Raw genomic sequence first — 824,012 nt, forward strand, 5'->3', positions numbered from 1 at the left:
CCGGCCAGCCGCACCCGGGCGGCGATCGAACCGCCCAGCCCACCGGCGTGACGCAGCTCACGCGCGATGGCGCCGACGCCTGCCCGGTCGCGCAGCCGGTTGTGCGAGCGCTTCTGTACCGGGATGCCGGCGCGGGAGAGCGCCTCGATGACCGGCGCGGCCTGCGCGTCAGTGCGGTACAGGACGGCGATGTCGGAGAACCCGATCGTGGAGGCGCGACCGTCGATCCGCCCCGAGTCGAGCGAGCGGTGCGAGACGCCGCCGACCAGCTCGTCGACGGTGCGGCGGACGAAGTCGGCCTCGTCGCCGGCAGATCCCGCCGGGAAGAGGCCGATCAGCGGTGCCTCGGGGTCGAGCCGGGCGGGGTCCAGCCGCCGCCCGCTGACCAGGGTGGTCGGCGCGATCGCCTGCACCGCCGCCGCGACGATGGGCGCCGCCGAGCGGTAGTTGCGGGTCAGCCGCACCAGCCGGGCGTCGATGAAGTCCTGGGAGAAGCGCAGGAAGTAGGTGACGTCGGCGCCACGGAACGAGTAGATCGCCTGGTCGGGGTCGCCGATCGCGCAGAGGTTGCCGTCGGCGGGGCTGAGCAGCCGGAGCAGCTCGTACTGGGTCGCGTCGACGTCCTGGTACTCGTCCACGAAGATCCAGCGCCACCGCGTGCGGTACGTCTCGACAAGCTCGGGGTCGTCGCGCAGCAGGGCCACCGGCAGCTCGACAAGCTCGTCGAGGTCGACGAGGTTTTGCTGGCGGAGCACCTTGACGTACGCGTCGTGGTCGTCGCCGGCCTCGGCCCGCGCCTCCGCCCGCTGGGCGTCGTCGGCCACCCCGAACCCGTCGGCGAGCCCGGCCGCCTCGGCGTGGTCGCGCAGGATCGCGAGGCCCAGCGAGTGGAAGGTGGCGACCGTGACGTCCTCGGCGACCGGACCGAGCAGCCCGTCGAGCCGCTCCCGCAGCTCCTCGGCCGCCCGCCGGGTGAACGTGATCGCCAGGCACTGCTCGGGATAGACGTTCAGCTCGGCGCAGAGGTACGCGATGCGGTGCGTCAGCGTGCGGGTCTTGCCGGTGCCCGGCCCGGCCACGATGAGCAGCGGCCCGCCGGGTGCGGAGGCGGCCACCCGCTGCAGCGCGTCGAGCCGGTCGAGCAGGCCGGTGCCGACCTCCTCCATGCCGGAGAGCATCGGCTCGAAGGGCTCGTGCGGCGACGCGGGCTGGGCGATGGGAGGCAGCTCCGCCTTCGGCGCGCGGCGCCGCTCCGGTGCCCTCGCCTGCTCGGCTTTGCGGCGGGGTGCCGGCTCGGCGGGGCGGCGCTGTGCGGGCACGGGCACGTCGAAGAGCGCGTCCGGCTGGTGGCCGTGACCCGCGCGGGGCAGCTCGTCCGGCTGGAAGATGGTGATCACGCCGTACTCGCCGTCGTATCCCGGCACGCGCCGCACCTGGCCCCGGCGCAGCCGCCCGATGGCCTCGGCCAGCAGCTCGCCGCCGGCCTGCCCGACGTCGGCCAGCGGCGTTTCGGTGAGGATGCGCAGCTCCGGGCCGAGCGCCGCGACGAGCGTGTTGACCTGCCCGTCGACGGTCTTGGAGCGCGGGCCAACCCCGTGGATCTCGCCGACGATCTGCGGCAGCGAGAGCAGATGGGTGACCTCCTTGGCACCGGGACGCGCCTCGGTGCGGTCGGCGAGGTCTTCCACCCGGCTGAGCACGCCCACGGTCAGCGGCTTTCCGCACTCCGGGCAGAGGCCGCCGGCCGCCCGGGTGCGATCAGGTTGCCAGTTGACGCCACAGGCGCGGTGGCCGTCAGCGTGGTACTTGCCCTCTTCCGGGAAGAACTCGATCGTGCCGTGCAGCCCGTCTCCGGTGCGCAGCGCCTCGCGGATGCCGAAGTAGTCACGCTCCGCGGTCAGTACCGTCGCCTCGCGGGCGAGCGCCGGCGGCGAGTGGGCGTCGGAGTTGGAGACAAGCTGGTAGCGGTCGAGGCTGGAGACCCGCCAGTTCATCTCCGGGTCGGAGGAGAGCCCGGTCTCCACCGCGAAGATGTGGTCGGCCAGGTCGGCGTAGCAGTCGGCGATCGCGTCGAAGCCCGACTTCGAGCCGAGCGCGGAAAACCACGGCGTCCAGATGTGCGCCGGGACCAGGTACCCGTCGGGGCTCGCCTCCAGCGTGATCTCCAGCAGGTCACGCGAGTCGAGGCCGAGGATCGGGCGGCCGTCGGCGCCCAGGTTGCCGATCCGCCCGAGTGCGGTGTTGAAGCGGGTCACCGAGTCGAGGTCGGGCAGGTAGATGAGGTGGTGCACCTTTCGCGTGCGGTCGTCGCGCTTGTAGATCGTCGAGATCTCCACGCTCAGCATGAAGCGCACGGGGTCGGCCTCGGCCGCGCTGGCCAGCCGGGGCGGCAGCCGGCGGGCGATGTCACGCTCCGTCTCAGGGCTGAGCCGGTAGAGGCCCGGCTCGGCGGGGTGCAGCGTCTCGCGCAGGTGGTCGTGCCAGGCGGGGTGGGTGAAGTCGCCGGTGCCGAGCACGCTGACGCCCTTGCGCCGCGCCCACCAGGCCAGATTCGGAAGGTTCAGGTCGCGGCTGCAGGCGCGGGAGTACTTCGAGTGGATGTGCAGGTCAACGACGTACGGATTGCTGCCGGTCGAGCTGCCCTGAGGTGCAACGCTGAACGGAGGCACGCCGCATAGTGCCATGCCCGCATCACTTGGCGCGCGTTGCCACGCGCGCGTGACGCCCACTACTGGCTGTTCAGCTCGACAAGGGTGACCTGTGGTGGTGCCCCGACGCGGACCGGCGGACCCCAGAAGCCGGCGCCGTTCGTCACGTACACCTTCGTGCCGTCGACCGTGCCGAGGCCCGAGACGATCGGCTGCTCCAGGCGGACGAGGAGGCTCCACGGGACCATCTGGCCGCCGTGGGTGTGCCCGGAGAGCTGGAGGTCGACGCCGTGCTTGGCGGCGTCGTGCGCCTGCACCGGCTGGTGCGCGAGCAGCACCACCGGCCGGCTGGTGTCCCGGCCGTCGAACGTCTTGGCGAAGTCGGGCCCGTCGTCGTACTCCTCGCCGGCGATGTCGTTGACGCCCGCGAGGTCGAGGCCGTCGATCTCCAGCCGCTCGTTGCGCAGCGGGCGGAGGCCGAGCCGGGCCACCTCGTCCACCCACTGCTGGTAGCCCGAGAAGTACTCGTGGTTGCCGGTCACGAAGTACGCGCCGCGGCGGGAGCGGAGGCGTTCGAGCGGGGCGGCGGCCGCGCCGAGCTCCTCGACGCTGCCGTCGACCATGTCGCCGACGACCGCCACGAGGTCAGCGTCCATCTCGTTGATCATGTTGACGATCCGCTCGGTGTGGCTGCGGCCGCGCAGCGGGCCGAGGTGGATGTCGGAGACCAGCGCGATGCGCATCCCCTCCATCGAGCGCGGCAGCTTGGCGAGCGGGATCGTGACCCGGTCGAGCTGGGGCGGGCCGAGGGCGCTGCGGATCCCGTACCCGGAGATGCTCGCGGCGGTGAGCCCGGCGAAGATGGCCGCTCCGCGGGCGAGGAGCAGGCGGCGGTCCGGGTTGTGGCCGGGCGGCGTTTCGGCCGGCGGCGCCTCCGGTGGCGGACCGCCGGCGCCGACCAGCGCGGGCTCGGGTGCCTGGGCGACGACCGCGGCGGCGGCCTTGCGCTGCCGGCGCAGCCAGAGCTTGGCGACCAGCATCGGGATCTCGAGCACGACCAGCACGACGATCAGGTAGAACATGACCGCCAGCCAGAGGTAGCCCGGCCAGGCCAGCCACCACTGGCCCGCACGGGTGCCGATCAGCGTCGCGGGCACGAGCACGCCCAGCGCGATCGCGGCCACGCCGCCGGCCCGCCGCCAAGGGCCGGGGCGGGTGGTGTCGCGGACCAGGCGCTTCCACAGGTACAGGTGGATCAGCCCGATCACGGCGAACGCGAACACCACGAACACGATCACACCCACGCTCTGCTCAGCCTCCGGCGAAAGGGGGAAGGACGTCGACGGTCACCCCGCTGGGCAGGGCGGCCCGGCGATCGTGGCACGCGACGCCGTCGACAAGGAAGCTGGCCGCCTTGAGCACGGTGCCGAGCCGCTCGCCCCGGCGGGTCGACAGCTCGGTCGCCAGGTCGTCGAGGCAGAGCCCGGCCGGTGCCAGCTCCTCGTGCACGCCGGCGGCCGCGCGGGCGCCGGCGAAGTACCGCACGGTGATCGAGTCTGCGCTCAAGTCCTCACCCGCCGATCGCGGACATCGGGCGGGTGGGCTGGAGAAACTTCGGGTCGTCGATGCCGTGGCCGGCGCGCTTGGTCAAGGTCGCCGCGCGCCAGCGCCGGGCGATCTCCTCGTCGTCGGCGCCCTCGCGCAGCGCGCCGCGCAGGTCGGACTCCTCGGTCGCGAAGAGGCAGTTGCGCACCTGGCCGTCGGCGGTCAGCCGGGTGCGGTCGCAGTCGCCGCAGAACGGCCGGGTCACGCTGCCGATCACGCCGACCTTCGCGGGCGAGCCGTCCGGGGTGGTGTAGCCGTCGACCAGCCAGGTCTCGGCGGGCGCGCCGCCGCGCTCGGCCGGGTCGGGCAGCAGCGTGAACCTCTCCCGCAGTGCGGCCAGGATCTCCGCGGCGGTGATCATGCGGGCGCGGTCCCAGGCGTGCTGGGCGTCCAGCGGCATCTGCTCGATGAACCGCAGCTCGTAGCCCTCCGCGAGCGCGAACCGCAGCAGCGCCGGCGCCTCGTCCTCGTTGATGTCCCGCATCAGCACTGAATTGATCTTGACAGGCGTGAGGCCGGCGGCCTGCGCGGCGGCGAGGCCGGCGAGCACGTCGGGATGGCGCTTGCGGTGGGTCAGCCGCTCGAACCGCTCGCCGTCGAGCGTGTCCAGCGAGACGTTGACCCGGTCGAGGCCGGCGTCGCGCAGCGGCCGGGCCAGCTTGTCGAGGCCGATGCCGTTGGTGGTCAGCGAGATGCGGGGCCGCGGTGCCAACTCGGCGACCGCACCCACGATCTTGGCGAGGCCCGGCCGGATGAGCGGCTCGCCGCCGGTGAACCGCACCTCGTCGACCCCGAGCCGCTCCACCGCGACCCGCACCAGGCGGATCACCTCGTCGTCGGTGAGCACGGCCGAGTTGGGCAGCCAGGGCAGGCCCTCGACCGGCATGCAGTACGTGCAGCGCAGGTTGCACCGGTCGGTGAGCGAGACCCGCAGGTCGGTCGCCACCCTTCCGTACCGGTCGACGAGCCCCGCGGTGGTCATCTCTTGACGTTACCGCGTCAAGTGCGCAGCGCGGACTCAGCAGTTGCCCGGACGGCGGATCGGTACGCGCCGCCGAACAGGGCGGTGTGCACGAGCATGAGGTGCAGCTGGTGCACCGGCACCCTGGCCTGCCAGCCCTCCGCGAGCGGCCAGGCCTCCCGGTACGCGGCGAGCACACGGTCCAGGTGCGGCACACCTCCGAAGAGGGCGAGCTGGGCGAGGTCCGTCTCGCGGTGGCCGCCGTGTGCCGCGGGGTCGACCAGCCAGGCCCGCCCGTCAGCCGCCCACAGCACGTTGCCGGGCCAGAGGTCGCCGTGGATGCGGGCGGGCGGCTCGCTGCCGCCGTACCCCTCGATCCGCGCGACCACGTGCTCCACCAGGGCCACGTCGGGCGTGGAGAGCGCGCCGTTGTCGGTCGACATCCGCAGGTAAGGCAAGAGGCGGCGCTCGGCGAACCAGGCCGACCAAGGGCCGCCCGACGGGGCGTTGTCCGCGGTCAGCGCGCCGATGAAGCCCGGCCACCGCGCTCCGAAGGCGTCCGCGCCGGCCCGGTGGGTGGCGGCGAGGTCGCGCCCGAGGCGCTCCGCCGCTTCCGGCGTCGCTTCGCCGGGCTCCACCCACTCCAGCGCGAGCAGATCGGGCAGCGCGGCGATGACCTCCGGCACGGGCGCTCCGCCGGCATCGCGCAGCCACCGCAGCCCTGCGGCCTCCGCTTCAAAAAACCCATTTGGTACCGGCTGCGCCGCCCCGCCCCACGACTTGGCGAACAGGGACGCGCCGTCGTCGAGCGTGAGCCGCGAGGCGGTGCAGATGCTTCCCCCGGGCACCGGCGTCTCCCTGATCCGCTGATGGGTCAGGAATGCGGGGAGATGCTCTGGATGCGCCCGAAGGTACGCGAGGTCCATGTCGACCACTCTTACCAAGTGGGTGTCGCCGCGGGCGCAACAGGGGTAAGCATGACTTCATGGCGGTGACGATCCGGTCGTATCGGCCCGGAGACCACAGCGCCGGCCGGCGCCTGTGGGTCGAGCTGGCCGAGCGGCACCGGGCGCTTTACGACGACCCCGGCTTCGGTGGCGCCGATCCCGGCGCGGCGTTCGAGGAATACCTCACCCGGCTGGACCTGTCCGGCATGTGGGTGGCCGACCACGGCGAAGACGGCGTGGTGGGGCTTGTCGGCCTCATCATGAAGGGCCGTGCCGGCGAGGTGGAGCCGGTGGTGGTGACCGAGGCCCGCCGGGGCGAGGGCATCGGGCGGGCGCTGCTTGGGCACGTCGCCGACGAGGCGCGGCGGCGCGGTCTCACCTACCTGACGATCTCCCCCGAGTCGCGCAACGTGGACGCGATCCGCAGCCTGCACGCGGCTGGGTACGACGTGCTTTCCGCGCTCCAGCTGACCCTCGATCTCGGGCGGCGCGACCAGGGGCGGCGCCAGGACATTGACATTCACGACCTTAGATTTAAGTCCTGAGGTGCGCGACTACTGAGCGTGCCTGTGGATAACCCGGGTGTCATCCACAGGGTCTTCTGATCTCGTCCGGTCGGGGGCCAGGCTGCCCCGCATGACTCCGCTCGCCCTCCGGACACCTGCCGATCTGATCACCGCCATCCCGTTCCTGCTCGGCTTCCACCCGAGCGACAGCGTCGTCGTCGTGGGGCTCCGCGCCCGCCAAGTGGTCTTCGCCGCCCGGGGTGACCTGGGCGAGCCGCCCGGCTTCGTGGAGTACGTGACGTCCGTCGTCATGCGCCAGGACATCGACACCGCCGCCGTGATCGGGTTCGGGCCCGACGAGCGCGCCCGCGAGCCGGTCACCGCCATCCGCGAGGCGCTCGAGCGCCACGGTGTCGGCGTGCTCGACGCGCTGCGCGTGGCCGGCGGGCGCTACTGGTCCTACGCGTGCGTCGGCCAGGATTGCTGCCCATCGGAGGGCACGGCGTTCGACCCGGTGGCCAGCCGGATCGCCGCTGCCGCCACACACGCCGGGCAGGTGGCACTCCCCGACCGCGCCGCGCTCGTGGGCCGGATCGCGCCGGTCGGCGGGCTGACCCGCGAGTCGATGCGCCTGGCGACCGATCGTGCCACGGCGCGGCTCGCCACCGTGCTTGCCGCTCCGCCGCCGGGCGACCTGCTCGGTGGCCGGTCGGTGCGCAGGCTGGGCGTCGCCGCGGTGCGGGATGCCATGCGCCGGCACCGCGACGGCGGCCGCCTGACCGACGACGAGGTGGCCTGGCTGACCGTGCTGCTCGTGCACCTGCCGGTCCGTGACTTCGCGTGGGAGCGGGTGGGCGCCGAGGAGTGGCAGATGGAGCTGTGGGTCGACGTGCTGCGCCGCGCCGAGCCACACCTGGTGCCCGCGCCGGCGTGCCTGCTCGCGTTCGCGGCCTGGCGGTGCGGGCAGGGCGCGCTCGCGCTGGCCGCCGTGGAGCGGGCCAAGCGGTCCGACCCGTCCTACTCGATGGCCCGGCTCCTCGACGACGTGCTGCATCGCGGCATCCCACCGTCCACCTTGGACTCCTACCCGCTGCCGCGGCACGCCCGGGCCGGCGGCCGCCGCCCGCGCCGCCGGGTCAGGACCTGATCCGGTGGTGCCCCGTGTAGACGTTCATGGTCTCGCCGCGCAAAAAGCCGACCAGCGTCATGCCCGCCTCGTCGGCAAGGTCGCCGGCGAGTGTGCTGGGTGCGGACACCGCCGCCAGCATCGGCAGCCCGGCCATCCATGCCTTCTGGGTCAGCTCAAAGCTGGCCCGGCCGGAGACCAGCAGCACGTGACCTCGCAGGGGCAGCCGCTGCTCCCGCGTCGCCCAGCCGATCAGCTTGTCGACCGCGTTGTGCCGCCCCACGTCCTCGCGGAGCGCGACGAGCTCGCCCGACGGGGTGAAGAGCCCGGCCGCGTGCAGCCCGCCGGTGCGCTCAAAGACCCGCTGGGCGGCGCGCAGCCGGTCCGGCAGGGCGGCCAGCACCCGGGCGTCCACCGCCATCGGGTCGTCCGCGACGGCAAAGCGCGACCGTGTGCGGATCGCGTCGATGCTGGCCTTGCCGCACACCCCGCACGAGCTGGTGGTGTAAAAGTTGCGGGCCGGGTCGGTCTCCGGCGGCGGCACGTGGCCGGCGAGCACCACGTCCACGACGTTGTAGGTGTTGGGCGTCGGCTCCTCATCGGGCGCGGCCGTGCCGGCGCAGAGCTGAGCCGTCACGACGTCGCCGGCCTCGCGGATCACACCCTCGGTCAGCAGAAAGCCGATGGCCAGGTCGATGTCGTCACCCGGCGTGCGCATCGTGACCGCGAGCGGCCGCCGCCGGGCCGGGCCGGCCGGACCGACCCTGATTTCCAGCGGCTCCTCGGCGGCCAGCGTGTCCCGCCGCTCCACCGTGCCCTGCCCAGCCGTGTCGATCCTGAGGACCGTGCGCCGGTCCGTTGCCCTGCCCATGCCTACCCCGCTCCGCCGCTCGGCGCTCGTTCGCCGTCGTGGTCAAGGTTCGTAGCCTCCCGGCTCCCGCTCATCCCCCAATCTCCCCCGACTCCCCAGTTCGTGCCACCCGTTCGCCGGTGGCCAATCGGTGGCCGACCAGCCTCCGAAGCCCTCCACAGAAGCCGGCCTCACGCCGGGTCACGAGGGAGGAAACCCGATGGGTTCGAGGAAAGGAACTGCACGGCGGATCTCGGTCACCGCGACCGCGCTCACCGCTGGCCTTGCCGGAGCGGCGCTGGCGGCGGTCGCCACCGGCATGGTCTCGATAGGCACGTGGGTGCCCGGCAGCGACGACGACACGCGGGCCGAGCTGGCCGGTTCGCGGAGCCGGGCGGGCGACGGCTACGGCGATCGGGGTGACCTCTTCGTCGTCACCCAGGACAACCGCCTCCACCGCTTCGACAAGCTGGGCAGCGGCCGCCAGGAGCTGAGCGTGGCGATCACCGGGCTGGCAGCCGGCGAAAGGCTCGTGGGCATCGACACGCGCCCGGCCAACGGCCAGCTGTACGCGGTGGGAAGCACCAGCCGCCTCTACGTGATCGACCCGGCCACCGGGGCGGCTGCCCAGGTCGGCGCCCCGTTCACGACCGCGCTCGCGGGCAAGCGGTTCGGCGTCGACTTCAATCCGACCGTCGACCGGCTGCGCATCGTCAGCGACACCGGGCAAAACCTGCGCATCGACCCGACCACCGGCGCGGTCGCGGGCGTCGACACAGCGCTCAACCGCAGCGGCGTGACATCGGCGGCGTATACGAACAGTGTGGCGGGTGCGACGTCCACCGCGCTGTACGACATCGACAGCAGCAAGGACGTGCTCGTGCTGCAGGGCACCAAGCCGGGCGTGATGCCGGCCGTCTCGCCCAACACCGGCCAGCTCTTCCCGGTCGGCCGGCTGAGCGTCGACGTGCTCGGGCTCGACGGGTTCGACATCGTGGGCGCGGCAAAGGGTGACATGTTCGACGAGGGTGACTACACCGCGCTGGCCGCCGTGCGGGTCAAGGGCGACGGCGACAACACCCGCCTGGTCCGCGTCGACCTGCGCACCGGCAAGGCGAGCCCGCGGGGCAAGCTGCCCAAGGGCGTGGTGGGCATCACCGCTTCGGCGGGCGAGGCCACGACCGTGTACGCGACGACGGCCCGCAACGACCTGGTCCGCTTCGACCGCGACTCGCTGAAGATCCGCTCGCAGCAGGCGATCACCGGGCTCGGTGCCGGTGAAAAGCTGCTCGGCCTCGACGTGCGCCCGGCCAACGGCCAGCTGTACGCGCTGGGCAGCACCAACCAGATCTACACGGTCAACCCGCGCACGGCCGCCGCGACCGCGGTGGGCACGCCCTTCAGCGCGGATGTCTACGGCAGCGCGGTCGGCTTCGACGTCAACCCGGTCGTCGACCGCCTGCGCGTGGTCACCTCGTCCGGGCTCAACCTTCGCCTCGTGCCCGACACCGGCGCGGTGGCGGCGGTGGACAAGTCCCTGGCGTATGCGGCTGACGACCGCAACGCCGGCACCGGGCCGAAGGTGTCGCTCGCGGCGTACACCAACGGCTTCGCGGGCGCTACGGCCACCACGCTGTTCGACATCGACACCGGCATCGACGTGCTGACCGTGCAGGCTCCGCCGAATGACGGGGTGCTGCGCACGTCCGGCAAGCTGACGCTCGACGTCGACTCGGTCGGGGGCTTCGACATCGCCCCCGACGGCCAGGCGATTGCGGCGCTGTCGCGCTCCGGCGGCAGCCGCATCTACGCGATCGACCTTCAGTCCGGCAAAGCACGCCTGATCGGCAAGCTCGGCCGCGGCAGCACGTTGACCGGCCTCGCGGTGGCTCCGCGCGGCGTCCTGGCATAACCCGCACAGACCGCCCCGGTCCTATCGTGGGAGGGCCGGGGCGGGTGCGTGCGCGCACCCCCTGCCGTTGATCAGGGACTTCGCGGGCGGGTCGTCCAGCGCGCCGCTTCCTCCGTCTGCGGTGATCAGGGACTTCGTGGGCGCGTCGTCCGGCGCGCCGCCTCCCAAGGTCCCTGATCAACGAGGCGTCGCCGCCACCTGCCGGCTACGGTCTGGGGTGTGCGGGATTTCGCGGCGATCGTGCTGGCCGGCGGGGCCGGGCGCCGCCTGGGCGGTCCGGCCAAGCCCGCCCTGCCGGTGGGCGGCCACAGCATGCTCGGCCGGGTGCTGGGCGCTGTGGCGGATGCGGCGCCGGTGGTCGTGGTCGGCAAGGCGCCGGTGGACCTCCCAGCCACCGTCCGCGCCACACTCGAAGATCCGCCCGGTTCGGGGCCGGTTTCCGCGGTTGCCGCCGGGATGGCCCTGCTCCCCCACGCCGCGGACCATGTCGCCGTCCTCGCCGCCGACCTGCCGTTCCTGACGCCGCAGGCGATGGGCGACCTCCGCCGGCGGCTCATCGACTCCACAGTGGACGGCGTCCTGTACGTCGACGCGGACGGGCGCCGCCAGTTCCTCTGCGGCGTTTGGCACGCCGCTCCCCTGCGTGCCGCCCTCGACCGCCTCTCCACGGGGCGCGGGCTGGCGGGCGCTTCGATGCGCGCGCTTCTCGCCGACCTCGACGTGCGCGAGGTGGCGTGGACGGAGCCCGGCCCGCCGCCGTGGTTTGACTGCGATACCGACGAAGACCTGCGGCAAGCTGAGGAGTGGGCCCGATGAACCTCACCGAATGGACCGCCGCGGCCTGCGCCGAGCTGGGCCTCGACCCGGACGACGCCAACACCAAGCTGGTGCTCGACCTCGCCCGGGACGTCGCGCACAACGTGGTGCGCCCGGGCGCACCGGTGTCCGCCTACCTGCTGGGCCTCGCCGTCGGGCGTGGTGCCGACCCGGCCGCCGCCGCGGCGCGCCTCACCGCGCTCGCCGAGCGGGTGGGCGCGGCGGAGCAGCCGGAGTAGCTCAGGTGGCCGGCTCGAGCCGGATGACGATCTGCTTCGAGGTGGGCGTGTTCGAGCCCTTCGCCGTCGAGTCCAGCGGTACGAGCACGTTCGCCTCGGGGAAGTACGCGGCGGCGCAGCCGCGTGCCGACGGGTACGCGACCGCGCGGAAGGATTTTGCCCGGCGCTCCACGCCGTCGGTCCACTCGGAGACCATGTCGACCATGTCACCGTCGGCGACGCCCAGGGCGGCGAGGTCATCCGGGTTGACGAAGACCACGCGGCGGCCGGCGTGCACACCGCGGTAGCGGTCATCCATCCCGTAGATCGTGGTGTTGTACTGGTCGTGGCTTCGCACGGTCTGCAGCAGCAGCCGGCCCTCCGGCACGCGGATCACCGACACCGGCCCGGCGGTGAAGTGCGCCTTGCCGCTGGCGGTCGGAAACTCCAGCCGGTCGCGGGGAGGGTGCGGCAGCGTGAAGCCGGCCGGGTCGGACACCTTCGCCTCGAAGTCGTCGAAGCCCGGCACCACCGTGGCGATCACCTCGCGGATCGCGCGGTAGTCGGTCTCGTACTCGGCCCACGGCACCGGTGACTCCGGCATCAGCGCGCGAGCCAGCCGGCTGACGATCGACACCTCGGAGAGCAGGTCGGGTGAGGCCGGTGCGAGGCGGCCGCGGGAGGCGTGCACCGACGACATCGAGTCTTCGACGGTCACGAACTGCTCGCCGGACTCCTGCCGGTCGCGCTCGGTGCGGCCCAGGCAGGGCAGGATCAGGCTCGTCGTGCCGGGCACCACGTGCGAGCGGTTGAGCTTGGTCGAGACGTGGACGGTCAGCGCGCACGAGCGCAGCGCCGCCTCGGTCACGGCGGTGTCGGGTGTGGCGGACGCGAAGTTACCGCCCAGCGCCATGAAGACGCGCACCTTGCCGTCACGCATGGCGCGGAGCGCGTCGACCGTGTCGTACCCCCGGCGGGTCGGCATGGGAACGCCGAGCAGGTCGCCGGCGGCGGCCGACCAGGACGGCGGCTCGTGCCAGATGCCCATCGTGCGGTCGCCCTGCACGTTGGAGTGGCCGCGCACCGGGCAGAGACCGGCGCCCGGCCGGCCGAGCATGCCGCGCAGCAGCTGCACGTTGACGAGTTCGCGGATCGTGGCGACCGCCTCGCGCTGCTGGGTCAGCCCCATCGCCCAACACACGATCGTCGCGCCGGACGACGCGAACGAGCGGGCCGCCGTCTCGATCTCTTCACGCGAAAGGCCCGTCGCCGCCGTGATCTCGTCCCAGTCGAGAGCACCGAGCGCGGTGGCGTACGCGTCGAAGCCGACCGTGTATCGATCCACAAAGGACTTGTCGACAGTGCCCCACTCGACCAGCAGCGAGCCGATCGCGCGGAAGAGCGCCTGGTCGCCGCCGACCTTGATCTGCAGGAACTGGTCGGCCAGCGGCGTGCCCTTGCCCACGAGGCCGCGCGGCTTCTGCGGGTTGCGGAAGTTGATGAGCCCGGCCTCGGGCAACGGGTTGATGGCCAGGATCTTCGCGCCGCGCCGCTTGGACTCTTCGAGCGCGGAGAGCATGCGGGGGTGGTTGGTGCCAGGGTTTTGCCCCACGACCACGATCAGCTCGGCGCGGTGGATGTCGTCGAGCGTCACCGACCCCTTGCCGATACCGATCGTGCCGGACAGCGCGACGCCGGACGACTCGTGGCACATGTTGGAGCAGTCGGGCATGTTGTTCGTCCCGTACGCCCGGGCGAGCAGCTGGTAGAGGAACGCCGCCTCGTTGGAGGTGCGACCTGAGGTGTAGAAGACAGCCTCGTCCGGCTCGGCCCCGCGGAGATGTGCGGCGGTCAGTGCGAACGCCTCGTCCCACGATATGGGCGTGTAGTGGTCGGCGTCGGGGCGCCGCACCATCGGCGTGGTGAGCCGGCCCTGCTGTCCGAGCCAGTGGTCGGACCGCTCGGCGAGCTCGGAGATCGGATGTGCGGCGAAGAACTCGGGCGTGATCCGCCTCAGCGTGGCCTCTTCCGCCACCGCCTTGGCACCGTTTTCACAGAACTCCGTGTGCGAGCGGGCTCCCGGAACCGGCTCGGGCCAGGCACAGCCGGGGCAGTCGAAGCCACCGGGCTGGTTGATGCGCAGCAGCGTGAGCGCCGTGCGGCGTACCCCCATCTGGGCCAGCCCCGCCCCCAGCGCGTGGGTGACACCCGGCAGCCCGGCCGCCGTGCGCTTCGGTGTCTCTATCCGCAGGTCGCGGTCGCCCGCGTCATCGCGGGGCGCCCCTTTCGCCATAGCTGCACAATAACCCCGTACACCATGGATGACCGGTGGCCAGTTGCGCCAGAACCGCTCGGTAGGGTGTGGCTGACGGACGGAGGCGATCATGACCGAGGACCAGGGCAAAGCCGGCGTAGGCGGCGAGCAGGCCCTCCCCGGGGCCCAGCGAGCGCGGCGAGCGCAGCCCCGGACACCATCCTGCTCGATGAGCCGACGACGGCAGACCTGCGCTCCAAGGTGACCGAAGCGTGGCGAGAGTTCGCCACCGCGCTGGCGGCGATGCTCGCCAAGCTGCCCACCGGTGCCAACGTGGAGTTGACCCTCGACCCGACCGCTTCCGGTACGGGCGACGCCGTGTACTCGGTGAACGTCAACGTCGCGGACGACGGCCGGATCAACGCCTTGGCGGTGGGCAACGCGAGCCTTCCCCCGGGTTCCGGATGGACCGCGCGGCCGTGGCCGACCTCGTGGCGCTCGGATGGTCGCCGCCCGGCGTGGTCGAGGGCTCCGGTGAGCACTTCGGCCTCCGCTCGACCACGGCAGAGGCTCCCCGCCTGGCCACCACGATCTCCCGGACCCTCCGCGACGTGTACGGGGCACCGCACCCCGCGTTCCTCGTCTACCTCGTGCACGACGCCGAGGACGAGCCGCTGCCGGTCGACCCGCTCGGCACCGCGCGGCCCGAGGCACTCCTCGACGAGGCGGAGGCGGAGCTCGCCGAGCGGGTGGTCCGTGGCGCCGACTCCGACGAGGTGATCGCGCTCGACGAGCAGGTGCGCATGGTCGTGGCCGCGATGATGAAGAGCGCGCCGGACCAGCTCCAGGTCGACTCCGACGGCGACATCGGCATCCGGGCCGGCTCGGCGATGGTGTTCGTCCGGGTCCGCGACAACCCGCCGCTGGTCGACGTCTTCTCACCGGTGCTCACCGAGGTCGAGCCGACCGAGCAGCTCTACGTAAAGCTCTCCGAGCTCACCAACCGCATGCCGATCGGCCGGCTCTACTGCACCAACGACACGGTGTGGGCGTCGATCCCGGTGTTCGGCCGCAACTTCCAGGCCACCCACCTGATGCTCGCCGTCCAGGTGATGACCGGTCTGGCCGACGAGCTTGACGACCGGCTGCACGGCGAGTTCGGCGGCAAGCGCTTCTTCGGCGAGGGCGACAAGCCGACCCGCGAGCAGGACGACCACCGCACCGGCATGTACCTGTGACGCGTCACGGCACGCGCCGGCCGCACGGCCGGCGCGTGCCGTGGGTTCAGCGTTTCTCCTGCCGGCACCGATCGTCCTCGGGCTCAGGAGCGCGGTCGCGTGCGGTGCGGGTCGGTAGGTGGGTGACCGCCCACCCCAGGCGCTCGTTGGTGGGATCCGTCCCCAGCGGTGCTGCCATCACTTACTCCAACTGAGCCAGGCTTGGGTGTCCAAGGTGGACATGTTCGTGGCCATGAGGCCGCTCTCCGAGACCGTCCACAGGTCGTCGCCGATGACCAGGGAACGGCGGATCATCTCGAGGCCGGGCTGCGTCGCCTTGTGCGAGACGGTGCCCACCTCGGAGATCGCGTTGTCGCCGATGCGCAGCACCAGCGCGCCGTTGCTGCCCTTGTCCCGCTCCCACACCGACAGCGGCATCACCAGCAGCCGGTCCTCCGGCCAGTAGAGGAACGCGTGCGGGTCGTACTCCGCCTCGGAGTAGGCCGACTTCACGTGGTGCTGCGCGAGGCGAGCCGGACTGTCCAGGTTGGACACGTCGAAGAGCGAGATCTGTGTGCCCTGCGTACGGCCCTGGTCCGACGCCTCCTGGCCGACGCCGATCACCCGCCCCACCTCGGCCGGGTGCAGGTAGGCGGAGTAGCCGGTGATCTTCAGCTCGCCCGCGACGCGCGGCTTGGCCGGGTCGGTCAGGTCCACTGTGTACAGCGGGTCGGTCTGCCGGAACGTCACGACGTACCCCGTCGTGCCGGCGAAGCGCACCGCGTAGATCCGCTCCCCCTTGCCCAGTCCGGTCACCTTGCCGACCTCGGGCAGGGAGTTTCCGGCGAGGCGCAACACGTACACGGTGGAGCTGGACTTCGGCGACTCGCCCCACGTGCGGCCGCTGGTGGTGGCCACCCGCAGGTGACCGTCCCATTCGGACATCGCGTACTGGTTGATCAGCCAGCCGTGCACCGAGCCGGAGCCGGCGTAGACGGGGCGGCCGGACTGCGAGATGTCGAAGCGGTAGATCTCGGTGATCTCGTCCTCGGGCTTGGGCTCACCGTTGCTCTGCTGCAGCCAGCCCATCACCCGCCACCGCTGGTCGTTGGCGATGTAGAGGCTGGACCCGTTGCTGTACACCGTGTCGCCGTCGGCCACCACGCCGACCGGGTTGCCGTCGCCGAGGCCGTCGGCGCCGAGGTCGAAGCTGAGCACGGTGACCATCGAGGTGCCCGAGTACGTGGCCGGGCGGGAGTAGCGCTCGCAGCCGACCAAGCCCTTTGACGTGTTGCCGCCGGTCGTGACCGTGTACTTCGGGAACCAGTCGTCCGCCGTGGCCTTGTCGATGATCCGCTTGTTGGCGGCCACCCGCTGCTTGTCGGTGCCGTGCTCGCGGTACGGAAACTCCAGGCGGGGGGAGGAGCGCACCACGACGCGGGCGGTGCCGCCGACCTGCCGCGCGTCCACGAGGTTGCCGTCCACCTCGTACTCGCTGATCTTCTTGGGCGCGCCGGAGATGTCCAGGAGGATGAGCCGCGCGCTCATGGAGCCCGCCGGTCGGGCGATGTCACGGGCGGCGGCGTGCCAGCCGCCGCGGATCAGGGCCAGCGCGCGGTCGCCCTGCAGGAGCAGCGTGCCGTCGCCCCACCGGACCGGATCGTCGGGGTTGGCGGCCAGGTCGAGCTTGCCGGTCAGCTTGCGGGACGAGGCGTCCACGACGCGGACGACGCCCTGCTGGAGCGTGACTATCCGCCGGCCGTCGGTCTTGACCAGGTCCGGCTCGTCGACGCCGGCCTCGTGCGTGTTGGTGCCCGAGTAGCTGGTCGCCTTCTGCGCCGTGGGCGCGCCGCCGGCGGCGGTGTCCGCCGCGCCCGCCGCGGACCGCGCGCCCTCGGCGAACGTGACGACGTCGCCGCCGAAGCCATAAGGCCCGACGTACTCCTTGGCCGCCTTCTTCATCAACTGCAGCCCGTTGGCGCAGGAGTCGAAGGCGACGAGCTTGAACTGCCCGGCGGGCACGCCGGGATCGCGCTGGGCGGGCGGGCTCGGCGGCTCCGGCGACGAGGTGCACCCGGCGAGGGCGACCAGCAGCGCGAGCGGCACGCTCGCGGCGACCGCGAGTCTCGGTGTCATGGGGCTTTGACGCCGCGCTGGCGAAAGGCGTTCCCAGCGTTTCGACGCCGGTCTCGGTCAGATCGGTGCGGCGACGACCGTGGGGGAGTCGACCAGCCGGGACAGGACGATCGTGCTGCGGGTAGATGTCACGAAGGCTTGGGCCCGCAGCCGCTCGAGGGCGTCCTCCAGATGCGCGATGTCCGCCGCGCGCAGGTGGACGAGCGCGTCGGCCTCGCCGGATACCGTGTACGCGCCGACAACCTCGGGGAGCCGCCGCACCGCCACCGCGATCTGCGTCGGCGTGGTGCGGCCGGCACAGAAGAGCTCGACGAACGCTTCCGTGGTCCAGCCCACCGCGGCGGGGTCGATGACGGCCGTGAATCCCCGGATCACGCCGCTGGCCCGCAGGCGGTCGACGCGGCGCTTGACCGCCGGTGCGGACAGGGAGACGCGGGCGCCGATGTCCGAATACGAAGCGCGGGCGTCGGCCACAAGTGACGCAATGATTCGCTGGTCTACGTCGTCGATCTGCAACGTTCCGCCTCTCCGACGCAAGATTTTCGGCTGTCACCGAACATGCAGCGTACCTACTCTTTGTGCGTGACCCAGCAGCGCATGCCGCGAAACCGGACATATCTCATGTGCCCGCCTGAGCACTATGAGGTGGCTTACGCGATCAACCCGTGGATGGACACCACCACACCGGTCGACACCGAGCTGGCGCTCAAGCAGTGGGAGCGGCTGCGTGAGACCCTCAGCGGCCTGGGGCACACGGTCCACGTGCTGGCGCCCGAGCCGTACCTGCCCGACATGGTGTACGCGGCCAACGGCGCCTTCACCGTCGACGGCGTGGCCTACGGGGCCCGCTTCAAGTACGCACAGCGCACCGCCGAGGCGAGCGCGCACCGGTCGTTCTACGAGGCGGGCGGCTGGCAGTTCCGCGCGCCTACGCAGACAAACGAGGGCGAGGGCGACTTCGCGTACCTGCCCGCGGCGTACGGCGGATTGATCCTCGCCGGCTACGGCTTCCGCACCGAGCCGGACGCGCACGCCGAGGCCCAGGACATGCTGCGCCGGCCGGCGGTCTCGCTGCACCTCGTCGACCCGCGCTTCTACCACCTCGACACCGCGCTGGCGGCGCTCGACGACCGCACGATCACGTACTACCCGGGTGCCTTCTCGGCCGGGTCGCAGCAGGTGCTGCGCCAGCTCTTCCCGGACGCGGTGCTTGCCGACGAGGCGGACGCGTACGCCTTCGGTCTCAACCTGGTCAGCGACGGCCGCAACGTGGTGCTCAACAGCGAGGCCATCGGCATGGCGCGCAAGGTCGAGGCGGCCGGCTACACACCGGTGCTGGTCGAGCTCTCCGAGCTGAAGAAGGGTGGCGGCAGCGTCAAGTGCTGCGTCGCTGAGCTGCGTCCCTGAGCCTGTGCGGGGGGCCGTCGCGCCGGCCTCCCGCACAGAACAACGCTTCTAGCCGAGCGTCGCGAGCTCGCTCAGCAGCACGTTCGACATGACCTGGCCGTCGGGCCGCACCTGCCGCAGGTACCAGCGCTGCTGCGGTGTGCGCGGCTGGTTGAACTGCCACGTCCCGCGCGGGCTGTCGATCTGGCCCACCCGGCCGAGCATCAGGTTGACCTGCTGCGCGGTGGGGCGCCCTCGGCACAGCCGGATGGCGCGGTCGAGCACCTGCGCCGCGTCGTAGGACGCCATGGCGGACGCCGAGGGCAGCAGGTCGTGCTCGCGCTGGTACGCCGTGGCGAAGAGGCGGTTGGCGGCGTTGTTGAGGTCGGCCGAGTAGTTCATGGCGGTGTAGATGCCCTGTGCCGCCTCGTCGCCCATGTCTTCGATGGCGGTGCCCTCGGTGAAGCCGCCGGGCGCGTAGACGGTCGCGTCGAGCCCCTCCGACCGGTACTGCTTCACGAACTCGACGGCGGCCGGCCCGGTGTAAAACGCATACACCACGTCTGCGCCGCTCGTCTTGAGCTGGCCGAGCGTCGGGCGGAAGAAGTCCTTGCCGGGTGCGGTGGTCGCCTGGGTCCAGAAGGTCTCGATGAGCCGCGCGTCGGTCGCGCCGAACGTCTGCCGGAACTTGTCCACCGCGTCCCGGCCTGTGTCGTCGGTGGGTGCGATCACGGCCACCCGCTGGCTGGCCGGCACGATGCCCGTCAGGTAGCCACCGAGCGCCTGGCTCGGGTCGCTGTCGACGAACGAGGCGGACCAGATGTACAGCACGCCCTGCAGGGTGCCGGGAACGCCGTTGGTGGCGAGGAGGGGCACCGTGGCGCCCTCGATCGTGTCTCGCATGCCGGCGAGCGAGGCGGAGTTGGCCACACCGGTGAGCGCGAGCGCGCCCTGCTGGAGCAGTGACTCGACGGCGGCCTTCGCGGACTTGGCGTCGGCACCCTCGTCGGCCGTCACCAGCTGGACGGGGTGGCCGCCGAGCCGGTTTTGGTTGAGCTGGAGGTAGAGCTGGAAGCCGTTGACGAGCTCGTCACCGATCACCTTCAGCGGGCCGGTCTGCGGCGCCACGAGTCCGATCCGGACCGGGTCGTCGCTGAGCTGTGGCTCGTTGTCGGCGCTCTCGTCGGAGGCGCACGCGGCCGCGAATCCGGCTGCGCCGAGCGCCGCGAAGAGTTTCAGCGCCTGCCGGCGGTCTATCTGGGGCACGGTCACCCTTTCCCGAGGTCGAGGGCCGGATCGCGGCCCACACGGCTGTCTACCCGGTTCGCGACGCTGCGTCAATGAAGCTTTTTCAACCTGGGACCCAGAGCGAGCGCTCCGGCACGCAGAGCGCCGCCCTACCGGACCAGGTTGATCAAGGGTGCATCGATTGCAGCGACCGCTTCACCACCGGCCAGGCCGTCGACTGGGGGTCGATAAGGGCGAAATGTTCTACGTCAGGTAGTTCGATAAGTGAAACATCCCCACCTTCGGCGCGTGCGGTCGCGGTGTACTTCCGGCTTATCTCCACCGGAACGTGGCGGTCGCGAGCGCCGTGAATGATCACACTCCGTGCACCCGGAGGCGTGCGGGCGGAAGGATCGGCCTCCGCGTACCGATCCGGCACATCGTTCGGCCCGCCGCCGAGCAGTGCGGCCACCGCGCCGCGGTCGAGATCGAGCCGGTGCGCCTCGGCCAGGTCGGCGACCGGGGCGAGGGCCACGACACCGAGCACGGGCGTGGGGCCGGCAAGCGCGTACCAGAGCGCCAGGTGGCCACCCGCCGAATGCCCGAGCAGCAGCGGCGGGGACCAGCCCAGCCCCATCAGCTGCGGCACAGCGGTGATGCCGGCCACGACATCGGCGAACGTGCCCGGCCAACCGCCGCCCGGCTGCCCGGTCCGCCGGTACTCCAGCTGGGCGACGGGGTAACCCGCCGCGGCCAGCTCGATGGCGAGTGGCGAGGTGTGTGATCGATCCCACTCCGACCGCCAGAAGCCGCCGTGCACCAGGATCACCAGGGGGCGTGCTTTGGCACCGGGTGGGGGCATCCGCACGTCAGCGATCTGGTCGGGATGGTCGCCATACCGCACTGTGGCGTCCGGCGGCGGGGTCTGTCGGTGGAGGACACCGCGGGGGTCGCTGGACATGCCGAGACGCTATCCCGACGCCGGACCCCGGAGTTGCCCCACCGGTGCCCGCCGGCCGAGGCACCTGAGCGAAGATGGACGGCATGACCGAAGCACCCCGCAATCCGGAAGAGCCCGGCCCTTCCCCGGGCACCGTCGTGGTGGTCGGTCCGGACGGACGTCCGGTCGGCACCGTCGATACCGACGCGGAGTCCGATGGCGAGGATCCGTCGCGACTGATCGAGCAGCCGGCAAAGGTCATGCGCATCGGCAGCATGATCAAGCAGCTCCTCGAAGAGGTGAAGGCCGCGCCGCTCGACGAGGCCAGCCGCAGCCGACTTCGCGAGATCCACAAGCGTTCGATCACCGAGCTCGAAGACGGCCTCGCGCCCGAGCTGCGCGACGAGCTGGAGCGCCTGTCGCTGCCCTTCGAAGAGGGCGTGACGCCGAGCGAGGGCGAGCTGCGGGTCGCGCAGGCGCAACTGGTCGGCTGGCTGGAGGGCCTCTTCCACGGCATCCAGGCCGCGCTGGTGGCCCAGCAGATGGCCGCCCGCCTGCAGCTGGAGCAGATGCGCGGCGGCCGTCCCGCACTGCCCGCGGTGCCCGGCGGCCTCATGCCCGGCATGCCCGGCGGCCAGCAGCCCCCGCAGCCGGGCGAAAGCGGCCGCACCGGCCAGTACCTCTAGGACCCACAAGAGCTTCGAGAGATCCGGGCTACCGCGACGTCCGCGGTGGTCCGGACCGTTGCTCCCGCGGCCTCACCCTCCGCGGTCGCACAACCAAACCCCGGTCACCACTAGGGCTGGCTCTCCAGTTCGAAGAGGTCCTCGAGGTACGCGGCGACCCCGTCCTCGTCGTTCGACAGCGTCACGTCGTCGGCGATCTCGCGGACGGCGGGGTGGGCGTTTCCGACGGCGACGGCGCGGCCGGCCCAGGTCAGCATCGGCACGTCGTTCGGCATGTCACCGAATGCCACCACTTCGGCCGGCTCGATGCCGTGCTGCTCGCAAAACCAGGCCAGCCCGGCCGCCTTCGTCACGCCCGCGGCCGAGATCTCGATCAGGCCGGAGTACGACGAGTGCGTCGCCTCCGCCAGCCCGCCGAGCGCCGCCGCCACGATCTGGACGAACGCGTCCGGGTCGCGGCGGCCGGCCCGGATGAGCAGCTTGACCGCCGGCACCGAGGCCACCTCCTCGGGCGTGGCGAGGACCCGGATCGACGGGTCTTCGGCGTCCCACAGCACCGGCCACTCGGCGTCGTGGCGCAGCTCACGCCCGTCCGCGACCTCGACCGCGAAGACCGCGCCGGGCACCTCGGCACGCAGCCGCTGGGTCACCTCGGCGAGCAGGTCAGGGGCGAGCGGATTGGCGCGCAGCACGCGGTCGGTGCCCGGGTCGTAGACGACGGCGCCGTTGGCGCAGATGGCCGGGAGCGGCTCGTGCAGCTGGTTGTACACCTGGCTGAGCCACCGCACCGGGCGGCCGGTGACCATCACGACAAGCGTGCCCCGCTTGGCGATCCGGGCCAGCACGTCGGCTGTGCGCGGGCTGATCGAGCGATCCTGCCGCACCAGCGTCCCGTCGAGATCCGTGGCGACCAGGCGCGGCAACTCTCCCATCAACGGGACAGTAGCCGATCGAGGTAGACCGCCACGCCGTCGTCGTCGTTGCGCAAGGTCACTTCGTCGGCGAGCAGGCGCACCGTCGGGTGGGCGTTGGAGACCGCGACGCGCCCCCAGCCGGCCCACTCGAACATCGGGATGTCGTTTGGCATGTCGCCGAAGACCAGCACCTCCGCCGGGTCGACGCCGAGCAGGTCGGCCACGACGGTGAGACCGGTGGCCTTGTCGACACCGGGCGGGCAGATCTCCACGAAGCCGAGGCCCGCCTGCGTCACCGACGCCTGGTCCGGCCGCACGATCTCGCGGGCGGTGGCCAGCAGCGTGTCGACGTCGTGGTCGACCGTGCGGGCGAACGCCTTGATCACGGTGCCGCTGAGGCAGTCGGCCCGGGAACGCTGCTCAAAGCGCTCCGGGTACCGCCAGAAGGGGTCGAAATCGCCCCACAGCGGCGAGTCCGGCCCGTCGAGCGCCTCGACCATCACGGTCAGCGGCCCGACCCTCGCCTCGATGTCGGTGATCAGCTTTGCCAGCACCTCGCCGGGGAGACGCTCGTCACGCAGGATCACCGGACCCGCCGGGTCGGTCTGGTCGATGACCCGCCCGCCGCCGGCCATCACCAGGTAGTCGGCCGCCCGGATGTCGTTGCGAGTCAGCTCGGCGAGCCGCGGCCCGCGCCCCGTCGCGCCCACGATCGGGATGCCGGCCCCCCGCACACGGTCGAGCACCTGGTGGGTGAACTCCGACACCGTGTCATCGCTGCGCACCAGCGTGCCGTCGAGGTCGGTGGCGATGAGTTTCGGCAGTCCCGGGCGCGGCATGGTCCCTCCTCACCCGGCCGGGACCGGGGGCGGTGACTCCGCTCCAGCACCGGCGGGGGAGCAACCGTACCTCACCGACCGCTACTCATCCATGACTTTCGTGCGACGCGGAGGTCACACGGGCTCTAACACGTCACGCCCACCCAGATAGGGCTGGAGCGCCTTGGGCACCCGCACCGAGCCGTCCGGCTGCTGGTGGTTTTCCAGGATCGGGATGAGCCAGCGGGTGGTGGCGAGCGTGCCGTTGAGCGTGGCGGCCGTCTGGGTCTTGCCGTCCTCGTCGCGGTAGCGGATGCCCAGGCGGCGGGCCTGGAACGTCGTGCAGTTCGACGTCGACGTCACCTCGCGGTACCGGCCCTGCGACGGCACCCACGCCTCGCAGTCGTACTTGCGGGCCGCGCTCGTGCCCAGGTCGCCGGCGGCCACGTCGATCACGCGGTACGGCACCTCGACCTTGGCCAGCATCTCCTCCTGCCACGCGAGCAGCCGCAGGTGCTCGTCGTGCGCCACCTCGGGCCGGCAGAAGCTGAACATCTCCACCTTGTCGAACTGGTGCACCCGCAGGATTCCGCGCACATCCTTGCCGTGCGACCCGGCCTCGCGGCGGAAGCAGGTCGACCAGCCGGCGTACCGCGTGGGCTGCTCCAGGTCGAGGATCTCGCCCGAGTGGTACGCCGCGAGCGGCGCCTCACTCGTGCCGACCAGGAAGAGGTCGTCCGCCTCCAGCCGGTAGACCTCACTGGCGTGCGCGCCGAGGAAGCCGGTGCCCTCCATCGACTCCGGCTTGAGCAGCACGGGCGGGATGGCGGGGGTGAAGCCGTACTCCACGGCCTGGGAGATCGCGAGCTGCAGCAGGCCGAGCTCCAGGAGCGCGCCCACGCCGGTGAGGAAGTAGAAACGGCTGCCGGAGACCTTCGCGCCGCGCTCCATGTCGATCGCGCGCAATGCCTCACCCAGCTCAAGGTGGTCACGCGGGCTGTCGAGGCTCGGCTTCTGCCCGACCTCGCGCAGCACCACGAAGTCGTCTTCGCCGCCCGCGGGCGCGCCATCCTCCACCACGTTGGGCACGGCCAACTGCGCCTGACGCAGTGCCTGCTCGGCTTGGGTGGCGGCAGCCTCGGCCGCCTTCACCTCGGCCGACAACTCCTTGGTACGTGTCAGGAGCGCGGCCTTTTCCTCGCCCTTGGCCTGCGAGACCTGCTTGCCCAGCGACTTCTGCTCGGCGCGCAGCACCTCGAAGGCCTGCACCGCCGCACGGCGCTCCTCGTCGGCGCGCAGCAGGTCATCGACAAGGGACTCGGACTCACCACGCGCTCGCTGGCTGGCACGGACAGCGTCGGGGTCGTCGCGGAGCAGGCGGAGGTCCATCACAGAACAAAAGCCTACGTGCTCGGAGCATCCCGTTTTCCGTCGGGCAGGCCCGCCTTGCCGTCCTGCATGGGCACGAACGGTGCCGTCGGCCCAACCGTGAGATCGGCCGGCGGCGGGAGGTCGCTGTCGAGATCGTCCGGCTCCGGTGCCGCCCTCGGCCGCCGCCACGGCCAATCCACCTCGGCCGCCTCTGCCTGCGCCGCCGGCTCGTCATCGCCAGCCGACGCGGACCGGACCGGCTGCGCGGGTGGCGGCGCCATGAGGCGGCCAGCCAGGAACAGCGCGAGCGCGAACCCGGCCACACCAAGGAACGCCATGGTCAGGCCCCGCCCGTACTCCAACTCCAGGGTGGGCCCCTGCGGCCCGACGAGGTAGGCCGACGGGATCGCGGCGCTCGTGCCGTCCAACCAGAAGGCCGCGCCGACCAGGAGCGCGCCGGTGACGCCGGCGGCGGACAGTCCGAGGATCCGCACCTGGTCGCGCATCGCCGGTCGCCCGAAAAGGACGAGGCCCGCGCAGGCCACAAGGGCGAATACCCCGATGAGGTACCCCGTCGCGTACGCACCCAGCTCCGGGAGGCCGGCCGAGATCGGCGGTGTCTGTCCGGGGCCGAAGAGGTCCGGCTGGGTGAAGGTGGTGACCTGCCACTCGCCGAGCAGCGACGCGAACACGGCGATCGCGCTCAGCCCGGCGAGGATGGGCACCATCCGCCAGTCCCGGCGTACGGCCGTGAAAACCTGCGACACCCGAGGGCGCTTGCGGACCGGCTCGTCGGCCCCGAACTCCACAACCGCCGGCTCGTCCAGCCGCGCGCCGATCTCCGCCTGTGGCTCCTGCGACATGGCTACAGGCTCTCTTTTTCCAGCGTGCTCAGCATGACCACCCGCGTCTCCGCATAGCGTGCCGCGTCGTCCGCATCACGCACCTCCTGCCTCAGCCCACACCCAGGATAGGCATCAGTTTTGCTGGGTGCGGACCGACAACAGGGCGCCACCGAGCGCCAACACCAGCGGCGCCGCGACGCCGTACCCCACTCCGGGGCCTCGTGCCGCGCGGACGTCGACCATCGCGAGGCCGCTGACCACCGTGTCCACCGACGCGCCGGCGGCCCGCGCCCGACCAGGCTGGCCAGGAGCATGCCGATCACGCTGACCGCGAGTGCCGCCACGCCCGCGCCCCGGGCCGCACCGCCGGTGGCCGCCGCGGCACCCGCGACCAGGCCGAGCACCGCGAAAAGGGCGAGCACGTACCACCAGCCGAGCTCGAGCTGAAAGACGGCTATACCACCGGAGTGGTCGAGGTCGCGCCCCTGCACCGGTACGTCCACCGCGAGGCGGAAGTGCGCCCACGGCATCGCGAGGGCCAGCAACGCCAGCACGAACCCGGCCACCACGAGTGCGCCGCCACCCACCAACGCCACCTTCCGGGTCATAGCCGGATCGTCGCATCGCGGTGCCGATTGGGCTAGCGTCGGGCTCATGCCTATCCGCACCGCATCTGCCCGCTGGCAGGGCAATCTCGCCGAGGGTTCCGGCACTATCCGCACCGGTAAGGGCGGATACGAGGGGAACTACTCGTTCAAGTCCCGCTTTGAAGAGGGCGAAGGGACCAACCCCGAGGAGCTCATCGGCGCCGCCCACGCCGGCTGCTTCTCGATGGCCTTCTCGAAGGGCCTCGCCGACGCCGGCTTCACCCCGGACTCGGTCGAGACGACCGCCAAGGTGCACCTCGACAAGACCGACGCCGGCATGACCGTCACCCGTATCGACCTGGAGACGGTCGGCCAGGTGCCGGGCATCGACGAGGCCGACTTCCTGAAGATCGCCGAGGGCGCCAAGGCAAACTGCCCGATCTCCCGGCTGCTCTCGCCCGGCGCCGAGATCACCCTCAACGCTCAGCTGGCCTGACCCTCCGTATTTTCCCCGGCGGCGCCGGCACTCCGGCGCCGTCGGTCACCCCTGTCGTTCGGGCAGAATGAGTGCTGTGCCCGTCGAGATGAGCCGGCAGCGGTTCGAAGAGCTGGTCAGCGAGGCCCTCGACGAGGTGCCCGAAGAGTTGCTCGGCCTGATGAGCAATGTGGTGATCCTGGTCGAAGACGAATCGCCGCCAGGCGAGCCCGACCTGCTCGGCGTCTACGAGGGGTACGCGCTCACCAGCCGAGGGTGGGACTACGGCGGCGTGCTGCCCGACCGCATCACGATTTACCGAAACCCGACGCTGCGCATCTGCGACACCGAGGACGACGTGGTCGAAGAGGTGGCCATCACGGTGGTACACGAGATCGCCCACCACTTCGGCATCGACGACGAGCGCTTGCACGAGCTCGGTTGGGGCTGAACGACCGAGATCCACTATTGCCTGCGCCGCCTACCCTCCCAGGCATGCGTAGCGCGCTGTTCTCCGCGGAGAACCTTGAGAAGGAGTCGGCGCAGCCCGGCATGCGGCTGCAGAACTCCAAGATGTTGAAGATTGAGCTCAACGGCGAGTGCATGGCCCGCACCGGCGCCATGGTCGCCTACCAGGGCCAGGTCCAGTTTCAGGCACTCGGCTCCGGCGGCATCAGCAAGTTTCTGAAGCAGAAGCTGACCGGCGAGGGCGTCCCGCTGATGAAGATGAGCGGCCACGGCGACGTCTTCCTCGCCGACCTCGCGTCGGACGTGCACCTCATCGACCTGGAGCCCGGTGACGCGCTGTCCATCAACGGATCGAGCGTGCTGGCCTTCGACTCCACCCTGCAGTACGACATCCGGATGGTGCAGGGCATGGGGATGCTCTCCGCCGCCGGCCTGTTCAACTGCGTCTTCAGCGGCCACGGCCGGATCGCGGTGACCACCAAGGGCACCCCTGTCGTGCTCAACGTGGACCAGCCCACCTTCGTCGACCCGCAGGCCGCGGTGTGCTGGTCGGCCAACCTGCAGACCGGCTACCACCGCGCCGAGCAGCTCGGCCTCGGCACGCTGCTGGGCCGGCGCACCGGTGAGGCGTTCACGATGAGCTTCGCGGGCCAGGGCTTCGTGGTGGTGCAGCCCTCCGAGGAGCCGCCGGTGCAAGGCAGCGGTCAGCAGCAGAGCGGCGGCCTGGGCGGCCTGCTCGGCGGCTAGCCTTTCAAACAGGGCCTAGCTGATCTCGCCCGCGCGGATGCGTGCCAACCACGCCGCCGCGTCGGCATAGTCCACATCGGAGAGTCCGGCCGGCGCGGGGACCGGCCGCTCGTCGTCAACCGCGCGATGCCTCGGGTACGAGCCGAGGAAGCGCACATCGGCGCAGACCCGGCGCAGCCCTTGCAGCGCCTCGCCGAGGCGGTCGTCGGAGACGTGTCCGGTGCAGTCGAGAAAGAACGCGTACCGCCCGAGGCGCTCGCCCGTGGGCCGGGACTCGATGCGGGTGAGGTTGATCCCCCGCACGGCCAGCTCCATGAGGACGGCGAGCAGCGCGCCCACCCGGTCGTGCGAGATGAAGACCGCGAGCGAGGTCACATCGTCGCCGGTCGCCTCGGGCGCCGAGGACGGCCGGGACACAAGCACGAAGCGGGTGACCGCGTCCGGGTGGTCGGAGATCTTCTCGGCGAGCAGGGTGAGCCGGTAACGGCTGGCACCGATCGGCGCGCAGATGGCCGCGTCGTACTCACCCTCGGCCGCGGCGATTGCGGCGGCCGAGTTGGAGAGCACGTCCACGACGGTGGCCTGCGGCAGGTGGGTGCGCAGCCAGCCCCGGCACTGCGCGGAGGCCTGCGGGTGCGCGGCGACCGTGCGGATCTGGTCGAACCCCACCGGCTCGCGCGCGCCGAGCACGAACTCGACCGGGATCACCACCTCCCGCGTGATAACCAGCGGCGGGCCGTCGATGAGCTCGTCGAGCGTGACGCCCACCGCGCCGCCGATCGAGTTTTCCAGCGGGACGAGCGCCGCATCGGCCTCTCCCGCACGGATCGCGTCGAGCGCCTCGGGGACGCTGCGCGCCGGCGTGCGGGTGCCGCGCGTGGCGGCGGGAAGGGTGAGCAGCGCCTGCTCGGTGAAGGTGGCCTCAGGACCGAGGAACACGAAGTGGGTGGGCGGCACGCCGGGCATGCCACCAGCCTAGTCGGGATGGTTTCGCTCGCAGGCCATGGTCACCAAGCTGGGCGAGGGCGTAACGATCTCTAGACCGTGCCGGGGGCCGGACCTGCCTCGCAGGCCACCTTGCGGATGCCGGCGGGCGCGCTGGTGCGGACCGGGATGTTGCAGACGTTGGTGCCGGCTGCCACGAGCGTCAGCGAGCCGGGTGCGCCGCGGGTCACGACCAGGAGCGGGTCGCGCTGTGCGACTTCGATCACGCTGTACTGCCAGGTGCCGGCGCAGAGCGGGGTGTCCGAACGCACCGTGGCCCGCGTGTTGCGGGGGAGTATGCCGGAGGAGCTTCGCAGCAGGGCCATCACCTGCGTGGCGCTCGGCTGGCCGTGGCACAGCACCGCGGCGGCCTCGCCGAAGGTCGGTGTCGCGCTGGGCCCGCCGATCGGTGGCAGGTCGGAGGCGACCGGCGGTGGGGAAGCGGTGGGTGGCGCGGTCGCCGGCGAGGGGACGACGCTGCCGGGCGGGTCACGCAGCTCGGGCGGGACGCCACAGCCGGCGGCCAGGGTGGCGATGGCGACAGCGGCGGCACCGGCGCGCGCGGCGACGGTGATCACGGCTGCACCGCTCCTGGCGGTGCGGGCGTGGGCAGGCACGCGGCTCCTCGAACATCAACCGGCGTCATTGGACGGCCGAGACGGCCGAGTCCATGGTAGGCGGATACGGCCGATTGGTGGAGATCGAGGGGCCCTCACACCTCGCAGAAGAAGGTGAGCGAGCCCGACACCTGGCCACCGTCGTGCAGTGGCGTGGCAATCGCGTCGACCGTCGCCGCTTCGCCCTCGACGCCCGACTGGACGCGGAGGAGGCCACGCGCCAGGCGGCCGGACGAGATGGCGAGCACCGGCGGGATCTTTTCGATCTCGACGTCGGGCAGCTCGGTGCGCGCCTGGGTGAAGTCGACGAGGCGGAGCGCACCCTCCACAAGGCTCTCACCGGTGGCGTCGCCCGGATTGCCCAGCCCGAGCAGCTGGCACGCCGACTCCGAGATAGCCACGATCGCCATCTCGACGTCGATGAGCATGCACGGCTCACCCGCCGCGGCGACGGTGTGCGCCCACAGCTCAAGGCTGCCAAGCTGCTCCGGCTGTATGGTCGCGCGAGCTTCCGGCACGAACGCTTCCGAAATGGAGAGTTCGACGTGCGCCACCCCGCGCCTCCAATACACTCCGCCGGCCAACCGCTACGCTAACCGGTTTCGACGCGAAGCGCCGACCCCGATCCTTCCGGCGGGTTTGTCCGGTACGGCTGGCTGGCACGCTACCGGCGAGCACCCCTCTTGTCAGCGGCCGTTCGGCCGTCCTCGTACCACCGGTAGTTGGCAGCCGACCGGTACGGAGCGTTGAGCCATGTGGACGGGTGGCGTGCAACCTGCGAGAGCTTTTCCGCCGTCGCGGGCGTGATTTTCTGCCCGCCGGCCACCAGAAGGCGGTCGAGCTCGCGGTGGGTGGCCACGAGACAGTCCTTGGGCAGCCCGTAGACGCTGATCTGGCCCGAGCCGACGAAGGTCAGCACGGGCGTGACCGGCACGGTGATGCCCACGGCGGCGGAGAGCGCCTTGGCCGCACGCTTGGCGTCACGGCGTGCCTCGGCGAAATACGCCGGGCGCTTGCCATTTATCTGCACCACGTCACCGGCGATCATCACGCGGGCGCGGCCGTGGTCGGCCACGGTGACGGCGAAGATGCCGCTCGGCCCGATCGCCAGGAAACCGGCCCGCTCGTCGCGCGCGCGGCCCTCAAGCTCAAGGAGAGCGGCGGGAGCGTCGGTGCGGGGCCAGTCGACCACATGCCACGCGGGGCCGAGGTGGTCCAGACGGGTGAGAGCGCGGGCACCGGCGGCTTCCACGCGTCGGGCGTCACGCTCGGCGCGGCGCCTGCGAGCCCACTCCAGTGGTGTTGGTCGAACCGCTTCGAGCAGCGCTGGCTGGCCATCACCTGACGGGGACTGGCCAGCGGGTGGTAGCGCCCGCTGCGGGGGGACAGCACGACGCGCAGGGAAGACGGTCATCGCGACCTCCGGCAAAAGGTCTCTCTAGTTGTGGTTTCACTACGGTACGTGGTTGAGCGGGTACTCAAGAAGGAGTGACCGGGGAGTGAGTGGGGATGAAAGCCGCATTCACGACCCGCCTCTTTTGTCAGATGGTGCTACCTGACTGACTACGCTGACCATTGTGGCCCATTACGTGGACAGCGAGGTTGGAAGACTCGTCACAGTGCTCCTCCACCGCCCCGGGCCTGAACTGGCGCGGTTGACCCCCCGAAACAGCGACTCGCTCCTCTTCGACGCGATCCCCTGGGTGGGCCGCGCGCAGGAGGAGCACGACGCCTTCGCGGGCGCCCTCCGCAACCGCGGCGTGGAGGTGCTCTACCTCAGCGCGCTGCTCTCCGAGACCCTCGCGGTCGGCGAGGCGCGGGCCGAGCTGACCGGCCTGGTGCTCGCCGACCCCCGGCTCGGCGACACCCTGCGCCGCCGCGTCTCCGACCACCTGACCTACCTGGACCCGGCGGGACTGTCCGATGTACTCATCGCCGGGCTCGCACACGAGGAGCTGCGCGGCCGCACCGACGGCCTGGTCTACGCCCTGATGGACCAGCACGAGTTCATCATCGACCCGCTGCCCAACCTCCTGTTCACCCGCGACTCGTCGGCCTGGGTGCGGGACCGGGCCGCGGTCAGCAGCCTCGCGATGCCGGCCCGCCGGCGGGAGACCACGCTCCTGCACACGATCTACCGGTACCACCCGCGCTTCGCCGGTACCGACTTCGTTTACGAGCCCACCCTCGAACCGGTGGAAGGCGGCGACGTCCTGCTGCTGGCGCCGGGGGTGATCGCGGTCGGCGTGGGGGAGCGGACCACACCGGCCGGCGCCGAGCGCCTGGCCCGCCGGATCTTCGCGGACGGGCTCGCCCACACGATCCTCGTGGTGCCGATCGCCCAGGAGCGGGCCACCATGCACCTCGACACCATCGTGACCATGGTGGACGTCGACGCGGTGCTGATGTACCCGAACGTGGCCGACGCGCTCGTGGCGTACACAGTGGTGGCCGGCGAGGACGGCGAGCCGCAGGTGGACGGCCCGGCGCCGTTTCTGCGGGCCGCGGCCGACGCGATGGACCTCGACGCGCTCCGGGTCATCGACACCGGGCTCGACCCGGTCACCGCCGAGCGGGAGCAGTGGGACGACGGCAACAACACCCTCGCCATCGAGCCGCGCCTGTGCGTCGCCTACGAGCGCAACGTCGAGACGAACGCCCAGCTCGAACGGGCGGGCATCGAGGTGATCCCGATCCCCGGCTCCGAGCTGGGCTCCGGCCGCGGTGGCCCGCGGTGCATGTCCTGCCCGATGGTCCGCGACCCGCTCAAAACCGGGGCGTGAGAGCCGGCGGGCCGGCAGCGCTCAGCGCAGGGTGAGCTGGCGGCCCAGCAGGCCCTGCTTGGCGCGGCGGGCGGCCGCGTCCAGCTGGCTGTCGTCGGCGAGCGCGTCGGCGTACCGCTTGGCGAAGTCAGCCACCGGCGCCTCCCACTCGGCCGCCTCCGGGTCGCGGGGGATGTCCCACACCGGCACGAGGCGGCCGTGGGCGCGGAACATGCCGGCGAACTTGGTGCCTTCACCCAGCAGCAGCTCACCCGTGCCGGCGAGCCGGGCGAGGGCGTTGAGAGCGGCGTCCTCGTCGTCCGGCAGCACCCAGCGCACGTGGCCCTTTTCCGGCACCCGGCACCAATACGCCGCCTTGGCCGCCGCCAGCCGCACGGTCGGGTAGATCGACGCGTTGGCCCGCTCCAGCGACGCCTTGACGTTCGGGTCCTCGGCCGCGTCGGCGTCCAGCCAGAACTCGAACGTGTCGTGCATGCTCACGTCGAGCGCGCCGTCGACCAGGATGTCCTGCAGGCGCGGGCCCTCGCCGGGCAGGGCCGGCACGGCGACCGTGCCACCCGGCTCGGTCTCCAGCGCGGAGAGCAGGGCCACCGCGAGGTCGCGGGAGATGTCGCCGGACTGCACGTGACGCTGGAGCCCGACGAAGACCCGACCGTCCGGCTTGGTCATCGCCGGCCACGCCATCGGCAGCACCGTGGCAAGGGTGACGGTCCGGTCGCCGTACTTTTCCACCAGCTCGGGAGTGAGCCGCAGGGGCGCCGACGCGGCGGGCACAAGCTCGCGCAGTGCGATCCACTCGGCCTCGTCGGCCAGGCCCTCGAAGGGGCGGGGCACGAAGACGTCACGCAGCTTCTGGCGCTTGGGAGCCGCCTCGGCGGACCGGGAGTTCTTCCGACGCTTACTCACTCTGCCTCCGGGTTCGCTCGCTCACAGCGCCCCAGCCTAGGCTCTACGCGCGCGACGTGGGGGCAAAGGCGCGTCCGATCACGGACTTTCCCGCCGTTCGTGGTCGAAAGTGCCCGACAGCTCCGCCCAGACGCTCTGCCCCAGGCCGTCGCGGTCGACGCCCCACCGGTCGGAGAGGGCGGCCACGATGCTCAGACCGCGCCCGTCGATGGCGTCGGTCGGGATCGCCCGGATGCGCGGCTGCTCGGCGGTCGCCCCGCCGTCGGTGACCCGCACCTCCACCGTGTCGTGCTCGATCCCCGCGTCGGCGGGGCGCAGGCGCCAGGCCACCCGGATCACGCCACCGGGCAGCGGGCTCGCGTGGCGCACCGCATTGCCCACCAGCTCGGCCAGCACGGCGACGGCATCGGCGAGGAGGGAGGGATGGACCGCGCCGCGAAGCTCGTTGGTGAGGCGTTGGCGAGCGATCCTCGCTCCACGTGGGTGGTGCGGGATGACTACACACCAGGCCCGCTCGGCCAGTGCCATCGAGACCATCGTGCCTCCTGCCCTCACCTATCCGCGCGGGAGTCGCACCTCTGCGACGGTACCGCCCCCTTGCGAGGACGGAGGGAGACCCACCCGTTTTGCCGCTCAACAATCCTTCTAACGAGATAGAGGCCCAAACCGGTCCCTGGATACCTCCTCCGGTCTCCTTGCTCACCCTGCCAGAACCGGTCGAACGCCCGCTCGACGTGCTCCGGTCGTACCCCGATGCCGCGGTCGCTAACCCGGAAGACCACCGTGCGCTCCTCCGCCTCGGCGGTGACCTCCACGACGGTGCCGGGATTCGAGTACTTTTCCGCGTTGGTCGCCAGCTCGGTGAGCACGGTGGTCATGCTCGCCCGGTCGCCGAACGCCTTCGGCAGGTCGTCGGGAAGATCCAAGGTGAGGCGCCGGCGCAGGTCCGCGGGGAGCGTGACCGCCGCCGTGCGGAGCGCATCCACGAGGTCGAACGGGGTGGGCGGCGCGCCGCCGACCTGACCGCCGTCGTTGGCCGCCGAGAGGAGGCGGTCGACGAGGCGGGCCAGCTCGCCCGCCCGCAGCCCGATCACGCGGGCCGCCTCAAGCCGGTCGAGCTCCGAGAGCGAGCTCCAGTGGTTACTCAGCGTGTCGGCGTATCCCTTGATGACGGTGACCGGCGTGCGCAGCTCGTGGCTGGTCACCGCGACGAATAGGTCGCGATCGTGGTCGCGCCGGTATTGGTCCGTGGTGTCACGGAAGGTGACGACGCGTGACTCATACGCCCCCGGGAGCTCGCCAGCGGTGACCTTCAGCCAGCGGCCGTCGTCGAACCGGTGGTCGAGCACCTGGCCGGGTGCGGGCACGGGGAACGGAAGCCGCTCGCCGAGCATCTTGTCCGCCGGGAGGCCGGTGACCTGCTCGGCCGCCGGGTTCCACAAGCGGATGCGCAGGTCGCGGTCGACCACCGCGAGGCCGTCGGCGAGCGCGGCCACCACCGGCCCGTCGCCGTGGACGGGGAGGCCGGCCTGGTCGCTGTACAGATGGGCGATGCAGCTGGACAGGTAGGACATGAGCGAGTGGTGCTCGGCGGTGGCGGTGCCGGTGGCATCCGCGAAGTACGCAAACAGGCTGCCGATCGTCGCGCCGCCGATGTCGGTGCGCGCGTGCATCGCCCGGTGCAGGCCGCGGCCGCGCAGCTGGTGGGCGAAGCCGGCCTCGAACCCGTCGGCCGACAGCTCGCTGCTCTGCGGCCCGGCCAGCAGCCGCACGTTTGCCGGGGCGCCGGGGTCGACCGGGCGCCCGAGCGTCCAGTCGGTGGCGCCGCTCGCGGCGATGACGCGGCCGCCAGTTGGCCCGTACTCCACGAAGGTCATGCCGTCGGCGTGCAGCGCGCGCTGACCCAGGCCCAGCAGGTGGCCGACCACCGGCAGGCCGGAGACCCCGGAGTTGGCCATCTCGATGACGACGGCCTGTCCGGCGATCAGAGCGGCGTAGTCAGGACGCTCCGGCATGCCCCGAGTCTGCCCTGTGGGACTCCCATTTCGCTATCACCGCGCTTTCCCTATCCCACACGGTGTCCGTCCCGCTTTGTTGCGTGATGGGCTGTTCACAGAACGCGGCCGGGCTTGCCGTCCTCGCTGACCAGCTCACGGCCCGTGGCAGCCCAGTCCTGCATTCCGCCCTCGAGGTTGCTCACGTTTTCCCAGCCGTTGCCGAGCAGATATGCCACCACCTGCCCGGAACGCCCTCCCGAGCGGCACACCACGACGATGTCGCTCTCGGTGGGCAGCTCGGCGAGGCGGGCGGGAATGTCCATCATGGGCACGTGGTGGGCGCCGGGCGCGTGGCCGGCCTCCCACTCGTCGGGCTCACGCACGTCGAGCAGGTATGCGTTGGCGGGGATCTCCGCCGTGGTCACCGTAGGAATGTGAGGTCCGAACACACGGCCCACTGTAGCTAGAGTTTGTTGATCCACTTGGGGTTGGCGGTTGCCCATGAGGCGACATCCGCCTGTGAGAGGGCCGCGAAGAGGCCGGGCGCAGGGTCGTCGACCAGGGCGTATGAGGTGCCGCCGAGCATTTCGGCGTGCGCCGGGACCTGGAGTCCCACGAGGTCGCCGGCGCGCAGGCCACGCAGGGCGAAGACCAGATCCTGCAGCGGTACGCCGTTGGTGTCCACGGTCAGCGACGAGCCGACGGCCCGCACCAGCTGATCCAGCTTGAACGGGTTGGTGACCAGACCGTCGTCGGACGCCTTCACCATGATGGCCTTCAAGAGCTGCTGGTGGTGCCGCTGGCGGTCGAAGTCGCCGGCCGGCAGGTCGTACCGCTGGCGGGCGTAGTCGAGCGCCACAGCGCCGCTCATCTGCTGGCAACCAAGGTTGAACTGGTGGCCGGTGTGGATCGAGCGGGTACGGGTGTCCACGCACATCGTCACCCCGCCGAGCAGGTCCACCACCCGCCGGAAGCCGGAGAAGTCGATGATTGCCGCCCCGTCGAAGCTGACGCCGGTGAGCTGCGTGATCGTGGCGGAGAGCAGCGGCGCCCGCCCGTACGAGAAAGCCGCATTGATCTTGTCGGTGCCGTGGCCGGGGATCTCCACCCGCAGGTCGCGCGGGATGGAGACGAGGTACGCCTGCCCGAACCCGGCCGGGATGTGCGCTATGACGATCGTGTCCGCGCGCTGGCCGCCCTCCGGGTCGTTGGCGCGGAGGTCAGAGCCGATGAGCAGGTAGTTGAGTGGCCCGCTCACGGCCGTGCGGCGCTGGCGGGCCGCCTCGTCGAGCAGATGTTCCTGGCTGACCGAGCGCTCGTAGCGCGACACGAGCACCCGCAGCCCCACGATCCCGACCGCGGAGACGAGCATGAGCGCGAGCCCGATGCCGAGGACGACCTTGGCCCAGCGTGGGGCGCGCGGCCGGTCCGGTGGGTCGGGCGCCGCGGCTTCCTGCTCGATCGTGGACGTCGCTCCTCCAGACCCGGCGGCGGTCTTCGTACGACCAGGCTAGGTCCGATTTGCGGAGAGAGTGACGATTCTTCGAATACCGCGGGCGCTAGGTCTTCGCGATGAACTGGGGGTTGCTGATCACGAACTCGGCCAGGCGGCCGTCGCGGACGGCGCCGAGCATCTGCATCGACTCCTCGCTGAGCTGCTCAAACTCCTGACCGTTTACCTTCTGCGTGTTGAACTTGCCGGCATTCGTCTTGATCAGCACCAGGTCGTTAGCCGCCACGCCGCGGAGCGTGAAGATGAAGTCTTCGACCGGGATGCCCTGGGTGTCCAGCACGAAGGCCTTGCCCGCCGCCTTGATGACGTTGTTGAGCTTGATCGGGTTGGTGATCACGCCCTTGCTCGTCGCCTCCTTGGCGATGGCCTTGATGAGCTGCTGCTGGTGGCGCTGGCGGCCGTAGTCGCCGTCGGACAGGCTCTTGCGGATGCGGGCGTAGTCGAGGGCCAGCTGGGCGGACATACGGCGGCAGCCCTTTTCGTGGACCACCGGCTTGGCGCCCGGGGGCAGGTCCTGGATGCCGACACCCTCCTTGTACCAAAGCTTGTAGATCTTGCCCTTTTTGTCGATGCCCAGGTGGATCGACTCGGCGCGCTCGTCGACGCACATGTTGACGCCGCCCAGCGTCTTGACCACGGCCTCGAAGCCGGCGAAGTCGATGATCGCGGCACCGTTGAACTTGATGCCGGTGAGCGTGTGGATGGTCTGCGCGAGCGAGTCGACGCCGCGGGCACGCTTTTCCAGCTCGGTGCCGCCGCCCTGGTACCCCTTGCTGAACGCGCCGTTGATCTTTTCCGTTGTCGCGCCCGCGCCGGTCTTGGGGTAGGCCGGGATCTGCACCCGCCAGTCACGCGGGATGGAGACGAGGTACGCCTGGTCGTGGCTCGGCGGGATGTGCAGCACGACGATCGTGTCGGCGAGCACTGCCGTCTCCGAGCTGCCCTTTGGCCGCGCGTCGATGCCGACGAGCAGGAGGTTGACCGCGCCCTTGATGTTGTTGCCACTCGGCCCGGCGGCCGCCGCGGCGCCACCGAGCAGGTTGGTGGTCTCGATGTTGGAGGTGGCGTTGCCGATGACCACGCGGGCGCCGACGATCGCGGTGCCGCTGAGCATCATGAGGACCGCGCCGAAGATGACCGTCAGCCGTGCCCACAATGGGTCCCGCCGGCGTTTACGCGGGGTGCTGACGTCCATCCCGGGGCGCCTTTGGCCGCGCTCCACCTGCATTCTTGGGTCCGATCGCCGGGGGTCAGGTCCAGCGGGCAAGATACAGCCACTGGAGGGATAGAAGGTTAACAGCAGATGGCGTAGCCGGAAACATCCGGCTACGCCACCGAAGGTTGTCGATCAACTACCCTGCTTGGGGGCCGGCGAGGCATTGGCCGCCGCCCACTCCTCCATCTTGTCAGCGGCCATCGCCTGGTACATGGCCAGGGCTTTCTCCTTGTCGGAGATCACCACCGACTCGCCGTTGATGGTGTCGCTGCCCTTGTGCGGGCTGGTGAAGAACTGGAGGCTCTCACCCCGCAGGCTGCGGAACTGCAGCGCCATGTCGACCAGCGAGAAGCCCTCGTCGACGGTCACCGCGTCGGTCGTCGCCTTGAGGAACGAGTTGAGCTTCTTCGGGTTGGTCAGCGTGCCCGTGCTCGCCGCCTTGTCCATCAGCGCCTTCAGGAACTCCTGCTGGTGCCGCACCCGGGCGAAGTCGCCGTCCGGGAACTGCTTGCGCTGGCGGACCCAGTCGAGGGCCTGGTCGCCGTTCATGTGCTGCACGCCCTTGTGGAAGGTCCGGTAGGGCTTGTGGATCGAGGTGATGGTGCGCTCCACGTTGAGGTCGACGCCGCCGAGCGCGTCGGTGACCTCCTTGAAGCCGCCGAAGTCGATCGCCATCACGTGGTCGATGTGCACGTCGCTGAAGCACTCCACCGTGCGTACCGCCAGCGGGAGGCCGCCGAACGCGAAGGCCGCGTTGATCTTTCCGCGCTGGCCGCTCCCGCACTCGGCGCCCGCGTCCTGCGGGATGGGCACGTAGAGGTCGCGGGGGATGGAGACCAGGTACGCCTTGTCGTGGCTGGCCGGGATGTGCATCAGGATGATCGTGTCGGCACGCCACTCGCTGCCGGTGTCGACCTTGGCGTCCGGGTCGCGGGAGTCGCTGCCCACCATCAGGATGTTGAGCGTGCCGTCGACCGTCTTGGCCGGCCGGCCGCCGGTGATCTCCGAGAACGGGTCGGTGCGAGCCAGGTCGTCATCGAGGCCGTTGACGTACGCCCACAGGCCCAGGCCGCCGAGCAGGCCGAGCACGAGGACCGCGATGCCCGCCACGAGTGCGATGCGCCCCCAGCGGGGACGCAGGCGCGGCCGCCGGCCGCCCGGGTAAACCGGACCACCCGGACCGCCGGGCCCACCCGGGCCGCCAGGCCCCCGGCCGCCGGAACCCGCCGAGCGCACCGGTGGCCGCCCGGGGGCAGCCGTGCCGGGCACGTGGGCACGGCCGGAGATTCGTCCCGAATCGGGCTGTTTCATGCCCGGTACGGACGCCCGGCCGGAGCTGCCGCCGTAGGAAGACCTGGTCGCTGTCATGTAACTCAGGGTAGGTCGGGAATGCCCGTCCGCCTTTCAGCCAACGCCGAGGCGGCACAAACCCGGGAGTCTCATCCGACCCGCTGGGCGCTGACCTTGCCTACTCGCTGGGTGAAATGCTCGATCGTGCGGCGCAGACCCTCCTCGACCCCCACCTTGGGGGTGAAGCCGAGGCGCGTGCGGGCGAGGGTGAGGTCGGGGCGGCGCATCTCCGGGTCGTCGGCGGTGCGCGGCAGGTACGCGATCACGGACTCGCTCTGGGTCAGCCGGATGATCAGCTCGGCCAGCTCGCGCATCGAGAACTCGTCCTCGGTGCCGCAGTTGATCGGCCCCGTCTCGGTCGAGTCGAGCAGCAGCAGGATGCCGTTGACAAGATCGTCGACGTAGCAGATGGAACGGGTCTGCGTGCCGCTGCCGTGCAGCGTGATCGGCTCCCCGCGCAGCGCCTGGGTGATGAACGTCGGCACCGCCCGCCCGTCGTCCGGGCGCATCCGCGGTCCGTAGGTGTTGAAGATGCGCACGATGCCCACGTCGAGCCCGTGGTGCCGCTGGTACGCCATCGTGGCGGCCTCGGCGAAGCGCTTGGACTCGTCGTACACACTCCGGACGCCGACCGGGTTGACGTTGCCCCAGTACGACTCGGGCTGCGGGTGCACCTTCGGGTCGCCATACGCCTCGGAGGTGGAGGCGAGGATGAACCGGGCACCGTCCTTGAGCGCGCGGTCGAGCAGAAACAGCGTGGCCTGTGAGCCGACCCGCAGGATCTCGATCGGGAGCGTGGTGAAGTCGGTCGGGCTGGCCGGCGAGGCCATGTGCAGGATCGCGTCGAAGCGCTGGGCGATGGCCGGATGGTGATCCGGAAGCCCGTCGGCCACGTCGGCCTCGACAAGCGTGAAGCCGGGGTGCTCGGCCAGGTGGGCCACGTTGTCCTTGGTCCCGGTCACGAAGTTGTCGACGGCCACCACCGCGCACCCGCGCGCCAGCAGCGCGTCAACGAGGTGCGACGGGACAAATCCCGCACCCCCGGTGACGAGGACGCGGTGACCTGCTCCGAATCGCGGGACTACGACCATGAGCGCAAGCCTACCGATTGATACCCACCGCCTTGTCCCTACGTACCCCGCCATGGCCAGCGAGAACCTGGAGGCCCGCTCGAACCGGGTACGGACCGGGCAAGACGGGACGGACCCGCGCGGCTGTGGGCAGGCCGCGCGGGTCCGTGGGGTGTGCCGGGTCGGTCAGTGCGCGCCCGCACCGGTGAGGGAGCGCACCTCCAACTCGGCGTACTTCTGCTCGTCGGTCTCCTTGGAGATGATCGTGCCGATCCAGCCGCAGAGGAAGCCGAACGGGATCGAGATGATGCCCGGGTTGTTCAACGGGAACCACTGCCAGTCGGCGTTCTTGAACATCGAGGTGGGTGCCCCCGACACGACCGGCGAGAAGAACACGAGGACGACCGCGGCGAGCAGGCCACCGTAGATGGCCCAGGTCGCGCCCGAGGTGTTGAACCGCTTCCAGAAGAGGCTGTACAGGATCGCCGGCAGGTTGCCCGACGCGGCGACGGCGAACGCGAGCGCGACCAGGAAGGCCACGTTCAGGCTCTGGGCGAAGAGAGCCAGCACGATCGAGATCGCGCCGATGCCGAACGCGGAGATGCGGGCGACGTTCACCTCTTGCTTCTCCGACGTCTGGCCCCTCTTGATCACGTTGGCGTAGAAGTCGTGCGCGAGGCTCGACGACGACGCCAGTGTCAGGCCGGCCACCACCGCCAGGATCGTCGCGAAGGCCACCGCCGCGATGACCGCGAGCAGTACCGCACCACCCGTGTCGCCGCCGAGGAAGTCGACGCCGAGCGCCTCGGCGAGCTGTGGCGCCGCGGTGTTGCCCGCCGCGTCCTGCTCCCGGATCGCCGCGCCACCGACCAGCGCGGCTGCGCCGAAGCCGAGGGCGAGGGTGAAGAGGTAGAAGGTACCGATGATGCCGATCGCCCACAGCACGCTCTTGCGAGCCGCCCGCGCCGTCGGCACGGTGTAGAAGCGGATCAGGATGTGCGGCAGGCCGGCGGTGCCCAGCACCAGCGCGATGCCCAGCGAGAAGAGGTCGACCTTGTTGTAGAAGGTCTGCTTGGCGTTGTCGGCCACCTCCACGCCGTACCGCAGGCCCGGCTCGAGGAACGCCTCACCCTTGCCGGAGGAGTCCGCGGCGGCGCCGAGCAGCGACGAGAGGTTGAAGTTGAACTTCGCCAGCACCAGCACGGTCATCAGCGCGGCGCCACCCATGAGCAGGAACGCCTTGACGATCTGTACGTACGTGGTGCCCTTCATGCCGCCCACCGTGACGTAGACGATCATCAGGGCGCCGACCATGATGATTGTGGCGATCTTGGCGGCGTCGGCGTCCATGCCGAGGAACGTCGTGCCGGGACGGATGCCCAGCAGCAGCGCGACCAGCGCACCCGCGCCCACCATCTGGGCGATCAGGTAGAAGATCGACACGGTGATCGTGGAGACGGCGGCCGCCGTACGCACCGGGCGCTGGCGCATCCGGAACGCGAGCACGTCGGCCATCGTGTACTTGCCCGAGTTGCGTAGCAGTTCGGCGACCAGCAGCAGCGCGACGAGCCACGCCACCAGGAAGCCGATCGAGTACAGGAAGCCGTCGTAGCCGTACAGCGCGATGAGGCCGGCGATGCCGAGGAACGACGCGGCGGACATGTAGTCGCCGCCGATCGCCATGCCGTTCTGGAAGCCGGAGAACGACCGTCCGCCGGCGTAGAAGTCGGTCGCCGTCTTGGTCTGGCGGCTCGCCCAGACGGTGATCGCCAGGGTGATGGCAACGAAGATCAGGAACAGCGTGATGGTCAGGGTACGGGCGGTGTTGTCGCCCGCCTCGGCCGCGAGGAAGGAGGGGTTCACGCGGCGTCTCCCTTCTCGGAGATCTCGTGCGCGATCTTGTCCGCCAGCGGGTCGACCTGGCGGGCCGCGAACCGCGAGTACAGCCACGCGATCACGAACGTGGACACGAACTGGAGCAGGCCGAAGACGAGCGCCACGTTGATGTGGCCGACGACCTTCGTGTCCATGAAGCCGCGGGCGTAGGCGGACAGGATCACGTAGAGCGCGTACCAGAGAAAGAACGCCACGGTCATCGGAAAGATGAAGCCGCGCAGTGTCTTGCGCAGCCTCGTGAAGTCCTCCGAACGCTGTACGGCGAGGTACTGCTCGCCGGCCGCCGAGGCGGCAGGGGCGGGAGTATCCGTCGTCATGCGAAGTTCACCACCTTCAAAGGCGTAGGCGGGTGTCGGCAGGACCGTAAGAAGGGCGGTACGGACGACGGAACCCGTGATCGCGATCACGGCCTTCGATTGCGCCGAACGGTTGTCTGCCTGCGCCGAGTGACGTGGATCACGCCGCTTACCGGTTGGGCGTCAGCGCAGCTCCCGGTACCGCCCCCGGAAGTGGATCAAGGGGGACGCGTCGGGCCCGACCTCGACCGCCTCGATGGTCGCCTCCACCAGCAGCCCCCAGCCGAACTGCCGCGCCCCGTCAAGCCGGCACCCCACCCAGGTGCCCACATCGGCGGGGACCGGTCCGTACTCCGTGTCGGTCCAGTCGTCTCCCCGGAACAGCCCACCGGGCGCGGGCAGGATGCCGGCGAAGCGGTCCGCGAGCTGCTTGTGCGCGGCGGACAGCGGCGTGACCGCGAACCGCCCCGCGCTGTTGGCCGCTGCCCACAGGTCGGACTCGTCGTCCACGATGCCGAGCAGCCGGCCGGGCTCGCCGCCGGCGACTACGGTGGACGAGACGGTGAGGCCGGCGGGGCCGGGCGCCGTCCACAGCGTCACGGTCGAGGCGAGGCGGCCACGCACCTGGCGTACGGGTGAGCGGGCCGCACCGGGCGTCGCGAAGGGGTCGGTGCCGTGGATCTGCGCCCCGGGCTCGGGAAAGCTCACTCGCCAATCTTCGTTCATGCGCCGTTACGGCTCCCGTCAACCCCGTCCTCCTACCTTGCCGGCCATGAAGGCGAGGATCGGGGGACTACTGCTGGTGGCGGCGCTTCTCGCGGGCTGCGGCTCGGAGCAGGCGGCGCTGCCGGTCGGCGAAAAGCTGCCCCCGCCCCGGCCGGTGGGTGTCGAAGATCCCGCGCCGGCACCGAAGAGCTCGCCCGAGGAGGGTGGGTGCGAGCCGCGGGCCAGCTACCGGCCGCGCGGCGGGCTTCCGGCACCGGGCGCGATGCCGGCCGGCTCGACGATGGCGCGGATCGCGGCCCGCGGCCACCTGGTCATCGGCGTCAGCCAGACCACCTACCTCTTCGGGTACCGCGATCCGGAGTCGGGCGAGATCGTCGGCGTCGACATCGACATCGCGCGGCAGGTCTCCCGGGCGCTCTTCGGCGACCCCAACAAGATCCGGTTCCGGTCGATGGCCGCCGCCGAGCGCATTCCGGCGATCAAGGCGCGTGAGGTCGACATGATCATCAGGACCACCTCGATGAACTGCGAGCGCTGGCGCGACGTCGCGTTCTCCACCTCTTATTACGAGGCGCAGCAGCGCGTGCTCGTGCGGAGCGACTCGAAGGTGCGGGGCATCCAGGACCTCGGCGGCAAGAAGGTGTGCGCCGCGGCGGGCAGCTCCGACCTCGCCAACATCGCCGCCGCACCGTCCGGGCCGGTACCCGTCTCCGCCGTCGAGGTGCTCGACTGCCTTGTGCTGCTCCAGCAGGGCCAGGTCGATGCCGTCTCCAACGACGACGCGCAGCTTGCCGGCTTCGTCGCGCAGGATCCCACCACGCGCGTCGTCGGTCCGGCGATCCGTACCGAGCCGTACGGCATCATGATGTCGCAGTCCACTGTGGACCTAGTCCGCTTCGTGAACGGTGTGCTCGCCCGCATGCGCTCCGACGGCTCGCTCGCGGCGATCTACCGCAAGTGGCTCACGCCGCTCGGCGAGGTGCCCACTCCGCCAGCCGCCGAGTACCGCGACTGATCACCGCTCCGGCGTCACCGCCTGGAGAAGCTCGGGCATCTGGCGGTCGAGCATGTCGCCGACCATGTAGGTGCCCAGCCAGGCCGCACCCGCGCCGTACGCCACACCGGCCGGCGCGGCCAGCCACAGCCAAACCGGCGCGTCGCCGGCGAGCGCGGTGGCCACCACGACCGGGATCGCCACCGCGCTGGCGCCGATCAGGCCGACGATGCCGAGCAGGCTCTTCGCCACACCCGAGCCGGTGTTGATGGCAAACGGGTTGGACGTTTCGGGCAGCGCGTACGCGCCGTGCAGCGACAGCAGCAGGTTGACCGCCAGGCCCGAGCCGTACGCGGCGCCGAGCGAGCCGATCATCACGCCGATCCAGGACGGCTCGCGCAGGAACGCGGCCACCACCGCGGCGATCACGATCAGCAGCGGCCCGATGTACGTGCTGAACGCCATCAGCCGCGCCCGCAGCTCCACCGCCCCCGGCACGCCGGCCACGACGTTCGCCGCGTAGGCGCTGCCGTCGTAGCCGAACTGGTTGGCGAGCGTCGCCGCGGCCAGCACGCCGACGAAGAGCATGGTCAGGCTGATCACGACCGGCGAGGCGGCACCGGAGAGGCCGCCGGATCCGACGTTGATCATCACGGGCATGACCACACCGATCACCGCGAACGTGATCAGGCCGGCCCGCCGCCGCGCGTCCCGCCACCAGTAGCGGGCCTCGCGGGCGACGAGCGCGCCGTACCTGTTGCGGGGCAGCCACGGCATGCTCCGCGGGAAGAGCTGCGCGACGGCCGATGTGCCGGCGGGCACGGCGACCTTTGCCGGCCCGGCGCTCTCCGCGCCGAGCATGGCGGACTCCAGCGTCCGCGACCACCACCGCAACAGCAGCGCGACCGCCGCGGCGGTGATGAGGAGCTTCAGGGGTACCGCCCACGCCCGCCCCTCCACGACGTCGATGCCCATCGTGTACGGCGCGGCGAGCGGGGTCCAGCCGAGCACGCGAGCAGGACCGACCAGCCGTTCCCAGTCCGCGTTTTCGGCCAGCGCCATTACGCCGATCTGCACCGGGCCGATCAGCGCGGCCAGGCAGGCGAGCAGGATCGCGGCCAGGTCGCGCACCCGTCGCGACCGCAGCATGGTGGCGAACGCGCTCGTCACCGCCCGGCTCGCCGCGACGCAGAGGACGAGTCCGGCGACGGTGCCGACGAGCTGCGTAGCCGCCGCACCCCATCCGCCCAGCATGCCGGCCGTGATCACCAGGCCGCTCGTCGCCACCACCGTGGCAAATGCCGGTATGCCGATCATCGCGGCGGCCAGCAGGCCGGTGACGAGCGTGCGGCGGCGCACCGGCAGCAGCGCGAACCTTGCGGGGTCGAGTGTCTCGTCGACGCCGAAGAGGACCAGCGGCAGCAGCACCCAGCCGACCACGAACACCGAGCCGCCGAGCGCCGCGGCCAGGGGCGCCGCCTCGAGGCTGCCGGTGAAGCCCGGCCCGGCGAGCAGGAGGAGGCCGGTGACCGACCACCACAGCCCGAACACGACGCCGAGCAGGAAAAGCACGATGCGCCACGCCTTGCCGCGCATGTTGTTGGCCATCACGCGCAGCTTGAGGCGCATGAAGAGCGCGACCGACGGCTGCCGCGGGGTCACAGCCACGCCAGCTCCTCGCCGGTCGCCGTACGTCCGCCGACCACCTCGACGAACACGTCCTCCAGCGAACGGTCGCCGCGTACCTCTTCGAGGGTCCCGACCCGCTTGATGGCACCCTCCGCCATGATCGCGACGTGGGTGCAGAGGCGCTCCACGACCTCCATCACGTGGCTGGAGAAGATGACCGTGCCGCCGCCCGACACGTACCGGTGGAGAATGTCGCGGATCAGCGCGGCGGAGACCGGGTCGACCGCCTCGAACGGCTCGTCGAGCACGAGCAAGCGCGGCGCGTGCAGCAGCGCGCAGGCCAGACCGATCTTCTTCTTCATGCCGGCCGAGTAGTCGACGACCAGCGTGCGGCCGGCGTCGGCCAGCGCGAGCACGTCGAGCAGCTCCCGCGCCCGCTGGTCGACGACCGTGGGGTCCATGCCGCGCAGCAGCCCGTGGTACGCGAGGAGCTCCGCACCGCTCAGCCGGTCGAAGAGCCGCACGCCGTCAGGGAGCACGCCGAGCAGCGCCTTGGCCCGCACCGGATCGGTCCACACGTCATGACCGAGCACCCACGCCGTGCCGGCGTCCGGCCGCAGCAGCCCCACGGACATCGAAAGTGTCGTGGTCTTTCCGGCGCCGTTAGGCCCGAGCAGACCGTAGAACGAGCCGGCCGGCACGTCGAGGTCGACGCCGGCGACTGCCACCTTCGCATCGAACCGCTTGACCATCCCCCGGACCGCCAGCGCGGCATGTTCAACAGTCGTCACCCGTCTGACGGTAGCCGTTACCAGGTAATGCGCCTCGGTCCGCAAGTCTCCGACCACGTGAGCGATGCCGTGGCCTGCCCGCCGAGAGCGTGCCTGGCCCGGTCGGCTCCGATGTTCCAACTGCGCCAGTCGTGCTCCTCGGCCAGGTCGCGGGCGACGTCGCCGAGCGCGCAGGCGCGCAGTGGCGCCGGGAGGCGGTCGAGCGCGGGCACGGCGTCGGCGGAGAGCCCGGACAGGTAGGCCACGTCGATGCGGCCGGTGTCCTGGTAGCGGGCCACGTTGCGGTCGGCGATGAAGTGGTCCGGGTTGAGCATGGCGAGCCCGATCAGCGCCGCCACACCGCTGCCGATCGCGGCCTGCGGCAGCCAGCTCGCGCGCATCCTGACGCCGGCGGCCAGCACCATCACGAGGACCGAGCCGAGCCACAGCTCGCAGGCGCTGACCAGCACGCGGAGCCGGGTAAAGCCATACGCCTCCTCGTACGTGTGCATCCGGAAGAGCGCGGACGCCACGATCACCAGGCACAGCGCGGCGAGGCTGCCGAGCAGGACCCGGATGAGCAGCCGGTCGCGAGGCGTGGCGCGCGGCGCCCAACGGGCGGCGAGCGCCAGCACGCCGAGCGTGAGCGCGGTGACGACGAGGAGCTGCCAGAAACCGCGCCGCGCATACTCGGCGTAGGTCAGGCCCGCGGTGCGCAGCACGTGTCCCGCGCCGCCGAAGAGCACGGTGAGCTGCACCGCCACGAAGGCGATGAAGATGGCGTTGAGCGCGACAAGCGGCAGGGCCCACTCCAGGCGGCGCAGGCGCACCTTCGCCGGCCGCTCCAGGCCGGCGAGGCGGGGCGGGGCGGCGAGCAGGTATGCACCGCCGAGCAGGCCGAGGGTGGCGAACACGAAGACGTAGAGCCAGCGGGCCAGCGAGGACGTGTTGATCTCGGGGATCACGCGGCCGGCAAGCTCGGCGAAGGCCGCGTCGGCCGAGGCGAAGAGCCCGCCGAACACGAGGACGAGCAGCAGCGAAACCCCGACGGTGGCGCCCACCCGGGCGGACGGGCCGCCACGCCATCTGCGGGCGGCGAGCGCGGCGCCCCGGGCGACCCAGGGCAGGCCGCGCAGTGCCGCCACGGGCACGGCCACCGACGTGACGACAAGCGCGGGCAGGCTGCGGCCGGCGGTCACCGAGAGCGAGGCGGTCACGGCGGCGGTGAGCACGCAGAGCACGAAGAGCCAGCCCGCGGCGCGCACGGTGCCGACGCTGAGCAGCAGCACTGTCGCGACCGTCCACAGTGGTCTGATAGCGCCGGAATGGGTCATCGGTGGCACAGCCGGACCCCGGCCGATCGCGGTGGGCTGTGCCCAGCCGCGCAGCGACAGCGCGGTCAGCGCGGCGGCGCCGGCCAGCCCGGCCACCGCCCACCCGACGCCCGGCCGGTCCAGTGGCACGCTGGCGGCGGCCACCAGACCGGCCATCCCCGTGGCGCCGAGGGCGACCGCGTCGGCCGGTCTGGATGGACCTGGCCAGCGGTGTTCGAGCGCGGTGGGCGGACGCGGCCCATAGACCGGGACGAAGGGGCGCATTGGGGGTGCGCTCTGTATCGCCATCGCTCCTCCTTGTTATTGGGCAGGGTCCACCCGCCCTTGCGCGGCACGCAAGGGCTGAATCGGCGGAATGTCACGCGGGTGTGGGAATGGTGACTCTGATGCGGCAGCCGCTCTTCGCCTCGGACGGCGGGTCGATCGCGGCGATCGTGCCGCCGTGCAGCTCGACGACCCACCGCGCGATGGCCAGTCCGAGTCCGGTGCCGCCGTCGGTGCCGGCCCGCTCGCCGCGGGTGAACCGCTCGAACACCCGGGCCCGCTGGTCCCGCGGTATGCCGTCGCCCTGGTCGAGCACCTCGAAACGGCAGTGGTCGGCCGCCGGCCGGGCGGTCACGAGCACGGTGCCTCCGGGCGGACTGTGGCGGGCGGCGTTGTCGAGCAGGTTGGCGAAGACCTGCCTCAGCCGGTCGGGATCGGCCTGCACGATGCCGGCCGCGTCTGGCACCTGTACCTGAAAATCGACCTGGCGTCCCGCGCCGGCCGCGGTCACCGCGGCCTCCCGGACCACCTCGTCCAGAAACTCGCCGATCTCGAGGTCGACCCGGTCGAGCGGCACCACGCCGGCGTCCAGCCGGGAGAGGTCGAGCAGCTCGGTGACGAGCCGGCCGAGCCGCTCGGACTGGGCCAGCGCCGTGCGCAGGGCGGCGGGGTTGGGCTGCGCGACGCCGTCGACGAGGTTTTCCAGCAGGCCCTGCAGCGCGGTGATGGGGGTACGCAGCTCGTGCGAGACGTTCGCGATCAGCTCCCGGCGCTGCCGGTCGGCGGCCGCGAGGTCGGCGGCCATCTGGTTGAACGCCCGCGCCAGCTCGCCCACCTCGTCGCGGGAGGTGGCCCGCACCCGCCGCGTGTAGTCACCGCGCGCCATCGACCGTGCCGCGGCGGTCATCTCGCGCAGCGGCGAGGTCATGCCGTGGGCCAGGATCTGCGAGGTCACCAGCGCGACGGCGATCGCGGTGAACGACGTGCGGTAAGCGATCCACCCGATCCCCAGGCGAAAGACCACAAGCCCGGCAAAACCGGAGGCGACCAGCAGGATGCCCAGCTTGAGCTTGATCGAACGCACCGGGTCCAGCGGCCGGGGGAGCAGGTCGAGAAGGGCGCTCACGGTGCAACCTCCAGTGCGTATCCGACCCCGTGGACCGTGCGGATGAGGTCGCCGCCGAGCTTGCGGCGCAACGCTTTGACGTGGCTGTCGACGGTACGGGTCCCGCCGGCCGCCGCCCACCCCCACACGTCGGCGAGGAGCTGCGCGCGGGGCAGCACCGTGCGCGGCCGGCCGGCGAGGTGCACCAGCAGGTCGAACTCGGTCGGCGTGAGATGGGCCTCGACGTCGCCCCGCCGGACCCGCCGCTCGGCCTGGTTGATCTCTAGGTCGCCCAGCCGGATCGTGGGCGCGTCTTCCCGTGCCGCGGTGGCCGCCCGCTCGAAGCGGCGCAGCAGCGCGTGCACCCGCGCCGACAGCTCGCGCATGGAGAAGGGCTTGGTCAGGTAGTCGTCCGCACCCACCGCGAGCCCGACGAGAAGGTCGGTCTCGTCGTCGCGCGCGGTCAGCATCAGCACCGGTACGGGCCGCTCGGCCTGGATTCGCCGGCACACCTCCAGGCCGTCGAAGCCGGGCAGCATCACGTCGAGCACGACAAGGTCGGGCCGCATCTGCCGGGCCGCCTCCACGGCACCCGGCCCGTCGGCCGCGATCCGCACGGTGAAACCTTCGGCCCGCAGCCGCGCCGCGACGGAGTCGGCGATCGTACGCTCGTCCTCCACCACCAGAACCCGACGCTCACTCATGTCCGGCACTCTATGCACCGTGCATGGAGAGCTCCGGCGCGAGTTGTGAACAACCTGTGCAGAACCTCGTCAGGCATCGATCACAGACGTAGCGAATCGGGCGCGTGCAGGCGCAGCATCGTCGTGCCGACGTCCGGTGGTGTGCGGCGGCGGGTCGCCAACGATACGGCCACCATCACCGCGAACGCGAGCGGTACCGTCCAGGCCGCCGGCTGCGCGATCAGCGCCGCGGCCCAGCCGTGCAGGGGCGGGCCGAGGATCGTGATCAGGACCGCACCCACGGCCGCGCCGCCGCCCACCAGGATGCCGGCCGCGGCGCCAAGGTCGGTCAGGCGGCGCCACCAGATGCCGAGCACCAGCAGCGGGCAGAAGCTGGACGCCGCCACGGCGAAGGCCAGCCCGACCACCTGGGACACGTCGAGGCTGGCCACGTTGAGCGCGAGCACGACCGGGACGACGCCGGCGACGAGCGCGGCCACCCGGAAGTCGCGCACCGAGCCGCGCTGGCCGGGTCCGCGGTCGCTGGCGTGGGCGAGCACGTCGGTGGAGATGACGCCGGCGACGCTGGTCAGCAGGCCGGAGCTGGACGACAGGAACGCGGCGAACGCGCCCGCCGCCACCAGCGCGGCCAGCAATTGCCCCAGCGGGCCGGAGCCGAGGACCGCCACCGGGAGCAGCAGTACCACCGCGTCCGTGTCGCCGGTCATCAGCAGCTGCGGTGTGTAGACGCGGCCGAGCACGCCGTACAGCGTGGGTAGGAAGTAGAAAAGGCCCACCAGCGCGAGGACGACCAGCGTCGTGCGGCGGGCCGCGGCGCCGTTGGGGTTGGTGTAGAAGCGCACGAGAACGTGCGGCAGCCCCATAGTGCCGAGAAACGTCGCCAGGATGAGGCTGTACGTGCCGAAGAGCCCGCCGGCGTCGTTGCCCGGCAGCAGCCAATCCAGGTTGCGCGCAGTGTCCACACCGGACACATGGGGCACCGGGTCTCCCGCTTGGAACGTGAGCTCCTCCCCGGCCCGTACCTCCTCTGTGGACCCGTCGTGAAGCGTGAGTGTCGCGTCATGCTCGATCACGACGGTGGTCGCGGCGGGAAACGTGAGGCCGTCGGGCGGCGTCACCGGCGGCCGCCCGTCCGCCTGCCAGTGCAAAACCACAAACATCACGGGTACCGCGAGCGCGGTGAGCTTCAGCCAGTACTGGAACGCCTGCACGAACGTGATCGCGCGCATGCCGCCCAGCGCCACGTTGGCGGTGACGACGACGCCGACGAGGAGCGCGCCCAGCTCGTACGGGCCGCCGGTGACGGTGGTGAGTGTCAGCCCCGCGCCCTGCAGCTGCGGCACGAGGTAGAGCCACCCGATGAACACCACGAACGCGGTGGCCAGCTTGCGGAGGCCGCGCGAGTGCAGCCGTACCTCGCAGAAGTCGGGCAGCGTGAAGGCTCCCGAGCGGCGCAGCGGGGCGGCGACGAAGAGCAGGAGCGCGAGGTAGCCGGCGGCGAAGCCCACGGGGTACCAGAGGACGTCGACGCCGTACTTGAGGATCAGGCCGGCGACGCCGAGGAAAGAGGCGGCCGACAGGTACTCGCCGCCGATGGCCGCCGCGTTCCAGGTGGGGCTGACCACGCGCGAGGCGACAAGGAAGTCGGAGGTGGTGCGGGCGAGCTTGAGTCCGTAGAAGCCGATCGCGAGGGTGGCCAGCGTGACCGCGACGATGGCGGGGACGGTGTACGGGTTTCCCATCAGCGTTCCGGCCGGCGGACCACGGCGGTGAAGTCCTGCTCGTTGCGCTCGGCCAGGTGCACGTAGGCCCAGCCGACCGCGACCAGGAACGGGAAGGCGCCGACGCCGAGCAGCAGCCACGGCAGGCTTATCCCCATGACCTTGACGGTGCTGGTGGTCGGCGCGACGGCGAAGAGCAGCGGCAGCGCACCGAGCCCGATGGCCACCACAACCGAGATCCGCAGGGCGAGCGCGAGCTGGGCGCGCACCAGGCCGCGCACGAGCGCGTCGCCGACCTGCGTCTGCTCGGTGAGCTCCGCGCGGACCCGGTCGTGGTCGCGGCGGCGCACCACCTCGGCCAGCACGATCCTGGTCCGCTGCGGCGCGCCGGCGCCGGTGGTGGGCTGCTCCATGACGGGCAGTCTCACCCACCACGCTCCGATGTCAAGCGCCAGGCGGCGGGCACCCTGTGGACAAACGACCACCTGTGGATAACCAGGGAGGCTGTGGATAACCCAGCCCGCCTGTGGATAAACAGATCTTCTAGCGGTTCCAGTCCTGTTTCGCGGCGCGCACCAGCTTGTCCTTCAGCTCGCGCGTGTGGCGGCGGGAGACCGGCAGCTCGGTGTCGTCGACGACCACGACATAGCCCGAGCCGGTCAGGCGCAGCTCGGCGATGAGGCGCAGCTGCACCAGGTACGAGCGGTGGATGCGGACAAACCCGGCATCCGCCCAGCGCTCGGCGAGCGTGGCCAGCGGCACGCGGACAAGGTGCGAGCCGTCGGCGGTGTGCAGGCGGGCGTAGTCGCCCTGTGCTTCGACCCATCGAACCGCCGAGCGGGGCAGCATCCGCGTGGTCCCGGCCAGCTCGACCGGGATCGTCGGGTCCTCCTCGGCGCGGGGGGTGCCGCTCGAGCCGGCCGGCACCACGCGCGAGCTGACCACCCGGCGCAGCGACTCGCCGATCCGCTCGGGCTGCACCGGCTTGCGCACGTAGTCGGTGACGCCGAGGTCGAAGGCGTCGACTGCGGCGTCGTCGTAGGCGGTCACGAAGACGATCGCGGGCGGGCGGGCGAAGCGGCGCAGCACGCGGGCCAGCTCCATGCCGTCGAGGCCGGGCATGCGGATGTCCAGAAAAACCACGTCGACGTCGGTGTCGCGGAGCACCCGCAGCGCCTCGGTGGCGTCGGACGCGGTGTGCAGGCGGCCCACGCGCGGGTCGGTGCGCAGCAGGTAGGCGAGCTCGTCGAGGGCGGGCGGCTCGTCGTCGACGGCGAGTACGCGCAGGAAGGCGCTCACGGGCTCGTCCTGACCGCTGGGTGAAACTTCGGGACTCGCATGCTCACCTTCGTACCCGCTCCGATCCCGGTCTCCACCACCAAGCCGAACTGGTCTCCGAAGACGGAGCGGAGTCGCTCATCCACGTTGGACAGTCCAACATGGCCGGAGTCGTGACTGTCGGCGGCCTCGGCGACCCCGGCGACCAGCACCGCCGGGTCCATGCCCACGCCGTCGTCCTCGACGGTGATGTGGCATTCGGCTCCGGCGTCGCGGGCCTCGATGCTCACCATACCTACGCCCGGCTTTCGCGACAGGCCATGCCGCACGGCGTTCTCCACCAGCGGCTGGAGGCAGAGGAAGGGTAGGCCGACCGGCAGTACCTCGGGCGCGATCTGCAGCCGCACCTGGAGCCGGTCACCGAAGCGGGCCCGCTCGATGGTCAGGTACCGGTCGATCGAGCGCAGTTCCTCGGCGAGCGTCGTGAAGTCGCCGTGCGAGCGGAACGAGTACCGGGTGAACTCGGCGAACTCCAGGATCAGCTCGCGCGCCCGCTCCGGGTCGGTCCGGACGAACGAGGCGATCGCGGACAGCGCGTTGTAGACGAAGTGCGGGCTGATCTGGGCGCGCAGTGCCCGCACCTCGGCCCGCGCCAGCATCTCGCGTGAGGAGTCCAGCTCGGCGAGCGCGAGCTGCGCGCCGGCCCAGCGGGCGGTCTCCAGCGTCGCCTGTACGAGCCCGGGTGCCGGCTGGTCGTCGGCGATGGCCACGAGCGCTCCCGGCGCCGAGCCGTCCGGACCGGACATCGGGGCCACCACGGCGCCGCGCACCGGGCAGTCCACCCGGTCGCAGGGGACCTCGTCCGGGCCGAGCACGGTGGAGCGGCCGGCGTCGAGCGCCTTGCGGGACGCCGCGATGAGCTGTGCGGAGTGGTGCGTGCCGCGCCCGTCGAGCGCCAGCACCGCCTCGTCGTCGACGATCGCCAGCCCGGGCGCGCCGACCAGCGCGCGCAGGTGCCGGATCGCCTTACCGGCGCTGGCCTGGCTGAGGCCGGTGCGCAGCGGGTCGGCGGCGAGGCCGGCGGTGTGCAGCACGTCGTAGGTCGCCCGCTGGGTCGCGGTGGCGATGCTGCGTCGAGCGCGTAGCCGGGCCACCGCCCAGACGGCTGCCGCCAACGCGCTGACCAGCGCGACGACGGCCAAAGCCGAGGAGACGTTCGAACCCACAGCTGTATTCTGCGCGGCCGGATCTAGTAAGCGCCCTTTCGGGCGAGCACGACGCCGACCGTGCGCCAGAGGATGCTCAGGTCGTAGGCCAGGGACCAGTTGTCGACGTAGTACAGGTCGAGGCGCACCGCCTCGTCCCACGACAGGTCGGAGCGGCCGGAGACCTGCCACAGGCCGGTGATGCCGGGCCGGACCAGCAGGCGCCGCCGCACGTCGCCGAGGAAGTCGCCGTCGTCGGCGGGGAGCGGGCGCGGGCCTACGAGGGACATCTCGCCCCACAGCACGTTGATCAGCTGGGGGAGCTCGTCCAGGGAACTGCCGCGCAGGAAGCGGCCGACGGGGAAGACGCGCGGGTCTTCCTTGATCTTGAAGAGCATGCCGTCGGACTCGTTCTGGTCGACCAGCGAGGCGAGGCGGTCTTCCGCGTCGACGTACATCGTCCGGAACTTCCACACCCGGAACGTCCGGCCCTCATGGCCCACCCGCGGCTGCCGGAAGAAGACCGGGCCGCGGTCGGAGAGCTTGATCGCGATCGCGATCGCGACGAACACGGGGATCAGGATCAGCAGGCCGAGCCCGGCGGCGACGCGGTCGAGCAGGTTTTTCGCCAGCCAGCCGATGCCGGAGAGCGTGGGCTCCTCGACGTGCAGCAGCGGCAGGCCCTCGATCGGCCGGATGTGCACGCGCGGGCCGGCGATGTCGGTGAGCTGCGGCGCCACGACAAGGTCGATGCCGGTGCCCTCGAGCTGCCACGCCAGGCGGCGCAGCTCGCCCGGCTCGGCACTGGCCGAACCGCAGACGGCGATCGTGTCGGCGCCCACCTCGCGGACCAGCGTCAGCACGTCACGACCGGAGTGCACGGGCACCGGAGTCTCGATGCCGCGGGCCGCCGCGTACCCATCGGTGATGTGGATGGCGACCGGCACCAGGCCGGCGGACGGGCTGCGGGTGACCGCGGTGTAGACCTCCAGCGTCTCTGGCAGCGTGCCGATGAGCAGCATGCGGTGGCCGGCGTGGCCGGCTCGCTTGCGCACCTGGTGGAGGACGAAACGGGCGAAATAGCGGGCGATCAGGATGAGCAGGGTGGCACCGACGAGCGCGGTGGCCACGGTGAGTCGGGAGAGGTCGGTCTTGGTGGCGAAGGCGAGGAAGGACACGCTCGCCATGACCGTCACCGACGCACGCATCACTCGTTTGAACTCATCGGTGCCGAGGCCGAGGTAGCGGCGGTCGTAGGTGCCGTTGGCCCAGAGCAGGATCAGCCAACCGAGCGGCAGCAGCACGTACGCCACGGTCTTGAACCACGCCTCGTCGGCGTCCTGGAAGCCGGAGACCGCCTGGTCGTACGCACTGATGGAGATGAGGCTGGCCAAGGCGGCCGCCCCGTAGTCGAGCAGGAGCAGCACCGCCGTGTACGGGCGGTGCCAGCGGGACGCGCGTCGTCGGGCGCGGGCCCACGCCGAGCGCGGCACACCGTTGTGTGATGGCGGCGTCGGCGCCTGGATCTCGAAGCTGTCGACGTGGCGCACGGTCTTGCTCCGGCCTGTGTTGGCTACCGGGCGTTGGAGGCTTGTCGTCACCTCACCTACGTCCTCCCGCTTTGCACGTGCCGCCCATGTGCCGTCAGGCTCGGGACTGACCACCGCATCAGTCTCCCATGGTCATCGCGGCGGATCGGTGACCGCAGAGACAATACGCCCCACCGTGATCGAATGGGACCATGGACCGGGCCACTATACCCAGCGTTGTCCACCCGGCATGTGCCCATTGGGTCCGGTTTGCAAAACGGTAGGTCACGCCCATATCGCCTAGCGCACGAGCCGTGACAGTCTGCGATCGGCGAGAGGCTTTCCGCCGGTCTGGCAGGTGGGGCAGTACTGGAGGCTGGAGTCGGCGAACGACACCTCCCGGACCGTGTCGCCACACACCGGGCAGGGCAGCCCGGTGCGGGCGTGTACCCGTAGACCCGAGCGCTTTTCGCCCTTGAGCTCGGCGGCGCGCTGCCCCACCGAGCGGGTCACCGCGTCCGTCAGTACCTCCCGCACCGCCGCGTGCAGCCCCGCCATCTGCTCGTCGGTGAGGCGGGTGGTGATCGCAAACGGGGAGAGCCTTGCGACGTGCAGGATCTCGTCCGAGTACGCGTTGCCCACGCCGGCCAGCACCTCCTGCGAGGTGAGCACGCCCTTGATCTGCCCCTTGCGACTGCGGATCCGCTCGGCGAACGTGTCGAGGTCGGCCGCGAGCGCGTCCGGCCCGAGCCGCGCCACACCGGGCACGAGAGCGGGATCCCTCACCAGGTACGCCGCCAGGCTCTTCTTGGTGCCCGCCTCGGTGAGGTCGAAGCCGGACCCGTCGTCGAGCCGCATGCGCAGCGCGATCGGCCCCTTGCCCGGCTTGAGCGGCGCGGGGCTGTTGAACGAGTCGCGGTAGTGCAGCCAGCCGGCGCGCGCCAGGTGCACCACGAGGTGCAGGTCGTCACCGATCCGCACGTCGAGAAACTTGCCGTACCGGCCGGCGCCGGTGATCTCCTGTCCCGCGGCCGCGGTCGGCGGCGGGTCGTACGTCTTGAGGGCGCTGAGCGCGGCGACCTCGATCCGCTCCACGCGCCGTCCAGCGGCCCGCTCGCGCAGGTACGCGGCGAGGGCCTCCACCTCGGGCAGCTCAGGCATGTGACAAACGGTAGCGGCAATCGGCCGTGTCGATCAGAGGCCGAGCAGGTGCAGTGCGGCGAAACCGTCGTCCGCGATGCGGCGGATCAGCCCGTCGTTGAGGTCACGGTGCTCGTCAAGCACGCCAACTTCACTCTCGGTGATCCAGCGCCACTCCGTGTGCTTGCCCGGCTCCAGTTGAGGGCGGCTCAGGTCGCCGTCGACGCGCACCAGGAAGTCGGTCTCGATGCGCTCGATCCCGTCGTCGCCGGTGTACTGGTACTCACCGACGGAGCCGAGGACCACGGAGACCGTCCAGCCGGTCTCCTCCCGGACTTCACGCCGGAGCGCGTCCTCGATGCTCTCGCCGGCTTCCACATGGCCGCCGACGATGTCCCAAGTATCGGGAAACAGGCGCCGATCGGGTGACCGGCGCTGGATGAAGATGCGCCCTTCGTCGTCGACGATCAAGGCGCCGGCGCAGCGTAGGGGCTCCGTGGGCACGGATCGAATCTATCCACCTGAGTCCTTCGCCGACAGAACACAAGTCTTGTAGTTCTGTCACCACTCGGGTGACCATGTCCGTACGGTGCCTTGAGGGGTGATGTGCGATGCGCGTTCGCGATGCCATGTCCAGTCAGGTTCTCGTAGTTGGCCCCGAGCACACGCTGCGACAGGCCGCCCAGATGATGTCCACCCGCCGGATCGGTTCGGCGATCGTGATTGATCCCGACTCTGAAGGGGTCGGCATCATGACGGAGCGTGACGTTCTTAACGCCATCGGCCGGGGGCTCGACCCGGACGTTGAGCACACTTCTGCCCATTTGACGTGGGACGTGGTCTATGCCAGTCCCGACTGGACGCTCGAAGAGGCGGCGGTGGCGATGGCCCGTGGTGGGTTCCGTCACCTCGTGGTGTTGCAGGAGAGCGAGGTGCTGGGGATCATTTCAGTCCGCGACATCATGCGGGTCTGGGCGCAGCAGCACACCGCCAGCAAGGTCTGACCGCGTCCCACGAAAGAGCACTACACCCTATATCTGTGTCGTGGTGATCAACTGCGGTACGTACGCTGTGCAACCATGACCGCCGAGCAGCTGATCTCCTTCGCCCGTGGCGCGCCGTCGCTGGACATCGTCGATGTCGAGGGACTCAAGGCCGCCGCCGTCCGCGCGTTCGACGCCGATCCCGGCGGGATCACCGCGTACGGGACGTCCGTCGGTTACCCGCCCCTGCGCAAGTGGATCGCCGACAAGCACGGCGTCTCCGTCAACCAGGTGCTGGTGACGAACGGCTCGCTCCAGGCCGACGCGTTCCTCTTCGACTACCTTGTCGGGCCGGGGGACGCCGTGGTCGTGGAGCGGCCGACGTACGACCGGACGCTGCTCAACCTCCGCAACCGGGGCGGCGAGATCCACGCGGTCACGCTCCAGCCCGACGGCATCGATACGGACGAGCTGCGCAAGCTGCTGGAGTCCGGCGTACGACCCAAGCTGGCGCACATCATCCCGAACTACCAGAACCCGGCCGGTGTCACGCTCTCGATGGCCAAGCGCGAGGCGCTGCTCCAGCTCGCCACCGAGTACGAGTTCACGATCTTCGAGGACGACCCGTACGTCGACATCCGCTTCCGCGGCGAGGCGCAGCCCTCGATGCTGTCGCTCGACGAGACCGGCGTCGTCGTGCACGCGTCCAGCTTCACCAAGACGGTCTGCCCCGGCGTCCGGGTCGGCTACCTCGTGGGGCCGGCGCCGCTGATCGGCGACATCGCGAAGCGGGCCACCAACCTGTACATCTCGCCCGGCATGGTGGCGCAGGCGATCGTCCACCAGTTCTGCGTCTCCGGCGACATCGACCGTTCGATCGAGACGGTCAAGGCCGCTCTCGGCGAGCGGGCCGGCGTGCTGGCCGCCGCGCTGCGCGAGCACATCCCGGGTGTGCGGTTCACCGAGCCGGACGGTGGCTACTTCCTGTGGATCGAGCTTCCGGACGACGTGCGGGCCGACGACGTCTTCACCGCGGCCGCCGAGCGGGGCGTCGCCGTGGTCAAGGGCAGCGACTTCCTGCTTGAGGGCGGGGAGCACGCGCTGCGTCTCGCGTTCTCCGCGGTGACCGTCGACCAGATCGAAGAGGGCGTACGCCGGCTCGCCGCCGCTGTCCAAGCCGTCCGGGGATGAATCTTCTGTCGGATTTCTGACAATGCGCCATCGTCGCCGGCCCGGGGTTCCCCTCGGGCCGGCTAAAGGATCACAATGCTGCGAGCAAGCCGGTCTTTCCAGCGCTGCTAAGCGCGTCGCGGGCCCGCGACGCGCTTGACGGCGCCCCGCGGAACCTGTCGCGAGGTTGACCCCATAAGCAAAACCCCCCGCCCCCATCGGCGCCGGGTGGGCCGCTCGCACCCCCACCCCCCGACGCGGCCGGTCCACCCGGCGCCTCAGCCATAAGCCGCTCCACATCCCTCCCCGCGATCAGGGCGTCTCTCGCGCTGTCACACCGGCGCCAGGGGCGCCCTGATCACGGTGATCAGGAACGCGTTGCGCTGAGACCGGCGGGGCCCGTGATGCATAGGAAGATGGATGTATGGCGGATGAGGGTGCCCCGCGCACGGACGGGGCAGGGCGGCCGCTGGCCCGCACCTGGACCGCACCGGTCCGGCGGGCGATGACCAGGATGCTGAGCCCGGTCGATGGGCCGGCCCGGCACGAGCACGCGCCCCCATCCGGTCGGAGCGCGATCGTCGACTGCGCCCTGTACATCGACGGCGAGCGGCAGCCGGGCGAATGGCAGTACGCGGAAGCGCTGGCCGCGGCGCGTCGTGAGCGCCAGCGGCACGCGTTCGTGTGGCTGGGACTGCATGAGCCGGATGCGGCCGAGATGGCCGACATCGCCGAGACGTACGGGCTGCACGAACTGGCCGTCGAAGACGCCGTCAAGGCCGGGCAGCGGCCCAAGCTGGAGCAGTTCGGCGAGGTGAGCTCGCTGGTGCTCCGCACCGCCCGCTACGTGGGCAAGGGCGAGCTGACCGAGACGTCCGAAGTGGTGGAGACCGGTCAGGTCATGCTCTTCATCGGGCCCGCCTTCGTGATCACGGTGCGGCACGGTGACGCCTGCCGGCTCACTCCGGTACGGGCCAACCTGGAGAGCAAGCAGGATCTGCTGATCCAGGGACCGTGGTCGGTGGCGTACGCGGTGACAGACCGCGTCGTCGACCTCTACGTCGAGGTGGCCGACCAGGTGGAGGTGGACCTCGACCTGCTGGAGGCGGAGGTCTTCGCCCGCAACTCACACGGCAGCATCCAGCAGATCTACCAGATGAAGCGGGAGCTGGTGGAGTTCAAGCGGGCGGTGGTGCCGCTGCAGCGTCCCCTGATCACGCTGACCGCGCAGGTCAACCGCGACGTGCCGAAGGAGATCCGGCGCTACTTCCGGGACGTTCAGGACCACCTGACCCGCACCGTCGAGCAGATCAACTCCTACGACGACCTGCTCAACTCGGTGTTGCAGGCGCGGCTGGCGCAGGTGACCGTGGACCAGAACAACGACATGCGCAAGATCGCGGCATGGGCCGCCATCGCCGCGGTGTGGACCGCGATCGCCGGCATCTACGGCATGAACTTCAAGCACATGCCGGAACTCGGCTGGACGTACGGCTATCCGGTGGTGTTTGCGCTGATGGTCAGCATCTCGCTGGGGCTCTACCGCTTCTTCCGCCGCAACGGCTGGCTCTGAGCGCCGAGGAGGGCCCGGAAGCCGGGCCCTCACTGCGGCGGCTCAGTGACGGCCCTTTGTCGAGTCGACCACGCCGTCAAGCGTGGCGGTGTCGACGGTCCCGTTCATCGACGGGTCGGCGGCCCCTCCGGTCTTCTCGTCCGCGTTGGCCGCGACCGGGTCCATCGCGTGGCTGGGGTCGTACTCCTGCCACTGCTGCTGCTTGCGGCGGCGCATGACCAGCGCACCCGCTGCACCAACGGCGGCGCCGGCGGCCAGCAGTCCGGCAAGCATCGGCCAACGCCTGCGGGACATCCGCGACTCCTTCTTGGGCGACACCGCCCGCATCTTCGTGGCGCCGGCCTTGCGCGCCTTGCGCCCGGCGCGCTTGGTGGTGCGGCCGGCCTCACGGGCGCCCTCGGCGGCGGCCGCGGCCAGCGGTGCCAGCGTCGCCATCGTGGACTCCCATCCGCTTGACGCGCTCTCCTTGACCCGGTGCGCGCCATCGGCTGCCTTGGGCCCCATCGTCGCGCCGACGCCGCCCGCAGCATGCGTGGCAGCCTGCATGAAGTGATCGAAACTCTCGCCCAGCTCAGCCTTTACCAGCTGGCTGCGCGTTTTACGCCGCGCCAATCCGAGCACCGATACCCTCCTCCTCGCATCTTTTCTCCGTGCTATGCCCGTATCGCGTGCAAACGACACAGGCAAGCGCCCGACGGGGAGACCGTTCTCTCACCGTCATCCTGCCTCTTCGGATGCCTTCGCAGTGCCGGAACGGGCACATGGGAGGATCCGCATGGAACTGACCAACAACTGAGGAGTACCCGTGGCTGACGCTCTCTACGCCACCCTGCACACCAACCACGGCCCTATCCGGTTGGAGCTGTTTCCCAACCACGCGCCGAAGACGGTCGAAAACTTCGTAGGGCTCGCAAAGGGCACGAAGGCCTACACCGACCCGAAGACGGGTCAGCCGGGCTCGGGGCCGTACTACGACGGCACGCTTTCGCACCGCGTGATCAGCGGCTTCATGATCCAGCTGGGTGACCCGACCGCCACCGGTCGCGGTGGGCCGGGCTACACGTTCGCGGACGAGATCCACCCCGAGCTCAGCTTCGACAGGCCGTACCTGCTGGCCATGGCGAACGCCGGCCCGGGGTACAACAACCAGGGCACGAACGGCTCGCAGTTCTTCATCACGGTGAGCGCGACCCCGCACCTGAACCGGAAGCACACGATCTTCGGCCAGGTCGCGGACGAGGCGTCGGCGAAGGTCGTCGACTCGATCGCGAACACCCCGACCGCCCCCGGCGACCGCCCGGTCAACGACGTCGTGATCGAGCGCGTCGAGATCGAGGGCTGACAGGTACCTTTGCGTGCATGATTGAGCGGATCGAGCGAGGACGGCCGTGAGCGAGTCGCCCGTGACCGTGCCGGTCTGTTACCGCCACCCGTCGCGAGAGACCTACGTCCGGTGCGTCCGGTGTGATCGTCCGATCTGCCCGGACTGCATGCGAGCGGCCTCCGTCGGGCACCAGTGCCCGGAGTGTGTGGCCGAGGGACGACGCACCCAGCGGCCGGCGCGCACCGCCTTCGGTGGCAGTGCCGCCGGCCGCCAGGGGTACGTGACAAAGGCCCTGATCGGCCTCAACGTCCTGGTGGCCGTCCTCGGCCTGGCCGTGGCCGGCGGCGGCTCGCTCTTCAGCGGCGGCCTCTTCACCAGCGGCACCCGCCTGCAGTTTCTCGGCGCCGTGCTCGGCCGCACGCAGACCATCAACGGCGACCGGTACTGGATCGGCAACTTCCCGCAGCTGGGAGACGTCTACACCGGCATCGCGGACGGCGCCTACTACCGCCTGTTCACCGCGATGTTCATCCACTACGGGATCCTGCACCTCGCGCTGAACATGTGGGCGCTCTGGGTGCTGGGTCGCAACCTGGAGGCCGTGCTCGGGCCGCTGCGGTTTCTCACGCTCTACCTGCTGGCCGGCCTGGGCGGCAACGTCGCCTGCTACCTGATCAGCCCCGACGCGTTCTCGGCGGGTGCGTCGACGGCGGTGTTCGGCCTGTTCGCCGCGTTCTTCGTCATCCTTCGCAAGCTCGGCCGAGATACCTCCGCCGTCATCGGCATCCTGGTGGTCAACCTCGTGCTGACCTTCGCGGTGCCCAGCATCTCGATCGCCGGCCACCTCGGCGGCCTCGTCGTCGGCGGTCTCGTCGGCGCGGTCCTGGCGTACGCGCCGCGCGCCCGGCGCAACCTGATCCAGGCCGGGGGCAGCGTGGCGGTGCTCGTGGTGCTCACGCTGCTGACGCTGCTACAGACGGCCGCCCTCACGTAGCGGCTCCAGCGCGGCGGCCACCTCGGCCGGCGGGACACCGAGGTCGTACTCGTTGAAGAGGTGCAGCGACTCGCCCGCGTCGATCTCCAGTGTCTCGGTGCGGAGGCCGAGCCTCGGCCGCGTGTCCACCCGTACCCGCTCGATCTCCGACCAGGCCAGGTGCCGGCGGCCGGTGAGGCCCGCGACCACCGTGACCCCCTCGGGGTCGGCGGCCAGCCGCACCGGTACGAACAGGTCGCGCGCCGCCCACAGGGCGAGCGCCGCGGCCACGGCGGCGGCGAGCACGAGCCGGACCACGTCGCCGTCGGCGAACAGGAGGCCGGCTGCGAGGATCGCGGTGGCCGCGGCCAGCTTCACGGCGGGCACTTTCCCGGGCACGCGCCAGGTGAGGGCATCCATGCGCCAATTCTGGTACCGCGCGCCTCCGCCGCACTCCAGCCGGGCGCTACTGGGGAGTAATGTCGATGACTATGAGGGACGCGGTCATCGTCGGCGCTGTTCGCACCCCGGTCGGGCGGCGCAAGGGCGGCCTTTCCGAGATCCATCCGGTTGACCTGTCGGCGCACGTGCTGCGCGCGCTCGCCGAGCGCACCGGGCTCGACCCGGTGCACGTCGACGACGTCATCTGGGGCTGCGTCTCGCAGATCGGTGAGCAGTCGTGGAACATCGGGCGCAACGCCGTCCTCGGCGCCGGCTGGCCGGAGTCGGTCCCGGGCACCAGCCTCGACCGCCAGTGCGGCTCCAGCCAGCAAGCGGTCCACTTCGCGGCCGCCACCGTCCTTTCCGGGCAGGCCGAGCTGGTGGTGGCCGGTGGCGTCGAGTCGATGACGCGGGTGCCGATGGGCTCGAGCGCGGCCGGCCAGTGGGCCTTCGGTGAGGGCGTGCGCGAGCGCTACGGCGACGACGGGTTCAGCCAGGGCGTCGGCGCGGAGATGATCGCCGCGCGGTGGGGTTTTTCCCGTCTGCAGCTCGACGAGTACTCGCTGGCCAGCCACCAGAAGGCGGCCGCCGCGCAGGACGCCGGCGCGTTCAAGGAGGAGATCGCGCCGGTCGGGCCGATCGACTCGGACGAGGGCATCCGGCGGGACACCTCGCTGGCGAAGCTCGCCGAGCTGGCCACCCCGTTCAAGGCCGATGGCGTGGTCACCGCGGGCTCCGCCTCGCAGATCTCCGACGGCGCTGCGGCGCTTGCCGTCACCACCACGGACTTCGCCCGCGAGCACGGCCTGCGGCCGCTCGCGCGCATCCACACCGCCGTCGTCGCCGCCGACGACCCGGTGGTCATGCTCACCGCGCCGATCCCGGCCACCGCGAAAGCTCTGCGCCGCGCGGGCCTCGGCATCGAGGAGATCGGTGTGTACGAGGTGAACGAGGCGTTCGCCCCGGTGCCGCTGGCCTGGCTCGCCGAGACCGAGGCGGATCCCGAGCGGCTCAACCCTCGTGGCGGCGCGATCGCGCTGGGCCACCCGCTCGGCGGTTCGGGCGCCCGCATCATGACGACCATGCTCAGCCACATGCGGGACAACCAGATCCGGTACGGGCTGCAGACCATGTGCGAGGGCGGCGGCATGGCCAACGCGACGATCCTGGAACTTCTATAGCGTTCGACCCGCGTCACATTCCGTTCGCACCTCGTTAAACGCGGCATGGACGTGTTCTCCCGAACGTTCTTGCCCGCCGCCGCCGAAGCCGGCGTGGCCATCTCCACCGTGAGCCGCCACATGCCCGTCTTCCGGCGGTGCGTGGAGGCCGATGACGCGACGGTCCTGGTCACCCGCTGCCTCCGCCCGGATCGGCCTATGCAGGGCGAGTTTCTGCTGCTGCTGACGTACCGCCGCCTGGTGGTGACCCAGGAGACCCGCGTGCTGCACCGGCTCCGCCTGCACCTCAACACCGAGCTGCGACACCTCAGCAACGTCACCTGGAACCCTGACCCGCGCGTCGCCGCGGTCGAGCTCGCCGCCACCGCCGTCGACGGCATCCGCGAGCGGTTCTGGATCAAGACCGGTCACCCGAAGCAGGTCTGGCACCTGGATGCGCTGCTCAGCCACGCTTTCCGTCCCCGTGTTGTGGCTGAGCGCGCCCAGAAGGCATCTCGCGTAACAGCGCCCGAAGCGCTGCGCGTGCCGGCTGCCGCCTGACGAACCTTTTTCAACCTGGACCGCGCGGTGCTTGCGGCCCGGCCCTCACCTCGCGGTCAGGCTGACCGCGACCAGAGGTTGAAAAAGGTTCGCTACGGAGGGGCGCCCCTACTCCCCGTGTGGGGCGCCCCTCCGTACATTCCTCGAACATTGCGTTGATGCCCGGGCACTCGCCCGTCCGACATGATGGGTGCCGTGGAGCCGAAAGGCCTGGTGCTGGTCGTCGAGGACGAGCGGGCGATCGCCGACCTGGTCAGGATGTACCTGGCCAGGGACGGGTTCGGCGTGCACGTCGAGCACGAGGGCACAGCCGGGCTGGCGGCCGCGCGTCGCATGCGCCCGGTGGCCTGCGTGCTGGACATCGCGCTGCCCGGGCTCTCCGGCACCGATGTGTGCCGCCAGCTGCGCGAGGACGGCGACTGGACGCCGGTCATCTTCCTCACCGCACGGGACGACGAGGTCGACCGGATCGTGGGGCTGGAGCTCGGCGCCGACGACTACGTGACCAAGCCGTTCAGCCCGCGCGAGCTTGTCGCCCGGGTGCGCGCGGTGCTGCGCCGCACGTCCGGCGCGCCGGAGGGCCGGCCGTTCACGGTCGGGCCGATCACGCTCGACCCCGGGCGCCGCGCGGTGACCGTCGACGGAAAGCCGGTGCAGCTGACCTCCACCGAGTTTGACCTGCTCGCCCGCCTGATGGGCCGGCCCGGGCGGGTGTTCACCCGCGAGGAGCTGCTCGCCAGCGTCTGGGGTACGCGGCGCACACCGGCACCCGTACCGTCGACGTGCACGTGGCTCAGGTCCGGGCGAAGCTGGGCGCCGGCGCGGCCGTGCTGCGCACGCACCGAGGTGTGGGGTACGCGGTCGATGCCTGACCGCCCCGAGCTGACCCAGCTCCTGCCGATCGTGCGGCGCCGACCCCTCGGGCGCACGCTCACGGCCCGCGCGGTCCTCGCCGCCTGCGCGGTGGCGGTGGTGTCGGTGCTGGTGACCGCCCTCATCGCCGTGCCCATAGCGGTGCGCGCGGTGGAGCGGCAGGCGCGCGACTCCCTCGAACAGCAGGTGCAGGTCGCCGCGAAGCTGCTGCGCCCCCGGCTCGGCAGCGGCCGTACCGGCGACGAGGAGCGGCTCATCCGCCAGCTGCGCACGGAGGAGATCGACGCGTACCTGATCCGGGCCGGCGAGCCCGACCGGCCGGGCCTGCCGCCGCAGGTCGTCGCGCGGGTCGCCGCCGGTAAGAACGTCAACACCGTCCGCCCGGTCGGCGGCCGTCCCTCCATCGTGGTCGGGCAGGCGCTGGCCCAGGGCAACGGCATCGTGCTCGTCTCGCCCCGCCCGACCGGGCTGCGCCGCCAGGTACTGGGAATCGTCTGGCTGCCGCTGCTGGCCGGCCTGGCGGCGGGCCTCGGCGCCGGCGTCCTGATCGCCCGCCGCATGGTCCGCCCGATCCGCAACGCGGCCACCGCCGCCGCCCGCCTGCGCGCCGGCGACCGCCGGGTGCGCGTGCCGGTCGAGCCGCCGCAGGAGGCCGCCGACCTGGCGTACGCCCTCAACGACCTCGCCGCCGCCCTGGCCACGAGCGAGGGGCGGCAGCGCGAGTTCCTGCTGTCCGTCTCGCACGAGCTGCGCACGCCGCTGACGGCCATCCGCGGGTACGCCGAGGCGCTCGCGGACGGCGTCGTCGCCGCCGAGGGGGCGCAGCGGGCGGGACAGACGATGCTCGCCGAGGCCGAGCACCTCGACCGGCTGGTGAGCGACCTGCTCGCGCTGGCCCGGCTGGAGGCGGCCGACTTTCCGCTGGCGCCGGTGCGGATCGACCTCGCCGCGCTGGTACGGGACGCCGCCGAGGCGTGGGGTGGGCGGTGCGCCGCGGCAGGTGTGGTGCTCCGGGTGGACGTCCCCGCGACCGGGGTGAGCGCGTTCACCGACCCGGGCCGCATCCGCCAGGTCGTCGACGGCCTGCTGGAAAACGCGCTGCGCGTCCTGCCGGCCGGTGCGCCGGTGGTGCTCGCCGCCTGGTCAGCACCCGCCGGCGCCGTCCTGGAGGTGCGGGACGGCGGCCCGGGGCTCAGCGACGACGACCTGGCCGTGGCATTCGAGCGCGGCGCGCTGCGGCAGCGCTACGAGGGGGTACGCAAGGTGGGCAGCGGCCTGGGACTGGCGCTCGCCGCGGGGCTCGTACGGCGGCTGGGCGGGACGATCGAGGCTGGGCACGCGCCCGAGGGCGGGGCCCGATTCACCGTGACGCTGCCTCCTTACGAACCCCGTACACAGGCCTGACCCTCCCTCGCCGGCCTGGAAGACGATGTTCCACATGAAACGTCTCGGACTGGTGGTGGCCAGCGGAGTGCTGGCGATGGGGCTGGTGGGGTGCGGCAACGCACCGGCGCAACAGGCCGGCGAGACCGCTGTGGAGGTCGCGGCGGCGATGGGTGTGGAGGGGCAGGCGCTCGCGGCGCTCGGGCTCGACCCGACGCCCGCGGTCTCGCCCTCCGCGCCGGCGGACGCCGCGCCGGATCGTACGGACCGCCGCGAGCGGCGCAAGGCACGCGTCATGCTCCGGAAGAACGTCCTGCACGGCGAGGTGGTCGTGCAGACCAAGGAAGGCACCAAGACGGTCGCCGTGCAGCGCGGCGAGGTGACCGAGATCAGTGACTCCTCGATCACCGTGAAGTCCACCGACGGTTACAGCGCGACGTGGAGCTTCGCCACCGACCTGCACGTGGTCCGGCACGCCAAGACCGTCCAGCCCGAGGAGATCAAGGCGGGCAGCCGGGTCGGTGTCGCCGGCGCCAAGAACGGCGCCACGTTCGTGGCCCGGCTGATCGTGGTGCCAGCCTCCTGACCTGCGAGAGGACTCCCCGGCAGCCAGGACCGGGGAGTCCGTTTCATGCCCATCCACACGCGGGGAATCCGGTCAAGCTAGGCTGGGCCCGTTATAGCCAGCGGCCCGTGGAGATCCCGTGAAGCTCTCGATCCTCATGCCGGTCTACAACGAGGAAGATCGCGTCGCGGATGCCCTCAAGCAGGCACTCGCGGTCGACTACCCGTGCGAGATCGAGCTGGTCGTGGTCGACGACGGCAGCCGTGACGGCACCGCCGAGGTCCTCGGCCGGGCGGATGACGCCCGGCTGCGAGTGATCACCCACCAGCGCAACGCCGGAAAAGGCGCCGCGATCAAGACGGCGGTGCAGGCTGCCGAGGGTGAGTACATGGTCATCCTCGACGCCGACCTCGAGTACGACCCGCAGGACATCCCCAAGCTCCTCGCCCCCGTGCTCGACGGCCGCGCCACCGTGGTCTACGGCAACCGGACGTTCGGGAGCCACAGCGCCTACAGCTTCTGGTACGTGATGGGCAACAAGGCCGTCACCACCGCTGCCAACGTGCTGTTCAACTCGTACATCGGCGACCTGGAGACCTGCTTCAAGCTGATGCCGGTCGCGCTGTACCGGTCACTCGACGTCCACTCCCGCGGCTTCGGGATGGAGGCCGAGGTGACCGGCAAGCTGCTGCGCCGCCGCATCCGGCCGTACGAGGTGCCGATCAGCTACCGCGCGCGGGGCCGTGAGGAAGGCAAGAAGATCACGTGGAAGGACGGCGTCGAGGCGCTGTTCATCCTCGGTCGCGAGCGGGCCCGCCGCCGCAAGTCGTGAGCGACCCATCAGGCTGAGCCCACGAAAGCGCTGATCGACTGCCGCACGCCGGCCGGGTCCAGCCCGTGCCACCGCGCGTGGTCCTTCGGGCTGCCGTAACGGTGCAGGTCCGTGCGCACCACGCCCAGGCTCAGCAGGCGGTGCGGCAGGTCGCGGAGCGCGTCCGAGACCACGCCGCTGGACGTGCCGGCCAGGTACGGCTCGACCAGCACCACATCACTGTGGCCCAGCGCGCGCAGCCCCTGACGTCGAAGGGGCGCGGCGTGTTCGTGTACGCCACCGTCACGTCCAGCCCTTCCACGGCGGCGAGCACCGTGTCGAGCATCGGCCCGACCGCCACCACCGCCGCGCGCCCACCCCGCCGGATCGTCTGGAGCCCGGTCGCCGGCCGCGCCCGCCCGTTGCGCTGGGTCGAGAGCCTGATGTAGACCGGCTCGTCGTGGGCGGCCGCCGCGGTCAGCAGCGGTCCGACCTCGTCCGCATGACCAGGCACGTGTACCGTCCAGCCGCCCAGCGTGTCGAAGAGCGCCACGTCCCCCGGTGACTGGTGGGTGCGCCCCTCGGAGGAGGCGTCGTAGGACGCGCCGATGCTGACCAGCACCGCGCCCACGCCCTGGTGGTTGAGGTCCAGCTTGATCTGCTCGTAGGCGCGGTCCACCACGAACGGCGCGTACGAGTGCACGATCGGCCGCATCCCGGTCAACGCCAGGCCGCCGGCCACGCCGAGCATGAGCTGCTCGCGGATGCCCACGTTGATGACCCGGTCGGGGTGCTCCCGCGCGGCCGGCGCGAAGGCGTCGCCGGAGATGTCGGCGAGTACCACGGCGGTGCGCGGGTCGCCGTCCAGCAGCGCGGTGGCGGTGTCCACAAAGGCCTGTCGCATCGTTCTCAACCCTTCTTCTCGACCACGGCCACGACGACGTGCGGCGCGGCACCGGTGTGTGCCCGCAGCCCCGCCTCGATGGCGTCGTGGTTTCGACCATCGACAGTGGACGACGTCCACCCGTGGAACCGGCTGGCCAGCCCGCCCGGCCACCCGTGCGTGGACGACTGGTTGTCGATGACGATCGCGGTGAGGCTGTCGAGGCCGGTGGTGCCCGCGTACGCGATCGCCTCGTGGTTGGAACCCTCGTCGAGCTCGGCGTCACCGACCAGCACGTACACCCTCGGGTCGGTGAGGCCCTGGGCCCGCAGGCCCAGCGCGGTGCCCACGCCGAGTCCGAGGCCGTGGCCGAGCGAGCCGGAGCCGATCTCGACGCCCGGCACGAGCAGGCGGTCGGGGTGGTGGCCGAGCCGGCTGTCCGGTCCGGCGAGGTCGTCGAGCCACTCCTCGGGGATGAAACCCTTGGCCGCGAGAACCGCGTAGTACGCGGCCGGCCCGTGCCCCTTGGAGAGCAGGAAGCGGTCGCGGTCGGGATCGTCGACGCTGCCGGGCGAGGCGCGCAGCACCCGGTCGTAGAGCACCCAGAGCACGTCGAGGGTCGAGTATGCGCTGGGCGCGTGCTTCTCGTCGCCGGTGAGCCGGGTCAGCAGCTCACCGAGTCTGGCGCGAGCCGACAGCGAGTGAGCATCGTAGGGAGCGCTAGCGACCGAGGAGCGGAGCGAGCGCAGAGGCGAGCCATTTGGCGTAGAGGTCGATGTGGTCATATGGCTAGGGTGCAAGTTGAAGTGGACTTCAGCTCAAGGGACCTATGACCGACACCTCATTGACGATCGGCGAACTCTCCCGCCGCTCCGGCGTGGCGCCCTCCGCGCTGCGGTACTACGAGCGGCTGGGCTTGATCCGGGCGGTGCGCACGGGCGGCAACCAGCGCCGGTACGAACGCGCCGAGCTGCGCCGCGTGGCCTTTATCCGGATCTCCCAGCAGGTCGGCGTGTCACTGGAGGAGATCCGCGAGGCGTTGGCGTCGCTGCCCGAGTCGCGCACACCCACCAAGGCCGACTGGGCGGCACTGTCCGCGCGGTGGCGCGGCCGTCTCGACGAGCGGATCGCATTTATGGAACGCCTCCGCGACGACCTGACCGGCTGCATCGGCTGTGGCTGCCTGTCACTGCAGCGATGCCGCCTCTCCAACCCCGACGACCAGCTGGCGGCCGAAGGCGCGGGATCGAGGCTGCTCCTGCCGCCGGGCCTCAGCTGACGGTCAGCAGCACCTTGCCGATGTGGTCGCTCGCCTCCACGATCCGGTGGGCCTCGGCGGCCTCTGACAGCGGCAGGCGCCGGTCGATCACCGGCTTGATCGCACCCGACTCCACGAGCGGCCAGACGTGGTCACGCACTCCCCGTACTATGGCGGCCTTTTCGTCGTGGCTGCGGGCCCGCAGCGTCGTCGCGGAGATCGACGCCCGCTTGGCCATCAGCACCCGCAGGTCCAGCTCCGCCTTGACCCCACCCTGCAACCCGATGATCGCCAACCGCCCTCCCGAGGCCAGCACGTCGAGGTTTCGGGCCAGGTAGCGCGCCCCGATGATGTCGAGGATGACGTCCGCCTCGCCCACCTCGGCCACCCAGTCCTCACTGGTGTAGTCGATCGTCCGGTGCGCACCCAGCTCCTTGAGCCGCGCGTGCTTGGCCTTCCGCGCGGTGGTGACCACGGTCGCCCCCAGCGCCACCCCGAACTGGATCGCGAACGTACCGATGCCGCTCGCGCCCCCGTGCACCAGCAGCGTCTTGCCGTTCAGGTCGTGGCCCACGTTCGACCAGACGGTGCAGGCCACCTCGGGCAGCGCGGCCGCGTCCGCGACGGACAGGCCCGCGGGCACCGGCAGCGTGTGCGCCCTCGGCACAGCAACCAACTCCGCGTAGCCACCACCACCGAGCAGCGCGCAGACCGCCTCGCCGGTCGCCACGTCGGTGCCGCTGACCTCCAGGCCCGGGTAAGGCGACGCGCCGGGAGGCGGGTTGTAGTGCCCTTGCCGCTGAAGCAGATCGGCCCGGTTGACGGCGGTCGCCGCGGCGCGAACCAGGATCTCGCCCTCGGCAGGCGCGGCGTCCGGCACTTCGGCCCAGGTGAGCACCTCCGGCCCGCCCGGCCTGGGGATGGTGATCGCGTGCACGCCACAGTCTCCCATCCGCAAACCTGGGACCCCATGGCACACTAGGCACGGCCACGCCCGGACGCCCGCGTCGGGGCAGCGGCCGAGGAGGGTTCGCCTAGTGGCCGATGGCGGCGGTCTTGAAAACCGCTATGGGTGGTGACACTCATCGTGGGTTCGAATCCCACACCCTCCGCTCCCAACCAGCGAAAAGCCCCTCTGACCAGCGCGAATGCGTGGCAGAGGGGCTTTGCTCTTGTGGCGTGGTGGTCCCGCTGGGTCTTACCGAAGCCCGCTCCGGCCCACCCTTCAGGGCAAAGTTTGGGGCGCATCCGGGGAAGATCACTCAGCCGAGGCCTCCTCATCCTCACTCGCGTTCAGCGCTGTCTCGATCCGGCGCCGGGCCGCTTCGTCCTGGCCGTCGGTGCACTTGGCGTAGACCGCTGAGCCACAGCGACACGGCGGCGTGCCGAAGGTGGTAGGGCACCTCGGCGAGCGGGGACCGCTGTTGCGTCTCGGCGAGCACCGCCGGGCGAGCTTGGCGCCATCGCAGCGAAGTTGCGGGCGGTGATCCTCACGCGGCGCTTCGCGCCGGGCGACAAGCTCCCGTCACAACCAGAGATCGCGGCGCGCTACGGCGTCGCCAGGGAGACCGTGAAGCGGGCACTTGAGGTGCTGCGCGCTGAGCGGCTGATCATATCGCGGCAGGGGAGCGGCGTGTTCGTCCGCGCGCAGACGCAACGACCCGTCGAACTACGGCCGCACATCGAAGCGGCGTTCGACCGTCCACATGTGACAGTGGACTTCGCGGGCTTCTCCGGTGAGACGCTGCGAGACGCACTCGCCGAGGTCCTCGACAAGGTACGGGTAGGCAGGCTAGCGCCGGAAAGCATCGCGATTCGCGTGCTCGTCTCCGACATGTCAGCGCCTACGGCCGTTCCCGCGCGGGCTGAGGCTCAAGGCGATGATGCCGCAGTCCGTGAGCGAGCCGAGCGCATCACGCGGCGAGCGGTAGACGGCATCATCCTTGACCAGGTGGCCGAACTGGGAGACCCGGGCCTAGTGCGGTCGGCCACTGTCGAGGCGCGACCCAGCGCCGGCCGTGGCGGCAGATTCGTTCGCGCTGGTTGGCGACCACGGCGGGTCTTTGCCCTCAGAGGTCGCCTAGGACCTGACCCGCTGGAAATGCTCCGATGGGTCGTGCGCGCCGGCGACCGGCGCCTACTCATGGTCGCGGAAGACGCACTCTGTGCAGCTGAGATTCCCGCGGCCGCCACAGCGGAGCCACCTCCGTTCGGACGTAAGGTCATCGTCGGTGCGCGCCAGGTCGGCCTACCGGGTTGCGGTGGTCAGCAACAAACTCGGCTGGCGCGGTGACCTCCTACCTCGCAGCGCGGCGACTGGCCGGCCATGTGCATCCCATCGTAGGACGCGCCTACGCCGAGCCGGCGCGGATGAAACCCAACCCCGATCCGATCTTGTGCGCTGCGAGCACGCTCGGCGTCGATCGGGCGCAGTGCGTTCTGATCGGCGACTCGCTCGCCGACATCGACGGCGCGCGTGCGGCCGGCGTCCCGGTGATCGGGTACGCGAACCGCCCGTGGAAGATCGACCGGTTCGCGGAGGCCGGTGCCGATGTGTGGTCACGTCCATGGGTGAAGTTGCGGATGCGCTCATGAGCCTCGGCGAGCGCTCCGGCAGATAGCGCGGGGGCACGCGTGAGTGACACGGGCGACAGGGGGTCTGACCTGCGGAAAGGCTTCCGTTCTTGAGTGACAGTCGGGTGACACAAGAGCGGTGGTTGACCTGAGCTATGTAGCCTCCGACCGCGGTTTCGGCGCGCCGCGCATCGGCCGTCCGTCAGCCATGGTGTGACATCGACAGCAGGCGAACGGCTGGTGACCTACCTAGAAAAGTGTGAGTTCCTCTTGGTGCGCCTTAGGTTCGTAGTTCGTGAAAACCAGATCCCAACTCGATCGCTTGGCAGATTGGAGGTTGATATCGCGACGGGTGGCCATTCTGTGCACGTTGAAGCCCTTGAAAATCGCCCGAGTCGCATCTGTGTCGCTGTTTGTCAACATGAGGAACACGCCGCGCTTGTCCGCCTCCCACATCGCCTCAGCTAGCCGCTCATGGTCATGATCGTGGAACTGGCCCGACGTGTACCGCTTGAAGTCTGAGTATCCACCCTCGGGGATGTAGGGCGGGTCAAGAAAGATCCAGTCTCCCTTAATAGAATTCTTGAAGGCCGCGTCAAAGTCGGCCTCCCTGATCTCGGCGTCCGAAAGCGCCTTGGACGCCGTAAGCAGCGTGCGGCGGTTGTAATAGGGTCGATCATATGCACCGTAAGGCACGTTGAATTGGCCTTTGCGGTTGACGCGCCACAAGCCTCTAAAGGCGGTCTTGTTCAGATAGATAACCCGGGCTCCCCTATCGTGCAACTCCAGTTCCTCAGGGTCCTGCCGTCGTACTTGCTCGAAAAACTCCGGAGTGTTTGGCATCTGGTCGAGCTTGGCCATGACGAGTTCAGGTTCCTGGGCGACCGCGCGGAAGCAAGCCACCAACTCAGGGTTGGCGTCGGAGAGGACGGCCTTTGATGGCCTTAGCTCAAAAAAGACCGCCGCACTGCCCATGAAGGGTTCCCAGTAGCACCCTTCATACGGCGGAGCTGCGGCGACGAGCTGGTCTGCGTACCGGGTTTTTCCGCCGGCCCACTTGATGAACGACCGACCGTCACCGCGGGTGGCGGAAGTGCTACTTATAGTCTGTAGACCCATCGTCGTCATCCCGGCATCTTAACGGATGTCATGGGTGATTACGACGACGCCTTCGTGGCATTTGGCGCCAACCTTCGCCGTGCACGTGAAGCGCGCGGGCTGTCGCAAGAGTCGCTGGCAGAAGCCACTGGTCTCCACCGAACATACGTTGGAAGCGTCGAGCGCGGCGAGCGAAACGTCAGCCTTGTAAATATTTTGAAACTCGCTCAAGCCTTGCGCGTCACCCCGGGGCAGTTACTCGACTCAATTCGGCTTCCCAGGGATAGGTAGATGCGACGTTTTGAAGGCTTTGCAGCGCCGGCTTGGGATGATCCCTTCTGGCATGCAGTTCGACTGTTGGTTGACACGTTCAAAACTCGTGTGCCAACCGAGGCGCAGGTTTTGCCCGTAGTGGAAAGTGGCCAAACCGCCGAGACAATCGGGATCTATTCCTATCTGCATCGGCGTCCCTTTTTGGTAAAGCCGCTTGTGGACTACCTGGCGCTGCGAATGGAGCTAGGCGATAAACTCCTAAGCGAAATGCGGACGGAAGATGAGGCGAGGGAGGATTTCATGCGCCTCTCGGCAGCAGAGGTGCAAACATATGGCACCCGAATGGCTGGGCATCATCAGTCGTCCAAGGTGTTGGTTGCAACGGTAGAGGCCCTTATGAGGGAGGTGTGCTTAAGTCATGGTATGACCGCGAACGTCAATCCTCAAAAGCGTGCGACCTACATTGCGGACGATTATCTATGGGTAAGCCCGCGGCGCCTCGACGGTGCCTTTCCGTCTTTGGTCAACCCTTACGCCATTTGGGAGATCAAGGAGTATTGGGGAAAGACCAGCGGAGGTAGCAAGATGTCAGACGCGATATATGAATGTCAGCTTGTGGGGACTGAGCTACGGGCATTCGAGGACAAGCACGGTATTCGCATAGAACACTTCGTTTTGTTGGATGGCTACGAACAGTGGAGTGTTCGACGGTCAGATCTTCGGAGGGCAGTTGATCTGCTTTATTCCGGTTTAATCGACGAATTGATTGTTGGCCATCAGGTTATTGGCTCATGGCGAGCAATCATGGAGCGGCTGTGTGCGATATGAGGGCGGGCCGGTCTCGAACGCTGTGACCCGGGAAAGCGCGAGCATAGGGGACGCAAACCCACACTGCCAATGGCGATCTCGCGAACTCGACGCGATGTGCTTGGCGGCCAACCCTGCGTCTGCGGGACACCCGCGACCGCCGATCAGGCGCCCCGGTGTGAACACCACCCGAGGGGCTGCGACAGGCCCGCCTGCTGTCTCGCGCCCGTTGGGTCTCATCCGCGTCACCCGTGTCACTCAACAGTGAGCCATTTTCATCGTGGGTAGCGGTCGTCTTCGGTGTGTTGGAGGACGAGGATCGCTCGGACGATGGCGGTGGCGCGGTGCGGGCTGCAGTGCAGTTTGGCCAGCACTTTCCAGGTCTTGAGGGTGGCTACCGCACGTTCGCCGAGGGCGCGGATCTTGGCGTGTTGCCGGTTGACCGACCTTTGCCGCTTGGACAGCCGCGGCCGCTTCGGCTGTCGTGTGAACGGCGTCCAGATGGTGCTGCCAGCGCCTTGGTACGCCTTGTCCGCGAACGTCATCACCTCGCCGCTGGTCAGGGCGTCGATCAGGCCGTGGGTACGGGCGGCGGTCAGGTCGTGGACCGCGCCGGGCAGCGCGGGTGATGCCCATACGAGCCGGCCGGCTGGGTCGGCCAGGATCTGCACGTTCACGCCGTGCCGTTTGTGCTTTCCCGAGTAGTAAGGCCGCTGGTCGGCAACCCGGTCGATCGGGATCAGCGTGCCGTCGATGATCGCGTAAGCCAGCCGCCTGGCGCGGACGGCCGCCTGGGTAAGGTCCGGGGCAATGGCGGCGAGCAGGTCGATCGCCTCGCGTAGGTACCGCCACACGGTGCTGACCGATACCGCGAACCCAACCGCTAACCGGGCGAGCGTGTCGCCGTTGCGTAGGTGGGCGAGCGTCATCAGCGCCTGCTCGTGTGCTGGCAGCCGCCGCCAACGGCCGCCCAGCTCGACGCGTCGGGCTCGGATCAGCTCGGCAAGGCGCGTCAGGCTGCGTGTGGACAACGGGATGGTGGCAACATACGTGAGCAACGAGACTCCTGGACAGGGCTGTCGTTCTTGGTCGACTGCTGTCCTACCGGGAGTCTCGTCCTATGTGGAGCACCGACACACCCTCGCTGACCAGGACCCGAGGTGGCCCACCCCCGCGATGAAAATGGCTCAGTATGTGACCTGCGAAAAGCGCTATCGATCCTGAGTGACAGTCTAGTGACACGGCAACACAAGCGGCTGAAACACTGGAGAGGCGGCCGCGCGCTTTCTGTGTTTCAACCATTCGACCGTGCACACGACCGGTGCCGCCGGCCCACTCGGCAAATGCGGGGCAACGGATGTCCGCACCTAAGCGTTTCCGCAGGTCAGCGTCCTCACCCGAACCGGTCTTGAAGACCGCTATGGGTGGTGACACTCCTCGTGGGTTCGAATCCCACACCCGCTTTGGGTCCCTCTGACCAAGCCCAAACCCGATGCTCGGTCGTCCGGGTGGGTCTCACGGTGTCTCGCTGGATCTCGCCGTCGTTCACCGTTCGGGGGCACATAGCGGGGAAGTCGCGTGTGCCACTTGGCGGAGCCGGAAGCTGCGGTGGTTGCCGACCCCAGTTCACGAGAAAGGATCTGGCATACGTGGAGATCGCGTTTGGGTGGCCTGAGATAGATGCGCTCGGATTCCTGGTCGGCGGCGTATTCACCGCGCTGGTGTTCGGAGGAGCGCTTTGGGTGATACGAGGATCGACAGGTGTTCGGCGGTCAGAGCAGCGGATGCGGGACGAGGAGCGCCGTGATGACGAACGGCGACAAGCCCGGCTGGTCGTTGCCACTCTCGGCAAGATCGGCGATTCGGAGGTCCATGTCGAGGTGCTGAACCACAGTGATGCACCCATTTGGGACATAAAGGTGTTCGTCCCTGGTCGAGAGCACACGCCTCTATTGATCGAGCGAGTTGATTCTCACGGGTCTGGAACCGACGCCTGGTTCGATGCGCCGGACGACTGGTATCGGAAGTACATCGGCGCGGGTGGCCCTGGAACGCCGGACTGGCTTCCCTTGGACGTTGTGTTCGTGGACAACGCGGATCGGCGCTGGCACCGATCGGGGTGGGCGGAACCTGTTCGCCCCCTCGACGGTGAGGACGTCTTCCCTATCTGAGTGCCAGTTTGGAATCCTTTGCCGCATCATCGCCGTATGTCTATTTCGTCTGGTCCTCCTCTCGTCCTGATGCCCGCTGATTGTGGATTCGCCACACGCCCGGGTATGCGCAGGCATACGCTGAAGCGTTAGAGGCGTTCGCCGCCGTTGCAGCACTTGCCTCGCCGCCGGCTGCGGCCGTTGCCGCGGAGCCCGAAGCTCGGGTCGGAGACACGATCGAGCTGGCCGGGATGAGTGACGGCGAGAAGATGGCGGTCACCGTCGTCCAGGTCGTTGACCCCGCGCCGGCCGGGGAGTTCTTCGAGCCGAGCCAAGGCAACCGCTATGTGGCCGTGCAGTTCCAGCTCGAAAACACCGGCACCGCCGCCTACGACGACTCGCCGTCAAACGGTGCGGTTGTCATCGATACGGCCGGACAGAGCTTCAACTCCACGATCGGCGACACCACAGCCGGGCCGAGCTTTCCTGGCTCTGTGACGATCGGACCCGGTGACACAGGGCTCGGGTTCATCACCTTTGAGGTGCCGCACGGGTCGCAGGTCTCGAAGGTCCAGTTCGCGCTCAACAGCGGCTTTGCCGACGAAACGGGCGAGTGGCAAGTGACCTGACGGCCGGCAGACTGTCCGCGTGCGTGTACTCGTCACCGGCGGTCAGGGGTACCTCGGCAGTGCGGTCTGCCATGCCCTCCGGGCCGCCGGCCACCAGGTCGCCGTGCTCAGCCGGCGGACGGGGGTCGACGTTCGTGACCGGAATGGCGTTGCCGACCTCGTCAAGGCCACGCGGCCCGATGCCGTCTGTCACCTCGCCGGCCTCACCCGCGCCCGCGACTCCTTCGCCGACCCGCTCACCTACTTCGACGTCAACGTCGGCGGCACCCTCAACGTCCTCCTCGCGCTCGACCGCGCCGTCCCGTTCGTGCTGGCTTCCAGCAGCATCGTGTACGGCGGGCAGCACACCGGCCCACTCCGCGAGGATCTGCCGGTGAGCCCGCAAAGCCCTTACGCCGCCGCGAAGGTGGCCGCCGAACAGGTGGTGGCCGCGCACACCGCGACCGGCGCGGTCGGGGGCGTCGTGTTGCGGTGTTTCAACGTCTCGGGCGCGGTGGGCGGGGTCGGCGACGCGGACACCGCGCGGATCATTCCCAACGTGCTGCGCGCGATCACGGGCGAACTGCCCCACGTGACGCTCAACGGCGACGGCTCGGCGATGCGGGACTTCGTGCACGTGGCGGACGCGGCGCACGCGGTGGTCAATGCCATCGGGCGAGCGCGGCCTGGTCGCAGCCAGACCTACAACATCGCCTCGGGTACCGGCACCAGCATGGCGGCGATCATCAAGGCCGCGGAGGGCGTCACCGGCAAGCGGGTACCGGTGAAGCACAACCCGCCCGCGCCCGAGCCGCCGCTTCTCGTCGCGGACATCTCGAAGGCGCGGGCCAGCCTGGGGTGGGAGCCGCGCAGTTCGGGCATCGACCGCATCCTCACCGATGCCTGGGCCGCCTGGCCGCCCGCCTAAGGTGCTGGGTATGCGGACACCCGACGAGGCGCCGGCGTCCTCCTCACGCGTGTGGGAGATGCCGAGTTGGCTGCTCACCCAGACGGCCACGCACGCCGGGCGGCTGGTGTCGGAGGGCCTGGCGGCCGTCGACGCGCGGGGATACCACTTCCGGGTGCTGACCACGCTCGACGAGCTGGGGCCGGCCAGCCAGGCCACGCTCGGGCGGCGCAGCGGGATCCACCTCAGCGACCTCGTCGCGACCATCAACGAGCTGGCCGACCAGGGGTTCGTCGAGCGTTCACCCGATCCCGAGGACCGGCGGCGCAACGTCGTCACGCTCACCGCCGCCGGGCGGCGGCAGCTGCGGAGGCTGGACAAGCAGTTGGTACAGGTTCAGGATCAGCTCCTCGCCCCGCTCTCGCCCGAGGAGCGGGTCGAGTTCGCGCGGCTGCTCACTCGGCTTCTCCAGCACCACGCGCAGCGAGTGCAAGGATGACCCCATGAGTCTTGACCGTCCTATTGCACCGGATCCGTACGAGCTGCTTCCGGCCGTACCCACGTTCACGCTCACCAGCAGCGACCTCGACGAAGGCCAGCCGTTCGACGCGACCTTCGCCCACGACAGCGTCGGTGGTCAGAATGTGTCGCCGCAGCTGGCCTGGTCGGGCTTCCCCACCGAGACCCGCAGCTTCGTGGTCAGCTGCTTCGACCCGGACGCCCCGGTCGTGAGCGGCTTCTGGCACTGGAATCTGGTCAACCTGCCGGCCTCGGTGACCGAGCTGGAGCGCGGTGCGGGCGCGGGCGACGTGCACGGTGGCTTCCACGTGCGCAACGACTACGGCACGCGGGCGTACGGCGGCGCCGCCCCGCCCGGAGGTGACCGCCCGCACCGCTACTACTTCGCCGTCCACGCGGTGGACGTGGAGGCGCTCGACGTGACCCCCGACGTCTCGAACGCGGTGGTCGGCTTCAACCTGGCCTTCCACACGCTGGCGCGGGCGATCCTGGTGGCGACCTACCAGGTCAAGGCTTGATGCAGCAGCCCGAGCAGATCTTGGGCTGAGGGAGCGTAAAGGCGAGGCAGCACGTCTTGCGCTGTACCGTCAGCTCGCCGTTTGGCCCGGGCACCAGCTCGATGAGGTCTTCCACGCCCAGCGTCGTGAGCAGCGTGCCGATGTGCTCCACGGTCGACCCGGGGAGTACATCGGCCGCGCGCAGGATGCCGTGCGCGATGCCGGAGCTGACCGAACCGAGCAGTGTGCGGGCACCGACCCGCACCTCGGCGTGGATCGCGTCGAGCAGCGGCGTGAGGTGGGCGTCGAGCAGTGAGGACCGGAGCGCGCCGAGCAGGGCCGCGTCGTCGCGGACCACCCGCACCTGAGGCAGGCCGGAGAGGGCCAGCGGGTCCGAGGGGAGCACCGCGACGGCGATCGAACGGCGGTATCCGAGCGTCAGCAGCGGCCGCTGGTCTTCGAAGTGCATCAGCACGTCGTCGGGCGTGAGCAGCGGCACCCGCCGCGCCGAGGCCCAGCCGAGCACCGCGGGCAGCGAGAGCCAGTACGTGTACGCCTTCCACGCCAGCGCGGCGGCGGCGTGCGGCGACGCGTTCCACCGGCGCTTGGCCGAGGCGAGCAGGTCGGGCAGGCGGCTGCCGTCGATGAGACGGGACGTGGAGATCCACTGCGCGTCGGTGATCTCGGGGACGACGAGGCCAGGCGTCAGGCCCGGCAGGTCATCGGTGCCGAACATCGCGCGGAGTGTGGACGTGATCGGCGCCAGGATGTCGGCGCCGGCGATGCGGTGAGGCACAACGGTGGTCACTTCGCGTCGCCTCCCTCACGGAGCGCGACGTACGCGGTCAGACCGGGGAGATGCCCGATCCAGTGCCGCGTAAACGTGCTCACCTCGCCACTTCCCTTTGATCTCAAGCCGACGGATCACCCTAGCGTACTAAGGCTAGGCTAACCAGAGGATCCGACTCGCGCCTCTCTTTCTGCTCACAACATGTCTTCAGTCACACTGCGTAGGAAGTTACGCTAAGTGATGGAGAAGTGTGTCTGAGTAGCGAAAGCGTACTTTTGTCAAGCCTTTTGTCGGTAACGCGCCAGTTCATGTGGGGCCAAGCGGCTCGGAAAGCAGACTGAAAGTCCCGGCCCGAGGTACCCAGAAGATGACGACATCGCCCATCGAGCGGGCTGCGGACACGTTCGCTGCTGAGCTGGCCCGATGGCGGGTCGAGCGCAGCATGAGCAAAAAGCAGCTCGCGGCCCGCATGGGCTTCGACCCGTCCTATGTCAGCCATGTCGAGGGACGCCGCCACCGGCCCACCGAAGACTTCGCGCGGCGTGCCGAGGCTGTGCTCGGCGCGGGTGGCGCGATCTGGCAGCGCTACCAGGAGTACGACGAGCTGCGCCACGCCCGCTCCTCGGCGAGCCACCGCGACCCGCCCGTGCCCGAGCAGTGGATGCCGCCCGGCACCGGCCTGATCGTGGAGCAGGAGGTGGCGACGCTCGCGTACCGCGAGGGCTCGTACCGGTGCGTCATCCGCCGGTCCCTCTACAACGCGGGCACCGAGCCGGTCACCCGCTACCTGATCCGGGTGGCCGTCGACAGGTACCCCCATGATCCGGAGAAGTCCAACCGCCACCACCGCGAGCACCCGCTCAGCTTTGCCGAGCTCGACCTCCAGGCGTGGTGCGGCGAGGAGCCGGCCCGAGAGGCGATGGAGTACCGCAAGAAGCACGATCGCGACGCCTTCAAAGAGGTGTGGCTCCTCTTCGAAAACACGGAGGGTCGCTACCCTCTGTATCCGGGACAGCGCACGGTGATCGAGTACGCCTATACGGTCAGTCACGACAAGTGGGGCCAATGGTTTCAGCGCGCGGTGCGGCTGCCCACCCGCCGCCTCACTGTGCGGCTCGACTTCCCCAACTGGCTGGACGCGCAGGTGTGGGGCGTGGAGACATCACTGTCCGCGGAGGAAGCCCCGCTGCGCACGCCGGTCATCCGCCGCGCCGAGGGCGAGCGGATGATCTTCGAGTGGACGACGGAGTCGCCCCCACTGAACGCCCGGTACCGGCTGGAGTGGCGCTTCCGCGGCCACAACGGCCCGCCCCCGTCCGGCCTCGCCATCGCGGTGCGCGCCAGCGACCGCATGCGCGCGGTCGGCATCGTCCAGCGTGGCGCCGACTCGCTCGTCCAGTTGCCCCACCAGTTCGACCTGCCACTCGACGAGGCGGAGGCCCGCGACGTGGTCGACCGCCTGATGGGCGCGCTGGACCGGGTGGAGGAGCTGCACACGTTCACCAAGGGGGTGGGCCTTGCCGCGCCGCAGATCGGACTCTCCTGGGCCGCCGCGGTGGTACGCCCGGCCGACCGCACCGCCGAGCCGGTCGTGCTGCTCAACCCGCGCGTGGTCGAGTCGTCCCCGGAGACCGACGAGCAGTACGAAGGCTGCCTGTCCTTCTTCGACGTGCGCGGCCTCGTGTCCCGCCCACTCGCGCTGCAGGTGGAGCACGCAAAGTGGGATGGCGGCCGCGTGATCACCGCGTTCGAGCAGGGCATGGCCCGGCTCGTCGCGCACGAGATAGACCACCTCGAGGGCCGGCTGTACGTCGATCGCATGGCGCCCGGCGTCCCGCTCGTGCCGGTCGAGGAGTACCGCGAGGCCGGGAACCCCTGGCGGTACTAAGTGTCTGGGGTCTGTCTCCTGGGTCGCCCCGCTCAGAAGATCCAGGAGACAGACCCTGGAGCTGACGTGCGCAAGGCGGCGCTCCAGCCAAGACGGAACCGCGACCGGCCAACCGGCGCCCCCGCGCCGGTCCTCGCCTAGCTCGCGCAACCGCGGAGGGTGAGGCCGCGGGAGCAACGGTCCGGACCACCGCGGACATCGCGGTAGCCCAAATCATTCCCTCGAACTAGATCCAGCTGACGTGGTCCTTCAGCAGCGTGTACCCGATGAACGCGACCACATCCAGCAGCGTGTGCGCGATCACCAGCGGCAGGACGCGCCTCGTGCGGAGGTAGAAGTACGCGAAGATCACGCCCATCACCGCATTACCCACGAATCCGCCGAAGCCCTGATAAAGGTGGTAAGAGCCGCGTATCAGGGCACTCGTGGCGATGATGGCCCGTACCCGCCAACCCATCTCCTCCAGGCGGGTCATCAGATATCCGACAACGATCACTTCCTCGAGGATGGCGTTCTGCGCGGCGGCCAGGATCAGCACCGGCACCGCCCACCACAGGTCGGGCAGCGCGGCCGGCACCACCGTGGCGTTGATGCCGAGTTCGTGCGCGCCGAGGTAGAGGAAGATGCCGGGCAAGCCAATCAAGGCCGCCAATCCCATGCCCGACAGCACGTCGAAGGCGGGCCGGCGGCGGTCGAGGCCGAGCGTCGTGCGGGCGTCGCGGTCGCGATTGAGCAGGTGTATCGCCAACAGCACCGGTACCAGCGCAAAGAAGATGCCGAGCAGCTGGTACGTGAGGTCGAAATAGGGCCGCGGCGACTGTGATGCATTGAGCGTGGCGGTCTGCTGCGAGAGCGGGCGGTCGGCGGTCAGGCGCGCGGTGATCGAGACCATCGCATAGATGGCCGACTGTCCGAGCGAGACGCCGAGGACGAGGAGCACCTCGTTTCGGCGGGTGGCGTAGGCGCGGTCGGTCGCCGGCGGTGCTAGCTCAACCTTCACGCGACCACTGTGCCCGACACGCCGCCGAGCCGGCGCCTACCACTCCAAGATCAACCGAATCGCACAAGATGTGCGACCTTCGGCAACGCTCAGTGCGCACGCTGAACACTCTCGCGCAACTTCCATGTCATCCCTCAGACGCGTGACCACTATCCGCGTCGCACAACGGAGAGAGCGTCTATGGGAAATCTTTCGCGGTTGCTCAAGGAGAGCTGGACCCTCGTCGAGGAGCATCAGGACAAGGTCGCCGGCTATTTCTACGCGCGTATGTTCCTCTCGAACCCCGAGTTGCGGTCCCTCTTTCCGGTTCATATGGACGTGCAAAGAGCCAGACTACTCGGCGCGATCGTGACGGCAGTGCAGACACTCGACGATCCGGAACGATTCGACGAATACCTCCGCGCCCTCGGGCGCGACCACCGCAAGTTTCACGTGGGGCCAGAGCACTACCAGGGGGTGGGCGAGGCGTTGCTGGAGGCGTTGCGCACGTTTGCCGGGGAGTATTGGGGCGTCGAGTACGAGCAGGCGTGGAGCGACGCCTACGCGGTGATTTCCAAGAAGATGATGGCCGGCGCCGAGGCTGACACGAACCCACCCTTCTGGCACGCGGAGGTGGTGTCGCATGAGCGGCGTTCGCGGGACATCGCGGTGTTGAGCCTGCGCCCGTTGCAGCACCCGTTGGCTTACCGCGCGGGACAGTACGTGAGCGTGGAAGCACCCCGCTACCGCCCGCGCCTGTGGCGCACCTATTCGATCGCCAACGCGCCGCGCAAGGACGGAACGCTCGACTTCCACGTGCGGGCCCTCGGCGCGGGGTGGGTTTCGAGCGCGCTGGTGCGGCGGGTACAGCCCGGTGACCTCCTCCGCCTCGCCGCGCCGATGGGCACGATGACGCTCGACCGCAAGTCCAACCGTGACGTCGTGTGCGTGGCCGGCGGCACGGGGCTGGCGCCGATCAAGGCGCTGGTCGAGGAGCTGGCCCGCTACAACCGCAGCCGCTGGGTGCACGTCTTCTACGGCGCCAAGGACCGCGAGGACCTTTACGACCTCGCCGACCTGGAAAAGCTGGCCGCCCGCCACCCGTGGCTGTCAGTGGTGCCGGCGTGCAGCGAGGACGCGAGCTTCCCCGGCGAACGGGGCAACATCAACGAGATCGTCGCCCGCTACGGCCCGTGGATAGACCACGACTTCTTCGTCTCGGGCTCGCCGACAATGGTCAAGGCCACGCTGCGCACGCTTGCCGAGCTGCAGGTGCCGCCGCTGCGCATCCGGTATGACGCGCTGGGCGAGCCGTGAGATCGCATCAAGCGGCGCGGTAATGAGCCCGCGCCCGGTAGCCCAGCCGCTGCACGGCCGCCGCCGCACCCACCGCGGCCGCGACCGGCACCACGCCAGGCAGCCGCCGCGCGAACATCCGCACCGCCGCCCAGCCGCGCGACTGGTTCGACAGCGGCATCGCCAGGCGCCACGCAGCCTCAGCCGCCCGCAGCCCTGGCGCCCGCTCGGAATCCAGGTCCACGGCGGTCGCCTCGGCCAGCGCCGCGCGTGCCACCTCCGCCGACGGGTGCACCCCGACCAGCACCAGCAGGTCGACCGCCCGCTCCTCGTCGAGCGGATCGTGCCCGTACGCCGCGGCCACATGCAACACCAGCGCCGCCTGTGCCCACGCCGTCGCGGTCAGCTCGGCCACCGGCGTCAACAGCCCGAACGCCGCCGACAGCGCCCCACCCGCGCCCGCCCACCGCACAAACCGCTGCGCCGCGAGCCGTGCGAGCCCGTCGGCGGTCGCCGCCGGGTAGGTCGCCCGCGTCTGCGCGGCCCAGTCGCGAGCCTGCGGCCCGATGGCCCGCACCGCCGCAAGAGCCAGGAGCTCCGGGGCGTGTCCAGGCCGATCGAGGAGCTTCGGCCTGACCGCAGGTCCATCTTCCAATTTGGTACCCGCTACGACCGACCCTTCCACCACCGCGACCGCCTCCTGGGCCATTTTCGGCTCTTCGATGGCCGCCTGTGCCTGGGCCAGAGCCTTGGTGGCCGGTCGCCCGCGCGCGGGCTTCTCAGCTGCTGGCTCCTCGGCCGCAGCGCTGATGGGGCTCGCCGCTGCCTCCGCGGCCGGCTGCCCGTGTGCGGGTTTCGCGGCTTCTGGTGTTTCGGCCGCGGCGCTCGTGGCGGCCGCCGCTGCCTTCTTGGCCGCTCGCCCGCGCGCGGGTTTTTCGGCTGCTGGTTCTTCGGCTACAGCGTTGGTGGCGGCGGCCGCTGTCTTCTTGGCCGGTCGGCTGGGCGCTGGGTTTTCGGCCGCTGCGCTGGTGGCGGCCGCTGCTGCCTTCTTGGCCGGTCGCCCGCGCGCAGGTTTCTCAGCCGCCGCCGCCTCCTCAGCCGCTGCGCTCGTGACGCCCGGCGCTGCCTTCTTGGCTGGTCGACCTCGCGTGGCGGCAGGAGCCGCTTCGGCGGCCTTCTTCGCCGGCCGGCTGCGTGACGTCCTGGCCGCCGCGGCTGCCTCGTCAGCAGCGGGAGCCTCCTTGGCCGGTCGCCTCCTGGTCGATTCTTCCGGACCAGACTTCGCCTGCGGCGCCTCTTCCTCGGCGGCTTCCCTGGGTGGCCGCTGTCGAGGGCGCGCGTCCGCGGCAGGGCCGGTCCGCTTGGCTGGCGGCGCCTCCTCCTGGGCGGCTTCTCTGGCCGGCCGCTGTCGAGGGCGCGCCCCTGCGGCGGAGCTGGTCCGCGGCGCCTCCTCCTGGGCGGCTTCCCTGGCTGGCCGCTGCCGAGGAGGCGCATCCGCGGGCGAGCTGGTCCGCCTGGGCGGCGGAGCCTCCCGGACCGGCTCATCAGATGGCTCGTCCGAAACGGCGGGCGCCTGGAATAGCACCGAAGGCGCGGGGCGGCTAGCCGGTGGCCGCCGTGGCGGAGGCGGCGGCGCGGGCTCCTCCGCCGGCGCCGTGAACGCGGCCTTGGACGGCCGTGACCGCTCCCGCCGGCCGCTCGGACGCTGCTCCTCCTCCATGTCGAGGGAGCCTAGTCGCGTTGGGCCCGCAGCACCTCCCGGAAACCCGGCGCCGACAGCCCGCGCCGCTTTGCCGGCACGGACGGAGGCACGGTATCCTCGGCGGGCGGTGGTCTGCGACGGCCACCTGGGAGACTTCGCCTAGTCTGGTCTATGGCGCCGCACTGCTAATGCGGTTGGGGTCTTAACGCCCCTCCCGGGTTCGAATCCCGGAGTCTCCGCGCGAAGGCCGGTGTGTATGCTGGTCGAGCACGAGCGCCCGTAGCTCAATGGATAGAGCATCTGACTACGGATCAGAAGGTTAGGGGTTCGAGTCCCTTCGGGCGCGCGGCTAAAGGAAGGGCCCGGCTTGCGGAAACGCGGTCGGGCCCTTCTTCGTGAAAGTGGAAGCTCGCAGCCAGGCGTCCGGCCGCTCACCGAGCCGCCGCAGCGGCAGCGGCAAACACGGCCTACGGCGGTGGGGTCTCGCGCCAGCCGCTGACCATCAGATGCTCGCCCGTCCGGTAGGCCTGGATGCTGGCGGCGGTGTACGGGTAGGTGTTGGTCGGCAGCGTGTCGGCCGGAAACCATTCGAGCTTGGCGCACTTGTGCGGCTCGGCGTTGGTCGGGTGGCCATGGCGGGCGGGGGCGTGGTCGACGGCGAAGACCAGGCCGATGCGGCCGAGGCCGGTCCAGTTCTGGTGGTGGACGGTCGTGACGAGGCGCGGTTCGTCCTGGTCCAGGTGGATGCCGATCTCCTCGGCGGCCTCGCGGATGACGGCGCTGATCGCGTCCTCGCCGACCTCCAGCTTGCCGCTGGGGAGGTTCCATTCGCCGTCGGCGTAGCCGGTGCCCTGGCGGAGGGCGAGCAGCACCTGATCGCCCCTGACGAGGATGAGCAGCACGTCGACCGGATGCGTGGGCGGTGCAGTCACGCCCGCCGACGCTAGCAGCGACGGCACCTTGGGAGCAGGCCACCACGACCGTGACATGCGCGAGAACCGCGGGCCTGGCTTAGCGCACCCCCACCGCGAAGGTTGTCGACCGGCTCGAGCCCGCGTACGTGACCGTGGCCGTCACCGTCGCCACCCCGGCGCCGACGGCGCGCAGCGTTCCGCGGGGTTCGGCGCGGATCACCGACGGGCGGTTGCTCTTCCAGGTGACGGTTGTGCCCGGCGGCAGCGCGCCGCTGAAAAGGCGGTCGTCCGTCAGCGCGACGGTCAGCGCCGGCGTGACCACAGCCCCGCGGGCGACCCGCACCGGGGCTTTGGCCGTGACCACGGACAGCCTTGGCCGGAGTTCGCCGGTGACGGTGACGTGGGTGCGCTGCTCAGCCCTTGCGCTGGAGGAGCCGACCTCGATCGCGTACCGGCCCCGGTCCACCGTGTACCTGTCGAGCCGCTCGTCGAAGAACGCCAGGTCGGGCACGCGCACCTCGAAGGCGACCCGCTTGGTCTGCCCGGGGCGGAGCGAGACCTTCTCGAAAGCGCGCAGGCGCTTGCCGGGACGTTCGGGGAATCCTGCGGGAGAGGCGACGTAAAGCTGCACCACCTCGGCACCCTCAACACGGCCGGTGTTTGTGACGTCGACCGTGGCGCGGACGGTGCCGTTGGCGTCCACCTGGTGGCGATCCACCGCGAGCCGCGAGTAGCGGAACGTCGTGTAGCTGCCGCCGAAGCCGAACGGGTACGAGGCGTCCCCGCCGAAGTACATGTAGGTGCGGCCGGTGCGGATGTTGTAGTCGTCGATGGGCGGTAGCTGGCTCGCGTCGCGGTACCAGGTGAAGGGCAGGTGGCCGCTGGGGTTGCGGGCGCCGAGCAGGACGTCGGCGAGGGCTTCGCCCTTGCGCTGGCCGTTGTACGAGCTCCACAGGATCGCCGCCACCTGCCGCTCGAACGCGCCGACGTCGACCTGGCCGGCCGTCTCCAGGTACACGATGGTGTTGGGGTTTTGGGCGGCGACCTGAGTGATCAGCTCCTCCTGCGCGCCTGGGAGCTTGAGCGTCGTGCGGTCGACGTCCTCGCGCGAGTGGCGTTCGTCGGTACCCGCGTAGACGATGACCGCGTCGTAGCCGGCCGCCGCCGCGACCGACGCCGGGTCCACGGTGGCCAGGCTTTCGGGGGTGACGCCCGGGAGGTGGTCGACCACCGCGGCCGGGTTGCGCTCCTGGATGGCGGCCTTGATCCCTTGGTACCCGTTGACCTCGTTCGCCTGCCCGGCGGACTGCTGGATGCTGGAGTAGCCGCCGAGATACATGCTCGCCGGGTTGGCGTAGTGGCCGATCACCGCAACGCGGTATGGGCCGGCGGCGGGCACGCGGAGTGGGAGCGCGCCGCGCCGGTTCTTGAGCAGCACGATGCTCTCGCCGGCCACCTCGCGGGCCATCCCGAGCCGCTGTGGCGTCTGGGTAACGGCGCGGTTGGTGTCGGAGTTTGTCCAGGTGCCGCGAGGGACGCGGGCGCGGGCGGCGGTCACCCACGGCACGTCGCCGTCCAGCTCACCGAGGCGGATGCGCGTCGCCAGCAGCCGGACGAGGGAGGCGTCGATGGACTCCTCCGTGTACCGCCCCTGCGGCGTCACCGTCCCGAGCGCGACCGCGCTGGGGAGCGTGTTCGCGTAGTTGTACTCGTCGTGGTAGCCCTGCTGGCAGTTGAGATCTTCGCCGGCGGCGCTGGCCCACGCGTGGCGCTCGATGTGGTCGAGCGGTGCGGGGTGGCCGGGCGGCTGCCAGTGGTGGCCGTCCTCGATCTCGCGGATCGAGTCGCAGTCCGAGGTGAAGAAGCCGGCGAACCCGAAGGTCTGCCGTGCCAGCTCGTCCATGAGGTACGTGCTGGCCGAGGTGGGCTCGCCGTTCACCCGGTTGTAAGACGTCATGATCGAGGCGGGCGAGCTGCGGCGGATGACCTCGCGGAACTGCGCCGTGTAGTACTCCCGCAGCGTGCGGTCGTCCATGTTGGACGTTCCGCGGCGCCGGTCGAACTCGCTGTTGTTGGCCGCATAGTGCTTGAGCGTCGTGCTGGTCTTCAGGTAGCCACCACCGGCCGGCAGCAGCCGCCCGCCACGGTCCTTGCCCTCCATGCCGTTGACGAACTGCGCCGCGATCGCGGCCGTGAGCAGCGGATCCTCGCTGAATGCCTCGTCGTTGCGCCCCCACCGCGGATCGCGCGCGAGGTTGATCGTCGGCGAGTAGAAGTTGAGGTCGAGCCGGTTGTCCCGCACCACCTCGCGCGCCTCGTCGGAGATGAGCGCCGCCTCGCGGTAGGCGAGGTCCGGGTTCCAGGTCGAGCCGAGGGACAGATCCACGGGGTACGAGGTTGTGTTGATCAGGATCGGCGGGTTGGCGTTGTGGAGGGTGCCCTCCCGGGCCACGCCGTGCGCCGCTTCGTTCCACCAGCCGTAGGCCTCGAGCCCCAGGTCGGGCAGCGGCGCCGACTGGCTGCTGATGAGCTCGGCCGCCTTTTCGGCCAGCGTCATGCGCGAGACAAGGTCGACCGCGCGCTCTTCCGGCGTGTAGGAGCGATCGAGGTAGATCGGTCTGCCCGCCCCTTCGGTGTAAGCCGGTCCGGAGGCGGGAGCGGCAGAACCGCTGGTCACGAGGACGCCGGCGGCAGCAGCCGCCAACCAGACCCGGGAGCGCATACGCGGATGTTACGGAAAACTTCCGGAAGATCACCAACGCGGGCTCGGTTTCGGAAAAGATCGTCCGCGTGTCGCGTCGCTGTCCACATCGGATTGGCCTACAAAGGGCCTTGTGCTGATGGACGGGAGTGACTCGGTGACGCAGGCGTGGGTTCGGAGCACGCGCTGTTACTCCGAGGCGCACTGCGTAGAAGTACAGGTAGGCACGGATCGGGTGCTGTCACGCAGTTCGCTGCGACCGTCCGTCGAGCTTTCGCTCAGCCACGCTCAGTGGGCCTGCTTCGTGGCCGGCGTCAAGGCCGGCGGCTACGACCGGCCCGCCTTGGACATATAGCCCGAAAGGTTGCGGCGGGCTGTTGGATCCGTCCGTCGCCGGCTCGTACGGGCGGGTCGGGGGTCCGCTCTCGACCGCTTGGCGGTATTCGTCGGCAATGATTCGGTAGAAAGCGCGTTCGCGGCGACGGCGCGACTGTGCACGCCACGCGCCCATTCGCTGCCAGTACTGCCGAGGAATCTCGTTTTCGAACGAGGCACGTGCGTAGGCCTTTACCTGCGAGTCGTCGATCTGGCCCTGCTCCCACGCGTACGACCAGCCCATCAACATCAGATTGACATAGGCGAAGCCGCGCTCCTCGATATGGGGCGGGCTTACCCGCGGCCCCCAGCATTGGGCATAAAACGGGTCTTCCATCGCCATTTTGATGAGGTTGACCGTGTACTCCCGCTGCCAGCACAGCCGCTCGTGCCTCACCTGCCTGCGGTGCAGGAGCATGGATGCGACCACTACAAGGACGGTGGCGAAAAGGGCAGCGACCCAGTCTCGATCTCCGCTGTCCAGGTCTGCGATCAGCGCGGGTGTGAAAAGAGCGCCGGCGAAGATCGCGATCGACGTGGCCGCGGCGGCGAGGGCGGCGACGATCTTCTTGAGGACATCAGCAAATCCGACGGGTGGACCTAACTTCGGCTTCTTCATTATTATGCCCCGGCAGGTTCGCATCCTCGCTGAATCTATTTTGCGATCCCCGTGCAAACCTGAGCCGGGCCTCACCACCTCATGCGCGCTCATTCACGCGAACGGTGTAAGCAGTACGCCAGGTGGCTTTTGGAAACCCGTCGACCTGCACTCCGCTCCGCATTTTGTCTTTCATCACGAAAGCGGAGTCTGGGCAGTAGGCATCGGGCGTGGTGTGATGGCAGCGTGAGTCGTGCTGTCGAGGAGAGCAACCGCCGCCTGCTGCGGGCTCGTGACGCCATGGACCGGGCGTATGCGCAGCCGCTCGACGTGCCGGCCCTCGCGCGTATCGCGCACCTCTCCGAGGGGCACTTCATCCGGACGTTCCGGGCCACGTTCGGCGAGACGCCGCACCACTACCTGCAGCGGCGCCGGGTCGAGCGCTCGATGTACCTGCTGCGCGAGACCCGCCAGCCGGTCACCGACATCTGCTTCGCCGTGGGCTTCACGAGCCTGGGCACGTTCAGCCGCACGTTTCGGGACATCGTGGGGCAGTCGCCCTCGCAGTACCGGCGCACCGCGGTCAGCGTGCCGGTGCCCACGTGCTTCACGCGGACCTGGATGCGACCCGTCAATTTTGGAGAAGTGCGGCCGGCCAAGGTCGACTAGCGTCGCCGGCATGTTGAACGCGACCGCGATGTCCTCAATCTTCGTACTCGACCAGGACCAGGCACTCGACTTCTACGTGGGCACGCTGGGGCTGGAGGTCAACACCGACCAGGATCTCGGCTTCATGCGCTGGCTCACCGTCAACGTGCCCGGCCAGCCCGACCGCACCATCCTGCTGGAGAAGCCGGGGCCACCGTCCATGGACGAGGCGACCGCCGAGCGGGTGCGTGAGCTGCTCACCAAGGGCGCCTCGGGCGGGTGGCTGGGCTTCGACACCGACGACGCGTACCGGACGTTCGAGGAGCTGAAGGCGAAGGGCGTGGAGTTTACGGACGAGCCGACCGAGCGGCCCTACGGCATCGACTTCGGCCTGCGCGACCCCTTCGGGAACGCGATCCGCATCCGGCAGCTGCCGAAGTAGCCGTCAGGAGACGCCGGCCGGTCGAAACTGGACGCTCACGCGAGGGCCGACCGGCTTGGCGGTCTTGGGCACGGCGTGCTCCCAGGTGCGCTGGCACGAGCCGCCCATGACGATCAGGTCGCCGTGGCCGAGCGGAAAGCGGAGGCTCGCTCCGCCGCCACGGGGGCGAAGGAGCAGCGGCCTGGGTGTGCCGAACGAGACGATGGCGACCATGGTGTCGAAGCGGGACGAGCGCCCGTTGGTGTCGCCGTGCCAGGCGACGCTGTCTCGACCGCTGCGGTACAGGCACATCCCGGCCGTGACGAACGGCTCGCCGAGCTCCGGCGCGTAGTGGGCGGTGAGGCTCTCCCGCGCCTGCTCCAGCAGCGGGTGGGGGAGCGGGTCTCCTCCGCCGAACCAGCACAGCAGGCGGGGCACGTCCACCTCCCGCTCATACATCTCGCGGCGCTCGGCCCGCCACGGCACCTCGTGCAGCAGCGTGTCGAGCAGCAGGTCGGAGCCCTGCACCCAGCCGGGCAGGTGGTCGACCCAGGCGCCGCGGGTCAACATGTGGCGGCGCACGCGGCCGGCGAGCGGGCCGAGGGTGGCGCGCTCGGCAATGTCGAGCATCGAGGGCTGGTGTGCGACTTCCATACCGGCACCCTACGCTCGTTAGTACTACTGTGCTAATCCGAACGCCGCGAGCGTGTCGTCCAGCATCCGCTCCTGGGCGGCGGGCGGGTAGCCGGCGGGATCGCCCGAGCCCAGCGCGGCGGCCCCTCGACCAGCGCGATCAGCGCGGAGGCGGTGGCCGCCGCGTGCTCGGCCGGCCAGTCGGGTGCGGCGGCGCCGACCAGGCGGGTGATGCGCTGCCGCCACGCCTGGTTGTTGGCGCGGTGCTGGACGATCAGCTCGTCGTCGGCGACCGCCGCGGCGAGAAAGCCCAGCCACACGGTGCTCTCGGTGCGCAGCTCGTCGTCGAGCGAGAGGCCCTGCCGGAGCACCGAGCGCAGCGCCTCGCGCGGCGTCGCCGAGGCCGCCTCCAGCGCCTCCACCCGGGCCCGCGTGCGCTCGTGCAGCAGGCGCCGGGCGTGCAGGAGCAGCGCGCGGCGGTTGGGAAAGCGGTGCATGACAAGGCCGGTCGTGCACCCGGCGGCGGCGGCGACCGCGCGGATCGTCAGCCGCTCCAGGCCCTGGTGGGCGAGCACATCCCAGACCGCGCGGGAGAGCAGCGCCTCCTGTGCGGGGCGATCGGCCGTTCGTGCCATGGCGCTAACCGTAACGCATGTTACCGTAACGCTTGTGACGGATAACGACGCGCGATGGGTGATCGAGGCGCGGCCGTGGGACGACCCCGCCGGCGCCGCGCTGCGCAAGGAGCAGCGTTCCGAGCTCGACGCCCGCTACGGCGGTGACGACCACGAGCCGGGGCCGCTGCCTTCAGCCGCCGACATTGACCACTTCCTCGTCGCGGCCGACCCGGCCAGCGGCGTGGCCCTGGCGTGCGGCGCCCTCCGCCGCCTCGACGCGACAAGCGCGGAGATCAAGCGGATGTACGTGGTGCCCCACGCACGCGGCACCGGCGTCGCGACCGCCCTCCTCCGCGCGCTCGAAGCGGCCGCGGTCGCGCGCGGCTGGACGACCATCCGCTTGGAGACCGGCACGTTCCAGCCCGACGCCCAGCGCTTCTACGTGCGCGAGGGCTACACCCCGATCCCGCTCTTCGGGGTCTACGTCGGCTCCCCGGTTTCGCTCTGCTACGAACGAAAACTGGTCTAGAGACTTCCGAAGCCTCAAGGGCGGGACGCGAACCGCTCGGCGAAGGCGCGCAGGTCACGGCGCTCGATCGCGGCGGCCATCAGCTCGGGAAACGCGTCCGGCGTGCACGCGAAAGCCGGCACGCCCAGCGACGCCAGCGCGGCCGCGTTGTCGTGGTCATACGCCGGCGCGCCCTCGTCCGAGAGCGCGAGCAGCACCACCACCTGCACGCCTGCCTCCACGAGCGCGGCCACCCGGCGCAGCATCTCGTCCCGGACACCGCCCTCGTACAGGTCGCTGATCAGGACGAAGATGCTGTCCCGCGGGCGGGTGACAAGCTCCTGGCAGTACGCGATCGCGCGGTTGATGTCGGTGCCGCCGCCCAGCTGCGTGCCGAAGAGCACCTCGACGGGGTCGTGCAGCTGGTCGGTCAGGTCGACGACTGCGGTGTCGAACACCACCAATGACGTGCGGAGCGAGCGCATCGAGGCCAGCACGGCCGCGAACACGCCGGAGTAGACGACCGACGCCGCCATCGAGCCGGACTGGTCGACGCAGAGGATCACGTCGCGCTGTACCGCGGTGGTGCGGCGGCCGTATCCGATGAGCCGCTCCGGCACGATCGTGCGGTACTCCGGCTGGTAGTGCTTGAGGTTGGCCCGGATCGTGCGGTCCCAGTCGATGTCGGCGTGGCGCGGGCGGTTGATGCGGGTGGCGCGGTTGAGCGCGCCGGTCACGGCGGCCTTCGTCTTGTTGGCGATGCGGCGCTCCAGATCGTCGACGACCTTGCGCACCACCTGGCGGGCCACGCCCTTGGTCTGGTCGGGCATGACCCGGTTGAGCGAGAGCAGCGTGCCGACGAGGTGCACGTCGGGCTCGACCGCGTCGAGCATCTCCGGCTCGAGCAGGAGGCTCGTCAGGTTGAGCCGCTCGATCGCGTCCGACTGCATGATCTGCACGACGGTGCTCGGAAAGTACTCGCGGATGTCGCCCAGCCACCGTGCCACCTGGGGCGCGGACGCGCCGAGGCCGGCCGAACGCTGGCGGCGCGGCCCCTCGCCGTCCCCCGCGCTCCCCGAGTCGTAGAGCGCCGCGAGCGCGGCGTCCATCGCCGCCTCGTTGCCGCTCAGCTCACCCAGCGACTCGTCGGCCGCGCCGCCGAGCACGAGTCGCCACCTGCGCGAACGCTCATCCATGCCGGATCTCCCGTCCGAGCAGTGTGGACAGTGTGGGAAGCACCAGGGCCGCCCGCTCCTGGTCGAGCCGGACCGCCGCCGGCTCGTCCGCGGACACCCCGCCGCGCACCCGCTCGCCGATGGAGCGGCGCTCGGGCGGTGCGAAAGTGCCGAAGGTACGCCGGAGCAGCGGCAGCACGTCAGTGAAGGAGTCGGCCGCCACCGCGGAGAGCCACTCGTCCACAAGGGACAGCAGGGCGGCGTCGTGCACGAGCAGGAGGCCGCCGCCGGCGAGGAAGCCCTCGACCCAGTGGGCCGCGTGCGCCGGCGGTGTGCCCGCGGTCAGCACAAGCCCCATGCGGCGCCGGGTCTCGGTGACGTCGAGGCGACCCGCGTCGTACAGCAGGCGGGTGAGCCGTCCCGTGACAAGGCCGTGGATCTGGTCGGAGGCGGCGAGCCCGCCGAGCGTGTCGAGCCACCGCTCGCGCATCTCCGCCTGGTCGAGCAGCCCGAGCGAGCTGTGCACCGCGTCGATGTGGGTGCGCAGCGCGGCGGCTGCCTCGTCGGACAGGGACGCGACCGCGCCGGGCAGGCCGACACAGATGCGCACCAGCAGCCCTTCGGTGACGGTGCGCAGGGCGCTCACGTCGGTGCCGCGCACGTCGCCGTACCGCAGGGTGCGGGCGAGCGGCGGCACCGCGCCCATCAGGTGTGCCACGTCGGTGTCGAGCGCGGCCCGCGTGTCGAGCGCGTGCAGCACCGCCGGTGTCGCCTCGGGCAGGTCGGCGAGAAGGCACACCTCGACAAGCGGCGTGACCTGCGCCAGCGTCTCCGCGGCGCGGGCGGCCTCGGTGACCTTGGCGGTGGCCGCGCTCGGCACGGTCGTGCCGTAGCCACCTGCCTCGACGACCGCGATCGCAAACTCGGGCAGCCACCGCAGCCGCCACTCCTCGCGGAACGTCCCCTTGCCCCGGCTCCCGCCCAGCGGCTCACCCCACGGGATGGCGAGCAGCCGCAGCCGGTGCAGCAGCCGGCTGCGGGCCAGGTCGATCTCGCGGCGCAGGTCGAGGTCGAGGGCGCGTTCCAAGGCTTCCGGCTTGAGGCGGAGGCTGCGCTGCTGCGCGGCCAGGTCGCGGGCCAGCGGCACCGCGGGCATGTCGTCGGGCACCTCGCCGAGGCGTTCGCTGACGACAAGTCGCCGGCCGATCAGCTCCACGCGCAGCTCGTCGCCGTCGCAGAGCACCGAGCGGGTCGCGTCGGTCAGCTCGGCGAGCCCGGCGAGCGGGCGGCCGCGGAGTGTGGCGAGGGCCTCGGAGAGCCGGACCGCCTCGATGACGTGCGCGGACGACGTCGGTACGCCCTCGTCGCGCAGGACGCCGGCCGCCGCCACCAGCCACCGGGTCACCACTTCGTCCTCGGTGGTGAACAGGTGGTGGTACCAGCCCGGCGAGCGCACGCCCGCGCCGTACCCCTGCCAGGACGCCAGCCGCCCGTACGTCCACGGGACCCAGGTGAACGTGACCTTGGTCTTCTTCCGCCCCTTGAGCAGCGCGGCGTCGTGGACGGCGGTGATCTTGGCGGCCAGCGCCGGCACGTGCCATGCGCCGCACACCACTGCCACGTTGTCGTGGACCTTGCGTACCTCGCGGAGGACACCGCGCATGTACGCCTCGCGTACCAGATCCTCGGGGTCCTCATCGGACTCGGCGCGGATGGCCGCCATGGCCTCGCCGATGGCCTCGAACGCCGGCGCCCCGCGGTGCTCGACCACGTCTTCCCACCAGCGCTCGGGGTCGTCGTAGCCCGCCGCCCGGGCCAGGTCGCCGATCGGGTCGGCCGGGCGCTCGGGCCGCTGAGCCTCCTCGGCGCGGGACAGGCGGTAGGAGTACGGAAGGTCAAAGAAACGCACCGGCACGCCGTGCGCGCCCGCCCACCGCATCGCCTGCCACTCCGGCGAGAAGACGGCGAACGGCCAGTACGCGGCCTGCCGCGGATCGTCGGCCGCATAGCCAAGCAGCGCCACCGGCGGCTCCAGACGCTCGTCGGCGACCCACCGCACCAGCTCGTCCGCCTCCGGCGGCCCTTCGATGAGCAGCACGTCGGGGCGCTGCTCGTCGAGTGCCCGCAGCACGGCCCGGGCCGAGCCGGGACCGTGGTGGCGTACCCCGTAGAAGTGCTCAGGCATCGCGCGCGGCGCGGTAGAAGGCGGACCAGCCGTCGCGCTCGCGCACGACCGTCTCGAGGTACTCCCGCCAGACGACCGGGTCGGTCGTCGGGTCCTTCACGACCGCGCCGACGATGCCGGCGGCTATGTCGCGCGGGCGGAGGGTGCCGTCACCGAAGTGCGCGGCCAGCGCCCAGCCGTTGGTGACGACCGAGATCGCCTCGGCGGTGGAGAGCGTGCCGGTCGGCGACTTGAGCTTGGTGCGCCCGTCTTCGGTGAGCCCCGAGCGCAGCTCGCGGAAGACCGTCACCACCCGGCGGATCTCCTCCAGGGCCGGCGGCACCTCGGGCAGCTCCAGCGAGCGGCCGAGCTGGGCCACGCGGCGCGCCACGATGTCGACCTCTTCGTCGGCGGAAGCCGGCACCGGCAGCACGACGGTGTTGAACCGCCGCCGCAGCGCGCTGGAGAACTCGTTGACGCCCCGGTCGCGGTCGTTGGCGGTGGCGATGATGTTGAAGCCCTTGGCGGCTTGCACCTCCCCGCCCAGCTCGGGGATCGGCAGCGTCTTCTCGGAGAGGATCGTGATCAGCGTGTCCTGCACGTCGGAGGGGACGCGGGTCAGCTCCTCCACGCGGGCGATGGCGCCGGTCTCCATCGCGCGCATCACCGGGCTCGCCACGAGCGCGGCCGGCGACGGTCCATCGGCGAGCAGTCGGGCGTAGTTCCACCCGTACCGGATGGCCTCCTCGGCCGTGCCGGCCGTGCCCTGCACCAGCAGCGTCGAGTCGCCGGAGATCGCGGCGGCGAGGTGCTCGGAGACCCAGGTCTTCGCCGTGCCGGGCACGCCGAGCAGCAGCAGCGCCCGGTCGGTGGCGAGCGTGGCCACCGCGACCTCCATGAGCCGCCGCGCACCCACGTACTTAGGTGTGATCTTGCCGCCGTCGCCGAGGAGGTAGGTCACCACAGCCTGCGGCGACAGCCGCCAGCCGGGCGGGCGGGGCCGGTCGTCCTCGGCGGCGAGCGCGGCCAACTCGTCGGCGAACAGCTGCTCGGCGTGCGGTCGCATTACCGTCATCGAAGCTCCTCGTACATCTCGCGGCGGAAGGTCAGTGCCGAGGCCAGCTGCGCGACGGCGATGGCCTGGCGGGTCGGCGGGTCGGTGGCTTGCAGGGCGGCGGCGAGCGCGGCGGCGCGGTCGGCGAAGGTGACCGGCATCGACGGCGCGGCGGTACGGCACAGCTCGCCGATGTGCCACGAGTGTCGCTCGCCGGTGGCCAACACCTTGATCGCGTCGAGCACCGCGACCGCCAGGTCGTCGGTCCACGGACCGGTCTGCATCGCGAGCAGGCGGTGCGCGCGGATCGGGTCGCGGCCGAGCGCCTGTGCCGCGTACCGCGCCAGCTCCCGCGGCGGCAGCGCCTCGTAGAGCTGGGCGGTGAGCGCCTCGTCGTACGGATCGAGGTCCTTGTTGACCGGGCGGGACATCTCGTCGGCAAGTCCCGTGACCCAGGCGGGGTCGCGCTGCACAACGGCGGCACGCGCGAGTCCCTTGTGGAGGGTGGGCCCCCAGTCGTCGGCGACCGGCAGGTCGAGCACCCGATCGGCGGTGCGCTCGAACGCGGTGGTCCACGTGTCAAGCGGCGTGCGTGCCAGGATCTCCTCCAGGAGCCATGCCTGCGGCCCGACGCCCCGCGGCGGCTTGGGCTGCACGCCGTCGCGCCGCATGCCCGCGTCGCACTCGCCGGGCGGCGTGACCACCAGCCGGTCGCGGCCGAGCGTGCGGCGCTCGATCCGCACGCAGGCCAGCGCCCGCTCGGCCATCCGCCGCCGCAGCGCCGAGCCCGGCAGCGCGGAGAGCAGGTCGGCCGCGACCGAACGCACCTCCTTGCGGCGGTCGTCGAGGGCCTTTTCCAGCAGCGGCTCGTCCGCTGTGGACAGTCCGGTGGCGAGGGCGCCGAGCAGCCGGGCCCGGTCGTCCGGGTCTTCGGCGTCGAAGGTCTCGCTGAGCAGCGCGAGACCCGCGGCGGGGTCGCTGGCGCGCAGCGCGGCCAGGTAGGCAAGGCGCTGGCCGGGCGTGCCGGTGGTCCAGTCCTGCGGATCGGGATCCGCCGTGGCCTCGCTCAGCAGGTAGCGCCAGTCGGCCCTGCGTGCGGCGAGCCAGCCGCCGCGGCGGCCGGCAACGGAGGCGAGAGCGGGTCGCAGGGCGGTGCGCCGCCGGCCGGCGTCGAGCAGGGCCGGCAGCAGCTCGGGCGGCACCCGGTAGCCGAGGTCGGCCGCGTGGGTGAGCCAGTCGCCGAGCAGGCCGAGCGCCACCTCGGTGCCGCCGGGCACGCCGCCGTCGCTGAGCAGCAGGGCGAGCCGGTGTGCCGCGGCGACCGGCACCTGCGGGCTGGTCTCCTCGGGCGCCGCCTCGATCGGCTTGCGCCCGGCCACGGGTGGCACGCCGGCCCGGTTGTACGCGAGGGCGACCGCGGCGTCTTCGAGGAGCCCGACCGCACCCGCTTTGTGTGGTCTGCGCTCGGTGCCGACGAGCGCGGCGGAGAGCAGGTCGGGCGGCAGCTGCGGGCCACGCCGGTCGCCGGTCGGGCCGAGGGGCGCCGGCACGAACCGCCCGTCGGCCCAGGCCGCGAGCAGGCGGAAGCCGCCCGGCCCGTACTCACCGGCGAGCGTCACCGGCCGGCCGCCACTCGCCGCGAGCAGCCACCAGGGCTCGTCGTGGCCGGCGCTGAGCGGGATCGCGTCACCGGCCGCGTCGACGACGTGGCCGTCGTCGGTGAGAGTGACGCCGCCGAGAAGCATCGGCACGTTTTCACACCACGGCTCGGCCGCCACCGCGGCGGACCAGCCGGCGAGCGCCGCGGCCACGCCGACCGCCCCGGCCGGCGCCCCCTCGGGCTGCTCGGTGCCGTGCCGCTCGGCGACCAGGGCGCGCATCGGGAGGTTGCCGGGGTGCCAGCACAGGTCGGCGTCGAGGATCGTGCCCGGCACCACCTCGGCCGGGAAGGCCTGGCCGATCGGCGCGAACGAGAGCAGCAGCGCAAACCGCCCGGACTGCTCGCCGTGCAGCCAGGTGCGCCGGGTCGCCAGCCGCTCGTCGGCGAGGTCGACCTGCCCCAGCGCGTACCACCGGTCGCGCAGCCTCGGCCCGGCCAGCACCTCCTCGGTGGGGACCGGCACGCCGACCCGGGACCGCACGGTGGCCGCCAGCGGCGCCGGCAGCTCCTCGATCCGGGCGTGCGAGGCGACGAGCAGGCGCAGCAGCGCGAGCTCGCCGAGCAGCCGGTCGGCCCAGTGCTGGCCGACCCCGGCGATGCGTCCCAGCCGGCGCACGGCGTTGGCCGCGCCGGGTGCCTGCGCGTCGACGAGGCGCGCGGCCATCGCCTCGTACGGCCCGTAGCCAGAGCGCTCGGCACCGGCGAGGCCATGGGCGACCTGGTCGGTGAGCCACCGGTCGAGCTCGTCGAGGCCGGCGGCGATCCGGTCGGCCCGCTGCTCGGCCCGCTTGCGCGCCGCCTCCGGATCGGCCGAGCCGCGGGGCGCGGCGGCCGCCGCCGGGGTGCGCGCCGCGCGTGCCGCCCGGGACGCCCGCCACTCGGCGACCCAGTCCGGCGCCGGGGCGTCGGGCACGCCGCCAGCCGCCCACATCAGCATCAGGCCGAGCGCGTGCTTGCAGGGAAACTTGCGGCTCGGGCAGGAGCACCGGTACGCCGGCTCGGTCAGGTCGACGCAGGCCTGGTACGGATTCTTGCCGCTGCCCCGGCACAGCCCCCAGAGCACGTCCTCGTCACGCCCCGTGACCTCCCATTTCGTGGCCGCGCTGACGCCCTGAGCGGTCCGCGCGGAGCTGGAATCCGGGGCGAGTGCGAGCACCTGCGCGGTGCTCCACCGTTCGATCGGCACCGCAGAAATGTAGTGCGCCCGTGCGACAAGTCGGGGGGCACCCCGAGATCGACTCAGGGGTGGATCGGGGAGGGTTCCGGGCAGCGGCCCTGATGTCCAGATATAGATACGCCCATAGCGTCTATTGGCATGACGGAGTGGCTGGGGTGGGTCGCGGAGCTGCCGACGGCGGTGTTCACCGCCGCGTTGAGCGTGATCATGGTGCTCGACTCGATTCCCCTGGTGGGCATCCTTGTGCCGAGCGACGTGGTGGTGCTGACCGCGCTTGGTGCGCGCGGGCCGCTCGGCGGTGGCAGCGTCTTCCTCGCGATCATCGTCGGCTGCCTGGCCGGCTGGTCACTCGTCTTCCTCGTCGGGCGGCACCTCGGCGACCGGGTCCGCTCGGGCCGCCTCGGCCGCTGGATCGGCGAGGCGCGCTGGGCCTCGGCCGAGCGGGCGCTGCGCCTCGAAGGTGCTCGGATGGTCATGGTCGCGCCGTTCCTGCCTGTCCTGAACACTCTGGTGCCATTGGCGGCCGGTGGGCTCCGGATGTCGTACCGCCGGTTTCTCCGCTCGGCGGCCGTCGGCGCCGCCCTGTGGGGTGGCCTTTACGTGGGGCTCGGCCTTCTCGGCCAGGCGGTCGGCGGCGTGCTCGGCGGCACCACCACCACGATGGCCGCGACGATCGCCATCGGCCTGGGCTTCGGCTGGGTGGCCCTCTTCGGCGCCCGGCGGCGGCTCGCGGTGGCGGACGCGGCAGCGGATGTGTCGGCCGTCACAAATGAGGTACTCGATGGAACAGAGCGCACTGTTCGTAACTTGAGCCGTACAAGCTCAACTCAAGAACGGGGCGCACCTCATGACGACACTTCCGGTTTTGCCATTGACCGACGCGGTGCTGCTGCCCGGCATGGTCATCCCGGTCACCCTCGAAACGACGACGCAGGCCGCGATCGACGCCGCCCGTACGTCGGCCGGCAAGAAGCTGCTGGCCGTGCCGCGGCTCGACGGCGAGTACGGCTCGGTTGGCACGATCGCGACGATAGAGAAGGTGGGACGGCTTCCCACCGGCGAGCCCGCAGCGGTGATCCGTGGTCTCGCGCGGGCGCGTATCGGCTCCGGCGTTCCCGGACCTGGCGCGGCCCTCTGGGTCGAGGCCGCGGAGCTGACCGAGGAGCCGCCCTCCGGTAAGGCGAAGGAGCTGGCCCGCGAGTACAAGGCGCTGGTCACCTCGCTCCTGCAGCGCCGCGGCGCGTGGCAGGTCATCGACGCCGTCGAGCGGATGACAGACCTGTCCGAGCTGGCCGACTCGGCCGGCTACGCACCCTGGCTCAACAACGAGCAGAAGGTCGAGCTGCTGACGGCCACCGACGTGACCGCCCGGCTCGAACTGCTGGTCGGCTGGGTCCGCGAGACGATCGCCGAGCAGGAGGTCACCGAGCAGATCAACGAGGACGTCCGCGAAGGGCTGGAGAAGTCGCAGCGGGAGTTCCTGCTGCGCCAGCAGCTCGCCGCCATCCGCAAGGAGCTGGGCGAGGAAGAGCCGGACGGCTCGGCCGACTACCGCTCCCGGGTCGAGGCCGCAAACCTCCCCGAGAAGGTGCACAAGGCCGCGCTCGCCGAGGTCGACAAGCTCGAGCGGGCCAGCGACCAGTCGCCGGAGGCGGGCTGGATCCGTACCTGGCTGGACACGGTGCTCGACATGCCGTGGAACACGCGCACCGAGGACAACACCGACCTCGGCGCGGCCCGGTCGGTGCTGGACGCCGACCACGCCGGCCTCGCCGACGTGAAGGACCGCATCCTGGAGTACCTGGCGGTCCGCAACCGCCGTGCCACCCGCGGCCTGCACGTGGTCGGCGGCCGTGGCTCCGGTGCCGTGCTGGCCCTCGCCGGCCCGCCCGGTGTCGGTAAGACGAGCCTCGGCGAGTCGGTCGCGCGGGCGCTGGGCCGCAAGTTCGTCCGGGTCTCGCTCGGCGGTGTGCGGGACGAGGCGGAGGTCCGTGGCCACCGGCGTACCTACGTCGGCGCGCTGCCCGGCCGCATCGTCCGCGCGCTGCGCGAGGCGGGCTCGATGAACCCGGTCGTGCTGCTCGACGAGGTCGACAAGCTGAGCGTCGGCTTCGCCGGCGACCCGGCCGCGGCCCTGCTCGAGGTGCTCGACCCGGCGCAGAACCACACGTTCCGCGACCACTACCTCGAGGTCGACCTCGACCTGTCCGACGTGCTCTTCCTCGCCACGGCCAACGTGATCGAGACCATCCCCGGCCCGCTGCTGGACCGCATGGAGCTTGTCGCGCTCGACGGCTACACCGAGGAGGAGAAGGTCGCCATCGCGCGGGACCACCTGCTGCCGCGGCAGCTGGAGCGGGCCGGCCTGACGGCCGACGAGGTCACCGTCGACGACGAGGCGCTGCGGCAGATCGCCGCCGAGCACACCCGCGAGGCGGGGGTACGGCAGCTGGAGCGCGCACTCGCGAAGGTGCTGCGCAAGGTGGCTGTCGCACTGGCCGGCGGCGGCGAGCCGATCCGTGTCGACAAGGGCAACCTGAGCAAGTACCTGGGCCGGCCGCGGTTCACGCCGGAGACGGCGGAGCGTACGGCGGTGCCGGGCGTGGCCACCGGGCTCGCGGTGACGGGCGCCGGTGGCGAGGTCCTCTTCATCGAGGCCACCGCCATGGAGGGCGAGCCGGGGCTGACCCTGACCGGCCAGCTCGGCGACGTGATGAAGGAGTCGGCGCAGATCGCGCTGTCGTACCTGCGCTCACACGGCGCGGAGCTCGGCATCGACGCGGCCTCGCTGGCCAAGCGCCGGATCCACGTCCACTTCCCGGCCGGTGCGGTGCCCAAGGACGGCCCGAGCGCGGGCATCACGATGGTGACGGCGCTGGCGTCGCTCGCCTCGGGACGCCCGGTCCGCCCGGAGGTCGGCATGACCGGTGAGGTCACGCTGGCCGGGCGGGTGCTCCCGATCGGTGGCGTGAAGCAGAAGCTGCTCGCCGCCCACCGGGCCGGGCTGACCGAGGTCATCATCCCGGCGCGCAACGAGCCCGACCTGGACGACGTGCCGGAGGCGGTGCGCGAGGCGCTCACCATCCACACGCTCGGCGACGTGGCCGACGTGCTTGAGCTGGCCCTGCGGCCGGCGCAGGAGCGGGCACCCGCACTCGCCGCCGCCTGACGACTCCTCTGTAGACCCCGCCCTGTGGTGACCCCACAGGGCGGGGTTTCGTCGTTATTAAATCGTTGCGATTTTCCAGATCGACTACTCAAGGTAAGCCGAGGGGCATTTTGCCCTGAATTTGGCCCACCTGGGCGCTGGCTGACTGTAGCGACACAGGGAAAAGCTCGCCTTTCTGAATTACCCGTGGGTAGTAAGAGGTCTTGTGACGGAGGTCGCTTCGCGGGAGCATCGGCGTCGCGCTTGTTACTAGCCGGTAAACCCCGGAGACGGCGCCTCGCGCCGCGCCGGCAGCCACCGAGGAGGACCTCGTGAAGGATCCGCAAGGCAACCTGGTGCAGGGTCGCACCAGGTGGCGGCGCTTCGCCGCGTTGATGCTGCCCGCGACGGCGGTCGCCGGGGCCATCGTCTTCGGCATGGCCAATGGCGCGATCGCCGCGTCGTTCGCCGTGTCGGGCCAGACCTTCAAGGTCTCCGCCAGCAAGCTGGAGGGTGAGGGCTTCCGCCAGTACGGCGGGGTGGTGACCGAGAAGCAGTCCGGCGACACCCACCCCGTCGCGGTGTCCGGCATCGACAGCGCGAAGCTCTACGACCTGTGCCAGTCGGTCAAGGTGCCCAACCTCCCGGTCGTGCTCACGATCAACGCGGGTGGCGGCGGCGACCCCGCGACCGCCACCGACCTGCTGCTGGACGTGACGCAGTTGGAGGGCGACGCGACGTTCACCAACATCGACATCGGCGTGGACGCGTCCGATGTGGGCGGTGAGCCCGGCGCGTTCGGCCAGCGCTCGGAAAAGGTGGTCATCACCGACCTCAAGCAGGTCGCGTGGTCGACAAGCGCGGGCACGTTCAACCTCAAGGGTTTGAAGTTGAAGGTCAACGTAGGCGCGGATGCCAAGGAATGCTTCGTCACGAAGTGAGGGCTTGGAGGAGTTGGTGACGACCAACAGCCTGGTCCGGGCCTGGCGGACCTTCCGCGTATGGCGGCGGACCAGGCCTTTCTGGGGTGGACTCTTCACAGTCCTCGCCGGCTTGGAGATCTTCGCGACCACACAGGGGAGCCTCGGCGGACTCTCGTTCCAGATGGGTCCGACCGGCTTCCTTTCCTGGCTGATCCCGGCGATCCTGGTCACCTGCGGGCTGCTGATGTGGTTCACGCCCGCGCAGCGCCTGTTTTACGCGATCGTCGCTGCGGTCACGGCCGTCTTCTCGCTCATCGGGGTCAACCTGGGCGGCTTCCTCCTCGGCCTGCTGCTCGGCACGGTCGGCAGCGCGCTCGGGTTCGCGTGGACGCCCGTCGCGCCAGCGCCCGACGCCTCCGCCGTCGATGAGGAGGAGCCCGAGCCGGCGAGCGAGTCCGATGTGGACAAAACTCGCGAGATCCCGACACAGCTCCATGCGGTCACGGTCGCGCTGCTGAGCCTGGCGATGGTTGCGGTGGCGACGCTGCACGGGGGGACGCCGGCACACGCGGCGCCGTGCAAGCCCGGTGCGACGCCGGCGCCGACCCCGTCGGGTACGCCGACACCCGCGCCCGGGGGCGATGACGACGAGGGCGGCGGCAACATCATCACCGACATCCTCGAGGGCATCGGCGACCTGTTCGGCATCGGCGGTGACAAGCGGGAGGCGGCACCGACGCCGACCCCGAGCGGTGGCAAGCCGCCGGCGCCGCCGCCGACCTGCCCGCCCAGCGGCGGCGGCGAAGCACCCGGCGGCGGCGAGAGCGACGAGCAGCCGATCCTCACGAGGGTGGTCGCGCCCCCGCCGACATCACGGCGGTCAACCGCGTCCCGTCGATCCTGACCGGTTCGAAGCTGACCAACTACAACCTGGAGTACCACGGCGTGACCGACCTCCCGCTGCGCGGCGGCGGCACGATGAAGGTGCTGTGGTTCAACATGAGCAAGGCGGTGACGGACAACTTCGAGCTGAAGCCGGCGGTGCCGAACAACCGCCGCATGTCCGTCAAGGCCAACCCGCTGACCGTCGACGGCCGCGTGCGTTTCTTCACGCCGCGCTTCACCGGCAAGCTCCTGGGCCTCAACCAGGTCTACACGCCGACCTCGCCGCCGCCGCTCCCGCCGGGCATTCCGGTACCGGTACTGCCGATCGTCTTCACGGACGTGGAGATCCAGCTCGCCTACGTCGACTGCGTGACCCTCACCGCCAAAGACCTGCTGAACCGGCCCTGACCGGGCTCACCGGGCGCCGCGTCAGGCTCGGCCCCTCGCGGGAGCCGAGCCTGGCGGAAGCATCAGCTACAGGCGGGACATCGCGGCCTTGAACGGGTCGAGGCCGAGCGAGCCGAGGTTGAGCGCCTCGCGGTGAAACTCCTTGAGGTCGAAGTCGGCACCCTTGCGCGCCTTGGCCTCGTCGCGGGCCTGGAGCCAGATGCGCTCGCCCACCTTGTACGCCGGGGCCTGGCCCGGCCAGCCGAGGTAGCGGTTGAGCTCGAAGCGCAGGTTTTCGTCCGGCACGCGGCAGTGTGCGCGCAGGAACTCCCAGCCCAGCTCCGGATTCCACCGCTCGCCCGGGTGGAAGCCGAACGGGTTGTCGCGCGGGATCGGAAGCTCCAGGTGCATGCCGATGTCGACGATCACGCGCGCGGCCCGGAACGCCTGGCCGTCGAGCATGCCGAGCTTGTCGCCCGGGTCTTCCAGGTAACCGAGGTCGTCCATGAGCCGCTCGGAGTAGAGCGCCCAGCCCTCGCCGTGCCCGGACGACCAGCTGAGCAGCCGCTGCCAGCGGTTGAGCAGCTCGGCCCGGACCAGCGTCTGTGCGATCTGCAGGTGGTGGCCCGGCACACCCTCGTGGTACACGGTCGTGACCTCGCGCCAGGTCGAGAACGCGGTGATGCCCTGCGGCACCGCCCACCACATCCGCCCGGGCGGGAGAAGTCTTCGCTCGGCGCCGTGTAGTAGATGCCGCCGTCGCTGGTCGGCGCCAGGCAGCACTCGATGCGGCGTACCGGCTCCGGAATGTCGAAGTGGGTGCCGTGCAGGTCGACGAGGGCCTTGTCGGCCAAGGCCTGCATCCAGTCGCGGAACGCCTCCTTGCCCTCGATCCGGCGGCCCGGGTCGGCGTCCAGCGCGGCGACGGCGTCGTCGATCGAGGCGCCCGAGCCGGCGATGCGGGCGGAGACCGCGCGCATGTCGGACTCCAGGCGGGCCAGCTCCTCGAAGCCCCAGGCGTACGTCTCGTCGAGGTCGACGCGCGCGCCCAGGAAGTACCGGGAGGCAAGCTGGTAGCGCTCGCGCCCGGCGGCCTGCTTGTCCCGGCCGATCGGCGCCATCGTCTTGCGGAGGAACTCGCCGAAGGCGGCGGTCGCGGCGGTGGCCGCGGAGGCGCCCCGCTTGAGCTCGGCGGTGAGGGTGTCGTCGGCCTGCAGCCCGTCGACCAGCCCGTGGAAGAAGTTGTCGCCGCCCGGGTCGGTCCACGTGTCGCACTGCTTGGCGACTTCGATCATCTGGGCGCGAGGGCTCACGTGCCCGGCCGCGGCGGCCTCCTGCAGCGTCACCTTGTACTGCTCGAGCGCGGCGGAGAACTTGCCGAGGCGGGCGGCGATGTTGGCGACGGCCTCCTCGCCCTCGGTGGGCATCAGGTCGAAGACCATGCGCATGCCGTGTAGCGCGCTGGAGATCACGTTGAGCTCGCTGGTCACCTCGCCCGCGTCGTACCGCTCGAGCTCCAGGCCGAGCCGCTCGACCATCGCCTCCTTGGCGACGCGTTCGGACTCGGACGTCGGCTCCACCTCGGTGATCGAGGCCAGCGTGCGGCGCGTCAGATCTGCCTGGGCCGCGAACCCGTCTGGCGAGAGGTCGTCCAGCTGGTCGTCGTAGCCCTTGATGCCGGCATAGGTGGCGCCGGTCGGATTGAGTGCGGCCCACTCGTCTACGTGGCGGTCCGCGAGGTCATCGATTCGTCCCACGGTGGAACCTTACGTGAGACGCCTGTGACACGCGCTCTCATTGGGTGTGGTGCGGAAACGCGCATCGGCCGGGAGCGTGACGGCCATCACCACGTCCGAAAAGCGCGGGACTTTCGTCGTACGCCTGCGGCAGAGTGTCAGGAGTGTCCACCGCTTCCGCTCCTGACAAGCTCGACCTGCGCGCATTCCTGCCGGGCTATCTCGCCCTAGCGGTGATCTGGGGTGCCAGCTTCCTTTTCATCAAGGTGGGCGTGCGCGAGCTGCACCCGCTCTACCTCAGCCTCTTCCGGGTCGGCACGGGCGCGCTGACGCTGCTCATCGTGCTCGCGGTGATGCGCGTGCGGCTGCCCCGCGACCCGAAGCTGTGGGCGCATCTCAGCGTGGTCGGCGCGGTCGGTGTGGCACTGCCGTTCACGCTCTTCGGCTTCGGCGAGGAGCGGGTTTCGTCGGTGCTCGCCGGGATCTGGAATGCGACGACGCCGCTTATCGCGCTGCCGCTGGCCGTGCTCGCGTTCCGCACCGAGCGGCTGAGCACGCGCGGCGCCGTGGGCATCGGCATCGGCTTCGCCGGCGTGCTGACGGTGCTCGGCGTGTGGCAGGGCGTCGGCGGCTCGCACCTCACCGGCCAGCTCATGTGCTTCGGCGCGGCGGCGTGCTACGGCGTCGCCATCCCGTACATGAAGCGGTTTGTCGCGGGCCGGTCGGAGTCGGGCGTGGCGCTGTCGGCGGCGCAGCTGGTGACCGCGACCGTGCAGCTGGCGATCGTGACGCCGCTGCTGGTCGGCGCGCCGCCGGCACCGACGAGCCTCTCGCTGGACGTCATCGGCAGCGTGCTCGCGCTGGGCGCGCTCGGCACCGGCCTCGCGTTCGTGATCAACATGCGCAACATCCGGCTGGCCGGCGCCAGCACCGCGTCGACGGTGACCTACCTGATCCCGATCGCCGCCACGGTCATCGGGGTGCTCGCGCTCGACGAGCGGCTTTCCTGGTACCAGCCTGTGGGCGCGCTCGTCGTGCTCGCCGGCGTCGCGGTGTCGCAGGGCATGCTGCGCCGGCGCAAGCAGCCGGTCAGTCGTGCGAGCGAGCCCATTCGACAAGCCGCTCGGCAGGCCAGCTATTGAGCACGTGCTCGGGGAGCACACCGCAGAGCGCGGCCCGCTCGCAGCCGAAGCGCTGCCAGTCGAGCTGACCCGGCGCGTGCGCGTCGGTGTCGATGACGAAGGAGCAGCCCGCCTCCAGCGCCTTGCGGATGAGGCGCTTGGGCGGGTCCTGCCGCTCCGGCCGTGAGTTGATCTCGACGGCCTTGCCGTACTCCGCGCACGCGGCGAAGACGGCGTCGGCGTCGAACTGGCTCTCCGGGCGGCCGTTTCTGCTCGCCCGCCGGTGGCCGCGGTCGCCCTCGCCCTCGGCGCCCTGCGGCCGCTTTTTGACCATGCGGCCGGTGCAGTGGCCGAGGATGTCCAGGTGCGGGTTGGCGATCGCGGTCAGCATCCGCTTCGTCATCTTGGCGCTCTCGTCGCGCAGGTTGCTGTGCACCGAACCGACCACGACGTCGAGCTGGGCGAGCAGCTCGTCCTCCTGGTCGAGCGAGCCGTCGGCGAGGATGTCCACCTCGATGCCGGTGAGGATGCGGAAGCCCTCCGGCAGCGCCTCGTTTACCGACGCCACGTAGTCGAGCTGCTTGCGCAGGCGGTCGGCGGTCAGGCCGCGCGCGACGGTCAGGGTGGGTGAGTGGTCGGTCAGCACCATGTACTCGTGGCCGAGCTCGACCGCCGCGAGCGCCATCTCCTCGATCGGTGAACCGCCGTCGGACCACTCGGAGTGGGTGTGGCAGTCGCCGCGCAGCGACTGGCGCAGCTGGCTGGCCGCGTCGTCGAGGTCGACGCCTTCGGTGGCCAGCAGGCGCCGCAGGTACACCGGCTCCTCGCCGGCCAGCGACTCGCTCACGCAGCGCGCGGTCACGTCGCCGACGCCGGAGAGCTTCGTGAGGCTACCGGCCGCGGCACGGCTCGCCACCTCCTCGGCAGGCAGCGCGGCGAGCGCCTTGGCGGCCGAGCGGAAGGCGCGCACCCGGTAGGTCGCCTCGTTTGCCCGCTCCAGCAAAAACGCGATGCGCCGCAGGTCGGCGACGGGGTCTCGGGTGGTCACACCCCCGAACCTACCGTCCGCTGCCGCGCGTCAAGGTAGTAGTCGACCGCGTCGCCGCCGCCGCGGTAGTGCCACGGGTGCGCGGTGATGTACGCGTCGCCGATCAGCCGGAACTGGTCGGCCGCCGCGCGGGTGTCGCCACACTGCCAGAACGCGAAGGCGAACGAGTTGTGCAGCCCGGGCCAGCCCAGGCGCGGCTGGTACGCCGGGTGCCAGATCGACCGCTCGGCGGCCATCCGGATCTCGGCGCCCACCTCGGGGCGCTGCATGTACGCCACGTCGTCGCCGCTGGGCAGGTCGAGCCACATCTCGATGTGCGCCTCGACAAGCCCGCCGTGCAGTGGCGAGCCGGGCGGCGCGTACCCCGAAGTGCGGCGGGCGAAGGCGAACATCTGCTCGTGGCTGCCGAACCACTTCTTGCACAGGTACTTCTGCATCGCACTGTGCGCGTACCGGTGGAGGGCGTGGCGCTTGACCACGTCGTCGAAGCGGCGCTGCTCCTCTTCCATGTCGACCTGGCGCCCGACACCCGAGGTGAGCAGGAAGGCGCGGGCCGTGGTGTCGTGCGGGTCGCGGTCGGCCACCTCGTCGAGGCAGTTTTCGGCGAACCGCAGCCGCTTGAAGAACAGGTCGAACTGGTCCCTGCTCGTCTGCTCGGCCCGTGCCGCGCCGCGCGCCTCCCAGGCCCAGAAGACACCGTGGGCGCCCTGCACCAGCAGCGGAAGCGTGGACTCCGGCTCGGCCGCCACCCACTCGCCGATCCAGTCCTGCACGCCGTCGACGTCGGCGCAGACCGAGACGTAGTACGCATGGTCATCGGGGTCGCGCACGGACTGCAGGAAGCCGCGCACGGACGGCCAGTCGTGCCGCTCCAGCGCGGTGATCAGCTGCCGCGCGGCCGGATCACGCTGCGCCTTGTCGATGGCCGGCTTGGGCGCGCCGCCCGGCTGCTGCCCTTTGCCCGGTTGCTTTCTGGAGAACAGTCCCACGGTTTCCTCCCCCGCTCATCGATGACCCTCGGCACTCTAGACCGCGGGCCGAAGGGCGGGAAGGGGTTGCCGACTAAAGATCAACTCGGTACTGTCCGCACGTTTCCACGGGGAGGAAATGCGCATGGTCGCCGCAGTCCGTGCCGGTGCTTCAGTGCTCATGCTCGCCGGCTTCTACATCGTCGCGCTCATCCAGGTCGCCGCCGCGATCGCTTTCGGCGTGTGGCTCAGCTCGCTCGTGCCGGGCGGCATCGCCCTGAAGGTCATCTTTCCGGTGCTGGTGGCCGCGATCGGTTCGGTCGCCGTGGGCATGTGGAAGGCCGTCCGCGCCAAGCCACAGCCGCCGGAAGGGCTGGGCCTCGGCCCCGACCAGGCACCCGAGCTGTGGCGCACGGTGCACGAACTGGCCCACGTCGTCGGCACCCGCGTGCCCAACGAGATCCGCCTGGTGCCCGAGGTCAACGCCGCCGTCTACGAGGAGTCCCGCCTGCTCGGCCTCATCGGCGGGCGGCGCACTCTCTACATCGGACTGCCGCTGATCCAGGCCTTCACCGTCGACCAGCTGCGCGCGGTGCTCGCGCACGAGCTGGGCCACTACTCGCACGCGCACACCCGGCTGGGCGCGATCGCGTACCGGGGGCGGCTCGCGATCGGCGGCACGATCGGCCGCATCGGGCCGTACAACGTGGCGGGTTGGATTTTCAAGGGCTACGCCCGGCTGTACCTGCTGGTGGACAACGCCTCCTCCCGCCGCCAGGAGCTGGAGGCGGACCAGGCCGCGGTCCGGGCCGCCGGCCGCGCCGCCGCGGCGAGTGCCCTGCGCGAGATTCCGGTCGTGGACGCGGCGTGGGGCTTCTTCTTCGGGCGGTACGTCGAGCCGGGCTGGGAGTCGGGCTTCGCGCCGGAAGACCTCTTCGGCGGGTTTGCGGAGCTGCTCGCGGCCCGCAAGGACGAGCTGGAGGAGATGCGCGGGCAGGAGCCGCCGAGCGACGGTTCGGTGTGGGACACGCACCCCCCGATCGCCGAGCGGATCGGTGCGATCGCCGCGACGCCCGAGGTGGCGCGCCCGCCGGACGGGCGGCGGGCCGGCGTGCTGCTGCCCGACATGGGCGGCGCGGGGCGGGCGATGCAGGCCCGGATGCTCGACGTCGGCGATCGGCGGGTGCTGCCGTGGGCGTACTTCACCGCGGCCACCGCCACGACGACCATGCAGCGCAACGCCGACGGCATCTTCCGTGCGGTCGGCCGCGCGATCGGTGACGACCGGCTCAACCTGGCCACGCTGCTCGACATCGTCGCCGCCAACCGGCTCGGCGCGGCCGCGGAGAGCCTCTTCCCGAACGCGACACGGCGCGAGGTGCCGAAGTGCTTCACCGAGCCGATGGCCATGCTGATCGCGCTCGCCGCCATCAAGTCCAATGTGGCCTATTGGCAGCACTCGTGGACCGGGCCGGCCCGCCTCGTCGGGCACGACGGCCAGCCACTGCCGACCGCCGAGATCGCCGCGCGGGCGGTGTCGCCGCAGACCGTCGACGAGGCCCGCGCCTGGCTGGCCCACCTGCGCATCGACCCGGGCAGCGCGATGGTGGTCGAGCAGCGGGCCAGCGCGACCGGTGCGGGTGTGGTGGCCGGCATCGCCAACGTGAAGGTCGACGGCGTCGAGCACGACCTGCTGGTGCTGGACAAGGGGCTGGTGTTCGTCGGCAACCCGGGCAAGTCCGACAAGGGCAAGGTCCGCCTCCAGGAGCTGGTCGGTTCGGCTCCGGCCGACGAGATCGCGAGGACGCATCGGTTCCTGCCGTACGAGGAGATCACGTCGGTCGCGTTCGTCAAGAACGTGCCGCTGCGCGTCGACATCACCCTGCACAGTGGACAGACCGTCTCGGTGCACGAGGCGTGGAGCAGCGAGCTGATCGCCAAAAACAGCCGCGACGTGTTGACGGACGTGCTCAAGCAGGTGTCGGACTAGGCCCTGTTTGGAAATCCTTGCCGGGCTGCGCCGGACGCCGTCTGGACTCCGGCTCGCCTCGACAATCCTTTTCAAACAGGGCCTAGGCCGGGCGCACGGCCGTCACGGAGCGGCGGTCCGGCGCCACGGCGGTGACCCAGCCACCGGCCCGGCCGAGGCGGAGCAGCGCGTCGGAGCGTGCCGGCAGGTCCAGCGTCGCGCCGGGCTTGGGAGGCCAGGCGCCGCGGGTGGCCGCGCCGGGCCGGAGCCAGGTCGTCAGCTCGCGGATCGGGTCGGCGGTGTCGAGGGCGGCGCGGGCCTTGGCGAGCGCGTCGAGCACCACGTCGAGGGCCGGCCCCACGGCCGCCGCGTTGCCGCCGCACATCGCGGCCACCAGCTCCGGCCGCGCGGCGGCGACCCGGGTGCCGTCGCGGAACGAGCCGGCCGCCAGCGCCGCCGCGAGCGGATCGGTCGCGCTCGCGGCGAGGGCGGCGGCCAGCAGATGGGGTACATGGCTGACGGCCGCCACCGCGCGGTCGTGCTCCTCGGCGGTCGCCGGCACGACCCGCGCGCCGAGCCCGGTGACGAGCGTGGCGAGGTCCAGCCAGTCGGGCAACGAGGTCTCGTTCGGCTCCAGGCAGAGCACCCACGCGCAGCCGGTGAAGAGGTCGGGGTCGGCGGAGGTGAAGCCGGAGGTCTCCCGCCCCGCCATCGGGTGCCCGCCGACAAAGCCGGCTAGCCGGTGCAGCCGCCGCGTGACCAGGTCCCGCACCGGGCCCTTGACCGAGGTGACATCGGTGACCAGCCCGGAGTAGCCCGCCTTGCCCAGCTCGTCGAGCACGGCCTCGAACGCGGGCAGCGGCACCGCGACCACCACGAGCTCGGCCTTGGCGACCGCGTCCCGTACCGTCGGCGCGACCTGCCACCGCCCCCCGCTCGGCGCCTTCGCCGCCGCGGTGCGCGCCGTCGCTCTGGTGGCCGGGTCGGCGTCATAGCCCAGCACGCGGTGCCCGGCTCGGGCGAGCGCCCGCAGTGTCGATCCCCCGATGAGCCCCAGCCCGATCACCGCGATGTCCACGCCGGAGACTTAAGCACACCCCGCGGCGGGACGGTTACCGAGATCTCCGCCCGACGCACCAAACGGCGGTTACCGTAATTGCGTGACTTTCCGGGCTTTTCGCTTTGGAGTGCTCGGGCTGGTCGTCGCGCTGCTCCCGGCGGCGCCCGCCCACGCGGCTGCCGTGTCCGCGGCGCCCGAGCGCACGCCCACGTTCAACGGCGCGGTGTGGGCGACCGCGTACGACGGTGACACGGTCTACGTCGGTGGCGACTTCACCGCCGCGGTCGTGTCCGGACGGTCGGTCACCCGGACGCGGCTGGCGGCTTTCGACGCGCGTACAGGGGCGCTGCGCGGTTGGGCGCCGAGCGCCGACGGCCGGGTGCGGGCGATCGCGGTGTCCGGCGGTTCGGTGTACGTGGCCGGCGAGTTCGGAGCCATCACCGGCGTGCGGCGGGACAGCCTGGCGCGGCTCGACCCGGTCAACGGCGGTGTCCGCGGCGGCTTTGCGCACAGCGTCTCCGGCCAGCCGTACGCGCTCGCGACGCTCGGCAGCCGCCTGTACGTGGGTGGCACGTTCAGCGCGGTCGACGGGCAGGGACGGTCGCGTCTGGCGGCGTTCGACCTCGGCAGCGGCGCCCTCGACGGATCCTGGCGGCCGTCCGCCGACGGCACGGTGCAGGCGGTCGTGGCGGGCGGCAGCCGGGTGTACGTGGGCGGCAAGTTCGGCGCGGTCAACGGCGTGAGCGGCTCGGCCCGGCTCGCCGCCGTGGATCCCGCCTCGGGCGCGGTGGACGCCGGCTTCCGCGCGTCAGCCGCCGACGAGGTGCGCGCGCTCGCGTTGGGCGGCACCTCGGTGTACGCGGCGCACGGCGGCCCGGGTGGGCGAGTGGTGGCGTACGCGGCGAACGGGAACGGCCGCTGGAACCTGACCATGGACGGCGACCCGCAGGCGATCACGGTGCTCTCCGACGTCGTCTACTTCGGCGGCCACTTCGACAACGTGTGCCGGTCACCCCGTACCGGCACGAAGGGCTCCTGCGTCGACGGCGCGATCAAGCGGGTCAAGCTCGGCGCCGCCGGTGTCGCCGACGGCAAGCTGCTCTCCTGGACCGCGAACGCCAACGGCGTGGAGGGCGTACACGCCCTCGCGGCCGACGGCGTGCTGAACAAGATCAGCGCCGGCGGCGCCTTCACAAAGATCAACGGCGCCGCGCAGCCCTACTTCGCCCAGTTCTCCTGAGCGGCCGCGCTTTCCGGGCTGGGGTCCGCCGGTCGCGCCAGGTGGTCAGGCTGGTCCCGACCGACCACGGCGGGCATCGCGGTAGCTCGCGTCTGGTTCGGGTTGGATCTGCTGAAGGGCGGCGGACATCGCGGCTCGACCCGGGCGCACCGATGCGGCCGGCTGCGGAAGCAGCGTCTAGGGTGCGCTCGGGCAGCCGTTGCTCGCCTTGTACGACGCGACCTTGCTCACCGGGGACGTGCTCTTCTTCTTGCGCCAGTCGTTGAGGAACGGCGCCGGCCACACCACGCCGCGGCGGATCCACCAGTCGCCGGTGCGCTTGCAGGCCGGCGAGATGCCGAAGTGCAGGTGACACACGTTGTTGGCGTTTCCGGTCTTGCCGACCGTGCCGAGCCGCTGGCCGGCGCGCACCCGCACGCCCGCCTCGATGCCGGACTGCACCACGGTCAGGTGGGAGCCGTAGTAGCGCACGCCGTCGTCGCCGAGCAGGGACACGGACAGGCCGCCGTTGTTGGGGCCCTGGACGCCCGTCTTGCTGTACTTGTCGACGCGGCTCACCTCGAGCACCTTGCCGTCGGTGACCGCCACGACCGGCTCGCCGCAGTCGGCGAAGATGTCGGTCGCCGGGTAGCCGGAGTGGGTCGGGTGGTAGGAGACGTTGCTGGCCTGCACCGGAAACACGTACTTCCACTTGCCGGTGGGAGCCTTGGGCGCGGTGGTCTTCGACGGCGTGGGCTTCGGCGTCGGTGACGCGGTCGGGCTGGGGTGGCCGAGGGCTCCGGCGCAGCGCTCGTCGGGTCGGCCGCCGCAGAGGTCGCTGGCGGCTCCTCCCAGGCGACCGGATCACCCGCGGCCGAACCGTCCTGCGCGCAGCCAGCAGCCAAGGCGCTGACCAGCACCACGATCATCGACGCTTGTACCTGTCGTCCCCGAAGCACCCGGCCATACTGGCAGACAAGCCCGGCCCTCGCCGACCCGGCGGGTAGGCTGCCGTCATGGCGGACCATTTTCCGCGTACCCCGTCGGGGTTGTTCCCGTCGCGGCCGCCGCGCCCCACCTACCGTGAGCCCAACCGCGTGCGGGGTGGTGCGCTGAGCGCCGGGTTGGGCGCGGGCGCCGCCTGGATGCTCTTCCTCGGCCTGCTCGGCAGCGACCTGCGCAGCTACGCCTGGTGGTCGGTGCTGGCCGGCGGGATTGCCTGGGCGGCGGCCTGGATCCTGAGCCGCCAGGGCGACCGCGGCGTCGCGGCCGGCGTCGCGATCAGCGTCGGAGCGGCCTGGTCGGCGGCGGCCATCGCGGTCGCGATCCGCTGGGGCCTGACTGGCGACTGGCCGCTTTGGTAGGCGTTCTGTTAACACCTGGTTGCTCGTCGCACCCGGGCTTGACGAAGGGCGCCGCGGTTCGGCACCCTCGCGGCATGGCCTGGACTGTGGAGCGGCTCGACCCCGACCGGAGCCGCCGTCGGATCCAGCTCCTCGCGGAGCTGGCCAGTGCGAAGTCGGTGCGGGATCGCGAGCGGCCGCGGCGACTGCGCGGAGATCGGCTGCGCGAGCTGATCGCCATGCGCCGGCGCCTCGCGAGCTGAGCGGAGTCCCCTCCAGCCTGACGAGCGGTATTTCATCGGGGCGTTTGCGGCCAGCCGCCGATCGGAGCGGCTACCGTCACGCGTAGCGCAAAACTTGGGGGGACCGTGTCGTACTTCGCTGCTGCCGTCGTGCGCGGCTCCACCGGTTGGGCCGCCTCCGAGCTGGATCTGACCGGTGCTGCCGACATCGACGAGGTCGTCGACCGGCTACGTGACGCCGACCCGGATGGCGGGGTGGCGTTGCTGTTCGTCGAGTCGGACGACTCCTACCTGGCCATCCTCCGCCTCGACCAGGGCGAGGACCTGCGTGTCTTCGGCTCCGACTCGGTCTTTGCCGAGGAGTCCCGACTTGGCGCGCTCCTGCTCGGCGATGTGAAGGCGCCGGCGCTGGAGATCGACGAGGTGACCGACCCGCCGGCGTCCGGCGACGACGAGGCCACGCCGCCGGCGGCCGAGCCCGACGTGGACCCGGTCGGCGACCCCGAGATCCTCGCAGACCTCGGCATCTCCGCACACGAGCTGCTCGGCCTCTGCGCGCACGAGGGCCTGCTGCCCGCGGACGTGACCGCCGAGATCTGCCAGGTCCTGGGCTGCGCCGACGAGGTCGAAGACCTGCGTGCGTGAGGCACCGCGCGAGCGAGCAAGCCGGGAAGCGCAGTGAATGAGCGTGCCGCCCGCCACGAAGTGTGGATGCGGCGGGCGTTGGCTGTGGCTGGCTCGTCCGGTGCGGACATTCCGGTCGGCGCGGTCGTCTACGGGCCGGACGGCGCCGAACTCGGCGCCGGCCGCAACGAGCGGGAGCTGACCGGCGACCCCACCGCGCACGCCGAGGTGGTGGCGCTGCGCCGGGCCGCCGAGACCGCCGGCTCGTGGCGGCTCGACGGCTGCACGCTGGTCGTCACGCTGGAGCCGTGCACGATGTGCGCGGGCGCGCTGGTGCTGGCCCGGGTGTCCACGCTGGTCTTCGGAGCCTGGGAGCCCAAGACCGGCGCGGTCGGCTCGTTGTGGGACGTCGTGCGGGACCGGCGCCTCAACCACCGCCCCGAGGTCTACTCGGGCGTCCTCGAGGCGGAGTGCGCCGCGCTGCTACGCGGCTTCTTCCGGCTTCAGTAGCGACGTGGCCACCTCGCGGGCCGACGCCGTCCACGGGGCGGGTCGCAGCGTCGCCTGGTCGAGCTTCACGATCGCCCGCTTGCCCTCCGCGTAGCAGGTGCGGCCGTCGCGGGAGAGGAAGCGGAAGCGGTACTGCGCGCTTGTCTCGCCGAGCTTGTCGAGCCAGAAGTGCACGAGGACCTCGCCGGCGCCCCGGATCGGCAGGTGGTACGTGATCGCGAACTCGCGCACCGCGTGGAAGACGTCTGGCGTGGAGAGTCCGTTGTGGTCCAGGTAGTGGCCCCGCGCGGTCCAGTACGGCGTGACGGCCCGCTCCAGGAGCACCGCGTACCGCGCATTGTGCACGATGCCCATCGCGTCGAGGTCGTCGAAGTAGATCGCGATCGGCTCGGCGTGCCCGTAGTCGACCTTGGGCTCGACGGGTGCCAGTGCGGTGTGCGTCATCATTCCTCCGGCAGCAGGGTCGGGTCGGTGCACAGCCCGCGCAGCCGCTCCAGCACGGCCCTGCGGGCCAGCGGGTAGACGACCTGCGGGGACAGCAGGCGAAACTGCATGACGGCGGCGACGCCCGCCGCCTCGATCTCGTAGGCCAGCATTGCCACGTCGGTGTCGGGCTTGAGGTCGCCCACCTCGACCGCCTGGCGGGCCAGCTTCTCCACGTACTCCATCCACTCGGCGTGGCTCTGCGCGATGCGCTCGTAGAGCGGGCCGGAGCGGGCGTTGTACTCAAACTTGACGGTGGCGAAGAAGCAGCCGCCGGGCAGTGTGCTCGACGCGTAGAAGTCGAGGCGCGCCACGTGCAGCGCCCACAGCCGGCGCACGCCGCGCGGCACCGCCCGGGCCGGCCCGATCACCCGCTCGGACCACTGCTCGCGGGCCCGCTCGACCGTGGCGAGCTGGAGGTCCTGCTTGGAGCGCCAGTGGGCGAAGAGGCCGGACTTGCTGACGCCGAGCGCCTCGGCGAGCTGGGCGAGGGAGAGGCCGTCGAGGCCGTCCTGCGTCACGAGCGCGACCGCGGTGTCCAGCACCGCCGTGCGCGTCCTCTCGCCCCGGGCCACCCGGCCGTCGACCATCATGGGCCCAGCATATGAATAAGACCGACCGGTCGTAAATCTAATTCGCCGGAAGAGTGACCTGAACCACGAGCCCGCCGCCGTCGCGCGGCGTCGCGTACACCTCGCCGCCGTGCGCCCGCGCCACCGAGCGCACGATCGACAGGCCGAGCCCGGTGCCGCGCGCCGAACCCACCCGGTCGGCCAGCCGCCGGAACGGCTCGAAGAGCCCCGGCACCTCGTACGCGCGCACGACCGGCCCGGTGTTGATCACGCTGAGTCGGGTGCTCGTGCCCTCGCGGGTACAGGCCACGTGCACCCAGCCACCTGTCGCGTTGTAGCGCACCGCGTTGTCGACGAGGTTTTGCGCCAGCCGCTCCAGCAGCACGGGGTCGCCCGAGGTGGGCGCGGGCAGCAGCTCGTGCCGCACGTCGACGCCCGGCGCCCGCGTCTGGTCCAGCACGTTGCCCGCCACCTCGGCGAGGTCGACCGGCACCCGGTCGACCACGGCCTGCTCCGATCGGGCCATGGTCAGCAGGCCGTCGATGAGGCGCTCGTGGCGTGCGTTCACCTCCAGCAGCGTGGTGCCGAGCTGGCGCAGCTGCGGCGATGCGTCCGGCTGGCCCATCGCCACTTCGAGCAGTGTGCGGTTGATCGCGAGTGGGGTGCGCAGCTCGTGCGAGGCGTTCGCGACGAAGCGGCGCTGCCCGTCGAACGCGCGGTCCAGCCGCTCCAGCATGTCGTCGAACGTGTCGGCCAGCTCGCGCAGCTCGTCGCGGGGACCGCCGAGAGCGATCCGCTCGTGCAGGCTCCGGTCGGCGACCCGCCGCGCGGTCTCGGTGATCCGCGCGATCGGCCGCAGGGTACGGCCGGCCGCGAGCCAGCCCATCCACACGCCGGCCACCGCCAGGCCGCCGAGCGCCAGCGAGCCCCACTGCACCAGTGACTGGAGCGTCTGCCTGTTGAGATCGCGCTGTACCTGCTTGGCGAACTCCATCTTCCGCTCGATGTTGGCCTTCTCCACGGCGGCCTTGTCCTTCTTGGCCGCGTCGGGCGGATCGTCGGGGAGCGCGACGCCTTCCGCGTACACAATGCCGGGTTTGACCTGCTGCTTTTCCAGCGACGCGGCCAGCAGCAGGTACGTGACGCCGAGCAGCACCGCGCCGGCGAGCAGGAAGAGGCCACCGTAGAGGGCGGTCAGGCGTACCCGGACCGTCCAACCGCCGCGGATCGTCATGGAATCTGGTACCCCACTCCCGAAACGGTCGCGACCACCGGCGGCGAGCCGAGCTTGCGACGCAGCGTCATCACCGTGACCCGCACGACGTTTGTGAACGGGTCGATGTTTTCGTCCCATGCCCGCTCCAGTAGCTGCTCGGTGCTCACCACCGCGCCGTCGGCGCGCAGCAGCTCCTCCAGCACCGCGAACTCCTTGCGGGACAGCGAGACGAAACGCCCGTCGCGGAAAACTTCCCGGCGGGCCGGGTCGAGCGAGATGCCGGCGCGCTCAAGCCGGGGCGGTATCGCCGGCCGCGCACGCCGCCCCAGCGCCCGCACGCGGGCCACCAGCTCGACGAACGCGAACGGCTTGGGCAGGTAGTCGTCCGCGCCGAGCGCGAGACCGGCCACCCGGTCGGGCACCTCGGCGGCCGCGGTGAGCATCAGCACCCGCGTCTCGCCACCGGCCGCCACGACCGCGCGGCACACCTCGTCGCCGTGCACCAGCGGCAGGTCGCGGTCGAGCACCAGCACGTCGTAGTCGTTGATGCCGAGCTTTTCCAGGGCGGCGTCGCCGTCGTAGACCACGTCTACGGCCAGCGTCTCGCGCCGGAGCCCTTCGGCGATCGCGTCAGCCAGGAGCTCCTCGTCTTCCGCGACGAGTACCCGCACGCGCCAATGGTGCCCGGCCCCCGGATAAGGCGGCCATAAGCATTCGCGCTGATGACCGTCTTACGGCCCGCACGGTGGGATCCGCAGTGACAGAGAGGAGTGTGCCGAGATGAGAAGGACGCTCATCGCCGTACCCCTGCTGCTGCTCGCCGCGCTCGCCGCGTGCTCCGGAAACGCGGAGGAGGGACCAGGCGTCGCGACCGTCGGCAACAACGCGAGCGCCTCGGCCAGCCCCGATCCGAGCGCGCCCGCGGCCGACGAGGAGGAGCGCAAACGGCAGTTCACGCAGTGCATGCGCGACGAAGGAGTCGACATCGACGACGCCAAGGGCCCTGGTGAGGGCGTGGCGGTCCGGGGCGACAAGCAGCAGACGCGGCAGGCGATGGAGAAGTGCCGCAAGTACCTCCCGAACGGGGGAGAACCGCCGAAGCCGTCGGCCGCGGACCTGGAGAAGCTGCGCGAGTACGCCGTCTGCATGCGCGAAAACGGCCTGCCCACGTTCCCCGATCCCGATCCCGAGACCGGCCAGTTCTCCGGCGACAGCCTGCGGGAGGCCGGGGTCAGCAAGGACAAGGTCGGCGAGGTCGACGAAAAGTGCCGGGACAAGCTGCCGGAGATCCAGAAGGGTGGCGGTAAGTGAAGCGCGGAGTGATCTTCTCCGGCGTGGCGTTTGTCGCAGTCGCGGCGGCGGGCTTGGCTGCCGCCGGACTCGGGGCGGCCGGGCGGACGGCACGGACGAGCCGGCCGCGCTGCCGGCAACGACCACCCAGGTGACCAGGCAGACGCTCGTACAGGCCACCACCGTCCAGGGAGAGCTGAGCCACGGCGATCCGGTACCGCTGGCGTCGCACGCCCAAGGGACCGTGACCTGGTTACCCGCCGTCGGCGCCGCGATTGCGCGCGGCGGGACGCTGCTACGCGCTGACGAGCTGCCGGTCGTACTGCTGTACGGCGCGTTGCCGATCTACCGGCCCCTCGCCGCGGGCGTGGAGGGCGCGGACGTCAAGCAGCTCGAGAGCAACCTGCGGGCGCTGGGGTACACCGGGTTCACGGTCGACGACGAGTACACGAGCTCGACGGCGAACGCGGTCAAGCGGTGGCAGGACGACCTCGGCGTCACCGAGACCGGCACTGTCGACGCGTCCCTGGTCGTTGTCGCGCCCGGCGCTGTGCGCGTGGCCGAGCTGACCGCGCGGGTGGGTTCACCTGCCGGCGGCGAGGTGTACACGTACACCGGCACCACCCGCGTCGTCACCGTCCCGGTGGACGCGGGCGAGGCGGCGTGGGCGGTCAAGGGCGCCACCGTCACCGTCACGTTGCCGGACAGCAAGGAGGTCACCGGCAAGGTGGCGTCGGTGGGCACCGTCGCAACCGGGGACGACAGCGATGACCAGCCGCCCGGGTCGACCGGCACGGACAGTGCCCAGATCGAGGTGATCGTGACGGTCGCGGACCAGTGGGCACTCGGGTCGCTCCAGCAGACGCCGGTCGACGTCGCGTACGTGGCCGACAAGCGCGAGGACGTGCTGACCGTGCCGGTGGCCGCGCTGCTCGCGCTCGCCGAGGGCGGGTACGGCCTGGAGGTCGTCGACGGCGGCGCCACCAGGTACATCGCCGTCGAGGCGGGGCTTTTCGCCGATGGGCGGGTCGAGGTCAGCGGCGGCGGGGTCGCCGAAGGCATGACGGTCGGCCTACCAAAATGAACCACCCAACGAAAACGCTCCGCTTCGCTCCACGTTTCCGCCGGGGCCCGGAATGATCGAGCTGGACGGGGTATCCAAGGTGTATCCGGGCGGGGTGACCGCGCTCGACGGCGTCTCGCTCGGCATCGCGCCGGGCGAGATGGTGGCTATCGTCGGGCCCTCGGGGTCGGGCAAGTCGACGATGCTGCACGTGATCGGCACGCTCGACCGGCCCAGCTCCGGGCAGGTGCGCATCGATGGCCACGACATCGCGGGGCTGTCCGACCGGCAGGTGTCGGCGCTGCGTACGTACCGCATCGGTTTTGTCTTTCAGCAGTTTCACCTCGCGGCCGGCGTGCCCGCGGTGGACAACGTGGCCGACGGCCTGCTCTACGCCGGCGTGCCGCTGCGCAAGCGGCGGCGGCACGCCCGGTCGGCGCTGGAGCGGGTCGGCCTCGCGCACCGGCTCGACCACCGGCCGCATGAGCTGTCGGGCGGCGAGAAGCAGCGGGTGGCGATCGCGCGGGCGGTCGTGGGCGAGCCGGCGCTGCTGCTCGCCGACGAGCCGACCGGCAACCTCGACTCGGCCTCGGGCGCCGCGGTGATGACGGTCCTCCGCGACCTGCACGAGACCGGTACCACGGTCGTGGTGATCACGCATGACCGCGACATCGCGGCCGCGCTGCCACGGCAGGTGCACATGCGCGACGGAAGGATCGTGCCGTGAAGGCGGCGCGTCTCAGCCCCGCCGACGTGGTGCGCGTCGGTGCCGCCGGGCTGCGTACCCGGCCGCTGCGGGTGTTTCTGTCCGCGCTGGGCATCGCGATCGGTATCGCCGCGATGATCTCCGTGGTCGGCATCTCGTCGTCGTCCCGCGCTGAGCTTGACCGCACGCTCGACCGGCTGGGCACCAACCTGCTGACCGTCGGCCCCGGCCAGACGCTCTTCGGTGAGGACTCCCGCCTGCCCAAGGAGTCGTTGGCGATGGTGGCCCGGATCGGGCCGGTGGAGTCCGTGAGCGCGGTGGGTCGGGTGCCGGACGTGGCCGTGTACCGCAACGACCACATCCCGCGCGGACAGACCGGCAGTATCGCGGTCGTGGCCGCCCAGCCGGACCTGCTCGACACCGTCGCGGTCGAGGTGGCGACCGGCTCGTGGCTCACCGCCGCCACGTCCGAGTACCCGGGCGTGGTGCTCGGCGCGGCCGCCGCGCGCCGGCTGGACATCCGCGCGCCGGGCGTACGGGTGTGGCTGGGCGGCAAGTGGTTCAGCGTGGTCGGCATCCTGCGGCCCGGGCAGCTCGCACCCGAGCTGGACCAGTCGGCGATGGTGGGTTGGCCGGCGGCGGAGGAGTACCTGGCCTTCGACGGTCACCCGACGATGATCTACACGCGGTCGCGGGAGTCGGCGGTCGAGGACGTGCGCGCGGTGCTCGCCGCGACGGCAAACCCTGAGCAGCCGAACGAGGTACAGGTCTCCCGCCCGTCCGACGCGCTGGAGGCGCAACGGGCCACCGACGCCACGCTCAACGCGCTGCTGCTCGGCCTCGGCGCGGTGGCGCTGCTGGTTGGCGGCGTGGGCGTGGCCAACACGATGGTCATCTCCGTGCTCGAACGGCGCGCCGAGATCGGGCTGCGGCGGTCGCTGGGCGCCACGAGGGGCCAGATCCGCACCCAGTTTCTGGCCGAGTCGCTGCTGCTGTCCGCGCTGGGCGGGCTGGGCGGCGTGACGCTGGGCGTCGGGGTGACCGCGATCTACGCGGCGACTCAGGCGTGGCCTGCCGTGGTGCCGCCGGTGGCCACCGCCGGCGGGGTGCTGGCCACGCTGGTCATCGGCGCGATCGCCGGTCTGTACCCGGCGGTGCGGGCGGCCCGCCTCTCGCCCACCGAGGCGCTGGCGGCCCCGTAGGTCAGGCGCGCTGCGGGAGGGCGACGGTGACGACAAGGCCGCCGCCCTCCCGCGGTACCGCCTGCGCCGTGCCGCCGTGCGCGGTCGCCACCGCACGGACGATCGACAGGCCCAGGCCGAAGCCGCGTCCGCCGTCCACCCGCTCGCGGTTGAGCCGCCGGAACGGCTGGAAGAGAGACTCGATCTCGTACGCCGGTACGACAGCGCCCGTGTTGCTGACGGTGAGCACGGCCCACCCGTTCACCGCGTGGGTGGTGACGGCCAGCCAGCCGCCGGGCGAGTTGTGGCGGGCGGCGTTCTCGACGAGGTTCTGCACAAGCCGCTCCAGCAGGATCGGGTCGCCGCGGGTGGGTGCCGGCGCGAGCTGCCGCACCACCTTCAGCTCGGGTGCCTTGCTCTGGTCGAGCACGAAGCCGGCCACCTCGGACAGGTCCACGGGGGAGCGCTCGGCCACCTCCTGCTCCGCGTCGGCGAGCGTGAGCAGGCCGTCGATGAGCCGCTCGTGGCGCTCGTTGACGGTCAGCAGCGACTCGCCGAGCTGCTTGGTCTCGGCGACGGCACCGGGCCGCGTGACGGCGAGCTCCACGAGGGCACGGTTGAGGGCGAGCGGGGTACGCAGCTCGTGCGAGGCGTTGGCGACGAAGCGGCGCTGCCCGTCGAAGGAGCGGTCCAGCCGTTCCAGCATCACGTTGAACGTGTCCGCCAGCTCCTTGACCTCGTCGCGCGGCCCGTCCAGCACGATCCGCTCGTGCAGCCCGGTGCGCGCGCCGTCCGCGCCGGCGATGCGGCGGGCGGTGTCGGTGATCCGCTGCAACGGCTGGAGCGCCCGCCCGGCCACCAGCCACCCGAACGCACCCGCCACGACGCCGACCCCCACCAGCGCGATCCCGCCCTGGGTGAGCAGCGAGTCGAGCGCGTCCTGGCGGAGGCGCTCCCGCTCGGCCCGCGCGTCCTCCAGCGCCTCGACGGCGATCTGCCGGTTTTGCAGGATCTCCATGAGCCTGTCGTTGCGGAGGGCGAGGTCGGTCGGGTCGTTGAGGCTGCGGTCCAGGCGCTGCGCCATCAGCAGGTACGTCACGCCCAGCAGCACCGCCCCGGCCAGGAAGAACAGGCCGCCGTAGAGCACGGTCAGCCGCACCCGGATCGTCCAGCGGTTCATGGCACTCGGTACCCCACTCCCGGCACGGTCTCCACGACCTGCGGATCACCCAGCTTGCGGCGCAGCTTCATCACGGTGACCCGCACGACGTTTGTGAACGGGTCGATGTTTTCGTCCCACGCCTTTTCCAGCAGCTGCTCCGCCGACACCACCGCCCCGCCGGCCCGCATCAGCTCGCTGAGCACCGCGAACTCCTTGTTGGCCAGCGGCACGAACCGCCCATCCCGGAACACCTCGCGGCGGGCCGGGTCGAGGCGGATGCCGGCGCGCTCCAGCACGGGCGGCGCGGCCGGGCGGGCCCGCCGGCCCAGCGCGTGCACCCGGGCGGAGAGCTCGGCGAACGCGAACGGCTTCGTCAGGTAGTCGTCGGCCCCGATGCCCAGGCCCGCGACCCGGTCGCGCACGCCGGTGGCGGCGGTGAGCATGAGCACGCGGGCCGCCGCGCCACTCGCGGTGATCGCGCGGCAGACGTCGTCGCCGTGCACGAGCGGAAGATCCCGATCGAGTACCACCACGTCGTACTCGTTCACCGGCAGGCGCTCCAGGGCGGCCGCGCCGTCATACACCACGTCGACCGCGAACGCCTCGCGCCGCAGCCACTCGGCGACCGCCTCGGCCAGCATCTTCTCGTCCTCGACCACCAGGATCCGCACCACCCCATGGTCACCCAGGGCCGGATAACGCCGGCGTTAACTCGTCGGGTTATGCCCGGGTTACCGCCTTCTCGGTTCACTCCCCGTGTTGCCTTCGATGAGGGAGATATCCATGAGATTGCGTACCGGCCTGGCGTTCGCCATCGCGGCGCTGGCCTTCGCGTCCGGGTGTGGCGGTGGATCGGAAGAGGGCGGGGTGCCCACCGCTGGCGGCAGCGCCTCCGCGAGCCCGTCGACGAGCGCCGACCCGGAGCAGGGGCGCAAGTTCGCCCAGTGCATGCGGGACAACGGAATACCCGACTTTCCCGACCCGGGCCCGGACGGGCAGATCCTGAACCAGGACTTCGACCGCGAGAAGCTCATCTCCGGCGCCGGGAAGAAGGCGTACGAAGCCTGCCGCGACCTCTCGCCCAACGGCGGCGAGCGGGCCGAGCTCGACCCTGCCCAGCAGGAGCAACTGCGCGAGTGGGCCGCCTGCATGCGTGAAAACGGCATCGACATGCCCGACCCCGACCCCAACACCGGCGGCTTCCTCGGGCTCGGTGGCGAGCTGCCGTTCGACCCCGACGACCCGACGTTCAAGGCGGCGATGGAGGCGTGCCAGGACAAGTTCACGTTCCGCGGCCAGGGCGGTGGCCAGTGAGGGGTCGCACCGTGCTGCTCGCCGGGGGCGCCGCGCTGGTCGTCGCCTCGGGCGCCGCGGCGGCGGTGGGCTTCGGGGGCGCGGACGCCTCCACGCCGCCGCGCAGCGCGCTCCCGCCGGCGACCGTGAAGGTCGACCGCGGCACGCTCATCCAGACCGAGACGGTGGACGGCACCCTCGGGTACGGCGATCCGGTCGCGGTCAAGGGCGCCGGCGGCACACTCACCTGGGTGCCGGCCGAGGGCGCGACCATCACGCGCGGCAAGCCCGTGTACAAAGTGGACGACGATCCCGTCGTACTCCTCTATGGCGCGATGCCGCTCTACCGCCCGCTCACGGCGGACGTGTCCGGCCCGGATGTCGCCGAGGTGGAAAAGAACCTGGCCGCGCTCGGCTACCAAGGGTTCACTGTGGACGACGAGTACACGCCGGCCACGGCGGACGCGGTCGAGCGGTGGCAGGAGGACCTCGGCCTTCCGGAGACCGGGACCGTCACGCCCGGGCAGGTCGTCGTGGCGCCGGGCCAGATCCGCGTGGCCACGCTGAAGCTGGCGGCGGGTGACCCGGCAAATGGACCGGTGCTGACCTGGACCGGCACGACGCGCATCGTCACCGTCGCCCTTGAGGTCGACAAGCAGCAGCTGGTCAAGAAGGGTCTGGCGGCCACGGTCGAGCTGCCGGGCGGTGACCAGGTCGCCGGCACCGTTGCCGAGGTCGGCACCGTCGCCGTCGTTTCCGCGGAGACCACCACGATCGAGGTCGTTGTCACGGTCGGCGACCAGCAGAAGCTCGGCACGCTCGACCAGGCTCCGGTGGACGTGATCATCGAGTCCGACAAGCGGGAAAACGTGCTCACGGTGCCGCTCAACGCGCTTGTCGCGCTGGCCGAGGGAGGGTACGGCCTGCAGGTCGTCGAGGGGAGCACCACGCGGTACGTCGCGGTGGAGACCGGCATGTTCGCCGGCGGGAAGGTCGAGATCTCCGGCGACGGCGTGGCCGAGGGGATGCTCGTGGGGGTACCCAAATGATCGCGCTCGCGGCGGTGTCCAAGGTCTATCCCGGCGGCGTCGCGGCGGTCCGCGATGTGTCGCTCTCGATCGGCGCCGGCGAGCTCGTCGCGATCGTCGGACCATCCGGGTCCGGAAAATCCACAATGCTCAACCTGATCGGTACCCTCGACCGCCCGTCGTCGGGGACGGTGCGGATCGACGGGTACGAGGTGTCGGCGCTGTCCGACCGTTCGCTGTCGGCTCTGCGCGCGACCCGGATCGGCTTCGTCTTCCAGCAGTTTCACCTGGCGGCGGGGGTACCGGCGCTCGACAACGTCGCCGACGGCCTCCTCTACAGCGGCGCCCGCATCGGCGAACGGCGCCGCCGGGCCGCGGCCGCACTGGAGCGCGTCGGGCTGGGGCACCGGATGAGCCACGAGCCGCACGAGCTCTCCGGCGGCGAACGGCAGCGGGTGGCCATCGCGCGGGCCGTCGTGGGTGAGCCGGCGGTGCTGCTGGCCGACGAGCCGACCGGCAATCTCGACTCCGCCTCCGGCGCGAGCGTGATGGAGCTGCTGCACGAGCTGCACACCGCCGGTACCACAGTGGTGGTCATCACCCACGACCGCGACATCGCCGCGTCGCTGCCGCGGCAGGTGGCCATGCGCGACGGGCAGGTGCGGTCATGAAGCCGGCGCGGCTGGCCTTCGCGGACGTACTGCGCGTGGGCGCGGCGGGGTTGAGGGCGCGGCCGCTGCGCGTGTTCCTGTCCGCGCTGGGCATCGCCATCGGCATCGCGGCCATGCTCTCGGTGGTGGGCATCTCCACGTCGTCGCGGGCCGAACTCGACCGCACGCTTGACCGGCTCGGCACCAACCTGCTCACGGTCGGTCCGGGGCAGACGTTCTTCGGCGAGGACTCGCACCTGCCCGACGAGGCGATCGAGATGATCGACCGCATCGCGCCCGTGGAGTCGGTGAGCGCCACCGGCAACGTGGACGCGCAGGTGTACCGCACCGACAAGATCCCAACCACCCAGTCGGGCGGGATCGCGGTGCGCGCGGCGCGCACGGACCTGCCGGCGACGGTCGGCGCCACGGTCGCCAGCGGCGCGTGGCTCAACGAGCTGACGGCTCGCTACCCGGCCGTCGTGCTCGGCGCCACCGCGGCCGACCGCCTGGGCGTGGCCCTGGCCGGCCCGTCGGTGCAGGTGTGGCTGGGCGGGCAGTGGTTCACCGTGGTCGGCGTGCTCCAGCCGGTGCCGCTCGCCGCGGAGCTGGACACGGCCGCGCTGGTCGGCTGGCCGGTGGCCGCGGCGGAGCTGGGCTTCGACGGCTACGCGACGACGGTGTACACGCGGGCGGCCGAGTCGTCGGTGGAGGCGGTGCAGGGCGTGCTGGCCGCCACCGCCAACCCGGAAAACCCGAACGAGGTCAAGGTCTCCCGACCTTCGGACGCGCTGGCCGCGAAGCAGGCCACCGACGAGGCGCTGAACGGCCTCCTGCTCGGCCTTGGGGCGGTCGCCCTCCTGGTCGGCGGCGTCGGCGTCGCCAACACGATGGTCATATCCGTGCTGGAACGCCGCGCCGAGATCGGGCTGCGGCGGTCGCTGGGCGCCACGAGGGGCCAGATCCGCACCCAGTTTCTGGCCGAGTCGCTGTTGCTGTCCGCACTGGGCGGCCTGGCCGGGGTACTGCTGGGCATAGCCGTCACAACCCTCTACACCGCCACCCAGTCCTGGCCCACCGAAGTCCCGGCGTGGGCCATGGCGGGTGCCCTGGCAGCCACGTTGCTGATCGGCGCCCTGGCCGGCGTGTACCCCGCGGTCCGCGCCAGCCACCTGTCCCCCACGGAGGCCCTCTCCACCCCGTAGCCCTTGTTGCCCCCTCGGGCTCGCGCTGGTTGCCCCTCGGGCTCGGGCGGTTGATCAGGGAGTTGGTGGGCGTGTCGGTCGGCGATTCGCTGCACGAACTCCCTGATCAACGTGCAAAGGCTCAGCGGTTTAGGCGATGGCGGTGTCGAGGGCGATCTCGACCATCTCGGCGAACGTGCGCTCGCGCTCCTCGGCGGTCGTGCGTTCGCCGGTCTTCATGTGGTCGCTCACCGTCAGGATTGTCAGGGCGCGCGCCTTGAACCTCGCGGCGATCGTGTAGAGCGCGGCCGACTCCATCTCCACGGCCAGCACGCCGTAGTCGGCCAGGCGGTCGTAGAGGTCGGGGCGGTCGGTGTAGAAGGCGTCGGCGGCGAGGATCGGGCCGACGCGCATCTGGATGCCACGGCGCTCGGCGACCTCGACGGACGTGCGCAGCAGCCCGAAGTCCGCCACCGGCGCGTAGTCGATGAGGCCGTCGAAGCGGGCGCGGTTCATGTTCGAGTCGGTGGCCGAGCCGATGGCGGCGACCACGTCACGCAGCTTGAGCGACTCGGTGAGCGCCCCGCACGAGCCGACGCGGATCAGGGTGTTCACGCCGTAGTCGTTGATCAGCTCGTGGGCGTAGATCGACGCGGACGGCATGCCCATGCCCGAGCCCTGCACCGACAGGCGGACACCCTGGTACGTCCCGGTGAAGCCGAACATGCTGCGGACCGTCGAGTAGCACTTGGCGTCCTCGAGGTAGTGCTCCGCGATCCACTTGGCCCGCAGCGGGTCGCCCGGCATCAGGACCCGCTCCGCGATCTCGCCCGGCTTGGCGCCGATGTGCGTACTCATGCCTGCGATCCTGCCAGGCGGCATGCCGCCCCGAGGCGAGCCCCGCGGGTCAGGTACCCTTCTCGGCGGTGGTGTGTCCGAGTGGCCTAAGGAGCACGCCTCGAAAGCGTGTGAGGGTGCAAGCCCTCCGCGGGTTCAAATCCCGCCGCCACCGCCATCTAGCAGGGCAAACGCCCGGCGACTCTCCGTGAGGCGCCGGGCGTTTCTCCGTCCGGTCTCAGTTTCGGTCTCAGTTGGCCGGTACGAGCACTCCAGCGGCTCCGTCATCCGGCTCGGTCCGGTCGGCGGCGGGTGGTTGCCAGAGCAGCCCACCGACCCGTTCCGCGACGTCGCGGCGTACTTGCCCGGTCAGGTGCTGGTAGCGCTTGGTCATTCCAGAGTCGGACCATCCCATGATGCCCATCACGGCCCGTTCCGCGACCTTCAACACGAGCAGTACGGTCGCGGCGGTGTGGCGTGCGTCGTGCAGTCGGGCGTCCCGCAATCCCGCCGCTTTGAGTAGCCGCTTCCATTCGGTGTAGTCGGTGCGCGGGTTCAGCGGTCCGCCGGTCGGTGTGGTGAATACCCAACCGTCTTCGGTCCACAATTGAGCGGCCTTAGTCCGTTCCGCATCCTGCACGCGTTTGTGTTGCTGTAGCAGCGAGACGACTTGATCCGGAAGTCCGATCCGCCGCCGGCCTGCCCGTGACTTCGTGTCGGCAGCCTCGTCGCGTAGCGGTCGCCGGTCGGGACAGTGCCCGCCCATCTTGCGGCCGCAGGGCTTGCTGCACCCGTGCTGCCACCGTGGGCGCAGTCGCGACCGGCGGACGATAAGCGTTCCGTTTTCGAGGTCTACGTCGGACCATTTCAGTCCTAGGGCCTCACCTTGCCGTAACCCGAGTGCGAGTGCGAGTGCCCATCGTGCGCCGTTGCGCCGCTCGCCTACCGCGATGAGAATTCGTTGCACTTCTTCCACGGTGTACGGTTCGACCTCTGTGTCATCGAGCCGCGGCGGCTTGGCGAGGCTTGCGGGATTCTTAGTGATGTGGCCTCGCCGCATTGCCTCATTGAGCGCGGTCCGCAGCGTGCGGTGCGCCTGATGTGCGGTCGCTGCGGCGCTACCGTTCGCCTGCATTTTGCGGGTTAGCTTCTCGATGTGCTCAGCCGTGAGCTTTTCCAGCCGGTGTGCTCCAATGCCCGGGATGAGGTGCACGTTGACTGCTACCCGGTAGCCCGCGGCCGTGTTTTCCCGGACGTTCGGTGTGGCGATGTTTTCTAGCCAGTGCGTGAGCCATTTCGCCACGGTCCAATTCTCGCCGGGCTTGCGAACGTTTCCGTTGTCGCGGTCACGTTCGAGCGCCCGGACCTTGCGGGTAACGGTCGCCTCAGTCTTGCCGCGCACATGGCGGCGGTCTGGTTTTCCGTCGTCGCGTATGCCGATGGTTACGCGGCCATGCCATGATCCGTCGCTGCCCTGGTAGATGCTTGATGCGCCGTTGGGCTTGCGTGGCATTCGGCACTGTCCTTTCAGGCGGCGGCGGGAAGTGTGGCGTTCTGTTGGCGGAGTCGGTTGACGTATTCGGTTATGCAGTCGGCTGGGATGCGGCGGAGTCGGCCGATGGTGACGGATTCGACTTCGCCGCTGGTAACGAGCGCGTACATGAGCGTCCGGCCGATGCCGAGTCGCTGTGCCGCTTGCTCGATGGTCAGGACGAGTGGCGTGGCGTCCGTAGGCATGTCTCTCCCCGGTAGCGGTTGCTGAGGGATAGGGCGTGCGGAGCGGTGTAGGCGGCTCTGAAGCCCGATCGGGCGTGACGGGTCTCAGAAGCCGGGTGCGGGAAGGGGTTGCACAGAGAACCGCAGAACGGCCCGCTGAGAGCGCCGTAGAGCCAAGATCTGAGGCAGGCGAGGGTAGAGCCATGCGCGGATGTCTCTGCGTGGCTCTCAGTGGGCCGTTTGGGTGGGTGATGATCGGCTTGCCGGGATCGCGTCTCGGTTGGGTGGGGGTAAGCCGTCCCAGCCGTCCCAGCCGTCCCAGAAGGGTGTTTTCGCAGGTCAGCCCTGGGACGGCTTTTGTGGGCGGGACGGCTTAAGCCGTCCCAGCGGCGGTTTCGCCGGGGGCGGGGGCATCTCATCGAGGCCGGGCAGGTGCGGGCCGGGCACCGACCGGAGGTGCCGGACCGCCGCGGTGTACTCGGGTACCGGCCCGGGTGCCGGGCAGTAACGGTGCCACGCGTCGGTGAAGTCGTCGCGGCGGTAGCCCTTGGCCTGCCCGTGCGGCGGTCCGAATCGGATGTTCTGGGAGGCGATGCCGTACTCACGAAGCAGCGTGCCAAGCCGCATCGCGGTCAGCCCGGTCCCGCTGTAGTCCACCCACGGTGCCTCGGGGTCGGCTTTGAGCCGTTCGAGCAGCACTGATGTAGGGATGGCGTCGAGGTCACCGAACACGGCGCGGCAGTCGGTGAGTAGTTGGATGCGGTCGGATGATGCGCTGTCGCCGTCCCGTTCGGCGGTCAGGGTTTCCGCGGCGTGCCGGCCCCGATCGGGCCACCCGTCTCCGGCGAGGTCAGCGACCGCGATGAGCGGTTCCCACGTGTCCGCGGCCCGATCTTCTAGCGGCATGTCCGGCTCGGCGCGTTCGAGCCGGGCCAGGTTGGGCCGTAGCCATTGGTCGAGACTGTCGGCGAGGTGTCGCAGGGCGGGGCCGTCGCGGCGCTGCCGGTACGGGGCGACGGTTTCACCGGGTGCCCGGCGGCGCATCCGCACGACCACGGCCCGGTCTTCGATGGTGTCCGGCATGGCGCCGATCCCGGCGAGCGCGGCCATCGCGAACGTGGGGATGGACTCGATGCGGTGCCGGGCGTGGTCCCACCGGATGGTCGGCCGGTTGCGCTGGTGTCCGGCGTTGAGCAGGCCGCGGAGGTCTTCGTTGGCCTCCCCTGCTTTCGGCCCGAAAACGGTGTCAGCCTCATCGAGCAGCACCGTGGGCGGGTCGTCGCTGCCGATCGACCGGTACACCGCGGCCGTACTCGCGTTGACAGTGATGAGCGGGTTGCGGCAGGTCGCCTCAACCACGTCCAGGAGTCGGGACTTGCCGCACCGCTTCTCCGGTGCGCGGATGACCAGCCGCGGCGCGTGCGCCCATGCGGGTTGCGCGTGGGTGGCGGCGATCCACAGCACTACAGCGTCGGTCGCCTCGGGTGAGGGCAGCACGACGTAGCGGGTCAGGGTGTCGTGTAGCTGGTCAAGGATGGCGGTTCCGTTCGGTGTGGGTGGCCCGGTCATGCGGCGATCCCTTTCTCCGATTGACGGTGGTAGTGGTGGTGGGAAGGCGGGGGCCGCTACGGTCACGGGCATGACCGACGAGACGCGCATCGCCCTGCGTAACTACGACTGGTTGATTCGCAACCGCCACGAGATCGAGTTGGCGTGGGACTCGCACACGTTGGTTGACCACTCCGGCGGGTACGACCTCGACATGCTGTGCCAGGAAGGGTTCACCCCGGCCACCGATGGAGACTGGCGCAACCGCGCCGACTAGCCACCGGGTGAGGAGCACTGGAACACTCGCGCGGATCTAGGCGGCCAGTTGGCGTGGTCGTGCGGCGCCAGCACGCAGCCCTGAAGCGATGGTGCGGCGGGCCGCGGCCGGCCGTAGTCCCGCGACCACCCCCGCGTGTTCCAGTGCTTGTGTCGCGTCTTCGGGGGTGAGCGCGCCACCGGCGACGAGCCGGCCGAGGTTCACCGCAGCGATGTAGAGGTTGTCGTTGTGGTGGTCGGGTGCCGCGGTGACGTGCGCACATTCCCGATCGATGACCGCGGTCAGGTAGGCGTGGTGTTGCCCGCCGGGTAACGCCCGGGTGCTCGGTGCGGACGGCGCTGGTGGGGTTGGTCGCAGGCGTTGCGCCAGCCAGTCAGGCAACGGCGCCGGGGCCATTTCACGAGCGACCTGGTACGGCCGGCCGGCGACGACGCTGCCCGCGGCGACCACATAGCCGCCGTGGCCGCGGGTGTCGATGAGCCACCCGAGCGCGTTCCCGGTCCCGCCGCGAGTGTTACGCAACGCCGTCCCATCCGGCGGGTGTTGGTAGTACAGGTGGGTGCCACCCCGCCAGTGGTAACGGCGTGCGTGTCGTCCGGGTAGGGGTGCCCGGCCTGCAAGCACAGGTCGGCCAGCACACGGGCACCATGGCCGTAGCCTTCAAAGCCTTGTGGCGCCGTCTGGCCGGGCTTGCGTACATCGAGGTCGATGACCACCAGCCCGGACGGGCCGCAGGCGATCCCGACGTTGTAAGGCGCCGCGGTCCAAGCGCGGCGAATGCGGTCAGGATCGGTGGTCGCCCGAGGTTCCCACCCGACGTGTGCCCCGGCTCGATGGCAGCGTGGGTCACGGCCGGTACACGTCTCGACGGTGTGGTCAGGAAAGGCTGGCCGCTTGTCGTTAGGCCGTAGCGGAAAAACGTGCCAGCCACGCCGCGCCAACTCCACCGCGGAAGCCAACAAATCCGCAGCACTACTCACGTCGCTATCCCCTCCGAACGTGGTCATGGGCTGGTCGGGTCCAGGTGTCACTGGGACGGCTTGAGCCGTCCCACCCACAAAAGCCGTCCCAGGGCTGACCTGCGAAAACACCCCTCTGGGACGGCTGGGACGGCTGGGACGGCTTACCCCACTGGTACCGGCGACGCAGGCCGGGCAGTCCCGGCGGTCAGTGCGGAAACGCACGCCGGTCATGCGTCCTGTCACGCTGTTGCCGCAGGTGTGTGGGGCCGGCCCATTGATCGGCACGGGCCGCCCCGTGATGTAGGTCGCGCCGATCCACAGGCCGCGTTCGGTCATGGCCTAGAACGGCGGCTCGTCGTCACCAAACCCGCTGTGCTGCGCGGTCGGTGCGACCGAAAACGGGTCATCGCCGGTCGAACCTGCGGTACGGGTCGGCGTCGCGGTGCGACTGTTACTGCGGTCCATCTTGCGGACCTGCGCGGTGGCGTACCGCAGCGACGGACCGACCTCTTCCACGTCCAGCTCGATGACGGTGCGCTTTTCACCCTCGCGGGTCTCGTAGGAGCGCTGCCGCAGGCGTCCGGTCACGATGACCCGCGACCCGCGGGAAAGCGACTCGGCCACGTTCTCCGCGGGCTGCCGCCAAACGGAGCACGACAGGAACAGCGGCTCTCCGTCCCGCCATTCGCTGCTTTGCCGGTCGAAGATGCGCGGGGTAGACGCGATCCGGAACCGGGTGACGGCCGCACCGGACGGGGTGAAACGCAACTCAGGCTCGTCGGTCAGATTGCCGATAACGGTGATCGTGGTGTCGCCAGCCATGGCGGGGTGTCCCTTCTGGACAAAGCGGGTGTGGTTATGCGGCTGGTTGGTGCCGTGCGGTTCGCGCAGCTGCGAGAAGTTCGGCCCGCCAACGCAGGGCGTAGTTCAGGCAGTTAGCGCAGTTGCGGTGCCGCCCGGCCCGGACGCATTCGGGCAGGGCGGGACGGCGAAGTTTGCGGGCGGTGTCTGACCAGGCCAGGGAATCCGCCGAGGTCAGCAAATGGCCGTGGGCGATCAGACCGAGGGTCTTGAACCCGAACCCGTGCAGCCGCCGCACACCGCAGGTGTGCAGGGCGGCCAGTATGCGCCCGGCTTCGGCGGTGCCCTGCCGGCGGCAGACCGACCCCACGCCCACCAGCGGCGCCGTGGTGAGGTCGAGGCCGGCCAGTGACCAGTAGAGATCTACGCACCGTAGGTAGTCGTCTACGGTGTCGCCTTGCACGACCGGAATGAATGGCAGGTCGGGGCGAGGTCGCGCAGTTGCGCGTAGTTGAGCACCGTGCGCCGCTGATGCTCGCCCACGGACAGGCCAGTGCCGGCGAACACGACCGGTCCGACCCGCCCGCCGTTGATAACGTCGGCCTCGCACATCCAGTCCTGCGGCGCGGCCCACAGCAGCCGGCCGACTTCATCGCGGTAGCGGCGCACCCGCGCGATGTACTGGCGTGGGGTGACGGTCCATCGGCCGTACTTCTGTAGCTCGCTGAAACCACCGGAGTCCAGCGCCCACGGCGCAGCTGCGCGAGGCAGCGTCTTATAGACGCGTAGCCGCGGGTCGGCGACGAATAGCGGCAGGCCGACCCTGGCCAGCCAGCCCGGCTGATGGGTGCCGAGCAGGAACAACGGCGGCGTACTCGTGGTGTCGCCAGCCATGGCGGGTGTCCCTCCTGGACAGACGAAAGTGGGATTACCGGGAGTTGGGGAAGTGGGTGCCTGCACACCAGGGCAGGGGCGTGTTTACGGCATTGGGTAGGGCGTTTCCGGTGTAGACGCGGGCGGTGATGCGTCCGCATTCGATGCAGCAGCGTCCGGAGGGTGGCTGTCCGGGCGGGGTGGTCTGCTCTAGCCACGCCCGTTCTGGGCAGGGTCCGATGACGCTTGGGTATGGCGGGCGGCATTGGCGGTCGCGGGGCGGATGGGTCATGGGGCAGTCGTTGATCTGCCGTCCGGGTTTGCCGTCCTCGCCGGGGATGAAGTGTCCGTGACCGAGCGGTCCGGGACAGCAGCCACACTGCCTGCCCGCCGGGCATTGGCCTTGCGGGACCCGACGCGGGGTGCGTCTGTCCGGTGGATGGTCGCGCGGGTTAACGGCCATCACGCCGCCCGGCGTGTGCTGTACGGAGGGGCGGGGTAGCCGGCACGGGCGGTGCGGATCAGCAGGGTGCGTAGCCCGGTCAGTAGGGTGCCGAGTTGCCGGTGGGCGTACGGCTCGACGGGTGAGAGCGCGACACGGACGCGGATTTCGGCGTACTCGCGTCCGTCCGCATCGCGGACACGGGTGAGGCTGCCCCGCCCGTGGCCGTGCACGTCTACACCGATCGGTGTGGCCCGATGCTCTCCCGCGGTACCGCATTGATGGTCGCGGGCGCACCAGGCGGTGTGGTTGGGGTTGAAGTCGAACAGGCTCATCGGGCGTTCCGGTGTAGCTCGCGCAGGTGGTTGCCGATCCGGCGTCCGATGCGCAGGCGTAGCCCGTCGCCGTGGCAGCGTCGGCACAGCCGGTACATGCGCAGGATGGGACCTCGCCTGCGACCGGTGCCGTGGCAGCGGCGGCAGCGTTTGAACGGCCACAGCCAACACGTCACCGCGTAACCGAGCGTGACAACGGCCGTGGCCAGCAAAAGAATCATGATCATGGATGGGGTGGGGGTTGCGGTTGCGGCGAGGATGGGCACAGCGGTCCTCCGTGAGCCGGTTTCGGGATGTGAGCGGGTGGCGACGCGACCCGCGACCGGTGGCCGTATGCGCTGACCAGGGCGGTCGCGGGTCGAGTCGCGTCAACGCGACCGGTCGCGGGCAGCGCGCGACCGGTCAGCCGGTCTGCCGGCGGGCGATGGCGGTGTCGATGTCCTCGACCTTGGCGCCTTTGAGCGCCTTGCCGGACCGCTTGACATCTACGCTGCGTACACCGAACGCGCGGACCTGCGCGGAGATGGACTCGGCGGTGATGTCGGCGTAGTGCTCGGGCAGCCTGCCGGCTAGCCGGTCGGCGAGGTCTTCCCACTGCATGCCGCGCTCGCCGGTCTCGAACATGGCGCGTACGTCGGCCAGCACGTCACGGGACGCGCGGGCGATGTCCTCGCCTGCGGCCATGCCGGTCAGCGTGCCGGCGACTTCGCGGAGCTTGCGCGCCGCGATGAGGATCTTTTCCGCGTCGTCGGCGTCCGCGAGGTACGTACGGACGGTCGGGGTGGCGTCGGACGCGCCGCGCAGGATGCCCACGCCCTTGTAGGAGGGCAGCAGGGTTGAGGAGTCGAAACCCTCGCTGTAGGCGCCGGATCCCAGCACCAGGTCGGAGACCTGCCAGGAGCCGGTACGCAGGCTGAACCTGACCTGGTGGTTGTCGCGGAAGCTGATGAACTGCTGCGCGACCTGCCCGGCGCCGATGCCGCTGGGCCGTTGGGTGGCGTCCACGAACATCACGCCCGCGGCGGGTGCCACCTTGACCAGGTACACGAACAGCGCGGCGATCTCTTTGGAGATCTCGCCGAGGTCGAAGTACTCCTGGAACTCGTCCAGCACGACCATCCGCACCGGCATCCGGTACTTCGGGTCCCGGGCGATTGCCCTGGTCAGCTTCCCTTCCGGGCACACGTCCACCGGCAGTTTCGACAGCCGCTCATACCGGTCTTGCACGTCGGCTTTGATCTCCCGCAACGCTTCCAACACGATCTCGGCTGGATCGCCGTCGCGGGTCATCGCCAGACCGAACGCGCACCGGTCAGCCACCAGCGCGAACTTGCGCCAGTCCGGCTTGCCGCCACCGTCGAGCACGGTGAGCTTGACATACGGATCGAGCGCGGCGTACAGCGCCAACAGGCGCGCGGCGAACGTCTTGCCCTGCCGCGGCTGCGCACCGATCAGGATCGAACTCCACATCAGCTCTATCGAGACCTTGTTGCCGCGCTCATCCAGCCCGAACGGGGCCGGCTGCCAGATGTCGGTCGGCTTGCACTTCAGCAGCGGCGTGCGCCCGGCACCCTGCGCAAGGGGGTCCTTGTCGGCGACCCACAGCGTGTGCCGGCGGTGGCTGGTGGGGTCGCGGGTGATGAACACCTGCGAGATAGCCACATCCAGACCGGACGCGATGGCGCCGCGGGCCTTCACCGCGTCATCGAACGTCTTGCCATACGGCAGGTCGATCGACACCTGCGAACCGGTACCCGACGCGTCCCGCGCCATGGTCGAGCCGAACTCCACTCGCTGATGCGGCTTGTCCGGATGCCCTAGACCGGCAGCGTAGTAGGCGCGCAGCACGATGTCCGGGTTGATCCGCCGGAACCTGCCCGCCACCGTCGCCGGGGTGATGATCGGCCGATCCGCCGGGCGTCCAATGTGGGCAAGCCCAGCAACCGCGGCTACTACAACGATTACGACGGTCCACCATGGAGCGAGCGCGTAAGCAAGCGGGCCACCGCACAGCACCGTGACCGCGGCGGCGATGAGCACGAACGCCCGCCACGCCCGGGTGGACTTGGCCTCCCGGTGCAGCTTGAGCCACATCTGCGGGTCATTGGCGTCCGCGGCGTGCTGGCGCAGGCTGTGCTGTTCCAGGACCCACCACCAGCGCAGCAGCCGCCCGGACAGCCGAAACACGCCCACCGTGGCCCAAAAGCCAGCCTGAACCGCGTACCACGGTGAACGCAGCGCGTGGAAACCGGCCCGGTAGCCAGTCACCTTCGCCGCGTGCTTGGCGGCGTGGCGCAGGTTGTGCCAGCCGCTCAACCAGGTCGGCACGATCGGTGCCTGCCGGCTGCTCTTACTGACCGGCGGGTCAACCAGCACCCCACCCGGCGACGGCTGCTCATCCAACGGCAGGTCAAAGTGGCTGCCCTGCCCACCATCGGCAGCACCGGGACTGCGGCGCAAGCGTGCGGCGTCGAGGTCTACCACGTCGGCGTCGGCAGCGAGGTCAGCCTCAGCCGCCCGCCAGTCAAACCGGTCACGGTCATCGTTTGGGCTGGTCACGGGGCATCACTTCCTCGGCTTGGCGTGGCAGGGCGTGCTGAACGGGTTTCGAGCGCCGCATACCGGGCAGCGCGGAGTGTCGTCCTTGCCCATGGCTAGGCAGCGTCCTTTCTGGACAGAGAGGCGAGTGCGGCGATCCCGGTGCGTTGCGCCGGCGGTCGTCCCTCCCGGGCGACAGCGGCGTTAATGACGGACACGCAGTAGCCGCACCGGCCGGTGTTCTTGCAGGTACAGGCGGGTGGCGGGGTAGGTTTGGCCATCGGATCGAACCTCCTGGTTCGTGACGGTGACCGGTGGCGCGGCGCAGGGTTTCCAGGCCGTTTTGGGCCGCGCCACCGGGCGGATCTACCTGCTGTTGGGGTCGTGGCCGAGTCGGTTGAGGTCGCGCAGCCATGCCAACTTGCCGCGGGTGCCGGGGTCGGTCGTGCGCAGGAATTCGCGTCCGTGCTTGGTGCGTTTGAGCGCGTCGAACAGGGCGGCGCCTACCGCCGCGGCGGCGGACTCGTCGTCGCTGAGCTTGCGGGCCATCAGGCTGTCCCTCCTGGTTAGGCGTTGCTGTCGGTGGTGTGCAGCAGGTGGGCGAGGGCGCAGCCCATGCCGAGCACGGCGACGGGCAGGCAGGCGACCAGGGCGGTTACGGGCCAGGGGGCGGAGGTCCAGCCGGCGGCGGCCATCAGGTGGTAGGTGACCTGCCCAGCCGAACCGATCGCCAGGGAGGCGATCGCAGACCATTTGGCGAAGCGGCGCGCCGGGGCGGGGCACGGCCGGACAGCCACACCCACAGCGCGTAGGCGGCGTAGGTCTCCATGCCGATCGGCAGCGTGATCGCGATGTCGACGCTCACGTTGGCGATACCGGGCAGAAGGTTGACCTTGCCGAACCCGGTGAGCTTGCCCAGCTCGACCCAGCCGGCCCAGATGGCCACGAACGCGGGCAAGGCCAGGAGCAGTACCGGCCACGCCACCGGACGCCGGACCGTGACCGGGGTCGGTCCGGCGACCTCGACGGTGGGTCTCGGGGTGATGTTCGCGCCCGGGTCTACGGGGTTGCCTTCCAGCACCGACACAGGGGCGGCGGGCGGAATCTCGACCGCGGGCGGGTCAGCCGGCGGGGCGGCTGGGGCGAGGGTGGCCTCGACGGTGGGCGGGGTGGCCAGTTCGGCGGTCAGGATCTCCCGCAGGGTGTCGGCTTTCGGAGAGCCGATCCGCAGCTCCCGCTTGAGCCGGTTGCGGGACGGGACCTCACCGAGTGCGGTAGCGAGGTCGCGTGCCCGGGGCAACAGGTCATCGACGGTGGGCGGGTAGGCGGACGGGGCGAGGGTAGCGGCGGTCATCAGGCAACTCCTGCGCAGTCGAGGCATTCACCAAGCGAGCGGGGGATGTAGTACGGGCGCACCTGCGCACATGCGGGGCAGGTGCGGCGGGCCAGCAGCGCGCGATTGAGCGCGGCGCGTTGGGCCGGTGTGGCGGTGCGTTTCGGGGCGGCGAGGTCGAGCCGGTACAGGTACGCGGTCCGGGTACCGCCGATGCCGCGCCACAGGATCTGCGCGGCGACCGGCTGACCACCAGGACGTAAGCCCTTGTCGCGTAGTTGCCGGCGGGTGGCGTAGCCGGCGGGGGCGCCGCGCCACCAGTAGGTAGGGATGCCGTACCGGTCGCCGGTCGGGTCATGGAACGCGGCGCGGATGCGGCCCACAGCGTTACCGCCGCAGGCTGCGCAGCCACCGCCGCACGTCGAGCGCACCGGCCACCGCCACTACGCCGCCGGTCACGATCGCCACCAGGGCGGCGGCCAGACCGAGCGGGCCGGGAACAGTCAAAGCGATGAGGCCAGCGAGGGCGGCGACCGGAGCGAGGCGGCGGGCAAGCGGGCCGGACCGCGCCAGCAGGTACGGACGGCGGCGGGCGGTCATCGCGACACCCGCCGAGTCTTGCGGCGCGGGCGGCAGTGCTCCGCGTCCGGCGCCAGCGCGGCCAAACGGCCGCACGTCTCGCAGCTGCGCCACACAGCGTTACCCGGCAGGCTTACCCGCAACATCGCGGCGACAGTGGCCATCACGCCACCGCCCGACGCGCGGCGGGGCGGGCATAGAACGCGGTCATGGCCCGCTGCACGCGCGCCTCAGCGCTACGCAGAGCCTGCCAATCCAGCTCACACGGCGGGTTCGCCGCGGCCATCCGCGCCTCGGCGTCCACCAGGTCAATCCCAGCCTCGATCAATGACCATTCAGCCTGGATCGCGGCGAGGTCATCGGCAGTCGGCTCCACATCCGCGGCGCCAACGTCGAACCCATCCATAGGAGGTCTCCTCAACAGGGCTTGCGAAGGAAGTGGAAGCGGGACACGGCGCAGGGAGACGCCGTGTCCCACAGAGCAAGTCGAACGGCCCCCTGAACAGGGGACGAATGAGCGAACCTAGGTCGCTCGCAACCCTTGGTTGGGCGGGCGGGCGGACAAGTCTTGCGGCCGGACACTTCAACGGCCGACACCCGCGCGCCACCCCTAGGCTGCACGCATCGGGAGCAATTAGGGAGACGGATCTCCCTGCACCCGGTCCACTGTGGAGTTTTCAATGATCACGTGCGCAGCGAGCGTCCCGGGGATCGAACGTCGCAGCCGAAGCCGCTCCGCCGGTCCGGTTGCCAGCCAGCAAGGTAACCGCTACCGAGCAGCGATACTCTGTTGCGCAACAGACTAGCGATACGCAGCCGAGTTGCGCAAGAGGGTTGCGGTACGATCTGTCTATGAGTGATGCGCGAGAGGTACTTGCAGCGGCGACGAGGCGCTACCGCCGGACGGAGACCGCCCATGAGGAGGCGAGACAGGAAACGATCAATGCCGTGCTCGCCGCGCTGCGCGCAGGCATCGGGCCGACCGAGGTCGAGCGGCTGTCCCCGTTCACGGGGCGTACATCCGGAAGGTGGCACGGGAAGCCGGCGTTCCTCCGGCGTCACCCGGCCCCAAACGGACCGCCCGTGCCGGGTGATCGAGGTTCGGCGAATCGGTCATGCATTGAGGATCGCCAAACTATGGCCAGCGGGGCAGACGACAGCTAAGGACGCAGGGGGACAGCGGACATGTCCACGGACAGGGGACAAGGGCGACTCCGTCCCAACGTCGTGCTTACTAGCAAGCGTGAGCAGCGGGGGTGGACATCGAGACGGAAAGCGGCCCGGGAGCTTCACCGAATCTGGAAGGCGAACCTTCCGGCCCCGCCGGATCTCGAATCGCTCGAAAAGGCCTTGTACCGTCACGAGACGGGCCGGGCGCAGGTTCGCGATGAGGCGTACCGCCGCCTGTACTGCCTGGCCTACGATGCATCGCCACAAGAGTTGTTCGGCTACATGGAGCATGAGGCGAATTCTGATGGCGAAACGACAATTCGCTCCCACAAGTTCATTACTGCGTTCGTCGGAGCAGATTCGGTAGAGGCGGTCAGGTGTCGATTGACACCGCGGCAGGCCGAAGGTCAGTGGCTCGACTGTCAAGTCAGCGATTACCCGTCACCGTACGGTGAGTGCAAGGTTTACCTCTGGTCATTTGGTGCTGTGATCTTTCATCTCGTTGAAGAGTTGTCACCTGCTAGCCTCGCAACGCTTTCGGTCTGGCGCTACCGCTCGTACCGCGAAAACCTTGGTTGGGCAACAGCGGAGATCAGGCGCATCCTGCCCGCCTTTCAGTCGGAAGCGTCCTACGTATTGAGCGCTTACTGGGTTCAGCAAGCGGCGTGGTCGGGTGACAAGCTGGACACCGCGCTTCGCATCCTGTGCATGCCGAAGGTGCTGCTGGACAGAAATGCTGACAGTGCTGACGCTCTCGGTCATGCCGAGCTAGTAGAGCGATCGCTCTTGGATCAGGGCTTCAGTCATCCCGAGATGGCGCCTTTTGGAGTGAAGGGTATATCGATTGGCTACGCATCCTGGTCTGGAGTCGTCTATTGCCCTCTTGCGGAACAGCGATGCCTGACAGAGGAGGAGGTAGTAGCCGCCGAGCTTGCCACGCAAGCGCTGTGGACCTACTGTGCCCACATCAACGGGGAGGTAGAGCATGGTCGCGATCCAGCAATGCCAGCCGAATATGGTTGGAGGTTCTTGCGTGCAATGCGGTCACGTCTAGTCAATCCGCGTCCGCAAGAGACCGGGCAGCACCGCTCCATGCGGGCCGCTATTCTTGACACGAGTGGAATCACTAACCATCTCAGCCAAGCGATTGAGACAGTTCGGGAAGTTGAAGAGGGATAGGGGCAAATTCCTGATGGTTCCGAAGTCGGCCGTGCTCGTAGTTGTCGATGTGCAGAACGGGTTCATTCGCGAGCCCTCAGCACCAATCGTCCCAGTAATCGTGGATCTCGTGGCACGATGGGAGGAAGCGGGCGGGCCGATCGTATTCACGAAGTATATGAACTACCCGGTAGTCCGTTCGAGCGGATGATTCACTGGACCCAAATGCGAGACGTGCCTCAGACGGATATTGTTGGACCGCTTCAGCCATACGCCAACCGGGCAGACGCGATCGTTGACAAGACGATATATAGCCTCTTTAACGCCGAAGGGGAGGAGTTGGTACGTGCGCGGGGGTGGACCGATCTGTATGTCTGCGGCATTGCGACCGAGAGTTGCGTGCTTAAGACAGCGGTGGACGCTTTCGAGCGTAATCTAACGCCCTGGTTGATCCGAGACGCGTCGGCCAGTCACGCCGGTCAGGCAGCACACGATGCCGGGTTACTCGTCGCTACCCGCTTCATTGGCGCAGGCCAGCTCATCCGAGTTGCGGACGTTCCGGCGCTCGATGCCGCGAGGACGTGAGTCCACCACGTCGCGCGATGTAGGCGCCGTTACTCGCACGGGTTCACCGCTAGGTTGCGGTTGGAGTCGGGCAGTCGTGGTACTGCGGGAATGGGTCGCGGGGGCCGCAGGGGAGCATTTCGCGTAGGTGTTGGCGGGGGTCGGTGGTTGTGGGTGATGGGGCCGGCGTGGGGAGGCCGGTCCGGTTGCAGGCGATGACTTGTTGGCAGAGGTCGGGGCGGTGACCTCGCAGATGCGCCAGCCGTCGTCGTTGACGAGGTTGAAGGTCCATGGGGTCGTCATGACGGTTATTCGGGTGGCGCCTGCGTCGGCAGTGTCGGCGAACGTGAACGCGGCTTTGGCGGTCACTGTGGCGCGTTGGCCGTTAACTTCGGTTGTTGCCGGCTGCGCCTCGACCTTGAACAGTCCGGTGGTGAGGGCGGCAAGGGTGGCGGCCATGTCGTGGGCTTGGGTGGCCAGCCGAGCACGGTTGTCGGGGCAGAGTAGGTGACGGAACGCGAGGTCATCACGGGCGTATCCGCCGAGCGGCCCGGCTGTGAAGTAGGTCGTTAGCGCGCACTCGGGACACTCGGCACCGGTCGTCCCGTGGTCAACCGCGAACGTCCACGCAGTGGCAAGTGGAGCGCCACAGAGCACGACCGCGGCGATGCCGGCAAGGGCAGCCAGGGTGGTGTGGCGTGAGGGCCGGTAGTCGACTAAGGCAAGGACAGCGATACCGGCGGTGGCGAGGCTGACGGTCGTCAGGGCGCCGTAGGTGAAGGTGGCACTCGTGTCCGCCGCAGGCGAGAGCCATCCCAGGATCGCGGCTGCGGGGGCAACCAGGCACATCGTGGTGACGGCTATCAGGAACACCCATACCAGGCGGCGGACGATCCACGGTCGTGATCCATCGGCCATGATCCCTATCTTTACCGATCGATGTGCGTCGGCACAGCGGCTGCCGCCGGGAGAGGGCGTAGCCTGCGGTAATGGCACAAGCGTACGACCGGGACAAGGCTGAAGCCTCCATGGGCCGACTCGCCGCCACGACGGATGCGGAACTCCGGGCGGGGATAGCTGACGCGATGCGTGAGGTTGCGGCAGCGGCGCGAGCGTGGACATCGTCCGCCGGTCGGTCGCTTGTTGCCCGGGAACGCGGTCTGGCTGCGCTCGTGGAGGAGGTCGAGGCGCGAATGGCTGCCCAGCCCGCTGGGGAAGGTGGGGCCGCGGTCCTCGCAGCCATCGAGACAGTCCAACCACTGCTTGGTGAGTGGTGGCCAGACCGCCCCCAGGAGGCGGCAAGGCTCCATGCCGCAGTCGAGCAGCTACGGCGAGCTGCAATGCACACGCCAACCCTTGTGGCGCACTGCCGACGCTTCAGCCGGTCCTGATTCGCGCACGACCGGTATTCGTATATGGCGTCTTCCAATGCGCACGAGTACTACCTTTCGCCGGGGGTACTGACGATGGCATTCGTTCGCGTTAGGTACGAAATGCTAGGCGTTTAGAAGACGCAATCGAACAGAACGTAACTAACCACCCACTGTCTGTAATAGTCAGACCGGTTACACGTGATGCGGAGTTGGCGGCCAAGTACGGGCTGAAGCCAATCGCTGCGGTTGATTGGGACCCTAAGTGAGGGTCGACTGCGTTTAGCCCGGATACGCGGGATGGCCAGCGAATATGGGTACATGCCAATACATCCATAAAGGGCACGCGGGTACAAACAGTCGATTAGGTGGAAAGGCCGAAGTTGGCGCGCTAAGTTCGGCTGTTTTCCCTGGTAGAAGCGGGTGTGGACGACTTTTGCCCCCTCGTGGATTGCCTCGGCGCAGACTCGTCACATGCGCGTGCCAGATATTTCATGTCCGGTCACGCCGCGTATGGTGATTCTGCGGTCGGCGCGCTCGATCCCAAAGGAGATCTTTCTCTTTGTCCCCACGTGCACGGGGGGCAAATGATCTCCAGTAGAGAGGAGCGCAGATGACCGCGCAAGACGTGAGCAGCAAGCCGGTCGACCCTCCGCCTAGCGGTGACCCGTGGTGGCGCAAGGTCGGGGAGGCGGTGGCGTTGGTGCTCAAGGTGCTTGCGTATGGGGTGGCGCTCGTCGTCACCCTCGTAAAAGGGTGTGGCCCCACCTGAGATAACAGGTGAGGCCACCATCTGGAGTCTCCCGCCCTCTGCTTGACGGGCCTTGGGCGGGGGCTCCACCCCACTGCGTCAAACCGCACGCGTGTTGTCAGTACGACTACAGTGTCGCACGCCTGCAACGCTAGCGTTGCAGGCGTGGTCTCAATTGTGGTCTCGTTCGCCGGTGTCTGGCGACGTTCACAAGCATTCAGATACGCCTATAGGTGCAGGTCGCAACCGGTGACGACCGGACTCGAACGGTAGGTCACAGACCTCGAAAGCGTGTGAGGGTGCAAGCCCTCCGCGGGTTCAAATCCCGCCGCCACCGCTCTTGGTCGTAGACGCCCGGCTGATCACCCGATCGCCGGGCGTTTCGCTGTCCGGGTGCCGAGCTGTCCCCAGGGGTCGTCCACAGGCTGTGGATAGCACATGTGTACGAGTGTCGTGGTGAGCAAAAGGCCCGGCAGCCAACCAGGGGCGACCGGGCCTTCGCGAGGGCGGAGGATACGAGATTCGAACTCGTGAGGGGTTTCCCCCAACACGCTTTCCAAGCGTGCGCCCTAGGCCTCTAGGCGAATCCTCCGCCGGACAGAGTACAGGCATACCGGCGGGCGGGACGAAGCAGGCACACGGCGCACCGCGTGCCCCGGGTCCCGGGCTTGGTGGGCGCGCCCGGTAGAGTGGGTGGCGCCCCTCGTGCGGCGTACACCCCGTGAACCTCCCCAGGGCCGGAAGGCAGCAAGGATAAGCGGGCTCTGACGGGTGCACGGGGGCCTTTTCGTGCGGCGGGTCGGCGCTCCGGGTGCCTAAACCCGCCGGAGAAGCACCCGTGCGAGTGTCGTACCCCGCTGGCAAGCTACCCCTCGGCGGGGAGAATGGCGCGGTCGAGAGGAGGCGGCGAGAGTGGCACTGGCGCTCTACCGCAAGTACCGGCCCCGCACGTTTGCCGAGGTCATCGGGCAGGAGCACGTCACCGAGCCGCTGTCGCAGGCGCTGCGCAGCGGGCGCCTGCACCACGCCTACCTCTTCTCCGGCCCGCGCGGGTGTGGCAAGACCTCCAGCGCCCGGATCCTCGCCCGCTCGCTCAACTGCGCGCAGGGGCCGACACCGGAGCCGTGCGGCCAGTGCGACTCCTGCAAGTCGCTGGCCGCCGACGGGGCCGGCTCGATCGACGTTATCGAGATCGACGCGGCCAGCCACGGTGGTGTCGACGACGCGCGCGAGCTGCGGGAGCGGGCATTCTTCGCACCGGCGACGAGTCGATACAAGATCTACGTGATCGACGAGGCGCACATGGTCTCGTCGGCGGGGTTCAACGCGCTGCTCAAGCTTGTCGAGGAGCCGCCGGACTACGTCAAGTTCATCTTCGCCACGACCGAGCCGGAAAAGGTGCTCGGCACGATCAAGTCGCGTACGCACCACTATCCCTTCCGGCTGATGCCGCCGGGGGTGCTGCGGCCATACCTTGAGCAGCTCTGCGCGGCCGAGGGCGTCAAGGTCGAGTCGGCGGTGTTCCCGCTGGTGGTTCGGGCGGGTGGGGGCAGCGCCCGCGACACGCTCTCGGTGCTGGACCAGCTGATCGCCGGCGCCGGGGCGGAGGGCGTGACGTATGCGCGGGCGGTCGCGCTCCTCGGCGTGACCGACGTGGCCCTGATCGACGAGATGTGCGACGCGCTGGCGGCGGGGGATGGCGCCGCGGCGTATTCGACGATCAACCGGGTCGCGGAGGCGGGGCACGACCCGCGGCGGTTCGCGTCCGACCTGCTGGAGCGGCTGCGTGACCTGATCGTGTTGCAGCAGGTGCCCGACGCCGCGACCAAGGGCTTGATCGACGGGCCGAGCGACCAGGTCGAGCGGATGGTGGCGCAGTCGGCGCGGCTCGGGCCGGCGACGCTGTCGCGGTGCGCCGACATCGTCCACAACGGACTCGTGGAGATGCGCGGCACCACCGCGCCGCGGCTGTTGCTGGAGCTGATCACGGCCCGCATGCTGCTGCCGGGCGCCGAGGCGACCGAAGACCTGCTGCAGCGGCTGGAGCGGGTGGAGCGGCGGTTTGCCATCGCGGGCAGCGCCGTCCAGGAGGAAGACGCGCGGCCGGCGGCAAGGCCGCAGCCCACGGCACCCACGCCGACGCCCCGGCACAAGCCGGACACAGCGGCCCAGCACAAGCCCGACGCGACAGCGGCCCAGCACAAGCCCGAAACGCAAGCAGCGCAGCACAGCCCCGAGACCGCGGCGGCGACCCAGCACAGGTCCGAAACGCAAGCAGGCCAGCACGGGTCTGAAACGCAGGCAGGCCAGCAAACGCAAGTGGTCCAGCACAGGGCCGAAACGGCGGCGGCCCAGCCACCCGCACCTAGAGAGCCAGAGGTCAAGCCGCCACCGCAGGCGGTCATGGACGACCCGGCCACACCCGAGCCGGAGCGGCCGGGCAGCAGCCTGCCGCCGCAGCTCGACGTCACCGGCGTGCGGCGCGCGTGGGACGAGATCCTCAACATGGTCAACAGCCGCAAGAAGCGGATCGCCGCTCTCGCGCGCAACGCGACGGTGCGCGACCTTGAGGGTGACGCGCTGGTGTTGACGTTCCAGTCCGCGGCGCTCGCGGGGATGATGTCCAAGGAGACCAGCGTCCTCAGCGACGCCATCTACGAGGTGCTCGGCGCCCGCTTCGAGCTGCGCTGCGAGGTCGCCGGCGACCAGCGACCCGCGCCCGCCGCCCAGGCCGCACGACCGGCTGCCGGCCCGCCCCCGCCCCGGAGAAGAAGGCGGCACCGGAAGCAAAGCCGGTGCAGACCGAAGACTGGCCCGAGCCCGCCCGGCCGGGTGGCGCCGCCCCGAGCCAGCCGGCACCGGAGGCGAAAAACGGCAACGCGCCGGAGGCGCCACCGGCGGCACGTCCCGAGTCCAACGGACTCGCGGCGGCTCGCGCCGCCGCGGCTGGACGTGGCGCCCGTACCCAATCTGCTGCTCCCGCGGCCGACGCCACCTGGGCGGGTGAGCCTCCCTTCGACCCGGACTACGACGGCCCGCGGTCGAATGCCGCCCCGGCGAGCGCGCCCCCGCGGCGGCCGCGTACGAGGGTTTCGACCCCGGCGACGAGCCGACCGACGACGTGGTCGACGAGCGCACGGCGCGGCAGAGCAGCGAGCAGCAGGCAATGCAGTTGTTGCAGCAGACCTTCGGCGCCGAAAAGATCGGCGAGGTCTAGGCTGACACGGAATCGACACACAAGGAGACGGCGATGCGTCCCGGCGGACAGCCCAACCTGCAGCAGCTCATGAAGCAGGCGCAGAAGATGCAGCAGCAGCTCGCCGAAGCACAGGCGGAGCTGGCTGAGACCGAGGTGACCGGCACGGCCGGCGGTGGTCTGGTGACCGTCACGATCGCCGGCTCCGGCGAGGTCAAGTCGGTGAAGATCGATCCCAAGGCGGTCGATCCCGACGACGTGGAGACGCTCGAAGACCTGGTGCTCGCGGCCCTCCACAGTGCCAACGACGCGGTGCGCAAGCTGACCGAGCAGAAGATGGGCCCGGTCACGGGTGGGATGGGCGGCCTCGGCCTGCCTGGTTTCTAAGAACAGGACAGCATGTACGAAGGCGCTATCCAGGACCTGATCGACGAGCTGGGCCGGCTCCCCGGCGTGGGTCCGAAGAGTGCACAGCGGATCGCGTTCCATGTCCTCTCCGCCGACCCGGCGGACGTCACCCGGCTCGCCACCGCGTTGCGGAAGGTCAAGGAGCTCGTGCGCTTCTGCACGACCTGCTACAACGTGGCCGAGTCGGAGCAGTGCCGGATCTGCCGCGACCCCCGCCGCACCGACGAGGTCCTCTGCGTTGTCGAGGAGCCCAAGGACGTGGTGGCGATCGAGCGGACGGGTGAGTTCCGCGGGCGGTACCACGTGCTCGGCGGGGCGATCAATCCACTCGAAGGGATCGGGCCGGACAACCTGCGCATTCGCGAGCTGATGGCGCGGCTGAGCAGCGGCGAGATCAAGGAGCTCATCCTCGCCACCGATCCGAATACGGAGGGTGAGGCGACCGCTACTTACCTCGCGCTGATGGTCAAGCCGATGGGCATCGCGGTGACCCGCCTCGCGAGTGGCCTTCCGGTCGGCGGTGACCTCGAATACGCGGACGAGATCACCCTGGGAAGGGCGTTCGAGGGGCGCCGCGCGGTCTGACACCCTCGCATTTGGAGCATCCCGACGATGTAACAAGTTGGCATCGACAAACTCGGGACAAATGGTCCGTTTGCCTACAGCGTGTGGATCTTCCACGTGTCGACTGTGGCCGCAAGGACACGATCCGGTACCAACCCCTTATCGCCCAGTTTCCGACTGCTGAGACTGCCCGCTAGTGTCGCGCCCATCGGTGACCCCCGTCACCGCGTATGTCCGTACCCCAAGGACGAGGTGAAGCACCATGCGTGCAGCAAGGCCCAAGGCCGCTATCGCGGTCGTTGCGGCTGCGGCCCTCGCGGTAGCCGGCTGTGCCGAGAGCGATCGCGACAATGAGGGCTCTGGCCAGAGCACCAAAGACACCCTGGTCTTCGGCACCGCCGGAGATCCCAAGGTGCTCGACCCCAGCCTCGCCAGCGACGGTGAGTCGCTGCGTGTCGCCCGGCAGGTTTTCGAGACGCTGGTCCGGCCCGAAGAGGGTGGCACCAAGGTCACGCCCGGTCTGGCCGAGAGCTGGACGCCGGACGCCACCGGCACGGTCTGGACCTTCAAGCTCCGGTCCGGCGTGAAGTTCCACGACGGTACGGAGTTCAACGGCGAGGCCGTCTGCGTCAACTTCAACCGGTGGTACAACGCGACCGGCCTGATGCAGAGCGCGGACGTGACGGCGTACTGGCAGGACGTGATGGGGGCTTCGCCAAGAACGAAAACCCCGACCTCCCGCCGAGCCTCTTCAAGTCGTGCACCGTCAAGGACGCCACGACGGTCGACCTCGCGTTCACGGCGGTGTCCAGCAAGATCCCGGCCGCCCTGATGCTGCCCTCGTTCTCCATCCACAGCCCGAAGGCGCTGCAGGAGTTCGACGCGAGCAACATCAGCGGCACCGCCGACGACATCAAGTACCCGTCGTACGCGATGGAGCACCCGACCGGCACCGGCCCGTTCAAGTTCAAGTCGTGGAACGTCGCGGACAAGACGCTGACGATCGAGCGCAACGACGACTACTGGGGCGACAAGGCCAAGCTGAAGACCCTCGTCTTCCGCACGATCTCCGACGAAAACGCGCGCAAGCAGGCGCTGCGTTCCGGCGACATCCAGGGGTACGACCTGGTGGGTCCGGCCGACGTCGAGCCGCTCAAGGGTGAGGGCTTCAACGTGCTGACCCGGCCGGCGTTCAACATCCTCTACCTGGCCATCAACCAGAAGGGCAACCCGAAGCTCGCGGACATCAAGGTGCGCCAGGCGATTGCGTACGCGCTGAACCGCAAGGCCCTTGTCGACTCCAAGCTGCCGCCGGGCGCCGAGGTGGCCACGCAGTTCCTGCCTTCCACGGTGGAAGGCTGGAACGACGGTGTGACCAAGTACGACTACAACGTGGAGAAGGCCAAGCAGTTGCTGGCCGAGGCGGGCGCGTCCAACCTGACGCTGCGCTTCCACTACCCGACCGAGGTCACCCGGCCGTACATGCCGAACCCGAAGGACATCTACGAGCTGCTCTCGGCCGACCTGCAGGCCGCGGGCATCAAAGTGGAGGGCATCCCGCTGAAGTGGACGCCGGACTACCTCAACGCCACCACCTCCGGCAACAAGCACGACCTGCACCTGCTGGGCTGGACCGGTGACTACGGTGACGGCTACAACTTCATCGGCACGTTCTTCAGCCGGCCGAAGGACGAGTGGGGCTTCAACAACAAGGCCCTATTCGACAAGTTCGCGCAGGCTGACAGCACCGCCGACGCGACCGCGCGCTACGCGCTCTACAAGGAGCTCAACGCCGACATCATGAACTTCCTGCCCGGCGTTCCGATCTCCCACTCGCCTCCCGCCCTTGTCCTCGGTAAGGACGTGACCGGCGTCAAGGCCAGCCCGCTTACTGATGAGCGGTACGCCACCGCCGAGTTCAAGTCCTGAAACATATAGATAGGAACGCGTGGGCGGGCACTCACCAGGTGCCCGCCCGCGCGGCCCTCTACAACCGCCGAGGCGCCTGTGTTCCGATTCATCGTCAGACGGCTGCTGCAGCTGGTACCCACGCTGTTCGGCCTCTCGATCCTGCTGTTCATCTGGCTTCACCGCCTGCCGGGCGGCCCGGAGACCGCGCTCCTCGGTGAGCGCGGCACGCCCGAGTCGCGCGCCGCGATCCGCGAAAGTCTGGGGCTCAACGAGTCCATCTGGATCCAGTACGGCCGCTTCGTGAAGCGGCTCGTCCAGCTCGACCTGGGCACGTCGATCTCCACCAAGCGCGAGGTGACGACCGAGTTCCTCCAGCGCTTTCCCGGCACGGTCGAGCTGACCATCACCGCCATGATCATCGCGATCGGCCTGGGCATCCCGCTCGGCTACCTCGCCGCCCGGCGCCGCGGTTCGTTTCTCGACCAGGCCTCGGTGGGCGGCTCGTTGCTCGGCACCTGCATCCCGATCTTCTTCCTGGCGTACGTGCTGAAGGCGATCTTCGCGGAAAACCTCGGCTGGTTTCCGACGATCGGGCGGCAGGACCCCACGATCGAGGCCACCCACATCACAAACTTCTTCGTGCTCGACGGCCTGCTGACCCGCGAGTGGGACGCGGCCGGCGACGCGATCTGGCACCTGATCCTGCCCGGCGTCGCGCTGGCCAGCATCCCGCTCGCGATCATCGTGCGCATCACCCGGGCGAGCGTGCTCGAGGTGCTCGGCGAAGACTTCGTGCGCACCGCCGAGGCGAAGGGCCTGACCGAGCGCACCGTGCGCCGCCGCCACGTGCTGCGCAACGCGATGCTGCCGGTGGCCACGTCGATCGGCCTGCTGACCGGCCTGCTGCTGTCCGGCGCGGTGCTCACCGAGACGGTGTTCGCCTTCAGCGGGATCGGCGCGTTCATCAAAGACTCGATCAGCAACCTGGACTACCCGGTGCTGATGGGCTTCATCATGATCATTGCGGTGATCTTCGCGCTGGTTAACCTGCTGGTCGACATCTCGTACAGCCTGATCGACCCGAGGGTGAGGGTCCGATGACACTTGCTCCCGGCAAAAAGAAGGAAAAGCTGGACCGGCTCGCCGAGCTGTCCGCCGTACGCGACGACGAGCAGGGCGTCAGCCTCTGGCGGGAGGCGATGCGCCGGCTGCGGCGCAACCCCTCGGCCATCATCGGCGCCGCGATCCTGGTCATCTTCGTGCTGGTCGCCGTCGTCGGCCCGTTCCTCGTGCCGTACGACCCGGTCGACCAGTCGGGCATCCGCGAGGGCGTGATCAAGCCGGGTTCGATCCCGGGCAGCTCGGGCGAGCACTGGCTCGGATACGACCACCAGGGGCGCGACGAGTTCAGCCGGCTGATCGTGGGCGCGCGGCAGACCCTGATCGTGGGCATCGTCTCCACACTCATCGGCCTGACGATCGGCGTGTTGATCGGCGGCGTCGCCGGTGCCGCCGCCGGGCTCGGTGGACGGTGGGGTCGGCTCGTCGACAGCTCCCTGATGCGCATCGTCGACATGCTGCTGTCGCTGCCGAGCCTGCTGCTCGCGGTGAGCGTGGCGGCGCTGCTCGGGCCCAGCCTGGTCACCGTCATGATCGCGGTCGGCATGGTGTCGGTACCGATCTTCGCCCGCCTGCTGCGCGGCTCGATGATCGCGCAGGCCAACCGCGACTACGTGCTGGCGGCCAGCTCGCTCGGCGTGGGCAACACGAAGATCGCGATGAACCACATCATCCCGAACTCGCTCGCGCCGGTGATCGTCCAGGCGACCCTCACGCTCGCCACGGCCATCATCGAGGTGGCCGCGCTGTCGTTCCTCGGCCTCGGCAACCCCGACTCCACCCAGCCCGAGTGGGGCCTGATGCTGGCCGACGCGCAGGTCTACCTCGACGTCCGGCCCGGGTTGGCGATCTATCCAGCCGTGGGCATCATCGTCACGGCGCTGGGCTTCACGCTCCTCGGCGAGGCGATGCGCGAGGCTCTCGATCCGAAGCTGCGGAGGTGACGGGCATGGCTCTCTTGGACGTGCAGGACCTGTCGGTCACGTTCGCCCGGCGCGGGCAGCGCACCGTGCGTGCGGTCGACGGCGTCTCGTTCAGCGTGGAGGCCGGCGAGGTGGTCGGCCTTGTCGGCGAGTCCGGCTGCGGCAAGAGTGTGACCTCGCTCGCGCTGATGGGGCTGCTGCCCCGCCAGCGCGGTGTCCAGGTCGGCGGGGTCGCCAGCTTCGACGGCACCGACCTGCTCAAGCTCGACCTGCGGGCACTGCGTGACGTGCGCGGCCGCGACGTGGCGATGATCTTCCAGGACCCGCTCTCCTCGCTCAACCCCGTGGTGCCGATCGGCGTCCAGGTGACCGAGGTGCTGGTCCGCCACCGCAACATGAGCCGTGACGCGGCCCGCAAGGAGGCGGCGGAGCTGCTCGACCGGGTCGGGATCCCCGACCCGAAGCGGCGGCTGAAGGAGTACCCGCACCAGCTCTCCGGCGGCATGCGGCAGCGCGCGCTGATCGCGATGGCCGTGGCCTGCCGGCCACGCCTGCTCATCGCGGACGAGCCCACCACGGCGCTCGACGTGACCATCCAGGCCCAGATCCTGGAGCTGCTTAAGGAGTTGGTACGCGACTCGGGCACCGCGCTCATCATGATCACGCATGACCTCGGCGTGGTCGCGGGCATGTGCGACACGATCAACGTGCTCTACGCCGGCAAGGTGGTCGAGACCGCCCGCCGCAAGGAGCTGTTCGCCGGGCGGCGCCACCCGTACACGGTGGGTCTGCTCGGCTCGATCCCGCGGCTCGACGTGGGGCGCGGCGAAAAGCTCACGCCGATCCCCGGGTCGGTGCGGGACGTGCTGCCGTGGACGGAAGGGTGCGCGTTCGCCCCGCGCTGCTCACGCAGGGTCGACGCCTGCGTGGGCGAGGCGCCGGCGATGACGCCCACCCACACCGGGCACGAGTTCAGGTGCGTAAACCCGTACCCCCTCCCGCAGCCAGAGGAGAGCCGGGCATGACAGAGCAGGTTCAGGTGGCGCCGGTGCGGCCCGCGCAGGCGTCCGACGCGCTCGTCGAGGTGCGCGACATCAAGGTGCACTTCCCGATCACGACCGGCGTGCTCTTCGACCGGGTGATCGGCCACGTCAAGGCGGTCGACGGGGTGGACCTGACCGTCCCGCGCGGCCAGACGTACGGCCTGGTGGGCGAGTCGGGCTGCGGCAAGTCCACGCTCGGCCGGGCGATCCTGCAGCTCACCAAGCCGACCTCGGGCGAGGTGCGCTTCGACGGCGTCGAGCTGACCAGGCTCGCACCGAACAAGATGCGCGGCATGCGCCGGCGGATGCAGATGATCTTCCAGGACCCGATGTCGAGCCTGGACCCCCGGCAGAACGTCGAGTCCATCCTCACCGAAGGCCTGGCCGCGCACCGCATCGGCGCCGGCCGCACCGAGCGCCGCCAGATCATCAACAAGACGCTGGACGCGGTCGGGCTGCCGCACTGGGCGCTCTCCCGCTACCCGCACGAGTTTTCCGGCGGGCAGCGGCAGCGCATCGGCATCGCTCGCGCGCTGGTGCTCGGGCCGGAGCTGATCGTGGCCGACGAGCCGGTCTCCGCGCTCGACGTGTCGATCCAGGCCCAGGTCATCAACCTGCTCGACGAGCTGCAGGACGAGCTCGGCCTCACGTACCTGGTGATCGCGCACGACCTCGCGGTGGTGCGCCACATCTCGGACGTCGTCGGCGTGATGTACCTGGGCGCGCTTGTCGAAGAGGCACCGAGCGACAGGCTGTACCGCGAGCCGCTGCACCCGTACACGCGGGCGCTCATGTCGGCCGTGCCGGTGCCCGACCCCGAGATCGAAGACCGGCGCGAGCGGATCCTGCTCGCCGGCGACCTGCCGTCGCCGGCCAACCCGCCCGCCGGGTGCCGCTTCCACACCCGCTGCCCGTGGGCGCAGCCGACCCGGTGCGCCGACGAGCGGCCGGTGCTGCGCGACGTGGGTGGCACCAAGGTGGCCTGCCACTGGGCCGAGCAGATCGCTTCGGGCGCGCTGCGCGCGCACGAGGTCAAGGTCCAGCTCGTCCGGCCGGGCGGCGAGGGCGAAGACCCGAGCGTGGTGTCCGCGCCGAGCGAGCCCGGTTCGTACGTCTAGCTCAGCCCTCGGGGCGGTTGAGGAGCGCGACCGCGATCGCGTGCACGGCGGCCGCGTCGGCCGGGTCCTTCAGGGTGGCCCGGCCGCCGGTGACCGTGTACCACTCGTCGGCGTCCTTGTACTGGACGCGGAGGGTGACGTCGCTACCGGAGAGCTCGCTGCGCAGCGTCAGGTCGCCGGTCACCACACCGACCTCGTCGGTCATGACGCCGCCGGGTCCTGCGGTGATATCCGTGGTCTGCTCGGCCATCACCGCAGTTTAGGGACGTTACTCGCGCACGGCCGGGCAGGTGTCCAGCATGTCCGACAACGCCGCTTTCTCCGCTGTCGTGACCCGGAGCCGCCAGAAGTGCTTGACCGCGATCCAGTCCACCGCGTACTCGCACCAGAAGTCGCGGTTGGCCGGCTTCCACTGCGACGGGTCCTGGTCGCCCTTGGCCCGGTTGGACGAGGCCGACACCGCGCGCAGCTGTGGGCGGGTGAGGTCGTTGGCGAAGTCACCGCGCCGCTCGTCGTTCCACTTGTCGGCGCCGGACCGCCACGCGTTCGCCAGCGGCACCATGTGGTCGATGTCCACACCGGACGGCTCGGTGAAGGTGCGCTCGTCGTACGCGCTGACCCACCGCCCAGCGACCACGTTGCAGCCGCTCAGCTTGATGTTCTTGCCGTCCCGCTTGAGCACGGAGTCGCGCACGTCGCAGTTGCGGCCGGTGTCGCGCCAGTGCGGGAAACGCTCGCGGCTGTACCCGCGCATCGACCCGGACTTGGCGACGGTGAGCTGGCCGAGCTGGGTGACCGAGTCGCCGGCGTCGGGCGGTGTGCCGGTGGGGTTGGCGGCGTCCTCGACCGGCACGCAGCCGGCGAGGACAAGGGCGGCGGCGCAGAGAGCGGAGATCAGGCGCACTTCTCTAGCTTGCGGGTTCCGCGCAACACCGCACGGCAACCGGGGGTGGTTTCGGCGTTTCGCGGCTAAGGCCGTATCTCGCCGGGCAAGGTAAAGATCGTGAGTGGAACCCTCCGGCTCGGCACCGGTCCCGGACGTGGCGCGCTGCTGGCGGCCACGCTGGCCTCCGGGATGGCGTTCCTGGACGGGACGATCGTCAACGTCGCGCTGCCGCACCTCGGTGCCGAGCTCGACGCCTCGCTGGCCGGTCTCCAGTGGACGGTCAACGGGTACATGCTCACGCTCGCCGCGTTCGTTCTGCTCGGCGGCTCGCTCGGCGACAGGTACGGCCGGCGGCGGGTCTTCACGATCGGCGTGCTGTGGTTTACCACCGCCTCGGTCCTGTGTGGCCTCGCCGCCAACGTCGAGTGGCTGGTGGCGGCTCGCCTCCTGCAGGGTCTCGGTGCGGCGCTGCTGGTACCCGGCTCGCTCGCGCTGCTCCAAGCCAGCTTCCACCCGGACGAGCGGGGCAAGGCCATCGGCGCGTGGACCGGCCTGTCCGGTGTGGCCACCGCGGCCGGCCCGTTCGTCGGCGGGTGGCTCATCGACGCGCTCTCCTGGCGCGCCATCTTCTTCCTCAACGTGCCGCTCGCGCTGGTCGCGGTCTTCGCCGCCGTCCGCTGGGTGCCGGAGAGCCGCGCCCCGCGCGCGGAGCGGTTCGACGTGGCGGGCGCGCTGCTCGCGGCGGCAGGGCTGGCCGGGATCACGTACGCCCTGATCGAGGGTGCCGAGCGCGGCTTCAGCTCCTGGTCGGTGCTGCTCTCGGTGGCGGTCGGCGCCGTGGCAACGCTGGCCTTCGTCCTTGTGGAGCGGCACCGCGGGGCGACGGCCATGCTGCCGCCGTCGCTCTTCGCGTCGCGCCTGTTCAGCGCGCTGAACGTCTACACCGTGGCGGTCTACGCGGCGCTCAGCGGACTGTCGTTCTTCCTCGTCGTCTACCTGCAGAACGTCGCCGGCTTCTCGGCCCTCGGCGCGGGCGCCTCGATCCTGCCGGCCACGCTGCTGATGCTCGCCGGATCGTCGTGGTCGGGCGCGCTGGCGACCCGGCTGGGCCCGCGCCCGCAGCTGACGGCCGGCCCGCTGATCGCCGCGGCAGGACTCCTGCTGCTGCGCCAGATCGGGCCGGACGCCAACTTCTGGACCGACGTGCTGCCGGGCACCGTCGTCTTCGGGGTCGGGCTGACGCTGCTTGTCGCGCCGCTGACCACCGCGGTACTGGGTGCTGTCGACGATGAGCACGCCGGAGTGGCGAGCGGGGTCAACAATGCCGCCGCTCGCGCGGGCGGGTTGCTCGCCGTCGCGGCCCTTCCGCTCCTCGTGGGGCTTTCGGGCACGGCGTACGAGAATCCCGACGAACTGACCGCCGGCTTCCGGGGCGCAATGTTGTGGTGCGCCGGGCTGCTGGCGGCCGGGGCGGTGCTCGGCCTGGTGTTGGTGCACCGCCCTTCGCAGGCCCAGGCTCCCGGATCGCGGGAGCCCGAGCCGTCGTAGTCAGGGTCAGCGGGCGCGGTTGACCGCGCTGGTCACGGCCTTGATCGAGGCGGTGACGATGTTGGCGTCGAGGCCAACGCCCCAAACCGTGCGACCGTCCACTTCGCACTCCACGTACGCCGCGGCCTGCGCGTCGCCGCCGGCGGACATCGCGTGCTCGGCGTAGTCAAGGACCCGTACCTGGATGTCGACGGTCTGCAGTGCGTTGACGAACGCGTTGATCGGGCCGTTGCCGATCGCGACCAGCGAGCGCCGCTCGTCGCGGAAGGTGACATCGGCCTCGATCTCGACCTTGCCCTCCACAGTGGACGTCGCGTACGTGTGCAGGCCCAGCGCCGGCTGCTCCTGGTGGTCGACCAGGTACTCCGTCGCGAAGATGCCCCACATGCGGCCGGGCTCGACCTCGCCGCCCTCGGCGTCGGTGAACTGCTGCACCACACCGGAGAACTCGATCTGCAGACGCCGCGGCAGGTCGAGGTGGTGCTCCTCCTTCATGATGTACGCCACGCCGCCCTTGCCGGACTGCGAGTTGACCCGGATGACCGCCTCGTAGCTGCGGCCCAGGTCCTTGGGGTCGATCGGCAGGTAGGGCACCGCCCACTCGTGCTTGTCGATCGTGACGCCCGCGGCCGCGGCGTCGACGGCCAGCGCGTCGAAGCCCTTCTTGATCGCGTCCTGGTGCGAGCCGGAGAAAGCGGTGTAGACCAGGTCGCCGGCGTACGGGTGGCGCTCGTGGACGGGCAGCTGGTTGCAGTACTCGACGGTCCGCTTGATCTCGTCGATCTCGCTGAAGTCGATCTGCGGGTCGATGCCCTGCGAAAACAGGTTGAGGCCCAGCGTCACCAGGTCGACGTTGCCGGTGCGCTCGCCGTTGCCGAACAGGCATCCCTCGATGCGGTCGGCGCCGGCCAGCAGGCCCAGCTCGGCGGCGGCCACACCGGTGCCCCGGTCGTTGTGCGGGTGCAGGCTCAGCACCACGCTGTTGCGCCGGGGCAGGTTGCGGTGCATCCACTCGATCGAGTCGGCGTACACGTTCGGCGTGGCCATCTCGACGGTGGCCGGCAGGTTGATGATCAGCGGGCGGTCCGGCGTCGGGTCGACGGCGTCGATCACCGCGCTGCAGATCTCCAGCGCGTAGTCCAGCTCGGTGCCGGTGTACGACTCCGGCGAGTACTCGTAGAAGATCTCGGTGTCCGGGGTGTGGATCTCCGCGTACTTCTGGCACATCCGCGCGCCGTCTACCGCGATCGCGGTGATGCCCGCGCGGTCCAGGCCGAAGACGACACGGCGCTGGAGCGTGGAGGTCGAGTTGTAGAAGTGCACGATGGCGCGCTTGGCGCCGCGCAGCGACTCGAACGTGCGGTCGATCAGGTGCTCGCGGCACTGGGTCAGCACCTGGATCGTCACGTCTTCGGGGATCAGGTCCTGCTCGATCAGCTGCCGCACGAACTCGAAGTCCGTCTGGCTCGCCGAGGGGAACCCGACTTCGATCTCCTTGTACCCCATCTGCACCAGCAGCTGGAACATCCGCCGCTTGCGCTCAGGGGACATCGGGTCGATCAGGGCCTGGTTGCCGTCGCGGAGGTCGACAGCACACCAGCGGGGCGATACCTCGACGCGGCGGGTGGGCCACTGGCGGTCCGGCAGCTCGATGGCGAACTGCTGGTGATACGGCTGGTATCGCTGGTAGGGCATGCGGCTGGGCCGCTGCCGCGCGATCGGGTCCTGGTCTTGAATGCCGGCAGTCATGGAAATGCGCTCCTGTGGGAGTCATGGGCGGATGGGTCCGGGCAACAAGCCGGCGCACACGCCAAACTCCGCGACGAGGTGCCGGCCTAGAGGGCCTCGTCGCGGCGGCGAAGAAGGAGCGCCTGCCACATGACAAACGACACTCTAGGTGATCGGCGCCTGGTTTACCAACAGCTCGGCCACCGGGAGGCGCGTACGCAGCGCCGTCTCCCAGACCCGCAGGTCCGGCGGGAGCATGGCCGGGTCGCCCAGCCGGCCGACCGCGATCACGACCGATGGGCGCAGGTCGTCGGGCATTTCGAGGTCGGAGCGGAGGCCGTCGACATCGAAGTCCGCGATCTGGTGGACGTGCAGCCGGAGCGCTGTCGCCTGGACCGTGAGATGCGCCACGGCCTGACCCAGGTCGTACGCCGCGTAGGGCAGCGTCGCCTGATCCAGGTGAGCGGCGACGAACAGCGCCGAAGCGTTGCCCGCCCAGTGCTGGCGGCCGGCCGCGAGGTTTTCCAAGATCCGCTTGTAGATCTCTTCGTCACGCCGGCCGACGGCGAACCGCCACGGCTGGCTGTTCGCGAAGGATGGCGCCCACCGGGCGGCCTCAATCAGCGAGCTGACATCGTCGTCGGACAGCACGGCGACCGGGTCGAAGGCAAGCGGGCTCCACCGGGTCGCGAGCAAGGGGTGTAGCTCGGACATGGCGCCGAGTGTGCCGTATCGGACGGTCCGTCACCACTCGGGGGTCACCCGGCGTGTCCGGTGATCCACTCAGAGTTCACGCGGACGGGGTCGCCGAGGGGGTCGCAGTGGGCGTCGGCGGGGCGGCCATACCCAGCGGTTCCTGGGCCACCACCGGGCCGGGCAGCGTGATAGCGGGCGGAGCGCCGGAAGGTGCGCCGGCGAGCAGGAGCGTGCCGAAGCTCACCGTCGCGCCGGTGAGCGTGCCATCCGGCGCATAGCAGTAGATACCGGCATCCAGTGGGGCATCGACCGATGCGGTGGTGGTGTCGACGGAGAAGCACGCGCCGCTCGCGCCGGGCAGTGGCTGGGCGGTCGAGACGGACAGCGGCGCGGTGCGGTCCGTGAGGACCTCCCGCCAGTCGGTGAACGGGTGCTGCACCCGCGGGTCGATGCCCCGGTCGAGCGCGCCGTCCGGGTCGGCCACCCGGACGCAGGCCGGCTGTACCGGCCGCTCGGCCGAGGGGAGGGCGCATTGGAACAGGCCGTCGGCGTTCTGCGCCATCGAGACGTCGGCGGTACCGCCGAGCGCGCCGAGCGGCACGTCGACCCGCCAGCTGCCGTCGGTCGCCGTGGTCAGCACCACCGTGCGGTCGGTGCGACCCGGCGCGGACCAGGTGTAGAGCGCGGTGACCTTGCGGTCCTGCGCGGCCGCCGCGAGACCGGCCAGCTGCACGCGAGCGTCCGGCGCACCGGTGGGCGCGGCGCTGGTCGGCGTCTCCGCCTCTGGCGCCGGCTCGTCCGAGCCGCACGCGGTCAGGGCGACGAGCCCGAGGAGCGCCGCGAGACCGGCGATTCCGCGCGTATACACATTCACATTCTCTTGTCCTGGACCGGGTGAAGCGGATGACACGCCGGGCGCCGGCGCGCCCTCCCACGCCTGTGCTCGGCCGGATGCTGGGATCGCGTGTTCGGGTCGTCACAGGGCGCCGGTAACCTGGTGTCGTCTTACGTGGCGCCGCCGGCCTCGGACCGGCGGCGTTGGCACGTTGAGCTGGCGATGTGGAAAGGAGCGAGACTGCCGTGGCACTCGTCGTGCAGAAGTACGGCGGTTCGTCGGTCTCGGACGCGGAGCGGATCAAGCGAGTCGCGGAGCGGATCGTGGCCAGCCGCAAGGCGGGTGACGATGTCGTCGTGGTCGTCTCGGCGATGGGTGACACGACCGACGAGCTGCTCGACCTCGCCCATCAGGTGAGTCCCGTCCCGGCCGGTCGCGAGCTCGACATGCTGTTGACCTCCGGCGAGCGCATCTCCATGGCGCTGCTCGCCATGGCGATCCACAACCTCGGCTTCGAGGCCCGGTCCTACACGGGCTCGCAGGCTGGCGTGATCACCACCTCGGTGCACGGCAAGGCGCGGATCATCGACGTGACGCCGGGCCGGCTGCGCGGTGCGCTCGACGAGGGCGCGATCGCCATCGTGGCCGGGTTCCAGGGCGTCTCGCAGGACACCAAGGACATCACCACGCTCGGGCGCGGCGGCTCCGACACCACCGCGGTGGCGCTGGCCGCGGCCCTGCGGGCGGACGTCTGCGAGATCTACACAGACGTCGACGGCGTGTTCACGGCAGACCCCCGAATAGTTGCCAACGCTCGTCACATCAAGCAGATCACGTACGAAGAGATGCTGGAACTGGCCGCGTGCGGTGCGAAGGTGTTGCACTTGCGCAGCGTGGAGTACGCGCGTCGGGCGGGACTGCCGATCCACGTGCGCTCCTCGTATTCGCAGAACACCGGCACCATGGTCACCGGATCGATGGAGGACCTTCCCGTGGAGCAAGCACTGATCACCGGGGTCGCTCACGACCGCAGCGAGGCGAAGATCACTATCGTCGCCGTTCCGGACGAGCCGGGCGCGGCGGCCCACATCTTCGAGACGGTCGCCGACGCCGAGACCAATATCGACATGATCGTGCAGAACGTCTCCACCGAGGGCACCGGCCGCACGGACATCTCCTTCACCCTGCCGAAGGCGGACGGGCCGACCGCGATGGCCGCGCTCAGCAAGGTGCAGGAAAAGGTCAAGTTCAAGGGTCTGCTGTACGACGACCACGTCGGCAAGGTCTCGCTGGTCGGCGCCGGTATGCGCTCGCATCCTGGTGTGGCCGCCAAGTTCTTCGCGTCGCTCGGCGAGGCGGGCGTCAACATCGAAATGATCTCCACATCGGAGATCCGGGTTTCCGTCGTCTGCCGCGACACCGACCTGGACGCCGCCGTGCGCGCTGTGCACGCCGCGTTCGACCTGGGTGGTGCGGAGGAAGCGGTCGTGTACGCGGGGACGGGGAGGTAGGCATGCCGATGCCCACGCTCGCCGTCGTCGGCGCCACCGGTGCTGTCGGTACCGTCATGTGTGATCTGCTCTCCTCCCGCCGCAACGTGTGGGGCGAGATCCGCGTCGTCGCCTCGGCCCGTTCGGCCGGCCGCAAGGTGCAGTGCCGCGGCGAGGAGCTGACCGTCCAGGCCCTCGCGCCCGAGGTGTTCGACGGTGTCGACGTGGCGATGTTCGACGTGCCCGACGAGATCTCCGCGGAGTGGGCGCCTATCGCGGTGTCGCGGGGCGCTGTCGCGGTGGACAACTCCGGCGCCTTCCGGATGGACAGGGACGTGCCGCTGGTCGTCCCCGAGATCAACCCGGAGCAGCTGCGCAACAGGCCGAAGGGCATCATCGCCAACGCCAACTGCACCACGCTCGCGATGATCGTGGCCGTCGCGCCCCTCCACCGTGAGTACGGGCTGCGCGAGCTCGTCCTCGCCTCGTACCAGGCGGTTTCCGGAGCCGGCCAGGTCGGCGTGGACACGCTGCACGACCAGCTCACGAAGATCGCCGGCGACCGGGTGCTCGGCTCCCGCCCCGGCAACGTGCGGCAGGCCGTCGGCGACGACCTCGGCCCGTTTCCCGCCCCCCTCGCGTTGAACGTCGTGCCGTGGGCCGGCTCGCTCAAGGAGGCCGGCTGGTCCTCCGAGGAGCTGAAGATCCGCAACGAGTCCCGCAAGATCCTCGGCCTGCCCGACCTCAAGGTCTCCGCCACCTGCGTCCGCGTGCCGGTGGTGACCGGGCACTCGGTGGCGGTGCACGCGGTCTTCGGCACCGAGGTCGACGCCGAAAGCGCCCGCGAGGCACTGCGCAACGCGCCCGGCGTGATCCTGGTCGACGACCCGGCGGCGGGCGAGTTTCCGATGCCGATCGACGCGGTGGGCACCGACCCTTCGTGGGTGGGGCGGCTGCGCCGCTCGATGGACGACCCGCGCGCGCTCGACCTCTTCGTCACCGGCGACAACCTGCGCAAGGGCGCCGCGCTCAACACCGCACAGATCGCTGAGCTGCTCGCCGCCGAGCTGGCCGGTCGCTGATCAGCTCGCCCGGCGGGCACGCCGGACGCTCACGCCTGAAACGTGAACATCCGTTTGCCCAGGGGCAGCTCCGTGGTGGGCCCGCTGTAGACGTGCACGCCCGCGCCGTATCCGGCGCTGCCGTCCGCGACCCAGGCCGGCTTGAATCCGGCGGCCTCGAACCACTCGCAGATCGCCGGGACGAGGTCGGGCTCTTCGCGGTGCCGGGTCCAGATGACGGTACCGCCGGTTACGCAGAAGCCGGGCAGCATCGCGATCGTGCGGCGGATGTCGTCGTCGCTGACGTTTCCGAAGATGCCGCACGCCAGTACCAGATCGGCCGGGACGACCCCCGCGTAGTTGCCGGTGTCCGCGGCGTCGCCGGTGACGACCTCGATGCCGGCAAGCCCACCTTGCTGGGCGGACGTGCGGGCCACCTCCGCGTTGTGCGGGTCGAGCTCGACGAGGCGGCCGACGACATCATGGCGGCGCGGGTGGTCGACGAGCGCGCCGAGCAGGTCACGACCCTGGCCGGCGCAGAGGCTCACGACGCGGATCGGGCCCGGCGGGCGGGCGTCGAGGACGGTCGCGATCTGCTGCCGGACCATCGCGAGCCGCCGGGACAGCGAGGACGCCGGGTCCTCGTACGCCTCATGCCACTGGACCCAGTCCTGCCCTGCCATACCACGACCCTAGGGCCTTTCCCGCGTCGGCGTCGGAGGGCGCCCCGCGTGGCGGGCCATTCGTCGAGATTTCACCCAATATTTGGACTTGATCAGCGTCAATAGCGGTATTCGCCGCGCCGCGGCCGGTTGCGATATTGGGCTATCGTTTGCGGCGATGTTTCCGCTGTTGCCGGGTGGTGACATCGGTCGATCATGATCGCGGCCCAGTGGAGAGGAGCAGTGGGTGCCTTCCGACCCGCCGCCTCCGCTGAAGCGAGCCCTCTATTTGCTCGCCGGGGTCCTGGCGACCGTCGCGGTCACGATTTCCACGGGAACGCCGTCCAACCCGTTCCGATGGGTTGCCCTGATCATCGGCGCGCTGATTCTGGTCCTTTCCACGACCGGCTTTGTCAGTGCCGGTAAGCCGCGTTCCAAAGACCGGCAGCGGCCCCGCCTGCGGATCCGGCGGACGGTCGTGCTGGCCGGGCTCGCCGTGCTGATCACCGGGACGCTCGTGTGGGCGGTAGGCCCACGCGCGGCCGGCTGGGCCGAGGCGGCCGGCGTCTGGTGGTCCGGCTGCGACCACCCCACGATGGTGCGCGTGCTCGCGACGCCGGAAGGTGTGGAGTCGACCCGCTACCTCGTGGAGGAGTACCAGCGGCACACGGCCGGCGATCACCACGGCTGCCCGACCGCGCGGATGTACGTCTACTCCGAGCCGCCCGACGAGGCGCGCGAGCGGCTCCTCAGCGGCTGGCCCAATGTGGACGGTGGGGCGTACCCGCGTCCCGACCTGTGGCTGCCGGACTCCACCCTGCACGTGAGCGAGGCTCTCGCCGGTTCCACCGACAGCCTCGTCGGGGTGACCACGACGGTGGTGGCCTCCTCCCCGATCGTCCTTGCCGTGCCCGCCGGCGAGGCGGCGCGCGAGGTCGACGGCGCGCGCCACGGCCGGACCTGGTCTGAGCTGCTCGCGATGGCGGGCGAGCACGGGTGGGGCATCGCCCGCCCCGACCCGGTCGCCTCGACCGTGGGCCGGCTCGCCACCGTCGCCCTCTTCACCGGCGAGAGCCGCCCCGACAAGCTCGCGCCACTCTCCCGCGCGCGGGCCGTCGAGCAGCAGCTCACCCGAGGGCTCGACGAAGGTCACTACACGCTCGGCACCGAGTCGAGCCTGCTGTGCCAGCACCGCCGGGAGGGCGCGTCACCGACCGCGGTGATCGTCGCCGAGCAGGCGATGGTGCGGTTCAACCAGGGCGCCGCGCTCGGCGGGCGGTGCACCTCCGCCGGCGGCGCTCTGCCCGAGGAGCAGATCCTGACCGCGTTCTACCCGGCCGACACGTTCACGCTGGACCATCCGGTGGTGGCGATCCGGTGGGCAGACACGTCGACCGCGCAGCGGGAGGCGACGGACGCGTTCACGGCCTGGCTGCGGTCGCCCCAGGGACGCGCGGTGCTCCTGACCGCCGGTCTCCGTCCACAGCGGACGACGATCAGCGATCCGGTGAGCACACGCTTCGGCGCGGTATCCGGTCTTGGCTCGACCCTCAAGGCGCGCGCCCTGCCGGCCCGGCAGACCGTCGAAGCCGTGCTGGCGGCCCAGCGCCAGGCGGCCCGCCACAGCCGCGTCTTGCTGGTGCTCGACGCCTCCGGTTCGATGGGACTCGCGGTGCCCGGCGCGGGCGCGACCCGCTTCGCCGTGGCGGCCGCGGGCGCGCAGACCGCACTGTCCTATTTGGGGGAACGTGACGAGTTCGGCCTCTGGGTCTACCCCGGCTCGCCGGGTGCTGTGCGTCCCCTCGTGCCGATCGGCCCGGCCGGCCCAGCCGCCCGCCGCGCCGCCGCCCGAGCGCTCGGCACCGTACGCCCTGCCGGCCCCACGCCGCTCGACCAGGCGGTCAAGCAGGCCGTGCGGGCGGTCGGCACGAGCGACGACACCCGCGGCGCCGCGGTGGTGATCCTCACCGACGGCCAGGACCAGGATCCATCCCTCACCGAGGGCGCGCTGCGGGATGAGGCACGCGATCGGCGGGTACGTGTCTTCGTCGTCGCGGTCGGCGCTGCGAGCTGCTCCCGCCAGGGGCTGGCCGACCTCGCCGACGGCACGGGCGGGGCCTGCTTCGACGCCGAGCCAAAGGGGACGGACACGGTGCTGGAAGACCTCTTCAGATCGCTGTGGGGAGGGCCCTGAGATGTCGCGCATCCGGCAGGTGTTGGGGCGGATAAAGGACGCCTGGGGCTGGTCGGGCTTTGCCGCGGGGCTGGCCGGCGGGGCTGTCCTCGCGCTGGTCGGTGCCAACTACCTGCTCGACCGTCCGGGCCGTGACGCGCTCGAGGATGGCACGATCGTCATCCTCAGCAGCTTTGACGAGAGCATCGGTGAGCAGCAGCTGGCACTGGTGGAGCAGTGGAACGCGATAAACCCCGAGCACAAGGCGGAGTTTCGCGCACTGCGGGGAGTCGCCGACGACCATTACAGCGAGATGGTCGGCCAGGCCGAGGCCAGCAAGAGTGACGTGGACATATTCAGCCTCGACGTTCCATGGGTGGCCGAATTCGCCGATCGCGGATTCCTGCGCGAGATGCCGGTAACGGATGAGGATCTCGACGGCTTTCTCGCCCAGCCACTGGAAACGTGTCGCTGGGGCGGAAAACTGTGGGCGCTGCCCTTCTACACGAATGCCGGCCTGCTCTACTACCGCTCCGACCTCATCACGGATCTCCAACCGCCCACGGGTTGGCAGCAGCTCACGAACGACATCACCGAGGCGTTCAACAGCATTCCGGAAGGCAAGCGGCCGGCCGCCGGGTACGCGGGCCAGTTCGCCGACTACGAGGGCCTCACCGTCAACGCGCTCGAAGCCATCTGGGCGGCCGGCGGCGACGTCGTTGACCGCGAGGGAAACGTGGTCGTCGACTCACCCGAGGCCCGCGAGGGCCTGCGCCGCCTCGCCGTCGGCCTCGCGCACACAAACCCGCAGGTCATCGACCGTGACGCGCGGACGTACCACGAGACCGAGACGACACAGACCTTCCGCGAGGGCCGCCTGCTCTTCATGCGGAACTGGCCGCTCGCCCTCCGCGACCTGGACACCTCCACCGAGACCAAGACCATCTCGTACAACGTGGTGCCGCTGCCCGGCCCCAGCGTTCTTGGCGGGCAAAACCTCGCCATTGCCAGCAGCACCGACCAGCCGGCGGCCGCCAAGGCACTGATCCAGTTTCTGACCAGCCCGCGCAGTCAGCAGATCCTCTTCGAACGCGGCGGCTTCGCCGCGACCCGCGAGCTCGTCTACCACGACGGCAGCGTCAAGGAGCGGTACCCGTACGCGCAGACGCTGCTGTCCGCGCTGAGGATCGCGCGTCCGCGGCCGGTGACGCCGCACTACGCGCAGTTTACGAAGACCTTCCGGGAGGGCGTAAACCAGGCGTTGAGCAACGACGGCGAGCTCCCCGACGACTTCACGTCCCGCCTGGACGCCGCCCTCGACGGCCGCACGCCCTAGGCGATCCATCAAGTGAGAGCGGCATGGCGATCCCCGAGGCCTGATTCCCCGCGACCCCGCGGTCAGCGGGCGTCCACTTTCGACAAACGGCAGGGAGGACAAGCATGCGTACCGCCACGCTGGGCGAACTGGAGGTTGCCCGCATCGGCCTGGGCGCGATGGGGATGTCGCACGGTTACAGCGGCGCCGGCAGCGACGACGCGGAGTCGATCCGCACCATCCACCGAGCGCTCGAGCTGGGTGTCACGCTGATCGACACCGCGGAGGTCTACGGCCCGTACGTCAACGAGGAGCTGGTCGGAAAGGCGCTCAGGGGCCGCCGCGATCAGGTCGTGCTGGCGACCAAGTTCGGCCTGATCTCGCACACGGGACGGGGCGCGGGAAAGCCCGACAGCAGCCCCGACAGCATCCGCACCGCGGTCGAAGGCTCGCTCAAGCGCCTCGGCACCGATCGCATCGACCTGTACTACCAGCACCGCGTCGACCCGAACACCCCGATCGAGGACACCATGGGCGCCCTCGCCCAGCTCGTGCGGGAAGGCAAGATCCGGTACATCGGCCTGTCCGAGGCCTGGACCGACACCATCCGGCGCGCCCACGCCGTGCATCCCGTGACCGCGCTGCAGTCGGAGTACTCGCTGTGGACCCGTGACCAGGAGCAGATCCTTCCCGTGCTGCGCGAGTTGGGCATCGGCCTGGTCGCGTACTCCCCGCTCGGCCGCGGCTTCCTCACCGGCAGCCTGCGCACCGCCGCCGACGTCGAGCGCCTCGACGACAGCGACTTCCGCAAGAACCACCCGCGCTTCACGGGCGAGAACTTCCAGCGCAACCTGGCCATCGCCAGCCACGTGCAAGCCGTCGCCGACGAGGTCGGGGCCACGTCGGCCCAGGTCGCGCTGGCGTGGCTGCTGGCCCAGGGCGGCGACATCGTGCCCATCCCCGGCACCAAGCGCGTGAGCCGCGTGGAGGAAAACAGCGCCGCGGACGCGGTCACGCTCACACCCGAGCAGGTCGCCACCCTCACCGCGCTGCCCGTGGCGGAGGGCGGTCACCACACCGAGGAGCAGATGCGGATGATCGAGCGCCACTAAACCCCGGGGCGGAGGGGAGGACGCCGTCGCAGATGATCGGGACCTGGTACTCGACGCCGGAGTTGTCGGTCACGGCGGTGCACGACGCTCGTCGGACCTGCGCCACCCTCCTGGTCGACCTGGAGGTACACCCTCGGGTGATCATGCAGATTCTGGGGCAGGCGGAGGTCTCTGTGACCATGGAGATCTATTCGCAAGCATCGTCCAAAGCCACCCGCGACGCGCTCAAAAGGCTGGGTGAAAGCCTGCGATGAGGCGATCAGGGTTACGAGGGGCGGCCGCCGTACTTCCTGACTGACCTGCGTCGGCTCATCCGTGCCTAACATGTCAGACCCATGTGCCTTACTGTTGAGAGACCGGTAAAGACGGAGGGTAGCCGTGACTCGACTAACTGAAGTCTCTCGGGAGGATCTGCAGGCAAGGCGGCAGGCCATCCTTGAGCGTGTTGGGACCTCATACGAGGATCTGAAGGCCAGAGCCGAGGGCCGGTCGCTCGTTGGAGATGAGTGGTCTGCCTGGGATGAGCTTCGTGAGATCGAGTTCCTCCTCGGTGATGACGAAGCCACTGGGTGATCTCAAGAGCCAGGTAGAGGAGTTCGGCCGGGAGGTGGCCGAACTCCTCTCTGCTACCTTGCCCAACTTGCCGGCGACAGTCCTTGACGTGTTGGCACGCGAGTTGCGGTATGTGTTGCACGTTGGCCCAGACGGCAGGGGTCTGCCTCTCTTCGTGGCGGGCACAGAAGTCGCCACACTGAAGGTGAGCATGCGATGCCGGCTGGACTCAGTCGACCGGTACCTCGCCATCGAACATTCCACCTTCGTCCTGCTGGCGAACATCGACAGAACGCCGGTCATCCGATTCGACTACCTCCGCGACATGCACAGCGCGCCCAGCGCTCATATCCAGGTCCATGCACATCGCGGCGCCTTGTCACACCTACTTTCGCAGGCCGGTCACCCGACGCCTCACGATATGGCGGCCCTACACGTGCCGGTTGGCGGTGCCCGATTTCGGCCGTGTTTAGAAGACTTCGTCCAGTTCCTCATCCAAGAGTGCAGATTCGACTCCCGCGACGGCTGGCGCGAGGTCGTGGAAGCCGGCCGCGAACGTTGGCGGCGACGACAGTTGGCGTCAGTCGTACGTGACGTTCCGGATGAAGCAGCGCGGGTGTTGGAGGAGTTGGGCTACGAACTGGTGCCTCCAGCCGAGGCTAAGCCGCCATCCGTGAAAGCGCTCCGCAACTGGTAGCCGTTCGGTGGGGATGCATGGAACGGCACCACGCCGGCGGGAAGCCGGTGCGGGGTGCCGCCGGGCCGCGTGGCGGCGGGGGCGTGACGCAAGCTGCTGACAGGGCAGCTTGTGCCGCGTACAGAGATCGCTCCGCCGAGGCCGTCGAAGCGACCGTGATGCGCCCGGACGAACGCGGAAAAGCCAGCGACGACCGCTGCTGTACTCAGCGGCTGTACAGACGCAGAAGCGGCCATGCCCATCGATGCGACATGGCCGCTGACCTGGTCGGGGTGGCCGGATTTGAACCGACGACCTCTTCGTCCCGAACGAAGCGCGCTACCAAGCTGCGCCACACCCCGAGGCAGTGCCCGCGTAATAGTAGCCCACGGCCACAGCCGGACAAACTCGGTATCGGGTCAGCGCGGGATCAGCGTCAGCAGCGACGCCTCCGGCGGGCAGGCGAAGCGGATCGGGGCGGTCGGGTGGGTGCCCAGGCCTGCGGAGACGTGGAGCCAGGCGTCGGAGCCCGGCCACCGGAAGAGGCCGCGCGCCATCGAGCGGGGCAGGTCGCAGTTGGTGACCAGAGCGCCCACGAACGGGACGCGCACCTGGCCGCCGTGGGTGTGGCCGGCCAGCAGGAGGTCGAAGCCGTCGGCGGCCATGGCATCCAGGATGTGCGGCTCGGGCGAGTGGGTCAGGCCCAGCCGCACGTCCACGTCGGCCGACGCGCCGCCGGCGACCGAGGCGTAGTCGTCGCGCTCGATGTGCGGGTCGTCCACGCCCACGAACTCGATCAGGCGGCCGCCGGCCTTGAGGGTGGTACGCGCGTTGTTGAGGTCGGCCCACCCGTGGCCGACAAGCAGCTCGCGCAGGTCTTCGGCGGGGAGCTCGGCGCCGTGGCGGCGGTCGTTCGTGCGCTCGTGCTTGTTGAAGTAGCCGAACGGGTTTTTCAGCACCGGGCCGGTGTAGTCGTTCGAGCCGAACACGAAGGCGCCCGGGTAGTCGAGCAGTGGCTGGAGCGCGCGGTGCACGCCCGATACCGCATCGGGGTGAGCCATGTTGTCGCCAGTGACCACGACCAGGTCGGGGTCGGTGCCGGCGAGCGCGGCCACCCACTCCTGCTTGCGCCGCTGCTCGGGCATCATGTGCAGGTCCGACAGGTGCAGGACGCGCAGCGGCTCGGCGTCGAGCGCGAGCACCGGCACGTCGTACCGCCGGAGGGTGAACATGTTGCGCTCGATGAGCGAGGCATAGGCCAGCGTGGCGGCGCCGGCGGCGGCCGTGCCCGCGGCGAGTCCGAACAATGTGCGCTTCCGCATGCCGCCCAGGGTAGTTTGACCCACCATGGGCACGCTCAAGGACACCCTTACGGCTGACATGCGCACCGCGCTGAAGGCGCGTGACGAGGTCACCACATCCACCCTGCGGATGGCGCTTGCCGCGGTGGGCAACGCCGAGGTCGCCGGCGACACCAAGCGCGAGCTGTCCGACGAGGAGGTGCTCGCGGTGCTCGCCAAGGAGGCGAAGAAGCGCCGCGAGGCCGCCACAGCCTTCGCCGACGCGGGGCGGGCCGAGCAGGCCGCGAAGGAGGCGGCCGAGGGTGACGTGCTGGCGCGATACCTGCCGAAGCAGCTCAGCGAGGAGGACCTGGCCGAGCTGGTAGCCGGGGCGCTGTCCGCGGGCGGGTTCAGCGGGATGGGGCAGATGGGCCCAGCCATGAAGGCGGCACAGGCCGCGGTGGCGGGCCGGGCAGAGGGCGGTCGGGTGGCAGCGGAGGTACGCCGCCAGCTCGCCGGCTGAGGCTCTGAAAAGTGAACGGGCGCCGCGAGGCCTGAGCCCTACGGCGCCCGCTCCACGAGCTGGCTAGTCCCGTGGTGGTGGCACGGTCGGGCGGCCACCGCCTGGACCTCGGCCCGGGTTGCTTGGTCCGCCGGGCTGCTGAGCGCCCTTGCCGTTGCTGACCTGGATGCTCACGATGCCGCCCTTGATGGTGCGACCGTCAGGGCTGGTACCGGCGGCGGTGCCGGCCGGGCAGGTCGAGTTGACCGGTACGGGGTCGACGAAGACCTCGAAGCCGGCATTCCGGAGCGTCGAGCGGGCGTCGTCGACCGACTTGCACTTGACGTCCGGGATCCTGCGTTGATCGCCCTCCACGATCTTGCCCGTGGGTGGCGTGAACTGCTGTGACGGCTTGCCCTTCATCGCGTCCCGCACGGTGGTCCAGACAGCGTCGTTGACCTCGTCGTGCGTGAAGTGGGTCGAGGTCTGTGCCCAGTCCGGGTCGGCGATGATGCCGGCGACCATGAGCTGCTTGGTACCGACGATCAGCGAAGCGGTCTTGGCGCTGTCGGTGGTGCCGCTCTTACCCATGATCGGCTTGCCGACGATGTCGCGGGCCCGCCCGGCGGTGGCGCCCTTGCACTTTGACGTCGACGACCGGTCGCCGACCGGGCACCGGGCCGCGTCGACGGCGGCGCGTGCAGCCTCGGTCTTGATCCGCTGCTCGCAGCGCGGGTTGGCGATGTCGAGCTTGTTGTTGTCCTGGTCGACGATCTCCTGGACCGGGATCGGCTCGCAGTACTTGCCGTCGGCCGCCAGCGTCGCGTACGCGTTGGCCATCTCCAGCGGCGTGGCCGAGGAGACACCCAGCGTGAAGGCGCCCCACTGGTCGGCGGAGCCGCGGTCGTTGGCGAACTTGGCGTCGTTGCTGGCGCGGAACTGGATGCCGAGCTTCCTCGCCGCGTCAACCACGTTGGCCCCGCCGGCACGCTCCTGCAGCGGCACGAAGTACGTGTTGATGGACTGGCCGAAGGCGGCCCACATGTTCATCGGGCCGTAGCCCTTGCGGCCGGCGTTTTCCGGGCAGTACTTGTTCGTCCCCGGACAGGCGGCGGGCGAGCCCGACTCGACGATGTACTTCGACGGGTATGGCGAGACCGTGTTGATCGTGGTCTCCAGCGGGTAGCCCCGCTCGAGCGCCGCCACCATCGTGAACATCTTGAACGTCGACCCGAACTGGTAGCCGTTGATGTCGCCACCGCCGGTGAGCAGCGGGTTTGTGGTGTTGGGGTAGGTGCCCCGGATCTTTTTCTTGGCCTTTGCCGGGTTGGACGAGATCCGGTTTTGCGGCTTGGCGGGGTCGTCGAGCTTGTAGACCCGGTTTACCGCGAGCGCCCGCACGCGGCCGCTGCCCGGCTCGACGGCCGCGAGCATCAGCGCGTTTTTGTTCGTCGCCTTGAGGTGGCGGTCGATGTTGGCCTTGGCCACCTGCTGGGTCCGCACGTCCAGCGTCGTTACGATGCGGTAGCCGCCACTCTTGAGCCGCCGCTCCCGGTCGTAGGTGGTCGCGCCGAACGTCTCCTGCTCAAGCCACCAGCGGTAGAAGAAGTCGCAGAAGAAGCCCCAGTGGTTTTTGCTGGTGGCGACGCAGCCGTTGGGCGTGCGCTTGTCCTTGACCTTGAGCGGGACAGCCTTCGCGGCGGCGGCCTGCTCGGGCGTGATCGCCTTCGTCTCGACCATGTTGTCGATGACGTAGTTGCGGCGGTCGAGCGCCTGCGGCTTGCCGGCCGGGTGGTGGGGTCGAAGGCCGAAGGGGCCTTCACCATGCCGGCGAGGAGCGCGGCCTCTTCGACCTTGAGGTCGCGCGGGTGCTTGCCGAAGTAGACCTGGCTGGCGGCGAACACCCCGTACGCCCCGCGGCCGAAGGGGGCGATGTTGAGGTAGCGCTCCAGGATCTCGTCCTTGGTCATCTCCTTGTCGAGCTGGAGCGCGTACTTCATCTCGCGCAGCTTGCGCGCGTTTGTGTCTTCGGTGGCGGCGACGACGTCCTGCGGGTGGGTCGCCGAGTACGCGATCAGCATGCGGACGAGCTGCATGGTCAGCGTGGACGCGCCCTGTGTGGTGCTGCCTGCCGAGTTGTTGGCGACGAAGGCGCGGGCGATGCCCTTGGCGTCGACGCCGTTGTGCGTACGGAACGTGTGGTCCTCGGCCGCGATGATCGCTTGCTGCATGATCGGCGAGACGTCCTTGAGCGGGACATCCCGCCGGTTTTCGTCATACAACGTGGCGAGCGTCGTCTTGCCGTCGGAGGCGTAGACGTAGGTCATCTGCGGCGACCGCTTCACGGTCAGCTCGCTGGGCAGCCGGTCGAAGGTCTCCGCCCCAGCCTTGGCCGCCAGGCCCGACATCGCAACCGCGGGGAAGGCTGCGGCGGCCACAACCACGCCCGCCAGGAGCCCGCAGATCAGCAGCGATGCGGCGTTCGCAAAAATGTTGTGATCACGCTTCCGCATCCAGGTCACCCCGACAGGGTACGGGACCTGGCAACCATCGGCTTTCCCCGTGTGGCGCCGCCCGCGGTCAGCTGAAACTAGTCGGACTTTCGGGCATGTCCTGCGGGCAGTGGCCTCGTTGTGCTAGACGCATGACCCCCTGCGTGCGGATGCGTTCTGCCGATGTTGAGTCTGACCCACGTGCGGGACACTTGGCTCGCGTTTCCGCAGATCGCCGCCGGGTAAGCCTGGTCCGGTTCGCCCGGAAACAGGCGGGACGTCTTTGTTTTGATCGGATTTGCCAGACAACGTTGCGTAATCGGATGACTACAGAGCATGATGGTCCCGCGAGTACTGCACGTCACTCGCTGGGACTCGGGGGAGTGCCTTAGCGAGTGGCCGGGGGAATCCGGCCGGGCACGGGTCGGGGAAGCGGACTGCAAGGGGGGACGTGGACAGATGGGGATGATCACAGACTGGCCGAGTATGGCTGCGTGCCAAAGCGGCGACCCTGACGCACTCTTCGTACAGGGCGCAGAGCAAAACGTAGCCAAGAGGATCTGCCGGAGCTGCCCGGTGCGTTACGAGTGCCTCGCCGATGCGCTCGACAACCGTATCGAGTTCGGTGTGTGGGGTGGCATGACCGAGCGCGAGCGGCGGGCGCTGCTGCGCCGCCACCCTCAGGTGGACAGCTGGCGGAAGATGTTCGAGGCCGCCCTGCGGGACAAGGAAAAGGTGCTGGTCACGGCCGGCTGAGCGCATTACCAACCGTACGCAGCCCGTCGACGTCATGGACGTCGGCGGGCTGCGCCGCAACCTCCACCGTCGGCACGGCGGGGTAGGCGTCGGTGAAGACGGCGGCCACACGCTGCTCCCGGGCCGCCAGCTCGGCCAGCGCGGCGTGGACCCGCAGCGCGTCAGTGGTGGCCTCGTTGCCGCCGGCCCGCTCCAACTCGTCCGCCGCGGTCCGGCTGCGCTCCGCGGTCAGCCCGTCGACAGTCGTGCGGTGCACCCGGTTGAGCACCAGGCCGGCCAGCGGCATGCGCTCCTCGCCGAGCCGGCCGGCGAAGTAGGCGGCCTCCCGGACCGCGTCCGGCTCCGGCGCCGCGACCAGCAGGAACGCCGTCTCGCGGGCCTGGAGGATGCGGTACGTCTGCTCGGCGCGCTGGCGGAAGCCGCCGAACATGGAGTCGAGCGCGGCGACGAAGCCGGACAAATCAGTCAGAAGCTGCGCGCCGAGCACCTTCTGCACCACCCGGGAGAACATCCCGAACGACGCCGTGACCAGGCTGAACATGCTCCGGCCCCCAGCTCGCGCGGGCGCCAGCAGCAGCCGCAGCATGCGGCCGTCGAGAAAGCGGGACAGGCGCGCGGGCGCGTCGAGAAAGTCCAGCGCGGAGCGGGACGGCGGAGTGTCGACCACGATCAGGTCCCACTCGCCGCGCGCGTGCAGCTGGCCCAGCTTTTCCATCGCCATGTACTCCTGCGTGCCGGAGAACGTCGAGCTCATGGCCTGGTAGAAGGGGTTGGCGAAGATCTCCGTGGCGCGGGCCGGGTCGGTGTGCGCGAGCACGACCTCGTCGAAGGTCCGCTTCATGTCGAGCATCATCGCGTGCAGCTCGCCGCCGCTCTCGTCCGCTTCGATGCCCTTGACCTGCCGCGGCGTGTTGTCCAGCTCGGTCAGCCCCAGCGACTGGGCGAGGCGGCGGGCCGGGTCGATCGTGAGCACGACCGTGCGCCGCCCGTGGCGCTCGGCAGCGCGCAGCGCGAGCGCGGCCGCAGTGGTGGTCTTGCCGACGCCGCCCGAACCGCAGCAGACGACGATCCGCACGCCGGGGTCGGCCAGGATGCGGTCCACGTCCAGCCGCCGGCCCGCGTGATCGGAAGACACCGCCCGAGCGTATCCGGGCTGGCTCAACGCGTGGCCATCAACTCGGCCGCCAGGCTGTCCAGCGCGGCGCGGTCTACACCTCCGGGCAGGAGCGGCAGCTCCACGATCGGCTGACCCATCTCGGCCAGCTCCACGCGGAGCGACTCTTCCAGCTCACGGCGGGTCAGGTGCGCCTTCGCCTCGGCGTACAGGCCGGAGACCGTGGCCCGGTCGGTGGGCAGCCCTGCCGCCGCCAGCCCTCGGCGCAGCTCGGCCTGGTTGACCTTGGTACCGCTGAGCAGGGGCGGGCGGGTGGCGTTCATGATGATCTTGCCAGTGGGGATGCCGAGGCTGTTGAGCTCGCCAATCGCGTCGACCGTCTCCTGTACCGGCATCTCCTCCAACAGCGTCACCACGTGCACCGACGTCATCGGGGAGCGCAGGAGGGCGGCCACGTTTTCGCTCTGCGTCTTGATCGGGCCGACCTTGGCGAGGCGGGCCGTCTCGGCGGTCACGTTGAGGAAGCGCCCGATCCGCCCGGTGGGCGGTGCGTCGAGCACGACCGCGTGGTACACCCGGCGGCGGTCCGCCGTGCGGGTCGTGGCCTCCTTGACCTTGCCGGTGAGCAGCACGTCCCGCAGGCCGGGCGCGATCGTCGTGGCGAAGTCGATCGCGCCGAGCTTGCGCAGCGCCCGACCGGCCGCGCCGAGCTTGTAGAACATGTCCAGGTATTCGAGCAGGGCCAGCTCGGGGTCGACGGCGAGCGCCCGCACCTCACCGCCGTCCGCGGTGCCGGCCACCCGGCGCTCCTCGTAGGGCAGGGGGCCGAGCCCGAACAGCTCGGCGATGCCCTGCCGCCCCTCGACCTCGACCAGCAGCGTGCGGTGCCCGCCGGCGGCCAGTCCCAGGGCCAGGGCGGCGGCGACCGTCGTCTTACCGGTGCCGCCCTTGCCCGTCACCACATGAAGACGCGCCGGCCAGGCCGGATTGACCTGGCCGTATCCCTGCTCGCTCGCCCGCACGTTTCGAGCGTAGTCCGGATCTCGAACGGGTGATCAGCCGCCGATCTCGCAGACGAACCAGCCCGTCTTCTGCACGACGGTGAACTTGAGCTGCTGCTCGGCGACCTTTTCGTCGCTCGTGGTCATGGTGACCTTGACCGAGACGCTCGCTGACTCCGGGTCCTGGCTGTCGACCTTGGGCTCGTCCCACTTGTACCGCGGGTTCTTGTACTTGGTGGAGTTGGCCTTGACCTCGTCGACCTTCTCGGTCATCGACTTCTCGTCGCGGGCCTCGGCACAGACCAGCTCGTTGGCCTTGGTCGCGTCCTGGTCGGTGTAGACGGCCTTGAGGAAGTCCTGTACGGCGGCGACCGGCTCGGCGGCGCCGTCGTTGGGCTCCTGGTTGCGCAGCAGCAGCAGCCCGGCCGTCACACCGCCGCCGCAGAGGAGCACGACGGCCACCGCGACGAACGCGATGATCATGGGAGTGCGGGACTTCTTCCGCGGCGGCGCCGGGGCGCCGGGGTATCCCGGGTAGCCGGGCTGCGCGTAGGCCGGGTCGGTCGCCGGGTAGCCCGGAGCCGCCTGCGGGTACCCGCTGGTCGGCGCGAACGCCGGCTGGCCGGACGTGGGCTGGCCGGGGTAGGGCTGACCCGAGGTCGGCGGCGCGGCCGGGCCACCGGAGACCGGCGCCGGGTACGGCTGGCCGGGGATCTGCGGCGGGTAGCCGTGCTGGTCCGGCGCCGGCGGTGCGTAGGCCGGCTGACCGGGCGGCGGGTAGCCGGACTCCGGGGGCGGCGCGTACGCCGGCTGACCCGGCGGGTATGCGGACTCGGGCGGCGGCGCGTACGCCGGCTGGCCGGGCGCGGGATAGCCGGGCTGGCCGGCCGGGGGGTAACCGGGATGACCCGAGACCGGCTGGCCCGAAACCGGCTGGGCGGGCGGCGGGTATCCGGGCTGCGGAGCCGGTGCGCCGAACTGCTGTGCCGGATAGCCGGGCTGGGGTGCCGGGTAGCCAGGCTGGGCCGGCGGCTGGTAGCCGGGTGCCGGCGGGTATCCAGGTGCGGCGCCGGGCGTCGTGTACGACGGAGGCGGGTAGCCCGGCTGCTGCGGTGGCACCACGGGCTGTCCCGGTGGTGGCGGCACGATCGGGTGCGGCGGCGGTGGTGGCACGGCCGGCTGCTCAGGCGTCTGCTGATCGGCGGGTGCGGCGAACGGGTCGACCGGTGCCGGATAGCCGGGCGCCGAACCTTCCTGCTGCTCGCCGGCGCCACCGTTCGGCGGTTGCGTCATTGGTATCCCCCAGGCCCACGGTCGCAGTGTGCCCGTCAGGGTAGCGCCCGGTGGCGAACTGCCGAAGACCCGCTGGCCGCGCACCCGCCCAACGGCGGACGCCGCCGGCCCGCCGGTTAGGGTGCCGGCATGCAGAAGTGGGAGTACGCCACCGTGCCGCTGCTGGTCCACGCCACCAAGCAGATCCTCGACAACTGGGGAGAGGACGGCTGGGAGCTGGTCGCCGTCGTTCCGGGGCCCAACCCTGAGCAGTTGGTGGCGTACCTCAAGCGTCCGAAGGTGGCCTGAGGTGAACGACCCGTACGCGAAGCTGGCCGAGCTGGGCCTCACGTTGCCGGAGGTCGTGCCGCCGGTGGCCGCCTACGTGCCGGCCGTCCAGTCGGGCAAGCACGTGTACGTCTCGGGACAGGTGCCGATCGCCGACGGCAAGTTGCTCGCCACCGGCAAGGTGGGCGATGGCGTGTCGCCGGAGCAGGCCAAGGACCTGGCCGAGCGGTGCGCGCTGAACGCGATAGCGGCGATCGACTCGCTCGTGGGGCTGGAAAACGTGGTGAAGGTCGTCAAGGTGACGGGCTTCGTCGCCTCGGCCGAGGGCTTCACCGGCCAGCCGGGCGTGATCAACGGCGCCTCGGAGCTCTTCGGCGCCGTCTTCGGCGAGGCCGGGCAGCACGCCCGCAGTGCGGTCGGCGTTGCCGAGCTCCCGCTGGGCGCGCCGGTCGAGGTCGAGGTCATCGTCGAGGTCGCCTGAGCACCACCCCCGGCGGTTTAGTACCGGCACAGGTGTAAGCGTCCGAGGCTGAGTGCTACCTGAGTGAAAGCCCGCTCTGTCACTCCCGGGTCGTACGATCGCTGGCATGGTGGGGCATGTCACCGCGCCCGCGGCAGCGCTTGCCGACAGGTTGCCGGACTGGGTCACGCTCGTGCGCGCCCCCAATCCGGGGCCGATGACCCTCGACGGCACCAATACCTGGGTGCTGCGCGCCCCCGGCGCCGAGCGTTCCGTGGTGATCGACCCGGGGCCGCTCGACGAGGGGCACCTGCGCGCGGTCGCCGAGACCGGCCCGGTCGGTGCGGTGCTGGTCACCCACGGCCACCCCGACCACGTCGAGGGGCTGGCGCGGTTCGTCGAGCTCACGGGCGCGGGCGAGGACACCGGCGGGCTGGCGATCACGCGGGTGCCGACCCCGGGCACACCGGCGACTCGATCTGCTTCCTCGTCGAGGTGAGTGGCGAGCGGGTGATCTTCACCGGAGACACGATCCTCGGCCGCGGCACCACGATCGTGGCCTGGCCCGACGGCGACCTGGGTGAATATCTGGCGAGCCTCGAGGTGCTCGCCGGATACGACGCGGTGCCGGCCCTGCCCGGCCACGGACCGGCCCTGGCCGACTGCGGCGCCGCCGCGCGCTTCTATCTGGCGCACCGCCGCGCCCGCCTTGACCAGGTCAGACAGGCAATATCAGAGGGCGCGCGGAGCGCGCAAGAGGTCGTGGCGAAGGTCTATGCGGATGTGGACCCGTCGCTGTGGCCCGCCGCCGAATGGTCTGTGCGCGCCCAACTCGCGTACCTCCGGCGCGACGGCGGGGAATCGACTTCCGGGTCGGTGTGGTTGGACTCACCGTGACATGCCCGGTGTGCGGCACCGTTGCGGTGCCTGGCGCGCGTTTCTGCCACAACTGTGGCGCGGCGCTGCCGGCTGCTGCCTCCCTGCCGGCCGCTGAGCGGCGAGTGGTCACGGTCCTTTTCGGCGACTTGTCCGACTTCACCTCCTGGTCGGAAGACCTCGACCCCGAGCGGGTCGGCGCTGTCACCGACCGCGTGCTGGCTTCACTCGCGGGTGCGGTCAAGACCTTCGGCGGGCACGTCGACAAGCTCACCGGCGACGGGATCATGGCGGTCTTCGGCGCCCCCGTCGCACACGAAGACGACGCCGAGCGGGCGGTCCGGGCAGCGTTGAGCATGCAGCGCGCGGTGCGCCGGGTGCTCGACGACGAGCGCGGCGGCGGCGCACCGCTCGGCCTGCGGGTCGGGCTCAACACCGGCGAGGTGGTCGCCGGCATCCAGGCAGCGATCGAGTACACGGTCATCGGCGACACGGTCAACACCGCCGCCCGCCTGGCCGACGCGGCCGCGGTGGGCGCGGTCTACGCCGGCGCGCGCACCGCGGCGGCGACCCGGCACGTGGCGTCGTGGCGGGAGCTGCGGCCGCTGCGGCTCAAGGGCAAGCGCGAGCCGGTCGAGGCGTACGAGCTGCTGGGCCTCCACGACGCACCGGGCACCCGCTCGGGTGTGGGCGACGAGGCGCCGTTCGTGGGGCGCGAGGCGGAGCTGGGACGCGTGGCCGGCCGCCTGGCCGAGGTGATCGAGAGCGCCGAGCCCCGCGTGCTCGTCCTGACCGCCGAGGCCGGCATCGGCAAGAGCCGGTTCGCGTCCGAAGTGGAGCGGCTCGCCGCCGGATATGACGTGAGCGGCGGGCGGTACACGTCGACGACCGGCGCGCGCGTGCTCGCCGTGCGCTGCGCGGCATTCGGTGAGCGCCGCCGGCTGGCCCCGCTGGCCGACATGGTGCGCACCGCGATCGGCCTGCCCCGCGACTCGGCCACCGCGGTCACCCGCACGGTCGCCGAGGAGCGGCTCAAGAGGCTCGGCCAGCGCCTCGGGCGGTTTCGGTCCGACCCGCCGCCAGTCGCCGTCGAGCTGCTGCTCGCCCTGATGGGGTACGGCGAGACGCCCACCGCGCACGGCGTGCCGGCCGGAGTGGCGGAGTGGACGCCAGACACCGCCGCGCCCGATGTCGAGGCCACACCCATAGCGGTGGGCCAGCTGCTCAGCGGCCTGGCCGGCGAGGTGCCGCTGCTGGTCATCGTCGACGACCTGCACGACGCCACCCCGGAGACCGTCGAGGCGCTGGGCGTGACGCTCTCGCACCTCACCGGTCCCGTGCTGGTGCTGCTGCTCGGCCGCCCCGAGCTGGTCCGCACGGCCGGCGCGCTGACCCGCGTCGCCGACGCCGAGGTGCACCCGCTGCCGCCGTTGCGCGGCGCCGACGCCGCCCGGCTGCTCACCTCGTACCTGCGCGGCGGCCGGCTGCCACAGGCCGACACCGACCGGCTGCTCTCCACCGCGCAGGGCAACCCGTTCTACCTGGCCGAGCTCGTCACGCTGCTCATGGAGCGGGGTGCCCTCACGCCGGTGGCCGGCGCGAGCGGCACCTGGCGGCTGGCGCCGGGTTCGCTCGGCAGCCGGCTGCTCTCCCGCGACCTCGCCGCGGTGCTCGCCGCACGTATCGACGCGCTGCCCGCCGACGCGCGCGCCGTGCTTCGGGACGCCGCGGTGATCGGCGACAACGTGCCGGAGGGCACGCTCGAGGCGTTGCGCGAGCGGCGGTCCGGGCGCGACGGTCGCCCGACCGCGGTCGCCGCCGTCGAGCTGGAGCGGGCCGTGGAGGAGCTGCTGCAGCGGCGCATGCTGCGGCGCACCCGGGACGGGTTCGCGTTCCCGACACCGCTGATGCGCGAGGCGGCGTATGCGGGCGTCGGCAAGGCCGACCTCGCCGAGCGGCACGCCGCGCTGGCACAGTGGGCCGCGCCGGCGCCCGCCGCGGTGCAGGCCGGCCGGGTCGCCAGGGTCGGCGGCTTCGGCGGGATGACGCCGGCCGACCGTGACGCGTTCATCGCCGGCCACGTCGAGCGCGCCGCGCTCCTCGCCGACGCGGTCAGCCTCCGGCCGGACGCCGTGGCCCGCACGGTGGTGCCGCTGGGCGTCGCCGCGCTCGGCCGGGCCGCCCGCCGGGCGCTCGCGATGGGCGAGCCGACGCTGGCCGCCGAGTACGCGGAGCGGGCCGTCAAGCTCGCCGGCGACGGGCTGCCCAGCGCCGACCGCCTGGTGCTGGCCCGCGCGCTGCTGCAGACCGGCCGGGCCGGCGACGCCCTGGCGTACGCGGAGAAGCTCTCCGCCAACGCCGACGACGACGCGGCCCTGCGGTCCGGCGCCCTCCTGGTCATCGGCCGGGCCCACCGGGTGCTCGGCGAGCCGGACCGCGCGCTCCAGGCGTGGCAGGAGGCCATGCAGGTGGCCACCGACGCGGGCCTGCCCGGGCCGCGCGCCGAGGCGATGCGGCGGCTGGGCATGGCCGACTACCTGCGGGGCCGGCTGGGGCAGGCGAGCAGCCGCTTCGCCGGGGCGTACCAAGTGGATCTCGCCGCCGGTGACCGGCTCGGGCAGGCCTGGTCGCTGCAGGATCTGGCCTGGGTGACCACGACGCGGGGCGACTTCGCCGGCACCGACGCGGTGCTGGGGCGGGCCGCGCGCCTCTTCGCCGAGCTGGGTGACCCCACCGGGCGGGCGTGGCTGCGCGGCACGACGGCGTTCGCCCGGCTGCTGGCCGGCCGGCTCAACGAGGCGCGGCGCCTGGCCCGGGTCTTCCTGCCGTTCGGCGAGCGGGTCGGCGAGGCGTGGGCGGTGGGCACGCTGCGCGCGGTCGAAGCTTTCGCCGCGGCGGAGCTCGGCGACCTGACCGAGGCGGATCGCGGCGCGCGCCGGGCCTACCGCGACTTCGACATGGTCGCCGACGACTGGGGGCGCGGCTTCGCGCTGGTGGTGCGCGGGGCGATCGCGCGGGGGCTCGGCGAGTTCGCGCACGCGACCGACCTGCTGACCGACGCCCTGGGGTATGCGGAGCGCACCGGGCACCCGCTGCTGACCGGCATGGCCGGCACCACGCGCGGGTTCGTGGCGCTGGACAGCGGCGACATCGAGGGTGCCGCGCGGGATGCGCAGTCGGTGATGACCAAGGTGGAGCCCAACAACCCGCTCGCGCCGGCACAGGTCGGCCCGCGGGTGCTGCTGGCCCGCGCCCGGCTGGCCGAGGGCGACGCGACCACGGCCATCGGGCTGCTCGCGCCGATCGCCACCGCGGCCAAGGGTCCGGGGCTGCTCTTCCCGCGGCGGCAGGCCCTCGCGGTGTACGCGGCGGCGCTGCTCGCGGAGGGCCAGCAGATCCAGGCGCTCGACTGGGCCCGGCGCGCCGTGGCTGTGCCGGCCGAGGACGTGCGCAGCTGCGTGGTCGCCGGCGAGGTGCTCGCGGAGTCGCTCGCGGCCGGTGGCCTGCGAGAAGAGGCGCTCGCCACCGCCGACGAGGCCGTGCGTCACGCGTACGGGACACAGCGGGTGGCCGAGCGAGCGGGCGCAGACGCGGTGCGGGAACGGCTAGGCCGAGTGTCTTCGGTACCTTCTAACCCGTGACCGAAACGGCCCCGAGCTCGCTGCCGTTGCCGGTGGTGCCAGGGCTGTCCGGATTGTCAGTACTTGCCCGCGGCGGGTACGCCACCGTCTATCGCGCGATCCAGGAGTCGGTCGCACGCGAGGTCGCCGTCAAGGTGGAAAACCGCACGCTCGACAACGAGCGCGACCAGCGGCGCTTCCTGCGCGAGGCACGGGCGGCCGGTCGCATGTCGTCGCACCCGCACGTCGTCGACCTCTTCGACGCGGGCGTGACGGCCGACCAGCATCCGTACCTGATCATGGAGCTGTGCGACGGGTCGTACGCCGACCGCATGCGCGACGCGCCGCTGGCGCCGGCCGAGGCCCGCGAGGTCGGCATCAAGATCGCCGATGCGCTGGCCGACGCGCACCAGCTCGGCGTGCTGCACCGCGACGTCAAGCCGGCCAACATCCTCTTCTCCCGCTTCGGCGAGCCCGCGCTGGCCGACTTCGGCCTCGCCATCCTCGCCGAGGCGCGCGACTCCTCGGTCACGCTCGAGGTCCTCACCCCGGCGTACGCGCCGCCGGAGATGTTCCGGCACAGCGCGCCCTCGCCCTCCGTCGACGTGTACGCGCTCTGCGCCACCCTCTACGCGGTGATGCGCGGCAAGCCACCCCGCTGGCGGGAAGATCGCAACCCGAGCCTGATCACGCTGATGGAGCTGTTCAACCAGCCCATTCCCGACCTGCCAGGCGTGCCCGCCGCGCTGATGGAGGTGCTGCGGCGCGGCATGGCAAACGAGCCGGAGTCCCGCCCGTCGGCCGAGCAGCTGCGCGACATGCTGACCGGGGTGTCGCTGAGCGAGCCGCCGCCCCCGTCGACACCCCGCGGCGTGTACGTGTCCCGCTCGTACGCCCCGCCGGTGCCCACCTCGCCCGCCCCGCCGGCTCCGGCATCGCCCGGCCCCTCGTCGGCCAGCCCCGCGTACCCCGTCTCGCCCGGCATCGGCTTCCCGCCCAGCAGCGGCGCCCCGTCCGGGCCGGGTGCCGGCGGTCGGCCGCCCAACCCCCTGCGCGCGCCCGGTTTCGTGCCGGCACACGACAACACCCCGACGGTCGGCACCGGCCGCCGCCGCAACATGGGCTGGATCCTCGGCGGTGTCGCCGCATTCGCCCTGCTCCTGGTCGTGGGCACCAGCGCTTGGTACATGGCCAACCGCCCGGACCCCACGCCGAGCCCCACCGCGATCATCTCGACGACCGCCGCTCCGCTCCCGTCGTTCGTCCTCGGGGCGCTGCCCGGCTGCATGCTGCCCCTCGAAGGCGGCCGCTGCCCCGCTGAGCTCGAGTGCTACGGCGCGGCGGACGCCGGCGGCCCGGGGATCCGGGCGGAGCGCGTCGACTGCAACGGCCGGCACACCTGGGAGGCGTACGCGGTCGGCGACCTGCCCGCCGGAGCCGACCCGGCCGGCGTTGCGGACGAGCCGGCGGTCGAGGCGCTCTGCACCGAGGGCACGTTCATGCGCACGACGCTGCTGCTGTCCACGCAGGGCTGGCAGTTCGAGGTGCTGCGACCCGACGGTGACCGCACCTTCCGCTGCCTGGCCGGCAAGGGCCGCGACGCCCTGCAGGGCCCGACGCTGGCGCGGTGAGCGGGGACCGTTGATGGTTCGACTGCCGCGCCGGCGCGCGTTCGAGATGCTGCCTTGGCTGCCCACGGTCGCCGGTGTGGTGATCCTCGTCGGCCTGCTGGTCTTCGCGCTCGTCAGCCTGCGTCCGGACCGGGAGGAGCGGGCGCTGCCGCCGGCCCCGGCCGCGACGCCCCCGTTTCTGGCCGGACCGAGCGTGCCGGACGCGAGCCCTTCGCCGACGATCGGGGCCACAAACGCCTCACCGACGATCGAGGCGACGCTCGCCTCACCGCGGCGCCCGACGCCTTCCCCGTCCCGCTCCCGGGCGGCCGAGTCTCCGGCCCGGCGACCTCCGGCCCCCGAGCTGACCGGGCGCTACCGCACCTTGCAGACCTTCGACGGCGGCTTCATCGGCGAGGTGCTGGTGACCAACTCGACCACCACCGCTCGTACGTGGACGGTACGGCTGCGCTTCCCGTCGACGATCGGCCCGATGCGCACCTTCTGGGTGGAGAGCGCGCCGCAGGCGACCCTCAAGCAGGAGGGTGAGGTGTTCGCCTTCACCGGCAGCGCCCCGGTGGGTGGCAGGTCGTCGGTCGCGCTCCGCTTCCAGTTCGACCGCTCGAGCGCGGTGACGACGCCCCTGTCTTGCGAGGTCAACGGCACCGCCTGCGCGTAGTCAGTACGACTTGGGCTGGGCGAGGACGTGCTGGGCGACGAAGTTCAGGATCATCTCGCGGCTGACCGGAGCTATCCGGCCGGCGCGTACGGCGCCCAGCAGCGTGGCCACGCCGTACTCCGTCGTCATGCCGTTGCCGCCGTGGACCTGGATGGCCGTGTCCACCGCGAGTGCCGCGGCGTCGGCGGCCGCGTACTTGGCCATGTTGGCCGCCACCCCGGCCTCCACGTCGCGGCCGGCGTCGTAGAGCGCGGCCGCCTTGGCGATCATGAGGCGGGCGAGCTCCACCTGGACCGCCGCGTGCGCGAGCGGGTGGGCCACGCCCTGGTGGGCGCCGATCGGGCGGCCCCACACCTGGCGCGTGGCGGTGTAGGAAGACGCGCGGCTGAGGGCGTACCGCGCGGTGCCGGCGGCCATCGCCGCCACGGTGATGCGCTCCGGGTTGAGGCCGGAGAAGAGGGCGGGCAGGCCGGCCTCGACGCCGCCGATCAGGGCGCCGGCCGGCACGCGGACGTCGTCCAGGTAGAGCAGCCACTGGTTTTCCGGCGACACGATCTCCATGTCCAGTTTGGACGAGGTGAGCCCCGGCGCGTCGACCGGCACAAGGAAGAGCGCGGGCTGCAGCCGGTCGCCGGCCGAGACGCGGGCCACCACCAGCACGTACGCGGCCTCGTCGACCCCCGAGATGAAGCACTTGCGGCCGGAGATCAGCCAGTCGTCGCCGTCGCGGCGGGCGGTCGTGGCGAGGCGGTGGGCGTTGGAGCCGGCCTCCGGCTCGGTGATCGCGAAGGCCACCTTGAGTGACCCGTCCGCGAAGCCGGGCAGGTAGGCGGACCGCTGGTCGGGCGTGCCGTGCTTGGCGACCACCGTGGCCGCGATGGCCGGCGAGACCACGAGCAGCAGCAGCGGGCAGCCGGCCGCGGCCAGCTCCTCGCAGACGATGGCCAGCTCGGTGATGCCGCCGCCCCCGCCGCCGTACTCCTCGGGGACGTTGACGCCCAGATAGCCGAGCTTGCCCGCCTCCGACCACAGCTCGGTGGTATGACCGCCGGACTTGGCCTTGGCCACGAAGTACTCGTGGCCGTAGCGGCGGCCGAGGGCCGCGACCGCGTCGCGGAGATCGGATTGTTGAGGGGTGAGTTCGAACATGACACCTACTCCGGGGTGAGGACCGCCAGCACCGCTCCGGTGTCGACCTGTGCGCCCGCACTCACCGGCACCGACGCGACAACGCCGGCCGCCGGAGCGTGTACGGGGTGTTCCAGTTTCATCGCTTCGAGCGTCATCAGCAGCTCGCCCGCCCCCACGCGCTGGCCGGGCGTGACCAGTACGCGGCTTACCGCGCCGGGCAGCGGGGCGACCAGCGAGCCCTCGGCCAGCTCGGGCTCCGGCAAAGGGAAGCGGGGCAACTCGGTGAGGGCGACCGAGCCCTCGGCGCTGTCTACATAGGAGACGTTGCCCACCCGGTCCACGTCGAGTGAGAGGCGGATGCCGTTGACGTCGAGGATCACGCGGTCCGGCGTGGCCGACACCAGCGCGACCGGCGGGTGGTCGTCGGTGACCGGCGGGTGGCCGAGGCCGGCGAGGTCGAGTTCTTCGGGGTCGACCGCGCGCACCCACCAGTTCGCCAGCTCACCGGTCCGGTCCAGGCGGTAGCCGACCTCGACCGGCCCGGCCGGTCCGTCGTACACCGCGGTCTGCGAGCCGGACGGCACGTTGCGCCACCCGGACGGGAGCGAGCGCAGCACGGCGGCCGAGGCGCGGCGCGCGGCGGACTCGGCGAGCGCGGCGGCGAGGCAGGAGACCCGTACCGCGTCCACAGAGGACAGCAGCGGCGCGAAGACCTCCTGGTGCCGGTCGAGGAAGCCGGTGTCGATGTCACCCGACTGGAACGTGGGGTGGCGCAGCACGCGTACCAGCAGGTCGCGGTTTGTCACCACGCCGTGGATGCGGGAGCGGGTGAGGGCCGACGCGAGCAGCCGGGCCGCCTCGTGGCGCGTGGGCGCCCAGGCGATCAGCTTGGCCAGCATCGAGTCGTAGTGGACGCCGACCACCGAGCCGTCCCGTACCCCGGAGTCGAGCCGCAGCCCCGGCTGCACCAGCGGGCGGAACTCGGCCGCCACCTCCGGCACGCGCAGGCGGTGCAGGGTGCCCGTGGAGGGAAGCCAGGCGTAGGCGGGGTCTTCGGCGCAGAGCCGTACCTCGATCGCGTGGCCCCGGATCGGCGCCGCGCCGCCCATCGGCAGCGGCAGGCCCTCGGCGACGAGCAGCTGGAGCTGCACCAGGTCGAAGCCGGAGACGCACTCGGTGACCGCGTGCTCCACCTGGAGGCGGGTGTTCATCTCCAGGAAGTAGAACTCGCCGGTCGGCGCGAGCAGGAACTCGACGGTGCCGGCCCCCACGTACCCCACCGCGCGGGCGGCCGACACGGCGGCGGCGCACAGCTCCTCGCGCATCGCGGGCGTGACGGCCGGCGACGGCGTCTCCTCGATGATCTTCTGGTGCCGCCGCTGGATCGAGCACTCCCGCTCGCCGAACGGGATGATGTTGCCGTGCGTGTCCGCGAAGATCTGCACCTCGACGTGGCGTGAGCGGTCCACGTACCGCTCCAGGAAGACGGTCCCGTCGCCGAACGCGCTGGCCGCCTCCCGCCGCGCCGACGCGACCGCGTCGCCCAGCGACTCGGCGTCGCGCACGATCCGCATGCCCCGGCCGCCGCCGCCCGCGGACGCCTTGACCAGCACCGGAAACTCGGTGACCTGGTCGGGGTCGAGGTAGGTGGGGAGCATCGGGACGCCGGCGTCGGCGAGCAACGTCTTGGCCTCGATCTTCGAGCCCATCACCTTGATGACCTTGGCTGGCGGGCCGACCCAGGTTAGGCCCGCGTCGGCCACGGCCGCCGCGAACTCCGCGTTCTCCGCGAGAAACCCATAGCCCGGGTGTACCGCGTCCGCGCCGGTCTTGCGCGCCGCCGCCACGAGCAGATCGCCGCGCAGGTACGTGGCCGTGGGCGCGTTGCCCGGCAGGTGCACGGCGTAGTCCGCCTCGGCCACGTGCGGCGAGTCGGCGTCACCGTCGGAGTAGACGGCGACCGTCTCGATGCCGATCAGCCGGCAGGTCGCGAAGATGCGCCGCGCGATCTCGCCGCGGTTGGCGACCAACAGTCGTCGAATCACGGGCACCTCACATCCGGAAGACGCCGAAGCCTTCGGCGCCCTTGATCGGTCCACTGTGGATCGCGGAGAGGCTGAGCCCCAGCACGGTCCGGGTGTCGCGCGGGTCGATCACGCCGTCGTCGTACAGCCGGCCGGAGAGGAACAGCGCGGCCGACTCCGACTCGATCTGCCGCTCGGCCATCATGCGCATGGCCTTGTCGGAGTCCTCGTCGTACGGCTGTCCCTTCGCCTCGGCCGCCTGCCGCGCCACGATCGACAGCACGCCGGCGAGCTGCGCCGGGCCCATCACGGCGGACTTGGCGTTCGGCCAGCTGAAGAGGAAGCGCGGCTCGTACGCCCGGCCGCACATGCCGTAGTTGCCGGCGCCGTACGAGGCGCCGAGGTTGACGGTCACGTGCGGGACGGTCGAGTTGGCGACCGCGTTGATCATCAGGGCGCCGTGCTTGATGATGCCGCGCTGCTCGTACTCCGTACCGACCATGTAGCCGGTCGTGTTCTGCAGGAACAGCAGCGGAGTGTCGGAGGCGTTGGCGAGCTGGATGAACTGCGCCGCCTTCTGCGCCTCGTCGGAGAAGAGCACGCCGCGCGCGTTGGCGAGTACGCCGACGGGGTAGCCGTGCAGGTCACCCCAACCGGTGACGAGCGCCGTGCCGTACGCCGGCTTGAACTCGTCGAACTCGCTGCCGTCGAGCACCCGGGCGAGCACCTCGCGCGGGTCGAAGGGCACCTTGAGGTCGGCGCTGGCCACCGCGAGGAGGTCGTCGACGTCGTGTTTCGGCGGCGTAGCGATCCGCGGGGCGGGTCCGGCCTTGCGCCAGTTCAGCCGCCGGACACACTGGCGGGCCAGGCGGATGCCGTCGCGCTCGTCCTCGGCCACGAAGTCGGCGAGGCCGGAACGGGTCGCGTGCATCGCCGCGCCGCCCAGCGACTCGTCATCGGTGATCTCGCCGGTGGCCATGCGGACCAGCGGCGGGCCGGCGAGGAAGACCTTGGCCTGGTTGCGCACCATGATCGTGTAGTCGGACATGCCCGGCACGTACGCACCGCCGGCGGTCGCGTTGCCGAAGACCACGCTCAGCGTGGGTATGCGCGCGGCGGAGAGCCGGGTCAGATCGCGGAAGACCTGGCCGCCCGGTATGAAGATCTCCGCCTGGCTGGGCAGGTCGGCACCGCCCGACTCGACCAGATTGATCATCGGGAGGCGGTTGGCCAGCGCGATCTCACCGGCCCGGCGGGTCTTCTTCAGCGTGTACGGGTTGACCGCGCCGCCGCGTACCGTCGGGTCGTTCGCGATGATCACGCACTCGACGCCCTCGACCACGCCGATGCCGGTCACCACGCTCGCGCCGGTCGGAAAGTCGGTGCCCCACGCGGCCACCGGCGACAGCTCCAGGAATGGCGCGTCCTGGTCGAGCAGCAGCTCGATCCGCTCGCGGGGGAGCAGCTTGCCACGCGCATGGTGGCGGGTCACGTACTTCTCGCCACCGCCGCCCCGCGCCGCCTCCAACGCCGCATCCAGCTCCGCGAGCCGCTCCAGCATGGCGCTGCGGTTTTCCAGGTACGACGGGTTGCGCGGGTCGATGGCGGTGTCCAGGACGGCCATGGCTCAGACCCCCATCTGCTTCGCGATCTCACAACTGATCCCGGTCGTGCCTGCCCGGCCGCACGCCGCGACGGCAATGTCCACGGGGCGCCAGCCGTCGCGTCGCGGGTCTGCGGCGCGGCGGCCGGCTTCGGAACCGCAGTCCGTCGCCATCGCCACTCCCGTAACGAGCGGCTCACCCGACGCGACACGGATAGCTTTCACGGCGCCTCTCGTATCCGCGCGCGCAACCGCTCTCCCAGCGCTTTCCCTTGTGGATCAAGCCAATCCCGCCGGCCGAGCACCCCGCGGATCACGAAATTGAGCGCCCACAGGTTGGGCATTTCGTACCGCTCGACCAGGTAATCCGCGACCTCAGGCAGCAGCAACGCCAACCGTTCAGCGGAAAGCCACGAGACAAGCGCGGCGTAATCCTCATCCGACCGCACCCACACCCCGACATTCGCGTCCAGCCCCTTGTCCCCCGAACGAGCCCCAACCCGCGCAACCCGCCCTCGCAGTTGATCAGGGAGTTGGTGGGCGTGTCCCACGGCGTGTCCATCCACGAAGTCCCTGATCAACGGGGAGGTGTGTGTGGGTGGGGGAATCTCGGCGCGGGTGCCGTCGGGGTGGATGGCCCAGTGCGCCGGCTGGGGGATCGAGGCCGTGGTGAAGAGCGGGCTGGGGGTGGCGTCCGCCGGTGGCGTGGTCAGCGTGCAGCCGGGGTAGGACGCCAGGGCGAGCTCCACCGCGGCGGCGGAGAAGGCGCGGCCGGCGCGCTTCGGGTCCGGGTCGTGGATCGCCACCTGCAGGAGGGCGCCGTCATCCGTCCCCAGCTGGGTGAACGTGAGACCCTCCTTGCCGACCGCACCCTCCAGCTGGGCACGGACCAGGGCGGCCTTGGCGTCGAGGTCGAGGCCGGTCAGGACGAACGTCATCGCGTTGCGGTGGCCGTCGATGCCGGCGACGCCGACCTTGAGGGTAGGTGGTGGGGGCGTGCCGCGAGTGCCGGTGACCCGCACCCGGTCCTGTCCCTCCTGAGCCAGCCGCACGGTGTCGAGGTGGGTCACCACGTCCGGGCCGGGATAGGCGGGCGCGGCGATCTCGTAAAGCAGCTGTGCCGTCACCGTCTCCACAGTGACCGCGCCACCCGTGCCGGGGTGCTTTGTGATCACCGACGAGCCGTCGGCGTTCACCTCGGCGATCGGAAAGCCGGGGCGCCGCCCGCCGTCGGGCAGCTCGGTGAAGAAGCTGAAGTTGCCGCCGGTCGCCTGCGCCCCGCACTCCAGCACGTGGCCGGCCACCGTCGCGCCGGCCAGCGCGTCGAGGTCGTCGCGGCTCCAGCCGAAGTGGGCGATTGCCGGCCCCACCACCAGCGAGGCGTCGGTGACCCGGCCGGTGACCACGACGTCGGCGCCCGCGGTGAGGCAGGAGGCGATGCCGAAGGCGCCGAGGTAGGCGTTGGCGGCGAGCGCGCCCGGGCTCTGCTGGTCGAGCGCGTCGCCCTCGACGTACCCGATGGTGGTGGAGAGGCCGAGCCGGGCGGCGAGCGACTGGAGCGCGGCGGCCAGTCCGGCCGGGTTGAGTCCGCCGGCGTTGGTCACGATGCGGACGCCGCGGTCGGCGGCCAGGCCGAGGCACTCCTCCATCTGCCGCAGGAACGTGCGGGCGTAGCCCAGCGACGGGTCCTTGAGGCGGTCACGGGCGAGGATCAGCATGGTCAGCTCGGCCAGGTAGTCGCCGGTGAGCACGTCGAGCGGGCCGTCTTCGAGCATCTCCCGCCAGGCGGCCGCGCGGTCGCCGTAGAAGCCGGAGGCGTTGCCGATGCGGATCATGACCGGGCGCCGGTGGGCTCGCGGCCGGCACCGGGCGGCCCGGCGAAGGCCTGCGCGATGTCCAGCCACTCGTCGGCCACCGACCCTGTCGCCACCAGCGCCAGGTCGGCACGGTGCCGCCGCTGCGTGACCAGCAGGCAGAAGTCGAGCGCCGGCCCGACGACGCGGTCGGTCGCCTCGTCCGGCCCGTACTCCCAGAGGCCGGAAGGCCCCACCAGCTCCACCCGGACCGGCGCCGTGGGCAGGTCGCGGCCGTTGACGAGGAAGCTGTGCCCGAGGGTACGGAAGCCGAGGTGGGCGATGTGCCGAAGCCGGTCGGTAGGGGCGCGGCGGTGGCCGAGGGTGTCCGCCACGTCCTGGCCGTGGGCCCAGGTCTCCATGATCCGCGCGGTGGCCATCGAGGCGCGCGACATCGACGTCCCGTACCACGGGAGCTTGGCGCTCGGCGGTGCGGCGGCGAGCGCCGAGGCGAGGGCGGCACGCCCGGTCCGCCACCGCTCGAGCAGCTCGGGCGGCGGGGCCAGGAAGCTTTCGGTCCCCCGGTCCACGAAGTGCTCCGGATCCTCGAACGCGGTGTTGAGCCCGGCGTAAAAGGCGTCGCGATCCGTGGCGGCCAGCGTCGCCATGTGGTCGGTCCAGGCGAGGTGCGCGATCTGATGCGCGATCGTCCAGCCTTCCGCCGGGGTCAGCCGCGCCCAGTGCGCCGCCGGCAGCGAGCCGACCCTGGCGTCGAGGTCGGCCGACTCGGCTTCGAGGTCGCTCAGGAGTCCGGCGAGGATGGACATGCGTGCCTCCGCGTCACAGAAGGGTGGCCAACTGCCGCTTCCAGGCGGCGAGCAGCGCCGCGCGCCGCGCGGTGTCGTCGGAGAGCAGGTTTGCCACGCCGAGCCCGCGGAGCAGGTCGAGGGTGGCCTGCACGGCCTCGCGCACGCCCGGGGTGCGCTCGTCGGCACCGAGCAGCTCGACGGTCAGCCGGTGCATCTCCCGGCCGACCCGCGCCTCCAGCGGGACAAGTGCCGCGCGCAGCTCAGCGTCGGTGCGGGCGGCGATCCACACCTCCAGCGCGGCCACATAGAGCGGCCCGGTGAACGCCGCCGCCAGCATGTCGACCACCCCGTCGAGCCGCTGCGGGCCCGGTGGCAGGGAGGCAGCCTCGTTGCGGATCTCCTCGGCGCGGCGCTCGGCGAGGTGCTCGACGGCGGCCATGACGAGCGATGCCTTGGTCGGGTAGTGGTGCAGCTGCGCGCCGCGCGACACGCCCGCCATCGAGGCGACGACAGTGGTGGTCGTGCCCGACCAGCCGCGCTCGACGAGGCAGTCGACGGTCGCTTCGAGAAGGCGGGCCTGGGTGGCGCGACTGCGCTCCTGCTGCGGCATGCGTACCGGCACCCCCACAGCGTGCCCTCCGGCAAACAAACAGTCAAGCCTGCTTGTTTTGGAGCTGTTCAACCTTGAGCGTGGGATCGCTCAAGGTTTCGCTACACGCGGGCGCGACGGGCCAGGCGCTCCGGGTCGAGGATGATCACGCTCTTGCCGTCGAGCCGCAGCCAGCCGCGGGAGGCGAAGTCGGCGAGTGCCTTGTTGACCGTCTCGCGGGAGGCGCCGACAAGCTGGGCCAGCTCTTCCTGGGTCAGGTCGTGGGTCACCCGCAGCACGCCGCCGTCGCGGGTGCCGAAGCGGCCGGCCATCTGGAGCAGGTTTTTCGCCACCCGGCCGGGCACGTCGGTGAAGATCAGGTCGGCCAGCGCGTCGTTGGTCCGGCGCAGGCGCCGCGCCAGCACGCGCAGCAGCTGCTCGGCGATCTCCGGCCGGTTGTTGAGCCAGGGACGCAGGGCCTGCTTGCGCAGCCGGGCCAGGCGCGTGTCGGTGACCGCGGTCGCCGTGGCCGTGCGCGGACCCGGGTCGAAGAGCGACAGCTCGCCGAGCATGTCGGACGGGCCCATGACCGAGATGAGGTTTTGCCGGCCGTCGGCCGCGCGCCGGCCGAGCTTGATCTTGCCGGACAGCACGATGTAGAGGCTGTCGCCGGGCTCGCCCTCGTTGAACACGACCTCACCCTTGCGGGTCTCGATCGTCTCCATCTCCTTGGCGAGTGCTTCCGCCGCCTCCGGGTCGACGCCCTGGAAGATCCCGCTGCGGGCCAACACCTCATCCATCGCCGCACCTCCGCCTGCGCATATCTCCACTCGCCGGCGCACTCGCCGGCGTGTTACGCGCGCAGTAAGTCTAGGCGCACCAGGGCGGGGACCGGGCGTGCACCCCCGGAATGTTGATCGGCGAGCCGTAGAGTGCGATGGATGTCCCCGGAGCCGACGCTGACCGCCCGCCACGAGGACGGGCTGGAGATACCCCTGCTGGTGTGGCGGCTGGCCGAGCCGCTGCTGGCCATCTCGTCCGCCGCGCTGGGCGGCGGGATCGGCGTCCGCCACTGGGTCGTCAACGCGACCGTGCCGATGTCGTACCGCCGCGACGACCCGGACGTCCACCTGACCGAGCTCGCCGCGCGCGAAGGGCTCGACGGGCCGGGCATCGGCCTGCTCACGGGCGTCGACGTCGCCGAGGTCGTGTCCGCCGAGGATGGCGGGGTCCGTGCGTGGGCCACGGTCGGGCTCGGCGACCCGATCTGGGCGGCCGCCCCGCCCGCCGACGCGCCGGCCGCGCCCGGCACGGTCAACATCGTCGTGCGCGTGCCCGTCCGCCTCTCTGTCGCCGCACTGGTCAACGCCGCCGCCACGGCCACCGAGGCGAAGGCGCAGGCGCTGTGGGACCTCGGCCTCCCCGCCACGGGTACCTCGACCGACACCATCTCGATCCTGTGCGTGGCCGATGGACCCGAGGCGGCGTACGGCGGCCCGCGCTCGGAGTGGGGCGCGCCGCTCGCGCGGGCGGTGCACGCGGCCGTGCGAAAGGGAGGCGGCACCGGTCAGGGGTCCGGAATGCCCTGGTCAGACCGGCTTCTGTAGGTCGTCCGGGGTGGCGCGGGGAAGGTAAGGTCGCGGGGCGATGCCCCCTCGACAGCAGTCCACCGGTCCCGGCCAGCAGCGGCGAAGCAGTGCCCTGCGGCCGGCCGCCGTCGTGCTCGCGGTCGCGGTCATGCTGCTCGGCGGCGGTGTGCTCGCCCTCGCCGCCACCCGCGAGTCGCCGGCCGCCCCGCAGTGGCGCGACAGCGCGCTCGCCGAGCCCTCGGGCCGGGCGGCCGCGCCGCCCTCCGGCGAGCCCGCCCCGCGCACCATCTCCATGTCGGCGACCGGCGACATCATCATGGGCAACGCGCCCGGCCGGCTCCCGCCGAACGGCGGGGAGGGCTTCTTCACGGCGGTGCGCGAGGCGCTCAAGGCCGACCTCGTGATGGGCAACCTCGAGGAGCCGATCACCGACGACACCGGCACCGGCAAGTGCGGCCCGACGTCGAAAAACTGCTTCCAGTACCGGGTGCCGCCGTCATACGCCGGGCACCTGAAGGACGCCGGGTTCGAGCTGCTCAACCAGGCCAACAACCACGGGCACGACTACGGGCCGGCGGGCTACCGCAACACGCAGCGGGCGCTGGAGGACGTGGGGCTGAAGCACACCGGCGCGCCCGACCAGATCACCGTGATGGACGTCGAGGGTGTGCGGGTGGCCGTGGCCGGCTTCTCCTCGTACCCGTGGTCCAACCCGCTTGTCGACGTCGAAGCGGCCGCCGAGGTGGTGGAAAAGGCGGCCGGCCTGGCCGACATCGTGGTCGTGCAGGTGCACATGGGCGCCGAGGGCGCGGCCATGACGCACGTAAAGCCGGGCACCGAGATCTACCTCGGCGAAAACCGGGGCGATCCGATCAAGTTCGGGCGTGCGATGGTCGACGCGGGCGCCGACCTGATCGTGGGACACGGGCCGCACGTGCTGCGGGCGATGGAGTTCTACAAGGGCCGTCTCATCGCGTACAGCCTGGGCAACTTCGCCGGTGGCGCCGGCACGCTCAACAAGAGCGGCGTGCTGGGGTTGGGCGGCGTGCTCAAGGTCTCGCTGGAGGCCGACGGCGGCTGGGGCGGCGGTCAGCTCATCTCGACGTACCTCGACTCCGGTGGCAAGCCGGCCATCGACGACGAGCACCGGGGCGCGGCCGCGGTGAAGCGACTCAGCAAATCGGACTTCCCGTCCACCGGTGCGACCCTTGACACGACCGGAAAGATCACTGCGCCCGGGGCCGCCTGAGCTGTCGGTGGTCCGGCGTAGGCTTCGCGCGTGGCCCGTTCTGAGAGTGACCTTTCGCGCAAGCGCCGCGCGCGCAAGATGGGGCGGATCCTGGAGGAGACCCACCCCGACGCACACTGCGAGCTCAACCACGAGGGTCCCCTCCAGCTAGCCGTGGCGACGATCCTCTCCGCGCAGACCACCGACCAGCGGGTCAACGAGGTCACGCCAAAGCTGTTCGCCCGCTACACCACCGCCGCGGAGTATGCGGCGGCCGACCGCGCCGAGCTTGAGGAGCTGCTCAAGCCGACCGGCTTCTTCCGCAACAAGACCGACTCGCTGATGAAGCTGGGACAGGCGCTTGTCGAGCGGCACGGTGGCGAGGTCCCCGGCTCACTCGACGAGCTGGTCAAGCTCCCCGGCATCGGGCGCAAGACGGCAAACGTCATCCTCGGCAACGCGTTCGACGTCCCAGGCATCACCGTCGACACGCACTTCCAGCGGCTCGTGCGGCGGTGGGAGTGGACCGAGGAGAGCGACCCCGTCAAGATCGAGCACGCGATCGGCGCGCTCTTCGACAAGCGCGACTGGACGATGCTCTCCCACCGCGTGATCTTCCACGGCCGCCGGGTCTGCCACGCCCGCAAGCCGGCCTGTGGAGCGTGCACGCTTGCCAAGCTCTGCCCGTCCTTCGGCACCGGTCCCACCGAGGCGGCGGCCGCGGCCAAGCTGCTCAAGGGCCCCCGCGCCCGCGAGCTCGCCGTCGCCGCCGGCGTCGACCCTGACCTGGTCCCGGCCAATGCGATGGTGGCCACGGACGCACCGTGATTCGATCTTTGCGGGTGGCGGCCGCGGTGCTCGTGCTGGCCGTTGCCGGATGTGATGGGTCCGACGGCTCGGCGCCGGCGGCTGAGCCCTCGCCACCTTTCGCCGACTGCGCCGGGCTGACCGCACCCCCGCCCTCAGCCGCGCCGGTCGCCCTGACGGGCGAGGGCGGGCCGCTGCCCGAGGTGGCGCTGCCGTGCTTCACCGGCGGGCAGGACATGGTGGTGAGCGCGATCCGCGGCCCGGCCATCGTCAACCTGTGGGGCTCGTGGTGCGGGCCCTGCCGCGAGGAGCTGCCCGCGTTCCAGCGCTTCGCCGAGCGGGCCGCCGGCAAGGTCACGGTCGTGGGGGTGGACACCCGCGACTCCCGGTCGGCGGCGAGCAGCCTGGCCGCGGACCTCGGCGTGACGTACCCCAACCTTTTCGACCCGTCCGAGCAGCTGCGCGCCAAGCTCGGCGTGACCGCGCTCCCGGCCACCCTGTTCGTCGACCGCGACGGGCGGGTGCGCCATCTCTACAACTCGACCGCGCTCGACGACGCCACCCTCGCGACGCTGGCCGCGAGGCACCTCGGGGTGACGCTGCCGTGAGTGGGGCAAACGGGGCGCCCTCCTGGCTGGCGCCGCTGCTCGACCGGCTCGGCACGGCCCGGGTCGAAGACTTCACGCGGCTGCCCACCCCCGAGGAGGGCGGCCGTGCCAGCGCCGTGCTCGTGCTCCTGGGAGAGCAGGGTGGCGAGCCCGACGTGCTGATGCTCCAGCGGGCCGAGACGATGCGCAACCACGCCGGCCAGCCGGCCTTTCCCGGCGGGGCGAGCGACCCCGAGGACGCCGACGCCGCCGCAACCGCGCTGCGCGAGGCGGACGAGGAGGTGGGCCTCCACCCGGAGAGCGTCACGGTGCTCGCCCAGCTGCCTCCCCTGTGGATCCCGGTCAGCGACTTCGTGGTGACCCCGGTGCTGGCCTGGTGGCACGCTCCGCACGAGGTGCACCCGCGCGAGCCGGCCGAGGTGGCGCGGGTGGCCCGGCTGCCGGTGGCCGAGCTCGTCGACCCGGACAACCGGCTCATGATCCGGCACCCCAGCGGCTGGGTGGGGCCCGCGTTCCGCGTCCGGGGCATGCTCGTGTGGGGCTTCACCGGCGGCGTCCTGTCGGTGTTGCTGGACATGGGGGGCTGGGCCCGCCCGTGGCCACGGGACCGTGTCGCCGACCTTCCGAGGCCCGCGCCGCAGCCGACCCCGTCCGCGGGCGACGAGGTGGGCTGACGCCGCGAGTCGCGCTCGGCGGTGGCCGGCCCCCGTACCCTTGACGGGTGTCCGCCATCGATGTCGCTCTTGTCCTACTTATGGTGTTGTTCGCGATCAGTGGATACCGACAGGGCTTCGTCATTGGGGCACTGTCCTTCGCCGGCTTCTTCGGCGGGGCGCTGATCGGTCTGCAGCTCGGCCCGCTGGTGGCCCGGCAGTTCGCGGACGACGCCGTGCGCGTCGTCGTGTCACTGATCGCCATCTTCGGGCTCGCGGTGCTGGGGCAGGCGCTGGCCGGGTGGGTGGGCACACACCTGCGGCACGCCATCACCAGCCAGACGGGGCGCAGGCTGGACGACGCGGGCGGAGCGCTCGTCTCGGTGCTCGCGGTGCTGGTGGTCGCCTGGCTCGTGGCGGTGCCGCTCGGCTCGTCGTCGCTGCCGTGGCTGGCAAGTTCGGTGCGAAACAGCGCGCTCCTCGACGGCGTCAACCGCGTGATGCCACAGCAGGCCCAGGCGCTGTCCGACGCCCTGCGCAACACGGTGGACACCCGTGGCTTCCCCGAGGTCTTCGGCAACCTGGCACCCACCCGCGCCCGCGAGGTGGCCGCACCCGACCCGCGGCTGGCCAACTCCCGCGTCGTGGTCAACTCCCGGCAGTCGGTGGTCAAGGTGCTCGGCTCCGCGCCGAGCTGCTCGCGGCGCATCGAGGGCTCCGGCTTCGTGTATGCGGCGGAGCGCGTCATGACCAACGCCCACGTGGTCGCCGGCACCAGGTCGGTCACGGTGGAGGTCGGCGACGAGCGGCTGGACGGCCGGGTGACCGTGTACGACCCCGACCGCGACCTGGCCGTCATTTACGTGCCCGGCCTCGACGCGCCGGTCATGCCGTTCGCCCCCCGCAAGGCCCCGACCAATGCGGACGCCATCGTGCTGGGCTTCCCGCTCGACGGGCCGTACAACGCCCAGTCCGCCAGGGTGCGCGACGTCGACGACATCACCGGACCGGACATCTACAACTCCGGCGACGTGACCCGGGAGATCTACACGATCCGGGCACTCGTGCGCAGCGGCAACTCGGGCGGCCCGCTGGTCGCGACCAACGGCCAGGTGCTGGGCGTCATCTTCGCGGCGGCGGCCGACGACCGAAACACCGGCTTCGCGGTCACGGCCCAGGAGGCCGCCCCGGTCGCCAACGCCGGGCAGAGCCGCACCCGCGCCACCACAACCGGCGACTGCACGTAGGGCCAGGCACCCTTCGCGGATCCGGAGCCAGCAGTTTCGAGCTGCCGCGATGTCCGTCGTGGTCCGGACCGTTGCTCCCGCGGCCCTCACCCTCCGCGGTCGGCCAGCTCTGGCCGGCCCGCGGCGGGCCGTCAGCTGCGGGTGCGGGGGCGGGCCGGGACTGCGGCGGTGGGTTTCAGCGGCGGTGCGGGGGCGGGCCGGGACTGCGGCGGCTGCGGCGGTGGGCCGTCAGCGGCGGGTGCGGCGGCGGACCGTTACCGCGGCGGCCGCGGCTACCAGCGTGACCAGCAGGGCAAAGACGATCGCCCAGCCGCGCTTGGAGTGGTCGGGCTCGCTCGCCGGCGGCGTGCCCCAGTCGGTGTGGATGCCCTGCGCGCGCCCGCCGACTGGCTGGTGGCCGCTCGGCGCGCCGGAGGCGGTCACCGCCACGCCCGGGGCCGCGCCGAAGCCGGCCACGCCGTGCGGTGCGTTGGTGTCGAGGGGGTTGCGCTCCACGGTGGACACGCCCACGGTCAGGGCGGCGACCGGGTCGACCAGCCCGTACCCATAGCGGTCGTCGCGGCCCACCGCGCCGAGGTCGCTGGCGGTAGTGATCAGCCGGTTGACGACCGTGGCCGCGGACATCTCGGGCCACTTCGCCCGGACGAGCGCCGCCGTGGCGCTGACGAGCGGGGCGGCGAAGCTCGTGCCCTGCACCTTCCACGTGCCGCCGGGCCGGGCGCCGACCAGGCCGGTCGCCGGCGCGGAGAGCACCGTGGCCGACCCGGTGATCGAGCCGGACCAGAGGCCCTCCGTCTCGCGCTCCAGGCCCGTCACCGCCAGCACGCCGGGCTCGCGCGCCGGGTACCAAACCTCGGTGGCTGGCCGGGACTGGCCCGCCACGGGCGCGGGGTCGGTGGCGTGGTTGCCCGTGCAGGCGACCACCACCACGTCGCGGGCGAACGCGTAGTCGAGCGCGGCCGCCAGCGCCGGGCTCGTGCCGCTGCCGCCGAGCGACAGGTTGATCACGCGGGCGCCGTTGTCGACCGCCCACCGGACGCCCTTGGCCACGATCAGCGCGTCGTCGTACCTGTTTTCCGCGTCAAGCACCCGCACCGGCAGGATCTTGGCGTGCGGGGCGAGCCCCATGATGCCGGTGTCGTCGTCGTTGCGCCCGGCGATGAGGCCGGCCACCGTGGTGCCGTGCCCGACCGGATCGGTGCGGCCGTCGCGACCCTGCGTGACGAGGTCGATGCCGGGGAGCACCTGGCCGGCAAGGTCGGGGTGTCCAGCGTCCACACCGGAGTCGACCACCGCGACGGTCACGCCGTCGCCGGTCGAGTGCCGCCACGCATGGGTGGCCCGCAGCTCGCTGAGCTGCCACTGCTCGTCGCGGACCTGGTCGCGCTTGACCACGGCCGCGGGGGCGCCACCACCGGCACCGGCGAGCGTGGCCGGGGGAGCCGGAGCACCGGCCAGCGCCATGACAGTCACCAGCGCCGCCCCGGCAAACTTCGGAGCGGCGGCTCGCTGATGGCGCGACAGGCTCATGGCAGTGTGGCCTCCAGTTGTGGACAACGAGCCAGCCGCCGGCGGGTCGCTGTCCCTCTTCCGGGCGCAGCTGTACGACGCAGGTTACCGCGTCGATGTGTCCACTGGGTCCACCCCGAAAAGATCATGGCACGCCTTCGGGTGATTCACCGGATCCCCGGTATGTATGCGAGCTGCACGAGCCGCACGCCTTCCCTGCGGGTCACGAGGCGGGCCCGGCCGGGCGGCAGCGGAGCCGGGCGCACGTTGCCGACCAGCGCACCTTCGTCCGGGTCGCCCGACATCACCAGTCCGGGTGACGCGAGCTCGCGCAGCCGCTGGATCACCGGCTCGTAGAGCGCACGGGACGCGCCCCCTGAGCGGCGGGTCAGGATCAGGTGCAGGCCGACGTCGCGCGCCTGCGCCAGATGCTCGACGAGTGGCAGCAGCGGGTTGACCGGTGCGGCGGCGACGAGGTCGTAGTCGTCGACGAGCACGAACAGCTCCGGCCCCGTCCACCACGAACGGTCGCGCAGCTGCTGCGGGGTGACATCTGGCCCGGGCAGGCGCCGCCGCATGTACCCGTCGACCGAGTCGACCAGCTGCGCGGTGGTGGCGGCCGTCGTCCCGTACCCGATCAGGTGGTCGGAGTCGATAGCGCCGAGCAGGCTGCGCCGGTAGTCGACGAGGATGACGCGGGCTTCCTCCGGCCGGAAGCGGCGGGTGATCGAGACGGCCAGCGCGCGCAGGAACGACGACTTGCCGCACTCCGCGTCACCGAAGAGCAGCAGGTGCGGGTCGCTGCCGAAGTCCACATCGACCGGCCGCAGGTCCGCCTCGGCGATGCCGATCGGCAGCCGCAGCCCGCCCTCGCTCCCGACGTCGAGGTCGGTGTACGGCAGGACCGGCGGCAGCAGCCGCACCCGCGGCGCGGGCGGCCCGCTCCACCCGGCCACGACGGCGCGGACCAGCGCGGCCGGGTCGCTGTCGAGCGCGGACAGCACCGGGAGCGCGGTGAGCAGGTGGCGCCCATCGGCCGTGATGCCGCGCCCCGGCACCTTTTCCGGCACCGTCAGGGCGGCCCGGCGGGACACGAGCGAGTCGGTGGGGTCGCCGAGCCGCAGCTCCACCCTTGAGCCGAAGAGGTCGCGGATCGGCGCGCGGAAGTCGAGCCAGCGGGAGGCGGCGGCCACCACGTGTACCCCATAGGAGAGGCCGCGGGTGGCGATGGCGGTGACCACCGGCTCGAGGTCTTCGTAGTCGGCGCGGAGCGTGGCCCACCCATCGACGACGAGGAAGGCATGCCCGTCGGCCGGCGCGCCCGCCTCCCGGTCGGCGAGGAGGGCGGCGACGTCACCGACGGTACGGCGGACCGCCTCGGCATCCAGCCGCCCGGCCACCCCGCCCACGTGTGGCAGGTCGCGGAGCGTGGCGAGGGAGCCGCCGCCGAAGTCGAGGCAGTAGACGCGCGCCTCGGCGGGCGAGTGGGTGAGGGCCAGCCCGCAGACCAGCGTCCGGAGCAGTGTGGACTTGCCGCTCTGCGGTCCGCCGGCGACCGCGACGTGGCCGGCGGCGCCGTCGAGGGTCAGCCACAACACGTCGCGGCGCTGCTCGAACGGGTTGTCGATCACGGCGACCGGCACCTGGAGCGCGCCGCGCAGGTCGGGGTTGACGACGGTGAGGCCGCGGGCGGGATCGCTGGCGACCGAGCCGAGCAGCTCGTCGAGCGCCGGCGGGCGGGACAACGGCGGCAGCCACACCCGGTGCGCCGGCGGCCCCTGCCCGCCGAGCCGCTCGACCAGCAGGTCCAGCAGGCTCGGCCCGTCCTCGGCGGGCGGCGTGGCCGGGTTGGGCGCCGGCACGTAGTGGGTGCCGAACGGCAGCACCCGCGGCCGACCTGCCCGCGGGACCGGCAGCCGGTCGCCGGGACGGCGGAAGGGACCCGACACGTACGCCGCCTTGAACCGCACCAGCTGCTCGGTGCCCGCCTTCAGGAAGCCGTGCCCGGGCGAGCGGGGCAGCTCGTACGCGTCCGGCACGCCCAGGACCGAGCGCGACTCCAGCGCGGAGAAAGTGCGCAAACCGATCCGGTACGACAGGTGCGTGTCGAGGCCCCGCAGCCGGCCCTCCTCCAGCCGCTGCGAGGCGAGCAGCAGGTGCACGCCCAGCGAGCGGCCCAGGCGTCCGATCTGCAGGAACAGCTCGATGAAGTCGGGCTTAGCGGCGAGCAGCTCGGCGAACTCGTCGCACACGATCAGCAGGTAAGGCAGCGGGGTGCGCGCCTTCGCGTACTCGCGGATGCTGGAGGCTCCGGCCCGGCGCAGCAGCTCCTGGCGGCGGACGATCTCGCCGTTGAGCGCGTCGGTCATGCGGTCGACGAGCGGCAGCTCGTCGGCGAGGTTTGTGATCACGGCGGCGGTGTGCGGCAGCCGGTCGAGCGCCGCGAAGGTCGCGCCGCCCTTGTAGTCGACCAGCACGAAGTTGAGCTCTTCTGAGGAGTGCGTCGCGGCCAGCCCCAGCACGAGCGTGCGCAGTAGCTCCGACTTGCCCGATCCGGTGGCGCCGACGAGCAGGCCGTGCGGGCCCATGCCGTCCTGCGCCGACTCCTTCAGGTCCAGCTCGACCGGCCGGCCCGCCGGCGTCACGCCGATCGGCACCCGCAGGCGGTCGCGGGCGGCGCGGGGCGGCGGCGCGGTGTCGAGGTCGCCGAGACCCAGCAGCTCGGCCAGGGCGGGCTCGGCCGTGACCGGCGGCTCCTCGGCGTCGGCGGGCGCCGCCAAGCGCCAGGGCGCGAGCCGCCGCGCAACTGCCTCCGCCTCGATCGCGGTGAGCCCGTCGGCCCGCCCGACCTCGGCCGGCCCGTCGCCCGAATCGACCAGCAGGACTCCCCGCTCGCCCACCGAGAGCACCAGCGTCGACGGGTCGAGCAGCCGCGGCGGCGTGCCGTCGAGGTCCAGAAAGGACACTCCGTCGATGCCGCCATCCTGGCTCCAGGCGGCGCCGTCGAGCACGACCACCACGTGCGGCCCGTCGCGGGCGGGACCGCCGGCAAACCGTGACCGGCTGCCGACCACGTCGCCCAGCAGCCGGTCGAGCTCGGCGCCGGAGGCGGCCACCAGCCGGACCGGCCCGAGCGCGTCGGTGCGCGACGGGTGCTGGGCGTGCGGCAGCCACTTGACCCACTCCCACGAGCCGCGCCGCTCCGGCCCGGCGCAGACCGCGATCCGCAGGTCGTCGGGGGCGTGGAAGACGGACAGCTGCACCACCATCGCGCGCGCCAGCGCGGACGCCTCGCCGCGCAGATGGATGCGGGCGAAGCCGCGCAGCGAGAGCGCGACCGGCAGGTCGGGCACCACCGAGTACGCGTCGAGGAAGCGCCGCAGCGCGCCCGCCGTCATCGGCTCCAGCTCGCCGGGCGTACCCGTGACCGGCGGCACGAGGGGAGTCGCGAGCGCCTGCGGGCCGGCGCCGACGCGTACCACCGCGAAGTCCGGGTCGGTGGCCCGCCGCTCCCACAGCCGGTGACTGGCCACTGTGGACCAGACTTGGCCCGGCTCGGGATGGCGGTACGCCAGCCCGGCGCGCTGGCGGGCGACCGTCTCGCGGGCGCGGCGGCGCAGGCCGGCCAGGTGCCGCAGGTAGTCACGGCGGGCGGCGAGCATCTCCGCCTTCTTCGGCGCGCCCGCGCCGCCCCACGAGGCGAGCATCGCGAGTGAGGAGACGCCGAAGAGCGCGCCCACCACGTACGCAAACGGGCCGCCGCCCCGGCCCATCAGCATCGCCATGGCGACACCGCCGCCGAGCATCGGCAGCACCACCATGAGCTGCTGCCAGCGGGCGCCCACCACCTGCGGGATCTCCGGCGGCGGCGCCACGCGCAGCTCGCCGGTGGGCATCTCGGGCGCCGGCCGGCGAGCGGACCGTCGCAAGAGGACCGTGGCCACGATGGGTCACCTCCCAAGCGCACATCGTAGGTAAAGTGCGTCAATCCCTGCTGCCCCGTCGCGGGAGGAAAAGCGATGACCGCAGGACTCGCCCGGGTCACGATCAGCACGCCGCTCCGGCGGCTCGACGTGGCGCTGCCGGAGCAGGTGCCGGTGGCGGAGCTGCTGCCGGAGGTGCTGCGGCACGCCGGCGACGGCCTCGCCGACGACGGCGAGAAGCACGGCGGGTGGGTCCTGCGCCGCGCGGACGGTGCGGCCTTGTCGCCAGGCCAGGCCCTCTCCCCGCAAGGGGTACGGGACGGTGAGCTGCTCTTCCTGCTACCCGCGCGGGTGCGGTGGGCCGAGCCCGAATACGACGATGTCGTGGAGGCGATCGCCGACGGTGCCCGCCGCCGTGGCGCCCCCTGGTCGCCGGCAGCCACCCGGGCCACGGGGCTGGCGGCAGCCGCCCTGCCACTCGCGGTCGGCCTCGCGGCCGCGGTGCGCGCCGCTCCACAGTGGAACGCGGTGCCACCTCTCGCGGCAGCGGTGCTGCTGCTGGCCGGCGTGGTGACCGCCCGCTCGCGGCGGGACGGTGTCGCGGGCGCCGCCCTCGCCGGGTACGCGCTGCCTTACGCCTTCACGGCCGGCGCGCTGGCGGCCGGGGCCGGGCGGCCGGCCCAGGTGCTGGCCGGCTCGGCGGCGCTGCTCGTCACGTCCCTGCTCGGCGCCGCCGGCGTGGCCACGCACCTGCGGATCTTCGTCGCCGGCGCCACGGCCGGCCTGCTCGGCGGCCTCGCGGCGCTGGCCACGCTCGGCGGCCTCACGCCGCACGGCGCTGCGGCCGTCCTGCTGTCCCTGCTCGCCTGCGGCGTCGGTGCCCTGCCGCTGGCCGCGATCCGCCTCGGCCGCCTGCCGCTGCCGCCGGTCGCCACCCCGCCCGGAGAGGGCACGCCGGCACCACGCCCGGACCCGGCCGGTGTCGACGCCGCCGTGGGACGCACCGAAGAGGTGCTCACCGGGCTGCTGATCGGCCACGCGGCGCTCGCCGTCGCGGCGTCCGCGGTCCTGGTCGCCACCGGCGGTGCTGCCGGGCGGGTGCTCGTCGCTGTCGCTGCGGCCGGCCTGCTCCTGCGCGCCCGGCTCTTCGTCGCGGTGCACCAGCGGGTGCCGCTGCTCGCCGCCGGGCTGGGCGGTGCTGCCGCCCTCGGCGTGGCGCTGCCGGTGACGGCCACCCCGCCGGTGCTGCTCGCCCTCGCCGCCGGCGGCACGCTCGCCGCGCTCACCGTCGTGGCCGCCGGAGTGGCGTACGCGCATCGGCCGCCCTCGCCCTATCTGGGCCGGGCGGCCGACGTGTTGGATACGGCGCTCGTGGTCTGCGTGGTGCCGGTCGCCTGCGCGGTGCTCGACCTCTATGCCGCAGTACGCGACATCTGAGGCGAGGGCGCTGCGGGCAGTCGGATATCCGTCAGTGAGGCTGCTCTCCCCGCTCCGCGGCTTCCTCCGCCCGGCGGTACGAGGCGCGGATCTCGGCCTCCGCCTCCGTGCGCCCCACCCACGTGGCGCCTTCGACCGACTTGCCCGGTTCGAGGTCCTTGTAGACCTCGAAGAAGTGCTGGATCTCCAGCCGGTCGAACTCGCCCAGGTGGTGGATGTCGCGCAGGTGCTCCTGGCGCGGGTCCTCGAACGGGACGCACAGCACCTTGTCGTCGCCGCCCTTTTCATCCTTCATCCGGAACATGCCGATCGTGCGGCACCGGATGAGGCAGCCGGGAAACGTCGGCTCCTGCACCAGGACCAGCGCGTCCAGCGGATCGCCGTCGGCGCCGAGGGTGCCCTCGATGAAGCCGTAGTCGGCTGGGTACTGCGTCGCGGTGAAGAGCGTGCGGTCCAGCCTAATGCGGCCCGTGACGTGGTCCACCTCGTACTTGTTTCGGTGACCTTTCGGGATCTCAACCGTTACGTCGAAATCCATCTTCACGCTCCCCAATCCTGCCGCCCAAGTGTCGTGATGTTTGCCCAATCAGATTGGGCCGGCGAACCCCGCATAGTGTTCGGACGCAAGTATCGTCGCCTAGACCGCATGACACGAGCGAGGAGGGGCCGGTGGGGAGGCAAGATTCACAGCACGGCCCCGGCGACGAGACGGTCCGGCTGCCGCTGCATCCGCCCGAGCAGACCCAGACTATCCGGCTGCCCTCGTTCTTCCCGCCCCCCGCACCGCCGCACAAGCCGCAGCCGGCCCTGTCCGGGCCACCGCCGGCGCCGGGTCCGCAGCCGCCGGAGCGCAAGCGCCGGCGCGGGCTCGCCACGTTCATCGTGGTGGTGCTGCTCCTCGCGGGGCTCGTGGCCGGCGCGGCGATCGTCCGTCCCGGCCCGGTCGAAGACTGGCTGGGCGGCGACGGCAGCGAGCCGACGCCGACCCAGGCGGCCGCCGAGACGCCCGAGCCACCACCGTCCCCGGTGCTGGTCGCCTCGGCGGGCGACGCGCCGGAGCCGAGCGCCGCGGGCGTCAAGGCGGCACTCGACCCCGTCGTGGCCGCCGCCGGGCTGGGCAGCAGCGTCAACATCTCCGTGACCGACGTGGCGACCGGCGACCAGCTCTACGCGCGCGGTCCCGACGTGCTCACCACGCCGGCCTCGACCACCAAGCTGGTCACCGCCGCCGCCGTGCTCGCCGCGCGGGGTCCCGCCTACCGGATCCCGACGCGCGTGGTCGCCGGCGAAAAGCCCGGCGAAGTGGTGATCATCGGTGGCGGCGACGCCACACTGTCGGCGGGCGCCACCGGCACCTACCCCGGCGCGGCCCGCCTCGACCAGCTCGCGAAGCAGGTCAAGGCCGCACTCGGCGGCGCCGCACCGACGCGCGTGATCGTCGACTCGACGCTCTTCCCCGCTCCCGCGTTCGAGCCGAGCTGGGACCCGGACGTGCCCACCGGCGGCTTCGGCGCCGCCACGACGGCACTCATGATCAATGGGGCGAGGATCAACCCCAAGATCACTCATGGGTACGCCGAGCGCTACGCAAAGCCCGACATCGCCGCCGGCCAGGCGTTCGCCCGAGCACTGGGGCTCAAGGCGTCGGCGGTGACCAGTGGCAAGGCCCCGGCGGGCGCGCCCGGCGCGAGCGCCGAGGCCACACAGGCCGGTACCGGGCCGGCGCCCGGCACCGAGCTGGGCAAGGTCGAGTCGCCCCCGATCCTCCGCCTCGTCGAGATCATGCTGATCGACAGCGACAACGTCGTGGCCGAGACGCTGGCCAGGCAGGTCGCCATCGCCAAGGACCTCCCCGCGTCGTACGCGGGAGGCGCGGCCGCCACGAAGGCGGTACTCGCGGATCTCGGCCTGCCCGCCGCGGAGGTCGCGCTCTCGGACGGCAGCGGCCTGTCCCGGAAAAACCGCCTGAGCCCGACGTTGCTCACCGATGTGCTGCGCCTCGCGGCCGGCGGCTCGCACCCGGAGCTTTCCGGGCTGATGGCCGGCCTGCCGGTGGCGGCCTGGTCCGGCACGCTGCGCGAGCGGTACCGCAGTCCCGCCGCCGACAACCGGGCGGGCGCCGGTGCCGTGCGGGCCAAGACCGGCACGCTCGGCGGGGTCAACGCCATCTCCGGCGTGGTGACCACCGCCGATGGCCGCCTGCTGGCCTTCGCGGTCCTGGCGGACAAGGTGCCGGTCGGCAAAGACCGCGCCGAAGCCGGCCTTGACAAGATCACCACAACGCTCGCGGGATGCGGTTGCGCATAGCCCGGGTACCTTGGGGTGATGGCGCAGTTCGTGGACTGGGACCTGGCCGCCGCCACCGCGGGCGCGCTGGGCAAGGCGGGCCCGAGAGTCTCGTACGACGAGGCCACCGATGTTGTCGCAGATCTCCGGCGGCTCACTGACGAGGCGGCGGAGATCGTCTCCTCATACACGGGGCTGCGGTCCCAGGTCTCCCACCCTCCGGTGCAGGTCGTCGACCGGAAGGACTGGGCGGCGATCAACATCGCCGGGCTCCGCGAGGTGGTCACCCCGCTGGTCAGCCGGCTCGCCGGCGACAAGCAGCCGGGTGCCATCACCGACGCGATCGGCTCGCGCCTCACCGGCGTGCAGGCCGGCACCGTGCTGGCCTACCTTTCCGGCCGGGTCCTCGGGCAGTACGAGGTCTTTTCCGCCGACCCCGGCCAGCTGCTCCTTGTCGCGCCGAACATCGTCGAGGTGGAGCGCAAGCTCCAAGCCGACACCCGCGACTTCCGGCTCTGGGTGTGCCTGCACGAGGTCACCCACCGCGTCCAGTTCACCGCCGTGCCGTGGATGCGCGGCCACTTCTTCGGCGAGGTGCAGGCGTTCGTCGATGCCTCGCAGGCCGGCAGCGAGCACTTCCTGGAGCGGATCCGGCGCAGCGTCGCCACCCTCTCCGACGCCGTGCGCAACCCGGACAGCCGGGTCAGCGTGCTCGACCTCGTGCAGACCCCCGGCCAGCGCGCGGTGCTGGACCGCCTGACCGCGCTGATGACGCTGCTGGAGGGGCACGCCGAGTTCGTGATGGACGGCGTCGGCCCCGAGGTGATCCCGAGCGTCGAGCAGATCCGGGCCAAGTTCAACCGGCGCCGCGAGGCGGGCACTCCGCTGGAGAAGGCGATCCGCAAGCTCCTCGGCGTCGACGTAAAGATGCGGCAGTACGCGGAGGGTCGCAAGTTCGTGCACGGCGTGGTCGAGCGGGTCGGCATGCCCGGCTTCAACAAGGTCTTCAGCTCGCCGCTCACCCTCCCCCGCGTCGAGGAGCTGGGCGACCCGGACGCCTGGGTGGCGCGGGTCCACCCCCAGGCCGCCTGACCCACGTCGATGGCCGCGCTCGCGCCGCCGGTGGCCGCCGTCCGCACGGCGGTCCGCCAGGCGTTGCGAGGTGTCGAAGGCACGGTGCTTGTCGCCTGCTCCGGTGGCGCCGACTCGCTGGCGCTCGCCGCGGCGACCGCGTTCGTGGCGCCCCGCCAAGGGCTGCCCGCCGGGCTGGTGACCGTCGACCACGGGCTCCAGTCCGGCTCGGCCGAGCGGGCGGCCGCCGTTGCCGCGTGGGCGGCGTCGGCTGGCCTGGCGCCGGTGGAGGTCGCGACCGTCACCGTGTCCGGCGCGGGCGGTCCCGAGGCGGCCGCCCGGGACGCGCGCTACGCGGCACTCACCGAAGCGGCCATCCGGCTCGGCGCGAGCGCGGTGCTGCTCGGACACACCCGAGACGACCAGGCCGAGACGGTGCTGCTCGCGCTTGCGCGGGGCTCGGGTCCGCGGGGGATGGCGGGCATGCCGGTACGGCGTGAGGTCGGCGGTGTGGCGCTGCTGCGCCCGCTGCTCGACGTGTCCCGAGAGGACACCCGCAAGGCGTGTGCCGCCCTCGGCCTGAGCCCCTGGGAAGACCCGCACAACACCGACCCGGCGTACGCGCGTGCCCGCGTCCGCTCCGCCGCGCTGCCCGCCCTCGTCGAGGCGCTCGGTGCCGGGGTGGTCGACAACCTCGCCCGCACCGCTCGCCTGCTCGCCGCCGACGCCGCCGCGCTCGACGAGCTGGCCCGCGCCGCGCTGGAGCGTGCCCGCCGCCAGGACAGCGCGCTGGACGTCGCCGAGCTGCGGCGGCTGCCCGACGCCGTGCGTACCCGAGTGCTGCACGCCTGGGCCCGCGAGCGCGGCGCGCCTCCCGCGGCGCTCTCGCACCGCCACGTCGCGGCGCTTGACGCGCTCGTCACCGCCTGGCGCGGCCAAGGACCGGTGCATCTGCCCGGTGGTATCGCGGTGGCCCGGCGCGGCACGCTGCTCACGTGATCTTTCACCGCCACAAGCCGCTGTACGCCCCGCGCGGCGCCGTCGCCACAAGCCAGCCACTGGCCGCCTCGGCCGGCCTCGACGTGCTCCGCCGCGGTGGCAACGCGGTCGACGCTGCGGTCGCCACCGCCATCGCGCTGACAGTCGTACAGCCCGGCTCCAACGACATCGGCGGCGACCTCTTCGCGATCGTGTGGGACGGCACCCGCCTGCACGGCCTCAACGCCTCGGGCCGCTCGCCCGCCGCCCTCACGCCCGACCTGGTGCCCGGCGGCATGCCGGAGCGGGGGTGGCCGCCGGTCACCGTGCCGGGCGCTCCCGCCGGCTGGCGCGACCTGCACGCCCGATTCGGCGCGCTGCCCTTCGCCGACCTCTTCACCGACGCGATCACGTACGCCGAACGCGGCTACCCGGTCTCATCCGAGATCGCCGGCGCCTGGGCCCGCTCGGTTGCCGAGTACCAGGAGTTGGCCGGCGAGGAGTACACCGAGTGGGGCCGGATCTTCACCACTGGCGCGGGGCGCGCCCCCGGTGTGGGTGAGCGGTGGGCCAACCCGGACGCCGCGCGCACCCTGCGGCTGATCGCGGAGACCGGCGCCGACGCCTTCTACACCGGAGAGGTGGCGTCCGCGCTGGCCGAGCACGCCGCGCGGACCGGTGGGCTGATCACCGCCGACGACCTCGCCGCGCACTCGTCGAGCTGGGTCGAGCCGATCTCTGTCGGCTACCGGGGGCACGAGGTGTGGGAGCTGCCGCCCAACGGGCAGGGCGTCGCCGCGCTCATCGGGCTCGGCATCCTTGACGGTGTCGACCTCGGCGCGCTGCCGCCGGCCGAGCGCCTGCACTGGCAGATCGAGGCGATGAAGCTCGGCTTCGCCGACGCGTTCGCCTATGTGGCTGACCCCGATCGGGTGGTCGTACCGCCCTCGGCGCTGCTCGCGCCGGACTACCTTGCCGCCCGCCGCGCCGAGATCGGTGAGCGCGCCGCGGTACCGGCGGCCGGCGACCCGGCCCGCGGCGGCACCGTCTACCTCTGCGCCGCCGACGCGGAAGGCCTGATGGTGAGCCTCATCCAGTCCAACTACATGGGCTTCGGGTCATTTGTCGCGGTACCCGGCTACGGCTTCGGCCTGCAGAACCGCGGCCTCGGCTTCCGCGCCGACCCGGACCACCCGAACGGGGTCGGGCCCGGCCGCCGCCCCTTCCACACGATCATCCCCGGCTTTCTGACCAGGGGAGGTGCCCCGGTCGGGCCGTTCGGCGTGATGGGCGGGCACATGCAGCCGCAGGGCCACCTCCAGCTCATCACGTCCACCGTGGACGGCCTCGACCCGCAGGCGGCGCTCGGTGCACCCCGCTGGTACTGGCGGTCCGGCCGCGCCGTGCTCGTCGAGGAAGGACTGTCCGACCCGGCGACACTGTCCGACCTGGAGGCCCGCGGCCACGAGCTCACCGTCGTGCGCGAGCCCTCCACCTTCGGGTACGGCCAGGCGATCTGGCGCCTCCCCGGCGGCGGATACGTGGCAGGCTCCGAACCACGTGCGGACGGCTGCGCCGCCGGCTACTAGGCCGCCGGCTCGCGCTCCCGGAACGTCGTGCGGTACGCCTGCGGCGTCGCGCCCACCCGCCGGGTGAAGTGGTGGCGCATCGTGGCCGTGTCGCCGAACCCGGCGCGGGTCGCGATCGCCTCGACGCCCAGGTCGGTGTCCTCCAGCAGCCGGCGGGCGAGCAGCACCCGCTGGTTGGTCAGCCAGTCGTGCGGCGTCGTGCCGGTCTCGGCCCGGAAGCGGCGGGCGAACGTCCGCGGTGCCATGTGCGCCCGCGCGGCCAGCTCGTCCACCGTGACCGTCTGGTCGAGGTGGGTCATCAGCCAGGTGAGCACGGGCTCCAGCGTCGCCGCCTCGGGTGTCTTGGGCATCGGGGCCTCGACGTACTGCCGCTGGCCACCGTCGCGGTGTGGCGGCACGACCATGCGGCGGGCGAGCTTGGTGGCCAGCGCCGAGCCGTGCTCCTGGCGCACCAGGTGCAGGGCCGCGTCGATGCCCGCGGCGGTGCCGGCGCTGGTGAGCAGGTTGCCGTCCTGCACGTACAGCGAGTCGCAGTGCACCTTCGCCTTCGGGAAGCGCTCCTGCAGCTCGTCCACGTACTTCCAGTGGGTGGTGCAGTCCCGCCCGTCGAGCAGCCCCGCCTCGCCGAGCACGAAGGAGCCGGAGCAGACGCTCATCACGTACGCCCCGCGGGCGTTCGCGCGGCGCAGCGCGTCGAGCACGTCCGGCGGGATGAGGAAGCCGTCGCCGTGGGCGGGCACCGCCACGAGGTCGGCCGTCTCGACCGCGGTCAGGTCGGACTCGGGCGAGATCTCGAAGCCCGACTTCGTGCGCACCGGCTTGCCGTCTGAGCTGCACACATCGAAGCGGTACAGCGGGAAGCCGTCGTCCGACCGGTCGGTGCCGAAGACCTCACAGAGCACGCCGAGCTCGAAGGCGGCGACCCCGTCGGACACGATTACTGCCACGTTGCGAAGCATGCTGCCACCCTACTCCAGACTTGGCAGGATTTTAAGGGTCAATGGCATTGCTGCCACTGGGCTCGCTCGGGGGTGCGGCGGAAACTAGATACAGACGTCCGGTGCGCACCGGCGGCAGACCTCAAAGAGAGACCCAAACCTTCGGGAAGGTTGAGCCGCCATGGAACTCTTCGTACTCCTGTTGTTCTTCGTCGTCCTCGCGATCGCCTCGATCTTCGGGTGGACCTCCGACAGCCGCGACTCCGCGGACTGGAAGCCCTCCGAAAGCGGTCGCCGGCGCAGCCGCCCGCGGCTGATCTAGGCCCTGTTGGGAAAATCCTTGCCGGGCTGTGCCGGGCCCAGACGAGGGCCTAACCCGCAGCCCACGTGGCCCGCGACGGCCATGACCCGGGCGAAGGGCCAGGAGCCGCATACGGCAGGCTTAGGCAATGACCGACGGCTCCTGGTACGACGCCGACATCGATCGTGTGATCATCACCGAAGCGCAGATCCGAGAAAAAATCGCAGAGCTCGCCAAGCAGGTGTCCGCCGACTACACAACGGTCGAAGACGGACTCCTGCTTGTCTGCGTGCTCAAGGGCGCCGTGATGTTCATGGCTGACTTCGCCCGCGCGCTCGGCCGGCATGGTCCGGCCGCCGACCTCGAGTTCATGGCCGTCTCGTCGTACGGGCAGGGCACCACCTCGTCGGGCACCGTGCGCATCCTCAAGGACCTCGACCGGGACGTCGCCGGGCGGCACGTGGTCGTGGTCGAGGACATCGTCGACTCCGGGCTCACGCTCTCCTGGCTGCTGCGGTACCTGGCCTCCCGCAAGGCGGCGAGTGTCGAGGTCGTGACGCTGCTGCGCAAGCCGGAGGCGGTGAAGGTGTCGATCCCGGTCAAGTACGTCGGTTTTGACATCCCCAACGAGTTCGTCGTCGGCTACGGGCTCGACTTCGCCGAGCGCTACCGCGAGCTGCCCTTCGTGGGCGTGCTCAAGCCTGACGTGTACGCCCGCGCTTAAGGCCAGATGTCCATTTGGGCGGGAACGCACAGCCTACTCTCAGGAAGCTCCGCCACCTGCGAAAATGTCCAGCGGGGCGGCGACGTTGCGCCTCGTTTGCGCAGTTTGCTAGTGCGGCGCCTGATCCGGGAGCCGCAGCGTGCCCTGCGGGGTGTACCTTCGAATGACCGATGGCGTGGCTCGTCGGCGCTGAGGCGAACACCCCGAAGTGAGTGTCGCGATCGCTGACGAGGCGGCCGCGGCGGCCGTAGATCTTGCGGCACACGTAATCAGACGGTCAGGACGTCGATCAGGAGGGTCCGGGCGCCAAGCGCGCTCGACAACAGTATGGAACGTACGCGTTTCTTCCGCCGCCCGGTGGTCTGGATCATCCTGGTGATCATCGGTGCGATTGCGCTCAGCTCGTTTTTCACCAGCGGCCCGAGCTACCACAAGGTGGACACCTCTGTGGCGCTCCAGCAGCTCAACTCGACGGGCGGCATAAAGAAGGCAGTCTTCAAGGACAAGGAGCAGACGCTCCAGCTTGACCTGCAAAACAGGGCCAAGTTCGGTGACACCGAGACCGACAAGATCCAGGCGCAGTTCCCGTACGAGGTCGGCGACGACATCTGGAACGACGTCCTCGAGGCGCAGAGCGCCGGCCGGATCCAGGGCCCGGTCAACACCGAGGTCTCCGAAGACAGCGTCTTCCTCACCTTGCTGGTCAACCTGCTGCCGATCGCGGTGCTGGTGATCCTGCTCCTGCTCTTCATGTCGCAGATGCAGGGCGGCGGCTCCCGGGTGCTCAACTTCGGCAAGTCCAAGGCCAAGATGATCACCAAGGACACGCCGAAGACCACGTTCGCCGACGTGGCCGGCGCCGAAGAGGCCGTCGAGGAGCTCCACGAGATCAAGGACTTCCTGCAAAACCCGGCCAAGTACCAGGCGCTCGGCGCCAAGATCCCGAAGGGCGTGCTGCTCTTCGGCCCGCCCGGTACCGGCAAGACCCTGCTGGCGCGCGCGGTGGCCGGCGAGGCGGGCGTGCCGTTCTACTCGATCTCCGGTTCCGACTTCGTCGAAATGTTCGTCGGTGTCGGTGCCTCCCGGGTCCGCGACCTGTTCGAGCAGGCCAAGTCCAACGCACCGGCGATCGTCTTCGTCGACGAGATCGACGCCGTCGGCCGCCACCGCGGCGCCGGCATGGGTGGCGGTCACGACGAGCGCGAGCAGACGCTCAACCAGCTCCTCGTCGAGATGGACGGCTTCGACACCAAGGGCGGCGTCATCCTGATCGCCGCCACCAACCGGCCCGACATCCTCGACCCGGCGCTGCTGCGTCCCGGCCGCTTCGACCGGCAGATCGCCGTCGACAGTCCGGACATGGAGGGCCGCAAGGCGATCCTGCGGGTGCACGCCAAGGGCAAGCCGTTCACGCCCGATGTCGACCTCGACTCGGTCGCCCGCCGCACGCCGGGCTTCACCGGCGCCGACCTGGCCAACGTGATCAACGAGGCCGCGCTGCTGACCGCACGCCACGACAAGCGCGCGATCACCAACGACAACCTCGAAGAGTCGATCGACCGCGTGGTGGCCGGCCCGCAGCGCCGCACCCGGGTCATGAGCGACCACGAAAAGAAGATCACCGCGTACCACGAGGGCGGTCACGCCCTGGTCGCGTATGCGCTGCCGCACTCCGCTCCGGTGCACAAGGTGACGATCCTGTCCCGCGGCCGGTCGCTGGGTCACACGCTGGTCCTCCCGACCGAGGACAAGTACACCCAGACCCGGGCCGAGATGATCGACACGTTGGCGTACGCGCTGGGTGGCCGGGCGGCCGAGGAGCTTGTCTTCCACGAGCCGACCACGGGCGCGGGCAACGACATCGAAAAGGCCACCGCGCTGGCCCGGGCGATGATCACGCAGTACGGCATGAGCTCCAAGCTCGGCGCGGTCAAGTACGGCACGAGCGGCGACGAGCCGTTCCTCGGCCGGACCATGGGCCACGAAAAGGACTACTCCGACGCGGTGGCCGCCGAGATCGACGCCGAGGTGCGGGCGCTGATCGAGCTGGCTCACGACGAGGCGTGGGAGATCCTGGTCGAGTACCGCGACGTGCTCGACAGCCTCGTGCTGGAGCTGATGGAGAAGGAGACCATCTCCCAGACCGACATGGCCCGCATCTGCGCTCGCGTGGTCAAGCGGCCGCCGATGGCTCCGTACAACGGCTTCGGCAAGCGCCAGCCCTCCAACGAGCCGCCGGTGTTGACGCCGGGCGAGAAGGACGCGCTGAAGGCGCAGGCCCAGGCCGACGGCGCGCAGGCCACCGTGGGCGGGGGTCTCCCAACTCCTCGGACGGTTCCCACTGAAGACCACCGACGCTGGGGCGTCGTCGACCGAGCCTGATGGCGACGGCGACGACGCCCTGGACTATCTGGCGGCCCGGCTCGTCGACGGCAAGCTGAGCGGTGGCCCGGTCGAGGAGGCCGTCGACCTCGCGCGGATCGAAAAGGCCGTACGCGAGATCCTGATCGCCGTCGGTGAAGACCCGGACCGCGACGGCCTGCAGCGTACGCCGGCACGGGTCGCGCGAGCCTACGCCGAGCTCTTCGCCGGCCTGCGCGTCGATCCGCGGAAGGTGCTGACCACCGCGTTCGAGGCCAACCACGAGGAGCTGGTGCTGGTCCGCGACATCGAGGTGATGTCGCTGTGCGAGCACCATCTGCTGCCGTTCCGGGGAGTCGCGCACATCGGGTACATCCCGGGCGACGACGGCCGCATCACCGGCCTGTCCAAGCTCGCCCGGCTCGTCGAGGTGTACGCCCGGCGCCCTCAGGTCCAGGAGCGGCTGACCGCCCAGATCGCCAATCTGCTGATGGACCGGCTCCAGCCCCGTGGCGTGATCGTGGTACTGGAGTGCGAGCACATGTGCATGGCCATGCGCGGCATCCAGAAGGCCGGCGCCAAGACCATCACCTCCGCCGTGCGCGGCCTCCTCCAGCGCGACGCAAAGTCCCGCGCCGAGGCGATGAGCCTCATCATGGCGGGCTGACCGCGCGATCGGGCTTGTCCCGCGGACCCGGCAGCGGAGGGCGGGGATTTCGGCGAGCGCCAGCTCGCCGCCGGCCTCCGCGGTGCCCACGGGAGTGAACGGTCCGCAGCTGGCGCGGACGCGGGCAAATCCTTCTATTTCAAATGATCCGGGCTACCGCGGCGTCCGTCGTGGTCCAGACCGTCGCTCCCGCGGCCTCGCCCTCCGCGGTGGTCGATCTGAGCCCAACCGCCAGCTGCGCCGGCTAGATGATCGCGCGGAAGCGGTCGGCGGCGTCCATGGCGCCGCGGGCGAGGGTCTGCGCCTCGTCCAGCCGCTGTTTCGCCTGCTCCAGCCGCGAGATCGCGTCCAGCACGCTCGGGTGCACGGCGCCGACAGTGGTCAGCCGCAGCCGGGCCAGGGCCTCGTCGAGCTGGTCGGTCACGCCACGCAGGCTGGCCACCGCCCGGCTGGTCTGGTCGACCGACGCGGCCACCTGCGCCTTGACCTCTTCGACACTCGGCATGGTGCCTATCTCACCAGGTTGAGCAGGCCGACGCCCATGCAGGTCGCGATGATCGGCGCAAAACAGACCGCCACACCGAACAGTGGCGTGCGGTCGACCTTTTCGCCCGCCGGCGGGACGAACGCCAGGCCGATCGTGAGCCACCCCAGCCCGAACGCGGCCGCGGGCATCGTCAGTCCACAGAGGACGGCGTAAAGCACGAGGTCGGTGTCGGCCGTGAGGTAGAGGGCCACCTGCACGATCAGCACCACGACCGCAAAGGGCCCGTACACGATCAGGTTGCGCAGCCAGGCCGGCGTCTCCCCGCGCGACCCGATCGGCATGGCGCCGTGCTCGGTCGCGTCCGCGGCGTTCGCGGTGGCGCGGGCCTGCCGCAGCGCCGCCAGCACCGCCGGTGGTCCACCCGCCATGGCATGCGCGGCACCGGCCACGTCCGCGGGTGATGGCTGCAGAGCGGCATCGGGTACACCCTGGGCCAGCAGCTTGGCCCGCTGCGGTGCCAGCCGCGCGCGGACCCCGGCCAGCTCCTCGTGCGCGGCGCGCACCGTCTGGGCCTGCTCGCCAGCGGCGGCGGCCACGCCCCGGCGGACCGCGTCGAGGCGCTGGGCAGCGGTCAGGTACTCGTTCCAGGCCTCGTCGTTGGTCCTCATCCGGCAGTCGGTTTCATTCGTCGCGCTCCGGTCGCACGAAGGGGACGATCACGGTGGTGCGGTCGGCGTGGCGGTCGTGGAGCAGGGCGCGGTTGGGCCGCGGCTGCCAGTCGACGTGCTGGCCGAGCAGGAGTGACACCTCGGGACCGGGCACGTTGAGGAAGACCATCCCAGCCACCTCCTCGCGGGCCGCGCTGCCGCCCGCCTCCTCGGTGAAGCGGCGCAATCCTCGCCACCAGGACAGCAGGTGTACACCCCGCCCCGGCCCATCGCGCAGGAGATCTCGCGGCAGAGTGCCGCTCCTGATCGCGTCCATGCCGAAGACGATCAGGTACGCCGACTCTTTTGTCTCGAACGCCTCGGTCAGTGCGGCGCCCTCGACGTACTCGGCGTCCTGGGTCTCGGCGAGGTGCGCGGTGAGCGCGCGGGCGACGGCGTCGCCGTCGGCGACAAGCGACGAGACGACGAACCGTGCCGTGCCGGCGGCATGGTGCGCGGCCAGGCTGCGGGCCGCGGCGTCTAGCAGGTCCGCGCCGTAGGTGCTCGGCCCGAGGATGGCCAGGTGCCGCCCAGGCGAGGCGTCCAGGGGGAAGGCAGCGGTCGAGAGTGGTACGTCGATCACGCGGCCCACCAGCGCGGACGGCCGGGCCGGCGTGGTGGCCAGCGCGGCGCGGTAGGTGGGGTCCTCGTCGAGGTACTGGTGTGCGTAGCCCTCGAACACCGACGGCGCCTTGGAGGTGTCCGGTCGCGCGTCCCAAAGTCGCCGGCGTACCGCGTCGAGCGCCGCGCGGTCCGCGTGCGGGTCGGGGAAGCGGATGGTCCGCTCGTGCCCCCGCGTGGCGCCGCGCGGCCCGCCGAGGCCGCCGGCGGTGTTGACCACGGCGGTGCCGAGGGGCAGGCCGGCCGCGGCGTCATTGGTCGGCTCGAGCACGTCGCCACCGCCGGGCAGCGCCACGCGTACCGGAAACTGGCCGAAGATCGAGTCGCGCTTGTCGTAGAGCGCCTCGACGCCGAGCGCGGTCTGGCTGGCGAGCACGAGATGGATGCCGTAAGACCGGCCCTTGCGAGCCAGCGACTCCAGCAGGCTCACCGCCTCGGTGGTCAGCGGGCCGCTGCCGGTCAGCAGCACCTGGAACTCGTCGATCACGCAGATGATCCGCGGCATCGCCCGCTGCTGGCGGAGGTCGCTGAAGCGGGTGACACCGGCCCGCTTGTACGCCACGGAGCGCCGCGTCATCTCGGCGTCGAGCTCGCGCAGGACGGCGACGCCGTACTCCCGGTCGGACTCGACGCCGACGGCCCGCGCGTGCGGCAGCCAGGTCTTGTCACGCGCGCTCGGCACGAACTCGGCGAACGACACGCCCTCCTTGAAGTCGAGGAGGTAGAGGGTCAGCTCGCCGGGCGAGTAGCGGCAGCCGAGGCCGTAGAGCACGTTGATGAGGAACGCCGTCTTGCCGGCGCCGGACCGTCCACCGATCATCCAATGTGGAGTGAGATCGTTGAACTGGAGCGTGACGGCGGTGTCGCCGTCGTGCCCGACCGTGGTGGCGACACCCTCGGAGGAGTCTTCGGTCCACAACTCGCCATCCGGCAGCACGTCGCCGAGCGTGAGGCGCGACTGGGTCGCCGACTTTTCGGCAAGCTCCTGGCAGACCCGCTCGAAGAGGTGCGCCGGCGGGTCCTCGTCGAGGAAGACCGGCGCGTTGAGCCCCTTGTTTTCGGCGCTGCTGCCAAACCGCGCGGCGGGCGGATCACCGATGATCGCGTACGGGTTGCGCAGCGTGATCATCGTGGTGCGCGGCAGCGGTGGCTGGGTGGTGTCTTCGGTCAGCGGGGGCGGCGGCCAACCCGCGACGATCAGGTGCAGCCCCGCCTCGGGACCGTGCTGCGCCAGCGCGGCGATCCGCGCCAGGTCCGCACCCTCGGTGAGCTCCGGCAGCGACGCGATCGCCAGCAGCAGCGTGCGATCCCGGCGCGAGTGGCGGGCGGTGATCGGCCGCGCGGGGCGTACCCACTGCTCGGCCTCGGCGAGAACGGCCCGCAACCCACCTCGGTCGGTGACCGGCGGCGGCATCAGGCCCGCGTCAGACAGCGCCGCGAACGGCCCGAAGATCAGCCCCGCTCCGGCCGCGTCGACCGCGCGCACCAGCAGCGAGCCGGCCGGTGAGGAGGCCAGCAGCCGGAGCAGGAGCGCCCGCAGCAGCCCGGCGACCCGCGGGTCACGGGCGTCCGCGTCGACGGTGAGGTGGCCGGTGCCGAGCAGCGGCACGACCGCCGGAAAGCGTGCGTCGTCAAGCGGTTGCGCCATCCCGATCCGCACGAACTGCGGCAGGCGCGGCCCGCCGAGCGGCGTGTCCTCCGACTGCGCGTCGAGCGGCGCGCCCAACCACCCCGGCACGAGCGCAGCGGCCGCCGCACGCAGCCGCTCGGCCAGCTCGTGCTGCTCGCGCAGGTCCGGCGGGGCCGGCTGAAACCGCTCAAGGGCACCAGCCGCAGCCGCCGCGGTGGTGGCGGCCTGCCGATGCAAGGCGGCGGCGTGAGTCAACCGCGCTTTAGCGTTCGGCACAGCCGCTCACCTCCCTCGGACAGAGACGGTATCCCAGCACGCCCCCTTCAGGGCGGACGCCATTGGGCCTGTTGCCAGCCACGCTCCACTCGGACAGGTTTCAATGCCCGAATGGTCCGGCTTGCCACGGATGACGTACAGCGCCCGGCGCGGCCAAGCCTTCCAGCACCGGCCGGTGGAGCCAGCTAACCTCGGTGCGTGGACGCTTCTCGCCCTTCGCCGCCAACCACCACCTTGGGCGGAAGCAAAACAACCCTCCGCGCGGGCCGCTTGGTGGTGCTGCTGGTTGCGGGCGCGCTGGCGCTGCTGTGTGCGGGGGCGCGGGGGTAGCGTTCGTCGCCTACCGCGACGCGACAGAACCGGACCGCAGCTCTCCGGATGTCGCTGTATCTAACTATCTGCGCGCGCTACTTCTAGAACGCAACGATGTCCGGGTAGACCTATACTCCTGCCGCGACGACGGAAGCCTTGCTCCTATGCGCGCCTTTAGGGCCCAGATAGAAGAGCAAGAGAAACAATACTCGATTACGATCGTAATCTCCTGGGGGCATTGATCGTACAAGAGATGTCAGGGCGCGCCACTGTGACCACGGAGATAAGCCGAACTATTTCCGATGGTACAGAGAAGGACCTGCAGGACTGGCGTTTCGATCTAGTTGATGAGGGAGGTTGGCGGGTCTGCGGGGCTACGCGGCTCTAGCGGGTCACTCCAGCCATAGCAGGCGTGCTGGCACCTCGAGCGTCTTCGGATGCTGCCCACTCCACACCCAGCGATACCATTCGAGTTCTGTTGCGATCCTTATGCAGATTTCACCATCGGCACTGGAGTAGGTTTCCGTAACCGCTCGCAGATCGCGTCGTTCGACACCGTCGATTACCTGGACCAAGCGGCGTCCGGTGATCCGCCGTGCGTCCACGGCAGTTATCGGGTGTTGTTCCGGTGGGGCGTCGAGCGAGACGAGATGTTTGGGTGCGGGGTTGGATACGCCATCGCCGTCCTGCAAGAAAGCCAGCTTCTCAACCCATACACGCTCCACCGGCACGAGGGGCGCGAAGACCTCGACTTGCTCCAGTTCGGCCCGATACCAGTCCTGTTCGGGTATCACCGGAACGTATGTGCGGCTGCCCTGCACGACTTTCTCGTCGGCTCGAAGATCTGCACGCCAGCCAAGGCCGGGCGCGCCCACGATGACCCGCCGGCCGCGGAGATCGTCCTGAGTGAGGGCCGGAGTCGGAACGATCGACTTTGGTGCGGACACTGACTGCTCGTGCCTCTCCGCGAACGGGTCCGGCCGGCGGTCCCGGCTCACGGGGTGCCGCCCAACGGCGCGCCGACGTTTCGCATGAAGTCGACTGGGTCGATCTTGTCGCCCCTGCCTGAGTCGTAGACCTCGAAGTGTAGGTGCGGGCCCGACGAATGGCCGCTTGTTCCGACGTAGCCGAGCTCCTGGCCGGCGCCGACCATCTGGCCGACCTTCACCTTCGGACGGTAGATCATGTGGCAGTACATGGTCACGAAGTTGCCCGCGTGCCGCACCTTGACGTACCAGCCGCAGCCTGGAGTGGACGGCGAGCCGTCGTGGTTGCAGAGGCTGCCGGATGGGTCGGTGTCGCAGCGAGACGTGATCACTTGGCCGGCCGCCGCCGCGCGGATTGGGGTGTGGCGGCCGGCGCCCAGGTCTACGCCGTCGTGGTCGGGGCGCTCGGCCGTGCGGAAGCCGGAGACGATCAGGGCCCGCACTGGCACCGTCCAGCCCGAGGCGGCTATCTCGCCACCGGTCGCGCACCTGGCCTTGGTGCTGTTGCCCGCCGCGCGCGCGGCCCCGCCGGTCAGCAGGTTGACGATCTGGATGGCGATCGGTTCGTGCTTCGCGTACGCGTCCGGGTAGGCGCTCACCTGCACCCGCTGCGCCGCGTCAGTCAGCGCCATCTGCTGCCAGCCTTCGATGGTGACCAGTTTCTCGTAGAACTTCCGCGACGCGTACTCCGGATCCTGCAGTTGTTTCGCAGTGCCCCATCCTTGGCTTGGACGCTGCTGAAACAGCCCGACCGAGTCGTGGTCGTTTTTGGCGCCGAGGTGGGGGAGGTTCGAGAGTGCCGACTCCTGCATGGCCGTCGCCACCGCGATGACCCAGCCGCGGAAAGGCACCCGCATGTCGGAGCCGACGTTGACGATGATCGCCGCGTTGCGGATCTGGGCCTCGCCGTAGGCGCCCACGCTGGGCATCCGCTTCGACGCGTCGACGATTCCACCCTCACCGCAGCCAAAGCTGTTGAAAAGGCTGCTGTCGGCGCCGCCATCGTCCGTGAGCAGGTAGGAACCGATCCCACCACCACAACAGAGCAGCGCGAACGCGGCGAGGATTGCCACGGCGAGGCCGACACGACGCGTGGGCCGGCGGGCTACACCCACCATGTCGGTCATACGCGTTCCCAGTCGATGCCGTCGACGAGCCAGCGACCCTCCACCGCGGTCAAGCGCAGGCGCAGCAGGCCGGAGTCGACCCGGATGGTCGCGTCGACGATCTGGTCGGCGTAGGGGATGAGGACCGGCTTGCCGGTGAGGCGATCAGCTGGCACGCCCGCCGGGTCCACCCCCGCCAGCTTCTCGGCCAGAGTTTCCGTGCAGTGCGGGAGGAGGCCGGCGTACCATTCCTCGGCCGTCACGTCCTGATGGTTCACCCAGGCCCGGCCGAAGGCCTCGGCCACGGTCGCCGGGACGGCGGTACCCTCGCTGATTTTGGGTGATGGGGTCGGCTCCGGCGACGCGAGCCCGTCGTTCGCGATGGTGGCGGAAACGGTCAGGATTGGCTGCTTTGGCGCGCCGCTCAACCCGGGCGGGGCACCGGACGAGTCAGAGAGGAGCTTTGCCGCTCCGACCACGCCGAGTACGACGATCGCGAGCACCAAGGCCACACCCACGCGGGAGCGCAGGAGCCCACGCAGGACAAGCTGGGCGACCCGCCGCACGGTCCGTCACCTCGCCTCGGCGCGTATCCGGGGTGCCGGCGCCGGAGTGGGTTCGGTGCTCGGCTCGCCGCCCGGACGGTAGATCGTGTAAGACGGCGGCTGCTCGGGCAGGTCCGGTTCCACCCACTCTGTGGTCCGGCGCGTCCGCGAGGGTGCCGGGCCCGCGGTGCGGGATGGGGACGGCTCGGGGAGGTTGCCTCGTTCGCACGTTCCTGGCCATCTGGGCGCGTGGTGCTGGAGTGCGAGGGATCCTCGTCGCGTGCCTCGGGCCGCAGCGTCGTCTGTTCGGCGACTACCTGCCGTCGCTTGCCAACTTGCGGGTCTGCGGTGCCGCCGGGCTCGGAGACGTTGAGCTTGGCCGCCTCCCGCATGTCCCTGAAGAAGCGGCGGTGCCACGAGCCGGCCGACGTGATCGCCGCGGTGTTGTCTTTGCCGCCGAGCTGCGTGATCCGGCGGTAGGGGCGGAGCAGGAGCCAGCCCACCACCCCGCAGAGCCAGACCAACACCACCTGAAGCCATCCGGGCAGCGTCGGGGTGCTCATGATCAGGTCAACGGCGAACAGGTAGATCGCCGCGCCGGTACCGAAGATGGCGATGTTGAAGACGGCGGCCACGACGGCGTTGGCGAGGCGGCGCAGGCCGGCGCTCGCCGGCCGCATCAGTCCGACGGTGCCCAGGATCGGCGCGGCGATGACCGCCCATCTGAAGATCAGGAAGCCGAGCAGGACCAGCAGCGACGCGGTCAGGTCGAACATGGCGAACAGGACGGCGGCGAGGACCGCGATGAAGCCGGCGCCGATCCGCTCCATGTCCTTTGTGCCTTGCAGATACTCGTACGCCTCGGGGTCTTCGGTCTTGATCTGCTCGGCGACCTTCATCCACTGGTCGTTCTTCGCGGCGAAGGTGGCGTCGCGATCCTTCGAGTTCGCCCGTAGGCGCTCAGCCTCCCGCCAACTAAGCGACTTCGCGTCGTAGAGGGCTGGCCCGTACTTCTTTGCCGTTTCGCTGTCCGCGGATCCGAGAACGCCACGCAGCCAGTTGCGGTAGAGCATGGTCTCGGTTGCCGTGTCGCTGGCACGCACCGCTGGCGGCCGCTGATCGGTACACGCCTCCGGGTTGCCCAGGCGGCACTGCCCCGGCGGGCGATCCTTGGCGCGCGGCCCAACCGCATCGTGTACCACGCCCAACGTGCTCACAAGCGTCGCGTCTGCCACGTTCGCCGATTTCACCGGCCATGCCGCAAGCGCCGTAACCGCGACCATCACGAGCAGCGCCCACCCAGCGGTGGTCATCGCGTTGCTCATGTCCGCCTGCCGGGAGCGCCACAGCAAGTACAGCCCCACCACGCCGAGCGTGACAATGCCGAAGACGCTGAAGACCTTCTCGTAGACGGCCTTGGTGGCCTGATCCACCAGCGGATCGGCCCAACCCCACATCGACTCCGGGTTCCACGCCCTCTCGCGCAGCGCGTTGGATGCGCCGATGACCGCTGTCGCGATCATGAACTCACCGTTCGCGATTGTGGTGGTGAACTTGTACTCGGGATGGGTCAGCGTCGCCAAGCAGCCGTTGTCGACGTCATAAGTCGTGTAGCTGTACCCGGCGTATCCGTAGTCGGTGTAGAGGCCGGTCGGACCGTTCTTCTTGGACGCCTCGGGCTGGCTGGCGAACCAGCCCGCGAGGCCCGAGTCCGGGGTACCCGGCGTCGGCGCCTTCAGACACTGCTTACGTTCCGCCGCCACGTCGCCGAGCTTCGTCACGCAGGCGCGGAAGTCGACTTGCCATTCCTGGGTTGTGCAGAGGTCACCCGGGGCCTGCGCCACCGGAGCTGGCGCGGCTGAAGCTGGCGTCGGCCAGACCAAAGACGTCGCGGCCGCCACCAGCATGGCGAGAAGTAGCGCGGTCGCCCGCCGTACCACTTCACACCTCCGTGTCGGGCGTGCCGATGGGCAGGTTCGACTGGGGCGCGGCGGCGCCTGTTGGTGTGGTGTCCAAGTGGTCGAGCAACCCCTCCACGTACGACACGTCGACTCGTACCTTCTGTACGCGCCCATCCACGTCTCGCATGACGAACTCCCGGAAGCCCAGCCGCGACGATGACGATGTGTCCACGTTGGACAGTGACGCCAGGGTCGCCTCGTACCCGTCGTTGACCGGCACCCGCAGCAGCCGCAGGGCCTCGGAGGCGATCTCCACGTCCTCGGCGATCCGGCCGACGAACACTGTGGAGACGAGGTTCTGAACGTCGAGCCCGAGGATGTCGCGGGGGTTCTGCGAGGCCACGAGCGCGGACAGGTTCCACTTTCGGGAGTCGCGGGCGAGGCGGACAAGGAACGACCGGCCGGAGCGCCAGCCCTCCATGAAATGCGCCTCGTCCAGGCCGACCATCTTTCGCGACGACATCGAGCCGCCGTAGCAGCGGCGTACCGCGAGGCGGTGCGCCGTGTGCAGCATCGGGAGTGCGAGCGCCTCCTCGGCCGACCAGTACTCGCGCTCGATCTTCAGGTCCGGAAGGCGGAGGCCGGCCATCGTGATCACGGTTAGCGCGGCGTCGGCGCCGAGCAGGCCCTCGGGCGGGCGTCCGAAGAAGAGCAGCGCGAGTGGCATCTCGGCGGTGTCGAGCAGGAGGTTGGCGAGCTCCCTGCCGTTGTGGTCGTCGAGCCCGGACAGGCAGGCGACCACGTCATCCAGTGTGGACGTCTCCTCCGCCGGCACCTGCCGCACGGCGTGGCGCAGCAGCGTGGCCGTGGAGGCCTCGCGGGCGACCTGTGGCGGCACGAGCATCGAGCAGATGTCCTGTACGAGCATGCGCCGCTCGGCCCGTGCGTTCGACACGGCGATCTCGAACTCGCGGTCGCCCGTGGGGCCGGCCGGAAACTCCGACCGCAGCGGCGTCGGGATCAGCGAGTACGGCGCCAGCGTGCCGTGCTCCGAACCGGTCAGGTTGAGCACGCGGGAGTAGGGGCGCAGCTCCGGCATCGAGCAGAGCCGGGCGAGCGGGCCGGACGGGTCGAGGAGCGTGACCTGCACGCCGCGGCGGGCGGCCAGGTAGCCCAGCGCACCGAGCAGTGTGGACTTTCCACCGCCCGGCTCGGCGACGAAGACGGCGAGGCCGGAGCGCTCGCGTACCTCCATCGGGAAGTGCAGGTCCAGGAAGACCGGGCGGCGGCAGGTGCCGGCGGTGCGGCCGATGAGGTCGCCGCGGCGGTCGCCCACCGTGGACGCGGCCTGCGGCAGCGCGGCGGCGAGCAGCTTGACCGGCATGCGGCGGATGTAGCCGGTGTTGGCGACCGGCTCGCCCGGGATGAACTCGCGAGCCAGCCAGTCCTGGTTTTTCGGGTGCTGCAGGGAGATGCGAAGCTCGCGCGAGTACAGCTGGATGAGCCGGCGGGCCCGCTCCAGGCACTCCTCGCGGGTGCGGCCGCCGACGGCGATGCGGTGCCAGCCGTGCGCGCGGGCCGACTCCACCGGCAGGCCGGTGGTCATCTCGTCGCCGATGACGAGGGCGCGCTTGGCCAGGCGCTCCAGCTCGGGCGGGGCGTCGATGCCGTGCTCGGCGTAGTCGAGCTGCTGCGAGCGGATCATCCGCAGGCGGTGCTCGAGGTTTTTGAACGAGTCGCCGGAACCCAGCACGTCCACTCTGGACGACAGCTCCATCGGCCACGGGAGGCGCTCGTGGAAGTGGAGCCACGGCTCGTGCCGCTCGGGGATCTCCAGCGGCTCCATCCGGCCGACCGCGAGGACGGCGACGTGCCGCTCCTCGCCGGTCATGCGGTTGACCAGCTTGACCGTCGACCCGTACGGCGTGCGATAGCGCTCGATCTGCTCGGTCAGCGCGAGCAGGTCGCCGCGCTCCCACTGGCCGTCGGTCACCGGTGAGAGCGCGGTGGGCGGCGCCATGCAGAGGGCGACCGAGCGGTACAGCAGCCACTCCAGCTCGTGCGTGGAGACCTGGCGCCCGCGCATGCCGAACGCGCCGAGCACCTCGTCGAACTGCTCGACCGTGCGCCCCAGCTTGCGCCGCTCACCCTCGGCGACACCCTTGCCGAAGGCGCGCAGCAGCCGCTCCACCAGCGAGTCGCCGAGCTTGCGCCGGGCGAACGTCACGCCGAGGTACGTCTGGCCCTCCGCGTGGTTGACGGAGAGCAGGTGGCGCTGCGCGGCGACGAGGTGGTCGGACCAGGAGGTGGCGCCGGACACGCCGCCGAGCGGGTGCGGCGTGTGCGCGTCGAGCGTGCGGGCCCACTCGTCCGCCGGGAAGGGGCGGGTGGTGCGGCGCAGGTGCAGGCGGAAGCCGGCGAGGCCCGCGTACTGCTCGGAGATCGCGGACAGCAGCGCCTCGCGCTCGGCGTCCGGCCGGAACGCCCACCGCACCTCGGGCAGCCAGTACCACGCGGTGACCGTGTTGGGCGTGAATGTGAGGTGACCGGCGATCTCGGTGATCGCCAGGTTGACGGCGGGGTCGCGGTCGGCGAACTTGATCTTCGGCGGGCGGACCGGCTTGGTGCGTGGCGCGACCTCCTGCTGCCGCTTCCGCACCTCCTTGCGGGGGCGCGGCGGCTCCTCGCGCGGCCGGCGCTCCTCCGGCCGGCGGCGGGTGGTCGCGGGCTCGGCCGGCAGGCGCCGGGCCGGGGGCTCGGCCGCGGGCTCGCGCACCGCGGGCAGGTTGACCGGCTCAAGCTCCGATTCAGCTGCCGCATGGCGTGGCGGGCGCTCCGTGCGCGCGGGCGGCCGCGTCGCGGTCGGTGGTCCAGCTTCCTCATCTGGTACGGGCCGTGCCTCCCCGGCATCGGACGGTGAGCCGATCGACTCCGTCCCGATCCCGTGCCCGCCCACGCCGTTTGTGAACGCCTCGGTGGGCGGCGGTGGCTCGACCGGCCGCGGGGAGGACTCGACGGCCGGTGCCTCGATCGGCCGGCGCCGGGGCTCGGCGGGCGGCTCGACGGGGCGGCGCAGCGGCTCGGCCACGCGCCGTGCGGCCGGCGGGCGCGTCGCCGCGGCGCGGGGCGGTGCGGGACGCCCTGGAGATCCCGAGAAGAGGTCGAGGAAGGGCGAGTCGATGTCGGCGTGCTCACCCTCGCCGCGGCCCTGCGGGCCGGCCCCGCCGGCGGGCCGGCGGGGGGCGTGGGGCGCCTGGAAGACTGCCACCGCACCGTGGTCGGGGCTGGTGACGAGGTCGTCGGCGTCCTCATCCACCTCGGACACTGGGTAGTCGGACGGTCGCGCACCGTTACCACGAGTGTCAGCCGGCATGCCGACCGGACGAGGGGTGCCCGGTGTGGAGGGTGGGGTCATGCCATCACTCCGCACATGAGGCCATAAGTGCCGCTCATACAAGCTCCTCCCGGACCCGGATCCGGGTCGCGACCAGGCGAGGGTCGCGCTGCTCGGTGGCGGGCTCGCGGGTACGCCGCCAGTCGGTGAGTGCGGTACGGACCACCATGCGCGCCGGCCGGTCGGGATCGACGTACCTGAAGATGAAGGACGTCGTCACGACGGCGAGCGCGATCTCCCATGCCGGGAACAGTTCCACGTCGAACGTGAACAGGTAATGAATGAACATGAAGAGCGGGACAAGCAGCATGAAGACGCCGTACTGCGCGTACGGAAGGTGGACGGGCAACGTGTACCCGGGCGGGCCCAGGTACACCAGGCGAGCCCGGTAGATGTCGTCGTCGGTACGCAGCCGCATAAGTGAACCCGCGAACCTACTCGAAGATCAGGTCGATGAGGTAGTCACCGACGAAGAACAGGGTTGCCGCACCCGCGATGAACGCGAGGCCGACGATGGCGATCGCCGAACTCGTCAAAACCTTCGATATCTCACCCTTGCTCGCCCGGCCGATAAAGATCACGCCGAGGACGGCCAGCAGGATCGGTGCGATCTTGCTGGCGAAGAAGGTGACGATGTTTTCGGTGGCGATGCCCTTGGGCTCTGGCTCCGCCGCCGGTATCAGCGCGAGCACGTCTGCCGCGTGCGTGGCAGTGCTCCACGCCGCTGCGACGAGCTCTGTGGTGTTCATTGGAAGAGACCTCCCCGATGCGCGTCCGTCGACGGTGGGAGTTGGCGGATCGCCCCATCACTCTGTGTCTGCGGTGTCACCACGTACGGGTGAACTTTCCTGGGCGTTTTGTCCTGGTTTAGCCCATCTCCTCAAGCTATGACGTCTGAATGATGCGCAATTGCAAAGCGTACGGGGCACCCCCTTTCTGCCAAGCTACGAAGCTCGTGGCCCGTGGTACCGGCGTGGCTGATGGTATCCGTTCTCGAACATGTGTGCTAATCCGGGGCGCCGAGCAGGCGTTCTGTCGCCGGTCGGTACCGTCTATTCGTGACAGAATCACGCCCAGCCACGGGAGCGGTTGATCTCCTGCGGTCGGCGCGTCCCGTCGTGATCGGGGTTCTGAACGTAACGCCCGACTCTTTCTCCGATGGCGGACGCTATGTGCGCCGTTCCGACGCCGTCCGGCACGGGATCGAGATGCGCGACCAGGGTGCCGATCTCATCGACATCGGCGGCGAGTCGACCCGGCCGGGAGCCGAGCGTGTCGACGCGGAGACCGAGGTCAGCCGCGTTATCCCGGTCATTCGTGAGCTGGCCGCGGCGGGCGTGCCCCTGAGTATCGACACGAGCCGCGCGAGCGTCGCCGCGGCCGCCCTGGACGCCGGCGCGGCGGTTGTCAACGACGTGTCGGGCGGACTCGCCGACCCGGCCATGGCCGGTGTGGTCGCCGAGGCCGGCTGCCCCTGGATCCTGATGCACTGGCGGGGACACTCGAGGCGCATGCAGGACCTCGCGACGTACGGCGACGTGGTCACCGAGGTCCGTGCCGAGCTGGCCGAGCGGGTCGACGAGGCCCTGGCCGCCGGCGTCCGCCCCGACCGGCTCGTGATCGACCCCGGGCTGGGCTTCGCCAAGAAGGCCGAGCACAACTGGCAGCTCACCCGCCGCCTCGGCGAGTTGCTCACGCTCGGTTACCCGTTGCTCTTCGCGGCGAGTCGCAAGTCGTACCTCGGCTCCCTGCTGGCCGACCCGGACGGCACGCCCCGCCCGGCCGGCGAGCGGGAGGCCGCCACGGTCGCCACGAGCGTGCTGGCGGCGGCGGCCGGCGCCTGGGGCGTGCGGGTGCACGACGTCCGCGGCACCGTCGACGCGCTCAGGGTCTGGGCGGCTTCCGGCGCACCACGGCTGGCCCGCGATGACTGACCGCATCGAGCTCTCGGGCCTGCGGGCGCGCGGCCACCACGGCGTGTACGACTTCGAGCGCGAGCGCGGCCAGGACTTCCTGGTCGACGTGGCGCTGGAGGTCGACCTCGCCCCGGCCGCGCGCTCCGACGACGTGGCCGACACCATCCACTACGGCGAGCTTGCCGAGCGGCTCGTGGCCGTGGTCGGTGGCGAGCCGGTCAACCTGATCGAGACGCTGGCCGAGCGCCTGGCCGAGGTCTGCCTGGCCGATCCGCGGGTCGAGGCGGCCACCGTCACCGTGCACAAGCCGCAGGCCCCGATCCCGCACGAGTTCGCCGACGTCGCGGTCACGATCACCCGGCGGCGTCCGTGACCAGGGCCGTCCTGTCGCTGGGCAGCAACCTCGGCGACCGCGTCGCACACCTGCGCGCCGCTGTCCGGGAGCTTGAGGACGTGCTGCTCGTCGCCTCCGGCGTGTACGAGACGCCGCCGTGGGGCGACGACGACCAGCCGCCTTACCTCAATGCCGCCTTGCTCGTCCAGGACCCGGCTGCCACCCCCGCGACTGGCTGTACCGCGCCCGGGGCCTCGAGGAGAAGGCGGGCCGGGTGCGCGACCCGGACCGGCGGTTCGGACCCCGCACGCTCGACGTCGACGTGATCGCGGTCTGGTCCGAGGAGGGTGAGCCGGTGGTGCGGGACGACCCGGAGTTGACGCTGCCGCATCCCCGCGCGCACCTGCGGGCGTTCGTCCTCCGGCCGTGGATCGACATCGAGCCCTACGGCCAGCTGCCCGGCCACGGCTGGCTCACCGACCTGCTCAACGCCGAACCGCTCGCGTCGGACGCCCTCGCGATCAGCCCCCGGCCGGACCTCCGGTTAGAGTCGAGCTGATGGAACCGGAGTCTCCACCGCGCGGCTCCACGCCGCCGGGGCCGCGAATGGGACCGACCCGACCTGCCACGCTGGTGGTGGCCGGCTTGGCAGCGGCGGCCGTGGCGTGGTGGATGATCAGCAGCTTCTACGGCGAGATTCCGCGGCTGCCGTGGTTGCCGACCGTGACGCTGGCGGCACTTGCCGTGCTGGAGGCGTACGTCGCGGTCAACACGCGGCAGCGGATCGAGCGGCGCCCCGGCCGTGAGCCCGTCGACCCCTCGCGGTGGCCCGATTCGTCGTGCTCGCCAAGGCGTCCTCGCTCGCCGGCGCGATCTTCGCGGGGTTCTACGCGGGGCTCGTGGGCTGGCTGTTCCTTGAGCGGACGCGTGCGGCCGACAACGACATACCCGCCGCGACCGCGGGCCTCGTTGCCTCGCTCGCGCTCGTCGGCGCGGCGCTGTGGCTGGAGCGCTCCTGCCGCGTGCCGAAGCGCCCGGACGATGACAACGAGTCTGATACGTCAGACAACTAGGGCAACCCCGGGTCCTTGGCAGACACTGGGGGTGACGTGCCCCTGTATTCCCGAGTACGGTGCGGCTGACTGGCTTCAATCCGCCGCGCGTCCTGATCCGTACAGCTAGGCGGCGCGAAGCCAGGCTGAACGACCACAGGAGGCGCGCGAGATGGCGTACGACGATCCGGCCTACCGTCGGCGTGACAACGGCGGTACGGGCACCGGCGGCCTGCGGGAAGACTCGCGCTTCGGTTCGGACACCGGCTTCGGCGGCACCCCCTCGTACCAGACCGGCAGCTTTCCGGTGGCCGGCGAGTTCCGCGAGCCCGACGCGATGGAGCTGACCCAGCGCCGCGCCGTCTCGCAGGCCGAGCTCGACGACGTCTTCGAGGACCCCTCACACGGCGACCCCGGACGCGACCGCATGGCGGTTCACGTGGTCTGGGAGATCCTGCTCCTCCTGGCCGCCGGCGGCGTGGCCTTCCTGCTGTACCGCGACGACTCGGACGCGCTCCGCGGCGCCGCGCTCGACCAGTTGCTGGTGCTCGCCGCCGGCCTCGGCCTCCTCGCCATCGGTGCCAGCCTCACGCTCCGCGCCGGCGCGCCCAACCTGGCCCTCGGCCCGATCGCGGTCGGGGCCGCCCTCCACTTCGCGGAGCAAGGCGACCGGGGCGTGCTCGTCGCGGCCGCCGAGGCCGTGGTCGCCGCGGGCCTGCTCGGCCTGCTGATGGCGATCGTCGTCGGCGCGCTCCACGTGCCCGGCTGGGTGGTCACCCTCGCCGGCGCGCTGGCCGCGATGGTCTTCATCCAGCAGCGCGGCGCCCCGGTCAACCTGCAGGGCGACTACGACCCGAGCGGCCAGGCGCTGTACCTCTTCGGCGGGGTGGCCGCGGTCTCCGTTCTCGGCGGTCTCATCGGCATGATCAAGCCGGTGCGGCGGGCGATCGGCCGGTTCCGGCCGATCAGCGACCCGGCGCACCGCCGCGGCGGCCTGGCCGCGGTGCTGACCGGCGGGGCGCTGGTCGTCTCCAGCTCGCTCGCCGCGGTCGGCGGCGTCCTCCTCGTGGCCGGCCAGGACGCGCCGGTGGTGCCCTCGCCGGGCCTGGACTGGACCGCCTTCGCGATCGGCGCCGCCCTGCTCGGCGGTGCCAGCGCCTTCGGCCGGCGCGGCGGCGTGTTCGGCACGATCCTGGCAGCCGTGCTCATCACCCTCTTCCTCCGGTACGAGGACGCGATGGACTGGGACATCTCCAGCCTCGCCATCGCCGGTGGCGTCCTGATCGTGGGCGTGGTCGTGACGAGGATCGTGGAGACGTACGGCCGGCCCCGCACCCGCGACGACAGCCTGGACGAGGACGAGTGGACCGAGCCCGACCCGCCGACCACGAGCTGGACCACCGGCCGCACCGACTCCTGGGCCACACCCCTGCCGACCCAGTCGACCGCCCCCGCACGGACCCCTGGGACAGCGACAGGTGGGGGACCAGCGGCCGCTAAGCTCGCGGTATGCCCGAGGCCACGTTCGCTGAGCTGGATGCCCTGTCCACAGAGGAGCTGCGGGAGCGGGCTTTCGCCCACGCCCGCCGCCGCATGGACGTGGGTTTCTTCTGGTCCGTGCTCAAGCACCTGCCGGACGCAGACGAGGCGACCGTGCTCGACGGCTCGCCCAACTCGGTGGGTCCGACGATCGACGAGGCCGTGGCGCTGTGGCGGGAGTTCACCGGTCACGGGGACTACGACGCCGAGTCCGAGCCGCTGCTCCGCGCGGCGTTCATCGACTATTTGCTGAAGCACCAGGACGAAGCGCCGAAATAACGAAATAGCGACAGGTTTGAGTGTCGCTGCGCGCTGGGCATTTATGGCGCCATGGCTCTTACGACCACCCGTTACAAGACCACGACGGGCGCGGGCACACTCGCGGCGCTCATCCTGGTCCTTGTCTTCGGCAGCCCCTGGTACGGGGACTGGGTCGAGGACAACACCAACGCGAGCACGGCGGGCGGCTGGTTCCTGCGACTGCTGGCCTGGCCGGCATGGCGGTTCGACTCCGATGAGCGGGTTCAGGACCTCCTCTCCACCAACCTCCGGGCGATCCTTGTGGTCATCCTCACCGCACTGTTCCTCTACGCTCTGCCCGGCTCGCAGCTGGCCCGGGCTCGCGGGACACTCAGCCAGTTCTTCGCCGGGTGGTCCGCATACATCTTCGCCGGCGCCTTCGCGTCGCTGATCGCCGCGTTGGTCCACTCCAACCCGACGCTGCTCGGCGCGTTCCAGGCTGCCGGCTCCGGCGCGACGTACGGCCTGTTCGTCGGCTGGATCATCGGTGTCGCCTGCCTCGGAGGCTGGCGCGGCCGAGCCGCTTGACGTTTCCTTTATCCCTCCCCGGTCAAGGGGCCCCCGCATTTGCAGATGCGGGGGTCCCTTGACGTTTTTTGATTCCGAGGACGTTGGATCCGCTCCAGGCCGCGAGGGTTACTACTGCTCGGCGGGGTAGTCGATGCTCAGCAGGCGGTGGCGGGTCAGGAGGCCGACCGGCTCGTCGCCGTCGGTGACGCGCAGGTAGTCGGAGTTGGTCACCAGCATCGTGGCGAGCGCGTCGTAGAGCGACGTGCCGAGCGCGGTGGCCGGATACTCGCCGTTGTCACCGTCCAGCGGCTCCAGCATGTCGCGGGTGACCGGCGTCACGGCGAGGCGGCGGATGCCGCGGTCGGCTCCCACGAACTCCCGGACGAACGGCGAGGCCGGGCGGCCCAGCAGGTCGGCGGGGGAGTCGTACTGCTCGAGCTTGCCGCCCTGCGACAGCACCGCGATCCGGTCGCCGAGCCGCACCGCCTCGTCGAGGTCGTGGGTGACCAGCACGATCGTCTTGCGGACGTCGGCCTGCAGCCGCAGAAACTCCTCCTGCAGCCGCCCCCGCACGATCGGGTCCACGGCGGAGAAGGGCTCGTCCATCAGCAGCACGACCGGGTCCGCCGCCAGCGCGCGGGCCACGCCGACGCGCTGCCGCTGCCCGCCGGAGAGCTCCTGCGGGTACCGCTTGCCGAACTTCGCCGGGTCGAGCCCGACCAGCTCCAGCAGCTCGTCCGACCGCTGCCGGACGCGGGCGCGCGACCAGCCGAGCAGCCGGGGAACGGTGCCGACGTTGGCCTGGATCGTCTGGTGGGGAAAGAGTCCGACGTTCTGGATCACGTACCCGATGCGGCGGCGCAGCTCCACCGGGTCGGCGCTGGTGACGTCTTCGCCGTCAAGCATGATCTTGCCGGCGGTAGGCTCGATCAGCCGGTTGACCATGCGCAGCACGGTGGACTTGCCGCAGCCGGACGGTCCGATGAGGACGACAAGCTCGCCGGCGCGCACCTCCAGGCTGAGGTCACCCACGGCGACCGTCCCGTCGGGGTACTGCTTCCGAATCCCGACAAGTTCTATCGGGGCGGCCTTCTTTTCTGCCGAGGCGTCGCCCGTCGCGGTAGCGTCCACGTATGTCCTTCCGGCTCGCTCTTCAGGAGAGCCCGGGAAACCCATGGTTTTCCTGGCAGTACGTGCGGGACAACTCCGACACCATCCTCGCGGCGCTGCGAGAGCACGCGACGCTGACGGCGGAAGCCATGCTGATCGCGACGGTGGTGGCGGTGCCACTGGCCGTCGTGGCGTATTGGTACCGCCCCCTCACCGGCCCGATTCTTGCACTGTCCGGCGTCCTGTACACCATCCCCTCGCTGGCTCTGCTCGCGTTCGTCGCGCCCTACGTCGGCACGACCAACCCCGCGTCCGTGCTGATCGCACTCGTTCTCTACGCGCTGTTGCTGATCGTGCGCAACTCGCTGGCCGGGCTCAACCAGGTGCCGCCGGAGGCGCGTGACGCCGCGCAGGGCATGGGCTACGGGCGGTGGGGCCGGCTCTTCCGCATCGACCTGCCGCTGGCGCTGCCCGGCATCTTCACAGGCCTGCGCCTGGCAACTGTGTCGACGGTCGCGCTGGTGACGGTCGGTGCACTGATCGGGTACGGCGGGCTCGGCGACCTGATCCTGACCGGCTTCCGCAACAACTTCTACAAGGCCGAGATCCTCACCGGCGCGGTTCTCTGCGTCGGCCTGGCGCTCGTGCTGGACCTGCTGCTCGCCACCGCGGGACGGCTGCTGACACCGTGGAGCCGGAGGGGGGCAAGGTGAGGGCGGAAAACCCGTTCCAGCAGGCGGTGACCTGGCTGAACGACCCGCTCAACTGGACGAATCCCGGCGGCATCCTGGACCGCCTCGGCGAGCACCTGTGGATCTCGGCGGCCGCCGTCGCGCTGGGGTGCATGGTCGCCTGGCCGATCGGCATGTGGCTGGGGCACTCGGGCCGGGGTGGCAGCGCGGTTGTGATGATCTCGAACCTGACGCTCGCCATCCCCACGATCGCGTTGCTGACGATCCTCCCGCTGACGTTCCTCGGCTTCGGCAAGCCGCCGGTGGTCGTGGCGCTGGCCGTCTTCGCCGTGCCGCCACTGCTGGCCAATGCGTACACCGGCGTCCGCTCCATCGACCCGGAGGCACGGGACGCGGCCCGCGGCATGGGGCTGTCCGGCTGGCAGGTGCTGGGACGGGTGGAGCTGCCGCTCGCCGTGCCGTACCTGGCCGCCGGCTTCCGTACCGCGTCGGTGCAGGTGGTGGCGACGGCCGCGCTCGCCTCCTTCGTGAACGGCGGCGGGCTCGGCCAGATCATCAGCGCCGGCTTCGGCTTGGGCATCGCGGTCGGCGGCGGCCAGATCCTCGCCGGCGGCATCCTCGTCGCGGTGCTCGCGATCCTTGTCGAGGCGCTCCTGGCCGTCGTCGAGCGGGCGGTCACGCCCAAGCCGCTGCGCCGCGCCCGGGGCCGTGCCGCGCGTCGCGCCGCCGCGGCCACGGGAAACGCCTAAAGCTTTCAACTCGGTGACAACAATCGCGGTTTCTTGTCGGTCCCACCTGACAACATGTTGGCTGAAACCGCGGGCGGCACCAGACCGTCGTCCGCCAGACACGCGGCCGGCCCGCAGAGGGTCGCGCCGGGACACGGAAGGCGGGCAGAATTTTGCGCGCACGTTCACGTCTGGTGCTGGGTGCGGTGAGCGCCCTCGCCGGAGGCATGATCCTCGCAGGATGCGGCGACGAGGGATCGTCGGGCACCGAGGCGCCGGCCACCGGCGCAGCGGGCGCCGGTTGCGCACCAGCGGCGGGCACCCAGCTCGTCGTCCTCGAAGACGACAAAAAGCTACAAAATACGGACAATATCGTGCCGGCCATCAACGCCAAGGCGTCGAAGCCGGAGTTGATAGCGGCACTCGACAAGGTGTCGGCGGCGCTCGACACCACCAAGCTGATCGAGCTCAACAAGGCGGTCGACGTCGACCGCAAGACGCCCAAGGTGGCGGCCGAGGAGTTCGCCACGGCCAATTCGCTCACCACCGGCATCACCAAGGGCCAGGGCGGTCCGATCACCATCGGCGCGGCCAACTTCAGCGAAAACCAGACGCTCGGCGAGCTCTACCGGATCGTGCTGACCGCGGCTGGCTACCAGGCCAAGGTGCAGCAGATCGGTAACCGTGAGCTTTACGAGCCGGCCCTGGAAAAGGGTGAGATCCAGGTCGTCCCGGAGTACGCGGCGACGCTGGCCGACTTCCTCAACGGCAAGGTCAACGGCGCCAGCGCGGCGGCGATCTCCTCGCCCGACCTGGACAAGACGATGGAGGGCCTGAAGACGGTCGGCGACAAGGTCGGCCTCACGTTCGGCGCGCCGTCGGCGGCGCAGGATCAGAACGCGTTCGCCGTCACCAAGGAGTTCGCCGACAAGAACGGCCTGAAGACGCTCTCCGACCTCGCCGCCAAGTGCTCCGGTACCGCCACGATCCTCGGTGGTCCGCCGGAGTGCCCGCAGCGGCCGAAGTGCCAGAAGGGCCTGGAAGAGGTCTACAGCTTCAAGGCCGGCTCCTTCAGTTCGCTGGACGCGGGCGGTCCGCAGACCAAGTCGGCGCTCACCACCGGCACGATCAGCATCGGCCTGGTGTTCTCGTCGGACGGTGCCCTGGCCGCCGGCTGACCTACCACTCACCGGCTGACCTACCACTCAGCAGTGCGTTCCACACGGAACGGTGCGGGGAGACACTTCCCGCACCGTTCCGCCGTCTGGGCCCTCGGTGGTGGTACGAATCGCGGATTTCGGCATGACTCGGGGTAAATAGCCCCGCTTCCTCGTTGTGTTCATGTGACCGTTCCGCCCGCGGAAAGCCCGTCGCCAGATTCCGGGTCCGGCCGTTCCGATTACTCGGAAGTATCGGTAGGCTCCACAGCCATGCCGGCCTCCGCACCGCCATCTGTGCGGCCGAGGCGGCAGTTGCTCGTGGTGGTGTTCTGGGTCGGGGTGGGCCTGGCACCGCTGGCGGCGTTGTTGCTGCTGGTGGGTCAGAGTGCTGGGGCACTCCGGGTGGCCGCCGTCCTCGCCGTGTTCGCAGTCGTGCTCATCGGGCTTTCGATCACGCTGCGGCGTGACGCCGAGACCGTGCGCCTCGACCTCGAAGAGACCCTCCTGGAGGAGATCGACGCCCTGCGCGGCGACGTCCGCAACGACATCGCCACCGCCGCGCGGGCGACGCACAAAGCGTTCGGCGAAAAGCTGCAGGCACTCCACGAGACCGTGCAGGCGCTGCGCGTGCAGATGCAGCTCGACGCGGGCCGGGTGCAAGCCATGCCGCCGCCCGCGCGGGCCGTCGTGGAGCCGCCGCCCCAGGCCGGTTACGGCCGGGCCGCGTACCCGCAGCAGGACGCGCCCGTCGCCACCGGACATGCCGCGATCCCCATGCCGCCCCAGCCCGCGCCCGCCCCTGCCGGCGGCCGCGCCCGGGTGCCCGGCGTCGTGCGGCACACCGAGACGGTCCAGGTCACGACCCGGCAGACGATCGTCGACCAGGGTGACGACCCCGACGCCAGCGGCAAGGTCTACGGCGCCAGTGCGTACGGGGCGAGCGGCTACGGCTCCTCCAGGTCGTTCGGGTCCAACGGGTCATATGGCGACTGGCCGGCGCCCGCGTCGGCACCGCCGGCGCGCACCCGGCGCGCGGCCGAGCCGGACGAGGAGTCCTGGAGCGACCAGCGGCTGCGCGGCGGTGACAGCCGCCGCCCCCGGCCGTACGAGCGGGGCGACGCCGACCCCGGCGAAGACCCACGCTGGGCCGGCATGCGGGCCGGCGACCGGTGGGCGTCCGTGCGCAGCGACGACGGCGTCCGCGAGGTGCGGATGGGCGAGCGGCGGACCGCGATGCACCAGGACGGCAGCGGCAGCGAGATGCGGATCGAGGACCGCTGGGCCTCGGTGCGCCAGGGCGAGCCCCGCCGTGACGACCACCGCGCGGAGTCCGGTTGGGATGGCGGCTACCAGGGCGGCGGCAGCGGGCCGGACCCGTCGTGGTCGCAGGGGAGCTGGGAGCGGCGCGGTGGCGCGAGCGCGCTGCCGGCCGGCGGCATCGAGCCGACCACGTCCTGGGGTCAGCAGCAGTGGGGCACGCCGGAGCGCGAGCCGGTCGGGCGCCGGCGGCGGTACCGCGACGAGGACGACTCGTACCGCTGAGGCGTTACTTGTCGATGTCGCCGACGACGAAGAACATCGAGCCGAGGATCGCGATCAGGTCAGGCACGAGGCAGCCCGGGATGAGCGTGCTGAGCGCCTGCACGTTCGCGTACGAGGCGGTGCGCAGCTTCATCCGCCACGGCGTCTTCTCCCCGCGCGACACAAGGTAGTACCCGTTGATGCCGAGCGGGTTCTCGGTCCACGCGTACGTGTGTCCCTCCGGCGCCTTGACCACCTTGGGCAGCCGCACGTTGACCGGCCCGGTGATCCGGTCGACCCGATCCAGGCACTGCTCGGCGAGGTCGAGCGAGACGTACACCTGGTCCAGCAACACCTCGAACCGCGCGTGGCAGTCGCCCGTCGTACGGGTCACCACGGGCACGTCCAGCTCGCCGTACGCCAGATAGGGCTCGTCGCGGCGCAGGTCGAAGTCGAGCCCGGACGCGCGCGCTACCGGCCCGGACGCGCCGTACGCCGCGGCGTCGGCGGCCGGCAGCACACCCACGCCCACCGTGCGGGCCAGGAAGATCTCGTTGCGCCGGATCAGGTTGTCGAGGTCCGGCAGCCGCCGGCGCACCTGCCCGATCGCCTCGCGGGCCCGCCGGGTCCAGCCGGCCGGCACCTCCTCCTTGAGGCCGCCGACCCGGTTGAACATGAAGTGCATACGGCCGCCGGAGACCTCCTCCATCACGGCCTGCAGCGTCTCCCGCTCCCGGAACGCGTAGAACACCGGCGTGATCGCGCCGATCTCCAGCGGGTACGAACCGAGGAACATGAGGTGGTTGAGCGCCCGGTTGAGCTCGGCCAGCGCGGTGCGCAGCCAGACCGCCCGCTCGGGCACCTCAAGGCCCATCAGCCGCTCGACGGCGAGCACCACGCCGAGCTCGTTGGCAAAGGCGGAGAGCCAGTCGTGCCGGTTGGCCAGCACGATGATCTGGCGGTAGTCGCGCACCTCGAAGAGCTTTTCCGCGCCCCGGTGCATGTAACCGACGATCGGCTCGCAGGAGACCACCCGCTCGCCGTCCAGCACCAGCTTCAGGCGGAGCACGCCATGCGTGGACGGATGCTGCGGCCCGATGTTGAGCACCATGTCCGCGGTGTCCAGCCCGGCCCCGGTCCCAACAGTGACCTCACGTAGGTCCGTCATGCCGGTCATCGTCCCACGTCCCCAGCGCCGGGAGGTCGATGGCGATCGGGTGCAGCAGCCACAAGTGTCCGCCCAGGCCGGCGCGGTCGGTCAGCTCGGCGGCCGCCGACGCCGACGCCAGCGCCCGCACGTAGCCCACCGGGTCCGTCGAGGCCAGCGCGATGGGTGGTCGCGCACCGTCCACACCGAGTGCCCGCAGCGCCTTCCGTTGCGAGACGAGGGTGTACGGCCGCCCGCCGGCCTCGGCCACCGAATCCATCGCCACGTGCGCGGTGATGTCGCAGCTGCCGTCCGGCACCGGCGGCACCTGCCGGCCCGACCGGTACCCGGTCAGCGTCCCGCCCACCGGCCGCTCGCCGAGTACGTGGCCGTAGTCGACCGCCAGCGCGAGCCCGCGTTCCACTGTGGCCACCGCGCCGGCCCACGCGCGGTCCCGGGCGGCACCGACCTCTGCGCGGGGCGAGTCGGGCCACCAGCGGGAGAGCCATTCGAGGTCGGCGGGGGCCGCCGGCGCGCCGGCCGACTCCACACCGGAGCCGTCGACGGTCACGTACCGGCCGTCCTCCACCACATCCAGCGGGACGTTGTCCAGCCACTCGGTGGCCAGCAGAACGCCGGTGATGCCGGCCGGCGGTACCGGCTCCCACGCCACGGACGCGGGGAGGGAAGGGGGCCGGGGCGCCCGGTCGACACCGGTCAGCGACATCCGGGCGGCCAGCTCGGCCGGCGCGGCGTGGCGCAGCGTGGCCAGCAGCTCGCCCCGTCCGGCGCCCACGTCGACCACGTCCAGCCGCTCGGGACGGCCGAGCGCCTCGTCCACCCGGGACACGAGGCGCAGGATCGCCGACGCGAACAGTGGCGAGGCGTGCACGCTGGTCCGGAAGTGTGCCGCCGGCGCGCCGGTGACGAAGAAGCCGCCACCGCCGTAAAGGGCGTCTTCCATCGCGTCGCGCCAGTTCAGGCGCGGTCCAGCCGCTGGCACGAGCCACACCCTACGGGAGGCTCGTGAAAACCTTCACACACTCTGTGAGGGCGAGTTGACCGGGACGCATACTGACGTTGACCGGTACCTAACCTCACGAGGACTGGATCACGTCATGATCGTCGGTGTCATCGGGGCCGGGCGCGTTGGCGCTGTGCTGGGCGCGGCCCTGGCCCGAGCCGGACACACGGTCGTCGCGGCCTCCGGCAGTTCGCCGGCGTCGGTCGCGCGCATCGCCCGACTCCTGCCTGATACGGCCCGTTTGGCACCCGCCGAGGTCACCCGTGCCGCCACCGACCTGCTGCTCATCGCCGTCCCCGATGACGCGATCGGCCCGCTGGTGGCCAGCCTGCCGTTCCACCCGGGGCAGGTCGTGGCGCACACCTCGGGCGCGCAGGGCCTCGCCGTGCTGGCACCGGCCGCCGCACAGGGTGCCCGCCCGCTCGCGCTGCACCCCGCGATGACCTTCGCCGGTACCGGCGACGACCTGTCCCGGCTGCCCGGCACCGCGTACGGCGTGACCGCCCCGCCCGAGCTCCGCGCCCTCGCCACCCGGCTCGTCGCCGACCTGGGCGGGACGCCGGAGTGGGTCGCCGAGACCGACCGCCCGCTGTACCACGCGGCGCTCGCACAAGGCGCAAACCACCTGGTCACGCTCGTCAACGAGGCGGCTGACCGGCTGCGCGACGCCGGGGTGGTGCACCCCGAGTCCGTCCTCGGCCCCCTGCTCCGGGCCGCCCTCGACAACGCCCTGCGGCACGGCGATGCGGCCCTGACCGGCCCTGTCTCTCGGGGTGACGCCGGTACGGTCGCGCGGCACCTGGAGCGGCTCGCCACCGTCGCGCCCGACTCGGTGCCCGCGTACGTGGCGATGGCCCGGCGCACCGCCGACCGCGCGATCGCCGCCGGCCGGCTGCGCCCGATCGACGCCGAGCGCCTCCTCGACGTGCTCGCCAACCCCCGCCAGGAGGTACAAGCGTGACGGCGCTCGTGCACACCCGGGACGAACTGGCCGCCGCCCGTGCCGGGATGACCGGGACCGTGGCCGTGGTGATGACGATGGGCGCGCTGCACGAGGGGCACCGCGCGCTCCTGCGGGCCGCCCGCGAGCAGTCCGACCACGTGATCGCGACGATCTTCGTGAACCCGCTGCAGTTCGGGCCGAACGAGGACTTCGACAGGTACCCCCGCACCCTCGACGCGGACCTCGCCATCTGCGCGGAGGCCGGGGTCGACCTGGTTTTCGCCCCCGACCGCGCCGAGATGTACCCCTCCGGCGAGCCGATGGTCCGGGTCAACCCAGGCCCGCTCGGCGAGCGGCTGGAAGGGGCGAGCCGCCCCGGCTTCTTCCACGGCGTGCTGACCGTCGTGCTCAAGCTGCTGCAGCTCACCCGCGCCGACCTGACGTTCTTCGGCGAAAAGGACTATCAGCAGCTCACGCTCGTACGGCGGATGGTCAGGGACTTTGACGTGCCGGTCCGGGTCGTCGGCGTGCCGACCGTGCGCGAGCCCGACGGCCTCGCACTGTCCAGCCGCAACCGGTACCTGGCACCCGCCGAGCGCCAGGCCGCGCTCACCCTCTCAGCCGCCCTCCGGGCCGGGGTGGAGGCCGCCGCGGAGGGGCGCGACCCCGAGGCCGCCGGCCGGGCGCTCTTCGAGTCGGGTACCGCCAAACTGGACTATTTCGTACTCACCGCACCTGACCTGGGGCAAGCCCCGGCGGAGGGCACCGGCCGGCTGCTCGTGGCCGCCTGGGTGGGCAGCACCCGGCTCATCGACAACGCCACTGTCGAGATTGCGTCACCGACGTAACGTTGAGGAACGTCACTCGCCGGTTGTATCGCAGGAAGTCGGATTTGGCCGGGGTGACGTATGCTCGGCCGTCCGGACAGTGCCCTTGGGGAGGGACGCACGATGCGACGGTGGATCGCCGCGATCGCTTTAGGCGGCGCGACCGCTCTCACGCTCTCCGGCTGCAGCAATCCCGCGGGCGTCGACGGCGACCTGACCGACGACTGGGTGGCGGTGTCCGAGCCCAAGCCCTTCGTGCCGCCGGCCGAGGTCTGCCACAGCGGTGACTACGCCGATGTCGCCTACCTGTCCTCCTTCAACCCCGTCGACTGCGCCACCTCGCACCGGCTCGAGACCGTGCACGTCGGCGAGTTCACCGGCGGCGCCGCCAGCGGTTCCGCGCCGCCGGCGAAGGGCTCCGCCGAGATCCGCGCGGCCTACGCCGAGTGCGACACAAAGGCCAAGGAGTTCGTGGGCAGCGACTGGCGCAACGGCCGGCTGTGGCTGGGCGTCGTGCTTCCCTCGCCGCAGGCGTGGTCCGGCGGCTCGCGGTGGTTCCGCTGCGACATCACCGAGGTGGCCAACGTCGAGGACAACGGCGACACCACGAGCCGCACCGGCAGCGTCAAGGGCGCGCTCAAGTCGGCCTCGCCGCTGTCGCTCGGCTGCTACCAGGTCAAGCTCGCCCGCGACAGCAGCATCGACACGATGCCCGCCGTCCAGTGCACCAAGGATCACAACAGCGAGTTCGTCGGCGTGCACAACGCCCCCGAGGGGGCGTACCCGAGCAAGAGCGCCGACTGGGACAAGCTGCACAACGAGTGCCGCAAGGTCATCGCCAAGTTCGCGGGCGTGCCCAACGACGGCAATCTCAAGTACCGCACCGGCGTCGTCTCGCTGCCCGGCAACGAAGACGAGTGGAAGGGCGGCAACCGGGGCGTCCGCTGCTACCTCTGGCTGAGTGAGCGGAAGGTCAACCGGTCCATGAAGGGCGCGGGACCCAACGGGCTGCCGATCCAGTACGAGAACTGAGCCTGGCGGCTCACTCACTTGGCCCTGATCACAGTCTCCGCCGTGCGCGGGTGCTCGGTGGTTGACTGGTCGGATGGATGTTGCACTGCCAGTGCTACCCAGGCGGCTCGGTGCGCCGCAGCCGGGCTGGTACGAGACCACTGACGTGGTGGTGGTCGGCTCCGGGATCGCCGGGCTGACCGCGGCTCTGCATTTGCGCGAGGCCGGCCTCCACGTCACCGTCGTCACCAAGGTCAACATCGATGACGGCTCCACCCGCTGGGCGCAGGGTGGCATCGCCGCCGTGCTCGACCCGCTCGACACTCCCGCCGCACACGCCGCGGACACGCTCGTCGCCGGCGTCGGCCTCTGCGACCCGGCCGCGGTCGACGTCCTCGTGGAGGAGGGGCCGCTGCGGGTACGCGAGCTGATGCGCCTCGGCGCCGAGTTCGACCGCAACCCGGACGGCTCGCTCATGCTCACCCGCGAGGGCGGCCACCGGGCCAACCGCATCGTGCACGCCGGCGGCGACGCGACCGGTGCCGAGGTACAGCGGGCGCTGCACGCCGCGGTCGGCCGTGACCCCTGGATCCGCTTGGTCGAGCACGCGCTGGTGCTCGACCTGCTCCGCGCGCCGGACGGCCGGGCCTGCGGCATCACGCTGCACGTGCTGGGTGAGGGCAGCGAGGACGGCGTCGGGGCCATCCTCAGCCGGGCGGTCGTGCTGGCCACCGGCGGTATGGGACAGATCTTCTCGGCCACCACCAACCCGTCCGTCTCGACCGGCGACGGGGTGGCTCTCGCGCTGCGGGCCGGTGCGGTGGTCACCGATGTGGAGTTCGTACAGTTCCACCCGACCTCGTTCGTGGGCGGGGAGATCCACGAGACCCAGCGCCCACTGATCTCCGAGGCACTGCGTGGTGAGGGCGCGCACCTTGTCGACGGCGACGGCAGGCGGTTCATGCTCGGGCAGCACGAGCTGGCCGAGCTCGCCCCCGCGACGTGGTCGCCAAGGCCATCCACCGCGTGATGCTCGCCAGCGGCGCCGACCACGTGTACCTCGACGCCCGCCACCTGCCCGACGTACCGCACCGCTTCCCGACGATCACCGCCGCCTGCCTGGCCGCCGGCATCGACCCGACCGTCGACCTGATCCCGGTCGCGCCGGCCGCCCACTACGCGTCCGGCGGTGTGCGTACCGACCTGCGCGGCCGCAGCTCGATCCCGGGCCTGTACGCGTGCGGTGAGGTGGCCTGCACCGGCGTGCACGGCGCCAACCGCCTGGCCAGCAACTCGCTGCTCGAAGGGCTCGTGTTCGCCCGGCGGATCGCCGAGGACGTGGCGCGTGACCTCCCGCCGCAGGCCGAGCCGGCGCCGCTCTCGGGCGAGCCCGGCTGGGTGGTGGGCGAGGACGTCCGCGTGCCGCTGCAGGAGGCGATGACCCGCGGCGCGGGCGTGCTGCGCTCGGCCGACTCGCTCGCCACGGCGGCGAAGGAGCTGACCCGGCTCGGCGGCACCCGCGGCACACCGCGCACGGCGTCGTGGGAGGCGACCAACCTGCTGACGGTGGCGTCGACGCTGGTCGCCGCCGCGTACACCCGGCAGGAGACACGCGGCTGCCACTGGCGCGAGGATTACCCGGCGACCAGTGACGAGTGGCTTGGTCACCTGCTCGGGGGATCGGTCCGGACGGCGAGGTCACTGAGAGCTGGGGGAAGCTGTGAACCAGTCCACTGTGCAGGCCCTGCGTGCGGTCGGCATCGACCCCGCGGACGTGGCGCGCGTGGTGCGCACCGCGCTCGACGAGGATCTCGGCCCTTCCCGCCTGGACGTGACCAGCGTCGCGACGATCCCGGACAGCCAGCTGAACAGCGCTGATCTCGTGGCTCGCGCGGATGGCGTGGTCGCGGGCTTGGCGGTCGCAGCCGCGGTGTTCGAGGAAGTCGATGCCCGTACCAAATGGGAAAGCAAGGCCCACGACGGAGACCGCGTGGCGCGCGGCGCGGTGCTGGCCACGGTCGCCGGCCCGACCCGAGCCCTGCTCACCGCGGAGCGCACGGCGCTCAACCTGCTCTGCCGCATGTCCGGGGTCGCGACACACACCCGGGCCTGGGCGGACGAGCTCGCTGGCAGCAAAGCGACCGTGCTCGACACGCGCAAGACCACGCCGGGGCTGCGCGCGCTGGAAAAGTACGCGGTGCGGGCCGGCGGCGGCACGAACAAACGCATGGGCCTGTACGACGTCGCCATGATCAAGGACAACCACAAGCTGGCGGCGGGCGGGCTGACCGCCGCGTACCGGCGGGTCCGCGAGCTGTTTCCCGACGTGCCCGTGCAGGTCGAGGTGACCACCGTGGCCGAGGCGGTGGAGTCCGTGGAGGCCGGTGCCGACTTCCTGCTCTGCGACAACATGACGCCCGACCTGCTGCGCGAGGTGGTCGAGGCGGTCGGCGACCGGGCCGAGCTGGAGGCCACAGGCGGGCTCACGCTGCAGGTCGCGGCCGAGTACGCGGCGACCGGCGTCGACTACCTCTCGGTGGGGGCCCTCACCCACTCCTCGCCTATCTTGGATATCGCCCTGGACCTGCGCCCGTAAGAGGTTGCGCGTGCTGCTCTGCATAGACATCGGTAACACCAATACGGTGCTCGCCACCTTCGACGGGGACAAGCTGGTCCACTCCTGGCGGATCAAGACCGACGCCCGGTCCACCGCCGACGAGCTCGGCCTCAAGCTGCGCGGCCTGCTCGCCGGCGACGCCGTGGAGATCACCGGGGTGGCGGCCTGCTCGACCGTGCCGGCCGCACTCCGCTCGCTGCGCACGATGCTCAGCCGGTACTACGGCGACACGCCCAGCGTGATCGTCGAGCCGGGCGTGAAGACGGGCGTGCAGCTGGCGATCGACAACCCCAAGGAGGTCGGCTCCGACCGGGTGGTCAACACCCTCGCGGCGTACACGATCTACGGCGGCCCCTCGATCGTCGTCGACTTCGGGACGACCACCAACTTCGACGTGATCAGCGCGCGGGGCGAGTTCCTCGGCGGCGCCTTCGCGCCCGGCATCGAGATCTCCTTCGACGCGCTCGCCGCCCGTGCCGCCCAGCTGCGCAAGGTCGAGCCGACCAGGCCTCGCTCGGTGATCGGCAAAAACACCGTCGAGTGCCTGCAGTCCGGCATGTACTTCGGTTTCGCCGGGCAGGTCGACCGGATCGTGGAGCGGATGGCCGAGGAGCTGGGCCCGCTGCGAGCGGTGATCGCCACCGGCGGCTTGGCGCCCGTCGTGATCGAGGAGTGCCGCACGATCACCCACCACGAGCCGATGATCACCCTCATCGGCCTGCGGATGGTCTACGAGCGCAATACCTGAGCCCTAAAAACGATCACGCGATACAGCACGTCGAAGCTCTCCCGCCCGGCCAGGTCGGGATGGGTGGCGGTGAGCTCGCGCACACCTGCCACGATCTCGGCTTGGCGCTCCGGCGTGGCGGTGAGGAAGTACGAGCGGGTCGAGATCATCGCGACCAGGCTGTCCGGCGTGCGCGACTCCCGGTGCACAAACTCTCTCCGCTCGACCGGCCCGAACATGTCGGTGAGCTCCAGCGCCACGGTCGGCTCGGGGTCGAAGTTGCCCCGATTGTCCGGTGTGTCGTGCGTGATCCGCGAAAGCTCGGCGATCCACGGCTCGCGGTCGTCGCGGTGGTTCCAGATGGCGCCGAAATGGCCACCGGTCCGGAGCAGCCGGGCGATCTCCGGATGGGCACGCTCCCGGTCAAACCAGTGGTACGCCTGTCCCGCGACCACCGCGTCGGCGCTTTCGTCCGGCAGCGGCACGCCCTCCGCGAAGCCCTCGATCGCGGTCACACCTTCGGTCGACTCGGCGAGCTGCGCGCGCATGCCCGCGTCCGGCTCCACGGGCGTGACCCTGTAGCCGGCGCCGAGGAGCACGCGGGTCAGCTTGCCGGTGCCCGCGCCCAGCTCGACGACATCGGCCGGCGGCGGCGCGCCCACCGCCCACCGCACCGCCTCGACGGGATAGCTGGGCCGAAACTGGTCGTACTCCGCTGCGGCGGCCCCGAACGACAGGGCCTGAGTCTGATCAGCCATCGGTTATCGAAGGTACCCGCACCCTGGTTACGAGTACCCTCGTGGCGAATCCGTCCTCTTAATTGAGAAAGCTGTGCCGTGACTGAGTCGACTCCTGCCGCCGCTGACCCCGCCGAGGACCTTCCCGAGCAGATGCGGGTGCGCCGGTCGAAGCGCGACCGCATGCTCGCCGACGGCGTGGAGCCGTACCCGCTGAGCTACGCCCGCACCCACACGCTGGCCCAGATCCGCGAGCGGTACGCCGAGCTGCCCACCGACACCGCCAGCGGCGACACGGTGGGCGTGACCGGGCGCGTCATATTCATCCGAAACAGCGGAAAGCTCTGCTTCGCCACCCTCCGGGAGGGGGACGGCACCGAGCTCCAGGCGATGCTTTCGCTCGACCGCGTCGGCCCCGAGCGCCTCGAGGATTGGAAGCGCCTCGTCGATCTCGGTGACCATGTGGGCATCACCGGCGAGGTGATTACGAGCCGTCGAGGTGAACTCTCCGTACTCGCCGACACGTGGTCGATGACCGCAAAGGCACTCCGGCCGCTTCCGGTGGCGCATCGGCCGCTGAGTGAGGAGGCGCGGGTACGGCAGCGGTACGTCGATTTGATCGTGCGTCCGCAGGCGCGCGAGACGGTCCGTACACGGGCCAAGGTGGTCCGAAGTCTGCGTGACTCGCTCCACTCTCGCGAGTACCTGGAGGTCGAGACGCCGATGCTGCAGTTGCTGCACGGCGGCGCCGCGGCCCGGCCATTCGTAACTCACAGCAATGCGTTGGATACCGATCTGTATCTGCGAATCGCACCAGAGCTATTCCTGAAGCGCAGTGTGGTTGGTGGGATCGAACGAGTCTTCGAGATCAACCGCAACTTCCGTAATGAGGGAGTTGACTCTTCCCACTCTCCCGAGTTCGCGATGCTCGAGGCGTACCAGGCCTACGCGGACTACAACACGATGGCCACGCTGACCCGCGAGTTGGTACAGGAAGCCGCGCGTGCGACCTTTGGGTCCTATGTTGTTAGGCATGTGGACGGTGCTGAGTACGACCTCGGCGGTCAGTGGCGCTCCGTAACCCTCTACGGCGTTCTTTCCGAGGCGCTCGGCGAGGAGGTAACGGTCCGTACGGACATGGCGAGGCTCGTTCAGTACGCAGAGAAGCACAATCTTCCCGTGTCGCCCAAGTGGGGACCCGGCAAACTCGCTGAGGAACTCTTCGAGGAGCTCGTCGTTCCAAACCTCGTGCTGCCCACCTTCGTACGGGACTACCCGGAGGAGACGTCTCCGCTGACCCGGGCGCATCGTGACCAGCCCGGTCTCGCCGAGAAGTGGGACCTGTACGCGTTCGGTCTCGAGCTCGCCACTGCCTACTCGGAGCTGGTCGATCCTGTTGAGCAGCGCGAACGGCTGGTCCGCCAGGCGCAGTTGGCGGCGAAGGGAGACGACGAGGCGATGCGCTTGGACGAAGACTTCCTCCGCGCCATGGAATATGGGATGCCCCCGTCCGGCGGGATGGGAATGGGAATCGACAGGCTCCTCATGGCGCTCACCGGGCTAGGTATTCGCGAAACCATCCTCTACCCGCTGGTCCGCCCCGAGTAGATTTCTTCGATCCTATTGACGGCTGGAGCGTGTTCCGGGCTATTGTTCTCTTGTTTGCGGGAGGAACCCTGCTCGGAAGGATAGCGGCCCGTGGCCAAGCAGATCATTCACAAGTTGGTCGACGACCTGGACGGCGGCGACGCCGACGAGACCGTCAAGTTCTCGCTCGACGGCGTTCAGTACGAGATCGACCTGTCCAAGAAGAACGCCGACAAATTGCGGGAGGCAATCGCCCCTTACGCGGCGGCCGGTTCAAAGATCGGCCGTGGCGGTGTCGTCGTTGGTGGCCGTGCCGCGCGGGGACGCGGTGGAGCGGCAGCCGACCGCGAGCAAAACAAGGCGATCCGGGCTTGGGCCAAGAAGGAAGGCAAGGAGATCTCCGACCGCGGCCGGATCCCCCAGGAGATCGTCGACGAGTACCACGCGAAGGCGGGCCGCTGAGCCTCGCCGTCGCGACCGGACCCGGCAACGGGCCCGTGGCGCAATGCGCCGCGGGCCCGCCCGCATCTGAGGGGTGGCTCCCCTCATGGGCGGATCCAGGACCGGTCGGGCGGGGCCGCGGATCCGTGGAAACGTCTCAGGGCCTCCAGCGAGTCCGGCCGGAATTCGCTGGAGGCCCTCGGCGTTGCGTACCCGGTGTGGGTCGAGGCGGCTGTCCGCCCGTGACCCGCGATCCCCGCCCGCGTTGTCCACAGGGTGGACGACGTTGTCCACAGCCTGTGGATGACCCGTGTGGCGAGCTGTGGATTTCGCTCTCCGCGTAGCGGTCAGGGCGGGGGAACAGCGCTCTAGCGCGCACAGTTGGGGAAAAGGACGCGGACGTGGGCCAGTCCGGCACGCACGGCACAAGCACAGTCGGTCCGCGGCGATAGAGTATTGAGACGGACGTCCCGACGGGACGTCCCCGGCGCTGGCCCCGCCAAGATCATGGCGCACGGCACGTGAGGAGCACGAGGGCATGTTCGAGCGGTTCACCGACCGAGCGCGACGGGTTGTCGTCCTGGCTCAGGAAGAAGCCCGGATGCTCAACCACAACTACATCGGTACGGAGCACATCCTGCTGGGTTTGATCCATGAGGGTGAAGGCGTCGCGGCGAAGGCTTTGGAGAGTCTGGGTATTTCGTTGGAGGGCGTCCGCCAGCAGGTGGAGGAGATCATCGGGCAGGGTCAGCAGGCGCCGAGCGGGCATATTCCGTTCACGCCGCGGGCCAAGAAGGTGTTGGAGCTGTCGCTGCGTGAGGCGTTGCAGCTTGGTCACAACTACATCGGTACTGAGCACATCCTGCTGGGGTTGATCCGGGAGGGTGAGGGTGTCGCGGCTCAGGTGCTGGTGAAGTTGGGTGCTGATTTGAACCGGGTGCGGCAGCAGGTGATCCAGTTGCTGTCCGGCTACCAGGGCAAGGAGCCCGCCGCCGCCGGCGCCGCCGCCGGTGAGGCCGCCCCGTCGACGAGTTTGGTGTTGGACCAGTTTGGTCGGAACCTGACCCAGGCTGCCCGGGAGGGCAAGCTGGACCCGGTGATCGGGCGGGAGAAGGAGATCGAGCGGGTCATGCAGGTGCTGTCCCGCCGGACGAAGAACAACCCGGTCCTGATCGGTGAGCCCGGTGTGGGTAAGACCGCCGTGGTGGAGGGGCTGTCTCAGCGGATCGTCAAGGGTGAGGTCCCGGAGACGTTGAAGGACAAGCAGCTGTACACCCTGGATTTGGGTGCCCTCGTCGCGGGGTCCCGGTACCGCGGTGACTTCGAGGAGCGGTTGAAGAAGGTCCTCAAGGAGATCCGCACCCGCGGCGACATCATCTTGTTCATCGACGAGATCCACACCCTGGTGGGTGCGGGTGCGGCGGAGGGTGCGATCGACGCCGCCTCGATTTTGAAGCCGATGCTGGCCCGGGGTGAGTTGCAGACGATCGGCGCGACCACGCTGGATGAGTACCGTAAGCATTTGGAGAAGGACGCGGCGTTGGAGCGGCGGTTCCAGCCGATCCAGGTCGGTGAGCCCTCCCTCGCACACACGATCGAGATTTTGAAGGGGTTGCGGGACCGGTACGAGGCCCATCACCGGGTGTCGATCACCGACGCCGCGCTGGTCGCCGCGGCCACCCTCGCCGACCGCTACATTTCGGATCGGTATCTGCCGGACAAGGCGATCGACTTGATCGATGAGGCGGGTGCGCGGATGCGGATCCGTCGGATGACCGCGCCGCCGGACCTGCGGGACTTCGATGAGCGGATCGCTCAGGTGCGCAGGGACAAGGAGTCCGCGATCGACGCGCAGGACTTCGAGCGGGCGGCGCAGCTGCGGGACAAGGAGAAGCAGCTGCTGGGTCAGAAGGCGCAGCGGGAGAAGGAGTGGAAGGCCGGCGACCTCGACGTCGTCTCCGAGGTTGATGACGAGCAGATCGCTGAGGTGTTGGCGAACTGGACCGGTATTCCGGTGTACAAGCTGACCGAGGAGGAGACCTCGCGGCTGCTGCGGATGGAAGACGAGCTGCACAAGCGGGTCGTCGGGCAGGAAGACGCGGTCAAGGCGGTGTCCAAGGCGATCCGCCGCACGAGGGCCGGGTTGAAGGACCCGAAGCGGCCTTCTGGTTCGTTCATCTTCGCCGGGCCGTCGGGTGTGGGTAAGACCGAGTTGTCCAAAGCCCTGGCCGAGTTCCTGTTCGGGTCCGAGGACGCGTTGATTCAGCTGGACATGTCGGAGTTCCACGACCGGTACACGGTGTCCCGGCTGGTCGGTGCCCCACCCGGGTACGTCGGCTACGACGAGGGTGGTCAGCTGACCGAGAAGGTCCGCCGGCGGCCGTTCTCGGTGGTGCTGTTCGACGAGATCGAAAAGGCCCACCCGGACGTGTTCAACACCCTGCTGCAGATCCTGGAGGACGGGCGGCTGACCGATGGTCAGGGCCGGATCGTCGACTTCAAGAACACGGTGATCATCCTGACCACCAACCTCGGCACCCGCGACGTCGCCAAAGCCGTCAGCTTGGGGTTCCAGGCTTCGGAGGACTCCGAGTCGAACTACGAGCGGATGAAGCAGAAGGTCAACGACGAGCTCAAGCAGCACTTCCGGCCCGAGTTCCTGAACCGGATCGACGACACGATCGTGTTCCACCAGCTGCAAGAAGACGAAATCCTGGAGATCGTGGACATCATGATCGCCCGGATCGAAACCCAGCTGCGGAACAAGGACATGTCCATGGAGCTGACCGACAACGCCAAAAAGTATTTGGCGAAGAAGGGCTTCGACCCCGTCCTGGGCGCCCGCCCACTACGCCGCACCATCCAACGCGACATCGAAGACAACCTCTCCGAGCGGATCCTGTTCAACGAACTCAAACCCGGCCAGATCGTCGTCGTCGACTGCGAAGGCGACCCTGCCGACGTCGACAAGTCCAAGCTGGTGTTCCGCGGTGCGGAGAAGCCGGTCGAGGTGCCCGACGCGGTGCCCGCCGACCTTGGCAGCGCCGCTGAGGCCGCCGAGTAACGGCAGCACCACAAACGCAAAAGGGCGGCTCCGCGAGGAGCCGCCCTTTTCGTGTCTACGCTTCGCCGGCCAGCGTGTAGAGACCCTCGCCGGCCGGTGACACAAGCCCGTCGTCCAGCAGGCTGCGCAGCGCCCGATCGCGTTGCACCGCGTCCGCCCACACCACGTCCAGGGCGCCCGCCGGCACCGGGTCGTGCGACTCGCGCAGGACGGCCAGCAACAATCCGCGAACCTGACGGTCCGTGCCCGCGTATTGCTGTGGGCGGCGGGTCGGCCCGGTGGGCATCGGCCGGCCCTCCGCCCTCCAGCCGCACGCGTCCACCACGGGGCAGTCCGCGCAGCGCGGCGAGCGTGCGGTGCACACCACCGCGCCCAGTTCCATGAACGCCGCGCTCGCCCGCGCCGCCCGGGCCGGCTCGACCGGCAGCAGCGCCTCGGTGTCGGCAAGGTCGGCGGGCGTGGTCGTGGGACCGGCGTCCGCCTTGCCGCGGCTGGCCCGGGCCACGAAGCGCCGCACGTTGGTGTCGACCACCGGCTGCCGCTGCCCGTACGCGAACGCCGCCACCGCCCGCGCCGTGTACGCACCCACGCCAGGCAGCGCCAGCAGCGCGTCGAGATCGGCGGGCACCTCGCCACCGTGCCGTGCCACGATCGCCACCGCGCACTCGTGGAGCCGCATCGCCCGGCGCGGGTAGCCCAGCCGCCCCACATCCGGATCGCCTCGGCGGGCGTGTCCGCCGCGAGGGCCGCCGGCTCGGGCCAGCGCGCGAGCCACGCCTCGTACGCGGGAAGCACCCGCGCCACCGGCGTCTGCTGGAGCATGATCTCGCTGACCAGTACCGCCCAGGCGCTCGTACCCGGCGCGCGCCAGGGCAGGTCACGGGCGTTCGCGTCGAACCACTCGATGGCCGCATCGGCCAGGTCGGTCTCAGGCATTCCTCTCCCCGGGAGCGGTGCTCGTCGCGAGGCGGCCCGACGGTACCGGCGGCAAACACAGCGGGTCGATCCTGCCACGCTGACACGCATCGGGCAGACTCCACCCGTGAGTGAGCTTGCGATAACCGTGATCGGCCACGACCGTCCGGGCATCGTCGCCGACGTGTCCGAGGCGCTAGCCCGGCTCGGCGCCAACCTGACCGACTCGACGATGACCCGCCTGCGCGGCCACTTCACCTGGACGCTGGTATGCACCGGCCCCGCCGCACCCGAGGCCGATGCCGCACTGGCCCCGCTCGCCGCCGACGGCCGGCTGCTCGCGACGGTCCGGGAGGTCGGGTCCGAGGTCGAAGCGGCGGCGGCCGGTGAGCCGTACATCATGAGCGTCCACGGCGCCGACCGCCTCGGCATCGTGGCCGCGGTGACCCGCGTGCTCGCCGAGGCCGGCGGCAACATCACCGACCTCACCACCCGCCTCACCGGCCCGCTCTACGTGCTGGTCGCGGAGGTGGACCTCCCGAGCGGTACCGCCGACGCCGTCGCCAAGCGGCTCGCCGAAGCGGCCGCCGGGCTGGACGTCGAGGTCACGCTCCGGCCCGCCGAGATGGATGTGCTGTGAGCCCGTTACACGGCTGGACGCCCGAGGCGCTCGGCGACGCCGGAGAGGTGCTCCCGGTGGTCACCGCGCCCGACGCCGTGCTCAGCCGGCCCGGTCCCGAGGTCGATCCCAGCGACCCCAAGGTCGTGCGACTCGCCGCCGACCTGCTCGCCACCATGCGCGTCTCGCCCGGCTGTGTGGGCCTGGCCGCGCCGCAGGTCGGCGTCGCCGCCCAGGTCTTCGTCGTGGACGTCAGCGGCCACCCGAAGGCGGCCACGGTGCACGGCGCCATCGCACTGTGCAACGCCAAGGTGGTCGAGGCCAGCCGGTGGCGGCCCGGCCGGGAGGGCTGCATGTCGGTGCCCGACCTGACCGGCGACGTGAAGCGCGCCGCCCGGGTGGTGGTCGAGGCCGCACTGCCCGGCACCGGCGAACCCGTACGGCTCACGACGGACGCCTTCGAGGCCCGTGCCCTGCAACACGAGATCGACCACTGCGCCGGCCTGCTCTTCCTCGACCGCGTCGCCGGCGCCCACGCGATCCACCAACGCAAGGTCTATCTCTAGCTTTGCGAGCGGGCGGCGCGTCGCCGGGATCCTCGCGGCCCACCCCTATACCGTGAGGACATCATGAGACTGACGGTTGGTCCCCTTCCTTCCGCCGTCTATTGGCGGCGTCGCGCCATTGTGCTCGGTGCCCTGTTCATCGTCCTCCTGGTGCTCTTCACGACCTGTCGCGGCGGTGGCGGCTCAGGGGCGGCCAGGACGAGCGCCAGCAGCACCCCCACCGCTGACGCCGGCGACGCACCGTCCACTCCGGACGCCGAGGAGTCGCCGACCGCGGCGCCCACGCAGGCCCCCACGTCCGAGGCACCCGCCGCGCCACCGCCCACCACCACGGGTGCACCGGCCGCCCCGCCCGCTGGCGGATGCACCGACGCGGAGATGAAGGTCACGCCGGTGCCGAGCCTGACCAACGCACCCGCCGGCCAGACGATCGTCATCAAGCTGCGGATCAAGAACGAGTCCGACCGCCAGTGCAGCCGCGACGTCGGTCCGGACGAGCAGGAGATCTACATCAAGCGGGGCGCGGAGACGATCTGGTCGTCCGACCGGTGCAGCACGTACCGGGGCTCGGAAGTGAAGCCATTTCCGCGCAACCTCGAGATGGAGTTTTCGGTCACCTGGAACGGGCGGCTGAGCACCGGCTGCAAGGACGGCGTGGCCACCGGCAGCGCTCCCAAGCCCGGCGAGTACGAAGTCTTCGGCCGCCTCGGCACCGACCTCAGCGCCCCCGTCAAGCTGACCCTGACCTAAACAGGGCCCAGGCCCTGTTTGGAAAATCCTTGCCGGGCTGCGCCCGGGCCCAGTCGACGCCCGGCGGCGCCGAGCGCAAGGCCGCGTACAGGGTCTAGACGTAGCGCTCCAGGATCGACGCCTCGGCCAGGCGGGACAGGCCCTCGCGGACGCCGCGGGCGCGCGCGTCACCGACGCCGTCGACGGCCTGCAGGTCTTCGACCGTGGCGCCGAGCAGCCGCTGCAGGCTCCCGAAGTGCCCCACCAGCCGGTCGACGACCGTGCCGGGCAGGCGTGGCACCTTGGCCAGCAGGCGGAAGCCGCGCGGGCTGACCGCGGCGTCGAGCGAGTCGGAGGCGCCCGGGTAGCCGATCGCCTTGGCGACCGCCACCAGGTCGATCATCTCGGTGGCGGTGAGCAGGTCGAGCTCGACCAGCGCCTCGTCGAGGGTGCGGGCCTTGCGCCCGGCCGGCAGGTAGTCGCGGATGACCAGCGTGCGGTCGGCGTCGACACCGGCCATCAGCTCGTCGAGCTGGAGGGCGAGCAGGCGGCCGTCGGTGCCGAGCTCCACCACGTATCCAGCGATCTCGTCGGCGATCCGGCGGACCATCTCCAGCCGCTGCACCACCGCCACCGCGTCGCGCACGGTCACCAGGTCTTCGATCTCCAGCGCGGAGAGGGTGCCGGAGACCTCGTCGAGGCGCAGCTTGTACCGCTCGAGCGTCTGCAGCGCCTGGTTGGCCCGGGACAGGATCGCGGCCGAGTCGTCGAGGACGTGGCGCTGCCCATTCACGTACAGCCCGATGATGCGCATCGACTGGCTGACCGAGATGACCGGAAAGCCGGTCTGCTTGGCGACCCGCTCCGCGGTGCGGTGCCGGGTGCCCGACTCCTCGGACGGAATGGACGGATCGGGCATGAGGTGCACCGCGGCGCGCACGATGCGGGTGCCGTCGCTGGAGAGCACGACCGCACCGTCCATCTTGCACAGCTCACGCAGGCGGGTGGCGGAGAACTCGACGTCGAGGGGGAAACCGCCGGTGCAGAGCGACTCGACCACCTTGTCGTAGCCGAGGACGATCAGCGCGCCGGTGCGGCCACGCAGGATCCGCTCCAGCCCGTCGCGCAGGGCGGTGCCTGGCGCCATCAACGCCAGATTGGCGCGCAGGGGATCACCTCCCGGGACGGGGCCGGCGGCCGGGCCAGGCACAGCGGCGGTCGCTCCGGCGCTGACAGTGCGCGCGGGCGAGCCGACCACGCCCGCGCGGCCGGCCAGGCTGGCGGCGGCGGTTCTGTTCGCATCGCGGTCGATCGGCACGGGCACAGTCTACGGACCGTCATCCGACCTGTGCTGTTGCGGTTCGGCGGCAGATCCGTAGCGTGACGTCGACTAACCTCTTGTCACATAGACACGCGACTCTATTCGGCTGAGGCGCGCGCCGCCCACTGTAGCGCTGCCCGCACATTGGCCACTTCGACCACCCGCACGCCCTTGGTGCGCACACCCGTCGCGTCGGGCCCGCAGCCCGCCGGCACCAGCGCGAACGTGAAGCCCAGCCGGGCCGCCTCCGCCAGCCGTCGAGGCACCGCCCCCACCCGGCGTACCTCTCCCGTGAGACCGACCTCGCCGATCGCGACGAGGTGCGGCGCGACCGCCAGGTCGAGGCCGCCGGACGCGACGGCGAGCGCGACGGCCAGGTCAGCGGCCGGCTCGACCACGCGGATGCCGCCGACCGTGGCCGCGAAGACCTCCCGATCATGCAGCTTGAGGCTGTCGGTGCGGCGCTGCAGGACGGCGAGCACCATCGCCAGCCGGGCACTGTCCAGCCCAGACACCGTGCGCCTCGGCGAGCCGGGCACCGCCGCGCCGATGAGCGCCTGCACCTCGGTGACCAGCGCCCGCCGCCCCTCCATCGCCACCGTCACGCAGGTGCCCGGCACCGCCTCGGTGGAGCGGGTCAGAAAGAGGCCGGACGGGTCGGGCAGGCTGGAGATGCCGCTCTCGTGCATCTCGAAGCAGCCCACCTCGTCAGCGGTGCCGAACCGGTTTTTCACGCCGCGCACGAGCCGCAGCGACGAGTGCTTGTCGCCCTCGAAGTGCAGGACCACGTCGACGAGGTGCTCCAGGACGCGCGGGCCGGCCACCTGACCGTCCTTTGTGACGTGCCCGACGAGGATCGTGGCGATGCCCCGCTCCTTGGCCACCGAGACAAGCGCGGCCGTGACGGCCCGCACCTGGGTGACTCCGCCTGCCACACCCTCGGCGCCCGGCATGGAGATGGTCTGCACCGAGTCGAGCACCAGCAGGCCGGGCTTGACCGCGTCGAGGTGGCCGAGCACCGCGCTCAGGTCGCTCTCGGAGGCGAGGTAGAGCCGCTCGTGGAGCGTGCCCATGCGCTCGGCGCGCAGGCGCACCTGGCTGACCGACTCCTCGCCGCTCACCACCAGCGAAGGGCTGCCCGCGCCGGCCGCCCACTGCTGTGCGACGTCGAGCAGGAGGGTCGACTTGCCCACGCCGGGCTCGCCGGCCAGCAGCACGACCGCACCGGGCACGAGGCCGCCGCCGAGCACCCGGTCGAGCTCCGTCACGCCGGTGGGGCGGGCCTGGGCCGGTGCCGCGCTGATCTCGGCGATCGGGCGAGCCGGCTCGGACGGCATGCGCGAGCTGACCACGCGGCCGGCGGCCATCGGACCGGTCACCGTGCACTCGACGACCGAACCCCACTCGCCGCACTCAGGGCAGCGGCCGACCCACTTGGGTGGCTGGTGCCCGCAGGCGTCACACTCATACGCCGGGCGTGGCTCACGGGCCGCGGTGCGGCCCTTGGCCGGGCTCCGCGGGATCGATCTCGACGTCGTCACGCCGGCACCCTAACCAAGCGGTACGACGAAACCCCGCTCAGTGCTCGCCTTCGCCCGCCTCGGCGGAGCCGCGCGGCACCGGAGTGAGCGGCACGCCCATCGGCACGGCCAAGGTCAGCTTGGCGCCACCGCCGAAGTCGAGGACAAGCTCGACCATCTCGCCCGGCTTCAGCTCCTCGCTGAGCCCGACCAGCTCGATGAACTGCTGGCCACCGGCGTTCAGCGCGGCGAAGCTCCCGGCCGGGATCTGCACGCTCGCGGGCCGCGCGGGCGGCTCGGCGGCCGGGGTCGGCTCCGCGGACGGCGTGGCCTCGCCCGTGGGCGTCGCGGTCGGGGTGCCCGACGGGGTGGCCGTCGCGGACGGCGTGGGCGATGGCGATGCGGACGGCGATGCGGACGGCGACGGCGTGCCCTTCGCCCCGGCGGCCAGCGTGACCGACTCGGCGTCCGGGCTCGTCACGGTCACCGTGACGTCCTTGCCCGTGTTGTTGAAGATGTGCAGGTCGAGCGGGGCGTCAGCGCCCGCCTCGTAGCCACCGCCGTGGTAGACCACCAGGGCGTTGCGGACCGAGAAGGAGCCGTCGGTCGAGGTGACGTCGCCGCTGACACCCGGCACCGACGGGACCTTCGCCGCGGTCTCGGCGATCTGGCCTGCGCTGCACCCCGATGCAAGCAGGGCGGTCACCGCCGCCGCGCCGGCCAACAGCGTCATCGAGCGCCTCACGTCGGTCCTCCCTGTCGTGTCTGACCGGGGCCCAGCGTAGTTGCCCGTGATCGCCCGTTCGCGCCAGGCCCGCCAGTTGTGTCCCGCCGAACCCGGACGGACCCGTCGGTGCGCGCCGTCTCAGACCACGCGACCGCTGGTGACGAGCAGGAGAACGTCGATCAGGGCCACCACGAGAACCGCGCGGAAGACGGCCACCGGCCGGGCGCCGCGGGATGAGGCGAGGCGCCCGGCGTACCACCCCGCGGGGAGGACCACGACGGCGGCGGCGATCGCGGCGATTCCGTACCAGCTGGGGCGTCCGGGTGGCCCGAAGACGAGGGTGACCGTCGCCGCGAAGAGAAGCACCGCGGCGGCCGCCCGCGACCATGCCGGTCCGATGCGGTGCGGCAGCCCGCGGACGCCGGTGCGTACGTCGTCGCTGAGGTCCGGCAGCACGTTGGCGAAGTGCGCGCCGGCGCCGAGCAGCCCGCCGGCCGCCACGATCCACACCGGCGGCCGCGGCGCGCCGGGAAGGGCGAGGATCACGAACGCGGGCAGGGTGGCGAACGAGAACGCGTACGGCAGGACGGAGGCCGGCGTGAACTTGAGCGGCCAGTTGTAGAGCAGCGCGCTGACCAGGGCGGCCGTGATCGCGGCCGCGGCTGGCACGCCGAGCGTGAGCCCGACCAGCGGCGTGGCGACGGCTGCCGCGATGCCCGCGATGCCCACGGCGCGCCGGCTGACCGCGCCGGTGGCCAGCGGCTTGTCGCTCCGCGCCACAGCGGTGTCCCGCTCGGCGTCGAGCCAGTCGTTGGTCCAGCCGACGGCGAGCTGGGTGGCGAGCACGGTGAGACCCACCAGCGTGGCGTCGGCCGCGTCGTGGCCGACCCCGACGGCGAGCAGGATCGCGACGAGCGTCACGGCCGCACCGGGCTCCGGGTGGCTGGCGCGAAGGAGGCCCCACAGGACACGCATACCGCGAAGTCTGGCCGTTACCGGTCAGTCGTGCCACGCTCAAACCCATGCGCATCCTGCCGCGCAACGATCCCCGGCAGTACGACGATCTTGCCGGGGAATGGTGGCGGCCCGATGGTGCCTTCGCCATGCTGCACTGGCTGGCACAAGCCCGCGCGCGGCTCGTGCCGCCGGCGTCCCGCCCGGGCGCGATCCTCGTCGATGTCGGCTGCGGCGGCGGGCTCCTCACCCCGCACCTGCTCGGAAAGGGCTACCGGCACATCGGGCTGGACCTCACCGCCTCCGCCCTGGAGCAGGCCGCCGCGCACGGCCTCACACCGGTCAACGCTGACGCCGGTGCCCTCCCGCTCGCCGACGGCTGTGCCGACGTCGTCGTCGCCGGCGAGATCCTCGAGCACGTGCCCGACCTGCCCCGAGCGGTGGCCGAGGCGTGCCGCGTACTGCGCCCGGGCGGCCTGCTGGTGCTCGACACCCTCAACTCCACCGCGCTGAGCCGGCTGGTCGCCGTGAAGCTCGCCGAGCGCTTCCGCGGCGTACCACGCGGACTGCACGATCCGGCACTCTTCGTCGATCCGCGGGTATTAGAGCGGGAGTGTGCCCGGCACGGGGTGGCGCTCGCCGTGCGCGGCGTACGCCCGACCGTGCCGGCGGTGGCCGGCTGGCTCGCCGGTGTGGGTCAAGGTCGCGGCCGGATCGTGCCCACCTGGTCGGCGGCCATCCTCTACCAGGGGCGGGGCATCAAAAACGGCCAGGGCAACAGAGGCTAGTGGCCACGAGAGGGGCAGGGCATGGCGGGTGACGCGATAGCGGCTGCACGGCGGTTGGCGCCGCGGCTGGCGGCGCGGGCGGCGGAGCACGATCGCGACGGGACGTTTCCGGTCGACGATTTCGCGGACCTGCGCGCCGCGGGGCTCTTCGGTCTGATGGTGCCGAGCAGGCTGGGCGGCCACGAGGCGGGGTTCGCCGAGTACGCGGCCGTGGCGTACGAGTTGGCCCGCGGCAACGGCGCGACCGCCCTCGTCTTCAACATGCACGCCTCCGTGACAGGTGCGCTCACCGCCGTCAACGAGGAGGTCGCCGAGGCGCTCGGCGTGCCCGACGAGGCCCTGGCCGCCCGCGACCGCATGCTCGCCGAGGCGGCGGCCGGATCGTGGTACGGCGTGGCGATGAGCGAGCGCGGCGCCGGCTCGCGCCTCTCCCAGCTCACCACCTCGTACGAGCAGGTGGACGGCGGCTATCACATCAAGGGCGCCAAGACGTTCTGCTCCGGCGCCGGCCACGCGGACGCATACCTGGTGGCCGCGCGAAACGCGGGGGACCAGTCGGTGGTCTCGCAATTTCTGGTACCGGCGACGGTGGACGGGCTGAAGGTCGAGCCCACCTGGGACTCGCTCGGCATGCGCGCCACCGCCTCCCACGACCTGCACATCGACGCGGTGGTACCGGACGACACCCTGCTCGGCGGCGTCGAAGGGCTTGCCCTGGTCGTCGCCCAGCTCATGCCCCACTGGCTGATCGCCAGCTACGCGGCCGTGTACGCCGGCGTCGCCCAGGCAGCCGTCGACGCCGCTGTCGAGCACGTGGTCAAGCGCGGCGTATCCGAGCTCCCGTCGGTGCGCGCCCGCATCGGCCGCGCCGACGCGGCTGTGGCGGCCACCCGCCTGGCCGTGGCGGAAGCCGCCCGCCGGGTCGACGAGGAGCCGGGTGCGGAGGAGACCAACCGCTGGGTGTGGCGGGCGAAGCTGCTGGCCGGTACCACGGCTGCCGAGGTCGCGGCGTCTGTGCTGGAGGCGGCCGGCACCTCGGCCACCCGGCGCGGCCATCCGCTCGAACGGCTGTACCGCGACGCCCGCTGCGGCTCCCTCCACCCGGCCACCTCCGACGTGTGTGCGGACTGGCTCGGTGTGGCCGCGATCGGCGGCGACCCGGACCGCGAGGGGACCGCTCCCCGATGGTGAGCGCCACGATCGCCGGGTTGGGTATCGCGACGCCCGCCCAGGCCTTCCAGGACGAGCTGTGGCGGGGCTTCTTCGCCAACCACTACGCGGGGACCACCAAGGCGCTGGCCGAGCGGATCTTCGCGAACGCCGGTGTGCGCACCCGCTGCGCCGTCGTCAACCCGCTCATCGAGGACGTCTCACACTGGCCGACCGAGCGCCGGATGAGCAGGTACCTCATCGAAGCCCTGCCCCTCGGCAAGGAGGCGGTCGACCGGGCGCTCGTCGACGCCGGCGTGAGCGCCGGTGACATCGGCCTCTTCGCGGTCTGCTCGTGCACCGGCTACGTCACGCCGGGATTGGACATCCTGCTCGCGCGGGACATGGGCATGGCAGTCGACACGCAACGGCTCTTCGTCGGACATATGGGTTGTTACGCCGCGATGCCTACCATCGGGGCGGCGGCCGACTTCGTGACCGCTCGCGGCCGGCCCGCGCTCCTGCTCTGCAACGAGCTCACCAGCCTCCACCTGCAGCCCGCCTCGACCCGGGCGGACACCCAGCAGATCGTCGCCCACGCGCTCTTCTCGGACGCCGCGGCCGCCGCCGTGCTCGTTCCTGGTGCCAGCGGGGGGTACGCGGTCCGTGAGGTCGCCTCGGTCACCGACACCTCGGCCGTCGACCACATGACCTGGGACGTCACCGACATGGGCTTCCGGATGGGGCTCTCGCCACGGGTGCCTCAGGTGCTGTCGCTGCACGTACGCCGGTTCGTCGACGGTCTCCTCTCCCGCCACGGGCTCACGCTGTCCGATGTGGACGGCTGGGCGGTGCACCCCGGCGGGCCGCGCATCCTCAACGTCGTGGAGCGCGAGCTGGCCCTCGGCACCGAGGCGCTGGGCGACTCGCGGGCGACGCTCTCCGCGTACGGCAACTGCTCCTCGCCAACCGTGCTGCTGATCCTGGAGGCGATGCGGCAGCGCCCCAACCCGCCGAGATGGGTGGTGACGCTGGCTTTCGGCCCCGGCCTCACGCTCTACGCGGCCCTGCTGCAGCGCACCTGACATCGGCGCAAGCCGCTACAGTGCCTCCGTGGAGCTGACGGACGGGCGGCTGAGCCTCGCTGTGCTGTCCGCGTGTGCGGCCCTGGTCCTCGGCGCCGGCGGGGCCTGGTGGGTCGCCGCCGACCCGGAGCGCGGGGCGGCGCCGACACCGACGCTCGCGCCGGTGGTCGTGCCCGAGGAGGAGGTCGCGCCGGAGCCCCCGCAGGAGGATCTGGAGAGTTACCTGCCGGTCTTTCCGAACACGGTCACCCGCCATGTCGGCCGCATCGAGTCACAGGACACGTTCGTGATGCACGTGCCCACGCAGAAGGACGGCGAGTACCGCCTGCAGTACGTCTGCCTGGGCCCGGGTGAGCTGTCGGTGCGGATCAAGCGTACGACCGAGGGCGAGATGCTCTACGACGCCGACTGCGGTGGCAACCTCAGCACCTTTCAGTTTCGGGCCGCGGGCGCCGACGCGGTGATCGAGGTGTACCGGCCGGACTCACTGGCGGCCGACATCGGCATCCAGGTCATCGACGTGGAGTGAGCGCTCAGGACAGCGTCGCGAGCTCGGCCCGAAACTGCTCGATCGTCTGCGCGGCCGGGATCGTCGAAATGATCTCGCCGGTGCGCGCCACGAGCAGCACCGTGGCCACCTGGCCCGTCCCCTGCGTGCCGAGCTGAAGGCTGCCGCGCAGCTCACCGGTCGGATCGGCGAGCCTGCGCACGCCCGCCGCCCCGGAGCCCGGCGCGCGTGGCGTGCTGGCGCGCGGGGGTGGGGCGGAGGACTTGGTGACCATGACCACCGTGACGCCCGGCTTTGCCGCGGCCGCGGTGTCGGCGACCAGCCGCGTGCACTCGCAGCCGTCGGTGAGCATCACGGCGGCCGGCAGGAGGCCGCGCAGCGACACGGTGGACCCGTCGACGTCGATGAGGTCGAGCGCAGGCATCGTGCGGGTCGGCGCCGGCGCGCTGCCGGAGTGGCGGGCGACCGGCGGCGCGACCGGCTGCTGCCGGCCAGGCCAGGTGACCGCGAAGAGGCTGGTCAGCGTCGCGAGCACGGCGACCGCCATGATCAATAGAGGGATGCGTAGGGAGGACTGGCTGGCACCGCCGCCGACCGGCCGGCCGAGCCGGCGCCGCCACACCTCCTGGCGAGCCTGGCGGCGCAGGTCCTTACGTACCGCCTCCGACTCCTCGGCGAGCTCGCTCAGGTCGTCCGGGATCACCACGGTCCCCCACTCCGGGGGCAGGTCGGGCACGCCTTCGGGGCGTCCGCCGCCTTCTGGCGGGGTGCCACCGTTGCCGTTGCCCATGCTTCCCATGTCCCCCATCCGCGCGCCGCGAAGTCGATCGGGGTCAACCTTTAGGGTCTCGCACGGAGGGGTGGGACCGCTAGGGGGCAGCGGTCCTTACGGCGGGTCCCGCATAGACCGCCGGCGTCGCGCAGTGCTGATTTGGGCATTACTCTGCGTACCGGATGGTCGATGGAATCCTCCTGTCAAGCTGGAGAAAGGCCTCTCACAGTGCCCCTGAGCTGCGCTAACGGCCAGGACCGGGACGGGACATCGGTGCCTGAGCGTGTTACCCTAGACACAGCGAAAGGGGTTTCGAACCTATGGTTTTCAGTGTCGGCGAGACCGTTGTTTACCCCCACCACGGGGCCGCACTCATCGAGGCAATCGAGACTCGGGTCGTCAAGGGCGAGGAAAAGCAGTACCTCGTCCTCAGGGTCGCTCAGGGTGACCTGACGGTGCGGGTGCCCGCCGAGAATGCCGAGATCGTTGGCGTGCGTGAGGTGGTTGGCGAGGAAGGCCTGGGCAAGGTCTTCGACGTCCTCCGTGCTCCGCACACTGAGGAGCCGACCAACTGGTCGCGGCGTTACAAGGCGAATCTGGAGAAGCTGGCCTCTGGCAACCCGCTCAAGGTGGCCGAGGTTGTTCGTGACCTGTGGCGTCGGGAGCGCGAGCGGGGCCTGTCGGCTGGCGAGAAGCGCATGCTGGCCAAGGCTCGCGACATCCTCGTCGGCGAGGTCGCTTTGGCGGAAAAGAGCACCAAGGACGAGGCGGAGATCCTCCTCGACAAGGTGCTCACCGAGGCCTGACCCTCCGGCTGACCCGTTTACAACTTATCCACGGGGACCGCGACGTGACCGCGCAGCTCAACCCGCGCGGTGACGTCGCGGTCCTCGTTCCTGCTGCTGGTGCCGGGGTGCGGCTCGGTGCCGGCGGTCCCAAGGCTCTCCGCGAGCTTCGCGGCGAGCCGATGCTCGTGCACGCCATCCGTCGTGTGGCGGCGGCGCCATCCGTGTGCGCGATCGTCGTCGCGGCTCCGCCGTCCGACGTCGAAGCCGTGCGCTCCCTGCTCGCTCCTGTGGCACCGGTGATAGTTGTGGCCGGTGGTACGGAGCGGCAGGAGTCGGTGGCGGCCGCCCTCGCCGCGGTGCCCGAGGGTCCGGACATCATCCTCGTGCACGACGCAGCCCGGGCGCTCGCCCCGGCCTCGCTCGTCGAGTCCGTGGCGGCCGCCGTCCGCGCCGGCAGCGCCGCCGTCATCCCGGTCCTTCCCGTGATCGACACGGTCAAGGAGGTCGGCGCCGACGGAGTGGTGCTCGGCACGGTCGACCGTTCCGCGCTGCGCGCTGTGCAGACCCCGCAGGGCTTCAAGCGGTCGGTCCTCACCGCCGCGCACGCCAGCGCCGCCGCGACCCTCACCGACGACGCCGGCCTGGTGGAGAAGCAGGGGGTACCCGTGACCTGCGTCCCCGGCCACGAACACGCCTTGAAGATCACTCGCCCGTTCGACCTCGCGGTCGCCGAGCTCTTGCTGGAATGGCCGTCGTGATCATTCCCCGTGTCGGCATCGGCACCGACGTACACGCGTTCGCGCCCGGGCGCCCGTGCTGGGTGGCGGGCCTCTCGTGGCCCGGCGTCGACGGCCTGGCCGGCCACTCCGACGGTGACGTCGCGGCGCACGCGGCCTGCGACGCGCTCCTGTCCGCCGCCGGCCTGGGCGATCTCGGCGCCAACTACGGCACCGACCGTCCGGAGTGGGCCGGCGCTTCCGGCGTCGCCCTGCTCATCGAGACCGCGCGGCGGGTACGCGGGGCCGGCTTCGAGATCGGCAACGTCTCTGTCCAGGTCGTCGGCGTGCGGCCGAGGATCGGGCCGCGCCGGGCCGAGGCCGAGGCGGCACTCTCGGCTGCCGTGGGGGCCACCGTTTCGGTCTCCGGTACCACCACCGACGGGCTCGGCCTCACCGGGCGAGGCGAGGGTCTGGCCGGTCTCGCGGTAGCCGTCGTGTACCCGCGCTGACGTAGGCTCGGCCTCGTGCCCAGCGATGCGCCGTCGGACCGGGACGCCACTCCGGACAGCTACGTTCAGCGCGCTGCCCTGCTGGCGGATCTGGGCCGCTACGACGAGGCGGCCGGGGAGCTGGCGGACGCCCTCGCCCTCGATCCACAGCACCCGAAGGTGTATTCGACCCTGGCCAGCGTTCACCTGGCCGCCGAGCGGCCCGCCGAGTCCCTTCAGGCCGCGGACGCCGCGGTGGCCGCCGCTCCCGGTGACGTGCCGGCGCTGGTGACCCGCGCGATGGCCCTGACCGACCTGCGCCGCTTCGCGGAGGCCACCGCCGTGGCGGAAGAGATCCTCCGGCTCGGCCCGGCGGATCCGTTCGCGCAGCGCAGCGCCGCCGCCGTCCTCGCCGATTCGCGCAACGGCCAGACCGCCATGGACGCGGCCTGGCGAGCGGCCCAGCTGGCACCCCGCGACCCGCTGGCCCACCTCGTGCTCGCGCTGGTCGCCGGCCGGCTGGGACGCTTCGAGCTGGCCGAGCGGGCGTACCACGAGGCGCTGGAGCTCGACCCCACGCTGACCGACGCCGCCAACGAGCCCGGCATCGTGCGGCTCGACCGCCGCCGCTACGCGCAGGCGCTGGAGCGGGTCTCCGAAAACGCGGTCTTCCAGCCGATGCCCACGTTTCAGCCGGCGGCGGAGCCGGCCGTCAAGCGGCCCGTGGAGCGCGTGCGCCCACTCGTGCTCTTCGGCGCCACGCACAGCCTGGTGACGGCGATCCTGGTGGCGTTCGTGTCGGCGGCCGGGGGTGCCAGCTCGCGCCTGCTGGCCGGCGTGCTCGGCGGCATCGGCCTGCTCGCGCTCGGCGTGCTGGTCGGCCGGCTGCCGCGGGGCGACCGGTTCGGCGGCCGGGCGGGGCGGCTGGCCACGCTCGCGGTGGCGGCCGGCCCGTTGCTCATCCTGCTGTACGCGTTCATCGGCACGCCTTGGCCGCTGGTGCTCGCGATCGTCTCCGCGGTGGCCGGCCTCACCCTCCTCACCCGCATGGGGTGAGGAGCCGCTATCCGGTCGGGCGCCGGGCCCACGTCCAGGCGTAGCCGGTGTCCTCACAGGACAGTCCTGGCTCGCAGAGGTCCAGCGGCCGGAAGGTGTCGACCATCACCGCCAGCTCGTCGAAGTAGTCGACCCCGATGGCCCGCTCCGCGGCGCCGGGCTGCGGCCCGTGGGTGAAGCCGGACGGGTGCAGCGAGATCGACCCCTGCTCGATGCCGGAGCCGCGCCGCGCCTCGTAGTTGCCTCCGGTGTAGAAGAGCATCTCGTCAGAGTCGACGTTGTGGTGGTTGTACGGCACTGGGATCGCGAGCGGGTGGTAGTCGACCTTCCGCGGCACGAACGAGCAGATCACGAAGTTTGGCCCCTGGAACGTCTGGTGCACCGGTGGCGGCTGGTGCACCCGGCCCGTGATCGGCTCGAAGTCGTGGATCGAGAAGGCCCACGGGTACAGGTGGCCGTCCCACCCCACGACGTCGAACGGGTGGTGGGCGTACACGTAGCGGGTCCAGCCGCGCCGGTGCTGGACGTACACCTCGACGTCCGTGTCCTCGACCAGCAGCGGGGCGCCGGGTCCGCGTACGTCCCGCTCGCAGTACGGCGAGTGCTCCAGGAACTGCCCGCGCACCGAGAGGTACCGCTTCGGCGGTCCAATGTGGCCGGTCGCCTCGATGGTGAGCAGGCGGACAAGGTCGCTGGTGGGCACGATGCGGTGGATCACGGAGGTCGGGATCAGCACGTAGTCGCCGCTGGCCACGTCGAGCGTCCCGAACGTGGACTCCACCCGCGCGGTGCCGGCCTCCACGTACAGGCACTCGTCGCCGATGGCGTTGCGGTAGAGCGGCGACGGTCGGTCGGCCACCACGTACGAGATGCGCACGTCGTCGTTGGCGAGCAGGTGCTGCCGCCCGAGCACCGCGTCGGCCCCGCCCGCGTCCAGCTTGTGGGTGCGCAGGTGGCGGGGCTTGAGTGGCCGGTTGGCGATGCGGGTCCAGGCGGGCGGGTCGTACTCGTCCGCCGCCACGATCGCCGTGGGCAGGTAGCGGTGGTAGAGGAGGGAGGAGTCGGAGGAGAAGCCCTCCTGGCCCATCAGCTCCTCGGCGTACAGGCTGCCGTCCGGCTGCCTGAACTGCGTGTGTCGCTTGCGCGGGACCTCCCCCACGCTTCGGTAGTAGGGCATGTCCTACCCTCCGTTATGTCCTGTTCACCGGCCGAAAGCGTCCGATTATCGGACGGTGTTGTCCGCTCCTTGTAGCGTCCATTAGGTTCTCTGTTCGTGTCAACCGGACTGATTCCGGCGCTCTTCACTCACCTCGTGGATGACGCCGCCGTGTTCCCTCCCGGGAGCGCACCCCTGCCTGAGGCGATCATGGGGCATCGGGCGCACCGCACGGCGTGGTATGCCGAACTTGTCGGCCCTCTCCTCCTGCCGTCGTCGTCCCTGCCCGAGGCCGCCCGCCTCCTGGAGCCGGACGAGCGGCTGGAGGTCGGCCTGATCGGCGACGGCGGTGTCGACGCCCTGCCGGCCGCTCTCGACGCCGCCGACCCGCGGCTGGCCATCGGCCAGGTCGAGGTCGCGGTCGCCAAGCGCGGCGAGGATCCCGAGCCCGGCCTCCGCCGGCTGCTCGCGGTCCTGGCCGACCGGCCCTCCATCAGCGGGTACGCCGAGATCCCGCTCACCTGGGGCCTGCTGGCGGCCCTCGACACCGTCGCCGAGGCGCGGGCCGCCGGCGTGACCGTGGCGGCCAAGTTTCGCACCGGCGGGTTGGCGGCCGAGCTCTTTCCGACACCCGTCGAGCTGGCCGCGGTGATCTGCGCCTGCCGCGACCGCGAGCTGCCCTTCAAGCTCACGGCGGGGCTGCACAACGCGATCCGGCACACCGACCCGGAGACGGGGTTCGTGCACCACGGCTTTCTCAACGTGCTGGTCGGCACCGCCGCGGCGATGGACGGCGCCGAGGTGGCCGACGTGGCCGAGCTGCTCGCCGCGACCGACCCGGTGCCGTTGATCGAACCGGCCCGTGCGCTGCGCGAACGGCCCCGTCCACTCTGGATCGGCTTCGGCTCGTGCAGCGTCGTCGAGCCGCTGACGGATCTCATCCGGCTCGGGCTTGTCAACGGCGGCTTCTCCTGACTTGTGTTTGTCGGGTAATTGGCTGGGATACACCGGGTGACGGGCGTACCGTAATTCGCGGGGGAGGCGCGATGTCCACGGTGGCGGTTACCAGGTTGATTGACGCTCCGGTGATGCGCGTGTGGCGGGTGTTCACCGACCTGCCGGCACGGGCCACCTGGTTGTCCACTGTGGACGCGATCGAGGTGATGACGCCCGGCCTCTTCGGCGCCGGCACCGTGTGGCGGGAGACCCGCACGATGCCCGGCGACATCCAGGTGACCGAGGAGTTCACCGTCCTCCGGTGCGACGCGCCGACCCGTTTCGTGGTCGCCTCGCCCGGCATCGGTGCCGACTACCGGATGACCTACACGTTGACGCCCGTCGAGGTCGGCCGCCACCGCGGGGGCACGGCGGTCACGGTCGTGCAGGAGGGCGCCCCCTCCGCACCCGGCGGCCGCCTGCTGGTCCTGGTCTTCGGCGGTCTCGCCGCGCGCACCGTCGAGGGCGCGCTCCGGCAGGATCTCACCGATCTTGCGTCCGCCGCCGTTCGGCCCGCGGCTGCCTAGGTTAGGTAACCTGCCCGGCGTGGGCATCCGACCTTCGACGTGGTTCCGCGTGGGCGCGGTGGCTGTGGCGGTCGCCGGAGTCGTGGCAGTCGGAGGGCTGATCGCCTACCGGGTGCTGGCCCCCGCCGAGACCGTGACGGTCGCCACGACCGCCTACCCGGCGGCGCCCGCCGCGCGGCCCGGCGTGATCGGCTCGCTGCCCGCCGCACCGCTCATCGTGGACGGACGGCTGCGCATCTACGCCGCCACCCGCCAGGTGCGCGCCGACGGCCCTGTCGACGCCCGCACCCAGCGGACCCCGTACTGGTCGTACCGGCGGTGGCCGGAGGAGCTCCTGGGCGTCGTGGCGGCCGGTACGACGGTGATCGGGCGGTGGTCGGACGGTGACGTCGTCGCGCTCGACGCCCGCACCGGCAAGGTCATCTGGCGCACCGCCGGCAAGCCGCCGCAAAAGTCCGGGTACGAGGGTGGCAGCACCGGGGCGGAGACGGTGTACGAGCCGGACGGGTTGTACACATCCGGCAGCATCGTGCTCGTCCGGGACGCCGCCCAGCTGCGGGCGCTCGACGTCGCCACCGGGCGGGAGCAGTGGCACAGGGCGATGGCGCAATGCCGCCAAGGTGGCTTTACGACCGCGGGTCACCATTTCGTCACCACGGACGCCTGCGGAGGCGCGGCCGCGGTCGAGTTCTACGACGTGGCGACCGGACAGCCACGCGGCCGCTGGGCGCCGCCCGCGACCGGGTCGACGCTGAAGGTGGAGCCGCTCGGCTGCGCGCCCGCCCATTCGGGCTGTACGGCCATGCGCACCCTGGACGCGACGGGGTCGCGCGGCTGGCTCATGGGCGAGACGGACGGGGCGGGCGAGGTGACTCTGACCGCCGTCCCGGCGCTCGACCCACCCGGCGCGCTGATCGCTGGTGAGATTGGGGTGAGCCACGTCGGTGGCGATGTAGTTGGCCGCTCACTACGCGATGGCACAGAGATATGGCGTTGGCGTGGTGATGGCACTTCGGAACTGCTCGGCACACAGTCCGGATCCGTGCATTTGCTAACTGAAAATTGCGACCTCGTCACTCTCGATCCAACTTCTGGAAGAGAGAAGTCGCGCTTCTTGCTCGCGTACGGACGGGAAGGCGTCGACTGGCAACCGGGGTTGGTTCGGGCCGGCGATGGCTTCGTCGCGGTCGAGCGGCTGGTCAAGCCGGAGAACGGTGATGCCGATGAGGCGGATGAGTATTTTGGTGCGCTGCCGGTAATCCTCGCGCGCACCTAGAACCCCTTTACCGACAGCAAGCAAACGGGGGCACCCGGTGAGGTGCCCCGAAAAGCAAACTACGGCCCCCTAGGGAACGAACTTCTTTCAACCTCGAACTGACCGGGTCCTGCGTCCCGACCCTCACCCTCGTGTCGAGACGGGCCTGAAGAGGAGGTTGAAAGGTGCCTTGGAGAGCCGTTGCGGTTGCGTCGTGCGGTCGTCAGCGGTGAAGATCAAACTCCCCGTTCTTCGCACCGGCGACGAAGCTGTCCCAGTTCGCCGGTGCGAAGAGCAGCACCGCTCCGCTCCGGTCTTTCGTGTCGCGCACCGCGACCCCGCGGTCGAGGATTGCGACCTCAACGCAGTTGCCGTTCCCGCTACTGCGCGTGCTCTTGAACCACGCTGCACGGGTCAGGTCCAGGGCGGCCATTCCGCACCCCTTGTCCCTAGATTGATTACGGACGGTTGCGAGAAGCCTTGCGAATCCAGGCGGTCGATTCGTCGGGAGCGAGCGCCATTTTGCGCAGCCTCTCGTGGACGAGTGTATACCCGCGCACGTGATCCTGCTCTTCCAAGGCTTGACCGTTCGTCAAATTCTCTAGATAGACCACAGGCTCGTCCGCTGCGTCGGGAAAGCTTATGATCACGTAGGGTGTTGTCATTGCCGGATGGCCACCAACGGAAAAGGGCAGTACCTGAATAGTCACGTTAGGTAGCTCTGACAGATCCGCCAGATGGTCGAGTTGCTGGCTCATCACCTCTGGGCCGCCCACTGAGCGCAAGAGAACGGCTTCGTTGAGTACTGCTGACAACTCGACGGGATTTTCGCGATGCAGAACCTCTTGCCGGCGGATCCGGGCCGCGACCTTGCGATCGAGGTCGTCCTCGCCGGCCGTCAGGCGGTAGACGGCACGCGCGTAATCCTCGGTCTGCATGAGACCCGGCACGGTTTCGGCCTCATATGTCCAAACGGCGGACGCCTCCGCCTCCAGACCGACGTAGAACTCGAACCAGACGGGTAACACATCGCTGTAGTTTTGCCACCACCCACGCTGCTGTGCGCCGCGGGCGATATCGATGAGTGCTTCGGCGTCCGTTCCGGTCACCTGATAGAGCGCCAGTGCGGCGCGTACATCGCGCGGTTTTATCCCGATCTGCGCATTTTCGATGCGGGACAGGTTGCTCTTCGACATATCGAGTTGGCGCGCGGCCTGTTCAAGGTTCATCCCCGCCCGCTCGCGCAGGTGGCGGAGCTCACGGGCGATACGGCGGCGGCGAACTGTCGGACTTCCAGACACGGCAGCGAGTTTCGCACCTCTATCCACGGCGCGCCACCAAGGTCGTCCGCGAATCAAAACGGGAGTTGCGTTGCATGTGTGTCAGGTGCATTCTGGTGTGGCTACCGGGTGAATAGGGATATGTCAACTGGTTCACGCCCGGTGTGCGAGTCGCTGCGTTCCGTTCTCAACAATTAGACCCAAATCGGGGAGAACGCCGTTGAGGCACCTGTCGATCGTGCGAGCCGACCACGGCGATGTGGAAGCCATCATCGACCTCATCACCGACTCGTTCCAACATCTTGCCGTTTCGGTCTGGCTCGTGCCCCGTCGCCACGAGCGGTGGGCGGTGCTGCACGGCCACATCCGGATCCACGTCGAGCACGCGATGCGGTACGGCTACGTGCACGTCACCGGCGACCGGCTGGGTGTCGCGGTCTGGCTGCCGCACGACCGCCGGATCCCCGCGCCGGCAGACTACGAGGAGCGCCTGGTGAAGGCGTGCGGCCAGTGGACCGACAGGTTTCGCACCGTCGACCGGCTCTTCGCCGGGCATCACCCTCGGGAGCCGCACCACCACTTGACGTACCTGGCGGTGCACACCGACCGCCGGGGTGAGGGCATCGGCTCGATGCTCCTGCGCCACCACCACGCCCGGCTGGACGCGGCCGGCATCGGGGCCTACCTGGAGGCCAGCAGCTCGCCCAGCCGCGACCTGTACGCGCGGCACGGGTACCGCACGGGCGAGATGTTCGCGGTGCCGGACGGCGCACCCTTCTGGCCGATGTGGCGTGAGCCCTACCTCCCGGTCGAGCGCTAAAGGGCGGCCTCCGCGGCGGCGAGGAACGCGTCGTTTTCGGCCGGTGTGCCGACCGTCACACGAACACCGTCACCGGGGAAGGGGCGCACGATCACGCCGCGCGCCTCACAGGCCGCGCCGAAGGCCGCCGACCGGTCGCCGAGCGGGAGCCAGACGAAGTTGGCCTGGCTGTCCGGCACGTCGATGCCCAGCTTGCGGACGGCCTCGCCGAGCCGGTCGCGTTCGGCGATGACGAGCGCGCAGCGGCGCTGTACCTCCTCCTGCTGCCGCAGTGCGGCGAGCGCCGCCGCCTGGGCGACCGCGCTGGTGGAGAACGGGGTCACGACCTTGCGTACGGCAGCGGCCACCTCAGGCTGCGCGACGAGGAAGCCCACCCGCAGGCCGGCGAGGCCCCACGCCTTGGACAGGGTGCGCAGGACGGCGACGTTGGGGCGGTCGCCGTACACCTGGAGGCCGTCCGGCACGCCCGGGTCGGTGACGAACTCGCGGTACGCCTCGTCGAGCACGACCAGCACGTCGTCCGGCACCGCGTCGAGGAAGCGGTCGAGGTCGGCGCGGCGGATCGAGGTACCCGTCGGGTTGTTGGGGTTGCAGACAAGGATCATGCGCGTGCGGTCGGTGACCGCGGCCGCCATCGCCGGCAGGTCGTGGTTGTGCCCGGCGTCGTTCGGCACGCGCACGCTTGTCGCGCCGGTGGTGGCCGCGATGATGGGGTACGCCTCGAAGGAGCGCCACGAGTAGAGGATCTCGTCACCGGGCAGGCAGGTGGCCCGGGCGAGGTGCTCGCAGAGGGCGACTGAGCCGCAGCCGGTGGCGATCCGCTCGGGCGCCACCGCGTACCGCTCGGCGAGCGCCTCGCGCAGCGCGACAACGCCCATGTCCGGGTACCGGTGCACGCCGGCGGCCGCCTCGGCGACGGCCTCGACCACGCCCGGCAGAGGTCCGTACGGCACCTCGTTGCTGGCCAGCTTGATCGCCTCCGGCAGACCCAGCTCGCGGGCAAGGTCGGCGGGGCTGCGGCCGGGCACGTAGCTGGGCAGCGCCTCGAGGTCGGCGCGGGTCAGCCTGGTCATTGGGTACCTCCGGGTGCGTCCGCGGTCGCGGTCTGTGGCACCTCGACGACGACGGTCTGCGCGGACTTGTCGTGCAATGCCTGGTACAGCGGCCGGTCAAAGAACGGGAAGATGCAGTCGACGAGCTGCAGGATGAAGCCGATGCAGAAGCACGACCACAGGAACGTGGGCAGACCCATGAGGTTCCACCGGCGCAGCGAGCGGCCGAAGCCGATCGCCTTGGGGCTCTCCACCGGCATCACCTTGATCCGCATGATGCGCTTGCCCAGCGTCTGGCCGCTGTTGGCCGTGCTGGGCACCTCGTATGCGAACCAGAGTGCGACACCGATGATGAAAATTGCCACCTGCAGCGCATCGGCCTGACCGCCCGGCTGGGGCAGGTTTTGCAGCAGCGGCTCGCGCGCCTCGACCCGGCGGTTCCACTCCTCGATGACCGGCCTGTACTCCTGGAACAGGCGGTAGATGAACCACCCGTTGACCACGAGGTTGAGCAGCAGCACCATGCCGATGTCGATCAGCCTGGCCACGACCCGGGGCCGAGCGAGGCGATCCGCAACCCGTGCGGGCGGGGCGGCGGCGCGGGCGGGCGGTACGCGTACGGCGGGTAGGGGTAGCCGGGCGGCGGCCGCATCCCGGGAGGCGGCGTCATCGGCGGCCACGGCTGCTTGCCGGGCATCCCGTGCGGCGGGAACGCGCCGTTGTGCGGGGGCGGTGGCGGCACGGGCGGGGCCGGCGACTGGGGCGCCTGCGGTGCGGGAGGCGCCTGCGGCGGGACCGGTGTCGTGGGCGCGACCTCGGGTGGAGGTGGCGGTGCCGGCGCGCTGACCGGGGGCGGACCCTCCGGCGGGGTTGCGTCTGCGGGCAGCGAATCGCCTATCCAGCCTTCACCGTCCCAGTAGCGCTGGGTGCTCGGTTCAGCCGGATCCTTGTACCAGCCAGGTGCGACACTCACGCAGGAACCTTAACGACCACGGTGCCGGCGAACTTGTCGTGGAGGCACTGCTGGTATGGCTTGTCCCACAGCTGCCACAGTCCGTCGACGTAGATGAGGCCCGGAAGGAAGCTCGTCGCGACGTAGCTGACCAGCCAGCGTTTGGCCGCCGCGCCTCGGGTGAGCTTCGCGTCCGGGTCGAGCGGCACGACTTTGATCTTCATTGCGCGCTTGCCGAGCGTCTGCCCGCTACGAAGGAGCATCTCCACGTAGTAGACGTACGACAGGACGAGCAGCACCAGGAAAAGGCCGAGCTCGATCAGCAGCAGCGGCACGAAGAAGTCCATGAAGTCGGGCTCGACCGGCGTGCCGTCGGGCTGCACCTCCAGCAGGTCGGGCGCGATGGAGAAGAAGAGGATGACGACCGCGGGGAGCGCGAGGACGAGGGTGACGCAGAAGAGCACGGCGTAGTCGATCAGGTACGCCAGGAAGCGGTCGGCGAAGGACGCCAGCGGCTGCCCGGCGGGGCTCAACGCGGGCGGCGGCTGGGGTGGCCGCATCGGCGGTGTGGCCCACGGTGGCGGCGGCAACTGCCAGCTCGCCTGCTGTGGCGCGGGTGGAGGGGTGGAGGGGTGGGTCACGCGGACAGTGTTACAGGTTTCCGCGACGGGACAGCGCCCGAGATCACGTACAGGAAGATCGCCTCAAACCGCATCGACACGGACGGATCGCGCTCTCGGGATTAGATCCCGCGTGTCGTTACCGTGGCGACGTGGCGAAAGGGGCGGCCAGCGGAAGGACGGGGTGGGTCGTCGCCGCCCTGATTGTGCTGGTCATCCTGGTTAGCACCAATACCTGGAACCCATTTCCGGGCATATGGGAGTGGGTCAGCACCAGCCAGCCGGTCGCCTCGTCGAACGTGGTCTGGCAGCAGCGGCTCGGCAGCGGCCCGAAAAGCGTGACAATCGCCGGCAACTCGGTCGTGGTCGAGCACCGTACCTCCGTCGAGGCGCGCGGCATCAGCTCCGGCGCCCAGCTGTGGGAGAAGGACAAGGACTGGGCCGCGGTCGCCGGCGAAGGGCTCGACTCGGTCGTCGTCGTGGGCGAGCTGCTGAAAAAGGGGTACGAGGTGCTGGACCCCCTCAGCGGTTTCGTGCGCCGCAGCGACAAGCGTGCCGTGGCGGTGTGGACGTACCGCAACGCGCTGCTCGACGTGCACTGCGACGACGCCAAGGAGTGCCAGCTGACCGCGTGGGAGCCGCGCGGCACCACTCCTATGTGGACGGTCGAGCTGCCGGGTGTCGGGTTCGTGCTGTTCGCCGACAACCCGGACCTGCTCGATGCCAAGCCCCTCAGCGCGCGCCGGGTCGAGGGCGGCGCGGGCGGCCCGGTCCTGATGCCCTCGCTGCTGGGCTTTCCGGTGGACGGCAAGGTGCGGGTCGTGGACACCGCGGCGGGCCGCGTCGTGCAGGACTTCGAGCCGGACCGCCACGACCGCCACGTGGTGGTGGGCGGCCGGGTGATCCGGGTACAGGCCCGCTCGGCGGATGGCACCTGCTACTTCACGGTCTTCGCCACCGACCCCGCGTTGCAGCGCGAGGTGTGGCGGCACGAGGCGGTCAACCTGCGTACCGCCGAGGGGGCGGGCTGCGCGCAGCGGGAGGATCCGGCCGGCGGGCAGAACGTGATCGTCGGCGTGACCGCGGACGGGCGGGAAGCGGTGCTCGACGCGTACGACGGCCGGGTGCTGTGGCTGGGCGCGCAGGGTGAGAAGCTCGTCGCGGTCGACGACCAGTTCGCGCTCGTACGGGCGTCCGGCGGCAAGGCGATCACGACGTACCAGTTCGGCGTGAAGCGGGCGCGGTGGAGCTTCACGACCGCCGATACGAAGGCGAGCGTGGCGATCACCAGGTTCGCCGCGATCGTCGCGCCGGAGGAACCGGACCGCATCGTGGCCCTCGACCCCGCCACCGGTCGCACGCTCGTCGAGGTGCGGTCGTCGGCGAAGGTCCTGGCCGTGGGGCCTACCGGCATGATCATCGGAGAGCAGCGCGAGATCGGCTTCGTGGCGTTCGGCGGAACGACCCAGCCCGCCTCACCGGGCTCGGTGCCGGCGCCCGCCGACACCTCGCTCTGCGACGGGCCGAAGGATCCCCTCTGCGGTCAGGGCAAGTGACCGAGCGGGCCATGGTGCCCGGCGGGTGGGACGCGCCGGGAGCGCTGGCCTAGGCTTGCCGCTCATGAGCGAGCGGAGCGAGCGAATCGTCGAACTCAGCGTGGATGGAGCCTCGTGCCCGCCCGCAGCGAATCGAGGACGGGTATGAGCGCCGCCGCTGCTTTCTCCTTCGCCCCTTTGCTGCCCACCGGCGCCGACCTGACCGAGTACCGGCTGGTCAGCGACGAAGGCGTGGACGTGGTCAACGGCCCGGGTGGGCGGCGCTTTCTGACCGTCGAGCCCGCGGTGCTGACCCAGCTCACCGCCGAGGCCATGCACGACATCGCGCACTTCCTGCGCCCGGCCCACCTGACCCAGCTCCGGTCGATCATCGACGACCCGGCGGCCTCGCCCAACGACCGCTTCGTCGCGCTCGACCTGCTCCGCAACGCCAACATCGCGGCCGGTGGCGTGCTGCCGATGTGCCAGGACACCGGCACCGCGATCGTGATGGGCAAGCGCGGGCGGCACGTGCTTACCGACGGCACCGACGAGGAGGCCATCGCGCGCGGGGTGTACGAGGCGTACACCCGGCTCAACCTGCGCTACTCGCAGCTCGCGCCGCTGAACATGTGGGACGAGCGCAACACCGGCTCCAACCTGCCGGCGCAGATCGAGATCTACGCCGAGGACCCGGGCGGGCAGCCCGACGCGTACAAGTTCCTCTTCATGGCCAAGGGCGGCGGCTCGGCCAACAAGTCGTACCTGTACCAGGAGACCAAGGCGCTGCTCAATCCCGAGCGGATGATGCGCTTCCTGGACGAGAAGCTGCGGCTGATCGGCACCTCCGCCTGCCCGCCGTACCACCTGGCGGTCGTGATCGGCGGCACCTCGGGGGAGTACGCGCTGAAGGCCGCGAAGCTCGCCTCGGCGAAGTACCTCGACGGCATGCCCACCGAGGGCTCGATGCTGGCGCACGGATTCCGCGACCTCGACCTGGAGGCGGAGGTCCTGGAGCTGACCCGGCAGTTCGGGATCGGTGCCCAGTTCGGCGGGCGGTACTTCTGCCACGACGTGCGGGTGATCCGGCTGCCCCGGCATGGCGCCTCGTGCCCGGTGGCGATCGCGGTCTCCTGCTCGGCCGACCGGCAGGCGCTCGCCAAGGTCACCCCTTCCGGCGTGTGGCTGGAGCGCCTGGAGACCGACCCGGCCCGCTTCCTGCCCGACGTGACCGACGCGCACCTGGACACCGAAGATGTCGTGCGCATCGACCTCAACCGCCCGATGGACGAGATCCGCGCCGAGCTGTCCAAGTACCCGGTGAAGACCCGGCTGTCGTTGAGCGGCCCACTGGTGGTGGCGCGTGACATCGCTCACGCGAAGATCGCCGAGCGCCTCGACGCGGGCGAGCCCATGCCGGCGTACCTGCGCGACCACGCGGTCTACTACGCCGGTCCGGCCAAAACGCCCGAGGGGTACGCGTCCGGCTCGTTCGGTCCCACGACCGCCGGCCGGATGGACGCGTACGTGGCGAAGTTTCAGGCCGCGGGCGGGTCGCACATCATGCTCGCCAAGGGCAACCGCTCGCGCGGGGTCACCGAGTCGTGCCACCAGCACGGCGGTTTCTACCTCGGCTCGATCGGCGGGCCGGCCGCGCGCCTCGCGCAGGACTGCATCAAGCACGTCGAGGTGCTGGAGTACCCCGAGCTGGGCATGGAAGCCGTCTGGAAGATCGACGTAGAAGACTTTCCCGCCTTCATCGTCGTGGACGACAAGGGCAACGACTTCTTCGCCGAGGTGACCCGTCCGAACCCTGTCCTTCGCATCGGCGCTCGGCCGTGACCGGACACGATCGGTAAAGGGTTGTCACGCAGGGTAGTTGACGTGATCTCACGCGGCTCCCTCGCCGAGGTGGCAAAGCCCGTGCTGACCGTCGGCCGGCGCTGAGATCGTCGTCGCCCGCCCATATAGTCGCCTGTCCCTTTTTGCGGAAAGACGACCCCCCGTTATGAGCGGCAAGGGCCTCGCCACCTGGTTCCCGCGCGTCCATCCTGGTTGTCCCGGCTCTCATTCCGCTGCCATCTCGCTCTCGCGCGGGTGGCTGAAGATCGTCGCGGAGCTGGCCGCACGCGTTCCCAGCAGTGGGACATCGCTTTCACTGGTGTGAAACAGCGATAGATTTCATCAAGGCCGATCTACCGGGAGCGGACATGCGGTTCGGGATCCTGGGGCCGCTGCGGGTGGGCGGCTCGGAGGACGCCACGGTCACCGCCGGGCGGGACCGTGTGGTCCTCGCCATGCTCCTGCTCAATGCCGGCCGGGTGGTGCCGGTCGACCGCCTCGTCGACGCCATGTGGGACGGCACCCCGCCCAACACCTCCCGTGGCCAGCTGCAGACCTGCGTCTCCCGGCTGCGCCGGTCGCTCGCCGCGACCGTCGGCGACGAGGTGATCGTCACGGACCCCGCCGGGTACTCCGCGCGGATCGCGCCGGAGGAGCTGGACGCCACCGTCTTCGCCCGGCTGACCATGGCCGCGCGCGCGGCCGCGGACGCCGACCGGTTGGAGGAGGCGCGTGAGTCGTTCCGTGCCGCCTTGAAGCTGTGGCGCGGCCCGGCGCTGTCCGGCATCGCGAGCCGGGCGGTGCAGCGCGGTGCCGCCGCGCTCGACGAGCAGCAGGCCGTGGCGATCGAGGAGTGCGTCGAGGTCGAGCTGCGGCTGGGCCGCGAGCGCGAGCTGCTCGGCGAGCTCACCGACCTCGTCGAGCGGTACCCGTTGCGGGAGCGCCTCCGCGCCCAGCTGATGCTCGCCCTGTACCGGGCGGGGCGGCAGGCCGACGCGCTGGCCGTCTACCGCGAGGCGCGCGCGGTGCTCGCCGAGGAGCTCGGCGTCGAGCCCGGCCAGGCCCTGCGGGAGATGCAGCAGCGGATCCTCGTCGGCGACGTGGGCGCGCCCGCCGACGACCGCCGGCCACACCCGCCCGCACGCTGCCTGCCGCGCACGGCCGCCGACTTCACCGGCCGAAACGAGGTCGTGGCGCGGCTTGTCGAGGCGGTCGAGCGCGCCGACCCGAGCGGGCCGGTGATCCAGCTGATCGACGGCATGGCCGGGAGCGGCAAGACCACGCTGGCCGTTCACGTGGCAAACCTGCTCTCCGGGCGCTACCCGGACGCCCAGCTCTTCGTCGACCTTCACGGGCACAGCGAGCGGCAGCCGCTGGAGCCGACCGCCGCGCTGGTCACGCTGTTGCGCCAGCTTGGCGTGCCGAGCGAGCGGATACCGCCGTCGCCCGACGAGCGGGTGGCGCTGTGGCGCACGGAGCTGGCCGCCCGCCGGGTGCTGGTGGTGCTCGACAACGCCGCGAGCACCGCACAGGTCGGCCCGCTGCTGCCCGCCGCACCCGGCTGCCTGGCGCTGGTCACCAGCCGCCGCCGGCTTGTCGGGCTGGACGGTGTCCACCCGGAGCCTCTGCCCGTGCTCGCCGAGCCGGAGGCCGTCGAGCTGCTCGCCCGGGTGGCCGGCCCGGAGCGGATCGCCACCGAGCCGGCGGCCGCCGTCGAGGTCGTGCGGCGCTGCGGGTACCTGCCGCTGGCCATCCGACTCGCCGGCGCCCGCCTCGCCCACCGCCGCAGCTGGCGCGTCGCCGACCTGGCCGCGCGCCTGCGCCGGGAGCGCCCGGTGCTGCCCGAGCTGGCGGCCGAGGACCGGACGGTGTCGAGCGCGTTCGCGCTGTCGTACCGGCAGCTGCCCGAGCCGGCACAGCGCATGTTCCGGCTGCTCGGGCTCTATCCGGGCGGGTGGTTCAACGCGCTGGGTGCGGCGGCGCTCGCCGACCTCCCGCTGGCCGAGGCCCAGGACCACCTCGACGAGCTGGTCGACCGGCACCTGGTGGAGGAGCCGGGCGCGGGGCGCTTCCGGCTGCACGACCTCATGCGGGAGTACGCGCGGGAGCTCGTCACCGCGACCGAGCCGGAGGCCGCCCGCCAGGCCGCGATCGGGCATCTGCTCGACTGGGCGCTGCACGCCGTGGCGGGTGCAACCGCCGAGCTGGAGCGTGGCCTGCTGCACGGCTCGCTCAACCTCCGCCGGCCGATGCGCCCGGACCTGGTGGTGCCGTTTGCCGACGCGGGCTCGGCGTGGCTGGAGGAGCAGCGGCTCAACCTGCCGGCGCTGGTGCGGTGCGCGGCGCAGACCGGCCACCACGAGTACGCGTGGAAGCTGGCCCGCGCGATGTGGCGGTTTCTCTTCATCCGGTGCTACAGCGACGACCTCCTCGCCACCCAGCTCGACGGCCTGGCGGCCGCGCAGCGCTCCGGTGACGACGCCGCGGTGGCGACAATGCACAACTACCTGGCATCCGTCTACTTCCGGGCCGGCGAGTACCTCGACGCGATCGAACACGTGGAGGCCGCGCTGAAGCTGCGCGAGCGGCTGGGTCACGAGCGGGACGCGGCGGTCTGCCGGGGCAACCTCGGCGTCGTGATGATCCAGCTCGGCCGCCTGTCCGAGGGCGTCGAGTGCTCGCTCCAGGCGCTCGCGACCTGGCGCCGGCTCGCCAACGACCGGGGCATCTCGTCCGCCCTGGCCGACCTGGGCATGGCGCACATGCTGCTCGGCCGGTACGACGAGGCCCTGGCCATGCACCGCCGGCACCTGCTGCTCGCGGTCGAGCACGGGCTGGACTTCCAGGTCGGCGTGGCGCTCGGCCACATCGCCCAGGTGCGGCTGCGGCTCGGACAGCTCCCGGTGGCGATCCGCCTGCTCAACAGCGCCGTGCACCTCAAGCGGCGCACGGGCAACCGGTACGGCGAGGGCGAGGTGCTCAACGACCTCGGCGTCGCGTACCGCCTCTGCGGCGACCGGGCCACGGCGGAGCGCTACCACCGCGACGCCCTCAAGATCATGCGGGAAATCGGCGACCGGCGGGGTGAGGCGCTGGTCCGAAACGACCTGGGGTTCACGCTCGCGAGCGGCGGGCGGTCGAGCGAGGCGGGTGAGCAGCACACGCAGGCGCTGGCCATCGCCCGGAAGATCATGCATCGGTACGAGGAGGCCCGCGCCCTCGACGGCCTCGCCGCCGGCCTGCGGTGCTCGGACCCGTCCCAGGCGCGCCGCTACTGGGAGCGCTGCCTGACCATCCAGCGCGACATGGGCATCCCGGAGGCGGCCGCGGTCGTGGTCAGCCTGGCTGAGCTGGACGCCGAACGGGTCGCCGCCGCCCACCGTTGATGCCTGTCGACACGCGGCCGACCGGTCGTTGGGTCAGGATGGGTGTGTGACTGAGCAGGCTTGGCGCGTAGAACGAGACACGATGGGCGAGGTCCGGGTGCCCGCCGAGGCCCTTTGGCGGGCGCAGACCCAGCGGGCCGTGGAAAACTTCCCGGTCTCCGGCCGTGGGCTGGAGCCTGCGCACATCAAGGCCCTCGCCCAGATCAAGGGGGCGGCCGCGCAGGTCAACGTGCGGCTGGGCGTGCTGCCGGCCGACGTGGGTCAGGCGATCGCGACGGCGGCGGCGCACGTGGCCGACGGCGGCTACGACGACCAGTTTCCGGTGGACGTCTTCCAGACCGGCTCCGGCACCTCCTCCAACATGAACGCGAACGAGGTGCTCGCCACCCTGGCCACCCGTGAGCTGGACCGCCCGGTGCACCCCAACGACGAGGTGAACGCCTCGCAGTCGAGCAACGACGTCTTTCCCTCGTCGATCCATCTGGCCGCCACCGACGCGGTGATGCACGACCTGCTGCCCGCGCTGCGGCACCTCGGCTTCACGCTGGAGGCGAAGGTCGACGAGTTTGCCAGCGTGGTGAAGGCCGGCCGGACGCACCTGATGGACGCCACACCGGTCACGCTCGGCCAGGAGTTTTCCGGCTACGCGGCCCAGGTGCAGTACGGCATCGAGCGGCTGGAGTCGAGCCTGCCCCGCCTCGCCGAGCTGCCCTTGGGCGGCACCGCGGTCGGTACCGGCGTCAACACCCCTCCCGGCTTTGCGTCCGAGGTCATCGCGAAGCTGCGCGAGATGACCGGGCTCCCGCTGAACGAGGCACGCAACCACTTCGAGGCGCAAGGCGCGAGAGACGCGCTCGTGGAGGCATCCGGCCAGCTGCGCACGATCGCGGTCGGGCTCTACAAGATCGCAAATGACATCCGCTGGATGGGCTCAGGTCCGCGGGCCGGCCTGCGCGAGCTGCAGATCCCTGATCTCCAGCCGGGCTCCTCGATCATGCCGGGCAAGGTGAACCCGGTGGTGTGCGAGTCGGTGCGCCAGGTGTGCGCGCAGGTCATCGGCAACGACGCCACGGTCGCCTTTGCCGGCTCCCAGGGCGACTTCGAGCTCAACGTGATGCTCCCCGTCATGGCCCGCAACCTGCTGGAGTCGATCCGGCTGCTGGCCGCCGCGAGCCGCCTCCTCGCCGACCGGTGCGTCGCCGGCCTGGTGGCCAACGTGGAGGTCTGCCGCGACTACGCCGAGGCGTCGCCGTCGATCGTCACCCCGCTCAACCGCTTCCTCGGCTACGAGGAGGCGGCCTCGATCGCCAAGCAGGCGCTCAGCTCGGGGCAGTCGATCCGCGCCGTGGTGCACGACCGGGGCCACGTCGAGGCGGGCCGGATCACCGAGGAGCAGCTCGAGGAGGCGCTCGACGTGCTCCGGATGACCCGCCCGTGACGCTGCCGTCCATCACCACCGTCGTCTTCGACGCGGACGAGACGGTGGTCGACCTCTCGCCCGCGGTCACGGGCGCGCTCGACGCCGTGCTGGTGGAGATGCGGCGGTTGACCCCCGCCGCCGAGGCGCTGACCGTGGCGGAGCTGGCCGAGGACTGGCCAGCGGTCTTTGCCGCGATGAGCGCCTCGCCGACGCCCGACATCCGGCGGGCCGCGATCGCCCGCTCGCTCGCACGCGTGGGGCTGGAGGCGGAGCTCGACCGCATCGCCGAGATCTTTTTCGCCCGGCGCTTTGCCTTGAGCCGCCCCTTTGCCGACGTGCTGCCGGCCCTCGCCGCGCTCCGGGCGGCCTACACCCTCGGCTTTGCCACCAACGGCAACAGCCGCGCGGAGCGGTGCGGGCTGGCCGGCGAATTTGCCTTTGAGGTCTACGCCCATGAGGGTGGCCTGCCGAAGAAGCCGGCACCCGCGTTTTTCGCGGCGGTGGTCGACGCGGCGGGCTGCGCGCCGGCGGCGGTCGTGCACGTGGGCGACTCGTGGGAGCACGACGTGCAGGCGGCCCGCGCCGCCGGCCTGCGCGCGGTGTGGCTCAACCGCACCGGGCGGCCGCGCCCGGCCGGCCAGCCGCCCGATGGCGAGGTGCGCTCGCTCGCCGAGCTGCCCGGCCTGCTCGCCGGGCTGCTCACGGCTGCCACCCCCGATCGAGAAGGGCAAAGCGCACCGAGGTGACGAAGCCGGTGAACTCGCGCCGCATCTGGTAAAGCGTCACCGGCAGAACGCTCCAGCCCGCGGCGGCCATCTGCTGCCTGCCATGGCCGTGCACCAGCTCGGGATCGACGCCGTCGAGGCAGGGGGACCGCTCACCGGGGCACCTGCCCTCGATCACGACGGCCACCCGAAACTCCGGCCAGGCCAGCTCCGGGTGCAGCACCCGCCCGTCGGTCAGCTCGACCGGGTGGCGAGCCACCGCGCGCGGGAGCCCGGCGGTGATCAGCCGGATGCGCAGGCTGGACTCGGTGGCGGAGCGCGCCCGCGGATCGGTCAGGTCGAAGACCCGCACCGCCCGACTGCGGCTCAGGTGCGTGGCGTGGCGCTCCAGCACCTCGTCGAGGTCGGCCCGGCTGACCTGGCCGCGCCGGAGCAGGCGGTCGATGATCGACACGGCGTGGGTCAGCTCCGCCCAGCACGCGACATCCCACCCCGTGCGGGCCACGGTGGTGCGGCGCAGCCCGTCGCGCGTCTCGACCTCGTCGGCCTCGATCTCCGTGGCGTGGATCCGCAGCCCATGGCTCGACCGGGGGCGCAGGTCGGGCGGCAGGATGACGTGGACGTCGTCGTTGAATCCGGCAGCGTGCGCGACGCCGTGCAGAAAGGCGGCGGATGGGCCGGCGAAGACCGCGCTCACCGGCAGCCGCAGCGCCGTGGCTCGGCACGCCAGCGTGTGATCGAGCCGGATCCGGGAGTCGGCGTAGACGTCGTGGCGCACCCGGATCCACGCGGTGCTCCGCAACTGGTTGGTGGAGACGAGATCGCGACGGACCGCGTCACTGCCCCGGAAGACCTGCCACTGCAGCGGTGACGGCCGCTGGGATGTGCGTGCCATGCGGCTTAGCGTCGCGACCCGCGCGACTGATCAGTACTCCCTGTGGACAACGGCGGCGTATTGATCCACTGTCGCCTGTGGACAACCGCACGGCCACGGCGAATGCCGGTACCATGCGCCGCCTCAGCTGAGCGCCTGCGCCACTGCCGTCGCCGCCTCGATCACCCGCGGGCCGACCACCTCCGGGTCGAGCGGTCCCAGCGCGACCACGCCGACGCTCGCCTCCAGCCCTTCCAGGCCCAGCACGGGCGCCGCCACGCCGTAGGCCCCGGGCTGCAGCTCGCCGGTCGTGGTGACCGCGCTCTGGTCACCCTGCCGTCCGGCGAGGATGGCTCGGCCGGCCGCGCCCCGGTCGAGCGGGTGGCGGGACCCCGTGCGGTACGCCACGTGGAACGCGGTCCAACTCGGCTCCACCACCGCCAGCGCGACAGCCTCACCGCCCTCGGCGACCGTCAGGTGTGCGGTCGCGCCCACGGCCTCGGCGAGCCGCCGCAGCGGAGGTCGCGCGGCATCGGCCAGCAGCGGCTGGGCGCGGTTGGCCAGGTGCAGGAGGCCGGCGCCGAGCCGCAGCCGCCCGCGCCCGTCGCGCCGCACCATCCCGTGCTCCACCAGCGCGCCGACCAGCCGGTACACGACCGCGCGGCCCACGTCGAGCCGGGTCGCCGCCTCGGTCACACTCATCCCGCCTGGGGCGTCCGCGATGAGGAAGAGCAGGCGCAGCCCACGGTCGAGGGTCTGGGCGGTCTCCGGCGGCCGGCCACTTCCTTCGCTCACGGCAGTGCCCGCTTCGCCGCTGCCGGCCGCGCGGCTCCAAGCCCGCTGTGCCCGATGGTTTGCTCGCTGCGCTCGCTCACGGGGTGAGCCTACGAGTACAGGACTTTCCGGGTCGGTACCCTTGTACGGTGACGCTACGCCTGTATGACACCGCCACCAGATCGGTGCGGGACTTCGTCCCGCGTGAGGCCGGCCGGGTGGGGATCTACCTGTGTGGCCTCACCGTGCAGTCCGAGCCCCATATCGGCCACCTTCGTTCCGGTGTCAACTACGACGTGTTGCGCCGGTGGCTGCTGCGCGGCGGCAGTGAGGTGACGTTCATCCGCAACATCACCGACATCGACGACAAGGTGCTCGCCAAGTCGATCGAGTACGGGCGGCCGTTCTGGTCCATCGCGTATGCGAACGAGGTCGTGCTCGCCGCGGCGTACCGGACGCTCAACGTGCTCCCGCCGACCTATGAGCCGCGCGCCACCGGGCACATCCCCGACATGCACGAGCTGATCGCGAAGCTGATCGCCGACGGCCATGCGTATGTGGCGGCCGACGGCTCCGGCGACGTCTACTTCGACGTGCGTTCCTACCCGGCGTACGGAGCACTTTCCGGCCAGCAGCCCGACGCGATGCAGCACCCCGACGACGGGCCGGCGCGGGCAAAGCGCAGCCCCAACGACTTCGCGCTGTGGAAGGGGCAGAAGGCCGGCGAGCCCGCCGACGCCACCTGGCCTTCGCCGTGGGGTCGCGGCCGTCCGGGCTGGCACATCGAGTGCTCCGCGATGTGCTGGCGCTACCTCGGTGCCGAGTTCGACATCCACGGCGGTGGGCTCGACCTGACGTTCCCGCACCACGAAAACGAGATCGCCCAGTCGCGCGCGGCGGGCATGCCGTTCGCCCGCTTCTGGGTGCACCACGCGCTGCTCAACCTCGGCGAGGCCAAGATGAGCAAGTCGCTGGGCAACGTCATCGACCTCGACCACGTGGCCGCGATGGGCATCCGCCCGATCGAGCTGCGGTACTACCTGCTTGAGTCGCACTACCGCTCGCGGATCGACTACACCGACGAGAGCCTGCGGGAAAAGGCGGTCGCCCTGCGGCGCATCGAGGGCTTCGTCCAGCGGGCCGTCGAGCGGGTCGGCCCGGTGCCGGCCGGCGAGCTGCCCGCCGGATTCGTGGCCGCGATGGACGACGACCTCAACACCTCCGCGGCGCTGGCCAGCCTGCGTGAGGTGGTCCACCACGGCAACACCGCGCTCGACACGGGCGACGAGGCCGCGGTCCGCGACGCGCTGGGCGCGGTGCGCGGGATGCTCGATGTGCTCGGCATCGACCCGCTCGACCCGGCCTGGGGTCGTGGCGGTGACGGTCACCTCAAGGAGGTGGTCGACTCGCTCGTCGCCCTCGCGCTCGACCAGCGCGCGCAGGCCCGGGCGCGCAAGGATTGGACCGCCGCCGACGCGGTGCGCGATCAGCTCAAGCAGGCAGGGGTCATCGTGGAGGACACGCCCGCAGGACCGCGTTGGACGGTCGACGTTGGCCGGTAACTCGCAGCGGCGGGGCCGGCGGGTCACCCCGAAGAAGGGCGCGACCGCCGGGTCCGGCGGGAAAAACCGTGACGGTCTCGCCGGCCGCGGGCGCACGCTCCCGGCCGACGAGCGGCCGTGGCACAAGGGGTACTCGGGGACCGAGAAGCTGCCCCAGCGCACCGCGTGGAAGCAGGAGAAGGAGCGGCGTGCGGCCGCCGAGGAGGGGCGCGCTCCCAAGATCGGCATGCCGGGCACCAAGGACACCACGTGGGGCAAGGGCACCAAGGGCATGAAGCCGATCAAGCGCGGCGCCGGTGGCGGCGGGGCGACTGGTCGACGCAGCGGTCCAAAGGTGTCCCCCGGCCGCAAGTCCAACCCGGCCAAGGGCACGCCCGAGCTGCTCGTCGGGCGCAACCCGGTGGTCGAGGCGCTGCGCGCGCACGTGCCGGCCACCGCGCTGTACGTGGCGCTCGGCCTCGACATCGACGACCGGGTCAACGAGCTCGTCCGCACCGCCTCCGACCGGGGCATCCCCCTGCTGGAGGTCAGCCGCAACGAGCTGGACCGGATGACCGGTGGCGTGCTGCACCAGGGCGTGGGTTTGCAGGTCCCGCCGTACTCGTACGAGCCGTTCGAAGACATGCTGGCCGCCTCCGCGGAGTCGGCGGCACCGCTGCTCGTCGCCCTCGACGGCGTGACCGACCCGCGCAACCTCGGCGCGGTGATCCGCTCGGCGGCGGCGTTCGGCGCGCAGGGCGTGTTCATGACCGAGCGGCGGGCCGCCGGGATGACCGCGACGGCGTGGCGCACCAGCGCGGGCGCCGCGGCGCGCCTCCCGGTCTCCCAGGTGACCAACCTGACCAGGGCCATCAAGACCTGCCAGCGGGCCGGCTTCGTCGTTGTCGGGCTCGACGCGGACGGCGAGACCGACGTGTACCACCTGGAGGCCGCAGTCGGCCCCGTGGTGGTCGTCGTCGGCTCCGAGGGCCGTGGCTTGTCGCGGCTCGTCGGCGAGACCTGTGACCTGCGGGTCAGCATTCCGATGGCTTCCACGGTCGAGTCGCTCAACGCGAGCGTCGCGGCCGCCGTGGCGCTCGCGGAGATCACCCGCCGCCGCGCGGCGGGCTGAGGCCGGCCGCCGGCCAGCAGGCGCGGGGAGGCTGCGCCGCCCCCGTAACATGCTTGGCCGGGGATCCCCTCACCCCCGTGAGGAGCGGCAGAGATGGCAGGCCCGGACGGCGGTTACGCGCTCGGCGTCGACGTCGGCACGTCCAACACGGTCGCCGTCCTGCGCTGGCCGGACGGGCGCACCCGGCCGCTGCTCTTCGACGGCCAGCCGATCACGCCGTCCGCCGTCTTCCTCGACGACGGCGGCCTGCACGTGGGCCGGGACGCCCAGCGGCTCGCCCAGGGTGACCCCTCGCGCTACGAGCCAAACCCCAAGCGCCGCATCGACGAGCCCGGCGTGCTGCTCGGTGGGCGCGAGGTGCCCACCGCCGACCTGCTCGCGGCCGTGCTCGGGGCGGTCGCCCGTACCGCGGTGGAGGCGGTCGGCTTCCTGCCCCCGGCGGTGGTGACCTACCCGGCCGCCTGGGGCTCGCGCCGTCGCGAGGTGCTGAGCGCGGCGATCGTCCGGGCCGGCTGGCCACCCGCCGGCGAGCAGGGCACCAGGCTGGTGCCCGAGCCGGTGGCCGCCGCGCGCTACTTCGCCGAGGTGCTGCGCCGTCCGGTGCCCGTGGGCGCCTCGCTCGGGGTGTTCGACTTCGGCGGCGGCACGCTGGATATCGCGGTCGTCCGCAACGAGGGCAACGGGTTCGCGGTCATCGGCTCGGGCGGCGTCGCGGAGCTCGGCGGGCTCGACATCGACGCGGCGCTCGTCGACCACCTCGGCCGCGTGCTCGCTCCCGCCCACCCGCAGGCGTGGCAGGCGCTGGCCCATCCGGTGAGCGCGGCGCAGTGGCGCAGCCGGCGGCAGTTCTGGGACGACGTGCGCGGCGCGAAGGAGATGCTCTCGCGCACCGCCGCGGCGCCGGTGCCCGTCCCCGGTCTGGACCAGGCCGTCCACCTGACCCGCGAGGAGCTGGAGCGACTTGTCACGCCGCTGCTGCGCCGCGGCGTCTACGAGGCGGCCTCCGTGATCGGCGCCTGCGGCCTCACGCCGAGCCAGCTCGCCGGCCTCTTCCTCGTGGGCGGGTCGTCGCGGGTGCCGCTCGTGGCCCGCCTGCTCCACGCCGAGCTGGGCATCGCACCGACCGTGCTGGAGCAGCCCGAGCTGCCGGTCGCCGAAGGCGCGCTCGCCGAGCTAGCCCCGCCGCGCACGAGGGCGGTGGCCAGCGTGCCGGCCGCGACCGCCGCGGTCACCTCGGCGCCACCGAGCCCGGTGCCGACGAGCGGGCCGGGCCTGCCGGTCTCCTCGATCCCGGTGTCGCCCTCCGGCTCGCCGGTCTCCGCCGTGCCCGGCGCCTCCGTCTCACCCGCCCCGGCGGGTCCGCCCACCCCACCCGGTCCGTTCGTCCCGCCGCCCGGACCACAGGCAGCGCGGCGCCCGCTGTACAAGCGGCCGGTCCTGTGGATCGCCGCGGCGGCGGCGGCGCTGCTCGGTGTGGTGGTGGCCGGCGCGCTTGTGCTGCTGCCCGGCGACGAGGTCGACTTCCAGCCGGTGGCCGAGGTGGGTCGCATCCCGAGCGCCGACGACCAGCCCTATTACGTCTACACGGACATCGTGGGCGACCGGGCCTACCTGGCGTACGAGCGGGAGGACGACGGCCGGCTCGAGATCATCGCGGTGGACACCAGGACAGCGGGCGTCGCCTGGCGCGTGCAGACGCTGAGCACCGCCGAGCGGTGGGACGGGATCAGCGCCCTGCCCAACGCGGTGATCGCGTTTCAGAGCAGCAGCATCTCCAGCACCGAACTTCGCGACATGGTCGTGCACAACCCGGCCGACGGGGTGCAGCTGTGGCACCGGCTGATCGGACCCAACGACGTCGTGTACCCGTTCAAGGATGTGCTCGTGCTCGTCCAGTCGAGCGAGCAGCGGCTGCTCGGGCTCGACATGAAGACCGGCACCGTCCGGTGGGAGCGGCAAAACCCGGGCAAGTCGGAAGGGTTGACCGGCACGGCTGTGTACCCGGTGCAGAGCATCGAAGACGTCTCCGGCCCGGCGAACTCGAGCGGCCGCCCCTTCGCGCCGGTGACCGACGACGACCAGCGGTTCGTGCAGATCGGCGCCGACCGCTCGGCCACCGTGATCGACGCGGCCGACGGCAGCGAGAAGAAGAAGCGCACCAACGTGGCCGACCCGGACGACGACGTGGTGGCCTACAACGGGCGGCTGCTGGTGGCTACGGCCGAGGACGGGTACCGGCTGGCGGCGTACAACCTCGACACGATGGGCGAGCCGGCCAACCTGTACACCGCACCGGACGACCGCCGCCAGCTCGACGTCCTCGCCATGTGCGGCGAGCACAGGGCATGCCTGCTCGAATCGGTCGGCTCCGACAGCAAGTCCACCTCGCTGGTGGCGATCGATCTGGAAAAGGGCGGCGAGCTGTGGCGCAAGGAGGCGCCGGACGCCGACCTCCTCATCCACTTCGACCAGCAGGTCGTGGCGCGGTCGACGAGCGGCGACTACCTGTTCCGCATCTTCGACCCGGACGGCAACAAGATCCTTGAGCGGGAGGGTGCGGTCGGCCGCGTCGACGCCGGCAACCTGCTGCTCTTCAACGAGATCTCCAGCGTCGCCGACGACTACAGCGTGGCCGGCCTGCACGTCGGGTCGAAGGACGTGATCGAGATGGGCCAGCTGAAGGACGTGAAGACCGACAGCTGCTCGTGGAACACCACGTACATCGTCTGCGCCGGCACCAAGGACTTCCTGGTCGCCCGCTTCGCCCGCGAATAGCGACCTCAGGTGGCGAGCGTGCCGTTCGCCTGGTTGAGGAACTGCTCCGCGGCCTGCTTCGGTGACCGGCGGCCCAACTGCACGCTCTCCGCGGCCGCCGTCAGCATGGAGCGGATCTTCGCGTGCCCCTTCGGCGGCGGCGCGGGCGCGGCGCCGAAGCGGGGGGTGATGGCGTTTTCGAAGTCGATCGTGGCGCGGGCGGTGGGGTCGGTCAGCGAGTCGCCGACCACCTTGCGGACGTCGGTGTTCGGGCTGAGACCGCGCTCGGTGCCCAGGATCTTGCCCGCCTCCGGGTCGTTGACAAGGAAGTTCATCACGTCGACGACCACATCGGGGTGGCGCGTGCCGCGGAACGCGGACCAGTACATCGAAGCGCGCGCCCACTGACCCTTCGGGTCGCCGGGGTACGACACGAGGGCCAGCTCGTCCTTCGTGTTGCCCTGCAGCTCGGGCAGCTGGTTGGACCACATGAAGCTCGTCGCCGCGCGGCCGGTCGCGACCAGCTGTTTGGTCACGTCGCCGCCGTTGGCCTCCTTGATCACCGCCGGGGCGGGTGCGGCCCCGGTGTCGCGCGCGGTCTGCCACATCTCGAACCAGGTGGTCAGGTCGGCGGCGGTAAAGCCTATCTGCTTGCCCGAGTACAGCTCCTTGCCCTGCCCGCGCAGCCACAGCCACAGCGCCTTGTAGTCGGCGGACGGGTCCATCGTGCCGGCCACGCGGCCGTTGGTGGCCTCGGTGATCTGCGTGGCCCACTCGAAGAGCTGGTCGTACGTCATGCCGACCGTGGGCTCGGGGAGGTTGAGGCTGCGTACCAGCGTGCGGTTGTAGACCATCGCCGGCGTGTTCTCGGCGCTCGCGACGCCCACCTGCCGGCCGCCGACCTGCCCGTACTTGGCGAGGCTGTCGGGGAGTTTGCCGATCTCGAGCGCGCCGCTCGTCACGTACGGCGTGAGGTCGAGGGTGACCTTCCGGTCGGCGTACTCGGTCAGGTAGTTGTCGTCGATCTGGAAGAGGTCGGGCCCGTCCGGCCCGGCGGCCTGGGTGGCCAGGTTGTCGTAATACCCCTGGTTGCCCTGCCAGTGCGTCTTGAACGTGACCTTGGGATGCCGGGAGGTGTAGAGGGCGAGCGCCTTCTCCGTGATCTGGGCCCGCTTTTCGCCGCCCCACCAGAAGATGTTGATCTCGACCTTCTGATCTTGGACCTGGCTTTCGCCGGAGTCACCGCTGCACCCGCTCGCCGCGAGCAACACCGCCGCGGCCAGGCACCCGATCGCGCGCATCCCGATAGTCCGCACGGATATCGACCTTAGGGCGCGATTCCTCCCGGTGGGAGGGCCGTACGGACGACTCATGATCAGGGCCGTGCCTCTTTCGGCGTCCTTCTCAACGTGCCGGGAGGCGGCGGGCGACCGCGTGCATGGCGAGGATGGCGTAGCCGCCGAGCACCGGTACCAGTACCGGAATGATCATCATGCCCAGCGCCGCGACAAGGGCGACCACGCCGGCGCACGCCAGCACCGCTGCCGGCCTGCGCTGCCCGTCGGCCAGCGCCGCCTTCGCGGCGGCGCGCCACCCCACCCCGCCGGTCCGCCCGACCTCGACCACCGTCAGGCCGGCCAGGCCCGCGGCCGCGACAAGGATGAGCAGCGTGGGTACGGCGACTGCGACGCCGCCGGGCACGACGCCGCGGGTGATCGCGGCCAGGTTGAGCACGAGCAGGCCGCCGCCGATGGCCGCCACGAGCGCGGGAAGCATGCCCGGCACCAGCCCGCGGGCGAAGCGGCCGAGGGTCACGCGGACCCCCGGCCACCGCTCGTCCGCGGACCAGTCGTGCACGGCGGCGCTGGCGGCCGCCACCGCCGCGCCGGCCGTCACGACGCCGAGCGAGCCGACCGTGACGAGGATGCCGAGCAGCGCCAGGTCGCTGGCGTTGCGAACGGTGTCCAGCCACCCGCCGTGCACCATCCGCTGCTGGTCCTCGGCCTCCGTGGTCGCTTCGGTGGTCATCGCTTACCTCGCTTCGTCGTTCGGCGCTCGTCCGCCGTTGTGGTCGATGCCCGTAGGCTCACGACTCCGCTTAACCCTTGAGGCCGCTCGTGTTGATGCCCTCGACCAGCATGCGCTGGAAGGCGACGAAGAACAGGAACACCGGCAGTAGCGACAGCACCGACATCGCGAACATCGGCCCGATCGAGCTCTGCCCGCTGGAGTCGATGAACAGCGTCATCGCCACCGGCAGCGTGTAGTCCTTCAGGTCGGACAGGTACACCAGCTGCCGGAAGAACTCGTTCCAGGTCCAGATGAACGAGAAGATGGCGGTGGTGACGAGTGCCGGGCGGCTGAGCGGCAGGATCACGTAGCGGAAGATGCCGAAGGGGCTCGCGCCGTCGATCTTCGCCGCCTCGTCGAGCTCGCGCGGGATGCCGCGCATGAACTGGACCATCAGGAAGACGAAGAACGCCTCGGTGGCGAGGAACTGCGGCACCAGCAGCGGCACGTACGGCCAGTCGCCGCCCACCCAGCCGAACTGCTTGAACAGTATGTACTGCGGCACGGTCAGCACGTGCTGCGGCAGCAGCAGCGTGCCGATCATGATGGCGAACCAGAAGCCGCGCATCGGAAACCGCAGCCGCGCGAAGGCGTACGCGGCGACGAGGCAGGAGAAGGCGTTTCCGACCACGGTCAGCAGCGCCACCATCGTGCTGTTGAGGAAGAACCGCGCGAAGCTGACGTCGAAGTGGTTCCAGCCGTCGGTGTAGTTGCGCGGCGTGAACTCCTCCGGCAGAAGGCCGGTGTTGCTCGCGATCTCGGGCTGCGACTTGAGCGACGTGCCGACCATCCAGACAAGCGGGTAGAGCACGATGCCGAGAATCGCGATGAGCACCAGCATGCGCACCACGCCGCGCGCGACTCCGGAAGGGCGGCGGGACACCGTTATCGAGGGGGCGTCCATCAGCGGTCATCTCCATCCGAGTAGTGCACCCAGAACCGCCCGGTCGTGAAGAACACGGCGGTGATGATGCCGATCGCCAGCAGGAACACCCACGCCATCGCCGACGCGTAGCCCATCTCGTAGTCGGTGAAGCCCTTGATGTAGAGGTTGAGCGTGTACATCAGGGTGGAGTCGACCGGGCCGCCCGTGCCGTTGCTCAGCACGAAGGCCGCGGTGAATCCCTGGAAACCGTTGATGGTCTCCAGCACGAGGTTGAAGAAGATGACCGGCGAGAGCATCGGCAGCGTGACGCTGCGAAACTGGCGGAACCGGCCGGCACCGTCGACCGAGGCGGCCTCGTAGAGCTCCGTCGGCACCTGCTTGAGCCCGGCCAGGAAGATCACCATCGGCGCGCCGAACTGCCAGATGGCGAGCACCATCAGCGTCTCCAGCGCCCACGACGGGTCGTTGACCCACGGCTTGCCGTCGATGCCGAAGAGGCCGAGGAAGCCGTTGAAGGCGCCCTCGCGGTTGAACATGTTCACCCAGACGATGGCGAGCGCGACGCTGCCGCCGATGAGTGAGGGCAGGTAGAACAGGCCCCGGAAGAGGCCGACACCCCGCCACGCCCGGTTGAGCAGCAGCGCGACGCCGAGCGCGACGGCCAGCTTGAGGGGCACCGCGATCAGCGCGAACGAGACCGTGACCGTCACCGACCGCCAGTACGACGGGTCGTTTGTGAACATGCGCTTGTAGTTGTCGAACCCCACCCACTCGACCTCGCTCAGCGGGCTGAGGATGTCGTAGTTGGTGAAGCTGATGTAGAGCGACAGGAGCATCGGCACCGCGGTGACGGCCATGAGGCCGAGCAGCCACGGCGACAGGAAGACGTAACCCGCCGCTGCCTCGCTTCGCCGGCCACGCCGGGACCCCCGCCGCTTGGCGGGGATCCCGGGGGCTCGGCTCGCGCGCACCGACGGCTGTTCCGCCGTGGTCAACGCCACGAGCGAACTCCTCTCAGTACCTGTGGGGGCTAACCGAGCTTCGGCTGGACGACGGCGATCAGGTCGGCGGCGGCCTTTTCCGGCGTCGCCTTGCCGAACTGGACGTTTTCCGCGGCCTTTACCAGCTCGGACCGGAAGGTGCTGTGCCCCTTCGGCGGTACCTGCGGCGCCTTGCCGAACTTCGGTGCGAGGTCGTTTTCGACCTGGATCGAGAGCTTCATGTTGGCGTCGCTGACGGTGCTCGCGAACGCGGTCCGCAGGTCCATGTTGGACGGAAGACCGCGGTCGGTGCCCAGGATGTTGACCGCCGCCTGGTCGTTGACCAGGAAGTTGATGACGTCGATCGCGGTGTCCTTCTTGTCGCTGCTGCGAGCCACGCTCCAGTACATGGAGGAGCGCGCCCACTGGCCACTCGGGTCACCCGGGTAGGCCACGACACCCAGCTCGTCCTTGGTGTTCTTCTTCAGCTCCGGCATCTGGTTGGCCCACACCCACGAGGTGGCCGCCTTGCCGGTGACGACGAGCTGCTTGCTGATGTCGGTGACGTTGCCCTCGTGGATGACGTCCGGCGTCGGGGTGGCCTTCTTATCGCGCGCGCCCTTCCAGAGGGTGAACCACTTGGCCAGGTCGTCGGCGGTGAAGCCGAGCTGCTTGCCGCTGTACAGGTCCTTGCCCTGCTGGCGGATCCACACCCAGAACGCCTTGTAGTCGGCGCTCGGGTCCTGCGTGCCGGGGACCTTGGTCTTCGCGGCGACCTGGGCGGCCCAGTCGATGTGCTGCTCCCAGGTCTGTCCGGTGGTCGGCTCGGGCAGGCCGTTCTTGGTCAGCAGCGTCTTGTTGTAGACAAGGCCCTGCGTGTTCTCGCCGGCCGAGATGCCGACAAGCTTGCCGTCCACCGTGCCGTACTCGACCAGGCTGGGCGGGAACTTCGAAACGTCGATCTTGTTGCCCTTGTACTCCGTCAGGTCCGCGGTCACGTTGCGGGTGGCGAAGTCGGAGAGCATGTTGTCGTCGAGGGCGAACAGGTCGGGCACGTCACCGCCGGCGGCGAGCGTGGCCAGCTTGTCGGCGTAGCCCTGGTTGGCCTGCCAGGTCACCTCGAACTCCACGTTCGAGTGCTTGGCCTTGTAGGCGTTGAGCGCTTCCTCGGTCAGCTTGGCGCGGGCCTCGCTGCCCCAGTAGAAGACGGAGAGGCGGACCGGGGCGTTGGGGTCGGCGGAGCTGCCGCCGCCCTCGTCGTCGCCGCATGCTGCGGCTCCGAGAACCAGCGGTACTGCGATGGCCGCCGCGACGAGCCCGCGGAGCAGGCGGCGTCGGTGCGTACGCAACGGGGGGTGCATTCTCGAGTCACTCCTTGACAGTGTGCGGTTTGCCCGTTGGTGCTGGGCCTGTCGAGTCGCGGATCACCAGTTCGGTCTGGAGCGTTACCTGTGCGGTAGTGCGACGGTCGTCGCCGTGCTGCAGCAGCATGTCGACGGCCGCCCGGCCGGCGGCCCCGGTGGGATTGGCCACCGTCGTCAACTTGGGCCGGGTGAGGCGGCTCAGCGAGATGTCGTCGATGCCGACGATGCTGACCTCCTCGGGAACCCGAACCCCAGCGAGTCGAGCCCTTCGATGAGGCCGATCGCCATGAGGTCGTTGTAGGCGAGCACCGCGGTGGCACCCAGGCGGCGCACGTGCTCCGCCTGGCCGATGCCACCGTGCTCGGTGGGCTGGTTCGGGCCGAGCACGGTGAGCTCCGCGTCGGCTGTGCGCGCCGCTGCCGTGGCGGCGCGGCGGATCTCGCGGCTGGTCCACGAACCCCGCGGGCCGCCCAGCAGGGCGATGTGGCGGTGCCCGAGACCGGTCAGGTGCTCCACCGCGAGGCGGGCACCCTGGCCGACGTCCATCACCACGGACGGCAGGCCGGTGACCTGCCGGTTGATGACGACGAGCGGCACCTCGCGGCTGAGCTGCTCGATGAGGCTGTTGCTCATGCGTGGGCTGCAGAGCAGCACCCCGTCGACCTGCTTCGCGAGGGCGTGGACGAGCTCCTCCTCGACCGCCGGATCCTCGTTCGTATCAGTGACGAAGATGTGGTAGTCGCGGTGGCGTGCGGCGCTCTCCGCCGCCTTGATCAGGGGCGGGAAGAACGGATTGGCGATGTCGGCGACAATCAGGCCGATGTTGTGCGTGCGGCCGGTGATGAGCGCCCGGGCGGCCCGGTTTGGCCGGTAGCCCAGGTGCTCGGCACAGGCGAGCACGCGGCTGCGGGTCTCCGGATTGACCAGATGCGGTGCCGAGAACGTGCGCGACACGGTGGAGATGTGCACTCCCGACGCACGCGCGACGTCGCGGATCGTGGCTGGCACGCGCACTCCTCTCCGTGTGTCACCGGTCACTCAGGTGGGCCAATTAATGCAAACGGTTGCTCACGTGTCAACGGGCTTAGATTGCGGGTTCGTTACGACGGAGCCGTTGGAAAGCGCTTGCTTCAGGCGTCGAAGGCGACATACCTGGACATTTGGCAGTGAGCGTTGACTCCTCTGGGCTCCCCGTGGCACCTTGCGTCTGCAAACCTTTGCATACCCAGAGAGGATGCTCGATGCCGGATCAAGCGCCGCGGCGGCGTCGCTACGCCCTCGTCGGCACCGGCTCCCGCGCGGAGATGTTCGTCCGGTCGCTGCTCGCCCACGCGGACCACGCCGAGCTCGTCGCATTCGCCGACGTCAACCAGGCCCGGATGGATGCGCACAACGCCTGGCTGACCAGCGCGGGGGCGGCCGCCGTGCCAACGTATCCGGCCAGCGACTTCGCCACGATGCTGGACAAGGAGCGGGTCGACGTCGCGCTGGTGACAAGCGTCGACCGCACCCACGACGAGTACATCGTGGCCGCGCTGCAGGCCGGGTGCGACGTGGTGACCGAAAAGCCGATGACCACCGACGTGCCCCGGTGCCAGCGCATTCTCGACGCGGTGGAGGAGACCGGGCGCCAGGTGACCGTCGCCTTCAACTACCGGTACAACCCGCTGCACGAGAAGGTGCGCGAGGTGCTCGCCTCCGGCGAGATCGGTGAGGTCGGCTCGGTGCACTTCGAGTGGCTGCTCGACGTGCGGCACGGTGCTGACTACTTCCGCCGCTGGCACCGTGACAAGGCCAACTCCGGGGCCTCATGGTGCACAAGGCCAGCCACCACTTCGACCTGGTCAACTGGTGGCTCGGCGCCGCGCCCGTCGAGGTCATGGCCTACGGGCGGCTCTTCTTCTACGGCGAGGCCGGGCAGCGCCACGGGTACGCGCGCGGCTACGACCGCGCGCACGGCTCGCCCGAGGCGGCGGACGACCCGTTCGCGATCGATCTGGCGGCAAACCCCCACCTGCGCGCGCTCTACCTGGAGGCGGAGGCCGAGGACGGCTACCACCGCGACCAGAACGTCTTCGCGCCCGGCGTGACGATCGAAGACGACATGTCGGTGCTCGCCCGCTACACGAACGGCGCCACGATGACCTACCACCTGACGGCGTACTCGCCGTGGGAGGGCTACCGGGTCATGTTCAACGGCAGCCGCGGTCGGGTGGAGCTGCACGTGGTGGAAAACGACTTCGTCAGCCCGGCCGGGGCGAAGGGCGTCAAGGGCGCGCTGCATGGCGCCGAGGCGGCGGTCGAGGACGGCTCGGCCAGGATCACCGTGCACCCGTTCTGGGACAAGCCGCGCGAGGTGCAGGTACCCGGACACACGCGCGAAGGCCACGGAGGCGCGGACGCCCGGATGACCGCGGTGCTCTTCGGCGGCGAAAATGACCCGATGGGCCGGGAGGCGAGTGCCCGCGACGGCGCGTTGGCGCTGCTCACCGGGCTGGCAGCCAACCGATCGTTCGAGACCGGTCTGCCGGTCCAGGTCGCCGACCTCCTCACCGCCGACCTCCTCACCGTGGATTAGGAGCCCGACGTGACCCGAGCCGACCTGCTCTTTCCGTCCGAACCCACGCAGCGAGCCATCGCCCGGGAGCTGTACGCCCAGGCGAAGGACCAGCCGATCATCTCGCCGCACGGGCACGTCGACCCCACGATCCTCGCCGACGACGCGCCGTTTCCCGACCCGGCCCAGCTGATCATCTGCCCGGACCACTACGTCACGCGGATGCTGCTGAGCCAGGGCGTGCCGCCCTCTTCGCTGGGCGTGCGCACGCTGGACGGCGAGCCGTACGAGACGGACGGTCGGACGATCTGGCGGCGGTTCGCCGAGCACTGGCACCTCTTCCGCGGCACCCCGTCGCGGCTGTGGCTCGAGGAGACGTTCCGCGAGGTCTTCGGCGTGACCACGCCGCTCGGGCCGGGCACGGCCGACCAGGTGTATGACGCGATAGCCGCGAAACTGGCCGAGCCGGAGTTCCGCCCGCGGGCGCTCTTCGAGCGGTTCAACATCGAGGTCCTGGCCACCACCGAGTCGCCGCTGGACGACCTCGGCCGGCACGCGAAGCTCGCCGCCGACGGCTGGGGCGGTCCCGGTGGGCGGGTCATCACCACGTTCCGCCCGGACAACGTCGTGGACCCGGAGTTTGAGGACTGGGCCGGCAACGTCGCCCGGCTCGGCGAGATGACCGGCGAGGACACCGCCACCTACGGCGGGTACCTCGCCGCGCTGCGCAAGCGGCGGGAGGCGTTCATCGCGGCCGGCGCCACGTCCTCCGACCACGGCCACCTGACCGCACGCACGCTGATGCTCGACGAGGGCGAGGCGACAGCGCTCTTCGAGGCACACCTGCGCGGCGGGGGCGACCCGGCCAAGGCGGAGGCGTTCCGCGCGCACATGCTTGTCGAGCTGGCCCGGATGTCCATCGAGGACGGTCTGGTGATGCAGCTGCACCCGGGCGCGGTGCGCAACCACAACCGGTGGCTCTACGCGAAGAACGGCCGTGATGTCGGCGGCGACATCCCGCAGGCGGTCGACTTCGTGCACGGGCTCGAGCCGCTGCTGTCCGCGTACGGCAACGACCCGCGCCTGCGCCTCGTCGTCTACACGATGGACGAGGACACGTTCACCCGTGAGCTGGCCCCGCTCGCCGGTGGCTACGCGGCCATGTACCTCGGTGCTCCCTGGTGGTTCCTGGACTCCCCGGAAGTGCTCCGCCGCTTCCGCGAGGCCGTCACCGAGAGCGCCGGCTTCTACAACACCACCGGCTTCGTCGACGACACCCGGGCGTTCTGCTCCATCCCGGTGCGTCACGACGTCGCCCGCCGGGTCGACGCCGGCTTCCTCGCCCGGCTGGTGGCCGAGCACCGCCTGCCGCTGGACGAGGCGGCCGAGACCATCGTCGACCTGGCCTACCGACTGCCCAAGGGGATCTTCCGACTGTGATCACCGCTCTTGATGTACACGATGTGCGGTTTCCGACCGCGGACGCCGGCGACGGATCCGATGCGATCAACCGGGGTGACTACTCCGCCACGTATGTGTCCCTGAAGACGGACGCCGGGGTGGAGGGGGCCGGCTTCACGTTCACAAACGGCCGCGGCAACGAGATCACCTGCGCCGCCGTGCGGGCCCTGGCCCACCACGTGGTCGGGCGCTCGGTCGACGACATCTTCGCCGAGCCGGTCGCCTTCTGGCGCTCGCTCTCGGCCGACGTGCAGCTGCGCTGGCTGGGCCCGGAGAAGGGCGTCATCCACATGGCCACCGGCGCGATCGTCAACGCCGTGTGGGACCTGCGGGCCAAGCTCGAAGGCAAGCCGTTGTGGCAGCTGCTGGCCGAGATGCCGACACAGGAGCTCGTCAGCAACGTCGACTTCCACCACATCACCGACGCGCTCACGCCCGACGAGGCCGCCGCGATCCTCGACAAGGGACTGTCGGGTCTGGACGATCGTCGCGCCGAGCTCGAACGGGACGGCTTCCCCTCGTACACGACGTCGGTCGGCTGGCTCGGCTACCCGGACGACAAGGTGCGGGCGCTGACCCAGCAGGCGTACGCCGAAGGCTGGCGCGCGATGAAGATGAAGGTCGGCGGCCCGATCGACGACGACGTGCGCCGCGCCCGGATCATCCGCGAGGAGATCGGACCGGACGCGCTGCTGATGATGGACGCCAACCAGGTGTGGGACGTCGACGAGGCGATTGCCAACATGGCGCGGCTCGCCGAGTTCGACCCGTACTGGATCGAGGAGCCGACGCACGCCGACGACGTGCTCGGCCACGCCCGGATCCAGCGCGCGGTGGCACCGATACGCGTCGCCACCGGCGAGGTCGCGGCCAATCGGGTCATTTTCAAGCAGCTGCTCCAGGCCGAGGCGATCGGCGTGATGCAGATCGACGCCTGCCGCGTGGGCGGGGTCAACGAGGTGCTCTCCGAGATCCTGATGGCCGCCAAGTTCGGCGTGCCGATCTGCCCCCACGCGGGTGGGGTCGGGCTCTGCGAGCTGGTACAGCACCTCGCCGTCTTCGACTACCTGCGGGTCGGCACCTCGCTCGAAGGGCGCATGGTCGAGTACGTCGACCACCTGCACGAGCACTTCACCGACCCGGTGCGCACCCGCGGCGGCCGCTATCTGCTGCCCACCGAGCCGGGTTACAGCGCGACGATGAAGCCCGCCTCCATCGCGGAGTACAGCTTCCCGGAGGGGCCGGCATGGCGATGAGGCTGGGCCTTGGGACCCTCCGGCAGGTACCCGTGGAGAGCCGCCCCCGCGTGCGGCCCGGCACCGTGCCCGCGGGGATCGTCCACCTCGGACTCGGCGCGTTCCACCGGGCGCACCAGGCGGTGTTCACCGAGGCGGCGGTCGCGGAGGCCGGCGGCGACTGGGGCATCGTCGGCGTGGCGCCGCGCAGCACCGAGGTCTTCGACCGCCTCACCGAGCAGGACAACCTCTTCAGCGTCACCTCGCTGTCCAACGACGAGGCGCGCACTCACGTGATCGGCGCCCTCGCCGGCGTCCGCCACGCGGCCAGCGATCCGATGGCCGTGGTCGCGCTGCTCGCCGACCCGGCGATCCGGGTGGTGACGCTGACGGTCACCGAGAAGGCGTACCAGATGGATCCCGCGACCGGCCGGTTGCGACCGGATCCGGCCGTGGCGGCCGACCTCGTGGGCGACGGCCCGCCGGCGACCGTGCCCGGCCTGCTGGTGCGGGGCCTGATCGCGCGGGCCCGTGCCGGCGCCGGCCCGATCGCGCTGGCCAGCTGCGACAACCTGCCGTCCAACGGAAAGCGCCTGCGCGGCCTCGTTACGCAGGCCCTCGAGTACGGCGGCACCGAGGACGCGCTCGTCGAGTGGGTGCGCGAAAACGTCACATTCCCCGGCACGATGGTCGACCGCATCGTCCCGGCCACCACGGCCGAGACGCTGGCCACCGCCGAACGGGTCCTGCACGTCTCCGACCGCGCCGCGGTGGCCGCCGAGCCGTACCAGCAGTGGGTCATCGAGGACGACTTCCCGGCCGGCCGCCCGGCCTGGGAACGGGCCGGCGCGGTGCTCACCGGCGACGCCAGCCCGTGGGAGCGGCTCAAGCTGCGCTCGCTCAACGGCGTGCACTCCGCCATCGCGTACCTGGGTGCGCTCGCCGGGCGCGAGACGATCTCGGAAGCGCTGGAGATCCCCGGCATGTCCGCGATGCTGCGCCGCTTCGTGGCCGAGGACGTGGCCGGCAGCTTCAGCCCGCCGGACGGCGTATCGGTCGTCGAGTACGGTGACTCGGTGCTGGAGCGCTTCGCGAACGCGGCCATCCGCCACCGGACCATCCAGGTGGCGATGGACGGCTCGCAGAAGCTGCCGCAGCGCGTGCTGCACACGATCGCCGACCGCCGCGCGACCGGCGCCGCGCCCAGGTGGGGCACGCTCGTGCTGGCCGCCTGGATGCGCTTCGTGCAGGGTGAGAGCGACGCGGGCCAGCCGCTGCCGCTCGACGACCCGCTCGCCGAGCGGATCCGTACCGCGCTGGCCGAAGGCAAGCCCACCCCGGAGGGCGTGGTCGACGCGCTCTTCGGCCTCAGCGAGGTGTTTCCCGACGAGCTTGCCGCCGACGGCGTCGTGCGCGAGCTTGTCGCCGGCTGGCTGAGCGCACTGGAGCGGCACGGGGTGGAGCCGGTACTACTGGAGCTGCGATGAGCCAGCGATTCATCGGGCGCGGTCCCATTCGAGCCGCACGGCCGCCCGCGGCGATGCGAGGGCGGCCATGAGCGCTGCGGCACGGGTGGCCCTGATCGGGGCGAACGGGCACGGCGGGTGGCACCGGCGGCAGATCGCCGCGCTCCAGGCGACCGGCGTGGTCGAGCTGGCGGCCCTCGTCGACGTACGCGAGATCGAGCCCGGACCGGACGCGGCACCGCACTTCACCGACCACCGCGAGATGCTCCGCGCGGTGGCGCCCGACGCGGTCGTGATCTGCACCCCGCCGCACACCCACCTCCCGATCGCCACGGACGTACTCCGCGCGGGCGCGGACGTCCTGCTGGAAAAGCCGCCGGTCCTCTCGGTCGCCGAGCACCGCGCGCTCTCCGAGGTGCTCCGCGAGACCGGCCGGGCCTGCCAGATCGGGTTTCAGGCGCTCGGCTCGGCGGCCCTGCGGGAGCTGCAGCGCTCCATCTCGTACGGCGTGATCGGCTCGGTGATCGGCGTCTCGACCGTCGGCGCCTGGCAGCGGGACGACGGCTACTACCGGCGCTCGCCGTGGGCCGGAAAGCGCACGGTGGACGGCCGGCCGTCGCTCGATGGCGCGCTCGCCAACCCGCTCGCACACGCGTGGATGCAGTGTCTGGCCATTGTGGACGGTGATCCGCCGGTCGGTGTCGAGCTGGAGCGCTACCGCTGCCGCGACATCGAGGTGGACGACACCTCCTGCCTGCGCATCACGCTCGCCTCCGGGCGCCCCCTCGTCGTCGCGGTGACCCTGTGCGGCGAGGAGAAGATACAAGGCGAGGTCATCGTGCACGGCACTGCCGGCCGCGCCATTCTCGAGTACCCGACCGACCGGCTGCGGCTTCCGGGAGACGCCGACTTCCGTGAGATCCCCGGCCGCGTCAACCTTCTGGAAAACCTCATACAGCACCGGGCGGACGGCACTTCGCTGATCGCGCCGCTGGCGCGCACGGCGCCGTTCACGGCGGTGCTCGACGTGCTCAACTCCGCTCCCGTGCCGGCATTCCTCGGCGGTGACGTGGTCGTCGAGGAAGGCGAGTCGCCGGCACGTACAGTCACGATCAAGGGCGTCAACGCGGCGCTCCGGCAGGCGGCGGAGAAGCTGGCGCTGCTGTCGGAGCTGCCGGTGCCGTGGGCGGTGGGCCCGCATCGCGTGCGCATCACGGCAACTGCGGAAAACACACTGCAAACCACGGAGGAAACCGTCCGGTAAAAATCGGACGAGGCACCAGCTTTCTCGGCAATTCGACGCCGGGTAATTCGCCCTTGCCTCCTTTTACTGCAACATACCTGCAAACGCAGGGCATTGACACTCTTAAGCGTAAATACCTACTTTCTCGTTAAGTAGATTTCGACTTCGTTACGAGATCTATTTCGAGTACCGGCATACGCGGAGAGTGCGATGCAACTTAAGGTATTGACCGCTGTAGCGGTAGGAGTCGGTCTCGTCGCGGCGCTGGGCCCATCGGGCGCGGCATCCGCCGGCGGTGACCGCCATAGTGGACACACCCTCAAGCTGGGCCGGCAGGTGCTGCCGGCCAACGACGGTTGGGCCGCCTCCGGGCCCGGCACGACCGGCGGTTCGGCTGCCGCCAGCGGCGATGTGCACGTCGTCGAGACGCGCGCCGAGCTCATCGACGCTCTCGGCGGCGACAACGCGACCAACCGCACCAACGCCACCCCGAAGATCGTTATTGTCCGGGGCACCGTAAACGGGTTCGAAGGACTGCCCGGCCGCTGCGCCGACCTCGCCGACCCGGCCTATTCGCTGGACGCCTATCTCGCCGCGTACGACCCGGCGGTGTGGGGCCGGGTCAACCCGAGCGGCCCGCTGGAAGAGGCGCGGGTGCGGTCCGTGGCCAACCAGACGCGGTACACGCAGATCAATGTCGGCCCCAATACGACGATCATCGGGCAGCGCGGCGCCACGCTGGAAAACCTCACGCTGATGGTCGACTCGGCGCCCAACGTGATCGTTCGCAACATCAATTTCGTCGACGCGTTCGACTGCTTCCCGGCCTGGTCGCCCAACGACGGCGAGGCGGGCAACTGGAACTCCCAGTTCGACCTCATGTCGGTCCGGCGCAGTGAGAACGTCTGGGTCGACCACAACACGTTCACCGACGGCGACAACCCGGACAGCGGCCAGCCGGTCCACTTCGGACGGCCGTACCAGGTGCACGACGGCTCGCTCGACATCACGCACACGGCCAGCCTCGTCACCGCCTCGTACAACCGCTTCGTCAGCCGCGACAAGGTGATGCTGATCGGCTCGTCGAACACGGTCGGGCCGGACGTCGGGCGGCTCAACGTGACGCTGCACCACAACGTCTTCGACGGCACGATGCAGCGGCTGCCGCGCGTGCGCTTCGGCCAGGTGGACGTCTACAACAACTACTACAAGCTGGGCGGAGAGGCCTTCTCGTACGCCCTCGGCGTCGGCGTCCAGTCCGCCATCTACGCGGAGAACAACTACTTCGCGCTCTCCGACGGCATCGCCGCCGAGGACATCCTCTACGACTGGGGCGGCACGGCCATCACCGAGAAGGGCAACTGGATGCAGGCCAGTGGCTCGCGCGTGCCGCGACCGGTGAGCCTGCTCGGCGAGTACAACGCCACGCACGATCCGGATCTCGGCGCGGACTCCGGCTGGACGCCGGCCCTCCGCCACGGGCCGGTCCTTCCCGCACCGCTCGTACCCCTCGCGACGCTGGTATTGGCCGGCGCGCGCCTGTGACCGGGAGGTAAAGGTGAAACTCAAGCGCCGAGCGAGCAGAGCGAGCGCGACAGGCCTGGCGGCGGGGTTGGCCGGCGCACTCGCCGCCGCGCTGATCGGCTACGGCACCACCAGCGCGTTCGCGGACACGCTGCTCTCCGACGACTTCCAGGACGGCAACTCCAACGGCTGGTCGAAGTCGGGTGGCACGTGGTCGGTGGTGACGGACGGATCGTTGGCGTACCGGCAGTCCGGCACCAGCAGCGACGCCCGCAGCCTGGTCGGCGCCACGACCTGGACGGACTACTCCGTGCAGGCCCGGGTCAAGCCCACCGGGTTCGGGGCGGCCAACCGCTACGCCGGCCTCATCGCCCGCGCGCAGAGCAGCAGCAACTACTACGCGCTCGTGCTCACCAGCTCGGGCGGCGTACAGCTGATCAAGCGGACGGGTGGCGAACCGGTCGTGCTCGGCACCGGATCGGGCGCCGGCGGCACGGGCACCTGGAGCACGCTCATGCTCGCCGCCTCCGGCAGCCAGCTGTACGGGTACGTCAACGGCAACCTCGTCGTGCAGGCCACGGACAGCGCGTTCAGCACCGGACGGGCGGGCGTCGCGGCCAACTACGCCAGCGTCACCGTCGACGACGTGGTGGTCAGCACCGTGAGCGGTACGCCTTCACCCGGCCCCACGACGGGTGGCCCGACGCTTCCGCCGACCGAGCCGCCGCTCGACCCCAGCGCGCCGCCGGTCGGCTTCGCCTCGGTAAACGCACTCGGCCAGAACGGCACCACGGGTGGCGCCGGAGGCCCGACGGTCACCGTGGACACCGCGTCCGAGCTGCTCACCGCGATCGCGCAGTCCGGTCCGCTCAACATCCGGGTACAGGGCATGATCGCGCTACCCGGCCCGATGCACGACGTCACGTCGGACAAGACGATCATCGGCGTCGGCGCGAGCTCCGGCATCACCGGTGCCGGCTTCAACATCGGCCTGCCGGTCAGCAGCGTCACGTCACCGCCGGCGAACGCCGTGCACAACGTGATCATCCGGAACCTCAACTTCCGGGACGCGGCCGACGACTCGATCAACGTGCAGATGTACTCGCACCACGTGTGGATCGACCACAACGACCTCGCCGAGGGGTACGACGGTCTGATCGACATCAAGCGCGGCGCGTCGTACGTGACGGTGTCGTGGAACCACACCCACCACCACACCAAGAACATGCTGCTCGGCCACGACGACAGCAACGCGGCGCAGGACACCAACTACCTGAAGGTGACCTACCACAACAACTGGTTCGACCGGACGCCGCAGCGCAACCCGCGGGTCCGCTTCGGCGAGCCGGTACACGTGTTCAACAACTACTTCGTCTACAACACCGACACCGGTGTGGCCTGCCAGGCGAATGCCGGCTGCGTCGTCGAGGGCAACTACTTCGAGGATGTCGAGGAGCCGGTGACCAACAGCTACGCCGGGCCGTCCGGCCGGTGCGTGGCCCGCAACAACGTGTTCGTCGGTGAATCCGGTCAGCCGGACTGCAGTGGGAGCGTGCAGGAGCCGTCGACGTACTACCGGTACACGGTCGCGGACCCCAACACCATCAAGTCGGTCGTGATGGCCGGCGCTGGTACCGGGCGACTGTGACGCAGATGTGACCGCGGGCGGTGGGCAGACACCGCCCGCGGGCACCACAGCCGGCCGGGGTCGGGGCACGGGCGGCACAGCCCGGGTCTCCCGCGTCCCACCCCGGCCGGTCCCCGGGCCCCGGCGGAAACGTGGAGCGAAGCGGAGCGTTTTCGTTGGGTGGTTAATCCCATCCCCACTCGCAAGGAGGCCCTGTGCAGCTCAAACACGCCCGGATGCGGATCGTCGCGCCGGTCGCGGCGGCACTCGCCGCAGTGGTCATCGCGCTCGGCTACAGCGCGGTCGCCTACGCCGACACCCTGCTCTCGGACGACTTCGAAGACGGCAACTCCACCGGCTGGAGCGGCTCCGGCGGGAGCTGGTCGGTGGCGACCGACGGCTCACGCGTACTCCGCCAGAGCGGCACCAGCAGCGACGCCCGCTTCACCACCGGCACCCAGAGCTGGACCGCGTACTCGGTGCAGGCGCGGGTCAAGCCGACCGCGTTCAACGGCAGCAACCGCTTCGTCGCGGTGCTCGCAAGGGTGCAGAGCAACACCAGCTACTACTACATCGCTCTGCGCAGCAACAACACCGTCGAGCTCAAGAAGCTCGTGAACGGCTCGTCGACCACATTGGACACCGCGAGCCTCACGGTGACCACCAACACGTGGTACACGGTGCGGCTGGACGTGTCCGGCACCTCGCTACGCGGGTACGTGAACGGCAACCTGCTGACCGAGGCGACGGACAGCCAGTTTTCGTCCGGCCGGATCGGCGTCGCCACGTTCTACGGCTCGGCCAACTTCGACGACGTCGTGGTGAGCACGGTCGGCTCCACGCCGACCACCCCGCCGACCAGCAACCCACCGACGAGCAACCCGCCCACCAGCAACCCGCCCACGACCGGCCCGCCCACCAACCCCGGCCCGAACCAGGCCGACGGCTGGGCCTCGGTCGACGCCTGGGGCCAGAGCGGCACGACCGGCGGCACGGGTGGCCCGACGGTCACCGTGGACACCGCCTCGGAGTTCCTCGCCGAGGTGGCCACCGCCGGCGCGCGGGTCATCCAGGTGCAGGGCATGATCGACCTGCCCGGTCCGATGCACGACGTGACCTCGGACAAGACGATCGTCGGTGTGGGGTCGAACTCCGGCTTCACCGGCGGCGGCCTCAACGTCGGCCTGCCGATCGACGACGACATCACCTCGCCGCCGGCCAACGCCGTGCACAACGTCATCATCCGCAACCTGAACTTCCGCAGCTGGGATGACGACGCGGTCAACGTGCAGATGTTCTCGCACCACATCTGGATCGACCACAACACCTGGACGACCGGTGCGGACGGCGGCGTGGACGTCAAGCGCGGCTCGTCGTACGTGACCATCTCGTACAACCACGCCGACGGCACCGACAAGAACATGCTGCTCGGCCACGACGACGACAACTCCGCCCAGGACGTGGGCCGGCTGAAGGTGTCGTACCACCACAACTTCTTCGACAACACCAACCAGCGCAACCCGCGGGTCCGCTTCGGCGACCAGGTGCACGTCTACAACAACTACTACCTGAACACCGGCAACTACGGTGTCGCGTCCACCGAGAACGCGGGCGTCATCGTCGAGGGCAACTACTTCGAGGGTGTCGACGACCCGTACCACCTCGGCGAGGGCAGCTCCGGCGACGGCCGGCTGGTCGCGCGCAACAACTGCCTGGTCAACTCCGGCTCCGGCCAGACCGGCGGCAGCGTCTCCAACCCGTCGTACTCGTACAGCCTCGACCCGCAGTGCAACGTCAAGTCCATCGTGACCGCGCAGGCCGGCACCGGCCGCATCTAGCGACGACACCGGGGCGGCGGCCACACGACCGCCGCCCCGGCCCCCACGAAAGGCCATCCCATGCGCGTCAGACACAGACTCCTCATCGCCGCCGGGGCGGGTGCCGCAGCCATGGCACTCGTCGCCGGCTTGACCGGGGCCGCGTACGCCGCGACCCTCTTCTCCGACGACTTCAACGACGGCGACACCAGCGGCTGGTCCAAGTCCGGCGGCACCTGGTCGGTGGTCACCGACGGCTCCGGCACTCTGGAGCAGTCCGCCAACAGCAGCGAGCTGGCCCGCCAGTTCGCCGGCGACACCGGCTGGGGCAACTACCAGGTACAGGCTCGGGTCAAGCCGCTGTCCTTCAACGGCTCCAACCGGCTCGTCGGGCTCGTCGCCAGGGCCAGCGGGGCCACCAGGATGTACCGCCTGGCGCTGCTCAACAGCGGCCGCGCCGAGCTGCAGGCGGTCAACGGAAGCAGCGTCACCGTGATCGGCGGCGCGAGCCTGGGCGTCTCCACCGGGACCTGGTACACCCTGCGCATCGAGGCGAGCGGCAGCACGATCCGCGGCTTCGTCAACGGAGCCCAGGTCGCGTCGGGAACCAACACGTTGAACAGCGCCGGCCGGGTCGGCCTCGTCACCGTGTACGCCAGCGCGCGCTTCGACGACGTCGTGGTGAGCGACTCCGGCACCACCCCGCCCACGACGGGCGCGCCGCCCACCACGGGCGCCCCGCCCACGACCGGTGCGCCGCCGACCACCGGCCCGCCGCCCGGAAACGCCAACGGCCTCGTCGGCTGGGCCACCCAGAACGGCGGCACCAACGGCGGTGGCAGTGCCGGCTCCACGACGGTCACCAGCTCGTCGGCGCTGAGCAGCGCGATCTCCGGTACCGGCGCGGCCGTCGTCCGGGTCTCCGGGACGATCTCCTGCTCCGGCATGCTGCGGGTGGGCTCCAACAAGACCATCGTCGGCAACTCGGGCGCCACGATCGCGGGCTGCGGCCTCACGCTCAGCGGCAGCCGGAACGTCATCATCCGCAACATCAGCTTCCGTGGCTGGGACGACGACGCGATCAACGTCGAGACCTCCTCGACAAACGTCTGGGTCGACCACAACAGCTTCACCGACGGCTACGACGGTGCGGTCGACATCAAGCGCGGGTCGGACTTCATCACCGTCTCGTGGAACCGCATCTACGGCCACGACAAGTCGATGCTGCTCGGCCACAGTGACGACAACGCCAGCCAGGACCGTGGCCACCTGCGCGTGACGTACCACCACAACTGGTTCGACGGCTCCGGCACGCGGCACCCGCGGGTGCGCTTCGGCAACCCGGTGCACGTGTACAACAACTACTACTTCAACAACGAGTACGGCGTGGCGTCCACGATGGGCGCCGGCGTCCTGGTCGAGGGCAACTACTTCGAGCAGTGCGACGAGCCGACGCTGGTCGGCTACGCCGACTCGGACGACGGCGCGATCGTGCAGCGCAACAACGTCTTCGTCAGCTCCGGCACGCCGGAGAGCGGCGGGGGCAGCGTGGCGGGCATCCCGTACTCGTACTCGCTCGACAACGCGAACAACGTGAAGTCGATCGTGACGGGCGGTGCCGGCGCGGGCCGTATCAGCGTCTGACCACAGCAGCAGTTCCCACAGAGCGCCGCCGGGTGTCGCGGATGTGACCGCGCCCCGGCGGCGTTCACATAGGATGGTCCGGTTCCGCCCACTCCGTTCCCTCATCGGTGTGAGATGTCGTGGCTCTGAGAAGGCGCACCCCGAAGGCCGGCCTGCCGGACGGCGTGGTCCTCGCCGCGACCCTGCGCGGCCACAGCGACCACGTCGGCCGCATCGCGTGGTCACCCGATGGACGCCTGCTCGCGACGCCGTCACGGGACGGCAGCGTCCGCGTCTGGGACGGCGAGACCGGGCAGCACGTCCACACGATCACGGGCCACACCGAGGTGGTACGTGCCGCGGCGTTCGACCGCACCGGCAAGGTGCTCGCGTCCGGTGGCGACGCCGGCTCGGTCCGGCTGTGGCGGGTGGGCAGTTGGCGTCCGCTCGCGGCGCTCACCGTCCCCGACTGCCAGGTGCTGGCGTTCAGCCCCACCGAGCACCTGCTCGCGATCGGGGTCCACGGCTTCGCCGCCGTGTACGACGTCCGCAAGGAGGAGATCCGCCAGCGGTTGCACGAAGGTGCCTCGGTCACCGCGCTTGCCTTCGACCCGGTTGGCCGCACCCTCGCGACCGCCGCCTCGGACGGCGAGGTGCGGCTGTGGGACGTGGCCGAGGGGGTGCCGACCGCGATCCTCGAGGGTCACGCCGGTGCGGTCACGAGCGCCGCCTTCGCGCCGGACGGGCGCACGCTGGCCACCAGCGGCTGGGACCACACGATCAAGGTGTGGGATCGCCTCTCCGGCCGCCTTGTCACTACCCTCGAAGGGCACACCGGCGCGGTACGGTCCGTCTCCTTCCTCTCCGACGGCCGGCTGCTGGCCTCCAAGGGCACCGACGGGCGGGTCCGGTTATGGGCCTGCGACACGTGGATGGAGGTTGCCGCCCTGCCCGAGGCCGACGCGAGCAGCGTCGCGCCGACCCTCGCCTTCCACCCCACGCGCCCGGTGCTCGCCACGGTCGGCTCCGACGGCTCCCTCGACAACGACTCGCTCGTCCACATCTGGCGCCTGGACCCCGACCGCCTGCTGCGCCGCTGGTCCCAGGCGGTCAACGTCACGTACACCTCGGCCAAGATCGTGCTCGTCGGCGACTCGGGCGTCGGCAAGACCGGCCTCGGCTTCCGCCTCGTGACCGGCCGGTTCAAGGACCACCCGTCGACGCACGGCCAGCAGTTCTGGGTGCTCGACGAGCTCGGCGCCACCCGGCTCGACGGCGCGCAGTGCGAGGCGGTCCTGTGGGACCTCGCCGGCCAGCCGGACTACCGCCTGATCCACGCGCTGTTCATCGACGACGCCGACATCGCGCTCGTGCTCTTCGACCCGACGCGCGACGACGACCCGCTCCGCGGCGCCGACTACTGGCTGCGCCAGCTCGGCCCGGACCGCGAGATCGTGCTGGTCGCGGCCCGCTCCGACCGGGGCAGCGCCCGTATCGCCCGGGAGGAGATCGAGCGGTTCTGCGCGGAGCGTGGCGTCCGGGCCTACGTGGAGACGAGCGCGCTGGAGGGTGCGGGGCTCGGTGAGCTGGTCGAGGTCATGCGCGCGGCGGTCCGCTGGGACGAGCGGCCGACGACCGTCACCACGGCGACGTTCAAATGGATCAAGGACACGGTCCTCGCGCTCAAGGAGGGGGAGCACGGCGAGCGGGTGATCCTGTCGCCGCAGGAGCTGCGCGAGCGCCTGGAGCGCGACGGCCCCGCCCGGCGGTTCAGCGACGCCGAGATGCACAGCGCGGTCGGCCACCTGGCCAACCACGGGTACGTCGCGCTGCTGCGCACGTCCACGAACGAGACCCGCATCCTGCTCACGCCGGAGCTGCTCAACAACGTCGCGGCCTCGATCGTCCTGGAAGCCCGCCGCAACCCGAAGGGGCTCGGCTCGCTGGAGGAGCGCCGGGTCCTGTCCGGCGAACACCCGTTTCCCGAGCTGGCCGGCCTGTCGACGGCGGAGCGCGACGCGCTGCTCGACTCCGCGGTCGCGCTCTTCCTCACCCACAACGTCTGTTTCCGTGAGACCGACCCGCTCAGCTCCCGCGTGTACCTCGTCTTCCCCGAGCTGATCAACCTCAGGCGGCCGGCGGCGGGCGATGCCCCGGTCGAGGAGGGCGCGGCCTACACGGTGACCGGTGCGATCGAAAACGTGTACGCCTCGCTTGTCGTCCTGCTCGGCTACACCGATGTCTTCGCCCGCGCCAACCAGTGGCGCAGCCAGGCCGAGTACGCGTTCGGCGCCGGCCAGGTGTGCGGCTTCCGGCTCGAAGCCGAGCGCGAGGGCGAGCTCGACCTCGTCCTCTACTTCGGGGTGGACGTGGCCGAGCCGATCCGCCGGCTGTTCCAGAGCCTTTTCGAGAGCTTCCTCGCCCGCCGCGACGTGACCGTGCGCCGTTTCGAGGCGGTCGAGTGCAGCAAGGGCCACCGCATCCACCGTGCCGTCGTGCGCGAGCGGCTCGCCGCCGGCGCCTTCGACGTCTTCTGTACCGGCTGCGGCGAGCAGCTCTCCCTGTCCCGCGCCGACGAGCCGATGCGGCTGAGCCGTGTCCAGTCCCGTGACGTGCAGGCACAGCGCCTCACCGCGGGCCAGCGGTCGCGCTTCGAGCAGGCGGTGTTCCGCCTCAAGACGTACGTGACACAGGCCGAACCGGCCCAGCCGACCTGCTTCATCAGCTACGCGTGGGGCAACCCGGAGCAGGAGCGGTGGGTCGCCCGCGAGCTGGCCACCGACCTCGTCAAGGCGGGCGTCACGGTGATCCTCGACCGGTGGGAGACCACGCGGATCGGCGCGAGCGTGCCGCGTTTCGTGGAGCGGGTGCACACCGCCGACCGGGTGGTCGTCGTCGGGACGCCGCTCTACCGCCGCAAGTACGACAACAAGGAGGCCATCGGCGGCTTCGTGCTCGCCGCCGAGGCCGACCTGATCGGCACCCGCATGATCGGCACCGAGAGCCGCAAGGAGACGGTGCTCCCGATCCTCCTCGAAGGCACCGAGGAGGAGGCGCTGCCGCCACTGCTGCGGGGCCGCGTCTACAGCGACTTCCGCCGCCCGGAGGACTACTTCCTCGCGGCGTTCGACCTGATCTTGAGCGTGCACGGGATCATGCCGCGCGACCCGGTCGGCGCCGAGCTGCGCGAAGAGATCCGGGACCACCTCAGAATGCCGTGAAGGGCGGGCCCACCGGGCCCGCCCTTCATCGCTTGCCGTCTCGTCAGAGACGCTGCCCGGTCACCGCGTGGAACGCGTGGTTGGTGCCGACCCGGGGCTTGACGAAGACCGTGTCGCCCATGTTGGGCATGTGGCGGCGGTCGGTGCGGACCGTGAACCGCTCGGAGCCGCCGTCGAGGGCCGCGTGGCCGTACACGTTGGCGTCGGAACCGAGGTCCTCGACCAGCTCGACGACGACGGGCAGGCCGCCCTCGGTCGGGCTGACCAGGTCGCAGTCCTCGGGGCGGAAGCCGACGGTGACCTTGCCGTTGCCCCCGTTGGACTGGGCGGACGCGACCTGCTCGCGGCTCAGCGGCACGATCATCTGCGCGAAGACGGCGCCCTGCTCGGTGAGCGGGACGGTCTTGATGTTCATGGCGGGCGAGCCGATGAAGCCGGCCACGAAGACGTTGCCCGGGGTGTCGTACAGCGCACGCGGGGTGTCCACCTGCTGCAGCACGCCGTCGAGGAGGACCGCCACGCGGTGGCCCATCGTCATGGCCTCGACCTGGTCGTGGGTCACGTAGACGGTGGTGATGCCGAGCTTGGCCTGGAGGGTCGCGATCTGGGTACGCGTCTGCACGCGGAGCTTGGCGTCGAGGTTGGACAGCGGCTCGTCCATGAGGAAGACCTGCGGCTCACGCACGATCGCGCGGCCCATCGCCACACGCTGGCGCTGACCGCCGGAGAGCGCCTTGGGCTTACGGCTGAGGTACTCCTCCAGCTGGAGCAGCGCCGCCGCCTCCTTGACCCGCCGGTCGATCTCCGACTTCGAGGTCTTGCGCAGCTTGAGGGCGAACGCCATGTTCTCGTACACCGTCATGTGCGGGTACAGCGCGTAGTTCTGGAAGACCATCGCGATGTCGCGGGCCTTGGGCGGCAGGTGGGTGACGTCGCGGGTGTCGATGTGGATCGACCCCTCGTCGACGTCCTCCAGACCGGCGAGCATCCGCAGGCTGGTGGACTTTCCGCAACCGGACGGGCCGACCAGGACGAGGAACTCCCCGTCGCCGATCTCCAGGTCCAGGTGGTCGACGGCGGGACGCTCAGTGCCCGGGTAGATCCGGGTGGCGTTGCTGTACCTGACCGTAGCCATGGTGAAGCGCTTCCTTTCACCGGCAGGAACGTGCCGGACGATCCGAGTGAAGGAGCGACCGGCGCGCTGCGCACCGGTCAACGGGCGCGCACCAGGTGTCGCCCGTGTCACGCTACGGTAAACGGTTTCCGCCTGGCTGCCAAGGTGGGAGAGGGTCTCTGGCCGCGCCGGAGAGGATCATTCGGTCACACGGGCACGAACGCCCCCGACCTCGCGCCGTTACCCAGTGGTGGCCTTCCAACACGCCGCGTACGCTGCCCAAACGCGGATCACCAGCCGTGCCCGTCGGTCGTTATGCTGGCGTCGACACGCCCCTGTAGCTCAGCTGGCCAGAGCACTCGCCTTGTAAGCGAGTGGTCGTCGGTTCGAATCCGACCGGGGGCTCCATGACGAGGCCGGCTCTGTGTGGCTGTGCCGCGGGTCAGCGCCGCCTGGTGCGGGCGCGGGTGGAGCGGATGCGCCGCAGGCGTCCGATCAGGACGGGATCCTGTGCGAGCGCGGCCGGGTTGTCGAGCAGGCCGTTGAGGAGCTGGTAGTAGCGGGTCGCGGAGAGGTCGAACTCGTCGCGGATCGCTTGCTCCTTGGAGCCGGCGTGCTTCCACCACTTGCTCTCGAACGCCAGGATCTGCAGCTCGCGCTCGGACAGGGCCAGCGGCTCCTCGGCTGCGGCCGCCTCGGGGGAGGGGGCCGGTGCGTCGGAGTCCAGATCTGCGTCGGGCTCGACGTCGAGGTCATCCTCCACAGTGGGGGATGCCTCGGCGTCGAGCGCGCGAGCGTCAGAGGCGGGGTGCTTCATGAGGCGCCTCGCGTTGAGATATTGATTAGCACGGAAGTACTAAGAGACTACCTCACGTGATGTCGCGACTGCGCATCAGCCATATCGCCGCTGCCAGGACCACTGCCGTGCCCACGCCGAAGACCAGCGCCGACTGCTGCCAGGTGACGATGAACGTGTCCGGCTGGCACTCGCCGCTGAAGCTGATGTTGCAGGCGCGCCAGTCTTCGAGCTTCCACCGCTTTTCAAACCAGGCCAGCGCGTACGTCGACAGCGCCCACCGCTCGTTGAACCGCACATCCGCGATGCCCAGCGCAATCCGCAGGCCGATCTCGCTGACCACCATGACGCCGATCGCCACGCCCAGCGCCATCGCCGTGTGCCGGCCCACCGACGCCAGGCCGAACGCGACCGCCGTGACGGCCAGCACCAGGCCGACGCCGCGCAGCCCGGTCAGCGCGAACGACTCCCACGCGCCCTGCGTCATCTTGCCGGTCTGGCCGTCGTACTTGCCGATGAGCCAGAACGCGGCGGTCCACAGTGCACCGAGTGCGGCAGTGAGCGCGAGCACCCCGCCGAGCAGCACGCCCAGCTTGGTGAGCAGCACCGAGAGGCGGCGGGGCCGCCATAGCAGGAGGTTCATCATGCCGCCGGTGTGCCACTCGGCGCCGACGTAGGACGCGCCGACGATGAAGCCGAACAGCGCCAGGATGCCGGCGAACACCGAGATGAAGATGCCGAACTCGTCGCGGAAGTGGAACTCGTACGGCAGGTTCCACGAGGCGTCGAACTGCTCACGCTGCGGGGCGAAACCCGGCTCGTTGCCGCAGTTGGGTGGGAAGCGCTGCGAGATGTCCTCGCCGCGCGCCTTGGCCGCCTCGCAGTCGGCCACCATCTGCTGGTGCCAGCGCAGGGACTCCTCGTACTGCCGCTGCGCCTCCGCCTCGGCGGCCGCCACCTGGGCGGGTCCGACCTTCGTGCTGCCGACCGTGAAGGCGACGGCGATCGTGCCGAGGCCGAGGACCAGCAGGACCACCATCAGCCGCGTGATGCGTCGCTTGGTGAGGCGGCGCACTTCGGCCTTGATCAAGCCCTTCATGCCGGCACCTCCACGGACTGGTCGACCTGGCGGTGCTGTCCGGCGACCGGCGCGGTGCCGGTCAGCTCCAGGAAGACGCTTTCGAGGTCGACGGTGACCGGGGCGAGCTCGCTCACGTACAGCTCGCGGCCGGCCAGCGTGCGGGTGACCCAGGCCGGCTTGTCGACGCCGGTCACGAGCAGGTGGTCGGGCTTGAGGTCGACCCGCGCGCCGGCGGCGACCAGCACCTGGGCCGCGGCGGGGAGGTCGGTCGCGGCCTCGAGCCGGACCACGACTCCGCCGCCGGAGTGCTGGGCGAGCACCTCGGCGACCGGGCCGGAGGCCACCCGCCGGCCGAGCGAGATGATCGTGACGGAGTCACAGATCTGCTGCACCTCGCCGAGGATGTGGCTGGAGAGCACCACCGTCATGCCGGACGCGGAGAGCTGCCGCATCAGGTCGCGCATCTCCCGGATCCCGCCGGGGTCGAGGCCGTTGGCCGGCTCGTCGAGTATCAGCAGCTGCGGGCTCTTGAGCAGCGCCGACGCCACGGCGAGGCGCTGCTTCATGCCCAGCGAGTACGTCTTGACCCGCTCCTTTGCCCGGTCGCGCAGGCCCACCAGCTCCAGCACCTCGGTCACCCGCACCTGCGGCACCCCGCCGGCGTCGGCCAGCAGGGACAGCGTGTCCTGTGCGGAGAAGTGCGGGAAGAACTGTGGACTCTCCACGATGGCGCCCACCCGGCCGGCGACCTCGGGAAGGCGGGCCGGCACCTCCTCGCCGAGGATCGCCATCCGGCCGCCGTTGGGGCGGATGAGCCCGAGCAGGGTACGCAGCGTCGTGGTCTTACCGGACCCGTTGGGGCCGAGGAAGCCGTGCACCTGGCCGGCCTCCACCACCATGTCGAAGCCGTCGAGCGCCCGCCGGGCGCCCTTGCGGCGGCTTCGGTAGGTCTTTTGCAGACCTTCTATCTCCAGAACCGCTGTCACGCCGACAACATACTCGGTATGCACAAGGGGCGCTGCCCCGTCGATCTTGTGCCGAATTAGGCGGAGATGACCCGCACGCCGGCCGTCTCGAACGCGGAGACGAGCTCCGGCGCCGCACCCGAGTCGGTCACCAGCATCTCGATCCGCTCGATCGGGCAGATCCGCGCGAACGCGTGCCCGCCCAGCTTCGACGAGTCCGCGATGATGACCACTCGCTTGGCGCGGGCGACCATCAGGTTGTTCATGGACGCCTCGCCCTCGTGGTGTGCGGCGGCGCCGAGCTGCACGTCGATCGCGTCCACGCCGAGCAGCGCGACGTCGAGCGTCACCTCGCGCAGCAGCGCGCCGCCGAGCGGGCCCACCAGCTCGTACGACTGGGGGCGCACCACGCCGCCGGCGACCACGATCTTCATGCGGGAGCGGACGAGCAGCTCGTTGGCGATGTTCAGCGCGTTCGTCACGACGGTCAGCTGGGCGCCGTCGTTGCCGCTGTTGAGGTCGGGGCGCACGGCCAGCGCGCGGGCCACCTCGGTCATCGTGGTGCCGCCGTTGAGGCCCACGACCATGCCCGGCGAGACGATGGCCGCCGCGGCCGCGCCGATGCGCTGCTTCTCGGCGGAGTGCTTCGCGGTCTTGTACCGCAGGGGAAGGTCGTACGACACGCCGTTGGCCACAGCGCCACCGCGCGTGCGCGTAATCATCTGTTGCTGAGCGAGCTGGTCGAAGTCGCGGCGGATCGTGGCCTGCGAGACGTCCAGGCGGGTGGCGGCCTCTTCCACGCTGACCCGCCCGCTGTCGGTCAAGAGCTCCAGCAGGGCGTTCCAGCGTGCGTAGCGATCCACCGTAGCCTCCGCCGTACGGACGGTGTGTGATTTCGTGCACAATAGTGCGCGAAACAGTGGTACGCAAAACAGGCCGCTGCGCGAAGTTGCGCACGGTTGCCACCGAGCGGCCGGACCGCGCACAATGACGCGCGAAAGCTGGCCGGTCCGAACCGTAACGCGCAGGAGAGTCATGGCTTACGTTGACGGGGAAATAGCCAGCCAGCCGGACTGCTGGCGCCAGGCGGAGGACCTCGCCGGCCGGTCGGAGGGACTGCCCCGCCCGGGTGAGCGGGTCGCGGCCGTCGGATGCGGCACCTCCTGGTTCATGGCGATGGCGTACGCGGCGTTGCGCGAGCGCGCCGGCCACGGCGAGACCGACGCGTTCCAGGCCTCGGAGTTCCTTTCCACCCGGCGCTACGACCGCGTCGTGGCGATCACCCGTTCGGGCACCACGACCGAGGTGATCGACCTGCTCGGCGCCGTCGACGCGCCCACGACGGCGATCGTCGGCGACCCGTCCGCGCCGGCCGCGCTCCTGGCGACCGACGTGGTGCCCCTGCCGTTCGCGGACGAGCGGTCGGTCGTGCAGACCCGCTTCGCCACCACGGCGCTCGCGCTGCTGCGGGCCCACCTCGGCGAGGAGCTCGGGCCCGTCGCGGTCGATGCCGAGGTTGCCGTCCGCGCGCCGCTGCCCGTCGACCCGACGGTGATCGAGCAGGCCACGTTCCTCGGGCGGGGCTGGACCGTCGGGCTCGCCCACGAGGCGGCGCTGAAGTGCCGGGAGGCGGCCACGTTCTGGGCCGAGGCGTACCCGGCGATGGACTACCGCCACGGTCCCATCTCCGTCGCGGCGACCGGCCGCGTGGTGTGGGCGTTCGGCGACGTGCCCGACGGGCTGGCCGAGGACGTCGCGGCGACGGGCGCGGCGTTCGTGCACGGCAGCCTCGGCGGCGGCTACTCCGCGCTCGGCCGGTGGGGCGGCCGGCGCAAGGCGCTCGACCCGATGGCCGACCTCATCCTCGCCCAGCGATTCGCGGTGGCGCTCGCCGCCAGCCGTGGCCTCGACCCGGACGCGCCCCGCCACCTGAGCCGATCGGTCGTGCTGGCATGACCGACGCGACCGGGCCCGCTGCCGGTGGAGCGGCGCGCGAGGCGGTTGTCGCGCTCGACGTCGGCGGTACGGGCATCAAGTGCGCGCTTGTCTCGGTGACCGGCGAGGTGCTGCACACCGAGCGGCACGCCACCGGCGCGGACCGCGGGCCGGACGCCGTCGGGGAGACCATCCTCGACCTGGCCGCCAGCCTCGCCGGAAAGGCACGGGCCGACGGCCTGGCGCCGGTCGCCGTGGGGCTCACCGTGCCGGGGGTCGTCGACGAGGCGGGCGGCGTGGCCTTGTGGTCGGCAAACGTCGGCTTCCGCGACGTACCCCTGCGGGATCTTGTGTCGGCGCGGCTCGGGCTGCCCGCGGCGCTCGGCCACGACGTGCGCGCGGGCGGCCTCGCCGAGGCAAGGCTCGGGTCCGGACGGGACTTCCGGCACGTGCTGTTCGTCGCGATCGGCACCGGCATCGCGGCCGCGCACGTGGTCGACGGGAAGGGCTTCGCGGGCGCGCACGGCGCCGCGGGCGAGCTGGGGCATATCGTCGTGCGCCCCGGCGGCACCCCCTGCGGCTGCGGCGCCCGCGGCTGCCTCGAAGCCGAGGCGTCCGCGGCGGGAGTGGCCCGCAGGTATGCCGCCGCGGCCGGCAGTGCGGCGACCGCCGCGGAGGTCGTCGCCCGCGCGGCCGGTGGCGACGCCGTCGCGGTGCGGGTCTGGACCGAGACGATTGAGGTACTGGCGGACGGGCTGGTCACCGCACAGACGCTCTACGACACGGAGGCGATGGTGCTCGGCGGCGGGTTGGCGGAAGCCGGTGACGCACTGCTCGGCCCCCTGGCCGTGGCGATCCGCGAGCGGCTGCGCTTCCAGCGCGAGCCGATCCTCGTGCGCGCGGCCCTCGGCGACGAGGCCGGCTGCGTCGGCGCGGCCCTGCTCGCCCTGGACGCGCGCGCATGAGGGTCGAGGGGCGGGTCGTGACGCCCACCGGCGTCGTCGACGGGTACGTGGAGCTGGCCGGCGAAACGATCGTGACGGTTGGTACCGGCGCGCCGGCCGCCGACCGGTGGATCGTGCCCGGCTTCGTCGACATCCACACGCACGGCGGCGGCGGTCACACGTTCACGACCGGCGACGCGTCCGCCGCGCGTGAGGCGGCCGCCTTCCACCTCCGGCACGGCACGACGACGCTGCTGGCCAGCCTGGTCAGCTCGCCGTACGAGCTGATGCGCGACGCCACCGCCGCCTTCGCCCCGCTGGTGGCCGAGGGCGTGCTCGCCGGCATCCACTACGAAGGGCCGTACCTGTCGCAGGCGCGGTGCGGCGCGCAAAACCCGGCTTTCCTGCGCGACCCGTCGGTGGACGAGCTGTCGGCGCTTGTCGAGCTGGGTGGCGGCGCGGTGCGGATGGTCACCGTCGCCCCCGAGCGGCACGGCGCGCTCGAGGCCATCAAGCTGCTGGTCTCGCGGGGCGTGGTGGTCGCGATCGGGCACACCGACGCCACGTACGACCAGACGCTCGCCGGGATCGAGGCCGGGGCCACCGTCGGTACCCACGTCTTCAACGGCATGCGCCCGCCGCACCACCGCGAGCCCGGCCCGGTCTTCGCGCTGCTCGGCGCCGAGTCGGTGGTCTGCGAGCTGATCCCCGACGGCATCCACCTGCACGACGGCACACTCGCGTTCGCCGCGAAGGTCACCGGACCCGACCGCGCCGCCCTGGTGACCGACGCGATGGCGGCGGCCGGCATGCCCGACGGCGAATACGAGCTTGGCGGCCAGGCGGTGGTCGTGGCCGACCGGGTCGCGCGGCTGGCCCGGGACGGCTCGATCGCCGGCAGCACGCTGACGATGGACGCGGGACTGCGCCAGGCGGTACACGCGGGAGTGTCCATGGTGGACGCGGTCCGCATGGTGACGACGACGCCGGCGCGCGCGATCGGGGTCGCCGGCGAGGTGGGCGCCCTCGCGCCCGGCCTCCGCGCCGACCTCGTCGTGCTCGACGACTCCTTGCGCGTGTCGCGCGTGATGCGCGCGGGAGCCTGGCTCAGCTGACGCTCATGCGCTCGCACAGGCCGCGCAGCTCGGTGCCGCCGGCCATCCGCCGCGAGCGTTCCAGCAGCGCCCGCGTGGTCTCCTGGGCCATCGCCGAAGTGTGCACGTGCTGCGGTGCGAGGCGCTCGGCGGTCAGCAGGAAGCGCACCGCCTCCCGGTCCCGTCCCCGCAGCCGGGCCAGCGCCCGGGCCGTGTCGGCGTAGTAGAACACCTGGCGGAAGCCGGCCGGGATCGCCGCCGGGTTGGTGTTCCGCGCGATCTCCGCCGCGCGGCCCGGATCGCCGCCGTCCACCTCGATGCCGATGCCCCAGATGCCGACGTTGGTGGGACCGAAGAAGAGGTTCAGCGCGGTGGTCTCGCCGGTGCGGCTGGCGAGCTGTGCCGCCTCCGCCGACCAGGCGCGGCTGTCGTCGAGCCGCTTCTCGCCGCGGCTGGCGTACGCGCAGATCAGCTGCAGCGACCCCAGCATCGCGGCGCCACCCGGCCGCCCCACGTGCGGCTGGAGGTCGTCGACCGCCCGGCCGGCCAGTGCCAGCCCTCGCCGGTACGAGCCGCAGGCCGTCGCCGCGCTCGCCCGCGCGTAGGCCGCGTAAGCCTGCAGCACCGGGTCTTCCGTGACGTCGGCCGCGTCCCGGCACCGCTCCGCACCCAGCCATGCCTCGGCGGGATGCCCGAGGTTGCGGAGCACGGAGGAGGCGATGAACGTGGCCTCCACCATCAGCCGCAACGCGCGGCCGCGCTCCGGGCCGGCGGACGCGGCGTGCAGGTCGCGCAGGAGCGCCGGCGTGAGGCGGTTTGCCCCGGCGTAGTCGCAGGCCTGCCGCAGCGTGTCGGCGAGGGCGACGGCGCGGGCCAGGTCACCGATCGGCGGCGGCGGGCTGCTCGGCGGCTCCCCGAGGTCGATGTCGACCAGCGCCTGGCGGATGCCGTGCACCTCGGCGTGCGCGGCCACCGCCGCCCGGTCGGCCGCCGGCACCGGGGTACCGGCCAGCTCGGTCGGTGAGCACTCGAGCGCCCCGGCGATCTCCGCGAGCATGAACCGGTTGTCCGCCGCCTGGAGCCCCCGTTCGATCCTGCTCCAGGTGGCGTGCGAGACACCTGCCCGGCTGGCCGCGTACCGGATGCTCCAACCCCGCACCAGGCGGCGTGCCCGGATGCGCTCGCCGATGGTGGGGTCGCCACTCAGTCGTGGAGTCATGACGGGACCGTAACCTCGCCGGCACGGCGAGTGGTCCATACCTGTACCGCTACCGCGGTCCTCGGGGCAGCGAGGGCCAGGGGACCCGCTTCAGGAGCCGGTCGAGCAGGAGCCCCAGCAGCAGGCCGGCCACCGAGTCGGTGACCCAGTGGTAGTTGAGGTACACCGTCGTAAAGAAGACGATCGCCGGCGGCGCGATACGCAGCCAGCGGCGGGCGGTGCGGCCCAGCCACGGTGCCAGGAGCAGCGCGAGCACGCCGTACCAGACGATCGTGTTGACCAGGTGGCCGGACGGGTAGGAGAGGCTGTACTCACCCGGCGGCAGGTCGTTGAAGAGCTCGACCGCGTCCGGCAGGGTCGAGCGCGGCGCGGCACGGTCGGTCCAGAGCTTGAGCGGCATGATGGCGAAGCCCGTGGCCAGGAAGGCTGCCACCACCAGCGCGAAGGGCCACGCCGAGCGCCGCTTGACGCCCAGCCAGATCGCGATGAGCGCACAGATGATCGTGAGCGGGCTGCCGCTGCCCAGGAAGTTGAGCGTGCGGGTGACCCAGTACGCCGGGTCCCACTCGTGATCGAAGAGCCAGTCGGCGACGGCCTGGTCGAAGTCGAGGAACCAGCCGGCGGCGAGCGCGGCGGTCAGTGCGACGAACGCGGCCACCAGGACGGCGTCGAACCACCACCCGGCCGGCCACACCCGCTCGAGCCGGCGCCAGTTCGACCTGGTGGGCTGGTCGCGAGTCTCCTGCACGACCCCAAGCTACAGTTGCGACTTGATCTTGTCGTAGATCAGGTCGATGCGGACGCCCGAGTTGGGGCAGCCGCCGAAGTGGTGCAGCGCGAGCACCTTGTCCGTGCGCTTGGAGATCACCGGCGAGCCGGACGAACCGCCCTCGGTGTCGCAGAAGTACGAGATGTCGGAGCCCGTGGCGTACCCGGTGTAGTTGGGGTCGTCGACAGCGCAGTTGCCGTTGGCGTCCTCGTCGCTGGTCATCGCGATCTCGGTCGGGTCGCCGCCCGGGTGCTGCGGGATGTAGAGCTCCTCGCCCTTCGCCGGCCGCCGCAGGTCGAACTGCAGGTAGCCGAACCTCTTCACGAGGTCGAAGTCCTCGACCGTGAAGAGCGTGTAGTCGAGCTCCTCGTCGGTGCTCAGCACCTTGTCGCCCCACACCTTGGTGGACCTGAAGACCGAGTGCCCGCCGCACTGGGCGCACTGGTAGTTGAACCACACCTCGGTCTCGTACGCGTCCGCCGACGTCACGATGCAGTGGTTGTTGGTCATCAGCCGGTTGCTCGGGCCGACCCGCCACGCCGTGCACAGCTCGTTGCCCTTGATGAGCAGGCGGACGACGGCCTTCGACCGCTCGTACGCCACCGGGTCCTTCGACTTGTAACAGACCGCGTCCGACTTCTGGTCGCCGCCGCAGATGCTCTCCGGCGAGTTGCGCGGCTGGCGGGCCCGCTCCTCGGCGCTGAAGCCGTGGGCCACCTTGTCGACCCGACGCCGAGGTTGGCGATCGTGGACTCGAGGCCGAGCAGGTCGGGACGGAGTGAGTGGAGCTCGATCACGGCGGTGTCGCCGGTGACCGACATGCCCCACCGGCCCGGCCCCGGCAGCAGACCGGACTCGACGCGGTGCACCTCGGCGCCGCTCGGGTCCGAGACGGTCAGGTAGTCGCCGGGCAGCAGCAGGATGCGGCTGAAGTGCGGCTTCACATAGGTCGCGCCGGGGTAGCGGAGCGTCATCTTCCGCTCGCTGTCGAGGTACCCGATGACCCGGTCGACCTGGTCGATGGTCCCGACCTGCTCCCGCCCGGCGGGCCCGCCACGCTCGCCGGCGCGCTCCTCGGTCCGCGGATTGTCCGCGGCCGGACGCCGGGGCGCGGCCTTGTCCGGCGCCGCGGCCGCGCCGGCCGGGTCGGCCGCCGCACGCTTCGCCATGGGCGCGCTCACCGCGGCCGGCTCCTGCCTTTCTCCGGTACGGGCATACGCCGTCGCGCCGGCCACCCCCGCGAGCGCCACGACCGTGCAGGCCCCCGCTGCCAACGCCACAGTTCGCCGCATTCCACTCCCCCACAAAACACATACCGTGACAATCCGTTTCGCCTGTGTGTAACGAGCCACGGTTAGCGGCGACGCGGACCCTCACCCGGCATGCTTATGTGCGTGCGGATCACCTCGGCCCTCGTAGACCCGGCGTTGCTCGACCTCCCATGGTCGACTCCGCTGGAGGAGTGGCCTGCCGATCACCTGGTGGCGCTGCCCCAGGGCATCTCGCGGCATGTGGTGCGATTCGTGCGGCTCGCCGGCACCGTCTACGCGGTCAAGGAGACCGGCGAGCGCGTGGCCGAGCGGGAGTACGACCTTCTCCGCGCGCTGGAGCGCATCGACTTCCCGGCGGTACAGGCGGTGGCGATTGTGGCCGACCGGGCGACCCCGGACGGGGAGCCGCTCGACCCGGTGTTGATCACCCGGCACCTGCAGTTCTCCCTGCCGTACCGGGCGCTCTTCTCGCACACGCTCCGGCCGGAGACGATGACCCGGCTGCTCGACGCGCTCGCCGCGCTGATCGTGCGCATGCACCTGACCGGCTTCTTCTGGGGCGACTGCTCGCTCTCCAACACGCTCTTCCGGCGCGACGCCGGCGCGTTCGCGGCGTACCTCGTGGACGCCGAGACCGGTGCCCTGCGCCCCTCGCTCTCCAAGGGGCAGCGCGGGGAAGACCTGGAGATCGCGCGGGTCAACATCTTCGGTGAGGCGCTCGACCTGCAGGCCGCGGGCCTGCTGCACGACTCGATCGACCCCGAGACCGTCGCCGAGGAGGTGTTCGAGCGGTACGAGCGGCTGTGGCACGAGATCACGTACGAGCAGGAGGTCAAGCGGGAGGACCGCCACGACATCGAGGGCCGCATCCGCCGCCTGAACGAGCTCGGCTTCGACGTGGCCGAGGTGGCGATGGCCCTGGTGGATGGCGACGGCGGCTACCGCGTGCGCCCGAAAGTGGTGGACGCCGGCTACCACACCCGCCGGCTGCTGCGCCTGACCGGGCTGGACGCGGAGGAAAACCAGGCCCGCCGGCTGCTCAACGACCTCGACACGTACCGGGCGGAGAGCGACCTGTCCGACGAGCAGCAGGCGGCGCACCGCTGGCTGACCGAGGTGTTCGAGCCGGTGGTCCGGGCGGTGCCGGCGCACCTGCGGCGCAAGCTGGAGCCGTCGGAGCTGTTCGTCCAGATCATCGAGCATCGCTGGCGGCTCTCCGAAGAGGCCGGACGCGACGTCGGCCTGGCACCGGCCGTGCAGTCGTTTCTCGCCGACGTGCTGGTGCACCGCCCCGACGAGCAGGCGGTGCTCGGCGTGGAGCTGACGGCCTCGCTCTGACCTACGGCGCTTCCGCGGCCGGCTCGGGCTGCTCCGCCGCGCGCTTGAGCAGCCAGCCGAGGCCGGAGCGCCGCGCGACCACGGTGAGGCGGTCGCCGCCGGTCACCCGGAACCCGTCGGGCGGTGTCCAGATCGGGCGGGGCTCGCCGAACTTCGCCAGCGCGATGACCCGGATCTCGCCGGGGCGGCTGACGTCGCCGACCATGGCGCCGTCGAGCAGCGAGCCCCGGGCGACCACGACCTCGGACACCAGCAGCACGTGGCGGTCGACCGGGATGGTGGCGATCACGTCGCGGTTCATCAGGGCGGCCACGAAGGCGGGCGCGGCCAGGTAGGAGACGCTGCGCGAGGTGCCGATGTTGAACGCTTTCTGGATCCGGTACGCCAGGTCGCCGTCGAAGAGGCGCATCACCACACGGACCTCCGGGTGGATCGCACGGCCGTTGAGCGCGGCCTGCAGGTTGCTCACGTCGTCGGTCGAGACCACGACGAGCGCCTGGCAGGAGCCGACCGAGGCGGCGCGGAGCACCGCCTCCTGCGACGCGTCCCCAATGATCAACGGGATGCTGAGCTGCCGAGCGACCGGCGCGCCCCGGGCGGCCGGGTCCTTGTCGATCGCCACGACCTCGATGCCCAGCTCGTGGAGCTGCCGGATGATCCGGGTGCCCACATTGCCGACGCCGACCACGACCACGTGGTTTTCCCTCGGCATCCGCAGGCGGCCGGCGTTGAGCGCCAGGCGGGCGTTGACGATCGCGTCGACAACGACCGCGGTGATCAGCGGCACCAGCGCCAGCCCGGCCAGCGTCAGCACGATCTGGATCAGCTGCACGCCGAGCGACTTGGTGAGGTCCACATCGGACCCGGTGATGGTGGTCAGCAGCGTGGAGTAGACCGCCTGCCAGGGTGAGAGCCCTTGCGACCGGGCCAACAGCGCGCCGAACGTGGCCGAGATGAGCAGCACCGAGATCGTCGCGATGCCCAGCTTGCGGCTGACCAACCACCGCAGCCCGCGAAAGAGCACCGCGAACGGCCGGCGCCGGCGCCGCTTCTGCACGATGCGGCGAGCCGCGAGGACCGTGCCGGTCTGCTGGCCGCGAACCTCGGCCAGGACCAGGTCGGCGCGGCTCTGGTCAGCCGGCAGCACGCGTGGGTTGTTGCGCTCGCGGGTGTCGGCGAGGCCGCAGACGACGCTGTCCGGGCGCACTTCCGACCGTCGGGCCACGTAGAAGTTACGCCCAGCGTGGTGAAAGTCGGTCGGTGCGGGCTCGCCGAGCGCGGCGGCGACGAAGGCGGGCGCCGCCATCGCCGAGTCGGACATGACCTCGCAGTCGGCGAAGAGCCGCTTTACGCCCTCGGCCAGCCGCGGCGTGAACATGCGGATCACCAGGCGCACACGCGGCTCGACCTCTTGCGCGCACAGGGCGGCGTGGATGTTGCCCACGTCGTTTTGGTGCAGCAGCGCGAGACCGTCGGCACCGGCCAGCCCGACCCGGCGGAACGTGTCTTCGTCGAGCCGGTCCGAGCGGACCAGGTGGATGCCCTTGATGTCGGCGATGTCCGGGCCGTCGGAGCGGCGGCGGGTCGGCACGATCACGGTGATGCGTGCCTCGTACGACTGTGTCAGCTCCATGACCACGCGGTAGGCGAGCGGATCGCTGCCGCAGATGACGTAGTGCGGCGCGTCGCCATTGGTCCGAAGCCCGTCACGCAGGCGGGAGACCACCGCGCGCCGCGCCCGGTTACGCCACGGGTCAAGCGACATGTCCGGGATCGTAGCCAGGCGGTTCACCCGCGCGCAGCCCTCGCGATCATGAACTTTCCGCTGTGACAGGAACGGTTTGGCCGGAAGCTCGTTGGAGGTTTTGGCGTACTTAGCACCAATTGCTCGGTGCTACCGGTAAGCACTGAATGGATGGACATGAACAAGTGGTTCTATCGTGCAGTGGGGACAGTCGGCATCGCCGGCGGCTTCCTGCTGCTCGGCGGCGGCGCCGCGCAAGCCGAGGACGTCGACGCCACTCCGCCCAGCGACCCTTCGCAGCTGCAAGGCGTGCTCGACGGCTTCTTCACCCCTCTTGGTGGTAGCGACTTCTCCCAGGTCAACCTCGGCCCGAACGCCAAGGGCGCCACGTCTGACGTGGTGCTGGGCGGGCAGCTCGGCTCGCTCGGTGGCGACATGGCCCCGACCCGTGACCTCAGCTTCGTAGGCTCGGCGCCGTCGTCACCGACCGCGTCGGTCAGCGCCGACACCCTCGGGCACGGCTCCCTCGACCGCGCGCTCGGCGCGGGTGGCGAGGCACACACCGAAAAGCCCAACCTGGTCTCCGACCTGCCGATCGCCGGCACGTTCACCGACACCGTCGGCGCGACCCGCGCGGTCGACGCGGTCGGCCTGAGCGGTACCACGACCACACTGCTCAACGGCGCGAACGGGATGAGCGCGAACGCCGGCAACATGGACAACCTGGTGCCCGCGGCGTCCGATGTGGACGCTTCGCGCGCGGGTGCCGCCGTGCCCGCCTCGCTCGGCCTCATCCCGGGTGACGCGATCCCGGGCGTGAGCACCCGCAAGGCGGTCCGCGGCAACACAAACGGTGTCGCCCGTTCCACCGGTTCGCAGGCGCAGGACATGGTGCCCGCCCTGATCGGCGAGGCCATGACGGCGCGGAACCCGGAGCTGTTCACCCGCTCGTTCGAGTACGGCCAGCCGGAGGCCCTGCCGCCGGTCGCCACGCTCCCGCTGGTCGGCGACCTGAACCTCAAGGGCGTGCCGGGCGCGGCGGACAACCCGACCGGTGACCTGCCGCTCGTCAGCGCGCTCGGCGACCTCGGCCTGCCCGGCGGTGCCGCGCCGGCCACGACGCTCCCCGCGCCCGCCGCGGCGGACGACACGGACGCCAAGGCGCCGTCGCACCGCCGGCACAGCACGAACGAGCGCCCGGTGGCCGGCGAGGACGCCGACTACACCGAGGCCGCCCAGATCGGGCTGCCGCTGGTGGGCGACATCAACAACGTCACCCGCGTGCTGCCCACCAACGGCAGCCTGGCGGGCACGCCCGGTCTGGCATACATGCCGTTCTGAGCGTTCCACCGCTGAGGGGCGTGGGTCAATCCGACCCGCGCCCCTCAGTCTTTTCTGCCTTGCCCAGCAGGCGTTCGAGCAGCCGCGGGTCGCCGGGCCAGGCGGCGAGGAGGACCTCCCGGGGCACCTGGCGGCCGGCGTACCGCAGAGCGAGCGCCACCACGACGATGTCGTCGAGCGGGCCGATGACCGGCAGGAACTCGGGGATCAGGTCGATCGGGCTGGCCACCCAGATCCCGGCCACGACGATCGCCACCTTGGCCCGCCGCGGCACGCGCGGGTCTTTGCGCAGCCGCCGCACGGTCGTCACGCAGTCCGGGATGAACGCGGCGAGGTCCCGGAGCACTCCCGGCGGCAGCCGGCGGGCCAGCAGCAGGAGCAACGCCCAGCTGGCGACGACACACCCGGCCGCGATGGCCAGTCCGATCAGCCAGCTCCGCACGAGCCGAGGCTAGCGCGCTTTCGCCACGAGCGAGGGCCTCCCGGTGGCCACCCCGCCTGACGAGGGGTGAGGTCAGCGGGCGCCTTGCTTTTCGGCGTACGTGGCAAGCCACGCGACCTGGACCGGGTCCAGCGACGGCCGGATCCGCTCGCGGGCGGTGGTCACGTGGGCGGCCGTCACCGATGACGCCTCCAGCGATTCGCGCATCGCGGCCAGTGCGGCCTCGCGGATCAGCGCGGCGCAGTCGGCGGCGGAAAAGCCCTCCAGCGACCCCGCGAGGGCCTGCAGATCCACGTCTTCGGCCAAGGGGACGCTGCGGGACGACGCGCGCAGGATCTCGCCGCGGGCCTCGGCGTCCGGTGGCGGGACGTACACGAGGCGCTCCAGGCGGCCTGGGCGGAGCAGGGCCGCGTCGACAAGGTCGGGGCGGTTGGTGGCGCCCACCACTACCACGTTGCGGAGCTCTTCCACGCCGTCCAGCTCGGTGAGGAGCGCGGCCACTACGCGATCGGTGGTGCCGCCGTCGGTGGCCTGGCCGCGGATGGGTGCCAGCGCGTCCACCTCGTCCAGGAAGACAAGCGTCGGCGCGGCTTCGCGGGCCCGGCGGAAGAGCTCGCGCACCGCGCGCTCGCTGTCGCCCACCCACTTGGAGAGCAGCTCGGCGCCCTTGACCGAGAGCACGTTCGCCTTGCCGGTGCCCGCGATCGCCTTGACCAGAAAGGTCTTGCCGCAACCGGGCGGCCCGTAGAGCAGGACACCGCGCGGCGGCTGCACGCCCAGCCGGGCGAACGTGTCGGGGTACGTGAGGGGCCACAGCACCGACTCGGTCAGCATCTGCTTGACCTCGACCATGTCGCCCACGTCATCGAGCGTCACGGCGGCAAGCTCTAGTGTGGACTGTGCCATCGAGGTGGGGCGGACGACCTCCAGCGCCGCCTCGAAGTCGGCCATCGACACCGTGTGCGTGGGGGTGTCCTGCGCGTCGGAGGAGCGGATGCGCAGCGCGGCTCGTACACCGGCCTCGCGGGCGAGCGCGGCGAGGTCGGCGGCGACGAAGCCCGGCGTGCGGCCGGCCACGTCGTCGAGGCGCACGTCTTCGGCCAGGGGCATGCCCCGGGTGAGCACGGCCAGCTGCTCGCGGCGCATCGCGGCGTCCGGGAGGGCCACCGCGAGCTGCACCGCCAGCAGGTCGGGCCCGCGCAGCGCGGGATCGACGGACTCGGGGCGGCTGGTGGTGCAGACGACCGCGGCGCCGGCGCGGACCAGCTCGGCGATCAGCTGGCGGAAGACCGTCGACAGTGGACCGGGCTGCTCGCGTGGCGCGAGAGCCTCGACATCGGAGACGAGGAGCACGGCGGGACCGCCCGCCCGCGCTGCCGCCGCGGCCGAGCGCAGTCGCGCCGCCGCGTCGTTGTTGGTGAGCGCGGCGACCTCGGGAGCCCAGACGGTGGTGACGGCGGCGCCCACGGCGGCGGCGACCGCGCGCACGAGCGCCGACTTGCCCGAGCCGGCCGGGCCGGTGATGAGCACGCCGAGCGCGACGGTGGTGCCGAGCCTGGTGAGCACCTCGCGGTGGTGGAAGCCGAGGTCGAGCAGCTCGCGCAGCTCCTGGGCCTGGGTGCGCAGCCCGGGCAGGTCGTCGACGGACGGCGCCTCCTCGGCCGCGGAGGCGGTCGCGGGCGGCTGGACCGCCACCGAGCCGGGCTCGTGCGTGGCGTGCCCGCCCTCCCAGGCGACCACGGTGTCCATTGTGACCAGTGCCGCGTCGGCCGGCTCGACGGCGGTGACCGTGAGCAGGGTGCTCGTCCACGCGTACCCCACCGTGTTGGCGAGGCTGCGCCGCGCGGCCTGGATGAGCGCGCGGACGCCGGACTCGGTCACCACGTCCTGGGGCAGGAGCGAGACGTTGTCACCGGCGGTGACCACCTTGCCGAGCAGCGCGAGGCGAAGCATCTCGGGGAGACGGCGGCGACGATCTCGACGGGCCCGGCCAGCGCGACCCGGCGGGCGCCCACGACCGGCGCGGGCGCGACGGTGATCTGGCCGCCGTCGCGGACACCGAGGTTTCCGAGGATGAGGTCGTCGGCGTAGAGCAGCGCGCGGCTGGCGCCCGGCTCGGCGCGGGCCGCGATGCCCGCCGTCGCGCGCCGCCCGGTCAGCCGCACCGGGTCGCCGGGGTTGAGGTCGAGCGCGCTCAGCACCTCGGGGTGGAGCCGCACCACGCCGCGCCGGGCGTCCAGTGCCGCCGGACGCATGCTTGCGGTCAGCGTGAGATCGCGTTCGGCCACCCGCCGAGAGTAGCCCGCGAGGTCATCCTGAGAGGCTTCTCAGCCAGGCCGGTGCGGCGCGCCGTACCGTTTGCGTCATGCCAGGCATCCGGTCCGTCCGCGTGCGCCGCGCCCTGCCCGTTGCCGCGGTCACGTTCGCCCTGCTCGCGGCCGCCACGGTGTGGGTGGCCTGGCCGGAGTCGAAGGTGTATTCGACCGAGGAGCAGATCGTCACCGTCCGTTCCGGGCCGGGCGGCGACGAGCGGGTCGACCTGGACACGACGCTTTACCTGCCCAGCGACCGGGAAGGTGCGGTGCCGGCGGTGCTGCTGGCACATGGCTTCGGTGGCACCAAGGAGAGCGTGCGCACGGACGCGGAAGATCTCGCGGGGCTCGGCTACGCGGTGCTGGCGTACACGGCGCGCGGCTTCGGGCGCAGCGGCGGCGAGATCCACCTGGACAGCCCCGACTACGAGGTGCGCGACGCCCAGCGGCTGATCGACTGGCTCGCCGCCCGTCCCGAGGTGCGCAAGGACGCCGGCGGTGACCCGAGGGTGGGTGTGGTCGGCGGCTCGTACGGCGGCGGCCTCGCCCTCATGCTCGCCGCCCAGGACCAGCGGGTCGACGCGATCGTCCCGATGATCACGTGGAACGACCTGGCCCGCTCGTTCCTCCCCGAGGCCACCGGCGCAGACCCGGTCGGCGGCGTGTTCAAGAAGGGGTGGGCCGGGCTCTTCTTCGGCGGCAGCGCCGGCATCGGCACCGATCCCACCTGCGGGCGCTTCGCGCGGGACGTCTGCGAGATGTACCAGCGCACCGCCACCACCGGCCGGGCCACCCCCGAAGCAGTCGCGCTGCTGCGCCGCTCCAGCCCTTCGACGGTGCTCGATCGGATCAAGGCGCCCACCCTGCTGATCCAGGGCGAGGCGGACACGCTCTTCCCGCTCTCCGAGGCGGACGCCAACGCGCGTGGCATCGCGGCCAACGGCACGCCGGTGCGCGTCGCCTGGTTCACCGGTGGCCACGACGGCGGCGACGGTCCCCGCACCGACCGCGACAGGGTGCGATTTCTGACCGGGCAGTGGCTCGACCACTACGTCAAGGGCGAGGGCGACGCGCCCGCCAACAGCTTCACCTGGTCGCGCGTCGCCGGCTTCGACGCGATGGACCGCGGCCTCGTCACCAACGGCTACTCGGCCGACGACTACCCCGGCCTCGCCGGCACGGCCACGGAGCGGGTGGCGCTGGCCGGCCCGCCGCAGCCGATCGCCAACCCGCCGGGTGGCAACCCCGCCGCCATCTCCACCGTGCCGGGTGGGGGTGGCCTGGTCAGCGCCGCCTCCGAGGTGGGTGGGCTGATCGGCGACCTGCCCGGGCAGCACGCCATCTTCCAGTCGGAGCCGCTCGCCTCGGCGGTCGACATCGCGGGTGCACCCACCGTCTCCATCCGCGCCGCGTCGCCCACCGGCGAGGCGGTGCTCTTCGTCAAGCTCTACGACGTCGACGAGGGTGGCGCCGCCACGCTTCCCGGCGGCATCGTCGCCCCGGTACGGCTGACCGGCCTGCCCGCCGACCCCGCCCAGGCGCGCGCGGTCACCGTGACGCTGCCGGCGATCGTGCGGCGGGTCGAGGCCGGACACCGGCTGCGGGTCGTCGTGGCCACCTCCGACCAGGGGTACGCCACGCCGGCCGAGCCCGCCCTCTACACGGTCGCCCTCGGCGGGGACGGGATCACCGTGCCGACGGTCACCGGCGAGCCGATCCCCACGACAGCGGTGCTGTGGCGCTGGGTGCTCGCCGGGCTGATCGCCGCCGTGCTGCTGGGGCTCGCGGTGGTCCTCCTGGTCGTGCGGCGCCGGCACCGCCGCGCCGATTCGACAATCCGGGAGGAGTACGCGCAGACGCCGCTCGTGGTCAGCCAACTGCGCAAGGAGTACGCGGACGGCTTCGTAGCGGTATCCAATGTGGACTTCAAGGTCGAGCGGGGCCAGGTCGTCGGCCTGCTCGGTCCGAACGGCGCGGGCAAGACCACCACCCTGCGCGTGCTGATGGGCCTGACCCAGCCCAGCGGTGGCGAGATCTACGTCTTCGGCCACCGGCTCGTGTCCGGCTCGCCGGTGCTGTCCCGCCTCGGCGCGCTGGTCGAGGGGCCGGGCTTCCTGCCGCATCTGAGCGGCCTGGACAACTTGAGGGCGTACTGGCGGGCGACCGGCCGGCCGGAGCGGGACGCGCGGCTCGACGAGGCCGTGGAGATCGCCGGGCTCGGCGACTCGATCCACCGCAAGGTGCGCAAGTACAGCCACGGCATGAAGCAGCGCCTGGCCATCGCGCAGGCCATGCTGGGCCAGCCGGAGCTGCTGGTGCTCGACGAGCCGACCGACGGGCTCGACCCGCCCCAGATCGCCGAGATGCGGCGGGTGCTCAAGCGGTACGCCACCGGCGGTCGGGCGGTGCTCGTCTCCAGCCACCTGCTCGCCGAGGTGGAGCAGACCTGCACGCACGCGGTGGTGGTCAACAAGGGCGAGATCGTGGCGTCCGGCCCGGTCGAGGACATCGTCGGCGACTCGCCGACGGTACGGCTCGACGTCTCCGACGTGGATGCCGCCGAGGCGGTGCTCCAGGGACTGTCCGGCGTGCGCTCGGTCACCGGCGACGGACCCAACGGGCTCGTGGTGGACATCAACGGCACCGCGCGCAGCGAGGTGGTGGCCGAGCTCGTCCGCGCCGGTGTCGGCGTCGACCGGGTGGTGCCCCGGCGGCGGCTCGAAGACGCGTTCCTGGCCCTGGTGGGCGACAACTCGCGGGGGAGTGGCGACCGATGAGCACTGCGACGATCGGCGCGGCCGCGGGCTACCGCCCCGGCCGTACCCTCTCGGTCTGGCAGGAGTGGCGGCGGCAGGCCACCCGTCGGCGCACGCAGCTCGCGCTCGGCTTCATGGTGCTGCTGCCGCTGATCGTGCTGGTCGCCTTCCAGTTCGACAGCGGCGGCGACGACGACAACGGCGGCGGCGAGTTCGCCAGCCTGATCGACCTCGCCACGTCGGGCGGGCTCAACTTCACGCTGTTCACGCTCTTCGTCTCGGCCGGCTTCCTGCTCACCGTCGTGGTGGCGCTCTTCTGCGGCGACACCGTCGCCAGCGAGGCGAGCTGGGGCAGCCTGCGGTACCTGCTAGCCGTGCCGGTGCCGAGGGCCCGGCTGCTCGCGGTCAAGCTCGTCGTCGCGCTCGGCTACTCGGCCGTCGCCCTCGTCGTGCTCGCCGGCACCGCCCTGCTCGTGGGCACCCTGCGGTACGGCTGGTCACCGCTGCGCAGCACCGTGGCGGCCGAGATACCCGCCGGCGAAGGGCTGCTGCGGCTGCTCGGCATCCTCGGCTACCTCGCGGTGGGGCTGCTCGTGGTCGCCGGCCTCGCGTTTCTGCTGTCCGTGCTCACCGACGCCCCGCTCGGCGCGGTCGGCGGCGCGGTGCTGCTCTTCATCCTCTCCAGCATCCTGGACCAGATCACCGCACTGGGGAGCATCCGCTCGTTCCTGCCCACCCACTACAGCGACGCGTGGCTGGGGCTGCTGTCGACCCCTGTGCAGTCCGACGACATCGTCAAGGGGTGCATCTCCGCGGTGGCGTACGCCACGCTCTTCTGGTCGCTCGCGTTCTGGCGCTTCACCCGCAAGGACGTGGTCTCGTGAGGCAGATCACCGGAAAGGCGCGGTAAGGCGTTTCGCCCCGTACACTGTGCCGGAGAACGCACAACTGAATACCTCATCCAGAGGGGCTGAGGGATACGGCCCGATGACGCCCCGGCAACCACCCCGCACTGACTCGACGGTGAGTCCTGCGGGACAGGTGCCAATTCCGTCCCCGCCGCACGGTGCGGCGCAGGGGAAAGATGAGAGGACGCCCTCGATGCCGTCGACACTCGACGCTACGACCACCACCACCTCTGACGCCCCGGTGCTCTCCAGCCCTGCTCGCGCACTCGTCTGTCGCGGCTGCGGCAAGGAGTACCCACTCGCCGCCCAGCACGCCTGTTACGAGTGTTTCGGCCCGCTCGAGGTGGCCTACGACCAGGCCGCGCTCGCGCGGGTAACCCGGGCCCAGATCGAAGCGGGGCCACACAACATCTGGCGCTACGCGGCGCTGCTGCCGACCGGGCAGGACCCGGCCAGCCGGGTGACCCTCGACCCCGGCCTCACCCCACTCGTCTCCGCACCCCGGCTCGCGGCCGAGCTCGGCCTGCGTGGGTCGCTGTGGGTCAAGGACGACAGCGCCAACCCGACACACTCGTTCAAGGACCGGGTGGTCTCGGTGGCACTCACCGCGGCGCGAGGGCTGGGCTTCACCCGGTTTGCCTGCGCCTCCACCGGAAACCTTGCCAACTCGGTCGCCGCGCACGCCGCACAGGCGGGCGTGCCGTCCATCGTCTTCATCCCCGGTGACCTCGAGCCCGGCAAGGTCGTCACCACCGCTGTGTACGGCGGCGATCTCGTCGCGATCGAAGGGTCGTACGACGATGTCAACCGGCTCTGCAGCGAGCTCGTCGAGACGGACGAGTTCGAGGACACCGCGTTCGTCAACGTCAACGTGCGGCCCTTCTACGCGGAGGGCTCCAAGACCCTCGGGTACGAGGTGGCCGAGCAGCTCGGCTGGCGCCTGCCTGAGCAGGTCGTCATCCCGATGGCCAGCGGCGAGCTGCTGACCAAGGTGGACAAGGCGTTCAGCGAGCTTGTCGAGATCGGCCTTGTCGAGGCGCCGGCCAACGGGTGGCGCGTCTTCGGTGCACAGTCGGCCGGCTGCAACCCGATCGCGGTCGCCCTGCACAACGGGGTCAGCGACATCATCCCGGTCAAGCCGGTGGGCATCGCCAAGTCGCTCAACATCGGTGACCCGGCCGCCGGGCTGTACGCGCTGGAGGCCGTGCGGCGCACCGGCGGCTGGATGGACTACGCCAGCGACGACGAGATCCGCGACGCTATCCAGCTGCTCGCCCGGACGACCGGCGTGTTCGCCGAGACGGCCGGCGGGGTGACCGTCGCTGTCCTGAAGAAGCTCGTCGAGTCGGGCAAGCTCGACCCGGACGCCGAGACGGTGGTCTTCAACACCGGCGAGGGCCTCAAGACCATCGATGCGGTCGCTGAGCAGGTCGGCCCGACGTACCGGATCAAGCCCTCGCTCCGGGGTGCCCGCGAGGCCGGCCTCCTGGAGTCCTAGAACGCGATTCCCGGTTACAGCGCGCGGGAGCGCGACCACGGAGGGAAACGCAGGTAGCGCGTCTCGCGGTGGGATGGGAGTTGCATTCCGTAGTCGTGAATTTGCCGTCCGTCGAGAAAACACCGCACCGGGGACTTGACGGCGCCATCCGGACGACGCAGGATGCTCCGTGCGGGAGGGCGGTCGCCGTAGGCTTTGTTCTAACGTCCCAGCGCCGGAGGCGCTGTGCGACCGTCCCTCCCGACCAAACTGTCCAGGTAATTCGGTCGCGATGAGCGTCCCGTCGAGGGACCCTCGGTGACATGGACATCGCCGTCACGCCCATGGATCCGGCCGACGACAAGGCCGTCGAGCAGGCGTATCAGATCGTTGAAGCCGTGCTCGCCGCGGACGTGCCGGACTTCCCGCCCGTGGGTCGGCAGCGCTTCCTCGCCGAGCTGCGCCACCCGTGGCCCGCCACCGCCTTCGAGCGCGCGCTGGCCACGGTCGATGGCGAAGGTGTGGGCTTCGTGGTCATCGAGATGCCGCAGCTGGACAACCTCGACAACGCCGAGGTCGACCTCAGCGTGCACCCCGAGCACCGTCGGCGGGGCGTGGGCCGCGCGCTGTACGAGTACGCACAGGACGTGATCCAGAGCGTGGGCCGCAAGCGGGCGATGGGCATGTCCGTGGAGACGCTTCCCGGCGGCGCCGTACGCGACGAGGCGGGCGCAGGCTTCGCCATCGCCATGGGCGCGAAGGGGGCGCTGACCGACGTGCGCCGCCGTCTCGACGTCACCTCGGTCGACGAGGCGGGGCTCGAGCGGCAGTTGGCCGCCGCATGGGAGCGGGCCGCCGGTTACTCGCTGGTCCAGTGGCGGGGCGCCACGCCCGAGGAGATCATCGACGACATCGCGTACCTCGACGGGCGGCTGCTCACCGACGCGCCGATGGGCGAGCTCGACTGGGAGGCCGAAAAGATCGACGCCGACCGGATCAGGGCGATCGACGCCGTGGTCGCGGCCCGCGGCCGTCGCCGGTACAACACGGCGGTGCGGCACGACGAGAGCGGCCGGGTCGTCGCGTTCACCACGATCGACTTCCCCGGCACCGTCGACTGGCACGCTTTCCAGCAGATCACCATCGTCGATCCCACCCACCGGGGTCACCGCCTCGGCACGGTCGTCAAGCTCGAAAACCTCGGGTACACCCGGGCGCACGAGCCGGGCCTGCGGGCGATCGACACGTGGAACGCGGACGTCAACGACCACATGATCTCGATCAACGAGGCGATGGGCTTCCGGGCGGTCGACGGCTGGCAGAACTGGCAGCACGACCTATCGGGCGTACCGGCCGCCACCTCGGCATAGTCGTTAGCATCACGCCCTGGCTGGGGCATGATGGCGGCATGACGGACACCCCGCGCAACCTGTACGACAAGCACGCCGGCACCCTCGAGCGTGCCCTCGCCGCGATCACCGAGCGCGGCTACTGGTCGGCCTACCCTGAGTCGCCCAGCCCCCGGGTGTACGGAGAGACGGCCGCCGCCGAGGGCGAGGCCGCCTTCCGGGCGTACCTCAACGGTCGCTTCCCCCTCGACCAGCCCGGCACCGACGGCTGGATCGCCACGGAGGCGAGCCCGTTCGGCGTCGAGCTCGCGGTGACGTACCCGCACGCCGAGGCCGGCGCGCTCGTCGAGGCTGCCGTGGCCGCGCTGCCGGCCTGGCGCGACGCCGGCCCCCAGGTGCGTGCCGGCGTGTGCCTGGAGATCCTGGCGCGGCTGCACCAGCACGTCTTCGAGCTTGCCAACGCGGTGCAGTTCACCAGCGGGCAGGCGTTCGTGATGGCGTTCCAGGCGGGCGGCGCGCACGCGCTCGACCGCGCTCTGGAGGCGCTGGCGTACGCGTACGCGGAGATGACCCGCCACCCGGGCGAAGCCGCGTGGGAAAAGCCGGCCGGCAAGGGCGAACCGCTGCGCATGACCAAGCGCTTCCACGTGGTGCCGCGCGGCATCGGTCTGGTCATCGGCTGCAACACGTTCCCGACGTGGAACTCGTACCCGGGCCTGTTCGCCTCCCTCGTCACGGGCAACCCGGTGATCGTCAAGCCGCACCCGCGGGCCGTGCTCCCGCTCGCCGTCACCGTGCGGTACGCCCGGGAGGTGCTCGCCGAAGCCGGCTTCGACCCCAACGTGGTGCTGCTGGCTCCCGAGGCGCCCGGCGAGGCGCTGGCTTCGACGCTGGCGCTGCGCCCCGAGGTGAAGATCATCGACTACACGGGCTCGACGGCGTACGGCGAGTGGCTTGAGGAAAACGCCCGCCAGGCCGTGGTCTACACGGAAAAGGCCGGCGTCAACACGATCCTGGTCGACTCGACCGACGACTTCGCCGGCATGTGCCGCAACATCGGGTTCTCGCTGACCCTCTACAGCGGACAGATGTGCACCACCCCGCAGAACGTTCTCGTGCCGGCCGGCGGGATCGGCACCGATCAGGGCCACAAGTCCTTCGACGAGGTGGCGGCCGGCATCGCGGGTGCGGTGGGCAAGCTGACCGGCGACGCCGCCCGCGCGGTGGAGCTGACCGGCGCGATCGTCAACGACGGCGTGCTCGACCGGCTCGACGAGGTCAAGTCGGTCGGTGAGCCCGTGCTGGAGTCGCGGGTCGTCGAGCATCCGGCGTTCGAGGGCGCGATCGTCCGTACCCCCGCGATTTTGAAACTGCCCGCGGACGCCGCGGCGACCTACGGCAAGGAGTGGTTCGGACCCATCTCCTTCTTGATCGCGACCGACTCGACGGCGGAGAGCCTCGGGATCTTCCGGTCCACCGTGGGAGAGCGGGGTGCGATCACCGCGTCGGTGTACTCGACGGACGAGAAGGTGCTCGACGCCGCCGAGGCCGCCGCGCTCGACGTGGGCGTCCACCTCTCCTGCAACCTGACCGGCGGCGTCTTCGTCAACCAGTCGGCGGCCTTCTCCGACTTCCACGCGAGCGGCGCCAACCCGGCGGCGAACGCGGCCCTGACCGACGGCGCCTACGTGGCGAGCCGCTTCCGGATCGTCCAGTCGCGGCGGCACACGAGCTAGGCCGGCCGCACCATCCGGAGCTCCCGGAGCGTCGGGATGACCGGGTGCGGCACGCGTACGCCGGTGTCGACGAAGCCGAGCCGCTCGTACGCCTTCCGCGCCCGGTCGTTGCCGACCACCACCTCGAGCAGCAGCTCGGGGCGGCCGGCAGTGCGGGACCAGGCGGCCACCTCGTCGATGAGCTGCTTGAGAATGCCCGTGCCGCGGTGGGCCGGCGTGATGTACACGGCGAAGATGATCGTGACCGTCCGGTCGTCGGGTGACATGATCCCGCCGGCGTGACCGACGAAGCGCCCGTCGACCTCGGCGACGAACTGCGCGCAGAGGGGGCCGACCGCGTTGCGGGCGACCCGGTCGGCAAACTCCTTGTGCGGGAGCGCGGCCGCCTCCGCGAGCGTCTCCAGGAAGGCGAGCGGGGTGTCGGCGAGCATCTCCAGGCGCAGCGCCCGCATCCGGGCGGCGTCCTGAAACCGCACCCGGCGGACCGTCACACCCATTTCCATCCAGCAACACTAGACGGCGGTGACGGCCTGCCTCCCGACCTTTTCGCACAGCGTGGCGCCGTAGTCGAAGCCGAGCGCGCCCGGGTACCGGACCAGCACGCCGAGCACCCACTCCTCGGTGATGGCGAGGCAGCTGATGTGCCACAGCCTGTCCTCCTCGCGCAGGAGCCAGCCGTTCTTGATCGCCACGCGGCCCGGGTCGGGGAGGGCCAGCCGCACGCCGAAGTCGCCGACCCCGCGCACCTGCCGCATCTCGTCCAGCAGCCACCCGGTCCACCGCGGGCCCGCCGCCCGCCCGTCCGCGATGCACGCGCCGAGCCGCACCGTGTCGCGGGCCGAGATGGTGGTGTTGCTCCACCAGTCGCGGTACGGGCTGCTGTCCGTGAGCCCGCAGGTGGTGATCAGCCGCTCGATCGAGGCCCGGCGCCCGACCGCCTCGAAGAGCGCCTGGGCGGCCGCGTTGTCGCTGTCCCGGATCATGGTCCTGAGCTGGCGCAGGCGGGCCTCCCCGATCTCGCCGTCCGCCGCCATTCGCAGATAGTCGGCGGCGATCCAGGACTTGATCATCGACATCGTGTCGCTGTGCGCGGCGAGGTTCGCCGAGCCGCTGATCCTGCCGGTGTTGCGGTCGAGCAGCGCCCAGGAGAGGAAGCCGTCGTGATCTATGTGGACGGACGGGAGCGGCGCCGGCGTCGGGCGGGGCGCCGCGCGCTTTTCGCCGGCGACCCAGAGCGGCATCGCACCCTCGCTGCCGCCCACCGTCGCGAGCAGAGCCACGGTGGTCAGCGCGGCGGTGACGTACGCCGTCGCGAGCCAACCTCCGCGGGGCTTCGCCCGGTGCTTTCCGCGTCCGTTTGGTTTGTGTGAAACCACATTTGTTCAACGAGGCAGGAGTGCTGGTAGGGGCGGCAGGATGCCGGGTGACGACCCGGGTGTCCGTTTTGGGGTAGTGCGCGGGCGGGGGTTCTCATGTAGCGTGCGATTTCGGCCGCTGTGTTCGACGGACCACCCCGGACCACGGATCGGCGGCCCCGGCCGGCAGAAAGCGCGGCCGGGGGTTGTCGAACCCAGCACCATCGAAGTGAGGGAAGTGCACCGTGGCACAGGGCACCGTCAAGTGGTTCAACAGCGAAAAGGGCTACGGCTTCATCGCGGTGGACGGCGGTCAGGACGTCTTCGTCCACTTCTCGGCGATCGAGATGGACGGCTACAAGGCGTTGGACGACGGCCAGCGCGTGGAGTTCGAGATCGCTCAGGGCCAGAAGGGGCCGCAGGCCGAGAAGGTTCGGGTCATCGCCTGAGTCGCCCGAGTAACACCCTGAGGCGGGGCACCGGATTTCGGCCCCGCCTCCAAGCTTCTTCAGCCCACTGTCATTCATGACCCTCGCCCCGCACGGGCTACATGTGCCTTTTGGCCACCGCCCGTTCACCGGACGCGCTTGCACTCCCTAGGGGAGAGTGCTAAACAGGTGATTGGCACTCGCGGCATGTGAGTGCCAATGGTCGGGGCGGTGGGGCCACGGCCGTGTTCACCGAGACGGTGGCGCGGCACGAGGCCGGTCGTCGCGGGCTTTCCGGCCCGGCCGGACGAAGGTCGCTGCGCGCTTCGGGCGGACCCGCTCGGAGTGCCGTGGATGTCCAGCTGGAGGACAACGCCGTATGGCCAAGATTATCGCGTTCGACGAGGAGGCGCGCCGCGGCCTTGAGCGGGGCATGAACACCCTCGCCGACGCCGTAAAGGTGACGCTGGGCCCCAAGGGCCGCAACGTCGTGCTCGAGAAGAAGTGGGGCGCCCCCACCATCACCAACGATGGTGTGAGCATCGCCAAGGAGATCGAGCTCGAGGACCCCTACGAGAAGATCGGCGCGGAGCTGGTCAAGGAGGTCGCGAAGAAGACCGACGACGTGGCCGGCGACGGCACGACGACGGCGACCGTCCTGGCCCAGGCGCTGGTCCGCGAGGGCCTGCGCAACGTGGCGGCCGGCGCCAACCCGATGGCCCTCAAGCGGGGCATCGAGGCGGCTGTCGCCAACGTCGCGGAGGAGCTGGCGAAGCTCGCCAAGGACGTCGAGACCAAGGAGCAGATCGCTTCCACCGCGTCGATCTCGGCCGGTGACGCCACCGTCGGTGAGATCATCGCCGAGGCGATGGACAAGGTCGGCAAGGAAGGCGTCATCACCGTCGAGGAGAGCAACACCTTCGGCCTCGAGCTTGAGCTCACCGAGGGCATGCGCTTCGACAAGGGCTACATCTCGCCGTACTTCTGGACCGACGCTGAGCGGATGGAGGCCGTCCTCGACGACCCCTACATCCTGATCGTCAACAGCAAGATCTCGTCGGTCAAGGACCTGCTGCCGATCCTCGAAAAGGTCATGCAGTCGGGCAAGCCGCTCGCGATCATCGCCGAGGACGTCGAGGGCGAGGCGCTTGCCACCCTGGTCGTCAACAAGGTGCGCGGCACGTTCAAGTCCGTCGCGGTGAAGGCGCCCGGCTTCGGCGACCGCCGCAAGGCGATGCTGACCGACATCGGCATCCTCACCGGCGGCCAGGTCATCAGCGAGGAGGTCGGGCTCAAGCTCGACGCCGCTTCGCTCGACCTGCTGGGCCGTGCCCGCAAGGTCGTGGTGACCAAGGACGAGACCACGATCGTCGACGGTGCCGGTGACGCCGACCAGATCCAGGGCCGGGTCAACCAGATCCGCGCTGAGATCGAGAAGAGCGACTCCGACTACGACCGCGAGAAGCTGCAGGAGCGCCTGGCGAAGCTCGCCGGCGGTGTCGCGGTGATCAAGGTTGGCGCGGCCACCGAGGTCGAGCTCAAGGAGCGCAAGCACCGTATCGAGGACGCGGTCCGCAACGCCAAGGCCGCGGTCGAGGAGGGCATCGTCCCGGGTGGTGGCGTCGCGCTGGTGCAGGCCGGCAAGACCGCCTTCGACAAGCTCGACCTGGCTGGCGACGAGGCCACCGGCGCGCAGATCGTCAAGATCGCGCTGGACGCGCCGCTGCGCCAGATCGCTGTCAACGCCGGCCTCGAGGGTGGCGTCGTGGTGGAGCGGGTGCGCAACCTGGAGACCAACCACGGCCTCAACGCGGCCACCGGTGAGTACGTCGACCTGCTGTCGGCGGGCATCATCGACCCGGCCAAGGTGACCCGTTCGGCGCTGCAGAACGCGGCTTCGATCGCGGCCCTGTTCCTCACCACCGAGGCTGTGGTGGCGGACAAGCCGGAGAAGGAGAAGGCCCCGGCGGGTGCGCCCGGCGGCGGAGACATGGACTTCTGATCCACGCAGTCCTAAAGGGAGGGGCGAGCCGGGTTCTCCGGCTCGCCCCTTTCGCTATCTGTTCAGCGCGCTCGTCGCTCCGCGGCGGCCGTGCGCCGCAGCCGGCGTTGGTAGCCGGTATCAGCGACGTGGCTGGTTGCGCTGCTTGTCGGCCCGGGACATGGGCTTCGGCGGCATGTCCTCAGTGGACAACTGAGAACCGTTCGCCTGCGGCTGTCCGGGTCGCGGCTGGTTGCGCTGGTGCTCGTTGTGCTGGTGCTGGTTGGGCTGTGGTGAGCCCATGTCCCCCCTGGGCGCCAGATCCGGTCGCTCCGGGCGTCCCGACCGGTCTGGTCGGGCCGCGCCGGGTGGGAGGCTCTCGTCGAGCCTGCCCCCGGCCGTCTCGGCCGGCATCTGGGCCATGCGGGACTTCGCCACGGTCTGGAGATCGTCCTTCGGTCGTTTTTCCTTGGCCATGATCTCCTCCTTCCAGGGGAAACGTTATGGGCCGATCTTGTGGCTCGCGGCGAAAAGCGAGTACTTATCCATACGCACCTGATGCCTGGTATAGGGCTTCCGGCCACGGCGTGTTCGCAACACGGATAAGGTCAGCCGCGACCGATGAGTCGCGTGGGCTCGGCCCGTCTAAAGAGGACGAGAGCGATTCAGCCACTACCTGGGGGAACGTCATGAAGAAGATCACCGCTGGCCTGTTCATCTCGCTCGATGGGGTCGTCGAGGCGCCGGACCAGTGGCACTTCCCGTACTTCAACGACGAGATGGGTGCGGCGGTCGATGGGCAGCTCGGCACGGCGGACACGCTGCTGCTGGGCCGCGTGACGTACGACAGCTTCGCGGGCGCCTGGCCGGACCGGGAGGCGGCGGGCGAGGAGGACGCGTCGTTCGCCAAGAAGCTCGGCGACATGCGCAAGATTGTGGTTTCCCGCAAGCCGCTGGAGTTCACCTGGCGCAACACCGAGCAGCTCCAGGGCGACGTTGTCGAGGCGGTCACCGCGCTGAAAAACGAGCCGGGCGATGGCTCTATCGGCATCAGCGGTTCGGTCTCGATCGTTCGCCAGCTGCTCGCGGCGGGCCTGCTCGACGAGCTGCACCTGCTCGTGCACCCGATCGCGGTGCGCAAGGGCATGCGGCTCTTCCCGGACGGAAACACGCCGGTGCGGCTCAAGCTGCTGTCGTCCGCGACGTTCCAGACCGGTGTGCTGTACCTGGTCTACGGCCCGGACACCGAGCCGCGTGAGGGTGGGTACGAGGAGGCGCGCACGCACCTCCCGGCCGAGTAGCGCGCGCTACATGTCTTCGAGCTCGCGCCCCTTCGTCTCGCGCACCGACCGGAGTACGAAGATGAGCGCGAGCGCGGCGAAGAGCGTGTAGATGCCGTACGCGAGGAAGAGGCCGACGTCCGCCAGGGCCGGGAAGGTCGTGGAGATCAGCCAGTTGGCTATCCACTGTGCCGCCGCGGCCACGGCGAGCGCGGTCGCGCGGATCTTGTTGTTGAACATCTCGCCGAGCAGGACCCACACCGCCGGGCCCCAGCTCATGCCGAACGAGACGACGTAGAGGTTGGCGGCGACCAGGGCGATCGGGCCGGCCACCGGGCCGAGAGCCAGGTCGTCGCCGCTTCCGTCGGCGGTGCTGAAGCAGACGGCCATCGTGCCGAGCGTGACCACCATGCCGGCCGCGCCGATGATGAGCAGCGGGCGGCGGCCGATCCTGTCGATCAGGGCGATCGCCACGAGCGTGGTGAGGATGTTCGTGACCGAGGTGATGACGCTGGTCAGCATCGCGCTGTCTTCGGAGAAGCCGACGGCCTGCCACAGCGTCGTGGAGTAGTAGAAGATCACGTTGATGCCGACGAACTGCTGGAACACCGACAGCAGGATGCCCACCCACACGATCGGCAGCAGCCCGAGGCGCGGGCCGCGCAGGTCGGACAGGTGCACGGCCTGGTCGCCGCCGGCCAGCGAACGCCGGATCTCCCTGATCCGCAGCTCGGTGTCGCCACCCACGAAGCGCTGCAGCACCTCCCGCGCCTGCGTGAAGTGCTTCTTCTTGACCAGGTAACGCGGCGACTCGGGGATCTGCAGGGCGAGCACGCCGTACACCAGCGCGGGCAGCGCCGCCGACGCGAACATCCACCGCCAGGCCGTACCGCCCCACGGCACCTGCCCGCTCGCGCCGCCGGCGGAGTCGGCAAGTACATAGTCGATGAGCAGGGACACGAAGATGCCGCTCACGATCGCGAGCTGCTGCAGCGATCCGAGCCGGCCGCGGAGGTTGGCCGGCGCCATTTCCGCGATGTACGCGGGCGCGATCACGCTCGCCGCGCCGATCGCGAGGCCGCCGACCACCCGCCACGCGGTGAGGCTGACCGGTCCCACGGCCAGCGCGGAGCCGATCGCGCTGACACCGAAGATGATCGCCGCGGTGAGCATGACCCGCACGCGGCCGACGCGGTCGGCGATCGGGCCGGCGAACCACGCTCCCACCGCGCAGCCGAGCAGCGCCGACGAGACCACGAAGCCGAGCAGCCCGGAGGACATGTTGAACTCGTCCTCGATCGCGTCGACGGTGCCGTTGATGACCGCGGTGTCGTACCCGAAGAGGAAGCCACCGAGCGCCGCGGACGCCGTCACCAGGAGGACGGCGCCGGTGTGTGTCTCGCTGCCGGTCTGTGGGCGGGCGCTGGTCGCCATACCCCATATTGCGCAGATTGCACGGATTTAACCGCGCTTTCGGCGATTACAGCTCCTTGCGGTAGAGGAAGAACACGCGCTCGATCCGCGCGCCGACCGCCGACGCGTAGAACGGCACCGGGCCGACCCACCCGATCTGCGCCTGCGCGAGCCCGGCGTCCCGCAGGTCCCGCAGGCACCGGCGCAGCAGCACGCCACCGATGCCAAGACCCTGCGCCGCGGGCGCGGTGCCCATCGGGCCGAACCAGCTCGGGCGGGACGAGCCGTACGCGGCGAAGCCGAGCACCTCGCCGTCGCGGAGCGCCAGGTGGCAGCCGGCGCCGGGCCGCCCGACCGAGTCGGAGACCTCGCCGGCCCAGCCGTCGCTGAAGTTGGCGCGGGCGAAGCCGACCAGCGCGGGTACGTCGTCCGGCTCGGCCCGCCGCACCTGTACGCCGCTCGCCGCAAGCCGCTCTTCCGCCGCCTCGGTCGGGCGGAGGGCGGTGAGGTCGGCGGTCATGTTCCAGGCGGTGCGGTCCTGCTCGTATCCGAGCGCGGTGGCCGCGCAGACCGCCGGCGTGTAGCGGACGTCGATGCCTGGCCAGGCGTAGTACGGCGGGTTGCCGGCCAGCAGCACCTCGACCGCGCCGCGGCCGGCCAGCGCACCCTCGGCCCGGGTCAGCAGTGCGCGCCCGATGCCCTGCCGGCGCAGGGCCGGCCGCACCGCGACAAGGTCGACGTGCCCGATCGAGTCGTCGCGGTGGGAGAGCGACCCGAGCACCACACCGGCAAGCTCACCTCCGGCGGTGGCGACGAAACCGACGCCCGGCTGCTCGCGCAACCGCGCCACGATCTGGTCCGCCTCCGCCGCGTCGCCGGGCAGGTCCAGCGCCTCGCGGCAGAGGTCAACCACGGCGGGTACGTCGGTGTCCGCCAGCGCGGCGATCGAAAACTCCACGGTCGCCGACACTAACCGGCGGTCACGACGCGGTGCGTGCGGCCTGCACCGCCGCGTACGCGTCGACCATCCCGGCGCCCGTCACGTCGGCCGGCGCGCACTCACCGGTGCTGTCGCCGGGGCTCGCGGGCACCGCCGTGTCGCGCAGGATCTCAGTGGTGCGCGCGAGGTCGCCGATCAGGCGCGGGTTGGCGGACCACATCAGCGCCACCACGCCGGCGACGTGTGGCGTGGCCATCGAGGTGCCGCTCAGCTCGGCGTACCCGCCGCCGGGCATCGCCGACAGCACGTCCTCGCCGGGCGCGACAAGGTCGGGCTTCGTGAGATCGGTGTCGGTCGGGCCGCGGCTGGAAAACTGCGTGACCTCCTTGCGGCGGTCGACCGCGCCGATCGTCTCCACGTCGCCGTACGGCGCGGGCGGGTCGTCGACCGAACCGCAGAACGGGCCGGTGTTTCCGGCGGCGACGGCGAAGAAGATGCCGGCGGCGGCGAACGCGGCGGTGGCCGCGCGCAGGGCGCCCGCATCGCAGCCCTCGATCCGGGGACAACCCCACGAGTTCGTGAGTACGTGCGGTGCCCGCTCGGGGCGCCCATCGGTGAACGCGTCGCCCCGAACGGGAAGGGGGCCAGCATGAACTGCATGCAGTCGAGGTAGCGGGCCGGGTTGCCGAGGTTGCGGTCGAGGTTGACGCAGCCGACCCACCGCGCGCCCGGTGCCACGCCGACGGTACGGCCCACCGCCGAGCCGAGCGTGTGCGTGCCGTGGCCGCCGCGGTCGGTGGGCGTGCGGGTGTGGTTCCACGGGTCGTACCAGGAGTCGTCGCCACCCCGGAAGTTGCTGGAGAGCGCGGGATGCCTGCCGTCCACACCGGAGTCCGAGGTGCCCACGACGACGCCCGAACCGTCGACGCCGAGCTGGGCGGCGGCACGGTCGGCGCCGATCAGCGAGATGTTCCACGGCGGTGCGGTGGGTGCGGGCTCGTCGCCGTGCGTGACGCCCGGGTCGGCGGGCAGCGGGCGCAGGTGCTGGCTGAGCAGCACGCGATCGACGTCGTCGCGCCGGGACAGCCACGCTCGGACGGCCGGGCCGCCATCCACCTCCACGCCGTTGACCAGGTAGTAGGGCGTGTAGTCGAGGTGCCAGCGGTCCAGCGTCTTGCGCAGGTCGGCCTGGCTGCTCCGCGCGTTTTCGACCAGCCGGCGGTAGACCTCGGTGACCCGGGCCTCGCGGCTCGCGGTGGTCACCCCGCTCAGGTCCGCCTGCGACTTGAGGATGACGAACAGGCGCTCGCCGTACAGGCCCGGCTGACCCGGTCCCAGGTATATCGCCCCGCCGGTGATCGCCAAGAGGACCACCGCCCCGGCACCGATCCACCGTCCGGTGAGGCGGGTGCGCGCCAGCCCGTACCCGATGCCGACGATGAGCGCGACGGCGAGTGAGATGGCGGCGGCGATGGCCGCCCACGCGGGCAGGTCCCGCCCTGTGCTGAGCAGCAGCGTGATCTCCTCCGGATCCGCGAAGGCCAGCGGTCCCAGCGCTGCGACCGCGACAAGCGGTCCGGCACTGCGCAGCGCGGCGGCCGCGAAACCCAGCGGCGGCAGCACGAGCATCGCGGCGAGCTGCGCGCCGGCCTGGCCCACCGCGGCGGCGAGGAGCAGGAGTGCGACGCCGGCGACGAGGCCGCCGAGCACGACGCCGTACCGTTCCCAGAAGCCGGCGTTCAGGATGGCGGCGGCGAGCCAGCCGACCGCGGCGGCGGCGAGCACGGCGAGCACGGTCTCCGCCAGGCCGCCCAGCGCGCCGATCCACAGCCAGGGCAGCAGCGTGGCGAGCCCGCCGGCGAAGCCGAGCGCGGGAAGTGCGGGGCGCCCGCGCAGGAGGATCGCGCCGCCGGCGGCGGCCAGGGCGAGGAGGGCGAGGTAGAGCTCGTTGCGCGGCGCGGGCACGGCTCGCAGCAGGCCCAGGCCGGCGAGCGCGACCGCGCCGGTCAGCCACACCCGGCCGGCGGTGCGCACGGCCGGTGAGCGCGGCACGAACGCCAGGATGATCGCGGGCGTACCGGCGAGGACGGCGTTGACGATCGCGACGACCGGCCAGGTCCAGGTCGGTGTATCCAGCCCGGTCACGAGCAGCACCTGGTCGGCCAGCCACCCGATCGACTGGCTGAGCACGGTGACCAGGACGGCCCAGACGCCGATCGATGCGGTGGCGACAATCACCCACGGGCTGGTCTGCCGCTCGGGTGCCGGGTAGGAGGGATACGCCATGCGCGAAACACTACGACCGACCGGCGGCTACGGTGGACGGGTGCGTGACCCTGCCGTATCGCGGTACGCCGCCAGCGAGCTCTCACCCGAGCGCCGCGCCGCTGACCTGCGCCGCCTTCGCAACGAGCGCTTCGACGTCCTCGTCATCGGCGGGGGTGTCACGGGCGCGGGCGCCGCGCTCGACGCCGCCTCCCGCGGGCTCAAGGTCGCGCTGGTCGAGGCGCGTGACCTGGCCTCCGGTACGTCCAGCCGGTCCAGCAAGCTGATTCATGGCGGCCTGCGCTACCTGGAGCAGTTCGAGCTGCACCTTGTGCACGAGGCGCTCACGGAGCGTGGCCTTCTCGCCACCCGCCTGGCACCGCACCTGGTGCGGCCGGTGCCCATCATCGTGCCGCTGCCCGGCGGCCACTCGCCGCGGGAGTTTCCGGCCCGTGCCTGGCGGCGGGTGTACTACGGGGCGGGGGTCGCGGCTTATGACGCGTTCGCCGGGCTGTTCGGCGGCGGGCGGGGCATGCCGCTGCACCGCCACCTGTCCCGCGACGGCGCGCGGCATCTCTTCCCGAGCCTCCGCCCGGACGTCGTGGCCGGGGCGGTCCGCTACTACGACGGGCAGGTCGACGACGCCCGCCTGGTGGTCACCCTCGCGCGCACGGCGGCCAGCCTCGGCGCGGCCGTCGTGACCAGCGCGCGCGCCGTCGGCATGGTGCGGCAGGCGCGGGAGGTGACCGGGGTACGGGTACGGGACCTGGAGTCGTCGACCGGCGAGTTCGAGGTGCGGGCGCGCACGGTGATCGCCGCCACCGGGGTGTGGAGCGACGACATCTCCGCGATGCTCGGCGACGTCGGCGTGCGGCCGGGGCTGCGCGTGCGCGCCTCCAAGGGCGTCCACGTGGTCGTGCCGCGCTCGGCGATCACCGGTGACGCGGGACTGATCCTGCGCACGCCGACCTCGGTGCTCTTCGTGCTGCCGTGGGGCGGCCACTGGATCATCGGTACGACCGACACCGACTGGCAGCTCGACCGCGACCACCCGGCCGCGTCGGCGCGCGACATCGAGTACCTGCTCGACCAGGTCAACGCCGTCCTCGACCGCCCGGTGTCCACATCAGACATCGAGGGTGTCTACGCGGGGCTCCGCCCGCTCCTGTCCGGCGAGGACGAGCCGACCTCGAAGCTCTCCCGCGAGCACGCCGTCGTCGAGCCGATGCTGGGCCTGATGCTGGTGGCCGGCGGCAAGTACACGACGTACCGCGTGATGGCCGCCGACGTGGTCGACCGCGCGGCGCGGCGGCTGGGTGTGCGCGTGCCGTCCCGCACGGCGGAGCTGCCGCTGCTGGGCGCCGACGGGTACTCGGCGATGTGGCGGGACCGGCTCGACCTCGCCCGCCGGCACGGTGTGCAGGCCGGTGTGCTGGAGCACCTGCTGGAGCGGTACGGCACGCTCGCGCCGCAGCTCATCGCGATGATCCACGCCGAGCCGACGCTTGCCGCGCCGCTCGCCGGAGCGCCGGAGTACCTGGCGGCCGAGGTGGCGTACGCGGCCCGGGCCGAGGGCGCCCTGCACCTGGACGACGTGCTGACGCGGCGCACCCGCATCTCGTTCGAGACGCCGCACCGGGGCACCGAGTCGGCACACCACGCGGCGCAGATCATGGGCTCCGTGCTGGGCTGGGACGCCGACCTGCGGGCCCGCGAGGTGGAGCACTACCTGGCCCGCGTCGAGGCCGAGCGGCAGTCGCAGAAGATGCCCGACGACGCCACCGCCGACGCGGCCCGCCTCGGCGCGCCGGATGTCCGCGGTGCGGGCCCGCTCGCGTTCTGAGGGAACCGGGTGGGCGTAGCGTCCGTCGCATGAAGATGGCGTACGGGCGTCTATGTGTCCTCGCGGTGCTCGTGCTCGCCGGCTGCACCTCGCCGCCGGCGCCCACACCCGGCCCGTCGCCCTCGCCCTCGCACACCTCCGTGCCGGTGCGGGCGACGAGCGCACCGCCGCAGGCGGCCGGCGTCACGATCGAGCGCAGCGGCGGCTTCGTCGGCGTGGACCAGAGCGTCACGGTGGACCCGGACGGGCGGTGGACCTACTACAGAAACAGGGCCGGCGCGGGCGGCGGCACACCGGTGCGGGGCCGGCTCAACGAGATCCAGCTCGCCGACCTGCAGGCGCTGCTGGCCGACCCGAAGCTGGGCACCGAGGCGGCCGACCCGGGCGAGTGCGCGGACGGCTTCGTCTACAAGCTGGTCACCGGCGCGACGAGGGTCGAGTGGGCCGACTGCGGCAGCGGCCAGCCACCCACCGCGGTGCGCGTCGTCGAGCTGCTGTCCATGAGCACCCCCTTCTAGGAGAGCGCCGAGGCGCCCTGCCCGCCACGGTCCACGGCCGCGGCCAGCTGGAGGCGGCCCGGGGCCGCGGGAACGCACCCCGAGAAACGCTCCGCTGCGCTCCACGTTTCCCCGGGGGCCCCGGCGCAACGGTCTGGACCACGACGGATGTCGCGGCAGCTCTAAAGGGTTAGAGGACTTTGCCCGGGTTGAGCAGGCCCTCGGGGTCCAAGGCCGCCTTGATCGCCTGCTGGACGCGCACGCCGACCGGTCCCAGCTCGCGGGCCAGCCATTCGCGCTTGAGGAGGCCGACGCCGTGCTCGCCGGTGCAGGTGCCGCCGAGCGAGAGCGCCAGCTCCACGATGTCGTCGAACGCGCGCTGGCAGCTCGCCACGCTCGCCGGGTCGGTGCGGTCGACCACGATGTTGGGGTGCATGTTGCCGTCGCCGGCGTGGCCGACCACGCCGATCGCGACGCCGGTCTCGGCCGCGATCTTTTCGGTGCCGTCCAGCAGGGCGGCCAGGGCCGAGCGGGGCACCGCGACGTCGTCGATGATCAGGCCGCCGTTGCCCTGTGGGAACATCTCGGCCGCGTACTTCTCCATCGCCGGGTGGGCAAGCCGCCGTGCCTGGAGCAGCTGGGCGGCCTCGATCGCGTCGGTGGCCGCGTACACCTCGTCGGCGCCGGCCTCCTCGCACAGCGCGGCGATCCGCTCCAGGTCGGCGGCGGCGCGGGTGCCGGTGTCGGAGGCGGCCAGCAGCAGCGCCTTCGCCTCCGTGCGCAGCCCCATCGGCTGGTACGCCTCCAGCGCGATCAGGTGCGTCTGGTCGAGCAGCTCCAGCAGGCTGGGCGAAAGGCCCTGTGCGGCGATCGCGGCGACGGCGGCACCGGCCGCGGCCGTGGAGGGGAAGAGCGCCACCAGCGTGAGCGACTCCTCGGCGGCGGGGCGCAGGCCCACCGTGATCTCGGTGATCACGCCGAGCGTGCCCTCGGAGCCGACGAAAAGGCGGGTGAGGTCGTAGCCGGCCACGCCCTTCGCGGTGCGCCGCCCGGTGCGCAGGACCTCGCCGGAGGCGAGCACGACCTCGAGGCCGAACACGTACTCGGTGGTGACGCCGTACTTGACGCAGCACATGCCGCCCGCGTTGGTGGCCACGTTGCCGCCGATCGTCGACGACTCCCACGAGCCGGGGTCGGGCGGGTAGCGCAGGCCGTGCTTGGCCACCTCGGCCGCGAGGGCGGCGTTGACCACGCCGGGCTGGAGCACGGCGATGCGGTTGACCGGGTCGACCTCGAGGATGCGGTCCATGGCCACGGTGGAGAGGACGATCGCGCCGTCCACCGCGTTCGCGGCGCCGGCGAGGCCGGTGCGGGCGCCCTGTGGCACGAGCGGCGCGCGGTGCTCGGCCGCGATCTTCATGACCGCGGCCACCTGCTCGGTCGTGCGCGGGCGCACCACGACCGCCGGCAGGCCGGACTCGACCAGGTCGGCCTCGTCGCGGGAGTGACCCTTGAGTAGGTCGGGGTCGGTCAGGACGGCCTCGGAGGGGAGCGTGGCACGCAGGGCGTCAAGCAGGTCGGCCATGCCTGGCAGGCTAACCGGCGCGCTACGGTGGCTGCCATGAGCGGGAGGGGCGAGGGGTAGCGATGTTGTATGTCGACCCACCCGCCTGGCCGGCCCGCGGTCGGCTGTGGTCACACCTGGTCAGCGACGTGTCGTTCGAGGAGCTGCACGCGTTCGCGGAGATGCTCGGTGTGCCGCGGCGCGGCTTCGACCGCGACCACTACGACGTGCCGGCCGAGCGGGTGCCGGTGGCGGTGTGGCTGGGCGCCCAGCTCGTGTCGAGCCGCGAGATCGTCCGCCTCCTGCGCGGCGCCGGCCTGCGCCGCCCCAAGCACCTCGTCTCACGCCAGGGCGCGTAGCTCCCGCTCCAGGTTGGCCCGGGCCGGGGCCTCCCAGCGCGCGGCCAGCGCCGGGCGGCGATAGAGCGCGGGCAGGTCGAGCAGGCTCCGCAGCACGGCTGACCGCCCGCGCGGAAGAGCTCGTCGGGCACGTGCGCGTACTCGCGGCGGACGGCGGCGGCGTAGTCGTCGTACTCGGCCGGCGGGCGGGCCAGCACCGCCAGGTCGGCGTCGCAGAGCAGCTCACCGTCAATGTCGCCAGGTGCCGCCGCGTGCCCGGCGGTGAGCAGCACCAGGCGTTCCACCTCGACCGCGACCGACTCGGGTACCCCCAGGGCGCCAAGCTCGGCGCGGGCGAGCGCGGCGCTGTCCCGCTCGTTGGCCTCGCCCGGAGAGTGTGGGTCGTAGATCGCGTCGTGAAACCAGGTCGCCAGGCGAACCGCATCCGTGCCACCCTCCGCGTCCACGATCGACAACATCGCGGTCAGGTGGTCGACCGTGTGGTAGTGCCGCTGCGGCTCCCGCCACCGGGCCAGCAGCCCTTCACCGACCGCGACCAGGGCATCCTCGCCGGCGGTCGCGCCGGCACCGCGAGCCGCCGCCAACCAGCGCTGAACGAGCGTCATGAACCGATCATGCCGGTAGTCTCCCGGCATGGTGCTCGCGACCGATGAGCTGGCCCGGCGTACCGGCGCCCAGCTGCGGGACCGCGTGCGCCGAGTCTGGATGAACGTGCTGCTCGCCGTCCAGGCGGGCCTCGCCGCCGGCCTCGCCTGGCTGATCGCGCACGAGGTGGTCGGGCACCGGGCCCCGTTCTTCGCCCCGATCGCCGCGGTGATCACGCTGGCGGTGTCGGTGGGCCAGCGGCTGCGGCGCGCGTTCGAGCTTGTCTTCGGCGTGGCCATCGGTATCGCGGTCGGCGACGTGCTGATCTACCTGATCGGTACGGGTGGCTGGCAGATCGGCCTCGTGGTCACGCTCGCGATCGTGACCGCCATCTTCGTCGGCGGCGGGTCCGCGCTGGTCACCCAGGCGGCCTCATCGGCGGTACTTGTCGCCACGCTCACCCCACCGACGACCGGCATCGCCTTCGACCGCTTCCTGGACGCGCTGGTCGGCGGCCTTGTCGGGCTCGGCGTGATGGCACTCCTACTCCCGCTCAACCCGTTGACCGTGGTGGGGCGTGCGGCCGCTCCGATCCTCGATGTACTCGCCGACGGTTTGACGGAAACCGCCGAGGCGATGGCGGCGCGGCAGTCCGAGCGGTTGGACGCGGCGCTCGCGCGGCTGCGGGCCGCGGAGACCGACCTCCTCACGCTGCACGAGGCGATCGAGGCGGCGAGCGAGACCGCGGCGCTGGCGCCCGTCCGGTGGCGGACGAGGGGAGCGCTCAACCAGTACGTCGACGCGGCCGAGCACATCGCGCGGGCCCTGCGCAACAGCCGCGTGCTGGTGCGGCGGGCGCAGACGCTGCTACGGGACGGCGAGACGCTGCCGCCGGCGCTTGTCGAGGCGGTACAGGCGCTCGGCGAGGCGGTGACCTGGCTGCGGCGCGAGCTCGCCGACGCGGTGGAGCCGGTCGCCTCGCGGGAGCGGGCGCTGCGTGCGGCGAGCGAGGCCGGCGTGGCCTACATGGAGGGTGTCGGCTTCTCCGGCAGCGTCATCGTCGCCCAGGTCCGCTCGACCGCGGTCGACCTGGTCCGCGCGTCAGGCCTGGAGGCTAAGGAGGCCAACCGCCTGGTCCGGCGCGCGGTGGGCCGGCACGTACCGCCCGACCGCCGCTGAGGCTCGTGACCAATCGCTAGGCTGGGCCCCATGAGCGAGCGGAGCGAGCGAGTCACCGGGCTCAGTGCGTTTGGCGCCTCGTGCCCGCCCGCAGCGAAGCGAGGACGGGCATGAGCGAGCTCGCACCGGCACCCGCGCCGGCGCCGGCCCGGCGGTCCGCGGTCCGGCGCGGCCTCCAGATCGGCGGCGTCATCGCCTTCATCGCGCTGTGTGCGATCGCGATGCTCGGCTTCCTGGGCTACAACATCGGCATCACCGCCCTGATCATCGGGCTCGTGGCGGCGATCCTGCCGGTGCCCGCGCTCGTCGCCTGCTTCCTGTGGCTCGACCGGTACGAGCCGGAGCCCGCCAAGTACCTCGTCTTCTGCTTCGCCTGGGGCGCGTTTCCCTCGACGCTCGCCGCGCTGACCGTCAACTCGGGCGCGGCCTACCTCTTCGACCGGGTCGGCATCCCGGACGCGCTGGTCGCGGTGCTTGTCGCCCCGTTCATCGAAGAGCTGGCCAAGGCACTCGGCCCCTTCTTCCTGCTGTGGCGGCGGCGGCGCGAGTGGTCCGGCATCACCGACGGCATCGTCTACTGTGGGCTGTCCGCGATCGGGTTCGCGATGGTGGAAAACATCCTCTACCTCGGCGGCCACGGCTACGCGTCCGGCGCCGACCAGTACGGACCGGCCACCGGAGCGCAGATGGTCTTCGCGCTCTTCATCGGGCGGATCCTGCTCTTCGGCTTCGCTCACCCGCTCTTCACCTCGATGACCGGCGTGGGACTGGGCATCGCGGCGCGCACCGGCGACCGCCACGTCCGGTGGATCGCCCCGCTCGCCGGCCTGCTGCTCGCGATGATCCTGCACGGCTCGTGGAACCTCATCCCCACGCTCGCCCAGGCCACCGGCGAAAACCTCATCCTGCTGTACGGGTTCATCGGCGTGATGGTCCCGGTCTTCTTCGGCATGGTCGGCTTCGCGGTGTGGCTGCGCAGCTGGGAGGGGCGGCTCACCGAGCGCACACTGCCGGAGTACGTGCGGGCCGGCTGGCTCTCCCCGCCCGAGGTCGCCGCGCTCGGCACCCTCGGACGGCGGCACTCGGCGCGGCGGTGGGCCCGCCGGGTGGCGGGCGACGCGGGACTCAAGGCGATGCGGGGGTACCAGTTCGCCGCCACCCGCCTCGCCCTGCTGCGCGACGGGATGCGCCGCGGCCTCTACACCGACCCGAAGGAGGCCGGGCGGGCGCTCGCGGAGGAGCGGCAGCTGCTGGAGGCGATCAACGGGTACCGGCAGGTGTTCGCCGGGCGGGACCCGCAGGCCCCGGTCGCGCGCTGGGACGGCGTCCGCTACCAGGTGACCTTCCCGGACGGGGTGGCTCGCACGATCGAGGCGCCCGACCAGCCGGTGGTGCCGGTGCCCGTGGTGCTCGCTCCGCCACCGCCGCCACCGCCCGCGTACTACGGCTACTACCGGCCCTACAGGTAGAGGCCGGTCGCGTCCGGCTCGACGCGCTGCGCCGCGACGGCGTGCACGTCGCGCTCGCGAAGCAGCACGTACTCCCGGCCTTGCAGCTCGACCTCGGAGCGCTCGTCCGGGTCGAAGAGCACCCGGTCGCCGGCCACGATCGACCGCACGTGCGGCCCGACGCCGACCGCGGTGGCCCAGGACAGCCGCCGCCCCACCGCGGCGGTAGCGGGAATCACGATGCCGGCGCTCGAACGCCGCTCGCCTTCGTTGCCGTCGAGGCGGACGAGGACACGGTCGTGCAGCAGCCGGATCGGCAGCCCGTGGTCGAGGTCGGGGTCGGCGGTCACCTCCGGAACGCTACAGCCTGCGATTGTGGGGGAGAACTCAGGGACGAATGGATCGAGCTGAGAGGTTCATGCCCGATACGGTAGGGAACGTTTGGACGGCAGGTGGGAGGGGGTTTCGTGAGTCGGGTCGAGCGGGTGCGGGCAAACCTGCGCCGGGCGTACGAAGCGGGTCGCGAGACCGTGCGCGCACGCCGTGAGGAGGCCCGCCGTGCCGCGGAGTCGGGCAACGGCAACGGTTCGTACCGCGAGCTGGAGCCGCCGGAGCCCGCGACGCCTCCGGACGTACACCCGTCGACGGCGAGCCGCGACGACGGCGAGGTGCCGCGCGCCCTGCGCATCTCGGCGGCCTGGGCCTGGCGCCTGATCGTCCTCGGCATCCTCGCCTGGGCGCTGATCCAGATCATCGGCGTCGTCCACATCGTGATCATCCCGTTGGTGATCGCGCTGTTGCTCTCCGCGCTGCTCTCGCCGGCCGTGCGGTGGCTGCTGCGGGCCGGCTTGCCCCGCTCGCTGGCCACCGCGGTCGTGCTCATCGGCGGCCTCGCCGCGGTCGCCGGCACGCTGACGCTGGTCATCACCGAGTTCATCGACGGGCTGCCCCAGCTCAGCGACAGCGCCACCCAGGGCATCCGGCAGATCCAGGACTGGCTGCAGACCGGCCCGCTCCACCTCTCCGACAAGCAGATCGACAGCTACGTCGACACCGCCGAAAAGTGGCTGGACGACAACACCGAGTCGCTGACCAGCGCCGGCGTCTCCACGGCCACCACCCTCTTCGAGGTGCTCACCGGGATGTTCCTGGTGCTGTTCGCCACGTTCTTCTTCCTGCGCGACGGCGGGCGCATCTGGCGCTTCATGGTGCGGCTGCTGCCCCTGCGGGCCCGGTGGCAGGTCGACGACGCGGGCCGGGCGGGGTGGCTGACCCTGGTGGCCTACGTGCGGGCGACCGTGCTGGTGGCCTTCATCGACGCGGTGGGCGTGGGCATCGCGGTGTGGATCCTCGGCGTGCCATTTCCGCTGCCACTGGCCGCTCTGGTTTTCCTCGGCGCGTTCATCCCGATCGTCGGCGCCACCCTCTCCGGCGCGGTCGCGGTGCTCATTGCCCTGGTCGACCGCGGCTGGGTGAGCGCGCTGATCCTGCTCGGCGCGGTGATCGCGGTGCAGCAGTTGGAAGGCCACGTCCTCCAGCCGCTCATCATGGGCCGCGCGGTCGCCATCCACCCGCTGGCCGTGATCGTCGCAATCGCCGCCGGCGTGGTGCTGGCCGGCATCGTGGGCGCGCTGGTGGCGGTGCCGCTGGTCGCCGTGCTGAACACGGCCATCCGCCGGCTCGGCAATCCGCGCCGCCCCGAGGTCCCTCCCGACGCCGTCGTGGTCAAGGCGACGCCACCCTGAGCTGCCGCGATGTCCGTCGTGGTCCGGACCGTTGCGCGGGGCCCCCGGGGAAACGTGGAGCGCAGCGGAGCGTTTTTTTGGGGGTGCGTTCCCGCGGCCTCACCGTCCGCGGTCGGCGAGCTCAACCCGAAGAGCAGGCTCCCGCAGACCTCGGGGATCTCGCCCTCACGCCGGCGCCTGATCGACGGTCACGTCCCGGATCGGGCACCGCCGCTGCACACAGCCCTGTGACGGCCCGCCGCTCGGGGTTGCGGGCTGTCAGCTGTCGCGGAGGCGCTGGAGTGCGCCTAGGGCGACCTCGCGCTTTGTCGTGTACCAGAACGGGGGCAGCGAGTTGCGCAGGAACGGTCCGTAGCCGCGGGCCGTCTCCAGCCGCGAGTCGAGCACGGCCACGACGCCCTTGTCGCCGGTGGAGCGGATCAGCCGGCCCACGCCCTGCGCCAGCCGGATCGCCGCGATCGGGACGCTCACCGAAGCGAAGCCGGAACCGCCGGTGGCGTCCACGGCGGCCGCGCGGGCGGCGGCCAACGGCTCGTCCGGGCGGGGGAACGGCAGCCGGTCGATGACCACGAGCTGGCAGGAGTCGCCGGGGACGTCGACGCCCTGCCACAGCGACATCACACCGAAGAGGCAGCTTGCGCGCTCCTCGCGGAAGCGGCGGACGAGCAGCGGCAGCGCCTCCTCGCCCTGCAGGAGCACGGGCAGGTCGGTCCTGGCCCGCAGCAGCTCGGCGGCCTGCTGGGCGGCCCGGCGCGAGGAGAAGAGGCCGAGCGTGCGGCCGCCGAGGGCCTTGACCAGCGTGATCAGCTCCTCGCCGGCGGCGTCCGGCAGGCCGGAGGCGGCAGGGCGGGGCAGGTGGGCGGCGACGTAGAGGATGCCCTGCCGCGGGTAGTCGAACGGCGAGCCGACGTCGAGCGAATGCCAGTCGCCGTCGTCGCCCTCCTTGCCGTCGGCCGCGGCCAGCCCCAGCGCCCGGGCCACCGTGTCGAAGCGGCCGCCGAGGGTGAGCGTGGCGGAGGTGGCGACGACGGTGCGCTCGTCATACAGATGGGTGGCGAGCGTGCCCGCGACGGACAGCGGCGCGACCACGAGGGCCCGGCGGCCGCCGATGTCCGGCTTCTCCACCCAGGCCACGTCGTGGGCGGCCTCCTCCAGCAGGCGTTGGGCGGTCTTGGACATCTCGTCGAGCACCGCCTTGGCCTGCTGCTTGCGCACCGGGTCAGGGTCGTCTGCCTTGATGTCGCCGATCGCCTCCAGCCCGGTGCGGGTCGCGGCGTCGAGCAGCGTGCAGGCCCCGCTGAGCGCCGGCGGCAGCCCGGTCGTGATCCGCCCGGCCGGCGCCTCGGCAAGCCCGACCGTGAGCGCGTCGCCCGCCTCGGCGAGCGCTTCGTAAGCCTCTGGCGAGATGAACGTGCGCGCCCGGCGCGCCGCCCGGTCGACCATGTCGGGCGTCAGCTCTGCCTGGGCGGCAGACGAGACGCGGTCGGCCAGCTCGTGCGCCTCGTCGACCACGAGCAGCTTGTGCGGCGGCACGATGTGTCGCCCGGCCAGCATGTCGACGGCGAGCAGGCTGTGGTTGGTGACCACGATGTCTGCCTCGCGCGCGCGTGCGCGGGAGGCCTCGGCGAAGCAGTCGCCACCATACGGACAGCGGTTGGCCCCGACGCACTCCCGCGCCGGCATCGAGACCTGCCGCCAAGCCGTGTCGTCGACTCCCGGGTCGAGCTCGTCGCGGTCGCCGGTGGCGGTCTTGAGCGCCCACTCGTGCAGGCGCTGGATCTGCTTGCCCAGCCGCCCCGCCTCGCCGAGCCACTTGGTCGTGCCCGGCGATGGCGCGTCGAAGAGGCCGTCGTCCGGCTCCTCCTCTGTGGAGTTTTCGAGGCGGGCGAGGCAGAGGTAGTGGTGCCGCCCCTTCAACACCGCGAACGTGGGGCGCCTGCCAAGGACCGGCTCGACGGCGTCGGCCAGGCGGGGCAGGTCGTGGTCGACCAGCTGGGACTGGAGCGCGAGCGTGGCGGTGGAGACCACGACCGGCCCGTCGACGAGGAGGGAGGGCGTCAGGTAGGCCAGCGACTTGCCGGTGCCGGTGCCGGCCTGGACGAGCAGGTGCTCGCCGCTCTCGATCGACCGCTCGATGGCCAGCGCCATCGCCTCCTGGCCGGGCCGCGCCGCACCGCCGGGCACCGCGCCCACCGCCGCCGCCAGCAGATCCGTCGCGGTCGGCTCCTGCCCGCGAGTCCGAGGCTTTGGCGCCGTGGAGGGTGACGGTGGTGCGTTGGTCGCGGTGGTCACCGTGCGACGGTACCCGCCCCCGCCGACGCATCCGCGCTTATCCACAACCCCCGCGCGTTATCCACAACCCCTTGCCACCAACGGGGTGCGGCCGCGCCGGTCAGGTGTCGAGGCCCAACTGGCGGAGCATTCGCGCCGGGTCCGCGGCGAAAGACATCACGTCGCCCAACTCCGGTGGCAATAGGTCACCAATTCCGGTCAAGGCACGGTCGTGTGCATCCTGGAAAAGCTGGCACACGTGGTGCGCCACTTCGCCGGCGCCGGCTGACGCGATCCAGTGTGCGTCGAATTCGATCTCGCTAACCTGGCCGCCACGCGCGGTAATGGCGCATGCGCCGCCGGAGCTGCGGAGGTGCACCGCATCGGTGAAATGGCGCGCGAGCCGCTGCCCCGCGTCGTCAAGCTGGCGCTCGACCCGCTCCAGCAGCGGCAGGAGCTCGCGGATCAGGTCGGGACCCGACGCGTCCAGCGAGGTGGCCACCGGTGCGCGGTCGAGCAGGGCCGTCGTGGCAGGTACGCCGCCGGTCGCCATGCCCTCCAGCCGCCGGGCCTGTGCGTCGCCGGCCGCGGCGAGCAGCGCCCGGCCGAGGCCCGCGGGGTCGGTCTCTCGCCGCCACTCGCGCATAACCACCACATCGGTGGTACGCCCATGACCGTCCACAGTCACCGATGACAGCCCATTTCGATCCTCGCCGGTGTAGCGCAAACGATGGTCGTGATGTGCGGACAGGCGCAGGGTCAGCGCATTCGCCTGCTCGCGCAATTCGGCGAGCTCGGCGAGGAGTCGGGCACTGTCTTCGGGCATCGGCAATACTGTAGCGACAGATCTCGATCCTATTTCCCCGGGAAGTGAGGAAGACGGACAGAGGATGTGGCATCGCCCGATCAGGCATCGGCTAGGGTGCGGGCATGCCGAGCGACATGGTCCGGGTCGTCTACCGCAAGTACGACGGCACAGCGCACCGTGACTACCCCGCGCGCCGGCTCGCCGAAGACGACCTGGGCACCTGGCTCGGCGTGAGCGCCGGCACCCGCTCGGTCTACCACGGGCGCCCGTCGGTGGAGCAGATCCCGTTCGTGGTGCTCGTGCCGCACGACGCGTGGTGGACCGGCATGTTCAACCCGCCGCCGCGCACCAGCGAGGTCTATTGCGACATCGCCACCCCGGCCGAGTGGGACGGCGACACGGTGCGGATCGTCGACCTCGACCTCGACGTGGTGCGGCGCCGGGCGACCGGTGCGGTGGAGCTGCGCGACGAGGACGAGTTCGCCGAGCACCGCGAGCGCTTCGGCTACCCGGAAGACGTCGCCGACCACGCCCAGCGGGCGGCGCGCTGGCTCCTGGGCGCGCTGGGCGACGGCACCGAGCCGTTCGCCTCGGCGTACCGCAAGTGGTTGGCCCTGGTGGTCTGACGGGCGTCAGAGCGCCGGCGGCCACATGGCGGCTTCGCGCGGCAGTGCCGGCACCGATGCCACCTTGTCGGGGTTGAGCTGGTTGAAGACGCCGGTGATCCGGCCGTCCGCGGCGGCGAACGCGATCACGATCCGCATCGGCCGGCCGTCCTTGTAGTCGCCGTCGACCTGGATGCCGAACCCGCCGTTGACCTCCACCGGCGCGGCCTGGATGTTGCTCATGTCCTTGCTGCTGCGGTTGAAGAGCCCGAGCACGAAACGGGCGACCTCGGTGGCGCCGGACAGCGGGCGCCCGGCGGCCGGGAAGACCCCGCCGGCGTCGCCGATCATCATGGCGTCGGGCGCCAGCACGGCGAGCAGTTCGTCGACGTCGCCGGACTCCACCGCGCTGAAGAAGGCGGCCGCCAGGCGGCGCTGCTCGGGCAGGTCGGCGGTGTGCTTGGGCGGGCCCTCGGCGACCGCGCGGCGGGCCCGCGAGGCCAGCTGGCGGGCCGCCTCCACCGTCGTGCCCAGCGCGCTGGCGATCTCGTCGAACGGCACCGCGAACACGTCGTGCAGCACGAACGCCACCCGCTGCTCGGGCGTGAGGCGCTCGAGCACCACGAGGAGCGCCATGCTCACCTCGTCGGAGCGGGCCGCGGCCTCCGAGGGGTCCAAGCCGCCGTCGGGCAGGCGGTTGACCAGCGGCTCCGGCAGCCACTGGCCTGGGTACGCCTCGCGCCGCACCCGCGCCGACCGCAGCACGTCCAGGCAGATGCGGCCGACCGTGGTGGTGAGCCACCCGCGCAGGTCGCGGATCTGCGCGCGGGCGGCCGGGTCGGCGAGCGCGTCGGCGTAGCGCAGCCAGGTCTCCTGGACCGCGTCCTCGGCCTCCGCGCGGCTGCCCAGCATGCGGTAGGCGACAGCCATCAGGTGGCTCCGCTCGGCCTCGAACTCCGTCGCGAGATCTCGCACGCGTCCAGTGTTACCCACCCTTGAGCGGCACGGACTCACCGGGTAGGCGATGATCGGCGCATGACGTCGCTACGTGAGCTGCTGCGAGTGGGTGCGTCGGTGGACCTAAAGGACATCGACCCCGGCTCGACGCCCGGCCTCCCGGGCCGCAGGGTGACCGGGAAGGACCAGAAGGTTTGGGCCCGTGGGCAGCTCGCGCCGATCGGCGCCCAGCTCGCGCGCTTCCAGGAGATGCTCTTCGCCGGTGCGCAGGCCGCGGGAGACCGCCGCCGCCTGCTGCTGGTGCTACAGGCCATGGACTGCGGCGGCAAGGACGGCACGATCAAGAAGGTCGCCGGCGCGATGAACCCGCTCGGCCTGCACATCGTCGGGTTCGGCCCGCCCACCGAAGAGGAGCGCAAGCACGACTTCCTGTGGCGCATCCGCCGCGCGCTGCCGCCCGCCGGGCTGGTGGGTGTGTTCAACCGCTCGCAGTACGAGGATGTGCTCATCGCCAGGGTCGACTCGCTGGTGCCGGAGCGCGTCTGGCGGTCGCGCTACTGGCAGATCAACGGCTTCGAGCGGGAGCTGGCAAACGACGGATTCACCCTCATCAAGGTCATGCTCCACATCTCGTACGATGAGCAGCGCGAACGGCTGTTGGAACGGCTGACCGACCCGACGAAGCACTGGAAGTACAATCCGGCCGACGTAGACGCCAGGGCCCGCTGGACGGACTATCAGGCGGCCTACAACGATGCGCTGAGCCGGTGCTCGACCGACCATTCCCCGTGGTACGTCGTGCCCGCCGACCGTAAGTGGTACCGCGACTGGGCCGTCGCGAACATCGTGCTGGAGGCTTTCGAGGACATGGACCTGACGTACCCGGACCCCGATTTCGATCTCGACGCGGAGCGTCGGCGGCTGGAAGCGGACCGCGCGCCGGCGATGACGTCGTGAGGTTTTCCTTCCGGCCCACGGAGGGCGCCTTCTACGAGCTCTTCACCAGGGCGGCGCAAAACCACGTCCGCGGCACCGAGCTGCTCAACGAGCTCGCCCTGCCCGGTGTCGACGTGCAGTCGGTGAGCGAGCGGCTCACCGAGGTCGAGCACGACAGCGACCAGATCACCCACGAGCTGTACAAGAAGATCAACTCGTCGTTCATCACACCGTTCGACCGGGAGGACATCTACCGGCTCGGCTCGCAGCTCGACGACGTGATGGACCACCTGGAGGCCGTCGGTAACCTGCTGTACCTGTACGGCCTGACCAAGCTCCCCTCCCTGCCCCGCGAGATGCACGAGCTGATCGCGGTGCTCGACGAGCAGGCCAAGCTCACCGCCGACGCGATGCCCCGGCTGAAGACGATGAAGGCGCTCGAGGACTACTGGATCGAGTGCAACCGGCTGGAAAACAACGGCGACCGGGCATACCGGATGCTGCTCGTGCGGCTCTTCTCAGGTGAGTACGACGCGTTGACCGTGCTGAAGATGAAGGAGGTCGCCGACGAGCTGGAGGCGGCCTGCGACGCGTTCGAGCACGTGGCCAACACGGTCGAGACCATCGCGGTCAAGGAGTCGTAGTCCTTGAGCGGGGAGCTCGTCGCCGTCCTCGCGGTGATCCTCATCGCGCTGGCGTTCGACTACACGAACGGGTTCCACGACGCGGCCAACGCCATCGCGACAAGCGTCTCGACAAGGGCGCTCACGCCGCGCGTGGCGCTGCTGATGGCGGCCGTTGGCAACTTCGTGGGCGCGCACTTCGGCGCCGACGTCGCAAAGACCGTGGGCAGCGGGCTGGTCTCGCTGCCGACCGGGCGGGACAGCCTCAGCATCGTCTTCGCGGGCGTGCTCGGGGCGATCATGTGGAATTTGATCACCTGGTATTTCGGCCTGCCCTCCTCCTCGTCGCACGCGCTGATCGGCGGCCTCGTCGGCGCCACTCTCGCGGCGTCGGGCACGGTGCTGTGGGACGGGATCCTCGAAGACGTGGTCCTGCCGATGATCCTCTCGCCGATGGTCGGCTTTGTCCTGGGCTTCCTGGTCATGCTGGCCGTACTGTGGATCTTCCGGCGGGGTCACCCGGCCAAGCTCAACCGCGGCTTCCGCATCGCGCAGACCTTCTCCGCGGCCGCCATGTCGGTCGGGCACGGCATGCAGGACGCGGCGAAGACGATCGGCATCGTGGTGCTCGCGCTCTACGTCGGCGGGTACCAGGACAGTGCCGAGCACATCCCGGAGTGGACGTTCTGGGCGTCGGCGACGGTGCTGGCCCTCGGCACGTACGCGGGTGGGTGGCGGATCATCCGCACGCTCGGCCGGAAGATCGTCGACCTCCGCCCCCCGGAGGGCTTCGCCGCGGAGACCGTGGCCAGCTCGGTGCTGTACTTCAACGCGCTCGTGCTGGGCGCCCCGATCTCGACCACCCACACCATCACGTCCGCGATCATGGGGGTGGGCGCGACAAAACGCCTCTCCGCGGTGCGCTGGGAGGTGGCCGGCACGATCGTGGGCGGCTGGATACTGACGTTCCCCGCCGCCGGCCTGATGGCCAGCCTTGTGTACCTGGCAGTGCGGCCGCTCTTCTGAGCGGCCGCACCACCCTTCGCTACTTGTACGAGACGCCGATCTGGTCGCGGATCTGGTCGAGCAGGTCCATGACCTGGATCGTCACCGCGTGGGGCACCAGCGGGCTCTCGGTCAGTCCTTCGCGGAGGCAGCGCTGTACCTCGGCCGCCTCGTGCAGGTATCCGAGGCCGGTGCGGGGCACCTCGACGACCTCCGGCTCCGCGCCGTCGCGGTCCAGCGTGAACCGGTCGGGACGGAAGAAGGGCGGCTCCAGGACGATCCGACCCTTGGTGCCGCTCACCGTCGCGCCGAGCGCCGTCTGGCCGAGCATGCCGCTGGTGAGCGCGGCGAGGGCTCCCGAGTCGTACCCGAAAATGATCCCGGTGTTTTCGTCAGTGCCCTCGGGTCCGATCTTGGCCCAGGCGCGCACGTGCTCGGGCATGCCGAGGATCAGGTGCGCGAAGCTGACCGGGTACACGCCGAGGTCCAGCAGCGCCCCGCCGCCCAGCTCCGGCGCCCGCATGCGGTGGCTCGGCTCAAAGGGCCCGCCACGCCGAAGTCGGCGTGCACGCTGGTGACCTCGCCGATCGCGCCGTCGCGGATCAGCTCGACCATGCGCAGCACCGCCGGGTTGCACCGCATCCACATGGCCTCCATGAGGAAGGTGCCACGGTCGCGGGCCATGTCGATCAGCTCGACGGTGGTCGTGAGGTCCAGCGTGAACGGCTTTTCGCACAGCACCGCCCGCCCCGCCTCCAGCAGGATGCGCGTCGCGGCGTAGTGGGCCGAGTGCGGCGTGGCCACGTACACGACGTCGATATCGGGGTCGTCGGCCAGCTCGCGCCAGGACCCGTACGCCCGGGGATCTCGTGCCGCCCGGCGAACGTCTGCGCCGACTCGACCGACCGCGAGCCGACCGCCACCACCTCGGCGTCGGGCAGGAGCTTCAAATCCTGCACGAACGAGGTGGCGATACCACCGGTGGCAAGGATCCCCCAACGCGTGCTTTCGCTCATGATTCGTTCCTGCGCTCGCTCATGACACGCGATCGTACGGGCATACTGGGGCCGATGACCGGGGTGGACGGGTGGCGGTTGCCGGAAGCGTTCGAGGCGCACGCGCGGCGGTATCTGGCCGGCGACAGCGAGCCACCGGCGGTGCCGCGGGTGGCCGCGACCGTCGTGCTGTTGCGGCCGGCTGACGCGGGTTTCGAGGCATATGTGCTTCGCCGGGCGGCCTCCATGGCCTTCGCCTCCGGGATGTACGCGTTTCCCGGCGGCGGGGTCGATCCGGCCGACGCCGGAGCTGACCTGGGTTGGTCCGGCCCGTCACCCGAGGAGTGGGCACGCCGCCTCGGGCGCCCGGCGGGCGAGGCGCAGGCGGTCGTGTGCGCGGCCGTGCGCGAGGTCTTCGAAGAAGCCGGCGTGCTGCTCGCCGAGGGGGCCACCGACACCGGCAGCGACGGCTGGGAGGCCGACCGGCAGCGGCTCGTGCGCCGCGAGGAGCCGCTCGCCGCGCTGCTCGCCCGCCGCGGGCTGGTGCTCCGCTCGGACCTGCTGGGCGCGTGGGCACGCTGGATCACGCCGGAGTTCGAGGCGCGGCGCTTCGACACGTACTTCTTCGTGGCCGCCCTCCCCGACAAGCAGCTGACCCGCGACGTCTCCGGCGAGGCCGACCTCACGATGTGGGTGCGCCCCGCCGACGCGGTGGCCGGCTTCGAGCAGGGCCGGATCGCCATGCTGCCGCCCACGGTCGTCATGTTGCGCGAGCTCGCTGGGTACCCGGACATCGCCGCGGTGCTGGCCGCCGTCGCCGGCCGGGACGCCGCCACCGCCGTGACGCCCCGCCCGGAAATCGCCGCCGACGGCTCCGTCCGGCTCCGCATCAGGTAGCGCACACACACGGCAAAAGACGGCCCGGCGGGCTCGAAAGCCGCCGGGCCGTCCAGGGTTGAGCCTCAGCCGAAGCGGCCCGTGATGTAGTCCTCGGTGCGCTTGTCGCTGGGGTTGGTGAAGAGCTTGCCGGTCTCGCTGAACTCGACGAGCCGCCCGTGCCGCACCTGCTTGTCGTCCACCTCCGCCGTGAAGAACGCCGTGTAGTGGCTCACGCGGGCTGCCTGCTGCATGTTGTGCGTGACGATGACGATCGTGTAGGTCTTCGCCAGCTCGTGCATCAGGTCTTCGATCTTGCCGGTGGCGATCGGGTCGAGGGCGGAACAGGGCTCGTCCATCAGGATCACGTCCGGGCGGACCGCGATGGTACGCGCGATGCACAGCCGCTGCTGCTGGCCGCCGGAGAGGGCGAGGCCGCTCGTCTTGAGCTTGTCCTTGACCTCGTCCCACAGCGCGGCACCGGTCAGCGCCTCCTCGACCTGGTCGTGGAGGTTGCCCTTGATGCCGTTGATGCGCAGCCCGTACGCCACGTTGTCGAAGATGGACTTCGGAAACGGGTTGGGCTTCTGGAAGACCATGCCGATCCGGCGCCGCACCTGGATCGGGTCGACGTCCTTCGCGTACAGGTCCTGGCCGTGGTAGGTGACCTTGCCGGCCACCCGCGCGCCCGGGATGAGGTCGTTCATGCGGTTGAGGGAGCGCAGGATCGTCGACTTGCCACAGCCGGACGGGCCGATCATCGCGGTGATCTGGTGCTGCCGGATGGGCATCGAGGTGCCGCGGACGGCCTCGTAGTTGCCGTAGTACACGCTGACGTCACGCAGGTCCATGACGGGAGCGCCGGCAGCCTGCGGGGTGTCCACGCCGACGGAGCCCCACCCGCTGGTGGGGGCGTTGATGCTGACGGAGGGACGGTCGGTGGCGGTCACTGTCTCCACCTTGGGTTCGGGCCTGGTCATGTCAGCGCTCCTTAATGGCGAAGCGGTTTGCGATGATGCGAGCGATGATCGTGAAGACCAGCACGATCACGATGAGGGTCAGCGCCGCACCCCAGGCGCGGTCCTGCGCGACGTCGAACGGCTGGCTCGCGTTGCTGAAGATCTGCGCGGTGAGCGCTGTGTTTTCGCCACTGAAGAGGTTCCAGTTGGTCTCGTTGACCGCGCCCACGACGAAGAGGATCGGCGCGGTCTCGCCGGCGGCCCGGGCGATCGCCAGCAGCGAACCGCTGGTGATGCCGGAGATCGCGGCGGGCAGGACGACCGTGACGGTGGTGCGCCACTTGCGGGCGCCGAGCGCGAGGCTGGCCTGGCGCAGCTCGTCCGGCACGAGCCGGAGCATCTCCTCCGTGCTGCGGATGACCACGGGGAGCATGAGGCAGGCGAGCGCGAGCGCGCCGGCGAAACCGCTGCGCTCCTCGAACGTGAGCACCCAGATCGTGTAGATGAACAGGCCCATCACGATCGAGGGCACGCCGGTCATGATGTCGGCCAGCATGCGGATGAGGCGGGCGAGGGGCCGCTGCTTGCCGTACTCGTTGAGGTAGATGGCGCCCAGGACGCCGAGCGGGATGGCCATGAGGGCGGCCATGCCCGTGATGATCAGCGTGCCGATGATCGCCGGGCCCATGCCGCCACCGGACCGGCGCACCGAGATCGAGATGTCGTCGGTGAGGAACTCGAGGCTCATCACGCCGCCGCCCTTGGCGATGACCGAGTAGATCACCAGGCCGAGCGGGATGACCGCGATGACCAAGGCGAGAACGATGCCGCCCATGGCGACGTTGTTGGTGATCCGGCGGCGGGCGGAGAGGGCACGACGGCTCAGGTCGGGTGCGCCGGCACCCGGCCGGGCGACGCGTTCGGCCGTAGTCGTCATGACACTGCCCCCTTCATCCGGATCTCGGCCCGCCGGACGATGGCCTGTGCCACGGTGTTGATGATCACCGTCATAACGAACAGTACGACGCCGAGGCCGATCAGGGCGGCAGTAAAGGTGCCTGTCGATTCGCCGATCTGGTCGACGATCACGGCCGGCAGCGCGTTGCCGCTCGCGAAGACATTCGCGGTGATCTGCGTCGAGCTGCCGATGATCAGGGCGACCGCGATGGTCTCGCCCATCGCCCGGCCGAGGCCGAGGATGACGGCGCCGACCAGGCCGCCGAAGCTGTGCGGGAAGACCGCGCCGCGGATCATCTCCCACCGGGTGGCGCCGAGGGCCAGCGCCGCGTCCTTGTCCGCGCGCGGCACGGTGGCGAACACCTCACGCGAGATCGAGGTGATGATCGGCGTGATCATGATGGCGAGGATGAGCCCCGCGGTCATGAAGCTCCGGCCGCTGCCGACCGGCTCGCCGAAGAGCCGGCCGAGGATCGGGATGCCACCGAGGACGTCGTTGAACCAGCTGTAGATCGGGACGAGCTTCGGCGCGACGACAAGGACGCCCCACAGGCCGAACACCACCGACGGCACGGCCGCGAGCAGGTCGATCACGGTGATCGCCGGGCCGCGGAGCCGGCGCGGGGCGAGCTCGGTGAGGAAGAGCGCGATGCCGACGGAGACCGGTACCGCGAAGATCAGAGCGATGAGCGACACGACCGCCGTGCCGTAGATGAACGCCAGCGCACCGAAGACCTCGGCGGGCGGGTCCCAGGTGCGGCTCGTGATGAAGTCGAGGCCCATGTGGCTCAGCGCCGGCCACGCTTCTTGAGTCGTCGTGATGAGGATGAGCGCGAGCACGGCGAGCACCAGCAGGCCCGCTGCGATGGTCAACGCCATGAAGGAGCGGTCAGCGCGCGGGCCCCCGCCCCGGCTCGACAGGTTGCTGGGCGGGTCTGATGTCTGAGTCGTCACGGTCCTAACTCCGGTGGCTGAGACGCCGTAGAGATGGCCCGAAGGGGCGGGATCGCGAGATCCCGCCCCTGGGCGCTGTCATCGAATCACTGGATCTTGTCGAGCTGGGCGAGCGCCTTGGTCTTGAGCGTTGCGGGCAGCGGCGCGTAGTCGACCTCGGGAGCCAGGGTCTGGCCCTCGTTCAGGATGTAGGTCACGAAGCCCTTGACCCCATCCTTCTTGGCCGCGTCCGTGTACTGCGTGCGAACGAGGATGTAGGTCGGCGCGGTGATCGGGTAGGTCGCCGCACCGGCCGCGTTCAGCGGGTCGTAGGTGAGGTCGTCCTTGACCGTCGCACCCTCCAGGGCCGCCGTGGCGCCATCGAGGCTGGCCGCGACGAACTGGCCGTCCTTGTTCTTGATCGCGGCGAACTTGAGGCCGCTCTCCTTGGCGTCGCTGAAGTCGACGTAGCCGATCGCGCCGTCGCTCTGCTTGATGATCTGCGCGACACCCGTGTTCTTCTGGGCGCCCTGGGTGCTGGCCGGCCAGTTGACCGTGTCGCCGCTGTCCAGCTTCCACACGTCCGGAGCGGCAGCCTTCAGGTACTTGGTGAAGTTGTTGGTCGTACCGGAGCCGTCAGCGCGGTGCGCGACCGTGATCGCCTTGTCGGGCAGCGTGACGCCCGGGTTGTCGGCGGCGATCGCCGCGTCGTTCCACTTCTTGATGTCCGTCTGGAAGATCTTCGCGAGCGTCTCCGGGCTCAGCTGGAGCTTGTCGACGCCCGAGATGTTGTAGGAGACGGTGATCGGCGCGGCGACGGTCGGGACGTACAGGAACGAACCCGCTGCCGGGCCGTCACTGTCCTTGACCAGGCTGTCGGTGCCGGCAAAGTCGACGAGGTTGGCCCCGAAGTCCTTCTTGCCCTGGCCCGAACCGACCGAGTTGTACGTAACCGTCAGCTTCGAAGCCACGCCCTTGAACTCGGCGATCGCCTCGGTGTAGAACGCGTTCGGGAAGCTGGCGCCACCACCCTTGATGTCGCCGGAAAGGTTGGCGTAGTCGCTGGCGCCGGCGTTGGCGTCAGTCCCGGTGCCGCCGGTGTCCGAGCTGTCGTCACTGCCACCGCAGCCGGCAAGTGCGAGCGCGGCGATCGCGACGCCGACGAGGGCGCGCCGCGAGAGCACGTTGCGGTTCACCTCAGGTAAGCCTCTCTGTTGGGATGCGTCCGGCCGTGGTTGCCGCCGGACACTGGCGACGCTAAGAGCGTGAGGTAGCCGGCTCCCACGGCGTGGGTGAACGAGGAGTGAACACGTCTACCAGCAAAGATTGCGCAATGCTGAGGGAGAGTTGTCCGTTCCGTGAACCCAGGGGCTTGTGACGGAAATATCCGATATTGCCGGCTAGCTGTTACCCCTACGCGATGTCACCTTGATGTTGCCGTGACCGGATGAACAACTCGGCGGAAACTCACATCTGTGGACCAACGGGCGAACCCCAACCGGGTGTAGAGCGCCACCGCGCGTACGTTCGACTCGTCGACGTAGAGCATCGCCTGATCCAGCCCTAGCCCGCGCAGGTAGCGCAGGCCGGCCGTGGTCAGCGCGGAGCCGAGGCCGGTGCCGTGCGCGTCCGGGTCGACGCCGAGCACGTACACCTCGCCGATCGGCTCGTGCTGGTGCTCGTGGTGGTGCCCGCGGTCGCCATGGACCTTGGTCCAGTGAAAGCCGAGCAGCCGCCCGTCCCGCTCGTCCACCGCCAGCAGGAAGCCCTCCGGGTCAAACCACGGCTCCGCCATCCGCAGGCGCAGGTCGCGCAGCGTCCACCGGCCCTGGTCCGGGTGGTCGGCGAAGGCCCGGGCGTTGACCCTCACCCATGCCTCGTCGTCGGCGCCGGGGCGGAACGGGCGCAGCGCCACCCCCTCCGGCAGCCGCGGCTCCAGCAGCGGAGCGAAGAGCGAGCGGCGCATCTGGAGCAGCACGCGGGCGCGCACGAACCCCAGGCCGAGCGCGAGTGCACCGGCCGACGGGTGGTCGCCGTGCGCCCACAACCGCAGGCGTCCGCGCGGGTCGACCTCGTCGGTGACCTCCATCGCCGCCCGCACAAGGGCACGCCCGAGTCCGCGGCGGCGGCGCAGCGGGTGCACCACCAGCTCCGCGGCGGCGCCCTCGACCTCGTCGGTGGTATCCAGGTGCGCGTATCCGGCGAGCGCGCCGTCGTGGTCCCGCGCCAGCAGGTGTACCGCCGGCGCGTCGCCGCCGTGGCGAAGGTGGAGCACCACGTGCTCCGAGAGGGGGTACGCCCCGTCGGTGTCGCCGGCCGCCTGGGCGAGGGCGAGCACCTCTCGCACCTCTTCCGGCGTCAGCTGATCGGTCCGGGCGGCGACTGGATCAACGGAGGTCACCCGCCCACCGTAAGCCGCGGCTTCAGATCTGGCCGAGCTTCAGCGGCCACTCCCGGCCGTGCATGCGGGGTGGGTCGATGCCGGGCGGCAGCGCGCAGAGCTGGAAGCGGCGGGCCAGGTTGGGCAGGATCGAGCGGAGCGCCGCGATCGTGCCGCGCCGGTCGCCGCCGGCGTCGTGGAGCAGGACGATCGCCCCGCGGGTCGTGCCGGAGTTGACAGTGCTCGCGATGCTGCCCGCACCGGGCTTGCGCCAGTCCTGCGGGTCCACCGTCCAGTGCAGCGGCGTCATCCCCAGCTCGCGGGAGACGGCGACGATGGAGGCGGTCCAGGCGCCGCCGGGCTGGCGGTAGTACGAGACCCGGGCGCCGGGTGCGGCGTCGCGGATGGCCTTGTTGGTGCGTGCCAGGTCGGCCCGGATGCTGGCCCGGGAGCGCACGCCCAGCCGCACGTCGTGCTCCCACGAGTGGTTGCACAGCGTGTGCCCGTCGCCGGCGATCTGCCGCACCAGCCCGGGAAACGCCGTCACGTTGATGCCGACAAGGCAGAACGTCGCCTTCACGCCGTGCCGCCGCAGCATCGCGAGCGCCTGCGGAGTCTGCGACGGGTCCGGGCCGTCGTCGAAGGTGAGCGCCACCTCCGGGGTACCCGTCGTGCGCCGGCTGCCGAACGGCCCGCCCCGCTCGGCGGGCAGTGGTGGCCGCCCGGGCCCGGTGATCGGCTGCACGGCCATCACCGGTGGAGGTGGCGCGGCGGCCGGCGGTCGGGGCGCGGCCGCCACCTGGCGGGGCTCGCCCGCTGGCGGCTCGGCGGTCGGTGCCGCGCCCAGCCGGGCGGTATCGGTGCCGAGGTGGTGCCCGACCAGGTACGCGCTCGCCACGATCGCGGCGATCACACCCGCGACGATTGCCACCGTGCGCCCGTTGGACAGGGCAGCACCGCCGCGCTCTTCGGCCTCACCGTTCTCGGTGGCCTCCTGGGTAACAGGCACAACGTTGAGGATAAAGCTCGCGTAAGCCTCTTAAGGTCAAAATCGCCCAAGCTGCGCCCATACGACGAAGCGCCACCCAGCCGGGGCTGGATGGCGCTTCGGGTGCGTGCGGGTGAGCGGCGTCAGACGGGCAGCGGGGCCGGCTCGCTGTCGGGCAGCGGGCGGCTCGGCGGCACCACGAACTTGTACCCCACCTGGCGGACGGTGCCGATCATCGACTCGTACTCCGAGCCGAGCTTGGCCCGCAGCCGCCGGACGTGCACGTCGACGGTGCGGGTGCCGCCGAAGTAGTCGTAGCCCCAGACCTCGCGCAGGAGCTGGTCGCGGGTGAACACCCGGCCAGGGTGCTGCGCCAGGAACTTCAGCAGCTCGAACTCCTTGTACGTCAAGTCGAGCGGGCGGCCCTTGAGCTTTGCCGCGTAGGTGTCCGGGTCGATGCTCAGCTCGCCAGCCCGGATCAGGCCGCCGGCGCCGGAGGTCGCGTTGGTGAGCCGGCCGACCGCGAGACGGAGGCGGGCCTCGACCTCGGCGGGGCCGGCGCTGGCCAGGATCACGTCGTCGACGCCCCAGTCGGCGTTGAGCGCGATGAGGCCGGCCTCGGTGACCACGGCGACCAGCGGGACGCCCAGTCCGGTGGCGTGGAGCATGCGGCAGGTGGCGCGGGCCTCGGCGAGCTCGGAGCGGGCATCCACCATCACGGCGTCCGGGCTCGGGCCGGACACGAGCGTGCGCACGTCGCGCGGCGCGGTGCGCACCGAGTGAGGGAGCAGGTCGAGCGCGGGGAGCACCGCCGAGGGCTCACCGGCGCGGGCTGTCACCAGCAACAGGATTTCCACTCTGACCTCCGTCCTCGCGGCGCTGAGCCGCTCGGTGACCGGCGGTAAAACCGGACGACCGGCTTACCGGTGTGACTCTGCGTCGGTCCCGGCGTCGCTGACGGGCGGGTGCTTTTGACTTCGGATGAGCTTAACTGATGGTCAGTCGGAAACGCTCCTGTGCACCTGTGTTCATCTGTGTGATCGACCATAAAAATCGAACATCTCGATCGACTTCGGCCATCGGACGGGGTGGCGCGGCAGCCTAGTATCGGTGTCGTGTTCCCTCCACCTCCGAAACCGCCCCGCGCGCCTCGGCCACCGCCGCGGCCGATGACGAGGACGAGTTCGAAGAGGTCGAGGTCGTCCCGGTCCGCCCCGTCCTCTCGGTCGCCATCGCCGGGTTCGCCGCGCTGCTGGCCATCGGGCTTGTCTTCGGCGCGCAGACGGCCGGGCCCGGGAGCGCGCGCGTTCCGTACGCCATCGTGATCTTCGGGGTTCAGCTCCTCTTTGTCCTCGCGTGGACGATGGCGATCCGGCCGCCGGCGCTGCCCGCCGTGGCCGGGGTCTGCGCGGTCGCCGCGCTGCTCGCCGACATCGCCGCGGTCTGGCCGCAGAGCGCGACGATCCTCCCCCTGTTCTACGTGTCGGTGGGCGGCTTCGCGGCCGCCATGCTGGCGCAGCTCGTGCGCCCCGACGACCGCGCCAGGGCGAAAGACTCGCTCAGCTCCACGCTGCTGATCGTGCTCGGCGTGGTGTCGTTCGCGTCGCTGATCGTGCTCGGCCGCGAGCCGCTCGGCACGCAGACCATCTTCGTGTGCCTCGCCGCCACGGGCGTATCGCTGATCGTGGCGAGGCTGACCGACGCGGTGCTGGCCTGGCCGAGGCTCGCGCCGCAGGTGCCCCGCGGCGCGGCCGGCGTGGTCTTCGGCGCGATGGCCGGCACGCTGACCGCCGCGGTGATCGGCAGCTTCGTCGTCGGCTTCACGCCCACGAGCGGCGCGATCGCCGGCCTTGTCGCGGCGAGCCTCGGCGCCCTGGCCGACCTCGCGGTCGGCTATGCCGAGGCCGGGCGGCAGATGGCCGGCGAGCCGCCGACCATGTGGATCGCCCGGCACATGCAGGGGCCGCTCGGCGGGTTCGCGCTCGCCGCGGCGGCTGCTTACACCATGTGCGTGTTGTTTCTGACCTGAGCGACGACTCGCATCCTTTCGATCGGGGTATAACGGCCGCCGTGACGACGTACACCTATGAAGAGGCACCCCCGCGCCGCCGCCGGCGCTGGGGCCGGCGACTGCTGGTCGTGTTCATCGTCCTGCTGATCATCATCGGCGGGCTCCTCGTCGTCGCCGACCGGGTCGCCGCGAGCGTCGCCGAGCGCACGATCAGCGACGAGATCTCCAAGGAGCTCGTGGCTCAGGAGATCAAGTCCTCCTCGCCCGAGGTCGCCGTGGGTGGGTTTCCGTTCCTGACCCAGGTGCTCGCCGGCAAGTACGAGTCGATCAAGATCAGCCTTCGCGACCTGGAGGGCAACGTCGAGGGCGAGGGCGTGCGCGTGCCCCGGCTCGACGTCGACGCCCGCGACGTCTCCGCGCCGCTGGAGACCATCCGCAGCGGGCAGGGCGACGTCGTCGCGCAGACCGTCAACGGCACGGCCACGATTTCGTACGCCAGCGTGGTCGCCCTGATGGACCAGCCTGGCCTGCGGCTGTCCGAGCGCAACGGAAAGCTCTTCGTCAATGCCCCGCTCGAGATCGCCGGCCAGCGGATCGACCTGAGCGGCACCGCGCAGATGAGCGTCGCGAATGGGCGCGTGCAGATCAGGTTCGAAGACCTCGAAGCCGAGGGCGTGCCCCAGTTGCCCGGCGCCGAAGCGCTGATCAACGGGTTCGCCCGGCAGATCTCGATCAGCCTGGCGCTGCCCGAGCTGCCGTTCAAGCTGGACGTTCGCGGCGTCCAGGCCCGGCCCGACGGGATCGCCGTCGACGCACAGGCGCTGAACGTCGCACTCAACCAGTGGTAGCTGTCGAGTTTCGGTTGGGTTTCCCGGATGGTGAGTCGGTTCTGTCACCACCCGAAGTACGGCTGGTAAGCTCCCTGCTCATGGGGACGCTCCTCACCAAACGGCGCGCGGTCGACCTGTGCCGCGTGGCCACCTGCCTGTGTCGCCCCGTCATCTGACGGCGGGGCCGGTATTGCGTACCCTCTGATCCATTACGCCCGGCAGTGGCGCCGTCGCACGTACCCGTGATCCTTCCCAACCCATGGGTCGCGCGCTACGGCGAAGATTGAGCGCCCGCGCGCCGACCTCGAATCTTCCTCACAAGGAGTTCATTCGATGAGTCGCGACACTGCACTCGTATCAGCCGACTGGGCCGAAAAGAACCTGGAAGCGCCGGGTGTGGTCTTCGTCGAGGTGGATGAAGACACCTCTGCGTATGACGCCGGCCACATTCCGGGCGCCATCAAGCTCGACTGGAAAAACGACCTGCAGGACCCGGTGCGCCGGGACTTCGTCAACAAGCAGCAGTTCGAAGCCCTGCTCTCCGAGCGCGGCATCGGAAACGACGACACCGTAATCCTGTACGGGGGCAACAACAACTGGTTCGCGGCGTACGCGTACTGGTACTTCAAGCTCTACGGCCACCGCGACGTCAAGCTGCTCGACGGCGGCCGCAAGAAGTGGGAGCTCGACGCGCGCACGCTCACGAAGGACGCGGTGAGCCGCCCCGCCACGCAGTACACGGCGCAGGAGCCCGATCTCTCCATCCGCGCGTTCCGCGACGAGACCGTCGCCGCGATCGGCGTAAAGAACCTCGTCGACGTCCGCTCGCCCGACGAGTACGCCGGCCGCCTCCTCGCCCCGCCCACCTGCCGCAGGAGCAGGCGCAGCGGGCCGGCCACATCCCCACCGCGGTCAGCGTGCCGTGGAGCAAGTCCGCCAACGAAGACGGCACTTTCAAGTCGGACGACGAGCTGCGCAAGATCTACGGCGAGGCCGGCCTCGACGACAGCAAGTCGACCATTGCGTACTGCCGCATCGGCGAGCGCTCCTCGCACACCTGGTTCGTGCTCAAGGAGCTGCTCGGCCACCAGGACGTGAAGAACTACGACGGTTCGTGGACCGAGTACGGCTCGCTCGTGGGCGTGCCCGTGGCGCTCGGCGACGAGCCGGGGAAGGCGTGACGACGATGACTGCCGTGACCTCTGCCAACACCGCCGCCGGCTGCGCGGCGCCCGATCAGGCGGCTCCCATCCCGGCCAGCGTTGACCTGGAGAAGGAGACCGTGATCACGGGCACCGTTCTCGCCGACTCCGGCGAGGCCGTGGCCGGTGCGTACGTACGCCTGCTCGACTCCACGGGCGAGTTCACCGCCGAGGTCGTCACCTCGCCGGAGGGCCTGTTCCGCTTCTTCGCCGCGCCCGGCACCTGGACGCTGCGCGCGCTTTCCCGCCACGGCAACGGCGACGCCACGGTGACCGCCAGCCAGGGCATCAACCAGGTCGGCGTGACCGTCGCCTGACCCACTCACCGGAGCGGCCCGCACGCACGTGCGGGCCGCTTTCGTTTGCCCAGGGCCTGGTCAGCGGCCGCTGGGCGGTGGTGGGCAGGGCTCGGACGGGTCGAGGAGGAAGTCGACCGTCTGCGTGAAGCCGGCCTGGATGCGGACCCGCTGGCTCTCCGGCAGCCAGCCGTCCCGCGCGACCACCACGTCGTACCGGCCCTGCGGCACCCAGTACGCGTACCGGCCGGACGTGTCGGCCAGGGCCGTGTAGCCGACTGACGGGTCGGCGACCCAGTTCACCCGGACCGTGACCGGCACGCCGACCTGGCTGCCGCCGCACGACGTGCCGAGGACCGTGCCCTGGACCTTGCCCCAGCTCACCGGCGGCGTGACCGTCGTGCGGACGTCGATCTGCGGCACCCGGTACGGCGTGTCCGAGCGCAGCCCCAGCCGCGCCGTGAACGTGCCGGGTTGCGCGACGCCCGCTGCCGCAGTGGCCGTGAGCGTCACGCGGACCGTGCGGGACTCGCCCGGCGCGAGCGTGAACGCCACCACGTCGGTGGAGAGCCACGACACGTTGCCGATCTCGTCGCAGAGGTCGAGGCCGCCGAGGTGGTCGGTCTCCGAGGAGCCGACGAACGGTACGGGCGCGCCGCCGATCGCGTACACGCCGCACGCGCCCGCCCCGCGGTACCGGCTGAAGCGGGTGTTGGGCAGGATCTGCCAGGCGTTTGCCGACGGGTCGAAGGCGACCGCCCGGTTGGTGATGGTGGTCAGTCCGTTGACGATGCCGCCGGCGATGACGAGCAGGCCGCTGGCCGTGGAGTACTGCGCGCCCCACAGGTCGAACGGCATGTCGGGCAGGCGGTTCCAGGCGTTTGTGGCCGGGCTGTAGACGTACGCGTCGCGGTGTGACTGTGAGGAGGAGCCGCCCGCGCAGTAGACCTTGCCGCCGATGCCGCCGCAGGACATGTAGGACGACAGGTGCGGGTACGGCTGCCGCCTCGCGAACGTGCCGGTGGCCGGGTCGAAGACCACGAGGTCGGACGAGTCGGTGCAGCCGCCGTCGGTGCAGCCGCCGACGAGGTACACGCGGCCACCCGCCACGGCCACCGCGGCCGCTGCCCGTGGCGCCGGGTTGACGGCGCCGGCCAGGGTGCTCCACGTGCCGGTGGCGGGGTCGAACACGTCGACCGCGGCGACCGGCTCGCCCGGCCCTTCCCAGCCGCCGATGACGTACAGCTTGCCGCCGACCGCCGCGACCGCCGCCTGGCTGCGGGCCACCGGCAGGTCGGGCAGGCGGGTCCAGGTGTTCGCGACCGGGTCGTAGCGGAAGGCGAGGCGCTCGGTACCGGACTCGCCGCCGCCCACCGAATAGACCTTGCCGTCGAGCACGGCCGCGGAGTTGTCGAAGATGTCGACGGGGTAGTCGGCGGCGGGGCCCCACACGTCCTCGACAAGCGGCGCCGCCCGCATGGTGCCGTCACCCAGCGGTACCTTGCCGTCGCTCACCCGCTCCTTGCGGGCGCCGCCGGGCACCTGCCGCTCGGCGAGCTGCGCACCCTGCTTCCCGAAGATCTCAAAGCCCGCGCCACCCATCTCCAACAGGTCCACAGTGGCCGGTGCGTTGCCGGTGTTGGTGATCCGTACGTTGGTGTTGCGCGTGCTGCCGTACCCCTGGGTCGCGTCGATGGAGGTGGTGGAGAGCGCGAGGCGCCCCGCGGCGAGTGCGAAGTCCGCCCGCGTCGCGGCGTCCGCCGTGACCCCCACGCTCTTGGTCTGCGGCTGGTACCCGGACCTGACCGCGGTGAACCGCTGCGCGCCCACGAGCGAGGAGAAGAGCCAGTAGAACCCGTCCGGCGCCGAGGTGCCCGCGTCGGCAGGAGCGTCCACACTGGACACCGTGACGTCCGCGAGCGGCGCACCGGTGTTGCCGTCGGTGGTGTTGCCGACCACCAGGCCACCGGGCACCGGGGTGCAGGCCCGGTTCAGCACCTGGACGTTGTCCACCTCCCACCACCATGCGAACGTGCCGCGGAAGCGGAAGCGGACCAGCGCGTTCGCGGAGCCGCCGGCCTGGTAGAGCGGCACGTCCTCGATCCGCGGTCCGCGGCGGCTGCCGGTCTGGTGCCACACGTTGGTCCACGTGGCGCCGCTGTCGGTGGAGACGTCGATGTCGGCGGAGTCGGTGGTGCTGACCGCCCGCCAGTCGCTGTTGAACCGCAGGAACGGCGAGGCGATGGCGGTGAAGTCGAGCGGTGGCGTGATCAGGTCGGTGTCCTGGGTGTTGCCGCTGCCGAGGGCGTCGCTGTCGACGATCGCGAAGCCGCCCGAGCCGCCGGTCAGGTTGCCGCGGCCGCGTACGTCCTGGAAGACCCAGCCGCCGCTCGGCGTGCGGTTGGCGACCGACCAGCCCGGCGGCGCCGTCGTGCCGTCGAACGGCTCGTTGAGGATCGGCTCCTGGAACACGGGCGCGTACCCGGCGGCCGTGCAGCCGGGCTCCACGATCACCGCGAAGTCGACGGTCTGGTCCGCCTCGCCGACCGCCACGTCCCGCGTCACGACGCGGTACCCGGTGTAGCGGGTGGTGACCGTGAAGCGGTACGTGGCCGCGCCGGCCACCTCGAACGAGTAGCGGCCGGTCACCGGGTCGGTGCGCACCGGGCCACCGGGCTGCCCGGCCACCTCGATGGTCGCGGCGAGTGGCCAGCCGTGTCCCGAACCGTCGGTGACGCGGCCGCTCACCGTGACCATGGGCGCCGCCACCAGCGCGAAGTCCTGCGTCACGGCGCCGCTCGCGGGCACGGTCACGGTCGCCGTCGCGGCACGGAAGCCGTACTTCGACGCGGTTACCTGCTGCTCGCCGGCCGGGACGGTCAGCGCGTACCGCCCGTCCGGGCCGGTGGTGACCGTGCGGCCGGCCGCGCTCACGGTGGCGCCGGCGAGCGGTGCCCCGGCGGCGGTGACCTGCCCCGCGATCCGGCCGGCCTCGCCGCGGGGCGCCGCCGTGACCGCCTGGTAGGCGTTGAGCCGCCCCTCGCCGAAGTTGTTGTTGTTCGCCGCGGTGCCGCCACAGCCGGTCGAGTCCACGTCGATGGCGGCGCGGTCGAGCAGGTCGCGGGTGGCGGCCACGTCGCCGCGCAGGCTCGGCGCGGCCGACCACACAAGCGCCACCGTCCCGGTCACGTGCGGCGTCGCCATGGACGTGCCGCTGAAAGCGCCGTACCGGTCGCCGGGCAGGCTGGAGCGCACGTTCACGGCCGGGGCGCTGATGTCCGGCTTGATGCTGCCGTCCACAGTGGATGCGCCACGGCTGGACGACGTGTAGATCGCGTTGGCGATGTCGTGGCCGCCCACGCCGTACGCCATCGGCTCGTCGCCGGGGGAGCCGGCGGTGCCGCACGCCGGCCCGTCGTTGCCGATCGCGAACGTTCCGAACATGCCGGCCGCGTTCCAGGCGGTGAGGATCTGGTTGTAGAACGGGTCGTCCTGGCCGCCGCCCCACGAGTTGTTGACCACGTCGGCGTGCAGGTCGGGACGCGGGTTGGCGCCGTTCAGGTCGGTCGGCGCGATCACCCATTCGCCGGCGGCCAGCAGCGAGTCGACGGGGCAGCCGCGCGGGTCGCAGCCCTTGGCGGCGATCCACTTCGCGCCCGGGGCCACGCCGATCTGGTTGGCGCCGCCGTCGTCACCGACTGCCGTGCCAGCCACGTGCGTGCCGTGCCCGTCATCGTCGTCGCAGGGCACGCGCGGATCGGCGCACACCTCGCCCGGGTCGAACCAGTTGTAGTTGTGGTCGAAGGAGCCGTTGCCGAGGTTGCCTCGGTACTGGTTGACCAGCGCCGGGTGGTTGAACTGCGCGCCACCGTCGATCGTCGCCACGACGATGCCCTCGCCGCGCACGCCGTACTCGCTCCACACGCGGGGCGCGCCGACCCCGTCGACGTTCCACTCCACGGCCGCCGGCTCGACCGGCTCGGCCGCTCGGGTGGGCGCGAGGAGCGGGAGCACGCGCACCGGCTCGATCCGCTCGACATCTGCCCGTGCGGCGAGAGCGTCCAGTGTGGAGCGATCCGCGGTGACCCGCAGCGCGTTGGCGACCCAGAACGAGCGGTAGTCCGCCCCGCGCGCGCCGAGCAGGGCCCGGATGCCGCTCTGGGTGCGTGCGGCCGTCCCGGTCAGCGTCCCGTACACCTGCGCGGCCTTCGTCGAGCCGCGCTGCTTCGCGATCGCGCCGAGGTCGGCCTTCTCCCGGAGGTAGACCATGAAGCTCGCGGTGCCGCTCGCCTCCAGCGCGGCGAGCACCTCCTTGTCGATCTCCGCACCGGGCGCCGCGGCGGTCGCGACCGCTGGTCCCGACGTCACCGCCAGCACCATGGAAAGCCCCAATGTCACCACGCCGCGCCGCATCCGAGACATGGGCCCATGCTTGGCTGCACAGAGTGAGCGATCAATGGATTGTGTCGGGCAGTTGGTAGGCAGAAAGCGGTCGATCGGCCCGCAAGCTCTGCGGATTGCGACGTTTCGGCGACATCCAGTTGACTTCGTCAATTCCGGGGCGTTGGCTGTCTTTCACGCGACACTGTGCGCCTGGGGAGGGGATCCGGTGGTCAGCGGAGAGGTGCCGTTTGTCGTCTGTGTCTCGTCAGACGTGGCGGTGCGGGAGCGGGTGGTGCGCCGGCTGGACGACTGCGGGGCGGTCGTGCTCTGCGCCGATCTGTCCGAGCTGCGGGCGATGCTCTTCCCAGCGGCCGTGGCGACACCCGTGCCGGTGCCGTCCAGCGGCCCGGTGCGCTTCGGCGAGCTCGTCGTCGACACCGCCGGCCACCTGGTGACCTGGCGGGAAAAGCCGCTGTCGCTCACCCGGCTGGAGCGCGAGCTCCTGGCCCGGCTGGCCAGCCCACCGGTGGGCGTGTGGACGTACGAGCGGCTCTTCGACACGGTGTGGGGCGGCGCCTACCTGGGCGACACCTCGATCCTCCACTCCGCCGTAAAGCGGCTGCGCCGCAAGCTGCGCGCCGCACCCGACGGCCCGTCGGTGGAGACGGTCCGCGGCGTCGGCTACCGCCTGGCAGCGGCCTGACGCCGGACACCGCCTCAGCCCGGCAGGCACCGGCCAGCCGCCGCCTGGCACCATGGCCGGGTGACCGAACCCGGAGGCGCTGCGAGCGTGCCGCCTTTGGCGCCGCACGAGCGAGTTGGCGCGGCGGCGCCGCCCCCGAGCCCACCGAGCCGTCGTGGCCACTGGCTCCTGGTGGTCGCCGTGGCCTGGGCCGTGGCGATCGGTGTCCTGGCGTATGTCTCGGTCCGGAACGACCCACCCACCGTCCGCGACCAGCGCACCACCGGCGAGGCAAGGCCGCTGGTCGACCGCGCGGTGGGCGAGCTGGCCGTCGCCGCCGGCTCCGACGCGGTGCTCTCCATCTCCGGGTACGAGGTGACCGGCGGCTGCCGCATCACCCCGCTGCGCTCGGGGGAGACGCTGGAGCGGGACGTGACGATCTACACGAGCCAGACCGACGGGCCGGCCCTGCTCGATCGGATCGCGGACCGGCTCCCAAGCTCGTACGAGGCGGGTGTCCGGCACGGCCAGGAGCACGACACGCTGCGCGCCGACGCCGGCGAGTTCGTCTCGGTGCGCGGCGGGGTCACCGCACCCGGCGTCGTGATCCTCACGGTCGGCACCGGCTGCCGCCCGCCCGCCCCGCTCGGCGTCGAGGCGCCCGCGCCCACCGACGAGGACCGCCGGATCGCCGACCGCATGCTGGTGGCGCTGGGCGGCACGCTCGACGGCGTCGCAGTGGCCGAGGCGCCCTGCCCGACCGGCGGCACCGTGCGCACGGTCCGCGCCGAGGGCTCCCGCTCCGGCGCGGGCAAGCCGCTGCGCGAGGTGCTGGTGCCGCTGTTCGGTAGCGCGCAGGCCGGTCCAGCCCTGCTGGACACCACCGACCGGTACGCCTATCGCGCAGACGAGGCCCAGGTCGCCGTCGACGCCGGCGCCGAGGGTGCGCTCGACGCCACGCTGACCACTCCCTGCTAGTAAACGAGTGCCTGTGCGCCCTCGGCCAGTGACTCCTCGACGAACAGCGCCGCGCCCGCGATCCGTACGCCCGAAAGCACGTCCACCTCGGTGATCTCGCGGCGGGCGGCGCACTGGGTGCACAGCGTGACCCGGCCGCCGGCGAGCACCGCGTCCAGCAGGTCCCGCAGAGGTGCCGAGTGCGGCAGCGAAAACTCCGCGGCGCGACCGGGCAGCGCGAACCAGGCCGACTCGCCGGTCAGCCACAGCGAAACGTCGACCCCGGCGGCGACCGCGGTCGCGGCCACGGTGAAGGCTTGCGCGCACCTCTCGGGCGCATCGAGACCGGCGGTTACCTTGACGACCAGAGAACGAGCCACGTCCGCCAGCATAGGATTGCTCCGTCATGGTTACCGAGATCGGGTTTGTCAGCCTGCTGGTTGCGGGCTTCGGCCTGCTCGCCGGTGGCCTGGTCTATCTGGCCGTGCGCATCTCAAGAGGACGCTGGTGACTGACAACCCGCTCGGACCCCCGCCCTGGCTCAACGCACCGCCGGTTGATCCGTACCCGTTCGAGGACACCCACGACCTGCGTGTGGGGCCCGACCTGCACCCCGCGCTGCTGGCCCTGCTGCCGTACATCGGCGAGTGGCGGGGACGCGGCAAGGGCGGCTACCCGACGATCGAAGACTTCGACTACGGGCAGGAGATCCGGATCAGCCACGACGGCCGGCCGTTCCTGCACTACCAGTCGCGCGCGTGGATCCTCGACGAGGAGAGCAAGCCGGTGCGCCCGGCGATGCGCGAGGTCGGGTGGCTGCGCCCGGTGCTGGAAGATGGCCGCGCGACCGACGAGGTCGAGGCTCTGATCACCAACCCGACCGGGATCATGGAGCTGTACCTGGGCCGGGTCAACGGCACCCAGCTGGAGATGGCCACCGACGCGGTGCTGCGCACCTCCACCGCCAAGGAGGTCACCGCCGGCCACCGGCTCTACGGCATCGTCGAGGGCGCGCTGCTCTACGCGCAGGACATGGCCGCGGTCGGCCACGGCCTGACGCCGCACCTCTCGGCGCGCCTCATCCGGGTGGGCGGCTGACCAGCGACCGCAGCCGCTCGGTGTGCAGCGACGGCAGCAGCTCGACGCCGTCCAGCACCCGTATTTCGGCGAGCCCGCGCACGGACGACGCCAGCCATGCGCCGTCCGTGGCGAGCAGGTCCTCCGGGGTGATCATGCGATGTGCCGCCCGCCAGCCCTGGGCCGGTGCCTGACCCAGCAGCCAGGCCGCGGTCACGCCGGGCAGCACTCCGGCCGACGGCGGCACTGTGCAGAGGGTCTCGCCGTCGAGCCAGACGAGGCTGGCCGTCGGCCCCTCCAGCGCGTACCCGTCGGGTGAGACCCACAGCGCGTCGTCCACCCCGCTCGCGGCGACCTGGCGGCGCGCGATGAGGCTCGGCCCGTACGACAGCGACTTGATCGGCAGCCCGGACGAGGCGGGCAGCGTGCGCACGCGCAGCGAGAGCACCCGCGGCGGCACCGGGCTGATCGTGCAGAACGCGGTCATCGGGGTACACACCAGCCGCAGCGCGCCCTCGACCTCGGCCGGCCACTGCGCGCACGCCGCGAGGACGAAGTCGGCCAGGCTCGTGGGCACCGCCATCCCGAGTGCCGGGGCCGAGGCGGTGAGGCGGTCCAGATGTTCGTCGAGCAGCCATGGCCGCCCGTCCCGCACGAGCATGGTCTCGAAAAGTCCTTCGCCGAGGACACCGGGGTCGTCGGCGCGCATGACCGGCGTGCCGGTGGGGACCACGCCCCGGCCCAGCACGGCGACGAGGGAAGCCTGCACCGCACTATTATCGGGCGGTGTCGGAAACGTCCCTCCCGGACATCCTGCGAGCCCGTGGGCTGCGGCTGACCGCCCAGCGTCAGCTGGTGCTGGAGGCCGTGCACGAGCTCGGCCATGCCACGCCCGAGCAGCTGCACACCGCCGTGCGCGAGGTGGCCGCCGGCGTGAACATCACCACGATCTACCGCACCTTGGAATTACTTGAGGACCTCGGGCTGGTTACCCATACGCACCTGTCGCACGGGTCACCGACGTACCACCCGGTGGGCGAGGACCAGCACGCTCACCTCGTCTGCCGGGGCTGCGGTGCGGTGAGCGAGATCGAGCCGGAGGTGCTCGCGCCGCTGGCCCGTGACCTGGCCAGGGAGCGCGGGTTCCAGCTGGACATCGGTCACGTGGCACTGTTCGGCACCTGCGGGGATTGTGGGGACGCGAAATGATCGACACAGCCGGGGCGGTAGCCATCGAGGCGTTGGAGCCGGAGTCGCGGGACGCCGGCGTGGCGGCGCACTACGGCGACCCGATGCGCGAGCAGCGCACGCTCGCCACCGAGGTGGGCCTGGTCGACCGCTCGCACCGGGGCGTCGTCGCCGTGCCGGGGCCGGAGCGGGCCAGCTGGCTGCACAGCATCACCACCCAGCACCTCGCCGACCTCCGCGCCGGCCAGGGCACCGAGCTGCTCGTCCTCTCTCCGCACGGCCACGTCGAGCATCACGCCCAGGTCGCCGAGGACGGCACCACCACCTGGCTGGACACCGAGCCGGGCGCGGCGGGCGAGCTGCTCACGTTCCTGGACAAGATGCGCTTCCTCACCCGGGTCGAGCCGCGCGACGCCACCGCCGAGCTCGTGGTGCTCACGCTCGTCGGCCCCCGCGCCGGCGAAGTCGTCCCCGGCCTCAAGGAGCCCGAGGTCCGCGCGGTGCCGGGCCCGAAGTTCACCGCCGGCTCCGTGCCGGCCACACCCACGACGGTGTACGACGTACGTGTCCTGCCCGAGGGAGGGTTCGCCCGCCGCGGTCACATCGGCATCGACCTGGTGGTGCCCCGCGCGTCCGTCGGTGACGTCATCGAGCGGCTCGGTGTGCCGCTCGCCGGCCTGTGGGCGTACGAGGCGATGCGCGTCGCCGCCCGGGTGCCGAGGCTGGGCCTGGAGACCGACCACCGCACGATCCCAGCCGAGATCGACCTGCTCGCGCCCGCGGTCCACCTCGACAAGGGCTGCTACCGGGGCCAGGAGACCGTCGCCCGGGTGCACAACCTGGGGCGGCCGCCGCGACGGCTCGTACTCCTCCATCTCGATGGCGTGGTCACCGACCAGCCGCCGGCGCCGGGCACGGCCGTGACCAACGACGAGGGGCGCGCGGTGGGCTTTGTCGGCACCGCCCTGCGCCACTTCGAGCTCGGCATGGTCGCGCTCGCGGTGCTGAAGCGAAACGTGCCCGACGACGCGGTCCTGCGGATCGGGGAATCGGTCGCGGCAATCGACTTAGAGTGAGCGGATGACGGGAACCCTGATCACGGTCGCGCCGACCGGCGCGGAGTCGTCAAAGGCGGATGTTCCGGCGCTGCCAGTGACCCTGGATGAGCTGGTGAGCACCGCAAAGGAGTGCGAGGCGCTCGGCGCCGGCGTGGTGCACGTACACATCCGGGACGGCGAGGCGCGGCCCACGCTCGATCCGGGGCGCCTGCGGGAGACGGTGGCGGCGCTGCGCCAGAGCACCGACCTGATCGTGCAGCTCTCCTCCGGCGGTGCCGTGACCGACCCGGAGGCCGACCGGCTCGCCGTGCTCGACGCCGGACCGGACATGGCCTCCTGCACGATGGGCACCGTCAACTTCGGCGACGACGTCTTCATGAACCGCTGGGAGTTCATCGTCGAGCTGCACACCCGCATGCGCGAGCGGGGCATCGTGCCGGAGTACGAGATCTTCGACCTCGGCCACCTCACCACGCTGGCGCGGCTGCTCGACAAGCACGGCCTGCCCGCCGGCGACCACGTGCACGTCGACCTCGTGATGGGCGTGCCCGGCGGGATGCCCGGTACGGCCGAGGCCCTCGTCGCCTGCCGCCAGGCGATGCGCGACCTGCCGGAGGGCACCACGTTTTCCGCCACCGGCATCGGGCGTTCCACGATCCCGGTCATGCTCGCCTCGCTCTCGGCCGGCGGCCACCTGCGGGTGGGGATGGAAGACACGGTCACGTACGCCAAGGGCCGCCCCGTCGAGTCCAACATGCAGCTCGTGGCCCGCGCCGTCGGCTTCGCCCAGCTCGCCCAGCGGCCGCCGCTGACCACCACGCAGGCGCGGGCCTTCCTCGGCGTACCCGTGCGGGGCGTGCCGGCGTGACAGGTGCGGTACCACTCGCCGAGGTCATCCGGTCGGGGTTCGTGGAAGGCGTCCACCGCGGCTCGGTGGTCGTGCTCGACGGGGGCGGCGCGGTGCTCGACTCCGCCGGCGACGTGAAGTCCCCGATCTTCCCGCGCTCCTCCAGCAAGCCCTTGCAGGCCATCGGCATGCTCCGCTCCGGGCTGCGCCTCGTCGACCCGGCCGATCTCGCGCTGATCTGTGCCAGCCACTTCGGCGAGGACCACCACGTGGCACGGGTACGCGCCCTGCTGCGCAGCGCCGGCCTCGACGAGAGCGCGCTGCGATGCCCACCCGACCTGCCGTTGCACCAGCCGACGGCCGAGGCGGTGCTGCGGGCCGGCGGCGGCCGCTCGCGCGTCCAGATGAACTGCTCCGGCAAGCACACCGGCATGCTCCTGACCTGCCTGGCGTCCGGGTGGTCGACGGAGGAGTACTGGCTGGCCGAGCATCCCCTGCAGGTACGGATCCAGGCGACGGTCGAGGAGTTCACCGGCGAGCCGGCCGCCGCGGTGGGCGTCGACGGGTGCGGCGCACCGGTGCTCGCGGCTTCACTGGTCGGGCTCGCCTCGGCGTTCCTGCGGCTGGTCTCCGGCGCGCCCGGCTCGGTCGAGCGCACGGTCGCGGACGCGATGCGGTCCAACCCGGAGGTGGTTGCCGGCTCGGGCGCCGAGGACACCCGGATCATGCAGGCGGTGCCGGGGCTGCTGTCCAAGGGCGGCGCCGAGGGCGTGGCGGCTGTGGCGATCCCCGACGTGGGCGCGGTGGCCCTGAAGATCGAAGACGGCGGCATGCGCGCACGCCCACCGGTGCTCGCCTCCGCCCTCCGCCGGCTCGGTGTGGAGGTCCCCAAGGGCCTGGCCGAGGTACCGGTCCTGGGCGGCGGCGAGGCGGTCGGAGCGGTCCGCGCGAGCTGGTGAGTTAGCCCACAGTTAGCATTCTGCTTGCAAGAGCAAGCGCACCGACGTACGGTCGGGTGCATGGCCACCCCGAAGGATCTGCCCCGCGACATCGGCGGGTTCATCCGTGACCTGCGGCGCAACGCCAAGATCTCGTTGCGGCAGCTCGCCGACCAGGCCGGGGTCAGCAATCCTTACCTGAGCCAGGTCGAGCGCGGCCTGCGCAAGCCGAGCGCCGAGGTGCTCCAGCAGCTGGCCAGCGCGCTGCGCGTCTCCACCCCGGTCATGTACCTGCGCGCCGGGCTGCTCGACGCGCTGGACGCCAAGGAGGGTCAGGGCGTGCTCGGCGCGATAGCGGCCGACCCCGACCTGACGCTCTCCCAGAAGCAGTCGTTGAGCCAGATCTACGAGACGTTCCGCCGGGAAAACGCCCGTACCGCCGCCGAAGCCGCCGAGGCGGACGAGGCGGACGAGGTCGGCGTGCCCGGCGAGCCCGCTGCCGAGCCGGCGGCGGACCAGCAGACCACCACCCCAAGCCCGCGAAGAAGACCGTGCACAAAGCGGTCAAGAAAACGGTCGCACCCGCGGCCGAGGAGGAGAAGTAATGACCGAGCAGAGCAAGGCGACCCGGATCCCTGGCCCGCTCTACGCCGCCGCCGGCGCCGGTGACCTGGCGTACCAGCAGCTGCGCAAGCTGCCCGCCGTGGTCAACGAGCTGAGCGGCAAGGCCGCTGCCGGCACCGTCGACCTGCGTGCCAAGGCCGTCGCCACGCTGCGGGCCGCCAACACCACCGCCACCAGCCTGCGCGACCGGGCCTCGACGACCGACTTCGACGCCGACCGCCTGCGCGCGGCCGCCCGTCGCAACGTCGCAGTCCTCGCCGCTGGCGCGCAGGTGGCCCAGGAGCGGGCCATCGCGTTCTACGGCCAGCTCGTCGCCCACGGCGAGCGCGTTGTCGGCAGCGGCGTCGTCGCCACCGCCGACGTGGTCAACTCGGACATCGAGGCCACCGAGCCGCCGGCCGAGGTGACCGCCACCGCGGCCACCGAGTCCGCCGACGAGACCGAGGACAAGCCCGCCGCTAAGCCGGCCAAGGCCACCAAGCGCACCCGTCCCGTGGCCAAGTAGTCACCGCAGTGTCCAGAGGGCGCCGGCAGGGCATGGCCCGGCCGGCGCCCGCGGCTAAGCTTTGCCTATGGAGCTGACCGCGCCGCTGTTCTACCTCGACGTCCGATACGTCATCGACATGGCGCTGCTTATCTTCGCCCTCGTCATCGAGGGCGTGGCGCTCGTGCACTGCCTCACCCAGCGGTCTGACGCCTTCCCGGCGATCGGCACGATTCCCAAGGGTGCCTGGCTGGCGATCCTCGGCGTGGCCCTCCTGCTGACACTCTTCTTCTTCAGCGCGGTCAACATCTTCGGCCTGATCGGCATCGCGGCCGCCTCTGTCTACCTGCTCGACGTCCGGGTGGGCCTGCGCGACCTGACGGACGGCAAGGGCTTCTGGTGAGAGATTTCCGCTGGCCACCGCCGCCAGACGGCGGCCCGCGGACGTACGGACCGGGGCCTTCGGCGCCACGGACCGGCCGGCCGGCGCTGCCCGAGCCGGCGACCGAGCTCGTCACCACGCCACACGGGCTTCGCCTGGAGCGGCTCGTCTCAGGCTCCGGCGACCCGGTGACCGTCTTCGCGCACGGGTTCGCCACCGGCATCGGCCCCACCCGGCCGCTCGGCAGCGCGGTCAACGGACGCAAGATCTTCTTCCAGTTCCGCGGGCACGGGCGCTCCGACCCGCCGGCCGGTCCCGTGACGTACGGAGATCTGGCGCGCGACCTGCGGGCCATCGCCGACTTGTCCGGCGCCACCCGCGCGGTCGGTGCCAGCCTCGGCGCCGGCGCGCTGTGCCACCTGCTGGCCGAGAGCCCGGGCCGCTTCGAGCGCGTGGTCTTCTTCCTCCCGGCGGTGCTCGACGAGCCACGCACCGGCGCCGCGCGCGACCGGCTGGCGAGCCTTGTGGACGCGGTCCAGTCGGGCGAGGCGTCGATCGTCGCGGACGCCGTCTCCGCCGAGACTCCGCCGGCCGTGCGCAACACCCCCGCCGGCTGGGCGTACCTGAGGCAGCGCATCGACCAGCTGATGCGCGACGGCCTCGCCCCCGAACTGGCCGGCCTCGCAGACCGCGTCGCGCTGGCCGACCGGGCCGACCTCGGTGCGGTCACCGCCCGCGCGCTGGTCATCGGCAGCCAGGGCGACGACCTCCACCCGGTGGCGGTCGCCGAGCGGTTGGCCGAGGCGCTCCCGGGCGCGCAGCTGCACATCTACGACCGGCCGGGCGTGCTCTGGACCGAGCGGGCCGACCTGCGCGATCGGATTTCAACGTTCTTGAACGATTAGGACCGCAAACCATGGGCGTCACGCACCACGGCCGCACGCAGCGGCTCGACCTGGCCGACCCGACCCTGCGCGAGTGGGAGTGCACCGTCCTCGCCGCCGATCCCGAGCAGGGCATCGTGCTGGACCGCTCGGCCTTCTACCCGGGCGGCGGCGGGCAGCCGCCGGACCACGGGGTGCTGCTGTGGCAGGGCGTTCAGACCCGCATCGTCGGCACCCGCAAGGGCGACGACCTCTACCTCCTGCCCGCCGAGGGCGACCCGCTGCCCCCGCCCGGCACGGTGGTCACCGGCGCGCTTGAAGACGAGCGGCGCAGCCTGCTGATGCGCACCCACAGCGGCCTGCATGTGCTGTGCGGCGTGGTGTTTCGCGACTTCGGGGCGCTGGTGACCGGCGGCAACATGGAGCCTGGCGAGGCTCGCATGGACTTCAACCTGCCGCAGGTGCCGCCCGACTTCAAGGCGTCGCTTGAGGACCTCGTCAACGCGGAGGTCGCCGCCGACCGGGCGATCGAGGTGCGGGTGCTGCCGCGCGGGGAGGCGCTCGCGATCCCGGACATCGTGCGCACCCAGACCAACCTGATCCCGCCGGACGAGGAAGAGGTCCGGATCGTCGACATCACCGGCCTCGATGTCCAGGCCGACGGCGGTACCCACGTGGCGGCGACGGCTCAGATCGGCAAGGTCCAGGTCGTCAAGGTCGAGAGCAAGGGCAAGGCCAACCGCCGAGTGAGGATCCGCATCGCTCCGTAACCTTTTACCCGCTTGCGCGGTGAAAAGGCGTGGACAAGACGCCGAAGGTGGTTTTTGCGGCAATCGTGACGCTCGGGATGCCGCTTGCCGTCTGGGTAGGGTGGCACCTCGCCACCGGCACGCCGCCTCCGGCGACCAGGCCCGAAGGTGCGGGCAACCTTGGCACCGCACCGCCCGGCGCCTCGGCTCCCGCCCGTGGCTGGCCCGGTGCCGGACCGGCCTCGCTGCCTGTTGCGGCCAGCCAGTCGGTCACCCCGTCGCCGTCCGTGTCCGCGTCGCCGGTACCGTCCGCGTCCGCCACCGCCGAGCCGTCGTACGCGCCGTCCGCGACCACGGCTCCCGAGGCGACCGCCGAGCCCACCCCGCCCGCGTCCACGCCGCCGCCCAGCCCTGACCCGTCCCCGAGCTCGTAGGTGAGGGTGCCGCCAGCGGGCGGTTCTGGGCCCGGTGTTCTACGCTCCCGGCGTGGTTGGTGAGTTCTTCGCGGGTGTCGGGCTGCTCGGCCGGGGCATCGGCATGTACGCGCGCAGCCCCCGCCTTGTCCTGCTCGGCATCATCCCGGCTCTCATCTCGGGTGCGCTGTTCATCGCCGCGTACGCGACGCTGATCTACTTCGTCTCCGACCTCGCGGAGCTGTTCACCTGGTTTGCCGACGGCTGGTCCGAAGGGCCGCGCGACGTGGTGCAGGTCCTCGCCGCGATCGGCATCCTGGGGCTCGGCGGGCTGATCGGCGTGCTCACCTTCACGGCCGTCACGCTGCTCATCGGCGACCCGTTCTACGAAACGATCTCGGGAAAGATCGAGGAGCGGTTCGGCGGCGTACCGGGCGAGATCGACGTGCCGTGGTGGCGCTCGCTGCGGCGCAGCCTGTGGGACTCGATCCGGCTGATCGCCCTCTCCGTGGCGATCGGCATCCCGCTGTTCTTCCTCGGCCTGATCCCGTTCATCGGCCAGACCGTGGTCCCGGTCATCGGCGCGCTCGTCGGCGGCTGGTTCCTCGCGCTGGAGCTGGTCGGCGTGGCGTTCTACCGGCGCGGCCTGCGCCTGCCCGACCGCCGCCGCCTTCTCGCCGCCAACCGGCCGCTGGCACTGGGCTTTGGCGTGGGCGTGTTCTGCTGTTTTCTGATCCCGCTCGGCGCGGTCCTGGTCATGCCGGCCGCGGTGGCGGGAGGCACACTGCTCGCCCGCAAGGTGCTCGACCTGCCCATCGACGCACCCGCCCCGTCCACGCCCGCCCGCGGCTAGGCGCTTTCGCGGATCACGAACTCGGTCGGGAGAATCAGGGCCTCCTCGACATCCTCGCCCTGGGCGATGCGGAGCAGCTGGCGCACCATCTCGCGGCCGATGTCGATGATCGGCTGGCGCACGGTGGTGAGCGGCGGGTCGGTGTAGCGGGCGATCTCCACGTCGTCGAAGCCGACCACCGCCACGTCGTCGGGCACGCGCCGGCCGGCCTCGCGCAGGGTGCGAAGGGCACCGTGTGCCATCAGGTCGGACGCGACGAAGACCGCGTCGAGTGAGGGGTCGTCGTCCAGGAGCTGGCGCATCGCGACCGCCCCGGACTCGCGGGTGAAGTCGCCGTTGGCCACGATCGAGCGGCGGCGCGGCGAGCCCTTCAGCTCGTTGCGGTACCCGGCCAGCCGGTCGATGCCGGCCACCATGTCCTGCGGGCCGGCGATCGTGGCGATCCGCTGGCGCCCGGCGTCGAGCAGGTGGCGCACGGCCCGCTCCGCTCCGCCCACCGAGTCGACGTCCACGTACGGCACGGGTGGTGTGCCCCGGCCCATCGGGCGGCCGCTGCACACGACCGGGATGCCGATGCGGGCGAGCGTGCCGGGCAGCGGGTCGACGCCGTGCATCGAGGCGAACATGACGCCGTCGACGTGCCGGCCCGTCGTGTACCGCTCGACCCTGTCGTAGCTGGCGTCCGAGCCCGCCATGATGAGCACGAGCTGCTTGTCGGCCGCCTCCAGCTCCTGGCTGACACCGCGCACGATCCCCGGGAAGAACTGGTCGTCGGAGAAGACGCGGGTCGCCGACTCGGGCAGGATCAGGGCGATCGAGTCGGTGCGCTGGGTGACCAGGCTGCGCGCGGCGAGGTTTGGCACGTACCCGAGCTCGCGCACCGCCTGCCGCACGGCCTCCTGGATCGGCTCGGCCACCGTCGTGGAGCCGTTTACCACTCGCGACACCGTGGCGCGGGAAACCCCGGCACGGCGAGCTACCGCTTCGAGGGTGGGGCGTTCCCGCGCGATAGTCATGACGGCAGTCCGTTGCGGGCGATGACGTCGCGGTACCACAGCGCGCTGTCCTTGGGCGTGCGCCGCTGGGTCCGGTAGTCGACGTGGATGATGCCGAACCGCTTGCGGTAGCCCTCGGCCCACTCGAAGTTGTCCATCAGCGACCACACAAGGTAGCCCCGCACGTCGACACCCCGCTCGATCGCGGTGTGCACGGCGCGGAGGTGGCCGTCCAGGTACGCGATCCGGTCGGCGTCCGCCACCTGCCCGTCCGGACCGGCCTTGTCGTCGAAGGCCGCCCCGTTTTCCGTGATGTAGAGCGGGGTGCCGGGGTAGTCGCGGCCGATTCGCTCGAGCAGCGCGGTGAGGCCGGCCGGCTCGATCTGCCAGCCCATCTCGGTGAGCGGGCCGGCCGGCGGGAGGAAGAGGATGCCCTCGGTGCCGGGGTGGGCCGGACCGCCGCCGGGGCGCCAGGACGGCCCGCGACGTAGGTGGGCGAGTAGTAGTTGACGCCGAGCAGGTCGATCGGTGCGGCGATGGCCTTCTCGTCACCGTCCTGGATGAACGCCAGGTCGGTGAAGCGGCGCATGTGCTCCAGCACGTCCGGCGGGTAGCCACCGGCCAGGATCGGGTCGAAGAAGATGCGGTTGGACAGGCCGTCGACTACGCGCACGGCCTCGGCGTCCGCCGCGCTCTCCGGGTCGGCCGGCAGCACCGCGGCCGGGTTGAGCGTGATGCCCACCTTTTCGGCGCCCGCCGCGCGCAGCGCCCGCGCGGCCAGGCCATGCCCGAGGAGCAGGTGGTGGACGGCGGCGAACGCGGCCGCGGGGTCCTGCCGCCCCGGCGCGTGCACGCCCGCGGCGTAGCCGAGGTAGGCCGAGCACCACGGCTCGTTCAGCGTGGTCCAGGTGGAGATCCGGTCGCCCAGCCGGGTGTACGCGGCCACCGCGTACTCCGCGAACCAGGAAGCGGTGTCGCGGCTGGTCCAGCCGCCCCGGTCTTCCAGCGACTGGGGAAGGTCCCAGTGGTAGAGCGTGACGATCGGGTCGATTCCCTGGCCGAGCAGCTCGTCGACGAGGCGGTCGTAGAAGTCGAGGCCTCGCGGGTTGACCGGACCCGTGCCGTCGGGCTGGAGCCGTGGCCACGAGATCGAAAACCTGTACGCCCGGAGGCTGAGGTCGGCCATGAGCCGCACGTCATCCGGGTAGCGGTGGTAGTGGTCGCAGGCCACGTCGCCGGTGTGACCGGCGAAGACCTTGCCCGGTGTACGCGAGAACGTGTCCCAGATCGACGGCCCGCGGCCGTCGTCCCGGGCCGCGCCCTCGATCTGGTACGCCGCGGTGGCCGCACCCCATACGAAGCCGTCTGGAAACAGCAGGCCCACCGTCATCCCCTCACCACTCCCTGGCACGGTCCTTACGATTATGTGCCACGTGGCGCGGTGGTCGGGTCCCGCGTCAGCCCGTGCGAAGGCAGTCGAGCAGCGTGGGGTCGCCGGTGATCTCCAGCACGTCGAAGCCGACCCGGCCGTAGAGGGCCAGCAGCAGGTCGCTCGCCGTGCCCGCCGCGTACACCCGGGCGGGGTGCTCGTCGCTGTCCAGGAGCGTGCCGGTGTCGAGCAGCGCCACTCCCTCGCCGCGCAGCCGCAGGAACCACTCCTGCGCCGCGTCGGTCGCCACGAGGTGCACCATTCCCTGGCGGGAGGTCGGGTTGTGCCGGCGGCCGGCCGGCAGCCAGGTGTCGAGCACCTCGCTCACCCCGTCGACCGCGAGCTTGGCCTCGACCGGCTCGCCCGTGCCGATCGACATCTGCGCGTCCCACCGGTGCACGGCGGTCTCGTGTGCCATGCGGCGGTGCCAGAAGCCGGCCTTTTTGGCCTGCGGTGCCCAGTTCCACGCGGGGAGCTCGGGGTCGAGGGCCTCGAGCGTGTCGAGCAGCGCCGTGTACTCCTCCTGCCACCACTGCGCCGCGGCCGGGCCGGTCGGAAGGCCCTCGGGCACCGCCGCGCGGCGGGGCTCGGGAGGCGTGGTGACACCCCGGGTGGCGTGGCCACGTGCCCAGCGGTAGATCGAGCCGAGGTGGTGGACGAGGTCGGTGACGGTCCAGTCGGGACAGGAGGGTACCGGTGTGTCCGGAGGTGCCTGGGAGATCGCGTCACGGAAGGGCGGGCCCTCGGCCCGCAGCCCGGCGATCCAGAAGTCCTTCGACCCGTGCAATCTGCCGCTCATGCCCGTCCTCGCTTCGCTGCGGGCGGGCACGAGGCTTCAAGCGCACTGAGTCTGATGATTCGCTCGCTACGCCCGCTCATGCCCGTCCTCGCTTCGCTGCGGGCGGGCACGAGGCTTCAAGCGCACTGAGTCTGATGATTCGCTCGCTACGCCCGCTCATGCCCGTCCTCGCTTCGCTGCGGGCGGGCACGAGGCGTCACACGGACTGTGCCTCACGCACCGCTCGCTTTGCTCAGTCATGACACCCTCCCGACGCGGCCGGGCGGCCTTTGGGTTGCCCCCGTGCCATCCAGCCTAGGGTGAATGGCGTGCCCGACGTTAGCGCCGAACTGCCTACTGCCGCCCAACCGACCGTGCCCGATTCCCTTTCGGCCTACACCACATTGGGTCTCGGAGGCCCTGCGCAGCGCGTATTGATTGCCACAAATGCTGACGAGCTGGCGCAAAGCCCCGCGAACTCGTTCATCCTTGCGGGTGGCAGCAACGTGGTGGTCGGCGACGGCGGCTATCCCGGGACGGTGGTCCTGGTCCGCTCCGTCGGCGTGACGGTCCGCGAGGTGGAGGCCGACACCGTGACCGTGACGGTCGAGGCCGGTGAGCCGTGGGACCGCGTGGTGGCCCAAGCCGTGGAGGCCGGTTGGTCGGGCATCGAGTGCCTTTCCGGCGTGCCCGGGTCGGCCGGTGCCACGCCGATCCAGAACGTCGGGGCGTACGGCCAGGAGGTCGCGGAGACAATCACGGCGGTGCGGGCGCTCGACCGGACCACCGGTGAGCGCCTGGTGATGACGCCGGAGGAGTGCCGCTTCGCGTACCGGACCAGCGTCTTCAAGCACAGCGACCGCTGGGTGGTGCTCTCCGTCGACTTCCGTCTCGCCCGCTCGCCCGAGTCGGCGCCGGTGCGCTACGCCGAGCTGGCCCGGGCGCTGGGCGTGGAGATCGGTCACCGGGTGCCCCTGGCGGACGCGCGGGCTGCCGTGCTCGAACTGCGGGCCGGCAAAGGCATGGTGCTGGACCAGGCCGATCCGGACACCCGCTCGGTCGGCTCGTTCTTCACCAACCCGGTGCTGGAGGCCGCGGCGTACACGGCGCTCCGCGAGCGGGCCGCCGGGCTGGGTGAGCCGCCGTCGTGGCCGAGCCCCGAGGGGGTCGTCAAGGTCAGTGCCGCGTGGCTCATCGACAAGGCGGGCTTCACCAAGGGGTACGGCCCCGGCCCGGTCAGCATCTCGACGAAGCACACGCTCGCCCTCACGCACCGCGGCGGTGGCTCCACGGCCGACCTGCTGGGGCTGGCGCGCGAGATCCGGGACGGCGTGAAAAACCGGTTCGGGGTGACGCTCCACCCCGAACCGGTCCTGGTCAACTGCGAGCTGTAGCGCTCGGTCACGCCTCGAAGCGGCGCCGGCGGGTGAACGCCCAGGCGCCCAGCCCCAGGGCCGCGCCGCTGCCGATGAGCACCACGCCGGTCACCGCGACGGCGGTCGTCGCGTCGCCGGTCCGCGGCAGCGGCGGCTGGGTGGTGGCCGGCGACGAGGTGGTCGGCGAGGTGGTGGGCGGTGACGTCGTGGGCGAGGTCGTCGGCGGCGTGGTCGTCGGCGCCGTCGTGGGCGGCGTGGTTGTGGGCGAGGTGGTCGGCGGCGTGGTGGTCGGTGCCGTCGTGGGCGGCGTGGTCGTCGGCGCTGTGGTCGGCGCCGTGGTGGGTGGCTTGGTGGTCGGTGCGGTCGTGGGCGGCGACGTGGTCTGGCAGCCGTAGCCGTAGCACCTGCCGGGCGGCGTGGCGGCCTGCGCGGACGACAGCATCGCGCTGGCACCAAGCATGGTCAACGGAACGGTGACTAGCGCGGCTGCCGCCGCCATACGCAAGCTGGTACGCACCTATATCTCCAGGTTTATCGTCTTAAGGAAGGTTTCCGCCGTTTCCTCAACGATTTAACCGTTAGTGAGGTAACTCGGTGCAATCGTCTGCCATTTGACTGTTACCTCACCAAGCCGCCAACGCGAGGCGCGGTCCAGAATCGGCCAGCCGGCGGCCCGTGTGGCGAATACGGTGCGTAACCACCGCTGCCGGGGCCCGAAGGTCGCGTACGGCGCGGCATCCCGCCAAGCCGCGTCCATCGTGGAGATGAACGTGTGGATCGGCTCACCGGGCACGTTGCGGTGGATGAGCGCCTTGGGCAGCCGCTCCGCGAGCGTGGCGGGTGTGTCCAGAGTGGACAGCTTGGCGGCGAGCGTGAGTGTCCGGGGCCCCGCGGCGTCGAGCACTACCCACGACGCCAGGCGACCCAGCTCGTCGCAGGTGCCCTCGACGACCGCACCGCCCGGCGCGAGTGCCTCGGCCATGGTCTGCCACGCCGCCGGTACGGCTGCCTCCTCGTACTGGCGCAGCACGTTGAAGGCGCGTACGAGCGTGGGGCGCAGCCCGGCCAGCTCGAAGCCGCCGCGCGCGAAGGTGAGGCCGGGCGGGTCGGCGACCGGCGCGGCGGCGGCCACGCGTGCGGGGTCGATCTCCAGTCCCACCACGCGCACGTCGGGACGCACCGCGGCCACCAGGCGGTCGCGCAGCTCCACGGCGGTCACCGGGCTCTCGCCGTACCCGAGGTCGACCACCAGCGGGTCGGCCGATTCTCGCAGCGTGTCGCCGAGCGTGGCCGCGATCCAGTTGTCCACCCGCCGCAGGCGGTTGGGATTGGTCGTCCCGCGGGTGATCTCGCCCTGCGGCCGAGCGGCCATCAGAACACCCGGTGCACCTTGTGCTGGGCGGCCTGGGCGAGCGGGCGCACGACGATGCGGTCGATGTTGACGTAGTGCGGGCGGGTCACCGTCCACGCGACGCAGTCGGCGATGTCGTCCGCGACGAGCGGCTCGGCCACGCCCGCGTACACCGCGTCGGCCTTCTGCGCGTCGCCGCCGAAGCGGGTCAGCCCGAACTCCTCGGTGCGCACCATCCCCGGGTCGATCTCGATCACCCGGATCGGCCGCCCGCTGAGCTCCAGCCGCAGCGTCTCGGCCACCGCCGTCTGTGCGTGCTTGGCGGCCGCGTAGCCACCCCCGCCCTCGTACACGATGAGGCCGGCCGTGGAGCTCAGCACCACGATCGTGCCCGCGCCCGACGCGTCCAGTGCGGGCAGGAACGCCTGGGTCACGCGGATGGTGCCCAGCACGTTCACGTCGTACATCCACTGCCAGTCGGAGATCGACCCGGTCTCCACCGGATCGAGACCGCGGGCGCCGCCGGCGTTGTTGACCAGGACGGTGACCGGCCGGCCGAGCTCGCCCACCGCGGCGGCCAGCGCCGCGACCGACTCGTCCGAGGTGACGTCACAGGGCAGGGCGGTGGCTTCGCCGCCGGCCGCGCCGATCTCCTTGACCAGGGCGTCCAGCCGGTCGACCCGGCGGGCGGCGGCGACGACATGGAAGCCCTCGGCGGCCAGCCTGCGGGCGGTGGCGGCGCCGATCCCACTGGACGCACCGGTCACGATCGCGATCGAGGAGGTCATGGGGCGATTCTTCCCTACTGGGCGGTCCAGGCCACCGCACAGAGAGAGGTGGATCACGTTCACGCCTGCGTTAGATGCGCGTTCAACTGGTCATCGGGAAGATGAGTCCGGCCGCGGGGGTTGCAATGCCGGGGCGTAGAGACATTCGCCGTCGTGGAAGGAGCAACGTGTCGCATTGGCCGACGCCGCGGCGCATCGCCACCCTGTCCGTGCACACGTCACCGCTGGATCAGCCGGGCACCGGCGACGCCGGCGGGCTGAACGTGTACGTGGTGGAGGTGGCCCGCCGCCTCGCCGACGCTGGCGTCGAGGTGGAGATCTTCACCCGAGCCACGTCGAGCGATCGACCGGCGTGTGTCGAAATGTCACCAGGCGTGACGGTTCGGCACATCATGTCCGGACCGCTCGAAGGGTTGGCGAAGGAAGACCTGCCGGGGCAGATGTGCGCGTTCACCAATGGGGTGCTGCGCGCCGAGGCCGCGCACCCGCCGGGCTACTACGACATGATCCACTCCCACTACTGGCTCTCCGGGCAGGTCGGCTGGCTGGCCAAGGAGCGCTGGGGCGTCCCGCTGGTGCACACCGCGCACACGCTCGCCAAGGTCAAGAACGCCCAGCTCGCCGACGGTGACCGGCCCGAGCCGCTCGCCCGTGTCGTCGGCGAGGACCAGGTGGTCGCCGTCGCGGACCGGCTGGTCGCCAACACCCGGTTCGAGGCCCGCGACCTCATCACGAGGTACGGCGCCGACCCTTCCCACGTCTCGGTGGTCGAGCCGGGCGTCGACCTGGAGCGCTTCCGGCCCACCGCCGGTGGCCGGGTCGCCGACCGCCGCCGCCTCGGCCTGCCCGAGCGGGGGCACATCGTCGCGTTTGTCGGCCGCATCCAGCCGCTCAAGGCGCCCGACGTGCTGCTGCGGTCGCTGGCCGCCCTGCGCGACCGGGAGCCCGAGATGGCCGAGCAGGTCACCGTCGTGATCTGTGGTGGCCCGTCCGGCTCCGGCCTCGCCCAGCCGACCGCGCTCATCGACCTCGCCGACTCGCTCGGCGTCGCCGACTCGGTGCGCTTCCTGCCCCCGCTGACCGGCGAGGACCTGCCCGCCCTCTACCGCGCGGCCGACCTCGTGGCGGTGCCGTCGCACAACGAGTCGTTCGGGCTCGTCGCGCTGGAGGCGCAGGCGTGCGGCACGCCGGTCGTGGCGGCCGCGGTCGGCGGCCTGGTGACGGCGGTACGCGACGGGGTCAGCGGCGTCCTCGTCGACGGGCACTGTCCGGTCGACTGGGCGATCGTGCTCGGCAAGCTGCTCGCCTGCCCGGGGCGGCGCGAGGAGCTGGCCGTGGGAGCGGTCGGACACGCGCGCAACTTCTCCTGGACTCGTACGGCGTCGGGCCTGCTCGCGGTCTACCGTGAGGCGGTGACGGAGCATCGCGAGCGCCTCACCTCGTCGATACAGGACGAGGCGGCGGCGCTGAAGGCGCTGGCGTGACGCGGCCGGCCGACGTGGCCACGCTGATCGAGTCGGTCTGCGCGGAGCGGGAGCTGCCGTGCGAGGCGACCGGCGAGATGTCGTACGCGGTGACCCTGCCCGGCACCCACAAGCTCAAGACCGTCTGCAACCTCATCGTGGGCGAGCACGCCCTGCGCGTCGAGGCCTTCGTGATGCGGCAGCCGGACGAGCGGCGCGAGGAGCTGTGGGCGTGGCTGCTGCGGCGCAACGCCCGCATGTACGGGGTGGCCTTCTCCATCGACACCGCCGGCGACGTCTACCTGACCGGTCGGTTGGGATTGTCGGGTCTGGACGAAGACGAGCTCGACCGCTTGCTCGGGTCCGTCCTCACGTACGCGGACGAATCCTTCGACACGATGCTCGAAATCGGCTTTGGCTCGGCGATCCGGCGCGAGTGGGAGTGGCGGGTCAAGCGCGGTGAGTCCCTTGCCAACCTGCGGGCTTTTTCCCACCTGTTCCCCAGCGACAACCATCCAAACGATGTGACGGGCGAGACAACGTAATCGCCTTGTGCCTGGAAAGCGTTGCGCCGTAACGTGATCTGCACGCGCCACACCTGGCAAAACAGTTCGGGGGAACTCTGGTCCGTCGTCGGGACCGCGCCAGGATCGGTGCTGGGGGATGGGTGGCAACAACACGCCGTTGGGGGACGGCGCCACCTAAGACCGGCGGCGAGAGCGGGCGACGCTTACGGGGGTGAGTGTCGCCCGCCGCCGCCGGGCCGAAGCTCCTAGAGTCTGCCCATGGCTGGACCGCTTTCCGGGCTCACCGTCCTAGAGCTGGCGGGGCTCGGACCCGCACCCTTCGCAGGCATGGTCCTGGCCGACCTCGGCGCGAGCGTGGTGCGCGTCGACCGCGTCGGCGTGCACGCCGTGCCGCTGCCACCCCGCGAAGACCTGCAGGGCCGGGGCAAGCGCTCGATCGCCGTCGACCTCAAGCGTCCCGAGGGCGCGGCCCTTGTGCGCGCGCTCGCCGCCCGTGCCGACGTCCTGATCGAGGGCTACCGGCCGGGCGTCGCGGAGCGGCTGGGCATCGGGCCGGCCGAGTGCCACGCGGTCAACCCCCGCCTCGTGTACGGCCGGGTGACCGGGTGGGGCCAGGAAGGGCCGCTGGCCGCCACCGCCGGGCACGACATCACGTACCTGGCGCGCACCGGTCTGCTGCACGCGATCGGTCCCGCCGATGGCCCGCCCGTGCCACCACTCAACCTGCTCGGCGACTACGGGGGCGGCGGGATGCTGCTCGTCGCCGGGGTACTCGCCGCGCTGTGGCAGGCCCAGCGCACCGGCGTGGGCCAGGTGGTCGACGCCGCGATCGTCGACGGCGCCGCGCTGCTGGCGACCCAGCTCTACGGCTTGCTCCACAGTGGAGCGTGGCAGGATCGCCGCGGCGCCAACCTCCTCGACGGCGGCGCACCCTTCTACAGCGTGTACGAGACCGCCGACCGCCGGCACCTCGCCGTCGGTCCGCTGGAACCGAAGTTTTACGCCGAGTTCACCGAGCGGTTGGGCCTGGATCCGAGCGAGTGCCCGGCCCAGCTCGACGTCGCGTCGTGGCCGGACCTTCGCGCGCTCATCGCGGCCCGGATCGCGACCCGCACCCGCGAGGAGTGGACGGAGGTGTTCGCGGGCACCGACGCCTGCGTCGCTCCGGTCCTCTCGCTGGACGAGGCGCCGGCGGACGCGCACCTGGACGCCCGCGGCGTCTTCGTGGAGTCGCACGGCGTACGCCAGCCCGCCCCGGCACCGCGCTTCTCCGCCACGCCCGCTGCCGCGCCCTCGCTGCCGCCACCCCTACCCGGCGAGCACACGCGCGCGGTGCTGCGGGAGTGGTCGGTGCCCGGCGCCGAGGCGCTCCTCGCCAGCGGGATCGCCCATCAGGCCGACGTCAGCTGACCTTGCTCAGGTCGTCGGCCACGGGAGGTGCGTCGTCGGCGGCCGCCGCGCCGAGGGCGGCAGCCGGAGCCGGAACGCCCACGGGTGGGGCTGTTTCTGTCGCTGAAGGGGCCGCGGCGGTGGCGAGCGCGGCCACGCGGCGCTCGCGGGAAGGGCCGGAGACGATCTGGCCGACCGAGACGGCGGCGGCGATGCCCGCGGCGCCGAGCCACAGCGCCGCGTCGCCGGCGTGCTGCATGACGAAGCCGCCCAGCGTCGGCGCGAGGAAGGCGGCCGCCGACCAGGAGAGCCCGAAGACGCCCTGGTAGCGCCCGCGGGTGGCGGCCGGCGACAGCTCGGCGATGAGCGTGGCGTTGGAGGGCGACGTGAGCATCTCGCCCATCGTCCAGATCAGGACCGTCACCGCGTACAGCCAGGGGACGTCCGCGATGGCGGTCAGGCCGAAGCCCAGGCCGGTGATGAGCGAGGCGACGGCGAGCGTGCGGGAGCGGTCGCGGCCGCGGATGAGGCGCGGGACGAAGAGCTGGCCGGAGACGATGAGTACGCCGTTGAGCGCGATCACCCAGCCGAACGTGGACGGGGAGAGGCCGTCCTGGCCCATCGCGATCGGCAGCATCGAGATGTGCTGCAGGAAGACCACGGCGGTGAGCAGGTTCAGCAGCAGGAAGCCGACGAACACCCGGTCGGCGAAGACCGTGTGCAGGCCGACCGCCGGGGTGCCGGTATCGCGGCGGGCGAAGCCCTGCGGGCGCCGGGTCTCCCGCACCTTGACGAAGATGATGGCGGCGGTGACCAGGGTCGTCGTCGCGTCGACCAGGAAGAGCAGCAGGAAGTCGGCTTGGGCGGCGAGGCCGGCGAGCACCGCGGCGAAGGCGAAGCCGAGGTTGATGGCCCAGTAGTTGAGGGAGAACGCGCGCAGCCGGTCGCGCTCGGGCACGACGTCGACCATCATCGCCTGGAACGCGGGCCGGCTGCCGTCCATGAAGAAGCCGAGCACGAGCGCGCCCAGCGTGATCGTCCAGCGGTCGTCGGCGAAGCCCAGCACCAGCAGCATGGTCGCGGCGCCGAGGTGGGCGGTGAAGAGGGTGGGGCGGCGCCCCCACCGGTCGGCCAGCACGCCACCGACCGTCACGCCCATCGCGCTGCCCACGCCGAACAGGCCGATCACCAAACCGGCCTCGGTCTGCGTGAAGTGACGCTCGCTGGTGAGGTAGATCGCCATGAATATCATGACGAACGAGCCGAGGCGGTTTACCAGAGTGCCGGTCCAGAGGTACCAGAAGGTGGAGGGCAGGCCACCAGTGGTCTCCCGTAACCAGCTCCGCACGCCCGCATACCTCCCCGTAACGGTCACAGTGCTCTACGTTCCTTACAAGCTAGTCCGGTGTATGGGAGCCACGCATCCCGATTTCCATGTGGTGGCGGTCACGGTGGCAGGATGAAGCCATGACTCTGGGGACGCTGGTGCTGCTACGGCACGGTGAGAGCGAGTGGAATGCGAAAAACCTCTTCACCGGGTGGGTTGATGTCGACCTGACCGCCAAGGGCGAGGCCGAGGCGAGGCGCGGCGGCGAGCTGTTGCGCGAGCAGGGCCTGCTCCCCGACGTGGTGCACACGAGCGTGCTGCGCCGCGCGATCCGTACCGCTAATCTCGCGCTCGACGCGGCCGACCGGCACTGGATCGCGGTGCACCGGTCGTGGCGGCTCAACGAGCGGCACTACGGCGCTCTCCAGGGCAAAAACAAGAAACAGACGCTGGAGGAGTTCGGCGAGGAGCAGTTCATGCTCTGGCGCCGGTCGTACGACACGCCCCCTCCGGCGATCGACGACAACGACGAGTGGTCGCAGGTCGGCGACCCGCGCTACGCCACGCTCCCGCCGGAGCTGATGCCGCGCACCGAGTGCCTCAAGGACGTGCTCGGCCGCACCCTGCCGTACTGGTACGACGCGATCGTGCCGGACCTGCTCGCCGGCCGCACGGTGCTGGTGGCCGCACACGGCAACTCGCTGCGCGCGGTGGTCAAGCACCTCGACGGCATCTCCGACGAGGCGATCGCCAAGCTCAACATCCCCACCGGCATCCCGCTCCGCTACGACCTGGACGCCTCGCTGCGCCCGGTCACGCCCGGCGGGACGTACCTCGACCCGGAAGCGGCCAAGGAAGCGGCGGCCGCGGTCGCCAACCAGGGGCGCTAGCCCCGACGCCTACGCGACGACGTCGGGCGGCTCGCTCGTCTCACCTGTGACGAGGTAGAAGACCTGCTGCCCGGCGTTGACCGCGTGGTCCGCGTACCTTTCGTAGAAGCGGCCCAGCAGCGCGCCGTCGATCGCGGCCTCCGCGCCGTGCGGCCAGTCCTTGTGCAGCAGGATGCTGAAGAGCTGCCGCTGCAGCTCGTCCATCGCGTCGTCGTCGCTCTCGAGCTCGGCGCCGAGCGTGGCGTTCTGCGTGGTGAGCACGAGGCCCACCTTGCCCGCCATCCGGTCGGCGACGGCAGCCATCGAGGTGATCACCTCACGGAGCTGGGGCGGCAGCGCTGGCGCCGGGTAACGCCGCAGCGCCGTCTTTGCCACGTGCTCGGCGAGATCACCCATCCGCTCCAGGTCGGCGGCGATCCGGATGCCCGTGATCACGAGCCGCAGGTCGGTGGCGACCGGCGCCTGGCGGGCGAGCGTGTCATACACCTGCTGGTCGACGTGCCGGTGCAGCTCGTCCACCTCGGCGTCGCGCGCGATGACCATCTCGCAGATCGCGCGGTCGGCGGTCAGCAGTGCCTCGGTGGCGCGCGCCATGGCTGTGCGGACCGCCTCGGCCATGGAAACCAGGAGGCGACCCACCTCCAGAAGGTCTGCCCGCAGCTCGTCACGCATCGCGTCGATGCTAGGCGATGCTTCACGATCTCTGCCCCAAGGGGGTGAACGACGCTGGGCCGAGCGGTGAACACTCTTGGAAGTGCGTCAGGTTTGTCCTATTCTGCGAAGCGGTTGGGTTAACAATGACCCTACGATCGCCACGTGGAGTGGGCGGTCGGAGTCGGCGTGGTCGGCAGCGTCCTCGGCCTGGTGGCCGGGACAGCTGCCCTGCTCGCCGTGCGCGGCCGCGCGGGGGTCCGTGGTCTGCTCGTCCCGGTAGGCGGTCGGCCCTCCGGGACGAAGGGCGAGTCCGCCGGGGGCTTCGGAGAAGCCACCCGCGACAACGGGAGGCCGGCTATCGCCAAGGAGCCGCAGGGCCAGCCCCCCGGGCTGGGCCGCAAGAGTCTCGACGCGCTGCGGGTCGGCGTCGTCGTGCTCGATCATGATGACGTGCCTGTGCTGGTCAACCCGGCCGCGCGGGCGATGGGCCTCCTGCGCGCCGGACCCCAGCCCGGCACCATCGCCGCCCACCCGATCGTGCGCACCCTCGCCGGCCAGGTCCGGCGTACGGGGGTGCGCCGCGAGGTGGAGCTCGACCTGCCCCGGGGCCGGGAGGGCGGGCCGCAGGCACCGCTCGGCGTGCACCTGCGGGCCGTCGCGCTGGGCGGCAACTTCGTGTCCGTCGAAGCCGCCGACGTGACCGAGTCGCACCGGGTCGACCGCGTGCGGCGTGACTTCGTGGCCAACGTCAGCCACGAGCTGAAGACCCCGATCGGCGCGCTGCAGCTGCTCGCCGAGGCGCTGCTGGACGCCACCGACCCGGACAGCGTCACCACCGACCCGGCCGAGGACGTGGCGGCCGCCCGGCGGTTCGCCGAGCGGATCCAGTCCGAGTCGACCCGGCTCGGCCGCCTGGTCAACGAGCTGCTGGAGCTGACCCGGCTCCAGGGTGCCGAGCCGCTGCCCGCGCCCGAGCCGGTGGCGCTCGACTGGGTCATGGCCGAAGTGATCGACCGCACGCGCACGGCGGCGTCCGCCCGAAACATCGAGGTCGACGTGACCGGTGCGCGAGGTCTGACGGTGTACGGCAGCGACAGCCAGATCGCCACCGCCGTCGCCAACCTGGTGGAAAACGCGATCGCCTACTCGGCGGAAGATACGACGGTGGACGTGGTCACCCGTGGTGACGACGAGTACGTTGAGATCGCCGTGACCGACCAGGGCATCGGGATCGGGCCGAGCGACCTCGACCGGATCTTCGAGCGGTTCTACCGAGCCGACCAGGCCCGTTCCCGCGCGACCGGCGGCACCGGGCTCGGTCTTGCAATTGTCAAGCACATCGCGACAAATCACGGCGGCCGCGTGGAGGTGTCGAGCAGGCTGGGCGGTGGGTCGACGTTCACCATCCGGCTGCCCGCCCGTCCGCCGGACGCCGTGCTGCCGCTACCACCGTCAGTTGAGATCGAGGCCGGTCCGGCCGAGCTTCGACAGGCCTGACGAGCAACAGGAAGGAAAGTCTGTTGGCCCGCGTGCTCGTGGTCGAGGATGAGGAGTCGTTCTCCGACGCCTTGTCCTACATGCTCCGCAAGGAGGGATTCGAGGTCTCGGTCGCCGCGACCGGCACCTCCGCCCTCACCGAGTTTGACCGGACCGGTGCGGACATCGTCCTGCTCGACCTCATGCTGCCCGAGATGTCGGGCACCGAGGTGTGCCGCCAGCTGCGCCAGCGCTCCCACGTCCCGATCATCATGGTGACCGCGCGGGACAGCGAGATCGACAAGGTCGTCGGGCTGGAAATAGGAGCCGACGACTACGTGACGAAGCCGTACTCGCCGCGTGAGCTTGTGGCCCGCATCCGGGCGGTCCTGCGCCGCCAGAGCGTGGACGCGGTCGAGCTCACCGCGCCGACGCTGGCCGCCGGCCCGGTGCGGATGGACGTCGAGCGCCACGTGGTGACCGTCGCCGGTGCCGCCGTGCAGCTGCCACTCAAGGAGTTCGAGCTGCTGGAGCTGCTCCTGCGCAACGCCGGCCGGGTGCTGACCCGCGGCCAACTGATCGACCGTGTGTGGGGCGCCGACTACGTGGGTGACACGAAGACGCTCGACGTCCACGTCAAGCGCCTTCGTTCCAAGGTCGAGCCCGAGCCGAGCACGCCGCGCTACATCGTCACGGTCCGCGGCCTGGGCTACAAGTTCGAGCCCTGAGCCTTTTCGACCAGGGGCAGGCGTCGCCGCCGCACGGGCTTGGGCGGCTGGGCGGCCGTCGTCGCCGGGTGTGGCGCGACAAGGCCGCTCTTGAGCCGTGCCGCGCACAGCTCGGCCAGCTTCGCGTACGCCGACTTGCCGACCAGCGCGGTCAGCTCCGGCTCGTACGACAGGTACATCGCGTCGGTGCCGACGTGTGCCTCGGGCGACGAGGTGCACCACCAGTCGAGGTCGTGGCCACCGGAGCCCCAGCCCCGCCGGTCGAACTCGGTCAGCGTCGTCACCAGCACCTTGCTGCCGTCCGGCCGCTTGGACCACTCCTGCTCGCGCCGCACCGGCAGCTGCCAGCACACGTCCGGCTTGTACTCCAGCGGGTGCACGCCGTCGCGCAGCGCCTGGGCGTGCAGCGCGCAGCCGCCACCCCGGCGAAGTCCGCGTCGTTGAGGAACACGCACGGGCCCTCTTCGCCCTGGGTGGCGGTGCGGCGGGCGGGGCTCTTGCCGTCGATGGAGTCCATCTCCGTGTAGTTCTTGAAGCCGCGGCGGTAGTGCTGCCAGGTCTCCGGCGTCAGCCGCTTGGCCGCCGCCTTGACCCGCTCCTCGTCGTCGGAGTCGGTGAAGAAGGCGCCGTGCGAGCAGCACCCGTCGGATGCGCGGCCGGCGATGATCCCGTGACACGCCTTGCCGAAGACGCAGGTCCATCGGGACAGCAGCCAGGTGAGATCGGCACGTATCACGTGCTTGGGGTCCTCCGGGTCGACAAACTCGATCCACTCCCGGGGAAAGTCGAGCGGAACTTCTTTGCTCCGCGGGTCCTGGGGGTCGTCGACGAGGACGTGCAGGCTTGCCACCCGGTCAGCTTACGCGCGCACAAGGCGGTTCCGACGCTTGTCGCCGTGTCGCGTAAGCGTTACATGACCAGCACCTATCCGCTCCCGCCCTTAAGGTTTGCGTATGCGCCTCGGTGTCCTCGACGTCGGTTCCAACACGGTGCACCTCCTGGTCGTGGATGCCCACCACGGCGCACACCCCTGGCCGGCGCACTCGGAGAAGGCCGTGCTCCGCCTGGCCGAGCAGATCGGCAAGGACGGCGCGCTGACCAAGTCGGGAGCGGACGCGCTGGTCAAGAGCGCCGCTGACGCGATGTCCGCCGCGGCCCGGCTGGTCACCGACGACCTGCTGGCCTTCGCGACCTCCGCGGTACGGGACGCCACCAACTCCGCCGCCGTGCTTGCGCGGGTCCGGGAGGAGACGGGGGTACGGCTGCAGGTGCTCTCCGGCGCCGACGAGGCCAGGGCCACCTTCCTGGCGGTACGGCGGTGGTTCGGCTGGTCGGCGGGTCGCCTGCTGGTGATGGACATCGGCGGTGGCTCGCTGGAGCTCGCGGCCGGTATCGACGAAGACCCCGACCTGGCGATGTCACTTCCGCTCGGCGCCGGCCGGCTGACCCGCGACCGGCTCCACATCGACGGCAACACCGCCGCGCCGCCGCCCGCGCATCGGGTCGACGAGCTGCTCGAGTACGTGGAGGACATGCTCGACCCGGCCGTGCAGAAGCTCTCCGAGGTCGGCTGGGACCGGCCGGTGGCCACGTCGAAGACGTTCCGCACGCTGGCCCGCCTGGCCGGCGCCGCGCCCTCGACGGCCGGGCTGTGGGCGCCCCGGGTCCTGCACCGCGACGGGCTCCGGCAGGTGATCGGGTTCATCCGGCACATCTCGCCGCGCGAACTGTCCGGTTTGGAGGGTGTGAGCGCCCGCCGGGCGCACCAGCTTCTCGCCGGCGCGGTGGTGGCCGAGGCGACCATGCGCCGGCTCGACATCGACGCGGTGGACATCTGCCCCTGGGCTCTGCGCGAAGGGGTCATTCTTCGCCGTCTTGACCAATTGGAGCCGGCGTAGCGCCAAAGCGCATTTACCACCGTGGCGATACCCTGGCAAGCGTGAGTTCCCGCGTCCCCGTACTCCTGTCCAGCTCCTCCGTCTTCCCTGAGCCGACGGCGGCGGCGTTCGAGATGGCTGCCACCCTGGGCTACGACGGCATCGAGGTCATGGTCTGGACCGACGCGGTCAGCCAGGACGCAGGTGCCCTGCGTGGCCTGGCCGCGCACTACGACGTGCCGGTGCTGTCCGTGCACGCGCCCTGCCTGCTGGTCACCCAGCGGGTGTGGAGCTCCGACCCGTGGGAGCGGTTGCGGCGGGCTGCCGTGCTCGCCGAGACGCTGGGCGCGCCCACGGTGGTGGTGCACCCGCCGTTCACGTGGCAGCGCGACTACGCCCGCAGCTTTGACACTGGATTGGCCCGCTTGGCCGCTAAGCACCCGGATGTGACGTTCGCGGTGGAAAACATGTACCCGGTGCGTATGGCCGGTCGCGAGTTCGTGCCGTACGTGCCGGGGTGGGATCCCACCGAGACCGGCTACGACGCGTACACCCTGGATCTGTCGCACTGCGCGGCCTCGCGCACCGACCCGCTGGTCATGGCCGACACGATGGGCGCCCAGCTCGCCCACGTCCACCTCGGCGACGGCACGGGCGAGGGGCGCGACGAGCACCTGGTGCCCGGGCGGGGCAGCCAGCCCTGCGGCGAGCTGCTCGCGTCGCTGGCAGGGCGGGGTTTCACCGGGTCTGTGGCGGTCGAGGTGGCCACGCGCAAGGCGAGCAGCCGCGCGGTCCGCGAGGCTGACCTGAGCGAGTCACTGGCGTACGCACGGCAGCACCTTGCTACCGGCCCTCGCTCCGCGAGGGCGGGCTCGCCCGCCTGAGTGCCGTCCTGTGGACCGCCGGTCACACCGAGGTGAGCAGCTTTTCCTTCTTGCGGGCGCGGTGGGCGGCCACGTGGGAGCGGGTGGCGCACCGCTCCGAGCAGAACCGCCGGCAGTTGTTGGACGAGGTGTCCAGGTAGACGTTGCCGCAGCGCTCGTCGGCGCAGACGCCGAATCGGGCACTGCCGTACTCGCACAGCCACACGGCCAGGCCCCAGACGGCGCCCGCAAGGTACTCCGAGCTGACCGAGGCGCCCCGGCTGGTGACGTGCATGTGCCAGTCACTTGCGTCGTGACCGGAGATCCGCGGCTGGACCGGAAAGGCCTCCAGCAGCGCGTTGAGCTCGGCGACAGCCTCGGTGTCACGACCGGACGTGCCGAACTCGAAGACATCTCGCAGGCGCTTCTGTGCCCGGCGGAAGATGGCCAGGTCGCGCTCCACGACCTCGGTGCCCATCCAGGAGTTCTCTTCGCCGAAGAGGCCCCGGAGGCCATCGAGCTCGTCCAGCGACGCGTTGACAAGGTCAACGGCGGTCCTGGCGTACGCGTCGAAGTTCACCCGACAACCGTAGACGACCGGGGCCCATCGTGGCGCGTCGCTGTAGCTCCGGCCCTCGCTCTGCGGGCGGCGGCGCGCTCGCGCGGACGGTAACCGGGCCACTCCGGGAGGCGGGCGTTACGCTCGCCTCATGCTGCGATCGGTCATCCTCGCCGCCTCCCGGTCGTCCCGGATGGAGCGGCTCGTCGAGACTGCGCCGCTCACGCGTGGTGTGGTGCGGCGGTTCGTCGCCGGCACGTCGCCGGACGACGCGCTGCGGGCGACCGGTGAGCTGGTCGCCGAGGGACTGTCGGTGAGCCTGGACGTGCTCGGTGAGGACACCGAGACGCCTGAGCAGGCGGTGGCCACCCGGGATGCCTATGTGGCGCTGCTCGAGGCGCTCCGGGACGCCGCGCTCACCCCGGCCGCGGAGGTGAGCGTCAAGCTCTCCGCGCTGGGGCAGAAGTTCGACGAGCAGCTGGCGTACGACGGGGCGCGGGCGATCTGCGTGGCGGCGTCGGAGGCGGGCACCACTGTCACGCTCGACGCCGAGGACCACACGACCACCGACTCCACGCTGGACATCCTGACCAAGCTGCGCACCGACTTTCCGACCACGGGCGCGGTGCTCCAGGCGTACCTGCGGCGCACCGAGGCCGACTGCCGGGAGCTGGCGACGGCCGGTTCGCGGGTGCGGCTGTGCAAGGGGGCGTACAAGGAGCCCGAGTCGGTCGCCTACCAGTCCACTCTGGACGTCGACAAGTCGTACGTGCGCTGCCTCAACATCCTCATGTCCGGCGACGGCTACCCGATGCTCGCCACCCACGACCCGCGCCTGATCGCCATCGGCGAAGACCGGGCGCGTTGGTTCGACCGGTCGCCGGACGAGTTCGAGTTCCAGCTGCTGTACGGCGTGCGCCCGGAGGAGCAGGCCCGCCTGGCCGCCGAGGGATACACGGTGCGTGTCTACGTGCCATACGGGACGCAGTGGTACCCGTACCTGATGCGCCGACTGGCCGAACGGCCGGCGAATGTCGGTTTCTTCCTCAAGGCGGTCAGCCGCAAGGGGTGACCCCGCACGGGTAGTCTCCGCGTGTGATCGAGCCCTCCACGCCGCCGCGCCGCAGCCGGTGGCCCATGTGGGTGGCGCTCGGTGTCGTGGGCACGGTGCTGTCCTGCGCGGTACCGATTGTCGCGATCGTCAGCCTTCGCGACCGCGCCCCGGAAGCGGCGGCGGCCAGCGCCAGCCCGGTCGCCGTCGAGAGCCCCGAGCCCGGCGATCCCGAGCAGGTGACACAGCTCTGGCTGCGCGAGCGGATCGCGGAGGCGCTCACCCAGCAGGCGGGCGCGCTGCTCCGCGGCGACGAGCGGGGCTTCCTCGCGGTGGCAGAGCCGAAGTCGACGGCGGTGTCCGCGCTGCGCCGGCAGTTCCGGTCCCTGCGCGCGCTCAAGGTCACCACGTGGCGGGTGCGGATCACCGACATCCCCGATCGGGTCGGTTCCCGGTGGCAGGTCGCCGTGACCTACGAGCATTGCTTCGTCGAGCCCGGCTGCCTCACCGGGCCGGTGTCGATCGAGACCACGTGGGTCGACCGGGCCGGTGTGCCCCGGATGGTGGCGGTGGAGTCATCGCCCAAGGCCCAGGACGGGCCGCGGCCGTGGGAGACCAGCGATCTTGTGGTGGCCGTGGGCAAGCGGGCGGTGGTCGCCACGACCGCCGTCCAGAAGGCCCGCCTGGCCGAGGTGCTGCGCGAGGCGGAGCGGGCGGCCGAGGTCGCCGACAGGTACGCGGTGGACGGCACGCCGCCCAGGCACTACCAGATCTTCTACGCGGGCGAGGCGGAGTGGCGCCGGTGGTACGGCGGCGACCGCCCCGAGTGGACCGCCGGATACGCGGTACCGGTCGGCGGCGGCCACTTCGACGTCGTGCTCAACGGCAAGGACCTGCACAGCAGCGTGCTCGACGACCTGCTGCGGCACGAGATGACGCACGCCGCCTCGCTGCCCGGCGGCGGCTACCGCACCGGCGAAAACTGGTGGCTTGTCGAGGGCGTCGCCGACCTCGCCGCGGCGGGCGGGCGGCCGGTCAGCCGGTACGAGAGCCTGGGCGACGTGCGGCGGCTCGTGTCCGGCGGGTGGCACGGCCCGTTGAGCACCGCCGAGCCTGGCGAGCGCGCGACGGACTGGCAGGTCAGCGCCGCCTACGGGGTCGGCTACCTCGCCGTGCGCCACCTTGTCGACCGCTTCGGTGAGCAGGCGATGCTCGACTTCTTCAAGGCGGTCGTACACGAGCGGAAGTCGCCCGAAGAGGCGTCCGAAGGCGCCTTCGGCGAGCCGTGGCAGTCCCTTCAGGACGACTGCGTGTCGTACGTACGGAGCGCGGCCTCGTAGCATAGGCCCCGTGTCTGGCGTCCCCCCGCCACGAAAATTGATTCTGCTCGCCGGCGCTGCCCTCCTCGCGCTCGGCGCGACAGCCGCGTCCTGTGGCGACGAAGAGTCCGCCGTGGCCCTTGGCAACGCGTCCCGCGGCGAGGTCGCCGAGGTGGTCGACGCCCCGGCGTCGGTCACCGCGAAGGCTGCCGCCACTCTCACCTCACCGGCCGACGGCACGCTCGCCGCGATGCGCGTGCGACCGGGCGAGACGGTGCGGCGCGGGCAGGTGCTCGCGGTCATCGACTCCCCGGGCGCCCGGCAGCGGCTCGCGCAGGCGAAGGCGGCGCTCGACGCGGCCAAGCGGGCCGGTGGCGGCTTCGGTGGCGGGGTCAACCTGACGACGGTGCAGCGCAACACCGACAAGGCCGCGGCCGCCGCGTTCGACGCCGCCCGCACCGCCGCCGGCAAGATCGCCGACCCGCAGGTGCGGGGCGCGCTGCTCGCGCACGTCGACGCCGCTGAGAAGCAGTACGACGCCGCTGCCCGCGCCGCCGGGCAGGCGGTCCGCGCGGTGCAGCGAGGCGTGGCGGGGCTGAGTTCCGCCGTCAGCGCGCTCTCCGCCGCACAGCGACTCCAGGCGCAGCAGGCGTACGACCTGGCGAAGTCCACTGTGGATGCCCTCACGCTGCGGGCGCCGATACCCGGTGTGGTGCAGCTCGGCGGTGCGGCGTCACCGGCCGGCGGTGCCTCCGCCGAGGCGCTGGCCGGCCTGCTCGGCGGCGCGAACGCGCAGCTGCCGGCCGGCGTGCTCACCCCGCCCTCGGCGGCCTCGGGCCCGGCGGCCGGCGTCGACGTCGCCGTGCCGGTCGGCGGTGTGGTCACCGCCGGTGCGGCGATCCTGACCGTGGTCGACGTCTCCGCGCTGGGGCTGGTGGCCGAGGTCGACGAGACCGACGTGCTGCTGGTCAGCCCGGGGCTCTCGGCGACGGTGGAGCTGGACGCGGCGACCGGCGCCACGTACACCGGCGAGGTTCGCTCGGTCGACGTGCTGCCGACCGCCTCGGCGCGCGGCGGCGTCGCCTACCGGGTGCGGCTCTCCCTCGGGGACGGGCAGTTCGGCGACGGCCGGGACGCGCCGGCGCCCCGGCCGGGGATGAGCGCGGTCGTGCACCTCCAGGTGCGCGAGGCGGCCGACGCGGTCACCGTGCCCGCCGCCGCGGTCTTCTCCGCCGACGGGCGGGACGCGGTGTGGGTGGTGCGCGACGGGCGCGCCGAGCGGGTCGACGTGACCGTCGGGGTGCAGGGGCAGGATCTGGTGCAGATCGTCTCCGGAGTGGCGGATGGCGACAGCGTGGTCGTCCGCGGCACCGACCAGGTCACCGCCGGTCAAGAGGTGCCGTGAGCGAGCGAGTTGGCGCGGCGGCGTCTGGACGGAGCCGGCCCGCCGACGTAGTCGGGGTTTCGGGGTGGTGGAGGAAGACGTCGCCTTTGGCGCCGCACGAGCGAGCGAACCCGGAGGTACAGTGACCGCGGCCGGGCAGGCCGTGGAGGCCACCGACGTCACGCGAACGTACGAGCTGGACGGGGTGTCCGTGCCCGCGCTCCGCGGCGTCTCGCTGGTCATCGAGCCGGGCGACTACGTGGCGATCGTCGGGCCGTCCGGCTCCGGCAAGTCCACGCTGATGCACCTTCTCGGCGGCTTGGACCGGCCGACCGGCGGCCGGCTCGTCATCGGGGGCGGGACGTCTCGACGCTGTCGCCGCCGGAGATGGCGCGGCTGCGCAACGAGACGATCGGCTTCGTCTTCCAGGCTTTCCACCTGCTGCCCCGCACCTCCGCCGTGGACAATGTGGCGCTGCCGCTCGTGTACCGCGGCGTGGGCGCGCGCCAGCGGCGGGCGAAGGCGAGCGAGATGCTGGAGCGGGTGGGGCTGGGGCATCGCCTGCACCACCGCCCCAACCAGCTCTCCGGCGGCGAGCAGCAGCGGGTCGCCATCGCGCGGGCGCTGGTCACCGACCCGGCCGTGCTGCTCGCCGACGAGCCGACCGGCAACCTCGACACCGCGACGGGTGACGCCGTGCTGGCCCTGCTCGAAGAGCTGAACACGACATCCGCCGTGGCCCTGGTGCTGGTCACCCACGACCGTGACGTCGCGGCTCGGGCCAGCCGCCAGATCGTGATGCGGGACGGCGTCGTCGTGCCGCCGCCGGGACCCGTCGTACCGTCACCGCGCCGCCCGACCGAGGACGAGTCGTGAGGCTTGTCGAGGCATGGCGGGTCGCGCTCGACGCCCTGCGGGCCAACCGGCTGCGCAGCGGCCTGACCATGCTCGGCGTGGTGATCGGTGTCGCCGCGGTGGTGGTGCTCGTGGCGATCGGCACCGGAGCCAAGCGCGAGGTCGAGCAGCAGGTCGAAGGGCTCGGCTCCAACCTGCTGATCGTGGTGCCGGGACGGCTGGAGTTCAACTCGGCGCCCTCGGTTTCCCGCCTTTCGCTGTCCGATGTGGAAGCTGTGGGCCGGGTGGTCGGCGATCCCTCGCGGGTGGCGGTCACCGTCACGTCGGGGGAGACGGTCCGCGCCGGCAACCTGTCGACGTTCACCACCGTGCAGGGCGTACTGGAGACCACGCCGCAGGTCTTCGTCCGGAACGTCGCGCGCGGCAGCTACCTAACATCGTCCGATGTGGACACCGCCCGTCGCGTGGCGGTGCTCGGCGCGACCGTCGCCCGTTCCCTCTTCGGCGACCGCGACGCGGTGGGGCAGCAGGTGTCCGTGGCGGGCGTACGGTTTCGCGTCATCGGCGTCTTCGCACCACTCGGCCAAAGCCTCGGCGTCGACCGGGACGACGAGGTGCACATCCCGGTGACGACGGCGCACCGCCTGTACGGGACGAACCGTATCGACGGCATCGCGGTCAAGGCGCCGGACCGGGAGCGGATCGACGCGCTCGGCGAGCGGATCGTGGCCGAGCTCAGCGAGCGCCACCCGGACACCGAGTTCAGCGCGGTGACCCAGGAGCAGATTCTCGGTGTACTCGGAGACATCCTCGGCGTGCTGACCGGTGTGCTGGCCGCCATCGCGGGCATCTCGCTGCTCGTGGGTGGGGTGGGTGTCTCCAACATCATGCTGGTCTCGGTGCGTGAGCGGACCAAGGAGATCGGCCTGCGCAAGGCGGTCGGCGCGCGGCCGCGCGACATCGGTGTGCAGTTCCTGCTGGAGGCGGTGCTGCTGACGACCATCGGCGGGGTCACCGGCATGGCACTCGGTGTGGGCGCCGCGCTGCTGGTGGGCGAGCTTTCCCCGGTGCCCGCCGCGATCACCTGGTGGTCGCTGGCGCTGGCGTTCGGGGTGTCGGCGGCGGTGGGCATCGTCTTCGGCGTGGTGCCCGCCCAGCGCGCGGGCCGCCTCGATCCGGTGGTGGCGCTCCGCACGGAGTAGGTTGCCGGGCGGAGTTGCTGAAGGTCCGGTATGCCCCTTGGGGTGAATTATGCTGATCGCCCGGAGTGGCGACTTGACTGATCATGATCATCTGGCTGAAGGGATCGCGTGGGTCACAGCCGTCCCGGTACCGTACTAGTTACACGCGCGTAGCCCGCCGCGGCGCATCCCGTCCGGCGGCGCGCGCCGGGGATGGGATGGGTTGGTGAGCCATGGCAGGATCACCACAGTCCGAGAGCAGACTGTCGGAGGTCAAGTTCCTGACCGTCGCTGAGGTGGCGACACTGATGCGCGTCTCGAAGATGACCGTCTATCGGCTGGTGCACTCTGGCGAGTTAACGGCGGTCCGGGTCGGCCGGTCCTTCCGGGTCCCGGAGCACGCGGTGCACGAATACCTTCGGGGGCATTCCAAGAGTCGGCGTAGCAGGGGCTACCCTGGTGGGCGACCGTGAGTCCGACGGGCGTCGGCGCCCACCAGGCAGCTCCGGTCCGCTGTCCAGATTGGTCGCCGGAGGGTGACCGGCTGTAGCCGAGGAATCGCAACGGGAAGGCTTTCGTATGGGCTCGGTCGTCAAGAAGCGCCGCAAGCGCATGGCTAAGAAGAAGCACCGCAAGCTGCTGCGCAAGACCCGCGTCCAGCGTCGTCGTCTCGGCAAGTAGCCACGTCCGGGTTTCCACGCCGGACGAGCATCGAAACGTGAGGTGGCGGTGACTGCCGCCTTGGGCGTCGTCGTGGTAACCGGCATTAGCCGGTACCTCGGCGCGCACGTCGCCGCCCGCCTCGCTGCCGATGATCGCGTCGGCCGCGTGGTCGGTCTCGACCCCAATGAGCCCGCCGCTGAGATCCAGGAGATGCTCAGCGGCGTCGAGCACGTGCGCGCCGACGCGGGCTCGGCCCCCACGGTGGTGGCCGAGCTCGACGCCGAGGTCGTGGTGCACCTCTCGCTGGTCACGTCGCCCGAGCCGGGCGGCCGCGCCGCGATGAAGGAGCAAAACGTCATCGGCACGATGCAGCTCCTCGCCGCCTGCCAGCAGGCACCCCACCTGCGCAAGCTGGTGGTGCGCTCATCCACGGCGGCGTATGGCGCCTCGTTCCGCGACCCCGCCGTCTTCACCGAGGACACCGAGCCGCGCCAGGTGCCGCGAGGTGGCTTCGCGCGCGACATCCTCGACGTCGAGGGCTACCTGCGCGGCTTCCGCCGCCGGCGGCCCGACGTCAGCGCGACGGTGCTCCGGTTCGCGCCGTTCATCGGCTCCCGGGCCGACACCACCCTCACCCGGTACTTCGCGCAGCCCTTCGTGCCCACCGTGCTCGGCCGTGACCCGCGACTGCAGTTCCTGCACGTCGACGACGCGCTCGAAGTGCTGCACCGCTCGGTGGTGGAAGACCACCCCGGTACCTACAACGTGGCCGGCGCCGGCGTGCTCGCGCTCTCCCAGGCGATCCGGCGGGCGGGGCGGCTCGCTGTGCCGGTCTTCGAGCCCGGCCTGTCCGCCGCGGCCACGCTCGCCGGCGGGCTGCGGCTCGGCCGCTACGGGCTGGACCAGCTCGACCTCTTCGTGCACGGCCGGGTGGTCGACACCACCCGCCTCATCGAGGAGTACGGGTTCGAGCCGCGCACCACCGCGTCAGCCTTCGACGACTTCATCCGCGGGCACGCCGACCGCGCGCTGGTGACCGCCGAACAGATGGCGGCCGCCGAGCGGACGATCCTGGACGGCATCCGGCGGGTCCGCGCCGCCGCAAGTGAGAGCTCATGAGTGACCCGTCTGTCGAGGACTGGCCGGGCGACCCGTGGGATCAGCGGGTCGCGTCGGCACTGTCCTTCCTGCGCCGCCGCCTCTCCGGGCAGTACGAGGTGGACGAGTTCGGCTTCGATCCGGAGCTGACCGACCACGTCTTCTATCCGATCCTGCGCCGGCTCTACCGCGACTGGTTCCGCACCGAGGTCTTCGGCCTGGAGCACCTGCCCGACGACGGCGCCGGCTTGGTGGTCGGCAACCACTCCGGCACGGTCGCGATGGACGCGCTGATGCTCTCGATCGCCGTGCACGACGAGCACCCCAAGGCCCGCCACCTCCGGCTGCTCGGCGCCGACCTCGTCTTCCGCGTGCCGGTGCTCTCCGAGCTGACCCGCAAGTCGGGCGGCACGGTCGCCTGCAACCCGGACGCCGAGCGCCTCCTGCGCGGGGGCGAGCTTGTCGGCGTCTTCCCGGAGGGTTTCAAGGGCGTCGGCAAGCACTACCGCGACAGGTACAAGCTGCAGCGCTTCGGCCGCGGCGGCTTCGTCTCGGCGGCGCTGCGCACCGGCACCCCGATCGTCCCGGTGGCGATCGTCGGCGCCGAGGAGATCTACCCGATCCTGGGCGACCTCAAGCCGCTGGCCCGCCTGCTCAAGCTGCCGTACTTTCCGGTCACGCCCACGTTCCCCTGGCTCGGCCCGCTGGGGCTGGTGCCGCTGCCGAGCAAGTGGCTGATCGAGTTCTGCCCGCCGATACCCACCGCGGACCTCGTCGACCACGCCGACGACCCGATGGTCATCTTCAACCTGGCCGACCAGGTGCGCGAGACGATCCAGCAGACGCTGCACCGCCTGCTCGAAAAGCGCCCCGACCCCTTCGGCCGCTAGATGGCCCGCGAGAGTCGGACATGGCACCAAATCACCACATGGCCAGGCGCCCCGACCGTCTAGCCATAACCTGACGTGTCGTCAACCCCGGCGAACTCGAAATGGAGCAGCAACTCCCCAAAGGCATCCAGGATGACGTCTGGGCTCGCAACGTCCAGATGGACGTCTGCCGCCTGTGCGGCGTCGGTTGGATCCCAATGTGTGACCCGTACAACTTGCTCCCAAAGATCCGGATCCCGCTCGGCGCCGTAACGCGCCCAAGCCGCCAGCATTCCCGCATGCTTGGCCATCGTTATGTCCTTTTTGAGGTTGTCGCCGACATAGAGGCAACGATGCGGGGGGACACCGACCTCGCGCGCGATGCCGAGCACGACGTCCGGGTCGGGTTTCCGCTTGTGCGACGGCACCTCACGAATCTCCACCACGCTTAACGGAGTGTGCGGCGCGTCGCCGAGCGGGTGTGGCGGGCCGCTAAAGGAGGGCGCGTACACCGCCTCCAGCATCGACTGGAGGCCCAGCGTCCGTATCCGGCTTCTGATGTTTACGTCGGTGGCCTCGGTGTGACCGAAGATTCGACAACCACTCGCCTTGATTGAGGTCAGAGTCGGCACGACATCCGAGAACAGCCGGAGGCGCTCGCTTCGGATCCGGTTGAACTCGGCGAAGGCAGGCCTCAGGAACTCGTGGCGTTCGACCTGCGGCTTGGTCGGCAGCCGTTCCTGGACGATGTCCGTCTCCAGCAGCGCAAACGGCTGCTCGGTGTTGCCTCGACGTCTGTGAACGATCTTCAAATCTTCTCGGATGCGGTCTTCGTCAACTCCTAGAAGCTCGGCTGCCTTGGCCACCATCGCGCCCAAAGCTGGGGCGAAGAAGTCCACCCATCGGTAGAGGGTGTCGTCCATGTCGAGAATGAGCACCTGGATCGATCGTCGGGGGGTTGTCATCGATTGTCTGTCCGCTGCCAGGGCTCGATCGTGAGCGCGCCGTCCCGGTTCACCGTCAGCGGCGCCGTCCAGGTCATGAAGCGGCTGAAGGATCCGTTGGGGTCACTTCGATACATTTCTAGCTCCACGATCGAGCCTCTCACCCGGAGAAGGTTGAAGAAGTTCCGGTGTCCGTCCGTGGAGCTGGAGCCGGAGCTGCCTCCACCAACGATGTTGAAGCTACCCAGCTCCCACTGCTCGTTCGTGTACTCGGGAAGGTGGTATGCACCAGCGCGCCACACGAACGCACGGTGCTTGTGACCGTGTACCGCGAGATGCACCCCGTCCTGCGCTGCCATCCGCTGCACCCGTGGAGCGTCGATCGCGATCCCAAAGCCCTTGTGGAACTCATCCGGCGACTCAAGATCGTCCGTTAGTGCCAAGTGATGGTGCAGCGCGAGGATCCTGAGGCCCAGCCCGGTCCGCCTCGCCCAGGCCAGCGAGGCGGCCGCCTCGCGGTAACCCGCTTCCTGCACGCGTCCCATCCCGGCGAGGAACGAGCTGCCTTGCTCGAGCGAGCTCGAGTTGACTCCCACTACGTCGACCAAGGAGCCCCCGGGGAAGACGAATCGTCGCGCCATCGACAACTGGTCAGACGCCTGAAACCCGTAGAACGCCCTGAAGAACTCTCGGTAGTTGGCGGTGGCCTCGGCCGGTGCGACCTCAACTGGCGCGCCGTAGTCGTAGGCGTCGGCGCGGGTCCACACGATGTCGTGATTGCCGGGCACGACCACGATGTGGTCCATACTCAGTCCAAGCAGGCCGTTGGTCAGCTTGAAGAGGCCTGTTCGGGCAGCCTTGAACTCCGCGGTCGACGCCACGTAAGTCAGATCACCGGTCACAAGCACCACGCCCACGTTTCGATCGGCGCGCGTCAGGGCTTCATTGATCGCGTCGGCCATCGTAGGGGTCGTCCCTGCTTCACCTTCCAACCGCCATTGGTGCTCGGCGCGGAACCTGCCCGTCGCGTAGTGCGGGTCGGTGATGTGAAGTAGCCAATCACCAGTGCAGGACACCGGTTGGGCCGACAGCGGTCCCTCCTGCCGTTGAGTGGCGGTAAGGAAGCGTTCGGCTGCATCGTTCGAGAGACTCGGCCGTACTTCCCAGATGGTCGTGTCCATCGCCCGCAACTCGTCCGCGTCGAGGATTCGCTTGCCGGCGAGGCGATCGAGTTGGGAGCCCTGGATATGCGGCAGTGGTGGCGGCGCCGCGTAGGAAAACCGGCCGAAGAACTCGATGGGATGCTCGCTGACAGAGAGAATCCGGAGCCACCCACGGCTGTGCCGACTGTTGCGGTAGTACGAGGGGATTCCGTCACGCTCTTCCGGCGGCGGGCTCAATGAGGTGAACTGTCCGAAGTCGTCGGCAGCGGGGGAGAGGACCCGGTCGACGATCGCGGAGTGGACCTCGCCGGAGCCGGAGTGAAACAGAGCGATCGGCACCCGCCGTCCCTGACTCGTCTCGTCGTGGATGGCCTGCCAGACGGCATCGTGACCCGGCTCGTTCGGCCTCTTCCACCAACCCCACCAGCACCAACCCCTCCTCTCGATTACGCGTCGGTGCTCCGGCAGAGTGTCGGCCACGAGATCTCGGTACCGGAACAGGAAGCGAGGGCTGGCCGGGGGAACCCGATCCTTCCCATCGGCCATGCCGGTGCACCTCCGTACGCCTGCGAAATGGTGGACAGGCACCAACGAGCGGACTCGTACGGCAGTATCACTCGGACCTGTGGCGAACACCAGGTCCACAAGGGACGCTTTCAGGTCCGGTTCAGCGCAGCGTTCGAAGGTCGAGCGTGTGCCAGGCGGTCGTCTCGTTGTCGCCGGTCGACCACCACAGCAGGGCGCCGCGGCTCTGCACGATGCCGACGCCGTCGGCCACCACCACGACCTGCTTGCTCTTCAGGTCGTAGAGCAGCAGCTGCTGGGAGCTGATCGGCGCGCTCTGGTCGCCGCTGCTCTGTGACAGCACCTCAAACCTGTCGAGCAGCGCCACGTCGATCACCGAGGCGGTGGCCGCGCCGCCCGCAACCCGGCGGCGGTCGGTGCCGTCCGGCCGCATCAGGTCGATGCGCGACGGGCCGTCGCCGGCCAGCACGAGCACGCGGCACCAGGCCGGGCTGCAGGTGGCCAGCTCGGTCGCGGACGCCGGGACGTTGGTGACCTGCCCGGTGTCGAGGCTGCGGAGCTGGACCGGGCCGGTCTGCCCGCTGCCGGCGCTCACCAGCCACGGCCAGGCCGAGAGTGCCCACGCGCCGGGCTCGGTGCGTTTGGAGACTGTGCCGCCGGCTAGCGGTATCGAACGGATCTCGGTCGCGGTGTCGCCCCGCGGGGAGACCGACACCCAGTGCAGCCGGCCGCCGGCGAGCACCATGTCGTACTGCGAGTTGAAGAGGACCACGTCGCCGGTGTCCTCCGTGAGGAGCCGGGGTGGCGTGCCGCTGGCCACGTTTGCGACCCACATCGTGGTGCGGGCGGTGCCATCGGCGTCGCTCACCGACTCCGCCCAGGCCACCTCGTCGCCCGCGCGGACGAAGCCGCCGAACTGCGGGGTCGACCCCGCCGGCAGGCGGCGCAGCTCGCGCGGTGTGCCGCCGGCGGCGCTCAGCTGCAGGACCTGGTCGGTGCCGTCCGGCGCCGTGCCCAGCGAGGTCTTCGCGTCGAGGAAGTAGAGCGGGGTGTACCGCAGGCCGCCGGCGATGTCGGCGCGCTCAGCGTCCGGCCACACCTGGGCGACCGTGCGGGGCGGCTCGGGTCCGGTGGGCCGCTTGTGGTCGGGCGAGAGGGCGAGCAGGGTGCCGGCGGCCGCCAGCGCGACCCCGAGGCCGGCCAGGCCGACCGTCCGCCGGGGGAGGGGCGCCGGCCGGGGCGCGGCGCGGGCACCACCGGTCGCCCGGCGGTGAGCGTCACCGGCGAGACCTGCGGCGGCGGAACGCCATGCCCGCGGCGACCGCGCCGACGAGGATCGCGGTGGCGGCGGTCGTGGGTACCGCGATCTTGGCGGCCTTGCGCCCGGTGCGGAAGTCGCGCACCTCCCAGCCTCGCTCGCGGGCCTCGGCGAGCAGCGCGCTGTCCGGGTTGACCGCGACCGCGTTGCCGACGATCGAGAGCATCGGGATGTCGTTGGACGAGTCGCTGTAGGCGGTGCAGCGGGACAGGTCGAGCCCTTCGACGGTGGCGAGCTGGCGGATCGCGTCAGCCTTTGCCGGGCCGTGCATGAGGTCGCCGACCAGGCGTCCGGTGTACGCACCCTCCTTGACCTCGGCGACCGTGCCGACCGCGCCGGTGAGGCCGAGGCGCCCGGCGATCACCCGGCCGAGCTCGACCGGTGCCGCGCTGACCAGCCAGACCCGCTGGCCGGCGTCGAGGTGGAGCTGGGCGAGCGCCCGGGTGCCGGCCCAGATCCGCTCGGCCATCAGCTCGTCGAAGATCTCCTCGCTGAGCCGCTCCATGTCTTCGACCCGCCAGCCCTCGACGAACGCGAGCGCGGTGGCCTTGGCCCGGGACATGTCACCGGCGTGCTCCCGGGCGAGCAGCCGGAAGCGGGCCTGCTGCCAGGCAAAACGGGCCAGGTCGCCGGTCGTGAGGTACTTGCGGGCGGCCAGGCCGCGGGCGAACCAGTAGATCGAGGCGCCCTGCATCATCGTGTTGTCGACGTCGAAGAACGCCGCTGCCTCGCTGTCCGGCGGGCCGGACAGGGCCACTTCGAGATCGGTGGCGGCCCAGCCTGCGGTGTGGCCGTAGGCGTCGGTGCTGACAGTCACCTTCTTGGACTTTCCGCCGACCCTGCGGGTGCGCGCCACGCGTGGACCTCCCTCTGGCTCCCTCCTAGGGAGGGTAGCCAACGAGGCCCTGAATCTCCTTTAAAGCGAAAGCCCCTCCGGGCGGTGGGCCGAGGCCCTGTTTGGAAAATCCCTGCCAGGCTGCGCCGGGCCCAGACGCTGCCTGGACTCCGGCTCGCCACGACAATTCTGTTCAAACAGGGCCTAGCCGAGCAGGTCACCGAGGATGCGTCCCAGACCGTCGAGGATTCCGTCGTCCGTGCTGGACGGCGTGGGCTCGGGCTGGTCGGCCGGACCGGAGCCATCCGGTGCCGGGCTGCCCGAAGGCGTGGTGGCCCCGGTGCTGCCGGCCGGCTTCGGGTCGGTGCCCTCCGTGCGCTCGGGGCTGGGCTTGGTGCCCTCCCGCTGCGAGCTGTCCGTGCCGGTGGCCGGGCCCGAGCGGCCCTGGCTCGGCGCCGACCAGCAGACGCCCGGCTTCGGGCCGAGCACGTCCGCGCCGACCGTGGCGGCGTCGCCGCAGTCGAGCGTCGCGCGCAGGCCCTTGGAGCGCTGGCTCACCTCGTCGAGCACGGCGAGGGACGTCACGGCCCGGTCGCGGCTCCCGGCGGGCAGCCGGTCGAGCATCTTGGTGATCTGCTGGCGCTGGCCGCTCACGAACGTGTCGACCGCGTCCAGCGGGGTCGCGTCGTGGCGTGCCACAGCAGCACTGTGCAGCAGCTTCGCGCCCTCGCGGGTGTCGCTGTCCATGTCGTCGAGCACGCCGGAGAATCCAGCGGTGTCGCCCACCGCGCCGGCCTCGGCGAGGCGGGTGCGGGCGAAGTCGAGGAAGAGCTGTCCGCGGGTGACGTCCGAGCTGGCGAGTGCGAGCTGGGCCCGCTCGGTGGAGCGCTTGACTCCGTACAGAGCGTCGCCGGGCATCGCGTTTTCGCTGGCCGCGGACATGCCGGAGACGGCGATCGCGCCGACCGCCACACCGACGATCACGGCGCCACGGGCGCGGATCCGCCGGCCGGTGAACCGGGGACGCGACTCGGTCGCGAAATCAGGCTCGGGCGCATCCACCGCGGTCACGCCGATCCCGTCCCGCTCCGCCTTGGCCACGAGCATCGCCCGCAGGCCGGTGCGGAAGTCCGGGTCGATCTCGACGTGCGGCTTTACGGCGACCAAGTGGTCACTGACCGCGATGAGCTCGGCAAGGCCCTCGTCGGCACGGTCGCGTACGTGGTGCCGGCGACCGCCGCTGGCCTCGTCGAGAAGCTGCGCGAAGCGCTCGGCGCGCCGGCGGTAGAAGACGTTCGTTGTCACCGCGGGCACCTCCCTTCGCTGGTCACGACTGCTCGATCGACGTCGTCGCCGATCGGTGCGACGGCAGCGGAAACCGCGGGATGGGCCAGGGGGATGTCAGCGCCACCGCCGGTCGCACCCATACAAACGCCGCGTGGGCACGACGGGTTACGGGTACGCGGAAAGCGCCATTACGAAGAGTGAGGAGAGTCACGGTTGGAACCCGTCCGGCAGGAGCCGGGCGAGTGCTCGTACCGCCCGGTACTGGAGGGCCTTGATGGCCCCTTCGTTCTTACCCATCGCCTGGGCGGTTTCGGCGACGGAGAAGCCTTGCAGGAAGCGGAGGACGATGCACTCCTGCTGCTCGGGGTTGAGCTGCTTGACGGCGGTCAGGAGGGCGACGTTGGTGATGTGGTCGACGACGGCGGCCTCGGGGCTGCCCTCGGGCCCGCGGTCCTCACGGTCGGCGTCCAGGACGTCGCCGGTGGTGACCTCGAGGCGGTAGCGCCCGGACTTGAAGTGGTCGGCGACAAGGTTGCGGGCGATCGTGACAAGCCAGGCGCCGAGGTCGCGGCCCTGCCAGGTGAAGCTGCCGATCCGCTTGAGGGCGCGCAGGAAGGTGTCGGAGGTGAGGTCTTCGGCGAGCTGGCGGTTGCCGACCCGGAAGTACACGAAGCGGAACACCGTGTCGACGTACCGGTCGTAGATCAGGCCGAACGCCTCCGACTCACCGGCCTGGGCCCGCTCGACCAGCGCCCACACCTCGGCGGCCGCGTCGGTGGGGTCGGGCCGGTCCGGAAACCTGGTCGGCGGTGCACTGCCCCCGCCGGGTGGCCCGGTCTCGACGGCCGGGAGCACCGCGGTGTCGGTGTCGCCCCCGAGCGGACGCCGGGATCCGCCGGGTTGTGCCCCGGCGCCGGCTGGGCCGGCATCGAGGGGCGCCCCGGCGCGGCGACACGGCCGCCCACCGGCTTGGCGTTGGAGCCCGGCACGTGGCGTCCGGGTGACTCGTTGACATGGGGTGTGCGGTTGCGTGTGTGCCTGGTGCCCATGTCGTTCATGGCCAGGCGGAGCGTCCGCAGCCCGTCGGCGAGTGCCATCTGGGCGTACAGCTCCTGGTAGGTGTAGGCCGTCACTGCCCCTCCTCCGTGACCCCGCGCAGCGCCATCATCGGGCATGTGCCGGGTCCGGCGCGGTCCCCTGGCAGCGGGACAGGATGCGCCATCGGGCGACACACACCCGTGAGGTGCTGGTGCGGTGCGTTAACGGGCACGGCGGCCTCCTCGGGGTGAGGGGTGTCGACTCACGGCAAAAGGGGTGAGCCGACCCAGAGATAATAGGGCCAACATCACCCACGTGTGCGGAGTCCGTTACACAGAGCCGAATTATTTACCGATCGTGGTCCAATCTGTCGCACACCGTGTGCGGCGTCGGACACCCGACAGGGGTAAAGACGGCCCCCGTTCGGGTGACGGGAGGCGCGACACGCCGCGGGGAGGTCGCTTCCGCCTCCGGCGCCCGAACAGCCTCTGAGCCGCAGAGATGGGCACGAACTGAACATCAGCCGACACCCAAGTAAGGCGCGTCACATTAACCTGTGAGCGTGCCCGAACCAGTCGCCGTCGACGAAGCCGCCCGCAACCTGGCCGACTATGTGCGCCGCGCGGCGGGGGTGGGCGCCGACCGGCCGGCTCTGGTCCGTGGGGACGAGACCGTGACCTGGGGCGAGCTCGACGCCCGGGTGGACGCGGCGGCGCGCGGCCTGGGCGCGATCGCCGAGGCCGGCGCCAAGACGGCCTCGGCGACGGCGGGACACCCGGCTCGCGTGGCGATCGCGCTGGGCAATACGCCCGATTTCGCGGTCGCGTTCTTCGGTGCGCTGCGCGCGGGGCTGTCGGTGGTGCCGATCAACCCGGACTTCACGGCACGCGAGCTGCGCCACGTGCTCTCCGACTCGGCGGCCGCCGCGCTTGTCTGCACGGCGCAGGTGCGCGACGCCGTCGAGGAGGTCCGGGTGAGCTGCCCGCGCTGTCGGCGGTACACGTGAATCTGCCGGATCTCGACGGCCCGCCGCCGGCCCGCGAGACCGGCGGTGACGATACCGCTCCCCTAAGAGCGGGGGGCTCCGACTTAGCCGTGCTGCTCTACACCTCGGGCACCGAGGGCAGCCCGAAGGGCGCGATGCTCTCCCACCGCGCGTTGATCGCCAACCATGCGCAGGTCGCCCGCGTGCCCTCGGTGATCGGGCCCGACGACGTTCTCCTGCTGACGGTGCCGCTTTTCCACGCCTACGGGCTGAATTCGGGGCTCGGCGCGGTGGCCTATCACGCCGCCTGCGGCGTGCTGGTGGAGCGGTTCGACCCGGCGTCCACGCTGGAGGCCATCGCCCGGCACGCGGTCACGGCCGTGGTCGGCGTCCCGTCGATGTATGTGGGGTGGGCCGCACGACCCGAGCTGAGCGGCGCGTTCGGCACGGTGCGGCTCGCCGTGTGCGGCGCGGCGCCGTTGGAGCCGGCCACCGCGGCGCGCATCAGCGACGCGACCGGGCGGCAGGTCTTCGTCGGGTACGGGTTGACCGAGGCCGCACCGGTCCTCACCACCACGTTGCTCAGCAGCGTGCCGAAGGTTGGCTCAATCGGGCAGCCCATTCCCGGCGTCGAGCTGCGACTCGTGGCGGCCGACGGCGGCGACATCTGGCGCGACGGCGTCGTCGACCCCGACGCGGAAGACGAGCTGCTGGTCGAGCTTGAGTCGCCGGGCACCGATCCCGGCGAGATCGTGGTGCGCGGCGACAACCTCTTCTCCGGATACTGGCCGGACGGGCGGGACGGGCCGAGCGCGGAGGGGTGGTGGGCCACCGGCGACGTGGCGTACGCGGACGCCGATGGCGACCTCTTCCTGGTCGACCGGCTGGGTGAGCTGATCCTGGTCTCCGGCTTCAACGTCTACCCTCACGAGGTGGAGTTGGTGATCGAGGCCTGCCGCGGCGTGGCCGAGGCGGCGGTGCTCGGCGCGCCGCACCCGCAGACCGGGCAGACCGTGAAGGCGTTCGTGGTGCGCGAGCCGGACAGCGACCTGACCGTGGCCGAGCTGCGGCGGCACTGCGAGCGCAACCTGGCCCGGTTCAAATGCCCGACCACGATCCAGTTCGTGCCGTCGCTGCCGCACTCGCCCACCGGCAAGGTGCGCAAGACGTTGCTGCGCTCGGAGGCGGTCCATGACTGAGGCCCGGCTGACCCTGATCACCCGCCCCGGCTGCCACCTCTGCGACGTCGCCAAGGAGGCGATCGAGCGGGTCACGGCGGCCACCGGCGAGCGGTGGGTCGAGGTCGACGTGGAGTCCGACCGCGAGCTTGAGGCGGAGTACGGCGACCGGGTGCCGGTGACCCTGCTCGACGGCAAGGAGCACGGCTACTGGCGGGTCGAGGAGGAACGCCTTCTTCGTGACCTGAAGGCCGCCCATTAGAGTCGTCGGGTGGCGAGTACGCACCTGGTTTGGGACTGGAACGGTACCCTCCTCGACGACCTGCCGCTGGTCGTCTCCTCGACAAACGCGGCCTTCGCCAGCGTCTCGGCACCCGAGCTGAGCGCCGACGCGCACCGGGCCGCGTTTCGCCGGCCGGTGGCCGACTTCTACGCCGAGGTGCTGGGGCGGGCGCTGGAAGAGGGCGAGTTCGGCCGGCTCGACAAGATCTTCCACGATGCGTACCGGCTGGGCCTGACCAGCTGCGGGCTGGCGCAGGACGCCACGACCGCCATGTCCAGCTGGACCGGCACCCAGTCGCTGCTGTCCATGTGGTTTCACCACGAGCTCGTGCCCGAGGTCGAGCGGCGCGGCCTCACCGCCCTGCTGGCCCGGATCGACGGGCTGCCCGGCACGCTCGGCGGTGACCTCAAGGCCGAGCACCTCGCCCGCCACCTCTACGCGCTCGGCGTCGACGGCTCGTCCGCGGTCCTGATCGGCGACTCGGTCGACGACGCCGACGCTGCCGCCTCGGTCGGTGCCCGCTGCGTGCTCTACACGGGCGGGTTCACCGATCCGGCACGGCTGCGCGCGGTGGGCGTACCCGTCGCGGACTCCCTGGTCGAGGCCGTGCGCCTCGCCGCGGAGGCGTAGCGGGCGCCGCCCGGGTCGCTGGTCGGCAACAGTGAGGAGCGAGTTGGCGCGGCGGCGTCCGGACGGAGCCGCTCCGCCGACGAAGTCTGGGTTTCGGAGTGGCGGAGGAAGACGTCGCCTTCAGCGCCGCACGAGCGATCGAACCGGAAAGGTTGATAGTAGGGAAAGCCCTACCGCCAAGAGGCCAGCCGACGGGATGGGAGCCAGCCGGCCCGATGCCTAGCGTCGATGACATGACCACGACCACCGCACTCACGGGCGTCGGCGCCGAGCCGCGCGCCCGCCGTCCCATGCTCCGCCAGCTGGCGGTCGACTCCGGCTACGTCCTGCTGGGCTTCCCGATCGCGGTGGCCTCGTTCGTCGTGCTCATCACCGGCCTGGCCCTCGGCGTGGGCCTCGGCATCACCGTCATCGGCCTGCCGATCCTGGCCGGCGCGCTCTACGCGGCACGCGCGTTCGCCGACATGGAGCGGCTGCGCATGCCGCTTGTGCTGCGCCAGGACCGGGTCCGGCCGTACTACCGGACCGCTGAGGAGGGCGCCAGCGTCTGGCGCCGGGTGATCACGCCGATCATCGACACCCAGTCCTGGCTCGACCTGGCACACGGCATCATCAAGTTTCCGATCGCGCTCTTCTCGTTCATCGTCACGTTCACCTGGTGGGCCGGCGCGATAGGCGGCTGCCTCTACTGGTCGTACGCCTGGGCGATTCCCAACGGCCCCGACGACCAGGACCTCGCCGAGCTGCTCGGGCTCGGCGACTCGATCGGCGCCCGCATCGCGATGTACAGCGCGTTCGGCCTCTTCTTCCTGATCACGCTCCCGGTCGTCGTGCGCGGTTGCGCGCTGCTGGAGGTGAGCTTCGGAAAGGCACTGCTCACCGGCGTGGCCGAGATGCGCAACCGGATCACGGTGCTGGAGGAGCAGAAGGCCGCGGCCGTCTCCGCCGAGGCCAACGCGCTGCGCCGGCTGGAGCGGGACATCCACGACGGTCCGCAGCAGCGGCTCGTGCGGCTGGCGATGGACCTGGGCCGGGCGCAGCAGCAGATGGAGACGGATCCCGAGGCGGCACGCCGCACGCTCGACGAGGCGCTCACCCAGACCCGGGACACGCTCGCCGAGCTGCGGGCGCTCTCCCGGGGCATCGCGCCGCCGATCCTGGTCGACCGTGGGCTGCCGAGCGCGCTCGCCGCCCTGGCCGCCCGTGGTGTGATCCCGGTCGACCTCACCATCGACCCGAAGCTCGGGCGGCTCGAGCCGTCGGTGGAGACCACGGCGTACTTCGTGGTGGCCGAGGCGCTGACCAACGTGGCCAAGCACAGCCGCGCCACCGAGTGCTGGGTGGTGGTCTCCCGGGTGGGTGACCACCTGAAGATCGACATCATCGACGACGGCGACGGCGGGGCGCACGTCTCCAAGGGGCACGGCCTGGCCGGCATCGGCGACCGCCTGCGGGCCAACGGCGGCACGCTCGACGTGGTGAGCCCTGCCGGCGGCCCGACCGAGGTGCGCGCCGAGTTGCCATGCTGAGCGACGCCGAGCTACAAAGCCCCATGCGCGTCGTGATCGCCGACGACGCGGTCCTCCTCCGGGAGGGCCTCGTCCGGCTGCTGACCGAAAACGGCCACGATGTGGTCGCCGCCGTGGGTGACGGGGACAGCCTCGTCGAGGCCATCGAGGAGCACCGGCCGGACATCTCGATCGTGGACGTGCGCATGCCGCCCAGCCACACGGACGAGGGACTTCGCGCGGCGGTGACCGCGCGCGAGCGGGTGCCGCGCACGCCGATCCTGGTGCTGTCCCAGTACGTCGAGGTGTCGTACGCGGACGACCTGCTCGCCGACCGGGCCGGCGCGGTGGGCTACCTGCTCAAGGACCGGGTCGCGGCGATCGCCGAGTTTCTCGACGCGGTCGCCCGGGTGGCCTCCGGGGGACGGTGCTCGACCCGGAGGTCGTGAGCCAGCTGCTGGTGCGCCGGCGGCGTGACGACCCGCTGCGGGAGCTGACCCCGCGCGAGCGGGAGGTGCTGTCGTTGATGGCCGAGGGGCGTTCGAATACCGCGATCGCGCGCATTCTCGTGGTGAGCGACGGCGCTGTGGAAAAGCACGTGCGCAACATCTTCACCAAGCTTCAACTCCCTCCCGACGAGGAGCAGCACCGACGCGTATTGGCGGTGCTCGCGTACCTCGGCTCATGAGCGGCTTGATCAAGATCGCGATTTGTGCACGACTTCACAAGCGCCTAGTCTGTAAAGCCGTAGCGCCCCGCTAGCACAGCCCTCGGGAGCTGTCGACGGTGGGTTCCCCACGGAGCACGGAGTCTCATGAGTCAGCAGCGCCCCGGCGGTCAGTCCGGGCAGCCCGGTGCGGTCCCGGCCCTTCCGGATCTGCCGGAGGCCACAGTGGCCCGCCTTCCGGAATACCTGCGTGCGCTGCACAACCAGGCCGAGGCCGGCCACGACACCGTCTCCAGCGAAGGGCTGGCCAGCGCCGCCGGGGTCAACTCGGCGAAGCTGCGCAAGGACCTGTCGCACCTTGGGTCGTATGGGACTCGTGGGGTCGGCTACGACGTCGCGCTGCTCATCGAGCAGATCGAATATGTGTTGGGCCTCACCCAGCGCCGGGCCGTCGCTCTCGTCGGCGTGGGTAATCTCGGTCACGCCCTGGCGGGCTACGCGGGCTTCGCGACCCGCGGTTTCCGGATCGCCGCCCTTTTCGACGCTGATCCATCTCGGGTGGGCGAGCGGATAAACGGGCTGGTCGTGCGCCACATTGAAGACCTCACGGAGATCGCCGCCGCCGAGTCGATCGCGATCGGCGTGATCGCGACTCCGGCGGGCGCCGCGCAGAGTGTCGCCGATCAGTTGGTCGCCGCGGGTGTTACGAGCATTCTCAACTTCGCTCCTTGCGTACTCTCGGTACCCGAGGGGGTCGACGTCCGCAAGGTCGACCTCGCGATCGAGCTGCAGATCCTTTCGTTCCACGAGCACCGAAAGGCATCGCTCACCTCGTTGCCGGCCACCGGTCCCGCTGGTGGCCTCACGGCACTGCCGGGTGGGCTTTCCGCTACCGGCACCGAGGAGGCGGTCGGCACGTGAACCTCATCGTCGTAGGCGCGTCCTACCGCACGGCGCCGGTCTCGATCCTCGAGCACATCGCCGTCGCACCGGCCGACCTCGCCACGGCGCACGACCGGCTCCTCGCCCAGTCGTACGTGAGCGAGGCCGTCGTGCTCTCCACGTGCAACCGCGTAGAGGTGTACGCGGCGGTCAGCGGGTTCCACGGCGGCCTCGGCGAGATCTGCGGCGTGCTCGGCGAGCGGGCCGGGCGCACGTCCGCCGACCTGGCCGACCACCTGTACGTGCACTACGGCGCCGCCGCCGTCCAGCACGCCTTCCGGGTCGCCAGCGGGCTCGACTCGATGGTCGTCGGCGAGGCGCAGATCCTGGGGCAGCTCCGCGAGGCGTACCAGGCGGCCATCGACCACGAGAGCACCGGGCGGCTGCTGCACGAGCTGATGCAGCAGGCCCTGCGGGTGGGCAAGCGGGCGCACACCGAGACCGGCATCGACCGCGCCGGCCAGAGCGTGGTGACCGCCGCGCTCGGCGTGGCCGCGTCCGCGCTCGCCGGCGACCACGAGTGCCTGCTCGGCGTCGACTGTGAGCACCCGGTCGCCGACCTGGCCGGCCGCCCGGCGCTGGTGATCGGCGCGGGCGCGATGGGTTCGCTTTCATTGGCCACGCTCGCGCGTTCCGGCGCCGGCCCGCTGACCGTGACCAACCGCGGCGCGGGGCGGGCCGAGCGGCTCGCCGCGGCGTATGGCGCCACCCCGGTGCCCTTCGCCGACCTGCCCGCCGCGATGGCCGGCGTCGACGTGGTGGTCACCGCCACCGCGTCGACCGAGCACGTGCTGAGCCGCGAGGCGGTGGCCCGCGCGGTCGAAGGGCGCGATCGGCCGCTGGTCATCCTCGACCTGGCCGTCCCGCGCGACGTCGAGCCGGCCGCTGCCGACGTGCCGGGCGTCGTCGTGATCGACATCGACCGGCTCGCCGCCAGCCTGCGCACGGGTCCGGCCGCCGCCGACGAGGCCGCGGTCGAGGCGATCGTGGCCGCCGAGGTGGAGGCCTTCCTCGCCTGGATGCGGGGGCCGAGGTCGCGCCCACCGTCGCCGCGCTGCGCACCCGCGCCGACGACGTGGTGGCCGCCGAGCTGCGCCGGCTGACGCAGCGCCGTCCAGACCTGACCGACGAGCAGCGCGCCGACGTGGCACACACCGTGCACCGCGTCGTGCAGCGCCTGCTCCACTCGCCGACCGTCCGGGTGCGGCAGCTTGCCGCTGAGCCCGGTGGTGACCAGTACACCGCGCTGCTGCGCGAGCTGTTCGACCTTGAGGTGCCGCAGAGCGCCCAGGCCGGCGAGGTGCCCGATCTGGAGGACAAGCAGTGACGTTGCGGCTCGGCACCCGGGGCAGCGCGCTTGCCCTGGCACAGTCCCAGCTTGTCGCCGACAGCCTGCGCGCGGCGACCGGCCGCGACGTGGAGCTGGTGGAGATCGTCACGGCCGGCGACCGGTCGAGTGCGCCGGTGCAGCAGCTCGGCGTGGGAGTTTTCGTCTCCGCCCTGCGCGACGCACTTGTCGCCAAGGAGATCGACTTCGCCGTCCACTCGTACAAGGACCTGCCCACCGCACAGGCCGAAGGGCTGCACATCGCGGCCGTACCGCCGCGGGAAGACCCGCGCGACGCGCTCGTGGCCAGCGATGGCCGCACGCTCGCGGAGCTGCCGCCCGGAGCCCGCGTGGGCACCGGCGCGCTGCGGCGGATGGCCCAGCTGCGCGCGCTCGGCCTCCAGCTTGAGGTCGTGCCGATCCGGGGCAACGTCGACACCCGGCTGCGCAAGGTCAGCGAGGGCGAGCTGGACGCCGTCGTGCTGGCCCGCGCCGGCATCGCACGACTCGGCCGCGCCGCCGAGATCACCGAGACTCTCGATCCGATGCTCATGCTGCCCGCCCCGGCTCAGGGTGCGCTTGCGGTGGAGTGCCGGATCGACGACGAAGACCTGGTCGAGCTGCTGGGGAGGCTCGACCACGCACCGACCCGTGCCGCGGTGACCGCGGAACGGGCGATGCTGGCCGCACTGGAGGCCGGGTGCAGCGCTCCAGTGGCCGCCTTCGCCGAGGTCGCCGAGGGCGACAACGGAGAAGAGATCTACCTGCGCGGTGCGGTGATCAGTCCGGATGGCACCCAAGACATCCGGCTGTCCCGCACCGGTACGCCCGCCGCCGCGGCGGAGATCGGACGGGCTCTCGCCGCCGATCTCGTCGAGAGTGGCGCCGAGACCCTAATTGGGAGCACAGAAAATGAGCCGCACCCGTAAGCCCGCAGGCCGGATTGCCTTCGTCGGGGCCGGTCCCGGCGACCCTGGCCTGCTGACCCGCCGGGCGCACGCCGCGCTTACAGACGCCGACCAGGTCATCTACGACCGGGGCGTCTCCGAGCCGCTGCTCGACGCGATCCGGGCGGAAGCCAAGAGCGACACCCAGTTCAGCCCGGCCGAGGGGGCGCCGGGCGACGTGGCCAAGGTCCTGATCTCCGCGGCGCGCTCCGGCCTGCAGGCGGTGCACCTGGTCGCCGGCGACCCGTTCGGCCACGACTCGGTCATCAAGGAGGTGCAGGCGGTCGCGCGCACCGCCGTGCACTTCGAGGTGGTGCCCGGAGTCGGCCAGGCCGAGGGCGTCGCCACCTACGCCGGCGTGCCACTGCCCGGCGTCCGCACCGCCGCCGACGTCGACGACGTGTCCACCTTGGACTTCGAGGCGCTCGCCGCGGCCATCGCCCGCGGCTCCCTCGCGCTCGCGATCGACGCGGGTGACCTCGCCGCCGTCCGCGACGGCCTGCTCGCCGCCGGGGTGGACGGCGAGACGGCGGTCGGCGTCACCGGCGACGGCACCGGCGAGACGCAGTACACGACTTCGTCCAGTGTGGACAGCTTCGTGGCCGCCGCGCTCGGCTTCACCGGCCGCGTCGTGCTCACGCTGGGGCAGGGCGTCACCCACCGCGACAAGCTGAGCTGGTGGGAAAACCGCCCGCTGTACGGGTGGAAGGTGCTCGTGCCGCGCACCAAGGAGCAGGCCGGCGTGATGAGCGAGGCGCTCCGGGCGTACGGCGCGATCCCGTGCGAGGTGCCGACCATCGCGGTCGAGCCGCCGCGCACGCCGGCTCAGATGGAGCGGGCGGTCAAGGGCCTTGTCGACGGCCGGTACGCCTGGGTCGTCTTCACCTCCGTCAACGCGGTGCGCGCCGTGTGGGAAAAGTTTGCCGAGCACGGCCTCGACGCGCGCCACTTCGGCGGCGTGAAGATCGCCTGCATCGGCGAGGCGACGGCCGAGGCGGTGCGTGCGTTCGGCATCCAGCCGGAGCTCGTGCCGGCCGGTGAGCAGTCGAGCGAGGGCCTGCTGGCCGAGTTCTCGCCGCACGACGAGGTGCTCGACCCGGTGGGCCGGGTGCTGCTGCCGCGCGCCGACATCGCCACCGAGACGCTCGCCGCCGGTCTTGTCGAGCGCGGGTGGGAGGTCGACGACGTCACCGCGTACCGCACGGTCCGCGCGGCGCCGCCGCCCGCCGAGATCCGGGACGCGATTAAATCGGGCGGCTTCGATGCGGTTCTCTTCACGTCGTCCTCGACCGTGCGTAACCTGGTGGGTATCGCCGGCAAGCCGCACACCCGCACAGTGGTCGCCGTGATCGGTCCGAAGACGGCCGAGACGGCGACGGAGTTCGGCCTCCGGGTCGATGTCCAGCCCGCACACGCGTCCGTGCCAGACCTGGTCGAGGCCCTCGCCGGGTACGCCGTGGAGCTTCGTGAAAAGCTTGCCGCCATGCCGGCCAAGCAGCGCCGCGGCTCGAAGGTGCAGGGGCCCACTGCGCTGAGGTTCCGCTGATGCCTTTTCCCGACGTTCGGCCGCGGCGCCTGCGCCGCACGCCCGCGATTCGCCGGCTGGTCGAGGAGACCAAGCTGGCTCCGTCCGAGCTGATCCTCCCGATGTTCGTCAAGGAGGGTCTGACCGAGCCGCGCCCGATCGCCTCGATGCCCGGGGTCGTGCAGCACACGCGCGACTCGCTGCGCAAGGCCGTGGTCGAGGCGGCCCAGGCCGGCATCGGCGGCGTCATGCTCTTCGGGGTGCCGGCGACCGAGTCCAAGGACGAGACCGGCTCGGCCGGCATCGACCCCGGCGGCATCCTCAACGCCGCCCTGCGCGACGTGGCCGCCGAGGTCGGTGACGCCACCGTGGTCATGAGCGACCTCTGCCTCGACGAGTTCACCTCGCACGGTCACTGCGGCGTGCTCGCCGCGGACGGCACCGTCGACAACGACGCCACGCTGGCCATCTACGCCGAGATGGCGGTGGCACAGGCCGCCGCCGGCGCGGCCGTGGTCGGCCCGTCCGGCATGATGGACGGCCAGGTCGGCGTGGCGCGCAAGGCACTTGACGCCGCGGGCTACCAGGACGTGGCGATCCTTGCCTACGCGGCCAAGTACGCGTCCGCCTTCTACGGCCCCTTCCGCGAGGCGGTGGAGTCCTCACTCGTCGGCGACCGCCGCACGTACCAGCAGGACCCGCCCAACCTCCGCGAGGCGCTGCGCGAGGTCGCACTGGACGTCGACGAGGGCGCCGACATCGTGATGGTCAAGCCGGCGCTGCCGTACCTCGACGTGATCTCCGCCGTCCACGCGTCCTTCGACGTCCCGGTCGCCGCCTACCAGATCTCCGGCGAGTTCGCGATGGTCGAGGCCGCCGCCGCCAACGGCTGGATCGACCGCGACCGCGCGATGCTGGAGACGCTGACGTCCATCCGCCGGGCTGGCGCCCAGATCATCCTGACCTACTGGGCCATGGACGCCGCCGCCGCTCTCCGCGCCCGCTACTAGGGCGACCTCGGCGGCCCGGGAAGATCAAAGCCGAAGACGATCCGAGCTACCGCGATGCCCGTCGTGGTCCGGACCGTTGCTCCCGCGGCCTCACCGCCCGCGGTCGCCGAGCTCACCCCCAAAAGCTCGCAAGCGCTACGTCCTGGTGATCCGGGCCGCGCTGCTTCCGCGGCCTCACCGCCCGCGGCCGCGCAGTCATCTCCGGGTGCGGCTGGTGGTGGCCCGCGCTTGCTCAGCGCTGGTTGTCCCAGGGGCGCTCGCCACAAGGGCTGGCCATCCGTAGCTCAAGAAACTGGTAGCGGTTCCCTGGGCGCATTCGTGCGCCCAGGTTGAGAGCCCACCCGCGGCGCGCCCCTTCCAGCCAGACCGGTGGACCGGATGCCCAGCAGCGACGGAGCCAGGTGCCGAGCCCCGTAGCATTTCCGCTGTCTTCCCAGCTCACGGTGTCCGCGCCGTAAGTAGCCAGCTCTTTCCTACCCGTGCTTCTGCAGATGTGCGCGAGTCTGCCCGCAGTTCGGCACCGTCGTCGCGGTCTGTGATTGTCGATCAATTGGGGTCGGGTGTGAGCATCGAAATCTTGGTGAGTAAGCGCGCGATTTCGACGCTAACTTGCCATGATCTGCTGGAGCAGGGCTTCTGGGTTGAGCTGGGCGACTGCGGAGGGTGAGGCGGCAACCGCGGGCACAGTGGCAGCTCACAGCTAACTCGGAGTCAGCGTCAAGAAGGCTCGCCCTGACCGCGAAAGCTTAGAGAGCCTCGGGGTCGAGGTAGGCGGATCCGTCCACAACCGAGCGGGTGGTCGCCTCTGCCGACGCCGATCTGGGTGACCGCAGGGGTGAACAAACGGTCTGGACCACGCTGGGTCCTTGATCGGTGTCAACAAAGGCCCCGCAGAGGAGATCGTGGTCGTTTGGTGCCCCTGTAGGGGCAGCAGGCGTCCACGATCTCGACGGGACTCGGGGTTGGGCTTGCCCAGCGCGGAGGGGTGAGGCCGCGGGAGCGACGGTCTGGACCACGGCGGGCGTCGCGGTAGCCCGGATCTGTTTCGAGTCGGATCTTCTGAACCGGGCTACCACGATCGTACCGTCGCTGGTGCGGTGGCCACCAAACCTTGGCCGGCCTCGCCGGCACGGGTGACCAGCGGTCGAAGGCCGCCGGTCACCCGGTGAAGGTTAGTGGCCAGCGCGTTAGTCGTCGTTGACGATCGTGCCGTAGGCGATCGGGTCGCCGGTCCACTGGCCGGGCAGTGAGCCGACCAGCAGCGCCAGCTTTTCGTCGGGCTCGCGCTTGCGGTCGCCGTTGACCGACACCGTAAACGTGGCCGTCGTGCTGCCGGCCGCCATCACCGTGCAGCGGATCAGCGTGTCGAAGTCCGAGCCGGGCAGTGCCGTGACGCCCAGCGTGGCGGCGCACAGCACGATCGGCGTCGGCACCGGGCGGGAGGCCGTCACCGTGAAGGTCATCGGCGTCTCGCCTCGGTTGCCCTCGACCACCGATACGTCGCCGATGGAGAGCGTCGGCTTGGAGCGGAAGCGGGCCACCTGCGGGTCGTGGTCGCTGGAGCCGCGCGAGCCGTCACCGTCGTAGTTTGCCGCCCAGTCCGCGTTGACGTGGGCCGCCCGCATCTGCACCAGGTCCGCGCGGAGCGCGGGGCTGACGAAGAGGTGGTCGAGCGTCTGCGCCTGACCCTCGAAGACGTACGAGTACGCCGACTCGGGCTTGTCCGCGGCGAGGTCCTCCCACAGGTTGTGCAGCCCGGCGCCGTACAGCGGGCCGAGCTGGTCGGAGACCGGCTGCACCGGGTCGTCGGGGCGGGGGAAGACGTTCAGGTCGCCGCCGTACACCACGCGCGCGCCGGCACCGATGGCCGTCACGATCGCGGCGCCGTACGCGGCCTGCTCGCGGCGCTGGCCGATGCGAGCGTCCGGAGTGGACGAGTAGTGGTTGCTGACCGCCCACACCGTGAACGTGTCCGACGATCCCGGCGCCGCCGCGACCGTGAACTTGCCCACCTGCGGCGCCCGCGTGAAGACGTCCGAGCCGTCCACGCCCGTGGAGGTGTCCACGTCGGCGGGGAGGTCGGCGTTGAGCACCTTCGGGTTCTGCACGTCCGTGTTGTACGCAAGCCCAGGTGCCCGGTACGACACCGTGGGCGCCGAGCCCAGCACCGGGTCGTCCGCGGTGGCCGGGGCGAGCGAGACCCGGTCGGTGCGGTAGAGGAACGCCGCCGTGATGCCTCGGTCGTCGGCACCGTCCCGGTCGTACGCCGCCGCGTAGGCGGGGCCGCCGGCCGCACGGATGCGCAGCGCCAGCTCCTGGAGCGTGTCGGGCGCACCGTCGGCGTTGTCCACCGCGCCGCAGACCAGCGAGCTACCCGACACCGAGCAGATGTCCTGGTCCTCGGCCTCCTGCACCAGGATCAGGTCAGGCCCGTGGAGGTCCTTGATGATCTGGTCGGCGAGGTTGCCGAGCTGCGCCTGGTATTCCTCGTCGGAGGCCGGCACGTAGTCGAACGGCGGGCTCACCCCGGGACAGCCGGAGTTGCCCAGGAAGTCGCAGCCGTCGAACGGGTCGTCGCGGAAGTCGTACAGGTTTTCCACGTTGTACGTCGCCACAGCGAACTCGCGGTCCCGCGCGGCCGGCGACGGCGGCGCGTTGCCGGCCGGCGAGGTCCCGGAAGCAACAACGGCGGACGCCGCCTGCACGCCGTACTTCTCGAAGGAGAAGTAGAGGCCACCCACCGCGTCGTCGGTCAGCGTGTCGAACGTGTGCGCCGGCGGCAGCAGCGTCGTGTTGTCCCGCGCGGCCCACTTCACGCCCATGCTGCCGAGCATGATGCGCTCGCCGTTGCCGTCGTCGAAGAGCTGGCCGGGCACGTTGTCGCTCGGGTGCGCGTCGCGGAAGACCCGCCGGCCGAACGGGTTGCTCCGGTCGAGCAGCGCCGAGTCCTTGTCGACCAGCCACACCTCGGAGTCGGCGGTCGAGGCGAAGACGTCGCGCCCGCTGACGACGCCACTGCCGGCGCGTACCCGGATCTGCTGGCCCTCGTGCCGCTCCCAGAAGCGGTCGGCGGCGGCCAGGTCCAGCGGCGGCCGCGCGTCGGTGACCTCGACGTCCGTGACACCGGTGGCGAGCACACGCACCAGGGAGGCGCTGGAGAGCTGGGTCAGGTTGAAGAACTCCGAGACCCGCGCCCGCAGCACGACCTCGTCACCGACCACCGGCTCGTACCCGCCGATCAGCGAGGTGAACGAGCCCATGAACACGAAGATGCCGTCCGACGTGAGGGGGTCACCGTCGTCAGCGCCGGCGCGGCTCTGCAGGAAGAAGCCGTACTGGTTGGCGCCCGCCGAGGTGCGGGCGAGCGTGCGCTGGGTGATCACGCCGCGGACGTCGTACAGCGTGCTGCTCGTCCCGTTGCCGGAAGCCGGCGCGAGCGGGGAGCGGTCCAGCTTGCCGTCCTCGGCGTCGGTGGTCTGCCCCTGCACCTCGCCGATCGAGAGCACGGTCGTTACCTGCACGGTGAAGCCGCAGGTGGCGGTGGTGCCGTCGGCGTCGGTGGAGGTGACCGTCACCGGGTACGAGCCGGCGGGCAGGTCCGCACCCGCGGTCACCACCGCGGTGGCGGTGCCGCCGGGCTCGGTGGCCGGCGTGAACGAGGTACGGGTGATCGACGCGTGCGGCGCGGCCACGGCCAGGTCGACGATCGTGTCGTCCGGGTCGGTCGCGGTCACCTCCCGGGTGGCGGCGACCCCCTGCGAGGTGGTCAGGGTGGCGCCGCAGGAGAGGGTGGCGGAGGCGCCGTACGCACCCAGGCCGTCGAAGGTGTCGATCGCGAAGCCCTCCCACTGCGCGGCAGGGTCGAAGGCGCCGCTCGGGTCGGTGTCCGGTGCCGTGACGCGGCGCAGCGTGTTGTCCGCCGTGCTGGTCAGGCCGGTGCCCCACTCGGTGCCCGGGTCGGAGCCGACCTGCCCGATCGCGTCGACGACCTCGGCGGCCGCGCCCTTGACAAGGACAACCGCGTCGTCACCGTTGAAGAGCCCGGAGCCCGTCGTCTGGTCGGCCTGGGCGAGGATCGCGGCCGAGGCGGAGGAGTGGGCGAAGACGAACACGTCGCCGGCCGCCACCGTGCCGGCCAGCGCGAAGTTTGTCGAGGTGGTGGCGCCGTTGAAGTACATGCGGAGCTGGTAGCCACCGGCGGCGAGGTCGACCGCGGCCCCCGTGCCGTTGTAGATCTCGATCGCCTTGTTGTTTGACGATCCTTCGATGTATTCGGATATGAACAGGTCGCTCGGCGCGGCCGATGCCGGGGTCGGGGCGAGCCCGACCGAGGCAAGGGCTATCGCGGCCAGAGCGCACAAGCGGCGGCGCATGCATCCTCCAGGCGTGACGGGAGATCAACGCACGTTAAGGCGTTGATCCGTCGCCCGTCTATCGCCTGGGTGTCATGTAGATGTCACGTTTTCGGATCGAGTCGGTGCAGGAGCTCCGGAACGTCCGCCCCGTACTCGTACCACTCCCGATCGGCCATGAATCCGAGCTCCGCGTTTACTTTCAGCATCGGCTCATTGTCCGGCGCATTCCACGTCTGGACCTCGGTCAGGCGGGGCTCGGCCGAGCGGAGCTCGACGAGCATGCGCGCCTTGAGGGCCCGGTCGATGCCGTACCCCCGGTGGTCGGGCACGACGATCGTGTCGTATTGATCGGCGCGGGTCGGGTGCTGCGCGGGCACGACCACCTCGGTCAGTCCCGCCACCGCACCGGTGCGCTCGTGGATCGCCAGCACGATGTACGGCTTCATGCCGCGGCGGTGCAGGCAGGCGAGGCTGTCGCGGAGCCGCTGCGGGTCATACGAGCTCGGGCGCAGGTCGAGGTCGCCGTCGTCGACGTCGCGCATGGCCGCCTTGGCCACCGCATACCCCTCGATCAGCTCATCCGGCGGCCCGCCCGGGAAATACTCCAGCCGGTAGCCATTGCTGACGTTTCCGGCCGTCTCGCCCACCGCCAGCCAGTCCACCGTGGACAGCTTGAGCACGCTGCGCGTCTCCACGTACTCCCGGGCGAAGCCGAGCGACTCGTAGAACGTCACGGCGGGCGTGCCACCGACCACCTCGACACCGATCGCGGAAAAACCTTCGTCATAGACCCGGCGGACGACCTTGGTGAGCAGCGTGCGGGCCAGGCCGGTGCGGCGCTGCGACGGGTGGACGAAAAGCTCCACCACGCCGATGTCGCCGAGCAAAAGCACATTGGCATGGCCAGGAAGGTGGCCGGACTCGTCTTCGGCCACCCAGGAGATCCGCCGCTCGCCGGGCATGGTCTCCACCTGGTACTCCCGCAGGAACGAGTCCTGCCATGGGGGATCTTCGGGGAGGTCGGCCGCGAGCACGGCGTTGAGAGTGTCCAGCAGGGACTCGAACTCAGCCGGTGTCGCGGTCCGCGGATCCCACTCGCGCACCATCACCCGTACAGCTTGCCGCCAACCGAAGGTGAGGGGAAGGGCCTTGTTCTTCAAAGTGCCTGAGAGGTGACGCTACGTGCGGCTGCGACTCCCGTAGTCGTTTGCGGCGTCAAATACCGCTTGAGCGTAACGGCGCACGTCGTTATAGGAGAGGATCGCGTTCCACCAGTCAGTGGCGAGGTCCATGTTGCGACCGCCCTGGCACAGGTAGTTACCGGCGGCGAGGGCGGCGTCGTCGATGTCGTTGACGTCTTTGAGCCCGTCGTTGTCCGCGTCAATCTCGTGTTGCTTCCACGTCGACGGGATGAACTGCATCGCTCCGACCGCCCGGTCGTACGTGATGTCACCATCCAGCACACCGTCGTCGGTGTCGAGGATCCGCTGGGTGTCGCCGGTGCCGTCGAGCACCGGTCCGAGGATGCGCGGCGAGGACTCGCCGTCGTTGCCGAGCGTGGCGTTGTGCCGGCCGTGGTTTGACTCGATCTTGGCAATCGCCGCGAGGGTGGTCCACTTGAGGTTGCACTCGGGCCGGGTCGTGTCGAGGACGAGCTCCGCGTAGCCGTACGCCTGGATGGCCACGTACGGGATGTCCAGCTTGGTGCCGGTCTGGTTGGCCCAGGCGGCGAGCACGTCGGCCGGGCGCGCGCCGGCCGGCGGCGCGGTGGTCACTGTCGCGCCGGGCGAGGGCGTGGCGCCCCCGATGATCGGCGCGCCGGTCGAGGGCAGCGGCGCCAGGCCGTCGGACAGCGTCGGCCCGGGCGTCACGTCGCCGCTCAGCGCCGCGCTCGGCTCCGCCTGCCGCGAGCCGGCGGTCATCGGGATCGCGATCGCTCCGGCACCCACCACCACGACCACCAGCACGAGCAGCAGCACCGCGGGCAGCGTCAGCCGCCCGCTCGGCCGCCCGGACCAGGCCCGCACGTCGCGGGCCACGTCGCGCGCCCGCGGCGCGCGCCGAAGACCATGAGCGAAACGCACCCGCCGCCGAGGTCCAGCAGGATTTTCCGGTACGACCGCCGCGGCCGCTGCCACGGTGACCGTGGGCCGGTCGTCGGCCGGTGGTGCGGTGCCCGCCGCGGGGGCGGAAGGGGGCGCGGCGGGGGACGCCTCACCCTTTTCCTCACCCGGTCGGGAGCTTGTCTCATCCGCCGCAGGGCCGCTCGTGTCGGCCGGCTTGGGGCGGGCCCAATCGGACTCCGGCTCCCGCTGCTCGGGCGCGGGCTTGTCCACGGTGGTCGCCGGCTCGTCCACCGCCGTCGCGGGCATGGGCTCCTCGGGTGCCGCACCGGAACTGCCCAGCGGCCCGGCCCACTCAGGTGCCGCCGAACGCAGGGGCCGCGCGGATCCCGTGTCGCCGCTCCTTGCCTCCCCGTCCACCACGCGTCGAGTATGGCGCATCGCGCCGGGTACCGGCTCGGTCGTACGCTGTCTTGCATGCCCCGGTACGAGTTCCGCTGCCGCGCCTGTGGTGACACTTTCGAGGTCAACCGCCCGATGACCGAGTCCGGCCAGCCCGCGACCTGCCCGCAGGGCCACGCCGACACCGTCAAGCTGCTGTCCACCGTCGCCTTCACAGGGCGTGGTGGCGGCTTCACTCCCAGTCCCGGTCCGGCCGCCTCCGGTGGCGGCGGATGCTGCGGCGGTGGCTGCGGCTGCGGGTAGGTCCGGAAGTTGGGTCAGAACTGACCCCTCGTGCCACAACCCCTTCCGCTTGTCGTCGTTACGCCAGCCGTAACACCCCCGACACACCCCTCTCGTTGGCTGCTGCTTGGTTGTGATCACCCCCCGGCTACGGCCGTGGGGGCAGGTCTGTACCGGCCGTTCCTACGATGTGCCAGGTTGCGGGGGTACGGGAGCATAAACCGCGACTTCCAGGGGGGCGGAGGTTCCACGCGTGCAGGCACACAACTTGCCGAGTGGCCTGGTGACATTCATGTTCACCGACATCGAGGGCTCGACCAGACTGGCCCGGATGCTCGGTGCGGGCTACCGTCCGGTGTTGAGTGAGCACAGACGGTTGCTGCGCCGTACCTTGTCGGACAGCGACGGTACGGAGCTGTTCACCGAAGGCGACTCCTTCTTCGTGGCGTTTTCCGATGCGGGAGCGGCGATCGAGGCTTGTGCGACGGCGCAGCGCGCGCTGGCTTCGCATGAGTGGCCCTCGCCGGAGTCCACGCCCAAGGTCCGCATGGGTTTGCACACCGGCGAGGCCGAGGCGGTCAACGGAGAGTACGCGAGCCCGGAGGTGCACCGCGCGGCCCGGATCGCCGCCGCGGCGCACGGTGGGCAGGTGCTCTGTTCCGAGGCCACGGCTCGGTACGCGGCGTCGCTGCCGCCCGAGGCGTCGCTGCTGGACCTGGGGCTGCACAGGCTGCGCGGCTTCGATGACCGTGAGCGGCTGTACCAGCTCGTCGCGCCGGGGCTGGAGCGGCAGTTCCCGCGCCCGCGCACGGCGGACGCGCTCGCGCACAACCTGCCGACTCAGGTGACCTCGTTCGTGGGACGGCACGCCGAGCGGGCGGAGCTTTCCACCCTGATGGCCGACCACCGTCTGGTGACAGCGGTCGGTGCGGGTGGTGCGGGCAAGACGCGGCTGGCGGTGGAGATGGCCGGCGGACTCGTCGACACGTACCAGGATGGGGTCTGGTTTGTCGATCTTGCTTCGGTGACCGACCCGGGCCTGGTGGCGTTCGCGATCGCCGCGGTGTTGGGGCTGCGGCCCGAGCCGGGCCGCCCGGTGGTCGACACGCTGGTGGAGTTCGCCGCGAGCCGGCGGATGCTGCTGGTGCTGGACACCTGCGACGCGCAGCTGTCGGCGGCGGCCGAGGTGATCTCGCGGCTGCTGACAGGCGGCGGTGGGATCCGGGTGCTGGCGACCAGCCGCGAGCCGTTCAACCTGCCGGGCGAGACGGTGTGGCGGATCCCGCCGCTATCGGTGACGCCGGGCCCGAGCGGTGGGCCGAGTGAGGCCGTGTCGCTGTTGCTGGACCGCACGGCGGCGGCGCGTGGCGGTCGGCGTGCTGAGCCGTCCGAGGCTGATGACCTGCAGCGGGTGGTGTCCCGGTTGGACGGCCTGCCGCTGGCGATCGAGCTGGCCGCGGCCCGGCTGCGGGTGCTGTCCGCCAGTCAGCTGGCCGAGCGGCTCGACGACGTGCTGGGCGCGCTGGACGCCGGCCGTGAGGACCCCGAGGGGACGTACGCCGGCGAGGGCCGGTGGGTGGCCAGCCAGCTCGCCACCGTCGACCTCGCCCAGGCGGGCGCGGCCCGGCGGGCGGCGGCGGCCATCCGTTCGGCGACACAGCGGCACGCGACGATCCAGGCCACGGTGACGTGGTCGTACCGGACGTTGGGTCCGCGGGCGGCGCGGCTGCTGCGGTGGCTGTCGGTCTTCTCCGGGCCGGTCGACCTGCCCACGGTGGAGTGGCTGCTGGACGACGATCCGCTGGATCCGCTGTCGGTGCTGGTGGACAAGTCGATGATCCAGGCCGAGCCGCACGCCTCCGGCACCACGTACCGGATGCTCGACCCGATCCGGGCGTACGCGGCCCGGCGGCTGGCCGAGGCGGGCGAGGAGCGCGGTGCCCGGGACCGGCACGTCGCATGGTCGCTGCACGCGCTGGAGAAGGCGCACCTGGGTCCGGACCACCGGCCGGTGACGCTCTCGCTGTACGCGCTGGACACGCTCGCCGACGAGATGCGCGCCGCGTTGCGCTGGTCGGCGACGGGTGGCAGTGCGCGCGGTGGGCTGCGGCTGGCCAGCGGGCTGGACCAGTGGTGGCGTGAGCGTGGCCTGGCGCGGGAGGGCCGGCTGTGGCTGTTCCGGCTGTACGGGCGGATCGCCGAGACCGGTGAGCCGATCCCGGAGGCCGAGCTCGCGGCGGCGTACCACATGCACTCGCTGCACGCCGGCGCCGACGGTGAGGTCGCCGAGGAGCTGCGCTTCTCGCAGCGGGCCGAGGCCGCGGCGCGGCAGGCCGGCGACGCGGGTCTGCTGGCCCGGGTGTTGACCGGGCGGGGTGGCTCGCTTGTCGACATGGGGCAGTACGACGACGCCGAGCGGGTGTCCCGTGAGGTGATCGCGTGGGCGGAGTCCAGCGGGGTGGCCAGCGACGCGCTGCTGGCCGTCTACACGCTCGCCGAGCTGCTGTGGCGCCGCGGTGCCCTCGACGAGGCCGCCGACGTGCTGGCCGGGGCGCGTGCGTTGGAGGCGGCCCGTCCGGCCGAGCGGGGGCGGCGCAGCGTCGACTTCCTGCTGGGCATGGTCGCGCTCGGCCGTCGTGACCTGGTGGCCGCGCACGACCACCTGGTGGTGGCGTTGCGGTCCCGGATGACGTACGGCTATCACAGCCGGGCCTGCGACGCGATCTGCGCGATCGCGGTCCGTTGCGCGCTGGGCGGTGACGCGGTGACCGCGGCCCGCCTGTTCGGTGCGGCTCAGGCGACCCGTTCGGCGCTGCGCAGCACGCCCGGCCGGTTCGGCGCCTACTGGGCCGAGCGTCAGGCCGCGGTGCGCACCGCGCTCGGCGACTCCACGTTCGACGCGGCGTACGCCGAGGGTGGCGCGCTCACCGTCGACGAGGCCGCCGCACTCGCGCTCGGAGTCGACCACCCGGACATGGCCCTCGGCTCCCGCCGCTTCGCTGCCTGATCCACACGTGCGATCGGGGCTCTCCTCCAGCCGGAGGGGAGCCCCGATCGCGTGGTGGCTAGCGGACTGTCGCGCCCGCGGGCAGCAGCTTCGCCGCCTCGTTGATCTGCGCGGGGCTCACCGAGCCGCCACCGAAGATCGACACAGCCTGGTAGTACGTCCAGGCCAGCGCCAGGCAGGCGGGCCGCACCACCGAGTTGTACGTGGCGCACCGGCGCTTGAGGTCCTCGTAGAAGGCGCTGTCCAGCCGCGACTTGTTGGCCGGGAACTGGCCGATCGCCTTGTAGTTGCGGTAGCCGAAGTCGTGGCGCCAGCAGGACATGGTGAAGTTGAAGCCGAGGGGGTTGTCCGGGCTCGACGAGCAGTAGTCGGTCGACCAGTCGAACCCGTACGCCGCCCAGGCACCCTGGTTCTGGCGGGCCGAGTTCCAGGCGTTGTAGCTGGACGCGCTGGTCTGCGTCCAGCTGGACAGCACTTGCGGCTTGTCGGCTGGTGCTGCCATCGCCGGGCCCGCCAGCCCCAGCAGTGTGAGCAGGGCGGCGGGCACGGCGATGAGTAGGGTTGCGACCCGACGGGACACGTCTCCTCCAGGGGATGGCAGGGGAATCGAGCCCTGGTTACTGGTGAGTCAACCAAGGTGTCCACAGTGTCGGGGCATCGGCTTGCGTAAATCAATAACTATTTATGGACGCTGGTAAAACGCTTAGTGCAGGACCGGCCACGGCAGGCTGGGAGGGCTCTCGTTCCAGAGCCGGTCGAGCGCCGTGACGAAGTACGTGTACCGGGCGCCGGGCACCGCCGAGCCGTCCACATAGGAGGTGCCGCGGGTCGTGCCGACAAGGTGCGCCGCGTCCGCGAAGCCGCACCGTCCGGGGAGCGTGAGCCCGTCGAAGCGGTACACGGCGTATGACGTGGCCCGGCCCAGCGGCTGCTTCCAGCGCAGCGTGACCGCGCCATCGGCGGCCCGGGACGCGCCGGTCACCAGCGGAAACAGCAGTGGCTTGGCAGGCAGGTGCGGCATCTGCGGCACCAGCGCGGGCCGGGAGTAGTGCTCGGCGGCGTAGATGTCGGTGGCGCCGATCTTGTTCGCCCGTACCTGTACCGCGCTGAAGTGCACGTTGCCGTCCACTTCGGGGTAGTCGCGGTTGAAGGTCAGGTGGCGGGACATCTCGGCCGGGTCCTGCCATGGCGCCGGCTGCGCCGGGTCAGCGATCTTGTAGTCCGCCTGCCCGATGTAGAGGTGGACCCGCGTGCCCGCGACCACGTCCGACCACCACGGCACCAGCTTGGCGTAGTCGGCGACGGCCAGCCCGATGTGCCAGTAGATCTGCGGGAGGATGTAGTCGATCCACTCCTCCTTGACCCATTTGCGGGTGTCCGCGTAGATGGCGTCGTACGACTGGAGCCCATTGGTGTCGGAGCCGAGCGGATCGGTCGCCTTGTTGCGCCAGATGCCGAACGGGCTGATGCCGAACTTCACCCACGGCTTGGCCGCCTTGACCTTCGCGCCGAACTCCTGGACCAGCAGGTCGATGTTGTGCCGCCGCCAGTCCGCCTTGCTCGCGAAGTCGCCGCCGTACTGCGCGAACGTCGCGTCGTCCGCGAAGTCCTGCCCCGCCGCCGGATACGGGTAGAAGTAGTCGTCGAAGTGCACACCGTCGATGTCGTACCGCACCACCGCGTCGAGCATCGCCCGCTGTACGAAGTCGCGTACCGCGGGGATGCCCGGGTTGTAGTAGAGCCGCGAGCCGGCCGCGTTGACCGGGTAGGGCACCGCCCAGTCCGGGTGCTGCCGGGCGGGGTGGTTGGGCGCGAGCTTGGTGACGTCCGGCCCGGCACCCTGCGGCATCGAGATCCGGTACGGGTTGAACCAGGCGTGGAACTCGAGGTTGCGCGCGTGTGCCTCGCCGACCAGGAACTCCAGTGGGTCCCAGCCGGGCGAGACGCCGTCCCGGGCGCCGGTGAGCCACTCCGACCACGGCTCGTACGGCGACGGCCAGAACGCGTCGGCGGTGGGTCGCACCTGCACGATCACCGCGTTGTGGTTCAGTCGCTGGGCGAGGTCGAGCCAGGCGCGGTACTCCGCCTTGAGCTTCTCCTCGCTATGCCCGGGTGCGCTGGGCCAGTCGATGTTGGTGACGCTCGCGATCCACATCGCCCGGAACTGCCGCGTGGGCGTGGCCGGGTTGGTCGCGCAGGTGGTGGTGGTTGTCGTGGCGGCGCTCGCGGGTGCCGCCGGCGCCACGAGCCCGCCGGCGATGACCAGCGCCGCTATCAGCGCGGCCGAGGTTTTCCTCATGGTCCGGTCCCTTCGACAACATTCGCCGTCATGGCGGATGGAGTAGAAGGAAATTTTCACAATGGCCGCGCTGAGCGCAAGAGCGAAGCGGGGGTTTTCCCCGATGCGGCGGTTGCGGGCGAGGGGGACCCTGGGTCTATGGGACGTTTCTTGGCCTGGACCGCGGTGGGTGTCGTCGCCGTTGTGGCAGTGGGCTGGCTCGCGATCGCGCTGCTCAAGGCGCTGCTGGGCGTAGCCGTTTACCTGATCGTGGGCGCGGCCGTGGTCGGCGGCGGTGTCTACCTGTACCAGAAGGGCAAGCGGGCCATCTCCCGCGACCAGCGGATGCGTAACCGCATCGAGGCGGCGACGATCACGTACCGCCAGCGCAACCGCTGAAAACGAAAGGCTCCGCTCCCTGGGGGTGGGAGCGGAGCCTTCGACATGAGCCTTAGATGATCGTCCAGGTGTCGCCGCTGGTCAGGAGGCTGGCGAGCTGCTCCTCGGGCGTGCCGGTGGCCTTTGCCTTGGCCGCCTCGAGCTGGCTCTGCACCAGGTTGTCGTAGGACGGCCGGGAGACGTTGCGGAAGACCCCGATCGGGGTGTTGCGCAGATCCAGGCCGGGCAGGCGGGAGAGGGCGAAGGCGTAGGCCGGCTCGGCCACGGTGGCGTCGTGCACGACGATCTCGCCGGGCGCGACCGTCGCCGTCTCCCGCACCTCCAGGCCGAAGCCGCCGGGCGGGTGCACGACGCAGAACTGCCCGTCCTTGCCGAACGTGATCGGCTGCCCGTGCTCCAGGTGGATCAGGTAGTCGTCGCGGGTGCCGGCGTCCTTGAGCTCGTCGAACGCCCCGTCGTTGAAGATGTTGCAGTTTTGGTAGATCTCGACGAACGCGGAGCCGTTGTGCTCGGCGGCCGCGCGCAGCACCGACTGGAGGTGCTTGCGGTCGGAGTCGATCGTCCGCGCCACGAATGTCGCCTCCGCGCCCAGCGCCAGCGACAGCGGGTTGAACGGCGAGTCCGCCGAACCGGCCGGCGTCGACTTCGTGACCTTTCCGAGCTCCGACGTCGGCGAGTACTGCCCCTTGGTCAGGCCGTAGATCCGGTTGTTGAAGAGCAGGATCTTGAGGTTGACGTTGCGCCGGAGGGCGTGGATGAGGTGGTTGCCGCCGATCGAGAGCGCGTCGCCGTCGCCGGTCACCACCCACACCGAGAGGTCGGGCCGGGTGGCCGAGAGGCCGGTGGCGATGGCCGGAGCGCGGCCGTGGATCGAGTGCATCCCGTACGTGTTCATGTAGTACGGGAAGCGGGACGAGCAGCCGATCCCGGAGACGAAGACGATCCGCTCGCGCGGGATGTTGAGCTCCGGCATGAACGACTGCACGGCCGCGAGGATCGCGTAGTCACCGCAGCCGGGGCACCAGCGCACCTCCTGGTCGGACTTGAAGTCCTTCATGGTGAGCTTGAGTGCGACTGGCTCAGGCATTCTTAACCACTTCTTCCAGCATGGTCTCCAGCTCGGCGGCGGTGAAGGGCAGGCCGCGGACCTGGTTGTACGGGATGGCGTCGACGAGGTAGCGGGCCCGGATGACGTGGGCGAGCTGGCCCAGGTTCATCTCCGGGATGACCACGCGGTCGTACCGGCGGAGCACCTCGCCGACGTTGCGCGGCATCGGGGCGAGGTGGCGCAGGTGTGCCTGGGCCACCGACTGGCCGCGCTGGCGCAGCGCCCGGCAGGCGGCGCCGATCGGTCCGTACGTCGAGCCCCAGCCGAGCACCAGCACCCGCGCGTCACCGTCGGGGTCTTCGACCTCCAGGTCGGGCACCTCGATCGCCTCGATGCGGGCGGCCCTGGTGCGCACCATGAAGTCGTGGTTTGCCGGGTCGTACGAGATGTCGCCGGTCTTGTCCGCCTTTTCCAGGCCGCCGATCCGGTGCTCGAGCCCCGGAGTGCCCGGGATCGCCCACGGCCGGGCGAGCGTCTGCGGGTCGCGCAGGTACGGCAGGAAGGTGCTGCCGTCCTCGCCGTTGGGCTGGGTGGCGAACTCGACCTGGAGGTCGGGCAGCGAGTCGACGTCGGGCAGCAGCCACGGCTCCGAGCCGTTTGCCACGTAGTTGTCGGAGAGAAGGATCACCGGCGTGCGGTGGGTCAGCGCGATCCGGGCCGCCTCGATCGCCGCGTGGAAGCAGTCGGAGGGGGAGCGCGGCGCGATGACCGCCACCGGCGCCTCGCCGTGCCGCCCGAACAGGGCCATGTTGAGGTCGGCCTGCTCGGTCTTGGTCGGCATGCCCGTCGAGGGGCCGGCCCGCTGCACGTCCACCACGACGAGCGGCAGCTCCAGCGCCACCGCGAGCGAGATCGTCTCGCCCTTGAGGGCCACGCCCGGGCCGCTCGTGGTGGTGATGCCGAGCGCGCCACCGTACGCCGCGCCGAGGGTGGCACCGATCGCCGCGATCTCGTCTTCGGCCTGCATGGTCGTGATGCCGAAGCGCTTGTGCTTGCTCAGCTCGTGCAGGATGTCCGAGGCCGGCGTGATCGGGTAGGCGCCCAGGAAGACCGGCAGCTTGGAGCGCACACCCGCGGCGATGATGCCGAGTGCGAGGGCCGCGTTGCCGGTGATGTTGCGGTACGTGCCCGGCGGCATCTTTGCCGGCTTCACCTCGTACCGGACGCTGAAGTCCTCGGTCGTCTCGCCGAAGTTCCACCCCGCCTTGAAGGCGGCGATGTTGGCCGCGACAAGCTCCGGGCGGGCCGCGAACTTGCGCTCCAGGAAGCGGATCGTCGACTCGTACGGCCGGGAGTACATCCAGGAGAGCAGGCCCAGCGCGAACATGTTCTTGGCGCGCTCGGCGTCCTTCTTCGACACGTCGTGCTCGGCCAGGGCGCGCACCGTCATGCTCGTCAGCCCCACGGGGTGCACCGCGTAGCCGTCGAGCGAGCCGTCATCCAGCGGGCTGGCCGCGTAGCCGACCTTCGCCAGGTTGCGCTTGGTGAACTCGTCGGTGTTGACGATGATGTCCGCACCCCGCGGCAGGTCGCCGATGTTGGCCTTGAGGGCCGCCGGGTTCATCGCCACCAGCACGTTTGGCGCGTCACCCGGGGTGAGGATGTCGTAGTCCGCGAAGTGCACCTGGAAGCTCGAGACCCCGGGCAACGTGCCGGCAGGGGCACGGATCTCCGCCGGGAAGTTGGGCAACGTCGAGATGTCATTGCCGAGCTGAGCGGTCTCCGAGGTAAAACGATCACCGGTGAGCTGCATGCCGTCGCCTGAGTCGCCAGCGAACCGGATGACCACCCGATCCAGCTGGCGGACCTGTTTGGTCACTGACCCCTGACCTCCTTGCGAGCCGGCAGCGGCGAGGTGGCACCCGGGTGTGCGCGTCCCCGCCTTGATTTGTCCACCCATGAGCGTACGTCGAACGACTCAAGTCATCCTTAACCAGTCCGCCGGATGAGACCCCTAGACAAGGCGCGTAAGCAAGATCACGCGGTACGCTGCGGGCCGTGGACGGTTATCTGGGTTCGTACGCGACACTCGGGTTACTGCTGCTCGCGGCCGTTCTGGTGTTCGTCGGGGCGTTTTCCGCCAACCGCCTGCTCAGCCCGGCCAGCCCAGCCGAGCCCGCCGGCAAGCGCGAGGCGTACGAGTGCGGCGTCGACCCGGTCGGCGGTGACTGGGCACAAGCCCAGATCCGTTATTACGTTTATGCATATCTATATGTGCTCTTTGCGGTCGAGAGCGTGTTCCTCTTTCCGTGGGCGGTGATCTTCGACCGCCCCGGCTTCGGCATGGTCACCGTCGTGGAGATGGCGATCTTCGTCGCGGTGCTGGCGCTCGGCATCCTCTACGCCTGGCGCAAGCGAATCCTCCGCTGGACGTGACCTGGTCCGAGTAGGGCATTCCGGACAAACCTGCCATGACCGCGCGAGCTCTTCCAGATTGCGAACTTCTTGCCGCTCAGGTCGGGAGGCGCTCCTGCTCTAGGCGAGTGCGCGGCGGGAGACGGCCGGCGGGCGGTCGCCCCTGATCGACGCGACCATGTCGAGGACCTGGCGGGTGGGGCGCACCTGGTGGGCGCGGAAGACGCGTGCGCCGAGCCAGGCTGACACCGCGGTCGCCGCGAGCGTGCCGGAGAGCCGTTCGGGCACGGGCAGGTCAAGCGTCTCGCCGACGAAGTCCTTGTTCGAGAGCGCGACAAGCACCGGCCACCCGGTGTCGACGAGCTCGCCCAGCCGCCGGGTCAGCTCCAGCGAGTGACGGGTGGTCTTGCCGAAGTCGTGCGCCGGGTCGATGAGGATGCCATCGGGGCGTACGCCCAGGTCACGGGCGCGCTCCGCGAGGTGCGTGACGGTCGAGACGGCGTCCGCCACCACGTCGTCGAACGCGGGCCGGTGCGGGCGGGTGCGCGGCCGCAGTCCGCCGGCGTGCGCGCAGACGAGACCGGCCCCGGTCGCCGCGGCCACCTCGGCGAGCGCCGGGTCGGCACCGGCCCAGGTGTCGTTGATCAGGCCGGCGCCGGCCGCCACCGCCTCCCGGGCGACCTCGGCCCGCCAGGTGTCGATCGAGATCACCAGGTCGGGGTGCTCCGCGTGCACGGCGGTGATCGTGCCGACGGTACGGCGGATCTCCTCGGCCACGTCGACCTCGGCGCCCGGACCCGCCTTGACCCCGCCGATGTCCACGATCTGCGCGCCCTCCTCGACCGCCTGGTCGACCGCGCGGAGGGCCGCGTCCGGGGAAAAGGTCGAGCCCCGGTCGAAGAACGAGTCGGGAGTGCGGTTGACAATGGCCATCACGACCAGCTCACCGGGCCCGAAAACCCGTCCACCAAGGCGCAGATCGTCCACGTGATGAAACTTAGACCGGGGTGGCGGGGTCGCCCGGCTCGGCCAGGCGTGCCACGATCGGTCCATGGGTCAGGTACTCCTCCTCGTGGTCGTGGCGTTGACCGTCGCCGCTGTCGTTTTCGGGGTCACCGTGCTGGTGACCGGCGGTGATTCGGGCTTGGGCACCGCCGAGCCAGATGGCCGCGCGATGCCGCTGCCGGCCACTCGCCCATTGGTAGAGGCTGATGTGTCGGCGGTCCGGTTCGACACGACGGTGCGCGGCTACCGCATGGCCCAGGTTGACCAGGCGCTGCGCCGGGCGGCCTACGACATCGGATACAAGGACGAGCTCATCGGCGTGCTGGAGGCCGAGGTCATCGCGCTGCGCGAGGGCCGCGCGAGCGACGCCGAAACGCTGCGCCGGGCCCGTGAGGCGGCCCTGGTGCCGGCCGGCGCGGGTTACGGCAACGCCTCGCCGGGCCTGGTCGACCTCGGCGAGGTGACCCCGCCGCGGAAGGAGACCGGCGGCGAGGAGAGCGACGAGGTCGAGGGCGTGGCGACGGCGACTGCCGCGGCGGTGCCCGGCCCGGTGGTCACGGGCGCGGCGGTGACGGCCGACGAGGTGCTCAGCGACGACACCGACGACGAGGTCGACACCGACGCCACCGATCCCGCGGAAGCCGAGGCCGGCGATGCCGGGGCGGTCGAAGATGGCGAGGACGAGCCGGATGACGCCACCGACTCGGACGCCCGGCGCACGCTCCCCGACCGGGACGAGAGGGCATGAGCGAGGAAGACCTACGCTCCGCGGCCGAACCGGGTTCGGGCGAGGTCACCGCCACGGTGATCGTCAACGCGCCGGCCGACGCGGTCTTCAAGGCGTTCACGGCGTGGGAGCGGCAGTCCGACTGGATCCCGTTCACCAAGGTGCGCGTGGTGGAAGGTGACGGCGGCGAGGGCAGCCTTGTCGAGGCGGTCACGATGATCGGGCCGGCGACGCTGCGCGACGAGATGCGCGTCGTACGGGTCGACCCGCCCTACGAGGTGCGTGTCGTGCACTGCGGCCGCCTCCTGCGCGGCCCTGGCGTCCTGCGCTGCACGCCGATGGGTGAGGGCCGCACGCAAGTGGTGTGGCACGAGTGGTTTCACCTGCCCGGCGGCGTCGCGGGGCGTGTAGCGTGGCCGGTGCTGTGGCCAGGCTCCAAGGTGAGCCTGACCCAGGCGTTGAAAAAGTTCGCCCGGCTTGTGGAGGCGGGAAAAATCTGATGTCCGACCTCGTGATCGGGGCCGATGGGCTACCCCGTTGCGGGTGGGGCGGGCGCACTGCTGAGTACATCGCGTACCACGACGACGAGTGGGGCCGGCCGGTGCGCACGGACGACGGCCTGTACGAGAAGGTCACGCTGGAGGCCTTTCAGTCCGGGCTGTCCTGGCTGATCATCCTGCGCAAGCGGGAGTCGTTCCGGGCCGCGTTCGACAACTTCCACATCGAGACCGTCGCCAAGTACGGCGAGGCCGATGTGACCCGCCTGCTCGCCGACGCGGGCATCGTGCGCAACAGGGCGAAGGTGGAGGCGGCCATCCAGAACGCCCGCGCCGCCCTCGACCTGCCCGACGGCCTGGCATCGCTGCTGTGGTCGTTCGCGCCGGCGCCGCGCACCCGCCGCCCGAGGTCGTTTGCCGAGGTGCCCGCGCTGACGCCCGAGTCGACCGCGATGGCCAAGGCGCTGAAGAAGAGCGGGTTCCGCTTCGTGGGCCCCACGACGGCGTACGCGCTGATGCAGGCGACCGGCATGGTCGACGACCACCTCGACGGGTGTCACGTCACGCTCCCGTGATGGGATGGCGGGATGGGGCACTGGGCGGTGGTCATCTCGGATGAGCGGCACGAGGCGGAGCGGCTCTTCCACCACGACACGCTGGAGCTGACCGGCTTTGACGGGCCCCGCCCGGCGCCCGGTGACGACGTGCTGGTGGTGGCCGGAAAGGAGCCGCCCGCAGTGGTGGCACTCGGTCGGGTGCAGCTGGTGATGCCCGAGCGCGACCCCGACGACCCGGCGCCCGGCGATGATGATGAGCCGCTCGTCGTGACGTACACGCGAAGGGCCTTCGACGAGCCCGTGCCGGCCGAGCGGCTCGCGCTGACGCGGCCGGTGGCCCCGGTCGACCCGGAGACGTTTCGGGCGATCTCCGGCAGGCTCCAGCCGGCCGCCGACCGCACCACCTGGATGGTCAGCCTCGACCTGCCGATCGAGGCGTCCACCCCGGCGGAGGCGGTCCGGGTCTTCTGGTCGTACGTGATGGAGCTCGGCCCCCGCGAACTGCCCGCGTTTGTCTCACCGGCCGGCGACGAGCTGGCGATGCAGGCGTTCGTGCTGGGTGAGCAGGCCAACCTCGACCCCGAAGAGGACGACGAGGACTGACCTAGCGGCCCTCGAACGCCGGCTTTTCCTTGGCCACGAAGGCGGCCGTCGCGTTGCGGTGGTCGGCGGTGGCGCCGCAGATCGACTGGGCCTGCGCCTCCGCGGCGAGCGCGTCCGCGAGCGTGCCCGCGTCACCGACGGAGAGCTGGCGCTTGATCGCTCCGTACGCCACCGTGGGGCCCGACGCCAGCCGCGCGGCAAGCTCCTGGGCCGTGGCCAGCACCTGCTCGTCGTCGTCGACCAGGCGGGTGAGCAGGCCCAGCCGCTGCGCCTCGGCGGCGGGCACCGGCTCGGCGAGCATGAGCAGCTCGATCGCCTTGGCGTGACCGACGAGGCGGGGCAGTGACCAGGAGACGCCGGTGTCGCCGGCGAGCCCCACGTTGGCGAAGGCCATCAGAAACGTGGTCTTGGGCCCGCCGATCCTGAAGTCGGCGAGCAGCGCCAGTGAGGCGCCGGCGCCGGCCGCCGTGCCGCGCACGGCCGCGATGACCGGCTTGGGCAGGCCGGCAAGGCGCGCGGCGATCGGGTTGTAGTGGGCGACCACGGTGCCGAGCGGGTCGGTGGTGCCCGTCTCGAGGGTGGCCACGTGCTCGCGGAGGTCCTGCCCCACGCAGAAGGCCCGCCCCGCGCCGGCCAGCACCACCGCCCGGACCGTCCGGTCGCGCTCCAGCTCGCCCAGCGCGTCCCGGAGCGCCTCCTTGAGGGCGGTGTCGAGGGAGTTGAGCGACTCCGGCCGGTTGAGCGTGACCGTGGCGACGGCACCGTCACGCTCGACGAGAAGTGGTTCGGTCACGGTTGCGCGCCTTTCTTCTGGTCCAAGCAAAGATCCACGTACCGGTCGGCCGCCGGCCGCAGCCGCGCGGCGTGGCGGTCGAAGAAGGCCGCCGCGCTGGTGCCCGCCCAGCGCTCGGGGAGCAGGGCCGGCGGCAGCTGCGGGTCCCGGAACAGAAAGGTACGCCAGGCGTGCACGAGCCGGAATCGTGCCGCGTAGGCCTCCTCGTCGCTGCTGCGCGTGGTGACCTGGCCCAGGGCCTCGCGCTGCTCGCCGACAAACCGCTCGTACGCCGCGCCGATCTCGCCGAGGTCCCAGGCCCGGCGGACCACGCCCATCGCGCCGGGGCCGCCCATGGCGTGGCTGGCACTGAACCGCTCGTGCCGGATGCCGGACTCGTTGAGCAGCCCGTCGACGTCTTCGCCGGGGCGGGGCGCGACCCAGGTGCGTTCGTCCAGCGAGCCGTACCCGAGGAAGGACAGGTTGGCCGCCAGCCGCTGCCGGTCGCGGCGGGACGCGGGAGGCTCCAGGACGATCAGATCGAAGCGCCCGTCCCAGCTGATCTTGCCGGTGCGGTAGATCCGGGAAGCCGCCTCGTCGAGCCGGCGGGCGGCTTTGGGAGTCAGCAGGTACCCGGGGCCGGCCGAAAGCCGTAGCGGATGAAGCCACCCTTGACGGACCATACGGGACACCGCCGTGCGCACCGCGGGGGGCGCGATCCCGAGTGGAGAAAGCAGCCTGACCAGGGCGGCGACGGGTGCCCGCCCGCCCCTGGGGCGAAGGTAGTCGCCGTAGAGGTCAAATAGCGCCGACCGTGCCTGCATGACGGGACATTGTGACAGCCGCCTTCACGATAAACTAGATGTTGTCACATCAATCCGGCTTCAGTTTGGGCTCAGCGGGTTTCATCAGGGAAAATCGTTGGTCGGCACCGCGGGCCGTGAGCGCGGTGACGCTGACGGAGTGGCTGTGGGGAGACTCACCGACCCAGGTGTAGAGGTCTGAGGGGAGACAAGATGGCGGCGATGAAGCCGCGGACGGGCGATGGTCCGCTGGAGGTCACCAAGGAGGGCCGGGGCATCGTTATGCGGGTTCCGCTGGAGGGTGGTGGCCGACTCGTCGTCGAGATGACTCCCGACGAGGCGAACGCGCTCGGGGACGCGTTGAAGGCCGCCGCCGGATAACTGCCAGTTCCGAAAGGCCCGCCGGTGCGGCTGTCCGTGCCGGCGGGTCTCTCTGTCGTAAACCTGGAGGTAGCACCGTGACGGCCATCCGCCTCGCGGCTGAGTCGGGCGCCGCGCGCGCCGTCGCCCTGGCCGTTTACGCCCCGGATGGTGGGCCGGTGCTGCCGCTGATCGCGTACGACCTGCCTGAGGACGCCCGCGCGGAGGCTGCGGAGCTGCTGGGCGACCTCGACGGCGACGCGGGGGTGACGCGGGCGCTGCGCCGCCCTCTGCGTACCCCCGAGCACCTCCTCCTGGTAAACGCCGGCTCCGGCGACGAAAGCGGCTGGCGGGCCGCTGGGGCGGCCGTGAGCAGGGCGTTCGCGGATGAGATGTCGATCACGATAGCCATGCCGGCCGATGTCTCGCCGGAGGCCGTCCGCGGGTTCTCCGAAGGGCTGCTGCTGGCGGCGTACCGCTTCTCGATGCGGGACGAGCCGGCCGCCGAGCGCGACGTGACCGTGGTGGTCGGCGACCCCGAGCGGTACACCGAGGCGCTCGCCACCGCGCGGGCCACGGCCGACGCCACCCGACTGGCCCGCGACCTCACCAACACCCCTTCGTCACTGAAAAACCCGGCCTGGTTTGCCGACCAGGTGGTAGGGGCGGTCGGCGGGCGGCCCGGCCTGAGCGTCACGGTGCGCGAGCCGGAGCAGCTCGCTTCCGAGGGCTTCGGCGGCATCCTGGCGGTGGGTGCCGGTTCGGCCAGCCCACCCCGCTTCGTCGAGCTCTCCTGGCATCCGGAGGGCGCCGTGACGCACGTGGTGCTGGTCGGCAAGGGCATCACGTTCGACACCGGCGGTATCTCGATCAAGCCGGTCGACGGCATGAAGCTCATGCGCAAGGACATGGGCGGCGCCGCGTCGGTCATCGCGGCCACGCTGGGTGCCGCTGCCCTGGACCTGCCGGTACGCGTCACCGCGCTCGCCCCGCTCGCGGAAAATCTGCTGAGCGGCTCGGCGTTCCGCCCCGGCGACATCGTGCGCCACTACGGCGGGGTCACGAGCGAGACGACAAACTCCGACGCCGAGGGCCGGCTGGTGCTGGCCGACGCGCTCGCGTACGCCATCGAGCACCTCTCGCCCGACCTGCTGATCGACCTCGCGACCCTGACCGGCGCGAACGCCGTGGCCCTCGGCAAGCGCACCGCGGCGCTCTACAGCGAGAGCGACGAGCTGGCCGCCGCCCTGATCGGCGCCGCCGAAGAGGCTGGCGAGCAGGCGTGGCGGATGCCGCTGGCGGCCGACTACGTGGAGTACCTCGGCAGCGACGTCGCCGACCTTTACAGCGCGCCGGACCGCGGCGCCGGCTCGGTGACCGCCGCCCTGTTCCTGCGCGAGTTCGTGGGCGACCTGCGGGATCGCTGGGTGCACGTGGACATGTCGGCGCCGTCCTGGTCGGACAGCGCCGACGGGGTACTGGCGAAGGGCGCGACCGGCTGGGGCGTACGGACGCTGATGCGCTGGCTCGCCACCCTGCCCGCGGCGTAGACCGCGGCGTCAGGCGTGCTTGACGGCGGCGAGTAGGCCGTCGCCGGCGGGGAGCAGCGCCGGTATCCACTCCTCGCTCTCCCGCACCGCCTTCACCACCTCGCGGATCGTCACGGTGTCGAGGTCGCGCGCGGCCGGGTCGCCGATGCGGCCGCCGGCCAGCGCGCCGTTGAGCGCGAGCACGCCCGCCGGGCGGAGCAGCCGGAGGGCGGCGTCGACGCAGGCGCCGAACTCAGCGGGGTCGGCGTCCACAAAGATCATGTCGTACGCGCCGTCGGCCAGCCGGGGGAGCACGTCCAGCGCGCGGCCGGCGATGATCCGGGTGCGCGAGGGCGCGAAGCCCGCCTCCTGGAATATCCGCCGCGCGATGCGCTGGTGCTCGCTTTCCAGGTCGATCGTCGTCAACACTCCGTCTGGCCTCATGCCGCGCAGCAGCCACACGCCGCTCACGCCGGTGCCGGTGCCGATCTCGACCACCGCTCGGGCACCACCGGCCGCCGCGAGCAGCCGCAGTGCGGCCCCCGCGCCGGGCGCGACCGGCTCCAGCCCCACCTCACGGGCGAGCGTGCGCGCGGTCTGCAGGACGATGTCCTCGGCGACGTACCCCTCGGCGAACTGGAGTGCCTGAGTGGTCGACAGACCACCGAAGCGTGCGACCGTGGCGATGGTGGACCTCCTGCTGCGGGGATGTCGGTCGGGGTATGCCGGGTGTCGGTCGAGGTATCAGCCTACGGGCGCGGGTATCGCAACGGGACCCGGCGCATCGGCTGAATGCTTCCGTTCCTATCCTTCCCACCCACCCGCCCCATCTCTGATATCCGTGCCATCCTGGATGAACCGAAGTACCGACTGGGAGGCAGCGAACGTGACGGACGGCTGGCACTGGCACCAGCCCGACGGCACCGCGACGCCGGCGACTTCGTCGCCGTCGGCGAGGCCGCCGGTGACCCCTCATGCTGCCGGTTCACCCTGGTGGTCCGACGCTCTGGGCGACCCCTGGCGCGACCCGCGCGCACCGGCCGCCGTGGTCCTGCCGACGCCGCCGAGTCCGGGCGCCGCACCCGAGCCGGTCACCGACCCGGCCGCCGCGTCGCGGCGCGGCCTGACATCGGTGCTGTTGATCGCGATCTTCTCGGCGCTGCTCGCCGGCGCGCTCGGCGGCTCCCTTGGGTACGCGCTCGCCCTGCGCGGGGGAGTCGGCGGGGGCACCGTGCTGGGCAGCGGGCCAAACGGCGAGGCGCCTGCGGTCGCCCAGCGCCCACCGGACTCGCTCGCGGGCGTGGCCGAGCGGGTGGCGCCCAGCGTCGTGACCGTCCGCGCGGCCACCAAGGGAGGGACCAGCATCGGGTCCGGCTTCGTGGCCACCGCCGACGGGTACGTGATCACGAACGACCACGTCGTCGAAGGCGCGACGGGCGGCGCCACGGTCGTCTTCAACGACGGCGCGACCGCCTCCGGCTCGATCGTGGGACATGACGCGGAATCGGACATAGCGGTCATCAAGGTGTCGCGGCCCAACCTCGTACCAGTCGAGTTCGGTGACTCGGAGGCCATCGCGGTCGGCGACCCGGTGCTCGCGTTCGGGTCGCCGCTCGCGCTCGCCAACACCGTTACCGCCGGCATCGTCAGCGCGCTCGACCGGACGATCCAGTCCGGCGAGCCAGGCGGCCAGGTGCGCTACTACGCGGCCATCCAGACCGATGCCGCGGTCAACCAGGGCAACTCCGGTGGTCCGCTGGTCGACAGCGGCGGCCGGGTCGTGGGCGTCAACTCGGTGATCAAGTCGCTGGCGGCCGACGAGGAGCAGGCCGGCAACATCGGCCTCGCGTTCGCCATCCCGATCAACCAGGCCAAGCGGGTGGCCCAGGACATCATCGACACCGGCAAGGCGCGCCGGACGGTCATCGGCGCCCAGGTGGACGGCAGTGGCCGCAACCCGGGCGGAGGCGCCCGCCTCACCGCCGTCGACGCCGGTGGCCCCGCGGCCGCCTCCGGGCTCCGCGCCGGCGACGTGGTCACCAAGCTCGACGGACGGCCGGTCGAGCAGGCCACCGACCTGATCGCCCTCGTCCGCAAGTACGCTCCGGGCGCGGTGGTCACCGTCGAGTACCGCAGGGGCAGTTCAAAGCAGAATGCGTCAGTGACGCTGGCGGCGGATGCGAAGTAGGGTTTCCCTGTTGCCGGCGGGGGTCCTCGGCCGCCGGCGCGTGGAGAGGGGTCCCTGGCGTGTTCGAAAACCTCAACTGGTGGGAGATCGGCGCCCTCCTGCTGCTCGCGCTGCTCATCTTCGGTGACAAGCTGCCCAACGTGATCTCCGACGGCCTTCGCATGGTGCGCAACCTGCGCAACATGGCCCGAAACGCCACCGGCGACCTCAGTCGGGAGCTGGGCACGGACATCCAGCTCGAAGACCTGCACCCCAAGGCGTTCATCCGCAAGCACCTGCTCAGTGAGGAAGACGAGGAGGCGCTGCGCAAGCCGCTGCGGGGGATCTACGACACCGTCAAGACCGACCTCAACGGCGTCAAGGACGAGATCAAGGACGTGGCCGCCTCGGCCGACATCCGCACGCCGGCCAGCACGCCCGCGCCCGCGTCGACCCCGGCCACGCGGCAGCACCGCTTCGACGTCGACGCGACCTGAGCGCCCGCCCCTACACGATCTAGCGGGACGGGCGGAGCCCCAGCGGCCTGCCCACCAGCGACTCGCGGCGCACCGCCAAGCGGTCGGCCACCTGCCGCAACGCGACAGAAGCGGGCGCTTCCGGCGCATCCAGCACGATCGGTCGACCCGCGTCGCCGGCCTCCCGCACGCGGGTGTCGAGCGGGATCTGGCCCAGCAGCGGCACCTGGGCGCCCATCACGCGGGTCAGCGACTCGGCCACGGTGGCACCGCCGCCCGCGCCGAAGATCTCCATCCGCTCGCCGTTGGGCAGCTCCAGCCACGACATGTTTTCCACCACACCGACCAGGCGCTGGTGGGTCTGCAGCGCGATCGCGCCGGCCCGCTCGGCCACTTCGGCGGCCGCGGTCTGCGGGGTGGTCACCACCAGGATCTCGGCGTTGGGCAGCAGCTGCGCCAGCGAGATCGCCACGTCGCCGGTGCCCGGGGCAGGTCGAGCAGCAGCACGTCGAGATCGCCCCAGTACACGTCGGCGAGGAACTGCTGGAGGGCCCGGTGCAGCATCGGCCCGCGCCAGACGACCGCCGCGTTGCCGGCGGTGAACATGCCGATCGAGATGACCTTCACACCGTGCGCCTGCGGCGGCATGATCATGTCTTCCACCCGGGTGGGCTTGCCGTCCGCGCCGAGCATGCGGGGCACCGAGTGCCCGTAGATGTCCGCGTCGACCACGCCGACCGAGAGGCCGCGGGCGGCCAGCGCGGCCGCCAGGTTGACCGTCACGCTGGACTTGCCGACGCCGCCCTTGCCGCTTGCCACCGCGTACACCCGGGTGCGCGCGCCTGGCTGGGCAAACGGGATCACCGGCTCGGGCGTGGCGCCGCCACGCAGCCGGGTCTGCAACTCCTGCCGCTGCTCCGTGCTCATCACGCCGAAGTCGATCTCGACGGCTGTCACGCCCGGCACCGCGCTCACCGCGGCCGTGATGTCGGTGCGGAGCTTGTCGCGCAACGGGCACCCAGCGACCGTGAGCAGCAACTCGACCTTTACCGCGCCGGACTCGTCGACGGTGGCCGAACGGACCATGCCGAGATCGGTGATCGGCCGGCGGATCTCCGGGTCGTCGACGGTGGCGAGAGCGGCCTGCACCGCTTCCTCGATGGTGCTTACCGGTGCGGACATGTACGCCATGCTACGTCGACCGAAACCGCCGCCCGGCAGGCCTCGGCGCCCAAAGGCGTGCATTTTAAGTCACTCGTCGGCCCTGTGTGGTCTTTTTGGATATTGTCGGTTTCCGGCTGGACTCCGTACCCCTCCAGGTGCGACGATCGTTGAAGAACGCCGCGCGCCTGGCCCCTTGGGGCGCGCGGCGCCACCCTTTCCAGGACACGCGCGAAGAACGCCGCCCGCCCGGCCACAGCGCCTCAGTGCGGGCGCGCGGCGCCACCCTTTCCAGGCCAAGCGTGAGAACGCCGATCAGGGGGCGTCGCTGTCCAGCTCGTCATACGGCTCGGACGGCACCTTCTTCTTCGTGGCCTTGCGGGCACGTTTCTGCGACTCCGCGATTTCCTCGCCGAGCCGCTGCAGCTCGGAACGGACGAAGTCGCGGGTCGCGACCTCCCCAAGTGCGATCCGCAGCGCCGCGATCTCGCGCGCCAGGTACTCCGTGTCCGCCTTCTGCATCTCCGCCCGCCGCCGATCCTGCTCCAAGGCCACGCGGTCGCGGTCGGCCTGCCTGTTCTGCGCGAGCAGGATCAGCGGCGCCGCGTACGACGCCTGCAGCGACAGCACCAGCGTCAGGAACGTGAACGTGTACGGGTCGAAGCGCAGGCTCGCCGGCGCCAGCGCGTTCCAGCCGATCCACAGCAGGATCACCACGGTCATGTAGACCAGGAACTTCGCCGTGCCCATGTACCGGGCGATGCCCTCCGACCACTGCCCGAACGACTCCGGGTTGAAGCGCGGCAAGCGGACCCGGCGCGGCTCGCGGGGCTGGTCCAAACGGCCGGGGCGGTGTGTGTCAGCCACCGTCGCCTCCCGGCGGGGTGTCCCGGTCACGCCAGTCCGGCGGCAGGGAGTGGTCGAGGACGTCGTCGACGGTGACCGCGCCGACCAGCCGGTTGGCGCTGTCCACCACCGGCAGCGCGACAAGGTCGTACGTCGCCATCCGCCGGGTCACCTCCACCAGCGGCGTCTCCGGCCGTAGCGGGTCGATGCCGCTGTCCAGCACCCCACCGAGTATCTCGGCGGGCGGCTCCCGGAGCAGCCGCTGGAAGTGCACGATGCCCAGATATCGCCCGGTGGGGGTGGCCATCGGCGCGCGGGTGACGAAGATCTGCGCGGCCACGGCGGGCGGCAGCTGCGGCTCGCGGATGCGGGCCAGCGCCTCGGCCACCGTGCTGTCCGGGGTGAGGATCACCGGCTCCGACGTCATCACGCTGCCGGCCGTCCCCTTCTGGTACTTCATCAGCTGGCGGACCGGATCGGCCTCCTCCGGCTCCATCAGCTCGAAGAGCACCTCCTGCTCGGCGCGGGGTAGCTCGGCGAGCAGGTCGGCCGCGTCGTCCGGGTCCATCTCCTCCAGCACGTCGGCCGCCCGCTCACGGTCGAGCGCGGCGAGGATGCCCACCTGGTCGTGCTCGGGCAGCTCACCCAGCACGTCGGCGAGGCGTTCGTCGTCGAGGGCGGCGGCCACCTCGTTGCGCCGCCCGTCGGTCATGTCCTGCAGCGCGTTGGCCAGGTCGGCGGGGCGCATGCCTTCGAGCAGCGCGAGCAGGTTGGCCGTACCCTGCGTGTCCGGTACCCCGATCAACCCGCGCGCCCGCGCCCAGTCGACCTCGCGCAGGTGCCCGCGGCGGCGGGTGAGGCGGCCGGTCTGCTCGCGCACGGCGACGCGTACCAGCGACCACTCGCCGCCCCGGTTGGCCTCCATCGCCACGTCGACGACGACGCCCGGCACCTCGTCCGGCTCGATCGTGACGCGCCGGTCCAGCAGGTCTTCGAGCACCAGTAGCTCGTTTGGGCGCTTTTCGAAGCGGCGCAGGTTGAGCGTGCCGGTGCCGAGCTCCACGGCGTCCGTGTCGATCGAGGTGACGCGACCCATCGGCAGGAAGATGCGGCGGCGCAGCGGCATCTCCGCCACCAGGCCGACGACCTGCGGTGGCCGGTTGGTGGTGCGCAGCCGCACAACCGCGTCCCGGACCCGACCGACCTGGTCACCGTTCGGGTCGAACACGGGGAGCCCGGCGAGCCGGGCGACGTACACCCTGGTCGCCGTGGTCACCTGCTCAGCGTAGTGCCATAGGCTGCGGAGGCATGTCGACCTTGGACTACCAGATCGTGGACGTGTTCACCGACCGGGCTTTCGCGGGCAACCCGCTCGCCGTGGTCTTCGGCGCTCATGAGCTGGCCACCGAGCAGCTGCTGGCCATCGCGCGGGAGTTCAACCTCTCGGAGACCGTGTTCATCCTGCCGCCCACCGACCCGGACGCGGCCACCTACCGCGCGCGGATCTTCACGCCGAAGGTGGAGCTGCCGTTCGCCGGTCATCCCAGCGTCGGCGCGGCCGTCGTACAGGCCGGCGGGCCAGGGCGGGTGATCCAGGAGTGCGGCGCCGGCCTGCTGCCGATCGAGGTGACCGCGGACGGCCGGGCCACGCTCACCGGCGGCGTACCCTCGATCGGTCCCGAACTCGACCCCGCGCCCCTGCTCGCCGTCGCCGGCCTGACCGCGGCGGACTTCGTCGGCCCGGCGCCGCGGATGGCTGGGTGCGGCATCGAGTTCCCGTACCTGGCCGTGCGTCCGGACGCCGTCGCCCGTGCGGTGCTCGACCATGGCGCTGCGGTTCGCGAGGGTATCGACGACGTGCTGATCGTCGGGTGGGACGCGGCCACGAGCCGCGCGCACGTGCGGATGTTCGGCCCCGGCGTCGGCGTGGTGGAGGATCCGGCCACCGGCTCGGCCGCGCTCGGGCTCGGCGTGTGGCTCGTGGCGAACGGGCTGCTGCCCGGCGAGGGCGTGTCGCCGTACACGGTGCTCCAGGGCACCGAGATCCAACGTCCGTCCACACTGGAGTGCACGGTGGCGGCCGAGGGTGGCGTGGCGGTGCGGGCGACCGTGACCGGTCAGGTCGTGCCGGTAGCTGAGGGCCGGATCACGATCCCCTGAGGCTCAGCGCCGGGCGCCGCGGACGCGGTGCAGGCGGAAGGGGCGCTTCGCCGGCCGCGCGGCAGGCGACTCGCGCGGCGGCGCCGCCTCGGACGCGTCGCCCGGCTCCTCCGGGTCGCCGGCGGGCACCAGCCGGTTGACGCTGCACTCGGCGGCCCACCGCTCGACCAGGGCGGTGGCGGTGCCGGGCGCGTTCAGCCGCTTGGCGGCGAGCTGGGGCGCCACGGTGGTCCACTCCTCGCTGCGCGGGTCGACGCGGGTGACCTCGGCCGGCCACGTCACGATCCGCCCGCCGTGGTCGCCGCGCAGGCTCACCCGCGCCTCCTCCGCGTAGGCGAGGCCGGGCGCGTCCTGCTCGCCCCGGCCGCTCACGATGTAGAGCGCGTCGTCGATCGGCATGCACCACAGCGCGAGGGCCGGGCCGCCGTCGACGGACACCCACGCGACGGCCGCCTTCTTCAACGCCTCGCTCACCAGCGGATCCGCCATATGGGCATCATGCCGCAAAGTCGTGCGTCAGCCGACCGGCACCGGCGTACGGTCGACCATCCGTACCAGCTCCCACAGCGCGGTAACCGTCGGACCGGCCCACTCCGGCTCGGGGTTGAAGACGAGGTGGTGCGAGAGGTCGGGCGCGTCGAGCCGCACGGCGGTCATCCCGAGCTCGACCGCCCCGGTCAGCTCCTGGCTGCCGCCGTCGCCGACATAAAGGCACTCGCTCGGTGGCGCGCCCAACCGCGCGCACGCCTCCAGGTAGATCGCGTGGTGCGGCTTGCACGCTCCGATCTGGACGGAGTACGCGCAGGCGTCCAGCAGGCCGGCCACCGGCAACGCGGGCAGCAGCTCCGGCAGCTCGTGGGTGCAGTCGCTCACGACCGCCGTACGCAGGCCGCGATGGCGCAGCGCGCGCAGTGTCGCCACCGCGTCCGGGCGCAGCACGGTGTCGGCACTCATCGCGGCCCACCGGGCGGCCAGCGCGGTCCGCACCCGTCGCCGCGAGGGCCAGACGCCGACCTGCACCGCAAGCCAGCGCATCGTCTCCTCCGCCGAGCCGTACCCACCTCGGGCACGGTCGTAGTACGAGCGGTCGAGCACCTCGACCAGCGCGTCCGGGTCGCAGCCCAGGGCCTCCGCGACCGCCCTGTGCGCGGGGCCTCGCCGCACAGAAATGGTCAAGGTCCCAAAAAAATCAAAAAGCACCGCACGGTACGCGGACACGATGAATCAGCCTCCAATGTGTCCTCTGAGCATTCCGGGGCACGGATCGGGCGAGCGTATCTGGATCACGACGGAGGAACTGTCAGCCACTGTTAGTAATGAGATCACTGCAACAAGTTACGTGTGAGGATAAACCACCGTGCATCACCGCCTTGATCCCCTCACGCTGGCGGCGATCGGGCTCGCCGTGGTCGCCGTCTCCTCGTCGGCACCCCTCATCGCGTACGCGGCCGCACCCGCCCTCGCCATCGCCTTCTGGCGCAACTTCCTCGCCGTCGGCGTGCTGGGTCCCGCCGCACTCGTGAGCCGCCGTGCGGAGCTGCGGGACATGATCACCGGCGACCGCCGGCGGGAGCTGCGGTACAGCGCGCTGGCCGGCCTCGCGCTCGCCGCACACTTCGCCACCTGGATGCCGAGCGCCCAGCTCACCTCGGTGGCCACCGCGACCGCACTCGTCGCCACCCAGCCGGTATGGCAGGGGCTGCTCGCGCTCGCACAGGGGCGGCGCCTGCCGCCGACCACCTGGATCGGGATCGGCATCGCGGTCACCGGCGCGATCATCGCCACCGGAGCCGACGTCGGCTCCTCCGGCCGTGCGCTCGCCGGCGACCTGCTGGCGCTGGCCGGCGCGGTTTCGATCGCCGTTTACACCTCGCTCGGGGAGCGGGCCCGCACGACGCTGACCACCACCGCGTACACCCTCGTCTGCTACTCGGTCTGCGCCGCCACGATGCTGGTCGTCTGCCTGGTCGGCGGCGTCCAACTCGGCGGGTACGGCCACACGACCTGGCTCGCCATCCTCGGCATCGTGCTGGGGGCGCAGCTGCTGGGGCACTCGATGTTCAACTACGCGCTGCACAAGGTCTCCGCGACCACGGTCAGCATGCTGGTGCTGCTCGAGGTGCCCGGCTCGGCGCTGATCGCCTGGCTCTGGCTGGGGCAGGTGCCGCGCGCCGCCGCGTACCCCGGCCTCGCCCTGCTCGTCGCGGGCGTCGCAGTGGTCGTGCTCGGCAGCGCGCGGACGCTCCGCCGCCCCGCGGAGCCGGTGGTGTGACCGCGCGGGTGAGAGATCTTCCACAGGTTGGTTCTCGCCGGTCGGCGGCCGACGTTACCGTTGGGTAGTCACGCACCTTACCGATCGCTAAGGAGCCGTCCGATGGTCGCAGCTGGACGCCCGCGCCGCTCCTGCCTGGCGGTGCCGGGTTCGAGCGTGAAGATGCTTGAGAAGGCTCGGGTTTGCCGGCGGATCAGGTGTTTTTGGATTTGGAGGATGCGGTCGCGCCGTTGGCGAAGCCGGATGCGCGTAAGAACGTGGTGGCGGCGTTGAACGAGGGTGACTGGGGTGGGCGGACGCGGGTGGTGCGGGTCAATGATTTGACGACGCCGTGGACGTATCGGGATGTGGTGGAGGTGGTCGAGGGGCGGGGGCGAGCCTTGACTGTGTGATGTTGCCGAAGGTGCAGTCGGCGTCTCATGTGCAGTGGCTGGATTTGACGTTGACGCAGATCGAGAAGGCGTTGGGTTTGGAGGTGGGGCGGATCGGGATCGAGGCGCAGATCGAGAATGCGGCTGGTCTGGTGAATGTGGATGCGATCGCGGGGGCTTCGCCTCGGGTGGAGACGGTGATTTTCGGGCCGGCGGATTTCATGGCGAGTGTCAACATGCGTTCGTTGGTGGTGGGTGCGTTGATTCCGGAGTATCCGGGGGATCCGTATCACTACATCCTGATGCGGATCTTGATGGCTGCGCGGATGCATGACAAGCAGGCGATCGATGGCCCGTTCCTGCAGATCCGGGATGTGGATGGGTTTCGTGAGGTGGCGAAGCGGTCGGCGGCGTTGGGGTTTGACGGTAAGTGGGTGTTGCACCCGGGTCAGATCGACGCGGCGAACGAGGTGTACTCGCCGGCTCAGGCGGATTATGACCATGCCGAGTTGATCCTGGACGCGTACGAGTTCTACACGTCGGAGGCGGGTGGCCGGCTGGGTGCGGTGATGCTCGGTGACGAGATGATCGACGAGGCGTCGCGGAAGATGGCGTTGGTCATCGCGGCCAAGGGGCGCGCGGCCGGGATGAGCCGCACGACCTCCTTCACACCACCCGAGGGCTGAGCCTCAGTACGTCGTGCCGCTCTCGCTGTTGATCGCGAGAATGATGATGACGACGTAGAAGGCGATGACCAGCACGAGCAGTCCGGTCAGGATCCAGCCGACGATGATGCCGGCCAGCGCCAGGCCGTCGCCCCCCTCGCCGCGCTCGCGGATCTGCTTGCGCGCGATGTGGCCGAGGATGGCACCCACCGGCGCGCTGATGCACGTCGCGATGCCGGCCAGTGAGCAGACCAGCGCGGCGATCGCCATGCCGTTGGTGGGCGGCGACGGCGGGTACGGGGCGTACCCCGGGTACATCGGCGCCGCGTACCCCTGCGGAGGTGCGGCGTACCCCTGTGGGATCGGCTGGCCGCTCACGGGGTAGCCCGGGTCCTGCGGCTGTCCGGCCTGAGACGGCCAGGAAGGATCGCTCCAGTTACCGGGCTGTTGGTACGTCATCGCGATCTCCGTGGTAGGGGGTGGCCGTCAGGGTAGTCGCACCCGACCACTCCTTGGGGTACCCCCGTCGTTGCCCATGTCGGACGGACCGGGCAGGATCGCGGGCATGGACGACGACGCGACCACCCCTGTGCCCGACTACGGCTCGCTCCGCCTCGACGGTCGGGTTGCGCTGGTCACCGGCGCAGGCAGCGCGGACGGTATCGGGTACGCGACCGCCCGCAGGCTTGTCGACCTCGGCGCGCGGGTGGCGATCGTGTCGACCACGCGCCGCATCCACGAGCGCGCGTCAGAGCTGAGCGCCACCGGGTTCGTCGCCGACCTGACAGACGAGTCCGAGGTGGGAGCGCTGGCCGACGCGATCGCCGAGCAGCTGGGCGACGTCGAGGTGCTGGTCAACAACGCCGGCCTCGCCAGCCGCACCAGCCCGGAGGTGCTGCGGCCGGTCGCGCAGCTCACGTTCGACGAGTGGCGTGCCGAGATCGACCGCAACCTGACCACGGCGTTCCTGTGCAGCAGGGCGTTCATCGGCGGTATGGCCGAGCGTGGCTGGGGACGCATCGTCAACCTCGCCGCCACCGCCGGCCCGATCAACGCGCTGCCCACCGAAGCGGCGTACGCGGCGGCCAAGGCCGGCGTGGTCGGGCTCACCCGGGCGCTGGCCATGGAGATGGTCGCCGACGGCGTGACGGTAAACGCGGTCGCGCCGGGCACGATCTACACCGCGGCGTCCACGGTGGCCGAGCTCAAGCAGGGTCTGGGCACGCCGATCGGGCGGCCGGGCACGCCGGACGAGGTCGCCGCCGCCATCACGTTCCTCTGCTCGCCCGCCGCGTCGTACATCACCGGGCAGATGCTCGTCGTCGACGGGGGCAACAGCGTGCGCGAGGCGCAGTTCCGCTAGACGATCTATTCCAAGGGGGGTACGGGGCAGCAAGCGAAGACGAGGGCGTCCATGATCGACGTTGCTGAGCAACGATGACCATGGAGGCCACGTGCACGTCGATCTGGACACCCTCGCCACCGCACTGTACGTGAAGATCGACGACGAGTTGAAGGCGTCCCCGCAGCTCAACCGGTACCGACCTACGGTCGGCATCGACCCGAAGATCACCGATGCGGAACTGATCACCGTCGCGGTGCTGCAGGTGCTGCTCGGCCACCACCACGAGACCCGGTGGCTACGCCGGGCCCGCAAGGACATCGGGCACCTGTTCCCGTACCTGCCCAAACAGCCCGGCTACAACAAACGCCTACGTGCCCTGACCACCCAACTGGCACACCTGATCGCGCTGCTGGCCGCCGACACCGACCTGTGGCACCACCCGATCCGCCTGGCCGACTCCACCCCAGTGCAGTGCGGCACCTCCCGCACCACCACCCAAAACTCCGACCTGGCCGGCTGGGCCGGATACGGCTACTGCGCCTCCCACTCCCGCAGATTCTGGGGCCTGCGCCTACACCTGGTCACCACCGTGCACGGCCTACCCGTCGCATTCGCCCTGACCAACCCGAAGGCCGACGAGCGTGACGTACTGGTCGACCTGATCTGTTTGCAACCGGCCATGTTCCACCACCCCGACGGTCTGATCCTGGTCGTGGACAAGGGCTACCGCGACCGCCGTACCGAAGACTGGCTCAACGAAGCCACCATCGAGGTCATCCGGCCCGCGTACCGCACCGACCCGCCACGACCCGGAAAGACCCTGCTCCGCGCCGTCCGGCAGAACATCGAGTCGGTCAACGACACCCTCAAAGACCAACTCAACCTCGAACGCCACGGCGGCCGAACCCCCGCCGGCGTCGCCATCCGCGTCCTGCAACGCCTCCTCGCCCTGACCGCAGCCATCTGGCATAACTGGCACACCGGCCAACCGATCATGCGCTCACTGACCGCCTACGACCACTGACCCCTTGGAATAGATCGTCTAGGCCCGTGGCGGCGCCCCCGGCTGGCAAGGTCCGAGCCGAGGAGCGCAGCGACGAGCCCGGACCGCGCCGGCGGCCGGAGCCGGTCAGTACGTGGTGCCGCTGCCGTCACCGCTGGCGATGGCAGCGATCACGCCGATGCAGCAGAAGGCCAGCGTCACACCGGTGAAGATGTAGCTGAGCACGAGACCGGCGGTGGCCAGGCCACTGCCCTGCTCGCCGCGCTCCTTGATCTGCTTCTTCGCGATGTGGCCGAGCACGATGCCCACCGGAGCGAAGACGAACGCGAACACCAGCGACAGGATCGCCATCACGTTCGTGCTGCTCGACTGGGCCGGGTAGCCGGTCGTCGGGTACTGCGGCGAGCCGTATCCCTGAGCGCCGTACTGCGGAGTGCTGTACTGCCCCCCGTACGGCTGGCTCCCGTACTCCTGACCCGAGTACGGCTGCCCGGTGTAGGGCTGGCCGCTGTACGGCGCGGCGGGCGAGCCAGGCTGGCTGCCGTAGGACGGCCCGGAGATCCGGGCGGCTGGCTGCCGTACGGCGCGGCCGGGGACCCGGGCTGCTGCGCACCGTACGGATCCGAGTACGGCTGCTGCGGCTGATTAGGGTCGTAAGGCTGGTGCGGCTGGTACGGGTCGGTCATTCTGTTTGCCTCCTTGTCCCCCGGCACGCTACTAGGCCCGGTGAACCTTTTCACACACGTCCCGCGGCGCCGTCGATCGGAGCATACTGAGCAAGCGTTCAGTTACCAGCCGGTAACGAACGGGACCCGGAAATGACAGGATCCGGAGGCACCCATGGCCCGCCTCGCCCAGACGCCCGGTCTGACCGACGTCCAGCGCGCCATTCTGGAAACCGTTCGCGAGTTCGCCGATAAGGAGATCATCCCGCACGCACAGCGGTTGGAGCACGCGGATGAGTATCCAGCTGACATCGTCGACGGCATGCGGGAGATGGGACTCTTCGGTCTCACGATCGCCGAGGAGCACGGCGGGCTGGGCGAGTCGCTGCTCACGTACGCGCTCGTGGTGGAGGAGCTGTCCCGCGGCTGGATGTCGATCTCCGGGATCGTCAACACGCACTTCATCGTCGCGTACCTCATCTCGCACCACGGCACCCCGAGCAGAAGGCCGCCCTGCTGCCGCGGATGGCGACCGGCGAGGTGCGCGGCGCGTTCTCCATGTCGGAGCCCGGCTGCGGCTCGGACGTGGCGGCCATCCGCTCCAAGGCGGTCCGCGACGGCGCCGACTATGTCCTCAATGGACAGAAGATGTGGCTGACCAACGGCGCGTACTCCTCCGTCGTCGCCACGCTCGTAAAGACGGAGACCGGCGCCGAGTCCGTGTACGGCAACATGACGACCTTCCTGCTGGAGAAGGAGCCCGGCTTCGGCGAGACCGCGCCCGGCCTCACCATCCCCGCAAAGATCGACAAGATGGGCTACAAGGGCGTCGAGACCACCGAGATGATCCTCGACGGCGTGCGCGTACCACCATCCACTGTGCTCGGTGGCGAGGCCGGCGTGGGCCGCGGCTTCTACCAGATGATGGACGGCATCGAGGTGGGCCGCGTCAACGTGGCCGCGCGCGCCTGCGGCATCTCCATCCGCGCTTTCGAACTCGCCGTCGCGTACGCCCAGCAGCGCCAGACCTTCGGCGCGCCGCTGGCCAAGCACCAGGCGATCGCGTTCAAGCTCGCCGAGATGGGTACGAAGATCGAGGCGGCGCACGCCCTGATGGTCAACGCCGCCCGCCTCAAGGACTCCGGCGCCCGCAACGACGTCGAGGCCGGCATGGCCAAGCTGCTCGCGTCCGAGTACTGCGCCGAGGTGGTGCAGGAGGCGTTCCGCATCCACGGCGGCTACGGCTACTCCAAGGAGTACGAGATCGAGCGCCTCATGCGCGAAGCGCCGTTCCTGCTGATCGGCGAAGGCACCTCGGAGATCCAGAAGACGATCATTTCGCGCGGCCTGCTCAAGGAGTACCGCGCCTGACGACCCGCGACCTTCTCGGCCTTCAGAAGCCTTAACCCCGAAACAGATGCGAGCTACCGCGATGTCCGCGGTGGTCCGGACCGTTGCTCCCGCGGCCTCACCCTCCGCGGTCGGCCAACTCCTTAGCGGCCGCCGCCAAGAGGCAAGGGCCGCGGGAGGAACGGGTCTCCTAGCCGCGTTCCTTCTTCTCCTTCTCGTCGCAGGCGATGCCGTTGCCGTCCTTGTCGAGCTTGGCCGAATAGCCAGGGTCGCCCGGATAGAGCGGCGCCGCGCCAGCCTGACGGGCCTTGTTGCAGTTCTGGTAGTACACCGTCGTGGGCGTCTGTGGCGCGGCCGAAGCGGAGGTGGGGGCCGAGGCGCCCACCTGGGCGGCGGCGGTGGTCGGGTTGGCGCCGGGCGCTGTCGTGGAGATCTCTGGCGGGGAGCCGGACTTGCCCCCGGCCGGTGGCACGCGCTCGGCCGGCGCGCCGCGTCCCGTCGACGGTGGTGGCTGGATCGCCGGCTCGGGCACCTCGCGCGTGGGGCCCTGCGGCGCCTGTGCCAAGGGTGCGGGGTTGGCGAGCACCACCCCGAAGACCGTGGTGCCGAGCGCGAGCGCGACCACGAGCGCCACCACGAACAGCACGAACCTGCGCCGGCTGCCCCTCCTCCCCGCGCGCGACGACGGACCGGGCAGGGGCGTCGAGTCGGGCACCGGCCGGCCCTTGCGGAGCGGGCGGTAGTGCGCGGATGCCTGGTTGGCCCGCCCGTAGATCGCCGCGCGCCGCTGCTGCTGCTGCGACGGCTCGTCGGCTGGCGGGAACGTCACCCGAAGAGTTTTACATGTACGAACGGCACAGATGGGGCCGATCCACCACCGCGCTGTCAAAAACCTGATCGACGTCAAGGTTGGAGATCCAACGCGGCGACCAAGCGGTCGAGCTCCTGCCGCGTGCCGATCTCGGCCCGGTGCTGGGGATTGTCGACGTAGTGGCGGATCGCGCCGGCCAGAAAAGCGCCGTCGACGGCGAGCCAGCGGTGGAGGATTCGCACCACGTACGCGCCGTACTCAGGTGACTGCCTGCGCACCAGCAGTGAGATCTGCCGAGGCTTTTCCACCGGCGCCGGCGGCCCGCTCGCGAGCACGGCTTCCCAGCGCACCAGCTGGGTGCGCAGGCTTCGCACGAGCAGCCCGCCCGGCCGCAGCTCCACCCGCGGGCCGCGGAAGAGCGTCCAGCCCGCGACCGTAAAGATCACGGCGACGGTCGCCAGCGTCTGCGCCCAGCCGGCCGCCGAGATGCTCACCTCGCCGTCGGGCGCGCGGTCGGTGGCCAAGCCGTTGCCTGCCAGAAACATCAACATGATGACGAACGGCCCCACCATCCACGGCGAGGTCGGCGTCACGAACGCCGGGCGCCCGCGATCCGGGCCGAGCAGCAGCGTCCTCGGTGCCGGTCGCGGCCGTGGACACAGCCGGGTGAAGGCGAGCAATGGTACGGCCAGCGCCGTCACCGCGCCGGCCGCGTAGACCACGAACGCGGGCATGAAGCTCAGCCGCCAGGACATCGGCTCGATGCCGAACTCCACGACCACCCGCAGCGCGAACGCGCCGAGCCCGAGCAGCAACGCCGTCGCCTGGACGTTGCTCACGCTGGTGGTCAGATCCTCCCGGACATGTCGGGTCACGAGATCTCCGGACCGGGCGAGGGGGTGGCCGGGACGGTCATGCTTCGCAGGGTAGGAAAACCTCTCGTCCGGCGCGAGTCCGGTTTTGTGCGACTCCGGCACGGCTTAGGCGACCGGGCGTCGGGTGAGCTGGCCCAATGCGCGCTCGACCGCCAGGCAGCGGTCCTCCACGTAGTCGATCCCGGCCGCCGTGGCGATGCGCCGTGCCTCGGCCGAGACGATGTCGAGCTGCAGCCACACGGCCGGTGCCCCGATCGCGACCGCCTGGCGCACCACGTCGACCGCGTCGTGTGCCGGGCGGAACACGTCGACAAGATCGACCTTCTCCGGGATGTCGGCGAGCGTCCGGTACACCTTCTCGCCGAACAGCTCGTCCGCGAACGGGTTGACCGGAATGATCCGCCAGCCGTGGCGCTGCATCTGCAACGGCACGGTGTGTGACGGCTTTTCGGGGTCGCGGGACGCCCCGACCACCGCGATGACCGCGGCTTCCGCCAGGATCTGCTGAGGGCTTCGCACGTTCCGACGATAGCTCGACCTCGATCACGCTCTTGGGGTGCGGCCGCCGGCGCGGTCGAGGACGTCGGTGGCCAGCCTGTGCAGCGGGTGCTCGGGCGGTACCGCGTGCAGGATGCTCCGCGCGATCTCGGTAGCCGCGGTGGCGTCGCCCTCGTCGCCGCCGCGCTCGTACCGCTCGAGATGGGTCGCGCCGACGTCGAGGATGCGCTCGAGGTAGTCCATGTGCTCGGGCGCCGTCGCCTCCACCGCCGCGTGGGCCGTGCGCAGCGCCTCGGCCAGATCCCCGGCGTCGCGGGTGGCCTCGTAACGCGCGCGGTACGCCTGGTGCAGCCCGCTGAGCCGCGTGCCGAGGCCGGGGTCGTCGGGCGTGGTCGTGTCCACCGCGGTCCGCATCTCGGCCAGTGCCGTGTCGAGCTCGGCGGGATCCTGTGACACGTACGCGTACCGCAGCAGCCGCGCCCGCCCGAGGTTGGACAGGTACATCGGGCGGTCCTCGTGGTCCGCGGCGGCGGCGTCCAGCGCCTTCCGGTACGACTCGACGGCCGCGTCCAGGTCACTGATGTCCATAGTGGACACGAAGCGGGCCTGGAGAAAGCCGGCGAGCGTGCTGAGCCTGTTGGTGTACCTCGCGTCGTACGGCGCGGTCTCCCTGATCACCGCCTGGGCCGTCGTGATCGCCTCGCTGAGGTCGGCGACATCGCCGGTGCGGCCGAAGCGCAGGTGCTGCGCCTCCGCGAGGTTCATCCGGAGGGTCAGGCTTTCCGACCAGTCCCGGCACTCGCGGATCGCGTGCCGCGTGGCGGTGACGACCCCGTCGATCTCGTCGAGCGCCGACCCGGCGAACGCGTGCACGGCGACGCGCCGCGGGCGCAGCCGCGCCGGCTCCTGCGGCACCTGGGCAAGCTTGCGCAGCTGCTCGGCCAGGTCGGGCACCCAGTCGTGCACCTGCGCCAGCAACGACTCTGCCTGCTCACGGTCCACAGTGTCGGGCCGGGCGACGTCGCGCGCGTGGTGCAGCAGGCCGGCCGCGTGGTACGCGTGTATCCACGGCAGCGCACCCTCGCCGCGGGGATATCCGGTCTCGTCGATCACCGCCAGCAGCGCCCGGGCGTCGCGCACGCCTGCTTGATCGAGAATGTCCTCTGCGTCGCCGCTGTTGACGTACCGATTGACCCTGGCCCGAACCGCGGCGAGAAGCTCATCCGGCGGAAGCACAGTCAAGTAGAGCATCCACCGGCTACATGAGGGTTAACTGCTCCGGCTCGGGCGGGGGCGGTGGTGACTCGGTCTGGCGGGCCTCGGCCGGCTCGGCGCGCTCCAGACCGTGCCGCCGGGCGGCCATGCGGACCCGGGCGGTGACCTCGCGCTGGTATTCCTTCGGCAGGTAGGAGCCGCGCCCGTACAGCCGGCGGTAGTGCGGGGCCAGTGCCGGAAACTCGCGGGTCAACCACGCCGCGTACCACTCGCGGGCGCCCGGCCGCAGGTGCAGCGGGATCGGTGTGATGCTGGCCGCGCCGGACGCCGCAATCGCCGCGACCGTGGCCTCGATCGAGTCGTCGGTGTCGGTGAGGCCGGGCAGGATCGGCGCCATCAGCACGCTCACCCGGAAGCCGGCGTCGGTGAGCGTGCGCACCGCGTCGAGCCGCCGCCGCGGGCTGGGCGTGCCCGACTCGACCGAACGCCACAGCCGCTCGTCGACGAAACCGACCGACATCGCGACGCCCACCTGCGTCACCTCGGCCGCCTGCCGGAGCAGCGGCAGGTCGCGCAGGATGAGCGTGCCCTTGGTGAGGATCGAGAACGGGTTGGCGAAGTCGCGCAGCGCCGACAGGATCCGTGGCATCAGCTTGTATCGCCCCTCGGCCCGCTGGTACGGGTCGACGTTTGTGCCCATCGCGATGTGCTCGCCGCGCCACTTGGGTGCGGCCAGCTCACGCCGCACCAGCTCACCCGCGTTGATCTTGACGACGACCTTGGTGTCGAAGTCGTGCCCGGCGTCGAGGTCCAGGTAGGTGTGCGTGCTGCGGGCGAAGCAGTTGTGGCTGACCACGCCGTTGGCGATGAAGTCGCCGGTGCCGGTGGTGATGTCGTAGAGCGGGAGGTCGACGCCGAGCGGCTCGACCGAGAGCACGTCGAGCCGCGTGTCCGACCCGACCGGCAGGCCCGCGATCGAGCGCTTGCGGCCGATCGCCGGGTCGACGAGATGGCAGAAGCGCATGTGCTCGGTGAGCCCGCCGCGCAGCCGGACCGCCGTGCCGGACTCCTCCGGCCGCGCGTCGAACCCGAACCTGGCGAGCGCCGCGGCGACCGCGTCGAGGGTCTCCTTGTCGTCGCTGCGGATGCGCAGCTCGTCGCCGTCGCGGCTGCCGTCGGAGTCGAAGATGCCGGCCAGGAGGCCCTTGCACCACTCGTCGCCGGCACGCTCGGGCCAGCGGACCAGGTCGCGGATCGCCTCGATCGTCGCGGCGCCGAAGCCGGCCAGGTAGTCGAGCGAGCGGTCGACCGCCTCCGGCACGTACGTCGCCAGATGTGCGTCGCCGCGGATCATGCCGCTCAGGTAGCCCCGCCGGTAGTCCGCCGAGTCCTTGGGCCCCTCCACGAACTGCCCGGTGCCCATGAACCGGTCGCCCGCGACAACGCCGCCGACCACGTGCTGCCAGCCCCGCTCGGTGAGAAACCGGTGGTCGCCGCTCGCGATCAGCTGCGTGCCGTCGGCGAGCGTGACCCGGTGGGCCGGCTTGGTGGTGCTCCAGTGCGCGAGGACGGTCGTCACCGTGTACCGCCGGGAGGCGCCGACCGGGACCGTGCCGTAGATCGCGTCGCCCACCTTGAGGTCGCGCAGGGGACGGGTGGTGCCGTCGGCCATCAGGATCGGCGTGTCACCGGCCAGGCAGTAGCTGCACGCGTGGCTGCACCCGCGGTACGGATTGATCGTCCACTGGAACGCCATGCGGGACGAGCCGGGCACCCTGTTGATGATGCTCTTGGCGCGCACCTCGAAGAAGGTCATGCCGGCGAAGCCCGGCGTGTCGAAGGTGCGCGCCACCGCGTCGGGAGGCAGCGCCAGCGGCAGGGGTGGAGCCGCTGGCGCCGGCCCGTCCGGGACCTCTCCGTCGGGGGAGCCGACAGATTGTCCCAGCGCATGCGGCCTATTCGAACACGCGTACGAGCCGAGCGCAAGCAACTACGGGCGTGGCGCGCCGGTGCTGTCGCGGCGGACCAGCTCGGCGCCGACCTGCTCGATGCGGGGTGCGATGTGGCCCGACGGCTCCTCCAGCGCGAGCGTCATCGCCCGCGCGCCCATGTCGACAAGCGGCAGCCGCACGGTGGTCAGCGCGGGGGTCACGTCACGCGCGATCGGCATGTCGTCGAAGCCGATCACGCTCACCTCGCCGGGCACCGCGATGCCGCGGGAGCGCAGCAGCGACAGCGCGCCGATGGCCATCGAGTCGTTGAGCGCGGCCAGGGCGGTAAGGCCGGGCTCGGTGTCCAGAAGGGCCGCGGTCGCCTCCGCGCCGCTGGTGCGGTCGAAGTCCGCGTACGCCACGAGGTTGGCCGGCAGCTTGCGACCGTGCTCCCGGGCGGCGCGGCGGAGGCCGGCGAGCCGGTCGGTCGTGGTGGTGAGCTGTTTGGGGCCGGCGATCACGCCGATGTGCTCGTGGCCCAGCTCGTACAGGTGGCTGGCGAGCAGGTAGCCGCCCATCTCGTTGTCCGGCACGACCGCGTCGCCGGCGTGCTCGTGCCGGCCGATCACGGCGACCCGGCCGCCGGTGCTCTCGTACACCCGGAGCTTGCCGTCGAGCGCCTTCGTGAAGTCTTCGTCGTGGTACCCGGAGCCGGCCAGCACGATCGCGGCGACCTGGTGCGCGCGGAGCAGCTCGACGTACTCCAGCTCCTTGACCGGGTCGCGGTAGCTGTTGCAGATGATGACCAGCCGGCCGTGCGCCGTGGCGACCCGCTGGAGGCCGCGGGTGATCTCCGCGAAGTACGGGTCGGAGACGTCGTGCACGATCACGCCGATGGCCGTGCGGTGCGAGCGGGCGAGGAGCTGTGCGTGCGCGTTCGGCACGTACTGCAGCTCCTCGACGGCGGCCAGCACGCGCTCGCGCAGCGCGTCGGTGACCGGCTTCGAACTGCCGTTGATGATCCGTGACGCGGTGGCCGGCGATACGCCAGCGCGCCGCGCGACATCGGCCAGCGTTGCCATCCGAGTCCTCCGCCCCACGCGCCCGCGGCGCCCGCCCACGGCACCCCAGAGCTCTGCCTACAGCGCTCGCGTTCGCTCGCTGCGGCCCTGACTGCCGGCGCGGTCCACCCTCGTCGCTGCGCTCCTCGGGGTGGACCTCGCCGGCCCCAGGTCCATTTGCCGAATGAGAATACCGTGGACCTGCCCATATATAGGAAAGGCCTTGCAGCGCAACAGCGACGGCCAGTACCGTGATCGAGGAAAGCGCTTACCTCAGAACGATTGGACCTCCGCATGGCCCGCAGGACGATCGGCATCGCGCTCAACGGCGTGACCGGCCGGATGGGATATCGGCAGCATCTGGTGCGGTCGCTGCTCGCGATCCGCGAGCAGGGCGGGCTGCCGCTGCGCGACGGCACCCGGCTCTGGCCGGAGCCGGTCCTGGTGGGCCGGAGCGAGACCAAGCTCCGCGAGATCGCCGATCGGCACGGCCTCACCGAGTGGACCACCGACCTGACGGCCGCGCTGGCCCGGCCCGACGTGCAGATCTACTTCGACTCGCAGGTCACGGCCCAGCGGGAAAAGGCGCTGCGTGCCGCGATCGACGCCGGCAAGCACATCTACACCGAAAAGCCGATCGCCGAAGACCTGGCCACCGCCGTCGACCTCGCCCGCCTCGCCGACGCCGCGCACATCAAGCACGGCGTGGTGCAGGACAAGCTCTTCCTGCCCGGCCTGCGCAAGCTGGCCCGCCTCGTCGAGGGCGGCTTCTTCGGCCGCATCCTGTCGGTGCGCGGCGAGTTCGGCTACTGGGTCTTCGAGGGCGACTGGCAGGCCGCCCAGCGTCCTTCGTGGAACTACCGGGCCGCCGACGGAGGCGGGATCACCGTGGACATGTTCCCGCACTGGCACTACGTGCTGGAGCAGATCTTCGGCTCGGTCAAGGCGGTGACCGCGCACGTCACGACGCACATCGACCGCCGGTGGGACGAGGCCGGCGAGGGATACGACGCGACCGCCGACGACGCGGCCTACGGGATCTTCGAGATCGAGGGCGGCATCGTCGCGCAGATCAACTCCTCGTGGGCGGTGCGGGTCTACCGCGACGAGCTCGTGGAGTTTCAGGTGGACGGCACCGAGGGCAGCGCGGTCGCCGGCCTGCGCAACTGCCGCATCCAGCACCGCGCGACCACGCCCAAGCCGGTGTGGAACCCGGACCTGCCGGCCACCGAGGACTTCCGCGCGCAGTGGCAGGTCGTGCCGGACAACGATGAGTTCGACAACGGGTTCAAGGCGCAGTGGGAGCTCTTCCTGCGGCACGTGGTCGAAGACGCGCCCTACACCTGGGACCTGTGGGCCGGCGCGCGTGGCGTCCAGCTCGCCGAGCTGGGCCTGCAGTCCGCCCGCGAGGGGCGCCGCATCGAGATCCCCGAGCTGTGAGCGAGCGAGTTGGCGCGGCTGTGAGCCGCTTCTCGTTCAACCAGGCGACGGCCAACCGGTGGCCGATCCCCGACCTGGTCGCCGGCTGCGTCGAGGCCGGCGTGACACGCGTGGGGCTGTGGCGCGAGCAGGTCGCGGAGTTCGGCCTGGAGAAGACCGCGGCGCTCGTGAAAGACGCCGGGCTCGAGGTCACGTCGCTGTGCCGCGGTGGTTTCTTCAACAAGCCCGATTGGTACCCGGAAAACGTTCGCGCCATCGAGGAGGCGCGCGTATTGGGGGCGCCGGTGCTGGTGCTGGTCTCGGGCGGGCTGCCGCCCGGCAGCCGTGACATCGACGCGGCCCGCCGGCACATCGGCGACTCGATCGGCCGCCTGGTGCCGGCCACTGTGGAGGCCGGCGTCCAGCTCGCGATCGAGCCGCTGCACCCGATGTTCGCCTCGGACCGGTGCGCGGTCTCGACACTCGGGCAGGCGCTGGGCCTCGCCGCGCCGTACCCGGCCGACGCGGTCGGCGTCGTCGTCGACACGTACCACGTCTGGTGGGACGACACGGTGTGGGCCCAGATCGAGCGGGCCGGTCGCGAGGGGCGGATCGCCTGCTTCCAGGCCGCCGACTGGATCACCCCGCTGCCCGAAGGCGTGCTGCTGGGGCGGGGCCTGCCGGGTGAGGGCTGCGTCGAGCTGCGCCGCTTCCGCGAGGCGGTCGACGCCACCGGCTTCACCGGGCCGGTCGAGGTCGAGGTCTTCAACGCCGACCTCTGGGCCCGCCCCGGCGCGGAGATCCTCGCCGACACGATCGCGGCGTACGAAGAACACGTGGCCTGACCGCCGCCGCATGCACAGAGGGCGCTCCTCAATGGCGAGGGGCGCCCTCTGCGGTGGGCGGTGACGTCAGTGGTTGTGCGCGGCGAGCTTCTTGCGGACGTCGTCCATGTCGAGCGCCTGGACCTGCTCGATCAGGGACTCGAGCGCCGACTCGGGCAGCGCACCCGGCTGCGCGAACACGATCACGCCGTCGCGGATGGCCATGATGGTCGGGATCGAGCGGATGTCGAACTTGGCCGCGAGCTCCTGCTGCGCCTCGGTGTCGACCTTGCCGAACACGATGTCCTCGTGCTTTTCCGACGAGCGCTCATAGATTGGCGCAAACCGGACGCACGGACCACACCAGCTGGCCCAGAAGTCGACCAGCACGGTGCCGTCCTGGCTGGTCACCTCGTCGAAGTTCGCCGTGGTCAGCTCAACGGTCGCCATTTGATCTCTCCGATCGCGGGGATTTGCCTACGCGTACTGAAACCTAGCGGGGCGAGCCAGCATTCCCGACGAATCGGACACGCGGCGCGGCGTGGCGGGTCTCACCAGGGGTTCTTCGGGTCCTCACGCGGGGCACCGAGACAGTGACGAACGGCGATGATCGACGCGTTACCTATGGTGATGGGAGCGATTCCATCAGTTTACGTGCCTGTAACAGGGAAACGGTCGAAGATGCTGGATAGCGCGGGCGACGAAGATCGGTAACGCAAGGTCACAAGTCGCTCGACTCTCACGGACTGTAATGTTACAAAAGCATAACTGTGACCTGCGTCTCCCACTGAAACCTTTCTCCAGTGCGAGTTGCACGGCAAAATCGACTCATCAAGCGTGGGCGGCGGGTGCCGGGGAGGGCCCCGCCGCTCATTGCGTCCGGGGTAGTTTTCGGCTTCGCGACCCGGGCCTCCGGCTTAACCATCGATAAGGCATCCTTTCCCTACGCGTAGGTGGCGTATGGGAGGCGTGGATGCAGTTCGGCCGGTATTACGAGGAGTTCGAGGTCGGCGCTGTGTACCGGCACTGGCCGGGCAAGACAGTCACGGAGTACGACGACCACCTGTTCTGCCTGCTCACCATGAACCACCACCCGCTGCACCTGGACGCCCACTACGCCGAGACGTCCACGCACTTCAAGCGCAACGTGGTGGTCGGCAACTACATCTACTCCCTGCTCCTTGGCATGTCCGTCGCCGACGTGAGCGGGAAGGCCATCGCCAACCTCGAGGTCGAGTCGCTGCGCCACGTCGCTCCGACCTTCCACGGCGACACGATCTACGGCGAGACGACCGTGCTGGACAAGCGCGAGTCGACCTCCAAGTCCGACCGCGGCGTGGTCTCGGTCGAGACGAAGGGGTACAAGCAGGACGGGACCCTGGTCTGCGTGTTCCGGCGGCGGGTGATGGTGCCGAAGAGGGAGTACACAGCGGCCGCGGTGCTCGCCGGCGCGGACCCGGACCGGCCCAGCTTTCCTGAGCCGAAGGCCTGACGAGCGAGCCGGAAGGCTATGGCCCTGCCTGCGACGGCGGATGAGCGCCGAGCGGTCGAGCACGGCCGGCCTGGTCGACACACGTAAGCCCAAGGTCGCAAGGCGCGCATCCCGGCAAAACTGGGCATATGCTGACCTCGGGAGGTCGCTATGCCGAGCCAATCCGCTTCCGGAGACCCGACACCCATGGCCGCCGGGAGACGCGGCCAGGTCGCCGCGATGGCTTTCCCGCCAGGCGAGTGGGAGCTGCTGACGCATCTGCCCGCCCGCGTGATCGTGGCCGCCACGTCAGCCGAGCCGGACGCCCCGCGCCGTACGGTCGCCGAGGGCCTCGCGGGCCTTGACGCGATCGCCGCGGGACGCGCGTTCGACAGCGACCTGGTGCGGGCGGTGGTTTCCGCGATCTACGCCGAGGCCGACGACGACCGCCCGGCCGCCGAGGAGTTCACCGACCGCGCCGCCGGCCTCGCCGAGGTGCTGGAGGCGTGCCGGCGGGCGACCGCAGTGCTGTCCGCGCGGGCCGATCCGGCCGACTCCGCGGCGTACCGCCAGTGGGTCCAGTCGGTCGCCGCCCGGGTGTGCGGCGCGGCCCGTTCCGGCGGGGTGCTGGGCTTGGGCGGCGAGAAGGTGAGTGCCGCCGAGCGCCGGTTCCTGGACGATCTGGCGGTCGCGCTCGCGCTGCGTTGACGCACCGAGCCGCCCGTCCGGCTGGGCGGCCGGGTGTTGCCCGTACCCTCTGATGACCGTGAGCGGCGATGAGCATGAGGTCGGGGTCGGACCCTGGCCCGGTGCGTGGCCAGCCGATCCGCGTTTCGACCCGGACCTGCTTGCGCACGGTGACCGGCGGAACGTGGTGGATCGCTACCGGTACTGGCGGCGCGAGGCGGTCGTGGCCGATCTCGACGAGCGCCGGCACGGCTTCCACGTGGCGATCGAAAACTGGCAGCACGACCTGAACATCGGGACGGTGGTGCGCAACGCCAACGCGTTCCTCGCGGCGGAGGTGCACATCGTCGGGCGGCGTCGATGGAACCGCCGGGGTGCGATGGTGACGGACCGCTACCAGCACGTACGCCACCACGAGACGATCGAGGAGTTCGTCGCCTGGGCACACGCGCACGACCTGCCCGTGGTGGGTATCGACAACCTGCCCGGGGCACACCCGCTGGAGGCGGTGACGCTGCCCCGGCAGTGCGCGCTGCTGTTCGGCCAGGAGGGCCCGGGCCTCTCCGACGTCGCGCGCGCCTCCTGCGACCAGGTTTTCTCGATCGCCCAGTACGGCTCCACCCGCTCGATCAACGCGGGCGTGGCCAGCGGAATCGCCATGCACGCGTGGATCCGGGCACACGCCGGTCCGCCCCCGGAAGACACGCCGCCACCGTCTGGAGACCTTGACGGGGAGGCTGCGAGCCCCGCACCGTAGGGAGGTGGGCGTTGCGGTGAGTTGCCCCAGATGTGGCGGTCCGGTGCGACCGCCGGACCTGATGCACACCGATTGGCGGTGTGACGACGACGGCCCGGTGCCGCCACTGCACGTGGCCGAGCACGTGAGCGCCGACATCGTGTCGAGCATGCTGGCGGCGGTGCAGAAGGCGCAGGAGGCCTGCGACCGGCCGCCGGTGCCCGTCTGGTGCCCCTGGCCCCTCCCTCCGGGCTGGATGATGACCGGCGCGGCCTGGGCGGGCGACGACCGCACCGGCGTGCGCGCCACCGCCGTGGCCTGCAGCGGACCGTCCCCGCTGCGTGGCGGGCCGGCCGACCTCATGTTCGTGGCGGAGGAGCCGGGCGTGGGCCTGGGCAACCGTTACGGCGGCCTTCCAGGGCTCGACCCGGGCGCGCTGATCGCCGACGCGCTCGGCGACGAGGGTCTGCCCGCGGGCGACCACGGTGGACCGCACGCGAAGATCAAAGTGGGCGGTCATCCGACTCCACTGTGGTCCGTGAAGTCGCCGACGGATCGGTGCGCCTATGCCGGAGAAGCCCGGGGAATGTGGCTGTATGCGATAGCCTGGCCAGCGAGTGCGGGTTACCTCCTCGCGGAGCATGTCGTGCTGCACGACCTCTCCGAGTGGTTGCCGCCCGAGCTCGTGTACGGCGCACCATCGCCGTACATGCACGGGAGAGCGTGAATGCGTTTTCCAGTATTGGATCAACACGTACAGACGCTCGACTGATACTCTGGGTACTGCCGACACCGGCTCGGCGGCGCAGTGCGGAGGGACGGCCCGCAAATGGTCAAGAAGATCCTCACCTGGGGCGGCATCGCGTTCCTGCTGTTCTTCATCGCGTACCGGCCAGATTCAGCGGCTGACGTGTTCCAGTCTTTGGGCAGCACGGTCGCCGACATTGGTCAGGGCCTTGGTGACTTCGTCACGAGCCTGATCGCATAGTCGTCCATGGGCAGCGCACCGGGCGGACCCCCGACGACCCTGACGAGCCCGATCGAATTCATCGCCAGCGCGATACCGAGCCCATCCCACGTACTCCGCGTGACGATGGCCCCGGCTACAGCGATGACGCAGGGTTCTCCACTGGCCCCTCCTATTCGGACGGCCCCTCCTACTCGGAGGGCGTCGGATACGCGGACAGTGGTCGCGGTGGCTACCTGCCCCCGGAGTTTTCCGAGGACGAGTTGGCCGGCCTGCGCACCGATGCCGCGGGCATGCCGATCGGGCCACGGCGTGTGTTGCCGCTGGAAGACGAGCCAAGCTCGCTGGTCGCCCGATACCTCTTCCCGACGGAGCGCTACCGCGGGGAGTGGAAGCGGCACTGGATCCACCTGACCACGCCGCTGCTGATCGGCACCGCCGCGACGTTCGCACTCGGTTACCTGTCCGGCTTCCTGGCCCGGCAGGACGTCCGCGGCCTCACCACGGCGGCGGTGATCGTCTGGTTCGCCGTCATGGGCTGGGTGGCGTGGCAGGTCGGCGACTGGTATTTCGACCGGTTCATCCTGACCAACAAGCGGGTCATGGTGGTCAACGGCATCATCACCCGCAAGGTCGGCATGATGCCGCTACTGCGCGTCACCGACATGAAGTATGAACAGTCGCCACTCGGGCGGATGCTCAACTACGGCACATTTGTGCTCGAGTCGGCCGGTCAAGACCAGGCGCTGCGCGAGGTAAAGCACTTGCCCAACCCCAACGAGCTCTATCTCCGCGTGGTCGAGGAGATGTACGAGCCGCAGGCGGTCGAGGCGCGTCTCGGCAAGGCCGACGATGACATCAAGGCCGACGACGGGGCCTGATCTGCGCTCATTCGCAATCGCCTAACGCCGGTTTAGCCATCCGTGCCATGGTCCTTGCCCGAAGGCTGTGACAACCTTCGGGAGGGCACCTATCACGGGGAGGCGATGAGTGTCGGCCGCCAGGCAGGAAATGGAGGAGGAGTTCCGCGAGTTCGTCGCGGCTCGCTCCGCCGCCCTGCTTCGCACGGCCTACCTGCTCGCCGGTGACTGGGCCACGGCCGAGGACCTCCTGCAGACCGCGCTCACCAAGACGTACCTGGCGTGGAAGCGGCTGGGCGAGATCGAGGCCGTCGAGCCGTACGCCCGGCGTGTCCTGGTCAACACCGCGACGAGCTGGTGGCGGCGGCGGTGGCACGGCGAGCGACCCACCGAGATCCTCCCCGAGCGGGCGGCGCCCGACCAGATCGAGGAGCAGCTCGAGCGCGACGCGCTGTGGCGGCACGTCAAGGCGCTCCCGGCCCGCCAGCGCGCCGTGCTCGTGCTGCGCTTCTACGAAGACCTGACCGAGGCGCAGACCGCCGCGCTGCTCGACATCTCCACCGGCACGGTCAAGAGCCAGACCTCGCGCGCCCTCAACACGCTGCGCCAGCGGCTCGGTGCCGAGGGTGCCGCGCCGGACATCAAGCCCGTCGAGGTGCCCAAGCCCGCCGCCGCGCCAGCGCCCGCCCGGGTGCGGCCGGCGCCGGTGGTGCCCAGCCTGCCGATGCCACCGATCCCGGCGCCCGCCACGGGTCTGGAGCGCGGGTGACGATGGGCAAGCCGGACAACCCTGGGCCGGGCCCAACGCGTCCATTGGGCGTGGCATCGGACGATCTGGAGCGGGCACTGCGGGAGACGCTGTCGCGTGCGGCCGATCCGTCGCACGCGGTGGGCCGCCACGACCCCGCCGGCCGGGCGATCGGAAAGGGACGCCGCATCAACCGGCGCCGTTCCGTCGTGGGCACCGTCATGGTCGTCGCCGCCACGGCCGCCGCCACCGCCGGGGTCATCCAGCTGCGCCCCGACGACCAGCGGTACGCGGGGCCGGCGTGGGTCGAGGACCCGCCACCGGAGATCCTCCAGTCGCTGCCCGCGATCGAGCCGACCACGGCTGTGCCGGTCCCGATGGGCACCTTCGACCGCGACAAGATGTCCGCGACGAGCGTGCCCGTCGACGTGGTCGTCGCCAGCCAGCTGCGCACCACCGGCGGCACCGCGATCACGCTGTCCCAGGTCGGCACCGTGACGCAGGCGCACGAGGCGAGCAAGGGCTGGCTTGTCGTCGGCATGCCGCCCTCGGGTGGCGCCACCCTTTGGTACGTGGCCTCAGACGGCTCCTCGATGCAGGTGCTGCCCGCCGTCGACGCGATCGCGCTGGCGCCGGACGGCCGCCGCGTGGCGTGGCGCGACAGCGCGCGACTCTTCACCGCGGTCGTCGACCAGGGCACCCTCAAGGGCGCCACGCAGACCTCCGCGCCGGCCGAAGGGCTTCCGGTGAGCTTCGTGGGCGACGGGGTGCTCATGCAGCGCGCCGGCTCCGGTGCGCACCAGGGCACCTACGACGTGTGGTGGCCGCGGCGCGGCACGTACACGCCAATGTGGAAGCCGGGCACCGCCGAGATCTACGGGCCGCTGCCCGACGGCCGTACCGTGGTCGGCCAGGTCTCCGCCGAGACCGGCGACCGCCCCTGCCTCGCCCTCCTCGACGCGGTCAACGCGCTGACCGTGCTCAAGACGGCCTGCGCGCTGCAGCTCAACCCGCGCGGCTCCGGCACTGTCTCGCCCGACGGCCACTGGCTCGTGGCAGACGGCGCGGGCCGGGCGCGGCTGGTCGACCTGCGAGTCGCCTTCGACGGCAGGGGCACCTCCGCCGACGCCGGTCCCGAGCTCAGCGACCAGGCGGCCTGGGCCAGCGGCAGCACGCTCGTGCACGTGTCGCGCGCGGGTGACCTGATGCGCGTCAAGGCGGGCAAGGAGCCGGAGGTCGAGGAGATTCCCGTGCCCGGCTCCGACCGCAACGACCGCCTGCTCGTGGTGGACCCCATGCTGGTCTGATGCGCATCGACCTGCACGCCCACTCCACCGCCAGCGATGGCACCCTCACCCCGGCCGAGCTCGTCGCCGCCGGTGCCGAGGCCGGCCTCGACGTGCTCGCCATCACCGACCACGACACGACGGCCGGCTGGGCGCCCGCGGAGGAAGCCAGGCCCGCCGGCCTCGCGCTCGTGCGGGGTGCCGAGCTCTCCTGCCGGTGGTACGGCCATTCGCCGGCCATCCCGCTGCACCTGCTGGCATACCTCTTCGACCCCACGGCGCCGGACCTGGTGGCCGAGCTCGCCCGGGTGCGGCGCAGCCGCGAGGAGAGGGCGCGGCGCATCGTCGACCGGTTGCGCGCCGACGAGGTCGATGTGACCTGGGACGAGGTACACGGGTACGCCGCCGGCGGCACCGTCGGGCGGCCGCACATCGCGCGGGCGCTGATCCGGGCCGGGCTGGTGGTCGACACCGACGAGGCGTTCGAGGACCGGTGGCTGGGCGAGCGCTACCGGGTGCCCAAGGAGGACACGGACGTCTTCGCGGCGGTGCGGCTGGTGCGCGACGCGGGCGGTGTGCCGGTCTTCGCCCACCCCAAGGCCACCAAGCGCGGCAAGGTCGTGCCCGACTCACTGATCGTGGATCTGGCGACGGCCGGCCTCTTCGGGCTCGAAGCCGACCACGAAGCCCACTCGCCCGCCGAGCGGGAGCACGTGCGCGGGCTCGCCGCCGACCTGGGGCTGGTGGTCACCGGCTCGTCCGACTTTCACGGCAGCCACAAGCAGGTCAAGCTCGGCGCGTACACGACGGGGCAGGGAGCCTACGACACCATCGTCGCGGCGGCCTCCGGTGTGCCCGTCGTGGGGCCTTGATCACTGCTCGGACGCGGTGACCACGGCCGCCTCGCCGCCGGACGGGGCCAGGACGCGGTCGACGGCTGCCCACGGCTCCTTGGCCGGTGCCTCCACGCCGGCCGGGCAGCTCTTGCGGAAGTCGCACCAGGTGCAGATCGGCCCCGGCGCGGTGGGAAAGGCCGCGTCGGGGTCGCCACCCGCGGCGACCGCGCGCTCGGCGGCCACGATGTCGCGGGCGGTGTCTTCGGCGCGGCTGACCTGCCGGGCCAGCGACTCCGGCGTGTGCTCGTGCGCCGCCACGGTGCCCGACGGGAGATGGTGCAGCTCGACCCGGCGGCACGGGCGGCGGAAGACGCGCTCGGCGGCGAACGCGTACAGCGCGAGGGCCTGTGACCCGCGCGCGTCATCGGAGTCGAGGCCGGTGCGGCCCGTCTTGTAGTCGACGATCGCCAGCTCGGGTCCCTCGGGCCCGGTGCGGGAGTCGATGCGGTCGGCCCGGCCGTTGAACGCCAGCACCGACGTCTTTACCGCGACCACGCGCTCGACGCCGAGCGGCTCGAAGGCCGGGTCGAGGGTCTCCACATAGGACTCGAGCCACTCCAGAGCGCGCCGGTAGGCGGTCCGCTCCTGCGCCTCGTCGCGGTAGCCCTCGCGCACCCACGTGCCCTTGAGCAGCGTGGGCAGCGCCTCCGGGTGGCGGCGATCGGCGGGCAGGCCAAACCAGTTGCGCAAGGCGGTGTGCACGCTGGCGCCGAGTGAATTGTGCGCCCAGGGTGGCCCCTTCGGCGGCGCCGGACGGTCCACATAGGAGAACCGGTAGCGGCGCGGGCAGTCCTCGAACGCTCCCAGCTTGCTGGGCGTGCAGACGAAGAGGCGCTCCGGCATGCCCTCGAAGCCGAGCTGCTCTGGCTCCGGCCGGCCGGAGCCGCCGCGTGGACGGGGAGTCGCGGAATGGGCCCTACGCACCCCACGATCCTCCCACCGCCGTACGACATCCCGCCCACCGCCACGGCGGTTGTCATCCCCCGTTCGAGTACTCCCGCACGAAAGCGGCCACCGCGTCGGCGATCAACTGCACCGCGATGGCGGCCAGCAGCAGGCCGGCGATGCGGGTGAGCACCTCGATGCCACTGGGGCGCAGCACCTTGACGATCCCGCCGGAGAAGCGCAGGGCCAGCCACACCGCGGCCATCGCCGCCACGATCCCGACACCGATCGCCACGTAGTCGGTCGCGCCGTCGGCCCGCTGTACGAAGAGCATCGTCGCCACGATCGCGCCCGGGCCGGCCAGCAGCGGGGTACCGAGCGGCACCAGCGCGATGTTGGAGGTGACCTGCTGGTCCGGGTTGTCGGTACGGCCGGTGAGCAGCTCAAGCGCGATGAGGATCAGCAGCAGCCCGCCGGCGCCCTGCAGCGCGGGCAGGTCCACGTGCAGGTAGTCGAGCAGCGTCTGGCCGGCGACCGCGAAGACCACGATCACGCCGAACGCGAGCGCGACCGCCTGGGTACCGGCCCGGTTGCGCTCGCGGGCGGAGAGGGTGCCGGTGAGTGCCAGGTAGATCGGCACCATGCCCGGCGGATCCATGATCACCAGGAGGGTGACGAACACCTCCCCGAACAGCTTGAGATCCACACGGTCACGCTAGTCGGGCGGGGGCAGGCGGTAGACGGAGACGTGCGATCGCGAGTCCTCGGTGAAGTCGGCGCCCGACCAGTCGGCGTGCCGGGACTCCAGCGTGAAGCCGGCCAGCTGGGCCATGAGGTCGAGCTCGGCGGGCCAGATGTAGCGGTGCGGGCTGCGGCTGAGCCGGGCCTGCCTGCTGTCGTCAAACCTGAAGTGGTGCGAGACCACGTGCTGGCGGAGCACGTCGTACGTGTCCAGGCCGATATAGCCGGGCTCGTTGTGCCACACCGTCGCCTGCTGGCCGGGCGGGAGCTTGCGCAGCTCGGGCACCCACAGCTCGATCACGAAGCGGCCGCCGGGGGTGAGGTGGCGGGCGGCGTTGCGGAAGCACTCGACCTGGGCGGCCTGGTCGAGAAGGTTGGAGATCGTGTTGAAGACGAGGTAGACCAGCGTGTACTCGCCCGGCGCGACCGTCGTGGTCATGTCGCCGACAAGGACTGGGAGTGCCTGCTCGTCCACCTTGGCGCGCAGGCGGTCGACCATCGGGCGGGACAGCTCGATGCCGGTGACGGGCACGCCCCGCTCGGCGAGGGGGATGCCCACGCGGCCGGTGCCGATGGCGAACTCGAGCGCGCGTCCGCCCTCCGCGAGCGCGGCCAGCCGGTCGACCGCGGGCCCCAGCACCTCCGGCGCGAACATGCCGGCGCCCGGCGTGTCGTAGCTCTGGGCGGCTTCGACGTCCCAGATGTCCTCTTGTCGCATGGCGCCCACGATCGTCGGGCGGGCACCCGCCGTCCAACGATTTAGCACTCAGGGCTTGGCGGCGACGAGGTCGGTGGCCGCCAAGCGGGCGGCGCGTTCCATCGCGCCCTTGTGGATCGGGCCGGTGCGGTAGCGCTTGGGGAGCGCGGCCAGCAGCAGCCGCAGTCCGCGCACGGAGATGTCGGCCGAGACGTCGGCGAGGGGCAGGCCGAGCGCGCCGTACATGCGGCGGGCCCAGGGCGGGAGCAGTGAGAAGGCGGTGGCGGCGATGCCCGCGTACGCCAGCCGGACCGGGGTGAGACCCAGGTGCCACGGCAGCGGCGGGTGGCTGAGGAAGAGGAACGTCTCGGCGCCAGCCTTGCTCATCCGCAGCTCGGAGCGGACACCCGCGTAGTACTCGGCGACCTCGGCGGCGGTGCCGGGAACGGTCGCGGTGTCGAGGCCGACGAGGGCAGCGGCGCGGCGCTGCTCGGTGTAGTACGCGTCGACGTCGGCCGCGCTCAGCCGCACACCCGCGCGGCGGGCCGTGGAGACGAACGACTCGACCTCGGCGACGTGCACCCAGCGGAGCAGGTCCGGCTCGTCGACCCGAAACTCGGCGCCGGTGCGAGGGTCGGTGCCACGCAGCCGGGCGTGCAGCGCGCGCACCCGCCGTCCGGCGGCCTCGGCCTGGGCCGTCGTGCCGTAGACGGTGGTCGCCACGTACTGCGAGGTGCGCACAAGCCGGCCCCACGGGTCGGTCTTGTAGTCGGAGTTTTGCACCACGGCCGCGACGGCGAGCGGATGCAACGCCTGGAGGTAGAGCGATCGGAGCCCGGCCACGAAGAGGATCGGCTCCTCGTGCACGCGCCAGGTCACCGAGTCGGGGCCGAAGAGGCCGAGATCGTCAGAAGTCATCGACCCTGCGGGCTTGGCAGACCGGGCACAGGCCCCAGTAGGTGACCTCGGCTTCGTCGATCTGGAAACCGTGCGAGACGTTGGGATCGAGGCAGGGTGCCTCGCCGACGGCGCAGTCGATGTCGGCCACCTCGCCGCAGCCGCGGCAGACCACATGATGGTGGTTGTCACCGGCGCGAGCCTCGTAGCGGGCGGGGCTGCCGGCTGGCTCGAGGCGGCGGGCGAGGCCTGCGCGGGAGAGGGCGCCGAGAACGTCGTAGACCGCCTGGGTGGAGACGGAGTCGAGGCGGGTGCGGACCCGCCGGGCAATTTCGTCGACCTCCAGATGGCCGCCGCCGGCCAGAACATCGAGCACAGCGAGGCGCGGTCGGGTCACCCGCAGGCCACGTGACCGCAGCAGCTCTTCGCCGTGCATCTAGCAATAACAGCACGCGAATACCAGACCGACAAGGCGCATGGAACCTGGATGAACTTATTCGACTCTCTTCGCGTAGCCACCCTTTGACAAGGCCATGATCGGCGACACGGACAAATCGTACGCTGATCTCGCGGTTACATAGATCCCCAGAGGAGGACTCGTGTTCGACGAGATCATGGGCCTGCCGATGCATCCCCTCGTGGTGCACGCCGCGGTGGTGTTCATCCCGCTGCTCGCGCTCGCCGCTGTCGTATACACGTTGGTCCCTCGGGTACGCGCCCGGATCGGCTGGGCCGCCGCACTGCTTGCCGTCGCCGGGCCGGCGGGTGCGTTCGTCGCGCGTGAGTCCGGGCAGGAGCTGAGGGAGCGGCTGATCGCCGCCAACTATGGCCAGGAGATCCTCGACCAGGTCAACGAGCACCAGGGCTACGGCGACCTGACCTTCTACTTCAGCCTCGGCCTCGGCGCGGGCACGCTGCTGCTCGTGCTCGTCACGAACGGCCTCACCAGCGGCCGAGGCACCGCCGGTGGCGTGCCACTCTGGCTGACCTGGGTGCTCGGCGCCGCCGTCATCGTCCTCGCCGGCGTCACCGGCGTCTACGTCTTCCTGACCGGTGACTCAGGCGCCAACGCCGTCTGGAGCGGCGTCTAGTGCGGTGACCACTATGGTTCGCCGGGGAACCCGGCGAACCAGGCCCTGCCAGGCGCAGGGTTTCTGGGTCCGCCCGCGCAGCGGGCAGACCCAGAAACGTTAGTGGTCACCGCACCAGCCCCGGATCCTCAGCGTTCTCAGAAGAGTGCTCGGGAGCAGAGCAGGCAGATAACCACGACGAGCACGGCGGCGGCGATCATGCCGATGCCGAACGTCAGCGTGCGCGCGCTGCGCTCCTCCTCGTCGATGCCGGTGGCGTCCTGGCGGGGGAGCTCGCGTGGCGCGGCCGGCTGCATCACGACCGGCGGGCGCCAGCCGTGCGGCGGGGGAGTGCTCGGTGGCGGCCCGGGGTAGGCCGGAGCGGCCGGCTCGGCGGGAGGCGGCTCGGGCGGGGGTGGGGTGCCCTCTGCCGGTCGCCGCCAGAACTCGTCGTCGGCCGGGCCACCGCTGCGCGTCGTCACGCTCACCGACGCTATCAACGCCAACCCGTCCCCCGCGGTTAACCATGCCTCGGTACGCTGCTTTGCGTGAACGGGGCGGAAGACCTGCGCGAAGATCCGGACCGCCTGGTCGACCTCGATGAGGACGGCCTTCCGGTGCTGCCGGACCAGACCCGCGACGACACCGATCGCGGGTGGGGCGAGTGGACGTATACGAACGACGACCGCTTGCTGGAGGACCGGCCGCCGCACTGGGAGTGATCACTTCGGTCGCACGATCACGCCGAAGCGGGTGCTGTCGGGCAGGCTGACTATCGCGCGCGCTCCCTCGGGGTTGAGCGCGAGCAGCACCGCGCCGTCCGCACCCACCACACCGAGCACGAGGGCGTCGCGCGCGAGGAGTGTGGAGTCGCGGCCGGGCGTGGGTGACGCGCCGCCGCCCGCCAGCAGGTCGACCCGGTCGCCGGGGTGGACGAGCGCCAGCACGGCCGGCTCGGCCAGCCGCACCGGCACGCCGACCGCGCCCGGTGGCACCGCGAGGCGACCGCTGGCGTCGACGGATGGTGCCGGTGTGGCCCCCGATGCCGCGGGTGCGCACGGTGCAGCCGCCGGCTCGCGGGCAAACAGCGCCGCGACCGCGGTCAGCAGGAAAGTGGCGACCAGACCGATGCGCAGCAGTGTGCGGCCGCGGGGCAGCCGGGGCCGGCGCACGGGGTCGAGGGTGGGCTCCCGCATGGCCCAGGACCGTAGGCGGTCGGCGGAGTGGGCCGCGCGCGCCGGCGGTACGGGCTGTGGACAACCGGCCCGGGTGTGGAAAACGCCCGGGCCGCCGGTGGATCTGCTAAGAGGTCGCGGCCGCGGCGGGCTTTGCCGAACTCGAAGACGACGAGCTCGAAGAGGCCGAGGTGGAGGCCGACGAGGAAGACGACTTGTCCGAGGACGACGAGGTGGAGGTCGACGTCTTGTCCGTGGACGAGGAGCTCGAAGACGACGCCGCCGAGGAGTCGGACGAGGACTTGTCGGCGGAGGAGCGGGAGTCGGTGCGGTAGAAGCCCGAGCCCTTGAAGACGATGCCGACGGAGTTGAAGAGCTTGCGGAGCCGGCCCTCGCACGCCGGGCACTCGGTCAGCGGCGAGTCGGTGAAGGACTGCACCGCCTCGAGCTGGTGGCCGCACTCGGTGCAGGCGTACTGGTAGGTGGGCAACGGATCCTCCGCAGGGGCTGGCACTCCACTAATCCGAGTGCTAATAATGCGCCAAAGACCGCCGCCGCGTCCACCTCAAGCGGGCAACATCACCAGGCCAGCACCTGGAGTGATCACCGCGTTGACCCGCCGGTCGTGCGGCTCGTCGGGCACCTGGTCGACCACCTCGCCGTCGTGCAGGAGCGCCACGACCAGCGTGTCCGGGGCGACGCGGTTGAGCGCCCGGTCGTACGAGCCGCCACCGCGACCCAGCCGCGCACCGCGGGCGTCGACCGCGACCGCGGGTACCACGACAAGGCCGGCCGTGGCGATCGAGTCGGGACCCAGCCGGCGGCCGCTCGGCTCGCGGAGGCCGTGCGGCCCGGGTGTCAGGGAGTACGGCCCGTGGTAGGCCGCCCAGTCCAGGTCGAGATCGGGCAGCAACACCGGCAGCAGCACCCGCGCCTCCGGACTGAGCATGCCGACGAGCGCGTCGGGCAGGCCGGGGCCGCCCGGCTCCGGCCCGACGGGCACGTAGCCGGCGACGCAGTGCGGCTCGACGCTCCGTACCAAAGTGGCGAGCTCGGCCACCACGCGCCCGGCAGCGTCCTCCAGCGCCGCCGCCGGCAGCGACCGGCGGCGGTTGAGGAGCGCGGCCCTGAGGGTCGCCTTACGCGGAAGATCCGATAAATCCGGCACGCAACACTCCTGCCATAACCCGCCCTAGTTATTCCCCCTGTGTCAGCATCCCATTGAGGAGGGAACTGTGACGCTCCGTGGGCGGTTGACAACCGCTTTCCTCGCGGTCGTACTCGGTCCTGTGCTGCTCGGGGCCTTCTTCGTCGGTGCGACGGTGGCGGCGGTGAGCCGCGACCGCTCGGTCGACCGGCTCGATGTCGCCGCCACCACCGTCCGTTCCTCGGTCGGCGCCCTCTGCCAGCAGCTGCAGGCGGTCGCCGACGCCGTCGCGCTCCCGCCCACGCCCGAGCAGCGCCTCGCCGTCGCCGACCAGGTCATCGCCCGTGGGCTCGCCGCGGTCGTGCACGTGGACGGCGTGACCACGCCCGGCGGCCCGGCGCGGCCGTGGGCCGACTGCTCCGGCGCCACGTCGGGCGGCTTCCAGGCGCTCGCCGTCCAGGTGGAGATGCGCGACGCGACCGGCGCGGTCCTCGGCTCGGTCGAGGTCGCGCAGACCGTCGACGCGGCCTTCGTCCGCCGGCTCGCCGACGCCTCGGGCGCGGCGATCACCCTGCGGTCGGGCCCGACCTACTCCACCGAGTCGGCGCGCCACCGCGAGGCCGTGGTCCAGGCGGCCGCCGGGGTACGCGGCGACGCCATCGCCGAGTCCGCACCCGGCCGCTACGTGCGGCGCCTCGACCCCTCGCCCGGGCAGCCGCTCCCGCTCGCCCTCTCGGTGCCGCGCAGCGAGCCCGGCGGCAGCTACGCGGTGCTGGTCGGCGCGGTTGTGCTGGCCGGCCTCTTCGCCGTGCTCGCCGCCTGGTGGCTGGCTCGCTCGACCACCCGACCGCTCGCCGAGCTTGGGCGCGCCGCCGACCGGGTCGCCGGGGGTGACCTGGCCGCCCGCGTGCCGGTGCGGGCCCGCGACGAGGTGGGGCGGCTGGCCGCGGCGTTCAACCGGATGACCCGCGAGACGCAGTCCTACGTGCGCGCGCTCACCGCCAGCCGCGACCAGCTCCGCAACCACCTCGCGGTGCTGGGTGACACGCTTTCGAGCACCCACGACCTGCACCGCATCCTCCAGGTGATCCTCCAGACGGCGCTCGCCGCGACCGGCGCGCGGGCCGGCGTGGTGCTGCTACTCGACCCGGCCACCGGCGCGCTCGTCGCGCACAGCGCGGAAGGGCTCGAGGACCCGGACCTGCGGGTACCGGTGGGCAGTGGTCTGCTCGGCACGGTGGCCGCCACCGGCGAGCCGCTGCGCGGGCGGGTGGACCGGGACGGCCCGCCGTTGCTGGAGAACGAGCCGCGGTGCCGCACGTACGTGGCGGTGCCGTTCGCCGGCCCCACCCACGGCGTCGACCTCGATCCTCCGGCGCTCGGCGTGCTCGCGCTGTACGACCGGCTGGGGCTGGACGAGTTCGACGACGCGGACCTCGTGACGCTGCGGACGTTCGCGGGGCAGGCGGCGGTCGCGGTGGACAACGTGCGGGTCCACGAGGAGGCGCAGCGCCTCTCGCTCACCGACCCGCTGACCGGCCTCTGGAACTACCGCTATCTGAAGGAATCGGTGCGCCGCGAGGTCGAGCGGGCCGGTCGCTTCGGCCGCATGCTCGCGGTGCTCGCCCTCGACCTCGACCGCTTCAAGGAGGTCAACGACACGCACGGTCACGCCGCGGGTGACGCGGTACTGATCGAGTTCGCCCGGCGGGTGCGAGCCGAGGTGCGCGAAGTGGACCTCGCGTTCCGGCAGGGCGGCGAGGAGTTTGTGGTGCTGCTGCCCGAGACCGACGCGCGGGGCGGCGCGATCGTGGCCCAGCGCCTCGGCGCGGCGATCCGCGACACACCGATCGAGTGCGGCGAGGATTCGATCGAGGTGTCGGTGTCGATAGGCATCGCCGTCTACCCCGACAACGGCGTCACGGGAGCGGAAGTGCTGGATGCGGCGGATGACGCCCTGTACGCGGCGAAAGCGGCCGGACGCGACACGTACCGCCTCGCGGCGCATGGTAAGCGTCCGGAGGCATTGGAGCTACCTGTGCCGGCCGGAGCGGCACCGCCAGACGACGATCTACCTCGTGCCGGCGGCGCGTCACCTGGGACTCACCCGCCGCGACAGAGCCGTGGCCGATAGTCTCGCGGCATGTCGGAGCACGCAGGCACCACCCTCCCTCTGGTCGGCGAGCCGTTAAGGCGGTCATCCCGGCCGCAGGCCTGGCCACCCGCTTCCTGCCTGCCACCAAGGCGGTCCCCAAGGAACTCCTGCCGGTGGTCGACCGGCCGGTCCTCCAGTACATCGTGGAGGAAGCGGCGGCCGCCGGGATCACCGATGTCCTGCTCATCACCGGTCGCGGAAAAACATCGATGGTCGACCATTTCGACCGCCAGCCGTACCTTGAGGCGCGGCTGGAGGAAAAGGGTGACCGGGACCGGCTCGCGGCGGTCCGCAAGCCCAGCGAGCTCGCCGACATCTACACCTGCCGCCAGCACGAGCCGCTCGGGCTCGGCCACGCGGTGGGGTGCGGCGAGGCGCACGTGGGCGACGATGCGTTCGCGGTGCTGCTCGGCGACGAGTTCGTCGACCTGGCCGAGCCGCTGCTGCCGCCGATGCTGGAGCTGCAGGCGCGCACCGGCGGCATCGTGCTGTCCTTCATGGAGGTCGCGCCCGAGGAGACCAAGCGGTACGGCATCGCCTCCGTCGCCGAGCCCGAGGCGGAGGTCGCCGACATCGGCGAGGTGGTGCGGGTGACCGGTCTTGTGGAAAAGCCGTCGCAGGAGGAGGCGCCGAGCAACCTCGCCGTGCTCGGGCGGTACATCCTGCCCGGCACGATCTTCGACGCGATCAAGCGCACCAAGCCGGGCAGCGGCGGCGAGATCCAGCTCACCGACGCGATGGCGCTGCTGCTGGAGGAGGGGACGCCCGTGCACGGCATCGTCTACCGCGGCACCCGCTACGACACCGGTATGCCGCTGGGCTACCTGCAGGCGGTCGTGCAGATCGCGAGCCAGCGTGAGGATGTCGGCCCGGCGTTCCGGGAATGGCTGGCGACATTTGTGGAGACATCGCCGGTGGTGAAGACGACATGACAGCAACGGCCGATGCCGAGGCGGCCGCAAACGAGCTGACGCCGCTCGCCGACTACCTGGGCAGCGTGCTGCGCAGGTTGCGGCCGCTGCCACCGCTCGACCTCGACCTCACCCAGGCGTACGGCAACGTGCTCGCCCAGGACGTGGTGGCCGCGCACGCCTACCCGGCGTTCGACCAGGCCGCGGTCGACGGGTACGCGGCCCGGTGGGAGGACGTCGCCGCGGCGTCCGCGTCGCTCGACGGCGCGCCGCGGGCCAGCGGCGTGCGGCTCAACGTCGTGGGTGACCTCGGTGCGGCCAGCTGGCGGCCGGTGCGGCTCACCGCGGGGACCTGCTTCTCGGTCGCCGCGGGTGCGCCGCTGCCGGCCGCCGCCGACGTGGTGGTCCCGGTGGAGTGGACCGACCAGGGCATGGCCGCCGTGGAGATCTTTCAAGCCCCCAAGCGGGGGTACGGGTTGCGCCGCGCCGGTGAGGAACTGCCCGCCGGCACGCTGCTGGCCCGCGCCGGTACCGAGATCAACCCGGCACTTGTAGCGGTGTTCGCGGCCACCGGCATCGGCCACGTGGTGGTCCGCTCCAGCCCGCGCGTGGTCGTGGTGGCCACCGGCGACGAGCTCGTCGACGTGGGCCGCGCCAGCCAGCCCGGGCAGGTGGTCGACGCCAACTCGCACGCGCTCACCGCCGCGGCGGTCGAGGCGGGGGCGATGGCGTACCGCGTGGGCATCTGCGACGACGACCCGAAGGGCTGCGCGGGCTTCTCGAAGACCAGACGCTGCGCGCCGACCTCATCGTGACCACCGGCGGCACCGGCACCGGGCCGGGCGACATGATGCGCCGCATCCTCTCCCGGCGCGACGGCGCGGTGACCTTCGAGAAGGTCTCCCTGTATCCCGGAACCACCCTCGGGTTCGGTACGGTCGGTGGAGAGGAGGTGCCGATCGTGTGTCTACCGGGTGAACCCGCGGCCGCACTGATCGGCTTCGAGGTGCTGGCCCGCCCCGCCATCCAGCTGCTCGCCGGGGCCGAGCCGGTCTTCCGGCCGAGCGTGCGCGCCCACCTGCTGGAGACCGTGCCGTCGCCGGCCGGGCTCCGCGAGTTCCGCCCGGCACACGTCGCCGAGCGCCGCGGCGGGGGTACACGGTGCAGCCGCTGTCCGGCGGGCCGTACACGATGTCCGGTCTCGCCGAAGCCAACGGGCTGCTGGTGCTGGGGGAAAGGGTCACCACCGCGACCGCCGGCTCCACTGTGGATGTGCTGTTGCTGGACAGGCGCAGATGATCTTTGGGGTGTCACCGGGGTGGCCGGTCGTACTTGTCGACGGCAACGTCTCGCTGCGCCCGTACCGCCGCTCCGACGCCTCGACCTGGTCCGAGGTGCGCCGCCTCAACCAGAAGTGGCTGGCGCCGTGGGAGTCCTCCCCGCCCGGCCCGTGGGACGACCTGAACTCGCCGAGCGCCTTCCGCTACGTGCACCGTGACCAGCGCCGCTCGGCCCGGCGTGGCGAGAGCATGCCGTTCGCCGTGTGCCTGCGCGGCCACCTGGTCGGCCACCTCAACCTGGGCAACATCGTGCGGCGGGCGTTCTGCTCGGCGTACGTGGGCTACTGGGTCGACTCCCGCGTGGCCGGGCAGGGCGTGATCCCTACCGCGCTGGCGCTGGCTGTCGACCACGCGTTCGGCCCGGGTGGGCTGCACCGGGTGGAGGTCAACATCCGGCCGGAAAACAAGCCGTCCCGGCGGGTGGTGGAAAAGCTCGGTTTCCGTGAGGAGGCCTACCACCCGCGGTACATGCACATCGACGGCGCCTGGCGCGACCACATCGGGTACGCGCTGACCAGCGAGGAGGTCGCCGCGGACGGCGGCCTGCTGGCGCGGTGGCACCGCCTGCGCGCCACCGCTGGTTGATCTTTGCGCGGCATGGTGCCGGCGCGGCGCACGTCTATCCTGGTCAGCCCCCTTTAACCTCAGTTAACTGGGACAACGGTGACGCGGCATTGAGGGTCACCGTTTTGGGGTGACGGGAGGGGTGAGGGTGCCGACCTCGGTGCTCCTCGCCGTCCTCGCCGCCGCCGGGCTGCTCGCCCTCGCGCCGGCGCTGGTACGCCGGTACGACGCCACCGAGCGCCTCGTGGCGGAGCGGGCGCAGTCGACGGCACGGGTGCTGCAACGCCAGCGCCGCCGCCGCACCGTGCCCGGCGCCCGCCCGATCCGCGCGTCGCGCGTGGTGGTCTCGCTCCGCCCGGCCGCTCCGGTCTCCGGCATCCCGGTCTCCGCCGCCCCGGTCTCGCCGGCACCCACCGGCCGCCGCGGCCGCCTGCGTCCCGTGCCCGCGCGCGCCCGCCGGCGCCCCCCGGTGAGGCGTCACACCCCCGCGATCTACCGCCGCCGGCGCGTGCTCGCCGCGCTCTTCCTGCTCAACCTCGTCGAGCTGGTCGGGGTCATCGTGGTCGGCCCCGGCTTCTGGATCAGCGTCACGGTGACCGGCACGCTGCTCGTGGTGTACGTGGTGCACCTGCGCAACCGGGCACTGGAGGAGCGCCGCCGGCGCCGCCACGAGGCGCGCGAGGCCGCCTGGCTGGCCGCCCGGCAGGCCGAGGTGCGCCGCGAGCAGGCCCGCCGCGCCGCACTGCGCCGCGAGCAGCAGCGCCGGCTGGCAGCCCAGCGCGAGGCGGTCCGCCGGGCCGCGATGGGCCTGGACACCGGCGGTCAGGCACCCTCGGTGTCGTACCGCCGGGCAGGAGGGCTGCGGGGCCGGGCGTACGAGGCCGGGCGCCCGGGAGCGGCTCACTCGGCCTGACCACGCGCATCGAACGGGCAGCGCGCGGCGCGCCGGGATCTGATTCGCGGTCGGGGTGGACGACCTGTTAGCCTTGGCGCCGGTCCGCTGCCAGCTTTCGCTGGCGTGCGGGCTGGCTTGCTGGGCTCCGGTCCAGCGGCGGGGCTGTGGCGCAGACCGGTAGCGCACCTCGTTCGCATCGAGGGGGTCAGGGGTTCAAATCCCCTCAGCTCCACCAGGAAACTGGTTACCTTCGATCATCATTTGGTCGAGGTAGCCACCGCATAGGCTCCGGTCATAGCGGTGAAGCGCAAGTGAAAACCAACGATTTGCCCTGCCTGTCGCATGGTGCAAGGTAGGCAAACATCGTATCTGCGGTGCTTAGGGCCAGCTAACCGGCTTTCTTCGTCTCCAGTCGGTGGTAGTGGTGCGGTTAGCCAGCCGGATCACCACCGTGACAAGACCTCGAAGACTCTCTATTCTCAGTTGCAGCGAGACATCGGATGCTGACATGTGGTGATCCCCTCGTGCCGATGTCGCCGAGTCCACCGTGGCCCGACCTTGGGGAGCTGTAGTGAGTCATCCACAGCGCACTTTGCGGCCCATCGACCTGGCCGAGGTCAGGAGATCCGAAGAGACTCCGATCGATCGCTTGGCGCCCAAGTATCCGGCGCTGAACGCGGCACTCAGGGGCCGTCTCGTCACCCGGGTCGACGATTCCGCAGCGGTTACGTTCTCTCCGTTCGGCTCGTCTGTCTAGGCGGTGGGTCCGGGCGTCGCGGCTGTTTCATCCGGAAAACCGCGCCCGCTAACGACGTTTGTGCTAAAGGTGCACAGCCGTTGCGACCTCGCATGCGATCACTGTTACATCTACGAGCACGCCGATCAGACATGGCGTGGGCGGCCTCGCGTGATGTCGCCGAAGACGGTCCGTGCCTCGGCCTACGCGATTGCCGATCACGCGATGGCGCACTCGCTGCCCGCGGCAACGGTCGTGCTGCACGGTGGTGAGCCGCTGTTGGTCGGCCCTCGCCGGCTGCGCGAGATGTTGTCCGTGTTGCGAGAGGTGATCTCCCCGGTTACCGCGCTCGATCTGCGCATGCAATCCAACGGGATATCGCTGACTCCGGAGCTGTGCGATCTGCTCGCCCAATTCCAGGTCTCGGTCGGAATCTCGCTCGACGGTGACCGCGCGGCGAACGACCTGCACCGTCGCTATGCCAATGGCGCCAGTAGCCATGATCGTGTGCTTTCGGCTCTCTGGTTGCTGCGCCGTGGCGAGCACCGCCACATCTACGGCGGCCTACTTTGCACCGTTGATCTGCGGGCGGACCCGCTCCGGGTCTACGCCGCGTTGCGCGAGCAGGAGCCACCCCGGGTGGATTTCCTCCTGCCGCACGCCACCTGGGATTCGCCGCCGCCTACCGGCGCGACCGCCACTCCGTACGCCGCGTGGCTCGGTGCCATATATGAGCAGTGGCTGCGGGATGGGCGCCCGATACCGATCCGGCTCTTCGACTCGCTCCGGTCGCTGGTCGCCGGTGGCCCGAGCCTCACCGAATGGGTGGGCCTGGACTCTGTCGATCTCGCCGTGATCGAGACGGACGGAAGCTGGGAGCAGGTCGATTCGCTGAAGACCGCATACCACGGAGCCGCAGCCACCGGTCTCGACGTATTCCGTCATTCGGCCGATGCCGCCGCAAGCCACCCAATGATCGCGCAGCGGCAGGCCGGCATCGCCGCTCTCTGTGCGACCTGCCGCGCCTGCCCGGTCGTCCGGCAGTGTGGCGGTGGACTGCTCGCTCATCGCTACCGCTCGGGATCCGGGTTCGACAACCCCTCGGTCTACTGCGCGGACCTCAAGGAGCTGATCACCAACGTGAGCGGTACCTCGTCTGTGGCCAGTGGTGAGAGTGCGGACGGCTACGGGGAGGTAGCGACGGAAGTACTCGATGACCTCGGCTCCGGATACGGTGCGGCCGACGTCCTGGACGCCCTGCACACAGCGGAGCTCTCGATGAGCCGGATGCTGGTGGCCCAGGTCTACGAGGATCTGGCCAGCGGCGGGTGGGATGGCGCCGACCTCGCCGACACGGTGCAGTCCGCGTGGCATCTGGTCCAGCGGCTCGACAGCACCGCGCCGCACGGTCTCCACCGAGTCCTCGGCCATCCATACGTCCGCTCATGGGCGATCGAGTGCCTCCGCAGCCGTCCGGCCGGGGAGAGAAGCGACGCCTTGGGCCCCGGCTATCTGGCCAACGTCGCCGCCGCTGCCGCCATCGCGGCCGATGTGCCGGCCGAACTCCCGGTGCCCGTACACAATGGCGTGCTGCATCTCCCCACGATCGGTACGATGGTGCTCGACTGGGGAACGACGGACACCGCACTGGTAGCGACCCGGCCCGGCGGCTTCCAGGTACGGGGTGACGGCGAGGCATACAGCGTCGGGCTGGGCGCCGACGAACCGGCCGCCGGATGGCAGCCGACGCGCCAGTTGGATTTCGCGGGCCGCGCTCTGCTGCTCGATGACACGGACCCGTTTCGGCATGGGCTCGGTTGGCCGCCGGCGGACCGCATCTCCTCGGCCGAGGCGGGGCGGCTGCAGAGCCTCTTGATCGAGGCCCGGGAGTCGGTTGCGAGCGAGGTGCCGCAGTACGCGGTCTCGCTGGACGTGACCATGCAAACGATCACGCCGCTCGCCGCCGACCCATCGGGGCGGTTGCGCAGTGGCTCGAAACGAGACGCATATGGCGCGGTCGGGATCGGACCGGTGCCGGATGCGGACGCCCTGGCCGTCCTGCTCGTACACGAGGTGCAGCACCTCAAGTTCGGCGCGCTTGTCGACGTTTACGACCTGGTGGACCACAGCCGCCGCGCTTTCGTCCGGGTCGGCTGGCGGTCGGACCCACGACCTGTCGAGGCGGCCCTGACCGGCACGTACGCCCACCTGGCGGTCGCCGAAATCTGGCGGGCGCGAGCGGATCGGACCGCCGCGGCAGCCGGAAACTATCTGCGGTACCGGCAATGGATCACGTCCGCCCTCGCGGCGGTGGAGCGCAGTGGCGCCCTGACCGAAAGCGGTCGCCGTTTCGTGATCGCGATGCGTCAGACGATTGCGTCCTGGGGCCGAAGCAATCACCGGAATAGTTGATCGAATACTCGTGCCAAGAGAGATCAAATAGTCGACGAGACCGGTATTGCTTGGAATAATTATGATGGCGGCGGAGCGTCCACAGTCGGCAGGGGAGCGCACCGTGATCGACAAAGAGCCTGATGTCGACCGACCCGCGCCCTTATTCTTTGTCAGCTATGCGCATACGCGCTCGTCCCACTTGATCGGCACCTTCTTTGAGGATCTTTCCGGTCACGTCCAGGAATTGATCGGTCGCATCCCCGGCGATGATCCGGGCTTTTTGGACAGATCGATGGCGGGTGGTCGACGGTGGGCGCCCGAGCTCCTGCGTGCGGTGGCCACCTGCCAGGTCTTCATTCCTTTGCTCTCCGCGTCGTTGTTCGAGAGCGCCTGGTGTGGATACGAATGGTACGCCTTCTCTCGGCGACAAGTGCTCAACAGGCGTAGTGGCCGGCCCGATATGGAGACCGCGATAGTGCCGGTGATCTGGGTCCCGCATGGCACCAAGAGTGAGCCGGCGGTGGTCGGACAAATTCAACGGTTCTCGCCGAGCGGCCTGCCCGAGGAGGTCGTCAAGAAGTATCAACTTGAAGGCATCTATGGCCTGAGCTTCGTGGATACAAATGCATATCGAGCGGTGGTTTGGAAACTGGCGCAGCGCGTGGTCGGCCTCCATCTGTCACATTATGTGGAACGTGCTCCGATCCCCGACGAAACCCAGCTCCGCAATGCGTTTACGGAGGAAAGCGGATGAGCTCGTCCAATCGTGCGGCTTCGACGCGGCGGGTCGACCCGGGGCCATATTTCTTCCTCAGCTATGCACATTCTCCCCCCGGTGTTCAGGTGCCGACCGGCGCCCATACGCCGCAGGACCCCTGGGTGCACACATTCTTCCGCGACCTTGTCGAAGCCGTCGAACATCGTGCTTTACCGAGGGTCGGCATGCGACCGGGATTCATTGACCAGGAGGTGGAGCCCGGCTCCGACTGGAATGCTACGCTGACGGATGCCTTGGGCTCCGCTGAGGTGTTTGTGCCGCTGTACTCGCCGATGTACTTCAAAAATCCCTGGCCGATGAAGGAGCGCGCGGCCTTTCGGCGGCGTCTGGTCGCGGCGACCTTGCGCGCACCCGGAGATCGCATCATTCCTGTGCTGTGGATTCCGTTCCGCTCCTGGGACGTGCCGCCTGAGGTCCAGGGCGCGCTGGCGCTGGGCGAGGACGTGCCTGACTACGCGGAAAACGGACTGCGAGCCCTCTGCATGCTCAGCTACTACCGAGACCAGTACCTACAGGTGGTAAAACGGCTCGCCGACCGCATCGTGTCAGCGGTCCGGGATTCAGAGTTGACGCCGACGTCCGACCTGGTCCTCGAGCGTTTCCCCGCACCTCACGTCGCGCCGAAGTTCGTCGCGTCCGTGCTCGCCTCGACCGACCGCCACCCTTCGACGGCACACGCCCCGGGCATCTATGGTGCGACCAGCAAGGCGTGGCGGCCCTTCGGCGAGGAGCAGGTGCTGCCCGCCGCGGAGTACGTGGCCAGCACCGCTGAGCGCCTCGGGCTCCTCCCCACCAGGATCGCCGACTTCGCCGGCTCGGAGGAGCTCTTCCGGGCGTATCCGACGGTGCTTCTGATCGACCCGTTGACGCTGGACGGAGATGGCGGGGAAGACGTTCTGCGCGCGGTCGCGAAGACCCTTCCGGCTTGGGTTCGCCCTCTGGTGGTGATCGACGAGGCCGCGCCGGACTCCACGCGTGCCGACCGCCTTGCCGCCGAAGCGGTGGATATGCTCGTGCGCGCCGGTGTCGCGAAACCGGCCCGGGTAAGTCAGCTGCGGGAGTTCGTAGACATCATGCCGAGCTTGGTCACCGAGGCTCGGCGTCAGTTCTTGAAGCATGGACCCGTTTCGCCACCCCCTGGTGAGTCCGGAGCGCGTTTCCGTCTCACCGACACGGAGAATCCGCCGACTACTAGTGCTGGGACGAGTAACGATGAGTGAAGACCGCCGAGGCAGCGTAATCACCTTCTATTCGTACAAAGGTGGCACAGGGCGGAGCATGGCGCTCGCCAACGTGGCGTGGATTCTGGCCGCCAACGGCAACCGTGTGCTCATCGCGGACTGGGACCTCGAGTCGCCCGGCCTGCACCGCTTCTTCAAGCCCTTCCTGCGTGAGGAAGACCTGCGCGGCACGGGCGGAGTGATCGACCTGATTCGCGAGTACGAAGACGCGAACCTTCCCGAGGCGCCAGCGGAGCGCCCGGACAACTGGTTTGAAGACTATGCCAAGGTGCGATACCCGTTCACCATCGGCTGGAGCTTTACCGGCGGAGGCAGCCTCGATTTCCTGTCGGCCGGACGGCAAAACGACCATTACGCGGTCACGGTCGGTGCACTGGACTGGGAAAACTTTTACAACCGGCTGCATGGCGCCCGATTTTTCGACGCGCTGCGGGCGGACATGAAGCGTCGCTGGGACTACACGCTCATCGACAGCCGCACCGGACTGAGCGACGTCGCGGACATTTGCACATTGCATTTGCCTGACACGCTGGTCGACTGTTTCACGCTGAGTGATCAAGGCATCGAAGGTGCGGCCCGAGTCGCGCACAGCACGCGGAAACTGCGCGCCAAGATGAAGCGGCAGCCGCGGATTCTCCCTGTCCCCATGCGGGTGGACCAAGCGGAGAAGGAGAAGGCCGAGGCCGGCCGGGCTCTCGCGGTGCGCTTCTTCAACGACTTGCCGACGGGCATGACCGACAGCGAGCGGCGGCGGTACTGGTCGGAGGTGGAGGTGCCCTATCGCGCCTTCTACGCCTATGAGGAGACGCTGGCGGTCTTCGGTGATCAGCCCGGTTCGCGCACCTCACTTCTTGCCGCCTACGAGACCTTGACCTCGTACATCACCGACGGGAAGCACACCTCGCTGCCAGTGATGGATGAGGGCGTCCGGATCCGCGAAAAGGGTCGCTACGAGCGCCGCTACCCCGACCTGCCCGACGATGAGATCATCCTGCGCTACTCGGCGGAGGATCAGGTGTGGGCGGAGTGGATCGAGCGGCAACTGCTCGCTGTGGGCGCTCGGGTGCGGGGCAGCCAAGTGGAGGGTGCCAAGGCGGAGGAGCGGCGGGCAACCCGGTCGCGCACCTTGACGATCATTTCCCACAACTATCTGGCCGCCGAGCCGGGCTCCATGCCGCCGCTCGAGCCGCCGAATTCCGGCGCGCCGCTCGCGGTGTACGTCTCGGACGTGCGCCAGCTGCCCGAGTTTCCGCCGGAGAAGACGGTCACGGTCGTCAACCAGGCGGCGTCCGTGGCGGTGGATCGCATCCAGCGGCTCATCGGCCGGCAGCCGGACCCGTCCCAGCTGGTTAACGGGCAGGTGGGACCGCGGTACCCCGGCCTGGAGCCCAGGGTGTTCGGCGCGCCCGCGCGAAACGCACGATTCACCGGCCGCGAGGGCGAGCTGACGCGCCTGCGTGAGCAGTTGCTCTCTGGTGGCCAAGCTGTCGTGCTGCAGCAGCAGCGCAACCAGCCCACCGCGCTGCCGGTAGCGCTACAAGGGATGGGTGGTATCGGCAAGACGCAGCTCGCGATCGAATACGTGCACCGGTTCCGAAACGCGTACGACGTGGTGTGGTGGGTGCTGGCCGACCCGCCCGAGTTTGTCGATGCCGCCCTCGCCGACATGGCGCCGCAGATCGGGGTCGTCATCGAGGGGACGGACACCGCAGCGGACACGGCTCGCGCCGTCCTCCAGAAGTTGCGCAGTGGCGAGGCCGGACGCCGCTGGTTGATCATCTACGACAACGCCGAAGCCGTGGAGCGGATCTCCCCGTTCATCCCGCCGGTGCCGCAGGACGGCCGCGGCCATGTGATCGTCACGTCGCGAAATGTCGCCTGGTCGGAGAGCGCTAATCCCATCCCGATCGATGTATTCCGGCGCAATGAGTCTATCGCTCACATCCGCCAGCGCGTGGAGACGGTGACCGAACAGGAGGCGAACAGCATCGCGGAGGTGCTCGGAGACCTCCCCATCGCCGTCGCGGTCGCCGGTGCGTGGCTCGCGGAGACGGGCGCGACACCGGCGGAGTACCTGCGTGAGGTGGAGCGGCACGGCTCCCTCGCCCTCTCCGCCCAGCGGACCTGGGATCTGTCCCTCGACCGCCTCAAGCAGCAGTCGCCGGCGGCCTACCGGATGCTGCAGTTCTGCTCGGTGTTCGCACCTGAGATCGCTTCTGACCTGTTGACGAGCGATCGCATGGCGGAAGCGTTGGCGCCGATCGACCCGAGCGTCAACGAGCGCGTGATGCGCGGCGCACCTATTCAGCAGATGAGCCGGCTGGCGTTGATCAAAGTGGACCCGCACGCCGGCCAGGTCCAGATGCACCGGGTGTTGCAGGCGGTCGTCCGCGACCGGATGGCTGAGGACGAGATCGAAGCGGCACGGCGCCAGGTGCAGCTCGTCCTCGCCGGATCACGGCCGATCGGTGACGTTGACGACCGGCGCACGTGGCCGCAGTACCGCCGGTTGTGGCCGCACTTGGACGCCTCCGGTGCGGTCAGATCGACGGAGCCGTCGGTGCGGCAGTTGCTGATCGACCGCGTCCGGTTCCTGTGGCTCGGCGGCGACTTGCAGCAGGGCGAGCAGGTGGCCCGACTGACCGTCAACGCCTGGCAGGAGATGCTGTCGGATAGGCCCGATGATGCCTCGTTGGCCCGGCAGTTGCTGCATCTGCAGTTCAACCTCGGCAACATCCTCCGTGCCTTGGGGCGCTTTATCGAGTCACGAAATCTCGACGAAGAGGTGCTTCGAGACCAGCAGGCGCTGTTGGGTGAGGAGCATCCTCACACGCTGATGACAGCTGGCAGTCTGGCGGCCGACCTGCGCGCACTCGGCCGCTACAGTGAGGCACTTCCGCGAGACGCCGCGACAATGCAGGCGTGGCACAAGGTCCTGGGTGAGGACCATCCACGCACGCTGGTCGCGGCGAGCAACCTCGCGGTTTCTCACCGCGCGCTGGGTGACTTCCGGGCCGCGCGAGCGCTGGACGAGCAGGTCTACGAGCGGCGGCGCCAGGTGCTCGGTCGCGATCACCAGGACACCCTGCTGTCGGCCTCGTCCCTCGGACGAGACATGCGCGAGGCGGGCGAGTACAAGCGATCGGTCGACTTCCTGGAGCGCGTACTAAACCTCTACCGGGAGGCGAGCGGTCCGGACGACCGGGGCTCGCTTAACGCACAGGTCAACCTCGCGGTGTCACTGCGTAGCGCCGGCCGTGCCGAGGACGCCACCAAGCATCTGGAGGACGCGTACCGCCGGCTCACCGACAGGTTCGGTCCGACGAGCCCCGATACGCTCGCGTGCCGCCTCAGTCGGTCGGCCAACCTCCTCGTCAGTGGTGACGAGACCGGAGGCCGCGCCGAGCTGATCTCAGTGGAGAAGGCCTACCGGTCGACCCTCGGCGAGAGCCATCCACACTCAGTCGTCTGCCTCAACAACCTTTGTGTCGCGGCCCGCATGGTCGGCGATCACGAGGCGGCGCTCGACTGGGCCGCGCGGGCGACCGGAGAGTTTGAGCGGACGCTCGGAGATCAACACCCCTACAGCCTCGCCGCTGCAGTCAACCTGGCCGGCTGCCTGATGGAGGTGGGCAAGCAGGTGGCCGCGTACGACCGGATGCGGCAGGTCACGGAGCTGATGATGCAGACCCTGGGTCCGAACCACCCGGACACGCTCGCCTGCAAGACGAACGCCGCGCTCGCCAGGAAGCTCCTCGACGGGCAGGCACTCGACGGCACTCTGCCCGATCCGGGCCTTCAGCTGGTCGAGACCATCGGCGACGACCATCCGACCGTGCGGGAGCTGCGCACCGGCACGCTGAGCCGCCGAATTCTCGACCCGCATCCTTACTGAGCCCTGGCGTGGACCCGATCCACCGCGTCCGTCAGGGCGAGGGTCTCGGGATCGGTGAGCGACGCGAGGACCTCAGGCAGGATTTCGACGGCCGCGAAATGGCCGGCCTCTGGCTCGATCCACACGCGCGCGCGGAGAATCTGCTTCCCGAGCCACAGCGTGTGGCTGCGCGGGGCGAGTCTGTCCTTCTCTCCGTGCCAGAGGAGGACAGGGCATGCGATGTCCCCGAGGCGAAAGCCCCACGGCGTCCGGAGGGCGTAGGTGTCGTCGATCCACCCGATCGGGCCTTGCCGGACCGCGACCCTGTAGCTGCCCTTGATCAGCTTCCGCAAGGCCCTGTCATTGACGACGCGCTCGTCCAGCGTGCACAACGACGACCTGATGAAGTTGACCAGGCTTTCCGGGTCATCCTGCATGTCGTAGGCGCGCTTCTTGATGTCTTGGATGAGGTCGCAAAGCTCATTGTCCGCCCTCATGTAGTCCGAGACGTTTTGCTCGGCCATTCCCTCGTACCAGTCCAGGTCAGCGGCATCGGCCGGGGCGAAGCAGACCAGAGCGGCCGCGCTCGTCACCCGTTCGTGCAGGATCGCCGCGCACGCGAGCGCGTGTGGGCCACCACCGGAGCGGCCGACGACAGCGAATTTCTCAATACGCAGGTGGTCGGCGATGGCTTCGACGTCTTTGGCCGCGTCCGCGACCGACCGTTCATGGAGGGGGTCCGACCCGCCATAGCCAGGGCGATCGTAGGAAATGAGCTTGATCCCCATCCGGTGCAGGACGATCGGTCGTGGCTTCGGCCCGCTCTTGCTGCCTGGGGTGCCGTGCATCAGGAAGATCGGATAACCGTCGGGATCTCCGGTGACGTCTATCGCTAACGTGCGCCCGCCCAGGTCCACATAGGCCTCGTCCACCTCGGCCTCTGAATGCGCCTCTTGCAGCGCCACCCGGGCCTCCTGTCAGTCGTGGTACGTGAGCCTGGTTCAACCCCAGGAACGCATACATTGCCCAGGTATGGACCAAAAGCCCGATTCTAGCTCAGAACCTATCGGCGATGTAGTACTGTCCGCAACTTGTCGTAGATTCCAAAGCATCGCATCAACTTTGGTCGTTGGATACCCCTACGCTTGCTTCTTGCCTTTGTGCGACAACACTGCCCGCAGACCTTGCCAATGGTCGTAACTGGCTCAAGGCATAACAACGCTCTGCCGGAAATTTGATAAAAGCCTGGCTGTATGGGCGGACTCGGTGATCCGAGCGGCCTGCGCGGCCGGCCGGAAGTCTGGACGTGGCGTGGGTCATCTTGGCGAAGGTCGTTAGGTCGTCTAATGTTAGGAGCACTAACGATCGCGGTGACGGGGAGCGGGACTATGGCGACGTTGGACATGACCATGATGTACGCCTTCCACGAGGCGCTGCGGCGCGACGTGGAGCGGATCGCGCGGATCGGTGCACGCCAGGACGGTGACCCGCGGGAGGTGCTGCGCACCGCGGTCGGGTGGGAGATGTTCAAGGCGTACCTGACCGTGCACCACACCTCCGAGGACGACGCGCTCTGGCCGCCGCTGCAGCGGGAGTTGGCCGGCAAGCCCGACGACCTCGCGCTCCTCGATGCCATGGAGGCCGAGCACGCCGCCATCGACCCGCTTCTTGAGGGCATCGACGCGGCGCTGGCCGACCGCGAGTCGGGGGTTGAGCGGCTCGGCGGGCTCGTGGACGCGCTGGTCACGGGGCTGGGCGGGCACCTGCGCCACGAGGAGCGGGAGGCGCTGCCGCTGATCGGGGCGACCCTGGACGAGGGGCAGTGGGCGCGCTTCGGCGAGCTGCACCGGACGCGGATCGGTGCGGACCTCAACCGCTACCTGCCCTGGGTGCTCGACAGCGCGAGCCCGGAGCGGACCGAGCGGATCCTGGGTGGGCTGCCGACGCCGTTGCTCGCGGCCTACCGCGACGAATGGCAGCCTGCCTACGCGCGGCTGCAAATATGGGGGCATGACGGATCCTGACGAGGTGAGCCGGCAGCTCGCGGCCGAGTCTCTGGCGGTGGACGACCCGACCGGGTGGTTCGAGCGCCTCTACTCGGCCGCGGACGCCGGTGCGGCGGTGGTGCCCTGGGACCGCGGGGCCGCCCACCCGCTCATCGTGGAGTGGGCCCAGGGGCGTGGGCGGCCACAGCAGCAGGAGCAGGCGCAACAGCGGGAGCGGGCGCTCGTCGTAGGGGCGGGGTTGGGCTTCGACGCGGAGTACATCGCCGGCCTCGGGTTTGAGACCACCGCCTTCGACATTTCGCCCACGGCCGTGCGGCGGGCGCAGGAGCGCAGCGAGCGCGTGCGCTTCCGCACCGCCGACCTGCTCGACCCGCCGGCTGAGTGGCACGGCGCGTTCGACCTCGTGGTGGAGAGCCTCACCGTGCAGTCGATGCCGGTCGGGCCGCGAAAGGCGGCCATCCACAACGTCGCCGGCTTCGTGGCGCCGGGTGGCACGCTGCTCGTCGTCGCGTTCGCCAGGATGAGCACGACGAGCCGTTCGAGGGGCCGCCGTGGCCGCTCACGCGTGCCGACATCGCGGCCTTCGGCGAGGGCCTGGAGACGGTGGCGGTCGAGAGGGTGGAGGGCCGCTGGCGGGCGGAGTTCAGGCGTCCAGCCGCTTGACCAGGGTCGCGGGTGCCACGGTGCGGTACGCGTCTTCGCACAGCTCGGCGATCTCGGCCCAGTCGACGGTGCCGTCCAGGCGGACGCCCAGCCAGCCGCGGTGCCCCACGTAAGGCGGGCGGAAGAAGCGCTCGGGCGCCTCGGCGGTCAGCTCGCCCTGCACGCCGGCCGGCGCGGCGCACCACAGGTGTGGAAACTCGTTGTCGTGGTGGCCGTGCTCCCACAGCGTGACGAACGTGCTCTTGCCGCGCACAAACCAGGTGGGCGCCCCGTGGCTAGGGCGCTCGGTCACCTCCGGAAACCGACCGCAGATCTCCCGTAGCCGCTCGACCGCTCCCATGCCACAAGGCTAGACGTGCGGGGCGGCGGGCGGAGACGTCCTCGATCCAACCGAGCAGCAGCACGGGGCCGAGCAGCAGGGCCAGCGCCACCGCCAGGTAGCCCGCCTGGCCGAGCCGCCACGCGCCGATCGCGTCGCCGACCGTGAAGCAGGCGGCGATGGCCAGGTTGTGCCAGAGGTAGATGGTGACGGCGCGCGAGTTAACGGCGGACACCACGCGGCCGAGCGCGGGCCACCGCATCCGGGGCGAGAGCCGCAGCAGCACGAGCACGAAGCCCAGCGAGTACAGCGCCTGCGCGGGCGGGACGTCGTTGAGGTCCCACCCGCCCGGCGCGAAGACCAGGACCCACCCGACCCCGGCCGCGACGCACGCGGCCGCGAGCGCGGCGAGCAGCGGTGCCGCCATGCGGCGCAGCGCGCCGTCGCGGTGGGCGAAGCCGGCGATCCAGCACGCGCCGAACGTGGCCAGGTCGCTCACCACACCGGCGTCACCCACCGCGAACACAAGGCACAGCGGGGCCAGCAGGGTCCGCAAGGGCCATCGGCGGTACGCCCACAGCAGGATCGGTGACAGGACGACAAGCCAGAGGTACGTGACGATGTACCACAGCACCTCGGTCGCGGGCAGTGCCCACGCCGTGCCGGGCGGCGAGGCGAGCGGCACCAGCCACAGCAGCAGCTTTGCCCAATGTGGACGGTCGGCCCAGCCGTGCCAGAGCATCGCCGGTACGAGCACGGCGGCCAGTGCCCAGAAGGCGGGCAGCAGGCGCCGCAGCCGGGCGGCCAGCACATGGTCGGGCGCGCCGTTCGAGCGGTCCAGCGACAGGGCGATCAGTGAGCCGCCGATGCCGAACATCACGCCCATTGCGGGAAACGCGTAGCCGAGCCAGGCCGCGGGGAACGTGTGGTAGACGATGACTCGCACGATCGCGGCGGCGCGCAGCGTGTCGAGGTAGTGGTCACGCACGGCCGGACACCGTCGCCTGGCCGGTGCGGTGCATCCGCTGCCAGCGCAGCCGCGCGCCGGTCACCGCGGTCACCACCGACTGGATCAGGACGAGGTACATCAGCTGGCGGTAGACGATCTGCTGCAGCGGCAGTACCCACAATGGACGGTGGTCCTCCCGGTCCAGCCGGAAGGCGACCGCGGCGGTGACCACCTGCAGTGCCAGCATGCCCGCCCACGCGATGGCGGTCTCGGTCCAGCCGAGGAAGGCGAGGCCGTACACGGTGAGCAGGTCGATGACCGGCGCGAGCAGCGGCAGCGCCACGCCGAACAGGGCGAGGAACGGCAGGCCGAACCGCCCGAACGGGCCCTTCTCCACCAGCGCGCGCCGGTGCTTCCACATCGCCTGCATCGTGCCGTAGCTCCACCGGTACCGCTGCTTCCACAGCTCGGCCACGGTGGCCGGCGCCTCGGTCCAGGCGCGCGCACTCTCCTCGTACACGACGTGCCAGCCGGCGCGGAGCAGCGCCATCGTGAGGTCTGTGTCCTCCGCGAGCGTGTCGTCGCTGAGGCCGCCGGCGCTGATCAGCGCGCGTCGCCGGAAGGCGCCGATCGCGCCGGGCACGGTCGGCATGCAGCGCAGCGTCTCGTAGAGGCGACGGTCGAGGTTGAAACCGATCACGTACTCGATGTGCTGCCACCGGGCGACGAGGCTGTGCCGGTTGCCCACCTTGACGTTGCCGGCGACCGCGCCCACCGAGGGGTCGGCGAACGGTTGCACGAGGCGGCGCACCGAGTCCGGTTCGAAGACGGTGTCGCCGTCGACCATCACGACGAGCTCGTGACGGGCGGCCGCGACACCGGCGTTGAGCGCGCTGGCCTTGCCGCCGTTGGGTTTGCGGATGACATCCACGTTGGGCAGGCGGAGCGCCTCCACGATGTCCGCCGTGCCGTCCGTCGAACCGTCGTCGACGACGATGACCTCGATGCCCGGGTGGTCGCCGGCGGCCAGCGACCGGACGGCGGCGGCGATGCCCTCCTTCTCGTTGTACGCGGGCACGATCACCGACACCGGCTCGGTGACCGGCGGCCCCCAGGACCACGCGGGCGAGCGGCGCCGCCGGGCGTGGCGGCCGGCGAGGGCGAGGAGCAGGAGGGTACGCGCGATGGCGAGCACGCCCACCGCCACGAACACGACCGTGATCCCGACGAGTACACCGTCGGCGATCCCCACCGCCCAGACCAGCGCGGTGCCGCGCCAGCGGTCGGCGCTGGAGGCCGGCGGGTTCGGTGCGAGCGCGGGGCGGGCGAGCGCCCGGTTGAGGCCGCCGCTCACGGTCGTGAAGTGGTAGCCGCGGGCCAGCAGCTGGGGGATGAGCCGCTCCAGCGCCGCGACCGTCTGCGCGCGGTCGCCGCCGGCGTCGTGCATGAGCACGATCGCGCCCGAGTCTCCGGGCGGGGTGGCGTCGCGGACGATCGCGTCCACGCCGGGCCGCGCCCAGTCGCGGCTGTCCCGGTCGTTGACGACGACCAGGTAGCCGAGCCGCCCAGCCTCGCGGATCAGCTCCCACTCGCCGTCGTCGACGGCGTCCGGCTGCGAGGAGTACGGGAAGCGCAGCAGCGGCGTGCGCACACCGGCGGCGCGGGCGATGGCGAGCTGGGTCTGCGAGTACTCGGCGTGCCGCCGCCACCCGGCCAGTGTGGACAGCCGCGGGTGGGTGAACGTGTGTACCCCGATCTCGTGGCCACCGGCGACGAGCCGCTGTACCAGGTCGGGGTGGCGGGCCACCTGGGAGCCGACGACGAAGAAGGTGGCGTCCACGCCGTACCGGTCGAGCACGCGCTGGATCCGGGGCGTCCACCATGGATCGGGACCGTCGTCGAAGGTGAGGGCGATGGTCTTGTCGGGCAGCCGGTACGACCTGGGTGCGCCGTCGCCGGCGCTGAGGATAGGCCCGCCCTCGCTGATCTCGGCGGGCACCGAGTCGCTGCTGCCCTTGTCTGGCGCGGTCGCGTCCGGGCTGAAGCGCGCGCTCGCGTACGCCTCGACGAACAGGACGCTCAGGAAGACCGCCAGGAGGGTCAGCGTGACAGCGCGCCTCATCGGTCCGCGGACTCCGCGGTGAGCAGGTCGAGGATGGGGCCGACCACCGGCAGGCCGCCGCCCGGTTCCTCCTGGGGCGCTTCCGGGGTCGGCTCGGGCGCCGGGGGATCGGTGGGGCGGGGCACGGGCGGGTCGCTCGGCACCGGTACCGGCGGGTCGGTGGGCTCCGGGTCAGGTGGCGGCTCCGTCGGTGCCGGCGGTTCGGTCGGCGCCGGCGGCGCGCTGCTCGGTGGGGGCACCGGTGTGGACTCCGCGCGCGGCAATGCCGGGGTGCGCGGCGGCGGGGGCGTCGAGGCTCCGCCGGGCTCGCGCGGCTGCAGGCGCATCGGGAGCGCCTCGACCTGGGGGCGGTCGCCGCCCGGCAGCGGTACCCCGGAGGCGCGCTCCGGCGGCTCGGTCTGGCGCACGGCCGGCGCCGGGCGGTCCGTCGGCGCCGGGATCAGGACGAGCGCGCCCGGGCGGGCCGGGTGCCCGATGACGCTGGCGGCGACGAGGCCCGTGTAGGCCAGGCAGGCCGCTCCGACGGCGTACGCGATGCGGCGCACCCGCCGCCGGCGCCGCCCGGTGGCGTCGACGAACACCGGGTTCGAACCCTCTGGTCGAGTCACCAGGGGAGGGTAAGGATCGATTGACGGCTGACCCCCATTTCAGGTCCTTCCAATGGGGCCGCCAGAATCGCGGAAAGAATTGTCCAAAATGGTGGCGTGGCGCTCCACGCCCGTTTTCGCAAGCCTGTGAGCAGCCGTGATGCCCAACCCGGAATGTGGTTACTGTCCGGATGGCGACGTTTCTAGGGATAGAGGCCATGTGGCACGGGAGAAACCTCAAGATCTATGCCGTGGTGAGTTCGGTCCCGTCAGGGCACGTCGTCAAACCTCCTCCTTATTCGTATATGTCGGATATGCCAGCACGTCGCGCGACCCCGAACAGGGAAAGTGATCGATGTCATGGTCGTTGCGTCAGAAATCTGACCAGCCGTGACCCGTTGTGCGGTTGATCCGGGGTGACTAAGCTGACCGGTGCGCGCCCCTATCGCCCGCTTCCCCCGTGGCAGGCGATCGGGGCGCGCCTCTTTGTATCCAGCCCCTCCAGCCCACCTTGATCTTGCGCTTGGGTATTTCGGACATAGTCGGGCACAAGATCATAAGGTTGTCACCCATAGACCCGCTTGTGCTGTCCCGCTGATATTCCCGGTGTCAACTAACATGAATGTTCGGCTTGAGTTTCTTTCACGCGAGTTGACATTGGGCCCCCTTGGTCGCGAGGCTGTTCCCGGACCGCCGGCCATTACGGGGGGCGCTCTCGTCTTCGCAAGAGCGTCGAGGGCGCGTGTCGGCGGCGGTCACCGGTGTGGACCGGGACGGTCTCCTGGTCCACACCGGTCGGCCCTCTCCCTCGGAGGTGAGCCCCGGTGACGACTCCAGGTGAGCCGCGCACCCTCGCGGACAAGATCAACCAGCTCTTCCGCACGATTCACCCGCGTGACCGGGGGCCGTACAGCAACGAGGAGGTCGCCTCCTCCATCCGCGACGGTGGCGAGAGCATGTCCGCCACGTACCTGTGGATGCTCCGCCGCGGTGAGCGCACCAATCCCACGATGCGCCACCTCCAGGCCCTGGCCGGGTTTTTCGGCGTCGCCCCGGCGTACTTCTTCGACGAGGCCGTCACCCGCCGCACCGACCGCGACCTGGAGTTGCTCTCCAGCCTGCGGCAGCTCGGCGCCAAGCGGGTGGCCCTGCGCACCGTTCTGGAGAGCGCCGGCCTTTCCGAGGCAAGCCAGCGGCTCGTGCAGCAGGTCGTCGACCGCTGCCTCGAGCTGGAAGGGCTGAGCGAGGAGGACAGCAAGGACGCACCGAGCGACGAGGTCGGGCGGGAGGCGCGGCGATGACCCCATGGCTGGGCCGCGACGACGGCAACGACGACCGGCGACGGATGCGCCGCCGCTGCGCCCGGCTCGTGCGGGACATCAAGGTGCCGGTGCCGTTCGACGCGGAGACGCTGTGTCGCGAGGTGGGCGACCGGATCGGCCAGCCGATCCACCTGCTCGGGGTCCCGATGCCCGCCGACGGCCCGTCCGGTTTGGTGATCAGCGGCTCCCGCGCGCACTACCTCTGCTACGACAGCGGCACCCGGCCGCTGCACCAGCAGCACATCATTGCCCACGAGTTGGGACACCTGATCGCCGGCCACACGACCGGCCACGTCGAGGACATCGAGCCCGGCACGCCCGCACTGCTGTCCACACTGGATCCCGGCGTGGTGCGGCAGGCGCTGGCCAGGGACGCCGGATACGACCGGCGGGAAGAGGCAGAGGCCGAGATCATCGCCGACCTCCTGCTGCAGCGGGCGCACTCCTGGGCACCGGAGCGGACCTGGCATGTGCCGATGGACGCTGCGGATGTGGTGGCACGGATCGAGCGCTCACTAGGGTGAGCCCGTGAACGAGGTGCTGTACCCAGCACTGGCGGCGGTGGCCTGGATCGGCCTCGCCGTCAAGATCCGTGACCTGCGCCGGGGACGCAACCCGTCGCGGGTCGCCGTGTGCGGCGCGTTGGCCCTGCTCGGCTCCACGTTCACCGTCTCGACGCCGGTGGTGTGGAGCTGGCTCGACCGCGTCACCGGCGTTGCCAACCTCGCCGCGCTGTGGGCGCACCTCTGCGTGGTCGGGTTCTCCGGGACGGTGCAGCTGCTCGTGCTGTGGTGGGTCAACCCGCCCGAGGTGGCCCGGCGGCGGGCCCGCGCCCGGCTGGCCCTCCTCGCGGTGACCGCGGTCGCGCTCGTCGTGCTCTTCCTGGCCGCCGGCCCGACCGAGCCGCGCACGACCGACTTCGTCGCGACCTACGCCGAGCGGCCGATCTTCGCCGCGTACCTGCTGGTCTACCTCTCCGCCTTCGCGGTCGGCATGGTCGACGTGGTGCGCCTCTGCTGGCCGTACTCGCGCCTGGCCGGCCGCTCCTGGCTGCGGCGAGGGCTGCGCACCACGGCGGTCGGCGCGGCGAGCGGGCTCGTCTACGCGGTCGTCCGGGTCGCCGACGTGGTCGGCGCGCAGGCGGGTGTCGACATCAGACGGTGGGAGCCGCTCGCCCCGCCCGCCGCCAGCCTCGGCGCGCTCCTGGTCATCCTCGGGCTCACGATGCCGGCGTGGGGGCCGAGGCTGTCGGAGTTCCGCGGGTGGTTGCGCCGCCGCCGGCAGTACCGCCAGCTCCAGCCACTCTGGTCGGACCTGCACCGGCTGATGCCCCAGATCGCCCTGGAGCCGCCGGTGGCCGCCCCGCTGTCCAACCTGGACCGCCGCCTCTACCGGCGGGTGATCGAGCTCTACGACGGCTCCCTGGCCCTCCGCCCGTACCTGGACGAGGCCGCCGCCGGCCGCGCCGGGCGGATCGGCACGCGGCTGGGCTTGCGCGCCGACGACCTGGCCGCGGTGATGGAGGCGGCCCGGCTGCGCGGCGCGGTCCGGGCGTACGCGCACGGCGCGCCGCGCTCACTCCCCGACGACGAGAGCGCGGACGAGGCGTCACCGGCCCGCTTGGACGAGGGAGCCGACCTGACCCAGGAGGTGGCCCGGCTGGTACGCATCTCGCGCGCGTACGCCGGCTCCCCGGTCGTGGCCGCCGCCGTCGCCGGCCGTGAAGCTCTGCCCGCCGAAGAGACCGAGGTGGCGATGTGAACTCCGTGGGCCCCGCCCGCCGGACCGCGCTGCCCGACGGGTCGCCCGTCTGGCTGGTGACGCGCTACGCGGAGGTGCGGGCGGCGCTGGCCGACCCGCGGCTCTCCCTCGACAAGCGGCACGCGACGGGGTGGGCCGGCTTCACGCTGCCGCCCGCGCTCGACGCCAACCTGCTCAACATGGACCCGCCCCAGCACACCCGCATCCGTTCGCTGGTCAGCCAGGCGTTCACGCCGCGGCGGGTCGAGGAGCTGCGGCCGGGGTACAGCGCCTCGCCGACCGGCTGCTCGACACGCTCCCGCAGGGTGGGCCGGTCGACCTGATCGCCGCGTACGCCGAGCCGCTGCCGATCGGCGTGATCGGCGAGATGTTCGACGTGTCGATGGAAGACCTCGGCCGCCTGCGCGGCTGGACGAACGACATGGTCACCGGCTCGCGGGAGGCGGCCGGCGCCGCGATCGTGGCGATCCACCACTATCTGGCCGAGCTCGTCGCGCACCGCCGCGCCGCGCCCGGTGCCGACCTGCTCTCGGCGATGATCGCCGCGCGTGACGAGGGCGACCGGCTGTCCGAGGACGAGCTGACGTCGCTCGCGTTCCTGGTGCTCTTCGCCGGGTACGAAAACACGGTCAGCTTCATCGGCAACGCCGCGCTGGCTCTCATGCGTGACCCGGGCCTGGCGGAGGGGTTGCGCGCCGACGAGTCGCTCCTGCCCGCGGCGGTGGACGAGCTCATGCGGTACGAGCCGCCGGCGCCCGTGTCCATCCGCCGCTTTCCGACCGAGGATCTGACGATCGGCGAGGTCACCATCCCCAAGGGCGAGACGGTCCTGCTGGGGCTGGCGGCCGCCAACCGCGACCCGGAGCGGTGGGCCAACGCGGAGGCGCTCGACCTGACCCGGGCGGAGAACCCGCACGTCTCGCTCGGCCACGGCATCCACTACTGCCTGGGCGCGCCGCTGGCCCGCCTGGAGGCGACCGTCGCCGTCGGTGCGCTGCTGCGCCGCCTTCCGGACATGTCACTGGCGGTGCCGGTCGAGGAGTTGCGCTGGCGGCCGACGTTCCGCGCCAGGGGCTTGGTCGAGCTCCCGGTGCGCACCTCTTCGGCCCGCTGATGAGGTGCGCGCTGTCCGCCAGGCGTGCGCGGACTCCGGGCCAGGCCTACAAGACCCGCGCTAGATCCAGCGGCCGCCCAGCCACATGCGGGCAGACCAGTCCTCGTACGGGATGACCTGGCCGACGAATATCGGATAGAAGTACGCGAAACAGATCGCGACCAGCAGCACGTAGGCGCCGGCGATCACGGCGCCCACCATCCTGCGGTCGACGCCCGACTGGGTTTCGGCGCCGTCGCTCGTGGTCAGGGATCTAGCGGGTGTCATGATCGCGCCCAGCACATAGACCACCGCCAGGACCAGGAACGGCTCGGCGGGCAACGCGTAGAAGGCGAACATCGTGCGGTGCTGGGTGGCGAAGTAGAACCACGGCAGCAGGCCGGCCGCCACGCACAGCAGGATCGCGCCGGCGCGCCAGTCGCGGCGGGCGATGCCAAACCACGTCAGCGCGGCCAGCGCCGGGATGAACGACCACCACAGCAGCGGCGTGCCCAGCAGCAGGATGTGCGAGGCGCAGCTTGAGGCGCCGCACGCGCCCTGTGTCGACCAGTAGAACGCGATCGGGCGGCCGAGCAGCAGCCACTGCCAGGGCCACGACTGGTACTGGTGCTTGTCGTCAAGTCCACTGTGGAACTTGAGGGCCTCGACGTGGTAGTGCCACAGGTTTTGCAGCGCACCGATGATCGGCGCCTCGGTGCGGCCGTTGTCGGCCAGCCAGTGGCGGAAGTAGCCGTCGTCGGTGAGGAACCATCCGGACCAGCTGGCCAGGTACGTCACGACCATCAGCACGCCGCACAGCACGAGCCAGCCGACCTCGCCGATGAACGTGTCCCGCCACGGCCTCGCCACACCCGCGGAGCGGCGGGCGCCGACCTCCCACAGCACGATCATCAGGGCGAACACCGGCACGAACCACACCGCGCTCCACTTGACCGCGATCGCGCAGCCGAGCAGCGCGGCCGTGGCCAGGCGCCACCACGGCACGGCGATGGGCAGGCGCGAGGCGGGCCCGCTGGCGGTGGGGTCGAGGCCGTTTTCCAGCGCGCGCAGCCAGCGGGCGCGGCGCGAGTCGCGATCCATGATCAGGGTGCCGAACGCGGCCACCACGAAGAACATCACGAAGATGTCGAGCAGCGCGATGCGGGACAGCACCAGGTGGAAGCCGTCGAGGGCCATCAGCAGGCCGGCCGCGCAGCCCAGCACCGTCGAGTGGAACATGCGGCGGGCGACGCGCACGATGATCAGGATGGAGAGGGTGCCGATCACCGCGCCGGAGATGCGCCAGCCCCACTCGTTGTACCCGAAGATCTGCTCGCCGATCGCGATCATCCACTTGCCGAGTGGCGGATGCACGACGTAGGCCGGGCCGTTGCTCTTTTCGTCCCACTCCACGCCGTGCTGCAACATGTCCCAGGCGTCGGTGGGGTAGTAGACCTCGTCGAAGATCAGGCCCTTGGGGCGGTCGAGGTTGACCAGCCGCAGGATGCCCGCGATGAGCACGATGACGCCGGTGGCCAGCCACGAGTACGGATCCAGGCGCGCGTCGAACGGCAGCAGCCGCCGCCGCACGATCTGGGCGACGCCGGAACGCTCCGTCTCGCCTGCGGGCCTCTCCTCGCCATGGGCCTCGCCACCGGTGGTCGTGGCCGCCTCAGGGGCGGTCTCCGGTGCCGTGGGGCTGGCTGTCTGTGCTGTCGCCGCCGGGGTCACCCCGCGATCGTAGGCTGCCGGAGTGTGATCTGGCGCGCACTGCCCATCTGTTGGTGTCATGAACGTCGATGAAAGGCCGTTGGTTGTGGGTGAATCGTCCGGTACTGGGAGATTGTTGCTGGTTGGCGCACCGCTCGGCAACGTCGCCGACGCGTCCCCCCGCCTCCGCGACACCCTGACCACCGCGGACATCGTGGCGGCCGAGGACACCCGCAGGCTAACGCGGCTGGCACGTGACCTCGGCATCCACATCGCCGGGCGGATCGTCTCGTACTTCGAGGGCAACGAGGAACGCCGTACCCCCGATCTTGTCGACGCACTCCGCGAGGGGGCGTCCGTCGCACTGATCACGGACGGCGGCATGCCGAGCGTCTCCGACCCCGGCTACCGGCTCGTGCGTGCCGCGCTCGACGCCGGCGTACCGGTCACCGCCGCCCCGGCCCCAGCGCCGTGACCACCGCGCTCGCCGTCTCCGGCCTGCCCGCCGACCGGTTCTGCTTCGAGGGCTTCCTGCCCCGCGGCGGCGGCGCCCGCCGTGCCCGCCTGCGCGAGCTGGCCACCGAGCCGCGCACGATGGTCCTCTTCGAGGCGCCCCACCGCGTGGCCGCGTGCCTGGCCGACCTGGCTGAGGCGTTCGGGGCGGAGCGGGCGGCGGCGGTGTGCCGCGAGCTGACCAAGACCTACGAGGAGGTGCTCCGCCGCCCGCTCGCCGAACTCGCGGCCTGGGCCGCGGCGGCACCGCCGAAGGGCGAGATCACGCTGGTCGTCGCAGGGGCCGCACCAGCCGACCGCGCCGCACCGCCCGCGGGCGAGCTCAGGGCCGAGGTCGCTCGCCTCGAGGAGGGGGTACGAGCCGTCGCGATGCCATAGCGTCGGTGGCGCAGCGGCACGGGCTGCGAAGGCGTGACGTCTACGAGATCGTGCACGCCCCGGATTAGAAAGTCGCCGCGAGGAACGCGATCGCGACGAGCACCGGCCCGGCGAGTCCGGCGAGCGTGGCCCGCCGCCGCGCGCGGCGCGTTTCCAGGCGGAGGCTGCCGGTGGCCCAGACGATGCCGACGCCGCAGAGCAGGACGAGGGCCATGCCGAGCGCCCACCGCAGGTGGATGACCCCGCTGGCGGCGTCCACGTACGCGCGCCCGCTGTCCGGGGCGACCATCTTTGCCGCCACGGTCGTACCTTCGCCGTCCCGGTCACCGACGCCGAGCAGCCGCACCCGCTCGGCCGTGAACGCGCCGCTCGCCGCCGTAAACTCCCCCAGGCACCGCTGCGACACGCCGTCGCCCGTGCACTCGGTCACCGTGGCGGTACCTTCGTCGCCGTGGCCGACGGCGAGCCAGAGCGGTTCCGCGCTGACCCACGCGAAGAACGTCGCCACCAGCGCCAACACCAGCAGCGCGACCAGCCCGGTAGCCGGCCGCCGCGGCGCCTTGGGCGGCCGCCCGGGCCGCTCGCGCATCGGCGGGCGCCGCGAGCCGCGCGGCATCTCCTGTACCGGCATCCAGAAGGGCCGCTCGTCCGGCGGGGGCGCGGACTCCCGCTCGGGCACCGCGATCCGCACCGTCTCCCGCGTCTCGCGGCCCGCCTCGCGCACCCCGATCGGCTGCGTAGGCGCCGCGTCCGGCTCGATGAGCAGATCGATCTCCTCCGTCGCGGGGCTGTCACCGCCCGCGCGCCCGGCACCCTTCAACTCGGCCGTAGCAGGCTCGGCCGCAGCCCGGTCCGCCGCTGGTGCCGCACCGCTCGCGGCTCGCTCGGCCGCTGGTGCTGCACCGCCCGTGGCTCGCTCCGCCGTTGGTGCTGTGCCGTCTGCTGCCTGCTCTGCCGTTGGTGCTGTGGCGCTTGAGGTCCGCTCCGCGCGTGTGATGCGCCTGGGCCGCTTCGGGCTGTCGGTGGCGGCGAGGTCCTTCTCGCCGGTCAACGCGTCGCTGGCGGCTGCCACGGACGCCGCGCCATCGGTCTCGACGGCGGCCTGGCTGGCGCCGGCCCTGGGCCGTTCCGCGACGTCCGCTTCGGCGGTGGCCAGCTCGGACGTTCGCGCGTCCTCCGGCTCGGTTGCGGCCGGGACGGCGTGGGTCTGGGCGGCGTCGGAGAGGTCCGGCCAGACCGCCGTGCGTTCCGCATCGTCGTCGGGGGTTCCGGCGTCGGGGGTTCCGGCGTCGTGGGCCGAGGCGGCGTGAGCCGGGCTGGCCTGGTCGGTGGGATGAGTGGTCGGTGGCCGTGTGGCCGTGCCTTCTGCTTCGAGGGCCAGGGAGTCGGTCGCCCCGGGGGAGTCGGGACCTGCACCGGTGAGCGGCATCGTCTGAGTGCTGTCCGGCTCGGCTGCCGGCGGGTCGTCTTCGGCGGTTGTCGTGCCTACCGCTTCGAGGGCTGGTGAGTCGTCCTCGGCGGGGAGGCGGTGGCTGGCCGTGCTGTCGTGCGTTCCGCTTCAGGTGCCAGCAGGTGGGCCTCGGCGGGGAGGCGGTGGCTTCGGACGCACCCGCGCCGGTGGCAGAGGGCTCGTCGGCGGGCTCGGGCTCGGGTTCTGGCAGGGTCTCCGGCAGCGTGAGCCGGTCAGCGGAATGGGCGGCGTGCGGCTCTGGTTGCGCCGGCTCGTCGGCTGCTTCGGGCATGTCCGGTTCGTGCGCCGCGCGGGCACCACCCGGTTCGTGCGCCGCGCCGGTTAGGGCCGGTTCGTGGGCCGCCTCGGGCACGTCCGGTTCGTGCGGCGCGTCGGGCACGCCTGGCTTGTCGGCCGCGCCCGGCGTCGCGCTGGTCGTCGCGGGCCTGGCGTCCGCCCAGGGACCGGTCGCGGTGCGGGCGCCGGACGTCTTCGCCGGCGGCTCCGGCGAGATCCTCGGCGTGGGCTCTTCGTGCGGATTGCGCGTAAAGCTCGTCATGGACTCTCCGTCCGGGGTGGGCGAGATGGTCGCCGTGTCCTCCGCTGACGGGTCCGGTCCGACGCTTGGGTCGGGCATCCCCGGCGAAACGCTCAAAGCAGGCTCGTAGCGCGCCTCAGTCACAGCCGCTGCCTCAGGCTCGCCGTACACCGACCCGACCACCGCGATCGGCTCGGCTCCGCCCGCAGGCTCGCTGTCCAACGGCATGGCCGCCGTGATCGGTTCGCGCTGCGGCTCGACCCCGGCCGCAGGCTCGCCCCCACCAGCCCGACCGCCGCGACGGGCTCGAACTGCCGCTCAGCTCCGGCCGCGGGCTTGCGGTCAGAAGGCCCGACCGGCGTCGCGCGGTCGCCGTCAGTAGGGCCGGCCGTCGCGTTGGGCGACGATTCGCTGGGTGATGGCGGCGTGAAGGTCACCGTCGGGGCCGGCGAGATCGGCTCCATCGGGCGCACCGCGGCGAACCTTGCCGCCGCGGCCGCCGGGTCGCCGCGCCACCAGGCGCCTTCCGGGCCGTCCGATGCCCACGGACTGCTCCCCGCCGCGCTGCTGGGCAGGGGCGTTTCGCCTGGTTGCGGCGTTGATCCGGTCACAACCTTCATTGGACAACGTCAAGGCGCGCCCACCGCGTAGCGTTCCGCGCGTGTCGGGCGATTCTGCGCCAACACCCAAAGCCGCCGCCCAACCGCCGCCCGCCGCCACCGCAGCCGCCGCCCACCGCAGTCGGAGCGGGCCTCGGGCCTGCCACCCGGCGCCACCGGGTGTGCGGAGCGTAGGGCCTAGGCTTGAGCGCTATGAGTCACGTTCTCGCGGCGGTCGCCTGGCCGTACGCCAACGGTCCGCGCCACATCGGTCACGTCTCCGGCTTCGGGGTGCCCTCCGACGTGTTCAGCCGGTACATGCGGATGGCGGGCCACGACGTGCTCATGGTCTCCGGCACCGACGAGCATGGCACCCCGATCCAGGTGCAGGCCGACAAGGAGGGCGTGACGCCGCGCGAGCTGGCGGACCGCTACAACCGGGTGATCGTTGAGGACCTGCACGGGCTCGGCCTCTCCTACGACCTGTTCACCCGCACCACCACCGGTAACCACTACGCGGTCGTGCAGGAGCTGTTCGAGGGGCTGCACCGCAACGGGTACATCGTTCCCAAGGTCACGATGGGTGCGATCTCGCCGTCGACGGGGCGGACGCTGCCCGACCGGTACATCGAGGGCACCTGCCCCATCTGCGGCTACGACAGCGCGCGCGGCGACCAGTGCGACAACTGCGGCAACCAGCTCGACCCGGTCGACCTCATCAACCCGCGTTCCAAGATCAATGGTGAGACGCCGCAGTTCGTGGAGACCGAGCACTTCTTCCTCGACCTGCCCGCGTTCGCCCAGGCGCTGGGCAAGTGGCTGGACTCGCGGGAGGGGTGGCGCCCCAACGTGCTGCGCTTCTCCAAGAACCTCCTCGACGACCTCCAGCCCCGCGCGATCACGCGCGACCTGGAGTGGGGGTGCCGATCCCGCTCGAAGGGTGGCGCGACCGCTCCGACAAGCGCATCTACGTGTGGTTCGACGCGGTGATCGGCTACCTGTCCGCCTCGATCGAGTGGGCCCGCCGCTCCGGCGACCCCGAGGCGTGGCGCAAGTGGTGGTCGGACGACGCCGCGCGTGGCTACTACTTCATGGGCAAAGACAACATCGTCTTCCACTCGGTGATCTGGCCGGCGCTCCTGCTCGGCTACTCCGGCGAGGGCGACCACGGCGGCGAGCCGGGTGAGCTGGGCCGCCTGAACCTGCCGACCGAGGTGGTCTCCAGCGAGTTCCTGACGATGGAGGGGCGCAAGTTCTCCTCGTCCCGCCAGGTCGTCATCTACGTGCGGGACTTCCTCGCCCGTTACGACGCGGACGCCCTCCGCTACTTCATCGCGGTCGCCGGGCCGGAGAGCCAGGACACCGACTTCACGTGGGCCGAGTTCCTGCGCCGCAACAACGACGAGCTGGTGGCCGGCTGGGGCAACCTGGTCAACCGCTCGGTGTCGATGGCCGCCAAGAACTTCGGCGCGATCCCGCCCGCCGGTGAGCTGACCGCCGAGGACCGCGCGCTGCTGGAGACGGCGCGGGCGGCCTACGGCAGCGTCGGCGGCCTGATCGAAAGGCACCGCCAGAAGCAGGCCATCACCGAGGCGATGCGGGTCGTGGGCGAGGCCAACAAGTACCTGTCCGACCAGGCGCCCTGGAAGATGAAGGACGACCTCGATCGGATGGGCACGGTGCTGCACGTGGCGTTGCAGGCGGTCAGTGACTGCAACACGCTGCTCACACCGTTCCTGCCGCACAGCGCGCAGAAGGTGCACGAGCTGCTCGGCGGCGAAGGCGTGCACGCGCCGATGCCCTCGATCGTGCAGGTGGAGGATCTGGACGGCGGCCCGTCGTACCCGATCCTGACCGGCGACTACTCGACCGGGTCGCGCTGGGAGTCGGTGCCGATTGAGTCCGGCCGCCCGCTCGCGCCGCCGAAGCCGGTCTTCCGCAAGCTCGACCCCTCGATCGTCGAAGAGGAGCTGGCGCGGCTCGACCCGGGAAGTAGGGGGCATCTCAGGGTGTCGCACGTCGCGGCGGACCCGGGAGACTAGCGGGCGTGAGGACACCGGCCGCCGCCCTGACCGGTGTCGTGGCGTTGGCGTTCGCCGACGCCTCGATCGTCGCGCTGGCCCTCCCCGCGATCTACGGCCGCTTCGACACCACGATCGTCGGCGTCTCCTGGGTGCTCACCGGCTACGCGGTCGCGGTGGCCGTAGCCGCGGTGACGCTGATCGCTGTGCGCCGGTGGCTGCCGACCGGGCCGCTCACGATGGGTGGGCTGGCACTGTTCGCGGCCGGCTCCACGTGGTGCGGCGTCGCCGGCTCGCTCGGCGGGCTGCTCGCCGGCCGGGTGGTACAGGGCATCGGGGCGGCGGCGCTGCTGTCCGGCGCGTTGGAGCTGCTCAGCGCACACGTGGGCCGCGAGCGTGGCCGCCGCCTGTGGAGCGGCGCCGCCACGGCCGGGCTGGCGGTGGGGCCGGCGTTGGGCGGCGCGCTCACGGAGGCGTTCGACTGGCGTGTGATCTTCATCGCCCAGGTGCCGGTGGCCCTGCTCGCGCTGGTGGTGCTCGCGCTGTCGCGGGCACCTGCGCTGGAGCCGGAGTCCGGCGAGCCCACCACAAACCCGCTGTGGGCGACCGCCGGCTACGTCTCGCTCTTCGCCGGGCTGGTCGGCGCGCTCTTCCTCGGCGTGCTGCTGCTCGTCGAGATCTGGCGGTTCAGCCCGCTGGCCGCCGCGTGCGTGATGATGGCGCTGCCGGCCGGCACGATCGCCGCCGGCCGCCTGACCGCGACCGCCGCGCCCGCGGTCCGTGTGGTGGGCGGCACGCTCGCGCTCTGCGCCGGGCTGGTGGGTCTGGCGCTGCTGCCCTCCGCGAGCCTCGCCTGGGCGGCCGCGGCGCTGTTCCTGTGCGGCGCGGGCTCCGGTGTGGTCGCGCGGGTGCTCTCGCCGGCGGCCGTGCCCACCTCGGCACCGCTCGTGCGCTCCGGCGGCGCCGTCGTCGCGGCCAAGCACGCCGGCCTGGTGCTCGGGTTGGTCGTGATCGCGCCGCTGCTGGCCGGCTCGCTCACCAGCGGCGCCGAGCAGGCCGTCGTCACCGGCACCGGCGTGCTGCTCGACGCGCGGATGCCGGTGCAGGAAAAACTGTCGCTCGCGCTCTCGGTGCGCGACACGTTCGCCGAGGCGCCGCGCGGGGCCGTGCCCGACCTGGCCGCCGCCGTCGACACCACCAACCGCAGCGAGGCGACCACCGCCGTGGTCAAGGAGGTCGACCACCGGCTCAGCGCCGTGCTCACCCGGGCGTTCCGCCCGGCTTTCCTGGCCGCCGCCGCGCTCGCCCTTTTGACCGTCCTTGCGGCTTTCGCCGTCCGCAAGACCCCCATTGGGTACCCGCGATGGCGTGCCGCCCCGACGGCGATCCTTGCCGTCCTCGTCCTGGCCGGCCCCGCCCTGGTCGCGGCGGAGGTGGCCGGCGGCGCCCTCGACCACGGCCGCTACCAGGAGACCGACCCGTGCGCGGCGCCCGCCGACCCGTACCCCGGCGACGGCGTCGACGCGCTGGTCCAGCGCGTGGCCTACGGCGCCCTGCACGGCGCGGCGTGCGAGCTGGGCCTGTCCCGCGAGCGGTTCCTGCTGGCGCTGGCCGGCCAGCCGGGCTTCGCCGGCGTGGAGTGGGACCCGTCGACGGTCGAGCGGACGGTCCGCGCCGCGGCCGACCGGGCCCTCGACGACGTCCAGCAGCGCGGCGACCTGCCCGGCTGGACGATCACGCTGGTCCGCGCGGCGGTGCGTTCGATGCCGCTGGAGGAGCTGCTGCGCGTCGTCGGCCTCAGGTGAGGATGTACTCGATGTTGACCGTGCGGTGGTCGGTGATCTCGGCGGCCGGCGCCCACGCCTCGTAGACGCCCCGCTCGTAGCACTGCGCGCCCAGCGCCGCCACGCTGTCCGGGTTGGGGCGGCACAGGCGCAGCCGGGTCCAGCCCGACTCCTGCCGCAGCACCAGGCAGTCGGCGCCGCGCCACCTCGCGTACGCCGCGCGGCGGGCCAGCGCCTCCACCGGGTAGCGCGCCGCCCGGGTCATCGCCAGCACCCGGAACTCGCCGGGCGGGTCGGCCACCGCCTCGTACTCCTGGCCGCGGTAGCGCCCCACCAGGTGGGTGGACTTGGTCTTTTCGTCGCTCGGCACGTACTCCTGCTCGGGCGCGATGTCCGGCACCCCGTGCAGCAGGTGGCGCCACTGCGGGCCGACCATGCGCAGCCAGCCCCGCTGCTCCGGCTGGTACGTGTACAGCACGACCTCGGCGCCGTCCGGCGTATACGCCAGCAGCGTGGCATTGGCCGGCAGCGGCAGGTCGGCAAGGTCGGTGGTGACGAACTCGGGGATCACGAACCGCCCGCTCGGCGTGAACCCGGTGCCCAGCACCGGCGCGCCCATGCGGTCGTGCGACGGCATGCCGGCCAGCCCGCGGTGGTTGTCGCCGAGCGGGATCTCGAAGTCATACGGATCGACGGCCCGCCACCGGATGGCGAAAGCCACGTCCGGGTCGTCGCGCGCCGACTCGGTGTCCGTGCGCAGCAGCGCGAGGTCGCCCGGCGTGCGCAGGTGGGCGACGTCGTGCTCGCGGTAGCAGAACCCGTGCGGAAGCCATCCCCGCAGGTAGCCGGAGAGCTGGCGGGCGGAGAGCACCTTGAACATGCGCGTGCCGCGCCGGATCGCCGCCGTGCGCCGGATGCCGCCCAGCGTCGGGTCGTGCGAAAACGCCGGCGACTGGCTCAGCGTGTGGACGTCCTGCCACCCGCGGGCCCGGTTGAGCGGCACCATAAGCGGCGCCTCCAACCCCTCCGGCGGCTCGGACCGCATCCCCTGCACCACGGTCACCTCGGTGACGTGCGCGAACCGGTGCCACGGGTAGCCCGCGCCCGGCCGGGGGTTGCGCTCGAACCCGTCTGCCGGGTCGGCGCTGAACAGCTCGTAGGCCGCGCCGTGGGCAAGCTCCTCGGCCGGGTAGACCACGCCCTCGAACGTGACGTGCAGCCCCGCGCCAGCCATGTGCGGCTGCGTGGGTGAAGGCGTCACTGTCACCCGCCCGACAATAGGGCGCAGCGTGTGCGCGCGGGTGAACGCAGGGTTACGCCTACCTGTGACACCTGGCACCGCTCGCGTTCGCACCCGCTCGCCGGGCGCCCCCGGCATCCGCCGAGCTGAGCACGACACCACCGTGGGATGCTGGGCGCGATGAGGAGTACCCGCCGCCAGCGCCAAGGTGAGTTCCCGCCGGCACCGGAGCCGCTCGCGGTCACCGTGGTCGACAGCCACACGCACATCGACATCACCGTGGCCGAGGAAGGCGCACCCGGCGGCGTCGCCGAGCTCGTGCGGCTCGCCGCCGACGCCGGCGTCGACCGGCTGGTGCAGGTGGGCGTCGACGTGCCGTCGTCACGCTGGGGCGTCGACCTCGCCGCCGCGCACCCGGCCATCGTCGCCACCGTCGCGCTCCACCCCAACGAGGCCCCCGCCTGGGCGGCGACCTCGACGAGGCACTGCGCGCCATCGAAGAGCTGGCCGCCGGCGACCGGGTCCGCGGCATCGGCGAGACCGGCATGGACACCTACCGCACCGGCGACGAAGGCCGCGCCGCGCAGGAGACCAGCTTCCGGGCGCACATCGCGATCGCGAAGCGGTACGGCAAGCCGCTCGTCATCCACGACCGCGACGCCCACGCCGACGTGCTCCGCGTCCTCGACGACGAAGGCGCACCCGACACCGTCGTGCTGCACTGCTTCTCCGGCGACGCCGACTTCGCGGCCGAGTGCGTGCGGCGCGGACACCTGCTGAGCTTCGCCGGCACTGTCACGTTCGCCAACGCGGTGGCGCTGCGCGACGCCGCCCGGGTCACCCCGATCAAGCAGATGCTGGTCGAGACCGACGCGCCGTACCTGACGCCCATGCCGTTCCGGGGCCGGCCGAACGCCTCGTACCTCATCCCCCTGACCGTCCGCCACCTCGCCGAAGCGACCGGCGCCGACCTCGACGAGCTCTGCGCCGCGATCTCCGCGACCGGCGACCGCGTCTTCGGCCCGTGGTAGCCGACCTGCTCGGCCCGGCGGAGATCCGGGCCCTGGCCGCGCGGCTCGGCGTCGCCCCGACCAAGCGGCTCGGCCAAAACTTCGTCCACGACCCCAACACCGTGCGCCGCATCGTCACGGCCGCCGCGCTCGACCCGGCCGACGTCGTGGTCGAGGTCGGGCCCGGCCTCGGTTCGCTCACCCTGGGACTGCTGCCGGCGGCCCGCCACGTGCACGCGGTGGAGATCGATCCGGTACTGGCCGGAGCGCTCGCCGACACCGCCGGCCACCCCGCCAACCTCACCGTCCACCACGCCGACGCGCTGCGCATCACCGCCGCCGCGTTCGACCCGCCGCCGACCGCGCTGGTGGCCAACCTGCCCTACAACGTGGCCGTGCCCGTCGTCCTCCACCTGCTCGCCGAGCTGCCCACCCTGCGGCACGGCCTGGTCATGGTGCAGAAGGAGGTCGCCGACCGGCTGGTGGCCGGCCCCGGCTCCAAGGTGTACGGCGTGCCCTCCGTCAAGCTCGCCTGGTACGCCAGCGCGCGCACCGCCGGCCGGGTCCCGCCCAGCGTCTTCTGGCCCGTACCCAACGTCGACTCCGGCCTCGTCGCCTTCACCAAACGCGAGCCGCCCGCCGCACCGCGGGAGCGGGTGTTCGCGGTCGTCGACGCCGCGTTCGCCCAGCGGCGCAAGACCCTCCGCGCCGCCCTGGCCGGCTGGGCGGGCGGCGCCGACCGCGCGGCCACCGTGCTCACGGCCGCCGGCGTCGACCCCGGCGCACGCGGTGAAGCACTGACCGTCGAGGAGTTCGCCGCCATAGCGCTTGCCGCGCCCGTGCCCAGCCGGGCCGCCGAGTAGTCTGACGACGTGCGAGCGCGAGTGCAGGACATCACTCCGTGACCGAGGCTTGGCGGCCGGACGAGGAGCTGGACCGGCCGCGCCTCGCGGCGTCCGGGCCGGTAAAGGTGCGCGTCCCCGCGAAGATCAACCTGCACCTCGGCGTCGGACCGGTGCGGGCCGACGGCTACCACGAGCTCAGCACCGTCTTCCACGCGATCTCCCTCTACGACGAGATCAGCGCCCGCCGCGGCGACACGCTCACCCTCACCATGGAAGGCGAAGGAGCCGGCGAGCTCGCCCTCGACGAGAGCAACCTGGTGATCCGCGCGGCCCGCACCCTCGCCGCCCACGCCAAGGTGCCCGCCCACGCCCGCCTCCACCTGCGCAAACAGATCCCCCTCGCGGCCGGCCTCGCCGGCGGCAGCGCCGACGCCGCCGCCGCCCTCGTCGCCTGCGACGCCCTCTGGGGCCTCGGCCTGTCCCGCGACGAGCTCGCCTCCGTCGCCGCCGGCATCGGCTCCGACGTGCCCTTCCTCGTCTACGGAGGCACCGCCCTCGGCACCGGCCGCGGCGAAGCCGTCAGCCCCGTCCTCGCCAGGCCCAGCTCCTGGCACTGGGTCATCGCGATCGCCGACGGCGGCCTCGCCACCCCCGACGTCTACCGCGAGCTCGACCGCCTCCGCGAGGCCGGACAGGCACCCCGCCTCCCCGGCCACGCCAGCAACCCCCTGCTCGGCAGCGCCGACCAGCTCCTCGCCGCCCTCCGACAGCGCGACCCCGCCGTCCTCGGCGCCGCACTCGACAACGACCTGCAGGCCGCCGCCCTCTCCCTGCGCCCGAGCCTCGCCGACGTGCTCAAGGCCGGCCACGCCGCCGGCGCGCTCGCCGGCCTCATCTCCGGATCCGGCCCCACCTGCGTCTTCCTCGCCTCCGACGGGCCACACGCCTCCCGCATCGCCGAAGAGCTCACCACCGCCGAAGTCTGCCGCGCCGCCCGCACCGCACACGGACCGGTCCCCGGAGCCCGCGTCATCTGATGGCCAACATCGTCAATCTGGACCGGGTGTCCAAGGGCTACGGCGCGGCCGGCCCCCTGCTCACCGACGTCTCCCTCGGCCTCGACGACACCGACCGGGTCGGCGTCGTCGGACTCAACGGCGCCGGCAAGTCCACACTGCTGCGGCTCCTCACCAAACTCGAAGACCCGGACGCGGGGCGGGTCACCCACCGCCGCGACCTGCGGGTCGCCTGGCTGCCACAGTCCCTCGACCTGGCCGCCGACGCGACCGTCCACGATGTCGTCATCGGCACCGCCTGGCTCGGCGAAGGATTCGCCGCCGAACACGAATGGGCCGGCGACGCCGGCGTCCGCGCCATCCTCGACGGCCTCGGGATGCCCCACCTCGGCCTCGACCAGCCCGTCGGACCCATGTCCGGCGGCGAACGGCGGCGCGTCGCCCTCGCCGCCCTCCTGGTCCGCGCCGCCGACCTGCTCATCCTCGACGAGCCCACCAACCACCTCGACGTCGCCGGCGTCGACTGGCTCGCCCACCACCTCACCACCCGCCGCGGCGCGCTCGTCGTCGTCACCCACGACCGCTGGTTCCTCGACGCCGTCTGCACCGCCACCTGGGAGGTCGCCGACCAGACCGTCCGCGCCTACGAAGGCGGCTACGCGGCCTGGACCCTCGCCCGCGCCGAACGCGACCGGGTCGCCGCCGCCACCGAGGCCCGCCGGCAAAACCTGCTCCGCAAGGAAATCGCCTGGCTGCGGCGCGGCCCACCCGCCCGCACCTCCAAGCCACGCTTCCGCATCGACGCGGCCAACGCGCTCATCGCCGACGTGCCACCCCCGCGCGACACCGTCTCCCTGCGCAGGCTCGCCACCGCGCGGCTCGGCAAACAGGTGTACGACCTGGCCGACGTCACCCTCCACGCCGGCCCCAAAAAGATCCTCGATCACGTCACCTGGCAGGTCGGCCCCGGCGACCGCATCGCCATCCTCGGCGCCAACGGGGCCGGCAAGACCACGCTGCTGCGCCTGCTCGCCCAGCGACTCGAGCCGACCAGCGGCACGATCCGTGTGGGCTCCACCGTGCGCACCGCCTTCCTCTCCCAAGAGCTCGCCGAGCTGCCCGGCCACCTGCGCCTGCTCGAAGCCGTCGAAGAAGTCGCCAAACGCGTCAAACTCGGCGACCGCGAGCTGTCCGCCGCCCAGCTCGCCGAGGTCTTCGGCTTCACCGACCGTCGCGTGTGGACACCCGTCGCCGACCTCTCCGGCGGCGAGCGGCGGCGCCTGCAGATGCTGCGCCTGCTCGCCGGCGAGCCCAACGTCCTGCTCCTCGACGAGCCCACAAACGACCTCGACACCGACACCCTCGCCTCCCTCGAAGACCTGCTCGACAGCTGGCCCGGCACCCTCGTGGTCGCCAGCCACGACCGCTACCTCGTCGAGCGGGTCACCGACACCGTGTACGGGCTCATGGGCGACGGCCGCATCCGCCACCTCGTCGGCGGAGTCGAGGAGTACCTGGCCTCCGTCTCCACCGCCACGCCGCCACCCGAGACCCCGCGCGCCGCGACACCCGCACCCGACCGGCCCTCCGCCGGCGAGGCCCGCGCCGCCCGCAAAGAACTCGCCCGCCTCGAACGCACCGTCGCCAAACTCGAACAGCGCGAGGCCGCACTCCACGACGACATGGCCCGCCACGCCACCGACTACGCCAAAATCGCCGACCTCGACGCGCAGCTCAAAGCCGTACAGGCCGAACGCGCCGAAGCCGAAGAAGCCTGGCTCGCCCTCGCCGACGAGGTGCCAGATCACTGACCGAGGGGCTGCCCGGCGCGGCTCCGGCACGATGGTCCACAATCAGCGGCCATGGCGCACTTTCCCGTCAACCACCCGCTGCGACCCACCTACCGGGCACTCGGCGGGCTGACCGGCCTCTACCTGATCGTCTTCGGCATCCTCGGACTGATCGAGACGAGCGGCGAAGAGTTCTTCGCCCAAAACGACGCCGAGGCCCTCTGGCAGGGCACCAACCTCGGCCACTCGGTCATCTCCATCGCCGCCGGGCTGATCATCCTGATCGGCATCGGCATCGGCCGCAACGTCGACGCCGCGATCCACAAGTGGCTCGGGTACGGGCTCTCCGCGCTCAGCCTCGCCGGCCTCGCCGTCATGCGCACCGACGCCAACTACCTCAACTTCACGATGCCCACCGTCATCGTCACGATGGCGCTCGGGCTCGTGCTGCTGACCGCCGGCATGTACGGCAAGCTCGGCACCCACGAGCAGGCCGAAGCGTCACGGCAGGCCAGGCTCTTCCTGGAGTAGCCGTTGCGGCTGCGCGCGGGCCGCGGCGGGGTGACAATCCAGGTATGGCGCACATCCCGATCAACCACCCACTGCGACCGCTCTACCGCACGCTCTCCGGACTGATCGGCCTGTACATCCTGGTCTTCGGCATCATCGGCGTCATACAGACCGCCGGTGACCCGCTCTTCGACCGGGGCGACGTGTGGGTGCTCGGCCTCCGCACCAACCTGGCCTTCGCCATCCTGTCGGTCATCTACGGCGCCGTGCTGCTCGCCGCCGCCGTCATCGGCGGCAACGTCGAACACATGGTCAACCTCGGCGCCGGCCTCGTCTTCATCGCAGTCGGGCTGGTCATGATGACGCTCATGCAGACCGACGCCAACATCCTGAACTTCTCGATGGTCAACAGCATCGTGTCGTTCATCTTCGGCCTGCTCGTGCTCACCGCCGGCCTCTACGACAAGGTCGGCTCCGCCGACGACGTCGAAGCCGAAGAACGCTACCGCCACGCCACGAAACCGACGCCCGCCGCCGCTACTTCACGCGGCGAGTGAGCAAGGTCGGCTTCGCCTCCAGGTGAGACAGGCCGTTCCACGCGAGGTTGACCAGGTGCGCCGCCACCGTGTCCTTACGCGGCTTGCGCACCTCCAACCACCAGCGGCCGGTCAACGCCACCATGCCCACCAGCGCCTGCGAATACAGCTCGGCAAGCTTCGGGTCATAACCCCGAGACTTGAACTCCGCCCCCAGAATGTGCTCCACCTGATGCGCCACATCGTTGAGCACGCTGCTGAAATTCCCCGTCGCCGACAGCAGCGGCGACTCCCGCACCAACACCCGGAAACCATCGGTCTCCGACTCGATGTAGTCCAGCAGCGCCAACGCCGCCTGCTCCAGCAGCTCGCGAGGGTGACCAGCCGTCAACGCGTTCGTGATGCGGTCCAACAACGCCCGCACCTCACGGTCGACCACCACCGCGTAAAGGCCCTCCTTGCCGCCGAAATGCTCGTACACGACAGGCTTGGAAACCTTCGCGCGAGACGCGACCTCCTCGATGGAGGTCGCGTCAAACCCGCGCTCCGCGAAAAGCTCACGGCCAATCGCGATCAGCTGCTCGCGGCGCTGCGCCGCGGACATCCGCACCCGGCTACCGGTCTTTCCCGGCACCGCCCCGTTGGCGCTCACGCTGTCAGTCACGAGGCCGGTTTAACCAGCTTCGCTGCCAGACGCTCCGGCTTCGGCCAGCGCACGTTCGACGCCCAACCGAACTTCTCGAAGATCCAGATCGTGCGCGCCGAGATGTCCACCTGACCCCGCAACACACCGTGCCGCGCGCACGTCGGGTCCGCGTGGTGCAGGTTGTGCCAGCTCTCACCGAACGACAGGATCGCCAGCGGCCAGAAGTTCGCCGCCCGGTCGCCCTGACGCATCTCGAACGGACGCTCCCCGTACACATGGCAGATCGAGTTGATCGACCACGTGATGTGGTGCAGCAGGCCGATCCGCACCAACCCCGCCCAGAAGAACGCGGTCAGCGCACCCTGCCACGACCACGTCACAAGCCCACCAGCCGCCGCCGGCGCCACCAGCGAGATCGCCACCAGCAGCGGAAACAGCCGGTCAACCCGGTTGATGTCCTTGTCAGCCACCAGGTCCGGCGCGAACCGGTCACGGTTGGACAACTCGCGGTGGAACAGCCAACCCATGTGCGCAAACCACAGACCCTTGGTCAACGCCCAGAAACCCGTACCGAACCGCCACGGCGAGTGCGGGTCACCCTCCAGATCGGAGAACATGTGGTGCCGGCGGTGATCCGCCACCCACTGCGTGATGTTGCCCTCGACCGCGAACGAGCCGGCCACCGCCAGCGACACCCGCAGCCACCGCTGGGCCTTGAACGACCCGTGCGTGAAGTAGCGGTGGAAACCCACCGTGATGCCAAGGCCGGAAACCGAGTACATCACCAGGAAGATCGCGACGTCGGTCCAACCCAACCAGCCGCCCCAAGCGATGGGCACGGCGGCGAAGACCGCCAGGAAAGGGATCACCACGAAGGCCCACAGGCCGATCAGGATGCCCTTGGACTGGGTGCCGTCGGTGAGCGGCTTGGGATTCTTGACCGGGGTGTCGTCAAGGGTGGCGGTGGTCATGGCACCTCGCTGCGCTGATGTGGGGCTATGGGGCGTCCGGGGGACGAAAGCTACGCCTACGTCACCGTAACTTACGCACCCGTAGTCTGACAGAGTCCTACCCCGATTCTTCGCTGATAATCACCTGAGAAACCGGGCCAACATCACCCGAACGCCAGTTCTAACCTCCTGGCCATGACACACCCCCTCCCCGCCGAAACGCCCCGCCCACGCCGCCACCCCAACGCCAAGGACGAGCTGCGCGCCCAAGCCCTCCAGCTGCGCGGCCAGGGCCGATCCGTCAACGACATCGCCGACCAGCTCGGCGTATCCAAGTCCACCGCCTACCTGTGGGTCCGCCACATCCCCATCGACCAGGACGACGAAGCCGCCCAAGAGCGGCGGCGCGCCCACTCCAAGGCCATGACCGACGCCAGATGGGGCGAGTACCGGGTCGCGCGCGACGAGCTGGAGTCCGGCATCCGCGACAAGGCAACCCAATGGGTCGGCCGGCTCAAGGACCGCGAGCTGTTGATCGCCGGCGCCGTCCTGTACTGGTGCGAGGGCGCGAAGACCAAGCAGTGGCGGAAGCAGACTCACCTCGACTTCGCCAACACCGATCCCATGCTGGTGGAGCTCTACCTCCGGTTCGTGGAGGCGCTAGGAGTCGATCGGCAGCGGCTCAGCTATCGGGTGTACATCCACGAGTCGGCCGATGCGCTCGCCGCGACGCAGTGGTGGGCGGACCGGATCGGCATCGCCGCTGGCGACATGCGGCGACCGAGCATCAAGCGGCACAAGCCATCGACGAAACGCCACAATACGGGCGATGACTACCACGGCTGCCTCATGGTCAAGGTCCCGCGTAGCCGACGCCTCTACGTTCGCGTCGAGGGCCTGATGGCGGGGATTTTCGCGAGCATCGCGCGCCAGTAGGTTCTCTTTGCGATCTGCCGAGCGCTACGCTGGCAGGCGCGAAAGCAGTCGGCTGTGGTGTAATTGGCAGCACTGCGGTTTTTGGTACCGTATGTCCAGGTTCGAGTCCTGGCAGCCGAGCTCTCCACATATGTCCGGTTCGTGACATCGGGCCTTCCGGCGGGGCGCAGACCCCGCGCGACTACCATGAGGCCGCAGCCCAGACCCGCCCCTGAGGGAGCTACCTCGTGACGTCCTCCCAGCCCCGTACCGTCGTCGTCCTTGCCGCCGGTGAGGGCAAGCGGATGAAGTCGGCGCTCCCGAAGGTGCTGCACCCGCTGCTCGGCCGCACCCTCGTCGGCCACGTGCTCGCCGCCGCCGCCGGTCTGCAGGCGCGGCGCACGCTCGTCGTCGTCGGCCACGGCGCCGACCAGGTCACGGAGCATCTCGCCGAGGTGGCGCCGGGCGCGGAGCCGGTGTTGCAGGCGGTGCAGCACGGCACGGGCCATGCGGTGCGGATCGCGCTGGAGGCGGCCGGCGAGGTCGGCGGCACGGTGGTGGTGCTCAACGGTGATGTGCCGTTGCTGCGGCCGGAGACGGTGCGCGACCTGGTGGAGGCGCACGAGGCGGCGGGCCTGGGCGCGACGGTGCTGGCGGCGGAGGTGGCCGATCCGACGGGATTGGGCCGCATCGTGCGGGACGAGTCGGGTCGCCTGGAGCGGATCGTGGAGGAGCGTGACGCGACCGCGGAGCAGCGGGCGATTCGTGAGATCAATGCGGGGATCTACGCGTTTGACGGTGCGGCGTTGCGTGCGGCGTTGGGCAAGTTGTCGACGGACAACGATCAGGGTGAGGAGTACCTGACCGACGTTTTCGGGCTGCTGTCGACGGATGGTCGGGCGGTGGCTGTGCACGTGGCGCCGGATGCGACGGAGACGCTGGGTTGCAATGACCGGGCGGAGCTGGCGGGCTTGCGCGCGTTGTTGCGGGACCGGGTCAACAGGGCGTGGATGCGGGCGGGTGTGACGATTCTGGATCCGGCGACGACGTGGGTGGACGTGTCGGTGGTGCTGGAGCGTGACGTGGTCCTGGATCAGAACACGCAGTTGCGGGGTGCGACGTCGGTGGCGGCGGGTGCGACGGTGGGGCCGGACACGACGTTGATCGACTCGTCGGTGGGCGCGGGTGCGTCGGTGGTGCGTGCGCATTCGGTGGGTGCCGAGGTGGGGCCGGGGGCGAGTGTGGGGCCGTTCGCGTACCTGCGGCCGGGGACCAGGCTGGCGCGTGGTGCGAAGGTTGGCACGTTCGTGGAGACGAAGAACGCGGAGATCGGCGAGGGGTCGAAGGTGCCGCACCTGTCGTATGTGGGTGACGCGACGATCGGTGAGCATTCGAACATCGGGGCGGCTTCGGTGTTCGTCAACTATGACGGGGTGGGCAAGCACCGCACGGTGATCGGCAGTTACGCGCGTACGGGTTCGGACAACATGTTCGTGGCGCCGGTCGAGGTGGGGGACGGGGCGTACACGGGTGCGGGCACGGTGGTCCGGGAGGATGTGCCGCCGGGTGCGTTGGCGGTGTCGGCGGGTGAGCAGCGCACGTTCGAGGGTTGGACGGAGCGTAAGCGGCCGGGTACCCCTTCCGCAGAGGCGGCGGTTCGCGCAAGGGCTGCGAGAGGTGAGACTGCGCACGGCGGGGGCGATGCCGGGCGGGATGGGCTGACCTCGGGAGATACTGCAACCGAGTGACTCGTAGGACCCATTGACCCACGGGAGCGGATTGCCGATGGGCAGCATCGTCGCGGAAAACCGTAAGAGCCTGATGCTCTTCTCCGGTCGCGGTTTTCCGGAGCTTGCCGACGAGATCGGCGCGGCTTTGGGAGTCGCGCCCACACCGACGGATGCGTACGACTTCGCCAACGGCGAGATCTTCGTGCGCTACCGGGAGTCCGTGCGTGGCTCGGACGCGTTCGTGGTGCAGTCGATCTCGCAGGGCGTGAACAAGTGGGTCATGGAGACCCTCATCATGATCGACGCGTTGAAGCGTGGGTCGGCGAAGCGGATCACGGTGGTGTTGCCGTTTTATCCGTACTCGCGGCAGGACAAGAAGCACCGGGGGCGTGAGCCGATCTCGGCGCGGCTGGTGGCGGACCTGTTGAAGACCGCGGGTGCCAACCGGATTTTGACGGTTGACCTGCATACGGCGCAGATCCAGGGTTTCTTCGACGGGCCGGTGGATCACCTGTTCGCGATGGACACGCTCGCGGGGTACGTGGAGCGTAAGTACGCGGGCCGGCCGCTGTCGGTGGTGGCGCCGGATTCGGGTCGGGTGCGGGTGGCCGAGCGGTGGACGGACCGGTTGGGCGGCTGCCCGCTGGCGTTCATCCACAAGACGCGGGATCCGATGAAGCCCAACCAGGTGGTGGCTAACCGGGTGGTGGGTGATGTCGAGGGTCGGGTGTGCCTGATCGTCGACGACATGATCGATACGGGTGGGACGATCACGCGGGCGTCCGACATCTTGTACGACTCGGGTGCGGCGGACGTGGTGGTGGCGTCGACGCACGCGCTGTTGTCGGATCCGGCCACGGAGAAGTTGAAGAACAGCCGGATCAGTGAGCTGGTGGTGACGAACACGTTGCCGTTGCCGGCGGAGAAGCGGCTCGACAAGATCACTGTGTTGTCGATCGCGCCGTTGCTGGCGCGGGCGATCCGTGAGGTGTTCGATGACGGTTCCGTTACGACCCTGTTTGGCGGTTTGAGCTAGACGGGCCTCCCCCGGCGGATCACAGCGTGGGGCTCCGCTAAACTGGATCGGTTGCCACGGCGAGGGTGTCCTGTGGGTCGCTGTTGACACAGCGTTAACCGCAAGGCGCACCGTGATCGACGCGGTGCTCCGGGCCCCTGCCCCGCGCGCCCCCGCCCGGCACCGCCGACCTCTGCAGCAAGACGAAACATCAGGAGTACTCCCGTGTCCGAGGTAAAGATCAGCGCCGAGCCCCGCACCGAGTTCGGCAAGGGCGGTGCCCGTCGCACCCGTCGGGCCGGCAAGGTGCCCGCCGTCCTTTACGGCCATGGTGAGAAGCCGCAGCACATCGCGCTTCCCGCCCGCGAGTTCGCCGCTGCCATCCGGCACGGCGGTCTCAACCAGGTCTTCGCGATCGACATCGTGGGCGCCAGCACGACGCTGGCCCTGCCGAAGGCGATCCAGCGTGACCCGATCAAAGACACCTTCGAGCACGTCGACCTGCTGATCGTCAAGCGCGGCGAAAAGGTGACCGTCGACGTTCCGGTGCAGCTGACCGGTGAGGCTGCCCGCGGCACGCTGGTGGTCACCGAGAGCACGACGCTTTCGGTCACCGCTGAGGCGCTGCACCTGCCCGATCACCTGGAGGCCTCGATCGAGGGCCTGGAGTCGGGTTCGCGGGTTACCGCCGCCGACGTCCCGCTGCCGCGTGGCACGGAGTTGGCCGCCGACCCCGAGCTGGTCATCGCCATGGTGACCGTGGCGCCGAGCGCCGAGGATCTGGAGGGCGAGACCGCCGAGGCCGTTACCGAGGAAGAGGCCACCGAGGAGGAGTCCTCCGAGGAGCAGCCGGCCGAGGCCGCCGCGTCGGCCTGATTCGACAGGCGATGAAAGGGGGCCCCTGCCGGGCCCCCTTTTGCGTATGAAAAGGCAGCGTGATGGACGAGAGCTGGCTCGTGGTGGGGCTGGGCAACCCCGGCCGGGAGTACACGGGCAACCGGCACAACGTCGGCTTCATGGTGGCTGACCTGCTGGCGAAGCGGATGGGTGCGCGTTTCGGCCGGCACAAGCGGGCGGTGGCGGATGTGGCGGAGGGGCGCCTGGTGCCGGGTGGGCCGCGGCTGGTGCTGGCAAAGCCGTTGACGTACATGAACCTGTCCGGTGGACCGGTGGCCGCGCTGTCCCAGTTCTACAAGATTCCCGTGGGCAACATCGTGGCCGTTCATGACGAGCTGGACCTGGGGTTCGGCACGGTGCGGGCGAAGGTCGGCGGCGGCGAGGGCGGTCACAACGGGCTGCGTTCGATGTCAAAGTCCTTGGGCAGCAAGGACTATGTGCGGGTGCGCTTCGGGATCGGGCGGCCGCCGGGCCGGCAGGATCCGGCTGATTACGTGCTGTCGGACTTCTCGTCGACGGAGCGCAAAGAGTTGGAGTTCCTGGTCGATCGGGCGGCTGATGTCGCCGATGTGGTTGTCACTCGCGGTGTGGAAGTTGCACAGAACGCCTATAACGGGGCGTGACGCTCAGACCGGTCAGCGCGTTGGTCACGACAGACGCGATCATCGGGGGGCAGGGTGCGGCAGCTGTGGGACGTCGATGAGCTGGACCTCTTTCCCACGCCGCTGCCGTCCCGTGCCGCGGCTCGCCCGCTGCGGCGGGTGCCCGGGCGGCATGTGGCTCTCCCGAGGCGCGGGGCGTGGGAGTCGCGGTACGTACGCCGCCTGCTGATCGGTGACCTGCTCGTCGGGCTGGGTGCGGGTGCGCTGGCGTTCGAGGTGCGTTTCGGGCAGACGGTGACCTCGTACAACCGGGTGTACCTGCTGCTGTCGCTGCTGTTGCCGGCGTTGCTGGTGGGGATGCTCGCGCTGCACCACACCTACGAGCGGCGCTTCCTGTACGTCGGCGCCGAGGAGTACCAGCGCGTCATCCGCTCGGGTCTCAGCCTCATCGCGGCGGCCGCCATCGTGTCGTACGCCTTCGACCTGCCCACCGCCCGCTTCTACGTGCTTGTGGCGCTGCCGGTCGCGACGGCGGGCACGCTGGCGGTGCGGTTCGCGGCCCGCAAGCAGCTGCACCGGGCGCGTGAGCGGGGGAGTGCCTGCGCCGCGTGATCGTGGTGGGGCACGAGCTGGCGGTCGTGCACATCACGCGGCAGCTGCGGCGTGAGCGGTACCACGGCTTGGAGGTTGTCGGCGCGTGCCTGCCGGCCGGGGGTGACGGCGCGGTCGGGCTGCCGGTGTACGGCACGTTCGACGACGTGGCCCTCGCCGTGGACGCCGCCGCCGCGGACACGGTGATCGTGCTTTCCTGCCCGGAGCTGGACGGCCATGCGCTGCGGCGGCTGGCGTGGCGGCTGGAGCGCGACGAGGTGGACCTGATCGTGGCGAGTGCGCTGGTGGACGTGGCCGGCGACCGTACGACGATCCGTCCGGTCGACGGGCTGCCGATGCTGCACGTCGAGCACCCGCGGCTGGAGGGTGGTGCGCGGGTGGTGAAGGAGATCGTGGATCGGGTGGGGGCGGCGGCGCTGCTCGCGCTTTTGTCGCCGCTGTTACTGACTCTTGCTGTCCGTATCCGTCGGGACTCGGCCGGGCCGGTATTCTTCCGTCAGGTTCGGGTGGGCCGGGACGGGCAGCCATTCGTGATGTTCAAGTTCCGCAGCATGTACCTCGACGCTGAGGCGCGGCTCGCGGAGATCCGTCACCTGAATGAGCACGACGGTGTGCTCTTCAAGGTGCGCAACGACCCGCGGGTGACGCCCGTCGGTCGGTGGCTGCGCCGCCTGTCGCTCGACGAGCTGCCGCAGTTGTTCAACGTGCTATGTGGCCAGATGTCGCTGGTGGGCCCGCGCCCGCCGTTGCCGGAGGAGGTGGCGGCCTACCCGGACGACGTCCGGCGCCGGCTCGCGGTCAAGCCCGGCATGACCGGGTTGTGGCAGGTTTCCGGTCGATCGGACCTGCCGTGGGAGGAGGCGGTCCGCTTGGACCTGCGGTACGTGGAGAACTGGTCCTTGTCGTTCGACCTCGTCATCATGGCGCGCACCGTGTCGGCGGTCGCCAGGTCCGCGGGGGCGTACTGATGGCGCCCCCGGTGATCGACGGCGCGTTCGCCCGGTGGCTCGCCGCGCGCGCCGGTGAGCTGCTGCTGGAAGTGCGGGCCGAGCGCGGGCACGAAGACCCGGCGGCGTTGAAGGCGGCCGGCGACAAGCTTTCGCATGACCTGATCCGCACCGAGCTGGCGCGGTGGCGCCCGGCCGACGCGGTGCTGTCTGAGGAGGACGACCACGCGCGCAAGGCGTGGGTCGAGGGTGACGGGCCGAAGCCACCGGCCCGCCTCGAGTCCGACCGCGTGTGGATCATCGATCCGCTCGACGGCACTCGCGAGTTCGCCGAGGAGGGGCGGACCGACTGGGCGGTGCACGTCGCGTTGTGGTCGAAGCAGGCTAGCGGTCCGCTCAAGCTCGCGGCGGGCGCGGTCGCGCTGCCCGCGCAGCACCGGGTGGTGGGCACCGACTACCCGCCGGCGTACCCGCCGATGACCCTCTCCGCCGCCAGCGGCGGACCGGTGCGCCTCGCGGCGAGCCGCAGCCGGCCCCCGGCGTTCCTGGCCGCGGTCGCGGAGGAGGTGCGCGCGGAGCTCGTGCCGATGGGGTCCGCCGGCGCCAAGATCGCCGCGGTCATCAGCGGCGAGGTCGACGGGTACGTGCACGCCGGCGGCCAGTACGAGTGGGACTCGGCCGCGCCGGTCGCTGTGGCGACTGCCACGGGGCTGCATGCTTCCCGGATCGACGGGTCCGCGCTGAAATACAATCAGGCCGATCCCCGCCTGCCGGATCTGCTGGTGTGCCGCAAGGACCTCGCTCCCCGGCTGCTGGCCGCGGTGCGGCGACAGCTGCAGGTAGAGTGATCCGGAGTTAACCAACCGGAAAGGTCTGGAACCGTGAGCGAGCGCAGCGAGCGTGCCGTCAAACGCAGCGCGGACGGGCGCCGAGCGACGGAGCGTGGTTGGCGATGAGCGGAGCTCAGACGTACCGGGTTTCCCACCTGGCCGCGCTCGAAGCCGAGAGCATCTTCATCATGCGCGAGGTCGTCGCCGAGCTTGAGCGGCCGGTGCTGCTCTTCTCCGGCGGCAAGGACTCGATCGTGATGCTGCGCCTGGCGGAAAAGGCGTTCGCGCCGGCCCGCATCCCGTTCCCGGTGATGCACGTCGACACGGGGCACAACTTCCCCGAGGTCCTCGCCTACCGGGACACCCGCGTCGCCGACCTGGGCCTGCACCTTGTCGTCGCGAGCGTCCCGGAGGCGCTGGAGGCCGGCCTGGTCCGCGAGCCGGCCGACGGCTCGCGCAACCGCATCCAGACCCCGGTGCTGCTCGCCGCCGTGGAAAAGTACCGTTTCGACGCGCTCTTCGGCGGTGCCCGCCGCGACGAGGAGAAGGCCCGGGCCAAGGAGCGGGTGTTCAGCTTCCGCGACGACTTCGGCCAGTGGGACCCCAAAAACCAGCGCCCCGAGCTGTGGTCGCTCTACAACGGCCGGCACCACCCGGGCGAGTCGATCCGCGTCTTCCCGCTGTCCAACTGGACCGAGCTCGACGTCTGGCACTACATCGCCGCCGAGGGCCTCGCGCTGCCGGAGATCTACTACGCGCACGAGCGTGAGGTGATCGAGCGCGACGGCATGCTGTACGCGGTCAACGAGTTCTTCACCGCGCGCGCCGGCGAGACAGCGTTCACCGAGACCGTGCGATACCGCACGGTCGGCGACGCGTCCTGCACCGCCGCCGTCCGGTCCACCGCCGACTCCGTGGAAAAGGTGATCGAGGAGGTCGCCGCCACCCGCATCACCGAGCGCGGCGCCACCCGCGGCGACGACCGGGTCAGCGAGGCCGCGATGGAAGACCGCAAGCGGGAGGGCTACTTCTGATGACCGCGTCCGTCACCGAGACACGCACGATGGACCTGCTCCGCTTCGCCACCGCGGGCTCGGTCGACGACGGCAAGTCCACCCTGATCGGGCGGCTGCTCTACGACACCAAGTCGCTGTTCACCGACCAGCTGGAGGCCGTCGAGGCGGTCAGCCTGGCCCGCGGCGACGAGTACACCAACCTGGCGCTGCTCACCGACGGCCTGCGCGCCGAGCGGGAGCAGGGCATCACGATCGACGTGGCCTACCGTTACTTCGCGACCCCGCGGCGCAAGTTCATCATCGCGGACACCCCCGGCCACATCCAGTACACGCGCAACATGGTCACCGGCGCCTCCACCGCCGACCTGGCGCTGATCCTCGTGGACGCCCGCAAGGGCCTTGTCGAGCAGTCGCGGCGGCACGCGTTCCTCTGCTCGCTGCTGCGCGTGCCGCACGTGGTCCTGTGCGTCAACAAGATGGACCTCGTCGACTGGTCGCAGGAGGTCTACGAGCGGATCGCCGACGAGTTCACGAGCTTCGCGGCCAAGCTCGAAGCGCCCGACCTCACGGTCATCCCGATCTCCGCGCTGCACGGCGACAACATCGTCAGCCGCTCCGACAAGACCCCGTGGTACGAAGGCCCGTCCCTGCTGCACCACCTCGAGCACGTGCACATAGCCTCCGACCGCAACCTCGTCGACGTGCGCTTCCCCGTGCAGTACGTGATCCGTCCCCAGTCCACCACCGTCACCGACTACCGCGGCTACGCCGGCCAGGTCGCCTCCGGCGTGCTCAAGCCGGGCGACGAGGTGATGGTGCTGCCCTCCGGCCTGACCAGCCGCATCGCCGCGATCGACACCGCCGACGGCCCGGTCACCGAGGCGTACCCCCCGATGTCGGTCACCGTCCGCCTCGAAGACGAGATCGACATCTCCCGCGGCGACCTGATCTGCCGCCCGCACAACGCGCCCGCCGTGGCACAGGACATCGAGGCGATGGTCTGCTGGATGGACGAGAGCCGCCCGCTCACCGTCGGCGGCAAGTACGCGGTCAAGCACACCACCCGCGCCGCCCGCGCCGTGGTCCGCGGCCTGCAGTACCGCCTCGACGTCAACTCGCTGCACCGCGACGAGAGCGCCACCCAGCTCACCCTCAACGAGATCGGCCGCATCCGCCTGCGCACCACGGTCCCGCTCCTCGCCGACGAGTACCGCCGCAACCGCACCACCGGCGGCTTCATCCTCATCGACGAGACCACCAACCGCACGGTCGGCGCCGCCATGATTATCGAGACCTCCTAGAAGCGGATATGCCCCGGTCCGCCTCACCTGCGGACCGCACGCTCCCGCGGGCACCGCTGCGGTCGGCGGCTCGCCAGGGCTCGCCGAATCCCCCGACCTCCGCTGCCAGGCCCGCGGGTCCAGCCCAAGCTGGTGCGCACCGCGGCCCGGTCCGGGCCCAAGCAGGGGCGCCCGCCCGGATGGCGCACGCTAGTGGCGGCCGGAAAGTGCGCACGCTAGTGGCGGCCGGAAGTGCGGCCGCTGACACCGGCCGCTCGGCCGGGTCGGCCGGTCCCGCTTGGCGTCGGCTGGTCCGCGCGGGGTGGGCTGGTCCGCGCGGGGTGGGCTGGTCCGCGCGGGGTGGGCTGGTCCGCGCGGGTCGGCGGGTCCGCGGACCCGCGCTCAGGTCGTTGATGGCTGGCGCCGTCCCGGACATGCCGCGCCGATCGAGGGCGGACCCGCGTTCTGGGCAGTGGTCACCGGCGGGTGTGCCGGACACGCCGCGCCGATCGGGGGCCGCGGCCGGGCGGTCCGTCGATCGGGGGGCCTGGCGTGCCCGGTCAGCCTGGCTACCGCGGCGGCGACGGCCCCGCGCCACTGCGGCCGGCTAGGGAGCTGTGTGGTCAAGGTGGGCGAATCCGTCCACAACCGAGGGGGATGGTCGCCGTCGCTGACGCCGATCTGGGTGGCCGCAGGGGTGAACAAACGGTCTGGACCACGCTGGTTCCTTGATCGGTGTCAACAAAGGCCCCTCACAGCAGATCGTGGTCGTTTGCTGCCCTGTAGGGGCAGTAGACGTCCACGATCTCAACGGGACCCGGGATTGAGCTTGCCCACCGCGGAGGGTGAGGCCGCGGGAGCAACGGTCCGGACCACGACGGGCGTCGCGGTAGCCCGGATCTGCTTCGAATTAGATCTTCTGAAACGGGCTACCACGATGGCAGGCGGACCGCGCCTGGGCCGGGGACCGCGACGAAAGGCTCGGGAGCGTGGTAGCCGCGCTCCGCGAAGGCGGCGGCGACCGCGGCCGTGACCTTGTCGGTGGCGTCCGCGTCGACCAGGGCCAGCACGCAGCCGCCGAAGCCGCCGCCGGTCATGCGGGCGCCGTAGGCGCCGGCGGACAGGGCGGCCTCGACCGCGGTGTCCACCTCCGGGACGGTGATCTCGAAGTCGTCGCGCATCGAGGTGTGTGAGGCGGTCATCAGCGGGCCGATCTCGCGCACCCGGTCTTCGCGCAGCAGCGCCACCGTGTCCAGGACCCGCTGGTCTTCGGTGACCACGTGGCGGGCCCGGCGCCGCAGCTCCGGTGAGGTCAGCGCGGACAGCGAGTCGAGCGTCGCGTCGCGCAGGGCCCGCAGGCCCAGAGCGCGGGCGGCCTCCTCGCAGGCGGCGCGGCGAGCCGCGTACTCCCCGGTGACGTGGCGGTGCGGCGCCTTCGTGTCGATGACCAGCACCGCGAGGCCGGCGCTCGCCACGTCGAACGGGATGTGCTCGACCTCGAGCGTCCGGCAGTCGAGAAACAGCGCGTGGCCCTCGCGGCAGCGGATCGACGCGGACTGGTCCATGATCCCGCAGGGCATGCCGGCGTAGTCGTTTTCCGCGCGCTGCGCCAGCGCCGGCCGCTCGTCCACCGGCAGGTCGAGCCCGCCCAGGTCGACGAGGGCGGTGAGCACCGACGACTCCAGCGCCGCCGACGACGACAGGCCGGCGCCCAGCGGCACGTCCGAGGTGATGGCCATCCGGGCGCCGGGCACGTCGAACCCGGCCTCGCGCAGCACCCACACCACGCCGGCCACGTACGCGCCCCAGCCCGACACGTGCTCGGACAGGTCGAACGTGATCTGCTCGTCAGCCTGCTCCGACCAGACCGTCCACTCGGGAGTGTCCACTCGGGACGCCCCGACGACCGTGCGCTGCGGCAGCGCGAACGGGAGCACAAAACCGTCGTTGTAGTCGGTGTGCTCACCGATCAGGTTGACCCGCCCGGGCGCCGCCCAGGCGCCGTCGGGCTCGGACCCGTACACCTCCACGAACTGCTTCACGATACGTGCTCCTGGTAGAAGGCCCACGCGTCGGAGACCATGTCGTGCAGCGTGGTCTTGACCGGAGTCCAGCCCAGCTCCTCGCGGGCCAGGTCGGAGGAGGCCACCAGTGCGGCCGGGTCGCCGGAGCGGCGGGGGCGATCTCGACGGGCAGCGGGTGGCCGGTGACCTCGCGGACCACCTCGGCCACCTTGCGGTTGGAGAAGCCGCTGCCGCTGCCCAGGTTGTAGATCTTGTGCTCGCCGGGGGTGGCCTTGTCGAGCGCGAGCAGGTGGGCGCGGGCCAGGTCCTCGACGTGGATGTAGTCGCGCACGCAGGTGCCGTCGTCGGTCGGGTAGTCGTCGCCGAAGATCTGGAGCTTGTCCCGCGTGCCGGCGGCGACCTGCAGCGCGATCGGGATCAGGTGGGTCTCCGGGTCGTGCCGCTCACCGATCGACACCCCGGCCGCAGGTAGGCGCCGGCCACGTTGAAGTACCGCAGCGACACGGCGGCCAGCTCGTGCGCGAACGCCTCCGACGTCAGCGCCAGGTCGAACGCCAGCTTCGTCGCCCCGTACGTGCTCGTGGGGTGCTTGACCGCCGTCTCGCGGATGGGCAGCTCGGTCGGGTTGCCGTACACCGCGGCGGTCGAGGAGAAGACGAACCGCCGCACACCGGCCGCACGCACCGCGTCGAGCAGGGCGAGCGAGCCGATCACGTTGTCGTCCCAGTACAGCTCGGGCTTGGCCATCGACTCGCCGGCCGCGATCAGGCCGGCGAAGTGGAGCACCCCGTCGAAGCCCGCCTCCGGCGTGATCACCTGCGCCGCGTCGTGGATCGACCCCCGCACGAACGTGGCCTCCGGCGGGACCGCGACCGCGTGCCCCGTGCGCAGGTCGTCGAGGACGACCACCTCGTGGCCGGCGTCGAGGAGCATCCGGCTGACGACGCTGCCGACGTATCCGGCGCCGCCGGTGACGAGCAGTTTCACGAAGGTGGCCTCTCTCCTGGAACGTGTGGCGCGTTGGCAAGGCTACGACCCCTACTATTCCACCAGATTCGAGCAAGAGTAAACAAGTTCGAACACTGGCCGGGAAAGCACGCTCGCCGGCGCCTGTCTACCATTTCCCCATGCAGGAGACGGGCGGCGGCAACGCCGGGCCCCGACGACATACAAGATCGTCGGGGCGTTCCCGACGAGAGCCCGGTCCGGTGAGGCGCGCCGCCGCCCGGATCGTCATCCGGCTGGCCGACGCGGTCGCCGGACTGCTCGGAGCCGACCGCACCGCCGGCCGCGAGCAGATCAGCGAGGCCGAGCTGCGCGACCTGGTCGCGGCCAACACGCTCCTCGACCCGGTGGAACGCCGGATCATCGACGAGGTGCTCACCGCCGGCGCCAGCCTGGTCCGCGAGGTGATGATGCCGCGCACCGACGTTACCTTTCTCGACGCCGGGCTCACCCTTGACGAGGCGGCCCGGATGGTACGGGCGGAGACCCACACGCGATACCCCGTGATCGACGGCACACACGACGACGTCGTGGGCTTCGTCCACCTGCGCGACCTGCTGATCCGCCCGCCGGGCGACGGGCGTGGCACGGTCCGCGAGCTGACCCGCGAGGTCAAGCGGCTGCCCGGCAGCAAGCGGGTCCTCGCCGCCCTCTCCGAGATGCGCCGCGAGCGGCACCACCTCGCCGTGGTCGTCGACGAGTACGGGGGAACCGCCGGCATCGTCACCCTCGAAGACCTCATCGAGGAGCTGGTCGGGGAGATCCACGACGAGTACGACGCGGCGCCCGACCCGGCCTCCGCCGGCGCCGAGGTCGACGGGCGGCTCAACCTCGCCGACTTCGCCGAGCGCGCCGGCTTCCCGCTGCCCACCGGTCCGTACGAGACGGTCGGCGGCTTCGTGATGGCGCGGCTGGGCCGGCTCCCGCTCGTCGGCGACGAGGTGACCGCCGTCGTGCCGGAAGACGGCGACGGCGAGCCGGCCGCGTGGCGGCTGCGCGTGCTCGAGCTCGACGGCCGCCGGGTGGCCCGGGTGGGCCTCGCCGTACACGCGCCGCCCCGCCGCCCGTGCCGGCCTCACGCGTCCCGGTCGAGGTGACCTTGACGGAAAACGCGTAGTCAGTACACCTGGAGCTTGCGCCAGGTCGAGCCGTCCGCCGAAAACGCGGTCCAGTGCGAGCCGAACAGGTCGTACGCCACGTAACCGGACGGCGCCCGGACGATCCGCCCGATCTGCGGGAGGCTGCCGTCGGCCTGGCTGAACGTGCGGCCGTCGTCCTCGCTCAGGTACCACCGGTGGTCGAGGCCCACCGCCAGCAGCCGCCCGTCCAGCAGCGGCACCACCTCGCCGGACAGCCCGTGCGGGGTGGTGACCCGCCCGTGCCGGTGGGTGCAAACAGGCGGCCCGCGTCGCTCGAGCGGTAGATCGCCGAGATCTCCCGGTCCGGGCCGAGCACCGTCACATACACGCGGTTGCCGAGCACCGACACCTGCGCGGTCGAGCCGGCCGCGGCGAACTCGTGCACCTCCCAGCCGCGCCCGCCGTCGCGGGTGACCGCCGCCGCCGGACGCCCGTCCCGGGTGCCGCCGACCCACCACCCGCCGGTCGCCGTCGGGGCTCCCGCCACCCAGTTGACCGCCATCCGCTCCGGCTGGCTGGTCAGCTCGCCGCGGTCGCCGTACATCGAGCTCCAGACCTCGATCGCCCCGCCAGCGCCCAGCCGCAGCAGCTGGCCCTCGGCGACGGTCGAGGCGGGGCCGGTGCCGCGGCCGACGGCCTGCCAGGTCTGCGCGCCGTCGGTCGTGACGTAACCGCCGAGCACGACCCGCCCGTCGGAGAACGCGGCCAGATCCGCGGCGGCGTCCCGCGCGGGCGGCATCGCGGCGAGCCGCCAGGTGATCCCGCCGTCGGTGCTGCGGGCCAGGCTCGCCGGGCAGGGATCCTCGCCCGCCAGGCACTCCACCAGCGCGTACCCGTTGTCCGGGTCGGCGAACGCGACGTCGGTGACCCGGCCGCGCGGGTCGAGTACCCGGTCGCCGGTCAGGCCGTTGATCGTGATGCCGGCGTCCGTGTAGACGACGCCCGGCGACGGGCTGGGCTCGGCCACCGGCGCCGGCTCGGCGTCGGTGCTCCACGGCCGCAGGCCCGCGAAGCCGGCCACCGCCAGCACGGCCAGCGCCGCCCCCGCGCGCCGCGCCCGCCGGCGGCGCCGGATGCTCGCCGCGCGCCCGGCGATGAGCGGAAGCGGCGGCTGCTCGATCGTGTCGATCAGCGCCTCGCGCTCGCGGGCGAGCCGGGTCGAAAGATCAGGCACGGGCCACCTCCGTCGAGCTGGTGCCGAGGTCGCGGTAGTCGCCGAGCCGTTCGGCGAGGGCCGCCCGGCCGCGCGACAGCCGGGACTTCACCGTGCCGACCGGCACCTCCAGCACCGCCGCCACCTCCTCGACAGGCAGGTCGGCGAAGTAGTGCAGCACGATCACCTCGCGGTACGTGGTGGGTATTCCGGCGAGCGCGTCCCGCAGGTCGGCCCGCTCGGGCCCCGGCGCCGGCTCGACAGTGCGGGCGATCGGGCGGTCGCGGAGCAGGATCGTGTCCAGCAGCTTGCGGCGCCGCCACCGCCGGCGGACCACGTTGATCGCCACCGTCCGCAGCCACGCCTCCGGGTTGTCCACGTCGGTCAGCCCGCGCGGCCGGGCCAACGCCCGGGCGAATGCCTCCTGCACCACGTCCTGCGCCTCCGTCAGATCGGTGGTGAACGCGTAGACCTGCGCGACCAAGCGCCGGTAACAGGCGTGGTAAAGCTCGCCCATCGCCTGTTCCGCCGCGGTCCGCGCGTCCCGTCCCGGCACGACCACCGCCCTCTTGTGAGATCTCTGTGCATACGAGCCGTGGCCGGCTTCGGCGGTTCCGGCCACTGCTGTCAGAATGGCCGGCATGTCGGTGTCTGACGCAACCCCCCGCCCACGGGTGCTTTCCGGCATCCAGCCGACCGCCGACTCATTCCATCTGGGTAACTATCTTGGCGCGGTGCGCAACTGGGTCGCCATGCAGGAAACCCACGACACCTTCTACTGCGTCGTCGACCTCCACGCGATCACGATGGGCCACGACCCCGCGCTGCTGCGGCAGCGCACGCGGCTGTCGGCGGCCCAGCTGCTCGCGGCCGGCCTCGACCCGGAGCGGTGCACGCTCTTCGTGCAGTCGCACGTGCCCGAGCACCCGCAGCTGAGCTGGGTGATGAGCTGCATCACCGGGTTCGGCGAGGCGAGCCGGATGACCCAGTTCAAGGACAAGTCGGCCAAGCAGGGCACCGACCGGGCCAGCGTCGGCCTTTTCACGTACCCGATCCTGCAGGCCGCCGACATCCTGCTCTACCAGGCCGACGCGGTGCCGGTCGGCGAAGACCAGCGGCAGCACCTGGAGCTCACCCGCGACCTGGCGCAGCGCTTCAACACGCTGTTCGGCAAGACGTTCACGGTCCCGTCGGCGTTCATCGTGCGCGACACCGCCAAGATCACCGACCTGCAGGAGCCGACCGCCAAGATGTCCAAGTCGGCCTCGTCGCCGGCCGGCATCATCGAGCTGCTGGAAGACCCGGCCCGCTCGGCGAAGAAGATCCGCTCGGCGGTCACCGACACCGGGCGCGAGATCATCTTCGACCCGGCGGCCAAGCCGGGCGTCTCCAACCTGCTGACGATCTACTCGGCGCTCACCGGCCGCCCGATCGACGACCTCGTCGGCGCGTACGACGGCAAGGGCTACGGCGACCTCAAGAAGGACCTCGCCGAGGTCGTGGTCGAGTTCGTGCGGCCGGTGCAGGAGCGCACCCGGGCGTACCTCGACGACCCCGCCCAGCTCGACAAGCTGCTCGCGATCGGTGCGGAGAAAGCCCGCGCGGTCGCCGTCGAGACGCTGCGCGCGGCGTACGACAAGGTCGGCTTCCTCGCGCCGGCGAAAAACATCCAGCACAGCCTGGCGCCGGCGCGGAACGCGTAGCCGGGTGTCCGCCGTCGACGACCGGGTCACCCGGATCGGGGTGGCCATCGACATCCCCGAGCCGTGGGGGAGCACCCTCACCCGCCGCCGCGCCGATGCGGGTGACCCGCAGGCCGCCTACGTGCCGGCGCACCTGACCCTCCTCGGGCCGACCGAGATCGAGCCCGACCGGCTCCCCGCGATCGAAGACCACCTGGCGGCGGTCGCCGCCGGGCAGCCACCGTTCTCGCTGCACCTGCGCGGCACCGGCACGTTCCGGCCGCTCACCGAGGTCGTCTTCGTGGTCGTCGCGGCCGGCATCAGCGAGTGCGAGCTGCTCGCCGCCGCGATCGGCCGCAGCGGCGACCTGAAGCGCGAGACGCGCTTCCCGTACCACCCGCACGTCACGGTCGCCCAGGACGTGGCGCCCGAGGCGCTCGACGCGGTGTACGAAGACCTCGCCGGATTTTCCGCACTGTTCGAAGTGGACGCGTTCACCCTGTTCTCACACACAGGTGAGGCCCGCTGGCAGCCGCGGCGGGATTTTCGTCTGGGCGGCTGACGCGCGCGCCGTCCGCGCATCCGTCAGGATGTCGGCGTGAACATCGTCACCCGGGTGGAAGCGGGCATCAACGGGCGGCTCAACGCGGCCCGCCGCCGTTCCCGGGCATTCGACCACCTCTATCGCGCCCTCGACCGCTACGGCGCGGTGCTGGCCGGCCGGCTCGCGGCGGCGATCGCCTACTACGGCTTCTTCGCGGTCTTCGCGCTCGGCCTCGTCGCGTACTGGGCGTTCGGCTTCGTGCTCAACCGCAACGAGGCCCTGCGCCACGCGGTCGACGACTTCCTCAACCAGAACCTGCCGTTCCTGCAGCTCCAGCAGATCCAGGAGAGCAGCGGCACGGTCGGCATCGTCGGTCTGCTGACGCTGGCCGTCACCGGCATCGGCTGGGTGGAGGCGATCCGATCGTCCCAGCGCGCGCTGTACGACGTGCCCCAGCAGCCTGGCAACCTCGTGGTGCGGCGGATCATCGACATGGCGGTGCTTCTGTTCGTCTTCTTCCTGCTGGCGCTCTCGGTGGCCGCGGCGGACACGGCTGAGGCGCTGGTCGGATGGCTGATCGTCGGAGACGGCTCGTTTCTGCTCGTCGTCGTCCGGTGGGTGCTGACCGTGGCCTTCAACCTGGTCCTGGCGACCGCCCTGCTGGTGGTGGTGCCGCGGCTGCGCATGCCGATCCGCCGCTTCCTGCCATCCGTGCTGGTGGTCGCGGCCGGCATCACGCTGCTCAACACCCTCGGGCGGGAGTGGGTCATCCGGATCGACCGCAACCCGGCGTACACCGTGGTCACCGGCGCGGTGGGCCTGCTGGTGTACCTGTACCTGCTCAACCAGCTCCTTCTCTTCGGCGCCGCGCTGGCCGCCACCAGCACGCACGGCCAGGTGACCGACCTGGCGGCCGAGCAACCTCCCGACGATTTGTCCGAAAACGAGGATCCCCGGCAGCCAGACGCCTCATGATGACTGGAATGGGGGCACTGGTGACGCTTGAGCTGCCGGAGGACTCGCCGGCACGCGATCTGCCGTGGATCGTGACGTTCGGCCCGCTCGGCGAGGACGAGGAGTGGGAGCCCGTGGTCTGCGGACCGTACGAGCGCCCACACGCGCTCGCGCTGGCCGAGTCGGTCGTCGCGGACGAGGACCTGATGGCCGTCGTGGAGCCGCTGCTGCCCCACGTGACCGTCGAGGAGATCCAGGGCGAGATCGCGGCGGCCCGGATAGCGGCCGAAGACGACCGCGCCGAGGCCGACGACGCGGCTGACTTCGAGGACTACGGCGAGTTCGGCCTGGACGGGACCGCCTCGACCGAGTCCGAGCAGATGGTCGAGGCATCGCCGCCGCCGGAGCCGGAAGAGATTCGGGCCGGAATGTCACGCATAGCCGCCCGACTAGCGGGGTAGGACCAAGAGGAGCCCGGTCGTTCGTTGCGCTTCGCGCCGACGGGCGGCTGGTAGTGGGTGGCTCCCGGGTCGCCACGGGCCGCAGGGAGTCACTTTCCTCCCCGCAAGTGGGCCGACCTGCCGAAAGGCGGGCCGGCCCGCTGCCTGCGCGGGTCAGGCCGCCACCGGCACGGGCGCGGCGCCGGTCGAGGAGCGGACCACGAGCTCGGGACGGAAGACGTACTCGGAGCGGTGGGTGCCGTGACCGTTGATCTCGTCGATCAGTGCCCGCACCGCCGCGACGGCCATCGCGGTCACCGGCTGCCGCACGGTCGTCAGCGGCGGGTCGGTGAACGCGATCAGCGGTGAGTCGTCGTACCCCACCACGGACACGTCGTCCGGGATGGACAGTCCACGCTGGCGGGCAGCCCGGATCGCGCCGAGCGCCATCAGGTCGGAGCCGCACACGATACCGGTCACGCCGCGGTCGAAGAGGCGGGCGGCGGCCGCCTGCCCGCCCTCCACGCCGAAGAGGGACAGCGAGATCAGCTCGTCGAGCTGCGCGTCGTCGAGCCCGACCAGCCGCTTCATCGTCGCCCGGTACCCGGCGATCTTGCGCTGCACGGGCATGAAGCGGCTGGGGCCGGAGATCAGCCCGATCCGCCGGTGACCCAGCGCGTACAGGTGGGCCACGCCCAACTCGCCCGCCTCGCGGTCGTCGCACGACACGAACGGCGCGTCGATCCCCGCGACGTACCCGTTGACCAGCACGATCGGCAGCGGCCGGGCGAGCAGCTTGTGGTAGCGCTCGTGGTCGGCCGTGGTGTCAGCGTGCAGGCCCGACACGAACACGATCCCGGAGACCTGGCGGTCCAGGAGCATCTCCACGTACTCGTCCTCGGTCACCCCGCCCGGCGTCTGTGTGCACAGCACCGGCGTGTACCCGCTCTGGGCCAGGTTGGACTCGATGATCTGGGCGAACGCGGGGAAGATCGGGTTGTCCAGCTCGGGCACGACGAGGCCCACCAAGCCGGCGCTGCGCTTGCGCAACCGGGCCGGACGCTCGTACCCGAGGACGTCCAGCGCGGTCAGCACCGCCTGACGGGTTTCGCTCGACACGCCGGGCCGGTCGTTGAGCACGCGGGACACGGTGGCCTCGCTGACCCCAGCCTGCTGGGCGATGTCGAACAGTCGTGCGGCCATGACCATCACGCTAGCGCACCAGCAAGTTCTTACGCCGTTCGCGGCAAAGCCTGGACAGCGGGTGCAAGAGCTTTCTGCGCGCCCGTCGCCCGCACGGCATCCTCACGCGCCGAGCAGCACCCGGATCGCTTCCGCGTACGCCTTCTTGTCCGGGCCGTTGCCGAGGATGCGCTGGAGCGCGAAGCCGGGCACCATGCCGAAGAGCGCGGCGCCGATCGCCTCCGGGTCGGCGTCGGCCGGCAGCTCGCCGGCGTCCTGCGCGCGGCGGGCCAGCGCGGCGAAGAGCTTGCGAAACCGGGTGTACTTGTCCTCGACGAAGGCGGCCAGCACCGGATCACGCAGCGACTCGGCCCACACCTGGATCCCGATCCGCAGCGCGCCGCGCTCGCCCGTCTGCGACTCGGCGAAGTCGAACGCCCGGTCCATCGCCTCGGCCAGCGGCAGCGGCGGCTCGTGCGTGGTCAGCCCGGCGAAAATTTCCTCGGCGCCCTCCAGCGCACCCTCGGCAATCGCGGTGATCAGGTCGTTCTTGCTCTTGAAGTACCGGTAGACGGCACCGACCGAGAGGCCGGCCTCGACGATCACGTCCTGCATCGAGGTGTTGTGGAAGCCGTTGCGGCTGAAGCAGGTCAGCGCGGCGTCGAGGATCTGCCGCCGCCGCGCGGCCAGGTGTTCGTCCGAGACTCGGGGCATGCCGGCAAGTATAAAACGAACGCTCGTTCGAAGCTGCTGCTCCGCTCCACCGAACGGTGCCGACAACCGGTATTGTCACCCGCCGTGGAGGCTCTGCGACTGATACTGCTGTATGCCCATCTGATCGGCTTCGCGCTGCTGCTCGGCGGCGTGGTGGTCCAGTACGTCTCGGGCCCGCTCCGGATCAACCCGCCGATGCTGTGGGGAGCGATCACCCAGGTCGTCACCGGCATCGCGCTCGCCTCGCCGCTGCGTGACGAGGGCGACGAGCCGGCCCCGGCCAAGCTCGGGGTCAAGCTGGTCGTCGCGCTGATGATCTTTGTGATGGTGTTCTTCTCCCGCAAGCGGGACGTGGTCAACAAGGGCCACTTCCTGGCGATCGGCGGGCTCACGCTGGCCAACGCGGCGGTCGCCGTCTTCTGGCGCTGACGCCTTGGAGAAAGCTACAACACGGCTGGAACGCCGGAGGGTTTCCTTTGGACGCTCCGGGCATTACCGGGTGCCAGGGGGACTGTTCTACTACCCGGAACGCGGCTCACATTCGTAAGTGATCTCTGAACCTGCCGGTCACAGGCGGGTAACAGGGGTTCAACAACCGTGTACGAATCTCAGCCGTCGAGCGTACGGAAGCGTACGCTCCCGACCGTGGAAGCACCGCAATCTTTGCGGTGTGCTTTGGGGAAGGAGACCGTCTTGCGCTCTGCGCGTGGGATGCGGGTCGTCTCGTTGTTCGCGGTGGGCGGGCTCGCGCTGAGCGCCGCCGCTTGTGGAGACGCGCCTGAGGAAAGCGGTGACTCGGGCACCGCTGAGAAGTACACCGCCTGCATGGTTACCGACGTCGGTGGCATCGACGACCGCTCGTTCAACACGTCCGCCTGGAAGGGTGTCCAGGCTGCCGCCAGCGAAAATAGCAACATCGATCCGAAGTACGTCGCGTCCAGCGCCGAGGCGGACTACGAGCCCAACCTGACCGGCTTCGTGACGCAGAAATGCAACTTCATCCTGGCGGTCGGCGGCCTGATGACCGACGCCACGAAGAAGGTCGCGCAGGCCAACACGAGCCAGCAGTTCGGCATCGTCGACTCCAACCCGGGTGTGTCCAACATCTACCCGATGCAGTTCGACACCGCGCAGGCCGCGTTCCTGGCGGGCTACCTCGCGGCGGGCTTCTCCAAGTCGGGGAAGGTCGGGACCTACGGCGGCCTGCCCATCCCGCCGGTGACCATCTTCATGGACGGCTTCGCCGACGGTGTGGCGCACTACAACCAGGCCAAGGGGAAGAACGTCCAGGTGCTCGGCTGGAACAAGAGCACCCAGAAGGGCAACTTCACGAACGACTTCGTCAAGCAGGACGAGGGCAAGAAGGTGAGCGACACGCTGGTGGCCCAGGGTGCCGACATCGTCTTCCCGGTCGCCGGTGGCGCGGGTCTCGGCACGGCGGCGGCGGCGCAGGCCTCCAACGGCAAGTTCAGCGTGATCTGGGTCGACGTCGACGGGTGCGAGAGCGCCCAGCAGTACTGCTCGACGTTCCTGACCACGGTCGTCAAGAACATCCCGGACGCCGTGAAGGATGCCGTCTCCAAGGGCGCCAAGGGTGAGGCCCTGCCCAGCTCGCCGGGCTTCCTTGGCACGCTGGCCAACAACGGCGTGTCGCTGGCGCCGTACCACGAGTTCGACAGCAAGATCCCGGCCGAGCTGAAGGCCGAGGTCGACAAGCTCAAGGCCGACATCATCGCCGGCACGATCAAGGTCACTTCGGCGGCCCAGCCCAAGTAACGCACCGTTCCCTATCTGATCAGGGCGTCCCCCTCTACGGGGGACGCCCGAGGGTCTGTCCGGCGAGTCTTTTGCGGGCCGCGGCGGGCCCGGACGACGACCGGCGGCACCGGGCGGAAGGCGACATACGACACCGGTATGCGCCCTCCCGCCCGGCACCGCCGGACCGCCGTCTGGACCCCGCCTCGCACCCGCGAGATCCCACCGGACAGACCCTGTCACCACCCGGACCCGGAGGTTCCGCTGAAACTCGAGCTGCGCGGCATCACCAAGCGGTTCGGTGACCTTGTCGCCAACGACCACATCGACCTGACGGTGGAGCCAGGGGAGATCCACGCCCTGCTCGGCGAAAACGGCGCCGGCAAGTCGACACTCATGAACGTCCTCTACGGACTGCTCCAGCCCGACGAGGGCGAGATCCTGGTCGACGACAAGCCGGTGCAGATCCGCAGTCCCCGCGACGCGATCAACGCCGGCATCGGCATGGTCCACCAGCACTTCATGCTGGTCCCGGTCTTCACCGTCGCGGAAAACGTGATGCTCGGCGCCGAAAAGGTGCGCGGCGGGATCGCCGGCTTCCTCGACCGCCGCCGCGCGCGCCGCGAGGTGGAGGAGGTCTCCGACAGGTACGGGCTGCGGGTCGACCCCGACGCCGTCGTCGAGGACCTGCCGGTCGGCATCCAGCAGCGGGTCGAGATCGTCAAGGCGCTCACCCGCGAGGTCGACCTGCTCATCCTCGACGAGCCGACCGCCGTGCTCACGCCGCAGGAGACCGACGAGCTGCTCACCGTCATGCGGTCGCTCAAGGAGTCCGGCAAGTCGATCGTCTTCATCACGCACAAGCTCGGCGAGGTGAAGGCCATCGCCGACCGGATCACCGTGATCCGCCGCGGGCGTACCGTCGGCACCGCCTCACCCGACGCGAGCCGCGACGAGCTCGCGGCGCTGATGGTCGGCCGCAGCGTGAGCCTCACCGTCACCAAGCTGCCCAAGGAGCCCGGCGGCCCGGTGCTGCAGGTCGAGGGCCTCGTGGTCAACGACGAGCGCGGCCACCAGGCGGTCGCCGGCGTCGACCTCGAGGTGCGGGCCGGCGAGGTGCTCGGCATCGCCGGTGTGCAGGGCAACGGGCAGACCGAGATGGTCGAGGCGATCATGGGCCTGCGCCCGATCCTGGCCGGCGCCGTCACGCTCGACGGCCAGCGGATCGAGGGCTGGCCCACCAAGAAGGTGCTGCGCGCCGGCGTCGGCTACGTGCCCGAGGACCGCAGCGTCGACGGGCTCGTCAAGGAGTTCTCCGTCGCGGAAAACCTCGTGCTGGACATGTACGACCGCCCGCCGTTCGGCTCCAACGGCGTGCTCCGCCCGGACGCGATCGCCGAGTCGGCCAAGGAGCGGATCAGCCAGTTCGACGTGCGCACGTCGTCACACGAGTCGGCGGTCGGCACGCTCTCCGGCGGCAACCAGCAGAAAGTGATCGTGGCGCGGGAGATGTCCCGCCCGCTCAAGCTCTTCATCGCCGCCCAGCCCACGCGGGGTGTGGACGTCGGGTCGATCGAGTTCATCCACAGCCGGATCGTGCACGAGCGCGACATCGACACGGCGGTGCTGCTCGTGTCGAGCGAGCTCGACGAGGTGATCGGGCTCGCCGACCGGATCGCTGTCATGTACCGGGGGCGGATCCTCGCGATCGTCCCGCCCGACACGCCACGCGAGGAGATCGGCCTGCTGATGGCCGGCATCGTCCAGGAGGACGGCGCGGGCGCTCGGGACGGCGGCGCGGCTGCGTCAGCGGCCGGCGCCGCCCGGGAGGACGGGGCGGGCGCTCGGGACGGCGGCGCGGGTGAGTCAGCGGCCGGTACCGCCCAGGAGGACGGGCATGAGTGAGGAAACCGAGGCCAAGGCGCCGCCGCCGCAGCAGAAGGCGCCCGAGCCCCAGCGCGAGTCCTTCGGGCAGGCGTTCCTGCACGGGCTGTGGGCCGCCAACACGGTCACCGTCACGATCCTGGCGGTGGTGCTCGCGCTGGTCATCGGCGGGATCCTGATCATTGTCTCGGACCCCGACGTGCTGGAGCAGTACAGCTACTTCACCTCCCGGCCCGGCGACGCCCTGTCGGCCAGCTGGGAGGTGGTCAGCAACGCGTACGCCAGCCTGTTCAAGGGCTCGATCGTCGACCCGGCCGCGGTCAGCGACTGGATCAGCGGCGACGGCGGCTGGGAGCGGGTGTTCGCACCGATCTCGGAGACGCTGACGTACACGACCCCGCTGGTCTTCACCGGCCTGTCGGTGGCGCTCGCCTTCCGCGGCGGCCTCTTCAACATCGGCGCGCAGGGCCAGGCGATCATCGGCGTGATCCTGGCCGCGCTGGCCGGGTTCCTGATCCCGCTGCCGCCGGTCCTGCACCTGATCGTGGCGCTGCTCGCGGGCGCGCTGGGCGGGGCACTGTGGGGCTTCATCCCGGGCATCCTCAAGGCGCGCACCGGTGCCCACGAGGTGATCAACACGATCATGCTCAACTACGTGGCGCTGTACTTCCTCACCTGGATCATCGTCCAGAAGGGTGTACAGAACCCGGACCGCACCGACGCGATCAGCAAGCCCGTCGACTCCTCCGCCCAGCTGCCCCGCCTGCTCGGCGACAACCTGCGGGTGCACGCCGGCATCATCCTGGCCGTGCTGGTGACCTGGGGCGTGGCCTGGCTGCTGAACCGGTCGACGCTCGGCTTCGAGCTGCGGGCGGTGGGCAACAACCCGGACGCCTCTCGCACGGCCGGCATCAGCGTCACCGCCACGTACGTCTCGGTCATGGTCATCGCCGGCGCGCTGGCCGGCCTCGGCGGGGCCAACATGGTGGTCGGCTCCACCGCCGACGCGCTGACGCCGCTGGTCGTGGCGCAGATCGGCTTCGACGGCATCCTCGTGGCGCTGCTCGGCCGGGTCAAACCCTGGGGCGTCGCGCTCGCCGCGCTGCTGTTCGGCGCGCTGCGGGCCGGCGGCAACACGATGCAGTCGGTATCGAGCATCTCGCTGGAGCTGGTCACCGTGCTCCAGGCGCTGATCGTCATCTTCATCGCGGCACCCGCGCTGGTAAAGGCGATCTTCCGGTTGCGGGCCGCCCGGGCCGCACGCCTGTCGACGAGCTTGGCGAAGGGCTGGTGAGGCGGGTGTCCACGATCACCGCGGACGAGGCGGTCGTCGCACCGGTCGAGACCGGCTTCTGGACCCGTTCCCGCAAGGTCGGCGTCGGGCTCGCCGCCGCCGGCATCCTGGCGGCGATCGTGTTCGGCGCGCTCGCCACCTCGCAGACCGCGCGCTTCACGCTGAGCGACGACGCGGAAGGCGCCGCGCTGGCCATCGACGGCACCGTCGGCGCGATCCTGTTCGGCCTGATCGCGGCCGCCGCCGGCGCGGCGATGTTCACCGACAAGTACTTCACGTGGCTGCTGGGCGTCGGCATCGTCTGCTTCGTCCTGTCGTTCCTGTGCTGGCAGATCTCCGACGCGCCGGCCGGGCAAAACTTCATGCCGCTGGTCAACATCGTGCGCGGCACGTTCCTGCTGGCGGTACCACTGATCTTCGGCGCCCTCGCCGGGGTGCTGTGCGAGCGTTCCGGCGTGGTCAACGTGGCGATCGAGGGCCAGCTGCTCATGGGCGCCTTCGCCGGCGCGCTGGTCGGCACGCTGGCGGCCAGCGCCTGGGTGGGCCTGATCGCGGCCGCGCTCGGCGGCGCGTTCGTCTCGCTGCTGTTGGCGATCTTCACGATCCGCTACCTGGTCGACCAGGTCGTCATGGGCATCGTGCTCAACCTGCTCGCGCTCGGCCTCACCGGCTTCCTCTACGAGCGGCTGATGCAGACCGACCAGGCCAAGTACAACCAGCCGCCGCACTTCGGCAGCTGGGAGATCCCGCTGCTCAAGGACATCCCGGTGCTGGGGCCGGCGCTGTTCCGGAGCAACCTGTTCCTGTACCTGGCGCTGATCCTCGTGCTCGTCATCCACATCGGGCTCTTCCGCACCCGCTGGGGACTGCGCACCCGCTCGGTCGGCGAGCACCCGACGGCGGCCGACACGCTGGGCGTGCGCGTGCTGGGGCTGCGCTACCGCAACGTGCTGCTGGCCGGCGTGGTCGCCGGTATCGGCGGCGCGTCGTACACGCTGCTGCTCTACTCGTTCACCAAGAACATGATCGGCGGCAAGGGCTTCATCGCGCTCGCCGCACTGATCTTCGGCCGGTGGAGCCCGACGGGCGCGCTGCTCGCCGCGCTCTTCTTCGGTTTCGCCGACCAGCTGGGCGTCTACCTGGGAGCGATCAACAGCATCATCCCGAGCCAGTTCCTCGCGATGCTGCCCTACCTGGCGACGATTCTCGCTGTGGCCGGCCTGGTCGGCCGGGTGCGGGCCCCCGCGGCTGATGGCAAGCCGTACATAAAGGGGTAAGAAAGACACGTGGAGATCGATTGGGAACGGCTGCGCGCGGCGGCCGTGGAAGCCATGCGCAACGCCTACGCGCCGTACTCGAACTTTCCGGTCGGTGTGGCCGGGCTCGTCGACGACGGCCGGGTGGTCGTCGGCTGCAACGTGGAAAACGCCTCGTACGGCGTGACCCTCTGCGCGGAGTGCGGGCTCGTCTCGTCGTTGCACGCCACCGGCGGGGGCCGGCTCGTCGCCGTCTCCTGCGTGGGGGGTGACGGCGAGCCGCTGATGCCCTGCGGCCGCTGCCGCCAGCTGCTCTACGAGCACGGCGGCGGCGAATGCCTGGTCGAGGCGGTGCCGCGCCCGCTGCGGGTGTCCGAGCTGCTGCCGTACGCGTTCGGCCCGGAAGACCTGGCGGCCGAGGCGTCCAAGGAGCCGAAGGTGCCCAGCCGGCTGCTGCGGTGGCGCGGGCGCGGCACGGTGTTCGTGCACCCCGACCTGGCCGCCGGGCAGCGGGTCTGGACCGGCTACTGGGACCGGTCCACCGGCACCGACGGCAAGGAGACCGGCATCCTGGAGGAGGCCCCCACCTGGGGAACGTCGACGACGCGATCGCCTGGGGCCGGGTGCGCACACCACGGGTCGTGCTTATCGACGAAGAGGGCAAGATGCGCTGGGTGGGCGAGGGCGACCCGCCGCCGGATGGAGAGTAGGGCATGACTTTCGCCGCGGTTGACGTGATCCGGACCAAGCGCGACGGCGGGACGCTCTCCGACGCGCAGATCGACTGGGTGGTCGACGCGTACACCCGGGGCGAGGTGGCCGACGAGCAGATGTCCGCGCTGGCCATGGCGATCCTGCTGCGCGGCATGACGCCGGGCGAGATCGCCCGGTGGACGGCCGCCATGATCGCCAGCGGGGAGCGGCTGGACCTGTCCGCGGTGTCCCGCCCGACCGTCGACAAGCACTCCACCGGCGGCGTAGGCGACAAGATCACGCTGCCGCTGACGCCGCTGGTGGCCGCCTGCGGCGCGGCGGTACCGCAGCTGTCCGGGCGCGGTCTCGGACACACCGGCGGCACGCTGGACAAGCTGGAGGCCATCCCGGGATGGCGGGCGAGCCTGACCAACGAGGAGTTCGTCGCCCAGCTCCAGGATGTCGGCGCGGTGGTCTGCGCGGCCGGCGAGGGCCTGGCACCCGCGGACCGCAAGCTGTACGCCCTCCGCGACGTCACCGCCACCGTCGAGGCGATCCCGCTCATCGCCAGCTCGATCATGAGCAAGAAGATCGCCGAGGGCACCGGTGCGCTGGTGCTGGACGTCAAGGTCGGCTCCGGCGCGTTCATGAAGTCGGCGGACGACGCCCGCGAGCTCGCCCGGACGATGGTCGACCTGGGCAAGGCGCACAAGGTCGCGACGGTCGCGTTGCTCACCGACATGTCCACGCCGCTCGGGCTCGCGGTGGGCAACGCGGTCGAGGTGGCCGAGTCGGTCGAGGTGCTGGCCGGCGGTGGACCGTCCGATGTGGTCGAGCTGACGCTCGCGCTGGCCGAGGAGATGGTGGCCGCCGCGGGGCTGCGCGTCGACCCGTCGCAGGTGCTGGCGAGCGGCCAGGCGATGGACTCGTGGCGCGCGATGATCCGCGCCCAGGGCGGCGACCCGGCGGCGCCGCTGGCGGTCGCCCGGGAGACCGAGACGGTACGCGCCGAGCGCGACGGCTACGTCTCCACAGTGGACGCTCTCGGCATCGGGGTGGCCGCATGGCGGCTCGGCGCCGGCCGGGCGCGCAAGGAAGACCCGGTCAGCGCGGCGGCCGGCGTGGTGCTGCACAAGAAGCCCGGCGACCCGGTGCGCGCCGGCGAGCCGCTGTTCGAGCTGCGTACCGACGATGCCAGCCGGATCCCCGCGGCGCTGGCGGAGGCCGCCGGCGCGGTGACGGTCGCGGAGGTCGCGCCGGCTCCTCGTGCCCTGGTCATGGAGCGCATCGCGTAGGGGCGTGGTGCGGTCGCGCCGAAGCCGCTATTCTCCCTGGCCAGGGGGCGCAGCAGCGACGATTGGCAGGACAAAGACCAGTGGCTGTTCCGGCTCCCGACCCGCGTCACGTGCGGCTGGCCAGCGTCGAAGAGATGCGCCGCCTGGGCCTGCCCCTGCCGCCAGCGCACTTTCCGCTGGTGTGGGAGCCGGGTGACGAGGTCGAGCTGCGCCCGACCGCGGAGATCGAGGCCCGCGCGGCGATCCTGCACGTGGTGCTCGCCCGCTGCTTCGGCATGCCGGCCCAGGCCGCGATGAGCTGGCTGCTCGGCTCACACCTCGTCGACCAGGTGACCCCGCCGGAGTGGCAGTTCGTGATGGGCGGGCGGGGTGACCACCGCTCGTTCGTGCTGCACCACGACGCGGTGTACGCGCTTGCCTGGCTCCTCGGCCTCTCCAAGCACCTGGACCCCGAGCAGGTCGCCGACGACCGGCTGGTGGAGCTGCTGCCCAACCTGCCGGCGGGAGAGACGTTCGCCGAGTGGCGCTCGCGCTCGCTGGCCGCGCCACGCTCGGCACTCGACGCGGCCACCGTGCTCGACTTCTACTACTGCCTCGACTGGGGATACCTCGAGGCCGAGCGGACCGGCGTGCCGCTGCCCGGCGAGATCGACGCCAACGCGATCGGCCAGCGGCGGTGGGCCCTGGAGTGGGCGGTGGTCTTCCGCGGGCCCTATCACGACCCGCCGGCCGGGTGGGAAGAGGTCGACCTCTCCACGTAGACGCCGAGCCGCACCGACGCGGTCACGGTGACCGGGCCGGGCAGGTCCACCGGGGTGGTGTGCCACGCGCTCGGTCCCATCCCGACCAGGGTCGCCGCCTCGCGCGGCGTGAGCGTCAGCGTGCGGGTGAGCGCGGTCTCCTCCGCGAGCGCGAAATGCCCCGCGAGGCTCGCCGCCACCCGCTCGGCCTTGTCCGGGTCCACCTGGAGCAGGGACAGCCGCTCGACGAGCTCCCTGAGGTGGTCGGCGGCGGGCGTCACCACCAGCAGCGTCCCGCCCGGCCGCAGCACCCGCCGAAACTCCGGCCCGTTGCGCGGCGCGAAAACGTCCATCACCACACCGGCCGACCCGTCCGCGACCGGAAGCCGGCCCCACGTGTCGCAGAGGGCGGCGCCGGCCCGGGGATGGGCGCGGGCGGCTCGGCGCAGCGCCGGCTTCGAGACGTCGAGGGCAAGACCCGGTGCGGCCGGCAGGGCGTCGAGCACCGCCGCCAGGTGCCGGCCGGTGCCGGCGCCGGCATCCAGGACCAGACCGCCGTGGTACGCGGCCCGCGCGGCGCGTGCCAGCGCGAGCGAGATGAAGTCGTAGTGCCCCGCGTCCAGGAACTCCGCGCGCGCCGTCACCATCTGCGCCGTGTCGCCCGTGTGCGGCGAACGGCCGGCGCTCAGGTTGACGTACCCCTGGCGGGCGACGTCGAAGCTGTGGCCACGGGGCAGCGGAGCACTCCCGGCGCGGCGCCGAGCGGCTCGCCGCAAACCGGGCACCGCAGGTTTGCGAGCACGTCAGCGTCCATAATCTTTCCCATGGTCGCAATCGCGTACGAGGACATCGTCAAGGCCCCGAAGGCTCTGTTGCACGACCACCTTGACGGCGGGCTCCGCCCGGCGACGATCATCGAGCTGGCGGCCGAGGTGGGTCATCCCCTCCCGGCCACGGAGACGGACGAGCTGGCCAGCTGGTTCGTGTCCGCGTGCGCTTCCGGCTCGCTGGAGCGGTACATCGCGACGTTCGAGCACACGGTCGCGGTGATGCAGACCGAGTCCGCGCTGCGCCGGGTCGCCGCCGAGTGCGCGCTCGACCTGGCCGAAGACGGCGTGGTGTACGCGGAGGTGCGCTTCGCCCCGGAGCAGCACCTGGCCCGCGGGCTCACGCTGGAGCAGGTGGTCGAGGCGGTGCTCGCCGGCTTCGCCGAAGGCGCGGAGCAGGCGGCTGCCGCCGGCCGGCCGATCCGGATCGGCACACTGCTGACCGCGATGCGGCATGCGGCCCGCTCGCAGGAGATCGCCGAGCTGGCCGTGCGCTACCGGGACACCGGCGTGGTGGGCTTCGACATCGCCGGCGCGGAGGCGGGCTTCCCGCCCACCCGGCACCTTGACGCGTTCGAGTACCTGCAGCGGGAAAACTTCCACTTCACCATCCATGCCGGCGAGGCGTTCGGGCTGCCGTCGATCTGGCAGGCGATCCAGTGGTGCGGCGCCGACCGGCTGGGCCACGGCGTGCGCATCGTCGACGACATCACCGGCGACATGTTGGGCCGGCTCGCGGCGTACGTGCGGGACAAGCGCATCCCGCTGGAGCTGTGCCCGTCGTCGAACGTGCAGACCGGCGCCGCCGCGTCGATCGCGGAGCACCCGATCGGCATCCTGCGCGACCTGCGCTTCAGGGTGACGGTAAACACCGACAACCGCCTGATGAGCGGTACCTCCATGTCGCGCGAGATGGCGCTGCTGGTCGAGGCGTTCGGGTACGGCTGGGCCGAATTGCAATGGTTCACCATTAATGCGATGAAAAGCGCGTTTATCCCGTTTGACGAGCGCCTTGCGATCATCAACGAAGTGATCAAGCCCGCATACGCGAAGTTGCTGTAATAACCGGCCCCCGGGCGGTCGGGCAACTGTGGCGATTCGGTCAGCCCGGGCGCTCCGAGCGGTTACCCGGTGGTATGCACGCAGCGCGTAAACCGGCACTTCGGCCTTGCCGTCGCTGCCCGGTCGGGCAATGGTCGGCACTGCTGCGGCCTCGCCATCCTTGGCGAGGACCCCATCACGGTCCGGCGCGAGCGAGCAGGACGAGTTGGACAGCGCACGCGCTCACAATCTGTAACCGATCGAGAACGCATTGCTATCAATGGCTACTTTCGCCCGAATGCGGGGACGGTTAGGGCGAACCTGGCCTTTCTCTTTGACACGGGTCGTGATGGAATCTCGGGGGTTCGACCCGACCGGGTCGGTCGATGAGCGGCGCCCAGTTTGACGGGCGGGGCGCTGGAGTTGGAGAGGGCGGTGACGTGAGTAATCAGCCGAAGACGGCGGACTCTGTCATGTCGCGTCTCCGTCGGCCGCTGGGCCGGCTTCGAGATCTTCCGATCTGGTCCAAGCTCGGCCTGATCATGATCGTGCCCACGCTGGCGACGATCGGTGTCGGCACCAACGGCCTGATCGAGCACCTCGGCACGGCAAACGACGCTGACCGCGCGCGCACCCTGTCGCAGCTGTCGGAGGCGTCGGGCGCTCTCGTGCACAACCTGCAAAACGAGCGGGCCGCCGCGGCGATGCTGCTCGGCGTCAAGCCCACCGACCAGGCGGGCAAGCAGAGGTACAACGACGCGTACACGAAGGTGCAGCCGACGGTCGACGAGACCAAGCGGCCGTACCAGCAGGAGCGCAACGCCCTCAACGCCGACGACCTCCCGGTCAACTTCCGCGACGCGCTCACCGCGATCGACCAGCGCCTCGCCGACCTGCCCGCGATCCGCAGCCAGGTGACCAACGGCAAGCTCCAGCTCAGCCAGGCCAGCAACAACTACACGACGCTGCTCAGCGGCCTGATCTCGGTGCGTGACTCCTCCGCACAGCTCGCCGGTGACACCACGCTCGGTGACCAGATGCGGGCCACGGCGGCCCTCGCCCGCTTCAAGGAGTTCATCTCCCAGGAGCGGATCGTCGGCCTCAACATCCTCAACACCAATGCGTTCACGCCCAACCTGCGCCGGCAGTACATCGAGACGCAGACCGGGCAGGAGCAGGCCGTCCAGGCGTTCAAGGCGGTCGCGACCCGCGCCGACGCCGAGCTGTTCGACCAGACGGTCGCCGGCTCCGACCTGCGCAAGGTCGAGGGCTACGCGGGCTACCTGCAGAGCCGCGACGGCACCGACATCAGCGACCGCGAGTTCGACGCGGCCGACTGGGACGGCGCGCTGCTGGCCAAGGCCGACCTGGTCCGCACGGTCGAGGTCGACGTCGACGCCGAGGTCGTCGACCGCGCCACGACGCTGCGCGACCAGGAGTACGAGCAGCTGCTCGTCGAGGCCGGCGTCCTGCTCGGCGTCCTCCTGCTCGCCATCCTCTTCGCCTGGGCGGTCGCCCGCTCGATGGCCCGGTCGCTGCGCGAGCTGCGGCATGGCGCCCTCTCCGTCGCGCAGTACGGGCTCCCACAGGCGGTCGCCCGGCTCCGTGACCCGGCGCTGTCCAGCCAGCTCTCGCCGGTGCAGGTGGCCAGCCAGATCGCCGAGCCGCTGCCCGTGCGCAGCAAGGACGAGTTCGGGCAGGTCACCGAGGCGTTCAACGCGGTCCACCTCGAGGCCGTCCGCACCGCGGCCGAGCAGGCCGCGCTGCGCGCCTCCGTCGCGACGATGTTCGTCAACCTGGCCCGCCGTTCGCAGATCCTGGTCGACCGGCTGATCGGTCACCTCGACCGGCTGGAGCGTGGCGAGGAAGACCCGGACCGCCTGGCCGAGCTCTTCCAGCTCGACCACCTGGCCACCCGGATGCGCCGTAACGACGAAAACCTCCTGGTCCTCGCCGGCGCCGACTCCACCCGCGTGCAGCGCGAGCCGGCAGCCCTGATCGACGTGCTGCGGGCCGCCCAGTCCGAGGTCGAGCACTACACGCGCATCGAGTTCGGCGTGATCGACCGCGACATCGAGGTCGCTTCCAGCGCGGTCAACGACCTGGTCCACCTGGTCGCCGAGCTGTTCGACAACGCCACGGCGTTCTCGCCGCCCGACTCGCACGTCATGGTCGAGGCGCGCCGGGTCGGCGACCGCGCCGTGCTGTACGTCGAGGACCGCGGCATCGGCATCACGCCCGACCAGATGCACGACCTCAACGAGCGGCTGGCCACGCCGCCCCTGGTCGACGTCGCCGTCTCCCGGATGATGGGCCTTGTCGTGGTCGCGCGGCTGGCCGCACGGCACGGCGTCAAGGTCGAGCTGCGGCCGGCCACCGAGCGCGGCACCGTCGCCGACGTGACGCTGCCGACACCGGTGCTCGTGCCGCGGGCACTGTCCGGGCGCAACGAGCCGGGCGCGTCGCCGTTCCAGCCGACCATGGTCCCGCCGGCCGCCGCGCCGCCGCTGGCCACCCCGCCACCGCCGCCGGTGCAGCGCCCGCCCGTGGGCGCGACGCCGCTGGCCCTGGAGAGCGGCCCCGTCTCGGCGCCTCCCGGACGCCCGTTCGACCCCACGCCGCTCAACGGCGGTCGCATGGTCGGCCCGCCCGGCCCGCCCCAGCGGTCGATGCCGGCCTGGTCCGACCTCACGGGCGCGACCTCGGCGCCGCCCAACGGCGGTGCCAACGGCTCGGGCACCATGTTCAGCCCGCGCACCCCGACCAACGGCCAGCCGAACGACCCGCTGCCGCAGCGGCGTGGCACCGACCACTGGACCGTCGAGGGCGAGGTGACCGGCAGCGGTCCCGCGCCGAACATCCCGCGCCAGATCCCGGCCAACCCGGAGACCCAGACGCGCAGCGGTGGCTTCCCGCCGGTACCGCCGGTGTCCGCCCCGCCCGTGCCGCCGGTCTCCGCTCCGCCGATCCCGCCGCAGGCCCAGGTGCCGCCGCCCGCGTCCGCGCCGCCCGCACCGCCGGCGGCTCCGCACGCACCGGCCGTGCCGCCGGTCATGCCGGCCTCGTCGGCACCACCGGCCTGGCCGCCGGTCAGCGCGCCGGAGACGGGCCCGACCACGGCTCCGTCGGTGCCGGAAAAGCTGGCTGCCGCGCTCGACATGACGGCCGAGCTGCCCAAGGTCAACAACCGCAACGAGTCCGGTGCCAGGCCGGGCGCTCCAGCGCCCGCGCCGCAGGCGGAGACCGCGTCCGAGGCGGCGGCCACCGGCCCCACGACCGCCGCGACGGCCGGACCGGCAGCCAAGCCACGGTTCGCCGACGAGACCATGGAGCTGCCGATCTTCCGCGAGCTGGAGTCGGCCTGGTTCCGCACCCGGCGTGGAGCGCCAGAGGAGCCGCGCACGCCCGCACCAAACGGCGACTTCGTCACCGTCGACGCCGCACGACCGGCCGCCCCCGCCCCGCAGGGCGCACCGGCGGCCAGCGCGCCCGCCACACCGGTTCCGGCCGCCGCATCCCGCCCCTCCATCCCGTCGCCCGCAGGTGGCAACAACGGCAATGGAGCGGTGCGCCGGGAGCCGGCGCAGAGGGAGCCGGCGCAGAGGGAGCCGGTGGGCGGCTGGCAGACCGCCGCCGACGACGGCTGGCGTGCCGCGGCCAGCGCCGCTGCCGAGCGGCCGGTCTCCGAGACCACCCAGGCCGGGCTCCCCAAGCGGGTGCCGATGGCCCAGCTCGTGCCCGGCGGAGTGGAGAAGGGCGCCGCTGCCGTGCAGCGTCGTACACCAGAGGCGGTGCGCGGTCTGCTGTCCGCGTACCACCGGGGGGTGCAGCGTGGTCGCACGCACCCCAAGGACGACCAGCCGACTTTGGGGGAGACTCCAAAGGGCGGTTTGGGCCCGCGGCCGGGAGCGGCCAGAAGGAGCATGAGGGATGACAACAACGCAGGATCTCGGCTGGCTACTGGCCAACTTCGCCGATCGGGTGCCAGGCGTCGCCCACGCGGTCGCGGTGTCCGCCGATGGTCTGCTGCTGGCAGCGTCGCGTGATCTCCCGCGCGACCGGGCAGACCAGCTCGCGGCGATCGCGTCAGGGCTCGTCAGCCTCACACAGGGCGCGGCGCGGTGCTTCGAAGGCGGCGCGGTGCTTCAGACAGTGGTCGAAATGGACAACGGCTTCCTGTTCCTGATGTCGATCTCGGACGGCTCCTCCTTTGCCGTGCTGGCCGCGCGCAGCTGCGACGTCGGTCAGGTCGGCTACGAGATGGCGCTGCTCGTCGACCGCGTGGGCGACGCTCTGACGCCGGCTCCGCGCACGACCGCGGGCATGTTGGGTTGAGCGCACAAGCGGTCCGACATAGGGGGCCGCATGTGCACGGATTCTGTTCGAGATTTCTTCGGGTCGACAGGAGGGGGTGAACGGCATGATGGCGGAACGCGATGAGCCGACCGGCGCGCTGGTCCGGCCGTACGCCGTTACCCGTGGCCGGACCCGTCCCAGGCTTGAAATCGCGCTTGAAGCGCTCGTGGAGACCACCGTGCGAGGACGGTCTGCGGGCGCGACCAAGGGCGGTCAGGGCCGGGAGCATCAATACATCGCCGCGCTCTGTGACGGCCGGCTGCAGTCGCTTGCGGAGATCGCCGCGCGGATGCAGCTCCCGCTCGGGGTGGCGCGGGTCCTCATCGCCGACATGGCCGCCGACGGCCTGCTGGCGGTGTACGAGCCGACGTCCCTCGACGACGCCAACGACGCGGTGGGCACTGAACTGCTGGAGAGGGTGCTGAGTGGACTTCGCAGGCTCTGATATGTCGCAACGCCCGCCGATGACGGGGCGCGTGACGTCGGCGAAGATCGTCATCGCCGGTGGGTTCGGCGTAGGTAAGACGACGCTGGTCGGCTCGGTCTCCGAGATCACGCCGCTGACCACCGAGGCGATCATGGCGTCGGCCGGTGTCGGCGTCGACGACACCCGGCAGGTGCCGGGTAAGACGACCACCACCGTGGCCATGGACTTCGGCCGCATCTCGATCGACCGCGACCTGATCCTGTACCTGTTCGGCACGCCTGGCCAGACCCGGTTCTGGTTCATGTGGGACGAGCTGGTGCGGGGCGCCATCGGTGCGGTCGTGCTCGTGGACACGCGTCGACTCGCCGACTGCTTCGCGGCGATCGACTTCTTCGAGCACCGCCGGCTGCCGTACCTGGTCGCCATCAACTGCTTCGACGGCATGCAGTACCACGACCCGCAGGACGTGCGCGACGCGCTCGCCATCTCCAGCGAGATCCCCGTGGTCAGCTGCGACGCCCGCAACCGCGAGTCCACAAAGCACGTTCTCATCTCCCTGGTGGAGTACGTGCTGAGCATGCGCCGCTCCCGGGCGGTCGCACCCGCCTGACGGGCTCGTAACACCTCGCCGCCGGCGGGCAGTAGCCCGTCGGCGGCTGCATGCTGCCACCGTTCGCGAGCCGCACCCTCCACGATGCACAGACAAAAGCGCCGAGCCCGCGAGGGCCCGGCGCTTTTACGTGTCCAGCGTCAGGAGCGGTAACCGGCCGAGCGGTACTCGTCTTCGCGGTCGACCGAGTCGCGGCTGAAGTCCCAGCCGCCGGCCGACTCACGACCCGGGCGACCGCCGACGGCGTAGCCGCCGATCTCCTGCCCACGGCGCCAGCCGCGGAAGTAGCCGGTGGTGTGCGCGGCGATGCTCTGCGCGTCGCGGACGATGCGCAGCGGGCGCTCCTCGCGGGGAGGCAGGGCGGAGCCGGGCACCAGGTTGGCCTGGGGCACGCGGCGGGGCAGGCCGGAGGTCGTCTCGGCGCCTACAGAGGGCGTCGCGGCCTGTGACGCGGCCCGCCAGCCGGTGTCGGCGGACGAGGTCCAGTCGAGCTTGTTTTCGTCTTCCGGGTGACCGACGAACCAGGCCGAGCGGGTCTCCGCGAAGATCAGCAGGTCGCCGTCGCCCTCCTCGGCCACCGGGACGGCGCTGCGCTCGACCGCGCGGCGCGAGCGGGCCGTGCGGGCGCCACGGTCGCTCGCCTCGGCGTCGACAAGGCGGAGCGACGGGGTGTCCAGCGCGGTCATGCCGCTGAGCGGACGGTCGTCGAGCGCGCGGTCGGACAGCGGCGGCGGCTCCACCAGGCGCAGCATCGGCGGCTCCTGGGGAAGGTCGTCCGCCTGCCACGGCGGCGTCACCCGACCGTCCTTAGCGGCCGGCTGAGCGGGCCGATCGAGCTCGCTGTATCCCGAGTAGGGTCGGTCACCGTTTGCCCGCTGGTGTGTCCCTCCGCGGGCCGCAGGCTCGGTCTCCGTGCGCGGCATCTCCGCGCGCTGCCGGGCGGCCGGCTCGGAACGGGCCGGAGGCTCGGCGTCCAGACGGGACCGGGACGGCTCGGAGTCAAAGCGGGCGCGGTCGTTGTCGGACGAGTTGACCAGGGGCCAAGCGGCGCGAGAGCCGGGCTCGGGCGCGTGTCGTGGCAAAGGCACACTCAAATCCGTAGCACCAAAACCACTCTGAGTGGGCGCGCCACCCTGAGTCGCCGCCGGAACGTCCTGCCTGGTGGTCGGGCGGGGCGGGATCGGCGTAGGGCGCTGGCGCTCGGCGCGCGCGTTGTTGATCGCGGCCGTCGTGAGCGTGGCGCGGAACGGCTCCCCGCTGTCGGCCGGCGCTATCCCACGCTGGCTCGGCACCGCCGCGGCGGGCGCGATCGGCGTGATGCCGGGCGGTGGGGGCGGCGGCGCGGAGACCGGCCGGTTGCTCACCGGCTCGGGGGTGCGCGGCGGCTCCATGCGGGGCGGCTCGGGCGCGCGCGGCGGCTCGGGCCGGGACAGCGGCAACGCGATCTGGGCGGTGTCGGTCATGCCGCCGCTGCCGTAGAGCGTCGGGGTCGCGGGCCGGGCCGGCGGAGCCGACGAGCGGATCGGCAGCGGGGTCGGGGCGCTGATCGCGGCCGGCGCGACCGGCGGGCGGCTGGCCGGGGGCGGCGCGACGGGCGGGCGCACGACCGGCTGGGCCGAGGCGGCCGGCGCGATCGGCGGCGCGGAAGCGGGCGCGACCGGGGAAACCGAGGCCGCCGCGGCAGCGGGCCGGGCCGGGGGCTCGGCGTGGCGACGGCCGGTGTCTCCACCGCGCGCGGCGGCGGGCCGGTTGACCGGCGGGGGTGCGACCGGCGGCCGCGAGACCGGCGGGGGTGCCACGGGCGGCGTCGTCACCGCGTGCGGGGTCGCTGGACCGGCGCTGGCGGCTGCGGGCTCCGGACGGGCCCGGCGCCCGACACGGGTCGGCGCGGGCTCCTCGGCCGGCGGGCGGACCGCGTGCAGGCCGGTGCTCGGGGGAGCGGACTGCGCCGAAGCGACCGCGGCCGCGCGGCGCAACGTGCTTCGCCGGCCCGTGGGGGTGGCGGCCGGAGGCGCGGTCAGGCGGGCGCTGAGCGTGGAGATGAGGGCATCGCAGCCGAGGTCGCAGGCGCGCACGGCGGCGACCGCCTGCCGCACGGTCTCGGAGATGGCCGGGACCAGCGCTTTGCTCGTGCCGCCGCGGCGGGGGGTCTCCGCGATCGCCACGCGCAGCGCGGTGATCTTGTCGGAGACCGTCTCGGCGTCGGCCACGCCCTCGGCCACGAGCTGGCCGATCACCGCGTCGGTGGCGGAGGCGGACTCGCGCCCACGGCTGCTGACGCTGCCATTGAGGAGGCTGGGCTCCGGCAGGGCGTCGAGGACCGCGAGCGAGACGGGCTCGGCCGGGTCAGGGTAGGCGCGCAGCGCTGCCGGGTAGAGCTCGCGGAGCACCTCGCGCAGCGCGACAGCGGCGGAGAGCCGGCCATTGCAGAGGGCGGCGTGCGCGGCGAGCACCGGCTTGTACGACAAGAGGTCGCGCGGCACGGGCAAGGCGACGGCGGAGAGCGCACCGGCCTGCAGAGCGCGGGCGAGACCGACCGCGCGCCGCTCGGCGGCGGGCGACTCCATCTCCTCCACCGATTCGTCATCGGCAAAGCGCTCTGCGTAATCGTCGACCGCGTCGTCATCGGCGATGGCGAGCGGGCGCCCGGCTGCGGTGAGGAGCGACGTGACCAGGTGGTCATCGCTGTCCGCGGCGATCGCCACGCCGGTCGGCCCGCTTGACCGCTCCACGAGCAGCGCACCCAGCTGGGCATAGCCCGCCGGATCGTCGCTTACCTCGCAGACGTCGAGCAGCCGCCCCGCGTCGTCGACCACGGCGACTGTCAGACGCGACTCGGCCGAGGCCGCTTGCGCTGTCTGATCCGCCGACGCCAGACCGCAGTACACGCGCACGAGCGCCACGGCGTCGTCCTCCTCCCCGGACTTGAGCGTGTGCCAAGGACTGATGCTCCCTGGTGAGGGGTCAGTCGCGCCAGTCCACAGCGGCAGAGATCTTGCCGATAATCGTGCGCCAGCCGAGACTTGCCTGTTGTGCCCCGATTTTCTTCAACCGGCGGCGACCCCTGAACGCACCGAGACCGCCACCTGCGGCGGAACGAAGTGCCTCGTCAAGGTCATCAAGCGGTGACCCGGTGGACAGGGCGGTAAGGACCGGTGTGAGGCGCAGAGCGTACGACAGGTCGCGCGCCGCCTCACCCGCCTCGATCAGCAGGTTGAAGTCCCAGGTGTCGTGCCCACCGCGCAGGTTTTCCACGACGAGATCCAGCTCGTACGAATCTTCGTCCGAAGGCGCCACGTCGGCCGGCTGGATCCGCTCGACCAGCTCGGCCCACCCGTCCACCTGGGCGAGGTCGTTCGGCGCGCCGGAGCGCACGAAGGTCACCAGCGACTCGGGGCTCTTGAACAGCAGCAGGCGCCCCCGGTGGCTGAGGAAGACCGGAACCTCCTCGGCCCGCTCCTCCTCCTCTTCCTCTTCTTCCTCGTCCTCGAAGTCTTCGGCCGACGGCTCGTCCGAGTCTTCGTCGCGCGCGTGCTTGCCGCGGCGCTGGAACTCCTCGGTGCGGTCGTCGTCCTCCTCTTCGTCCTCGTCGCCGGGGAAGTCGTCGTCGAGGATGACCACGGTCTCGTCGTCGTCATCCGTCACCGCGTGCTTGGCCTTCGCGGCGAACGGGTCGTCGTCGTCCCGGTCGCCGATCTCGGTCGGCGTGAGCGAGGTGGAGAGCCGGTACGCCCGGAGCGTGTAGCCCACGCCCGAAGGCAGGGCGATCTCGACTGGATCGATCTTCGTGTCGGCCCACAGCGACGACGAGCCGCCCGACGCGGCGGCCGGCGAAGTCTCCTCGTCCTCGTCGTCGTCTTCCTCTTCGAGCTCGGCCTCGTCGAGATCTTCGTCGATCTCAAGCTCGGGCTCGGGCTTGTCGGCGTCCGGCCGGTTGGGCGACTGGCGGGCCACGCTGACCTCCGTGTGGGCTCAGGTCCGGCACCGGCCCGATGGCTGTCGGGTCGGCGACTCTGCGCACACAGTAGTAGCCCATCCTGCGCGATGAACGCCCGCACCCCGTTGGAGAAGCACTCGCATATCGGTAGCCTTACTACCTATGAAGTCGCAAGCCCTGCACGGACACCTCGATGCGCTGCTGCTTTCCGTGCTGGAGGGCGGTGCGCTGCACGGTTACGCGATCATCGAAGCGCTCAAGTCGCGCAGCGGCGGCACGCTCAACCTACCCACCGGCACCATCTATCCCGCGCTGCGCCGGCTCGAGCGCGCCGGGCACGTGGAGAGCGAGTGGAGCACCGTAAATGGGCGGGAGCGCCGGACCTACCGGCTGACCGGCTCCGGCCACCGCGCGCTCGCCGGGGAGCGGGCCAGCTGGCAGGAGCTCAGCACGACGGTGAGCCGCTTTCTCGGCGCGGAGGGCCCGCCACCGGCTACGACGTGAGCGTGAGCCGCTTGGGTGCCGCGGTCACGCAGGTGACCGCCGAGTGCACCAGCCAGGCGTACGCCGCGGCCACCACCAGCCCGCCCGCCACCATCGGCGGCCAGGTGAGCGCCGCGTCCCACAGCGAGAGCGACCAGAGGTAGATGACGGTGCCGGCGAGCCAGGTCAGGCCGACGATCGAGAGCGTGACAAGCCCGATCGCCCGGACGGTCACGCGACCGGTGTGGCGTCCGCGCCGGGCGGCCCAGGTCAGCCAGAGGTACACGGCCATCGCCAGACCTGCCCACACGTAGCCGAGGTAGTCCTGCGCCCGGGAGATCAGCAGGTAAACCTCGGGCGGGTGGGGACCGGTCGTCGAGGTGGACCACGGCGAGCCCCGCCACATGAAGTCGGCCAGCGTCGTGAAGAGCACCGGGACCAGCACCATCTTGAGCGCCAGCCGCCGGGCCGCGCCGAGCCCCAGCTCGGACTGGTAGGCCGGGGCCAACGACCGGACCTCGCCGAACTCGGCCACCGCGAGCCGCTCAGCCTCCGTGCGGGTCAGCCCGTCCTCCTGGTACGCCTCCGCCGCGTCGGCCAGCCCGTGCCGCGCCTCGCGCAGCATGTCGCCCTTGAGCCGGCCGGGGCCGGTGAGGACACGGTCCAGCGTCCGGACGTACTCGTCGATCGGGGCGTGCATGGCCCCGAGCGTGCCACGCGCCCGCCCCGCGTGACATCCGGGTGCCGCCCCTAAGGGCGTCGTGCGGTGACGTACCCGCGCTCGGCGGCCTCCTGGGCGAGCCACTGGTCGCGGTACCAGCCGGGAGCTTCGACGAGCTCGGAGTGCGTGCCGCGCGCCACCACCCGCCCGGCGTCCAGCACCATCACCTCGTCCAGGCCCTCCAGCCCGCGCAGCCGGTGCGTGACGAGCACCACGGCGCCACGGGCGGCGCCGAGCACCCCGGACAGGACCTCGTCGGCCGCCGCGGGGTCGAGGCCCTCGGTGGGCTCGTCGAGCAGGAGCACTGCCGGGTCGAGCAGCACCGCGCGGGCCAGTGCCAGGCGCTGCCGCTGCCCGCCGGAGAGCTGGCCGCCGTCCTCGCCCACCATCGTGTCCCAGCCGTCCGGCTGCTCCCGTACCCAATCCAGGAGCCCGGCGGCCGCGCAGGCCGCGGCCAACTCCTCGTCGGTGGCGTCCGGGCGGCCGAGGAGGAGGTTTTCCCGCACCGTGGCGTGAAACACGTGTGCCTCGGCGAGCAGGCCGCCCACCTCCCGCGGCGACCCGCCCCACTCGGCCAGCGTCGCGAGCAGCGTGCTCTTGCCCGCGCCGCTCGGACCCACGACGCCGAGGCGGCGGCCGGGCGGCAGGTCGACCCGGACGCCGTCGAGCGCGGCCGGGCCGTCGGGCCGGTACCGCACCGTGATGTTCGAGATGTCCACGGCGGGCGGCGCCTCGGCGGCGGGCACGGGCGGCGAAAGGAGCGCGGAGACCCGCGCGAGCGGCGCGCGCAGCTCGGTCAGCTGCCGGGCGGCGGCGACGAGCGCGAGGCAGGTCTCCACGGCGGCGAGCGTGCCGACCGCCAGGACGCCGACCAGCACCCCGTCCACATCCGCGCGCAGCGCGATCGCCGCCACCGCGCCCGCGGTCGCACCGGAGACCAGCACGCCGGCCGCGTCCACCGCCCATCCCGCGGTGGCGAGGCGGCGCTCCAGCCCGGCAAGCTCGCCGGCCCGGCGCCGGGCGGCGTCGAGGGCGGCAGAGGTCGCGCCGTACGCCGCGAGGTCGGCCGCGCCGTGCGTCAGGTCGACCGCGTCGTTGGCGAGCGCACCGCGCAGCGGGGCGACCCGCTCGGCGGTACGGCGGGTCAGCGCGGTGGCCAACCCGGGCAGCGCGATGCCGGCGACCAGCAGCCCCACCGCGAGGGCGGTCGCCGCCGCCGGCGAGATCAGCGCGGCACCACCCACCGCGAGCACGCCGACCGTCGCCGCGGCTGCGCCGGGGACGAGCACCCGCAGCAGCAGGTCCTGCACGGCGTCCACGTCGGACACCATCCGGCTGAGCGCGTCGCCGGAGCGGGCGGCCTCCCGCCGGGTGGCGAGGGTGGCGAAGACCCGCGCGCGTACGTCCGTGAGGATCCGCAGCACCGCGTCGTGGCCGGTGAGCCGCTCGGTGTACCGGAGCACGCCCCGCCCGATCGCCAGCGCGCGCACCGACACGATCGCGACCGTGAGCGCGTTGATCGGCGGCTGCCCCGCGGCGGTCATCAGCAGCCAGGTCGCGGTCGCCATCAGCGCCACGCCAGCGACCTCGGTACCGGCCGCGAGCAACCCCGCGCCGGCCAACCGGCCGAGGTAGGGGCGGGCGAGTCGCAGCACGGCCCTCATGCCGCCGCCTCGGCGAGCGAGACCACGCGCCCGTCGGCCACCCGGATCACCCGGTCGGCTTCGGCGAGCAGTGCGGGGCGATGGGCCACCATCAGCGCGGTACGGCCCACGACAAGCCGCCGCGTCGCGTCGAGCACCGCCGCCTCGGAGCCGCCGTCGAGCCGTGCGGTGGGCTCGTCGAGCAGCAGGATCGGCGCGTCCCGTACGAACGCGCGGGCCAGCGCCACCCGCTGCCGCTGCCCGCTGGACAGGCCGTGCCCCCGCTCGCCGAGCACCGTGTCCAGCCCGTCGGGCAGGGCGTCGACCACCTCGTCCAGCGCGGCCGCCTTGACCGCCATCCGCACCGCCTCGTCCGGGGCGCCGGGCGCGCCGAGCCGGATGTTGTCGGCGAGCGACGCGGCGAACAGGTGGGCCCGCTGCGGCACCCAGGCAAGCCGCTGCCGCCATGCGTCAAGGTCGAGCGTGGCCAGGTCGACGCCGTCGACGAGCACCCGCCCCTCGGTTGGCCGCACGAAGCCGAGCAGCAGCCCGAGCAGCGTGCTCTTGCCCGCACCGCTCGGCCCGATGATCGCCACCCGCTCGCCGGCCCGGACGGTCAGCGAGACGTCCCGGAGAGCGACCGTGCGTTCGTACTCGACCGTGACCGACTCGAGCCGGATCTCCCGCACCGCGCCCGGCGCCACGCCGGCGCGCTCGGAGACCTCCACAGTGGAGAGCGACAGCGCGGCGTCCAGCGCGGTCAGCCCTTCCATGCTCGCGTGGAATCGGGCGCCGGCCGCGCGCAGCGGCAGGTACGCCTCGGGGGCGAGCAGCAGCACCAGCAACGCCGTCTCCAGCCCCACGCCACCCTGCAGCAGCCGGAGGCCGATCGGCACCGCGACCAGCGCCACCGAGAGCGTCGCGACAAGCTCGAGCACCATCCCGGAGAGGAAGGCGATCCGCAGGGTACGCATCGTGGCCGCGCGGTGCTCGTCGGCCATCCGGTGGACCACCTCGACCTGCGCCCGCTCCCGCCCGAACGCGCGCAGGGTGGGCAGCCCGGACACCATGTCGAGGAAGTGGCCGCCGAGCAGCGAGAGCCGCCGCCACTGCCGCTTGGTCGCCGCCTCGGTCTGCCACCCGAGCAGCGCCCCGAAGATCGGGATCAGCGGCAGCGTCACCGCCACGATCAGCGCCGAGCTCCAGTCGGCGAAGACCATCCGCCCCAGCACCGCCACCGGCACGGTCACGCCGAGCACGAGCTGCGGCAGATAGCCGGTGAAGTACGCGTCCAGCGCGTCAAGCCCGCGCCCGGCCAGCGTGGCGATCTCGCCGGCCCGCTGCCCGGCCACCCAGCCCGGACCGCGCCGCCCGACCGCGGCCAGCAGCTCGCCCCGCAGCGCCGCCTTCACCGTGGCCGCCGCGCGGGCCGCCACGACGCCCTGCCCCCACACCACGCCCGCCCGGGCGGCCACCGCGGCCACAAACCCGGCCAGCGCCGCCCGGTCCAACCGCCCGCCGGCCGCGCCGGCCAGCAGCGCCGCCAGCGTGGTGGCCTGCGCGATCACGATCAGCGCGGCGGCCACGCCCAGGAGTCCGAGCGCGGCGAACTGACGCCGGGTCGCGGGGACCCGGCGTAGCAGGCGTGGATCGAAAGGCCGGCGACTCACCAGTACACCGGCGCCCGACCGTCGATCCGTCCGCGGAAGATCCACCAGGACATCACCTGGAAGCTTAGTAAGACCGGAATCAGCGGTACCGCGAGCCAGCTCAGCAGCCGCAGCGTGGGACCGCTCGCGGCCGCGTCCGCCACGGTGAGGCTGGCCGCCGGGTCGGCGGTCGAGACGAGCGCGTAGGGCCACAACCCCACCCCGACGAGCGCGACCGGCACGACCAGGGCCACCGACGTGGCGGCGAAACCCACGCCGGGCCGCCCCCGTGCGAGCGCGCCGCCGGCGACCACCAGGGCGGCCACGAGCAGGCACAACAGGGGTACCGCCGCGGCTGGGCGCTGCACCGCGTCGCGTACCCGTGCGGAAAGAAGACCGGCGACGGTGGTGGCGGCGACCGCGGCGAGCGCCCACGGCACCAGCCGGCGGCCCAGCCGGGCGTGCCCGCCCTCGGGCAGGCGGAGCGCGAGGAACGCGGCGCCGTGCACCGCCGCGAGCGTGACCAGCGTCACGCCGGAAAGCGCGGTGAACGGCGTGACCACGTGCCCGACGCCCTCGACGTGCCCGTCCTCGTGCAGCGGTACGCCCTGCAGGAGCCCGCCGAGGACCGCGCCCCAGCCGAACGCGGCGAGCGCGCTGCCCCCGATGAGGGCGCGGTCCCAGGCGTCGCTGGCCCGTTGCGGCTTTCCGGCGGTGAGCGCCTGGCTGCGCAGCTGCATCGCGGCGGTGACCGTGAGCACGCCGAGCAGCGCCAGCATCACGGCCGGGTAGAGGCCGGACAGCAGCTCACCCTCCAGCATCGGGAACGCGCCGAAGAGGATGCCGACCGCCGCCACGAGCCACACCTCGTTGCCGAGGAAGAACGGGCCGACCGCGGTCAACACCGCCCGCCGGTCCGCGCCGCCGCGGGCCCGGGCGAGCAGCAGCCCCGATCCGTAGTCGTAGCCGCCGAGCACCAGGTAGGCGGCGAAGAAGAGGCCGAGCAGGCAGTACCAGATCGTCACCACGGGTGCCTCCGTCAGGCCAGGACCGGCTCGGGCCGGTCGGCGGGTTCGGCGAGCGGCTCGTCCGGCCGGCGGCCGAGCGCGGGGTCGGCGGTGCCCCGGTGCGCGACGCGGGCGAGGAGCACCCAGTCGGCGACCGCGAGGCCGAGCAGCAGCACGGTGAAGCCGATGTACGAGGTGAGCATCACCGCGCCGCTCGTCCTGGTCACGGCGTCTTCGGTGCGCAGCAGGCCGTACACGGCCCAGGGCTGGCGGCCGACCTCCCGGAACAGCCACCCGAAGATCGCCGCGACGAACGGCAGCGGGGTGGCGACCAGCAGCAGGTAGAGCGGCACCTTCAGGCGGATGATCCAGTCGCGGTAGAAGAACGGGATGAACACCCAGACCCACATCAGCGTGAACGCGATGAGGATCATGAAGCCGAGCGGCGCGCCCACCCACGCCGGCGGCAGATAGTCGGCCGGACTCCCGCCGAACCGCGCGGCGAAGTCGGCCGCCGCGGCCGCCTTGTCCTCCTCGCTGCCGAACTTGGTCGGCTGGATCTCGCCGAGGTAGCCGAACTGGGCGAAGCCGAAGCCCATCACGAGCGAGGTGCCGAGGCTCGCGGTGACCACACCGATCCGCAGCGACTTGCGGAACGCCTCGTAGTCCGGGGTACGGCGGATCAGCTGCCACGCGCTGATCCCGGCCACCAGGAAGCCGCCGGTGGTCAGCGCGGCCGACACCACATGGCCGAACGCGTTGCCGAACGCCGGGTTGCGCAGCAGCGCGCCGAAGTCGGCGAGGTGCGCGACGCCCCCGTCCTCGCGGTACCCCACGGGATTCTGAAGCCACGAGTTGGCGACGAGGATCCAGAAGGCCGACGCGTACGCGGTGATGGCGACGCCATAGAGGAGGGCGAGGTGCGCGCCGCGCCGCAGCCGGTGCCACCCGAAGATCCACATGCCGAGCAGCGTGGACTCCAGGAAGAACGCCACCAGCGTCTCGATCGCCAGCGGTGCGCCGAAGACGTTTCCGACGTAGCGCGAGAGGCCGCTCCAGTTCAGCCCGAACTGGAACTCCATCACGATGCCCGTGGTGATGCCGAGCGCGTAGTTGACCAGGTAGAAGGTCCCCCAGAAGCGGGTCAGCCGCTCGTACACCGGCTTGCGGGTGACGAACCACGCGGTCTGCAGGTAGACCAGCAGCGTGACGAGGCCGAGCGTGACGAGCACGAAGAGGAAGTGGATCGAGGTGGTGGTCGCGAACTGAAGGCGCGCGAGGAGAAGCGGGTCCATAAGCCCTCCCAGGTCGACTCTTCAGTCAGCCTACATGTAGAGCGTCTACCTAATACTACGACGCCCCGTAGTAGATGACAGTACAGTGATGCCCGGACCCGGCCCTGGCGAGGGCTAACCGATGAAGAGAGCGACCGTCGTGACGACGAGGGTCGCGGTGACGCCGAGCGCGATCGCGCCGCGGACCCGCGGTGGCCGCGCGCCGATGAGCAGCCGGTGCACGCGCGCGTCGATGTGGCTGTCGGCGACGCTGAGCGTGATCGGCAGCGGGCGGGTGGCCCGGCTCTCGGCGATGCCGAGCGCGCCGGCCGGCGTCACGCGGGACGGCGCCGAGGCGAAGCGCAGGAGCGCGGCCGCGAGCGCGCCGTCCATGTGCAGCCGCCGGGCCCGGTCGTCGGCCCGCATCTCGACAAGCAACGCCACGGTGTCGCGCGCGGCGTGCACCCAGGCCGCCCATGGCAGCGCCCGGCACAGCGCGGTGAACGGGAGCAGCACCAGATCGTGCCGCTCGTCGGCGTGCGCCTGCTCGTGGCTGAGCACCGCGGCGAGCTGGGGCCGGTCGAGCAGGCTGAGCGTGCCGGCACTGACCACGACGGTCGGGCGCACGCCGGGCAGGCAGTAGGCGGCGGCGCTCGGGTGGTCGAGCACCAGCGCACCCGGCGCGGCCGGGTCGTCGCGGGCGACGAGCGTGAGCAGGTCGCGGTGGCGGCGCTGGGCGCTGAGGGCGCGGAGGCCGCAGACGACGGTGGTGCCGATCAGCACGCCGCCGACGGCGAACCCGCCCGCCACCGACACCGCGTGCGCCAGCCCGAAGCCCGGAGCCAGCTCACCCGAGGCGAGCCGCACCAGCGCGTCGCCCACGCCGTCGTTGTAGGGCGCGAGCCCGGCCGCGAGGGGCAGGCCGATCGCCGCCAGGCCGAGGGCGAGCCCCACCGCCTGCCAGCAGATGATCGCCACGCGCGGCGAGTTGTACGTCCACGTGGAACGGGTGAGCACCTGGGCGATGGCGTAGCACGCCAGCACGGCGACGGCGAAATGCACGGCGTACACCATCGCGGTCAGTCTTTCCCGTCCGCGGCTTCCTGATCCAGGGCCGCCCGCAGGACCTCGGCCTCCGTGCCGCTCACCGAGCGGGCGAAGCGCACGAGCGCCGCGTCGCGGCTGCTGGAGAGGTCGAGGGCGTCGAGCATGAGCTGAGCGATGTACGCCTCGCGGCTGGCCGCCGGCCGGTAGCTCCACGCCCGCCCGGCCCGCTCCCGCTCAACCATTTCCTTGCCGGCGAGCCGGTCCAGGACCGTCATGACCGTGGTGTACGCCAGCTCGCGGTTGTGCAGGGCCTCGGCGACCTCCCGCACGGTCAACGGCGTGCCGCGATCCCACAGCACGTCCATGACCGCACGTTCCAACTCACCTAGCCGCATCACGCCATCGATCCTACCGACCCACCCCGCGTATCCGCCTCCGTACGTCCCACCCCTTGGGGTAGGCAGTCCACTGGCCGCGTCGGCACGCTGTCCAGGTGAGGAGTGCCGTGATCACGCTGCCGGTCGACCTGCGCGAACCGCAGCGCGGCGCGGGACCTCTGGCACTCGGACGTCCGTCGCCGGATCGCCGGGCTCCGCCCGAACGCCTACACCGGTCAGGGCTTGCGGATCACCAGGACGGCACCCGACCGACCGCCGGGACGCCACCGTCGAGTTCTTCAAGCTCGGCGCCTCCGGCGCCTACGAGCGCACCGGCCAGGCCGCCTCACCACGCTTGAGTCGGGCGGTTAGCTGCCTGGTTCTCAGACGCCCTTGGGGTGCCAGACGGTCTTGGTCTCCAGGAAGGCGGTCATGCGGCCGATCCCCGGGTCCGCGCTCCAGTCCACCGACCCGACCGCCGGGCGCACCACGCGCTTGAGGTTTTCCGCGGCGGCCTCTTCCAGCGACGTCGCCAGCGCCGCCTCGTGTACGCCGGTCAGGTCGAGCCCGTTGACGTCCATGTGGGCGGCCAGCCACGGCGCCGTCTCGGCCACCTTGCCGGTCAGGATGTTGACCACACCACCGGGCAGGTCGGACGTGGCCAGCACCTCCGCGAGCGTGACCGCGGCCAGCGGGCGTCCCTCGGCGGCCAGCACCACCACCGTGTTGCCGGTGACGATCGCGGGCGCCACCACGCTGACCAGGCCGAGCAGCGGGGACTCGGGCGGGGCGACCACGCCGACCACGCCGGTGGGCTCGGGCGAGGAGATGTTGAAGTACGGGCCGGCCACCGGGTTGGCGTTGCCGTACACCTGGGCGATCTTGTCGGACCAGCCGGCGTACCAGACCCAGCGGTCGATGGCCGCGTCCACCTCGGCCTCGGGCTCGCCCAGCGCCACGAACTGGTCGCGCCGCCCCTCCAGCATCTCGGCCGCGCGGTAGAGGATCTGGCCCCGGTTGTACGCCGTGGTGCCCGACCAGCCCTTCACCGCCGCGCGGGCGGCGAGCACCGCGTCGCGCACGTCCTTGCGCGAGGCCAGTGCCACGTTGGCGTCCTGCACGAGATAAGACCGCCCTGACTCGCTCCGTGGAAACTTGCCCCCGATGAAGAGCTTGTACGTCTTCCTGACGGCGAGCCTAGACATCGAGGTAGGCCTCCAACCCGTGCCGGCCGCCCTCGCGACCGTAGCCGGACTCCTTGTACCCGCCGAACGGTGACGTCGGGTCGAACTTGTTGAACGTGTTGGCCCACACCACGCCGGCGCGCAGCCGGTCGGCCATCCACAGGATGCGCGAGCCCTTGTCCGTCCAGACGCCGGCCGAGAGCCCGTACGGCGTGTTGTTGGCTTTTTCGACGGCCTCGGCGGGCGTGCGGAAGGTGAGCACCGACAGCACCGGCCCGAAGATCTCCTCGCGGGCGATGCGGTGCGCCTGCGTCACGCCCGTGAAGATCGTCGGCGCGAACCAGAACCCCCGGTCGGGCAGCTCACACGGGGGCGACCAGCGGGCGGCACCCTCGGAGGCGCCGATGTCCGAGAGCGTGCGGATGCGCTCCAGCTGCGCGGCGGAGTTGATCGCGCCGATGTCGGTGTTCTTGTCCAGCGGGTCGCCGACGCGCAGCAGCGCCATCCGCCGCTTGAGGGAGGCGAGCACCTCGTCGTACACCGACTCCTGGATCAGCAGCCGCGAACCGGCGCAGCAGACGTGCCCCTGGTTGAAGAAGATGCCGTTGACGATGCCCTCGACGGCCTGGTCGATCGGGGCGTCATCGAAGACGATGTTGGCCGCCTTGCCGCCGAGCTCCAGCGTGAGCTTCTTGCGGGTGCCGGCCACCGCGCGCGCGATGGCCCGCCCCACGTCCGTCGACCCGGTGAACGCCACCTTGTCGACGCCCGCGTGCGACACCAGCGCGTGCCCGGTCTCACCCGCGCCGGTCACGATGTTGACCACGCCGGGTGGCAGCTCGGCCTCCTGGCAGATCTCCGCGAAGACGAGCGCGGTCAGCGGCGTCGTCTCGGCCGGCTTGAGCACGACCGTGTTGCCGGCGGCCAGCGCGGGCGCGATCTTCCAGGCCAGCATGAGCAGCGGGAAGTTCCACGGGATGACCTGGCCGGCGACGCCGACCGGCCGCGGCGAGGGGCCGAAGCCGGCGTACCCCAGCTTGTCGGCCCACCCCGCGTAGTAGAAGAAGTGGGCGGCGACGAGCGGCACGTCGACGTCGCGGGACTCGCGGATCGGCTTGCCGTTGTCGAGCGACTCCAGCACGGCCAGCTCGCGCGCCCGCTCCTGGATGATGCGGGCGATGCGGAAGAGGTACTTGGCCCGCTCGCGGCCGGGCATCTTCGACCACACGTCGTCGTACGCCGCGCGCGCCGCCCGCACCGCACCGTCTACTTCGGACTCGGTGGCCCAGGCGACCTCGGCGAGCACTTCCTCGTTGGCCGGGTTGACCGTCTTGTTGCGTACCTCGCCGTCTATCCACTGCCCGTTGACGAACAGGCCGTAGGACGGCTTGATGTCCACAATGGAGCGCGACTCGGGCGCGGGAGCGTATTCGAACATCGTCAGTCCACAGTGAAGTAGTCCGGACCGGAGTAGCGCCCGGTCGCCAGCTTTGTACGCTGCATCAGCAGGTCGTTGAGGAGCGTGGACGCCCCGAACCGGAACCAGTCCGGGTCGAGCCAGTCTTCGCCCGCGGTCTCGTTGACCACCACGAGGTACTTGATCGCGTCCTTAGTCGTGCGGATGCCACCCGCCGGCTTGACGCCCACCTGCCGCCCCGACGCGGCGCGGAAGTCGCGCACGGCCTCGAGCATCACCAGCGTCACCGGCAGCGTCGCCGCGACCGGCACCTTGCCCGTCGATGTCTTGATGAAGTCGCCGCCGGCCAGCATCGCGAGCCAGGACGCGCGGCGCACGTTGTCGTACGTGGCCAGCTCGCCGGTCTCCAGGATGACCTTGAGGTGCGCGTCGCCGCAGGCGTCCTTGACGGCGACGATCTCGTCGTACACCTCCTGGTACCGCCCGGAGAGGAAGGCTCCCCGGTTGATCACCATGTCGATCTCGTCGGCCCCGGCCGCGACCGCGGCCCTGGTGTCGGCGAGCTTGACGTCGAGCGGTGCCTGCCCGGACGGAAACGCGGTCGCCACGCTGGCCAGGTGGACGCCCGAGCCGGCGAGCTCGGGGGCCGCGACCGGCACCATCGACGGGTAGACGCAGAGCGCGGCGACGGCTGGGCAGGTCGGGTCGGCCGGGTCGGGGCGGCGGGCCTTGGCGGAGAGAGCGCGCACTTTGCCCGGCGTGTCCGCGCCCTCCAGCGTGGTCAGGTCGACCATGCGGATGGCCAGGTCGATGGCCCAGGCCTTGGCGCTCGTCTTGATCGAACGGGTGCTCAGCATCGCGGCCCGCTGCTCGGCGCCGACCTGGTCTACACCGGGCAATCCGTGCAGAAAAGCGCGTAATGTCGCATCAGAGCGCCCTATGTCGGCCAGCGCCGCCGACGTCGCTGTCGCCGTCATACCGCGAGTCTAGACACGCGAACGGTAGGTTGACCGCCGTGGACGTACTCGTCGTTGACCACCCGTTGGCCCAGTCGCGCCTCACCGCCATGCGCGACGCCCGCACCGACTCGGCGGCATTCCGCGCCGCGCTCCACGAGCTCACCACCATGCTCGTGTACGAGGCAGCTCGCACCCTGGCCGTCGAGCACTATCCGATCCAGACGCCGGTCGCCCCGACGCAGGGCACCCGCCTGGCCAACCCGCCGCTGCTGGTGCCGGTGCTGCGGGCCGGCCTGGGCATGGCCGACGCCGCGCTCGCGCTGCTGCCGGAGTCGTCGATGGGGTTCGTGGGGCTGGCCCGCGACGAGCACACGTTCGAGCCGCGGGCGTACATGGAGTCGCTCCCGGTCGACCTCGCCGGGCTGCCGGTCTTCGTGCTCGACCCGATGCTCGCCACGGGCGGCTCGCTGGAGCACTGCTGCCGCCTGCTGGCCGACCGCGGCTGCACCGACATCATCGTGCTCTGCGTGCTCGCCGCCCCCGCCGGCATCGAGCGCCTGGAGCGCTCCGGCCTCCCGTTGCGCCTGGTCACGGCCTCGATCGACGAGGGACTCAACGACAAGGCGTTCATCGTGCCCGGCCTGGGCGACGCCGGCGACCGCCAGTTCGGCGGCATGCCCCGCTTCTAGCCTTTTAGAGCTCGGTGTACGACCAGCTCGTGGCCCGGCCGTTCGCGAACGGCATCACCCCGTGGAAGGGGCGCGGCCGGTCCGCGAACACAAGCGGCAGGAAGTGCCGGTCGCTCTCCCACATGGGCACGCGGCCCGCGAGTACGTCCGCCACGTCGCGCCACACCAGCGTGCCCTCGTGGTTGCGCTCGTACGGCTCGCCGGTCCACTCCGGCACCCGGAAGAGGAAGCCGAACCAGTGCGTGCCGTCCCGCCCGAAGCCTGGCCACGAGACGGTGCCGGCCAGGTCGAGGGCGCCGCACTCGATGCCGGCCTCCTCGCGGATCTCCCGCCGCATCCCGGCCGCCACGTCCTCGTCCGGCTCGAGTTTGCCGCCCAGCCCGTTGTGGTATCCGAAGTGCACGTCGTCCGGTCGCGCGTTGCGATGGATCATGAGCAGTCGGCGCCGGTCAGGCGACAAGACGTACCCGAGCGTCGCGAGTATGGCCTGCACCGGTGGGAGGTTAGTGCATGATCCGCGCGGACCGGCTAGCGTTCCGGGCCATGAGCTCCGTTGCCCTTCCCGAGGAACTGCTGCTGCTCGCGTACGACAACGAGTCCGGCAAAGCCATCGGATCCCGGATCGGCCTTGACCTGGGCATGGCGGCGGCCGTACTGGTGGAGCTGGCCCTGGCCGGCCGGATCGCGTACTCCGACGGCACGATCATCGCGGTCAACGACAAGCCCACCGGCGAGGCCATCGCCGACGACGTGCTGAGCCGGATCGCGGCCGACACCCCGCACACGCCCGCTTCCTGGGTGCAGCGGCTGCGCCACGGGTTGCGCGCCCGCGTGCTGGCCGACCTGTGCGCCCGCGGGGTCATCCGCGACGTCGACGAGACGGCGATGGACGGGTTCGTCCACCTGCACCGCTACCCGACGATCGACGCGTCGGTGGAGACCGAGGTGCGCGATCGGCTCGGCAAGGCGCTGACCGGCGAGGAGATCCCCGCCGAGCGCACGGCGGCGCTGGCCACGCTCGTGGCGGCCGTGCGGATGGAGCCGACGCTGGGCCTGTCCGGCGAGGAGATCCAGGAGGCGCACAGCCAGCTGGAGAAGATCGGCGGCGGCGCCGGCTTCACCGGCAGCGTGAGCCTGGAGGAGTCGACGATCCGCCCCAGCGTCGCGCTGGTCATCGCCGCGCTGGCGAAGGCCATCGAGCAGGCGCTCGGCGCGGCCCGCCCGGCGACCCCCGCCGGCTGACCGGGCGCTACCAGATACCGAGGGCGGCCGCCGTCTCCGTGCGCAGCGCGCGGACCGAGGCGGTGGCACGCTCGCGCGCGCCGGCCACGTCGTCGTCGACGACCTGCTCGACCACCTCGAGGTACGCCTTGAGCTTCGGCTCGGTGCCCGACGGGCGGACCACGACACGCGCGGACTCGGTACGCAGGATCACCACGTCCGCATCCGGCAGCAGGTCCTCCACCGACGTGATCGGGTCGTCGAGAAACGCGTCGGGCGTCTTCTGCCGCAGGTGGGACATGATGTCCTGGATCTCGTGCGGCGCGTCGACCCGCACCGAGAGCTGGTCGGTCACGTATACGCCGAACTCGGCGGCCAGGTCGTCCAGCCGGTCGGCGAGCGTGCGCAGCTCGGCCTTCAGCCCGGCCGCGAGCTCGGCCACGGTCAGCGCGGCGGTGATGCCGTCCTTGTCGCGCACATGGTCGGGCGCCACGCAGTAGCCGAGCGCCTCCTCGTACCCGAACACGAGCCCGTCGCCGGCCCGCACGATCCACTTGAAGCCGGTGAGCGTCTCCGCGTACGCCACCCCGCGCGCCGCGCACATCGCCTTGAGCAGGGAGGACGACACGATCGTCGTCGCGTACAGCCCGCGCTTGCCCTGCCGCATGAGGTGGTCGGCGATCAGCACGCCCACCTCGTCGCCGCGGAGCATCCGCCAACCCCGCGCGGGGTCGGGGATCGCCACCGCGCACCGGTCCGCGTCCGGGTCGTTGGCGATCGCGATGTCCGCGCCGTTGGCCGTGGCGAGCGCGATGACCCGGTCGATCGCGCCCGGCTCCTCCGGGTTCGGAAACGCGACGGTGGGAAACGCCGGATCGGGCTCGGCCTGCTCCGGCACCACGGCCGGCCGGTCGAACCCGGCGCGCGCGAACGCGGAAGCCAGCACCGCCGCGCCGACACCGTGCAGCGGCGTGTACGCCACCAAGAGGTCGCGCGAGGTGTCCGGGTCGAGCACCGACATGGCGCCGTCTACATAGGACGTCACGATATCCTCGCCGAGCACCTGGCCCGGCTCGCCGACCGGCACGTCCGCGATCCGCCCGACCGCCTGGATCGCCGCCTCGATCTCCCGGTCGACCGGGGGCACGATCTGCGCACCGTCGTCCAGGTACACCTTGTAGCCGTTGTCCTGCGGCGGGTTGTGGCTGGCCGTCACCATCACGCCGGCGGCGGCGCCGAGCTTGCGGATCGCGTACGCCAGGACGGGCGTCGGCAGCGGGCGGGGGAGCACCAGCGCGTCCCGGCCGGCACCCGTGGCCACCCGCGCGGTCTGCTCGGCGAACGCCTTCGAGCCGTACCGCGCGTCGTACCCGATGACGAGCGGACCCTGCGCCCCCCGGCCGGCGAGCCACGTGACCAGCCCGGCCGCCGCCCTGGTGACCACGGCGAGGTTCATGCCGTTGGGCCCGGCCCGCAGCGGACCCCGCAGCCCGGCGGTGCCGAACTCAAGCGTGCCCGCGAACCGGTCGGCCAGGTCGGCCGCGCTGGCCGGGAGCCGATCGAGCACCGCACGCAGCTCATCGCGGCTCGCCGGATCAGGGTCGTCTGCGAGCCAGGCGAGTGCGCGCTCGCTCAGGACCTCAACGTCTGGCTGGGAGCTGCGGCCGACGATGACGGCGTCGGCACCGAATTCCGCTGAGGTTTCCATGCCGCTTTGATAGCACGTGTCCCTTACGATCGCGCGACCGGTGGCCGAAGACCCACCGCCGGCCTCAGGCCGTGAGCTGGAACGTGCGCACCATCTCGTCGAAGATCTGCTTGCTGTCGGCGAACTTCGTCTCGGGCGTGGTCAGGTAGAACGAGTACGCCTTGCCGCCCTCGACGACCGCCCGCCACACCCCGTGACGCATGTCGCCGCCGGAGCCGCACGTGTACTCAAGCTCGGCGCCCGGCTTGCCGGCGACCTCCACCTCGGACAGCCCGATCTCCGAGTACGGGCGGGCGCAGTTTTTCGCCACGTTGTCGCGGAGGCGGTTACCGGCGCTCTGCAGGAAGCGCAGCGGCTCCGACTTGGAGTTTTCGATCAGGATGCGCACCCGGCGTCCCTTGTCGGCCGGGTCGGTGTAGTCGATGAAGAGCGTCCCGTTGGACTTCTTCCAACCCTTCGGCACGTTGACCGCGACGCCGCGCTCGGCGTGCGCCTGCGTCTCGAACGCGGGCGCGGCCGGAGCCGACGTCACGTTGCCCGCCTGTGCCGGCGTCTTGGGGTCGTCGCCACCGCCGCTGAGCAGCACGATGCTGCCGAGCAGCACCACGGCGGCGACACCGGCGGCCGCGGCGATCTGCACGTTGCGCGGCCACCCCTTGACCGTGGTCACCAGCTGCGAGCCGGCGCGGCGGGCGGTCTCGGCCAGCGCCGCGCCCTTGCCCGCGGGCCGGGCGCCGGGCGGGCCCCACCCGGCCTGCTCCCAGGCCGGCTGGGCGCCGGTGGGTGCGTCGTAGCGAGCCGCCGACTGGACGGCCGCGTGCGGCGGGATGGGCGCGGTCGGGGAGGCTCCGGTGGGCTCGTCGTACCGCGGGGCGCCGACCGGCGCGGGCGAGGACGGCGCCGCGCCACCCTTCTGCGGCTCGCGCAGGCGGTCGGACAGCGACTCGCCGGGTTGCAGCATCGCCCGGCCGCCGATCTGGCCACTGGGCTGCGGCGGTGCCGGCGTCGGCGGCTGCCAGGCGGTGCGCTGGGCCGGCACCACCGCGTAGGGATCGGTCATCATGTGCGCCGGCGCCTTGCTGGCCAGGGGGCCCGCGAGCAGCTCGCGGAGCATGTTGCGGGAGAGCGTGACGTCGTAGCGCCGCGACGGGTCCTTTTCGAGCAGGCCGAAGAGGACCTGGGTGAGCGCGCCGGCCCGGGTCGGCGGGGCGGGCGGGTCCTCGACGACCGCGTGCATGGTCTCGATCGGGTCACCCTTGTCGAAGGGTGGCCGCCCTTCGACCGCCGTGTAAAGCGTCACACCGAGCGAGAAGAGGTCGCTGGGCGGGCCGAAGTCCTGGCCCATGGCCCGCTCGGGCGAGATGAAGTGCGGGGAGCCGAGCACCATGCCGGGCGTGGTGAGCTGGACGTCGGTGGGCATCCGGGCGACGCCGAAGTCGGTGAGCACGCAGCGGCCGTCCGTGCAGATCAGCACATTGGCCGGCTTGACGTCCCGGTGCAGCACGCCGATCGCGTGCGCCACCTCCAGCGCGCCGAGCAGCGCGATGCCGATCTTGGCGACCGCGCGGGGAGCGACCGGCCCGTCCTCGATGATCATGTCGGCGAGGCTGCGGGCGTCCAGCAGCTCCATCACGATCCAGGGCCGCCCGGACTCGTGGACCACGTCGTAGACCTGCACGACGGCCGGGTGCTGGAGCGCCGCGGCGGCGCGCGCCTCGCGCAGCGTCCGCTCGTACATCGAGTCGCGGTCGCTGGGCGCCATCCCCGGGGAAGGATGACCTCCTTGACCGCCACGTCCCGCCGGAGCAGGGTGTCGGCCGCACGCCAGACCGTGCCCATGCCGCCGTGCCCCACGGCCGCACGCAGCGCGTATCGACCGCCGATGGTGGTGCCGGGTGCCGCGCGTCCGTTGGTGGGGCTGACTTGTCCGCCACTCCACGTCGGAATCTGAGTCACTGGTTATGCCACCGAGGGGGATCGAGGGGCCGGGAAACCAACCCCCTATCTTGCGGGGTAGCTCGCCCGGAGAAAAGCCGCGGGGCCCGGGTTCACTGGTTGTGGTTGGTTGACGGCCCAGCGTACAAGTTCTGTGGTATCCCTCACGCTATCGCGGCTGGTTTCGACCTACCATCCGGTGATGAGCGAGTCGGGCTTTCCCATCAAACCCATATACGACGAGAACGATCTTCCGGATCAGCTCGCGTCGCGTCTGGGTGCGCCGGGCGAGTACCCGTACACGCGGGGCGTGTATCGGACGATGTACACGTCGCGGCCATGGACCATGCGACAGTACGCCGGGTTCGGCACCGCTGCCGAGTCCAACGCGCGGTACCACCAGTTGCTCGCCGCGGGCACGACCGGCCTCTCGGTCGCGTTCGACCTGCCCACCCAGATGGGGTACGACTCGGACGACCCCGTGGCCCACGGCGAGGTGGGCAAGGTCGGTGTCGCGATCGACTCGCTCGACGACATGCGGCTGCTTTTCGACGGGATCCCGCTCGACAAGGTCTCCACGTCGATGACGATCAACGCGCCCGCCTCGATCCTGCTGCTGCTCTATCAGCTGGTGGCCGAGGAGCAGGGCGTGGCCGGGCCCGCGCTCAACGGCACGATCCAGAACGACATCCTGAAGGAGTACATCGCCCGGGGACGTACATCTTCCCGCCGAAGCCCTCCCTGCGTCTTGTCGCCGACACTTTCGGGTACTGCCGCAAGGAGGTGCCACGCTGGAACACGATTTCCATCTCCGGCTACCACATGGCCGAGGCGGGCGCGACGCCCGTGCAGGAGATCGCGTTCACGCTCGCCAACGGCGTGGAGTACGTGCGCGCCGCCCTCGCGGCCGGCCTCGGCATCGACGACTTCGCTCCGCGCCTGTCGTTTTTCTTCGTGGCGCGCACCACACTGCTGGAGGAGGTCGCGAAGTTTCGCGCCGCCCGCCGGATCTGGGCGCGGCTGATGCGCGAAGACTTCGGCGCGCAGGACCCGAAGTCGTGGATGCTCCGGTTCCACACCCAGACCGCGGGCGTGCAGCTGACCGCGCAGCAGCCCGAGGTCAACCTGGTACGGGTGGCCGTGCAGGGGCTGGCCGCGGTGTTCGGCGGCACGCAGTCGTTGCACACAAACAGTTTCGACGAGGCAATCGCACTGCCGACCGAAAAGGCGGCTCGCCTCGCGCTGCGTACGCAGCAGGTGCTCGCGTACGAGACCGATTTGACGTCCACTGTGGACCCATTTGCGGGGTCCTATGTGGTCGAAGCGATGACCGCCGAGGTCGAGGCGGGGGCCACGGAGCTGATGGAGCGCGTGTTCGCGCACGGCTCGTCGGTCGAGGCGATCGAAGCCGGCTTCCAGAAACGGGAGATCGAGACCGCGGCGTACAAGGTGGCGCAGGAAATCGACGCGGGCGAGCGGGTCGTGGTGGGGCTAAACCGGTTCACTCTGGACGAAGAGGAGCCGTACGAGCCGCTGCGTGTCGACCCGACCATCGAGAAAGCGCAGGCGGAAAGGCTTGCCGAGCTGCGTCGAAACCGGGACGCCGGCGCGGTCGAACGCGCTCTTGGCGAGCTGCGTGCCGCGGCCGAGGGCACTGCGAACGCGCTCTATCCGATGCGGGAAGCGTTGCGCGCGCGTGCCACCGTAGGGGAGGTCAGCGGGGCACTGCGCGAGGTCTGGGGTGTGTACCGCCCGTCCGATCGATTTTGATCTTTCTGGCGGGATCGCCGAACGATCCGCGAATGTGAACCGTACTCACGGGGTATCCGGTGGTTGACGGACGGGATGTGCGGGCGGCGGGCGACCGTCGTGCCACTGTTGACCGTCCGCCGATCGCGTTCGTCCGCGTGGATGGCGCACCCGTCCAGGCGGGCAAATTTGAGTAGATTTACTGGTTTGTGAAGTGGCCAACGTGACCGACGAGACCGTCACGCGTTGTAGGAGGTGTGGAACACTTGGGGGCGTTAGAAGGCGACTCAAACCGTGTTCCGCAGCTTGCCGAGCGCTCCTACCTGGGCTTTCGTAACGCTCCGCGAGCCCACCGCTACCAGAACGATGTTGCGCAGCGTCACCGTTCTGGGTCTAGGCTGTCCGAGTCCTATCCCATCCACAGTGATCGAGAATCCGACGTGACGAGTGCGTTGACGCTGTCCTCCAGTGGCAGCCCGCTGGCATCGTCCTGGCCCGAGACACCACCAGGGGCCGACCCGTTGCCAGGCCAGCTAGACCGATGGCTCGCCTCCCGAGGCGCCGAGCTGGTAGCCGTACGCCGTCACATTCACGCCCATCCAGAGCTTTCCAACCAGGAGTTCGAGACGGCCGCCCTGGTGGCCCGCGAGCTCGCTGTGGCCGGGCTCTCACCCCGCTTCCTGCCCAAGGGCAACGGCGTGATCTGCGACATCGGCGAGGGTGACCGCGTGCTCGCTCTCCGCGCCGATCTCGACGCGCTTCCGCTGATGGACACAAAGGACGTTCCGTACCGGTCCACTGTGGATAACGTGGCGCACGCGTGCGGTCACGACGTGCACACGACGATCCTCCTGGGCGTCGGTCTCGCGCTGGCCCAGCTCGCCGAGCGCGGGGAGCTGCCCGGCCGGGTGCGGCTGCTGTTCCAGCCGGCCGAGGAGCAGATCCCGTCCGGCGCGCCCGACGTGATCGCCGCTGGCGGCCTCAAAGACGTTTCCGGCATCTACGCCCTGCATTGCGCGCCCCAGCTCCCCACGGGGCTCGTGGGCGTGCGTTCCGGGCCGTTCACGGCGGCGGCCGACACGGTCGAGGTCCGGCTGAGCGGGCGCGGCGGCCACACGGCCCGGCCGCACCTGACCGCTGACCTGGTGCACGCGCTCGGCCGGGTGATCGTCGACGTGCCGTCGCTGCTCGACCGGCGGGTCGACCCGCGGGCCGGTGTCTCGATGGTCTGGGGCCGGGTGCACGCCGGCGAGGCGTACAACGCGATCCCCTCCGAGGGCAGCCTCAAGGGCACCGTGCGGGTGCTCAACCGCGACGCCTGGCGCGAGGCGCCCGAGCTGATCAAAAAGCTCGTGCAGGACGTGGTCGCCGGCACCGGTGCCGACGCGGAAGTGATCTACACGCGGGGCGTCCCGCCGGTGATCAACGACCGCATGGCCTCCGCGATCATCGCGGGTGCCGCCGGCGCCGCGCTCGGGCCGGACCGGGTGGTCGAGGCCGAGATCAGCATGGGTGGCGAAGACTTCGCCTTCTACGTGGAGCAGGTGCCGGGCGCGATGATCCGGCTCGGCACGGGCATCCCGGGCGCCGAGACGCCGCTGGACATCCACCAGTCCGGGTTCGACGTCGACGAGCGCTGCATCGGGTACGGGGTGCGCGTGATGGTGCACACCGCCCTCGCCGCGCTCTCCACCCCGATGATGTAGACATATCAGACATAAATGGCGCCCCGCCGACGCGGGGCGCCATTTCTTTGCTTCTCAGGGAGCCGGCGCGGCGGGCGGTCCCGCCGCGGGCGGAGCCGGTGGCACCGGGGCCAGGCGGGGGCGGCGCACGCGGCGGGCGAGCCACAGCGCGCCGGCGACCGGGATGCCCAGCGCGATGATCCACGGGAGCAGCGCGCCGAGCACCGTCAGCATGACGAGGAGCGCGGCGACCAGCGAGTTCCAGCCGCCCTTGAGCCCGGTCAGGAAGCCGATCTCGGTCTTCTTCTTCTCCGCGACCGGCGCCGCGGCCTGCGGGCCGAGCAGCGTCACGGTGATCGTGGACAGTGCGGTGAGGTCGTCCATGCGGCGCTTCTTGGCCTCCAGCGACGCCAGGTCCGCCTCCCGCTTGGCCAGCTCACCCTCGAGCATGACGAGCTCACTGAGCGTCTTGGCCTGTGCGAGCAGCCGCCGGCCGCTGTCCACCCGGGCGCGCTGGCTGCTGATCCGGGCGTCGAGGTCGAGCGCCTCCTCGGTGACGTCCTCGGTGCTGATGTCGCGCTGCAGCTGGTCGCCGAGCTTGGCGAGCTGGTCGACCACCGCGCCGAACTTGGGGGCCGGCACCCGCAGGACGATCGTCGCCTCCGCGTACGAGTCGCTGCTGGAGCGCTTGTCGCCGCCCACGAAGCCGCCCGAGCCGGTGGCGATCGAGGTGGCCTCCGCCGCGGCGGCGCCCACGTCCTTGACCCGCACGCTGATCGAGCCGGTGTAGATGATCGCCCGATCCTCCAGGCGGTACTTCACCGGCGCCCCGGCGTTGGGCGGGGCCGCGCCGGCGTCCTTGTCGGCTCCCGGGCCCACCGCCTCGCCCTGCGCGGGTGCCGGCGCCGCCGCCCCGCCCTCCTGCCCGTTGGACGACGTGGCCGTGTCGTCCCCGGCGTCACTGCCGCAGCCGGCCGCGACCAGCGCCACGACGCCGGCCGCGAGCGCGACCCTCCACCACCTGCTGTGCGACATCTATGTGCCCCCTGACGGATCGGTGTCTGCCACTGGTGTTTCCTGGGACGCGCCACGGCCGTCCATCGGTTCCGGCAGACTGCCTTCGGGGTAGTCACGGTTCGAGGTCGAGGAGGTCACGATGCGGTTTACCAAGTACGGCCACTCCTGCGTACGGATCGAGCGCGAAGGCGCGGTCCTGGTCATCGATCCGGGCGAGTTCAGTGGGCGGGAGCCGCTCGACGGTGCGGACGCCGTACTCGTGACCCACGAGCACCCCGACCACATCGACGTCGACGCGGTCGCGGAGGCGTGCGAGAAGAACCCGTCGCTGCGGGTGTACGCGCACGCCGGTACCGCGTCCACTCTGGACCGCCTGGGCGCCGCGGTGACCACTGTGGAGTCGGGGGACGCGTTCGAGGCGGCCGGCTTCGAGGTGAGCGCGTGGGGCGGGCTGCACGCGGTCAACCACCCGGACATCCCTCGGGTGGCCAACCTCGGCTACCTGGTCGAGGGCGAGATCTACCACCCCGGCGACTCGTTCGATCCGCCGTTCGGCGCCGAGGTGGGCACGCTGTTCGTCCCGATCTCCGCGCCGTGGCTGAAGCTGGCCGAGGCGATCGAGTTCACCCGGGCCGTGCACCCCCGCCGGGCCTACGGGCTGCACGACGGCATCCTCAACGACCGCGGCCTGAAGATCGTCAACACCCACCTCGGGCGCCTCTCCGGCACGGATTACGCCTGGCTGCAGCCCGGGACTACGATCAACTGATGCGCGGCGACGTCGGCGAGCGCCTCTACAGCGCGCCACCGGAGGGCTTCGTCGCCGCCCGGGACGAGGCGGTGGCGTCGGCCAAGGCGGCCGGTGACCTCGACGCTGCGCGCGAGATCGCCAAGCTGCGCAAGCCGACCGTGGCCGCCTGGCTGGTCAACCTGCTCGCGATCCAGCGCCCCGACCTGATGGGCGAGCTCGTCGAGCTGTCCCGCGCGCTGCGGGCGGCACAGCGCGACCTCAAGGGCGCGCAGCTGCGCGAGCTGTCCAAGCAGCGGCGGCAGGCGGTCGCCGGCCTTGTCGACGAGGCCCGCAAGCTCGCGCTCGCGGCCGACCCCTCGCTGACGCGGGCCAAGCTGCCGCTGGGCGAGGTGGAAAACACGCTCACCGCCGCGCTGTCCGATGAGGACGTCGCCGGGCAGGTGCGCTCGGGGCGGTTGGTGCGCGCCGCGGCGTACGCCGGGTTTGGCGAGGTGCCCCGGCCCCAGCTGCGCCTGGTCACGGCCGAGGACACGACGCCGGAGCGCCCCGCGCCCAAGGCCGAGGATCGGCGCGGCCCCCTCAAGAAGGAGCTCCAGGCCGCGCAGGCCGCCCTGAAGAAGGCGGAGGCCGACCTGGAGCGAGCGGTGAAGGCCGAGCGGCGCGGCGCCGACGACCTTGCCGACATCGAGGCCGAACTGGCCGAAGTGGAGCGCCGGAAGGCGGCGGCCGACGAGGAGCTCAGCCGGCGCAAGCTGGCCCGCAAGGCGGCCGAGCGAGCCGTGGCGGCGGCCCGGCGGCACACCGGCGACGTGGAGGGCGCATTGGAGGCTCTCGACCCGGACGGCATCGGGAAGGCACAATCTGGCGGGTGACCCCAGAACAGGCCGCGGCCGCCGCCAAGGCGGGTGTGCTGGAGCTTGGTGGGGCGTTCAGCGAAGATCCGCGCACCCTGCGGCGCGCTCGCATGATGGGCCTGTCCGGCTGGGCCTTCTACGTCGCGGGGCGCGGTGGCGCACTGGGTGACGTGCGCACCGACACCGTGGCCGCGGCGCTGGGCTTCATCGCGCCCGACGCGGTGGTCGACGGGTGGGAGGCGGCCCGCCGGGTCGTACCGCCCATGGAGGTGGCAGCCAAGCGCCTTGCCGAGTGCTGCAGGTGGGGCATCGAGCACCTGGAGAGCTTCCCGCGCGTGGGGCGGCTGGTGGAGCTTTCCCAGCGGATCGTGGTCTCGGCCGACCCAGCCGGCATGCCGCTCTTCGCCGCCTGGCGCGCGATGCCCGTGCCCGAAGACGCGCCGGGCGCGCGTGCGGCCGTCCTGCTCCACCTGCTCCGGGAGTACCGGGGTGGCGGTCACCTGCTCGCGGTGCGCGCCAGCGGGCTCACTCCACTTGAGGCGATCATCGCGGGACCGGATGGCGAGGCGGGCGCGGTGGCGTTCGGCTGGCAGCCGCCGTACCCGCCGATCGGCCCGCTCGTGCGCCGTCGCATGTGGGCGGAGGCGGTCACCGACCGGATCACGGCGGACGCGTTTTCCGTGCTGGAGTCGGCCGAGCGCGTCGAGCTGGTGGGGCTGCTGGACAGCGCGCTCCACCTCGTCCGCACCGAGCCGGCGGCCTCCGCCAACGGCACGCCCTAGGGCGAGGCGGTGTTCGTGGGCCGGCTGCGCAGCTGGGCCACGTAGTCGTCGGGTGCGCCCGCCTTCTCCGCCGCGTTGGCGATCTCGGACAGGTACCAGGCGGTGGGCAGGCCACCCTCGTACCCGTCGAAGACGTACACCCAGGCGGTCATCTCGCCGTCCAGGGTGACCACGCGGACCGTCAGCTTGCGATACGTGCCCGCCACGACGCCCTCGACCTCGTCGAGCTGGGAGGCGTCCCAGGGGTGCACGTCGTAGAGCGCGACGAAGACCCGATCGCCTGGAGACTCGACGATCGTGGTGACGGCGCCCTCCCAACCCAGCACCCCTCGCCGGCGAAGGTGAGGCGCCAGCCTTCCAGCCAGCCGGTGCCCACCATGGGCGAATGCGGACAGTAAGCACGCATCCGTGCGGGATCGAGGTTTGAGCCGTACGCGGCGTAATGACGCACGGCGATGACGATAGCCCGGCGGACCGGTGGGGGAGAATACGACGGAGCGTGTCGGATCCTTCTGGGGGAAAATGAGTCGCATCGTGATCATCGGAGGTGGCCCGGCGGGGTACGAGGCAGCTCTCGTCGCCGCCCAGCTCGACGCCGATGTCACCGTCGTGGAGGCAGACGGGGCCGGCGGAGCCTGTGTGCTCTCCGACTGTGTGCCATCGAAGACCTTTATTGCCAGCTCAGACGTGGTGACGGGCTACCGCGACACGGAGGAGTTCGGCGTCCACTCGGACGGCCTGGAGGCGGTGACGGTCGACGCCTCGGCGGTGCACTCGCGGGTCAAGCGGCTCGCGCTGGCACAGTCCGGTGACATCCACGCCAAGCTGATCAAGGCGGGCGTGACCTTCGTGCACGGTCGGGCGCGTCTCGGTGACGACACGCTCGGTCACACCCACCAGGTGAGGATCACGCCTGAGGGCGGTAACTCCGAGTATTCGGTCGACGCTTCTACGGTGCTGATCGCGGCCGGCGCCACGCCGCGCGTGCTGCCCGACGCGGTGCCGGACGGCGAGCGGATCCTGACCTGGCGGCAGGTGTACGACCTTCCGGAGCTGCCCGACCACCTCATCGTGATCGGCTCCGGCGTGACCGGCGCCGAGTTCGCCAGCGCGTACCTGGCGATGGGTGTCAAGGTCACGCTCGTCTCGAGCCGCGACCGGGTCATGCCGCACGAGGACGCGGACGCGGCCGCCGTGATCGAGGAGGTCTTCCGCTCCCGCGGCATGACCGTGCTCGGCAACTCCCGGGCCGACGCCGTCCGCCGCGACGGTGACGGCGTGCGGGTCGAGCTCGCCGACGGGCGGGTGGTCTCCGGCTCGCACGCGCTGATGGCGGTCGGCTCGGTGCCCAACACGGCTGACCTGGGCCTGGAGCCGTACGGCGTGGCCGTGGCCAAGGGTGGCTACCTCACGGTCGACCGCGTCTCCCGCACCAACGTGCCCGGCATCTACGCGGCCGGCGACTGCACCGGCGTGCTGCCCCTCGCGAGCGTCGCCGCCATGCAGGGCCGCATCGCGATGTGGCACGCGCTGGGCGAGGCGGTCCAGCCGCTGCGCCTGCGCACCGTCTCGGCCAATGTCTTCACCGACCCCGAGCTGGCCTCGGTGGGCGTCTCGCAGGGCGAGGTCGACTCGGGCAAGGTGCCGGCCCGTTCGGTGATGCTGCCGCTGTCCGGCAACGCGAGGGCCAAGATGCAGGACCTGCGCGACGGCTTCGTCAAGCTCTTCTGCCGCCCCGCGACCGGCACGGTGGTCGGCGGCGTGGTGGTCGCCCCGAAGGCGAGCGAGCTGATCCTGCCGATCACGATGGCGGTGGAAAACCACCTCACGGTGGACCAACTGGCGCACACCATCACGATCTATCCGTCGCTGTCCGGCTCGATCGCCGAGGCCGGGCGGCAGCTCATGCTCCACGAGATCGACTGACCACGATCAAAGCCGGATTTCCCGGGTCCGCGTCAGCTGCGGACCGCCGCTCCCGCCGGAGACCGCGCAGGCCGGCGGCTCGCGAGCGCTCGCCGAGACCCCCGGCCTCCGCTGCCAGGTCCGCGCGGGATCAGGTGCGAGCTCCGCCGGGATCAGGCGGCGTCGGCGGGCTCGGGTCTGGGACGGCTCAGCGCGAGGATCCAGCCGGCGCCGGCGAAGACGCCGGCGGCCACGGCGGCGACCGCGACGAGGCGCCAAGCCGACTGGGTGATCGCGGTGCCGCCGAGGTGGCCGACCACCCCGCCATACGTCGCCCAGAGCAACGCCGCCGCCGCCTCGTAGGTGAGGAACAGGCGGGCCGGGTAGCGCACGCGGCCGGCCTGGAAGCACGCGGCCATCCGGCCACCGGGGACGAACCGGCACAACAGGATCACCATCGGACCCGGGCGGCGCAGCCCTCGGGTGAAACGGATCGCGGCCTTGCGGGCTCGGCTGTGGACCGGCACCTCGGGCTTCGCGCCGGGCTGGCGGGCCGAGCGGCCCAGCAGGTAGCAGACAAGGTCGCCGCCGAACACGCCGAGCGCGCCGACCGCGATCGTGACCGGGAGGCTGAGGTCGCCGTAGACGGTGAGTGCGCCACCCGTGATCATCAGGGCCTGGGTGGGGATGACCGGGACAAATGCGTCCATGGCCAGCAGGGCCATCAGCACCAGGTACGCGGTCAGGGGCGAGGCCACGCTCGTGAGCAGATCAGCCACGGCCACCCTCCCCTGCGCTCCCCCGCGCCAGGATAGTTTCCGGCAAGCTCGCTCCGGGCGCTATTTGCTCTCAGCGAGATCTCAGCTCGGCTTACCGGATACTCGCGTCCGTTCGGCGTACCGTTGCTGGTGAGCGCCGAGCTTCCGCCGGGTCCCCCGTTCCTGGCGTGCCGCGCTCATCGGTCCGGCGGCAGGTCCCGTGCCGCCGGACCGGCCCAGAGTGACGCTCGTAAGATCGTGTTACCCGGGCGCAACGAGATCGGCGTAGCGTCGGGCCATGGCGGACTTGTTCGAGGATTACCGCCTCGGCCCGGGGTGGGACGAGATGTTCGGCGAGCCGAGCATGCCCCGCTCGACGTACGAGGCGTTGCATGCCACCCTCCAGCCGCTGTCCAGCGCCGAGCTGGGCATCCGTGCCGAGGTGCTGGCCCGGGCCTTCCTCGACCAGGGCATCACGTTCGCCCTCAAGGGAGTCGAGCGGCCCTTTCCACTCGACATCGTGCCGCGCATCATCGCCGCCCAGGAGTGGCGCACGGTCGAGATAGGTGTGGCGCAGCGGATCCGGGCGCTGGAGGCGTTCCTCGACGATGTGTACGGAGCGGGACAGGTGCTCGCCGACGGCGTGGTGCCCCGGCGGATCGTGGTCACCAGCGCGCACTTCCACCGCGAGGCGGCCGGGATCACCCCGCACAACGGCGTGCGCATTCACGTCGCCGGCGTCGACCTGATCCGCGATGAGCAGGGCACGTTCCGCGTGCTGGAAGACAACGTGCGGGTGCCGTCCGGGGTCAGCTACGTGATGGAAAACCGGCGGGCGATGGCGCACGTGCTGCCCGAGGTCTTCGCGGCGACCCGCATCCGGCCCGTCGAGTCGTACCCCGCGCAGCTCCTGCGGGCCCTGCGCGCCGCGGCGCCGGTCGGTGTCAACGAGCCGACCGTCGTGGTCCTCACCCCCGGCGTGCACAACTCGGCGTACTTCGAGCACGCGCTCCTCGCCCGCGAGATGGGCGTCGAGCTTGTCGAGGGGCGCGACCTCGTCTGCGTCGGCAACGAGGTGGCCATGCGCACCACGGCCGGCGAGCAGCGGGTCGACGTCATCTACCGGCGGATCGACGACGAGTTCCTCGACCCTGTGCACTTCCGGGCCGACTCGGTGATCGGGTGTGCGGGCCTGCTCAACGCCGCCCGCGCCGGCCGGGTCACCATCGCCAACGCGGTGGGCAACGGGGTGGCCGACGACAAGCTGCTGTACACGTACGTGCCCGACCTGATCCGCTACTACCTCAACGAGGAGCCGGTCCTGCCCAACGTCGAGACCTACCGGCTGGAGGACGACCCCGACGTCCTGGCGCACGTGCTCGACCGCCTCGACGAGCTCGTGCTCAAGCCGGTCGACGGTTCCGGCGGCGCGGGCATCGTGATCGGCTCGCAGGCCACCGACGAGCAGCTGGCGGCGGTGCGTTCGCTCATCGAGGTGGACCCGCGCGGCTGGATCGCCCAGCGCGAGGTGGCCCTGTCGATGGTGCCGACGCTGGTCGGCAACAGGCTGCGGGCCCGCCATGTCGACCTGCGCCCGTTCGCGGTCAACGACGGGGAAAACGTCTGGGTGCTCCCCGGCGGGCTGACCCGGGTGGCGCTGCCCGAGGGCGCCCTCGTGGTCAACTCCAGCCAGGGCGGCGGCTCCAAGGACACGTGGGTGCTCACCGACGTGTCCGGTCCGGCCGAGGAGGCGCCCGTCGAGGAGGCGCCGGTGGTGGTCGTGCCGAGCCCGCGCAGCCCCGACCCGGGGCCGTCGGCCGGGCCCGTCGCCGTTCAGCAGCAGCAACAGCAGCAATCCGCCCGGGAGGCTCAGTGCTGAGTCGCATCGCCGAGTCCCTGTACTGGATCGGCCGCTACGTCGAGCGCGCCGAAGACACCGCCCGCATCCTCGACGTGCACCTGCACCGGATGCTCGCCGATCCGTGGGTCGACGAGCAGACCGCGTGCCGTTCGCTGCTCGGTGTGATGGGCGTTTCCTCCGTCGACGGGCCGATGTCCGTGGCTCGCGTGGTCGGACTGCTCGGGCTCGACGAGCACAATCCAAGCTCGGTCGTCGGCGCGCTCGCCGCGGCCCGGGAAAACGCCCGCGGCGCGCGCGAGACCGTCTCGTCGGAGATGTGGGAGACGCTGAACGCGACCTGGCACGGCCTGCCCGACGCCCGCCGGCGGGTGGAGCAGCAGGGCGTGCACGCGTTCTTCCGCTGGGTCCGCGAGCGGTGCTCCGTGCTCGCCGGCCTCACCGACGCGACGATGAGCCGCGACGAGGGGTGGCTCTTCCTCGTGCTGGGACGCAGCGTGGAGCGGGTCGACATGACCGCGCGGCTGCTCTCCACGCACGTGCGCGCCGGCGGCAGCATCCCGTCGTGGCTGACGCTGCTCCGCTCGTGCGGCGCGTGGGAGACCTACCTGCGCACGTACCGGGGCTCGCTCGACGACCGCCACGCCGCCGAGTTCCTGCTGCTGGACCGCCTCTTCCCACGCTCGGTCTTCGCCGCGCTGTCCTCGGCCGAGTCGTGCCTGGCCGAGCTGGAGCCGGACCCCAGCCGGGCCGGCGTCGCGACCGACGCGCAGCGGATCGTCGGCCGGTCCCGCACCAACCTGGAGTTTCGCGGCGCCGACGAGCTGATGGCCGACCTCGGCTCGGTGCTCGCCGGCCTGGAGCGCACCTGCTCGCAGGTCAACGACGCGGTGTCGCGCCGCTACTTCCGCCAGACGTCGGCGGTGCTGTGGGTCTCGGAGGCGGTGGCGTGAGCGCGTCGAGCTGGCGGCTGCGAGTGCAGCACAAGACCGGTTTCACGTACGCGGGGCCGGTGGCCGCGTCCTACAACGAGGCCCGCATGTCCCCGCGCAACGAGGCCCGCCAGGCGGTGCTCGACGCGCGGGTGGAGGTGTGGCCGCCGGCGCGCACCTACCGCTACGAGGACTACTGGGGCACGGTCGTCACCGCGTTCGACGTGCACGCCGCGCACGAGACGCTGCAGGTCACCGCGACCGCGACCGTCGAGACGCTGCCGGCGGGCGACCTGATCGCGGGCGACGGCGGTGCCACGTGGGGCGAGCTGGCCGTGCCGGAGACCGTCGACCGCTGGCACGAGCTGCTGCTGCCGACCCCGCGCACCGCGCTCGACGAGGAGCTGACCGAGGTGGCCAAGCGGGTGCGCGGCGAGCACCCGACCCCGCACGCCGCCGCGCTGGCCACCTGCACGCTGGTCCGCGAGGAGGTCGAGTACGTGCCGGGTGCCACCGGCGTGCAGACCGACGCGGTGCAGGCGTGGCGCCAGCGCAAGGGCGTCTGCCAGGACATCAGCCACCTGGTGGTCGGGCTGCTGCGGGCGATGGGCACGCCCGCGCGGTACGTCTCGGGCTACCTGCACCCTTCGCCGGCGGCCGCGATCGGCGAGGCTGTCGTCGGGCAGAGCCACGCCTGGGTGGAGTGGTGGGTCGGTCGTTGGACGGCCTTCGACCCCACCAACGGCATACCGGTCGGCGAGCGGCACGTCGTCGTCGGGCGCGGCCGGGAGTACGGCGACGTGCCGCCCCTGAAAGGCGTCTACTCCGGACCGGAAAACAGCGGGCAGGGCGTGGAAGTCACTGTGACCCGGCTGCGCTGAGGGCTATCCTGGTCGGCATGCGAAGCGCAGTAGTCACGACGACGCCGGGATGTCCCGGCGTGACCTCGTGATGCGCTAGTCCTGACTGAGGCCCGGGCGACTCCGCCCCGGGGCCTTTTCGCTCTTCGGGGGCGGCTGCCCACGAAGGAGACGACGATGATCGACCACCGCAAGCTCGGCCGCGAGCTCGAGCTCTTTCACTCCGACCCGCTCGCCGGCGCGGGCCTGCCGATCTGGCTGCCCGCCGGCGCCGCCGCCCGGCACGCCGTCGAGGAGTACATCCGGGAGGAGGAGCGGCGCGCGGGATACCAGCACGTGTACTCGCCGCCGGTCGCCAAACGCCAGCTGTACGAGCTTTCCGGGCACCTGCCGCACTTCGCCGAGGACATGTTTCCGCTCATGCGCCTGTCGCCGGACGACGAGTTCGTGCTGCGGCCGGCACTCTGCCCGCACCACGCGCTCGTGTACCGGTCGCGTGGCCGCTCGTACCGCGACCTTCCACTGCGGATCGCCGAGCTCGGCGGCATGTACCGCGCCGAGCGCTCCGGCGTGCTCGGCGGGTTGAGCCGGGTGCGCTCGATCTGGCTCAACGACGGGCACAACTTCTGCCCCGTCGACCGGGCCGGCGAGGAGGTGGCCGCGGTGCTGGAGATGATCCAGCGGGCGCACGCGGCGCTCGGCGTGCGGCCGGCCGGTTTCCGCCTCTCGCTGCACGGCGCCGGCGACAAGTACGTCGACAACCCGCCGATGTGGGAGCGCACCGAGGACGTGCTCCGCGGCGTGCTCAAGGACCTCGGCGTGTCCTATGTGGAGGCGCCGGACGAGGCGGCCTTCTACGGCCCGAAGATCGACGTGCAGGTGCTCGACGCGGCCGGACGCGAGATGACCCTCTCGACCGTGCAGCTCGACTTTCACCAGGCCGCCCGCTTCGAGCTGTCCTATGTGGACCGCGATGGCGCGCGGCGCCGCCCGGTAATCGTGCACCGCAGCGTCGTGGGGAGCATGGAGCGCCTGTTCGCGTACCTCATCGAGGTGCACGAGGGCGCCTTCCCCGCCTGGTACGCCCCGGTGCAGCTGGAGATCCTGCCGGTCGGCGACGCCGCGGTGGAGCGCTTTGCGCGGTCCGCCATCACCGCCGGCCTGCGCGCCGAGGTGGCCGGCGAGGGCACCCTCGGCGCCCGGATCAGAGACGCGGCGCGGCGCAAGGTGCCGTACGTCGCGGTCATCGGAGCCCGAGAGGCCGCCGCCGGCGCGGTCTCGCTCCGCCTGCGCGACGGCCGCGAGCACGGCCCGCTCCCCGAGGGGGAGGCACTGGACCTGATCGCGGCCGCCGCCCGTCCGTAAGCGCGTGCGGGCGCCCCCCGTGGGCGCCCGCCAGCACAACACGTCAGGGCCTTAGTTGATCGCGCGGCGCATGAAGCCCCTTATGCCGACCGCGGTGAAGATGACGCCCGAACCGATCAGGACCAGCACGCAGACCCACGGCGGCATGTGCGGCACCTCGGGGACCACGGCGGCGCGGACCGCCTCGGACAGGTACGTCAGCGGGTTCAATGCGGTCACCACCTGAAACCATCGCATCGAGTCGAGGGACTGCCACGGGTACTGCGTGGCGCCGGTGAACATGAGCGGCGTGAGGATCACCGCGAAGATGACGCTGATCTTCGAGGGCGGGACCATCGTGCCGAGGGTGAGCCCGATGCCGGCGCCGACCCAGCTGCCCAGGACGAGGCTGGCGATCAGCAGCGGTACGCCGTCGGAGTGCCACGGCGCCGAGCCGAGCACCAGCGCGCCGATCGGAAACATCACCACCGCCGAGGCGAGCGCCCGGATGATGGCGAGGAGCAGCTTCTCGAGCGCCACCAGGTACGTGGGCAGCGGTGCGAGCAGCCGGTCCTCGATCTCCCGCGTGAAGCTGAACTCCATGATGAGCGGGAACGAGACGGTCTGCAGCGCGGTGAGAAACGCGGTCAGTGCCACGATCCCGGGCAGCAGCAGGTGGGCGTAGTCGTCCGTCACGTATCCACCGGCGTTGAGCACCTTGGCGAAGACGAACAGCATGAACAGCGGCTGGAGCGCCACCTGGGCGAGGAACACCCAGAACTCCTTGCCGGTCACGAAGACGTCGCGCCACAGGATCGCCCGGAACGCCTTCGCGGCCGACGGGCGGGCCTCGGTCGGCGTGGGAGTGTCCAGGACGGTCATCGCAGGCCCCTTCCGGTCAGCTCGATGAAGACGTCCTCCAGGCTCGCCGCTCCCATGTGGACGTTGGTGAGGATCGCCGACCGTCCATTCAGGACAGCGATGACCGGTGCGAGGACGGTGGCGGGGTCGCTGGTCAGGTAGAGCCGGATCGTGCCGCCGGCCACCGCCTCGCCGCGCTCGACGCCCGCCACGTCGGTGAGGGCGGCGATCAGCTTGTCGGGGTCGTCGCCCTCGCCCGGCGTCACGGACAGGTCGAGCACAAGGTGGCCGGCGAGGCCTCGGGTCAGCCCTTCGGGCGTGTCGAGGGCCAGCAGCTTGCCGTGGTCGACGATGCCCACCCGGTCGGCCATCTCCGCGGCCTCGTCCATGTCGTGCGTGGTCAGCACCACCGTCACGCCGCGGGACCGCAGGTCACGGACCCGCTCCCACATGAACAGCCGGGACTGCGGGTCGAGGCCGGTCGTCGGCTCGTCCAGGAAGAGCACCTTCGGCTCGTGCATCATCGCCCGCGCGATCATGAGGCGCTGGGCCATGCCGCCCGAGTACCAGTCGACCTTGACGTCTGCCTGGTCGGCCAGGCCGAACTCGTCGAGCATGGCCGCCGCCTTCGCGTTGCGGTCGGTGCGGGACAGGCCGTGGTACGCCGCGTGGAAGGCGAGATTCTGCCGCGGCGTGAGCGAGCGGTCCAGGTTTGTCTGCTGGGGTACCACCGCGAAGAGCTTGCGCGCCGCGACGGGGTCCCGGATCACGTCGACACCCGCGACACGGGCCTCGCCTGCGGTGGCCTTGACCCGCGTGGTGAGCACGCCGATCGTGGTGGACTTGCCAGCTCCGTTCGGCCCGAGCAGGCCGAAGATCTCGCCCGGCTCGACGGTGAACGACAGCCCGTCGACCGCGTTCACATCGCGTTTCGGGTATCGCTTGACGAGGTCGCGGACCTCAACCGCGGGCGTCATGAGCTCTCCTCCCCGTGCAGGATGGGCACTTCGGCAGCCTCCGTGTCGGTCATGTTGGCGATGATTTCGAGCAGGAACTCGCGGATCACCTGCGCTTTCGCCGGGTCGGCGTCGACCGAGGTGAGAGGCCGAGGGTTGCGGATCAGGCTGATCAGGGACTGGGCGGCGACCGCCCCGTCGAGGGTGAGGGCGAGCCGTACCGCCCGGCGGTCGGCCCCGTCGCGGCGCCGCTCCACGAGCCCACCCTTTTCGAGCGTGTCGACGATGCCGGTGAGCGTGGGCGGCTTGACGAAGCAGAGCAGCGCCAGCTCGCCGTGCGTGAGCTCACCCCGGCCGTGCAGCGCGAGCAGCACCGACATGCCCGAGTTGGTGAGGCCGAAGCGGTCGGCCAGCAGCTTGTTCCACCGGGCGGTGGCGCGCTGGCCGGCGACCACGAGCAGGCGCCCGAGGGGGATGTCGTGCAGGTTCACGAGTTCCACGGGCAACATGTTAGCCACCTGACTGTTAGGTGCCAAACTATTTAGGCGGAGGCAGCAACTTGTCGCTGGCAAGTTAAAGTGTGCGGATGACCGAGAAGCGCTCGTACCACCACGGTGACCTGCGGCGCGCCCTGCTCGTGGCGGCGGCCGAGGCGATCGCCGAGTCCGGCCCGGCCGCGCTCAGCCTGCGCGACCTGGCCCGGCGGGCGGGCGTGTCACACGCGGCGCCGGCGCACCACTTCGGCGACAAGGCCGGGCTGCTCACCGCGCTCGCCGTCGAGGGCTTCCACCGGCTGGCGGACGCGCTCGACGCGAGCCGGGCGGAGACCGGCAGCCTGCTGGAGTCCGGGGTGACCTACGTGCGCTTCGCGACGGAAAACCGGGCGCACTTCGAGGTGATGTTTCAGCCCAGCCTCTTCGACCAGGAGGACGGCGAGGTCATCGCCGCCCGCGAGCGCGCGGGCGCCGCGCTGAGTGCTGGGGTGTCCACTCTGGACGAACCGCCGCCGGCCGAGGGCGCGCGGGAGACCGAGCTGGCCGCCTGGTCGATCGTGCACGGCTTTGCCACGCTGTGGCTCGCGGGCGCGTTTCCCGACCCGCTCGGCGACAACGCCGGCGACGCCGCGCGTCCGATCATTCGCCGTCTTTTCGACTGACCCGGGTGGCGTGCGTCCGCCCCTCCCGCCGTAGCCGCTCGGTCTCCGAGCGGGTGAACTCGACGCTGCCGTCGAGAAAGTCCACCAGAAACCGCACCTGGTCGTCGCTGAAGCCGGCGACCGCCTGCTCCAGGTGGATGGCCATGCCGGCGAACTGGGCGCCGACCTGCGTCGTGGCCTCGGGCGTGAGGTCGACCAGCACCCGCCGCCGATCGGCCGGATCGGCCACCCGCTGCGCGAACCCCCGCTCGACCAGCCGGTCGATGACCCGGGTGACGGCTCCGGTGGTCAGGCCGAGCCGGCTCGCCAGCTCGCCGGCGGACATGGGGCCGGCGTCGATGAGCGCCCCCGCGCAGTGCAGGTCGGTGATGTGAATGCCCATCTGGTCAGCGACCGCGTCATAGAAGCGCACCGTTTCCTGCACGTGGCGGGGCATCACACGGAACAGCTCCGTGATCGCCCGTTCGCGCTCGGTTGACACGGGTCTCCAAACTCCCTTAGCGTTGGAAGTATCTGCACCAAGCAGATACTTCTTGGGTCAATAAGTCTACGGGGGACATCGCGTGTACCGGCAGCGCCGGCTGGCGCTTCTTGTGGTTCTGCTCGCTCTCTTCATGGACCTACTCGACAATACGATCGTCAACGTCGCTCTCCCGGCGATTCGGGACGACCTAGGCGCAAGTTCTTCCGCGCTTCAATGGGTGGCCGCCGGCTACGCGCTGTCGTTCGCGCTCGCGCTGATCACCGGCGGGCGGCTCGGCGACATCTACGGCCGCAAGCGGATCTTCATGATCGGGATCGGCGGCTTCACGGTCGCCTCGGCACTGTGCGGCGCCGCGCAGACACCGGGCCAGCTTGTCGCCGCCCGGGTCCTGCAGGGGATCGCCGCCGCGCTGATGGTGCCGCAGGTGCTCTCGATCATCCAGGTGCTCTTCCCGCCGGGGGAGCGGGGCAAGGCGATGGCCGCGTTCGGCGCGCTCGCCGGCGTCGCCACGGTCGGCGGACCGATCGTCGGCGCGCTGCTCACCGACGGCGACGTCGGCGGGCTGGGCTGGCGCTCGATCTTTCTGGTCAACCTGCCGGTGGGAATCTTCGCGCTGGTGGCCACCGCCCTCGTCGTGCCGGAGTCGAAGGCGGAACACGCCAACCGCCTGGACCTGCCCGGCGTGGCCCTGGTGACTGTCGGCCTGCTGCTGCTCATCTACCCGCTGGTGCAAGGCCGCGACATGGCTCCACTGTGGATATACACGAGCCTCGCCGGCTCGCTGGTGGTGCTGGCCGTCTTCGTGGCGTACCAGCGCCGTCGCGTCAACTCACCCCTCGTGGTGCTCGACCTCTTCCGGCACCGCTCGTTCTCCGGCGGGCTGCTCGTCGCGCTGCTCTTCTTCGGCGGCGTGTTCGGCTACCTGCTGGTCTTCACCGTGTACCTCCAGGCCGGCCAGGGCTACAGCGTCCTGCGCGCCGGGCTCGCCGGCATCCCGTGGGGAGCGGCGGTTCCCGTGTTCGCGGCGATCTCGCTCGCGGTCTTCGGGCCGCGGCTGGGCCGGCCGGTGCTGCAGGTGGGGCTCGCCCTCATCACCGCGTCGATGCTCTGGCAGATGCTGATAGTCGAAGACGGCGTGAGCGCACTGTCGCTCGCACCCGCGCTTGTCGTCGGCGGGGCGGGCATGGGCCTGATCCTTGCGTTGCTCTTCGACTTCACGCTGGCCGACGTGCCGGTCGAGGATGCCGGCTCCGCGTCCGGCATGGGCACGACCGTGCAGCAGGTGGGCACCGCGATCGGCATCGCCGCGATCGGCGCGGCGTTCTTCACGCTGCCGTCCGGGTCCGGGCTCAGCGACGCCTTCCGGTCCGCGCTGTGGCTGCCGGTCGCGATGTTCGCGGCGGGCTTCGCGGCGAGCTTCCTGCTGCCCCGCAAGGCACCGCACAGGGAGATCTGACGTGCTACCAGCTCGTCGGCAGCGGCATGCCCTCCGTGTAGCCGGCCGTGCTCTGCACTCCCACGACCGCCCGTTCGGCCAGCTCGCTGAGTGACGAGGCGCCGGCATAGGTGCACGCGCTGCGCACGCCGGCCACGATCTCGTCGATCACGTCCTCGACGCCGGGGCGGGCCGGATCCAGGTACATGCGGGCGGTGGAGATGCCCTCCTCGAAGACCGCCTTGCGGGCCCGGTCGAACGGGGTGTCGTCGGCGGTGCGGGCGCTGACCGCGCGCGCCGATGCCATGCCGAAGTTCTCCTTGTACCGCCGGCCGTCCACGTCGGTGTAGAGGTCGCCGGGCGACTCGTACGTGCCGGCGAACCACGAGCCGATCATCACGTTGGAGGCGCCGGCGGCCAGGGCGAGGGCGACGTCGCGCGGGTGCCGCACGCCGCCGTCTGCCCACACGTGGCGGCCCAGGTCGCGGGCGGCCGTCGCGCAGTCGAGCACCGCGGAGAACTGCGGCCGCCCCACGCCGGTCATCATGCGGGTTGTGCACATCGCGCCCGGCCCGACGCCCACCTTGACGATGTCCGCGCCGGCGTCGACGAGGTCGCGTACGCCGTCGGCGGTCACGACGTTGCCGGCCGCGACCGGTACGCCGGGATCGAGCGCGTGGACCGCCCGCAGCGCGGCGAGCATCCGCTCCTGGTGGCCGTGGGCGGTGTCCACGACAAGCGTGTCGACGCCGGCCTCCAGCAGGGCCGCCGCCTTGCCGCGGACATCGCCGTTGATGCCGACCGCGGCGGCGATGCGCAGGCGACCCTTGTCGTCCAGCGCGGGCTGGTAGAGCGTGGCGCGCAGCGCGCCCTGGCGGGTGAGCACCCCGACCAGGCGGCCGTCGATGTCGATGACCGGCGCGAAGCGGCGCCGCCCGCCCGCGAGGCGGTCGAAGCCCTCGCGCGGGTCGGCCTCCGCGCGGACGGTCAGCAGCTCGGTCGACATCACGTGCCGCACCTGCGCGAACCTGTCGACGCCCTCGCAGTCGGCCTCGCTGACCACGCCCACCGGGCGCCCGTCGTCGTCGACCACCACGACCGCGCCGTGTGAACGCTTCGGCAGCAGGTGGATCGCGTCGCCGACCGTGTCGGTGGGGCCGAGCGTGATGGCCGTGTCGTGCACGAGGTGGCGCTGCTTCACCCAGGCGATCACGTCGGCGACGACGTCGAACGGGATGTCCTGCGGGATCACCGCTATCGCGCCGCGCCGGGCAACGGTCTCGGCCATCCGGCGGCCCGCCACGGCCGTCATGTTGGAGACGACGAGTGGGATCGTGGTGCCGGTGCCGTCGGTGGTGGACAGGTCGACGTCAAGCCGCGAACCGACCTCTGAGCGGACCGGTGCCATGAAGACGTCGCTGTACGTCAGGTCGTGCGCGGGCGCCGCGCCGTTGAGAAACCGCACTCTGGGCAGCCTATTTGAGCTGGCAGATGGTCGCACCCGCGGTGACGACATCGCCGACCTGTGAGGTGAGCCCGGTCACAGTTCCCGCTTTGTGGGCGTTGAGGGGCTGCTCCATCTTCATGGCTTCCAGGACCACGATCGTGTCGCCCTCGGCAACCGTGTCGCCGTCGGCCACCGCGATCTTCACGATCGTGCCCTGCATGGGTGAGGTGAGCGCGTCCCCACCGGCAGCCGCGGCAGCGGTCCCGCCCTGGTCCGGCGCGGAGCGCCGCCCTTGGACCGAGCCGCCCCGTTGGGGGTACCCGAGGAAAAGCCGGCGGGGAGGCTGACCTCGAGGCGCTTGCCACCGACCTCGACCACGACGGTCTCGCGTTCCTGGGCCTCGCCGGCGGCCGCGGCGCCGGCGAAGGGTGGCACCGTGTTGTCCCACTCGGTCTCGATCCACCGGGTGTGCACGGTGAACGGCTCGCCGGTGAACGCGGGGTCGCGGACGATCAGGCGGTGGAACGGTAGCGCTGTCGCCATGCCCTCCACGACCATCTCGTCGAGGGCGCGGCGGGCGCGCTCCAGCGCCTCGGTGCGGGTCTCCCCGGAGATGATCACCTTGGCCAGCAGCGAGTCGAAGTTGCCGCCGATCACGTTGCCGCTCTCGATGCCGGTGTCGACCCGGACGCCGGGGCCTTCGGGCAGGCGCAGGCGGGTGACGGTGCCGGGCGCGGGCAGGAAGTTGCGGCCCGGGTCCTCGCCGTTGATCCGGAACTCGATCGAGTGGCCGCGCGGCGTCGGGTCGGCCGCCAGCCGCAGCCGCTCGCCGTCCGCGATCCGGAACTGCTCGCGGACAAGGTCGATGCCGGCGGTCTCCTCGGTCACCGGGTGCTCGACCTGGAGGCGGGTGTTGACCTCGAGGAACGAGATCGTGCCATCGCGGCCTACCAGATATTCGACCGTGCCGGCGCCGTGGTAGCCGGCCTCGCGGCAGATCGCCTTGGCCGACTCGTGGATCTGCTTGCGCTGGTCGTCGTTGAGGAACGGCGCGGGCGCCTCCTCGACGAGCTTCTGGTGGCGGCGCTGCAGCGAGCAGTCGCGGGTGCCCACCACGATCACGTTGCCGTGCTGGTCGGCGATCACCTGGGCCTCGACGTGGCGGGGCTGGTCGAGGTACCGCTCGACGAAGCACTCGCCCCGCCCGAACGCGGCGACCGCCTCACGCGTCGCCGACTCGAACAGCGCGGGGATCTCGTCCAGGTCGCGGGCGACCTTCAGGCCGCGCCCGCCGCCGCCGAACGCCGCCTTGATCGCCACCGGCAGCCCGTGCTCGCGGGCGAAGGCCACCACCTCTTCCGGCCCGGCCACCGGATCGGGGGTACCGGGCACGAGCGGCGCGCCGGCCCGCTGCGCGATGTGCCGCGCGGTCACCTTGTCGCCCAGGTCGCGGATCGCCTGCGGGGTCGGGCCGATCCAGGTCAGCCCCGCGGCGATCACCGCCTCGGCGAAGTCGGCGTTTTCCGCCAGAAACCCGTACCCCGGGTGCACGGCGTCCGCGTCTGCCCGCCGCGCGATGTCGACGAGCTTGTCGATGCGCAGGTAGGTCTCGGGCGCCGTGTCACCGCCCAGCGCGTACGCCTCGTCGGCGAGCGTCACGTGGAGGGCGTCCCGGTCGGAGTCCGCGTACACGGCGACGCTGGCCAGGCCGGCGTCGCGGCAGGCGCGGATGACCCGAACGGCGATCTCGCCCCGATTGGCGATGAGGACCCTGCGCATGAACCGGAGTGTACGACCAGACGGAGCCAGGAAGTTACTAGTAGGTTAGTCAAACTTGTCTATTACGCTTGTGGGGTGTCGACAACCCGCATGATGATCCTCGGTCTGGTCAACTGGATGCAGCCGGTCCATGGCTATGACGTACGGCGCGAGCTGCTCAGCTGGAGCGCTGATAAATGGGCGAATGTCCAACCCGGCTCGATCTACCATGCTCTGCGCAAGCTGACCGAGGAAGGGCTGCTGCGCGAGGTCACCACCGAGCAGGTGGGGAGCCGCCCGGCCCGCACGACGTACGAGATCACGCCCAAAGGCCAGGACGAGTTCGACAACCTGCTGCGCGGCTACTGGTGGGAGATGAAGACGGTCACCGACCCGTTCTTCGCGGCCCTGTCCTTCCTGCCCGCGCTGCCCCGCGAGGAGGCCGTGGCGGCGTTGCGCAACCGGGTGGCCCAGCTGCGGGTGGCCAACGAGACCGTGCAGGCGGCCGCGGAAAAGGGCTGGCTGCGCGAAAAGCCGCCGCACGTGACGTGGATGTGGGAGCTGATGGTGGCCCGCAACGAGGGGGAGATCGCCTGGTGTGAGCGGGTGGCCGGGCTTGTCGAGTCGGGAGTGTCGTACCTGCCCGCCAAGCTGCCTCCGGCGAGCGAGGAGTGGGAGAAGTGGCGCCAGCAGGTCGAGTGAGCGGCGATAGATCGCGAAATAATCAACCTTGACTAGATGCGCTATATCGCGTTAGCGTGTGGCGGCATACAGACACGTCCGACGGGGAGCGACGTTCATGATCGAGACAAAGGGCTTGCGGAAATCGTTCCGCTCCCGGCAGGGGCGGGAGACCAAGACGGTCGACGCTGTGCGAGGCGTCGACCTTTTCGTGGCCGAGGGCGAGATCTTCGGCTTTCTGGGGCCAAATGGCGCGGGCAAGACGACCACCCTGCGCATGCTCGCCACGCTCATCGAGCCCGACGGCGGCGAGGCCACGATCGCTGGCGCCGACCTCCGCCGCAACCCGGGCGAGGTGCGCCGGCGCATCGGCTATGTCGCGCAGGGCGGCAGCACGTGGGATGAGGTGAGCGCCCGCGAGGAGCTGGTGCTGCACGCCCGGATGTATGGGATCGGCAAGGCCGAGGCGCAGCGCCGGGCGGTCCGCGCGCTCGATGCCTTCCAGCTCACGGAGTATGCGGATCGTAAGTGCAAGACGTATTCGGGGGCCAGCGCCGCCGCGTCGACATCGCGCTCGGCATCATCCACGACCCCAAGGTGGTCTTCCTCGACGAGCCGACCACCGGCCTCGACCCGCAGAGCCGCGCACACATGTGGGATGAGATCCGCCGCTTGCGCAGCGAGGGCGTGACCGTCTTCATCACCACGCACTACCTCGAAGAGGCCGACGCGCTCTGCGACCGACTGGCCATTATGGACAATGGCGAGATCGTCGCCGAGGGCACGCCCGACGAGCTCAAGCGCGACGTGGCCGGCGACGTGGTCACCGTGGGGCTCAACGGCTCGACCCCCGAGGCGGCCCAGCTGCTCGACGGCGAGGCTTATGTCAACAAGCTCGAGACCGTCGACCACGGCCTCCGCCTCTACGTCGACGAGGGCGCCACAGCGATTCCGCAGATCCTCCGCAAGATCGACGCCGCCGGCCTCCACCTCGGCACGATCGAGCTGCACCGCCCCAGCCTTGACGACGTCTTCCTGGAGAAGACCGGACGTTCCCTCCGGGAGAGCTGACCGATGAAACTGCTTCGTGACACCTGGCTGATCTTCCAGCGGCAGATGCTGCTCGTGCTCCGCAACCCGGTCTGGGTCGTGATCGGCATCCTCCAGCCGCTCTACTTCCTGCTGCTCTTCGGCCCGCTCCTCAAGGACGCGCTCCAGGCGCCCACCGCCGCGGATGCGTACCGGTTCTTTGTGCCGGGCCTGCTGGTGATGCTCGCGATGTTCGGCTCGATGTTCGTCGGCTTCGGCCTTATCGCCGAGCTCCGCGCCGGCGTCATCGAGCGCAGCCGGGTCACGCCGGTGAGCCGTCTCGCCCTGATGCTCGGCCGCTCGCTGCGCGACGTCGCCACGCTGATCGTTCAGGCCGCGCTCATCACGGTGCTGGCGATCCCGTTCGGGCTCACCGTGCGGGTGGGCGACGTGCTGCTGGCCTACCTGCTGCTGGGCCTCATCGGCGTGATGCTCTCCGCCGCCTCCAACGCGCTCGCGCTCAAGCTGCGCAGCGAAGACGCGCTGGCCCCTCTGATGAACGGGGTGGCACAGCCGCTGCTGCTCCTGTCCGGCATCCTTCTTCCGCTGACCGGGTGGGTGGCGACGGTGGCCGACTTCAACCCGTTCTCGTGGGCGGTCGACGCCGCCCGCGCGCTCTTCGCCGGAAACCCCGGCGACAGCAGCGTCTGGCAGGCCCTGCTCATCATCGGCGCGCTCACCGTGCTGACGCTCTTCTGGTCGGCCCGGTCGTTCGCCCGCAGCGTCCGCTGAGAGCTGCGTCTCACACCTCTCCGGGGCACGGTCCGCGGCGCCTAGCGTAAGGACCGTGCCCCCGCTCGTTCATGACCGCGTCACCGTGCTCACGTATGCGCAGCTCGGGTTGTGGGGCTTCTTCCTGTACGGATTCGGCCCGTCGTCCCCCTCCTCCGCGACGAGCAGGGCACCACGGCGGCGGTCGCGAGCCTGCACAGCACCGGACTCGCGGCGGGCGCCCTGATCGGGGCGTCCGCCTTTCCCTGGCTTGCCGGCCGCCTCGGCCGCGGCGGCGTGTTGTGGCTCGCCCTGGCGGGGGTCGCGGGCGCGGTTGTGGTGCTGTGCGCGTTCGAGGCGCTGCCGGCGACGCTGGCCGCCGCGGTGCTCGCCTCGACGTTCGGCACGATGGTGGTCAGCGGCGTCAACGCGGCGCTCGCCGATCACCACGGCGCCGGCGCCACCGCCGCGATCAGCGAGGCCAACGCGGTCGCCGCGGGCGCGGGGGTGGTGGCGCCCATCGTGATCGGCCTGTCGGTGAGCGCCGGCTTCGGGTGGCGTCCGGGGATCGCCGTCGTGGTCGGCCTTATCGCGCTGGTCTTCGCCGCCGGTTTCCTTTTTCGGGTACGGCTCCCGTCAGTGGCCACCTCCTCGGTGGTGGCCACGGGACGCAGCCGGCTGCCGCGCTCGTTCTGGCTCGCCTGGGCGATGATGGCCGCGACCGGCTCCGTGGAGGTGTGCCTGTCGCTGTGGGCGGCGGACGTGTTGCGCACCCATGCCGGCATGTCGCCCGGTGCCGCCTCGGCCACGGTCGCGGCGATCGTGGGTGGGATGTTCGTGGGGCGCTTGGTGGGCTCGGCCCTGGCCAGGCGCCTGCCCGCGGTGCCGCTGCTGCTCGGTGCACTGGCCGTCAGCGTGGTGGGCTTCGCGATCTTCTGGCTGTCACCAGTGCCGTGGATCGCCGCGTTCGGGCTGATGGTCCTCGGCGTCGGCAACGCGATGCACTACCCGCTCGGCGTCTCGATGGCGCTGGCGGTGGCCGACGGGCAGCGCGACCGCGCCTCGGCCTACTCGATGTACGCGACCGCGATCGGCTTCGGCGTCGCCCCGGTCGCACTGGGGTGGGTGGCCGACGGTGTGGGTCCGCACCGCGCGTTCCTGCTGATGCCGCTCTTCATCGCGTTGGCTGCGGTGCTCGCGCTGCGGCTGCGGCGCGCCCTGCTCGTGCCCACCCCGGCGTGAGGCGGTTGCGGGCTTGTCGCGCGGACCCGGCAGCGGAGGTCGGGGGTTTCGGCGAGCGCCAGCTCGCCGCCGACCTCCGCGCTGCCCGCGGGAGCATGCGGTCCGCACCTGATGCGGACCGGGGCAAATCTGCTTTGAAGCTGCTTTAGAGGCGCCTCTGCTCTGAAGGCTCTTTAGCGGCGCCGTGCCAGCGTGAGGCCGTCGGCGATCGGGAGCATGACGACCTCGACCCGCTCGTCGCGGGCGGCGATGTCGTTGAAGTGCACGATCGCCTTGTCGCTGTCGTCGCGCGGCGCCAGCACCCGCCCGTCCCGCAGCACGTTGTCGACCACGATCAGCCCGCCCGGCCGGGTGCGCGGGACGAGCTCCTCCCAGTAGGCGGGTAGCCGGTCTTGTCCGCGTCGATGAAGGACAGGTCGAGGTGCGCCTCGGTGGGCAGCTCCCGCAGCCGCTCGGCCGCCGGACCGATGCGCAGGTCGATGCGGTCGCTCACGCCGGCCCGCTCCCAGTAGCGCCGGGCCACCGACGTGAACTCGTCCGAGATGTCGAAGCAGACGACCTTGCCGCCCTCCACCAGCCCGCGGGCCATCGCCAGCGACGACAGGCCGGTGAACGTGCCAATCTCCACCACGTGCCGCGCGCCGACCAGCTTGGTCAGCAGCGACAGGAACGCGGCCTGCTCGGGCGCCACCTGCATCTGCGCGCTTGCCGGCAGCGAACGCTCGGTCTCCTCGATGAGGTCACGCATGATCTCGTCGGGCGGTGTGCCGTGCGCGACGACGTACGCGTGGAGCTCGTCGGTCATGGGCAACGTCTTGACGGTCATGGGTTGAGCCTAGGGTGCTGCGCCCACAGTTCGGTGATCGAGTGGCCGAGGTCGGCCAGAAGCTCGCGGAACAGCGGCAGCGACAGCCCGATCACCGTCCCCGCGTTTCCCTCGATCCGGTCGACGAACGCCCCGCCGATCCCGTCGATCGTGAAGGCGCCGGCCACGTTGAGCGGCTCGCCCGTCGCCACGTACGCCGCGATCTCGTCGTCGCTGACATTGGCGAAGTGCACGACCGTCGAGGCCACCGCGGCCGCGCGGACGTCACCCTTGATCAGGCAGTGGCCGGTGTGCAGGACGCCCCACTGACCCCGCATGTGCTGCCACCGCTTGAACGCCTCACTCGCGTCACCTGGCTTGCCATAGATCTCGCCCTGAAACTCCAGCACCGAGTCGCACCCCAGCACCAGCGTCTCCCCGGGCGGCAGGTGCCCGGACACGATCGCGGCGAGCACCCGGTCCGCGACGGCCTGAGCCTTGCGCAGCGCCAACTCCAGGCACAGCTCCTCGGCGTTTGCGGCGTGGACATCGGACTCGTCGACGCCGCTGACCAGTATCTCCGGCTCGATGCCAGCGGCCTGCAACAGCTTGCGACGGGCCGGGCTGGCGGAGGCGAGGACGAGGCGTGGCGGGACCTGAGGACGTGTACGCACGGTGATGACGGTACTTGCCGGTCCGTCGATGCAACCGCGCGGCACGGTGGGGCGTGACTAGGTTCGATTCAACTCTTGGCGCGCTCACGGGTTCGGCCTGGTAGAAGCCCTGCAATGGTCGCGTCGCGGAGGAACCTGGGGAGTCGCCCGTGCCGGAAACCGACAGCTTTGACACGTTCTACGCGGAGAGTCGCCAGCGCCTGTTCGACTGCCTGTACGCCGTCACCGGCAACGCCGCCGAAGCGCAGGACGCGGTGCAGGAGGCGTTCGCGCGGGCGTGGCAGCGGTGGTCGACGATCCGCGAGTACGGCGACCCCGAAGCATGGGTACGCACCGTAGCGAGACGCATCGCGATCAGTCGCTGGCGCCGCGCCCGCACGGCGGTCCTGGCACACCGCCGCCACGGGCCACCGCCCGCCATTCCCGGCCCCAACGCCGACGCCATCGCACTAGTGGACGCGCTCGCCCGCCTCCCGATGGCCCAACGCGTCGCGATCGTCCTCCACCACCTGGTGGGCCTGCCGGTGGCCGAGGTGGCCCGGGAGACCGGCGTACCCACCGGCACGGTCAAGGCCCGCCTGGCCCGCGGACGCCGCGCACTGGCCGAACTCCTCTCTCTGGACCCGACGGAGGACTCTCATGTCTGAGCAGCTCACGGCGCTGTTCGAGCAGCTGCGCGGCAGCCAGCCTCCAACCCCCTTCGCCTCGCCCGAGCAGATCCGCCGCCGCGGCCGGCAACGCAACCACCGCCGCGCGCTGGCGGCCGGGTCCGCGGTGCTCACGGCGGCCGGCGTGGGAACGGGGTGGGCGTTCGGCACGGCGGGCCAGCCCGAACCCACGCCGCCACCACCGGCGCCGCCGGCGTCGTCTCCCGCAACTGCATCGCCCGCACCCTCGACCTCCGCGCCCCGGACGGTCGATCCGCCGGGGGTATCGGCTGCGCGGTTGCTGAGGCCCGCGGACTTCGCAGCCCGGCCCGGCGTGACCACCACGGAACTAGAAGGCGGTGCCCGCGAGTGGCCGTGGCTGACGGTGGTGAGCGGCTGTCCCGACTATCGCGCCGCCGACTACCCGACGATCCCGAACCGCCACGACGGCCGCGGCCTCGCCTATTCCACCGGAGAGTGGTACGCCTGGGAGATCGTCGAGAGCTACCCCGACGCCACCGCCAACCTGGCCGACATCCGCAGGGCCATCGAGACCTGCCCGACCTTCCGGTACCCCGAGGGCGCCCAGATCGAGCAGACGCTGGTAGCCGAAGGCATCGCCGGCGACGACTCGCTGCTGGTCCGCATCCAGCGCGACGCCAACACCGACTACATGGTGGTGGTGCGGGTGGGCGCGTTGGTGGCCACGCTCATGTACTCCGACGGGCCGGAGGCCGAGGCCCGCGCCATGGCGGCGGCGATGGAGGCCCACCTTCGCTGACGCGGTCGCGGTTTCGCTTCGCCTGCGGCGGCGCTGTCCTTCTACGCGGGCGGGTTGCGGTGCCTGTTTTGCCGACGGCGCCACGCGATGCCGGTGGCTATTGTCGCCGCGGCCGCTGCTGCCGCGGCGGCTAGCCAGGCGGCGAGGCTGCTGCCTTTGCCGCCGTTGTCCGGGCCGGGGCCATCGGGGTCGCGGTGGCGGTCGTCGCGGAACCGAGGGGTGGCACGTCGGCGGTGAGGGCCGCGACGAGGTTGAGAACCCCGTAGCCGTATTGCTCGTCGCGACCCGGCGGGCCTTTGTCGGTGGCGGTGGCCGTAAGCCGATGCACAACTTCGGGCGCCGACAACTCTGGATACTTACTCCGCACGAGCGCGACAGCCCCAGACACGATCGCGGCCGCGTCTGAGGTGCCGGTCCCTTTGCGGTAGAGGCCTTTGTAGCTGGTGCTGTAGATATCTACGCCAGGCGCGGAGATGGCGATCTGCTTGCCCGAAACCGAGACTTCCGCGTGGTTGCCCTGCCGATCAACTGCACCAACAGCAAGCACTCCGTCATACGCCGCCGGAAAGGTCACACCCCGAACGGCGGGCCGATTCCCTGCGCTTGCTACTACGACTACGTCCGCCCGAACTGCGGCATCGATTGCGCTCCGAAGTTCTTCCCCAGGGCCGCCTCCTCCGGAAATATTGATCACATCCGCGCCATGCGTGACGGCCCACGCGATGCTCCTAGCAATACGATCGCTGTTTCCCTGGTTACTTAGATCTTGATAGCGAATTGGGAGCACTTGCGCGTGCGGCGCAATTCCAAGAGCACCTGTATCCGGTCCTAGGCCGTGAGCTGCGATTAAGCCGGCCATCCCCGTCCCGTGGGAATCGACATCGTGCTGGCCAGTGTCGTTTGTAGTATCAATATCGACGCCAGGCAAGAGGTTGTCTGTCAAGTCAGGATGACGATCAACTCCCGTGTCGATCACCGCGACGATGACCCCATCGCCTCGGCTGTGTCGATGTGCTTCGGCGGCCTGAAGATAGCGCAAGTGCCACTGGTCGTTGCGGATCCGGTCAACATGTGGAGCGTGTGAAATCACAGTCACAAGGCCAAGAATCGCGAGGGTGATCGATCTCATCGTTGACAAATCAGCGTTCCAGTCCTATTGCAGGGCCTGGATCATATTTGACTACTTTTCGCGGCTCGATGACGGGAGGCACTCCATTGGGTACTTCCCAGTTTGTTTCCCTGGTTCGTTGAGCTTCCGACCGATCTTTTCGGAGTCCCTGACTTGCGGCTGTACTGCCAAGAACTGGTGAGATCATGCTTGATGGATGATTAGCTGGTTCGCGGACGTGTTGTCCTCCAATAATCCCTCCGACGGGGTTTACGCGGAGCGGTGCTCGTGGTGCATGCCGATCTTCCAACTCGGGACTTGCGCCTATAATGCCGCCGCTTATCGCGGTCCCTCGTGCCTGATGAATCAGAGAACCACCGGATCCATCGGTCGCTTCTCGTGGATGACGACCACGTCCGATTTCCCCGTCGCGCGCTGTCAAGCTTTGTTTGCCTCTCGGTGAAATGACGCGGTCTAACGGACCGCCGGTACCCGGAATAGCCGAAGCCGGGGTCGAGCCAGCGTTGGGATCGCTTCGGGTGCTGTCCACGGCTGGGTGTTCCGGGGACGGTGGTCGGGTAGCGGATGTAGTCGGAGATGGCCTGCCGCTATCCCCGTATGTGTTTGCGCGCCCTTGATCCCAATGGACGGTTGGCTCGTACGTCGGGGGTTGGCGGATTGCGGCCTCGGCCTCCACGAGGGTGTGGCTCAGCGTGTACATGATGGCGCGCGCCCGATTGTTCAAGCGCTCCAGGTCATCCGGCCTCACCGGCGCCGCGCCGATCACGGTGGAGCCCTCGGCCGCTGCGTTGAAGGCGGCCAGCTCGCGGTAAGCCGTCAGTGCCTTCGCCTTCGTCATGTACTCGTCGTACAAGGGCTTGAGGTCGTTGCGGGCTGAGGCGAGGGCGCCCACCGTGGCGGCGAGAGTGGAGTAGTTGGCGGCGGCGACGTCGTGGGTGGTGCGGACGTTCTGGATCAGGAAGTCCAGGCGGGACACGTAGGCGGCGGCCGCCGCGTTGCGGTCTGGGGGCCATGCCTCGACCAGGTTGGTGCGGTAGTGCTCCAGGCGGCGCAAGTGGATCGCGGTGAGGTCCGCTGCCTTGCGCCAGCCGGCCACCAGGCGCCAGTGGTCGTCGCTCTGCTGGTTTTCGAGTGTGCGCCACATCGCGGGCACGTCGCGGTCGAACCAGCTCGTGCGGGTCGCCGTGCCGGGCACGCCGCTTTTCTCCCAGGCCATCGTCAGTCCTCCGGGGCAGCGGCGGGGCTGCCGGGAGAGTGGGCGGGGCGGCCGCGGCCGTGTGGTCCAAGGCTGACTCCACTTCGGACGCTTTGGCGGCGGCGAAGGCGTCGGCCGCGCCGTAAAGGGCGCTCACCTCGGCGGCGGCGGTGGCCAGGCCCCACGTGGCTTCTTGGTAGAAGTAGACGAGGTCGGACGTGTTGAGCTGCGACGTGCGGTGGGTCTGCAGGAAGCTGCTCAGCTCGTCGAACGTCTCCGGCGGGGCGGGCAGGTCGACGGCCATGTCGTCGGTGACGTGGGTGAGATGGGGCGCGTAGTTGTCCACGACCTCGGCGCGAAGCTTTTCCGCGAACTCTTCCATCCGGGCTATGTCGGCCTCGATCTGGGCGTAGCCGCCCAGCCAGGAAGGTCCGTAATCATCCGCTGGTAGGCCCATCGGCCCTCCCGACGAAAGTCGAAACGGGCTTGCACGCTTTACCTGAACGAGATTAGTCGATGCCTCCGAATCGCGGCGGCCACGATCCCAAGATCGAGGGACGAGCTGCAGTCGCGCGCCGCTGCGAATTCAAGATCGAGGTCCGCAGCGCAAACTGCGGCGGCCACAGATCGAGGGACGAGCCCGAATCGCGCGCGGTCACGAAGCCAAGATCGAGGGACCCGCTCCCGAATATCGCGCGGCCCGCAAACCCACGATCGAGGGCCGCGGCCCAAACCGCGGCAGACGCACAAGACTGACGCACAAGACTAAGGAAGAGCCCGGGTGGCGCGCGGGCGCGAATCCCAGGATCTCGGGAGGCGCCACGAATCCCGTGTGACGCGCGAATTTAAGATCGCGCGGCGCGGCGCGGAAGTGTTCTCAAGAGCGAATCAAGATAGCGAACCCCGCCAGCCCGTGCGCCCCGCACCCGGACGGGCGCTGCGGGCCCACGCAGACGCTGCCGCGGCCGGCGTCTGCGCGGCCGCCGGCCTGCGGCGGAGCAGCACCGCTCCGACCAGGGCGGCCAGTTCCTCGGCCGTTGGCACACCCCGGGTCACCCGAATGACCGGCTCCGGCTCCGACATGGGGGCAGCGTACAAGAGAGAAGACAGTCACAAACCCACACATCCACCGGTGTGCGCCGCATCTCCTCCGGGTAAGTTCTTCGGGTGTCTCCCGCGCCCACCCAACTTGTCGATGACCGCTACCGGCTGCTCGAGCCGCTCGGTCAGGGCGGCATGGGCCGGGTCTGGAAGGCGAGCGACGAGGTCCTGCACCGCGAGGTCGCGATCAAAGAGCTGGTGCCGCCGCCCGGGCTGACGACCGAAGAGCGCCAGGAGATGCGCGAGCGGTCGTTGCGCGAGGCGCGCGCCATCGCGCGGCTCAACCATGCCAACGTCGTGCGGATCTTCGATGTGCTGAGCACCGACGGCGATCCGTGGATCGTGATGGAGTACGTGCCGTCGCGTTCGCTGCAGGACGTGCTCGCCAGCGACGGCCCGGTCTCGCCCACGCGGGCCGCGGAGATCGGCATCGGGGTCCTGGGCGCGCTGCGGGCCGCTCACCGTTCTGGCGTGGTGCACCGGGATGTCAAGCCGGCCAACGTTTTGCTCGCCGAAGACGGGCGGGTCGTGCTCACCGACTTCGGCCTGGCCACCGTGCCGGGCGATCCCAACGTCACGCGCACGGGCCTGGTGCTCGGCTCCCCGGCGTACATCGCGCCGGAGCGGGCGCGTGACGGCACCGCGGGGCCCGAGGCCGATCTGTGGTCGCTGGGCGCCACGCTCTACGCGGCGGTCGAGGGGCAGTCGCCCTTCGCGCGGCCCTCGGCGATCGGCACGCTGGCCGCGCTCGCCACCGAGCCGGTGCCGACGCCGCGCCACGGCGGCGCGCTCAAGCCTGTGCTCAACGGCCTGCTGCGTAAAGATCCGACCGCGCGGATCAGCGCGGAGGATGCAGACCGCATGTTGCGGCGCGCGGCCGGCCGCCGGCCCCGCGCGACGCTTTCCCTCCTGGATGGGGTACGGCGTCCGTCCGCGACCCCGCGTCCAAGCCTGCTGCCGGAGGCGAAGCCGACAACGGTCGTGGCGGCTGCCGAGCCGCCGACGAAGGTGGTGCCGGAGCCCGAGGCCGAGGGCGCGACCAAGACCGCGACGCCGGAGCGCGAGCAGGGTGACGAGCAGGAAAAGCTTGCCGTGCCCGCGCCCCGCAAGCCCGGTGACGCTTTCCTGCCCGTGGTGCCGGGTAAGGCCGAGGAGACAGTCGAGAAGGCGGCGGATGCCGCTCCGCTCCTGGTGCCGCCCTCGGCTCCGCGCCTGGGCCGAGTCGCGTTGGTCGCGGGAGCAGCCGTTCTTCTCGTACTAACGCTGGTTGTGATCATTGCTCTCAATGCCGGTGGGGGTGAGGAGCCGTCGGGCGCTGGGGCCACGACGGCGGCGGGCCCGGCGGCCACGAGCGCCGCGCAGCCGCCGCCCACGACGGCGGCCGCGGAGCCGACCACCGCCGCGCCGACCACGGCCGCGCCGCCCACACCCTCCCGCGACGGCGGCAACACGGCGCTGCCGGCGGGCTGGCGGATGTACACGGACCGCACCGGCTTCTCGGTCGCCGCGCCGCAGGGATGGTCGGTGAGCAGGGAGGGCACCATGGTGTTCTTCCGCGAGCGGGGCGGCGAGGGGCGCGTGCTCGGCGTCGACCAGACCGACCAGCCCAAGCCCGACCCGGTGGCCGACTGGACGCAGCAGGAGCGGGCGCGGCGCGGCAACTACAACGACTACCAGCGCGTGAAGATCGCGGCCGTCGACTACTTCGACAAGGCCGCTGACTGGGAGTGGACGTACACGAGCCGCAGCGGCAACCGCCTGCACGTCGTCAACCGCGGCTTCATCACCTCGCCGAATCAGGCATATGGGATCTACTGGTCCACGCTCGACTCCACCTGGGCCGAGAATCAGAAGAACTTTGCGCTGGTGGTGGGGAGTTTCCGCCCTGCGAATGGCTGAAGGCGGCATGACCGGCGACGTACACGGGTACTGCTATCGCCGTGAGCTACCGACAGCATGTACTTAAGCCGAGCGTGGCGCTCTGGGCGATGACCGGAGTGTTGTTGCTTTACAGCCTGGGCATCGTGGTCGTGCTGCTCACCCTGTCCGCGGTCGTTGTCGGCTTCGGCGCTTGGTGGGTAGTGCGGCAGCATCATCCCGTCGTGGTCCAGAGAGTTGGATCGCGGCGACAACCCAACGTCGTCAATCGATAACTCGCAGTTGCTGACCCCACCTCCGGTCCGCGACGATGGACCCCGGCCGACGGGACGATTGGCGGGTACGGGATGACGCAGTTCCAGCGCGGTTATTCCGCACAGGAGGACGAGATCTCCCAGCTCATGGGAGAGGCGCTGGAGCTCTACCGCAGCGGAAACTTGGACAGGTCCCGGCGCAAGGGCGAGGAAGCCATCGCCCTGTGCCGGGACCTCGCCACAGCCGAGCCGGATGACCCGCAGCACCCCCGGGTGCTCGCCTCCCTGCTCTACAACCACGCGGTGGTGCTCAACGCGATGGACCGGCGGGCCGCCGCGCTCTCCGTGATCCAGGAGTCCTCCCGCATCTACGAGGACCTCGTCGCGTTCGACCCGGCCACCTTCGAGCCACTCCACGCCGACGCGCTGTCCCGCGTCGGCGTCACGTACACCGGGCTGGGCCTGACCGAGGAAGCCGTCACCTGCCAGCGGCGCGCGGTCACCACCTACCTGTCGCTCCCGCCCGACGTGGCCGTGGAGCGGAGCGTGGCGCGCGCGATGAGCCTGCTGGCCTCCTCCTTGGAAGCTGACGACCGGCCCGACGAGGCGATGGCGGCGGCCGACGACGCGCTGCGCCGGTACGCGGACCTCGATGCCCGCGACCAGCTGCCGCTCGACGCCGCCGGCTTCTACGCGATGACCGCCCGCACGCTCGCCCGCCTGCACGCGCGCGGCGGCGACTACGAGGCGGCGGCGAGCGCGAGCGCGGTGGCCGTCGCGGTGTACCGCCTGCTGCTGGAGCAGGTGTCGCCGGAGTGGGGCGAGCCGCTGGCGGCCGCGGTGGGTGAGCGGGCCGCGCACCTGTCGGCGGCGGGCCGGGCCGACGAGGGGCTCGACCAGGCGCGCGACGTGTTGCGGCTGGTCGGGGCGCTCGACGCGCGCCGGCCGGACATCTACATGGGCGCGTTCACCCGGGTCGCGGCGGTGGTCGCCGCCCTGGAGGCGTGACTCTGGCACTTTCCTCCACGTCGATGGATGGCTACGGTAACTTTTGCCATCCATCGAAGGAGGTCTCTCGTGCCACAACGACGAACCTTGCTCGCCGGTGCCGCCGGGATAGCCGGCGGCGTCCTGCTGGGCGCCAGACCGGCTGAGGCCGCGGCGACGCCGCCGAGGGTCTACACCCGGGCGGAGTGGGGCGCCCGCGCGGCGACCGGGTCGATCCGCTACCTCGATCGCATGCCGGACCACATCGTGGTGCACCACACGGCCGGCGCCAACACGACGGACTACTCGCTGGCGGCGGCCTTCCGCCACTCGAAGTGGATCCAGGACCTGCACATGGACCAGAACGGCTGGATCGACTCGGGACAGCAGCTCACGATCAGCCGCGGCGGCTACGTGATGGAAGGGCGGCAGCTCAGCCTCCGCGCCATCCACGAGCGCCAGCACGTGAGCGGCGCGCAGACCGCAAACCACAACGACCACACGATCGGCATCGAAAACGAGGGCATCTACGTGTCCGCGACGCCACCCGCCGCGCTCTTCAACTCCCTGGTACGCACCTGCGCGTGGCTGTGCGACGTCTACTCGCTCGACCCGTTCGGGGCGATCGTCGGCCACCGCGACTACGTCGCCACTCAGTGCCCCGGCGACGTCTTCTACGCCCGGCTTCCCGAGCTACGGCAACGCGTCGCGACCGAGTTGGGTGCATGAGCCGGCTACGAAAAATTTCCACAGGATCTATTGCGATCAAGGTTAGTTTCCTTCAAAGATGTCAAGAAATATCCATCCTTGTTGGTCCCTAGTCCTGGGGAGGCACTATGACCAGCACCAGCACAGATGGCATGGTTAGACGCTCGCGCACCGGCCTTCGCCGGCTCACCAGCGCGGCACTCGCCATGGTGGCCGCGACCGCGACAGTGGTGGGCATCTCCGCCACGCCGGCCATGGCCGCGACGACCCCCGGCATCGACGTCTCCAACCACCAGGGCGCGATCAACTGGACGAGCGTGCGCAACGCCGGCATCCAGTTCGCGTTCATCAAGGCGACCGAGGGCACGTCTTACCTCGACCCCCGCTTCGACACCAACTACGTCGCGGCGTACAACGCGGGCGTGATCCGCGGGGCGTACCACTTCGCCCTGCCGGACCGCAGCACCGGCGCGACCCAGGCCAACTTCCTGGCCAGCAACGGCGGTGCGTGGTCCGCCGACAGCCGTACGCTTCCGGCCGCCCTCGACCTCGAAGCCAACCCCTATGGCGCCTACTGCTACGGCCTCAGCACCACGGCCATGCGCAACTGGGTGCAGAGCTTCCTCAACCAGTACCGCGCCCGCACCGGCCGGTACGCGGTCATCTACACCACCACCAGCTTCTGGAACACCTGCACCGGCAGCTGGAGCGGCCCGTGGAGCACCAGTCCACTGTGGGTCGCCCGCTGGGCCAGCACCGTCGGCGCGCTTCCCCCGGGCGCACCGTTCTGGACCTTCTGGCAGTACACGAGCAGCGGTGCCGTCTCCGGCATCTCCGGCAACGTGGACCGCAACCACTTCAACGGCGCACGTGACCGTCTGATCGCACTCGCTAACAACACGTAGTCGCGCGGTGGGGCGGTGCCACCGGCGCCGCCCCACTCATAGCGTCGTGAGCTAGGCTCGCCGGCTGTGATGTCGGTAGACGGTCTGACAGACGCCTGGGACTGGCTCTTCGGTGGCCAGCCTGACCCGCCGCTGCTGCTGGTGATCCTCACCGGCGTGGCGGCCCTCGCCGTTGTGCTGACCCGGATGGCATGGCGGGTGGCGCGCAACGCGATCACTATCGCGCACGAGGGTGGCCACGCCCTGATCGCGCTGATCACCGGGCGCAAGCTGCGCGGGATCCGGCTGCACTCGGACACCTCCGGCCTCACCCTCTCCGCGGGGCGGCCCACCGGTCCGGGCATGGCGTTCACGCTGCTGGCCGGTTACGTTGCCCCGTCGCTGATAGGCCTGGGCGGCGCCTGGCTGCTGGCCGGCAACCGCATCCGGCTCCTGCTGTGGGTCACCGTGGTGCTTCTGCTCGCGATGCTCGTGATGATTCGCAACGCCTTCGGCATAGTGTCCATTGTGGTCACTGGCGGCGTCGTCTTCGCCGTGTCGTGGTTCGCTTCCCCCGACGTGCAGTCGGTGTTCGCCTACGCGAGCGTGTGGTTTCTCCTCCTCGGCGGCGTGCGCCCGGTCGGCGAGCTGCAGACACTGCGAGCGCGCGGCCAGCTCCCCGACTCCGACGCCGACCAGCTCGCCGGCGTCACGCACGTGCCCGGCATCGTGTGGGTCGGCTTCTTCGGTTTGGTCAACCTGGGCGCGCTCGCGCTGGGCGGCTACCTGCTGGTCAAGCCCTTCGTCGACGACCTGCTCTAAAGCGGTATGTTGCCGTGCTTCTTGGGCGGCAGGGTCTCGCGCTTGGTGCGCAGCGCCCGCAGCGCGCGCACGATCTGCACCCGGGTCTGCGACGGCTGGATGACCGCGTCGACATAGCCCCGCTCGGCGGCGATGTACGGGTTGGCGAGCGTGTCCTCGTACTCGGTGATGAGCTCGGCCCGCAGCGCCGCCGGATCCTCCGCATTGGACAGTGCCGCCCGGTGCAGGATGTTCACCGCGCCCTGCGCGCCCATCACCGCGATCTGCGCGGTCGGCCACGCGAAGTTCAGGTCGGCGCCGAGGTGCTTGGAGCCCATCACGTCGTACGCGCCGCCGTACGCCTTGCGCGTGATGACGGTGACCTTCGGGACGGTGGCCTCCGCGTACGCGTAGATGAGCTTGGCGCCGCGCCGGATGATGCCCTCCCACTCCTGGCCGGTGCCGGGCAGAAAGCCGGGGACATCCACAAAAGTCAAGACCGGGATGTTGAACGCGTCGCACGTGCGCACAAACCGTGCCGCCTTCTCCGACGCCGCGATGTCCAGGCACCCGGCGAAGTGCATCGGCTGGTTGGCCACCACACCGACCGGGCGCCCTTCGACGCGGCCGAAGCCCACCACGATGTTCTGCGCGTAGAGCGCGTGCACCTCGAGGAACTCGCCGTCGTCCAGCACGTGCTCGATGACCCGGTGGATGTCGTACGGCTGGTTGGCTGAGTCGGGGATCAGCGTGTCCAGCGCGCCGTCGTCCTCGGTGGCCTCCAATGTGGACTCCGCCGCGAACACCGGCGCGTCGTCCATGTTGTTGGACGGCAGGTACGACAGCAGGGCCTTGACGTAGTCGATCGCGTCCTCCTCGTCCGTGCCGAGGTAGTGCGCGTTGCCGGAGCGGGTGTTGTGGGTGCGGGCGCCGCCCAGCTCCTCGAAGCCCACGTCCTCACCGGTGACCGTCTTGATCACGTCGGGCCCGGTGATGAACATGTGTGACGTCTGGTCGACCATCACCGTGAAGTCGGTGACCGCGGGGGAGTAGACCGCGCCGCCCGCGCAAGGCCCCATCACCAGCGAGATCTGCGGGATCACGCCGCTGGCCCGCACGTTGCGGAAGAAGATCTCGCCGTACAGCCCGAGGCTGACCACACCCTCCTGGATGCGCGCGCCGCCGGAGTCGTTGATGCCGATCACCGGGCAGCCGGTCTTCATCGCCAGGTCCATGACCTTGACGATCTTTTCGCCGAAGACCTCGCCCAGCGAGCCGCCGAAGACCGTGAAGTCCTGCGCGAACACGCACACCGGGCGCCCGTCGACCGTGCCGTAGCCGGTCACCACGCCGTCGCCGTACGGCCGGGTCTTGTCCAGCCCGAACGCGGTGGAGCGGTGCCGGGCCAGCTCGTCCAGCTCGACGAACGATCCCTCGTCCAGCAGCATCGCGATCCGCTCGCGGGCCGTCTTCTTGCCGCGGGCGTGCTGCTTTTCCACCGCGCGGGCGGAACCGGCGTGTGTCGCCTCGTCGACCCGGCGCTCCAGGCCGGCGAGCTTGCCGGCGGTGGTGTGCTCGTCGATCGGGGCGGCGCTCTCCTGAACGGTCACTACTGGATCGTAACTACCGGTGAGTCGGCACATTACCTGAGTCGTTTCGCGGCAAATGCCCTGTTCGTTGTAGTTAACGTGATGGTCTTCGGGATCGCGCTCATCGTGAGCGGGGTGATCGTGCTCTACGCGCTGCGGCGGGCACTGTGGCGGCGCCTCGACGACGAGGAGGCCGAGTCGCCGCCGGCCGAGCGGGTGCACTACGTCGGGCCCGACGACGACCCGTACGACGCGGTCGACATCCCACTCGACGAGAGCGACTACGGCACCCGCCCGATCTACGTGCCACCGGAGCGTGGCACCGTCTACATGTCCCGCACCACCGAAGGCCCGGACTAGCCCGTGTTTCAACCTTCGAACCCAAAAGCCAAAAGATGTGAGCTACCGCGACGTCCGCGGTGGTCCGGACCGTTGCTCCCGCGGCCTCACCCTCCGCGGTCGCACAACCATCCGGGCGCGCACGGCCCGCGGCTGGGTCCAGGCCGCGGGACGCTACAGAGCTGGTAGCACCAATGCGCCCAGCCCGCGGTGCGCTCCCAACGCGAGCGTGCTGGGCGCGGGGAGCCGCCGTGGGCTTGGCAGGTGGGCCTGGCGGCGCTCGCTGGCGTTGGGCGGGTGGGAAAGACGGTGTCCAGGTCGGTGGTTCCGCCGGGGCGCCGTGGCCGCCGTGCTCGGGCGGCGGCGTGGAATGGATCGTCGGTCGAACCTCCTGCCGCTCTCGTCGGATCGTGCTCACCGGCGGTCGTGGACCTCTCGCGGAGTAGCGCGGCCGGTGGCAGGGGTCCGTCCGCTGAGGAACCCCCGCTCTGGCCGCGGAGTCCGAGGCCGCACAGCCGCGGCGAGGCGGCGAGCAGTGGAGGCGCATTGGTGGCCTCAGGGGAGGGATCGCTGTGGCGGTCGGGGCGGTTCTCCGGACGTCGAGTCGACGAACCCCGACGGGCGCCGCGTCCCTGGGAGTGGGCGCATTGGTGCGCCCAGCTTGAGAGCCACCCGGGGCCTGCCCCGCACCCCGAGAGACCGTGCCCAACAGCGGAGGGTGAGGCCGCGGGAGCAACGGTCCGGACCACCGCGGACATCGCGGTAGCCCAAAGCTCTTAGGCCCTGCTCAAAAGATTGTCGGGCCAGCCCAGGCCTGGCGCGGCCGGCAAGGGTATGCGAAACAGCGACTAGGCTCGGTGGGTGAGCTCGCCGTACACGGACCTGGACCGGCCGCCGCTCAACGCCCGCCGGCTGACGGACGCGCTGGTCACCGACTCCGGGCCGTGGACCCGCCTTGACCTGCGGGCGGAGACCGCCTCGACCAACGCTGACGCCGCGAGTGCCGCCCGCGAGGGCGAGCCGGAGGGCCTCGTGGTCGTCGCCGAGGCGCAGACGGCGGGGCGGGGGCGCAGGGGGCGTGCGTGGACCTCGCCGCCCCGTGCGGGCATCACCGCGAGCATGCTGCTCCGGCCTGGCGTGGCCGTGCCGGAGCGGGAGTGGCCGGCCGCGCCCGCCGCTGCGTACGGGTGGTTGCCGCTGCTCGCCGGCGTCGCGCTGGTGGAGACCGTCGCCCGGGTGGCTGAGGTGCCCGCCGTGCTCAAGTGGCCAAACGACCTCATGATCGGCGACCTGAAGTGTGCCGGCATCCTCGCTGAGGGCGTGGCCAACGGCGGCCCGCCGGCGGTGGTCGTGGGTGTCGGGCTGAACGTGACCCTCCGCGCTGGCGAGCTGCCCCCCGACCGGCCGGCCACCTCGCTCCAGCTCGCCGGCGCGGCCATGACCGACCGCGACCCGCTGCTGCGGGCGCTGCTTCGCGGGCTCGGCGGGTGGTACGCGAAATGGCGGTTCGCCGGCGGCGACGCGGAGGCGTCCGGCCTCGCCGAGGCGTACCGGCACCACTGCGGCACGCTGGGGCGCAGCGTGCGGGTGCAGCTACCCTCCGGCGAGGAACTGGCCGGCGAGGCGACCACCGTGGACGCGGATGGGCAGCTCGTCGTCCGTACGGCCGAAGGTCGCAGCCAATCCGTTGCCGCGGGGGACGTGCTCCACGTGCGCTGAACCGATACCGTCAGCCCCGTCACGAATGTGAATGAGGAGGTTGGCGTGGCCTTTCCGGAAGACGTGCTCACCAAGGACGAGCACGTCGTGCTGCACATGCACCCCCACTGGAAGGAGGCGATCCGGCCGGTACTGGTGCTGGTGTTGGCACTCGTCGGCCTGGTTGCCGCCTGGATCTTCCTCCCCGACGGCAGCGGCGGCACCATCGGCCTCTACGTCGTCGCGGCGGTGGCGCTCGTCCTCGTGCTCTGGCTGACCGTCTGGCCGATCCTGGTCTGGCGGACCACTCACCACGTGTTCACCAACGAGCGCGTGATCCTGCAACACGGTGTCTTCTCCCGCGACCGGCGGGACATCCCGCTCGGCCGCGTCAACGACCACTCGATGAGCCAGACGTTCATCGAGCGCCTGCTCAGCTGCGGCACGCTCACGATCGAGTCCGCCGGTGAGCGCGGCCAGTCGGTGCTGCGCGACATGCCCTCCGTGGAGAAGGTCCAGACCACGCTCTACGAGCTGATCGAGGCCAACCACGACAAGCACAGCCTCGGCGACGAGGAGATGCGCGACATCATGCGGGACGCCAACCGCGAGACCCGCGAGGCCCAGCAGCAGCCGTAGTAGGCGTCATGGGCAACGAAAAGAGGGCGCCCTTCGGGGCGCCCTCAGTGTTGTGCGGTGCTTGTGGGTTAGTGCGCGGTCGAGCGGCGGGCCGCGTCGAGCTCCACCGCCAGCTCGGCGTCGAGCGCCACGTCGTCGATCGGCGAGGCGAGCTCGGCCTCCAGCGGCTCGGTCAGCTCCTGGAAGTCCGCCTCGCCGGTGCGGGCCTGCGCCGGCACGGTGGCCGACGGCGTGGGCTCCTCCAGCGCGTCGACGATCTCGGCGACCGGGTCGAGGTGGTGCTGGTGCGCGACGCCCACCGGCTGCGGCTTGAAGACGAACGTGCGGTACGACCAGAACCGGAACGCCATGCCGAGCACCAGGCCGACGGTCTTGACCAGGTTGAGCGCCAGCAGGCCGTGGATGTCCAGCCCGTACTTGGCGATCGCCAGCACGCCCAGCTCGATGAAGAGACCGGCCGCGTTGAAGACGAAGAAAAGCGCGTATTCGCGACGCATCGCCGACTTCGACCGGTCGCCGAAGGTCCAGTGCCGGTTCATGAAGTACGACGAAGTGGTTGCCACAATCGTCGCGAAGACGGTCGCCTTCAGCTGCCCGTCAGCAAGGACGGTGAGCACAAGAACGTTGAACAGCGCGTAGTTGAGGACGGTGTTGACACCGCCGACCGCGCCGAACTTCAGCGCCTCCTTGACGAACTTCTGCCAACGCTCGGGCAGCAGGCGGACAAGACGCATTCGGCCACCTTACGGCAGTCTGGCGGCCGCGTCTCCGCGACCGGCTGGAGGTTTGCTGAAGGTCACTCCCGCTACTTGCTCTCCGTAACTGTCGCGGGCACGGGCTGTGTATCGGGATTCAGGAATACCCAGCGCCGGTACGACCAAAAACGAAATGTGGTGCCCATCGCGGTGCCCACGATGTTTGCGGAAATGTTATCGACGATCGGGCTTTGGAAAACCGGCCAGACGCTGCCCAGGCCGTAGTGCGAAATGGCCAGTGTGAGCAGGCTGAAGCTGAGGCCGATCGCGTTCAGCACGAAGTACAGCATGTACTCCCGGGCGAGGTTGGACCGTGCGCGGTGGCGCCAGGTCCAGAACCGGTTGCCGACGAACGCGAAGGTCGCCGCGATGGCCGTGGAGAAGACCTTGGCGGTCAGGGACTCCATGTCGAGCACGGCAAGGGCGATGTTGAACAGCACCAGGTCGAGGCCGAACGCCAGGATGCCGACCGTGCCGAACTTGCCAAGCTCGTGGACAAGGTGCCCGAAACGCTCCCAGAGCCGGCGCAGGGGCCCTGGTTTGGGATCGGAAGACGCCGAGGGCTCACCCGTGACGGTTGCGGACACGCAGTCGAGGGTACCGGTTTTGGTCACCCCGCACTGGACGCCTCCCGCGCATATATCTGACGCAGGCGCTCGCGCGCCCGGTACGCCAGGGCGGCCACCCCACCCGGCGTGAGCCCCAGGCGGGGCGCCACCTGCGCGTGCGGCTCACCCTCGACCTCGGTGTGCCACAGCACCGTGCGCCACCGCTCGGGCAGCTGGGCGAAGGCGCGCGCCGCCTGGGCCCGCTCGAGCTGCCGCACGGCGGTGTCCTGGAACGGCTCACCTCGCTCGTACCGGGTGAGGTCGTCGGTGAACTCGATCCGCTGGTCCCGCCGCATCCGGTCGTACCGCACGTGCCGCAGCGTGGTGTGCAGGTAGGCGCGGAAGGCGACGTCCGGTCCGCGGCCGGCGCGCAGCACGGCCAGGACCTTCGCGAACGTCTCGGCAACGAGGTCGTCGGCGTCCGCGGGACATCGCACGAGCGTGTACGCGAGGCGTCTGGCCGCGCCGGCGTGGCGGGTGTAGAGCGCTCCGTAGGCCGTGCTGTCGCCGCCGCGAACGGCCGCCAAAAGGTGGGCATCACTCAACTCGACATGGCTAGTCACTGTCGCCTCCGGGGGATTAATCAGGCGTAACAGGGAGCTAACCTGAACCTTAGGGCAATTCGGTCGTACCCGGAAGAGGTGAACGGCAGCAGAAAGGTTTGCGTGAAACTGCGCGTGGGAGCGCGGAAACCATCGCCTGAACTCATAAACGCCGGACTTTGTGCAGATTTTCACAACCGTCCACGCTGCCCTGAACGACCGATCGGCTTACGCTGAGCTGAAATCCGATGACTCGTGCGGCGCGCCGGCCTCTCGCCGGCTCGCCCGCTTCGCGCATCTCGATTTCCGGTCAACGACGACCAAAAGGAGACAGTCATGACGGCCCCACCGGCGACAGTGCGAGGGCTCGCCAGCGCCCCGACCAACCATCAGAAGCTGCTCTCCTGGATCCGCGAAGTCGCCGAGCTGACCACTCCCGACGAGGTCGTGTGGTGTGACGGGTCGCCCGAGGAGTGGCGCCGCCTCACCGACGAGCTCGTGGAGGCCGGCACGTTGGTCCGGCTCGCCGACGACCGCAAGCCCAACTCCTTCTGGGCGCGCACCGACCCGACCGACGTGGCGCGGGTCGAGGAGCGCACCTTCATCTGCTCGGTCGACGAGGCCGACGCTGGTCCCACCAACAACTGGATGGCGCCGGCCGAGATGAAGCGGACCATGACCGAGCTGTACCGGGAGTGCATGCGCGGCCGCACGATGTACGTCATCCCGTTCTGCATGGGCCCGCTCGACGCGCCGGAGCCGATGTTCGGCGTCGAGCTGACCGACAGCCCGTACGTGGTGACGTCGATGCGCATCATGACCCGCATGGGCACCGAGGTGCTCGACGCGATGGGCGACGACGCCTGGTTCGTGCCGGCGCTGCACTCGGTGGGTGCACCGCTGGACGACGGGCAGCCGGACGTGGCGTGGCCGTGCAACCAGACCAAGTACATCTCGCACTTCCCGGAGACCCGCGAGATCTGGTCCTACGGCTCGGGCTACGGCGGCAACTCGCTGCTCGGCAAGAAGTGCTACTCGCTGCGGATCGCCAGCGTGATGGCGCGCGACGAGGGCTGGCTCGCGGAGCACATGCTGATCCTCAAGCTCACCTCGCCCGAGGGCACCGTGCGGTACGTGGCCGGCGCCTTCCCGTCCGCCTGCGGCAAGACCAACCTGGCCATGCTGGAGCCGACCATCCCCGGGTGGAAGGTCGAGACGATCGGCGACGACATCGCGTGGATGCGGTTCGGCGACGACGGCCGCCTGTACGCGACCAACCCCGAGGCAGGGCTCTTCGGTGTCGCCCCCGGCACCGACTGGAGGACCAACCCGAACGCGATGCGCACGCTCGACGTGGGCAACTCCGTCTTCACGAACGTGGCGCTCACCGACGACGGTGACATCTGGTGGGAGGGCATGGGCGAGCCGCCCGCGCACCTGACCGACTGGCACGGCGACGACTGGACGCCCGACTCCGGCGAGCTCTCCTCGCACCCCAACTCGCGCTTCTGCACGCCGATCGCGCAGTGCCCGATCCTCGCGCCGGAGTACCACGACCCGCGCGGCGTGCCGATCGACGCGATCCTCTTCGGCGGGCGGCGCAAGACCACGATCCCGCTGGTCACCGAGGCGCGCGACTGGGTGCACGGCGTCTACCTCGGCGCCACGCTCTCCTCCGAGACCACGGCCGCCGCCGCGGGCAAGGTGGGTGTCGTGCGTCGCGATCCGATGGCCATGCTGCCCTTCATCGGGTACAACGCGGGCGACTACTTCCGGCACTGGATCGAGATGGGCAAGGGCACCGACGGAGACGCGGCCAAGCTGCCCAAGATCTTCTACGTCAACTGGTTCCGCCGCGACGAGGACGGCGGCTTCCTGTGGCCCGGGTTCGGCGAAAACTCCCGGGTGCTCAAGTGGATCGTCGAACGGCTGGAGGGGCGCGGCGCGGCCGTCGAGACGCCGATCGGCCTCGTGCCGACCGCCGACGCGCTCGACGTGAGCGGGCTCGACATGTCCCGAGAGGCCGTCGAGGCCGTGCTCCGCGTCGACACCGCCGAGTGGAAGGCGGAGATTCCGCAGGTCACCGAGTGGTTCGAGAAGTTCGGCGACAAGCTGCCCGGCGTGCTCTGGGCCGAGCTGGACGCCCTCAAGGCCCGCTTGGACGCCGCGCCCTCGACTTGAGGGACCGCCTGAACACAGGGAAGCTGGGCGGGTGACCGCCACGCGTGCCGCCGCCGCACCGGGCCGGCGTCCGCTGGCGGTCCGGTCCCTCGTGCTCCTGCTCGCCGCGACCGCGGCGGCCACCGTCGCGGTCGAGGTCCTCAACTGGTGGTACACGGACGAGCAGGGCTTCGCCCTGGCCGTGCGCACCGGCTGGGCGATGCTCCGCGCGCTCGGCTTCCTGATCCTGATCTGGCACGTGCGGCGAGGACGCGCCGGCGCCAAGCCGTTCGGCCTGATCCTCGCGGTCACCACGGTCTTCGCGGTCGGCCGCCTGGTCGTGCCCCGCGACGGGCTGCCCGCGCTCCCCGGCGTCGTGGGCTTCGCCGGCCTCGCCGCCCTCTGCGCGACGGTGGTGCTGCTCCTCTACCGCTCACCCGCGCTGGGTGACTACCTCGTCCGCCACCCCAGCCGCCTCGTGATCGACCGGAAGGGCCTCTCCTGGCAGGAGGCGGCACCCCGGCGGCCGCAGGTGGCTGGCTGGCTGTTGACAGCGCGGGTGGCCGCGTTCACGTACGCGCCGCTGATGCTCGTGCCCTGCCTCGTGTCGATCGGCGCGATCCCGGACCGTGGTCCGCTCGCGCTCACGGCCGTGGTGCTGTGGTTCTGCGTCGCGGTCGGTGTGAGCTACGCGGTGCTGCTGGCCACCTTCTTCCTTCTGCGCGGGCGCGGATGGGCACGCGGCCTCATGTGGGGTATCACCGCTCTCGTGTTGCTGGTGGACCTGCCGCTGTGCTGGTGGCTGCTGGGCACGGACGGCCTGATCCGCGACGGCGCGCCGCTGGTGGTGGCCGCCGCGCTCACCCACTACGCGATGGGACGGTCGTCGTGAGCGCGTTCGACGTCGCGATCGTCGGTGCCGGTCCGGCCGGAGCCAGCGCCGCCCTCGCCGCCCGGCGGGCCGGTGCCAGCGTGCTGCTGCTCGATCGCGCCGACTTTCCGCGGGACAAGGCGTGCGGCGACGGCATCGCACCCCACGCCGTGGAGGTCCTGGCCGGACTCGGTGTGGCCGATGCTGTCGACGGCTACGCGCCGGTGCCGGTGCTGCGACTGGTCGGGCCCGGCGGCGAGGAGGTTGCCCGGCCGCTGCCCCGCCCGGCGTACACGGTGCCCCGGAAGGTCTTCGACGCCCGGCTCGTGGCAGCCGCGGTAGCCGCCGGTGCCGACCTGCGGCGGCACACCGTGCGCCGGCTGGAAGAGCGCGGCGACCGGGTGGTGGTCGACGGCGAGTTCAGCGTGGGAGCCCTCGTCGGCGCGGACGGCGCCGGATCGGTCGTGCGGCGCACGCTCGGCTTCGCGCCCAACCCCGACGGCCACCTCGCGATCGCCATCCGCGGCTACGCGCCCGCCCGTCCCAAGGTCGAGCAGCTGATCGTGACCTCGGGCGACGGGTGGCCGGCCTACGCGTGGTCGTTCCCGATCGGCGACGGGCGGGCCAACATCGGGTACGGCGAGGTGCTCCGCGGCCAGCCGCTCACCCGCGCTCACCTGCTGGACAGGATGGCCGCGCTGCTGCCCGGCCTCGACCCGACCGCCGCCACCGGGCTGCGCGCGCACCACCTGCCGCTGTCCACGCGGCGGCCGCCGGCCGGGCGCGGGCGGATGGTGCTCGCCGGTGACGCGCTGTCGCTGATCAACCCGTTCACCGGAGAGGGCATCTTCTACGCGGTGCTCTCCGGTGCCCTGGCCGGGGAGGCGGCGGCCGCGGGCGGACACGTCGCCGACCGGTACACGGCGGCACTCCGGCGCCGGCTCGGCCGTCATTTCCGTCACAGCCGCGCCGCCGCCTGGCTCGGCGGCCGCCGCCGGATGGTCGACGGGGCGGTGCGCGCGGCCGCCCGGGACGCCCGGGTCTTCGCCACACTGGCCGAGTTGGGGCTCGGCGAAGGGTTGCTGGATGCCTACACGTTGGTACGGATAGGGCTCGCCGCACGGTAGTGGATCGGTCCGGTAAGCCCTACTCTGCATAAGGTGAATCTGCGGAGCCTTGTCTACTCGGTGTACGAGCGTCGGCTGACCCGGAAGCTCATTGGCAAGCCGGTGCCCAGCCATGTCGGCGTGATGTGCGACGGCAACCGGCGCTGGGCCAAGGAGATGGGGTTCATCGACCCCAACGACGGTCACCGCATGGGCGCCGTAAAGATCAAGCATCTGCTCGACTGGTGTGACCAGGCGAGCATCGCGCACGTCACGCTCTACCTCCTGGCCACCGACAACCTGCGCCGGCCGGCGAGCGAGCTGGACCCGCTTCTGCGGATCATCGAAGACCTGGTCACCGAGCTGGCCGAAGACGGCAACCCTTGGCAGCTGCGGGTGGTCGGCGCGCTCGACATTCTCCCCGCGGAGACGGCAACAGTCCTCAAAGCGGCACAGGAGCGCACCGTCGGGCGCACGGGAGTCCAGGTCAACCTTGCGGTTGGCTACGGTGGGCGCCGCGAGATCGCCGACGCGGTGCGGTCACTGCTGAGCGAGCACGCGCAGGCCGGCGGCACCATCGAGGAGCTGGTCGAGGTTCTCGATGTCGAGCACATCGCCGAGCACCTCTACACGCGCGGGCAGCCGGACCCCGACCTCATCATCCGGACCAGCGGCGAGCAGCGGCTCTCCGGCTTCCTGCTGTGGCAGTCGGCACAGTCGGAGTTCTACTTCTGCGACATGAACTGGCCCGACTTCCGGCACATCGACTTCCTCCGCGCACTGCGGGCATACGGCCAGCGCCAGCGCCGCTACGGCGCCTGAGCGCTCAGTCAGCTTTCTGTCCCGTTTGAGCGCTCAGTCAGCCTCCTGACCGAGTCCTGCCACCCCTGAGTCGCGGCTCAGGCGCGGAGCGCCTGCAGCGCCTCGGCGAGAAACTTGCCCAGCGCCTGCGGTGAGTCGATGGTCAGGTCGGCGGCGCGGGCCACCTCCTGGCCGGTCTCCGGGTTGGCCACCGCCACGCAGATGCCGAAGAAGCGCTCGTCGGCCGCCTCCAGCTCACGCAGCGCGTTGAACGCCTTGATGTCCGACACGTCGTCCCCGAAGTACCAGGCGCAGCCGGCCGAGGACGCGACGTCGCGGATGACCATGCCCTTGTCGCGGTCGACCGGGGGCTTGATCTCGATCACCATGCGGCCGGTCTGCACGCGCAGCCCCAGCCGCTCCGCCTCGGCCCGCCCCCACGCGTCGACCTGCTCGGCCAGGTGCGGGTTGGTGCGGTAGTGGAGCGCGACGGACAGCCGCTTGTACTCCACCAGCGCGCCCTCGGGCAGCTCGGTGCGGGCCCGCTCGGCGAGCTCAGCCATCACCGGCACCCAGGGCAGGGCGGCCGGCTCGGTGACCGTCTCACCCGAGCCGTGGCTGTGCTCCAACCCGTACAGCCCGTACAGGTCGATGTCCGCCAGGTGGCCGAAGCGCTCGCGAAGGAAGTCGACCGGACGTGCGGAAACCACCGAGACACGCTGAACGAACTCAGCGAGGCCAGCAATGGCGGCCATGACCTCGGGCACCGGCTGGACCGCGTTCGGGTCGTCGCCAACCGGTGCCACCACACCGTCGAAGTCGAAGAAAAGCATGCACTCCGCGGCCCTCGCCGTGGTGATCTGCCACGCCTGGTCCACGGTCAGGGGACGGGACGGGCGCTGGTTACCCGCATCGTTCGGCCGCACGCGCGCCAGCGTACCGAATGAACTTCCCTTCGACCTGATGACCTGGCGTTCGACGGTCGCGTAAGGATCAGTCGTCCCTTCCGCTCATGGCTCGCCGGCCCGACCGGAAACCCAGCGGTACGACGCTGCCTTCGTGGCTCTGCGCCACCGCGTGACCGTCGTGGCCCTGACCCAGCAGATAGCCCTCGACGAAGCCGGTGTTGCGATCGCCGGTACGGTCGTCGAGCTCGGCAAGCCGTACGACCAGAAACTCGGTCATCGCGTTGAGCCGGTCATTGACGCGCTGGTAGAACTCGGCCATCACCGCGACGATCGTCGCCACCGAGGCAGCGGATATCGCGAACAGGTTGACCACGGTCGGCACGTGTCTGGCGCTCAGCACTTCGACCAGGATGTTGGCGGTCACGCACAATGTGACCGCTACGGTCGCTGTGACGACCGCGCTCCATTTCAGGGGCATGGAAGACCCCTCCCTCTTGTCCCGCAGGGCTGTGTCCGGCCTTGTCCCGTCCCCCCGCCGACGACGAGCCCAAGCAGTACGAAGTGGACGGTAGCCTGCCGCGCGCCCACGCACGGCAGTTTGCGACAGTGCGGGCAGCCTTCTTTCGCCATTTGCAGACTTGGCGTAGCTAGCTAGCCCTTTTGCGTCCTTTACGGGAGTCGGAGGGGACGGTTGGCCGGTAGGCGAGGTACCGGACGGTCTCCCGGATGTGGAACTTTTCGGCCTCGGAGACGTTGGGGTCGACGAGTCGGCGCAGCAACGCCTCCACGTCGGGATCCATCGGCGGTGCCGTGGGCGCGGGCCGCGAGGGGGCGGCGTCGGCCCAACCGAGTACGCCGAAGGCCACCGTCGGGTTGATGCCGAGGCCTTCGCAGAACGCCACGACCCGCTCCGCTTCGGGGTCGCTTGCCCATTCGCCCCGCACCCACCGGTTGATGGTCTGGCGGGACACGCCGGTGCGGCGGGCCACCTCCGAACCGGTCCAGGCGCGGGTCGCGCGGGCATCTTCCAGCGCTTTACGTACGAACGCGGCGAAAGCGATCTTTCGCCCAGGCGTGTCCGGCACCGGGTGACGGTACGGCCAGTTCGCCCTCGTACTTTCTCGAGAAACGGCTCTGTCCCGTGCGCGTGACGGGTCATCATCTCCATCGCTTACTTCGTAGTTCCTTCTCTTGAGGGGTGCCACGCCGCTAGGGTAGGTCATCTGTATGTCTTGTACATATCAGCCGAAAAGATGATGCTGTCACGCGTATGTGACGCCGTACGCTCTGTCACGTGCTTGGGACGAATAGTAGTCAATTGTGTCACGTGTGCGTGACAGGCCCAAGAGGGGGCATGTTGCAGGGAGGAACGGATGACCGAGGTTGAGACGCGAGCCGACGCCTTCGGAGTGATTGCCGAGGGGGTGGCGGCTGGGCTGAGTGCCCCCTGGCGGCTGTACCTTGCCCGCGGTTCGCGCTACGTCTCGCTCAACGTCGGAAACCGGTCCGAGTGGGACTCCTGGCGGACCCACCTTGGCTGCCCCGAGCTGAGTGTGCGGGTGTACGACGCGGGAGGCGACATCCGCCGGTCGTCGGTGGCCGAGGTGGTGCTCGGGGGGTGCCGGATCAGCGTAGAGCTCGTCGAGGAGGTGAGCATGACGGACATCAGTCGGCTGCTGGATGCCGAGGTTGATCCATGAGTCCCTTTTTCGCGCTGTTCTTCGTGCTGCTTCTGGGATCTTCGAGCTACGCCGCTGGCCGGCTGCACGGCCAGTTGAGCTACCGCATCGGGTACCGGTTCGGGTACCGACAAGGCTATTTGGACGGCGATCGCGGTGCCTGGAACCGGCGACGTCGTGAGGCGCAGGCGGCCAAGGCCGCGGACGGCAAGCCGCTGGCCAGGCCCGTGGTCGTGCGGCAGGGAACCACGTACACCAGCGCCTCATTCGTGGGAGCCGTGTCCAACGGCGGAAGGCACTCCACTCGCGTGGGGTGAACGGCTCCCTCAGGGGGTCGTACGGCCAGACCGGTGGCCGTACGACTCGCCGGCCGGGATGCGCGCAGGGGGCACGCATCCTGGTCGGCCCCTCCCAGCCGGCCCGCCCGACCCTGGGTTTGCAGCCGCCCTCGGGTCGGGCGGGCCGGCGCCTAAAACGTGGCGCCAGCCGCCTGAAGTAGCGGCGCTGGACGCCTGCAGCACCGGGACCATCGGCGGGCCGGTGGTCCCGGTTCCAATGCGTTGTCACGGCGCGCCGCCCGTCACGTACTAGCCCAAGCTGGCCTCGGCCGGTTAGCTTCTACCCATGGCGCGGGGTCATCCCAAGCCATCCGGCCGGCCCGGGACCTTGCGTTTTACGCCACGGGACCTCGCATCCGACCCCGTGACTCCGGGCACCGGACGAGGCGGATCGCGGGCGGTCCGGGTGCACGCTCGCCGGAGCAGGCCTGTGACGACTCGCCGTACCAATCCCCGGGCCACCAACCAGGACCCAGCCGCCACGACCGCCAGCCGCCGCCCGAAGTCGCGTACCGCGTCGGACGAGCCCGCACCCGCGGAGCCTGCCGAAAAGTCGTACGTATTGGACACTTCGGTGCTGCTGTCTGACCCAGCGGCCTTCTACCGCTTCAACGAGCACGAAGTGGTGCTCCCCCTGGTAGTCATCTCCGAGCTGGAGGGCAAGCGACACCACCCCGAGCTCGGCTGGTTCGCCCGCCAGTGCCTGCGGATGCTCGACGAGCTGCGCATCAAGCACGGCCGCCTCGACGCGCCGCTGCCGGTCAACGACCTCGGCGGCACGCTGCGGGTGGAGCTCAACCACGCCGACCCGTCCGTGCTGCCGCAGGGCTTCCGGAACGAGTCGAACGACGCGCGGATCCTCTCCGTCGCCCTTGGACTGGCCGCCGAAGGGCGCGACGTCACGCTGGTGAGCAAGGACATGCCGCTGCGGGTCAAGGCCGCGTCGGTCGGCCTGCACGCCGACGAGTACCGGCACGGCCAGGCCAGCGACCCCACCTGGACCGGCATGGCCGACCTCGAGCTGAGCGAGGAGCAGGTCAACCAGCTGTACGCGGGCGAGGCGCTCGACGTCGACGAAGCCGCCGGCCTGCCCTGTCACACCGGCCTTGTGCTCCACTCGGCGCGCGGCTCGGCGCTGGGCAGGGTGCTGCCCGACAAGACCGTGCGCCTGGTGCGCGGTGACCGGGAGGCGTTCGGCCTGCGTGGACGTTCGGCGGAGCAGCGGGTCGCGCTCGACCTGCTGCTGGACGACTCGATCGGCATCGTGTCGCTCGGCGGGCGGGCCGGCACCGGCAAGTCCGCGCTCGCGCTCTGCGCCGGCCTGGAGGCCGTGATGGAGCGGCGCAAGCACAAGAAGGTCATCGTCTTCCGTCCCCTGTACGCGGTCGGCGGCCAGGAGCTCGGCTACCTGCCCGGCTCGGAGGCCGAGAAAATGTCGCCGTGGGCCCAGGCGGTGTTCGACACGCTGGGCGCGGTGGTGCACGAAAACGTGATGGAAGAGGTGCTGTCCCGCGGCATGCTCGAGGTCCTGCCGCTGACCCACATCCGGGGACGGAGCCTGCACGACGCGTTCGTGATCGTCGACGAGGCGCAGTCGCTGGAGCGGGGCGTGCTGCTGACCGTGTTGTCCCGGATCGGCCAGGGCTCGCGGGTGGTGCTCACCCACGACGTGGCCCAGCGCGACAACCTGCGGGTGGGCCGCCACGACGGTGTGACCGCGGTGATCGAGGCCCTGAAGGGACACCCGATCTTCGCGCATGTCACACTCAACCGCTCGGAACGATCACCGATCGCCGAGGTCGTCACCGACTTGCTGGAGGACATCCCGCGTTAGCGTTCGGGATCTGTCCATATTTGCCCTGGTAAACGGCGTGGCGCAAGTCACAAAGGGCTGACGCGCCTCCACATTCGCCTCACTGTGCGCAATGGTGTCCTGCGGGCACCCGCGCCACACCGGCACCATTCGTCGGTCCAGGAGCAGGTGCCCACGGCGCGGACCGCCGTCCCCCTTACGGCCGTCCGCACCGTGTCCTTGCCCCCGACGAAGGGACACTTCGTGAGTCGGCTGTGGAGCCGGTTCGGGATCCGAGCGCTAGCCCTCGGCCTGCTTGTCGCAGGCGTTGGCGGCGGCTACTACCTGGGTCAGGACCGGGAAGCCCAGCAGCAAGGGATCAGCGCTCAGCTGGCCGCGGATGCCGATCAGGAGGAGATCGAGTACATCAAGGAGCGGCACCGCGAGCACATGATCGCCACCGCGCACCAGCGCGAGGCCCAGCGGATCGCCGCCGAGAAGGCGGCCGCTGCGGCCAAGGCCGAAGCTGAGCGGGCCCGGAAGGCTGCCGAGGCGGCGAGCCGCAAGAAGCGCGAAGAAGAAGAGCAGAAGGAAGAGGCCAACTCGGCACCAAAGCCGTACACCGGGCCGATTCCCGCTTCGTGCAACGAGTACAGCGGCAACCGCAAGACCGGCTGCGCGCTCCTGTTGAGCAGCGGCTTCAAGATCGACCAAATGCCCTGCCTGGACAAGCTGTGGACCAAGGAGAGTGGCTGGAACCACAAGGCTCGCAACCCCTCGTCCGGCGCCTACGGCATCCCGCAGGCGCTGCCTGGCCCGAAGATGGAGTCGGCGGGTTCCGACTGGGAGACAAACCCGGCGACCCAGATCAAGTGGGGCCTGGGCTACATCAAGGGGCGGTACGGCGACCCCTGCGGTGCGTGGGCGCACTCGCAGGACGTGGGCTGGTACTGACCGTCTGAAGATCGCGGAAAGGGTGCGCACCTCGCCGGTGCGTACCCTTTCTGGCGTTTCGTGGCAAGGATTGTGCGGACCAACCGTCCATACTGGGCGAACTGCCTAAATGGGGGGTTTCGCATGCGTGTTGCGGGGTGGCTCGGCGCGTTGGTCGCCGGCGCGATGGTTGGCTCGATCGCGGTGGCCGTCCCGGCCGCGGCGGCACCGGTACCCCCGCCCCCGCCGCATACCGAGATCGTCGGTGGTGAGCTCGCCGAGCCGGGCCAGTTCCCGTGGGTGGTGCGGCTGTCGATGGGCTGCGCGGGCGCGCTGACCGCGCCGCGGGTGGTGCTGACCGCGGCGCACTGCGTCGACCGGACCGGCTTCAACAGCGGCATCACGGTCATCGCCGGCGCGGTCGACCAGCACTCGCCGGACGCGATCCGGGTCAAGTCGCGGTACGTGGTCCGCGCCTCCAACTTCCGCGACGCGACCGAGGGCGACGACTGGGCGCTGATCCAGCTCGCCGAGGCACTTGACCTGCCGCTGCTGCCGCGGGCCGCCGACAACACGTACGACCGCGGGCTGTTCACGATCATGGGGTGGGGCTCCACCCGGGAAGGCTCGGCGACCCAGCAGCGGTACCTGCGAACGGCCGAGGTCCGATACGTCTCCGACCGGGCGTGCGACCGCGCTTACCGGGAGGCCGGGTACTCGGTGGTGCACAGCAAGATGATCTGTGCGGGCGACACCCGGCGCGGCGGCGTCGACGCCTGCCAGGGCGACTCCGGTGGCCCGATGGTGCGCCCCGACGCCTCCGGCGCGTGGGTACAGGTCGGCATCGTCAGCTGGGGCGTGGGCTGCGGCCGCCGCGACTACCCCGGCGTCTACACCCAGGTCTCCCGCTACGCCGAGGTCATCCAACGCAAGACCGATGAATTGAGCTAGATGACCTCCGACTCATTTGGCGGTGGCCGGCGTCGCCTGATAGCAGTGAGACGTGGCATACGGCGGCAGCTCCAGCGGCGATCCCAACCGCTTCGGCACTGAGGCGTTCTACGCCTCGCTGGGGCGGGCGTTCGTGGCGATGTGCGCGGTCATCCCTGTGCTCTTCCTGATCGAGGCGCTGGACGGCTGGCTGGGCAACCCGTTCGACAGGTCGGTCGGCATCGTGCCGCATCACATCGAGGGCCTCGACGGCGTCTTCTTCGCGCCGTTTCTGCACCACGGCTTCGACCACCTGTACAGCAACAGCGTGCCGCTGATCCTGCTGGGAACGTTTGTGCTGGCCGCGGGCGGTAGGCGCTTCCTGTACTCGACACTGTTCATCATCTTCGCCAGTGGCCTGGGCGTGTGGTTCACGGGCAGCCCGAACACGGTCGTGGTGGGCGCGAGCGGCGTCATCTTCGGGTACCTCGGCCTGCTTCTGATGCGTGGCCTCGTCGAACGCAGCTGGTGGAACGTCGGGGTCGTCCTCCTCGTCGGCCTGCTCTACGGCTGGCAGCTCATCGGGGGCATCCTCCCCTCCGACCCGCAGGTCTCCTGGCAGGGGCACCTTTTCGGCTTCCTGGGCGGCCTGGTCGCCGCGATCCTGTTCCGTCGCCGCCGCACTGACACCCCCTACGCCATGTCCTAGATGTGGCGGGACGCTCCTTGCCGGGCGGCGTGGGGTGTGCCACCGTCTGGTCCAGCGGTGCATCTGTTAGCGGCGGGTTCGGTCCGACGGAAGGCTACGGTGGACGCATGCGCGAGATCGATGTCGCGATAGTGGGGCCGGGCCCACAGGGCTCTACGCGGCGTACTACGCCGGGTTCCGAGGGCTCTCGGTGGCGGTCATCGACGCGCTGCCCGAGCCGGGGGCCAGGTCACGGCGATGTACCCGGAAAAGGCCATCTACGACGTCGCCGGCTTTCCGGTGATCAAAGGTCGCGACCTGGTGGCCAACCTCGTCGAGCAGGCGGCCCCCTACAACCCGGAGTACATGCTGGGTGCGCGCGCCGAGGAGCTGTCCTATGTGGATGAGCGTCCGCTGCTCGCGCTCGGTGACGGGGAAAAGCTGCTCTGCGGCGCCATCATCATCACCGGTGGGCTGGGCAGCTTCAGCCCGCGCCCCCTTCCGGCCGCGGCGGCGTTCGCCGGCGATGGCCTTGTCTACTTCGTGCCCCGCCTCGCCGACCTGGCCGGCCACGACGTGCTGATCGTGGGCGGCGGCGACTCGGCGTTCGACTGGGCGCTCGCGCTGGAGCCGCTGGCCAAGTCGATCACGCTGGTGCACCGCCGGGAAAAGTTCCGGGCGCACGCCGCGACCGTGAGCCGGGTGCAGCAGCTGCCGGTGCGCATCGTGGTCAACGCCGAGATCACCAAGATCCACGGCGAGGAGCGGGTGTCCCACGCCGACATCACCGTCAAGGGCGGCGTGGCGGAGACGATCCCGGTCGACACGGTCGTGGCCGCGCTCGGGTTCACCGCCGACCTCGGCCCGCTCGGGGAGTGGGGCCTGGAGCTGGACAAGCGCCACATCAAGGTCGACAGCACCATGCTGACCAACCGCCCGCGGGTCTTCGCGGCCGGTGACATCGCGGAGTACCCGGGAAAGGTGCGCCTCATCGCGACCGGCTTCGGCGAAGCGGCCACCGCGGTCAACAACGCCGCCGTCGTGATCGACCCGGCCGCCCACCTCTTCCCCGGGCACTCATCCGACGCGGGCTGATAGTCACCGTAGATTCACCTTCGTCCCCTAGGGTCCTGTTTGTTGGCACCCATCGATACGGGGAGAATCTCGATGTTCCGACGCGCACTCTCGGTGCTCGCCGTCGCCGGCGCGCTCGTCGCCATGGCGGCGCCCGCCGCGCAGGCAGGCGGCCACTCCGGGCGGCACGACAAGCCGCTGGCACGGGCGCACGCACACAACGACTACGAGCACGAACGGCCGCTGTTCGACGCGCTGAGCCACGGCTTCACCAGCGTGGAAGCGGACATTTACCTGGTCAACGGGGAGTTGGTCGTCGCCCACGACCCGGAGGACATCGTGCCGGGCCGCACGCTGCAGAAGCTGTACCTCGACCCACTGGTCCGCCGGATCCGCGCCAACCACGGGACGGTCTTCCGGGGCAGCCGCCAGCAGCTCCAGCTCCTTGTCGACATCAAGAACACGGGCGTCGAGACGTACACCGAGCTGCACCGCGTGCTGCGCGAGTACCGCAAGATGCTGACCACATACGCGCGCGGCAAGGTCCACCAGGACGCCGTCACCATCGTGATCAGTGGTGACCGCCCACGCGCGCTGATGGAGAGCCAGCCCGTGCGGTACGCCTTCTTCGACGGCCGGGGCGCCGACCTCGGCGCCGGTGCGCCGGCCTCGTTCATGCCGCTGATCAGCGAAAACTGGACCGGCGTATTCACCTGGCGGGGCGTCGGCCCGATGCCGGCTGGGGAGCGCGCCTTCCTCCACCAGGCCGTCGCCACCGCGCACGCCAACGGCCAGCGGGTGCGCTTCTGGGCCACGCCGGACCTCCCCGGCCCCGAGCGCGACGCGGTGTGGCGCGAGCTGGTCGCAGCCGACGTCGACCACATCAACACCGACGACCTGGCCGGCCTCGAGGCGTTCCTGCGGGCCGGCCGCTTCTGAAGCCCCGGAGGACTCAGGCGAGCTCGGCCAGCGGTCGGCCGTCGAAGTCGACGGCGGAGTAGAGGGCGAGCTTTTCCAGGCGGTGGTACGAGTCGATCACGCGGATCGTGCCGCTCTTGGACCGCATGACGATCGACTGGGTGTAGGCGCCGCCGGCGCGGTAGCGGACACCCTTGAGCAGGTCGCCGGTCGTGATGCCGGTGGCCACGAAGAAGCAGTTGTCGCCGGTCACGAGGTCGTCCGTGGTGAGCACGCGGTCGAGGTCGTGGCCGGCGGCGATCGCCTTCTCCCGCTCGGCCTCGTCGCGCGGCCAGAGCTTGGCCTGCATCGCGCCACCCATGCACTTGAGCGCGCAGGCGGCGGTGATGCCCTCGGGCGTGCCGCCGATGCCCACCAGAACGTCCACATCGGACTGCTCGCTGGCGGCCGAGATGGCTCCCGCGATGTCGCCGTCGGAGATGAAGCGGATCCGGGCGCCGGCCTGGCGCACCTCGCGGACAAGGTCTTCGTGGCGAGGGCGGTCGAGGATGCAGACCGTTACATCCGATATGCCGGAGTTTTTCACCTTGGCGATGCGGCGGAGGTTTTCCGTCACGCCGGCGTTGATGTCGATCACGTGCGCGCAGTCGATGCCGACGGCCAGCTTTTCCATGTAGAAGACCGCGCTCGGGTCGAACATCGCGCCCCGCTCGGCCACGGCCAGCACCGCGATCGCGTTCGGCATGCCCTTGCTCATCAGCGTCGTACCGTCGATGGGGTCGACCGCGACGTCGACCTCGGGCCCGGTGCCATCGCCCACCTGCTCGCCGTTGAAGAGCATGGGTGCGTTGTCTTTCTCACCCTCGCCGATGACCACGACGCCGCGCATCTGGATCGAGTTGATCAGCTTGCGCATCGCGTCGACCGCCGCGCCGTCACCGCCCTCCTTGTCGCCCCGGCCGACCCAGCGGCCGGCCGCCATGGCCGCCGCCTCGGTGACCCGGACGAGCTCAAGGGCGACGTTGCGGTCGAGATCCTGCGGAATACGGTCCTGCGGCATGGCGGTCCTCCTCGCGACGTTGCGGGGCAGTGCGGCGCCCGGCCGGCGCTGACACCGCCGTACGCAGGGCGCTGGGCTGCCCAAATCTTTTCATGGCCGGGGGCTGAACGCCTGTTCGGTCGGCGGACTGAGAAGATGGTTACGTGGACCAGCCGACGCCGCCGCCCGCCACCAACTCGCGCACCCCGCGCGACATGGTGCTGTCGCTGATCGTGTTGCTCGTCCCCGTGCTCCTGGTGGTGTTGATCTACCGGGTCGTGCAGGGCGGTGACCAGCCGGTCGAGGTCGACACCGCACCGGCGATTGCGCAGGCCCGCACGGCCAACGCGTTTCCGGTCGCCGAGCCCACAGGGCTGTCGGAGGACTGGCGGGCGATCAGCGCCACGTTCCAGAAGGCGGAGGGCGGCCAGATCCTCCGGATCGGATACGTGACGCCGGACGGCGCCGGCCTCCAGCTGATCCAGAGCGACGTGCCGGCCGAGGAGCTGCTCCCCATCGAGCTCACCAAGAGCGGGCGGGCCGAGGGCACTGTCAAGATCGACGGGCAGAGCTGGCAGCGCTACCGCGCCCGCCCCGGCGAGCGGGCACTTGTGCTGCTGGAGCGGGATCGGACAATCGTCATCGTGGGCGGTGCCCACGAAGAGGAGCAGCGCGAGCTGGCCGCGGCCGTACGCTGAATGCCGTGACCGACCTCGGAGCCGCCTCCGTCGAGGGCGAGCTGGAGAGCTACAGCCTCGTGGAGCTGGCCGTCGCCCGCCTGCGGCGGGAGATCCTCAGCGGCCGCACAGATCCCGGCGAGCGCCTGGTGGAGGAGCAGCTCACCCGCCGCCTCGGCATCAGCCGGGCGCCACTGCGGGAGGCGCTGCGCCGGCTGGCCGAGCAGGGCCTCGTGGAGCACGTGCCCCGCCGGGGAGTGCGGGTGGCGACGCTCTCCGACCGTGACGTCCAAGAGTTGTACGAGGTGCGTGACGTGCTCGAGCGCCACGCGATCGCGACCGCCCTGCCGCTGGCGCGGGACAGCGACCTGGTCGGGCTGCGGGCCGCGCTCGACCAGATGAGCGAGGCCACCAGGGCGGGCGACCGGCTGCAGATCGCCGAGGCACACCGCAGGTTTCATGTCGCGGTCGTCGGCTTGGCGGGCAACAGCCAGCTGACCGCGATCTACGAGTCGATCCTCGTCAAGCTGCAGCTCTACATGGCTCGCAACCTGAGCCGAGAGGCAGAGGTGGCCCAGCCCGTCGATGGGGTGCACCGGCATGAGCGCCTGCTGACCGCCGCGGCGGTGGGCGACCCGGAGGCCATGCTGGCCGCGCTCGCCAGCCACGGCGCCCGCACGTACCTGGCGTAATTTCGCCGTTACGCCAGCGACTCGGGTGGGTAACGGTTCGGTCGACAATCGACTATATGCCAGGCTCAACCATCGGACCCGTCAAGGCGGACCCCTATCTCTGGCCGTACGACGGCGCGGCTCCGGTCGCGCGTACCGCTCTGCTCTGCATCGACTGGCAGACCGACTTCTGCGGTCCCGGTGGCTACGTCGACAGCATGGGCTACGACATCGCACTCACGCGGGCCGGTCTGCCCGCGACCCAGCGGCTGCTCTCGCACGCCCGCGACCTCGGCATGCTGGTCATACACACCCGTGAAGGGCATGATCCCGACCTCGCCGACCTGCCGCCGAACAAGCGCTGGCGCTCAGCGCAGATCGGCGCCGAGATCGGCTCGGCCGGCCCGTGCGGGCGGATCCTGGTCAAGGGCGAGCCGGGTTGGGAGATCGTGCCGGAGGTCGCGCCGGCACCCGGCGAGGTGGTCATCGACAAGCCCGGCAAGGGCGCGTTCTACGCCACCAACCTCGACCTTGTACTCCGCACCCGCGGCATCACCCACCTCATCCTCACCGGCATCACGACCGACGTCTGCGTGCACACGACGATGCGCGAGGCGAACGACCGCGGGTACGAGTGCCTGATCCTCTCCGACTGCACGGGCGCCACCGACGCGGGCAACCACGCCGCCGCGCTGCACATGGTGACCATGCAGGGCGGCGTCTTCGGCTGCGTCGCGACGTCGGACGCGGTTATCGAGGCGACGTCGTGACCACGGTGGAGGCGCGGCCGGCGCCGTTCACGTTCGACCCGATCAGCACGGCCCTGCTGGTCATCGACATGCAGCGGGACTTCCTGCTGCCGGGTGGGTTCGGCGAGACGCTCGGCAACGACGTCAGCCAGCTCCGCCGCACGATCGCACCGCTCGCGGCGCTGCTCGCGGCGTGGCGGGCGGCCGGGCTCACCGTCATCCACACGCGCGAGGGGCACCTGCCCGACCTCTCCGACTGCCCGCCTGCCAAGCTCGCCCGCGGTGCGCCGAGCATGCGGATCGGGGACGAGGGGCCGCTGGGTCGCATCCTGATCCGCGGCGAGTACGGCCACGACATCGTCGACGAACTCGCGCCGGTACCGGGTGAGCCGGTGGTCGACAAGCCGGGCAAAGGCGCGTTCTACGCCACCGAACTGGGTGAGCTGCTCGACGAGCGCAAGGTGGTCAGCCTCCTCGTCGCCGGTGTGACGACCGAGGTCTGCGTGCACACCACGGTCCGCGAGGCGAACGACCGCGGGTACGAGTGCCTCGTGCTCGCCGACTGCGTCGGGTCCTACTTCCCGGAGTTTCAGCGGGTGGGGCTCGAAATGATCGCCGCACAGGGCGGCATCTTCGGTTGGGTCGCCGACTCGACCAACGTGCTCAGAGCCCTTCGGGAGGAGCCGTGAAACTTCCTTACTGGGTGCGCGGGGACACCAACGCATTCTTCGGCTTCGGCGTCAATGTGCTGGTCAACGTCCTCACGCTGACCGGGCTGTGCATCGGCGTCGTACACATGGCCTCGGGCGACGTGTTCGGCACGGTGCTGCCGGCGCTCGGCGTCGCCCTCGTCTTCGGCAACATCTACTACACGTACCTGGCGCGGCGGCTGGCCCGGAAGGAAAACCGCGCGGACGTGACGGCGATGCCGTACGGGCCGAGCGTGCCGCACATGTTCATCGTGATCTTCGTGATCATGCTGCCGATCTACCTGCGCACGGACGACCCGATGCGCGCGTGGCAGGCGGGTCTGGCGTGGGCCTTCATCATCGGCGTGATCGTCCTCATCGGAGCGTTTGTCGGACCCTACATCCGCAAGTACGCGCCGCGCGCCGCGCTGCTGGGCACGCTGGCCGGCATCTCCATCACGTTCATCTCGATGAACCCGGCCGCGCAGATGTGGGACATGGCCTGGATCGCGCTGCCGGTGTTCGCGCTGCTGCTCATCGGCCTTCTGACGGACATCAAGCTGCCCGGCAACATCCCGATCGGCCTCGCCGCTCTCCTGGTGGGTACGGCGATCGGCTGGATCGGCGGCGCGATGTCGGTACCGGACGTCGAGTCGGCCGCGGGGGACATCGCCGTGGCGGTGCCGGATCTCAAGCTGGGGCTGCTCTTCGACGGCCTCGGTGACATGGCGCCGTTGCTGGCGACCGCGATCCCGTTGGGCGTCTACAACTTCACCGAGGCGATGACCAATGTGGAGAGTGCGGCCACGGCGGGCGACAACTACAACCTTCGCAGCGTACTGCTCGCCGACGGTGCCGGCGCGGTCATCGGCTCCGCGCTCGGCTCGCCGTTCCCGCCGGCTGTCTACGTTGGACACCCGGGATGGAAGGCGGCGGGCGGACGCACCGGCTATTCCATGGCGACGGGCGTGGTCATCGCACTGCTCTGTTTCCTCGGCATGTTCGGCCTGCTCGGTGCGCTGCTACCGACACCCGCCATCGTGCCCATCCTGCTCTACATAGGACTACTGATCGGCGCGCAGGCATTCCAGGCGACTCCGCGGGCACACGCGGCCGCGGTGGTGGCCGCGCTGATACCCAACATCGCGGCGTGGGCCAGCGGCCAGATGGACAACGCGCTCGCTGCGGCCGGCACGTCGGCGGCCCAGGTCGGCGACGCGGCGCTGGAAGGTGCGGGCGTCTTCTACCACGGCCTGCTCGTCCTCGGGCAGGGCGCGATCCTGGCCGGGCTGGTACTCGGTGCGATTGTCGCGTTCATCATCGACAAGCGCTTCTGGCATGCGGCGGTCTTCGCCGGCTCGGGGGCGGTGCTGTCGTTCATCGGCCTCATCCACGGGGAGAAGGTGGCCTGGAACGCGAACGGGCAGGTCGCGCTCGGCTACGCCTTCATCGCCGTGGTCTGCGTCGGGTTTGCGCTGGCCAAGGTGCCACCGCGGGAGCCCGAGCCGGGCGAGGACGACGCGGAGGTGCCGGCACCCCGCCCGGCGCCCGACCTCGAAAAGGCGGCCGCCTGACACGTGGGGCGACGGTCGCAGGGCCCGCTGCGACCGTCGCCCCATCCCCCACGAAAGGACCCCACTCGATGGAGATCAACCGCCCCGACGTGGTGGCCGAGGTGAGCCGGGCGTTCGCCGCGTACGAGTCGGCTCTCGTCGCGGGCGAGCCCGACCGCATCGTCGACTTCTTCTGGCAGTCGCCGGAGACCGTCCGCTACGGCATCGCCGACCACCAGGTCGGCATCGAGGAGCAGCGGACCTGGCGATGGGCCCAGGCACCGCTGCCCGCCGGGCGGCGGCTGCGCGACACCCGGATCACCACATTCGGTATCGACTACGCCGTGGTCAACACGATGTTCCACTACCCCGGCAGCACCATCGTGGGCCGGCAGTCCCAGACCTGGGTCCGCCTGCCGGCCGGCTGGCGCATCGTGGCCGCGCACGTCTCCGAGCCGGCCGCCTCCGCGGTCCCGTCCAGTTGATCAGGGACTTGGTGGAGCGGCGCGCCGACGGACACGCCGACCAACTCCCTGATCAACGGGGAGGGGGTTAGGCGTCTTCGCGGGCGGCCTTCGCGGCCTCCAGGCGGGCGCGGGCGCCGTCCAGCCACCGCTGGCAGATGTCGGCGAGCTGCTCGCCACGCTCCCAGAGCGCGAGCGACTCCTCCAGTGAGCCGCCGCCGGTCTCCAGCCGCTCCACCACGGAGGCCAGCTCCGCGCGGGCCTGCTCGTAGCTCAACTGCGGCTCGCTCATGGTCGGTCACCCTACCCGTGGCGCGGCGGCGGTCCGGTGACTCACCCCGGTGAGTCGGTCACCTGGGCGGACAGGTCGCCGGCCGCGAGCCGTACCCGAAGATCGTCTCCCTTGGCCACGTCGGAGGGCGCCCGGACCACGTGGCCGTCCGCACGCTGCACGATCGCGTACCCGCGCTCCAGCGTCGCGGCGGGTGACAGCGCGCGGAGGCGGGCCAGCGTGTGGCGCAGGTCGCCGGCGGCGGCGGTGAGCTTGTGGTCCAGCGTGCGGGAGGCGCGGTCGCGGAGCGCGCCCACCTCGGTCGCGCGCTGATCGATCATGACGTGCGGGCGGGCGAGGACCGGGCGGGAGCGGATCGAGTCGAGGCGGTGCTGCTCGCGGTCGAGCAGGCCGGTGACCGCGCGACCCAGCCGCTGCCGGGCGAGGCCGATCAGGCGCAGCTCCTCGGCCAGGTCGGGCACGATCCGCTTGGCGGCGTCGGTCGGTGTCGAGGCGCGCACGTCGGCCACGTAGTCGAGCAGCGGGATGTCGGTCTCGTGGCCGATCGCGCTGACCACGGGCGTACGGCAGTCGGCGACCGCGCGGCACAGCGCCTCGTCGGAGAAGGGCAGCAGATCTTCGACGCTCCCGCCGCCGCGCGCGATGATGATCACATCGATCGTCTCGTCGCCGTCGAGCACCTTGAGCGCGTCGATCATCTGTGGCACCGCGGTCGGCCCCTGCACGGCCACGTTGATCACGCGGAACTCCACCGCCGGCCACCGGCGGCGGGCGTTGGTGAGCACGTCCCGCTCGGCGGCCGACGAGCGCCCGGTCATCAGCCCGATCCGCGACGGCAGGAACGGCGGGCGGCGCTTGCGCTCGCGCGCGAAGAGTCCTTCGGCGGCGAGCTGCTTCTTGAGGCGCTCCAGGCGGGCCAGCAGCTCGCCCAGCCCCACCTGCCGGATCTCGTCGGCCCGCAGACTGAGCGTGCCCCGCGCCGCGTAGAACTCGGGCTTTGCGTGCAGGACGACGCGGGCGCCCTCTTCGAGGTTCGGGGCGCCGATGTCCAGTACATCCCGGTTTGTCGTAACCGTCAGGCTGAGGTCGGCCGACGGATCACGCAGTGTGAGGAAGACGGTGCTCGCGCCCGGGCGGCGGCTGATCTGGGCCACCTGCCCGTCGACCCACACCCACCCGAGCTTGGCCACCCACGCGCCGACCTTCTGGCTGACCACCCGGACCGGCCACGGCTCCTCGGGCGTGCTCTTGGGCGTCTCGGGCTGCGTCACGCTGGCCAGCCTATGTGCCGTACGGGGTAATCCCGGTCTCGGCCAGGGCCGGTGGCGCGGCGTGGCACGTACGATGGCCGGGTGACCGAGATCCGGAAGCGCGTGCTGCTGGCCAAGCCCCGCGGGTACTGCGCAGGCGTCGACCGCGCCGTGCAGACCGTCGAGGAGGCGCTCAAGCTCTACGGGCCGCCGATCTACGTGCGCAAGCAGATCGTCCACAACAAGCACGTGGTGTCGACGCTCGAGGCAAAGGGCGCCATCTTCGTCGAGGAAAACGAGGAGGTCCCCGAGGGGGCCATCGTGATCTTCTCGGCGCACGGCGTGGCGCCGGAGGTGTACGAGCAGGCCAAGGCGCGTTCGCTCAAGGCCATCGACGCGACGTGCCCGCTGGTGACCAAGGTGCACCAAGAGGCGAAGCGGTTCGCGGCCGACGACTACGACATCCTGCTCATCGGCCACGAGGGCCACGAGGAGGTCATCGGCACGGCCGGTGAGGCGCCCGCGCACGTCCAGCTCGTCGACGGACCGGAAGGCGCCGACAAGGTCACCGTGCGTGACCCGTCAAAGGTCGTGTGGCTCTCCCAGACGACGCTCTCCGTCGACGAGACGATGGAGACCGTGGCCCGGCTCAAGCAGCGGCTCCCGCTGCTCCAGTCGCCGCCCAGCGACGACATCTGCTACGCCACGCAAAACCGCCAGCACGTGGTCAAGGAGATCGCGCCGCAATGCGACGTGGTGCTCGTCGTGGGCTCGCGCAACTCCTCCAACTCGGTGCGGCTTGTCGAGGTCGCCATCGACGCCGGCGCGCGCGGCGGTCACCTGGTCGACTACGCGCACGAGATCGCCGACGAGTGGCTGGAGGGCGCCACCACGGTCGGCGTCACGTCCGGCGCGAGCGTGCCCGACGAGCTTGTCATGCAGGTGCTGGAGCACCTCGCGGCGCGCGGCTTCGCCGACGTGGCCGAGGTCACGACCGCCGACGAGCGGCTGACCTTCTCCCTGCCGCAGGAGCTCAAGCGCGAGATGAAGGCGGCGGCCGCGAGCCGCGCCAAGGAGGCGGCCGCCCTAGTCTCCGACCAGCTCGGGTGACTGGGGCTGGCGCGGCGAGATCTCGACCTGCGCCGGCGCCGGCAGCTCGTCGTCGGAGACGCCCAGCTCGGCCAGCTTGCGGGCGCTGACGAGCACGCGCGCCTCCAGCGAGCCGACCGCCCGGTTGTACGCACTTACCGCGCCGCCGAGCGCCCCGCCGAGCCGGCTCACGTGGTCACCGAGCGTGGAAAGCCGCCCGTAGAGCTCGCGGGCCAGCGTGTGCACCGCGAGCGCGTTTCGGGCCAGGGCCTCCTGACGCCACACGTACGCCACCGTGCGCAGCAGCGCCATCAGCGTCGCCGGCGTGGCGAGCACGACGTTGCGGGCGAACGCGTGCTCCAGCAGCGTGGGGTCGCGCTGCAGCGCCGCGTCGAGAAACGGGTCGGCCGGCACGAAGAGCACCACGAACTCGGGCGTCTGCTCGAACGCGCTCCAGTACGACTTTGCCGCCAGCGCGTCGACGTGGCCGCGCAGGTGGCGGGCGTGCGCGTCGAGGTGCGAGTCGCGGCCCCGCTCGTCGCGCGACTCCATCGCCGCCAGGTACGCCTCGAAGGGAGCCTTGGCGTCGACCACCACCGACCGTCCACCTTGGAGCTTGACGACCAGGTCGGGGCGTACACCCTGGATGTCGTTGACCGCCGTCACCTGCTCGGAGAAGTCGCAGTGCTCCAGCATGCCCGCTGCCTCGACGATCCGCCGCAGCTGGTGCTCACCCCACCGCCCGCGCACCTGAGGCGCCCGGAGCGCGGCGACAAGCTGCTTTGTCTCGGTGCGCAGCTCACCGGAGACCGTGGACATCGCGCGCACCTGCTCGCGCAGCTCCGCGTACGCGTCGACGCGCTCCCGCTCCAGGTCGGCCACCCGCATCTCGTACCGCCGGAGGGACTCGTGCAGCGGTGCGACCGCGCGGGCGACGGCCTCCTGTGACTGTGCGGTGGCCTCATAGGACAGAGCCCGCATCGACTGCTCCAGCCGCTCCTCACCCTCGCGGGTGGCGCGCAGCGTCGCGTCGAGGCGGGCCAGCTCCGCGCTGGCCCGGGCCCGTGCGGCCAGCCACCCGACGGCGCCTCCGGCGCCCAGGCAGACGACCACCACGGCCAGCGTCGAAATGTCCACGTCCGTGAGCTTGCCAAACGAGTACGACGAAACGGGCCGGGTACCGTCGGGACATGGAGTGGTTTTTGCTGGTCGTGCTCGTCGTGCTGATCGCCGGCGGTGCGTTCCTGCTACGGAGGGCGAGCGCGGAGCGGCACGCCCGGGACCTGGCGGACGCGCGGGCCGAGGCACAGCGGTGGTACGAGCGGCTGGGTGGCCAGGTCATGAACCTGCACGGCGACGAGCCGGCTGTCCGGCAGGCGCTGGTGGACGCGGGTGAGCGGTACACGGCCGCGGGCAGCCAGCTGGAGCAGTCCCGGACGGTGCGGCAGTTTGCGCTGGCCAGGGAGACGGCGATCGAGGGGCTGGCGTACGCGCGGGCCGCCCGCGTCGCGCTCGGCCTCGACCCCGGCCCCGACCTGCCGCCGCTGGCCGCCGCCCACGGCGCCGGGCAGCTGACGGTGGAGCGCGAGGTCGATGTTCAGGGCCAGCACTTCAAGGCGGGGCCGCAGCCGGGCAACGACACGCCTTACTACTACCCGGGTGGGCGGGTGCAGGGCCGCCCGGTGCCGGCCGGCTGGTACTCGCAGCCCTGGTGGAAGCCCGCCCTCGCCGGTGCCGCCGGCGCGATCGGCGGTCTGTTGATCTTTGACGCGCTCTTCTCGCCCGCCTTCGCCGACCCGGGGTACGGCTATGACGCCGGGCAGGCGGAGGGCTTCGACGACGGCTCGGGCGGAGGCGACGGCGGCGACGCGGGTGGTGACTACGGGGGCGACTACGGCGGCGGCGACTTCGGCGGCGATGCCGGCTTCGGCGGTGGCGACTTCGGCGGCGGCGACTTCTAGAGCCGTCGGGACAGCCCCCGCCTGGAGGGTAGGGCTAGCTGGATGGTGTTTGCCCGGCCGCGGGGGCAGAGTCGGTTAGCGTGAGCGTAGAGACGCATTCGAGGGCGGGGGTCCAGTCGGTGGCGGTCCAGCCGATGCGGGCCTGGTGGTTCGCGGCCGCCGCCGTGGCCTTCGGCGCCGCGGCCGTGACAGCCGTCGCGCAGGGCACCGGACACTTCCACTGGTGGGCCGGGTTCGTGCTCGTGCCGGGCGCGTTCATCGCGGCGGCCGGCGCGCCGCTGCTCACCCGGGGTGGGGGCAAGGCCGCCACGGGCTACCTGGTGGCCTGGGTCGGCCTGATCGTGTTCGCGGTCGGCGCCATGCTGATGTTCGGCGTGATGACCGATGGCTGGCCCATCATGATCATCCTGCCCACTCTCGCCATCGCCGGGACGTACGCGTGGCGCCCGGCACACCCGCTCGCCCGCGCGTTCCACCGCACGATCGCCACTCTGGCGCTCTGCGGCACCGCGTTGGGCGTGCTGTTTCTGCTGATGAATGCCGGCGTCGTCGACTTCGGCGACACCGACTGGTGGGGCGGCTTCATGATGGCCGCGGCTGTGGCCGTCGCGCTCAACGGGCTGGCACTGCTCCGCCACCAGATCGAATACCGCCTACAGGCCGTCACGCTCGCGGTCTTTCCCGCCCTGATCGTCTTCCTGCTCGGCTTGCGCTTCATCCGCGGCGACTGGCCGACAACCTTCTAGGCCCTGTTTGGAAAATCCTTGCCGGGCTGCGCCGGGCCCAGGCGGCGTCCGGCGGCGTCGGGCGTAAGGCCGCATACAACACCGGTATGTGACCTTGCGTCCGCCACCCCCGGACGCCGCCTGGACTCCGGCTCGCCTCGACAATCCTTTTTCAAACAGGGCCTAGCCCTGCTTCGCATCCGTTGGTGCGAGCGGGATCTTCGAAGCAGGGCCTAGCAAGGCGAGCGGGATCTTTGAAGCAGGGCCCAGTGAGTGTCAGAAGGCGCAGGCGATGACCAGCTCGGGCGTCCGGTCGGGCAGCAGGTCGAGCCGCTCGATGCGGCCGGCCGCCTTGAAGTCGCCGGCCACGCGCGACAGCCGGTCGAGCTGCTCCGCCGGGCCGAGCGCCTCGGCGAGTGGCACCTCCGCCCGCATCGACAGCCGCCGCTCGGACTTGGCCCGCCGCACCTGGGTCAGCGCCGCGCTGGCCACCTTGAGCAGCTCGGGGTCGCCGTCGCTCTTCAGCTCGTAGCGGGAGGGCCAGGGTGCGCGGTGCACCGAGCCGTACCGCCACCACGACCACACCTCCTCGGTCGCGTACGGCAGGAACGGCGCGAACAGCCGCAACTGCACCGAGAGCGCGGTCGCCAGCGCGGCGCGGGCGGAGTCGGCGCCGTCGCGTGAGCCGTACGCCCGCTCTTTGACCAGCTCGATGTAGTCGTCGCAGAACGTCCAGAAGAACGCCTCCGCCGCCTGCAGCGCACCGGTGTGGTCGTAGTCGTCGAGGGCCGCCGTGGCCGTGCGCAGCGCCCCGGCGAGGCCGGCCAGCATCGAGGCGTCCAGCTCCTCGGTCACCGGTGCTCGCAGCGCCTCCGCCGCGCCCAGCCCGAGGGCGAACTTGGACGCGTTGAGCAGCTTTGTCGCCAGCCGCCGGCCGACCTTGATCTGGCGCGGCTCGTAGGCGAGGTCGGTGCCGGGGCGGCCGCTCGCCGCCCAGTACCGGACCGCGTCGGCGCCGTGCTCTTCCAGCAGTGCCATCGGCGTGACCACATTGCCACGGGACTTGGACATCTTCTTGTGGTCGGGGTCGAGGATCCAGCCGGACTGGACAGTGGTGTGCCACGGAAGCACGCCCTGCTCCAGGTGGGCGCGGACCACGGAGGTGAACAGCCAGGTCCGGATGATCTCCTGCCCCTGCGGCCGCAGGTCCATCGGGAACACCCGCGCGAACAGGTCGGGATCCTCTTCCCACCCTCCGATGATCTGGGGTGAAAGCGAGGAAGTAGCCCACGTGTCCATAACATCCGGATCGCCCACGAAACCGCCCGGGCGTCCCCTGTCTTCGGCGGTAAATCCGGCCGGAATGTCCGAAGATGGGTCGATCGGTAGCAGCGCCTCGCTGGGTGTGAGAGGGTGGTTGTGGTCCGGCTCGCCAGCGTCGTCGAGCCGGTACCAGACGGGGATCGGCACCCCGAAAAAGCGCTGGCGGCTGATCAGCCAGTCACCGTTGAGCCCACCCACCCAGTGTTCGTACCGGTGGCGCATGTGCTCCGGCACCCAGCGCAGCTCCCGCCCCCGCTCGAGCAGCGCGTCCCGGAGGCCGGGGTCGCGTCCGCCGTTGCGGATGTACCACTGGCGGGTCCCCACGATCTCCAGCGGCTGCTCGCCGTTTTCGTAGAACTTCACCGGGTGGGTGATCGGCCGTGGCTCGCCGACGAGGTCTTCGCCGAGCAGCTCGACAACCGCCTTGCGGGCGGCCTTGACGGTGAGGCCGGCGAGCGGCGCGTAGGCATCGGCCGGCACGCCCGCCGGCGCTTCGGGCAGCAGCCGCCCGTCTCGCCCGATCACCACGCGGGTGTCCAGCTGCAGCTCGCGCCACCAGGTCACGTCGGCAAGGTCGCCGAACGTGCACACCATCGCGATGCCGGTGCCCTTGGCCGGGTCGGCGAGCGGATGCGCACGCACCGGCACCTCGACACCGAACAGCGGCGTCCGGACCGTGCGGCCGACCAGCGGCGCGTACCGCTCGTCGGAGGGGTGGCACACCAGCGCCACGCAGGCCGGCAGCAGCTCGGGCCGGGTGGTCTCGATCAAGATCGGTGCGTCGCCGTGGAAGCGCAGCTTGTGGTACGCACCGGGCCGCTCGCGGTCCTCCAGCTCCGCCTGGGCCACCGCGGTGCGGAAGCCCACGTCCCACAGCGTCGGCGCCTCGGCGGTGTACGCCTCGCCCCGGGCCAGGTTGCGCAGGAACGCCCGCTGCGACACGAGCCGGGCCCGGTGCCCGATCGTCGTGTACGTCAGCGACCAGTCCACCGACAGCCCCAACCGCCGCCACAACGCCTCGAACGCCTGCTCGTCCTCGGCCGTCAGCCGCTCACACAGCTCGATGAAGTTGCGCCGCGAGATGTTTTCCGGCTTTCCGCTGGGCGCCCACTCCGGGTCGTACGGCAGCGAGGGGTCGCAGCGCACCTGGAAGACGTTTTGCACGCGGCGCTCGGTCGGCAGGCCGTTGTCGTCCCAGCCCATCGGGTAGAACACCATCTTGCCGCGCATGCGCTGGAATCGGGCCACGAGGTCGGTGTGCGTGAACGAGAAGACGTGCCCCATGTGCAGCTCGCCCGATACGGTCGGCGGAGGCGTGTCGATCGCGTATACGTCCGAGCGGTCCTTCGACCGGTCAAACGCGTACGTGCCCTCCTCCTGCCAGCGGCGCGCCCACTTCTCCTCCAGCCCGTCCAGCGTGGGACGGTCCGGGAGACCGGGGCGCGCGGTCCGCACCGTATCAGTCATGCCGTAGAGCGTACGTACGCCCGCGGCGGCGAGCACCGCGTTATCCCTCCGATCTGAAGCCCCTTTGAGCTACCGCGACGTCCGCGGTGGTCCAGACCGTCGCTCCCGCGGCCTCACCCTCCGCCGTTGGCCGCGCGGGTGGAACGCTGCGCTCCACGTTTCCCCCGGGCCCGCGCATGCGGTCCGCGGCTGAAACGGACCGGGGCATATCGCTTTGTCAGATCAGGGACTCGCGCCACTGGCGGTGCAGGTCGGCGTAGCGGCCGCCGCCGGTGATGAGGGTGGCTGGGGGGCCGTCTTCGACGATGCGGCCGGCTTCGAGGACGAGCACGCGGTCGGCGATCTCCACTGTGGACAGGCGGTGGGCGATGACGAGGGCGGTGCGTTCGCGCAGGATGGTGCGGAGGGCGTGCTGGACGAGGCGTTCGCTGGGGACGTCGAGGGATGAGGTGGCCTCGTCGAGGATGAGGACGGTGGGGTCGGCGAGGAAGGCGCGGGCGAACGCGACGAGTTGGCGTTGCCCGGCGGAGAGGCGGCCGCCGCGGCGGTGTACGTCGGTGTCGTAGCCGTGTGGCAGGGCCTCGATGAAGGCGTGCGCGCCGATGGCGCGGGCGGCGTCGGCCACTTCGTCGTCGGTGGCGGTGGGTCGGCCGAAGCGGATGTTGTCGGCGACGGTGCCGGAGAAGAGGTGGTTTTCCTGGGTGACCATGACGACGGCGCGGCGCAGGTCGGTGTCGTTGACGTCGCGCAGGTCGACGCCGTCGAGGGTGACGGTGCCGTCGACGGGGTCGTAGAAGCGGGCGACGAGCTTGGCGATCGTGGACTTGCCGGCGCCGGTGGCGCCGACGAGGGCGACGGTCTGGCCGGCCGGGATGTCCAGGTCGAGGGCGGGCAGGATCGGTTTGTCCGCGCGGTAGTGGAAGGTCACGGCGCGGAACTCGACGGCGCCACCGGCGTCGGCCGGCAGCGGGGTGGGCGTGGACGGTGGGGGGACCGAGGGCTTCTCGTCGAGTACACCGGCGAGTTTTTCCAGGGCGGCGGTGGCTGACTGGAGCGCGTTGTAGAACTGGCTGAGCTCCTGCATGGGTTCGAAGAAGCGGCGTAGGTAGAGCAGGAACGCGGCCAGGACGCCGATCTCGGTGTGGCCTTGCATGACCTGCCAGCCGCCGTAGGTGAGCACGGCGGCGATGGCGATGTTGCCGATGACCTTGATGCCGGGGGAGTAGATGGCGATGAGGCGGAAGGCGTGCAGGTTGGCGCGGCGGTAGTCGTCGTTGAGGTCTTCGAAGATCTGTTGGTTGCGTGGCTCGCGGCGGAATGCCTGTACGGCGCGGATGCCGCCGAGCGACTCGACGAAGTGGACGATGACGAGGGCGACGGCTTCGCGGGTGCGGCGGTACGCGCGGGCGGAGGCGCGGGCGAACCAGCGGGAGAGCCACAGCAGAAACGGGAAGGCCATGAGCGTGACGGCGGCGAGCGGGGCGTCGAGCCAGAGCAGGATGCCGGCGACGGAGAGCACGGAGAGGCCGGCGAGGACGAGGTCGTCGATGCCGCCGTCGACGAGCTCGGCGATGGAGTCCATGTCGCTGGTGAGGCGGGCGACGACGCGGCCGGATGTGTAGCGCTCGTGGAAGTCGATGGAGAGGCGCTGGAAGTGGTCGTACACGCGCTGGCGCAGGTCGAGCAGGACGGCTTGGCCGATGCGGGCGGAGAGGATGAGGAAGCCGCGCTTGCCGAGGTATTCGCCGATGGCCGCGGCCAGGAACGCGGTGGCGATCACGATGAGCACGGTGGGGTCGCCGTCGTCCCGCAGGGGTGGGATGCCCTTGTCGATGCCGAGCATGACGAGGAAGGGGCCGGCCATGCCGGCGGCGTTTTGCAGCAGCAGCAGGCCGATGGCGAGCCCGAGCGCGCGGCGGTGCGGGCGGATCAGCGAGGCGAGCAGCACCCGGCTGCGGGCGCGCAGCCGCACCACCGAGCCGGTCTCCGCCAGGGTCTGATCCGCGGCCTGGTCCGCCGCCCGGCCGCGCCAGCTATCGGCTGACGACACCGCTTCGCTCCACGTCTCCGCCGGGGCCGGTAGCTCCCACGGCTTCGGCGGACAGGGCGGCGCGGTAGGCGGGCACGGTCTCGAGCAGCTCCGAGTGGGTGCCGACGGCGGTGATCTGGCCGTCGGCGAGAAGCGCCACCCGGTCGGCGAGGGCCACTGTGGACGGTCGGTGCACGACGAGCAGCGCGGTCGTGCCGTGCAGCACGCGGGCCAGCGCGTCCTCGACGAGCGCCTCGGTGTGCACGTCGAGCGCCGAGAGCGGATCGTCAAGCACCAGCACGCGCGGGCGGCCGATCACCGCGCGGGCCAGCGCGAGCCGCTGCCGCTGCCCACCGGACAGGGACAGGCCCTGCTCGCCGATGCGGGTGTCGAGGGCCCACGGCAGCTCGTACACAAACTCGGCCTGCGCCACCCGCAGCGCCTCGTAAATCTCGTCGTCGGTGGTCTCGCGGCGGCCGAGGGTCAGGTTTTCCCGCACCGACATCGAGAAGAGCGTCGGATCTTCGAACGCCATGCCCACCAGACGCCGAAGCGAGCCGAGCTTGATGTCGCGGATGTCGCGCCCGTCGAGCGTGATCTGCCCGCCGGTGATGTCGTAGAGGCGCGGCATCAGCGAGACGAGGCTCGTCTTTCCGCAGCCGGTCGTGCCGACGATGGCAAGCGTCTCGCCGGGACGCACGTCGAGGTCGATGCCGCGCAGGACCGGCGTGTCGGTGCCGGGATAGGTGAACGTCACCCCCTCGAACCGCACGTGCCCCGGGACTCGGTCACCGCGACCGCCCCATCACTGTCCACGATGGAGGGCGGGGTGTCGAGCACCTCGTGGATGCGGTCGGCGGCGGTCATCGCCTCCTGCGCGTTTGCGATGATCCAGCCCAGCGACTCGATCGGCCAGATCAGCATCAGCTGGAGCGAGACGAACGCGACGAGCTGGCCGAGCGTCATGTCACCCGCGGCCACCGTGGCGGCGCCGGCGACCAGCACGACCGCGAGCGTGAGGTTGGGCACCAGGTCGAAGCGAGCCGAGCTGAGCGCGAGCAGCCGCCCCTTGCCGATCGCGGTGTCGTGCAGCTGCCGCGCCTCCTGTCCGAAGCGCTTTGCCATGAACGGCCGCCGACCGAACGCCTTGATCGTGCGCAGCCCTTGCGCCGACTCCTCGACGAGCGTGGCGACGTCGCCGAGCTCGTCCTGCATGCGGCGGGACGCCGCGATGTACGCCCGGGAGAAGCGCCGGCTCATGATGAACAGCGGCACCGCGCTCGCCGCCACCAGCAGGCCGAGCGGCCACCGCAGATGGATGAGGAGCGCCACCACCGTGATGTACGTAGCGGTGTTGACGATCAGGAAGACAAGCCCGAACGAGAGGAACCGCCGGATCACCGACAGGTCGGCGGTGACGCGCGACAGCAGCTGCCCGGACTGCCACTGGTCGTGAAAGCCGATCTGCAGGCGCTGGAGATGCGCGTAGACGTCGTTGCGGATCGTGGTTTCCATGCCGAGCGCGGACGCCGCCTGAGTCCATCGCCGGATGAAAATAAGACCTGCCTCGATGAGCCCGAAGGCGGCCGCGAGCCCGCCGAGCCACCACAGGCCGGTCGGGTCGTCGTTGGCGATGGGTCCGTCGACGACACGCTGGACGACAAGCGGGACGGCGATGCTGGCGCCCGTGGCCGCGAACGCCGCGAACACGAGCCAGATCATCAAAGCCAAGTAAGGACGGACATAACGGCGGATGCGCCACAAGTTGTGCACGGGATGGCGCCGGTCACCGTCGTAATGCACACAGTGACGTTAGCTGTTACGTCTGACGTTTACGAGTTTGTTGTCCCCTCGTGTGCCAGAAGCCACTTCTTGATGTCCAGCCCCCAGCGGTATCCGCGAAGTGTCCCGTCCGTGCCCACGACCCGGTGGCAGGGCACGAAAAGCGCGACCGCGTTGCGCGCGCACGCGCTCGCCGCGGCCCGGATCGCCTCGGGGCGGCCGGCCAGCTCGGCGAACCCGGTGTACGTCACCGGCTGCCCCGGCTTCACCTCGCGCAGCACGTCCCAGGCGTGCGCGAGGTAGGCACCGCCGGTGCGCTGCTCGACCGGCACCTCGTCGATCGCCCTCAGATCACCATCCAAATAGGACAGCACCGCCGCGCTCACCGGTCCGAGGTCCGGTCGCGGCCGCGGCTCCTCCCGCAGGCCTGGGTGTACGAGCGCCAGCAGCCGCCCCACGTCGGTGGTGAAGCCGGCCGCACGTACCGCACCCGCGTCGCTGGCCAGGATCGTGAACGGCCCGACGGGCGTGTGCACAACAGTGCTGTTCATGCGTGTCTCCAGAGTCGGATCAGGGCGTACGAGCGCCACGGTGCCCAGCGGGCCGCGTGCGCGTCGAGCGCCTTCGGGTCGTCGGGGAGGCCGAGCGCCTTCGCGCCGCGGCGCACTCCCAGGTCGGTCGGGAGGAACGAGTCGGGGTCGCCGATTCCGCGCATCGCGACGTAGCCGGCGGTCCAGGAGCCGATGCCGGGCAGCCTGGTGAGGTTGCGTACCGCCTCTTCCCGGTCGGCGCCCGGGTCGAGGTCGAGCTCGCCACCGGCGATGGCCGACGCGAGCGCCCGGATCGTGGCCCGGCGTGCGGACGGCATCTTGAACGCCTCGTCCGGCAGCGCCAGCACCTCCTCCGGGCCCGGGAAGAGCGCCTGGCCGGGCGGAACGAGGTTGGTGAGCACCTTCCGCGCGGCGGCCACCGAGATCTGCTGGCCGACGATGGCCCGTACCGCCATCTCGAAGCTGTCCACCGAGCGCGGCACCCGTACGCCCGGCTCCTTTGCCACGATCGGCGCGAGCGCCTCGTCCTCGGCCAGCGCGGTGTCCACCGCCACCGGGTCGGCGTCCAGGTCGAGCAGGCGGCGGCAGCGGGCCACGGCCGGAGCCAGGTCGCGCACGTCGGACAGGCGCAGGAGCGCGGCCACGTAGCCGGGCGTCGGGGTCAGCTCGACCGTTGCGGTGCCGTGCGGGAGGCGCAGCGAACGGCGGTACGTCGTGGTGTCCGCCTCCTCCACGCCCGGCACCGCCCGCAGCGCCAGGAACTCAAGCAGCGACTCGGCGTGCAGCGGCGGCCGGTAAGCCAGGCGCAGGTGGATCGCCCCGGTCTCGGGCGCCGGTCCGCGCTTCTGCTTGCGCAGCCCGGACGGTGCCGAGCCGAACACCTCGCGGATCGTGTCGTTGAACTGCCGCACGCTGCCGAACCCGGCCGCGAACGCGATCTCCGCCAGCCCCAGGTCGGTCGTCTCGATCAGGATGCGCGCGGTCTGCGCCCGCTGCGCCCGGGCCAGCGCGAGCGGGCCCGCACCGAGCTCGGCCACCAGCATGCGGTGCAGGTGGCGCTCGGTGTACCCGAGGCGGCTGGCCAGCCCCGGCACGCCGTCGCGGTCCACCACGCCGTCGGAGATCAGCCGCATCGCCCGGCCGACCACGTCCGCGCGCACGTCCCACTCGGGCGAGCCCGGCGCCGCGTCCGGGCGGCACCGCCGGCAAGCTCGGAAGCCGGCGCGCTGTGCGGCAGCCGCGGACGGGTAGAAGCGCACGTTTTCCGGTTTCGGCGTGACGGCGGGGCAGGACGGCCGGCAGTAGATGCCGGTCGACGTGACAGCGGTGTAGAACCAGCCGTCGAACCGCCCGTCGCGGCTGTCGACGGCCCGGTAGCACCGCTCGAAGTCCAACTCCACGCCATCGATCGTGCCCCGCCCGGCGGCGATAAGCTCGCGGATTTCGGACATGACCGTGGCGGCGGGGTGCGGCGGGCCGGCGCGTAGACTGGCCGCCCGTGAGTCTCACCATCGGCATCGTCGGCCTGCCCAACGTCGGCAAAAGCACGCTGTTCAACGCGCTGACGAAAAACGACGTCCTCGCCGCCAACTACCCGTTCGCCACGATCGAGCCGAACGTCGGCGTCGTCGGGCTGCCCGACCCGCGGCTGCCCAAGCTCGCCGAGCTGTACGACTCGCAGAAGGTGATCCCCGCGCCGGTGTCGTTCGTCGACATCGCCGGGCTCGTGCGCGGCGCGTCGAAGGGGCAGGGCCGGGGCAACGCGTTCCTGGCGAACATCCGCGACGCGAGCGCGATCTGCCAGGTGGTGCGCGCGTTCTCCGACCCGAACGTGGTCCACGTCGACGGCAAGATCTCGCCCGCCGACGACATCGAGACGATCAACACCGAGCTGATGCTCGCCGACCTGCAGACGCTCGAAAAGGCGCTGCCCCGGCTCGAGAAGGAGGCCAAGCTCCGCAAGGACCGGGCTTCGGTCGCCGCCGCCGCTGCCGCCGCCGCAAAGCTGCTCAACGAGGGCGTCACGCTGTACGCCGGCGCCGCCGCGGCCGGCATCGACGTGGCCGAGCTGCGCGAGCTGCACCTGCTCACCACGAAGCCGTTCCTCTACGTCTTCAACGTCGACGAGGAGGAGCTGGCCAACGCGGAGTTCCTGGACGAGCTGCGCGCGATCGTCGCGCCGGCCGAGGCGGTCTTCATGGACGCCAAGGTCGAGTCCGAGCTGATCGACCTGCCCGAAGAGGAGGCCCGCGAGCTGCTGGAGTCGATCGGCCAGCCGGAGCCGGGCCTGCACCAGCTGATCCGGGTCGGCTTCCGCACGCTGGGCCTGCAGACGTACCTCACAGCGGGGCCGAAGGAGGCGCGGGCCTGGACGATCCCGGTCGGCGCCACGGCGCCCGAGGCCGCGGGTGTGATCCACTCCGACTTCCAGCGTGGCTTCATCAAGGCCGAGATCGTCTCGTACGACGACCTGATGGCGGCAGGCTCCATGTCCTCGGCCAAGGCGGCCGGCAAGGTGCGCATGGAGGGCAAGGACTACGTGATGCGCGACGGCGACGTGGTCGAGTTTCGCTTCAACGTCTGAGCGCGGTCGGCTATGCGCCGCTGGTCACGGTCCGGTACGCGTCTTCGATGCGGGCGGCCAGCGTGACCTCGCCCTCGGTGATGGTCTCGCCGTCACGCGGCGTCAGGCGGATCTGGGTGCGCCCGTCGAGGCGCCGGACCTCTGGCTGCAGGTGTAACGCATCGGCGACCACCTTGATACGCTCGGTGAGTGCCGCGTGTTGTGAGTCGTCGATTACCAGCGTGCGCTTGATCTGCCGACCCTCGCGGGTCCAGCCAGGCAGCAGGGTCAGGGCGTCGCTGAGATAGTCACGGCCGGCCCTGCTTCCCCACAGAGCACGCATATGCCACACCTCCCAGGCGTCGTTGCCGGCTTGTGGCCAAATCGTCGCCATCTCGTCATCGTTCGGTGCCCCCCAGTCTTGCCGCTAAGCGGCTGGTGTGTCCACGCCCACATTTCCGTCTTCTGGTGCCCTACAGGACGGCTCAGGCACCCGAATTCCTTATTGATCTGGAAGGCTGGTCGGCCGTGCAGTCCGAACGGATTAACCAAAGGATCATCGTCGGCGCCGCGATCATCGTAGATGGGAAGGTTTTGGCATGCGCTCGATCTGATCCGCCCGAGATGGCCGGTATGTGGGAGTTTCCGGGTGGAAAGGTCGAGCCGGGCGAATCTGACGTCGAAGCGCTTGTCCGCGAGTGCGAGGAGGAGCTCGGCGTCCGGGTCGCGGTCGGCGAACGCGTCGGCGAGGACGTGCTGCTCGGGCACGGGCGGGCGCTGCTGCGCGTGTTCACGGCCGAACTGCTCGACGGGGGCGTCCCGCAGGCCCTGGAGCACGAGGAGCTGCGCTGGCTCGGTGCGGAGGAGCTGCTCTCCGTGCAGTGGCTGCCGGCCGACGCGCCGATCGTGGCCGCCCTGCCACCGTTTCTGAAGCGCTGAGGGCACCCCGGACCACGTCCGGAGTGCCCTCGACACGCTGTTGCCTCGCTCAGTCCCGCTCTGGGTGTGCGTAGTTGAGCCCCTCGGGCGGCAGCGGAAACGTCACGTCGTCGCCGAACGGCGACGGGCCGCCCGGACGGTCGAACGCCACCTCGGAGATCGGCAGCCTGCCGTCATCGCCGACCGGGGCGGTCTGCGGGCGCGGCACCTCGCGGTGCCAGTTGACCCCTTGCTGCTCCACTTCGGACCCTTCCGCGTGCGCACCGACGGTGGCCGCGACCGGTGCGCCGCCCGCCTCGTCGAGCTGGTCGCGCCGGAAGATCTTCCGGCCCAGCCACACGAGCGGGTCGTACCGGCGGTCGACCACCCGTTCCTTCATGGGAATGATCGCATTGTCGGTGATCTTGATGTGCTCGGGGCACACCTCCGTGCAGCACTTGGTGATGTTGCAGTAACCCATTCCCATCGAGGACTGGGCGTACTCCTTGCGGTCCTCTTTCGCGTCGAGCGGGTGCATGTCCAGCTCAGCCGCGCGGATGAGGTACCGCGGCCCGGCGAAGGCCCGCTTGTTCTCCTCGTGGTCACGGACCACGTGGCAGGTGTTCTGGCACAGGAAGCACTCGATGCACTTGCGAAACTCCTGCGAGCGCTCGACGTCCACCTGCTGCATGCGGTACTCGCCGGGGGCCAGGTCGGCCGGCGGTGCGAAGGCGGGCGTCTGCCGCGCCTTCTCGTAGTTGAAGGAGACGTCCGTGACCAGGTCGCGGATCACCGGAAACGTCCGCAGTGGAGTGACCGTCACGGTCTCCTCCTCGGCGAACGTGGACATCCGGGTCATGCAGCCCAGTCGCGGCGTACCGTTGATCTCCATCGAGCAGGAGCCGCACTTGCCGGCCTTGCAGTTCCACCGGCATGCCAGGTCGGGCGTCTGCGTGGCCTGCAGACGGTGGATGACGTCGAGGACCACCTCGCCCTCGTTGACCTCGACCTCGTAGTCCTTCAGGTCACCACCGGTCTCGTCGCCCCGCCAGACCTTGAAAAGACGCTTCGCGCCCATTACTTGGCAGCCTCCTCAGCGAGCGCGTCGAACTCGGCGAGCTCCTCATCGGTCAGATACTTCGAAAGCTCGGTGCGGTCGAAGAGCTTGATGAGCTCCGGCCGCATCTTCGGCAGGGGCTTGTGCTCGAGCCGTACCTTGTCGCCGTCGAGGGAGCAGACGAGGTTGACCTGCCGCCACTCCGGCCGCATCGACGGGAAGTCCTCGCGGGTGTGTCCGCCGCGCGACTCCTCCCGCTCCAGCGCCGCCTTCGCTGTGCACTCCGAGACGACGAGCATGTTGCGCAGGTCGATGGCGAGGTGCCAGCCGGGGTTGTACCGGCGCCCGCCGGCCGCGCTGACGTTGCTGACCCGCTCGCGCAGCTCGGCGAGGCGGACCAGCGACTCTTCGAGCTCGCCCTTGCGGCGGATGATGCCGACCAGGTCGCCCATCACGGCCTGCAGGTCCTGCTGCAGCGTGTACGGGTTTTCCCCGCCCTCCCGCGTCAGCGGCGCGAGCGCCGTCTCCACGGCCGCGTCGAGGTCGGCCTGTGCCACGCGGGGCCGGGCCGGCAGCGCGTCCGTGTAGACCGCCGCGTGCTCGCCCGCCCGCTTGCCGAAGACCAGCAGGTCGCTCAGCGAGTTGCCGCCCAGCCGGTTGGAGCCGTGCATACCGCCGGAGACCTCGCCGGCCGCGAAGAGCCCCTGCACGGTGCCGAGCGCCGCCGCGGTGTCCGGGTCGACCTCGACGCCGCCCATCACGTAGTGGCAGGTCGGACCGACCTCCATCGGCTCCTTGGTGATGTCGACGCCGGCCAGCTCCTTGAACTGGTGGTGCATCGACGGGAGCCGGCGCTTGACCTCCTCGGCCGGCAGGCGGCTCGCGATGTCGAGGAAGACGCCGCCGGCCGGTGAGCCGCGACCCTCCTTGACCTCGTTGTTGATGGCGCGGGCGACCTCGTCACGGGGCAGCAGCTCCGGCGGGCGGCGGTTGTTGTCCGGGTCGGCGTACCAGCGGTCGGCCTCCTCCTCGGTCTCCGCGTACTGCTTGCGGAAGACGTCGGGGACGTACTGGAACATGAACCGCTTGCCGTCGGAGTTTTTCAGCACGCCGCCGTCGCCGCGGACCGACTCGGTGACCAGGATGCCCTTGACCGAGGGCGGCCAGACCATGCCGGTCGGGTGGAACTGGAGGAACTCCATGTTGATCAGCGTGGCGCCGGCCCGGAGGGCGAGCGCGTGGCCGTCGCCGGTGTACTCCCAGGAGTTCGACGTGACCTTGTACGACCGGCCGACGCCGCCCGTGGCCAGCACGATGGCCGGCGCCTCGAAGAGCACGAACTCGCCGCTCTCGCGGTAGTAGCCGAACGCACCGGCCACCTTGTCGCCGTCGAGCAGCAGCTCGGTGATCGTGGTCTCGGCGAAGACGCGGATGCGCGAGTCGTAGCTGCCGGTCTCGGCCTTGTCCTCCTGCTGGAGCGAGACGATCTTCTGCTGCAGCGTGCGGATCAGCTCCAGGCCGGTGCGGTCGCCGACGTGCGCGAGCCGCGGGTACTCGTGGCCGCCGAAGTTTCGCTGCGAGATCTTGCCGTCCTTCGTACGGTCGAACAGCGCGCCGTACGTCTCCAGCTCCCAGATGCGGTTCGGCGCCTCCTTGGCGTGCAGTTCAGCCATCCGGAAGTTGTTGAGGAACTTGCCGCCGCGCATCGTGTCGCGGAAGTGGACCATCCAGTTGTCGCGGCTGTTGACGTTGCCCATCGCCGCGGCGGCGCCGCCCTCGGCCATGACCGTGTGCGCCTTGCCGAAGAGCGACTTGGAGATGATCGCCGTCTTCTTGCCGGCCAGCCGGGCCTCGATCGCCGCGCGCAGGCCGGCGCCACCGGCCCCGATGACGACGACGTCGTAGTGGTGTCGTTCGATTCGCGTAGTCATATCTGGGCGCCTTTAGTTGATGAACCGGAGGTCCGAGAACCAACCCGCGGACACGGCCATGATGTAGAAGTCCGTCAGCGCCAGCGTGCCCAGCGTGATCCACGCCAGCTGCATGTGCCGGACGTTCAGCTTGGAGACGAACGTCCAGAAGCGATAGCGCATCGGGTGCTTGGAGAAGTGCTTGAGCCGGCCGCCGGCGATGTGCCGGCACGAGTGGCAGGAGATCGTGTACGCCCAGAGCATCACCACGTTGCCGACCAGGATCACGTTGCCCAGCCCGAAGCCGAAGCCCTCTGGGCTGTGGAACGCCAGGATCGCGTCGTACGTGTTGATCACGGAGATGATGGCCGCGGCGTAGAAGGCGTACCGGTGGGCGTTCTGGAAGATCAGCGGGAACCGGGTCTCGCCGCTGTAGGTCTTGTGCCCGTCCGGCACGGCGCAGGCCGGCGGCGACATCCAGAAGGCGCGGTAGTAAGCCTTCCGGTAGTAGTAGCAGGTGAGCCGGAAGAGCAGCAGGAACGGGAGGCTGAAGGCGGCCTCCGGGATGATCCACCAGCCCGGCAGGTAGGTGCCGAAGTGCGCGGCCTCAGGTATGCAGCGGTCGGTGATGCATGGCGAGTAGAACGGGGTCAGGTAGTGGTACTGCTCGACCCAGTAGAAGTCGTGCATGAAGACCCGCACCGTCGCGTACGCAACCCAACCGCCGAGCCCGATGACGGTGATGAGCGGCGCCAACCACCACCGGTCCGTGCGGAGGGTCTTCGCCGCGATGGCGGCGCGCACCCGCGCACCCGGCCTCGTTGCCGTAGTCGTCATTCTTTATGTCTCCCTAACGGCGCATCCGCGCGGTTTCGGTGCTACACGTTACGCCGCGTGTTGACGGCCACGTGCATGGGAGTCTTGCCTGTGTCGCGGGGGTTACGTAAGTCCAGGACGTTGTGTAGTAGTTCACTACAGGTCGGGCGCGGCCAGCCGGCGCACCGACCCGTCGCACGAGTCGGGCCCGGCGTCCACCAAGCGCTCCACGACAGGCTTGCCGCGCTGGCCCTGCGGCGGCACGAAAAACGCCGGCTCACCGCCGCCGACCTGGCGGTCGAGGGCGCCGGCATAGGCAGCGCGGGCCTCGACGAGCGTGCTCCACGCGTCAAGCCAGTCGCGCCGGTGCTCGCGGCGGTCGCCGGGCAGCTGGTCGAGCTCGGCGAGGAACGGCCGGACGGCCGCGTTTTCATTGCGGATGGCGGTGGCCCGGGCCTGCGGGTTTTCCGTCGCGCCCGGCGGAACCAGGCGGTTGAGCCGCCGCTCAAGCTCGGTACAGGCGGTGTCGGTGCGGGCAACGCCGCGCTCGTTGTCTTCGGCCCGGTCGGCCAGCCCGTCGATCGCGCTGATCAGCGCGATGCCGGTGGCGCAGACGGCGATGACGAGCACGGCGAGGACCCCGCCCGCGATCGCCAGCATGCGGCGCCGGCGCCGGAAGGCATCGCTGAGGCGCGGCTTGCCGGGTGCCGTGGCTGGCTTGTCCGGGGCCGTCTCCTCCGCGGTGGTGGGCGCATCGTCGTCCGTCACGGCGCCAAGTCAAGCACTGCCGCGCCATGTGATCCACCCCATGATCGCGGGGTGCCGGTGCCGGCACCCCGCGCCACGAGGGGTTTCAGCCCGACGCACCACCGGTGAAGTTCCACGAGGCGAGGTGGAGGGCCGGTGCCGTGCGCCAGGCCGCACCCCATCCGTCCGGCACCGTCGTCAGGTCAGCACCCACGCCGAGAACCGCACCGGCCGCGAGCGCCTGCGGGTACGACTGGGTGAACCGGAAGTTCCGGACCGGCGTGGTGATCTCACCGTCTTCGATCAACCACACTCCGTTGCGGGTCAGGCCGGTCACCACGAGGCTCTTCGGGTCGAGCACCCGGGTGTACCAGAGGTCGGTCACCAGCAGGCCGCGCTCCACACTGGCCACCAGCGGCGCGGCCGCCGGGTCGACGACGGCACCCAGCCCGTCCGGCTCGTGGGTCGACGGCTCCCGCCGGGCGGCGCCCGGCTCGAGCCGCATGCTCACCGGCATCGCGCCGAACGCTCCACCGCCCGGTATCGCGTGCCCGGTCGACTCGACGCCGGCCTCCGCGGCGGTACGGCGGTCGTGGGTCACGGCCTCGGTCACGCCGGCGGACACGAGCGCCACCCGCCGCTTCGGGGTGCCCTCCGCGTCGAACGGCAGGCCCAGCCCGCTGGCGCCGAGCGTGTCGTCGACAAGCGTGATCGCGCTGTCGAACTGCTCCGCGCCCGGCTCGGCGAACGACCGCCGCTCGTTGAACGACTTGCCGTTGAAGCCGTACAGCGCGAAGTTTTGCAGCAGGTCGGCCACCGCCGGGGCCTCGAGCACCACCTCGTACCGCCCGGGCGGCAGCTCGACCGCACCGGTGCTGGCCCGCGCCTTGGCCGCGGCCCGGGCGCCGAGCACCGCACCGTCCACCTCGGACAGGCGCCCGCTCGCGAGCCGGGCCAGGCCGTCCGCTCCGTCGAACCGGGCGATCGCGTCCATCGCCACCTCGGCGGTGCGGCCGGTGACCGACTGGCCGGCGGAGTTGGCGAACGCGCCGGCCACGTGCATCGTGCGGCAGTAGCCGGCCGTCTCCAGCCCGCCGGCGGCGTCGACGAACGCGCGTACCCGATCCGCCCGCGCGTCGGGCGAGGCCTGCGCGGTGGCCTCGTCCCAGTTGCCCTCGCCGGCAAGCGGCGCGGGCGGGGTGAGGCCCGGCCAACCCGCGTCGGGCGGCACCAGGCGGGCCGCCTCGCGGGTGCGCAGCACCAGCCCGGCGAGGCCGTCGTCGGTGGTCACCGTGGTCGAGCCGCTCGCGGTCCGGCCGTCGGCGTGCAGGCGCAGTCGTACCGAGGTGGTGGCGTCGGCGACGTTCTGATGGATGAACGAGTTGGCGAAGCGGGTCAGCGCCAGCGCGGTGTGGCCGACGAAGACCTCCGCCTCGACGCCCGGGCCCACCATCGAAAGGACGCGGTGCGCGATGTCCCTCATCAGCCCCTCACTCCCACCCGCACGTTCTGAAACCGGGCCGGCGCGGCGGGGTGGCCGGTGTGGCCGATCTGCCCGGGCTGGCCCTTGCCGCAGTTCGGCGTGCCCCAGGCGATGCTCTCCGAGGAGAGCATGTCCATGGAGCGCCAGAAGATCGGCCCGATCCCCGTGTACGTGGGGTTGCGCAGCATCCGACCCTGCCGCCCGTTCTTGACCTCGTACGCGACTTCGGTGCCGAACTGGAAGTTGAGCCGCTTGTCGTCGATCGACCACGAGCGGTTGGTCTCCATGTAGATGCCGTCGTCGGTGGCCGCGATCATCTCTTCGAGCGTGTGCGGGCCCGGCTCCAGGCCCACGTTCGTCATCCGGACCATCGGCAGGCGCGACCACCCGTCGGCGCGCATGCTGCCGGCGTAGTCGAGCCCGGCGACCGCGGCCGAGTCCCGCCCGGCCAGCACACCCACCCAGCGTCCTTCGCGGACCGCGTCGCGCCGGGCGGCCGGTGTGCCCTCGTCGTCAAACCCGAAGCTGCCCAGCGCGCCCGGGATCGTCGGGTCGATCGTGATGTTCATCAGCTCGGATCCATAGTGGAGAGTGCCGAGCTTGTCGAGGTCGAGCCACGAGGTACCGGCGAACGCGGCCTCCCACCCGAGGATCCGGTCCAGCTCGATCGCGTGCCCCACCGACTCGTGGATCTGCAGGGCCATCTGCTCGCTGCCGAGGATCAGCGTGGTCTCGCCGGCCGGGCAGACCGGCGCGGTGAGCAGGGCGCGCGCCTCCTCGGCGGTGCGGGCCGCGTGCGCGCCGAGGTCGAGCTCCTCCACGAGATCCCAGCCGCGCGTGCCGTACTGCCCGCGGTAGGCCGGGTAGCTGCGGCGCTGCACTTCGCCGTCGCCGATCGCGGTGGACGAGATGCCCGCGCCGCACTCGCGGATGTGCTGGTCGATCCGGTGTCCCTCGCTGGACACGAACCACTTCTCGGTGTCCCAGATCTGGTACAGCCCTTCCGCCACGTCCGCGCCGTGTTCGCGCATCGTCTTGGTCACGTGTACCAGCAGGTCGCCCTTGTCGGACAGGGGCACGGAGAGCGGGTCAACCGCGCAGGCCGAGGCCCACGACCCGGCGCCCGCGCCGGCCGGCACGAGGTCGGTGGCGGGTCCGGGCACCCGCGCGCTGGCCGCCGCGGTCTTCGCGGCCCGGCTGCCGGCCGCGCGGGCGGCGGCGTCGGAGAGGTCGGGCACGGCGTAGAAGCCCCAGCCGCTGCCGACGAGCGCCCGCACGCCGATGCCGGCGTCCTCGCTCTGGGTGAGTTCTTCGATGTCACCGTTTCTGGCGGACATCGCCTCGTAGCGCCGGTGCATCACCCGGGCGTCGGCGTAACGCGCCCCGGCGTCCAGCGCGGCCTGCACCGCGGCGGTAGCCACGTCGAAGTGGGTCATGGGAAATGACCCTATGCGCTGATCAGTGCTCCGGCAGCAACGACTCCGGACGTATCTCGGCCGTTACCGGCTCACTCATCCTCAACACCCCGCCCGGCTCGGCCGTGAGGTGCTCGACGTAGGTCCCTCGCTGCAGTTGAAGGAGTCGCAGGGTCATCGCTTTGTGCTCGACAATCAGATACCACGGGATGCCGGCCTCGGCGTAGTAGTGCATTTTGAGCACCAGGTCCGTGGCCGCGTTGCTCGGAGAGGTGACCTCGCAAACCAGCCGAGCGCAGCTGCCCGGGACGATGCGCTGCTCGAAGTCGATCGCCGTGGTGATCGTCAGGTCCGGTATCACGATCCTGGCCGGCGTCAGCCGCAGGTTGACAGCGGCGTGTATGCGCAGGTCACGCGCTCTGACCGGCGCACGAAGGGCGACCAACAGCTCGGTCGTGACGTGCTGGTGCCACGGGGTGGGCGAGGCGGTCATGTGGAGATCGCCGTCGAAGAGCTCGGTCCGCTCGTTGTCCTCGCCGAGCGCAAGGAACTCCTCCTCGGTCCACGGCCCGCCGTGGGTGGGCGTCATCGCGGTCACTGTCACCTCCCGAGGCTCTCGACTTCTTTAGGCTGGTGCAATCCTTCCACGTGGGCATAACCACTAGAGCGTGGTGTGGTGGATGCGGTCGTACCGCTGCCCGGTCGCTACCGCGGCCGTGCCGGCCTTCAGGTCGTAGACCACCGACCACTGGGTGTGGCCCTGGCGGAGCGTGCGCAGCAGCGTCATCGCCTCGCCCGGGTCGAGCCTGCCCGCCGTTGCCGTGAGCTCCGCCGAGCCCGCCGCGTAGCGCCAGTCGGCCGCGCGCCCGGCGGCGTCGGACGTGCTCAGGTTGAAGTTGGTCATCAGCTGCCACTTGCCGTCGCCGCGGGTGACGGTCATCGTGCCGGTGGCGAACTCGATGACCGCCGAGTCGCCCTCCGCGTCGGCGACCAGGTAGTGCATCGACGGCCCGCCGCTCCAGTTGATCGTGTACGTCTCGAACACGCGCACCGCCTCGTCCACGGTGCGCGCGGTGTCGAGCGCGAGGCGGATGACCGCGAGCGAGCCGACCTCGCGTGCGCCCGGCCGGACCTCGGCCTGGCCGTCGACCTGGGCCATGCCGACCGCGAGGCCGTGCTCGTTCACCCCGTCGAACGGCAGCGTGGAGGCCAGCAGCAGGTCGCGCTTTGCCGCGGCATCGTCCAGCTTGGCCAGGCGAGGGTGGTCGAAGCCGAGGTAGGAGAGGTCGACCAGCGATATCGAGTCGTACGCGTCGGGCGGGCGGGAGACCAGCACCAGCGCCGGGTTGTGGTCCCAGTCGAAGTTGCGGCCGAGCACCGGGCGCGCGGCGTCGCCAGCGGCCAGGAAGACCGTGCAGGCGAACGCGTCGCGGTCGGCCGGCAGCGCGATCACCTTGGACTTGGCGCCGGGCGGGGCGAGCGTGGGCGCGGGCCCGTCGTACATCATCTCGTAGAGCGGGTGGTCGTCGACGCGCTTCAGGCTGGCCAGAGCGCGGTCGGCCGCCTCGGCACCCGGCGAGTACGTGAGCGTGTGGAAGGTGAGCGCCTCGGATCGCGGCGCGGGCGCACCTCCGTGGCAGCCCGCCAGCGCGAGCAGCCCGGCCGTGAGGGCGCGCCCGAGAAGGGTAGAGCGCCGTGCCGCCATCTCATTACGGTAGCGGCTGCTGACAGATGACCTCGCTGTAGCTTATTTTCATCTTCAGCTACGAGTTGTAACTTCCCTACGAAGGCGAGGTGCCGTGGGAGCGACCTCCGACCCGTACCTCCAGGTGCGTGACCTGCGCGTTCGGTTTGCCACCGAAGACGGGGTGGTGCGTGCGGTCGACGGAGTGTCGTTCGCGGTCGAGCGCGGCCGGACGCTCGGCATCGTCGGCGAGTCCGGCTCCGGAAAGAGCGTCACGAGCCTCGCGGTGCTCGGGCTGCACGACCCGAAGCGCACGACCATCACCGGCGAGATCCTCGTCGGCGGCCGCGATGTCGTGGGCCGTCCGGATGAGGAGGTACGCCGCCTGCGTGGCCGCGACATGGCGATGATCTTCCAGGACCCCCTCTCGGCCCTGCACCCGTACTACCCGGTGGGCCGGCAGATCGCCGAAGCGTACCGGGTCCACCACCCGCGCGCCGGCGGCGGCGAGGCGCGCAAGCGCACCGTCGAGATGCTCGACCGGGTGGGCATCCCGCAGGCGGCGCGGCGCGCGCGGCAGTACCCGCACGAGTTCTCCGGCGGCATGCGGCAGCGGGCGATGATCGCGATGGCCCTCATCAACGACCCCGACCTGCTCATCGCCGACGAGCCGACGACCGCGCTCGACGTGACCGTGCAGGCGCAGATCCTGGACCTGCTCGAAGATCTCCAGAAGGAGTTCAACTCGGCGATCGTGCTGATCACCCACGACCTGGGCGTGGTCAGCCAGGTGGCCGACGAGGTGCTCGTCATGTACGGCGGACGGGCCGTCGAGCACGGCAGCGTCGAGGACGTGCTGCGGCGGCCGCAGCACCCGTACACCTGGGGGCTGTTGGCAAGCGTGCCCTCCCTCCACGGTGACGCGGACGCGGACCTCGTGCCGATCCCGGGCAGCCCGCCCAGCCTGATCAACCTGCCGCCGGGGTGCGCGTTCCATCCCCGCTGCGCCTACGCCGACGACAGGTCCCGCGCCGAGGTGCCCGAGCTGCGCGAGGTGGCGGACGGGCACCTTGTCGCCTGTCACCGCCCGGGGTGGCGAATGGCTGACCACGTTCCCCAGCAGCGGGCCGGCTCGCTGCTCCAGGTGGAAGGGCTGACCAAGCACTTTCCGGTACGTGGGCGCGGCTTGGTGCGCGCCGTCGACGGGATCGACTTCGAGGTGGCGGGCGGCGAGACGCTCGGGCTCGTCGGCGAGTCGGGCTGTGGCAAGACGACCACGGGGCGGATGCTCGTGCGCCTGCTGGAGCCGACCGGCGGCCGGATCGTCTTCGAGGGGCGGGACATCAGCCGCGTCGGGCGGCGCGGGCTGCGGCTGCTGCGGCAGGACCTGCAGATCATCTTCCAGGACCCGTACGCCTCGCTGAACCCGCGGCACACCGTCGGGCGGATCGTCGCGATGCCGCTGGAGGTAAACGGGATCCGCCCGCCGGGCGGCGTCAAGCAGCGGGTACGCGAGCTGCTGGAGCTGGTCGGCCTCAACCCCGAGCACTACAACCGGTACCCGCACGAGTTTTCCGGCGGCCAGCGGCAGCGGATCGGCATCGCGCGGGCGCTGGCGCTGCGTCCCAAGCTGATCGTCGCGGACGAGCCGGTGTCCGCGCTCGACGTGTCGATCCAGGCCCAGGTGATCAACCTGCTCCGGGGCTGCAGCGCGACCTCGGGCTGGCGTTCGTGTTCATCGCGCACGACCTCGCGGTGGTCCGGCACTTCTGCCAGCGGGTGGCGGTCATGTACCTCGGGCGGATCGTGGAGATCGGCGACCGGGAGCAGATCTACGAGCGCCCGCGGCATCCGTACACGCGCGCGCTGCTCTCGGCCGTACCCGAGGTCACCGCACCCGCGCGGGCCAACGGCCGCATCCGGCTGGCCGGAGACGTGCCGACGCCGCTCGACCCACCGTCGGGCTGCCGGTTTCGCACCCGCTGCTGGAAGGCACAGGAGGTCTGCGCCACGACCGAACCCCAGCTGGTCAACGGCGTGGCATGTCACTTTCCGGAGGGCGATGCCGAATGAGTCTTTCGTCCGAGATCGCCGGCCCCGAGCTCGCACCGGACGCGCCGCCGCCGCCCAAGGGCGTGGACGTCGCCGGCCGGTCGCCGGGCCAGCTCGCCTGGGTCCGCCTGCGCCGCGATCGGGTGGCGATGATCAGCGGTGGCGCGCTCGTCCTCTTTCTGCTGATCGCGATCCTCGCGCCGCTGATCGAGCTGGCGTACGGGATCGGTCCTTACGACCAGTTCCAGGAGAAGCTGCGGCGCAGCGACGGCATGCCGCTCGGCTACGCGGGCGGCATCTCGGGCGAACACTGGTTCGGCCTCGAACCGGGGTCCGGCCGGGACATCTTCATCCGCCTCGTCTACGGCATCCGCACGTCGCTGCTGATCGCGATCATGGCGGCCCTGCTCACCTCGCTGCTCGGCATCACCCTCGGCATCCTCGCCGGTTACCTCGGCGGGTGGGTCGACTCCGTGGTCAGCTGGATCACCGACTTCGCGCTCGCGCTGCCGTTCCTCATCTTCGCGCTGGCCGTGATGCCCACCGTCGAGCTGCGCTTCTACGGCCCGCGCGACGAGGTGCCGACCTGGTTCCGGGTGGTCGTGCTGATCGCGATCTTCGCGGCGTTCGGGTGGACCGGCATGGCCCGACTCGTCCGCGGGCAGGTGATCTCGCTGCGCGAGCGGGAGTTCGTCGAGGCGGCCCGGGCGAGCGGCGCCGGGCTGGGACACATGCTCTTCCGCCAGCTCCTGCCGAACCTGTGGGCGCCGATCCTCGTGTCGTTCTCGCTGGCCGTGCCGGCGTACGTGACTGGCGAGGCGGCCCTCTCGTTCCTCAACATCGGCATCCGCGACCCACGCCGGACTTCGGCGTGATGATCTTCCGCAGCATCGACTGGCTGCAGGGTGACCCGGCGTACGTGTTCTTCCCCGGCATCACGATCTTCGCCCTCGTGCTGGCGTTCAACCTCTTCGGCGACGCGCTTCGCGACGCGCTCGACCCGAAGTCCTCGCGATAGGAGCCGACCGTGGCGCGCTTTCTGATCAAGCGGTTGCTCTCCGCGACGCTCACCCTCTTCGCGGTAAGCGTGCTCGCGTTCCTGATGTTCTTCGCACTGCCGCGCGACCCGGTCACGGGCATGTGCCCGAAAAACTGCAACCCTGAGCGCCTGGAGCGGGTGCGTCAGGAGCTGGGGCTGCGTGACCCCAAGGTCGAGCAGTACGCCGCGTACATGAAGGGAATCTTCGTCGGGCGCGACCTCGGGAGCGCGCAGGGCGGGCGGTGCGACGCGCCGTGCCTCGGCTACTCGTACGTCAACAGCGAAGCGGTCACCGACACCCTGGCCCGGGTGCTTCCGGTGACGCTGAGCATCGTGCTGCCGGCCGCGATCCTGTGGCTCGCGCTGGGCGTGGGCCTCGGCATGATCTCCGCGCTCAAGCGGGGCACCTGGGTCGACCGGCTGGCGATCGGCTTTTCGCTGACCGGCGCGTCACTCCAGCTGTACTTCACCGGCGCGGTACTGCTGATCGTCTTCGTGTACCAGCTCAAGATCCTGCCCAACCCGCACTACACGTCCATATTCGACGATCCCGTCGACTGGGCGAAAGGCCTGGTGCTCGCCTGGGTGGCGCTCGCGTTCCTCTTCTCGGCCATCTACGCGCGGCTGGCCCGCGCGCAGATGCTGGAGACGCTCTCCGAGGACTTCGTGCGCACCGCGCGGGCCAAGGGGCTGGCCAAGAAGACGGTGTACGGCAGGCACGCGCTCCGCGCCGCCCTCACGCCGCTTGTCACGATCGCCGGCCTGGACGTGGGCGCGGCGCTCGGCGGCACCGTGATCACGGAGACGACGTTCGGCATACAGGGGCTCGGCCGCACCGCGGTGTACGCCGTCCGCGGCGGCGACCTTCCCATGATCATGGCGACCGTCCTGATCGCCGCGGTCTTCGTCGTGCTGGCCAACGTCGTGGTCGACCTGCTCTACGCAGCCATCGACCCGCGTGTCCGGCTCCGATAAATTTTACCGAACGGTGACGTTGGAGCTGTAGCTTTCCTTCAACCACCTTGGGAGGGATCACATGCGTACTCGAGTGGCGGCCGCCTTAGCACTGGTTCTGGTGGCCGGAGCCTGTAGCGAAACCACCGACGACGGTCCCTCCGCGGACCAGCAGCGCACCGCGACCGGTGTGATAGCGACCGACCCGAAGGACTCGCTCGGCCCGGCGCCCGAGGTGCCCGGCGCGACGAAGGGCGGCACCTTCACGATCATCCGCGAGGTCAAGATCTCGCACCTCGACCCGCAGCGGGTGTACTCGTTTGCCGGCCTCATGAACGCCCCGCTCTACGCCCGCACGCTGACCACGTGGAAGGACGACGGCAAGGGCAACCTCACGCTGGTCGGCGACCTCGCGCAGACACCCGGCACCAACGTCAACAACGACTGCAAGGTGTGGGAGTTCAAGGTCAAGGACGGCGTGAAGTTCGAGGACGGTAGCGCGATCACCGCCAAGGAGATCGCGTACGGCATCGCCCGCTCCTTCGACCCCGACCTCACCGGCGGCCCCACCTACGTGCAGGAGTGGCTGGCGGACACGGCCGACTACGACACCAAGTGGGACTTCAAGGCCAACAAGACCTCGCTGCCGCCCGGCCTGACCACGCCGGACGACAAGACGATCCGCTTCGAGTTCGCCAAGGCGCACTGCGACCTGCCGTTCGCGCTGTCGCTGCCGGCGAGCGCGCCGCTGCCGCCCGCCAAGGACACCGGCGTCAACCTCGACAACCAGCCGTTCTCCTCCGGACCGTACAAGATCACCAAGCACACGCCCGGCGTCGAGATCGTGCTGGAGCGCAACGAGCACTGGGACGCGGCCACCGACCCGGTCCGCCACCAGTACCCGGACAAGTTCGTGTGGACGTTCGGCCCCGACCCGGACGCGGGCGCCAACCGCGTGATTGCCGACAGCGGCCCCGACCAGTCCGCGCTCGCATTCAATGGCGTTCCGTCCGCGCTTGTCTCGCAGGTCGCCAACAACGCGGCCCTCAAGGAGCGGTCGATCATCTCGCCGACGCCCACCGCGTGGCGCCTGTCGATCAACACGCAGCGCGTGACCGACCTGGCCGTGCGCCAGGCGCTCAACTACGGCATCGACCGTGACGGCTTCATCAAGAGCATCGGCGGCGAGACCGTGGCCTCACCGATCACGACGCTGATGCCGCCCGCGACGATCGGCTACCAGAAGTACGACGCGTACCCGGCCGGCCCGAACGGCAACCCGGAGAAGGCCAAGGAGCTGCTCGCCGGCAAGACCCCGAGCTGGTACTCGGCGTGGGCGACGACTCCGTCGAGGAGGGCACGCAGCTCAAGGGCAACCTGGAGAAGGCCGGCTTCAAGATCACGCTCAAGACGATTCCGGCCGACGCCAAGCTCGACGAGACCAAGAAGAAGGACAACCCCTGGGACCTGTACCTGGACTCGTGGGCCGCGGACTGGCCGAGCGGAGCCTCCATCCTGCCCGTGCTCTTCGACGGCCGGGCGATCAAGGCTGAGGGCAACAGCAACACGTCGTACATCAACAACGACGCCATCAACGCCGAGTTCGACCGCGTGCTCGCGCTCGACCCGGCCGCGCAGGCGCCCGAGTGGGCCAAGCTGGACGAGCGCATCATGAAGGAACTCGCGCCGGCCGTCCCGATGTACGTCGAGGTCGCCTACTACCTGCACGGCTCCAAGGCCGGCGGCGTCTTCATCAGCAGCGTGTTCGGCTATCCGTCGTTTGTGAACGCCTTCGTCAAGCAGTAGACCCCCCGTGCGGTTGATCAGGGACTTGGTGGGCGTGTCGGCCAGCGTGTCCGTCCACGAAGTCCCTGATCAACGCCCCCTCTCGGCGCGCGCGGCCTAGAGGTTGCGGCGGATGAAGTCGAGCTCCACGCGCAGCAGCTGCTCGCCGATCCCGCCCGAGGTCATGTGCGTCGCGCCGGTCAGCGGGATCACCGAGTGCGGGCGGCCCGAGGCGAGCAGGGCGGCCGACAGGCGCAGCGTGTGCGCGGCGACCACGTTGTCGTCGGCCATGCCGTGGATCAGCAGCAGCGGGCGCGCGTCGCCGGCCGGCTCGGCGGCGATCTCGATGAGCGAGTGGTGCGCGTACACGTCCGGGTTTTCGCTCGGCAGGCCCAGGTAGCGCTCGGTGTACGCGGTGTCGTACAGGTGCCAGTCGGTCACCGGGGCGCCGGCGATGCCGCACTTGAAGATCTCCGGGCGGCGCAGCACCGCGAGCCCGGCCAGCCAGCCGCCGAACGACCAGCCACGGATCGCCACCCGGTCCAGGTCGAGGTCGGGGTGCTTGCCGGCGAGCGCGGCGAGCGCGTCCACCTGGTCGGTCAGCACGACGTCGGCGACGCGGCGGTGGATGACCTTCTCGAACGACGGGGCCACGCCCGGCGTACCCCGGTTGTCCACAGTCACCACCGCGTAGCCGGCGTCCGCCCACCACTGCCGCTCCAGCCAGCGGGCGCGCGTGGCCAGCACCTCCTGGTGGCCCGGACCGCCGTAGATGTCGAGCAGCACCGGCAGGCGGCGGCCGGTCACGTGGTTGCGCGGGTACAGCACGGCCGCGGGCAGCCGGCGGTCGGCGACCCGCTCCAGCATGGGGCGCGGCGAGTACGGCGGCTTGGCCGCGTACGACGTGATCGCGCCGATCTGCTTGCCGGCGCGCCAGATGCTCCAGTGCGTGCCGGCGCGGTCGAGCGAGGCGGAGCCGACCGCGAGCACGTCGCCGCCGACCGCGCCCACGTGCCAGCCGGGCGCGGTGGTGAGCGGGCGGATCTCGGCGCCGCCGGCCCCTATCGCCGTGCGCACCCGGAAGAGGTGCTGCTCGCTCGGCTCGCCCTCGCTGGCCTCCACGAGCAGGTCGGGCGAGCCCGCGCCGGCACCGGCGGACATGCGGCCGACCACGCGGCGCACGTACAGCGAGGGCGGGGTGAGCAGCGTGCCGTCGGCGAAGAGGCAGCGTGCGTCGTACCCGTCGTGTGCCAGCTCGCCACCGACCAGCACGCGGCCGTCGGGCAGGTGGCTGGGCGTGCCGAGGACCGGTTCGACCCACCGCGGGTCGGCCAGCTCGGCGTGCACCTGGGTCTCGCCGGTGCGCGGGTCGACCGAGAGCACGAGCCCGTGCTGCTGGAGGCGGCGGAGCACGGTGATCAGCGGGCCGCCCTCGGCCCAGTGGACCGAGACAAGGTACGGGTAGGTCTCACGGTCCCAGTGCACGTCCACCCAGCCGCCGTCGAGGTCGAGCAGGTGGAGGGTGACCTCGGCGTTGGCCGCGCCCGCGTACGGGTACGCCACGCTCCTCGGTGCCGCCTCGGGGCGGGCCGGGTCGTGCAGGTGCCACCGCGGGACGCGGGACTCGTCCACCCGCGCGGCCAGGATCGATCGGCCGTCCGGTGACCACCAGTAGCCGCGGTAGCGGTCCAGCTCCTCGGCCGCGATGAACTCGGCGAGCCCCAGGTGACGTCGCCCTGCTCGCCGGCCATCAGCGCGTCGGTGCCGTCGGGGTGGATGACGTGCAGGCTGCCGCCCGTCACGTACGCGATGCGGCGGCCGGTCGGGTCGGGCCGCGGGTCGACGACCGGGCCGGCCGTGGCGACCTCCGTGACGTCGCCGCTGACCAGGTCGGCGCGGAAGAGCTTTCCGCCGAGCGGGAAGGCGGCGACCTTCGCGGCCGGGTCCGTCGCGTACGACCCGATGCCGCTCGCGGAGAGCCGCAGCCGCTCGCGCAGCGCCCGCTCCTCGGCGGGCAGGTCGCCGCGGTCGTCGGTGAGCAGCCCAGCGGGCTCGGCGATCAGGCGCTCGCTGGCGGCCTCCACGTCGAGCACCCAGAGCGCGTCCGCACCGTCCTCTGGACCGGGTGAGCGCAGGAAGACCACGCGCGAGCCGTCGCTCGCGACGGTCACCGCCCGCGGCGCTCCACGGGTGAACCTCCGGGTACGGGCTGCCAGCTCCGGGTACTCCACCCAGGGATCGTAAATCCGCGTGATCTGTCCGCCCGACCACGTCCGGCGTGTCCGCACGTAAACGCCGTTTTGGCCGCTTGACGTGGCACCGGAGGGTGGAATCGCGTGCGCGCGTACAGTGAGCGCGTGGCACGACGACTCATGCTGGTCCACGCGCACCCCGACGACGAGACGGTGAGCACCGGCGCGACGATGGCGCACTACGCCGCCGAGGGTGTGCAGATCACGCTGGTGACGTGCACGCTCGGCGAGGAGGGCGAGATCCACGTGCCCGAGCTGGCGTTGCTGGCCGCGGCCGAGGCGGATCAGCTCGGTGGCTACCGGCTGGCCGAGCTGGACGCGGCGTGCGCCGCCCTCGGGGTGACCGACCACCGCTTCCTCGGCGGCGCGGGGCGCTACCGCGACTCCGGGATGATGGGACTCGAGACCAACAAGCACCCCCGCTGCTTCTGGCAGGCGGACCTCGACGAGGCGGCCGCGCAGCTGCTGGAGATCATGCGGGAGGTGCGGCCGCAGGTCCTGATCACGTACGACGAAAACGGCTTCTACGGCCACCCCGACCACATCCAGGCGCACCGGGTGGCGATGCGGGCGGCGGAGCTGGCCAAGGCCGAGGGCTTCGGGCCCGCCAAGATCTACTGGACCACGGTGCCGAGGAGCGTGCTCGAGGCGGGCATCAGCGCGTTCGCGCAGTCCACGGACAACCCTTTCGCCGGTATCGACAAGGTGGAGGACTTTCCGTTCGGCACGTCCGACGAGGAGGTCGCGGCCCGCATCGACGCCACCGACCAGCACGAGGCGAAGATCGCAGCGATGCGCGCGCACGCCACCCAGATCCCGGACACCTCCTGGCTGTACTCGATCGCCGGCAACTTCGGCAGCGAGTTCATGGGCGTGGAGTACTACACGCTGGCCGCCGGCGAGCGCGGGCCCGGCGACGGCCCGCACGGCTGGGAGAGCGACCTCTTCGCCGGCCTGCCGTCATGACCCGCCGCTCCGCCCCGAGGCCCCGGTGACGGTGTCCACACCAAGCCCGCCTGTCGAGGGAGGCGAGCAGAGCGCGACGCCACCCGTCGAGCCGCGGCCGCCGTCCCGCTTCGACGAGGCGTTCCAGACCGGCCTCCGCGTCGCCGGCGGCGTCATCGCCGTGGTGGCCGCACTCGTCACCGCCGTCGCCGAGCTGATGATCGCGCCGCTGCGCATCGGCGGCCACCTGATCGGCGTGGCCGTGGTCGCGACGGTGGTGGCCAACCTGGCGCTCGGCTGGTTCGCGTACACGACGGTGGGCCGCAAGTGGGCCGTCGCGCTCCCGGCCGGCGCGTGGCTGGCGCTGATGGTGACGGCCTCCGGCCGTACCACCGAGGGCGACCTGCTCCTGGTGGGACCGCAGGGCGGCGCGGTGGTCGACGGCAACAGCTGGGTCGGCGTGGTCATGATCCTCGCGGGTTCGGTCGCCTACGCGGTGGTCGGCTTCCGCCTGATGCTCGCGCAGCCCGCGCACCCACGAAACAGACAGCTTCCTCCCAGCCAACCGAGGGTGTGACAACGGCCACTGCGGCACTACTCTCTTCTGGCGAGGAATGTTCACCTGTCGTTGGGGAGGGTGTGCGATGAAAGACCGTTGGCTGCCGGTCGGCGTGCTTGCGGGTGTGCTGTTCGCGGTCAACGTGGCGGCACGCCTGGTGGCCCGCCTCGGCTTCAACGATGACGGCGAGGCGCAGGACCGCGTCTCGCTCGGGATGTTCGTGGCGATCGGCCTGATCCTGGCGGTAACGGCCTTCCTGTGGGGCCGCCGCCACCCCGCCGGCCGCTGGATCGCCGACATCGGCGCGGCCGTCATCATCGCGGTGCTGCTCACGGTCTTCGTGGGCCCGTTCGTGAGCGGCGACTCGCCGTTCGAGTCCGGCGCCGGCGACTTCTTCGCGCAGATCTGGCTCTACGCCGCCTTCGCGATCGGTGGCTCGCTGGTCGGCTTCCTGATCCTTGTCGCGCTCGGGCTCGACTACCGCTCGCAGGGCCTCAAGCGCTACGCCGAGGCCAAGATGGCCAAGCCCCGCCGGGTCGTGCGCCGCTAGCCCCCTCCGGGCTGCGCACCGCCTCCGCGCCGTCACCTAGCCAAGCCTTTCCAAGATTTGGGCTACCGCGATGTCCACGGTGGTCCGGACCAACCGCGGACGTCGCGGTAGCTCAAAGTCTTGGAATGATCGTCTAGGCCCCTGCGCAAACGATGCGGGCGCGCCCGGACGGACGGCGGGCGGGGCTAGGCGGGGGTCGGGCCCTCGCGGGTCAGGTAGCTGTGGTGTGTGGTGAAGCCGAGCTTGGAGTACAGCGCCACCGCCGCCGCGTTTCGCTCCTCGACCTGCAGGAACGCGCGGCTCGTGCCGGACTCGGCGGCCCACCTCGCGAGCGCGCCGATCACCTCCTGGGCCAAGCCGCCGCGGCGGGCCTCGGGGACCACCTCGATCAGCGCGAGGCCGAGCCAGTGGCCGGCGCCGGTGACCGTGCCGCGGCCGGTGCCCAGGAGGGTGCCGTCCTCGCCGTACACGTGCGCGAAGCGGACCTGGCGCACAGCGGTGAGGATGTGGCGCGCGGCCTCGGGGAGACCGCCCTTGCGGCCGGAGGCGATCGCGAGCCACGCCTCCGACGGCGTCCGGGTCAGCTCGACCCGGGCGCGGGACGGCGCGGCGTCGAGGATCGAGCGCAGCGGCGCGGTCTGCACCAGCGTCAGCGGGCGGGCGGTCCAGCCGCGCGCGTCGAGCGCCGCGCCGACGGGTGCGGCGAGCGGGAGGGGCGTGTTGATGAGGGGTTGGGCGCCGCGCGTCAGGTACCACCGCTCGACCGCGTCGATCGCTGCCTCCAGCGGGCGGTCGGGGTCGCCGATCGGAAGCGCGGAGTTGCCCCGGCCGGTCCAGCCGTCGGCGGCGCGCAGCAGCCACCCGCCGAGGTGGTCCTGCACGGGCGCCGGCCACGCTTCGTTGGCCGCGAGCTCCAGGGCGACGACGTCCGCGGCGTTCGGCCGCCGCGTCGGAGGCACCCGCTTCGCCCGGTGGATCTCATCAAGTGGTACGCGGAGCGGGCCCTTCGACGTCGCGATCGTGAGATCGGTCTCGGTAATTTCCACAAGTTCACCGAGCGCGTCCGAGTAAAGCGGACGTTCGTTACGAACCCCGACAATCCGCCGCACCACAACGCGGTGTCCCACATCCTGCCGCCGGAGCACCAATCACCCCCTCCAGGGCGAGATACTAGGCCTCTAAGGCGAGATACTAGGCTGCTACTGCCGCGGTCTAAGAGCGGCGTGGCTTGCGGAGAGGATGACCCGTGACCTACATCATCGCCGAGCCGTGCGTTGATTTGCTCGACAAGGCGTGCATCGAGGAGTGCCCGGTCGACTGCATCTACGAGGGCAACAGGATGCTTTACATCCACCCCGATGAGTGCGTCGACTGCGGTGCCTGCGAGCCGGTCTGCCCGGTGGAGGCCATCTTCTACGAAGATGATGTGCCCGAGCAGTGGAAGGACTACACGGCGGCAAACTACGAGTTCTTCGAGGACCTCGGCTCTCCCGGCGGCGCCTCGAAGATCGGCAAGGTGGAGAAGGACGCCACCTTCGTGGCCGCGCAGCCTCCGCGCGAGGTTGAGCACTGAGCGTCGCGGACGGGCGCCTGTCCGAGCGGCTGCCTGACTTCCCGTGGGATCTGCTGGCGCCCGCCAAGCGGACGGCCGGCGCGCACCCGGACGGCCTGGTGGACCTGTCGATGGGCACGCCGGTCGACCCGGTGCCGCCGGTCGTGCGGGAGGCGCTGGCCGCCGCTTCGGACTCGCCCGGCTACCCGTTGACGGCGGGTACATCGGCGCTGCGCACCGCGATCACCGAGTGGGTGGTCCGCACCTGCGTCGCCAGCCCGGGGCAGCCGGCCGACGGGCTCGGCGTCCTGCCCACGATCGGCTCCAAGGAGCTTGTCGCCTGGCTGCCGACGCTGCTCGGCATCGGCCCGGGGGACACGGTGGTCATCCCGACGGTGTGCTACCCGACGTACGAGGTGGGGGTGCGGCTGGCCGGCGCGACGCCGGTCCGGACCGACTCCCTCACCTCGCTCGGCCCGGCCCGGCCCAAGCTGGTCTGGGTCAACTCCCCGTCGAACCCGACCGGCCAGGTGCTGCCCGCCGGCCACCTGCGCAAGGTCGTCGACTGGGCACGCGAGCGGGGCGCTGTCGTGGCCAGCGACGAGTGCTATCTCACGCTCGGCTGGGAGGAGCAGCCGGTCTCCGTGCTCTCACCCGAGGTCAACGGTGGCCGGCTCGACGGCGTGCTCGCCGTGCACTCGCTCTCCAAGCGGTCCAACCTCGCCGGGTACCGGGCCGGCTTCGTAGCCGGTGACCCCGCGATCGTGTCCGAGCTGCTGGCCGTCCGCAAGCACGGCGGCATGATCGTGCCGGCTCCGGTCCAGGCGGCGATGGTCGCCGCGCTCGGTGACGACGAGCACGCGGCGGCGCAGCGCGCCACCTACTCCGCGCGCCGCGACGTGCTGCGCGCGTCGCTGGTCAAGGCGGGGTTCGAGATCGAGCAGTCCGGCGCCGGGCTCTACCTGTGGGCGACCCGGGGCGAAGACTCCTGGTCCACCGTGGACTGGTTTGCCGAGCGGGGCATCCTCGTCGCGCCTGGCGCCTTCTACGGGCCGGCCGGTGAGCGGCATGTGCGGGTCGCGCTTACGGCCACCGACGAGCGGGTCGCGGCGGCCGCCGAGCGCCTGGAAATCTGAGTCACTCTCGCGTCTTTCGCGTGTAACGGTCACGCCCCCTCTTTCGGGGAGAATGTGCCCGTGATCGACGGAAAAGCATAGTCCGCGGACTATGGCGAAGCGCTGCATCGACTGGTAGAACGTTCAACGGACCAGTCGGGGGGCGGTCCATCGCGCCGGAGGCCGCGAAGGGGAGGCTCGTGTCGGCTCGACGGATCATGACCTGCTATGGGCTGTGGATGGCAGTCCTGGGGGCTGGTGCGTTCGCGCTTCCTTCCCTTCACCTGTACTTCTGGGCCGCGATCGGCGTCAGCAGTGTAGGAGCGATCGCGTTCGGCGTGGTCCGGCACAAGCCGCGCCGCCGGGCGCCGTGGTGTTTTCTCGCCGCCGGCATGGCGGTTTTCGCCGCCGGCGACCTTGTTTTCAATATCGCTGATCCCGCTGGTCAGGCGCCGCTTCTGGCGGACATTCTCTATCTCAGCGTCTTTCCATTGATCGTTGCCGGCTATTACGGCTTCACGCGGGCGAGCCTGACGATTCGCGACCGATCGAGGATGCTCGACCTGATCGTGTTCGCCACGATCGGCGGGATGGCGCTGTGGGTGTTCGGGTTGGGCCCGGAGCTGCGTTCGCCGGCGGTGACCCCGTTCGAAAAGTCGGCCCTCGCGGCGTACGCGCTGGGCAACCTCCTCGTCTTCGCGATCACCGTGCGGCTGTTCGCCACGTACCAGCGCACCGTCTCGGTCGTGCTGCTCGCCGTCGGCTCGGCCGGTGTGCTCGCCGCCGACGTGCTGTACGGATTGACCAGTTTGGACGGTCGGTACATCAACGGCGGTGCGATCGACACCGGTTGGTGGCTGTTCTACGCGGCCTGGGGCGCGGCCGCGCTGCACCCGTCGATGGCCGGGTTGACAGCGCCGGTCGACGCGCGGCGCGGCGAGGTCAAGTCGCTGTGGCTGGGCCTGCTGGGCGCCGCCGCGCTGGTGCCGCCGACCGCCTTGCTGGTGCAGTCGGTCAGCGGCGAGACCCGCGACGCCCCGCTGATCGCGGTCACGTCCGGTGTGGTCTTCATCGCCGTGCTGATCCGGCTGACCGACTCGATCTTCGCGCACCGGCACACCGTTGGCCGCGAGCGGGGGATGCGCGAATCAATGGCCGCGCTCGTCTCCGCCACCGACGCGGCCGAGGTCAACCGGGCGGTACGCGCCGCGGTGGCCCGGCTCATCCCGCCGGACACTGGATACCGGCTGGTCTTCGCCGTGCACCACGCCGACGGCGTGCCGGCCACCGCGGTCAGCATCTGGGGTCCCACGATCGTGCCGCCGGTGCTGCCGCAGGGGGCGCGGGGCGCCGCGGCGGCCCGGCGCACCCGCGTGCTGAGGGTGCGCATGCTGCATCCGGCCCTGGCCGAGCAGTTAGGCGGCTTCGAGAGCGCGGTGATGTGCCCGCTCGTGCTCGACTCGCCGGCCGGTGGCGCGCCCCGCGTGGGCGCGCTCATCGTCTCCGCCGAGGCGGCGATCCTGGACAGCTTGCGCGACGCGCTGGAGGTGCTGGCCGGACAGGCGGCGCTGGCGCTGGAGCGGATCGCGCTGGGCGACGAGGTCAACCGGCGGCAGAGCGAGGCGTACTTCCGCACGCTCGTGCAGAGCACCGCCGACGTGATCCTGATCGTGGGCGACGACGACTCGATCCGCTACGCGAGCCCGTCCACCGGGGCCGTGCTCGGCGTCGAGCCCGGCGATACCACGATGCTGTGGGACGCGATCCATCCGGACGACCGGGCGGCGGTCGAGCAGACGCTGGAGCTGGCCCGGTCCGGCCAGGTGTCGGCCAGCGACTGGACACAGTGGAGCTTGCAGCACCCCGGCGGCAGCCGCGTGCAGGTCGAGGTGAGCTGCCGTGACCTGCGCCGCGACCGCACGGTGCGCGGGCTCGTGATCACGATGCGGGACGTGACGACGCGCGACCGGCTGGAGCGCGAGCTCAGCCACCGGGCGCTGCACGACGCGCTGACCGGGCTGCCCAACCGGGTGCTCTTCCACGATCGGGTGCGCGAGGCGGTGGCCGGCGGCGCCGGTGTCGCCGTGCTCCTGGTCGACCTCGACGACTTCACGATGGTCAACGACACCGCCGGGCACGCCACGGGCGACGGGTTGTTGACCGCGGTGGGCCAGCGGATCGCGGCGACGTTGGGCGACCACCAAACCGTGGCGCGGGTCGGCGGCGACGAGTTCGCGGCTGTGATCGACGGCGTCGCCGACCCCGCCACGGCCGAGCAGATAGCCGCCGACGTGCTTGCCGCGCTGGCCGAGCCGTTCCGGCTGGGCGAGGCGACGGTCAGCGGCTCGGCGAGCATCGGGCTGGCCACCACCGCCGACGCGTCCGAGGTCGACGAGCTGCTGCGCCAGGCCGACCTCGCGCTCCGGCTGGCCAAGGGCGCGGGCAAGGGCCGGTGGCGGCGCTACCAGGCGGCCCTGCACAGCGCGGTGCTGCAGCGGATCGAGATGCGGGCGGCGCTGGAGCAGGCCGTCGCCGATCTCAACTTCACGGTGGCGTACCAGCCGATCGTCGGCGTCGAAAACGGCGAGACGGTCGGCTTCGAGGCGCTCGTGCGGTGGCGGCACCCGACGCTGGGCCTGGTCTCGCCGGACGAGTTCATCGACGTGGCCGAGGAGACCGGGCTGATCGAGCCGATCGGCGACTGGGTGCTCCAGCAGGCCATCGCGGCGGCGACCACCTGGCCCGGCACGCCGTACGTGAGCGTCAACGTCTCGGCCCGCCAGTTTCGGGTGCCGTGCTACGTCGACAAGGTCCGCAAGGCGCTGGCCGACGCCGACCTGGCGCCGGAGCGCCTGATGCTGGAGATCACCGAGCGCCTGCTGCTCCGCGACGACGAGCAGGTGTGGCTCGACCTGACCGGGCTGCGCGAGATGGGCGTGCGCATCGCGATCGACGACTTCGGCACCGGCTTCTCGTCGCTGAGCTACCTGCAGCAGGTGCCGATCGACGTGCTGAAGATCGACAAGACCTTCACCGCCACCGTCTCGTCCTCCGCCCGGCAACAGGCCATTGTGGACGGCATCGTGCGGCTCGCGCAGACGCTCAACCTCGAGGTCGTCGCCGAGGGCATCGAGACCGAGGCCGACCGCGACCTGCTCCGCGTCATCCGCTGCCCGTACGGCCAGGGCTACCTCTACTCCCAGCCGCTCGCCCCCGACGAGGTGGCCGGCTGGCTCCGCTTCGAGCACGACACCGAGGACGCCGAGGTCGCCGCGATCTCCCCGAAGTAGCCGCGACCGGCCCGGGCTCCCCGGGTGGTGCGGAGCAAATCTTCTAGGGAAAAGCCCAGTGTTTTCCGTCGAACCGCAGCCTCATCCTGGGGTCCATCGGGTCCGAGATTTGCGCTCTCCTAGGGCTGTGCAATACATACTCGGTATGTAATTATGGCCCCATTGAAACGGGGCCAGGCGTCTATATAGACGCCTCTGAAGGAGGTTGCGTTGCGACTCCGAAGGAAGTTCTTAGGCACCGCACTCGCGACAGCGCTCGTCCTCAGTGGAGCGCAGTCCGGGTGGGCGGCACCCTCGGGTGCCGCGGAGGCGGCCGGAGCGGCCGCAAGATCTGCCAAGGGCGTCACGGTGACGCTGCTGACCGGTGACCGCATCACGCTCGCCTCGGCCGTCGCCGACGGCGTCGCGGTCCAGCCGGGCAAGGGCCGTGACGCGGTGCGGTTCACCGTCCACCGTGACCGCGACTCGCTGTTCGTGATACCGAGCGACGCCGCGCCGCTCATCCGCGCCGGCAGGCTGGACCGGCGCCTGTTCGACGTGCGCGGGCTGGTCCGCGCGGGCTACCACGACGCCGTGCGCGACTCGATTCCGCTCGTCGTGCGCTACGGCGCGGTCAGCGCGCGCTCGGCCGCCGGCACGCTATCCGCCGCCGGTGCCCAGGTCACCCGCGAGCTGTCCGTCGTGGACGGTGCCGCGGTGGCGGCCAAAAAGGACAGTGCGGCCAAGCTCTGGGCGACGCTGACCGCGGGCCGCGGCTTCGACAAGATCTGGCTGGACGGCAAGCGTGAGGTCTCGCTAGACCAGAGCGTGCCGCAGATCGGCGCGCCGGCCGCGTGGGAGGCCGGCTACACCGGTGAAGGCGTGACCGTGGCGGTGCTCGACACCGGTGTGGACGCCACACACCCCGACCTGGCCGGCAAGGTGGTCGAGTCGCGCAACTTCAGCGAGGCGGCCGACGAGCGCGACACCGTCGGGCACGGCACGCACGTCGCGTCCACGATCGCGGGCAGCGGCGCGGCCTCCGGCGGCAAGTACAAGGGTGTGGCGCCGGACGCGACACTGCTGTCCGGCAAGGTCTGCGAGACCAACTTCTGCACCGAGTCGGCGATACTCGCCGGCTTGGAGTGGGCGTCCGCCGAAAAGAACGCCAAGATTGTCAACTTCAGCATCGGCGGTTTCGACGGCCCGGAGATCGACCCGATCGAGGAAGCCGTCAACACGCTGACCGCGGCGCACGGCACGCTCTTCGTCGTCGCGGCGGGCAACAGCGGCTCCTCCGACGGCTCGGTCGAGTCGCCGGGTAGCGCGGAGGCCGCGCTCACGGTCGGCGCGGTCGACAAGTCCGACGAGCTCGCAGACTTCTCCAGCCGCGGGCCGCGGATCGGCGACGACGGGCTGAAGCCCGACATCACCGCACCGGGTGTCGACATCGTGGCCGCCCGGGCCGCCGGCACCGCGATGGGCGAGACGGTCGGCGAGCACTACACGACGGCGTCGGGCACGTCGATGGCCACGCCACACGTGGTGGGCGCCGCGGCGCTCTTGGCGCAGCAGCACCCGGACTGGAAGGCGGGCAGCCTCAAGTCCACGCTGATGGCCTCGGCAAAGCCCAACCCGTCGCTCACCGCGTACGAGCAGGGTGCCGGCCGCGTCGACGTGGCCCGCGCGATCACCCAGTCGGTGACCACCGACCCGGTGAGCCTCTCTTATGGACGGCCACTGTGGCCGCACAACGACGACGCGCCGGTCACGAAGACCGTCACGTACCACAACAGCGGCACCGCCGACCTGACGCTCAACCTGGCCGTCGCCGCGACCGGTCCGGACGGCGAGCCGGCACCGGCCGGGCTCTTCACGCCGAGCGCCACCACCCTGACCGTGCCCGCCGGCGGGCAGGCGCAGGTGAGCGTCACCTCCGACACCCGCGTCGCGGGACCGGACGGGCTCTACTCGGGCACCTTGTCGCGACCGGGGCACCACCGCCGTGCGCACGCCGCTGGGCGTGAACAAGGAGGTCGAGAGCTACGACGTGACCGTCACGCTGATCGACCACGACGGCAACCCGACCGGCCTCGGCGGGGCGAGCCTGCTGGGGCTGGACGAGCCGGTGTGGATCGACCTGTTCGACGAGGACGGCACGTCGACGGTGCGCGTGCCCAAGGCCCGGTACAACCTCTCCGCGGTGATCTTCACCGATCGCGGCGAGGACGTCGAGGCGGCGGCGTCGCTCCAGGTGCGGCCCGTGTTCGAGGTGACCTCGGACATCTCGGTGACGTTCGACGCGCGCGACGGCAAGCCGGTCAAGACCACGGTGCCCGAGCGCATGGCGGTGCCGGTCCTCATCGACCTCTCCTTCAACCAGGAGATCGAAGAGGGTGGCTACGGCGTGTCGCTGTGGGCGAGCTCGTTCAAGGAGCTGACCACGCTGCACGTCGGGGCGCGGGGTGAGGGCTTCACGTCGAGCATCGGCAGCCAGTGGGCCAAGGAGGGCGCCGAGGGCGACATCGCCAACACGCCGTACTTCTACGCGATCGCCGAAGGCTTCGTCGGGCGCCTGCCCAGCGGGTACGAGAAGGACGTGCGCAAGGCGGACCTGGCGACGCTGCGGTCGGAGTTCGGCACGGCGCCCGAGGACCTGTACGGCGAGCGCATGCTCTTCCCGGCCATGGAGCCCAACATCGGCGGCTCGGCGGCGATCGTCCCGACCGACCTGCCTGGCCGCCGCACCGAGTACGTGTACGCCCGCGGCGTCCGGTGGTCTCCGGAGCTCGACATCAGCAAGCCGAGCGAAGACCCGGAGGAGTTCCCGGAGATCTACGAAGTGCTGTTCCAGGGGCCGACGAAGTACCGGGCCGGCCACGTGTACAAGGACACGTGGCACGAAGGGCCGTTCGGCCCCGGGCTGCCGACGCAGATGTGGCCGGAGCAGTGGGTCAGCCGGACCGGCGACTTCCTCATCGTCGACCTGCCGCTCTACGGCGACGGGGCCGGCCACGCCGGCTACTCCCGCACCGACACGTCCCGCACCGCGCTCTACCGCGGCGGCGAGCTCGTCGGTGAGACCGAGTACTCCGGCTTCGGCTTCTTCGAGCTGCCGCCGGAGCGGGCCGACTACCGCCTGGAGGTCGCGGACACCCGCAGCGTCGGCGACCTGACCACCGAGGTCCGTGGCGTGTGGACGTTCCCTTCAGCGCACGTGCCCGGCGATGACGTGTTCGCCCGGCTGCCGGTGTCGACGGTACGGTTCACGCCGCGCCTCGACGCCGACAACGCGGCTCCGGCGGGCCGGTCGTTCCAGATCCCGGTCAGCGTGCAGCGGCAGCTCGGCGCGCCGGCCGGCAAGGTCAAGTCGCTGACCGTCGACGTGTCGTACGACGACGGCAAGACCTGGCTCAAGGCACCGCTGCGCCGCGACGGCAACGGATGGGTGGCTTCGGTGAAGCACCCGGACGCGGCCGGTTACGTCTCGCTGCGCGCCAGCGCGACCGACTCGGGTGGCAACACCGTGACGCAGACGGTCGTGCACGCGTACCGACTGAAGTGAGATGACCGCTTCCCCGGGTCGAGAGGCCCGGGGAAGCCGGCTCAGTCGTTCGCGTGGAGCGCGGCGTTGAGCTCGATGCCGGTGCCCTTGCGGGGTCGGGCCTCCAGGGCACCGGTCACCGAGTTGCGCAGGAAGAGCAGACCCGGCTGGCCCGAGAGCGTGGCCGCCTTGACGATCTCGCCGGTGGGCAGGGTCACCTTCGAGCCGGCGGTCACGTAGCAGCCGGCCTCCACGACGCTGTCGTCGCCGAGCGAGATGCCGATGCCCGCGTTGGCCCCGATCAGGCAGCGCTCCCCGATGCGGATGCGCTCCTTGCCGCCGCCGGAGAGGGTGCCCATGATGGACGCCCCGCCCCCGACGTCGGAGCCGTCACCGACGACGACGCCGGCGCTGATCCGGCCTTCCACCATCGAGGCGCCGAGCGTGCCGGCGTTGAAGTTGACGAAGCCCTCGTGCATGACAGTGGTGCCCGAGGCAAGGTGGGCACCGAGGCGCACCCGGTCGGCGTCGGCGATCCGCACGCCGGAGGGCACGACGTAATCGATCATGCGGGGAAACTTGTCGATCCCGTAGATCGTGAGGTGGCGGCCGGCCGAGCGCTCGATCAGGCGGAGCTCGTCGACCCAGTCCGGCGGGCAGGGCCCGGCCGAGGTCCAGGCCACGTTCGGCAGGACGGCGAAGATGCCGTCCAGGTTGATGTCGTTCGGCTGGACCTGGCGGTGGGAGAGCAGGTGCAGTCGCAGGTACGCATCCGCCGTGTCCTTCGGCGGGTCCTCCAGCGAGCCGATCTCCGTGCGGACCGTCACGGTGCGCAGCAGGGAAAGCGACCGCTCGCCGACGACCGTGACGGGTGTCTCGTCGGCCGGCGCTACGCCCAGGCCGAGCTTGCCCGCAGGGAACCAGGCGTCAAGCACCTGGTCATCGGTCGTAACGGTGGCAAGTCCGAGGCCCCAGGCCGGCAAACTCTGCATGACGAAAAGGTACCGTGCCTGACATGGCGAACCCGCTGACCCCCGACGTCATGTCCGACCCGGTCGCGCTCACCCGCGCGCTGGTCGACATCGAGTCCGTCTCCCTCCACGAGAAGGAGATCGCCGACTGCGTGGAGGAGGTACTGCGGGCGGCGCCCCACCTGTCGGTGCAGCGCTACGGCAACACGGTGATGGCCCGCACCGACCTCGGCCGGTCGCAGCGCGTCGTGCTCGCCGGCCACCTCGACACCGTCCCGCTCAACGACAACTTCCCGGCGTCCATCCAGGGTGACCTCATCTACGGCTGCGGTACCGCGGACATGAAGTCGGGCGTCGCGTTCGCGCTGCACCTGGCGGTGAGCGTGCCCGAGCCGCGCTTCGACGTGACGTACTTCTTCTACGAGGCCGAGGAGGTCGACTCCCAGTACAACGGCCTCACCCTTGTCGCCGCCGCCCACCCGGAGTGGCTCACCGCCGACTTCGCGGTGCTGCTCGAGCCGACGTACGGCGTGGTGGAGGCGGGCTGCCAGGGCACGCTGCGGGCGATCGTCCGCACGGCCGGCCGGCGGGCGCACTCGGCCCGCTCGTGGCGGGGGATCAACGCGATCCACGCGGCGGGCGAGGTGCTGCGGCGGCTGGAGGCGTACGAGCCGCGGACCGTCCCGATCGACGGCTGCACGTACCGGGAGGGACTCAACGCGGTGCGTATCCGTGGCGGCGTCGCCGGCAACGTCGTGCCCGACCTGTGCGAGATCGAGGTCAACTACCGGTTTGCGCCGGACCGGAGCGAAGCCGAAGCGCTGGCGCACGTGCGCGAGGTCTTCGACGGCTTCGAGCTGGAGGTGGTGGACTCGTCGGGCGGCGCCCTGCCCGGTCTCTCCGCGCCCGCCGCGCGGGAGTTTCTCGCCGCTGTCGGCGAGGCGCCGGTGGCGAAGCTGGGCTGGACGGACGTCGCGCGGTTTGCCGCCCTCGGGATACCGGCGCTGAACTTCGGCCCCGGCGACCCCAACCTGGCGCACGCCCCGGACGAGCACGTCGAGATCGGCAAGATTCGCGACGGCGCGGCGACGCTGCACCGCTGGCTGAGCTAGCCGACCTTGACCTGCGACGTCTCGGACTCGGAGGCGCCGGTCGAGCGCTGGTTGGCGGCCTGACGCCGCTCGGCCACCACGTCCCGGATCCGCCGCTGCATCTGCCGGCGGAGTTTAATCATCTCGTTTCGGGTCATCACGGTCGTCCCCTCCCCGTTCCGTGGATACCCAGTATGTGTTAGGTATGACGCCTGTCGCGCTGGTTTGGTTGCATCCCTTAGTACGAGTCCCAGACCACTACGGTTGATTCCATGAACCACATAAACCGTGGCCGCATTCCTGGTCCGGAGCGTCATCGGGGGCAGTCACACTGCGTCGTGAGGCGATCCCGCGGAGTACCGCCGATGAGCGGCTCCTCGACTCACGCCAGCGTGCCGAGTGGAAAACGAAGGACGCGTGGCGTGCGTTGCGGATCCTGTCCGAGTTTGTCGAGGGGTTCGACACGCTCGCCGATCTGCCGCCCGCGGTCAGCGTCTTCGGCTCGGCTCGCAGCAAGCCGGACAGCCCCGAGTGCGAGATGGCCCAGCGGCTGGGCGCGGCACTGGCCCGCGCCGGATACGCGGTGATCACCGGCGGGGGCCGGGCGTGATGGAGGCGGCCAACCGGGGTGCCAACGAGGCCGGCGGGCTCTCCGTGGGGCTGGGCATAGAGCTGCCGTTCGAGCAGGGCATCAACGAGTGGGTCGACATGGGCATCGACTTCCGGTACTTCTTCGCCCGGAAGACGATGTTCGTGAAGTACGCGCAGGCGTTCGTCGTGCTGCCCGGCGGCTTCGGCACCATGGACGAGCTGTTCGAGGCGCTCACGCTGGTGCAGACCGGCAAGGTGACCCGCTTCCCCGTGGTGCTGATGGGCTCGGCGTACTGGAGCGGCCTTCTCGACTGGCTGCGCGGCACAATGGAGGCGGAGAGCAAGATCGGCCCGGCCGACCTCGACCTGATGTGCGTGACCGACGACGTCGACGACGCCGTGCGGTACATCGTCGAAGCCGAGGCCGCGCTCGCCGCCGAGCAGGAGGCCCTCAAGGAGACCGCGGCCGCCCAGGCGGAGGCGGCCGAGCAGGCGAGGGAGTGACGTGGCCGCGATCTGTGTCTTCTGCGCCTCGTCCCGGCACCTGGAGCAGCGGTGGCTCGACCTCGCCGACGCCACCGGGCGGGAGATCGCCCGGCGCGGCCACACGCTGGTCTCCGGCGGCGGCTGCGTCGGGATGATGGGCGCCGTGGCCGACGGTGCCCGGGCCGGCGGGGCGTACACGGTGGGTGTGATCCCGCAGGCGCTGGTCGACCGCGAGATCGCGGACACGGCCTCCGACGAGCTGGTGGTCACCGACGGCATGCTCAGCCGCAAGGGGCTGATGATCGAAAAGTCGGACGCGTTCCTCACCCTCCCGGGTGGACTTGGCACGCTGGACGAACTCTTCGAGGTCCTGACCACGGCGATGCTCGACCAGCACCGCAAGCCGGTCGCGATCGTCAACCAAAACGGGTTCTACACCGGGCTTGTCGAGTGGTTGCGCGGCCTGGCCAGCACGTCCTTCGTACGCCAGGAAGCGCTCGACCTGCTGATCGTCGCCGACACGGTGCCCGCCGCGCTGGACGCGATCGAGGACCGCCTGGAATAACGCCTGACTCCCCTCTGACCGCTGGTCCTCGCGTCGCGGACCCGCGACGCGAGGACCAGCGGCGAAAATATCGTACGGCCGTGGTTCGATGGGCGGCGTGCAGGCGTACCGGTTGGTCCGCCGCCCGGCCGAGGCCGTGCCGGAGCGGCTCGCAGATCCCTTGCAAGGGCATGTCGTCGGACACACCGATGGGCCGCTCCTCGTGGTGGGCGGGCCCGGCACCGGCAAGACCCGCACGCTCGTCGAGGCGGTCGCGGCCCGCGTCGAGGAGGGCACCGACCCCGAGCGGATCCTGGTCCTGACGTTCGGCCGCCGGTCGGCCACGTCGCTGCGCGAGCGCATCGAAGCCCGCGTCGCTGGCCCTCGGGTCGTGCACGAGCCGCTGGTGCGCACGTTCCACGCGTATGCGTTCGGCCTGCTCCGCCGTGCCGCCGCCGAGCGTGGCGAGCCCTCGCCGCGGCTGCTCACCGGTCCCGAGCAGGATCTCGTCATCCGCGAGCTGCTCGCGGAGGCGGAGGAGAGGTGGCCGGTCGGGCTGCGCCCGGCGCTGCCCACGCGGGCCTTCGCGCAGCAGCTGCGTGACCTGCTGCAGCGCGCCGCCGAGCGCGGGGTCACGCCGGCACACCTGGCCGAGCTGGGCGAGCGGCTCGGCCGCCCCGACTGGCCGGCCGCCGCGACCTTCCTCCGGGAGTACGTGTCGGTCCTCGCCCTCCGCGACGCCACCACGCGCGGCTCGGTCGGCTACGACCCGGCCGAGCTGATCCGCGCCGCGGTGGGGATGTTCGCCGACGACCCGGTGCTGCTGGAGGCCGAGCGCTCCCGCCTGGCGTATGTGTATGTGGACGAGCTCGCCGACACCGACCCGGCCCAGGTCGAGCTGCTGTCCCTTGTGGCCGGCGGGGGCAAGCCGGTGGTGGCCTTCGCCGATCCGGACTCCTCGACGTTCGCCTTCCGCGGTGCCGACCCGGGCGGTGTCAGCACGTTCACCCACCGGTTCCGCACGGTGTCGGGTGCGGTGGCGCCGACCGTCACGCTGCACGCCAACTACCGCACCGGCGGCGAGCTGCTCGCGGCCACCGGGCGGCTCGCCCGCCGCCTCCGCGGGCCGGCGGGACATCGCCGGCAGGCACCGGCCGCCGAGGTCGCGGCCACCGTCGAGGTGCGCAGCTTCCGGTCCGGCACCAGCGAGTCGGGGTACGTGGCGCACGCGCTCCGCCAGGCCCACCTGCTCGACGGGGTGCCGTGGTCGCGGATGGCCGTGCTGGTCCGCTCCACCCACCTCCAGCTCGCGCCGCTCCAGCGGGCCCTGCACGCGGCGGGCGTACCGACCGTGACCCAGGCCGAAGACCTGCCGCTGCACCTCCAGCCGGCGGTCGCCCCGTTCCTGCTGCTCCTGCGGTGTGCCCTGGAGCCCGAGCGGCTCGACGAGGAGACGGCCGTCGTGCTGCTGCACTCGCCGCTCGGCGGCATCGACCCGCTGGGCGAGCGGCGGCTGCGGCAGGGGCTGCGGGCACTCGCGCTCGCCGCCGGCGACCCGCGCCCTTCGGGCGAGCTGGTGGTCGACGCGCTGCGCGAGCCGGCCGAGCTGGCCGCGATCGACCGCCGGTGGGCGGCGCCCGCCAAGGCCATCGCGGGGCTGCTGGCCACCGCGCGGGAGGCGGCGGCAGCACCGGCCGCGACCGTCGAAGACGTGCTGTGGGCGGTGTGGCGGGCCAGCGGCATGGCCGAAAGGTGGTACGGGCTGACCGCCCGCAGCGGACCGGTCGGCGACCCGGGCGAGGAGCGGGGCCTGCAGTGGCGCGGCGTGGCGGCCGACCGCGACCTCGACGCGATGGTGGCGCTCTTCGACACCGCCGCGCGCTTCGTCGACAGGCTGCCCGGCGCGCGCACCGAGGTGTTCCTCGACCACGTCTTCGGCCAGCAGCTGCCGGCCGACACGATCGCGCCGAGCGCCGACCGCGGGCAGGCGGTGCGGCTGCTCACCGCGCACGCGGCCAAGGGTCTTGAGTGGGACGTCGTTGTCGTCGCCGGCGTGCAGGAGGGGATCTGGCCCGACCTGCGGCTGCGCGGCAGCCTGCTCGGCTCCGAGCGCCTTGTCGACGTGCTTGCCGGCCGGGCCGACGGCACCGGCGTCGCGGCCTCGCTGGTGGGGCAGACCTCCGCGCTGCTCGACGAGGAGCGGCGGCTGTTCTACGTGGCGGCCACGAGGGCCCGGCGGCGCCTGCTGGTGACAGCGGTGGCATCGGCCGCGGTGGGCGGCAGTGACCACGAGGAGCAGCCGAGCCGCTTCCTGAGCGAGCTGCTGCCATCGGAGGAGTCCGAAGTGGACAGCGCCGAGGACCGGGGGCCGATCGAGGTGCCGGTCGGGCGCCTGCCCCGGGCTCTCACGCTGCCCGCGCTGGTGGCCGAGCTGCGCACGGCGGTGGCCGACCCGACCGCGCCCGCATCCCGCAAGCGCGCGGCAGCCAACGAGCTGGCGCGCCTGGCGCTGGCCGGTGTGCCCGGCGCGCACCCGCAGGACTGGTGGGGTTTGCGCGAGCTTTCCGACGACCGCCCGCTGGTCGACGAGGGCGAGCCGGTCAAGGTCACACCGTCCACGATGGAGAGCGCGCTGCGGTGCAGCCTGCGCTGGCTGCTGGAGCGGCACGGCGGCGGTGCCCCGCCCGGCCCGGCGCAGGGCGTGGGAAACCTCGTGCACGCGGCGGCGATGCTCGCCGAAGACGCGGCCGTCGACCGCGAGCGGCTGGTGGAGTACATCACGGGGCGGTTCGACGCGATCGAGCTGGCCGCACGGTGGCTGGCCGGCGCCGAGCAGGCGCGCGCCGAGTCGATGGTCGACAAGCTGCTGCGGTGGCTGGCCACTAACCCGCGGCGGCTGCTCGCGATCGAGCAGGAGTTCGCGGTGCGGCTGGCAGACCCGCTGCGCCCGATCGACCTCACCGGGCGGGTCGACCGGCTGGAGGTCGACGAGTCCGGCCGTCTGGTCGTGATCGACCTCAAGACCGGCAAGTCCGCGGCGGTGACCGAGGCGGAGCTCGCGGAGCACCCGCAGCTGGCGGCATACCAGGCGGCGGTCGAGGCGGGCGCGTTCGAGGAGCACGGTGACGAGTCCGGCGGCGCCGCGCTGGTGCAGCTCGGCACCCCCACCAAGGAGGCCAAGGAGCAGGGCCAGGCCGCGCTCAGCGAGGGGAGGAGGGCTGGGCCGGCGCGCTGGTACGGCGTACGGCCGAGACGATGGCCGCCTCCACATTTCACGCGGTGGCCAACTCGCGGTGCCGCGTCTGCCCGGTGCGCACCAGCTGCCCCATCTCCGGCAAGGGGCGCCAGGTGGTGGAGCCGTGACCTCGCTCGAGCTCTTCCCCGCGACGACGACGCACGCCGCCGCCGGCCCTCGCTACACGCCGCACGAGCTCGCCTCCATGCTGCGGCTGCACGCGCCGACGCCGGAGCAGGCGGCAATCATCTCGGCGCCGGTGGAGCCGCTGCTCGTCGTCGCTGGTGCCGGCTCGGGCAAGACCGAGACGATGGCCGCGCGGGTGTTGTGGCTCGTCGCAAACGGGTACGCGAGCCCGGAGCAGGTGCTCGGCCTCACGTTCACCCGCAAGGCGGCCGGCGAGCTTGCCCACCGCGTGCGCACCAGGCTGGGGCAGCTTGTGCGCCGGCTCGGCCGCGAGGAGCTGCTGGCCGGCGAGCCGACCGTGGCCACCTACCACTCGTACGCGGCGAGGGTCGTGGTCGAGCACGGCCTGCGCGCCGGGTTCGAGCCGTCGGCGCGGCTGCTCACCGAGGCGTCCCGCTGGCAGATCGTCGACCTGCTCGTGCGCAACTACAACGGCGACATGTCCGACGTGCCGTTCGCGCCGTCCACTGTGACCGATGCCGTGCTACAGCTCGCGAGTGAGCTGGCCGAGCACCTGGTCACCACCGACGAGCTGGCCGCGTGGACGGGTCGGTTCTTCGCCGACGTCCAGGCACGGCCGGGCAAGGTGGCCGCGGCGGTGCGCGACGCGCTCGTCCGGCAGCAGGTGCGGCTCAAGCTGCTGCCGCTCGTCCGGGCGTACGAGGCGCGCAAGAACGACTTCGAGGCGATGGACTTCGGCGACCAGATGGCCCGCGCCGCGCTCGTCGCCCGCGACCATCCCGAGGTCGGCATCATCGAGCGCGAGCGCTACAAGGTGGTGCTGCTCGACGAGTACCAGGACACGAGCCACGCGCAGGTGGTGCTGCTCAGGTCGCTGTTCGGGCAGGGGCATCCGGTGGCCGCGGTCGGCGACCCGTGCCAGTCCATCTACGGGTGGCGCGGGGCGAGCGCGGGCACGCTGGAGCGGTTCTCGACCGAGTTCGGTGGCACCGAGCGGACGCTCACCACCAGCTGGCGCAACAGGCCCGAGGTGCTCGGCGTGGCAAACGCGCTGTCCACGCCGCTGCGCGCGGCCGGTGCCAAGGTGGCCGAGCTGACCGCCGCCGCCCGGGTCGAGGCGCGGATCGGTGGCGCGGCCGTCCACTGTGCACTGCTCGAGTCGTTTGCCGACGAGGCCGATTGGATCGCGGAGAGCATGCTCAAGGCGTGGCGTGCCGCCGCCGGCCTGCCCGACGCGCTGGCCGAGCAGATCCCGGTCGAGGAGCGCCCGACGAGCGCCGTGCTCGTGCGGCTGCGCAGCCAGATCCCGGCGATCGAGGCGGCGCTGCGGGCCCGCGGCGTGCCGGTGGAGGTCGTCGGCCTGGGCGGCCTGCTCGACACCGCCGAGGTGCGCGACGTGGTCTGCACGCTGCGGGTGCTCGCCGACCCGACCGACGGCGCCTCGCTGCTGCGGCTGCTCACCGGCTCCCGCTGGCGGATCGGGCCCCGCGACCTCGTCGCCCTGTACCGCCGCTCGCGGGGCATCGCGGCCGCCCGCCGGGGCCTCGCCCCCGTGCCGGAGGAGCCGGAGATCGTGCCCGACCGCCTCGACGAGTCGAGCCTGGTCGAGGCACTGGCCGACCCCGGGCCGCCCCAGTCCTACTCGGCGGAGGGCTACGCCCGCCTCCGGGCGTACGGCCGGGAGCTGGCCCTCCTGCGCCACCGCCTCGACCAGCCGCTGCCCGACCTGATCGCCGACGTGGAGCGCACCACCGGCCTCGACGTCGAGGTGTCGGTGCGGGCGGGCGCCGACGCCGGCCTGGCCCGCGGCCACCTCGACGCGCTCGGCGACGTGGCCGCCCGCTTCGTCCGCGACACCGACGGCGGCACCCTCGGCGGCTTCCTCGCGTTTCTCGCCGCGGCCGAAGACGAGGAGCGCGGGCTCTCCCCGGGCGAGGTGGACGTGGTCGAGGGCGCCGTGCAGATCCTCACCGCGCACGCCGCCAAGGGCCTGGAGTGGGACGTCGTCTCGGTCGCCGGCCTGACCAAGGGCGTGTGGCCGGGGCCGGTGCGCGCCTCCGACCACTACCTCAAGGGCCTCGGCGTGCTCCCCTTCCCGCTCCGCGGCGACGCCGGCGGGCTGCCCCGGCTCGACCTTGAGGAGGCGGAAGACCAGCGCGCCGTGGCCGCGGCGGTCGAAGCGTTCAACGACGAGTGGGCGGCACACGACGAGCGCGAGGAGCGGCGTCTGGCGTACGTGGCGGTCACCCGCCCGCGGCGCCTGCTGCTCTGCTCGGGGTTCTGGTGGGGCGAGGGGGTGAAGAGGCCGCGCGGCCCGTCGGTCTTTCTCACCGAGATCCGCGACCAGTGCCTCGCGGGCAGTGGCGCGGTGGTGGCGTGGGAGCCTGAGCCCGCGCCCGATGCGGCCAACCCGACCTCCGAGGTCGTCGCGACCGCGGAGTGGCCGTCGGATCCGCTCGGCCCTCGACGGCCGGCGATGACCGACGCGGCCGCGCTGGTGCGGCAGCGGATGGCGGCCATCGTGGAGGATGCCCCGCCCGAGCCCGAGACCGAGCTGGATCCACAGGCCGAGGGGTGGGCCCACGAGGTCGACATGCTGCTGGCCGAGCGCGACCGGCTGGCCCGCCGCGACGAGCCCACCGAGATCGCGCTGCCCGGCCACCTCTCCGTCTCGCAGCTGGTGACACTCCGGCGCGATCCGCAAGGCCTGGCGCGGCAGCTGCGCCGGCCGATGCCCTCGCGACCCGATCCCTACTCCCGGCGGGGCACCGCCTTTCACTTGTGGCTGGAGCAGCGCTTCGGCGCGAGCCGGCTGCTCGATGTCGACGAGCTGCCCGGCGCCGCGGACGAGGACGCGGCGCCGGACGAGGCGCTGGCCGAGCTACAGGAGCGCTTTCTGGCGAGCGAGTGGGCGGATCGCACGCCGGTCGAGGTGGAAACCCCATTCGCTACCGTTATCGCCGGTGTGGTGGTGCGCGGCCGCATGGACGCGGTCTTCGCCGATCCGGGTGGGCGCTATGACGTGGTCGACTGGAAGACCGGCCGTCAACCGTCCGGTGTGGAGGCTCAGGCGGCGGCGGTGCAGCTCGCCGCATACCGCCTGGCGTGGGCCGAGCTCGCTGGTGTGCCGGTCGAACATGTGCGGGCCGCCTTTCACTATGTGCGCGAAGGGGTGACGGTGCGTCCGGCCGATCTGTTGAACGCCGACGGGCTCGCCGCGCTGCTGACCTCCGTGCCCGTGGGGGAGGCACCGTGAGAAAGGTCGAGGTCGGGGAGCGGCGGGCCCGGCTGCAGGTGCGCCATCACCTGGCCGACGGCGCCAAGGCCGGCGACCCGACCGAGGCGGCCCGCGGTGTGGTGGCGCTGCACTCGACCGACCCGGCGTCGGTCTTTCTCTCCCTGCACGCGCGCACCGCGCCGTCGAGCGTCGACGACATCGAGCGGGCGCTCTACGAAGAGCGGTCGCTGGTGCGGATGCTGGGCATGCGGCGCACGATGTTTGTCGTGCCGGTGGAGCTGGCGCCGATCGTGCAGGCGTCCACCACCGACGCGATTGCCGTGGTGCAACGCCGCAAGTACACCCAGATCCTCGTCGACGCCGGGGTGGGCGACGGTGCCTGGCTCAAGGAGGTGGAGGAGGCCGCCGTGGCGGCGCTTGTCGCGCGGGGCGAGGCGACCGGCGCCGAGCTTTCGGCCGACGAGCCCCGGCTCCGCACTCAGGTGCTGATGGCGGTCGGCAAGCCCTACGAGGCCAAGATCAACATCACGACCTGGGTGCTCTTTCTCCTGGCCGCCGAGGGTCGCATCGTGCGCGGCCGCCCGCGCGGCTCGTGGATCAGCAGCCAGTACCGCTGGTCGCCGGTCGAGGCGTGGCTGCCCGGCGGCATGGCGGAGGTGCCCGTCGAGGAGGCGCGCGCCGCGCTGGTGCGCCGCTGGCTCGCCGCCTACGGCCCGGGCACCGCGGCCGACATCAAGTGGTGGACCGGCTGGACCGCCGGCCAGGTCAAGCAGGCGCTCACCGCCGTGCGGCCGGTCGAGGTGGACCTCGGCGGCACCACCGGGCTGCTGCTGCCCGACGACGCCGAGCCGGTGGCCGCGCCCGACCCGGCGGTCTCCCTGCTCCCCGCCCTCGACCCGACGCCGATGGGCTGGCAGGAGCGCTCCTGGTACCTCGGCGAGCACGGGCCCGCCCTCTTTGACAGGTCGGGCAACGTCGGCCCGACCGTGTGGTGGGACGGCCGCATCGTGGGCGGCTGGGCGCAGCGGTCGACCGGCGAGGTCGTCTACCGGCTGCTCGAAGACGTCGGTCGCGATGTGGCCGTCGCGGTGGAGGCGAGCGCGGCCCGCCTCACCGAGTGGATCGGAAGCGTGCGGGTCACGCCCCGCTTCCGCACGCCGCTGGAGCGTGAGCTTGTCGCCTGAGGGTCGCCGGTTCCACTCGTGGTCCCCGTTGTTCGTACGCATGTTCGAATAATACGGCGACCCCCTGACATTTGATCTTGTCTGAGGGGCTCAGCGGGCGGCTTGGATCAGGTGCAGGAGCGCCTCGCCATACGCCTCGGCGGCCTCCGCGGCGGTGAACTCCTGCGCGGCGCCAAGCACCTCGATCGTCACCCGATGGCCGACGCCATTGCGCTCCAGGCGGCGGAACGTCCCGCCGAGCATCTTTCGCAGCTGATCCTCGCGGGGCAGCCAGATGGCCTCGTCCTTTTCCACATCGTCCAGCGCCCACTCGGTGGTGCCGTTGAAGCCGATGATCTGCCCTTCGGGCAGGTCGTGCACCTCGACCGTCATGTTGCTGAGCACGAACACGTCGTCGAGGTCGCGGTCCGGTATCGCGAACCGGTCTCCGGTCGCCGGCTTCCAAGCAAGGCCGGCTTCTCGTAGCCGGATAGCAAGATCGAGAGGAATCACATTCTCATCGTGCCATCCAGTACCAACGCAAAGGAAATTTTGCAAAAAAGTCTTTGCGATCGTACGGTGAGACGCATGGTGAAGCCGTACTACGAGCCGAACGTCCACGACACCGAGACGCTTCGCGCCGTCGCGCACCCCATCCGCTCGCGGATCCTGGGCCTGCTGCGCTACGAGGGCCCGGCCACCGCCTCCCAGCTCGGCCGGCGGCTCGACGAGTCGAGCGGCTCGACCAGCTACCACCTGCGCCAGCTCGCCCGCTACGGCTTCGTCGAGGAAGATCCCCACCAGCCCAACCGGCGGGACAAGCGGTGGCGGGCCACCCATGCGGTCACCAGCTGGCGGCGGGCCGACGGCTCGTCAGACCCGGAGTGGCGGCAGATCAGCGACGCGCTCGGGCGGCGGCAGCTGCTCAAGGCCGTCGACCAGTACCAGCGGTGGGCCGCCGGCGAGGAGCGCTTCGACGAGCAGTGGGAGTCGACCGGCGGCTTCTTCGACAACATCCTGGCGCTCACGCCCTCGCAGCTCGCGCAGCTCGACCGCGACCTGATGGAGGTCTTCGACCGGTACCGCACCCAGCCGCCACCCGCCGAGCCCGGCGAGCCGGTCCGCCACGTCGCCGTCTACCAGCAGCTGCTGCCGTTCGAGGACGTGCCGCTGTGATCACCGCCGTGCAGGCGCAGCGCCGCTACCTGTTGCTGACCGGGCTGCGGTGGTCGGCGACCGGCCTGATCCTGCCGGTGCAGGTCCTGCTGTACGCCGTGCGCGGCATCGACCTGCCGACCATCGGCCTGCTCATGGCCCTCTACTCCGGACTCGTCGTCGTGCTTGAGCTGCCCACCGGCGGCCTCGCCGACCAGCTGGGGCGGCGACGCACGATGCTGATCGCCTCGGTCTTCCTGGTCACGACTCCGCTGATCGCCGCGTTCGCGCAGGTGTGGTGGCACTTCGCGGTGGCCGCGGTCAGCTCCGCGATCGGCCGCGCGCTGGGCTCCGGCCCGGTCGAAGCGTGGTACGTCGACACCGTCCGCGCCGCCGACCCCACCGCGCCGCTGCGCCGCGGCATCTCGTGGGGCTGGGCGGTCGAGTGCGTCGGGCTCGGCGGAGCGGCGATCGTCGGCGGCGCGATCCCGCAGGCCTTCCGCGGCCTCCCGGACGACGGCCTGATCACGCCCATCTCGGTGCCCGCGCTGGCCGCCGCCGGTGTCGCGGCCGTGAGCCTGGCCGCGCACGCCGCGCTGATGAAGGAGCCACCGAGGCCCGCGGCGGTCAACCTGCGCGCGGTCTTCCGGGCCGTGCCCGCCCAGATCTCTTTCGGTGTACGGCTGGCAGCGGCCGACCCGGTGATCAGACTGCTGGTCCTGCGCACGGCCGCGTTCGGCCTGGCGATCAACACGCTGGAGACGCTGTCCCCGCTCCAGTTCGCCAACCTGCTCGGCGGCGCCGAGCGCGGCGCGGCCGCCTACGGGCTGCTGGCGGCGGGCGCGTTCCTCGGCACGGCGGCGGGTGCGGCCTCGGCGCCGGCCCTGTGCCGGGTGGGCCGCTCGGCCCCGCTCTCCGTCGCCGCCGTCTGCACTGGACTGTCTACAGTGGCGCTGGGTGCCATCGCGCTGGCGGCGGCGGGGATCGGCGGCTTCGCGCTGGCCGCGGTCGCCTACCTCGGCGCGTACGTCCTCTCTGGACCCTCGGGCCCCCTCGCGGCCGAGGCACTGCACGAGCGGGTGAGCGAGCGGGAGCGGGCCACGCTCGTCTCGGTCATGTCGCTCGGGCAACAGCTGGGCGGCTTCGTGGGAGCGCTGGCGATCTCCCGGCTGGCCGCCTCGGCCGGGTACGTGTACGGCTGGCTGGCCGCCGCCGTGGCGCTCGCCGGTGCCGCCTTCGTCACCCTGCGTGCTGGGCGACTCGGCCGGGCCGTCCCGGGGGCGCTTTCGACCGTGAGCACGCTCCGTTAGACCCGGGAGTTCATTGATTTGCGTCCGATGGGCGACTGTATCGAGACGCGGCTTGCCCGATCCTGTCTTGTAGGGGCAATGAACCACTTTCGATCTTGGTTGCGGGCCAGCGGTTCGTAATCACGAAATCGGGGCGCCGGAGCCGGCTGCTTGAGATCGAAACGGTTCATTGGGGAAGAGGGTGGTCATGACCGGAGCGGGCACGGGGGCGCTGCGCGAGATCCTCGTCGTGCTGGCGCTCGCGTTGGTCGGCCTGTTACTCGCCGTGGTGGCGGCGTTCGCACCCTGGTATGCGACGCCCGCCGACGCCGGGGGTGGTGCGGTGGTCGAGATGCACTCTCCGCAGCGACCCGGCCCGGGCACCGGGGGAGTCGCGGTCGAGGCCGGCTGACCCGCCACCGTTGACCTCGGCCCACGGCTGCGCCGGCTGGGGGCCCTGGGGCCCGCGTCGCGCCTTGGTGGTGTTCACTGGGAGGCATGCCTGCCAACACTGACCCGCAGCCGTGGGGTGCGGGCACGGTGACCAGGATCGGGACGCCGGCTCTGCCGCCGCCGGCCGCCCCGCCACCACCGGCGCCGCCGGCAGATCGGGGTCGGGAGCGGCGGCGGCTGTGGTGGTTTGCCGGTGCGGCCGGCGGGATGCTCGTCATCGGCTTGGTGCTGGTGCTCGCGTTCACGCTTTCGGGCGGCGTCGAATCGTTCGGCGACAAGCCGTCCGGCCCGTCCGACGTGCGGCCTCCGCTCGCCCGCGCCTGCCCCGCGCCGAGCGGACTCACCGAGCCGGAGCCCGTCGACCCCGGGCCGCCACCGAGCGGGGCGCGCACGGACGACGAGGAGGCCGGCATTTCTTACCCGGCCTACGGAGCGCCCTGGGTCGCGTGGAACAGGGTGTGGAACGCCGGCACGCTCGAGGTGCCGTACAAGGTGGGGCAGCATTTCATCACCGAGACGTACTCCGGCGGCACGTACCACGCCTCGATCCTGTCGGCCGCCGTGCCCGCGGCGGACAACGACGCGGTCGCGATCAACCTGGAGTGCGTGGGTCGCCAGGTCGCCGCCGACGTGCGCGCCGAGTACTACCCGCAGCCCACGACCATGGACCTGCACCGCGACGAGCGCACCACGCTCGGCGGGCGGCCGGCGTGGCTCACGATCTTCCGGCTTCACTTCAACCGGTCGGGGCTGCAGGCAAAGGACGAGCTCGCCGGCGTCGCGGTGATCGACGTGGGCAAGCCGACCGCCGCCGTGCTGTACGTGTCGATTCCCGGCACGCACCGCCAGTTCGACTACGTGGTCGACGAGGTTTTCAAGGCCGTACGCCCCCTTTGAGTGAGGCTCCGGTGTGGCAGCATACGCGGGTGTCGATACGGGGATGGTTGCTGCTCGCGTGTGCCGGCTTCGGGGTGACGCACCTCGTCGGTGAGCTCTTCGGTACGCCGCTCCTGCCCTCCGCGGAGCTGCTCGCCTGGGTCGCGCTCGCGGCCTACCTGGCGGTCGCCGGCCGCGACGCCCCGCTGCGCGTGCGGCTCGCTCTCGGCGCCGGCCTGGTCATCCTGATCGTGCTCCCCGCCGGTGCCCTGTTTTCCACAGTGGACTCCGGTGGCTTCGGGTGGGTGGCGCTCAGCGAGGCGCCCCGGCAGAGCGCGCTCGACGTCGCGGCGGAGGCGGTGCGGGAGGACGCGCCGGTGCTCATCGCGTACGCGTGTCTCGCGCTGGCCGCGCTCTTCCTGCCGAAGCGGCGCACCCGGGCCGGCATCGCGCTGGCGGTGGTGGGCATCGGCGTCGCCGTGGCCTACGCGGCCGTGGAGGTGTGGCACCGCGAAGGGTTTCCGCCGGTCTTGGCGGCCGTGCCACCGCTGCTCGTGGCCGTGCTCGCCTTCCTTGTCGCGAGCCGCGTCTCGTCGTGGGTCCTGCGGGCCGGCCTGGCTCTGCTCGGGCTCGCGGCCGTCGCGCTGCTCGGCGACGTGCTCGACCGCGTCTACCTCTATCCCTTCTACGAGCCGCTCGACGGCGGGGACGCCTTCCTCGAACCCGGCTTCCGCTACAGCACCGGAAACACCGCCGCGCCCTCGCTCGCCGCGACGCTCGACCCGCCCGCGCTCGGTTTCGCGCTGATCCCGGTCATCCAGCTCGCCGCTGCCGCCGCCATCACCGCCGGCTGCCTCCACCGCCCGGCCACCCCGCCCGAGCCTTCCGAACCGGCACAGGCCTGACCGCGACCCCGTTCGGTCTTGCGCCGCGGACCCGGCAGCGGAGGCCGGGGTTTCGGCGAGCCCTGGCGAGCCGCCGGCCGGAGCGGTGCCCGCGGGAGCATGCGGTCCGCAACTGGCGCGGACCGGGGCATATCGGTTGGTTTGTAAAAGCGTCTGGCTACGGGTGCAACACCTCGACCGGATCGCCCACCGCGATCTCGCCGAGCGTCTGCGGCACGAGCTGGATGCCGAACCAGGCCCATCCGCCCGACCGGCGGTGCCGGGCGAGCGTGCGGATCGGCTCCTTGCCGCCCTCGCGGCTGTCCGGGTCGATCGTTGTCATCACGCAGCGCCCGCAGGGTCCGGCGACGCGGAAGTCGACCGGGCCGAGGCGCAGCCGCTGCCAGTCGTCTTCGGCGAAGGCGGGTGCGCCCTCCACCACCACGTTGGCCCGGAAACGGCCCACTTCCAGCGGCTCGGGCAGCTCCTCGCCGCGCTCGACGGCGGTCTCGGCGATCCAGTCGTCCAAGCGGCGCAGGGAGCCGAGCGTGACCACGTGGATCGGTGCGGTGTCGCCGAGCTGGTACACGTCGCCGGGCAGCCCGCCCACGTCCGACGGCACGGCGCGCGCGGTCGGGTCGGCCAGCCACACAAGGCGTGCGGGACGGCCCAGCGTGGCGGTCAGCCACTCGTCGGCGGCGTCGCCACCCGCGGCGGCGTGGTCGAGGTTGATGAACCCCACGGGCACGTCGTGCACCGGCTCCGGCCGGGGCACCACCAGGTCCGGTGCGCCGGGCGCGGTGAGCCGCAGGCTGTCGCCGGGCAGGTTTTCCGCCGTGACGGTGAAGAGGGCGCGGCACTGCCGCGCGGTGATCGGCTCGCCGTCCGGCGCGACCACGGCCCACCGCCGGTCGCCGGCCAGGCCCCAGTGCTCCACCCGCGCGCGGTCCACGGCGCGGGCACGGGTGGACTTCACGGGGTACAGGTTTATCCCGACTATGCGCACAACCAACCGTCTCACGCTGCGAGGCTTCCCGACCGCCCCGCCCGGTGACGCGCTAGTGTCGCCGTGTGGCGCGCAGACCCAAAATCCCAGCGACGAAGTACCCCGTGGAGCGGCGCACGCTCGACAACGGTCTGAGGGTGGTGCTGGCGCCGGACCGCAGCGCACCGGTGATCGGCGTCGCGGTGGTGTATGACGTGGGCATCCGCTCCGAGCCCGAAGGGCGCACGGGTTTTGCCCACCTCTTCGAGCACCTCATGTTCCAGGGCTCGGAAAACCTGGAAAAACTCGCGCACTTCCGGCACGTCCAGGGCTCGGGCGGCACGTTCAACGGCTCGACCCACCTGGACTACACCGACTATTACGAGACCCTCCCGGCCAATGCGCTGGAGCGGGCCCTTTTCCTCGAAGCCGACCGCATGCGCGGTCCGCGGCTCACCGAGGAAAACCTCCGCAACCAGGTCGACGTGGTCAAGGAGGAGATCCGGGTAAACGTGCTCAGCCAGCCGTACGGCGGCTTTCCGTGGCTGAAGCTGCCCCCGGTCATGTTCGACACGTTCCCCAACGCCCACGATGGGTACGGGTCTTTCGACGACCTGGAGAGCGCGACGGTGGCCGACGCCGCCGAGTTCTTCAAGCGCTACTACGCCAGCGGCAACGCGGTCCTCGCGGTCGCCGGCGACCTGGACCTCGCCGAGACCATGGAGATGGTCGAGCGGCACTTCGGCGATGTGCCGGCCCGACCGGCGCCGGAGCGGCCGACCTTCGCCGAGCCCGACCTGACGTCCGAGCGGCGCGAGTCGTACACCGACCCGCTGGCACCGCTCCCCGCCGTGGCGGCCGCTTGGCGGGTGCCCGACCCGATCAATGACTACGCCGCCTACCTGCCGTACGTGGTGCTGGCCGAGGTGCTCACCGACGGCGAGGCCTCGCGACTCGTCGAGCGGCTCGTGCTGCGCGACCGCATCGTGACGAGCGTCGCCGGCTACATGGGCTTCATGGGCGAGCCGTGGGAGGTCCGCGATCCCACCGCCCTCCTGCTGCAGGCCCACCTGCCGCCCGGCGGCGACGTCGACAAGGTGCTGCGCACTGTCGACGAGGAGCTTGACCGGCTGGCCACCGAAGGGCTGGCCGAGAGCGAGCTGGCGCGCACCCAGGCGCGGATGGCCACCCACCTGCTGCGCGACACCGACGCGGCGCTGGGGAGGGCGCTGCGCATGGCCGTGCTGGAGCAGCAGCGCGGCACTCCCGAGCTGCTCAACGACCTGCCCCGCCTGGTCGGCGAGGTGACCGAGGAGCAGATCCGGAAGGCCGCGGCGGCGCTGGTGCCGCAGCGCCGGGCCACGATCGAGGTCGTCGCGGGAGGAAACCAGTGAAGGCACTGCCCGACCTCGGCCCCACCCGGAAGCTGAAGCTGCCGAAGGAAGCCGAGCGCACGCTCCACAACGGCCTCACGGTCATCGCGATCCGCCGGCCGGCGGTACCGCTTGTCGAGGTGCGGCTGCGGGTGCCGTTCGCCCGCGCTAACCTGGCCCGGGCGGCCGTGCTGTCACAGACGCTCTTCTCCGGCACCGCCGACATGTCCACTGTGGAGATCGCTGCCGAGCTGCAGAAGGTCGGCGGCGGGCTGAGCGCCGGCGTCGACCCGGACCGGCTGATGGTCTCCGGCAACGGCCTGGTCACAGGGCTTGACCGGATCCTTGAGCTGCTCGGCGACGTGCTCGGCGGCGCGGCGTACCCGTCCGACGAGGTCGCCACCGAGCGGGACCGGCTCGCCGACCGGATTCAGGTGGCACAGCGCCAGCCGGCGCACCTCGCCCGGGTCGCGCTGCTCACCCGGATGTACGGCAAGCACCCGTACGCGGTGCAGACCCCCGAGGTGTCGCAGGTGCAGGCGGTGCGCCCGGCCCAGCTGCGCGCGCTGCACGCCGAGCGGCTGCACCCGGCCGGCGCCACGCTGGTGCTGGTCGGCGACATCACCCCGGAGCGGGCGCTGGACACGGCCGAGCGGGTGCTCGGCACGTGGAACGGCGGGGGCAAGCACGTGGAGCTGCCCCGTACGCCGGCGATCGAGCCGGGGCCGCTGACGCTCGTCGACCGGCCGGGCTCGGTGCAGTCCTCGATGCGCGTGGCGCTGCCGGCGGTCGAGCGCACCCACGCCGACCACGCCGCGCTCCAGCTGGTCAACCTGCTCTTCGGCGGCTACTTCTCGTCCCGCTGGACGGAAAACATCCGCGAGGACAAGGGGTACACGTACGGCCCGCACTCGGTGATCGAGCACAACGTGGCCGGTTCCTCGTTCGTAGCCGCGGCCGAAGTGGCGACCGAGGTGACCGGACCGGCGCTGCTGGAGACGATCTACGAGCTGGGCCGCCTCGCCACGCTCCCGCCGAAGGCGGAGGAGCTGGAGCAGGCCCGCCAGTACGCGCTGGGCACCCTCCAGCTCGGCATGTCGACGCAGGCCGGGCTGGCGACGCTGGCCAGCACGTACGCCGGCTTTGGGCTGCGCCTTGACTACCTGCCCCAGTACGCCGCGAAGCTGGCCGCCGCGACGCTGGACGAGGTGGCCGCCGCCGGCGCCAAGTACCTAGCGCCGGCCAACATGGCGACGATCGTGCTCGGGGACGCCGAGCGGGTCGAGGGGCCGCTGCGCGCCCTGACGGCGGTCGAGAGAGCGTGACCCTGCCGCCGCTGGCACGCTCCACTCTGGACCGCGCGGCTCACCACCGCCGTGACCCGGAGTGGCTCGCGGCGGCATGGTCCCGCGCGCGGGTTCTCGTGGTGGACACCGTGACCGGCGGCCGCGCGCTGATCGACGAGGACGGCGCCCTGGTGCTGCTGGACGCCAAGGAAGCGCCCGAGGTCGAGGTGGACCAGCGGTTGTTCCTCGGGGTCGAGCCGGACGGCACGCCGGTCTTCGCGGTCGACGCGCCGCTGCCCGAGCAGACCGGCGCCCGCGCGCTCAACCTCCGCGAGGTCGGCCACCTGCTCAGCGACCGGGACGCGGGGCTCTTCACGGCGGCTGCCGCGCTGGCGCAGTGGCACGCGGGGCATCCGTACTCCTCCACCACCGGGCTGCCGACGGCGGCGGCCGAAGGTGGCTGGACGCGCGTGGACGAGTCGGGCGCGCAGGCGTGGCCACGCACCGATCCCGCGATGATCGTGCTGGTGCACGACGGCGTCCCCGGCCCCTCGGGCCGGTGCCTGCTGGGCAACAACGCCGCTTGGGGCAGCGGCCGCCACGTGCGGCGCTTCTCCTGCCTCGCCGGATACGTCGAGCCGGGCGAGTCCGCCGAGGCCGCGGTGATCCGGGAGGTCGCCGAGGAGGTCGGCATCGAGGTCCGGACAATCGACTACCAGGGCAGCCAGGCCTGGCCGTTTCCCGGCTCGCTGATGCTCGGCTTCACCGCCGTGGGCGACCCGGACCAGCCGGTGCGGGTCGATCCTGCCGAGATCGCACACGCGCGCTGGTTTACCCGCGCCGAGATCGCGGCCGTGCTGGCCGGTGAGACGGTGGATGCGGGCGACGGTGCGCGGGTCGGCCTGCCGCCGGCCTCGTCAATCGCGCTCTACCTGGTCAATCGCTGGCTGACCGAGGCATCTGCCTAACCAGAAAGCCACCTCGGCCCGTGACCGCCGTTGCCGCGACGGTCACGGACCGAGACCGAATCCGTCGTGCCCGACAAGGCAAGGTTCGCGGCGGGGGAGCCGGAGCCGGTTACGACGGCCGTCCTGGCTTGGTGCCCATCAGGGTGCAAATCCATGCGTGGAAGTTCCACACTATGTTCGCGGAATTCGGATGATGGGGCAAGAGATTCTCAGTTCAAATCGAACTCGCCCGCTTTCGCGCTGGCAACGAAGTCGATCCATCGCTGCCGGGCGAAGATCAGGACCGGCCCTTCCCGATCTTTGCTGTCCCGCATGGCGATCGTGGTCTCCATCTCACCGACCTCCACGCAGTTGGTGTTCTGGCTGCGCGAACTCGTCCGCCAGTTGATTCGTGGACCTGCACTCATGACGCGACTCCTATCGGTCGGGCGGCGCGTTCGTCCGCTGCGGGGGGCGCTGCTGTGTGCGGCGCCGACGCTGAACCGGGGGCGTCAGTGGTACCGGCGACGTGTCCGCGTCGTCGGTTGGCGGGCCGAGGGCGGCGGCGGCCTCGGTGATCCACGTGAGCGATTCGGCTGGCGGGCGCGCGGCCTGCCGGAGCCAGTCGAAGACCCGCCCGTACCGGGCGAGCATGTCCTCTTCGGTGAGGATGAGATCGGCCGCGAGCGACTCGACCGCGACGGCGTCGGGGTCGTCGGGGTCGCCGAAGCGGTAGATGGAGAAGGCGGTCTCCGTCAGGTACCAGTCGGCGACCTTGGCCGACGACGGGAGCACCCACAGCGTCACGTTGGGCAGCTCGGCCAAGCGGGCCAAGTGGCGCAACTGGGCGGCCATGACCTGCGCGGGGCCACCGCGAGGGCCGAGTGCGGCCTCTTCGAGCACGGCCTCGTACCGCGGCGGCTCGGCCGCCCGGGTGAGTGTGGACTGCCGGGCCACCCGGGCGGCGATCTCCGTCTCCGGGTCTTCGGCGTCCTCAGGCGCGATCACCTCGCGCGAGGAGAGCAGGCGCACCCGCGTGTAACCGGGCGTCTGGAGCAGGCCCGGCAGGATCACCGGGCCGTACTCGAAGATCTCGGCGCAGCCTGCCTCCAGCTCGGCGTAGCTGCGCTGGCGTTGGGTCATCACCGGGTACGAGCGCAGCCAGCCGCGCGTGTTTCCGGCGTCCCGCGTGATGCCGATCAGCTCGTCGCGGGTGTTTCCGGCGACCTCGTAGAGGTCGAGCAGGTCGAGAACGTCGCTGAGGTCCGGGCGGCTGCGGCCGTTTTCCAGCCGGGAGAGCTTTGAGGCCGAGGCCCAGCCGACCCGCGCGATCACCTGGTCACCGGTCAGGCCGGCAGCCTCGCGCAGACGGCGTAGCTCGGCCCCAGCCGCCGACGTCGCACCATCGGACTCGGCGCAGGAGGCACCCAAACCCTCCCTCGGTCATTCGGGACGACACAGTATGAACCGATTGTGACCCGATCATGTTCTCGACCGTGGGCGTGTTCCGCAAAAGGTTTGGTCAGCCCGAGAGTGCGGCGAGGCGGTCTTTCACCTCGATGATCGAAGGATTTGTCATCGCCGATCCGTCGGGAAAGCGGACCGTCGGAACGGTCTGGTTACCGCCGTTCACGCTCATCACGTACTGCGCGGCGGCCGGATCCCGCTCGATGTCGACGACCTCATATCCGATGCTTTCCCGATCGAGCTGGGACTTGAGGCGGTGGCAGTAGCCGCACCAGTTCGTCGAGTACATCGTGAGCATATGTCGGTCCTTTCGTACGGGGGTTCGCGCGCTGCGAGGGGGTCGCATCGGGGGGCTGGCGCGCCATGGGCGCTCCACAACCGGCCAACGTCGGTGGCGGGTGCCATGATTCCTAGCCGTGGGGGAAACACGCCAGCGGCCGCGGGGTCGGCAAGGTCCGCTCCGAGGGCGGACCTCGCCGCCTACCCGGGGCCTCCGGCGAGCGGGGGCAGCCCCGAGCGGGTGCTGGCGGGGCTCGACCCGGAGCAGCGCACCGCCGTGACCGCGCCGGCCGGTCCGGTGTGCATCCTCGCCGGCGCGGGCACCGGCAAGACCCGCGCCATCACGCACCGGATCGCGTACCGCACGCTGACCGGTGAGATCACCGGGCGGCACGTGCTCGCCGTCACGTTCACGGCGCGGGCGGCGGCGGAGATGCGGGCGCGGCTCGCGGCGCTGGGCGCGGTCGGGGTGCAGGCGCGCACCTTCCACGCGGCGGCGCTGCGCCTGATGCGGTACTTCGCGCCGCGCCTGCTCGACGGCCGGGCGATGCCTGAGCTGCTGGAGAGCAAGGCGCGGCTGGTGACGCTCGCCGCATCGCGGGCCGGCGTGCGCGCCGACCGCACCGCCGCGCGCGACCTCGCCAGTGAGATCGAGTGGGCCAAGTCGTCCCTCGTCGAGCCGGTGGAGTACCCGGTGGCCGCGGCCAAGGCAAACCGCGAGGCGCCGTACGAGCCGGCCAAGGTCGCCGAGGTCTTCGCCGCGTACGAGCAGGTCAAGCGCGCCAGCGGCGTGATTGACTTCGAAGACCTGCTGCGCGCGGCGGTGTGGGGGATCGAGGAGCACCCCGACGTCGCCGAGCAGGTGCGCGCGCAGTACCGGCACTTCGTCGTCGACGAGTACCAGGACGTCAACCCGCTCCAGCAGCGCCTGCTCGACGCCTGGCTCGGCGGGCGGGACGACCTCACCGTGGTCGGCGACGCCAGCCAGACGATCTACTCGTTCACCGGAGCCACCTCCGGGTACCTGATCGACTTTCCCCGCCTGCGCCGCGACGCGGTCGTCGTGCGCCTGGTCCGCGACTACCGCTCCACCCCGCAGGTTGTCGGCCTCGCCAACGCGGTCATCCGCCAGGCTCGGGGCGCCGAGGCGCGGCTGCGGCTGGAGCTCGAGGGACAGCGCCCGCCGGGTCCCGAGCCCGACCTGCGGATCTTCCCGGACGAGCCGGCGGAGGCCGCGGGCGTGGCCGCGCGCTGCCGGCAGCTGATCGCCGCGGGCACCCCGGCGCGCGAGATCGCCGTGCTGTTCCGCACCAACGCGCAGTCGGAGGCGTACGAGGAGGCGCTCGCCGAGGCCGAGGTGCCGTACGTGGTGCAGGGCGCCGAGCGCTTCTTCGAGCGGGTGGAGGTGCGCCAGGCCGTGCTCGCGCTCCGCGCGGCGACCCGCTCCACGCCCGCGGGAGAGCCACTCGTGCCCGCCGTCGTGGAGGCGCTCGCGGCCACCGGGTGGCAGCGCGACCAACCCCCGCCCGGTGGGGCCACGCGCGAGCGATGGGAGGCGCTCGCCGCGCTTGTCACGCTTGCCGAGGAGTACGCGGGTACGACCGCCCTGCTGCCGCTGGGTGACGCGGCGACGGTCGAGCGGCAGCCCTCGCTCGCCGACTTCGTGGAGGAGCTGCAGCGGCGGGCCGCCCAGCAGCACGTGCCGACCGTCGAAGGTGTGACGCTCGCCTCACTGCACTCGGCCAAGGGCCTTGAGTGGGACGCCGTCTTCCTGGTCGGGCTCTCCGACGGCACCCTGCCGACCACCTACGCGAAGACGCCCGAGGCGGTGGAGGAGGAGCGGCGGCTGCTCTACGTCGGCGTGACGCGGGCGCGGCAGTGGCTCTGGCTGTCGTACGCGCAGTCCCGCGCCCCGGGCGGCCGGCCGCGGCGGCCGTGCAGGTTCCTGCCGCAGTTCGAGCGGGCGGCGGCGAGCGCGGCGGCGTCGCGGGACTGAGCCGGCGGCCCGAGCGGCGCCGCGCGCAGGTGCTCTCCTGCCGGGTGTGCGGCGCGACGCTGCTCGCGGGCGCCGATCGCAAGCTGGGCCGGTGCGCCGCCTGTCCGTCCACACTGGACGAGGATCTGTACGCCCGGCTGACCGAGTGGCGGACCCGCGTCGCCGGTGCGCAGAAGGTGCCGGCGTACGTGGTTTTCACCGACGCCACGCTCGTCGCGCTCGCCGAGCGGCAGCCGACCGGTCCGGAAGACCTCGTCGCCATCGCCGGCATCGGGCCGCGAAAGCTGAGCCTCTACGGCGAGGCGGTGCTCGCCCTGGTGAGAGGCTCGAGCGTCGATGATCTTGTACCGGAGGAGCCTCCGGAAAAAAGTTCCGTCAAGTAGCCGTAAAACCGTTTGCGGTCGCCCGGGGGCAGGCATAGCCTCATGGCACACCTCGCGCGCGCAGTGTCCATGCTGCTCGCCGCGGTGGGCGAGAAGCACCGAGACCAGATCTGACGACGAGAGAGACAGGAGGTGGCCCCGGTGAAGATCTCTTACCCGATCACGCGACCGTCGGCGCTGCCTGCTGCCTTCGCTCCGATGTCGGTTGCTGCCCTGCCCGCTGGGCTGGCCGCTGCCGACGTGCCGCAGCTGACGCAGGTGCACCAGGTCCAGACCCAGGTCGATTCCCTGGTCCGGACCGAGGCGTGGATCAACGGCGGCGGCGGGACCAGTGGGCTCACGGTTAAGGACGTTTCTGCCAAGAAGCGGCAGGACGTTCGCGGTGTTCCACCTCGAGGAAGGCCGGTCTGACAACAGACCTCCGGCTCACCTCGAGGCCGCGGAACCCGTAACCGGGATCCGCGGCCTCTGTCATTTCGCCACAAGCACAGGCGCTGTTCGCCACAAGCAGAGACAAGCAACGAGCGAGAGAGAGGTGACCGGGCGATGAGTCTGGCGTTGGCCCCGGTCGACGAGCGCGTCGACATGGAGGCGAACCTGCCTTGCCGGAAGTTCGACCCCGACCTGTGGTTCGCGGACTCTCCGACCGAGCTGGAACTGGCCAAGTCGCTGTGCGGGGACTGCCCGCTCCGCGTCGAGTGCCTGGCCGGTGCGGTCGAGCGTGCCGAGCCCTGGGGTGTCTGGGGCGGCGAGATCTTCGAGCGTGGCGCGGTTGTCCCGCGCAAGCGGCCCCGTGGCCGTCCGCGCAAGGAGGACGTCGCTCGTGACGCCGCACTGCGGGTCGAAGTAGAGGCGCGGATGGCGGCCAACGGGCTCGCCGAGTCGCGCAACGCCGTCCGGCTGGCGGCCTGACATGAACCCGATCAACGTACGCACGACTTCCCGAGATGGAGCTACCGCGATGCATCACCTAATCCATGAAGCGTTGTCCAGGGCCCGAATGCGCCGGCCTCAGGCCGGCACAACCACGAGCTCTGAGGCAGCCCGATCCGCCCGTCACATCGCAATGCAGGCCCGCCGTCAGGCGGCCCGTGAGATGGGCCTTCTCTAAGACCGCTACCAAGGCCGCAGGGGCCCGGCACTGCCGGGCCCCTAGCGGCCGTTTCAAAGGCGAGCCGGGTGTCGTCTGGGCCGGGCGCGGCCCGGCAAGGATCTTCGAAACAGGGCTCAGCGGCGTGTCCGGATCTCTTGCGGCGCCGCCTGTGGGGCGGCCAAATCCCGCGTCCGGCCGGCGTGCCTTTCGCCGGCGGGCCGCGCGGCCTCACCCACCGCCGGGGTCGAGCGCGCCCGCCCACGCCCGGGCAGCGAGGCACCGGTCCCGACGCTTGCCCACCGCGGAGGGTGAGGCCGCGGGAACGCACCCCAAGAAAACGCTCCGCTGCGCTCCACGTTTCCCCGGGGCCCCGCGCAACGGTCCGCACCACGACGGACGTCGCGGTAGCTCGCATCCTTGGTCGGCGCGGTCCTTACTCCGCGGGGCGAAGCCGGGGAGCCAGGTCTCCACGATGGACCGGTACGGTGCCTTCGCCTCCAACTGGCACAGCACGCCGATCGAGCCGAGTGTCACGCGGTGGATCAGCAAATAGGACGGTGGCAGGTTGAGGTGGCGGCTCAGCTGGTACGCCGGGCTCTTCGGGCTGCCCAGCCGGGTGGCTTCGGCGCGCAGCCAGGCCCGGGTGAACTGGAACTCGTCCTCCACCAGCGGGCCAGCATCGGCAGCAGGAAGTCGAGCACCGCCCGGGCGTCGATGTCGTCGTCGGGCTTGACGAAGCCCTCGTCGCGCAGGCCCTCCAGCACCGCGTCGGCGTCGTCGGCGAGGGCCAGGCGGACCAGGCGGCCGATGGGCTCGGGGTGGCCATCCGGAAGGCGGGCGACCGCGCCGAAGTCGATCACGCCGAGGCGGCCGTCGGGCAGGATGCGGAAGTTGCCCGGGTGCGGGTCGGCGTGCAGCATGCCGGCGCGCTCGGGTGCGGAGAAGTGCAGCGTCGCCATGAGGCGCCCGGCGTTGTCGCGCTGCTCCTGCGTGCCCTCGCTGATGATCTTTGAGAGCGGCGTGCCCTCGACCCACTCGGTGACCAGCACGCGCGGCGCGCGGGCGACCACCGGTGGCACGAAGATCTCCTCGTCGCCGGCGTACGCCTCGGCGAACGCCTGCTGTGCCGCGGCCTCCAGCTCATAGTCGAGCTCCTCGGTGACCCGGGCGCGGAGCTCGACGAGCAGCGGCTTGACGTCGATGCCCGGCTGGATGATCCGGAACATGCCGGCCAGCCGTGACAGCTGCCTGAGGTCCGCGATCAACGCCTCGCCGGCGCCCGGGTACTGGACCTTGACCGCTACCTCGCGCCCGCCGTCCTTCCACACCGCCCGGTGCACCTGGCCGATGCTCGCGGCCGCCGCCGGCTTGTCGTCGAACTCGGTGAACAGCTCGCGCCAGTCTTCGCCGAGCTGGGCGGCCAGCACCTTGTGGACGCTCGCCGCCGGCAGCGGCGGGGCCGCCTCCTGGAGCTTGGTGAGGGCCTCACGGTACGGGCCGGCGAGGTCGGCCGGCAGCGCTGCCTCGAAGACCGACAGCGCCTGTCCGAGCTTCATGGCACCGCCCTTGAGCTGCCCCAACACGCTGAAGAGCTGCTCGGCGGTGCGCTGCTGGATCTCCGGGGAGATCACTTCTGAGGCCAGTCCGGTGACGCGTTTTCCGAAGCCGAGGACGGTGCGGCCGGCGAAGCCCAGGGGGAGCGCGGCGAGCCTGGCGGTGCGGGTGACGGCTCGGCGCGGAATATCGGTCACCGGATCATTGTGACCGACGCTGCGACGAAGTGACGGATGTGAATGCTCGCTGGCGGCCGCGGCGGGCGCAGCCGCACGACGGGTGGGGCGGCCAGGCGCGCCGGCGGGTCCGGCCGGGTGCGCTGATCTCGATCGCCGCGCCGACCGTTTCGGGCTGCTCGCCGTCGAGGTAGAGCAGGGCCTCCCCGGCCGCGTACGCCGCGGCGGCCAGCAGCGTGGGGGCGCTGCACGGCTCGGGGCGGGCCTCGCTGGCGAGCTGGGCGGCGAGGGCGGGCCAGGCCGGGTCGCGGTCGCGCCTGTGCAGCTCCAGGCAGTTGAGGCAGGGTGCCCCGCCAGGCAGGACGAGCGGGCCGACAACGGCCACGGCGTCGCGCACCCCCACCGACAGGTGGGCGAGGCGCCGCTGGCCGTAGCTGGCCGCCAGGAGGGCCGCCGGGCGGTCGGTGCCCGCCTGTACCACCAACGTGGCACGGCCGCGCTGGATCGGCCGGGTCTCGGTGCCCGGCGCGGCCCGGGTGATCGCCTCGGCCACGGCCTCGGTGCGCTCGCGTCGCACGTCGGCCGGGAGCAGCGGGCCGCCGACGGCGTCCAGCGGGTCCACCACGCCGGCCAGATCGGGGTGTACGTGCCCGACCCCGGACTGGGCGAGCGCGACCGCGAGCGGGGCCGCCAGGCGGCTCCTGCCGGTCACCACGACGCGGGCGGCGGCACGGCGGCGCAGGATCTGGGCCGGCGTGCCCGGCGCGTCGGTGCCGCGCAGCGCCAGCGCGGCCGCTTCGGCGGCGAGGCGGCGGCGCACCGGCTCGGGGAGGCTGCTCGGCAGCAGGCTCTGCCCGCCGACGACGAGGCCCGCCGCGCGCAGGGTGTCGAGCAGCAGGCGGGCGTCGTCCCGGCTCACCCCGATCCGGTCGGCGTGCTCCAGAATCGCCCTTTCCGGGCGAGTGCCGTCGATCAGGTCCAGCAGGCGCGCGGCGCTCGGGTTGGCGACCTCCAGGACGACCGCGCGAGCCGGGTCGAGGCCGAGCTGCAGGGTGTGCCTGTCTCGCCACAAGCGGTGAAGACCGGGCAGGAGCGTCGGGCGCGGCAGGGAGGTCATGGCATGACAGCGTGTCACCGTATCTTCGCCGGCCGTCGTTCGTTGTCCACAGGCCGAAATCGCCATGCACTGGGTTATCCACAGGCCCGAGCGAGTTATCCACAGTTTCTGGCCGGCTGATGTCAGTCCGCCGACATGACTTTTCGTGTTCGTGTCACGACGGCGTGGCATAGCTGGTGGTCACCAGATGCGGAGCGGGGCGGCCGTCAGGCCGCCCCGCTCCGCAGTGTCGCGTTGGTTTGATCTTTACTTGGCCTTGCCCAGGATCCGGTTGACGGTCGTGCCACAGACGGGGCACTTGCCCTTCGCCATGTTCATACCGGTCTTGGACACCTCGACGGTGCCTTCGAAGTCGCGCTTCTCCTTGCACTTCACGCAATAGCCGTTGTAGGTCTGTGTCTTAGTGGCCACAGTGCCCCTCCTCGTACTCTTCTGCCGGGTTCGAGCTCCGGCACGCCCCCCAAGCCTGCGCCGAAGACGCCGGCTCTGGACCCAACTCCCGCGACCACGATGTAGTCGCTGGTCCCGCCGGACCCTACCCAGGTCTGGGCGGTTCCATGTCAACGACGCGTCGACATTGTGAGGAAGCCGACGACGTGAGTGTGCATGCCGGAATCTACCGGATAAGTCAGTTTCGCCGGGACACGCCGGAGGAACCGGTGCAGAGTGACTCAGCGCCTCCCTCGAAAAAGATCACCTACGGTAATGACCTTGCCGGCGGGGTGCCGTACTCTGAAGAAATTTTCCGGACAAATGAGCTGTACGGGGAATCTTTCCGGCGCCTACCTCATGCTTGGCTCTTGCGGCAACCTGGCTGGTACGGATTAGCGTGCCATCGTGAACGTTCCGCGGGGCTGCGCGGTCGGCTAATGGCTGGGGCGCGCAAGCCGGTCGTCGAAGTACGGCGCAGCCAGCGCCGGCGTCGCACGGTGTCCGCGTACCGCGACGGAGAGCGCGTGGTCGTGCTCATCCCGGACCAGTTCTCGCGGGCCGAGGAGACCGAGTGGGTCGACAAGATGCTCGCCCGCCTGGCCGCCCGCGAGGAGCGCCTGAGCCGCTCCGACGACGAGCTCCTGATGCGGGCCCAGCGGCTGATCGGGCGCTACCTGGGTGAGTACACGCGGGTCGCGGTCCCGGCGAGTGTGCGCTGGGTGACCAACCAGAGCGGCCGGTGGGGCTCCTGCACGCCGGCCGACCGCACGATCCGTATCTCCCACCGCATCCAGGAGATGCCCGACTGGGTGATCGACTACGTGGTGCTGCACGAGCTGGCCCACCTGGTCGTTCCCAGCCACAATGCCCGGTTCTGGGAGCTTGTGGGGCGGTATCCGAAGGCCGAGCGTGCCCGGGGATACCTGGAGGGCATCGCGGCGGCCACGGGAGTGGTGCTGGCCGACTGAGCGCGTCCCGGGCGGGGAGAGTCGCTCAGGGACTAGCCTCGGCACAATGACGTACGGGTTTGAGACGCTCGCCATCCACGCCGGCCAAGAACCGGACGAGCGGACGGGCGCGGTGATTCCGCCGATCTTCCAGACCAGCACCTACGCGCAGGACGCGGTCGGGTCACCTCGCCAGGGGTACGAGTACGCCCGCTCGGGCAACCCCACCCGCGACGCCCTACAGGAGTGCCTGGCGGCTCTGGAGGGCGGCCGGCGGGGCCTGGCGTTCGCGTCCGGCCTGGCGGCTGAGGACACGCTCCTGCGCACCGTGTGCCGGCCCGGCGACCACGTGGTCATTCCCGACGACGCGTACGGCGGCACGTACCGCCTCTTCGCCAAGGTCGCCGAGCAGTGGGGCCTGCGCTGGACGGCGGCCCGGATCTCCGACGTCGACGCGGTGCGCGCGGCGGTCACCGACCGCACCAAGGTCATCTGGGTGGAGACGCCCACCAACCCGCTGCTCAACATCGCCGACATCGCCGCCCTGGCCGGCCTGGCCCGCGAGCACGGCGCGCGGCTGGTCGTCGACAACACGTTCGCCTCGCCGTACCTGCAGCAGCCGATCGGGCTCGGCGCCGACGTGGTGGTCCACTCGACGACCAAGTACGTCGGGGGTCACTCGGACGTGGTCGGTGGCGCGCTGATCGTCGCCGACCCGGGGCTCGGTGACGAGCTCGCGTACAACCAGAACGCCATGGGCGCGGTCAACGGGCCGTTCGACGCGTGGCTGACCCTGCGCGGGGTGCGCACGCTGGGCGTACGCATGGACCGGCACTGCGACAACGCCGAGCGGATCGCCGCGTACCTGCACGGACACCCCAAGGTCAAGCGGGTGTACTACCCCGGCCTGCCCGAGCACGCCGGCCACGAGGTCGCGGCGAAGCAGATGCGCCGGTTCGGCGGGATGGTGTCGTTCTCCGCCGCCGGCGGTGAGGGGCACGCCGTGGAGATCTGCAACCGCGCCCGCCTCTTCGTGCTCGCCGAGTCGCTCGGCGGGGTCGAGTCGCTGATCGAGCACCCCGGCCGGATGACACACCTGAGCGCTGCCGGCTCGCCGCTTGAAGTACCCGCCGATCTCGTGCGACTGTCTGTCGGCATCGAGACGGCCGACGATCTGCTCGCCGATCTGGAGCAGGCGCTCGGCTGAGTTCACCGTTCTGCGCACCCAGGGGAGGGGCTGTGCAACAGACGTGGGTCGGTGCGACGGCCAAGCAGATCGCACGGGCCGTGCGCCGCGGTGACGCCACAGCGACACAGGTCGTCGCCGACCATCTCGACCAGATCGCGACCGGCGATCCGGTCCTCACCGCGTTCCGGGTGGTGCGCGGCGGCGAGGCGATCGTCGAGGCGGAGAAGGTCGACGAGCAGGAAGACCTGGCCAACCTGCCGCTGGCCGGCGTGCCGGTCGCGGTGAAGGAAAACACCGCCGTGGCCGGCCTGCCCACCTGGAACGGGTCGGCGGCTGCCCGTGGCCCGGTCGCCGAGGAGGACCACGAGGTCGTGCGCCGGCTGCGCGGCGCCGGCGCGGTGGTGATCGGGGTTACCCGCATGCCGGAGCTGGGGCTGTGGGGGACCACCGACGACGAGACGGGCACCACCCGCAACCCGTGGCGCACCGACCGTACCCCCGGAGGCTCTTCGGGTGGCGCGGCGGCCGCGGTGTCCGCGGGCCTGGTGCCCTTCGCGCACGCCAACGACGGTCTCGGCTCCATCCGCATCCCCGCGGCCTGCTGCGGCCTGGTCGGGATCAAGCCGGGGCGGGGCGTGGTGCCGTCGGGCATCGGCGCCGACGACTGGTACGGCATGGCCGAGCACGGCATCCTCGCCACCACGGTCGCCGACGCGGCCGTCGGGCTGGCGGTGCTCGCCGGGCGGCGGCCGGACAAGCTCGTCGAGCCGCAGCGGCTCAAGGTCGCGGTCTCGCTCCGTTCGCCGGTCATGGGGGTGCGCCTCGACGCGCCCAACCGGGACGCGGTCGCGACGGCCTCCAGGCTGCTGGTCGCCGCCGGGCACGACGCGGTCGCCGCCGAGCCGGTGTACCCGCCGTCGCTGGGCATGCGCGGCCTCGCGACCTGGTTTGCCGCGGCGTGCCGGGACGTCGAGGCCGCCGGGCTCGACCGGTCCGCGCTGCAGCCGCGCACCCGCCGGCACGCCGGCCTGGGCGCCTGGGCATTGAGACGGGGGTACGTGCGGGAGGCGGACCGCACGGCGTGGCGCGAGCGCTCGATCGACTTCTTCACGGACCACGGTGTCGATCTCATGCTCACGCCCGCGCTGGCGGCCGCGCCGCTGAAGGCCGAGGGCTGGTCGCGCCGCTCCTGGCGGGCGAACATCACGGCCAATATCCGGTACGCGCCATATGCCGCACCGTGGAACCTCGCCGGCCTGCCCGCCGTCGTCGTGCCCGTCGGCCTGCGCCCGGACGGGTTGCCGGTCGCCGTGCAGCTCGTCGGTCCGCCGGGCTCGGAGCTGTTGCTGCTGGCGGTCGCGGGGCAGTTCGAGCTCGCGGCGCCGTGGCAGCGGCACGCCCCCACCTGGCCCAGGGACCGGAGCGACGCGGCACTGGACGTGATCTAGGCGTGGACCCGGCGCGGACCGGCCGGCGGGTGGTGCGACGATCGAGGCGTGACAGAGCTTCTGACGCTGGATGACGTGCAGGCGGCCCGTGAGCTGCTCGGCGACGTCGTACGGGTCACGCCGCTGGAGCCCTCCCGCCCACTGTCCGCCGCGCTCGACGGGCCGGTGTGGCTCAAGTGCGAAAACCTCCAGCGCGCCGGGTCGTACAAGGTGCGCGGTGCCTACGTGCGGATCGCCCGCCTCTCCGAGGAGGAGCGGGCGCGCGGGGTGGTCGCGGCGAGCGCGGGCAACCACGCGCAGGGCGTGGCGCTCGCCGCCGGGCTGCTCGGCGCCAAGTCGACCGTCTTCATGCCGGTGGGCGCGCCGATCCCGAAGGTCGCGGCGACCAAGGGGTACGGGGCGCACATCGAGTTCGCCGGCAGCACAGTGGACGACGCGCTGGTCGCGGCGCGGGAGTTTGCCGAGCGGACCGGCGCGGTGCTGATCCACCCGTTCGACCACGTGGACGTCATCGCCGGCCAGGGCACGGTGGCCCTGGAGATCCTGGAGCAGTGCCCGGACGTCGGGACGATCGTGACCGGGCTGGGCGGCGGCGGGCTGCTGTCCGGCATCGCAGTGGCCGCCAAGGCGCTGCGGCCGGACCTGCGCGTCATCGGCGTGCAGGCGGCGGGCGCCGCCGCGTACCCACCCTCGCTGGAGGCCGGCGTACCGGTGCGGCTGCCGCACCTGTCGACGATCGCCGACGGCATCGCGGTGGGTTGTCCGGGCGACATCACGTTCGCGCACGTCAGCAAGCTCGTCGACGACGTGGTGACGGTGACCGAGGAGGACATCTCTCGCGCGCTGCTGATGCTGCTGGAGCGGGGCAAGCAGGTCGTGGAGCCGGCCGGCGCGGTGGGCGTGGCGGCGCTGATGTCAGGGGCGGTCAAGGCCGAGCCGCCGATCGTCGCGGTGCTCTCCGGCGGCAACATCGACCCGCTGCTGCTCCTGCGGCTGATCGAGCACGGACTCGCCGCGGCCGGCCGCTTCCTGCGCTTCACCGTGCGCTGCGGCGACCAGCCCGGCGAGCTCGCCACGCTGCTGACCCAGATCGCCGAGCAGCGGGCCAACGTGGTGGATGTCCTGCACACGCGCCACAACCCGCGGCTGCGGCTGGGCGAAGTGGAGATCGCGATGTCCGTGGAGACCCGCGGCCCGGAGCATTCCGACAAGCTGATCGGCGCGCTGCGGGCGCGGGGCTACACCGTGCGTTTTCCGGTGACGTGACTACGGGGGACTAGCCGCCGTACGGCTCGAACTTGACCACCGTGACCTTGATGTCCGCCCCGCTGGGCGCCGTGTACGTGACCGTCTGGCCGGTGCCGGCGCCCAGGATCGCCTGGCCGAGCGCGGACTCGGGACTGTAAACGGTCAGGTCGGTGGTCGCGGAGATCTCGCGCGAACCGAGAAGGAACGTCTCGGTGTCATCGGTGTCGTCGTCGAAGTGGATCGTGACAACGGTGCCTGGCGCAACCTTGTCGGCCTTGGGCGCATCACCGACCTGTGCGGTGCGCAGCAGCTCTTTGAGCTGGCGGATACGCATCTCGGCTTTGCCCTGCTCTTCACGGGCGGCGTGATAGCCCCCGTTTTCGCGCAGGTCGCCCTCTTCCCGCCGAGCATTGATCTCGGCAGCCATCGCCGGACGGGCCGCGATCAGCTCGTTGAGCTCGGCCTGCAGGCGGTCGTACGCGTCCTGAGACAGCCAGGTGGCAGGCGCCTCGCGGTCGGTGCTGGACACAGACGATCTCCTTCGTAGGGCTAATGGGCGAACAAGGTAGAACTACCAACTTACCAGCGTGGAGCACACTCAGAATTAACCAAGTTTTGCCCGATCGAACCGCGCGCCGTTGCGCTGTGTTCTGTTGTCACGCGAGCTCTATTGTTACGCCGCGCGGCAGCGGACCACTTCCCCATTTATCGGGCGAGCGCTCGTGGCCAGCAAATATCTGGTCACCGGATGGGTCACGCCGGGCGGGGCGTCCACCCGCACCTCGGCCTTGCCGACCTCCGCGCCGTCTCGGGAGCGGGCCCGGACGACGCAGATCGCCGCGCCGCCGTCGGGCACGGTCACCCGGAACTCCACGAGCACCTGCGAGTCGGTGACGTCGGTGTAGCGGAGCACCTGCGCGTCGTACGCGGGGTCTCCGTACTGCCGGTAAAGGCGCACGGAGAGCGCGGCGCCGACGGCGACCACCACCACGAGCAGCAGCGCGACGAGCCAGGGACGGCGGCGCCGCGGCTCCCGGCGGCGGCCGTACCGCCCGGGCGGGAAAACCGGCGCGCCGGTGCCCGCTGTGGCGTGCGTCTCGGTCACCGGGTGTGGTCTCCTGCGGGTCGTGTCAGGGGCATCGGCCAGAATGGCTGAGTCCGTGTTTGACGACCATCTTCGCAGCCGGGGCTCCGCGGGGGTCCGGCAGGTACCCGGGGAGTCCCAGTGGCAGAGCAGCTGCGCCTGATGGCGGTGCACGCCCATCCCGACGACGAGTCCAGCAAGGGCGCCGCCACGATGGCGAAGTATGCGTCAGAGGGCGTGCAGGTCCTGGTCGTGACCTGTACCGGCGGCGAGCGCGGCAGCGTGCTCAACCCGAAGATGGACCGCCCCGACGTCTGGGAAAACATCGCGGAGATCCGGCGGGGCGAGATGGCCACTGCCCGGGCGATTCTCGGCGTCGACCAGGCGTGGCTCGGCTTCGTCGACTCCGGCCTGCCCGAGGGTGACCCGCTGCCGCCGCTGCCCGACGGATGCTTCGGGCTGGAAGACCCGCAGTCCGCGGCCGGCCCGCTCGTGCGGCTCATGCGCGAGTTCCGCCCGCACGTCGTCTTGACGTACGACGAGGAGGGCGGCTACCCGCACCCCGACCACATCATGTGCCACAAGATCAGCGTGGTGGCGTTCGAGGCGGCCGGCGACCCCGAGCAGTTTCCCGAGATGGGCGAGGCGTGGCAGCCGAGCAAGCTCTACTACCACCACACGTTCACCCGGGCGAAGTTCCAGGCGCTGCACGAGGGGATGGTCGCGGCCGGGCTCGACTCGCCGTACCAGGAGATGCTCGACAACTGGTCGGACGACGGCACCGACAAGGGCCACCGGATCACGACGCGGGTCGAGTGCGCCGACTTCTTCCCGGTGCGTGACGACGCGCTGCGGGCACACGCCACGCAGGTCGACCCCGACGGGCCGTGGTTCCGGGCGCCGCTCGCGGTCCAGCAGCGGATCTGGCCGACCGAGGATTACGAGCTCGTTACGTCGCATGTGGAGACCTCGGTGCCGGAGACCGATCTCTTCGCGGGGGTGCGCGCCGCCGGATGACCGGACAGGCGTACGGTGGGGTGATGCTGACGGCTGCTCAGGTGCTCGCGGAGAACAACTTCGGCGACACCCGCTCCGGCGGCCTGGCCGGGCCGATGGGCTGTTCATCATCGTGCTGCTGGCGATTGCGACAGTGCTCCTGATCCGGAATATGAACGCGCGGCTGCGCCGCCTCCCGGGTCGCTTTCCGGGGCAGGAGGCGGAAACCCCGCCGGCCGATCCTGCCGAGACTGTCCAAGATCCGACAGATCGCGCGGACCGCGCCTGACCGTGTTTATGGGGGTAGAGCGCTCCCTCGCGCCGGATCGGTCGCCGTCATTCGGCGGGTCTTGCCACTAGATGGCGAAACCGACCCGGGGACCCCTGTTGCCGCAAACCGGTTTGGCTTAGCCTCGCCGGGGGGCCATTGTCCCCACGCCGCGGGCTGAAGGGGGCGCCGATGCACAATCGTTGCGGTATCCCCCTTTTGGGGTACAAGCGGACAAACATGTTGCCGGCGAGCGGGGGCTACCCGTGACAGCCCCGCGCGCGACCGTCGCGGCGCCCCGGCGGATCCGTGCGCTCCACATCGTCGTCCTGGCCATCGCGCTGCTGGCTGCCATCGCTGGCCTGCTCATGCCCGTCGATGTGCCCGACGGTGGCGACCTGTCGCCGCTGGCCCGCGCCGGAATCGCTGTGGGCGTCATGGGCCTCGGCCAGCTCGCCCGGCTCCGGTTCCGGGTCGGCGCCGGCGCGGTCAACGTCACGTGGGGCGAGGCGGCGTTCATCGTCGGGCTCTACCTGGCACCCGCGCAGTGGCTCCCGGCCGCCACCCTGGTGGGCACGTTCCTGGCCTGGCTGCTGCTCACGTTCCTCTCCGACCGGCGTTCGCCGCTGGAGATCCTGCACGTCGCCGGCTCGTTGACCGTCGCCGTGGCGGCCGGTGCGCTGGCCACGCGGGCCGTTGCCGACCCGCTCGACGCGCGGCTCACGCCGGTCCTCGCCGGCGCGCTGGCGCTCGGCTCATTGGCGTACCTCCTGGTCACCGGATGGCTCGCGGCGCTGACGCTGTCCGTGCGGCAGGCCCGGCCGGCCGGCGGGCTGTTCCTGCGCGCGCTCCGCGCGAAGCTGCTGATGTTCGTTGGCAACGTGCTGATCGGCCTCACCGTGATCAGCATGGTCGAGCGCGACCTGCGGTGGCTGCTGCTGCTCCCGCCCGCGCTGTGGCTGCTCCAGCAGACGTATGGGCACCGCTTGCGCGCCGACGAGGAGCGCCGGCTGTGGTCCGCCTTCGCTGCCGCGACGCGCGAGCTGAGCCGCCTCGACGAGCGGTCCGTGGCCACGGCCGGGGTGAGGGGCGCTCTCTCGATCTTCGGTGCCGAGGCGGTCGAGGTCGACGTGCTCCGGGCCGACGGCACCCGCCGGCGGTACATGGGCGACGCGTCGGGCACGCTCGCCGAGGCGGACGTGCGGGAGCCGCTCCCGGAGATCCTTCCGGACGAGCCCGGCCTCGTGCGGCTGACCGTCGCCGGCGCGACGGTGGGGCTGCTGCGCGTGCGGTTCTCCCGCGCGCTGGAGCCGGGGCAGCGGGAGTACACGGCCCTGTCGGCGTACGCGGACGCGCTCGCGACAGCGCTGCACGACGCCGCCACCCACCAGGCGCTGGCGGTGCTCACCGACCGCTCGGCGTACGAGGCAGTGCACGACCCGCTGACCAACCTGGCCAACCGCGCCGCGTTCCTGCTCAAGGGCGACGCCGCGCTGCGCCAGGTCGTGCGCGAAGTGCCGGTGGCGTTGCTGCTGCTCGACCTCGACCGCTTCAAGGAGGTCAACGACACGCTCGGGCACGCCGCCGGCGACGAGCTGCTGCAGGGCATCGCCGCACGGCTGGGCGGGCTTTCCGAGCCGGGGGAGCTGCTCGCGCGGTTCGACGGTGACGAGTTCGCGCTGCTGGTGACCGACCTGGAGCTGCCCGAGGGCGACCGCTCCTCGCCGATGCCGCAGGCGCTGCGCCGGGCCCGCGCGCTGGTCGAGCACCTCGCCGCGCCGATCGAGGTGGCCGGCGTGGTCATGTCCGTCGAGGCGTCGGTCGGCGTGGTCGTCGCGCCGGCGGGCTCCGCCGACGTGGCCGAGCTGGTGCGCCGCGCGGAAAACGCGATGTACCAGGCCAAGGAGGGCGGCGGGAGCGTCGCCTGGTACGACAGCGCCAAGGACGAGGCGAGCACCGACCGGCTCGCCCTGCTCGCGGAGGTGCGCGAGGCGCTCACGGTCGACGACCAGCTGGTGCTCGCCCTCCAGCCCGCGGTCGACCTCGGCACCGGCGCACCGACCGGTGTGGAAGCGCTGATCCGCTGGCGCCACCCCCGCCGCGGCTCGCTCAGCCCGGTCGACTTCGTGCGCGCGATCGAGGGCAGCGATCTGCTGGCGCCCTTCACGCGGTACGTGGTGGACAAGGCGCTGGCAGTGGCCGCCGAGTGGGCCAGCGAGGGCCTTGACGTGCCGATCTCGGTCAATCTTTCGGCCCGCAGTTTGCTTGATCCCCACTTGCCGGCCGACATCGCCGAGCTGCTCCGCCGCCACCGCGTGCCCGCCCGCCGCCTGGTCCTGGAGATTACCGAGACCGTCGTGCTCAGCGAGCTCGAGGTCATCGACGAGGTGCTCAGCGCCCTCCGCGACCTGGGCGTGCAACTCTCGGTGGACGACTTCGGCACGGGCTACTCGTCCTTCACGTTCCTGACCCGCATCCCGGTCAACGAAGTCAAGATCGACCGCTCCTTCGTCCGCACGATGGCCGACGCGCCCACCTCGGCCGCCATCGTCAACGCGACCGTCGACCTGGGCCACCGCCTGGGACTCCGCGTGGTCGCCGAGGGCGTGGAAACCGCCGACCAGCGCGCCGCACTGGCCGCGCTCGGCTGCAGCGCCGCCCAGGGCTACCACTTCTTCAAACCCATGCCCGCCGACAAGATCGTCGCGGTGCTGAGGTCTCTGCTGGACTCCGCGCAGGCCCAGGTCTTCCCGCTCCGCGCCGACGGCGCTTCCTGATCCGCTTCACTGTCCGTCGTGGCTGAGACCGCTGTGTGGGGTCGTTGGAGGATGTGTGGGGTCCTTGGAGGAACTGCCTCGCCCTCCGCGGGTCAGGCCTGGCGACCCGGCCGCCGCTTGGAGCAGGATTTGTTTTCGCGGCGGCGCCTGCCGCGTGCACGGCCCTCCGAAGCTGGGCGCACGGATGCGCCCAGCCCGCTGCGCCCCGAGGCCTCCGGGGGCGACCGCGACCGGCGTCCCCAATGGCCCAGATCCTGGTCGTCGCGGGCGGGCGATGGCTGGCGGCGGTGCGCGCTGCCGGGCGCGGGCACGCGGCGGCGATGGGATCCTCCGCGGCCTTCAGTGAATCCAACCCAACCCAGACGCGAGCTACCGCGACGCCCGCGGTGGTCCGGACCGTTGCTCCCGCGGCCTCACCCTCCGCGGTCGCCCAGCTCACCCCGCTCCCGCAGATCTTGGAGACTTACCGTTCTCGACTTCGGAGTTGGGATTACTTCCGTGCGACAGCTTCCGGTGTCCTCCCAGCTCACGGCCTCCGCGCCGCAGTAGCCGGCTTTACGGTCGTGCTTCTGCAGATCTTCCGAGGCGGGAGTGCGCCAGTTCGGCACCGTCGTCGCGGTCTGTGACTGTCGATCAGTGCAGGCGGTGTGAACTTCGAGACCTTGGTGAGTAAGCGCGTTTTTCGACGCCCACTCACCAAGATCTGCCGGAGCGGGCTCCTTCGTTGAGCCGGGCGACCGCGGAGAGTGAGGCGGCAACTGTGGGCACAGCGGCAGCTCACCGTTACCTCGGGTCGGACGCTAAGAAGGCGCGAAAGGGCTCCAGAAAGCGGCGGTTCGAGGTGCGTGGCGGGCAGGAGCAGACACGCGGCGCCGGTTTCATGGCTGGCGGGCGGCGGGTGGGTGCGTGCCGGTCGGGCGCGGACATGCGGCGGCCTTGGCTGGAAGCGACGGCCGCGAATCGGCTGTGCGTCAGCCAGGCGCGGAACACGGCGGGCGATGGCTTGAGGACGGCGGACAGCGGGTGACGGGTGCGCGCCGGTCGGGGCGCGGACATCCAGCGGCTAAGGCTGGAGTGCGGCGGGTTCGGGTTCGAGGTCGGCGGCCAAGGCGCGTGCGGCGACACGGCGGGGGATCAGCTGGCGGGCGGCGGACAGCGGGTTGGGGTGTGCGGCCATCAGGGCGGACACGCGGCGGGCCGCGAAGCTGCCGCCGCCGAAGAGGAGGGCGGGGATCCAGGGGACTACCGCCACCAGTGAGATTGCGCCCAGCGCCGCGGTCCACGGCACGCCCAGCGAGGCGAGGCCTACGGCGAGGGCGGCGTTGTGCGGGTCGGCGCCGCCGAAGCGGGGGATGATGCTGGCGAGCTGGCTGGCCGCGAACACCGTTACCAGGCCGAGCAGGCTCACGCCGCTGCCCACGGCGATGACCGAGCCGAGGATCAAGCCGGCCACGCCCACCTGGTACAGGACGGAGATTGTCAGGCCGAACGCCAGCACGCCGGGGCCGGGCAGCGGGCGGCGGGCCAGCAGGTCCGGGCGGCGGCGGTGCACCACCAGGGCGACTACGGCGGCGACCACGGCTACGGTGCCGAACGCGGCGAGCATCTCCCAGGGGAGGGTGATGCCGGCGAGTACCACGCCAAGCGCGATGCCGCCCATGCCGAGCACCCGGTCCATCGCGACCTCGGCGACCGCCACGGTGCGGCCGAGGCCGGCCTGGTGCAGGCGGTGTACGCGCCACACGTCGGCGCCGGCGTGCACCGGCGAGATGAGACCGATGAGCTCGCTCTCGGCGTACGCGCGGATGTGCCACCAGCGGCTCCGCCCGCTCATCGACAGCGCGTGCCAGCGCAGGGGGCAGAGCAGGTACTTGCCGGCCGCCCAGGGGAGCAGGCCGAGCAGCACCGGCAGCGGCGAGGCCTGCGGCACGCTCGCGATGCTCCACACGGATACGACCGCGCTGGCGGCCAGCACGGCGAAGCCGAGCCAGGCGTTGGTGACGACGGGGCGGACCCGCGTCCAGACCGTACGCATGGCCACAGGCTGGCAGCAGACGGTTATGGCCAGTTGGCCGCTAATCAACCAATCAGCGACTCGAACGCGGCACAACCAGGCCGGACTCGTACGCCGTGACCACCGCCTGGGTGCGGTCGCGCAGGCCGAGCTTGCTCAGGACGCGGCTGACGTGTGTCTTGACGGTCTCCTCACTGACGACCAGGCGGTCGGCGATCTCGGTGTTCGAAAGACCCTCGGCGATCAGGCGGAGCACGTCGGTCTCGCGCGGCGTCAGCGCGCGCAGCGGCGTGGCCTGGCGCGGCCGGGGGCGCATGCGGGCGAACTCGTCGATCAGGCGGTGCTCGGCGTGCTGTACGTGACCACCGAGTACAAGACCGGCATGATCCGCACGACGCTCACCGCCAGCCCGCGCCGCGGCCGGGTGCTCGTCGCGAAGGCGCTGGTCCTCGGTGCGGTCACGTTCGCCTGCGGCCTTGTCGCCAGCGTCGCCTCCCTGCTCGGCACCCGACCGATCCAGCGCGACAGCGGGTACGTCGCTCCCTACTACCCGGATCCGTCGTTCACCGACGGGGCGGTGCTGCGCGCGGTGTTCGGCACGGCGGCGTTCCTGGCCCTCATGGCGCTGCTCGGCCTCGGCCTCGGCGCGATCATCCGCCGTACCGCCGGTGCGGTGATCGTGGTCCTCGCCCTCGCCGTGGTGCCCGGCGTCGCCAGCTTGCTCCTGCCCCTCGACGGTGAAAAGTGGGTGGAGCGGATCACGCCGCTCGCCGGCCTCGCGATGCAGCATACCCGCGACCGGTGGGACAACTGGGTGAGTCCCTGGCCGGGCTTCGCGGTCGCCTGCGGGTACGTGGTCGTCGCGCTGGTCGCGGGTGTACTGCTGGTCCGGCGGCGGGACACCGCGTGACCGCGGTACAGGCTCTGCGCGGGGAGTGGACGAAGCTGCGCACGCTGCAGAGCACCGGGTGGCTGCTGTTCGGTCTTGTCGCGAGCACGGTCGGCCTGAGCGCGGTGACGGCGTGGGGCATCCCGACCGACTGCCTCGATCCGGAGCTGGGCTGCCGCGAGGATCTGGCCCGGAGCAGCCTCACCGGCGTGTACCTGGCGCAGCTCGCGGTCGTGGTGCTGGCCACGCTCGCGGTGACCGCCGAGTACGGCACGCAGACCATCCGGGCCACCTCGGCCGCGGAGCCCCGGCGTGGCCTCGTCTTCGCGGCCAAGGCGACCGTCGTCACCGCCCTGGTCGGTGCGGCCGGCGCGGTGGGAGTGCTCGGTGCGCTGGCCGCCGGCCGCCCACTCCTGTCCGGCAACGGCTTCACCACGGCAGCCGGCTACCCGCCGCTCTCGCTGGGCGACGGGCCGACCCTGCGAGCGGCCGGCGGCACGGTGCTCTACCTGGTGCTCGTGGGCCTGCTCAGCCTCGGCCTCGGCATGGCGCTGCGGCACACGCCGGCCGCGCTCGCCACAGTGCTGAGCGCCCTGTTCGTGTGGCCGATCGCCGCATCGCTGCTCTCGGGCAGGTGGGCCGAGCGGGTGACCAGGTACGCCCCGATGAAAGCCGGCCTCTCCATCCAGGCGACCGAGCGCCTGGACGACCTGCCGATCGGCCCGTGGCACGGCTTGGGCCTGCTCGCGGCGTACGCGGCGGCCACGCTCGTGGCGGGCGCGATCCTCTTCAAAGTCCGCGACGCGTGAGAGGGTGGAGGGGTGAACCGGCTCGGGAGTGCCACCTCGCCGTACCTGCTTCAGCACGCTGACAACCCGGTCGACTGGTGGCCGTGGAGCGAGGAGGCCTTCGAGGAGGCGCGGCGGCGGGACGTGCCGGTGCTGATCTCGGTTGGCTACGCGGCCTGCCACTGGTGCCACGTCATGGCGCACGAGTCGTTCGAAAACGAGGGCGTCGGCCAGCTCATGAACGCAAACTTCGTCTCCATCAAGGTGGATCGCGAGGAGCGGCCCGACGTCGACGCGGTCTACATGACGGCCACCCAGGCGATGACCGGGCAGGGCGGGTGGCCGATGACGGTCTTCGCCACGCCGGAGGGGCAGCCGTTCTTCTGCGGCACGTACTTCCCACGCGCCAACTTCGTCCGGCTCCTGGAGAGCGTCACCACCGCGTGGCGCGACCAGCGCGAGGCGGTGCTGGAGCAGGGCGCCGCGGTGGTGCAGGCGGTCGCCGGAGCCCAGGCCGTGGGCGGGCCGACCACGCCGCTGACCGCCGAGGTGCTCGACGCCGCGGCGGTACAGCTCGCGAAGGAGCAGGACCAGACGCACGGTGGCTTCGGCGGCGCACCGAAGTTTCCACCGCACATGAACCTGCTCTTCCTGCTCCGCTACCACCAGCGCACCGGCTCGGCGACAAGCCTTGAGCTCGTGCGGCACACCGCCGAGGCGATGGCCCGGGGCGGCATCTACGACCAGCTCGCCGGCGGGTTCGCCCGCTACTCGGTGGACGCCACCTGGACCGTGCCGCACTTCGAGAAGATGCTCTACGACAACGCGCTGCTTCTGCGGGTGTACGCGCATCTGTGGCGGCTGACCGGCGACGAGCTGGCCGGGCGGGTGGCGGCCGAGACGGCGGCGTTCCTGCTCGACGGGCTCGGCACGCCGGAGGGTGGCCTCGCCTCCGCCCTCGACGCGGACACCGACGGTGTGGAAGGCGCGACCTACGCGTGGACGCCGGCCCAGCTGCGGGAGGCGCTGGGCGACGAAGACGGCGCGTGGGCGGCAGACCTCTTCGCGGTGACCGAGGCGGGCACATTCGAGCACGGCACGAGCGTGCTGCGGCTGGCCCGCGACATCGACGGGGCGGATCCGGCCGTGGTCGAGCGCTGGACCCGCGTGCGCGCCCGGCTGCGCGAGGCGCGCGAGCAGCGCCCGCAGCCGGCCCGCGACGACAAGGTGGTCGCCGCGTGGAACGGGCTGGCCCTCACCGCCCTCGCCGAGCACGCGATGATCAGCGACGACGGGGTGACCGCGCAGGCGGCCCAGCGCATCGCGGCGGTACTCGCCGAGCGGCACATCGTCGACGGCCGGCTGCGGCGGGTGTCGCGGGCCGGCGTGGTGGGTGAGCCGGCGGGCGTGCTGGAGGACTACGGCGCGGTGGCCGAGGGCTTCTGCGCGGTACACCAGCTGACCGGCGAGGGGCGCTGGCTGGAGGTGGCCGGTCAGGTGCTCGACGCGGCGCTGGCCCACTTCGCCGCGCCCAACGGTGGTTTCTACGACACGGCCGACGACGCGGAACGCCTTGTGGCGCGCCCGGCCGACCCGACCGACAACGCCACGCCGTCCGGCCTGTCCGCGATGGTGGCGGCCCTGACCTCGTACACGGCGCTGAGCGGGCAGACGCGGTACCGGGAGGCCGCCGAGGCGGCGCTGGCCACCGTGGCGCCGATCGTGGACAAGCATCCGCGCTTCACCGGGTACGCGGCGGCGACCGGCGAGGCGCTGCTCTCCGGCCCGTACGAGGTCGCGATCGTGGCCGGCGAGGGCGGCGCGGACGAGCTGCTCCAGGCCGCCCGCCAGTACGCCCCGCCCGGCGCCGTGGTCGTCGCCGGCGCGTCCGACCAGCCCGGAGTGCCGCTGCTCGCGGACCGGCCGGCGCTCGGCGGGCGCCCCACGGCGTACGTGTGCCGCGGCTTCGTCTGCGACCGCCCCGTCACCGATGCCGGTGAACTCGTGGCTCAGCTCGGCGGCACCCGGACGTAGTACGACGCATATGTCCTAAAATCGGCGAATGGCCGGAATCGCTGCCACCTTTGGCGCGCCCGAAAGCACTCTCAACGCCCTCTCCACCGCACTCGCCCGCCGCGGCGCCGAACCGGCCACCTGGCGCGCCGGCGCCGCCCGGCTCCTGGTGCGGGCGAGCATGCCGGCGGTACACGAGCACAGCGGCGTCGCTCTCGCGGTCGACGGGATCGCCGAGGTCAGCGCGCTCGCCGCGGAGTACGCGGCCCGCGGCGCGACAGGACTCGTGGCCGGCACCGAGCCGTACGCGCTGATCCTCGCCGACCCCGCCCGCGGCGCGCTCGTGCTCGCCCGCAGCGGGGACGGCCCGCCGCTCTACTACGCCGAGACCGCCGGTGGTGTCATGGCCGCCTCCGAGCCGGGCGCGCTGCTCGCCGCCGGTGTGCCGGCCGAGCCGGACGAGGGCGTGGTCGGCCGCTTCATCGCCACCGGCGCGTGCGACGACACGGCCGCCACGTTCTACGCGGGGATCCGCCGCGTGCTGCCCGGCGAGGTGGTGGAGATCGCCGGCGGTACCCGTACCCGGAAGCCCGCCACCGCCCGCGACGGAGCCGGCCGCTTCGCCCGGTCCGTGCTGGACGCGGCGATCGGGCGCGGCCGGATCGGCGTGCGCTTCGGACACGGGCTGGCCGGCGCGGCCACCGTCGGCGCGGCGCTCGCCGGTGCCGAGGGGCGGCGGGCGCTGACTGTGTACTCAGCCACCTTTCCGGGCCTCACCACCGCGGCGTCCGACTTCGCCGCGGCCGTGCTCGGCCCGCTGACCTCCACCGGCGCGCGGCACCGCGCGCAGCCGCACTTCGCGGACGAGTTCGACCTCGACGGCCTCCTCGCCGACCTCGGTGAGCCGGTGCCCGATGTGGACAGTTACCTCACGTGGGCCACCGCGCGGGCCACAGCCGGCGAAGTGGACACGCTGATTGACACGTCAGGCAGCGGCGCACACCTCGCGCGCGTCGCGGACCGGCTGGAGAGCCGTTACGGCGTCACCGTCCGGTTTCCGCTCCGCGCGCTGCCGTCGAGCGGCCCGGTGCTCCGCGCCGAGCTGGCGGCGATCGTCGAGGGCACGCTTCCGTTGCCGGCGGCCAAGTTTGCGACCGCGCACGCCACGCACAGCCTGCTGCCGCCACTGCGCGAGGTGCTGCTGCGGATGCGCGGTGAGCTGGCCGCCGCACTGCTCCACCCGCTGCTGCCCGGCGCCCGCCGCCCGTCGTGGGACGCGCTGGCCGCCCTCTTCGGTGGCCGGCAGCTGGACGCCGGCACCGTCTTCCGGCGGTACGTCGTGGAGCGCTGGCTCCGCACGCTCACGCCGCCGAAGGCCTCGCACCGTCCACAGCGGACGCTCCGGACGGAGGCGAAGGCCGGTGGTGCACAGTGGACCCGGATGCCACTGTCCACAGAGGTCTTCAGCGCCGGCGACAAGCTGCCGGAGAAGGTCGCCTGGTACGTGAGCGAGTGCCTCGCCGGCCTCGGCCGCAAGGTGTACCGGCGCGGTCGCTGGCATGTCCTGCTCGCCGCGCAGCCCGTCGCGGTGGTCCAGGGGTGCACCCGGCCGGTCTGGGAGATCCGGCCCGGCGCCGTCGCGCGGGCGCTGCACCGCTGGGCCCGCCCGACCGCCGGCCTGCACGACCCGTGGACGGCCCAGGTGGCGGTCGAGCGGGTGGGTCCGCTGCGGGCCGCGGTCGGTCCGGCGGCGGTCCACGGGGTACGCGGCCCGCGCCCCGGCGGCGTGGCCGTGGTACTCCCTCCGCAGGACCCTTCGCGCGTGGCCGCCGACGTGCTTGCCGCGCTGCGGACGGCGGTGCCCGAGGAGGCGTACGCCACGCTGGGCGGCTGTGCGATCGTCGGCGCGGGAGGCGTGGTCGGCGTGGCGGGCGAGCTGGACGCCGCGCTCGCCGCCGAGCTGTGCGCGGACGACCCGCTCGCCACCGACCCGATCGCGGTGGTACTCAGCGGCTCACCGGCCCGCAAGGGCGAGCGCCGCTCCGGCCCGGCGCGGCCATCCCGTACGCCGGGCCGGAAATGAGCGCCGCTAGGCTGGCCAGCGAGATGGATACCCGAACCGGTCTGCCCGTTGTCGGCATGGTGGGCGGCGGGCAGCTGGCCCGGATGACCCATCAGGCCGCGATCGCGCTCGGCCAGTCGCTGCGCGTGCTCGCCTCCTCCCCGGAGGACGGTGCCGCGTTGGTGGCCGCCGACGTGCAGTACGGCGATCACACCGACCTGGCGGCGCTGCGCACGTTCGCCAAGGGGTGCGACGTCGTCACGTTCGACCACGAGCACGTGCCCACCGAGGCGGTGCGCGAGCTGGCGGCGTCCGGCGTGGTGGTGCACCCGGGCGCGGACGCACTCGTGTACGCGCAGGACAAGCGCGCCATGCGCGAGCGGCTCTCCGCGCTCGGCGCGCCGGCGCCCCGCTGGCGCCCGATCTCATCGGCCGAGGACCTGCGCGCGTTCGGCGACGAGGTCGGCTGGCCGGTGGTGGCAAAGGCGGTCCGCGGCGGCTACGACGGGCGCGGCGTCTGGATGCTCTCCCCGGACGACCCGCTGCCGCCCGGCGTCGAGCTGATCGCCGAGGAGCGGGTGGCGCTGCGCCGCGAGCTCGCCGTGCAGGTGGCCCGCTCGCCGTTCGGGCAGGTCGCGGCCTACCCGGTGGTCGAGACCGTGCAGCGGGACGGCATCTGCGTCGAGGTGCTCGCGCCCGCGCCCGACCTCCTCCCGGCGCGCGCCGTGGCGGCCCAGCAGCTGGCGATCGACATCGCCACGGCACTGGGGGTCGTGGGCATGCTCGCCGTCGAGCTGTTCGAAGTGGACGGTGGCCTGATCGTCAACGAGCTGGCCATGCGCCCGCACAACTCGGGTCACTGGACGATCGAGGGCGCCCGCACGTCCCAGTTCGAGCAGCACCTGCGGGCGGTGCTCGACTACCCGATGGGCGGCACCGCGCTGACCGCACCCGCCGTGGTGATGGCCAACGTGCTCGGCGGGCAGCCCGGCGGCATCAGCATCGACGAGCGCCTGCACCACCTCTTCGCGACCGACCCGGGCGCCAAGGTCCACCTGTACGGCAAGCAGGTCCGCCCCGGCCGCAAGATCGGGCACGTCACGGTGCTCGGCGACGACATGGACGAGGTACGGGCCCGTGCCGCCCGCGCCGCGCGCTGGCTCCAGGAGGGCGAATGACCGCGACCGTCGGCGTGATCATGGGCAGCGACTCGGACTGGCCGACGATGAAGGCGGCCGCCGACGCGCTCGCCGAGTTCGACGTGCCGCACGAGGTCCGCGTGGTGAGCGCCCACCGCACGCCCATCGGCATGGTCGAGTACGCACAGACCGCCGCCTCCCGCGGCCTCCGCGTGATCATCGCCGGCGCGGGCGGCGCCGCGCACCTGCCCGGCATGGTCGCCTCGGTCACCCCGCTGCCGGTGATCGGCGTGCCGGTGCCCCTCAAGCACCTGGACGGCATGGACTCGCTGCTGTCGATCGTGCAGATGCCCGCCGGCATCCCGGTCGCCACGGTCTCCATCGGCGGCGCCCGCAACGCCGGCCTGCTCGCCGTCCGCATCCTGGCCGCCTCCGACGACGCCCTCCGCGACCGGGTAGTCGCCTTCCAGGAGGCACTCGTCGAGGTGGTCGCCCAAAAGGACGCCAACCTCCGCGCTTCCCTTTAGCGCTTCCCTCTAGCGCTTCCCGAAGATCCAACCCAAACAGACGAGGGCTACCGCGACGTCCGCCGTGGTCCGGACCGTCGCTCCCGCGGCCTCACCCTCCGCGGTGGTCCACCTCACCCCAACAGCTCGGCTCCCGCACCAACGCCCCGTGGACGACCTGTTCCAGGATCTGCAAGCAAGGGGTGTCGCGCCACACGTCCGTGACCCGAGCGACGGCCGGCCGTCCACCGTCACAGACCTACCAAACCCAGCAGCCCACGCCCGCGCTGCGGCCCCGGCATCGACAGTCACGCACCGCGACGCCGAGTCCGCCCATGATGCGCTGCCGTCGTGGAGGGCTCTACTACCGTCAGTGACCATCCGTTGAACGCAAGCGGCGCCGCAGTCGAGATCTTGGTGAGTTAGCGCGTTATTTCGACGCTAACTTGCCAAGATCTGCCCGAGCGGGCTCCCGGGTTGAGCTGGACGACCACGGAAGGTGAGGCGACACCGCGGGCACAGCGGCAGCTCACATCCAACTCGGGGTCGGACTTGGGAAGGCTCGCCCTGACCGCGAAAGGATTCTTGAGAGCTTTGGGGTGGAGGTGGGCGATTCCGTCCACGCCAGAGCGGCGCCGCGGGGAAGGTCTACAGATCCGCCAGAGCCGGCTGCCCGGGGGTGATCTGGGTGACCGCAGGGGGGTGTACGACGGCTTGGACCGCATTGGCCCTAGACCGGCGTCGACAAAGGATCTCAACGCCAACCACCCTGGGTGGGGTGAGCTGGGCGGCCGCGGAGGGTGAGGCCGCGGGAACGCACCCCACGAAAACGCTCCGCTGCGCTCCACGTTTCCCCGGGGGCCCCGCGCAACGGTCCGGACCACGACGGACGTCGCGGTAGCCCGGATCTGCTTCGGGTTGGATCTTCTGAACGGCTACCAGGGTCGCACCCCACGCGCGCCACCTCGACGCCGAAGGTCTGGATCTTCCGTCAGCGCATGCGTGTGACGGCGCGCCACCTTTCCTGGGTGCGGCGGCGGCTTTCGTTCGTGGCGCCGAAGAAGATGAGCAGCGCGCCGATCGGGATCAGGATCAGCCACGACAGGCCGACCAAGGTCAGTGCGTGCAGGGCCGCGATCACGGTGACCACCGTGCCGATCACCAGCGGGGCCTGCTGGCGGGTGCGGGCGCCGAAGATGACCGTGGCGACCGCGCCCAGGAGCAGCAGCACCTCGCGGGTGGCGCTGGCCTCGGTGCGGAGGGCGATGACAAGCGTGGGCACGAAGGCGGCGATGAGCGCCGGCCCGTACGCCGTCCAGCTGCTCAGGTCGGGGCGCTGGCGGAGCTCGATCAGGCCGACCAGCAGGGCGAGCGCGGCGAACGGCAGCGTGTACGCCTCCGGCACCGACACGTTGGCCAGCGCCATGAGGAGCCACCAGGCCACGATCTCGCACACGATGCTGGCCCAGAAGAGCGTGCGGCGCTCCACGGCGCGGCGGCCGGGGCGGGCGGAGGCGACGCCCAGCACGGCGCCCCACGCCGCGAGCAGGCCGGCCACGTGTGCCGGCGAGTCGAAGGCGAGGGCGAGGGCGACCAGCGCGGCGCCGTACCCGCTCCACTCGACCGTGGCGGCCTCGCGGTAGGCCTCGGGCGGCGCAGCCTCGGGTGCACGGCGGCGACCACGAGGAGGGCGGCGCCGACGGCGAGTACTCCGTACGCGGACCAGGCCGCGGGCAGGCCCAGCACCAGCGTGGTGGTGAGCACCAGGCCCATGGCGGAAGCCGCGGCGAAGAGCCAGCCGAGGATGCGGGCGCGCTGGCTCTGCCCGAACATCGCCGCCGTCGCGCCCACCACGACCGCGCCACCGAGCGTGAAGAGCGTGAGCGAGCGGGTCGCGAGGCTGCCGGCCATCCCGGCGCCGCCCGCGGCGAGGCCCAGCGCGAACACCACGAGGCGGGTGACGCGCAGCGCGCGGGCGCGTTCGGCGGGCGGTGGGGGTGGGGTGAGGGCGAGTCCCAGCATCGCGAGCGTGAAAACGGCGAGCGCGGCCATCGTGGAGGCCGGCCACGCGGCGTCCAGCGCGATCGGCGTGATCAGCAGGGTGATGGCCACCCCGGGCAGGATCACGGGTATCGCCTGGCGGATACCGTCTCCGCGACGATCGGGCGAGGTGGACAGCCGCCCGCCGAAGCCGACCGCGGCCAGCGCCGCGGCGATGGTCAGCAGCAGCGTGCCGAGGACGTCGGTGGGGTCGACCGAGCGGTCCGGGTTTGTCAGCGCGGCCGGCGGGCCCTCCCAGATGTGGTTGACCGTCTGGTGCGGGTCGACGAGCGCGGCCACGAGCGCGGGGGCGATCGAGGCGAGGGCGATCAGCGTCGGTATGGCGGCCACGAGCGCCGCGCCCATCTCCGGGCTCACCGACCACCGGCCGCGCGGCGCCGGGCTGGAGGGCATGCGCCGCCACACGCCGCCGAGCATCACGGACCAGCGCTGGGTGGGCTCGCCGACGTACTGCGGTGGTGCCGTCGCGCCGCGCAGCAGCTCGGCCACCACGCCCAGGAGTGCGGCGGCGGCCGCGTACACGCCGATGGGCAGGTCGGTCGGGAGTGCGGCGAGCGCGGTGATCGTGGCACCGCCGGCGATGCCCACCGTCGCGTACGGCAGGTAGCGGGCCACCTTGCGGCGTACCAGGGCGATCACCACCAGGCCCGCGGTGGAGCCGGCCAGCGCCCAGGCGAGCACCGCTGGCGCGCTCTGGCCGGCGGCGGCCGCCATCGAGGCGAGCGCGCCGGGCAGCGCGAGCAGGGCACCACCGGCCGCCGCGCCACCGATCTGGCCGAGGTGCAGCGGCATCTCCGCCTCGGGTGGTGGCGCACTGCCCGGTATGTCCTCCAGCGAGGCGTCGTCCAGCGCCGGCAGCGCCCGCGCGAGCGTCGCCACGAGCGCGCCGACCAGCACGACCATCGTGAGCGCGGCGGCGGTCGTCCACGGGCGCACCAGGCTGGCACCGACCGCGTGCAGCGCGACACCGGCGGCCACGGCGGCCCGGGCCACGCCGGCGCGTGGGTCGACCGCGGTCACGGACATCACGCCGTACACCGTGGCGACCGCGCCGCCGACCAGCATCGGCGACCACCACGGCAGGCCGAGCGCGACCGGCGCGCCGATGGTGGCGAGCCCGACGCAGACGGCGGCCACGTCGTACGCCCACGGGCGCGGCAAGACGATCGCGGCGGCCCCGGCCAGCAGCGCGAGCGCGACCGGCGCCTGCCAGCCGACGCCGATCCCGCTGGACGGCCAGGCGCTGAGGTCCGCCTCCCACAGCGCGCCGGGCGTGGCGAGCACGCGGAGGCCGCCGCTGAGCGCCGTGTACCCGGCGATCGCCGCGAGCACCGCCCCGCTGGCGGCGACGCCGAGGGTCGGGCCGCGCCGCCAGTCCGGTGGCATCGCGCGCACGCCCACGGCGACGAGAAGCACGAGTAGCGCGGCGACGGCCAGTACCGCGCTGGGGAAGAGGATGCCGGCGATCCGCGCGAAGGTGCCGATGATGCCCGCGATTGCCGCCGCGGCCGCGAAGTCGGGTCCGTCGAGCAGCCGGTCGGGCCGGCGTCCGGCGTCGATCGAGGGGGCGAGGAAGAGCAGAACCGCGGCGACCAGCAGCAGCGCGCCCACCCACGCGTCGGCCACCTCCGCGCCCGGCGCCCCGAACGCGGCGGCCGTCACCGCGAGCGCGCCAAGCCCGGTGCCGAGTGACAGCGGGAACGCGATGCGCCGCCAGGCGACCTGGGCCAGCGCCGCGTACCCCAAGGTGGCGCACACCGCCACGAACGCCGCCGCGAGGATCGGCACGGCCGCCTCGTCGCGGACCGGCGCGGTGGCCGCCACCGCGGCCGCCGCGGCCCCGGGCATCGCGAACGCCGCACCGCCGGCCGCCCAGTCACCCACCATCTCTGCGGCGGGGCCCGAGCGGAGCAGCTGTGCCGGCGCCGGCTCGTCGCGCAGCGCCTCGGCCTGCTCGGGCAGCCACGAGCCGGCGATCGCGATGAGCACGCCGGCGAGCGTCAGGACGGCGAGCACCGACGCGGTCGACGCCGGCCGCACGAGCGACGCGCCGGCGCCGACGAGGCCCACGACCGCCGCGCCCGCCACGTGTGCCTGTGCGGCGCGCTCGCTCCTCGCGTAGAGCCCGGTGGCGCCGATCCCGATCGCGGCCAGCACCGGCAGCCAGGGCGCGACCGTCCAGGGCAGGCCGAACGACGCGGGGGCGGCCAGCGCGGTCAGCGTCACGCCCGCGACCGCGGACTCCCGCCGCGCCTCCGGCGGCAGCGAGAGGACGGCGGCGATGGTCAGCAGCAGGGCGCTCGCGGCGAGCTGCCAGCCCGCCGGACCGGCGGCCTCCGCGAGGCGACCGTGGTACGCGGAGAGGTCGGCTTCCCACACGGGCAGCGCTGCGCGTACGGGGGCGATGGCGGCGCGCAGCACCGTGCCGGCGACCACGACGCCCATGACGATGAGCGCCGCGGCCGAGGCGAGCTGCGGTCCGCGCCGGAACACCTCCGGCACGGCGCGCACACCGAGGCCGGTCAGCGCGATCACGCCGGCGATGAGCAGCAAGGCCCGGCCTGGCACGGCGACCGCCACGATCTGGGCGGCGGCACCGATCACGGCGAGCGTGAGTATCCCGGCGGCCACGTCGACGACGACCCGCCGTCCCGTGGCCATCGCACCGACGACACCCACGGCCGCGGCGAGCACCAGCGTGAGGCCGGCAGCCAGCGCGACCGGAGGCGTGGTGGCCCGGAGCGTCGCGACCGAGGCGAACACCACCGCCGCGGCGACGGCGAGGGCGCTCAGCCCCCAGGTCAGCTGCCGCAGCCACGCCGCGGCCGGCACGGGTGCGGGCTTGCGCCCCGCGTCCGCCGCGTCGGCGACCACCGCGTCGGACTCCTCCGGCGCGCTTTCCGGCCGCTCCGCCACCGGCGTGTCCTGCGGCTCGCCGCCTTCGGCGTCGCTCTCGGGCGCGGTGGGGCGCGGCGGCGCCTCAGGAGCGGCGGGCTGGCCCAGCCACGGTGGAGTGGCCAGCCGCCCCCGCTGGTCGAACTGCCGTGCGAGCAGAAGGTCCTGCGCGGCCACCACGGTCAGCACGAGCGCCCAGCCGGTGGGCCCAGTGATCCACTCGTACGCGAGCAGGGGCACGATCGGCTGCAGCGCCAGCACCGTGGCGTACCGGGGCATGCTGAGCCCGGTGAGCACCGCGTACCACCCGGCGACCAGCGCGGTCAGCGCGAAGACGATGCCCGCGACGACCGCACCGGGCACTGTGTCACTGCGGATCTGGTCGACCGTCCACAGTGCGTACCCGTCGAGGGGCACGAGGCCGAGCCCCACGGCCGCGATCGTCTCCGCGGTGGAGATCAGCCCCCGGCGGGCAATCATCGGCGGCGCGACGAGCATGACCGCCGTCGCTCCAATGAGGATCGCGGCGCGGCTTATGTCGTCGAACGAGGTGAACGCCACCGCGGCGAACACGACAGCGGCGATGCCGAGCAGGAGACCGCCCAGGCCGAGGTAGATGTTTTGCACCTCGCGCGTGGAAGCCTCGGGCCGGTGCTCGGGCTCGACGTCCACCGGCGCCGACCTCGGGGGAGGCGGCGGCGGTGGCGCGGCGGCGCCAGCCGGGCGGGTGCTCTCCTGCCGGGGCACCCGTCGCGGCGGTGGCTGGGAGTCGGGCGATAGGGGAGGCGGCGGACCGGCCGGGCCGGGCGGGGCACCGGCGGGGCGGCGGACGAAGGTGCGGCGCCGGGTACGGGTCCGCACCTTCTCCTGCGCCTGAGCGTTGGCGTGCGAGAGGATGTCGCGCTGGAACTGGGCCGCCTGGAGCTTCTGTGCGTTCAGCTTCGCTTCTTTGGCGATCCGGATGTCGTCGGCCTTGATCTCAGCGATCGACCGCTCGATCCGGGCCAGCTCATCAGCCCACTGACCCTGGTGGGCGCCGCAGTAAGGGCACTGCGGCGCCGGCTGGATCTGCCGGCCACACGACGAGCACTTGAACGTCGCCATGGCACCCTCTCTCCCGGGGAGCCGCACACAGTGGACTCCCCGAAAGCATGCCTAAGACGGGCGCTCCAAGTCTATGGGCTCGCCCTAAGGGCGGCCCATGCCCCGGTACTCCCAACCCGCGTGCGTCCACAGTGCCGAGTCGAGGCAGTTGCGACCGTCGATCACACGGCGGCCGGCGGCCAGCTCACCGAGCGCGATCGGGTCGGCGTTGCGGAAGTCGGCCCACTCGGTCAGCACGCACACGAGGTCGGCGCCGCGGACGGCGTCGTTCATCGAGGCCTCGTACGCCAGGTCGGGCTGCGCCGCGCGGGCGTTTTCCATGCCCTCCGGGTCGTACACCCGGACGTCGGCGCCGGCCTTCGCGAGGAGCGCGGCGACGGCGAGCGACGGCGCGTCGCGCACGTCGTCGGAGTTGGGCTTGAAGGTGGCGCCCAGCACGGCGATCCGGGTGCCCGAAAGGTCCGGTCCGGCCGGGCCTGAGCGGCGGCCGAGCAGCTCGGCGGCGAGCTGGAGCACGCGGGTGCGGCGGCGCAGGTTGATCAGGTCGACCTCGTGCAGGAAGCGCAGCGCCTCGCCGGCACCCAGCTCCTGGGCACGCGCCTGGAACGCGCGGATGTCCTTGGGCAGGCACCCGCCGCCGAAGCCGACGCCGGCCTGGAGGAAGCGGTTGCCGATGCGCGGGTCGTACCCGATCGAGCGGGCCAGCATGGTGACGTCGCCGCCCGCGACCTCGCACACCTCGGCCATCGCGTTGATGAACGAGATCTTGGTGGCCAGGAACGCGTTGGCCGCGACCTTGACCAGCTCGGCCGTGGCGAAGTCGGTCACCACCAGCGGCACCTCGCGGTCCTCGGTGGCGGCGAGGTCGAACACGCCCTTGTGCGACGCGTACAGCATCGCGTTGGCCCAGTCGCTCTTGACGCCGATGACGATCCGGTTGGGCCGGAGCACGTCCTCGACCGCGAAGCCCTCCTGCAGGAACTCGGGGCTCCACGCCACCTCGATGCCGAGGTCGGCCGGCGCGTGCTTGCCGACAAGCTGCTCGATCCACTCGGCCGTGCCCACCGGCACCGTCGACTTGCCGACGATCAGCGCCTTGCGGGTCAGGTGCTGGGAGAGACCGGTGACGGCCGCCTCCACGTACGACAGGTCGGCGCCCATGCCGTCGGCCCGCTGCGGCGTGCCCACGCAGATGAAGTGGACGTCCGCGAAGTCGGCCGTCTCCTTGTAGTCCGTGGTGAAGCGGAGCCGGCCGGCCGCGAGGTTGCGGCGGAGCAGCTCGTCGAGGCCGGGCTCGTGGAACGGCACCGCGCCGCCCGCCAGCTTTGCGATCTTGGCTTCGTCGACGTCGAAGCCGAGGACCTCGTAGCCCAGCTCGGCAAAGCAGATCGCGTAGGTCGCACCGAGGTAGCCGGTGCCGAGGAACGCCAGCCGAGGTCGGGCCGCGCCGGACGGCGGGGTCACCGCGCCGATCGCGGGGACTGGCTGGGTGCTCGAGTACGGGATCGTCACGCCTGTGTTCTCCGCTCGCACTTGGCGGCGCTTCGCGTCGCGCGCTTCGGGTGGGGCGCCATGGACGGCGCCGATTATCGGACTATTTGGGTCTATGGGGCAAACGCTCGGCCTGCCTGGTGTGCAGCCGACGATAGTGCGTGAGCCTACGCGGTCGTGAAGGACACCTGAACGCTGGTCGGTATCCTCACATTCACGCAAGAAGATCGCCAAGTGGAGGCGCTATGCCGACAGAATCCTTTGAAGCGTACCGGCTTCCGGAAGAGCACGATGCGGTGCGTGAGGCGGTTCGTGCGGTATGTGACGCCAAGGTGGCGCCCAACGCGGCGGAGGCGGACGAGACCGGCGAGTTCCCCAAGGCGTCGTACGAGGCACTCCGCGCCGCCGACTTCCACGCGCCGCACATCCCCGAGGAGTACGGCGGCGCGGGAGCGGACGCCCTCGCCACGGCGATCGTGATCGAGGAGGTCGCCCGCGCGTGCGCCTCGTCGTCGCTCATCCCGGCGGTCAACAAGCTGGGCACGATGCCGCTGCTGCTGGCCGGCTCGGAGGAGCTCAAGCGCGAGTTCCTGCCACCGGTCGCGAGCGGCGAGGCGATGTTCTCGTACTGCCTGTCCGAGCCCGAGGCGGGCAGCGACGCCGCTTCGATGACCACCCGCGCGGTGCGTGACGGTGACCACTGGGTGCTCGACGGCGTCAAGCGCTGGATCACCAACGCGGGTGTGTCCCGCTTCTACACCGTCTTCGCGGTCACCGAGCCGGGCGTCGGCGCGCGGGGCATCTCGGCCTTCGTGGTGGACAAGTCCGACGCGGGGGTCAGCTTCGGCGCGCCGGAGAAGAAGCTCGGAATCAAGGGCTCGCCCACCCGCGAGGTGTACCTCGACGGCGTACGCATCCCGGCCACCCGCATGATCGGCGAGCCCGGCACCGGCTTCGCCACCGCGATGCGCACGCTCGACCACACGCGCGTCACGATCGCCGCCCAGGCGCTCGGCATCGCGCAGGGGGCGCTCGACTTCTCCGCGCGGTACGTGACGGAGCGCACCCAGTTCGGCAAGCCGGTGGCCGACTTCCAGGGCATCCAGTTCATGCTGGCCGACATGGCGATGAAGCTGGAGGCCGCACGCCAGCTCACCTACGCCGCGGCCGCCCGCTCCGAACGCGGCGACGCCGACCTGACCTTCTTCGGCGCGGCCGCCAAGTGCTACGCCTCGGACGCCGCGATGGAAATCACGACGGACGCCGTCCAACTACTCGGCGGCTACGGCTACACCCGCGACTTCCCGGTGGAGCGCATGATGCGCGACGCCAAGATCACACAGATCTACGAGGGCACCAACCAGGTCCAGCGCATAGTGATGGCCCGCCAGCTCCTCAAGTCTTTCCGCTAACCAGCCCGCCGCGGTCCTCGTGCGGTTGATCAGGGAGTTGGCGGGCGTGCCGGCCGGCGTGTCCATGCACGAAGTCCCTGATCAACCGGGATCGCTGCGGAGGGTGAGGCCGCCCGGCTGGGGTGGGCCGGGGCGGCCGTGCGTGGGTCAGTGGCTGGGTGGGATCACCCGGAGGTGGCCGCGCCGGCCGGTCTGGTGGCCGTGCGACGGATCGGTGGGGTAGTCGTCCAGCCGGGGGGTGGGCCGGGCGGCTTCGCGGACGGCCTCGGCGAGCGCGACCAGGTCGTCCGTGGTGGGGGGCGGGGGCGCGAACTCGCCGTCGTGCCGCACCAGCTCCCAGCCGCGGGGGGCGGTCAGGCTGCGGGCGTGCGGCTCACACAGGTCGTACGTGTGCGGCTCGGCGAAGGCCGCGAGCGGTCCGACGACCGCGGTGGAGTCGTTGTAGACATAGGTCAACGTCGCGACGGCCTGACGCGGGCAGCCGTTTCGGGAGCAACGCCGTGGTGACCTCACGGCGGCACGTTATCTCCCCTACCCGCTCCACCGGTCCGGATGCGACCGCGACACGCCGACCACCGGTGATCACGATATGAAGACGCAGGTTGGACACGGGGTGAGTTACGTCGCCTCCGGGCAACTACGCTTCTGACGTGAGCAGTCCAGAACCGCGGCGTCCGGGCCCCGGCCGCCGGTCCCACCGCGATCGCCACGGCCGCGGCCTACGCGGGCGCCTGGTGCCGGCGACGGTGCCGCTTGCCCGCACCAAGGCGGAGATCTTCGACGACCTCGTGCTCGACACGGTGGAGGCGCTGGAGCGGCGCTTTGCCAAGGAGTTGGCCGGCGTCGAGTTCGCCGTCGAGGATGTCCCCCGGACCTCAACGTCTACGACTCGGACGTGCTGGAAGACGGCGAGGTGCCCCTCGCCCGCCTGCTGCCCGGACGGCCGGGCCGGCAGGAAGTGCCGCCCAGGATCGTGCTCTACCGGCGCCCGCTCGAGTTTCGGGCCATGGACCGGGAAGACCTCGCCGACCTCGTGCACGACGTGATCATCGAGCAGGTCGCCAACCTCCTCGGCGTCGACCCCGACGAGCTCGCCTGACCCCTCACCCGGGCCAGCACTCCCCCCATGGTGCGCTGGCCCGGCCGGGCAGGGCGAAGCTCAGGCGACGCGGCGCTTCAGCTTGCGGCGCTCGCGCTCGGAGAGCCCGCCCCAGATGCCGAAACGCTCATCGTGACCCAGTGCGTACTCCAAGCACTCGGACTTGACCTCGCAACGCGAGCAGATGCGCTTCGCCTCGCGGGTCGATCCGCCCTTTTCCGGAAAGAACGCCTCCGGGTCGGTCTGCGAGCACAGGGCCCGCTCCTGCCACTCCGGTGCGTCTCCGATGAGGTCGGCCACCTCCAGTGGGCCGTCCATAAGCCTGCCTCCTTCTTGCGCACCGGCCGCGTCGCCGGCGCAACCCCCACGCGGAAGGCGTGTCGTTATGTCCGAACGGTGTAGTTTCAGATGATCCTAGGGAACAACTGAAGATCCTATTCGAACAACCCCAGTGAAATTACACGCGTGTAATGCGTGCGTCGTCAAGCCGAACCTGATAAAAGGCCTGCTTTATCGGCGTGCCGCGCGCGACTCGCGGGGAGAAGCACACGCCCGCACCATGGCCCCTATCGATTCAGCCCCTGCCGGGGTAACGCTCGGCGCCGGAAGTCACCCAGGTGGTAGCTGGGGCCCTACCGCGGCGCGTACGCCGTGGTGCGCTCGCGCGCAGGCCGGCCGGCCAGCGCGGCTATCGAGCGGAGCTGTTCGACGGTGCGCGCCGAGCCGTTGGCCGATCCCGCCATTCGCGAAATCGTCTCTTCCATCAACGTGCCACCGAGATCATTGCAGCCGCCCTTGAGCATTGCCGCGGTGCCCTCGTCGCCGAGCTTCACCCACGAGCACTGGATGTTGGAGATCCGTCCGTGCAGCAGGATCCGCGCCATCGCGTGTACGACGCGGTTTTCCCTCCACGTCGGGCCGGGGCGGGCGATGCCGGCGAGGTAGATCGGCGCGTTCGTGTGCACGAACGGCAGTGCCACGAACTCGGTGAAGCCGCCGGTGCGGTCCTGGATGTCGGCCAGCACGCGGAAGTGGCCGAGCCAGTGGCGGGGGTGGTCGACGTGGCCGTACATCATCGTGGAGCTGGACCGGATGCCGAGCTCGTGCGCCGTCGAGACCACCTCGACCCAGGTGGCGGCCGGCAGCTTGCCCTTGGTCAGCACCCAGCGCACGTCGTCGTCGAGGATCTCGGCCGCGGTGCCGGGGATCGTGTCCAGCCCGGCTTCGCGCAGTGAGGTCAGCCACTCGCGGATGGACATGCCCGCCTTGCTCGCGGCCGTGACGATCTCCATCGGGGAGAACGCGTGCACGTGCATCCGCGGCACCCGCTCCTTGACCGCGCGCACAATGTCGGCGTACGCGGTGACGGGCAGCTTCGGGTCGATGCCACCCTGCATGCACACCTCGGTCGCGCCGGCCCGCCACGCCTCCTCGGCCCGGTCGGCGACCTGGTCAACGGAGAGCCGGTACGCGTCGGCGTCCCGCTCGCGCTGGGCGAACGCGCAGAAGCGGCAGCCCACGTAGCAGACGTTGGAGAAGTTGATGTTGCGGTTGACCACGTACGTCACGTCGTCGCCGACCGCCTCCCGCCGCAGGTTATCGGCGATCCCGCAAAGCTCCTCCAGCGCCGCCCCGTCGGCCTCGAACAGCGCCATGGCCGCGCCCTCGTGCCGCGCCTCGAGCAGCGCGGCGGGGTCGCTCCCCGCCAGCCGCAGCCCCTCCCGCAGTTGATCAGGGAGTTCGTGGTGCGACACGCCGGCCGCCACGCCCACCGAGTCCCTGATCAACGCCCAGTCGCCGTAGACGGAGTCGAAGTCACCGCGGCGGTCGTCGGTGCGGCCTTCGGTGTCGATGTCGGCGTGGAGGTTGATGCGGCCGGTCGACACGGTGTCGTCGGGCTCCTGCCAGGGGAGGCCGGACAGCTTCGCGTCCGGGTTGGCCAGGCCGCTGTCCAGGGCAAGAGCGGTTACGTGGGGCAGCACGCGGGGGTCGAGCCAGGGGTCGCCGCGCGTCACGTACTCGGGGTAGACGGCCAGCCGCTCGCGCATCGTGAAGCCGGCGGCGGCGGTGTGGCGGGCCAGCTCCTCGATCTGCGGCCAGGGGCGCTCCGGGCTGACGTGGTCGGGGGTCACCGGCGAGACGCCGCCCCAGTCGTCGATGCCGGCCCGCAGCAGCAGGTCGTACTCGCCGGCGATCAGATTGGGCGGGGCCTGGATGCGGGCGCGCGGGCCGAGCAGGATCCGGGCGACCGCGACGGTGGCGGCCAGGTCGTGCAGCTCGGCGTCGGGCATGCCGCGCATCGCGGTGTCCGGCTTGGCGCGGAAGTTCTGCACGATGACTTCCTGGATGTGCCCGTACTGCCGGGTCACCCGCCGGATGGCGAAAAGCGAGTCGGCCCGCTCGGCCAGCGTCTCGCCGATGCCGATCAGGATGCCGGTGGTGAACGGCACGCCAACCCGGCCGGCGTCTTCCAGCACCCGGAGCCGGACCGCGGGCTCCTTGTCCGGCGAGCCGTAGTGCGGGCCGCCCGGCTCGCTCCACAGCCGCGTGGCCGTGGTCTCCAGCATCATGCCCATGCTCGCCGCGACCGGCTTGAGGCGCTGCAGGTCGGCCCAGGAGAGCACGCCGGGGTTGAGGTGCGGCAGCAGGCCGGTCTCCTCCAGCACCGCGATGGCACTGGCGCGTACATAGTCCAGAGTGGAGTCGTAGCCCCGCTCGTGCAGCCAGTCGCGCGCCGCCGGCCAGCGCTCCTCGGGCCGGTCACCCAGCGTGAAGAGCGCTTCCTTGCAGCCGTGCGCGGCCCCGTCGCGGGCGATCTGGAGCACCTCGTCCCGCTCCAGGAAGGCCGCCGGCAGCCGGTGCGGCACGGTGGCGAACGTGCAGTAGTGGCACCGGTCGCGGCACAGGCGGGTGAGCGGGATGAAGACGTTCTTGGAGAAGGTGACCACGCCCGGCCGGCCCGCGTCACGCAGCCCGGCGTCGCGCACGCCCCCGGCGATGCGCAGGAGCTGGTCGAGGGGCTCGCCGCGGGCGGTCAGCAGCGTGGCGGCCTCGTCGACGTCGAGCGCCCGCCCTTCGGCGGCCCGGTGCAGCGCGCGCCGGAGGCTGGCCTCGGTGGGCCGAGCTTCGTAGTGATCAGCCACCCGACGAAGCCTACGGCGACACGGCGTGGGGAGGGCAGTTGCCCTCCCCACACGCGTATCGGGAATCTTTTCGGCGGCGCCGCGAGTCGCGCGCCGTCGTTACCGCTGGACGGGCCGGGTCGGGTCGTCGCCGAGACCGGCCGACGGCGGCGGCGGGAAGCCGGCCGACGGCTGCTGGCTGGCCGGGTTGATCAGCTGGGTCTGCTGACCGGGCTCGCCCTGCGGCGGCTGGTCGTGGCTCGGCGGGGTGCTGGTCGGGGCGTGCGGCGGTGCGCTGGTCGGCATCGGCGGCACCGGTGCGGTGGGCGCTCCGGCCGGACCGGCACCGTAGGGCTGCTGCCCCGGCTGGCCGTACGTCTGCGGGTACGCCGCGGTGGGCTGCCCGTACGCCGGCGGGTACCCCGGCTGCTGCTGCGGGTAACCCGGCTGCTGGCCGTAGCCCGGCGGGTAACCGGGCTGCTGCCCGTAGGCCGGCTGCCCGTACATGCCCGGGGCGGGCTTGGGCTTCGGCACCCAGTAGAGGCCGCGGGCGATCCGGACCAGCGCGTACGCCGCGATGGCGAGCACCGCCAGCACGGCGATCCGGCCCAGGAAGGCCTTCAGCGCGTTGAAGACGCTGTCGTCGGCGATCTTCACGACGCCGATGAAGAGGCCGAAGACGACGCCGAAGAAGCCGGCGACCGCGTACTCGATCAGGGCCACCAGCGTGATGACCTTGGCCCGCCCCAGCACCGGCTGGACGTGGTTGGCCAGGAGCACCGCGAGGAAGGGAAGGCCGATCGTGGCGAGGTTGACGAAGCCGTCGAAGCTACCGGCGGCGTTGCCGGTGAACGTCTCGAAGTCACCGGTCGGAATCAGGTTGAGGATGGCTACGAAGAGCAGCACCCCGGTGGCGCCGAGAAGCACCAGGGCGGCGAGCTCGCGCAGCGGCTTGGTGAACTGGCTGGCCGACGTCCCGTCGCTCGGCGTGGCCTCAGGTTGGGTGGTCAAGGCTCCCCTGGGGTGGCGGACAAAGCGGTCTGCGCCCGTGAGCCTAGCGGTCCAGGGGTAGCCCCGCTGCGCTCGCATGGGCTGCGGGAGGATGGGGACATGCGGATCGTGGTACTGGCCGGAGGCATCGGCGGGGCTCGCTTCCTGGTCGGCGTGCGTGCGTACGCCCGCGAGGTGGGCGCCGAGGTGACCGCCGTGTTGAACGTCGGAGACGACGCGTCGATGCACGGACTCCGGATTTGTCCCGATCTGGACAGCGTGATGTACACGCTGGGTGGCGGCGCCGACCCCGAGCGTGGCTGGGGGCGCGTGGGTGAGACGTGGACCGTGAAGGGTGAGCTCGCCGCGTACGGCGCGGAGCCCACCTGGTTCGGCCTCGGTGACAAGGACATCGCCACGCACCTCGTGCGCAGCACGATGCTGACCGCCGGCTACCCGCTCTCCGCGGTGACCGAGGCGCTCTGCGACAGGTGGCAGCCCGGCGTCCGGATGCTGCCGGCCAGCGACGACCGCCTCGAAACCCACGCTGTGGTGGAAATCGACGGCGAGCACAAGGCGATCCACTTCCAGGAGTGGTGGGTGCGGTACCGGGGCGACCTGCCGACCGAGCGCTTCGTCTTCGTGGGTGCGGAGTCGGCCAAGCCGGCGCCCGGCGTGCTCGACGCGCTCGCCGCGGCCGACGTCGTGCTGGTGGCGCCGAGCAACCCGGTGGTGAGCATCGCGCCGATCCTGGCCGTGCCGGGCCTTCGCGAGGCCGTCGCCGCCGCGCGGGTCGTGGGCGTCTCGCCCATCATCGGCGGCGCGCCGGTGCGCGGGATGGCCGACAAGTGCCTGGCGATCGTGGGTGCCGAGTGCACCGCGGCCGGTGTGGGCGCCCTCTACGGTGCCGACCTCCTCGACGGGTGGCTGGTCGACACGACCGACCAGGGCGCGGAGGTGCCCGGCGTGACGGTGCGGGCCGTTCCACTGTGGATGAGCGACGAGCAGGCGACCGCCGCGATGGTGCGCGCCGCGATGGAGCTGGCGTGAAGCTTGAAATCTTCCCAGTCACCGGTATCGGCGACGTCTCGCCCGGCGACGACCTGGCCGCGCTGATCGCCGCCGCGGCGCCGTGGCTGCGCGACGGCGACGTGCTCGTGGTCACCAGCAAGATAGTGTCCAAAGCGGAGGGTCAGCTTGTCGACGTGCCGGCGGAGGGCCCCGAGCGGGCGGCCGCGCGCGACGAGGTGCTGGCCGCCGAGAGCGCCCGCAAGGTGGCCACGCGTGGACAGACCCGGATCGTGCAGACCCACCACGGCTTCGTGATGGCCTCGGCCGGCATCGACGCATCCAATGTGGACCGCACGCGGCTCGTGCTGCTCCCCAAGGACCCCGACGCCTCGGCCCGCGCGCTGCGGGCGGCACTGCGCGAGCGGCACGGTCTCGACGTGGCCGTGGTCGTCTCCGACACGATGGGCCGGCCGTGGCGCAACGGGCTCACCGACGTCGCGCTCGGCGCCGCCGGGATCGCGCCGGTCCGCGACCACCGCGGCGAGACCGATCCGTACGGCAACGAGCTGCACATCACCCAGATGGCCGTGATCGACGAGCTGGCCGCCGCGAGCGAGCTGGTCAAGGGCAAGACCGACCAGGTTCCGGTCGCGGTCGTGCGCGGCTATCTGTCCCGGCCCGGTGACGACGGCCCGGGCGCGGTGACGCTTGTCCGCGAGGCCGCGTCCGACATGTTCTCGCTCGGCACGGCCGAGGCCCGCGCGGCGGGCCTCCACGAGGCCGCGCTCCTCCCGCTCCGCCCGCCGCCGGCCGGCGAGCCCGCGGATCCGGCCGCGGTGGAACGGGCGATCGCCGCGGTGGCCGGCGCCATCGCCCCTGGCACGCTTTTCACCCACATTCCAGACGAAGGGGTACGGGCTACCCCGCCCCAGTCCTCGGACGCCGCAGCCCTGGTGCGCTTCGGCACCGACCTGCACCGCCTGCGCGCCGCTTTGGCGGCCGAGGGCGCGGGCACCGTGCCCGTGCTTCCGGACCTGCCGGCCTGATCTTCCCGGCTCTTCCCCGCGGGGGTCCCGCGAGTTTCGACGTCGTCTGCCACGTGTACCGGAACTGTATTGACATGTTTCGGTCTGTCGGTCGAAACTTGTCGATGTCGGCATCGGTGATCTTCAATCGCGAAGCCGCGCCCACCACCCCACCCGGGAAGGAGAGCCCAAGTGTCCATCAGCTCGGGCCGCTCTAAGTTCCGATCGACGGTCATCGTGTTGGCAGTAGCGGTGCTCGCGGTCACCGGAACCGTAGCCGTGTTAACCAGGACCACTCCAGCGTTCGCCGCGGTCGGCGTCGAAGACGACGGTGCCGACTGCCCGGTGGCCAACAACCCCTCGACGTCCAGTGCGAGGCTGCCCGACCCGTTCCGAAAGATTGACGGTAGTCGCGTAACCACGAAGGCCGATTGGCGGTGCCGCCGGGCCGAGATCCGGGAGATGGCCGAGCGGACGGTTTATGGACAGAAGCCGCCAAAGCCGGCAACTGTCACCGGCTCCGTCTCGACCAGCAGCATCACCGTCAACGTCTCCGACCAAGGCCGCAGCGCGAGCTTCTCGGCGAGCGTCCAGCTGCCGACGACCGGCTCCGCGCCGTACCCCGCGGTCTTCGTCGTCGGCGGGTTCGGCGCCGACACCGCGACCATCCGCAGCTCCGGCGCGGCGGTCATCAGCTACGACCCGCTCGCGGTCGGCCGGGAGGGCACCCCGCGCAACAACAAGCAGGGTGCGTTCTACAGCATCTACGGCGCGTCGAGCAGCACCGGCATCCTGATGGCCTGGGCCTGGGGCGTGAGCCGTCTGATCGACGTCATCGAGTCCTCCGGCAGCAGCATCTTCCGGGCCGACGGGCTGGGCGTCACGGGCTGCTCCCGGTACGGCAAGGGCGCCTTCACGATCGGCGTCTTCGACCAGCGGATCGCGCTGACAATGCCGATCGAGTCCGGCAGCGGCGGCGCGCCCATCTTCCGCGGCATTCCGGGCGAGTCCGGCTCGCAGCCGCTGAGCAGTGCGTACAGCGAGCAGCCGTGGCTCGGTGACGCGTTCAGCTCGTACACCGGCAACCCCAACTCGCTGCCGGTGGACACCCACGAGATGGTCGGCATGATCGCGCCACGCGGCCTGCTGCTCATGGAAAACCCGCACATCGACTGGCTGGCCGCCCGCTCCGGCAGCAACGCGGCTCTCGCCGGCGCCGAGATCTACAAGGCGCTCGGCGTGGGAGGCAACATCACGTACTGGTCCGACGTGTCGGACGGTACGCACTGCGCCAGCCGCACCGAGTGGCGTACCCCGATCCAGCAGTTCATCCAGAAGTTCCTGCTGAAGACGGGCAGCGCGACCGGCACGATCCGGATCTCCAGCCGCAAGCAGGGCAACCTCGCCGAGTGGCGGGACTGGACGACGCCGACCCTGTCGGACGGCCCGACCACGCCTCCGCCGACCACCCCGCCTCCGCCCACCACGCCTCCGCCGACCACCCCGCCGCCCACGACACCTCCGCCGACGACCCCACCGCCCACCACGCCTCCGCCGACGACCCCGCCGCCGACCGGTAACGGCTGCACGGCGACCGTCTCGCTGAACCAGTGGACGGGTGGCTTCGTCGCCACGGTACGGGTGACGGCCGGCTCCGCCGCGATCAACGGCTGGACGGTCTCGGCGACGCTTCCGTCGGGTGCGAGCGTCACCAACCACTGGAACTCGAACCGCACCGGCACCAGCGGCGCGGTGCAGTTCACGAACGTCAGCTACAACGGCTCGATCGGTGCCGGACAGTCGACCGAGTTCGGCTTCCAAGGCACCGGCACGGGCACGGGCATGACCCCGACCTGCACCGCCAGGTAGCACTTTTCACCGCCTGGGTCCCGCGTTCCGCGCGCGGGACCCAGGTTCATCTCAGCCCAGCCAGACCGCGACGCGGTGGTCCTCGTCGGTCACGTAGACCCGCTGGCCACCGTGGACCGCCAGTCCCTCGACGTTGTGAAAAGGCGCCAGGTCTTCGAGCAGCTCGGCCGGCACCCGGGTCGCGCCGTCCGCGGTGGGCAGGCGGAAGCGGATGTGCCGGCTGGTCACTTCGCCGCCCTCGGGGTGGTCGTCGAGCAGCACCGAGCCCTTGCCCAGCGCGTCGATCGAGCCGACCACCGCCTCGTACGACCCGTCGCCCACCGCCGTCAGCGCCCGGAACCCGACCAGCGCGCCGGGCGGTGTCACGCCGGTCAGCGCGTACGCACCGACGACCTCGGGCCAGGTCTGCGCGTCAACTCCAACTGGTCCGGCTCCTCGCCTGGCGGGCCCGCCAGGCGAGGAGCCGGACCCGAAAACGCTGTCGAACATGCCCTCGACGCCGGCCACCTCGACCAGCACCGGCTCGCCCTTCTCGGTCACCGGGAAGCGCAGCCCGAGCAGCAGCGTCCCGGACGGCGTGAAGGCGGCCGCCTCGACATTGAGTGGCAGGTCACCCGGGGCGAGGCGGGTCGCCCAGCTCTTCTCCCGCGCGGTACCCCGGTTGATGGTCTCCACGATGAACCTCGCCTGCACCCGGTTGCCCGGCGGCAGCGGCGTGATGTCGGCGTCCCGCAGCGCGTCGTTGACCAGCCGGTGCAGCCGGAACTGGTTGCGCACGATCTGCAGGGACGCCGCGCCGGGGCGGCCCGCGTCCGCCTCCCGGAAGCGCGCGAAGAACGCACGCTTCGGGCGCAGCGGTCCGCCCTTCGAGCCGAAGTGCGAGCCGAGCACGTAGATCCACTCACCCCAGCGGGCGAGCGCCTCGCCGTCTTCCGTGCGGCCGGTCTCCATGCCGGCGTCGAACGCGGCGTGGTGGGCGGTCCAGACGCCGTCCGGGCGCTCCAGCAGCAACGCGAGGCACTGCTCGACGGTGCCCTCGTCGAGCACCGTCCAGAACGCCCGCCGCGCGCCGTGCGCCGCCAGCACCTCGGGCGCGAACACGGGCAGCAGGTCGCTCGCCTCGTTGCACCCGACGGCGAGCTCCACCGAGGTCAAGGTCATTTGTTAAACGTAGCTGTCATCGCCACGCCGCTTCAGGTCGTCCACCAGCTTCTTCACATCCTGGGCACGGTCCCGCGGGCAGACGAGCACGGCGTCGTCGGTGTCCACGACGATCAGGTCACGTACGCCGAGCGCGGCGACCAGCCGGCCCGACCCCGGCACGACCACTAGCCCGCTGGAGTCGCGCAGCAGTACCCCCGGCTTGTCGTCGGTCGTCCCGGCCCCCACCACGACGTTGCCGGCGGGATCGGCGGGGAGCACGTCGCCGAGCGTGTGGAAGTCGCCGATGTCGTTCCAACCGAAGTCGCCGGGCACGGTGCCGACAAGTCCGGCGGCCGCCGCCCCCTCCATCACCGCGTAGTCGACGGAGATCTTCGGCAACGTCGGCCATACCTCGGCGAGCACCTCCTCGCGGGCGGGTGAGTCCCAGGCGTCCGCGATGCGCCGCAGCCCCTCGTGCATCTCCGGCTGCTGGCGGGCCAGCTCGGCGAGGAACCTGTCGACCCGCCACACGAACATGCTCGCGTTCCAGAAGTAGCGGCCGGACTCCACATAGGAGACGGCCACGTCGTACGCCGGCTTCTCCTTGAACTCCTCCACCACCCGGATCTCGCCGCCGCCGATGCCGCCGCCGCACTGCAGGTACCCGTAGCCGGTCTCCGGGCGGGTGGGCTTGATCCCGACGGTCATCAGCAGGCCCTGCTCGGCGCCCTCCACGGCGCGGCGGACCGTCGCCACGTACCCGTCCGGGTCGGCGATCAGGTGGTCGGCCGCGAACGAACCCATCACCGCGTCCGGGTCGCGCCGCGCGATGACGGCGGCGGCCAGGGCGATCGCCGCGCAGGAGTCCCGCGGAGAGGGCTCGACAAGGATGTTTTCCTCGGGCACCCGGGTGAGCTGCCGGGCGACCGCCGCCGCGTGGGACAGCCCGGTCACCACCAGCGTCCGCTCAGGGGTGGTCAGCGGCGCCAGCCGCTGCACGGTCGCCTGCAGGAGCGAGGCGTCGGTGCCGGTGAGCGGATGCAAAAACTTGGGATGACCGGCTCGGGACAGCGGCCACAAACGCGTGCCGCTACCACCCGCCGGAATAACGGCGAAGAGCATCAGCCCATCATGCCCGCCGGGGAAAGCCCTGATCGGTCAGGCCGCCGCGCGGCTCCAGGCGGCGACGTGCACCTCGGCGCTCGACTCCCAGGTGAACTCCTTGGCCCGGTCGAAACCGGCCTTGGCCAGCGCCAGCCGCCGGGCCTCGTCGTCGAGCAGCGCGGCGAGGTCGGCCGCGATCTGGGCCGGGTCCTCGCTCGTGTACGCCACGGCGTCGCCGCCCACCTCGGGCAGCGACAGGCGCGGCGTGGTCAGCACGGGCGTCGCGCAGGCCATCGCCTCCAGGATCGGCAGGCCGAACCCCTCGCCGTACGACGGGTAGGCCGCGACAAGCGCGCCGCCGAGGAAGCCGGGCAGGTCGGCGTAGCGCAGGTAACCGGGGCGGAGCAGGCGGAGGTGGGCCGGCACGTCGGCGACCGCGCGGTCGATGTCGTCGTCGTGCCCCTGCCCCCGGCGATCACCAGAGCGGGCGGATCGGTGCGGTCGCCCACCGCCTCCGCCCAGCCGCGGATCAGGTTCGGCACGTTTTTCCGGGGCTCCTTGGCGCCGAGGAACGCCACGTAGTCACTGCCGCCGAGGCCGAGGCGGGCGCGGACCCGGGCCTTCTCCTCGTCGGTCGGCGGGTGGAACGCGGCGTGGTCGACACCGTGGTACGCCACGTCGATCCGGGTCGGGTCGGCGTCGAGCAGCCGGATCAGCTCGTCGCGGGTCGCCTTGCTCGGCACGATCACCCGCTCGGCCCTGCGGAGGGCAGTCTTGATCGCGCTGCGGAAGAACGTGCGGCGGGACTTGTCGTAGTGCTCGGGCTCGGTGAAGAACGTCGCGTCGTGGACCGTCACCGTCACCGGGCAGCCGGCGCGCAGCGGGCACGTGTAGAACGGCGAGTGCAGCACCTCGGCGCCGACCTGCTGGGCCAGCAGGGGCAGGCCGGTCTGCTCCCAGGCGAGGCGGGCCGGGCGGTGGGTGACGGCCGCGGGCGCCGCGATCACCTCGGCGGCCGGCAGCATCCGCCCATACCGCTCCACGTCGGTGCGGAGGGCCACCACAGCCAGCTCCACTCCCGAACCGATGACCTTGGTGAGGGCGCCGAGCAGCCCGTCGACGTATCTGCCGACGCCGCCCCGGTCGGCGGGAACACTCGTAGCGTCGACGAGCACGCGGGGCGGACTACCGGGGGTCACTTGGCGTCTCCTTTTGGCTGCTCTCGGCTAACGGGCCGGTTGTGCGGGCTGTGTCCAACAACACTTACGTAAAGCCTACGCCGCGCGGATCGGCCGTCGTTGTCTGCGACGCGACGGTAAGACTTTTCCCAAGGTGAGTGAGTCAGGAGTGAGTACTGTCCGGCATTGTGATCGAACGCTTCGCCACCGCGGCCGCTGAGGATCTGGCCCAGCCGCTGCTCACCTGGTACGACGACGCCACCGGCGACCGGACCGAGCTGTCCGGCGCCACGCTGGACAACTGGGTCTCCAAGACGGCAAACCTGCTGGTAGACGGCTTGGGACTCGCGCAGGGCGACCGCGCGGGTTTGCTCCTGCCGGCTCACTGGCAGACCGCAGCCGTGATCTTGGGCTGCTGGGCGGCCGGCGTGGAGGTCGCCACGCCCGGTAACCAGATCACGAATGAGAAATTTTCCATCGATGTCATCTTCGCGTCGGCCGATCGGGTGACGGAGGCGGAGGGGTGGAGCGCCGGAGAGCGGTTCGTTCTCGGTCTCGCCCCATGGCCCTGCCGATGCGGACAGTGCCGTCTGGTTTCGTCGACTACGTGACCGAGGTGCGCACGTTCGGCGACCACTTCACGCCGTACGCGAATCAGGCCGACCGCGGCCTTGTCGAGCGCGCGGCCGCACGCGCGGCGGACCTCGGCCTGAAGGCCGGCGACCGGGTGCTGGTCGACGCGGCCAAGCACCCCGACCCGCTCGACTGGCTGCTCGCACCGCTGGCCGGGGGCGCGACGCTCGTGCTCTGCGGGGCGCTCGACCCGGCCAAGCTGGATGGCCGGTCGGTCGCCGAAAAAGTCACAACTCAGCTGGTATGACCTCGCGGAACGCGCCTTCCGGCGTCCAGACGTAGAAGCCGGCCCGGTCGCTCAGCCACGGCCGGGACCGCACCTCGCGCTCGGTGAGCACCTTCTCGTCCACGTCGAGGAGCACGTACCGCGAGCCGTCCGCGTTGCCCTCGCGCCAGCCCGGCCCGTAGAGCGCGTCGACAAGGCGGTCGCGCCGGCCGGGCGCGAGCGCGCCGTGGACGACCCAGTCGCTCGGCACCCGGTACCAGCAGGTGCGGGTGACCTTGGCGAGCGGGCTGAACGCGTGGTTACCGTCAACCCACACGCCCAGCGTGTCGGTAACGGTCAATCGCAGGTACGCGCTCACGGCAATGAGACGCGGCAGACTCACCGCATCGTTGTCGGACGAGTAGCTAGTGCTTTCGGGCGAAACGTCGAAACTCCTCCAGCGACTCGGGGTTGGCCAGCGCACCGGTCGCGGCGGCCTGCTGGATGGGGGTACCGGTGAGGATCCGCTTCACCGGCACTTCCAGCTTCTTGGCGCTCAGCGTGCGCGGCACCGCCCGGACCTGGTGGATCTCGTCGGGCACGTGCCGCGGCGACAGGGCGGTGCGCAGCTCGCGCGAGATCCGCGCGCGCAGCTCGTCGTCGAGCTCGCGGTCGCCCGCCAGCACCACGAAGAGCAGCAGGTCGCCCTGGTCTTCGCCGTCGATGTGGACAACCACCGAGTCGACCACCTCGTCGAAGCCTTCGACGACCGAGTAGAACTCGGCGGTGCCCAGCCGCACCCCGCCGCGGTTGAGCGTGGCGTCCGAGCGGCCGGTGATCACGCAGGTGCCCCGCTCGCTGATCGTGATCCAGTCACCGTGCCGCCACACGCCGGGGAAGACGTCGAAGTACGCCTCCCGGTAGCGGCTGCCGTCGCTGTCACCCCAGAAGCCGACCGGCATGCTCGGCATCGGTGCGGTGATCACAAGCTCGCCGAGCTGGTCCACCACCGGCTTGCCGCTCGGGTCGTACGCCTCCACCCGCGCGCCGAGGCAGCGGCAGGACAGCTCGCCCTCGTACACCGGGACGAGCGGGGAGCCGCCGATGAAGCCGGTGCACACGTCGGTGCCGCCGGACAGGGACTGGAGCTGGACGGTGGGGCTGACCGCCTCGTACACCCAGGCGAAGCCCTCGGGCGGCAGTGGCGCGCCGGTCGAGCCGACTCCGCGGAGCTGGCCGCCCGCGCGCGGTGTGATGCCGGCCTTGCGGCAGGCGAGGAGGAACGGCGCGCTCGTGCCGAAGTACGTCACGCGCGCCTCCTCAGCCATCCGCCACAGCGCGCCGAGGTCGGGCTGAGCTGGCTTGCCGGGTTCCGCCCGGACCCCGGGGTTGCCGTCGAAGAGGACGATGGCCGCGCCCACGGCCGGGCCGGAGACGAGGAAGTTCCACATCATCCAGCCGGTCGTGGTGAACCAGAAGAAGCGGTCGCCCGGGCCGAGGTCATGGTGCAGCGCGAGCATTTTGAGGTGCTCGACGAGGATGCCGCCGTGGCCGTGCACGATCGGCTTGGGCAGCCCCGTCGTACCGGAGGAGTAGAGCACGTAGAGCGGGTGGTCGAAGGGGACCGGCTCGAAGGTGAGCTCCTCGTCCGTCGGCGCGGCCAGCGTGTCCCAGTCACCCTCGGCGTGCAGGTACGGCAGCGTGACCGTGTGCCGCAGCGACGGCAGCGCCTCCTGGATCGCGGCCACCTCGGCGCGGCGGTCGACGGCCTTGTCCCCGTACCGGTAGCCGTCGACGGCCACGAGCACCGCCGGCTCGATCTGCCGCCACCGGTCGACCACGCTGCGGGTGCCGAACTCGGGCGCGCAGGAAGAGAAGGTCGCGCCGAGGCTGGCGGCGGCGAGCATCAGCACGTACGTCTCGGGGATGTTCGGCGCGTACGCGGCGACCCGGTCACCCCGCCCCACGCCGAGCCTGCGCAGCCCGGCCCGCACCCTGCGTACCTGCTCGCGCAGCTCGGCCTTGCTGAGGGTCACCGGCGCGCGGGTCTGCGAGTACGCGAGCACGACCGGGTCGTCCGGCGCCAGGCCCGGCATCCGCAGCACGTGCTCGGCGTAGTTGAGCGTGGCGCCCGGAAACCAGCGCGCGCCCGGCATCTCGGGACGTTCCAGCACGGCGGTGGGCTGCTCGTGCGCCACTATCTCGAAATAGTCCCAGATGGACCGCCAGAAGCCGGGCAGGTCGTCCACCGACCACTGCCACAGGTCGGTGTACCCGGCGAAGTCCAACCCCCGATGCTCACGCAGCCAGCGCAGGTAGTCCCCGATCCGGGTCCGGTCCCGCACGTCGGCCGGCGGCGTCCACAACACTGTGCCCGCACTCATTTACACATCTTGCCCCGTCTGCCGGGAGGCGGATGAAACCGGTACGGTGCGCGCATGCGACATCTATGGAGTTTGCTCGCCGGCGTGGCCGCCGCGCCGCTCACCTGGGTGCTCGTCGCCACGGGCCAGGCGGAGTCGTCGAGCACGGTGGCCGGCTGGGCGCAGGCCCGGCGATACGACACGGTCGATCTCATCGAGCCCGCGGCGTACCTCGTAGTGGCCGGCGTCCTGCTCGGCATCATCGGCACGCTGCGCTTCTCGCCGCTCGGCCCGCTGGTCGCCGGGCTGCTGCTGATCACGCCGTACGCGGGGCTCTTCGTGGACCCGCTGGCCGTGCGGGACACGGTGCCCGACGGGTGGAGCGTCCTCGACCGGGACATCCCGCTGCTGGTGCCGCTCGACAACGGCACGCTCGTGCTTCTCGGCGCGCTGCTCGTGGTCGCCGCCTTCAGCGTGCAGCGGTGGCGGCGGTGGCCGCTGGCCAGTGGGTACTCGCCGGAGCCGTTCGTCATCAAGGACGAGCCGGACACGCTGCCCGACCTGGCCACCTCGTCGACCTCGTTGTCGTCGTTCAACGCGTTCGGCACCCAGCCGCTGCTGGACCCGGACGAGACGCCGACCGTGCCCAGCCGCCCCGGCGGCAAGACACCGTGGTCGGCGCCGCCCGCGGGGGCGGGCAAGCGCACAGACGGCGAGTAGCAGCAGTTCAGGAGCTTGCCCCCACGGGGTACGGTGCCCCTGCGGATGATGATGGGGAGGGCACATGCGCCACGCGGGTTCGCTCCTGCTGTCGCTGTTTCTGGCGCCGCTGATCTGGATCGCCACCGGCTACGGCCTGAACGAGATCGGCCGCACCCGCGCGGAGTTTGCCGGGGGCTTCAAGGTCGAGATCGTGTTCGGCCTGGCCGCGCTAATCGCCGGCGGCGTCATGTACGCGCTGCTGGTCATGGCACGCCTGTCACCGATCGGGCCGGCGCTGATCGGGCTGGTCTTCCTCGGCCTGTCCTCGTGGGCCGCGTTCGACCCGGCGTCCTACTTCGACACCATGCCCACCGACCTGCGCAACAACGACTTCGCGCTGACCTACCCCGCGCTGGGCTACTCAGCACTGCTCGCCATCCCACTGCTCGCGACGCTGCTGAGCCCACGCCGGTGGCGCCGATCCGCCCACCCGCCCGCCGCCACGCCCGCGGGCGCAACCCCGTACCCGATGCCGGCGGCCGGCATGCCCCCGGCGCCATCCCGCCCGGCGGCGCGTACGCCCCTCCGTACGGCGGCCCGCCCACCTTCGCCGCGACGCCCGGCTACCTGGCCCCACCCCTCCGCCGGGCGTGCCCGCACCGTCCCCTTCACCGGCGGACCCGCCCCATCGCCCTTCACCGGCGGCCCCCCGCCCCAGCCCGTCGACGCGGCGCCGACCGCCCCCTTCCCCACGGCACCGCCCTCGCCCTTCTCGGCGCCACCGACCAGTGCCCCGCCCGCACCGATCTCGGGCGCGCCGGCGGCAGGCGAGGCCCCGACGACGCGAATCCCGACGCAGACCCCGCCGCCCCCGGTCGAGCAGGAGACGACGACCCGCCTCAACCAGCCGCCACCGCAGCCCTCCGCGGAGGTCGCGACCACCCGGATACCAAGCTCGCCGACGCCCGCGCCACCGGTAGAAGCGCCGACCACGCGCATCCCCACCTCGACCCCCACCGGCGACCAGACCACGACGAGGATCGGCACGCCCGACTCCGAGGCCACCCAGCTGCTCAAGGGCCCGCCGCCCAAGGACGCCTACCCCCGGCCAGCCTGGTCCGCGCCCACGCCGCCGCCGATCACTCCGCCCGGCGCCCGCCAGCCCGACGACGACCTCGACGACCCGGAAGCCACCCAGCCTTCCCGCTAGGGAGATCACCCAACGCGGACGGCAGGCCGCGGGTGCAACGGTCCGGACCACCGCGACGGCGAGGCGGCGGGAGCGGGGTGAGGTTGCCCACCGCGGAGGGTGAGGCCGCGGGAGCAACGGTCCGGACCACCGCGGACATCGCGGTAGCTCTGAAGACCCAAGGTCCGAGTTCCCGCCCGTCGCTGCCGGGCCTCGCCGTCCGCGGTGGGGCGATTTCACCGCACGCCCCGGATCCGGCGCGATTTCGGCGCCCTGCGGAACGTCCCGAAGTCGGCTGCCTACGCGGCCGTGCGGCGCCAGCCCAGCAGCCAGATCAGGTACAGGCCGCCGAGTGCGGCTGTCACCACGCCGACCGGGAGTTGGGTCGGTGCGAGGGCGCGTTGGGCCACCAGGTCGCTGGCTAACAGCAGCGCGGCGCCCATCGCGGCCGAGGGCAGCGGGTTGGGCCCGGTGGCGCGGGTGAGGCGTCGGGCGAGTTGGGGTGCGGCCAGGGCGACGAACGCGATCGGGCCGGCGCAGGTGGTGCCGACAGCTGCCAGCGCTACCGCTGTGGCGATCAGCGCGAGTCGGACCCGCTCCACCGACACGCCGAGCGAGCGCGCGGTCTCGTCGCCCATCTCCAGCACCAGCGTGCGGCGGTGCAGCGCCAGCACGACCGGCAGGAGTGCCGCCAGCGTGGCGCTGGCCACGGCCGCGTGTGCCCAGCCGCGGGCGTTGAGGCTGCCCATGATCCAGAGGGCGGCGCGCTGGGAGTCGAAGATGTTCGCTCGGGCCAGTAGGTATGTGGTTACCGCGGTGAGTAGCGCTTGTACGGCGACCCCGATGATCACCAGCCGGTAGCCCTGCGAGCCGCGCCGGTAGGCGAGCAGGTAGACGGCCGCGGCCGCGGCGGCGCCACCCAGGACCGCGCCGGATGCGATCTCCAGCAGGCCGCCGCCGACCAGGATGATCATGATGAGTGCGCCTACGCTCGCGCCCGCCGTGAAGCCGATGACGTCGGGGCTGCCCAGCGGGTTGCGGGTGAGGCTCTGGAAGATCGCCCCGCTCGCGCCGAACGCCGCACCCACCGCGAGGGCGGTCAGCACCCGGGGGAGCCGCAGGTCCAGCACGATGTACTCGGTCGCCGGGTTTCCCTGCCCCACCAGGCTGCGCACCACGCCGGTGGGTGAGATCGGGTAGTCGCCCGTCCCGAGGGCGACGACGGCGACGGTGACGCAGGTGGCGAGCAGGGCCAGGCCGACCGCGAACGAGCGTTTCACAGCCGTGGCAGCCTTCCTCGCCGGCGCACCAGCACGATCAGCAGCGGCGCACCGACCACGGCGGTCACCACGCCGACGCCCACCTCGCTCGGGCGGGTGACCACCCGGCCCACGACGTCCGAGACCAGCAGCAGGATCGGCGCGAGCACAAGGGAGTACGGCACGAGCCACCGGTAGTCCGGCCCGGTGATCATGCGGGCCGCGTACGGGACCATCAGCCCGACGAACGCGATCGGACCCGCGGCCGCCGTCGCCGCACCGCAGAGCAGGGTGACGGCCACCGCGCCCAGTGCCCGCGTCCGGCCACGGTGGACGCCCAGCGCCTGCCCCGCCTCCTCGCCGAGCGCGAGCGCGTTGAGCGAAGGAGTGAGGGCCAGCGCGATCGCGGTACCGACGGCGAGAAACGGCAACATCGCCACGATCACGCCCGGGTCGGCGCTGGCCAGCGAGCCGACGATCCAGTTGCGCCAGCGGTCGAAGGTGGCCGAGTCGGTGAGCAGGATCGCGCGCCCGATCGCGTGCAGCACGTAGGTGAACGCGATCCCGGCCAGTACGAGTCGCACCGGGCTGGCACCCTCGCGGCCGCGCGCGCCGATCGCGTACACGAGCACCGCGCTCGCGGCCGCGCCGGCGAAGGCGAACCACACGTACGCCCACGGGCTGCTCAGCCCCACGATGCCGATCGCCACGAGCACGCCGAGGCCGGCGCCCTCGTTGATGCCGAGGATGCCCGGGTCGGCCAGCGGGTTGCGGGTGAGCGCCTGGATGAGCGCACCGGCGAGTCCCAGCCCTGCCCCGACGGCGAGCCCCAGCAGCGTGCGCGGCACCCGCAGGTCGCGGACCACCACGTGGTCGTCGATCCGCGGGTCGTAGTGCAGGAGTGCGTCGAGCACCGTGCCGATGGGGATCGACTTGGAGCCGACCGCGATCGACAGCATCGCCGCGGCCACCAGGGCCGCCCCGGCCGCGGCCAGGCCCCAGGCGAGCGCGGGTCGGGACCGCACGCCCGCCGCGGGCACACGCGCTGCGGTCGCCGTCACAAGATCCCTCCTCGACATCACGGTGCAGGTTAGCTTAGCCTCCCCTTATCTGGGCGAGGAGAGGTCGCGACGTGAGTGGAGTGAGCCGGCGGCGGCTGTTGATCGGCGGTGGCGCGGCGCTGTTCGTGCTGGCCGGATGTGGTGGCGACGGCGGCGGCGAGGCGCCCGGGTCGGCCGCGAGCGGCGGCGGCCTGTGGGAGTTCACCGACGACCGCGGCAAGAAGGCGACCCGCGACAGCCGGCCCACCAAGATCGTGGCTCAGCTCAGCGCGGCGGCGACCCTCTGGGACTTCGGCATCCGGCCGGTCGGCGTCTTCGGCGAGGCGAAAGGCAACGACGTGCTCAAGGGCAACGTCGAGGTCAACGCCGTGCAGTGGGTGGGCCAGACGTGGGGCGAGTTCAATATCGAGAAGCTGGCGTCGCTCGCGCCCGACCTGCTCGTCGCGCCGATGCAGAGCAAAGACCAGCTCTGGTACGTGCCAGAGGACGCGGTCGGCAAGATCGAGCCGCTCTGCCCGAGCGTCGGCATCAACCAGTTCGAGGTGCCCGTCGACCAGGTGATCGGTCGCTTCGCCGCGCTCGCCGGCTCGTTGGGCGCCGACCTCAACGCCAGCGCGGTGACCAGCGCCAAGGCCGACTTCGACGCGGCCGGCAAGGCGCTCGCCGAGGCGGTCACCGCCAAGCCGGGCCTCCGGGTGGCCTTCGTCAGCGGTACCAAGGAGAACCTCTACCTCGGCAACGCGAAGATCTTCTCCGACCTGGCGTTCCTGCAGAACCTCGGCGTCAACTTCGTCCAGCCCGCCGCGCCGGCCGACGAGCCGCACTGGGAGGTGCTCTCCTGGGAGCAGGCCGGCAAGTATCCGGCCGACGTGCTGCTCTACGACTCGCGCAACGCGTCGTACTTCACCACCGACCTGGCCCGCTACCCGACCGTGGCCAACCTGCCGGCGGTCAAGGCCAACCAGGCGGTTGCCTGGAACCCGGAGACGCCGTCCACCTGGGCCGCGTTCAGTGCGGCGCTGCGTGACCTCACCGGCAAGCTGAGCGCCTTCAAGACGGTCGCCTGATCCGCCATGCCGCCGGCCGACAGCCTCCTCGCGCGCTACAACGCGGCTGACGGCTACCCGCCGGCCGGCTCGGACCGGGAAGGCGACGGCTGGCACAGCCTCGGCGATCTGCACGCGAACGGAGCCGTGCTGGCGGCACAGATGCGGGCCTTCGTCACCTCTTCGGGCTGTCCCTCGGAGACCGCTGCCACGCACATGGCCGGCTGGGTGACCGGGTCGTTCATCCGGCTGCTCGTCTTCGCGTACCGGGAGGAGCGGCGGCTGCCACTGCTCACAGTGGACGGCACCGCGCTGCGCGTGGATGCCGACGGCTGGTTCAACGGGCTGGCGGTCGGCGCGCCCGCGCTGGCCGTCCTGCCCGGCGATCCGCTCGCCGGCGAGCCCGGCGTCGAAGTCACCTCCACAATGGACAGGGACCTCGTCGACGTCATCCTCGACCTTTCCACGCCCGTCATCGACACGTTGCGCGGCGTCTCGCGGCTGGGCCGCCGCACGGCCTGGGCGCTTGTCGCCGACACGGTGGTGAGCGCGTTCGCCGGTGAGCTGCCACCGGAGCCGGCGTACACCGCCGCGACGGAGGCGGAGCGGCTGCTCGCCGGCGCCGGCCCGCTCGCGATGCGGCGGCGGTGGATCGGTCCGGTGCCGCTCGCGTCGGCGTGCTGCCTCGCGTACAAGCGACCGGGGCTGGAGCACTGCGAGCGGGTCTGCCCCAAGCTCGACGAGCAGACCCGGCAGGAGCAGATCACAACCTGGCTGCGTCAGCCCACGTGACGAGCTTGCGAACGGCGTTGATGCCCATCCACCGCAGCGGCTCGGGCGGCCACCGGGGAGACTCGTGCCCCACCCACGGCAGCGACGTCAGCTCGCTCTCCACGCCGAGGACAAGGTCGGCGAGGGTACGCCCGGCGAGGTTCGTCGTGCCGACACCGTCGCCGACGTAGCCACCCGCCCACGCCAGCCCGGTCTCCCGGTCGAGCCCCACCGAGGCGGACCAGTCGCTGGCGACCCCGACAGCACCGCCCCAGCTGTGCGTGATCTTCACGCCGGCCAGCGCCGGGAAGAGCTCCACCAGCGCCTTGTAGAGCGCCGCGAAGACGCGCGGCTCGCTGTCGTACTCGGCGCTGGTCTTCGACCCGAAGTGGTACGGCGCGCCCCGCCCCCGAAGGCCAGCCGCCCGTCCGCCGTGCGCTGCCCGTAGATGATGAGCCGGCGGAAGTCGCTGAACGTCTCCCGCTCGGCCAGCCCCGCGACCGCCCAGAAGTCGTCCGGCAGCGGCGGCGTCGAGATCATCAGCGAGTACACGGGCGCAATCGCGCGGCGGGCGCCGGGCAGCTCGGGCGTGTACGCCTCCGTCGCCCGCACGATCACCGGTGCCCGAACGGTGCCGACCGGCGTCTCGGCCGCGCCCTTGCGCAGCTCGACCACCGGCGTCTGCTCGTAGATGGTGACGCCCCGCCGCTCCACCGCCCGGGCCAGCCCGCGCACCAGCCGAGCCGGGTGGATCGCGGCGCAGTGCGGCGTGTACATGCCGCCGAGCACGTTCGTCGCGCCGCACCGCCTCGCCGCCTCCGCGGCGTCCAGCAGTGCCACGTCGTCCTCGCCGAACCCGAACTCCCGCGCCTCCGCCACGGCCGCCTCGGCGCGGCGCAGCTGCCCCGGCGTCCGCGCCACCACGACAGTGCCGCCCTTGCTCCAGTGGCAGTCGATCTCCTCGGCCGCCGCGACCCGCCCCACCTCGTCCACTGTGGAGTTCATGGCGCGCTGCATCGCGACGACGCCCTCGCGGCCGTGGCGGTGCACCATCAGGCGCACCGGGGTGGGGAAGAGCGCCGAGCACCAGCCGCCGTTGCGCCCGGACGCGCCGTACCCGGCGAACTCCTTCTCCAGCACCACGACGCGCAGTGAGGGCGCGGCGGCGGCCAGGTAGTAGGCCGTCCACAGGCCGGTGTACCCGGCGCCGACGATCGCCACGTCGGCCACGAGAGAGCCACCCAGCGCCGGTCGCGGCGTCAGGTCATCGTCCACCGTGGACATCCAGAGGCTGTCCGCCTCTAGAGACGTTGCCATGCCTCGGCCAGCACGGCGCGCAGGATCTGCTCCATCTCGTCGAACTGCTCCTGCCCGGCGATCAGTGGCGGCGCCAGCTGCACGACCGGGTCGCCCCGGTCGTCGGCCCGGCAGTAGAGCCCGGCCTGGAAGAGCGCGGTGGAGAGGAAGCCGCGCAGCAGCCGCTCCGACTCGTCGTCGTCGAACGTGGCCCGGGTCTGCTTGTCCTTGACCAGCTCGATGCCATAGAAGTACCCGTCGCCCCGGACCTCACCGACGATCGGCAGGTCGTTGAGCTTTTCCAGCGTCGCCCGGAACGCGGCTTCGTTGGCGCGCACATGCCCGGTGAGATCCTCGCGGGCGAAGATGTCGAGGTTGGCGAGCGCCACCGCGCAGGAGACCGGGTGGCCGCCGAAGGTGACGCCGTGCGCGAACATGCCGGTCTCGGCGAGGAACGGCTCCATCAGCCGGTCGGAGGCGATCATCGCGCCGAGCGGCGAGTAGCCGGAGGTGAGGCCCTTGGCCGTGGTGATGATGTCGGGCTGGTAGCCGTAGCGAACCGCGCCGAAATACTCACCGAGGCGGCCCCAGGCGCAGATCACCTCGTCCGAGACGAGCAGCACGTCGTACTCGTCGCAGATCTCCCGGACCCGCTGGAAGTAGCCGGGTGGCGGCGGGAAGCAGCCCCCGGAGTTCTGCACCGGCTCGAGGAAGACCGCCGCGACCGTCTCCGGACCCTCGCGCTCGATCGCGCGGGCGATCTCGTCGGCCGCCCACCGCCCGAACGCCTCGATGTCGTCGCCGTGCTCCGGAGCCCGGTAGAAGTTTGTGTTCGGCACCTTGATGCCGCCGGGCACGAGCGGCTCGAAGTCGCTCTTGATGCCGGGCAGCCCGGTGATCGAGAGGGCGCCCATCGACGTCCCGTGGTACGCGATGAAGCGGCTGACCACCTTGTGCTTGGTGGGCTTGCCGACCCGCTTGTAGTAGGCGCGGGCAAGCTTCCACGCCGCCTCGACCGCCTCCGCGCCGCCAGTGGTGAAGAAGACCCGGTTGAGGTCGCCCGGCGTGAGCGCGGCGATCCGCTCGGCCAGCTCGATCGCGGTCGGGTGCGCGTACGACCACAGCGGGAAGAACGCGAGCTCGGCCGCCTGCTTGGCGGAGGCCTCAGCCAGCTCGGTACGGCCGTGGCCGGCGTTGACCACGAAGAGGCCGGCGAGGCCGTCAAGGTAGCGGCGGCCCTGCGCGTCCCAGACGTAGGCACCCTCGCCGCGGACGATCGTGGGCACCTCGCCCTCGCGGTAGCTGGCCATGCGCGTGAAGTGCATCCAGAGGTGATCGGTCGCGTTGCCCATGCCACGATTACCGCATAGTCGAAGCGTGCCTGGCAAGCGAATCCGTCACGCGAGAAACCGGACGCAACGGATTTCGTTGACTCACCGCCCATTTGGCCCTCTGTACTCCCTGCGCCGACCCGATCTCCTTCTACTGGCCACCCGTCTGGTCCACCGGGAGGAGGGTGATCGTCACCGCGCTCACAAAACTTGGCGGCGTGACCGACGACGCGATGCGGTTCTTCCGCGAGTTCGCCCGCGCACCCCTCTCCGTGGGTGCGATCGCACCAAGCTCTCCCGTCCTCGCCCGCCACATCTGTGCCACGGTCCCCGAGGGTGGCGATCCGGTGGTGGTCGAGCTCGGGCCGGGAACGGGCGCGTTCACCGGCGTCATCCAGCGCCGCCTGGCCGGCCGCGGCCACCACCTGGCGGTCGAGCTCAACCCGGTGTTCGCCGCCCGGCTCGCGGACCGGTACCCCGGCCTGGACGTCGCCGTCTCCGACGCGGCACACCTCAGCGACCTGCTCGACGCCCGCGGCCTCGGCCCGGCCGACGCGATCGTCAGCGGCCTGCCCTGGGCCGCCTTCTCCGCCCACCGGCAGGGAAGCGTGCTGGACGCCGTGCGGCGCGCGCTCGCGCCTGGCGGCGCCTTCACCACCTTCGCGTACGTACACGCGCTGTGGGCGCCGCCCGCCCGCCGCCTCCGCTCCGCCCTGCGCGCCGCCTTCGAGGAAGTGGTCGTCGGCCGCACGGTGTGGCGCAACGTGCCGCCCGCGCTCGTCTACCACGCCCGCCGCCCGCGAGCCCTCGCTCCCGCATAGGGGCTTTAGGCGGTACCCCAGGTATATGTCTGTTTGCGGAGCTTGAGGTAGACGAACGCCTCCGTCGCGATCACGCCCTCGACCTGGCGCAGCCGGCTGATGATTTCGAGCAGGTGGTCGTCGTTGCGGCAGACCACCTCGGTCAGCAGGTCGAACGAGCCGGCGGTGATCACGACGTAGTCGAGCTCCTCCAGCTCGGCCAGCCGGTCGGCGATGGCCTCCAGGTCGCCCGTGGTGCGCAGGCCGATCATGGCCTGGCGCGGGAAGCCGAGCTGCAGCGGGTCGGTGACCGCCACGATCTGCATGACGCCGGCGTCCAGCAGTCGCTGCACCCGCTGCCGCACCGCGGCCTCGGAGAGGCCGACCGCCTTGCCGATGGTGGCGTACGGCCGCCGCCCATCCTCTTGCAGTTGCTCGATGATCTGCTTGCCGACGTCATCGAGCAGCACGTGGGCCACACCATCGCCCACGCCCTGCCGCGGCTTCGCCATCCGTCGCCTCCCGCGAGCACTGTTTCATTCGTATTTCGTTGCGAATTGGCTCTTCTGCAACGGAATCCTTGTGACTTGGCATTACATCATGCCAGGATCAGGCGTCGGATCGTACGAAGCATTCTCGCGAACCACTCTGGAGCCGCACATGCGCCTCACACATAGCCCCCTGTCACCCGAGGCCTCCGCCGTGCTGTCGGCCACCAGGTTCTCACGGCGCACGCTCGTGCGCGGCGCGGCAGCCTCTGGCGCGCTGCTCACCACGGGCGGCCTGCTCACCGCGTGTGGCACCGAGGGCACCAAACAGTCCGAGGACAGCTGCGTCAGCGAGGACACCTCCAGCACGGACAAGAAGCTGGCCTTCTCCAACTGGCCACAATATATGGACGTCGATGAAAAGGATGAGTCGAAGCATCCCACGCTCATCGCGTTCCAGGAGAGCAGCGGCATCCAGGTCACCTACACCGAGGACGTCAACGACAACGACGAGTTCTTCGGCAAGGTGCAAAACCAGCTCTCCGGGTGCCAGCCCACCGACCGCGACATCTTCGTCCTCACGGACTGGATGGCCGCCCGCATGATCCGGCTCGGCTGGCTGCAGAAGCTCAACAAGGCCAACATCCCCAACGTTCAGGCCAACCTGCTGCGTTCGCTGCGCGCCCGCCCGTTCGACAAGGGCGACGAGTACGCGGTGCCGTGGCAGTCCGGCCTCACCGGCATCGCCTACAACGGCGACGTGACCGGCGAGGTGCGCACGATCGACGAGCTGCTCACCAAGCCGGAGCTCAAGGGCAAGGTCACGTTCCTGACCGAGATGCGCGACACGATGGGCCTGATGCTCCTGTCGAACGGGCACGACCCGAGCAACTTCACCGAGGCACAGTTCGACGACGCGCTGGAGAAGCTCAAGCGGGGTGTCTCTTCTGGACAGATCCGCAAGTTCACCGGCAACGACTACGCGACGGACCTCGCCAAGGGCGACATCGCGGCGTGCGTGGCGTGGTCCGGCGACGTGATCCAGCTTTCCGGCGAAAACGAGAAGATCAAGTTCGTCGCGCCGGACTCGGGGCTCATGCTCTGGTCGGACAACATGCTCGTGCCGAACAAGGCGGCCCACAAGGCCAACGCCGAGAAGCTCATCGACTACTACTACGACCCGAGCGTGGCGGCTGAGCTCGCGGCGTACGTCAACTACATCTGCCCGGTGCAGGGCGCCCAAGAGAAGATCACGGACATCGACCCCGACCTGGCGAAGAACCCGCTGATCTTCCCCGACGACGCGACGCTCGCCAAGACGAAGGTCTTCATGGCGCTCGACGAGGCGCAGGAGCGGTCGTACTCCACGAAGTTCCAGCAGGCTATCGGGGCGTGATATGGCTGAAAAAGGCGAGCTGCAGCTGGTCAACCTGACAAAGCGTTTCGGGATCTTCACAGCGGTCGACGACCTCAGCCTCACGATCCCGGAGGGTGGGTTCTTCGCACTGCTGGGCGCGTCCGGCTGCGGCAAGACCACGACGCTGCGCATGGTGGCCGGGCTGGAGGAGCCGACGAGCGGCAAGGTGCTGCTCGGCGGCAAGGACATCAGCCGGCTCCGGCCGTACAAGCGGCCGGTCAACACCGTGTTCCAGAGCTATGCGCTCTTCCCGCACCTGGACGTCTTCGAAAACATCGCGTTCGGCCTGCGCCGCCGCGGCGTCGGCGACATCCGGGCGCAGGTCGAGCGCATGCTCGCCCTGGTGCAGCTGGAGGGCTTCGGCAAGCGCCGCCCCGCCCAGCTCTCCGGCGGGCAGCAGCAGCGGGTCGCGCTCGCCCGGGCCCTCATCAACCACCCGCAGGTGCTGCTGCTCGACGAGCCGCTCGGCGCACTCGACCTCAAGCTGCGGCGGCAGATGCAGATCGAGCTCAAGCGCATCCAGACCGAGGTCGGGCTGACCTTCGTGCACGTCACCCACGACCAGGAGGAGGCCATGACGATGGCCGACACGGTCGCGGTGATGAACGCGGGGCGGATCGAGCAGCTCGGCGCGCCGGCGGAGATCTACGAGTTCCCGTCCACGCCGTTCGTCGCCAACTTCCTCGGCCAGTCCAACCTGCTCGCCGGAGAGGTGGCCGGCCGTTCCGGCCAGGAAGTGCTGGTTTCGGCGTACGGCTCGCGCTTCTCGGTGCCCGCGGACCGCTGCCGGGCCGTCGATGGAGACGTCTATCTGGGGGTACGGCCGGAGAAGCTGCACCTCGCCCCGAACACCGACTCGGTGCCCGCCGGCCACCAGTGGGTCACCGGGGTCGTCTCCGACTCCTCCTACGTCGGCGTGAGCACGCAGTACCTCGTCCGCACGCCCTGGGGCACCGAGGTCTCGGCGTTCGCGTCGAACGCCGGCGTGCTCGCCCAGGTGCCGGTCGGCGCGCAGGTCGTGGCGTACTGGCGGCCCGAGCACGCGTTCCTGCTCAGCCGCCAGGCCGGCGCGGGCGACGCCACCCAGCCCCTTCTGGAGTCCGTGTCGTGAGCGAGCGAACCAACCCGGAGGCACAGTGAGTGTCGTCGGGCACATCGGCACCGCGGTCGGTCCACATGAGACACCGCCGCCGCCCCCGAGGAAGGGGCGGCGGCTCCTGCCGTACCTGCTGCTGCTCCCCGGCGGGCTGTGGCTGACCATCTTCTTCGCGGTACCCGCGGTGCAGCTCGCCGCCACCAGCCTGTACGACCCGGCCGGGTCGCTGCAGGAGGGGTACGCGATGACGTGGGAGTTTGGCAACTACGTCGACGCGCTCTCCGCGTACTGGCCGCATTTCGTGCGCTCGCTCGTTTACGCGGGCATCGCCACGGTGCTGTGCCTGCTGCTTGGCTACCCGCTGGCGTACGCGATCGCGCAGAAGGCCACCCGCTTCAAAAACCTCATGCTCGTCTGCGTCATCGCGCCGTTCTTCACCAGCTTCCTCGTGCGCACGCTGGCCTGGAAGACGATCCTCTCGGACAACGGCGTCGTCGTCGGCACGCTGCGCGACATCGGCATCCTCGGCTCCGACGGCCGCCTGCTGGCCACGTCGACGGCCGTGGTGCTCGGCCTGACGTACAACTTCCTGCCGTTCATGGTGCTGCCGCTCTACGCGAGCCTCGACCGCCTCGACGGTCGGCTGCTGGAGGCGGCCAACGACCTGTACGCGAGCCCGGTGCGCGCGTTCACCAAGGTGACGCTGCCGCTATCGATGCCCGGCGTGGTGGCCGGCACCCTGCTCACGTTCATCCCCGCGGCGGGCGACTACATCAACGCGGAGCTGCTCGGCACGCCCAACCAGTACATGATCGGCAACGTGATCGACTCCGCCTTCCTCGTGCGGCTCGACTACCCGCAGGCGGCGGCGCTGTCGTTCATCCTGATGGCCGTGATCCTGGCGATGGTGTTCGTGTACGTGCGCCGCGCCGGAACGGACGAGGTGCTCTAGCCATGAAACTGGGGCGCTGGCTGTCCGACCACTGGGTGATGGGCGTGGGCGTGCTCGTCCTCGCCTACCTCTTCCTGCCCATCGCGGTGGTGATGGGCTTGTCGTTCAACGAGCCGTCGAGCCGCCTGTCGTACGACTTCAACAAGTTCACATTGGACAACTGGACCAACCCATGCGGTCCGGGCGACATGTGCGACGCGGTCGTACGCAGCGTGCAGATCGGCTTCATCGCGACCGTCGGGGCGACCGTGCTCGGCACGCTGATGGCGTTCGCGCTGGTCCGCCACCGCTTCCGCGGCCGCGGCGCGACCAACCTGCTCATCTTCCTGCCGATGGCCACACCCGAAGTGGTGATGGGCTCGTCGCTGCTCGCCCTCTTCGTGGCGGGCGGGGTGTCGCTCGGCTTCTGGACGGTCGTCATCGCGCACGTGATGTTCTGCGTCTCGTTCGTCGTCGTCACCGTCAAGGCTCGACTGTCCGGACTGGACAGCCGGCTCGAGGAGGCGGCTATGGACCTGTACGCGAGCGAGTTCCAGACGTTCCGCAAGGTGACGCTGCCGCTGGTCTTCCCGGGCATCGTCGCGGCGGCGCTGCTCGCGTTCTCGCTGTCGTTCGACGACTTCATCATCACGAACTTCAACTCCGGCACCACCGTCACCTTCCCGATGTACGTCTGGGGCGCCGCCCAGCGGGGCATCCCGCCGCAGGTGAACGTCGTCGGCACCGCCATGTTCCTGATCGCGCTGCTACTGGTGCTCAGCACGTCCGTACGCCGGAGGAAAACAGCGTGATGCGCATCCTGCTCGTCGGCGCCGGTGGCGTTGGCTCCGCCGCGGTGCCCATCGCCGCCCGGCGGTCGTTCTTCGAGGCGATGGTCGTGGCCGACTACGACGAAGGCCGGGCCGCCCGCGCCGTGTCCACCGTGGACGGCCGCTTCACAGCCGCCCGGGTCGACGCATCCTCGGCCGAGGCGGTGGCCGCGCTCTGCCGCGAGCACCGCATCACCCACGTGCTCAACGCGGTCGACCCGCGCTTCGTCATGCCCATCTTCGAGGGGGCGTACGCCGCCGGCGCCGACTACCTCGACATGGCGATGTCGCTGTCCAAGCCACACCCGGAGCGGCCGCACGCGGACACCGGCGTGAAGCTCGGCGACGACCAGTTCGCCCAGGCCGAGCGGTGGGCGGCGAGCGGGCGGCTGGCGCTGGTCGGCATGGGCGTCGAGCCGGGGCTGTCCGACGTCTTCGCGCGGTACGCGGCCGACGAGCTCTTCAGCGAGATCGACGAGATCGGCGTGCGCGACGGGGCCAACCTCGTCGTGGACGGGTACGACTTCGCGCCGTCGTTCTCCATCTGGACCACCATCGAGGAGTGCCTCAACCCGCCGGTGATCTGGGAGGCCGGCAAGGGTTGGCACACCACCGAGCCGTTCTCCGAGCCGGAGGTCTTCGACTTTCCGGAGGGCATCGGCCCGGTCGAGTGCGTCAACGTCGAGCACGAAGAGGTGCTGCTGATCCCGCGCTGGGTCGACGCCAAGCGGGTCACGTTCAAGTACGGGCTGGGCAGCGAGTTCATCGACGTGCTCCGTACCCTCCACAAGCTGGGCCTGGACGGCACCGCACCCGTGCGGGTCGGCGGGGTCTCGGTGGCGCCGCGCGACGTGGTGGCCGCCTGCCTGCCCGACCCGGCGACGCTCGGCGACAGGATGCGGGGCAAGACGTGCGCCGGCACCTGGGTGCGCGGCACCGGCAAGTCCGGCGAGCCGCGCGCCGTGTACCTCTACCACGTGGTCGACAATGAGTGGTCGATGCGCGAGTACGGTCACCAGGCCGTCGTGTGGCAGACCGCGATCAACCCGGTGGTGGCGCTCGAGCTGCTCGCCGCCGGCACGTGGTCGGGCACCGGCGTGCTGGGCCCGGAGGCTTTCCCGGCCCGGCCGTTCCTGGACCTGCTGACCGCGTACGGCTCGCCATGGGGGATGGAGGAGCGATGAGGTACGGCCCGATGTTCGGTCCGGACGTGACGTTTCTGGGCGTGGACCGGTGTGACCTCGGCGAGCCGTCGTCGTTCGCTGACGCCGACGTGGTCATCCTGGGCGCGCCCTTCGACGGCGGCACGACCAACCGTCCCGGCACCCGCTTCGGGCCGTCCGCCATGCGCCAGGCGTGCTACCTCGAGCACGACGGCAGCCGCCCGTCGCTCGCACTGCGCACGGACGGCCTGCGCGACCTGAAGGTGTACGACGCGGGCGACGTCGAGATGTTCAGCGGCGACATCGAGCGGGCACTCGGCGCGCTGGAGGAGGCCGTCGCCACCGTTGCCGCGGCGGGCGCGATCCCGCTGGTGCTCGGCGGCGACCACTCCATCACGCTCCCGGACGCCAAGGGCGTGGCCCGCCACCACGGGTACGGCCGCGTGTCCATGGTGCACTTCGACGCGCACGCCGACACGGGCGAGATCGAGTTCGGCTCGCTCTACGGCCACGGCCTCCCGATGCGCCGCCTCATCGAGTCCGGCGCGATCCGCGGCGACCGGTTCCTCCAAATTGGACTGCGCGGCTACTGGCCCGGCCCTACGGTGCTGGACTGGATGGCCGAGCAGCGCATGCGCTCGTACGAGATGAGCGAGATCGTGGCCCGCGGCGTCGACGAATGCTTGAGCGAGGCGTTCACGACAGCGGTCGACGAGTGCGAGGGCGTGTTCCTGTCGGTCGACATCGACGTGGTCGACCCCGGCATGGCGCCCGGCACCGGCACTCCCGAGCCCGGCGGCCTCACGGCCCGGCAACTGCTGGACGCCGTACGCCGCTGCTGCCTTGAGCTACCCATCGTGGGCGTCGACGTCGTGGAGGTCTCGCCGCCGTACGACCACGCGGACATCACCGCCTACCTCGGCAACCGCGTGGTGCTCGAAGCCCTGTCGGCGGTCGCCCGCCGCCGCTCCGGCGAGCCCTGGGACCCGAGCCAACCCCTGCTCGACGGCCGCTGACCCTCGCAATCTCTCGGCCTCAGGGCGGATGCGACCCAGGCGGCCTTCGAGAAAAGATCCAAACCCGAACAGATCCGGGCTACCGCGGCGCCCGCCGTGGTCCGGACCGTTGCTCCCGCGGCCTCACCGTCCGCGGTCGCCCAGCTCACCTCAAAAGCTCGCTCCCGCGGAAGGCGCGGTGGCACCTCAGCGCTCCGGCTGGCGAGCGGGTTGTGATCGTGGCTTTGGTGATCGCGGCGTTGGCGGTTTCGGCTGGGCGGCGTGGCAGGCGACGTCGGTGAGGATGACCTCGGTGGCGTCGATCTGGTAGCAGTACCGCGGTCGGGCGTAGGTGAAACGCCGCCATGAGCTACGCGGTCGTTTGGCCGAGTTCCGGTCCGGCAAGTCGTATCGGGCCAGGACCCGGTTGATGTCGACCGGGACGGTACCGCCCAGCCCGGAGTGCTGTGGGCGCTGATGCCGGCCAGCGCGTCGCGGATGTGGTCCGCGCCGTTGTCCGGGGCCAGGTCGACGCGGAGCTTGCAGATCCACGCGTCCAGCTCGGCGCAGGTCGTGGCGGCCCGCGATGCGGCCGCCGGGACCGTGGCCGCCACCGGCCCTCGGCCTCGATCCGGTCCCGATGCCGCGCGTGGCCGCCGGTTGGAACGGCGGAGCCGTTCCGGCAAAGCCGGCAACCGCGGTGGGTGAGGCCGCAGCACCAACGGTCCGGACCACGCTGGCTCCTTGATCGGCGTCAACAATGGCCCTACAGAGCCGATCACGGCGGCAGCCAGCCGATCAAGGAAGTGCCGCCGCACCCCTCGAGTATCCCGACGCCGAAAGCTCAATAGACACCCGGCGCCGGCAGGCGCTCCGGGTCTTGATGAGGCGAGCGATCCTTCTCCGCGAGGTCTGCGATCGCTCAGGGTGAGGCCGCGGGAGCAACGGTCCGGACCACCACGGGCGTCGCGGTAGCTCACGTCTTCGATGTTTTCCGGGTCGAGGTCGGCACCCACCGCCTTGACCTGGCATGTCATGATCCAGGCTACGGATTGGGGCTTTACGCAGCGGGGGTAGGCGCGGGTCGATGGGTGAGTTCGTGGACGCGGCGCTCGGATTCCCGGCCGTGCTCTTCACCTTTCTGCTGGTGGTCGTCGTTGGCTACTGGCTGCTCGTGCTGCTCGGCGCGCTCGACATCGAGGCCCTCGACTTCGACGCGGACGGCGACGTGTTGGGCGGGGTCGGCTTCGCCGGTGTGCCCGTGGCCGTCACGGCGTCGTTGCTGATCGCGATCGCCTGGTTCGTCAGCCTCGTCGGCACCGTGCTCTTCGGCGGCGTGCTGTTGCTCGCGATCCTCGCGCTGCTCGTCGCCCTCGCCGTCGCGTGGTTTGCCACCCGGCTGCTCGTCAAGCCGCTCCAGAAGCTCTTTCCCAGCGGGCCGGAGGCGTCCCGCGCCGATTTTGTCGGCTCGGTGTGTGTCATTCGCACCGGGCGGGTCAGCGAGAGTTTTGGCCAAGCGGAGGTTACCGCGGCGGACGGTTCGTCCGCGATCATCCAGGTGCGGCAGACCGGGACGGACACGTTCAGGTCCGGTACCGCCGCGCTGATCTACGACTATGACGCCGACGGGGAGTTCTTCTGGGTCACCCCCGTCCCACACCCCGAACCACACGGATAAGAGGGACCCCTCATGGACGCCATCACCACCGGCTTCGGCGTGCTCGTCGCCGTCGTAGTCCTCGTCATCATCGTGTTGCTTTTCATGGTGAGCCGGCTTTTCCGCAAGGTGGAGCAGGGTAAGGCGCTCATCATTTCGAAGATCCGGAAGGTCGACGTCACGTTCACCGGCGCGGTCGTGCTGCCGGTCTTCAACAAGGCCGAGATCATGGACATCTCGGTCAAGACGATCGACATCGAACGTACCGGCAACGAGGGGCTCATCTGCCGCGACAACATCCGGGCGGACATCAAAATCACGTTCTTCGTGCGGGTCAACAAGACGGTCGAGGACGTCATCAAGGTGGCGCAGGCGATCGGCACCGCGCGGGCCAGTGACCAGGAGACGCTGCAGGAGCTGTTCAACGCGAAGTTTTCCGAGGCGCTGAAGACGGTCGGCAAGCAGTTGGACTTCGTCGACCTGTACACGAAGCGGGACGAGTTCCGCGACCAGATCATCGCGGTGATCGGCACCGACCTCAACGGGTACAGCCTGGAGGACGCGGCGATCGACTTCCTGGAGCAGACGCCGATGGCGCGGCTGGACCCGGCCAACATCCTTGACGCGCAGGGCATCCGGAAGATCACCGAGCTGACCGCGATCGAGCACGTGCGGACCAACGAGTTCCAGAAGACCGAGCAGAAGGAGATCACCCGCCAGAACGTCGACGCCCGCCAGGCGATCCTGGAGCTGGAGCGGCAGCAGGCCGAAGCGGAGATCAAGCAGCGCCGCGAGGTCGAGACGATGCGGGCGCGCGAAGAGGCGGAGATCGCCCGGGTGCGGGCGGAGGAGCGGCAGAAGGCCGAAGCCGCCGCGCTGCGGGCCGACGAGCAGCTTGGCGTGCAGGCGGAAAACAAGGCGCGGGAGATCGCGGTTGCGGAGAAGAACCGCGAGCGGGTGATCGCCATCGAGACCGAGCGGATCGAAAAGGACCGCATGCTGGAGGTCATCGCGCGGGAGCGGGAGACCGAGCTGACCACGATCTCCAAGGACAAGGAGGTCGAGGCGGAGAAGCGGTCGATCGCCGAGGTGGTCCGGGAGCGGATCGCGGTCGAGAAGACCGTCGCCGAGCAGGAGGAAAACATCAAGCGCCTGCGCGTTGTCGAGGAGGCCGAGCGGGTGCGCCAGGCGACCGTCATCCAGGCCGAGGCCGAGGCGCAGGAGGCGCTGGTCAAGGACATCAAGGCGGCGGAGGCGGCCGAGGTCGCGGCCAAGCACAAGGCGCGCGAGGCGCTGGTGCTGGCCGAGGCGCGGCAGCAGGCGGCGGAGCTGGACACGCGGGCGAAGATCCGGCTGGCCGAGGGTGCGCAGGCCGAGGCGGCCGCGGCCGGGCTGGCCGAGGTGCAGGTGCGCGAGCGGGACGCGGCGGCCATCGAAAAGGTGGGCCGTGCCGAGGCGGCCGTGGAGCGGGAGAAGGCCCTCGCGGCGGCCGAGGGCAAGGAGAAGGTCGGCAAGGCGGAGGCCGTGGTCGAGCGGGAGAAGGCGCTCGCGCTCGCCGACGCGGTGCGCGAAAAGCTGAAGGGCGAGGCCGAGGGTCTTACCGAAAAGGCGGCCGCGATGGCCGCGCTCGACGAGGCGACGCGGGACCACGAGGAGTACCGCCTGCGGCTGGAGGCGGAAAAGGAGATCCGGCTCGCCGGCCTGGACGTGCAGCGGCAGATCGCCGAGTCGCAGGCGACGGTCGTGTCGAAGGGCCTGGAAAAGGCGAACATCGACATCGTCGGCGGCGACACCATCTTCTTCGACCGGCTGATGAGCTCGATCGCGGCGGGCAAGGCGGTCGACGGCTTCGTCGGCCACTCCGATGTGGCGCAGACGCTCGCCAGGCCGTGGCTGGACGGTTCGGCCGACTTCACCAAGGACCTGGCCGAGCTGCTGAAGTCGCTGAACACCGGCGACGTGCAAAACCTGACGCTGTCCGCTTTCCTGCTCCAGCAGATCAAGGCCGGAAACGCCGACGCCGACAAGGTGAAGGAGCTGCTGCAGGCGGCCAAGCGCCTCGGCCTGGCCGACGCGCCCCTGGCCGAGCTGAACGCCAAGTGAGGCCGCCGCAGGAGCGAGCGAACCAGGGGAAACAGTGACAGTGACCGCAACCACCGAGGTGGCCGGGCCCGCGCTGGACGTCGGTACCTACGAAGTCCTGCGCGCCCGGCTGGCCGACCGGTCGGCGGAGCTGGCCCGCCGGGCGGAGGCGCTCAACGCGCGCCGCCTGGAGGTGTTCGGCAGCGCGGAGATGCGACTGGTCGGCACCGAGCGGATCCGTACCGAAAACAACTGCGTGCCGCGCGACATCGTGTCGATCGGCGGGCAGATGCTCTTCGGCTACAACGTCTTCATCGGGTTGAAGCCGGAGACCACCGTCGCCGACGTGTTCGCGGTGCACGCGTTCAGCCGCGACGGCGAGGCGTTCCGCTTCGAGCCGGCCGCAGAGGTGCCGTGGCTGCGCGAGCCGCAGTTCCTGCGCGACTTCGGCGAGCTGTACCGGTACTACCGCGAGACGCGGCTGCTGCAGCTGCGCCGGCTCGACGCGCGCCTGCTCGCCATCTTCCAGACCGGGCCCAACCTCGAGGACATCCGGGTGCTGCGGTGGCAGGTCGCCACCGACGGTGCGATGTCCTACATGGACAACCGGGGCGAGCGCGACCACACGTTTCCCGCACCGCACGACTTCGAGTGGGTGGAGACCACCCGGGAAAACCACGTGCTCGGTCGCCACCCGCACATCTCCATCGGCGACGAGGTCTTCGTGGAGACCGTGGGCGGCAACCTCACGGTCAAGATCGAAAACAACACCGAGACCGGCGAGGGTATCTACACCGAGCCGGTGGAGCAGCCGCTGCAGAGCCTCGCCGACGCCGACGTGTACCACGCCCGGGTCGGCCCGCTGATCCTGCTGCGCGTGCGGCCGTACAAGGAGACGGTGTGGCGGCACCTTGTCTTCAACACGCGCACCAAGACGGTCGTGCGGCTCGACGGCATCGGGCAGGCGTGCCAGCGGCTGCCCGAGGACCACGGCATCATCTTCCCCGGCGGCTACTACCTCGCGACCGGCGTCAACAAGACGTTCGACGCCGACGTGGCGAGCCTGGAGTTCGAGCGGGTCATCCGCTCCACAAACGGCGAAGACGTGCTCTACGTCTTTCACGCCCGGGCCGAGGGGCGCACGCTCCTGCTGCCGTACAACGTGATCCGCAAAGAGGTCGCTACACCGATACCGTGCCACGGCTACTCCCTCTTCGACGACGGCACGCTCGTGGTCTTCCGCGCCACCTCGGAGGAGCCGACCCGGGTGCACCCGATGCAGGTGTGGCAGACGCCGTACCTGTCCGACACGTACGCAGCCGCCCAGCCGGTCGGCACCGGCCCGCTGGAGCGGGTGGGCAACGCCGACCTGGTACGCGGCATCTCGGACTGCCTGTCGGTGGCCCGGACGGCCGACGAAATGACGCCGTCGACGGGTGTCTACGAGGCGCTCATCGCGACCTGTGCGCGCATTTTCGACCACTACCACTGGCTCGGCGAGGCGGAGCTCGGCGACCTGCGCACCCCGCTTTCGGAGGTACGCGCCACCGCCGAGCAGGTGCTCGACGAGTTCGAAAAGGTGCAGGCGCTCACCGCGCAGGCCGGTACCGCGCTCGACGAGGCGGCCAGCCGCATCCAGTCGCTCGTCCGCCGCACCCGCGGTGAGGCTCCACAGTCGACGGACGGCTGGGTGGCCCAGCTCGCCGACCTCCGCTCGGCTCAGGGCCACCTTGTCACGCTCCGCGAGCTGCGCTATGTGGACACCGCGCGGATCGACGAGCTCTCCCGGGCGCTCGACGAGGAGCAGGCGTCCGCCGCACAGCGTGCGGTGTCGTTCCTGCAGCGGGACGACGCGTTCACCGGCTATCACGCGGAGATCGACCGGCTTGTCGCGGACGCCGATGGCATAAAGACCGTCGCGGCGGCCGAGCCGCTCGGCGAGCGGCTCGCCGCGCAGGCCGAGGGGATGCAGGTCATCACCGAGGTGGTCGGCTCGCTCGACATCGCCGACGCCACGGTGCGCACCTCGATCCTGGAGCGGATCGGCGAGGTGCTCGGCGGCGTCAACCGGGCTCGGGCCACGCTGGAGGGTCGGCGCAAGGAGCTGCTCGCCACCGAGGGGCGGGCCGAGTTCGCCGCCGAGTTCGCGCTGCTGGGGCAGGCCATCACCGGCGCGCTCGCGGTGGCCGACACCCCGGAGCGCTGCGACGAGCAGCTCGGCCGGCTGCTGCTCCAGCTGGAAAACCTCGAGTCGCGGTTCGGCGAGTTCGACGACTTCCTGGCCGACCTGGGCGCCAAGCGCACCGACGTGTACGAGGTCTTCTCGGCGCGCAAGCAGGCGCTGCTGGACGAGCGGGCCCGCCGCTCCGACCGCCTCGTCGACTCGGCCGACCGCATCCTCGCGAGCGTGCACCGGCGGATCGCCACGCTGAAGACGATCGACGAGGTCAACACGTACTTCGCCGGTGACCCGATGGTGGCCAAGCTCCGCTCGGTGGCGCAAGAGCTGCGCGACCTCGGCGACCCCGTACGCGCCGAGGAGCTCGACGGCCGCATCAAGGCGGCCCGCCAGGAGGCCGGCCGGAGCCTGCGCGACCGGCTCGACCTCTACAGCGACGGCGGCGAGACGATCACGCTGGGCCGGCACCGCTTCGCGGTCAACACGCAGGCGATCGACCTCACGCTCGTGCCGCAGGACGGGCGGATGGCCGTCGCGGTCACCGGCACCGACTACCGGGCCGCGGTCCGCGACGAGGCGTTCGAGGCGACCCGGGGGTACTGGGACCAGCTGATCGTCTCGGAGACGCCGGAGGTGTACCGGGCGGAGTTCCTCGCCGCGTCGATGCTGCTCGACGGCGACCTTGACGCGCTGCACGAGACGGCGGTGGACGCGACCGCGCTCCGCGACCTGGTGCGCCGCACCGCCGAGTCACGCTACGACGAGGGGTACGAGCGAGGCGTGCACGACCAGGACGCGGCCGCGATCCTGGAAGCCCTGCTGCGCCTGCACGCCGGCGCCGGCCTGCTCCGCTACCCGTCGAGCGCACGCGCCGCCGCGCAGCTCTTCTGGGCGTACGGCACCGACGAGGCGGCCCGCGCCGGATGGTCCACAAGGGCCGGCTCGCTCGCGCGGGCCCGGGCCACCTTCGGGGTCCGGGGTCGTCCCCGGGATGGGTCGAGCGGTGCCACTCCGGCAATCGACGAGCTCCGCGCCGAGCTGTCCGCCGCCATCAACGACTTCGTGGCCGCGCGCCGCCTGCCGATGGACAGCCACCTCGCCGGTGAGTACCTCTTCGAGGAGCTGGCCAGCGCGCCTTTCGGCTTCGTCACCAGCGCCGGAGCGCGCGACCTGCTCGACCGCTTTCACCGCGCGAAGGTGGAGTCCTTCGACGAAGACCTGCGGGCGCTCGGCGGCGACCTCGCCGCCCGGCATCAGCTCGCGTCGGCCTGGCTCACCGCGTTTCTGGGCGACAAGCCCGTGCCCGAGCTGCCCGAGGCGATCGCGATCGAGCTGTGCGGCGCCGACCTGCCGCGGCACGACTCGTCGGCGGTGCTGACGGCCACTGTGGAGGGTCTGCTCGGCACGCATACGCGGATCGCGGGTCGCCGCTTGGAGCTGCGGCTCGACGAGACGCTGACCCGCATCCGCCGGTTCCGCGAGGAGCGGGTGCCGGGCTTTCGCGCGTACCAGCGCCAGCGCAACGACCTCATCGCCCGCGAGCGCACCCGGCTGCGCCTGTCCGAGCACCAGCCGAAGGTGATGAGCGCGTTCGTCCGCAACCGGCTCCTCGACGAGGTGTACCTGCCGCTCATCGGCGACAACCTCGCCCGCCAGCTCGGCGCGGTCGGCGACGCCAAGCGCACCGACCAGATGGGCCTGCTGCTGCTCATCTCGCCGCCCGGCTACGGCAAGACCACGCTGATGGAGTACGTGGCGAGCCGCCTCGGCCTTGTCTTCGTGAAGGTGAACGGGCCGGCGCTCGGTCACGCCGTCACCTCCGTCGACCCCGCCGAGGCGCCCAACGCGACCGCGCGGCAGGAGGTGGAGAAGATCTCGTTCGCCCTGGAGATGGGCAACAACGTGCTGCTCTACCTCGACGACATCCAGCACACGTCACCGGAGCTGCTGCAGAAGTTCATCTCGCTCTGCGACGCCCAGCGCCGGATGGAGGGTGTGTGGGAGGGGCGCACGCGCACGTACGACCTGCGAGGCAAGCGCTTCGCGGTGTGCATGGCGGGCAACCCGTACACGGAGTCGGGGCAGCGCTTCCGCATCCCCGACATGCTCGCCAACCGCGCCGACGTGTGGAACCTCGGCGACGTGCTCTCCGGCAAGGAGCAGCTCTTCGCGCTCAGCTACATCGAAAACTCGCTCACGACCAACCAGGTGCTCGCGCCGCTGTCTACAAGGGACCGCGGCGACCTGGAGCTGCTCGTGCGGCTCGCCAAGGGTGACGAGTCGGTGCGGCCCGACCAGCTCGCCCACCCGTACTCGGCGGTCGAGCTGGAGCAGATCCTCGCGGTGCTCCGCAAGCTGCTGCGGGTGCAGCAGGTGGTGCTGACCAACAACAAGGCGTACATCGCCTCCGCCGCGCAGGCCGACGCGTCCCGCACCGAGCCGCCGTACCAGCTGCAGGGCTCGTACCGGAACATGAACAAGCTCGCTGAGCGCATCGTGCCGGTCATGAACGACGACGAGCTGGAAGCCGTCATCGACGACCACTACCTCGGCGAGGCGCAGACGCTGGCCGCGAACGCCGAGGCCAACCTGCTCAAGCTCGCCGAGCTGCGCGGGCGGCTGTCCGGTGAGCGAGCCGCGCGGTGGGCCCAGGTGAAGGCCGGCTACCTGAAGGCCAAGGCACTCGGCGGCGCGGAGGACGACCCGATGAGCCGCGCGGTGGGTGCGGTGGGCCTGCTCGCCGACCGCGTGGGCGCCGTCGAGGAGGCGATCGAACGCGCCGCCGACCGCATCCAAGGACCCAACACATAAACGCCGGGCTACCGCGATGTCCGTCGTGGTCCGGACCGTCGCTCCCGCGGCCTCACCCTCCGCGTCGCATCAGCGACCCAGAAGCCGGCTGGGCTTGTCACGCGGACCCGGCAGCGGAGGTCGGGGATTTCGGCGAGCGCCAAGCGAGCCGCCGACCTCCGCGGTGCCCGCGGGAGCATGCGGTCCGCAGCTGACGCGGACGCGGGCAAAGAACCTTCTCTAGAACTAAGAAAGTGCGTGGAGGATGGCTTCGCAGCTGCGGACGACGACGCCGGCCGCGCGGCGCTGCTCGAGGCTGAGCAACGGGTCCTCGGTCTGCTCCTGCCACCTCGCGAGCGCGGCGGAGGCGAGCTGCCAGAGCTGGCCCGGGTTGGTGCGGGGGTCGACGCCGAGCCGGGCCGCCGGTGCCGTGCCACCCTCGCCGACCAGGCGGCGTGCCTCGGCTTCGAGCTCGTCGCCGAGCTTGATGCGGTGGCCCTGGATCGCCGCGACGAGCCGCAGCTCGCGGAAGTCGTGCGCGTTGGTCAGCGTGTGCTCCAGGTCGGCGAGGAGCTTTTCGCTGCCGGGCCGAGGCTCCGCGCGGAGCACGGACTCGATGGCGGCGAGCGCTGAGCGGGCCTTGAGCGCGTCTGCCCGGTCGACGAAGCAGCGGCCGACCGCCTCGCGCAGCTCGCTGAGACCACTGCGGCGCACCAGCTCGGCCGCCAGCCCGGCGCGCGTGTCGGTGCCCGTGCCGGTGCGGATGAGCGTCGTGGCCAGCCGTACGCCGAAGATGCCGAGCCGGTCGAGCAGCTCGATCCGAACCTGCGCGTCGATCGGGGCGGGGAAGTCGTCACCGACGAACCGGTCGGTGGAGAGCAGGTACGGCTCCAGGTCCGGCCGCGCGACGCGGGCCAATGTGGACAGCGCGGAGAAGTCGCGGTCGCTCAGCGTCCGCCCGGCGAGCGCGACGAGGCCACCGAGCGCCACGACCGCCAGGCAGAGCGAGCCGACGTGGTGGTCGCGGTGGTGCTTGCGGGCCAGCTGCTTGGCGGCGAGCAGCGCGTCGATGCGGCCGCCGCCGATCTCGTCGGCCCTGGAGAGGACGAGGATGACGTTGACCGGCGCCGCGCGGGCGACCGTGCCGTCCTGCGCCGCCTCCAGCCACTCAAGGTCGGTGCCGCGCCCGTCGCGGGTCAGGTAGAGCACGGCGTCCGCGTCCCGGAGCACCTTGTCGCCGGCGCCCGGCAGCGCGGGAGTGTCCACAATGGTGGCGTTGCGCAGTGCGCGGCTGGGCCACGTGACGAGCAGGTCGTTGACCGGCGCCGGCCGCCACCGCCGGATGTCGACGCGCAGCCCGTTGGCCGTGCGGGCCACCGGCAGCTCGATCCCCGCCGGGTACGCGGTGGCGTGCGGCTCCGGCCCGTCCTGGTACCAGGTGAAGACCTGCTCGGCGTCGGGCACCTCGATGGGCGCCACCTCCTCGCCGACGATCGCGTTGACCAATGTGGACTTGCCCGCCTGCCAGGGACCGGCGATCGCGATGCGCAGCGGCTCGTCGAAGCGGCTCAGGTGGTGGCGGAGCTGGTCGGTGGCGGTCGGGCTGTCGTGATAGAGGTCGAGCGCCCCGTGCATGAGACGCCACACCGACTCTTCCAGAGCTGATGTCACGCGGGTGCCCCGCGTAGACGGTGCCTCATCCCACCGGCTCCAGGCGGCGCTGCTGCGGCACCGGCGAACTGCCCAGCTCGGTCAGAGCCCTCGCCCGCTCGTGCAGCGCGGCGAGGCGGCGCATCTGCTGCTGCAGCTCCCGCTTGCGCTGCTCACGCTCCAGCGCGTCGGCGTCGGCGGCCTGCTTCGCGGTGCGCAGCGAGTGGACGATCGCCTCCTGCAGCTGCTCGGTCAGCCCGGTGAAGTGGTCGCGCAGCGCCCGCTGCACCCAACGCGCGGTGTCCTTGCACTCCTTGTTCAGCCGGAGGAAGAAGTCGTCGACGTGCCGCTGCGAGGCCGCCTTGGCGGTGGCCTGCCGCCGCCGCAGCATCGTCTTGCCCTCGTCGCGGATGCTCTTGCCGCCGAAGAGCGCGCCGGCGCCGAGCGAGACCGGGTTGATCAGGGGCATGCCGGCGAGCGTGGTGGCGAGGCCGAACATGAGCAGCCCGCCGTACGACCCGCGCAGGCCGCTGAAGACCTTCTGCACCGGCGTGAACCGCTCCACGCTGGGGCGCTCGATCTCCTCCAGCTGCTCGGCGAGCCGGTCGGGGATGCCCGCGCGCCACTCGGGGAGGATGTCCGCTCCGTACCGTACGAAGTGGTCGGCGACCCGGCCGGTGATCCAGTCGCAGCGCTGCACGAGCCAGGCGAAGTTGGCCTCGGCCGCCTCGGTCAGGCTCTGCTCCATCCAAGCCTGGTAGTCGTCCCACGTCTTCAGGGGGTCGGCCGTCTCGAACGCCTCGTCGACCTTCCGCATGATCTGCCGGGTGCGGTCGCGCAGGTCGTACTCGATGTCGGACATCAGATCCGTCATCTCGTCGGCCAGCGTGTTGATCCAGCGTGTCGAGCAGCGGCGCAGCTCGTCGAGGCCGCGCTGTGCCTCGTACAGCCGGTGCAGCGAGCCGGAGTCCTCAGTGGACAGCTCAGCGCGCAGCGGCGCGGCGAGCTGCTCGATGACCGTGCTCACCATGAGCCCCACCGCGGTCGGCGCGAGCACCTGGCCCTTGGAGCCCTGCTCGCGCTTGAGCCGGGCGATCAGGTCGGGGAATCCGGACTCCGCGTTGACCGCCTTGTCGTTGGTGCGCGCGGCCTGCAGCCGCAGCGTCGCCGAGACCGGCAGGAGCACCGCCGGGATGCCCGCGCTCGCGAGGTGCTCACGGTTGCGCTCGGCCACCGCCCGCCAGTGCGGCGAGATGTCAATCTTGGTGAGCGCGACCACCACGCGCGGATGTGACTGGACGATGTGCAGCAGCAGGTTGACCTCGGAGACGGACAGCTCGCGGGTCGCGTCGGTGACCATGACGACGAGATCGGCGCGGGGGAGCGACGCCACGCCGCTGCCGGTAGTCGGATCGTCGCCGTCCGCACCGGGCGTGTCGATGAGCACGATGCCGCTCGCCAACAGTCCACGAGGGACACCGATCTCGGCGTGCACCTCGCTCGTGCCCGGACGGCGGCCGGGCGCGGTGGCGCTTATCCGGGCGGCGACCTCCGGCACGGGCATCGGCGTCCGCTCGTCCTCGTCGCCCTCGTGCACCAGGGCCGCCGAAGGGGACTCCGCGTGCCGCACGACGGTCGGGATCGCGGTGGTGAGGCCGTCGCCGACGGGGCAGACGGGCGCGTTGATGAGCGCGTTGACAAGCTGGCTCTTGCCCTGCTTGGGCTCGCCGACGACGAGCACCCGCAGGGTGGGGTCCAGTAGCTGCTCCCGCTTTTGCAGGAGCCACCGGACGAGGTCGGTGCGGCTGTGCGCCGCGCATACCCGAGCCGTCTCGTCGAGGGTGTCGAGCCAGATCGGTGCCATCACCGGACCAAGTCTGCTGATTTCTACTGATATATCAAGAGGGATGGGAGACCGGGCCCGAGTCCGGCCTCCCATCCCTGGGACCGCGGTAACGCTTAGAAAACCAGCCGTGACGCCGGGTTGGGCGTGTGGCCTTTTCGGACGGTGTCAGAACAGGATGTCGGTGACGCCGAGCAGGCCGCCGTCGGTGTGCGCGTCGGCGGTCGCCGAGCCGTGCACCGTGCCGTGCAGGCCGGCGACGCCCGTGGAGCCGTGCGCGTCCGCGCCACCACCCAGCACGCCGCCGACGCCGATGCCGTCGAGCGTGCTGTCCACAGTGCCTGTGGCGCCGCTCAGCAGCGAGCCGCTGCCGAGCGTGTCGTCCAGCTCAGGCAGGTCGACCGGCGGTACGCCGAGGGGCGAGGTCACCGAGCCGACGAGGCCGGTCACGCCGTCGAGCTGCGAGTCGACGGTGCCGAGCGTGTCGTCGGTGGTGTCGAGGAGCCCGTCCACCGGGGCGCCCGGCACCAGGCCGGTGGCCGTGCCCAGCGTCGCGTCGACCGCACCCGTGGCGTCGGCGCCGACCGGACCGACCACATCGGAGTCGAGCGTGCCGGCGACGTCGTACACGCCGGAGAGGTCGACCGACGCGCCGGAGGTGCCGGCCGCGACGCCGACGCCGGGGATGAGACCCGTGGTCGCGAGGCTGATGCCGGTGGTGTCCACGGTGATCGCGCCGACCGCGGCGACGTTGACGTTCGCGTCGGCGGCGGGGGCGGGCACGCCGACCGAGAGCTGCTGGGTGACTGTCTGGAGCTGGCCGATCACGTTGGTGGCGCTGCCGTCCAGCGCACCGATCTGGCCCAGGCCGAGGTCGCCCGTGGGCACCAGGCCGGTGATGCCCTGCACCGGCGCGTAGTCCACGACCAGGGGAACCACGTCCTGCACGTCCGCGGCGGTGATGTCACCGAGCCCCGCGGCGTTCAGCGTGCCCTCCGGGTCAAGCTCGAACGCCGAGCGCGCCTCAGGGTTGGTGAGCAGGTTAAGCACGAAGTCGTGCAGTGTCTGGGTCGATTCCATGTCGCAGACCGTAGGAGCGCGGCCACCCCCCGGGCATCGGGGACGGCGCCGGGTTTCCGGGTTAGGGATTAGGGGATCCGTCTCGGCAGAATTAGTGGCTCAGCAGGACGAACATCTCTGGTACGAACGTATGGGTCCGCTGGGAGGAGAGCGCTCGGATGCCATACGTGCTGGGGATCGACATCGGTGGGACGACCACGACCGCCGCCGTCTCGCGACTGGGTAACGCGGGGTGGCTGGCGCCCGAGGTCGTCCGGCTGGGGGCGCGCTCCACAGCCGTTCCTTCGGTGCTGCACGTGACGGGCGACGGCGCGCTCACCGTGGGCGAGCCGGTGCAGTTGGACGCGGGTCGCGTGGCCCGCGGTTTCGTGCGGCGTATCGGCGATGACGTGCCGCAGATAGTCGGCGGCGAGCCCTGCACCCCGCAGGCGCTCACCGCCGTCCTGGCCATGTGGGTGGTCGAGCGAGTGTTGGCTCACGAGGGGAGCCGGCCGAGCAGGTGGTGGTCAGCCACCCCGCCGCATGGGGCGCGTATCGCCGGGAGCTGCTGCACCGGGCGCTGTGGGAGATCGGTCTGGCCGACGTCACGTTGCTGCCGGAGCCCGTCGTCGCTGCCGAGAGTCACGCCGCACGCGGCCTGCGTGGCCGCACCTTCGGCGTGTACTCCCTGGGCGGCAGCGACTACGAGGCTTCGGTCGTGCGCTGGGCGGAGGGCATCGGTTTCCAACTCCTCGGCAGTGCGGGCGCGATCGAGCCGTTCGGTGGCGCGGACGTCGACGAGGCCCTCGTCGACCACGTGCGCTCGCGGCTCGACCGGGACCTGCGGGAGGTGTTCGCGAGGGGCCCGCAGGCCCGGATCGCGCTCTACGGGCTGCGCCGGGAGTGCCGGCGGGTGAAGGAGGAGCTGACCTCGGCCGCCGCGGCCGAGGTGGTGCTCAGCACGTCGCACGGGCACGTGCGGGTGCCGGTCACCAGGGCTGAGCTCGAAGAGCTTGTCCGTCCGGCGCTGGAGCTGAGTGTAGAGACGCTGGCGCAGGTGATCCGTTCCTGCGGCCTGCGGCGGCGTGAGCTGGACGGCATGCTCCTGGTGGGTGGCGCGGCGCGGATGCCGCTTGTCGCGGAGCTGCTCCGCGCCGCGCTGCCCGGTCCCGTCGGCCTGGAGGCGGAGCCGCAGAGCACGGCTGCCGCCGGAGCAGCGCTCGCCGCGGTGCAGGTCGTCTCCCCGCGCGGCGCGTGGCGTCAGGATCCAATGTGGATACCCGAGCAGCGGGCGATCGAGGCATCGAACCACGAGCCGCCGCCATTCGTGCAAGAGGGCATGGACGCCGGCCCGCCACCGCGCCCGCCGGTCGAGATCACACCGTTGCGACTGCGCCCGACCCAACGCCTCTTCGGCCTGGTAGGAGGCCAAGCTTGAGCTCCCGGATCGTCCTGGCCCACGGCTCGTACTCGACGAGCCGACCGCGGCACTGCTCGACGCGGCCACCGCCGCGCCGCACGCGTCGCTGCGGGTCGCCATCCAGGCCCCCGGTGGGTACGGCAAGAGCCTGCTGCTGCGCGAGTTGGGGCGGATCTACCGGCGCGCGGGCATTCCGGTGGTCGACGCGTGGCAGGAGATGTCACCGCAGGACGGTCCGTTCGTACTTTTCTTGGATGACGCCCACAAAGTGGGAGACGAGCGGCTGCGCGAGCTGCGCGCGCTCGTCGAGGCGCGCCGCCCCGGGATCGTGTTGGCGTACCGGCCGTGGCCCCGCCCCGCCGCCCTGGGCGAGCTGCTGGAGCTGCTCCGGCTGGATGGGCCGCCGCTGGTGCTGAGCCCGTTCACCGTCGAGCAGACCGCCAAGCACCTCGGCGTCGAGCCGGACTCGCCCGCCGCCCGGCACGTGCACGCGCAGACCGGCGGCGTGCCGCGACTGGTGGACCGGCTCGGGCCGGCGGCCGGAGAGGGCCTTCCACCGCAGGCGCTCGTGCAGTTCCGGCCCGACCTCGACGACCTCGACGCCGACCTGCGCGCGCTGCTGCTCGCCGCGGCCACCGGCGTGGAACTCCCCACCGACCTGCTCGGCGCGCTGCTCGACCGCACCCCCGACGCGGTCGACGACCTGCTCGACGCGGCGCGGGCCAGCGGGCTCGTGGCGCCGGACGGCCGCCTCGTGCCGGCTGCGTGCAAGGCTGTCGCGTCACTCAGCCCGGCCGCGCACCGCACCGCCGTGTGGCAGCGGCTGGCCGAGCTCCAGCTCGCACGCGGCGGCGCGGTACTCCCGCTGGTGCGTGCCCTGCGCGAAGCCGGTGTGAGCGGCGGTGGCCTCGCCACGATGTTCGAAGCCGCGGGCGAGGAGGCCCTCATCGGCGAGCCGGCGCTGGCCGCGGAGCTGTTCGCGGTCGCGGCGGCGGCCGGGCGGCCGACCGACGCGCGGCGTGCGCTTGCCGCGGCGCTCGCGGGCGATCTCGACGTAGGGCTCCGCCTCGCCGACCGCCTTGTCGCCGCGGAGGGCTCGCCGGATCGGGCGGTGGGAGCGGCGGTATCGGGCTCCGCGCTCGCCCATCGCGGCCAGCTGGGCCGCAGCGCCGAGCTGTACCGGTGGTCCGGCACCACGTCGTCGGTGTCGTTCGCGGCGCTGGGCTTCATCGGCACCGGCCAGCTCGGCCGCGCCGACGACCTTGTGCCACCCGACGGACCGCCCACCCTGCTCACCGGCGCGGCCGCGCTGATGGCCAGCGGTATCCGGGAGTCCCTTTCCGGATCGGCCACCGCCGCATTGTCCACATTGGTCCAGGCAGCCGCCCTCCTGGAACCGGCCGGCCGCGCGGTGCTGCTGCCGGACAGCCCGGCCGCGCTCGCCGCCCTCGTGGCCATCCACTGTGGCGAGTTGGACACCGGTGAATCGGTGCTTGACCGCGCCATCGGTGCCGAGGTCGGCGCGGCGCTGATGGCCCGCCGCCACCGCCTGTTGCAGGGCTGGATGCAGATGGTGCGGGGCCGCACGGCCGCGGCGGCCGAGCACCGGGCGGCCGCCAGCAACGGACCGCTGGAGCCACGCGACCTCCTCTTCGCCACCGCGCTCGACGCCGGCATCGCCCGCCGCAACAGCGACCTGGCCGCCCTGCACCGGGCATGGGCACAGGCCCGCGAGGCGGTCATGCGGCAGCCCGTCGACCTGTACTCGCTGTTGCCCATCGGTGAGCTGACCGTCGCCGCCGCCCGCCTCGGCGAGCAGGCGCGCATGGCCACACACATGGCCGAGGCGTGGCGGCTGCTCGACCGGCTCGGCCGCCCACCACTGTGGACGGCGCCGCTGCACTGGTGCGGGCTGCACGCCGCGATAATCGCCGAGGAACCTACAACTGCCGATGAACACGCCGCCGCATTGGTGGCGACCGCCCAGCACAGCCGGTACGGTTCGGTGGTAGCGGCGGCCGCGGAGAGTTGGCTGGAGACACTGCGCGGGGCAGTCGATCCGGCCAAAGTGGAGGCTGCCGCAAGGGGGTTGCACGGTGCGGGGCTGTGGTGGGACGGGGCTCGGCTGGCCGGGCAGGCTGCGATCCGCACGGCGGACCGCAAGGCCATGACCGCGCTGCTGGACTGTGCCCGGCTGCTGCAGGGCTCGGCCCGTGGGGGTGGTTCGCCGGCGGCGGTACAGCCGGCGGTGTCGCAAGTCACAGAGGCGTTCACCGCACCCGCGGAGAGCCTGCTCAGCGAGCGGGAACAGGAGGTGGCTGATCTGGTACTCGACGGACTGACGTATCGGCAGATCGGTGACCGCCTCTTCATATCGGCCAAGACGGTCGAGCACCACATGGCGCGCATGCGCCAGCGGCTGGGCTGCGCCAACCGCGGCGACCTGCTGGCCAAGCTGCGTGCCATGTCCGCGGACCGGTCGGGCGCAGCGTCGCGCCGGGCCCCTTGGCCGCGACGCCCGATGGACTGAAGTTTCGACGAGGGGGAATGACGACGTGGCGCACCCGGCGGTTACCAGTGATGACCTGGCATGGCTTCTCGATGACGTCGTCGACCGCGTCCCCGGGGCGGAGCATGCGGTAGCGATCTCCCCGGACGGCCTCCTGCTGGCCGCCTCCCGCCACGCCGGCCCGATGGCGGCTGACCAGCTGTCCACTGTGGCCGCAGGGCTTTACGCACTGTCCGTAGCGGCCGGCCGTCACACCGAGAGCGGCGGCGTACGCCAGATCACGATCGAGATGCGGCAAAAGTTCCTCTTCGTGACGGCCACCGCGGGCGGCGCCATCCTGGCAGTGGTCTTCGAGGCCGACTCCGACGTCGACGTGATCGCCTACGAGATGGCCCTCTTCGCCGGCCGCGCCGACCACCACCTGCCCGCGTTCACCGCGCTGGCCGCGTCGTCCTAGGCATCTTCCGCGGTCAGGGTGAGGTGCGACCGTGGTAGCCCGTTTCAAAAGGTCCAATTCGAAGCAGATCCGGGCTACCGCGATGTCCGTCGTTGTCCGGACCGTTGCTCCCGCGGCCTCGCCCTCCGCGGTGGGCGAGCTCACCCCTCGGGGACGATCTGCTCTGTGGGGGCCTTTGTTGACGCCGATCAAGGAGCCAGTGTGCCCTTGCGATTGCCCAGATCGCCCCGGGGCGGCGAACTTCGGCGGATCTGTAGAGACCGGCTTTCCTGATCGGCGGCGGTTGCTGCCTCACCCTCCGCGGTCGCTCAGCTCAGCCCAGGAGCCCGCTCCTGCAGATCTTGGCAAGTTGG

At 71.1% G+C, this 824,012-nt stretch carries 697 protein-coding genes, 10 tRNA genes, 1 other RNA gene, 79 pseudogenes and 1 riboswitch (1 of these 788 only partly in view); of the genes and pseudogenes, 446 read left to right on the top strand and 341 right to left on the bottom strand.

Annotation, left to right across the window (positions count from 1 at the left end; translation table 11 throughout):
• The 5 genes in view from Phou_RS19915 to Phou_RS19935 are tightly spaced (at most 59 nt apart) and all read right to left on the bottom strand, a layout consistent with a single transcriptional unit that may run on beyond the window.
• Positions 1–2,669: the 5' portion of a UvrD-helicase domain-containing protein gene (locus Phou_RS19915; protein WP_173057403.1), read on the bottom strand. 520 nt of this gene lie to the left of the window's left edge; the window shows 2,669 of its 3,189 coding nt (coding positions 1–2,669); it begins with the start codon at positions 2,667–2,669; the stop codon falls past the left edge of the window.
• 59 nt (positions 2,670–2,728) lie between these two features.
• Complete coding sequence (locus tag Phou_RS19920; protein WP_173057404.1) at positions 2,729–3,952, bottom strand: metallophosphoesterase; 1,224 nt, start codon at positions 3,950–3,952, stop codon at positions 2,729–2,731.
• A 7-nt stretch (positions 3,953–3,959) separates the two neighbouring features.
• Positions 3,960–4,214, bottom strand: coding sequence for a MoaD/ThiS family protein (locus tag Phou_RS19925; RefSeq protein ID WP_173057405.1), 255 nt, complete (start codon positions 4,212–4,214; stop codon positions 3,960–3,962).
• Between the two features lie 4 nt (positions 4,215–4,218).
• A complete protein-coding gene (gene moaA / locus Phou_RS19930; protein WP_173057406.1) occupies positions 4,219–5,235 on the bottom strand; it encodes a GTP 3',8-cyclase MoaA in 1,017 nt (338 codons plus the stop codon).
• 17 nt (positions 5,236–5,252) lie between these two features.
• Complete coding sequence (locus Phou_RS19935; protein ID WP_173057407.1) at positions 5,253–6,140, bottom strand: fructosamine kinase family protein; 888 nt, start codon at positions 6,138–6,140, stop codon at positions 5,253–5,255.
• A gap of 59 nt (positions 6,141–6,199) precedes the next feature.
• Here Phou_RS19935 and Phou_RS19940 point away from each other — a divergent pair, with 59 nt between their 5' ends.
• Both Phou_RS19940 and Phou_RS19945 read left to right on the top strand, forming a co-directional pair.
• Entirely contained in the window at positions 6,200–6,706 is a 507-nt protein-coding gene (locus Phou_RS19940; RefSeq protein WP_246273629.1) for a GNAT family N-acetyltransferase, read from the top strand.
• Positions 6,707–6,797: 91 nt separating this feature from the next.
• Positions 6,798–7,814: a DUF4192 domain-containing protein gene (locus Phou_RS19945; RefSeq protein WP_173057408.1), complete on the top strand. Its 1,017-nt coding sequence runs from the start codon at positions 6,798–6,800 to the stop codon at positions 7,812–7,814.
• On the opposite strand, the gene fdhD is transcribed toward Phou_RS19945, so the two are convergent.
• Positions 7,804–8,664 (bottom strand): formate dehydrogenase accessory sulfurtransferase FdhD, encoded by an 861-nt coding sequence (gene fdhD, locus Phou_RS19950; RefSeq protein ID WP_173057409.1) that lies wholly within the window; start codon positions 8,662–8,664, stop codon positions 7,804–7,806. The two genes, Phou_RS19945 and fdhD, sit on opposite strands and share 11 nt — an antisense overlap.
• A gap of 199 nt (positions 8,665–8,863) precedes the next feature.
• On the opposite strand from fdhD, the gene Phou_RS19955 reads away from it, so the two are divergent.
• The 3 genes from Phou_RS19955 to Phou_RS19965 all read left to right on the top strand — a co-directional run bounded on the left by Phou_RS19955 (position 8,864) and on the right by Phou_RS19965 (position 11,610).
• Positions 8,864–10,555 carry a DUF4394 domain-containing protein gene (locus Phou_RS19955; protein WP_173057410.1) on the top strand — a complete coding sequence of 564 codons (1,692 nt, stop codon included), beginning with the start codon at positions 8,864–8,866 and terminating at the stop codon, positions 10,553–10,555.
• 219 nt (positions 10,556–10,774) lie between these two features.
• Positions 10,775–11,371, top strand: a complete 597-nt coding sequence (gene mobA / locus Phou_RS19960; RefSeq protein ID WP_173057411.1) for a molybdenum cofactor guanylyltransferase — start codon at positions 10,775–10,777, stop codon at positions 11,369–11,371.
• Complete coding sequence (locus tag Phou_RS19965; protein ID WP_173057412.1) at positions 11,368–11,610, top strand: DUF6457 domain-containing protein; 243 nt, start codon at positions 11,368–11,370, stop codon at positions 11,608–11,610. Before mobA ends, Phou_RS19965 begins: the two co-directional genes overlap by 4 nt.
• 1 nt (position 11,611) lies before the next feature.
• Here Phou_RS19965 and Phou_RS19970 read toward each other — a convergent pair whose 3' ends face one another.
• A complete protein-coding gene (locus tag Phou_RS19970; RefSeq protein WP_173057413.1) occupies positions 11,612–13,882 on the bottom strand; it encodes an FdhF/YdeP family oxidoreductase in 2,271 nt (756 codons plus the stop codon).
• A gap of 24 nt (positions 13,883–13,906) precedes the next feature.
• Between Phou_RS19970 and Phou_RS19975 the strand changes: the two are divergent.
• Positions 13,907–15,081, top strand: a pseudogene (locus Phou_RS19975) (T3SS (YopN, CesT) and YbjN peptide-binding chaperone 1).
• Positions 15,082–15,258: 177 nt separating this feature from the next.
• Here Phou_RS19975 and Phou_RS19980 read toward each other — a convergent pair.
• Positions 15,259–17,196, bottom strand: coding sequence for a beta-propeller domain-containing protein (locus Phou_RS19980; protein ID WP_173057414.1), 1,938 nt, complete (start codon positions 17,194–17,196; stop codon positions 15,259–15,261).
• A gap of 57 nt (positions 17,197–17,253) precedes the next feature.
• Complete coding sequence (locus Phou_RS19985) at positions 17,254–17,712, bottom strand: Lrp/AsnC family transcriptional regulator (protein WP_173057415.1); 459 nt, start codon at positions 17,710–17,712, stop codon at positions 17,254–17,256.
• A 42-nt stretch (positions 17,713–17,754) separates the two neighbouring features.
• Between Phou_RS19985 and ddaH the strand changes: the two genes are divergently transcribed.
• Positions 17,755–18,603 carry a dimethylargininase gene (gene ddaH / locus Phou_RS19990; RefSeq protein WP_345512266.1) on the top strand — a complete coding sequence of 283 codons (849 nt, stop codon included), beginning with the start codon at positions 17,755–17,757 and terminating at the stop codon, positions 18,601–18,603.
• Between the two features lie 48 nt (positions 18,604–18,651).
• Here ddaH and Phou_RS19995 read toward each other — a convergent pair whose 3' ends face one another.
• Positions 18,652–19,848: an ABC transporter substrate-binding protein gene (locus Phou_RS19995; RefSeq protein WP_173057416.1), complete on the bottom strand. Its 1,197-nt coding sequence runs from the start codon at positions 19,846–19,848 to the stop codon at positions 18,652–18,654.
• 148 nt (positions 19,849–19,996) lie between these two features.
• The gene (locus Phou_RS20000) at positions 19,997–20,770 is read right to left on the bottom strand and encodes an alpha/beta hydrolase family protein (protein ID WP_173057417.1); all 774 of its coding nucleotides are present in this window, start codon (positions 20,768–20,770) and stop codon (positions 19,997–19,999) included.
• A gap of 74 nt (positions 20,771–20,844) precedes the next feature.
• Here Phou_RS20000 and Phou_RS20005 point away from each other — a divergent pair, with 74 nt between their 5' ends.
• Entirely contained in the window at positions 20,845–21,435 is a 591-nt protein-coding gene (locus Phou_RS20005; RefSeq protein WP_246273630.1) for a bacterial proteasome activator family protein, read from the top strand.
• 110 nt (positions 21,436–21,545) lie between these two features.
• Here Phou_RS20005 and Phou_RS20010 read toward each other — a convergent pair whose 3' ends face one another.
• From Phou_RS20010 to Phou_RS20030, 5 genes are all read right to left on the bottom strand, one after another.
• Positions 21,546–22,367, bottom strand: a complete 822-nt coding sequence (locus Phou_RS20010) for an HAD family hydrolase (protein ID WP_173057418.1) — start codon at positions 22,365–22,367, stop codon at positions 21,546–21,548.
• A complete protein-coding gene (locus tag Phou_RS20015; RefSeq protein WP_173057419.1) occupies positions 22,367–23,188 on the bottom strand; it encodes an HAD family hydrolase in 822 nt (273 codons plus the stop codon). The genes Phou_RS20010 and Phou_RS20015 overlap by 1 nt, the downstream gene beginning before the upstream one ends.
• Before the next feature lie 114 nt (positions 23,189–23,302).
• Positions 23,303–24,559: a serine--tRNA ligase gene (gene serS / locus Phou_RS20020; RefSeq protein WP_173057420.1), complete on the bottom strand. Its 1,257-nt coding sequence runs from the start codon at positions 24,557–24,559 to the stop codon at positions 23,303–23,305.
• An 11-nt stretch (positions 24,560–24,570) separates the two neighbouring features.
• On the bottom strand, positions 24,571–25,401 hold the full coding sequence (locus tag Phou_RS20025; RefSeq protein WP_173057421.1) for a hypothetical protein: 831 nt from the start codon (positions 25,399–25,401) through the stop codon (positions 24,571–24,573).
• A 2-nt stretch (positions 25,402–25,403) separates the two neighbouring features.
• A complete protein-coding gene (locus Phou_RS20030) occupies positions 25,404–25,991 on the bottom strand; it encodes a hypothetical protein (RefSeq protein ID WP_173057422.1) in 588 nt (195 codons plus the stop codon).
• Between the two features lie 46 nt (positions 25,992–26,037).
• Here Phou_RS20030 and Phou_RS20035 point away from each other — a divergent pair, with 46 nt between their 5' ends.
• The 3 genes from Phou_RS20035 (at position 26,038) to Phou_RS20045 (ending at position 27,660) form a co-directional block, all read left to right on the top strand.
• Positions 26,038–26,466: an OsmC family protein gene (locus Phou_RS20035; protein WP_173057423.1), complete on the top strand. Its 429-nt coding sequence runs from the start codon at positions 26,038–26,040 to the stop codon at positions 26,464–26,466.
• 67 nt (positions 26,467–26,533) lie between these two features.
• Entirely contained in the window at positions 26,534–26,896 is a 363-nt protein-coding gene (locus Phou_RS20040; RefSeq protein WP_173057424.1) for a metallopeptidase family protein, read from the top strand.
• Between the two features lie 44 nt (positions 26,897–26,940).
• Positions 26,941–27,660, top strand: coding sequence for an AIM24 family protein (locus tag Phou_RS20045; protein WP_173057425.1), 720 nt, complete (start codon positions 26,941–26,943; stop codon positions 27,658–27,660).
• A gap of 15 nt (positions 27,661–27,675) precedes the next feature.
• On the opposite strand, the gene pheA is transcribed toward Phou_RS20045, so the two are convergent.
• The 4 genes from pheA to Phou_RS20065 all read right to left on the bottom strand — a co-directional run bounded on the left by pheA (position 27,676) and on the right by Phou_RS20065 (position 30,675).
• Positions 27,676–28,626 (bottom strand): prephenate dehydratase, encoded by a 951-nt coding sequence (gene pheA / locus Phou_RS20050; protein ID WP_173057426.1) that lies wholly within the window; start codon positions 28,624–28,626, stop codon positions 27,676–27,678.
• Between the two features lie 71 nt (positions 28,627–28,697).
• Positions 28,698–29,222, bottom strand: coding sequence for a hypothetical protein (locus tag Phou_RS20055; protein ID WP_173057427.1), 525 nt, complete (start codon positions 29,220–29,222; stop codon positions 28,698–28,700).
• A 134-nt stretch (positions 29,223–29,356) separates the two neighbouring features.
• Positions 29,357–29,815: a hypothetical protein gene (locus tag Phou_RS20060; RefSeq protein WP_173057428.1), complete on the bottom strand. Its 459-nt coding sequence runs from the start codon at positions 29,813–29,815 to the stop codon at positions 29,357–29,359.
• 110 nt (positions 29,816–29,925) lie between these two features.
• Complete coding sequence (locus Phou_RS20065) at positions 29,926–30,675, bottom strand: hypothetical protein (protein WP_173057429.1); 750 nt, start codon at positions 30,673–30,675, stop codon at positions 29,926–29,928.
• Positions 30,676–30,835: 160 nt separating this feature from the next.
• Here Phou_RS20065 and Phou_RS20070 point away from each other — a divergent pair, with 160 nt between their 5' ends.
• Positions 30,836–32,044 (top strand): arginine deiminase, encoded by a 1,209-nt coding sequence (locus Phou_RS20070; protein ID WP_173058617.1) that lies wholly within the window; start codon positions 30,836–30,838, stop codon positions 32,042–32,044.
• 21 nt (positions 32,045–32,065) lie between these two features.
• On the opposite strand, the gene Phou_RS20075 is transcribed toward Phou_RS20070, so the two are convergent.
• From Phou_RS20075 to Phou_RS20125, 11 genes and pseudogenes are all read right to left on the bottom strand, one after another.
• Positions 32,066–32,950, bottom strand: coding sequence for a DUF5926 family protein (locus Phou_RS20075; RefSeq protein WP_173057430.1), 885 nt, complete (start codon positions 32,948–32,950; stop codon positions 32,066–32,068).
• A gap of 78 nt (positions 32,951–33,028) precedes the next feature.
• The gene (locus tag Phou_RS20080) at positions 33,029–33,487 is read right to left on the bottom strand and encodes an ATP-binding protein (RefSeq protein WP_173057431.1); all 459 of its coding nucleotides are present in this window, start codon (positions 33,485–33,487) and stop codon (positions 33,029–33,031) included.
• An 18-nt stretch (positions 33,488–33,505) separates the two neighbouring features.
• Positions 33,506–34,965 (bottom strand): annotated as a pseudogene (locus tag Phou_RS20085) (sensor histidine kinase).
• A gap of 95 nt (positions 34,966–35,060) precedes the next feature.
• Positions 35,061–35,396, bottom strand: a complete 336-nt coding sequence (locus Phou_RS20090; protein ID WP_173057432.1) for a rhodanese-like domain-containing protein — start codon at positions 35,394–35,396, stop codon at positions 35,061–35,063.
• 14 nt (positions 35,397–35,410) lie between these two features.
• Entirely contained in the window at positions 35,411–36,319 is a 909-nt protein-coding gene (locus Phou_RS20095) for an LCP family protein (protein ID WP_173057433.1), read from the bottom strand.
• 187 nt (positions 36,320–36,506) lie between these two features.
• Positions 36,507–37,655, bottom strand: coding sequence for an LCP family protein (locus tag Phou_RS20100; RefSeq protein WP_246273631.1), 1,149 nt, complete (start codon positions 37,653–37,655; stop codon positions 36,507–36,509).
• A gap of 153 nt (positions 37,656–37,808) precedes the next feature.
• The gene (locus Phou_RS20105; RefSeq protein ID WP_173057434.1) at positions 37,809–39,044 is read right to left on the bottom strand and encodes an LCP family protein; all 1,236 of its coding nucleotides are present in this window, start codon (positions 39,042–39,044) and stop codon (positions 37,809–37,811) included.
• A gap of 71 nt (positions 39,045–39,115) precedes the next feature.
• Positions 39,116–40,117 (bottom strand): UDP-glucuronic acid decarboxylase family protein, encoded by a 1,002-nt coding sequence (locus tag Phou_RS20110; protein ID WP_173057435.1) that lies wholly within the window; start codon positions 40,115–40,117, stop codon positions 39,116–39,118.
• A gap of 165 nt (positions 40,118–40,282) precedes the next feature.
• Entirely contained in the window at positions 40,283–41,959 is a 1,677-nt protein-coding gene (locus tag Phou_RS20115; protein ID WP_173057436.1) for a monocarboxylic acid transporter, read from the bottom strand.
• Complete coding sequence (locus tag Phou_RS20120) at positions 41,956–42,309, bottom strand: DUF485 domain-containing protein (protein WP_173057437.1); 354 nt, start codon at positions 42,307–42,309, stop codon at positions 41,956–41,958. Before Phou_RS20120 ends, Phou_RS20115 begins: the two co-directional genes overlap by 4 nt.
• A gap of 162 nt (positions 42,310–42,471) precedes the next feature.
• Positions 42,472–42,984, bottom strand: a pseudogene (locus Phou_RS20125) (flavin reductase family protein); the annotation flags it as partial.
• Positions 42,985–43,060: 76 nt separating this feature from the next.
• On the opposite strand from Phou_RS20125, the gene Phou_RS20130 reads away from it, so the two are divergent.
• Positions 43,061–44,029: a glutamate ABC transporter substrate-binding protein gene (locus Phou_RS20130; protein WP_173057439.1), complete on the top strand. Its 969-nt coding sequence runs from the start codon at positions 43,061–43,063 to the stop codon at positions 44,027–44,029.
• On the opposite strand, the gene Phou_RS20135 is transcribed toward Phou_RS20130, so the two are convergent.
• The 12 genes from Phou_RS20135 to Phou_RS20190 form a co-directional block, all read right to left on the bottom strand.
• Positions 44,030–45,637, bottom strand: a complete 1,608-nt coding sequence (locus Phou_RS20135) for an ABC transporter permease (protein ID WP_173058651.1) — start codon at positions 45,635–45,637, stop codon at positions 44,030–44,032. It lies immediately after the preceding gene.
• A 29-nt stretch (positions 45,638–45,666) separates the two neighbouring features.
• On the bottom strand, positions 45,667–46,389 hold the full coding sequence (locus Phou_RS20140) for an ABC transporter ATP-binding protein (protein ID WP_173058654.1): 723 nt from the start codon (positions 46,387–46,389) through the stop codon (positions 45,667–45,669).
• A gap of 56 nt (positions 46,390–46,445) precedes the next feature.
• A complete protein-coding gene (locus Phou_RS20145) occupies positions 46,446–48,029 on the bottom strand; it encodes a DUF4153 domain-containing protein (protein ID WP_173057440.1) in 1,584 nt (527 codons plus the stop codon).
• Between the two features lie 70 nt (positions 48,030–48,099).
• Positions 48,100–49,131, bottom strand: coding sequence for a HAMP domain-containing sensor histidine kinase (locus Phou_RS20150; protein ID WP_173057441.1), 1,032 nt, complete (start codon positions 49,129–49,131; stop codon positions 48,100–48,102).
• On the bottom strand, positions 49,128–49,814 hold the full coding sequence (locus Phou_RS20155) for a response regulator transcription factor (protein WP_173057442.1): 687 nt from the start codon (positions 49,812–49,814) through the stop codon (positions 49,128–49,130). The genes Phou_RS20150 and Phou_RS20155 overlap by 4 nt, the downstream gene beginning before the upstream one ends.
• A gap of 80 nt (positions 49,815–49,894) precedes the next feature.
• Positions 49,895–51,556, bottom strand: a complete 1,662-nt coding sequence (locus Phou_RS20160) for a sodium/solute symporter (RefSeq protein ID WP_173057443.1) — start codon at positions 51,554–51,556, stop codon at positions 49,895–49,897.
• On the bottom strand, positions 51,556–51,948 hold the full coding sequence (locus tag Phou_RS20165) for a DUF485 domain-containing protein (RefSeq protein WP_173058657.1): 393 nt from the start codon (positions 51,946–51,948) through the stop codon (positions 51,556–51,558). Before Phou_RS20165 ends, Phou_RS20160 begins: the two co-directional genes overlap by 1 nt.
• 130 nt (positions 51,949–52,078) lie before the next feature.
• The gene (locus Phou_RS20170; protein ID WP_173057444.1) at positions 52,079–52,834 is read right to left on the bottom strand and encodes a LytR/AlgR family response regulator transcription factor; all 756 of its coding nucleotides are present in this window, start codon (positions 52,832–52,834) and stop codon (positions 52,079–52,081) included.
• On the bottom strand, positions 52,831–54,039 hold the full coding sequence (locus Phou_RS20175; protein ID WP_173057445.1) for a sensor histidine kinase: 1,209 nt from the start codon (positions 54,037–54,039) through the stop codon (positions 52,831–52,833). The genes Phou_RS20170 and Phou_RS20175 overlap by 4 nt, the downstream gene beginning before the upstream one ends.
• A gap of 23 nt (positions 54,040–54,062) precedes the next feature.
• Positions 54,063–55,568, bottom strand: a complete 1,506-nt coding sequence (locus tag Phou_RS20180) for a sugar transferase (RefSeq protein WP_173057446.1) — start codon at positions 55,566–55,568, stop codon at positions 54,063–54,065.
• A gap of 279 nt (positions 55,569–55,847) precedes the next feature.
• Positions 55,848–56,708, bottom strand: a complete 861-nt coding sequence (locus Phou_RS20185) for an Fpg/Nei family DNA glycosylase (RefSeq protein ID WP_173057447.1) — start codon at positions 56,706–56,708, stop codon at positions 55,848–55,850.
• Positions 56,709–56,741: 33 nt separating this feature from the next.
• Complete coding sequence (locus Phou_RS20190) at positions 56,742–57,191, bottom strand: NUDIX hydrolase (protein ID WP_173057448.1); 450 nt, start codon at positions 57,189–57,191, stop codon at positions 56,742–56,744.
• A gap of 107 nt (positions 57,192–57,298) precedes the next feature.
• On the opposite strand from Phou_RS20190, the gene Phou_RS20195 reads away from it, so the two are divergent.
• The 3 genes from Phou_RS20195 (at position 57,299) to corA (ending at position 60,413) form a co-directional block, all read left to right on the top strand.
• Positions 57,299–57,691 carry a CBS domain-containing protein gene (locus tag Phou_RS20195; protein WP_173057449.1) on the top strand — a complete coding sequence of 131 codons (393 nt, stop codon included), beginning with the start codon at positions 57,299–57,301 and terminating at the stop codon, positions 57,689–57,691.
• A gap of 75 nt (positions 57,692–57,766) precedes the next feature.
• Positions 57,767–58,861: an aminotransferase-like domain-containing protein gene (locus Phou_RS20200; RefSeq protein ID WP_173057450.1), complete on the top strand. Its 1,095-nt coding sequence runs from the start codon at positions 57,767–57,769 to the stop codon at positions 58,859–58,861.
• Between the two features lie 403 nt (positions 58,862–59,264).
• Positions 59,265–60,413, top strand: a complete 1,149-nt coding sequence (gene corA, locus Phou_RS20205) for a magnesium/cobalt transporter CorA (protein ID WP_173057451.1) — start codon at positions 59,265–59,267, stop codon at positions 60,411–60,413.
• A 42-nt stretch (positions 60,414–60,455) separates the two neighbouring features.
• Here the strand turns inward: corA and Phou_RS20210 are convergent, their stop codons facing one another.
• Entirely contained in the window at positions 60,456–60,959 is a 504-nt protein-coding gene (locus Phou_RS20210; protein ID WP_173057452.1) for a hypothetical protein, read from the bottom strand.
• A 259-nt stretch (positions 60,960–61,218) separates the two neighbouring features.
• Between Phou_RS20210 and Phou_RS20215 the strand changes: the two genes are divergently transcribed.
• Positions 61,219–61,755 carry a peptidylprolyl isomerase gene (locus tag Phou_RS20215; RefSeq protein ID WP_173057453.1) on the top strand — a complete coding sequence of 179 codons (537 nt, stop codon included), beginning with the start codon at positions 61,219–61,221 and terminating at the stop codon, positions 61,753–61,755.
• Positions 61,756–61,801: 46 nt separating this feature from the next.
• Entirely contained in the window at positions 61,802–62,731 is a 930-nt protein-coding gene (locus tag Phou_RS20220; RefSeq protein ID WP_173057454.1) for a rhomboid family intramembrane serine protease, read from the top strand.
• Here the strand turns inward: Phou_RS20220 and Phou_RS20225 are convergent.
• Positions 62,708–63,130 (bottom strand): PH domain-containing protein, encoded by a 423-nt coding sequence (locus Phou_RS20225; RefSeq protein WP_173057455.1) that lies wholly within the window; start codon positions 63,128–63,130, stop codon positions 62,708–62,710. The genes Phou_RS20220 and Phou_RS20225 overlap by 24 nt on opposite strands.
• Before the next feature lie 71 nt (positions 63,131–63,201).
• On the opposite strand from Phou_RS20225, the gene Phou_RS20230 reads away from it, so the two are divergent.
• The 6 genes and pseudogenes from Phou_RS20230 to Phou_RS20255 all read left to right on the top strand — a co-directional run bounded on the left by Phou_RS20230 (position 63,202) and on the right by Phou_RS20255 (position 68,525).
• A complete protein-coding gene (locus Phou_RS20230; protein WP_173058660.1) occupies positions 63,202–64,332 on the top strand; it encodes an acetyl-CoA C-acyltransferase in 1,131 nt (376 codons plus the stop codon).
• Between the two features lie 45 nt (positions 64,333–64,377).
• The gene (locus Phou_RS20235; RefSeq protein WP_173057456.1) at positions 64,378–64,872 is read left to right on the top strand and encodes a hypothetical protein; all 495 of its coding nucleotides are present in this window, start codon (positions 64,378–64,380) and stop codon (positions 64,870–64,872) included.
• A gap of 183 nt (positions 64,873–65,055) precedes the next feature.
• Positions 65,056–65,744: pseudogene (locus Phou_RS20240) on the top strand (response regulator).
• Positions 65,737–67,149 (top strand): sensor histidine kinase, encoded by a 1,413-nt coding sequence (locus Phou_RS20245; protein WP_173057457.1) that lies wholly within the window; start codon positions 65,737–65,739, stop codon positions 67,147–67,149. Before Phou_RS20240 ends, Phou_RS20245 begins: the two are co-directional and overlap by 8 nt.
• Positions 67,150–67,183: 34 nt before the next feature.
• Entirely contained in the window at positions 67,184–67,714 is a 531-nt protein-coding gene (locus Phou_RS20250; RefSeq protein WP_173057458.1) for a hypothetical protein, read from the top strand.
• A gap of 118 nt (positions 67,715–67,832) precedes the next feature.
• Positions 67,833–68,525 carry a glycosyltransferase family 2 protein gene (locus Phou_RS20255; protein ID WP_173057459.1) on the top strand — a complete coding sequence of 231 codons (693 nt, stop codon included), beginning with the start codon at positions 67,833–67,835 and terminating at the stop codon, positions 68,523–68,525.
• 8 nt (positions 68,526–68,533) lie between these two features.
• Here Phou_RS20255 and Phou_RS20260 read toward each other — a convergent pair.
• Positions 68,534–69,408, bottom strand: a pseudogene (locus Phou_RS20260) (transketolase family protein).
• 5 nt (positions 69,409–69,413) lie between these two features.
• Positions 69,414–70,172, bottom strand: coding sequence for a thiamine pyrophosphate-binding protein (locus Phou_RS20265; RefSeq protein ID WP_173057460.1), 759 nt, complete (start codon positions 70,170–70,172; stop codon positions 69,414–69,416).
• 44 nt (positions 70,173–70,216) lie between these two features.
• Between Phou_RS20265 and soxR the strand changes: the two genes are divergently transcribed.
• The gene (gene soxR / locus Phou_RS20270) at positions 70,217–70,666 is read left to right on the top strand and encodes a redox-sensitive transcriptional activator SoxR (protein WP_173057461.1); all 450 of its coding nucleotides are present in this window, start codon (positions 70,217–70,219) and stop codon (positions 70,664–70,666) included.
• Here the strand turns inward: soxR and Phou_RS20275 are convergent.
• Positions 70,659–71,582 (bottom strand): NAD(P)H-quinone oxidoreductase, encoded by a 924-nt coding sequence (locus Phou_RS20275; RefSeq protein ID WP_173057462.1) that lies wholly within the window; start codon positions 71,580–71,582, stop codon positions 70,659–70,661. The two genes, soxR and Phou_RS20275, sit on opposite strands and share 8 nt — an antisense overlap.
• A gap of 86 nt (positions 71,583–71,668) precedes the next feature.
• On the opposite strand from Phou_RS20275, the gene Phou_RS20280 reads away from it, so the two are divergent.
• The 3 genes and pseudogenes from Phou_RS20280 to Phou_RS55555 form a co-directional block, all read left to right on the top strand.
• Positions 71,669–71,757: transfer RNA gene (locus tag Phou_RS20280), tRNA-Ser, on the top strand.
• 350 nt (positions 71,758–72,107) lie between these two features.
• Positions 72,108–72,650, top strand: a pseudogene (locus tag Phou_RS20285) (winged helix-turn-helix domain-containing protein); the annotation flags it as partial.
• 81 nt (positions 72,651–72,731) lie between these two features.
• Positions 72,732–73,266: pseudogene (locus Phou_RS55555) on the top strand (HAD family hydrolase); the annotation flags it as partial.
• Positions 73,267–73,468: 202 nt separating this feature from the next.
• Here Phou_RS55555 and Phou_RS20295 read toward each other — a convergent pair.
• Positions 73,469–74,347 carry a DNA adenine methylase gene (locus tag Phou_RS20295; protein ID WP_218579059.1) on the bottom strand — a complete coding sequence of 293 codons (879 nt, stop codon included), beginning with the start codon at positions 74,345–74,347 and terminating at the stop codon, positions 73,469–73,471.
• A gap of 21 nt (positions 74,348–74,368) precedes the next feature.
• On the opposite strand from Phou_RS20295, the gene Phou_RS20300 reads away from it, so the two are divergent.
• Both Phou_RS20300 and Phou_RS20305 read left to right on the top strand, forming a co-directional pair.
• Positions 74,369–74,608: a helix-turn-helix domain-containing protein gene (locus Phou_RS20300; protein ID WP_173057463.1), complete on the top strand. Its 240-nt coding sequence runs from the start codon at positions 74,369–74,371 to the stop codon at positions 74,606–74,608.
• Positions 74,609–75,418 (top strand): DUF7687 domain-containing protein, encoded by an 810-nt coding sequence (locus tag Phou_RS20305; protein WP_173057464.1) that lies wholly within the window; start codon positions 74,609–74,611, stop codon positions 75,416–75,418.
• 254 nt (positions 75,419–75,672) lie between these two features.
• On the opposite strand, the gene Phou_RS20310 is transcribed toward Phou_RS20305, so the two are convergent.
• On the bottom strand, positions 75,673–76,455 hold the full coding sequence (locus Phou_RS20310) for a transposase family protein (protein ID WP_173057465.1): 783 nt from the start codon (positions 76,453–76,455) through the stop codon (positions 75,673–75,675).
• A gap of 591 nt (positions 76,456–77,046) precedes the next feature.
• On the opposite strand from Phou_RS20310, the gene Phou_RS20315 reads away from it, so the two are divergent.
• The 5 genes from Phou_RS20315 to Phou_RS20335 all read left to right on the top strand — a co-directional run bounded on the left by Phou_RS20315 (position 77,047) and on the right by Phou_RS20335 (position 80,099).
• Positions 77,047–77,568 carry a hypothetical protein gene (locus Phou_RS20315; protein WP_173057466.1) on the top strand — a complete coding sequence of 174 codons (522 nt, stop codon included), beginning with the start codon at positions 77,047–77,049 and terminating at the stop codon, positions 77,566–77,568.
• A gap of 230 nt (positions 77,569–77,798) precedes the next feature.
• Complete coding sequence (locus Phou_RS20320) at positions 77,799–78,176, top strand: DUF4352 domain-containing protein (RefSeq protein ID WP_173057467.1); 378 nt, start codon at positions 77,799–77,801, stop codon at positions 78,174–78,176.
• 19 nt (positions 78,177–78,195) lie between these two features.
• Entirely contained in the window at positions 78,196–79,083 is an 888-nt protein-coding gene (locus Phou_RS20325) for an NAD-dependent epimerase/dehydratase family protein (RefSeq protein WP_173057468.1), read from the top strand.
• 10 nt (positions 79,084–79,093) lie between these two features.
• Positions 79,094–79,561 carry a MarR family winged helix-turn-helix transcriptional regulator gene (locus Phou_RS20330; protein WP_173057469.1) on the top strand — a complete coding sequence of 156 codons (468 nt, stop codon included), beginning with the start codon at positions 79,094–79,096 and terminating at the stop codon, positions 79,559–79,561.
• A 4-nt stretch (positions 79,562–79,565) separates the two neighbouring features.
• Positions 79,566–80,099, top strand: coding sequence for a YbhB/YbcL family Raf kinase inhibitor-like protein (locus Phou_RS20335; protein WP_173057470.1), 534 nt, complete (start codon positions 79,566–79,568; stop codon positions 80,097–80,099).
• Here the strand turns inward: Phou_RS20335 and Phou_RS20340 are convergent.
• Positions 80,089–80,874 (bottom strand): IucA/IucC family C-terminal-domain containing protein, encoded by a 786-nt coding sequence (locus tag Phou_RS20340; RefSeq protein ID WP_173058666.1) that lies wholly within the window; start codon positions 80,872–80,874, stop codon positions 80,089–80,091. The genes Phou_RS20335 and Phou_RS20340 overlap by 11 nt on opposite strands.
• Positions 80,875–81,235: 361 nt before the next feature.
• On the opposite strand from Phou_RS20340, the gene Phou_RS20345 reads away from it, so the two are divergent.
• A complete protein-coding gene (locus tag Phou_RS20345; RefSeq protein WP_173057471.1) occupies positions 81,236–82,756 on the top strand; it encodes a peptide deformylase in 1,521 nt (506 codons plus the stop codon).
• 226 nt (positions 82,757–82,982) lie between these two features.
• Here Phou_RS20345 and Phou_RS20350 read toward each other — a convergent pair whose 3' ends face one another.
• Positions 82,983–83,756, bottom strand: coding sequence for a CPBP family intramembrane glutamic endopeptidase (locus tag Phou_RS20350; RefSeq protein ID WP_246273633.1), 774 nt, complete (start codon positions 83,754–83,756; stop codon positions 82,983–82,985).
• Between the two features lie 180 nt (positions 83,757–83,936).
• On the opposite strand from Phou_RS20350, the gene Phou_RS20355 reads away from it, so the two are divergent.
• On the top strand, positions 83,937–85,052 hold the full coding sequence (locus tag Phou_RS20355) for a globin domain-containing protein (protein WP_173057472.1): 1,116 nt from the start codon (positions 83,937–83,939) through the stop codon (positions 85,050–85,052).
• 7 nt (positions 85,053–85,059) lie between these two features.
• Here the strand turns inward: Phou_RS20355 and Phou_RS20360 are convergent, their stop codons facing one another.
• Positions 85,060–85,608 (bottom strand): EcsC family protein, encoded by a 549-nt coding sequence (locus tag Phou_RS20360; RefSeq protein ID WP_173057473.1) that lies wholly within the window; start codon positions 85,606–85,608, stop codon positions 85,060–85,062.
• 1,273 nt (positions 85,609–86,881) lie between these two features.
• On the opposite strand from Phou_RS20360, the gene Phou_RS20365 reads away from it, so the two are divergent.
• Positions 86,882–86,972 (top strand) — tRNA-Ser (locus Phou_RS20365).
• Positions 86,973–87,006: 34 nt separating this feature from the next.
• Positions 87,007–87,079, top strand: a tRNA-Arg gene (locus Phou_RS20370).
• Between the two features lie 121 nt (positions 87,080–87,200).
• Here the strand turns inward: Phou_RS20370 and Phou_RS20375 are convergent.
• Both Phou_RS20375 and Phou_RS20380 read right to left on the bottom strand, forming a co-directional pair.
• Positions 87,201–87,665 (bottom strand): NUDIX hydrolase, encoded by a 465-nt coding sequence (locus Phou_RS20375; RefSeq protein ID WP_218579060.1) that lies wholly within the window; start codon positions 87,663–87,665, stop codon positions 87,201–87,203.
• 79 nt (positions 87,666–87,744) lie between these two features.
• Positions 87,745–90,369, bottom strand: coding sequence for a glycoside hydrolase family 3 C-terminal domain-containing protein (locus Phou_RS20380; RefSeq protein WP_173057475.1), 2,625 nt, complete (start codon positions 90,367–90,369; stop codon positions 87,745–87,747).
• Between the two features lie 118 nt (positions 90,370–90,487).
• Here Phou_RS20380 and Phou_RS55560 point away from each other — a divergent pair, with 118 nt between their 5' ends.
• The gene (locus Phou_RS55560; RefSeq protein ID WP_173057476.1) at positions 90,488–90,703 is read left to right on the top strand and encodes a DUF397 domain-containing protein; all 216 of its coding nucleotides are present in this window, start codon (positions 90,488–90,490) and stop codon (positions 90,701–90,703) included.
• A 51-nt stretch (positions 90,704–90,754) separates the two neighbouring features.
• Here the strand turns inward: Phou_RS55560 and Phou_RS52795 are convergent.
• Positions 90,755–91,435, bottom strand: a pseudogene (locus Phou_RS52795) (DUF6082 family protein); the annotation flags it as partial.
• 132 nt (positions 91,436–91,567) lie between these two features.
• On the opposite strand from Phou_RS52795, the gene Phou_RS20395 reads away from it, so the two are divergent.
• Both Phou_RS20395 and Phou_RS20400 read left to right on the top strand, forming a co-directional pair.
• Positions 91,568–91,990, top strand: a complete 423-nt coding sequence (locus Phou_RS20395; RefSeq protein ID WP_173057478.1) for a helix-turn-helix domain-containing protein — start codon at positions 91,568–91,570, stop codon at positions 91,988–91,990.
• Between the two features lie 10 nt (positions 91,991–92,000).
• Positions 92,001–92,411: a VOC family protein gene (locus Phou_RS20400; protein ID WP_173057479.1), complete on the top strand. Its 411-nt coding sequence runs from the start codon at positions 92,001–92,003 to the stop codon at positions 92,409–92,411.
• Positions 92,412–92,414: 3 nt separating this feature from the next.
• Here the strand turns inward: Phou_RS20400 and Phou_RS20405 are convergent, their stop codons facing one another.
• Complete coding sequence (locus Phou_RS20405) at positions 92,415–93,044, bottom strand: alpha-ketoglutarate-dependent dioxygenase AlkB (RefSeq protein WP_173057480.1); 630 nt, start codon at positions 93,042–93,044, stop codon at positions 92,415–92,417.
• A 24-nt stretch (positions 93,045–93,068) separates the two neighbouring features.
• A pseudogene (locus tag Phou_RS20410) lies at positions 93,069–93,658 on the bottom strand (TetR family transcriptional regulator C-terminal domain-containing protein).
• A gap of 34 nt (positions 93,659–93,692) precedes the next feature.
• On the opposite strand from Phou_RS20410, the gene Phou_RS20415 reads away from it, so the two are divergent.
• Positions 93,693–94,169: a GNAT family N-acetyltransferase gene (locus Phou_RS20415; RefSeq protein WP_371872147.1), complete on the top strand. Its 477-nt coding sequence runs from the start codon at positions 93,693–93,695 to the stop codon at positions 94,167–94,169.
• Positions 94,170–94,183: 14 nt separating this feature from the next.
• Here the strand turns inward: Phou_RS20415 and Phou_RS20420 are convergent, their stop codons facing one another.
• From Phou_RS20420 to Phou_RS20435, 4 genes are read right to left on the bottom strand one after another with little or no spacing between them, the layout of a single operon-like run.
• Positions 94,184–95,344, bottom strand: coding sequence for a VWA domain-containing protein (locus Phou_RS20420; protein WP_173057482.1), 1,161 nt, complete (start codon positions 95,342–95,344; stop codon positions 94,184–94,186).
• The gene (locus tag Phou_RS20425) at positions 95,337–97,508 is read right to left on the bottom strand and encodes a DUF5682 family protein (RefSeq protein ID WP_173057483.1); all 2,172 of its coding nucleotides are present in this window, start codon (positions 97,506–97,508) and stop codon (positions 95,337–95,339) included. The genes Phou_RS20420 and Phou_RS20425 overlap by 8 nt, the downstream gene beginning before the upstream one ends.
• On the bottom strand, positions 97,501–98,562 hold the full coding sequence (locus Phou_RS20430; RefSeq protein WP_173057484.1) for an ATP-binding protein: 1,062 nt from the start codon (positions 98,560–98,562) through the stop codon (positions 97,501–97,503). Before Phou_RS20430 ends, Phou_RS20425 begins: the two co-directional genes overlap by 8 nt.
• Entirely contained in the window at positions 98,559–101,387 is a 2,829-nt protein-coding gene (locus Phou_RS20435) for an SWIM zinc finger family protein (protein WP_173057485.1), read from the bottom strand. The genes Phou_RS20430 and Phou_RS20435 overlap by 4 nt, the downstream gene beginning before the upstream one ends.
• A 198-nt stretch (positions 101,388–101,585) precedes the next feature.
• Between Phou_RS20435 and Phou_RS52800 the strand changes: the two are divergent.
• The 5 genes and pseudogenes from Phou_RS52800 to Phou_RS20460 form a co-directional block, all read left to right on the top strand.
• A pseudogene (locus Phou_RS52800) lies at positions 101,586–101,978 on the top strand (DedA family protein); the annotation flags it as partial.
• A 247-nt stretch (positions 101,979–102,225) separates the two neighbouring features.
• Positions 102,226–104,547 carry an endopeptidase La gene (gene lon / locus Phou_RS20445; protein ID WP_173057486.1) on the top strand — a complete coding sequence of 774 codons (2,322 nt, stop codon included), beginning with the start codon at positions 102,226–102,228 and terminating at the stop codon, positions 104,545–104,547.
• A gap of 374 nt (positions 104,548–104,921) precedes the next feature.
• The gene (locus Phou_RS20450; RefSeq protein ID WP_173058672.1) at positions 104,922–105,467 is read left to right on the top strand and encodes a DUF6230 family protein; all 546 of its coding nucleotides are present in this window, start codon (positions 104,922–104,924) and stop codon (positions 105,465–105,467) included.
• Positions 105,468–105,483: 16 nt separating this feature from the next.
• On the top strand, positions 105,484–106,353 hold the full coding sequence (locus Phou_RS20455; RefSeq protein ID WP_173057487.1) for a DUF6114 domain-containing protein: 870 nt from the start codon (positions 105,484–105,486) through the stop codon (positions 106,351–106,353).
• 41 nt (positions 106,354–106,394) lie between these two features.
• Positions 106,395–106,742, top strand: a complete 348-nt coding sequence (locus Phou_RS20460; protein WP_173057488.1) for a hypothetical protein — start codon at positions 106,395–106,397, stop codon at positions 106,740–106,742.
• A gap of 66 nt (positions 106,743–106,808) precedes the next feature.
• On the opposite strand, the pseudogene Phou_RS20465 reads toward Phou_RS20460, so the two are convergent.
• A pseudogene (locus Phou_RS20465) lies at positions 106,809–108,478 on the bottom strand (DUF885 domain-containing protein).
• A 143-nt stretch (positions 108,479–108,621) separates the two neighbouring features.
• Here Phou_RS20465 and Phou_RS20470 point away from each other — a divergent pair.
• Positions 108,622–109,599: a DMT family transporter gene (locus tag Phou_RS20470; protein WP_173057489.1), complete on the top strand. Its 978-nt coding sequence runs from the start codon at positions 108,622–108,624 to the stop codon at positions 109,597–109,599.
• Here Phou_RS20470 and Phou_RS20475 read toward each other — a convergent pair.
• Together Phou_RS20475 and Phou_RS20480 are read right to left on the bottom strand one after the other, a co-directional pair.
• Complete coding sequence (locus Phou_RS20475) at positions 109,547–110,626, bottom strand: PHP domain-containing protein (protein WP_173057490.1); 1,080 nt, start codon at positions 110,624–110,626, stop codon at positions 109,547–109,549. The two genes, Phou_RS20470 and Phou_RS20475, sit on opposite strands and share 53 nt — an antisense overlap.
• On the bottom strand, positions 110,623–111,615 hold the full coding sequence (locus Phou_RS20480; protein ID WP_173057491.1) for a DUF4034 domain-containing protein: 993 nt from the start codon (positions 111,613–111,615) through the stop codon (positions 110,623–110,625). The genes Phou_RS20475 and Phou_RS20480 overlap by 4 nt, the downstream gene beginning before the upstream one ends.
• Before the next feature lie 124 nt (positions 111,616–111,739).
• Here Phou_RS20480 and Phou_RS20485 point away from each other — a divergent pair, with 124 nt between their 5' ends.
• Positions 111,740–113,584, top strand: coding sequence for a M48 family metallopeptidase (locus Phou_RS20485; RefSeq protein WP_173057492.1), 1,845 nt, complete (start codon positions 111,740–111,742; stop codon positions 113,582–113,584).
• 82 nt (positions 113,585–113,666) lie between these two features.
• Here Phou_RS20485 and Phou_RS20490 read toward each other — a convergent pair whose 3' ends face one another.
• A complete protein-coding gene (locus Phou_RS20490; RefSeq protein WP_173057493.1) occupies positions 113,667–114,641 on the bottom strand; it encodes a prephenate dehydrogenase/arogenate dehydrogenase family protein in 975 nt (324 codons plus the stop codon).
• Between the two features lie 82 nt (positions 114,642–114,723).
• On the opposite strand from Phou_RS20490, the gene Phou_RS20495 reads away from it, so the two are divergent.
• Complete coding sequence (locus Phou_RS20495) at positions 114,724–115,863, top strand: PQQ-binding-like beta-propeller repeat protein (RefSeq protein ID WP_246273636.1); 1,140 nt, start codon at positions 114,724–114,726, stop codon at positions 115,861–115,863.
• 177 nt (positions 115,864–116,040) lie between these two features.
• Here the strand turns inward: Phou_RS20495 and Phou_RS20500 are convergent.
• A pseudogene (locus tag Phou_RS20500) lies at positions 116,041–116,771 on the bottom strand (M23 family metallopeptidase).
• Between the two features lie 87 nt (positions 116,772–116,858).
• Between Phou_RS20500 and Phou_RS20505 the strand changes: the two are divergent.
• From Phou_RS20505 to Phou_RS20520, 4 genes are all read left to right on the top strand, one after another.
• Complete coding sequence (locus Phou_RS20505) at positions 116,859–117,206, top strand: hypothetical protein (RefSeq protein WP_173057495.1); 348 nt, start codon at positions 116,859–116,861, stop codon at positions 117,204–117,206.
• Positions 117,207–117,280: 74 nt separating this feature from the next.
• A complete protein-coding gene (locus Phou_RS20510) occupies positions 117,281–117,448 on the top strand; it encodes a hypothetical protein (protein WP_173057496.1) in 168 nt (55 codons plus the stop codon).
• Between the two features lie 105 nt (positions 117,449–117,553).
• Positions 117,554–118,072: a tRNA adenosine deaminase-associated protein gene (locus Phou_RS20515; RefSeq protein ID WP_173057497.1), complete on the top strand. Its 519-nt coding sequence runs from the start codon at positions 117,554–117,556 to the stop codon at positions 118,070–118,072.
• A gap of 33 nt (positions 118,073–118,105) precedes the next feature.
• Positions 118,106–118,561 carry a nucleoside deaminase gene (locus Phou_RS20520; protein WP_345513618.1) on the top strand — a complete coding sequence of 152 codons (456 nt, stop codon included), beginning with the start codon at positions 118,106–118,108 and terminating at the stop codon, positions 118,559–118,561.
• Here Phou_RS20520 and Phou_RS20525 read toward each other — a convergent pair.
• The 4 genes from Phou_RS20525 to Phou_RS20540 are packed head-to-tail and all read right to left on the bottom strand — an operon-like array spanning position 118,535 to position 121,503.
• Positions 118,535–119,005, bottom strand: coding sequence for an acyl-CoA thioesterase (locus Phou_RS20525; RefSeq protein WP_173057499.1), 471 nt, complete (start codon positions 119,003–119,005; stop codon positions 118,535–118,537). The genes Phou_RS20520 and Phou_RS20525 overlap by 27 nt on opposite strands.
• Complete coding sequence (locus Phou_RS20530; RefSeq protein ID WP_173057500.1) at positions 119,005–119,637, bottom strand: TetR/AcrR family transcriptional regulator; 633 nt, start codon at positions 119,635–119,637, stop codon at positions 119,005–119,007. The genes Phou_RS20525 and Phou_RS20530 overlap by 1 nt, the downstream gene beginning before the upstream one ends.
• A gap of 37 nt (positions 119,638–119,674) precedes the next feature.
• Positions 119,675–120,850: a sensor histidine kinase gene (locus Phou_RS20535; protein ID WP_173057501.1), complete on the bottom strand. Its 1,176-nt coding sequence runs from the start codon at positions 120,848–120,850 to the stop codon at positions 119,675–119,677.
• Entirely contained in the window at positions 120,847–121,503 is a 657-nt protein-coding gene (locus Phou_RS20540) for a response regulator transcription factor (protein WP_173057502.1), read from the bottom strand. The genes Phou_RS20535 and Phou_RS20540 overlap by 4 nt, the downstream gene beginning before the upstream one ends.
• A gap of 109 nt (positions 121,504–121,612) precedes the next feature.
• Between Phou_RS20540 and Phou_RS20545 the strand changes: the two genes are divergently transcribed.
• The 4 genes from Phou_RS20545 to Phou_RS20560 all read left to right on the top strand — a co-directional run bounded on the left by Phou_RS20545 (position 121,613) and on the right by Phou_RS20560 (position 125,093).
• A complete protein-coding gene (locus Phou_RS20545) occupies positions 121,613–122,143 on the top strand; it encodes a hypothetical protein (protein WP_173057503.1) in 531 nt (176 codons plus the stop codon).
• A 130-nt stretch (positions 122,144–122,273) separates the two neighbouring features.
• Entirely contained in the window at positions 122,274–123,206 is a 933-nt protein-coding gene (locus Phou_RS20550; RefSeq protein ID WP_246273637.1) for a peptidoglycan-binding protein, read from the top strand.
• A gap of 52 nt (positions 123,207–123,258) precedes the next feature.
• Positions 123,259–123,912: an ABC transporter ATP-binding protein gene (locus tag Phou_RS20555; protein WP_173057504.1), complete on the top strand. Its 654-nt coding sequence runs from the start codon at positions 123,259–123,261 to the stop codon at positions 123,910–123,912.
• Positions 123,909–125,093, top strand: coding sequence for an ABC transporter permease (locus tag Phou_RS20560; RefSeq protein WP_218579061.1), 1,185 nt, complete (start codon positions 123,909–123,911; stop codon positions 125,091–125,093). Before Phou_RS20555 ends, Phou_RS20560 begins: the two co-directional genes overlap by 4 nt.
• Position 125,094: 1 nt before the next feature.
• Here Phou_RS20560 and Phou_RS20565 read toward each other — a convergent pair whose 3' ends face one another.
• Both Phou_RS20565 and Phou_RS20570 read right to left on the bottom strand, forming a co-directional pair.
• Positions 125,095–126,252: a sensor histidine kinase gene (locus Phou_RS20565; protein ID WP_173057505.1), complete on the bottom strand. Its 1,158-nt coding sequence runs from the start codon at positions 126,250–126,252 to the stop codon at positions 125,095–125,097.
• Complete coding sequence (locus Phou_RS20570; protein ID WP_173057506.1) at positions 126,249–126,905, bottom strand: response regulator transcription factor; 657 nt, start codon at positions 126,903–126,905, stop codon at positions 126,249–126,251. Before Phou_RS20570 ends, Phou_RS20565 begins: the two co-directional genes overlap by 4 nt.
• Positions 126,906–127,017: 112 nt before the next feature.
• On the opposite strand from Phou_RS20570, the gene Phou_RS20575 reads away from it, so the two are divergent.
• From Phou_RS20575 to Phou_RS20590, 4 genes are read left to right on the top strand one after another with little or no spacing between them, the layout of a single operon-like run.
• Complete coding sequence (locus tag Phou_RS20575) at positions 127,018–127,548, top strand: hypothetical protein (RefSeq protein ID WP_173057507.1); 531 nt, start codon at positions 127,018–127,020, stop codon at positions 127,546–127,548.
• Entirely contained in the window at positions 127,545–128,576 is a 1,032-nt protein-coding gene (locus Phou_RS20580; protein WP_173057508.1) for a peptidoglycan-binding protein, read from the top strand. The genes Phou_RS20575 and Phou_RS20580 overlap by 4 nt, the downstream gene beginning before the upstream one ends.
• Positions 128,573–129,226, top strand: a complete 654-nt coding sequence (locus Phou_RS20585) for an ABC transporter ATP-binding protein (RefSeq protein WP_173057509.1) — start codon at positions 128,573–128,575, stop codon at positions 129,224–129,226. The genes Phou_RS20580 and Phou_RS20585 overlap by 4 nt, the downstream gene beginning before the upstream one ends.
• Positions 129,223–130,410, top strand: coding sequence for an ABC transporter permease (locus Phou_RS20590; protein WP_173057510.1), 1,188 nt, complete (start codon positions 129,223–129,225; stop codon positions 130,408–130,410). Before Phou_RS20585 ends, Phou_RS20590 begins: the two co-directional genes overlap by 4 nt.
• Positions 130,411–130,539: 129 nt before the next feature.
• Here the strand turns inward: Phou_RS20590 and deoD are convergent, their stop codons facing one another.
• A complete protein-coding gene (gene deoD / locus Phou_RS20595; RefSeq protein WP_173057511.1) occupies positions 130,540–131,247 on the bottom strand; it encodes a purine-nucleoside phosphorylase in 708 nt (235 codons plus the stop codon).
• 67 nt (positions 131,248–131,314) lie between these two features.
• Here deoD and Phou_RS20600 point away from each other — a divergent pair.
• A tRNA-Ser gene (locus Phou_RS20600) sits at positions 131,315–131,404 on the top strand.
• A gap of 72 nt (positions 131,405–131,476) precedes the next feature.
• Here the strand turns inward: Phou_RS20600 and Phou_RS20605 are convergent.
• From Phou_RS20605 to Phou_RS20615, 3 genes are all read right to left on the bottom strand, one after another.
• Entirely contained in the window at positions 131,477–132,739 is a 1,263-nt protein-coding gene (locus Phou_RS20605; protein ID WP_173057512.1) for a tyrosine-type recombinase/integrase, read from the bottom strand.
• A 14-nt stretch (positions 132,740–132,753) separates the two neighbouring features.
• A complete protein-coding gene (locus Phou_RS20610) occupies positions 132,754–132,963 on the bottom strand; it encodes a helix-turn-helix domain-containing protein (RefSeq protein WP_173057513.1) in 210 nt (69 codons plus the stop codon).
• Positions 132,964–133,281: 318 nt separating this feature from the next.
• The gene (locus Phou_RS20615) at positions 133,282–134,511 is read right to left on the bottom strand and encodes a DUF3631 domain-containing protein (protein WP_173057514.1); all 1,230 of its coding nucleotides are present in this window, start codon (positions 134,509–134,511) and stop codon (positions 133,282–133,284) included.
• A 70-nt stretch (positions 134,512–134,581) separates the two neighbouring features.
• On the opposite strand from Phou_RS20615, the gene Phou_RS20620 reads away from it, so the two are divergent.
• On the top strand, positions 134,582–134,767 hold the full coding sequence (locus Phou_RS20620; protein WP_173057515.1) for a hypothetical protein: 186 nt from the start codon (positions 134,582–134,584) through the stop codon (positions 134,765–134,767).
• Between the two features lie 36 nt (positions 134,768–134,803).
• Here the strand turns inward: Phou_RS20620 and Phou_RS20625 are convergent.
• From Phou_RS20625 to Phou_RS20675, 12 genes and pseudogenes are all read right to left on the bottom strand, one after another.
• A pseudogene (locus Phou_RS20625) lies at positions 134,804–136,065 on the bottom strand (bifunctional DNA primase/polymerase).
• Positions 136,066–136,068: 3 nt separating this feature from the next.
• Positions 136,069–136,551, bottom strand: coding sequence for a single-stranded DNA-binding protein (locus tag Phou_RS20630; RefSeq protein ID WP_173057516.1), 483 nt, complete (start codon positions 136,549–136,551; stop codon positions 136,069–136,071).
• Positions 136,552–136,585: 34 nt separating this feature from the next.
• The gene (locus tag Phou_RS52805; RefSeq protein ID WP_246273638.1) at positions 136,586–136,993 is read right to left on the bottom strand and encodes a deazapurine DNA modification protein DpdA family protein; all 408 of its coding nucleotides are present in this window, start codon (positions 136,991–136,993) and stop codon (positions 136,586–136,588) included.
• Positions 136,975–137,424 carry a deazapurine DNA modification protein DpdA family protein gene (locus Phou_RS52810; RefSeq protein ID WP_246273639.1) on the bottom strand — a complete coding sequence of 150 codons (450 nt, stop codon included), beginning with the start codon at positions 137,422–137,424 and terminating at the stop codon, positions 136,975–136,977. Before Phou_RS52810 ends, Phou_RS52805 begins: the two co-directional genes overlap by 19 nt.
• A 441-nt stretch (positions 137,425–137,865) precedes the next feature.
• Positions 137,866–138,180: a hypothetical protein gene (locus Phou_RS20640; RefSeq protein WP_173057517.1), complete on the bottom strand. Its 315-nt coding sequence runs from the start codon at positions 138,178–138,180 to the stop codon at positions 137,866–137,868.
• Entirely contained in the window at positions 138,177–138,446 is a 270-nt protein-coding gene (locus Phou_RS20645; protein ID WP_246273640.1) for a zinc finger-like domain-containing protein, read from the bottom strand. The genes Phou_RS20640 and Phou_RS20645 overlap by 4 nt, the downstream gene beginning before the upstream one ends.
• 136 nt (positions 138,447–138,582) lie before the next feature.
• Entirely contained in the window at positions 138,583–140,739 is a 2,157-nt protein-coding gene (locus Phou_RS20650) for a cell division protein FtsK (protein WP_173057518.1), read from the bottom strand.
• A gap of 345 nt (positions 140,740–141,084) precedes the next feature.
• Entirely contained in the window at positions 141,085–141,267 is a 183-nt protein-coding gene (locus tag Phou_RS20655) for a hypothetical protein (protein WP_173057519.1), read from the bottom strand.
• A 17-nt stretch (positions 141,268–141,284) separates the two neighbouring features.
• Positions 141,285–142,072, bottom strand: a pseudogene (locus tag Phou_RS20660) (ABC transporter permease).
• Complete coding sequence (locus tag Phou_RS20665) at positions 142,072–142,434, bottom strand: RRQRL motif-containing zinc-binding protein (RefSeq protein ID WP_173057520.1); 363 nt, start codon at positions 142,432–142,434, stop codon at positions 142,072–142,074. The pseudogene Phou_RS20660 and the gene Phou_RS20665 overlap by 1 nt, the downstream one beginning before the upstream one ends.
• Positions 142,435–142,438: 4 nt before the next feature.
• Positions 142,439–142,651, bottom strand: a complete 213-nt coding sequence (locus Phou_RS20670; protein ID WP_173057521.1) for a hypothetical protein — start codon at positions 142,649–142,651, stop codon at positions 142,439–142,441.
• A gap of 142 nt (positions 142,652–142,793) precedes the next feature.
• Positions 142,794–143,036: a DUF6284 family protein gene (locus Phou_RS20675; protein ID WP_173057522.1), complete on the bottom strand. Its 243-nt coding sequence runs from the start codon at positions 143,034–143,036 to the stop codon at positions 142,794–142,796.
• An 821-nt stretch (positions 143,037–143,857) separates the two neighbouring features.
• Here Phou_RS20675 and Phou_RS20680 point away from each other — a divergent pair.
• Together Phou_RS20680 and Phou_RS20685 are read left to right on the top strand one after the other, a co-directional pair.
• Complete coding sequence (locus tag Phou_RS20680) at positions 143,858–144,979, top strand: hypothetical protein (RefSeq protein WP_246273641.1); 1,122 nt, start codon at positions 143,858–143,860, stop codon at positions 144,977–144,979.
• A gap of 204 nt (positions 144,980–145,183) precedes the next feature.
• On the top strand, positions 145,184–145,543 hold the full coding sequence (locus tag Phou_RS20685) for an isochorismatase family protein (protein WP_308784488.1): 360 nt from the start codon (positions 145,184–145,186) through the stop codon (positions 145,541–145,543).
• Here the strand turns inward: Phou_RS20685 and Phou_RS20690 are convergent.
• Positions 145,460–146,440 (bottom strand): Rv0361 family membrane protein, encoded by a 981-nt coding sequence (locus tag Phou_RS20690; RefSeq protein ID WP_173057523.1) that lies wholly within the window; start codon positions 146,438–146,440, stop codon positions 145,460–145,462. The genes Phou_RS20685 and Phou_RS20690 overlap by 84 nt on opposite strands.
• A 1,065-nt stretch (positions 146,441–147,505) precedes the next feature.
• Between Phou_RS20690 and Phou_RS20695 the strand changes: the two genes are divergently transcribed.
• Positions 147,506–147,664 (top strand): hypothetical protein, encoded by a 159-nt coding sequence (locus tag Phou_RS20695; RefSeq protein WP_173057524.1) that lies wholly within the window; start codon positions 147,506–147,508, stop codon positions 147,662–147,664.
• Between the two features lie 237 nt (positions 147,665–147,901).
• Positions 147,902–147,977, top strand: a tRNA-Ser gene (locus tag Phou_RS20700).
• A gap of 173 nt (positions 147,978–148,150) precedes the next feature.
• Here Phou_RS20700 and Phou_RS20705 read toward each other — a convergent pair.
• Positions 148,151–148,235, bottom strand: a tRNA-Ser gene (locus Phou_RS20705).
• Between the two features lie 105 nt (positions 148,236–148,340).
• Between Phou_RS20705 and ffs the strand changes: the two genes are divergently transcribed.
• The 9 genes and pseudogenes from ffs (at position 148,341) to Phou_RS20750 (ending at position 157,925) form a co-directional block, all read left to right on the top strand.
• An RNA gene (gene ffs / locus Phou_RS20710) (signal recognition particle sRNA small type) lies at positions 148,341–148,431 on the top strand.
• A gap of 124 nt (positions 148,432–148,555) precedes the next feature.
• Positions 148,556–150,860, top strand: a pseudogene (locus Phou_RS20715) (DNA polymerase III subunit gamma and tau).
• Between the two features lie 33 nt (positions 150,861–150,893).
• Positions 150,894–151,226: a YbaB/EbfC family nucleoid-associated protein gene (locus tag Phou_RS20720; protein WP_173057525.1), complete on the top strand. Its 333-nt coding sequence runs from the start codon at positions 150,894–150,896 to the stop codon at positions 151,224–151,226.
• A 12-nt stretch (positions 151,227–151,238) separates the two neighbouring features.
• Positions 151,239–151,832 carry a recombination mediator RecR gene (recR, locus tag Phou_RS20725; protein WP_173057526.1) on the top strand — a complete coding sequence of 198 codons (594 nt, stop codon included), beginning with the start codon at positions 151,239–151,241 and terminating at the stop codon, positions 151,830–151,832.
• A gap of 241 nt (positions 151,833–152,073) precedes the next feature.
• A pseudogene (locus Phou_RS20730) lies at positions 152,074–153,740 on the top strand (ABC transporter substrate-binding protein).
• 78 nt (positions 153,741–153,818) lie between these two features.
• Positions 153,819–154,823, top strand: coding sequence for an ABC transporter permease (locus Phou_RS20735; protein ID WP_173057527.1), 1,005 nt, complete (start codon positions 153,819–153,821; stop codon positions 154,821–154,823).
• Entirely contained in the window at positions 154,820–155,785 is a 966-nt protein-coding gene (locus Phou_RS20740; protein WP_173057528.1) for an ABC transporter permease, read from the top strand. The genes Phou_RS20735 and Phou_RS20740 overlap by 4 nt, the downstream gene beginning before the upstream one ends.
• A 5-nt stretch (positions 155,786–155,790) precedes the next feature.
• Entirely contained in the window at positions 155,791–156,789 is a 999-nt protein-coding gene (locus Phou_RS20745; RefSeq protein WP_173057529.1) for an ABC transporter ATP-binding protein, read from the top strand.
• The gene (locus tag Phou_RS20750) at positions 156,786–157,925 is read left to right on the top strand and encodes an ABC transporter ATP-binding protein (RefSeq protein ID WP_173057530.1); all 1,140 of its coding nucleotides are present in this window, start codon (positions 156,786–156,788) and stop codon (positions 157,923–157,925) included. The genes Phou_RS20745 and Phou_RS20750 overlap by 4 nt, the downstream gene beginning before the upstream one ends.
• Position 157,926: 1 nt before the next feature.
• On the opposite strand, the pseudogene Phou_RS20755 reads toward Phou_RS20750, so the two are convergent.
• A pseudogene (locus Phou_RS20755) lies at positions 157,927–158,163 on the bottom strand (hypothetical protein); the annotation flags it as partial.
• A 30-nt stretch (positions 158,164–158,193) separates the two neighbouring features.
• Entirely contained in the window at positions 158,194–158,829 is a 636-nt protein-coding gene (locus tag Phou_RS20760; protein ID WP_173057532.1) for an HNH endonuclease family protein, read from the bottom strand.
• Positions 158,830–158,925: 96 nt separating this feature from the next.
• Between Phou_RS20760 and Phou_RS20765 the strand changes: the two genes are divergently transcribed.
• Positions 158,926–160,359 (top strand): DHA2 family efflux MFS transporter permease subunit, encoded by a 1,434-nt coding sequence (locus Phou_RS20765; protein WP_173058687.1) that lies wholly within the window; start codon positions 158,926–158,928, stop codon positions 160,357–160,359.
• A gap of 6 nt (positions 160,360–160,365) precedes the next feature.
• On the opposite strand, the gene leuA is transcribed toward Phou_RS20765, so the two are convergent.
• The 3 genes from leuA to Phou_RS20780 all read right to left on the bottom strand — a co-directional run bounded on the left by leuA (position 160,366) and on the right by Phou_RS20780 (position 163,651).
• Positions 160,366–162,108: a 2-isopropylmalate synthase gene (leuA, locus tag Phou_RS20770; protein WP_173057533.1), complete on the bottom strand. Its 1,743-nt coding sequence runs from the start codon at positions 162,106–162,108 to the stop codon at positions 160,366–160,368.
• 144 nt (positions 162,109–162,252) lie between these two features.
• Positions 162,253–162,801 carry a nitroreductase family protein gene (locus tag Phou_RS20775; protein ID WP_173057534.1) on the bottom strand — a complete coding sequence of 183 codons (549 nt, stop codon included), beginning with the start codon at positions 162,799–162,801 and terminating at the stop codon, positions 162,253–162,255.
• Positions 162,802–162,877: 76 nt separating this feature from the next.
• A complete protein-coding gene (locus tag Phou_RS20780; RefSeq protein ID WP_173057535.1) occupies positions 162,878–163,651 on the bottom strand; it encodes a hypothetical protein in 774 nt (257 codons plus the stop codon).
• 212 nt (positions 163,652–163,863) lie between these two features.
• Between Phou_RS20780 and Phou_RS20785 the strand changes: the two genes are divergently transcribed.
• A complete protein-coding gene (locus tag Phou_RS20785) occupies positions 163,864–165,129 on the top strand; it encodes an aspartate kinase (RefSeq protein WP_173057536.1) in 1,266 nt (421 codons plus the stop codon).
• A 2-nt stretch (positions 165,130–165,131) separates the two neighbouring features.
• Positions 165,132–166,190: an aspartate-semialdehyde dehydrogenase gene (locus Phou_RS20790; RefSeq protein ID WP_173057537.1), complete on the top strand. Its 1,059-nt coding sequence runs from the start codon at positions 165,132–165,134 to the stop codon at positions 166,188–166,190.
• A gap of 29 nt (positions 166,191–166,219) precedes the next feature.
• Here the strand turns inward: Phou_RS20790 and Phou_RS20795 are convergent, their stop codons facing one another.
• On the bottom strand, positions 166,220–166,852 hold the full coding sequence (locus Phou_RS20795) for a class I SAM-dependent methyltransferase family protein (RefSeq protein WP_173057538.1): 633 nt from the start codon (positions 166,850–166,852) through the stop codon (positions 166,220–166,222).
• Between the two features lie 226 nt (positions 166,853–167,078).
• Between Phou_RS20795 and Phou_RS20800 the strand changes: the two genes are divergently transcribed.
• The 5 genes and pseudogenes from Phou_RS20800 (at position 167,079) to Phou_RS20820 (ending at position 172,680) form a co-directional block, all read left to right on the top strand.
• Positions 167,079–169,025, top strand: a complete 1,947-nt coding sequence (locus Phou_RS20800) for a vWA domain-containing protein (protein WP_173057539.1) — start codon at positions 167,079–167,081, stop codon at positions 169,023–169,025.
• 1 nt (position 169,026) lies between these two features.
• Positions 169,027–170,340 carry an extracellular solute-binding protein gene (locus Phou_RS20805; protein ID WP_173057540.1) on the top strand — a complete coding sequence of 438 codons (1,314 nt, stop codon included), beginning with the start codon at positions 169,027–169,029 and terminating at the stop codon, positions 170,338–170,340.
• Positions 170,341–170,444: 104 nt separating this feature from the next.
• Positions 170,445–171,431 carry an aldo/keto reductase gene (locus tag Phou_RS20810; RefSeq protein ID WP_173057541.1) on the top strand — a complete coding sequence of 329 codons (987 nt, stop codon included), beginning with the start codon at positions 170,445–170,447 and terminating at the stop codon, positions 171,429–171,431.
• Between the two features lie 77 nt (positions 171,432–171,508).
• Positions 171,509–171,685, top strand: a pseudogene (locus tag Phou_RS20815) (site-specific integrase); the annotation flags it as partial.
• 266 nt (positions 171,686–171,951) lie between these two features.
• The gene (locus Phou_RS20820) at positions 171,952–172,680 is read left to right on the top strand and encodes a hypothetical protein (RefSeq protein WP_173057542.1); all 729 of its coding nucleotides are present in this window, start codon (positions 171,952–171,954) and stop codon (positions 172,678–172,680) included.
• Positions 172,681–172,944: 264 nt separating this feature from the next.
• Here the strand turns inward: Phou_RS20820 and Phou_RS20825 are convergent.
• A tRNA-Pro gene (locus Phou_RS20825) sits at positions 172,945–173,021 on the bottom strand.
• Positions 173,022–173,078: 57 nt separating this feature from the next.
• Positions 173,079–173,981: a metallophosphoesterase gene (locus Phou_RS20830; RefSeq protein WP_173057543.1), complete on the bottom strand. Its 903-nt coding sequence runs from the start codon at positions 173,979–173,981 to the stop codon at positions 173,079–173,081.
• A gap of 25 nt (positions 173,982–174,006) precedes the next feature.
• Here Phou_RS20830 and Phou_RS20835 point away from each other — a divergent pair, with 25 nt between their 5' ends.
• Entirely contained in the window at positions 174,007–174,462 is a 456-nt protein-coding gene (locus Phou_RS20835) for a GatB/YqeY domain-containing protein (RefSeq protein ID WP_173057544.1), read from the top strand.
• Between the two features lie 63 nt (positions 174,463–174,525).
• Here Phou_RS20835 and Phou_RS20840 read toward each other — a convergent pair.
• Positions 174,526–176,954, bottom strand: a pseudogene (locus Phou_RS20840) (penicillin-binding protein).
• A 438-nt stretch (positions 176,955–177,392) separates the two neighbouring features.
• Here Phou_RS20840 and Phou_RS20845 point away from each other — a divergent pair.
• A complete protein-coding gene (locus Phou_RS20845; protein ID WP_173040558.1) occupies positions 177,393–177,689 on the top strand; it encodes a WhiB family transcriptional regulator in 297 nt (98 codons plus the stop codon).
• Here Phou_RS20845 and bagB read toward each other — a convergent pair.
• The 3 genes from bagB to Phou_RS52815 are packed head-to-tail and all read right to left on the bottom strand — an operon-like array spanning position 177,676 to position 181,097.
• The gene (gene bagB / locus Phou_RS20850; protein WP_246273642.1) at positions 177,676–178,824 is read right to left on the bottom strand and encodes an ArsA family ATPase; all 1,149 of its coding nucleotides are present in this window, start codon (positions 178,822–178,824) and stop codon (positions 177,676–177,678) included. The genes Phou_RS20845 and bagB overlap by 14 nt on opposite strands.
• Positions 178,825–178,847: 23 nt before the next feature.
• The gene (gene bagA, locus Phou_RS20855) at positions 178,848–179,825 is read right to left on the bottom strand and encodes an ATPase BagA (protein ID WP_173057546.1); all 978 of its coding nucleotides are present in this window, start codon (positions 179,823–179,825) and stop codon (positions 178,848–178,850) included.
• 33 nt (positions 179,826–179,858) lie between these two features.
• Positions 179,859–181,097 (bottom strand): Rv0361 family membrane protein, encoded by a 1,239-nt coding sequence (locus Phou_RS52815; protein WP_173052363.1) that lies wholly within the window; start codon positions 181,095–181,097, stop codon positions 179,859–179,861.
• A 129-nt stretch (positions 181,098–181,226) separates the two neighbouring features.
• On the opposite strand from Phou_RS52815, the gene sp36 reads away from it, so the two are divergent.
• The 7 genes and pseudogenes from sp36 to Phou_RS20890 all read left to right on the top strand — a co-directional run bounded on the left by sp36 (position 181,227) and on the right by Phou_RS20890 (position 188,609).
• The gene (gene sp36 / locus Phou_RS20865; protein ID WP_173057548.1) at positions 181,227–181,385 is read left to right on the top strand and encodes a Sp36 family protein; all 159 of its coding nucleotides are present in this window, start codon (positions 181,227–181,229) and stop codon (positions 181,383–181,385) included.
• A 1-nt stretch (position 181,386) separates the two neighbouring features.
• Positions 181,387–181,845: a RidA family protein gene (locus Phou_RS20870; RefSeq protein WP_173057550.1), complete on the top strand. Its 459-nt coding sequence runs from the start codon at positions 181,387–181,389 to the stop codon at positions 181,843–181,845.
• A gap of 196 nt (positions 181,846–182,041) precedes the next feature.
• Positions 182,042–182,409: pseudogene (locus tag Phou_RS55565) on the top strand (MBL fold metallo-hydrolase); the annotation flags it as partial.
• Between the two features lie 198 nt (positions 182,410–182,607).
• Positions 182,608–182,721 carry a hypothetical protein gene (locus tag Phou_RS55570; protein ID WP_371872190.1) on the top strand — a complete coding sequence of 38 codons (114 nt, stop codon included), beginning with the start codon at positions 182,608–182,610 and terminating at the stop codon, positions 182,719–182,721.
• A complete protein-coding gene (locus Phou_RS20880) occupies positions 182,718–186,341 on the top strand; it encodes an adenylate/guanylate cyclase domain-containing protein (RefSeq protein WP_173057552.1) in 3,624 nt (1,207 codons plus the stop codon). The genes Phou_RS55570 and Phou_RS20880 overlap by 4 nt, the downstream gene beginning before the upstream one ends.
• Entirely contained in the window at positions 186,338–187,951 is a 1,614-nt protein-coding gene (locus Phou_RS20885; protein WP_173057554.1) for a serine/threonine-protein kinase, read from the top strand. Before Phou_RS20880 ends, Phou_RS20885 begins: the two co-directional genes overlap by 4 nt.
• Before the next feature lie 13 nt (positions 187,952–187,964).
• Positions 187,965–188,609 (top strand): cellulose binding domain-containing protein, encoded by a 645-nt coding sequence (locus tag Phou_RS20890; RefSeq protein WP_173057556.1) that lies wholly within the window; start codon positions 187,965–187,967, stop codon positions 188,607–188,609.
• Here Phou_RS20890 and Phou_RS20895 read toward each other — a convergent pair whose 3' ends face one another.
• The 7 genes from Phou_RS20895 to Phou_RS20925 form a co-directional block, all read right to left on the bottom strand.
• Positions 188,610–189,758, bottom strand: a complete 1,149-nt coding sequence (locus Phou_RS20895) for an acyl-CoA dehydrogenase family protein (protein WP_173057558.1) — start codon at positions 189,756–189,758, stop codon at positions 188,610–188,612. It lies immediately after the preceding gene.
• A gap of 5 nt (positions 189,759–189,763) precedes the next feature.
• On the bottom strand, positions 189,764–191,785 hold the full coding sequence (locus tag Phou_RS20900) for an ATP-binding protein (protein WP_173057560.1): 2,022 nt from the start codon (positions 191,783–191,785) through the stop codon (positions 189,764–189,766).
• A 7-nt stretch (positions 191,786–191,792) separates the two neighbouring features.
• A complete protein-coding gene (locus tag Phou_RS20905; RefSeq protein WP_173057562.1) occupies positions 191,793–193,388 on the bottom strand; it encodes an acyl-CoA carboxylase subunit beta in 1,596 nt (531 codons plus the stop codon).
• Positions 193,389–193,588: 200 nt separating this feature from the next.
• Positions 193,589–195,202, bottom strand: a complete 1,614-nt coding sequence (locus Phou_RS20910; RefSeq protein ID WP_173057564.1) for an acyclic terpene utilization AtuA family protein — start codon at positions 195,200–195,202, stop codon at positions 193,589–193,591.
• On the bottom strand, positions 195,199–195,987 hold the full coding sequence (locus Phou_RS20915; protein ID WP_173057566.1) for a TIGR03084 family metal-binding protein: 789 nt from the start codon (positions 195,985–195,987) through the stop codon (positions 195,199–195,201). Before Phou_RS20915 ends, Phou_RS20910 begins: the two co-directional genes overlap by 4 nt.
• Positions 195,988–196,000: 13 nt before the next feature.
• The gene (locus tag Phou_RS20920; RefSeq protein WP_173058690.1) at positions 196,001–196,579 is read right to left on the bottom strand and encodes a TetR/AcrR family transcriptional regulator; all 579 of its coding nucleotides are present in this window, start codon (positions 196,577–196,579) and stop codon (positions 196,001–196,003) included.
• A 101-nt stretch (positions 196,580–196,680) separates the two neighbouring features.
• Positions 196,681–197,358, bottom strand: coding sequence for a Crp/Fnr family transcriptional regulator (locus Phou_RS20925; protein ID WP_173057568.1), 678 nt, complete (start codon positions 197,356–197,358; stop codon positions 196,681–196,683).
• A 141-nt stretch (positions 197,359–197,499) separates the two neighbouring features.
• Between Phou_RS20925 and Phou_RS20930 the strand changes: the two genes are divergently transcribed.
• The 6 genes from Phou_RS20930 (at position 197,500) to Phou_RS20955 (ending at position 202,690) form a co-directional block, all read left to right on the top strand.
• Positions 197,500–198,165 (top strand): adenosylcobinamide amidohydrolase, encoded by a 666-nt coding sequence (locus Phou_RS20930; RefSeq protein WP_173057570.1) that lies wholly within the window; start codon positions 197,500–197,502, stop codon positions 198,163–198,165.
• Between the two features lie 130 nt (positions 198,166–198,295).
• On the top strand, positions 198,296–199,396 hold the full coding sequence (locus tag Phou_RS20935; RefSeq protein ID WP_173058693.1) for a CapA family protein: 1,101 nt from the start codon (positions 198,296–198,298) through the stop codon (positions 199,394–199,396).
• 30 nt (positions 199,397–199,426) lie between these two features.
• Positions 199,427–200,203: an endonuclease III gene (nth, locus tag Phou_RS20940; protein WP_281365044.1), complete on the top strand. Its 777-nt coding sequence runs from the start codon at positions 199,427–199,429 to the stop codon at positions 200,201–200,203.
• On the top strand, positions 200,203–200,790 hold the full coding sequence (locus Phou_RS20945) for a TlpA family protein disulfide reductase (RefSeq protein WP_173058700.1): 588 nt from the start codon (positions 200,203–200,205) through the stop codon (positions 200,788–200,790). Before nth ends, Phou_RS20945 begins: the two co-directional genes overlap by 1 nt.
• Complete coding sequence (locus Phou_RS20950) at positions 200,787–201,464, top strand: NUDIX hydrolase (RefSeq protein WP_173057572.1); 678 nt, start codon at positions 200,787–200,789, stop codon at positions 201,462–201,464. Before Phou_RS20945 ends, Phou_RS20950 begins: the two co-directional genes overlap by 4 nt.
• Before the next feature lie 47 nt (positions 201,465–201,511).
• Positions 201,512–202,690 carry a MarP family serine protease gene (locus tag Phou_RS20955; protein ID WP_173057574.1) on the top strand — a complete coding sequence of 393 codons (1,179 nt, stop codon included), beginning with the start codon at positions 201,512–201,514 and terminating at the stop codon, positions 202,688–202,690.
• 228 nt (positions 202,691–202,918) lie between these two features.
• Here the strand turns inward: Phou_RS20955 and mycP (Phou_RS20960) are convergent, their stop codons facing one another.
• Both mycP (Phou_RS20960) and eccCa read right to left on the bottom strand, forming a co-directional pair.
• Positions 202,919–204,220, bottom strand: coding sequence for a type VII secretion-associated serine protease mycosin (gene mycP, locus Phou_RS20960; RefSeq protein ID WP_173057576.1), 1,302 nt, complete (start codon positions 204,218–204,220; stop codon positions 202,919–202,921).
• 146 nt (positions 204,221–204,366) lie between these two features.
• The gene (eccCa, locus tag Phou_RS20965) at positions 204,367–208,143 is read right to left on the bottom strand and encodes a type VII secretion protein EccCa (RefSeq protein ID WP_173057577.1); all 3,777 of its coding nucleotides are present in this window, start codon (positions 208,141–208,143) and stop codon (positions 204,367–204,369) included.
• Between the two features lie 75 nt (positions 208,144–208,218).
• Here eccCa and eccD point away from each other — a divergent pair, with 75 nt between their 5' ends.
• Positions 208,219–209,559 (top strand): type VII secretion integral membrane protein EccD, encoded by a 1,341-nt coding sequence (gene eccD, locus Phou_RS20970; RefSeq protein ID WP_173057578.1) that lies wholly within the window; start codon positions 208,219–208,221, stop codon positions 209,557–209,559.
• A gap of 31 nt (positions 209,560–209,590) precedes the next feature.
• Here the strand turns inward: eccD and Phou_RS20975 are convergent, their stop codons facing one another.
• Positions 209,591–210,097, bottom strand: a complete 507-nt coding sequence (locus Phou_RS20975; protein ID WP_173057579.1) for an inorganic diphosphatase — start codon at positions 210,095–210,097, stop codon at positions 209,591–209,593.
• A gap of 269 nt (positions 210,098–210,366) precedes the next feature.
• Between Phou_RS20975 and dacB the strand changes: the two genes are divergently transcribed.
• The 4 genes from dacB to Phou_RS20995 are packed head-to-tail and all read left to right on the top strand — an operon-like array spanning position 210,367 to position 215,483.
• On the top strand, positions 210,367–211,866 hold the full coding sequence (dacB, locus tag Phou_RS20980; RefSeq protein WP_371872191.1) for a D-alanyl-D-alanine carboxypeptidase/D-alanyl-D-alanine endopeptidase: 1,500 nt from the start codon (positions 210,367–210,369) through the stop codon (positions 211,864–211,866).
• Between the two features lie 18 nt (positions 211,867–211,884).
• A complete protein-coding gene (locus Phou_RS20985; RefSeq protein ID WP_173057580.1) occupies positions 211,885–212,937 on the top strand; it encodes an Rv3626c family coenzyme F420 biosynthesis-associated protein in 1,053 nt (350 codons plus the stop codon).
• A gap of 9 nt (positions 212,938–212,946) precedes the next feature.
• Entirely contained in the window at positions 212,947–213,915 is a 969-nt protein-coding gene (gene tilS / locus Phou_RS20990) for a tRNA lysidine(34) synthetase TilS (protein WP_173057581.1), read from the top strand.
• Positions 213,912–215,483 carry a gamma-glutamyltransferase family protein gene (locus Phou_RS20995; RefSeq protein WP_246273645.1) on the top strand — a complete coding sequence of 524 codons (1,572 nt, stop codon included), beginning with the start codon at positions 213,912–213,914 and terminating at the stop codon, positions 215,481–215,483. The genes tilS and Phou_RS20995 overlap by 4 nt, the downstream gene beginning before the upstream one ends.
• On the opposite strand, the gene Phou_RS21000 is transcribed toward Phou_RS20995, so the two are convergent.
• Complete coding sequence (locus tag Phou_RS21000; RefSeq protein ID WP_173057582.1) at positions 215,480–216,442, bottom strand: GlxA family transcriptional regulator; 963 nt, start codon at positions 216,440–216,442, stop codon at positions 215,480–215,482. The genes Phou_RS20995 and Phou_RS21000 overlap by 4 nt on opposite strands.
• Before the next feature lie 160 nt (positions 216,443–216,602).
• Between Phou_RS21000 and Phou_RS21005 the strand changes: the two genes are divergently transcribed.
• The 4 genes and pseudogenes from Phou_RS21005 (at position 216,603) to folE (ending at position 220,474) form a co-directional block, all read left to right on the top strand.
• Entirely contained in the window at positions 216,603–216,743 is a 141-nt protein-coding gene (locus tag Phou_RS21005) for a hypothetical protein (protein ID WP_173057583.1), read from the top strand.
• Between the two features lie 127 nt (positions 216,744–216,870).
• Positions 216,871–217,446, top strand: coding sequence for a hypoxanthine phosphoribosyltransferase (gene hpt, locus Phou_RS21010; RefSeq protein WP_173057584.1), 576 nt, complete (start codon positions 216,871–216,873; stop codon positions 217,444–217,446).
• Positions 217,447–217,773: 327 nt separating this feature from the next.
• A pseudogene (gene ftsH / locus Phou_RS21015) lies at positions 217,774–219,791 on the top strand (ATP-dependent zinc metalloprotease FtsH).
• The gene (gene folE, locus Phou_RS21020; protein WP_371872192.1) at positions 219,788–220,474 is read left to right on the top strand and encodes a GTP cyclohydrolase I FolE; all 687 of its coding nucleotides are present in this window, start codon (positions 219,788–219,790) and stop codon (positions 220,472–220,474) included. The pseudogene ftsH and the gene folE overlap by 4 nt, the downstream one beginning before the upstream one ends.
• 244 nt (positions 220,475–220,718) lie before the next feature.
• Here the strand turns inward: folE and Phou_RS21025 are convergent, their stop codons facing one another.
• The 10 genes and pseudogenes from Phou_RS21025 to Phou_RS21070 form a co-directional block, all read right to left on the bottom strand.
• On the bottom strand, positions 220,719–220,979 hold the full coding sequence (locus tag Phou_RS21025) for a hypothetical protein (protein ID WP_173057586.1): 261 nt from the start codon (positions 220,977–220,979) through the stop codon (positions 220,719–220,721).
• A 5-nt stretch (positions 220,980–220,984) separates the two neighbouring features.
• The gene (locus tag Phou_RS21030) at positions 220,985–221,629 is read right to left on the bottom strand and encodes a hypothetical protein (RefSeq protein WP_173057587.1); all 645 of its coding nucleotides are present in this window, start codon (positions 221,627–221,629) and stop codon (positions 220,985–220,987) included.
• A gap of 13 nt (positions 221,630–221,642) precedes the next feature.
• Entirely contained in the window at positions 221,643–224,195 is a 2,553-nt protein-coding gene (locus tag Phou_RS21035; RefSeq protein WP_173057588.1) for an FtsK/SpoIIIE domain-containing protein, read from the bottom strand.
• Between the two features lie 704 nt (positions 224,196–224,899).
• Positions 224,900–225,454 carry a hypothetical protein gene (locus Phou_RS21040; protein ID WP_246273646.1) on the bottom strand — a complete coding sequence of 185 codons (555 nt, stop codon included), beginning with the start codon at positions 225,452–225,454 and terminating at the stop codon, positions 224,900–224,902.
• A gap of 47 nt (positions 225,455–225,501) precedes the next feature.
• Complete coding sequence (locus tag Phou_RS21045) at positions 225,502–226,620, bottom strand: M23 family metallopeptidase (protein ID WP_246273647.1); 1,119 nt, start codon at positions 226,618–226,620, stop codon at positions 225,502–225,504.
• Positions 226,617–227,102, bottom strand: coding sequence for a hypothetical protein (locus Phou_RS21050; RefSeq protein WP_246273812.1), 486 nt, complete (start codon positions 227,100–227,102; stop codon positions 226,617–226,619). Before Phou_RS21050 ends, Phou_RS21045 begins: the two co-directional genes overlap by 4 nt.
• Positions 227,103–227,171: 69 nt before the next feature.
• Positions 227,172–229,051: pseudogene (locus tag Phou_RS21055) on the bottom strand (MFS transporter).
• A gap of 34 nt (positions 229,052–229,085) precedes the next feature.
• A complete protein-coding gene (locus Phou_RS21060) occupies positions 229,086–232,460 on the bottom strand; it encodes an ATP-binding protein (protein ID WP_173057591.1) in 3,375 nt (1,124 codons plus the stop codon).
• 34 nt (positions 232,461–232,494) lie between these two features.
• Positions 232,495–232,857 (bottom strand): hypothetical protein, encoded by a 363-nt coding sequence (locus tag Phou_RS21065; RefSeq protein WP_173057592.1) that lies wholly within the window; start codon positions 232,855–232,857, stop codon positions 232,495–232,497.
• Between the two features lie 16 nt (positions 232,858–232,873).
• Entirely contained in the window at positions 232,874–233,188 is a 315-nt protein-coding gene (locus Phou_RS21070; RefSeq protein WP_173057593.1) for a hypothetical protein, read from the bottom strand.
• A 309-nt stretch (positions 233,189–233,497) separates the two neighbouring features.
• Here Phou_RS21070 and folP (Phou_RS21075) point away from each other — a divergent pair, with 309 nt between their 5' ends.
• The 4 genes and pseudogenes from folP (Phou_RS21075) (at position 233,498) to Phou_RS21090 (ending at position 235,762) form a co-directional block, all read left to right on the top strand.
• A complete protein-coding gene (gene folP / locus Phou_RS21075) occupies positions 233,498–234,373 on the top strand; it encodes a dihydropteroate synthase (protein WP_173057594.1) in 876 nt (291 codons plus the stop codon).
• Positions 234,366–234,728, top strand: a complete 363-nt coding sequence (gene folB, locus Phou_RS21080; RefSeq protein ID WP_173057595.1) for a dihydroneopterin aldolase — start codon at positions 234,366–234,368, stop codon at positions 234,726–234,728. The genes folP (Phou_RS21075) and folB overlap by 8 nt, the downstream gene beginning before the upstream one ends.
• Positions 234,725–235,248 (top strand): annotated as a pseudogene (gene folK / locus Phou_RS21085) (2-amino-4-hydroxy-6-hydroxymethyldihydropteridine diphosphokinase). Before folB ends, folK begins: the two are co-directional and overlap by 4 nt.
• A 47-nt stretch (positions 235,249–235,295) precedes the next feature.
• Positions 235,296–235,762, top strand: a pseudogene (locus tag Phou_RS21090) (DUF3180 domain-containing protein).
• Positions 235,763–236,141: 379 nt separating this feature from the next.
• Here the strand turns inward: Phou_RS21090 and Phou_RS52825 are convergent.
• A complete protein-coding gene (locus Phou_RS52825) occupies positions 236,142–236,498 on the bottom strand; it encodes a hypothetical protein (protein ID WP_246273648.1) in 357 nt (118 codons plus the stop codon).
• 89 nt (positions 236,499–236,587) lie between these two features.
• Positions 236,588–237,151, bottom strand: coding sequence for a hypothetical protein (locus Phou_RS52830; protein WP_246273649.1), 564 nt, complete (start codon positions 237,149–237,151; stop codon positions 236,588–236,590).
• Positions 237,152–237,250: 99 nt separating this feature from the next.
• Here Phou_RS52830 and Phou_RS21100 point away from each other — a divergent pair, with 99 nt between their 5' ends.
• Positions 237,251–237,559: a hypothetical protein gene (locus Phou_RS21100; protein ID WP_173057596.1), complete on the top strand. Its 309-nt coding sequence runs from the start codon at positions 237,251–237,253 to the stop codon at positions 237,557–237,559.
• Between the two features lie 51 nt (positions 237,560–237,610).
• Positions 237,611–238,108, top strand: coding sequence for a hypothetical protein (locus Phou_RS21105; protein WP_173057597.1), 498 nt, complete (start codon positions 237,611–237,613; stop codon positions 238,106–238,108).
• Between the two features lie 111 nt (positions 238,109–238,219).
• On the opposite strand, the gene Phou_RS21110 is transcribed toward Phou_RS21105, so the two are convergent.
• The gene (locus tag Phou_RS21110; RefSeq protein WP_246273650.1) at positions 238,220–239,221 is read right to left on the bottom strand and encodes an ABC transporter ATP-binding protein; all 1,002 of its coding nucleotides are present in this window, start codon (positions 239,219–239,221) and stop codon (positions 238,220–238,222) included.
• A gap of 2 nt (positions 239,222–239,223) precedes the next feature.
• Here Phou_RS21110 and Phou_RS21115 point away from each other — a divergent pair, with 2 nt between their 5' ends.
• The 4 genes from Phou_RS21115 to Phou_RS21130 all read left to right on the top strand — a co-directional run bounded on the left by Phou_RS21115 (position 239,224) and on the right by Phou_RS21130 (position 243,322).
• Positions 239,224–239,913 (top strand): ABC transporter permease, encoded by a 690-nt coding sequence (locus tag Phou_RS21115; RefSeq protein ID WP_173057599.1) that lies wholly within the window; start codon positions 239,224–239,226, stop codon positions 239,911–239,913.
• The gene (locus tag Phou_RS21120; RefSeq protein WP_173057600.1) at positions 239,910–240,641 is read left to right on the top strand and encodes an ABC transporter permease; all 732 of its coding nucleotides are present in this window, start codon (positions 239,910–239,912) and stop codon (positions 240,639–240,641) included. Before Phou_RS21115 ends, Phou_RS21120 begins: the two co-directional genes overlap by 4 nt.
• 173 nt (positions 240,642–240,814) lie before the next feature.
• Positions 240,815–241,798 carry a glycine betaine ABC transporter substrate-binding protein gene (locus Phou_RS21125; protein ID WP_246273651.1) on the top strand — a complete coding sequence of 328 codons (984 nt, stop codon included), beginning with the start codon at positions 240,815–240,817 and terminating at the stop codon, positions 241,796–241,798.
• Between the two features lie 252 nt (positions 241,799–242,050).
• Entirely contained in the window at positions 242,051–243,322 is a 1,272-nt protein-coding gene (locus tag Phou_RS21130) for a hypothetical protein (protein ID WP_173057602.1), read from the top strand.
• Positions 243,323–243,326: 4 nt separating this feature from the next.
• Here the strand turns inward: Phou_RS21130 and Phou_RS21135 are convergent, their stop codons facing one another.
• Entirely contained in the window at positions 243,327–244,478 is a 1,152-nt protein-coding gene (locus tag Phou_RS21135; protein ID WP_173057603.1) for an NADH-quinone oxidoreductase subunit D, read from the bottom strand.
• Positions 244,453–245,412, bottom strand: coding sequence for an SAM-dependent methyltransferase (locus tag Phou_RS21140; RefSeq protein WP_173058715.1), 960 nt, complete (start codon positions 245,410–245,412; stop codon positions 244,453–244,455). Before Phou_RS21140 ends, Phou_RS21135 begins: the two co-directional genes overlap by 26 nt.
• A gap of 154 nt (positions 245,413–245,566) precedes the next feature.
• Between Phou_RS21140 and Phou_RS21145 the strand changes: the two genes are divergently transcribed.
• The 6 genes and pseudogenes from Phou_RS21145 to Phou_RS21170 all read left to right on the top strand — a co-directional run bounded on the left by Phou_RS21145 (position 245,567) and on the right by Phou_RS21170 (position 251,618).
• Positions 245,567–246,433: a Rossmann-like and DUF2520 domain-containing protein gene (locus tag Phou_RS21145; protein WP_173057604.1), complete on the top strand. Its 867-nt coding sequence runs from the start codon at positions 245,567–245,569 to the stop codon at positions 246,431–246,433.
• A complete protein-coding gene (gene panC, locus Phou_RS21150) occupies positions 246,430–247,263 on the top strand; it encodes a pantoate--beta-alanine ligase (protein WP_173057605.1) in 834 nt (277 codons plus the stop codon). The genes Phou_RS21145 and panC overlap by 4 nt, the downstream gene beginning before the upstream one ends.
• Before the next feature lie 102 nt (positions 247,264–247,365).
• Complete coding sequence (locus tag Phou_RS21155) at positions 247,366–248,274, top strand: septum formation family protein (protein WP_173057606.1); 909 nt, start codon at positions 247,366–247,368, stop codon at positions 248,272–248,274.
• Positions 248,275–248,347: 73 nt separating this feature from the next.
• A pseudogene (locus Phou_RS21160) lies at positions 248,348–249,977 on the top strand (L-aspartate oxidase).
• A complete protein-coding gene (gene nadC / locus Phou_RS21165) occupies positions 249,974–250,849 on the top strand; it encodes a carboxylating nicotinate-nucleotide diphosphorylase (RefSeq protein ID WP_173057607.1) in 876 nt (291 codons plus the stop codon). The pseudogene Phou_RS21160 and the gene nadC overlap by 4 nt, the downstream one beginning before the upstream one ends.
• Before the next feature lie 10 nt (positions 250,850–250,859).
• The gene (locus Phou_RS21170; protein ID WP_173057608.1) at positions 250,860–251,618 is read left to right on the top strand and encodes a type III pantothenate kinase; all 759 of its coding nucleotides are present in this window, start codon (positions 250,860–250,862) and stop codon (positions 251,616–251,618) included.
• Here the strand turns inward: Phou_RS21170 and Phou_RS21175 are convergent.
• Complete coding sequence (locus Phou_RS21175; protein ID WP_173057609.1) at positions 251,600–252,355, bottom strand: class I SAM-dependent methyltransferase; 756 nt, start codon at positions 252,353–252,355, stop codon at positions 251,600–251,602. The two genes, Phou_RS21170 and Phou_RS21175, sit on opposite strands and share 19 nt — an antisense overlap.
• A gap of 132 nt (positions 252,356–252,487) precedes the next feature.
• Here Phou_RS21175 and lysS point away from each other — a divergent pair, with 132 nt between their 5' ends.
• From lysS to Phou_RS21190, 3 genes are all read left to right on the top strand, one after another.
• Positions 252,488–253,942, top strand: a complete 1,455-nt coding sequence (gene lysS / locus Phou_RS21180; RefSeq protein WP_173058718.1) for a lysine--tRNA ligase — start codon at positions 252,488–252,490, stop codon at positions 253,940–253,942.
• 90 nt (positions 253,943–254,032) lie between these two features.
• Positions 254,033–254,383: a histone-like nucleoid-structuring protein Lsr2 gene (locus Phou_RS21185; RefSeq protein ID WP_173057610.1), complete on the top strand. Its 351-nt coding sequence runs from the start codon at positions 254,033–254,035 to the stop codon at positions 254,381–254,383.
• A gap of 517 nt (positions 254,384–254,900) precedes the next feature.
• Positions 254,901–257,426 carry an ATP-dependent Clp protease ATP-binding subunit gene (locus Phou_RS21190; RefSeq protein WP_173057611.1) on the top strand — a complete coding sequence of 842 codons (2,526 nt, stop codon included), beginning with the start codon at positions 254,901–254,903 and terminating at the stop codon, positions 257,424–257,426.
• A gap of 55 nt (positions 257,427–257,481) precedes the next feature.
• On the opposite strand, the pseudogene Phou_RS21195 reads toward Phou_RS21190, so the two are convergent.
• Positions 257,482–258,362: pseudogene (locus tag Phou_RS21195) on the bottom strand (iron-sulfur binding domain-containing protein).
• 106 nt (positions 258,363–258,468) lie between these two features.
• Here Phou_RS21195 and Phou_RS21200 point away from each other — a divergent pair.
• From Phou_RS21200 to Phou_RS21210, 3 genes are all read left to right on the top strand, one after another.
• Positions 258,469–258,981 carry a glycine cleavage system transcriptional repressor gene (locus Phou_RS21200; RefSeq protein WP_173057612.1) on the top strand — a complete coding sequence of 171 codons (513 nt, stop codon included), beginning with the start codon at positions 258,469–258,471 and terminating at the stop codon, positions 258,979–258,981.
• Positions 258,978–259,526: a peptide deformylase gene (locus Phou_RS21205; protein ID WP_173057613.1), complete on the top strand. Its 549-nt coding sequence runs from the start codon at positions 258,978–258,980 to the stop codon at positions 259,524–259,526. The genes Phou_RS21200 and Phou_RS21205 overlap by 4 nt, the downstream gene beginning before the upstream one ends.
• A gap of 63 nt (positions 259,527–259,589) precedes the next feature.
• Complete coding sequence (locus Phou_RS21210) at positions 259,590–260,276, top strand: hypothetical protein (RefSeq protein WP_173057614.1); 687 nt, start codon at positions 259,590–259,592, stop codon at positions 260,274–260,276.
• 94 nt (positions 260,277–260,370) lie between these two features.
• Here Phou_RS21210 and disA read toward each other — a convergent pair whose 3' ends face one another.
• The 4 genes from disA to Phou_RS21230 all read right to left on the bottom strand — a co-directional run bounded on the left by disA (position 260,371) and on the right by Phou_RS21230 (position 264,798).
• The gene (disA, locus tag Phou_RS21215; RefSeq protein WP_173057615.1) at positions 260,371–261,573 is read right to left on the bottom strand and encodes a DNA integrity scanning diadenylate cyclase DisA; all 1,203 of its coding nucleotides are present in this window, start codon (positions 261,571–261,573) and stop codon (positions 260,371–260,373) included.
• A gap of 101 nt (positions 261,574–261,674) precedes the next feature.
• On the bottom strand, positions 261,675–263,117 hold the full coding sequence (radA, locus tag Phou_RS21220) for a DNA repair protein RadA (protein WP_173057616.1): 1,443 nt from the start codon (positions 263,115–263,117) through the stop codon (positions 261,675–261,677).
• Between the two features lie 37 nt (positions 263,118–263,154).
• Entirely contained in the window at positions 263,155–263,841 is a 687-nt protein-coding gene (locus Phou_RS21225; protein ID WP_173057617.1) for a hypothetical protein, read from the bottom strand.
• A 120-nt stretch (positions 263,842–263,961) separates the two neighbouring features.
• Positions 263,962–264,798, bottom strand: coding sequence for a UbiA family prenyltransferase (locus Phou_RS21230; RefSeq protein WP_173057618.1), 837 nt, complete (start codon positions 264,796–264,798; stop codon positions 263,962–263,964).
• Positions 264,799–264,845: 47 nt separating this feature from the next.
• Between Phou_RS21230 and Phou_RS21235 the strand changes: the two genes are divergently transcribed.
• Genes Phou_RS21235 through Phou_RS21250 form a run of 4 tightly spaced genes read left to right on the top strand, consistent with a single transcriptional unit; the run spans position 264,846 to position 268,328 of the window.
• Positions 264,846–265,565 (top strand): methyltransferase domain-containing protein, encoded by a 720-nt coding sequence (locus tag Phou_RS21235; protein WP_173057619.1) that lies wholly within the window; start codon positions 264,846–264,848, stop codon positions 265,563–265,565.
• A gap of 21 nt (positions 265,566–265,586) precedes the next feature.
• Positions 265,587–266,756, top strand: coding sequence for an acyl-CoA dehydrogenase family protein (locus tag Phou_RS21240; protein WP_173057620.1), 1,170 nt, complete (start codon positions 265,587–265,589; stop codon positions 266,754–266,756).
• Positions 266,750–267,799 (top strand): type III polyketide synthase, encoded by a 1,050-nt coding sequence (locus Phou_RS21245; protein ID WP_173057621.1) that lies wholly within the window; start codon positions 266,750–266,752, stop codon positions 267,797–267,799. The genes Phou_RS21240 and Phou_RS21245 overlap by 7 nt, the downstream gene beginning before the upstream one ends.
• Positions 267,800–267,827: 28 nt before the next feature.
• A complete protein-coding gene (locus tag Phou_RS21250) occupies positions 267,828–268,328 on the top strand; it encodes a DUF6023 family protein (RefSeq protein WP_173057622.1) in 501 nt (166 codons plus the stop codon).
• A gap of 4 nt (positions 268,329–268,332) precedes the next feature.
• Here the strand turns inward: Phou_RS21250 and Phou_RS21255 are convergent, their stop codons facing one another.
• Complete coding sequence (locus tag Phou_RS21255; protein WP_246273652.1) at positions 268,333–269,106, bottom strand: hypothetical protein; 774 nt, start codon at positions 269,104–269,106, stop codon at positions 268,333–268,335.
• A 293-nt stretch (positions 269,107–269,399) separates the two neighbouring features.
• Between Phou_RS21255 and Phou_RS21260 the strand changes: the two genes are divergently transcribed.
• The 4 genes from Phou_RS21260 to Phou_RS21275 are packed head-to-tail and all read left to right on the top strand — an operon-like array spanning position 269,400 to position 272,130.
• Positions 269,400–269,885 carry a CarD family transcriptional regulator gene (locus tag Phou_RS21260; RefSeq protein WP_091551228.1) on the top strand — a complete coding sequence of 162 codons (486 nt, stop codon included), beginning with the start codon at positions 269,400–269,402 and terminating at the stop codon, positions 269,883–269,885.
• A gap of 44 nt (positions 269,886–269,929) precedes the next feature.
• On the top strand, positions 269,930–270,625 hold the full coding sequence (gene ispD, locus Phou_RS21265) for a 2-C-methyl-D-erythritol 4-phosphate cytidylyltransferase (RefSeq protein WP_173057623.1): 696 nt from the start codon (positions 269,930–269,932) through the stop codon (positions 270,623–270,625).
• Positions 270,613–271,095 carry a 2-C-methyl-D-erythritol 2,4-cyclodiphosphate synthase gene (gene ispF / locus Phou_RS21270; RefSeq protein WP_173057624.1) on the top strand — a complete coding sequence of 161 codons (483 nt, stop codon included), beginning with the start codon at positions 270,613–270,615 and terminating at the stop codon, positions 271,093–271,095. The genes ispD and ispF overlap by 13 nt, the downstream gene beginning before the upstream one ends.
• A 15-nt stretch (positions 271,096–271,110) precedes the next feature.
• Positions 271,111–272,130, top strand: a complete 1,020-nt coding sequence (locus Phou_RS21275) for a tetratricopeptide repeat protein (RefSeq protein WP_173057625.1) — start codon at positions 271,111–271,113, stop codon at positions 272,128–272,130.
• 7 nt (positions 272,131–272,137) lie between these two features.
• Here the strand turns inward: Phou_RS21275 and Phou_RS21280 are convergent, their stop codons facing one another.
• The gene (locus tag Phou_RS21280) at positions 272,138–273,307 is read right to left on the bottom strand and encodes a homogentisate 1,2-dioxygenase (RefSeq protein WP_173057626.1); all 1,170 of its coding nucleotides are present in this window, start codon (positions 273,305–273,307) and stop codon (positions 272,138–272,140) included.
• Positions 273,308–273,403: 96 nt separating this feature from the next.
• Between Phou_RS21280 and Phou_RS21285 the strand changes: the two genes are divergently transcribed.
• From Phou_RS21285 to Phou_RS21295, 3 genes are all read left to right on the top strand, one after another.
• On the top strand, positions 273,404–274,261 hold the full coding sequence (locus Phou_RS21285; protein WP_173057627.1) for a hypothetical protein: 858 nt from the start codon (positions 273,404–273,406) through the stop codon (positions 274,259–274,261).
• A 71-nt stretch (positions 274,262–274,332) separates the two neighbouring features.
• On the top strand, positions 274,333–274,809 hold the full coding sequence (locus Phou_RS21290) for an SRPBCC family protein (protein WP_173057628.1): 477 nt from the start codon (positions 274,333–274,335) through the stop codon (positions 274,807–274,809).
• Entirely contained in the window at positions 274,775–276,085 is a 1,311-nt protein-coding gene (locus Phou_RS21295) for an outer membrane protein assembly factor BamB family protein (protein WP_246273653.1), read from the top strand. Before Phou_RS21290 ends, Phou_RS21295 begins: the two co-directional genes overlap by 35 nt.
• Positions 276,086–276,287: 202 nt before the next feature.
• On the opposite strand, the gene Phou_RS21300 is transcribed toward Phou_RS21295, so the two are convergent.
• On the bottom strand, positions 276,288–276,497 hold the full coding sequence (locus Phou_RS21300; protein ID WP_173057629.1) for a DUF397 domain-containing protein: 210 nt from the start codon (positions 276,495–276,497) through the stop codon (positions 276,288–276,290).
• Between the two features lie 25 nt (positions 276,498–276,522).
• The gene (locus Phou_RS21305) at positions 276,523–277,365 is read right to left on the bottom strand and encodes a helix-turn-helix domain-containing protein (RefSeq protein ID WP_173057630.1); all 843 of its coding nucleotides are present in this window, start codon (positions 277,363–277,365) and stop codon (positions 276,523–276,525) included.
• Between the two features lie 199 nt (positions 277,366–277,564).
• Here Phou_RS21305 and Phou_RS21310 point away from each other — a divergent pair, with 199 nt between their 5' ends.
• The gene (locus Phou_RS21310; protein ID WP_246273654.1) at positions 277,565–278,164 is read left to right on the top strand and encodes a GNAT family N-acetyltransferase; all 600 of its coding nucleotides are present in this window, start codon (positions 277,565–277,567) and stop codon (positions 278,162–278,164) included.
• Here the strand turns inward: Phou_RS21310 and hisC are convergent.
• The 3 genes and pseudogenes from hisC to Phou_RS21330 form a co-directional block, all read right to left on the bottom strand.
• Entirely contained in the window at positions 278,161–279,237 is a 1,077-nt protein-coding gene (gene hisC / locus Phou_RS21315; protein WP_173057631.1) for a histidinol-phosphate transaminase, read from the bottom strand. The genes Phou_RS21310 and hisC overlap by 4 nt on opposite strands.
• A pseudogene (locus Phou_RS50620) lies at positions 279,234–280,189 on the bottom strand (RDD family protein). Before Phou_RS50620 ends, hisC begins: the two are co-directional and overlap by 4 nt.
• Positions 280,186–280,809: an RDD family protein gene (locus tag Phou_RS21330; protein ID WP_246273655.1), complete on the bottom strand. Its 624-nt coding sequence runs from the start codon at positions 280,807–280,809 to the stop codon at positions 280,186–280,188. Before Phou_RS21330 ends, Phou_RS50620 begins: the two are co-directional and overlap by 4 nt.
• A 131-nt stretch (positions 280,810–280,940) precedes the next feature.
• On the opposite strand from Phou_RS21330, the gene Phou_RS21335 reads away from it, so the two are divergent.
• The 5 genes from Phou_RS21335 (at position 280,941) to Phou_RS21355 (ending at position 289,717) form a co-directional block, all read left to right on the top strand.
• Positions 280,941–282,344: an outer membrane protein assembly factor BamB family protein gene (locus Phou_RS21335; RefSeq protein WP_246273656.1), complete on the top strand. Its 1,404-nt coding sequence runs from the start codon at positions 280,941–280,943 to the stop codon at positions 282,342–282,344.
• Between the two features lie 144 nt (positions 282,345–282,488).
• Positions 282,489–284,165, top strand: coding sequence for a fumarate hydratase (locus tag Phou_RS21340; protein ID WP_173057633.1), 1,677 nt, complete (start codon positions 282,489–282,491; stop codon positions 284,163–284,165).
• A 368-nt stretch (positions 284,166–284,533) separates the two neighbouring features.
• A complete protein-coding gene (locus Phou_RS21345) occupies positions 284,534–287,551 on the top strand; it encodes an AfsR/SARP family transcriptional regulator (protein ID WP_173057634.1) in 3,018 nt (1,005 codons plus the stop codon).
• An 82-nt stretch (positions 287,552–287,633) separates the two neighbouring features.
• Positions 287,634–288,989 (top strand): class II fumarate hydratase, encoded by a 1,356-nt coding sequence (locus tag Phou_RS21350; protein ID WP_173057635.1) that lies wholly within the window; start codon positions 287,634–287,636, stop codon positions 288,987–288,989.
• A 2-nt stretch (positions 288,990–288,991) separates the two neighbouring features.
• Positions 288,992–289,717, top strand: coding sequence for an HAD family hydrolase (locus Phou_RS21355; protein ID WP_246273813.1), 726 nt, complete (start codon positions 288,992–288,994; stop codon positions 289,715–289,717).
• Here the strand turns inward: Phou_RS21355 and Phou_RS21360 are convergent.
• Positions 289,671–290,591, bottom strand: a complete 921-nt coding sequence (locus Phou_RS21360) for a hypothetical protein (RefSeq protein ID WP_246273657.1) — start codon at positions 290,589–290,591, stop codon at positions 289,671–289,673. The genes Phou_RS21355 and Phou_RS21360 overlap by 47 nt on opposite strands.
• 123 nt (positions 290,592–290,714) lie before the next feature.
• Positions 290,715–291,365: an IclR family transcriptional regulator gene (locus Phou_RS21365; RefSeq protein ID WP_173057636.1), complete on the bottom strand. Its 651-nt coding sequence runs from the start codon at positions 291,363–291,365 to the stop codon at positions 290,715–290,717.
• A gap of 128 nt (positions 291,366–291,493) precedes the next feature.
• Here Phou_RS21365 and cysS point away from each other — a divergent pair, with 128 nt between their 5' ends.
• From cysS to Phou_RS54490, 3 genes are all read left to right on the top strand, one after another.
• On the top strand, positions 291,494–292,906 hold the full coding sequence (gene cysS / locus Phou_RS21370) for a cysteine--tRNA ligase (protein WP_173057637.1): 1,413 nt from the start codon (positions 291,494–291,496) through the stop codon (positions 292,904–292,906).
• Complete coding sequence (gene rlmB, locus Phou_RS21375) at positions 292,896–294,017, top strand: 23S rRNA (guanosine(2251)-2'-O)-methyltransferase RlmB (protein WP_173057638.1); 1,122 nt, start codon at positions 292,896–292,898, stop codon at positions 294,015–294,017. Before cysS ends, rlmB begins: the two co-directional genes overlap by 11 nt.
• Before the next feature lie 93 nt (positions 294,018–294,110).
• Entirely contained in the window at positions 294,111–296,792 is a 2,682-nt protein-coding gene (locus tag Phou_RS54490; protein ID WP_173057639.1) for a hsp70 family protein, read from the top strand.
• 5 nt (positions 296,793–296,797) lie between these two features.
• On the opposite strand, the gene Phou_RS21385 is transcribed toward Phou_RS54490, so the two are convergent.
• The 6 genes and pseudogenes from Phou_RS21385 to Phou_RS21410 all read right to left on the bottom strand — a co-directional run bounded on the left by Phou_RS21385 (position 296,798) and on the right by Phou_RS21410 (position 303,079).
• On the bottom strand, positions 296,798–298,087 hold the full coding sequence (locus Phou_RS21385) for an ABC transporter substrate-binding protein (RefSeq protein WP_246273658.1): 1,290 nt from the start codon (positions 298,085–298,087) through the stop codon (positions 296,798–296,800).
• An 88-nt stretch (positions 298,088–298,175) separates the two neighbouring features.
• On the bottom strand, positions 298,176–298,799 hold the full coding sequence (locus tag Phou_RS21390; RefSeq protein ID WP_246273659.1) for a hypothetical protein: 624 nt from the start codon (positions 298,797–298,799) through the stop codon (positions 298,176–298,178).
• 70 nt (positions 298,800–298,869) lie between these two features.
• Positions 298,870–299,682, bottom strand: coding sequence for a carbohydrate ABC transporter permease (locus Phou_RS21395; protein ID WP_371872193.1), 813 nt, complete (start codon positions 299,680–299,682; stop codon positions 298,870–298,872).
• 62 nt (positions 299,683–299,744) lie between these two features.
• The gene (locus Phou_RS21400; protein WP_371872148.1) at positions 299,745–300,728 is read right to left on the bottom strand and encodes a carbohydrate ABC transporter permease; all 984 of its coding nucleotides are present in this window, start codon (positions 300,726–300,728) and stop codon (positions 299,745–299,747) included.
• Positions 300,729–300,757: 29 nt separating this feature from the next.
• Positions 300,758–302,068, bottom strand: coding sequence for an ABC transporter substrate-binding protein (locus tag Phou_RS21405; RefSeq protein ID WP_173057642.1), 1,311 nt, complete (start codon positions 302,066–302,068; stop codon positions 300,758–300,760).
• A gap of 7 nt (positions 302,069–302,075) precedes the next feature.
• A pseudogene (locus Phou_RS21410) lies at positions 302,076–303,079 on the bottom strand (LacI family DNA-binding transcriptional regulator).
• Positions 303,080–303,312: 233 nt separating this feature from the next.
• Between Phou_RS21410 and Phou_RS21415 the strand changes: the two are divergent.
• The 10 genes and pseudogenes from Phou_RS21415 (at position 303,313) to Phou_RS21460 (ending at position 319,845) form a co-directional block, all read left to right on the top strand.
• Positions 303,313–304,649 (top strand): annotated as a pseudogene (locus Phou_RS21415) (Gfo/Idh/MocA family protein).
• A 9-nt stretch (positions 304,650–304,658) separates the two neighbouring features.
• The gene (uxaC, locus tag Phou_RS21420; RefSeq protein ID WP_173057643.1) at positions 304,659–306,068 is read left to right on the top strand and encodes a glucuronate isomerase; all 1,410 of its coding nucleotides are present in this window, start codon (positions 304,659–304,661) and stop codon (positions 306,066–306,068) included.
• Positions 306,065–307,345 carry an enolase C-terminal domain-like protein gene (locus Phou_RS21425; protein ID WP_173057644.1) on the top strand — a complete coding sequence of 427 codons (1,281 nt, stop codon included), beginning with the start codon at positions 306,065–306,067 and terminating at the stop codon, positions 307,343–307,345. The genes uxaC and Phou_RS21425 overlap by 4 nt, the downstream gene beginning before the upstream one ends.
• Positions 307,336–308,811, top strand: a complete 1,476-nt coding sequence (locus Phou_RS21430; RefSeq protein ID WP_173057645.1) for a mannitol dehydrogenase family protein — start codon at positions 307,336–307,338, stop codon at positions 308,809–308,811. Before Phou_RS21425 ends, Phou_RS21430 begins: the two co-directional genes overlap by 10 nt.
• A 67-nt stretch (positions 308,812–308,878) precedes the next feature.
• Complete coding sequence (locus Phou_RS21435; RefSeq protein ID WP_173057646.1) at positions 308,879–310,054, top strand: Gfo/Idh/MocA family protein; 1,176 nt, start codon at positions 308,879–308,881, stop codon at positions 310,052–310,054.
• Between the two features lie 189 nt (positions 310,055–310,243).
• The gene (locus Phou_RS21440; protein ID WP_173057647.1) at positions 310,244–311,578 is read left to right on the top strand and encodes a pectate lyase family protein; all 1,335 of its coding nucleotides are present in this window, start codon (positions 310,244–310,246) and stop codon (positions 311,576–311,578) included.
• A gap of 13 nt (positions 311,579–311,591) precedes the next feature.
• Positions 311,592–313,205: a pectate lyase family protein gene (locus Phou_RS21445; protein ID WP_173057648.1), complete on the top strand. Its 1,614-nt coding sequence runs from the start codon at positions 311,592–311,594 to the stop codon at positions 313,203–313,205.
• A gap of 194 nt (positions 313,206–313,399) precedes the next feature.
• The gene (locus tag Phou_RS21450) at positions 313,400–315,022 is read left to right on the top strand and encodes a pectate lyase family protein (RefSeq protein ID WP_246273660.1); all 1,623 of its coding nucleotides are present in this window, start codon (positions 313,400–313,402) and stop codon (positions 315,020–315,022) included.
• A gap of 111 nt (positions 315,023–315,133) precedes the next feature.
• The gene (locus tag Phou_RS21455) at positions 315,134–316,645 is read left to right on the top strand and encodes a pectate lyase family protein (RefSeq protein WP_246273661.1); all 1,512 of its coding nucleotides are present in this window, start codon (positions 315,134–315,136) and stop codon (positions 316,643–316,645) included.
• A 119-nt stretch (positions 316,646–316,764) separates the two neighbouring features.
• Positions 316,765–319,845 (top strand): WD40 domain-containing protein, encoded by a 3,081-nt coding sequence (locus Phou_RS21460; RefSeq protein WP_173057650.1) that lies wholly within the window; start codon positions 316,765–316,767, stop codon positions 319,843–319,845.
• A gap of 43 nt (positions 319,846–319,888) precedes the next feature.
• Here the strand turns inward: Phou_RS21460 and Phou_RS21465 are convergent, their stop codons facing one another.
• On the bottom strand, positions 319,889–320,980 hold the full coding sequence (locus Phou_RS21465; RefSeq protein WP_173057651.1) for an ABC transporter ATP-binding protein: 1,092 nt from the start codon (positions 320,978–320,980) through the stop codon (positions 319,889–319,891).
• Positions 320,981–321,290: 310 nt separating this feature from the next.
• On the opposite strand from Phou_RS21465, the gene Phou_RS21470 reads away from it, so the two are divergent.
• Positions 321,291–321,367, top strand: a tRNA-Thr gene (locus tag Phou_RS21470).
• A gap of 34 nt (positions 321,368–321,401) precedes the next feature.
• Here Phou_RS21470 and Phou_RS21475 read toward each other — a convergent pair.
• The 4 genes from Phou_RS21475 to Phou_RS21490 are packed head-to-tail and all read right to left on the bottom strand — an operon-like array spanning position 321,402 to position 324,664.
• The gene (locus Phou_RS21475; protein WP_173057652.1) at positions 321,402–321,776 is read right to left on the bottom strand and encodes a DUF3263 domain-containing protein; all 375 of its coding nucleotides are present in this window, start codon (positions 321,774–321,776) and stop codon (positions 321,402–321,404) included.
• 52 nt (positions 321,777–321,828) lie between these two features.
• Positions 321,829–322,854 carry an ABC transporter permease subunit gene (locus Phou_RS21480; protein WP_173057653.1) on the bottom strand — a complete coding sequence of 342 codons (1,026 nt, stop codon included), beginning with the start codon at positions 322,852–322,854 and terminating at the stop codon, positions 321,829–321,831.
• Positions 322,851–323,822, bottom strand: coding sequence for an ATP-binding cassette domain-containing protein (locus Phou_RS21485; protein ID WP_173057654.1), 972 nt, complete (start codon positions 323,820–323,822; stop codon positions 322,851–322,853). The genes Phou_RS21480 and Phou_RS21485 overlap by 4 nt, the downstream gene beginning before the upstream one ends.
• A gap of 56 nt (positions 323,823–323,878) precedes the next feature.
• On the bottom strand, positions 323,879–324,664 hold the full coding sequence (locus tag Phou_RS21490; protein ID WP_173057655.1) for a DeoR/GlpR family DNA-binding transcription regulator: 786 nt from the start codon (positions 324,662–324,664) through the stop codon (positions 323,879–323,881).
• Positions 324,665–324,836: 172 nt separating this feature from the next.
• Here Phou_RS21490 and Phou_RS21495 point away from each other — a divergent pair, with 172 nt between their 5' ends.
• The 3 genes from Phou_RS21495 to nagA are packed head-to-tail and all read left to right on the top strand — an operon-like array spanning position 324,837 to position 327,795.
• Complete coding sequence (locus Phou_RS21495; protein ID WP_173057656.1) at positions 324,837–325,757, top strand: SIS domain-containing protein; 921 nt, start codon at positions 324,837–324,839, stop codon at positions 325,755–325,757.
• On the top strand, positions 325,739–326,701 hold the full coding sequence (locus Phou_RS21500; protein WP_371872194.1) for an ROK family protein: 963 nt from the start codon (positions 325,739–325,741) through the stop codon (positions 326,699–326,701). Before Phou_RS21495 ends, Phou_RS21500 begins: the two co-directional genes overlap by 19 nt.
• Positions 326,698–327,795 (top strand): N-acetylglucosamine-6-phosphate deacetylase, encoded by a 1,098-nt coding sequence (gene nagA, locus Phou_RS21505; protein WP_173057658.1) that lies wholly within the window; start codon positions 326,698–326,700, stop codon positions 327,793–327,795. The genes Phou_RS21500 and nagA overlap by 4 nt, the downstream gene beginning before the upstream one ends.
• Here nagA and Phou_RS21510 read toward each other — a convergent pair.
• Genes Phou_RS21510 through Phou_RS52845 form a run of 3 tightly spaced genes read right to left on the bottom strand, consistent with a single transcriptional unit; the run spans position 327,788 to position 330,479 of the window.
• Positions 327,788–328,993, bottom strand: a complete 1,206-nt coding sequence (locus Phou_RS21510; RefSeq protein ID WP_173057659.1) for a helix-turn-helix domain-containing protein — start codon at positions 328,991–328,993, stop codon at positions 327,788–327,790. The genes nagA and Phou_RS21510 overlap by 8 nt on opposite strands.
• A gap of 49 nt (positions 328,994–329,042) precedes the next feature.
• Complete coding sequence (locus Phou_RS21515) at positions 329,043–329,741, bottom strand: phosphatase PAP2 family protein (protein ID WP_173057660.1); 699 nt, start codon at positions 329,739–329,741, stop codon at positions 329,043–329,045.
• Positions 329,742–329,750: 9 nt separating this feature from the next.
• Complete coding sequence (locus Phou_RS52845; protein WP_246273662.1) at positions 329,751–330,479, bottom strand: trypsin-like serine peptidase; 729 nt, start codon at positions 330,477–330,479, stop codon at positions 329,751–329,753.
• Between the two features lie 665 nt (positions 330,480–331,144).
• Between Phou_RS52845 and Phou_RS21525 the strand changes: the two genes are divergently transcribed.
• The gene (locus Phou_RS21525) at positions 331,145–332,371 is read left to right on the top strand and encodes a DUF4032 domain-containing protein (protein ID WP_173057661.1); all 1,227 of its coding nucleotides are present in this window, start codon (positions 331,145–331,147) and stop codon (positions 332,369–332,371) included.
• A gap of 1 nt (position 332,372) precedes the next feature.
• Here Phou_RS21525 and Phou_RS21530 read toward each other — a convergent pair whose 3' ends face one another.
• Positions 332,373–334,136, bottom strand: coding sequence for a potassium channel protein (locus Phou_RS21530; RefSeq protein WP_173057662.1), 1,764 nt, complete (start codon positions 334,134–334,136; stop codon positions 332,373–332,375).
• Positions 334,137–334,316: 180 nt separating this feature from the next.
• Here Phou_RS21530 and Phou_RS21535 point away from each other — a divergent pair, with 180 nt between their 5' ends.
• A complete protein-coding gene (locus Phou_RS21535) occupies positions 334,317–335,456 on the top strand; it encodes a hypothetical protein (protein ID WP_173057663.1) in 1,140 nt (379 codons plus the stop codon).
• A 25-nt stretch (positions 335,457–335,481) separates the two neighbouring features.
• Here the strand turns inward: Phou_RS21535 and Phou_RS55010 are convergent, their stop codons facing one another.
• Together Phou_RS55010 and Phou_RS21545 are read right to left on the bottom strand one after the other, a co-directional pair.
• Positions 335,482–335,898, bottom strand: a complete 417-nt coding sequence (locus tag Phou_RS55010; RefSeq protein ID WP_173057664.1) for a YkvA family protein — start codon at positions 335,896–335,898, stop codon at positions 335,482–335,484.
• Between the two features lie 72 nt (positions 335,899–335,970).
• A pseudogene (locus Phou_RS21545) lies at positions 335,971–338,153 on the bottom strand (AAA family ATPase).
• 110 nt (positions 338,154–338,263) lie between these two features.
• On the opposite strand from Phou_RS21545, the gene Phou_RS21550 reads away from it, so the two are divergent.
• From Phou_RS21550 to paaN, 5 genes are all read left to right on the top strand, one after another.
• The gene (locus tag Phou_RS21550; RefSeq protein WP_173057665.1) at positions 338,264–340,987 is read left to right on the top strand and encodes an alpha/beta fold hydrolase; all 2,724 of its coding nucleotides are present in this window, start codon (positions 338,264–338,266) and stop codon (positions 340,985–340,987) included.
• Complete coding sequence (locus Phou_RS21555) at positions 340,984–341,850, top strand: ABC transporter permease (protein ID WP_173057666.1); 867 nt, start codon at positions 340,984–340,986, stop codon at positions 341,848–341,850. The genes Phou_RS21550 and Phou_RS21555 overlap by 4 nt, the downstream gene beginning before the upstream one ends.
• Before the next feature lie 70 nt (positions 341,851–341,920).
• A riboswitch (SAM riboswitch) is annotated at positions 341,921–342,057 on the top strand.
• A 10-nt stretch (positions 342,058–342,067) separates the two neighbouring features.
• A complete protein-coding gene (gene thrC / locus Phou_RS21560; protein WP_173057667.1) occupies positions 342,068–343,372 on the top strand; it encodes a threonine synthase in 1,305 nt (434 codons plus the stop codon).
• A 302-nt stretch (positions 343,373–343,674) separates the two neighbouring features.
• Complete coding sequence (locus Phou_RS21565; protein ID WP_173057668.1) at positions 343,675–344,721, top strand: GNAT family N-acetyltransferase; 1,047 nt, start codon at positions 343,675–343,677, stop codon at positions 344,719–344,721.
• Positions 344,722–344,759: 38 nt separating this feature from the next.
• Positions 344,760–346,436 carry a phenylacetic acid degradation protein PaaN gene (paaN, locus tag Phou_RS21570; RefSeq protein ID WP_173057669.1) on the top strand — a complete coding sequence of 559 codons (1,677 nt, stop codon included), beginning with the start codon at positions 344,760–344,762 and terminating at the stop codon, positions 346,434–346,436.
• On the opposite strand, the gene Phou_RS21575 is transcribed toward paaN, so the two are convergent.
• Both Phou_RS21575 and Phou_RS21580 read right to left on the bottom strand, forming a co-directional pair.
• The gene (locus tag Phou_RS21575; RefSeq protein WP_173057670.1) at positions 346,433–346,939 is read right to left on the bottom strand and encodes a GNAT family N-acetyltransferase; all 507 of its coding nucleotides are present in this window, start codon (positions 346,937–346,939) and stop codon (positions 346,433–346,435) included. The two genes, paaN and Phou_RS21575, sit on opposite strands and share 4 nt — an antisense overlap.
• Positions 346,940–346,948: 9 nt before the next feature.
• Positions 346,949–347,716 carry a serine hydrolase gene (locus Phou_RS21580; protein WP_173057671.1) on the bottom strand — a complete coding sequence of 256 codons (768 nt, stop codon included), beginning with the start codon at positions 347,714–347,716 and terminating at the stop codon, positions 346,949–346,951.
• A gap of 320 nt (positions 347,717–348,036) precedes the next feature.
• Between Phou_RS21580 and Phou_RS21585 the strand changes: the two genes are divergently transcribed.
• Together Phou_RS21585 and groL are read left to right on the top strand one after the other, a co-directional pair.
• A complete protein-coding gene (locus Phou_RS21585) occupies positions 348,037–348,240 on the top strand; it encodes a cold-shock protein (protein ID WP_033342363.1) in 204 nt (67 codons plus the stop codon).
• 358 nt (positions 348,241–348,598) lie between these two features.
• Complete coding sequence (gene groL / locus Phou_RS21590; protein WP_173057672.1) at positions 348,599–350,221, top strand: chaperonin GroEL; 1,623 nt, start codon at positions 348,599–348,601, stop codon at positions 350,219–350,221.
• Positions 350,222–350,341: 120 nt separating this feature from the next.
• Here groL and Phou_RS21595 read toward each other — a convergent pair whose 3' ends face one another.
• Positions 350,342–350,677 (bottom strand): hypothetical protein, encoded by a 336-nt coding sequence (locus tag Phou_RS21595; RefSeq protein ID WP_173057673.1) that lies wholly within the window; start codon positions 350,675–350,677, stop codon positions 350,342–350,344.
• A gap of 212 nt (positions 350,678–350,889) precedes the next feature.
• Between Phou_RS21595 and Phou_RS21600 the strand changes: the two genes are divergently transcribed.
• The gene (locus Phou_RS21600) at positions 350,890–351,501 is read left to right on the top strand and encodes a dihydrofolate reductase family protein (RefSeq protein ID WP_173057674.1); all 612 of its coding nucleotides are present in this window, start codon (positions 350,890–350,892) and stop codon (positions 351,499–351,501) included.
• 6 nt (positions 351,502–351,507) lie between these two features.
• On the opposite strand, the gene Phou_RS21605 is transcribed toward Phou_RS21600, so the two are convergent.
• From Phou_RS21605 to Phou_RS21615, 3 genes and pseudogenes are all read right to left on the bottom strand, one after another.
• Positions 351,508–352,914: a sugar porter family MFS transporter gene (locus Phou_RS21605; RefSeq protein WP_173057675.1), complete on the bottom strand. Its 1,407-nt coding sequence runs from the start codon at positions 352,912–352,914 to the stop codon at positions 351,508–351,510.
• Between the two features lie 46 nt (positions 352,915–352,960).
• On the bottom strand, positions 352,961–353,851 hold the full coding sequence (locus Phou_RS21610; RefSeq protein WP_173057676.1) for a GNAT family N-acetyltransferase: 891 nt from the start codon (positions 353,849–353,851) through the stop codon (positions 352,961–352,963).
• A 22-nt stretch (positions 353,852–353,873) separates the two neighbouring features.
• Positions 353,874–356,119 (bottom strand): annotated as a pseudogene (locus tag Phou_RS21615) (S8 family serine peptidase).
• Between Phou_RS21615 and Phou_RS21620 the strand changes: the two are divergent.
• Both Phou_RS21620 and Phou_RS21625 read left to right on the top strand, forming a co-directional pair.
• Positions 356,118–357,941, top strand: coding sequence for a glycerol-3-phosphate dehydrogenase/oxidase (locus Phou_RS21620; protein WP_173057677.1), 1,824 nt, complete (start codon positions 356,118–356,120; stop codon positions 357,939–357,941). The pseudogene Phou_RS21615 and the gene Phou_RS21620 overlap by 2 nt on opposite strands.
• Before the next feature lie 29 nt (positions 357,942–357,970).
• Positions 357,971–358,459, top strand: a complete 489-nt coding sequence (locus tag Phou_RS21625; RefSeq protein WP_173057678.1) for a hypothetical protein — start codon at positions 357,971–357,973, stop codon at positions 358,457–358,459.
• A 169-nt stretch (positions 358,460–358,628) separates the two neighbouring features.
• Here Phou_RS21625 and Phou_RS21630 read toward each other — a convergent pair whose 3' ends face one another.
• On the bottom strand, positions 358,629–360,023 hold the full coding sequence (locus Phou_RS21630; RefSeq protein WP_173057679.1) for an FAD-binding oxidoreductase: 1,395 nt from the start codon (positions 360,021–360,023) through the stop codon (positions 358,629–358,631).
• Between the two features lie 62 nt (positions 360,024–360,085).
• Between Phou_RS21630 and Phou_RS21635 the strand changes: the two genes are divergently transcribed.
• The 3 genes from Phou_RS21635 (at position 360,086) to Phou_RS21650 (ending at position 363,594) form a co-directional block, all read left to right on the top strand.
• Complete coding sequence (locus tag Phou_RS21635) at positions 360,086–360,361, top strand: DUF4031 domain-containing protein (protein WP_173057680.1); 276 nt, start codon at positions 360,086–360,088, stop codon at positions 360,359–360,361.
• A gap of 633 nt (positions 360,362–360,994) precedes the next feature.
• Positions 360,995–362,125 carry an FUSC family protein gene (locus Phou_RS21645; RefSeq protein WP_173057681.1) on the top strand — a complete coding sequence of 377 codons (1,131 nt, stop codon included), beginning with the start codon at positions 360,995–360,997 and terminating at the stop codon, positions 362,123–362,125.
• Positions 362,126–362,235: 110 nt separating this feature from the next.
• On the top strand, positions 362,236–363,594 hold the full coding sequence (locus Phou_RS21650) for a PrsW family intramembrane metalloprotease (protein WP_173057682.1): 1,359 nt from the start codon (positions 362,236–362,238) through the stop codon (positions 363,592–363,594).
• Here the strand turns inward: Phou_RS21650 and Phou_RS21655 are convergent.
• On the bottom strand, positions 363,585–363,923 hold the full coding sequence (locus tag Phou_RS21655; protein ID WP_173057683.1) for a GroES family chaperonin: 339 nt from the start codon (positions 363,921–363,923) through the stop codon (positions 363,585–363,587). The two genes, Phou_RS21650 and Phou_RS21655, sit on opposite strands and share 10 nt — an antisense overlap.
• Before the next feature lie 117 nt (positions 363,924–364,040).
• Between Phou_RS21655 and Phou_RS21660 the strand changes: the two genes are divergently transcribed.
• A complete protein-coding gene (locus tag Phou_RS21660; protein ID WP_173057684.1) occupies positions 364,041–365,318 on the top strand; it encodes an AI-2E family transporter in 1,278 nt (425 codons plus the stop codon).
• 258 nt (positions 365,319–365,576) lie between these two features.
• Here the strand turns inward: Phou_RS21660 and Phou_RS21665 are convergent, their stop codons facing one another.
• Entirely contained in the window at positions 365,577–367,610 is a 2,034-nt protein-coding gene (locus tag Phou_RS21665; protein WP_173057685.1) for an ATP-dependent DNA helicase, read from the bottom strand.
• A 100-nt stretch (positions 367,611–367,710) separates the two neighbouring features.
• The gene (locus Phou_RS21670; RefSeq protein ID WP_173057686.1) at positions 367,711–368,415 is read right to left on the bottom strand and encodes a YbaB/EbfC family nucleoid-associated protein; all 705 of its coding nucleotides are present in this window, start codon (positions 368,413–368,415) and stop codon (positions 367,711–367,713) included.
• A gap of 104 nt (positions 368,416–368,519) precedes the next feature.
• Here Phou_RS21670 and Phou_RS21675 point away from each other — a divergent pair, with 104 nt between their 5' ends.
• Positions 368,520–369,023 carry a DUF402 domain-containing protein gene (locus Phou_RS21675; protein WP_173057687.1) on the top strand — a complete coding sequence of 168 codons (504 nt, stop codon included), beginning with the start codon at positions 368,520–368,522 and terminating at the stop codon, positions 369,021–369,023.
• A gap of 6 nt (positions 369,024–369,029) precedes the next feature.
• Here Phou_RS21675 and sigJ read toward each other — a convergent pair whose 3' ends face one another.
• Positions 369,030–369,977: an RNA polymerase sigma factor SigJ gene (gene sigJ, locus Phou_RS21680; protein WP_173057688.1), complete on the bottom strand. Its 948-nt coding sequence runs from the start codon at positions 369,975–369,977 to the stop codon at positions 369,030–369,032.
• 60 nt (positions 369,978–370,037) lie between these two features.
• On the opposite strand from sigJ, the gene Phou_RS21685 reads away from it, so the two are divergent.
• The 3 genes from Phou_RS21685 to Phou_RS21695 are packed head-to-tail and all read left to right on the top strand — an operon-like array spanning position 370,038 to position 372,544.
• On the top strand, positions 370,038–370,916 hold the full coding sequence (locus Phou_RS21685; RefSeq protein ID WP_173057689.1) for a PPK2 family polyphosphate kinase: 879 nt from the start codon (positions 370,038–370,040) through the stop codon (positions 370,914–370,916).
• Positions 370,913–371,539 carry a DUF47 domain-containing protein gene (locus Phou_RS21690; RefSeq protein WP_173057690.1) on the top strand — a complete coding sequence of 209 codons (627 nt, stop codon included), beginning with the start codon at positions 370,913–370,915 and terminating at the stop codon, positions 371,537–371,539. The genes Phou_RS21685 and Phou_RS21690 overlap by 4 nt, the downstream gene beginning before the upstream one ends.
• 3 nt (positions 371,540–371,542) lie before the next feature.
• Complete coding sequence (locus tag Phou_RS21695; protein ID WP_173057691.1) at positions 371,543–372,544, top strand: inorganic phosphate transporter; 1,002 nt, start codon at positions 371,543–371,545, stop codon at positions 372,542–372,544.
• A 19-nt stretch (positions 372,545–372,563) separates the two neighbouring features.
• Here Phou_RS21695 and Phou_RS21700 read toward each other — a convergent pair.
• A pseudogene (locus Phou_RS21700) lies at positions 372,564–373,539 on the bottom strand (Gfo/Idh/MocA family protein).
• A gap of 54 nt (positions 373,540–373,593) precedes the next feature.
• Between Phou_RS21700 and Phou_RS21705 the strand changes: the two are divergent.
• Positions 373,594–374,415 carry an NUDIX hydrolase gene (locus Phou_RS21705; protein WP_173057692.1) on the top strand — a complete coding sequence of 274 codons (822 nt, stop codon included), beginning with the start codon at positions 373,594–373,596 and terminating at the stop codon, positions 374,413–374,415.
• 65 nt (positions 374,416–374,480) lie between these two features.
• On the opposite strand, the gene pstB is transcribed toward Phou_RS21705, so the two are convergent.
• The 7 genes from pstB to Phou_RS21740 form a co-directional block, all read right to left on the bottom strand.
• Positions 374,481–375,374, bottom strand: coding sequence for a phosphate ABC transporter ATP-binding protein PstB (gene pstB, locus Phou_RS21710; RefSeq protein ID WP_173057693.1), 894 nt, complete (start codon positions 375,372–375,374; stop codon positions 374,481–374,483).
• Between the two features lies 1 nt (position 375,375).
• Complete coding sequence (gene pstA, locus Phou_RS21715) at positions 375,376–376,290, bottom strand: phosphate ABC transporter permease PstA (RefSeq protein ID WP_173057694.1); 915 nt, start codon at positions 376,288–376,290, stop codon at positions 375,376–375,378.
• Positions 376,287–377,189 (bottom strand): phosphate ABC transporter permease subunit PstC, encoded by a 903-nt coding sequence (gene pstC, locus Phou_RS21720; RefSeq protein WP_173057695.1) that lies wholly within the window; start codon positions 377,187–377,189, stop codon positions 376,287–376,289. Before pstC ends, pstA begins: the two co-directional genes overlap by 4 nt.
• 161 nt (positions 377,190–377,350) lie before the next feature.
• On the bottom strand, positions 377,351–378,439 hold the full coding sequence (pstS, locus tag Phou_RS21725) for a phosphate ABC transporter substrate-binding protein PstS (protein WP_173057696.1): 1,089 nt from the start codon (positions 378,437–378,439) through the stop codon (positions 377,351–377,353).
• A gap of 227 nt (positions 378,440–378,666) precedes the next feature.
• Entirely contained in the window at positions 378,667–379,644 is a 978-nt protein-coding gene (gene mshD / locus Phou_RS21730) for a mycothiol synthase (protein ID WP_173057697.1), read from the bottom strand.
• 22 nt (positions 379,645–379,666) lie between these two features.
• Entirely contained in the window at positions 379,667–380,572 is a 906-nt protein-coding gene (locus Phou_RS21735) for a polysaccharide deacetylase family protein (protein WP_173058754.1), read from the bottom strand.
• Between the two features lie 182 nt (positions 380,573–380,754).
• The gene (locus Phou_RS21740; protein ID WP_173057698.1) at positions 380,755–381,468 is read right to left on the bottom strand and encodes a winged helix-turn-helix transcriptional regulator; all 714 of its coding nucleotides are present in this window, start codon (positions 381,466–381,468) and stop codon (positions 380,755–380,757) included.
• Between the two features lie 374 nt (positions 381,469–381,842).
• Here Phou_RS21740 and Phou_RS21745 point away from each other — a divergent pair, with 374 nt between their 5' ends.
• The 5 genes and pseudogenes from Phou_RS21745 (at position 381,843) to Phou_RS21760 (ending at position 384,971) form a co-directional block, all read left to right on the top strand.
• Positions 381,843–382,640 (top strand): hypothetical protein, encoded by a 798-nt coding sequence (locus tag Phou_RS21745; protein WP_173058757.1) that lies wholly within the window; start codon positions 381,843–381,845, stop codon positions 382,638–382,640.
• A gap of 41 nt (positions 382,641–382,681) precedes the next feature.
• Positions 382,682–383,470, top strand: a complete 789-nt coding sequence (locus Phou_RS21750; protein ID WP_246273664.1) for an LmeA family phospholipid-binding protein — start codon at positions 382,682–382,684, stop codon at positions 383,468–383,470.
• Positions 383,471–383,550: 80 nt separating this feature from the next.
• Positions 383,551–383,628 (top strand): Ms5788A family Cys-rich leader peptide, encoded by a 78-nt coding sequence (locus Phou_RS55575; RefSeq protein ID WP_311202345.1) that lies wholly within the window; start codon positions 383,551–383,553, stop codon positions 383,626–383,628.
• A 157-nt stretch (positions 383,629–383,785) separates the two neighbouring features.
• Positions 383,786–384,633 (top strand): annotated as a pseudogene (locus Phou_RS21755) (sulfurtransferase).
• A 5-nt stretch (positions 384,634–384,638) separates the two neighbouring features.
• Positions 384,639–384,971 (top strand): DUF1416 domain-containing protein, encoded by a 333-nt coding sequence (locus Phou_RS21760; RefSeq protein ID WP_173057699.1) that lies wholly within the window; start codon positions 384,639–384,641, stop codon positions 384,969–384,971.
• Between the two features lie 60 nt (positions 384,972–385,031).
• On the opposite strand, the gene Phou_RS21765 is transcribed toward Phou_RS21760, so the two are convergent.
• Positions 385,032–389,372: a S8 family serine peptidase gene (locus tag Phou_RS21765; protein WP_173057700.1), complete on the bottom strand. Its 4,341-nt coding sequence runs from the start codon at positions 389,370–389,372 to the stop codon at positions 385,032–385,034.
• A gap of 232 nt (positions 389,373–389,604) precedes the next feature.
• Here Phou_RS21765 and Phou_RS21770 point away from each other — a divergent pair, with 232 nt between their 5' ends.
• Positions 389,605–390,036: a winged helix-turn-helix domain-containing protein gene (locus Phou_RS21770; RefSeq protein ID WP_173058763.1), complete on the top strand. Its 432-nt coding sequence runs from the start codon at positions 389,605–389,607 to the stop codon at positions 390,034–390,036.
• A 180-nt stretch (positions 390,037–390,216) separates the two neighbouring features.
• Complete coding sequence (locus Phou_RS21775; RefSeq protein ID WP_173057701.1) at positions 390,217–390,993, top strand: hypothetical protein; 777 nt, start codon at positions 390,217–390,219, stop codon at positions 390,991–390,993.
• Here the strand turns inward: Phou_RS21775 and Phou_RS21780 are convergent.
• Positions 390,990–391,364: a DsrE family protein gene (locus Phou_RS21780; RefSeq protein WP_173057702.1), complete on the bottom strand. Its 375-nt coding sequence runs from the start codon at positions 391,362–391,364 to the stop codon at positions 390,990–390,992. The two genes, Phou_RS21775 and Phou_RS21780, sit on opposite strands and share 4 nt — an antisense overlap.
• 14 nt (positions 391,365–391,378) lie before the next feature.
• On the opposite strand from Phou_RS21780, the gene mtfM reads away from it, so the two are divergent.
• Together mtfM and Phou_RS21785 are read left to right on the top strand one after the other, a co-directional pair.
• Positions 391,379–391,483 carry a small membrane protein MtfM gene (gene mtfM, locus Phou_RS54495; RefSeq protein WP_269476287.1) on the top strand — a complete coding sequence of 35 codons (105 nt, stop codon included), beginning with the start codon at positions 391,379–391,381 and terminating at the stop codon, positions 391,481–391,483.
• A complete protein-coding gene (locus tag Phou_RS21785; RefSeq protein ID WP_173058766.1) occupies positions 391,477–392,070 on the top strand; it encodes a heme-binding beta-barrel domain-containing protein in 594 nt (197 codons plus the stop codon). Before mtfM ends, Phou_RS21785 begins: the two co-directional genes overlap by 7 nt.
• Here the strand turns inward: Phou_RS21785 and Phou_RS21790 are convergent.
• Entirely contained in the window at positions 392,051–392,818 is a 768-nt protein-coding gene (locus Phou_RS21790; protein ID WP_246273665.1) for an aminotransferase class IV, read from the bottom strand. The genes Phou_RS21785 and Phou_RS21790 overlap by 20 nt on opposite strands.
• A 17-nt stretch (positions 392,819–392,835) precedes the next feature.
• Between Phou_RS21790 and Phou_RS21795 the strand changes: the two genes are divergently transcribed.
• From Phou_RS21795 to Phou_RS21845, 11 genes are all read left to right on the top strand, one after another.
• On the top strand, positions 392,836–393,258 hold the full coding sequence (locus Phou_RS21795) for a Fur family transcriptional regulator (protein WP_173057703.1): 423 nt from the start codon (positions 392,836–392,838) through the stop codon (positions 393,256–393,258).
• Positions 393,255–394,313, top strand: a complete 1,059-nt coding sequence (gene ygfZ, locus Phou_RS21800; RefSeq protein WP_173057704.1) for a CAF17-like 4Fe-4S cluster assembly/insertion protein YgfZ — start codon at positions 393,255–393,257, stop codon at positions 394,311–394,313. The genes Phou_RS21795 and ygfZ overlap by 4 nt, the downstream gene beginning before the upstream one ends.
• 4 nt (positions 394,314–394,317) lie before the next feature.
• Positions 394,318–395,163 carry a beta-keto acid cleavage family enzyme gene (locus Phou_RS21805; RefSeq protein WP_173057705.1) on the top strand — a complete coding sequence of 282 codons (846 nt, stop codon included), beginning with the start codon at positions 394,318–394,320 and terminating at the stop codon, positions 395,161–395,163.
• Positions 395,160–396,101 (top strand): asparaginase, encoded by a 942-nt coding sequence (locus tag Phou_RS21810; RefSeq protein WP_173057706.1) that lies wholly within the window; start codon positions 395,160–395,162, stop codon positions 396,099–396,101. The genes Phou_RS21805 and Phou_RS21810 overlap by 4 nt, the downstream gene beginning before the upstream one ends.
• Positions 396,102–396,161: 60 nt before the next feature.
• Positions 396,162–396,749 carry a helix-turn-helix domain-containing protein gene (locus Phou_RS55015; RefSeq protein ID WP_173057707.1) on the top strand — a complete coding sequence of 196 codons (588 nt, stop codon included), beginning with the start codon at positions 396,162–396,164 and terminating at the stop codon, positions 396,747–396,749.
• Positions 396,685–397,209: a hypothetical protein gene (locus tag Phou_RS21820; protein ID WP_173057708.1), complete on the top strand. Its 525-nt coding sequence runs from the start codon at positions 396,685–396,687 to the stop codon at positions 397,207–397,209. The genes Phou_RS55015 and Phou_RS21820 overlap by 65 nt, the downstream gene beginning before the upstream one ends.
• A 67-nt stretch (positions 397,210–397,276) precedes the next feature.
• Complete coding sequence (locus tag Phou_RS21825; protein WP_173057709.1) at positions 397,277–397,591, top strand: DUF2516 family protein; 315 nt, start codon at positions 397,277–397,279, stop codon at positions 397,589–397,591.
• On the top strand, positions 397,588–398,475 hold the full coding sequence (locus Phou_RS21830; protein ID WP_173057710.1) for an alpha/beta fold hydrolase: 888 nt from the start codon (positions 397,588–397,590) through the stop codon (positions 398,473–398,475). Before Phou_RS21825 ends, Phou_RS21830 begins: the two co-directional genes overlap by 4 nt.
• Before the next feature lie 11 nt (positions 398,476–398,486).
• On the top strand, positions 398,487–399,224 hold the full coding sequence (locus tag Phou_RS21835) for an alanyl-tRNA editing protein (protein WP_173057711.1): 738 nt from the start codon (positions 398,487–398,489) through the stop codon (positions 399,222–399,224).
• 29 nt (positions 399,225–399,253) lie between these two features.
• Complete coding sequence (locus Phou_RS21840; RefSeq protein ID WP_173057712.1) at positions 399,254–399,637, top strand: hypothetical protein; 384 nt, start codon at positions 399,254–399,256, stop codon at positions 399,635–399,637.
• Positions 399,638–399,689: 52 nt separating this feature from the next.
• Complete coding sequence (locus Phou_RS21845; RefSeq protein WP_281365045.1) at positions 399,690–400,469, top strand: EI24 domain-containing protein; 780 nt, start codon at positions 399,690–399,692, stop codon at positions 400,467–400,469.
• Here Phou_RS21845 and Phou_RS21850 read toward each other — a convergent pair.
• The 3 genes and pseudogenes from Phou_RS21850 to Phou_RS21860 form a co-directional block, all read right to left on the bottom strand.
• The gene (locus tag Phou_RS21850; RefSeq protein WP_173057713.1) at positions 400,466–401,485 is read right to left on the bottom strand and encodes a LacI family DNA-binding transcriptional regulator; all 1,020 of its coding nucleotides are present in this window, start codon (positions 401,483–401,485) and stop codon (positions 400,466–400,468) included. The two genes, Phou_RS21845 and Phou_RS21850, sit on opposite strands and share 4 nt — an antisense overlap.
• A pseudogene (locus Phou_RS21855) lies at positions 401,482–402,854 on the bottom strand (GH1 family beta-glucosidase). The gene Phou_RS21850 and the pseudogene Phou_RS21855 overlap by 4 nt, the downstream one beginning before the upstream one ends.
• A 67-nt stretch (positions 402,855–402,921) precedes the next feature.
• On the bottom strand, positions 402,922–403,692 hold the full coding sequence (locus Phou_RS21860) for a maleylpyruvate isomerase N-terminal domain-containing protein (RefSeq protein WP_173057714.1): 771 nt from the start codon (positions 403,690–403,692) through the stop codon (positions 402,922–402,924).
• A gap of 353 nt (positions 403,693–404,045) precedes the next feature.
• Between Phou_RS21860 and Phou_RS21865 the strand changes: the two genes are divergently transcribed.
• Both Phou_RS21865 and Phou_RS21870 read left to right on the top strand, forming a co-directional pair.
• On the top strand, positions 404,046–405,065 hold the full coding sequence (locus Phou_RS21865) for a UDP-N-acetylmuramate dehydrogenase (protein WP_371872195.1): 1,020 nt from the start codon (positions 404,046–404,048) through the stop codon (positions 405,063–405,065).
• Between the two features lie 32 nt (positions 405,066–405,097).
• On the top strand, positions 405,098–405,442 hold the full coding sequence (locus Phou_RS21870; protein WP_173057716.1) for a hypothetical protein: 345 nt from the start codon (positions 405,098–405,100) through the stop codon (positions 405,440–405,442).
• A 176-nt stretch (positions 405,443–405,618) separates the two neighbouring features.
• Here the strand turns inward: Phou_RS21870 and Phou_RS21875 are convergent, their stop codons facing one another.
• Positions 405,619–406,422 (bottom strand): class I SAM-dependent methyltransferase, encoded by an 804-nt coding sequence (locus Phou_RS21875; protein ID WP_173058775.1) that lies wholly within the window; start codon positions 406,420–406,422, stop codon positions 405,619–405,621.
• Entirely contained in the window at positions 406,419–407,186 is a 768-nt protein-coding gene (locus Phou_RS21880) for an SDR family oxidoreductase (RefSeq protein ID WP_173057717.1), read from the bottom strand. The genes Phou_RS21875 and Phou_RS21880 overlap by 4 nt, the downstream gene beginning before the upstream one ends.
• Positions 407,187–407,353: 167 nt before the next feature.
• Between Phou_RS21880 and mshA the strand changes: the two genes are divergently transcribed.
• From mshA to Phou_RS21895, 3 genes are all read left to right on the top strand, one after another.
• Entirely contained in the window at positions 407,354–408,670 is a 1,317-nt protein-coding gene (gene mshA, locus Phou_RS21885) for a D-inositol-3-phosphate glycosyltransferase (protein ID WP_246273666.1), read from the top strand.
• Positions 408,667–409,194, top strand: a complete 528-nt coding sequence (locus Phou_RS21890) for a type III secretion system chaperone family protein (RefSeq protein WP_173057719.1) — start codon at positions 408,667–408,669, stop codon at positions 409,192–409,194. The genes mshA and Phou_RS21890 overlap by 4 nt, the downstream gene beginning before the upstream one ends.
• A gap of 240 nt (positions 409,195–409,434) precedes the next feature.
• Positions 409,435–410,586: a CaiB/BaiF CoA transferase family protein gene (locus tag Phou_RS21895; RefSeq protein ID WP_173057720.1), complete on the top strand. Its 1,152-nt coding sequence runs from the start codon at positions 409,435–409,437 to the stop codon at positions 410,584–410,586.
• Here Phou_RS21895 and Phou_RS21900 read toward each other — a convergent pair.
• Positions 410,579–411,913 carry an MDR family MFS transporter gene (locus tag Phou_RS21900; RefSeq protein ID WP_173057721.1) on the bottom strand — a complete coding sequence of 445 codons (1,335 nt, stop codon included), beginning with the start codon at positions 411,911–411,913 and terminating at the stop codon, positions 410,579–410,581. The genes Phou_RS21895 and Phou_RS21900 overlap by 8 nt on opposite strands.
• A gap of 86 nt (positions 411,914–411,999) precedes the next feature.
• Here Phou_RS21900 and Phou_RS21905 point away from each other — a divergent pair, with 86 nt between their 5' ends.
• Entirely contained in the window at positions 412,000–412,782 is a 783-nt protein-coding gene (locus Phou_RS21905) for a phosphoglyceromutase (RefSeq protein WP_371872149.1), read from the top strand.
• A 9-nt stretch (positions 412,783–412,791) separates the two neighbouring features.
• Here the strand turns inward: Phou_RS21905 and phoU are convergent, their stop codons facing one another.
• Entirely contained in the window at positions 412,792–413,454 is a 663-nt protein-coding gene (phoU, locus tag Phou_RS21910; protein ID WP_173057723.1) for a phosphate signaling complex protein PhoU, read from the bottom strand.
• A gap of 144 nt (positions 413,455–413,598) precedes the next feature.
• Between phoU and Phou_RS21915 the strand changes: the two genes are divergently transcribed.
• Together Phou_RS21915 and Phou_RS21920 are read left to right on the top strand one after the other, a co-directional pair.
• A complete protein-coding gene (locus Phou_RS21915; protein WP_246273667.1) occupies positions 413,599–414,933 on the top strand; it encodes a sensor histidine kinase in 1,335 nt (444 codons plus the stop codon).
• 23 nt (positions 414,934–414,956) lie between these two features.
• Positions 414,957–415,640, top strand: a complete 684-nt coding sequence (locus Phou_RS21920) for a response regulator (protein ID WP_173057724.1) — start codon at positions 414,957–414,959, stop codon at positions 415,638–415,640.
• Here the strand turns inward: Phou_RS21920 and Phou_RS21925 are convergent.
• Positions 415,622–416,490 (bottom strand): annotated as a pseudogene (locus Phou_RS21925) (DUF3109 family protein). The gene Phou_RS21920 and the pseudogene Phou_RS21925 sit on opposite strands and share 19 nt — an antisense overlap.
• A 103-nt stretch (positions 416,491–416,593) precedes the next feature.
• Here Phou_RS21925 and Phou_RS21930 point away from each other — a divergent pair.
• Together Phou_RS21930 and Phou_RS21935 are read left to right on the top strand one after the other, a co-directional pair.
• A complete protein-coding gene (locus tag Phou_RS21930) occupies positions 416,594–417,538 on the top strand; it encodes a Ppx/GppA phosphatase family protein (RefSeq protein ID WP_173057725.1) in 945 nt (314 codons plus the stop codon).
• Between the two features lie 41 nt (positions 417,539–417,579).
• On the top strand, positions 417,580–418,401 hold the full coding sequence (locus tag Phou_RS21935; protein ID WP_173057726.1) for a sugar phosphate isomerase/epimerase family protein: 822 nt from the start codon (positions 417,580–417,582) through the stop codon (positions 418,399–418,401).
• A gap of 22 nt (positions 418,402–418,423) precedes the next feature.
• Here the strand turns inward: Phou_RS21935 and Phou_RS21940 are convergent, their stop codons facing one another.
• Positions 418,424–418,960, bottom strand: coding sequence for a CGNR zinc finger domain-containing protein (locus Phou_RS21940; protein ID WP_173057727.1), 537 nt, complete (start codon positions 418,958–418,960; stop codon positions 418,424–418,426).
• Between the two features lie 130 nt (positions 418,961–419,090).
• Here Phou_RS21940 and Phou_RS21945 point away from each other — a divergent pair, with 130 nt between their 5' ends.
• From Phou_RS21945 to Phou_RS21985, 9 genes and pseudogenes are all read left to right on the top strand, one after another.
• Complete coding sequence (locus Phou_RS21945; RefSeq protein ID WP_173057728.1) at positions 419,091–420,011, top strand: proline dehydrogenase family protein; 921 nt, start codon at positions 419,091–419,093, stop codon at positions 420,009–420,011.
• Positions 420,012–420,034: 23 nt separating this feature from the next.
• Positions 420,035–421,330 (top strand): hypothetical protein, encoded by a 1,296-nt coding sequence (locus tag Phou_RS21950; RefSeq protein WP_246273668.1) that lies wholly within the window; start codon positions 420,035–420,037, stop codon positions 421,328–421,330.
• A 1-nt stretch (position 421,331) separates the two neighbouring features.
• Positions 421,332–422,714 (top strand): efflux RND transporter periplasmic adaptor subunit, encoded by a 1,383-nt coding sequence (locus Phou_RS21955; protein WP_173058781.1) that lies wholly within the window; start codon positions 421,332–421,334, stop codon positions 422,712–422,714.
• Positions 422,715–422,835: 121 nt separating this feature from the next.
• A pseudogene (locus Phou_RS21960) lies at positions 422,836–423,569 on the top strand (ABC transporter ATP-binding protein).
• Positions 423,566–424,750 (top strand): ABC transporter permease, encoded by a 1,185-nt coding sequence (locus Phou_RS21965; protein ID WP_173057729.1) that lies wholly within the window; start codon positions 423,566–423,568, stop codon positions 424,748–424,750. Before Phou_RS21960 ends, Phou_RS21965 begins: the two are co-directional and overlap by 4 nt.
• Positions 424,751–424,962: 212 nt before the next feature.
• A pseudogene (locus Phou_RS21970) lies at positions 424,963–425,174 on the top strand (helix-turn-helix domain-containing protein).
• Positions 425,175–425,308: 134 nt separating this feature from the next.
• Positions 425,309–425,410 carry a 30S ribosomal protein bS22 gene (locus tag Phou_RS21975; RefSeq protein ID WP_007465623.1) on the top strand — a complete coding sequence of 34 codons (102 nt, stop codon included), beginning with the start codon at positions 425,309–425,311 and terminating at the stop codon, positions 425,408–425,410.
• Positions 425,411–425,458: 48 nt separating this feature from the next.
• The gene (locus tag Phou_RS21980; protein ID WP_246273670.1) at positions 425,459–426,511 is read left to right on the top strand and encodes an NAD-dependent epimerase/dehydratase family protein; all 1,053 of its coding nucleotides are present in this window, start codon (positions 425,459–425,461) and stop codon (positions 426,509–426,511) included.
• On the top strand, positions 426,508–427,380 hold the full coding sequence (locus tag Phou_RS21985; RefSeq protein ID WP_173057732.1) for a lysophospholipid acyltransferase family protein: 873 nt from the start codon (positions 426,508–426,510) through the stop codon (positions 427,378–427,380). The genes Phou_RS21980 and Phou_RS21985 overlap by 4 nt, the downstream gene beginning before the upstream one ends.
• A gap of 59 nt (positions 427,381–427,439) precedes the next feature.
• On the opposite strand, the gene Phou_RS21990 is transcribed toward Phou_RS21985, so the two are convergent.
• The 6 genes and pseudogenes from Phou_RS21990 to Phou_RS22015 form a co-directional block, all read right to left on the bottom strand.
• Entirely contained in the window at positions 427,440–428,297 is an 858-nt protein-coding gene (locus tag Phou_RS21990) for an HAD family hydrolase (RefSeq protein ID WP_173057733.1), read from the bottom strand.
• A 23-nt stretch (positions 428,298–428,320) separates the two neighbouring features.
• Positions 428,321–430,012 (bottom strand): anti-phage phosphoesterase, encoded by a 1,692-nt coding sequence (locus tag Phou_RS21995; protein ID WP_173057734.1) that lies wholly within the window; start codon positions 430,010–430,012, stop codon positions 428,321–428,323.
• Positions 430,013–430,133: 121 nt separating this feature from the next.
• Positions 430,134–431,090: a hypothetical protein gene (locus tag Phou_RS22000; protein WP_173057735.1), complete on the bottom strand. Its 957-nt coding sequence runs from the start codon at positions 431,088–431,090 to the stop codon at positions 430,134–430,136.
• A gap of 178 nt (positions 431,091–431,268) precedes the next feature.
• Positions 431,269–432,165 (bottom strand): HAD family hydrolase, encoded by an 897-nt coding sequence (locus Phou_RS22005; RefSeq protein WP_246273672.1) that lies wholly within the window; start codon positions 432,163–432,165, stop codon positions 431,269–431,271.
• A 399-nt stretch (positions 432,166–432,564) separates the two neighbouring features.
• Positions 432,565–433,449 (bottom strand): annotated as a pseudogene (locus Phou_RS22010) (DUF5667 domain-containing protein); the annotation flags it as partial.
• A 189-nt stretch (positions 433,450–433,638) separates the two neighbouring features.
• A pseudogene (locus Phou_RS22015) lies at positions 433,639–434,489 on the bottom strand (ECF subfamily RNA polymerase sigma factor, BldN family).
• 542 nt (positions 434,490–435,031) lie between these two features.
• Here Phou_RS22015 and Phou_RS54500 point away from each other — a divergent pair.
• From Phou_RS54500 to hemB, 11 genes and pseudogenes are all read left to right on the top strand, one after another.
• Entirely contained in the window at positions 435,032–435,475 is a 444-nt protein-coding gene (locus Phou_RS54500) for an AMP-binding protein (RefSeq protein ID WP_281365046.1), read from the top strand.
• Between the two features lie 89 nt (positions 435,476–435,564).
• Positions 435,565–436,653 carry a class I adenylate-forming enzyme family protein gene (locus Phou_RS54505; RefSeq protein ID WP_281365047.1) on the top strand — a complete coding sequence of 363 codons (1,089 nt, stop codon included), beginning with the start codon at positions 435,565–435,567 and terminating at the stop codon, positions 436,651–436,653.
• The gene (locus Phou_RS22025) at positions 436,646–436,894 is read left to right on the top strand and encodes a glutaredoxin family protein (protein WP_173057738.1); all 249 of its coding nucleotides are present in this window, start codon (positions 436,646–436,648) and stop codon (positions 436,892–436,894) included. Before Phou_RS54505 ends, Phou_RS22025 begins: the two co-directional genes overlap by 8 nt.
• Positions 436,895–436,903: 9 nt before the next feature.
• Positions 436,904–437,545: an HAD family hydrolase gene (locus tag Phou_RS22030; RefSeq protein ID WP_173057739.1), complete on the top strand. Its 642-nt coding sequence runs from the start codon at positions 436,904–436,906 to the stop codon at positions 437,543–437,545.
• A 233-nt stretch (positions 437,546–437,778) separates the two neighbouring features.
• Positions 437,779–439,074: a sensor histidine kinase gene (locus Phou_RS22035; protein WP_246273673.1), complete on the top strand. Its 1,296-nt coding sequence runs from the start codon at positions 437,779–437,781 to the stop codon at positions 439,072–439,074.
• Positions 439,075–439,097: 23 nt separating this feature from the next.
• Positions 439,098–439,741: pseudogene (locus Phou_RS22040) on the top strand (response regulator transcription factor).
• Between the two features lie 126 nt (positions 439,742–439,867).
• Positions 439,868–440,641, top strand: a complete 774-nt coding sequence (locus tag Phou_RS22045) for a redox-sensing transcriptional repressor Rex (RefSeq protein ID WP_173057741.1) — start codon at positions 439,868–439,870, stop codon at positions 440,639–440,641.
• Positions 440,638–441,989 (top strand): annotated as a pseudogene (locus Phou_RS22050) (glutamyl-tRNA reductase). The gene Phou_RS22045 and the pseudogene Phou_RS22050 overlap by 4 nt, the downstream one beginning before the upstream one ends.
• Positions 441,986–442,918 carry a hydroxymethylbilane synthase gene (gene hemC / locus Phou_RS22055; protein WP_173057742.1) on the top strand — a complete coding sequence of 311 codons (933 nt, stop codon included), beginning with the start codon at positions 441,986–441,988 and terminating at the stop codon, positions 442,916–442,918. The pseudogene Phou_RS22050 and the gene hemC overlap by 4 nt, the downstream one beginning before the upstream one ends.
• Positions 442,902–444,482 carry a bifunctional uroporphyrinogen-III C-methyltransferase/uroporphyrinogen-III synthase gene (locus Phou_RS22060; RefSeq protein WP_173057743.1) on the top strand — a complete coding sequence of 527 codons (1,581 nt, stop codon included), beginning with the start codon at positions 442,902–442,904 and terminating at the stop codon, positions 444,480–444,482. The genes hemC and Phou_RS22060 overlap by 17 nt, the downstream gene beginning before the upstream one ends.
• On the top strand, positions 444,482–445,471 hold the full coding sequence (gene hemB, locus Phou_RS22065) for a porphobilinogen synthase (protein ID WP_173057744.1): 990 nt from the start codon (positions 444,482–444,484) through the stop codon (positions 445,469–445,471). The genes Phou_RS22060 and hemB overlap by 1 nt, the downstream gene beginning before the upstream one ends.
• Positions 445,472–446,658: 1,187 nt before the next feature.
• On the opposite strand, the gene Phou_RS22070 is transcribed toward hemB, so the two are convergent.
• The 3 genes from Phou_RS22070 to Phou_RS22080 all read right to left on the bottom strand — a co-directional run bounded on the left by Phou_RS22070 (position 446,659) and on the right by Phou_RS22080 (position 452,198).
• Positions 446,659–449,844: a lamin tail domain-containing protein gene (locus tag Phou_RS22070; protein WP_173057745.1), complete on the bottom strand. Its 3,186-nt coding sequence runs from the start codon at positions 449,842–449,844 to the stop codon at positions 446,659–446,661.
• A gap of 83 nt (positions 449,845–449,927) precedes the next feature.
• Entirely contained in the window at positions 449,928–450,932 is a 1,005-nt protein-coding gene (locus Phou_RS22075; protein ID WP_173058787.1) for a GNAT family N-acetyltransferase, read from the bottom strand.
• Between the two features lie 72 nt (positions 450,933–451,004).
• Complete coding sequence (locus tag Phou_RS22080; protein ID WP_246273674.1) at positions 451,005–452,198, bottom strand: lytic transglycosylase domain-containing protein; 1,194 nt, start codon at positions 452,196–452,198, stop codon at positions 451,005–451,007.
• A gap of 168 nt (positions 452,199–452,366) precedes the next feature.
• Between Phou_RS22080 and Phou_RS22085 the strand changes: the two genes are divergently transcribed.
• Positions 452,367–452,594 carry an FmdB family zinc ribbon protein gene (locus tag Phou_RS22085; protein ID WP_173057747.1) on the top strand — a complete coding sequence of 76 codons (228 nt, stop codon included), beginning with the start codon at positions 452,367–452,369 and terminating at the stop codon, positions 452,592–452,594.
• Positions 452,595–452,826: 232 nt separating this feature from the next.
• Entirely contained in the window at positions 452,827–455,580 is a 2,754-nt protein-coding gene (locus Phou_RS22090) for an adenylate/guanylate cyclase domain-containing protein (RefSeq protein WP_371872150.1), read from the top strand.
• 58 nt (positions 455,581–455,638) lie between these two features.
• Here Phou_RS22090 and Phou_RS22095 read toward each other — a convergent pair whose 3' ends face one another.
• Together Phou_RS22095 and Phou_RS22100 are read right to left on the bottom strand one after the other, a co-directional pair.
• Positions 455,639–456,160: a phospholipase gene (locus Phou_RS22095; RefSeq protein WP_218579062.1), complete on the bottom strand. Its 522-nt coding sequence runs from the start codon at positions 456,158–456,160 to the stop codon at positions 455,639–455,641.
• Between the two features lie 123 nt (positions 456,161–456,283).
• Positions 456,284–457,879: a glycoside hydrolase family 10-like protein gene (locus Phou_RS22100; RefSeq protein ID WP_173057750.1), complete on the bottom strand. Its 1,596-nt coding sequence runs from the start codon at positions 457,877–457,879 to the stop codon at positions 456,284–456,286.
• Between the two features lie 138 nt (positions 457,880–458,017).
• Here Phou_RS22100 and Phou_RS22105 point away from each other — a divergent pair, with 138 nt between their 5' ends.
• Positions 458,018–458,257: a hypothetical protein gene (locus Phou_RS22105; RefSeq protein ID WP_173057752.1), complete on the top strand. Its 240-nt coding sequence runs from the start codon at positions 458,018–458,020 to the stop codon at positions 458,255–458,257.
• 52 nt (positions 458,258–458,309) lie between these two features.
• On the opposite strand, the gene Phou_RS22110 is transcribed toward Phou_RS22105, so the two are convergent.
• On the bottom strand, positions 458,310–459,344 hold the full coding sequence (locus Phou_RS22110; RefSeq protein WP_173057754.1) for a 2-oxoacid:ferredoxin oxidoreductase subunit beta: 1,035 nt from the start codon (positions 459,342–459,344) through the stop codon (positions 458,310–458,312).
• Complete coding sequence (locus tag Phou_RS22115) at positions 459,337–461,184, bottom strand: 2-oxoacid:acceptor oxidoreductase subunit alpha (RefSeq protein WP_173057756.1); 1,848 nt, start codon at positions 461,182–461,184, stop codon at positions 459,337–459,339. The genes Phou_RS22110 and Phou_RS22115 overlap by 8 nt, the downstream gene beginning before the upstream one ends.
• A gap of 179 nt (positions 461,185–461,363) precedes the next feature.
• Here Phou_RS22115 and ndhC point away from each other — a divergent pair, with 179 nt between their 5' ends.
• On the top strand, positions 461,364–461,741 hold the full coding sequence (ndhC, locus tag Phou_RS22120) for an NADH-quinone oxidoreductase subunit A (protein WP_173057758.1): 378 nt from the start codon (positions 461,364–461,366) through the stop codon (positions 461,739–461,741).
• Positions 461,742–461,840: 99 nt separating this feature from the next.
• Here ndhC and folP (Phou_RS22125) read toward each other — a convergent pair whose 3' ends face one another.
• Complete coding sequence (gene folP, locus Phou_RS22125) at positions 461,841–462,653, bottom strand: dihydropteroate synthase (protein WP_246273819.1); 813 nt, start codon at positions 462,651–462,653, stop codon at positions 461,841–461,843.
• Between the two features lie 118 nt (positions 462,654–462,771).
• Between folP (Phou_RS22125) and Phou_RS22130 the strand changes: the two genes are divergently transcribed.
• From Phou_RS22130 to Phou_RS22145, 4 genes are read left to right on the top strand one after another with little or no spacing between them, the layout of a single operon-like run.
• Positions 462,772–463,473 (top strand): DivIVA domain-containing protein, encoded by a 702-nt coding sequence (locus Phou_RS22130; protein ID WP_173057762.1) that lies wholly within the window; start codon positions 462,772–462,774, stop codon positions 463,471–463,473.
• Positions 463,470–463,952 carry an SRPBCC family protein gene (locus tag Phou_RS22135; protein ID WP_173057764.1) on the top strand — a complete coding sequence of 161 codons (483 nt, stop codon included), beginning with the start codon at positions 463,470–463,472 and terminating at the stop codon, positions 463,950–463,952. The genes Phou_RS22130 and Phou_RS22135 overlap by 4 nt, the downstream gene beginning before the upstream one ends.
• A complete protein-coding gene (locus tag Phou_RS22140; RefSeq protein WP_173057766.1) occupies positions 463,952–464,524 on the top strand; it encodes a DNA-3-methyladenine glycosylase I in 573 nt (190 codons plus the stop codon). The genes Phou_RS22135 and Phou_RS22140 overlap by 1 nt, the downstream gene beginning before the upstream one ends.
• A gap of 12 nt (positions 464,525–464,536) precedes the next feature.
• A complete protein-coding gene (locus Phou_RS22145) occupies positions 464,537–465,109 on the top strand; it encodes a hypothetical protein (RefSeq protein ID WP_173057767.1) in 573 nt (190 codons plus the stop codon).
• 1 nt (position 465,110) lies between these two features.
• Here Phou_RS22145 and Phou_RS22150 read toward each other — a convergent pair whose 3' ends face one another.
• Together Phou_RS22150 and Phou_RS22155 are read right to left on the bottom strand one after the other, a co-directional pair.
• Complete coding sequence (locus Phou_RS22150; RefSeq protein WP_173057768.1) at positions 465,111–465,902, bottom strand: enoyl-CoA hydratase-related protein; 792 nt, start codon at positions 465,900–465,902, stop codon at positions 465,111–465,113.
• A complete protein-coding gene (locus Phou_RS22155) occupies positions 465,899–466,705 on the bottom strand; it encodes a PaaX family transcriptional regulator (protein WP_173057769.1) in 807 nt (268 codons plus the stop codon). Before Phou_RS22155 ends, Phou_RS22150 begins: the two co-directional genes overlap by 4 nt.
• Before the next feature lie 192 nt (positions 466,706–466,897).
• On the opposite strand from Phou_RS22155, the gene Phou_RS22160 reads away from it, so the two are divergent.
• A complete protein-coding gene (locus Phou_RS22160) occupies positions 466,898–467,065 on the top strand; it encodes a DUF3117 domain-containing protein (protein WP_007455245.1) in 168 nt (55 codons plus the stop codon).
• Positions 467,066–467,142: 77 nt separating this feature from the next.
• A complete protein-coding gene (locus Phou_RS22165; protein WP_173057770.1) occupies positions 467,143–468,594 on the top strand; it encodes a leucyl aminopeptidase family protein in 1,452 nt (483 codons plus the stop codon).
• Positions 468,595–468,603: 9 nt separating this feature from the next.
• Here the strand turns inward: Phou_RS22165 and Phou_RS22170 are convergent, their stop codons facing one another.
• Positions 468,604–469,233, bottom strand: a complete 630-nt coding sequence (locus Phou_RS22170; protein ID WP_173058793.1) for an O-methyltransferase — start codon at positions 469,231–469,233, stop codon at positions 468,604–468,606.
• Between the two features lie 193 nt (positions 469,234–469,426).
• Here Phou_RS22170 and Phou_RS22175 point away from each other — a divergent pair, with 193 nt between their 5' ends.
• On the top strand, positions 469,427–470,761 hold the full coding sequence (locus Phou_RS22175; RefSeq protein ID WP_173057771.1) for a S1C family serine protease: 1,335 nt from the start codon (positions 469,427–469,429) through the stop codon (positions 470,759–470,761).
• A 59-nt stretch (positions 470,762–470,820) separates the two neighbouring features.
• Entirely contained in the window at positions 470,821–471,237 is a 417-nt protein-coding gene (locus Phou_RS22180) for a twin-arginine translocase TatA/TatE family subunit (RefSeq protein WP_173057772.1), read from the top strand.
• 19 nt (positions 471,238–471,256) lie between these two features.
• Here the strand turns inward: Phou_RS22180 and Phou_RS22185 are convergent.
• From Phou_RS22185 to Phou_RS22195, 3 genes and pseudogenes are all read right to left on the bottom strand, one after another.
• Positions 471,257–472,398 (bottom strand): annotated as a pseudogene (locus tag Phou_RS22185) (Mrp/NBP35 family ATP-binding protein).
• Between the two features lie 294 nt (positions 472,399–472,692).
• Positions 472,693–473,244: a DUF1003 domain-containing protein gene (locus Phou_RS22190; RefSeq protein WP_173057773.1), complete on the bottom strand. Its 552-nt coding sequence runs from the start codon at positions 473,242–473,244 to the stop codon at positions 472,693–472,695.
• The gene (locus Phou_RS22195) at positions 473,237–474,499 is read right to left on the bottom strand and encodes a magnesium transporter MgtE N-terminal domain-containing protein (RefSeq protein WP_173057774.1); all 1,263 of its coding nucleotides are present in this window, start codon (positions 474,497–474,499) and stop codon (positions 473,237–473,239) included. Before Phou_RS22195 ends, Phou_RS22190 begins: the two co-directional genes overlap by 8 nt.
• A gap of 32 nt (positions 474,500–474,531) precedes the next feature.
• Between Phou_RS22195 and Phou_RS22200 the strand changes: the two genes are divergently transcribed.
• Positions 474,532–475,383, top strand: a complete 852-nt coding sequence (locus tag Phou_RS22200) for a PhzF family phenazine biosynthesis protein (protein WP_173057775.1) — start codon at positions 474,532–474,534, stop codon at positions 475,381–475,383.
• Between the two features lie 3 nt (positions 475,384–475,386).
• On the opposite strand, the gene Phou_RS22205 is transcribed toward Phou_RS22200, so the two are convergent.
• Together Phou_RS22205 and Phou_RS22210 are read right to left on the bottom strand one after the other, a co-directional pair.
• On the bottom strand, positions 475,387–475,872 hold the full coding sequence (locus Phou_RS22205; RefSeq protein WP_173057776.1) for a hypothetical protein: 486 nt from the start codon (positions 475,870–475,872) through the stop codon (positions 475,387–475,389).
• 27 nt (positions 475,873–475,899) lie between these two features.
• A complete protein-coding gene (locus tag Phou_RS22210) occupies positions 475,900–476,601 on the bottom strand; it encodes an HAD family hydrolase (protein WP_173057777.1) in 702 nt (233 codons plus the stop codon).
• A 139-nt stretch (positions 476,602–476,740) separates the two neighbouring features.
• On the opposite strand from Phou_RS22210, the gene Phou_RS22215 reads away from it, so the two are divergent.
• Together Phou_RS22215 and Phou_RS22220 are read left to right on the top strand one after the other, a co-directional pair.
• On the top strand, positions 476,741–477,655 hold the full coding sequence (locus Phou_RS22215; protein WP_173057778.1) for a DMT family transporter: 915 nt from the start codon (positions 476,741–476,743) through the stop codon (positions 477,653–477,655).
• A gap of 102 nt (positions 477,656–477,757) precedes the next feature.
• Positions 477,758–478,712 (top strand): annotated as a pseudogene (locus tag Phou_RS22220) (HpcH/HpaI aldolase/citrate lyase family protein).
• 3 nt (positions 478,713–478,715) lie between these two features.
• Here the strand turns inward: Phou_RS22220 and Phou_RS22225 are convergent.
• Complete coding sequence (locus Phou_RS22225) at positions 478,716–479,150, bottom strand: DUF4190 domain-containing protein (protein WP_173057779.1); 435 nt, start codon at positions 479,148–479,150, stop codon at positions 478,716–478,718.
• Positions 479,151–479,256: 106 nt separating this feature from the next.
• Here Phou_RS22225 and Phou_RS22230 point away from each other — a divergent pair, with 106 nt between their 5' ends.
• Positions 479,257–480,054 (top strand): SDR family NAD(P)-dependent oxidoreductase, encoded by a 798-nt coding sequence (locus Phou_RS22230; protein WP_246273675.1) that lies wholly within the window; start codon positions 479,257–479,259, stop codon positions 480,052–480,054.
• Between the two features lie 91 nt (positions 480,055–480,145).
• Positions 480,146–481,060: an IS982 family transposase gene (locus Phou_RS22235; RefSeq protein WP_173054427.1), complete on the top strand. Its 915-nt coding sequence runs from the start codon at positions 480,146–480,148 to the stop codon at positions 481,058–481,060.
• Positions 481,061–481,165: 105 nt separating this feature from the next.
• Here the strand turns inward: Phou_RS22235 and Phou_RS55020 are convergent, their stop codons facing one another.
• Positions 481,166–481,390: a DUF4190 domain-containing protein gene (locus tag Phou_RS55020; RefSeq protein ID WP_308784490.1), complete on the bottom strand. Its 225-nt coding sequence runs from the start codon at positions 481,388–481,390 to the stop codon at positions 481,166–481,168.
• A 489-nt stretch (positions 481,391–481,879) separates the two neighbouring features.
• On the opposite strand from Phou_RS55020, the pseudogene Phou_RS22245 reads away from it, so the two are divergent.
• Positions 481,880–483,075 (top strand): annotated as a pseudogene (locus Phou_RS22245) (acyl-CoA dehydrogenase family protein).
• A 169-nt stretch (positions 483,076–483,244) separates the two neighbouring features.
• Here Phou_RS22245 and Phou_RS22250 read toward each other — a convergent pair.
• The 6 genes from Phou_RS22250 to Phou_RS22275 all read right to left on the bottom strand — a co-directional run bounded on the left by Phou_RS22250 (position 483,245) and on the right by Phou_RS22275 (position 489,466).
• A complete protein-coding gene (locus Phou_RS22250) occupies positions 483,245–483,883 on the bottom strand; it encodes an excalibur calcium-binding domain-containing protein (RefSeq protein ID WP_218579063.1) in 639 nt (212 codons plus the stop codon).
• 74 nt (positions 483,884–483,957) lie between these two features.
• Positions 483,958–484,740 carry a hypothetical protein gene (locus Phou_RS22255; protein ID WP_173057781.1) on the bottom strand — a complete coding sequence of 261 codons (783 nt, stop codon included), beginning with the start codon at positions 484,738–484,740 and terminating at the stop codon, positions 483,958–483,960.
• Positions 484,741–484,845: 105 nt separating this feature from the next.
• Positions 484,846–485,259, bottom strand: coding sequence for a CoA-binding protein (locus tag Phou_RS22260; protein ID WP_173057782.1), 414 nt, complete (start codon positions 485,257–485,259; stop codon positions 484,846–484,848).
• A gap of 24 nt (positions 485,260–485,283) precedes the next feature.
• Positions 485,284–486,378 carry a hypothetical protein gene (locus Phou_RS22265; RefSeq protein WP_173057783.1) on the bottom strand — a complete coding sequence of 365 codons (1,095 nt, stop codon included), beginning with the start codon at positions 486,376–486,378 and terminating at the stop codon, positions 485,284–485,286.
• A gap of 118 nt (positions 486,379–486,496) precedes the next feature.
• Positions 486,497–488,305, bottom strand: coding sequence for an intein-containing Rv2578c family radical SAM protein (locus Phou_RS22270; protein WP_246273676.1), 1,809 nt, complete (start codon positions 488,303–488,305; stop codon positions 486,497–486,499).
• Between the two features lie 138 nt (positions 488,306–488,443).
• Complete coding sequence (locus tag Phou_RS22275) at positions 488,444–489,466, bottom strand: LacI family DNA-binding transcriptional regulator (protein ID WP_173057784.1); 1,023 nt, start codon at positions 489,464–489,466, stop codon at positions 488,444–488,446.
• Positions 489,467–489,739: 273 nt separating this feature from the next.
• On the opposite strand from Phou_RS22275, the gene Phou_RS22280 reads away from it, so the two are divergent.
• On the top strand, positions 489,740–490,885 hold the full coding sequence (locus Phou_RS22280; protein ID WP_173057785.1) for a Gfo/Idh/MocA family protein: 1,146 nt from the start codon (positions 489,740–489,742) through the stop codon (positions 490,883–490,885).
• The gene (locus Phou_RS22285) at positions 490,882–491,709 is read left to right on the top strand and encodes a sugar phosphate isomerase/epimerase family protein (RefSeq protein WP_371872151.1); all 828 of its coding nucleotides are present in this window, start codon (positions 490,882–490,884) and stop codon (positions 491,707–491,709) included. Before Phou_RS22280 ends, Phou_RS22285 begins: the two co-directional genes overlap by 4 nt.
• Positions 491,710–491,775: 66 nt before the next feature.
• Here Phou_RS22285 and trxA read toward each other — a convergent pair whose 3' ends face one another.
• Entirely contained in the window at positions 491,776–492,138 is a 363-nt protein-coding gene (trxA, locus tag Phou_RS22290; RefSeq protein WP_173057786.1) for a thioredoxin, read from the bottom strand.
• A 523-nt stretch (positions 492,139–492,661) separates the two neighbouring features.
• Between trxA and Phou_RS22295 the strand changes: the two genes are divergently transcribed.
• The 9 genes from Phou_RS22295 (at position 492,662) to Phou_RS22335 (ending at position 499,315) form a co-directional block, all read left to right on the top strand.
• Complete coding sequence (locus tag Phou_RS22295; RefSeq protein WP_173057787.1) at positions 492,662–493,180, top strand: MaoC family dehydratase; 519 nt, start codon at positions 492,662–492,664, stop codon at positions 493,178–493,180.
• Positions 493,181–493,330: 150 nt separating this feature from the next.
• Positions 493,331–493,867 carry a hypothetical protein gene (locus Phou_RS22300; RefSeq protein WP_173057788.1) on the top strand — a complete coding sequence of 179 codons (537 nt, stop codon included), beginning with the start codon at positions 493,331–493,333 and terminating at the stop codon, positions 493,865–493,867.
• A gap of 52 nt (positions 493,868–493,919) precedes the next feature.
• Positions 493,920–494,603, top strand: a complete 684-nt coding sequence (locus Phou_RS22305; protein WP_371872152.1) for a TrmH family RNA methyltransferase — start codon at positions 493,920–493,922, stop codon at positions 494,601–494,603.
• Positions 494,604–494,619: 16 nt separating this feature from the next.
• The gene (locus Phou_RS22310; protein WP_345513033.1) at positions 494,620–495,309 is read left to right on the top strand and encodes a DUF6758 family protein; all 690 of its coding nucleotides are present in this window, start codon (positions 494,620–494,622) and stop codon (positions 495,307–495,309) included.
• A gap of 102 nt (positions 495,310–495,411) precedes the next feature.
• Entirely contained in the window at positions 495,412–495,570 is a 159-nt protein-coding gene (locus Phou_RS22315; protein ID WP_173057791.1) for a hypothetical protein, read from the top strand.
• Positions 495,567–496,430, top strand: a complete 864-nt coding sequence (locus tag Phou_RS22320) for a PH domain-containing protein (protein ID WP_173058806.1) — start codon at positions 495,567–495,569, stop codon at positions 496,428–496,430. Before Phou_RS22315 ends, Phou_RS22320 begins: the two co-directional genes overlap by 4 nt.
• Positions 496,431–496,539: 109 nt before the next feature.
• On the top strand, positions 496,540–497,178 hold the full coding sequence (locus tag Phou_RS22325; protein ID WP_246273678.1) for a SigE family RNA polymerase sigma factor: 639 nt from the start codon (positions 496,540–496,542) through the stop codon (positions 497,176–497,178).
• 50 nt (positions 497,179–497,228) lie between these two features.
• On the top strand, positions 497,229–498,464 hold the full coding sequence (locus tag Phou_RS22330; protein WP_173057792.1) for a hypothetical protein: 1,236 nt from the start codon (positions 497,229–497,231) through the stop codon (positions 498,462–498,464).
• Complete coding sequence (locus Phou_RS22335; protein WP_173057793.1) at positions 498,464–499,315, top strand: PHP domain-containing protein; 852 nt, start codon at positions 498,464–498,466, stop codon at positions 499,313–499,315. The genes Phou_RS22330 and Phou_RS22335 overlap by 1 nt, the downstream gene beginning before the upstream one ends.
• On the opposite strand, the gene Phou_RS22340 is transcribed toward Phou_RS22335, so the two are convergent.
• From Phou_RS22340 to Phou_RS22360, 5 genes are read right to left on the bottom strand one after another with little or no spacing between them, the layout of a single operon-like run.
• Complete coding sequence (locus Phou_RS22340) at positions 499,316–500,263, bottom strand: RecB family exonuclease (RefSeq protein ID WP_371872153.1); 948 nt, start codon at positions 500,261–500,263, stop codon at positions 499,316–499,318. It lies immediately after the preceding gene.
• Between the two features lie 52 nt (positions 500,264–500,315).
• Entirely contained in the window at positions 500,316–500,930 is a 615-nt protein-coding gene (locus tag Phou_RS22345) for a MarC family protein (RefSeq protein ID WP_173057794.1), read from the bottom strand.
• A 9-nt stretch (positions 500,931–500,939) separates the two neighbouring features.
• The gene (locus Phou_RS22350; protein ID WP_173057795.1) at positions 500,940–501,683 is read right to left on the bottom strand and encodes a class I SAM-dependent DNA methyltransferase; all 744 of its coding nucleotides are present in this window, start codon (positions 501,681–501,683) and stop codon (positions 500,940–500,942) included.
• 48 nt (positions 501,684–501,731) lie between these two features.
• A complete protein-coding gene (locus Phou_RS22355; protein WP_173057796.1) occupies positions 501,732–502,580 on the bottom strand; it encodes an oxygenase MpaB family protein in 849 nt (282 codons plus the stop codon).
• Complete coding sequence (locus tag Phou_RS22360) at positions 502,570–502,995, bottom strand: Fur family transcriptional regulator (protein ID WP_173057797.1); 426 nt, start codon at positions 502,993–502,995, stop codon at positions 502,570–502,572. The genes Phou_RS22355 and Phou_RS22360 overlap by 11 nt, the downstream gene beginning before the upstream one ends.
• Before the next feature lie 163 nt (positions 502,996–503,158).
• On the opposite strand from Phou_RS22360, the gene Phou_RS22365 reads away from it, so the two are divergent.
• The gene (locus Phou_RS22365; RefSeq protein WP_173057798.1) at positions 503,159–503,650 is read left to right on the top strand and encodes a DUF2231 domain-containing protein; all 492 of its coding nucleotides are present in this window, start codon (positions 503,159–503,161) and stop codon (positions 503,648–503,650) included.
• A 137-nt stretch (positions 503,651–503,787) separates the two neighbouring features.
• Here Phou_RS22365 and Phou_RS22370 read toward each other — a convergent pair whose 3' ends face one another.
• On the bottom strand, positions 503,788–504,111 hold the full coding sequence (locus tag Phou_RS22370; RefSeq protein ID WP_173057799.1) for a translation initiation factor 2: 324 nt from the start codon (positions 504,109–504,111) through the stop codon (positions 503,788–503,790).
• Positions 504,112–504,177: 66 nt separating this feature from the next.
• On the opposite strand from Phou_RS22370, the gene Phou_RS22375 reads away from it, so the two are divergent.
• The gene (locus Phou_RS22375) at positions 504,178–504,351 is read left to right on the top strand and encodes a hypothetical protein (RefSeq protein ID WP_173052365.1); all 174 of its coding nucleotides are present in this window, start codon (positions 504,178–504,180) and stop codon (positions 504,349–504,351) included.
• Here Phou_RS22375 and Phou_RS22380 read toward each other — a convergent pair whose 3' ends face one another.
• Complete coding sequence (locus tag Phou_RS22380; protein WP_173057800.1) at positions 504,352–504,825, bottom strand: flagellar biosynthesis protein FlgA; 474 nt, start codon at positions 504,823–504,825, stop codon at positions 504,352–504,354. It abuts the gene before it with no gap.
• A 170-nt stretch (positions 504,826–504,995) separates the two neighbouring features.
• Between Phou_RS22380 and Phou_RS52860 the strand changes: the two genes are divergently transcribed.
• Complete coding sequence (locus Phou_RS52860; protein WP_246273836.1) at positions 504,996–505,139, top strand: hypothetical protein; 144 nt, start codon at positions 504,996–504,998, stop codon at positions 505,137–505,139.
• Between the two features lie 62 nt (positions 505,140–505,201).
• On the opposite strand, the pseudogene Phou_RS55025 reads toward Phou_RS52860, so the two are convergent.
• Both Phou_RS55025 and Phou_RS22390 read right to left on the bottom strand, forming a co-directional pair.
• A pseudogene (locus Phou_RS55025) lies at positions 505,202–505,318 on the bottom strand (FmdB family zinc ribbon protein); the annotation flags it as partial.
• Between the two features lie 51 nt (positions 505,319–505,369).
• Positions 505,370–505,972 (bottom strand): 5-formyltetrahydrofolate cyclo-ligase, encoded by a 603-nt coding sequence (locus Phou_RS22390; protein ID WP_173057802.1) that lies wholly within the window; start codon positions 505,970–505,972, stop codon positions 505,370–505,372.
• A 67-nt stretch (positions 505,973–506,039) separates the two neighbouring features.
• Between Phou_RS22390 and Phou_RS22395 the strand changes: the two genes are divergently transcribed.
• From Phou_RS22395 to fxsT, 10 genes and pseudogenes are all read left to right on the top strand, one after another.
• On the top strand, positions 506,040–508,085 hold the full coding sequence (locus Phou_RS22395) for a GGDEF domain-containing protein (RefSeq protein WP_173057803.1): 2,046 nt from the start codon (positions 506,040–506,042) through the stop codon (positions 508,083–508,085).
• Positions 508,082–509,038 (top strand): UTP--glucose-1-phosphate uridylyltransferase, encoded by a 957-nt coding sequence (locus Phou_RS22400; RefSeq protein ID WP_173058816.1) that lies wholly within the window; start codon positions 508,082–508,084, stop codon positions 509,036–509,038. Before Phou_RS22395 ends, Phou_RS22400 begins: the two co-directional genes overlap by 4 nt.
• Positions 509,035–510,316, top strand: a pseudogene (locus tag Phou_RS22405) (molybdopterin molybdotransferase MoeA). Before Phou_RS22400 ends, Phou_RS22405 begins: the two are co-directional and overlap by 4 nt.
• Entirely contained in the window at positions 510,313–510,942 is a 630-nt protein-coding gene (locus tag Phou_RS22410; protein ID WP_173057804.1) for a GNAT family N-acetyltransferase, read from the top strand. Before Phou_RS22405 ends, Phou_RS22410 begins: the two are co-directional and overlap by 4 nt.
• A gap of 127 nt (positions 510,943–511,069) precedes the next feature.
• Entirely contained in the window at positions 511,070–511,834 is a 765-nt protein-coding gene (gene sepX, locus Phou_RS22415; RefSeq protein ID WP_173058819.1) for a divisome protein SepX/GlpR, read from the top strand.
• Positions 511,835–511,974: 140 nt separating this feature from the next.
• Positions 511,975–512,051: transfer RNA gene (locus Phou_RS22420), tRNA-Ala, on the top strand.
• Positions 512,052–512,633: 582 nt separating this feature from the next.
• A complete protein-coding gene (locus Phou_RS22425; RefSeq protein ID WP_173057805.1) occupies positions 512,634–514,964 on the top strand; it encodes an FxsB family cyclophane-forming radical SAM/SPASM peptide maturase in 2,331 nt (776 codons plus the stop codon).
• Positions 514,965–515,067: 103 nt separating this feature from the next.
• The gene (locus Phou_RS22430; RefSeq protein ID WP_173057806.1) at positions 515,068–515,700 is read left to right on the top strand and encodes a TIR-like protein FxsC; all 633 of its coding nucleotides are present in this window, start codon (positions 515,068–515,070) and stop codon (positions 515,698–515,700) included.
• The gene (locus tag Phou_RS22435) at positions 515,697–516,944 is read left to right on the top strand and encodes a TIR-like protein FxsC (RefSeq protein WP_246273679.1); all 1,248 of its coding nucleotides are present in this window, start codon (positions 515,697–515,699) and stop codon (positions 516,942–516,944) included. Before Phou_RS22430 ends, Phou_RS22435 begins: the two co-directional genes overlap by 4 nt.
• Positions 516,937–520,860: an FxSxx-COOH system tetratricopeptide repeat protein gene (gene fxsT, locus Phou_RS22440; protein ID WP_173057808.1), complete on the top strand. Its 3,924-nt coding sequence runs from the start codon at positions 516,937–516,939 to the stop codon at positions 520,858–520,860. The genes Phou_RS22435 and fxsT overlap by 8 nt, the downstream gene beginning before the upstream one ends.
• Here the strand turns inward: fxsT and Phou_RS22445 are convergent.
• Positions 520,854–521,804 (bottom strand): alpha/beta fold hydrolase, encoded by a 951-nt coding sequence (locus tag Phou_RS22445; RefSeq protein ID WP_246273681.1) that lies wholly within the window; start codon positions 521,802–521,804, stop codon positions 520,854–520,856. The two genes, fxsT and Phou_RS22445, sit on opposite strands and share 7 nt — an antisense overlap.
• 423 nt (positions 521,805–522,227) lie before the next feature.
• Here Phou_RS22445 and Phou_RS22450 point away from each other — a divergent pair, with 423 nt between their 5' ends.
• Together Phou_RS22450 and Phou_RS22455 are read left to right on the top strand one after the other, a co-directional pair.
• On the top strand, positions 522,228–522,863 hold the full coding sequence (locus tag Phou_RS22450; protein ID WP_173057809.1) for a hemerythrin domain-containing protein: 636 nt from the start codon (positions 522,228–522,230) through the stop codon (positions 522,861–522,863).
• Positions 522,850–523,287 (top strand): annotated as a pseudogene (locus Phou_RS22455) (class I SAM-dependent methyltransferase); the annotation flags it as partial. The gene Phou_RS22450 and the pseudogene Phou_RS22455, both read left to right, overlap by 14 nt.
• A gap of 201 nt (positions 523,288–523,488) precedes the next feature.
• Here Phou_RS22455 and Phou_RS22460 read toward each other — a convergent pair.
• Genes Phou_RS22460 through Phou_RS22475 form a run of 4 tightly spaced genes read right to left on the bottom strand, consistent with a single transcriptional unit; the run spans position 523,489 to position 527,506 of the window.
• Entirely contained in the window at positions 523,489–523,800 is a 312-nt protein-coding gene (locus Phou_RS22460) for an MmcQ/YjbR family DNA-binding protein (RefSeq protein WP_246273682.1), read from the bottom strand.
• Entirely contained in the window at positions 523,784–524,815 is a 1,032-nt protein-coding gene (locus Phou_RS22465; protein ID WP_173057811.1) for an acyltransferase family protein, read from the bottom strand. The genes Phou_RS22460 and Phou_RS22465 overlap by 17 nt, the downstream gene beginning before the upstream one ends.
• Positions 524,808–526,898, bottom strand: coding sequence for a bifunctional polysaccharide deacetylase/glycosyltransferase family 2 protein (locus Phou_RS22470; protein WP_173057812.1), 2,091 nt, complete (start codon positions 526,896–526,898; stop codon positions 524,808–524,810). The genes Phou_RS22465 and Phou_RS22470 overlap by 8 nt, the downstream gene beginning before the upstream one ends.
• Positions 526,895–527,506: a hypothetical protein gene (locus Phou_RS22475; protein ID WP_173057813.1), complete on the bottom strand. Its 612-nt coding sequence runs from the start codon at positions 527,504–527,506 to the stop codon at positions 526,895–526,897. The genes Phou_RS22470 and Phou_RS22475 overlap by 4 nt, the downstream gene beginning before the upstream one ends.
• A gap of 803 nt (positions 527,507–528,309) precedes the next feature.
• Here Phou_RS22475 and Phou_RS22480 point away from each other — a divergent pair.
• Genes Phou_RS22480 through Phou_RS22495 form a run of 5 tightly spaced genes read left to right on the top strand, consistent with a single transcriptional unit; the run spans position 528,310 to position 531,682 of the window.
• Positions 528,310–528,786, top strand: a complete 477-nt coding sequence (locus Phou_RS22480) for an XRE family transcriptional regulator (protein WP_173057814.1) — start codon at positions 528,310–528,312, stop codon at positions 528,784–528,786.
• On the top strand, positions 528,783–529,331 hold the full coding sequence (locus tag Phou_RS22485; RefSeq protein ID WP_173057815.1) for a hypothetical protein: 549 nt from the start codon (positions 528,783–528,785) through the stop codon (positions 529,329–529,331). Before Phou_RS22480 ends, Phou_RS22485 begins: the two co-directional genes overlap by 4 nt.
• Positions 529,332–529,335: 4 nt before the next feature.
• Positions 529,336–530,568: an MAB_1171c family putative transporter gene (locus tag Phou_RS22490; RefSeq protein WP_173057816.1), complete on the top strand. Its 1,233-nt coding sequence runs from the start codon at positions 529,336–529,338 to the stop codon at positions 530,566–530,568.
• Positions 530,565–530,891 (top strand): cytochrome P450 family protein, encoded by a 327-nt coding sequence (locus Phou_RS51160; RefSeq protein WP_218579064.1) that lies wholly within the window; start codon positions 530,565–530,567, stop codon positions 530,889–530,891. Before Phou_RS22490 ends, Phou_RS51160 begins: the two co-directional genes overlap by 4 nt.
• A 44-nt stretch (positions 530,892–530,935) precedes the next feature.
• Positions 530,936–531,682 carry a cytochrome P450 gene (locus Phou_RS22495; RefSeq protein WP_218579065.1) on the top strand — a complete coding sequence of 249 codons (747 nt, stop codon included), beginning with the start codon at positions 530,936–530,938 and terminating at the stop codon, positions 531,680–531,682.
• 60 nt (positions 531,683–531,742) lie between these two features.
• On the opposite strand, the gene Phou_RS22500 is transcribed toward Phou_RS22495, so the two are convergent.
• Positions 531,743–533,452, bottom strand: coding sequence for a dolichyl-phosphate-mannose--protein mannosyltransferase (locus tag Phou_RS22500; protein ID WP_173057817.1), 1,710 nt, complete (start codon positions 533,450–533,452; stop codon positions 531,743–531,745).
• Here Phou_RS22500 and rsmI point away from each other — a divergent pair.
• Positions 533,451–534,330 (top strand): annotated as a pseudogene (rsmI, locus tag Phou_RS22505) (16S rRNA (cytidine(1402)-2'-O)-methyltransferase). The gene Phou_RS22500 and the pseudogene rsmI sit on opposite strands and share 2 nt — an antisense overlap.
• On the opposite strand, the gene Phou_RS51165 reads toward rsmI, so the two are convergent.
• Complete coding sequence (locus Phou_RS51165) at positions 534,327–535,691, bottom strand: hypothetical protein (protein ID WP_218579066.1); 1,365 nt, start codon at positions 535,689–535,691, stop codon at positions 534,327–534,329. The pseudogene rsmI and the gene Phou_RS51165 overlap by 4 nt on opposite strands.
• 428 nt (positions 535,692–536,119) lie before the next feature.
• On the opposite strand from Phou_RS51165, the gene Phou_RS22515 reads away from it, so the two are divergent.
• From Phou_RS22515 to Phou_RS22530, 4 genes and pseudogenes are all read left to right on the top strand, one after another.
• A complete protein-coding gene (locus Phou_RS22515) occupies positions 536,120–536,380 on the top strand; it encodes a hypothetical protein (RefSeq protein ID WP_173057819.1) in 261 nt (86 codons plus the stop codon).
• 296 nt (positions 536,381–536,676) lie between these two features.
• Positions 536,677–536,901, top strand: coding sequence for a hypothetical protein (locus Phou_RS22520; RefSeq protein ID WP_173057820.1), 225 nt, complete (start codon positions 536,677–536,679; stop codon positions 536,899–536,901).
• A 161-nt stretch (positions 536,902–537,062) separates the two neighbouring features.
• A pseudogene (gene metG / locus Phou_RS22525) lies at positions 537,063–538,891 on the top strand (methionine--tRNA ligase).
• 5 nt (positions 538,892–538,896) lie between these two features.
• A complete protein-coding gene (locus Phou_RS22530) occupies positions 538,897–540,675 on the top strand; it encodes an MFS transporter (RefSeq protein WP_173057821.1) in 1,779 nt (592 codons plus the stop codon).
• Here Phou_RS22530 and Phou_RS22535 read toward each other — a convergent pair.
• Positions 540,668–541,921, bottom strand: coding sequence for a hypothetical protein (locus Phou_RS22535; RefSeq protein ID WP_371872154.1), 1,254 nt, complete (start codon positions 541,919–541,921; stop codon positions 540,668–540,670). The two genes, Phou_RS22530 and Phou_RS22535, sit on opposite strands and share 8 nt — an antisense overlap.
• Positions 541,922–542,062: 141 nt before the next feature.
• Here Phou_RS22535 and Phou_RS22540 point away from each other — a divergent pair.
• From Phou_RS22540 to Phou_RS22565, 6 genes and pseudogenes are all read left to right on the top strand, one after another.
• Positions 542,063–542,925, top strand: a pseudogene (locus tag Phou_RS22540) (TatD family hydrolase).
• Positions 542,919–543,767 carry a 16S rRNA (adenine(1518)-N(6)/adenine(1519)-N(6))-dimethyltransferase RsmA gene (gene rsmA, locus Phou_RS22545; RefSeq protein ID WP_173057822.1) on the top strand — a complete coding sequence of 283 codons (849 nt, stop codon included), beginning with the start codon at positions 542,919–542,921 and terminating at the stop codon, positions 543,765–543,767. The pseudogene Phou_RS22540 and the gene rsmA overlap by 7 nt, the downstream one beginning before the upstream one ends.
• Before the next feature lie 38 nt (positions 543,768–543,805).
• Positions 543,806–544,786 (top strand): 4-(cytidine 5'-diphospho)-2-C-methyl-D-erythritol kinase, encoded by a 981-nt coding sequence (locus Phou_RS22550; protein ID WP_173057823.1) that lies wholly within the window; start codon positions 543,806–543,808, stop codon positions 544,784–544,786.
• Positions 544,786–546,576 (top strand): ABC-F family ATP-binding cassette domain-containing protein, encoded by a 1,791-nt coding sequence (locus Phou_RS22555; RefSeq protein WP_173057824.1) that lies wholly within the window; start codon positions 544,786–544,788, stop codon positions 546,574–546,576. Before Phou_RS22550 ends, Phou_RS22555 begins: the two co-directional genes overlap by 1 nt.
• Positions 546,577–546,627: 51 nt before the next feature.
• Positions 546,628–547,086 (top strand): DUF4383 domain-containing protein, encoded by a 459-nt coding sequence (locus tag Phou_RS22560; protein ID WP_173057825.1) that lies wholly within the window; start codon positions 546,628–546,630, stop codon positions 547,084–547,086.
• A 44-nt stretch (positions 547,087–547,130) separates the two neighbouring features.
• Complete coding sequence (locus tag Phou_RS22565; protein WP_173057826.1) at positions 547,131–547,622, top strand: DUF4383 domain-containing protein; 492 nt, start codon at positions 547,131–547,133, stop codon at positions 547,620–547,622.
• Here Phou_RS22565 and Phou_RS22570 read toward each other — a convergent pair.
• Both Phou_RS22570 and Phou_RS22575 read right to left on the bottom strand, forming a co-directional pair.
• Entirely contained in the window at positions 547,603–548,205 is a 603-nt protein-coding gene (locus Phou_RS22570) for a TetR/AcrR family transcriptional regulator (protein WP_246273821.1), read from the bottom strand. The genes Phou_RS22565 and Phou_RS22570 overlap by 20 nt on opposite strands.
• A 56-nt stretch (positions 548,206–548,261) precedes the next feature.
• Positions 548,262–549,218: an acyl-CoA desaturase gene (locus tag Phou_RS22575; protein WP_173057828.1), complete on the bottom strand. Its 957-nt coding sequence runs from the start codon at positions 549,216–549,218 to the stop codon at positions 548,262–548,264.
• Between the two features lie 174 nt (positions 549,219–549,392).
• Here Phou_RS22575 and Phou_RS22580 point away from each other — a divergent pair, with 174 nt between their 5' ends.
• The 11 genes from Phou_RS22580 (at position 549,393) to Phou_RS22625 (ending at position 559,062) form a co-directional block, all read left to right on the top strand.
• Positions 549,393–550,133 (top strand): helix-turn-helix domain-containing protein, encoded by a 741-nt coding sequence (locus Phou_RS22580; protein ID WP_173057829.1) that lies wholly within the window; start codon positions 549,393–549,395, stop codon positions 550,131–550,133.
• Positions 550,134–550,181: 48 nt separating this feature from the next.
• Positions 550,182–550,253 (top strand) — tRNA-Gln (locus tag Phou_RS22585).
• 107 nt (positions 550,254–550,360) lie between these two features.
• The gene (gene glmU / locus Phou_RS22590; protein WP_173057830.1) at positions 550,361–551,860 is read left to right on the top strand and encodes a bifunctional UDP-N-acetylglucosamine diphosphorylase/glucosamine-1-phosphate N-acetyltransferase GlmU; all 1,500 of its coding nucleotides are present in this window, start codon (positions 550,361–550,363) and stop codon (positions 551,858–551,860) included.
• A 37-nt stretch (positions 551,861–551,897) separates the two neighbouring features.
• Positions 551,898–552,878: a ribose-phosphate diphosphokinase gene (locus tag Phou_RS22595; protein WP_173057831.1), complete on the top strand. Its 981-nt coding sequence runs from the start codon at positions 551,898–551,900 to the stop codon at positions 552,876–552,878.
• A gap of 204 nt (positions 552,879–553,082) precedes the next feature.
• Positions 553,083–553,733, top strand: coding sequence for a 50S ribosomal protein L25/general stress protein Ctc (locus Phou_RS22600; protein ID WP_173057832.1), 651 nt, complete (start codon positions 553,083–553,085; stop codon positions 553,731–553,733).
• A gap of 62 nt (positions 553,734–553,795) precedes the next feature.
• A complete protein-coding gene (pth, locus tag Phou_RS22605) occupies positions 553,796–554,377 on the top strand; it encodes an aminoacyl-tRNA hydrolase (RefSeq protein ID WP_371872155.1) in 582 nt (193 codons plus the stop codon).
• A 54-nt stretch (positions 554,378–554,431) separates the two neighbouring features.
• Positions 554,432–554,968 carry a hypothetical protein gene (locus Phou_RS55030; protein WP_308784466.1) on the top strand — a complete coding sequence of 179 codons (537 nt, stop codon included), beginning with the start codon at positions 554,432–554,434 and terminating at the stop codon, positions 554,966–554,968.
• Complete coding sequence (locus Phou_RS22610; RefSeq protein ID WP_308784467.1) at positions 554,965–555,936, top strand: sugar transferase; 972 nt, start codon at positions 554,965–554,967, stop codon at positions 555,934–555,936. Before Phou_RS55030 ends, Phou_RS22610 begins: the two co-directional genes overlap by 4 nt.
• Complete coding sequence (locus Phou_RS22615) at positions 555,936–556,763, top strand: 3'(2'),5'-bisphosphate nucleotidase CysQ (RefSeq protein ID WP_371872156.1); 828 nt, start codon at positions 555,936–555,938, stop codon at positions 556,761–556,763. The genes Phou_RS22610 and Phou_RS22615 overlap by 1 nt, the downstream gene beginning before the upstream one ends.
• Positions 556,764–556,867: 104 nt before the next feature.
• Complete coding sequence (gene cysD, locus Phou_RS22620) at positions 556,868–557,779, top strand: sulfate adenylyltransferase subunit CysD (protein ID WP_173057834.1); 912 nt, start codon at positions 556,868–556,870, stop codon at positions 557,777–557,779.
• Positions 557,779–559,062, top strand: a complete 1,284-nt coding sequence (locus Phou_RS22625) for a sulfate adenylyltransferase subunit 1 (RefSeq protein ID WP_173057835.1) — start codon at positions 557,779–557,781, stop codon at positions 559,060–559,062. The genes cysD and Phou_RS22625 overlap by 1 nt, the downstream gene beginning before the upstream one ends.
• A gap of 908 nt (positions 559,063–559,970) precedes the next feature.
• Here Phou_RS22625 and galK read toward each other — a convergent pair.
• Both galK and galE read right to left on the bottom strand, forming a co-directional pair.
• The gene (gene galK, locus Phou_RS22630; protein WP_246273683.1) at positions 559,971–561,083 is read right to left on the bottom strand and encodes a galactokinase; all 1,113 of its coding nucleotides are present in this window, start codon (positions 561,081–561,083) and stop codon (positions 559,971–559,973) included.
• Positions 561,080–562,052: pseudogene (galE, locus tag Phou_RS22635) on the bottom strand (UDP-glucose 4-epimerase GalE). The gene galK and the pseudogene galE overlap by 4 nt, the downstream one beginning before the upstream one ends.
• 140 nt (positions 562,053–562,192) lie before the next feature.
• On the opposite strand from galE, the gene Phou_RS22640 reads away from it, so the two are divergent.
• Positions 562,193–563,167 carry a hemolysin family protein gene (locus tag Phou_RS22640; protein ID WP_173057836.1) on the top strand — a complete coding sequence of 325 codons (975 nt, stop codon included), beginning with the start codon at positions 562,193–562,195 and terminating at the stop codon, positions 563,165–563,167.
• A gap of 20 nt (positions 563,168–563,187) precedes the next feature.
• On the opposite strand, the gene Phou_RS22645 is transcribed toward Phou_RS22640, so the two are convergent.
• From Phou_RS22645 to Phou_RS22655, 3 genes are read right to left on the bottom strand one after another with little or no spacing between them, the layout of a single operon-like run.
• Positions 563,188–563,409: a hypothetical protein gene (locus Phou_RS22645; RefSeq protein WP_173057837.1), complete on the bottom strand. Its 222-nt coding sequence runs from the start codon at positions 563,407–563,409 to the stop codon at positions 563,188–563,190.
• The gene (locus tag Phou_RS22650; protein ID WP_173057838.1) at positions 563,352–564,383 is read right to left on the bottom strand and encodes a WD40/YVTN/BNR-like repeat-containing protein; all 1,032 of its coding nucleotides are present in this window, start codon (positions 564,381–564,383) and stop codon (positions 563,352–563,354) included. Before Phou_RS22650 ends, Phou_RS22645 begins: the two co-directional genes overlap by 58 nt.
• Positions 564,376–564,918 (bottom strand): RNA polymerase sigma factor, encoded by a 543-nt coding sequence (locus Phou_RS22655; RefSeq protein WP_246273684.1) that lies wholly within the window; start codon positions 564,916–564,918, stop codon positions 564,376–564,378. Before Phou_RS22655 ends, Phou_RS22650 begins: the two co-directional genes overlap by 8 nt.
• Positions 564,919–565,009: 91 nt before the next feature.
• Here Phou_RS22655 and trpS point away from each other — a divergent pair, with 91 nt between their 5' ends.
• Genes trpS through Phou_RS22675 form a run of 4 tightly spaced genes read left to right on the top strand, consistent with a single transcriptional unit; the run spans position 565,010 to position 568,003 of the window.
• A complete protein-coding gene (trpS, locus tag Phou_RS22660; RefSeq protein ID WP_218579156.1) occupies positions 565,010–566,065 on the top strand; it encodes a tryptophan--tRNA ligase in 1,056 nt (351 codons plus the stop codon).
• Positions 566,066–566,069: 4 nt separating this feature from the next.
• A complete protein-coding gene (locus Phou_RS22665; protein ID WP_173057840.1) occupies positions 566,070–566,606 on the top strand; it encodes a 2'-5' RNA ligase family protein in 537 nt (178 codons plus the stop codon).
• Between the two features lie 36 nt (positions 566,607–566,642).
• Positions 566,643–567,563: a YihY/virulence factor BrkB family protein gene (locus tag Phou_RS22670; RefSeq protein ID WP_173057841.1), complete on the top strand. Its 921-nt coding sequence runs from the start codon at positions 566,643–566,645 to the stop codon at positions 567,561–567,563.
• Between the two features lie 8 nt (positions 567,564–567,571).
• A complete protein-coding gene (locus Phou_RS22675) occupies positions 567,572–568,003 on the top strand; it encodes a hypothetical protein (protein ID WP_173057842.1) in 432 nt (143 codons plus the stop codon).
• A gap of 153 nt (positions 568,004–568,156) precedes the next feature.
• On the opposite strand, the gene Phou_RS22680 is transcribed toward Phou_RS22675, so the two are convergent.
• Both Phou_RS22680 and Phou_RS22685 read right to left on the bottom strand, forming a co-directional pair.
• Complete coding sequence (locus Phou_RS22680; protein ID WP_173057843.1) at positions 568,157–569,185, bottom strand: LacI family DNA-binding transcriptional regulator; 1,029 nt, start codon at positions 569,183–569,185, stop codon at positions 568,157–568,159.
• A gap of 102 nt (positions 569,186–569,287) precedes the next feature.
• The gene (locus Phou_RS22685) at positions 569,288–569,878 is read right to left on the bottom strand and encodes a TetR/AcrR family transcriptional regulator (protein WP_173057844.1); all 591 of its coding nucleotides are present in this window, start codon (positions 569,876–569,878) and stop codon (positions 569,288–569,290) included.
• Between the two features lie 84 nt (positions 569,879–569,962).
• Here Phou_RS22685 and Phou_RS22690 point away from each other — a divergent pair, with 84 nt between their 5' ends.
• The 8 genes and pseudogenes from Phou_RS22690 (at position 569,963) to Phou_RS22725 (ending at position 578,816) form a co-directional block, all read left to right on the top strand.
• The gene (locus Phou_RS22690; protein ID WP_173057845.1) at positions 569,963–570,307 is read left to right on the top strand and encodes a hypothetical protein; all 345 of its coding nucleotides are present in this window, start codon (positions 569,963–569,965) and stop codon (positions 570,305–570,307) included.
• Between the two features lie 282 nt (positions 570,308–570,589).
• Complete coding sequence (locus Phou_RS22695) at positions 570,590–571,654, top strand: BMP family lipoprotein (protein WP_173058837.1); 1,065 nt, start codon at positions 570,590–570,592, stop codon at positions 571,652–571,654.
• Between the two features lie 138 nt (positions 571,655–571,792).
• The gene (locus Phou_RS22700; RefSeq protein WP_173057846.1) at positions 571,793–573,538 is read left to right on the top strand and encodes an ABC transporter ATP-binding protein; all 1,746 of its coding nucleotides are present in this window, start codon (positions 571,793–571,795) and stop codon (positions 573,536–573,538) included.
• A complete protein-coding gene (locus tag Phou_RS22705; RefSeq protein WP_173057847.1) occupies positions 573,531–574,811 on the top strand; it encodes an ABC transporter permease in 1,281 nt (426 codons plus the stop codon). Before Phou_RS22700 ends, Phou_RS22705 begins: the two co-directional genes overlap by 8 nt.
• Before the next feature lie 5 nt (positions 574,812–574,816).
• On the top strand, positions 574,817–576,088 hold the full coding sequence (locus Phou_RS22710) for an ABC transporter permease (RefSeq protein ID WP_173057848.1): 1,272 nt from the start codon (positions 574,817–574,819) through the stop codon (positions 576,086–576,088).
• A 9-nt stretch (positions 576,089–576,097) separates the two neighbouring features.
• Positions 576,098–576,777 (top strand): annotated as a pseudogene (locus Phou_RS22715) (cytidine deaminase).
• Positions 576,778–576,780: 3 nt separating this feature from the next.
• Positions 576,781–578,055, top strand: coding sequence for a thymidine phosphorylase (locus Phou_RS22720; protein ID WP_173057849.1), 1,275 nt, complete (start codon positions 576,781–576,783; stop codon positions 578,053–578,055).
• Positions 578,056–578,189: 134 nt separating this feature from the next.
• Complete coding sequence (locus Phou_RS22725; protein WP_173058841.1) at positions 578,190–578,816, top strand: DUF4272 domain-containing protein; 627 nt, start codon at positions 578,190–578,192, stop codon at positions 578,814–578,816.
• Here Phou_RS22725 and Phou_RS22730 read toward each other — a convergent pair.
• Positions 578,771–579,609, bottom strand: a pseudogene (locus Phou_RS22730) (putative RNA methyltransferase). The gene Phou_RS22725 and the pseudogene Phou_RS22730 overlap by 46 nt on opposite strands.
• A gap of 10 nt (positions 579,610–579,619) precedes the next feature.
• On the opposite strand from Phou_RS22730, the gene Phou_RS22735 reads away from it, so the two are divergent.
• The 5 genes from Phou_RS22735 to Phou_RS22755 all read left to right on the top strand — a co-directional run bounded on the left by Phou_RS22735 (position 579,620) and on the right by Phou_RS22755 (position 586,056).
• On the top strand, positions 579,620–580,684 hold the full coding sequence (locus Phou_RS22735; RefSeq protein ID WP_173057850.1) for an adenosine deaminase: 1,065 nt from the start codon (positions 579,620–579,622) through the stop codon (positions 580,682–580,684).
• Positions 580,685–581,136: 452 nt separating this feature from the next.
• A complete protein-coding gene (locus tag Phou_RS22740; protein ID WP_246273685.1) occupies positions 581,137–584,709 on the top strand; it encodes a sensor histidine kinase in 3,573 nt (1,190 codons plus the stop codon).
• A complete protein-coding gene (locus Phou_RS22745) occupies positions 584,594–584,998 on the top strand; it encodes a roadblock/LC7 domain-containing protein (protein WP_173057852.1) in 405 nt (134 codons plus the stop codon). The genes Phou_RS22740 and Phou_RS22745 overlap by 116 nt, the downstream gene beginning before the upstream one ends.
• A gap of 88 nt (positions 584,999–585,086) precedes the next feature.
• Positions 585,087–585,464: a DUF742 domain-containing protein gene (locus Phou_RS22750; RefSeq protein ID WP_173058844.1), complete on the top strand. Its 378-nt coding sequence runs from the start codon at positions 585,087–585,089 to the stop codon at positions 585,462–585,464.
• A gap of 1 nt (position 585,465) precedes the next feature.
• Positions 585,466–586,056: a GTP-binding protein gene (locus Phou_RS22755; protein WP_173057853.1), complete on the top strand. Its 591-nt coding sequence runs from the start codon at positions 585,466–585,468 to the stop codon at positions 586,054–586,056.
• Positions 586,057–586,196: 140 nt separating this feature from the next.
• Here the strand turns inward: Phou_RS22755 and Phou_RS22760 are convergent, their stop codons facing one another.
• Together Phou_RS22760 and Phou_RS22765 are read right to left on the bottom strand one after the other, a co-directional pair.
• Complete coding sequence (locus Phou_RS22760; RefSeq protein ID WP_246273686.1) at positions 586,197–588,959, bottom strand: transposase; 2,763 nt, start codon at positions 588,957–588,959, stop codon at positions 586,197–586,199.
• 61 nt (positions 588,960–589,020) lie between these two features.
• Positions 589,021–590,010, bottom strand: a complete 990-nt coding sequence (locus Phou_RS22765; protein ID WP_173057854.1) for a SatS C-terminal domain-containing protein — start codon at positions 590,008–590,010, stop codon at positions 589,021–589,023.
• A gap of 145 nt (positions 590,011–590,155) precedes the next feature.
• Between Phou_RS22765 and Phou_RS22770 the strand changes: the two genes are divergently transcribed.
• Complete coding sequence (locus tag Phou_RS22770; RefSeq protein WP_173057855.1) at positions 590,156–590,497, top strand: PadR family transcriptional regulator; 342 nt, start codon at positions 590,156–590,158, stop codon at positions 590,495–590,497.
• On the opposite strand, the gene Phou_RS22775 is transcribed toward Phou_RS22770, so the two are convergent.
• The 10 genes and pseudogenes from Phou_RS22775 to deoC all read right to left on the bottom strand — a co-directional run bounded on the left by Phou_RS22775 (position 590,487) and on the right by deoC (position 601,772).
• Complete coding sequence (locus Phou_RS22775) at positions 590,487–591,176, bottom strand: permease prefix domain 1-containing protein (RefSeq protein ID WP_173057856.1); 690 nt, start codon at positions 591,174–591,176, stop codon at positions 590,487–590,489. The two genes, Phou_RS22770 and Phou_RS22775, sit on opposite strands and share 11 nt — an antisense overlap.
• A gap of 50 nt (positions 591,177–591,226) precedes the next feature.
• Positions 591,227–592,960, bottom strand: a pseudogene (gene cydC / locus Phou_RS22780) (thiol reductant ABC exporter subunit CydC); the annotation flags it as partial.
• The gene (gene cydD / locus Phou_RS22785) at positions 592,858–594,510 is read right to left on the bottom strand and encodes a thiol reductant ABC exporter subunit CydD (RefSeq protein ID WP_173057858.1); all 1,653 of its coding nucleotides are present in this window, start codon (positions 594,508–594,510) and stop codon (positions 592,858–592,860) included. The pseudogene cydC and the gene cydD, both read right to left, overlap by 103 nt.
• On the bottom strand, positions 594,507–595,517 hold the full coding sequence (locus tag Phou_RS22790; RefSeq protein ID WP_173057859.1) for a cytochrome d ubiquinol oxidase subunit II: 1,011 nt from the start codon (positions 595,515–595,517) through the stop codon (positions 594,507–594,509). The genes cydD and Phou_RS22790 overlap by 4 nt, the downstream gene beginning before the upstream one ends.
• Before the next feature lie 11 nt (positions 595,518–595,528).
• Complete coding sequence (locus tag Phou_RS22795) at positions 595,529–596,791, bottom strand: cytochrome ubiquinol oxidase subunit I (protein ID WP_173057860.1); 1,263 nt, start codon at positions 596,789–596,791, stop codon at positions 595,529–595,531.
• 114 nt (positions 596,792–596,905) lie between these two features.
• Entirely contained in the window at positions 596,906–597,844 is a 939-nt protein-coding gene (locus tag Phou_RS22800) for a M56 family metallopeptidase (RefSeq protein ID WP_173057861.1), read from the bottom strand.
• Positions 597,845–597,879: 35 nt separating this feature from the next.
• A pseudogene (locus Phou_RS22805) lies at positions 597,880–598,215 on the bottom strand (BlaI/MecI/CopY family transcriptional regulator); the annotation flags it as partial.
• A 362-nt stretch (positions 598,216–598,577) separates the two neighbouring features.
• Positions 598,578–599,399: an aldehyde dehydrogenase family protein gene (locus Phou_RS22810; protein WP_173057863.1), complete on the bottom strand. Its 822-nt coding sequence runs from the start codon at positions 599,397–599,399 to the stop codon at positions 598,578–598,580.
• Positions 599,392–600,816 (bottom strand): aldehyde dehydrogenase family protein, encoded by a 1,425-nt coding sequence (locus Phou_RS22815; RefSeq protein ID WP_173057864.1) that lies wholly within the window; start codon positions 600,814–600,816, stop codon positions 599,392–599,394. Before Phou_RS22815 ends, Phou_RS22810 begins: the two co-directional genes overlap by 8 nt.
• Positions 600,817–600,818: 2 nt before the next feature.
• On the bottom strand, positions 600,819–601,772 hold the full coding sequence (gene deoC / locus Phou_RS22820; RefSeq protein ID WP_173057865.1) for a deoxyribose-phosphate aldolase: 954 nt from the start codon (positions 601,770–601,772) through the stop codon (positions 600,819–600,821).
• 38 nt (positions 601,773–601,810) lie between these two features.
• On the opposite strand from deoC, the gene upp reads away from it, so the two are divergent.
• Positions 601,811–602,443, top strand: coding sequence for a uracil phosphoribosyltransferase (gene upp / locus Phou_RS22825; RefSeq protein ID WP_173057866.1), 633 nt, complete (start codon positions 601,811–601,813; stop codon positions 602,441–602,443).
• A gap of 4 nt (positions 602,444–602,447) precedes the next feature.
• Here the strand turns inward: upp and Phou_RS22830 are convergent, their stop codons facing one another.
• The gene (locus Phou_RS22830; RefSeq protein ID WP_173057867.1) at positions 602,448–602,936 is read right to left on the bottom strand and encodes an NUDIX hydrolase; all 489 of its coding nucleotides are present in this window, start codon (positions 602,934–602,936) and stop codon (positions 602,448–602,450) included.
• A 50-nt stretch (positions 602,937–602,986) separates the two neighbouring features.
• On the opposite strand from Phou_RS22830, the gene Phou_RS22835 reads away from it, so the two are divergent.
• Positions 602,987–603,685, top strand: a complete 699-nt coding sequence (locus Phou_RS22835; protein WP_173057868.1) for a GOLPH3/VPS74 family protein — start codon at positions 602,987–602,989, stop codon at positions 603,683–603,685.
• A 7-nt stretch (positions 603,686–603,692) separates the two neighbouring features.
• On the opposite strand, the gene Phou_RS22840 is transcribed toward Phou_RS22835, so the two are convergent.
• Both Phou_RS22840 and Phou_RS22845 read right to left on the bottom strand, forming a co-directional pair.
• Positions 603,693–605,372, bottom strand: coding sequence for a phospho-sugar mutase (locus Phou_RS22840; protein WP_173057869.1), 1,680 nt, complete (start codon positions 605,370–605,372; stop codon positions 603,693–603,695).
• Between the two features lie 64 nt (positions 605,373–605,436).
• A pseudogene (locus Phou_RS22845) lies at positions 605,437–607,328 on the bottom strand (protein kinase domain-containing protein).
• A gap of 181 nt (positions 607,329–607,509) precedes the next feature.
• On the opposite strand from Phou_RS22845, the pseudogene Phou_RS22850 reads away from it, so the two are divergent.
• Both Phou_RS22850 and Phou_RS22855 read left to right on the top strand, forming a co-directional pair.
• A pseudogene (locus Phou_RS22850) lies at positions 607,510–609,077 on the top strand (acyl-CoA mutase large subunit family protein).
• Positions 609,078–609,496: 419 nt separating this feature from the next.
• Positions 609,497–610,762 (top strand): amidohydrolase, encoded by a 1,266-nt coding sequence (locus Phou_RS22855; RefSeq protein WP_173057870.1) that lies wholly within the window; start codon positions 609,497–609,499, stop codon positions 610,760–610,762.
• A gap of 54 nt (positions 610,763–610,816) precedes the next feature.
• Here Phou_RS22855 and Phou_RS22860 read toward each other — a convergent pair whose 3' ends face one another.
• Entirely contained in the window at positions 610,817–611,776 is a 960-nt protein-coding gene (locus Phou_RS22860) for a DUF4349 domain-containing protein (RefSeq protein WP_173057871.1), read from the bottom strand.
• A 121-nt stretch (positions 611,777–611,897) separates the two neighbouring features.
• On the opposite strand from Phou_RS22860, the gene Phou_RS22865 reads away from it, so the two are divergent.
• From Phou_RS22865 to Phou_RS22875, 3 genes are read left to right on the top strand one after another with little or no spacing between them, the layout of a single operon-like run.
• Positions 611,898–612,527 (top strand): MBL fold metallo-hydrolase, encoded by a 630-nt coding sequence (locus Phou_RS22865; RefSeq protein WP_173057872.1) that lies wholly within the window; start codon positions 611,898–611,900, stop codon positions 612,525–612,527.
• Positions 612,527–613,381 (top strand): hypothetical protein, encoded by an 855-nt coding sequence (locus Phou_RS22870; protein ID WP_173057873.1) that lies wholly within the window; start codon positions 612,527–612,529, stop codon positions 613,379–613,381. The genes Phou_RS22865 and Phou_RS22870 overlap by 1 nt, the downstream gene beginning before the upstream one ends.
• Positions 613,378–614,145 (top strand): SCO6745 family protein, encoded by a 768-nt coding sequence (locus Phou_RS22875; protein ID WP_173057874.1) that lies wholly within the window; start codon positions 613,378–613,380, stop codon positions 614,143–614,145. The genes Phou_RS22870 and Phou_RS22875 overlap by 4 nt, the downstream gene beginning before the upstream one ends.
• On the opposite strand, the pseudogene Phou_RS22880 reads toward Phou_RS22875, so the two are convergent.
• A pseudogene (locus tag Phou_RS22880) lies at positions 614,142–614,596 on the bottom strand (gamma-glutamylcyclotransferase). The gene Phou_RS22875 and the pseudogene Phou_RS22880 overlap by 4 nt on opposite strands.
• A 71-nt stretch (positions 614,597–614,667) precedes the next feature.
• Between Phou_RS22880 and Phou_RS22885 the strand changes: the two are divergent.
• A complete protein-coding gene (locus Phou_RS22885) occupies positions 614,668–616,071 on the top strand; it encodes an NAD(P)H-quinone dehydrogenase (RefSeq protein WP_173057875.1) in 1,404 nt (467 codons plus the stop codon).
• Between the two features lie 152 nt (positions 616,072–616,223).
• On the opposite strand, the gene Phou_RS22890 is transcribed toward Phou_RS22885, so the two are convergent.
• The gene (locus Phou_RS22890; protein WP_173057876.1) at positions 616,224–616,829 is read right to left on the bottom strand and encodes a DedA family protein; all 606 of its coding nucleotides are present in this window, start codon (positions 616,827–616,829) and stop codon (positions 616,224–616,226) included.
• Between the two features lie 277 nt (positions 616,830–617,106).
• On the opposite strand from Phou_RS22890, the gene Phou_RS22895 reads away from it, so the two are divergent.
• From Phou_RS22895 to thrS, 4 genes are all read left to right on the top strand, one after another.
• Positions 617,107–618,687 carry a circularly permuted type 2 ATP-grasp protein gene (locus Phou_RS22895; RefSeq protein WP_173057877.1) on the top strand — a complete coding sequence of 527 codons (1,581 nt, stop codon included), beginning with the start codon at positions 617,107–617,109 and terminating at the stop codon, positions 618,685–618,687.
• The gene (locus Phou_RS22900; RefSeq protein WP_173057878.1) at positions 618,681–619,619 is read left to right on the top strand and encodes an alpha-E domain-containing protein; all 939 of its coding nucleotides are present in this window, start codon (positions 618,681–618,683) and stop codon (positions 619,617–619,619) included. The genes Phou_RS22895 and Phou_RS22900 overlap by 7 nt, the downstream gene beginning before the upstream one ends.
• A complete protein-coding gene (locus Phou_RS22905; RefSeq protein WP_246273687.1) occupies positions 619,616–620,479 on the top strand; it encodes a transglutaminase family protein in 864 nt (287 codons plus the stop codon). Before Phou_RS22900 ends, Phou_RS22905 begins: the two co-directional genes overlap by 4 nt.
• Before the next feature lie 156 nt (positions 620,480–620,635).
• Positions 620,636–621,823, top strand: coding sequence for a threonine--tRNA ligase (thrS, locus tag Phou_RS22910; RefSeq protein WP_173057879.1), 1,188 nt, complete (start codon positions 620,636–620,638; stop codon positions 621,821–621,823).
• Between the two features lie 51 nt (positions 621,824–621,874).
• On the opposite strand, the gene Phou_RS22915 is transcribed toward thrS, so the two are convergent.
• From Phou_RS22915 to Phou_RS22925, 3 genes are read right to left on the bottom strand one after another with little or no spacing between them, the layout of a single operon-like run.
• Entirely contained in the window at positions 621,875–622,684 is an 810-nt protein-coding gene (locus Phou_RS22915) for an ABC transporter permease (RefSeq protein ID WP_173057880.1), read from the bottom strand.
• Entirely contained in the window at positions 622,681–623,640 is a 960-nt protein-coding gene (locus Phou_RS22920; RefSeq protein WP_173057881.1) for an ABC transporter ATP-binding protein, read from the bottom strand. The genes Phou_RS22915 and Phou_RS22920 overlap by 4 nt, the downstream gene beginning before the upstream one ends.
• Positions 623,637–624,119, bottom strand: coding sequence for a MarR family winged helix-turn-helix transcriptional regulator (locus Phou_RS22925; RefSeq protein ID WP_173057882.1), 483 nt, complete (start codon positions 624,117–624,119; stop codon positions 623,637–623,639). Before Phou_RS22925 ends, Phou_RS22920 begins: the two co-directional genes overlap by 4 nt.
• An 86-nt stretch (positions 624,120–624,205) precedes the next feature.
• Between Phou_RS22925 and Phou_RS22930 the strand changes: the two genes are divergently transcribed.
• Positions 624,206–624,775, top strand: a complete 570-nt coding sequence (locus tag Phou_RS22930; protein WP_173057883.1) for a TetR/AcrR family transcriptional regulator — start codon at positions 624,206–624,208, stop codon at positions 624,773–624,775.
• Here Phou_RS22930 and Phou_RS22935 read toward each other — a convergent pair.
• The gene (locus Phou_RS22935) at positions 624,753–625,256 is read right to left on the bottom strand and encodes a MarR family winged helix-turn-helix transcriptional regulator (protein ID WP_173057884.1); all 504 of its coding nucleotides are present in this window, start codon (positions 625,254–625,256) and stop codon (positions 624,753–624,755) included. The genes Phou_RS22930 and Phou_RS22935 overlap by 23 nt on opposite strands.
• 82 nt (positions 625,257–625,338) lie before the next feature.
• Here Phou_RS22935 and Phou_RS22940 point away from each other — a divergent pair, with 82 nt between their 5' ends.
• The gene (locus tag Phou_RS22940; RefSeq protein WP_371872157.1) at positions 625,339–626,715 is read left to right on the top strand and encodes an MFS transporter; all 1,377 of its coding nucleotides are present in this window, start codon (positions 625,339–625,341) and stop codon (positions 626,713–626,715) included.
• Positions 626,716–626,719: 4 nt separating this feature from the next.
• Here the strand turns inward: Phou_RS22940 and Phou_RS22945 are convergent, their stop codons facing one another.
• Together Phou_RS22945 and Phou_RS22950 are read right to left on the bottom strand one after the other, a co-directional pair.
• Positions 626,720–628,159 carry a GuaB1 family IMP dehydrogenase-related protein gene (locus Phou_RS22945; RefSeq protein WP_173057886.1) on the bottom strand — a complete coding sequence of 480 codons (1,440 nt, stop codon included), beginning with the start codon at positions 628,157–628,159 and terminating at the stop codon, positions 626,720–626,722.
• A 10-nt stretch (positions 628,160–628,169) separates the two neighbouring features.
• A pseudogene (locus tag Phou_RS22950) lies at positions 628,170–629,920 on the bottom strand (acetyl/propionyl/methylcrotonyl-CoA carboxylase subunit alpha).
• 75 nt (positions 629,921–629,995) lie between these two features.
• Between Phou_RS22950 and Phou_RS22955 the strand changes: the two are divergent.
• The 4 genes and pseudogenes from Phou_RS22955 (at position 629,996) to Phou_RS22970 (ending at position 633,622) form a co-directional block, all read left to right on the top strand.
• Positions 629,996–630,601, top strand: a complete 606-nt coding sequence (locus Phou_RS22955) for a PadR family transcriptional regulator (RefSeq protein ID WP_308784468.1) — start codon at positions 629,996–629,998, stop codon at positions 630,599–630,601.
• A 97-nt stretch (positions 630,602–630,698) separates the two neighbouring features.
• A pseudogene (locus tag Phou_RS22960) lies at positions 630,699–631,651 on the top strand (ATP-binding cassette domain-containing protein).
• A gap of 3 nt (positions 631,652–631,654) precedes the next feature.
• Positions 631,655–632,401, top strand: coding sequence for an ABC transporter permease (locus tag Phou_RS22965; protein WP_173057887.1), 747 nt, complete (start codon positions 631,655–631,657; stop codon positions 632,399–632,401).
• A 111-nt stretch (positions 632,402–632,512) separates the two neighbouring features.
• Complete coding sequence (locus tag Phou_RS22970; protein WP_246273688.1) at positions 632,513–633,622, top strand: MFS transporter; 1,110 nt, start codon at positions 632,513–632,515, stop codon at positions 633,620–633,622.
• A gap of 173 nt (positions 633,623–633,795) precedes the next feature.
• On the opposite strand, the pseudogene Phou_RS22975 reads toward Phou_RS22970, so the two are convergent.
• Together Phou_RS22975 and Phou_RS22980 are read right to left on the bottom strand one after the other, a co-directional pair.
• A pseudogene (locus Phou_RS22975) lies at positions 633,796–634,448 on the bottom strand (O-methyltransferase).
• On the bottom strand, positions 634,445–635,101 hold the full coding sequence (locus Phou_RS22980) for a Maf family protein (RefSeq protein WP_173057888.1): 657 nt from the start codon (positions 635,099–635,101) through the stop codon (positions 634,445–634,447). Before Phou_RS22980 ends, Phou_RS22975 begins: the two are co-directional and overlap by 4 nt.
• A 149-nt stretch (positions 635,102–635,250) precedes the next feature.
• Here Phou_RS22980 and Phou_RS22985 point away from each other — a divergent pair, with 149 nt between their 5' ends.
• Together Phou_RS22985 and Phou_RS22990 are read left to right on the top strand one after the other, a co-directional pair.
• Positions 635,251–635,748, top strand: a complete 498-nt coding sequence (locus Phou_RS22985) for a SigE family RNA polymerase sigma factor (RefSeq protein WP_173057889.1) — start codon at positions 635,251–635,253, stop codon at positions 635,746–635,748.
• The gene (locus tag Phou_RS22990) at positions 635,741–636,529 is read left to right on the top strand and encodes a hypothetical protein (RefSeq protein WP_173057890.1); all 789 of its coding nucleotides are present in this window, start codon (positions 635,741–635,743) and stop codon (positions 636,527–636,529) included. Before Phou_RS22985 ends, Phou_RS22990 begins: the two co-directional genes overlap by 8 nt.
• Positions 636,530–636,659: 130 nt before the next feature.
• On the opposite strand, the gene mycP (Phou_RS22995) is transcribed toward Phou_RS22990, so the two are convergent.
• Positions 636,660–637,658 (bottom strand): type VII secretion-associated serine protease mycosin, encoded by a 999-nt coding sequence (gene mycP, locus Phou_RS22995; protein ID WP_173057891.1) that lies wholly within the window; start codon positions 637,656–637,658, stop codon positions 636,660–636,662.
• Positions 637,659–637,668: 10 nt separating this feature from the next.
• A complete protein-coding gene (locus Phou_RS23000; RefSeq protein ID WP_173057892.1) occupies positions 637,669–638,874 on the bottom strand; it encodes a hypothetical protein in 1,206 nt (401 codons plus the stop codon).
• A 217-nt stretch (positions 638,875–639,091) separates the two neighbouring features.
• On the opposite strand from Phou_RS23000, the gene Phou_RS23005 reads away from it, so the two are divergent.
• Positions 639,092–639,304, top strand: coding sequence for a hypothetical protein (locus Phou_RS23005; protein ID WP_173057893.1), 213 nt, complete (start codon positions 639,092–639,094; stop codon positions 639,302–639,304).
• A 437-nt stretch (positions 639,305–639,741) separates the two neighbouring features.
• On the opposite strand, the gene Phou_RS23010 is transcribed toward Phou_RS23005, so the two are convergent.
• The gene (locus Phou_RS23010) at positions 639,742–639,936 is read right to left on the bottom strand and encodes an acyl-CoA carboxylase epsilon subunit (protein WP_173057894.1); all 195 of its coding nucleotides are present in this window, start codon (positions 639,934–639,936) and stop codon (positions 639,742–639,744) included.
• A gap of 84 nt (positions 639,937–640,020) precedes the next feature.
• On the opposite strand from Phou_RS23010, the gene Phou_RS23015 reads away from it, so the two are divergent.
• The 6 genes from Phou_RS23015 (at position 640,021) to Phou_RS23040 (ending at position 645,487) form a co-directional block, all read left to right on the top strand.
• Positions 640,021–641,853 carry a serine/threonine-protein kinase gene (locus tag Phou_RS23015; protein ID WP_173057895.1) on the top strand — a complete coding sequence of 611 codons (1,833 nt, stop codon included), beginning with the start codon at positions 640,021–640,023 and terminating at the stop codon, positions 641,851–641,853.
• A gap of 41 nt (positions 641,854–641,894) precedes the next feature.
• A complete protein-coding gene (locus tag Phou_RS23020) occupies positions 641,895–642,107 on the top strand; it encodes a hypothetical protein (RefSeq protein ID WP_173057896.1) in 213 nt (70 codons plus the stop codon).
• A 72-nt stretch (positions 642,108–642,179) separates the two neighbouring features.
• Positions 642,180–643,094 carry a tetratricopeptide repeat protein gene (locus tag Phou_RS23025; protein ID WP_173057897.1) on the top strand — a complete coding sequence of 305 codons (915 nt, stop codon included), beginning with the start codon at positions 642,180–642,182 and terminating at the stop codon, positions 643,092–643,094.
• 69 nt (positions 643,095–643,163) lie between these two features.
• A complete protein-coding gene (locus tag Phou_RS23030; RefSeq protein WP_218579067.1) occupies positions 643,164–643,802 on the top strand; it encodes a peptidoglycan recognition protein family protein in 639 nt (212 codons plus the stop codon).
• Between the two features lie 131 nt (positions 643,803–643,933).
• Complete coding sequence (locus Phou_RS23035) at positions 643,934–644,686, top strand: lysozyme (RefSeq protein ID WP_173057899.1); 753 nt, start codon at positions 643,934–643,936, stop codon at positions 644,684–644,686.
• A gap of 66 nt (positions 644,687–644,752) precedes the next feature.
• Positions 644,753–645,487 carry a M50 family metallopeptidase gene (locus tag Phou_RS23040; RefSeq protein WP_173057900.1) on the top strand — a complete coding sequence of 245 codons (735 nt, stop codon included), beginning with the start codon at positions 644,753–644,755 and terminating at the stop codon, positions 645,485–645,487.
• Here the strand turns inward: Phou_RS23040 and Phou_RS23045 are convergent.
• Positions 645,484–647,076, bottom strand: coding sequence for an acyl-CoA carboxylase subunit beta (locus tag Phou_RS23045; protein ID WP_246273689.1), 1,593 nt, complete (start codon positions 647,074–647,076; stop codon positions 645,484–645,486). The genes Phou_RS23040 and Phou_RS23045 overlap by 4 nt on opposite strands.
• 81 nt (positions 647,077–647,157) lie before the next feature.
• Here Phou_RS23045 and Phou_RS23050 point away from each other — a divergent pair, with 81 nt between their 5' ends.
• The 3 genes from Phou_RS23050 (at position 647,158) to Phou_RS23060 (ending at position 649,731) form a co-directional block, all read left to right on the top strand.
• Complete coding sequence (locus Phou_RS23050) at positions 647,158–647,415, top strand: hypothetical protein (protein ID WP_173057902.1); 258 nt, start codon at positions 647,158–647,160, stop codon at positions 647,413–647,415.
• A gap of 840 nt (positions 647,416–648,255) precedes the next feature.
• Complete coding sequence (locus Phou_RS23055; protein ID WP_173057903.1) at positions 648,256–649,113, top strand: biotin--[acetyl-CoA-carboxylase] ligase; 858 nt, start codon at positions 648,256–648,258, stop codon at positions 649,111–649,113.
• 45 nt (positions 649,114–649,158) lie between these two features.
• Positions 649,159–649,731, top strand: a complete 573-nt coding sequence (locus Phou_RS23060; protein ID WP_173057904.1) for a PH domain-containing protein — start codon at positions 649,159–649,161, stop codon at positions 649,729–649,731.
• A gap of 68 nt (positions 649,732–649,799) precedes the next feature.
• Here the strand turns inward: Phou_RS23060 and Phou_RS23065 are convergent, their stop codons facing one another.
• The 3 genes from Phou_RS23065 to Phou_RS23075 all read right to left on the bottom strand — a co-directional run bounded on the left by Phou_RS23065 (position 649,800) and on the right by Phou_RS23075 (position 651,657).
• Entirely contained in the window at positions 649,800–650,465 is a 666-nt protein-coding gene (locus tag Phou_RS23065; protein ID WP_173057905.1) for a GtrA family protein, read from the bottom strand.
• 71 nt (positions 650,466–650,536) lie between these two features.
• The gene (locus Phou_RS23070; RefSeq protein ID WP_173057906.1) at positions 650,537–651,073 is read right to left on the bottom strand and encodes a GtrA family protein; all 537 of its coding nucleotides are present in this window, start codon (positions 651,071–651,073) and stop codon (positions 650,537–650,539) included.
• Between the two features lie 23 nt (positions 651,074–651,096).
• A complete protein-coding gene (locus Phou_RS23075) occupies positions 651,097–651,657 on the bottom strand; it encodes an RNA polymerase sigma factor (protein ID WP_173057907.1) in 561 nt (186 codons plus the stop codon).
• A 315-nt stretch (positions 651,658–651,972) separates the two neighbouring features.
• Between Phou_RS23075 and Phou_RS23080 the strand changes: the two genes are divergently transcribed.
• From Phou_RS23080 to Phou_RS23090, 4 genes are read left to right on the top strand one after another with little or no spacing between them, the layout of a single operon-like run.
• Positions 651,973–653,817 carry a phosphoenolpyruvate carboxykinase (GTP) gene (locus tag Phou_RS23080; protein ID WP_173057908.1) on the top strand — a complete coding sequence of 615 codons (1,845 nt, stop codon included), beginning with the start codon at positions 651,973–651,975 and terminating at the stop codon, positions 653,815–653,817.
• 31 nt (positions 653,818–653,848) lie between these two features.
• The gene (locus Phou_RS52870; RefSeq protein WP_246273690.1) at positions 653,849–654,688 is read left to right on the top strand and encodes a hypothetical protein; all 840 of its coding nucleotides are present in this window, start codon (positions 653,849–653,851) and stop codon (positions 654,686–654,688) included.
• Positions 654,685–655,794, top strand: a complete 1,110-nt coding sequence (locus Phou_RS23085; protein WP_246273691.1) for a geranylgeranyl reductase family protein — start codon at positions 654,685–654,687, stop codon at positions 655,792–655,794. Before Phou_RS52870 ends, Phou_RS23085 begins: the two co-directional genes overlap by 4 nt.
• A 33-nt stretch (positions 655,795–655,827) precedes the next feature.
• A complete protein-coding gene (locus Phou_RS23090; protein ID WP_173057910.1) occupies positions 655,828–656,595 on the top strand; it encodes an isoprenyl transferase in 768 nt (255 codons plus the stop codon).
• Between the two features lie 77 nt (positions 656,596–656,672).
• On the opposite strand, the gene otsB is transcribed toward Phou_RS23090, so the two are convergent.
• From otsB to Phou_RS23105, 3 genes are all read right to left on the bottom strand, one after another.
• On the bottom strand, positions 656,673–657,500 hold the full coding sequence (gene otsB, locus Phou_RS23095) for a trehalose-phosphatase (RefSeq protein WP_371872158.1): 828 nt from the start codon (positions 657,498–657,500) through the stop codon (positions 656,673–656,675).
• Positions 657,501–657,567: 67 nt separating this feature from the next.
• Entirely contained in the window at positions 657,568–657,960 is a 393-nt protein-coding gene (locus Phou_RS23100; protein ID WP_173057911.1) for a hypothetical protein, read from the bottom strand.
• A 169-nt stretch (positions 657,961–658,129) separates the two neighbouring features.
• Positions 658,130–658,567, bottom strand: coding sequence for an XRE family transcriptional regulator (locus tag Phou_RS23105; protein ID WP_246273693.1), 438 nt, complete (start codon positions 658,565–658,567; stop codon positions 658,130–658,132).
• 288 nt (positions 658,568–658,855) lie between these two features.
• On the opposite strand from Phou_RS23105, the gene Phou_RS23110 reads away from it, so the two are divergent.
• From Phou_RS23110 to Phou_RS23145, 8 genes and pseudogenes are all read left to right on the top strand, one after another.
• Complete coding sequence (locus Phou_RS23110; protein WP_173057913.1) at positions 658,856–659,182, top strand: hypothetical protein; 327 nt, start codon at positions 658,856–658,858, stop codon at positions 659,180–659,182.
• Positions 659,179–659,478 carry a hypothetical protein gene (locus Phou_RS23115; RefSeq protein WP_173057914.1) on the top strand — a complete coding sequence of 100 codons (300 nt, stop codon included), beginning with the start codon at positions 659,179–659,181 and terminating at the stop codon, positions 659,476–659,478. The genes Phou_RS23110 and Phou_RS23115 overlap by 4 nt, the downstream gene beginning before the upstream one ends.
• 451 nt (positions 659,479–659,929) lie before the next feature.
• Complete coding sequence (gene phoH2 / locus Phou_RS23120) at positions 659,930–661,333, top strand: RNA 5'-3' helicase PhoH2 (RefSeq protein ID WP_173057915.1); 1,404 nt, start codon at positions 659,930–659,932, stop codon at positions 661,331–661,333.
• A gap of 222 nt (positions 661,334–661,555) precedes the next feature.
• Positions 661,556–662,245, top strand: a complete 690-nt coding sequence (locus Phou_RS23125) for an aggregation-promoting factor C-terminal-like domain-containing protein (protein ID WP_173057916.1) — start codon at positions 661,556–661,558, stop codon at positions 662,243–662,245.
• 123 nt (positions 662,246–662,368) lie between these two features.
• Positions 662,369–663,175: a serine protease gene (locus Phou_RS23130; protein ID WP_173057917.1), complete on the top strand. Its 807-nt coding sequence runs from the start codon at positions 662,369–662,371 to the stop codon at positions 663,173–663,175.
• A 52-nt stretch (positions 663,176–663,227) separates the two neighbouring features.
• Positions 663,228–663,863, top strand: a complete 636-nt coding sequence (locus Phou_RS23135; RefSeq protein ID WP_246273694.1) for a rhomboid family intramembrane serine protease — start codon at positions 663,228–663,230, stop codon at positions 663,861–663,863.
• A 107-nt stretch (positions 663,864–663,970) separates the two neighbouring features.
• A pseudogene (locus Phou_RS23140) lies at positions 663,971–664,937 on the top strand (NAD(P)/FAD-dependent oxidoreductase).
• Between the two features lie 72 nt (positions 664,938–665,009).
• Positions 665,010–665,855 (top strand): phosphatidylinositol-specific phospholipase C/glycerophosphodiester phosphodiesterase family protein, encoded by an 846-nt coding sequence (locus tag Phou_RS23145; protein ID WP_173057918.1) that lies wholly within the window; start codon positions 665,010–665,012, stop codon positions 665,853–665,855.
• Positions 665,856–665,868: 13 nt separating this feature from the next.
• Here the strand turns inward: Phou_RS23145 and glpX are convergent, their stop codons facing one another.
• Entirely contained in the window at positions 665,869–666,894 is a 1,026-nt protein-coding gene (gene glpX, locus Phou_RS23150; protein ID WP_173057919.1) for a class II fructose-bisphosphatase, read from the bottom strand.
• A gap of 143 nt (positions 666,895–667,037) precedes the next feature.
• Between glpX and Phou_RS23155 the strand changes: the two genes are divergently transcribed.
• The 6 genes from Phou_RS23155 (at position 667,038) to hpxZ (ending at position 671,697) form a co-directional block, all read left to right on the top strand.
• Positions 667,038–667,571 carry a DUF4245 domain-containing protein gene (locus Phou_RS23155; protein WP_173057920.1) on the top strand — a complete coding sequence of 178 codons (534 nt, stop codon included), beginning with the start codon at positions 667,038–667,040 and terminating at the stop codon, positions 667,569–667,571.
• 5 nt (positions 667,572–667,576) lie between these two features.
• Positions 667,577–668,242 carry a GntR family transcriptional regulator gene (locus Phou_RS23160; protein WP_173057921.1) on the top strand — a complete coding sequence of 222 codons (666 nt, stop codon included), beginning with the start codon at positions 667,577–667,579 and terminating at the stop codon, positions 668,240–668,242.
• Positions 668,243–668,298: 56 nt separating this feature from the next.
• The gene (biuH, locus tag Phou_RS23165) at positions 668,299–668,991 is read left to right on the top strand and encodes a biuret amidohydrolase (RefSeq protein ID WP_173057922.1); all 693 of its coding nucleotides are present in this window, start codon (positions 668,299–668,301) and stop codon (positions 668,989–668,991) included.
• Complete coding sequence (locus Phou_RS23170; RefSeq protein ID WP_173057923.1) at positions 668,988–669,659, top strand: cysteine hydrolase family protein; 672 nt, start codon at positions 668,988–668,990, stop codon at positions 669,657–669,659. Before biuH ends, Phou_RS23170 begins: the two co-directional genes overlap by 4 nt.
• Positions 669,656–671,233 (top strand): regulator, encoded by a 1,578-nt coding sequence (locus tag Phou_RS23175; RefSeq protein ID WP_218579068.1) that lies wholly within the window; start codon positions 669,656–669,658, stop codon positions 671,231–671,233. The genes Phou_RS23170 and Phou_RS23175 overlap by 4 nt, the downstream gene beginning before the upstream one ends.
• A gap of 68 nt (positions 671,234–671,301) precedes the next feature.
• Positions 671,302–671,697: an oxalurate catabolism protein HpxZ gene (gene hpxZ / locus Phou_RS23180; protein WP_173057924.1), complete on the top strand. Its 396-nt coding sequence runs from the start codon at positions 671,302–671,304 to the stop codon at positions 671,695–671,697.
• A 67-nt stretch (positions 671,698–671,764) separates the two neighbouring features.
• On the opposite strand, the gene Phou_RS23185 is transcribed toward hpxZ, so the two are convergent.
• Positions 671,765–671,968 carry an exodeoxyribonuclease VII small subunit gene (locus Phou_RS23185; RefSeq protein WP_173057925.1) on the bottom strand — a complete coding sequence of 68 codons (204 nt, stop codon included), beginning with the start codon at positions 671,966–671,968 and terminating at the stop codon, positions 671,765–671,767.
• 41 nt (positions 671,969–672,009) lie between these two features.
• Positions 672,010–673,239 carry an exodeoxyribonuclease VII large subunit gene (gene xseA / locus Phou_RS23190; protein WP_173057926.1) on the bottom strand — a complete coding sequence of 410 codons (1,230 nt, stop codon included), beginning with the start codon at positions 673,237–673,239 and terminating at the stop codon, positions 672,010–672,012.
• 81 nt (positions 673,240–673,320) lie between these two features.
• Between xseA and Phou_RS23195 the strand changes: the two genes are divergently transcribed.
• A complete protein-coding gene (locus tag Phou_RS23195; RefSeq protein WP_173057927.1) occupies positions 673,321–674,328 on the top strand; it encodes a 4-hydroxy-3-methylbut-2-enyl diphosphate reductase in 1,008 nt (335 codons plus the stop codon).
• Here Phou_RS23195 and Phou_RS23200 read toward each other — a convergent pair.
• The gene (locus Phou_RS23200) at positions 674,305–675,444 is read right to left on the bottom strand and encodes a DNA recombination protein RmuC (protein ID WP_173057928.1); all 1,140 of its coding nucleotides are present in this window, start codon (positions 675,442–675,444) and stop codon (positions 674,305–674,307) included. The genes Phou_RS23195 and Phou_RS23200 overlap by 24 nt on opposite strands.
• Positions 675,445–675,497: 53 nt before the next feature.
• Here Phou_RS23200 and Phou_RS23205 point away from each other — a divergent pair, with 53 nt between their 5' ends.
• Together Phou_RS23205 and Phou_RS23210 are read left to right on the top strand one after the other, a co-directional pair.
• Positions 675,498–676,268 (top strand): hypothetical protein, encoded by a 771-nt coding sequence (locus Phou_RS23205; protein ID WP_173057929.1) that lies wholly within the window; start codon positions 675,498–675,500, stop codon positions 676,266–676,268.
• A gap of 80 nt (positions 676,269–676,348) precedes the next feature.
• Complete coding sequence (locus Phou_RS23210) at positions 676,349–677,014, top strand: hypothetical protein (RefSeq protein ID WP_173057930.1); 666 nt, start codon at positions 676,349–676,351, stop codon at positions 677,012–677,014.
• Positions 677,015–677,269: 255 nt separating this feature from the next.
• Here the strand turns inward: Phou_RS23210 and valS are convergent, their stop codons facing one another.
• From valS to Phou_RS23235, 5 genes and pseudogenes are all read right to left on the bottom strand, one after another.
• Entirely contained in the window at positions 677,270–679,783 is a 2,514-nt protein-coding gene (gene valS / locus Phou_RS23215) for a valine--tRNA ligase (protein WP_173057931.1), read from the bottom strand.
• Positions 679,784–680,000: 217 nt separating this feature from the next.
• Entirely contained in the window at positions 680,001–681,833 is a 1,833-nt protein-coding gene (locus Phou_RS23220; RefSeq protein WP_173057932.1) for an ABC transporter ATP-binding protein, read from the bottom strand.
• Positions 681,817–683,534 (bottom strand): annotated as a pseudogene (locus tag Phou_RS23225) (ABC transporter ATP-binding protein). The gene Phou_RS23220 and the pseudogene Phou_RS23225 overlap by 17 nt, the downstream one beginning before the upstream one ends.
• 110 nt (positions 683,535–683,644) lie before the next feature.
• Positions 683,645–684,145 (bottom strand): methylated-DNA--[protein]-cysteine S-methyltransferase, encoded by a 501-nt coding sequence (locus Phou_RS23230; RefSeq protein ID WP_173057933.1) that lies wholly within the window; start codon positions 684,143–684,145, stop codon positions 683,645–683,647.
• A complete protein-coding gene (locus Phou_RS23235) occupies positions 684,142–685,545 on the bottom strand; it encodes an AlkA N-terminal domain-containing protein (protein WP_173057934.1) in 1,404 nt (467 codons plus the stop codon). Before Phou_RS23235 ends, Phou_RS23230 begins: the two co-directional genes overlap by 4 nt.
• A gap of 98 nt (positions 685,546–685,643) precedes the next feature.
• Here Phou_RS23235 and ychF point away from each other — a divergent pair, with 98 nt between their 5' ends.
• On the top strand, positions 685,644–686,729 hold the full coding sequence (ychF, locus tag Phou_RS23240) for a redox-regulated ATPase YchF (RefSeq protein WP_173057935.1): 1,086 nt from the start codon (positions 685,644–685,646) through the stop codon (positions 686,727–686,729).
• Positions 686,730–686,739: 10 nt separating this feature from the next.
• Here ychF and Phou_RS23245 read toward each other — a convergent pair whose 3' ends face one another.
• On the bottom strand, positions 686,740–687,060 hold the full coding sequence (locus Phou_RS23245) for a 4a-hydroxytetrahydrobiopterin dehydratase (RefSeq protein ID WP_371872196.1): 321 nt from the start codon (positions 687,058–687,060) through the stop codon (positions 686,740–686,742).
• 152 nt (positions 687,061–687,212) lie between these two features.
• Between Phou_RS23245 and Phou_RS23250 the strand changes: the two genes are divergently transcribed.
• Complete coding sequence (locus tag Phou_RS23250; RefSeq protein ID WP_281365079.1) at positions 687,213–687,647, top strand: (deoxy)nucleoside triphosphate pyrophosphohydrolase; 435 nt, start codon at positions 687,213–687,215, stop codon at positions 687,645–687,647.
• 49 nt (positions 687,648–687,696) lie between these two features.
• Here Phou_RS23250 and Phou_RS55580 read toward each other — a convergent pair.
• The 9 genes and pseudogenes from Phou_RS55580 to Phou_RS23290 form a co-directional block, all read right to left on the bottom strand.
• Positions 687,697–687,915: pseudogene (locus Phou_RS55580) on the bottom strand (succinate dehydrogenase/fumarate reductase iron-sulfur subunit); the annotation flags it as partial.
• 36 nt (positions 687,916–687,951) lie between these two features.
• Positions 687,952–688,704, bottom strand: a pseudogene (locus Phou_RS23255) (succinate dehydrogenase/fumarate reductase iron-sulfur subunit); the annotation flags it as partial.
• Positions 688,704–690,614: a fumarate reductase/succinate dehydrogenase flavoprotein subunit gene (locus tag Phou_RS23260; RefSeq protein WP_173057937.1), complete on the bottom strand. Its 1,911-nt coding sequence runs from the start codon at positions 690,612–690,614 to the stop codon at positions 688,704–688,706. The pseudogene Phou_RS23255 and the gene Phou_RS23260, both read right to left, overlap by 1 nt.
• 12 nt (positions 690,615–690,626) lie before the next feature.
• Positions 690,627–691,430 carry a succinate dehydrogenase subunit SdhC gene (sdhC, locus tag Phou_RS23265; protein ID WP_173057938.1) on the bottom strand — a complete coding sequence of 268 codons (804 nt, stop codon included), beginning with the start codon at positions 691,428–691,430 and terminating at the stop codon, positions 690,627–690,629.
• Between the two features lie 135 nt (positions 691,431–691,565).
• On the bottom strand, positions 691,566–692,177 hold the full coding sequence (locus Phou_RS23270) for a hypothetical protein (RefSeq protein WP_173057939.1): 612 nt from the start codon (positions 692,175–692,177) through the stop codon (positions 691,566–691,568).
• A gap of 85 nt (positions 692,178–692,262) precedes the next feature.
• A complete protein-coding gene (locus Phou_RS23275; protein WP_173057940.1) occupies positions 692,263–693,639 on the bottom strand; it encodes a TldD/PmbA family protein in 1,377 nt (458 codons plus the stop codon).
• Positions 693,639–695,075 (bottom strand): TldD/PmbA family protein, encoded by a 1,437-nt coding sequence (locus Phou_RS23280; RefSeq protein WP_173057941.1) that lies wholly within the window; start codon positions 695,073–695,075, stop codon positions 693,639–693,641. The genes Phou_RS23275 and Phou_RS23280 overlap by 1 nt, the downstream gene beginning before the upstream one ends.
• Positions 695,076–695,097: 22 nt before the next feature.
• Positions 695,098–695,658, bottom strand: coding sequence for a Uma2 family endonuclease (locus Phou_RS23285; protein WP_246273696.1), 561 nt, complete (start codon positions 695,656–695,658; stop codon positions 695,098–695,100).
• 57 nt (positions 695,659–695,715) lie between these two features.
• Complete coding sequence (locus Phou_RS23290; protein WP_173057942.1) at positions 695,716–696,759, bottom strand: carcinine hydrolase/isopenicillin-N N-acyltransferase family protein; 1,044 nt, start codon at positions 696,757–696,759, stop codon at positions 695,716–695,718.
• A 94-nt stretch (positions 696,760–696,853) separates the two neighbouring features.
• On the opposite strand from Phou_RS23290, the pseudogene Phou_RS23295 reads away from it, so the two are divergent.
• From Phou_RS23295 to Phou_RS54510, 6 genes and pseudogenes are all read left to right on the top strand, one after another.
• Positions 696,854–697,822 (top strand): annotated as a pseudogene (locus Phou_RS23295) (ABC transporter ATP-binding protein); the annotation flags it as partial.
• 15 nt (positions 697,823–697,837) lie between these two features.
• Positions 697,838–698,811 (top strand): annotated as a pseudogene (locus tag Phou_RS23300) (ABC transporter ATP-binding protein).
• Positions 698,808–699,808 (top strand): annotated as a pseudogene (locus Phou_RS23305) (ABC transporter permease). Before Phou_RS23300 ends, Phou_RS23305 begins: the two co-directional pseudogenes overlap by 4 nt.
• Positions 699,809–699,817: 9 nt before the next feature.
• Positions 699,818–700,804, top strand: a complete 987-nt coding sequence (locus Phou_RS23310; RefSeq protein WP_173057943.1) for an ABC transporter permease — start codon at positions 699,818–699,820, stop codon at positions 700,802–700,804.
• A gap of 100 nt (positions 700,805–700,904) precedes the next feature.
• Positions 700,905–702,458: an ABC transporter substrate-binding protein gene (locus tag Phou_RS23315; protein WP_246273699.1), complete on the top strand. Its 1,554-nt coding sequence runs from the start codon at positions 700,905–700,907 to the stop codon at positions 702,456–702,458.
• On the top strand, positions 702,455–702,589 hold the full coding sequence (locus Phou_RS54510; protein WP_281365048.1) for a hypothetical protein: 135 nt from the start codon (positions 702,455–702,457) through the stop codon (positions 702,587–702,589). Before Phou_RS23315 ends, Phou_RS54510 begins: the two co-directional genes overlap by 4 nt.
• Positions 702,590–702,685: 96 nt before the next feature.
• Here the strand turns inward: Phou_RS54510 and Phou_RS23320 are convergent.
• Positions 702,686–704,799: pseudogene (locus Phou_RS23320) on the bottom strand (S9 family peptidase).
• Positions 704,800–704,940: 141 nt separating this feature from the next.
• On the opposite strand from Phou_RS23320, the gene mshB reads away from it, so the two are divergent.
• The 3 genes from mshB to Phou_RS23335 all read left to right on the top strand — a co-directional run bounded on the left by mshB (position 704,941) and on the right by Phou_RS23335 (position 706,874).
• Entirely contained in the window at positions 704,941–705,786 is an 846-nt protein-coding gene (gene mshB / locus Phou_RS23325) for an N-acetyl-1-D-myo-inositol-2-amino-2-deoxy-alpha-D-glucopyranoside deacetylase (protein ID WP_173058869.1), read from the top strand.
• Positions 705,787–705,811: 25 nt separating this feature from the next.
• Entirely contained in the window at positions 705,812–706,342 is a 531-nt protein-coding gene (locus Phou_RS23330; RefSeq protein WP_173057944.1) for a hypothetical protein, read from the top strand.
• Positions 706,343–706,409: 67 nt separating this feature from the next.
• Positions 706,410–706,874: a hypothetical protein gene (locus tag Phou_RS23335; RefSeq protein ID WP_173057945.1), complete on the top strand. Its 465-nt coding sequence runs from the start codon at positions 706,410–706,412 to the stop codon at positions 706,872–706,874.
• Between the two features lie 185 nt (positions 706,875–707,059).
• Here Phou_RS23335 and Phou_RS23340 read toward each other — a convergent pair whose 3' ends face one another.
• A complete protein-coding gene (locus Phou_RS23340) occupies positions 707,060–708,019 on the bottom strand; it encodes a GNAT family N-acetyltransferase (RefSeq protein ID WP_173057946.1) in 960 nt (319 codons plus the stop codon).
• Between the two features lie 101 nt (positions 708,020–708,120).
• Between Phou_RS23340 and fdxA the strand changes: the two genes are divergently transcribed.
• The 4 genes from fdxA (at position 708,121) to Phou_RS23360 (ending at position 715,279) form a co-directional block, all read left to right on the top strand.
• Positions 708,121–708,447 (top strand): ferredoxin, encoded by a 327-nt coding sequence (gene fdxA, locus Phou_RS23345; protein WP_173057947.1) that lies wholly within the window; start codon positions 708,121–708,123, stop codon positions 708,445–708,447.
• Positions 708,448–708,464: 17 nt separating this feature from the next.
• Positions 708,465–709,562 carry a succinyldiaminopimelate transaminase gene (dapC, locus tag Phou_RS23350; RefSeq protein ID WP_173058872.1) on the top strand — a complete coding sequence of 366 codons (1,098 nt, stop codon included), beginning with the start codon at positions 708,465–708,467 and terminating at the stop codon, positions 709,560–709,562.
• A 218-nt stretch (positions 709,563–709,780) separates the two neighbouring features.
• Positions 709,781–712,831, top strand: a complete 3,051-nt coding sequence (locus Phou_RS23355) for a putative bifunctional diguanylate cyclase/phosphodiesterase (RefSeq protein WP_173057948.1) — start codon at positions 709,781–709,783, stop codon at positions 712,829–712,831.
• Between the two features lie 210 nt (positions 712,832–713,041).
• Positions 713,042–715,279, top strand: a complete 2,238-nt coding sequence (locus Phou_RS23360; RefSeq protein ID WP_246273700.1) for a S8 family serine peptidase — start codon at positions 713,042–713,044, stop codon at positions 715,277–715,279.
• Positions 715,280–716,416: 1,137 nt separating this feature from the next.
• Here the strand turns inward: Phou_RS23360 and dapD are convergent.
• Entirely contained in the window at positions 716,417–717,346 is a 930-nt protein-coding gene (dapD, locus tag Phou_RS23365) for a 2,3,4,5-tetrahydropyridine-2,6-dicarboxylate N-succinyltransferase (protein ID WP_173057949.1), read from the bottom strand.
• A 23-nt stretch (positions 717,347–717,369) separates the two neighbouring features.
• Between dapD and dapE the strand changes: the two genes are divergently transcribed.
• Positions 717,370–718,437 (top strand): succinyl-diaminopimelate desuccinylase, encoded by a 1,068-nt coding sequence (gene dapE / locus Phou_RS23370; RefSeq protein WP_173057950.1) that lies wholly within the window; start codon positions 717,370–717,372, stop codon positions 718,435–718,437.
• Here dapE and Phou_RS23375 read toward each other — a convergent pair.
• Entirely contained in the window at positions 718,434–718,574 is a 141-nt protein-coding gene (locus tag Phou_RS23375; protein ID WP_173052367.1) for a hypothetical protein, read from the bottom strand. The genes dapE and Phou_RS23375 overlap by 4 nt on opposite strands.
• 114 nt (positions 718,575–718,688) lie before the next feature.
• Between Phou_RS23375 and Phou_RS23380 the strand changes: the two are divergent.
• From Phou_RS23380 to Phou_RS23400, 5 genes and pseudogenes are all read left to right on the top strand, one after another.
• A pseudogene (locus Phou_RS23380) lies at positions 718,689–719,511 on the top strand (LOG family protein).
• A gap of 1 nt (position 719,512) precedes the next feature.
• Positions 719,513–720,058: an LOG family protein gene (locus Phou_RS23385; RefSeq protein ID WP_173057951.1), complete on the top strand. Its 546-nt coding sequence runs from the start codon at positions 719,513–719,515 to the stop codon at positions 720,056–720,058.
• A 97-nt stretch (positions 720,059–720,155) separates the two neighbouring features.
• A pseudogene (locus Phou_RS23390) lies at positions 720,156–723,400 on the top strand (ATP-dependent helicase).
• Complete coding sequence (locus Phou_RS23395; protein WP_246273701.1) at positions 723,397–726,675, top strand: ATP-dependent helicase; 3,279 nt, start codon at positions 723,397–723,399, stop codon at positions 726,673–726,675. The pseudogene Phou_RS23390 and the gene Phou_RS23395 overlap by 4 nt, the downstream one beginning before the upstream one ends.
• Positions 726,672–727,841: a winged helix DNA-binding domain-containing protein gene (locus tag Phou_RS23400; protein ID WP_173057952.1), complete on the top strand. Its 1,170-nt coding sequence runs from the start codon at positions 726,672–726,674 to the stop codon at positions 727,839–727,841. The genes Phou_RS23395 and Phou_RS23400 overlap by 4 nt, the downstream gene beginning before the upstream one ends.
• Positions 727,842–727,931: 90 nt before the next feature.
• Here Phou_RS23400 and Phou_RS23405 read toward each other — a convergent pair whose 3' ends face one another.
• Complete coding sequence (locus tag Phou_RS23405; protein ID WP_173057953.1) at positions 727,932–728,333, bottom strand: pilus assembly protein CpaE; 402 nt, start codon at positions 728,331–728,333, stop codon at positions 727,932–727,934.
• A 75-nt stretch (positions 728,334–728,408) separates the two neighbouring features.
• On the opposite strand from Phou_RS23405, the gene Phou_RS23410 reads away from it, so the two are divergent.
• The 5 genes from Phou_RS23410 (at position 728,409) to Phou_RS23430 (ending at position 732,498) form a co-directional block, all read left to right on the top strand.
• A complete protein-coding gene (locus Phou_RS23410; protein WP_173057954.1) occupies positions 728,409–728,996 on the top strand; it encodes a winged helix-turn-helix domain-containing protein in 588 nt (195 codons plus the stop codon).
• On the top strand, positions 728,993–730,285 hold the full coding sequence (locus Phou_RS23415) for an MFS transporter (RefSeq protein ID WP_173057955.1): 1,293 nt from the start codon (positions 728,993–728,995) through the stop codon (positions 730,283–730,285). Before Phou_RS23410 ends, Phou_RS23415 begins: the two co-directional genes overlap by 4 nt.
• A 187-nt stretch (positions 730,286–730,472) precedes the next feature.
• Positions 730,473–730,676, top strand: coding sequence for a hypothetical protein (locus Phou_RS23420; protein WP_173057956.1), 204 nt, complete (start codon positions 730,473–730,475; stop codon positions 730,674–730,676).
• Positions 730,677–730,762: 86 nt separating this feature from the next.
• Positions 730,763–731,614, top strand: a complete 852-nt coding sequence (locus Phou_RS23425) for a hypothetical protein (protein WP_173057957.1) — start codon at positions 730,763–730,765, stop codon at positions 731,612–731,614.
• 29 nt (positions 731,615–731,643) lie between these two features.
• Positions 731,644–732,498 (top strand): hypothetical protein, encoded by an 855-nt coding sequence (locus Phou_RS23430; protein ID WP_173057958.1) that lies wholly within the window; start codon positions 731,644–731,646, stop codon positions 732,496–732,498.
• A 157-nt stretch (positions 732,499–732,655) separates the two neighbouring features.
• Here the strand turns inward: Phou_RS23430 and Phou_RS23435 are convergent, their stop codons facing one another.
• Positions 732,656–733,498, bottom strand: a complete 843-nt coding sequence (locus Phou_RS23435) for an MOSC domain-containing protein (RefSeq protein WP_281365049.1) — start codon at positions 733,496–733,498, stop codon at positions 732,656–732,658.
• A 50-nt stretch (positions 733,499–733,548) separates the two neighbouring features.
• On the opposite strand from Phou_RS23435, the gene Phou_RS23440 reads away from it, so the two are divergent.
• From Phou_RS23440 to nudC, 3 genes are read left to right on the top strand one after another with little or no spacing between them, the layout of a single operon-like run.
• Positions 733,549–734,856, top strand: coding sequence for a M16 family metallopeptidase (locus Phou_RS23440; RefSeq protein WP_173057959.1), 1,308 nt, complete (start codon positions 733,549–733,551; stop codon positions 734,854–734,856).
• Positions 734,853–736,160: a M16 family metallopeptidase gene (locus Phou_RS23445; RefSeq protein WP_173057960.1), complete on the top strand. Its 1,308-nt coding sequence runs from the start codon at positions 734,853–734,855 to the stop codon at positions 736,158–736,160. The genes Phou_RS23440 and Phou_RS23445 overlap by 4 nt, the downstream gene beginning before the upstream one ends.
• On the top strand, positions 736,157–737,089 hold the full coding sequence (nudC, locus tag Phou_RS23450; RefSeq protein WP_173057961.1) for an NAD(+) diphosphatase: 933 nt from the start codon (positions 736,157–736,159) through the stop codon (positions 737,087–737,089). The genes Phou_RS23445 and nudC overlap by 4 nt, the downstream gene beginning before the upstream one ends.
• 209 nt (positions 737,090–737,298) lie before the next feature.
• On the opposite strand, the gene Phou_RS23455 is transcribed toward nudC, so the two are convergent.
• The 3 genes from Phou_RS23455 to Phou_RS23465 form a co-directional block, all read right to left on the bottom strand.
• Positions 737,299–737,496: a DUF397 domain-containing protein gene (locus Phou_RS23455; RefSeq protein ID WP_173057962.1), complete on the bottom strand. Its 198-nt coding sequence runs from the start codon at positions 737,494–737,496 to the stop codon at positions 737,299–737,301.
• A gap of 10 nt (positions 737,497–737,506) precedes the next feature.
• Entirely contained in the window at positions 737,507–738,403 is an 897-nt protein-coding gene (locus Phou_RS23460) for a DUF5753 domain-containing protein (protein WP_246273703.1), read from the bottom strand.
• A 187-nt stretch (positions 738,404–738,590) separates the two neighbouring features.
• Complete coding sequence (locus Phou_RS23465; protein WP_173057964.1) at positions 738,591–738,833, bottom strand: mycoredoxin; 243 nt, start codon at positions 738,831–738,833, stop codon at positions 738,591–738,593.
• Positions 738,834–739,055: 222 nt separating this feature from the next.
• Here Phou_RS23465 and Phou_RS23470 point away from each other — a divergent pair.
• From Phou_RS23470 to Phou_RS23480, 3 genes and pseudogenes are all read left to right on the top strand, one after another.
• Positions 739,056–741,193, top strand: a pseudogene (locus Phou_RS23470) (ATP-dependent DNA helicase UvrD2).
• A gap of 141 nt (positions 741,194–741,334) precedes the next feature.
• Positions 741,335–741,604, top strand: a complete 270-nt coding sequence (locus Phou_RS23475) for a hypothetical protein (protein WP_173057965.1) — start codon at positions 741,335–741,337, stop codon at positions 741,602–741,604.
• Between the two features lie 135 nt (positions 741,605–741,739).
• Positions 741,740–742,105 carry a WhiB family transcriptional regulator gene (locus Phou_RS23480; RefSeq protein WP_173057966.1) on the top strand — a complete coding sequence of 122 codons (366 nt, stop codon included), beginning with the start codon at positions 741,740–741,742 and terminating at the stop codon, positions 742,103–742,105.
• A gap of 622 nt (positions 742,106–742,727) precedes the next feature.
• On the opposite strand, the pseudogene Phou_RS23485 reads toward Phou_RS23480, so the two are convergent.
• The 3 genes and pseudogenes from Phou_RS23485 to Phou_RS23495 all read right to left on the bottom strand — a co-directional run.
• A pseudogene (locus Phou_RS23485) lies at positions 742,728–744,037 on the bottom strand (ABC1 kinase family protein); the annotation flags it as partial.
• A gap of 4 nt (positions 744,038–744,041) precedes the next feature.
• Positions 744,042–745,133, bottom strand: a complete 1,092-nt coding sequence (locus Phou_RS23490) for a TOMM precursor leader peptide-binding protein (RefSeq protein WP_173057967.1) — start codon at positions 745,131–745,133, stop codon at positions 744,042–744,044.
• A 246-nt stretch (positions 745,134–745,379) separates the two neighbouring features.
• Positions 745,380–745,544 (bottom strand): DUF5679 domain-containing protein, encoded by a 165-nt coding sequence (locus Phou_RS23495; protein WP_173057968.1) that lies wholly within the window; start codon positions 745,542–745,544, stop codon positions 745,380–745,382.
• A gap of 458 nt (positions 745,545–746,002) precedes the next feature.
• Here Phou_RS23495 and Phou_RS23500 point away from each other — a divergent pair, with 458 nt between their 5' ends.
• The 4 genes from Phou_RS23500 to ilvA are packed head-to-tail and all read left to right on the top strand — an operon-like array spanning position 746,003 to position 750,415.
• Complete coding sequence (locus Phou_RS23500) at positions 746,003–746,533, top strand: M48 metallopeptidase family protein (RefSeq protein ID WP_173057969.1); 531 nt, start codon at positions 746,003–746,005, stop codon at positions 746,531–746,533.
• Between the two features lie 46 nt (positions 746,534–746,579).
• A complete protein-coding gene (locus Phou_RS23505; RefSeq protein WP_173057970.1) occupies positions 746,580–747,719 on the top strand; it encodes a cystathionine gamma-synthase in 1,140 nt (379 codons plus the stop codon).
• Positions 747,720–747,751: 32 nt separating this feature from the next.
• A complete protein-coding gene (locus Phou_RS23510; protein WP_173057971.1) occupies positions 747,752–749,149 on the top strand; it encodes an amidase in 1,398 nt (465 codons plus the stop codon).
• Positions 749,150–749,197: 48 nt separating this feature from the next.
• The gene (ilvA, locus tag Phou_RS23515; RefSeq protein WP_173057972.1) at positions 749,198–750,415 is read left to right on the top strand and encodes a threonine ammonia-lyase; all 1,218 of its coding nucleotides are present in this window, start codon (positions 749,198–749,200) and stop codon (positions 750,413–750,415) included.
• A 10-nt stretch (positions 750,416–750,425) separates the two neighbouring features.
• Here the strand turns inward: ilvA and greA are convergent, their stop codons facing one another.
• Both greA and Phou_RS23525 read right to left on the bottom strand, forming a co-directional pair.
• Positions 750,426–750,926: a transcription elongation factor GreA gene (gene greA / locus Phou_RS23520; protein ID WP_173057973.1), complete on the bottom strand. Its 501-nt coding sequence runs from the start codon at positions 750,924–750,926 to the stop codon at positions 750,426–750,428.
• 144 nt (positions 750,927–751,070) lie between these two features.
• Complete coding sequence (locus tag Phou_RS23525) at positions 751,071–751,502, bottom strand: DUF4307 domain-containing protein (RefSeq protein WP_173057974.1); 432 nt, start codon at positions 751,500–751,502, stop codon at positions 751,071–751,073.
• Between the two features lie 120 nt (positions 751,503–751,622).
• On the opposite strand from Phou_RS23525, the gene mca reads away from it, so the two are divergent.
• The 3 genes and pseudogenes from mca (at position 751,623) to Phou_RS23540 (ending at position 755,522) form a co-directional block, all read left to right on the top strand.
• The gene (gene mca / locus Phou_RS23530) at positions 751,623–752,498 is read left to right on the top strand and encodes a mycothiol conjugate amidase Mca (protein WP_173057975.1); all 876 of its coding nucleotides are present in this window, start codon (positions 751,623–751,625) and stop codon (positions 752,496–752,498) included.
• A gap of 23 nt (positions 752,499–752,521) precedes the next feature.
• Positions 752,522–752,766, top strand: a pseudogene (locus Phou_RS23535) (hypothetical protein).
• A gap of 347 nt (positions 752,767–753,113) precedes the next feature.
• Entirely contained in the window at positions 753,114–755,522 is a 2,409-nt protein-coding gene (locus tag Phou_RS23540) for a putative bifunctional diguanylate cyclase/phosphodiesterase (protein ID WP_173058881.1), read from the top strand.
• Positions 755,523–756,585: 1,063 nt separating this feature from the next.
• Here Phou_RS23540 and Phou_RS23545 read toward each other — a convergent pair.
• Complete coding sequence (locus Phou_RS23545) at positions 756,586–757,557, bottom strand: lysylphosphatidylglycerol synthase transmembrane domain-containing protein (protein WP_173057976.1); 972 nt, start codon at positions 757,555–757,557, stop codon at positions 756,586–756,588.
• Between the two features lie 52 nt (positions 757,558–757,609).
• Positions 757,610–757,816 (bottom strand): annotated as a pseudogene (locus tag Phou_RS52880) (response regulator transcription factor); the annotation flags it as partial.
• Positions 757,817–757,885: 69 nt separating this feature from the next.
• On the opposite strand from Phou_RS52880, the gene Phou_RS52885 reads away from it, so the two are divergent.
• From Phou_RS52885 to purE, 6 genes are read left to right on the top strand one after another with little or no spacing between them, the layout of a single operon-like run.
• Positions 757,886–758,446, top strand: coding sequence for an ABC-2 membrane transporter-related protein (locus Phou_RS52885; RefSeq protein WP_173057977.1), 561 nt, complete (start codon positions 757,886–757,888; stop codon positions 758,444–758,446).
• Positions 758,443–759,234 carry an ABC transporter permease gene (locus tag Phou_RS23560; protein ID WP_173057978.1) on the top strand — a complete coding sequence of 264 codons (792 nt, stop codon included), beginning with the start codon at positions 758,443–758,445 and terminating at the stop codon, positions 759,232–759,234. Before Phou_RS52885 ends, Phou_RS23560 begins: the two co-directional genes overlap by 4 nt.
• Before the next feature lie 12 nt (positions 759,235–759,246).
• Entirely contained in the window at positions 759,247–761,247 is a 2,001-nt protein-coding gene (locus Phou_RS23565; protein ID WP_173057979.1) for a thioredoxin domain-containing protein, read from the top strand.
• 28 nt (positions 761,248–761,275) lie between these two features.
• Positions 761,276–763,309: an asparagine synthetase B family protein gene (locus Phou_RS23570; RefSeq protein WP_173057980.1), complete on the top strand. Its 2,034-nt coding sequence runs from the start codon at positions 761,276–761,278 to the stop codon at positions 763,307–763,309.
• A 23-nt stretch (positions 763,310–763,332) separates the two neighbouring features.
• A complete protein-coding gene (locus Phou_RS23575; protein ID WP_173057981.1) occupies positions 763,333–764,466 on the top strand; it encodes a 5-(carboxyamino)imidazole ribonucleotide synthase in 1,134 nt (377 codons plus the stop codon).
• Positions 764,463–764,954 (top strand): 5-(carboxyamino)imidazole ribonucleotide mutase, encoded by a 492-nt coding sequence (gene purE, locus Phou_RS23580; protein ID WP_173057982.1) that lies wholly within the window; start codon positions 764,463–764,465, stop codon positions 764,952–764,954. The genes Phou_RS23575 and purE overlap by 4 nt, the downstream gene beginning before the upstream one ends.
• Before the next feature lie 970 nt (positions 764,955–765,924).
• On the opposite strand, the pseudogene Phou_RS23585 reads toward purE, so the two are convergent.
• Positions 765,925–770,993 (bottom strand): annotated as a pseudogene (locus tag Phou_RS23585) (SCO7613 C-terminal domain-containing membrane protein).
• Positions 770,994–771,077: 84 nt separating this feature from the next.
• On the bottom strand, positions 771,078–772,505 hold the full coding sequence (locus tag Phou_RS23590; RefSeq protein ID WP_173057983.1) for a UDP-glucose dehydrogenase family protein: 1,428 nt from the start codon (positions 772,503–772,505) through the stop codon (positions 771,078–771,080).
• A gap of 224 nt (positions 772,506–772,729) precedes the next feature.
• Between Phou_RS23590 and Phou_RS23595 the strand changes: the two genes are divergently transcribed.
• On the top strand, positions 772,730–773,896 hold the full coding sequence (locus Phou_RS23595; RefSeq protein ID WP_173057984.1) for an acyl-CoA dehydrogenase family protein: 1,167 nt from the start codon (positions 772,730–772,732) through the stop codon (positions 773,894–773,896).
• Positions 773,897–774,043: 147 nt separating this feature from the next.
• Here the strand turns inward: Phou_RS23595 and Phou_RS23600 are convergent, their stop codons facing one another.
• Positions 774,044–774,409, bottom strand: coding sequence for a DUF3499 domain-containing protein (locus Phou_RS23600; protein ID WP_173057985.1), 366 nt, complete (start codon positions 774,407–774,409; stop codon positions 774,044–774,046).
• A gap of 137 nt (positions 774,410–774,546) precedes the next feature.
• Between Phou_RS23600 and Phou_RS23605 the strand changes: the two are divergent.
• A pseudogene (locus Phou_RS23605) lies at positions 774,547–774,995 on the top strand (metallopeptidase family protein).
• 60 nt (positions 774,996–775,055) lie between these two features.
• On the opposite strand, the gene Phou_RS23610 reads toward Phou_RS23605, so the two are convergent.
• From Phou_RS23610 to Phou_RS23620, 3 genes are all read right to left on the bottom strand, one after another.
• On the bottom strand, positions 775,056–775,313 hold the full coding sequence (locus tag Phou_RS23610; RefSeq protein ID WP_173057986.1) for a WhiB family transcriptional regulator: 258 nt from the start codon (positions 775,311–775,313) through the stop codon (positions 775,056–775,058).
• Positions 775,314–775,627: 314 nt separating this feature from the next.
• Complete coding sequence (locus Phou_RS23615; protein WP_173057987.1) at positions 775,628–778,138, bottom strand: bifunctional FO biosynthesis protein CofGH; 2,511 nt, start codon at positions 778,136–778,138, stop codon at positions 775,628–775,630.
• Positions 778,139–778,237: 99 nt separating this feature from the next.
• Positions 778,238–779,128, bottom strand: a complete 891-nt coding sequence (locus Phou_RS23620; protein WP_173057988.1) for a hypothetical protein — start codon at positions 779,126–779,128, stop codon at positions 778,238–778,240.
• 99 nt (positions 779,129–779,227) lie between these two features.
• Between Phou_RS23620 and cofD the strand changes: the two genes are divergently transcribed.
• From cofD to Phou_RS23635, 3 genes are all read left to right on the top strand, one after another.
• A complete protein-coding gene (gene cofD, locus Phou_RS23625; RefSeq protein WP_173057989.1) occupies positions 779,228–780,157 on the top strand; it encodes a 2-phospho-L-lactate transferase in 930 nt (309 codons plus the stop codon).
• Positions 780,154–781,164, top strand: a complete 1,011-nt coding sequence (locus tag Phou_RS23630) for a coenzyme F420-0:L-glutamate ligase (protein ID WP_173057990.1) — start codon at positions 780,154–780,156, stop codon at positions 781,162–781,164. Before cofD ends, Phou_RS23630 begins: the two co-directional genes overlap by 4 nt.
• Positions 781,165–781,605: 441 nt before the next feature.
• Positions 781,606–783,012 (top strand): glucuronyl esterase domain-containing protein, encoded by a 1,407-nt coding sequence (locus tag Phou_RS23635; protein WP_246273704.1) that lies wholly within the window; start codon positions 781,606–781,608, stop codon positions 783,010–783,012.
• Between the two features lie 51 nt (positions 783,013–783,063).
• Here the strand turns inward: Phou_RS23635 and Phou_RS23640 are convergent, their stop codons facing one another.
• The 3 genes and pseudogenes from Phou_RS23640 to Phou_RS23650 form a co-directional block, all read right to left on the bottom strand.
• Positions 783,064–784,173, bottom strand: a complete 1,110-nt coding sequence (locus Phou_RS23640) for a hypothetical protein (RefSeq protein ID WP_173057991.1) — start codon at positions 784,171–784,173, stop codon at positions 783,064–783,066.
• 3 nt (positions 784,174–784,176) lie between these two features.
• Positions 784,177–785,277: a mannose-1-phosphate guanylyltransferase gene (locus Phou_RS23645; protein ID WP_173057992.1), complete on the bottom strand. Its 1,101-nt coding sequence runs from the start codon at positions 785,275–785,277 to the stop codon at positions 784,177–784,179.
• A gap of 36 nt (positions 785,278–785,313) precedes the next feature.
• Positions 785,314–786,458 (bottom strand): annotated as a pseudogene (locus Phou_RS23650) (glycosyltransferase family 4 protein).
• A 167-nt stretch (positions 786,459–786,625) separates the two neighbouring features.
• Here Phou_RS23650 and Phou_RS23655 point away from each other — a divergent pair.
• Positions 786,626–787,317: pseudogene (locus Phou_RS23655) on the top strand (TIGR03089 family protein).
• Here Phou_RS23655 and Phou_RS23660 read toward each other — a convergent pair.
• Both Phou_RS23660 and Phou_RS23665 read right to left on the bottom strand, forming a co-directional pair.
• Positions 787,298–787,678, bottom strand: coding sequence for a hypothetical protein (locus tag Phou_RS23660; RefSeq protein ID WP_173057993.1), 381 nt, complete (start codon positions 787,676–787,678; stop codon positions 787,298–787,300). The pseudogene Phou_RS23655 and the gene Phou_RS23660 sit on opposite strands and share 20 nt — an antisense overlap.
• A gap of 22 nt (positions 787,679–787,700) precedes the next feature.
• Positions 787,701–789,659 carry an acetoacetate--CoA ligase gene (locus Phou_RS23665; protein WP_173057994.1) on the bottom strand — a complete coding sequence of 653 codons (1,959 nt, stop codon included), beginning with the start codon at positions 789,657–789,659 and terminating at the stop codon, positions 787,701–787,703.
• A gap of 54 nt (positions 789,660–789,713) precedes the next feature.
• Here Phou_RS23665 and Phou_RS23670 point away from each other — a divergent pair, with 54 nt between their 5' ends.
• Both Phou_RS23670 and Phou_RS23675 read left to right on the top strand, forming a co-directional pair.
• On the top strand, positions 789,714–790,358 hold the full coding sequence (locus Phou_RS23670; protein ID WP_173057995.1) for a hypothetical protein: 645 nt from the start codon (positions 789,714–789,716) through the stop codon (positions 790,356–790,358).
• 64 nt (positions 790,359–790,422) lie between these two features.
• Positions 790,423–791,550 (top strand): hypothetical protein, encoded by a 1,128-nt coding sequence (locus Phou_RS23675; RefSeq protein ID WP_173057996.1) that lies wholly within the window; start codon positions 790,423–790,425, stop codon positions 791,548–791,550.
• 278 nt (positions 791,551–791,828) lie between these two features.
• Here Phou_RS23675 and Phou_RS23680 read toward each other — a convergent pair whose 3' ends face one another.
• Positions 791,829–792,809, bottom strand: coding sequence for a FecCD family ABC transporter permease (locus tag Phou_RS23680; protein ID WP_173057997.1), 981 nt, complete (start codon positions 792,807–792,809; stop codon positions 791,829–791,831).
• Complete coding sequence (locus Phou_RS23685) at positions 792,806–793,747, bottom strand: FecCD family ABC transporter permease (protein ID WP_246273826.1); 942 nt, start codon at positions 793,745–793,747, stop codon at positions 792,806–792,808. The genes Phou_RS23680 and Phou_RS23685 overlap by 4 nt, the downstream gene beginning before the upstream one ends.
• Before the next feature lie 173 nt (positions 793,748–793,920).
• On the opposite strand from Phou_RS23685, the gene Phou_RS23690 reads away from it, so the two are divergent.
• Together Phou_RS23690 and Phou_RS23695 are read left to right on the top strand one after the other, a co-directional pair.
• Positions 793,921–794,916: an ABC transporter substrate-binding protein gene (locus Phou_RS23690; protein ID WP_173057999.1), complete on the top strand. Its 996-nt coding sequence runs from the start codon at positions 793,921–793,923 to the stop codon at positions 794,914–794,916.
• Between the two features lie 6 nt (positions 794,917–794,922).
• Positions 794,923–795,687, top strand: coding sequence for a hypothetical protein (locus tag Phou_RS23695; RefSeq protein WP_173058000.1), 765 nt, complete (start codon positions 794,923–794,925; stop codon positions 795,685–795,687).
• Here Phou_RS23695 and Phou_RS55035 read toward each other — a convergent pair.
• Genes Phou_RS55035 through Phou_RS23705 form a run of 3 tightly spaced genes read right to left on the bottom strand, consistent with a single transcriptional unit; the run spans position 795,659 to position 798,314 of the window.
• Complete coding sequence (locus tag Phou_RS55035; protein WP_308784470.1) at positions 795,659–795,985, bottom strand: FAD-binding oxidoreductase/lyase; 327 nt, start codon at positions 795,983–795,985, stop codon at positions 795,659–795,661. The genes Phou_RS23695 and Phou_RS55035 overlap by 29 nt on opposite strands.
• Positions 795,955–796,950: an NAD(P)/FAD-dependent oxidoreductase gene (locus Phou_RS23700; protein ID WP_308784471.1), complete on the bottom strand. Its 996-nt coding sequence runs from the start codon at positions 796,948–796,950 to the stop codon at positions 795,955–795,957. The genes Phou_RS55035 and Phou_RS23700 overlap by 31 nt, the downstream gene beginning before the upstream one ends.
• Before the next feature lie 17 nt (positions 796,951–796,967).
• The gene (locus tag Phou_RS23705; protein WP_173058001.1) at positions 796,968–798,314 is read right to left on the bottom strand and encodes an aspartate aminotransferase family protein; all 1,347 of its coding nucleotides are present in this window, start codon (positions 798,312–798,314) and stop codon (positions 796,968–796,970) included.
• A gap of 197 nt (positions 798,315–798,511) precedes the next feature.
• On the opposite strand from Phou_RS23705, the gene Phou_RS23710 reads away from it, so the two are divergent.
• Positions 798,512–799,114: a class I SAM-dependent methyltransferase gene (locus Phou_RS23710; protein ID WP_246273705.1), complete on the top strand. Its 603-nt coding sequence runs from the start codon at positions 798,512–798,514 to the stop codon at positions 799,112–799,114.
• A gap of 5 nt (positions 799,115–799,119) precedes the next feature.
• On the opposite strand, the gene Phou_RS23715 is transcribed toward Phou_RS23710, so the two are convergent.
• Positions 799,120–799,605: an Lrp/AsnC family transcriptional regulator gene (locus tag Phou_RS23715; RefSeq protein WP_173058002.1), complete on the bottom strand. Its 486-nt coding sequence runs from the start codon at positions 799,603–799,605 to the stop codon at positions 799,120–799,122.
• Positions 799,606–799,753: 148 nt separating this feature from the next.
• On the opposite strand from Phou_RS23715, the gene Phou_RS23720 reads away from it, so the two are divergent.
• From Phou_RS23720 to Phou_RS23760, 9 genes are all read left to right on the top strand, one after another.
• Complete coding sequence (locus Phou_RS23720) at positions 799,754–800,977, top strand: polyamine ABC transporter substrate-binding protein (protein WP_173058003.1); 1,224 nt, start codon at positions 799,754–799,756, stop codon at positions 800,975–800,977.
• Between the two features lies 1 nt (position 800,978).
• The gene (locus tag Phou_RS23725) at positions 800,979–802,109 is read left to right on the top strand and encodes an ABC transporter ATP-binding protein (protein ID WP_173058004.1); all 1,131 of its coding nucleotides are present in this window, start codon (positions 800,979–800,981) and stop codon (positions 802,107–802,109) included.
• A gap of 25 nt (positions 802,110–802,134) precedes the next feature.
• Positions 802,135–803,046: an ABC transporter permease gene (locus tag Phou_RS23730; RefSeq protein WP_173058005.1), complete on the top strand. Its 912-nt coding sequence runs from the start codon at positions 802,135–802,137 to the stop codon at positions 803,044–803,046.
• A gap of 2 nt (positions 803,047–803,048) precedes the next feature.
• A complete protein-coding gene (locus Phou_RS23735) occupies positions 803,049–803,837 on the top strand; it encodes an ABC transporter permease (protein WP_173058006.1) in 789 nt (262 codons plus the stop codon).
• On the top strand, positions 803,837–805,039 hold the full coding sequence (locus Phou_RS23740) for a saccharopine dehydrogenase family protein (RefSeq protein WP_173058890.1): 1,203 nt from the start codon (positions 803,837–803,839) through the stop codon (positions 805,037–805,039). The genes Phou_RS23735 and Phou_RS23740 overlap by 1 nt, the downstream gene beginning before the upstream one ends.
• Positions 805,036–806,034: an agmatinase gene (gene speB / locus Phou_RS23745; RefSeq protein WP_218579070.1), complete on the top strand. Its 999-nt coding sequence runs from the start codon at positions 805,036–805,038 to the stop codon at positions 806,032–806,034. Before Phou_RS23740 ends, speB begins: the two co-directional genes overlap by 4 nt.
• Before the next feature lie 1,066 nt (positions 806,035–807,100).
• Positions 807,101–807,691: a hypothetical protein gene (locus Phou_RS23750; protein WP_173058007.1), complete on the top strand. Its 591-nt coding sequence runs from the start codon at positions 807,101–807,103 to the stop codon at positions 807,689–807,691.
• A gap of 12 nt (positions 807,692–807,703) precedes the next feature.
• A complete protein-coding gene (locus Phou_RS23755) occupies positions 807,704–809,773 on the top strand; it encodes a flotillin family protein (RefSeq protein ID WP_173058008.1) in 2,070 nt (689 codons plus the stop codon).
• Between the two features lie 34 nt (positions 809,774–809,807).
• Positions 809,808–814,742, top strand: coding sequence for a DNA repair ATPase (locus tag Phou_RS23760; RefSeq protein WP_246273706.1), 4,935 nt, complete (start codon positions 809,808–809,810; stop codon positions 814,740–814,742).
• 225 nt (positions 814,743–814,967) lie between these two features.
• Here Phou_RS23760 and Phou_RS23765 read toward each other — a convergent pair whose 3' ends face one another.
• The 3 genes from Phou_RS23765 to Phou_RS23775 all read right to left on the bottom strand — a co-directional run bounded on the left by Phou_RS23765 (position 814,968) and on the right by Phou_RS23775 (position 819,294).
• Entirely contained in the window at positions 814,968–816,392 is a 1,425-nt protein-coding gene (locus Phou_RS23765; protein WP_218579071.1) for a P-loop NTPase family protein, read from the bottom strand.
• Positions 816,393–816,417: 25 nt separating this feature from the next.
• Positions 816,418–818,235, bottom strand: coding sequence for a dynamin family protein (locus tag Phou_RS23770; RefSeq protein ID WP_173058902.1), 1,818 nt, complete (start codon positions 818,233–818,235; stop codon positions 816,418–816,420).
• 147 nt (positions 818,236–818,382) lie between these two features.
• Entirely contained in the window at positions 818,383–819,294 is a 912-nt protein-coding gene (locus Phou_RS23775) for an IniB N-terminal domain-containing protein (protein ID WP_173058009.1), read from the bottom strand.
• Positions 819,295–819,745: 451 nt separating this feature from the next.
• Between Phou_RS23775 and Phou_RS23780 the strand changes: the two genes are divergently transcribed.
• From Phou_RS23780 to Phou_RS23790, 3 genes are all read left to right on the top strand, one after another.
• Positions 819,746–820,711, top strand: coding sequence for an Hsp70 family protein (locus Phou_RS23780; protein ID WP_281365050.1), 966 nt, complete (start codon positions 819,746–819,748; stop codon positions 820,709–820,711).
• A 250-nt stretch (positions 820,712–820,961) separates the two neighbouring features.
• A complete protein-coding gene (locus Phou_RS23785) occupies positions 820,962–823,223 on the top strand; it encodes a helix-turn-helix transcriptional regulator (RefSeq protein WP_218579072.1) in 2,262 nt (753 codons plus the stop codon).
• 25 nt (positions 823,224–823,248) lie between these two features.
• Positions 823,249–823,659, top strand: a complete 411-nt coding sequence (locus Phou_RS23790) for a roadblock/LC7 domain-containing protein (protein WP_173058011.1) — start codon at positions 823,249–823,251, stop codon at positions 823,657–823,659.
• Positions 823,660–824,012: the final 353 nt, after the last annotated feature.

Origin of the sequence: Phytohabitans houttuyneae (genome assembly GCF_011764425.1) — a bacterium.
GTDB lineage: Bacteria > Actinomycetota > Actinomycetes > Mycobacteriales > Micromonosporaceae > Phytohabitans > Phytohabitans houttuyneae.

Bases quoted from the DNA above. Each gene is read 5' to 3' on its own strand.
- Phou_RS21565 (WP_173057668.1), top strand. From the start codon at position 343,675: ATGGACATCGCCGTCACGCCCATGGATCCGGCCGACGACAAGGCCGTC.
- Phou_RS21835 (WP_173057711.1), top strand. From the start codon at position 398,487: ATGGGCGTCACGCACCACGGCCGCACGCAGCGGCTCGACCTGGCCGAC.
- Phou_RS22685 (WP_173057844.1), bottom strand. From the start codon at position 569,878: ATGCCCCGAGTCTCGGACGAACACCTGGCCGCGCGGCGGCGGCAGATC.
- Phou_RS23575 (WP_173057981.1), top strand. From the start codon at position 763,333: ATGGATACCCGAACCGGTCTGCCCGTTGTCGGCATGGTGGGCGGCGGG.
- Phou_RS20620 (WP_173057515.1), top strand. From the start codon at position 134,582: ATGACCGACGAGACGCGCATCGCCCTGCGTAACTACGACTGGTTGATT.
- ddaH (WP_345512266.1), top strand. From the start codon at position 17,755: ATGCAGCGTACCTACTCTTTGTGCGTGACCCAGCAGCGCATGCCGCGA.
- Phou_RS20795 (WP_173057538.1), bottom strand. From the start codon at position 166,852: ATGGCAGGGCAGGACTGGGTCCAGTGGCATGAGGCGTACGAGGACCCG.
- Phou_RS23695 (WP_173058000.1), top strand. From the start codon at position 794,923: ATGCCGCCGGCCGACAGCCTCCTCGCGCGCTACAACGCGGCTGACGGC.
- Phou_RS22580 (WP_173057829.1), top strand. From the start codon at position 549,393: ATGACACACCCCCTCCCCGCCGAAACGCCCCGCCCACGCCGCCACCCC.
- Phou_RS22835 (WP_173057868.1), top strand. From the start codon at position 602,987: ATGAGCTCCGTTGCCCTTCCCGAGGAACTGCTGCTGCTCGCGTACGAC.
- Phou_RS21060 (WP_173057591.1), bottom strand. From the start codon at position 232,460: ATGACCCCACCCTCCACACCGGGCACCCCTCGTCCGGTCGGCATGCCG.
- Phou_RS20295 (WP_218579059.1), bottom strand. From the start codon at position 74,347: ATGACGACGATGGGTCTACAGACTATAAGTAGCACTTCCGCCACCCGC.
- Phou_RS22435 (WP_246273679.1), top strand. From the start codon at position 515,697: ATGAGCTCGTCCAATCGTGCGGCTTCGACGCGGCGGGTCGACCCGGGG.
- Phou_RS22275 (WP_173057784.1), bottom strand. From the start codon at position 489,466: ATGGCAACGCTGGCCGATGTCGCGCGGCGCGCTGGCGTATCGCCGGCC.
- Phou_RS21820 (WP_173057708.1), top strand. From the start codon at position 396,685: ATGACCGAGCAGAGCAAGGCGACCCGGATCCCTGGCCCGCTCTACGCC.
- Phou_RS23640 (WP_173057991.1), bottom strand. From the start codon at position 784,173: ATGACCTTGACCTCGGTGGAGCTCGCCGTCGGGTGCAACGAGGCGAGC.
- Phou_RS21140 (WP_173058715.1), bottom strand. From the start codon at position 245,412: ATGGAAGACGCCCTTTACGGCGGTGGCGGCTTCTTCGTCACCGGCGCG.
- Phou_RS22350 (WP_173057795.1), bottom strand. From the start codon at position 501,683: ATGCGACAAGAGGACATCTGGGACGTCGAAGCCGCCCAGAGCTACGAC.
- Phou_RS20810 (WP_173057541.1), top strand. From the start codon at position 170,445: ATGCGTACCGCCACGCTGGGCGAACTGGAGGTTGCCCGCATCGGCCTG.
- Phou_RS21575 (WP_173057670.1), bottom strand. From the start codon at position 346,939: ATGGAAATGGGTGTGACGGTCCGCCGGGTGCGGTTTCAGGACGCCGCC.
- Phou_RS19970 (WP_173057413.1), bottom strand. From the start codon at position 13,882: ATGGCGAAAGGGGCGCCCCGCGATGACGCGGGCGACCGCGACCTGCGG.
- Phou_RS21495 (WP_173057656.1), top strand. From the start codon at position 324,837: ATGGCTTACGTTGACGGGGAAATAGCCAGCCAGCCGGACTGCTGGCGC.
- Phou_RS23410 (WP_173057954.1), top strand. From the start codon at position 728,409: ATGGTGAAGCCGTACTACGAGCCGAACGTCCACGACACCGAGACGCTT.
- Phou_RS22695 (WP_173058837.1), top strand. From the start codon at position 570,590: ATGCGGGTCGTCTCGTTGTTCGCGGTGGGCGGGCTCGCGCTGAGCGCC.
- Phou_RS23720 (WP_173058003.1), top strand. From the start codon at position 799,754: ATGCGCCTCACACATAGCCCCCTGTCACCCGAGGCCTCCGCCGTGCTG.
- Phou_RS22885 (WP_173057875.1), top strand. From the start codon at position 614,668: ATGAGTCGCATCGTGATCATCGGAGGTGGCCCGGCGGGGTACGAGGCA.
- Phou_RS20905 (WP_173057562.1), bottom strand. From the start codon at position 193,388: ATGGCCGTCCTGGACACCGCCATCGACCCGCGCAACCCGTCGTACCTG.
- Phou_RS22145 (WP_173057767.1), top strand. From the start codon at position 464,537: ATGGGGCACTGGGCGGTGGTCATCTCGGATGAGCGGCACGAGGCGGAG.
- phoU (WP_173057723.1), bottom strand. From the start codon at position 413,454: ATGCGTGACGAGCTGCGGGCAGACCTTCTGGAGGTGGGTCGCCTCCTG.
- Phou_RS20035 (WP_173057423.1), top strand. From the start codon at position 26,038: ATGCCTATCCGCACCGCATCTGCCCGCTGGCAGGGCAATCTCGCCGAG.
- folP (WP_246273819.1), bottom strand. From the start codon at position 462,653: ATGGCCATTGTCAACCGCACTCCCGACTCGTTCTTCGACCGGGGCTCG.
- Phou_RS22075 (WP_173058787.1), bottom strand. From the start codon at position 450,932: ATGGTGCGCGAGTGGGATCCGCGGACCGCGACACCGGCTGAGTTCGAG.
- Phou_RS22930 (WP_173057883.1), top strand. From the start codon at position 624,206: ATGACCGAGAAGCGCTCGTACCACCACGGTGACCTGCGGCGCGCCCTG.
- Phou_RS20535 (WP_173057501.1), bottom strand. From the start codon at position 120,850: ATGACGATCCGCGGCGGTTGGACGGTCCGGGTACGCCTGACCGCCCTC.
- Phou_RS23540 (WP_173058881.1), top strand. From the start codon at position 753,114: ATGCCCGTCGATGTGCCCGACGGTGGCGACCTGTCGCCGCTGGCCCGC.
- pstB (WP_173057693.1), bottom strand. From the start codon at position 375,374: ATGACCAGGCCCGAACCCAAGGTGGAGACAGTGACCGCCACCGACCGT.
- Phou_RS23670 (WP_173057995.1), top strand. From the start codon at position 789,714: ATGCGACATCTATGGAGTTTGCTCGCCGGCGTGGCCGCCGCGCCGCTC.
- Phou_RS19955 (WP_173057410.1), top strand. From the start codon at position 8,864: ATGGGTTCGAGGAAAGGAACTGCACGGCGGATCTCGGTCACCGCGACC.
- Phou_RS22085 (WP_173057747.1), top strand. From the start codon at position 452,367: ATGCCCCGGTACGAGTTCCGCTGCCGCGCCTGTGGTGACACTTTCGAG.
- Phou_RS22755 (WP_173057853.1), top strand. From the start codon at position 585,466: ATGTCGCAACGCCCGCCGATGACGGGGCGCGTGACGTCGGCGAAGATC.
- trxA (WP_173057786.1), bottom strand. From the start codon at position 492,138: ATGGCGACCGTTGAGCTGACCACGGCGAACTTCGACGAGGTGACCAGC.
- Phou_RS22810 (WP_173057863.1), bottom strand. From the start codon at position 599,399: ATGTCTAGGCTCGCCGTCAGGAAGACGTACAAGCTCTTCATCGGGGGC.
- Phou_RS20130 (WP_173057439.1), top strand. From the start codon at position 43,061: ATGAAGGCGAGGATCGGGGGACTACTGCTGGTGGCGGCGCTTCTCGCG.
- Phou_RS20335 (WP_173057470.1), top strand. From the start codon at position 79,566: ATGAGTCTTGACCGTCCTATTGCACCGGATCCGTACGAGCTGCTTCCG.
- Phou_RS21025 (WP_173057586.1), bottom strand. From the start codon at position 220,979: ATGCCGAGTGTCGAAGAGGTCAAGGCGCAGGTGGCCGCGTCGGTCGAC.
- Phou_RS23185 (WP_173057925.1), bottom strand. From the start codon at position 671,968: ATGAGCGAGCCGCAGTTGAGCTACGAGCAGGCCCGCGCGGAGCTGGCC.
- Phou_RS22865 (WP_173057872.1), top strand. From the start codon at position 611,898: ATGCGGTTTACCAAGTACGGCCACTCCTGCGTACGGATCGAGCGCGAA.
- Phou_RS22725 (WP_173058841.1), top strand. From the start codon at position 578,190: ATGCGCCGCCTGGGCCTGCCCCTGCCGCCAGCGCACTTTCCGCTGGTG.
- Phou_RS21255 (WP_246273652.1), bottom strand. From the start codon at position 269,106: ATGGGAAGCATGGGCAACGGCAACGGTGGCACCCCGCCAGAAGGCGGC.
- Phou_RS23335 (WP_173057945.1), top strand. From the start codon at position 706,410: ATGAAAGACCGTTGGCTGCCGGTCGGCGTGCTTGCGGGTGTGCTGTTC.
- sdhC (WP_173057938.1), bottom strand. From the start codon at position 691,430: ATGACGACTACGGCAACGAGGCCGGGTGCGCGGGTGCGCGCCGCCATC.
- Phou_RS21430 (WP_173057645.1), top strand. From the start codon at position 307,336: ATGGCGATGAGGCTGGGCCTTGGGACCCTCCGGCAGGTACCCGTGGAG.
- Phou_RS20120 (WP_173057437.1), bottom strand. From the start codon at position 42,309: ATGACGACGGATACTCCCGCCCCTGCCGCCTCGGCGGCCGGCGAGCAG.
- Phou_RS22770 (WP_173057855.1), top strand. From the start codon at position 590,156: ATGAAGTCGCAAGCCCTGCACGGACACCTCGATGCGCTGCTGCTTTCC.
- Phou_RS21440 (WP_173057647.1), top strand. From the start codon at position 310,244: ATGCAACTTAAGGTATTGACCGCTGTAGCGGTAGGAGTCGGTCTCGTC.
- Phou_RS20400 (WP_173057479.1), top strand. From the start codon at position 92,001: ATGTTGAACGCGACCGCGATGTCCTCAATCTTCGTACTCGACCAGGAC.
- Phou_RS20630 (WP_173057516.1), bottom strand. From the start codon at position 136,551: ATGGCTGGCGACACCACGATCACCGTTATCGGCAATCTGACCGACGAG.
- Phou_RS21070 (WP_173057593.1), bottom strand. From the start codon at position 233,188: ATGAACACCACAGAGCTCGTCGCAGCGGCGTGGAGCACTGCCACGCAC.
- Phou_RS20835 (WP_173057544.1), top strand. From the start codon at position 174,007: ATGGGCACGCTCAAGGACACCCTTACGGCTGACATGCGCACCGCGCTG.
- Phou_RS21550 (WP_173057665.1), top strand. From the start codon at position 338,264: ATGCCAGGCATCCGGTCCGTCCGCGTGCGCCGCGCCCTGCCCGTTGCC.
- Phou_RS22100 (WP_173057750.1), bottom strand. From the start codon at position 457,879: ATGAGGAAAACCTCGGCCGCGCTGATAGCGGCGCTGGTCATCGCCGGC.
- Phou_RS21435 (WP_173057646.1), top strand. From the start codon at position 308,879: ATGAGCGCTGCGGCACGGGTGGCCCTGATCGGGGCGAACGGGCACGGC.
- Phou_RS22130 (WP_173057762.1), top strand. From the start codon at position 462,772: ATGGGTCAGGTACTCCTCCTCGTGGTCGTGGCGTTGACCGTCGCCGCT.
- Phou_RS22295 (WP_173057787.1), top strand. From the start codon at position 492,662: ATGCAGTTCGGCCGGTATTACGAGGAGTTCGAGGTCGGCGCTGTGTAC.
- Phou_RS21595 (WP_173057673.1), bottom strand. From the start codon at position 350,677: ATGGCCAAGGAAAAACGACCGAAGGACGATCTCCAGACCGTGGCGAAG.
- Phou_RS55575 (WP_311202345.1), top strand. From the start codon at position 383,551: ATGGGGACGCTCCTCACCAAACGGCGCGCGGTCGACCTGTGCCGCGTG.
- Phou_RS20265 (WP_173057460.1), bottom strand. From the start codon at position 70,172: ATGACCACATCGACCTCTACGCCAAATGGCTCGCCTCTGCGCTCGCTC.
- moaA (WP_173057406.1), bottom strand. From the start codon at position 5,235: ATGACCACCGCGGGGCTCGTCGACCGGTACGGAAGGGTGGCGACCGAC.
- Phou_RS22775 (WP_173057856.1), bottom strand. From the start codon at position 591,176: ATGCACGCCCCGATCGACGAGTACGTCCGGACGCTGGACCGTGTCCTC.
- Phou_RS21760 (WP_173057699.1), top strand. From the start codon at position 384,639: ATGACTGCCGTGACCTCTGCCAACACCGCCGCCGGCTGCGCGGCGCCC.
- Phou_RS23500 (WP_173057969.1), top strand. From the start codon at position 746,003: ATGGCTGGGGCGCGCAAGCCGGTCGTCGAAGTACGGCGCAGCCAGCGC.
- Phou_RS21480 (WP_173057653.1), bottom strand. From the start codon at position 322,854: ATGAAGGGCTTGATCAAGGCCGAAGTGCGCCGCCTCACCAAGCGACGC.
- Phou_RS20585 (WP_173057509.1), top strand. From the start codon at position 128,573: ATGATCGCGCTCGCGGCGGTGTCCAAGGTCTATCCCGGCGGCGTCGCG.
- Phou_RS22175 (WP_173057771.1), top strand. From the start codon at position 469,427: ATGAACCGAAGTACCGACTGGGAGGCAGCGAACGTGACGGACGGCTGG.
- Phou_RS20245 (WP_173057457.1), top strand. From the start codon at position 65,737: ATGCCTGACCGCCCCGAGCTGACCCAGCTCCTGCCGATCGTGCGGCGC.
- Phou_RS20610 (WP_173057513.1), bottom strand. From the start codon at position 132,963: ATGCCTACGGACGCCACGCCACTCGTCCTGACCATCGAGCAAGCGGCA.
- Phou_RS20590 (WP_173057510.1), top strand. From the start codon at position 129,223: ATGAAGCCGGCGCGGCTGGCCTTCGCGGACGTACTGCGCGTGGGCGCG.
- Phou_RS20740 (WP_173057528.1), top strand. From the start codon at position 154,820: ATGACACTTGCTCCCGGCAAAAAGAAGGAAAAGCTGGACCGGCTCGCC.
- Phou_RS21905 (WP_371872149.1), top strand. From the start codon at position 412,000: ATGTGGTGGCGGTCACGGTGGCAGGATGAAGCCATGACTCTGGGGACG.
- Phou_RS22795 (WP_173057860.1), bottom strand. From the start codon at position 596,791: ATGGACCCGCTTCTCCTCGCGCGCCTTCAGTTCGCGACCACCACCTCG.
- Phou_RS20065 (WP_173057429.1), bottom strand. From the start codon at position 30,675: ATGACCGTCTTCCCTGCGCGTCGTGCTGTCCCCCCGCAGCGGGCGCTA.
- Phou_RS19980 (WP_173057414.1), bottom strand. From the start codon at position 17,196: ATGACACCGAGACTCGCGGTCGCCGCGAGCGTGCCGCTCGCGCTGCTG.
- Phou_RS20195 (WP_173057449.1), top strand. From the start codon at position 57,299: ATGCGCGTTCGCGATGCCATGTCCAGTCAGGTTCTCGTAGTTGGCCCC.
- Phou_RS22410 (WP_173057804.1), top strand. From the start codon at position 510,313: ATGATCTTTGGGGTGTCACCGGGGTGGCCGGTCGTACTTGTCGACGGC.
- Phou_RS19965 (WP_173057412.1), top strand. From the start codon at position 11,368: ATGAACCTCACCGAATGGACCGCCGCGGCCTGCGCCGAGCTGGGCCTC.
- Phou_RS21005 (WP_173057583.1), top strand. From the start codon at position 216,603: ATGGAACTCTTCGTACTCCTGTTGTTCTTCGTCGTCCTCGCGATCGCC.
- Phou_RS22560 (WP_173057825.1), top strand. From the start codon at position 546,628: ATGGCGCACTTTCCCGTCAACCACCCGCTGCGACCCACCTACCGGGCA.
- Phou_RS23425 (WP_173057957.1), top strand. From the start codon at position 730,763: ATGCCTGCCAACACTGACCCGCAGCCGTGGGGTGCGGGCACGGTGACC.
- Phou_RS22225 (WP_173057779.1), bottom strand. From the start codon at position 479,150: ATGACGTACCAACAGCCCGGTAACTGGAGCGATCCTTCCTGGCCGTCT.
- Phou_RS23675 (WP_173057996.1), top strand. From the start codon at position 790,423: ATGCGCCACGCGGGTTCGCTCCTGCTGTCGCTGTTTCTGGCGCCGCTG.
- sp36 (WP_173057548.1), top strand. From the start codon at position 181,227: ATGCAGAAGTGGGAGTACGCCACCGTGCCGCTGCTGGTCCACGCCACC.
- Phou_RS21780 (WP_173057702.1), bottom strand. From the start codon at position 391,364: ATGCTGGCGGACGTGGCTCGTTCTCTGGTCGTCAAGGTAACCGCCGGT.
- Phou_RS19935 (WP_173057407.1), bottom strand. From the start codon at position 6,140: ATGGACCTCGCGTACCTTCGGGCGCATCCAGAGCATCTCCCCGCATTC.
- Phou_RS22485 (WP_173057815.1), top strand. From the start codon at position 528,783: ATGACCCCATGGCTGGGCCGCGACGACGGCAACGACGACCGGCGACGG.
- fxsT (WP_173057808.1), top strand. From the start codon at position 516,937: ATGAGTGAAGACCGCCGAGGCAGCGTAATCACCTTCTATTCGTACAAA.
- Phou_RS23595 (WP_173057984.1), top strand. From the start codon at position 772,730: ATGCCGACAGAATCCTTTGAAGCGTACCGGCTTCCGGAAGAGCACGAT.
- Phou_RS21530 (WP_173057662.1), bottom strand. From the start codon at position 334,136: ATGTCGCTTGACCCGTGGCGTAACCGGGCGCGGCGCGCGGTGGTCTCC.
- Phou_RS21805 (WP_173057705.1), top strand. From the start codon at position 394,318: ATGACGGGAACCCTGATCACGGTCGCGCCGACCGGCGCGGAGTCGTCA.
- Phou_RS51165 (WP_218579066.1), bottom strand. From the start codon at position 535,691: ATGCCGCTCACCGGTGCAGGTCCCGACTCCCCCGGGGCGACCGACTCC.
- Phou_RS22920 (WP_173057881.1), bottom strand. From the start codon at position 623,640: ATGACGCCCGCGGTTGAGGTCCGCGACCTCGTCAAGCGATACCCGAAA.
- Phou_RS22060 (WP_173057743.1), top strand. From the start codon at position 442,902: ATGAGCCGCACCCGTAAGCCCGCAGGCCGGATTGCCTTCGTCGGGGCC.
- Phou_RS54510 (WP_281365048.1), top strand. From the start codon at position 702,455: ATGAAGGAACTCGCGCCGGCCGTCCCGATGTACGTCGAGGTCGCCTAC.
- Phou_RS23665 (WP_173057994.1), bottom strand. From the start codon at position 789,659: ATGAGTGCGGGCACAGTGTTGTGGACGCCGCCGGCCGACGTGCGGGAC.
- Phou_RS22315 (WP_173057791.1), top strand. From the start codon at position 495,412: ATGGTCAAGAAGATCCTCACCTGGGGCGGCATCGCGTTCCTGCTGTTC.
- Phou_RS20005 (WP_246273630.1), top strand. From the start codon at position 20,845: ATGGACGGCATGACCGAAGCACCCCGCAATCCGGAAGAGCCCGGCCCT.
- Phou_RS22155 (WP_173057769.1), bottom strand. From the start codon at position 466,705: ATGCAGGCACGGTCGGCGCTATTTGACCTCTACGGCGACTACCTTCGC.
- Phou_RS21995 (WP_173057734.1), bottom strand. From the start codon at position 430,012: ATGGCCGATGGGAAGGATCGGGTTCCCCCGGCCAGCCCTCGCTTCCTG.
- Phou_RS21475 (WP_173057652.1), bottom strand. From the start codon at position 321,776: ATGAAGCACCCCGCCTCTGACGCTCGCGCGCTCGACGCCGAGGCATCC.
- Phou_RS22565 (WP_173057826.1), top strand. From the start codon at position 547,131: ATGGCGCACATCCCGATCAACCACCCACTGCGACCGCTCTACCGCACG.
- Phou_RS21115 (WP_173057599.1), top strand. From the start codon at position 239,224: ATGTCCTTCCGGCTCGCTCTTCAGGAGAGCCCGGGAAACCCATGGTTT.
- deoC (WP_173057865.1), bottom strand. From the start codon at position 601,772: ATGACGGCGACAGCGACGTCGGCGGCGCTGGCCGACATAGGGCGCTCT.
- Phou_RS23465 (WP_173057964.1), bottom strand. From the start codon at position 738,833: ATGCTCACGATGTACTCGACGAACTGGTGCGGCTACTGCCACCGCCTC.
- Phou_RS23700 (WP_308784471.1), bottom strand. From the start codon at position 796,950: ATGTCCACGGTGGACGATGACCTGACGCCGCGACCGGCGCTGGGTGGC.
- Phou_RS20895 (WP_173057558.1), bottom strand. From the start codon at position 189,758: ATGTTCGAACTCACCCCTCAACAATCCGATCTCCGCGACGCGGTCGCG.
- Phou_RS20640 (WP_173057517.1), bottom strand. From the start codon at position 138,180: ATGAGCCTGTTCGACTTCAACCCCAACCACACCGCCTGGTGCGCCCGC.
- soxR (WP_173057461.1), top strand. From the start codon at position 70,217: ATGACCGACACCTCATTGACGATCGGCGAACTCTCCCGCCGCTCCGGC.
- cysD (WP_173057834.1), top strand. From the start codon at position 556,868: ATGAGCGGAGCTCAGACGTACCGGGTTTCCCACCTGGCCGCGCTCGAA.
- groL (WP_173057672.1), top strand. From the start codon at position 348,599: ATGGCCAAGATTATCGCGTTCGACGAGGAGGCGCGCCGCGGCCTTGAG.
- Phou_RS20000 (WP_173057417.1), bottom strand. From the start codon at position 20,770: ATGTCCAGCGACCCCCGCGGTGTCCTCCACCGACAGACCCCGCCGCCG.
- Phou_RS21345 (WP_173057634.1), top strand. From the start codon at position 284,534: ATGCGGTTCGGGATCCTGGGGCCGCTGCGGGTGGGCGGCTCGGAGGAC.
- Phou_RS22355 (WP_173057796.1), bottom strand. From the start codon at position 502,580: ATGACTTCTGACGATCTCGGCCTCTTCGGCCCCGACTCGGTGACCTGG.
- Phou_RS22705 (WP_173057847.1), top strand. From the start codon at position 573,531: ATGAGTGAGGAAACCGAGGCCAAGGCGCCGCCGCCGCAGCAGAAGGCG.
- Phou_RS20165 (WP_173058657.1), bottom strand. From the start codon at position 51,948: ATGGAGCAGCCCACCACCGGCGCCGGCGCGCCGCAGCGGACCAGGATC.
- Phou_RS20575 (WP_173057507.1), top strand. From the start codon at position 127,018: ATGAGATTGCGTACCGGCCTGGCGTTCGCCATCGCGGCGCTGGCCTTC.
- Phou_RS23775 (WP_173058009.1), bottom strand. From the start codon at position 819,294: ATGGAATCGACCCAGACACTGCACGACTTCGTGCTTAACCTGCTCACC.
- Phou_RS20200 (WP_173057450.1), top strand. From the start codon at position 57,767: ATGACCGCCGAGCAGCTGATCTCCTTCGCCCGTGGCGCGCCGTCGCTG.
- Phou_RS21350 (WP_173057635.1), top strand. From the start codon at position 287,634: ATGGGCGAGGTCCGGGTGCCCGCCGAGGCCCTTTGGCGGGCGCAGACC.
- Phou_RS20935 (WP_173058693.1), top strand. From the start codon at position 198,296: ATGCTGCTCGGCGGCGGTGTGCTCGCCCTCGCCGCCACCCGCGAGTCG.
- Phou_RS21635 (WP_173057680.1), top strand. From the start codon at position 360,086: ATGTTGTATGTCGACCCACCCGCCTGGCCGGCCCGCGGTCGGCTGTGG.
- Phou_RS20890 (WP_173057556.1), top strand. From the start codon at position 187,965: ATGGTTCGACTGCCGCGCCGGCGCGCGTTCGAGATGCTGCCTTGGCTG.
- Phou_RS20485 (WP_173057492.1), top strand. From the start codon at position 111,740: ATGGTCGCCGCAGTCCGTGCCGGTGCTTCAGTGCTCATGCTCGCCGGC.
- Phou_RS52810 (WP_246273639.1), bottom strand. From the start codon at position 137,424: ATGGCTGGCGACACCACGAGTACGCCGCCGTTGTTCCTGCTCGGCACC.
- Phou_RS20745 (WP_173057529.1), top strand. From the start codon at position 155,791: ATGGCTCTCTTGGACGTGCAGGACCTGTCGGTCACGTTCGCCCGGCGC.
- Phou_RS22575 (WP_173057828.1), bottom strand. From the start codon at position 549,218: ATGACCACCGCCACCCTTGACGACACCCCGGTCAAGAATCCCAAGCCG.
- Phou_RS22625 (WP_173057835.1), top strand. From the start codon at position 557,779: ATGACCGCGTCCGTCACCGAGACACGCACGATGGACCTGCTCCGCTTC.
- pth (WP_371872155.1), top strand. From the start codon at position 553,796: ATGGACGAGAGCTGGCTCGTGGTGGGGCTGGGCAACCCCGGCCGGGAG.
- Phou_RS22750 (WP_173058844.1), top strand. From the start codon at position 585,087: ATGGCGGAACGCGATGAGCCGACCGGCGCGCTGGTCCGGCCGTACGCC.
- Phou_RS20920 (WP_173058690.1), bottom strand. From the start codon at position 196,579: ATGCCGCAGCAGGAGCGCAGTCGCGCCACCCAGGCCCGCCTTCTCGAA.
- Phou_RS23000 (WP_173057892.1), bottom strand. From the start codon at position 638,874: ATGGCCTGGGAGAAAAGCGGCGTGCCCGGCACGGCGACCCGCACGAGC.
- Phou_RS21065 (WP_173057592.1), bottom strand. From the start codon at position 232,857: ATGCGGCTGCGTACCGACGACGACATCTACCGGGCTCGCCTGGTGTAC.
- Phou_RS19945 (WP_173057408.1), top strand. From the start codon at position 6,798: ATGACTCCGCTCGCCCTCCGGACACCTGCCGATCTGATCACCGCCATC.
- Phou_RS22735 (WP_173057850.1), top strand. From the start codon at position 579,620: ATGGTCGCAATCGCGTACGAGGACATCGTCAAGGCCCCGAAGGCTCTG.
- Phou_RS20145 (WP_173057440.1), bottom strand. From the start codon at position 48,029: ATGGCGATACAGAGCGCACCCCCAATGCGCCCCTTCGTCCCGGTCTAT.
- Phou_RS21045 (WP_246273647.1), bottom strand. From the start codon at position 226,620: ATGACCGACATGGTGGGTGTAGCCCGCCGGCCCACGCGTCGTGTCGGC.
- glpX (WP_173057919.1), bottom strand. From the start codon at position 666,894: ATGCCGCAGGACCGTATTCCGCAGGATCTCGACCGCAACGTCGCCCTT.
- Phou_RS22500 (WP_173057817.1), bottom strand. From the start codon at position 533,452: ATGACACCAACAGATGGGCAGTGCGCGCCAGATCACACTCCGGCAGCC.
- Phou_RS23610 (WP_173057986.1), bottom strand. From the start codon at position 775,313: ATGGACGGCCCACTGGAGGTGGCCGACCTCATCGGAGACGCACCGGAG.
- leuA (WP_173057533.1), bottom strand. From the start codon at position 162,108: ATGACTGCCGGCATTCAAGACCAGGACCCGATCGCGCGGCAGCGGCCC.
- Phou_RS20545 (WP_173057503.1), top strand. From the start codon at position 121,613: ATGAGAAGGACGCTCATCGCCGTACCCCTGCTGCTGCTCGCCGCGCTC.
- Phou_RS22105 (WP_173057752.1), top strand. From the start codon at position 458,018: ATGGGACGTTTCTTGGCCTGGACCGCGGTGGGTGTCGTCGCCGTTGTG.
- Phou_RS20425 (WP_173057483.1), bottom strand. From the start codon at position 97,508: ATGCCTGAGCACTTCTACGGGGTACGCCACCACGGTCCCGGCTCGGCC.
- Phou_RS20225 (WP_173057455.1), bottom strand. From the start codon at position 63,130: ATGGATGCCCTCACCTGGCGCGTGCCCGGGAAAGTGCCCGCCGTGAAG.
- Phou_RS22965 (WP_173057887.1), top strand. From the start codon at position 631,655: ATGAAACTGCTTCGTGACACCTGGCTGATCTTCCAGCGGCAGATGCTG.
- Phou_RS20420 (WP_173057482.1), bottom strand. From the start codon at position 95,344: ATGGATGAGCGTTCGCGCAGGTGGCGACTCGTGCTCGGCGGCGCGGCC.
- Phou_RS23280 (WP_173057941.1), bottom strand. From the start codon at position 695,075: ATGACCCACTTCGACGTGGCTACCGCCGCGGTGCAGGCCGCGCTGGAC.
- Phou_RS55020 (WP_308784490.1), bottom strand. From the start codon at position 481,390: ATGGCGATCCTGTCGCTGGTGTTCGCGTTCGTCTTCGCTCCGGTGGGC.
- Phou_RS20330 (WP_173057469.1), top strand. From the start codon at position 79,094: ATGCGGACACCCGACGAGGCGCCGGCGTCCTCCTCACGCGTGTGGGAG.
- Phou_RS21155 (WP_173057606.1), top strand. From the start codon at position 247,366: ATGCGACGGTGGATCGCCGCGATCGCTTTAGGCGGCGCGACCGCTCTC.
- Phou_RS22895 (WP_173057877.1), top strand. From the start codon at position 617,107: ATGGCGGACTTGTTCGAGGATTACCGCCTCGGCCCGGGGTGGGACGAG.
- Phou_RS23770 (WP_173058902.1), bottom strand. From the start codon at position 818,235: ATGGCACCGATCTGGCTCGACACCCTCGACGAGACGGCTCGGGTATGC.
- Phou_RS22070 (WP_173057745.1), bottom strand. From the start codon at position 449,844: ATGCGCCGCCGCTTGTGCGCTCTGGCCGCGATAGCCCTTGCCTCGGTC.
- Phou_RS22200 (WP_173057775.1), top strand. From the start codon at position 474,532: ATGTCGACCTTGGACTACCAGATCGTGGACGTGTTCACCGACCGGGCT.
- Phou_RS21645 (WP_173057681.1), top strand. From the start codon at position 360,995: ATGGTGCTCGCGACCGATGAGCTGGCCCGGCGTACCGGCGCCCAGCTG.
- pheA (WP_173057426.1), bottom strand. From the start codon at position 28,626: ATGCCCGGCGTGCCGCCCACCCACTTCGTGTTCCTCGGTCCTGAGGCC.
- Phou_RS22570 (WP_246273821.1), bottom strand. From the start codon at position 548,205: ATGTCCGCGGCGCAGCGCCGCGAGCAGCTGATCGCGATTGGCCGTGAG.
- Phou_RS23100 (WP_173057911.1), bottom strand. From the start codon at position 657,960: ATGCCCCTGAAATGGAGCGCGGTCGTCACAGCGACCGTAGCGGTCACA.
- Phou_RS23010 (WP_173057894.1), bottom strand. From the start codon at position 639,936: ATGTCGGAGCCGGAGCCGGTCATTCGGGTGACCCGGGGTGTGCCAACG.
- Phou_RS20110 (WP_173057435.1), bottom strand. From the start codon at position 40,117: ATGGTCGTAGTCCCGCGATTCGGAGCAGGTCACCGCGTCCTCGTCACC.
- Phou_RS20605 (WP_173057512.1), bottom strand. From the start codon at position 132,739: ATGCCACGCAAGCCCAACGGCGCATCAAGCATCTACCAGGGCAGCGAC.
- Phou_RS23635 (WP_246273704.1), top strand. From the start codon at position 781,606: ATGGCCGAGCGGACGGTTTATGGACAGAAGCCGCCAAAGCCGGCAACT.
- Phou_RS20160 (WP_173057443.1), bottom strand. From the start codon at position 51,556: ATGGGAAACCCGTACACCGTCCCCGCCATCGTCGCGGTCACGCTGGCC.
- Phou_RS20230 (WP_173058660.1), top strand. From the start codon at position 63,202: ATGAGGGACGCGGTCATCGTCGGCGCTGTTCGCACCCCGGTCGGGCGG.
- Phou_RS21280 (WP_173057626.1), bottom strand. From the start codon at position 273,307: ATGCCCTACTACCGAAGCGTGGGGGAGGTCCCGCGCAAGCGACACACG.
- dapE (WP_173057950.1), top strand. From the start codon at position 717,370: ATGGCGAACCCGCTGACCCCCGACGTCATGTCCGACCCGGTCGCGCTC.
- Phou_RS21765 (WP_173057700.1), bottom strand. From the start codon at position 389,372: ATGTCTCGGATGCGGCGCGGCGTGGTGACATTGGGGCTTTCCATGGTG.
- Phou_RS20565 (WP_173057505.1), bottom strand. From the start codon at position 126,252: ATGAACCGCTGGACGATCCGGGTGCGGCTGACCGTGCTCTACGGCGGC.
- Phou_RS22675 (WP_173057842.1), top strand. From the start codon at position 567,572: ATGGGGGCACTGGTGACGCTTGAGCTGCCGGAGGACTCGCCGGCACGC.
- Phou_RS22720 (WP_173057849.1), top strand. From the start codon at position 576,781: ATGACTTTCGCCGCGGTTGACGTGATCCGGACCAAGCGCGACGGCGGG.
- Phou_RS55015 (WP_173057707.1), top strand. From the start codon at position 396,162: ATGGCCACCCCGAAGGATCTGCCCCGCGACATCGGCGGGTTCATCCGT.
- Phou_RS20675 (WP_173057522.1), bottom strand. From the start codon at position 143,036: ATGGATGGGTTCGACGTTGGCGCCGCGGATGTGGAGCCGACTGCCGAT.
- Phou_RS23035 (WP_173057899.1), top strand. From the start codon at position 643,934: ATGGTTAGACGCTCGCGCACCGGCCTTCGCCGGCTCACCAGCGCGGCA.
- Phou_RS21945 (WP_173057728.1), top strand. From the start codon at position 419,091: ATGCTGCGATCGGTCATCCTCGCCGCCTCCCGGTCGTCCCGGATGGAG.
- Phou_RS20100 (WP_246273631.1), bottom strand. From the start codon at position 37,655: ATGGACGTCAGCACCCCGCGTAAACGCCGGCGGGACCCATTGTGGGCA.
- Phou_RS55560 (WP_173057476.1), top strand. From the start codon at position 90,488: ATGGACGGGAGTGACTCGGTGACGCAGGCGTGGGTTCGGAGCACGCGC.
- Phou_RS23545 (WP_173057976.1), bottom strand. From the start codon at position 757,557: ATGCGTACGGTCTGGACGCGGGTCCGCCCCGTCGTCACCAACGCCTGG.
- Phou_RS22335 (WP_173057793.1), top strand. From the start codon at position 498,464: ATGCGCATCGACCTGCACGCCCACTCCACCGCCAGCGATGGCACCCTC.
- Phou_RS21290 (WP_173057628.1), top strand. From the start codon at position 274,333: ATGTCCACGGTGGCGGTTACCAGGTTGATTGACGCTCCGGTGATGCGC.
- Phou_RS20790 (WP_173057537.1), top strand. From the start codon at position 165,132: ATGCCGATGCCCACGCTCGCCGTCGTCGGCGCCACCGGTGCTGTCGGT.
- eccD (WP_173057578.1), top strand. From the start codon at position 208,219: ATGACCGCAGGACTCGCCCGGGTCACGATCAGCACGCCGCTCCGGCGG.
- Phou_RS22380 (WP_173057800.1), bottom strand. From the start codon at position 504,825: ATGCGGGAGCCCACCCTCGACCCCGTGCGCCGGCCCCGGCTGCCCCGC.
- Phou_RS20430 (WP_173057484.1), bottom strand. From the start codon at position 98,562: ATGACGGTAATGCGACCGCACGCCGAGCAGCTGTTCGCCGACGAGTTG.
- Phou_RS23065 (WP_173057905.1), bottom strand. From the start codon at position 650,465: ATGCGTCTTGTCCGCCTGCTGCCCGAGCGTTGGCAGAAGTTCGTCAAG.
- Phou_RS22450 (WP_173057809.1), top strand. From the start codon at position 522,228: ATGGCGACGTTGGACATGACCATGATGTACGCCTTCCACGAGGCGCTG.
- Phou_RS21210 (WP_173057614.1), top strand. From the start codon at position 259,590: ATGAGACTGACGGTTGGTCCCCTTCCTTCCGCCGTCTATTGGCGGCGT.
- Phou_RS21670 (WP_173057686.1), bottom strand. From the start codon at position 368,415: ATGCCCGAAGACAGTGCCCGACTCCTCGCCGAGCTCGCCGAATTGCGC.
- mshB (WP_173058869.1), top strand. From the start codon at position 704,941: ATGCTGGTCCACGCGCACCCCGACGACGAGACGGTGAGCACCGGCGCG.
- Phou_RS20930 (WP_173057570.1), top strand. From the start codon at position 197,500: ATGTCCCCGGAGCCGACGCTGACCGCCCGCCACGAGGACGGGCTGGAG.
- Phou_RS23145 (WP_173057918.1), top strand. From the start codon at position 665,010: ATGTTCCGACGCGCACTCTCGGTGCTCGCCGTCGCCGGCGCGCTCGTC.
- Phou_RS20830 (WP_173057543.1), bottom strand. From the start codon at position 173,981: ATGCGGAAGCGCACATTGTTCGGACTCGCCGCGGGCACGGCCGCCGCC.
- Phou_RS21130 (WP_173057602.1), top strand. From the start codon at position 242,051: ATGCCGGCCTCCGCACCGCCATCTGTGCGGCCGAGGCGGCAGTTGCTC.
- Phou_RS22800 (WP_173057861.1), bottom strand. From the start codon at position 597,844: ATGGTGTACGCCGTGCATTTCGCCGTCGCCGTGCTGGCGTGCTACGCC.
- Phou_RS22915 (WP_173057880.1), bottom strand. From the start codon at position 622,684: ATGACCGTCCTGGACACTCCCACGCCGACCGAGGCCCGCCCGTCGGCC.
- fdhD (WP_173057409.1), bottom strand. From the start codon at position 8,664: ATGGGCAGGGCAACGGACCGGCGCACGGTCCTCAGGATCGACACGGCT.
- Phou_RS20750 (WP_173057530.1), top strand. From the start codon at position 156,786: ATGACAGAGCAGGTTCAGGTGGCGCCGGTGCGGCCCGCGCAGGCGTCC.
- Phou_RS20695 (WP_173057524.1), top strand. From the start codon at position 147,506: ATGACCGCGCAAGACGTGAGCAGCAAGCCGGTCGACCCTCCGCCTAGC.
- Phou_RS20300 (WP_173057463.1), top strand. From the start codon at position 74,369: ATGGGTGATTACGACGACGCCTTCGTGGCATTTGGCGCCAACCTTCGC.
- Phou_RS21395 (WP_371872193.1), bottom strand. From the start codon at position 299,682: ATGCTGGTGCTCATCGCGATTCTCGGCATCGTGCTCTACCCGCTTGTC.
- Phou_RS20040 (WP_173057424.1), top strand. From the start codon at position 26,534: ATGAGTGCTGTGCCCGTCGAGATGAGCCGGCAGCGGTTCGAAGAGCTG.
- Phou_RS23480 (WP_173057966.1), top strand. From the start codon at position 741,740: ATGAGTCTGGCGTTGGCCCCGGTCGACGAGCGCGTCGACATGGAGGCG.
- Phou_RS22135 (WP_173057764.1), top strand. From the start codon at position 463,470: ATGAGCGAGGAAGACCTACGCTCCGCGGCCGAACCGGGTTCGGGCGAG.
- Phou_RS21825 (WP_173057709.1), top strand. From the start codon at position 397,277: ATGGAGCTGACCGCGCCGCTGTTCTACCTCGACGTCCGATACGTCATC.
- Phou_RS21000 (WP_173057582.1), bottom strand. From the start codon at position 216,442: ATGCTTCGCAACGTGGCAGTAATCGTGTCCGACGGGGTCGCCGCCTTC.
- Phou_RS20975 (WP_173057579.1), bottom strand. From the start codon at position 210,097: ATGGATTTCGACGTAACGGTTGAGATCCCGAAAGGTCACCGAAACAAG.
- Phou_RS23570 (WP_173057980.1), top strand. From the start codon at position 761,276: ATGGCCGGAATCGCTGCCACCTTTGGCGCGCCCGAAAGCACTCTCAAC.
- Phou_RS22495 (WP_218579065.1), top strand. From the start codon at position 530,936: ATGTTCGACGTGTCGATGGAAGACCTCGGCCGCCTGCGCGGCTGGACG.
- Phou_RS22045 (WP_173057741.1), top strand. From the start codon at position 439,868: ATGAGTCAGCAGCGCCCCGGCGGTCAGTCCGGGCAGCCCGGTGCGGTC.
- Phou_RS20095 (WP_173057433.1), bottom strand. From the start codon at position 36,319: ATGCTCGTCTCCGCGGTCGGGATCGTGGGGCTGCGGGTGCTCGTGTCG.
- Phou_RS22680 (WP_173057843.1), bottom strand. From the start codon at position 569,185: ATGGCCGCACGACTGTTCGACATCGCCCAGCAGGCTGGGGTCAGCGAG.
- Phou_RS21100 (WP_173057596.1), top strand. From the start codon at position 237,251: ATGCCCGAGGCCACGTTCGCTGAGCTGGATGCCCTGTCCACAGAGGAG.
- valS (WP_173057931.1), bottom strand. From the start codon at position 679,783: ATGACTGATACGGTGCGGACCGCGCGCCCCGGTCTCCCGGACCGTCCC.
- Phou_RS22595 (WP_173057831.1), top strand. From the start codon at position 551,898: ATGGGCAGCATCGTCGCGGAAAACCGTAAGAGCCTGATGCTCTTCTCC.
- Phou_RS21455 (WP_246273661.1), top strand. From the start codon at position 315,134: ATGGCACTCGTCGCCGGCTTGACCGGGGCCGCGTACGCCGCGACCCTC.
- Phou_RS20505 (WP_173057495.1), top strand. From the start codon at position 116,859: ATGGCGGACCATTTTCCGCGTACCCCGTCGGGGTTGTTCCCGTCGCGG.
- Phou_RS21510 (WP_173057659.1), bottom strand. From the start codon at position 328,993: ATGACTCCACGACTGAGTGGCGACCCCACCATCGGCGAGCGCATCCGG.
- Phou_RS22080 (WP_246273674.1), bottom strand. From the start codon at position 452,198: ATGCCCGCGACGGCGGTGGACGAGCCGGCGACCACCGTGGACAAGCCC.
- Phou_RS52815 (WP_173052363.1), bottom strand. From the start codon at position 181,097: ATGACGCAACCGCCGAACGGTGGCGCCGGCGAGCAGCAGGAAGGTTCG.
- Phou_RS21675 (WP_173057687.1), top strand. From the start codon at position 368,520: ATGCCGAGCGACATGGTCCGGGTCGTCTACCGCAAGTACGACGGCACA.
- Phou_RS21895 (WP_173057720.1), top strand. From the start codon at position 409,435: ATGGCTGGACCGCTTTCCGGGCTCACCGTCCTAGAGCTGGCGGGGCTC.
- Phou_RS20210 (WP_173057452.1), bottom strand. From the start codon at position 60,959: ATGCAGGCTGCCACGCATGCTGCGGGCGGCGTCGGCGCGACGATGGGG.
- paaN (WP_173057669.1), top strand. From the start codon at position 344,760: ATGACGGACACCCCGCGCAACCTGTACGACAAGCACGCCGGCACCCTC.
- Phou_RS21245 (WP_173057621.1), top strand. From the start codon at position 266,750: ATGGTGAGCGCCACGATCGCCGGGTTGGGTATCGCGACGCCCGCCCAG.
- mtfM (WP_269476287.1), top strand. From the start codon at position 391,379: ATGGTTACCGAGATCGGGTTTGTCAGCCTGCTGGTTGCGGGCTTCGGC.
- Phou_RS21190 (WP_173057611.1), top strand. From the start codon at position 254,901: ATGTTCGAGCGGTTCACCGACCGAGCGCGACGGGTTGTCGTCCTGGCT.
- dapD (WP_173057949.1), bottom strand. From the start codon at position 717,346: ATGCAGAGTTTGCCGGCCTGGGGCCTCGGACTTGCCACCGTTACGACC.
- thrC (WP_173057667.1), top strand. From the start codon at position 342,068: ATGCCGTCGACACTCGACGCTACGACCACCACCACCTCTGACGCCCCG.
- tilS (WP_173057581.1), top strand. From the start codon at position 212,947: ATGGCCGCGCTCGCGCCGCCGGTGGCCGCCGTCCGCACGGCGGTCCGC.
- Phou_RS21105 (WP_173057597.1), top strand. From the start codon at position 237,611: ATGGCTCTTACGACCACCCGTTACAAGACCACGACGGGCGCGGGCACA.
- Phou_RS23420 (WP_173057956.1), top strand. From the start codon at position 730,473: ATGACCGGAGCGGGCACGGGGGCGCTGCGCGAGATCCTCGTCGTGCTG.
- Phou_RS21230 (WP_173057618.1), bottom strand. From the start codon at position 264,798: ATGCGTGTCCTGTGGGGCCTCCTTCGCGCCAGCCACCCGGAGCCCGGT.
- recR (WP_173057526.1), top strand. From the start codon at position 151,239: ATGTACGAAGGCGCTATCCAGGACCTGATCGACGAGCTGGGCCGGCTC.
- Phou_RS20530 (WP_173057500.1), bottom strand. From the start codon at position 119,637: ATGATGGTCGACGGCCGGGTGGCCCGGGGCGAGAGGACGCGCACGGCG.
- Phou_RS20510 (WP_173057496.1), top strand. From the start codon at position 117,281: ATGGCCTGGACTGTGGAGCGGCTCGACCCCGACCGGAGCCGCCGTCGG.
- Phou_RS21300 (WP_173057629.1), bottom strand. From the start codon at position 276,497: ATGGCCGCCCTGGACCTGACCCGTGCAGCGTGGTTCAAGAGCACGCGC.
- Phou_RS20820 (WP_173057542.1), top strand. From the start codon at position 171,952: ATGAGCTTCGTGAGATCGAGTTCCTCCTCGGTGATGACGAAGCCACTG.
- Phou_RS20105 (WP_173057434.1), bottom strand. From the start codon at position 39,044: ATGACAGCGACCAGGTCTTCCTACGGCGGCAGCTCCGGCCGGGCGTCC.
- Phou_RS23080 (WP_173057908.1), top strand. From the start codon at position 651,973: ATGACGGCCCCACCGGCGACAGTGCGAGGGCTCGCCAGCGCCCCGACC.
- Phou_RS23355 (WP_173057948.1), top strand. From the start codon at position 709,781: ATGGCAGTCCTGGGGGCTGGTGCGTTCGCGCTTCCTTCCCTTCACCTG.
- deoD (WP_173057511.1), bottom strand. From the start codon at position 131,247: ATGAGTACGCACATCGGCGCCAAGCCGGGCGAGATCGCGGAGCGGGTC.
- hemB (WP_173057744.1), top strand. From the start codon at position 444,482: ATGCCTTTTCCCGACGTTCGGCCGCGGCGCCTGCGCCGCACGCCCGCG.
- Phou_RS23230 (WP_173057933.1), bottom strand. From the start codon at position 684,145: ATGAACAGCACTGTTGTGCACACGCCCGTCGGGCCGTTCACGATCCTG.
- ispF (WP_173057624.1), top strand. From the start codon at position 270,613: ATGGCCGTCGTGATCATTCCCCGTGTCGGCATCGGCACCGACGTACAC.
- Phou_RS23110 (WP_173057913.1), top strand. From the start codon at position 658,856: ATGACCGAGGTTGAGACGCGAGCCGACGCCTTCGGAGTGATTGCCGAG.
- Phou_RS22470 (WP_173057812.1), bottom strand. From the start codon at position 526,898: ATGAGGCGCGCTGTCACGCTGACCCTCCTGGCGGTCTTCCTGAGCGTC.
- Phou_RS23505 (WP_173057970.1), top strand. From the start codon at position 746,580: ATGACGTACGGGTTTGAGACGCTCGCCATCCACGCCGGCCAAGAACCG.
- Phou_RS22110 (WP_173057754.1), bottom strand. From the start codon at position 459,344: ATGCCTGAGCCAGTCGCACTCAAGCTCACCATGAAGGACTTCAAGTCC.
- Phou_RS21880 (WP_173057717.1), bottom strand. From the start codon at position 407,186: ATGACCTCCTCGATCGCGATCGTGACCGGTGCGTCCAGTGGGATCGGC.
- Phou_RS21465 (WP_173057651.1), bottom strand. From the start codon at position 320,980: ATGGCTACGGTCAGGTACAGCAACGCCACCCGGATCTACCCGGGCACT.
- Phou_RS21240 (WP_173057620.1), top strand. From the start codon at position 265,587: ATGGCGGGTGACGCGATAGCGGCTGCACGGCGGTTGGCGCCGCGGCTG.
- Phou_RS21135 (WP_173057603.1), bottom strand. From the start codon at position 244,478: ATGACCGGCATGACGGACCTACGTGAGGTCACTGTTGGGACCGGGGCC.
- Phou_RS22280 (WP_173057785.1), top strand. From the start codon at position 489,740: ATGGCCCGCAGGACGATCGGCATCGCGCTCAACGGCGTGACCGGCCGG.
- Phou_RS22205 (WP_173057776.1), bottom strand. From the start codon at position 475,872: ATGGCGGATCCGCTGGTGAGCGAGGCGTTGAAGAAGGCGGCCGTCGCG.
- Phou_RS20525 (WP_173057499.1), bottom strand. From the start codon at position 119,005: ATGACGCACACCGCACTGGCACCCGTCGAGCCCAAGGTCGACTACGGG.
- pstC (WP_173057695.1), bottom strand. From the start codon at position 377,189: ATGGCGTTGACCATCGCAGCGGGCCTGCTGGTGCTCGCCGTGCTCGCG.
- biuH (WP_173057922.1), top strand. From the start codon at position 668,299: ATGCCAGGCTCAACCATCGGACCCGTCAAGGCGGACCCCTATCTCTGG.
- Phou_RS22840 (WP_173057869.1), bottom strand. From the start codon at position 605,372: ATGGAAACCTCAGCGGAATTCGGTGCCGACGCCGTCATCGTCGGCCGC.
- Phou_RS20250 (WP_173057458.1), top strand. From the start codon at position 67,184: ATGAAACGTCTCGGACTGGTGGTGGCCAGCGGAGTGCTGGCGATGGGG.
- corA (WP_173057451.1), top strand. From the start codon at position 59,265: ATGGCGGATGAGGGTGCCCCGCGCACGGACGGGGCAGGGCGGCCGCTG.
- Phou_RS23025 (WP_173057897.1), top strand. From the start codon at position 642,180: ATGACGCAGTTCCAGCGCGGTTATTCCGCACAGGAGGACGAGATCTCC.
- Phou_RS22700 (WP_173057846.1), top strand. From the start codon at position 571,793: ATGCGCCCTCCCGCCCGGCACCGCCGGACCGCCGTCTGGACCCCGCCT.
- hpt (WP_173057584.1), top strand. From the start codon at position 216,871: ATGACCGACGGCTCCTGGTACGACGCCGACATCGATCGTGTGATCATC.
- Phou_RS20135 (WP_173058651.1), bottom strand. From the start codon at position 45,637: ATGCGCCTCAAGCTGCGCGTGATGGCCAACAACATGCGCGGCAAGGCG.
- Phou_RS22360 (WP_173057797.1), bottom strand. From the start codon at position 502,995: ATGCACGGCGAAGAGCTGCTGCGGTCACGTGGCCTGCGGGTGACCCGA.
- Phou_RS20235 (WP_173057456.1), top strand. From the start codon at position 64,378: ATGGACGTGTTCTCCCGAACGTTCTTGCCCGCCGCCGCCGAAGCCGGC.
- Phou_RS22860 (WP_173057871.1), bottom strand. From the start codon at position 611,776: ATGTCGCACAGCAGGTGGTGGAGGGTCGCGCTCGCGGCCGGCGTCGTG.
- lysS (WP_173058718.1), top strand. From the start codon at position 252,488: ATGCGGGTGCGCCGGTCGAAGCGCGACCGCATGCTCGCCGACGGCGTG.
- nagA (WP_173057658.1), top strand. From the start codon at position 326,698: ATGAGGGTCGAGGGGCGGGTCGTGACGCCCACCGGCGTCGTCGACGGG.
- Phou_RS22140 (WP_173057766.1), top strand. From the start codon at position 463,952: ATGTCCGACCTCGTGATCGGGGCCGATGGGCTACCCCGTTGCGGGTGG.
- Phou_RS22555 (WP_173057824.1), top strand. From the start codon at position 544,786: ATGGCCAACATCGTCAATCTGGACCGGGTGTCCAAGGGCTACGGCGCG.
- Phou_RS23260 (WP_173057937.1), bottom strand. From the start codon at position 690,614: ATGACTACGCGAATCGAACGACACCACTACGACGTCGTCGTCATCGGG.
- Phou_RS22300 (WP_173057788.1), top strand. From the start codon at position 493,331: ATGCCGAGCCAATCCGCTTCCGGAGACCCGACACCCATGGCCGCCGGG.
- Phou_RS20615 (WP_173057514.1), bottom strand. From the start codon at position 134,511: ATGACCGGGCCACCCACACCGAACGGAACCGCCATCCTTGACCAGCTA.
- Phou_RS23740 (WP_173058890.1), top strand. From the start codon at position 803,837: ATGCGCATCCTGCTCGTCGGCGCCGGTGGCGTTGGCTCCGCCGCGGTG.
- Phou_RS20555 (WP_173057504.1), top strand. From the start codon at position 123,259: ATGATCGAGCTGGACGGGGTATCCAAGGTGTATCCGGGCGGGGTGACC.
- Phou_RS20320 (WP_173057467.1), top strand. From the start codon at position 77,799: ATGAGTGACGGCGAGAAGATGGCGGTCACCGTCGTCCAGGTCGTTGAC.
- Phou_RS22870 (WP_173057873.1), top strand. From the start codon at position 612,527: ATGCGCGGCGACGTCGGCGAGCGCCTCTACAGCGCGCCACCGGAGGGC.
- Phou_RS20845 (WP_173040558.1), top strand. From the start codon at position 177,393: ATGGGGATGATCACAGACTGGCCGAGTATGGCTGCGTGCCAAAGCGGC.
- Phou_RS19940 (WP_246273629.1), top strand. From the start codon at position 6,200: ATGGCGGTGACGATCCGGTCGTATCGGCCCGGAGACCACAGCGCCGGC.
- Phou_RS20805 (WP_173057540.1), top strand. From the start codon at position 169,027: ATGTCGCGCATCCGGCAGGTGTTGGGGCGGATAAAGGACGCCTGGGGC.
- Phou_RS22740 (WP_246273685.1), top strand. From the start codon at position 581,137: ATGTCGCGTCTCCGTCGGCCGCTGGGCCGGCTTCGAGATCTTCCGATC.
- Phou_RS20030 (WP_173057422.1), bottom strand. From the start codon at position 25,991: ATGACCCGGAAGGTGGCGTTGGTGGGTGGCGGCGCACTCGTGGTGGCC.
- Phou_RS21630 (WP_173057679.1), bottom strand. From the start codon at position 360,023: ATGGCCGACCTGCTTGACGCCCTGCGTGCCACGCTCCCCTCCGAGGCC.
- Phou_RS20345 (WP_173057471.1), top strand. From the start codon at position 81,236: ATGACGACATCGCCCATCGAGCGGGCTGCGGACACGTTCGCTGCTGAG.
- Phou_RS54490 (WP_173057639.1), top strand. From the start codon at position 294,111: ATGGCAGGCCCGGACGGCGGTTACGCGCTCGGCGTCGACGTCGGCACG.
- Phou_RS22230 (WP_246273675.1), top strand. From the start codon at position 479,257: ATGGACGACGACGCGACCACCCCTGTGCCCGACTACGGCTCGCTCCGC.
- Phou_RS22745 (WP_173057852.1), top strand. From the start codon at position 584,594: ATGACAACAACGCAGGATCTCGGCTGGCTACTGGCCAACTTCGCCGAT.
- Phou_RS23115 (WP_173057914.1), top strand. From the start codon at position 659,179: ATGAGTCCCTTTTTCGCGCTGTTCTTCGTGCTGCTTCTGGGATCTTCG.
- Phou_RS23750 (WP_173058007.1), top strand. From the start codon at position 807,101: ATGGGTGAGTTCGTGGACGCGGCGCTCGGATTCCCGGCCGTGCTCTTC.
- Phou_RS23455 (WP_173057962.1), bottom strand. From the start codon at position 737,496: ATGAGTGCAGGTCCACGAATCAACTGGCGGACGAGTTCGCGCAGCCAG.
- mycP (WP_173057891.1), bottom strand. From the start codon at position 637,658: ATGAGATCGATCACCCTCGCGATTCTTGGCCTTGTGACTGTGATTTCA.
- Phou_RS21405 (WP_173057642.1), bottom strand. From the start codon at position 302,068: ATGCACCCCCCGTTGCGTACGCACCGACGCCGCCTGCTCCGCGGGCTC.
- Phou_RS21390 (WP_246273659.1), bottom strand. From the start codon at position 298,799: ATGACCACCGAAGCGACCACGGAGGCCGAGGACCAGCAGCGGATGGTG.
- Phou_RS21625 (WP_173057678.1), top strand. From the start codon at position 357,971: ATGAAGATGGCGTACGGGCGTCTATGTGTCCTCGCGGTGCTCGTGCTC.
- Phou_RS22640 (WP_173057836.1), top strand. From the start codon at position 562,193: ATGCAGGAGACGGGCGGCGGCAACGCCGGGCCCCGACGACATACAAGA.
- Phou_RS21260 (WP_091551228.1), top strand. From the start codon at position 269,400: ATGGTTTTCAGTGTCGGCGAGACCGTTGTTTACCCCCACCACGGGGCC.
- Phou_RS21860 (WP_173057714.1), bottom strand. From the start codon at position 403,692: ATGAGCGGCAGATTGCACGGGTCGAAGGACTTCTGGATCGCCGGGCTG.
- Phou_RS21600 (WP_173057674.1), top strand. From the start codon at position 350,890: ATGAAGAAGATCACCGCTGGCCTGTTCATCTCGCTCGATGGGGTCGTC.
- Phou_RS23375 (WP_173052367.1), bottom strand. From the start codon at position 718,574: ATGACCCGAAACGAGATGATTAAACTCCGCCGGCAGATGCAGCGGCGG.
- Phou_RS21340 (WP_173057633.1), top strand. From the start codon at position 282,489: ATGAGCGCCGCCGCTGCTTTCTCCTTCGCCCCTTTGCTGCCCACCGGC.
- Phou_RS22160 (WP_007455245.1), top strand. From the start codon at position 466,898: ATGGCGGCGATGAAGCCGCGGACGGGCGATGGTCCGCTGGAGGTCACC.
- Phou_RS22035 (WP_246273673.1), top strand. From the start codon at position 437,779: ATGACCACGACCACCGCACTCACGGGCGTCGGCGCCGAGCCGCGCGCC.
- purE (WP_173057982.1), top strand. From the start codon at position 764,463: ATGACCGCGACCGTCGGCGTGATCATGGGCAGCGACTCGGACTGGCCG.
- Phou_RS21605 (WP_173057675.1), bottom strand. From the start codon at position 352,914: ATGGCGACCAGCGCCCGCCCACAGACCGGCAGCGAGACACACACCGGC.
- Phou_RS20045 (WP_173057425.1), top strand. From the start codon at position 26,941: ATGCGTAGCGCGCTGTTCTCCGCGGAGAACCTTGAGAAGGAGTCGGCG.
- hisC (WP_173057631.1), bottom strand. From the start codon at position 279,237: ATGACCAGGCTGACCCGCGCCGACCTCGAGGCGCTGCCCAGCTACGTG.
- Phou_RS21175 (WP_173057609.1), bottom strand. From the start codon at position 252,355: ATGGCTGATCAGACTCAGGCCCTGTCGTTCGGGGCCGCCGCAGCGGAG.
- lon (WP_173057486.1), top strand. From the start codon at position 102,226: ATGACGACACTTCCGGTTTTGCCATTGACCGACGCGGTGCTGCTGCCC.
- Phou_RS20925 (WP_173057568.1), bottom strand. From the start codon at position 197,358: ATGGATGAGGTGTTGGCCCGCAGCGGGATCTTCCAGGGCGTCGACCCG.
- Phou_RS23130 (WP_173057917.1), top strand. From the start codon at position 662,369: ATGCGTGTTGCGGGGTGGCTCGGCGCGTTGGTCGCCGGCGCGATGGTT.
- Phou_RS22815 (WP_173057864.1), bottom strand. From the start codon at position 600,816: ATGTTCGAATACGCTCCCGCGCCCGAGTCGCGCTCCATTGTGGACATC.
- Phou_RS21145 (WP_173057604.1), top strand. From the start codon at position 245,567: ATGATCGTCGGTGTCATCGGGGCCGGGCGCGTTGGCGCTGTGCTGGGC.
- Phou_RS20985 (WP_173057580.1), top strand. From the start codon at position 211,885: ATGGCGCAGTTCGTGGACTGGGACCTGGCCGCCGCCACCGCGGGCGCG.
- Phou_RS20915 (WP_173057566.1), bottom strand. From the start codon at position 195,987: ATGTCCATCCTCGCCGGACTCCTGAGCGACCTCGAAGCCGAGTCGGCC.
- Phou_RS20405 (WP_173057480.1), bottom strand. From the start codon at position 93,044: ATGGAAGTCGCACACCAGCCCTCGATGCTCGACATTGCCGAGCGCGCC.
- hpxZ (WP_173057924.1), top strand. From the start codon at position 671,302: ATGGAGATCAACCGCCCCGACGTGGTGGCCGAGGTGAGCCGGGCGTTC.
- Phou_RS21650 (WP_173057682.1), top strand. From the start codon at position 362,236: ATGAGCGAGCTCGCACCGGCACCCGCGCCGGCGCCGGCCCGGCGGTCC.
- Phou_RS20655 (WP_173057519.1), bottom strand. From the start codon at position 141,267: ATGGCCCGCAAGCTCAGCGACGACGAGTCCGCCGCCGCGGCGGTAGGC.
- pstA (WP_173057694.1), bottom strand. From the start codon at position 376,290: ATGACGACTACGGCCGAACGCGTCGCCCGGCCGGGTGCCGGCGCACCC.
- Phou_RS22305 (WP_371872152.1), top strand. From the start codon at position 493,920: ATGACCGTGAGCGGCGATGAGCATGAGGTCGGGGTCGGACCCTGGCCC.
- Phou_RS20910 (WP_173057564.1), bottom strand. From the start codon at position 195,202: ATGATCCGCATCGGCAACGCCTCCGGCTTCTACGGCGACCGCGCGGCC.
- Phou_RS23725 (WP_173058004.1), top strand. From the start codon at position 800,979: ATGGCTGAAAAAGGCGAGCTGCAGCTGGTCAACCTGACAAAGCGTTTC.
- cofD (WP_173057989.1), top strand. From the start codon at position 779,228: ATGCGGATCGTGGTACTGGCCGGAGGCATCGGCGGGGCTCGCTTCCTG.
- Phou_RS20185 (WP_173057447.1), bottom strand. From the start codon at position 56,708: ATGCCTGAGCTGCCCGAGGTGGAGGCCCTCGCCGCGTACCTGCGCGAG.
- Phou_RS21555 (WP_173057666.1), top strand. From the start codon at position 340,984: ATGAGCACTGCGACGATCGGCGCGGCCGCGGGCTACCGCCCCGGCCGT.
- Phou_RS23755 (WP_173058008.1), top strand. From the start codon at position 807,704: ATGGACGCCATCACCACCGGCTTCGGCGTGCTCGTCGCCGTCGTAGTC.
- Phou_RS23685 (WP_246273826.1), bottom strand. From the start codon at position 793,747: ATGCTGTCGATCGCGGTCGGCTCCAAGTCGATCCCCATCGGCACGGTG.
- Phou_RS20305 (WP_173057464.1), top strand. From the start codon at position 74,609: ATGCGACGTTTTGAAGGCTTTGCAGCGCCGGCTTGGGATGATCCCTTC.
- folB (WP_173057595.1), top strand. From the start codon at position 234,366: ATGACTGACCGCATCGAGCTCTCGGGCCTGCGGGCGCGCGGCCACCAC.
- Phou_RS21235 (WP_173057619.1), top strand. From the start codon at position 264,846: ATGCGCATCCTGCCGCGCAACGATCCCCGGCAGTACGACGATCTTGCC.
- Phou_RS23490 (WP_173057967.1), bottom strand. From the start codon at position 745,133: ATGACCTCCCTGCCGCGCCCGACGCTCCTGCCCGGTCTTCACCGCTTG.
- Phou_RS23275 (WP_173057940.1), bottom strand. From the start codon at position 693,639: ATGAGGGACATCGCGCACCGCGTCCTTTCGATGGTGGGCCCGGGCGTC.
- Phou_RS21685 (WP_173057689.1), top strand. From the start codon at position 370,038: ATGACGTCGCTACGTGAGCTGCTGCGAGTGGGTGCGTCGGTGGACCTA.
- Phou_RS20015 (WP_173057419.1), bottom strand. From the start codon at position 23,188: ATGCCGCGCCCGGGACTGCCGAAACTCATCGCCACCGACCTCGACGGC.
- Phou_RS21930 (WP_173057725.1), top strand. From the start codon at position 416,594: ATGCGCCTCGGTGTCCTCGACGTCGGTTCCAACACGGTGCACCTCCTG.
- Phou_RS23715 (WP_173058002.1), bottom strand. From the start codon at position 799,605: ATGGCGAAGCCGCGGCAGGGCGTGGGCGATGGTGTGGCCCACGTGCTG.
- Phou_RS20690 (WP_173057523.1), bottom strand. From the start codon at position 146,440: ATGGCCGATGGATCACGACCGTGGATCGTCCGCCGCCTGGTATGGGTG.
- ygfZ (WP_173057704.1), top strand. From the start codon at position 393,255: ATGATCGACACAGCCGGGGCGGTAGCCATCGAGGCGTTGGAGCCGGAG.
- Phou_RS21360 (WP_246273657.1), bottom strand. From the start codon at position 290,591: ATGGCACGCACATCCCAGCGGCCGTCACCGCTGCAGTGGCAGGTCTTC.
- Phou_RS20720 (WP_173057525.1), top strand. From the start codon at position 150,894: ATGCGTCCCGGCGGACAGCCCAACCTGCAGCAGCTCATGAAGCAGGCG.
- Phou_RS21030 (WP_173057587.1), bottom strand. From the start codon at position 221,629: ATGAGGACCAACGACGAGGCCTGGAACGAGTACCTGACCGCTGCCCAG.
- Phou_RS20025 (WP_173057421.1), bottom strand. From the start codon at position 25,401: ATGTCGCAGGAGCCACAGGCGGAGATCGGCGCGCGGCTGGACGAGCCG.
- Phou_RS23705 (WP_173058001.1), bottom strand. From the start codon at position 798,314: ATGGGCAACGCGACCGATCACCTCTGGATGCACTTCACGCGCATGGCC.
- Phou_RS22615 (WP_371872156.1), top strand. From the start codon at position 555,936: ATGGCGCCCCCGGTGATCGACGGCGCGTTCGCCCGGTGGCTCGCCGCG.
- Phou_RS22025 (WP_173057738.1), top strand. From the start codon at position 436,646: ATGACTGAGGCCCGGCTGACCCTGATCACCCGCCCCGGCTGCCACCTC.
- Phou_RS20685 (WP_308784488.1), top strand. From the start codon at position 145,184: ATGCGAGACGTGCCTCAGACGGATATTGTTGGACCGCTTCAGCCATAC.
- Phou_RS21850 (WP_173057713.1), bottom strand. From the start codon at position 401,485: ATGACTATCGCGCGGGAACGCCCCACCCTCGAAGCGGTAGCTCGCCGT.
- mycP (WP_173057576.1), bottom strand. From the start codon at position 204,220: ATGAGCCTGTCGCGCCATCAGCGAGCCGCCGCTCCGAAGTTTGCCGGG.
- Phou_RS21525 (WP_173057661.1), top strand. From the start codon at position 331,145: ATGCTTATGTGCGTGCGGATCACCTCGGCCCTCGTAGACCCGGCGTTG.
- Phou_RS20450 (WP_173058672.1), top strand. From the start codon at position 104,922: ATGCTGCCCGCGACGGCGGTCGCCGGGGCCATCGTCTTCGGCATGGCC.
- Phou_RS20670 (WP_173057521.1), bottom strand. From the start codon at position 142,651: ATGACCGCCCGCCGCCGTCCGTACCTGCTGGCGCGGTCCGGCCCGCTT.
- thrS (WP_173057879.1), top strand. From the start codon at position 620,636: ATGATCGACCACCGCAAGCTCGGCCGCGAGCTCGAGCTCTTTCACTCC.
- Phou_RS21620 (WP_173057677.1), top strand. From the start codon at position 356,118: ATGCGCGAAACACTACGACCGACCGGCGGCTACGGTGGACGGGTGCGT.
- Phou_RS21705 (WP_173057692.1), top strand. From the start codon at position 373,594: ATGACCGGGGTGGACGGGTGGCGGTTGCCGGAAGCGTTCGAGGCGCAC.
- Phou_RS20010 (WP_173057418.1), bottom strand. From the start codon at position 22,367: ATGGGAGAGTTGCCGCGCCTGGTCGCCACGGATCTCGACGGGACGCTG.
- Phou_RS20155 (WP_173057442.1), bottom strand. From the start codon at position 49,814: ATGAGTGAGCGTCGGGTTCTGGTGGTGGAGGACGAGCGTACGATCGCC.
- Phou_RS23645 (WP_173057992.1), bottom strand. From the start codon at position 785,277: ATGCTCTTCGCCGTTATTCCGGCGGGTGGTAGCGGCACGCGTTTGTGG.
- Phou_RS21985 (WP_173057732.1), top strand. From the start codon at position 426,508: ATGAGTGACCCGTCTGTCGAGGACTGGCCGGGCGACCCGTGGGATCAG.
- Phou_RS21975 (WP_007465623.1), top strand. From the start codon at position 425,309: ATGGGCTCGGTCGTCAAGAAGCGCCGCAAGCGCATGGCTAAGAAGAAG.
- Phou_RS20775 (WP_173057534.1), bottom strand. From the start codon at position 162,801: ATGTCCGAGCTACACCCCTTGCTCGCGACCCGGTGGAGCCCGCTTGCC.
- speB (WP_218579070.1), top strand. From the start codon at position 805,036: ATGAGGTACGGCCCGATGTTCGGTCCGGACGTGACGTTTCTGGGCGTG.
- Phou_RS20380 (WP_173057475.1), bottom strand. From the start codon at position 90,369: ATGCGCTCCCGGGTCTGGTTGGCGGCTGCTGCCGCCGGCGTCCTCGTG.
- Phou_RS23205 (WP_173057929.1), top strand. From the start codon at position 675,498: ATGGAGTGGTTTTTGCTGGTCGTGCTCGTCGTGCTGATCGCCGGCGGT.
- Phou_RS23290 (WP_173057942.1), bottom strand. From the start codon at position 696,759: ATGGCGGCACGGCGCTCTACCCTTCTCGGGCGCGCCCTCACGGCCGGG.
- Phou_RS20080 (WP_173057431.1), bottom strand. From the start codon at position 33,487: ATGGTCTCGATGGCACTGGCCGAGCGGGCCTGGTGTGTAGTCATCCCG.
- Phou_RS22990 (WP_173057890.1), top strand. From the start codon at position 635,741: ATGTCTGAGCAGCTCACGGCGCTGTTCGAGCAGCTGCGCGGCAGCCAG.
- Phou_RS20140 (WP_173058654.1), bottom strand. From the start codon at position 46,389: ATGGTCAAGCGGTTCGATGCGAAGGTGGCAGTCGCCGGCGTCGACCTC.
- Phou_RS20355 (WP_173057472.1), top strand. From the start codon at position 83,937: ATGGGAAATCTTTCGCGGTTGCTCAAGGAGAGCTGGACCCTCGTCGAG.
- Phou_RS23050 (WP_173057902.1), top strand. From the start codon at position 647,158: ATGGTCTTCGGGATCGCGCTCATCGTGAGCGGGGTGATCGTGCTCTAC.
- Phou_RS23735 (WP_173058006.1), top strand. From the start codon at position 803,049: ATGAAACTGGGGCGCTGGCTGTCCGACCACTGGGTGATGGGCGTGGGC.